Source organism: Rhodococcus oxybenzonivorans, from assembly GCF_003130705.1.
GTDB lineage: Bacteria > Actinomycetota > Actinomycetes > Mycobacteriales > Mycobacteriaceae > Rhodococcus_F > Rhodococcus_F oxybenzonivorans.
This window is the reverse complement of record NZ_CP021354.1, coordinates 2633690-3556435: the sequence shown is the minus strand read 5'-3', so window position 1 is coordinate 3556435 and position 922746 is coordinate 2633690. Positions and strand designations below refer to the sequence as shown.

General features: G+C 66.0%; 794 protein-coding genes, 3 tRNA genes, 3 rRNA genes, 31 pseudogenes and 2 riboswitches (1 of these 833 running past the window's edge). Of the genes and pseudogenes, 412 read left to right on the top strand and 419 right to left on the bottom strand.

The features are described from left to right. Positions 1-59 precede the first annotated feature (59 nt). From CBI38_RS16685 to CBI38_RS16675, 3 genes are all read left to right on the top strand, one after another. Positions 60-824, top strand: a complete 765-nt coding sequence (locus tag CBI38_RS16685; protein WP_109330479.1) for an SDR family NAD(P)-dependent oxidoreductase — start codon at positions 60-62, stop codon at positions 822-824. A gap of 108 nt (positions 825-932) precedes the next feature. Continuing rightward, a complete protein-coding gene (locus CBI38_RS16680) occupies positions 933-2396 on the top strand; it encodes an aldehyde dehydrogenase family protein (RefSeq protein ID WP_109330477.1) in 1464 nt (487 codons plus the stop codon). 48 nt (positions 2397-2444) lie between these two features. Next, complete coding sequence (locus tag CBI38_RS16675; RefSeq protein ID WP_109330475.1) at positions 2445-3872, top strand: MmgE/PrpD family protein; 1428 nt, start codon at positions 2445-2447, stop codon at positions 3870-3872. Between the two features lie 229 nt (positions 3873-4101). On the opposite strand, the gene CBI38_RS16670 is transcribed toward CBI38_RS16675, so the two are convergent. Then, a complete protein-coding gene (locus CBI38_RS16670) occupies positions 4102-5082 on the bottom strand; it encodes an AraC family transcriptional regulator (protein ID WP_109330473.1) in 981 nt (326 codons plus the stop codon). Between the two features lie 438 nt (positions 5083-5520). On the opposite strand from CBI38_RS16670, the gene CBI38_RS16660 reads away from it, so the two are divergent. The 5 genes from CBI38_RS16660 to CBI38_RS16640 all read left to right on the top strand — a co-directional run bounded on the left by CBI38_RS16660 (position 5521) and on the right by CBI38_RS16640 (position 13825). Further along, entirely contained in the window at positions 5521-7563 is a 2043-nt protein-coding gene (locus CBI38_RS16660; protein ID WP_109330469.1) for a hydantoinase/oxoprolinase family protein, read from the top strand. 2 nt (positions 7564-7565) lie between these two features. Then, positions 7566-9524, top strand: a complete 1959-nt coding sequence (locus CBI38_RS16655) for a hydantoinase B/oxoprolinase family protein (protein ID WP_109330467.1) — start codon at positions 7566-7568, stop codon at positions 9522-9524. After that, positions 9524-10540 (top strand): alcohol dehydrogenase catalytic domain-containing protein, encoded by a 1017-nt coding sequence (locus tag CBI38_RS16650; RefSeq protein ID WP_109330465.1) that lies wholly within the window; start codon positions 9524-9526, stop codon positions 10538-10540. The genes CBI38_RS16655 and CBI38_RS16650 overlap by 1 nt, the downstream gene beginning before the upstream one ends. A gap of 63 nt (positions 10541-10603) precedes the next feature. Beyond that, a complete protein-coding gene (locus CBI38_RS16645; protein WP_204164757.1) occupies positions 10604-12094 on the top strand; it encodes an aldehyde dehydrogenase family protein in 1491 nt (496 codons plus the stop codon). Between the two features lie 300 nt (positions 12095-12394). Continuing rightward, positions 12395-13825 (top strand): aldehyde dehydrogenase, encoded by a 1431-nt coding sequence (locus CBI38_RS16640; protein WP_109330461.1) that lies wholly within the window; start codon positions 12395-12397, stop codon positions 13823-13825. 73 nt (positions 13826-13898) lie between these two features. Here CBI38_RS16640 and CBI38_RS16635 read toward each other — a convergent pair whose 3' ends face one another. Beyond that, positions 13899-14963 carry a LuxR C-terminal-related transcriptional regulator gene (locus tag CBI38_RS16635; protein ID WP_109330459.1) on the bottom strand — a complete coding sequence of 355 codons (1065 nt, stop codon included), beginning with the start codon at positions 14961-14963 and terminating at the stop codon, positions 13899-13901. Positions 14964-15371: 408 nt separating this feature from the next. Between CBI38_RS16635 and CBI38_RS16630 the strand changes: the two genes are divergently transcribed. From CBI38_RS16630 to CBI38_RS16595, 8 genes are all read left to right on the top strand, one after another. After that, positions 15372-16385: an ABC transporter permease gene (locus CBI38_RS16630; protein WP_109330457.1), complete on the top strand. Its 1014-nt coding sequence runs from the start codon at positions 15372-15374 to the stop codon at positions 16383-16385. Between the two features lie 50 nt (positions 16386-16435). After that, a complete protein-coding gene (locus tag CBI38_RS16625) occupies positions 16436-17515 on the top strand; it encodes a sugar ABC transporter substrate-binding protein (protein WP_109330455.1) in 1080 nt (359 codons plus the stop codon). 10 nt (positions 17516-17525) lie between these two features. Continuing rightward, the gene (locus tag CBI38_RS16620) at positions 17526-19712 is read left to right on the top strand and encodes an ABC transporter permease (protein WP_109330454.1); all 2187 of its coding nucleotides are present in this window, start codon (positions 17526-17528) and stop codon (positions 19710-19712) included. Next, positions 19709-20815 carry a hypothetical protein gene (locus tag CBI38_RS16615; RefSeq protein WP_109330452.1) on the top strand — a complete coding sequence of 369 codons (1107 nt, stop codon included), beginning with the start codon at positions 19709-19711 and terminating at the stop codon, positions 20813-20815. The genes CBI38_RS16620 and CBI38_RS16615 overlap by 4 nt, the downstream gene beginning before the upstream one ends. Next, positions 20812-22326, top strand: coding sequence for a sugar ABC transporter ATP-binding protein (locus tag CBI38_RS16610; protein WP_109330450.1), 1515 nt, complete (start codon positions 20812-20814; stop codon positions 22324-22326). Before CBI38_RS16615 ends, CBI38_RS16610 begins: the two co-directional genes overlap by 4 nt. Positions 22327-22391: 65 nt before the next feature. Then, entirely contained in the window at positions 22392-23441 is a 1050-nt protein-coding gene (locus CBI38_RS16605; protein ID WP_109330448.1) for a zinc-dependent alcohol dehydrogenase family protein, read from the top strand. 91 nt (positions 23442-23532) lie between these two features. Then, positions 23533-23769 carry a hypothetical protein gene (locus CBI38_RS16600; protein ID WP_109330446.1) on the top strand — a complete coding sequence of 79 codons (237 nt, stop codon included), beginning with the start codon at positions 23533-23535 and terminating at the stop codon, positions 23767-23769. A gap of 130 nt (positions 23770-23899) precedes the next feature. Next, a complete protein-coding gene (locus CBI38_RS16595; protein WP_109330444.1) occupies positions 23900-25261 on the top strand; it encodes an MFS transporter in 1362 nt (453 codons plus the stop codon). A 757-nt stretch (positions 25262-26018) separates the two neighbouring features. Here the strand turns inward: CBI38_RS16595 and CBI38_RS16590 are convergent. Together CBI38_RS16590 and CBI38_RS16585 are read right to left on the bottom strand one after the other, a co-directional pair. Further along, positions 26019-26306 (bottom strand): WhiB family transcriptional regulator, encoded by a 288-nt coding sequence (locus CBI38_RS16590; protein ID WP_109330442.1) that lies wholly within the window; start codon positions 26304-26306, stop codon positions 26019-26021. A gap of 197 nt (positions 26307-26503) precedes the next feature. Further along, entirely contained in the window at positions 26504-27838 is a 1335-nt protein-coding gene (locus tag CBI38_RS16585) for an MFS transporter (RefSeq protein WP_109330440.1), read from the bottom strand. On the opposite strand from CBI38_RS16585, the gene CBI38_RS16580 reads away from it, so the two are divergent. The 8 genes from CBI38_RS16580 (at position 27818) to CBI38_RS16545 (ending at position 36699) form a co-directional block, all read left to right on the top strand. Continuing rightward, complete coding sequence (locus tag CBI38_RS16580; RefSeq protein WP_335743599.1) at positions 27818-28513, top strand: MaoC family dehydratase; 696 nt, start codon at positions 27818-27820, stop codon at positions 28511-28513. The two genes, CBI38_RS16585 and CBI38_RS16580, sit on opposite strands and share 21 nt — an antisense overlap. 51 nt (positions 28514-28564) lie before the next feature. Beyond that, positions 28565-30514 (top strand): AMP-binding protein, encoded by a 1950-nt coding sequence (locus CBI38_RS16575; protein ID WP_109330437.1) that lies wholly within the window; start codon positions 28565-28567, stop codon positions 30512-30514. Positions 30515-30524: 10 nt separating this feature from the next. Beyond that, positions 30525-31691: an acyl-CoA dehydrogenase family protein gene (locus tag CBI38_RS16570; protein ID WP_109330435.1), complete on the top strand. Its 1167-nt coding sequence runs from the start codon at positions 30525-30527 to the stop codon at positions 31689-31691. A 25-nt stretch (positions 31692-31716) separates the two neighbouring features. Next, the gene (locus CBI38_RS16565) at positions 31717-32838 is read left to right on the top strand and encodes a CaiB/BaiF CoA transferase family protein (RefSeq protein WP_109330433.1); all 1122 of its coding nucleotides are present in this window, start codon (positions 31717-31719) and stop codon (positions 32836-32838) included. Between the two features lie 54 nt (positions 32839-32892). Further along, positions 32893-33684, top strand: coding sequence for an enoyl-CoA hydratase/isomerase family protein (locus CBI38_RS16560; RefSeq protein WP_109330431.1), 792 nt, complete (start codon positions 32893-32895; stop codon positions 33682-33684). Continuing rightward, positions 33681-34835 (top strand): CaiB/BaiF CoA transferase family protein, encoded by a 1155-nt coding sequence (locus CBI38_RS16555; RefSeq protein ID WP_109330429.1) that lies wholly within the window; start codon positions 33681-33683, stop codon positions 34833-34835. Before CBI38_RS16560 ends, CBI38_RS16555 begins: the two co-directional genes overlap by 4 nt. A 16-nt stretch (positions 34836-34851) precedes the next feature. After that, positions 34852-36198, top strand: coding sequence for a phenylacetate--CoA ligase family protein (locus tag CBI38_RS16550; protein WP_109330427.1), 1347 nt, complete (start codon positions 34852-34854; stop codon positions 36196-36198). Between the two features lie 129 nt (positions 36199-36327). Further along, entirely contained in the window at positions 36328-36699 is a 372-nt protein-coding gene (locus CBI38_RS16545) for a nuclear transport factor 2 family protein (RefSeq protein ID WP_230989863.1), read from the top strand. Between the two features lie 97 nt (positions 36700-36796). On the opposite strand, the gene CBI38_RS16540 is transcribed toward CBI38_RS16545, so the two are convergent. Then, positions 36797-37693, bottom strand: coding sequence for an alpha/beta hydrolase (locus tag CBI38_RS16540; protein ID WP_109330423.1), 897 nt, complete (start codon positions 37691-37693; stop codon positions 36797-36799). Between the two features lie 153 nt (positions 37694-37846). Between CBI38_RS16540 and CBI38_RS16535 the strand changes: the two genes are divergently transcribed. Further along, the gene (locus tag CBI38_RS16535) at positions 37847-38710 is read left to right on the top strand and encodes a helix-turn-helix domain-containing protein (protein WP_109330420.1); all 864 of its coding nucleotides are present in this window, start codon (positions 37847-37849) and stop codon (positions 38708-38710) included. An 11-nt stretch (positions 38711-38721) separates the two neighbouring features. On the opposite strand, the gene CBI38_RS16530 is transcribed toward CBI38_RS16535, so the two are convergent. The 6 genes from CBI38_RS16530 to CBI38_RS16500 all read right to left on the bottom strand — a co-directional run bounded on the left by CBI38_RS16530 (position 38722) and on the right by CBI38_RS16500 (position 46900). Further along, positions 38722-39927, bottom strand: coding sequence for a helix-turn-helix domain-containing protein (locus CBI38_RS16530; protein ID WP_204164756.1), 1206 nt, complete (start codon positions 39925-39927; stop codon positions 38722-38724). Positions 39928-40473: 546 nt separating this feature from the next. Next, a complete protein-coding gene (locus CBI38_RS16525; protein WP_109330418.1) occupies positions 40474-41388 on the bottom strand; it encodes a mycofactocin-coupled SDR family oxidoreductase in 915 nt (304 codons plus the stop codon). A 50-nt stretch (positions 41389-41438) separates the two neighbouring features. Further along, positions 41439-42542, bottom strand: coding sequence for a lactonase family protein (locus tag CBI38_RS16520; protein WP_109330416.1), 1104 nt, complete (start codon positions 42540-42542; stop codon positions 41439-41441). A gap of 526 nt (positions 42543-43068) precedes the next feature. Then, the gene (locus CBI38_RS16510; protein ID WP_109330414.1) at positions 43069-43944 is read right to left on the bottom strand and encodes an alpha/beta fold hydrolase; all 876 of its coding nucleotides are present in this window, start codon (positions 43942-43944) and stop codon (positions 43069-43071) included. A 54-nt stretch (positions 43945-43998) separates the two neighbouring features. Then, positions 43999-45393, bottom strand: coding sequence for an MmgE/PrpD family protein (locus CBI38_RS16505; protein ID WP_109330412.1), 1395 nt, complete (start codon positions 45391-45393; stop codon positions 43999-44001). A 25-nt stretch (positions 45394-45418) separates the two neighbouring features. Further along, positions 45419-46900, bottom strand: coding sequence for an aldehyde dehydrogenase (locus CBI38_RS16500; protein ID WP_109330410.1), 1482 nt, complete (start codon positions 46898-46900; stop codon positions 45419-45421). 256 nt (positions 46901-47156) lie between these two features. Between CBI38_RS16500 and CBI38_RS16495 the strand changes: the two genes are divergently transcribed. Together CBI38_RS16495 and CBI38_RS16490 are read left to right on the top strand one after the other, a co-directional pair. Next, positions 47157-48332, top strand: a complete 1176-nt coding sequence (locus tag CBI38_RS16495; RefSeq protein ID WP_109330408.1) for a CaiB/BaiF CoA transferase family protein — start codon at positions 47157-47159, stop codon at positions 48330-48332. 33 nt (positions 48333-48365) lie between these two features. Further along, entirely contained in the window at positions 48366-49259 is an 894-nt protein-coding gene (locus tag CBI38_RS16490) for an HpcH/HpaI aldolase/citrate lyase family protein (protein ID WP_109330406.1), read from the top strand. 86 nt (positions 49260-49345) lie between these two features. On the opposite strand, the gene CBI38_RS16485 is transcribed toward CBI38_RS16490, so the two are convergent. Both CBI38_RS16485 and CBI38_RS16480 read right to left on the bottom strand, forming a co-directional pair. Next, entirely contained in the window at positions 49346-50500 is a 1155-nt protein-coding gene (locus CBI38_RS16485) for a low temperature requirement protein A (RefSeq protein WP_230989862.1), read from the bottom strand. A gap of 135 nt (positions 50501-50635) precedes the next feature. Beyond that, the gene (locus CBI38_RS16480; RefSeq protein ID WP_109330404.1) at positions 50636-51328 is read right to left on the bottom strand and encodes a GntR family transcriptional regulator; all 693 of its coding nucleotides are present in this window, start codon (positions 51326-51328) and stop codon (positions 50636-50638) included. Positions 51329-51627: 299 nt separating this feature from the next. Here CBI38_RS16480 and CBI38_RS16475 point away from each other — a divergent pair, with 299 nt between their 5' ends. Beyond that, positions 51628-52914 carry an MFS transporter gene (locus CBI38_RS16475; protein ID WP_109330402.1) on the top strand — a complete coding sequence of 429 codons (1287 nt, stop codon included), beginning with the start codon at positions 51628-51630 and terminating at the stop codon, positions 52912-52914. A 57-nt stretch (positions 52915-52971) separates the two neighbouring features. Here the strand turns inward: CBI38_RS16475 and CBI38_RS16470 are convergent. Together CBI38_RS16470 and CBI38_RS16465 are read right to left on the bottom strand one after the other, a co-directional pair. After that, a pseudogene (locus tag CBI38_RS16470) lies at positions 52972-54091 on the bottom strand (NDMA-dependent alcohol dehydrogenase). Between the two features lie 37 nt (positions 54092-54128). Further along, on the bottom strand, positions 54129-55613 hold the full coding sequence (locus CBI38_RS16465; RefSeq protein WP_109330399.1) for an aldehyde dehydrogenase family protein: 1485 nt from the start codon (positions 55611-55613) through the stop codon (positions 54129-54131). Between the two features lie 199 nt (positions 55614-55812). Here CBI38_RS16465 and CBI38_RS16460 point away from each other — a divergent pair, with 199 nt between their 5' ends. Further along, positions 55813-56706, top strand: coding sequence for a LysR family transcriptional regulator (locus CBI38_RS16460; RefSeq protein WP_109330397.1), 894 nt, complete (start codon positions 55813-55815; stop codon positions 56704-56706). Here CBI38_RS16460 and CBI38_RS16455 read toward each other — a convergent pair. After that, complete coding sequence (locus tag CBI38_RS16455; RefSeq protein ID WP_109330395.1) at positions 56646-57515, bottom strand: LysR family transcriptional regulator; 870 nt, start codon at positions 57513-57515, stop codon at positions 56646-56648. The two genes, CBI38_RS16460 and CBI38_RS16455, sit on opposite strands and share 61 nt — an antisense overlap. 42 nt (positions 57516-57557) lie before the next feature. Further along, positions 57558-58301, bottom strand: a complete 744-nt coding sequence (fabG, locus tag CBI38_RS16450; RefSeq protein ID WP_109330393.1) for a 3-oxoacyl-ACP reductase FabG — start codon at positions 58299-58301, stop codon at positions 57558-57560. A 352-nt stretch (positions 58302-58653) separates the two neighbouring features. Here fabG and CBI38_RS16445 point away from each other — a divergent pair, with 352 nt between their 5' ends. Then, complete coding sequence (locus tag CBI38_RS16445) at positions 58654-59823, top strand: acyl-CoA dehydrogenase family protein (protein ID WP_109330391.1); 1170 nt, start codon at positions 58654-58656, stop codon at positions 59821-59823. 55 nt (positions 59824-59878) lie between these two features. Next, entirely contained in the window at positions 59879-61075 is a 1197-nt protein-coding gene (locus tag CBI38_RS16440; RefSeq protein WP_109330389.1) for an acetyl-CoA C-acetyltransferase, read from the top strand. Here the strand turns inward: CBI38_RS16440 and CBI38_RS16435 are convergent. From CBI38_RS16435 to CBI38_RS37895, 14 genes are all read right to left on the bottom strand, one after another. After that, positions 61072-62508 carry an MFS transporter gene (locus CBI38_RS16435; RefSeq protein ID WP_109330387.1) on the bottom strand — a complete coding sequence of 479 codons (1437 nt, stop codon included), beginning with the start codon at positions 62506-62508 and terminating at the stop codon, positions 61072-61074. The two genes, CBI38_RS16440 and CBI38_RS16435, sit on opposite strands and share 4 nt — an antisense overlap. Beyond that, on the bottom strand, positions 62492-62920 hold the full coding sequence (locus CBI38_RS16430; RefSeq protein WP_109330385.1) for a MarR family winged helix-turn-helix transcriptional regulator: 429 nt from the start codon (positions 62918-62920) through the stop codon (positions 62492-62494). The genes CBI38_RS16435 and CBI38_RS16430 overlap by 17 nt, the downstream gene beginning before the upstream one ends. 399 nt (positions 62921-63319) lie before the next feature. Then, positions 63320-64345: an acyl-CoA dehydrogenase family protein gene (locus CBI38_RS16425; protein WP_109330383.1), complete on the bottom strand. Its 1026-nt coding sequence runs from the start codon at positions 64343-64345 to the stop codon at positions 63320-63322. Continuing rightward, positions 64342-65490: an acyl-CoA dehydrogenase family protein gene (locus CBI38_RS16420; protein WP_109330381.1), complete on the bottom strand. Its 1149-nt coding sequence runs from the start codon at positions 65488-65490 to the stop codon at positions 64342-64344. The genes CBI38_RS16425 and CBI38_RS16420 overlap by 4 nt, the downstream gene beginning before the upstream one ends. Beyond that, entirely contained in the window at positions 65487-66263 is a 777-nt protein-coding gene (locus CBI38_RS16415) for a crotonase/enoyl-CoA hydratase family protein (RefSeq protein WP_109335144.1), read from the bottom strand. The genes CBI38_RS16420 and CBI38_RS16415 overlap by 4 nt, the downstream gene beginning before the upstream one ends. Positions 66264-66295: 32 nt before the next feature. Further along, positions 66296-67714 (bottom strand): aldehyde dehydrogenase family protein, encoded by a 1419-nt coding sequence (locus tag CBI38_RS16410; protein WP_109330379.1) that lies wholly within the window; start codon positions 67712-67714, stop codon positions 66296-66298. Between the two features lie 25 nt (positions 67715-67739). Beyond that, complete coding sequence (locus CBI38_RS16405) at positions 67740-68846, bottom strand: zinc-binding dehydrogenase (protein WP_109330377.1); 1107 nt, start codon at positions 68844-68846, stop codon at positions 67740-67742. A 46-nt stretch (positions 68847-68892) separates the two neighbouring features. Beyond that, the gene (locus tag CBI38_RS16400) at positions 68893-69750 is read right to left on the bottom strand and encodes an SMP-30/gluconolactonase/LRE family protein (protein WP_109330375.1); all 858 of its coding nucleotides are present in this window, start codon (positions 69748-69750) and stop codon (positions 68893-68895) included. After that, positions 69747-71333, bottom strand: coding sequence for a class I adenylate-forming enzyme family protein (locus CBI38_RS16395; RefSeq protein ID WP_204164755.1), 1587 nt, complete (start codon positions 71331-71333; stop codon positions 69747-69749). Before CBI38_RS16395 ends, CBI38_RS16400 begins: the two co-directional genes overlap by 4 nt. A gap of 86 nt (positions 71334-71419) precedes the next feature. Further along, the gene (locus CBI38_RS16390) at positions 71420-73054 is read right to left on the bottom strand and encodes a flavin-containing monooxygenase (protein ID WP_109330373.1); all 1635 of its coding nucleotides are present in this window, start codon (positions 73052-73054) and stop codon (positions 71420-71422) included. 614 nt (positions 73055-73668) lie between these two features. Continuing rightward, a complete protein-coding gene (locus CBI38_RS16385) occupies positions 73669-74118 on the bottom strand; it encodes an MFS transporter (RefSeq protein WP_109330371.1) in 450 nt (149 codons plus the stop codon). Between the two features lies 1 nt (position 74119). Continuing rightward, positions 74120-74953 carry an MFS transporter gene (locus CBI38_RS16380; protein ID WP_109330369.1) on the bottom strand — a complete coding sequence of 278 codons (834 nt, stop codon included), beginning with the start codon at positions 74951-74953 and terminating at the stop codon, positions 74120-74122. A gap of 449 nt (positions 74954-75402) precedes the next feature. Continuing rightward, on the bottom strand, positions 75403-76209 hold the full coding sequence (locus CBI38_RS16375) for an SDR family oxidoreductase (protein WP_257792424.1): 807 nt from the start codon (positions 76207-76209) through the stop codon (positions 75403-75405). Positions 76210-76377: 168 nt separating this feature from the next. Beyond that, on the bottom strand, positions 76378-76536 hold the full coding sequence (locus CBI38_RS37895; protein WP_204164754.1) for a hypothetical protein: 159 nt from the start codon (positions 76534-76536) through the stop codon (positions 76378-76380). A 118-nt stretch (positions 76537-76654) separates the two neighbouring features. Between CBI38_RS37895 and CBI38_RS16370 the strand changes: the two genes are divergently transcribed. Then, positions 76655-78403: a sigma-54-dependent Fis family transcriptional regulator gene (locus tag CBI38_RS16370; protein ID WP_162603243.1), complete on the top strand. Its 1749-nt coding sequence runs from the start codon at positions 76655-76657 to the stop codon at positions 78401-78403. A 662-nt stretch (positions 78404-79065) separates the two neighbouring features. Here CBI38_RS16370 and CBI38_RS16360 read toward each other — a convergent pair. After that, on the bottom strand, positions 79066-79791 hold the full coding sequence (locus CBI38_RS16360; protein ID WP_109330365.1) for an enoyl-CoA hydratase-related protein: 726 nt from the start codon (positions 79789-79791) through the stop codon (positions 79066-79068). Between the two features lie 354 nt (positions 79792-80145). Between CBI38_RS16360 and CBI38_RS16355 the strand changes: the two genes are divergently transcribed. Genes CBI38_RS16355 through CBI38_RS16345 form a run of 3 tightly spaced genes read left to right on the top strand, consistent with a single transcriptional unit; the run spans position 80146 to position 84389 of the window. Beyond that, positions 80146-81900, top strand: a complete 1755-nt coding sequence (locus CBI38_RS16355; RefSeq protein WP_204164753.1) for a PHA/PHB synthase family protein — start codon at positions 80146-80148, stop codon at positions 81898-81900. Positions 81901-81910: 10 nt separating this feature from the next. Further along, a complete protein-coding gene (locus CBI38_RS16350; RefSeq protein WP_109330361.1) occupies positions 81911-83509 on the top strand; it encodes a long-chain-fatty-acid--CoA ligase in 1599 nt (532 codons plus the stop codon). A gap of 52 nt (positions 83510-83561) precedes the next feature. Next, positions 83562-84389: an alpha/beta fold hydrolase gene (locus CBI38_RS16345; protein WP_109330359.1), complete on the top strand. Its 828-nt coding sequence runs from the start codon at positions 83562-83564 to the stop codon at positions 84387-84389. A 369-nt stretch (positions 84390-84758) separates the two neighbouring features. Here CBI38_RS16345 and CBI38_RS16335 read toward each other — a convergent pair whose 3' ends face one another. After that, positions 84759-85196, bottom strand: coding sequence for a hypothetical protein (locus CBI38_RS16335; protein WP_204164752.1), 438 nt, complete (start codon positions 85194-85196; stop codon positions 84759-84761). A 554-nt stretch (positions 85197-85750) separates the two neighbouring features. Between CBI38_RS16335 and CBI38_RS37890 the strand changes: the two genes are divergently transcribed. Beyond that, positions 85751-86125 carry a hypothetical protein gene (locus CBI38_RS37890; protein WP_162603241.1) on the top strand — a complete coding sequence of 125 codons (375 nt, stop codon included), beginning with the start codon at positions 85751-85753 and terminating at the stop codon, positions 86123-86125. A 60-nt stretch (positions 86126-86185) separates the two neighbouring features. Then, a complete protein-coding gene (locus CBI38_RS16325) occupies positions 86186-88192 on the top strand; it encodes an ATP-binding protein (protein ID WP_230989861.1) in 2007 nt (668 codons plus the stop codon). 174 nt (positions 88193-88366) lie between these two features. Here the strand turns inward: CBI38_RS16325 and CBI38_RS16320 are convergent, their stop codons facing one another. Next, the gene (locus CBI38_RS16320) at positions 88367-89266 is read right to left on the bottom strand and encodes an SDR family oxidoreductase (protein WP_230989860.1); all 900 of its coding nucleotides are present in this window, start codon (positions 89264-89266) and stop codon (positions 88367-88369) included. 241 nt (positions 89267-89507) lie between these two features. Here CBI38_RS16320 and CBI38_RS16315 point away from each other — a divergent pair, with 241 nt between their 5' ends. Beyond that, positions 89508-90806, top strand: a complete 1299-nt coding sequence (locus CBI38_RS16315) for a PucR family transcriptional regulator (protein ID WP_109330357.1) — start codon at positions 89508-89510, stop codon at positions 90804-90806. A gap of 178 nt (positions 90807-90984) precedes the next feature. On the opposite strand, the gene CBI38_RS16310 is transcribed toward CBI38_RS16315, so the two are convergent. From CBI38_RS16310 to CBI38_RS16295, 4 genes are all read right to left on the bottom strand, one after another. Next, positions 90985-91749, bottom strand: coding sequence for an enoyl-CoA hydratase/isomerase family protein (locus tag CBI38_RS16310; RefSeq protein WP_109330355.1), 765 nt, complete (start codon positions 91747-91749; stop codon positions 90985-90987). A gap of 15 nt (positions 91750-91764) precedes the next feature. Further along, positions 91765-93198 (bottom strand): phytoene desaturase family protein, encoded by a 1434-nt coding sequence (locus CBI38_RS16305; protein WP_109330353.1) that lies wholly within the window; start codon positions 93196-93198, stop codon positions 91765-91767. Continuing rightward, positions 93195-95060: a DUF3556 domain-containing protein gene (locus tag CBI38_RS16300; RefSeq protein WP_109330351.1), complete on the bottom strand. Its 1866-nt coding sequence runs from the start codon at positions 95058-95060 to the stop codon at positions 93195-93197. Before CBI38_RS16300 ends, CBI38_RS16305 begins: the two co-directional genes overlap by 4 nt. A 98-nt stretch (positions 95061-95158) precedes the next feature. Beyond that, a complete protein-coding gene (locus CBI38_RS16295) occupies positions 95159-96637 on the bottom strand; it encodes a class I adenylate-forming enzyme family protein (protein ID WP_109330349.1) in 1479 nt (492 codons plus the stop codon). A 319-nt stretch (positions 96638-96956) separates the two neighbouring features. Here CBI38_RS16295 and CBI38_RS16290 point away from each other — a divergent pair, with 319 nt between their 5' ends. Beyond that, positions 96957-99137: a thiamine pyrophosphate-dependent enzyme gene (locus CBI38_RS16290; RefSeq protein ID WP_418328341.1), complete on the top strand. Its 2181-nt coding sequence runs from the start codon at positions 96957-96959 to the stop codon at positions 99135-99137. 100 nt (positions 99138-99237) lie between these two features. On the opposite strand, the gene CBI38_RS16285 is transcribed toward CBI38_RS16290, so the two are convergent. The 3 genes from CBI38_RS16285 to CBI38_RS16275 form a co-directional block, all read right to left on the bottom strand. Continuing rightward, complete coding sequence (locus CBI38_RS16285; protein WP_109330346.1) at positions 99238-99840, bottom strand: VOC family protein; 603 nt, start codon at positions 99838-99840, stop codon at positions 99238-99240. 1 nt (position 99841) lies between these two features. Then, entirely contained in the window at positions 99842-100261 is a 420-nt protein-coding gene (locus CBI38_RS16280; RefSeq protein WP_109330344.1) for a VOC family protein, read from the bottom strand. A gap of 63 nt (positions 100262-100324) precedes the next feature. After that, positions 100325-102346, bottom strand: a complete 2022-nt coding sequence (locus CBI38_RS16275) for an MMPL family transporter (protein WP_109335142.1) — start codon at positions 102344-102346, stop codon at positions 100325-100327. 217 nt (positions 102347-102563) lie between these two features. Between CBI38_RS16275 and CBI38_RS16270 the strand changes: the two genes are divergently transcribed. The 3 genes from CBI38_RS16270 (at position 102564) to CBI38_RS16260 (ending at position 104124) form a co-directional block, all read left to right on the top strand. After that, on the top strand, positions 102564-103097 hold the full coding sequence (locus CBI38_RS16270) for a MarR family winged helix-turn-helix transcriptional regulator (RefSeq protein WP_230989859.1): 534 nt from the start codon (positions 102564-102566) through the stop codon (positions 103095-103097). Positions 103098-103291: 194 nt separating this feature from the next. Next, complete coding sequence (locus tag CBI38_RS16265; protein ID WP_230989858.1) at positions 103292-103732, top strand: hypothetical protein; 441 nt, start codon at positions 103292-103294, stop codon at positions 103730-103732. Positions 103733-103779: 47 nt separating this feature from the next. Continuing rightward, a complete protein-coding gene (locus CBI38_RS16260) occupies positions 103780-104124 on the top strand; it encodes a hypothetical protein (protein ID WP_230989857.1) in 345 nt (114 codons plus the stop codon). Between the two features lie 287 nt (positions 104125-104411). On the opposite strand, the gene CBI38_RS16250 is transcribed toward CBI38_RS16260, so the two are convergent. Next, on the bottom strand, positions 104412-104741 hold the full coding sequence (locus CBI38_RS16250; protein WP_109330336.1) for a hypothetical protein: 330 nt from the start codon (positions 104739-104741) through the stop codon (positions 104412-104414). A 223-nt stretch (positions 104742-104964) separates the two neighbouring features. After that, positions 104965-105903, bottom strand: a complete 939-nt coding sequence (locus tag CBI38_RS16245) for a hypothetical protein (protein ID WP_109330334.1) — start codon at positions 105901-105903, stop codon at positions 104965-104967. 707 nt (positions 105904-106610) lie between these two features. Here CBI38_RS16245 and CBI38_RS16240 point away from each other — a divergent pair. Beyond that, positions 106611-107717 (top strand): hypothetical protein, encoded by a 1107-nt coding sequence (locus CBI38_RS16240; protein ID WP_418328264.1) that lies wholly within the window; start codon positions 106611-106613, stop codon positions 107715-107717. A 20-nt stretch (positions 107718-107737) separates the two neighbouring features. Next, positions 107738-110569: an FtsW/RodA/SpoVE family cell cycle protein gene (locus tag CBI38_RS16235; protein ID WP_109330331.1), complete on the top strand. Its 2832-nt coding sequence runs from the start codon at positions 107738-107740 to the stop codon at positions 110567-110569. Here the strand turns inward: CBI38_RS16235 and mreB are convergent, their stop codons facing one another. Continuing rightward, positions 110570-111559 (bottom strand): rod shape-determining protein, encoded by a 990-nt coding sequence (mreB, locus tag CBI38_RS16230; RefSeq protein ID WP_109330329.1) that lies wholly within the window; start codon positions 111557-111559, stop codon positions 110570-110572. A gap of 257 nt (positions 111560-111816) precedes the next feature. Continuing rightward, positions 111817-112095 (bottom strand): hypothetical protein, encoded by a 279-nt coding sequence (locus CBI38_RS16225; protein ID WP_230989856.1) that lies wholly within the window; start codon positions 112093-112095, stop codon positions 111817-111819. A gap of 1651 nt (positions 112096-113746) precedes the next feature. Here CBI38_RS16225 and CBI38_RS16215 point away from each other — a divergent pair. Continuing rightward, on the top strand, positions 113747-115117 hold the full coding sequence (locus CBI38_RS16215; protein ID WP_109335139.1) for a wax ester/triacylglycerol synthase family O-acyltransferase: 1371 nt from the start codon (positions 113747-113749) through the stop codon (positions 115115-115117). A 40-nt stretch (positions 115118-115157) separates the two neighbouring features. On the opposite strand, the gene CBI38_RS16210 is transcribed toward CBI38_RS16215, so the two are convergent. Together CBI38_RS16210 and CBI38_RS16205 are read right to left on the bottom strand one after the other, a co-directional pair. After that, entirely contained in the window at positions 115158-116564 is a 1407-nt protein-coding gene (locus CBI38_RS16210) for a WS/DGAT/MGAT family O-acyltransferase (RefSeq protein ID WP_109330328.1), read from the bottom strand. Positions 116565-116819: 255 nt separating this feature from the next. Further along, positions 116820-117320, bottom strand: a complete 501-nt coding sequence (locus tag CBI38_RS16205; protein ID WP_109330326.1) for a hemerythrin domain-containing protein — start codon at positions 117318-117320, stop codon at positions 116820-116822. A gap of 143 nt (positions 117321-117463) precedes the next feature. Between CBI38_RS16205 and CBI38_RS16200 the strand changes: the two genes are divergently transcribed. Beyond that, on the top strand, positions 117464-118507 hold the full coding sequence (locus tag CBI38_RS16200) for an Rv2578c family radical SAM protein (protein WP_109330324.1): 1044 nt from the start codon (positions 117464-117466) through the stop codon (positions 118505-118507). Here CBI38_RS16200 and CBI38_RS16195 read toward each other — a convergent pair. Then, positions 118494-118949, bottom strand: coding sequence for a PPOX class F420-dependent oxidoreductase (locus tag CBI38_RS16195; RefSeq protein ID WP_109330322.1), 456 nt, complete (start codon positions 118947-118949; stop codon positions 118494-118496). The two genes, CBI38_RS16200 and CBI38_RS16195, sit on opposite strands and share 14 nt — an antisense overlap. Positions 118950-119012: 63 nt before the next feature. Continuing rightward, complete coding sequence (ypfJ, locus tag CBI38_RS16190; RefSeq protein ID WP_109330320.1) at positions 119013-119942, bottom strand: KPN_02809 family neutral zinc metallopeptidase; 930 nt, start codon at positions 119940-119942, stop codon at positions 119013-119015. A 144-nt stretch (positions 119943-120086) separates the two neighbouring features. Between ypfJ and aspS the strand changes: the two genes are divergently transcribed. From aspS to aroB, 14 genes are all read left to right on the top strand, one after another. Next, the gene (aspS, locus tag CBI38_RS16185; RefSeq protein WP_109330318.1) at positions 120087-121901 is read left to right on the top strand and encodes an aspartate--tRNA ligase; all 1815 of its coding nucleotides are present in this window, start codon (positions 120087-120089) and stop codon (positions 121899-121901) included. Positions 121902-121942: 41 nt separating this feature from the next. Next, positions 121943-122914, top strand: coding sequence for a DUF389 domain-containing protein (locus CBI38_RS16180; protein ID WP_109330317.1), 972 nt, complete (start codon positions 121943-121945; stop codon positions 122912-122914). After that, a complete protein-coding gene (locus CBI38_RS16175) occupies positions 122911-125517 on the top strand; it encodes a circularly permuted type 2 ATP-grasp protein (protein WP_109330315.1) in 2607 nt (868 codons plus the stop codon). Before CBI38_RS16180 ends, CBI38_RS16175 begins: the two co-directional genes overlap by 4 nt. Continuing rightward, positions 125514-126464, top strand: a complete 951-nt coding sequence (locus tag CBI38_RS16170; RefSeq protein WP_109330313.1) for a transglutaminase family protein — start codon at positions 125514-125516, stop codon at positions 126462-126464. Before CBI38_RS16175 ends, CBI38_RS16170 begins: the two co-directional genes overlap by 4 nt. 65 nt (positions 126465-126529) lie before the next feature. Continuing rightward, a complete protein-coding gene (locus tag CBI38_RS16165; protein ID WP_109330311.1) occupies positions 126530-127705 on the top strand; it encodes a phosphotransferase family protein in 1176 nt (391 codons plus the stop codon). Between the two features lie 57 nt (positions 127706-127762). Next, a complete protein-coding gene (locus CBI38_RS16160) occupies positions 127763-129196 on the top strand; it encodes a replication-associated recombination protein A (protein ID WP_109330309.1) in 1434 nt (477 codons plus the stop codon). A gap of 86 nt (positions 129197-129282) precedes the next feature. Continuing rightward, on the top strand, positions 129283-131955 hold the full coding sequence (alaS, locus tag CBI38_RS16155) for an alanine--tRNA ligase (RefSeq protein WP_109330307.1): 2673 nt from the start codon (positions 129283-129285) through the stop codon (positions 131953-131955). Positions 131956-131957: 2 nt separating this feature from the next. Beyond that, positions 131958-132497, top strand: coding sequence for a Holliday junction resolvase RuvX (gene ruvX / locus CBI38_RS16150; protein WP_109330305.1), 540 nt, complete (start codon positions 131958-131960; stop codon positions 132495-132497). Continuing rightward, positions 132494-134242 carry an endolytic transglycosylase MltG gene (locus CBI38_RS16145; protein WP_109330303.1) on the top strand — a complete coding sequence of 583 codons (1749 nt, stop codon included), beginning with the start codon at positions 132494-132496 and terminating at the stop codon, positions 134240-134242. The genes ruvX and CBI38_RS16145 overlap by 4 nt, the downstream gene beginning before the upstream one ends. A 1-nt stretch (position 134243) precedes the next feature. Next, a complete protein-coding gene (locus CBI38_RS16140; protein WP_418328263.1) occupies positions 134244-135059 on the top strand; it encodes a shikimate dehydrogenase in 816 nt (271 codons plus the stop codon). Positions 135060-135149: 90 nt separating this feature from the next. Beyond that, positions 135150-135797 carry a prepilin peptidase gene (locus tag CBI38_RS16135; RefSeq protein ID WP_109330299.1) on the top strand — a complete coding sequence of 216 codons (648 nt, stop codon included), beginning with the start codon at positions 135150-135152 and terminating at the stop codon, positions 135795-135797. A gap of 76 nt (positions 135798-135873) precedes the next feature. Then, entirely contained in the window at positions 135874-137061 is a 1188-nt protein-coding gene (gene aroC, locus CBI38_RS16130) for a chorismate synthase (RefSeq protein ID WP_109330297.1), read from the top strand. 38 nt (positions 137062-137099) lie between these two features. Further along, on the top strand, positions 137100-137606 hold the full coding sequence (locus CBI38_RS16125; protein ID WP_109330295.1) for a shikimate kinase: 507 nt from the start codon (positions 137100-137102) through the stop codon (positions 137604-137606). 61 nt (positions 137607-137667) lie between these two features. After that, on the top strand, positions 137668-138774 hold the full coding sequence (gene aroB / locus CBI38_RS16120) for a 3-dehydroquinate synthase (RefSeq protein WP_109330293.1): 1107 nt from the start codon (positions 137668-137670) through the stop codon (positions 138772-138774). Positions 138775-138881: 107 nt separating this feature from the next. On the opposite strand, the gene CBI38_RS16115 is transcribed toward aroB, so the two are convergent. Continuing rightward, entirely contained in the window at positions 138882-139619 is a 738-nt protein-coding gene (locus tag CBI38_RS16115; RefSeq protein WP_109330291.1) for a B-4DMT family transporter, read from the bottom strand. A gap of 160 nt (positions 139620-139779) precedes the next feature. Here CBI38_RS16115 and CBI38_RS16110 point away from each other — a divergent pair, with 160 nt between their 5' ends. From CBI38_RS16110 to CBI38_RS16025, 18 genes are all read left to right on the top strand, one after another. After that, positions 139780-140883 (top strand): aminopeptidase P family protein, encoded by a 1104-nt coding sequence (locus CBI38_RS16110; RefSeq protein WP_109335138.1) that lies wholly within the window; start codon positions 139780-139782, stop codon positions 140881-140883. A 34-nt stretch (positions 140884-140917) separates the two neighbouring features. Further along, a complete protein-coding gene (efp, locus tag CBI38_RS16105; protein WP_109330289.1) occupies positions 140918-141481 on the top strand; it encodes an elongation factor P in 564 nt (187 codons plus the stop codon). After that, positions 141482-141991, top strand: coding sequence for a transcription antitermination factor NusB (nusB, locus tag CBI38_RS16100; protein WP_109330287.1), 510 nt, complete (start codon positions 141482-141484; stop codon positions 141989-141991). It abuts the gene before it with no gap. A 163-nt stretch (positions 141992-142154) separates the two neighbouring features. Further along, a complete protein-coding gene (pyrR, locus tag CBI38_RS16095; RefSeq protein ID WP_109330285.1) occupies positions 142155-142784 on the top strand; it encodes a bifunctional pyr operon transcriptional regulator/uracil phosphoribosyltransferase PyrR in 630 nt (209 codons plus the stop codon). Further along, a complete protein-coding gene (locus tag CBI38_RS16090; protein WP_109330283.1) occupies positions 142785-143726 on the top strand; it encodes an aspartate carbamoyltransferase catalytic subunit in 942 nt (313 codons plus the stop codon). Beyond that, a complete protein-coding gene (locus CBI38_RS16085; protein WP_109330281.1) occupies positions 143723-145069 on the top strand; it encodes a dihydroorotase in 1347 nt (448 codons plus the stop codon). The genes CBI38_RS16090 and CBI38_RS16085 overlap by 4 nt, the downstream gene beginning before the upstream one ends. Beyond that, the gene (locus CBI38_RS16080) at positions 145069-145629 is read left to right on the top strand and encodes a PH-like domain-containing protein (protein WP_109330279.1); all 561 of its coding nucleotides are present in this window, start codon (positions 145069-145071) and stop codon (positions 145627-145629) included. Before CBI38_RS16085 ends, CBI38_RS16080 begins: the two co-directional genes overlap by 1 nt. Then, complete coding sequence (gene carA / locus CBI38_RS16075) at positions 145626-146786, top strand: glutamine-hydrolyzing carbamoyl-phosphate synthase small subunit (RefSeq protein ID WP_109330277.1); 1161 nt, start codon at positions 145626-145628, stop codon at positions 146784-146786. The genes CBI38_RS16080 and carA overlap by 4 nt, the downstream gene beginning before the upstream one ends. Continuing rightward, complete coding sequence (gene carB / locus CBI38_RS16070; RefSeq protein ID WP_109330275.1) at positions 146786-150154, top strand: carbamoyl-phosphate synthase large subunit; 3369 nt, start codon at positions 146786-146788, stop codon at positions 150152-150154. Before carA ends, carB begins: the two co-directional genes overlap by 1 nt. Then, on the top strand, positions 150151-150990 hold the full coding sequence (gene pyrF / locus CBI38_RS16065; protein WP_109330273.1) for an orotidine-5'-phosphate decarboxylase: 840 nt from the start codon (positions 150151-150153) through the stop codon (positions 150988-150990). The genes carB and pyrF overlap by 4 nt, the downstream gene beginning before the upstream one ends. A gap of 126 nt (positions 150991-151116) precedes the next feature. Beyond that, positions 151117-151437: an integration host factor, actinobacterial type gene (gene mihF, locus CBI38_RS16060; RefSeq protein WP_005262298.1), complete on the top strand. Its 321-nt coding sequence runs from the start codon at positions 151117-151119 to the stop codon at positions 151435-151437. An 8-nt stretch (positions 151438-151445) separates the two neighbouring features. Further along, the gene (gene gmk / locus CBI38_RS16055; protein WP_109330271.1) at positions 151446-152060 is read left to right on the top strand and encodes a guanylate kinase; all 615 of its coding nucleotides are present in this window, start codon (positions 151446-151448) and stop codon (positions 152058-152060) included. 49 nt (positions 152061-152109) lie between these two features. Further along, positions 152110-152415 (top strand): DNA-directed RNA polymerase subunit omega, encoded by a 306-nt coding sequence (rpoZ, locus tag CBI38_RS16050; protein ID WP_109330269.1) that lies wholly within the window; start codon positions 152110-152112, stop codon positions 152413-152415. Positions 152416-152429: 14 nt separating this feature from the next. Next, complete coding sequence (coaBC, locus tag CBI38_RS16045; RefSeq protein ID WP_109330267.1) at positions 152430-153728, top strand: bifunctional phosphopantothenoylcysteine decarboxylase/phosphopantothenate--cysteine ligase CoaBC; 1299 nt, start codon at positions 152430-152432, stop codon at positions 153726-153728. A gap of 134 nt (positions 153729-153862) precedes the next feature. Beyond that, the gene (metK, locus tag CBI38_RS16040; RefSeq protein ID WP_109330265.1) at positions 153863-155077 is read left to right on the top strand and encodes a methionine adenosyltransferase; all 1215 of its coding nucleotides are present in this window, start codon (positions 153863-153865) and stop codon (positions 155075-155077) included. A 100-nt stretch (positions 155078-155177) separates the two neighbouring features. Then, a complete protein-coding gene (locus CBI38_RS16035) occupies positions 155178-157142 on the top strand; it encodes a primosomal protein N' (RefSeq protein ID WP_418328340.1) in 1965 nt (654 codons plus the stop codon). A gap of 87 nt (positions 157143-157229) precedes the next feature. Then, positions 157230-157886, top strand: coding sequence for a PadR family transcriptional regulator (locus tag CBI38_RS16030; protein WP_109330263.1), 657 nt, complete (start codon positions 157230-157232; stop codon positions 157884-157886). Positions 157887-157981: 95 nt separating this feature from the next. Then, positions 157982-158959 carry an esterase/lipase family protein gene (locus tag CBI38_RS16025; protein WP_109330260.1) on the top strand — a complete coding sequence of 326 codons (978 nt, stop codon included), beginning with the start codon at positions 157982-157984 and terminating at the stop codon, positions 158957-158959. Between the two features lie 35 nt (positions 158960-158994). On the opposite strand, the gene CBI38_RS16020 is transcribed toward CBI38_RS16025, so the two are convergent. Both CBI38_RS16020 and CBI38_RS16015 read right to left on the bottom strand, forming a co-directional pair. Beyond that, positions 158995-160140: an RNA polymerase sigma factor gene (locus CBI38_RS16020; protein ID WP_109335136.1), complete on the bottom strand. Its 1146-nt coding sequence runs from the start codon at positions 160138-160140 to the stop codon at positions 158995-158997. 5 nt (positions 160141-160145) lie between these two features. Further along, positions 160146-160553, bottom strand: a complete 408-nt coding sequence (locus tag CBI38_RS16015) for a YciI family protein (RefSeq protein ID WP_109330259.1) — start codon at positions 160551-160553, stop codon at positions 160146-160148. Between the two features lie 259 nt (positions 160554-160812). Here CBI38_RS16015 and fmt point away from each other — a divergent pair, with 259 nt between their 5' ends. The 3 genes from fmt to CBI38_RS16000 all read left to right on the top strand — a co-directional run bounded on the left by fmt (position 160813) and on the right by CBI38_RS16000 (position 164135). Next, a complete protein-coding gene (fmt, locus tag CBI38_RS16010) occupies positions 160813-161736 on the top strand; it encodes a methionyl-tRNA formyltransferase (RefSeq protein WP_109335135.1) in 924 nt (307 codons plus the stop codon). Continuing rightward, entirely contained in the window at positions 161733-163166 is a 1434-nt protein-coding gene (locus CBI38_RS16005) for an RsmB/NOP family class I SAM-dependent RNA methyltransferase (protein ID WP_109330257.1), read from the top strand. Before fmt ends, CBI38_RS16005 begins: the two co-directional genes overlap by 4 nt. A 111-nt stretch (positions 163167-163277) precedes the next feature. After that, entirely contained in the window at positions 163278-164135 is an 858-nt protein-coding gene (locus CBI38_RS16000) for a mycofactocin-coupled SDR family oxidoreductase (RefSeq protein WP_109330255.1), read from the top strand. A 63-nt stretch (positions 164136-164198) separates the two neighbouring features. On the opposite strand, the gene CBI38_RS15995 is transcribed toward CBI38_RS16000, so the two are convergent. Further along, positions 164199-164537, bottom strand: a complete 339-nt coding sequence (locus tag CBI38_RS15995; protein ID WP_109330253.1) for an MmcQ/YjbR family DNA-binding protein — start codon at positions 164535-164537, stop codon at positions 164199-164201. 100 nt (positions 164538-164637) lie between these two features. Here CBI38_RS15995 and rpe point away from each other — a divergent pair, with 100 nt between their 5' ends. The 15 genes from rpe (at position 164638) to ppc (ending at position 180964) form a co-directional block, all read left to right on the top strand. Beyond that, positions 164638-165321 carry a ribulose-phosphate 3-epimerase gene (rpe, locus tag CBI38_RS15990; protein ID WP_109335134.1) on the top strand — a complete coding sequence of 228 codons (684 nt, stop codon included), beginning with the start codon at positions 164638-164640 and terminating at the stop codon, positions 165319-165321. Positions 165322-165342: 21 nt separating this feature from the next. Continuing rightward, positions 165343-166398, top strand: a complete 1056-nt coding sequence (gene ribD / locus CBI38_RS15985) for a bifunctional diaminohydroxyphosphoribosylaminopyrimidine deaminase/5-amino-6-(5-phosphoribosylamino)uracil reductase RibD (RefSeq protein WP_109335133.1) — start codon at positions 165343-165345, stop codon at positions 166396-166398. 36 nt (positions 166399-166434) lie between these two features. Beyond that, positions 166435-167043 carry a riboflavin synthase gene (locus tag CBI38_RS15980; RefSeq protein ID WP_109330252.1) on the top strand — a complete coding sequence of 203 codons (609 nt, stop codon included), beginning with the start codon at positions 166435-166437 and terminating at the stop codon, positions 167041-167043. An 80-nt stretch (positions 167044-167123) separates the two neighbouring features. Then, positions 167124-168377, top strand: a complete 1254-nt coding sequence (locus CBI38_RS15975; RefSeq protein WP_109335132.1) for a bifunctional 3,4-dihydroxy-2-butanone-4-phosphate synthase/GTP cyclohydrolase II — start codon at positions 167124-167126, stop codon at positions 168375-168377. Continuing rightward, positions 168374-168871 (top strand): 6,7-dimethyl-8-ribityllumazine synthase, encoded by a 498-nt coding sequence (gene ribH / locus CBI38_RS15970; protein WP_109330250.1) that lies wholly within the window; start codon positions 168374-168376, stop codon positions 168869-168871. The genes CBI38_RS15975 and ribH overlap by 4 nt, the downstream gene beginning before the upstream one ends. Next, complete coding sequence (locus CBI38_RS15965; RefSeq protein ID WP_109330248.1) at positions 168868-169320, top strand: PH domain-containing protein; 453 nt, start codon at positions 168868-168870, stop codon at positions 169318-169320. Before ribH ends, CBI38_RS15965 begins: the two co-directional genes overlap by 4 nt. Positions 169321-169385: 65 nt before the next feature. Beyond that, a complete protein-coding gene (uvrC, locus tag CBI38_RS15960) occupies positions 169386-171593 on the top strand; it encodes an excinuclease ABC subunit UvrC (RefSeq protein ID WP_230989855.1) in 2208 nt (735 codons plus the stop codon). A gap of 44 nt (positions 171594-171637) precedes the next feature. Next, positions 171638-172504 carry an RNase adapter RapZ gene (gene rapZ / locus CBI38_RS15955; RefSeq protein ID WP_204164970.1) on the top strand — a complete coding sequence of 289 codons (867 nt, stop codon included), beginning with the start codon at positions 171638-171640 and terminating at the stop codon, positions 172502-172504. After that, the gene (locus CBI38_RS15950; protein WP_109330244.1) at positions 172501-173526 is read left to right on the top strand and encodes a gluconeogenesis factor YvcK family protein; all 1026 of its coding nucleotides are present in this window, start codon (positions 172501-172503) and stop codon (positions 173524-173526) included. The genes rapZ and CBI38_RS15950 overlap by 4 nt, the downstream gene beginning before the upstream one ends. After that, a complete protein-coding gene (gene whiA / locus CBI38_RS15945) occupies positions 173523-174500 on the top strand; it encodes a DNA-binding protein WhiA (RefSeq protein ID WP_201453625.1) in 978 nt (325 codons plus the stop codon). Before CBI38_RS15950 ends, whiA begins: the two co-directional genes overlap by 4 nt. Positions 174501-174701: 201 nt before the next feature. Continuing rightward, positions 174702-175721 carry a type I glyceraldehyde-3-phosphate dehydrogenase gene (gene gap, locus CBI38_RS15940; RefSeq protein WP_109330240.1) on the top strand — a complete coding sequence of 340 codons (1020 nt, stop codon included), beginning with the start codon at positions 174702-174704 and terminating at the stop codon, positions 175719-175721. Between the two features lie 17 nt (positions 175722-175738). Continuing rightward, positions 175739-176950 (top strand): phosphoglycerate kinase, encoded by a 1212-nt coding sequence (locus CBI38_RS15935; protein ID WP_109330238.1) that lies wholly within the window; start codon positions 175739-175741, stop codon positions 176948-176950. Beyond that, a complete protein-coding gene (gene tpiA / locus CBI38_RS15930) occupies positions 176950-177735 on the top strand; it encodes a triose-phosphate isomerase (protein ID WP_109330236.1) in 786 nt (261 codons plus the stop codon). Before CBI38_RS15935 ends, tpiA begins: the two co-directional genes overlap by 1 nt. Positions 177736-177860: 125 nt before the next feature. Further along, positions 177861-178094, top strand: a complete 234-nt coding sequence (gene secG / locus CBI38_RS15925; RefSeq protein WP_109330234.1) for a preprotein translocase subunit SecG — start codon at positions 177861-177863, stop codon at positions 178092-178094. A gap of 113 nt (positions 178095-178207) precedes the next feature. Then, positions 178208-180964 (top strand): phosphoenolpyruvate carboxylase, encoded by a 2757-nt coding sequence (gene ppc / locus CBI38_RS15920; RefSeq protein ID WP_109330232.1) that lies wholly within the window; start codon positions 178208-178210, stop codon positions 180962-180964. Between the two features lie 324 nt (positions 180965-181288). Here ppc and pgl read toward each other — a convergent pair whose 3' ends face one another. From pgl to tkt, 5 genes are read right to left on the bottom strand one after another with little or no spacing between them, the layout of a single operon-like run. After that, entirely contained in the window at positions 181289-182032 is a 744-nt protein-coding gene (pgl, locus tag CBI38_RS15915; protein WP_109330230.1) for a 6-phosphogluconolactonase, read from the bottom strand. Further along, entirely contained in the window at positions 182025-182936 is a 912-nt protein-coding gene (opcA, locus tag CBI38_RS15910; protein WP_109330228.1) for a glucose-6-phosphate dehydrogenase assembly protein OpcA, read from the bottom strand. Before opcA ends, pgl begins: the two co-directional genes overlap by 8 nt. Then, positions 182937-184481: a glucose-6-phosphate dehydrogenase gene (gene zwf, locus CBI38_RS15905; protein WP_109330226.1), complete on the bottom strand. Its 1545-nt coding sequence runs from the start codon at positions 184479-184481 to the stop codon at positions 182937-182939. A 3-nt stretch (positions 184482-184484) separates the two neighbouring features. Further along, positions 184485-185609 (bottom strand): transaldolase, encoded by a 1125-nt coding sequence (tal, locus tag CBI38_RS15900; protein WP_109330224.1) that lies wholly within the window; start codon positions 185607-185609, stop codon positions 184485-184487. Positions 185610-185618: 9 nt separating this feature from the next. Further along, positions 185619-187727: a transketolase gene (tkt, locus tag CBI38_RS15895; RefSeq protein ID WP_109330222.1), complete on the bottom strand. Its 2109-nt coding sequence runs from the start codon at positions 187725-187727 to the stop codon at positions 185619-185621. Between the two features lie 215 nt (positions 187728-187942). Here tkt and CBI38_RS15890 point away from each other — a divergent pair, with 215 nt between their 5' ends. Further along, the gene (locus CBI38_RS15890) at positions 187943-188926 is read left to right on the top strand and encodes a heme o synthase (RefSeq protein ID WP_109335131.1); all 984 of its coding nucleotides are present in this window, start codon (positions 187943-187945) and stop codon (positions 188924-188926) included. Between the two features lie 10 nt (positions 188927-188936). Here CBI38_RS15890 and CBI38_RS15885 read toward each other — a convergent pair whose 3' ends face one another. Continuing rightward, positions 188937-189902 carry a quinone oxidoreductase family protein gene (locus CBI38_RS15885; RefSeq protein WP_109330220.1) on the bottom strand — a complete coding sequence of 322 codons (966 nt, stop codon included), beginning with the start codon at positions 189900-189902 and terminating at the stop codon, positions 188937-188939. A 75-nt stretch (positions 189903-189977) separates the two neighbouring features. Between CBI38_RS15885 and CBI38_RS15880 the strand changes: the two genes are divergently transcribed. Then, the gene (locus CBI38_RS15880) at positions 189978-190343 is read left to right on the top strand and encodes a hypothetical protein (RefSeq protein WP_109330218.1); all 366 of its coding nucleotides are present in this window, start codon (positions 189978-189980) and stop codon (positions 190341-190343) included. On the opposite strand, the gene CBI38_RS15875 is transcribed toward CBI38_RS15880, so the two are convergent. The 5 genes from CBI38_RS15875 to mptB all read right to left on the bottom strand — a co-directional run bounded on the left by CBI38_RS15875 (position 190340) and on the right by mptB (position 196384). Next, positions 190340-191302, bottom strand: coding sequence for a COX15/CtaA family protein (locus tag CBI38_RS15875; protein WP_109330217.1), 963 nt, complete (start codon positions 191300-191302; stop codon positions 190340-190342). The two genes, CBI38_RS15880 and CBI38_RS15875, sit on opposite strands and share 4 nt — an antisense overlap. Before the next feature lie 107 nt (positions 191303-191409). Continuing rightward, complete coding sequence (locus CBI38_RS15870) at positions 191410-192855, bottom strand: hypothetical protein (protein ID WP_109330214.1); 1446 nt, start codon at positions 192853-192855, stop codon at positions 191410-191412. Between the two features lie 2 nt (positions 192856-192857). Next, positions 192858-193658, bottom strand: coding sequence for an ABC transporter permease (locus CBI38_RS15865; RefSeq protein WP_204164750.1), 801 nt, complete (start codon positions 193656-193658; stop codon positions 192858-192860). Further along, complete coding sequence (locus tag CBI38_RS15860; protein ID WP_109330210.1) at positions 193655-194593, bottom strand: ABC transporter ATP-binding protein; 939 nt, start codon at positions 194591-194593, stop codon at positions 193655-193657. The genes CBI38_RS15865 and CBI38_RS15860 overlap by 4 nt, the downstream gene beginning before the upstream one ends. A gap of 6 nt (positions 194594-194599) precedes the next feature. Then, a complete protein-coding gene (gene mptB / locus CBI38_RS15855; RefSeq protein ID WP_109330208.1) occupies positions 194600-196384 on the bottom strand; it encodes a polyprenol phosphomannose-dependent alpha 1,6 mannosyltransferase MptB in 1785 nt (594 codons plus the stop codon). A 132-nt stretch (positions 196385-196516) separates the two neighbouring features. On the opposite strand from mptB, the gene CBI38_RS15850 reads away from it, so the two are divergent. The 7 genes from CBI38_RS15850 to CBI38_RS15820 all read left to right on the top strand — a co-directional run bounded on the left by CBI38_RS15850 (position 196517) and on the right by CBI38_RS15820 (position 203056). Further along, positions 196517-197266 carry a helix-turn-helix transcriptional regulator gene (locus CBI38_RS15850; RefSeq protein WP_269467584.1) on the top strand — a complete coding sequence of 250 codons (750 nt, stop codon included), beginning with the start codon at positions 196517-196519 and terminating at the stop codon, positions 197264-197266. 82 nt (positions 197267-197348) lie between these two features. Continuing rightward, the gene (gene sufB, locus CBI38_RS15845; protein ID WP_109330206.1) at positions 197349-198809 is read left to right on the top strand and encodes a Fe-S cluster assembly protein SufB; all 1461 of its coding nucleotides are present in this window, start codon (positions 197349-197351) and stop codon (positions 198807-198809) included. Further along, complete coding sequence (sufD, locus tag CBI38_RS15840) at positions 198809-200038, top strand: Fe-S cluster assembly protein SufD (protein ID WP_109330204.1); 1230 nt, start codon at positions 198809-198811, stop codon at positions 200036-200038. The genes sufB and sufD overlap by 1 nt, the downstream gene beginning before the upstream one ends. Positions 200039-200079: 41 nt before the next feature. Next, positions 200080-200886 (top strand): Fe-S cluster assembly ATPase SufC, encoded by an 807-nt coding sequence (gene sufC / locus CBI38_RS15835; RefSeq protein ID WP_109330202.1) that lies wholly within the window; start codon positions 200080-200082, stop codon positions 200884-200886. Positions 200887-200892: 6 nt separating this feature from the next. Next, positions 200893-202152 (top strand): cysteine desulfurase, encoded by a 1260-nt coding sequence (locus tag CBI38_RS15830; RefSeq protein ID WP_109330200.1) that lies wholly within the window; start codon positions 200893-200895, stop codon positions 202150-202152. After that, positions 202149-202646 carry a Fe-S cluster assembly sulfur transfer protein SufU gene (gene sufU, locus CBI38_RS15825; RefSeq protein WP_109330198.1) on the top strand — a complete coding sequence of 166 codons (498 nt, stop codon included), beginning with the start codon at positions 202149-202151 and terminating at the stop codon, positions 202644-202646. Before CBI38_RS15830 ends, sufU begins: the two co-directional genes overlap by 4 nt. Next, positions 202643-203056, top strand: coding sequence for a metal-sulfur cluster assembly factor (locus CBI38_RS15820; RefSeq protein ID WP_109330196.1), 414 nt, complete (start codon positions 202643-202645; stop codon positions 203054-203056). Before sufU ends, CBI38_RS15820 begins: the two co-directional genes overlap by 4 nt. A gap of 67 nt (positions 203057-203123) precedes the next feature. On the opposite strand, the gene ku is transcribed toward CBI38_RS15820, so the two are convergent. The 3 genes and pseudogenes from ku to CBI38_RS15805 all read right to left on the bottom strand — a co-directional run bounded on the left by ku (position 203124) and on the right by CBI38_RS15805 (position 206602). After that, entirely contained in the window at positions 203124-204011 is an 888-nt protein-coding gene (ku, locus tag CBI38_RS15815; protein ID WP_472515505.1) for a non-homologous end joining protein Ku, read from the bottom strand. Between the two features lie 40 nt (positions 204012-204051). Beyond that, positions 204052-205200: a lycopene cyclase family protein gene (locus tag CBI38_RS15810; RefSeq protein WP_109335129.1), complete on the bottom strand. Its 1149-nt coding sequence runs from the start codon at positions 205198-205200 to the stop codon at positions 204052-204054. 613 nt (positions 205201-205813) lie between these two features. Further along, positions 205814-206602 (bottom strand): annotated as a pseudogene (locus tag CBI38_RS15805) (SDR family oxidoreductase). A gap of 127 nt (positions 206603-206729) precedes the next feature. Here CBI38_RS15805 and CBI38_RS15800 point away from each other — a divergent pair. Further along, positions 206730-208361, top strand: a complete 1632-nt coding sequence (locus tag CBI38_RS15800; protein ID WP_109335128.1) for an ABC-F family ATP-binding cassette domain-containing protein — start codon at positions 206730-206732, stop codon at positions 208359-208361. A gap of 72 nt (positions 208362-208433) precedes the next feature. Continuing rightward, positions 208434-208649 carry a helix-turn-helix domain-containing protein gene (locus CBI38_RS15795; protein ID WP_109335127.1) on the top strand — a complete coding sequence of 72 codons (216 nt, stop codon included), beginning with the start codon at positions 208434-208436 and terminating at the stop codon, positions 208647-208649. A 14-nt stretch (positions 208650-208663) separates the two neighbouring features. On the opposite strand, the gene CBI38_RS15790 is transcribed toward CBI38_RS15795, so the two are convergent. Together CBI38_RS15790 and acnA are read right to left on the bottom strand one after the other, a co-directional pair. Then, on the bottom strand, positions 208664-209230 hold the full coding sequence (locus tag CBI38_RS15790) for a TetR/AcrR family transcriptional regulator (RefSeq protein WP_109330192.1): 567 nt from the start codon (positions 209228-209230) through the stop codon (positions 208664-208666). Between the two features lie 180 nt (positions 209231-209410). Continuing rightward, the gene (acnA, locus tag CBI38_RS15785; protein ID WP_109330191.1) at positions 209411-212215 is read right to left on the bottom strand and encodes an aconitate hydratase AcnA; all 2805 of its coding nucleotides are present in this window, start codon (positions 212213-212215) and stop codon (positions 209411-209413) included. 303 nt (positions 212216-212518) lie between these two features. On the opposite strand from acnA, the gene CBI38_RS15780 reads away from it, so the two are divergent. The 8 genes from CBI38_RS15780 (at position 212519) to CBI38_RS15745 (ending at position 221160) form a co-directional block, all read left to right on the top strand. Then, complete coding sequence (locus CBI38_RS15780) at positions 212519-213124, top strand: Rv1476 family membrane protein (RefSeq protein WP_230989854.1); 606 nt, start codon at positions 212519-212521, stop codon at positions 213122-213124. A gap of 409 nt (positions 213125-213533) precedes the next feature. Then, a complete protein-coding gene (locus tag CBI38_RS15775; protein WP_230990240.1) occupies positions 213534-215054 on the top strand; it encodes an NlpC/P60 family protein in 1521 nt (506 codons plus the stop codon). Between the two features lie 129 nt (positions 215055-215183). Next, entirely contained in the window at positions 215184-216428 is a 1245-nt protein-coding gene (locus CBI38_RS15770) for an AAA family ATPase (RefSeq protein ID WP_109335125.1), read from the top strand. Next, positions 216425-217399: a DUF58 domain-containing protein gene (locus tag CBI38_RS15765; RefSeq protein WP_109330187.1), complete on the top strand. Its 975-nt coding sequence runs from the start codon at positions 216425-216427 to the stop codon at positions 217397-217399. The genes CBI38_RS15770 and CBI38_RS15765 overlap by 4 nt, the downstream gene beginning before the upstream one ends. Beyond that, positions 217396-218376 carry a VWA domain-containing protein gene (locus CBI38_RS15760; RefSeq protein WP_109330185.1) on the top strand — a complete coding sequence of 327 codons (981 nt, stop codon included), beginning with the start codon at positions 217396-217398 and terminating at the stop codon, positions 218374-218376. The genes CBI38_RS15765 and CBI38_RS15760 overlap by 4 nt, the downstream gene beginning before the upstream one ends. Positions 218377-218433: 57 nt before the next feature. Beyond that, positions 218434-219183, top strand: a complete 750-nt coding sequence (fabG1, locus tag CBI38_RS15755; RefSeq protein WP_109330183.1) for a 3-oxoacyl-ACP reductase FabG1 — start codon at positions 218434-218436, stop codon at positions 219181-219183. A gap of 45 nt (positions 219184-219228) precedes the next feature. Further along, positions 219229-220026 carry an NADH-dependent enoyl-ACP reductase InhA gene (inhA, locus tag CBI38_RS15750; RefSeq protein ID WP_109330181.1) on the top strand — a complete coding sequence of 266 codons (798 nt, stop codon included), beginning with the start codon at positions 219229-219231 and terminating at the stop codon, positions 220024-220026. Between the two features lie 48 nt (positions 220027-220074). Then, complete coding sequence (locus CBI38_RS15745) at positions 220075-221160, top strand: ferrochelatase (protein ID WP_109330179.1); 1086 nt, start codon at positions 220075-220077, stop codon at positions 221158-221160. Here CBI38_RS15745 and CBI38_RS15740 read toward each other — a convergent pair. Further along, positions 221126-221935: a hypothetical protein gene (locus CBI38_RS15740; RefSeq protein ID WP_109330177.1), complete on the bottom strand. Its 810-nt coding sequence runs from the start codon at positions 221933-221935 to the stop codon at positions 221126-221128. The genes CBI38_RS15745 and CBI38_RS15740 overlap by 35 nt on opposite strands. 67 nt (positions 221936-222002) lie before the next feature. On the opposite strand from CBI38_RS15740, the gene CBI38_RS15735 reads away from it, so the two are divergent. From CBI38_RS15735 to CBI38_RS15725, 3 genes are read left to right on the top strand one after another with little or no spacing between them, the layout of a single operon-like run. After that, positions 222003-222842, top strand: a complete 840-nt coding sequence (locus tag CBI38_RS15735; protein ID WP_109335124.1) for a DUF3097 domain-containing protein — start codon at positions 222003-222005, stop codon at positions 222840-222842. 8 nt (positions 222843-222850) lie between these two features. Beyond that, entirely contained in the window at positions 222851-223282 is a 432-nt protein-coding gene (locus CBI38_RS15730) for an NfeD family protein (RefSeq protein ID WP_109330175.1), read from the top strand. Then, positions 223283-224476: an SPFH domain-containing protein gene (locus CBI38_RS15725; protein ID WP_109330173.1), complete on the top strand. Its 1194-nt coding sequence runs from the start codon at positions 223283-223285 to the stop codon at positions 224474-224476. On the opposite strand, the gene CBI38_RS15720 is transcribed toward CBI38_RS15725, so the two are convergent. The 8 genes from CBI38_RS15720 to CBI38_RS15685 all read right to left on the bottom strand — a co-directional run bounded on the left by CBI38_RS15720 (position 224385) and on the right by CBI38_RS15685 (position 235935). Continuing rightward, positions 224385-226655, bottom strand: a complete 2271-nt coding sequence (locus CBI38_RS15720; RefSeq protein WP_109330171.1) for an MMPL family transporter — start codon at positions 226653-226655, stop codon at positions 224385-224387. The two genes, CBI38_RS15725 and CBI38_RS15720, sit on opposite strands and share 92 nt — an antisense overlap. After that, the gene (locus tag CBI38_RS15715; RefSeq protein ID WP_109330169.1) at positions 226649-227422 is read right to left on the bottom strand and encodes a thioesterase II family protein; all 774 of its coding nucleotides are present in this window, start codon (positions 227420-227422) and stop codon (positions 226649-226651) included. Before CBI38_RS15715 ends, CBI38_RS15720 begins: the two co-directional genes overlap by 7 nt. Before the next feature lie 4 nt (positions 227423-227426). Further along, positions 227427-231782, bottom strand: a complete 4356-nt coding sequence (locus tag CBI38_RS15710) for a type I polyketide synthase (RefSeq protein ID WP_109330167.1) — start codon at positions 231780-231782, stop codon at positions 227427-227429. After that, on the bottom strand, positions 231779-232063 hold the full coding sequence (locus CBI38_RS15705; RefSeq protein ID WP_109330165.1) for an acyl carrier protein: 285 nt from the start codon (positions 232061-232063) through the stop codon (positions 231779-231781). The genes CBI38_RS15710 and CBI38_RS15705 overlap by 4 nt, the downstream gene beginning before the upstream one ends. A 34-nt stretch (positions 232064-232097) precedes the next feature. After that, complete coding sequence (locus CBI38_RS15700; protein WP_109335123.1) at positions 232098-233879, bottom strand: fatty acyl-AMP ligase; 1782 nt, start codon at positions 233877-233879, stop codon at positions 232098-232100. A 195-nt stretch (positions 233880-234074) separates the two neighbouring features. After that, positions 234075-234602, bottom strand: coding sequence for a hypothetical protein (locus CBI38_RS15695; protein WP_109330163.1), 528 nt, complete (start codon positions 234600-234602; stop codon positions 234075-234077). Beyond that, positions 234599-235180 carry a hypothetical protein gene (locus tag CBI38_RS15690; protein WP_109330161.1) on the bottom strand — a complete coding sequence of 194 codons (582 nt, stop codon included), beginning with the start codon at positions 235178-235180 and terminating at the stop codon, positions 234599-234601. The genes CBI38_RS15695 and CBI38_RS15690 overlap by 4 nt, the downstream gene beginning before the upstream one ends. A gap of 59 nt (positions 235181-235239) precedes the next feature. Further along, the gene (locus tag CBI38_RS15685; protein WP_230989853.1) at positions 235240-235935 is read right to left on the bottom strand and encodes a TVP38/TMEM64 family protein; all 696 of its coding nucleotides are present in this window, start codon (positions 235933-235935) and stop codon (positions 235240-235242) included. A 402-nt stretch (positions 235936-236337) separates the two neighbouring features. Between CBI38_RS15685 and mutA the strand changes: the two genes are divergently transcribed. The 3 genes from mutA to meaB are packed head-to-tail and all read left to right on the top strand — an operon-like array spanning position 236338 to position 241521. After that, positions 236338-238254, top strand: coding sequence for a methylmalonyl-CoA mutase small subunit (gene mutA / locus CBI38_RS15680; protein ID WP_109335122.1), 1917 nt, complete (start codon positions 236338-236340; stop codon positions 238252-238254). Beyond that, the gene (gene scpA / locus CBI38_RS15675) at positions 238251-240515 is read left to right on the top strand and encodes a methylmalonyl-CoA mutase (RefSeq protein WP_109330158.1); all 2265 of its coding nucleotides are present in this window, start codon (positions 238251-238253) and stop codon (positions 240513-240515) included. Before mutA ends, scpA begins: the two co-directional genes overlap by 4 nt. Position 240516: 1 nt before the next feature. Beyond that, positions 240517-241521, top strand: a complete 1005-nt coding sequence (meaB, locus tag CBI38_RS15670; RefSeq protein ID WP_109330156.1) for a methylmalonyl Co-A mutase-associated GTPase MeaB — start codon at positions 240517-240519, stop codon at positions 241519-241521. Positions 241522-241530: 9 nt separating this feature from the next. On the opposite strand, the gene CBI38_RS15665 is transcribed toward meaB, so the two are convergent. Then, positions 241531-242310: a DUF899 domain-containing protein gene (locus tag CBI38_RS15665; protein ID WP_109330154.1), complete on the bottom strand. Its 780-nt coding sequence runs from the start codon at positions 242308-242310 to the stop codon at positions 241531-241533. A 217-nt stretch (positions 242311-242527) separates the two neighbouring features. Between CBI38_RS15665 and CBI38_RS15660 the strand changes: the two genes are divergently transcribed. Beyond that, positions 242528-243052: a YceI family protein gene (locus CBI38_RS15660; protein ID WP_109330152.1), complete on the top strand. Its 525-nt coding sequence runs from the start codon at positions 242528-242530 to the stop codon at positions 243050-243052. Between the two features lie 38 nt (positions 243053-243090). Here the strand turns inward: CBI38_RS15660 and CBI38_RS15655 are convergent, their stop codons facing one another. Continuing rightward, entirely contained in the window at positions 243091-243780 is a 690-nt protein-coding gene (locus tag CBI38_RS15655) for a hypothetical protein (RefSeq protein ID WP_109335121.1), read from the bottom strand. Between the two features lie 158 nt (positions 243781-243938). Here CBI38_RS15655 and CBI38_RS15650 point away from each other — a divergent pair, with 158 nt between their 5' ends. Beyond that, positions 243939-244574 carry a hypothetical protein gene (locus tag CBI38_RS15650; protein ID WP_418328339.1) on the top strand — a complete coding sequence of 212 codons (636 nt, stop codon included), beginning with the start codon at positions 243939-243941 and terminating at the stop codon, positions 244572-244574. A gap of 291 nt (positions 244575-244865) precedes the next feature. Here the strand turns inward: CBI38_RS15650 and CBI38_RS15645 are convergent, their stop codons facing one another. After that, positions 244866-245351 (bottom strand): SRPBCC family protein, encoded by a 486-nt coding sequence (locus CBI38_RS15645; protein ID WP_109330150.1) that lies wholly within the window; start codon positions 245349-245351, stop codon positions 244866-244868. 204 nt (positions 245352-245555) lie between these two features. Between CBI38_RS15645 and CBI38_RS15640 the strand changes: the two genes are divergently transcribed. After that, positions 245556-246134, top strand: a complete 579-nt coding sequence (locus CBI38_RS15640; protein WP_109335119.1) for a dihydrofolate reductase family protein — start codon at positions 245556-245558, stop codon at positions 246132-246134. Positions 246135-246151: 17 nt separating this feature from the next. Here CBI38_RS15640 and CBI38_RS37885 read toward each other — a convergent pair whose 3' ends face one another. Next, positions 246152-246313: a hypothetical protein gene (locus CBI38_RS37885; protein WP_162603150.1), complete on the bottom strand. Its 162-nt coding sequence runs from the start codon at positions 246311-246313 to the stop codon at positions 246152-246154. Between the two features lie 275 nt (positions 246314-246588). Further along, positions 246589-247206 (bottom strand): DUF1109 family protein, encoded by a 618-nt coding sequence (locus CBI38_RS15635; protein ID WP_109330149.1) that lies wholly within the window; start codon positions 247204-247206, stop codon positions 246589-246591. A gap of 130 nt (positions 247207-247336) precedes the next feature. Between CBI38_RS15635 and lexA the strand changes: the two genes are divergently transcribed. Further along, the gene (lexA, locus tag CBI38_RS15630; RefSeq protein WP_230990239.1) at positions 247337-247975 is read left to right on the top strand and encodes a transcriptional repressor LexA; all 639 of its coding nucleotides are present in this window, start codon (positions 247337-247339) and stop codon (positions 247973-247975) included. Positions 247976-248075: 100 nt separating this feature from the next. On the opposite strand, the gene CBI38_RS15625 is transcribed toward lexA, so the two are convergent. Both CBI38_RS15625 and CBI38_RS15620 read right to left on the bottom strand, forming a co-directional pair. Further along, entirely contained in the window at positions 248076-248561 is a 486-nt protein-coding gene (locus CBI38_RS15625) for an SRPBCC family protein (RefSeq protein WP_109330147.1), read from the bottom strand. 3 nt (positions 248562-248564) lie between these two features. Further along, positions 248565-248906, bottom strand: a complete 342-nt coding sequence (locus CBI38_RS15620) for an ArsR/SmtB family transcription factor (RefSeq protein ID WP_109330145.1) — start codon at positions 248904-248906, stop codon at positions 248565-248567. Between the two features lie 136 nt (positions 248907-249042). On the opposite strand from CBI38_RS15620, the gene CBI38_RS40585 reads away from it, so the two are divergent. After that, positions 249043-249252 carry a GNAT family N-acetyltransferase gene (locus CBI38_RS40585; protein WP_109335117.1) on the top strand — a complete coding sequence of 70 codons (210 nt, stop codon included), beginning with the start codon at positions 249043-249045 and terminating at the stop codon, positions 249250-249252. A 1-nt stretch (position 249253) separates the two neighbouring features. Here the strand turns inward: CBI38_RS40585 and CBI38_RS15610 are convergent, their stop codons facing one another. The 5 genes from CBI38_RS15610 to CBI38_RS15590 form a co-directional block, all read right to left on the bottom strand. Continuing rightward, on the bottom strand, positions 249254-249841 hold the full coding sequence (locus CBI38_RS15610; protein ID WP_230989852.1) for a dihydrofolate reductase family protein: 588 nt from the start codon (positions 249839-249841) through the stop codon (positions 249254-249256). Positions 249842-249979: 138 nt separating this feature from the next. Next, positions 249980-250594, bottom strand: a complete 615-nt coding sequence (locus tag CBI38_RS15605; protein ID WP_109330144.1) for a maleylpyruvate isomerase family mycothiol-dependent enzyme — start codon at positions 250592-250594, stop codon at positions 249980-249982. Between the two features lie 288 nt (positions 250595-250882). Beyond that, entirely contained in the window at positions 250883-251959 is a 1077-nt protein-coding gene (locus CBI38_RS15600; protein WP_109330142.1) for an ABC transporter ATP-binding protein, read from the bottom strand. Between the two features lie 94 nt (positions 251960-252053). Next, the gene (locus CBI38_RS15595; protein ID WP_230990200.1) at positions 252054-252983 is read right to left on the bottom strand and encodes a glycoside hydrolase family 68 protein; all 930 of its coding nucleotides are present in this window, start codon (positions 252981-252983) and stop codon (positions 252054-252056) included. Then, positions 252980-254083, bottom strand: coding sequence for a LacI family DNA-binding transcriptional regulator (locus CBI38_RS15590; protein WP_109330138.1), 1104 nt, complete (start codon positions 254081-254083; stop codon positions 252980-252982). The genes CBI38_RS15595 and CBI38_RS15590 overlap by 4 nt, the downstream gene beginning before the upstream one ends. Positions 254084-254206: 123 nt before the next feature. Between CBI38_RS15590 and CBI38_RS15585 the strand changes: the two genes are divergently transcribed. The 5 genes from CBI38_RS15585 to CBI38_RS38430 all read left to right on the top strand — a co-directional run bounded on the left by CBI38_RS15585 (position 254207) and on the right by CBI38_RS38430 (position 259632). Beyond that, positions 254207-255556 (top strand): ABC transporter substrate-binding protein, encoded by a 1350-nt coding sequence (locus tag CBI38_RS15585; RefSeq protein ID WP_109330136.1) that lies wholly within the window; start codon positions 254207-254209, stop codon positions 255554-255556. After that, positions 255553-256500: a carbohydrate ABC transporter permease gene (locus CBI38_RS15580; RefSeq protein WP_109330134.1), complete on the top strand. Its 948-nt coding sequence runs from the start codon at positions 255553-255555 to the stop codon at positions 256498-256500. Before CBI38_RS15585 ends, CBI38_RS15580 begins: the two co-directional genes overlap by 4 nt. A 2-nt stretch (positions 256501-256502) precedes the next feature. Beyond that, complete coding sequence (locus tag CBI38_RS15575) at positions 256503-257327, top strand: carbohydrate ABC transporter permease (RefSeq protein WP_109335115.1); 825 nt, start codon at positions 256503-256505, stop codon at positions 257325-257327. Between the two features lie 51 nt (positions 257328-257378). Next, positions 257379-259028 (top strand): glycoside hydrolase family 13 protein, encoded by a 1650-nt coding sequence (locus CBI38_RS15570; RefSeq protein WP_109330132.1) that lies wholly within the window; start codon positions 257379-257381, stop codon positions 259026-259028. A 76-nt stretch (positions 259029-259104) separates the two neighbouring features. After that, positions 259105-259632, top strand: coding sequence for a hypothetical protein (locus CBI38_RS38430; protein WP_204164936.1), 528 nt, complete (start codon positions 259105-259107; stop codon positions 259630-259632). 412 nt (positions 259633-260044) lie between these two features. On the opposite strand, the gene CBI38_RS15555 is transcribed toward CBI38_RS38430, so the two are convergent. Both CBI38_RS15555 and CBI38_RS15550 read right to left on the bottom strand, forming a co-directional pair. After that, the gene (locus tag CBI38_RS15555; RefSeq protein WP_109330127.1) at positions 260045-260485 is read right to left on the bottom strand and encodes an SRPBCC family protein; all 441 of its coding nucleotides are present in this window, start codon (positions 260483-260485) and stop codon (positions 260045-260047) included. A 231-nt stretch (positions 260486-260716) separates the two neighbouring features. Further along, positions 260717-261022 (bottom strand): hypothetical protein, encoded by a 306-nt coding sequence (locus CBI38_RS15550; RefSeq protein ID WP_109335114.1) that lies wholly within the window; start codon positions 261020-261022, stop codon positions 260717-260719. Positions 261023-261795: 773 nt separating this feature from the next. On the opposite strand from CBI38_RS15550, the gene CBI38_RS15545 reads away from it, so the two are divergent. From CBI38_RS15545 to CBI38_RS15495, 11 genes are all read left to right on the top strand, one after another. Further along, the gene (locus CBI38_RS15545; protein WP_109335113.1) at positions 261796-262074 is read left to right on the top strand and encodes a hypothetical protein; all 279 of its coding nucleotides are present in this window, start codon (positions 261796-261798) and stop codon (positions 262072-262074) included. A gap of 429 nt (positions 262075-262503) precedes the next feature. Then, positions 262504-263211 carry a hypothetical protein gene (locus CBI38_RS15540; protein WP_109330125.1) on the top strand — a complete coding sequence of 236 codons (708 nt, stop codon included), beginning with the start codon at positions 262504-262506 and terminating at the stop codon, positions 263209-263211. Positions 263212-263272: 61 nt separating this feature from the next. Next, complete coding sequence (locus CBI38_RS15535; protein WP_109330123.1) at positions 263273-263491, top strand: hypothetical protein; 219 nt, start codon at positions 263273-263275, stop codon at positions 263489-263491. 12 nt (positions 263492-263503) lie between these two features. Next, positions 263504-264889, top strand: coding sequence for an Hsp70 family protein (locus CBI38_RS15530; protein WP_162603239.1), 1386 nt, complete (start codon positions 263504-263506; stop codon positions 264887-264889). Positions 264890-265074: 185 nt separating this feature from the next. Continuing rightward, positions 265075-265437, top strand: coding sequence for a cupin domain-containing protein (locus tag CBI38_RS15525; RefSeq protein ID WP_109335112.1), 363 nt, complete (start codon positions 265075-265077; stop codon positions 265435-265437). A gap of 201 nt (positions 265438-265638) precedes the next feature. Continuing rightward, positions 265639-266223 (top strand): biotin transporter BioY, encoded by a 585-nt coding sequence (locus tag CBI38_RS15520; RefSeq protein ID WP_204164935.1) that lies wholly within the window; start codon positions 265639-265641, stop codon positions 266221-266223. Then, the gene (locus CBI38_RS15515; protein ID WP_109330120.1) at positions 266220-267341 is read left to right on the top strand and encodes a class I adenylate-forming enzyme family protein; all 1122 of its coding nucleotides are present in this window, start codon (positions 266220-266222) and stop codon (positions 267339-267341) included. Before CBI38_RS15520 ends, CBI38_RS15515 begins: the two co-directional genes overlap by 4 nt. Then, positions 267338-268465, top strand: coding sequence for a thiolase family protein (locus CBI38_RS15510; RefSeq protein WP_109330118.1), 1128 nt, complete (start codon positions 267338-267340; stop codon positions 268463-268465). Before CBI38_RS15515 ends, CBI38_RS15510 begins: the two co-directional genes overlap by 4 nt. Continuing rightward, the gene (locus CBI38_RS15505; protein ID WP_109330116.1) at positions 268462-269142 is read left to right on the top strand and encodes an energy-coupling factor ABC transporter ATP-binding protein; all 681 of its coding nucleotides are present in this window, start codon (positions 268462-268464) and stop codon (positions 269140-269142) included. Before CBI38_RS15510 ends, CBI38_RS15505 begins: the two co-directional genes overlap by 4 nt. Beyond that, positions 269139-269741: an energy-coupling factor transporter transmembrane component T family protein gene (locus CBI38_RS15500; RefSeq protein ID WP_109330114.1), complete on the top strand. Its 603-nt coding sequence runs from the start codon at positions 269139-269141 to the stop codon at positions 269739-269741. The genes CBI38_RS15505 and CBI38_RS15500 overlap by 4 nt, the downstream gene beginning before the upstream one ends. Beyond that, entirely contained in the window at positions 269734-271128 is a 1395-nt protein-coding gene (locus tag CBI38_RS15495) for an AMP-binding protein (RefSeq protein WP_109330113.1), read from the top strand. The genes CBI38_RS15500 and CBI38_RS15495 overlap by 8 nt, the downstream gene beginning before the upstream one ends. 4 nt (positions 271129-271132) lie before the next feature. On the opposite strand, the gene CBI38_RS15490 is transcribed toward CBI38_RS15495, so the two are convergent. Beyond that, positions 271133-271366, bottom strand: coding sequence for an AtuA-related protein (locus tag CBI38_RS15490; protein ID WP_109335110.1), 234 nt, complete (start codon positions 271364-271366; stop codon positions 271133-271135). 255 nt (positions 271367-271621) lie between these two features. Between CBI38_RS15490 and rox the strand changes: the two genes are divergently transcribed. Continuing rightward, positions 271622-273049, top strand: a complete 1428-nt coding sequence (rox, locus tag CBI38_RS15485) for a rifampin monooxygenase (protein ID WP_109330111.1) — start codon at positions 271622-271624, stop codon at positions 273047-273049. Positions 273050-273284: 235 nt separating this feature from the next. On the opposite strand, the gene CBI38_RS15480 is transcribed toward rox, so the two are convergent. Both CBI38_RS15480 and CBI38_RS15475 read right to left on the bottom strand, forming a co-directional pair. Then, positions 273285-274046 carry a MerR family transcriptional regulator gene (locus CBI38_RS15480; RefSeq protein WP_109330110.1) on the bottom strand — a complete coding sequence of 254 codons (762 nt, stop codon included), beginning with the start codon at positions 274044-274046 and terminating at the stop codon, positions 273285-273287. A gap of 57 nt (positions 274047-274103) precedes the next feature. Next, positions 274104-274613, bottom strand: coding sequence for a DUF6194 family protein (locus tag CBI38_RS15475; protein ID WP_109330109.1), 510 nt, complete (start codon positions 274611-274613; stop codon positions 274104-274106). A gap of 242 nt (positions 274614-274855) precedes the next feature. Here CBI38_RS15475 and CBI38_RS15470 point away from each other — a divergent pair, with 242 nt between their 5' ends. From CBI38_RS15470 to CBI38_RS15460, 3 genes are read left to right on the top strand one after another with little or no spacing between them, the layout of a single operon-like run. Beyond that, positions 274856-275722 carry a metal ABC transporter substrate-binding protein gene (locus tag CBI38_RS15470; RefSeq protein WP_230990238.1) on the top strand — a complete coding sequence of 289 codons (867 nt, stop codon included), beginning with the start codon at positions 274856-274858 and terminating at the stop codon, positions 275720-275722. Then, complete coding sequence (locus CBI38_RS15465) at positions 275719-276456, top strand: metal ABC transporter ATP-binding protein (protein ID WP_109330108.1); 738 nt, start codon at positions 275719-275721, stop codon at positions 276454-276456. Before CBI38_RS15470 ends, CBI38_RS15465 begins: the two co-directional genes overlap by 4 nt. 6 nt (positions 276457-276462) lie before the next feature. Continuing rightward, on the top strand, positions 276463-277353 hold the full coding sequence (locus CBI38_RS15460) for a metal ABC transporter permease (protein WP_109330107.1): 891 nt from the start codon (positions 276463-276465) through the stop codon (positions 277351-277353). On the opposite strand, the gene CBI38_RS15455 is transcribed toward CBI38_RS15460, so the two are convergent. The 14 genes from CBI38_RS15455 to CBI38_RS15390 form a co-directional block, all read right to left on the bottom strand. Continuing rightward, positions 277319-277525: a hypothetical protein gene (locus tag CBI38_RS15455; protein WP_109330106.1), complete on the bottom strand. Its 207-nt coding sequence runs from the start codon at positions 277523-277525 to the stop codon at positions 277319-277321. The two genes, CBI38_RS15460 and CBI38_RS15455, sit on opposite strands and share 35 nt — an antisense overlap. 98 nt (positions 277526-277623) lie before the next feature. Beyond that, positions 277624-278661, bottom strand: a complete 1038-nt coding sequence (locus tag CBI38_RS15450) for a nucleoside hydrolase (RefSeq protein WP_109330104.1) — start codon at positions 278659-278661, stop codon at positions 277624-277626. Beyond that, positions 278658-278828 (bottom strand): hypothetical protein, encoded by a 171-nt coding sequence (locus tag CBI38_RS15445; protein ID WP_230990198.1) that lies wholly within the window; start codon positions 278826-278828, stop codon positions 278658-278660. Before CBI38_RS15445 ends, CBI38_RS15450 begins: the two co-directional genes overlap by 4 nt. Before the next feature lie 61 nt (positions 278829-278889). Beyond that, positions 278890-280188, bottom strand: coding sequence for a CoA transferase (locus CBI38_RS15440; protein WP_230990237.1), 1299 nt, complete (start codon positions 280186-280188; stop codon positions 278890-278892). A 77-nt stretch (positions 280189-280265) separates the two neighbouring features. Then, the gene (locus tag CBI38_RS15435) at positions 280266-281174 is read right to left on the bottom strand and encodes a 3-methyladenine DNA glycosylase (RefSeq protein ID WP_230990197.1); all 909 of its coding nucleotides are present in this window, start codon (positions 281172-281174) and stop codon (positions 280266-280268) included. A gap of 2 nt (positions 281175-281176) precedes the next feature. Next, positions 281177-282265: a hemolysin family protein gene (locus tag CBI38_RS15430; RefSeq protein ID WP_109330098.1), complete on the bottom strand. Its 1089-nt coding sequence runs from the start codon at positions 282263-282265 to the stop codon at positions 281177-281179. Next, the gene (locus tag CBI38_RS15425) at positions 282258-283619 is read right to left on the bottom strand and encodes a hemolysin family protein (protein WP_109330096.1); all 1362 of its coding nucleotides are present in this window, start codon (positions 283617-283619) and stop codon (positions 282258-282260) included. The genes CBI38_RS15430 and CBI38_RS15425 overlap by 8 nt, the downstream gene beginning before the upstream one ends. A 284-nt stretch (positions 283620-283903) precedes the next feature. Then, the gene (gene guaB1, locus CBI38_RS15420) at positions 283904-285340 is read right to left on the bottom strand and encodes a GMP reductase (protein ID WP_109330094.1); all 1437 of its coding nucleotides are present in this window, start codon (positions 285338-285340) and stop codon (positions 283904-283906) included. Positions 285341-285343: 3 nt separating this feature from the next. Beyond that, a complete protein-coding gene (locus CBI38_RS15415) occupies positions 285344-286222 on the bottom strand; it encodes a DMT family transporter (RefSeq protein WP_109330092.1) in 879 nt (292 codons plus the stop codon). A gap of 5 nt (positions 286223-286227) precedes the next feature. Then, on the bottom strand, positions 286228-287619 hold the full coding sequence (locus tag CBI38_RS15410; protein ID WP_109330091.1) for a DEAD/DEAH box helicase: 1392 nt from the start codon (positions 287617-287619) through the stop codon (positions 286228-286230). Between the two features lie 88 nt (positions 287620-287707). Beyond that, positions 287708-289156 carry an NADP-dependent phosphogluconate dehydrogenase gene (gene gndA, locus CBI38_RS15405; protein ID WP_109330089.1) on the bottom strand — a complete coding sequence of 483 codons (1449 nt, stop codon included), beginning with the start codon at positions 289154-289156 and terminating at the stop codon, positions 287708-287710. 153 nt (positions 289157-289309) lie between these two features. Then, positions 289310-291160, bottom strand: coding sequence for a DEAD/DEAH box helicase (locus CBI38_RS15400; protein WP_230990236.1), 1851 nt, complete (start codon positions 291158-291160; stop codon positions 289310-289312). Positions 291161-291433: 273 nt separating this feature from the next. Beyond that, positions 291434-292387: a M56 family metallopeptidase gene (locus CBI38_RS15395; protein ID WP_109335106.1), complete on the bottom strand. Its 954-nt coding sequence runs from the start codon at positions 292385-292387 to the stop codon at positions 291434-291436. A 26-nt stretch (positions 292388-292413) separates the two neighbouring features. Then, positions 292414-292827: a BlaI/MecI/CopY family transcriptional regulator gene (locus CBI38_RS15390; protein WP_109330087.1), complete on the bottom strand. Its 414-nt coding sequence runs from the start codon at positions 292825-292827 to the stop codon at positions 292414-292416. A gap of 195 nt (positions 292828-293022) precedes the next feature. On the opposite strand from CBI38_RS15390, the gene CBI38_RS15385 reads away from it, so the two are divergent. Then, complete coding sequence (locus tag CBI38_RS15385) at positions 293023-295620, top strand: bifunctional lysylphosphatidylglycerol flippase/synthetase MprF (RefSeq protein WP_109330085.1); 2598 nt, start codon at positions 293023-293025, stop codon at positions 295618-295620. 1 nt (position 295621) lies between these two features. Here CBI38_RS15385 and CBI38_RS15380 read toward each other — a convergent pair whose 3' ends face one another. The 3 genes from CBI38_RS15380 to CBI38_RS15370 are packed head-to-tail and all read right to left on the bottom strand — an operon-like array spanning position 295622 to position 299024. Next, positions 295622-296455: an ABC transporter ATP-binding protein gene (locus CBI38_RS15380; protein ID WP_109330083.1), complete on the bottom strand. Its 834-nt coding sequence runs from the start codon at positions 296453-296455 to the stop codon at positions 295622-295624. Beyond that, positions 296452-297558, bottom strand: a complete 1107-nt coding sequence (locus CBI38_RS15375) for a FecCD family ABC transporter permease (protein ID WP_109330081.1) — start codon at positions 297556-297558, stop codon at positions 296452-296454. Before CBI38_RS15375 ends, CBI38_RS15380 begins: the two co-directional genes overlap by 4 nt. Then, positions 297555-299024, bottom strand: coding sequence for a FecCD family ABC transporter permease (locus tag CBI38_RS15370; protein ID WP_109330078.1), 1470 nt, complete (start codon positions 299022-299024; stop codon positions 297555-297557). The genes CBI38_RS15375 and CBI38_RS15370 overlap by 4 nt, the downstream gene beginning before the upstream one ends. A gap of 203 nt (positions 299025-299227) precedes the next feature. Here CBI38_RS15370 and CBI38_RS15365 point away from each other — a divergent pair, with 203 nt between their 5' ends. The 3 genes from CBI38_RS15365 (at position 299228) to CBI38_RS15355 (ending at position 301973) form a co-directional block, all read left to right on the top strand. Then, on the top strand, positions 299228-299941 hold the full coding sequence (locus tag CBI38_RS15365) for a hypothetical protein (protein WP_418328338.1): 714 nt from the start codon (positions 299228-299230) through the stop codon (positions 299939-299941). Between the two features lie 264 nt (positions 299942-300205). Next, positions 300206-300667 (top strand): PaaI family thioesterase, encoded by a 462-nt coding sequence (locus tag CBI38_RS15360; protein ID WP_109335105.1) that lies wholly within the window; start codon positions 300206-300208, stop codon positions 300665-300667. Between the two features lie 193 nt (positions 300668-300860). Beyond that, a complete protein-coding gene (locus CBI38_RS15355; protein WP_162603238.1) occupies positions 300861-301973 on the top strand; it encodes a sugar ABC transporter substrate-binding protein in 1113 nt (370 codons plus the stop codon). A 6-nt stretch (positions 301974-301979) separates the two neighbouring features. On the opposite strand, the gene CBI38_RS15350 is transcribed toward CBI38_RS15355, so the two are convergent. The 6 genes from CBI38_RS15350 to CBI38_RS37880 all read right to left on the bottom strand — a co-directional run bounded on the left by CBI38_RS15350 (position 301980) and on the right by CBI38_RS37880 (position 308614). After that, a complete protein-coding gene (locus CBI38_RS15350; protein ID WP_230990235.1) occupies positions 301980-304133 on the bottom strand; it encodes a serine/threonine-protein kinase in 2154 nt (717 codons plus the stop codon). A 460-nt stretch (positions 304134-304593) separates the two neighbouring features. Continuing rightward, positions 304594-305991 (bottom strand): NAD(P)/FAD-dependent oxidoreductase, encoded by a 1398-nt coding sequence (locus tag CBI38_RS15345; protein ID WP_109330071.1) that lies wholly within the window; start codon positions 305989-305991, stop codon positions 304594-304596. Positions 305992-306164: 173 nt separating this feature from the next. Then, positions 306165-306335: an adenylate cyclase gene (locus CBI38_RS15340; protein ID WP_109330069.1), complete on the bottom strand. Its 171-nt coding sequence runs from the start codon at positions 306333-306335 to the stop codon at positions 306165-306167. Between the two features lie 12 nt (positions 306336-306347). Beyond that, a complete protein-coding gene (locus CBI38_RS15335; RefSeq protein WP_109330067.1) occupies positions 306348-307148 on the bottom strand; it encodes a helix-turn-helix domain-containing protein in 801 nt (266 codons plus the stop codon). Between the two features lie 61 nt (positions 307149-307209). Further along, positions 307210-308034, bottom strand: a complete 825-nt coding sequence (locus tag CBI38_RS15330) for an MBL fold metallo-hydrolase (RefSeq protein ID WP_109330065.1) — start codon at positions 308032-308034, stop codon at positions 307210-307212. A gap of 373 nt (positions 308035-308407) precedes the next feature. Beyond that, entirely contained in the window at positions 308408-308614 is a 207-nt protein-coding gene (locus tag CBI38_RS37880) for a hypothetical protein (protein WP_162603237.1), read from the bottom strand. A gap of 753 nt (positions 308615-309367) precedes the next feature. Between CBI38_RS37880 and CBI38_RS15315 the strand changes: the two genes are divergently transcribed. The 5 genes from CBI38_RS15315 to CBI38_RS15295 all read left to right on the top strand — a co-directional run bounded on the left by CBI38_RS15315 (position 309368) and on the right by CBI38_RS15295 (position 312757). Further along, positions 309368-309838 (top strand): SgcJ/EcaC family oxidoreductase, encoded by a 471-nt coding sequence (locus tag CBI38_RS15315; protein WP_109330059.1) that lies wholly within the window; start codon positions 309368-309370, stop codon positions 309836-309838. Between the two features lie 538 nt (positions 309839-310376). Next, positions 310377-310805, top strand: a complete 429-nt coding sequence (locus CBI38_RS15310) for a PPOX class F420-dependent oxidoreductase (protein ID WP_109330057.1) — start codon at positions 310377-310379, stop codon at positions 310803-310805. A 59-nt stretch (positions 310806-310864) separates the two neighbouring features. Further along, complete coding sequence (locus tag CBI38_RS15305) at positions 310865-311260, top strand: VOC family protein (protein ID WP_109330055.1); 396 nt, start codon at positions 310865-310867, stop codon at positions 311258-311260. A 103-nt stretch (positions 311261-311363) separates the two neighbouring features. Continuing rightward, positions 311364-312344, top strand: coding sequence for an alpha/beta fold hydrolase (locus CBI38_RS15300; protein WP_109330053.1), 981 nt, complete (start codon positions 311364-311366; stop codon positions 312342-312344). Further along, the gene (locus CBI38_RS15295; protein ID WP_109330051.1) at positions 312305-312757 is read left to right on the top strand and encodes a hypothetical protein; all 453 of its coding nucleotides are present in this window, start codon (positions 312305-312307) and stop codon (positions 312755-312757) included. Before CBI38_RS15300 ends, CBI38_RS15295 begins: the two co-directional genes overlap by 40 nt. Here CBI38_RS15295 and CBI38_RS15290 read toward each other — a convergent pair. After that, positions 312744-313454, bottom strand: a complete 711-nt coding sequence (locus tag CBI38_RS15290) for an enoyl-CoA hydratase/isomerase family protein (protein WP_109330049.1) — start codon at positions 313452-313454, stop codon at positions 312744-312746. The genes CBI38_RS15295 and CBI38_RS15290 overlap by 14 nt on opposite strands. Before the next feature lie 116 nt (positions 313455-313570). Between CBI38_RS15290 and CBI38_RS15285 the strand changes: the two genes are divergently transcribed. Further along, a complete protein-coding gene (locus CBI38_RS15285) occupies positions 313571-314035 on the top strand; it encodes a DUF6292 family protein (protein WP_109330047.1) in 465 nt (154 codons plus the stop codon). 373 nt (positions 314036-314408) lie between these two features. Next, positions 314409-315794 carry a WS/DGAT/MGAT family O-acyltransferase gene (locus CBI38_RS15280; RefSeq protein WP_109335104.1) on the top strand — a complete coding sequence of 462 codons (1386 nt, stop codon included), beginning with the start codon at positions 314409-314411 and terminating at the stop codon, positions 315792-315794. 15 nt (positions 315795-315809) lie between these two features. On the opposite strand, the gene CBI38_RS15275 is transcribed toward CBI38_RS15280, so the two are convergent. Further along, positions 315810-316892, bottom strand: coding sequence for an iron-containing redox enzyme family protein (locus CBI38_RS15275; protein ID WP_109330045.1), 1083 nt, complete (start codon positions 316890-316892; stop codon positions 315810-315812). Between CBI38_RS15275 and CBI38_RS15270 the strand changes: the two genes are divergently transcribed. Further along, complete coding sequence (locus CBI38_RS15270; RefSeq protein ID WP_109330043.1) at positions 316893-317111, top strand: CDGSH iron-sulfur domain-containing protein; 219 nt, start codon at positions 316893-316895, stop codon at positions 317109-317111. A gap of 15 nt (positions 317112-317126) precedes the next feature. Here the strand turns inward: CBI38_RS15270 and CBI38_RS15265 are convergent, their stop codons facing one another. Continuing rightward, entirely contained in the window at positions 317127-317591 is a 465-nt protein-coding gene (locus tag CBI38_RS15265) for a hypothetical protein (RefSeq protein ID WP_109330041.1), read from the bottom strand. A 223-nt stretch (positions 317592-317814) separates the two neighbouring features. Between CBI38_RS15265 and CBI38_RS15260 the strand changes: the two are divergent. Both CBI38_RS15260 and CBI38_RS15255 read left to right on the top strand, forming a co-directional pair. Next, positions 317815-318306, top strand: a pseudogene (locus CBI38_RS15260) (thiamine pyrophosphate-dependent enzyme); the annotation flags it as partial. A gap of 91 nt (positions 318307-318397) precedes the next feature. Beyond that, positions 318398-319222: a GAF and ANTAR domain-containing protein gene (locus CBI38_RS15255; protein ID WP_162603235.1), complete on the top strand. Its 825-nt coding sequence runs from the start codon at positions 318398-318400 to the stop codon at positions 319220-319222. Between the two features lie 22 nt (positions 319223-319244). On the opposite strand, the gene CBI38_RS15250 is transcribed toward CBI38_RS15255, so the two are convergent. The 3 genes from CBI38_RS15250 to CBI38_RS15240 form a co-directional block, all read right to left on the bottom strand. Further along, complete coding sequence (locus tag CBI38_RS15250) at positions 319245-320159, bottom strand: glycosyltransferase family 2 protein (RefSeq protein ID WP_109330038.1); 915 nt, start codon at positions 320157-320159, stop codon at positions 319245-319247. After that, positions 320156-321034, bottom strand: a complete 879-nt coding sequence (locus CBI38_RS15245; RefSeq protein ID WP_109330036.1) for a glycosyltransferase family 2 protein — start codon at positions 321032-321034, stop codon at positions 320156-320158. Before CBI38_RS15245 ends, CBI38_RS15250 begins: the two co-directional genes overlap by 4 nt. Before the next feature lie 69 nt (positions 321035-321103). Further along, the gene (locus CBI38_RS15240; protein ID WP_109335103.1) at positions 321104-322756 is read right to left on the bottom strand and encodes a RecQ family ATP-dependent DNA helicase; all 1653 of its coding nucleotides are present in this window, start codon (positions 322754-322756) and stop codon (positions 321104-321106) included. A gap of 340 nt (positions 322757-323096) precedes the next feature. Here CBI38_RS15240 and CBI38_RS15235 point away from each other — a divergent pair, with 340 nt between their 5' ends. From CBI38_RS15235 to CBI38_RS15210, 6 genes are all read left to right on the top strand, one after another. Next, a complete protein-coding gene (locus CBI38_RS15235; RefSeq protein ID WP_109330034.1) occupies positions 323097-323552 on the top strand; it encodes an STAS domain-containing protein in 456 nt (151 codons plus the stop codon). Next, positions 323549-324979, top strand: a complete 1431-nt coding sequence (locus tag CBI38_RS15230) for an alpha,alpha-trehalose-phosphate synthase (UDP-forming) (protein ID WP_109330032.1) — start codon at positions 323549-323551, stop codon at positions 324977-324979. The genes CBI38_RS15235 and CBI38_RS15230 overlap by 4 nt, the downstream gene beginning before the upstream one ends. 64 nt (positions 324980-325043) lie before the next feature. Further along, positions 325044-326111: a glycosyltransferase family protein gene (locus tag CBI38_RS15225; protein WP_109330030.1), complete on the top strand. Its 1068-nt coding sequence runs from the start codon at positions 325044-325046 to the stop codon at positions 326109-326111. Further along, positions 326093-327220: a glycosyltransferase gene (locus tag CBI38_RS15220; RefSeq protein ID WP_109330026.1), complete on the top strand. Its 1128-nt coding sequence runs from the start codon at positions 326093-326095 to the stop codon at positions 327218-327220. The genes CBI38_RS15225 and CBI38_RS15220 overlap by 19 nt, the downstream gene beginning before the upstream one ends. Next, on the top strand, positions 327217-328221 hold the full coding sequence (locus CBI38_RS15215) for a glycosyltransferase (RefSeq protein ID WP_109330024.1): 1005 nt from the start codon (positions 327217-327219) through the stop codon (positions 328219-328221). The genes CBI38_RS15220 and CBI38_RS15215 overlap by 4 nt, the downstream gene beginning before the upstream one ends. Next, positions 328218-329042, top strand: coding sequence for a glycosyltransferase family 2 protein (locus CBI38_RS15210; RefSeq protein WP_109330022.1), 825 nt, complete (start codon positions 328218-328220; stop codon positions 329040-329042). The genes CBI38_RS15215 and CBI38_RS15210 overlap by 4 nt, the downstream gene beginning before the upstream one ends. Before the next feature lie 2 nt (positions 329043-329044). Here CBI38_RS15210 and CBI38_RS15205 read toward each other — a convergent pair whose 3' ends face one another. The 5 genes from CBI38_RS15205 to CBI38_RS15190 all read right to left on the bottom strand — a co-directional run bounded on the left by CBI38_RS15205 (position 329045) and on the right by CBI38_RS15190 (position 334996). Continuing rightward, positions 329045-329827: a GAF and ANTAR domain-containing protein gene (locus CBI38_RS15205; protein WP_109330021.1), complete on the bottom strand. Its 783-nt coding sequence runs from the start codon at positions 329825-329827 to the stop codon at positions 329045-329047. A 148-nt stretch (positions 329828-329975) separates the two neighbouring features. Further along, entirely contained in the window at positions 329976-331073 is a 1098-nt protein-coding gene (locus CBI38_RS15200; protein ID WP_230990195.1) for an FUSC family protein, read from the bottom strand. Continuing rightward, a complete protein-coding gene (locus CBI38_RS37875) occupies positions 331070-331561 on the bottom strand; it encodes a baeRF2 domain-containing protein (RefSeq protein ID WP_162603234.1) in 492 nt (163 codons plus the stop codon). The genes CBI38_RS15200 and CBI38_RS37875 overlap by 4 nt, the downstream gene beginning before the upstream one ends. 71 nt (positions 331562-331632) lie before the next feature. Further along, positions 331633-333681 (bottom strand): CocE/NonD family hydrolase, encoded by a 2049-nt coding sequence (locus tag CBI38_RS15195; RefSeq protein WP_109330019.1) that lies wholly within the window; start codon positions 333679-333681, stop codon positions 331633-331635. Between the two features lie 16 nt (positions 333682-333697). Then, complete coding sequence (locus CBI38_RS15190; RefSeq protein ID WP_109330017.1) at positions 333698-334996, bottom strand: ATP-grasp domain-containing protein; 1299 nt, start codon at positions 334994-334996, stop codon at positions 333698-333700. 107 nt (positions 334997-335103) lie between these two features. On the opposite strand from CBI38_RS15190, the gene CBI38_RS15185 reads away from it, so the two are divergent. Next, the gene (locus CBI38_RS15185) at positions 335104-335358 is read left to right on the top strand and encodes a hypothetical protein (RefSeq protein WP_109330015.1); all 255 of its coding nucleotides are present in this window, start codon (positions 335104-335106) and stop codon (positions 335356-335358) included. Positions 335359-335369: 11 nt separating this feature from the next. On the opposite strand, the gene CBI38_RS15180 is transcribed toward CBI38_RS15185, so the two are convergent. Continuing rightward, complete coding sequence (locus CBI38_RS15180) at positions 335370-336167, bottom strand: SigB/SigF/SigG family RNA polymerase sigma factor (RefSeq protein ID WP_109330013.1); 798 nt, start codon at positions 336165-336167, stop codon at positions 335370-335372. Further along, entirely contained in the window at positions 336167-336598 is a 432-nt protein-coding gene (locus CBI38_RS15175) for an ATP-binding protein (RefSeq protein ID WP_109335102.1), read from the bottom strand. The genes CBI38_RS15180 and CBI38_RS15175 overlap by 1 nt, the downstream gene beginning before the upstream one ends. A gap of 170 nt (positions 336599-336768) precedes the next feature. On the opposite strand from CBI38_RS15175, the gene CBI38_RS15170 reads away from it, so the two are divergent. Beyond that, a complete protein-coding gene (locus CBI38_RS15170; RefSeq protein WP_109335101.1) occupies positions 336769-337380 on the top strand; it encodes a flavodoxin family protein in 612 nt (203 codons plus the stop codon). 26 nt (positions 337381-337406) lie between these two features. Here the strand turns inward: CBI38_RS15170 and CBI38_RS15165 are convergent, their stop codons facing one another. Together CBI38_RS15165 and CBI38_RS15160 are read right to left on the bottom strand one after the other, a co-directional pair. Further along, positions 337407-338054 carry a HemK2/MTQ2 family protein methyltransferase gene (locus CBI38_RS15165; protein WP_109330011.1) on the bottom strand — a complete coding sequence of 216 codons (648 nt, stop codon included), beginning with the start codon at positions 338052-338054 and terminating at the stop codon, positions 337407-337409. Positions 338055-338189: 135 nt separating this feature from the next. Next, positions 338190-338815: pseudogene (locus CBI38_RS15160) on the bottom strand (class I SAM-dependent methyltransferase). 33 nt (positions 338816-338848) lie between these two features. On the opposite strand from CBI38_RS15160, the pseudogene CBI38_RS15155 reads away from it, so the two are divergent. Further along, positions 338849-339256: pseudogene (locus tag CBI38_RS15155) on the top strand (amidohydrolase family protein); the annotation flags it as partial. A 98-nt stretch (positions 339257-339354) separates the two neighbouring features. On the opposite strand, the gene CBI38_RS15150 reads toward CBI38_RS15155, so the two are convergent. From CBI38_RS15150 to CBI38_RS15120, 6 genes are all read right to left on the bottom strand, one after another. After that, positions 339355-339936, bottom strand: coding sequence for a P-loop NTPase family protein (locus tag CBI38_RS15150; protein ID WP_109335100.1), 582 nt, complete (start codon positions 339934-339936; stop codon positions 339355-339357). Positions 339937-340548: 612 nt separating this feature from the next. Further along, positions 340549-340809, bottom strand: a complete 261-nt coding sequence (locus tag CBI38_RS15140; protein WP_109335099.1) for a hypothetical protein — start codon at positions 340807-340809, stop codon at positions 340549-340551. A gap of 194 nt (positions 340810-341003) precedes the next feature. Beyond that, positions 341004-341465: a hypothetical protein gene (locus CBI38_RS15135; protein WP_109330009.1), complete on the bottom strand. Its 462-nt coding sequence runs from the start codon at positions 341463-341465 to the stop codon at positions 341004-341006. Between the two features lie 106 nt (positions 341466-341571). Further along, positions 341572-342114: a hypothetical protein gene (locus CBI38_RS15130; RefSeq protein WP_109335098.1), complete on the bottom strand. Its 543-nt coding sequence runs from the start codon at positions 342112-342114 to the stop codon at positions 341572-341574. A gap of 138 nt (positions 342115-342252) precedes the next feature. Continuing rightward, a complete protein-coding gene (locus CBI38_RS15125; protein WP_109330007.1) occupies positions 342253-342831 on the bottom strand; it encodes a putative immunity protein in 579 nt (192 codons plus the stop codon). Between the two features lie 74 nt (positions 342832-342905). Beyond that, the gene (locus CBI38_RS15120; RefSeq protein WP_109330005.1) at positions 342906-344093 is read right to left on the bottom strand and encodes a serine hydrolase domain-containing protein; all 1188 of its coding nucleotides are present in this window, start codon (positions 344091-344093) and stop codon (positions 342906-342908) included. 107 nt (positions 344094-344200) lie between these two features. Here CBI38_RS15120 and CBI38_RS40295 point away from each other — a divergent pair. The 8 genes and pseudogenes from CBI38_RS40295 to CBI38_RS15075 form a co-directional block, all read left to right on the top strand. Further along, a pseudogene (locus CBI38_RS40295) lies at positions 344201-345070 on the top strand (3' terminal RNA ribose 2'-O-methyltransferase Hen1); the annotation flags it as partial. Between the two features lie 43 nt (positions 345071-345113). Further along, a complete protein-coding gene (locus CBI38_RS40290) occupies positions 345114-345701 on the top strand; it encodes a class I SAM-dependent methyltransferase (RefSeq protein WP_335743624.1) in 588 nt (195 codons plus the stop codon). Next, positions 345694-348229 (top strand): annotated as a pseudogene (locus CBI38_RS15105) (polynucleotide kinase-phosphatase). Before CBI38_RS40290 ends, CBI38_RS15105 begins: the two are co-directional and overlap by 8 nt. Before the next feature lie 293 nt (positions 348230-348522). Continuing rightward, on the top strand, positions 348523-348693 hold the full coding sequence (locus tag CBI38_RS39085) for a hypothetical protein (protein WP_230990194.1): 171 nt from the start codon (positions 348523-348525) through the stop codon (positions 348691-348693). A gap of 80 nt (positions 348694-348773) precedes the next feature. Beyond that, positions 348774-349241 carry an SRPBCC family protein gene (locus CBI38_RS15090; RefSeq protein WP_109329998.1) on the top strand — a complete coding sequence of 156 codons (468 nt, stop codon included), beginning with the start codon at positions 348774-348776 and terminating at the stop codon, positions 349239-349241. A gap of 115 nt (positions 349242-349356) precedes the next feature. Continuing rightward, positions 349357-350586, top strand: coding sequence for an NAD(P)/FAD-dependent oxidoreductase (locus tag CBI38_RS15085; RefSeq protein WP_109329995.1), 1230 nt, complete (start codon positions 349357-349359; stop codon positions 350584-350586). Positions 350587-350688: 102 nt separating this feature from the next. Continuing rightward, positions 350689-351318 carry an antibiotic biosynthesis monooxygenase gene (locus CBI38_RS15080; protein WP_109329993.1) on the top strand — a complete coding sequence of 210 codons (630 nt, stop codon included), beginning with the start codon at positions 350689-350691 and terminating at the stop codon, positions 351316-351318. 168 nt (positions 351319-351486) lie between these two features. Continuing rightward, the gene (locus tag CBI38_RS15075) at positions 351487-352344 is read left to right on the top strand and encodes an ATP dependent DNA ligase (protein ID WP_257792487.1); all 858 of its coding nucleotides are present in this window, start codon (positions 351487-351489) and stop codon (positions 352342-352344) included. 18 nt (positions 352345-352362) lie between these two features. On the opposite strand, the gene CBI38_RS15070 is transcribed toward CBI38_RS15075, so the two are convergent. After that, positions 352363-353199 (bottom strand): formate/nitrite transporter family protein, encoded by an 837-nt coding sequence (locus CBI38_RS15070; protein WP_109329989.1) that lies wholly within the window; start codon positions 353197-353199, stop codon positions 352363-352365. A 442-nt stretch (positions 353200-353641) separates the two neighbouring features. Between CBI38_RS15070 and CBI38_RS15065 the strand changes: the two genes are divergently transcribed. Then, complete coding sequence (locus CBI38_RS15065) at positions 353642-353983, top strand: hypothetical protein (protein ID WP_109335097.1); 342 nt, start codon at positions 353642-353644, stop codon at positions 353981-353983. Positions 353984-354577: 594 nt separating this feature from the next. Here the strand turns inward: CBI38_RS15065 and CBI38_RS15060 are convergent. Next, positions 354578-354797, bottom strand: a pseudogene (locus CBI38_RS15060) (helix-turn-helix transcriptional regulator); the annotation flags it as partial. On the opposite strand from CBI38_RS15060, the gene CBI38_RS38425 reads away from it, so the two are divergent. Continuing rightward, positions 354729-355160: a hypothetical protein gene (locus CBI38_RS38425; RefSeq protein ID WP_204165010.1), complete on the top strand. Its 432-nt coding sequence runs from the start codon at positions 354729-354731 to the stop codon at positions 355158-355160. The pseudogene CBI38_RS15060 and the gene CBI38_RS38425 overlap by 69 nt on opposite strands. 312 nt (positions 355161-355472) lie before the next feature. Here the strand turns inward: CBI38_RS38425 and CBI38_RS15055 are convergent, their stop codons facing one another. From CBI38_RS15055 to CBI38_RS15045, 3 genes are all read right to left on the bottom strand, one after another. Continuing rightward, the gene (locus CBI38_RS15055; RefSeq protein WP_109329988.1) at positions 355473-355979 is read right to left on the bottom strand and encodes a hypothetical protein; all 507 of its coding nucleotides are present in this window, start codon (positions 355977-355979) and stop codon (positions 355473-355475) included. Between the two features lie 369 nt (positions 355980-356348). Beyond that, the gene (locus tag CBI38_RS15050; protein WP_109329987.1) at positions 356349-356987 is read right to left on the bottom strand and encodes an RES family NAD+ phosphorylase; all 639 of its coding nucleotides are present in this window, start codon (positions 356985-356987) and stop codon (positions 356349-356351) included. Between the two features lie 6 nt (positions 356988-356993). Further along, the gene (locus CBI38_RS15045; protein ID WP_109335096.1) at positions 356994-357590 is read right to left on the bottom strand and encodes a hypothetical protein; all 597 of its coding nucleotides are present in this window, start codon (positions 357588-357590) and stop codon (positions 356994-356996) included. 546 nt (positions 357591-358136) lie between these two features. On the opposite strand from CBI38_RS15045, the gene CBI38_RS15040 reads away from it, so the two are divergent. After that, on the top strand, positions 358137-358442 hold the full coding sequence (locus CBI38_RS15040) for a hypothetical protein (RefSeq protein ID WP_230990193.1): 306 nt from the start codon (positions 358137-358139) through the stop codon (positions 358440-358442). 68 nt (positions 358443-358510) lie between these two features. Here CBI38_RS15040 and CBI38_RS15035 read toward each other — a convergent pair whose 3' ends face one another. From CBI38_RS15035 to CBI38_RS40125, 3 genes are all read right to left on the bottom strand, one after another. Beyond that, a complete protein-coding gene (locus tag CBI38_RS15035; protein ID WP_109329986.1) occupies positions 358511-359434 on the bottom strand; it encodes an alpha/beta fold hydrolase in 924 nt (307 codons plus the stop codon). A gap of 222 nt (positions 359435-359656) precedes the next feature. Further along, positions 359657-359782: a hypothetical protein gene (locus CBI38_RS40130; RefSeq protein WP_257792481.1), complete on the bottom strand. Its 126-nt coding sequence runs from the start codon at positions 359780-359782 to the stop codon at positions 359657-359659. 177 nt (positions 359783-359959) lie between these two features. Next, positions 359960-360094 (bottom strand): hypothetical protein, encoded by a 135-nt coding sequence (locus CBI38_RS40125; RefSeq protein ID WP_257792480.1) that lies wholly within the window; start codon positions 360092-360094, stop codon positions 359960-359962. Between the two features lie 149 nt (positions 360095-360243). Here CBI38_RS40125 and CBI38_RS15030 point away from each other — a divergent pair, with 149 nt between their 5' ends. Beyond that, positions 360244-360504 carry a hypothetical protein gene (locus CBI38_RS15030; RefSeq protein WP_109329985.1) on the top strand — a complete coding sequence of 87 codons (261 nt, stop codon included), beginning with the start codon at positions 360244-360246 and terminating at the stop codon, positions 360502-360504. Between the two features lie 424 nt (positions 360505-360928). On the opposite strand, the gene CBI38_RS15025 is transcribed toward CBI38_RS15030, so the two are convergent. From CBI38_RS15025 to CBI38_RS14975, 11 genes are all read right to left on the bottom strand, one after another. Next, positions 360929-362425, bottom strand: a complete 1497-nt coding sequence (locus CBI38_RS15025; protein ID WP_109329984.1) for a flavin-containing monooxygenase — start codon at positions 362423-362425, stop codon at positions 360929-360931. A gap of 398 nt (positions 362426-362823) precedes the next feature. Next, entirely contained in the window at positions 362824-364041 is a 1218-nt protein-coding gene (locus tag CBI38_RS15020) for an acetyl-CoA C-acetyltransferase (protein WP_109329982.1), read from the bottom strand. Next, a complete protein-coding gene (locus CBI38_RS15015) occupies positions 364041-364889 on the bottom strand; it encodes an enoyl-CoA hydratase-related protein (RefSeq protein WP_109329980.1) in 849 nt (282 codons plus the stop codon). Before CBI38_RS15015 ends, CBI38_RS15020 begins: the two co-directional genes overlap by 1 nt. A 23-nt stretch (positions 364890-364912) precedes the next feature. Further along, a complete protein-coding gene (locus tag CBI38_RS15010) occupies positions 364913-365776 on the bottom strand; it encodes a cyclase family protein (RefSeq protein WP_109329978.1) in 864 nt (287 codons plus the stop codon). Beyond that, entirely contained in the window at positions 365773-367773 is a 2001-nt protein-coding gene (locus CBI38_RS15005; protein ID WP_162603230.1) for a 3-hydroxyacyl-CoA dehydrogenase NAD-binding domain-containing protein, read from the bottom strand. The genes CBI38_RS15010 and CBI38_RS15005 overlap by 4 nt, the downstream gene beginning before the upstream one ends. Next, positions 367770-368414: a 3-oxoacid CoA-transferase subunit B gene (locus CBI38_RS15000; RefSeq protein ID WP_109329974.1), complete on the bottom strand. Its 645-nt coding sequence runs from the start codon at positions 368412-368414 to the stop codon at positions 367770-367772. Before CBI38_RS15000 ends, CBI38_RS15005 begins: the two co-directional genes overlap by 4 nt. A gap of 1 nt (position 368415) precedes the next feature. After that, positions 368416-369090: a 3-oxoacid CoA-transferase subunit A gene (locus tag CBI38_RS14995; protein WP_109329972.1), complete on the bottom strand. Its 675-nt coding sequence runs from the start codon at positions 369088-369090 to the stop codon at positions 368416-368418. A 121-nt stretch (positions 369091-369211) separates the two neighbouring features. Then, positions 369212-370477 (bottom strand): 3,4-dihydroxy-2-butanone-4-phosphate synthase, encoded by a 1266-nt coding sequence (gene ribB, locus CBI38_RS14990; RefSeq protein WP_109329970.1) that lies wholly within the window; start codon positions 370475-370477, stop codon positions 369212-369214. A gap of 79 nt (positions 370478-370556) precedes the next feature. Next, a complete protein-coding gene (locus CBI38_RS14985; RefSeq protein WP_109329968.1) occupies positions 370557-371870 on the bottom strand; it encodes an MFS transporter in 1314 nt (437 codons plus the stop codon). Between the two features lie 39 nt (positions 371871-371909). Then, entirely contained in the window at positions 371910-372806 is an 897-nt protein-coding gene (locus CBI38_RS14980; RefSeq protein ID WP_109329966.1) for an acyl-CoA dehydrogenase family protein, read from the bottom strand. Continuing rightward, positions 372803-373930 (bottom strand): acyl-CoA dehydrogenase family protein, encoded by a 1128-nt coding sequence (locus CBI38_RS14975; RefSeq protein WP_204164932.1) that lies wholly within the window; start codon positions 373928-373930, stop codon positions 372803-372805. Before CBI38_RS14975 ends, CBI38_RS14980 begins: the two co-directional genes overlap by 4 nt. 144 nt (positions 373931-374074) lie before the next feature. Between CBI38_RS14975 and CBI38_RS14970 the strand changes: the two genes are divergently transcribed. Both CBI38_RS14970 and CBI38_RS14965 read left to right on the top strand, forming a co-directional pair. Further along, positions 374075-374698, top strand: coding sequence for a TetR/AcrR family transcriptional regulator (locus CBI38_RS14970; RefSeq protein ID WP_133987072.1), 624 nt, complete (start codon positions 374075-374077; stop codon positions 374696-374698). Positions 374699-374721: 23 nt separating this feature from the next. Continuing rightward, on the top strand, positions 374722-376284 hold the full coding sequence (locus CBI38_RS14965) for a class I adenylate-forming enzyme family protein (RefSeq protein WP_109329963.1): 1563 nt from the start codon (positions 374722-374724) through the stop codon (positions 376282-376284). 77 nt (positions 376285-376361) lie between these two features. Here CBI38_RS14965 and CBI38_RS14960 read toward each other — a convergent pair whose 3' ends face one another. From CBI38_RS14960 to CBI38_RS14905, 12 genes are all read right to left on the bottom strand, one after another. Further along, positions 376362-377828: a carboxyltransferase gene (locus tag CBI38_RS14960; RefSeq protein WP_109329961.1), complete on the bottom strand. Its 1467-nt coding sequence runs from the start codon at positions 377826-377828 to the stop codon at positions 376362-376364. Then, positions 377825-379189, bottom strand: coding sequence for an acetyl-CoA carboxylase biotin carboxylase subunit (locus CBI38_RS14955; protein ID WP_109329959.1), 1365 nt, complete (start codon positions 379187-379189; stop codon positions 377825-377827). Before CBI38_RS14955 ends, CBI38_RS14960 begins: the two co-directional genes overlap by 4 nt. A 4-nt stretch (positions 379190-379193) precedes the next feature. Continuing rightward, positions 379194-379724, bottom strand: coding sequence for an acetyl-CoA carboxylase biotin carboxyl carrier protein (locus CBI38_RS14950; protein WP_109329957.1), 531 nt, complete (start codon positions 379722-379724; stop codon positions 379194-379196). A 72-nt stretch (positions 379725-379796) separates the two neighbouring features. After that, complete coding sequence (locus CBI38_RS14945) at positions 379797-380288, bottom strand: flavin reductase family protein (RefSeq protein ID WP_109329955.1); 492 nt, start codon at positions 380286-380288, stop codon at positions 379797-379799. A gap of 96 nt (positions 380289-380384) precedes the next feature. Next, entirely contained in the window at positions 380385-381320 is a 936-nt protein-coding gene (locus CBI38_RS14940; protein ID WP_109329953.1) for a cyclase family protein, read from the bottom strand. 300 nt (positions 381321-381620) lie between these two features. Continuing rightward, positions 381621-382589, bottom strand: coding sequence for an SDR family NAD(P)-dependent oxidoreductase (locus tag CBI38_RS14935; RefSeq protein WP_162603229.1), 969 nt, complete (start codon positions 382587-382589; stop codon positions 381621-381623). Further along, a complete protein-coding gene (locus tag CBI38_RS14930; RefSeq protein WP_109329949.1) occupies positions 382582-382983 on the bottom strand; it encodes a nuclear transport factor 2 family protein in 402 nt (133 codons plus the stop codon). Before CBI38_RS14930 ends, CBI38_RS14935 begins: the two co-directional genes overlap by 8 nt. Before the next feature lie 42 nt (positions 382984-383025). Then, positions 383026-384081: an LLM class flavin-dependent oxidoreductase gene (locus CBI38_RS14925; protein WP_109329946.1), complete on the bottom strand. Its 1056-nt coding sequence runs from the start codon at positions 384079-384081 to the stop codon at positions 383026-383028. 213 nt (positions 384082-384294) lie between these two features. Then, complete coding sequence (locus CBI38_RS14920) at positions 384295-386973, bottom strand: helix-turn-helix transcriptional regulator (RefSeq protein ID WP_162603228.1); 2679 nt, start codon at positions 386971-386973, stop codon at positions 384295-384297. Between the two features lie 43 nt (positions 386974-387016). Then, a complete protein-coding gene (locus CBI38_RS14915; protein ID WP_109329942.1) occupies positions 387017-387481 on the bottom strand; it encodes a flavodoxin domain-containing protein in 465 nt (154 codons plus the stop codon). After that, entirely contained in the window at positions 387478-388836 is a 1359-nt protein-coding gene (locus CBI38_RS14910) for an FAD-dependent oxidoreductase (RefSeq protein ID WP_109329940.1), read from the bottom strand. Before CBI38_RS14910 ends, CBI38_RS14915 begins: the two co-directional genes overlap by 4 nt. Further along, the gene (locus CBI38_RS14905; RefSeq protein WP_109329938.1) at positions 388833-390044 is read right to left on the bottom strand and encodes a cytochrome P450; all 1212 of its coding nucleotides are present in this window, start codon (positions 390042-390044) and stop codon (positions 388833-388835) included. The genes CBI38_RS14910 and CBI38_RS14905 overlap by 4 nt, the downstream gene beginning before the upstream one ends. A gap of 293 nt (positions 390045-390337) precedes the next feature. On the opposite strand from CBI38_RS14905, the gene CBI38_RS14900 reads away from it, so the two are divergent. After that, positions 390338-391084, top strand: a complete 747-nt coding sequence (locus tag CBI38_RS14900; RefSeq protein WP_109329936.1) for an SDR family oxidoreductase — start codon at positions 390338-390340, stop codon at positions 391082-391084. A gap of 140 nt (positions 391085-391224) precedes the next feature. Here CBI38_RS14900 and CBI38_RS14895 read toward each other — a convergent pair whose 3' ends face one another. The 4 genes from CBI38_RS14895 to CBI38_RS14880 all read right to left on the bottom strand — a co-directional run bounded on the left by CBI38_RS14895 (position 391225) and on the right by CBI38_RS14880 (position 395357). Then, on the bottom strand, positions 391225-392148 hold the full coding sequence (locus CBI38_RS14895) for an acyl-CoA dehydrogenase family protein (protein WP_109329934.1): 924 nt from the start codon (positions 392146-392148) through the stop codon (positions 391225-391227). Then, positions 392145-393284, bottom strand: a complete 1140-nt coding sequence (locus CBI38_RS14890; protein WP_109335093.1) for an acyl-CoA dehydrogenase family protein — start codon at positions 393282-393284, stop codon at positions 392145-392147. The genes CBI38_RS14895 and CBI38_RS14890 overlap by 4 nt, the downstream gene beginning before the upstream one ends. A 68-nt stretch (positions 393285-393352) precedes the next feature. After that, positions 393353-394819: a carboxyltransferase gene (locus CBI38_RS14885; RefSeq protein ID WP_109329932.1), complete on the bottom strand. Its 1467-nt coding sequence runs from the start codon at positions 394817-394819 to the stop codon at positions 393353-393355. Between the two features lie 46 nt (positions 394820-394865). Continuing rightward, positions 394866-395357 (bottom strand): acetyl-CoA carboxylase biotin carboxyl carrier protein, encoded by a 492-nt coding sequence (locus CBI38_RS14880; protein WP_109329930.1) that lies wholly within the window; start codon positions 395355-395357, stop codon positions 394866-394868. A 583-nt stretch (positions 395358-395940) separates the two neighbouring features. On the opposite strand from CBI38_RS14880, the gene CBI38_RS38420 reads away from it, so the two are divergent. From CBI38_RS38420 to CBI38_RS14860, 4 genes are all read left to right on the top strand, one after another. Continuing rightward, positions 395941-396144, top strand: a complete 204-nt coding sequence (locus CBI38_RS38420) for a hypothetical protein (protein WP_204164931.1) — start codon at positions 395941-395943, stop codon at positions 396142-396144. Further along, positions 396141-396659: a hypothetical protein gene (locus tag CBI38_RS14870; RefSeq protein ID WP_109329928.1), complete on the top strand. Its 519-nt coding sequence runs from the start codon at positions 396141-396143 to the stop codon at positions 396657-396659. The genes CBI38_RS38420 and CBI38_RS14870 overlap by 4 nt, the downstream gene beginning before the upstream one ends. Before the next feature lie 277 nt (positions 396660-396936). Beyond that, positions 396937-400269 (top strand): protein kinase domain-containing protein, encoded by a 3333-nt coding sequence (locus CBI38_RS14865; protein ID WP_109329926.1) that lies wholly within the window; start codon positions 396937-396939, stop codon positions 400267-400269. 162 nt (positions 400270-400431) lie between these two features. Further along, the gene (locus CBI38_RS14860; RefSeq protein WP_109329924.1) at positions 400432-400653 is read left to right on the top strand and encodes a dodecin; all 222 of its coding nucleotides are present in this window, start codon (positions 400432-400434) and stop codon (positions 400651-400653) included. 547 nt (positions 400654-401200) lie between these two features. Here CBI38_RS14860 and CBI38_RS14855 read toward each other — a convergent pair. From CBI38_RS14855 to CBI38_RS14845, 3 genes are all read right to left on the bottom strand, one after another. Next, positions 401201-401722: an adenosine-specific kinase gene (locus CBI38_RS14855; RefSeq protein ID WP_230990192.1), complete on the bottom strand. Its 522-nt coding sequence runs from the start codon at positions 401720-401722 to the stop codon at positions 401201-401203. Positions 401723-401805: 83 nt separating this feature from the next. Beyond that, positions 401806-402603: an SDR family oxidoreductase gene (locus CBI38_RS14850; RefSeq protein ID WP_109335092.1), complete on the bottom strand. Its 798-nt coding sequence runs from the start codon at positions 402601-402603 to the stop codon at positions 401806-401808. A 155-nt stretch (positions 402604-402758) separates the two neighbouring features. After that, positions 402759-403004: a cold-shock protein gene (locus CBI38_RS14845; RefSeq protein WP_109329920.1), complete on the bottom strand. Its 246-nt coding sequence runs from the start codon at positions 403002-403004 to the stop codon at positions 402759-402761. A 455-nt stretch (positions 403005-403459) separates the two neighbouring features. Here CBI38_RS14845 and CBI38_RS40120 point away from each other — a divergent pair, with 455 nt between their 5' ends. From CBI38_RS40120 to CBI38_RS14835, 3 genes are all read left to right on the top strand, one after another. Beyond that, positions 403460-403582 (top strand): hypothetical protein, encoded by a 123-nt coding sequence (locus CBI38_RS40120; RefSeq protein ID WP_257792479.1) that lies wholly within the window; start codon positions 403460-403462, stop codon positions 403580-403582. 65 nt (positions 403583-403647) lie between these two features. Beyond that, the gene (locus CBI38_RS14840; RefSeq protein WP_109329918.1) at positions 403648-404187 is read left to right on the top strand and encodes a Dps family protein; all 540 of its coding nucleotides are present in this window, start codon (positions 403648-403650) and stop codon (positions 404185-404187) included. Between the two features lie 106 nt (positions 404188-404293). After that, positions 404294-404569, top strand: coding sequence for a GlsB/YeaQ/YmgE family stress response membrane protein (locus tag CBI38_RS14835; RefSeq protein WP_109329916.1), 276 nt, complete (start codon positions 404294-404296; stop codon positions 404567-404569). Positions 404570-404684: 115 nt separating this feature from the next. On the opposite strand, the pseudogene CBI38_RS39075 reads toward CBI38_RS14835, so the two are convergent. After that, positions 404685-404929 (bottom strand): annotated as a pseudogene (locus CBI38_RS39075) (DNA topoisomerase IB); the annotation flags it as partial. Between the two features lie 199 nt (positions 404930-405128). Here CBI38_RS39075 and CBI38_RS14830 point away from each other — a divergent pair. From CBI38_RS14830 to CBI38_RS14790, 11 genes and pseudogenes are all read left to right on the top strand, one after another. Then, positions 405129-405719, top strand: a complete 591-nt coding sequence (locus CBI38_RS14830) for a nucleotidyltransferase (protein ID WP_204164930.1) — start codon at positions 405129-405131, stop codon at positions 405717-405719. Next, on the top strand, positions 405716-405976 hold the full coding sequence (locus CBI38_RS38415) for a BON domain-containing protein (RefSeq protein ID WP_201453578.1): 261 nt from the start codon (positions 405716-405718) through the stop codon (positions 405974-405976). Before CBI38_RS14830 ends, CBI38_RS38415 begins: the two co-directional genes overlap by 4 nt. Next, on the top strand, positions 405973-406689 hold the full coding sequence (locus tag CBI38_RS14825) for a metallophosphoesterase family protein (RefSeq protein ID WP_204164967.1): 717 nt from the start codon (positions 405973-405975) through the stop codon (positions 406687-406689). Before CBI38_RS38415 ends, CBI38_RS14825 begins: the two co-directional genes overlap by 4 nt. Positions 406690-406724: 35 nt before the next feature. Continuing rightward, entirely contained in the window at positions 406725-407228 is a 504-nt protein-coding gene (locus tag CBI38_RS14820) for a DUF6328 family protein (RefSeq protein WP_109329912.1), read from the top strand. A gap of 128 nt (positions 407229-407356) precedes the next feature. Next, the gene (locus CBI38_RS14815; RefSeq protein ID WP_109329910.1) at positions 407357-407599 is read left to right on the top strand and encodes a DUF3072 domain-containing protein; all 243 of its coding nucleotides are present in this window, start codon (positions 407357-407359) and stop codon (positions 407597-407599) included. A gap of 79 nt (positions 407600-407678) precedes the next feature. Then, positions 407679-408137 (top strand): phage holin family protein, encoded by a 459-nt coding sequence (locus CBI38_RS14810; RefSeq protein WP_109329908.1) that lies wholly within the window; start codon positions 407679-407681, stop codon positions 408135-408137. Next, positions 408134-408385: a hypothetical protein gene (locus CBI38_RS14805; RefSeq protein WP_109329906.1), complete on the top strand. Its 252-nt coding sequence runs from the start codon at positions 408134-408136 to the stop codon at positions 408383-408385. The genes CBI38_RS14810 and CBI38_RS14805 overlap by 4 nt, the downstream gene beginning before the upstream one ends. 27 nt (positions 408386-408412) lie before the next feature. Next, positions 408413-408562 carry a hypothetical protein gene (locus CBI38_RS38410; RefSeq protein WP_201453577.1) on the top strand — a complete coding sequence of 50 codons (150 nt, stop codon included), beginning with the start codon at positions 408413-408415 and terminating at the stop codon, positions 408560-408562. 60 nt (positions 408563-408622) lie between these two features. After that, positions 408623-408946 carry a hypothetical protein gene (locus tag CBI38_RS14800; RefSeq protein ID WP_109329905.1) on the top strand — a complete coding sequence of 108 codons (324 nt, stop codon included), beginning with the start codon at positions 408623-408625 and terminating at the stop codon, positions 408944-408946. A gap of 134 nt (positions 408947-409080) precedes the next feature. Next, entirely contained in the window at positions 409081-409659 is a 579-nt protein-coding gene (locus CBI38_RS14795; protein ID WP_109329903.1) for a carboxymuconolactone decarboxylase family protein, read from the top strand. Beyond that, positions 409656-410233 (top strand): annotated as a pseudogene (locus tag CBI38_RS14790) (sigma factor). The gene CBI38_RS14795 and the pseudogene CBI38_RS14790 overlap by 4 nt, the downstream one beginning before the upstream one ends. Before the next feature lie 26 nt (positions 410234-410259). Here the strand turns inward: CBI38_RS14790 and CBI38_RS14785 are convergent. Next, on the bottom strand, positions 410260-411087 hold the full coding sequence (locus CBI38_RS14785) for an SDR family NAD(P)-dependent oxidoreductase (protein ID WP_109329901.1): 828 nt from the start codon (positions 411085-411087) through the stop codon (positions 410260-410262). A gap of 216 nt (positions 411088-411303) precedes the next feature. Between CBI38_RS14785 and mbp1 the strand changes: the two genes are divergently transcribed. The 15 genes from mbp1 to CBI38_RS38405 all read left to right on the top strand — a co-directional run bounded on the left by mbp1 (position 411304) and on the right by CBI38_RS38405 (position 426645). Further along, positions 411304-411546, top strand: coding sequence for a microaggregate-binding protein 1 (gene mbp1 / locus CBI38_RS14780; RefSeq protein WP_109329899.1), 243 nt, complete (start codon positions 411304-411306; stop codon positions 411544-411546). Between the two features lie 131 nt (positions 411547-411677). Beyond that, on the top strand, positions 411678-412649 hold the full coding sequence (locus CBI38_RS14775) for a glycosyltransferase (protein ID WP_109329897.1): 972 nt from the start codon (positions 411678-411680) through the stop codon (positions 412647-412649). Between the two features lie 43 nt (positions 412650-412692). Continuing rightward, positions 412693-413907, top strand: coding sequence for a glycosyltransferase (locus CBI38_RS14770; RefSeq protein WP_109335091.1), 1215 nt, complete (start codon positions 412693-412695; stop codon positions 413905-413907). Positions 413908-413930: 23 nt separating this feature from the next. Next, positions 413931-414881, top strand: coding sequence for a UDP-glucuronic acid decarboxylase family protein (locus CBI38_RS14765; RefSeq protein WP_109329895.1), 951 nt, complete (start codon positions 413931-413933; stop codon positions 414879-414881). A 119-nt stretch (positions 414882-415000) separates the two neighbouring features. Beyond that, complete coding sequence (locus CBI38_RS14760) at positions 415001-416641, top strand: carbamoyltransferase family protein (RefSeq protein ID WP_109329893.1); 1641 nt, start codon at positions 415001-415003, stop codon at positions 416639-416641. An 8-nt stretch (positions 416642-416649) separates the two neighbouring features. Continuing rightward, positions 416650-418230: an HAD-IIIA family hydrolase gene (locus tag CBI38_RS14755; RefSeq protein WP_109329891.1), complete on the top strand. Its 1581-nt coding sequence runs from the start codon at positions 416650-416652 to the stop codon at positions 418228-418230. Then, positions 418227-419270 carry a glycosyltransferase family 9 protein gene (locus CBI38_RS14750; RefSeq protein ID WP_109329889.1) on the top strand — a complete coding sequence of 348 codons (1044 nt, stop codon included), beginning with the start codon at positions 418227-418229 and terminating at the stop codon, positions 419268-419270. The genes CBI38_RS14755 and CBI38_RS14750 overlap by 4 nt, the downstream gene beginning before the upstream one ends. Positions 419271-419353: 83 nt before the next feature. Then, complete coding sequence (locus CBI38_RS14745) at positions 419354-419866, top strand: D-sedoheptulose-7-phosphate isomerase (protein WP_109335090.1); 513 nt, start codon at positions 419354-419356, stop codon at positions 419864-419866. Further along, on the top strand, positions 419863-421293 hold the full coding sequence (locus CBI38_RS14740) for a PfkB family carbohydrate kinase (protein ID WP_109329887.1): 1431 nt from the start codon (positions 419863-419865) through the stop codon (positions 421291-421293). Before CBI38_RS14745 ends, CBI38_RS14740 begins: the two co-directional genes overlap by 4 nt. A 27-nt stretch (positions 421294-421320) precedes the next feature. Beyond that, positions 421321-422025, top strand: a complete 705-nt coding sequence (locus tag CBI38_RS14735; protein ID WP_109329885.1) for an SDR family oxidoreductase — start codon at positions 421321-421323, stop codon at positions 422023-422025. Then, complete coding sequence (locus CBI38_RS14730) at positions 421995-422978, top strand: glycosyltransferase family 9 protein (protein WP_335743623.1); 984 nt, start codon at positions 421995-421997, stop codon at positions 422976-422978. Before CBI38_RS14735 ends, CBI38_RS14730 begins: the two co-directional genes overlap by 31 nt. Further along, positions 422971-424290 (top strand): UDP-glucose dehydrogenase family protein, encoded by a 1320-nt coding sequence (locus CBI38_RS14725; protein WP_109329883.1) that lies wholly within the window; start codon positions 422971-422973, stop codon positions 424288-424290. Before CBI38_RS14730 ends, CBI38_RS14725 begins: the two co-directional genes overlap by 8 nt. Then, positions 424281-425315 carry an NAD-dependent epimerase/dehydratase family protein gene (locus tag CBI38_RS14720; protein ID WP_109329881.1) on the top strand — a complete coding sequence of 345 codons (1035 nt, stop codon included), beginning with the start codon at positions 424281-424283 and terminating at the stop codon, positions 425313-425315. The genes CBI38_RS14725 and CBI38_RS14720 overlap by 10 nt, the downstream gene beginning before the upstream one ends. A gap of 42 nt (positions 425316-425357) precedes the next feature. Further along, positions 425358-426422 carry an NAD-dependent epimerase/dehydratase family protein gene (locus tag CBI38_RS14715; protein WP_109329879.1) on the top strand — a complete coding sequence of 355 codons (1065 nt, stop codon included), beginning with the start codon at positions 425358-425360 and terminating at the stop codon, positions 426420-426422. Between the two features lie 73 nt (positions 426423-426495). Next, entirely contained in the window at positions 426496-426645 is a 150-nt protein-coding gene (locus CBI38_RS38405; protein WP_204164929.1) for a hypothetical protein, read from the top strand. Positions 426646-426663: 18 nt separating this feature from the next. Here CBI38_RS38405 and CBI38_RS14710 read toward each other — a convergent pair whose 3' ends face one another. Continuing rightward, positions 426664-426912 carry a DUF6480 family protein gene (locus CBI38_RS14710; RefSeq protein ID WP_109329877.1) on the bottom strand — a complete coding sequence of 83 codons (249 nt, stop codon included), beginning with the start codon at positions 426910-426912 and terminating at the stop codon, positions 426664-426666. A 112-nt stretch (positions 426913-427024) separates the two neighbouring features. Beyond that, the gene (locus CBI38_RS14705; RefSeq protein WP_109329875.1) at positions 427025-427456 is read right to left on the bottom strand and encodes an anti-sigma factor; all 432 of its coding nucleotides are present in this window, start codon (positions 427454-427456) and stop codon (positions 427025-427027) included. A 282-nt stretch (positions 427457-427738) separates the two neighbouring features. On the opposite strand from CBI38_RS14705, the gene CBI38_RS14700 reads away from it, so the two are divergent. Both CBI38_RS14700 and CBI38_RS14695 read left to right on the top strand, forming a co-directional pair. Continuing rightward, entirely contained in the window at positions 427739-428167 is a 429-nt protein-coding gene (locus CBI38_RS14700; RefSeq protein WP_109329873.1) for an STAS domain-containing protein, read from the top strand. Between the two features lie 13 nt (positions 428168-428180). Next, positions 428181-428405, top strand: a pseudogene (locus CBI38_RS14695) (MBL fold metallo-hydrolase); the annotation flags it as partial. A gap of 50 nt (positions 428406-428455) precedes the next feature. Here CBI38_RS14695 and ctaD read toward each other — a convergent pair. Continuing rightward, positions 428456-430219 carry an aa3-type cytochrome oxidase subunit I gene (gene ctaD / locus CBI38_RS14690; protein WP_109329871.1) on the bottom strand — a complete coding sequence of 588 codons (1764 nt, stop codon included), beginning with the start codon at positions 430217-430219 and terminating at the stop codon, positions 428456-428458. Positions 430220-430457: 238 nt separating this feature from the next. On the opposite strand from ctaD, the gene CBI38_RS14685 reads away from it, so the two are divergent. The 4 genes from CBI38_RS14685 to CBI38_RS14670 all read left to right on the top strand — a co-directional run bounded on the left by CBI38_RS14685 (position 430458) and on the right by CBI38_RS14670 (position 431753). Beyond that, on the top strand, positions 430458-430901 hold the full coding sequence (locus CBI38_RS14685) for a DUF4383 domain-containing protein (RefSeq protein ID WP_109329869.1): 444 nt from the start codon (positions 430458-430460) through the stop codon (positions 430899-430901). A gap of 81 nt (positions 430902-430982) precedes the next feature. Next, a complete protein-coding gene (locus tag CBI38_RS14680; RefSeq protein ID WP_109329867.1) occupies positions 430983-431225 on the top strand; it encodes an acyl carrier protein in 243 nt (80 codons plus the stop codon). Between the two features lie 14 nt (positions 431226-431239). After that, complete coding sequence (locus CBI38_RS14675) at positions 431240-431461, top strand: hypothetical protein (RefSeq protein ID WP_109329865.1); 222 nt, start codon at positions 431240-431242, stop codon at positions 431459-431461. A 22-nt stretch (positions 431462-431483) separates the two neighbouring features. Beyond that, the gene (locus CBI38_RS14670) at positions 431484-431753 is read left to right on the top strand and encodes a hypothetical protein (protein ID WP_109329863.1); all 270 of its coding nucleotides are present in this window, start codon (positions 431484-431486) and stop codon (positions 431751-431753) included. Between the two features lie 78 nt (positions 431754-431831). Here CBI38_RS14670 and CBI38_RS14665 read toward each other — a convergent pair whose 3' ends face one another. Beyond that, positions 431832-432296 (bottom strand): SRPBCC family protein, encoded by a 465-nt coding sequence (locus CBI38_RS14665; protein WP_109335087.1) that lies wholly within the window; start codon positions 432294-432296, stop codon positions 431832-431834. Between the two features lie 117 nt (positions 432297-432413). On the opposite strand from CBI38_RS14665, the gene CBI38_RS14660 reads away from it, so the two are divergent. Continuing rightward, the gene (locus CBI38_RS14660) at positions 432414-433106 is read left to right on the top strand and encodes an HAD family hydrolase (RefSeq protein WP_109329862.1); all 693 of its coding nucleotides are present in this window, start codon (positions 432414-432416) and stop codon (positions 433104-433106) included. 47 nt (positions 433107-433153) lie between these two features. Here the strand turns inward: CBI38_RS14660 and CBI38_RS14655 are convergent, their stop codons facing one another. The 3 genes from CBI38_RS14655 to CBI38_RS14645 are packed head-to-tail and all read right to left on the bottom strand — an operon-like array spanning position 433154 to position 435062. Further along, positions 433154-433378 carry a hypothetical protein gene (locus CBI38_RS14655; protein WP_109329860.1) on the bottom strand — a complete coding sequence of 75 codons (225 nt, stop codon included), beginning with the start codon at positions 433376-433378 and terminating at the stop codon, positions 433154-433156. Continuing rightward, entirely contained in the window at positions 433371-433694 is a 324-nt protein-coding gene (locus CBI38_RS14650; RefSeq protein ID WP_109329858.1) for a GNAT family N-acetyltransferase, read from the bottom strand. The genes CBI38_RS14655 and CBI38_RS14650 overlap by 8 nt, the downstream gene beginning before the upstream one ends. A 45-nt stretch (positions 433695-433739) precedes the next feature. Further along, positions 433740-435062, bottom strand: a complete 1323-nt coding sequence (locus tag CBI38_RS14645; protein ID WP_109329857.1) for an NAD(P)/FAD-dependent oxidoreductase — start codon at positions 435060-435062, stop codon at positions 433740-433742. Positions 435063-435198: 136 nt separating this feature from the next. Here CBI38_RS14645 and CBI38_RS14640 point away from each other — a divergent pair, with 136 nt between their 5' ends. The 6 genes from CBI38_RS14640 to CBI38_RS14615 are packed head-to-tail and all read left to right on the top strand — an operon-like array spanning position 435199 to position 440335. Beyond that, the gene (locus tag CBI38_RS14640) at positions 435199-435660 is read left to right on the top strand and encodes an SRPBCC family protein (protein ID WP_109329854.1); all 462 of its coding nucleotides are present in this window, start codon (positions 435199-435201) and stop codon (positions 435658-435660) included. Between the two features lie 53 nt (positions 435661-435713). Continuing rightward, positions 435714-435983 carry a DUF4235 domain-containing protein gene (locus tag CBI38_RS14635; protein ID WP_109329852.1) on the top strand — a complete coding sequence of 90 codons (270 nt, stop codon included), beginning with the start codon at positions 435714-435716 and terminating at the stop codon, positions 435981-435983. Between the two features lie 39 nt (positions 435984-436022). Continuing rightward, positions 436023-436673 (top strand): phosphate signaling complex protein PhoU, encoded by a 651-nt coding sequence (phoU, locus tag CBI38_RS14630; protein WP_109329850.1) that lies wholly within the window; start codon positions 436023-436025, stop codon positions 436671-436673. A gap of 46 nt (positions 436674-436719) precedes the next feature. Continuing rightward, positions 436720-437256 carry a 2Fe-2S iron-sulfur cluster-binding protein gene (locus CBI38_RS14625; RefSeq protein WP_109329848.1) on the top strand — a complete coding sequence of 179 codons (537 nt, stop codon included), beginning with the start codon at positions 436720-436722 and terminating at the stop codon, positions 437254-437256. After that, positions 437253-438242, top strand: coding sequence for an FAD binding domain-containing protein (locus tag CBI38_RS14620; RefSeq protein WP_109329846.1), 990 nt, complete (start codon positions 437253-437255; stop codon positions 438240-438242). Before CBI38_RS14625 ends, CBI38_RS14620 begins: the two co-directional genes overlap by 4 nt. Further along, positions 438242-440335 carry a xanthine dehydrogenase family protein molybdopterin-binding subunit gene (locus CBI38_RS14615; protein ID WP_109329844.1) on the top strand — a complete coding sequence of 698 codons (2094 nt, stop codon included), beginning with the start codon at positions 438242-438244 and terminating at the stop codon, positions 440333-440335. Before CBI38_RS14620 ends, CBI38_RS14615 begins: the two co-directional genes overlap by 1 nt. 11 nt (positions 440336-440346) lie before the next feature. On the opposite strand, the gene CBI38_RS14610 is transcribed toward CBI38_RS14615, so the two are convergent. From CBI38_RS14610 to CBI38_RS14580, 7 genes are all read right to left on the bottom strand, one after another. Beyond that, on the bottom strand, positions 440347-440670 hold the full coding sequence (locus CBI38_RS14610; RefSeq protein ID WP_109329842.1) for a hypothetical protein: 324 nt from the start codon (positions 440668-440670) through the stop codon (positions 440347-440349). Positions 440671-440673: 3 nt separating this feature from the next. After that, positions 440674-441066, bottom strand: a complete 393-nt coding sequence (locus CBI38_RS14605) for a Zn-ribbon domain-containing OB-fold protein (protein WP_109329840.1) — start codon at positions 441064-441066, stop codon at positions 440674-440676. A gap of 360 nt (positions 441067-441426) precedes the next feature. Further along, on the bottom strand, positions 441427-443748 hold the full coding sequence (locus tag CBI38_RS14600; RefSeq protein WP_109329838.1) for an ATP-binding protein: 2322 nt from the start codon (positions 443746-443748) through the stop codon (positions 441427-441429). An 83-nt stretch (positions 443749-443831) separates the two neighbouring features. Beyond that, positions 443832-444494, bottom strand: coding sequence for an SDR family NAD(P)-dependent oxidoreductase (locus tag CBI38_RS14595; RefSeq protein WP_230990191.1), 663 nt, complete (start codon positions 444492-444494; stop codon positions 443832-443834). A gap of 142 nt (positions 444495-444636) precedes the next feature. Then, positions 444637-445860 (bottom strand): lipase family protein, encoded by a 1224-nt coding sequence (locus tag CBI38_RS14590; RefSeq protein WP_109329834.1) that lies wholly within the window; start codon positions 445858-445860, stop codon positions 444637-444639. A 128-nt stretch (positions 445861-445988) separates the two neighbouring features. Beyond that, positions 445989-472802 (bottom strand): non-ribosomal peptide synthase/polyketide synthase, encoded by a 26814-nt coding sequence (locus CBI38_RS14585; RefSeq protein WP_109329831.1) that lies wholly within the window; start codon positions 472800-472802, stop codon positions 445989-445991. A gap of 225 nt (positions 472803-473027) precedes the next feature. Beyond that, positions 473028-473360 (bottom strand): hypothetical protein, encoded by a 333-nt coding sequence (locus tag CBI38_RS14580; protein ID WP_109329829.1) that lies wholly within the window; start codon positions 473358-473360, stop codon positions 473028-473030. 172 nt (positions 473361-473532) lie between these two features. Here CBI38_RS14580 and CBI38_RS14575 point away from each other — a divergent pair, with 172 nt between their 5' ends. From CBI38_RS14575 to CBI38_RS14550, 5 genes are all read left to right on the top strand, one after another. Further along, the gene (locus CBI38_RS14575) at positions 473533-473871 is read left to right on the top strand and encodes an RNA polymerase-binding protein RbpA (RefSeq protein WP_005255751.1); all 339 of its coding nucleotides are present in this window, start codon (positions 473533-473535) and stop codon (positions 473869-473871) included. A gap of 1602 nt (positions 473872-475473) precedes the next feature. Beyond that, positions 475474-476187, top strand: a complete 714-nt coding sequence (locus tag CBI38_RS14565) for an LppX_LprAFG lipoprotein (protein WP_109329825.1) — start codon at positions 475474-475476, stop codon at positions 476185-476187. Then, complete coding sequence (locus CBI38_RS14560) at positions 476184-477755, top strand: MFS transporter (RefSeq protein ID WP_109329823.1); 1572 nt, start codon at positions 476184-476186, stop codon at positions 477753-477755. The genes CBI38_RS14565 and CBI38_RS14560 overlap by 4 nt, the downstream gene beginning before the upstream one ends. 832 nt (positions 477756-478587) lie before the next feature. Beyond that, on the top strand, positions 478588-478953 hold the full coding sequence (locus tag CBI38_RS14555) for a hypothetical protein (protein WP_109329821.1): 366 nt from the start codon (positions 478588-478590) through the stop codon (positions 478951-478953). Positions 478954-478967: 14 nt separating this feature from the next. Then, positions 478968-479123: a hypothetical protein gene (locus CBI38_RS14550; RefSeq protein WP_162603225.1), complete on the top strand. Its 156-nt coding sequence runs from the start codon at positions 478968-478970 to the stop codon at positions 479121-479123. 480 nt (positions 479124-479603) lie between these two features. Here the strand turns inward: CBI38_RS14550 and CBI38_RS14545 are convergent, their stop codons facing one another. Together CBI38_RS14545 and CBI38_RS14540 are read right to left on the bottom strand one after the other, a co-directional pair. Beyond that, complete coding sequence (locus CBI38_RS14545) at positions 479604-479891, bottom strand: hypothetical protein (RefSeq protein WP_109329817.1); 288 nt, start codon at positions 479889-479891, stop codon at positions 479604-479606. A gap of 10 nt (positions 479892-479901) precedes the next feature. Continuing rightward, a complete protein-coding gene (locus CBI38_RS14540) occupies positions 479902-480306 on the bottom strand; it encodes a hypothetical protein (RefSeq protein ID WP_109329815.1) in 405 nt (134 codons plus the stop codon). Positions 480307-480571: 265 nt separating this feature from the next. Here CBI38_RS14540 and CBI38_RS14535 point away from each other — a divergent pair, with 265 nt between their 5' ends. Next, positions 480572-480841, top strand: coding sequence for a CD225/dispanin family protein (locus CBI38_RS14535; protein WP_109329813.1), 270 nt, complete (start codon positions 480572-480574; stop codon positions 480839-480841). A 230-nt stretch (positions 480842-481071) separates the two neighbouring features. Next, positions 481072-481680 (top strand): FHA domain-containing protein, encoded by a 609-nt coding sequence (locus CBI38_RS14530; protein ID WP_109335086.1) that lies wholly within the window; start codon positions 481072-481074, stop codon positions 481678-481680. A gap of 75 nt (positions 481681-481755) precedes the next feature. Here CBI38_RS14530 and CBI38_RS14525 read toward each other — a convergent pair whose 3' ends face one another. Further along, entirely contained in the window at positions 481756-482691 is a 936-nt protein-coding gene (locus CBI38_RS14525) for an RNA polymerase sigma-70 factor (protein WP_109329811.1), read from the bottom strand. A gap of 150 nt (positions 482692-482841) precedes the next feature. On the opposite strand from CBI38_RS14525, the gene CBI38_RS14520 reads away from it, so the two are divergent. Then, positions 482842-483327 (top strand): carboxymuconolactone decarboxylase family protein, encoded by a 486-nt coding sequence (locus tag CBI38_RS14520; RefSeq protein ID WP_109329809.1) that lies wholly within the window; start codon positions 482842-482844, stop codon positions 483325-483327. Between the two features lie 119 nt (positions 483328-483446). Next, entirely contained in the window at positions 483447-483869 is a 423-nt protein-coding gene (locus tag CBI38_RS14515) for a hypothetical protein (RefSeq protein WP_109329807.1), read from the top strand. Between the two features lie 38 nt (positions 483870-483907). Here CBI38_RS14515 and helR read toward each other — a convergent pair whose 3' ends face one another. Then, positions 483908-486046 carry an RNA polymerase recycling motor ATPase HelR gene (gene helR, locus CBI38_RS14510; protein ID WP_109335085.1) on the bottom strand — a complete coding sequence of 713 codons (2139 nt, stop codon included), beginning with the start codon at positions 486044-486046 and terminating at the stop codon, positions 483908-483910. Between the two features lie 5 nt (positions 486047-486051). Further along, positions 486052-487281, bottom strand: a complete 1230-nt coding sequence (locus tag CBI38_RS14505) for a glycosyltransferase (RefSeq protein WP_109329805.1) — start codon at positions 487279-487281, stop codon at positions 486052-486054. A gap of 366 nt (positions 487282-487647) precedes the next feature. Here CBI38_RS14505 and CBI38_RS37855 point away from each other — a divergent pair, with 366 nt between their 5' ends. The 5 genes and pseudogenes from CBI38_RS37855 (at position 487648) to CBI38_RS14480 (ending at position 491100) form a co-directional block, all read left to right on the top strand. After that, the gene (locus CBI38_RS37855; RefSeq protein WP_162603224.1) at positions 487648-487818 is read left to right on the top strand and encodes a hypothetical protein; all 171 of its coding nucleotides are present in this window, start codon (positions 487648-487650) and stop codon (positions 487816-487818) included. 245 nt (positions 487819-488063) lie between these two features. After that, positions 488064-488525, top strand: coding sequence for a MerR family transcriptional regulator (locus tag CBI38_RS14495; RefSeq protein WP_109329801.1), 462 nt, complete (start codon positions 488064-488066; stop codon positions 488523-488525). Positions 488526-488656: 131 nt separating this feature from the next. Next, positions 488657-489697 (top strand): NAD(P)-dependent alcohol dehydrogenase, encoded by a 1041-nt coding sequence (locus tag CBI38_RS14490; protein ID WP_109329799.1) that lies wholly within the window; start codon positions 488657-488659, stop codon positions 489695-489697. Between the two features lie 133 nt (positions 489698-489830). After that, positions 489831-490324: pseudogene (locus CBI38_RS14485) on the top strand (maleylpyruvate isomerase N-terminal domain-containing protein). Positions 490325-490740: 416 nt separating this feature from the next. After that, a complete protein-coding gene (locus tag CBI38_RS14480; protein ID WP_109329797.1) occupies positions 490741-491100 on the top strand; it encodes an inorganic pyrophosphatase in 360 nt (119 codons plus the stop codon). 294 nt (positions 491101-491394) lie between these two features. Here the strand turns inward: CBI38_RS14480 and CBI38_RS14475 are convergent, their stop codons facing one another. The 3 genes from CBI38_RS14475 to CBI38_RS14465 form a co-directional block, all read right to left on the bottom strand. Then, positions 491395-492240, bottom strand: coding sequence for a pentapeptide repeat-containing protein (locus CBI38_RS14475; RefSeq protein ID WP_109329795.1), 846 nt, complete (start codon positions 492238-492240; stop codon positions 491395-491397). Positions 492241-492655: 415 nt separating this feature from the next. Then, entirely contained in the window at positions 492656-493147 is a 492-nt protein-coding gene (locus tag CBI38_RS14470; protein ID WP_109329793.1) for an SRPBCC family protein, read from the bottom strand. A gap of 398 nt (positions 493148-493545) precedes the next feature. Continuing rightward, on the bottom strand, positions 493546-493950 hold the full coding sequence (locus CBI38_RS14465) for a hypothetical protein (RefSeq protein WP_109329791.1): 405 nt from the start codon (positions 493948-493950) through the stop codon (positions 493546-493548). Between the two features lie 70 nt (positions 493951-494020). On the opposite strand from CBI38_RS14465, the pseudogene CBI38_RS14460 reads away from it, so the two are divergent. After that, positions 494021-494384 (top strand): annotated as a pseudogene (locus CBI38_RS14460) (protein kinase domain-containing protein); the annotation flags it as partial. Between the two features lie 162 nt (positions 494385-494546). Here CBI38_RS14460 and CBI38_RS14455 read toward each other — a convergent pair. Then, positions 494547-495863, bottom strand: a complete 1317-nt coding sequence (locus CBI38_RS14455; protein WP_230990232.1) for a TetR/AcrR family transcriptional regulator — start codon at positions 495861-495863, stop codon at positions 494547-494549. 601 nt (positions 495864-496464) lie between these two features. On the opposite strand from CBI38_RS14455, the gene CBI38_RS14450 reads away from it, so the two are divergent. The 6 genes from CBI38_RS14450 to CBI38_RS14425 all read left to right on the top strand — a co-directional run bounded on the left by CBI38_RS14450 (position 496465) and on the right by CBI38_RS14425 (position 503914). Beyond that, positions 496465-497238, top strand: a complete 774-nt coding sequence (locus tag CBI38_RS14450) for an enoyl-CoA hydratase-related protein (RefSeq protein WP_109329787.1) — start codon at positions 496465-496467, stop codon at positions 497236-497238. A 19-nt stretch (positions 497239-497257) separates the two neighbouring features. Next, positions 497258-498424 (top strand): acyl-CoA dehydrogenase family protein, encoded by a 1167-nt coding sequence (locus CBI38_RS14445; RefSeq protein ID WP_109335084.1) that lies wholly within the window; start codon positions 497258-497260, stop codon positions 498422-498424. Then, complete coding sequence (locus tag CBI38_RS14440; protein WP_109329785.1) at positions 498424-499497, top strand: acyl-CoA dehydrogenase family protein; 1074 nt, start codon at positions 498424-498426, stop codon at positions 499495-499497. The genes CBI38_RS14445 and CBI38_RS14440 overlap by 1 nt, the downstream gene beginning before the upstream one ends. Then, entirely contained in the window at positions 499494-501110 is a 1617-nt protein-coding gene (locus tag CBI38_RS14435) for an AMP-binding protein (protein ID WP_109329783.1), read from the top strand. The genes CBI38_RS14440 and CBI38_RS14435 overlap by 4 nt, the downstream gene beginning before the upstream one ends. A 46-nt stretch (positions 501111-501156) precedes the next feature. Continuing rightward, positions 501157-502788, top strand: a complete 1632-nt coding sequence (locus CBI38_RS14430) for a flavin-containing monooxygenase (RefSeq protein ID WP_109329781.1) — start codon at positions 501157-501159, stop codon at positions 502786-502788. A 259-nt stretch (positions 502789-503047) separates the two neighbouring features. Continuing rightward, positions 503048-503914 carry an SMP-30/gluconolactonase/LRE family protein gene (locus CBI38_RS14425; protein WP_109329779.1) on the top strand — a complete coding sequence of 289 codons (867 nt, stop codon included), beginning with the start codon at positions 503048-503050 and terminating at the stop codon, positions 503912-503914. A 30-nt stretch (positions 503915-503944) separates the two neighbouring features. Here CBI38_RS14425 and CBI38_RS14420 read toward each other — a convergent pair whose 3' ends face one another. Further along, the gene (locus tag CBI38_RS14420; RefSeq protein WP_109329777.1) at positions 503945-504217 is read right to left on the bottom strand and encodes a hypothetical protein; all 273 of its coding nucleotides are present in this window, start codon (positions 504215-504217) and stop codon (positions 503945-503947) included. Between the two features lie 42 nt (positions 504218-504259). Here CBI38_RS14420 and CBI38_RS14415 point away from each other — a divergent pair, with 42 nt between their 5' ends. Next, a complete protein-coding gene (locus CBI38_RS14415; protein WP_109329775.1) occupies positions 504260-504841 on the top strand; it encodes a dihydrofolate reductase family protein in 582 nt (193 codons plus the stop codon). A 31-nt stretch (positions 504842-504872) separates the two neighbouring features. Here the strand turns inward: CBI38_RS14415 and CBI38_RS14410 are convergent, their stop codons facing one another. Further along, a complete protein-coding gene (locus CBI38_RS14410) occupies positions 504873-508181 on the bottom strand; it encodes a protein kinase domain-containing protein (RefSeq protein WP_109329774.1) in 3309 nt (1102 codons plus the stop codon). A gap of 335 nt (positions 508182-508516) precedes the next feature. Here CBI38_RS14410 and CBI38_RS14405 point away from each other — a divergent pair, with 335 nt between their 5' ends. From CBI38_RS14405 to fdhD, 3 genes are all read left to right on the top strand, one after another. After that, a complete protein-coding gene (locus CBI38_RS14405; protein WP_109329772.1) occupies positions 508517-509431 on the top strand; it encodes a LysR family transcriptional regulator in 915 nt (304 codons plus the stop codon). Positions 509432-509512: 81 nt separating this feature from the next. Next, complete coding sequence (locus CBI38_RS14400; protein ID WP_109329770.1) at positions 509513-511816, top strand: FdhF/YdeP family oxidoreductase; 2304 nt, start codon at positions 509513-509515, stop codon at positions 511814-511816. Further along, positions 511816-512643: a formate dehydrogenase accessory sulfurtransferase FdhD gene (gene fdhD / locus CBI38_RS14395; RefSeq protein ID WP_109329768.1), complete on the top strand. Its 828-nt coding sequence runs from the start codon at positions 511816-511818 to the stop codon at positions 512641-512643. Before CBI38_RS14400 ends, fdhD begins: the two co-directional genes overlap by 1 nt. 34 nt (positions 512644-512677) lie before the next feature. Here fdhD and CBI38_RS14390 read toward each other — a convergent pair whose 3' ends face one another. Continuing rightward, complete coding sequence (locus CBI38_RS14390; RefSeq protein ID WP_109335083.1) at positions 512678-513031, bottom strand: VOC family protein; 354 nt, start codon at positions 513029-513031, stop codon at positions 512678-512680. 349 nt (positions 513032-513380) lie between these two features. Beyond that, positions 513381-513968, bottom strand: coding sequence for a TetR/AcrR family transcriptional regulator (locus CBI38_RS14385; protein ID WP_109329766.1), 588 nt, complete (start codon positions 513966-513968; stop codon positions 513381-513383). A 323-nt stretch (positions 513969-514291) separates the two neighbouring features. Between CBI38_RS14385 and CBI38_RS14380 the strand changes: the two genes are divergently transcribed. From CBI38_RS14380 to CBI38_RS14310, 15 genes are all read left to right on the top strand, one after another. Continuing rightward, the gene (locus tag CBI38_RS14380; protein WP_335743622.1) at positions 514292-515515 is read left to right on the top strand and encodes an LLM class flavin-dependent oxidoreductase; all 1224 of its coding nucleotides are present in this window, start codon (positions 514292-514294) and stop codon (positions 515513-515515) included. Beyond that, positions 515512-516378, top strand: coding sequence for an enoyl-CoA hydratase/isomerase family protein (locus CBI38_RS14375; RefSeq protein WP_109329762.1), 867 nt, complete (start codon positions 515512-515514; stop codon positions 516376-516378). The genes CBI38_RS14380 and CBI38_RS14375 overlap by 4 nt, the downstream gene beginning before the upstream one ends. Positions 516379-516381: 3 nt before the next feature. Next, a complete protein-coding gene (locus CBI38_RS14370) occupies positions 516382-517176 on the top strand; it encodes an enoyl-CoA hydratase/isomerase family protein (protein WP_109329760.1) in 795 nt (264 codons plus the stop codon). Positions 517177-517186: 10 nt separating this feature from the next. Next, positions 517187-518053 carry a branched-chain amino acid ABC transporter permease gene (locus CBI38_RS14365; RefSeq protein WP_162603223.1) on the top strand — a complete coding sequence of 289 codons (867 nt, stop codon included), beginning with the start codon at positions 517187-517189 and terminating at the stop codon, positions 518051-518053. Then, positions 518050-519039, top strand: coding sequence for a branched-chain amino acid ABC transporter permease (locus CBI38_RS14360; protein WP_109329756.1), 990 nt, complete (start codon positions 518050-518052; stop codon positions 519037-519039). The genes CBI38_RS14365 and CBI38_RS14360 overlap by 4 nt, the downstream gene beginning before the upstream one ends. Continuing rightward, positions 519039-519824 carry an ABC transporter ATP-binding protein gene (locus CBI38_RS14355; protein ID WP_109335082.1) on the top strand — a complete coding sequence of 262 codons (786 nt, stop codon included), beginning with the start codon at positions 519039-519041 and terminating at the stop codon, positions 519822-519824. Before CBI38_RS14360 ends, CBI38_RS14355 begins: the two co-directional genes overlap by 1 nt. After that, complete coding sequence (locus CBI38_RS14350) at positions 519811-520530, top strand: ABC transporter ATP-binding protein (protein ID WP_162603222.1); 720 nt, start codon at positions 519811-519813, stop codon at positions 520528-520530. Before CBI38_RS14355 ends, CBI38_RS14350 begins: the two co-directional genes overlap by 14 nt. 110 nt (positions 520531-520640) lie before the next feature. Beyond that, entirely contained in the window at positions 520641-521912 is a 1272-nt protein-coding gene (locus CBI38_RS14345) for an ABC transporter substrate-binding protein (RefSeq protein ID WP_109329752.1), read from the top strand. 26 nt (positions 521913-521938) lie between these two features. Continuing rightward, positions 521939-523822: an AMP-dependent synthetase/ligase gene (locus CBI38_RS14340; protein WP_230990189.1), complete on the top strand. Its 1884-nt coding sequence runs from the start codon at positions 521939-521941 to the stop codon at positions 523820-523822. Between the two features lie 8 nt (positions 523823-523830). Further along, entirely contained in the window at positions 523831-524586 is a 756-nt protein-coding gene (locus CBI38_RS14335) for a creatininase family protein (protein WP_109329750.1), read from the top strand. 81 nt (positions 524587-524667) lie between these two features. Further along, positions 524668-525186 (top strand): flavin reductase family protein, encoded by a 519-nt coding sequence (locus CBI38_RS14330; RefSeq protein ID WP_109329748.1) that lies wholly within the window; start codon positions 524668-524670, stop codon positions 525184-525186. A 2-nt stretch (positions 525187-525188) separates the two neighbouring features. Further along, complete coding sequence (locus CBI38_RS14325) at positions 525189-526292, top strand: 3,4-dihydroxy-2-butanone-4-phosphate synthase (protein WP_109329746.1); 1104 nt, start codon at positions 525189-525191, stop codon at positions 526290-526292. Positions 526293-526449: 157 nt separating this feature from the next. Further along, a complete protein-coding gene (locus CBI38_RS14320; protein WP_204164927.1) occupies positions 526450-528072 on the top strand; it encodes an AMP-binding protein in 1623 nt (540 codons plus the stop codon). Positions 528073-528547: 475 nt separating this feature from the next. Further along, entirely contained in the window at positions 528548-530887 is a 2340-nt protein-coding gene (locus CBI38_RS14315) for a transketolase-like TK C-terminal-containing protein (RefSeq protein WP_109329744.1), read from the top strand. A gap of 18 nt (positions 530888-530905) precedes the next feature. Further along, positions 530906-531979, top strand: a complete 1074-nt coding sequence (locus tag CBI38_RS14310) for a 2-oxo acid dehydrogenase subunit E2 (RefSeq protein ID WP_109329742.1) — start codon at positions 530906-530908, stop codon at positions 531977-531979. A gap of 771 nt (positions 531980-532750) precedes the next feature. On the opposite strand, the gene CBI38_RS14300 is transcribed toward CBI38_RS14310, so the two are convergent. Further along, complete coding sequence (locus CBI38_RS14300) at positions 532751-532909, bottom strand: hypothetical protein (RefSeq protein WP_472515503.1); 159 nt, start codon at positions 532907-532909, stop codon at positions 532751-532753. A 62-nt stretch (positions 532910-532971) separates the two neighbouring features. Between CBI38_RS14300 and CBI38_RS14295 the strand changes: the two genes are divergently transcribed. Continuing rightward, positions 532972-533154: a hypothetical protein gene (locus CBI38_RS14295; protein WP_204164926.1), complete on the top strand. Its 183-nt coding sequence runs from the start codon at positions 532972-532974 to the stop codon at positions 533152-533154. 623 nt (positions 533155-533777) lie between these two features. Here CBI38_RS14295 and CBI38_RS39070 read toward each other — a convergent pair. Beyond that, complete coding sequence (locus CBI38_RS39070; protein ID WP_230990187.1) at positions 533778-534353, bottom strand: GNAT family N-acetyltransferase; 576 nt, start codon at positions 534351-534353, stop codon at positions 533778-533780. A gap of 28 nt (positions 534354-534381) precedes the next feature. Between CBI38_RS39070 and CBI38_RS39065 the strand changes: the two genes are divergently transcribed. The 4 genes and pseudogenes from CBI38_RS39065 (at position 534382) to CBI38_RS39050 (ending at position 535280) form a co-directional block, all read left to right on the top strand. Next, entirely contained in the window at positions 534382-534561 is a 180-nt protein-coding gene (locus CBI38_RS39065; protein WP_230990186.1) for a transposase, read from the top strand. Between the two features lie 54 nt (positions 534562-534615). Continuing rightward, positions 534616-534777: a hypothetical protein gene (locus CBI38_RS39060; RefSeq protein ID WP_230990185.1), complete on the top strand. Its 162-nt coding sequence runs from the start codon at positions 534616-534618 to the stop codon at positions 534775-534777. 4 nt (positions 534778-534781) lie between these two features. Continuing rightward, a pseudogene (locus tag CBI38_RS39055) lies at positions 534782-534880 on the top strand (IS5/IS1182 family transposase); the annotation flags it as partial. Between the two features lie 49 nt (positions 534881-534929). Next, on the top strand, positions 534930-535280 hold the full coding sequence (locus CBI38_RS39050) for a transposase (protein WP_230990184.1): 351 nt from the start codon (positions 534930-534932) through the stop codon (positions 535278-535280). Here CBI38_RS39050 and CBI38_RS14280 read toward each other — a convergent pair. From CBI38_RS14280 to CBI38_RS14230, 12 genes are all read right to left on the bottom strand, one after another. Then, entirely contained in the window at positions 535277-536110 is an 834-nt protein-coding gene (locus tag CBI38_RS14280; RefSeq protein WP_109329738.1) for an alpha/beta fold hydrolase, read from the bottom strand. The genes CBI38_RS39050 and CBI38_RS14280 overlap by 4 nt on opposite strands. A gap of 249 nt (positions 536111-536359) precedes the next feature. Further along, positions 536360-536989: a response regulator transcription factor gene (locus tag CBI38_RS14275; RefSeq protein ID WP_109329736.1), complete on the bottom strand. Its 630-nt coding sequence runs from the start codon at positions 536987-536989 to the stop codon at positions 536360-536362. Beyond that, entirely contained in the window at positions 536986-541116 is a 4131-nt protein-coding gene (locus tag CBI38_RS14270; protein ID WP_230990183.1) for an AAA family ATPase, read from the bottom strand. The genes CBI38_RS14275 and CBI38_RS14270 overlap by 4 nt, the downstream gene beginning before the upstream one ends. Continuing rightward, a complete protein-coding gene (locus tag CBI38_RS39045; RefSeq protein ID WP_230990182.1) occupies positions 541116-541781 on the bottom strand; it encodes a protein kinase domain-containing protein in 666 nt (221 codons plus the stop codon). The genes CBI38_RS14270 and CBI38_RS39045 overlap by 1 nt, the downstream gene beginning before the upstream one ends. 92 nt (positions 541782-541873) lie before the next feature. Then, a complete protein-coding gene (gene bphC, locus CBI38_RS14265; RefSeq protein WP_109329734.1) occupies positions 541874-542749 on the bottom strand; it encodes a biphenyl-2,3-diol 1,2-dioxygenase in 876 nt (291 codons plus the stop codon). A gap of 119 nt (positions 542750-542868) precedes the next feature. Then, a complete protein-coding gene (gene bphB / locus CBI38_RS14260; protein ID WP_109329732.1) occupies positions 542869-543726 on the bottom strand; it encodes a cis-2,3-dihydrobiphenyl-2,3-diol dehydrogenase in 858 nt (285 codons plus the stop codon). Between the two features lie 12 nt (positions 543727-543738). Then, on the bottom strand, positions 543739-544977 hold the full coding sequence (locus tag CBI38_RS14255; RefSeq protein WP_109329730.1) for an NAD(P)/FAD-dependent oxidoreductase: 1239 nt from the start codon (positions 544975-544977) through the stop codon (positions 543739-543741). After that, the gene (locus CBI38_RS14250; RefSeq protein ID WP_109329728.1) at positions 544977-545300 is read right to left on the bottom strand and encodes a non-heme iron oxygenase ferredoxin subunit; all 324 of its coding nucleotides are present in this window, start codon (positions 545298-545300) and stop codon (positions 544977-544979) included. Before CBI38_RS14250 ends, CBI38_RS14255 begins: the two co-directional genes overlap by 1 nt. Positions 545301-545309: 9 nt before the next feature. Beyond that, on the bottom strand, positions 545310-545873 hold the full coding sequence (locus CBI38_RS14245) for an aromatic-ring-hydroxylating dioxygenase subunit beta (protein ID WP_105416146.1): 564 nt from the start codon (positions 545871-545873) through the stop codon (positions 545310-545312). A 54-nt stretch (positions 545874-545927) separates the two neighbouring features. Next, a complete protein-coding gene (locus CBI38_RS14240) occupies positions 545928-547307 on the bottom strand; it encodes an aromatic ring-hydroxylating dioxygenase subunit alpha (RefSeq protein WP_109329726.1) in 1380 nt (459 codons plus the stop codon). Positions 547308-548259: 952 nt separating this feature from the next. Then, positions 548260-548472 (bottom strand): hypothetical protein, encoded by a 213-nt coding sequence (locus tag CBI38_RS40580; RefSeq protein WP_418328337.1) that lies wholly within the window; start codon positions 548470-548472, stop codon positions 548260-548262. Next, a complete protein-coding gene (locus CBI38_RS14230) occupies positions 548469-548735 on the bottom strand; it encodes a winged helix-turn-helix transcriptional regulator (protein WP_109329724.1) in 267 nt (88 codons plus the stop codon). The genes CBI38_RS40580 and CBI38_RS14230 overlap by 4 nt, the downstream gene beginning before the upstream one ends. Before the next feature lie 91 nt (positions 548736-548826). On the opposite strand from CBI38_RS14230, the gene CBI38_RS14225 reads away from it, so the two are divergent. Further along, positions 548827-549882 carry an aldo/keto reductase gene (locus CBI38_RS14225; protein WP_109329722.1) on the top strand — a complete coding sequence of 352 codons (1056 nt, stop codon included), beginning with the start codon at positions 548827-548829 and terminating at the stop codon, positions 549880-549882. Positions 549883-550352: 470 nt separating this feature from the next. After that, positions 550353-551552 carry an MFS transporter gene (locus CBI38_RS14220; RefSeq protein WP_109329720.1) on the top strand — a complete coding sequence of 400 codons (1200 nt, stop codon included), beginning with the start codon at positions 550353-550355 and terminating at the stop codon, positions 551550-551552. A 137-nt stretch (positions 551553-551689) separates the two neighbouring features. Here the strand turns inward: CBI38_RS14220 and CBI38_RS14215 are convergent. Beyond that, positions 551690-551971: pseudogene (locus tag CBI38_RS14215) on the bottom strand (IS3-like element ISRhosp5 family transposase); the annotation flags it as partial. A gap of 61 nt (positions 551972-552032) precedes the next feature. On the opposite strand from CBI38_RS14215, the pseudogene CBI38_RS14210 reads away from it, so the two are divergent. From CBI38_RS14210 to CBI38_RS37850, 13 genes and pseudogenes are all read left to right on the top strand, one after another. Then, a pseudogene (locus tag CBI38_RS14210) lies at positions 552033-552493 on the top strand (DDE-type integrase/transposase/recombinase); the annotation flags it as partial. 335 nt (positions 552494-552828) lie between these two features. Further along, on the top strand, positions 552829-553632 hold the full coding sequence (locus tag CBI38_RS14205) for a beta-keto acid cleavage family enzyme (RefSeq protein WP_109329718.1): 804 nt from the start codon (positions 552829-552831) through the stop codon (positions 553630-553632). A 70-nt stretch (positions 553633-553702) separates the two neighbouring features. Then, entirely contained in the window at positions 553703-554518 is an 816-nt protein-coding gene (locus tag CBI38_RS14200) for an enoyl-CoA hydratase/isomerase family protein (RefSeq protein WP_204164924.1), read from the top strand. 4 nt (positions 554519-554522) lie between these two features. After that, positions 554523-555767: a CaiB/BaiF CoA transferase family protein gene (locus tag CBI38_RS14195; RefSeq protein ID WP_109329713.1), complete on the top strand. Its 1245-nt coding sequence runs from the start codon at positions 554523-554525 to the stop codon at positions 555765-555767. Then, the gene (locus CBI38_RS14190; protein WP_109329711.1) at positions 555767-556177 is read left to right on the top strand and encodes a tautomerase family protein; all 411 of its coding nucleotides are present in this window, start codon (positions 555767-555769) and stop codon (positions 556175-556177) included. Before CBI38_RS14195 ends, CBI38_RS14190 begins: the two co-directional genes overlap by 1 nt. A 686-nt stretch (positions 556178-556863) precedes the next feature. Next, positions 556864-557271: a hypothetical protein gene (locus tag CBI38_RS14185; protein ID WP_109329709.1), complete on the top strand. Its 408-nt coding sequence runs from the start codon at positions 556864-556866 to the stop codon at positions 557269-557271. A 99-nt stretch (positions 557272-557370) separates the two neighbouring features. Continuing rightward, positions 557371-557823 carry a hypothetical protein gene (locus tag CBI38_RS14180; RefSeq protein WP_109329707.1) on the top strand — a complete coding sequence of 151 codons (453 nt, stop codon included), beginning with the start codon at positions 557371-557373 and terminating at the stop codon, positions 557821-557823. Between the two features lie 128 nt (positions 557824-557951). Further along, positions 557952-558479, top strand: coding sequence for a hypothetical protein (locus tag CBI38_RS14175; RefSeq protein WP_230990229.1), 528 nt, complete (start codon positions 557952-557954; stop codon positions 558477-558479). A gap of 9 nt (positions 558480-558488) precedes the next feature. Beyond that, complete coding sequence (locus CBI38_RS14170) at positions 558489-559022, top strand: hypothetical protein (protein ID WP_109329703.1); 534 nt, start codon at positions 558489-558491, stop codon at positions 559020-559022. Between the two features lie 55 nt (positions 559023-559077). Then, on the top strand, positions 559078-559788 hold the full coding sequence (locus CBI38_RS14165) for a hypothetical protein (RefSeq protein WP_109329701.1): 711 nt from the start codon (positions 559078-559080) through the stop codon (positions 559786-559788). Beyond that, the gene (locus tag CBI38_RS14160; RefSeq protein WP_109329700.1) at positions 559785-560435 is read left to right on the top strand and encodes a hypothetical protein; all 651 of its coding nucleotides are present in this window, start codon (positions 559785-559787) and stop codon (positions 560433-560435) included. The genes CBI38_RS14165 and CBI38_RS14160 overlap by 4 nt, the downstream gene beginning before the upstream one ends. Before the next feature lie 51 nt (positions 560436-560486). Beyond that, positions 560487-561011: a hypothetical protein gene (locus tag CBI38_RS14155; protein WP_109329698.1), complete on the top strand. Its 525-nt coding sequence runs from the start codon at positions 560487-560489 to the stop codon at positions 561009-561011. A 597-nt stretch (positions 561012-561608) separates the two neighbouring features. Continuing rightward, positions 561609-561824 (top strand): hypothetical protein, encoded by a 216-nt coding sequence (locus CBI38_RS37850; protein WP_162603148.1) that lies wholly within the window; start codon positions 561609-561611, stop codon positions 561822-561824. 62 nt (positions 561825-561886) lie between these two features. On the opposite strand, the pseudogene CBI38_RS14145 reads toward CBI38_RS37850, so the two are convergent. From CBI38_RS14145 to CBI38_RS14125, 5 genes and pseudogenes are all read right to left on the bottom strand, one after another. Beyond that, positions 561887-562261: pseudogene (locus tag CBI38_RS14145) on the bottom strand (ATP-binding protein); the annotation flags it as partial. Positions 562262-562506: 245 nt separating this feature from the next. Beyond that, complete coding sequence (locus CBI38_RS14140; protein WP_109329696.1) at positions 562507-566037, bottom strand: serine/threonine-protein kinase; 3531 nt, start codon at positions 566035-566037, stop codon at positions 562507-562509. A gap of 209 nt (positions 566038-566246) precedes the next feature. After that, a pseudogene (gene hemQ, locus CBI38_RS14135) lies at positions 566247-566942 on the bottom strand (hydrogen peroxide-dependent heme synthase). Between the two features lie 110 nt (positions 566943-567052). Continuing rightward, positions 567053-567371 (bottom strand): annotated as a pseudogene (locus CBI38_RS39040) (hypothetical protein); the annotation flags it as partial. 4 nt (positions 567372-567375) lie between these two features. Beyond that, positions 567376-567672 (bottom strand): hypothetical protein, encoded by a 297-nt coding sequence (locus CBI38_RS14125; RefSeq protein WP_230990181.1) that lies wholly within the window; start codon positions 567670-567672, stop codon positions 567376-567378. Positions 567673-567914: 242 nt separating this feature from the next. Here CBI38_RS14125 and CBI38_RS39035 point away from each other — a divergent pair, with 242 nt between their 5' ends. Then, entirely contained in the window at positions 567915-568208 is a 294-nt protein-coding gene (locus CBI38_RS39035) for a hypothetical protein (RefSeq protein ID WP_230990180.1), read from the top strand. Positions 568209-568968: 760 nt separating this feature from the next. Here the strand turns inward: CBI38_RS39035 and CBI38_RS14115 are convergent. Continuing rightward, positions 568969-569145 (bottom strand): hypothetical protein, encoded by a 177-nt coding sequence (locus CBI38_RS14115; protein ID WP_230990179.1) that lies wholly within the window; start codon positions 569143-569145, stop codon positions 568969-568971. Positions 569146-569930: 785 nt separating this feature from the next. Between CBI38_RS14115 and CBI38_RS14110 the strand changes: the two are divergent. The 4 genes and pseudogenes from CBI38_RS14110 to CBI38_RS37840 all read left to right on the top strand — a co-directional run. Continuing rightward, positions 569931-570302 (top strand): annotated as a pseudogene (locus CBI38_RS14110) (roadblock/LC7 domain-containing protein); the annotation flags it as partial. A 181-nt stretch (positions 570303-570483) separates the two neighbouring features. Further along, complete coding sequence (locus CBI38_RS14105) at positions 570484-571329, top strand: alpha/beta fold hydrolase (protein ID WP_109329691.1); 846 nt, start codon at positions 570484-570486, stop codon at positions 571327-571329. 162 nt (positions 571330-571491) lie between these two features. Next, entirely contained in the window at positions 571492-572238 is a 747-nt protein-coding gene (locus CBI38_RS14100; RefSeq protein WP_109329689.1) for a TetR/AcrR family transcriptional regulator, read from the top strand. A 556-nt stretch (positions 572239-572794) separates the two neighbouring features. Beyond that, positions 572795-572971: a hypothetical protein gene (locus tag CBI38_RS37840; protein ID WP_162603147.1), complete on the top strand. Its 177-nt coding sequence runs from the start codon at positions 572795-572797 to the stop codon at positions 572969-572971. Between the two features lie 190 nt (positions 572972-573161). On the opposite strand, the pseudogene dmpG reads toward CBI38_RS37840, so the two are convergent. The 3 genes and pseudogenes from dmpG to CBI38_RS14085 form a co-directional block, all read right to left on the bottom strand. Next, a pseudogene (gene dmpG, locus CBI38_RS14095) lies at positions 573162-574191 on the bottom strand (4-hydroxy-2-oxovalerate aldolase). Further along, positions 574188-575171: an acetaldehyde dehydrogenase (acetylating) gene (locus CBI38_RS14090; protein WP_109329687.1), complete on the bottom strand. Its 984-nt coding sequence runs from the start codon at positions 575169-575171 to the stop codon at positions 574188-574190. Before CBI38_RS14090 ends, dmpG begins: the two are co-directional and overlap by 4 nt. A gap of 5 nt (positions 575172-575176) precedes the next feature. Further along, complete coding sequence (locus tag CBI38_RS14085) at positions 575177-576007, bottom strand: 2-keto-4-pentenoate hydratase (protein ID WP_109329685.1); 831 nt, start codon at positions 576005-576007, stop codon at positions 575177-575179. Positions 576008-576151: 144 nt separating this feature from the next. Here CBI38_RS14085 and CBI38_RS14080 point away from each other — a divergent pair, with 144 nt between their 5' ends. Further along, complete coding sequence (locus CBI38_RS14080; RefSeq protein ID WP_109335078.1) at positions 576152-576916, top strand: IclR family transcriptional regulator; 765 nt, start codon at positions 576152-576154, stop codon at positions 576914-576916. Positions 576917-577870: 954 nt separating this feature from the next. On the opposite strand, the pseudogene CBI38_RS14075 reads toward CBI38_RS14080, so the two are convergent. Then, positions 577871-578782 (bottom strand): annotated as a pseudogene (locus CBI38_RS14075) (IS110 family transposase). 565 nt (positions 578783-579347) lie between these two features. Between CBI38_RS14075 and CBI38_RS14070 the strand changes: the two are divergent. Then, positions 579348-580022, top strand: a complete 675-nt coding sequence (locus tag CBI38_RS14070) for an esterase/lipase family protein (RefSeq protein ID WP_109329683.1) — start codon at positions 579348-579350, stop codon at positions 580020-580022. Between the two features lie 87 nt (positions 580023-580109). Further along, entirely contained in the window at positions 580110-580235 is a 126-nt protein-coding gene (locus tag CBI38_RS40115; protein ID WP_257792478.1) for a hypothetical protein, read from the top strand. 76 nt (positions 580236-580311) lie between these two features. On the opposite strand, the gene CBI38_RS14065 is transcribed toward CBI38_RS40115, so the two are convergent. From CBI38_RS14065 to CBI38_RS14050, 4 genes are all read right to left on the bottom strand, one after another. Beyond that, entirely contained in the window at positions 580312-580623 is a 312-nt protein-coding gene (locus CBI38_RS14065; protein ID WP_109329681.1) for a hypothetical protein, read from the bottom strand. Between the two features lie 119 nt (positions 580624-580742). After that, positions 580743-582083: a potassium channel family protein gene (locus CBI38_RS14060; RefSeq protein WP_109329679.1), complete on the bottom strand. Its 1341-nt coding sequence runs from the start codon at positions 582081-582083 to the stop codon at positions 580743-580745. A 699-nt stretch (positions 582084-582782) separates the two neighbouring features. After that, positions 582783-583418, bottom strand: coding sequence for an RES family NAD+ phosphorylase (locus CBI38_RS14055; RefSeq protein WP_418328336.1), 636 nt, complete (start codon positions 583416-583418; stop codon positions 582783-582785). 9 nt (positions 583419-583427) lie between these two features. Continuing rightward, positions 583428-584027, bottom strand: a complete 600-nt coding sequence (locus tag CBI38_RS14050; protein ID WP_109329675.1) for a DNA-binding protein — start codon at positions 584025-584027, stop codon at positions 583428-583430. Positions 584028-585173: 1146 nt separating this feature from the next. Between CBI38_RS14050 and CBI38_RS37835 the strand changes: the two genes are divergently transcribed. Continuing rightward, positions 585174-585539: a hypothetical protein gene (locus CBI38_RS37835; protein WP_162603219.1), complete on the top strand. Its 366-nt coding sequence runs from the start codon at positions 585174-585176 to the stop codon at positions 585537-585539. 719 nt (positions 585540-586258) lie between these two features. Here the strand turns inward: CBI38_RS37835 and CBI38_RS14035 are convergent. Beyond that, on the bottom strand, positions 586259-586753 hold the full coding sequence (locus CBI38_RS14035; protein WP_109335077.1) for an FBP domain-containing protein: 495 nt from the start codon (positions 586751-586753) through the stop codon (positions 586259-586261). A gap of 61 nt (positions 586754-586814) precedes the next feature. Here CBI38_RS14035 and CBI38_RS14030 point away from each other — a divergent pair, with 61 nt between their 5' ends. Next, positions 586815-587483, top strand: coding sequence for a TetR family transcriptional regulator (locus CBI38_RS14030; protein WP_109329673.1), 669 nt, complete (start codon positions 586815-586817; stop codon positions 587481-587483). Between the two features lie 430 nt (positions 587484-587913). On the opposite strand, the pseudogene CBI38_RS40935 reads toward CBI38_RS14030, so the two are convergent. The 4 genes and pseudogenes from CBI38_RS40935 to CBI38_RS14010 all read right to left on the bottom strand — a co-directional run bounded on the left by CBI38_RS40935 (position 587914) and on the right by CBI38_RS14010 (position 621299). After that, positions 587914-617421 (bottom strand): annotated as a pseudogene (locus CBI38_RS40935) (non-ribosomal peptide synthase/polyketide synthase). 91 nt (positions 617422-617512) lie between these two features. Next, positions 617513-619186: an apolipoprotein N-acyltransferase gene (gene lnt, locus CBI38_RS14020; protein ID WP_109329671.1), complete on the bottom strand. Its 1674-nt coding sequence runs from the start codon at positions 619184-619186 to the stop codon at positions 617513-617515. Then, complete coding sequence (locus CBI38_RS14015; RefSeq protein ID WP_109329669.1) at positions 619176-620780, bottom strand: amidohydrolase; 1605 nt, start codon at positions 620778-620780, stop codon at positions 619176-619178. The genes lnt and CBI38_RS14015 overlap by 11 nt, the downstream gene beginning before the upstream one ends. Before the next feature lie 12 nt (positions 620781-620792). After that, positions 620793-621299, bottom strand: a complete 507-nt coding sequence (locus CBI38_RS14010) for an FxsA family protein (protein ID WP_109329667.1) — start codon at positions 621297-621299, stop codon at positions 620793-620795. A gap of 194 nt (positions 621300-621493) precedes the next feature. On the opposite strand from CBI38_RS14010, the gene CBI38_RS14005 reads away from it, so the two are divergent. Beyond that, the gene (locus CBI38_RS14005) at positions 621494-622111 is read left to right on the top strand and encodes a hypothetical protein (protein ID WP_109329665.1); all 618 of its coding nucleotides are present in this window, start codon (positions 621494-621496) and stop codon (positions 622109-622111) included. Between the two features lie 21 nt (positions 622112-622132). Here CBI38_RS14005 and CBI38_RS14000 read toward each other — a convergent pair whose 3' ends face one another. Next, on the bottom strand, positions 622133-622792 hold the full coding sequence (locus CBI38_RS14000; protein WP_109329663.1) for a response regulator: 660 nt from the start codon (positions 622790-622792) through the stop codon (positions 622133-622135). Between the two features lie 229 nt (positions 622793-623021). Between CBI38_RS14000 and CBI38_RS13995 the strand changes: the two genes are divergently transcribed. The 11 genes and pseudogenes from CBI38_RS13995 to CBI38_RS39025 all read left to right on the top strand — a co-directional run. Next, positions 623022-624164, top strand: a complete 1143-nt coding sequence (locus CBI38_RS13995) for an XdhC family protein (RefSeq protein WP_162603217.1) — start codon at positions 623022-623024, stop codon at positions 624162-624164. 76 nt (positions 624165-624240) lie between these two features. Next, positions 624241-625146 carry an FAD binding domain-containing protein gene (locus tag CBI38_RS13990; RefSeq protein ID WP_005566273.1) on the top strand — a complete coding sequence of 302 codons (906 nt, stop codon included), beginning with the start codon at positions 624241-624243 and terminating at the stop codon, positions 625144-625146. A 2-nt stretch (positions 625147-625148) separates the two neighbouring features. Beyond that, positions 625149-625733 carry a (2Fe-2S)-binding protein gene (locus CBI38_RS13985; protein ID WP_109329659.1) on the top strand — a complete coding sequence of 195 codons (585 nt, stop codon included), beginning with the start codon at positions 625149-625151 and terminating at the stop codon, positions 625731-625733. Beyond that, positions 625730-628132, top strand: coding sequence for an aerobic carbon-monoxide dehydrogenase large subunit (locus CBI38_RS13980; RefSeq protein ID WP_109329658.1), 2403 nt, complete (start codon positions 625730-625732; stop codon positions 628130-628132). The genes CBI38_RS13985 and CBI38_RS13980 overlap by 4 nt, the downstream gene beginning before the upstream one ends. 29 nt (positions 628133-628161) lie before the next feature. Continuing rightward, positions 628162-629055: an XdhC family protein gene (locus CBI38_RS13975; protein WP_109329656.1), complete on the top strand. Its 894-nt coding sequence runs from the start codon at positions 628162-628164 to the stop codon at positions 629053-629055. Then, entirely contained in the window at positions 629052-629939 is an 888-nt protein-coding gene (locus tag CBI38_RS13970) for an AAA family ATPase (RefSeq protein ID WP_109329654.1), read from the top strand. Before CBI38_RS13975 ends, CBI38_RS13970 begins: the two co-directional genes overlap by 4 nt. A 12-nt stretch (positions 629940-629951) precedes the next feature. Further along, positions 629952-630593, top strand: a complete 642-nt coding sequence (locus tag CBI38_RS13965; protein ID WP_109329652.1) for an SRPBCC family protein — start codon at positions 629952-629954, stop codon at positions 630591-630593. Further along, on the top strand, positions 630590-631807 hold the full coding sequence (locus CBI38_RS13960) for a vWA domain-containing protein (RefSeq protein WP_109329650.1): 1218 nt from the start codon (positions 630590-630592) through the stop codon (positions 631805-631807). The genes CBI38_RS13965 and CBI38_RS13960 overlap by 4 nt, the downstream gene beginning before the upstream one ends. A 461-nt stretch (positions 631808-632268) precedes the next feature. Further along, positions 632269-634332, top strand: a complete 2064-nt coding sequence (locus CBI38_RS13955) for a transglycosylase domain-containing protein (protein ID WP_109329648.1) — start codon at positions 632269-632271, stop codon at positions 634330-634332. 251 nt (positions 634333-634583) lie between these two features. Next, positions 634584-635081: a hypothetical protein gene (locus CBI38_RS13950; protein ID WP_109335076.1), complete on the top strand. Its 498-nt coding sequence runs from the start codon at positions 634584-634586 to the stop codon at positions 635079-635081. Positions 635082-635086: 5 nt separating this feature from the next. Further along, positions 635087-635203, top strand: a pseudogene (locus tag CBI38_RS39025) (gas vesicle protein); the annotation flags it as partial. A 207-nt stretch (positions 635204-635410) separates the two neighbouring features. Here the strand turns inward: CBI38_RS39025 and CBI38_RS39020 are convergent. The 3 genes from CBI38_RS39020 to CBI38_RS13930 all read right to left on the bottom strand — a co-directional run bounded on the left by CBI38_RS39020 (position 635411) and on the right by CBI38_RS13930 (position 638140). Further along, positions 635411-636061 (bottom strand): hypothetical protein, encoded by a 651-nt coding sequence (locus CBI38_RS39020; protein ID WP_230990177.1) that lies wholly within the window; start codon positions 636059-636061, stop codon positions 635411-635413. A gap of 358 nt (positions 636062-636419) precedes the next feature. Then, positions 636420-637220, bottom strand: coding sequence for an ABC transporter permease subunit (locus tag CBI38_RS13935; RefSeq protein ID WP_230990176.1), 801 nt, complete (start codon positions 637218-637220; stop codon positions 636420-636422). Beyond that, positions 637217-638140, bottom strand: coding sequence for an ABC transporter ATP-binding protein (locus CBI38_RS13930; RefSeq protein ID WP_109329645.1), 924 nt, complete (start codon positions 638138-638140; stop codon positions 637217-637219). Before CBI38_RS13930 ends, CBI38_RS13935 begins: the two co-directional genes overlap by 4 nt. A gap of 248 nt (positions 638141-638388) precedes the next feature. Here CBI38_RS13930 and CBI38_RS13925 point away from each other — a divergent pair, with 248 nt between their 5' ends. From CBI38_RS13925 to CBI38_RS40110, 4 genes and pseudogenes are all read left to right on the top strand, one after another. Beyond that, positions 638389-639159 carry an META domain-containing protein gene (locus CBI38_RS13925; protein ID WP_109329644.1) on the top strand — a complete coding sequence of 257 codons (771 nt, stop codon included), beginning with the start codon at positions 638389-638391 and terminating at the stop codon, positions 639157-639159. Positions 639160-639364: 205 nt separating this feature from the next. Further along, positions 639365-639520 (top strand): hypothetical protein, encoded by a 156-nt coding sequence (locus CBI38_RS13920; protein ID WP_230990175.1) that lies wholly within the window; start codon positions 639365-639367, stop codon positions 639518-639520. A 76-nt stretch (positions 639521-639596) separates the two neighbouring features. Continuing rightward, positions 639597-639758 (top strand): annotated as a pseudogene (locus tag CBI38_RS13915) (acetyl-CoA C-acyltransferase); the annotation flags it as partial. A 106-nt stretch (positions 639759-639864) separates the two neighbouring features. Then, positions 639865-639999 carry a hypothetical protein gene (locus CBI38_RS40110; RefSeq protein ID WP_257792477.1) on the top strand — a complete coding sequence of 45 codons (135 nt, stop codon included), beginning with the start codon at positions 639865-639867 and terminating at the stop codon, positions 639997-639999. A gap of 42 nt (positions 640000-640041) precedes the next feature. On the opposite strand, the gene CBI38_RS13910 is transcribed toward CBI38_RS40110, so the two are convergent. Further along, on the bottom strand, positions 640042-641445 hold the full coding sequence (locus tag CBI38_RS13910) for a phenylacetate--CoA ligase family protein (RefSeq protein WP_109329642.1): 1404 nt from the start codon (positions 641443-641445) through the stop codon (positions 640042-640044). Between the two features lie 199 nt (positions 641446-641644). On the opposite strand from CBI38_RS13910, the gene CBI38_RS39015 reads away from it, so the two are divergent. Continuing rightward, complete coding sequence (locus CBI38_RS39015; protein ID WP_230990174.1) at positions 641645-641866, top strand: helix-turn-helix domain-containing protein; 222 nt, start codon at positions 641645-641647, stop codon at positions 641864-641866. Positions 641867-642200: 334 nt separating this feature from the next. On the opposite strand, the gene CBI38_RS39010 is transcribed toward CBI38_RS39015, so the two are convergent. The 4 genes from CBI38_RS39010 to CBI38_RS13880 all read right to left on the bottom strand — a co-directional run bounded on the left by CBI38_RS39010 (position 642201) and on the right by CBI38_RS13880 (position 645922). After that, positions 642201-642764 (bottom strand): hypothetical protein, encoded by a 564-nt coding sequence (locus tag CBI38_RS39010; protein ID WP_109329640.1) that lies wholly within the window; start codon positions 642762-642764, stop codon positions 642201-642203. Continuing rightward, positions 642761-643333: a hypothetical protein gene (locus tag CBI38_RS13895; RefSeq protein WP_109329638.1), complete on the bottom strand. Its 573-nt coding sequence runs from the start codon at positions 643331-643333 to the stop codon at positions 642761-642763. The genes CBI38_RS39010 and CBI38_RS13895 overlap by 4 nt, the downstream gene beginning before the upstream one ends. Before the next feature lie 472 nt (positions 643334-643805). Next, a complete protein-coding gene (locus CBI38_RS13885) occupies positions 643806-644450 on the bottom strand; it encodes a TetR/AcrR family transcriptional regulator (RefSeq protein ID WP_109329636.1) in 645 nt (214 codons plus the stop codon). After that, entirely contained in the window at positions 644447-645922 is a 1476-nt protein-coding gene (locus tag CBI38_RS13880) for an MFS transporter (RefSeq protein WP_109329634.1), read from the bottom strand. Before CBI38_RS13880 ends, CBI38_RS13885 begins: the two co-directional genes overlap by 4 nt. Positions 645923-646634: 712 nt before the next feature. Here CBI38_RS13880 and CBI38_RS13875 point away from each other — a divergent pair. Then, positions 646635-646935, top strand: a pseudogene (locus CBI38_RS13875) (IS3-like element ISRhosp1 family transposase); the annotation flags it as partial. Here CBI38_RS13875 and CBI38_RS13870 read toward each other — a convergent pair. The 4 genes from CBI38_RS13870 to CBI38_RS13855 form a co-directional block, all read right to left on the bottom strand. Further along, on the bottom strand, positions 646927-647331 hold the full coding sequence (locus CBI38_RS13870) for a hypothetical protein (protein ID WP_109329632.1): 405 nt from the start codon (positions 647329-647331) through the stop codon (positions 646927-646929). The pseudogene CBI38_RS13875 and the gene CBI38_RS13870 sit on opposite strands and share 9 nt — an antisense overlap. A 128-nt stretch (positions 647332-647459) precedes the next feature. Beyond that, a complete protein-coding gene (locus CBI38_RS13865) occupies positions 647460-647930 on the bottom strand; it encodes an SRPBCC family protein (protein ID WP_109329630.1) in 471 nt (156 codons plus the stop codon). Beyond that, the gene (locus tag CBI38_RS13860) at positions 647908-648267 is read right to left on the bottom strand and encodes an ArsR/SmtB family transcription factor (RefSeq protein ID WP_109329628.1); all 360 of its coding nucleotides are present in this window, start codon (positions 648265-648267) and stop codon (positions 647908-647910) included. Before CBI38_RS13860 ends, CBI38_RS13865 begins: the two co-directional genes overlap by 23 nt. Positions 648268-648323: 56 nt before the next feature. Beyond that, positions 648324-649487 (bottom strand): sensor histidine kinase, encoded by a 1164-nt coding sequence (locus tag CBI38_RS13855; RefSeq protein ID WP_109335073.1) that lies wholly within the window; start codon positions 649485-649487, stop codon positions 648324-648326. A 109-nt stretch (positions 649488-649596) separates the two neighbouring features. Here CBI38_RS13855 and CBI38_RS39005 point away from each other — a divergent pair, with 109 nt between their 5' ends. The 6 genes and pseudogenes from CBI38_RS39005 (at position 649597) to CBI38_RS13835 (ending at position 654452) form a co-directional block, all read left to right on the top strand. Continuing rightward, complete coding sequence (locus CBI38_RS39005) at positions 649597-649815, top strand: FAD-dependent oxidoreductase (protein ID WP_230990173.1); 219 nt, start codon at positions 649597-649599, stop codon at positions 649813-649815. Next, the gene (locus CBI38_RS39000) at positions 649731-650237 is read left to right on the top strand and encodes an NAD(P)/FAD-dependent oxidoreductase (RefSeq protein ID WP_230990172.1); all 507 of its coding nucleotides are present in this window, start codon (positions 649731-649733) and stop codon (positions 650235-650237) included. Before CBI38_RS39005 ends, CBI38_RS39000 begins: the two co-directional genes overlap by 85 nt. A gap of 30 nt (positions 650238-650267) precedes the next feature. Beyond that, the gene (locus CBI38_RS38995) at positions 650268-650720 is read left to right on the top strand and encodes an NAD(P)/FAD-dependent oxidoreductase (protein ID WP_230990171.1); all 453 of its coding nucleotides are present in this window, start codon (positions 650268-650270) and stop codon (positions 650718-650720) included. A gap of 65 nt (positions 650721-650785) precedes the next feature. Beyond that, complete coding sequence (locus CBI38_RS13845; protein ID WP_109335072.1) at positions 650786-651553, top strand: TSUP family transporter; 768 nt, start codon at positions 650786-650788, stop codon at positions 651551-651553. Positions 651554-651575: 22 nt separating this feature from the next. Further along, positions 651576-653094, top strand: a pseudogene (locus CBI38_RS13840) (TldD/PmbA family protein). Continuing rightward, positions 653091-654452, top strand: coding sequence for a metallopeptidase TldD-related protein (locus CBI38_RS13835; protein WP_109329626.1), 1362 nt, complete (start codon positions 653091-653093; stop codon positions 654450-654452). Before CBI38_RS13840 ends, CBI38_RS13835 begins: the two are co-directional and overlap by 4 nt. Before the next feature lies 1 nt (position 654453). On the opposite strand, the gene CBI38_RS13830 is transcribed toward CBI38_RS13835, so the two are convergent. Then, positions 654454-655260 carry an SDR family oxidoreductase gene (locus tag CBI38_RS13830; RefSeq protein ID WP_109329624.1) on the bottom strand — a complete coding sequence of 269 codons (807 nt, stop codon included), beginning with the start codon at positions 655258-655260 and terminating at the stop codon, positions 654454-654456. Between the two features lie 253 nt (positions 655261-655513). Between CBI38_RS13830 and CBI38_RS13825 the strand changes: the two genes are divergently transcribed. Together CBI38_RS13825 and CBI38_RS13820 are read left to right on the top strand one after the other, a co-directional pair. Beyond that, the gene (locus CBI38_RS13825; RefSeq protein WP_109329622.1) at positions 655514-655729 is read left to right on the top strand and encodes a hypothetical protein; all 216 of its coding nucleotides are present in this window, start codon (positions 655514-655516) and stop codon (positions 655727-655729) included. Beyond that, a complete protein-coding gene (locus CBI38_RS13820; protein WP_109329621.1) occupies positions 655726-656052 on the top strand; it encodes an ANTAR domain-containing protein in 327 nt (108 codons plus the stop codon). The genes CBI38_RS13825 and CBI38_RS13820 overlap by 4 nt, the downstream gene beginning before the upstream one ends. Positions 656053-656071: 19 nt before the next feature. Here CBI38_RS13820 and CBI38_RS13815 read toward each other — a convergent pair whose 3' ends face one another. Beyond that, complete coding sequence (locus CBI38_RS13815) at positions 656072-657223, bottom strand: hypothetical protein (protein ID WP_109329618.1); 1152 nt, start codon at positions 657221-657223, stop codon at positions 656072-656074. Between the two features lie 226 nt (positions 657224-657449). On the opposite strand from CBI38_RS13815, the pseudogene CBI38_RS13810 reads away from it, so the two are divergent. Beyond that, a pseudogene (locus tag CBI38_RS13810) lies at positions 657450-657794 on the top strand (ADP-ribosylglycohydrolase family protein); the annotation flags it as partial. Here CBI38_RS13810 and CBI38_RS13805 read toward each other — a convergent pair. Both CBI38_RS13805 and cobN read right to left on the bottom strand, forming a co-directional pair. Beyond that, entirely contained in the window at positions 657775-658161 is a 387-nt protein-coding gene (locus CBI38_RS13805; protein ID WP_109329614.1) for a PPOX class F420-dependent oxidoreductase, read from the bottom strand. The pseudogene CBI38_RS13810 and the gene CBI38_RS13805 sit on opposite strands and share 20 nt — an antisense overlap. A gap of 30 nt (positions 658162-658191) precedes the next feature. Next, on the bottom strand, positions 658192-661794 hold the full coding sequence (gene cobN / locus CBI38_RS13800; protein ID WP_109329612.1) for a cobaltochelatase subunit CobN: 3603 nt from the start codon (positions 661792-661794) through the stop codon (positions 658192-658194). 71 nt (positions 661795-661865) lie between these two features. Then, positions 661866-662008: riboswitch (cobalamin riboswitch) on the bottom strand. Between the two features lie 6 nt (positions 662009-662014). On the opposite strand from cobN, the gene cobG reads away from it, so the two are divergent. Genes cobG through CBI38_RS13785 form a run of 3 tightly spaced genes read left to right on the top strand, consistent with a single transcriptional unit; the run spans position 662015 to position 665298 of the window. Next, on the top strand, positions 662015-663148 hold the full coding sequence (gene cobG / locus CBI38_RS13795; RefSeq protein WP_109329611.1) for a precorrin-3B synthase: 1134 nt from the start codon (positions 662015-662017) through the stop codon (positions 663146-663148). Positions 663149-663172: 24 nt separating this feature from the next. After that, the gene (locus tag CBI38_RS13790; RefSeq protein WP_109329609.1) at positions 663173-663799 is read left to right on the top strand and encodes a precorrin-8X methylmutase; all 627 of its coding nucleotides are present in this window, start codon (positions 663173-663175) and stop codon (positions 663797-663799) included. Then, positions 663796-665298 (top strand): precorrin-2 C(20)-methyltransferase, encoded by a 1503-nt coding sequence (locus CBI38_RS13785; RefSeq protein ID WP_109329607.1) that lies wholly within the window; start codon positions 663796-663798, stop codon positions 665296-665298. The genes CBI38_RS13790 and CBI38_RS13785 overlap by 4 nt, the downstream gene beginning before the upstream one ends. A 27-nt stretch (positions 665299-665325) precedes the next feature. Here the strand turns inward: CBI38_RS13785 and CBI38_RS13780 are convergent, their stop codons facing one another. Next, positions 665326-666234 (bottom strand): serine hydrolase, encoded by a 909-nt coding sequence (locus CBI38_RS13780; RefSeq protein ID WP_109329605.1) that lies wholly within the window; start codon positions 666232-666234, stop codon positions 665326-665328. Next, the gene (locus tag CBI38_RS13775) at positions 666231-667124 is read right to left on the bottom strand and encodes a LysR family transcriptional regulator (RefSeq protein WP_109335071.1); all 894 of its coding nucleotides are present in this window, start codon (positions 667122-667124) and stop codon (positions 666231-666233) included. The genes CBI38_RS13780 and CBI38_RS13775 overlap by 4 nt, the downstream gene beginning before the upstream one ends. A 146-nt stretch (positions 667125-667270) precedes the next feature. On the opposite strand from CBI38_RS13775, the gene bla reads away from it, so the two are divergent. Next, positions 667271-668218, top strand: coding sequence for a class A beta-lactamase (gene bla / locus CBI38_RS13770; protein WP_109335070.1), 948 nt, complete (start codon positions 667271-667273; stop codon positions 668216-668218). Here bla and CBI38_RS13765 read toward each other — a convergent pair. Together CBI38_RS13765 and CBI38_RS13760 are read right to left on the bottom strand one after the other, a co-directional pair. After that, a complete protein-coding gene (locus tag CBI38_RS13765) occupies positions 668193-669038 on the bottom strand; it encodes an HpcH/HpaI aldolase/citrate lyase family protein (RefSeq protein WP_109329603.1) in 846 nt (281 codons plus the stop codon). The two genes, bla and CBI38_RS13765, sit on opposite strands and share 26 nt — an antisense overlap. Before the next feature lie 129 nt (positions 669039-669167). Then, positions 669168-669455 carry a hypothetical protein gene (locus tag CBI38_RS13760; protein WP_109329601.1) on the bottom strand — a complete coding sequence of 96 codons (288 nt, stop codon included), beginning with the start codon at positions 669453-669455 and terminating at the stop codon, positions 669168-669170. Positions 669456-669594: 139 nt separating this feature from the next. Between CBI38_RS13760 and CBI38_RS13755 the strand changes: the two genes are divergently transcribed. Next, entirely contained in the window at positions 669595-670521 is a 927-nt protein-coding gene (locus CBI38_RS13755) for an LLM class F420-dependent oxidoreductase (protein WP_109335069.1), read from the top strand. A gap of 34 nt (positions 670522-670555) precedes the next feature. Here the strand turns inward: CBI38_RS13755 and CBI38_RS13750 are convergent, their stop codons facing one another. After that, positions 670556-670942, bottom strand: coding sequence for a hypothetical protein (locus tag CBI38_RS13750; protein ID WP_109329599.1), 387 nt, complete (start codon positions 670940-670942; stop codon positions 670556-670558). Between the two features lie 173 nt (positions 670943-671115). Between CBI38_RS13750 and CBI38_RS13745 the strand changes: the two genes are divergently transcribed. Continuing rightward, positions 671116-671559, top strand: a complete 444-nt coding sequence (locus tag CBI38_RS13745; RefSeq protein ID WP_109335068.1) for a cupin domain-containing protein — start codon at positions 671116-671118, stop codon at positions 671557-671559. Positions 671560-671573: 14 nt separating this feature from the next. Here the strand turns inward: CBI38_RS13745 and CBI38_RS13740 are convergent, their stop codons facing one another. The 4 genes from CBI38_RS13740 to CBI38_RS13725 are packed head-to-tail and all read right to left on the bottom strand — an operon-like array spanning position 671574 to position 675074. Further along, a complete protein-coding gene (locus tag CBI38_RS13740; protein ID WP_109329597.1) occupies positions 671574-672314 on the bottom strand; it encodes a cobalt-precorrin-6A reductase in 741 nt (246 codons plus the stop codon). Positions 672315-672316: 2 nt separating this feature from the next. Further along, on the bottom strand, positions 672317-673066 hold the full coding sequence (gene cobM / locus CBI38_RS13735) for a precorrin-4 C(11)-methyltransferase (protein WP_109329595.1): 750 nt from the start codon (positions 673064-673066) through the stop codon (positions 672317-672319). Then, positions 673063-674301 carry a precorrin-6y C5,15-methyltransferase (decarboxylating) subunit CbiE gene (gene cbiE / locus CBI38_RS13730; protein WP_109329593.1) on the bottom strand — a complete coding sequence of 413 codons (1239 nt, stop codon included), beginning with the start codon at positions 674299-674301 and terminating at the stop codon, positions 673063-673065. Before cbiE ends, cobM begins: the two co-directional genes overlap by 4 nt. Beyond that, positions 674298-675074 (bottom strand): SDR family NAD(P)-dependent oxidoreductase, encoded by a 777-nt coding sequence (locus tag CBI38_RS13725; protein WP_109329591.1) that lies wholly within the window; start codon positions 675072-675074, stop codon positions 674298-674300. The genes cbiE and CBI38_RS13725 overlap by 4 nt, the downstream gene beginning before the upstream one ends. 30 nt (positions 675075-675104) lie before the next feature. On the opposite strand from CBI38_RS13725, the gene CBI38_RS13720 reads away from it, so the two are divergent. Then, positions 675105-675518 carry a TIGR03618 family F420-dependent PPOX class oxidoreductase gene (locus CBI38_RS13720; protein WP_109329589.1) on the top strand — a complete coding sequence of 138 codons (414 nt, stop codon included), beginning with the start codon at positions 675105-675107 and terminating at the stop codon, positions 675516-675518. Here CBI38_RS13720 and CBI38_RS13715 read toward each other — a convergent pair. Both CBI38_RS13715 and CBI38_RS13710 read right to left on the bottom strand, forming a co-directional pair. Then, positions 675478-676236 carry a polyprenol monophosphomannose synthase gene (locus tag CBI38_RS13715; protein WP_109329587.1) on the bottom strand — a complete coding sequence of 253 codons (759 nt, stop codon included), beginning with the start codon at positions 676234-676236 and terminating at the stop codon, positions 675478-675480. The two genes, CBI38_RS13720 and CBI38_RS13715, sit on opposite strands and share 41 nt — an antisense overlap. Before the next feature lie 129 nt (positions 676237-676365). Further along, positions 676366-677505 (bottom strand): M24 family metallopeptidase, encoded by a 1140-nt coding sequence (locus CBI38_RS13710; RefSeq protein ID WP_109329585.1) that lies wholly within the window; start codon positions 677503-677505, stop codon positions 676366-676368. 36 nt (positions 677506-677541) lie between these two features. Here CBI38_RS13710 and CBI38_RS13705 point away from each other — a divergent pair, with 36 nt between their 5' ends. Further along, entirely contained in the window at positions 677542-678498 is a 957-nt protein-coding gene (locus CBI38_RS13705; RefSeq protein WP_109329583.1) for a 5'-3' exonuclease, read from the top strand. A 26-nt stretch (positions 678499-678524) separates the two neighbouring features. Here the strand turns inward: CBI38_RS13705 and CBI38_RS13700 are convergent, their stop codons facing one another. From CBI38_RS13700 to pafA, 7 genes are all read right to left on the bottom strand, one after another. Next, complete coding sequence (locus tag CBI38_RS13700) at positions 678525-679199, bottom strand: DUF4333 domain-containing protein (protein ID WP_109335067.1); 675 nt, start codon at positions 679197-679199, stop codon at positions 678525-678527. Between the two features lie 102 nt (positions 679200-679301). Beyond that, positions 679302-682040 carry a DEAD/DEAH box helicase gene (locus CBI38_RS13695; protein WP_109329581.1) on the bottom strand — a complete coding sequence of 913 codons (2739 nt, stop codon included), beginning with the start codon at positions 682038-682040 and terminating at the stop codon, positions 679302-679304. Positions 682041-682052: 12 nt separating this feature from the next. Continuing rightward, positions 682053-683093 carry a twin-arginine translocase subunit TatC gene (tatC, locus tag CBI38_RS13690; RefSeq protein ID WP_109329579.1) on the bottom strand — a complete coding sequence of 347 codons (1041 nt, stop codon included), beginning with the start codon at positions 683091-683093 and terminating at the stop codon, positions 682053-682055. A gap of 91 nt (positions 683094-683184) precedes the next feature. Continuing rightward, positions 683185-683460 (bottom strand): Sec-independent protein translocase subunit TatA, encoded by a 276-nt coding sequence (gene tatA / locus CBI38_RS13685; RefSeq protein ID WP_109329577.1) that lies wholly within the window; start codon positions 683458-683460, stop codon positions 683185-683187. A gap of 154 nt (positions 683461-683614) precedes the next feature. Then, positions 683615-684595, bottom strand: coding sequence for a helix-turn-helix transcriptional regulator (locus tag CBI38_RS13680; protein WP_109329575.1), 981 nt, complete (start codon positions 684593-684595; stop codon positions 683615-683617). After that, positions 684588-685583, bottom strand: a complete 996-nt coding sequence (locus CBI38_RS13675; protein WP_109329573.1) for a helix-turn-helix transcriptional regulator — start codon at positions 685581-685583, stop codon at positions 684588-684590. Before CBI38_RS13675 ends, CBI38_RS13680 begins: the two co-directional genes overlap by 8 nt. A 47-nt stretch (positions 685584-685630) precedes the next feature. Beyond that, entirely contained in the window at positions 685631-686989 is a 1359-nt protein-coding gene (pafA, locus tag CBI38_RS13670) for a Pup--protein ligase (protein WP_201453571.1), read from the bottom strand. A gap of 165 nt (positions 686990-687154) precedes the next feature. On the opposite strand from pafA, the gene CBI38_RS13665 reads away from it, so the two are divergent. Then, positions 687155-688528 (top strand): bifunctional phosphatase PAP2/diacylglycerol kinase family protein, encoded by a 1374-nt coding sequence (locus CBI38_RS13665; RefSeq protein ID WP_418328335.1) that lies wholly within the window; start codon positions 687155-687157, stop codon positions 688526-688528. Here the strand turns inward: CBI38_RS13665 and prcA are convergent. The 4 genes from prcA to dop all read right to left on the bottom strand — a co-directional run bounded on the left by prcA (position 688519) and on the right by dop (position 692043). Further along, positions 688519-689298 (bottom strand): proteasome subunit alpha, encoded by a 780-nt coding sequence (gene prcA / locus CBI38_RS13660; RefSeq protein ID WP_109329571.1) that lies wholly within the window; start codon positions 689296-689298, stop codon positions 688519-688521. The two genes, CBI38_RS13665 and prcA, sit on opposite strands and share 10 nt — an antisense overlap. Further along, on the bottom strand, positions 689295-690182 hold the full coding sequence (prcB, locus tag CBI38_RS13655) for a proteasome subunit beta (protein ID WP_109329569.1): 888 nt from the start codon (positions 690180-690182) through the stop codon (positions 689295-689297). The genes prcA and prcB overlap by 4 nt, the downstream gene beginning before the upstream one ends. Continuing rightward, on the bottom strand, positions 690179-690373 hold the full coding sequence (locus CBI38_RS13650; RefSeq protein WP_005242990.1) for a ubiquitin-like protein Pup: 195 nt from the start codon (positions 690371-690373) through the stop codon (positions 690179-690181). The genes prcB and CBI38_RS13650 overlap by 4 nt, the downstream gene beginning before the upstream one ends. Before the next feature lie 170 nt (positions 690374-690543). Continuing rightward, a complete protein-coding gene (dop, locus tag CBI38_RS13645) occupies positions 690544-692043 on the bottom strand; it encodes a depupylase/deamidase Dop (RefSeq protein WP_109329567.1) in 1500 nt (499 codons plus the stop codon). Between the two features lie 176 nt (positions 692044-692219). Here dop and CBI38_RS13640 point away from each other — a divergent pair, with 176 nt between their 5' ends. Continuing rightward, positions 692220-692804, top strand: coding sequence for an NUDIX hydrolase (locus CBI38_RS13640; protein ID WP_109329565.1), 585 nt, complete (start codon positions 692220-692222; stop codon positions 692802-692804). 30 nt (positions 692805-692834) lie between these two features. On the opposite strand, the gene arc is transcribed toward CBI38_RS13640, so the two are convergent. Beyond that, entirely contained in the window at positions 692835-694610 is a 1776-nt protein-coding gene (arc, locus tag CBI38_RS13635; protein WP_109329563.1) for a proteasome ATPase, read from the bottom strand. A 182-nt stretch (positions 694611-694792) separates the two neighbouring features. On the opposite strand from arc, the gene CBI38_RS13630 reads away from it, so the two are divergent. Then, positions 694793-695302, top strand: a complete 510-nt coding sequence (locus CBI38_RS13630; RefSeq protein WP_109329562.1) for a WKL family lipoprotein — start codon at positions 694793-694795, stop codon at positions 695300-695302. 60 nt (positions 695303-695362) lie between these two features. Here CBI38_RS13630 and CBI38_RS13625 read toward each other — a convergent pair whose 3' ends face one another. Beyond that, on the bottom strand, positions 695363-696217 hold the full coding sequence (locus CBI38_RS13625) for a tRNA (adenine-N1)-methyltransferase (protein WP_109329560.1): 855 nt from the start codon (positions 696215-696217) through the stop codon (positions 695363-695365). A 92-nt stretch (positions 696218-696309) separates the two neighbouring features. On the opposite strand from CBI38_RS13625, the gene CBI38_RS13620 reads away from it, so the two are divergent. Then, positions 696310-697236, top strand: coding sequence for a RecB family exonuclease (locus tag CBI38_RS13620; protein ID WP_109329558.1), 927 nt, complete (start codon positions 696310-696312; stop codon positions 697234-697236). Continuing rightward, positions 697233-698075, top strand: coding sequence for a thioesterase family protein (locus tag CBI38_RS13615; RefSeq protein ID WP_109329556.1), 843 nt, complete (start codon positions 697233-697235; stop codon positions 698073-698075). The genes CBI38_RS13620 and CBI38_RS13615 overlap by 4 nt, the downstream gene beginning before the upstream one ends. A gap of 36 nt (positions 698076-698111) precedes the next feature. Here CBI38_RS13615 and hisG read toward each other — a convergent pair whose 3' ends face one another. Genes hisG through metH form a run of 6 tightly spaced genes read right to left on the bottom strand, consistent with a single transcriptional unit; the run spans position 698112 to position 705361 of the window. Further along, positions 698112-698963 carry an ATP phosphoribosyltransferase gene (gene hisG / locus CBI38_RS13610; protein ID WP_109329554.1) on the bottom strand — a complete coding sequence of 284 codons (852 nt, stop codon included), beginning with the start codon at positions 698961-698963 and terminating at the stop codon, positions 698112-698114. A gap of 53 nt (positions 698964-699016) precedes the next feature. Beyond that, positions 699017-699298, bottom strand: a complete 282-nt coding sequence (locus CBI38_RS13605) for a phosphoribosyl-ATP diphosphatase (protein ID WP_201453570.1) — start codon at positions 699296-699298, stop codon at positions 699017-699019. Between the two features lie 25 nt (positions 699299-699323). After that, positions 699324-700217 (bottom strand): pseudouridine synthase, encoded by an 894-nt coding sequence (locus CBI38_RS13600; protein WP_109329552.1) that lies wholly within the window; start codon positions 700215-700217, stop codon positions 699324-699326. Position 700218: 1 nt separating this feature from the next. Then, the gene (gene trhO / locus CBI38_RS13595; RefSeq protein ID WP_109329550.1) at positions 700219-701079 is read right to left on the bottom strand and encodes an oxygen-dependent tRNA uridine(34) hydroxylase TrhO; all 861 of its coding nucleotides are present in this window, start codon (positions 701077-701079) and stop codon (positions 700219-700221) included. Between the two features lie 15 nt (positions 701080-701094). Beyond that, on the bottom strand, positions 701095-701799 hold the full coding sequence (locus tag CBI38_RS13590) for an HAD family hydrolase (protein WP_109329548.1): 705 nt from the start codon (positions 701797-701799) through the stop codon (positions 701095-701097). Beyond that, positions 701792-705361, bottom strand: coding sequence for a methionine synthase (gene metH, locus CBI38_RS13585; protein WP_109329546.1), 3570 nt, complete (start codon positions 705359-705361; stop codon positions 701792-701794). Before metH ends, CBI38_RS13590 begins: the two co-directional genes overlap by 8 nt. A gap of 51 nt (positions 705362-705412) precedes the next feature. Here metH and CBI38_RS13580 point away from each other — a divergent pair, with 51 nt between their 5' ends. From CBI38_RS13580 to CBI38_RS13565, 4 genes are all read left to right on the top strand, one after another. Then, on the top strand, positions 705413-706354 hold the full coding sequence (locus CBI38_RS13580) for a PAC2 family protein (protein ID WP_109329544.1): 942 nt from the start codon (positions 705413-705415) through the stop codon (positions 706352-706354). Further along, positions 706351-707502 carry an MFS transporter gene (locus CBI38_RS13575; RefSeq protein WP_109329542.1) on the top strand — a complete coding sequence of 384 codons (1152 nt, stop codon included), beginning with the start codon at positions 706351-706353 and terminating at the stop codon, positions 707500-707502. The genes CBI38_RS13580 and CBI38_RS13575 overlap by 4 nt, the downstream gene beginning before the upstream one ends. A 90-nt stretch (positions 707503-707592) precedes the next feature. Continuing rightward, positions 707593-710088: a nitrite reductase large subunit NirB gene (nirB, locus tag CBI38_RS13570; protein ID WP_109329541.1), complete on the top strand. Its 2496-nt coding sequence runs from the start codon at positions 707593-707595 to the stop codon at positions 710086-710088. Continuing rightward, positions 710085-710411 (top strand): Rieske (2Fe-2S) protein, encoded by a 327-nt coding sequence (locus CBI38_RS13565; protein WP_109329539.1) that lies wholly within the window; start codon positions 710085-710087, stop codon positions 710409-710411. The genes nirB and CBI38_RS13565 overlap by 4 nt, the downstream gene beginning before the upstream one ends. On the opposite strand, the gene CBI38_RS13560 is transcribed toward CBI38_RS13565, so the two are convergent. Further along, a complete protein-coding gene (locus CBI38_RS13560) occupies positions 710408-711025 on the bottom strand; it encodes a class I SAM-dependent methyltransferase (protein WP_109329537.1) in 618 nt (205 codons plus the stop codon). The genes CBI38_RS13565 and CBI38_RS13560 overlap by 4 nt on opposite strands. 594 nt (positions 711026-711619) lie before the next feature. On the opposite strand from CBI38_RS13560, the gene CBI38_RS13555 reads away from it, so the two are divergent. From CBI38_RS13555 to CBI38_RS13535, 5 genes and pseudogenes are all read left to right on the top strand, one after another. Continuing rightward, entirely contained in the window at positions 711620-712741 is a 1122-nt protein-coding gene (locus CBI38_RS13555) for a helix-turn-helix domain-containing protein (RefSeq protein WP_109329535.1), read from the top strand. 182 nt (positions 712742-712923) lie between these two features. Next, positions 712924-714081, top strand: coding sequence for a hypothetical protein (locus CBI38_RS13550; protein ID WP_109329534.1), 1158 nt, complete (start codon positions 712924-712926; stop codon positions 714079-714081). Between the two features lie 295 nt (positions 714082-714376). After that, positions 714377-715828, top strand: a complete 1452-nt coding sequence (locus CBI38_RS13545; RefSeq protein ID WP_109335063.1) for a TIGR02677 family protein — start codon at positions 714377-714379, stop codon at positions 715826-715828. Further along, positions 715825-717153, top strand: a pseudogene (locus tag CBI38_RS13540) (TIGR02678 family protein); the annotation flags it as partial. The gene CBI38_RS13545 and the pseudogene CBI38_RS13540, both read left to right, overlap by 4 nt. Before the next feature lie 52 nt (positions 717154-717205). After that, entirely contained in the window at positions 717206-721387 is a 4182-nt protein-coding gene (locus CBI38_RS13535; protein WP_109329533.1) for a TIGR02680 family protein, read from the top strand. A 64-nt stretch (positions 721388-721451) separates the two neighbouring features. On the opposite strand, the gene mshC is transcribed toward CBI38_RS13535, so the two are convergent. The 5 genes from mshC to CBI38_RS13510 form a co-directional block, all read right to left on the bottom strand. Continuing rightward, positions 721452-722696, bottom strand: coding sequence for a cysteine--1-D-myo-inosityl 2-amino-2-deoxy-alpha-D-glucopyranoside ligase (gene mshC / locus CBI38_RS13530; RefSeq protein ID WP_109329531.1), 1245 nt, complete (start codon positions 722694-722696; stop codon positions 721452-721454). A 92-nt stretch (positions 722697-722788) separates the two neighbouring features. Beyond that, positions 722789-723592 (bottom strand): SCO1664 family protein, encoded by an 804-nt coding sequence (locus CBI38_RS13525; RefSeq protein WP_109329529.1) that lies wholly within the window; start codon positions 723590-723592, stop codon positions 722789-722791. Between the two features lie 3 nt (positions 723593-723595). Beyond that, the gene (locus tag CBI38_RS13520; RefSeq protein WP_109329527.1) at positions 723596-724189 is read right to left on the bottom strand and encodes a DUF3090 domain-containing protein; all 594 of its coding nucleotides are present in this window, start codon (positions 724187-724189) and stop codon (positions 723596-723598) included. Between the two features lie 104 nt (positions 724190-724293). Further along, positions 724294-724992: a histidine phosphatase family protein gene (locus CBI38_RS13515; RefSeq protein WP_109329525.1), complete on the bottom strand. Its 699-nt coding sequence runs from the start codon at positions 724990-724992 to the stop codon at positions 724294-724296. Between the two features lie 40 nt (positions 724993-725032). Next, positions 725033-725878, bottom strand: coding sequence for an undecaprenyl-diphosphate phosphatase (locus tag CBI38_RS13510; RefSeq protein ID WP_109329523.1), 846 nt, complete (start codon positions 725876-725878; stop codon positions 725033-725035). 241 nt (positions 725879-726119) lie between these two features. Here CBI38_RS13510 and CBI38_RS13505 point away from each other — a divergent pair, with 241 nt between their 5' ends. The 5 genes from CBI38_RS13505 (at position 726120) to CBI38_RS13485 (ending at position 730805) form a co-directional block, all read left to right on the top strand. After that, positions 726120-727049: an aldo/keto reductase gene (locus CBI38_RS13505; protein WP_109329521.1), complete on the top strand. Its 930-nt coding sequence runs from the start codon at positions 726120-726122 to the stop codon at positions 727047-727049. A gap of 96 nt (positions 727050-727145) precedes the next feature. Continuing rightward, positions 727146-727832 carry a biliverdin-producing heme oxygenase gene (locus CBI38_RS13500; RefSeq protein ID WP_109329519.1) on the top strand — a complete coding sequence of 229 codons (687 nt, stop codon included), beginning with the start codon at positions 727146-727148 and terminating at the stop codon, positions 727830-727832. After that, positions 727829-728869 (top strand): heme/hemin ABC transporter substrate-binding protein, encoded by a 1041-nt coding sequence (locus tag CBI38_RS13495; RefSeq protein WP_109329517.1) that lies wholly within the window; start codon positions 727829-727831, stop codon positions 728867-728869. Before CBI38_RS13500 ends, CBI38_RS13495 begins: the two co-directional genes overlap by 4 nt. Continuing rightward, the gene (locus CBI38_RS13490) at positions 728866-729936 is read left to right on the top strand and encodes a FecCD family ABC transporter permease (RefSeq protein ID WP_109329515.1); all 1071 of its coding nucleotides are present in this window, start codon (positions 728866-728868) and stop codon (positions 729934-729936) included. The genes CBI38_RS13495 and CBI38_RS13490 overlap by 4 nt, the downstream gene beginning before the upstream one ends. Further along, a complete protein-coding gene (locus tag CBI38_RS13485) occupies positions 729933-730805 on the top strand; it encodes a heme ABC transporter ATP-binding protein (protein ID WP_109329513.1) in 873 nt (290 codons plus the stop codon). Before CBI38_RS13490 ends, CBI38_RS13485 begins: the two co-directional genes overlap by 4 nt. Before the next feature lie 13 nt (positions 730806-730818). Here the strand turns inward: CBI38_RS13485 and CBI38_RS13480 are convergent, their stop codons facing one another. Then, complete coding sequence (locus tag CBI38_RS13480; RefSeq protein ID WP_109329511.1) at positions 730819-731172, bottom strand: hypothetical protein; 354 nt, start codon at positions 731170-731172, stop codon at positions 730819-730821. Between the two features lie 182 nt (positions 731173-731354). Here CBI38_RS13480 and CBI38_RS13475 point away from each other — a divergent pair, with 182 nt between their 5' ends. The 3 genes from CBI38_RS13475 to CBI38_RS13465 are packed head-to-tail and all read left to right on the top strand — an operon-like array spanning position 731355 to position 733686. Further along, the gene (locus CBI38_RS13475) at positions 731355-732365 is read left to right on the top strand and encodes a YncE family protein (protein ID WP_109329509.1); all 1011 of its coding nucleotides are present in this window, start codon (positions 731355-731357) and stop codon (positions 732363-732365) included. Further along, the gene (locus CBI38_RS13470) at positions 732366-732605 is read left to right on the top strand and encodes a DUF5703 family protein (protein WP_109329507.1); all 240 of its coding nucleotides are present in this window, start codon (positions 732366-732368) and stop codon (positions 732603-732605) included. Between the two features lie 10 nt (positions 732606-732615). Beyond that, positions 732616-733686 carry a quinone-dependent dihydroorotate dehydrogenase gene (locus CBI38_RS13465; protein WP_109329505.1) on the top strand — a complete coding sequence of 357 codons (1071 nt, stop codon included), beginning with the start codon at positions 732616-732618 and terminating at the stop codon, positions 733684-733686. Positions 733687-733767: 81 nt separating this feature from the next. Here CBI38_RS13465 and CBI38_RS13460 read toward each other — a convergent pair whose 3' ends face one another. Next, a complete protein-coding gene (locus CBI38_RS13460) occupies positions 733768-734298 on the bottom strand; it encodes a YbhB/YbcL family Raf kinase inhibitor-like protein (protein ID WP_109329503.1) in 531 nt (176 codons plus the stop codon). 33 nt (positions 734299-734331) lie between these two features. Then, positions 734332-735684, bottom strand: a complete 1353-nt coding sequence (locus tag CBI38_RS13455; RefSeq protein ID WP_109329501.1) for a M20/M25/M40 family metallo-hydrolase — start codon at positions 735682-735684, stop codon at positions 734332-734334. Positions 735685-735791: 107 nt separating this feature from the next. Here CBI38_RS13455 and CBI38_RS13450 point away from each other — a divergent pair. From CBI38_RS13450 to CBI38_RS13410, 9 genes are all read left to right on the top strand, one after another. Continuing rightward, a tRNA-Leu gene (locus CBI38_RS13450) sits at positions 735792-735877 on the top strand. A gap of 72 nt (positions 735878-735949) precedes the next feature. Beyond that, positions 735950-737404, top strand: coding sequence for an SDR family NAD(P)-dependent oxidoreductase (locus tag CBI38_RS13445; RefSeq protein ID WP_109329499.1), 1455 nt, complete (start codon positions 735950-735952; stop codon positions 737402-737404). Positions 737405-737509: 105 nt separating this feature from the next. Continuing rightward, a complete protein-coding gene (locus CBI38_RS13440) occupies positions 737510-737926 on the top strand; it encodes a universal stress protein (protein ID WP_109335062.1) in 417 nt (138 codons plus the stop codon). A gap of 72 nt (positions 737927-737998) precedes the next feature. Then, the gene (locus CBI38_RS13435) at positions 737999-738409 is read left to right on the top strand and encodes a DUF2784 domain-containing protein (RefSeq protein ID WP_109329497.1); all 411 of its coding nucleotides are present in this window, start codon (positions 737999-738001) and stop codon (positions 738407-738409) included. A gap of 37 nt (positions 738410-738446) precedes the next feature. Next, the gene (locus tag CBI38_RS13430) at positions 738447-739691 is read left to right on the top strand and encodes a saccharopine dehydrogenase family protein (RefSeq protein ID WP_109329495.1); all 1245 of its coding nucleotides are present in this window, start codon (positions 738447-738449) and stop codon (positions 739689-739691) included. A 262-nt stretch (positions 739692-739953) separates the two neighbouring features. Beyond that, positions 739954-740919 carry a sulfite exporter TauE/SafE family protein gene (locus tag CBI38_RS13425; protein ID WP_109329493.1) on the top strand — a complete coding sequence of 322 codons (966 nt, stop codon included), beginning with the start codon at positions 739954-739956 and terminating at the stop codon, positions 740917-740919. Positions 740920-741031: 112 nt separating this feature from the next. After that, entirely contained in the window at positions 741032-743215 is a 2184-nt protein-coding gene (locus CBI38_RS13420) for a malate synthase G (RefSeq protein ID WP_109329491.1), read from the top strand. Positions 743216-743345: 130 nt separating this feature from the next. Then, complete coding sequence (locus CBI38_RS13415) at positions 743346-745133, top strand: substrate-binding domain-containing protein (protein ID WP_109329489.1); 1788 nt, start codon at positions 743346-743348, stop codon at positions 745131-745133. Between the two features lie 189 nt (positions 745134-745322). Further along, complete coding sequence (locus tag CBI38_RS13410) at positions 745323-746480, top strand: metallophosphoesterase (protein WP_109329487.1); 1158 nt, start codon at positions 745323-745325, stop codon at positions 746478-746480. Between the two features lie 43 nt (positions 746481-746523). On the opposite strand, the gene gcvP is transcribed toward CBI38_RS13410, so the two are convergent. The 13 genes from gcvP to CBI38_RS13345 form a co-directional block, all read right to left on the bottom strand. Next, on the bottom strand, positions 746524-749376 hold the full coding sequence (gene gcvP / locus CBI38_RS13405) for an aminomethyl-transferring glycine dehydrogenase (RefSeq protein ID WP_109329485.1): 2853 nt from the start codon (positions 749374-749376) through the stop codon (positions 746524-746526). A gap of 174 nt (positions 749377-749550) precedes the next feature. Then, positions 749551-749672, bottom strand: a riboswitch (glycine riboswitch). Between the two features lie 112 nt (positions 749673-749784). Continuing rightward, a complete protein-coding gene (locus CBI38_RS13400) occupies positions 749785-750405 on the bottom strand; it encodes a MerR family transcriptional regulator (RefSeq protein WP_109329483.1) in 621 nt (206 codons plus the stop codon). 271 nt (positions 750406-750676) lie between these two features. Then, positions 750677-751150 (bottom strand): bifunctional nuclease family protein, encoded by a 474-nt coding sequence (locus tag CBI38_RS13395; RefSeq protein ID WP_109335061.1) that lies wholly within the window; start codon positions 751148-751150, stop codon positions 750677-750679. A 147-nt stretch (positions 751151-751297) separates the two neighbouring features. After that, positions 751298-752038, bottom strand: a complete 741-nt coding sequence (gene ftsR / locus CBI38_RS13390; protein WP_109329482.1) for a transcriptional regulator FtsR — start codon at positions 752036-752038, stop codon at positions 751298-751300. After that, positions 752035-752535 carry a glycogen accumulation regulator GarA gene (garA, locus tag CBI38_RS13385; protein ID WP_109335060.1) on the bottom strand — a complete coding sequence of 167 codons (501 nt, stop codon included), beginning with the start codon at positions 752533-752535 and terminating at the stop codon, positions 752035-752037. Before garA ends, ftsR begins: the two co-directional genes overlap by 4 nt. A 314-nt stretch (positions 752536-752849) precedes the next feature. Continuing rightward, the gene (gene gcvH, locus CBI38_RS13380; RefSeq protein WP_109329480.1) at positions 752850-753254 is read right to left on the bottom strand and encodes a glycine cleavage system protein GcvH; all 405 of its coding nucleotides are present in this window, start codon (positions 753252-753254) and stop codon (positions 752850-752852) included. Between the two features lie 42 nt (positions 753255-753296). After that, on the bottom strand, positions 753297-754040 hold the full coding sequence (locus CBI38_RS13375; protein WP_109329478.1) for a DUF881 domain-containing protein: 744 nt from the start codon (positions 754038-754040) through the stop codon (positions 753297-753299). 7 nt (positions 754041-754047) lie between these two features. After that, entirely contained in the window at positions 754048-754410 is a 363-nt protein-coding gene (locus tag CBI38_RS13370) for a small basic family protein (protein ID WP_109329476.1), read from the bottom strand. A gap of 58 nt (positions 754411-754468) precedes the next feature. Further along, entirely contained in the window at positions 754469-755332 is an 864-nt protein-coding gene (locus CBI38_RS13365; RefSeq protein ID WP_109329474.1) for a DUF881 domain-containing protein, read from the bottom strand. Beyond that, positions 755332-755955, bottom strand: coding sequence for a CDP-alcohol phosphatidyltransferase family protein (locus CBI38_RS13360; RefSeq protein ID WP_109329472.1), 624 nt, complete (start codon positions 755953-755955; stop codon positions 755332-755334). The genes CBI38_RS13365 and CBI38_RS13360 overlap by 1 nt, the downstream gene beginning before the upstream one ends. 145 nt (positions 755956-756100) lie before the next feature. Continuing rightward, positions 756101-757135, bottom strand: coding sequence for an SMP-30/gluconolactonase/LRE family protein (locus CBI38_RS13355; protein WP_109329470.1), 1035 nt, complete (start codon positions 757133-757135; stop codon positions 756101-756103). Positions 757136-757175: 40 nt separating this feature from the next. Beyond that, positions 757176-757793: an NUDIX hydrolase gene (locus tag CBI38_RS13350; RefSeq protein ID WP_109329468.1), complete on the bottom strand. Its 618-nt coding sequence runs from the start codon at positions 757791-757793 to the stop codon at positions 757176-757178. Between the two features lie 85 nt (positions 757794-757878). Continuing rightward, positions 757879-758319, bottom strand: a complete 441-nt coding sequence (locus tag CBI38_RS13345) for an SRPBCC family protein (protein WP_109329466.1) — start codon at positions 758317-758319, stop codon at positions 757879-757881. Positions 758320-758469: 150 nt separating this feature from the next. On the opposite strand from CBI38_RS13345, the gene CBI38_RS13340 reads away from it, so the two are divergent. Continuing rightward, positions 758470-759234, top strand: coding sequence for a L,D-transpeptidase (locus CBI38_RS13340; protein WP_109329464.1), 765 nt, complete (start codon positions 758470-758472; stop codon positions 759232-759234). A 121-nt stretch (positions 759235-759355) separates the two neighbouring features. On the opposite strand, the gene CBI38_RS13335 is transcribed toward CBI38_RS13340, so the two are convergent. The 23 genes from CBI38_RS13335 to CBI38_RS13230 all read right to left on the bottom strand — a co-directional run bounded on the left by CBI38_RS13335 (position 759356) and on the right by CBI38_RS13230 (position 784876). Then, positions 759356-759429: transfer RNA gene (locus CBI38_RS13335), tRNA-Pro, on the bottom strand. 85 nt (positions 759430-759514) lie between these two features. Further along, positions 759515-760942, bottom strand: coding sequence for a ribosome biogenesis GTPase Der (der, locus tag CBI38_RS13330; RefSeq protein ID WP_109329462.1), 1428 nt, complete (start codon positions 760940-760942; stop codon positions 759515-759517). Further along, complete coding sequence (gene cmk, locus CBI38_RS13325) at positions 760939-761628, bottom strand: (d)CMP kinase (RefSeq protein WP_109329460.1); 690 nt, start codon at positions 761626-761628, stop codon at positions 760939-760941. The genes der and cmk overlap by 4 nt, the downstream gene beginning before the upstream one ends. Then, complete coding sequence (locus tag CBI38_RS13320; RefSeq protein ID WP_109329458.1) at positions 761625-762716, bottom strand: pseudouridine synthase; 1092 nt, start codon at positions 762714-762716, stop codon at positions 761625-761627. The genes cmk and CBI38_RS13320 overlap by 4 nt, the downstream gene beginning before the upstream one ends. 18 nt (positions 762717-762734) lie before the next feature. Next, a complete protein-coding gene (gene scpB, locus CBI38_RS13315; protein ID WP_109329457.1) occupies positions 762735-763454 on the bottom strand; it encodes an SMC-Scp complex subunit ScpB in 720 nt (239 codons plus the stop codon). Beyond that, positions 763451-764332 (bottom strand): segregation and condensation protein A, encoded by an 882-nt coding sequence (locus tag CBI38_RS13310; protein ID WP_109329455.1) that lies wholly within the window; start codon positions 764330-764332, stop codon positions 763451-763453. Before CBI38_RS13310 ends, scpB begins: the two co-directional genes overlap by 4 nt. Next, positions 764333-765232 carry a ParA family protein gene (locus tag CBI38_RS13305; protein ID WP_109329453.1) on the bottom strand — a complete coding sequence of 300 codons (900 nt, stop codon included), beginning with the start codon at positions 765230-765232 and terminating at the stop codon, positions 764333-764335. Positions 765233-765392: 160 nt separating this feature from the next. After that, positions 765393-766316 carry a site-specific tyrosine recombinase XerD gene (gene xerD / locus CBI38_RS13300; protein WP_230990169.1) on the bottom strand — a complete coding sequence of 308 codons (924 nt, stop codon included), beginning with the start codon at positions 766314-766316 and terminating at the stop codon, positions 765393-765395. 4 nt (positions 766317-766320) lie between these two features. Next, positions 766321-766980, bottom strand: a complete 660-nt coding sequence (locus CBI38_RS13295; protein WP_109329449.1) for an NUDIX domain-containing protein — start codon at positions 766978-766980, stop codon at positions 766321-766323. A 13-nt stretch (positions 766981-766993) separates the two neighbouring features. Beyond that, a complete protein-coding gene (locus CBI38_RS13290; RefSeq protein WP_109335059.1) occupies positions 766994-768760 on the bottom strand; it encodes a CTP synthase in 1767 nt (588 codons plus the stop codon). Positions 768761-768904: 144 nt separating this feature from the next. Further along, positions 768905-769855: a copper transporter gene (locus CBI38_RS13285; RefSeq protein WP_109329448.1), complete on the bottom strand. Its 951-nt coding sequence runs from the start codon at positions 769853-769855 to the stop codon at positions 768905-768907. Then, positions 769852-771036 carry a putative cytokinetic ring protein SteA gene (steA, locus tag CBI38_RS13280; RefSeq protein ID WP_109329446.1) on the bottom strand — a complete coding sequence of 395 codons (1185 nt, stop codon included), beginning with the start codon at positions 771034-771036 and terminating at the stop codon, positions 769852-769854. The genes CBI38_RS13285 and steA overlap by 4 nt, the downstream gene beginning before the upstream one ends. 91 nt (positions 771037-771127) lie before the next feature. After that, on the bottom strand, positions 771128-772900 hold the full coding sequence (gene recN, locus CBI38_RS13275) for a DNA repair protein RecN (RefSeq protein ID WP_109329444.1): 1773 nt from the start codon (positions 772898-772900) through the stop codon (positions 771128-771130). A 2-nt stretch (positions 772901-772902) separates the two neighbouring features. Then, positions 772903-773856 carry an NAD kinase gene (locus tag CBI38_RS13270; RefSeq protein WP_109329442.1) on the bottom strand — a complete coding sequence of 318 codons (954 nt, stop codon included), beginning with the start codon at positions 773854-773856 and terminating at the stop codon, positions 772903-772905. After that, positions 773853-774707, bottom strand: a complete 855-nt coding sequence (locus CBI38_RS13265; RefSeq protein WP_109329441.1) for a TlyA family RNA methyltransferase — start codon at positions 774705-774707, stop codon at positions 773853-773855. The genes CBI38_RS13270 and CBI38_RS13265 overlap by 4 nt, the downstream gene beginning before the upstream one ends. Position 774708: 1 nt before the next feature. After that, positions 774709-774936 (bottom strand): hypothetical protein, encoded by a 228-nt coding sequence (locus tag CBI38_RS37825; protein ID WP_162603146.1) that lies wholly within the window; start codon positions 774934-774936, stop codon positions 774709-774711. Between the two features lie 90 nt (positions 774937-775026). Further along, positions 775027-776043 carry an HAD-IIA family hydrolase gene (locus CBI38_RS13260; RefSeq protein WP_230990168.1) on the bottom strand — a complete coding sequence of 339 codons (1017 nt, stop codon included), beginning with the start codon at positions 776041-776043 and terminating at the stop codon, positions 775027-775029. Next, positions 776040-776990 carry a tetratricopeptide repeat protein gene (locus CBI38_RS13255; protein ID WP_109329440.1) on the bottom strand — a complete coding sequence of 317 codons (951 nt, stop codon included), beginning with the start codon at positions 776988-776990 and terminating at the stop codon, positions 776040-776042. Before CBI38_RS13255 ends, CBI38_RS13260 begins: the two co-directional genes overlap by 4 nt. Positions 776991-777050: 60 nt before the next feature. Further along, a 5S ribosomal RNA gene (gene rrf, locus CBI38_RS13250) occupies positions 777051-777167 on the bottom strand. A gap of 161 nt (positions 777168-777328) precedes the next feature. After that, a 23S ribosomal RNA gene (locus tag CBI38_RS13245) occupies positions 777329-780462 on the bottom strand. Positions 780463-780799: 337 nt separating this feature from the next. Continuing rightward, a 16S ribosomal RNA gene (locus CBI38_RS13240) occupies positions 780800-782319 on the bottom strand. The 16S, 23S and 5S rRNA genes sit together here, the layout of an rRNA operon. 599 nt (positions 782320-782918) lie before the next feature. Then, entirely contained in the window at positions 782919-784196 is a 1278-nt protein-coding gene (tyrS, locus tag CBI38_RS13235) for a tyrosine--tRNA ligase (protein WP_109335057.1), read from the bottom strand. Positions 784197-784204: 8 nt separating this feature from the next. Continuing rightward, positions 784205-784876 (bottom strand): DNA-3-methyladenine glycosylase, encoded by a 672-nt coding sequence (locus CBI38_RS13230; protein WP_109329439.1) that lies wholly within the window; start codon positions 784874-784876, stop codon positions 784205-784207. Between the two features lie 39 nt (positions 784877-784915). Between CBI38_RS13230 and CBI38_RS13225 the strand changes: the two genes are divergently transcribed. The 3 genes from CBI38_RS13225 to CBI38_RS13215 are packed head-to-tail and all read left to right on the top strand — an operon-like array spanning position 784916 to position 787007. Continuing rightward, the gene (locus CBI38_RS13225; protein ID WP_109329438.1) at positions 784916-785647 is read left to right on the top strand and encodes an ABC transporter ATP-binding protein; all 732 of its coding nucleotides are present in this window, start codon (positions 784916-784918) and stop codon (positions 785645-785647) included. Next, a complete protein-coding gene (locus CBI38_RS13220) occupies positions 785647-786402 on the top strand; it encodes an ABC transporter permease (RefSeq protein WP_109329437.1) in 756 nt (251 codons plus the stop codon). The genes CBI38_RS13225 and CBI38_RS13220 overlap by 1 nt, the downstream gene beginning before the upstream one ends. After that, a complete protein-coding gene (locus CBI38_RS13215; RefSeq protein ID WP_109329436.1) occupies positions 786399-787007 on the top strand; it encodes a TetR/AcrR family transcriptional regulator in 609 nt (202 codons plus the stop codon). Before CBI38_RS13220 ends, CBI38_RS13215 begins: the two co-directional genes overlap by 4 nt. Positions 787008-787022: 15 nt before the next feature. Here CBI38_RS13215 and CBI38_RS13210 read toward each other — a convergent pair whose 3' ends face one another. The 17 genes from CBI38_RS13210 to infC all read right to left on the bottom strand — a co-directional run bounded on the left by CBI38_RS13210 (position 787023) and on the right by infC (position 805324). After that, a complete protein-coding gene (locus CBI38_RS13210; protein WP_109329435.1) occupies positions 787023-787235 on the bottom strand; it encodes a Trm112 family protein in 213 nt (70 codons plus the stop codon). A gap of 38 nt (positions 787236-787273) precedes the next feature. Further along, on the bottom strand, positions 787274-790258 hold the full coding sequence (locus CBI38_RS13205) for an acyl-CoA synthetase (protein WP_109329434.1): 2985 nt from the start codon (positions 790256-790258) through the stop codon (positions 787274-787276). A 108-nt stretch (positions 790259-790366) separates the two neighbouring features. Next, complete coding sequence (gene argH / locus CBI38_RS13200) at positions 790367-791785, bottom strand: argininosuccinate lyase (RefSeq protein ID WP_109329433.1); 1419 nt, start codon at positions 791783-791785, stop codon at positions 790367-790369. Between the two features lie 2 nt (positions 791786-791787). Then, entirely contained in the window at positions 791788-792987 is a 1200-nt protein-coding gene (locus CBI38_RS13195) for an argininosuccinate synthase (RefSeq protein WP_109329432.1), read from the bottom strand. Positions 792988-793034: 47 nt separating this feature from the next. Further along, a complete protein-coding gene (locus tag CBI38_RS13190; RefSeq protein WP_230990167.1) occupies positions 793035-793553 on the bottom strand; it encodes an arginine repressor in 519 nt (172 codons plus the stop codon). Continuing rightward, positions 793550-794497: an ornithine carbamoyltransferase gene (argF, locus tag CBI38_RS13185; RefSeq protein ID WP_109329431.1), complete on the bottom strand. Its 948-nt coding sequence runs from the start codon at positions 794495-794497 to the stop codon at positions 793550-793552. The genes CBI38_RS13190 and argF overlap by 4 nt, the downstream gene beginning before the upstream one ends. Further along, positions 794494-795693, bottom strand: a complete 1200-nt coding sequence (locus CBI38_RS13180; protein ID WP_109329430.1) for an acetylornithine transaminase — start codon at positions 795691-795693, stop codon at positions 794494-794496. Before CBI38_RS13180 ends, argF begins: the two co-directional genes overlap by 4 nt. Next, complete coding sequence (gene argB, locus CBI38_RS13175; protein ID WP_109329429.1) at positions 795690-796616, bottom strand: acetylglutamate kinase; 927 nt, start codon at positions 796614-796616, stop codon at positions 795690-795692. The genes CBI38_RS13180 and argB overlap by 4 nt, the downstream gene beginning before the upstream one ends. Further along, positions 796613-797854, bottom strand: a complete 1242-nt coding sequence (gene argJ, locus CBI38_RS13170) for a bifunctional glutamate N-acetyltransferase/amino-acid acetyltransferase ArgJ (RefSeq protein WP_204164922.1) — start codon at positions 797852-797854, stop codon at positions 796613-796615. The genes argB and argJ overlap by 4 nt, the downstream gene beginning before the upstream one ends. Continuing rightward, positions 797851-798906, bottom strand: a complete 1056-nt coding sequence (gene argC, locus CBI38_RS13165) for an N-acetyl-gamma-glutamyl-phosphate reductase (RefSeq protein ID WP_109329428.1) — start codon at positions 798904-798906, stop codon at positions 797851-797853. The genes argJ and argC overlap by 4 nt, the downstream gene beginning before the upstream one ends. A gap of 63 nt (positions 798907-798969) precedes the next feature. Beyond that, positions 798970-799368: a hypothetical protein gene (locus tag CBI38_RS13160; RefSeq protein ID WP_109329427.1), complete on the bottom strand. Its 399-nt coding sequence runs from the start codon at positions 799366-799368 to the stop codon at positions 798970-798972. Between the two features lie 44 nt (positions 799369-799412). Continuing rightward, complete coding sequence (gene pheT / locus CBI38_RS13155; RefSeq protein WP_109329426.1) at positions 799413-801899, bottom strand: phenylalanine--tRNA ligase subunit beta; 2487 nt, start codon at positions 801897-801899, stop codon at positions 799413-799415. A gap of 62 nt (positions 801900-801961) precedes the next feature. After that, a complete protein-coding gene (pheS, locus tag CBI38_RS13150; RefSeq protein WP_109335054.1) occupies positions 801962-803032 on the bottom strand; it encodes a phenylalanine--tRNA ligase subunit alpha in 1071 nt (356 codons plus the stop codon). Between the two features lie 92 nt (positions 803033-803124). Continuing rightward, positions 803125-803934, bottom strand: a complete 810-nt coding sequence (locus CBI38_RS13145; protein WP_109329425.1) for a TrmH family RNA methyltransferase — start codon at positions 803932-803934, stop codon at positions 803125-803127. A gap of 38 nt (positions 803935-803972) precedes the next feature. Beyond that, positions 803973-804362, bottom strand: a complete 390-nt coding sequence (rplT, locus tag CBI38_RS13140; protein ID WP_005247385.1) for a 50S ribosomal protein L20 — start codon at positions 804360-804362, stop codon at positions 803973-803975. 64 nt (positions 804363-804426) lie between these two features. Further along, positions 804427-804621 carry a 50S ribosomal protein L35 gene (rpmI, locus tag CBI38_RS13135; RefSeq protein WP_109329424.1) on the bottom strand — a complete coding sequence of 65 codons (195 nt, stop codon included), beginning with the start codon at positions 804619-804621 and terminating at the stop codon, positions 804427-804429. A 61-nt stretch (positions 804622-804682) separates the two neighbouring features. Continuing rightward, the gene (gene infC / locus CBI38_RS13130) at positions 804683-805324 is read right to left on the bottom strand and encodes a translation initiation factor IF-3 (protein ID WP_109329423.1); all 642 of its coding nucleotides are present in this window, start codon (positions 805322-805324) and stop codon (positions 804683-804685) included. 374 nt (positions 805325-805698) lie between these two features. Here infC and CBI38_RS13125 point away from each other — a divergent pair, with 374 nt between their 5' ends. Both CBI38_RS13125 and CBI38_RS13120 read left to right on the top strand, forming a co-directional pair. Then, positions 805699-806085, top strand: coding sequence for a DUF1844 domain-containing protein (locus tag CBI38_RS13125; protein WP_230990166.1), 387 nt, complete (start codon positions 805699-805701; stop codon positions 806083-806085). A 12-nt stretch (positions 806086-806097) separates the two neighbouring features. Next, entirely contained in the window at positions 806098-806832 is a 735-nt protein-coding gene (locus tag CBI38_RS13120) for an alpha/beta fold hydrolase (RefSeq protein ID WP_109329422.1), read from the top strand. A gap of 6 nt (positions 806833-806838) precedes the next feature. Here CBI38_RS13120 and uvrA read toward each other — a convergent pair whose 3' ends face one another. After that, positions 806839-809859, bottom strand: a complete 3021-nt coding sequence (uvrA, locus tag CBI38_RS13115; protein WP_201453567.1) for an excinuclease ABC subunit UvrA — start codon at positions 809857-809859, stop codon at positions 806839-806841. Positions 809860-810011: 152 nt separating this feature from the next. Here uvrA and CBI38_RS13110 point away from each other — a divergent pair, with 152 nt between their 5' ends. The 4 genes from CBI38_RS13110 to CBI38_RS13095 all read left to right on the top strand — a co-directional run bounded on the left by CBI38_RS13110 (position 810012) and on the right by CBI38_RS13095 (position 814588). Further along, positions 810012-810701, top strand: coding sequence for an MBL fold metallo-hydrolase (locus CBI38_RS13110; protein ID WP_109335052.1), 690 nt, complete (start codon positions 810012-810014; stop codon positions 810699-810701). A gap of 125 nt (positions 810702-810826) precedes the next feature. Then, positions 810827-811765: a DoxX family protein gene (locus tag CBI38_RS13105; RefSeq protein ID WP_109329420.1), complete on the top strand. Its 939-nt coding sequence runs from the start codon at positions 810827-810829 to the stop codon at positions 811763-811765. Between the two features lie 157 nt (positions 811766-811922). Next, a complete protein-coding gene (locus CBI38_RS13100) occupies positions 811923-814205 on the top strand; it encodes a HelD family protein (RefSeq protein WP_109329419.1) in 2283 nt (760 codons plus the stop codon). Next, positions 814202-814588: a DUF732 domain-containing protein gene (locus CBI38_RS13095; RefSeq protein WP_109329418.1), complete on the top strand. Its 387-nt coding sequence runs from the start codon at positions 814202-814204 to the stop codon at positions 814586-814588. Before CBI38_RS13100 ends, CBI38_RS13095 begins: the two co-directional genes overlap by 4 nt. A gap of 15 nt (positions 814589-814603) precedes the next feature. On the opposite strand, the gene CBI38_RS13090 is transcribed toward CBI38_RS13095, so the two are convergent. From CBI38_RS13090 to uvrB, 3 genes are all read right to left on the bottom strand, one after another. Beyond that, positions 814604-815056, bottom strand: a complete 453-nt coding sequence (locus tag CBI38_RS13090; protein WP_109329417.1) for a universal stress protein — start codon at positions 815054-815056, stop codon at positions 814604-814606. A gap of 199 nt (positions 815057-815255) precedes the next feature. Continuing rightward, the gene (locus CBI38_RS13085; protein WP_109329416.1) at positions 815256-816128 is read right to left on the bottom strand and encodes an SCO6745 family protein; all 873 of its coding nucleotides are present in this window, start codon (positions 816126-816128) and stop codon (positions 815256-815258) included. A 22-nt stretch (positions 816129-816150) separates the two neighbouring features. After that, complete coding sequence (gene uvrB / locus CBI38_RS13080) at positions 816151-818313, bottom strand: excinuclease ABC subunit UvrB (protein WP_109329415.1); 2163 nt, start codon at positions 818311-818313, stop codon at positions 816151-816153. Positions 818314-818389: 76 nt separating this feature from the next. On the opposite strand from uvrB, the gene CBI38_RS13075 reads away from it, so the two are divergent. Continuing rightward, positions 818390-818905 (top strand): ribonuclease FAU-1 family protein, encoded by a 516-nt coding sequence (locus CBI38_RS13075; protein ID WP_109329414.1) that lies wholly within the window; start codon positions 818390-818392, stop codon positions 818903-818905. A 2-nt stretch (positions 818906-818907) separates the two neighbouring features. Here the strand turns inward: CBI38_RS13075 and coaE are convergent, their stop codons facing one another. Continuing rightward, complete coding sequence (coaE, locus tag CBI38_RS13070) at positions 818908-820122, bottom strand: dephospho-CoA kinase (protein ID WP_109335051.1); 1215 nt, start codon at positions 820120-820122, stop codon at positions 818908-818910. 169 nt (positions 820123-820291) lie between these two features. Between coaE and CBI38_RS13065 the strand changes: the two genes are divergently transcribed. Further along, positions 820292-820513, top strand: coding sequence for a hypothetical protein (locus CBI38_RS13065; RefSeq protein ID WP_109329413.1), 222 nt, complete (start codon positions 820292-820294; stop codon positions 820511-820513). Positions 820514-820666: 153 nt separating this feature from the next. Here CBI38_RS13065 and rpsA read toward each other — a convergent pair whose 3' ends face one another. Continuing rightward, positions 820667-822154 (bottom strand): 30S ribosomal protein S1, encoded by a 1488-nt coding sequence (gene rpsA, locus CBI38_RS13060; protein WP_109329412.1) that lies wholly within the window; start codon positions 822152-822154, stop codon positions 820667-820669. Between the two features lie 214 nt (positions 822155-822368). Here rpsA and CBI38_RS13055 point away from each other — a divergent pair, with 214 nt between their 5' ends. Next, entirely contained in the window at positions 822369-823265 is an 897-nt protein-coding gene (locus tag CBI38_RS13055; RefSeq protein WP_109329411.1) for a class I SAM-dependent methyltransferase, read from the top strand. Between the two features lie 27 nt (positions 823266-823292). On the opposite strand, the gene CBI38_RS13050 is transcribed toward CBI38_RS13055, so the two are convergent. The 6 genes from CBI38_RS13050 to CBI38_RS13025 form a co-directional block, all read right to left on the bottom strand. Next, complete coding sequence (locus tag CBI38_RS13050; RefSeq protein WP_109329410.1) at positions 823293-824072, bottom strand: ABC transporter permease; 780 nt, start codon at positions 824070-824072, stop codon at positions 823293-823295. Continuing rightward, positions 824069-824761 carry an ABC transporter ATP-binding protein gene (locus tag CBI38_RS13045; protein ID WP_109329409.1) on the bottom strand — a complete coding sequence of 231 codons (693 nt, stop codon included), beginning with the start codon at positions 824759-824761 and terminating at the stop codon, positions 824069-824071. Before CBI38_RS13045 ends, CBI38_RS13050 begins: the two co-directional genes overlap by 4 nt. Next, positions 824758-825519 (bottom strand): amino acid ABC transporter ATP-binding protein, encoded by a 762-nt coding sequence (locus CBI38_RS13040; RefSeq protein ID WP_109329408.1) that lies wholly within the window; start codon positions 825517-825519, stop codon positions 824758-824760. Before CBI38_RS13040 ends, CBI38_RS13045 begins: the two co-directional genes overlap by 4 nt. Further along, positions 825516-826499: an amino acid ABC transporter permease gene (locus CBI38_RS13035; protein WP_109335050.1), complete on the bottom strand. Its 984-nt coding sequence runs from the start codon at positions 826497-826499 to the stop codon at positions 825516-825518. Before CBI38_RS13035 ends, CBI38_RS13040 begins: the two co-directional genes overlap by 4 nt. A 20-nt stretch (positions 826500-826519) precedes the next feature. Then, entirely contained in the window at positions 826520-827449 is a 930-nt protein-coding gene (locus tag CBI38_RS13030) for an ABC transporter substrate-binding protein (RefSeq protein WP_109329407.1), read from the bottom strand. 165 nt (positions 827450-827614) lie between these two features. Further along, positions 827615-828712 carry an isocitrate/isopropylmalate dehydrogenase family protein gene (locus tag CBI38_RS13025; protein WP_109329406.1) on the bottom strand — a complete coding sequence of 366 codons (1098 nt, stop codon included), beginning with the start codon at positions 828710-828712 and terminating at the stop codon, positions 827615-827617. Between the two features lie 19 nt (positions 828713-828731). Here CBI38_RS13025 and CBI38_RS13020 point away from each other — a divergent pair, with 19 nt between their 5' ends. The 3 genes from CBI38_RS13020 (at position 828732) to trxA (ending at position 830904) form a co-directional block, all read left to right on the top strand. After that, positions 828732-829253: a 2'-5' RNA ligase family protein gene (locus CBI38_RS13020; RefSeq protein ID WP_109329405.1), complete on the top strand. Its 522-nt coding sequence runs from the start codon at positions 828732-828734 to the stop codon at positions 829251-829253. Positions 829254-829463: 210 nt separating this feature from the next. Then, entirely contained in the window at positions 829464-830462 is a 999-nt protein-coding gene (locus CBI38_RS13015) for a helix-turn-helix domain-containing protein (protein ID WP_109329404.1), read from the top strand. 73 nt (positions 830463-830535) lie between these two features. Continuing rightward, entirely contained in the window at positions 830536-830904 is a 369-nt protein-coding gene (trxA, locus tag CBI38_RS13010; RefSeq protein ID WP_109329403.1) for a thioredoxin, read from the top strand. Between the two features lie 63 nt (positions 830905-830967). On the opposite strand, the gene polA is transcribed toward trxA, so the two are convergent. Next, positions 830968-833712, bottom strand: coding sequence for a DNA polymerase I (polA, locus tag CBI38_RS13005; RefSeq protein ID WP_204164921.1), 2745 nt, complete (start codon positions 833710-833712; stop codon positions 830968-830970). Positions 833713-833938: 226 nt separating this feature from the next. Here polA and CBI38_RS13000 point away from each other — a divergent pair, with 226 nt between their 5' ends. From CBI38_RS13000 to CBI38_RS12985, 4 genes are read left to right on the top strand one after another with little or no spacing between them, the layout of a single operon-like run. Next, positions 833939-835309, top strand: coding sequence for a branched-chain amino acid ABC transporter permease (locus CBI38_RS13000; RefSeq protein WP_230990164.1), 1371 nt, complete (start codon positions 833939-833941; stop codon positions 835307-835309). 4 nt (positions 835310-835313) lie between these two features. Next, entirely contained in the window at positions 835314-836303 is a 990-nt protein-coding gene (locus tag CBI38_RS12995) for a branched-chain amino acid ABC transporter permease (RefSeq protein ID WP_109329400.1), read from the top strand. After that, positions 836296-837315, top strand: coding sequence for an ABC transporter ATP-binding protein (locus CBI38_RS12990; protein ID WP_109329399.1), 1020 nt, complete (start codon positions 836296-836298; stop codon positions 837313-837315). The genes CBI38_RS12995 and CBI38_RS12990 overlap by 8 nt, the downstream gene beginning before the upstream one ends. Continuing rightward, positions 837312-838106: an ABC transporter ATP-binding protein gene (locus CBI38_RS12985; protein WP_109329398.1), complete on the top strand. Its 795-nt coding sequence runs from the start codon at positions 837312-837314 to the stop codon at positions 838104-838106. Before CBI38_RS12990 ends, CBI38_RS12985 begins: the two co-directional genes overlap by 4 nt. Before the next feature lie 79 nt (positions 838107-838185). Here CBI38_RS12985 and CBI38_RS12980 read toward each other — a convergent pair whose 3' ends face one another. Then, positions 838186-839511 carry an ABC transporter substrate-binding protein gene (locus tag CBI38_RS12980; protein ID WP_109329397.1) on the bottom strand — a complete coding sequence of 442 codons (1326 nt, stop codon included), beginning with the start codon at positions 839509-839511 and terminating at the stop codon, positions 838186-838188. A 159-nt stretch (positions 839512-839670) separates the two neighbouring features. Next, on the bottom strand, positions 839671-840297 hold the full coding sequence (locus CBI38_RS12975) for an ANTAR domain-containing response regulator (RefSeq protein WP_109329396.1): 627 nt from the start codon (positions 840295-840297) through the stop codon (positions 839671-839673). A gap of 101 nt (positions 840298-840398) precedes the next feature. On the opposite strand from CBI38_RS12975, the gene CBI38_RS12970 reads away from it, so the two are divergent. Continuing rightward, positions 840399-840472: transfer RNA gene (locus tag CBI38_RS12970), tRNA-Leu, on the top strand. A 117-nt stretch (positions 840473-840589) separates the two neighbouring features. On the opposite strand, the gene CBI38_RS12965 is transcribed toward CBI38_RS12970, so the two are convergent. Continuing rightward, positions 840590-841402 (bottom strand): DUF427 domain-containing protein, encoded by an 813-nt coding sequence (locus tag CBI38_RS12965; protein WP_109329395.1) that lies wholly within the window; start codon positions 841400-841402, stop codon positions 840590-840592. Positions 841403-841551: 149 nt separating this feature from the next. Here CBI38_RS12965 and CBI38_RS12960 point away from each other — a divergent pair, with 149 nt between their 5' ends. Then, complete coding sequence (locus CBI38_RS12960) at positions 841552-842055, top strand: SRPBCC family protein (protein ID WP_109329394.1); 504 nt, start codon at positions 841552-841554, stop codon at positions 842053-842055. A 67-nt stretch (positions 842056-842122) separates the two neighbouring features. Here CBI38_RS12960 and CBI38_RS12955 read toward each other — a convergent pair whose 3' ends face one another. From CBI38_RS12955 to CBI38_RS12895, 13 genes are all read right to left on the bottom strand, one after another. Further along, positions 842123-843910 (bottom strand): ABC transporter ATP-binding protein/permease, encoded by a 1788-nt coding sequence (locus tag CBI38_RS12955; RefSeq protein WP_109329393.1) that lies wholly within the window; start codon positions 843908-843910, stop codon positions 842123-842125. Between the two features lie 116 nt (positions 843911-844026). Next, positions 844027-844311, bottom strand: coding sequence for a hypothetical protein (locus tag CBI38_RS12950; protein ID WP_109329392.1), 285 nt, complete (start codon positions 844309-844311; stop codon positions 844027-844029). Positions 844312-844363: 52 nt separating this feature from the next. Further along, positions 844364-845242: an acyl-CoA thioesterase gene (locus CBI38_RS12945; protein ID WP_109329391.1), complete on the bottom strand. Its 879-nt coding sequence runs from the start codon at positions 845240-845242 to the stop codon at positions 844364-844366. After that, positions 845243-846661, bottom strand: a complete 1419-nt coding sequence (gene pyk, locus CBI38_RS12940) for a pyruvate kinase (RefSeq protein WP_109329390.1) — start codon at positions 846659-846661, stop codon at positions 845243-845245. Positions 846662-846698: 37 nt separating this feature from the next. Continuing rightward, positions 846699-848201 (bottom strand): glutamate synthase subunit beta, encoded by a 1503-nt coding sequence (locus CBI38_RS12935; RefSeq protein ID WP_109329389.1) that lies wholly within the window; start codon positions 848199-848201, stop codon positions 846699-846701. Next, entirely contained in the window at positions 848194-852777 is a 4584-nt protein-coding gene (gltB, locus tag CBI38_RS12930; RefSeq protein ID WP_109329388.1) for a glutamate synthase large subunit, read from the bottom strand. Before gltB ends, CBI38_RS12935 begins: the two co-directional genes overlap by 8 nt. 285 nt (positions 852778-853062) lie before the next feature. Next, positions 853063-853986, bottom strand: coding sequence for a TM2 domain-containing protein (locus tag CBI38_RS12925; protein WP_109329387.1), 924 nt, complete (start codon positions 853984-853986; stop codon positions 853063-853065). Then, the gene (gene lgt / locus CBI38_RS12920; RefSeq protein WP_109329386.1) at positions 853979-855016 is read right to left on the bottom strand and encodes a prolipoprotein diacylglyceryl transferase; all 1038 of its coding nucleotides are present in this window, start codon (positions 855014-855016) and stop codon (positions 853979-853981) included. The genes CBI38_RS12925 and lgt overlap by 8 nt, the downstream gene beginning before the upstream one ends. Continuing rightward, positions 855013-855816, bottom strand: coding sequence for a tryptophan synthase subunit alpha (trpA, locus tag CBI38_RS12915; protein WP_109329385.1), 804 nt, complete (start codon positions 855814-855816; stop codon positions 855013-855015). The genes lgt and trpA overlap by 4 nt, the downstream gene beginning before the upstream one ends. Continuing rightward, positions 855813-857135, bottom strand: coding sequence for a tryptophan synthase subunit beta (gene trpB, locus CBI38_RS12910; protein ID WP_109329384.1), 1323 nt, complete (start codon positions 857133-857135; stop codon positions 855813-855815). The genes trpA and trpB overlap by 4 nt, the downstream gene beginning before the upstream one ends. 62 nt (positions 857136-857197) lie before the next feature. Then, positions 857198-858007 carry an indole-3-glycerol phosphate synthase TrpC gene (gene trpC / locus CBI38_RS12905; RefSeq protein ID WP_109329383.1) on the bottom strand — a complete coding sequence of 270 codons (810 nt, stop codon included), beginning with the start codon at positions 858005-858007 and terminating at the stop codon, positions 857198-857200. 86 nt (positions 858008-858093) lie between these two features. Beyond that, positions 858094-858804, bottom strand: coding sequence for a TIGR02234 family membrane protein (locus CBI38_RS12900; RefSeq protein WP_109329382.1), 711 nt, complete (start codon positions 858802-858804; stop codon positions 858094-858096). After that, positions 858801-860387: an anthranilate synthase component I gene (locus tag CBI38_RS12895; RefSeq protein WP_109335049.1), complete on the bottom strand. Its 1587-nt coding sequence runs from the start codon at positions 860385-860387 to the stop codon at positions 858801-858803. Before CBI38_RS12895 ends, CBI38_RS12900 begins: the two co-directional genes overlap by 4 nt. 59 nt (positions 860388-860446) lie before the next feature. Between CBI38_RS12895 and CBI38_RS12890 the strand changes: the two genes are divergently transcribed. Next, positions 860447-860911: a peroxiredoxin gene (locus CBI38_RS12890; protein ID WP_109329381.1), complete on the top strand. Its 465-nt coding sequence runs from the start codon at positions 860447-860449 to the stop codon at positions 860909-860911. Here CBI38_RS12890 and CBI38_RS12885 read toward each other — a convergent pair. After that, positions 860899-861678: a dioxygenase family protein gene (locus CBI38_RS12885; protein WP_109329380.1), complete on the bottom strand. Its 780-nt coding sequence runs from the start codon at positions 861676-861678 to the stop codon at positions 860899-860901. The genes CBI38_RS12890 and CBI38_RS12885 overlap by 13 nt on opposite strands. Before the next feature lie 171 nt (positions 861679-861849). On the opposite strand from CBI38_RS12885, the gene CBI38_RS12880 reads away from it, so the two are divergent. After that, the gene (locus tag CBI38_RS12880; protein ID WP_109329379.1) at positions 861850-862359 is read left to right on the top strand and encodes a MarR family winged helix-turn-helix transcriptional regulator; all 510 of its coding nucleotides are present in this window, start codon (positions 861850-861852) and stop codon (positions 862357-862359) included. Between the two features lie 69 nt (positions 862360-862428). Here the strand turns inward: CBI38_RS12880 and CBI38_RS12875 are convergent, their stop codons facing one another. The 13 genes from CBI38_RS12875 to CBI38_RS12820 form a co-directional block, all read right to left on the bottom strand. Next, positions 862429-862608, bottom strand: a complete 180-nt coding sequence (locus CBI38_RS12875) for a tautomerase family protein (RefSeq protein WP_109329378.1) — start codon at positions 862606-862608, stop codon at positions 862429-862431. Positions 862609-862686: 78 nt separating this feature from the next. After that, positions 862687-863031 (bottom strand): phosphoribosyl-AMP cyclohydrolase, encoded by a 345-nt coding sequence (gene hisI, locus CBI38_RS12870; RefSeq protein WP_109329377.1) that lies wholly within the window; start codon positions 863029-863031, stop codon positions 862687-862689. Continuing rightward, a complete protein-coding gene (gene hisF / locus CBI38_RS12865) occupies positions 863028-863801 on the bottom strand; it encodes an imidazole glycerol phosphate synthase subunit HisF (protein WP_109329376.1) in 774 nt (257 codons plus the stop codon). The genes hisI and hisF overlap by 4 nt, the downstream gene beginning before the upstream one ends. Next, entirely contained in the window at positions 863801-864631 is an 831-nt protein-coding gene (locus tag CBI38_RS12860) for an inositol monophosphatase family protein (RefSeq protein ID WP_109329374.1), read from the bottom strand. Before CBI38_RS12860 ends, hisF begins: the two co-directional genes overlap by 1 nt. Positions 864632-864638: 7 nt before the next feature. Beyond that, on the bottom strand, positions 864639-865373 hold the full coding sequence (gene priA / locus CBI38_RS12855) for a bifunctional 1-(5-phosphoribosyl)-5-((5-phosphoribosylamino)methylideneamino)imidazole-4-carboxamide isomerase/phosphoribosylanthranilate isomerase PriA (protein ID WP_109335048.1): 735 nt from the start codon (positions 865371-865373) through the stop codon (positions 864639-864641). Positions 865374-865392: 19 nt separating this feature from the next. Continuing rightward, positions 865393-865653, bottom strand: a complete 261-nt coding sequence (locus CBI38_RS12850; protein WP_109329372.1) for a hypothetical protein — start codon at positions 865651-865653, stop codon at positions 865393-865395. After that, positions 865650-866285 carry an imidazole glycerol phosphate synthase subunit HisH gene (gene hisH / locus CBI38_RS12845; RefSeq protein ID WP_109329370.1) on the bottom strand — a complete coding sequence of 212 codons (636 nt, stop codon included), beginning with the start codon at positions 866283-866285 and terminating at the stop codon, positions 865650-865652. Before hisH ends, CBI38_RS12850 begins: the two co-directional genes overlap by 4 nt. Beyond that, complete coding sequence (locus CBI38_RS12840; protein ID WP_109335047.1) at positions 866282-867406, bottom strand: MFS transporter; 1125 nt, start codon at positions 867404-867406, stop codon at positions 866282-866284. The genes hisH and CBI38_RS12840 overlap by 4 nt, the downstream gene beginning before the upstream one ends. A gap of 65 nt (positions 867407-867471) precedes the next feature. Beyond that, entirely contained in the window at positions 867472-867624 is a 153-nt protein-coding gene (locus tag CBI38_RS38400) for a hypothetical protein (protein ID WP_201453564.1), read from the bottom strand. A 13-nt stretch (positions 867625-867637) separates the two neighbouring features. Beyond that, positions 867638-868252: an imidazoleglycerol-phosphate dehydratase HisB gene (gene hisB, locus CBI38_RS12835; protein WP_109329368.1), complete on the bottom strand. Its 615-nt coding sequence runs from the start codon at positions 868250-868252 to the stop codon at positions 867638-867640. After that, positions 868249-869391 carry a histidinol-phosphate transaminase gene (locus CBI38_RS12830; protein ID WP_109329366.1) on the bottom strand — a complete coding sequence of 381 codons (1143 nt, stop codon included), beginning with the start codon at positions 869389-869391 and terminating at the stop codon, positions 868249-868251. Before CBI38_RS12830 ends, hisB begins: the two co-directional genes overlap by 4 nt. Then, the gene (gene hisD, locus CBI38_RS12825; RefSeq protein ID WP_109329364.1) at positions 869388-870710 is read right to left on the bottom strand and encodes a histidinol dehydrogenase; all 1323 of its coding nucleotides are present in this window, start codon (positions 870708-870710) and stop codon (positions 869388-869390) included. The genes CBI38_RS12830 and hisD overlap by 4 nt, the downstream gene beginning before the upstream one ends. 557 nt (positions 870711-871267) lie before the next feature. After that, entirely contained in the window at positions 871268-873211 is a 1944-nt protein-coding gene (locus tag CBI38_RS12820) for an acyl-CoA dehydrogenase family protein (protein ID WP_109329362.1), read from the bottom strand. 88 nt (positions 873212-873299) lie between these two features. On the opposite strand from CBI38_RS12820, the gene CBI38_RS12815 reads away from it, so the two are divergent. Beyond that, entirely contained in the window at positions 873300-874577 is a 1278-nt protein-coding gene (locus tag CBI38_RS12815) for a glycoside hydrolase family 1 protein (protein WP_109329360.1), read from the top strand. Positions 874578-874626: 49 nt separating this feature from the next. On the opposite strand, the gene nadC is transcribed toward CBI38_RS12815, so the two are convergent. The 3 genes and pseudogenes from nadC to nadA all read right to left on the bottom strand — a co-directional run bounded on the left by nadC (position 874627) and on the right by nadA (position 878097). Next, positions 874627-875496 carry a carboxylating nicotinate-nucleotide diphosphorylase gene (nadC, locus tag CBI38_RS12810; RefSeq protein WP_109329358.1) on the bottom strand — a complete coding sequence of 290 codons (870 nt, stop codon included), beginning with the start codon at positions 875494-875496 and terminating at the stop codon, positions 874627-874629. After that, a pseudogene (locus CBI38_RS12805) lies at positions 875496-877063 on the bottom strand (L-aspartate oxidase). The gene nadC and the pseudogene CBI38_RS12805 overlap by 1 nt, the downstream one beginning before the upstream one ends. Then, complete coding sequence (gene nadA, locus CBI38_RS12800) at positions 877060-878097, bottom strand: quinolinate synthase NadA (RefSeq protein WP_109329356.1); 1038 nt, start codon at positions 878095-878097, stop codon at positions 877060-877062. Before nadA ends, CBI38_RS12805 begins: the two are co-directional and overlap by 4 nt. A 76-nt stretch (positions 878098-878173) precedes the next feature. Here nadA and CBI38_RS12795 point away from each other — a divergent pair. Continuing rightward, positions 878174-878907: pseudogene (locus tag CBI38_RS12795) on the top strand (NUDIX hydrolase). Positions 878908-878934: 27 nt separating this feature from the next. On the opposite strand, the gene CBI38_RS12790 reads toward CBI38_RS12795, so the two are convergent. After that, positions 878935-879552 (bottom strand): TetR/AcrR family transcriptional regulator, encoded by a 618-nt coding sequence (locus tag CBI38_RS12790; RefSeq protein ID WP_109329354.1) that lies wholly within the window; start codon positions 879550-879552, stop codon positions 878935-878937. 83 nt (positions 879553-879635) lie between these two features. On the opposite strand from CBI38_RS12790, the gene CBI38_RS12785 reads away from it, so the two are divergent. Further along, positions 879636-880448, top strand: coding sequence for an SDR family NAD(P)-dependent oxidoreductase (locus CBI38_RS12785; RefSeq protein ID WP_109329352.1), 813 nt, complete (start codon positions 879636-879638; stop codon positions 880446-880448). Here CBI38_RS12785 and CBI38_RS12780 read toward each other — a convergent pair. From CBI38_RS12780 to bioB, 3 genes are all read right to left on the bottom strand, one after another. Next, positions 880438-880935 carry a DUF2567 domain-containing protein gene (locus CBI38_RS12780; protein WP_230990163.1) on the bottom strand — a complete coding sequence of 166 codons (498 nt, stop codon included), beginning with the start codon at positions 880933-880935 and terminating at the stop codon, positions 880438-880440. The genes CBI38_RS12785 and CBI38_RS12780 overlap by 11 nt on opposite strands. Before the next feature lie 70 nt (positions 880936-881005). Further along, positions 881006-881263 carry a biotin synthase auxiliary protein BsaP gene (gene bsaP / locus CBI38_RS12775; protein WP_109329348.1) on the bottom strand — a complete coding sequence of 86 codons (258 nt, stop codon included), beginning with the start codon at positions 881261-881263 and terminating at the stop codon, positions 881006-881008. Then, a complete protein-coding gene (gene bioB, locus CBI38_RS12770) occupies positions 881263-882276 on the bottom strand; it encodes a biotin synthase BioB (RefSeq protein ID WP_109329346.1) in 1014 nt (337 codons plus the stop codon). Before bioB ends, bsaP begins: the two co-directional genes overlap by 1 nt. 144 nt (positions 882277-882420) lie before the next feature. Here bioB and CBI38_RS12765 point away from each other — a divergent pair, with 144 nt between their 5' ends. The 4 genes from CBI38_RS12765 (at position 882421) to CBI38_RS12750 (ending at position 885765) form a co-directional block, all read left to right on the top strand. Beyond that, on the top strand, positions 882421-883050 hold the full coding sequence (locus tag CBI38_RS12765; protein WP_109329344.1) for a TetR/AcrR family transcriptional regulator C-terminal domain-containing protein: 630 nt from the start codon (positions 882421-882423) through the stop codon (positions 883048-883050). A gap of 95 nt (positions 883051-883145) precedes the next feature. Beyond that, positions 883146-884273, top strand: coding sequence for a lipase family protein (locus CBI38_RS12760; protein ID WP_109329343.1), 1128 nt, complete (start codon positions 883146-883148; stop codon positions 884271-884273). A 92-nt stretch (positions 884274-884365) separates the two neighbouring features. After that, the gene (locus CBI38_RS12755; RefSeq protein WP_109329341.1) at positions 884366-885097 is read left to right on the top strand and encodes a FadR/GntR family transcriptional regulator; all 732 of its coding nucleotides are present in this window, start codon (positions 884366-884368) and stop codon (positions 885095-885097) included. Then, complete coding sequence (locus CBI38_RS12750) at positions 885094-885765, top strand: sterol desaturase family protein (RefSeq protein WP_109329339.1); 672 nt, start codon at positions 885094-885096, stop codon at positions 885763-885765. The genes CBI38_RS12755 and CBI38_RS12750 overlap by 4 nt, the downstream gene beginning before the upstream one ends. 61 nt (positions 885766-885826) lie before the next feature. On the opposite strand, the gene CBI38_RS12745 is transcribed toward CBI38_RS12750, so the two are convergent. Genes CBI38_RS12745 through CBI38_RS12730 form a run of 4 tightly spaced genes read right to left on the bottom strand, consistent with a single transcriptional unit; the run spans position 885827 to position 889651 of the window. Beyond that, a complete protein-coding gene (locus CBI38_RS12745) occupies positions 885827-886576 on the bottom strand; it encodes a succinate dehydrogenase/fumarate reductase iron-sulfur subunit (protein ID WP_109329337.1) in 750 nt (249 codons plus the stop codon). Position 886577: 1 nt separating this feature from the next. After that, complete coding sequence (locus CBI38_RS12740; RefSeq protein WP_109329336.1) at positions 886578-888509, bottom strand: fumarate reductase/succinate dehydrogenase flavoprotein subunit; 1932 nt, start codon at positions 888507-888509, stop codon at positions 886578-886580. Positions 888510-888545: 36 nt separating this feature from the next. Further along, a complete protein-coding gene (locus CBI38_RS12735) occupies positions 888546-889370 on the bottom strand; it encodes a hypothetical protein (RefSeq protein ID WP_109329334.1) in 825 nt (274 codons plus the stop codon). After that, positions 889367-889651: a hypothetical protein gene (locus CBI38_RS12730; protein ID WP_109329332.1), complete on the bottom strand. Its 285-nt coding sequence runs from the start codon at positions 889649-889651 to the stop codon at positions 889367-889369. The genes CBI38_RS12735 and CBI38_RS12730 overlap by 4 nt, the downstream gene beginning before the upstream one ends. Positions 889652-889824: 173 nt before the next feature. On the opposite strand from CBI38_RS12730, the gene CBI38_RS37820 reads away from it, so the two are divergent. Both CBI38_RS37820 and CBI38_RS37815 read left to right on the top strand, forming a co-directional pair. Then, positions 889825-890211: a VOC family protein gene (locus CBI38_RS37820; RefSeq protein WP_159921781.1), complete on the top strand. Its 387-nt coding sequence runs from the start codon at positions 889825-889827 to the stop codon at positions 890209-890211. Next, positions 890208-890615, top strand: a complete 408-nt coding sequence (locus tag CBI38_RS37815) for a VOC family protein (protein WP_397504740.1) — start codon at positions 890208-890210, stop codon at positions 890613-890615. The genes CBI38_RS37820 and CBI38_RS37815 overlap by 4 nt, the downstream gene beginning before the upstream one ends. A gap of 35 nt (positions 890616-890650) precedes the next feature. On the opposite strand, the gene bioD is transcribed toward CBI38_RS37815, so the two are convergent. Continuing rightward, positions 890651-891361: a dethiobiotin synthase gene (bioD, locus tag CBI38_RS12720; RefSeq protein ID WP_109329330.1), complete on the bottom strand. Its 711-nt coding sequence runs from the start codon at positions 891359-891361 to the stop codon at positions 890651-890653. After that, entirely contained in the window at positions 891358-892500 is a 1143-nt protein-coding gene (locus CBI38_RS12715; protein ID WP_109329328.1) for an 8-amino-7-oxononanoate synthase, read from the bottom strand. Before CBI38_RS12715 ends, bioD begins: the two co-directional genes overlap by 4 nt. Before the next feature lie 77 nt (positions 892501-892577). On the opposite strand from CBI38_RS12715, the gene CBI38_RS12710 reads away from it, so the two are divergent. The 4 genes from CBI38_RS12710 to CBI38_RS12695 are packed head-to-tail and all read left to right on the top strand — an operon-like array spanning position 892578 to position 899538. Then, complete coding sequence (locus CBI38_RS12710; RefSeq protein WP_109329326.1) at positions 892578-893891, top strand: adenosylmethionine--8-amino-7-oxononanoate transaminase; 1314 nt, start codon at positions 892578-892580, stop codon at positions 893889-893891. Positions 893892-893923: 32 nt separating this feature from the next. Beyond that, the gene (gene glgX, locus CBI38_RS12705; protein WP_109329324.1) at positions 893924-896200 is read left to right on the top strand and encodes a glycogen debranching protein GlgX; all 2277 of its coding nucleotides are present in this window, start codon (positions 893924-893926) and stop codon (positions 896198-896200) included. 12 nt (positions 896201-896212) lie between these two features. Then, positions 896213-898600 carry a malto-oligosyltrehalose synthase gene (treY, locus tag CBI38_RS12700; RefSeq protein WP_109329322.1) on the top strand — a complete coding sequence of 796 codons (2388 nt, stop codon included), beginning with the start codon at positions 896213-896215 and terminating at the stop codon, positions 898598-898600. Continuing rightward, on the top strand, positions 898597-899538 hold the full coding sequence (locus CBI38_RS12695) for an NADP-dependent oxidoreductase (protein ID WP_109329320.1): 942 nt from the start codon (positions 898597-898599) through the stop codon (positions 899536-899538). The genes treY and CBI38_RS12695 overlap by 4 nt, the downstream gene beginning before the upstream one ends. A gap of 13 nt (positions 899539-899551) precedes the next feature. Here CBI38_RS12695 and CBI38_RS12690 read toward each other — a convergent pair whose 3' ends face one another. From CBI38_RS12690 to CBI38_RS12680, 3 genes are all read right to left on the bottom strand, one after another. Continuing rightward, entirely contained in the window at positions 899552-899899 is a 348-nt protein-coding gene (locus CBI38_RS12690; protein ID WP_109335046.1) for a PLD nuclease N-terminal domain-containing protein, read from the bottom strand. A 120-nt stretch (positions 899900-900019) separates the two neighbouring features. Further along, complete coding sequence (locus CBI38_RS12685) at positions 900020-900655, bottom strand: TetR/AcrR family transcriptional regulator (RefSeq protein ID WP_109329319.1); 636 nt, start codon at positions 900653-900655, stop codon at positions 900020-900022. A gap of 81 nt (positions 900656-900736) precedes the next feature. Further along, positions 900737-900925, bottom strand: a complete 189-nt coding sequence (locus tag CBI38_RS12680; RefSeq protein WP_109329317.1) for a DUF1918 domain-containing protein — start codon at positions 900923-900925, stop codon at positions 900737-900739. A gap of 110 nt (positions 900926-901035) precedes the next feature. Between CBI38_RS12680 and CBI38_RS38395 the strand changes: the two genes are divergently transcribed. The 5 genes from CBI38_RS38395 to treZ all read left to right on the top strand — a co-directional run bounded on the left by CBI38_RS38395 (position 901036) and on the right by treZ (position 905250). Further along, positions 901036-901179 (top strand): hypothetical protein, encoded by a 144-nt coding sequence (locus tag CBI38_RS38395; RefSeq protein ID WP_204164920.1) that lies wholly within the window; start codon positions 901036-901038, stop codon positions 901177-901179. Positions 901180-901212: 33 nt separating this feature from the next. Continuing rightward, positions 901213-901635 carry a hypothetical protein gene (locus tag CBI38_RS12675; RefSeq protein ID WP_109329315.1) on the top strand — a complete coding sequence of 141 codons (423 nt, stop codon included), beginning with the start codon at positions 901213-901215 and terminating at the stop codon, positions 901633-901635. A gap of 67 nt (positions 901636-901702) precedes the next feature. Continuing rightward, positions 901703-902065 carry a PadR family transcriptional regulator gene (locus CBI38_RS12670; protein ID WP_109329313.1) on the top strand — a complete coding sequence of 121 codons (363 nt, stop codon included), beginning with the start codon at positions 901703-901705 and terminating at the stop codon, positions 902063-902065. Then, entirely contained in the window at positions 902065-903411 is a 1347-nt protein-coding gene (locus CBI38_RS12665) for a permease prefix domain 1-containing protein (protein ID WP_109335045.1), read from the top strand. Before CBI38_RS12670 ends, CBI38_RS12665 begins: the two co-directional genes overlap by 1 nt. Positions 903412-903501: 90 nt before the next feature. Beyond that, a complete protein-coding gene (gene treZ, locus CBI38_RS12660) occupies positions 903502-905250 on the top strand; it encodes a malto-oligosyltrehalose trehalohydrolase (RefSeq protein ID WP_109329311.1) in 1749 nt (582 codons plus the stop codon). Here treZ and CBI38_RS12655 read toward each other — a convergent pair. Beyond that, the gene (locus CBI38_RS12655) at positions 905202-906782 is read right to left on the bottom strand and encodes an MFS transporter (protein WP_109329309.1); all 1581 of its coding nucleotides are present in this window, start codon (positions 906780-906782) and stop codon (positions 905202-905204) included. The two genes, treZ and CBI38_RS12655, sit on opposite strands and share 49 nt — an antisense overlap. A gap of 122 nt (positions 906783-906904) precedes the next feature. On the opposite strand from CBI38_RS12655, the gene CBI38_RS12650 reads away from it, so the two are divergent. Next, positions 906905-907429 carry a TetR/AcrR family transcriptional regulator gene (locus CBI38_RS12650; RefSeq protein ID WP_109329307.1) on the top strand — a complete coding sequence of 175 codons (525 nt, stop codon included), beginning with the start codon at positions 906905-906907 and terminating at the stop codon, positions 907427-907429. Between the two features lies 1 nt (position 907430). On the opposite strand, the gene ilvA is transcribed toward CBI38_RS12650, so the two are convergent. Together ilvA and CBI38_RS12640 are read right to left on the bottom strand one after the other, a co-directional pair. Continuing rightward, positions 907431-908780 carry a threonine ammonia-lyase IlvA gene (gene ilvA, locus CBI38_RS12645; RefSeq protein ID WP_109335044.1) on the bottom strand — a complete coding sequence of 450 codons (1350 nt, stop codon included), beginning with the start codon at positions 908778-908780 and terminating at the stop codon, positions 907431-907433. Positions 908781-908829: 49 nt separating this feature from the next. Beyond that, positions 908830-909264, bottom strand: a complete 435-nt coding sequence (locus CBI38_RS12640; protein WP_109335043.1) for a nitroreductase family deazaflavin-dependent oxidoreductase — start codon at positions 909262-909264, stop codon at positions 908830-908832. 146 nt (positions 909265-909410) lie between these two features. Here CBI38_RS12640 and CBI38_RS12635 point away from each other — a divergent pair, with 146 nt between their 5' ends. Continuing rightward, positions 909411-909650, top strand: a complete 240-nt coding sequence (locus CBI38_RS12635) for a hypothetical protein (protein WP_109329306.1) — start codon at positions 909411-909413, stop codon at positions 909648-909650. Position 909651: 1 nt separating this feature from the next. Here the strand turns inward: CBI38_RS12635 and dnaE are convergent, their stop codons facing one another. The 5 genes from dnaE to lspA form a co-directional block, all read right to left on the bottom strand. Then, positions 909652-913188, bottom strand: a complete 3537-nt coding sequence (gene dnaE / locus CBI38_RS12630) for a DNA polymerase III subunit alpha (protein WP_109329304.1) — start codon at positions 913186-913188, stop codon at positions 909652-909654. A gap of 98 nt (positions 913189-913286) precedes the next feature. Further along, the gene (gene rarD / locus CBI38_RS12625; protein ID WP_109329302.1) at positions 913287-914204 is read right to left on the bottom strand and encodes an EamA family transporter RarD; all 918 of its coding nucleotides are present in this window, start codon (positions 914202-914204) and stop codon (positions 913287-913289) included. Beyond that, positions 914201-914908, bottom strand: a complete 708-nt coding sequence (locus CBI38_RS12620) for a hypothetical protein (protein ID WP_230990162.1) — start codon at positions 914906-914908, stop codon at positions 914201-914203. The genes rarD and CBI38_RS12620 overlap by 4 nt, the downstream gene beginning before the upstream one ends. Then, complete coding sequence (locus CBI38_RS12615) at positions 914880-915806, bottom strand: RluA family pseudouridine synthase (protein ID WP_109329298.1); 927 nt, start codon at positions 915804-915806, stop codon at positions 914880-914882. Before CBI38_RS12615 ends, CBI38_RS12620 begins: the two co-directional genes overlap by 29 nt. Then, complete coding sequence (gene lspA / locus CBI38_RS12610; protein WP_204164919.1) at positions 915803-916399, bottom strand: signal peptidase II; 597 nt, start codon at positions 916397-916399, stop codon at positions 915803-915805. Before lspA ends, CBI38_RS12615 begins: the two co-directional genes overlap by 4 nt. 51 nt (positions 916400-916450) lie before the next feature. Between lspA and CBI38_RS12605 the strand changes: the two genes are divergently transcribed. Further along, positions 916451-917404: a hypothetical protein gene (locus CBI38_RS12605; protein WP_109329294.1), complete on the top strand. Its 954-nt coding sequence runs from the start codon at positions 916451-916453 to the stop codon at positions 917402-917404. Further along, positions 917404-918147, top strand: coding sequence for a sensor domain-containing protein (locus CBI38_RS12600; RefSeq protein WP_109335042.1), 744 nt, complete (start codon positions 917404-917406; stop codon positions 918145-918147). The genes CBI38_RS12605 and CBI38_RS12600 overlap by 1 nt, the downstream gene beginning before the upstream one ends. A gap of 97 nt (positions 918148-918244) precedes the next feature. On the opposite strand, the gene CBI38_RS12595 is transcribed toward CBI38_RS12600, so the two are convergent. The 3 genes from CBI38_RS12595 to ileS form a co-directional block, all read right to left on the bottom strand. Next, on the bottom strand, positions 918245-918745 hold the full coding sequence (locus CBI38_RS12595) for a WKL family lipoprotein (RefSeq protein WP_109335041.1): 501 nt from the start codon (positions 918743-918745) through the stop codon (positions 918245-918247). A gap of 155 nt (positions 918746-918900) precedes the next feature. Continuing rightward, on the bottom strand, positions 918901-920250 hold the full coding sequence (locus CBI38_RS12590; protein WP_472515502.1) for a DNA polymerase IV: 1350 nt from the start codon (positions 920248-920250) through the stop codon (positions 918901-918903). A 31-nt stretch (positions 920251-920281) separates the two neighbouring features. Next, on the bottom strand, positions 920282-922746 hold the 3' portion of the coding sequence (gene ileS, locus CBI38_RS12585; RefSeq protein ID WP_109329290.1) for an isoleucine--tRNA ligase. The gene runs 691 nt beyond the window's last position; only the last 2465 of its 3156 coding nucleotides appear in the window; its start codon lies beyond the right edge, outside the window; the stop codon is at positions 920282-920284.

The following is a 922746-nucleotide window of genomic DNA, read 5'->3' as shown; positions in this document are numbered from 1 at the left end:
ACTGGCCGGCATCGCGCGTCGGATAGGCACCAACGCATCTACTCGGAAGAAGGACTGAAATGCCAGGATTGCTCGACGGGAAAGTAGTACTCGTCACCGGCGCGGCGGGAGGCATCGGGCGCGCGACGTCCCTGCTGGCCGCGAAGGAAGGCGCACGGGTCGCGGCGACCGATGTGTCCGAGGAAGGCGTCGCGGCGACGGCAGACCTCGTGCGTGCGGCGGGCGGCGTGGCGATCGCGCTTCCCGCCGACCTCACGGTCGGAGCGTCGGTGGATGCGATGGTCGCCGCGGCCGTCGACCACTACGGCAGCCTGGACGGCGCGTTCAACAACGCGGGCGTGAGCGGCGGGCAGATCGGTCAGGGCGGTCGATCCGTTGCGGATTGGGACGAGGAGGCATTCGACCGGGCCATCGCGGTGAACCTCAAGGGCGTGTGGCTGTGTATGCGCGCCGAGTTGAAGCAAATGGTGGCCCAGGGCGGGGGCGTCATCGTGAATACCGCATCGCTCGCAGGTCTCACCGGGTTCAAGACCACTGCCGGGTACGCGGCGGCCAAGCACGGCGTCGTCGGCCTGACCAAAACTGCGGCAATCGAATACGCGCCGACCATCCGGATCAACGCGGTGTGCCCGGGCTACACCGACACCGATTTGATGAAGGACGCCAAGCGCCGCAGCGGATCCACCATCATGTCCCGAATTCCCTTCGGCGCACTCGCGCAACCCGACGATATCGCCGAGATGGCGTGCTGGCTCCTCTCCGATCGCGCCGGCTACGCGACCGGTGGCTCGTTCGTCGTCGACGGCGGATACATGGCGGGGTGACACCGCAACTGACAGTTTACGAACATAATATATTGAGTATGGTGGTCCAGGCCCGGTCGCGAGCTGGGAAGGGCACCGTGCACGAGCGAGAGGCAGAGGTTCACAGTCATGACCGCACCGAATGTCGTGGCCGAGTGCCACATCGACGGGCGCCGGATCGCGGGCGAAGGAGAGGCGATCCGGTCGATCAACCCGACGACCGGTCGGGAACTGTCCGTCACACCGGCGGCGAGCCCGGCGCAGGTCGCCGCAGCGGTGTCCGCTGCCCGCCGGGCGTTCGACGACGGCGAGTGGAGCCGTCTCGGACCCGGTGAGCGCAGTGCCCTGCTGCACCGGCTGGCGGATCTGCTCGAGCGGGACCGGGAAGACATCGTCGACCTCGCCGCCACCGAAATCGGCACACCGGTCAGCAGCGCCGCTGCCTTGCATGTCGATCTGCCCGTCCGGTTCTTCCGGTGGTTCGCCGACGCGGCGGCGCGGGGGCCGCGGGACGGCTACGAGCAGCCCCTTCCGCTGCATCGCGACCCGGTTGTGTCGAGCAGCATGCTGGTGCGGGACCCGGCCGGTGTGGTGGCCGCGGTCGTCGCCTACAACGTCCCGGTCATGATGTGCGCGTACAAGCTCGGTCCTGCCTTGGCGTCGGGCTGCTCAACCGTCCTGGTGACCTCGCCACGGGCGGTGTTGCTGACGGCCGCGATCATGCGACTGATCGAGGAGGCGGGATTCCCGCCGGGTGCGGTGAATCTGGTCTTCGGTCCGCCGAGTGTGACCGCGCAGGTGGTGAGTGCGCCCGAGGTCGACCTGGTGACGTTCACCGGTTCGGCCGCGGTCGGCAGCAAGATTCTCACCTTGGCTGCTCCGACGCTGAAGAAGGTCGTCCTCGAGCTCGGCGGCAAATCACCCAACATCGTGCTGCCCGGCACCGACATCGAGAAGGCGGTACCCGCCTCCGCGCTGCGTTTCACCCGAAACAGCGGCCAAGCCTGTGGGGCGACGACACGAACCCTGGTGCCTCAGGCTGATTTCGACGAGTACGTCGAGAGGTCGGGCAAGTTCCTCGGTGGCCTCACGGTCGGCGACCCCCATCACCCTGACACCGTCCTGGGACCGCTGATCACCGGTGAACATCGTGGAAATGTGGAGGGCTTTCTGGCGCGCGCCCGGGAGGAGGGCGCCGAGGTTCCCGTCGGTGGGGGCCGGCCGCCCGGCCTCGATGACGGCTTCTTCCTCGAACCGACTCTGGTGACCCGTATCTCGAACGACGCGGAGATCGCGCAGGAGGAACTCTTCGCGCCCGTCGGGGTGGTGATGCCCTATACCGACCTGGACGAAGCCGTCCGCATGGCCAACGGTGTCAAGTACGCCCTCAACGCCAACGTGTGGGGCCCCACCCCCGACGCACTCGCGTTCGCTCGTCGTCTTCGGTCGGGCACCGTCACCATCAATGGCGGGGGCGGAATGCGCGGGGACGCCCCGTGGGGCGGACCTGGACACAGCGGCATCGGTCGCGAAGGTGGCGAAGAGGGATTCCGTGAGTTCTTCGAGGTCAAGCACATTCAGTGGCCTGTGTAACCGAACCAACGTCACGATCACCATCACAGCAACAAGAGGAAGAATCTGATGCCAACAATTGTCGAAGATCTCGCGGATTTCGCCGCCGGCGCCGAAGCACGGTCACTCCCGGGTGACGTGGTTGCCGAGTCCAAGCGGATTCTGCTGGACACCCTCGGCTGCGCGGTGGCGTCGCTCGGCGACGCGGGCGCGCGCAGGGGCATCGAGTACGGCCAGTTTCTCGGCGGGTCTGGTGGCCCGGCGTCGATTATCGGAACCGGTGTGAAGACGTCGGTACCCGGTGCGGCGTTCGCCAACGCCGAATTGGTCAACGCACTCGACCAGGACGCGGTCCTGCCGCCCGGTCACGTGACCCCCTACGTGGTGCCCGGCGCGTTGGCGACGGCAGAAGCTCTGCACTCCTCGGGCGAACGCCTGCTCACCGCGATCGCAGTGGCGCACGAAATGTCGTACCGCATCGGCAAGGCCACTGATTATCTACGCGACATCAAAGATGGTGTGGTCACCATCCCGAAGGTCATCGGCTACAGCAGCACGCTGTTCGGTGCGGCGGCCGCGATCGGCGTGGTCAAGGGGTTCGGCAACGACATGCTTGCCGATGCGCTCGGGATCATGGGCTCGACGATGCCGACCAACACCCAGCGGGCATGGATGATGCACGCGCCGTCGACGACGATCAAGTACCAGCTCGCCGGGGGTATGGCCCTGTCGGCGGTCACGGCCGCACAGCTGGCCGAGTTCGGCCACACCGGTGACCGCCAGATGCTCGACGACCGCGAGTACGGCTTCCCCCGATTCATCGGGACTTCACGCTGGGAGCCGGCGCCGATCACCGCGGGTTTGGGGACGGAGTGGACCTTCACCCCGTTCCAGTCGTTCAAGCCGTATCCGCACTGCCGGGTGATGCACGCGCTGTTCGATGCCCTCACCGAGATCATCGAGGTCAACGACATCAAGCCCGACGAGATCGAGGCCATCAACGCCTGGGGTGAGAGCTTCGTGATGCAGCCGGTGTGGGTCAACGAGACCATCCGCAATCCGCGTGATGCGCAGTTCAGCATGACTCACGGCCTTGCCCTCGCCGCACACCGGATTCCCCCCGGCAAGGACTGGCAGACCCCGGAAGCGGTCCTCGACCCGTCCGTCCTCGAGCTCACCAAGAAGACGACATTCCAGGAACACCCCGACTACACCGCGGCACTGGCGAGCAACCCGGCTGCACGCCGATCGCGCATCGAGGTCCACGCACGCGGCACCCGGTTCTCCGGCGAACGCGGCTACCCCAAGGGCAGTCCTTCCCCCGACCCGCTCACGTACATGACCGACGACGAACTGATCGCCAAGTTCCGCCACAACATCGATGGAGTCGTGAGCGACGCGGACGCGGACGCCGTCATCGAGGCCGTCTACGACCTCGAGAACGTCGACGACATCTCGACGATCCTGAACCGATTGCAGCCCAACTCCGCTGAATGATCGGATCGAAACACTGCGCTGCTCTTGCCGGAGAGTTCGACGGCAAGAGCAGCGCAGTGCTGTGTAGGCACTCGCTACAGTCCCCCCTGCCAGCGCTACAGTCCCCCCTGCCAGCCGCTCCATTTCTCTTGCAGCGCCGAGTCCCCCGCGGAGTCAATGCTTCCCATACGCCGTCTTGTTCGACGAAATGGTCGGTGTAGTAACAGCATCCGGTGCGGCGTTCTTCGTTCTATCTCATCGAACGGTTCAGTGTCTCGGAGGGTAATTCGCCGAACTTCTCGCGGTACTGTCGGGCGAACCTACCGAGGTGGAAAAAGCCCCACCGTGCGGCAGAAGCGCTGACCGATTCCGACCGACCCGCCGCCAAATCGCTGCGGACTCGATCGAGCCGCACCGAACGAACGTACTCACTGGGCGCCATTCCGACGGCCTGCTGAAATCCGAGCTGCAAAGCCCGCGCGGTCACGCCTGCCTTGGCGGCAAGGTCGGCGGTCGTCATTGCCTCGTCGGGGTGTGCGTCGATGAAGTCGATCAGGTTGCGCACCGTTGGCGACCCAGCACGCGGTGACGGCCCGACGAGGGCTTCTGTCAGCTGGTTCGGAACGGTGAGCAGCAGTTGGGTCATAAGCGAGGACTCGAAATCGTGACGTGCGAGAGGCATCGTGGCTATGCCGTCCTCACGTGCGAGTTCTCGGTAGAGGAATTTCACGGCGGCAAGCAGCGACCGACCTGTTCCAGCGGCCGTATCGAAGGTCAAGTCGAAGCGAACTTCCTGCTTCTCCGGTCGGCCGAGCAACGTACCCGCATGGGTCTCCAGAGTGTCGATGGGCAACTTCAGGTGATATTGCGTTGCGTCTGCGCTCCAGTTGATCATCACGGGTGAATCGGGTACGAAGACCACGCCGTCTTGCCTCGCATCCAAGTTCCTCCGAACGCCCCGCTGCTCGACGACACTGCTGCCCTCTATCAAGAAGTTGACGTGATAGCAGGACTGCATCGGGGGACCGTTGAGAATGGCAGCCGCCCCGTAGGACATGCGACCGAGCGTCAGGCGTCCCGACGAAATCGTGTCGAGACGAAAGTCGACTGGCTGCCGATCGTCCAAAGCCAACTCGTGGTTCGCGAAGGTCGTGGCTACGTGTCTGTGGGCGACGTCGGGATCACCGGTTCGAAACTTCCGGAGGCTCGACGCCGCTGCTACCTGTAGCAAGACCCTTCCCTTCCTCTGGTGACCCGTATCACATTTAGTGAATATATTATGCCTTACCGGCTGAATGTGCCACCTTCGCTTCCCGGATACCGCGCCTTCGCTTTGCGGATTGTGACCCGCATCTCTCCTGCTTAGCGTTGTGAATCAGCGTTCTGGGACTAGACCGTCGCTTCCCACAGGAGGACTCAATCAATGTCAGAACCCACGCACGAAGCCTCGAGGCTCGAAGTCGAGAGGCTTCCGAGAGAAGGAGCGTGCCCCCGATGCGGGAAGGAGAAGCTGCGCGCGTATCCCGTCGTCGCCGAGACCGGCTGGCTCCACGTCGTCAAGTGTCAGAACTGTCTCCATTCCGTCGAGCGTGAGCGGTGGTCGCGTCTTGGACACATCCAGCTGCTCGCCGATCTCGTTTAACCGCCAACCATCGAGGAGTACGACAATATGATTGCAGTCGATGTGGGGGGCACCTTCACAGATGTCGTCGCATGGCGCGACGGCAAGATTCTGACCACCAAGGTGTCTACCGACTACACCGAGGTCGCAGGACCGGTGCTCGAGGGCGCACAGCTGCTCGGAGTCGAAGGCTCGGATGTCTTCAACCACGCCAGCACCCACGGCCTCAACGCGGTCATCACTCGAAAGCTACCCAAAATCGGTTTCCTGACCACCGAGGGACATCGCGACATTCTAGACATGGGACGGGTCTGGCGACCCACAGAAGCAATACTCGATCCGCATTGGCGCCGCAGCTTCGGTGACGCATCGAGGCCGATCGTTGATCGCTACCTTCGCCGAGGCATCCGCGAAAGGCTCACTTCGGATGGAAGCGTGCTTTTCGAACTGGACGAGGAGCAGGCCCGTGCGGAGCTAGAAGTGCTGCGCAGGTGCGATGTGACCGGGGTGGCGATCTGCCTCATCAACGCGTACGTCAACCCCGTCCACGAAATCCGGCTACGCGAGCTGGTCACCGAGGTGCTGGGCGACGTCCCGTGCTCCATTTCCAGTGAGGTGTCACCCCTCGCCAAAGAGTACGCACGCGCATCGACGACCGTGATCGACACCTTGATGAAAATCATTTACACCAAGTACTCGGCGAGATTGGGAGAGGGGTTGACCGAGCTCGGCTTCACCGGCCAACTCAATTTCGCGGATTGCGCGGCAACCCTCGTTCCTGCCTCGCGCGCAATGGACCTGCCGTTCAGGATCGTGTTCTCGGGACCGGCCGCAGGCACAATCGCATGCGCTCACTTCGGCGACCTTATCGGTGAAACCGACCTACTGTGTGCCGATGTCGGCGGGACCTCGTGCGACATCAGCGTAGTAACGGGCGGAGCTCCGTTCGTTAACACCAGTTTCGAACTGGAACACGATCTGGTCGTCAACGCACTCGCCAACGACATCTCCAGCATCGGCGCCGGTGGCGGAAGCATCGTCGCGATCGGCCAGTCCGGGGAAATTCTGGTTGGTCCCGACAGTGCACGGGCACAGCCCGGCCCGGCCTGCTACGGGCGCGGCGGTACCGTACCCACGACCACAGACACGTGTCTGATGATCGGAATCATCGACCCGGAAGGTTTCGCCGGCGGCGAACTCGATCTCGACATCGCGGCCTCCGAGCGCGCGTTCGAGGGGCTCGACACCGACTTCAGCCTCGCGCAGCGAGTCCGCTACGCGTACGAGATGGCGGTCAACAACATGGCCGAGGGCGTATTCAATGTCGCCATCAAGAACGGCGTCGACCCGCGTGACTACAGCCTCGTTGCTTTCGGCGCAGCCGGACCGATGTTGTTACCCGCCGTTCTCGACACCGTGCATTGCAAGCAGGTGATCGTGCCGCCGAATCCCGGTCTGTTCTCGGCTATCGGTCTGCTGGCCGCTGACCAGGTGTTCACGGTCAATCGAAGCGCTTACCTGCTGCTGTCGCCGGACAAGGCACCGTCGATCGACGCAGTGTTCACCGAGATGGAAACTCAGCTTCGCGAACAGGTAGGCGATACCACCGCGGTGACATTCCTCCGCAGCATGGACGCGCATCTCGTCGGTCAGAGTTGGGATACACCGTTTGTGCCGGTACCCGACGGGGTGATCGACGCAGACGCCGTAGCAACGATGGTGACCTCGTTCCACGACACGTACGAGAGTCGTTCAGGCAACCGTTTCGAAGCCATGCCGGTCGAAGGCGTGACATTTCGGATACGCGCCGTGGTCGAGACGTCGAAAATCGAGTTCCCCCGTGTCCCCGTTCGCGGAGCCGACGAGCCCCTACTGCCAGTGCGCACAACCACACTGCGTTTCCTCGGCGACATCGATGGGGGCGGCGACGGCGCGCAGGAGGCCCACGTATACGAGCGGTCGACGCTGCGCGCGGGTGATGTGCTTCCCGGCCCGACGATCATCGATGAGGGACTGTCCACCACCCATGTGGGCGCCGGCCAGCAGGCGACCGTCGGCGAGTACGGCGAACTGATCATTCGGAGGAAATAACTATGTCCACTCTGACCGTCCCGTCCGTGTCGCCGGAATCGACTCGGCGACTTCGAGACCTCAGCGACAGCGAATTCAAGGACACTTACGGGTGCGACCGCTTCAGCGCATCCGTGATCTTGAACCGGCTGCGATACGCCGTAGAGCACATGTCCACCGGGTTCATGCGAGAGGCTTTCTCGCCGATCATCCGCGATTGGTACGACTTCGCGTGCACGATCAGTGGGCCGGCAGACCGGGACTACCCGATGGCCGTTGTGAGCAACAGCCTCGTCGTCTTCCTGGGAACCATGGGTGACGCGGTTCGCAACGCCGTCGAGGAGTACGGCCCCGAAAATCTGCGCCCTGGCGATGTTCTGATCTGCAACGACCCCTACCGCGGAGGCAGACACGTCAACGATGTCGCGTTCACGCGCCCGGTCTTCGTGGACGGAAAGATCGTGTCCTACGTCAACCTGTGCGCCCACCAGTTGGACATGGGTGGCACGGTCCCGGGCGGATTCTCGGCCACCAAGTCGAACGTCTACGAGAATGGCCTCGTCATCCCACCGATGTTGTTGTGGTCGGAAGACAAGCCGGTCCGATCCACCTTCAGTCTGATCTTCGACAACACCCGATGGGGCGGAATGCTGCTCCCCGACTTCAAGAGCATCTATCAGCAATTGAAGCTTGGGGAGCGGTTGATCCTGGAAAACATCGACCGCTACGGACTCGACTCCTACCTCGGGACACTCGACTATTCGTGCGACACGTCGGCCGAACGAATGCGCGACGCTATCGGACGCGTTCCCGACGGCGACTACGCCGGGTCTGCGCTGATCGATGCGGATGGATTGGACGACACCCTCGACTACACGGTCCGCGTGCTGGTGCGCAAACGAGGAGATGATATCGAGGTCGATCTGTCGGGGACCTCGGCTCAAGCGCGGACATGCATAAACTGCGGTGTACTCGATGCAAAGACTGCAGTGGGTGTAGCCTTGACCATCCTGCTGGATCCGAAAGTTCCGTTCACATCCGGAACCTGGCGCAACATCGACATCGCCGCTCCCGCTGGGACTATCGTCTCCTCGCTACCCCCGGACGGCGGCATCATGATGTTCTGGGAGGCATCGGGCGCGATCGCGTCGGCTATCTTCGATGCGCTCAATCCTGTTCTCGGAGTGCAGGGTGTGGGCGGAGACTACGGTTCTACCAATACCCACAATGCCTCTGGCGTGCGGCCGGACGGCACACCATGGACGAGCGCGACCCAATGCGGAGGGGAGCACGGCCCGTGGGGTGCATCGAAGGCCGGTGACGGCGACAGCTACACCGTGCTCCTGACCCTCAACAACCTCGACCCGGCTACCGAAACGATCGAACACGACTCACCGGTCGTCGTTCTGCGAAAAGAGCACGCGATCGACACGGGTGGCGCGGGTACGTTCCGAGGCGGAGCGGCGAATTTGAAAGACACTTTATGGCTGACGGCCGGCCAGCATTATTTGTCACCCTTCCGGACGAAGAAGCCGAGCGGCGTCGGCGCCAACGGAGGCAATGCAGGACCGAACGGGGCGATGTGGCTATTTCCACCGACGACCGATGCTCCGGTGAAAGGCCTCGTCGATACTGCCGACAGCGCGTACGAACACAGCGAACCGGTCGCGGGTGTTCTCAATCCGTCGACGCATGCGCTCGACCCCGAAAACGGCGAGTACAACTATTTCGCACGTCGGCAGGTGTGGGCGACCGCACCGAACACCATCCTGCGCTGTTTGACGAACGGAGGTGGGGGTTGGGGTGATCCCTTCGCTCGAGACCCCGAACGAGTTCTGGCCGACGTACGCAACGAGTACGTCAGCATCGAGGCTGCTGCAGCACAATACGGCGTCGTCGTCGTCGGTGACCCACGCAACGACCCGGAAGGTCTGCGGATCGACGCCGCCGGTACCGATGCGCTACGTGGAAAGGCACAGTGATGAAGAGCATACTGTTCCCAGGTGATGGCACTACGGTGCTGCGGGACATGCCGGAGCCGACCCCCGGCCCTGGTGAGGTGGTCGTCAAGATCCGAGCCTCAGGGATGTGTGGATCGGATCTGCACTTTTATCACGGCAGTTTCGATTTCGACCACTCTGTCATCCAGGGACACGAACCGTGCGGAGAGATCTACGCAATCGGTGAAGGCGTCGCGCCCACCGCCGCAACCGTCGGCGACCGCGTCATGATCCACCACTACTTCGGTTGCAGTATGTGCAGGCGCTGTCGCGCAGGCTGGCCACAGATGTGTGAGACAGGTCAAGGCAAGACGATGGCCGTCCACGTCAACGGGGGACATGCACCGTTCGCAGTCGTACCGGTTACTTCGATACTGCCGCTGCCCAGCGGAATGTCCTTCAAAGCCGGCGCGGCGATCGGGTGCGGTACCGGGACTGCCTGGGGTGCGATCAAGCGACTCGGCGGAGTCAGTGACACCGTCACCGTTGTTATCGGCCAGGGTCCAGTCGGACTTTCCGCCACGATGTTTGCGGCTTCCATGGGTGCGATGGTAGTCGGCGTGGACATCGATGCGCGGCGGTTGGAGCGCGCGAAGCACTTCGGTGCGGACGTCGTCGTCAACTCTCGCGAGGAATCGTTGCTCGACGTTGTCAGTGACTACACCGGTGGGCGTTTGGCCGATGTCGTGATGGAGACGTCCGGGCGGGCGACCGAAGACGCGTTCAGCGTGCTGGGGACATTCGGCCGGGCATGCTTCACAGGATTGCCTGGTGAAGTGGAATTCATGACGCAAGCCGTATACAAGAAGCAGTGGACGGTCATGACCTCGTGGACCATGTCGTCCATCGAACAAGCGCGCTGCGCCGACTACGTGGTCTCCCACCATCTGCCGGTCGACGACCTCTATTCGCACCGTTGGACGATCGATCAGGCAGCCGAGGCCTACGAGTGGTTCGACAAGCAAGACGCGGGCAAGGGTGTCTTCGAGTTCGACTGAGACGTACCCGTCCGTACTCAGGCGACATCACAAGCGATCGCGGCAGAACAAGAAGGAGTCAATATGACTACACAAGAGATGCTTTCACCTCAGCGGCCCGATTTCATCGCGGGTAGAAAAAAGAATCTGATCGGCGGAAGGTGGGTCGACTCTGCATCCGGAAGAACAATAGATGTCGTCAATCCCGCTACCGGCGGGAAGATGTGCGAAATCGCAGCGAGTGACAGCACCGACATCGATCTCGCAGTATCGGCGGCGCGGTCGGCGTTCGAAGGTGAGTGGAGTCGGTGGACTCCGCACCAACGTCGCAAGTTGATGTTGAAGATTCACGATCTCGTTCTGGAGAACTTCGAGGAACTTGCTCTGATCGAAACACTCGACATGGGTGCGCCGCTGTCGCGAACGAAGGGTCTCGCAGAGTGGACCTCGCAAGTTCTGCACTTCTTCGCTTCACAGTGTGGCGCCGGAACCGTAGCGACTCCAGAGAACTCGCTGCCAGGTGATTTCCTCACCCTTCGAAGCCTCGCCCCTGTAGGTGTGGTCGGTGGCATCATCCCCTGGAACGGGCCGTTGATCGGTCTGTGGTGGATCTTCGGTCCGGCGCTTGCCACCGGTTGTACTGCGGTCCTCAAGCCCGCCGAAGACGCATCACTGTCGGTGCTACGCGTGGCGGAGTTGATGTCGGAAGCCGGTCTACCCGACGGCGTGATCAACGTCGTGACCGGATACGGTCGAGACGCGGGACAGGCATTGGCGGAACACAAGGACATCGACCGAATCGCGTTCACGGGGTCCATCGGCACAGCGAAGTCGATCGTCCGAGCCTCTGCGGGCAACCTCAAGCGTCTCCAGTTGGAACTGGGGGGCAAATCACCGGACATCATATTCGCCGATGCAGATCTGGACAAGGCCGTTCCTGGTGCGTCCATGGGCGTGTACACCAACAGCGGTCAGGTATGCGTCGCCGGCACACGCATACTCGTTCAGCGCTCGATACACGACGAATTCGTAGAGCGAATGACAGAATTCACGAAAACGATCAAGGTCGGAGATGGACTCGACCCGAACACTCAACTCGGCCCACTCATCTCACAACGGCAACTCGACCGCGTCATGAACTACATCGACATCGGCGGCGGCGAAGGTGCGCGGTTGGCCAGCGGCGGTAGCCGACTCGGTGGAGCCCTTGCGAACGGCTTCTTCGTGGAGCCAACCGTGTTCGCGGGTGCGTCCAACGAGATGACGATCGCGCAAGAAGAAATCTTCGGTCCCGTCGCATCCGTGATCCCATTCGATGAACCCGAAGACGCGCTGCGCATCGCCAACGACACACCCTTCGGACTGGCGGGTGGGGTGTGGACGCAAAACTTGGCTACTGCACACAAGGTCTCACGCGGAATCAATGCGGGCACGGTCTGGGTCAATTGCTACGGCGTACTCGATCCGGCCATCGGATTCGGCGGCACAAAAATGAGCGGTTACGGCTGGAAGGGCGCCAAAGAGCATGTCGAAAGTTACCTCTACCCGAAGGCGGTCTACATCAACCTCGGTTGATGGGGTAGGGATGTAGTCCGATCCGGCTTCGGATTTCGCCGAGAAGTCAGACCCGCCGACGCACCCGCCGCGGCGGGTCTGATTTCATCGAACCGCCGGCGCAAACTCCGCCGGAGGAGTGGAACCTGAATGCCGAATCGCAGGGCCCGGCGTCGTCACCCGTCCCCCTTTCGGATGATGCGCAATACGAACAGCGGCAGATGCACGCAACGCAGCAATGAGCTTCACTGTCAACAGCCCGATGATGATTTCCCAGCTACGACCCCAGGTTCTGTTCACCGGAATGAGGTAACCATTCACATGATGATCGAGCACCATCAGCATTTTATCGGTGGGAAGCTAGTCGAATCACACTCCGCTGGTCGCATCGAAGTGATTGACCCGGCCACGGAGCAGGTCATCGGGACGATCGCCGACGGTGACGCCCGTGACATCGCAGCAGCCGTCGGAGCAGCCGAAGCGGCCGCACCCGCTTGGGCGGCAAAGAGCGCGGCCGAACGCGCGACCGTGTTGCGGGCGATCGCGGATGCCTTCGAAGCGCGGATGGATGAGATTTCGGCACTGGTCACCAGGCAGAACGGAACGCCGATCTCGATCGCCCGGGCCATGCAGTCCCAGGTGCCCGTGGTTTACCGCTACTTCGCCGATCTCGCCGACGTATTCGAACCAGAGGAACTGGTGGAAACCGCCAGTGGTGATGCGATCGTACGGCGAGAGCCGGTCGGCGTAGTCGGCGCGATCATCCCGTGGAATGGTCCGCAGCCATTGACCGCCTGGAAGCTGGGTCCGGCCTTGGCAGCGGGCTGCACGGTGGTGATCAAGCCGGCGCAGGAGACATCGCTCGATGCGTTTTTGTTCGCCGAGATCCTCACCGAGGCGGACGTACCCGACGGCGTGGTCAATATCGTCACCGGAGGACGAGAAACGGGCGCGGCCTTGGTTGCCGATCAAGGCGTTCGAAAGATCGCATTCACTGGTTCTACCCGCGCGGGTCGGGCAATCGCCGCAGAATGCGCAGCTCAACTCAAGCGCGTGACTTTGGAACTGGGCGGCAAGTCCGCCGGAATTCTTCTCGATGATGTCGACCTCGATGAATTCCGGCCGCTCGTATTGTCGGCGTGCTCGCCAAACACCGGCCAGACCTGCCGCGCACTGACCAGAGTGCTGGTGCCTTCGTCCCGTCACGATGAGATCGTCGAAATGCTCGAGGAGACGCTGCGCTCGATCCCACAAGGCGATCCGAGCGATCCGGTGAACTTGTTCGGGCCGTTGGTCAACGCTCTCCAGCGTGAGCGGGTCGAGTCCTACATAGCTCTCGGCCGCGCGGAGGGCGCCACTGTGGTTCTGGGTGGTGGACGGCCCGAAGGGCTCGAGCGGGGCTATTACGTGGAGCCGACCATCTTCACCGACGTCACCAACGACATGCGCATCGCGCGTGAGGAGATTTTCGGCCCGGTACTGGTAGTGATGTCGTACGAGACGGTCGACGAAGCTGTGGCGATCGCCAACGATTCCGAGTATGGCCTGGGCGGTGGGGTGTTCTCCTCAGATCGTGAGAAGGCCACCGAGGTGGCGCGCCGGATCGTGAGCGGAAGCGTAGGAATCAATACCTCGACACTGCCGATCGAAACCCCGTTCGGTGGGGTGAAGAATAGCGGGATGGGGCGCGAGCTCGGCCCGCAGGCGCTCGACGCCTATCTCGAGTACAAGACTTTGTTCCGCGCCAAGTGATGATGCGGCGGGGGAGCGATCGATCAAGGTCGCCCCCACCGCCGTTGGGAAGCTTTGGCACAGTGCGCACGCGTCAGCGGCGCAGCCAATACGCCACCGCTTCGGCGCGGTTGCCGGCATCCAGCTTCCGCAGGATGTGCGTGATGTGGGTCTTGACGGTGCCCTCGGAGATCGTCAGGCGGCGGGCGATCATGCGATTGTTGTCACCGGCAGCCATTCGCTCGAGTACTTCGACTTCGCGGCCGGACAGGCCGTAGGAGGAACTCTGCACACTCGGAGAGACTGCGCCTCCGGTGAGGTCGGACAGTGTGGTGGTCAGCGCCGACACTCGTTCCAGCACGGTAGCCCGAGCCAGCGCATAGCCGAGACCCTCGCCGAATAAGGTGAGGATTGATTGATCGGTGTTGTCGACTGGACGACGTGCATAGTGGGCGTCGGCATGGACCAAACCCATGACCCGCCCGCCCACGTTGATCGGCGCGACGCCGTAGGACGTGCACCCGGATATCGCCACGAGTGTGCGATCCACCCTGGGGTTGTCCTGTACGTCGTAGACGAGACCGGGTTCGCCTCGGTCAACGACGTCCGACTCCACCAAAGTGCCGTCCAAGGTCGGCGGATGTTCTCGTCCGGCGGCCACCATTTCCTCGGCGAGGCGAGGGTCCTTCTCGATTACCATCGTGTGCAGATTCCAGCGTCCGCGTTCGACAGTGGAGATCAGGGCGCGATCGAAACCGATGGTGATTACTTCCTCAGCGGCGCTTGTGAGTAATTCGTCGACTGTCTTGGCGGACTGTAATCGTACGAGGGAGCGGTGGATCGACCGCATCACTTCGACGCTCGACGCCACACGCGACTCGTTGATGCGGCTTTCGAGATCGCGGACGGTACCGAGCAGTGAAGTCAAGCATCTGATTCTGTCAGGAGCAGTCGTGGGCGGAAGCTGGGTGAGCTCGCCGAGCGCGACCGTCCACACGCGATCGAGAATTCGTTTCGCCGATCCTGTGGACATCACCCCGTGTTCGATGAAGGGGCGGTCGAGGACCGCTTCGGCATGCGTGCCCACCGACCGGACCTCTGCGTGCAGGTCGGTGGACAGTACGCCGTCGTGCGCGGGGCGGATATCACTCGGTCGCATGACCACAGCCTCCACGTCGTCTCAGGGAGTGGTTCACATCACAGATAATATACTATACGCGATCTACGGCATCGTCCGTAGGTCGTACTGAAGATCGAACCCACGGCAGATGTTGCCAGATGTGTCTGGCTTCACACTGGTTGCTACCACTTGGCCCTCCACCCGCCACGGCTCGCACCCGCCAATACCCCAAGGGTGCGCCATCACCGGATTTGGAGACGTACACAACCGATGAACAGCTGATTACCAAGCTCCGGCACAACGTCGACGGGTGGTATCCGACGCGGCCGCCGAACGGATCGGCGAGACCGTCTTCGATCTGGAGAACGTCGTGGACGTCGCAGTCCTGCTTGACCTTACGAAAACCCCGTCGCTGAGCCACGCCCCACCCACAGATCAGGAGATGACATGACCGCAGCCCTCACCGAGCGACCCCGGGTCTCGCTCCGGGCCAGGATAGGGTCGTTCGACCAGGCATACCTAGTGCTGGCGATCACCGTGGCACTGGTACTTGTCGGCGGTGCCACCACCGCCAACTTCCTCACCACGGGCAACTTGAGCACCATCCTCAATCTGTCCGCTGCGTTCGGCATCATGGCGGTCGGGCAGGCGATCGTAGTGATCGGAAAGGGCCTCGACCTGTCGATCGCTGGAATCGGCCTCGGCTGCGCCCAGGCCACCCTCGCACTGATGAATCAGGGGTGGGGACAGTGGGAGGCCGTCGGGGCGATGATTTTGCTCGCGGCGTTCATAGGATTGGTCAACGGTGTAATCATCGCATTTGTCGAGGTTCCGGCGTTATTCGTCACGCTGGCCACCGGAATGCTGGCGATAGGGGGGATCGGAATACTGATCCTTGACCAGAACGTGTACACAGTTCCGCCGGACTCGGTGCTGGCCGGACTGAGCGTTACCGCGTTCTGGTCCATTCCGCGGCCTGTGCTGATCGCGGCGATCATCTTCCTCGCGGCATGGCTGTTCCTCACCTTCACGACACCGGGCCGGCTCATCCGGGCGATGGGTGACAACTTCGCCACTGCCCGGTCCTCCGGCGCCCCGGTGCGTCCTCTGCAGGTGCTCACGTACGTGGTGTCTGCGCTGCTGGCTGCGTTGGCCGGATTCGTCGCCGTCGCAATCCAGGGCAGTATCCAGACCACATCCAGCTCGTTCGACCCCATCCTGTTCACCGCGTTGACGGTGGTGGTGATTGGCGGTGTCTCGTTGTCGGGTGGTCGCGGAACTGTCCTCGGAGTGCTGGCCGGTGCGCTATTCGTCGGCATATTGAACAGCCTGCTGGTCATGCACGGACTGTCCACCGCGGTCCAGGACCTCATCCGGGGAGCGGTTCTGCTCGGGGCCATCGGCTTCGACGCCTGGCTGCATCCACGCAACGACGAGACCGACAAGTCTGGTGAGCTCTGACGCCGCGCCGGCGTCGCTCCCCGAACATCATCCCAACGTAGGAGAACCACATGTCATCACACAGAAAGTGGACAGCTGTCAGTGCGGTGCTGCTCACAGCCGGCATGATCGCCGGCTGCACAGTGAACACCGGTGCCGGGGCCGGAACCGGCGGTGAGCGAGGTGACGGGCAGGGCTTCAGCGCCAACGTCGAGTTGCTTCCGGCGCGGCAGAAAGTGCAGGACATCATGCAGGGCAAACGGGTCGCATTCGTTCCGATGCTCTACAAGGGGTATCAGCTCACCGAAAACTGGGGCACGTCGCTCACACGCTCGCTCGAGGCCTCCGGAGCCCAGGTCACCATCCACGATCCGAACTTCGACCCCGATCGCATGCTGGCGATCCTGAACGACATCATCGCGCGGAAACAGGCCGATGTAATGGTGCTGCAGAGTTCGGCGCAGGGACTGTTGGACAACGTCATTGAACGTGCAGCGCAGGCGGGCATTTACACCGTGGTCTTGAACATGATGTCCACCCGGCTCAGCGACGCGTTCGTCGGCGTCGACGTATACGGCGCAGCCCAGGCGATCACCAAGCGGGCCGTGGCGGATTGTAATGCCCGCGGCACCACCAAGAAGCTGTCGATCATCGACGGCATGGGCAACGATCCGGCGTCCCTGCTGTGGAACGCCGGGATCAAGGATGTCGCCGAGCACGAGGGCTACGAGGTACAGATCAGCCATTCGCAGTTCGACAATTCCAAGGCGCAGGCAGCGGCCGAGGCGGCGATGCAGCAGAACGGCAACGATCTGTGCGGCTTCCTGGTCACCTTCGACCTGAACGCGGTGTCAGTCGGGCAGACAGTGAAGGCCGCCGAGAGCCGCAGGCAGATTCAACCCACCGCGATCGGGGTTTACACCCTGGATGCGAACTCGGCGACCTGCGAGGAACTCAGACGCGGCACGGTTACCGCCACAGCGGCGTACGACGTTCAGGGCATCGGGGCTGCAGGCGCGGTGGCGGTGCAGAACCTCCTGATCAACGGTGCGCCCGCGGGGAGCCGCCACGACGTGGGCTACGTCTCGTACCACGTGGTGGACGGCAAGACCGCCGACGAGACGACCATCGCCTGCTACCGGTCCAACTAGGAGTCGACGAATGACGACGACCACGCTTCGCCGCGGACCCAACCCGCTTCGCCGGGGAATCGACGCCTACCGGATGACCGGGGGCCGGGTCTCCGATCGGATCGCCCGGTACCGCACCGTATCCGATCTGTTCGAGAAACGCTGGATGGAGGGCGCAGTGCCGTTGGTGCTGGCACTGTCGCTGTGTTTCGTAGTGATCGCCACGACGGATGTGGGCACCGCGAACGCACCGCTCGCCATCGACGACGTCGCCGAATGGGGATTGCTCGCCATCGGTCTGACGGTGGTGCTGGTCGCCGGCGGCATCGATCTTTCCATCGGGTCCATAGTCGGTCTGTGCTCGATGTTCGCATTGATCTCCGACCGGGTCTGGTACTGGCCGCCGGGATGGGTAATCCCTGCGACCGTGGTTCTCGGTGCGTTGCTCGGTTCGGTCAATGGGTATCTCATCGCCTTCCTGCGTATGCGGCCGTTCATCACCACCCTGGTAACGCTCATTGCATTCGGTGGTGCAGCAGTGGCCCTGCAGAACGCGCATACCACCCAGATCGGGATCGCACGCCCGGCGCTGGTATGGGACGCCATCCCCTACGGCAAGATCGTTGGCATCCCGACAGCGTGGTTCACGTTCCTGTGCGTGCTCGTGGTCGCGCACGTGATGCTCACTCGTTCGCGCTGGGGATGGTGGGTCACCGCCACCGGATCCGACCGCCGGTCCGCCCGCCGCAACGGCATCCCCGTGCGCGCCGTGACGTTCTGGGCCTATGTGCTTTCCGGGTCGATGGCGGGCAGCGCGGCCATCCTGACCACGGCCCGGCTCAGTCGCACCGATGCGGCGATCGGACGCGGTTGGGAGCTCATCGTGCTGACCGCCGTTGTACTAGGCGGTGTCAGCCTCAAGGGCGGTCGCGGGTCGGTCCTGCGTGCCACCGTCGGCGTCATCGTCGTGGCCGTCATCCGGCAGGCAACCATCGCCGAAGGACTCGACTTCAACTACTACACGGTGATCCTCGCCGCAGCGCTGCTCGCCTTCACCATCCTCGACCTGCAGTGGGGAAAGTACCGCCGACGTGCGGTGGAGAAGCTCAAGATCGATCCCGCGCGCGTGCGGCTCGGTCCGCTGACCGATGTTACGGCGCCAGGCACCGTCTGGACCCCGAACAACGCGTTGACCGACGCACCGCCTGTGGGACTTGGCAAGATCCGGGGCGCCGAGGCGTGTGCCGTCGACCCCGAGGGCAACATCTACGCGGGTGACCAGCGCGGCTGGGTATGGCGCTTCCGGGGACCCGACGATACCGAGGGCGAGATCTTCTCGCGCACTGGAGGATTCCCTTGCGGGCACGCATGGGACCGGGAGGGGCGGATGCTGGTGGCGGTCGGCGGCATGGGCGTTTATCGCATCGACGCCGACGGGGAGCCGCAGATGGTGGCGAACCGAGTCGCACGGAGCCCGCTGTCGTTGGTTGACGACTCCGGTCTGCGCGCTGTCGACGACCTGGACGTGGCACCCGACGGATCGATCTACGCCTCGGACTTTTCTATCCGTAACAATTCCACCGACTTCCTCCTGGAACTGGTGGAGTTCCGCCCGAACGGCCGGCTGATCAAAATCGCTCCGAACGGGAAGGCGGAGGTCGTCGCCACGAACTTTGTGTTCCCGAACGGTGTGTGCACCGCGCACGACGGCCAATCGATCCTCGTCTCCAGCACGGGGTTGTGCCGGGTCGATCGGCTGTGGATCTCCGGACCGAAGGAGGGCGTGCTCGAGCCGGTGCTGGAGAATCTGCCGGGCTATCCGGACAACATCCACCGCTCGTCGGACGGAAACTACTGGATGCCGCTGGTCGCGTTGCGGACTCCGATGTCGGATCTACTCAACCGCTATCCGCAGGTGCGGCGGCGGATGACGCGCGAGGTCTCGCTGGACAACTGGATGGTGCCGCAGCTCAACGTCTCCTGCATCATCAAGTTCTCCGACAAAGGAGAAATCATTGCCGTCAAGTGGGACAAGAGCCTGAAGAACTATCCGATGGTGACAGCCGCGACCGAGCGGGATGGCTACCTCTACTTCGCCGGCGTCTCGAACAATCGGTTGGGCCGACTCGCGCTCGACCCCGACGAGATCGGCACTATCGACACCAATCTGGTGCCCGGCACCTTCGGCACCCGGACCGCCGCGGAGGTGGGCTCATGAGTTCGGTCCTGGACACCATCAAAGAATGGATCAATCCGGACAAGGTGCGGCATCGCTCTGTGCCCCGGATGGAGACCGGCCTCCGCCCGAACCTGCGCCTGGACGAGGCCGAGGAGCTGCTTGCCGCCGGTGTGCACACTCCGGACGACATCACGGTTATCGCGGACGGCACCGTCGTACTTTCCAGCGGATGTGAACTACTGCGTTTGGAGCGAGACGGTATCCGCATGATCGCACGGTGTGCCGCGCGCATCGCCGCCGTCACGACGGTCGGGAACGCGGTGGTCGCGGCCGTCGAAGGCACCGGTCTGGTCGCGGTCGACGCGCGCGGAGCGGTGACCTCGCTGTGTGCCGACCTAGCGGTCGCGCGCGGTGTCACCGCGATGACCGCCGTACCCGGAGGAGACCTGCTGGTCACAGTCGGATCCACTACCGCCGATGTGCGCGGCGATTGGGCGCGCGCCTTGCTCGCCGGCGACGCGTCGGGACGGATCGTGCGGGTACGAGACGGTGCCGCCTCAGTGGTCGCCGAGGGGTTGGCCTGGCCATCAGGGATCGCCCCCAGCGGCGATGGTCAGGTGATCGTGGCAATGAGCCTGACTCACCGCCTGGAGATCCGGTCGCTGAGCGATCCGAGCGAGCCAGTCCAATCCGTAGCGACCAACCTACCGGTGTACCCCGGACGAATCGTCGCCGTGCCGGATGGCCACTGGGTGGTGGCGCCGTACCCGCGGAACCGGATCACCGAGATGCTCCTCGATGAGCGGCCACTGCTGTCGGAGATGGTCGAAACGATCGATCGGGAGGAGTGGTTCGTCCCGCAGTTGCGCGGCGGGAATCTGTTTACCGAAGCGATGCAGATGGGGCAGCTGCGGGTGCTCGGCCAGGTCAAGAGCTGGGCGCCCGCCAGGTCCTGTGGCGTGGTGTTCCGGCTCGACGACACCGGGCGCATCGCGGAGAGCGCACATGCCCGGGTGGACAGTCCCCGGCACGGAGTCACCGGCGTGGCCGTCGCTGACGGCCGGATCGTGACCGCATTGCACGGTCACGGCTCAGTTCTGCGACTGCACACCGACGAGATTGCACAGGAGGTGCACTCATGACCGAGCACAGCACTGGCCTCGACATCACCCCAGTCATCCGATTGACCGGTGTCAGCAAGCGCTATGGCGGAACCTTCGCAGTTCAGGGTGTCGACTTCGACGTGCGCCCTGGTGAGATCCACGCGCTGCTGGGAGAGAACGGCGCCGGCAAGTCCACGATGGTGAAGATCATCTCGGGAGCCATCACCCAAGATGCGGGCACTCTCGAAGTCGAGGGTGCAGAGCGGCGCTTCGCCGCGCCGCGGGACTCCACCGAGGCCGGGGTGGCGATGGTCTACCAGGAGGGTTCGCTCGTCGAATCCATGACAGTGGCGCAAAATCTGTTCCTCGGGGACGAGCGGGCATTCAACGACTTCGGGACTCTGAATGTGGTCGCCCGCGAACTGCTCGAATCGCACAACTTCCACATCCGGCCGGATGCCGAGGCCGGTGCGCTGGGCATCGGGCAAAAACAGATGGTGGAGATCGCGCGGGCCGTGCACCGCAATGCCAAAGTGGTGATCCTGGACGAGCCCACCGCATCGGTGACCCCGGAGGAGCGCTTGCAGTTGTTCATGTCGATGCAGAGTCTTCGTCGGCGCGGCATCGGAGTCGTTTTCATCACCCACATGTTGGATGAGGCATTCGAGCAGGCGGACCGGATTACCGTCCTGCGGGACGGGGTGGTCCAGGGCACCTTGAATCGCTCAGAGTTCGGTCACGACCGGGTGGTGAAGATGATGGTCGGCCGCACCGTCGAGATGGGCCGAAAGTCGTCGAGCCGGAGGCCGGACATCTTTCCTTCCCTCCAGGTCGAGGATCTCACCCTGCTGCCGGCAGTTCGCAACATGTCCTTCTCCGCCTACGGCGGCGAGATCCTCGGCTTGTACGGGCTGGTGGGGGCAGGGCGTTCGGAGGTCGCACAGATCATCAGCGGTGTGGTCAAGCGTCGGCACATGCGTGGCGGCACGGTGTGGCTGGGTGGGGAGCGGGTCCGTTTCCGCACCCCACGACATGCTCGGAAAGCTGGGATCGTGTACATCACCGAGGATCGGAAGGCATCGGGCTTCTTCGGTCACCTGACCATCTCGGAAAACATCTTCCTCGGGCATTTGTGCAGCGCGCTGCGTCTGCCGCTGCTGTTCCGTCCCAGGATGGGCCGGGCGATCGCGAAGAAATTTGTTGAGCAGTTCGAAGTCCGGACCCTGGCTCCGAGCAAGGCTGTGGTGGAGGAGCTCTCCGGCGGGAACCAGCAGAAAGTCGTGTTGGCCAAGGGGCTGACGCGCAAGCCGCGGGTGGCGATCATCGACGAGCCCACCCGCGGTGTGGACCTGGGTACCATCCCCGAGATTCACGCCATGATCCGCGCCCTCGCTGACGAAGGTGTTGCCGTGATTGTGATCTCGTCATACATCCCAGAGATCCAGGCCCTCTCGGATCGTGTGCTAGTCGCCCGCGGGGGCAGCATTGCGGCGGAATTCTCCCCGGACGAGGCCGACGAGGAGAGCCTGATGTTCGCCGCCGCGCATTAGCGGTAGTCCGGCAATCACATTCGGTTACAAAAACCAAACGATTACAGAAATCAAAGGAGTGCCAGATGCGTGGAGTGATCTTCAAGGGCGAGCGGGTGCTCGAGATCCAGGACTTCCCGGATCCCCACCCCGGCCCCGACGAGGTGGTGCTCGAGATGAAGGCGTCCGGGATGTGCGGCAGCGACCTGCATTTCTACCGGGCGCCCGCTGGGCAGGCGCTTGCCGCGTTCGGCATGGTTGGTGACGACGCCGGATTCATCGGGGGACACGAACCGTGCGGGGTGGTCGTCGAGGTCGGTGCCGCCATCGATCCGAGCGTGATCCGTATCGGTGACCGGATGATGGTGCACCACTACGACGGGTGCGGGTTCTGTGACAATTGCCGCACCGGCTGGCCTCAACTGTGCGATCGCGGCAACGTGATCTACGGCGCGACCGCCCACGGCGGGCACGCGGACTACATCAAGGTGCCCGCTCGCACCCTGGTCCGGCTGCCCGATGAGCTGAGTTTCGCGGCTGGCGCGGCGATTTCGTGCGGCACCGGTACCGCCTTCGGGGCGCTGGTGAGGTTGAACGTGAACGCGAAGGATTCGCTGGCGGTATTCGGGCAGGGGCCGGTCGGCCAGGCGGCTGTGCAACTCGCCACCGCCATGGGCGCCGAGGTGATCGCGGTGGACGTTGCGGCCGAGCGGGTGGCCCGGGCACGGGAGTTTGGTGCGGTGCACACCATCAACTCGGCCGAGACCGACCCGGTCGTGGCGATCAAGGAACTCACACGCGGCAAGGGTGTGGTCAAGGCGTTGGACTGCTCGGGGGCGCCCGCCGCGCGCGCGGCGGCCGTCAAGTCCACCGCGAAGTGGGGCAGCGTTGCGTTCGTCGGCGAAGGTAGCACGGTTACCCTGGAGGTCAGCCCTGACATGATTCGGAAGCAGCTGACCATCATGGGCTCGTACACCTTCTCCACGGTGGGCCAGGCCGACTGTGCGAAATTCATTGCGCGACATGAAGTCGAGGTCGACAAAGTATTCACCGACCACTGGCGGCTGGACGACGCGGTGGACGCGTACCGAAACTTCGACCTGCAAACCGGCGGAAAGGCGGTAATCGAATTCTGATCGTCGGTGTCGACTGTGCCGCACCCCAACTATATTGATGTATGCCGAAGGCGGTAGATGTCGTGCCGTCGTCGCTGTTGGCCCCACGACATTGGGTAGGCCTGCGGCCGATCACCCGCCGACCTTCGTACCGCGGGCGGACCTCGACGAGAACACGGACGTCTCCGATGCATTCCACGGCGGTCTCACGATCGGCGCCCCGGTCGACGCGGATCCCGTTCTCTGGCCGCTCGCTTCGGTCGAGCACGTGTCCACCGCGCTTCGTGCGGAAGCGGACCCGATCTACTCGACGAACACCGAGGATGGCCGTGAGGTGGCAGGCGACTGACCGGGACATAAGCGAGAGCCCTACATAAGCGAGAGTTACGAATATTAAATACTGTACATTGCGCTTCGATCGTCACATATGGCGTTAACTATGACGCGGCTCATCCGGCTCAATCCATTCGAAGGAAGCCATGAACAAATCTCGGTCACAGCAGAGCGGCCTCATGGTGCTCGCGATCTGCTTCATTACGATCCTCGCCGACGGGTTCGACCTAATTATCTTCGGCGCCACCCTGCCGTCGCTGATGCAACAGTGGGGCCTGAGTAAGGCGGCGCTGGCCAATGTTCACAGCATGACGCTCGCGGGCCTGATGGTGGGCTTCCTTGTCGCTGGTCCATTGGCTGACCGGTACGGCCGCCGCATCGTGCTGATCGCTGGCGGCTCATGGTTCTCGGTGTTGTGCACGCTGTGCGCCCTCGCCCCGAACTTCACCACCTTCGGAGTCGCCCGCGTACTCGCAGGACTCGGGTTGGGCGCAGTAGTTCCGTCGGCGGTAGCGCTGGCGAACGAGTTCGCGCCGCCGGGTCGGCGGCAGCTGTTCAACGGCATCACGCTGACCGGCTACGCGGTAGGCGGGATTCTCACCACGGTGGTCGCGCTGGCGATTATCCCCGGCGCCGAGGCGATCAAGGCCTCGAACCCTCCGGACGAGAGCTGGCGGGTCATGTACGGACTCGCGGCGACGTTCCTGCTGGTGATCCCGTTCATGTGGCGGCGGCTACCCGAGTCGCCTAGCTTCCTGATCGCGCGCGGTCGCGACATCGAGGCGGCCGCAATCGCGCACCGGTTCGGAATGGATTTCGATCGGATCGTGGCCGAGCAACGCGCCCATGAGGAGACGGACGCAGGCGGTAGCTATCGGCTCCTGCTCTCGCGCAAATACCTGGTGGCGACGGTGATCTTCACGCTGATCATGTTCTGCACCCAGGTGCTGAGCTATGGCCCCAACACCTGGCTGCCCAGCATGACCAAGGAGATGGGTTTCGGCGGTATGCAGGGCATCCTGGCGCTGATGATGCTGCAGATCGGCGCGGCGGTGGGCACGATCATCGGCGCGATCCTGATCGACCGCGGCGGCGCGACGCAGACCATCGTGCCGTATTTCCTACTGGGTGCGGCGGCGCTGGGCGCGCTGGCCTACGGTACCGAGTTGGGTGTGGTCGGCATCTTCATTGCTGCGTTCTTCGCCGGGGTGGGCACCATCGGTACCAGCACACTGATGTATGGAGTGATTGCCGCGCATTACCCCGCATCTAGCCGCAGCTCCGCGATCGGATTCACACTGGGCATCGGTCGTCTCGGGGCGATCCTGGGCCCTCAGCTCGGGGCGATATTCGCGACCCCGCGAGGCGGCCTAATAGCGTTCATGGTGCCCTCGATCGCTGGTGCCGCATTGGTGGGAGTGCTCGCGCTGGTGCAGCGGGACCGGACGATCGACACCCCGCCGACTGAGGCGACGGACGCCGCGCCGCGCACCTCTGCAACAGCCTGAGTTGACCGCGGAACCGGGCTGAGTACAGGATTACTCCACTGCCGAAGCTTTGGAGGCCGGCCGCGGCGAGACGTCCACTGCCGCTGCGGTCCACGATGCCATGTGCGGATCGACGGAGATCATCTCCCGACTTATGGAATCCTCGAGCACTCGCGTCATCACCAACACCTCGACTCGACCCATCGGCTCCACTGCCGAAAGAGGACGGCGCTCGATGAACCGACTGGGGGATTCCGGTCGAATACCGTATTGCCGGTTGCCATAGGCACTCCGGTGGCCGCTACCTCCAGCAGCGGTACCGGCGAAGGCAGGACGGCGATGATCGCCTACCCGCCACGGCATGTTTGGAAGCCAGCTGTGGCGGAGGTAGGTACGACAAATGTTCATTGGCGGGTGGTGGGTCCAGCCCGGAGCGCCCCGCTGACGCTTCGAGGTCTGCACCCGCGGCACCGTCCTCCTGCGAACGCGGCTACGCCAACGGCAGTCCTTCCCCCGACTCGGTCGCGTACATGACCGACGACGAACTGATCGTCACGCTGCCCACAACGTCGACGGAATAGTAGACGACGCAGCCCGGAGGTCGTCATCGAAGCCGTGTACGACCTCGAGCACATCGACGACATCGCGACGATCCTGAACCGATTGCGGTCCAACCCCGCAGACTGAACCGATCGAACCACTCCGCCACCCTTGCCGGAGACTGCACCGGCAAGGGTGGCGGAGTGGCGCAGTTTCTGTGTCGGCACGCGTTACAGCGTTACCCCGGCTTCCTCTGCCAGCGGCTCCATTTTCTGGCAGCGCCGAGTTCGCGCGGAGTCAATCCGCCCCACACTCCGTGTTGTTCGCCGAAATGGATGGCGTACTGGCGGCATTCATTGATCACCGGGCACCGTCGACAAATATCCTTCGCCGTGCGCAGGCGCTGCGGTTGGGGCTTCGCGGTGTCGTCCTCGAGGTAGAAGACGGTGATGTCCATGCCGCGGCAACGTGCGCGCAGTCGCCATTCTTCAGGGCTGACATCCGGGGCAGCGCGCGATGCAGGCAACTGGGCACGCTCCGATCGTTAAACGTGAGATGTCTTTGCCAGTGTCGGACTCGAAAACATAATATATTACCCGTCGGAATGGGTCAACCGTCCCGAGCGATCACGGCTTGGAAAGCAGTCGTTTGTGCCCAGCACTGCTGGCGGTTGCCAGAAGTGCTGGGCACACTGCGTAAGTTACGCAGTGGTTAGCCTGCGGGTCAGCGGGAGACGCGGAGGCGCTCGCGATCGCGCGCCGGGTCGGCGAGAATCAGCGCGAGAACCGCGACGACGGCACCCACGATGCCCAGGCATTGGAATGCCGCCTGGTACCCGTCGATCTTCGTAGCCGAGGCGTCGACGACGATACCCATCGACCACGGCCCGATGATCCCTCCGATTGCCTGGATCGCGAAGAAGGCTGCGATGACACCGGCGGTTTGGCGCGGCGGGCACGTCGCGATCACGGCAGCATTGAGCAGCGGGAATATCGCGACAACCAGCCCGTACGCGACCGACACGGCGCACACCGCGAGGAGTGGAGACCCCAGGGCCGGCAGGCTCACCAGCAGCACGCCGGCGACGATGACGCCGACGCACGGCACGACCACGCGGACCAGGCGGATCGACAGGCCACGGCTGATCCCGCGATCGCTCAGCCAGGATCCGCCGACGAGCGTCGCGAGCCCGACGAAGCTCGGCGCGGCGAACAACGTGCCCGACTCGAGGCGGGAGTATCCCAATCCCTGCTCGAAGTACGAAGGCAACCAGGTGAGCACAACGGTCATGAGCGCGTAGGCGCTCATTGCGACAAGGACGGCGGACACGAAGGTCTTAGAGGTGAGCAGGCGCTTCCAGGCGACCGGAGGCTCGCTGTCGGTGGTCGTCTCCATGGATGTGTGCTTGCCACCCACGGTGTACGGGCCGGGACGCCAGGTCAGCAGCCACGGGATGCACCACAGCGTCGTCGCGAACGCCAGCACGATGATGGCTGCCCGCCACCCGTACTCGGCCACCACGAGCGCGAGGATCGGGACGACGGCCATCTTGGCGAGCATGCTTCCGCTGATGATGAGTGCGCTCGGTAGTCCCCGCTTCGCGGGCGCATGCCATGAGTAGGCGGCGGTGTGCAGCAACGCGGACGTCGGGCCCTCCGTGAGGCCGAGAAGCATCCGGCTCGCGAGTAGCACGGCGAACGTCGACCACACGACGAGCGGCAGCATGACGGCGCCCCACAGCACGGCGATGATCGCGATGGACCACCGGAGGGCGAGGACCTTGTTGATCGGTCCCGCGAAGAAGCCGCCGAAGCTGAACGCGAGGAAGAACATGCTGCCGGTGAAGCCGATCTGTGACGCGCTGAGCCCGAGGTCCTCGCTGAGCGGTTGGGCGATGAGGCCGAACACCGCCTTGTCGGATGCGTTCATCAGGTAGAGCACCACGAGCATTCCCGTGATGCCCCACGCCGTCAGCTTGCGCGGTTCGGTTGCCGGTTCGGACCGAGGGACTTTCGTGGGCACGGGGTCAGCCACGAGGTGTTCTTCAGTGTTGTTCACGTAAGGGTGTCCTTCAATCTTGTTGTCGAGATCACGCCATCAACCTTCTGTGTTGTACATCATATACGATTCATCCAGTTAACAGGTTGCGAATACATCAGGCACAAAACATCGGCAGTTGCGTGCATAATATATTTCTTCTATTGTCAGGATACGCACTGCAGCGACCGGCGGTCCTACTCGTCGGTCGCTCGAGAGAGAGGACGTCACATGCCGGGTCTGTACTTCGAGGAATTCGCACCGGGAATGGTCATCGATCACGAGGTGCGCCGCACCGTGACCGAAACCGACAACGTCATGTTCAGCACGATGACCTTGAACATGGCGCCATTACACCTGGATGCGGAGTACAGCAAGAACTCCATCCACGGGCAGCGTCTGGTGAACAGCCTGTTCCTCCTCGGTCTCGTTGCCGGTATCTCGATGCACGACACCACGTACGGGACCACCCTCGGCAACCTCGGCTTCGACTCGATCAAGTTCCCGAAGCCGGTGTTCCACGGTGACACCATCCACGTGCGCACCGAGATCGTGTCGGCCCGGGAATCGAAGAGCCGCAATGACTCCGGCATCGTCACCTTCCGCCACTACGGCATCAACCAGCGCGACGAGATCGTGTGCGACGCCACCCGCGTCGGCCTGATGCTCAAGAAGTCGGCCGACGAGCAGGCCTGATCGCACACCCCGACCGGACGACCGACAATCCCAGACGAGGAGAAGACGGAAATGGGCATCAGTAGCCGGCCCGAGGAGATGGCCTGGGTTCCCGGCCCCGCGGTGCGCGAGCGCGCGAGGCTGCTCGCGGCGATGAAGAGCTGGGGCTTCGGCGACGATGCCGCCGCCGTCGCCGAGCTGGGCCGTCGCGCCGTCGCCGATCCCGAGTGGTTCTGGCGCGAGGCGCTCGCCGACCTCGACCTCGAGTTCTCGGTGCCGTTCGACCGGGTTCTCGACGAGTCCGAGGGCAAGGAATTCCCGAGATGGTTCCCGGGTGGCCGGATCAACGTGGCTGAACTGGCGGCCCTCCGGCACGCCCGCGGTGACCTCGCCGGCAAGACCGCGGTTGTCTACGAGGGCGACGGGGGAGCGCGGCGCACGCTGACCTTCGCAGAACTCGCGGCGGAGGTGAGCCGGTTCGCGGCGCACCTCGCGGGCCTGGGAGTGCGCCGCGGTGATCGGGTGGTGTTGTTCATGCCGGTCGTGCCCGAGGCCGCCGTGGCCTTCCTCGCGATCGCGATGATCGGCGCGGTCGCGGTGCCCACGTTCAGTGGATATGCGCCAGACGCCCTGGCCACGCGACTACAGGATTCGGACGCCGTCCTTCTGGTGACCGCCGACGGCACGACGCGCCGCGACAAGGTCGTGGAGATGAAGGCGACCGCAGACGCCGCACTCGCGCAGGCACCGACGGTGCGCTCCGTCGTGGTGGTCCGGCACCTGGGAACCGACGTGCCGATGCAGGAAGGTCGCGACGTCTATTACGACGAACTGGCTGCCGATCCGGAGCCGGTGCCGACCGCCGAGACCGAGTCGAACGACCCGCTGGCCATCGTCTACACGTCCGGCACCACGGGCAGGCCGAAGGGAATTGTGCACTCGCACGGCGGTTTCGCGGCCAAGACTGCGGTCGACTTCGCCTATGGCTTCGACGTACACGCCGACGACGTGGTCTCCTGGATCACCGACCTCGGTTGGCTCGTGGGCCCGATGCTCATGACCGGTCCGCTGCAGCTCGGCGCGACCATCGTGATGATCGAGGGCCTGCCGACCCATCCCACACCGAATCGGATGTGGGAGATCGTGAACCGTAACGGCGTCACCGTGCAGGGCATCGCACCGACGGCGGCACGCGCACTCAAGGCGGCGGGTGACGGCAGCGCTCCGGCGATGCCGACCCTGAAGACGTTCGTCTCCACCGGGGAGGCTTGGGACGAGCCGACCTGGTGGTGGCTGTTCGACGAGGTGGGCGGGCGAGAGCGCGCGATCGTCAATTACAGCGGCGGCACCGAGGTCGGCGGCGGTATCCTCGTCGGCTACCCGTTCCTTCCCGCCGCACCCGCGGCGTTCACCGGGCCACTGCCCGGCGTCGATGCGGCCGTGCTCGACGACGACGGCAAGCCCGTCGTCGGCCAGATCGGCGAACTCGCGGTGCTCAACACGTTCCCCGGGATGACGCATGCCTTCTGGCAGGACCGGAACCGCTACCTGGACACCTATTGGAGTCGCTGGGACGGCGTCTGGGTGCACGGGGACCTCGCGAGCGTCGATGATGCCGGCATGTGGCGGATCCACGGCCGCTCGGACGACACGATCAAGCTCTCCGGGCGCCGCGTGGGGCCCGCCGAGATCGAGGCGGCCCTGCTGCGGGACAACCGGATCACGGAGGTTGCGGTGATCGGCGTGCCGGACGAGATGCGCGGTCAGCGTGCGGTGGCGTTCGCGGTGCTGCGCGCCGACGGCGTCGACAACGAAGATCTGCAGGCGACGGCGCTGGCGAATGCGGGCAAATCGTTTGCGCCCGAAGTGTATGCGGTGCCGACGCTGCCGAAGACGAAGAACGGAAAGATCATGCGCCGCGCCATCCGGTCGCGGTTCATCGGTGCCCAGATCGGCGACATGTCGTCGCTCGACCCGGCGACGCCGCTCGAGGACATTCCCGTGTACGCCGGCGAAGACTAGGAGTATTGAGATGGCAGATTTCGACACCGAAAGCAATATCGACATCGTCCGCAAGGCGACTCGCGAGCTGGCACGGAAGTTCGACAACAACTACTGGCTCGACAAGGACAACAAGCACGAATACCCGTGGGACTTCATCAAGGCGTTCGCGGACGGGGGCTGGCTCGGCGCGATGATCCCGGAGGAGTACGGCGGGATCGGTCTTGGCCTCCAGGAGGCCGCGGTGATGATGGGCGAGATCGCGTCCTCCGGTGGCGGCATGAGCGGTGGCTCGGCGATCCACTTCTACGTCTTCCCGCCGGCGCCGATCGTCCGGTACGGCTCGGAGGAGATGAAGAAGAAGTATCTCCCCAAGCTGGCCTCGGGTGAGATGCTCACCGCGTTCGGCATCACCGAGCCGACCGCAGGCGTGGACACCTCGCGCATCAAGACCAAGGCGACCAAGGTCGACGGCGGCTGGGTCATCAACGGCCAGAAGGTGTTCATCACCAACGCCCAGAACGCACACCGCATCCTGCTGCTGGCCCGCACGTCGCCGCGGCGCGACGACAAGCCGCTGCACGGGATGACGATCTTCTTCGCCGAACTCGACCGCAAGCACGTCACGATCCGCGAGATCGACAAGCTCGGCCGCGCGGCCATCGACACCAACGAACTGTTCATTGACAACCTGTTTGTGGCCGACGAGGACGTGGTCGGCGAGGTCGACAAGGGCTTCTACTACATCATCGACGGACTCAACCCTGAACGCATCGTCGTCGCGATGGAGGGCATCGGCCTCGGTCGCGCGGCCCTCGAGATCGGCACCGAGTACGCGAAGAACCGGGTGGTGTTCGATCGCCCGATCGGCCAGAACCAGGCCGTCGCCCATCCGCTCGCGGATTCGTGGATCCGTCTCGAGGCGGCCGAGCGGATGGCGATGCACGCCGCGAAACTCTTCGACGACAAGCAGGAGTGCGGGCACGAGGCCGCGGCGGCGAAGTACCTCGGTGCCGAGGCCGGCTTCGAAGCGTGCGACCGGGTGTTCTCGACGCTGGGCGGCTACGCGTACGCAAAGGAGTACCACATCGAGCGGCTGTGGAGGGAGGTGCGACTCCTGCGCAACGCGCCGTTCTCGCAGGAGATGGTGCGCAACTACGTCTCGCAGCAGGTGCTCGGCCTGCCGCGGTCGTACTGAGCCCCACCGACGAAGGAGTGTGACGATGACCGGTCCGCTGGCTGGAGTCCGGGCACTGGTGCTCGCGGGAATGGGCCCGGTGCCGTACGTCTCGATGCTGCTCGCCGACATGGGAGCCGACGTGGTGCGGGTGGTGCGGCCACCGAACCGGTCGGCTCGCGCCCTCAGCCAGACGGACGGTCTGACCGAGGACGTCGACGTGGTCAACCGGGGCGTCGACGCGGTGGCCGTCGACCTGAAGGATCCGGCCGGACGCGAGCGTGTGCTGCGCCTAGCCGAGGCCGCAGACATTTTCATCGAGGGATACCGCCCCGGCGTGACCGAACGGCTCGGGCTCGGACCGGACGAGGTGATGACACGCAACGAGCGCCTCGTCTACGTGCGGCTGACCGGATACGGACAGACGGGGCCGCGATCACGGGTTGCCGGCCACGACATCAACTACGTGGCGCAGTCCGGCGTATTGCACGCCATGGCGAGGTCCGACAGTGCGCCGCGCCCGCCGATCAACCTGCTCGGTGATTACGCGGCCGGCGGCGCCATGGGGGCGTACGGCATCGCGTGTGCCCTGGTCTCCGCCGCGCGCACGGGGCGGGGGCAGGTGATCGACGCGGCGATGGTCGACGGTGTCGCGGCCCTGACCGCCAAGTTGCAGGGCCTGCGCGCCGCGGGCCTCTACTCGGATGATCCGGGGACGAACTTCCTCGACTCCGGAGCACCGTTCTACGACACCTACCGATGCACCGACGGCGGATACATCGCCGTCGGTGCACTCGAACCCGACTTCTATCGGGAGTTCGTCTCGCGCCTCGGCCCCGACACCGCCGACTGGCCCGACCAGAACGATCGCGCGTCGTGGCCGCACCTGCGCAAGCTCATCGGCGACGCGATCGAGCGCCGCACCCGTGACGAATGGGAGAAGGTGTTCGCCGGTACCGATGCCTGTGTCACCCCGGTGCTCACGTTCGACGAAGCCGCGGTGGATCCCCACAACACCCAGCGCGGCGTGTACCGGACCGTCGGCGGGGTCCTGCATCCGATGCCTGCGCCGCGTTTCAGCGGCACACCCGCTCGCGAACCCGAGATCCCGCGGGTGGGCACGGTCGCGACCGAGGAAGTCGCGTCGCGGTGGGGCGTCGGCGCCTGATCGAACCGCCGGCGTACCGATCGACCCGCAAATTTCCCAGGAAGGACGATACAAGTGACCAGCTACGAGGACTTCACGTCCGTGAAGGTAGACCGCCCGGAAGAAGGCATTCTCCGCATCATGCTGGACGGGCCGAACCTCAACGCGGTGGGCCCGGACGCGCACCGCGAGCTGGCCGACATCTGGCCGGGGATCGGGCTCGACCAGTCGGTGCGCGCCGTGATCATTCGCGGAGCCGGCGAGCGAGCCTTCTCGGCGGGGGGCAGCTTCGATCTCGTCGAGGCCATGATCGGCGACTACTCGTCGCGGACGCGGGTGATGCGTGAGGCACGCGACCTGGTGCGCAACATCATCGAGGTCCCGCAGCCGATCATCTCCGCAATCAACGGACCGGCCGCCGGTGCCGGCCTCGTGGCCGCGCTGTTAGCCGACATCTCCGTCGCGGGACGCCGCACCAAGATCGTCGACGGCCACGTCCGGCTGGGTGTCGCCGCCGGGGACCACGCGGCCATCTGCTGGCCGCTGCTGACGAGCATGGCGAAGGCCAAGTACCACCTGCTCACCAACGAGGTGCTCACCGGTGAGGAGGCGGAGCGGATCGGCATGGTGTCGCTGTGCGTCGACGACGACCAGGTGCAGGACCGGGCGATGGAGATCGCGCGGAAGCTTGCCGCCGGCTCCCGGGCCGGTATCCAGGGCACCAAGATGTCCCTCAACGGCTGGTACCGGCAGGCCATGCCGATCTTCGACGCGTCGCTGGGACTGGAGTTCTACGGCTTCGGCGGTCCCGACGTGGTCGAGGGCGTGTCCTCGCACCGCGAGAAGCGGGAGCCGAAATTCTCGTGAGCGGAACCGAACAGGAAGCACAGGGGCCGCTTGCCGGCATCACCGTGGTCGGACTGGAGCAGGCCATCTCGGCGCCGCTCTGCACGCGCCACCTCGCGGACCTCGGGGCCCGCGTGATCAAGGTGGAGGCCCCGGGCTTCGGCGACTCCACACGCGCCTACGACTCCGTGGTCGGCGGGATGTCGGCACACTTCACGTGGTTGAACCACGGTAAGGAGTCGGCGGCGCTGGACCTCAAGTCCGCGCCCGACATGAGCATCTTCCGGAACATCCTCGCCACCGCCGACGTCGTGGTCAGCAACCTCGCGCCCGGCGCGCTCGACCGGCTGGGGATCGGCACCCGGGACCTCTCGCGCAACTTCCCGCGCTTGATCGTCGTGGACATCTCCGGCTATGGGAAGGGCGGTCCCCTCGACCACAAGCGGGCGTACGACCTGCTTATCCAGTCGGAGGGTGGCTCCTGCAGCATCACCGGTGCACCGGGACATCCGGCCAAGCCGGGCATCCCGGTGGCCGACGTCGGCACGGCGCTGTACGCGTACTCAGCGGTGCTGGCCGCCCTCTATGACCGGGAGCGGACCGGGCGCGGAGCGGTCATCCCGATCGCCATGCTGGACACCGTCGCCGAGATGATGGGGTTCGCCCTCAATCAGGTCATCCATGCCGGCACCGAGCCGGTGCCGGTGGGTATGGGCTCACCAATGATCGCGCCTTACGGTGCGTACCCCACTTCTGACGGCCAAACCGCGGTGCTCGGGACCACCAACGACCGCGAGTGGCGGCGCCTCGCCGAGATGATCGGCCGACCAGAACTCGCCGACGAACCCCGATACGCGCACAACGACAATCGCGTCGAGGCGCGTGACGAATTGGACGCGGTCGTGGGGGCGTGGTGCGCCGAGCACACGCTGGCGGAGATCCAGAAGACCGCGGACGCCGCGGGGATCGGCAACGCCCGCCTCAACAGCGTGCGCGACCTGGCCGAGCACCCGCAGCTGGTCGAACGGGGACGGTGGCGCGAGGTGGGTACCCCGACCGGTCCGGTGCCGGCGCTGCTGCCGCCCGCGGTGGCCGACGGCTGGCCGGTGCGCAGCGGCGCCGTGCCGGCTCTCGGTGCGCACACCGACGCCATCCGGGCCGAATTCGCATAGAAAGAGCGATCACACCATGGCTGTTCCCCATTCGGCACGGCACTGGAGCGCGGTCGAGTCGCTCGCGCCCGGCGACGCTGCGGATCTGCAGAACCGTCGGCTGCGCGAGCAACTCGAGTATCTGGCCGCCCACAGCGACTTCTACAAGGCGAAGTTCGCCGAGCATTCTGTCGACGTCACGCGTGTGCGGACGGTGGAGGACCTCGCGGGCCTGCCGTTCACAGAAAAGCAGGAACTGCGGGACAGCCTGGCGGCCACGCCGCCGCTGGGCAGCCACGTCGCGGCCGATGCCGCCGACATTGTGCAGATCCAGGCATCCTCGGGTACTACCGGTAGCCCGTCCTACGTCGGTTTGACGCGGCGTGACGTCGACGTCTGGTGCGAGCTCGGAGCGCGGGCGCTGTACGCCAACGGTTTTCGCCCCGGCGACCGGTTGCTGCACGGGTTCGGTATGAGCAAGGGCTTCGTCGGCGGGATCCCCGTCGTGCAGATGGCGCAGTACATGGGCATCGTCGACATTCCGATCGGCGCGGAGGCGGGCGCGGAACGACTCTTGCGTGTGCAGGCAGACCAGCGGCCCGACGCTCTGATAGGCACGCCGAACTTCCTGGCATATCTGGCCGAGGAGGCGCCGGCGATTCTCGGCATGCAGGCCAGGGATTTGGGTGTGCGCGCGATCAGCGTGGGCGGCGAGCCCGGCGGCGGCCTGCCGGCCGTTCGCGGCAAGCTCGAGTCGTTGTGGGGCGCCACGTCGCGGGAGATGTTGGGTGGCACTGACATCGCCTGCATCTACTGGGGCGAGTGCCACGCGGGCGACGGAATGCACTTCCTCTCCCCGGATCTGATGGTGGCCGAGCTGATCGACCCGGAGACGGACGAGATCGTCGCGCCCGTGGCCGGCGCGCAGGGGGAGTTGGTGTACACGGCGCTGTGCCGGCAGGCGTCGCCGCTGTTGCGGTTCCGCACCCGCGATCACGTGGTGGTCACCGGCACCGACTGCGCGTGTGGCCGCACCGGGTACAAGGTGCGGTGCGTCGGCCGGACCGACGACATGCTGATTGTGCGCGGCATCAACCTCTTTCCTTCCGCGGTCAAGCAATTGGTGTCGGAGCTGGCGCCGGCCACCACTGGCGAGATGCGTATCCGCGTCGACTTCGAGGGGCATTCGACCCAGAAGCCGCTCATGCTGGTCGTGGAGTATTCCGACGGACTCGGTGCCGAGCAGCAGGACAACCTGCGCTCGTCGATCGAGCAGCGGGTCCGGTCGGCGCTGGGCGTCAAGGCGGTGGTCGAACTCGTGCCCGACCGCACCCTCGCGCGACCGGACCACGTCAAGGTGAATCTCATCGAACGGGTTTCCTGACGAAGGTGACTCTGCTTCAGAGTCTTTCGCGCAGTGTCCAGATATCTGGACACTCGATCGGCTCACGCGCGGGCAGCATGGGTGATGCAGATCACCTGCAGTGAATCCGACGGAAAGGCCCGATCACAGATGAGCAGCACCCAAGACCAGGCGACCATCGAACTTTCGGAGAACTGGGTCAAAGCCCTGGCGAACATCGACCTGTTCCTCGAAATCTGCGTCGAGGACTGCCCCGTATGGCACAGCGCCGACGACAAGTGGGTCTCGGTGTCCGAGGCTGTCGCCGCGGTCTACGAACGCGCCGGAGACGGTCCGATTCCGGACTTCCGCCCCGAGGGCATCACATTCACCGAGAAGGGTTTCTTCAACGAGGCGTCCGTCGAACTGGAGATGGGCGGCCAGCCGGTCAAGTTGCACCTCGTCCAGATCGTCGAAGCGCGTGACGGTAAGGCAGTTCGCGTGCGGGAGTACATCGGCCCGGAGATGGGCATTCAGCCCTGATATCGCCGTCCCCCAGGGCTGCGCCGTCAGTGATATGTGACCGTGCCCCGGTCGGGGCCGGGGCACGGTCACACTCGACCGGTGACAGTCGCGACTGCTATCCGGCCAGGTTCTTGGTGAAGAACTCGGTGAGCTTGTCCGCTGCCTGAGAGACGTACTGGTCGACGTCGTACAGGTCGACGTGGGTGGCGCCTTCGATCTCGAACAGCTCGGCGGTCTCGCCGCCGGCCGCAACCGCGCCCTCACTGAATCCCTTGGTCTCGGCCTCGGTTCCCGCGATCATCAGCAGCGGCCTGGGCGCAATCTTCGCGACCCCGGCGTAGGCGTCGAACTGGTCGAGCTGGTCGACGCTGCGCAGCGCGAACTTCCCGATCGACCGCGGGTGCTGTGCGCGCGGAGTCTTGTAGTAGTCGAAGAACTCCGCGACGGCCTTCGGCGTCGACGCGTCCACCGAGTCCGGCAGCACCGGAACCATGGGGATCTCCTCGCCCTTCGCCTCCGCAGTCCGCGCCGCGCCTGCCTGATCGACCAGCTTCGCGAAGGCCTCCGGATCCGGCACCCGGAAGAAGCAGGTGGCGTCCGCGCCGCTGACGGTGGCGACGGCCTTCATGCGGTGGTCGGTCTGCGCGGCGAACGGCACGTATCCGCCCGAGGCGCAAATGCCGAGGACGCCGATCCGCTCCGGATCCACGTCGTCGCGGGCGCTCAGGTAGGTCACCGCGTTACGGAAGTCCTCCGCGCGCTGGAACGGATCCTCCAGTCCGCGCGGCTCGCCCTCGCTCTCACCCTGGTACGCGGCGTCGAATGCCAGGGTGATGAATCCCTGATCGGCGAGGCGCTGTGCGTACAGTGCCGCGGTCTGCTCCTTGACCCCGGTCATGGGATGTCCGACGACGATCGCGGGCAGCCGCCCGTCGACCTCGGTCGGGGTGTAGAGGTGGCCGGCGAGCTGAAAGCCGCTGCTGGTGAACCGAACATCGGATTTGGTGGTCATGGTGCCTCCGTGGTGTTTCGAGAATTCCGATCCGCATTTCCGGATCGCTCGACACCTAGTCTCGGAGTTCCCGGGAAACTGGGGAAGGGAGGCATTTATCCTGGGAACAATCCTTCCCAGGATAAATCCGCGCCCCGGACCTACCCTGGTTTCATGCCCAGTCCGGTACACCAGGCACCACATCTACGTGAGCTCGGCGCGTTCCTCAAAACCCGCCGCAGCGAGCTGTCGCCGTCCGACGTCGGCCTACCCGACCTCGACCAGCGCCGCCGGGTGAGCGGGCTGCGGCGCGAGGAGGTGGCGCAGCTCGCCGCGATCAGCACCGACTACTACACCCGGATCGAGCAGGGGCGGCTCGCCCCGTCCGAGCAGGTGCTCGCCGCCTTGGTGCGAGCGCTGCAACTCGACTCGGATCAATCCGAGTACCTCGACAGCCTGGCCGATCACGCCACCCACCGGTCCACGCCCCGTCCGGCGGCGCAGTCGCGCACCGGCGGCAGCCGGGTACGCCCGCAGGTGCGACGGCTACTGGACCAGCTCACCGACACCCCCGCCATCGTCCTGGGGCCACGGACCGACATTCTGGCGTGGAACCCATTGGCCACCAAGGTGTATGCCGATTTCGATGCGATGGCTCCGCACGAACTGAACTATGTGCGGCTCATCTTCACCGACGCTCGGATGCGGGAGCTGTTTGCCGATTGGACGGCGGTCGCGCGGTCGTGTGTGGCGATCCTGCGCCGCGAGGCTGCCATCAATCCCGCCGATCCGGCCCTGTCCGCGCTCGTCGGTGAACTCACGATCGCCGATCGTCAGTTCGGACAATGGTGGGCGGCGAGAAACGTGGCGCGCCAGGACTTCGGCGTCAAGGTGCTCAATCACCCGGTCGTCGGTGAACTGACCCTTGACTGGGAAATCTTCCGCTACTCGGGCGCGCCCGAGCAGCAGTTGGTGCTCAACTCCGCCGAGGACGGTTCGCCGACCCAGGAGCGACTGGCACAGCTGGGCCGGATGTAGGACAGGAGCGGTCAGGCGATCTTGAGAACCCGGAGCCGGTTGTAGAGAGTCGACCGGCTCACCCCGAGTGACTGAGCGGCCTTGAGCTTGTTGCCGCCTGCCGCTTCGATCGCCGCGACGATCACTTCCCGTTCGGCATGTCGAATGGGTGACAGGGGTGTGCCGACTTCCCGGTACGGTGCGGGAAGGTCGGTCGGAATGATGTCTCCGGCCGAGCGGGTCCGGGCCAGGGCGTGAATCACCCGCCGGAGTTCCGCGAGGTTGCCCGGCCATGGATGTGCTGCCAGGACCTGCAGTGTCGCCGAGGTGAGGCGCAGGTCGGACGTCACGGCTTCCTTCGCCAGCATCCGCCGCGCCAGCCCGGGGATCTCGTGGCGGCGCCGACGGAGCGGAGCGAGTTCACGTCGTGCGGCGCAGAGCCCAACCAGGGAGGGGTGGATCCCCGCGTCGTTATTCGCACTCGTCGAGGTCAGGACGACGTGTCGCCGCGTGCCCCGGATGAGGCGGGCAACCAGTGTGGCCATCGAGTCGGTGAGGAAGTGGACGTTCTCGATGATCACGACGGCACCATCCTGCTCGAGCTGCCGGTCGAGTCCGACGGCCCAGGCCTGCTCACCCCTGTGCACCACGTCAGCGGCGTCGACGATCGCCCCGCCCGGTCCGGCCACCCGCACTGCTTCGGTCGTCCGGCCGGTGCCGGTTTCTCCGACGACGAGAAGCGGCCATTCCTCGATCGGTGTTCGTGGTTGCGGCTTCGGGCTCGTTCTCGTCGTGGCGAAATCGACCAGGACGCCGTTCCCGCCATCGACCGGAGTGCAGGTGAACTCCACTTCTCGGCCGGACTCGAGCGTCAGTCGATTGGTGACGGCAGTTGTGCGAGCGGTGCCGGCGCTGGCTCGGACGGCCGCATGGTCAGCGGGATCGAGGAGGTCGAGGGCCGCCGGGGTCGCGAGCACCATCCCCTCGCCGAGCACCATCACCGGCCGTTCCTTCCGCCGTGCCGCAGAATGAAAGGCCGCCAGCAGATTTCGTTGCGCGATAGGGGTGCTCAGCGCCAGCCGGTCTTGGATCTCCCCGACCAACCGCTGGGCGATCGGCGCGAAGTACCGGTGATCCTCGCCTGCGCCGCCTCCGACGTCGAGAACGCCTTCGAGTCTTCGCGTGATCGGATGAATGATCGGCTGCCCGAAGCAGCTGAACTCGTGGAACGCGGACATGAAGTGTTCGGGGCCGTGGACGAGTAATGGTTGCCGGGCTTCCAGGACCGGTGCCCACCGCGTTGGTTCCCACTTGGTCCTCGGCCAGCCGGATTCCAGGCTCGATGCCCATCCAGTCGACCGCGTCGCGGACGGCTGGACTGGCGTGCCGGATATCTAGGATCCGGGCATCGTGGTCTGCGAGGACGAAGACCAACGGCGCACCTTGGAACTCGCGGCAGACGCGATCCAGAACTGGAGCCGCGGCGCGTCGGAGACACCCGTCCGGGGCGATGTCGATCCTGTCGAGCTTCGGCGTCGTATCGCAGTCGAGACCCGACAACTGCGAACGCATCCACGACGACGTGATTTCCGGCCGAGCGTCCACCGTGGAATGCGCTGAACTACTGAGCACTCCGACACCACCTTCTGGCCAGGTGCGATCGGAAAGGACTCGCACCACATATGAGTGAAAATAATATAATATATGTAACCCTGCGGGCAAGGGTCGCGCACGGACACCGGCCCCGACCGCGTGCAGCGGTCGGGACCGGTGTCGTCAGGCCGTCACAGATCGTCGGGCGACTGGGCCGGTGGACGGTAGCGATCGGCTTCCGGGCCCTCGGTTTGCGGTGCGAAGTTCACGCCGGGCAGCAAGAGATGACCGGCGTCGACAGGTAGGGCGACTCCGGTGATGTGCTCGGCGTAGTCGGACAGCAGCCAGCATGCGGCATTGCTGGTGGCGTTCGGCGGGAGCGCGGGCCGGCCGGCCAGCGGCGCATAACCGTACGTGGCGGCTATCGCCACATCGCGGTTGGCCGTCTCGCCGGGTGCGACGAACAGTTGGTGGCCCATCGGATTGTCCCAAATCTTCGCGTCCACCGCGCCGGGGCAGACCGCGTTGCACCGCACGTTGTACTCCGCGATCTCCAGCGCAGTGTTCTTCATCAGGCCGAGAACGCCGTGCTTGGCCGTGATGTAGTGGGTGTATCCGGCCGTTGCCTCCAGCCCACCTACCGACGCAATACATACGATGGCACCGCCACGCTGCTCGACGAGATGTGGGGCGGTGGCCTTGATCGTCCGGAAGGTACCGCCGAGCACCACATCGGTGACCGTCGTCCACATCTGTTCGGTGATCTCCCAGGACTTGGGCCCCAGATCCCACAGTCCGGCATTGGCGATGACCGCGTCGAGCCGGCCGAATGCGTCGAGCCCGAGAGCGACCGCCGCGTCGAGCGATGCCTGATCACGAACGTCGGCGACGGCAGTGACAGCCCGTCGGCCTTCCTTCTCGACGAGAGCCTGTGTCTTGTCGAGGTCTTCCTTACTCGCCAGCGCGTATCGAATCCCGTCGACGGGTGAGCAGATGTCGGTGACGATGACATCGGCTCCTTCCTTTGCTGCGGTCACCGCGTGCGCTCGACCCTGCCCTCGAGCGGCGCCCGTGATGAAGACGACCTTGCCGTCCAGTAGTCCCATGTCGATGTCCTTTCCAGAATTCATTCAGTAGGGCGGGATGGGTGGGTGGTTCACGCAGGACCGAGAGAAGCGAACACTCCGGTGGCGCCGTCGGAGAACGTCACACCCGTATCCACCGGTAGTTCGGCGGTGGCCTCGAGTCCTCCATTCGGCTTCACCCGGTAGGTGAACACCTTTGCGGTGCCGGTCGTCGTCAGCGTGTCGATGACATAGAGCCGCTGAGCATCCGGACTCAGCACGACGCGGCCGGGGAGGTGTCCCGGTGCGCTGGGTGCCTCGGCGCCGGGCACCGGAACCAGGGCTCCGTCGTCTCGAATCTCGAATCCGTTCACGCTCTGACCGCCGGTCTGGGGAAGGTAGAGATACCTGCCGTCCGGTGTGATGGCCATACCGTGAGGAATCGCCTTCGTCGGGAAGCGTCCGATCGGGTTCAGTGCACCGTCGGGCGCGATGCGGTAGCCGGAGACGTCATCGGTTCCCTCGTTGGTGATGTACAGGAACTTGCCGTTGGGCGTGACCGACGGCAGCGCCGGACGATCACCGGTCGGCACCTGCGACCCGGTCGGCGTCAACCTGCCGTCGAATCCGATCGCGTAGGAGTCCATCGTCGCTCCGATGAAGCTCGGCGCGAACAGGAATCGGCCGTCCGGCGACACCACCGGAATGGACAGGCCGCTCGTCGCACCGGGGATCGTCACCGAATCGACGTGTGTCAGAGCGCCGGACGGTGCGATGGCATACGTCTGCACGTCGTTGGTCACCGAGCCGACGGTGGCGAAGAGCCACTTCCCGTCCGGGCTGACGACCGCACCCACGATCGGCCGGCCGGGGGCGAGGTGGGCGCCCTCGAGGCGCTCGAGTGTGCCGTCGTCGCCGACGCGGAATCCCTGAAGCGTTCCCGAAACGGTATGCGCGACATAGGCGAATCGGCCATTCGGCGTGACCGTGATCGACAGCGTGCCGGTATCGGTGGGCACGGGTTGCCCCACGGGAATCAGCCGACCGCCGGATTCGCGCAACACCCCGATGTTCGACGAGCCTGTGCCTCCGACCAGAAGGTAGCTCGGGCCCGCCGCATCATCAGCCAGAGCTGCGCCTGCATAGGGAGAGATGACGGTACCGACGGATACGCCTGCGGCAACGCCGATCGCCATGATGGTCCTACGTACTCGCGCTCGCAGCACCCTCCGGGTCGACCACTTTCGTTCGGGCGCCGATGGATTCCGAGTCGTCAATGCAACCTCCGTGGTTCCTCGATTCGGCGGGTTCGCCACGCTGAACGTAGGCCGGGAAGCCGGGGTGAAAGTGTCCAATAATCTGCACAGTCCGCTGCATACATGCCACCCGGCGCGTGATCGCCGGTGTCGATGCCGACGGCAAGTCGATGATCGTCGTGGACGAGACCACTGGCACTCGGGTTGCACTGCCTGCCTTCTCCGTGAACGACGTGTGGAGGGTCGATGCGCTCCCGGCCGTCTTCACCGACGACGATACCCTCGAATCCGAGGTCGAACTCGCGCCGCCGGCCAGTGGGCTCGTCGTCCGCCTGGCGACATTTCCACCACGACAACGAAAGCAACCGCACAGCCAAGCCAGTGACGATGGTCGCCGTGATGGTCGCGGGTACGGAGTGACATCCGGCCCATCGTCGACTGCGGCGATGGGCCGGGGTCTGCGGCCTCAGCGCGGCGGGAGCGCCCGTTCGAGGAAACTTTCGAGGTGCAGGGCGAACGCCTCGTTGTCGTCGCCGGTGATCATGTGCCCCGCGTCCACCTCGACGGCCTCGGAGTTCGGCACCAGGGCGAGCATCTCGTCGACCGCCGCCCGCGAGACGATCTCCGATCGCGTCCCGTGAACTATCAGGGTGGGAACCGTGATTCGAGTGGCCAGGTCGGCAAGTTGCCGTTCGTCGGAATTGCCGCGATTGTCCGCGTAGCCGACGAACGCCGGATCCCAGTGCCAGTACCAGCGACCGTCTTCCCTGAGACGCAGATTCTTTCGTAACCCGTCGCTGCGGCGACGGCGGGAGGGCGTACCGCGAAAGGCGTCGATGGCCGCGGACGCATCGTCGAGCGAGGCGAACCCGTTGGGCGCCGCGCCCAGGAAGTCGCGGACTCTCCGCTGGCCGGTGCGGTCGATCCGATGCGTGATGTCGACCAGCACCAACCCGGCGAGGGAACGTGCGCGTTCGCCCGCGACGACGATACCCGTTCTGCCACCCAGCGAGGCGCCCACGACGACGACACGGCCGCCGAGTTCGGCGAGTACCGCCTCGAGGTCGGCCGCGAAAAGCTCGGCCGAGTACTCGGCGGCCCACTCGCTGTCGCCGTGCCCGCGCGAATCGAGAGTGAGTGCGCACCAGCCGTGCTCGGCCAACCGCGCCGCCGTGCGATCCCATGAGTGCCTGGTCTGGCCGCCGCCGTGGAGGAGAAGGACCGTTCCCCCTGTCGAATCGGTCAGCCGATCGTCGGTCTCCCACCGATCACCGACAAGGCGGACCCCACCGGATCCAGTGAACTCGACGGGGATCGGCCGGGCTGTGGTCTGGGCGCGCATCAGCTCTCTTTCTCGTCGTCGGCCGCGCCCGGTTGGCGCTGGCGGCTGGAGGAATCAGACCTTCAGCAGGGCTGCGAAGTCGGAGGCGGGCTGGTCGGGATCGCCGCTCTGGATGGCGCGGAGCAGGGTGTCGCCGCGTTCGGTGCCGAGTGACCCAGAGATGACGTCGCGGAACTTCGCGTCGAGGTCGTCTTGGGACATCGGGTTCTCGGCGGTGCCGGTGGGGTTGTCGATGAACAGGTTTTCGGTGGTGCCGTCGGTGTAGGTGACGGTGATGTCGCCGACCCACCGGCCGGGGTAGGCGGTGTCGAGTTCGGGTGTGACCTCGATCTTGACCTTCTGCGCCAGGGCGGCGACATCGCTGCCGACGCCGATGTCGAGTCGCCCGTCCAGGTAGGCGTGGTGGGTGGAGAAGCCGTTGCCCTTGCCGAGTGTGGAGAGGGCGAATTGGAAAGGCAGGCTGTATTGCAGATGCTCGAGAATCTTGGGCGCGTAGGCGTTGGCGTTCTTGTTGCCGATGATCACGTCGCCGCCGGTCTGGATGCCGAGGAGTACCGAGTCGATGTCGGCGACGCGGGCAGCGAGGTGGCGGGCGCCGTCGATGTAGGCGTGATTGATGCCGCAGCAGCAGTACGGTTTGATCCAGATTCGGGTGATCTCGAAGGTCTTGTCGAGGCCGAACGTGGTGGCGGCGTCGTCGGCGACGGGGCGGCCGACGAAGGTGCGGTAGAAGCCCTTGCCGCCGGTGAGGAAGGTCGTCGGACCGGTGATGCCTGCGGCGGCCATCTCGGCTGCGCGGATGCCGTTGCGGGTGCCGATGCCGGAGTGGACGCGTTTGATCGAGCCGCCGGAGGAGGTGTACTCGGTGGTGCCGGAGGCGTGGCTGAGCGCGATGGCCAGGGCGTGGACGGTGGTCTCGGCGTCGAAGCCGCGCATCTTGGCGACGACGGCCGCCGCGCCGAAGTTCGACAGCAGCCCGTGGGGGTGGAAGCCGCGTTCGAGGAGTTCGGGTGCGGCAAGGTTGCCGACACGGGTGTACACCTCATAGCCGGCGACGATGCCGGTGATGACCTCGCGCATGGTGGCGCCGAGTTCTTCGCCGACGGCGAGTGCGGCGGAGATGACGCAGCTGCCAGGGTGTGACGAGCTTGCCCGGTGGGCGTCGTCGTATTCGAAGCCGTGGCCGTAGGTGGCGTTGACGAAGGCGGCGTCGGCGGCGCTCATCTGGTCGCCGCTGGCGGCGACATGGGCCTTGCCGGGGGCGTGACCAGCGCGCGTCAACTCCAGCACCGCCCGACTCCAGGGCAGTGAGGCGCTGGCGACCTGAAGGGCGAGCTGGTCCTGCATGAGGCGGCGTGCGCCGGCGAGTGCGTCGGCGGGGATGGTGTCGAAGGTCAGGTCGGTGACGAGCCGGGCGACGGCTTCTTCGACGGGTGGGAGGGTGCCCATGTGTGCGTCCTTTGCAGAGTTGGGGTCAGGAAAGCGAACCGAGCAGCCCGGCCGAGATGCCGTATGACTTGAGTTCGACGTAGGCGTCGAAGCCCTCGAGGCCGGCCTCGCGGCCGATGCCGCTGTTCTTGAAACCACCGATCGGGGCGGTGAAGCCCACCGGGCTGCCGTTGACCTCGACTGTGCCGGTGCGGATGTAGCGGGCCACCGACAGTGCGTGCTCGGGATCGGCGGCGAACACCGAGCCGTTGAGGCCGTACTCCGAGTTGTTGGCGATCTCGATGGCCTCGGCCTCGGTGTCGAACGTGTGCACGGTGAGAACCGGGCCGAAGATCTCCTCCTGCGCGATCTTCGCGAAGGGATCGACATCGGCGAAGATCGTGGGCTCGACGTACCAGCCGCGGTCGAGGCCTTCGGGGCGGCCGCCGCCCACCAGCAGGGAGGCGCCGGACGTCTTCGCATCGGCGATATAGCCCTCGACCCGGCTGCGGTGACGGTCGCTGACCATCGGTCCAATCTCGGTGGCCGGGTCGAACGGGTCGCCGACCGGCATCGAGCCGATCAGGTCCAGCAGACGGTCGTGGAGCTCATCGCGCCGCGAGCGTGCCACCACGATGCGGGTCTTGTTGCTGCACACCTGGCCGCTGTTGCGCAGTGACACGGCGCGGATCGCGGCGACGGCGGCGTCGAGGTCGGCGTCGTCGAGCAGGATGGCGGCGGACTTGCCGCCCAGCTCGAGGGTCACGCGGCGCAGGTCCTGGCCGCAGAGCGAGGCGATGCGACGGCCCGCAGCCGTGGACCCGGTGAATGACACCTTGTCGATGCCGGGGTGGCGCACCAGGTACTCGCTGACCTCGCGCTGGGCAGGGACGATGTTCACGACACCCTCGGGCAGACCGATCTTGTCGAGCATGTCACCGAGTAGATACGCGTCGAGGGGTGTCTCGGGGGAGGGCTTGACGACCATGGTGCAGCCGGCGAGCAGCGCCGGGGCGAGCTTGATCATGGTAATGAGCAGGGGAGCGTTCCACGGTACGACGGCGGCGACGACGCCGACCGGCTCGCGGGTCACCAGCGCGTTGCCGGATGCGGACGTGCGGGTGTCGCTCCACGGGTAGGTGGGCGCGATGTCCAGGAAGGCGTCGAGAAGCATGCGGGGGCCGATGGACTGCATCTTCGTGGACAGGGTGATCGGGCACCCCATCTCCGCGCTGACGAGCGCGGCCGCCTCGCCCTCACGCGCTGCGAGTTCCGCGCTGAGCTTCCGCAGAACCCCGATGCGCTCGTCCAGCGACATCCGAGGCCAGGGGCCCTTGTCGAACGCCTTGCGGGCTGCGGTGACGGCAGCATCGATGTCGGCCTCGACGCACTCCGGGATCCGCGCGACGAGCTGTTCGGTGGCGGGGGAAATCACCTCGAAGGTGCGTTCGGATGCCGGCTGCACCCACAGTCCGCCGATGAACAGTTTGTCGTACTGCCCCTGCCACAGTTCAGTCTGCGCACTCATTGTGCCGCTCCTTCGCATTCGCTTCGTCATAGACGTGCCCGCATCTTGGGTGGGAGTCGTCTGTCCAGCCTGGACGACGGTCTTCGGCTCGATACGTGGGCTGCACCATGTAAAGTATATTATGTTCCGACAATCGATGAAACGCCAGTGCCGTCTCTCGTGGCGTAGGTCCGCAATAGCCCGTTATGGTCCGGTTAAGGCTTGACCTCCGTAGTGACTATATATAATATTTGAACTGACACGAAGGTGAGGCAACATGCAGCACAAGCCACTCGAGGGTATTCGGATACTCGAGATCGGGGGGTATATTGCGCTCCCGTTCGGGACGTCGATGCTGTGCGCGCTCGGCGCCGAGGTGGTCAAGGTCGAGCGCCCGGTAGTGGGCGAGGACTTCCGGCGGCACCAGAATGACGGCAGCCCATACTTCCGGCAGTACAACACCGGGAAACGCAGTCTGTCGGTCGACCTGAAGTCGGCAGAGGGCGTCGCCTTGGTCAAGGCGCTCATACCGCACTTCGACGTGGTACTCGAGAATTTGCGCCCGGGCAAGGTGGCGGCGATGGGACTGGGTCCCGAGGACTGCCGCGCGCTCCGTCCCGACATCGTCTACGGCTCCGTCACCGGGTTCGGTGCCGGTGGCCCGCTGGCCAACCGCCCCGCCTACGACACTATCGGCCACGCATTCGGCGGTCTGTACTCGCTGTTCAGCGACGGCGACCACCCTCAACTGGCCGGTGGCTTGAGCGCAGACCTCGTCACGGGCCTGAGCACCGCCACCGGCGTCCTCGCGGCCCTGGTCGGGCGGCTGAAGACCGGCAAGCCGCAGCGGATGGAGACGTCGATCATGGAGGCGGTCAGCGCGCTCACCGTCGACGGCATCACCCAATCCTTCGAACTCGGCAAGAACCCGGCCCGCACAAGCAGGCACCCCCAGGCACAGAACTTCTGCGTCCCCACATCGACCGGCGAGTACCTCGCTGTTCACCTGTCGTCGTCGCAGAAGTTCTGGCACGCGCTGTGCCGCGCCATGGACCGGATGGACCTGACCGAGGACCCGCGGTTCGCCGAGTACCGCCCGCGGGAATCGAACTACTTCGAGCTTGTGCCGATCGTCGAGGCGGAGTTCGCCAAGCAGGCGAAGGACTACTGGGAGAAGGTCCTCACCGAGGCCGACGTGCCGTTCGCGCCCGTCCTGTCGATGACCGGCTACTTGGAGCACGAGCAGGTCGAGCACCTGAAGCTGGTCGAGTGGCAGCCAGACGGTTTGCCACTGATCCGCCCGCCATGGACCTTCGACGGTGAGCGGCCGGACCGCGGGGCCCGCGCCCCCAGGGTCGGCTCCGACACCCGAGCCGTGGCGAGCGAGGTGCTTCCCGCCGAGAAGATCGACGCACTAATCGAGTCCGGCGTCTTGTTCGCCGACGAGTCCTGATTCGCTGAATTCGCATATCCCTGAGGAGTGTTCATGAAACCGTACCGTTCCATGCTGTTTGTGCCCGGACACAAGCCGAGCTGGGCCGACAAGGGTCTCGCCTCTGGTGCCGACGCCCTGATCCTGGACCTGGAGGACTCGGTGCCCGCCGCAGACAAGGACGAGGCGCGTCTGGTTGTCGCCGACACCATCGGCCGTCTGCATGCCGACGGTGTTCGCGCCGACCTGTGGGTGCGGCCCAACGCGTCCGTGTCCGGAATACAGGGCAAGGACCTCGAGGCTGTGATCCGGCCGGGTCTGGCCGGCCTGTTCCTGCCCAAGGTTTTCGACGCCGAGGAACTGGTGCGTATCGATGCGGTGGTGTCACACATCGAAGCACGGGAAGGCCTCGAAGCCGGCAGCGTGGGGCTGATCGTGAGCTACGAGACGGCGGTCTCGATGGCGCACTGCGAGGAGATGGCCGCCGCCACCCCGCGCATCAGCAGCCTGCTGGGCGCCACGGGACCCAGCGCGGACGTAGGCCGCGAGCTGGGGTTCGAATTCACCCCGGCCGGCCTGGAGACGCTGTACCTCCGGAGCCGAATCGTTCTCGCAGCCCGCGCGGCCGGCCTGCACCACCCCGTTGCCGGCGTGTGGCAGGACATCAAGGACCTCGACGGTGCCCGGCAGTTCTGCCTGGACAACAAGCAGCTCGGATATCGCGGCATGGTGTGCATTCACCCCTCACACATCGCCATTGCCAACGAGGTGTTCACGCCGTCCGCCGATCAGGTGGACTTCTACCGCCGCATGATCGAGGCGTTCAAGGTGGCCGAGGCGGCAGGCAGTGCGGCCGTCGACTTCGAAGGGCAGCACATCGATATCGCACACGTGAAGACCGCCGAGGGCATCATCGAGCAGGCGGAAGCCATCGCGGCATACGCCTGACGGGGCCCGGCGGCAGCCGACTGGTGAAGCCCCGCATCCTTTCGGATGCGGGGCTTCGACGCACGTCCCTCCGAATCACGAATCAGTCAGGGGAGCAGAGGTTTCGATATGGGCTCATGGTTCGTGTCTTTGTTCAAGTGAATGGCCAGCACGAGCAGGATGACGACCAGCATGATGACGACGACATAAGCCGGTAGCACATACGCTGCGATCGCCGCCATACCGAGAAGAGCGGCACCCACTGCGCGCGCGACCCACCCGGTTCCGGTGGTGATGCGGAAGTAGATTGCGTGTGAGAGTAGGTAGATCGCCGGACCCGCGAGCATCAGCACACCGCCCACACCGGCTTGGGCGTCACCAATGTGGGCGAGCACCAACTCGCTACCTGCCGCGAACATGACGAGGCCGGTGACGACGCCGTAGATGACGTTGATCCCGATGTGCACGGATCGAATCGGATTCTCGGTGACGGCGATGTGGTTTTCCACCAACCGTTCGGCACGACCGAAGTATGCCGCCCACAGGCAGACGAGGGCGACGAAGCAACCCGCGGCAAGTACGAGTGTGAGTGCATCGGAGTGATGAGCTGCGATCACACGTCCCAGAGTCAGTACGGTCTCGCCGAGCAGGATGATGAGGAACAGTCGCATGCGCTCGAGCATGTGCTCGGCGTCGAATGGAAGTTGCTGCGTTCGCGTCGTGCCGCTCGGCACGGGGTGTGCAAACCAGGTGCCGGTGAGATCGATGAGCGCGGCCACCGCCCAGCACCAGAGACGCCATTTCGGGTCGAGTGCGGCACCGGCCACCCAGAACGGCGCCGAGACGGCGAACCAGATCAGCACATGCACGAAGTGAGTGCGCAAGCGGGACGTCGGGGCGGTGGCAGCCGCGTAGGCGGCGGGGCCGACCAGGGCCAGCAGCATGGGCATCACGAAGAGCCACGGACTGTCGTCGAATGCGTGTCCGATGCCGGCGTTCATGAACAAGCCGAGGCCCATCACCGTGATCGTGACGGCCCTCGTGGCGGTGTGCTCGATGTCGAGCAGGGTGACCTCGAAGGTGGTAAATGCCCAGACGCCGCACACCGCGACAAGCGCCACCAGAGTCTCGGCTGCGCCACGCCACGTCAGATGCTCGACGAGATGGTGCGTGAGCTGACCGATCGCCAGTACGAAGACCAGATCGAAAAAGAGCTCGAGCGGGGAGACGTCACGGTGTGTCCTGCGCGCTTCGCCGACCATGATGATCTCCTCCTCGGCGCCAAATCGTATCGGGTGGAGTCGAGCCGGACGGTTGTTTCGGCGGCCCCGGAGTTGCACGCGGTGGGGTTCTTCCATCCCGGCCGGTTCGCTCAGCGAGATCGAGCGCGATTCGGATCAGCCTACGTTCGCCTCGTCGTCGGCATCCCACAGCCCGCGCTGCTCCAGTTCGTCGATCAGGTGATCTGCGCCGTCCAGGATGTGCGATTCCATGAGAGTTTTCGCTCTCTTGGCCGCGTGCTTGCGCAGGGCCTCGAGGAGGACGGGGTGCTCCTCCTGCGTGGTGGTGATGTGGCCTTCGATGGTGGCGTAGAAGCGGTTGGGAAGGTTCGTGACGACGGAGCCCAGGAGGCGCGCAAGGCGCGGAGAGTCCGCGGTCAGGTTGATCTTGCGGTGGAACGCGTGGCCGAGGGAGGCGATACGTTCCGTGTCGCCCTGGGCAATCGCCTCCTGGTGCTGCTGAAGGATGCCTTCGAGCTCGACGATCTGCTGGGGTGTGATGTTCTTCGCGGCCCGGGCGGCCAGTTCGCCGGCCAGCTGCGCCTGTGCCCAGAAGAGGTCGCGCACGTCTTGCTTCGTGAACGGGGCTACGACGAAGCCGCGCCGGGGAACCATCTCGACGAATCCTTCGCTCCGGAGCGCAAGGAGTCCCTCTCGCACGGGCGTCGTGCTGACTCCCACGGCTTCGGCGATCCGCTCGATGCGGAGGAAATCGCCTGCACGCACCTCGCCGGAAATGATCATCTCGCGTACGTATGTGGCAACTTCCTCTGGAAGTTGCTGTCGCCTTGATCTGTCATTCAGGGCCATCGTCGGTCGCACCTTCCCGGATCCAGAGACTCGACATAATGTACCATTCGCGCCCGCCCGGTGACCGCGGCGCCCGGCAAGGCTGACCTGCCAGCCGCTGTCGCAGACTTCGCGCCTTTGGCGACACCTTTCCCCGAGCCGATGTTCGAACCGCGGCCAGGTCCTTGGATCCGTAGACATAATCCACAGAGCATCATATATTGTCTCCACTGTGATCCAGATCGCATGCGCCGCGGGGGTCGGTCGTTCCTATCGGTCATGCGCGCGGACACGTCGACGAGTCGAGTGAGAGGGACCTGATGACCAGTACGAAGGATGGGACGGCGAAGGCGGGTTTGCGCCCGTATCAGCTTGCGACCGTGTTCTTCTGTATGTTCCTGAACATGCTGGACGGCTATGACGTCCTCGTGATGGGTTTTGCGATGCCGCACCTACCGGAAGGGTTTGCTACCAATCCGCAGAAGGGCTATCTGATCAGCGCCGCGCTCGCCGGTATGGCGGTGGGTGCGATCGGCCTCGCCCGCTTCGCGGATGTCATCGGCCGACGCCGCGTCCTGTTGGCCGGCCTGGCCGCGAACACCTTGGGACTGGCGGCGTCGGCGCTCTCTACCGGTTTCGCGACGCTCCTCGTGACCCGGTTCGTCACGGGTATCGCGATCGGGACCATCAGCGTCGTCATCATTGTTTTGTGCCAGGAAGCCGTCCCGCCCAACCGTCGAAGTGTGGCGCTCGGACTTGTGATGATCGGGTACCCGATCGGCACAATGCTCGCCGGCTTCGCCGGCGCGGGACTCCTCTCGGTGGCGGGTGGAGCATGGCAGGGCATGTTCTGGATCGGGTCGGCGTTGGGAGTCCTGTCGTTCGTGGTGACCGCCGCGTTCCTCCGCGAATCGGAGGACTTTCTTGCGCGGAAGGGTGCGAAGGAGCCGTCCGATCCGGTGGTCGCCACACCGGGGGGTGCGGCCCGTCTTCTCGGCAGGGAGCTGCGATCTCGCACCGTGCTCTTGGCGTTCGGGTATTCGATGCTCACGGCTGGCTACTACTTCGTGAGCGCCTGGACACCGCAGCTCATCAAGGACGCCAGTGGTGACGCGGGCAGCGGCGCTCTCGCCGGCATCATGATCAGCTTCGGTGCGGTCGTCGGGGGATGCTTGTTCGGCGCGTTCGGATTGCGGTTTCCCGGGGCGCGGATCGCGCTCGTCACGTCAGTCGTGTCCGCCGTGGCAATCGCGGGTTTCGCGCTTACGCTCCAGGGCCCGTTCGCACTGGCAATGGCCGGGTTGCTCGGCGGCGGCACCTACGCGGCGCTGTCCGGGTACACCTCGACTTCGACGGCGGTCTACCCCGTGCTCGCACGCGCCAAGGGATACGGCGCGATGATGGGCGTCGCGCGCGGCGGAGCCATTCTGTCGCCGATCGTCGCCGGTTATGCGCTCAGCGTGATGACGCCCCGCACGATGTACCTCGCGGTCATTGTGCCTCTCGTGCTGGCGGCGGTGGTGGCGGCGGCCCTCATGCGCGTCACCCGTGCGGTCGAGACTGGGGCGTCGAACGTGGAACCCCGAACGCTGGTCGCTCCGGAGTAAGCGAAGGGCCGCCCGGGATCTTCCCGGGCGGCCCATCGCTCTCGAGTGCTCGTCCGCTCAGTCGAACAGGATGACGCCGCGGATATTCTTGCCGTCCATCAGGTCCCGATATCCCTGGTTGATGTCGTCGAGTCGGTAGGTGCGGGTGATCATGTCGTCGAGGTTGAGCTGGCCGGCCTTGTACATGTTCAGCAGCCGGTTGACGTCCCAGGTGCCGTTGGTCGAGCCGAAGACGCATCCCTGCAGCCGCTTCTGGGACAGCGTCAGGTCGGCGATCGGGATCGGCAGACCAACTCGGGAGTGCTCGCCGACCGCGGTGACGACGACGGTGCCGGCCTTCCGGACCGCGGCCAGTGCCTGGGCTACGTGTTCGGGCTCCAGCACGCCGACGGTGATGACGAGGGCATCCGCGCCCTGCCCGTCGGTGGACTGTTTGGCGAAGTTCAGCCGCCTCCTCGATGGTCGCTACGGCGTGGGTCGCGCCGAACGTCTTTGCGCTGTCCCGTTTGAAGGCGACGGGGTCGACGGCGATGACGTGCGAGGTGCCGGCGTGCCGGGCGCCCTGCAGTGCGGCGGAGCCGAGTCCGCCGATGCCCATGACGATGACGGTGTGCCCGGGTTCGACGTTGCCGAGGTTCACGGCCGATCCCCAGCCGGTGCTCACCCCGCATCCGACGAGGCAGGCCTTGTCGAGGGGGATGTCCTTGTCGATCTTGACCACCGAGTTGATGGAGACCGTGGTGGTTTCGAGGAAGGTCGAGATGCCGCACATCTGACCGACCGGCGTCCCGTCGGTGGTGTGCACCCGGAACGTGCCGTCGGTCCAGCGCGGTCCGGCGAGGATGCCGGCGGCGAGATTGCAAAGACTCTGCAGGTTGCTCGAACACCAGCGGCAGTGGCCGCACGACGGAATCGCGGAGAAGACGACGTGGTCGCCGACCTCGATGCCCTTGTAGTTGGGGGCGGCCTTCGTGACGATGCCTGCGCCTTCGTGGCCGAGGGTGAACGGATACATGCCGACCGGAATGTCCCCGGTGACGTGGTGGTCGTCGGAGTGGCACATGCCGCTCGCGACGAGCTTGACCTGGACTTCGTCCTCGCGGGGATCCTCCACCTCGAGGTCGATCACCTCGAGTTCGCCGGGGACATGACGGATGACGGCACCGCGAGTTTTCATACTTCTCCTTGGGGTTGGTGAATGGAATGTTCTGGGGTCAGTCGGAGAGACGGGTGACCACGGACTTCGTCTCGAGGTACTCGGTGAGCGCCTCGGCACCGTTCTCACGGCCCCAGCCGGACTGCTTGTAACCGCCGACAGGCATCTGCACACCGCCCGCGCGGTGGACGTTGATGCCGATCCGGCTCGCCCGCAGCCGATGAGCGATCGAGTGGGCGCGGGCGACGTCCCGCGTCCAGACGCTGCCGGCGAGGCCGTACTCGGTGTCGTTGGCGGCGGCGACCGCCGCGTCGATGTCGGTGAACTTCATGACGCCGAGCACCGGGCCGAAGATCTCCTCGCGGATCATCGCCATCGAGGGGTCGGCGTCGACCACCACGGTCGGCTCGTAGAAGTAGCCTCTGTCGCCGATTCGCCTGCCGCCGCGCACAACCCGGGCGCCGGCCGCGATCCCGCTCTCGACGTATCCGTTCACCCGGTCGAGGTGGCGCTGCGAGATGAGGGGGCCCAGATCGGCGTCCGGGTCGGCGCCGTAACCGACCTTCAGGTTTCGGCTGAATTCGGCGACCCCGTCGGCCACCTCGTCGGCGATGTCGCGGTGGACGAACAGCCGGGAGCCGGACGTGCAGATCTGGCCGGAGTTCCAGAAGATCCCGATCCCGACGCCGGGGATCACGGTATCGAGATCCGCATCCGGCAGCACGATCATCGCCGAATTGCCGCCGAGTTCGAGCGAGACCTTCTTGAGGTTGCCCGCGGCGGCCTGCACGATCTGCCTGCCGACCTGGGTCGACCCGGTGAAGCTCACCTTGTCGACGCCGGGGTGCGCGGCGAGGGGAGCGCCGACCCGGGGCCCGAATCCGGTGACGACGTTGACGACGCCGGGCGGCAGGCTCGCGTCGAGGACCAGTCGGCCCACAGCTAACGCGGTGAGTGACGCCTCCTCCGACGGTTTGAGCACGCACGAGCACCCCGCGGCGAGCGCGGGGGCCAGTTTCTGTGCGATCGCGACGATGGGCGCGTTCCACGGCACGATCAGCGCCGCCACCCCGACCGCTTCCTTGCGGGTGTATCCCTGAAAACGCATATCGGCGGGGCCGATTTCGACGCTCTTGCCCTCGACCTTGTCGGCCCACCCGGCGAAGTACCGGAACTGATCGATCGCCTCGCCGACCATCAGGCGTGCCTGCGAGACGGGCATGCCCGCGTCCAGGCTCTCCAGTGCGGCGAGTTCGTCGGTCCGGTTCTCCAGGGTCTCGGCGATGCGCCACAGAATCACCGACCGTTGCAGGCCCGACAACCGTAGCCACCGGGCGTCATCGAAGGAGCGGCGGGCGGCGGCCACCGCGGAGTCGACGTCAGCCTCGGAACCCTCGGCAACCCGGGCCACCTGCTCTCCGGTACCGGGATCGATCGCCGGGAACGACGCACCCTCGACCGAGGGCACCCAGGAACCGTCGATCAGCAGACGTTCCGGCTCGATGAGTTCTTTCAATGCCTGAACACCGGTAGTCGATGTCATCTGCTACCTCCGAGTGGTTGTGTGACCGATCGCGCCACCGACTTGAGTGCATAGTGCAGAATATATAAAACGTGGGCGACGCTTTGTTTATCAGGCGTGGCCGGGCTCGCTCGGCGTCGCGCGAGACACGACTGACGGCCGTGGCAGCCTCGTCGAACTGCGTAACCTTCGCGAACTGCACGGCCGCTAGACTCGACCGGTGGATATCCGGGACGCCGAGTACCTCGTCGCCGTGGCCGATCACGGCAGTATCACCGAGGCCGCGCGGGCGCTGTTCATCGCGCAGCCGTCGCTGTCGCAGGCGATCCGCACTCTCGAACGAGATCTGGGCGTTGAGTTGTTCGACCGTGGAGGACGGAAGCTGCGGATCACTCCGGCGGGCACGTCGTTCGCTGATGCGGCGCGGCAGGTCCTTGCCGATGTCGAGCGGGCGCGGGCGGCTGTGCAGGACGTTGCCGACGTGCAGTCCGGCACGCTGACTATGGCTGTTCTCAATTCTCTTGCTGCCGATCCACTCCCGCGTCTCGTCGGTCGGTTTCATCGACTGTTCCCACGGGTGCTCCTGTCCACGGTGTCAGCGGACGTGCCCGACGGCGTGGGCCGCGCGGTCCGGTCGGGTGAGTGTGACCTCGGGCTGACCGAACTGCTGGTCGGCGACCAGGGGCTCGGGTTCCGGGTGGTGGGGGAGCAGGAGATCGTGCTCGCGCTGCACGCGGATCTGGCGATCGAACTACCCGATCCGGTGCCGGTCGACCTGCTCGCCGATATTCCGATGATCGTGGAGATCGGGTCGCGTCCACGACTGCCGGTGCACAACGTTGCAGTCGAGTGTGCGCATCGTCAGTCGATGTGGGAGTTGGTTGTCCAGGGTGCGGGGGCGACGCTGCTGCCGCGGCGCGTCGCCGAGCACGAACTGCCGGGGGTGGTGGTTCGCTCGCTCGCACCGCGGGAGGTGCGCACCATCGGTCTCGTCCATCGACCCGATCCCCTTCCTCCCGCTGCGGCGGCGTTCATCGCCGCGCTCGACGAGGTTCAGGGCGCGAGCGTGTCGAGGAATGCGCGTCCTGCCGGAGACAGTCGTGCTTCGTCGTAGATCACCCCGTAGGGGGCGGTGATCGGTGGGTCGAGGGGGCAGATTCGGGCGCCGCCGACTGCGGCCCGTTCCGCATTGGTACGTTCCATGAACGACATTCCTATTCCCTGGACGACGAAAGCGCCGACGGCTTCTCGCTGCTCGACGACGGCCGACATGACCGTCCGGCTCCCTGCCGCCTGCAACGCCTTCTCGATCACCGTGCGCGCCGACGATTCCTTGGGCAGTCCCACCACCGGGATCTTTGGGAGATCGTCGAGGGGGAACGGTTCCCGCCAGTCTATTTCGGCGTTCGGGGGGACCACCAGCCAGTATTCGTGGAATCCAAGTGCCCGTGTTGTCAACCCTGCTGCGCCAAAAGGGAGATGACTGAAGGCTATTTCGCAATGCCCGTCCCGGATCAGTGACCCGATGACGTCGACCGGTCGCAGGTCTGCGAGCCGGACGACCACACCGGGATACTGTGTGCGGAATGATCCGATCAGCTTGGTGACAGGGCCTTCGGCAACGTGTGCCGAGGCGCAGATGTCGAGTCGCCCGCGCGGCAGTCCCGAGACGTCGACGAACGAGCTCTCGGCGGCCACCAGGTCTCGCACAATCTGCCGGGCCGGACCGACGAACGCCTTTCCCGCCGCGCTGAGCACGAGACCGCGGCCCACGCGGTGGAACAATTCGGCACCGAGGTCACGTTCGAGGTTGCGCAGTCCCTTCGACAACGACGGCTTGGTGACGCCCAGGGCCTCGGCCGCGAGCGCAAAGCCGTCGTTGTCGACGGTGGCGAGGAAGTATTCGACGTGTCGCGACTCCACCCGTGCAGAGTACTGCCTCAGGGGCGACTGATCGGCTGGTTGTCAGATGTGGCGTCCGCCGGTGACTTCGAGGACGGTGCCCGTCATGTAGCTGGACAGATCGGAGGCCAGGAACAAGGCGACGTTGGCGATCTCTTCTGGTTCGGCGCCGCGTCCCATCGGAACCTCCTTCAGCTTCGCCTCGAGGATGTCGGCGCGCAGGGCGCGGATCATGTCGGTGTTCACCACGCCGGGCTGGATCGCGTTGACCCGGACTCCGAGGTGGGCGAGTTCTTTCGCGGCCGCCTTGGTCAGACCCACCATGCCGGCCTTCGCGGCGCTGTAGTTGGTCTGCCCGACCAGGCCGACCTTGCCCGAAATCGACGAGATGTTGACGATCGACCCCTTGCCGGCCTCCCGCATCGCGATCGACGCGATCTGGGTGCCCAGCCACGCACCCTGCAAGTGCACGTCGATGACCGCGCGGAAATCGGCCAGCGACATCTTGCGCAGCGTCGCGTCGCGGGTGATGCCTGCATTGTTGACCCAGACGTCCATTCCGCCGAACGCGTCGAGCGCCTTCTTCCCGAGGTTCTGCATTTGATCCGGATCGGTCACGTCGCATGCGACGGCGACAGCCTGGAAGCCGTCGGCCTCCAGCTTTCCGGCGGCGGCCTTGACGTTGTCGGCGTGCATGTCGCCGAGAACGACAGAGGCGCCCTCGCTCGCAAACTTGCGGGCCATCTCGAAACCGATGCCCTGAGCCGCGCCGGTGACGACGGCGACCCGCCCCTCGAGGAGTGTCATGTGTTTCCCTAAGTTCGTAGGTGTACGGGGTGGGTGCCCTCACCGATGAGAAAGAACGGTGCCTCTCGTATGAGGCGACCCAACTCGGAGTAGCCGCACCACCGTGGATCCGGAAGCTGTCCGGGAATATCTCGTCTCTCTAGATGAAAAGTTTCGTTCGCGAATCGTCTGAGACGAGTATTTCGCCCGGAGCTTGCTACTTATTCAAGCGCTCTTATCCGCTGCGGTCAAAGACCCTCGAGGAAACCGAGAGTTAACCACTTCCTATGTGTCGGAAGGCCCTCTGTGCAGCACGTTTCCGCGCACGGCCCGTACTTGACACCAGGGCCGGGCTTGCTGGATATTCACCGTCATGGCTGAACGCGAAGTGAGTGATGAAGACTTCAAGGACATTCTCGCGCAGACGAGAACATTCATTCAGAAGGAAGTAATTCCGAGGGAAAGTGAAATCGCGGAAAAGGATGTGATCCCGGACGACGTTCGCCGTAAGGCGGCGGAGATGGGTCTGTTCGGGTACGCCATTCCGCAGCAGTGGGGCGGCCTCGGGCTCGACCTCACGCAGGACGTGGAACTGGCGATGGAGTTCGGGTACACGAGCCTGGCATTGCGGTCGATGTTCGGTACCAATAATGGGATCGCCGGTCAGGTGCTGGTGAACTTCGGTACCGACGAGCAGAAGTCGGAATGGCTCGAGCGGATCGCGTCGGGTGAGGTTGTCGCGTCGTTCGCGCTGACCGAAGCGGAGGCAGGATCGAACCCGGCGGGCCTGACCACCCGCGCGACCCTGAAAGACGGCACGTGGACGATCAACGGCACCAAGCGGTTCATCACCAACGCACCGTTGGCCGATCTGTTCGTCGTGTTTGCCCGCACCCGTCCCGCCGACGAGACCGGCACCGGGATCGCGGTGTTCCTCGTTCCGGCCGACACCGCCGGTGTCGTGGTCGGTCCGAAAGACAAGAAGATGGGCCAGGAGGGTGCCTGGACCGCAGAGGTTGCGTTCGACGACGTCACCGTCCCCGAATCTGCCCTGATCGGCGGCAGTGAAGAGGCCGGCTACCGGGCCGCTATGACCTCCCTTGCCCGGGGTCGGGTGCACATCGCGGCCCTCGCCGTCGGCAGTGCACAGCGCGCGCTCGATGAGTCCGTGTCGTTCGCGGCGGTCACGAAGCAGGGTGGCACTCCGATCGGCGACTTCCAGCTGGTGCAGGCCATGCTCGCTGACCAGCAGGTGGGTGTGTCCGCGGGCCGCGCGCTGGTGCGGGAGGCGGCACAGAAGTACGTCAGCGGTGAGGACCGTCGCATCGCCCCGTCCGTGGCGAAGTTGTACTGCACGGAAATGGCCGGCAAGGTCGCCGACCTCGCGGTGCAGGTCCATGGTGGTAGCGGATACATGAGAGGTGTTGCGGTCGAACGCATCTATCGCGACATCCGCTTGCTTCGCCTCTACGAGGGCACCAGCGAGATCCAGCGTCTGATCATTGGCGGCGGCCTCGTCCGCGAAGCCAAGAAAGCACTCTGAACCCGTACACAAGTGATCTGTGGGGCCCTGGTTCCCTGAGACAAGGAAAAGTCACATGCGAAGAGCAGCACTGGTCGCCCCGGTCCGCACCGCGGTCGGCCGTTTCGGCGGCGCACTGCGCGGCGTCCCGGCAGAGACGTTGGCCGCCACCGTGATCAAGGAGACCGTGGCGCGGTCCGGGATCGACCCGATCCTCATCGAAGACGTCGTGATGGGACAGTCGTACGCCAACTCCGAGGCCCCGTGCATCGGCCGGTGGGCCGCCCTCGAGGCAGGACTGCCGATCAGCGTCGCCGGATTGCAGACCGACCGCCGGTGCGGCACGGGCCTGCAAGCCCTCGTGACGGCGTCGATGATGGTGCAGACCGGCGCAGCCGACGTGGTGCTCGCCGGTGGCGTCGAGTCGATGAGCAACATCGAGCACTACACCACCGGTGCCCGCTGGGGGACCCGCGCCGGATCGCTGAACCTGTACGACCGCCTCGACCGCGGGCGGGAACGCTCCCAGCCGGAATGGCGGTTCGGGAAGATCAGCGGCATGATCGAGACCGCTGAGAACGTCGCGACACGGTGTGGGATCGGCCGTGAGGAGTCGGACGCGTTCGCCGCCGAAAGCCACGCCAAGGCCCACGCCGCTTGGGAGACAGGCAAGTTCGACGACGAGGTGATCGAGGTCAAGATCACCGACCGGAAGGGCAATGTCTCCGTCGTCTCCAGGGACGAGGGTATCCGCCCGGAAACCACGCCGGAGACGCTGGCGCGCCTGCGCAGTGCGCTCCCGGACGGTGTCGTCACCGCGGGCAACGCGAGCCAGCAGAACGATGCGGCGTCGTCGATGCTCGTTGTGGCCGAGGATCAACTCGACGAACTCGGGCTCGAGCCGATGGGTTTCCTCACCGGGTGGTCCGCCGCCGGGTGCGAACCGGCGCTGATGGGCCTCGGTCCGGTCGCGGCCACGTCGAAGCTGTTCCGCAGGACCGGTGCGAGCTTCGACGACTTCACGCTGATCGAGCTGAACGAAGCTTTCGCGTGCCAGGTGCTCGGCGTTCTGAAGGAATGGGGATTCGAGGACCGCGACCGCCTCAACGTCAACGGGTCCGGGATCTCGCTCGGACACCCGATCGGCGCGACCGGTGCCCGAATGACGACCACCGCGCTGCATGAACTGCGGCGACGCGGCGGCGGCAAGGCGCTCGTCACGATGTGCATCGGAGGCGGGCAGGGAATGGCCGCCATCATCGAAGGCGCCTAGCCCCGACTGACACGCGCGTCCGCCGGCTCCGACGTCGGGGTCGGCGGACGCGACATCACGTGATTGACGAGGAGTGCGGCGAAGACGACCGCGCACCCGATGGCACCCACGGCAAGGGCGAGCTTGATCCCGCCTTCGGTGGGAAGTAGGTTCGGTGCCAGGTTCGCGGCGAGCACCGCACCCGCGAGGGCGCTGCCGAATGAGCCGCCGACGGTGCGCAGCACCTGGTTGAAGCTCACGGCGCTGCCGAGTTCGGTGTCGGCCACGCTCCGGGCGATCAGGGCCGGCATCGCCGCGTACGTCATGCCCATCCCCAGTCCGAACCCGAACATACCGATCAGGATTTCCCACAACGCGTCGTGGGCCACCCAGAGAAGTGCGCTCGAGGCTGTCACCAGCCCGGCGCCGACGAGCAGCAGAGTCCTCATCCGTATTCGGTGCGAGAGGGCGCGCACGAGCCGGTTCGCGCCGAAGCTCGCGACCGACAAGGGGAGCATCACGAATCCGGCCCAGAACAGGGGTAGCGCGATGCCGTATCCGGTGGAGGTGGGCGCCTGGGCGATGAGGCTGCCGATCGAGAGTCCGATGTACATTGCGGCGCCGAGGCCGATTGCGGTGCTGTTCGCGACCAGAACGTCACTGTTGCGCAGGACTCGCAGGTTGATCAGCGGGTACGGGGTTCGCAGTTCGACGAGGGACCACGCCGTCAGCAGTGTGGCCGCACCGGCGAAGAATCCGATGGTCCACGGCGAGTCCCAGCCCCACCGGGAGCCTTCGCTGACGGCGACGAGGAGGGACGCGAGTCCGGTGCCGACCAGCAGGGCGCCCGGGACGTCGAGTCTGTTGCGTGGTGCCCGCTCGTCGGGGCCCGCGGGAACGACACGCCAGACTACGAGGATGGTGGTGATCAGGAACAGCGCCGCGAACCAGAAGGCGAAACGGAACCCGAAAAGGTCGGCAAGGATGCCGGTCAGAGGGTATCCGAGTCCCAGGCCTGTCGTGACCGTTACCGACAGGCTGGAGATGCCGAGCCGGGCCTTGTTCTCGGGAAGATAGCGGCGGGCCAGAGCGATCGTCACCGGAACGATCCCGTAGGTGAGTCCCTGCAACGCGCGCCCGATCAGGAAGACGGTGAAGTTGGGAGCCGTGGCCGCGACGATCGAACCGACGAGGATCGTGGTCAGGGAGAACAGGAGCAGGCGCTTTTTGTGGGGTCCGTCGCTCAGCCGTCCCATGATGGGTGTTGCGACCGCCCCGACGAGGAGGTTGACGGTGAGCATCCATTGGCCGGTGCTCACCTCGACGTGCATGTCGTGGGAGATGGTGGGCACCAGGAGCATGCCGAGTGAACTGACGACCGCGGTCGTCAGGGCGGCATACGCCAGGGCCGGCAGTAACCGGGGACCCGTTGTGGACTCAGTCGACTGGGGCATCGTCCGCCAACTTGCGCAGAATCGGAACGATGGAGTCGAGAGTCTTCTTCTCCTCGACGGTCAGCCGTTCCGCGATGGCGTGTTCGAGCCACTCCAAACCTTTAGACCGCTCCTGCGCCAGCCTCTCGCGACCGGCATCGGTGAGCTCGATCCAGATTCGGCGTCGATCCTGCTCGTCTGGGGTACGCACGATGAGGCCGAGATTCTCGAGTTCGCGCACTGTCGTTGCGATTGCTTGGGGGCTGATCTTCTCGGCCGTGGCGAGTGTCGAGGCGGACGTTCGTCCGTGCTTCGACAGATAGCCGAGCACACCTATTTTACCGACGGAGATCGTCCTGCCGGTTGCGAGCTGCCGCCAGATTGGGCGCAGCGCTTCCCGCAGGACTTGCGCGGTGGCCTCTTCGGTGATCATGAGCAAAGCGTACAACTACATTGATCAATATAGTTGACTAAATGGGGAGGCTCACACGTGCGCGGCCGGGATCGCCCGCACCGATCACACTGTCACCCATCCCGAGGCCCGAAAGGGCCGGAGCAAACGTGGTTGATCTGCTGAGCGGACGATGAACGGTTGTTGAGCATGCACCGGTGCTCTAAGTAGCGGCAGTGATGATTCTGCAATCTGCATGAAAATCAACGCGCGCAGTGCCACCAAGGCACGCAACGAGTCAATCCTGCTGGAACGCTTGACCTGCAGCTGATCCCTTGGCCTCCAGCTGAACCGCCGTCGCAACGGGCATGGCGTCCGTTGTGACGGCGGTTTCGTTGTTCAGCCGCAGCCCGTGGTTCGACGTGCCCAGGGCAGGCCGGGTCAGCGTGTGATCAGTCCCCACAGATCATCTCGGGCGCTGAGCGCGGCCTGCGCGACTTGGTCGTCCCAGTGTTGGACGGAGCCGAACTCTGCCCGCCATGTGAGGGCGGGGCGGGTGAAGTGGTGCAGTTGGTGCTCGCGGGTGGTGCCGATCGCGCCGTGCACCTGGTGGGCGTTGCGGACGACGACCGAGGCGCCGTGACCGGTGCAGGAGCGTGCGGTCGCGACGAGGAAGGGAACGTTCGCACCGGCCCAGTCGGTGGCGACCGCGGCGGTGAGCGCGGCTTCGGTGGACGTGCGGGCGAGCGCGGCCTCGGCGGCCATGTCCGCGATGAGGTGTTGCACGGCCTGGAATCGGGACAGTGACCGCCCGAACTGGGTTCGGACGCTGGCGTGTTGCACGGTCAGCTCGAGGGTCTTGTCCAAGGCGGCACAGACCTGGATCGCCCGCACCAGCGCCGATTTCAGGCGCAGCCGTTCGATCAGTCCGTCGGGGGCCTCCGTCGCCGCGAGGGTGTTGACGTCCACGGCGATGTCGTCCCGGGGTTCGCCCAGGGGGTTCGCGCCCGGCGTGACGTCGAGGTCTCCGACGGGAACGTCCGCGACCAACCATTTTCCGCCGGACTCGAACACGGTCACGACCTTGTCGGACGTGCTGGCCCAGGGCACGCGTGTCGCTGTCCCGTGTTCGTCGAGGACGGTCACGGTGCGTGCGGCATCGTCTACGGGAAGGCCGGCGTCGTCGAGCACGGCGCAGGCCAGCAGGTCGTGCTCGGCCAGAGGGACGCGGACGGCGTGCCGGACAGCGGCGGAGAGCAGTTCGGCGGCGGTGTGCCAGTCGGCGCCGCTGCCACCGCTCTCCTCCGGGCCGGTCAGTCGTATGAGCCCGAGATCGTCGAGACGGCGCCAGAATTCCCGGTCGAGGGTGGTGTCCGTCGATGTCGGGTGGTGCTCGGCGTAGTCGCCGAACACGTCGTTCATCAAGGTGACCAGGTCCTGGTCGACCTGGCCGGTCGTGATGGTCATCGCAACCCCAATTCTCGGGCGATCACGCCGCGAAGTATCTCGTTGGTTCCGCCCCGGATGGTGAACCCGGGCCGATGGTCGACGGCGGTCTGGACCAGGTCGCGAAACCCCGGGTCCGTGGTGTCGTCACAGTGCAGGTCCGCGAGGTCCGCAATGTCGCCTTCGGTGGTGGTGCCCAGTACCTTCACGACGGCGGCCGCTACGTCGGCGGGAAGATGGCGCTGCAGCTGTCCGGCGACGGCGGCCGACATCTGCCGGGCACCGGTGATGCGCGCGACCAGCCGGCCCAGGGCGGGGTCGGCAGGCAGTTCCCCCCGCCCCATCCGGTCGGCGAGTCCGGCGAGCACCGGGAAGGTGGACAGTGTCCGCTCGGGACCGCTGCGCTCGAATCCGAGCTCGGAGGTCACCTGTTTCCAGCCGTTGCCGATCTCCCCGAAGACACGGTCGTCGGGAACGAAGACCTCGTCGAGGGAGACCTCGTTGAAGTGGTGCTCACCGTTCATCCAGTGGATCGGGCTGATGGTCAGACCGGGACTGTCCAGATCGACGATGAACTGGCTGAGACCGGCGTGCCGGTGCTCCGGGTCCACCGGGGAGGTTCGGGCGAGCAGCATGAGCGCGTGGGAGCGGTGTGCACCCGAGGTCCACACTTTGGTCCCGGTGATCCGCCAGCCGTCCTCGACGCGAACGGCGCGTGTACGCGCACTTGCCAGGTCCGAGCCCGAGTCGGGCTCGCTCATGCCGATCGCGAAGAACCGCTCGCCGCGCACGATGCCCGGCAGGAAAGCGTGGCGTTGCCCTTCGGTGCCGTACTTGAGCAGGGACGGGGCGATCTGGCGGTCACCGACCCAGTGGGCGGCCACCGGTGCGCCGGCTGCGAGCAATTCCTCGGTCACCACGTAGCGGTGGAGGAAGGACTTCCCGTGCCCGCCGTACTCTTCGGGGACGGTCAGCCCGAGCCACCCGCGTATGGCGAGGGCGGCGGTGAATTCCTCGTCCCAGGCCGAGATCCAGCAGTCGACGTGCGGGGTGAAGGCGCCGGCGGCCCGTTGGTCGTCGAGGAATTCCCGGACCTCCTCGCGCAGGGCGCGCAATTCCGGGGCCTCCGGGGAGCAGGGTGGTACGAGTCGGGGCAGCGTGCTCATTTCGTTCTCCACTTCGCCAGCCGGGCATCGTGTTCGGGGTGGCCATGGGCCAGCGGTTGCATGGCGGCGGCCATGCCGAGGACGGTGTCGAGCGTGCTGGTGCGCGACTCCTGCATAAGACGTTTGGCCATGCGGAGGGCGTGTCCCGGGTTCTTGCCGATCCGGTCGGCCAGGATGGTCGCCGTGCGCATCAGGTCGTCGTGGGGCACGACCTCGCTCACCATGCCCCACTGGTGGGCGGTCGCGGCGTCGACGCGGTCACCGGTGAAGGTCATCTCGGCGGCGCGTTCGTAGCCCACCGCCCGGGGGAGGAACCAGGAACCGCCGTCGCCGGGGATCAGGCCGAGCTGGACGAAGCTCTCGGCGAAGAACGCCCGATCGGAGGCGATCCTGATGTCGCACATCATCGCGAGGTCGCACCCGGCGCCGATGGCACCGCCGTTGACGGCGCCGATGAGCGGTACCTCCAGCCGTCCCACGGCGCGGGGCACCCGCTGGATGCCCTCGACGTAGGCGCGGCGCTGGCTCACCGCGTCCAGGGCGAACAGGCCGCGGCGGTCTGCCATCTCCTTGACGTTGCCCCCGGCGGAGAAGGTTTTTCCCGCTCCGGTCAGGATGACGGCGGTGATCGAGTCGTCGGCGTTGGCGGCGTCGACCGCCGCGTCGAGCGCGTCGAGGAAGTCGGGCTCGGTGATCGCGTTGCCCAGGTGGGGCAGGTCGATTGTCCAGACCTGCGTCGACTGATGACGCTCGACCTGTAGTGCGGTGTGCATGGCAACCTTTCCGTCTGTCATGTCGGTCGCGGTCATGACGGCAGCTGGAGCGACTTGAGCTGGAGGTACTCCTCGAATCCGGCGCGACCCATTTCGCGGCCGTAGCCGGAGCGTTTGTAGCCGCCGAACGGTGCCAGCGGGTTGTGCGAGCCGCCGTTGATGTCGAGGCTGCCGGTCTGCACCCGCCGGGCGAAGGCGATCGCGCGGTCGGTGTCGCCGGACCACACCGCTCCGGACAGGCCGTAGTCTGTGCCGTTCGCGATCTCGAGCGCCTCCGCCTCGGTCTCGTACGGGATCACCGCGAGCACCGGGCCGAAGACCTCCTCCTGCCCGAGCTCGGAGTTCGGGTCGACGTCGGCGAAGACGGTGGGGCGGACGTAGCAGCCGATCTCGGCGAGCTCCTGCGAACCGCCGTGGAGCAGGCGGGCGCCGTCCTTCTCGGCGCGATCGATGAATCCGCGGATGCTCTCGAGCTGTTTGCGCGAGACGACCGGGCCGACGCGGGTCGCCTCTTCGAACGGGTCACCGACCGTGTAGCGCGCGGCCGCACCCTGGATCAGCTCCAGCGCCTCGTCGTACCGGGCCCGGGGTATCAGCATCCGCGTCCACGCGGTGCAGGTCTGGCCACCGTTGAGGAAGGCCGTGCCGACACCCACCTTCACCGCGGCGGCCAGGTCGGCGTCGTCGAGGATCACGTTCGCGGACTTGCCGCCCAGCTCGAGGGTCAGCTTCTTGACGGTGCCGGCGGCGACCTCCGCGACCCGGGAACCGACCGCCGTGGAGCCGGTGAAGGAGACCAGGTCGATGCCGGGGTGTGCGGCGATGGCTTCACCGATCACCCCACCGGGACCGGACACGACGTTGAGGACACCGGCGGGAAGTCCCTCGTCGTGGATCGCGTCGACCAGCTCAAAGACCGACAGCGGGGCCTCGTTGCCGGGTTTGAGGACGACGGTGCAGCCGGCCGCGATGGCGGGGAGAACCTTCACGACGACCTGGTAGATCGGGTAATTCCAGGGGGTGATCGCTCCGACGACACCGTACGGCTCCCGCACGAGCAGCGAGTTCCCGACCCTTTCCTCGAAGTCGTAGCCCTCGAGTGTGGTCAGGATCCCTTGGGCCGCACGGATACCCAGCTGGACGTGCAGAGCCCGGGCGATCTTCAGCGGCGCACCCAGTTCGCGGGCGACCGTCTCGGCAAGGGAGTCGGCGTTCTTCTCCATCGCGCGGATGATTGCGTCGAGCCGGGCGCGGCGCTCGTCGACGCTGACGAGTGGGTCGAACCCGCGCCGGGCGGCGTCCACGGCGGCGTCGAGGTCGTTCTGGTCGCCGTTGGGGACGTGGCCGATCACCTGCTCGGTGGCAGGGTTGATCACCTCGATCGTGCCGGTGCCGTGAGGGCTCACCCACTGCCCGTCGATGTAGAGGGTGTCTCGGTTGTGATAGCTCATCTCTGGCTCGCTTCTCGTGTCGGGATCAGGGAACGATGCTGGCGCGGATGTCGCGCTTGGACTCGGCCGCGTCGAACGCGTGGTTGATGTCCTCGAGCGCGTACGTCGCTGCCGCCAGCCGCTCGAGCGGCAGCTGGTGCTGGTAGCGGTCGAGGAAGTCCAGCGCCCGGGACAGGACGATCGGGTCGTACAGCGAGACGCCGACCATCGTCTTGTTGGAGAAGACGAACCGCGCGGGCTCGAACTCGATCTTCTGGCCGATGTTGATGTTGCCGATCTCGACGTAACGGCCGAAGAGCCCCACCATCTTCAGGCCTTCGTCGATGGCGGCGGGGTGGCCGACGACCTCGACCACGACGTCCGCGAGCCGACCATCGGTGAGGTTGCGGACGTGCTTGGCGCGGGCGGCCGGCTCGGTGATCTCGTTCATGTCGATGACGTGGTCGGCGCCGAAAGCCTTGGCCAAATCCAGCCGCTCGGGGACACCGTCGACCGCGATGACCTTGCCTGCTCCGCGGGCCTTGGCCACGGCAACGGCGTACAGGCCGAGCGCTCCGGCGCCCTGGACGACGACGGTCTCACCGAAGCCTTGCTCGACCCGTTCGAGCCCGTGCATCACCTGGGAGAGTGCGCAGTTGGCGCCGGCGGCGAGGTCGTCGGACAGGGTGTCGGGCACGGTGTAGATCACCGCTCGTGCCGGCAGGAGGTAGTAGTCGCCGTAGCCGCCGACGAAGTACGGCGGCTGATCGGCGCGGCCGAGCATCGGCATCTGCATGTTCTCGCACACCGACCGGCGGCCCGCCATGCAGTTGCGGCACATGTGGCAGGGGTGGAAGGTGGGGAACGCAACCCGGCTGCCCACGGTGAGGGACTTTCCGTTGGCGTCGTGGGTGACGCCCTCGCCGAGCGCGGCGACCGAGCCCACCATCTCGTGACCCAGGACGGTGGGAAGCTGCCCGCCCAGGCCCTTGGTGGAGAACGTTCCGTGCCAGGCGTGCAGGTCTGAGCCGCAGATATTGGCGCGGCTCACCTTGATCAGGACCTCGCCGGGGCCGACCTCGTCGAGCTGGACGTGCTCGATGGTGAATGGCTCGCGGGGAGCGTCGAAGCGGGCGATACGGCCTTCGAACATGATGGTTTCCTTATTTTCGGGGAGAGATGGTGGGGACAGTGCGCGGTCAGATGCCGCGGCGACCGACGTCAGCGGTGTGGACGTGGCCCTCGGAGATGCCCTGGAAGAAGTCCTCGAGGCTGGTGGTGTTGCAGACCAGATAGAGCGTGGCGTTGTCCGGCCCACCGAACGCGCAGGCGACGGCCCAGGTGCCGTCGGCGGGGATCGTGTCGGTGATCTCGCCGCCCTCCTCGACCCGGTAGAAGGCCCCGTCGGGGCCGTCGTCGAAGACGTTGGCGAACCACACGCCGCCGTCGGCGTCGACGCACAACCCGTCCGGGCTGAACCCCTCGGGCAGCGGAGCCCACGTCCGGTAGTTCGTCAGCGAGCCGTCGTCGGCGCGGTCGAACGCCGAGATCCGTTGGGCGAAGGTCTCGGCCACCACGAACGTCCGGCCGTCCGGAAGGATCCCCATTCCGTTCGGGCAGGTGACGTCGCCGGGAACCGGACGCACGGTTCCATCGGGAGTGATGTGCGCGAGGTGGGTCGGCCGCGGCTCCTCGCCGCCGCCCACGTCGAAGCCGAAGTTGCCCACATACGCGTCGCCGGAGGCGGTGACGAGCATGTCGTTGGCGGCCCCGACTGCGATCGAGGAGAGGTCGGCGTACTCGGTGACCTGGCCGTCGGGCGCGATGCGAAGCACCAACCTGTCGTGCATCGTGACGACGAGAAAGGACCCGTCGGCCAAAAAGCCCAGACCCGACGGGGAGTCGTCGACCTTGATCTGCTCCTCGACCGTCTCACCGTCGAGGGTGATGACGTGCTGGCGGAAGAAGTCGCTCAACCAGAGCTTGCCATCGTGCCAGCGGGGCGACTCGAGGAAGCCGTGCCCGGTGCTGATCTCCTGTGATTGGTGCTGCTTCATGATGATGCCCCTTCGGTGTGGTGGTAGCGGTGCGGGTCGCCGTACAGCTGGCGGAGGTTCGCCTTCTGGACCTTGCCGTTGGCGTTGCGTGGCAGGGCGTCGACGACGGTGAAGTACTTGGGCACCTTGAATTTGGCGAGGCGCCCCAAGAGGTAATCGCGCAAGGCCTCGACGTCGATCTCGTGGCCCTCCTGGACCACGATCACGGCGGCGCCGACCTCGACGTAGGTGTCGTCCGGAACCCCGATGACCGCGGACTCCACCACCGCGTCGTGGCTGTTGAGTACCTGCTCGATCTCAGCGGGATAGACGTTCTCGCCGCCGCTGCGGATCATGTCCTTGGCGCGGCCGGCGAGGTAGACGAAGCCGTCGGGACTGACCCGGGCCAGGTCGCCGGTGTGGCACCAACCGTCCACGAAGGTGTCCTTGTCGGCGTCGGGGCGACGCCAGTAGCCCACGCTCACGCCGCCGCTGCGGACACAGATTTCGCCGACCTCGTCCGGAGCGGTCAGGGCCCCGTCGGGGCGGACCACCTTGACCTCCGACATCGCCTGAGCGCGCCCGATACTGCTCTCGTGCCAGTGAGCGTCGGCATGATCGAGGGCCACATTGAGCGCACCGCCCTCGGTGAGCCCGTAGGTCTGGTCCATCCGTACGCCCGGCAGCACCTTCTCGAGACGGTCGTAGAGCCACGGCGCCACCAGGTCACCGCCGGTCAGGATCTGCTTCACCGAGTCCGGGACCAGCGAGCGCGGATCCGGATGCGAGAGCAGCTCGGCGACCATGCCGGGATAGAGCAGGATACTGGTGGAACGGTGCTTGCGAGCCGCGGCGAGGAATCCCTCGACGGTGAAGCCGCCGGACGGGCTCATCACCGCCGTGCCGTAGGTGTGCAGGGCCGGCAGCAGGAACGCCTCGAAGCCGCCGACGTGGAACAGCGGGCCCGCCGTGTGCCCGACGAAGGAGCTGTCGAATTTCCACTTCTGGATCTGGATGGCCGAGATCCACAGCATGTTGCCGTGGGTGTAGACCACCCCCTTGGGACGACCGGTGGTCCCGGAGGTGTAGAGCAGCGACACCGGGTCGTCGACCCCGACGACCGGAAGCACCGGTCGCTCTCCGTCGAGGCTGGAAAAGTCCTCCAACGGTGTCGCCCATTCCGGCAGCGGAAAGCCGTCATCGCGGACGATGTACCGCTTCACCGGCACACTGCTCCGGGTAGCCGTGATGACAGGTCCGAACTCGGCATCGAGCACGAGCGTCTCGGTCTCCGAATCCTCCAGCGCGAACTGTACTTCCGGCGCGGTCAGCCTCCAGTTCAGCCGAACAGCGATGGCACCGACCCGGGCGCATGCGAGGAACAGACACACGTAGTCGGTGGAGTTGCGGAGCAGCACGCCCACACGGTCACCCTTGGTGACCCCGGCGCGGCGCAACGCATAGGCGTACCGCAGCTCCTTCTCGCGCAGTTGACCCCAGGTGAGAGCGTCGTCCTCACCGCAGGCCAGTGCTGGTTTGTCGAGCGGCACGGGCGGTGCCTGGCTGGCCACCGCGTCGGTGGCGAAGGTGACGCTCATGCCCATGGTGGTCTCTTTCCTCCTCAGATCCGGGAACCGGCCGATGGACCTCGGGAGCGGACGAGATCGGCCGCTTTCCGAGGGCATCAACTTCAGGCGAGGGCGAACTCCGGGTAGCCGTTCGCCGCGGATTCGTGGACATTGGCCAGATACGCAGGCAGCCCGCCCGGGTACATCAGCAACTGCACCTTCTTGCCGGGGATGTTCGCGCCCATGTACCAGGACTTCGCCTCCGAAAACAGTGCCGGCGCGGCAATCTCGTCGATCTGCTCCTGCCACCGCTGCTCAGCCTCGGGCGTCGCCTCAACCCGGGTGAGGTTGTTCTTCTGCAGGTGATCGATGAACTCGACAACCCATTGGCCCTGCGCCTCGGCCGCGGTCGGACCGTTGCAGAACGCCGAAGGACTCTGTGGGCCGTAGACGAACATCAGGTTCGGGAACCCCGCAGTCGCGGTACCGAGCGCGGTGTGCACACCGTGCTTCCACGTGTCGGCGAACGATTCGCCCTTCGCGTTGTAGATGTCGATGGCCGTGATCCCGCCGCTCACCGCGTCGAAACCGGTGGCGAATACGAGGAGGTCAAGTTCGTGCTCGACGCCGTCGGCCGTGCGCACGCCCTTCGGGGTAATACGCTCGATCGCGTTCGATCGCAGGTCCACGATGCCGACATTGTCCTGGTTGAACAGGTCGTAGTAGTTCTGTTCGAGTGAGGGACGCTTGACACCCCACGGGTGGGGTGGCTCGGTCGGTGCGAGGAGCTCCCACAGTTCCGGCTTGTTGATCCGCGCGCGGGTCTTCTCGCGCCAGAACTCGTAGAAGGTCCTGTTGGTCTCCGAGTTGAAGAACATGTCGTTGTAGGTGCCCAGCCACGGCTTGAAACCGCCCTCCGCCCACAGCCGTTCGTACGTCGCCCGACGCTCCTCGTCCGAATCGTCGAGCGCACTGCGGGGGATGAAGTCGAAGTCGAGGCCCCCGAAATGGTTCAGCCGCGCCGACATCCGCTCGGCGTAGGTGTCCTTGTCCCGCGCGTTCTCCTCGTCACTCATCGGCTTCTGACGCATCGGAAGCGCGAACATGGGCGTGCGCTGGAACAGCGTGACGTGTTCGGCGACTTTGGCCGATTCCTGCATCACCTGTACGCCGGAGGCACCGTTGCCGATGACGCCGATCCGCCGTCCCGCCAACGGGACTTCGCGGTCCTGTGGCCAGCGCGCGGTGTGATAGGCCTCGCCCTCGAAGGTGTCGAGGCCCGGGAAGTCGGGTGTGTAGGGCTTGGAACCAAATCCGGTGCACAGCACCAGGTGGCGGGTCAGCACCGTCCTGGTCTGACCTGTCGACTTGTCGAGCACCTCAACGGACCACCGGCGCTGGTCCTCATCGAACCTCGCGGCCTTGACCTCGGTGCCGAACGAGATGTCCTTCGACAGATCCAGCTTCTGGTCCATGTAGTGGAAGTAGTCGCGGACCTCCGACCACGTCGGGTACAACTCGCTGAAGTTCCAGTCGCGCCACAACTCCTCGGCACCGAACTGGTACATCGGCCCCAGCGAATCGGTGCGGGCACCGGGGTAACAGTTCCAATACCAGACGCCGCCGAGGCCGTCGGCCGACTCGAACACGTGCACCTTGTGCCCCAGCTTGCGGAGCTTGTCGAGCTGATACAGACCGGCATAGCCGGCGCCCACGACCAGGACATCGAGCGGCTCGGTGGAGGTTGAGGTGGTCATACTGATCTGATCTCCTTGCATCGATGTGACCGAACTGACTCCATCGTTGTGGCGCTCGCCACTTTCGCCACGTCTCAATGTGAGACAGTGATCTGTGGAGCGCACTAGCACTGAAGGAAAGAGCAGCCGTGAAGGACGGGGCGACCTCCATTCCCCCGGGTGCGTCGCCTCATCAGGGGTAGAGCCGGAGGGCCCTGGACGTCAGCGTGCGCGTTTGGAACCGCCACCCCGAGTTCAGGCGCGCGTATTCGTACTTGTGCCCACCATCGTTACAACGGGTGCGATGTCCTCGACCATGTAGATCTGTCGTAGCAGAGACCTATTGCGTAGCCACATTCGAGCTGGGTGATCACGTGGCGGTGTACGAAAGGTGCTGAAGGGGATCCATCGCCGGCACGGGGACCCTCCAGAGCTCGGCACCTCCACGCGTCGCGGAAAGTTCCGAACCCGCGGAGACAGGTGCCCGTAGCGGGTAACCATGTCGCAGATAGGCATCGAGGCATCGAGGCCTCGCACCCAGACGGCGCGACACTACCGCTGGGAAGGACTGCCGATCTCTTTGCGGCCCCACATCCGCTGCCAGGACTCCTCGTTGTCGGTCGACCTTCTCGTGCTCATTGGACCCTCGCTGTGCGTCCCACGCGGACCGAGAGGGCAACGATGACCGCCAGCGGCAAGACCAGGGCTAGATACATCACCTTGGTGCTAGCGAACCCGACAGCGTATCCGGCGAGGATCGGCGAAAGGATTGCACCGATCCGACCGATGCCCACCATGACGCCGTATCCCTTGGCACGTGTGCTCACCGGGTAGGCACTGTTCGCCATGCCGGTGTAAGCCACGATGATCCCGTAGACGGCGGCACCGAGCAGTGCCGCCCACAAGAATGCGATTCCACCGCTGCCGAGCGTGAGGGCAAACCCGACGACCGACGCGATGGCGATGATCGCGGCGATCCAGGCGAACTCGGCAGAACTCCGACGAAGCGCCACGAGGCCGTAGATCAAGGCTCCGGCCATCGTCCCGATGCTGATCATGATCCCGGCCGACGCTCCGGCTCCCATGTCACGCGTTGCATCCGTGATGAGTTGCGGCGTCCAGTGTACCGATAAAATAGTACGTTGCGGTGGCAAAAGGGTATGCGAGGCACAACAATAGGGTCGTCGTCCGCACGTCGGGAGCCAGGAGGCGAGGCGCATGAGGGACCGATTCGGCGCCGGGCGCAGGAGATGCGTCGTTGACATGAATCCGTTGCGCGAGCAGGGCGGCCCGCTTGGACCGCATCGGGTCGGCCGACCGACGGAGGAACGGGATGGTCGCGGGAATGCCGACCGCAGTAGCGACCAGAGCTACGACGCTGAGCGTTGCGGCGACCGCGAATAAGGTCCGCCACTGGTCGACGATGGTGGTATCCGCGATCCCGGCGAGCAAGCCGCCCAGCGGATATCCGAACATGACGACTCCGACTCCCAAGCTGCGGAGCGACGTGGGGAGGTGTTCTTGGCTCACGACCACGGCAAGAATCGCGATCACACCGACCGCCAGGCCGACGATGAAGCGCGAAGCCAGGAGCGTGGAGTAGTTCGGCGCGAGATACGAGCCGATCAGGCCCACCGTGTTCACGGCGAGCGCGGCGAGCAGGGTCGGCCGGCGGCCGACGACGTCGGCCAGGCGGGAAAGGAAGAAGGACCCGATCCCGATGCCGACGAGCGCCGCACTGACCAGATAACCCTTATCTGCCGAGGTCGCGAAATCGTCAGGGAGGCGAGGGAGGACGTAGCCGATCACGAAGATGTCGTAGCCTTCGAGGGCGTTCAGCGTTACGCAGAGCGCAACGATGCCCATCTGGTAGAGGGTGATTCGGGTGTGGCGCCTGGTGGCCGTTGTCTCAACGTTCATATTGAACTCTCTGTGTGAGGGGCTGCATGACTGGTTGAGATCAGGGATCCTTCGCGATTCCTTCGACTCGCCTGGAGATCGTCGGCACGGGGCTTGTGTGGCAGCCACCAGCGGCTGCCGGGTATCGAGTCCGCCCGACCGGCCAGGATTGGTTCCTCCCACTCGCCGAAAACTCGGCGAGTCGTTGACGCACCGGGGCTGCTCAACGGGCAGTGATCGTGTCCGCCTCGTCCAAAGGCTCGCTTCACGAAACCACGACGGGCGGACCAACCGCTCTGTGTGCCCGAGCGGACGCGGACGTCAGGATGCTCGCCCCGCAAGTCCGAACGCTGCTGTCGCCGCGGCGTCAAGAGTGTTGGACCTGCGGCCGCTCGAGGACGATTCGCGCGACTCTGTCGGCGACGCGAGACAGGGCTCATGTGTGAGCCTGGTCGATGCAGGGGACGAGATCAGTCGACGAAGATATCCTTGGTCGGTGCCTCCCCGCCGTACCTGCTCATATCGGGGAACCCCGCGTCGCGAAGGACGTCGGCGTCAATGAACGTCCGACCGCTCGTCTCGCGCGCCGCCTTCTGGATGAGGATCATGGTGGCATCCGCCATGATTTCAGGGGAACGAGCACCGTCGACGCCGCCGACCACGTTGGTCACCGCGGCGGTGCCGATCAGGGTCTCGGGCCACAGACAGCACGCCGACACGCCGTCGTCGGCGAACTCGGCGGCCCAGCCGAGCGTCAGCAGCGTCATGCCGTACTTCGAGGTCGTGTACGCCGGATGCGCTCCCAGCCAGTGCGGGGCCAGATTCAGGGGTGGGGACAGTGTGACGATGTGGCCGGAGTTCTGTCGTAAGTGAGGGAGCGCCGCGGTGGTGAGCAGCCACGTCCCGCGGACGTTGACCTCATGCATCAGAGTGAACTTCTTCGTCGACGTGGCCAGGCTGCCGCCGAGGTGGATCGCGCTGGCGTTGTTGACGACCACATCGATTCCGCCGAACTCGGCAACGGCCTTGGCGACCATTCGCTGGGTGTCCTCTTCGGATCGGACATCGCCGAGGACTCCGATGGCGCGGCCGCCGGCCCCCTCGATTGCAGCGACAGCGGTGTGCAGCGTGCCGGGAAGTTGCGGGTGGGGTTGATCGGTCTTGGCGAGCAGCGCAACGTTGCCGCCACGGCGGGCGAACTCGAGAGCCGTGGCCAGGCCGATGCCGCGGCTTCCGCCTGACATCACCATCGTCCGTCCGCTGAAATCTTCGCTCACGTCTGTCCTCCTCTGTCGCCAACCCGGGTCACGACCGATCCTGGTCCCGTGCTGGCGGTCCTCCCCGTCCCAAAATGAGACATCGATCCGGGGGCTCACGAACGACGAGCTCTCCTCGGACCCGCGAAGTCCGTCTCCCTTGGACGCAGAGGCTGACCGCGTGTGGGCCTATTCGGTGCGGCACAGGCGAGAGCGTGAGGACGACTGGATGAACCCGTTCGCTCGCTCCCGGCGGCAGCGCAACTCGGCGATGTGGCCGGCAGCGGTGTTGCCGCGATCCGGCGCGTCGACGGTGCCGCTCGCCATGTGGCCGAGTGTCTGCGCCACGGCGGCCGTCAGATCACCAAGGTTCCATAGAGTGTCTCATTCTGAGACAGTGCGACCCCTCCGAGCCGCGCCTAGCATGGAAGTGGTGAGACAGCCGTCACATTGTGAGGAGGCGCCGATGGACCAGTTGGCCCCGCTACCCGGAAGCGGCGCCGTGCCGCTGCGGCCGTACATCGAGCGATCCTGGATGCGGTCCTCGGCGTGTGGTCTGGCGTCGGACCTGGATCTTGCCCTGATCCGGTACAACCCGGACTTTGATGACGACTCCCGCCTTATCCGAGCCGCCCGGCCCGTGCTCGACCGCCTCGTGGTGAGCTTGGCGGACACGCACCACAGCGTGTTCCTCGCCGACCCGGACGCGCGGGTCCTGCAGCGATGGGTCGGTATGAAGTCGCTGAACCACTCGTTGGACCGGGCCCACATTGCGCCGGGCTTCGAGTTCCCCGAGGAGTTCACCGGCACCAACGGCGTCGGTACTGCGCTCGAGGAGTCCCGCGTCATCGTGGTCCGAGGCGAGGAGCATTACGCGGACTTCCTGAAGGGGTTCGCGTGCGTCGGCGTCCCGATCCGGCACCCCACCTCGGGCCGCGTCGAAGGCATCCTCGACTTCACCTGCCTCGCCAGCGACTACGACCCGCTCATGGCGCCGTTCGTCGTCGAGGCCGCCAAGCACATCGAGACTCGTCTGGCATATCTGTCGTCAGCGGCGGAACAGGCCCTGATGGAGGGGTTCGTCCACGGATCGCGCACTCACCGCGGACCGGTCGTGGCGCTGCGCCCCGACTTCTTCCTGGCCAACACCGCCGCGCTCCAGCTGCTCGGCTCGACCGACCAGGCGCTCCTCTGGGATGCCGCGCGAAGTCTGCTCGCGCGCGGGCGTGAGGATGGAACAGTGAGCCTGCTCGGGGGCGAATACCGGGTGCGGATTACCGTGGTCGACGTCGGGGCGAGCGCCGAGCAGGGCGTGGTCGCACGCCTGGCGCCGGTCAGAGTACCAGCCGCCCGGCAGATGTCGGCCACGCAACCGTCGCCCGGTGAGCGGCCGACCGGACTGGTCGGCCGTAGTCCCCAGTGGCAGCACGTCCTCACACAGATCGAGAAGGTCGCCGAGAGCACCCGGCCCGTCGTCGTCTCCGGCGAGCTCGGCACGGGCAAGACCACGGTGGCACGTCAAATTCACCACCGCGCGCCGGCAACCGGAATGCTGAGCGAGTTCGTCTGCACCGGTCAGGCGGAGACCGACGACGCACTCATGGCAGAGCTCCGGGAAGCACTGGTGCGAGGCGACGACGTTCTCCTGCGACGGATCGACCGGCTGAGCGACGCAGTAGGCTCCCAGCTCACCGACCACCTGCGCGATGACGTTCCTGGTGGCCGCATCATCGCCACCTGTGACGACTCTCCGTCCGGGGCAACGGAGCGCACGCTGGCCGCGTTCGCGCACAACGTCTGGCTGCCCCCGCTGCGCCAACGACACGAGGACATCGCCGACCTGGTGCCGGCGCTGCTCGCCGAACTCGCGCCCGACCGACGTACCGGGTGCGGTCTGCCGGCCGTGCAGGCACTCATGCGATACTCCTGGCCCGGGAACACCTCCGAGCTCCGCGATGTCCTCAAGGCTGCGGTGGACGGTGCCGGGCGCGGTGGCATCGACGTAAAGCACCTGCCGGCGTGGGTCCTCAAGCGATCCCATCGCCGACAGCTCACACCTCTGGAGCAGGGTGAGCGCGACCTCATCATCGACGCCCTGGCCAGCGTGCAGAACAATCGCACCGACGCTGCGAAGATCCTCGGGATCGGTCGAGCGACCCTCTACCGCAAGCTGCGAACGCTCGAGATCTCGAGCGGTGAGGTGCTTGCCCACTGACCCCCTGGAGTACACCTGGGGGTCGCGCCAGGATGCAGACGCTCCGCTGGTTTGCAAAGTATCTCACTTTCGCATTGGGCCATCTGTCACCCGACTGAGCTGCGCAGCAAGACAACGATCAGCGCTCCAAAGAATTCTGCGACGATCCTCCCTGGTAGGCCCCCAAATAGTCCGCTCATTGCTCGGGCCTTCTCCTGGCCACCTTGGGCGCTAACGCCAGCCGGGTCGGCTGCAACTTCGTAAATCGCGTCGAAAGTCCCCTATTGACATCCACTCCGCCCGCGGTTTCGGTCCGTCGGAAGCGTCGACAACCTGTGCCGACGCCGTGCCAAGGGCCGCGCGATGTTCGGCATGCTGTCCGTCCTGGCAGAAGTTCCGGCATTAGTTGATCGTCGCGAACACCCGCGACGGGTTGGCGGCCAGCGCTCGGGCCCGCGGCCGTAAGGGTCGCCGTCCTCGGAATCTCAGCTCGGACCAGACCGAGCTCGCTCAACGATACGACGCAGGCGATCACACCGTCGCGCAGATCATCGGCATGCCGGAAGTGTCGCGCACCATCGATACCTATGGGCATGCAGTAACGTGCCGGCCCCTAGCCAAGCTGTGTGCGCGTGAATATTGCGGTCGCGTCGAACATCATTCTCTTTGTCGTGCCCTCGGGTTTACTCGAGAAAGCGCGCGATTGCGGCTTTCGCTTCTACCGAGCGACAACGTTGCCGGAACAGTTCGGCTTCCTCGTCGATTACCTGTAGTACGTCGAGTCGGTCGCGGTGGAGGAGACGTTTGGTTATACGCACCGATTCGGAGGGCAGTTCCTGGAGAGAGTGTGCAGCTTCGAGTGCTGTCGCAAATGCGGCTCCGTCAGCGACGGCGCGGTTTATCAGGCCGGCCCCTTCGGCGCGGGCCGAGTCGAATTTCTTGCCGAGCATCAACAATTCGGTGGCCAATTTGACACCGGCGATTCGTGGCAGCAAGAGCGTTGTGGCGCCTTCTGGGGTCAGGCCTAGAGTTACAAACGGCAAAGAAAAGATAGTCGAGTTGCCCGCGAAAGCTAAGTCGCAGTGAAGAAGCATGCTGGCGCCGATGCCGACCGCAAAACCCTCGACTGCTGCGACAATCGGTTTTTCTGTCGCGACCAGGGTGCGCAAGAGATCGAACGCTGCGGTGGAATCGGGATGATTCCGGAAGTCGATCAAATCGTTTCCGGCGGTGAAGACTCCACCACTTCCGGTAACTATCATGACGCGGACTTCAGGGTCGCGGTCGGCTTCCACAATACCCTCGGCCAGCGCAACGTAGGTCTCAATATCTAAGGCGTTGCGTTTGATTGGTCTATCGATCGTCAACACGCGGATACCGGGTTCAACAGTGTCAGTAAGAAGGGACATCCGTATCCTTCGAGAGTTTGGCGTGCAAATGTGGTGCGCTGAAAACCTTCATCGCTTTTTCGATTCAATGTGGATTCGCAGCGGGTCCTGGGATGCGTACTCGCGCAGCGTAGCTCATCAGAGATGCGCTTGTCCTGCGGTTTCTCGGCGCCTGAGATTCGCCCCGGCCGCGCGCCGAGACGGTCACCGTGTCTCGTTCTGAGACACGGTGACCCCTCCCAACCGCACCTAGCATGGATGCCGTGAGATTGTCGTCACAATTCGAGGAGGTGCCGGTGGACCAATTGGCCCGCGGCGGCGACGAGGCGTGCGTCCCCGATACAGCTCATATCCACCACCACCAGGAGAGACGCCGTGGGAACTGACGACTCGCCACCAGCTGCACGCTTCGTGGCACAACCCAGAGCCGGGAGAGATCCGGCACCACAACGCCTTCCCAATGAACCCGATGCTGATCAAGAGATTCTCGTTGATTCGGTCCGCGGTGCGAATCCGTTCGTCGGCCTCACTCTCGGGCAGGTGACGAGCGCTGGCGCTCGCTGGGTCGGCGCGCTGATCAAACGTCCGAAAGTAGTGGCCGGTTCGGTTCAGAGCTGGGCGGCCGAGGAAGCACGTGTCCTCGCTGGCAGGTCGGCCGTCACGCCGCATCCGAGAGATCGACGCTTCGAGGACCGGGTATGGGCCGATTCACCGGTCTGGAAACGGGTCGCGCAGACCTACGTGTTGACTCGTGATGCCGTCCTTGGATCGGTCGATCGGCTCGACCTCGATGAAAAGTCGGCCGAGCGGGCCAAGTTCGCGCTCATGCAGGTCATCGAAGCCGCGGCGCCGACGAACAATCTACTGCTGAACCCTGTTGCGCAACGAACAATGATCGAAACTCGCGGTCAGTCCCTCGTTGCCGGCGGGCGCCATTTCTTGCACGACGTCCGTCATAACGGCGGCATGCCATCACAGGTCGACACACGCCCCTTCGAGCTCGGAGTCAACACCGCCGCAACTCCCGGCGCCGTCGTCTACCGCTCACCGATGTTCGAACTCATTCAGTACTCTCCGGGCGCCTCGCACGTACGCAGCGTTCCCACTGTGCTGATCCCGCCGCAAATCAACCGCTACTACTTCCTCGACCTCGCGCCAGGCCGCAGCTTCGTGGAGTACGCGGTGAGCCAAGGGCTTCAGATATTCTGTATCTCGTGGCGCAATCCCACTTCCCGGCAGCGTGATTGGGACTTAGACGACTACGCCGCCGCCTGCATCGAGGCTATGAGGATTGCGGGTAACATCACCGGTTCGCGCTCGGTGAATATTGCCGGGTTCTGCGCTGGTGGGATGACGACCTCGTCGGTGTTATCGCATCTGGCGATGATTGAGCCAGATCTGGTCAACGCCGCCACACTCGGCGTCACTCTCGTCGACACCGACGTGAACAGCACCTTGAATATGTTCGCGAGTGAACGCACCGTCGAAGCTGCTCTCCGTCGTTCCCGCCATCGCGGTGTGCTCAGCGGTGACAGTCTGGCAAAGATGTTTGCCTTCGTGCGCCCGAACGATCTGATCTGGAACTACGTCGTGTCGAACTACCTGCTGGGACAGAATCCGCCTGCCTTCGATGTGCTCGCGTGGAACAGTGATGCCACGAACATGCCCGCCGCACTTCATGCCACCTTCTTGGACATGTGGTTGAACAACGCCTTGGTCGACGCCGGGCGCGCGAGCGTACTCGGCACTCCGATCGATCTCGGAAAAGTCAAGAACGACATGTACGTGGTCGGCGCGCGGACCGACCATCTCGTTCCGTGGGAGTCCGCGTTCGCCGCGACGCGGCATTTCGGCGGAGCGGTCCGCTTCGTGCTGTCCAACAGCGGCCACATCCAGGCCCTGATCAATCCGCCCGGCAGTCCGAAAGCGACATACTACGCGAACGGCGCGCCTGCGCCGGACCCGGAAGTGTGGTTGCAGGGAGCGCAACGGCACGACGGATCGTGGTGGGAGGACTGGGCTGCGTGGAGTCAGGAAAGATCGGGCGATGTGACCGACCCGCCGAAAGCCCTCGGCAATCACGCGTATCCACCACGGATGGATGCCCCAGGACGCTACGTCACAGAATAGGATTCGGCCGATGATGGATGTGCCACTGACAACATGGCTCCTTTTCGAAGGCGCCGCTACGCATCATCGCCATTCGGAGATTGTGAGCCGCCAGCCCGGCGGTGAACTGTTTCGCTACACGTATGGCAACTTCTCGGAGCGCACCAGAAAGTTGATGAATGCGTTCGACACCATGGGCATTGCTCCCGGTGCCGTGGTGGCGACACTCGCCTGGAACAGCTACCGGCACCTCGAAGCCTACTTCGCAGTTCCGTGCACTGGACGAGTACTGCATACCCTCAACGTCCGACTGTCGCCGGACGAGCTCGCGTTCATCCTGCGCGACGCGGGCGACGTCGCCGTCCTCGTGGACCCCGAGTTCCTGCCGCTGATCGAGCAGATCGCACCACGCGTACCGAGCCTGACGCACATCGTGGTCCTGACCGATGATGCCGCCGCTGCCGCCGATTCTACGATCGTGGCCTACGAACAGCTGCTCGCCGAGGCCGAGTCGGACTATGCTGCTCCGGAGCTGGACGAGCGACAGCCAGCAAGCCTGTGCTACACCTCCGGCACGACGGGACAGCCCAAGGGAGTGGTCTCGACACACCGTTCACTGTTCCTGCACGCCCTGGCGGTGACCTCGGCCGCCGGCATATGCGTCGGTCCCGGCGACAGCGTGCTCCCGCAGGTACCGATGTTTCACGCCAGTGCCTGGGGTTTGCCATTCGCAGCCGTTGGTGTCGGCGCCAAACTCGTCTTCTTCGGCGGGCCGCTCGAAGCCGCTCCCTTCGTCGACCTTCTACTCGACGAGCAGGTCACCGTGAGCGCCGGAGTACCCACCGTGTGGGTCTCGGTCGCCGACGAACTCGAACGACGGCCCGGCGCGAATGAACACCTGCGGCACATCATCTCTGGCGGGAGCCAACCACCAGCCGCGTTGATCGAGCACTACTCGAGAAAGTTGGGCATACCGTTGGTGCAGGCGTGGGGAATGACGGAGACCTCGCCGCTCGCGAGTGTCGCGTGGCCACAGCATCGGATGCGGTCATGGACCGAGGAGTCGGTCACACATGCAGCTCGGCGCCAAGCCGGACTTCCACTCCCCGGCGTCCTGGTTCGATTGCGCGACGAGGACGGCAATGCGCTGGCATTCGACGGTGCATCGATGGGCGCCCTGGAGGTACGCGGCCCTTGGGTCACCGACGAATATCTGCATGGGCGAGGTGCCGAGAACTTCACCGAGGATGGGTGGTTCGTGACAGGTGACGTCGCGATCGGGTCACCCGACGGCTACTTCGTCATCTCCGACCGAACCAAGGACCTCATCAAGTCCGGCGGCGAATGGATCTCCTCGGTAGATATGGAGGCGGCAATCATGGCGATGCCCGCCGTGATCGAGGCCGCGGTAGTCGCTGCGCCAGACCCGAAATGGGGGGAACGACCAGTCGCCTACGTGGTACCTCGACCCGGGAAAAGCATTGAACTCGAGATGATACGACAGCACCTCGAAACAACGGGATTTCCTCGGTGGCAGCTACCCGACCGCGTCGAGGTGATCGATGAAATCCCCAAAACAGCGGTCGGTAAGTTCGACAAGAAGGTACTGCGCGCACTAGACGGGTCCTAAGCATGTTTCGACATCGTTCTGGCCGGCCGCTCCGCCGGAAAGCAGTGGGCAGGTGAGCGGCCGAGAGGATCGGCAGCAGGCCGGCTGCACCGGGTACCTTCGGGTGGGCCCGATGAAGGTCCGGGTCAAAATACAAGGAACCGGCCCGCCACTACTGATGATCATGGGCATCGGGGGTCACCTCGATATGTGGGAACCGCTCGCGGGATGGTTTCCCGAGCGGTCAGTGGTGATGTTCGACTTCCCCGGAACCGGGGACTCCTCACTTCCGTGGTTTCCACCGACGATGACGCACTGCGCGCTGTTCGTCCGTCTACTGCTGCAGAATCTGAAGCTGCCCCGAGCAGATGTACTGGGCTACTCGTGGGGTGGTCTACTCGCCCAGCAACTGGCTGCTCAGCATCCCGGCACCGTCCGAAAACTGGTGTTGGCATGCACCGGTCCGGGGGTCACCTGCATCCCGGCGGACCTCGAAGTCGCCGCGAGACTACTCACACCGAAGCGCTACTACTGCGCTGAGTACCTTGCCAGCATCGCTCCCGACACCTACGGCGGCCGCTTCCGGCACGACCCATCACTCGTGGAGGCGGAGGTAGCCCGCCGCCTGCACCATCCGCCGAGCTGGGCAGGATATGCATTCCAACTACTCGCTGCCGGTACCTTTTCCACATTCCCTCTCGCATCGCGCATCTCCCAACCGACCTTGATCGTCGCAGGGGACGACGACCCGATCGTCAAGATCGGAAACCAACACATACTCAAACGCCTGATTCGCAACTCGGACCTGCGAGTCCTGAAGCAGGCAGGCCATCTACTGCTCCTCGACAGTCCGGAGCGATCTGCTCCGATCATCGAAATGTTCCTGCGAGCATCCAACTGATTCCAGTCATGGTCATCGCGTCTCCTTCGTGTCGGTTGTGCGCCGAGGATCACCGTCAGATGCCCGGTCCTCTCGGTGGCACTATCGGTCCCAGAAGTGGCAGGGGTGGTCCGCTCGGTGGCAACGCCGGTCCCGGTAGTGGCAACGCCGGTCGCGGTAGTGGCGTCGCTGGTCCCGGTGGTGGCAGGTGTGGTCCTGTCGGGGGCGAACTCGGAGGGGCCGCGGGTGAATCGGGACGGTGCCGCTGACTGGGCGGCCAGGCGGCAGCGGTGCGGTGGTCTCGGTGGCGCGTTCGAGCGTCGAGGCGGTCTTGCTCACCGACACCATATCCAGATCCATGCTCCCCTCTGTTTCGGTCGACGATCGGTGTCAGCAGTGGGGTCGGCATGTCGATATTCGCGACACGTGGTCAGACTGACCCGAAAATTGGATGGTGAGTGGGCAGGCCGAAGGCGCCCGGCGAAGCCGGGCTATGTTGCTCTGTCCCTTGGGATCACTACCGAAGGCGAAGATGCCGACGTCAGCGAACACGTCATCGAAGGCAGCGACGCTGCCGCCATAGCTGCGCTGGCAGCCCATTGCCTCGGAGAAGGGGTCGAACATGTCCTCCACCGATGTCCATGCTTGCGCATCGATTCGATGGACCAGGTAGTCGAGGTCAGAAAGGCGGTTACAGGCACTATCGAGCTGGAAGCGAGAGTCGTACCGGAACACAGTGCCGTTCAGCAGCAAACTCCAGTCGAAGCGCTGACGTTGCTCATTGAACACGTACCGATCGGTTGGGTCGAAAACCGCTTCACGTGCCATCGTCAGAGCCTATGGGCGAATCACCCCGGAGGGTCCCAATAAGCGATGGCTGACCGGTGCATTCCGCTTGAGGTTCCTTGACCGGAAGCTCCTGACCTCTTGTTGTCCCGTAGGGGTGGTCCGCTGACCGTTTCCGCAGAGGGGCCGGGCGGTAAGCGGGGCACCTCGAACGTCCTGCGTCATGCCGGCCCGCGGCGGTCAGTGGTGATCGGTTGATCCGATTTTCGGGCATACGCGCTGCGCGCAGGGTGGAGCGGAGCGGCGCAGTACCTGCGGGTCGGGGTGTGTGTCACACTCGAGGTATGGAGGGGGCCAACAAGTTTCCGCGTGAGGTGATTGCTTTACTGCGTCCCGTACTGCCGGCGCCGACGAACCGACGACCAGCGATCCATCTACCATCGCAAACCGATCGAATCAGACTGCAGGTGGCTGGGGCACTGCCACACCGGGCAGTGCCCCAGCCGAGTCACCGCGCGGCCGGAGCACTTGCGGCGGCACTGGTGTGATTGCTGATGCTGATGGTGCGGCACTGGTCACCGAGGGCCGCGCCAGCGATGAGTATTGCGCTGACGATGAAGATCAGAGAGAGGCCCCAGGTGGAGTGGGTCGGGGAGAGCCTGACCATGGTCAGAGCAGGACCCGGAAGCCGCGCGCAGGTGGGCTGGACGATGCCGACGGTGAGGATGAGTGCAAGCCAGATGAAGAAGACCGGTCGGTCGGTGTTCAGGAGCCAGAAGAAGGGGGAAGGCCAGACCAGCCACATACCCGGCGCCGATCAGCATGATACGTCGTGTCCCGGCGCTGTCGCAGAGCCGTCCGGCGATGGGGATGGTCACGAGCGCGACGGCACTGGCCAGGCTGATGCCGAACGCGCCGACCTTCGCGGCGACGTCGCGGAACTCGGAGATAGGACAGCAAGAAGGTCTTGAAGATGTAGCTGATGCAATTGAGGCCGATGGTGGACACGGCGACGACGGTCAAACGGGGCCGTGGCGAACCGGTTGGGCGAGCAGATCGATTCCAAGCATCCGTGCGGAGCGGAGAAGTCGCGATCAGTCTCGTACAGGCAGACCGTTCTGCGGACGTGCCCCAGTGTCCGCATCCTTGCCACCAGCCGCGAGTCGCTTGATATCCGCGGTGAGATGGTGGTTCGCGTACCTCCGCTGTCGCTGCCGGAACTCACGCGATCGACGTGGTCTCTGCGTGAGATGTCGCAATATGACGCGGTGATTCTGTTCGCACAGCGTGCGGCCAGCGCAGTGCCGGGTTTCACGCTCACCGAGGACAACATCAGCGTGGTCGCTGACATCTGTCGGCGGCTGGAAGGTCTACCTTTGCCGATCGAACTGGCGGCGGCAAGATTACGGGCGATGTCGGTAGAGCAGATAGTGGAGCGTCTCGGCGACCGACTCCGACTCCTCACACTCGGCGGCAGGGGAACGCCGACACGACAGCAGACGTTGAGGTTGTGCATCGACTGGAGCTACGACCTGTGCTCGTCGCGGGAGCAGTGGTTATGGGCCCGGCTGGCCGTGTTCGCCGGTGGTTTCGAACTCGACGCTGCGGAGGGAATCCTTGCGTCCGACACACCAGGAGAGTTGCTTGACCTACTCACGTCTCTGGTCGACAAGTCCGTCTTGATCCGTGAAGAGGTCGGCTCGGTGGTGCGGTATCGACTACTCGACACGATTCGCGAATACGGACGAGAAAAGTTGCACGAAGTGGGCGGATACACGGACCTTCAACGAAAACATAAAGATTGGTACGAGCGACTCGTGTTACGGGCGAAGGCTGAGTGGATCGGTCCGCAGCAGGTGGAGTGGATCGCCAGACTGGAGCGAGAGCAGCCGAATCTGCGCGACGCAATGGAGTTCTCCCTCAGCAAGGACGGTGAGGCGGAGGCCGGCATTCGAATTGTCACCGCGATGTATCAATTTTGGTTCGTCCGTGGACTGTTCAGCGAAGGCCGCCACTGGCTTGATCGTGCACTCGCGAGTAGGGAGGAGGACCAGCGCCCGTTCGACCGCATCGAAGCTCTGTGTACCAGCAGCGTGCTGGCCGCATTACAGGGCGACGTTACTGCCGGCACCGCATCGAAGGATCAGGCACGCGCTCTGGCTGATCGGATCGAAGACTCGAACCTCGACGCCTTGGTCGAATTCGCGGAGGGCTGCCTCGCAGTCTCGAGCGGAGAGCTTCGGCAGGGAATTACCCGCCTCGAGAAGGCAATCGTCGTCTTCCGTGCCGAGAACGACCTCAACCAGCTGGTCCCGTCGTTGGTGTGGCTGGCGCTCGCTTATGAGATGGTAGGAGACATCCAGCGGGGTAGGACGAATTACGAGGAACTCATCGCGATGACGGAGTCGCGGGGGGAACGTATCTGGCGAGCAATGGCGCTGTGTGACTACGGGTTCACTTTGTGGCAGCACGGCGATCGCGGGCGTGGGACTGCACTCCTCGAGGACGGTCTACGACTGTCACGGATGGTAGGTAGTCAACTGAGCTACGCCTGGGCCCTCGAGCAATTCGCGTGGACCGATGTCGAAGAGAGACCGGAGCGGTCCGCGGTGCTGCTGGGCGCCGCAGACGAATTGTTCAAGGCTATCGGCGGTCGCGCCCCTGATCTGACAAGTATGGCCACGTTGCACGAGAAGTCTTGGCAGAACGCTTGGACATTGCTCGGCGACAAGGCATTCGAGTCCTCGATTCAAAGAGGCGCAGCGCTGAGTGCGGACGAGGCGGTAGCCTATGCCTTGGGTGAACGCCCGCGGACCGAAGCGCCCGCGGCAAGTGGCGCAAACTCCGCCCTGACCCGGCGCGAGCAACAAGTAGCCGAATTGGTCGCCGAAGGACTGAGCAACAGGGCTATCGCTGACCGGCTCGTAATTTCACAACGCACCGTTGAAGGTCACGTAGAGCACGCCCTCGTCAAACTCGGCTTCACCTCGCGCACTCAACTTGCTGCCTGGGTCCACGAACAGAAACCCGATCGCTGACCCACCTCGTCGCCGGACTGCGCCGATCTTCGTGCGAACTGTCAGGACCATGAGTAGGGGCGCTCCGCGCTTGTGAGTGGTTAACGAGTCTCTGCACTCGTTAACCACTCACGGGCGGCGCAGCCGCTGGACTGCAGGTTGTTCAGCAGGGTCGCGGTGATCCGAGCACCGATGTCACGCGAAACTACTGGTCCGCGGGACGGCCTGGCCGGTGCGGTGGAACGCATCCGAGCTGTCGGAGGTCTTGGGTTCGTCGACGAAGATGTCGATGGTCAATGGAGCGTTTCCGCCGTACGTCGTGAAGTCGGTGACACCGGCTTCGGTGAGCACTTCGACGTCGAGGACGGTGCGACCGTTGTCGGTGCCCGCGGGACGGCCGAGTAGTTCGATTGCAGCGTCGGCCATGATTTCGGGGGAGCGTGAGTGTCGCAGGCTTTCGGATCCGCCGAGTAGGTTCCCGACCGCTGCTGTCGTGATCATGGTCTGCGGCCACAGGCAGTTGCTGGAGAAGGGCATATCCGCGTGTTCAGCCGCGATACCCAACGCGGCCAGCGTCATCCCATACTTGGCCAGCATGTAGCCCGGGTGGGCGCCCAGCCAGTATTTCGACATATTGAGCGGCGGTGAGAGCGTCAATACGTGCGGGTTTTCAGATTTCCGTAGGTACGGAAGACACGCCTGGGTCAGCGCGAAAGTGCCGCGCACGTTGACTTGTTGCATCAAATCGAACCGCTTCAGGGGCAGTGCCTCGGTCCTCGAGATGTCCAGCACGCTCGCATTGTTGACGACGATGTCGATGCCGCCGAAGTTGTCACGGGCAGAATCGACGACTCGGGCGATATCGTCGGCGTTGCGGACGTCGCCCACCACCGGGACAGCGTGTCCGCCCAACTCGGCCAGTTCCGCGACGGCGGTGTGAATCGTTCCGGGTAGTCGGGGGTCAGGGGTATCGGTCTTGGCGAGCAGGACGATGTTTCCGCCGCGGCTCGCGATTGCCTGGGCGATAGCAAGTCCGATGCCGCGACTTCCTCCGGACATGACGGCGGTTCTCCCACGGAAGCTCTTGTCGTTCATCGTGATCCCTTCATCGTTGGCGCTGCGGCCGAGCCCCCTTCACGATAGGGAAGTCCTGTGATGGTGACCACGTCCGCGAAGAATCAAGAATGAGGCGTTGTTTGTTCTCATCGGACAAGCTCGTGTCGGACGGGTGAGGGCCGCAACTGCCGGTTGGACAGAAAGGTGCAGGTGTAAGCGCTGATTGTGACTTTCGAGGCGATTCGTCATGCGTGGGAGGTAACTGCTCTATTGTCTTCGCATGGCTTCACACGACGAGCGCACCGCGCTGTTGGTCGCAAGAATCGCAAGCTCGCTCAACCGGCGGTTGGTGTCGCTGACGGCAGACATCACCGACGTGTTGTACACCGAGATACCCGACTTGCGTGCCGATCGGCAGTTGCTCGAACTGCTCGGGGCGAGTGTCGAAGGAAACCTCGACACCATCTTTCACACGCTGCAGCACAACATTGCGCCGGAAAATCTGGAGGCGCCGGCCGCGGCGATGGAGTACGCGAGACGCCTTGCTCAACAGGGGGTTCCGGTCAATGCGCTCGTACGCGCATATCGACTCGGGCAGACCAATCTCCTCAAATTGGTCTTCGACGAGTTGGGTGGGGAAGCGGTTGAGCCGGAACTGGGCGTTCCAGTGCTCGAGCGCATCATCACCGTGATGTCGGTGTACATCGACAGGGTGTCGCAGCAGGTGGTCGCAGTCTACGAGCGTGAACGGGAACGGTGGTTGGCCCACCAGAGTAGCGTGCGTGCCGTCCGAGTTCAGGAAATATTGGCGGGCAACGAACACCCGGATGCAGGGGCCAGCGCTGCCCTCAACTACGTCCTCAATCAGAATCACCTGGCGGCGATCATTTGGGCCCCCGATGCCGGTGCAGGAGACATGCTGGCCAAGATCGAATCGGCTGCACACGACTTCTCCGGGTTCATGGGGGCAGTGACCGATCCACTGTTCGTGGCGGCGGACCGCGTCACCGGATGGGTATGGGTTCCCCTCGGTACCCGCTCGGCTCCCCGGCGAGATTACAGTGAGCTGCGCGAATTCCTTCACGACCGTCATTCGGAACTAGTTGTGGCTGTCGGTGGAATAACCTCCGGCCCCGAAGGATTCAGGCAGTCCCACGCGCGCGCCCAACGCGCACGAGCGCTTGCCATCGCTGCGGGAAAAAACGCCCCCGTCGCAATCGCATACGACGAACCGGGAGTGTCGACCGTCGCGATGCTCACCGAGGACCCCGCGGCTACCCGGACGTGGGTACAGAGCGTCTTGCGCGGCCTGGCGGCGGACAATGAGAACGCGGCCCGCCTGCGCGAGACCGTGCAGGTCTACCTCGCGAACAATCTCAGCAATGTTGCGGCCGCGAAAGTTCTCGACTTGCACTACAACTCAGTGAAGTATCGGGTGAAGCGCGCCGCGGAGGAGCGGGGGGAGGATTTCACTCGGGACCGCCTGTCCGTCGAACTCGCCTTACTCGTGTGCCAATGGTTGGGACCGGCTGTCCTGACACTGGATCAGGCGAAGGGTGGGCACGTGGGTGGGCAGTGATGCCAGGGGCAGCTGGTCCCGCTTCACTTCGAGGGCGTATCGACCTCCGGTTGCGTCCCGGTCGGCGAGTCTGTGCCTGTCCGCGGTGGGTGGCCGGAATTTCTCACGGCCTCGTCGAGGGTGATGTAGCCATCGCAGGACAGTCCGGCTGCCGTGAGAAGCGCTGCGTAGAGACGATTCAGCATGGTGTGTCGGTTCCTCTTCGTGAGTGTCGTTGGTCGTGCGCATCGGCACCGCAGGATCGCTGCGGCCTGCGATTATCCTTGCCGGCGCGACGACGCAGAACTGCGGCGCCGATCCCGTCCGGGCGCGGACGTGTCGTTGCCAGTGCACGCGCCAACCGCATGGCCTCCGGCAATACTTCGTGCGGATGAACGATCCGGTCGATAATTCCGCACCGCAGGGCGGTCTCCGGGTGGAGCGTGTCTCTGAGGGAAACCGACTCGAACCGGAGTCTGCCGCCAAGTGCACCGGAGCGGAAATTGCAGTCCTCGAATCGCCGCACTTCTCGGGGCCCGAGGGTGGCGTGGGAACTGACTATGGCAGCGTTACACGCCAGGACGAGATCGAGGCCTCTGCCCGAGGCCGAACCGTTCACGGCTGCAATCACAGGCTTGTCGATCTCGTGGCGAACGAAGCCGGCAAAGCCCCATTCCGGGTGTCCGGGTGCGTCGATACTGTGCCCGGCGGACAATGCCGCAACATCCGCGCCGGCACAGAAGGCGTCTCCTGCGCCTGTGATGATGCCGACTCGAAGATCGGGAGAACGAGCCAGGGTCTCCATCGCCGCGGCGACCCCGGCTGAGACCGCCGCGTCGACGACGTTACGCAAGTCGGGTCTATTGAGAGTGATGACTGCGACCGACCCGCGTCGCTCCAGGAACGCCGCACCACGGTGATCGCTTCTTCCGAACTGCTCGACCGCCTTGTCCTTCCTGTTCAAGCGCAGTACCTGCGGCTACAACACATCGTCGCCGTGTCTGCGCAGGTAACGCAGTGCGGATTGGGCGGCGTTGTATCCGCTCATTCCATGGGCGCCGGCGCCCGGCGGCGTTGACGCCGAGCACAAGTAGGTTCCCGCTACGCCGGTGCTGTAAGGGTCGAGGGCGATGCGCGGCCGGAGTACCACCTGGGTCTCGGTGTTGGCGCCGCCGATGATGTCGCCGCCGACATAGTTGGCGTTCGACTGGGCAAGTTGTGCGGGCCCACTGCTTACCGTCGCGACGACGCGGTCGCGGAAGCCGGGGGCGAACCGTTCGATCTGCGCGGTGATCGCCGACGTCGCATCGCCCGTGTACCCGTGCGGCACATGTGCGTACGCATACAGCGGGTGCAGATTCCCTTTCGATCGGCCGGCGTCGGCGAGATACTGCTGCCCAACGAGGACGAACGGCCGCTGTGGCATCCTGCCGGATGAGACATCCTTTTCGGCGGCCGCGATTTCCGCGAATGTGCCACCGAGATGCACGGTTCCGGCGCGGCCGCAGTCGGGGTCGCGCCAGGGCACCCCGCCCTCGACGGCGTAGTCGACCTTGAATGCCGCCGGTCCGTGCCGGAACCGGCGATACGCACGCGCGACTCTCTGTGGAATCTGCTCGCCGAAGATGCTCAGTGCGGCGGACGGTGACAGGTCGAGCAGGACGACGTCCGCGGGAGGAATGTCGGCGATACTGTCGACCCGGACACCTGTGGCAATCTTCCCGCCCCAGTCGGTGAGCACGGCCGCCAGAGCGCTGGTGATCGACTGCGATCCCCCTTCGGCCACCGGCCATCCGTAGCGGTGGCCTGCGGCGATGATCATCAGGCCGACTGCGGACGTCGCTGGACGGTCGAGCCGGTAGTACGCGTGCGCGGCCACACCCCCGAACAGTGCCCGGCCCTTCTCGGTGCGCCACCACCGGGCAGTAATGCCGGCCGGCAGCAGCGCCCGGGGCCCGAAGCTCGCCAGCTTCAGCGGATGACGTGGAATGTTCACGATCGGACGCATGAGGTCGGCGGCGAGATCGTCGAACCCGTCGGCAAGGTTTCCGAACATCCGCTGCCAGCGAGGCCCGTCGGCCCCGAGGCCGGCGGCTGTTTCGTCGACGGAGCGGTGCAGAAGGCCTGCTTCCCCGCTGTCGAGCGGATGCGCGCAGTCGACGTCGGCCCACCTCCAGCTCAGGCCGTAGCGTTCGAGGTCGAGCGTCTGCAAGTACGGCGACCCCGCTCCCATGGGGTGGAACGCGGAGCACTCGTCGTGCAGAAGCCCCGGAAGGGTGAGTTCGCTCGAACGGGTCCCGCCGCCGATGGTGTCGGCCGCCTCGAGGACCTGGACCTCGACGCCGTGCCGGGCGAGGTGGACCGCGGCAGCGAGCCCGTTGGGCCCGCTGCCGACCACGACCGCTGTGCTCACTGCCGCACTCCTGTGCCTGCGTCATCGTGATACGGCGAATCAGCTTGCCTGCTGCGCATTCCCGGTTCCGGCACGGTTCCGGGATCGGTGAGTGCCCGGTCGGCGTCGATGTCCAACGTCCACTGGACGTCGAATGGGATGGGACCGTTCGGCAGCCACGGTTGCTCGGCGATGGCGTCTGACACCTTGTAGGTTCCGCGTTCGATGACGCCGAGGGCGGCGTCGATCACCTTGTACTCTTGGATGCCCTTGTGGATGGGCTGCGATTCGATCCACGCGATCAGGAACTCGCCGGGCGCGAAGTTGCAGCGCCGCTGAATGGCCGCGATGAGATGCTCGTTGTGGAGGTGCCCGTCACCGAAGTTGAAGGCCACCAGCGAGTTACAGCTGAACTCGGCCTCGCGCAGCGAGTAAGTGTCGATGTCGTCGCCGAGGTGGCGACTCATCAGCGACAGCAGAGCGCGGCCCTGGCTGTGCATCGACCGCCAGCCCAGCAGTTGGTGCATCACGACGTCGGCGACCTCGGGCGGGTACGTCGCGAGTAGCTGAGTCCGGGTGTTCTGGCTGGGGCGCTTGATGAACTGGTCGAGCTTGTCTTCCGCGCCCGGCGCGAACGCCCAGGTGGCCGAGGCCCAGTTGCCGGCGTACTGCCGCATCGAGGGCAGGAACGAGACGAGGTCGGGGCGCAGATTGCCGAGGATCGGGAAGAACACCAGCGCGGCGATGATCGCGGCGAGCAGTAGCGGTGAGGAGAAGTCGCCCAGCCCGTAACCGGCGGCGTTGGGGAATCCGAGGAACAGGAAGACTGCCGCGTAAGCGAACAGCAGGTTCCATTCGAGGGGCACTGCGAGCGGGAACGTCGACAGGATGAACAGGTGGAATGCGACCATCAGTGCAACAGCGAGCAGGGTAACGGTTCCATTTGTGGTGAACAGCAACACCAGTGGCGTCACCACCTCGACGACGGTGCCCAGGACGTGGGCGACACCGCCGGCGACGATAGACGGCCGCAGGTCGTTCGGGAAGCTGCGGTAATGGGCGCGCTTGATCGTCTTCGACGGCAACCAGGGTGTGTTGGACAGCATCGGGGGCACCACCATCGAGAAGTGGTGGCCCAGCTTCGACATGCCGGCGCCGACCCACACCGACACGATGAGCAGCTTGAGCGCGACGATCATGTCGACGAACGGAAGAACACCGAAGAAGACGACGGCCGGGAAATACTGCTCGCCGCGGGCGGCGATGAAGATGACCTTGTCACGCAACCCGATCACGACGAGCAGCGCGATCAGAGGCAACAAGAGGGTGGGGTTCACCAGGCCGTGATTGCCGGGCAGTGCCGCGTCGATGGACGGTGTGTGGACACCGGCGAGCCCGAGTGCGAGGACGATGTCGACCAAAATCGCGACGTAGACGACAACGTCGAAGATGGTGCGAGAGTCGCCGGCTGTCAGTGGCACCTTCCCAGGCCAGGGTGGTAGGCGGATGGTGCCCGGCCGGAGCCAGAACAGAGCGCCACCCATCATCGGCTTGAAGTGGCCGGCGAGTGGCCCCCAGGAACCGCCCACGCCGATGGTCTCGATCAGCAGCGTCCACAGTATGAGCTTCTGGTACACGATCGGTGCGTTCCACCACGCGCCGATGTCGAGCACGTTGTAGCCGGAGGTGAATGTCGCGATGGACAGTCCGGCGCCGATGTAGAGGACCAGCAGTTTCAGAATGTAGATGGTGTGCACCATCTTCGGGGTGCCGAAGCCGTAGTCGACCCAGTGCGTCGACATGGCGCGAATGCGGTCGAAGAAGGGACGGTCGAGGAATGTTGCGGGGTCTACTTCGGGAAAGTTCCCGGTTGTGAATCCCATCGGAAGTCTCCTGGATAGGGCGGGCGGGGGTAGGGGTCATCGCCTCGGGTGTGGCCCGAGTTGCGACGGGTGCCGTGGTGGCGGTGAGAGCGGGTTGCTCAGCCGCGAGCAGTGGTGGACAGGCGGTGCCGGCTGCGCAGTCCGGGTTTGTCGATTTTGCCGACGGGGTTGCGGGGCAAGGCGTCGACGACATGTATAGCCACGGGCAGTTTGACTTTCGTGAGCCGCTCACGGAGGTGGTCGGTGAGCTGTCCGTCGGTCACGGGGCTGTCGGGATAGGGGACCACGTAGGCGACGGGTACCTCGCCATACACTTCGTGAGGTGCGCCGACCACGGCTGCCTCGAGGACGCCGTCGTGGGTGGCGAGTGCGTTCTCGATCTCCTTGGGGTAGATGTTCTCGCCGCCCCGGATGATCATGTCCTTGATCCGGTCGACGAGGGTGAGGTAGCCGTCCTCGTCGAGTCGACCGACGTCGCCCGTGTGGAGCCAGCCGTCGACAACGGTCCGGTGTGTCTCCTCGGGACGCCTCAGGTAGCCGTGCATCACGTTGGCGCCGCGGATGACGATCTCGCCGACAGTTCCCGGTGGCAGCAGGACGCCGGACTCATCCATGATCGCAAGGGTCTGCCCGGGCAGTGCGGGCCCGACGGTGCCGAGTTTGCGGACGCCGCCGGGTGGGTTGCACGCCGACGCGCAGGTACCCTCGGTGAGCCCGTACCCCTCGACGATCACCAGGCCGAAGCGCTGTTCAGCGCGTTCGAGCAATTCCTTGGAGATCGGGGCGGCTCCGCAGACTCCGAACCGCAACGACGACGTGTCGGTGACAACCTCATCGGGTTGGGAGACGAGCAGTGCGTAGATTGTCGGGACTGCGGAGAAGTATGTCGGCCGCAGCCGGGCCACGTCGTCGAAGAACCGGGCCGGGGAGAACCGGCCGGTGACACTCAGTTGCCCTCCGGCCAGCATCGGAGCGAGGAAGCTGACACAGATCGCGTTGACGTGGAACAGCGGCAGGATGAGCAGGCAGTGGTCCTCGGCGGTGAGCGAAAGATGCTCGGCAAGTGATGAACTCATGAACTGCAGGTTGTCGTGCGTGAGCATGACGCCTTTGGGTCGCCCCGTCGACCCCGACGTGTAGATCAGTAGCGCGACGTCGCTGCCCGCCGGGCGGAAGTCCAGGGCGGGCCCCGAAGGCAGGGAGGTGTGCATCTCGTCGACCGCAATCGACGGACGACCGGCGCTCGGAGCGTCCGGTCCCTCGTTTACGACCAGCGCGGCGTCGGCGTCGGTGATCTGGTACTCCGCTTCGGCGGCGGTGAAGGTGGGGTTGACCGGTGTGGCGGCCGCACCCAGCCGCCACGCCGCCATGAGGACGATGAGCAGCTCCACCCGGTTCGGCAGCATCACCGCGACGACGTCACCCTCGCGGACCCCGCGTTCGCTCAGTTGCGCCGCGAACGCATCCACCCGATCGGCGAACTGCCGGTACGTGAGGTCGCTGTGGTCGTCGCGCAGGCACGGTGCGTCGCCGTGTGTGGGCGCGAGGTCCCAGGTGAAATAGCCGATGTCGGACACTGTTTCGATCCCTTCGTTGCCGTGTGATTCACGACACTATGCGCGGGGACGGTGCTCCGAAATATTCCGCGAGGCTCGAGTTCGCGCCCGGTTTTGTCCGCGGCGGACAAGACCGGATCTGGAGCGAGGCACGGCGCGTAGTGAGTGGTGCATGCGCGGATCATCGACAATGACGCATGAAGGCGCCCGTGACATGCATACCCTGGTGAAGGGACACGCGTCCCGTCAGACCGCCCCGCGGACGAGGACGACCTGCCTGTCAGGAGCCGGATACATGGCCGAACAGATCGATGACTACTTCACCACCACCATCAACGAGATGGTCGGCGCGGTACCGATGGGGGAACGTGATCGCGACGGAGCCGTGGAGGCACAGTCGAGCCTTTCCGTGCAGGACATTCTGGACTTGTTCGATTCGCAATTGGGCAGCCGTCATCTCGATCTCGCGGCGCGCTGGTTACGCTCGAAAGGTAAGGGCTTCTACACGATCGGCTCATCCGGGCACGAGGGAAACGCCGTCGTGGCCCGCGCCCTCCGTCTGACCGATCCGGCGTTGCTGCACTACCGCTCCGGTGCGTTCTTCCTCGAACGCGCCCGGCAAGTGCAGGGCAGCGACCCGCTGCGCGATGTGCTCCTCGGCGTCGTCGCCGCCGCCGAGGAACCGATGTCGGGTGGCCGGCACAAGGTGTTCGGTCGCCACGACCTCAATATCATCCCCCAGACCTCGACGATCGCATCTCATCTGCCGCGTGCGGTCGGCGTTGCCTTTTCCCTCGCGCGCGCCGCCAAGCTACACGTCCCCTCACCCTGGCCCGACGATGCGATCGCAGTGTGCAGTTTCGGAGATGCCTCGGTCAACCACTCGACCGCGATCGGCGCCATCAACACCGCTGTCTACTCGGCGTTTCAAGGCCTTCCCATTCCGCTGCTGTTCGTCTGCGAAGACAACGGCATCGGGATCAGCACCAAGACCCCGGCAGGGTGGATCGGCGCCAACTTCGGGAATCGTCAAGGGCTCGAGTACTTCACCGTCGACGGATCGGATCTGCCGATGGCCTACGCCACCGCGCAGCGTGCCGCCGACTGGGTCCGCAGGAACAGGCGCCCGGCGTTCCTGCATCTGCGCACGGTGAGACTGATGGGCCACGCCGGATCCGACGTCGAAGCCGCCTACCGCACCACCGGCGAGATCACCGCAGACTTCGACCGAGATCCGGTGCTGTGCACTGCACAACTGCTGATCGAGCGCGGGCATCTCAGCCCGAACGAGGTGCTTGCGCTCTATGAGAAGAAGCGCGCAGAAGTCATCGGACTCGCACGGCACGTGAGCGAGCTACCCCAACTCGATAGTCCCGCCGCAGTGATGCGACCACTGAGGGAGGGCCTCGACGAAGCGATGGCGGCCGAACCGCGACGAACCCACCTCGCTCGCCGCGCACACATCTTCGGCGGCCCGCTACCCGAAGAAGAGGGCCCACTGACCCTGGCCTCGTCGATCAACCGTGCCCTGCTCGACGTGCTCATCGAGTACCCGGAGTCGCTGATCTTCGGCGAGGACGTCGCCCGGAAGGGCGGCGTCTACGGGGTCACACGCGGGCTGATGAAGAAAGTCGGGGTTGCCCGCGTCTTCGACACCCTCCTCGACGAACAGGCGATTCTCGGGCTTGCACTCGGCGCGGGAGTCTCCGGGCTGCTGCCGATCCCGGAGATCCAGTACCTCGCGTACCTGCACAACGCCGCCGACCAGATCCGCGGTGAAGGCGCGACCCTGCAATTCTTCTCCGATCGTCAATACCGCAACCCCATGGTGGTGCGTATCGCCGGTTACGGGTACCAGAAGGGATTCGGGGGGCACTTCCACAACGACAATGCCGTCGCAGCGTTACGTGACCTCCCCGGCATAATCATCGCCTCCCCGGCCAGGCCCGACGACGCCGCGGCCATGATGCGCACCTGTGTTGCGGCCGCCCACAGCGCCGGCGCGGTGTGCGTGTACTTGGAACCGATTGCCCTGTACCACACCAGGGATTTGCACGAGGACGGCGACGAGCAGTGGCTCGCCCCCTACCCGGATCCACTGAAGGGCGCCGAGAATTTCGTACAGATCGGGCGGGCGCGCACCTATGGCAAGGGAACGGACCTGACCATCGTCACCTTCGGTAACGGGGTGCACATGAGCCTGCGAGTGGCGCGTCGCCTCGAACGAGCCGATATCTCGACCCGGGTGGTGGACATGCGGTGGCTCGCGCCGCTGCCGGTGCCGGACATCGTCCGCGAGGCGAACGCCACCGGCCGAGTCCTCGTCGTCGACGAAACCCGGGCAGCGGGTGGGGTGGGGGAGGGCGTCGTCATGGCATTGGTCGACCAAGGCTTCACCGGCCGCCTCGCCCGGGTTGCGAGCGAGAACAGCTTCATTCCCCTCGGCGACGCCGCACTCGAGGTCCTGCTGTCCGAAGACACGATCGAGGCCGCGGCGCTCGAAGTGGTGCGGGGGCGCTGACTCCCCGCACCGGACGCGTCGGAGGGGTCATTCTTTCACAGGCCCGTCATCGGTGGTGGTGTGCCGCTGCGGCGTGTGCTGCCCTCGAAAGCGCGTCGACTCAGTCGGATTCCCAGGAGAAACCGTCCGGATCGGTGAAGGTGCCGGCGTCGCTGCGGATGACGATTCGATGGGCGCCGGTGCCGTCGGGGGAGATGCCCGCGTCCTTCGCGAGTGCGCGGCGCCCGTAGAGCGCGAGCTTGACCTTCGGGCCGGTGGCGAACTCGACGTACTTGCGTCCGAAGCTTCTCGTCACTTCCAGGCCGTGGTCGAGGTAGAACTGCTTGCCGGCTTTGACATCTCCGACTCCGAGGAGCAGCACGAGGTCCTCGAAGTGCCGGGTGGCCGGTCCCGTATTCTTCTTCGACGATGTCGCGATTTTCCACAGGGCGCCGTCGGGGCCCTGTACGACGCCGCCGTACCCCCAGAGACTCTTCTTGGCCGGTGTGATCGTGGCGCCGCCGTTGTCGAGGGCGGCCTCGATGTAGGCGTCGACGATGTTCGGCTGGGACACGACGAGTGAGAGAGTGAAACCGGGGAATCCGGTGGTCGGTGCATCCGCGTCCCGGGCAGTGATGTGGGCATCGACGCCGAGTGCGGTGTGGAAGGCCTTCGCGGCGGTGGGCTCGGGAGTGTCGAGGGTGAGATTATTGATGGTGGTCATGTCAGCGCTCCCCCTTGATCTCGTTGATGCGGATGAGGTTTCCTGCGGGATCGCGGACGGCGCAGTCACGGATGCCGTACGGCTGGTCGATCGGTTCCTGGACGATTTCGGTGTCGCTTGCCGCGAGCTGGGCGAAGGTTGCGTCCAGGTCGGGGGTGGCCAATGTGAGGATGGCGTAGGTCCCCTTGGCCATCATCTCGGTGATGGTGCGGCGTTCCTCGTCGGTGATCCCGGGATCGGCCGCCGGTGGGTGCAGAACGAGGGAGGTGCCGGGCTGCTCCGGGTGTCCCACGGTGATCCAGTGCATCCCGTTGTAACCCACGTCTTTGCGGACTTCGAACCCGAGGATGTCGCGGTAGAAGGCCAGTGAGGCCTCGTGGTCGGTGTGTGGAAGGAAGGCCGAGTGAATGGTGATGTTCATGTGAGTGACGTTAATGCGGCCCGCGATGAGACGCTTCTCGATTCCTGACGGGTCTGCGAACGCTCAGATTTCTGACGGAACCGCGCTCCTTGCTTCGCCGGGTGAGTCGAGCGTCGAGGTGGCCTGGCGGTTCGGCCACCACACCGCGTCCCCGGCGAGCGTGAACAGCGCCGGGATGACGAGTGTTCGCACCACGAACGTGTCCAGGAGGATGCCGAGGCCGACGACGATGCCCAGCTGGGTCAGTGTGATCAGGGGCAGCACACCGAGGACGGCGAACACTGCGGCGAGCACTATTCCGGCACTGGTGATGACGCCGCCGGTCGCGGCAACAGCCCGCACGATCGCGGCCCGCGTGCCGCGCCCCGGTGTTTCCTCCCGGGCCCGGGTGACGAGGAAGATGCTGTAGTCGACGCCGAGTGCAACGAGGAACAGGAACGCGAACAGCGGAACGGTGTCGTCGAGCGCAGGGAACCCGAAGATGCGCGTGCTCACCCAGCTGCCGAGCCCGAGCGCCGCGACCGCGCTGAGTACCGTCGTCCCGACGAGGACCAGCGGTGCGACCACGGCCCGCAGGAGCACTACGAGCACGGCCAGGACCACGAGAAGGATCGCCGGAATGACGATCACCTGGTCTCGGAGGGCGGCGTCCCGCTTGTCCAGCGCCTGGGCGTCGCTGCCACCGACGAGCGCATCCGCACCGTCGATGTCGGCCAAGGCTGCCCTGATGGTGTCGATTGTTGCGAAGGCCTCCTCCGTTGCAGGTGGTGTGTCGAGTACGACGGCCCATCGCGTCAGACCGGTGTTCGACCGGCCGGCCTCGCTCGCCGACACGACCCCTTCGGTATCGGCCAGAACCCGCTGTACGGCGTCGGTCGCTTCCGTGCGGGCGACCACGGTGGTGGGGTCGGAGAGCCCGGAAGGAAAATGAGCAGCGAGAGTGTCCAAGCCGTCGACCGATTCCGCTGCGACCCGGAATTGTTCGGTTTGGGACAGCCCGACGTGGGTGCCGATCAACCCCGCCGCACAGACCCCGAGCGCCATAATCGACACAATTGCGGTGCGTCGCGGGTGTCGTGCTACCGCGGAGGCGACCCGGAACCAGGCGCCGTGCGTGGTGTTGTCCGGGTCGCCCACACGGGGCACGAACGGCCAGAACAATCGCTTTCCGCTGAGTGCGAGAGCGGGCGGGAGGACCAGCAGCACGAAGATGAGCGCTACCAGCAGGCCGGCGGCCGCGAGCACACCCAGACTGCGGGTACTGGGAATGGTCGCCAACAGCAGGGTCAGTAGGGCAAGTACCACAGTGACATTGGACGCGACGATCGCCGGTCCGGCCCGGCGCACGGCGTGGCGCAAGGCGACCCGGTGGTCCGGCTCCGCGCGGAGTTCCTCCCGGTAGCGGGAGATGAGGAGCAGCGCGTAGTTCGTTCCGGCACCGAAGACCAGCACGCTCGTGATACCGGACGTCGACCCGTCGAAGGTCAGGCCGGTCAGTTCGGCGACGGCAGTACCGACGGTCGACGCAACCCGATCGGCGAAGCCGACTACGGCGAGTGGCACGAGCCAGAGGATCGGTGAGCGGTAGGTGACGATCAGCAGGACCGCGACGACAAGCGCAGTGACCGCGAGCAACGTGACATTCGCGCCCGAGAACGAGTCGGCGATATCAGCGCCGAATGCCGGACCTCCCGTCACCTGCGCCAGAAGCCCCGGCGGTAGCGAGTCGGTGGCCGCCGCCCGCAGCTCGGCGACGCGATCGTTCAACGCGAAACCTGAGAGTTCCGAATCGGCGGGAACCTGCCCGATCACCGCTCTGCCGTCCGGTGACGGGATGAGTGCCGGTCCTGGGCTGGGTTCGAGGGTGCGGTCGACACCGAGCATCCGGTTCCGAGCCGCGTCGAACGCGGCGAGGTCCGCATCGGTCAACACGCCGCCGTCGGCACGACTGCCGACGAGAATCGCCGGTGTCACCCCCGATTCGGGAAGGTCGGTGAGGAGGCCGTCCACCTCGGCCGATTCCGCAGACGCGGGCAGGGAGATCGGTGACTGTCCCGCGGAGTCGTTGCCACCGACGAGCGCCATGAAAGCGCCGGCCAAGACAAGGACGGTGAGGGCCACTGCCCACGACCGCTGTCCGGTCACGGCGGATGCGAGCCGGTCCCAGACAGCGAGAGAACGGTGTTCTGTCGGCGCATGCCCATCGGTGTTCACTGTTCGAATATTTCAGAAACTGAATAGTTAAGCAACTGAGAGAATGCGAGGGGATAGGCTGTCGGCCGACCGCTGAGAGGGCCTAGAGATGACAGACGACATGCCGGACAGTGCTCGTCCCGACGCGAGAGCGAGACTGGAAGCAGACATTTCGGCAGATGTCCGCGCGATGACCGTGGCGTCGGAACAGATCGGACGCACTTTCGGTGCGCTGCACGATCTCAGCCCCAACGACTTCCAGGCGCTGATGCACGTCATGGTCGCCGACACCAATGGCACGCCGCTGACCGCCGGGGAACTGGGGAGCCTGCTCGGGCTGTCGTCGGCGGCGGTGACCTATCTGGTGGAGCGAATGCTGTCGTCAGGGCATATTCGGCGGGAGGCAGACCCGTCGGACCGCCGGAAAGTCATCCTGCGTTACGACGACCACGGGCTGGAAGTAGCCCGCGAGTTCTTCGCCCCACTAGGACAGCGGACGGCGCGTGCCCTGCGGGACGTCCCCGATGCCGACCTGGCTGCTGCCCACCGCGTGTTCGCAGTGCTGATCGACTCGATGCAGAGCCATTATAAGGATCTCGGTGGAAAGAACATCCGACACCTGACCGCGCGCCGGACCACCTGAGAAGTCCGTGACGTGGATAGTCTCATGCAATGAAGACCCCGCCGCTGCTGCGTTCGCCGCTGCTGCGTTCGCCAGTGTTGCGTGTGTCGGTGTGGTTATCGATGGGGGTGGCTGTGGTCTTCGGTGCCACGGCATGCATCGGAGCTGTCGACCGTGCTGAATTCGACGCAGATATGCGATCCAGGGGCGGGGGTATGACCTCGGACCTCGTGGGCGACGGTTTAGCAGCGCTCGCAGTTCGCTACGGCGTCGCAGAAGTGCAGGTGACAAATCTGGACATCGCGCCGGTCGAGCAGTTGGCTGTCACCGTCCGCGATCCGGCGAACCCCGATCAGCTCGACCAGTACACCTTCGATGGTGAGAATGTGAGTGAGCCCAGTCCAGTGGTGGTCTCTGCACTGGAAGACCTGGATGCACGCGCCTTCACCCTCGACGACGTTCCGGCATTGGGTCGAGTCGAGCATCTGGTAGACGAAGCCCTGTCCCGCAGCGGTCTCGAGGGCGGTCAGGTAGTCGGCATCTCGGTGACCAGGGCTGGCGGAATTTCGCCGACAGCGATGGTCGAGTCGTCGCGGTCGCGGTCGGTGGTCGTGTTCGATGCCGACGGAGCTGTGGTCGGGGTGCATCCGCTATGACCGAGCCGGTGGAACTGGGTGTAGATCCACAACCTCGGAAGCGCCGTGTGGCCAAGCCGCTCCTGTTGTGGGGAATCGGCATTACGGTGAGCGTCGGCTTCCTCACCCTGATCTCTTCGCTGATCTGGCCGGGACAGGCCGTCTACCTTGCGCCTGTGTTCTGCGAACAGCCCGGAAACGACGCGGTCGTCGTGTCGGATACCTATTCCACCGGGGACGGTCGGTCCACCAATTTCACCCTGTACTGCGTGGGAGAACGGGGGCAGACGACCGACAAGGGATGGCTGCAACCCTTCCTCCTGATGTGGGCCGCCTACCTGGTGGTGGTTACGGTAGTCGTCTCGGTGGTACTCATCGCAGCGAAGGGGCGATCGCCGTCAGAGAAATTGTGACGCCGGCCGGTCCGAAAAGGTTGAATTCAGCTTCGAATAAAACTGTCGGACAGGGACTTCTCGTACGACGCCCGCTTTGCCGGTTCGCACCGGTACTGCCCCGTCGCGGTATGTCGGAAGCGGTTGCCGTCAGCGCTGACGGTTTGGCCGCAGTAACGGCATTCGTGACCGCGTACGCCCAATCGGATCGTCTCGGCGGTGGGGTAGGTGTTGACGGTCATGGTTCTCGTTCTTCGCTGTGGTCTGTTCAGTGGGCGATGTGGACTGTTCGGTGGGCAGGAAGTCGATCACGCATATTCGGCGGCGACCCCGGAAGTGCCGAACTGGGCGGTCCGGGTCAGGGCTTGCCAGACGACGTCGTAACGCTTGACGGTCATCTCGTCCGCGTCCGCCAAGAGGCTGTCGAGAAGCGATCGCGGATCGTCTTGCCACGCCTGCCGGGCGTGCGCGACCACCCGGTTGGTGAACAGCCCTGATTGGGCGAGTGCGAACGTCCATTCGTCGAGGTCGCCGGAATGGATTCGCTCGACGGTGTCATAGTCGAATCCCTCCGCGACGAAGTCGCGAGCGAACGTCGCGGTGACATAGTCACCGCAGGTAAGCGGTTCTGCCTTCATGGTGCGGGACCTCTCCTGCAATCGACGCGGTTCCGGAAGCCGCCGGGTTACGCGTGTGTGACAAGTCACAGACTGCCACCGGGTGCGGCTACGCCACATCGGCCGGATGGCCCGTGGGTATACCTATTTTTCGTCTCCCGGTACCTTCCCGGGGGCCGCAGGCAGCGGAGTCCGTGCCGTCCCCTCCGCCCCGTCTACCCCTTCGACCTGCGGAAAGCCGGTTCTAGGGCTGTGCAACCACGATGTTCCCGCCGGAATCCGTGCACGTGATGCTGTATCCAGTCGCCGCGGAGTGTGGGTCTCCCTTTGTTCGGCATTTCCATCCGTCGACGTCGTATACCTCGTCCGTCGCGTCGGGGGCGGTGAAATACTTTTTGAGCATGGCGTGAGCAGCGTCGCAGCGGATCGTTCCCTTCACGATGACGACCGTTGCGGGTTCGCCTGTCGGCGGGTAGACGACGCGGCCACACTGATTCGATCCGCCTTCCAACTGGGGAAGAGGAGGTGCGGTCGGCTCGGTAGGCGTGATCTGCGGTGGGCCGGCGTCGGGGGTGCCCGGTATCGGGGTGAATTCGAACTTGTAGCCGCCGGTCGAGATGGTGAATCCCTGATTCGTTGCGTTCTCTCTGCACGAGACGCCCGAGAACTGCACATTGCAGGTGAAGCCGTCGGCAGACAAGGTCGACCCGTAGGGGAGGACGTTGGGGTTTCCGGGGAAGAGTGGCTGGTTCGCGGTCTGGAAGCTCGGTCCCTTCGCGGCTTCGATGGCGACGATGTTTGCTTCGGCGGAGCGCCCGGGGGCCTGGACGGGGATTTGTAGCGGGCCGGGAACTCCTGGAGGCGTCCCCGGCGTGTGAGACGCGCAGGCGACCATCTCGTTCGCCGGGGTGATCGCGCAGAGCCATTTTCCTGACGGGGTGACGAAGCCGTAGGCGCCACTCGGGTCCCCGCCGGCATACTGCTCCCGGTCGACACCGGTCGTGTCGCGCTCCTCGGCTGCCGGCGGTTCGCCCGAGGTGCCGACCGCCCCGCTCGCCACCACCGTCGACGCGCTCGGTGATGACGAGTCCGCGTCTCGACTCCCTGATCCCGCGAGCAACAGCGCGGAGGCGACGGCAATCGTTACCAGTGCCACCGCGCGTCCGGGCGGAATCAACTCCATACGACGCACCCCTCCTCTGATCGCCCTCGGTCTCGTCTCGACCAGTTGAGATGTTCCCACGGATGCACCTGTGCCGAGTGATATCGAGAGAAGGCAGCAGGGGTAACCCGCCGATGACCGTGGGTGCCGAACCGGGTGTTTCCGCGAAACGTCACCTGAAGGGCAATGCGGCATCGAGCGGAGGAGGTCACTTTCGAGTTGGTCGCTCGTCCAGACCTTCGGGGCCAGAGGCGCTTTCGTATCAGGAGTCAGTTCACGCTTTCGGCTTCTCCTCGTCCGGGATCTCGCACAGATTCGGAATCTCTTGAAGGCGAGGTAAACCTGACCCGTGATCGGTTCACGTATGGCAGTACGGCCAGGCGATGGGCCGAGGTGCTTGTCGCCGTTATCTCGGATGAGTAACGGGATGTTCCGGGAGTGCGGATCGGTGTTCCGGGAGCGCGGATGAGAGTTAAATTGACTCTCACAGGCATATGGGAGTTCGACAGCGAGTAAGCCCAGCTCAAGGTCCGCCGCCGCCCGCCCGATTCTGTTCCAACCCGTGCGGGAGGCATAGCGTTTCGGGGTGCGCGATGATCGAAGTGGTGTCAGGGCTCCTCGCGGGGAGAGGCGAGCCCGTAGTGGTCGGGTCCGTACCTCCTGAACGACAAGATGAGGACGCACGTGGCACCGGCGTCTCACTCCGAAGGCTGCTCGGGATTGCGGCGTTGACCCCGGCGCAGGCGTCGTGGCTCATCACCGATGCGCTCGACCAGCTCGAGCTGGCGCGCAGCCGAGGCCGCCTACCGATCCTGTTCCGAGATGATGCCGTCACAGTGTTCGAAGAAGGAAAGCTCACGATCGAGTTCACCGGGCGTGCGGCGTCCTGGCGCGAGATCAGCGATGCGATCGCCGACCTGTCGAGAAGTATCGCGGCGAACTGCCGCGCGTCCGCACTGGTTGACCGGATACACGAATCAACTACAGAAGCAACAGATCTCGACGATGTGATGCAACGAGTTCGTCGGGCAATCGCACCTGACATCGACCCGGCCGACGAAGAGAGGGCGCGGCGACAACTCGGCGCGCTGGTCTTCGCCACGCTGGGGCGCCAACTATCGGACGGCCGTGAGACGGGGGAGGAACGGACCCCTCAGGGGCGCCGGCCGGGGGGTGCCGGGGCATCACTTGCCACCGGCGACTGGTTTCCACCGGTTCGAAGTCCATGGCACCGCAGAAAGAGACGGCTCTCGCGTCGCCGTGGTGCGCTGGGTCTCATCGCGATCGTGGTGCTCGCCGGAGTGCTGTGGACCGCACCGCGGGTGTGGTCGGAATTGCGTCGCGGCTGGGATGCCGTTCTGAATCCGGTGAATCCGTCGGACCAGAATCAGATCGCCCCGGTATCGCCGCCGCCACCCGAACCCACCGGCGATCCGGGTTCACCGGCACCGGGGGGACAGCGTGCGGAACCGATATCGGTGGAGGTCGGGGCCCCCGCCAGTGCGGGGATCATCACCATGGTTACCGCCACACTCGCCAACGGCGAATGCACGTCGGGACGTGCGTGCGACATCAGGGTCGACCTTCATCTCGACTCGGCCCCGAATGAAGGCACCGTGGTTTGGAAGCTGAATGTGTACGACCGATGCTCGGGCGAGGTGCGGACGGGCGACGAGGTGTCGCTCCACGTCCCACCCGGCGCGCAACAGGTATACGGCATCGGCCGGACAGATCTGCCCCCCAGCACCGCCCTCGCTGTCGCTGCGGTCACGATTTTCCCCGCGACAGCCGCCTCGGAGCCGGTGCTGATGCCTGCCGAGAACGCATCCTGCTGAGCATCGGGGAGCGGTGAGACATGCAGGAAGACAAGCGGGAATCGGATCCCTGGATCGTCACGGCAGCGGTCGTCCTCGTGGTGCTCGGACTGCTCAACCTGACGTCGACGGGAATGACCTCGCACGCCGTGCGCCATGCCCTCTTCGCTGCCGCCGGACTCGGATTGATGCGCGTCGTCTCCCGCCTGCGGATGGGTGACCTGCGAGCATTCGGCTGGGCGATATTCACTGTCACCACCGCGATGCTGGCCGCCGTCCCACTTGCCGGGGTCGCGACCAAAGGCGCCCAGCGCTGGCTCGACTTCGGCATATTCACCATTCAACCGTCCGAACTGGCCAAGCTGGCTGTGGTTCTGGTGTCGGCGGGGTTGCTTGCGGCGGGGTTCACACTCGGCCGATTCGTTGCGACGCTGGCGGTCGTGGGAATCCCCGTGGCGCTGGTCGCACTGCAGCCCGACCTGTCGACTGCCGTCGTTCTCGTGGTGACCGCGGGATTCATGCTCGTCCTGGCGCGGGTCCCGTTGTTGCCGTTGTTGCCGTTGTTCATGCTGGGAATCGCCTCGTTGCCACTCGCCGTGCTCTTTCTCCGGCCGTATCAGCTCGAACGCGTCCATGTGTTCCTGTCGAGCAATGCCGACCCGAGCGGGGCGGGGTGGGCCGAAATGCAGGCGAACATCGCGATCGGTAGCGGCGGGTTGTGGGGCCTTTCGCGTGACCCGCTCTTCGAGGTGCGTGCCGAATACCTTCCCGAATCGGAACACGACCTGGCGTTCGCGAGCCTGGTGTATGGATGGGGCTTGATCGCCGGAATCGCTGTCGTGGTGGCGAGTTCGGTCATCGTGTGGCGGGCTGCACTCGCAGCCAGAACCGCACGGACGAGGGAAGCAGCACTCGTCGCAGCGGGCGTTGGTGGACTGTTCGGGATCCACGCACTCGTCTCGATCGGTGCGAGTCTCTCCTTGCTCCCGCACAACGGCATGCCGATTCCGCTGTTCAGCTACGGAGGCACTGCGGCGATCGTCGGCTTCGTGGCCGTCGGACTGGTGCTCGCCGTGCGTAGGGACGGCGTAGCACGACCGCTCTGGGCGCCGGAGCCCCGACGGCGCCGCCGGCCGAGAGGGCTGTCCGTCGGCGCAGTGACCGTCACTGCGCTGCTCGTCGCGATGTCCTTGTTCACGTGGCAGCTGCAGCACGACCGGGGCGCGGACCTACGTGCGATGAGCGACCAGCAGATGATGCGCTGTATCCGCCTGCCGGCCGAGCGCGGTCTCGTCGTCGATCGCAATGGTGTTCCCCTCGCAGTGAACGTCGCGGAGTATGCCGTAGCGGTGGTCGCCCGGATGTTCGACGAGAACGACGCCGGTTCCCGCCGCCGCCTCGCCTCACTGCTCGGTATCTCGCCGGAGGAGGTGACGAGTGTCGTGCGGGAACGTGGCGAGGGCGAACAGGACGTCGTCGTGGGGACCGTCGCCCCCGAAGTCGCTCGGCGCGTCGTGGACGCTCGTCTGCCCGGGGTTCTCGTGGTGCCTTCCGGTCGCCGGCACTATCCGTACGGCGCGGTGCTCGCCTCCGTCCTCGGACACGTCGGGGTGGCCGACGAGCACGACATGGAACGCTGGCCGCACCTTGCCCTCGGATCGCGGGTCGGCAAGGCGGGACTTGAGAAGCAGTACGATGCCCTGCTGCGCGGCAGCGACGGCAAGCAGTGCGTCTACGTGGATCCCTCCGGGCATCCCGTCGCCACCGGGGAGCGAGTAGACCCTGTACGAGGGCATGACCTGCGGTTGCACCTCGACGTCGGCGTGCAGAACCTTGCTACGGATGCGCTCACCGAGGCGATGCGTAAGAGCAGGGGCGACCTCGGCGCCGCCATCGTGATGGATGCGCGCAACGGGGCAGTGCTGGCGATGGCCAGCGTTCCCGGATTCGACAACAACGTCTACGGCCCCCCGGCCGACCTCGTTGCCCTGGCGGCTCAGGCCCAGACCCCGGGCCCGAGCCCGTTGCTGAACAACGTGACCCAGACCGCGGTGCCGCCCGGTTCGACATTCAAGATCGTCGTCGCCGCAGCGAATACGCAGTACCCGGTCCTTGCGCCGGAGTCCGTGATCGAAACCGGTGCCGCCTATACGTACGGCGGCCATACCTTTCGGAACTGGCAACCGATGGGCCCCCATAATCTGCTGCAGGCCATCCAGTGGTCGGACAACGTCTACTTCTACAAGCTCGGCGAACTCCTCGGTCCCGAGAACATCGCCGCAGTGGCCGACCAACTCGGTGTCGGCCGGCGATCGGGGATCGACCTTCCCGGTGAGGCCGAGGGCTTCCTCGGCACTCCGGCCAATGTCGGAAGTATCGGCGCCACTTGGTATCCCGGTTCTACGCTTCTGATGGGAATCGGCCAAGGCACCGTCAATGCCACTCCGATACAGGTGGCGCGCTGGACGTCGGGGATTGCGACGGGTGCGATGGTCACCCCCCAGCTCGCAGCAGGGTACGGGCCGGACGTCGTCCCCATCCCGACAGCGGAACCTGTGCGATTGCCCTTCGCGGACAGACTCGACCCGGTGCGGGCCGGGATGCGGGCATCCGCGGCGGCCGGCACGGCCGGACAGCTTGCGGAACTGCCGGTGCCGGCGGGTGCAAAGACGGGCACGGCCGAGGATCCGTCGGCGCCCGGCGAAGGTCTCAACGCCTGGTTTTCCGCGGTCGCACCCTTCGACGCTCCCCAGATCGTGGTGTCGGTGCTGGTTCGTGGCGGTGGTTTCGGGTCCGCGACCTCCGGGCCCGTCGTCAAGAAAATCCTCGACTACTACTTCCCACGGCCGCCCGGCGTGCTGCCGATTCGGTGATCAATTGCTGTACGCGGCCACGACCTCAGGGTGCTCCAAGCACGCCGTAGCGCCTTCGGCGACGCAGGTGAGCGGCCGCTCGGCCGTCTTCACCGGGAATCCGAAGGCCTGTTCGAGCATCTCCGACACACCACGCAGCATCGACCCACCGCCGATGGCGAGCACACCTTCCGCCATCACGTCGCCGATCGCCTGGGCGGGAAGGTCCTCCAGACATTCGGTAAGCGTCTGAACGATCCCCGACATAGTCGGGCGTAAGGCATCGACTACTTCCTCGGTTTCGAGCGTGACCAGACGTGCACGGCCGGTCACGGCGTCCCGGCCTTCCACGACGAGTGACTGTCCGTCCTCGGTGTCGGGCGCGCCCACCTTCGCTCGTTCGGCCGTGAGTTCACCGACGATGATGTTGTGCTCGGCCCGGAGGTATTGGTAGAGCGCGTGCGTGAGTTCGTCCCCGGCGAGCCGGCAACTGCGATGCGAGAGAATGCCACCGAAACAAATCGCTGTGACTTCCGAAGTGCCACCGCCGATATCCACAACGAGGTGGGCGCGCGGCTCGAGCGGGTTGATACCGCAGCCGAGTGCTCCCGCGACAGGTTCCGGTATCAAACCGACCTTCCGTAGGCCCGCCTCGTGCCCGACCTCCAGCAGAGCACGGCGTTCGAGCGGTGTGGCGCCCGCGGGGACCGCGATGACACCCTTCGGTCGCACGCCGTACGGCCTGTGTGGGGAGGCCCGTTTGATGACGGCGCTGACGAAGGTGCGGGCGGTTTCCAGGTCGACGATCACTCCGTTGTGCATCGGACGCACCTGCGTGATGCCGATGGGAGTGCGGCCGACGAGGCTGCGAGCATCGTGACCGATGGCGAGGGCGCGGTGTGGTTCCTTGGTGCGAACGAGCATGAAGGACGGCTCGTTCAGGACGACCCCCTCTTCCGGTGTGCCGACGACAGTATTGGCAGTTCCGAGATCGATACCCAGTCCACGCACGTCGGCCTCCGAAAGGGATTCGAACGAGATGATCTAGATGCTACTCAGGGCCATCGACTCGCGGGCGGATATCGCGGTGACTCACGGTCGATTCCGGCTTCTGCACTCGAGCGACACTCACACGACGCCGACGGGTCTGTTGGACGAGCGGCCAAGTGCTCGGGAGTCGACGATCGACGCCTGACCGACGTGCCGTCCGGAAAGTGTTGGTAGAGCGGTCGAGACGGTATCAGGCACTGATCCGCTCGTCCCCTCGCTCATCGCCCTCGGCGTGGTGAGGATGTGGCGGCACCACTGCGTCGGTGTCGATGCTGGTCGGCCCTCTTCCGGGACGCCTCCGGCTTGTGCGCGTGGCCGACCGCCCGGAGGAGGTCGTGTTGGAGCCGGAGATAGGTGGCAAGCCACCGGTCGTCGACCGGTTCGTCGCGCAGATATGCCGTGAGGGCCGCGCTGTTGTGGTCGGCGTCCAACCACCTCCGCAGCTCGATGGTGCGATCCTGGACGGATTGCAGCAATTTGTGCTGTGGAACGGGCATTGGGTCTGCTCCTCTGGCTCAGAAGCTATTCCGTAGTGGGAAAAGGCGGTTCGCGGTTGCGGTAACGACCTCCGGCAACCCATCGTGCTTCGTCCGGTAGCCATTGTGCGCGATGCGGTTGCCCGTTGGTGAGCGTTTCCCATTTCCGAAAACGCGGCAAGCGCGAATCGCACGACCCTTGGTAGAAATACGTATCTGTTGAAGTCGGTTGTCCAACTCGCGCCGACGAAAGAAGGGAGGAGGTTATCAGCTCCTTCCAGGGCCGAGCGTCAATCGCGTTGTGTGCGGCGCGTGGGCGCCGCCGACCACACGCCGTGGGGATCCCCATCGTCGTCGTAACGGTCGATCCGGACGATGCTTGCCACGGATTCGGTCGGCCTATGGGTCTCGTTGATCGCCTGGAAGTCTGATTCGAAGGTTCTGTCGCTCGAGCTTCCGTCACGAAGAGTCACCTTGTACTTCGGCATGGTCAGGAATATGCCACCGCCGGCGTAGTGGCGCACCACGAACTGGTGAATTCACGCGACCCCCAGATGACGACCCGAGTCCTCACTGAACACCAGCAGAGCGTGAGAGGAACGCGGCGTCCGGGCCCGAGGAGTAATTGAGGCGAATGCGGGTATCCGATGTCTGGGCTGCCGCGCGACCTCGGACGGCGAACCCGCGACAGCCAGTCCCTCCGGCCGCCTGACCCCTTCGGCCGGAGGGACGCCATCTCGACCCGATTCTCGTCGAGGGAAGCGGCGTACGCCGCTTCAGTGCACTCGGCGGCTTCAGTGCGCTCGGCGCATTCGGGGACTCGGCGTATTCGGAGGTTGCGGCTACAACTGCCGCCTGACGCGCTGGCGAGGAATACCCCAGACAGGGGTTCGGCCGGGAATGCTCTCACATTCTCGGCCGGATCTCTGCTTCACGAGTCTTTCACCGTTGCCGATTACTATCTCGATCCGCAGTTCTCAATATACGCGCGTGTACCCATGCACCGCAATGCCCAATGTGCTCGAAAGGGGCCGGCGCTCGAACAGACCGGCGATCACGAGAGAGGCGGTCGAGCGGGTCGAGCGGACCATGGCAGCGGCTCGGCTACCACTGGTGTGGTGAGTCGAGCTGCTGTCGTTCTTCGGATATGCCCGGCGCTGTCAGCCGATGCCGATGCCGCCGCCGAATGTGACGCTCAACCACTTCAAGAAAGCGTCGAAGGCGACACTGAAGTCGATACCTGCAGAACCCATCTGAAGTCACTCCTCACCTTTGTTGTATTCCACGGGATCAGTTGATCCACGCTTAACTCGAATATCGACCAGACTTTCCGCAACGTTTCACCGAGCGGGAAAGAATTTCTGGTTTCGTATTGAACAAATGCCCAGATGCTCTTGGACAATTGCCCATTTTATTTACTGGACGCTCGATCGAATGCGTCGGCGCATGGTCTATTCGATCGGATAGAAAAGGGATCATTCATCGGCCCGCGGCAACCGATATGCGTACTTGCCCGTGGCCGGCGCCCGAGGATCGCTGGTGCCATCCGGGTGGACCGGTCGCAGTGCTTCGTCTCTGCGGGAAACGCAGTCTTCGCGAGCGGAGTGTGCTGTGCTGGGACCACAGAGCCGGGAGGTGCGGTGTGCGAACTGCGTTCGGCGGACTGGCGCCGATGTGGATGACCGAGGCGATGTTCGTGTTGTTCGAGTCCCCTTCACACCCGATGCACGTGGCCACCCTGACGCTCTTCGAACCACCCAGCGGCACCGTGCCCGGCGCGCACGCCGCCGATATGGTCGGGAGTCTCCGCGCTCACGCCGAGATCTCGGAACTGTTCCGCAAACGCCCGGTCCGCTTGATGCACGGGTATCCGTGGTGGCGTGTCGACGAGGAGGTCGATCTCGACTATCACGTGCGGCACACCGCAGTTCCTGGTGGAGGAACCATGACCGACCTACTCTCGCTGGTGTCCCAGATGCACTCGATGCCGCTCGATCCGCAGCACCCGATGTGGGAGATGCACGTCATCGAAGGACTGACCGACGGGCGCACAGCGGTGTACACGAAGTTCCATCTGTCTTTGCCCGACGGCGCCTCCGGGCTACGGCTACTGCACCGCACGCTCTCGATCGACCCGGGCATCCGGGACTGCCCGGCGCCGTGGAGTCCGTCGGTCGCGGCCCCAGCGCGGCATCTCTCCCTCGACCCGCGAGTGACACTGCGGTCCGGTGTGGAACTGACATGGCAGTGCGCGGCCATTCTCCCCACCTTGATGCGGACGGGCTACCGCGGGCTGACCGAAGAACATCTGACGTTGCCGCTGCAGTCACCGCCGACGATCTTCAACGCACCGACTGGTCGCGCCCGCAAGGTAGCGACCCGGTCCTGGCCACTGAAGCCGCTACGGCGGCTCGCCACTTGCACCGGCGCACCGCTGGAGGTGGTGGTGTTGGCGATGTGCGCGGGCGCCCTCCGCGGGTATCTGCTCGAGCAGTACGCCCTCCCCGAGGCGCCGTTGACCGCAATGCTGCCGGTCCCACTCGACTTCGGTGAGGGCCCTACCATCGGGACCGCGGGCCGTGGAGTCGGGGCAATGGTGGTGTCGCTGGCCACCGACGAAGCCGATCCCCTCGCGCGATTGGCGCGGATTGCCGACTCCGTCGCCCATACCAGCAGGGTTGTCGCCGCCCTCGGTCGCTCACAGTTTCAGTTGGTGAGCGCGCTGACGTTGAGTCCGATCATGCTGGAACCGGTCCGGCGGGTGCTCGAGGAGATCCCGCCGCCTTTCAACGTGACCATCTCCTACACACCGGGTCCGACCCGCCCACGATTCTGGAACGGAGCTCGCCTCGACGCGGTCTACCCGGTACCGGCCCTCGCTCGCGGACAGGCGTTGAGCATCACCCTCACCAGCCGATCCGGGGAGTTACACGTCGGTGTCGTAGGCGATCGCACCGCGGTTCCCCACTTGCACCGGATCATCGGCTACCTCGACACCTCCCTCACCGAACTCGAAACCGCGAGCCACACTGCGCGTCGGTGATCGAGAACTTCGCAAAGGCGTGCGACCGCCGTCGAGGCCACTACAGTCCGACGGCCTGCTCGAGGGCGTCGAGTTCGGTGTCGAGATGATCGAGCATCGGGCGCAGATTCGGGACGGCGGACCGGCATCCGGTCAGTCCGAACACGAGATGGTCGTCGCTACTGGTGACAGTGATGTTCAGTGCCTGTCCGGTCACCGGGATCGACAGAGGGTACAGGGAATCGAGGCGGGCGCCGTTCCAATACAGGGGGCTGGCGGGGCCGGCGACGTTGGAAATGACGAGGTTGAACGGAGGTCGCTGTGGTCCCCGCCGGCCGGCCAGCATCTCGAGGCCGAGGGGGGCCGCTCCGAGGGCGCTCATCGCCAACGCCTGGGCCGGGCTCATCGCGCGCAGGGCCTGCTTCCCTTCGCTCATGCAGGTCCGAATCGTGGCGAGCCTCGCTCCGTGCTCGGGAAGGTGGGTGGCGAGGTTGCACATCAGGACTCCCACCCGATTGCCACCCTGCGATTCGCCGTCATCGGCGCGTAGGGAAACCGGGACCATCGCGATGAGCGGTTCATCCGGCAGGGCGCCCAGGTCGTCGAGGTAGCTGCGCAGGGCTCCGGCGGACATCGCCAGGACGATGTCGTTGACGGTGGCGTCGGCGTGCTTGGCCAGCAACCTGATCCGTTCGAGCGGCCACGATCGGGCGGAGAACTGGCGCGCCCCGCCGATCGGAACGTTGAACACAGTGTGCGGTGCGCGCATCGAGAGCGGCCCGCCCCGGGCGTGCAGGGCCCGGTCCATGGTGCCTGCCAGCGCCGGTGCCAGACCTGCGACTTCTCGGGCGCCGTGCAACGCCAGTCTTGGCAGGCCCAGCACGTCTGCAACTCCGGGCAGGTGTGACGCCGCCGTTCCCGGAGGCGGTGTGACACGACCGCTCGCGGTGGGCATCGGCTGCCAGGGGGCTGGCATTCCTCGTCGGTCGGGATCTTCACTCATACTGCGGCGCAGCAGGTTCATGGCGGAGGCGCCGTCGGCAAGCGCGTGGTGGATTTTCGTGTAGACCGCGTAGCGCCCGTCGGCGAGGCCCTCGATCAGGTGCATCTCCCACAGTGGGCGGTTGCGGTCGAGCAGACCCGCATGCAACCGAGACGACAACGCCAGCAGTTCGGGCATGCCGCCCGGGCGGGGGAGGGCGTGGCGGTGCACGTGATGGTTCAGGTCCAACTCCGTGTCGGTGACCCACCCCCACTGTCCCAGGGTGGTCATCGAACGTCGGGCGCGTTTGCGGAACAGCGGAGCGACGTCGGTGGAGGCCGTGGCCGTGTCGAACATCGCCCGCATGTCTGCGGCGTCGGCGCCGTCCGGGGGTGTGAACACCGCCAGGCCGCCCACATGCATCGGATGCTCCCGCGACTCGCCGAGCAGGAACAGTGAATCGGTCGGCGCCATCGGCAGCAGCATGCGGGGTGTCCTTCCTTCCCGAACGGCGGATCCGCACTGGCACTGCGGTGTCTCCGGGCGGGGTGACTTCGGTTTCCGTTAGCCGGCTTGTTCGGTAACGTTCAGGTGTGGTTTACGTCACAAATCGGCATCCGGATCAGTTCTACAGGAAGGTGCTGTCCGCGCGCTACCCGGCAGACGTCGAGCGGGTCACCGCGAGAGGGCGCTCGTGGAGTCGCCGGAGATCTACCCATCACTTCAGGTCCACCAGGTGCATCACTTGATGACGGCGTCCACCGTCTTCTTCAACGCCGACGGTTGTGCAGGCGAATGGGGTGCCTTTTCCTTCAATTCCAGCAGTCGCGCACCCATTTCCTGAAGTTGCTTACGCCCCAGCTCTTCCCGCACCTTCGGGAACCACTCCTGCTCCTCTTCCTCGATGTGGTGCTCGACATTCTCGATGAGGACGGTGGCCTTCGCGTCGAATCGTTCGCTGTCGGGCTTCATGGCCGCCAGCTCCGTTACGAGAACGTCGGCGACGTGGTGCTCCTCGAACGACTCCAAGATGTCGTCCTCGAGGTCGGGGGCGAGTTTGCGTACCTCCGGGTACATGCACTCGTTCTCGAGGTAGGTGTGCACGGTCAGTGCCTCGATGATCTGGTCGACGATCCGGCCCTTCGCCGCTTCGGCGTCGGGGCCGGCGCTACGGAACTCGCGGAAGAGTTTTCGGATTGCCTTGTGGTCGTTGCGCAGGAGCACAATCGCGTCGGTGGACATGGGTACCTCGCAAGGGTGTGGTCGGCGGTCGACGCTCCCGCGAGTACCCCGAGTGGACCGTCTCTACGCGCGACCGGACGCCGGCTCTGCCCTTGGCTCCGGTTGGACTTGACACCCGTTAGAACACATGTTCGCATGTACTCATGAGGTGGGACGGGCAGGCGCTCGATGCGGACGACGGCGCGTTGCCCGGGCTCGAGCGGGCAGGTCTGGTGCGCAGCGTGCAGACGCCCGAGTTCGAGGGCATCACCTTTCACGAAGTGCTCTGCAAGAGTGCGCTCAACAAGACGCCCGAGGAGTCCCAGCTCCCGTTCCGCTACACGGTCAACGCTTTTCGAGGGTGTTCCCATTCGTGTCGTTACTGCTTTGCCCGGCCCACCCACGAGTACCTCGACCTCGATGCCGGCCGGGATTTCGATAGTCAGATCGTGGTGAAGACGAATGTCGCGGCGGTGCTCCGAAAAGAACTGAGCCGTAAGTCGTGGAAGCAGGAGCACGTAGCGTTGGGCACCAACACCGACCCGTATCAGCGGGCCGAGGGCCGGTACCGACTCATGCCGGGAATCATCCGGGCACTGACCGAGTCGGCGACACCATTCTCGATCCTGACGAAGGGAACGCTTCTGCGGCGCGACCTCCCGCTCCTGACACTGGCTGCACAGCAGGTCGCCGTCAGTATCGGCGTGTCGCTGGCCATCCATGACGCCGACCTTCAGAAGTCGATCGAACCCGGCACTCCGTCGCCTAGGGCGCGCCTCGATCTGATCCGGGCAATCACGGATGCGGGCATGACGTGCAATGTGATGGTCGCCCCGGTCATCCCGTTTTTGACGGACTCGGCACGGCACCTCGACGGTTTACTCGAGGCCATCGCGCAGGCAGGAGCGTCGAAAGTCACCGTGCTGCCGATGCACCTGCGGGGGAGTACCAAGGGCTGGTTCATGAACTGGCTCTCCACCGAACATCCCGCACTGATTCGGCAGTACCGGCAGTTGTACGGTCGATCCGCCTACGTGCCGGCCGAGTACAAGTCGTGGCTGAAGGCACGCGTCGACCCGCTCGTCGAGCGTCACGGTCTGGCCGGTCGCGCGCAAAATCGTGACGCCGGAGCGGCAGGTCGGGTCGAGGCCGAGCGCCGCGAACTCGTACGAGCCGGCAGTACCGGACCGACTCTCACTCTGTTCTGATCGCAATTCCCTCGGGGTCCTCGTCGGGCGGCAGGTGAACCGTGCGTCTCGGTTCATACCATTCGGTCCCGACGGGTTCACCGCCCATGTTCCAACTCCATGAGATCGTCGGCGTGATGCGGGCATACATGCCCGGGCCGACGATGCCCACCCGCTGGATCGGCTGCTCCGCGATACCGTAAACCCGAATGCATCGGGCGATGAACGGTTCGATCGACTCGAGGTCGTCGACCACCAAGGCGACCTTGACGTTGCCCGCTCGGAGGTTGCGGAACTTGCGCGTCTGGGTCACGGCCGGCCCGGAACCGCCGATCCAGAAGTATGTCCCGTCGAACTCGAAGGCAAGCGGAACCACGTCGGGCTGCCCGTCGGGGCAGACAGTGGAGAACCGTGCGACGGGTTGTGAGCGGATGTAGGCGATCTCTTGGTCCGTGAATGACACGGCGTCTCCTTTCGCGTAGCGAGCCCAGGTTGCCCTGCGCGGGAACGCGAGCCGCCAGGCGGCTCAGCGCAGGGCGGGTGGGCTGTTCAGATCGCGGGCGGAGTAGGTGTTGCAGGCATCGACCCGGCCTGTCCGGTACCCGGTGACGAACCATTTCTGTCGTTGCTCGGAGGAGCCGTGCGTCCAACCTTCGGGATTGACCCGGCCGCCCGCGGACTGCTGGATCCGGTCGTCACCCACCGACGAGGCCGCGGACAGCGCGTCCTGGATGTCGGTGTCGGTGAGGGTGTTCAGAAACGGCGGTCCGCCGTCGGGCCCGGGAAGTGTGTCGGCGTAGTGGGCCCACACGCCGGCGTAGCAATCGGCCTGCAGTTCGGTGCGGACCGCGGCCGAGTCAGCTCCGCGCGGATCGGTCTGCGCCCGGCCGATGTCGCCCAGCTGATTCTGAATATGGTGTCCCACCTCGTGCGCCACGACGTATTCCTGAGCGAGGGGTCCGGCACTCGACCCGAAGCGGTCGACGAGGAGCTGGAAGAAGCTGGTGTCGAAGTACGCCGTCGAGTCTGCCGGGCAGTAGAACGGGCCGACCTCGCTGGTGGCGTTTCCGCACCCGGTGTTCACCGCGCCGGAGAACAGCACCACCTCGGGCGGGATGTAGTCGGTTCCGGTTTGTGCACCGAGTTCCTGCCCCCACACGGAGTCGAGACTGCCGACCGTGAACACCACCCGGCAATCCACGTCGCGGTTGGCGTCCGCACCCGTCTCACAACCTTCGAGGCTGGCACCGGGACTCTCGGCGGACGGGTCGGTGGCACCGCTCAGTCCACCGAGCAGGGATCCGGGGTCGCCGCCGAGCAGCAGAGCGAGAACAAGCACGATCAGGCCCCCGGCTCCGCCGCCCATCGCGAACTTGCCGCCGAGGCCACCTCCTCCGCCGCCACCCCCGACCGAGACCCGGCCGGAGTCCATGCGGGCGCCCTCGTTGAAGGTCATGTGTCGTCGCTTTCTCTCCGAGTGTCGCGGTACAGGTAGCTCGAGCATTGCACGTGAAGCGGGTATGAGTTTCCGCTCACGCACAGTGTCTCCGTAGGATCGCAGCCAACGAAGTAGCTTGCCCCACGTTTCGAAAGGAATCCCGTGCTGCGCACACATCTCGCCGGTTCATTGCGAGCCGAGCACGCCCAGCAGACCGTTACCCTCACCGGTTGGGTCGCCAGGCGTCGTGATCACGGCGGGGTGATCTTCATCGACCTGCGTGATGCCTCGGGCGTGTCGCAGGTGGTGTTCCGTGAGGGAGCTGCTGCCGACCAGGCGCATCGACTGCGCGCGGAATACTGCGTGAAGGTCACCGGCATCGTCGAGGTCCGGCCAGAGGGCAACCAGAACTTCGAGATTCCCACCGGGGCCATCGAGGTCAACGTGACCGACCTCGAGGTTCTCAACGAGAGCGCGCCGCTACCGTTCCAGCTCGACGACCAGGCCGGGGAAGAAGCGCGCCTGAAGTACCGCTACCTCGACCTGCGCCGGGAGGGCCCGGGCCATGCCATCCGGCTGCGCTCGAAGGTCAATGCCGCTGCCCGCTCCGTTCTCGCGCACCACGAGTTCGTCGAGGTCGAGACGCCCACGCTGACGCGGTCGACGCCGGAAGGTGCGCGCGACTTCCTCGTCCCCGCCCGACTGCAGCCGGGTAGCTTCTACGCCCTGCCGCAGAGCCCGCAGCTGTTCAAGCAGCTGCTGATGGTCGGTGGCATCGAGCGGTACTACCAGATCGCGCGGTGCTACCGCGACGAGGACTTCCGCGCGGACCGCCAGCCGGAGTTCACCCAGCTCGACATCGAGATGAGCTTCGTCAACCAGGACGACGTGATCCTGCTCGCCGAGGAAGTTCTGACCGCACTGTGGAAGCTCGTCGGCCACGAGATCAAGACCCCGATCGCACGGATGACGTACGCCGAGGCGATGCGGCGGTTCGGTTCCGACAAGCCGGACCTGCGTTTCGGTATCGAACTCGTCGAATGCATGGAGTTCTTCAAGGACACCACCTTCCGGGTGTTCCAGGCGGAGTACGTGGGCGCCGTGGTCATGCCCGGTGGTGCCGCCCAGCCCCGGCGTCAGCTCGACGGATGGCAGGAGTGGGCGAAGCAGCGCGGCGCCAAGGGGCTCGCGTACGTGCTCGTCGGCGAGGACGGCGCCCTCACCGGTCCGGTCGCGAAGAACCTCACCGACACCGAACGCGCCGGGCTCTGCGACCACGTCGGCGCGAAGCCCGGAGACTGCATCTTCTTCGCAGCGGGACCCACCAAGCCGATGCGTGCGCTGCTCGGCGCGGCGCGGGGAGAGATCGCCCGCAAGCAGAACCTGATCGACCCCGACGCCTGGGCCTTCGTGTGGGTCGTGGACGCGCCGCTGTTCGAACCGACCGCCGACGCCACCGCCAGCGGCGACGTCGCCCTCGGCTACAGCGCGTGGACGGCGGTACACCACGCCTTCACCTCGCCGAAGCCCGAATCGATCGACACGTTCGACACCGACCCCGGTTCGGCACTCGCGTACGCATACGACATCGTCTGCAACGGAAACGAGATCGGCGGCGGCAGTATCCGTATTCACCGCAAGGACATTCAGGAACGAGTGTTCAAGGTGATGGGAATCTCGCACGAGGAGGCCGAGGAAAAGTTCGGCTTCCTCCTCGACGCATTCGCGTTCGGTGCACCGCCGCACGGCGGCATCGCGTTCGGCTGGGACCGCATCACGGCCCTGCTCGCCGGAGTCGACTCGATCCGTGAGGTGATCGCATTCCCGAAGTCGGGCGGCGGCGTCGATCCCCTGACGGAGGCTCCCGCCCCGATCACCGCGCAGCAACGCAAGGAGTCGGGTGTGGACGCCAAGCCGGAGCCTAAGGGCGGCGCCGGCGCAGCGCCGGTGGTGAAGGACGCGGTCGCCGGCACGTAGATCGATCGACGGGGACCGACGCGGACAGCAGGGGGGACGTCATGCTGCATCTACGGGTGATCTGCCCCGCCGAGCACACCGACGACGTTCTCGGTGTGCTCGCCGCGGAGCCCGGGGCCACCCACGTGGTGGTCCTGCGCAGTGCGGCGATCGACCCGGCCGGTGACGTGGTCCAAGCAGATGTGGCCCGCGAGGCGGCCAACGAGGTGATCGACGCGCTCGAAGCGCTGGACATCCAGCACATGGGCGCGATCACCTTGGGACCGGTCGAGACGGTCCTGTCCACGGCCGCACGGAAGGCAGAGAAGGCGGCTCCCGGCGATCCGGCCGACAGCGTCGTGTGGGAGGAACTTGTCAGCCGCACCCGTGAGGAGTCGACCCTCAACGGAACGTTCCTCGCCTTCTTGACGATCGCGTGTCTGCTCGCGTCGGTAGGAGTCGTGACCGACTCACCGATCACGATCGTCGGTGCCATGGTGGTGGAACCGGAGTTCGGTCCGTTGGCAGCACTCGCCGTGGCCCTGGCACGGCGCAAACTCGGTCTCGCACGACGCTCCTTGTTCGCGCTGCTCCTCGGCTTCCCCTTCGCCATGGCTGCCACCTTGGTTGCCACGCTGGTGATGGAACGGATCGGGTGGATGGCTCTCGACAGCCTCGACGCCCAGGATCAGGTCGACTACATCTACAAGGTCGGACCCCTGTCGCTGGTGGTCGCCGTCCTCGCGGGGGCAGCCGGGATGCTCGCGCTCGTGTCCGCGAAGTCTGCGGCACTCGTCGGTGTCTTCATCTCGGTCACCACCGTGCCGGCGGCGGGTTTCGCCGTCGTCGCCGTCACGGTCGGCGAATGGCGCATCGCCGCACTGTCCGCACTTCAACTGGGCATCAACATGGTCGGAATCGTGGTGGCCGGGGTGCTGGTCCTCGCGCTGCGGTTGCGAGCCGGTAACGGAGCCGATCGCCTGCTCGCCGAGGCACGGAAAGAACGCGTCCAGCAAGTCCGGAGACTCCGGTGACCGCGGCGCCGCACCGCGGCCCGGAATACGACGAACTGTTCGACGCCGACGGGAAGGTCCGTGCGCCGTGGTCCGAGCTGGGTGACGGCCTCCTCGGCGCGGACAGCGGCTCCGTGCGCCGGCTGCAGTCCCGCATCCGGCTCCTCGTCGACAACCACGGCATCACCTACAACCCCCTCGACGGATCGGACCTCGCCACCGGACCGTCTCGGTGGGAGATCGACCCGATACCGCTTCTCCTCACGGCCGACGAATGGGAGCACCTCGAAGCGGGATTCCTCCAGCGTTCGCGGCTTCTCGATGCCGTGCTCGCCGACCTGTACGGGCCGAGGACGCTCCTGCGGAGTGGTGCCGTGCCCGCCCGCCTCGTGTTCGGTCATCCCGGATATCTTCGGCCTGCGCACGGCATGTCGCTCCCGGGTCGGCACCAGTTGTTCTTCCACGGTCTCGACGTCGGCCGCGGCACGGACGGCAATTTCCACGCTGTTCGCGACCACACCCAGTCTCCGGGCGGGGCCGGCTACGCGATGGCGAACCGCCGAGTGATCGCCCGGGCGGTTCCGGGCATCTACGAGACCGTGGGCCCCCGGCCGTTGTCCTCGTTCGCCCAGTCGATGCGGCTCGCGGCAATCGACGCGGCGCCCGCCGGTTCGGAAGACCCGCTCGTGGTCGTGCTCAGTCCGCAGACCAGGTCGGGTGCCGCGTTCGACCAGGCCTACCTGGCGACTGTCCTCGGGTTCCCGCTCGTGGAGAGCGCCGACCTGGTGGTCCGTGACGGCCGCATCTGGATGCGGTCACTGGGCCGGTTGGAACAGGTCGACGTCATCATCCGGCGGGTCGACGCCGAACTCGCCGACCCCCTCGATCTGCGCCCCGGCTCCCGGGCCGGCGTAGTCGGCCTCGTCGAGGTGCTGCGTCGGGGAGCAGTGACCGTTGTGAACACCCTCGGCAGCGGAGTCCTGGAGAATCCGGCACTCACCCGCCTGCTGCCGGCACTCTCGCGGCGACTGCTCGACGAGGATCTGTTGTTGCCGTCCGTGCCGACGTTCTGGGGAGGTGACCGCTCTGAACTCGCGCACATCCTGGCCAATGTTTCATCGATGGTGCTCCGCGCCGTCCGCGGCGGGCCGCCCGTCGTCCCCTCCGCACTCGACGACGCCCGGCGCACGGAATTTCTCGAACAGGTACGCGCGGATCCCGCCAACTGGGTGGGGCAGATCATCCCCGACTCGTCGTATGCGCCGTCGGCCGGCGCCGGGGGCGGGGGCGAGGTCACTCTCGCGCCCGTCGGCGTCCGGCTGTTCTCCGTGGCTCAACGGGTGGGCTACGTACCCATGTCCGGCGGCCTGGGAACGACCCTGATTCCGGGTGCCGAGCGCGGGGATCGCCGGCATGCGGGAGCCAAGGACGTCTGGGTGCGCTTCGCGCCGCGGCTCGGCCCGGCAGATACCGGTGAGAGCGCCGCCCGTGACGTCGAGTCGCTCCCCACCTACGCAGCAACCTCGTCCGATCTGCTGGCCTCGCCCCGCGCGCTGTCCGAACTCTTCTCGATAGGGCGATGCGCGGAGCGGGCCGAGGGTTCGGCACGGCTGATGATCGCAGTGGGGGAGAAGTACCGCGACTATCGGCTCCGCCCGTGGCTGCCGGGTGCCGGGTGTCTTCCTATTCTCCTCGACGCCGTCCTCACCGTCGCGGAGCAGGGAAATGCACGGGGGGAAGGGGGCGCGCCGACACGGTCGGTGAACGCTTCCGACGGAACTGCGGGCCCCCATCCCACTGCGGATCTCCAGCAAGTTCGAGCGGAACTACGGTCTCTCACCGTCGATCCCGACCGCGACGGATCACTCGCTCGAGCCGTCCGGGACGTGGAGCAGGCCGCGCGGGCGGTACGCGGCCAATTGTCGAACGACATCTGGGCCGTGCTGAGCACGGTGGAACGCGCTCTCGGTGAGGTCTCCGACGAGTCGATCGACGATGGCTCCCGGCTTTTCGAGGCGCAATCCGCAGTGCTCGGCGGCATGCTGGCGCTGTCCGGTGTCTCAGCGGAATCGCTGGTCCGCGACACCGGCTGGCACATCATGGACATCGGCAAGCGGATCGAACGGGCCTCTACTCTCACCACCCTGGTGGCGTCCACCATGGGGCGGAAGCGGGATCCCGCGACCGAACGAGCGTTGATCGAATCACTTCTGCTCGCCACCGAGAGCTCGGTGGTGTACCGCCGGCGGAATCGAAGTATCCGCCCTGCCGCGGTGGCCGAGTTGCTGCTGTTCGACATCGGCAACCCCCGCTCGCTCGTCTTCCAGCTCGAGGCGCTGCGGACCGACCTGGCGGCCCTACCCGACGCCTCCGGATCCTCGCCGGCGGAGCGGCTCGCCGAGGACATGCTCAACACCGTTCGACGGGTCGACCCTGCCCGGCTCGAGCGCATCGACGACACCGGAGTACGAACAGAAGTGGGCGACCTGACCACCGAGATCGTCGGACTTCTCGGCCGGTTGTCCGAGGTCATGTCGAAGGGGCCGTTGTCGTTGCCCGGCGGTATGCAACCGCTGTGGGGCAGCGCGACCTCGTGGACGGTCGGGGGCGGAGTTCCCGCATGATCGACCCGTCGCCCCCGGCTGATTCGACCAGCGAGCGCCCCGTACTCCGGCGATACCGGATCACCCACCGCACTACCTACACCTATTCGGAGCCGGTGTCCTCGTCCTACGGCCGCTGCTACCTGCTGCCGCGTGACACCGAGGATCAGCGCTGTGTCCGATCGGCTGTCGACATCTCGCCCGCGCCCGCCGATCGGTCGGTGGGTGTAGACGTGTACGGCAATCGCGACCTCTACTTCCAGGTCAGCGCAGCGCACGAGGAGCTGATCGTCACCGCCGAGTCCGAAGTAGAGGTGTACGGGCCGGAACCACACCGGCTCGTCAGTGCGCCCGCGAACTCGCGGTGGGAGCTGTCCCGGCCGGTGGGGACGGACGGGGCGCTGGCCCAGGACTTCGTGCTGGACGTGCAGCCGGCCGAGATCAGTGACGGCGTGCGCGACTACGCGGCCGTGAGCTTTCCGCCGGAACGTCCGCTCGTCGACGCCGTCCTCGACCTCACCAGCCGCATCCACCGCGACTTCCAGTACAGATCGGGGTCGACGTCCGTGTCCACCCGGGTCACCGAGGTGCTCGAGAAGAGGTCCGGGGTGTGCCAGGATTTCGCTCGGCTCGCGATCGCCTGCCTGCGCTCACACGGGCTCGCCGCCCAGTACGTGTCGGGATATCTGGAAACGCAGCCGCCGCCCGGCCAGGAAAGACTGATCGGTGTCGACGCCACCCACGCGTGGGCCGCTGTGTGGATGCCCGGCGACCGCTGGCTCGCTTTCGACCCGACCAACGATCAACTCGTCGACGAGCGCTACACAGTCGTGGCGTGGGGCCGGGACTACGCGGATGTGCCGCCGCTGCGCGGAGTCATATACACAGAGGCACGAAACAGCACCATTGCGGTGTCGGTTGACGTGGCACCGCTCCATCCGCTCGCGCCCGATCAGCCGAAATGCTGAAATTCACCGAGGCTTCCGGCGGAGGACTCGATGATCCGTGTCACTAGCAGGTAAGTTGGACCGCGATGACTGCAATACTGGCCGACCCCGTTTCCGAGGTAGTTGCCGCAGCCGAGAAGCTGCTCACGCGTCGTACCGGGGCACCCGTGACACTGGTAGACCCCGTCGACCTCGGCGGTAGTGGTCGTACCATCGTGCTCCGCGTACGCGTGGCCGAGAATCCGTTCTCCCTTCCGCGGACGTTGGTGATCAAGCAACTGCGTGAGGACGTCGGCGTGTCCGGCTCACGGACTATCGATCCCGACGACCTGTCGGGTGACAGCAGCAGCGCGTTCCTCCGTGAAGCCGTGTCGTATCAGTTCGCCACTGCACTGGCGACCGACAGCAGGCCGGGCGCCGAACTGCTCGCCTCCGACCTCGAGGCGCGACTCCTCGTTCTCAGCGACCTCGGTGATGCCTCGCCGATCAGTGCCCTGCTCGAGCATTCCGACGCCGATACGGTCACCAACACCCTGATGGCCATGGCACAGGCGCTGGGCCGTATGCACGCGGCCACGGTGGGACGCGAAGAGGACTTCACCGCCCTTCTTCGCCGCGCCGAGGTGGCGCATTGCGACGACACCGTCGCCGAGCAGGTTCACCGCGCGGTTCCCGAGGTGCCCCGCCTTCTCTCCCGGATCCTGGGTGTCGACGTATCCGCGGACATGACGGCGCAGGTAGCGCGCGCCGCGAAGCTGTTCGACAGTGGCCGATTCAGGGCGTTCAGCCCCTCGGACCTGTGCCCGGACAACATCATGGTCAACGACGAGGGTGTTCGTTTCCTGGACTACGAGTGGGGTGGCTTCCGCGACGCGATGCTCGACATCGCGTATGCACTGGTCTCCTTCCCTGGTTGCCTCTGCACCGTGGAACTGTCCGACGAGCGGACGCAGGCCATGATCGAGGCTTGGCGCGCCGAGGTCGTGGGGATGTGGCCCGCGCTCGCCGACGACAACGTGCTGGCCACCCGCATGGTCGAAGCGCAGCTCATTTGGGTGTGGGTCAGCACGTATCTGTTCCTTCCGGAGAATCACAGCCGCATCGCCGCCGTGCGTGAGCATCACCTGTCGGTTCCGCGGTCCGAAGCCCTGACGCAGCGCTGGGACAGGCTGGCCCGGAGCGCCGACCACGCCGGGAACACGGTGGTTGCCCACCACGCCCGCCTCGTGGCCGACAAGCTTCGAGGTTTGTCTGTCGGGTGACGCCGACCGGCAGACCGGAGTGGGTTTCCACGACGCCTTCCGAGTAGCGTCGAACTTGTGAGCGATCTTTTCGGTTCGGAGTTGGGCGAGGACGAGTCGGCCGGACTGTTCGAGACCGTGCGGCCCGAGGTGGACCCCGCGCCGAAATCCGGTCTCGGACACGTGGCTGTCAACCCTCACGCACCACTCGCGGTGCGGATGCGCCCGCGCACTCTCGGTGAGGTGGTCGGACAGCAGCACCTCCTGGGGCCCGGGGCGCCGCTACGGCGTCTGGTCGAGGGCTCCGGAGCAGCGTCGGTGCTGCTGTACGGCCCTCCCGGTACCGGCAAGACAACCTTGGCCTCACTCATCTCGGGGGCGACGGGCCGCCGATTCGAGGCGTTGTCGGCGCTGTCCGCGGGTGTGAAGGAGGTGCGCGGCGTCATCGAACTCGCGCGGCGGCGCCTCCTCGCGGGGGAACAGACGGTGTTGTTCATCGACGAGGTACACCGGTTCTCGAAAACCCAGCAGGACGCCCTGCTCGCTGCCGTGGAGAACCGGATCGTGCTCCTCGTTGCCGCGACCACCGAAAACCCGTCCTTCTCGGTCGTGTCACCGCTGCTGTCCCGGTCGTTGGTGCTGCAACTGCAGTCGTTGACGCCCGGCGACATCGAGGAACTCCTCGAGCGGGCGCGCACCGACGAGCGTGGGTACGACGGTGAGATCGAAATCGCGGGCGATGCCTTGGATCATCTGGTCCGATTGGCGGCGGGCGATGCGCGTCGGGCACTGACGGCGCTCGAGGCGGCCGCGGGGGCTGCCCTCGACCAGGCGGGCGATGCGGATCGGCCGATTCTGCTCGACCTCGCCACGGTAGAGGCCAGCGTCGACAAGGCGGCGGTCCGCTACGACCGTGACGGTGACCAGCACTACGACGTCATCAGCGCCTTCATCAAATCGATCCGTGGCTCCGACGTCGATGCCGCACTGCATTACCTCGCGCGGATGCTGACCGCGGGTGAAGACCCGCGCTTCATCGCGCGTCGGCTGGTGGTCCACGCGAGTGAAGACATCGGGATGGCCGATCCGACCGCACTGCAGACTGCCACCGCGGCCGCCCAGGCCGTGCAGCTGATCGGCATGCCCGAGGCACGCCTTGCGCTCGCCCAGGCGACCATCCACCTCGCCACCGCACCGAAGTCGGGGGCGGTGATCGCTGCGCTCGGAGCGGCGATGGCCGACGTCGCCGCGGGCAACGCAGGCCTGGTGCCCCCGCATCTGCGCGACGGGCACTACGCGGGTGCGGCGAAGCTCGGCAACGCCGTCGGATATCGCTATCCCCACGACCACCCGGACGGCGTGCTGCCACAGCAATATCCGCCGGACGAACTGGTCGGCGTCGACTACTACCAGCCCACCACGCACGGTGGTGAGCGCGACATTGCGGCCCGGGTCGACAAGTTGCGTGCCATCGTCCGTGGCAAGACGCGTCCGGGTGGCCGGTTAAGCTGATTGTTGCCGAACTGCCGGGCTCCCGTGTGCCCGACAGGACAGCCACCCCGCAGTTGCCCTCGAGACAGACAATAAGGATCACTGACGTGCAGACCCACGAGATTCGCCGGCGCTTCCTCGACCATTTCGTCAAGGCAGGCCACACCGAGGTAGCCAGCGCCTCGCTGATTCTCGACGATCCGAACCTGCTGTTCGTCAACGCGGGAATGGTCCAGTTCGTGCCCTTCTTCCTGGGCCAGCAGACCCCGCCGTACTCGACGGCGACCAGTGTGCAGAAATGTGTGCGCACCCTCGACATCGAAAACGTGGGCATCACGACCCGGCACAACACGTTCTTCCAGATGGCCGGGAACTTCTCCTTCGGTGACTACTTCAAGCGGGAAGCAATCAAGCATGCCTGGGCGTTGCTGACCGGCAGCGTCGACGACGGCGGCTATGGATTCGATCCCGAGCGGATCTGGGTCACCGTCTACCTCGACGACGACGAGGCCCGCGACATCTGGCGCGACGAGGTCGGCGTTCCCGAGGTGCGGATCCAGCGCCGGGGCATGGCCGACAACTACTGGTCCATGGGCATCCCCGGGCCGTGCGGGCCATGCTCGGAGATCTACTACGACCGCGGCCCCGAGTTCGGCAAGGAAGGCGGCCCGGAGGCCGACGAAGACCGCTACATCGAGATCTGGAATCTCGTGTTCATGCAGAACGAGCGCGGACTCGGCATCAGCAAGGACAATTTCGAGATCCTCGGCCCGCTGCCGAAGCAGAACATCGACACCGGCATGGGAGTCGAGCGCGTCGCGTTCCTGCTGCAGGGCGTCGACAACGTGTATGAAACCGACCTCGTCCGCCCGGTGATCGCGAAGGCCGAGGAGTTGTCAGGCCGCAGGTACGGCGTCAATCATGACGACGACGTCCGGTTCCGGGTGATCGCCGATCACGCGCGTACGGCGGCCATGCTTATCGCCGACGGTGTGAATCCGGGCAACGACGGACGCGGGTACGTGCTGCGCCGACTGCTGCGGCGCATCGTGCGTTCGGCAAAGCTGCTCGGCGCCGACAAGCCGAGCATGCGTGACTTCATCACCGTCGTACGCGACACGATGGCCCCCTCGTACCCGGTCCTCGACAGCGACTTCGGCCGCATCGAGACGGTCGCGGTCGGCGAGGAGACGGCGTTCCTCAAGACCCTCACGTCCGGCTCGAAGCTGTTCGAAGGCGCCGCCGAGTCCGTGAAGGCTTCCGGGAAGTCGGTCATCGGCGGCGATCAAGCCTTTGCGCTGCACGACACCTACGGCTTCCCCATCGACCTCACCCTCGAGATGGCGGCCGAGGCCGGATTGTCGGTCGACGAAGAGGGATTCCGCACGCTGATGGCGGAGCAGCGTCAGCGTGCCAAGGACGACGCCCAGGCACGCAAGCACGCGCACGCCGACCTGACCGTCTACAAGGAACTTCTCGACCGCGGTCCCACAGAGTTCACCGGTTTCCACGAACTGGTGTCCGAGGCGCGTGTCCTCGCCCTGATCTCCAACGGGCAGCGCGTTCCCGTCGCCGCCACCGGCCAGGACGTCGAGGTCATTCTCGACCGCAGCCCGCTGTACGCGGAGGCGGGCGGCCAGATTGCAGACCTGGGCGCGCTGACCGGGCCGGGACTGCGTGTGAAGGTCAACGACGTCCAGAAAATCGCGAAAAAGCTGTGGGTCCACAAGGTCACCGTCCAGGAAGGCGAGATCACCGAAGGCGACGTCGTTCTGGCTCAGGTCGATGCCGGGTGGCGTAAGGGTGCCACCCAGGGTCACTCCGGTACGCACATGGTCCACGCCGCCCTCCGACAGGTTCTGGGGCCCAACGCCGTTCAGGCCGGTTCGTTGAACAAGCCCGGATATCTGCGGTTCGACTTCTCGTGGCAGGGTGCGCTCACCGAGTCGCAGAAGCAGGACATCGAGGTTGTGGCGAACGAGGCCGTGGCCGCCGACTACGCGGTCAACACGTTCGTCACCGACCTCGACAAGGCAAAGGCGATGGGCGCCATGGCCTTGTTCGGCGAGAACTACGGCGACGAGGTACGCGTCGTGGAGATCGGTGGACCGTTCTCCATGGAGCTATGTGGCGGAACACACGTGGGAACCTCGGCGCAGATCGGCAACGTGACCCTCCTCGGTGAGCAGTCCGTCGGCTCGGGTGTGCGGCGTGTGGAGGCCTACGTCGGGCTGGACTCGTACCGTTACCTGGCCAAGGAACGGGCGCTGCTCGCCGGACTGTCGTCCTCGCTGAAGGTGCCCTCCGAAGAGGTGCCTGCCCGTGTCGAGGCCTTGGTCGAACGGCTTCGCGTTGCAGAGAAGGAGCTCGAACAGGCTCGGGCACAAGCAGTTCTGGCCTCCGCAGGCACCTACCTCGACAAGGCTCAGCGCGTGGGACCGGTGCTGCTGGTGGCGGACTCGGCTCCCGCCGGTGTCGGTGGCAACGACCTCCGGAGTCTCGTCACCGACATTCGCGGACGGTTCGGCACGCAGCCGGCTGTCGTCGCCCTGTTCGGTGATGCCGACGGCAAGGTTCCATTCGTTGTCGCCGTCAACAAGGCGGCGCAGGAACTCGGGGTCGCGGCCGGTGACCTCGTGAAGGAGTTCGGCCCCCTGATCGGGGGTCGCGGCGGCGGCAAAGCGGACATGGCCCAGGGGTCCGGCTCGGACACCACCGGCATCGCGGCGGCCCTCGATGCGGTCCGAGGGGCCGTGGCGGACAAGGTAGGGAACCAGTAGCGGTGCATCGCGCGGAACAGGGCGGTCCCGATCGACCGGGCGTCGACGACCCTGGGCGCGGTCGACGCATCGGTATCGACGTGGGGAGCGTCCGGATCGGAGTCGCCTCGAGCGACCCCGACGGGGTTCTCGCCACCCCGGTCGAGACGGTTCCCCGGTCGAAGGAACGCGGCCCCGACGCGCCGGATATCCGGCGCATTGCCGACATAGTCGAGGAATACGAGGCCGTGGAGGTTATCGTCGGTCTGCCGCAGACCTTGCGGGGCGAACGAGGCAAGGCGGCCTCGATCGCTACTGTGTTCGCGAAACGATTGCGAAGGGCGGTGGATCCGATCCCGGTGCGGATGGCGGACGAGCGTCTGACCACCGTCACCGCCACGCGGGCGCTTCGCGAGAGCGGTGTCAGTGCGAGAAGCCAGCGTACGGTGATCGACCAGGCCGCGGCGGTGGCGATCTTGCAGGGGTGGTTGGACGAGCGGAGCAGGTCGGTGAATGCAGGGGATTCGGTCGGGGACAGGCAGCAACCGGAGGCGGGCCAGTGAGCAATCATCGGCGGCCGGCAGGGGAACAGCCTGGTTTCGACTATCCTCCCCGTGAACCGCGGCGACACCGCTATCTCGACGAAGACGAACCGGTCGAGTACGAGTCTGGCCCCGAGCGCGCTGATTTTCCGGACCGTGCCGAAGCGGCCGAACTCGGTCACCACCGCACCGGCTACGCCGATTCCGCGCTCGATGATCGTATGTACGGCTACCACCCGCCCGGTCCCGACTACCTCGCGCGCCACGACGGGGCCCACACGGAGCCAGCGCACCACGAGCCCGTGCATCGCTACCGTGAGGACCCTCTCGACGAGCACGCCCATGAGCACACGTACGACCGGTCAGCGTACGACGAAGCTGCGTATGACCAGGCTGCGTATGGCGAGCCTGCGTATGACGAGCGCGACGTTCACGAACGCGAGTACGACGGCCTGCCGGTCGACGACCATGTCTCCGTCGAGGGGCGACGTGACGCACCGTACGAGAGAGCCGACGACGCGTTCGACGAGGCCGAAACACAGGTCATTGCCGCCGTTCCCGTCGAGCGTCCCGCCCCGCCGTCGCGCGTGCACGCGCGACGCGAGCAGAAGTCCCGCGGCCGGGCACGCAGGGGCAAGATCCTCGGAGCGCTGGCGGCCGCAGTCGTTCTGGTCGTCTTGGCGGGAATGGTCTTCGTCGGCGGCAAGCTCTTTTTCGGTGGCCCGGACGCCCCGGCCGACTACCCGGGTCCGGGCGGACCCGAAGTCGTGGTCCAGGTCCATGCGGGGGACACCGCGGAGGAGATCGCGACCACGCTGGCCGAGCGAGACGTGGTGGCCAGCGGATCGGCCTTCTTCAACGCCGCGGTCCAGAACACTGCGATGAATTCGGTGCAGCCCGGTTTCTACAGTCTCTCGACCCAGATCCCTGCCGTGGACGCCGTCCGAGAACTCGTCGATCCGGCGTCGCGTGTGGGCCAGATGATCATTTCGGAGGGCCGTCAGCTCCACGACACCACCGACGTGCAGACGGGTGCAGTGAAGAAGGGGATCTACACCCTCATCTCGGAGGCAAGCTGCCTGGGCGAGGCCGGGCAGGAACGGTGCATCAGCTACGACGAACTCAACAACGCCGGTGCGGGCGACATCGGCGCACTCGGCGTACCGGACTGGGCCAGAGATGCCGTCGCCGGCGTACCCGACCGGGACCGGCAGCTCGAGGGTCTCATCGCCGCCGGCAGCTGGGATTTCGATCCGACGGCCGGTGCTGCCGAGATCCTACGGAAGCTCGTGACCGAGAGCGCGGCGAGCTACGAGGAGACGGGCATCCTCACCGCGGGAAACGTGGTGGGCCTTTCCCCCTACCGGATGCTCATCGCCGCGTCGCTGGTGGAGCGGGAGGCGATGCCCGAAGACTTCGCGAAGGTGGCGCGCGTCATCTTGAACCGGCTGGCGGTCAACCAGGCGCTGCAGTTCGACTCGACGGTCAACTATGCGCTCGACACGACGGAGTTGGCCACCACCGATGCGGATCGGGCGACGGTCACCCCGTGGAATACCTACGCCAGCCCCGGCTTGCCGGCCACCCCGATCTCGTCGCCGAGTATCGCGGCCCTGCAGGCCGTCGAATCCCCGGAGCAGGGGGACTGGATCTATTTCGTGACCGTGGACGCGAAGGGAACGACGCTGTTCACCAAGAGTTATGAGGAGCACTTGTCCAACATCGACCAGGCGCTGAACAACGGGATCCTCGACAGTGGACGGTGACGTGAAGTCGGCACGCAAGGCTGCTGTCCTGGGAAGCCCGATCGCCCACTCCCGGTCTCCGCAGCTGCATCTCGCGGCGTATCGGGCGCTGGGCCTGACCGACTGGACCTACGAGCGCATCGAATGCGACGGGGAACGTCTTCCGGGTCTCGTGTCCGGTCTCGGCCCGGAATGGGTGGGCCTGTCGGTCACGATGCCGGGCAAGATTGCGGCGCTCGACTTCGCCACCGAGCGGACCGAGCGCGCGGTGACGATCGGCTCCGCCAACACGCTGGTTCGCATCGAGGGCGGATGGCGTGCGGACTGCACCGATGTGGACGGCGTCCGGGGTGCTTTGACCGCGGGCGGGATCGGCACTATTGCCGGAGCCGACGCCGTGGTCGTGGGCGCGGGCGGGACGGCGAGGCCGGCGCTGGTGGCACTCGCCGACATGGGTGTGAAGAGCGTCACCGTGGTGGCCCGGAACGAGGGTCGGGCCGCGGGCGCGCTGGCCTGTGCCGAGGCGATCGGTCTCGAGGTTCGACTCCTCGGCTTCGACAGCCGCGAACTTGCCGCGCGGTGCGCCGGAGCGGCCGCCCTCGTCAGCACCGTGCCGTCCGCCGCAATCATCGACTGTGCGGATGTCCTCGGACAGGCGCCGTTCGTGCTCGACGCGATCTACGACCCGTGGCCGACGCCGTTGGCCGCGGCAGTGGAGGCTGCCGGTGGAACGGTGGTCGGCGGGTTGTCGATGCTCCTCCACCAGGCCTTCGGGCAAGTGGAGCAGTTTACCGGCCGGCCTGCGCCGAGAGAGGCCATGGCGGCCGCATTGGGCTAGTTGTCCACAGGCCCCGGTTTCTCCACAGGCCAGGGAATTTCTGCACGTCGTCGACGACGAGGCTTGCCGAGCACCGGTCACGCTGTGTCCATGTGGTGGCTCATCTCGGTCGGCGTGCTCGCCGGCGCAGGCGCAGGATGGTGCGCGCGGCGTACGGCGACGAGGTTCGTCGGCGACGCGGCCGTGCGACGCGGATGGTGTGAAAGTTCGTGCGCCGCGGGCGTGGCGGTCGCGGTGTGGTGCGGATCCTCGGGCCGGGAACCGGAACCCGCGTTGGTACCTGCCGCTGTCCTGCTGGGATGGTGGTGCGTCAGCCTCGCCGCCACGGACTGGTGTGCGCGCAGATTGCCGAACATCCTGACTCTGCCCGGATTCGCGGTGGTCGTCGTCCTTGCGGGGTTTACCGGTCAGGCGCCGGCTGCAGTGATCGGGGGTGTACTGCTCGCGGCGGCGTATCTCCTTCTGTATCTCTGCGCGCCCGGATCGCTGGGGGCGGGCGATGTCAAGCTCGCGCTGGGTGTGGGCGCGCTGGCCGCACTGGGTGGGGGAGGAGCGTGGGTGTGGGCCGCCCTCCTGGCACCGGCGTTCACGGCCGCTGCGGGGTGCGTCGCACTGGTCAGGGCACGGTCGCGGCCTTCGCGCCCGGAGCCCGACGCGGCTTCTCCGACGAGCGTTCCCCACGGGCCGGCCATGTGCGCCGCGACCGTCCTCGCGCTGCTGGCCACGCACCTTCCGTGAGCGCCGCCTTCGGTCCGCGCCGGGTTGGGAGGGCCACCGTCACTGCGGGTCGCGGCGACGTGGAAGGATATTGGTCGTGCTGCGCTGGATAACTGCCGGAGAATCCCATGGTCCCGCCCTCGTTGCGATGCTCGAGGGAATGGTTGCGGGCGTCGAAGTGACGTCCCAGGACATCTCGACTCAACTCGCGCGACGGCGTCTCGGTTACGGGCGCGGCGCACGCATGAAGTTCGAGGCCGACAAGGTCACCATCGTCGGAGGTGTGCGCCACGGTCGGACGCTCGGCGGGCCCATCGCGGTCGAGGTGGGCAACACCGAGTGGCCCAAGTGGGAAACCATCATGTCTGCCGATCCGGTGGATCCCGACCTGCTCGCCGATCAGGCGCGGAACGCACCCCTCACCCGACCGCGACCCGGGCACGCCGATTACTCCGGCATGCTCAAGTACGGTTTCGACGACGCCCGTCCCGTTCTCGAACGGGCGAGCGCGCGTGAAACCGCGGCGCGCGTCGCGGCCGCGACCTTCGCCCGCAACTTCCTCCGCCAGGTATTCGGCGTCGAGGTGCTCTCACACGTCATTTCCATCGGTGCGTCCGATCCGTACGTCGGTGTGGAGCCGACGGCGTTCGACATCGCGGCGATCGATGCCAGCCCGGTGCGCGCATTCGACAAGGCAGCCGAGGAATCGATGATCGCCGAGATCGAAGCGGCCAAGCGCGACGGCGACACCCTCGGCGGGGTCGTCGAGGTGGTCGTGCACGGGCTCCCCGTGGGTCTCGGCTCGTTCATCAGTGGCGCGGATCGCCTCGACGCCCGGCTCGCATCGGCGCTCATGGGCATTCAGGCGATCAAGGGTGTCGAGGTCGGCGACGGTTTCGAGACTGCCCGCCGCCGCGGCAGCCAGGCACACGACGAGATGCGCCCGGGCCCCGATGGCATCCTGCGATCCACCAATCGCGCCGGCGGGCTCGAGGGCGGCATGACCAACGGTGAGGCATTGCGCGTCCGCGCCGCGATGAAGCCGATCTCGACCGTTCCCCGCGCCCTTTCCACCGTCGACATGTCGACGGGTGAAGAAGCCGTCGCGATTCATCAGCGCTCCGACGTGTGCGCCGTGCCCGCCGCAGGTGTCGTGGCGGAGGCCATGGTCGCGCTGGTTGTGGCCCAGGCTGCACTCGAGAAGTTCGGCGGCGACTCCATTGCCGAGACGGCCGCGAACTTCGAGCGTTACGCCTCCGGTGTCGCCGCGCGGCTCGCGCGATGACCGCCGCGTCCGCCGTCGAAACGAGGCGGTGACGGGCCGTGGCACCGAAAGCTGTGCTCGTCGGCCCCCCGGGAGCGGGTAAGTCGACCATCGGCCGACGTCTTGCGCAGGCCCTCGACCTGCCGCTCTTCGACACCGATGCGGCGGTCGAGGAGGAAGCGGGGCGCACCATCGCGGAGATCTTCGTCGAAGACGGCGAGCCCGCATTCCGCGCCCTCGAGGAGGAGATCGTCCGCAAGGCGATCGAGAGTTCGGAGGGTATCGTCTCGCTCGGAGGCGGCTCGATACTGTCCGAGCGCACTCGGGCACTCCTGAAGGGCCACACGGTGATCTATCTGGAGATCAGCGTGGGTGAAGGCCTGAAACGGACAGGAACAAGTACTGCACGTCCCCTGCTCGCCGGTGGCGACCCCCGCGAAAAGTACGCCGAGTTGATGCGCAAACGTCGGCCGTTGTACCGCGAGGTGGCGTCCATTCGGATACGGACGGACGGACGTAGCCCCGCGCGGGTGGTGCAGCAGTTGGTCGCGAAGCTTGCCGGATGAGGTGCGACCCCGGCGGAACAGGTGATCCGAGAACATCGGACGAGACGGAGCGGAGCAGACAGTGACCGAACCGGTACGTGTACAGGTGCAGACGGCACACCCCTACCCGGTGATCATCGGGCGTGGTCTGCTCGGTGAGCTGGTGGACGAGCTCGCCGGAACCAGGACGGTGGCGATCTTCCATCAGCCGCCGCTGGCCGAAACGGCGGAGGCAGTGCGGGCGGCACTCGCCGAGAAGGGCATCGACGCTCACCGGATCGAAATCCCGGACGCCGAGGACGGCAAAGATCTGGCCGTGGCCGGCTTTTGCTGGGAGGTGCTCGGCCGGATCGGACTTACCCGCAGTGACGCCGTGGTCTCCCTGGGCGGCGGCGCGGCCACCGACCTCGCCGGATTCGTCGCAGCCACCTGGATGCGCGGAGTGCGGGTGGTCCATGTGCCGACGACCTTGCTCGCCATGGTCGACGCCGCGGTCGGCGGAAAGACAGGAATCAACACCGAGGCGGGCAAGAACCTTGTCGGTTCGTTCCACGAGCCGTCGGCCGTGCTCATCGACCTCGTGACACTGGAGACCGTGCCCCGCAACGAGATCGTCGCCGGGATGGCGGAGGTCATCAAGACCGGATTCATCGCCGACCCCGTCATCCTCGACCTCATCGAGAGTGACCCCGAGGCGGCGCTCGACCCGACCGGGTCCGTGCTGCCGGAACTGATCAAGCGTTCGGTGGAGGTGAAGGCCAAAGTTGTGGCGGCCGATCTCCGCGAATCCGATCTGCGGGAAATCCTCAACTACGGGCACACGCTGGGTCATGCGATCGAGCGGCGCGAGCGCTACCGCTGGCGTCACGGCGCCGCGGTGTCGGTCGGACTGGTGTTTGCGGCCGAGCTCGGCCGTCTGGCCGGCCGGCTCGACGACGAGACCGCCGATCGGCACCGCCGGATCCTCGAACTGGTCGGGCTCCCCACGACGTACGACGCGGACGCGTTCGGTCAGCTGGTCGAGGGAATGCAGACCGACAAGAAGAACCGCGCCGGCGTGCTGCGGTTCGTGGTTCTCGACGGACTGGCAAAGCCCGGACGTCTGGAGGGCCCTGACCCGTCATTGCTCGTCGCGGCGTACTCGGCCGTCGCCCGCGAGGAGACCGCCGGCGGCGCAGTCCTTCTCTGACCCAGCGACACGGCACTTCTCTGACGCCGAGACACGCCGCGGCGGAGGCAAGCACCCTGCTCACCTCCGCCGCGGCGGCGTCTTCGGATTCGACCGACGAGTGCGGTCTACTCGCCGCGTTTCGGCTCTTCGGGATTGCGCTTGCCGAGGTCGACGGGTTCCTGCCAGGTGGTGTCCTGCCCCTCGCCGGCATCGAGGTCCGAGGTGTCCTGGCGGTAGTTGTGTACCGGTTCGAAAACCGCGGTGTCGGCATCGGGATCGGCGTAACCGGTCTGGTCGTACGTTCCGTCCGGATAGTGCTGCCCATAGCCGTTGTCGTCGGCGACAGCAGCAGCTGCCGTACCTCCCGCTGCTGCGCCTGCCGCCGATCCGGCACCCCGCCGGTCATCTCGGTCGCCGCCACGCCCCTGCGATGCCTTCTTGGCTTCACGCCCGGCAAAGAAACGGCCCAGGAAGACGGCCAGCATGGCCGGAACGAAGATGAGCAGGACGGTGAACGCGGCACCGGAGGTGATTTCGAAGAAGAACGAGTTCTGCGTGACGTTGAGGGAGGGCAACAGATCGGCCAGCCAGCTGCCGACCCCCGCAACGATGCCGCCGAGCAACGCTGCCTTCAGCCACAGCATGGTGAGGTCGGCACCCTGGTCGGGGTCCGGGTTGCGATGCCGGTCCCGGATGCCGTCGATACCCGCCCAGATCAACGCCACCAACACCACGACCAGCAGAGCCACCCACCTCAGGATCGAACCTTGGAGGGGCCACTGTGTGATCGCCGCACCGAGCAACACACGAACCAAAATATGTATCAGGGCCATCCCGAGGCCGCGTACCACCCACGCATTCATGGGCACAGCGTAACGAGAAGGTTTTCCGGCGTGTGGTCTAACCCACAGACGCGCTGTCTGCAACCTGTTCTCCCCGCCGACGGTGGTCGATCTCGGCGCCGCCGCGCGGGTCGTGTCCCTCGGCAGCGGGGCGGGTGGCAATGCCGGTACGTTTGCTGTCATGCCTGCTGATCATGGTTCGCGGCGCGCGGCACTGCGCGCGGCGCTCGCCGCCCGCGATCTCGACGCACTTCTCGTGACGGACCTGGTGAACGTGCGGTACCTCACCGGCTTCACCGGGTCCAATGCCGCAGTGCTCGTCGACGCGGCGGACGCCGACGGCGCCGAGGAACGCACGGTGATCTGCACGGACGGGCGCTACCTCACCCAGGTGGCCGAACAGGTACCCGACCTCCGGGCCGAAATCGCCCGCGCCAGCGCCGCCCACCTCGTCGAGTCGGTCGCCCGCCGGACGGCGTCGTCGCTCGCCTTCGAAAGTCATGTCGTCACGGTGGACGAGTTCGCCGCGTGGTCGCTGCTCGCCCCGGATACGCGCCTGGAGCCGGTTCCCGGGCTGGTGGAGGAGCTACGCATGGTGAAGGACGATTACGAAGTGGCGTTGCTCCGGGCCGCGTGCACTGCCGCCGACGCCGCGCTCGCCGTCCTTCTCGAGCGTGGCGGACTCCGGCCGGGACGCACCGAGAAAGAGGTGGGGCGCGAGCTCGAGGCTCTGATGCTCGATCACGGTGCCGACGGCATTTCGTTCGAGACGATCGTCGCGGCGGGTGCCCATTCGGCAATTCCCCACCACCGTCCCACCTCGGCAGTGCTGCAGCGCGGCGACTTCGTCAAACTGGATTTCGGGGCCGAGGTCGGCGGCTACCACTCGGATATGACGCGCACGTACATCCTCGAACAGGCAGCCGACTGGCAGCGCGAGGTGTACGCCCTGGTCGCCCGCTCGCAGGCGGCCGGATGTGCCGCCCTGCGGCCGGGCGCCGAGGTCACCGCCGTCGACGCGGCAGCCCGCAGCGTGATCGAGGAAGCAGGCTACGGAGAGCTGTTCCTGCACGGGCTCGGGCACGGCGTCGGCCTGCAAATCCACGAAGCACCCGGAATCGGCAAGCTGGGCACCGGTACACTTCTGGACGGTGCGGCGGTGACCGTCGAGCCGGGCGTGTATTTCTCCGGGCGCGGAGGCGTGCGGATCGAGGACACGCTCGTGGTCCGGGAGCAGGGTCCGGAGCTACTCACCCTCACCACCAAAGACCTGACTGTCGTGTAGACGGTTTCGACCTTATCGAGGAGACGCGAAGCAAGTGGCTTCCACTAGTGATTTCAAGAACGGCCTGGTCCTGCAGATCGAGGGCCAGCTGTGGACGATTATCGAGTTCCAGCACGTCAAGCCGGGCAAGGGCCCCGCATTCGTGCGAACCAAGCTGAAGAACGTGCTGTCGGGCAAGGTCGTCGACAAGACCTTCAACGCCGGCGTCAAGGTCGAGACTGCCACCGTCGACCGACGCGACATGACGTACCTCTACCACGACGGCAGCGACTACATCTTCATGGACGGTGACACCTACGACCAGATCTCGATCAACGAGGCGACGGTCGGCGACGGTGCACGCTTCATGCTCGAGAACATGGCGGTCCAGGTCGCCGTGCACGAGGACGTTCCGCTTTTCGTCGAGCTGCCCGTCACGGTGGAGCTCGAGGTCAAGCACACCGATCCGGGTCTGCAGGGCGACCGCTCGACCGGTGGCACCAAGCCCGCCACCCTCGAGACCGGTGCCGAAATCCAGGTGCCGCTGTTCATCAACACCGGCGACAAGTTGAAGGTCGACTCCCGCGACGGCAACTACCTCGGGCGTGTGAATTCCTGAGTGTCCGGTACCCATAAGAAGCTCGGCGCACGGCACAAGGCCCGTAAGCGCGCCGTCGACTTCCTCTTCGAAGCGGAAGCGCGCGACCTCGACCCGGTCGATCTCGCGACCGAGCGGGCGGACATGTCCGGCAAGGACGAGTCCGTTGCGCCCGTCGCTCCGTACACCGTCACCGTGGTCACCGGCGTGGCCGAAAACCTCGACCGGATCGATGCGGTGATCTCCTCGCACCTGCAGGACTGGACGCTCGAGCGGCTACCGGCGGTGGACCGGGCGATTCTGCGGATCGCAGTGTGGGAGCTGTTCCATGCCACCGATGTCCCGCCCGTCGTGGCGGTGGACGAAGCGGTCGAGCTGGCCAAACAGCTTTCCACCGACGACTCGCCGGGATTCGTCAACGGCGTCCTCGGCCAGGTCGTACTGGTTGCCCCGCAGGTGCGGTCGGCTGCCGCGGCCACCTCCCGGCGTGCCGAACCAGGAAGCGACGAGCCGGAAGATCCGCGTTCGTAGGTTCATCTGCCTCACTCCGGTCCCGCGGAGCCCCTCAGGCCGAGTGGCGCGCGGGAACCGGAGGCCGGGGCCCCGGCCTGGCGCAACTCGGCGCGCTGCTAAGCTGGCCGCGTCAGGCATCCTTTAACGATCCGTCCAGTGAGGCGGAGAAGGAGGTCGTTGTATGCGCGTGCCCGAAGGGTCCCGCCCTGCCGAGGAACCGGCAGAAGCAACACCGAAGTCGTCACCGGCAGTCGAGCCCGCGCGTGAGTTGTTGTCCGCAGCGGATGTAGGCCGCACCATTGCGCGTATCGCGCATCAGATCATCGAGAAGACCGCGATCGACGCCGCCGACGGTGAAGCGCCTCGCGTCGTCCTCATCGGGATACCCACCCGCGGCACGACCCTCGCGGCGCGCCTTGCCGCAAAAATCGAAGAATTCTCCGGCGTGCGTCCGCCGGTCGGTTCACTCGACATCACCCTCTACCGCGACGACCTGCGCACCAAGCCGCACCGCCCGCTCGAGCGGACCTCCGTCCCTGAGGGCGGTGTCGACAACGCACTGGTGGTGCTGGTCGACGACGTGCTGTTTTCAGGTCGCACCGTCCGATCGGCACTCGATGCCCTGCGTGACCTGGGACGGCCACGCGCAGTTCAGCTCGCGGTCCTCGTCGACCGCGGCCATCGGGAGCTGCCGTTGCGCGCCGACTACGTGGGGAAGAACGTGCCGACCGCCCGAACCGAGGACGTCAAGGTTCTCCTGGGCGAACACGACGGCCGTGACGAGGTCATGATCTCCGGGGGAAAGAGCTAAGTGAAGCACCTGTTGTCGATTGCGGACCTGACCCGAGGATCGGCGGTCGAGCTTCTCGACGAGGCGGAGCGCTTCGAACAGGCCCTCCTCGGGCGCGAGGTCCACAAGCTGCCGACCCTGCGCGGCCGCACCGTCATGACCGTGTTCTTCGAGAACTCGACACGGACCCGGGTGTCCTTCGAGGTCGCGGGCAAGTGGATGAGCGCGGATGTCATCAATGTCAGCGCCTCGAGCTCGTCGGTCTCGAAGGGCGAATCGCTGCGTGATACGGCCATGACGTTGCGTGCCGCGGGCGCCGACGCGCTGATCGTGCGCCATCCGGCTTCGGGCGCCGCTCACCAGATCGCCTCGTGGACGGCCGGCCACGACGGCGGACCGGCGATCATCAACGCGGGGGACGGCACCCATGAGCATCCCACCCAGGCGCTGCTCGATGCACTGACGCTGCGGCAGCGCCTCGGGGACATCGAGGGCAAGCGCATCGCCATCGTGGGTGACATCCTGCACAGCCGGGTGGCCAGGTCCAACGCGCTGCTGCTGTCGATGCTCGGTGCGGAGGTCGTTCTCGTGGCACCGCCCACGCTGCTTCCGGTCGGGGCCTCGTCCTGGCCGGTCACGGTGGCCCACTCGTTCGACGCCGAACTCCCCGGGCTCGATGCGGTCCTGATGCTGCGCGTGCAGGCGGAACGGATGAACGGGGGATTCTTCCCGTCCCAGCGTGAGTACTCGATCAATTACGGACTGTCCGAGAAGCGCCTCGCTCTGCTCCCAGAGCATGCCGTCGTGTTGCATCCGGGCCCGATGCTGCGCGGTATGGAAATCGCCTCCGCAGTCGCCGACTCTCCGAGAGCCGCTGTGCTGCAACAGGTCACCAACGGAGTGCACATGCGTATGGCCGTGCTGTTCCGACTGCTGGTCGGTGCCGAGGAAGTTGCCGGATGAGCAACTCGACAGAAACAGGAGAGACAGTGCTCATCAAGAACGCGTTGCTGTACGGCGAGGGCGAACCCACCGATGTGCTGCTCGACGACGGACTCGTCGCTGCGATCGGCGCGGACGCCGCGAAGTCCGCTGCTGCAGAAACCGAGGTCATCGATGCGGCCGGCCAGATTCTGCTGCCCGGATTCGTCGATTTGCACACACATTTGCGTGAGCCGGGCCGCGAAGACACCGAAACCATCGATTCCGGTTCGGCTGCGGCTGCGCTCGGTGGGTACACGGCAGTGTTCGCCATGGCCAACACCAGCCCCGTCGCCGACTCGGTGGTTGTCACCGACCACGTGTGGCGCCGCGGGCAGGAAGTCGGGCTCGTCGACGTGCATCCGGTCGGGGCCGTCACCGTCGGGCTCGCGGGGAAGCAACTCGCCGAGATGGCGACGATGGCCGCAGGATCCGGCCGGGTCCGGATGTTCTCGGACGACGGTCATTGCGTCTACGACCCACTGCTCATGCGCCGCGCCCTCGAGTACTCGAGCTCGCTCGGTGTGCTCATCGCCCAGCACGCAGAAGAACCCCGGCTGACCGTCGGTGCCGTCGCCCACGAAGGCCCGACCGCGGCCCGGCTGGGCCTGGCCGGCTGGCCTCGTGCAGCCGAGGAATCGATCGTCGCCCGTGATGCGCTGCTCGCCCGGGATGCCGGCGCCCGTGTCCACATCTGCCATGCCTCCACCGCCGGAACGGTCGAGTTGGTGAAATGGGCGCGAGGGCAGGGCATTTCGATCACCGCCGAGGTGACGCCGCACCATTTGCTCCTCGACGACTCCCGTCTCGAAACGTACGACGCCGTCAACAAGGTGAACCCGCCGCTGCGCGAAGCCAGTGATGTCGCGGCGTTGCGCGCCGGTCTCGCCGAGGGGGTCATCGACTGCGTCGCCACCGATCACGCCCCGCACGCCGAGCAGGACAAGTGCTGCGAATTCGCCGCGGCCCGTCCCGGCATGCTGGGGCTGGAGACGGCGCTGTCGATCGTCGCGATGACCATGGTCCGGCCGGGCCTGCTCGACTGGCGTGGGGTGGCCCGCGTGATGAGCGAACGTCCCGCAGAGATCGTCGGACTCGACGACCAGGGGCGGCCCATCGCCGTCGGTGAACCGGCCAACCTGGTGCTGGTCGATCCGGATGCCGAATGGACTGTGCACGGTCCCGCACTCGCCAGCGTGGCGTCCAACACGCCGTACGAGTCGATGACGCTGCCGGCGCGGGTCACCACCACCATCCTCCGGGGCCGGGTCACCGCGCGGAACGGTGACGTCCGCACTCCCGTACGCAGCGGCGGAGGACAGTGATGGAGAGAATCCTCTGGATCGTCGGGCTGGCCGCCTTCTGGGCTCTGGCGATCTACCTCATGTACGTCGGATGGCGTGGCCGGGCCCGTCGGCAGGCCGACCGCATCGGTCAGCTGCCGTCCGTTCCTGCCCACCTGGGTGCGCAGACGATCGCGCCGGCGACCGGACTCTACGTCGGCAGCACGCTTGCACCCAGCTGGCAGGACCGAATTGCGGTCGGGGATCTCGGGTTCCGGGCCACCGGTGAAATCTCGCGGTACCACTCCGGCATCCTGCTCGAAAGGGACGGCGCCTCGGCGATCTGGATTCCGCAGGACGCGATTCGTGCGGTGCGCACGGAGCGGGGCCTCGCCGGCAAGGTCATGAGCAAAGACGGACTCCTGGTGATCCGATGGGCACTGCCGTCCGGCACCGAGATCGACACCGGATTCCGCAGCGACGACAAGTCCGTCTACCCCGTCTGGATCAACTCGGGCGAGTCGGGCGGCACCACAGACAGTGAAGATTCAGCGAATGCGGCGAGCTCTGGCGAGGTCGAGCAGAACGGAGAGAACGCATGAGCGGCTATGACACCGACTCGGCAGTACTGGTCCTCGAGGACGGCCGGATCTTTCGCGGCACCACGTTCGGTGCCGTCGGGCAGACACTGGGCGAGGCCGTCTTCAGCACCGGCATGACCGGCTACCAGGAGACACTGACCGACCCCAGCTATCACCGCCAGATCGTGGTGGCCACGGCGCCCCAGATCGGCAACACCGGCTGGAACGACGAAGACGACGAGTCCGTCGGTCCCACCGGGAGCAGTGCGGAAGCGAAGATCTGGGTAGCCGGTTACGTTGTCCGCGATCCTGCGCGCCGCACCTCGAGCTGGCGCGCGACCGGGTCTCTACAGGACGAACTGGTGAAGCAGGGTGTCGTGGGGATCGCCGGCATCGACACCCGCGCCCTCGTGCGCCACCTGCGCACCCGGGGGTCGATGCGGGCCGGAGTGTTCTCCGGAGATGCGCTCGCCGAAACGGAGGTGTTGCTGGAGCGCGTGAAGAGCCAGCCGTCGATGCTCGGTGCCGATCTCGCGGGCGAGGTCAGCACCACCAGCGGGTATGTCGTCGAGCCGACCGGGGGAGAGGCCCGCTTCACGGTCGCCGCGATCGACTTGGGTATCAAGACCAACACCCCGCGCATGTTCGCCGAGCGGGGTATCCGCGTACACGTTCTGCCGTCCGATTCGACGCTCGAGCAGATCCTCGATCTGAAGGCCGACGGCGTGTTCCTCTCGAACGGTCCGGGCGACCCGGCCACCGCGGACGGCGCCGTACATCTCACGAAGGAAGTAATCGGGCAGGGCCTGCCACTGTTCGGTATCTGCTTCGGCAATCAGATCCTGGGCCGCGCGCTGGGCCTCGGCACCTACAAAATGAAGTTCGGTCACCGCGGAATCAACGTCCCAGTGATCGAACACGAAACCGGACGCATCGCGATCACCGCACAGAATCACGGGTTCGCGCTCGAAGGCGAGGCCGGGCAGGAATTCGACACGCCCTTCGGCAGGGCGGTGATCAGCCACACCTGCGCCAACGACGGCGCCGTCGAAGGAGTCCGTCTGCTCGACGGCTCGGCCTTCTCGGTGCAGTATCACCCTGAGGCCGCCGCCGGCCCGCACGATGCTGCTTACCTGTTCGACCGATTCACCAGCCTGCTCGAGGGAGTCAAGAAGTAATGCCACGCCGTTCAGATCTCTCCCACATCCTGGTGATCGGCTCCGGCCCGATCGTCATCGGCCAGGCCTGCGAGTTCGACTACTCCGGTACGCAGGCGTGCCGGGTGCTGCGCGAAGAGGGCCTGCGGGTCAGCCTCGTCAACTCGAACCCGGCCACCATCATGACGGACCCCGAGTTCGCCGACTCCACCTACGTGGAGCCGATCACGGCGGAGTTCGTCGAGAAGGTCATCGCCCTCGAGGCCGCGAACGGTCACCCCATCGACGCGGTTCTCGCGACCCTCGGTGGTCAGACCGCGCTCAACACCGCAGTGGCCCTGCACGAGCAGGGGATCCTCGAGAAGTACGACGTCGAACTGATCGGCGCCGACTTCGAAGCGATCCAACGCGGCGAGGACCGCCAGAAATTCAAGGACATCGTCGCCAAGGTCGGTGGCGAGTCGGCCCGGTCCCGGGTCTGCTACACGATGGACGAGGTCCGCGACACGGTGGCCGAACTCGGCTTCCCGGTGGTGGTCCGGCCGTCGTTCACCATGGGTGGCCTGGGGTCGGGCATGGCGTACGACGACGAGGACCTCGCCCGCATCGCCGGTGGCGGACTGGCCGCGTCGCCCACCGCCAACGTGCTCATCGAGGAATCGATTCTCGGGTGGAAGGAATACGAACTCGAGCTGATGCGCGACGGCCGCGACAACGTGGTCATCGTCTGCTCCATCGAGAACGTCGATCCCGTCGGCGTGCACACCGGTGACTCGGTGACCGTCGCGCCAGCGATGACTCTCACCGACCGCGAGTACCAGGCGATGCGCGACCTGTCGATCGACATCCTGCGCGAGGTCGGCGTCGACACCGGTGGTTGCAACATTCAGTTCGCGATGGACCCGGCCGACGGCCGCCTCGTCGTCATCGAGATGAATCCGCGGGTGTCGCGGTCGAGTGCGCTGGCGTCCAAGGCGACGGGCTTCCCGATCGCGAAGATCGCGGCGAAGCTCGCCATCGGCTACACCCTCGACGAGATCGTCAACGACATCACCAAGGAAACCCCTGCGTGTTTCGAACCCACGCTCGACTACGTGGTGGTGAAGGCTCCCCGCTTCGCGTTCGAGAAGTTCCCCGGTGCCGACGCGACTCTCACCACCACGATGAAGTCGGTCGGTGAGGCCATGTCGATCGGCCGTAACTTCACCGAGGCGCTCGGGAAGGTCATGCGCTCGCTGGAGACGAAGCAGACCGGATTCTGGACCGGGCCGCAGGTGGCCACCGAGAACCTGGACACGCTGCTCGCCGAGCTCGCCGTGCCGCACGAGGGCAGGCTGTACGGCATCGAGAAGGCCATGAGTCTCGGTGCCACCATCGAGCAGTTGTTCGATGCCACGGGAATCGATCCCTGGTTCCTCGACCAGATGTTGCAGATCCACGAGCTCGGTAGCGAGCTGCGCGAGGTCGACAAGGTGGACGAGCGCGTGCTGCGGCGCGCCAAGCACCACGGGTTCTCCGACCGGCAGGTTGCGGCGCTTCGCCCCGAGCTGGGTGACGAAGATTCCGTTCGGGCGCTGCGCGAGCAGTGGAACATCCACCCCGTCTACAAGACCGTGGATACCTGTGCAGCCGAGTTCGAGGCGAAGACGCCGTACCACTACTCCACCTACGAGCTCGATCCGGAGGCCGAGTCGGAGGTGGCTCCGCAGACGGAGCGTCCGAAGGTCCTCATCCTCGGTTCGGGCCCCAACCGCATCGGTCAGGGCATCGAGTTCGACTATTCCTGTGTCCACGCGGCCCTGACGTTGTCCGAGGCCGGTTACGAGACGGTGATGGTCAACTGCAACCCGGAGACCGTCTCCACCGACTACGACACCGCCGACCGGCTGTACTTCGAGCCGCTCACGTTCGAGGACGTGCTCGAGGTGTACCGGGCGGAGTCGCTGTCCGGCACCGTCGCCGGCGTGATCGTGCAGCTCGGCGGACAGACACCGTTGGGTCTGGCGAAACGGCTGAAAGCCGCAGGTGTGCCCATCGTCGGCACCAGCCCCGAGGCCATCGACCTCGCCGAGGACCGTGGCGAGTTCGGCAAGGTATTGGTAGAGGCGGGATTGCCGGCGCCCAAGTTCGGAACGGCAACCACGTTCGCCGGTGCCCGCGACATCGCCGCCGGCATCGGATACCCGGTGCTCGTGCGACCGTCCTACGTGCTCGGTGGCCGCGGCATGGAAATCGTCTACGACGAGGCCTCCCTCGAAAGCTACATCTCCCGCGCCACCGAGATCTCCGACGACCGGCCCGTACTGGTCGACCGGTTCCTGGAAGACGCCATCGAGATCGACGTCGACGCACTCTGCGACGGGAACGAGGTGTACATCGGGGGAGTGATGGAACACATCGAGGAAGCCGGCATTCACTCCGGCGACTCGGCGTGCGCCTTGCCCCCGATCACCCTCGGGCGCGCCGACCTCGAGAACGTCCGCCGTTCGACGGAGGCGCTCGCGAAGGGTATCGGCGTCAAGGGGCTGCTCAATGTGCAGTACGCCCTCAAGGACGACATCCTGTACGTCCTCGAGGCCAACCCCCGTGCCAGCCGGACCGTACCGTTCGTGTCGAAAGCCACGGCCGTGCAACTGGCCAAGGCCTGCGCACGCGTCATGCTCGGCGAGACCATCGCGGAGTTGCGGAAAACCGGACTCCTCCCGGCCACCGGTGACGGTGGTTTCACCCCCGCGGACGCACCCGTCGCCGTCAAGGAGGCGGTTCTCCCGTTCAACCGGTTCCGGCGCGCCGACGGCACCGGGGTGGACACACTGCTGAGCCCCGAGATGAAGTCGACGGGCGAGGTTATGGGTATCGACGCCGACTTCGGCACCGCGTTCGCCAAGAGTCAGACAGCTGCATACGGTTCACTCCCCATCTCCGGGTCGGTGTTCGTGTCGGTCGCAAACAAGGACAAGCGGTCGCTGATCTTCCCGGTCAAGCGGCTGGCCGACCTGGGTTTCCGGATCCTCGCAACAGAGGGCACCGCGGCGGTCCTGCGCCGCAACGGCATCGTCTGCGAGGACGTGCACAAGCACTCCGGCGAGCCCCTCGAGGAGGGCGCCCGCACCATCGTCGACCAGATCCGTGACGGTGAGGTCGACATGGTGATCAACACCCCGTACGGCAACTCCGGTCCCCGGGTGGACGGGTACGAGATCCGTAGCGCGGCCGTCGGCGTGAACATCCCCTGCGTCACCACCGTGCAGGGCGCGTCCGCTGCAGTCCAGGGCATCGAGGCCGCAATCCGCGGCGACATCGGCGTTCAGTCGCTGCAGGCGTTGCACGCCCGGCTGCGCTCACCGGCCCCGTTCGAGGGGTCCGACACCGGTTCGCTCACCTCGTGACGGACCGGCACCACGACCAGGCGTGGGGTGCTCGGCTGAGGGCCGCGGTCGAGCACCGCGGCCGCCTGTGCGTCGGCATCGACCCGCACCCGGGGTTGCTCGAGGCGTGGAACCTTCCCGTCGATGCGGAGGGGCTCGAGGCCTTTGCCGAGATCTGCGTGGAGGCCTTCGTCGGTGAGGTGGCCGTCGTGAAGCCCCAGGTGGCGTTCTTCGAAGCGTACGGCTCGGCCGGGTACGCGGTGCTCGAACGCACCATCTGTGTGCTCCGGGAGGCCGGGACGCTCGTCGTCGCGGATGCCAAACGCGGTGACATCGGGTCGACGATGGCCGCCTACGCGCAGTCGTGGCTCGGCCCGGACTCGGCGCTGTCTTCCGATGCGGTGACGGTCTCGCCCTATCTGGGGTTCGGTGCGCTCGAACCGGCCCTCTCGCTGGCGGCGGAGCAGGGCCGCGGGCTGTTCGTGCTTGCTCGCACCTCGAATCCCGAAGGCGGGGAGTTGCAGGGTGCTGACGTTGCCGGGGGCGTGTCGGTGGCGCAGTCCGTGGTGAATGCGGCGGCCGAGCGCAATGCGGCAGAATCCGACCTGGTCGGGCTGGTCGTCGGTGCGACACGCGGACACGGTCTGAATTTGTCAGATTTTTCTGGACCAATTTTGGCGCCGGGACTGGGTGCCCAGGGTGCCACAGCACGTGACCTTGCGGACATTTTTCCCGATTCCCGGAAGTTGCTGCTGCCGAACAGTTCTCGCGGTATTCTCCGTGAGGGTCCGTCGGTGACGGCCCTGCGTGCGGCCGCTGTGAAGGTTCGTGACGAGGTCGAGTCCGCACTCTCATAGCCCACCGGAATCCGGCTTTGACCTCGGGGGGTGGGTTCGCAATCGGCGCCGGGCGTGAGTACGGTCGCTATCGCTGCTGGTTATCCAGTGGTTTGGACTATTTGCCAACGACGAGACGGAGGAACCGTGGCCCTTCCCCAGTTGACTGATGAGCAGCGCGCTGCTGCTTTGGAGAAGGCAGCTGCTGCCCGTAAAGCCAGGGCTGAGCTCAAGGAGCGCCTGAAGCGTGGCGGCACCGACCTCAAGCAGGTTCTCAAGGACGCCGAGGACGACGAGATCTTGGGCAAGATGAAGGTGTCGGCGTTGCTCGAGGCACTGCCCAAGGTGGGCAAGGTCAAGGCGCAGGAGATCATGACCGAGCTGGAGATCGCTCCGACCCGTCGCCTCCGTGGCCTCGGCGATCGGCAGCGTAAGGCCCTGCTCGCCAGGTTCGACTTCGAGGCCTGAGCACGACAGTGGTAGCTGACGCTCGAGTGTCAGAAAGAAAGACCGCAGTGCGGAGGGGTCGGCTGGTTGTCCTGGCCGGCCCCTCGGCTGTCGGTAAGTCCAGCGTGGTGCGATTGTTGCGGGAACGGCTGCCGGAGCTCGTCTTCAGCGTGTCCGCGACGACACGGGACCCACGCCCGGGCGAGGTGGACGGCAAGGATTACCGCTTCACCTCTCGCGACGAATTCCAGCGGATGATCGAGTCGGGCGAGCTGCTCGAGTGGGCGGAGATCCACGGTGGTCTCCAGCTGTCGGGGACCCCAGCCGAACCGGTCCGCCGCGCCATCGAGCAGGGAAAACCGGTGCTGGTCGAGGTTGATCTCGCCGGCGCCCGGGCAGTGCGGGCTGCGATGCCGGAGGCGCTTCTGGTCTTCATGGCCCCGCCCAGTTGGGAAGCACTTGTCGAGCGCTTGACCGGCCGGGGCACCGAATCGCCGGAAGTGGTGGAGCGTCGTCTCGCCACCGCGAAGGTCGAGCTCGAGGCTCAGGACGAGTTCGACGAGGTCATCGTCAATGAGGATGTCAGCCGATCGTGCGACGAGTTGGTATCCTTGTTGGTTGGACCCCGGGAACAGTCCGGGTAGACCACTAGTTCTCACATCCACTAGCCAGAACTATTTCAGGAGATACCGAGTGAGCAGCACCCCCGCAGTCGCGTCCGCAACCCCCAGCCACGGCGCCCTGCCTGCCTATGACACACCGCTCGGAATCACGAATCCTCCGATCGACGAGCTGCTCGCACGCACCTCGTCGAAGTACGCGCTGGTCATCTACTCGGCCAAGCGTGCCCGTCAGATCAACGATTACTACAACCAGCTCGGTGACGGCATCCTCGAGTACGTCGGCCCCCTGGTGGAGCCGGGCCTGCAGGAAAAGCCCTTGTCCATCGCGCTGCGTGAGATCCACTCCGATCTGCTCGAGCACACCGAAGGCGAGTGAGCGGAGGAACTGCCGTGCCCGACAAGGCGGCGAGCCCCGGGCTCGCGACGGGTCTCTCCGAATCTGCCCCTTCCGCAGTCGCACGTAAGCGAATCGTCGTCGGTGTCGGCGGCGGTATCGCGGCGTACAAGAGCTGCGCGATCATCCGCGCGTTCACCGAGGGCGGCCACCACGTGCGCGTCATCCCGACGGAGTCCGCCCTCGAGTTCGTGGGCCGGGCGACGTTCGAGGCGCTGTCCGGCAATCCGGTGCACACCGGAGTATTCGCCGACGTTCCGCAGGTGCCGCACGTCCGCCTGGGGCAGGAAGCGGACCTCGTGGTCATCGCGCCTGCCACCGCGGATCTGATGGCCCGTGCCGTCGCCGGGCGGGCCGACGACCTGCTTACCGCGACGTTGCTCACCGCACGATGTCCGGTGGTGTTCGCGCCGGCGATGCACACCGAGATGTGGGAGCATCCCGCTACGGTGTCCAATGTGGCAACCCTGCGCCTGCGTGGGGCCACGGTGATCGAGCCGGCATCCGGTCGCCTGACGGGCAAGGACACCGGCGCCGGCCGACTGCCCGAACCGGATGAGATCGTCGGACTCGCCTCGCTGCTCCTCGAGCGGCCCGACGCGTTGCCGCGTGATCTCGAGGGGCGTCGGATCCTCGTCTCGGCCGGTGGCACCCGGGAACCGCTCGATCCGGTCCGTTTCCTCGGTAATCGCAGCTCCGGCAAGCAGGGCTATGCCATCGCCCGTCTCGCGGTGCAGCGCGGCGCCGACGTCACGCTGGTGTCCGGATACACCGCAGGCCTCGCTGATCCGGCCGCCGTCGACGTCGTTCACGTGCGCACGGCCGAGGACATGCGTGCTGCCGTCGCCAAACACGCACCCGAGTTCGATGCGGTCGTGATGGCGGCCGCGGTCGCCGACTTCCGGCCGTCGACCACGGTGGCCAGCAAGATCAAGAAGGGCGCCGGGGAGCCTGACTCCATCGCGCTGACCAAGAACGAGGACATTCTGGCCGGTCTGGTGCAGTCCCGGGCCGAGGGCGAGATTCCGTCGGACACCGTGATCGTCGGTTTCGCCGCCGAGACCGGTGACGCGGACGGGGACGTCCTGACCTATGCGCGCGCGAAGCTCGCCCGGAAGGGATGCGACCTCCTGGTCGTCAACGCGGTCGGGGAGGGCAAAGCCTTCGAGGTCGACCACAACGACGGATGGCTACTCGGCGCGGACGGTTCGGAGTCCGCCCTCGAGCACGGCTCGAAGGCACTGATGGCGAGCCGGGTGCTCGATGCCGTCGAGCACCTGTTCCGGGCCGGCTGAGGACAAATCCTCGGTTGTTTCGGTGAGCGTAAAGGTGTCACTCACACCGGGGTGCCGCTAGGGTCGTTCGCGATGGTACATAGCTAAGCTGTTTCCAAGCGCTGTCCAGAAGACAACTGTCGAGAGGGAATTCTGTGAGCCAGTCCGGTAGTCGGCTATTCACCAGTGAGTCTGTGACCGAGGGGCACCCGGACAAGATTTGTGATGCGATCAGCGACTCCATCCTCGACGCCCTCCTCACGGACGATCCGCGCGCCCGGGTCGCAGTCGAGACCCTGGTTACCACGGGACAGGTCCACGTCGCCGGAGAGGTGACCACCACCGCCTACGCCGACATCCCCAAGATCGTGCGCGACACTGTGCTCGAGATCGGGTACGACTCGTCGGCGAAGGGTTTCGACGGCAATTCCTGTGGCGTCAACGTGGCGATCGGTGCGCAGTCCCCGGAGATCGCGCAGGGCGTCGACCATTCACACGAAGCCCGGACCGGTGGCCTGACCGACGACGACATCGACCGGCAAGGGGCCGGCGACCAGGGACTGATGTTCGGGTTCGCCACCACGGACACCCCTGAACTGATGCCGCTGCCGATCGCGCTGGCTCACCGGCTCTCCCGTCGCCTTACCGAGGTCCGTAAGTCCGGCGTCCTGCCGTACCTGCGGCCGGACGGTAAGACGCAGGTCACGATCGAGTACGACGGAGACAAGCCCGTCCGCCTCGACACCGTTGTCATCTCCACGCAGCACGCTGCCGACATCGATCTCGACAACCTCCTCACACCGGATCTGCGGGAGAAGGTTCTCGGATCGGTGCTCGCCGACCTCCGGATGCCGGAGCTCGACACGTCGAACATTCGACTTCTCGTCAATCCGACGGGCAAGTTCGTCCTCGGTGGCCCGATGGGTGATGCCGGGCTGACCGGGCGGAAGATCATCGTCGACACCTATGGCGGTATGGCCCGTCATGGTGGTGGCGCGTTCTCCGGCAAGGACCCGTCGAAGGTGGACCGGTCTGCCGCCTACGCCATGCGCTGGGTGGCCAAGAATGCGGTCGCGGCAGGTCTCGCGGATCGCATCGAGGTTCAGGTGGCGTACGCGATCGGAAAGGCTGCGCCGGTCGGGCTGTTCGTCGAGACGTTCGGAACCGAGAAGACCGATCCGGTGCGGATCCAACAGGCGATCACCGAAACCTTCGACCTGCGTCCGGGCGCCATCATCCGCGACCTCGACCTGCTGCGCCCTATCTACGCACAAACTGCCGCGTACGGTCACTTCGGCCGCACCGACATCGATCTTCCCTGGGAGAGCGTCGATCGGGCGGAGAAGCTGCGCGCAGCTGCAGGTCTCTGATCGGTAGCCGCCCTGCTGTGGGCGTCCTCCCGGTGGAGGGCAGGCTGTGACGTCAGCCAAGCTTGCGGCGGAGGTCGATCCGGTGGCGCGGGTGCTGCCGATGCTGCCGCTCCCGCACCTCGACCGTGAGTTCGACTATCTCGTTCCTCGCGAGCTCGAAGAGCAGGCTCAACCGGGTGTGCGGGTGCGCATCCGGTTTGCAGGGCGTCTCGTGGACGGTTTCGTGGTTTCCCGTACGGCGACCAGTGATCACCAGGGACGCTTCGGCTGGCTCGAACGGGTGATCTCTCCGGAGCGAGTACTCACTCCGGAGATCACCCGGCTCGTGGAACTCGTTGCCGCTCGGTACGCGGGTACCCGAGCGGATGTGCTGCGTCTGGCCGTTCCACCGCGGCACGCCCGGGCAGAAGCGGAGGCCGCGCCGGAATCGGCTCCGACACCGGAACACGCCGTCGACCGAGAAGCGTGGGCCCAGTACGTTCACGGTGAGGCGTTCCTGACCGCCCTTGCGGAGCAGCGGAGTCCGCGGGCCGTCTGGCAGGCGCTGCCCGGCGAGGACTGGCCGGCACGGCTGGCCGAACTGTCGGCAATCGCCGCCGGTGCCGACACCGGCACGGTCATCGTGGTGCCCGATCAGCGCGATCTGGATCGGGTGGTTGCGGCCGTGGAGTCCCTGCTGGGCAGTAACCGGGTCGTCGGTCTCGCCGCGGGTCTCGGCCCCGCGCTGCGGTACCGGCGTTGGCTTGCCGCCCTTCGGGGGACCGCCAAAGTGGTCGTGGGCACCCGCAGTTCCGTGTTCGCGCCGACGCCTCGGACAGGTCTGATCGTCATCTGGGACGACGGCGACGACAGTCACTCCGAGCCGCGGGCTCCCTACCCTCACGCTCGCGAGGTGGCGCTCCTGCGGGCGTACGCCGGCGGGAGCGCAATGGTGGTGGCCGGGCATGCCCGCACCGCCGAGGGGCAGGCCCTCGTCGACTCCGGATGGGCACACGACCTGGTCGCGTCCCGCGACGTGGTCCGGGCCCGCGCCCCCAAGATCACCGCCCTCGCTGACAGCGATCACGCGCTCGCCAGAGATCCGGGAGCCCGCGCTGCCCGCCTGCCTGCCATTGCCTTCGCCGCGGCACGCGAGGCGCTCGGTGCAGGCAGGGGAGTGCTGGTCCAGGTGCCCCGCCGGGGGTATGTCCCGAGTCTCGCGTGCGGCAAATGCCGCGCTCCTGCCCGCTGCAGACGGTGCAACGGGCCCTTGGCGCTACCGTCGGCCGCCGGTCCGGACGGGGCGGGCACACCGGCATGCCGATGGTGCGGAGTCGCGGACGCCGCGCACCGCTGTCACGCCTGCGGCGCCCGAGCTCTGCGGGCCGTGGTGGTAGGAGCGGGCCGGACGGCGGAGGAACTCGGGCGAGCGTTTCCCGGTGTACCGGTCCGGATGTCCGGGGGAAACGATGTCATCGACGTCGTCGAGCAGGGGCCGGCGCTGGTGGTCTCCACTGTCGGCGCCGAACCGGTGATGACCGGCGGATACGGCGCCGCACTGCTCCTGGACGGCTGGGCGTTGCTCGGACGTCCGGATCTGCGAGCGGCTGAGGAGACCCTGCGGCGCTGGATGACGGCTTCGGCCCTCGTGAAGCCGTTCGGTGACGGTGGCCAGGTGGTCGTCGTAGCCGATTCGGGTATTCCGACAGTGCAAGCCCTGGTGCGCTGGGATCCGGTCGGTCACGCCCGCGCGCAGTACGAAGAACGGGCAGAAGTCGGGTTTCCGCCGGCGATTCATCTGGCGGCCGTCGACGGCAGCGCAAAGGCTATTTCGGAGCTCCTGGAACTGGCCGACCTCCCCGATAACGCGGAGTTGTTGGGCCCTGTGGAACTGCCGGCGGGGGCCCGCTTGCCTGTCGCCGGTGAGTCGCCGGAGCCGGCCGATGTCGAGCGGATGCTGGTGCGCGTACCCCGTGGTGAGGGAAAACCATTGGCAGAGGCGCTGTCTGCCGCTCAAGCGGTCCGCAGTGCCCGGCGGGAATCGCATCCGGTGCGAGTCCAGATCGACCCCATCCACATCGGCTGATGCCCAATGAACTCATCCCTGATGGTTGCGCGAACGATTTTGACGATATATCGTTGATGCATCATCGATAAGCCTGAGGAGGCTGACATGCAGAACTTTCATATCGGACACCGCGGTTCCCGCAGGGACCGATTCGCACACCAGCGGACGGGCCGCCCGAACGGCCCGCACCGTCACGGGCACCGTCGCGGGCCGTTCGGTCCGGACGGAGATCCCGGATTCGGTCCGGGTATGGCGTTCGGCCGAGGCCGGGGCCGCGGTGGCAGGGGGCGACGCGGTGATGTCCGTTCGGCGATCCTCCTGCTGCTCGCGGAGGAACCGATGCACGGGTACGAGCTCATCCAGCAGATCGTCGACCGCAGTGGTGGGGTGTGGAAGCCCAGCCCCGGATCGATCTACCCCGCACTGTCCCAGCTCGAGGACGAGGGGCTCGTTCTCATCGAGAAGGTCGCGGGACGCAAGACCGCTCGTCTGACCGAGGAAGGGAAGACGTTCGTCGAGGCGAACACCGCTGAGCTCGGCACCCCCTGGGATGACGTCCGCGAGAGTGTCGGCCGGCCGGCGGAAGACCTGCGCGGCCTGATCGGGCAGCTCATGGGCGCGGCAGGGCAGGTCGCCGCTGTGGGGAATGAGGACCAGATCCGACGCGCCGGAGAAATTCTCACCGAAACCCGGCGTGCGTTGTACCGGCTTCTCGCGGAGGACGAACAGGACTCCGGCGACACGAAGAGCGCCGACTCCTAGCGACACACCGAGCGTAGGGTCCCACTCTCGTCGCGACACCACGGGCACACTCTGGGAAAGTTCACAGGGAATAGCCGCGGTGTCGGGGAGAGATCATGAACCTTCGAGGTGTTGTCACGGTCGCTGCTTGTGTTGCTTTGCTGTTTTCCGCAGGGCTGACCACAGCCCAGGCCGAAGACGTTCCGGCGTCGGGACTCGAAGTGCCCGCAGGTGTCGGAGTACCGCAGAGCGCGCGCAGCGCGGCCGCCGCGTACGCGGAAGCGCATCCGGGCAGCGCTCCCGCCGGATCGAACGATTTCTCCTGTACGCCCGCGCCCGAGCATCCCGAGCCCGTCGTTCTCGCGCATGGCACCGACGCCAGCGCCTACACCGACTGGGCCGCGTTGTCTCCCTTGCTCGCGGCGGACGGATACTGCGTGTTCGCCCTCAATTACGGCGGCAAACCCGGCGCCGACACGTACGGCACCGAAGACATCGTCGACAGTGCCGGAGAATTCGGCCGATTCGTCGCTCAGGTCCGCGAGTCGACGGGTGCGGAAAAAGTCGACGTGGTCGGATACTCGCAAGGAGCGAATGTCAGCCGCTACTACGTGAACAAGCTCGGTGGTGCACGCTTCGTCGACCAGTGGGTAGGGCTCGCTTCCCCCAGTTACGGCGGTGTGATGTTCGGGCTAGCCCCGATGTTCCAGGCGCTCCCCGGTGGGCCGGACGTGGTTACCGAGCTCACCTCTGTGGCGGTCGGTCAGCAGATGCAGGGGTCACCGTTCATGACCGAACTGAATGCCGGCGGTGACACGGTTCCCGGTGTCTCCTACACCACCGTCAGTTCGCGCTACGACGAAATGATCCAGCCGTTTTCCAACATGGCGCTGCACGGCGACGGGGCGGTGAACCTCGTCATCCAGGACCTGTGTCCGCAGGACGGGTCGGGGCATTTCCGGGCACCGTACGATCCGTTCGCGTTGGATCTCATCCGAACGGCTCTGGACCCCAACGCCATTCCGATTGCGCGATGCGAGTTCGTTCCGATCGGCGCGGACATTCCCCAGGTAGTCGTCGACAGTAACTTCTGAAATTTCAGACGCGAGTGTGGCCTGTTGCCCGGGGATCACCGGCACTTTTGCGCGTTGAGGCGTGCCGCCTGTCGCGTGAGGTGGTCGCGTTCGGCGAGGCTGGACGCCGATCGGGCAGCGTCGGCGTAGAGCCGTGCAGCGGTCACGGGGTCACCATCCCGCTCGTGGAGGTATGCCCCGACGGCGGCGTACCGGGGCAGGGCGGGGTCGATCTCCGCGAGGGCAGCCAGGCCGGCCCGCGGACCGTCGGCCTCGCCGACCGCGACAGCTCGATTGAGGCGCGCTACCGGGCTGTCGGTGAGGCGCACCAGTTCGTCGTACCACTCGACAATCTGCACCCAGTCGGTCTCCTCGGCGGTACGGGCATCGGCGTGGAGCGCGGCGATGGCGGCCTGAGCCTGAAACTCGCCCAATCGGTCGCGGGCAAGAGCTGCCTGCAGTACGTCGATGCCCTCGGCGATCAGTCGGGTGTCCCACAAACTGCGGTCCTGCTCGGCGAGAGGCACGAGGCTACCGTCGGCGGCGGTCCGTGCCAAGCGTCGGGCGTGGTGGAGCAGCATCAGCGCGAGCAGGCCCGCCACCTCCTCGTGCCTGACCTCGGCTGCCAGTTGGCGGGTGAGCCTGATCGCCTCCGCGGCGAGGTCGACATCGCCGGAGTAACCCTCGTTGAAGACGAGGTAGAGCACACGCAACACCGTGGCGACGTCGCCGGGCTGGTCGAGCCGGACTTTGGAGATGGTCCGCTTGGCCCGGGTGATCCGCTGGGCCATGGTCGCCTCGGGTACGAGGTAGGCCTGCGCGATCTGACGCGTGGTCAGGCCGCCGACCGCGCGCAACGTGAGCGCGACGGCCGACGCCGGTGCCAGGGAAGGATGCGCGCACAGGAAGTACAGCTGGAGTGTGTCGTCGACCGACGGTGCCGGGCCCGGTGCGGGCTCCACCTCGACGAGCGCCTCGCGCCGGCGCCGGGAGGTATCGGTGCGGGTGGCGTCGAGGAACTTGCGCCAGGCGACGGTGATCAGCCAGCCCTGGGGATCTCGCGGCGGATCGGCCCGCCACACGCGCACCGCTTCCACCAGAGCGTCTTGCACGGCGTTCTCGGCCGCCGCGAAGTCGGCTCCGCGGCGGACGAGGATCCCGATCACCGTGGGGGTGAGGGTCCGCAGCACGACCTCGTCCACCTCGGTCACTCCGTGATGGTGGGCGGCTCGGTCAGGAACGGGCGCACCTCGAGCCACTCGTGGATCGGCTTCCCGCCCGCGCCCGGAGCTGCAGACAATTCACCGGCGAGTTCGAGCGCCCGCTCGCGGGTCTCGACGTCGATCACCATCCAGCCCGCGATCAGGTCCTTGGTCTCCGCGAACGGGCCGTCGGTCACCGGCGGACGCCCCTCGCCGTCGTACCGGACGAACGTGCCTTCCGGTGACAATGCCTGACTGTCGACGTATTCGCCGGTGCTTTCGATCCGAGCGGCAAAGTTCTCCATGTACTGCATGTGGGCCGAAACCTCCTCCGGCGTCCACTGATCCATCGGTACGTCGTTGACCGGTGCCGGTGCGCCTCGGTAGTGCTTGAGCAGCAGGTACTTGGCCATCGTCTTCTCTCCTCGGTGTGGTGTACGGCCCATTGTGGCCGTATTTCAACCCTGGGACGGAGCTGTGCTCGCATTTTCGACATCGTGCCGCGACATTTCCTGGAGCCCGCCGGTTTGTCGTGGTTGCGCATCGCAGTGTCATCGTGAGGCGCGCGACTCCCTAGACTGGTCGTCACACCGTCGACCCAAGGGGAGCTTTTTTCGTGAGTATCGTTTCGGCCCGCACCGCGGTCCGTCGTCAGCTGTGTGGGTCGCCGACGTGCGCCTAGTCTTCGCCGGTACACCCGAACCCGCTGTGCCGTCTCTCGAGCGACTCATCCGTTCCGCCCGTCACGAGGTGGTCGCCGTGATCACACGGCCGGACGCGGTGGCCGGGCGAGGACGGAAGGTAGTCCGATCGCCGATCGGTGCCCTTGCGGACGCGCACGGTATCGAGGTGCTCACGCCCGAGCGACCCTCGGATCCGGAGTTCCTCGCACGACTGACCGACCTGGCGCCCGAGTGTGCTCCCGTCGTCGCCTACGGTGCGTTGCTTCCGCAGAAGGTGCTGGACATTCCGGCCCTTGGCTGGGTCAACCTGCACTTCTCGTTGCTGCCCGCCTGGCGGGGTGCGGCGCCGGTGCAGGCGGCAATCGCTTCCGGCGACGACATGACGGGCGCGAGCGCCTTCCGGCTCGAGGCTGGAATGGACACGGGCCCGGTATACGGGGTCGTGACCGAGCGAATCCGCGCCACCGATACCGCGGGTGACCTTCTCGGCCGATTGGCCGACAGCGGGGCGGTTCTCCTCGAATCCGTTCTCGACGGACTGGCGGACGGCACGATCACAGCGGTTCCGCAGCCGGGAGACGGCGTCTCGTATGCACCCAAGGTCGCCGTGGAGGAAGCCCGAATCCGTTGGGACAGAACGGCTGTGGTGATCGATCGGCATGTCCGCTCGGTGACACCCGCACCGGGAGCATGGACGACGATCGGGGACGTTCGCGTCAAGGTCGGCCCGCTCACCCTCACCGACGACAGGCTCGAGCCCGGAGAAATCTCCGTGACCAAGAGCGACTTCCTCGTCGGAACCTCCACGGTGGCAGTCCGGCTGGACCGGATCCAACCTCAAGGAAAAAGACAGATGTCCGCTCTCGACTGGGCGCGGGGCGCACGACTCGACGCGAAGGTACGGGCACAGTGAGCGACTCGAGAAGACCCGCACGCGGCAAGAGGGCAGGAACAGGCGCGAGCAACAATCGGCCGCGCCAGGCGCGTCGGCCCGATGCCGCCCAGGCGGGTCTGGATCAACCTCGGCTCGCTGCACGTGACGTGTTGCGGGCAGTGCGTGAACGGGACGCCTACGCGAACCTGGTCCTCCCCGGACTGCTGCGGGAGCGGCGACTCGACGGCCGGGACGCCGCGCTTGCCACGGAATTGGCCTACGGCGCGGCGCGAGCGCGGGGACTGCTGGACGCGGTCATCGCGGACTGTGCGGGCCGCCCGATCGGGGAGGTCGACGGCCCGCTGCTGGATGTGCTCCAGCTGGGCGCCTACCAGCTTCTCCGTACGCGGGTGGCCCCGCACGCCGCCGTCGCCACCTCTGTCGACCTCGTCCGCGCAGAGGCGGGTCCGGGCAAGGCCGGGTTCGTCAACGCCGTGTTGCGCAGGGTGTCGGAGCGGTCGGAAGCGGAGTGGGTGGAGCGGTTGGCGCCGTCCGACCCGATCGGGCGGCTGGCCTTCCAGCATGCGCACCCGGCCTGGATCGCGCAGGTGTTCGCGGATGCGCTGGGGCCCGATGCCGGCGAACTCGAGGATGTCCTGATCGCCGACGATTCACGCCCGGCCGTTCACCTCGTCGCGCGGCCGGGTGAGATCTCGGCGGAAGAATTGGCTCTGGTCACCGGGGGAGAGGTCGGCCGGTACTCGCCGTATGCGGTGTATCTCGACGGTGGCGACCCGGGCCAGCTCGACGCTGTGCGCGAGGGTCTGGCCGGTGTGCAGGACGAGGGCAGTCAGCTGGTGGCCCGGGCACTCGCTCTGGCCCCACTCGAGGGAGCGGACGGCGGACGGTGGCTCGATCTCTGTGCCGGACCCGGTGGTAAAGCCGCGCTTCTCGGCGCACTCGCAGGTATCGAGGGCGGGCGACTCGATGCGGTGGAGCCGGTGGCGCACCGCGCCGACCTCATTCGTAAGACGACGCGGGAACTCCCGGTCGACGTGCATGTCGCGGACGGGCGCGATCCCGGGCTTGCCGGTGGGTACGACCGAATCCTGGTCGACGCGCCGTGCACCGGTCTCGGTGCCCTGCGGCGCCGCCCCGAGGCACGCTGGCGTCGGCAGCCGTCCGATGTGGCCGGTCTGGCGAAATTGCAGCGGGAACTGCTCGCCTCGGCGCTGGGGTTGGTGCGCCCGGGTGGGGTCGTCGTGTATTCCACGTGTTCTCCGCACCTGTCGGAGACAGTGGCGGTGGTGGCGGATGCGGTACGCCGCTATGGCGCGACAGCGCTCGACACGAGGGCGCTGGTTCCGGGCGTTCCGGGACTCGGTGACGGTACGAGTGTGCAGCTGTGGCCGCACCGCCACGGCACCGACGCGATGTTCCTCGCTGCGCTGCGGAAGCCGATGGAGTGACCGTAATCTGACGCGCGTTCAGATAACTAGAACCTGTTCCCATTCGTGCTAAAACGTGTTCTACTTTTCTCGCGACGAAGGTCGCCGTCACAAGCGAGTGGAGGACTCACGATGAATCGGGTAGCGGGGAAAGTAGTTCTGATCACCGGCGCAGCACGGGGGCAGGGGCGCAGTCATGCCGTCCACCTCGCCGACGAGGGCGCCGACATCATCGCCTTCGACCTCTGCGAGGACATTGCATCGAACGGGTATCCCCTCGCGACGCCGGCCGATCTGGAAGAGACCGGGAAGCTCGTCGAGAAGGCGGGACGTCGCGTGGTCACGGCGAAGGTCGACGTGCGTGATCGCGCGGCGCTGAAACGGGAAGTCGACGCCGCCGTCGCCAGACTCGGGCGGCTCGACGTGGTGGTCGCCAACGCGGGTATCGCCCCACTCGGCAACGATGTGCCGGTCGAAGGGTTCGTGGACGCATTCGACGTCGACTTCGTGGGTGTGGTCAACACCATCCACGTCGCTCTGCCGCATCTCGGCGGTGGGGCGTCGATCATTGCCACCGGTTCGGTGGCCGGCCTCGTCCCCCAGACCGGCCTCAACGGTCAGCAGGCACTCCAGGGGCCGGGCGGAGACGGTTACGGTCTGGCCAAGAAGATGCTGCAGACCTACACGCATTCGCTGGCGCTCACCCTGGGCCCGAAGTCCATTCGCGTCAACGCCATCCATCCCACCAACTGCAACACGGACATGCTCCAGAGCCCGCCGATGTTCCGCACGTTCCGGCCCGACCTCGAGAACCCGACCGCCGAAGACGCGAAGGTGACGTTCCCCTTCATGCAGGCGATGCCGACGCCGTGGGTGGAGCCCGAGGATATTTCCCACGCGGTGGTATTCCTTTCGTCCGACGAGTCGCGGTTCGTCACCGGACAGCAGCTCCGGGTCGACGCGGGAGCGGGTCTCAAGCTGGGGGTCTGAGTCTGCGTACCGGATTTCGCGCCGGCGTCGCACCGCGGCCTACGATCGCCCCGGACTTGGCGATCAGGGACGGTCGACCTGCTTGCGGAGCTGAGCAGAGGCCTTGATCCGCCAGGCATCCTGCAGAAGCTCCGTGAGTTGGTCGAGTCCGACCTCGTCGAGACGGACCAGAATCGCGCCGTACCCGTCGTAGTGGGGGATGGTGTAGAAGGCGTTTCCCTCCTCGAGGAGAGCGGCCTTCTCGTCGAGACCGCACACCACCATGAGCCCGCCGTCGGACTCCGTGCGGTGTCTCGCGATCAGCTTGCCGGCCACCTTCAGCGCCGGGGTCCGGTAGGACGTGCTTTCCTGCACTGCGGGCAGTGACCTCCCGATGTCCACCACGTCCGCCCAGGTCGCCATGCCCCCAAGTATGGCGGAATCGTGACGGCGGGCGACGAAGTTTCTCGGGGTGCCGACCGCGTGGTCCGAGACGTTCCCGCGTGCGACTAAACTCCGGCGCGTGGCAACCCCGATGATCGCACCGTCCATCCTGTCTGCAGATTTTGCTCGTCTCGCGGAGGAGGCGACCGCGGTCGCCGGTGCCGACTGGCTTCACGTCGACGTGATGGACGCGCATTTCGTCCCGAACCTCACGCTCGGTCTTCCGGTGGTGAAGAGCCTGCTCGCGGCGACGGACATTCCGCTCGACTGCCACCTCATGATCGACGACCCGGGTCGCTGGGCACCGCCCTACGCCGAAGCCGGCGCCCACAACGTGACCTTCCACGCCGAAGCCACCGACGACCCGCGGTCGGTGGCCCGCGACATTCGGGCGGCCGGCGCGAAAGCAGGACTCAGTGTGAAGCCGGGAACGCCGATCGAGCCCTACCTGGAAATTCTGAAAGATTTCGACACGCTTCTCGTCATGAGCGTGGAGCCCGGATTCGGCGGACAGTCCTTCATCCCGGAGGTGTTGTCCAAGGCGAAGGCTGTACGGCGCCTGGTCGACTCGGGTGAGCTGACGCTGATCGTGGAGATCGACGGTGGCATCAACGCCGACACCGTCGAGGCCGCCGCCGAGGCGGGAGTCGACTGCTTCGTCGCCGGATCCGCTGTCTACGGCGCCTCCGATCCCGCCGAAGCGGTGCAGGCGCTCCGAGCCAGTGCTGCCAAAGCCTCTCCGCACCTGAGCATCTCGCGGTAACGGCCCAGCCGAGCCGTGAACGTGCCCCACGAGAATTCTGCCGCAGACCTCGACGCCGCGATGCTGATCGCCATCGGCGCCGCGGAGTCCGCCCGTGGTTTCACCAGCCCGAACCCCGCGGTCGGTGCTGTCGTGCTCGACGCCGGCGGGCGTATCGCCGGGGTGGGAATGACCCAGCCCCCGGGCGGTCCCCACGCCGAGGTCGTGGCGTTGCGGGAGGCGGGTGACGCGGCGCGCGGAGGCACGGTCGTGGTCACTCTGGAACCGTGTAACCACCACGGCCGCACGGGGCCCTGCTCCACCGCGCTGATCGAGGCCGGGGTCGTGGCCGTCCACTATGCGGTGGCCGATCCCAACCCAGAGGCGGCCGGTGGCGCCGAAACTCTCGCGGCCGCCGGCGTCGCCGTCGCCTCCGGACTGCGCGCCCAGGAAGTCGAGCGGGGGCCGCTCCGGGCCTGGCTGCACCGGCAACGCACCGGCCGGCCGCACATCACCTGGAAATACGCGGCGACCCTCGATGGCCGTAGTGCCGCAGCGGATGGAACCAGCAAGTGGATCACCGGTCCCGACGCCCGAGCACGGGTCCACGCCGACCGCGCGAAGCTCGATGCGATCGTGGTCGGCACGGGGACCGTGCTCGCCGACGACCCACGGTTGACGGCTCGGCTGCCCGACGGGTCCCTCGCCGCCCACCAACCGCTGCGCGTGGTCGTCGGCCGGACCGAGCTTCCGCCGCGCGCTCGGGTTCTCGACGACTCGGCGCCCACGCTGCTGCTCCGCACCCACGATGTGAACGACGTCGTCGCCGCCCTCGCCGAGTACACCGACGTTCTGCTCGAAGGTGGGCCCCGGTTGGCGGGTGCCTTCCTTGCCGCAGGCCGGGTCGACCGGATCCAGGCCTACCTCGCTCCGCTGGTACTCGGTGCCGGCAGGCCCGCGGTGTCGGAGGCGGGGGTGTCCACGATCGACGGCGCACTGCGGTTCAACCACGAGTCCGTCGAAACAATCGGCCCCGATTTGTTGTTGAGTTTGATTCCGGCACTGCCGGAGCACCCCGCCCTGTCCAGCAAGCCCTGAATATCACTGTCAGCCTGAAAACGAGGAGTAGCCACCGTGTTCACCGGAATCGTCGAAGAATTGGGTGAGGTCGTCGCCAAGGAAGAGCTGGCTGACGCCGCACGGTTCACCGTGCGCGGTCCGGTGGTCACTTCTGATGCGTCGCACGGAGACTCGATTGCCGTGAACGGTGTGTGCCTCACCGTCGTCGAAGTGCTCGCCGACGGGTCGTTCACGGCCGACGTCATGCAGGAGACCTTGAACCGGTCGAGTCTGCAGAAGATCGATGTCGGGAGCCGGGTCAACCTCGAGCGGGCGGCAGCGCTGAACAGCAGGCTCGGCGGTCACCTCGTTCAGGGGCACGTCGACGGTACCGGTCACATCATCAGCCGGAGCCCGTCCGACAACTGGGAAGTGGTGCGGATCGCTCTGCCCGACGCTATCTCGAAGTATGTAGTGGAGAAGGGATCGATCACGGTCGACGGGGTATCGCTGACCGTGTCGGCGCTCGGTGGTGAGCGCGGCGACGAGTATTTCGAAATCTCGCTGATCCCCACCACGCTGAACCTGACCACACTGGGAGCGGCGCCGGTCGGCGCACCCGTCAATCTGGAGGTCGACGTGATCGCCAAGTATGTGGAGCGCCTGCAAGCCGCCGGCCGCTGAGTCGTACTGTTGAGAAGCATCCGACGGATGCGATTGCTGTATTCGAAGATGCGTAAGTCAAGACTTTGGAGACCGAGCACGTGACCAGGTTCGACAGTATCGAGCGCGCCGTTGCGGATATCGCCGCAGGTAAGGCTGTCGTCGTCGTCGACGACGAAGACCGGGAGAACGAGGGAGACCTCATCTTCGCGGCGGAGAAGGCCACCCCCGAGTTGGTTGCCTTCATGGTTCGATACACCTCCGGATACCTGTGTGTGCCCCTCGACGGTGCGGACTGCGATCGGCTGGGTCTGCCCCCGATGTACGCCACCAATCAGGACAAGCACGGCACGGCGTACACAGTGACCGTCGACGCCCGTGAGGGCATCGGAACCGGGATCTCCGCATCCGACCGCGCCGCCACCATGCGGTTGCTCGCCGACCCGTCCAGCGGAGCCCAGGACTTCACCCGTCCCGGCCACGTCGTGCCGCTGCGCGCCAAGGAGGGCGGGGTGCTGCGCCGCCCCGGCCACACCGAGGCCGCCGTCGACCTGGCCCGGATGGCCGACCTCCGGCCGGCGGGCGTGATCTGCGAGATCGTCAGCCAGAAGGACGAGGGCCATATGGCCCAGACCGACGAGTTGAGGGTCTTCGCCGACGACCACAATCTCGCGCTGATCTCCATCGCCGATCTGATCGCCTGGCGTCGCAAGCACGAAAAGCACGTCGAACGGGTCGCGGCCGCACGGATCCCCACCCGTCACGGCGAGTTCACCGCCGTCGGCTACCGGAGCATCTACGACGACGTCGAGCACGTCGCGCTCGTCCGCGGCGACCTGCCGGGTCCTGACGGTGACGGCAGCGACGTCCTGGTGCGAGTGCACTCGGAGTGCCTCACCGGTGACGTGTTCGGGTCACTGCGCTGCGACTGTGGTCCCCAGCTCGACGCCGCGTTGGACATGGTGGCGCAGGAAGGTCGCGGCGTGGTGCTCTACATGCGGGGGCACGAAGGTCGCGGCATCGGACTGATGCACAAGCTGCAGGCCTACCAGTTGCAGGACGCCGGGTCGGACACCGTCGATGCCAATCTCGAGCTGGGTCTGCCGGCAGATGCCCGCGACTATGGGATCGGTGCGCAGATCCTTGTCGATCTCGGCATCTCGTCGATGCGGTTGCTCACGAACAATCCGGCCAAGCGGGTCGGTCTCGACGGTTATGGCCTCCAGATCACCGAGCGTGTCTCGATGCCGCTGCGCGCGAACGCCGAGAACCTGACGTATCTGCGCACCAAGCGCGACCGGATGGGGCACGACCTGATCGGGCTCGACGACTTCGAAGCGGGAGAGCTGCTGTGAGTGGTGAAGGTCTGCCTGACCTGCAACTCGGTGAGGCTCAGGACCTCGAGCTGGCGATCGTGGCGGGAAGCTGGCACGCGGAGATCTCGGAGGCGCTGATTGCCGGTGCCCAGCGGGTCGCCGCGGACGCGAAGGTGAAGAAAGTCACCCTGGTGCGCGTGGCCGGTGCGATCGAACTGCCGGTAGTCGCGCAGCAACTGGCCCGCACTCATGATGCCGTGGTCGCCCTCGGTGTCGTGATCCGCGGCGGTACCCCGCACTTCGAATACGTCTGCGACGCGGTGACCGCCGGCCTGACGAGGGTGTCCCTCGACGAGAGCACTCCCGTCGGCAACGGTGTTCTCACCACCGATACCGAACAGCAGGCGATCGACCGCAGCGGCCTGCCCGGTGCGGTGGAGGACAAGGGCGGGCAGGCGTGCGCTGCGGCGCTCGACACTGCGGTCACCCTGGCGCGCCTGCGCCGGGAACGAACGGAAGATGCGCTCGCATGACCTCCTCGGAAACCGAGTGGCAGTTCGTCTCGCGACCACGCAAGTCGAGCCGGTACGCGATCGGCGTGGCGATTCTCATGGTCGTCCTTCACGTGACGTTCGCCATTCTCCTGCGCGGTGATTCGACGGGCGTCTACTTCCGGCTCGCGGATCAGGTGGCCTTCGTCGGCATCGGGTGTCTGCTCGCCGGGGCGGTGCTTCTGCTCACACGTCCGCGATTGCGCGTCGGCCCCCGCGGCATCGCTGTCCGCAACGTCCTGGGCGAACGGATCGTCGACTGGGACCTGTACGAGGGACTCTCGTTTCCCGACGGCGCGGCATGGGCGCGGATAGAACTCCCCGACGACGAATACGTTCCCGTGATGGCGATCCAGTCGAACGACCGCGACTACGCGGTGGACGCCGTGCACCGCTTCCGCGACCTCGTGTCGGAGTACGCACCGTCCTGACTGGCCGGCCTGTTCCGGCCGTCGCGGATGCGGGGTTGGTCGGTGGCGCCGACTAACGTGGAGGGGTGCCCGATCCTTCGACATATCGCCCCGCGACCGGAACGATTCCGGTGGCGCCGGGCGTATACAAGTTCCGCGATCCGCACGGCCGGGTCATCTACGTGGGGAAGGCGAAGAGTCTTCGTTCGCGGTTGAACTCCTATTTCGCCGACGTCACGACGCTGCATCCGCGTACCCGTCAGATGGTCACCACCGCGGGCAGCGTCGAGTGGACCGTGGTGAGCACCGAGGTGGAGGCACTCCAGCTCGAATACAACTGGATCAAGGAATTCGATCCGCGGTTCAACGTCCGGTACCGCGACGACAAGACGTACCCGGTGCTCGCGGTCACGTTGAACGAGGAGTTTCCGCGGTTGTTCGTCTACCGCGGTCCGCGTCGTAAAGGGGTGCGGTATTTCGGTCCCTACTCCCACGCGTGGGCAATCCGCGAGACCCTGGATCTGCTGCTGCGCGTGTTCCCGGCCCGGACCTGTTCGGCCGGAGTGTTCAAGCGGCACAATCAGATCGGCAGGCCCTGTCTGCTCGGCTATATCGACAAGTGCTCGGCGCCCTGTGTGGGGCGCGTGTCGGCGGCGGAACACCGGCAGATCGTGGAGGACTTCTGCGACTTCCTGTCCGGCCGCACCGACAAGCTGGTCCGCGAGCTCGAGGCACGCATGCAGAAGGCGTCCGAAGAGCTGGACTTCGAGTTGGCGGCGCGGCTGCGTGACGACGTCGGCGCGCTACGGCGGGCACTCGAGAAGCAGGCGGTGGTGCTCGGCGACGGCACCGATGCCGACCTCGTCGCCTTCGCGACCGACGAACTCGAAGCGGCGGTCCAGGTGTTCCACGTGCGCGGTGGCCGGGTCCGCGGGCAGCGCGGCTGGGTGGTCGAAAAAGCCGGAGACGTCATCGACTGGGCAACGGTCGATTCCGAGGCGGGCTCGGACCTACCGCTTCTCGTCGAGCAGTTCCTCACTCAGTTCTACGGCGAGCAGGCGGCGCTGGCGGGCGGCGCCGACGGCGAGAGCGAAAGCAACGGCGTCCCGCGAGAGGTGCTCGTCCCGGTGCTGCCACACGACACCGAGCAGGTGCAGGAGTGGCTGAGCGGGTTGCGTGGATCAGGAGTCCGGGTGCGTGTGCCGCAGCGCGGCGACAAGAAGGCCCTCGCCGAGACGGTGCAGCGCAATGCGCAGGAGGCGCTGGCGCAACACAAGCTGCGACGCGCTGGTGACTTCACCTCCCGGTCGGCTGCACTACAGGGGATCCAGGAGGCTCTCGATCTGGATTCCGCGCCCCTGCGCATCGAGTGTGTCGACATCAGCCACGTGCAGGGCACGGACGTCGTGGCATCACTCGTCGTCTTCGAGGACGGCTTGCCCCGCAAGTCCGACTACCGCCACTACGCGATCAAGGAGGCCGCCGGCGACGGCCGCTCCGACGACGTCGCGAGTATCGCCGAGGTCACCCGCAGGCGTTTCCTGCGGCACAACCGCGACGTCGGTGTGCTGAGGGCGGAGGCAGAGGCGGCGGGTGGAGGCTCCGAAGGCGGCGATCTCGCACCCGAGGCGGCGATCGACCCTCAGACCGGGCGTCCGCGACGCTTTGCGTATCCGCCCAACCTTTTCGTGGTGGATGGGGGTGCGCCGCAGGTGGCGGCCGCATCCGCCGTTCTCGAGGAACTCGGCATCACCGATGTAGCGGTGATAGGGCTCGCCAAGCGACTCGAAGAGGTCTGGGTACCGGGGGAGGAGGATCCGGTGATCCTGCCCCGGACCAGTGAGTCCCTGTACCTCCTGCAGCGGGTGCGGGACGAAGCGCACCGTTTCGCCATCACCTTCCACCGCAGCAAGCGCTCGCGCCGGATGACGGCATCGGCGCTCGACTCCGTACGCGGTCTCGGCGATACCCGCCGCAAGGCGCTGGTCACCCATTTCGGCTCTGTCGCCCGCCTCAAGCAGGCCACTGTCGAGGAGATCACGGCGGTGCCCGGGATCGGCACGACCACGGCGAAGGCCGTCCTCAGCGCCCTCGGGGCCGGGGAACTGTCTGCGGCGGTGGCGGGAGTGGGGGATGATGAACCCGATCGCAATGGAACCGGCAGCACAGAAGAGAACGGCGCAGACATCCGGCACGATACGGCAGCACAGCAGGACCCGGCCGCAGAGCAGGAGCCGCCGGCACACCGCGACACAGTAGGGCTACACGCTTCGCAACGGACAGGTGTCGAGTGAACGATCAGCACGCGCAGAGCGACCGTCCACCCACGGTTCGGCCGATGGACTTCCTTCTCGTCACCGGGCTTTCGGGGGCGGGATTGCAAACCGCCGCGAAGGTTCTCGAAGACCTCGGGTGGTACGTCGCCGACAATCTGCCACCGGAACTGATCTCCCGCATGGTGGATCTGAGTCTGGAATCCGATTCGCGACTCGAACGCCTCGCGGTGGTCATCGACGTGCGCAGCAGGCTGTTCACCGGAGACCTCGGCTGGGTTCTCACCGAGCTGGAGTACAAGCCGGTGCACACCCGGGTGCTGTACCTCGATGCGTCCGACGAGGTGTTGGTGCGCCGCTTCGAGCAGGTGCGGCGAAGTCATCCGCTGTCCGGGGGCGGCGCCCAGGGAACCCTGTCCGAGGGCATCGCCGCCGAGCGCGACCAACTCGCCAAGGTCAAGGCCGCCGCGGATCTGGTGATCGACACCTCGTCCCTCGCCGCGCACCAGCTGAGGCAGAAGATCGAAGACGCCTTCGGGGACGCCGAGCACCGCACGATGCAGGTGACGGTCCAGTCGTTCGGTTTCAAGTACGGTCTTCCGATGGACGCGGACCTGGTCTGCGACGTCCGGTTTCTTCCCAATCCGCACTGGATCCCCGAACTGCGCCCGCACACGGGGCAGAGCCCGGACGTGCGGGACTACGTGTTGTCGCAGGACGGCGCGGACGACTATCTGACCACCTATCACCATCTGCTGGATCTGACGATCGCGGGATATCGTCGGGAGGGGAAGCGTTACATGACCATCGCGGTGGGTTGCACCGGCGGTAAGCATCGCAGTGTCGCGATGTCCGAGGCCTTGGCAGGCCGGCTCGGAAACGACTCCGGGCTCGGCGTGCGTGTCGTCCACCGTGATCTGGGGCGCGAATGACGGCGGAGCACGCCTATCCCGCAGTGGTCGCGCTCGGCGGAGGTCATGGGCTTTTCGCCACGCTGAGTGCGGCGCGCCGACTCAGCCGGAACGTCACCGCCGTCGTCACCGTCGCCGACGACGGAGGTTCGTCGGGTCGCCTGCGCGCGGAACTGGGCGTCATCCCACCCGGAGATCTCCGGATGGCGCTGGCGGCGCTCGCTGCGGACGACCCGGACGTGCAGGACTGGACGGACACCATCCAGCACCGGTTCGGGGGTATCGGCGCTCTGGCCGGGCATTCGGTGGGAAATCTCATGCTGGCGGGCCTGACCGAAGTTCTCGGCGACCCCGTTGCCGCTTTGGACGAACTCGCCCGGCTGCTCCGCATCGACGGCCGGGTGCTGCCGATGTCGCCGATCGCACTCGATATCGAAGCCGATGTGCAAGGCCTCGAGGCCGACCCACGAGTCAGCCGCTGCATCCGCGGGCAGGTCGCGGTCGCGACCACCCCGGGCAAGGTGCGCCGCGTTCGGTTGCTGCCCGCGAACCCACCGGCATGTCCCGACGCGGTGCGAGCGATCGAGGCCGCCGACATGGTGGTCCTCGGTCCGGGATCGTGGTTTTCCAGTGTCATCCCGCACGTCCTGGTACCCGAACTTCTCGAAACGCTGATCGCGACCGTCGCCCGGAAGGTTCTGGTGCTCAACCTCGCGCCGGAGCCGGGTGAGACCGCAGGTTTCTCCACGGAACGGCACTTACACGTCCTGTCCCGGCACGCACCGGGGCTCACCGTCGACTTCGTGGTCGTCGATTCCGCGTCCGTCCCCCCGGGCCGGGAACGCGAGCATCTCGACCGCGCCGCGGAGCAGTTCCGGGCCCGCGTCGTCTACGCCGACGTGTCGGAACACGGCACCCACACGCACCATGCAGGCAAACTTGCGTCCGTTCTCGAACAGCTCTGGAGCGGCCCCGACCCGGGGTCTCGGGGGAGCGTTGTGGCCGAGACACCAGAGGAAAGGGAGAGCGCTTCGTGGCAATGACAGCAGAGGTCAAAGACGAACTCAGTCGTCTCGTCGTCACTCATGTGAGTTGCCGGAAGGCCGAGGTTTCGTCGCTGCTGCGGTTCGCCGGGGGATTGCACATCGTCGGTGGTCGTGTGGTGGTGGAGGCCGAAGTCGACCTCGGCTCCACGGCTCGGCGACTACGCCGGGAAATTTTCGACCTGTTCACCTACAGCGCCGACGTCCATGTCCTCAGCGCCGGGGGACTCCGGAAGTCGTCGCGGTACATCGTGCGTGTTGCGAAGGAGGGTGAGGCCCTCGCCCGTCAAACGGGGCTCCTCGACCTGCGGGGACGTCCGGTGCGCGGTCTGCCGGCCCAGGTCGTCGGCGGCAGTGTCGCCGACGCGGAGGCGGCGTGGCGAGGTGCGTTCCTCGCGCACGGCTCGCTCACCGAACCGGGACGGTCCTCGGCACTCGAAGTCAGCTGCCCCGGTCCGGAGGCCGCGCTCGCGCTCGTCGGCGCCGCTCGCCGGCTCGGGATCTCGGCGAAAGCGCGGGAGGTCCGCGGCACCGACCGTGTCGTCATTCGCGACGGCGAGGCTATCGGGGCTCTGCTCACGCGGATGGGGGCGCAGGACACCCGCCTCGTGTGGGAAGAACGCCGGATGCGCCGTGAGGTTCGGGCCACCGCCAACCGGCTGGCCAACTTCGACGACGCGAACCTGCGGCGCTCCGCCCGTGCGGCAGTGGCAGCCGCAGCCCGCGTCGAGCGGGCCCTCCAGATTTTGGGCGACGAGGTGCCGGACCACCTGGCGGCGGCCGGGCATCTGCGCGTCGAGCACCGGCAGGCGTCGCTGGAAGAGCTCGGCCAGCTCGCCGACCCGCCGATGACGAAGGACGCTGTCGCAGGGCGAATTCGGCGTCTTTTGTCCATGGCGGACCGCAAAGCCAAGGAAACCGGGATCCCCGACACCGAGTCGGCCGTCACCGCAGACCTTCTCGACGACGCGTAGCTGTCCGGCCCGCCCACGGTCCCGTTTGCCGGAGTGCGGGACTGTGGTGTGCGTGGGTGGAGTGCGCGCCGGGCGATCCTGAGCACTAGGGTAAGAATCACATCGACCGATGGACCCTCGCGCCCGGCCATGCACACGTGGATTCGAGTGGTGCGGGAGCAGCAGAGCTGTACACCAGAATCATGCGCAAAGGAGCAGATTGTGACTGTCCGGGTAGGCGTAAACGGTTTCGGCCGTATCGGGCGTAACTTCTTCAGGGCGGTGGATGCGCAGAAGGCGCTCGGAACCACCGACATCGAGATTGTGGCGGTCAACGACCTCACGGACAACGCAACGCTCGCGCATCTCCTGAAGTACGACTCCATCCTGGGTCGTCTTCCGCACGACGTCTCGCTCGAGGGTGAAGACACGATCGTGGTCGGAAGCCAGAAGATCAAGGCTCTCGCGATCAAGGAAGGTCCCGCGGCACTTCCGTGGGGTGACCTCGGCGTCGACGTCGTCGTCGAGTCCACCGGTATCTTCACCGACGCCGCGAAGGCGAAGGGTCACCTCGACGCCGGCGCCAAGAAGGTCATCATCTCCGCCCCGGCCAAGGGCGAGGACATCACCATCGTGATGGGCGTCAACGACGACAAGTACGACGGCAGCCAGAACATCATCTCCAACGCCTCGTGCACCACCAACTGCCTCGGGCCCATCGCCAAGGTGCTCGACGACGAGTTCGGCATCGTCAAGGGGCTCATGACCACGGTTCACGCCTACACCCAGGACCAGAACCTGCAGGACGGCCCGCACAGCGACCTGCGTCGGGCCCGCGCCGCCGCTCTCAACGTGGTTCCCACCGGTACCGGTGCGGCCAAGGCGATCGGCCTCGTGCTTCCGCAGCTCCTCGGCAAGCTGGACGGCTACGCGCTGCGCGTGCCGATCCCCACGGGTTCGGTCACCGACCTCACCGCAAACCTGAAGAAGTCGGCGAGCGTCGAGGACATCAACGCCGCGATGAAGGCTGCGGCCGAGGGACCGCTCAAGGGCATCCTGAAGTACACCGACGCGCCGATCGTGTCCTCCGACATCGTCACCGATCCGCACTCCTCCATCTTCGATTCGGGACTCACCAAGGTCATCGAGGATCAGGCGAAGGTCGTGTCCTGGTACGACAACGAGTGGGGCTACTCCAACCGCCTGGCCGACCTCATCGGTCTCGTCGCCAAGTCTCTCTGAGCAAAGGTCAGATAACAGTGGCAGTTCAGACTCTCCAGGATCTGCTGAACGCTGGGGTGGAGGGTCGCACCGTGCTGGTGCGCTCCGACCTCAACGTTCCGCTCGACGGTGACAAGATCACCGATCCCGGCCGCATCATCGCGTCCGCCCCCACGTTGAAGGCGTTGGCGGAAGCCGGGGCCAAGGTCATCGTCACCGCCCACCTGGGCCGTCCCGACGGCAAGCCCGATCCGAAGTTCTCGCTCGCACCCGTGGCAGTGAAGCTGGCGGAGGTACTCGGCCGCAACGTCCAGCTCGCCGGGGACGTCGTCGGCCAGGACGCTCTGGCCCGCTCGGAGGGTCTCACGGACGGCGACGTGCTCCTGCTCGAGAACATCCGCTTCGACGCGCGCGAGACGAGCAAGGACGAGGCGGAGCGCACCAAGCTCGCCGAGGCGCTCGTCGAGCTCGTCGGAGACGACGGTGCTTTCGTCTCCGACGGCTTCGGTGTCGTCCATCGCGCGCAGGCGTCCGTCTACGACGTGGCCAAGTTGCTTCCGCATTATGCGGGCACACTCGTCGCCGCGGAGGTCGAGGTTCTCGGCAAGCTGACCCAGGACGCCGAACGGCCGTACGCGGTGGTGCTCGGCGGGTCGAAGGTGTCGGACAAGCTCGCGGTGATCGAGGCATTGGCCCCCAAGGTCGACACCCTCGTCATCGGTGGCGGCATGTTCTACACGTTCCTGGCCGCGCAGGGCGTCTCGGTGGGCAACTCGCTGTGCGAGGAGTCGATGATCGAGACGTGCAAGGGGCTACTCGACCGGTACGCCGACGTCATTCACATCCCGCAGGACGTGGTGATCGCGGACTCCTTCTCGGCGGATGCCGAGTCCAAGACCGTGTCGGTACTCGAGATCCCGGACGGCTGGATGGGCCTCGACATCGGACCGCAGTCGGTGCGCCGATTCGCGGCGATCCTCACCAGCGCGAAGACGGTGTTCTGGAACGGCCCGATGGGTGTGTTCGAGTTCGAGAAGTTCTCGGCGGGCACCAAGGGTGTTGCCGAGGCCATCATCGAGGCCACCGGCAAGGGCGCCTTCAGCGTCGTCGGTGGCGGCGACTCCGCGGCCGCGGTGCGTCAGCTGGATCTCCCCGAGGACGGCTTCTCGCATATCTCGACTGGTGGTGGAGCCTCTCTCGAATATCTCGAGGGCAAGGAACTGCCCGGCATCTCGGTTCTGGAGGGCTGATGGCGCGCAAGCCGCTGATCGCCGGCAACTGGAAGATGAATCTGAACCATTTCGAGGCGATCGCGCTGGTTCAGAAGATTGCCTTCTCGCTGCCGGACAAGTATTTCGACAAGGTCGACGTGACGGTGCTCCCACCGTTCACCGACATCCGCAGTGTCCAAACCCTCGTCGAGGGTGACAAGCTCCTGCTCACCTACGGGGCGCAGGACGTGTCGGCGCACGACTCGGGTGCCTTCACCGGCGAGATCAGCGGTTCCATGCTGGCCAAGCTGGGGTGCACGTTCGTCGTCGTCGGACACTCCGAGCGTCGGACCCTGCACGGTGAGGACAACGACACTGTGCTGGCCAAGACCAAGGCAGCACTGAAGAACGGGCTCACCCCGATCGTCTGCATCGGTGAGGGCCTCAACATCCGTGAGGCCGGCGAGCACGTGGCGTACAACGTCGAACAGTTGCGGGGCTCGCTCGCCGGGCTGTCCGCCGAAGACGTCGCCAAGGTCGTCATTGCGTACGAGCCGGTGTGGGCCATCGGCACCGGCCGGGTCGCCAGTGCGTCGGACGCCCAGGAAGTCTGTGCTGCGGTCCGCGCCGCCCTCGGCGAACTGGCCACCCCTGCGGTGGCCTCCACGGTCCGTGTGCTCTACGGCGGAAGCGTCAACGCCAAGAACGTCGGCGAGATCGTCGGGCAGTCCGATGTGGACGGCGCCCTCGTGGGCGGCGCTTCACTCAAGGCCGACGAGTTCGCGACGCTGTCGGCGATCGCTGCCGGCGGGCCCCTGCCCTGAGGCGTCTCCGGCGCTCGTGCGCCTTTCTGGTAGTGGTGGCTACCAGAAAGGCGCACGAGCGCGGAGCGCCTGTAGGGTGTACGAGGTCGTAGTTGTTGCTACTCGATGGGTGGACGTAGACAGACATGGAACTGTTCCTGGATATCTTGCTGGTTGCCACCAGCTTGCTGCTGATTCTGTTGGTGCTCCTGCACCGCGGTAAGGGCGGCGGGTTGTCCAGCCTCTTCGGCGGCGGCGTCCAGTCGAGCCTGTCCGGTTCCACCGTGGTTGAGAAGAACCTCGACCGCCTCACCGTCTTCACCGGCCTGATCTGGTTGATCTCGATCATCGGCATCGGCCTGGAGATCAAGTTCGGCTGATCAGCCGTCACCCTGCGGACCCCGCAGTTTCACCATGCGGACCCCGCAGTTTCACCATGCGGACCCCGCAGTTTCACCATGCGGACCCCGCAGTGGCAGTTGATACTGGGTGCATGACCGAAACCCCCCGTGAAGCCACCGAACCACTCCGCGAAGACATTCGGCTGCTCGGCGGCATCCTCGGTCAGATCGTGCGCGAACAGGCTGGCGACGACATCTTCGATCTCGTGGAGAAGGCCCGGGTCGAATCGTTCCGTGTTCGGCGTTCGGAAATCGACCGCGCCGAACTGGCCGACATGTTCACGCAGGTCGCCACCGGGGACACCATCCCCGTCATCCGCGCCTTCAGCCATTTCGCTCTTCTGGCAAATCTTGCCGAGGACATTCACCGGGAACGCCGCCGGGCTGTGCACGTGGCAGCAGGCGAACCGGCTCCCGACAGCACTCTCGCGGCCACGTTCGCGAAGCTCGATGCCGCCGACCTCGACCGAGAAGTGGTCGCGACAGCCCTACGTGGGGCGCTCGTCTCACCGGTGATCACCGCCCACCCCACCGAAACACGTCGACGGACGGTGTTCGACACCCAGACGCGGATCACTGAATTGATGCGCTTCCGGGAGCGGACCGCGCTTACCGAGTCGGAAATCGCCGACGTCGACGTGCGGCTTCGGCGCCAAATCCTCACCCTGTGGCAGACCGCACTGATCCGGCTGTCCCGCTTGCGTATTCAGGACGAGATCGAAGTCGGGCTGCGCTACTACGACGCCGCGCTCTTCGAGGTCGTGCCCACGATCAATGCCGAACTCCGCAACGCTCTCCAAGCTCGGTGGCCCGACACCGATCTCGGGCGGGAACCGATTCTCCGGCCGGGGTCGTGGATCGGTGGCGACCGGGACGGCAATCCCAACGTCACCGCGGACGTCGTAAGGCAGGCGACGAGCCGCGCCGCCGCAACCGCCGTCGAGCATCATCTGTGCGAACTGGCGACGCTCGAACGGGAACTGTCGATGTCTGCCCGCCTGGTAACGGTCACTCCCGACCTCGACCTTCTGGCAGCGGCCTCGAAGGACGACTCGCCGTTCCGTGCCGACGAGCCGTACCGGCGTGCGGTCCGCGGGATCCGCGGCCGCCTGACCGCCACCGCGCTCCGTATCCTCGGGGAGGTGCCCGCGTACGCCCTCGACCTCGGGCTCGCGCCCTACGACTCACCGCGGGAAATGCTCCACGAGCTCGATGTGGTCGACGAGTCCCTGCGGCGCGGTGGCGACGGCACGATCGCCGACGACGGCCTCGCCCGCCTCCGCGAATCGGTGGACGTGTTCGGGTTCCATCTCTCGGGCCTCGACATGCGGCAGAACTCGGAGGTGCACGAAACGGTCGTCGCCGAGCTGCTCGCCTGGGCCGGGGTGCATCCCGACTACACGTCGTTGTCCGAGGACGAACGGGTCGAGTTGCTCACCGCGGAGCTCTCGACGAGGCGCCCACTGACGGCAGCAAAGGCGGAGTTCAGCGAACTGACCACCAAGGAGCTCGCCATACTCGGGGCCGGGGCCGAGGCGGTGCGGACGCTCGGGTCCGGAGCGGTGCCCAACTACATCATCAGTATGTGTACCTCGGTCAGCGACATGCTCGAGGCGGCGATCCTGCTCAAGGAAGTGGGGTTGTTCGATCCCGGCCCAGGGGAGAACCCGTCGTGTCCGGTGGGGATCGTGCCGCTCTTCGAGACGATCGAGGACCTCCAGCACGGCGCATCCACGCTCGAGGCGACCCTCGCGATTCCGCTCTACCGGGCCCTCGTGGCGTCCCGGGGCGACTCGCAGGAAGTGATGCTCGGATACTCCGACTCCAACAAGGACGGTGGGTATCTCGCTGCGAACTGGGCGCTGTACCGGGCCGAGCTCGATCTGGTGGAGGCGGCCCGGAAAACGGGAATACGATTGCGCCTCTTCCATGGTCGCGGTGGCACCGTCGGGCGTGGCGGTGGACCCAGCTACGAGGCGATCCTCGCGCAACCGCCGGGAGCCGTCGCAGGCTCGCTGCGGATCACCGAGCAGGGCGAGGTGATCGCCGCCAAGTACGCGGAACCCCGCCTCGCGCAACGCAACCTCGAAACCCTTCTCGCGGCAACCCTCGAGGCCACCCTGCTCGACGTGGAGGGACTCGGCGCCGCCGCCGAACCCGCCTATCGCGTCCTCGACGAACTCGCCGCACTCGCGCGCCGTGCGTACAGCGAACTCGTCCATGACACACCAGGATTCGTTCAGTACTTCGAGATGTCGACGCCCGTCGCGGAGATCGGGGCACTCAACATCGGCAGCCGGCCCGCGTCCCGGAAGCAGACGACGTCGATCGCCGACCTGCGCGCGATCCCCTGGGTGCTGTCCTGGAGCCAGTCGCGGGTGATGCTGCCAGGGTGGTACGGCACCGGCTCCGCGTTCGAGCAGTGGACTGCCGGCGACCCCGAGAAGGTCGCCACGCTGTCACGGCTCTATGACACGTGGCCCTTCTTCCGCACGGTCCTGTCGAACCTGGCGATGGTGATGTCCAAATCCGACATGGGTCTGGCGGCACGGTATTCGGAGTTGGTTCCCGACGAGGGGCTGCGGCAACGGGTGTTCGGGAAGATCACCGAGGAGCACGAACGCACCATCCGGATGTACAAGACGATCACCGGAAACGACACGTTGTTCGCCGACAACCCGGGGCTCGAACGGTCGGTGCACAATCGCTTCCCGTACCTCGAACCACTGAACCACCTTCAGGTGGAGTTGCTGCGCCGATACCGCGCCGGCGACGACAGCGACCAGACCCGCCGCGGTATCCAGCTCACGATGAACGGGCTGGCCACCGCGCTCCGGAACAGCGGTTAGCTGTCCTGCACCAACGCCGCCACGCGACTTTCGGTCCGGGGGAACCGATTGTCGGCCCACTGCGTCAAACGGGGAAAGGGGTCGAAACGGGACAGACCGTGACCCTCTCGAGGCGGAATGGGGTTACAGGATGGGGCGCTGCGCGGGGAAACCTCAGCACTGGCGAGCGGGCTACGGACAGAGGGGGACGGGCCGGTCGAGCGCGCACCGCGGCGGCCGGATCAGTACCGCATGCCACGTGACGCGGATCGAGGCGGAGAAGGGCCCTCGTCCCTCGGCGACGTTGCCGGCCGAGGACGACAAGGACCCCCACCTGTGAATGGGTCAGCTCGGCAGTCGCGATGCGGCCGAAGAATCGAGCAGCCAACGTGTGGCGGTCAGTCCCCGCGCGCCGGAGGCCGGTATCTCCACCGGGGGTGCGCCCGCGACGGCGGCGGCCACCGCCTCGGCCTTGGCTTCACCGGAGACGACCAGCCAGACCTCGTCTGCATGTCGCACAGCGGGAAGGGTAAGGGTGATGCGCACGGGCGGCGGCTTGGGGGAGTCCGTCACCGCAACGACGAATCGGTGTTCTTCACGTACCGCGTCGGTATCGGGGAACAGGGAGTTGACGTGACCCTCGCCGCCCATGCCGAGGAGATGGACATCGAACACCGGAACCTGCTTGCCATTGGCGTGCGCGCCCAAGACTTGCGCGTAGGCGACCGCAGCGGCCTCTGGGTCGTCGGTGTAGATACCGTCGGACACGGGCATCGTGTGGACCCGGTCGGGGTCGACATCGACGTGGTCGAGGAGCGCGGCCCGCGCCTGCACGTCGTTGCGTTCCGGATCGCCGGTGGGCAGAAATCGTTCGTCGCCCCAATAGATGTCGAGTTCACGCCAGTCGATGTCACCGGGATTCTTCCGCACCTCCGCGAGCATCCCGATCCCGGTTCCGCCACCGGTGAGAACCACCGACGCCGACCCACGAGATTTCTGGGCGGCGACGACCGTGTCGACGAAACGTCGGGCGGCCGCAGCCACCAGCGTGTCCGTGTCGGGATGGACCTCTACGTGAATGTCACTCATACGTCACCTTCGTCAGGCCGGACAATGCGGCTTCGTAGACCTCGTCGGCATCGAGTCGGCGCAGTTCCTCCGCCAGGCAGTCGCGCGTTTCCCGGCGGCCCAGGGCCACCAGCGCGTCCGGTTTCCCAGTCCGCGACAGTGTTGCTGTCGTTCCCGTTTGAGGGCGACTGATAGTCAGCGATCCGCCGTCGGCAAAGGTCAATTCCACGAACAGCGGGCCGGTCCTGCGACTCACGGGCATGTCGACCCGGCTCGCCAGCCACCCGGCGATCAGATCGACAGCGGGTTCGTCCACCAGACCCGACACCACCGCTGAGGTGATCGCCGAGTGCGGCGGCTGATCGACCGCGGACGCGAGCAGCGCCCGCCAGTACGTGATGCGACTCCACGCGAGATCTGAGTCACCGGACGTGTACGACGTGAGCCGGCCCTTGATTTCCGCCGTCGGATCGTCGCGGCCTGTGGCGTCGGTGATGCGGCGGATCGCAAGCCTGCCCACGGGGTCCTGGGCAGGAACGGCCGGAGCGATCTCGGGCCACCAGACGACCACTGGTGTGTCCGGCAGGAGGAAGGGGACCACCACGCTGCTTTCGTGGTCGGCCAATTCGCCGAAGAGCCGGAGCACGACGACCTCGGATGCGCCGGCGTCGCCACCGACACGGATCTGAGCGTCCAACCGCGGCGCCGCTTCCCGCTCACCGTGGGCCACGACGATCACACGGCAGGGATGTTCCCGGCTCGCCTCGTTGGCGGCATCGATGATGTCCTCGGAGTTGTCGCTGTCGCGCGTGCACACCACGAGGGTGAGCACGCGGCCGAGCGTGACAGCGCCGCCGGTCTTACGTAGCTCGACCAGCTTCTTGTTGACCTGGCCGGTGGTAGTCGAGGGAATGTCGATGATCATCTACGGCCTTCTCCATTCGCGGCCGGTGCGGCGCATCATCTCGTCCGCCGAGTGTGGGCCCCACGTTCCGGCCTCGTAGGGTTCCGGTTTGCCCTCCGCGGCCCAGTGCGCGAGTACCGGATCGAGGATCTCCCACGACAGCTCGACCTCCGCATTGACGGGGAAGAGCGACGGCTCACCGAGCAACATGTCGAGAATGAGACGTTCGTAGGCTTCCGGAGACGACTCGGTGAAGGCCTGCCCGTAGCTGAAGTCCATGTTGACGTCCCGGACTTCCATGCTCGACCCGGGAACCTTGGACCCGAATCTCATGGTCACACCCTCGTCCGGCTGCACCCGGATGACGAGAGCATTCTGGCCGAGTTCCTCCGTCATCGTCTGGTCGAACGGAAGGTGCGGTGCACGCTTGAACACGACGGCGATCTCGGTGACCCGCCTGCCCAGTCGCTTTCCGGTTCGCAGATAGAAGGGCACTCCCGCCCACCGCCGGGTATCGACCTCGAGCGTGATCGCGGCGAAGGTCTCGGTAGTGGAGTCGGTAGCGAAACCCTCCTCCTCCAGCAGACCGACCACAGGAAGCCCGCCCTGCCAGCCGCCGGCGTACTGGCCGCGGGCGGTGGTTTCGTCGAGCGGCTCCGCGAGCCGGGTTGCTGAGAGAACCTTGATCTTCTCCGCCTGCAGTTCGGACGGTTCGAAACTGATCGGCTCCTCCATCGCGGTGAAGGCGAGGAGTTGGAGGAGATGGTTCTGGATGACGTCGCGCGCCGCCCCGATTCCGTCGTAGTAGCCGGCCCGTCCACCGAGACCGATGTCCTCGGCCATCGTGATCTGGACGTGGTCCACATAGTGGGCGTTCCAGATGGGATCGAACAATTGGTTGGCGAATCGCAGTGCCAGGATGTTCTGAACGGTTTCCTTGCCCAGGTAGTGATCGATCCGGAAGACGGTGTCCTCGGGGAAGACCTGGTTCACGACCGCGTTGAGCTCGCGAGCGCTGTCGAGATCGTGGCCGAACGGCTTCTCGATCACTACTCGTTTCCACTGGCCGTCGTCGGACTGGGCGAGCCCGGCTTCCGACAACTGTTTGAGAACCACCGGGAACGCGGCCGGCGGAATCGCGAGGTAGAACCCGTGATTGCCGCCGGACCCACGTTCGCGGTCGAGCGTGTCGAGGGTGGACGCAAGCTCCGAGAACGATGCCGGGTCGTCGAAGGAGCCCTGCACGAACCGCAGGCCCTCCGACAGCCGATCCCACACATCTTCCCGGAACGGGGTGCGCGAATGCTCGCGCACCGCGTCGTGCACGACCTTGCCGAAATCCTGGTCGTCCCAGTCCCTCCGGGCGAACCCGACGAGGGCGAAGCCGGGGGGGAGGAGACCACGATTGGCCAAGTCGTAGACGGCCGGCATCAGCTTGCGCCGCGCGAGGTCGCCGGTGACACCGAAGATCACCAGCGCACACGGCCCGGCAATGCGCGGTAGGCGCTTGTCCCTACCGTCGCGGAGCGGATTGACCCAATCGTCTGACGCTGCGGGCACCCTCACGAATCAGCTCTTCTGCCCTGCTGTACGGAGCTGCTCCGCCGTGGCCTCGAGCAGCTCGTTCCACGACACCTCGAACTTGTCGACACCCTCGTTCTCGAGGACGAGGAAGACGTCGGTCAAGTCGACGCCGACGGCGGCGATCTTGTCGAAGACCTCCTGCGACTGGGCTGCGGTGCCGGACACCGTGTCACCGGTGATGTCACCGTGGTCGGCGACGGCGTCGAGCGTCTTCTCGGGCATGGTGTTCACCGTGTTCGGTGCCACCAGCTCGGTGACGTACAGGGTGTCGGAGTAGTCGGGGTTCTTGACACCCGTCGACGCCCACAGCGGACGCTGGGGCCGGGCGCCGTCGCCGAGAAGCCCCTGGAACCGCGGCTGGACCTCGAACACCTGCTGGTAGGCCGCGTACGCCAGTCGTGCGTTGGCGAGCGCCGCCTTGCCGCGGAGTTCGAGTGCCTCCGGCGTACCGATCGCCTCGAGTCGCTTGTCGATCTCGGTGTCGACGCGGGAGACGAAGAACGACGCGACCGAGTGGATGCGGGACAGGTCGTGTCCTGCTGCCTTGGCCGCCTCGAGCCCGTCGAGGTAGGCGCCCATGACGAGTTCGTATCGCTCGACCGAGAAGATCAATGTGACGTTTACGCTGATGCCTTCGCCGATGACCTTCGCGATGGCGGGGATGCCGGCCTCGGTGGCCGGGATCTTGATGAACACGTTGGGCCGGTCGACGATCTTCCACAGCTCCACCGCCTGCGCGGCGGTCTTGTCGGCGTCGTGTGCCAGCCGCGGATCCACCTCGATGGAGACCCGGCCGTCGACTCCGTGGCTCGCTTCGTACTGCGGGGCGAGGATGTCGCAGGCGGCGCGCACGTCGTCGGTGGTGACCGTGCGGATGGTGGCTTCGACGTCGGCGCCGCGCTCGGCCAGCTCGTTGACCTGCGCGTCGTAGACGTGGCCCTTGCTCAGCGCGGCCTGGAAGATGGACGGGTTGGTGGTGACGCCGACGACACTCTTGGTGGCGACGAGTTCGGCCAGGTTGCCGGACTCGATGCGGTCACGCGAGAGGTCGTCCAGCCACACGGAGACCCCGGCCTCGGACAGCTTCTGAAGATTCGGATTCTGAGTCATGACGTTTTTCTATCCCTTCACTCGGGAGAGCGAGCGCTGTGCGGCCGCGGTGACGGCTTCGTCGGTGAAACCGAACTCGCGGAACAGGGTCTTGTAGTCGGCAGAGGCGCCGAAGTGCTCGATCGAGACGATTTCGCCGTCCGAGCCGACGAAGCGGTACCACGGCATCGCGATGCCGGCCTCGACGGCGACGCGGGCCTTGACGGTCGGAGGCAGCACACCGTCCCGGTAAGCCTCGTCCTGGGCGTCGAACCACTCGACGCACGGCATCGACACCACCCGCGTGGGAATGCCCTCGGCCTCGAGGGTCTCGCGGGCGGCCACGGCGATCTGGAGTTCGGAACCGGTGCCGATCAGGATGACCTCGGGAACACCGGAGGAGGCATCGGCGAGGACGTACCCACCACGGGACACTCCCTCGTAGCTGGTTCCTTCGAGGACGGGCAGATCCTGGCGAGTCAAGGCCAGGCCGTTGGGCGCGCGGGTCGCCTCGTCGGCACCCTTCTCGAGGACGGCCCGCCAGGCGTGGGCGGTTTCGTTGGCATCACCGGGGCGCACCACATTCAGGCCCGGGATGGCGCGCAGCGCGGCGAGGTGCTCGATCGGCTGGTGGGTCGGGCCGTCTTCGCCGAGACCGATGGAGTCGTGAGTCCAGACGTAGGTGACCGGGGTCTTCATGATCGCCGCAAGCCGCACGGCGGGACGCATGTAGTCGCTGAACACCAGGAAGGTGCCGCCGTAGGGGCGGGTGGGCCCGTGCAGGGCGATGCCGTTGAGGATCGACCCCATCGCGTGCTCGCGGACACCGAAGTGCAGGGTCCGGCCGTAGGGGTCGGCGTTCCACATCGACGTGGAGATGGAGGCGGGGCCGAACGAGTCGGAGCCCTTGATGGTGGTGTTGTTGCTTTCGGCGAGGTCGGCGGAACCGCCCCAGAGTTCCGGGAGCACCGGGCCGACAGCGTTCAAGACCGCTGCGGACGCCTTGCGGGTGGCGACACCCTTGGGGTCCGGCTCCCAGGTCGGAAGTACGTCGGCCCAGCCGGCGGGCAGGTCGCGACCGGTGAGGCGGTCGAGGAGTTTCTTGCCCTCGGGGGCGCGCACAGCCCACTCGTCGAAGCCGGCCTGCCACTCCTTGTGCGCCTGGGCGCCGCGCTCGACGACCTTGCGGGTGTGCGCGATGACCTCGTCGGTGACCTCGAACGTCTTATCGGGGTCGAAGCCGAGTGCCGTCTTCACTGCGGCAACCTCGTCGGCGCCGAGCGCCGCACCGTGGGCGGCACCCGTGTTCATCTTGGTGGGCGCCGGGTAGCCGATGATGGTGCGCAACAGGATCAGTGACGGGCGGTCGAGGACGTCGCGAGCCTTCTGGAGCGCTTCCTCGATCGCGACGACGTTCTCGCCGCCCTCGACGATCTGGACGTGCCAGCCGTACGCCTCGTAGCGGGCGGCGGTGTCCTCGGACAAGGCGATCGCGGTGTCGTCCTCGATGGAGATCTTGTTGTCGTCGTAAATCAGGGTGAGGTTGCCCAGCTGCTGAACGCCGGCGATCGACGACGCCTCGGAGGTCACACCTTCTTCGATGTCACCGTCGGAGGCGATGACGTAAATGTGGTGATCGAACGGGCTCTCACCGGGTGCGGGCTCCGGGTCGAACAGGCCACGTTCGCGGCGAGCCGCCATCGCCATGCCGACGGCAGAGGCCAGACCCTGACCGAGTGGACCCGTGGTGATCTCCACGCCGCGGGTGTGACCGTGCTCGGGGTGTCCTGGGGTCTTCGAGCCCCACGTGCGCAGCTGCTTCAGGTCGTCGAGTTCGAGGCCGTAGCCGGCGAGGTAGAGCTGGATGTAGAGCGTCAGGCTCGAATGCCCACAGGAGAGAACGAAACGATCGCGGCCGATCCAGTCGGCGTCGGTGGGGTCGTGGCGCATGACGCGCTGGAAGAGCGTGTAAGCGAGGGGTGCGAGGCTCATGGCCGTGCCGGGGTGGCCGTTACCCACCTTCTGCACCGCGTCCGCGGCGAGTACGCGGATGGTGTCGACGGCCTTGGTGTCCAGTTCGGTCCAGTCTGCTGGGTGAACCGGTTGCGTGAGGACGTGGATGTCGTCTGTGATCGACACGGGCAGAAGTCTCCTGACATGGGTGAACGTGGAGCCTGAGGATGCGTGAGCCTCTTGTGCCACCCCAGCCTAGTGTGCAGTCCTATCCGGGTCGATTCGGTTCGTGCATTGGGGCGGTCTACCATCGGTTGTAGTAGACCCCGGCTGTCCTTGGGCGGCGTGCGGGCAGACACCGGCTATCAGATGTGGAATTACGCGTGGTGCGAGGAGAGAACGTGCGGACAGGGCATCAGCCGAGCGGACACGGCTTCGGTAGCCCCAGCGCCGCCCCCCGCGTGACCAACACTCGCACGGTGATCGGCCGCGCGACGGGCAAGGTTCTGGCCTATATCGCGCTCACCAAACCGCGGGTCATCGAGCTCCTCCTCGTGGCCACCATTCCTGCGATCCTCCTCGCGGATCGCGGCAACGTCGACATCCTGCTCATCCTGAGCACCCTGTTCGGCGGCTGGATGGGCGCGGCGAGCGCGAATGCACTCAATTGCGTCGTCGACGCCGACATCGACAAGGTCATGAAACGCACGGCCCGCCGCCCGCTGGCGCGCGAAGCTGTGCCCACGTCGCACGCCTTCGTGTTCGGCATGACCCTCGGTCTCGCGTCGTTCCTGTGGTTGTGGTGGCGGGCCAATCTCCTCTCCGGGTGCCTGGTCGTTCTCACCATCGCGTTCTACGTGCTGATCTACACGATGGTGCTCAAGCGTCGGACCTGGCAGAACGTCGTGTGGGGCGGCGCGGCCGGCTGCATGCCCGTAATGGTCGGATGGTCGGCCGTCACCGGCTCGCTCGACTGGGAACCACTCGTCCTGTTCCTCGTCATCTTCTTCTGGACGCCGCCGCACACCTGGGCGCTCGCGATGCGCTACAAGGAGGATTACAAGGCGGCGGGCGTGCCCATGCTCCCGGTCATCGCGACCGAGGAGCACGTCACCAAACAAATCCTGCTGTACAGCTGGGCAATGGTCGTCACGTCCCTTGCGCTGGTACCCGCAGCGGGGGTCGTGTACATGGCCGTCACACTCGTCGCCGGCGCCTGGTTCCTTCTGATGGCGCACCAGCTGTATCGCAGCGTGCGAGGCGGAGCGGCCGTGAAGCCGCTCCGGCTCTTCCTGCAGTCCAACAACTACCTGGCCGTCGTCTTCGTCGGTCTGGCTGTCGACTCCGTTCTCGGGCTGCCGACCGTCAGCAGCTTGTTCACCTGATCCGTCCCGGTCAGGGCCGAAGCACGATCGACCCCGTCGTCGCCCGTCCCTCCAGATCGCGGTGTGCATCTGCCGCTCGCTCGAGCGGGTATTCGGCGCCGACCCGCACTGTCAGCGCGCCGTCCGCCACACCCGCGAAGACGTCGCCCGCTCGCCACACCAATTCCTCGCGGTCGCGGATGTGGTGTGCCAGTGTCGGGCGGGTCAGGAACAGCGAGCCTGCCGGATTGAGCCGTTGCGGGTCGAACGGCGGCACCGGACCGCTCGCGGCACCGAACAGTGCGAGCGTGCCCCGGATGCGGACCGAAGCCAGGCTCGCCTCGAATGTCGAGGCGCCGACACCGTCGTAGGCGGCCGCGACGCCCTCCCCGCCAGTCAGCTCCCGCACCCGGGCGGCGATGTCCTCGTCGTATCGCAGTACTTCCTGCGCGCCCGCGCTCCGGGAAAGCTCTTCCTTCGTATCCGATGACACCGTCGTGATGACGCGCGCCCCGAGACGGTTCGCGAGCTGGGTCAGCAGCAGGCCGACACCACCCGCTCCGGCATGTACCAGCACGGTGTCCCCTTCGCGGATGGGGTAGGTGGAGTACGCCAGGTAGTGCGCCGTCATGCCCTGCAACAACGCGGACGCGGCCTGCGATGCGGGCACGACGTCGGGGACGGCGATCGCTGCTGCGGCCGGGACCCGCACTCTTTCGGCGTAACTACCGGGAGCGGTGCACCAGGCCACCCTGTCTCCGGGCTCGAAGTCCGTCACCTCGGTGCCCACCGACTCCACCACACCCGAGCCTTCGTCACCGGGAACGTAGGGGAGCGTGCGCGGGTAGAGGCCGGACCGGAAGTAGGTGTCGATGTAGTTGATGCCGATCGCCTCGGTGCGAACGAGGAGATCCGAGGGCCCGATCCGAGGTTCGGGGACGTCGGCCGGTTCGAGGACGTCGGGACCACCGAGACGTGAAACCTGTATTGCGCGCATGGTTTCTGTTCTACACGTGCGACCCGCCCGGAACCTGACGGGCAGGTGGCGGCTACCGCCCAGTATTCTCAGGGCATGAGTACCGATACCCACGCCGAAGAGGCGTCAGCCGGCGCGGCGCCTTCACTGCCGTCCCACACGGTCGATGCAATCAAGAAGTTCGTCAGCGAGCACGGTGGTTCCGCCAGCGCCGTGATCCAGCCGGTCGGTCTCGCCAGTGTCCGGATCACCCTCGTCGGAGCCGACGGCATCCTCGGCGATCAGTTGGTGAACGATCTGGCAACCGCCAACGCAGTGGTCGCCGCTGTCGACAACGTGACGATCGGCGAATGGGACCGGTCCCTCACCAGCATCGTGACTCCCCGGAAGGGGCACTTCCAGAAGATGGCCGGCTGGGTTGCGCGGCAGACACGATTCCCCAAGGCGCGTAACGAGCGTTAAACCCTGGCAGTCGCGGGCTGCGGAACGTGCTCCCTTGTGCGTCCCGCAGCCCACACCGCTGCCGTGGCTGCGGTGCACAGCCCAGCCCCGGCCACATGGAAGGCGACGAGGGCGGCGGGAACGTCTGTGAAGAACTGCACGACTCCGATCAGCGCCTGCGCCACCACGAGGGCGAGCAGGACCTGCAGTCGGACCTTCACCGTGCGGTCGGCCCCCACGGCATAGAGGCCGAAGCACAGGCCGACCAGCAGGGCCAGGTAGCCGACCAGCAACTGCGAGTGCAGGTGCACGAGGGTGACGATCTCCACTTCGAGGCGGGGAACGACGCGATCCAGGCTCTTGTCACCAGCGTGCGGGCCGGCTCCGGTGACGAGGGTTCCGGCGATCAGCACTCCGGCCAGCGCGACACCGGACAGTGCCGTGAGCCACCTCAGCGGCGCGGGAATCACGGCGATGACGTGGCCGTCGTCGGGTTCGGAGATTTTGGCATACATCACGGTGGCGACCCAGACCATCGCCATGGAGGCGAGGAGATGCACTGCGACTGTCCACCAGAGCAGGCCGGTCAACACGGTCACGCCGCCGATGACGGCTTGCACCACAGTGCCGAGCGGCATGAGCCAGGCGTAGACAAGCACTTCCTTGCGGCGGCGTGCGCGAGTCACGGCCAGGACGATCAGTGCGGCGGCGACCACGACGACGAAGGTGAGCAGCCGGTTGCCGAATTCGACGGCCTGATGGAGCACCGCGACCTCACCGTGCCCAACCGGGACGAAACTTCCCGGAAAACACTGCGGCCACGTGGGGCAACCGAGGCCTGAGGCCGTGACCCGTACTACGGCGCCGGTGACGGCGATTCCGCCCTGCGTGAGGATCACCGCGAAGGCGATGACACGCTGCACGGCGAGCGACGGAAGTGGGAGTCGGTCGACCAGGCTCAGAAACCCGCGAGATAGCACGATGTCGATGGTAGAGGGCGATCAACTACACGCTGTCGTTGGGCTGGGGGTCGAGAACTCGATTCGTCTCGCGTCCGCCTTGGCGGCGGATCTCCGGCGACGGCGAACTACTCCGCGCGTATCCGCAGTATGCCGGTCACGGTGCCCTGCCAGAAATCGCCGGTGTCGGTGACGAGACCGGACATCTGGAGGGTGTCGTTGACGGCTGTGCCCGGCAGTGGACTGGTGTGCGCGAGCGACCCGTCGGCGGGATCGATCACGACGAAGGAGAAGCCGTCCAGCGGTGTGGTGACCGCAGGGCCTTCACGGATCACCGTGTACAGGTGGCCGTCGCCGGTCGAGAGGCGGGGGACCGCAGCGCTGCGGACGTCGTTGTTCCATACCTCGTGACAACCGATGGGATCGATGTCGATCCGGGCCATACCCCCGGTGAAGGGTGCACGCGCGGGTTCGGCCGGCCCGGCACCGGGGGGAACCACCGGATACGGGTAGCCGTAGGTTCCGGCCACGTACACCGAGTTGCCGACACCGACTGGAGAGTTCTCGCTTCCGCCGGGATCGGCCAGCACGGGCAGGGTGCACACCTCGTCGCCGGACTCGATGTGGAACACGCGCAGCTGCGCGCGGGGCTGGGCGTTGTCCACGATCGCGACGAAATCGCTGCCGGTGGACGGCCCGAAGTAGGTGGGAGTGGAACCGGTACCCCAGCTCAGCTGACCCGGATTGCGGGAGCCGCCTCGGTCGTAGTCGCGCCGCCAGTCGAGGTGAAGGTCACCGTCCCGGAAGGACCATTGGTACAGCGCGTGTGTGCTGGCCACGGCGGTTCCGGCGGGTGAGCTGGAAATGCTGTTCTGTACCTCCTCTCCGGCGGGAAGGGCGCGAGCATGGGCGATGCCTGCGCGGTCTACCGCACCGACCACTCCGCCTCCGGTGGCGAACCACACGTTGCCGTTCCAGTCGGGCGTCAGTCCGGTCACGTTGTCGCCCGGGGGGACGCTGCCGGACAGGTCGACCCGGGAATCAACGGTCAGCCGCCAGGCGCCGCCGGCGTCCCTCGAGTGGCCGAGTCGTAGAAGTTGCCGGTTACCGTCGACCACGACCAGGCGATTGTCGTTGTCGAGATACGCGTAGACGCCGCCGAGGAGACTGCCTTTCGCGAGTTCGAATCGAGCGAGCGAGCGACCGAATGGTGCAGCCGGGGCTGCCGGGTCGATGAGGTGAACTGTGGGAACCTGCCCGGCCACTGCGGTGCAGAGTGCGACGACGAGCCGGTCGGACCCCTGGAGCAAGGTCGGGCAGGCCGATACCAGCGGATATGCGGAGAGCGAATGCCGACCGGTGCCGGGGCCTGGAAGCGGGGTGACGTCGGTGGAACCGGCGTCACCGTGCATGGTCGAGGTGCCTGCGGGGCCCAGATACGGATTCGGTGGTGCCGGCGGCCCCCAGTGAGGTGCGGCACCGGCGGGCGGAGCGACACAGGCCAGCAGCGCACCCAGCACCACGAGAACTGTCGCAGCGGACCGGGGCCGACCGGAAATTCGGCGCGCGAACATCCTCATGTGAACCGAAACGTCCTCGCCGCGAGAACCCCGGCGGCGACGCCCCATACCAGGAGAACAACGACGCTGACTACGTCGATCGCTCCCCTGAGCGCGGCGTCCAACGCCAGGGCCAGAGCGCCGGAGGGGATCAGCCTGGCGCCTGTGTGAAGTAACACGGAGAGCTCACCGGTGACGAAGACGACGCTTCCCACGCCGACCATGATGAACCACAGAATGTTCGCCAACGCCAGAACGATCTCGGCCCGCAGCGTTCCGCCCAGGAGTAGTCCCATGGCGGCGAAGGTCACCGTGCCCAGCGCGATGACCGCCGCCCCGAGTGCCAGACCCCACACGCTCGGCCGCCATCCGAGGGCGGCGCCGATCGCACCCAGCAGAACCGACTGCAGTGCCACGACCAGGACGACTGCGGCGCTTTTTCCCGCGATGATTCCCCAGGTCGGAAGGGGAGTGGCGCCCAACCGCTTGAGGGCGCCGTAGCGGCGGTCGAAGCCGACTGCGATTGCCTGGCCTGTGAAGGCCGTGGACATGACGGCCACCATCATCACAGCGGGGACCACCTTGTCGACCCGGGTCGCTCCGAGGTCACCGATAGGAAGTAGACACAGACCGACCAGCAGGGTGATCGGGATGAACATCGTCAGCAGAAGCTGTTCGCCGTTGCGCAGTAGAAGTTTCAGTTCGAGAGCGGTTTGTGCTCGAAGCATGACTGCGGCCGCGCTGGGACGCGGATCGGGGGAAAATGTGCCCGGCGCGAATCGGTTGTCCGTCAGACGGTCGCTGGCGTTCATGGTCATCCCCTCAGTTCCCGGCCGGTCAGTTCGAGGAACACGTCTTCGAGACTGCGCTGGTCGACCCGGATGTCATGGATCAGTGCGCCGAGATCAGCGCACCATGAGGCCACCGCGGCCACCACCGCCGGATCGATCGGGCCCTCCACGAGGTAGGTCCCGGGTGTGGACTCGAAGACACGGAACGTGTCCGGAAGTGTGAGCCGGGCGAGATCGAGGCCGGCCGGCGCGGTAAGTCGGAGCTGACCCTCGGCGCCGCGGCTCGTCACCTCGCTGGGCGTGCCGGCCGCCACGACCGACCCGTGGTCGATGATGACGAGTTGATCCGCGAGTTCTTCGGCTTCGTCCATGACGTGCGTCGTCAACAGCACACCGACTCCATCGCGGCGCAGGGCGTCGATGAGTTCCCACACCATCAGCCTCGCCTGGGCGTCGAGCCCGGCGGTCGGTTCGTCGAGGAACACCAGTTCGGGGCGACCGACCAGGGCGCACGCCAACGACAACCGTTGCTGCTGCCCACCCGACAACCGGCGGTACGGGGTACGACGGGAATCCTCGAGACCCAGGCTGCGCAACAGCCAGTCGGGGTCGAGCGGATCTGCGGAGTAAGCGGCGACGAGGTCGAGCATCTCCCCGGCCCGCGACCCCGGGTAGGCGCCGCCACCTTGCAGCATCACGCCGATCCGTGCGCGAACCTTCCCCGCGTCGGCGATCGGGTCGAGGCCGAGTACCTGCACGCGTCCACTGTCGGGCCGGACGAAGCCCTCACACATCTCGACCGTGGTGGTCTTGCCTGCCCCGTTCGGACCCAGCAGTGCAACGACCTGCGCCTGTTCGACGAGCAGATCGAGGTTGTTCACTGCCCGCACGCCGTCGAAGGTCTTCACCACGCCTTCCAGGCGTACAGCGGGTTGCGCCGATCCGGGCGTTCGCGAGGTCACGGGGAATCAGCGTAAGCCTTGGCCTGGTGTGACCCGGCCGGTGCCCCGGCTTTCGGCGTCCGCGCCTGCGGCGGGCTGTCGGAGTGTGTCGGCGACGGCGCGGACAGGTTCCGGCCCGACACGCCAGGGCAGCCGGTTGCGTGTGATAACGATCAAAGTTCCCGCCGTGAACACGGTCGCGATGGCCGCCTGGACGATGACGAACGGCTGGTACTCGCCGCCGTTGGGCATCAGGATGACGCTGACCACCGAGGAGAACGCAATGGCAGGCACCCGGAAGGCCGGTGCCGTCGCCCACGCCGCGAGCGGGAGGACTGCCCACAGGAGATACCAGGGCTGGACCACCGGGAACAGCAGTACCACCGCCCCGAGCGACACACCGAGTGCGCCGACCGGGTGAATGCGTCCCATGAGGACGGCCACCAGCATGCGGAGTGTGATGAACGCGGCCACTACCGACGCGATCGGCCGGGTGAGACTCAACATCGCGGTCGTGTGGTCGCCGAGGCCGAGGAGGACGCCGGCGAGTCCGGTGCCCAGGCCGAGAAGGGTGGGGATCGACATCCAGCTGCGAACCGCATTCGCCGTCCCGAGCGTGTGGACCCACCCGATCCCGAGCCCGCTGGATGTGCTGATGGCGAGTGTGACGACGAGTGCAACGCCACCGAGCAGGGCTGCGGCGGTGATTACCGCTCGCAGGTTCGCGCCCCAGCGCCGCGCCAACGCCATCCCGACGAAGCCCAGTGCCAGCAGGGACGGGATCTTGATCGTCGACGACAGGGTGATGAGCGCCGCTCCCGACAGCAGCAGCAGTAGTGATCGGCCACGAATCGGTCCGGCGTGTTCGATGGACCGCAGCGCGAGTTCGATGCCGGCGAGCATCAATCCGAGCATCAAGGCCTCGTTGTGGATGCCGGCGACGAGGTGGAACAGCAGGAGTGGGTTGGCCGCGCCCAGCCACAACGCGCTCACCTCGGCGACGCCGCAGCGCCGCGCCAGCCGCGGCAGTGCCCACACGATCATCGCTACGCCGGCCAGTGCGAGCAGCCGGTGCAGAAAGATGCCGGCGACGATGTTGTCATCGGTCAGAGCACTGATTCCCCGGCCCATCCAGAGGAAAAGGGGACCGTACGGTGCGGGGGTGTCGCGCCAGATGGTGGGAACGGTCCGGGTGAGGACGTGGTCGACGCCGAGTGCGCCCGCCGGACCGATGGCATACGGATCGAGCCCCCGTGACGCAATCTCACTCTGCGCGAGGTAGGAGTAGACGTCCTTGCTGAACATCGGGGGCGCCACGGACAGTGGGATCACCCACAAGAGCAGGGTGCGATCGAGTTGCGAGCGGTTCAACCGCCGGACCGGACCCGACTGCAGGTTGCCGATCGCGAATCGCCCCAGCAGCAGCCACGCGAGGACGATCATCACGGTTCCGGTCATGGTCAGTGTCAGTGCGACACTCGGGATTCTCGCCGGAAGGCCGATGAATCGCAGCCCTTGCACAGGGTTCTGCAACACCGGTTGGGCGCCGGCGCCGAGCGCACCCACCGCCATCAACACGGCCCCGGTGGCGCCGAATCTGCGGATTCCGCGCAGCTGCGCGGTCTCCTGCGCGTTGAGTCCGGCGGTTTCCACCTCGTCACCGTGGAGAACGGCCGCGACGGACGGACGCGGCGACCGGCCGTCGATTCCCAGTGCCCGGCGTCCGAATGCGGTGGAGTGTCGGAGAGCGACGCGAGCCGCGCGGATCGGCTGGACGCGGGACGAGTCCGGGTTCTCGGGGATCTGCGGCACACAGGAAGCGTAGCGGTGGTTCGAACACAGTTCGTCCGGCCAGCATTCCCGCCGGGAACGGGTGAATAATCACAGGTGTAAGGCAGGGCACCCTTAGTAGACCTGCGATCGGAATTCCGTCACACTGGTGTTGTGAAAACGGATGCGACCACCCGAGCGAGCAAGGAAAGCGCTGTTCAGGCGCGTTCCTCTGCGTTGCCGGCCGGCACCGCATCTCCCGTCGCCGCCGGCCACGAAGGCCACACCAGGGCGGCCGTGGTGAAGCTCCTGCTCGAGGACGGGCCCATCACCGCGTCGGAGATCGGCACTCGGCTCGGTCTCAGTGCCGCGGGTGTACGTCGCCACCTCGACGCGCTGCTGGAGTCGGGCGAGGCCCGGGAAGCGTCCGCAGGTGCGGCGCGCCATCGTGGTCGCGGACGCCCCGCCAAGTACTTCCAAATCACCGCCAAGGGTCGCGGGCGGCTCGGCCACGCCTATGACGATCTTGCCGGTGCAGCGATGCGTCAACTGCGCGAAGTTGGTGGAGACGCTGCGATCACCGACTTCGCCCGGCGCCGCGTCCAGGCAATCGTCGGTGAGGTCGAGCCCGCCTCCGCTCAGACCCCCGAGGATCTCGAACAGACCGCGGATGCCATTGCGGATGCGTTCACGAGCGCCGGATTCGCGGCGTCCACGCGCCCGGTCGGAAACGGTGTCCAGATCTGCCAGCACCACTGCCCGGTCTCGCATGTCGCCGAGGAGTTCCCCGAATTGTGCGACGCCGAGCAGGAAGCGTTCGCGCAGTTACTGGGCACGCACGTTCAGCGGCTGGCCACGATCGCGAACGGTGACTGCGCCTGCACCACGCACGTTCCACTCGTACCGCCGGCGGGGCCGAAATAGTGCCGCCGATACACCCCATTGCCACCGATCCCCGGCGACCAGCCCTCGCCGGTCACGTAACAAGACTCCGGAAGGAGCTCGCATGACCGTCACATCAGACCAGGTGACATCCGCTGCGTCGGCAAATGCCGAGCCGCTCACGCAGGAAGAGACCATCGCCTCGCTCGGGCATTACGGGTACGGCTGGTCCGATTCGGACGCGGCAGGTGCCAGCGCCAAGCGCGGTCTGTCCGAGGACGTCGTGCGCGACATCTCCGCGAAGAAGAGCGAGCCCGACTGGATGCTGGACATCCGCCTACGCGCGCTGAAGACCTTCGACAAGAAGCCGATGCCGAACTGGGGTTCCAACCTCGAGGGCATCCACTTCGACAACATCAAGTACTTCGTGCGCTCGAGCGAGAAGCAAGCCGAGAGCTGGGAAGATCTGCCCGAGGACATCAAGAACACGTACGACAAGCTGGGCATCCCCGAGGCGGAGAAGCAGCGCCTCGTGGCAGGTGTCGCAGCACAGTACGAGTCCGAGGTGGTGTACCACTCGATCCGTGAAGACCTCGAGTCGCAGGGTGTCATCTTCCTCGACACCGACACCGGATTGAAGCAGCACCCCGAGCTCTTCCGTGAGTACTTCGGCACGGTCATTCCCGCCGGTGACAACAAGTTCTCCGCCCTGAACACGGCCGTCTGGTCGGGTGGATCGTTCATCTATGTGCCGCCGGGCGTGCACGTGGACATCCCGCTTCAGGCGTATTTCCGTATCAACACGGAGAACATGGGCCAGTTCGAGCGAACACTGATCATCGTCGACGAAGGTGCGTCGGTGCACTATGTCGAGGGTTGCACTGCGCCGATCTACAAGTCGGATTCTCTGCACTCCGCCGTGGTCGAGATCATTGTGAAGAAGGGCGGCCACTGCCGCTACACGACCATCCAGAACTGGTCGAACAATGTCTACAACCTGGTGACCAAGCGCACCAAGGTGGAGGCCGGCGGATCCATGGAATGGGTCGACGGCAACATCGGCTCCAAGGTCACGATGAAGTACCCGGCCGTGTGGATGATGGGCGAGCACGCGCGTGGCGAGGTTCTCTCCGTGGCGTTCGCGGGAGAGGGACAGCACCAGGACACCGGTGCGAAGATGCTCCACCTCGCGCCCCACACGTCGTCCACCATCATCAGCAAATCGGTGGCTCGCGGCGGTGGACGTGCGTCCTACCGCGGACTCGTTCAGGTCAACAAGGGAGCGTACGGGTCGAAGTCGACCGTCAAGTGTGACGCTCTGCTGGTCGATCAGATCAGCCGTAGCGACACCTACCCCTACGTCGACATCCGCGAGGACGACGTGACGATGGGCCACGAGGCGACCGTCTCCAAGGTGAGCGACGACCAACTGTTCTACCTCATGAGCCGCGGGCTGACCGAGGACGAGGCCATGGCAACCGTGGTGCGCGGCTTCGTCGAGCCGATCGCCAAGGAGCTCCCGATGGAGTACGCCCTGGAACTGAACCGCCTGATCGAACTGCAGATGGAAGGGGCGGTGGGTTAGTGACCACGCCAGAAACCGGTGTTGAGAAGCTCGGCGTCGAAGGCGCTGTCGCGGGAGAGAATCCGCGGATAGAGCGAACCGCGACCGGCTCGCCGATCGTCAACAAGGGTGAGGTTTTCACCTCCTTCGACGTCAAAGCCTTCGAAGTTCCGGGGGGTCGCGACGAGGTCTGGCGATTCACTCCGCTGCGTCGCCTGCGCGGGTTGCACGACGGAACGGCCGTCGCGAACGGTGCCGTCACAGTTGATGTCGCGGGTCCGGACACGGTGCAGGTCGAGACCGTCGGCCGAGACGATTTCCGGCTCGGCAAGGCAGGCGTGCCCGCCGACCGAGTCGCCGCGCAGGCGTACTCGGGATTCGAGTCGGCCACCGTCGTGACCGTCGGCCGTGAGGTCGAGGTTCCCGAGACGATCAACATCACGGTCACGGGTCCGGGCGAGGGCAAGGTGGCGTTCGGCCACCTGCAGATCCGGCTCGAGGCATTCGCCAAGGCCACTGTCGTGCTCGACCAACGGGGCAGCGGAACCTTCGCCGAGAATGTGGAGTTCGTTCTCGGTGACAGCGCCCGCCTCACCGTTGTCGCCGTGCAGGACTGGGCCGACGACGCCGTCCACGTGGCAGCGCACCACGCGCGCCTCGGGCGCGATGCGGTGCTGCGGCACAACGCGGTCAGCCTCGGTGGCGACTTGGTGCGTCTGTCCGCAACCGTGAAGTACGACGGTCCCGGCGGCGACGCCGAACTGCTCGGCCTGTACTTCGCCGATGCCGGACAGCACTTCGAGCAGCGCCTGCTGGTGGATCATTCACAGCCGCACTGCAAGTCGAATGTGGTGTACAAGGGTGCGCTGCAGGGCGACCCGAACTCGGGCAAGCCCGACGCGCACACCGTGTGGATCGGCGACGTGCTGATCCGGGCAGCTGCCGAGGGTACGGACACGTTCGAGCTGAACCGCAACCTCGTCCTCACCGACGGAGCGCGAGCCGACTCGGTCCCGAACCTCGAGATCGAGACCGGCGAGATCGTCGGCGCCGGGCACGCGAGTGCCACCGGTCGATTCGACGACGAGCAGCTGTTCTACCTCCGCGCCCGGGGTATCCCGGAAGACCAGGCGAGGCGACTCGTCGTGCGTGGGTTCTTCCACGAAATCATCAACAAGATCGCCGTCGCCGAGATCCGCGAGCGTCTCGAAGCCGCCGTCGAGGCCGAACTCGCCGCAGTCGGCGTCTGACGCGGCTCGACCACTACTGCCCATTTCTTCGAAGGATTCCCATGTCTACCCCTGACGCTTCCCCCGAAATCTCCGTCCTGGAAATCAAGGACCTCCACGTCGACGTTGCACATACCGACGAGAACGCGGAACCCATCAACATCCTCAAGGGCGTCAACCTGACGGTGCGCTCCGGCGAGACCCACGCGATCATGGGGCCCAACGGCTCCGGCAAGTCGACGCTGTCCTACGCCATCGCCGGGCACCCCAAGTACCAGGTGACCTCCGGGTCGATCACCCTCAACGGTGAGAACGTCCTCGAGATGACCGTCGACGAGCGGGCCCGTGCCGGCCTGTTCCTCGCCATGCAGTACCCGGTCGAGGTTCCCGGTGTGTCGATGTCCAACTTCCTTCGCACCGCGGCCACCGCCGTGCGCGGCGAGGCGCCGAAGCTGCGCCACTGGGTGAAGGAAGTCAAGGAGGCTCTCACCGAGCTCGACATCGACCCGTCCTTCGGGGAGCGCAGCGTCAACGAAGGGTTCTCGGGTGGCGAGAAGAAGCGCCACGAGATTCTGCAGCTCGGTCTCCTGAAGCCGAAGATCGCGATTCTCGACGAGACCGACTCCGGCCTCGACGTGGACGCTCTGCGTGTCGTCTCCGAGGGAGTCAACCGCTACAAGGAGCGCGACCACGGCGGAATCCTGCTCATCACGCACTACACCCGCATTCTGCGGTACATCAAGCCCGAATACGTGCACGTGTTCGTCGGCGGACGTGTCGTCGAGTCGGGCGGGCCGGAACTGGCCGACGAGCTCGAGGCCAACGGCTACGAGCGCTTCACCCAGGCTGCCGCAACGCAAGGAGCATAAACGCAGATGACCACCTCGGTGAGCGTGTTCGACGTCACCAGGATCCGGGAGGATTTCCCGATCCTGGCTCGAACGGTGCGCGACGGAAAACCGCTGGTGTACCTCGATTCGGGCGCGACATCGCAGCGCCCGACTCAGGTGCTCGACGCCGAGAGGGAGTTTCTGACGACATGTAATGCGGCGGTGCACCGGGGCGCGCACCAACTCGCCGAGGAGGCCACCGATGCCTACGAGAACGCTCGTGCGGCCATCGCGGCGTTCGTCGGTGCGGACAGCGACGAATTGGTGTTCACCAAGAACGCGACGGAGTCGCTGAACCTCGTCACCCACGTGCTCGGTGACGACCGTTTCGATCGGCACCTCGGACCGGGCGACGAGATCGTGATCACCGAACTCGAACACCACGCGAACCTTGTGCCGTGGCAGGAACTTGCCCGGCGCACGGGCGCCACGCTGCGCTGGTACGGAGTCACTGACGACGGCCGGATCGATCTCGACTCCCTCGAGTTGACCGACGCAGTCAAGGTCATCGCGTTCACGCACCAGTCGAATGTCACGGGAGCAGTAGCGCCGGTCGAGGAGCTGGTCCGGCGTGCCCGCGCAGTCGGCGCTCTCGTCGTGCTGGACGCATGCCAATCTGTGCCGCACATGGCTGTCGACTTCCATGCGCTCGGTGTCGACTACGCGGCGTTCTCCGGTCACAAGATGCTCGGGCCTTCCGGGGTGGGCGTTCTTTACGGCAAGCGCGAGCTGCTCAACGCGATGCCGCCGTTCATCACCGGCGGATCGATGATCGAGACCGTCACCATGGAGCGCACGACATACGCGCCACCGCCGCAGCGGTTCGAGGCGGGCGTGCCCATGACGTCGCAGGTAGTCGGTCTCGGCGCAGCGGTGCGCTACCTCGAGGACATCGGGATGGACGCCGTCGCGGCGCACGAGCACACGCTCGTCGAAGCCACGCTCGAGGCTCTCGGAGCCATCGACGGAGTACGGATCATCGGTCCGACCTCGTCAGCGGACCGGGGTGGCGCCGTCTCATTCGTGGTCGACGGGATCCACGCACACGACCTCGGTCAGATTCTCGACGACGAGGGCGTGGCGATCCGCGTCGGACACCATTGCGCGTGGCCACTGCACCGGAGGTTCGGAGTCGCAGCCACCGCCCGGGCGTCGTTCGCCCTGTACAACACACTCGACGAGGTCGCGGCGTTGGCTGCTGCGATCCGTCGAGCGCAGGACTTCTTCGGGGAGGCGCCCGCGTGAGAATGGAACAGATGTACCAGGAGGTGATCCTGGACCATTACAAGCATCCACACGGTCGGGGCCTGCGGGAGCCGTTCGGTGCGGAGGTGCATCACGTAAATCCCACGTGCGGTGACGAAGTGACCTTGCGGGTGCACGTGACCGACGACGGCACGGTCGCCGACGTGTCCTACGACGGACAGGGTTGTTCCATCAGCCAGGCATCCACCTCCGTTCTCACCGATCAGGTCGTGGGTATGCCGGTGGACAGGGCGTTGCAGACGGTCGCGGCGTTCAGCGAGATGGTCGGCAGTCGCGGTACCGTCGAGGGAGACGAGGACGTCCTCGGTGACGGCATCGCCTTCGTCGGCGTCTCGAAGTACCCGGCCCGCGTCAAATGCGCGCTGCTGGGATGGATGGCATTCAAGGACGCCGTTGTTCAGATCGTGGCCGACAAGGATCCGGTCGCGACAGAAGACGGCGAACCAGCTCGAATCGGAGGACAGGCATCATGAGCGAGACGCAGACCCCGGACACGGATGTCGCTGCCGGAACGGAGCAGCCGACTGCCGACCAGACCGAGAAGCCCTCCACCTCAGGAGCGGTTCCCGCCCCTGAGCGGCTCGAGGAACTCGAGGAAGCGATGCGCGACGTCGTCGATCCGGAGCTCGGCATCAATGTCGTCGATCTGGGACTCGTCTACGGCATCAGCGAAGACGAGGACGTGGTCATTCTCGACATGACCCTCACCTCGGCGGCGTGCCCGCTGACCGACGTCATCGAGGATCAGGCGCGTGGCGCACTGGTGCGCAGCGGTTTGTGCAACGACTTGCGGATCAACTGGGTGTGGCTGCCGCCGTGGGGTCCGGACAAGATCACGGAGGACGGGCGCGAGCAACTACGCGCTCTCGGCTTCACCGTCTGACGGTACCGTCATTCACGCGCAGGGCCCGGCGAGATCTTCTCGCCGGGCCCTGCGCGTGAATGCCCGTTCAAGCGCGCTTGCGCTCCGAGGCAGTGGACTTCGACGCGGGTTTCTTCGCCGCGGTCTTCGCAGGGGCTTTTTTGGCAGGCTTCTTCTTCGCGGGAGCCGCCTTCTTGCCAGCGGCGTCGACACTGCGTTGTAGCGCTGCTACCAGGTCGACCACCTCGGCGTCTTCACCGGCCTTCTCGGTTTCCGCGACGGGAATGACTTTCTTGCCACCCGAGCTGATCATTTCGTCCAGCAGCTCCCGTAGCTGAACCTGGTAGTCGTCGGTGAACTCGGTGGGATCGAAATCCTCGGCCATGCTGTCGACCAGCGTTTCGGCCATCGCCAGTTCTTTCGCCTTCGGTTTGTCGACGTTGTCGAGCGACGGAAAGGACGCTTCACGTACTTCGTCGGGCCACAGCAGCGTCTGAATGACCAGGACGCCGTCCCGGGAGCGCATCGCCGCCAGACGAGTGCGTTGACGCAGCGTGAAGTGCACGAGCGCCGTACGGTCGCTATCGGAGAGCGCGGTCGCCAGCAGCACGTACGCCTTCGGTGAGCTGGAATCCGGTTCGAGGTAATAGCTCTTTTCGAACAGAATGGGATCTATCTGATCGGTGGGCACGAATTGCAGAACCGGAATTTCGTGTTTCTCGGCGGCGGGAAGCTTCCCGAAGTCGTCGTCCGTCAGGACTACTCGGACACCGTCGTCGGAATCGTAGGCCTTGTCGATATCGGCGTACTGAACGACATTGCCGCATTCGGTGCACACCCGGTTGTATTTGATCCGCCCGCCGTCCTTGGCATGGACCTGGTGAAACTTGATGTCGTGATCCTCGGTTGCCGAATACACCTTGACCGGCACGTTGACGAGACCGAACGCTATCGAGCCCTTCCATATCGACCGCATGCGTTCCATAATGGTCCCCTTTCAGACTTCGCGCGACACTTCATCGAACTTCCCGGTGAAGCGCCGAGCGCAGCATTGCACCGCGAATATCCGCGGACGAAGCCAGGAACATCCGTCGCATGGCCGACAACGTCGCGGCCGGATGTGCACGGTCGGACAGGTAGGCCGCCTGCACATGCGGGGGAAGATCGAAAAAATGCTCGAAGAATTCCGGTACCGATTCCGCGTCGAGTCGGAGGAGTGCGCGTAACCCGATCGACCGCAGCGACGCCACTGTTCGTGCCCTCCAGGGCCAGAGCCGGCCCGAAGTGCCCTCCACGAGGTCGCGGGTCAGGGCGTCCGCGCAACTGAGCGATGCGGCAACGCTGTAACCGGTGCCCGGATGCATCAGGCCTGCACGGGCGCCGAAACGGACCTGCCCCGATCCCGCCGTCCGGCCGGCGTCGTGGGGCGGTTCGACCGCAAACCGGACGCGTTCTACGTCGGAGCGTGACGGAACGGAAACTCCGCGGTGTCGCAGCCGCCGGTGGAGCCTTGTCGCGAGCTCCGACACCGGCAGAGCCGGACGACCGACGAGACATGTTTCTTCGAGGAGGAACCGATCGGCGGACAGCGGCACGGCGTAGAGAAAGGACGGCGGATCTGACGGCGCGGTGCCGTTGTCGGTGCGCCAGTCCATGAACAGGGCGTGCTCGCCGTCCAGAGCGCCGGCGGCCGTGCCGGTGTCGACTACAACGCCGTACGCGGTCTGCTGGGCCAGGTCGGGGCTGTCCCCGGTGCCGCGCGCGTCCACCACCACGCGCGCTGTCACAGTCGTCCCGTCACCGAGGAACACGGCAGTGGGGGAGAGGTCGACGGCTCTACCTGCGATTAAGGTCGCTGTTCCGTCAGACAGCATTGACTGCAGCATAGGTGTATTCAAGACACAGTAGGTGCGACATATCGACTGCCGGCGTGTAGTCCATGCCGTCGGCAGCTGGGTCCGGGTAGCGATCGCCGCTTCCGGCAACCAGTGGGGGAGCTCGTCCTCCCATGCGCCGTAGGTCGCGGTCCAACTACGCCGGGGGTGGGGGTCGATCGCCACCACGGTGAGCCCACGGAGTGCGGCCCGGTGGGCGAGTGCGCGGCCGGCAGGGCCGAGCCCGACGATCGCGACGTCCCAGTTCGGCGGATGTGATGCAGCTGCCACGATGACCAGCTTTTCACGAACATCGCGGTAGAGGTGCTTCCGAGTCCGACCAGGACGGAACCGCACTATTAACCGAATTCAGGCGGTTGTGCGGTATAGATGCGGGGCAGTGGTGGCACCCTTCCAGCATCACTGCGCCCCACGTACATCACCGGTCCGAAACGCCGCTGCCAGTGCCGAACCTGAATGGGGGAGGCCGAAGGCCTCACGCGCTGCATTGCCGGCCGGTAGGGGAGTCGGCAGTGCAGTAGTCGCGCCGCCGCGATAGCGGACCTCTTGCTGTTTACCGGGCGTCGGCACGACGAGTGCAAGAAGGCATGTCTGCGGAGATAACTCCGCGGAATCCGCCTTACGACTCGGAACGGGACGGAACACCCTAATATCCCGAATCTTTACCACGGCCCGCTATTCCTGAAACATCGTCATCACCCTCAGAACCCCACTTTCCGACTCGACGTTCTACCGCCTGCACCAGCAAACGACAGGCGCCCGAGTCTGTCCGCTCGGCGGAGTCGCTCTGCATTCGAAGTGTGGGGAGTGCGTCGGCCTACGCCGTCCGGTCCTACGGCATGCTGCCGTCCTGGGGGAGATGCAACGGCACCGATCTGATGGGCTACATCGAGCCGGTAGCGAGGAGACCGCCGTCGACGCGGACGGTTTCGCCGGTGATCCAGGTGGCGGCAGGTGAGACGAGAAATGCTACGAGGGTCGCGACGTCTTCGGTGTGCCGAGCCGCTTCATCGGATAGCCGGCGGATACCTGCTCTTCGCCCGCGGCGACGAGTGCGGCGGCGAATTGCGTCTTGACGATTCCCGGCGCCACGGCGTTTACGCGGATATCGGGTCCGAGTTGCCACGCGAGTTCTTCGGTGAGCCGGATGAGCGCAGCCTTGGACGCGCCATACGCAGCGATTACGCCGGTGGATCGCATGCCCGCGACGCTGGCGATATTGACGATGGCGCCGCCGTGCCGGCCCATCCAGGCGCGGTGAGCTTCCTGCACGTAGCCGAGCGCGGCTACCACGTTGATGTCGAAGATCTTGCGGACGGCGTCGAGGTCGGCGTCCATGAGCGAGCCGAACACGGGATTGATGCCGGTGTTGTTGACGAGGATGTCGAGTGAGCCGAATTGTTCGACTGCAAGCGCAACGGCTTCGGTGCGCGCTGCGGCGTCGCCTGCGTTGCCCGGGTAGATAGCGACCCTGCCGGTGGGACCCAGTGTCCGCAGTTCCCGAGCTGCGTCCCTCCAGCGGTTCCGGTTTGCGGGCGGTGATCACGACGTCGGCGCCGCGGCCGAGCAGCTCCGCCGCGATCGCCTTGCCGATTCCCCGGCTCGCGCCCGTCACGAGGGCGGTGAGTCCGGGTAGATCCTTCGAGGAGTTCACTCCTGTGTCCGTTGTCATGGGCGAACGTTAGCGGCATCACTGGTAGGCGTGTTCTAGCTGGATAGAAGCTCGAGGTAAAATCGGGGGTTCGTGCGTTCTGTGCGCGTTTCTCTCATCGAAATTTGAGCTTTTCCTAGGAGTCTTGTTGATCACCGCTACCGACCTGGAAGTTCGAGCCGGAGTGCGGACGTTGCTGTCTGCGCCCGGGCCGGCCTTGCGGGTGCAGCCCGGCGACCGGATCGGTCTGGTCGGCCGTAACGGTGCCGGTAAGACGACGACGCTTCGCATCCTCGCCGGGGAGGGGGAACCCTACGCCGGTTCCGTCGTCCGGACCGGCGACCTCGGTTACCTCCCGCAGGATCCCAAGGAGGGCGATCTCGACGTTCTCGCGAAAGATCGCGTTCTGTCGGCGCGGGGCCTCGATGCGTTGCTGCGTGACATGGAGAAGCAGCAGATTCTGATGGCCGAAGTGGTCGACGACGCCGAACGGGACAAAGCTGTGCGCAAGTACGGGAATCTCGAGGAACGGTTCTCCGCGCTGGGCGGATACGAAGCGGAGAGTGAAGCGGCGCGTATCTGCAACAGTCTCGGTCTCGCCGACCGCATCCTCGGCCAGCAGTTGCACACCTTGTCGGGCGGGCAGCGCCGCCGTGTCGAGTTGGCCCGGATTCTGTTCGCGGCCTCGGACGGCAGCGGCGGACGGTCGGACACGACGCTTCTGCTTGACGAGCCGACCAACCACCTGGACGCCGATTCCATCACGTGGCTGCGCGGGTTCCTGCAGAGCCACGAGGGTGGACTGATCGTGATCAGCCACGATGTCGAACTGCTCAACGACGTCGTCAACCGGGTGTGGTTCCTCGACGCCGTGCGCGGTGAGGCAGATGTCTACAACATGACCTGGAAGAAGTATCTCGACGCGCGGGCCACGGACGAGCAGCGCCGACGCCGCGAGCGGGCCAATGCGGAGAAGAAGGCCGGTGCCCTGCGCGCTCAGGCCGCGAAGCTGGGCGCGAAGGCCACGAAGGCCGTTGCTGCGCAGAACATGGCGAAGCGCGCCGACAAGATGATGTCCGAGCTCGATGCCGAACGGGTTTCCGACAAGGTTGCTCGCATTCGGTTCCCCGAACCCGCTGCCTGCGGGAAGACGCCGTTGATGGCGGAGAACCTGACCAAGGTCTACGGTTCCCTCGAGATTTTCACCGGAGTGGATCTCGCAATCGACCGGGGCTCCCGCGTGGTGGTCCTGGGCCTCAACGGTGCCGGTAAGACCACGTTGCTGCGCATTCTGGGTGGCGTCGAGACGCCGGACGCCGGCGGTCTCGTCCCCGGGCACGGGTTGAAGATCGGGTATTTCGCGCAGGAGCACGACACACTCGACGACAACGCCTCGGTGTGGGAGAACATCCGCCACGCGGCGCCCGACACGGGGGAGCAGGAGCTGCGTTCGCTGCTCGGTGCGTTCATGTTCACCGGTCCGCAGCTCGAGCAGCCCGCCGGCACGTTGTCCGGTGGTGAGAAGACCCGTCTCGCGTTGGCGGGTCTGGTGTCGTCGTCGGCCAACGTGCTGCTGCTCGACGAACCCACCAACAACCTCGATCCGGTATCGCGCGAACAGGTTCTGGATGCCCTCCGCAGCTATACGGGCGCTGTGGTGCTGGTGACACACGACCCGGGTGCGGCGGAGGCGCTCGACCCGGAACGGGTCATCCTGCTACCGGACGGCACCGAAGATCACTGGTCTCAGGAGTATCTGGAACTGATCCAGCTCGCCTGACGTGCGTTGATCCCGTCGCGGCGACGTTCTACCGTGGAAGCCACCACCGTCGCTCGTCGACTGGAGGAATTCATGGCTGACATCGGTGTTTTCGCCAAGAGTGCTCGCATCACGGGGTCGCCCCGCGCCGATTTGCAGGCGGAGTTGAAGGATCGGTACCAGGCCGGTGCGAGTATTCGTTCGCTCGCCCGGGAGATGGGACGTTCCTACGGGTTTGTACGGAACATGCTCGCCGAGTCGCATGTAGAGCTTCGGGGGAGGGGTGGAGCGCACCGCCGCCCGACCTGAAGGTTCCCCGGGGTTCAGTCCCGGCGCCGGACCGATTCCTCGACGAGGTCGAGGACGGCGGAGAGATTGTCGCCTGCCTGTCCCGACGCGATTCGTGCGACCAGTCCGTCGAGAACGAGATCCAGATATCCGATCAAGACGTCGGTAGGCACGTCGTCACGCAGACGTCCGGCGGACTTCTGCCGTGCGAGGCGCGCCATCGTGGCCTCGGTCAGTTCAGCTGAGCGCTGTGACCAGCTTCGGCGGAAATCGGCGTCGTTGCGTAGGCGGCGGGCGATCTCGAGCCGGGTGCCGAGCCAGTCGAACTGGTCGGGTTGCGCGAGCATGTCGCGCATGACCTGAACGAGGCCCTCTTGCGCGACGACGTCGGCCATTCTCGTTGCGTCCTCGTGTGCGAGCGCGAGGAACAATCCGTCCTTGTCCTTGAAGTGGTGGAAGATCGCTCCGCGCGACAGGCCGGTCACTTCTTCGAGTCTGCGGACCGTGGCACCGTCGTATCCGTATTCCGCAAAGCATCGGCGGGCGCCGTCCAGAATCTGACTGCGCCGTGCCGCGAGATGGTCTTCACTGACCTTGGGCACAGGCACCCTTCCTTCGTTTGGGTGCCTGTGAGCACTTTCGGCCGTGAGCGCGGTAACTCACGTCGTGCGCAAAGCGCTCACGACCACTCCGTCGGCAAGACGGTCGACTATCGGTGGTCGTGAGCGCTTTGTGCCTGTCTGGGCCGAAAGTGCTCACAGGCGCGGAGCGCCTAGTGCGCCTCAGCTCTTGATCATGTTGCGGAGCACGTACTGCAGGATGCCGCCGTTGCGGTAGTAGTCGGCCTCACCGGGGGTGTCGATACGAACGACAGCGTCGAAGACGACCTTTTCGCCGTTCTCACGGGTTGCCGTGACCTTGACGGTCTTCGGCGTGACACCCTCGTTGAGCTTCTCGACGCCTTCGATGTCGAAGACCTCGGTGCCGTTCAGCTTCAGCGACGCGGCGGACTCGCCGGCCGGGAACTGCAGCGGAACGACGCCCATGCCGATGAGGTTGGAGCGGTGGATGCGCTCGAACGACTCGGTGATGACGGCCTTGACGCCGAGGAGGCTGGTGCCCTTGGCCGCCCAGTCACGGGACGATCCGGAGCCGTACTCCTTGCCGCCCAGGACGACGAGTGGGATACCCGCGGCCTGGTAGTTCTGCGACGCGTCGTAGATGAAGGCCTGGGGTCCACCGTCCTGGGTGAAGTCGCGGGTGTAGCCACCAGAGACGTCGTCGAGGAGCTGGTTGCGCAGACGGATGTTCGCGAACGTTCCGCGGATCATGACCTCGTGGTTGCCGCGACGCGAGCCGTAGGAGTTGTAGTCCTTACGGTCGATGCCGTTCGCGTCGAGGTACTGCGACGCCGGCGTTCCCGCCTTGATGTTTCCGGCAGGGGAGATGTGGTCCGTGGTGACCGAGTCGCCCAGGAACGCTAGGACGCGGGCGCCCTTGATGTCGCTGACCGGGGTGGGCTCCTTCGGCATTCCGTCGAAGTACGGTGGCTTCCGCACGTAGGTGGAATCCTCAGCCCACTCGAAGGTCTTGCCCTCGGGGGTGGGCAGACCACGCCAGCGCTCGTCACCCTTGAAGACGTCGGCGTAACCCTTGACGTACATCTCCTGGCTGATCGAGGAGTTGATCGTCTCCTGGATCTCCTGGGGGGAGGGCCAGATGTCCTTCAGGAACACGTCGTTGCCGTCGGTGTCCTGACCGAGGGCGTCGTGCTCGAAGTCGAAGTCCATGGTGCCTGCCAGCGCGTAGGCGATGACCAGCGGGGGAGACGCGAGGTAGTTCATCTTCACGTCGGGGGAGATGCGTCCCTCGAAGTTGCGGTTACCGGACAGCACCGCGGTGGCGGTGAGGTCGTTGTCCTGGATCGCCTGCGAGATCTGCTCGTCGAGCGGTCCGGAGTTACCGATGCAGGTGGCGCAGCCGTAACCGACCAGGAAGAAGCCGAGCTTCTCGAGGTACGGCCACAGGCCCGACTTGTTGTAGTAGTCGGTGACGACCTGCGAACCGGGGGCCATGGACGTCTTGACCCATGGCTTGGCGGACAGCCCCTTCTCGACGGCGTTGCGGGCGAGCAGTGCCGCACCGAGCATGACCGACGGGTTGGAGGTGTTGGTGCACGAGGTGATCGAGGCGATCACGACGGCGCCGTGGTCGAGGACGAATTCGCCCTTCTCCTCGGAGACGACCTTGATCGGCTTGCTCGGGCGTCCCTCGGACCCGTTGGCTGCGGATTGCACGTCGACGGCACCGTCGTCGGCAAACGACAGGGCGGCGGGGTCGCTCGCGGGGAACGACTCCTCGACGGCCTCGTCGAGCTGCGAGTGGCCCGTGGGGTAGTTCTCTTCCACGTAGTTGTGGATGTCCTTGCGGAACGCAGTCTTCGACTCCGACAGCAGGATCCGGTCCTGCGGGCGCTTCGGGCCGGCGATGGATGGGACCACGTCACCGAGGTCGAGTTCGATGTACTCGGAGTACTCGGGCTCACGGTCGGCGTCGTGCCACAGGCCCTGTTCCTTGGCGTAGGCCTCGACGAGCGCGAGCTGCTCGTCGGTGCGGCCGGTGAGACGGAGGTAGCTGACGGTCTCGGCGTCGATCGGGAAGATCGCGGCGGTGGAACCGAACTCGGGGCTCATGTTGCCCAGAGTTGCGCGGTTGGCGAGGGGAACCTCGGCCACACCCTTGCCGTAGAACTCGACGAACTTGCCGACGACGCCGTGCTTGCGCAGCATGTCGGTGACAGTGAGGACCACGTCGGTGGCGGTGACGCCCGGCTTGATCTCACCGGTCAGCTTGAAGCCGACGACGCGCGGGATCAGCATCGACACGGGCTGGCCCAGCATGGCAGCCTCGGCCTCGATGCCGCCGACGCCCCAGCCCAGCACGCCCAGGCCGTTGACCATGGTGGTGTGCGAGTCGGTGCCGACGCAGGTGTCGGGGTACGCCTGGCCGTTCCGGACCATGACGGTGCGTGCCAGGTGCTCGATGTTGACCTGGTGGACGATGCCCGTTCCCGGGGGGACGACCTTGAAGTCGTCGAATGCGCCCTGACCCCAGCGCAGGAACTGGTAGCGCTCACCGTTGCGCTGGTATTCGATGTCGACGTTGCGCTCGAAGGCGTCGGCGCGGCCGGCGACGTCGATGATGACCGAGTGGTCGATGACCATCTCGGCGGGCGCGAGGGGGTTCACCTTGTCGGGGTCGCCGCCGAGTGCGGTGACCGCTTCGCGCATGGTGGCGAGGTCCACGATGCAGGGAACGCCGGTGAAGTCCTGCATGATCACGCGGGCAGGCGTGAACTGGATCTCGACGTTCGGCTCAGCCGACGGGTCCCAGCTCGCGATGGCGCGGATGTGGTCGGCGGTGATGTTCGCGCCGTCCTCGGTACGAAGCAGGTTCTCGGCGAGAACCTTCAGTGCATAGGGAAGTTTTTCGGTACCGGGCACGGCCGAGAGGCGGAAGATCTCGTAGGAGTTCTCACCGACCTCGAGGGTGCCTTTGGCGCCGAACGAATCAATACTCGTGCTCACGTCAGCTCCACTCGTCTATGAGGGTCGCCGCCGACGGGGCTGTGTCGACGGCTGGAGGCACTGCGGGAGGCTGATCCGGGCGCGCTGTGGTGCTAGCGATGAACGGACTCGGCTGATACCGCGGTACCTCCGATAGTCTAACAGTACGCTTGTCCTGTGAGAATTCGGGGCGGGAAACTCCCGTCACCTCCCGATCTCAGCAGACACCGCCGAGCCGTGCAGCCGGATGGAACGAAACATCGCCCTGTCCTCACGTAGTGTTCACGCGAGGCTCCACGTTCCTACAGCAAACCCGGATGAGAGATGTCTGCCCCAGTCGCCACCGTGCTTCCCTCCAGTGCCGCATTTCCCGCCCCGACGGCTCTGCCGTTGTCGACGGATCTTCCGGAAGACCTCGATGTGGCGGCCGTGGTCACTGATGTGTCCGATGACGGTGTCTCGGCGCCGGCCGACGAAGTGAGCGACCTCGTCGCTGTCGTCGATCGTGCCGCCGATCACGGCATCGAGCTGAGCATCGTGGTTCTGGACGAGGATCCGGAACGCGTCTCGCAACTACGCGACCTCGCGACCGAGGTCGGTCAGGAAGAAGGCGGCACCGTTCTCGTTCTGAGTCCTAGCTGGGTCGGAACGTACAGCGACTCGATCAGCCGGGTCTTGCTCGAATCAGGCCAGGACCGCACCTATACCAGCGACTCGGTGGTGGCGGCCGATCAGTTCGTGGACGAGATCGTCGCGCCCGGACCCCCGTGGGCGCTGATGACGGCATTGATCGTGGCCGTTGTCGCTGTCGCCGCGGCAGCGACGTTCTATGCGAAGTCACGCCGGCGCGCCTCCCCGGACGCCGCGCCGGGGGACGGAAGTGGCGCCGCCGCGTCGACGTCCGCACCTGTCGAGCATCCGAAACCGTGACGGACGCATAGATTCACCTGTTCCCGGCGGCGCATTCGATCCGCTGCGGCCTCGATCGTCTCTGCCTGCACCGATGGCCGACAGCGGTCCCCGATCGTGTTCTTCTCACATTTCCGCTGGTCAAATTACCCATGTGTTATTTGTGACTAAAGTTTCCATAGAGTCCGCAAGTGTCGTACGGTGCATTTGGCGCTCTTGGGGAAGAAGTGTCGCAGGCGGTGCATTGACGTCATTGGTGACGGCAATTTTTGTGTCGATCGGTGTCGTCCGAGTCACGGAAACGATGTGTCTTGCCGGATCTCCTTCCCCCCAACGAGCACGGCGCGGCGCGCCACTTCGCGTGAAGCGCGGTTGCGTGGTCGGTGCAAACCCGAGGGAGAGAGTTGTGAAGCGACAAGCACGAGGTGGACTGGGGCACCGTGGCTTCTCCCGCAGGCGACATCGAGCTGTACGCCTCCTCATCGGGCTGGGCATCGTCGCGGCGCTGGTGGGAAGCACTCCGGGCTTGGCGGCCGCGGTTCCCCCTCCGCCGCCCAATCCGTCCGATTCCGACCTCGCTCAGGCCGGCGCCCGAGTAGCCGCGGGCGTCGGGCAGGTGAGCGATCTCATCAACCGGGTGGCTTCTGCCGACCAGCAACTCGCCCAGCTCGACAACGAGGTGGCGATCAAACGGGAAGACGTCAATCGCGCTCTGGTGGATCTACAGAACGCGCGCGGTGCCGCCGACCTTGCGGCGCGGGTCGTCGGGGCGTCACAGCAGGCACTGCGCGACGCGGGCGCGCAGATCGAACTCGCCCAGAAGGACTTCGACAAGTACGCCCGGTCGAGCTACACCCAGGGCACCAACGTCTCGTCGATCTCGACCTATCTCGGAGCGAAGGGACCCGGCGACGTACTGGACCGAGCACAGGTGTTGAAGCTTCTGGCAGCGAGCCAGAACGCCGTACTCGAAGGACTGCAGAGGGCGCGGACGGAGCAGGCGAACAGGGACTCCTCGGCCCGCGAGGCGAAGCAGCAGGCGGATGTCGCAGCCGAGCAGGCCGAGGCGAAGAAGTCACTTGCCGAGCAGGCCATCGCCATCGCCCGGGCGGCCTTGCAAGATCAGGCAGCCAAGAAGGCGCAGATCGAAAGCGAACGAGCATCCGCACAGGCCCAGTTGGAAGCGGCTCGCGGCAGCGTCGCAGGACTGCAAGGCCAGCGTGAGGCCTACGCGGCGTGGGACGAGCAGCGGCGGGCCGAGGAAGCTCAGAGGGCAGCTGTCGCCGCGGCGGCCCGTGAGGCGGCCGCACAGGCCGCCGCCCGGGTGGCGGCCAACGAAGCGGCGCGCGAACGCGCAGCGGCCCTCGCCGCCGGTCAGCGGGCGCATACCGCCATCGAGGAGGACTCGACCGAGGAGGGCGAGGACTACTCCGCCGACGACGAGACGTCGACTGGCGAGTACGACGAAGAGACCACGACTGACGAGTCCGACAGCGAGTCCTCGAACAGTGGCTCCGGCCTTACCGGCAGCGCCGCGATCGAGACGGTGATCGACCGGGGGCTTTCCCAGATCGGTGTCGAGTACGCGTGGGGGGGCGGCGACGAGAACGGGCCCACCAAAGGCATTCGCGACGGGGGTGTCGCCGACAGTTACGGCGATTTCAACAAGGTGGGTTTCGACTGCTCGGGTCTGATGATCTATGCATTCGCGGGCATCGGGATTTCATTGCCGCACTACACGGGGTACCAGTACACGGCCGGTGAACAGGTGCCCTCGGAGGAGATGCAGCGCGGCGACATGATCTTCTACGGCCCCAACGCCAGTCAGCACGTCGCCCTGTACCTCGGTGACAACGAAATGCTCGAGGCTCCGCAGTCCGGATCCACCGTCCGGATTTCGCCCGTGCGGTGGGATGGCATGACCCCCTACGCTGTGCGTATGGTCTCGTAAGCCATGGTGTCGACGAAGTAGTTCGCAGTGCGGATCGTGCTTGGTTGCGGCGGGGGTTGCTTGCACCTGGAATAGTTGAGCAAGTACGTGAACGGGCGGAACGATCTAGGTGAAAGCGGTGGATTCTTGGTGACCTCACGTGATGATGCGGTATCGGAGGGCGCAGCCCGGAAGGAGACGCTCGCGAAAGCGTCGCCGGACGGAGTAAAGAATGGTGGCACGGCCAATGGGTCGGGCCCTCAGACCGCTCCCAGCGCGGCGAGTGCATCCGTGCAGAACGCCGCCCCGAAGACTGCGGCAAACGCCGTCGCGCCCAGCCTCGCCGCGGACGTTCAGACGTTGGAACGCGCGATCTACGAGGTCAAGCGGGTGATCGTGGGTCAGGACCGGTTGGTGGAGCGGATCCTCGTCGGTCTGCTCGCCAAGGGGCACGTGCTCCTCGAAGGTGTGCCGGGAGTCGCGAAGACGCTCGCCGTCGAGACGTTCGCGAAGGTGGTCGGCGGTTCCTTCTCGCGCGTCCAGTTCACGCCCGATCTCGTGCCCACCGACCTCATCGGTACGCGCATCTACCGGCAGGGCCGGGAGGAGTTCGACACCGAACTCGGTCCGGTCGTCGCCAATTTCGTACTCGCCGACGAGATCAACCGGGCGCCCGCGAAGGTGCAGTCGGCCCTTCTCGAGGTCATGGCGGAGCGGCACGTCTCGATCGGTGGCAAGCGGTACCACATGCCGGACCCCTTCCTGGTGATGGCCACCCAGAACCCGATCGAGAACGAGGGTGTCTATCCGCTGCCGGAGGCGCAGCGCGACCGGTTCCTCTTCAAGATTCTCGTCGACTACCCCTCGGTGGAGGAGGAGCGCGAAATCGTCTACCGCATGGGTGTCGCGGCGCCGGAGCCGCAACAGGTCCTCGATCCCGAGGAATTGGTCCGTCTGCAGAAGGTGGCCAGTGGTGTGTTCGTGCATCATGCGCTCGTCGACTACGTCGTCCGGGTGATCGCGGCCACCCGTACCCCGGCACAGTTCGGCCTCGCCGATGTCGACGGCTGGATCGCGTATGGAGCGTCGCCGCGTGCCACTCTCGGCATCATCTCGTCGGCGCGCGCACTGGCACTTCTGCGGGGGCGTGACTACGTCGTGCCGCAGGACGTTTTGGAGGTCATTCCGGACGTGCTGCGTCACCGCCTCGTTCTGTCCTACGACGCCCTGGCGGACGAGGTGTCCCCGGACGACGTCATCTCACGGGTTCTGCAGACCGTGGGGCTCCCGCAGATCGCCGCTCAGCCCACTGCGCAGGTCGCTCCGGCCGGGCATCCCGGACCCGGTCCGGTTGCGTCGGTGCCCGGACCGACGGCAATGAGCCAGCCACGGTGAGTGCGCGTACTGCGGGTGCGCAGAGCGCCGGTCCACCGCCGTCCTTTCGTTCCGGCGAGCTGCGTGACCCGAAACTGTCCGCCGCGCTGCGAACCTTGGAGCTCACCGTTCGTCGACGCCTCGACGGGGTGCTGCACGGGGATCATCTCGGTCTGATTCCCGGCCCGGGCTCCGAACCGGGTGATGCCCGCGAATACCAGCCCGGCGACGACGTCCGCCAGATGGACTGGTCGGTCACCGCGCGGACCACGCATCCGCATGTTCGCCAGTCGGTGGCCGACCGGGAACTCGAGACGTGGATGGTGATCGACCTATCCTCGAGCCTCGACTTCGGCACGGCCGGGTGCGAGAAACGGGACCTCGTCGTGGCAGCTGCGGCGGCTGTCACCCACTTGACCAGTGGTGGGGGCAACCGGGTCGGTGCCATCGTGGCCACCGGTGCGCAGACCACCCGCATTCCTGCACGCGGTGGCCGCATTCACGCCCAGGCCATGCTGCGGCAGATCGCGACCACCCCGCACGCCCCGGACGGTGTCCGGGGCGACTTGCAGAGCGCGGTGGAGTCGCTGCGCCGGCCTCAGCGGCGCCGAGGCCTCGCCGTCGTCATCAGCGACTTTCTGGGGCCGATCGACTGGGAACGGTCACTGCGGGCAATCTCGGGCCGCCATGACGTCCTCGGCGTGGAGGTGCTCGATCCGAGAGATCTGGAACTACCCGACATAGGGGATGTAGTGCTGCACGATCCGGAGTCCGGACGGACCCGCGAATTCTCGATCACACCGCAGCTCCGCGCCGATTTCGCGCGGGCTGCGGAAGAACATCGCCTGCAGGTGCAGCAATCGTTGCGACGTTGCGGCGCACCGGTGCTCAGTCTGCGGACGGACCGGGACTGGATCGCGGACGTCGTCCGGTTCGTCTCGGCGCGTAAGCACAGTTTCGGAACCGCGACGACGCAGAGGGCTCGCCGGTGAGCCTTTCTCAATTCACCTCGCCGTGGTGGCTGCTCTTCCTCCTCGTCGTGGCTGCGTTGGTGGCCGGGTATGTGTGGGTGCAGCGGCAACGGCACAAGCACACCCTGCGGTTCACGAACTTTGCCTTGCTCGAGAAGGTGGCTCCGTCCAGACCCGGCCGCATTCGCCACATTCCGGCGTTGCTGATGGTGCTGGCGCTGGTGTTCTTCAGCGTCGCGCTCGCCGGACCCACCGAGGACAAGCGGGTTCCGCGTAACCGGGCCACCGTGATTCTCGTCATCGACGTCTCGCTCTCGATGAAGGCAACAGATGTGGAACCGACCCGGTTGGCCGCGGCCCAGGATGCGGCGAAGTCGTTCGCCGACGGCCTGACCCCGGGCATCAACCTGGGTCTCGTTGCCTTCGCGGGTACGGCGTCGGTGCTCGTCTCGCCGACGACCAATCGGGAAGCGACGAAGGTTGCCATCGACAATCTGCAGTTGAGTGAGCGCACCGCGACGGGGGAGGCGATCTTCACGTCGCTGCAGTCGATCGAGACGTTGGCAGCGGTGCTCGGCGGCAGCGATCAGGCCCCGCCTGCCCGCATAGTGCTGCTGTCGGACGGTAAGCAGACGGTGCCCGAGAATCCGGACGATCCCCGCGGCGGTTTCACTGCGGCACGCCAGGCCAAGGAGAAGGACGTGCCGATTTCGACCATCTCCTTCGGGACGAGCTACGGCAAGGTCGAGATCGAGGACGAGCGGATTCCGGTGCCGGTCGACGACCCATCTTTGCGGGAGATCGCTTCCCTGTCCGGGGGAAGCTTCTTCACCGCGTCCAGCCTCGAGGAGTTGCGTGACGTCTACGACACCCTCGAGGAACAGATCGGATTCGAGACCACCCGTGGCGATGCCAGCCGGCCCTGGCTGGTTCTCGGGGTCCTGTCGGCGACCGCCGGGCTGATCCTTGCACTTGTTCTGCGTCAACGCCTGCCCTGACGTTCCATTCGGACCGGCGTTTTCTTCCAGCGATTTCGAACAGATAGGTTGTTCTCCATGTCTAACCCAGAATCTACTGACTCGTCGGTAAGGACGGTGTCCTCTCCTCGCTCGGTGCTGGTCACCGGCGGTAACCGCGGGATCGGTCTCGCCGTCGCGCAGCGTCTCGCGGCGGACGGCCACAAGGTCGCCGTCACGCACCGCGGTTCGGGTGCGCCCGACGGGCTCTTCGCCGTTCAGTGCGATGTCACCGACGCCGAGTCGATCGATCGCGCCTTCAAGGAAGTGGAGGAGCATCAGGGTCCGGTAGAGGTACTGGTCGCGAACGCGGGGATCACCGACGACACCCTCATCATGCGGATGTCGGAGGAGCAGTTCACGAGTGTCGTGGATGCCAACCTCACCGGTGCGTTCCGGGTTGCCAAGCGGGCTACCCGGTCGATGCTGCGGGCGCGGTGGGGCCGTTTCGTGTTCCTGGGTTCCGTCGTCGGTCTCGCGGGCGGACCCGGCCAGGTGAACTATGCGGCCTCGAAGGCCGGTGTGGTCGGCATCGCGCGGTCCCTCACCCGCGAGTTGGGTTCTCGATCGATCACCGCGAACGTGGTCGCCCCGGGGTTCATCGACACCGACATGACGGCAGCGATGGAGGACAAGTACCGGGACATGGCCGTGCAGGCCATCCCGCTGCAGCGCGTCGGCCAGCCGGAGGACGTGGCCGCGGTGGTCAGCTTCCTGGCATCCGACGATTCGGCCTACGTGTCCGGAGCGGTCATCCCCGTCGACGGCGGCCTGGGCATGGGTCACTGACCCACCCACTTCACTTCCCGGACTTTTCCTACAGGAGGACACCTCATGGGCGGATTGCTCGAAGGTAAGACCATTCTCGTCACCGGCATCATCACCGACGCGTCCATCGCCTTTCACGTGGCGAAGGTGGCGCAGGAGCAGGGCGCGAAGGTGATCATCACCGGGTTCGACCGTCTCCGGTTGATCGACCGCATCGCGCAGCGCCTGCCGCAGCCGGTGCCGCCGGCCGTCGAACTGAACGTGCAGGACCCCGCTCACCTCGAGTCGCTCGCCGACCGGGTTCGCGAACTCGCCCCGGAGGGCATCGACGGTGTGGTGCACTCCATCGCCTTTGCGCCGCGGTCCTGCCTGGGTAGCCCGTTCTTCGATGCACCGTGGTCGGACGTCGGGGTCGCTTTCGAGGTGTCCGCCTACTCGTACGCGTCGGTGGCCAAGGCGCTGCTTCCTGTGCTGAACGACGGCGCGTCGATCGTCGGCATGGATTTCGACCCGGCGCGGGCCGTGCCGTTCTACAACTGGATGGGTGTGGCGAAGGCGACGCTCGAGTCGGTCAACCGCTATGTGGCCAAGGAGGTGGGCGAGCGCGGAATTCGCTCCAACCTGGTCGCCGCAGGACCGATCAAGACGCTCGCCGCCAAGGCGATCGCCGGCACCGCCACCGGACCGGCCGAAGAGATGAACAAGTTGAACACCGCCTGGTCCGAGCGGGCGCCGATCGGCTGGAACGTCGACGATCCGGAGCCGGTCGCGAAGACCGTGTGCACTGTCCTGTCCGACTGGCTGCCCGGCACCACGGCGTCGATCATCTACGTCGACGGCGGCGCCCACGCGATGGCCGGATAGCAGGACCCGCAGTAAGGGTCACCGACGGCAGCGCGCAGGATTGGCACCATGGTCCAGAAACGGGAAACAGAGTTCGATGCCCTTCTCGTGTTGTCGTTCGGCGGTCCCGAAAAGCCTGAGGACGTGCGCCCCTTCCTCGAGAATGTGACCCGGGGAAGGGGAGTGCCGCCGGAGCGGCTCGACGCGGTGGCCGAGCACTACCATCACTTCGGCGGTGTGTCGCCGATCAACGCGCTCAATCGCGACATCATCGCCCGGGTCGAGGCGGCGCTGTCCGAAGCCGGTGTCGATCTGCCCGTCTATTTCGGGAACCGCAACTGGCATCCGATGGTCGAGGACACGGTGGCGCAGATGGCCGCGGACGGTGTCCGGTCGGCATTGGTGTTTCCCACGTCGGCGTGGGGAGGGTATTCGGGTTGCCGTCAGTATCACGAGGACATCGCACGGGCGCGCGCCGCCTTCGGGGACGCGGCACCTCGCTTGGTGAAACTGCGCCAGTACTACGACCATCCCCTCCTGATCGACGCGTTCGCCGACGCGGTGCGGGAGGTGACCACGCAGCTTCCGGCCGAAACCCGCGCCGGCGCCCGTCTGGTCTTCACGGCGCATTCGGTACCTGCCGCCGCGGATGCCAACGCCGGCCCTCCCGACGAGGGCGGCAATCTGTACAGCAGGCAGGTGGCCGAGGCGGCACGGCTGATTGCGCACGCCGCCGGCTTCGGTGACTTCGACCTGGTGTGGCAGTCCCGGTCCGGCCCACCCCAGGTGCCGTGGCTCGAGCCGGATATCTGTGATCACCTCGAGGCTCTGGCAGCCCGGGGAGTGCGTTCGGTCATCAATTGCCCCGTGGGTTTCGTGTCGGACCATCTCGAGGTCGTGTGGGACCTCGACACCGAGGCCCGCGAGAAGGCGGCCGACGTGGGTATCGACTTCGTGCGCGCGGCGACTCCGGGTACGGATCCTCGTTTCGCCGAACTCGTGCTGGAGCTGATGGGCGAGCACCTCGACGGTAGACCGGCCCGGCGTCTCGGTACCGAACCGCTCCTCGGTTCCACTTCCGACGGCAGGTCTTGTGCTGTCGACTGCTGCAAGGCCGTGGTTAGGCCGGCCGGGCGTCCCGCGCACACGCATTGATTGCGGCGGTGCGGGCCGAACGCACGGCGGAACGCAGTGGACGAAGCAGGTCCTCGAGGGAGGCTGCGGCCGATGCGGTGACGGTCCGGGCCGGCGCCATCTGCTCGGCGACGGTGAGGATGGCCGCCACCTGATCCGCGGAGTCCAGGATTCGGAGGGCGCGCGCCGGGATGGTGGCCGGGTACCGGTGCAACGCCGACTCGGCCAACGCATCCGCGATGAGGGCGCGCGGGTCGGCGCCGAAGCCGGAATCGAGCATGTGCAGGGTTTCGAGCGCTGCCGCGGCGTCGCGCACCGTTTCCCGCATGGTGAACTCGGCCTCCCCGAGACCCGTGTGATGAGCGTCGACGGGGAGCTGTTCGAGGCAGGAGACAGTCCAGCGCAGCACGTCGGGTCCTTCCACCTGGGGTACCAGACCCGTTCCGAGACGGCCCTGAGGCCCGATGAGAATGCCTTCGCCGGCACTGACCGCTGCGGCCGCGAAGGTGGTTCCTGCGGGGATGCCGCGCACGTCGCCCGGGCCGGGTAGAACGAGCCGGATCTCGGTGTCCGGCTCGGAGACGGCGCGGCGGATCGTCTGCAACAACGCCGCGGCACCCCGGTCCTGCGGGTCGGGCCAGGGCAGGCCGGTGCGGCCGGCCGTCACATGGTCACCCGCGCAGACCAGATGCATCGGCGCCCACGCATGCAGTGCGTCGATGACGTCGTCGGGTGCACTGTTCCCGGCGAGCCAGGAACTGGCCCACACGGTGAGAGTGGCGCTGGGTGAAGTCACGATAAACGAGCATATGTCGGCGTGGCGGGGTGTGTGTAACGGCACCTCTGGCATAGCGTCAGCGCCCGTGAGCGGAGGCGACAGATACGGCGACATCTTTTCCGGACACCCGCGGACCAGGAAGCCGGTGACGCCCACGGTGCCCGCCGAACGTGATCTGGTGGTCGAGGATGCGGGCACCGGGTTCTGCGGGGCGGTGGTGGGGTTCGAGCGAACCTACGACGGTGACTTCGTCCGGCTCGAGGATGGAGCGCGGCGTACCCGGTTGTTCGCGATGCGGGAAGCCGCGTTCCTGATCGACGGGAAACCGGTCACGTTGGTGCGCCCCGCGGCGAAGCCGGCCGGGCCCGCGCGAACGAGGTCGGCGTCGGGATCGACCAAAGTCGAAGGGCTGCGGGCCCGCACCGCGCTGGCCAGCCGGATCTGGGTGGAGGGTGTCCACGACGCGGCACTCGTCGAGCGGGTGTGGGGCCACGACCTGCGCGTCGAGGGTGTCGTCGTCGAGCATCTCGAGGGCTTGGACAATCTCGCGGAACGGCTGGCAGAGTTCCGGCCCGGGCCCGGCCGGCGCGTCGGCGTTCTGGTCGACCATCTGGTGACCGGGTCGAAGGAGACACAGCTGACGACGGGACTCGGCCCGAATGTGCTGGTGACGGGGCATCCCTTCATCGACGTGTGGGAGGCGGTGCGTCCCAGCGCGGTCGGGATCGAGGCATGGCCGAAGATCCCGCGCGGTGAGGACTGGAAGACCGGGGTCTGCCGGGAGTTGGGCTGGGGCACGCCGCGCGACGGCTGGCGTCGGGTCTATTCGGCGGTCGACAGTTTCCGTGACCTCGAAGCCCCGCTGATCGGGGCGGTCGAACAGCTGGTCGACTTCGTCACCGCCTCACACCCGGGTTCTGGTTAGATGGTGTTGTGGCTGCATTGATTTGGCTGGTGGCGGGTGTCCTGCTCGCTGCAGCGGAAGCATTGACGGGGGACTTCTTCCTCCTCATGCTGGCCGGCGGTGCTCTCGCCACGGCCGGGGTCACCGCAGTCACCGACTTCCCCGTGTGGGTCGATGCGGTGTTGTTCGGCGTTCTGTCTCTCGTGCTGATCCTCGGAGTGCGGCCGGTGTTGTTGCGTAGGTTCGCGACCCCGCCGTCGACGCCGATGGGGATCGAGGCGCTCACCGGTAGACAGGCGCTGGTTCTCGAGGAAGTCGCGGAGCACGCGGGACAGATCAAGCTCGGCGGTGACGTGTGGACTGCGCGTCCGCTCGACAGCACCGAGGTATATCCACCGGGAACGACCGTGACGGTGATGCAAATAGACGGCGCTACCGCCGTCGTGTGGAGGGGACCGTAGATGGCAGCACTCATCGTGTTGGTCGTGCTCGTATTGTTCGTCGCCCTGGTGGTGGCGAAATCGGTGGCTCTGGTGCCGCAGGCCGAGGCCGCAGTGATCGAGCGGCTCGGCCGGTATTCGAGGACGGTGTCGGGACAGTTGACGTTCCTCATCCCGTTCGCGGACCGCGTCCGGGCAAAGGTGGATCTGCGCGAGCGCGTGGTGTCGTTTCCGCCGCAGCCGGTGATCACCCAGGACAACCTGACGCTGTCCATCGACACGGTGGTGTACTTCCAGGTCACCAATCCGCAGGCCGCGGTGTACGAGATCAGCAACTACATCGTCGGTGTCGAACAGCTGACCACCACCACGCTCCGCAACGTCGTCGGTGGCATGACTCTGGAAGAGACGCTGACGTCACGCGACTCGATCAACGGGCAGCTACGGGGTGTGCTCGACGAGGCCACCGGCCGGTGGGGGCTTCGGGTCGCCCGAGTCGAGCTCAAGAGTATCGATCCGCCACCCTCGATTCAGGAGTCGATGGAGAAGCAGATGAAGGCGGACCGCGAGAAGCGGGCCACCATTCTGACGGCCGAGGGACACCGCGAGTCGGCCATCAAGACCGCCGAGGGCGACAAGCAGTCCCGCATCCTCGCTGCGGAGGGCGCCAAGCAGGCGTCGATTCTCACCGCTGAGGGGGAGCGGCAGTCCCGGATCTTGCGCGCCCAGGGTGAACGGGCGGCCAAATACCTTCAGGCGCAGGGTCAGGCGAAGGCCATCGAGAAGGTGTTCGCCGCGATCAAGGCGGGGAAACCGACCCCCGAGCTGCTTGCGTACCAGTATCTGCAGACGCTGCCGCAGATGGCGCAGGGCGACGCGAACAAGGTGTGGTTGGTGCCCAGCGACTTCGGTGACGCGCTCAAGGGATTCGCGAAGACCCTCGGAGCTCAGGGCCAGGACGGCGTGTTCCGGTACGAGCCGTCCGCGGCGGACGAGGATCTACCGAAGCCGGAGGACGACTCCAACGAGGTCGCCGAGTGGTTCGAAACCAAGTCCGACCCGGCCATTGCCCAGGCGGTGCGCGCCGCAGAGGTGGAGGCGCGTCAGCCCGTCGACGGTCCGCTCACGAAGATTGGTGGGGCCGAGGAACATTCGCTCGGGTCGAGTGCGGCGCCGGGACAGCTTCCGCCGCCGGTGCCGCCGCAGGATCGGTGACCTCGGGCGGACCGGACCCCGGGGTGTCGCTCAGCCCGATGCGGGCATGCACCCACCGCAGCGGGCGCGGCGCCCACCAGTTCAGGTCGCCGGCGATCTGCATGAACGCCGGTACCAGGACACCGCGGATCAGTGTGGCATCCACGATGATGGCGAGCGCGGTGCCGATCCCGAACATCTGCATGAACGACAGACCAGTGGAGAACGACAGCAGCGTCACGGTGAGCAGTGCCGCCGCGCTGCTGACGATCCGCCCGACACGGCCGAGTCCCTCGACGGTCGCCTCGGTGGTATTCGCGCCGGCGTCGTGGGCTTCCTTGATGCGGCTGAGTAGGAAGATTTCGTAGTCCACGGACAGCGCGAAGGCGATGCAGCACAACAGCACCACCATGCCGATGTTCAATGGGGCGGGTGTCGCGCCGGTGAGCCAGGCGAGGTGGCCGTCCTGGAACACCCATACCATCGCACCGACGACGGCCGACAGTGTGAATACGTTGAGCACCAACGCCTTCAGCGGCAGGATGACGCTGCCGGTGAACAAGAACAGCAGCACGAAAGTCGCGACCGCCATCAGACCGATGGCCAGGGGTAGCCGGTCCATGATGGCGGTGCGACTGTCGATGAGCGTGGCGGTGGGTCCGCCTACCGCAAGGTCGTCTCCGGTTACCGCGGGCAGCTCTCTGATCGCGCGGACCAAGTCCTGCGCGGCGTCCGACTGTGCGCCGACCGCGGGCTGCACGAGCAGGAAACCGGCCTCTCCCGCCGCGAACCGAGCGCTCGCAGGTCCCGGGCCGAGGACGAGATTCCCCCCCTCGTAGCGGCCGAATACGCCGTCGACCCGGGCGACGTCGGTCATGGTGGAGATCTCCCGGGCGAGTGGCTCGAGCGCCCTTCCGTCCTGTGGGGTTGTCACCGTCACGGCGTCGGCGCCGCCGGCGGAATAGTTCTCTCGGATGTCGACGGTGACCTGGCGGGCCGCCGACCCGCTGGGCAGGGCGCGCTCGTCCGGTGTCGCATACTGCGCGTGGAGGAACGGGATTCCCAGCACCAGCAGGAGTGCGACGACGGGAAGCGCTGTTCGCACCGGTCTACGGGTGACGGCAGCCGCGGTTCGCCGCCAGAACAGCGAGTCGGATGCCGGTGTCTTCTTTCGTCGGAACACCGTCAGCCGGTCTACCCGGGTTCCGAGCACAGCGAGCAGCGCGGGTAACACCACGACGGCGCCCAGCGCCGCAACGGCGACCACCGCCATCGCGGCCAGACCGACCGATCGCAGGAAGTAGGTGGGGAACACCAGCATTCCGGTCATCGCGACCATGACTGTCGCGGCGCTGAAGACGATGGTGCGCCCGGCGGTCGTCACTGTGTCGACGACCGCTTCCTGCGGATCGCTGCCGGCGGCTCGTTCTTCACGAAACCGAGAGACCAGGAGCAATCCGAAGTCGATCGCCAGGCCCAGCCCGAACGCGGTGGCCACGGTGAGCGCGTACACCGAGACGTCGGTGATCTGGGCGAGGCCGAAGAGCACCACCATCGTCACGAGGATCGAGATGACCCCCAGCGTCAACGGCAGGAGCGCGGCCACCACGCTGCCGAACGCCACCACGAGGAGGACGAGTGTTGCCGGAACGGCGATCGATTCGGCCAGGAGGAGATCGTCGGCGACCTGCTGCTCGATGGCGTCGGCGAGGCCCAGCTTGCCGCCGGCCACCACCTCGATCGACGGGTCGTCGGAGGGCAATGCCTCGACGAGCGTGTGGGTGCGCCGCGCCGCCTGCTCCGGGTTGCCCCCGACGTGCAGCAGCAACAGAGCCGAGCGTCCGTCGTTGCTGCGGAGCTCAGGGGAATTCGCCACCCAGTAGGAGGCCACTTCGGTGATGTCCGGTTCCGATGTGATCGACCGTCGCACTTGTTGTGCGGCTGCGGCGACGTCCGGGGTGTTCACGTCGCCGCTGCGCGCCGTGACCTGGAGCACCAGATTCGGACTCGCGGTGCCGAACTCCGCCTCGAGGAATTGCTCCGCTTGCGCGGACTCTGAGCCCGGGTCGTCGAAGCCGCCCACTTTCAGGTGCTCGGACACCCCCGCCCCGAAGATTGCGGACAGTACGAGCAGGGCCACCGCGACTGTCAGGACGCGGCGCGGGAAGGACACGATGAGGGTGGCGAGGCGCCTCAGCACGACGTTACCGCTTCGTCACGGCCGGTCACCAGGGCGTAGCGCCGCAGCAACGGCCGCAGCAGACGGAACAGCTGTTCGGGGGACTGCGTGAGGTAGAAGTGGTCGCCCGCGAGAATCTGTACCTCGCACGGTTGTGTGGTGTGACGGTTCCAGGCGTGCAGGTCGTGTTCGTTGACGAGCGGATCGGCGTCCGCCCCGAAGAGATGCATCGGGCATTCGAGCGGCGGGTCACCGGGGTCGACGTAGTTGCAACAGACGCGCAGATCGTCGCGCACCACCGGAAGCCAGTGCCGCACCCAATCGGGCCAGTCCAGGAACTCGGCCGGCACACCACCCACATCGCGGAGGAACTGGATCAAGATGGTGTCGTCCAGGCTGTCGACCGGCGGGAACGGTGCGGGAAGGTGCGGCGCCCCGTACCCCGACAGCAGCAGGGCCCTGGGCAGGAGACGATGCCGGGATCGACGCCGGCAGGCCAGCCGATAGGCCACGAGCGCGCCCAGGCTGTGTCCGAAGAAGAGATGCGGAACCGTCAGGGCGTCGTCGAGTTCGGACTCCAGGTCGGTGAGGAGTGACTCGAGGTCGACGAATCGAGTTTCTCCGGCGCGGCCCTCCCGGCCGGGCAGCTGCACGGGCCACACCGAGGCGTAGGGATGGAGTGCACGATGCCAGGGGCGGTACATCGACGACCCGCCACCGGCGTGATGGAAGCAGAACAGGCGTAGTGCCGCATCGGCCCCCGGCTGGTCGAGATAGCGGCTGCGCATGGCACTAGTCGCCGTCCCGGAGTGCAGCGAGTTCTTCGGCCAGAGTCTTCACCGTGTAGCGGATCTGGTCCTCGGAGTGGCACGAGGTGACGAAAAATCTCAGCCGCGCCAAATCCTCGGGTACGGCGGGATAGAGAATAGGGTTCACGTTGATTCCGCGCTCCAGCAGCCTGTTCGACAACTTCAGCGTTTTCAGCGAGTCACCGACGATGCAGGGAATGACAGGCGTGTCCCGCGTGTCACCGGTATCGATGCCGGCCTCGGTGGCCAGTGAGAGGAACAGCTGCGCATTGTGTCGCAGAAGGTCGAGTACCTCCGGCTGGGCGCGCATCTGACGAATCGCGGCCAGCGACGCCGCGGCATTCATGGGTGTCATGCCGACGCTGTAGACGAAGCCGGGGGTGGTGTACTTGAGGAACTGGATCAGCTCGGAACTCCCGGCGACGTATCCGCCGCAGCCGGCCAGGGCTTTCGACATGGTGCCGGACCACAACTCGACATCACCGCGGTCGACGCCGAAATGTTCGCCGATACCGCCGCCGGTTGCCCCGAGCACCCCGATGCTGTGCGCCTCGTCGATCATCATCAGCGCCTGATGCTTCTTCTTCACTGCGATCATGGCCGGAAGGTCGGGGATATCGCCGTCCTGGCTGTACACGCCCTCGATGAGGATGAGGACCCGCCGGTACTGCGGCCGGATCGCGGTGAGCAGGGTGTCGAGCGCGTCGTGATCGTTGTGGGGGAACGGGCGGCGGGTGGCGCCGGACAGTGTGCAGCCCTGCAGGATGCTGTCGTGCGCCAGGCTGTCGTGAATGACGAGGTCACCTTCACCGACGAGGTGCCCGATCACGGTCACGTTGGTGGCGTGCCCACTGACCAGGACGATGGCGTCCTCGGTGCCGAGTAGTGCGGCGAGTTCGGTCTCGAGCTCGCGGTGGACCGGCTTGTCGCCGGAGAGCAGCCGGCTGGCCGAGCACGAACTGCCGTAGCGGGCGACGGCGTCCTGTACGGCGGCGACCACGGCGGGATGGCCGGACATACCGAGGTAGTTGTAGCTCGAGAAGTTGAGAACTTCGTTCCCGCCGATGATCGAGGTGTCGCGGGTGACCCCGTCGTTGATCAGGAAGTAGGGGTTGGTGACGCCGAACCCTTCGGTCATGGTTAGGCGCTCGGAAAGTGTCTTGACCTCAGGGAAGTCGGAGATGCGGTACTCGGGCCGGACTATGCGGGGGGCGGTTGCGGGGCCCGCCGACGCCACCGCAGGTTCGGGGGTCGGGGCAGCGGCCGGCGACGTTGCGGGTTGCAGTTGCGTGCTCACGTGGTCGATCAGGTCGCCGAGGGTCGTCGACGACGAGAACCACTCGGGGTCGATGACGAGTTCCGGGAAGGTTCGTCTCAGCCCGCTGAAGAGGTCGGCGACCATGATCGAGTCGAATCCGAGGTCGCCGACGATGGTGTGTGCGGTCCGCAACGACCCGGCCGGGAACCCGCTGACACGCGCCGCCTCGCCGCGGATTCCCTCGGCAATCTCTCCGGAAACGCGTTCGCGGGTGGCGGTGTCGGCGTGGGGTGTCGTCGATGCGGGCGCGGAGATGTCGGCGCCGGTATGGGCGACGGCGGCGAGGACGGCGGCCTGCTCCCGGAACAGTGCAATCAGGTGCTCCATGGTGGAGTCCTCTGCTTTCGGTGCGTCGGTGGACGGCGTGGTGGGCGGTTGAGCGTCGGCCGCCTCGGTCGCTGTGGTCACCCCGACAGTGGTGGAAACCGACGTCCAGAAGCGGGCGGTGGTTGCGAAGGAGTAGCCGGGCAGTCGTCGGCGCACACGCGCGCCCGGTTCGTAGAGCGCATCCCAGTTCGGGTCGACACCGTCCCGGTACAGGGCAGCGACGGTGTCGGTGAGCTCGTGACCGGTGGCCGCCGGGCCGGGGCACGGTAGGAGGTACTTCGCGGCGAGGTCGGGATGAGCACGGGTGAGAATCGGCGCCAGGACCCGTGCGGGTCCCACCTCGATCAGATGCGTCGGTTCGGACGCCACCGCGGCGGCTGCCGCGTCCGCGAACTGCACGGTCGCCTCGATATGGTCGGTCCAATACGTGGCATCCATCGGCTCGTCCACGTCGAGTAGCCGTCCGTGCACGGTGGAGAAGATCGGGATGGTCGGTGGCCGGTAGGTGCAGCCGGCCGCGACCTCGGCGAAGGCGTCCGACACGGGCCTCATCAGCGGCGAGTGGAACGCGTGGGAGACGGCGAGAGGACGGACCGCGAAACCCTTCCCCGCCAGAGACTTTCGGATCACCTCGAGTGCGCCCGCCGACCCGGACAGCACCAGGTCCCGTGGCCCGTTCACCGCTGCCAGCGCGACCGACGGTTCACCGGCGAGGAGATCGGCGACCTCCTCCCGGGCGGCGCGCACGGCCAGCATCGCACCACCCTCGGGCAACTGCTGCATGAGTCGCCCCCGGGCGGCGATGAGGCGGCACGCGTCGTCCAGGTCGAAAACGCCGGCCAGCGCCGCGGCCGCGTATTCGCCGACGCTGTGGCCGACCAGCCACGCGGGCTCGATGCCGATCTCGGTGAGCACTCGCGCCAGCGCGTACTCCACGGCGAAGAGAGCGGGCTGCGCGAACTCGGTTCGACGGATGTCGTCGTCGCCGGCGTCGAGCAGCAGCGCGCGGACCGATCGGCCCAGATGTGGTGCCATCTGCTCGTCCACGTCCACCAATGCCAGTCGGTACGCCGCGGACCGCTCATGCAGCTGACGCGACATTCCCGGGTACTGTGCGCCCTGACCGGTGAAGAGCCAGCCGGTGCTCACCGGCCGTGCGGTTCCGGACGACACGTCGAGCAGGCTCGGGTCGGTCGTGAGGTTGCGCAGGGCGGACACGGCCTCGTCGCGGTCCTGTACGGGCACCGCAAGGCGGTGGCGTCCGGAGGCTTTCACCCGGTTGGAGGTCCAGCACACCCTGGGCAGTTCGGTAGCGGGGCGGGTGGCGAGATGGTCGGCGAGGACGGCGGCGTTGCGTCGCAGGCCCTCGCTGTTGTTCGACGCCAGGGTGAGTACGCCGCCGCCGACGCCCACCGGGACGGCCTCGTCGGCGGGCGCGGCGGCCAGGAGCAGGTGGGCGTTGGTACCGCCGAGCCCGAAGCTGCTGACCGCACCGTAGACGTCGCCGTCGGGCAGGCTCATCGGCTCCTTTGCGAGACGGAGCCCGTTGTCGGCCAGTCGAAGTCGAGGGTTCTCGTCCTCCGCGCAGCGGGTGGGCGGTACCACACGGTGGTGCAGAGCCAGCGCTGCTTTGATCACCCCGGCCACCCCGGCCGCACCCTCCGTATGACCGAGGTTGCCCTTGATCGATCCGATCGCGCACGGCTGCGGGCGTGGAACGCCGTGGAGGTGACCGAGTGCCTTGATCTCGATCATGTCGCCCAGCACGGTTCCGGTGCCGTGCGCCTCGACGAACGCGACGCGGTCCGGCGTCACCCCGCCGCGCCGATAGGTTTCGCCGATGACCTGCTGCTGGGCCCACCGGTTGGGTGCGGTGATTCCGTTGCTGCGGCCGTCGTTGTTGACCGCGCTCGCCTTGATCACCGCGTAGATCGGCAACCCCTCGGCCTGCGCGTCCGCGAGGCGGCGCAGCACGAGCACGGCGGCACCTTCACCCCGGCCGATACCGTTCGCCTTGGCGCTGAACGGTTTGCATCGTCCGTCCGGTGCGGACAGCCCGGCCTGGGTGTAGAAGACGTTCAGGGCGGGGGTGAGGGCAATGTTGACGCCGCCGGCGAGCGCTTGGTCGCACTCGCCGGCTCGCAGCGCCGCGCAGGCCAGGTGGACGGCGACCAGGGACGACGAACACGCGGTGTCGACCGCGATACTCGGGCCCTCGAGGTCCAGTTGATACGAGATTCGATTGGCGGTCATGAAGTAGCCGTTGCCACTTCCGAGTTGCGGCGTGATCCGCGAGAGGTCGCTCATCTGCAGATTCCACTCGTTGGCCATCACGCCGACGAATACGCCGGTGTTCGAACCGGCTTGGCCCCGCGGATCCAAAGTGGCGTCCTCGAGGGCACGCCACGCCGTCTGCAGGAGCAGGCGTTGCTGCGGGTCCATCGCCTGGGCCTCGCGGGGGGCGATTCCGAAGAACTCGTGATCGAAAGCGTCTGCGTCGCTGAGGAATCCGCCGCTACAGTTGTTGATCGCACCCGGTCCACCGGCTTCGTTGTAGAAGTCGTTCGGGTGCCATCGGTCTTCGGGGACGTCGACGATTCCGTCGCCGCCGGCCATCAGCAGCCTCCAGAGCGCGTCGGCGTCCGTTGCCTGCGGGAATCGGCAGTCGAGGCCGACGATGGCGATGTCGATCATGCGGCCCTCTCGTACCGGTCCTCGACTTCGGTGGCGATGAAGACAGCCATCTCGGCGATGGTGGGGTAGTCGAATACCACAGTGGGGTCCAGTTCGAGTTCCCACTGGTCTTCGATCTCGCCGCACAGGCTCACCGCAGACACCGATTCGATTCCCAGCTCGGCGAGCGGGATGTCGGGGTCGACATTGTGCACCGGCTGCTCTGTATAGAATGCCACCCTTCGGGTGAGCCAGTCGATAGCCGGGGTGAGGTCGCGGGTGGGGTTCACGAAAGCAGGCATGGGGATATTTCCTTGTCGGCGAGGGGGGTGGACGTCAGGCGTGTGCAGGTGTGGCGGTTCGGCGGAGGCCCTGGACCGCCGGATCGATTTCTTCGTGCAGCACCGCATCCACCCGGTTCTCGAGGAACGACGCGCGCATCGATCGGCGTTGAACCTTTCCGCTGGTGGTGCGGTGCACCCCGTGCCGGTCGACCAGGACGACGCTCGGCGCCGGCACGTCGAAGGCCCGGGCGACGGAGAGTTTGATCTTTCGGGCGAGGTCCGTGATCGTCACGGTGTCGTTCTCTTGACCCTGATCGAGCAATCCGGTCTTGACCTCGTGGATCACCAGTAGGCGCTCGTGGCGTCCGGTGTCCATGGAGAACACCACTCCGGCCGATCCGGTGAGGGCTGGATGGAGTTCGCGCACCGCCTCCTCGATGTCCTGGGGGTACAGGTTGCGTCCGTTGACGATCAGCAGGTCCTTGAGCCGGCCCGTGACAAAGATTTCACGGCCGACGGAAGCGCCGAGGTCACCTGTGCGCAGGAACGGCCCGTCCCCGCCCAGGGTGGTGGCGTGGAACTTCTCCTCGGTGTCCTCGGGCCGATTCCAATAGCCGGCGGTGACGCTGCCACCGCGGATCCACAGTTCCCCGACCCGGCCCTCAGGCAGCTCGTCGGTGGTGTCCGGATCGACGACGCGAATGTCCACACCGAATGCGCGGCCGCTGCTCACCAGTCGGGTGCCACCGGCCATCGGAGTGAGCTCGTTGCGCTCGAGCGCGGCGGGGTCGACGTCGAGGTACACCGGCGGGCTGCCCACGGCTCCGGCGGTGGCGAGCAACGTCACCTCGGCCATACCGTAAGCCGGGAAGAACGCGTCCGCCCGGAACCCGTAGGGCCGGAGCCGGTCGAGGACGGCCTCGAGGGTACGGGGGCGAATCGGTTCTGCCCCATTGAGAGCGACCCGCACCGAGGAGAGGTCCAGTCCGGTCAACTGGTCGTCGGGAATCCGGCGGGCGAGAAGGTCGTACGCGAAGTTCGGGCCGACGGTGATGTCGGCGCGGTAGCGATCGATCAACTGCAACCAGCGCACCGGGCGCTTGAGGAAGGTCATCGGCGACATGAAGGCAAGGTTGCTGCCGGCGTAGAGGGGGAGCAGCAGCATGCCGATCAGCCCCATGTCGTGGAAGTGTGGAAGCCAGCCCACAACGCTGCCGGCGTCGCCGTCCCTGATGGCCGCAGACATGGCCTCGACCATGGCCGCGGCGTTGTGCAGGAGGTTCCCGTGGGTCACCATCACGCCCTTGGGCTCGCTGGTGGATCCCGAGGTGTACTGGAGCAAGGCGAGGGTGTCGCCGTCCAGTTCGGGCATCTGCCACTCGTCGGGGTCGCCGAGTTCGGCGGCGTCGGTCGACGCGACGGCGACCGTGCCGGTGAGTCCGGAGTTCCCGATCCACGCCGTCAGCAGTTCTTCGATGGCGGACGTGGTGAGCACCAGACCGACGTCGGCGTCCTCGAACATCGTGGCCACCCGCGCCATGCTGCGGGCGTCGTGCGGCACGGGGGCCGGTACGGCGACGACACCGGCGTACAGGCAGCCGAGGAATGCGCGAAGGAAGTCGATGCCGTCGACGTACAGCAGCATCACCGGGCGGTGGGCCTCGGGCCGCGTCGACAACCACGACGCGATCGCCCGCGCATCCTGGTCCAACTGGCGGTAGGTGAGAACCTCTTCGACGAGTTCGCGGCCGACCTCGCGATGGTAGGTGTAGGAGCGTTCCTCACCGTAGGTGGCGGCCTGGGCTCGAACGTGTGACACGAAGTCGGAATGCACTTGATCTTCTCCCTCGAAGTGGACGATTCCTACTCTCGTCCGCATCGCCGGGGGATTCCATCAACCCCAGGGGTGGAATCACCCCCACCTCCGGTTGGTCTCGCGTCACCGCGGGATGGGCAGTGTCACCGGGTATTGAAGTGCCTCGGAAGGTTGATCTTTCTGTGCCGCAGGGATTTTCGGTGAGGCCAAGGGCTAGGTGATGAGCGCCCGCCCGACGCCGCACACGGCGATGGCCCAGAGCACGCTGGTGAACGTGCCGATGATGAACTGCTCGGAGGCGTGTGGTTCGCGCAGTTCGGGGTAGCGGGCCAAGCTTTTGACAGCCAGGACCACGGCGATACCCTCCGGCCACCCGGCGAGGATCGCGGCGGCGACGGCGGCACGCTCGAGCAGTCCGATCACCCGACCGCCTCGCAACGGGCCTGCCTCGGGCCGGGGGTCGTCACCGGAATCGGGCTGGCGCCGGGCGATCCTGAAGGCGGCGAGCACCATCGGCGCCCCGCCGGTGATGGCCGCTGCTGCGCCCAGCACGAGCGTCGCACCCAGTGCGAATCCCTTCACCGGTGTGGTGGCGGAGCCGGCGACCGCGGCCGCGGCGAGGGCGGCGAGCCCGACGAGCGGGGCCGCCCACTGGGACACCCAGCGGGGAACGCGCTGTGTGGCAAGCACCAACGGTGCCAGCGCCGCGACGCCGAGGGCGAGGAGCGCGACCACCGTCATGAATCCGCCTTCTGTAGGAGTCGTTCGGCCAGGCGGCGGCCTGCCGTTTCGACCTGCCACCCCGCGGTGGCGAGGCGTTGCGAGACGGCCTGCTTGCTGATGCCCAGGGTTTTGGCCGCCTCCGTCTGGGTGAGCCCGCGCCGCATCTGTGCGACGGCTTCGCGGCCTTCGTCGGTACGGCGGGTGAGGAGAACTGCGACGAGGGTGAGTGCGGTGTCGGCGTCCGCGGACAAGTCGGTGTCGGAACCCTCCACCGCGACCCGGCCCGGGGCACTTTTCGCCCGCTCGACGGCGACGCGGGCGAGTTCGAACGCCGGTCCTCGGCCGGCACGCGTCTCGTCGGGAAGCGGTTCTTCCACGGCTCCGGCACCGATGCCGATGCTCCAGTGTTCGCGACCGACGAGATCGAGGGCGAGAGCCACCACGGTCCCGGGATCTGCCACGACCGCCTGCATCTCGTCGCCGGCCGTGCGCTGAAACGGGCGGACGAGTCGGTGATCGCCGAGTTCGGCGATCAGGTCGCCGACACGGTCGACGTCGCGGCGACTTCCGCGCTGGTCGACGGTGAGGACGAACATTCGTCAAGGCTAGAACCTGGAAACTTGCCTGTCAAGACTCGTAACTTGACATCGTGCGTTCAAGGATGAGGGGTAGACACACCCTCGGTCAGCAGCAACTCCTCGGCGTCGGATCGATCGAGGGGACGCCGAGAATCGACGATCAACCCGAGAATGCCGACGACGACGCACACACCGGACAGCAGGAGGAGGGCTGGATTCGTCTCACCGCTCAGGGCGTCCCCGAGAACCACGATCCCCACCGTTCCGGGGAGGATGCCCACGACCGTGGCGAGCACGTAGGGGAGCAGGCGGATGGAGGAGACGCCGCTGCAGTAGTTGACCACGGAGAACGGGACGAATGCGATCAGCCGGAGAGAGCCGACGGCGAGCCACCCCCGTCGGGCGATCCGCTCGTCCACCCGCCGGATCGTCGGGCTGGAGATGCGTTGCCACACGACGTCCCGGCCGATGGCGCGCACCAGATACAGAGCAAGCACCGCGCTGACCGTTGCGGCCGCGACGGTGATCGCGATGCCGAGCCAGGCCCCGAACAGCAACCCGGCACTCAAGGTGAACACGGTGCGGGGGAACGGGAATATCGTCACCAGCGCATGCGCGACGAAGAAGACCAGCGGAAAAGCCGGGCCCACCGACTGCGCCCATTCCCGGATCTGCAGAACGGACGGATGGGGTGCCACCACCGCGACGACCACCAGCACGATTGCCAGTGCGGCGACGCCGATGACCCTGCGGTTCCCCAGGCGTCTCTTCACAGGGCACCAGGCTACCCGGCCGCACCGCGAAGGGGCGTGCGAGGAAAACCGTCGAGAGCACGGTCGTAGCGGAGACCGTCTCATCCGGACACCGCCGCCGCGCAGGTGCGACCCCCGCCCGCGGGACGAGAATTCGGGCCAGCGCGGCGGCGGCCATCCTCCTACGATGGAGTAGTTCGCCGCGGAAAATGATCTCCCCTGACGGGCAAGGTCAGCCCGAAGAACCGCGGAGTCACGGCGCCCTGGGCGCCGAACGGTTCCGGCGTCATGCTCATGACCTGAGGTTATCCATCATGTGGTGATCCTCACGATAGGAGAGCGGAGTCTGCGGCTAGCATCACACCAACACAACATATTGATCGATCGCTCATCAGGGCCATGCAGGGAGAGGAAGCGGACACCGTGTCATTAGCTTCAGAAACCGAGGAAGCTGCGCGGGCATATACCGACTGGCAGCGCTCCGTGGCGGGAGTCCTCGCGAAATCGCGGCGAGTCGACGCGGCAGACCTCGGTCCGGAACCCGAGAAGCTCCTCGAGACCACCACCTACGACGGTGTCACCGTCGCGCCGCTCTACAGTCCCCGGGACGAGCGCCCCGAGCAGCCGCTTCCCGGCGCATTCCCTTACGTTCGGGGCGTCGACGCCACTCGGGACGTCAACTCCGGCTGGCTCGTCAGCGCCCGATTCGGTGCCGGCGCCGATCCGGCGGACGTCAACCGGTCCATCCTCGACGCCTTGGAAAACGGGGTCAGCGCGGTCTGGCTCACCGTCGGTGAGAACACGCTGCCCGTCAGGTCGCTGGAGACGGCGCTCGACGGCGTGCTGCTCGACCTCGCCCCGCTCACCCTCGATGCCGGAACCGAGGTGACAGCCGCGGCCCACGCATTGTTCGCACTGCTCGACGCGCGTGCGTCCGCCGGTGACGGCGTCACCGATCGCACCACGGTGCGCGTCCACCTCGGTGCGGCGCCGCTGACGAGTGCCTTCGCCGGTGTGACGGACATCGAGCTCGGTGATGCGGTGGCACTGGCCACCGAGGCGTCCAGCCGACCGGAACAGGTGCGCGCGATCACCGTGGACGGCACCGTCTTCCACAACGCGGGCGCCTCCGACTCGGAGGAGCTCGGTGCGTCCGTCGCCGCCGGGCTCGAGTACCTGCGGGCGCTCACCGCGAGTGGGCTGCCCATCGGAAAAGCGTTCGGCCAGATCGATTTCCGATTCGCGGCGACCGACGACCAATTCCAGACCATCGCGAAGTTCCGCGCCGCCCGGTTGGTGTGGGCCCGGATCGCCCAGGTATGCGGTGCCTCCGACTTCGGCGGCGCGCCGCAGCATGCGGTCACGTCCGCCGCGATGATGTCGCAACGTGATCCATGGGTGAACATGCTCCGCACGACCCTCGCCGCGTTCGGCGCCGGGGTGGGCGGTGCCGACGCGGTGACGGTGTTGCCGTTCGATGCCGCGCTGCCCGCGGGGGCGCTGGGGGTCTCGCAGACCTTCGCCGATCGGATCGCCCGCAACACCCAGTTGTTGCTGCTCGAGGAATCGCACCTCGGCCGCGTGCTCGACCCCGCCGCCGGATCGTGGTACGTCGAGGATCTCACGCAGCGGATCGCGGGGAAGGCGTGGGAATTCTTCCAGCAGATCGAGTCGGCCGGCGGATATCTCGCGGGCCTGGGCGCCGGGCAGATCACCGAACGGATCAACTCGACGCGGGCGCAACGCGAATCGGACATCGCACACCGCAAGACCGCGGTCACCGGGGTCAACGAGTATCCCAATCTGGAGGAGGCGCCACTGCCTCCCGGTGCCGCGGACACCGGACGGGTGGCGCGGTACGCCGCCGCCTTCGAAAGGCTCCGCGACCGCTCCGACACCTATCTGGCGCTCCACGGGGTCCGGCCCACCGCGTTCCTGGCTCCGCTCGGACCGGTCGCCGAGCACAACGTGCGCACCACCTTCAGCACGAACCTGCTGGCATCGGGTGGTATCGCCGCCGTCAATCCCGGACCCCTCGCCGTCGGTGACGGCAGCATCGCGGCCGCAGCGGCACAGTCCGGGGCCGGTATCGCGGTGATCTGCGGTACCGACAAGCGGTACACCGCCGACGCCGCGGCCGCAGTCGAGGAACTGCGCGCTGCCGGTGTGGGCACCGTTCTCCTGGCGGGTCCGGAGAAGGTTGTTGCCGACGTGGACGGGGCTGCCCGCCCCGACGGATTCGTCACAGCACGCATCGATGCAGTCTCGGTCCTGTCCGATCTGCTCGACATCATCGAGAGCGCGGGGAACACCTCGGGCGACACAGGGAGCAAGAAGTGACTACTCGCGAGGTCAAGCACACGATCGGCAGCTTCGCCGACGTGCCGCTGGAGGATCCTCAGTTTCCGCAGCCGGCCGCACCGACCGCGGAACAGACGGACGCATTGATCGCCGCTGCCGCGGCGGCGAACCACTACACCCCGGAACAGGTGGTGTGGTCCACACCCGAGGGAATCGACGTCAAACCGGTCTACACCAAGGCAGACCGCGACGCCGCCGAGTCCGAGGGTTACCCGGTGGGCAGCTTCCCCGGTGCCGCGCCGTTCGTGCGTGGGCCGTACCCCACCATGTACGTCAACCAGCCGTGGACCATCCGTCAGTACGCCGGATTCTCGACGGCCGCCGAGTCCAACGCCTTCTACCGCCGCAACCTTGCGGCGGGGCAGAAGGGTCTGTCGGTGGCGTTCGACCTGGCCACCCACCGCGGCTACGACTCCGACCACCCGCGCGTCGCCGGTGACGTGGGCATGGCCGGTGTGGCCATCGACTCGATCCTCGACATGCGGCAGCTGTTCGACCACATTCCCCTCGACAGCGTCAGTGTGTCGATGACCATGAACGGTGCCGTTCTGCCGATCCTGGCCCTGTATGTGGTGGCGGCGGAGGAGCAGGGTGTCGCTCCGGAACAGCTGGCCGGAACCATTCAGAACGACATTCTGAAAGAGTTCATGGTCCGCAACACCTACATCTATCCGCCGAAGCCGTCGATGCGCATCATCTCGGACATCTTCGCGTACACCAGCACGAAGATGCCGCGGTTCAACTCCATCTCCATTTCCGGGTACCACATCCAGGAGGCCGGTGCCACAGCCGATCTGGAGCTGGCGTACACGCTCGCCGACGGTGTCGAGTACCTCCGCGCCGGCCTCGACGCCGGCATGGAGATCGACAAGTTCGCGCCGCGGTTGTCGTTCTTCTGGGCCATCGGCATGAACTTCTTCATGGAGGTCGCCAAACTGCGGGCCGGCCGTCTCCTGTGGAGTGAACTGGTTGCCCAGTTCGAGCCGAAGTCGGCGAAATCGCTTTCGCTGCGCACACATTCGCAGACCTCGGGTTGGTCGCTCACCGCCCAGGACGTCTACAACAATGTGGCCCGCACCTGCGTCGAGGCCATGGCCGCCACGCAGGGGCACACCCAGTCTCTGCACACCAACGCACTCGACGAGGCGCTGGCGCTGCCGACGGACTTCTCCGCCCGCATCGCCCGCAACACCCAGTTGTTGCTCCAGCAGGAATCGGGGACGGTCCGCCCGATCGACCCGTGGGGCGGCTCCCATTACGTCGAGTGGCTCACTCACGAGCTGGCGAACCGCGCCAGGGCGCACATCGCCGAGGTCGAAGAGGCCGGCGGTATGGCGCAGGCCATCAGCGAGGGCATCCCGAAGCTGCGTATCGAAGAGGCCGCCGCCCGCACCCAGGCGCGCATCGATTCCGGTCGTCAGCCGGTCATCGGTGTCAACAAGTACCGGGCCGAAGAGGATCAGAAGATCGAGGTCCTCAAGGTCGAGAATTCGCGGGTCCGCAAGGAACAGCTCGAGAAGCTCGCACGCCTGCGTGAGGAACGCGACCCCGTCGCGGTGCAGGCGGCACTCGCCGAGCTCACCCGCGCCGCTGCCTCGTCGGAGGGCGGCATGGAGAACAACCTGCTCGCGCTCGCCATCGACGCTGCCCGTGCGCACGCCACCGTCGGCGAGATCTCCGACGCACTCGAGACGGTGTTCGGACGTCACCAGGCCGAGATCCGCACCATCAGCGGGGTGTACCGGGACGAGGCCGGGAAGGTGGACAACATCAGTAACGCAACGGAACTCGTCGAGAAGTTCGCCGAGGAGGAGGGCCGCCGCCCGCGTGTCCTCATCGCGAAGATGGGCCAGGACGGGCACGACCGCGGACAGAAGGTGATCGCCACCGCCTTCGCCGACATCGGCTTCGACGTGGACGTCGGACCGCTGTTCCAGACCCCGGAAGAGGTCGCGAACCAGGCGGCCGACAACGACGTCCACGTGGTCGGTGTGTCGTCGTTGGCTGCAGGTCACCTCACCTTGGTGCCTGCACTGCGGGATGCGCTCGCGGCGGTGGGGCGTCCCGACATCATGATCGTGGTCGGCGGTGTCATTCCGCCCGGCGACTTCGACGAGCTCTACCAGGCGGGCGCCGCCGCGATCTTCCCGCCCGGCACGGTGATCGCCGAGGCGGCCACCGGTCTGCTCGAGAAGCTGGCCGCCCAGCTCGGGCACGACCTGACGGGCACCCCGGAATAACATGGGGCGCCCTCCAGTCGACATCGATGCCCTCGCCCAGGCCGTGCGCGCCAACCAGCGCGCCGGCCTGGCGAAGGCCATCACCCTGGTCGAATCGACACGCACCGACCACCGGGAGGCGGCGCAGCGTCTGCTCCTCGAACTGCTTCCGGAGTCGGGCAACGCGCACCGGGTGGGTATCACCGGTGTGCCCGGCGTCGGCAAGTCGACGTTCATCGACGCACTGGGGATGTACCTGATCGGGAAAGGTCATCGGGTGGCGGTCCTCGCGGTGGATCCGTCGTCGACGCGCACCGGCGGGTCGATCCTCGGCGACAAGACCCGCATGGCGCGGCTGACCGTGGAGAAGGACGCCTACATCCGGCCGTCGCCGACCTCGGGCACCCTCGGCGGTGTCGCGAAGGCGACCCGGGAAACCATCGTGCTCCTCGAGGCAGCCGGTTTCGACGTCATTCTCGTCGAAACGGTCGGGGTCGGGCAGTCCGAGGTGACGGTCGCGAACATGGTCGACTGCTTCTGTTTCCTCACTCTCGCCCGGACCGGTGACCAGTTGCAGGGCATCAAGAAGGGTGTACTCGAGCTCGCCGACCTCGTCGCCGTCAACAAGGCCGACGGCAAGCACGAACGCGAAGCGAAGGGAGCTGCCCGCGAATTGGCGGGCGCACTGCGGCTGATCTACCCCCACGACGCCATCTGGAAGCCGCCCGTCATCACGATGAGCGGACTCGAAGGTATCGGGCTCGAGGAGTTCTGGAACACCGTCCAGCAACACCGTGAGGTGCTCACCAAGGCCGGACGGTTCGAAGAGAACCGTCGTCGCCAGCAGGTCGACTGGACGTGGACCATGGTCCACGATCAGCTGCTGCGTCGACTGGCATCCAACCCGCGGGTCAAGGACATTCGCGGGCAGGTCGAGCAACAGGTGCGTGACGGTTCCCTGACGGCGGCGCTGGCCGCGGCCCAGATCCTCGACACCTTCGATGGTTCCGACGCCTCCGTGGAATGACCGGGCAGGTCACTCAGCGCTCTTCGATCCTGCGATGACGTCTGCTTCGTATTCGTCGTGGCGGCGCAGCCAACTCATGGCGGGGTCGTCGCCGCGGCGGGGTTGTTGTTCCCAGTCCTCCTGCCGGCCGCGGGCGGTGAGGTCGAGCCACTGGTAGGTGCCGAGGAGCGTTTCGGTCGAGCGCGCGTAGCCGGAATAGGTGTGGAAGATTCGATCACCGTGGCGGAGGAAGGCGGTGACACCGTGCTCTTCGCCGGACCAGCCCTTCCAGGCGGGGTTCATCCGCTCCAGCTCGACCTGGTCCTTGTAGTTGTATTCGACCGGTGCGACCGCCGCGTCGAGGGTGACGTGGAAGTCGTAGTTGAAGTCGCTGCCGTGCGAGGAGTACCAGGGGAGTGCCCAACCCATCCGCTGCCGGTAGCGCTCGAGCGCGAGCAGCGGTGCGCGTGACACGGCCGCGAACGAGGTGTCCCGGGCGTACAGGTGGCGCAGATCGCCCACATTGTCCATCGTGAACGAACAGGACGGGCAACCTTCGTCGGCGTCGGGTTCGAACATGAAGTGGTAGATAAGGAGTTGACTGCGGCCGTCGAACAAGTCCTCGAGTTCGACCTTGCCGTGGGGACCGTCGAATACATACTTCTTGGTTATCTCGACCATGGGTAACGCGCGTCGGGCGGCGTTGACCCGGTCGCGGTGTCGGGTCAGCTCCTTCTCCTGTGCGAGTAGCTCGCGCCGCGCGATGAGCCATTGCTCGCGGGTGGTGACCTGTGGATCGGACGCTGTCATCGTTCGTCTCCTCTCGTAGGACACACGTAATGGTCTCAGCCGGCACTCGGTTGCGGCTACCTCCAGAACTTCCACGAGACAGTCGGCCCCGCAGCTAGCATGCTTTTTAGAGGGTGTCCGTTGGGGATGGAGTCCAGCCGAGACCGATTTGTCGTGACGCCCCCGCGCTCTCTCGACACCGCGTCTGGCTACCGATCATCACCTACCGGAGGTACACATGACATCGCCGATGGAGTCCGTCCCGCAACTGTCTACGCTCGCCGGGTCCTGGACTCTGGACCCGTCCCGGACCTCGATCACCTTCCACACGAAGGGTTTGTGGATCTTCGGGGTCACCGGCAGCTTCCACACCGTCGAGGGCACCGCAACGGTCGGTGATGACGGAGGTATCACCGGAAGGCTGGTCGTCGACGCCACCTCGCTGAATACCAAGAACGGTAAACGCGACGAGCACCTGCGTTCCGCTGACTTCTTCGATGTTCAGAAGTACCCCACCATTGTCTTCACCGCGGCAGGAGCGCGACCCGCCGATCCGGGACACGTACATCTCGACGGCGACCTGACCGTTCACGGGCAGACTCGACCGCTCACCGTGCCCGCAGAGGTTGTCGCCACCGACGACACCGCCACGGTCAGCGCCGAACTACTCCTCGACCGCAGCAACTGGGGCATGACCTACACGAAGAAGGGCTCGCGCCTCGCCACCCGTGTCGTGATCAACGCCGTCTTCGTCAAGTCCTGATCCACCGCGCCTTTCTCTCACTCGCGGGGCTACGCCCGTCACGTCGGCGGTCGACGAAACGTGCCGTCGGAACTGGTCGGCGGCGAATCCGGCTCCGGGCGCCTCGGCGCCTTTTCGGCGGATGCACCGATTGTGGACGCGAGTCGCCATAATCCGGCGGCGGCCAGAACGTGCCACAGCGCGTGGCCCTGAACGACACTGCTCGGCCGACAGATCGACGTCCGGTCACCGATGGCGCCGAGCAGAGCGCCGGACGCCAGAAGTACTGCCGCGGCGACCGTCGCGCGTCTCAACTGCGGATGGACGCGCGCGCGTTCCATGCTCAGTCCTACAGCCAGCGCGGCGAGCATTGCCTGCACGATCGTGGATACAGCCGATCCGGCAGCCACGGCGGGAACCATCACGAGCGGAACAACGAGCCACCACCCGGGCGACAGCCGACTGCCGAACCGGTCGGACGCGGCCTCGACGGCGACGTAGGCGAGCAGAGTCGCGATCGGCAAGTCGTGTGCGTAGGCCTGCCACGACGGGTTGGGTCCGTGCTGAACAAGTGACCCGGCACCGACGGCGACGACGAGCAGGCCGTAGATCACGGTCGGCGCACCGTTCCGACGGCGCGCGATCACCGCGACGCCGGCAACCACGAAGGCCAGGCTGGTGACAGCGGCCGCCGGCTGACCGATGAGGCCTGTGCCTCTATAGAGCTCACAGGCATTCGCCAGCGTCATGAATCGGAGGTCACCTTCCACGTTGTTCGGTCGACACCTGCTTCTTCGAGGTTTCCAAAGAGACCTTCCGACCGCAATCGCGAGGCACCGACTTTCAGGATTCGTCCAACGAAGCGCGACGATTGTCCGAGGACGGGGGAGCGGTGATACTTGGTGTCATGCTTATTCCCGGCGTGGCGCAACCAACGGAGAAATACCGGCCGCGCCGCATCGGCCGTCGCGCGGCTCTCGCCATTCTCTCGATCGTTGTGATCGGAGCGTTGACGGCGGGCGGGTGTGGACAACAGCGCACGGAGCCTGGTGGGGAATCGCAACAGGACGCGACGACATCCACCCCGAACCTCGTGCCTCAGGAAGTCCTGGTGGGGATGGAAGTCGTTCAGAAGTACTTCGCGGAGATAGATCGACAGGCCACAACAAGTGCGAACGCCAATGCTGCCGGTGTCCCCGAGGCGACGAGAATGGTGATCTACGAAGGGGCTGACGGCAGGCGGGTCACCGTGTCTGTCGATCAGTATTCCAGCCCCGACTCCGCATCGACCGCATTCGAGCAAGCGATCGACAAAAGCGAAGAGGTTCAGGGTTTCGTAGCGCTACCGACGCCATCCGGTGTGGGCGAGAAGGCGTTCGCCGGCGCCGTCACGCAGGGTGAAGAAACGCACATCGGATACGGCGCCCTCGCAGGCGAGTACGTCATCGGTGTGACCTCGGCCGGCTACCCGGCTAATGCCGAGAACATTGGAAAACTCACTGATCTCACTCGTGACGCGGTCGAGAAAGCCGACACGGCATAAGCACCCGACCTGATCACGGCACACCGGGCGCCGGCATCTACCACTCCGATCGGGACTTGGTGTCGTACTCGGCGCCCGGGTGCTCGGTAGATTCGAGGACGACCCGACCGCTTCATCACGTGGACAACATGGTCTGCGGCAATCGCCGACACAGGACGACAAGTGCATTGTGGGTTTGCGTCGTACTCACCACACCGTAACCTCGGACGCCGTCGCGGCCACGGTGCGACGCAATTGTTTTGCAATCGACGGTCGGCCGACCGTTATAGGCGACCGGGAGATGCCTAGGCCTCAGGAGTGGGCCGCAAGCTCTGCCAGGTGATGCAGTGAGTTGGTGAGATGATCGGGACCGAACGGCGGGAACTGAAGGTACTTCCGGATGAACTGCGGCACCGCCGACCAATCGTAGGTGAGCGTGACCTCGGTCTCGGACGGACCGAGCGGCACCAGGTCGTAACGCCAGACCCAGCCGCCGAACTCCAGCTGACCATCTTCCTTTTCCTGCCCGGTCCGCCAGGCAATGGCCCGCGGCGGGTCGAGCACCTGGACCTGGTTGGCCACTCTGTAGTCACCGTTCGGGTGGTGGGGGTGATACATGTCCATCCGAAAGATCTGCCCCACCTCGGTGAGCGGCGCCTGGTCGGCCGCGTCCTGCACCCACCCGGTGCCGTCGATCGCAGCATGGGTCCTCGGGTCGGCCAGCAGCGCGAACACCCTGGTGGCGGGGGCCGCAACGGCCACGGTGGCGCAGACGTCCTCTCGGTCCACGGTGTGCACGCTCCTTGTCACCAGTCTCGAGCCTCCCGCAGGCGCGGAAGGAACCTTCATCAATGCAGACTGCAAGACGAACCGGAATTCATCGGTCGGCTGGACGGAATAACGTCGAAGCTCGGACTTCCCGCGGGACAGAGCGTGATGAGTTTCGCCGAAAGATCCAGTCTGTATCCACATACCCGACCGACCGCACCCGAGGAGAGCATCATGACCGCCACCTACACCTTCGACGTCTTTTCCAGCCTCGACGGCTTCGGCGCCGCCAGCGGCAACTGGACCGGTTACTGGGGCAAGCAAGGCCCCGAACTGCTCGACCACCGCCTCGCCTTGTACGGCACCGAGCAGCGGATGGTGTTCGGCGCCAACACTTACCGCGCGTTCGCGCAGATGTTGGCCTCGAGCACGGAGGAGTCCGAGGTTCGTGATCCCTGGGTCACCCGGATGAGGAGTCTGCCGGCAACGGTGGTATCGACCACCCTGGAAGGACAGCTCGACTGGCCGGACGTGACCCTGGTGAGCGGTGACGCCGTCGACGTCGTCGCCCGGCTGAAGGAGGAGTCCGAGGTGCCGTTGCGCTCACACGGCAGTCTGTCGATGAACCGGGCGCTGATGGCCGCCGGTTTGGTCGACCGCGTCCAGGTGACGATCTTCCCCGTCATTACCGGTCAGACCGGGCTGGACCCGATCTTTCAGGGTGCGGCCGACTTCGACCTCGAGCTGATCGAAAGCCGGACGCTCGACGGAAACATCCAAGAGCTCATCTACCGGCCCACCCTGCACGCTTGAAAGGGTCAGCGGTCCATTCAGGAGTAGTACGGGGGTTCCCTGTCGGGATCATCGACGACGACGTCGACCCGTGGGTCGGCCAGGAGCCGATCGACCGCATCCGAGCCGGCACAGATCGACGCGAAGTGAGGATCGATGTCGCAGACCAGTGTGACCGCTCCGGTGTCGTGGTGTGCCACCGATGCTTCCGCACCATGATCGTCGTCCGAAATGTCCGCCCGAGCCCGGCAGTGCCGGTCAGGTGATCGCTTGGCATGTTGCGGACCAGGGGCACGCCGCGCGCAGCCCCCTCGACGAGAATGCGTTTCTGGCGCTCGTCGGGAGCGAACGGTTGCCGAAGCCGGGCAGATGCCACGGTGACCGTAGTTCGGACGCTACCTGCCGGAGACGTCGGGAAGTGGTCATCCGGGGAATCCTCGTCGCGAGGCGGGAAGACGATGGGACGGATGGGCGGTCAAGTTCGCCACACTGAAATGAATTCGTACCACGGCCCCCCTAGGTGAGTCGCAGTGAAATCATCGAACCCGGCGGGCACACCGTGCGGGCTGTACGCCCAACCACTGCTCACCGTCAGTCCGAGTCCGCCGTCCTCGATGAAGTAGACCACGCCATCGTCGCCCGACATGGCGGTGCGGATATCGAACCGGCCGATCTCGAGGTGGCTGTGGAGCGGCTCCGGATCTGCCAGCAACTCGAGCGCCACCCGCTCGAACTCTGCGCGGGTGTCGTCGAATGACGGCCGTGGTGCCGGCATCACCGTGGCGACAGCGACGAGTAGGACCGCCGGCGCAGCCGCGATCCACCATGACCACCGCCGGTCTTGGCCGATGACATACAAGGTCTTCACTGCCCACACCAGCCCTAGGACGGCGAGGATCAGCAGCGCCGCGGCACCGAACAACATCGGATCGGCCCAACTCGAGGTGCCGTAGCGAGAGGGCCACCAGTCGTAGTAGATACACACCAGAATCAGCAGTGAGGCAGCGGTCACCGCCAGATGGATCGGTCCGGGAGGCTTGTTCGGCTTGACGTCACTCTGCGCGCGAACGGGCGGTCCGGCGGCGCTGATCATTGGTTCACGTTAGCCGCTGTCCGGCGCATAGAAATGCGGTCGGAGCGATCGGGGAGAGAAGTAGTGGCCTTCGCGACGATCAGTGGCCACCCCCTACCATTCTCCGGTGACCGATTACGACGATCTCGACATGTTCGGCGGCCTTGACGCCTCCACCCTGCCACCCCGCCAGCAGCGGATCCTGGCAACGATCCGGGACTGGGTGGCTGCACATGGATGTCCGCCGAGCACCCGGCAGATCGGGGATGCGGTGGGCCTGCGGTCGACGTCGTCGGTGTCCAAGCATCTGAAAAGTCTCGAGGAGAGGGGCTTTCTTCGCCGGGGTTCGGCCATGGCTCGGCAATTGGACGTGCGCCCGTTCCTCACCGAGGCGAAGCACGGTCACTCGTCCGACAACAATGTGACGGTACCGGTGGTCGGCGACATCGCCGCCGGCGCACCGATCCTCGCGGAAGAGCACGCCGATGAGACACTGACGCTCCCTCGCGAGCTCGTCGGCTCCGGCACCGTCTTCGGGTTGCGGGTACGCGGCGAATCGATGATCGACGCCGCGATCTGCGATGGCGATGTCGTCGTGGTGCGCCGCCAGGACGAAGCCCACTCCGGCGAGATCGTTGCCGCGATGATTGATGGCGAGGCCACGGTCAAGGTGCTCCGGCGCCGCGATGGCCACGTCTTCCTCGAGCCCCGCAATCCTGCCTATGCTGCGATTGACGGTGACGACGCAGTCGTCCTGGGCAAGGTGGTGTCGGTGATGCGCCGCATCTGAGGTTCGCACAACCTGAACGATGCAACTCGTCGTGCCGGCTCGTCGCCTCGCACACGAAGGGCGAGGCGACGAGATCGGCCACTGTGGTGACCCGGCAGCCTCAACTCTTGATGAGGTCGTCGATCTGGCCGATCGCCTGCGAAGCACCCTCGACCACGCCCATGTCGAGCACCTGCTGGAGACCTTCGGCAGTTGCGTAGGTGCTCACGTAGGTTGCGATGGTGCTGCCGCCCTCCTCACGGAAGGAGAAATCGTTGGTGGACACTGGCATCGATTCGATCGGGCTGAAATCCGCATCGGCGAATCCGTCGGTGAAGCTGAAGCCGGTCGGCTCATCGATGGAGATGATGTTCCAGTAGCCCGCATGCTTGTCGCCCTCGGGGCCGGTCATGTAGTAGGTGACCCGACCGCCCGGGGTGAACTCATGGTCGACCACTGTTGCCGGGTACGTCGGCGGACCCCAAATCTTCTCGAGCTGGCGAGGATCGGCATAGATTTGCCAGATTCGCTCCCGAGGCGCCGCGAACTCGGCGGTGATGGTCAGGGTCAGTGCATCGATGTCGTGGCTGACATTGGTGACAGGCATCGTTCATTCCTTCCGTTGAGGTTGCGTTGCGATCAGTTCGTCGATGCGTGCGATCCGCCCACGCCAGACTTGTTCCAGCTCGGTGAGCATGGACGACACCGCGCGCACTGCTTCGACATCGCCCCTGGCGAGTTGTTCACGGCCACTGCGTCGTTTCACGAGTAAACCGGACTTCTCTAGGACGGCGACGTGCTTTTGTACCGCAGCGAAGCTCATGTCGTACTTCGCTGCGAGTGCCGAGACGGAATGCTCGCCGGCCAGTACGCGACGCATGATGTCGCGCCTCGTTCGGTCGGATAGCGCGTGGAACAGGGCATCCGCCTGATCCTCGTCTGATTCTGACACACCCAAAAATATACAACCAATCGGTTGTATGTGCAAGGGTGGTCGATTCTCGGATGCGGGTGGGCGGGGGAGCGCCTTCCCTTTTGCCGATCGGGGGGGCTTTCGCCGACGCGAGGCCGTGAAAGATTGAGTCGTCCTGATCGCCGACCTCATCGCGCTACCCGAACGATGTGGCACAGGGCTGGGAGCCAAACTACTCGAGCACCTTCAGGAACAAGCCGGCCTTCGTGGCTGCGCCCAACTGCACCTGGACACCGGGCACACCCGGCATGCGGCTCACAAGTCGTACTTGCGCAACGGCTTCGACATAATCTGTCGCCACATGGCATGGAACCCTCAGCGCTGACTCATGTTTTTACGGCATAGCGGAGGAAGACCATGCCGTTGCCGAACCGGCGTTCGTCGAGCAGTTCCAGCGAATGACGGATGTCGTCCGGGAACATCCGCTTACCGCCCCCGATCAGCGTGGGCGCAAGGTACAGGTGGAACTCGTCTATCAGTCGTGCCTTAAATGCGGAGGCAGCAAGGGTGGCGCCGGACACGTTGAGGTCCTTCGCCGTAGTGGCCTTGAGGTCCCGCACCAAGCCCGGGTCGAAGGTGCGCTCGATCCGCGTGCGTGTCGTGGAAACCGAGTCGAGACTACGCGAAAAGACGACTTTCTCGGCCGCCTGCCAGATCTGGGCGAACTCTGCGCTCATGGGTGACTGGCCGGCCACTGCCGGATCGTTCTCCCAACCGGTCATCATCTCGTACATAGTGCGGCCGTAGAGGTATGTCCCAACCTCCCGCTCGGCGACATTGATGAAGTCGAGTACTTCCTCGTCGGGGACGGCCCAATCGAAGGCGCCGGCCCGGTCGGCGATGTAGCCGTCGAGCGACGCCAGGAACGAATAGATCAGCTTGCCCACGCGAGCAACGATAATGCCCACGACCACGCGTAGTCGTCGTTCAGCCGAAACGCTCTGACCGAGAGAGGAATTAATCCGGAACCACCAGTGGGACAGCCAGGCCGACTTTGCGCGCGGACGGGTCGCCCCGCAAGCGGAATGGTGCTGGGGACGCCACGGGCGTGATCACTCCAGCGCAGGTACTCCGGGTCCGTCCAAGTCACCCAGCGCCGACTTGCGCCCCGACATCGCCAAGAGCAGTGAGAGTGCCGGGCCACAGACTTCTGGGCCATCACCGATCGATACGTCTGCGTCGGTGGCCCGCAATCGGACGGGGGCAATGAGTTGTTTCGCACCGCCCAGGGATACCGGGGTCCGCGCCTGATACTGCAACGACCTGACGACCGCCTCCGACGGATACATGCGGTTGATGCCCAGCGGCCGTCGGATGTCTTCGCCATGGACGACCTCTTCCACCAGTCTGCTGTCGAGCGGTGCCGGCGGCGTCGACGTGTAGTTGGCTACCTGCTGAAGTCGGGCCAGCGTCTGCTGGGGTGTGGCGCCGCGTTCACGTTCGACGCCCTGGGCGTTCTGGCGATCGAAGTCGAAACGCGCTCGGACCATGTTGCGCACGATGCCGAGTCGGGTGGTCTTCGCGTTGTTGATGAGGTGTGCGGCGACGTCGTGCACGGTCCAGTCGCCGCACAGCGAGGGCAGGGCCCATTGGTCGTCGGTGAGGTGGGTGAGGTCATCGATCAGCGCCGCACGCTCGGCATGCACCATCGGCCAGACAGCATTCATGAAGACAGTCTGGCAAAGATCGTCCGTCACCGGCTGGCCTGGGCTATTTTGTACGGCCACGTTCAGCCAGATCACCTCGCTCACCGACGATGACGGCTCCGCAACCAACGGCGTCGTGAGACTCCAGCTCGGTCTGATGCCCCGGCGGGCGGCAGGTGCCGCCCGCCGGCGAGATCGAATGGTCAGAGAAGGTCAGTGCGGGAGACCAATGCTGGCCGTCCACGTGCTGCGTTCGAAGTCGATGACGGTTGTGACGAGAAGGCATGAAGCCCTCAGTGGCGGCGTCTGCTATTTCGATAGCCGTGCACCGTCGGGGGTGGTGGCGAAGACGTGGGCGTGAGAGGCGTCGATGCGGGCGTGCACGACCTGGCCTTTCTCCGGGGGGTTGCGCCAGTCGACTCGGGCCACGATTGATTCGTACCGTCGGCCCACCCGCGTGCGCCCGAAGATGAAGGCTTCCGAGCCGAGTTCTTCTACTACGTCGATCTCGATTTCGTGCCCGGAGTCGGCGAGTTCGATGTGCTCGGGTCGGATCCCGAGGACCACCTCGCGGCCTGCGGCCGCCAGCGTGTTCCTGGGCACCTGAATAAGCTGATCGCCGAAGCTGATTCCCCCATCGGTAACGGGTAGCGTGAACAGGTTCATCGAGGGAGAGCCCATAAATCCGGCGACGAACACGTTCACCGGGCGCCGGTACAACTCGCGGGGGCTCGCGCACTGCTGCAGGATGCCGCCCTTGAGCACGGCGACCCGGTCACCCATTGTCATCGCCTCGACCTGGTCGTGGGTGACGTAGACGGTGGTGGTGCCGAGACGTCGCTGCAACTGTGCGATCTGGGTGCGGGTTTGTACGCGCAGCTTGGCGTCGAGGTTGGACAGCGGCTCGTCCATGAGGAATACCTGTGGCTGGCGAACGATGGCTCGCCCCATGGCAACTCGCTGCCGCTGTCCTCCCGACAGCGCCTTGGGTTTGCGGTCCAGATAGTCGCGGAGGTCGAGCATGTCGGCGGCTTCCCCGACGCGCCTGCGGATTTCGGACTTGTCTGTGCCGGCGAGTTTGAGGGCGAAACCCATGTTCTCCGCGACGCTCATGTGCGGGTAGAGCGCGTAGTTCTGGAATACCATCGCGATGTCGCGGTCCTTGGGTTCGGAATTCGTGACGTCGCGGCCGCCGATCAGGATTCGGCCGCCGTCGACTTCCTCGAGGCCGGCGAGCATCCGCAGCGACGTGGACTTGCCGCAGCCGGACGGGCCGACGAGAACAAGGAACTCGCCGTCCTCGATATGCAGGTCGAGTTGGTCGACCGCGGGGACGTCGGACCCAGGGAAGAGTCTGGTCGCGCGGTCATACGTGATTGTTGCCATGAGTAATGAATCCCTCCACCGGCAGGAACGTGCCGGACGATCCGAGTGAGTGAGGTGGGTTGGTGCGCCTGTAGCGCGTGGGGTAGGGGTGGTGTCAGGTCGCTGGTGTCGGACTTTCTGTGTCGGTGTGCGGCGAGTAGCGCGAGGACGTGATGGTGCCGAATTGCGGCCCGTCGGTGTTGTCGAATCCCCAGGTCATCCAGTTGCTGTTTCGTGTCCGCCGCATCTGCACCGCGTACAGGTCTGCGGTATCGACATTCGTCGCGTCGGTGACTGTCCACGGTCCGAGCAGCGACTGTCCCTCGGCGATCCAAGTCCCCGCATCGTGCCCCGCGTGAAGGCTGGTGTTCTTGGGTGCGCAGGAAAACAACAGGATCGGCTTCGCGTTGACGGTATGCGCCTGCAGGACTTCCATCTCGCCGAACCCGGCTGGAGTCGAGAGTGGGGGTTCGATGCGCCAGTGGCTCAGGTCGGCGCTGGTCGCGTGGCCCACCACGGCGCGGCCCTCGGGATCGCCGACACAGGCCCGGGCGGTGATCAGCATGTGCCACTGACCGGCGTGTTCGAAGACATACGGATCGCGCCACGCTTCGTCCGGCCAGGTGCCGTCGCCGAGGAGTTCGTACCAACGGCCGTCGGCCTCGAGGACGAGGTCGGGGTCCTTGGTCCAGCTCAGCAGGTCGGTGGAGGTCGCCCGGCCGATGCGTTGTTTGAGGCCGTTCTCGGCCCGGCTCACCCCGGTGTAGAACATGTTCCAGAGCCCGTCCGCGCCGCGGACGACGGAGCCGGTCCAGGTGGCAAGGTCATCGAAGGCCGGGGCGTCGGAGGGCGCCAGCGCGTCGGCGGTGAGGGTCCATGCCTCGCCGTCCGGAGACGTCGCGTGACCGATGGTCGCGCGGTAGTGGCGGCGTTCGCGGTCCTGGAGGGCGCGCGAGGCGCGGAGAAAGAACAGGTGGTAATCGGTGCCGTCGTCGGTCATCCAACTGTCCCAGACCCAGTGATCGGGAAGGGCGAGTCGCATCATGTCTCCTTGGGGTGCGCGGGAACCGCGGGGCGGCGACCGGAACGTTCGGGGTGTGGGTCGTCGGAAGAAGCCGCGAGTGACCGAGCGTGATCCGGTGCGGGTCCGGTGCTGCCGCGGACAACGAGTGCGGTCGGTGCGGTGACGGCGGTGGGGGCGTCTCCGTCTGGGGTGGGAGCGAGTGTGTCGAGGACGAGTCGGGCGGCGATCTCGCCCTGTTCGCGGACGGATTGGTGCACGGTGGTGAGGTCGGTGAGTGCGGCGAGCGGATGGTCGTCGATTCCGACCACGGAGACGGCCTCGGGAATCCGCAGGCCCCGGCGGCGCAGCGTTCGGATCGCTCCGAGGGCGAGTTCGTCGCTGTGCGCGAACACGGCGGTCGGGGGATCTTCCGGGGTGGCCTCGAGGATGTCGGCCATCGCCTCTGCGGCGTTGATGCCGCCCCAGTCGACGTCGCGCACGAGCGCGTGGTCCACAGCGATGCCCGCGGCGGTCAGTGCGTCGACATACGCCTCCGATCGACCGGACCGTGCCGGCCACCCAGGCTGATCGGGATCGTGGGCGGCGATCATGGCGATCCGCCGGTGGCCCAACTCCAGGAGGTGGTCGACGGCGAGCCGCCCTGCGTGGTAGTCGTCGATGCAGACGTAGGGGTAGTCGGCGTTCTGGCCGCCGGCGGCGACGATACCGACGCCCATCAGTGCGAGCCGTTCGCGTTCGCGTTGGTCCACTGGAAACGCGACCACTACGACTGCGTCGACCTTCCGCCGAGCGGGCAACCGGGTGAAGAAGTCCTGACGATCCTCGGGGCCGCCGACCTGGTACAGCAACAGGTCGAAGTTTGCTGATGCGAGCACCCTCTCGATTCCATTGACCATCTCGCCGAAAAACCAGCGCTCGATGTGGGGAACGACCAACGCCACCCGCCGGGTCGGGCCACCGGCCAGGCGCACTGCGTCCGGGGAGATGACGTAGTCGAGGCGGCGGGCGGTGGCGAGAACTTTCGCCTTCGTGGCCGCGGAGACGCCATACGAGTCGTTGAGGGCGCGTGAGGCTGTGGTCAGCGAGACCCCGGCTTCGCGGGCGACGTCACTGAGGCTCAAAGGTGCAGGTCGATCGGACACAAGGCTGATGGTAGCGCGAACGACCTTGATTTCGGAAGCGCTTCCGACATATGCTGCGGAAGCGCTTCCGAAATGTGATGCGCGTCTCAATGCGGAGGAGTTATGGACTCACACCACTCGACCCGGCCCGGGTGGGCGCGCAGGTTCGCCGCCCTCGCGGGCGCCGCGATGCTGCCGACTGTGGTGGCGTGCGCGCCGCCGGGCAGCGGCAACACCGTGACCGCACCGACCGACCCGATACCGGTGAATATCGATCTCGGCACCGACCCGATCGAGTTGACCTTGTACGACGGGGCAGGCTTGAAAAAGATCGATGAGGCGATGATCGCGGCGTTCACTTCACGCCATCCGAACGTGACCATCACGGCGCGCTACGACCCAGACGAGGTTCAGGCCGTCAACGCCCCGCGGGTGCTCGCGTCGGAGAATCCGCCGGACATCGCGCGGATCATCGCGCTCCCCGCCGCGGTGGCCAACCACCAGCTCACCGAACTCGATTCGTGGGCCGACGCCTACGGCTGGAACGAGCTACCGGAGGAGCAGATGGCCATGTACCGCGTCGGTGCGAACGGTGTGCGCGGCACCGGCCCGCAGTACACGATGGCCAGCGGGTTCACCCTGACGGGGCTCTACTACAACAAGGACCTCGCGACCCGCATCGGAATGAACTCACCGCCGACCACCGTCGAGCAATTCGAGCAGGCTCTGGCGTCGGCGAAGACTGCCGGACTGATCCCTGTGATGGCCGGCAACAAGAGCGCGCAGGTCACATTCCTGGTGCAGATGATGTTGAACAGCGCCCTCGGCCAGGACACGATCAACGACTGGGTCTTCAACGCTCCCGGCGCCACCCTCGACACCCCCGCCGGGGTCGACGCGGCTGCGGTCGTGGCCGATTGGGCGGCGAAGGGCTACTTCCCCAGCGACACCAACGGCACCGACGCCACCACCGCCGCCGGACGGTTCGCCGCCGGCGAAGCACTGTTCTACGTCTCCGGGAACTGGGATGCCGCGACCCTGCAGACGAAAATGGGCGAGAACGTTGGCTTCACCCTCCCACCCGCGCCTGCCGGGGCACCCGTCCTTGCCATGTCCGACCCGGTGTCGAACTTCGCGATTCCCGCTGGGTCGGACGACAAGAATGCCGCAGCGGCCTTCCTGAACTTCCTGCGCTCCGACGCCGGCCGGCAGGTCGCGGTCGACGCCGGCTTCGCCCCGTCCGGCACCGGCGAGGTCCCGGCCACCGCACCCGGCTCGCTGGGTTCCCAGATCCAGGTGGCCTTCAGCAGGTTGGTCGCCTCCGGCGGGCAGGTGCAGTTCGTCCAGAACGCCACCAACGGCATGTCTGGCACCTGGTTACCGCAGGTCCAGATGCTCGTCGCCGGACGAACCACGCCCGACGAGATGATGGCCGCCGTCCAATCCGCCTACGAGCAGGACCTCCTGAGATGACCTCCACAGCACATACCCCCCAGGCAGCCCCTGCCAGGGCGTTCCCGCACCGGGCAGCAACCCGGGCAAGGCGGAGCTCCCACGCCAAACGGGCACTGACCGGATGGCTGTTCGTCCTGCCCGCCGCGGCGGTGTACACCGTCTTCGTGCTCCGTCCGCTGCTGACCACCATCTGGTACTCCCTCTACAACTGGGATGGGATATCTGTCGGCAGCTGGGTAGGGCTGGGCAACTACCGCCGCGTACTCACCGACCCGCAACTCCTGTCCTCGATCGGGCACGCGTTCTTCCTCATCGCATTCTTCACAGTCCTCCCGGTGATCGGCGGCCTTCTCGTCGCCGCTCTGCTCCAGGAAATCCGCATCCACGGCCTCGGAACCCTCACCCGCACCATGCTTTTCCTGCCGCAGATCATCCCCGGCGCGGCCGCGGCCGTTGCCTGGGTGTGGATGTTCTCGAGCAACGGCACCGTGAACCAACTGCTCTCCGCCGTCGGTCTGGGCGGACTCACCCGCTCCTGGCTCGGCGACTTCGACTGGGCACTGCCCGCCGTCGGGATCATCGGCACCTGGCTGGGACTCGGCTTCTGCACCATCCTGCTCATGGCGGGCATCGGCAAAATCGACATCTCGATCTACGAAGCCGCCCGGATCGACGGCGCCGGCTTCTTCAGCACCTTCCGATACGTGACTGTTCCCGCCCTCCGCGCCGAAATCGGCGTCTGCGTCACCGTCACCATCATCGCCGCTCTCGCCAGCTTCGACATCGTGTTCATGTCCACCCAGGGCGGACCCGGCTACGCGACCACCGTTCCCGGTGTCCTCGTCTACCAACTCGGTTTCACCGAATCCCGGGTCGGCCTCGCCAGTGCACTCGCCGTCGTCCTCACCGGGCTGATTCTGCTGGTGATCCTGCCGATCCAGCGATTCTTCAGAGAGAAATGATCATGAAAACCTCCGTTCGTGAACGCATACCCGGACTCGTCCTGCTGTTCGGCACCATGATCTTCTCGATCCTGCCGTTGCTCAGCATGCTGACGGCGGCACTGCAGCCCCAGGGCACCGTCCCACTCGGGCTGTCGTGGCCGGCGAACCCGCAATGGCACAACTTCCTCGACGCCTGGCGCGTCGCCGAGGTGACCCCCCTTCTGGTCTCGAGCATCATCCTCGTCGCCGGCGTGGTCCCGGTCGCAGCTCTGTTCGCCGCCATGGCCGGTTACGCGCTCGGCCAGCTGAAGATCCCCGGCGGCACCGTCGTCTTTCTGCTCCTGCTGCTCGGGTTGACCCTCCCGAAGGAAGCAACGATCGTTCCCCTCTACTACCAGCTGCGCGAGATGAACCTGCTCAATACCCGACTCGGACTCATCCTGGTGCTGATCGGCACGTTCATGCCGTTCGCCGTCTTCTGGATGCGTGCCCATTTCCTGTCGATGCCGAAAGAGCTCACCGAGGCCGCAGACCTCGACGGGGCGGGCCCCTGGCAGGCCTTCCGGCACATCCAAATTCCGCTCGCCGTCCCGGCGCTGGCCTCACTGTGCCTACTGCTGTTCCTGTGGACCTGGAACACCTTCCTCCAGGCCATCGTCCTCATCGACGACCCCAGCAAACGCACCATGGCAGGCGCACTGCAGAATTTCGTCGGCCAATACTCCACCGACGTCGTCCTCCTCAACGCTGGATCGCTACTGATCATGGCGCCAACTGTCGTGGTGTTCCTGCTGTTTCAGCGCCACTTCGTCAAGGCGATGATCGCCGGCGCCGTGAAGGGCTGACCACCTCCGGATTTCGAACGCCCACTCCCACCAACACCTTCAGGGGAAACCATGCCCACAGCACGTCAGTGGTGGCACGACGCCGTCATCTACCAGGTGTACCTGCGCAGCTTCGCCGACTCCAACGGAGACGGGATCGGAGACATCAAAGGCCTCCAGGACCGCTTGCCGTATCTTGTCGACCTCGGCGTCGACGCCGTATGGATCACCCCCTGGTACCGATCGCCGATGGCGGACGGCGGCTACGACATCGCCGACTTCCGCGACATCGACCCGCTCTTCGGCACCCTCGACGACGCCGACACCCTGGTAGCCGCCGCCCACGCCGCCGGACTCCGCGTCATCATCGACCTTCCCGCCAACCACACTTCCGACATGCACCCCTGGTTCCAGGACGCCCTGCACACCGCTCCCTATTCCCGAGAGCGCGCCCGGTACTTCTTCCGCGACGGGCGCGGCAACGAGGGCGAACTTCCTCCGAACGACTGGATCAGCGCCTTCGGCGGACCGGCATGGACCCGCACCACCAGACCCGACGGACAACCTGGCCAGTGGTACCTGCACCTGTTCGCACCCGAACAACCCGACCTCGACTGGACCAACCCTGAGGTCCGCTCCGAATTCACCGACATCCTGCGGTTCTGGTTCGACCGCGGAGTCGACGGCATGCGCATCGACGCCGTATCGGCGATGGCCAAGGTCCCCGGACTCCCGGACGCGGGCCACCCGCCCGGAGCCCGATTCGAATCCAGCACTTGGGTCGACAACCCACACTGGGACGTCGACGAACTTCACAGCATCTTGCGCGAATTCCGCATCATCGCCGACACCTACGGGCCCGACCGCATGTTTGTCGCCGAAGCGATCGTCCGCAGCCCCGAGCGCCTCGCCCGCTACGTGCGCCCGGACGAACTGCACACCGCCTTCAACTTCGACTTTCCCCGAGCGGGCTGGAACCCGGCAGCGCTGCGCGAGGCCATCGACCGTAGCCGCAACGCGCTCCGCGAGGTCGGCGCGCCCGCCACCTGGGTGCTGTCGAGCCACGACGAGACCCGCCACCTCACCCGATTCGGACGCGCCGACACCAGCACCTTGCCCATGACCCTGATCGCCGGCACCGACTCCGACCTCGTTCTCGGCACCCGACGCGCCCGCGCCGCAGCACTTCTCATGCTCTCCCTGCCCGGCGGCGCCTACCTCTACCAGGGCGAAGAACTCGGCCTCGAGGAAGTAGCTGATCTCCCCGAAGAGCTGCTGCAGGACCCCACCTGGGAACGCTCCGGGCACACCATCCGCGGCCGCGACGGATGCCGGGTCCCGCTGCCGTGGGACGGTGACCTCCCACCCTTCGGATTTTGCAACAGTGGGACCCAACCGTGGCTTCCGCAGCCCGACATCTGGAAATCGAAGACCGTGGCCGCCGAATCCAACGACCCCGACTCGATGCTCACCCTCTACCGCACCGCACTTCACTTCCGACGCACCCTGCCCGCCCTACGCGGCGACTGCTTCGCCTGGCGACCGATGCCCACCGATGTCCTCGCCTTCGACCGTGGGCCGTCGTTTCGGTGCGTCGTGAACCTGTCTCGACAACCGCTTGCAATCGATCCGGACACCACCGTCCTGCTCGCCTCCGCCGACCTGACCGATGTCGGCTATCTGCCACCGGACACCGCCGTCTGGCTGCGCACACACCGATAGGGCGGTGACGCGACCACACCACCGATGAACGGTGTCGGGCAGGGACAGCCCGGGACCGGACCAGGAAGGAACAGCAGTGAACCCACACCTCCGACCACACCCGTCCCCCCACCAGCCCCACGACACGGTGGCCGACAATCGCCATCGTCGATGGCCGATCAGCTCAGCGTCACCACCACCGCTCGATTGGGAGGTTGAAGAGGTCCTCCGCTTCGCCCGAATCTGGGCGCCATACGGTGGAGCCCCCGCCGACGAGACATTCCACCACTTCGGCATGTCGACATCACGCTTCGTCGACAAACTGTGGGAAATCCTTCGTGATCGCCGACGCCGCCCGTACGACGCAGACCAACTCGCCGCCGTCTTTCCGCCGCCCGCCGCCCAGGCAGCAACATTCCAGGAAACATGCGTCGCCCATCCCGGGGCATATGCCAGTGGGGCGGTGCTCGGCGTTCACGCTACCAAGAAGGTCGGGAACAACCGGGAAGAATCCTGCAAGGTGTACGACGCATCAAACAAGCTGCTCGGTACCACGTACCGGACCACTTACGGGTTCTACGGAACGCCGCCGCAGGTAAATCCACCGGCTCAGTCGGCTCGTTGATCAACTGAGCGCGACCGCGACAGCCTTTGGTCGATGTCCTCGACACCCGGGCCGGACACGGGCGCTTTCGGCTGTCGTCGTTCACCACCGCTCAGCTGACGAGCCGAGCTGAGCAATCCGGCCGTACGCCCCTCTCTTCCTTAGTGATTCGCTTTTGCCAAACGCATAGCGGGCATGTTCACCGAATCCAGGTCGCTGAGACTCGGAATCGGAAACGAATCCGTTTCCGGTGCTTCATTACGTCGCTGGACCCACGACCCCATCAGCGGCGTCGCCTGGGTGCATACTCCTGCCATGACAGTCGACTCCTCCTGGTCGCAGTTCCTCTGGGTCGCGGTCATCTTCGTGGGTGTGCCCAGCATGATCGGTGCGGGCATTATCCGGCTGTCGTGCGGGTCCGGGCATTCGCGCGCTAATCTGCTGTGGTTTCGAGAAGGACCCTGAGCTTCTGGAGGTTCGCGGCGAATTCTCGGCGGAGGCTGGCCGCGACCAGCGGGTCACCGAGTTTGAAGAGGCCTTTCTGCTCCATCTGCATGTGACACGTCAATCGGGTCCCCTCGGCAGTTGCCTCGACCAGATACTCCGCCTCGAAACGACTCGGTCCCGAAGCCCCAGTGAAGGTGACCTTCGTGTTCGGTTCATAGTGGACGTACTCGTTCGTCAGCTCGAGCTTCCGCCCCATGAATTTGCGGACAACAACATGCTTGGTATCCACCCCCGGCGGTCCTTCTGTAACTCGGCGGACCTCCAACAGTCCCTCTTGCCATCGGGGAGCGTTGGTCTGGTCCGCTACAAAGGTGAACACTTCGCCGATCGGACGCGCGATAACGATGCTGTCCTCAACCTCGATCATGACGGCCTCCTGTGCGACCTCGCACCGTCGTGACATCAACTGGGCGGGGTGATGATGACCAGTATCTGCACCCTACTCGAGGAACCTCGTGGGCACGACACCTCGACGAGGGGCACGCGCAAAGGGGAGATATCGAGCAGACTGCCTCGTCGGTGCTGGCCCGGACCCATCTCGATGATGGCCGGGATTACCAAGCCCCGGCCATCTACGCGCGGTGCAGTGCGATCTGGGTTACGTGACCATCACGCTCCCGGTGAAGAAGAACGGCGCCGCATTACCGAAGCAGAACACGGTGGCATTGCCTTTCGCGAAACCGCTGAGCGTCCCTTTTCCCACCCCGAACGCACCGGTCTTGAAATTGAAGGCAGAGTCGAACCCGAAACAGGTCCAACTCTCCCCGGCCGGCACTGACACCGTCACTTCACCGGCCGCGCCCACACCGAGGGTCGGTACCGCCGTAGCGGTATCCGCCCCGAATACCATCGCCGGCGCGATCACGGCCGACGCAACAGCCGTCCGCACTGCCATCTTCTTCATCGTGCCCACCTCGTCTCGCACATTCCCGACTCTGGGGCGAGCGAGTAACGACCCCGAGGTTTCCAACTCGGAACGTTCCCACGCGTCCATGACATTCTCGAATTTCCCTGTAAACACGAGATTAAGCACATATTCACTGTCTTCCGAAACCGCGTATTGCGCACCCTCAGCTAGTCGGACGTCCAGTAAATTTGGGTGAGTGTTCAAGAAATTACTTCGAATGTATTCGCCGAAAGGTGAAACGTCCGGGACTGCTGATGGCGATAGGCGCAATAGGTTGGGGATCCACAGAAAAAAAGTTCAACAGAAAGAGGTGACCCGATATGGGTTCTGCAGGAATCGACTTCAGTGTGGCTATCGACGCGTTCCTCAAGTTCCTGAGCATCGCGCTCGGGATCGACATCGGCGTGGGCTGACCAGGGACATCGAGCGTACCCGAGCGTTTCGGCGCCCTGGAGTCCCTGGGCGCCGAAACTCGTGTGGACCAGACATTGCGCGCGTAGCCCGAGGATTGGAATAGCCGCGTACTGAACAAACGCCCAAATCAATGGGGTGCAAGAGCGGAATGGATTTGGGCAACTGACCAATTTATCGAAGCAACCCAAAGTCGTCGACCGTCGGCCTCAGGCCCCGCGTCGACGGTTACGGGTACTCCATTGCTCGAGCGATATCTCACGTAAACGGAACGACCCGCAAAAATGGTGTGCCGACCGATTGGCTGCGAAATCGCCGACTGTGACGGGCGCCCGAATACGAGGAAGGTCGAGTTCGGTATGAACATGTTTTGGGTGATTGCGGTCCTCGAGGCCACGCTGTTCGTGGTCGCTGTGTCTCTTGCTGCCGCGGTCACCGCGGATGCGATCTCTCGACGCAGGCACGGGCCGGACGGGGTCGAGGCTGCGACCTCACGCTCGAAGCCCCCGCTGCTGACCATCGAGGCGGTCGACCGTGTTCGGGACTGGCACCGAGTCGCGGTACGGGCATTTGCGGTCTGCATCACTGGCTCTGTCCTCGTGGTCGCGGCCGTCGGGATGCTGCTGATCGTGGGATGAAACTTCTGGCGCATCACGCCGACAGCCGTCGGAATCCGACGGATTGACGCTATTCGGCACGTCGCACTGCACATCATGACTGGTGTGACTGGTGCCACAACTGATTGACTTCGGCGAGCCGAAGATTTCTACTTACCTCCCACAAACAAGGGCAGCCTTAGCTACACCTGCGAACCGGTTGGAAGGAGTCGCGTGGCCACATCGGAATACCGTTTCTCCGAAGGCGGCGCTACTACACCTGCGACCGGGCCCTTTCGACCGCAGTCTGATCGTCTTTGCCACTGCAACGCCCGAGCTTTGCGAGGTCTGACAGGAATCTCCTGACAGACCTTCCCATCACGGATTGGCGTCCGGGGCAGCGAGCGCCAACAACCGCACCCAGCGATGTGCGGGCGTTGTTGCGTCACTTCTCACCAGAACCGGATCCCGATGTACCCCACCTCTTCCGACCCGGCCGACGAATCCGGGTCACCCACCGTGATCTCACCGGTCACCCCGATCGCCCCCCGACGGCTCCGCACCGACACGGTCTCGTGGGGACCGATGCACGGAGTGCCCCCGCGCGCACGCAAGCGCCTGCTGCCGATTCCGCCGGGCGAGCCGGAGAAACCGCTCGTACTGCACGATTCGTGGGCGATCGTGGGCGCAGCCGCGGTAGTCGCGTCGGCGGTGGTGGCCGCGGCGGTGTGGGTCTCGACGCATATCGAGGTCGACCCCGTCCTGCACACTGCGGCGTTGTTCGTGCACCTCGCATCGCTCGTGCTCGGGTTCGGCGGGGTCCTGATCGCCGACTATCTGGTGCTGGTGTGGATTTCAGGCCGGTCCACACTCGCCGAAGCCATCCGGGGCGCGGAACGACTGCACCTGCCGATCTGGGTCGGTCTCGCCGGTCTCATCGGCAGCGGAGCGTTCCTCGAACCGAACCTGAACTCTGCGCTCACCCAGACAAAAGTGGTCCTGGTGTTGGTGCTGACCGTCAACGGCCTGCAGGCGCTGATTCTGAGTCGCCGCATTGCGCACAGCACCGCCCCGCACCTACCTCTGCAGCTGACCGTGTGGGGCGCGGCAACCGCGACGATTTCGCAGGTCTGCTGGTGGGGCGCCGTCTGGATCGGTTTCTGGAATGCCCAGCACTGATTCCCCAGCTACCACTCAGTTCTTCTACTGCTCAGTCCCATGTGAAGGAAGGCACCACTCGATGACCACGTCCTCCTTCTGCAGAAACGGCCTGCGCCGCACCACCCGGCGCGGCGCCAGCCTCGGCGACCGCCTGCACTCCGGCGCGCTCAGCGGACGTGGCGACGCATTCCGGACACCAAAGTCGTTACCTCGCAGCGATGCTGCTTGCGACCTCTGGCAAACCGGACCGCAGGACGAGCACGACGGTATCTTCGGCCGCCTGCGCCCTGCGGACTGAATGGGCGGGACCATGACACGAGGCCTCGGACTGAGCATCGGGACTGCACGGGCCATCGCAGTGAGCATGAGCGAGGACGGCACGTCGACGGTGTCGCGTCGCTCCACCTTGACGTTCGGTACCCAGTCGACGGTGCGACTGGGTGACGATCCTGGCGGCGAGGGGGTGGTAGCGGATCTCGCGCACCGCCCCGGTGAGGTGCGCGTTGCGGGAGACGGCTACCGCTACACGGGGGAGGATTTGATTGCCGCCGCCGCCTACTGCCTCGTGGCTGAGGCGAATCCGCCGGAGGACGTCCCCATTGTGCTCACCACCGCGGCGGCGCACCCCCGAGGCGCCGGGAACACGCTTCGAACAGCGTTGGACCGTGCCGGGCTGGGCCGAGTGGGACTGGTCGCCGAACCCGTCGCCGCCGTTGCGTGCCTCGAGTTCGAACGCGGCCCACTCGGTGACGGTCTCGCCCTTGTCTGCAACGTCGACGCCGGCAGCCTGGACCTCACCGTCGTGGCGATCGGCACGGCGTGGAGGTCCGACCCTATCGTCGGGCGTCCGCTGCGCTTCGACGAGCGTTGCGCGACATCACCCGTCACCAATGACCGCATTCCGACCCTGGAACTCGTCGCCGACTGTCTATCCATAGCCGAAGTGACCTGCGACGACCTCGACGTCATCGTCGTGTCCGGCGAGTCAGCCGCCGATTCCACAGTGATGCAGTCACTTTCGCAGTTGGGTAGGCCGATCCTCTCCTGCCCGGAGCCTGGCAGCATGGCCGCTCGGGGGGCGGCCGCTCTGGCAGCGGCGTCGTCCATGGACGATGTTCCCGCAGCGACGAGCCCCCGGAACCCGTGGCCCCGGCGGGTAGCGATCGCCTCGGTCGCAGCTGCCGTCGTGCTCGCTATGCCGTTGTTGACCCGGGGATCGGAACCGGATCCGGTCATCACCTCCGCGACCAGTGGTGCACCCGGTCTCGGCGTACGGTTGGTCGAGCAGAGCGCACGACCGCACGTGCCGCCCCGGCGCATGACGCGCGACGCACCAACCCCTCCTGCCGCAGTGGAGGAATCCGTGCTGCCGGAGGATGCATTCGCGGCGGTCGTCCCGATCATCGTCCGCGCACCGGTCGCGGTAGTGCCCGCCGCCCTTCCTGCCTCTGCAGATACCCACCACCCTGACTCCGACAGCACGACCAGCACCACGGCGGCGGCACCGTCGAGATCGCCAGCGCCTGAATCATCGTTCGGCCCGAAGTCGGCGCCGCATCCAGAGCCGCCGGTCACCCCCGATCCGACCACGCAACAGCCCGAACCCGATCCGACCGCAGCACCGGAAACACCGGAACCCACTCCCACCGACGAGAGCGAACCGGATGCCGAGACTTCGGTACCGTCGACCCCCTGACACCCGCTCGGCGTAGGCGAGAGGGCTGATCCGGGCGGATGCGGTCGCTCGATATTGCGGTGAACCCGGATCGCCACTCAGAATTGAAAGTGCCAGGAATCCGCTTTACCTATGGTTCCCTGCGTTTGCCAGGGCGAAGGTCCGCCGCATCGCGGGTGCCGCCACAACGACGTGGGAGGACAATGATGTCCGGTCTCATCCGTAAGAGTCTCGATTCACCCGAGGAAACCCGCCCCTTCGAGGATGACAAGGGCAAACTCGAACTCGTCAACGTCCCTTCCGGCGCTGTGGGTAGGGCCACCTTCCAGCCCGGCTGGCAGTGGTCCAAGCACGTCAAACCGATAGCAAAGACAGACAGCTGTCAAGCGGCTCACATGGGTTATGTCATCTCGGGTCGCATGAAGATCGTCATGGACGACGGCGAGGACATGGAGTTCGGCCCCGGTGATCTCATGGTCTGCCCGCCAGGTCACGACGCGTGGATTCTCGGCGATGAGCCCTGCGTGTTCATCGACTGGACCGGCGTCGCCGATTACGCCAAGCGGTAGGCGGCAGCGCCGCATGTCTGTGATGACGGTCCTCTGGGAAGGCGGGCACACGTAGACGGCGACGTCACCGGTCAAGGGGTTCCGTCAGTGGACGACGCATGCGCCGGGCGTGTGCCGCATCGGGTCGGGGAGCCGGCCGCACCGTTGCCCGCGTCGACCTGCTACCTTGAACGTCGTTCAAGTTCAGCTGGAGGAGTCGTCATGACGGATGTCGGGAGTGCTCGGGTGTCGAGGCTCGGTATTTCAGCGCGCGACATGGCGCAGATCGCGGTGTTCGCCGCGCTGATCGCGGCGCTGGGACTCCCCGGCGCCATCACGGTCGGCTTCAGCGGAGTGCCGATCACACTGCAGACACTCGGTGTCATCCTCGCAGGCGCGGTGCTCGGCGCGCGCAAGGGCACAGCCGCCGTCGCGGTCTTCATCGCACTGACCCTGATCGGTCTGCCCCTGCTGTCCGGTGGGCGCACCGGACTGACCGCACTCGCGGGCCCCAGCGCCGGATACCTCGTCGGCTGGATTCCCGCGACGCTGGTCATCGGCCTGCTCACCGCCCGGATCCTCCCGAAGTATCCGATCGCGCTCGGCCTTCTGGTCAACGCCCTCGGTGGGATCGTCGTCATCTACGTCTTCGGCACCATCGGACTCCTGCTCCGCACCGATCTGGGTGTTGGTGCCGCGATCACCACCAACTTCGCGTTCATCCCCGGTGACCTGCTCAAGGTCGTCGTCGCGACCGTGGTCGCCAAGAGCGTGCATCGCGCGTACCCCGGCCTCATCCGTACGTGAGTTTCGAGCTCGGCGGCTCCGGCGATCAGCCAGCTCTCGACTTCGAAGACCGCACCTATACCTACGCCGAACTCGACCGGGCCATCGACCGATGGATCCTCGAGCACGGCCCGGGTACGCCTGCCTATGACGCGTCGACGCTCCCGGTCCCGGATGCGCTGATCTGCGTGTGCGCCGCGGTGCGGCAGGGGACGGCAGTCATCGTCGAGGACCCCACGGCGCGTCCGGACCGCTCGGTGATTCCACCGTCCGCTTTTCTGCTGGTCGCGACGTCCGGCTCCACCGGCAGGCCGCGTCCGCTCGCGCGCACCGCGGCATCCTGGGTCGACAGCTTCCCGGCATTCACCGCGATCACCGGCATCGACGCGACCGACCATGTGCTGATCACCGGCCCGTTGCACGCCACGATGCACCTGTTCGGCGCAGTGCACGCACTCTGGCGAGGTGCGTGCGTCACCGACGACCCGTCCCGGGCGACGGTGGTGCACGCCGTCCCCGCCGTCCTGCGGGACGTGGTCCGGAAGGCGCCGAAACTCCGCACGGCGATCGTCGCCGGCACCGCCCTGGACGACGGCGCCCGCGCGGTGGCGGACGGCATCGACATCGTCGAGTACTACGGCGCCGCGGAACTGTCCCTTGTTGCGGCGCGTCGGGTGCCTGAACCGCTCCGGCTGCTGGACGGCGTCGACGCCGACATTCGCGACGGTCTGCTGTATGTCCGGTCGCCGTATAGCGTGATCGGACTCCCGGAGTGGTTCGGCGTCGGTGACCTGGCCGAACTCGGCGACAACGGTGAGCTGACGGTGCGCGGCCGGGGCGAATCCGCGATCAACGTCGGCGGCACCACGGTGGTCGCCGAGGATGTCGAGCGCATCCTCGAGACGCTCGACGGTGTCGCCGCGGCCGCCGTCGTCGGATCGCCGCATTCGGTGCTCGGCGAGACCGTCACCGCCGTGGTGGAACTCGACGGCACCGCGGAGATCGGGGAGATCCGTTCCCGCGCGCGCCGCACGCTGACGAAGGAAGCGCTGCCCCGCCGTTGGGTGCCGATCGAGTCGATGCCGCGGACCGCCAGCGGCAAGGTCGCCCGAGGTCGAGTGAGAGACTGGCTGGCATGAGCTCTGACCCTGTTCTGGTGGCGCCGCGTCGGACGCCGATCGGCAATGCCGGGCACGGGTTCGCCGATCTGACCACCACTGATCTGGCCGCCCCCGTGCTGCGCGAGGTTCTGACGTCGCTACGGGAGTCGGGCATCGATGCCGAGGTCGACGATGTCGTCCTCGGCAACTGCCTCGGGCCGGGCGGTGATCCTGCGCGGGTCGCGGCGCTGCAGGCGGGGATGGGTGTGGAAGTTCCCGGTGTCACCGTCGACCGGCAGTGCGGTTCCGGCCTCGACGCGGTGATGCAGGCCGCGCTCCGTGTGCGCAGCGGCGCCGACGAGCTGGTCCTGGCGGGAGGCGTCGAATCGGCGAGCACGGCGCCGTGGCGGTTCTGGCCGCCGGTGTCGGGCGCCGATCCGGTGCGCTACACCCGTGCTCCCTTTGCGCCGCAAGGCTTTCCCGACCCCGACATGGGCGTCGCTGCCGACGATCTCGCGCGGATTCGCGGCATCAGCCGTGAACGGCAGGACGCGTACGCGGCGCGGTCGCACACGCTCGCGGCCGCCGCCGACTTCTCGTCGGAAATCGTGCCGATCGGTGACATCGTGCGGGACCAGCGCATTCGCGCAGGCATGACCGAGGCCAGGCTCGCGCGGCTGCGCCCCAGTTTCGGTGCCGACGGGACGGCCACGGCGGGAAACTCCTGCGGCATCTCGGACGGCGCCGCCGTGCTGGCGGTGACGACCGAGTCTCTGGCCGCCGGATTGCCTGCCCTGCGAATCCTCGGATCCGCCGTCGCGGGATCGGACCCGGCGCTGCCCGGACTCGGACCGGTTCCCGCGATCCGCAAACTCCTGAAGAGAACCGGATACGACGTGGCGGATCTGGGCGTCGTCGAGATCACCGAGGCCTTCGCGTCGGTGGTGCTGGCGGTGTCGGACGAGCTCGGCCTGGACGAGTCGGTGATCTGCCCTCAGGGCGGCGCCATCGCCATGGGACATCCGTGGGGCGCGTCGGGTGCGATCTTGTTGGTGCGCTTGGCCAGTCAGATGCTGCGCGAGGGCGGACCCGCGCTCGGGCTCGCGGCCTGCGCCATCGGCGGCGGACAGGGCATCGCGATGCTCGTGGAGCGTGTGTCGTGAGTGAGATCGTCTTCGATTCGGTGACCCACGCCTTCGGGGACCGCCCGGTGCTACGCGGCGTCGACCTGCGATTCTCCGAGCGCCGGGTCGGCATCATCGGTTCCAACGGTTCCGGCAAGTCGACGCTGGCGCGCATGATCAACGGGTTGCTGAAGCCCACCTCCGGCACCGTCACGGTCGACGGTGTCGACGCCGCCAAAAAGGGCGCGCAGGTGCGCCGCAAGGTCGGGTTCGTGTTCACCGACCCCGACACTCAGATCGTCATGCCCACGGTGTCCGAGGATCTGGCGTTCTCGCTGCGCCGCTCCGGTCTGAGCAAACAGGAGATCGCCGGCCGCGTCGAGGAGATCCTGGTGCGGTTCCGGCTCGACCAGCACGCCGACCACCCCGCGCACCTGCTGTCCGGGGGTCAGAAGCAGCTGCTCGCCATCGGCGCCGTCCTCATCCGCAGGCCCGAGGTGGTCATCGCCGACGAGCCGACGACGCTGCTGGATCTGCGGAACGCGCGCGTCGTCTCCGAAGCACTCGATTCGATGGACCAGCAGGTGATCGTCGTGACCCACCAACTGGCGCTGCTGGAGAGTTTCGAACGGGTCATCGTCATCGACGACGGTCTCGTGGCGTTCGACGGCAGCCCGGACGACGCCGTTCCCGCGTACCGGCAGTTGGTCGAATGATCGGCCTGTACCGCCCGGGCGACTCACTCCTGCACAGGATGCCCGCAGGGCTGAAACTGCTGCTGTTGATCGCGTCGATCGTCACGGCCACCGTGTTCGTGCGCACCCCGCTCGAGGTCGGCGTCGTCGTCCTGGTGGTGGGTTTGCTGTTCGCGGTCGCCTCCATTCCGTGGCGGGTCGCCGTGGCGCAGTTGCGTCCGGTGGTGTGGATGTTGGGGATCATCGCCATCTTTCAGGTGCTGATCACGTCGCCCGCGCGGGCGGTCGTCGTGTGCGGGGTGCTGCTGATCTCGGTGGCGCTCGCCGCGTTGGTCACGCTCACCACCCGGGTCACCGACATGCTCGACACGGTGTCGCGTGCACTCGGGCCGTTGCGGAGGTTCGGGGTCGACCCGGACCGGATCGGGCTCCTGCTCGCGTTGGCGATCCGGTGTATCCCGCTGCTGACGGGGATCGTGCAGGACGTGGCGCAGGCACGGAAGGCACGCGGGTTGCAATGGTCGATGACGGCGCTGGCCACACCGGTTCTGGTGCGTGCACTCCGGACTGCGGATGCGATGGGCGACGCCCTCGTCGCACGGGGAGTCGACGATGACTGAACTGCTCGCCGAGCGTGTCGCTCGACGGGCCGCCGAGAACCCGGAGACGACAGCGGTCGTGTCCGCACGCGAGACCGTCGACTACGGCCGGTTCTGGTCGCGGGTCACGCGCACCGCCGCCGGGCTCGACGGCATGAACCGGGTTGCCGTGCTGCCGACGTCGGATGTGGGGTCGCTGGTCGCGGTGACGGCGGCGATGCACGCGGGAGTCAGCGTCGTGCTGCTGCACCGACACCTCCTGCCCGCGCAGCTGACGCGGGTGCTCGAGCTCGCGAAACCCGGTGCCGTGGTGGCCGTGTCGCACCAGCACGCCAGGTTGCGGAGACTGGGATTCGACGGGACCGTCGAGACGGCGGAGAGCCTCGAATCCGACGGCGCCGCGGATCGGGCGCGTCCCGACACCGAACTGCTGGTCGGCATCACGTCCGGCACCACCGGTGAGCCGAAGCTGTTCGTGCGCAACCAGCGATCCTGGGCCACCACCCTCGACCGCTCCGACGCGACCTTCGACATCGGTCGCGGGGATCGTGTGGCGGTGCCCGGAGTTCTCGACCACACCCATTTCCTGTACGGCGCGCTGCACGGCCTCACTCGCGGGGCGACGGTGGATCTGCGCCCGGTCACGCACTCGCTGCGCGACGCGGCGACACATCTGTATTCGGTACCCACCATCGCGTGGGATGTGGTGCGGGCGGGGGTCGGTCCGGTCGGCAGCGTCCGGGAGGTGCTGTCCTCGGCGGCCCGGTGGCCGCGCACCGGGCGTCAGGCATTGCAGGAGGTGCTGCCCAACGCGTCGCTCGTGCACTTCTACGGCGCCTCCGAACTGAGCTTCGTATCCTTCGACCGGGGTCTCGGCGCCGCCGACGAGCATGCGGCAGGCGAGCTGTTCGACGGCGTCGACGCCGAAATTCGCGAGGGCCTCGTTCACGTGCGCAGCGACATGCTGTTCGACGGCTACCTCACCGAGGACGGCGTGGTGAACGGCCCCGCCGACGGGTGGATGACGGTGGGGGACCGCGGCCGCGTGGCAGGCAACAGTCTGCAGTTGTTCGGCCGGGACAGCGACACGGTGATCCGGGCGGGACTCAATGTGGAACCCGCGGCCATCGAGGCGGCGTTGACCGCGCTTCCCGGGATCACGGAGGCTGCGTGCATCGGAGTACCGGACAGCCGGATGGGCGAGGCACCAGCCGCTGCGATCGTGGTCGACGGCGACGGGCCTAGTTCCAGCGAGATCTGGCGGCATCTGCGCGCCACGTTGCCGAGCCCGAGCATGCCGGTTCAGGTTCTCGCGGTCGACAGTTTGCCGCGCACACCGCGCGGCAAACTCGATCGGCGGGCGCTCGCCGCCGTCCTGTCGGCGTCGCGGGACCGGAATCCCGTGTAGCCGGTCAGATTTCGAGGCTCAGCAGGTGATAGCCCAGCGTCTTGCCGTGTCCGTCGAGTGCGGGTGAGCCCGTGACCCCGCCGCCGAGGACGCCGGGCAACTCGAACACCATCGCCATGAGGTTCGGTGCGACGGCCCGGTCCCTGGCCAGCACGGCGAGGATGAGCATGTCGCCCTTGTCGCCGGCACGGACGTCTGCGAGGGTGTCGATCTTCTGAACAGTTGCGGGCCTGGTCATGTCGAAATTCCGTTTGCCGATCGGCCGGTACTCCGGTGGTCGGATCTCGCCGGCTGCACACATGAGAACGGCATGGAGTAGTTCACTCCTTGCCTCTTCCAACATATAACGCACAGGGGGCCTTGCGGCAAGACCCGGGTAGTGCTAGAGAATCTCCGGTCGAAGCCGCAACCTGCGGAAATCGCGTGGTGCGCTCTCGTGTGCGCGAGCGGAGCGGCCGGGTTCGAAACCACTGTGGCGAAATGGGGGAGTGTCATGTTCGACGTCATCATTGCCGGGGGTGGACCGACCGGGTTGATGCTGGCCTGCGAGTTGCGGCTGCACGGCGTGCACGCGCTCGTGCTGGAGAAGGAGGGGGAGCCGACCAGGCATGTTCGGTCGCTCGGCCTGCACGTGCGCAGCATCGAGGTGATGGATCAGCGCGGTCTGCTGGAACGGTTTCTCGCGCACGGCAAGCAGTATCCGCTCGGCGGTTTCTTCGCCGGCATCACCAAGCCGCAGCCCGACCGGCTCGACACCGCACATCCGTATGTCCTGGGCATCCCGCAGCGCGTCACCGAACGCCTGCTGACCGAGCACGCCACGGCACTCGGCACGCCGATCCGCCGCGGCAGCGAACTGGTCGGGCTGAGCCAGGACAATCACGGGGTGACCATCGAGCTGGCCGACGGTACGCAGCTGCGCTCGCGCTACCTCGTCGGCTGCGACGGCGGCCGCAGCACGGTGCGCAAGCTGCTCGGGGTCGGCTTCCCCGGCGAGCCTACGAGGGTCGAGTCGCTGCTGGGCGAAATGGAGGTGACCGCTTCGCCGGAGACACTGGACGCCGTGGTCGCCGAGGTTCGCAAGACCCACAAGAATTTCGGCGCCGGTCCCACCGGGGACGGGGTGTACCGCGTCGTCGTGCCCGCCGAGGGGGTGGCCGAAGACCGGTCGGTCCCACCGACCCTCGAGGAATTCAAGCAACAGCTCCGCGTGTTCGCCGGCACCGACTTCGGTGTGCATTCACCGCGGTGGCTGTCCCGCTTCGGTGACGCCACCCGGCTGGCTGAACGCTATCGGGTCGGCCGGGTGCTGCTGGCCGGCGACGCGGCGCACGTCCACCCGCCGCTGGGAGGGCAGGGCCTCAACCTCGGCGTCCAGGACGCGTTCAATCTGGGTTGGAAACTGGCCGCCGAGGTGGGCGGCTGGGCCCCGCAGGGGCTGCTGGACAGCTACCACACCGAACGGCACCCGCTGGCCGCCGACGTGCTGAACAACACCCGCGTGCAGTCGGAACTGATGTCCACTGAGCCTGGTCCGCGGGCCGTGCGCCGGCTGCTGTCGGAACTGATGGACATCGATGACGTGAACCGGTACCTGACCGAGAAGATCACCGCGATCGGGGTTCGCTACGACTTCGGCGAGGCGCACCCACTGCTCGGGCGGCGGTTGCGGGACATTCAGCTGAAGCGGGGGCGCCTCTACGCGCTCATGCACGGCGGCCGCGGACTCCTGCTCGACCAGACGGGCCGGCTCTCGGTGGCCGGCTGGGCCGACCGGGTCGACCACGTCGTCGATGTCAGCGAAGAACTCGACGTGCCTGCCGTGCTGCTGCGGCCGGACGGCCACGTGGCGTGGGCAGGCGATGATCCGCAGGAGCTGCTCAGTCAGTTGCCCCAGTGGTTCGGGGCTGCCGCCGGCTGAGCGCCGAACTGCTCGCGTGCGTCGACACGCCGGTTCGAGTCGGGTTGTGAGCGCTTCGGCGGGCTGATGTCGCGCAGTCGTGCACAATGGCGACGTCCGGATAGTGGATGCGAGCAGGGGGTGTCGACGATGTGGGAGTTGCCGATCGAAGGTGGGATTCCGTGGTTGGTATGGATCCTCGACCTACTGGTCAACGGTTCGTGACCAACCGAAAAGTCCGGTGGTCGTCAGGTCGTCAGCCGGCGCGGTCGGCGTTTGCCAGTATCGCGTCGTGAACGTAGTGCGCGAACCCGGGTGCCATCTCGTTCCAGTGCGCGGCGGCCGCCGGGTCGGCGAGGTAGAGGGCAGCCACGTCCCGGTGCTGTCGGTGGGTGCAGTCGAAGAACCACCGTGCGATGTGGGCACGGTGGTTTTCGGCGGCCTGCATCGCGACTGCGCCGGTGGCCGGCTCACCCGCGGTTATCGCGTCGACGAATGCCTGGATGTTGGCATCGGCGTCTGCCTTGATCACCACCCAGTCGTCCTTGGTATAGGCGGCGGTTCGCCGCGGTAGTACCTGGTTCTGATTCGACTCGGCCCACCGCTGCTCGGCCTCGCGCAGTCGGTCACCGAAACTGTCGGTGCTGAAGATGGCGAGCTGCTCTTCCGGGGACAATGCCACCCCCATGTGGCGAGCGCGCATTTCCTTTTCGATGGCGTCGAGCAATTCCTCGGTGCGTGCCTGACGCTGCCGCAGGAGGCGGTGCTGTCGGCGGAGGTGATCGTCGACGCGGGCGTCGGGCTCGGCCAGCATGTCGGCGATCTCGTCGAGCCCGAACTCCAGCTCTCGGTAGAAGAGTATGTGCCGCAAACGCTGAACGTCGTCGGGGGAGTACACGCGGTGGTTGGCCGCGCTGCGCCCGTGCGGCTTCAGCAGGCCGATGCTGTCGTAATGATGGAGGGTACGGACGGAAATACCCGACAGCGCCGCCAGTTGCCCAACTGTGTACCCGTCCATCTCGCGATCATGCATCGTCGCGGCGCGGCGGGGGCGAACTCGGCGAGAAGACGGCGTTCATCGTGCGCTTCGCCGGAAGTGTCGCCCCCTCGCTCGGCCGTGCGCGAGGGCAAGTAACCCCGGCACGAAGTGCGCCGTCGCCACTGCCGGGTTCAGGATCGATACCCATGATTGGGCTGCGTAGTTCGGGTGGGGGAGCAGTCGGTCCAGTGCGCTGTAATAGATGCCGCAGCTGCGCTGCGCATGTTCGGCCGGTGAGAAGCCGAGTAGTTCGCGGAAGCGGTCCCGGCCGACCGAGACATTGAGACGAAATACGCCCTGCCGGTTCAAGTTCGAGGAGGTGTCCCACCCCTCGACGTCGTTCGTCACGATGGTGGCGAACGGGAAACGCTGCTCCGTCGGCGGGTCGCCATCAGGATTGTATGAGAAGAAGGTGTCTCCCCAGGAACTCCGCGGAGCGCCGCCCTCTTCACTGGCCGTCATCACCGTGACCCCAGGCAGTTCGAGAGTCACCGCAATGATGTGTTCCTGTGTGAGAGCTGATGCTTCCGGGTCGTTCGTGGTCATGCAGGCCACCGTAAAACCTCACGCTACGTCAGGAGCAACACCTCGGGACCGCGAAGGTCCCGGCTCGGCGCAGTGACGATCGGCGCTCCACCGCGCACCTTCCTCGGCGGGATGACCCACACTTGTAGTTTCGGAAAGCCGAACATTATGATTCGACTGTGAAAACAACGGACTTCGGGTTGGGCAGGCGGCGACGGGCAACCACGGTCGCGGCGATACTGGCAGCTCTCGCCGCGACGCTGATGCTGTCCGGGTGCGCCGAGGGTGCGGCCGGGCCCGCCGACGGCAAACCGGTGGTGTTGACCACCTTCACTGTTCTCGCCGACATCGCGGAGAACGTCGGGGGGGAGCACCTGACGGTGGAGTCGCTCACCAAAGCGGGCACGGAAATTCACGGTTACGAGCCGACACCGGGCGATATCAGGAAGGCGGCCGAGGCCGACCTGATCCTCGATAACGGGATGAATCTGGAGGCCTGGTTCGCCCAATTCGTCGAGGGGCTGGATGTCGAGCATGTGGTCGTCAGCGACGGGGTCGAGCCGATCGGCATCGGCGAAGATGCCTACGCGGGCAAACCGAATCCGCACGCGTGGATGTCACCCCTGAATGTGCAGATCTACGTCGACAACATGGTCACCGCGTTCAGCGGCCTCGATCCCGAACACGCGAGCGAGTATCGCACCAACGGTGATGCCTACAAGGCCCGACTGCAGCAGGTGCAGGACGAATTGGTCGCCGAGTTGAGCGCGTTGCCGGTGAATGAACGGGCGCTGGTCACGTGCGAAGGAGCGTTTTCGTATCTTGCGCGCGATGCGGGGTTGACCGAGAAGTACATCTGGCCGGTCAATGCCGAACAACAGGCCACCCCCCAGCAGATCGCGTCGACGATCGAGTTCGTCAAGCAGAACCGGGTACCCGCGGTGTTCTGTGAGTCGACGGTGTCGGATGCGCCGATGCAACGCGTGGTGGAAGCCACCGACGCCGCTTTCGGCGGAACCCTCTACGTCGATTCGCTGTCGGAGCAGGGCGGACCCGTGCCGACCTACCTTGATTTGATCCGGCACGACGCCGAGACCCTCACGTCCGCTTTGAACGGACAACGGCCATGACTCCCCAGCCGGCCGTCGAGGTGCAGGACGTCACAGTCCACTACGGTGACGTCCTCGCGCTCGACCGGGTCTCCCTCTCCCTGCAGGCAGGACGGGTGTGCGGGCTGGTCGGGATGAACGGCTCCGGCAAATCCACACTGTTCAAATCGATCATGGGAACGGTCAAACCCGATACCGGCACGGTCCGCATCAACGGCCAGGCCCCGGCCACCGCGCGTAAAACCGGTGTCCTGGGTTATGTTCCGCAGAGCGAGGAGGTGGACTGGGCCTTTCCACTGTCCGTGCGAGATGTGGTGATGACCGGCCGCTACGGTCGCATGGGCCTGACCCGGCGGCCCGGGAAGGCTGATCGTTCGGCCGTCGACCACGCCCTCGAACGCGTGGAACTCACCGACTTGGCGGACCGGCAGATCGGGCAATTGTCCGGCGGCCAGAAGAAACGTACTTTCGTGGCCCGGGGAATCGCCCAGGAGGCAACGATCCTGCTGTTGGACGAACCGTTCGCGGGGGTCGACAAACGCTCCGAGGCCACCATCACCACGTTGCTGCGGGAACTCGCCGGTGCAGGTGCGGCCATCCTCGTCTCCACTCATGACCTGCACGCGCTGCCGGCGCTGGCGGACGAGGCGATCCTGCTGATGCGCACGGTGCTCGCGCACGGCGACCCGACGCTCGTTCTGCAACCGGCGAACCTGGCGTCGGCCTTCGGCCTCGACGTGATGACAAGGACCTGACACCCCATGAACGTGATCGACTTCTTTGTCGACCCGCTGCGTTACGACTTCATGGTCCGCGCACTGATCACCACCCTGATCGCGTCGGTGGTGTGCGCGGTGTTGTCGTGCTGGCTGGTGCTGATCGGGTGGTCGCTGATGGGCGATGCCGTCTCGCACGCCGTCCTGCCCGGCGTCGTCCTCGCCTACATCGTCGGCGCCCCCTTCGCCCTCGGCGCAGTGATCTTCGGATTCCTGGCGGTGGCACTGATCGGGGTGGTCCGCGACACCAGTCGTGTCAAGGAAGACGCCGCGATCGGAATCGTGTTCTCCACCTTGTTCGCCCTCGGCCTGGTCCTGGTTTCGGTAACTCCGAGCCAAACCGACCTCAACCACATCATCTTCGGCAACCTGCTGGGCGTCAGCCGCTCCGATCTCATCCAGATCGCGATCCTCGGGGCCGTCGTCTTCGTCGCCCTGATCGTCAAACGCCGCGACTTCACGCTCTACGCCTTCGACCGCACCCACGCCCACGCCATCGGTCTCAATCCCCGGCTGCTGGGGGCCGCGCTCCTGGGACTACTCGCGCTCACCGCTGTGGTGGCCTTGCAGGCGGTGGGTGTGATTCTGGTGGTGGCCATGCTCATCATCCCCGGATCCACGGCCTACCTGCTCACCGACAGCTTTCACCGCATGCTGATCATCGCACCCGCGATCTCGGCGGTCTGCGCGGTCACAGGGCTGTACCTGAGCTATCATCTCGACACTGCCAGCGGCGGCATGGTCGTGCTGTCCCAGGGTGCAGCGTTCGCCCTGGCGTACCTTTTCGCGCCTCGTCAGGGCGTCATCGGTCGCAGAATCACCGCGTCGCGGCGGCGGTCGCTCAGGGAAGATGCATCAGCTGCCCGGCAAGGGTGAACAGTCGGCGGCCGAGCTTCAGGACGGGAATCCCGAGCGGCAGCAGAATCACCGTCACACAGAGCACCCCACCGACGAGCCACACTACGGCGGCGAGGATTCCCAGCACTGTGCCGAGCAGGGCTGTGAGAATCCCCGTCACCACGCCGAGCAGGCCATTGAGTAAGCGCATGATGACCTCCTGCTACCAGTCTGCTCGCCCGCGGGCCCGGCGCGCACCCCTTTGTGGCGGTGCAGATGTCGCGAGCCGGGAAGACGCGGCCGTCGGTGTCAGCCGATCGATTTCGCGTAGCGGCCGACCCGGTCGATGAGGTCGTCGAAGAACGTGGCCGGGTCGGTGCTCACCGCGATGTCCGCGTTGGGTTCCCGATTCCAGTGGCCGACCCAGTCGGCGACCGTGGTGCCCCTGGTCAGGGTTCCATGGAGTTCGACGTCGACGGTGGCCGGACGTGTCCGGGCGAGGTCCGGGTTCAACGCCACCGCCGCAGCGAACGGGTCGTGCATGTGCGCGATGAAGCCCTGGTTGTGGCTGCGATGAAAATCCATGTAGAACCGGATGGCGTCCGACAGGTGACGGATCACCGGGTTGCTGGTCCGTGACCGGATGTGCGGCGCATCCTCCGGTGAAATGACCTCGGCGGGAACACTTCCCGCCGCTTCGGCGAGACGGCGAACATGGTCCGGTGTCATTTCGATGGTCTCGGTGATGTCGAGCCCGCAGAGGATGGGACGCCGGCCCTCCGGGAGCCCGGAGAAAGCGTCGAACACCTCCTTCGCGGCCTCGGGGTCGACGGAGACGTTCCATTCGGTGGTGGGGGTGGTGTTGCCCGGATGGTTGTAGGCGCCGCCCATCACCACCAGCCGGTGCAGCAGCCGGGGAAGTTCGGGTTCCGCGCGGATTGCCAACGCCAGATTGGTCAGCGGTCCGGTGACGAGTCCGGTGACCTCGCCGGGATGCTCGCGGACGAGTTCGACCCACATCGTGGTCGCGTCCCGCCCCGAGACGGACCGGCCGGAGTCGGGGAGGACGGCGTACCCGATGCCCTGCGGCCCGTGCGTGTCCTCGGTGGTCCGCAACGGGCAGTCGAGCGGCACCCGCGCACCGAGGGCCACTTCGATGTCGGGTGCACGGCACAGCCCGAGCCAGTTCAGATTGTTGGCTGCGACCTGCTCGACGGGCACGTTCCCGGCGGTGCTGGCGATCCCGAGGATCTCCGCTTCCGGGCTGGCCAGCAGATACAGAAGGGCCAGCGAATCGTCGATTCCGGTGTCGACATCGACGATCAGGCGCTGCGCGGGGGCGCTCATCCGGCGACGCGGACGGTGGGGCGGTGGCTGACCGGGAAGTTGACCGACCGCGCGATGAAGCAGTGGGCACGGGCCCGGTAATGGCGGTCGTAGATGCTCGGCCCGGTGGTCCCCGATCCCCGGTTGCCCGTCCAGGTGACAGCCAGGGAGTAGTGGTGTGTCTTCACGCGTCCATAGTGCACGGCGAGGACCGTGCGCGTGGACCGTGGTCTGTCTCTGCGGGACCGGTCAGCGGGTTGCTGCCCACGCCGCTGGATCCTCGCCCCACGGGCGGGCCGGGAAGGGGTAGTCGTCGTACTCGGCCAGTGCAGGGCGGCTGGTGACCGAAGTTCCGTGTGACACTACGGCGTTCGGTCCGGGAACTGCGGCTGCCGGCGGGTCGGCGGACCGGCCGGGTGCACTCAGCAACCACGCACCAGTGCGCGCGAGGGAGACGTCGACGGTCCGGCCGCAGCCGTCGGATCGGTGCGCGGTCAGCGCGTCGACGATGCCGGCGGCGAGCAGGTATCCACTGGCGTGATCGAGAGCCTGCGCGGGCAGCGCGCCGGGGGCGTGCCCACCCTCGACGAGCGAGATACCCGATGCGGCCTGGACGATGCTGTCGAAGCCCCGCCTACCCGCCCAGGGGCCGGTGCGGCCCCACGCACTCACCCTGCCCCGCACCACCTGTGCGGGTGCGCGATCGAGCAGGGTGTCGAGGGCGCCCGGACGGTAGCCGGTGACGACCACATTCGCGTCGGAAAGAAGCTCCTCCCACCGCCTGCGGCCCGCCACCGACGTCACATCGAGCAGCGTCGACCGTTTACCCTGCCCGGTGTCGAGATGCTGCACGGCGATTTCGGGGAGAAACGGCGGGTCGATGCGCAGGACCTCGGCGCCCAGGAGCGCGAGCGTGCGGGTGGCGACGGGGCCGGCGATCACCCGGGTCAGATCGAGAACCGTGATCTCGCTCAGCGGTGTCGTCGCGGAGGCCTGCCCGGACCGCCGCGACCCCGGCGAATGACCGGGATGTACGACGGTGGGTACCAGGTCACCCGACGCCGCGGCCGCACCCTGCGGGGTGGCCGCCCACTCTTCCTGCGTACGGACGGCCGACGCCACGGCCTGCGCGGCGAACGCCCGTTCCTCGACCTCGGCCGCGGTGAATTTGCGGAGCCGGCCGGCGAACGCCCCCCGGCCGGCATCCTCGGCGAGATCGATCGCCCCGAGAAGCCGGCGACGGTGGTGCGGATAGTTGGCGTGGGTACGCACCCAGCCGTCGGAGACAGCAAAGAAGCCGGACAGCTCGGCGAACCCGGACACCGGTGCCCCCGCCACTCGCAACAGCCGGTCGCTGGAGAACGCTGCTGCGATCCGCTCGGGGTCGAGCCGCCACGACCGCGGACCCCACCCGCAGGACACCCGGAATCTGTCGACGGCGGTGGCGACGGCCGCGAGCGACCCCGCCGCCAGGTCGAAGACGGGAAGCCGAGCGGCGAGGAAGGCGCCCGGGTCGGGGCACTCGATGCGGTGGGAGGCGGGCTGCACACCGACACTGCGCTCGTACTCGCCCAGCAGACGTCGAAACCCGGTCACCGAACCCCCTCAGCCTCGAATGGTGAACTCTACGACAGCAGTTGACGGCACCGCTCGAGCAGGCCGGCGCGCAGCGGGGCGGCCCGTTGCGCGAGCTGCTGCTGCCGTCGTACGTATTCTGCACGCCCGGAGGGAGCCTCGATGGGCACAGGGGCGTATCCGTACTCGGACAGGTCGTAGGGGCTGGCCTGCATATCGAGTTCGCGTGCGGCGAGTGCATGCTCGAAACAGTCCATCACCAGGTCCGAGTCGACGAGCGACCCAAGTTTGTACGCCCACTTGTACAGATCCATGCCCGCGTGCAGGCAGCCGGGTTGCTCGCGGCGGATCTGGCCGTCCCGGTCGAGTGCGGACTCGTTGCGGGGCGCCGCCTCAGGGGTGAAGAACCGGAACGCGTCGTAGTGGGTGCAGCGCAAATGCATCGATTCGACCACCGCGTCGGTGCCGTCGAACCCGAGGCGCAGCGGCACCCTGTGGTGGCGGATCGCCTCGGCGCCGCCCCGGTACACCATCGCCCATTCGTGCAGGCCGAAGCAGTTCAGGCGTGGAGTGCGGGCTTCAGTGGCCGCCAGAAGCCCGGCCACGAATTCGACGGTGCTTCGGCGATGCTCGAGCACCGCGGGGTCGACGGTGACAACAGGGTCTCCCTCGACGGTTTCCGACCGGTAGCCGGTGTAGCGGAGGTAGTCGTCGGACCCCGGACCGGTGAGCGCCGTCCCGTAACCCGGGTGCCATCGACGCAGCTGGTTGGGGCGCAAGCTGTAGTAGGTGAAGAGGAAGTCGTGCACCGGATGGCTGATTCCGGCCGCCTTGCGTTCCTGATACGGCTCGACGATTCGTGCCACCCGGTCGCGGTGGCGGGTCCGTCGAGCCGTCCAGTCACCGGACGCCAGCACCGCGAGCGGGCGTCCGGTGACCGTGTTGTCCGGTGGCCGCACGGTCAACTCGTCCGCTGCCCCGGGTTCATCCCGTTCACCCGGTGGGTGCCGTCACGCACGGTGCCCACGTACTCCTCGACGAGGTCTTCGAGTGCGACGATCCCGACGATCCGGCCCGACGGGTCCGCGGCCGCACCGAGGTGGGAACTGGCCCGGCGCAGACCCGCGAGTGCCTCGGCGAGCGGTGTGGTGGTCGCCATGCGCGGCAGCGGACGAATATCGGAGCGGGGGATCACGGTGTCCGGGCCGGCGTCCTCGTCGAGGATGTCGTCGAGGACGTCCTTGAGGTGCAAATACCCGAACAGGGAACCGTCGTCCGCGCGGACCGGGTAGCGGGAGTAGCCGGTTTCGATCACCGCTTCCTCGATGGCGCCGAGGCGGGTCCCCCCCGCCGACAGCGGCACCGTGCGGACCTTGTCGAGAGGAATCATCACCTCGCTGACCGTGCGGTCGGTGGTCTCGAGCGCCTGGGTGAGCCGACGGTGCTCCTCCGCGTCGATCAGTCCCTCCGAGCGGGACTCACCGATCATTTCCGACAACTCCACGGCCGAGACGGTGACGTCGAGTTCGTCCTTGGGTTCGACGCGCATCAACCTCAACGTGGCGTTGGCGCACAGGTTGTAGAAGGAAATCAGCGGCCGGGCCAATGTGATGAACATCAGATGCACGGGCACCAGCAGCATCGCGGACCGTTCGGGTCCCGCGAGAGCGATGTTCTTCGGCACCATTTCCCCGAGCAGGATGTGCAGCACCACGACGAGTGCCAGGGCGACGGTGAACGCCACCGGATGCAGCAATCCGTCGGGCAGGCCGACGGCGTGGAGCGGCACTTCGAGCAGGTGCGCGATCGCCGGTTCGGCGACCTTGCCGAGCAGGATGGAGCAGATCGTGATGCCGAGCTGGGCGGCCGCCAGCATCAGCGACAGGTTCTCGCCGGCCAGGATCACCGTCCGGGCACGTTTCTTTCCTTGCGCTTCGAGCGCCTCGAGGCGGTCACGGCGGGCGGAGATGAGGGCGAATTCGGCGCCGACGAAAAACGCGTTGCCGGCGAGCAGCACGAAGGTGAGCAGCATTCCGAAGAGATCACTCATCGTCGGCCTCCTCCTCGTCCGTCTCCACGGGAACCGGTGTGAGCAGCACTCGGTCGATACGCCGTCCGTCCATGTGGGTCACCGTCGCGATCCACCGGCCGTCGGGGTACAGCGCCGTGTCGGGTATGGGCAGTTCCACCTTGTCGCCGTCTACCGGAATTCGGCCCAGATGGGTCAGGACCAGGCCGCCGAGGGTTTCGTACTCGCCCTCCGGTGCTGTGTAGCCGGTGGTCTCGGATACCTCGTCGATGCGCAGCAGACCGGAGCACGACCAGCCGTCACCGATCCGCTGGACGTCGATCTCCGGTTCGTCGTGCTCGTCGCGGACGTCACCGACGATTTCCTCGATCAAGTCCTCCATGGTGACCATGCCCGCGGTGCCGCCGTACTCGTCGACCACCAGCGCCACCTGCATTCCGTCGGAACGAATCCGCTCCATGAGGGCGTCACCGTCGAGGCTCGACGGCACCACCGGGACCTTCTGCGCAAGGGTGTTGAGCCGGGTGGTACGGCGACGACCGGCAGGCACCGCGAACGCATGCTTGATGTGCACGATCCCGACGGAGTCGTCGAGGTCGCCGTCGACGACCGGAAATCGGGAGAACCCGGTGCGGGCGGCGGTGTCGATCAAATCGGCCACCGTGTCGGTGGTGGCCAGCGACTCGATTTTCACCCGCGGTGTCATCAATTCCTCGGCGGTGCGTTCACCGAATCGCAGGGAGCGATTGACCAGCAACGCTGTTCCCTTGTCGATGGCGCCGCGCTGGGCGGAGGTGCGGACCAGGGAACCGAGTTCCTGCGGTGACCGCGCCGACCGCAATTCCTCTGCGGGCTCGATGCCGAGGCGCCGGACCAGCCAGTTGGCCGTTCCGTTGAGCCCGTTGATCGCCCACTTGAAGATCAGGGAAAATGCCGCCTGCATGCCTGCCGTCGCACGTGCCGTGGGCAGGGGATGGGCGATGGCCAGGTTCTTGGGGACCAGTTCCCCGAACACCATGGAGAACGAGGTGGCGAGGACGAGGGCGATCACCAACGACGTTGCCGCGGCGGCAGATTCGCTGAACCCGACCGCGGACAGCACCGGGGTGATGAACCGGGCCAGGACCGGTTCCGACAGATAGCCGGTGACGAGTGTGGTGATCGTGATGCCGAGCTGCGCGCCGGACAACTGGAACGACAGCGTGCGGTGGGCATGCTGGACCTGCCTCGAACGCCGGTCACCGCCCCGGGCGTGCGAATCGACGGTGCTGCGTTCGAGTGCGGTGAGGGAGAATTCCGCTGCGACGAACAGTGCGGTGCCTGCGGTCAAGGCGAGGAAGCCGAGCAGAGCGAGAATGCTGAGTGCGATGTCCATCTGTCATCGCCACCAGGGAAGCGAGGGGAGGCCGCCGGGTTTGTCGCCCGGCTCGCTAGAGGAGCCCTCCGAACCGGCGGAATCAGAATCTGATTCTGCTGAGGCGATGACAGGTGGAGCGCTTGCTGCGTGTGTGGGTGCCGCGGGCACCGGAGTCCTTCCGTTCGGCCTCGGCGTCCGGAGAAGTCCGGCACCGAGAACTGGTGTGGTTCAGCGACCCATGATACCGGTGGATGTCCGGTTCCGTGGAACAGGACATCCACCGGCACCTCACGGCGCTGCGGTCACCAACCGGCCGGAAGGGGGCGGCCCTCGGCGAACCCGGCCGCCGACTGCACCCCGAGCACCGCTTGGGCGTGCAGTTCCTCGAGGGTGCGGGCGCCGGCGTAGGTGCAGGTGCTGCGCACCCCGGAGCAGATGTGGTCGATCAGGTCCTCGACTCCGGGGCGTTCCGGGTCCAACCGCATCCGGGAACTGGAAATACCCTCCTCGAACAGTCCTTTCCGGGCACGGTCGAAGGCGGTGTCGGTGGCGGTGCGCGCGGCGACCGCACGCTTGGACGCCATCCCGAAGCTCTCCTTGTACGCGTTGCCGGCCTGGTCGACATGCAGGTCGCCGGGGGACTCGTAGGTGCCGGCGAACCAGGACCCGATCATGACGTTCGACGCGCCCGCGGCGAGCGCGAGGGCCACGTCACGGGGGTGACGGACGCCTCCGTCCGCCCAGACGTGCGCACCCAGCGCCCGGGCCTGGGCGGCGCATTCCGCGACAGCCGAGAACTGGGGGCGGCCCACCCCGGTCATCATCCGGGTGGTGCACATGGCGCCCGGTCCGACACCGACCTTGACGATGTCCGCGCCCGCGTCGATCAGATCACGGGTTCCGGCCGCGGAGACGACGTTGCCCGCCACGAGCGGCACGCCGAGGTCGGCCTTCTTCAGGGCGCCGAGCGCGTCGATCATTTTCTGCTGGTGACCGTGCGCCGTGTCGACGACGAGGAGGTCGGCACCGGCGTCGACGAGCGCGCGGGCCTTCGCGGCGACGTCTCCGTTGACGCCGACGGCGGCGGCGATGCGCAGCTGCCCGGCCTCGTCGACCGCGGGCTGATAGATGCCGGCGCGGATCGTGCCGGTGCGGGTGAGGACCCCGGCGAGGGTGCCGTCGGGGTTGACGATCACGGCGAGCGAATCGTGCCGGCCCTCGAGCAGTTCGAACACCTCGCGCGGGGTGGCGGTGACCGGGGCCGTGACGAAGTCGGTGAGCGCCACGGATAGCAGTCGGGCGAATCGGTCGACGTCCGAGCAGGCGGCCTCGGTGACCACGCCGACGGGCCGGTTGGTGTCGACGACGACGACCGCGCCGTGGGCCCGTTTGGGAAGCAGCGCGAGGGCGTCGGACACGGCGGCGTCCGGACCGAGCGTGACGGGGGTGTCGGCCACCAGATGCCGGCTTTTCACGAAGGACACGGTTTCCGCAACCGCCGGGATCGGAAGGTCCTGCGGAAGTACGACGAGACCGCCCCGGCGCGCCACCGTTTCGGCCATGCGGCGCCCGGAGACGGCGGTCATGTTGGCCACGACGATCGGAATGGTGGTCCCGGTGCCGTCCGAGGTGGACAGGTCGACGTCGAACCGGGAGGTGACCTCGGTGCGGCTGGGCACCAGGAACACGTCGTCGTACGTCAGGTCATAGGGAGGGCGTTGCCCGTCGAGAAACTGCACGTCTCACGACGATACCGGGGAAGTTGCAGCGGTGCCCGCCGTGCGCTGCGCCTGCGACCGGGACAACCCGATGGTGGCGATCAGCATCACCGCGACCGCGCACCCGACCACGATCAGTCCGGGCCCGTCGACGCGCAGCCGTTCGTCGAGGACGGTCATGCCGAGGAAGACCGCGGCGAGGGGTTCGGCGATGGTCAGCGCCGGCAGGGACGCCGACAGCGGGCCCACCTGGAACGCACGTTGCTGCAGGTACACCCCTACGAGTCCGGCGGCGACCAGTGACCACGTCTGCCAGCTGCTCAGGACCGTCCACAGTCCGCGGGGAACGAGTTCGACCACGTATTTGGTGAACGCGACCGCGACACCGTAGAGGGCGCCGCTGGCGGCGCCGAGGAGGAGGGCCCGCCACCCCGGGCCGATCTTCGTCATCCCGGCGAGCGCGGCGGCGGCCACCACCGACCCGACGATCGCCAGAGGAATCACCCATTCCCGGAAGGGGGCGTCGATGTTTCCCTCGGTGGGATTACCGACGACGAGAAACAGTGCGAGAGCGGCGGCCAGGGCGACTGCCAGAACCCAGGTGGTCCGGTTGAGCCGGTAGCCCGAGAATTTCGCCGACAGGGGGAGCGCGAACAGCAGGGCGGTGACGAGGAGAGGTTGCACGACGAGCACCGACCCGAGCGCCAAGGCAACGGCCTGCATGATGTAGCCGCCGCCGTCACCGGCGACACCGGCCCACCACCGGGGGCTGCGCACCAGCGACGTCATCAGGCCCGCATCCTCGGGGACCACGGACGCGGCGCTCTGCTGCGCGACCGAGGCACACGCGAAGAGCAGGGCCGCGACCAATGCGCACAGCACCGACGCGAGCGGCAGGGACATGCCTCTCAGTGTGCTCCGCGACTGCGGTGTCCGTGCGGAGTTGAGCCATGTCCGGGATTGCGTCCACGCCGACTTCCGGCTCGGGCCGGCACCTCACCGACGCGGCCGCGCCGGGACGGGCGATCGCCGGTATCGGCGGCCCGGCGGCCCTTCTTCGGGGTGTCCTGGGCGGGCGCCCGGGTGTCGGGTGCGGGCACCGGTTTACCGCTGGGGCGGCGGGCGCCGGTGAGCTCGGCCAACAGCCGGTCGCCGGGGCGCACCGGCACCCCCGCTACGTCGATCCCCGCCGTGCGCGTCATCTGCTCGACGGCGGTGCGTTCGTCCTCCGTCACGAGGGTGACCACCACCCCGGCCTCACCGGCCCGCGCGGTCCGCCCGGCACGGTGCAGGTAGGCCTTGGGTTCGGTGGGCGGGTCGACGTGGACCACCAGGGAGATGTCGTCGACGTGGATGCCGCGGGCCGCGACGTCCGTGGCCACCAGCACCGGGGTCGTTCCGTCCGCGAACGATGCGAGAGTGCGGGTACGGCGGTTCTGGGTCTTGCCGCCGTGCAAGGCGCCTGCCGAGATGCCGGCGGCATGCAATTCCTTGGCCACCCGGTCCACCCCGTGCTTGGTGCGCACGAACATCAGAGTGCGCCCCGACCGCGCACCGATATGTGCGACCACCGAATATTTGTCGTTCCGGTCGACGTAGAGAAGGTGATGGACCATCGTCGTCACCGCGGCCGAGGCGGGCGCCGTCGAATGAGTGACCGGGTCGCGCAGGTAGCGCCGGACGAGGCTGTCCACCTCACCGTCGAGGGTGGCGGAGAACAGCAGTCGCTGCCCTCCCGGAGGTGTTTCGTCCAGGATCCGCACGACCTGGGGGAGGAAGCCCATCTCGGCCATGTGGTCGGCCTCGTCGACCGTCACCACGGCAACGTCGTCGAGGGAGACCGAACCCTGACCGAGATGGTCGGCGAGGCGCCCGGGTGTCGCGACCAGAAGATCGACTCCCCGCGACAACACCTCCACCTGGCGCTTGATCGGGATGCCGCCGACCACCGTGGCCACCCGCAGTCCCATCGACAGTGCCGGTTCGTCGAGTGCCCGTTCGATCTGCAATGCCAGTTCCCGGGTGGGAACGAGGACGATCCCGCGGGGGAATCCGCGGCGACTGGCGGCACCCGCGAGGCGCACCAGCATGGGCAACCCGAACGCGAGCGTTTTGCCGGACCCGGTGGGAGCGCGGCCCAGCACATCCTTGCCGGCGAGGGCGTCGGGAATGGTGGCGGCCTGGATGGGGAAGGGCGCGCGGATGCCACTGCGGTCGAGGGCATGGGTCATCACTGCGGGCACACCGAGCCCGAGGAACGTCTCACCCACCGGTGCGGAGGTGTTCTCGTGTTCGGGCATGCCCAGAAGGCTACCGCCTGCGAGAAGGCCCGCCTGACGCCTCGACCGGGACGTCAGCGCACTGCGTCACGGCCGAGGCGGAGGAAGGTCAGGCCTGCACTTCGCTGCGGTCACCGCTCCACAGCGTGTGGAACTTACCTTCGGCGTCGGTCCGCTCGTAGGTGTGGGCACCGAAGAAGTCACGCTGCCCCTGAGTCAGCGCCGCGGGCAACCGCTCCGCGCGCAGGGCGTCGTAGTAGGACAGCGACGAGGCGAACGCCGGGACCGGGATACCGAGCAGGGTCGCGGTGGACACCACCCGACGCCAGCTGTCGATGGCGGTCTCGATGGCGTCCCGGAAATAGGGCGCGAGGATGAGGCTCGGCAGCGTCGGGTTCTCGTCGTACGCGTCCTTGATGCGGTTGAGGAAACGTGCCCGGATGATGCAGCCGCCGCGCCAGATGGTGGCCAGATCGGCGGGGTGCAGGTCCCAGTCGTATTCGGCACTGCCCGCGGCGATCTGGTCGAAGCCCTGCGCGTAGGCCACCACCTTCGACGCGTACAGCGCCTGGCGGATGTCCTCGGTGAACTGAGCGGCGTCGGCGGGCTTGTCCGCGAGCTGACCGGACGCCAGACCGACGGCGGCCTTGCGCTGCTCCCGGGAGCCGGACAAGGCGCGCGCGAACACGGCCTCGGCGATCCCGGTGACGGGCACACCGAGGTCGAGCGCGGACTTGACGGTCCAGCGGCCGGTGCCCTTCTGCTCGGCGGCGTCGACGATCACGTCGACGAGGGCCTTGCCCGTCTTCGCGTCCTTCTGCTTCAACACCTCGGCGGTGATCTCCACCAGGTAGCTTTCGAGATCGCCGGAGTTCCACTCGGTGAACACCTCGGCGATCTTGTCGGCGTCGTACCCGAGTGCGTCACGGAAAAGGTTGTACGCCTCACCGATCAGCTGCATGTCGGCGTACTCGATGCCGTTGTGGACCATCTTCACGAAGTGCCCGGAGCCGTCGGGGCCGATGTGGGTGCAGCACGGGGTTCCGTCGACCTGCGCCGCAATCGATTCGAGCAGCGGTCCGAGAGCCTCGTACGACTCCTTGGGGCCGCCCGGCATGATCGACGGGCCGTTCAGCGCCCCTTCCTCACCACCGGAGATGCCGGCGCCGACGAAATGCAGGCCGCGCTCGCGCAGCGACGCCTCCCGCCGAATGGTGTCCGTGTACAGGGCGTTGCCACCGTCGATGATGATGTCACCCGGCTCCATGGCCGCAGCGAGTTCCTCGATGACCGCGTCGGTGGGGTCGCCGGCCTTGACCATGATCAGCACGCGGCGCGGTTTCTGCAGCGCCGCCACGAACTCCTCGACCGTTTCGGTCCGGACGAAGTCGCCGTCGCCGCCGTGCTCCGCGATGAGCGCATCGGTTTTGGCGATGCTGCGGTTGTGCAAAGCCACGGTGTGCCCGTGCCGGGCGAGGTTGCGGGCAATATTCGAGCCCATGACGGCCAGTCCCGTCACGCCGATCTGGGCGCGGGCGCCCTCGTTGGTGATAGTCATGAATACAGCATTCCCTCTCGCTCGGCGGTAGTGAAATCGGCGTACGAACAAATGAGCCGTCCCAGACAAACATACGAAGGCCGGCCCGCGCATTCGCGCGGGCCGGCCTCGTGTTAACGATGTCGATGTTCAGTTATGTCCTGCACGCACCGCTCAGCTGCGCTGTTCGCGACGAGGTCCGTCGAAACCGTCGTACGAGCGGCGGTCGGTGCGGCTACGGAAACCACCACCGGTTGCGGCGGGACGCCGGTCCGGCGAGGCCGCAGGACGGCGATCGTCCCGACGGAATCCGCCACCACGATTGTCGCGGTCCGCGAAGTCGCGGCGGGGTGCGCTGCGGTCGAAGCTCCGCTCACCGGTGCCGCGATGGCTCTCACCGCGGTCGCCGTAGTCGCGGCGCGGTGCGCCACTGCTGCTGCCGCCGTACTCGCGGCGCGGCGCGCTGTCCCCGAAGTCCCTGCGCGGGGCCCGGTCGCCGAACGTGCGGTTGTCCCGGTCCCCGCGGTAGCCGCTGCTCCGGTTATCGCCACCACGGTTGTCGCCGTCGCGCTGGGGGCGGTCGCCCCGGTAACCACCGGACCGGGTGTCCGACTGGTCACGGCGGGGTCCGCGGTCCTCGAAGCTGCGGCCACCGGACGGGCGGTCACCGCGTCCCTCGGAGGAGCTGCGGTTTCCGCGGTAGCCACCGTCTCGGCCGCCGAACCCACTTTCACGGCGGGGTCCGCGGTCGCCGAACCGGCGGTCGCCACCACGGTCACTGCGGAAGGCGGGATCCTTCACCGGTTGCCCGGTGGGGACCTTCGCGCCGGTGATGGTGGTGAGGACCTCGGATCCGGGCGCGACGGGCACTGCCGTGGCGTCGACCCCGGCCATTCCCGTCAGCTTCCGGAAGGTGCGCTTCTGATTCGGGAGCACGATCGCGACGACCGTGCCCTTCTCACCGGCGCGAGCGGTGCGCCCGGCACGGTGCAGGTAATCCTTGTGATCGGCAGGCGGATCGACGTGGACCACCAGGTCGATACCGTCGACGTGGATGCCGCGCGCCGCGACGTCCGTCGCGACGAGCACAGGGGTGCGGCCGTTCTTGAAACGCTCGAGGACGCGGGTGCGCTGGTTCTGCGCCTTGCCGCCGTGCAGCGACTCCGCGGCGATCCCGACTGCACGCAACCGGTCGGTGATGCCCTCGCAGCCGAGCTTGGTGCGGGCGAACATGATGGTGCGGCCTTCGCGCGCACCGATTTCCGCCAGAACATTGTCTTTCTGGCCGCGGTCCACCAGGAGGACGTAGTGCGCCATCGTGTCGACGCTGGCGCGCCCGTCCTCGGTGGAGTGCTGAACGTGGTCGGGCAGGAACTGCCGGACCAGCGACTGCACCTCGCGGTCGAGGGTGGCCGAGAACAGCAGCCGCTGACCGTCGGCCGGGGTCTCACCGAGGATGGAACGCACCTCGGGCAGGAAGCCCATGTCCGCCATCTGGTCGGCCTCGTCGAGTGCGGTGATCTCGATGGAGTCGAGGACGCAGGTGCCCTGACGCAGGTGGTCACCGAGGCGCCCGGGGGTGGCGACGAGGATGTCGACGCCACGGCGCAGCTGGTCGACCTGCTTGGTGAACGGGGTGCCGCCGACCGCCGGGCGCACGGTCAGACCGAGCGCACCCGCGTACGAGTTGAGGGATTCCACGACCTGGAAGGCGAGTTCGCGGGTGGGAACGAGAACCAGGGCGCGGGGACGCTTGGGCGCCGGCCGGTCTTCGTGGCGGGCGAGACGGGTGAGCATGGGCAGGCCGAAGGCCAGCGTCTTACCCGATCCGGTCTGTGCACGGCCGAGAACGTTCTTGCCTGCGAGCGCATCCGGAACGGCCAGGGCCTGAATGGGCGACGGGGTGGTGATGGAATTCCGGACGAGAGCCTGCACCAGGGATTCGGGAAGGCCGATCTCGGCGAACGTCACCGTCTCGGTGGTGTTCTCCTCGGAAACAGAGCTGACGTCTTCTGCAGACGTCATGGGGACAGCGGTCACTGGGACAGCGGTCATTTGCACAGCGTTGGTCACGCGGGATACCTCTCCGGGCATTAGGGCGCGTCGCGGAGCGGGGCTGTCATGCAGCACGCACAAAGGGACGAGCCAGGGCACATGTCACCTGGTCAATCCATTCGCGGAAGTGCGGGGAATTGGGCTGTGTGCCGTTTCAGTATTGATGGGCCGCAGTGGCGACCGTGAACCAGTGTACGGGACGGGCGCCCGGATACCGAACTGGCGGAGTTGTGACGTGAGTGACTACGCCGCCGAGAACAGGCGGCTCAGTTCGGTGAGCCAGGGAACGGCCACCGCGACCGTCGGAACCACCAGGATGGCCACCGACGCCGTGTAGGCGGCGATGGCGACCGGCACGGCCGATTCGGAGGAGGCGAGTCGCTGCACCCTCAGCAACGTGCTCGGACCGCCTGCAGCCATCGCGCCTTTCGGCGCGGTGGAGCCGGAGCAGGCGACGAGCGCACGAGCGAGAGCTGTCGGCCCGGTGGCACGCACCGCCGAATCATCGGCGAGCATCTCGACGAGTAACTGCACGGAGCCGAGGGCGGACTTGCTACGGACCACGGTGGGAAACGCGGCGTTGACCGCGGTGAACGCTTCGAGGACGAGGTCGTGGCGGGCGCGCAGATGCGAACGTTCGTGGGTGAGGATCGCGGTGATCTCGGCGTCGTCGAGATTGGCGAACGTGCCCTGGCTCAACACGACCCGCTGACGCAGGCCGGGCAGGCAGTACGCGATGGGTTCGGTGACGTCGAGGATTCTCAGGTCGGGCGTACGGGCCAGCGGGGACGTCGAGTCACATCGGTCGAGCAGATCGACGAGCATGCGGTGCCGGGCACGTCGGCGCCGGGTGCGGAACCCCACCTGAACCACCGCGAACATCAGCTTGGCGCCGACCAGCAGGGTGAGGGCGAACACCACCACGTACAGCAGCCAGAGGGGAAGGCCGAGCGCGTCGATCTCTTCCACCGGCGCGGTGGTGGGCCGTCCGTCCGGACCGGGCACGAGGAGCTGGCTGGCTATCGCGAGACCGGAACTGAAGGCGGACAGGACCGCGGCGAGGGCGATCGCCTGCCACAGCACGAGCGCTGCCCGCGGAGCCCGGTGCGGCCACCGGGCACGGCTGAGCAACGCAGGAACCGGTCCTGCGAGAAGGAGGGCGAGTATGCCGAATACCAGCGCGGTGGTGGCGTCCATGTCCCACTCATCATGCATGACGAACGTCAGACGGCGCGAACGGTTCCCGTCTCGTTGCCGTCGCCGGACCGTTCCTTGGCTTCGAGCGCAGCCAGTGCCTCCCGGAGAGCGTCCGCCTCGTCTGCACCGACCTGACCGACGAAATGCACGAGGGCGGCGGCCCGACTGCCGGACTTGTCGGCCTGCTGCAGGGCGTCGACCATGAGGCTGGCGACCAGTTCTTCGCGCTGATGCACGGGCAGGTACCGGTGGGCGCGATCATCGCGCTGCTGGATGACGAGGTGCTTCTTCGCCAGTCGCTGCAGCACGGTCATGACGGTGGTGTAGGCGAGTTCGCGACGCTCTGCCAGAGCTTCGTGCACCTGCCGCACCGTCTGCGGTTCCGAAGTGGACCACAGGTGATCCATCACTGCGCGTTCGAGTTCGCCGAGTCCAGCCATGGTCCGATTCTACGGATACAACGACGCGGATGCGTACTACTGGTAGTAGTAAAACCGCGCGAAGTCGTGTGGTAATGGTCATAGTTCGAACAGGTGGTTTACGGTCGGAGGACGGCCACCGGCCGTCGACTTCGGCGGCTGTGTCGCCGGGCGGGCTTTCGTTCTCGACATCGCGGGAGAGTGGGGACCTGGCGGATGAGTATCGACGGCAATGCAGTCACTGGGGACAGTGCGGCGGCGAAGGTCACCGGGGCGCCGGGTCGGGTAGCGGAATGGGTGCGCTTCGGCGTGGCCGGCGCACCGGTCAGCATCGCCCTCCTGGTTGTGATCTGGCTGGTGGCGTTCGCGACCTCGAGTGTGATCGGCGGACCCTCCCACGCGTTGTCGCAGCACGTGGCCCTCGGCATCCGGGCGTTCGAGCACGGATGGGTCTGGACCCTGCTGTCGGCGGGGCTGTGGGGCGACGACATCCTCGCCTATCTGGCCACCACCGTTCTCGTCTTCCTGGCCGCGGCGCCGTTGGAGCGCCGGATGGGTTCGGCGCGGTTCGCCCTGGCGGCAGTGGTGACACAAGTGGTCGGTGGGCTGCTCGCGTTGGCGGTCGCCGCCGTCGCGAAGGTTGTGGACGCGGACTGGGGTTTCCGGCTCCATGTGGGTATGGCGGTCGGGCCCAGCACCTGGATCATCGGTGCGGCCATGGTGGCGAGTTCCGACATGGGCACCCTGTGGCGACGTCGAATCCGGGTCGGCGTGCTCGCCTTCACCATCACATTGGCTCTGTTCAGCGGATCCCTGCAGGACGTGGTCCGGCTCGCCGCCGCTGTCGTGGGCCTGGTGGCAGGACCCTGGATCGTCGGCCGCTCGGCGCGGGGCGAGCGGATCGCCGGCACCCAGCGAGAGGGCCGGGTGCTGGTCGCCATCGTGGTGGCCGCCAGCGCCGTCGGACCGATGATCGCAGCGCTCTCGGCGGAAGCGGTCGGACCCCTGGCCGTGCTGCGAGATCTGTTCCGGGGAATTCCGTACACCGCTACCGAGGTTCGCGAACTCTGCGAGGTGAACGCCGCCGACCCCGAATGCCGCCGCGGGTTACTCGAACTGCGACTGTCCGGGGTTGGGCCGACACTGCTCAGTCTCATGCCGTCGCTGTTCCTGCTCACCCTCAGCGACGGACTGCGGCGCGGCCGGCGCTTCGCCTGGGTCGGGGCAGTGGTCGCGCAGGTGGTCCTGCTGGTGCTGTCCCTGCTCAACTTCGCGGTCCGGTTCATCGACTCGTTCGAGGAGGAATCACTGTTCTACGGGCTGGCGGACCCCAACCTGTATCGAACGCTGGTGCCGTTCCTGACTCCGTTGGTGATCCTGATCGTCCTCCTCGCCACCCGACGATTCTTCGACGTCACCGCCCCCGCCGGAACCTACCGCCGCCTCGCGGTCGCGCTGGCGGCGGTGACGGCCGGACTCGCCGTCCTCTACGTCCTCGGCGGCCTGTGGGCCCGGAACGGTTTCGATCATCGGCCCTCCGCCACCACCCTGCTCGCCAATTTCCCGGAGCGCCTGATTCCACCCGTCTATCTGCAGTGGCTCGACCCACGCCTGCTACCGGTCAACGTTCCCGCGACCCTGCTGTACGAATGGACCGGGGTGGTGTTCTGGCTGACGGCATGCGCGCTGGTGGCGGCCACCTTCCTGCGCCCGGCGCTCGGTGCGGACTCGGACGCCGCCGCCCGCGCGCGGGCCCTGCTGAAGTCGGGGAGCGGCAGTCCGTTGTCATGGATGACGACGTGGCGGGGAAACAACTACTGGTTCGCCCCCGACGACACCAGCTACGTCGCGTACCGCGTTATCGCCGGGGTCGCGTTGACCACGGGGGATCCGGTCGGCCCCCCGGATCGGCTCCGGGAGACCGTCACCGAGTTCGCCGAATTCGCCTCCACCAACGGGTGGATCCCGTGCTTCTACTCGGTGACCTCCGCCGTGCGCGCCGTCACCGACGACCTCGGCTGGAGTGGTATCCAAGTCGCGGAGGAGACGGTGCTCGACCTCGGCACCATCGCCTTCACGGGCAAACGCTTCCAGGACATCCGCACCGCCCTGAACAAGGCGAAGAAGTCGGGCATCACCGCCGAATGGGTCAGCTTCCCCAGCGCCCCGTTGTCGATCACCGACCAAATCACGGCGATATCCGAAGAATGGGTGGCCGACAAGGGCATGCCCGAGATGGGATTCACCCTCGGCGGCCTCGACGAAGTCGACGACCCCGAGGTGCGCTGCCTGATCGCCGTCGACGGCGACCGCACCGTGCACGGGGTCACCTCGTGGCTGCCGGTGTACCGGGACGGGAAGGTGGTGGGCTGGACCCTCGACTTCATGCGCCGCCGCTCCGAGGGATTCCGGCCGGCAATGGAGTTTCTCATCGCGTCCGCCGCGCTGAAACTCGAAGCGGAAGGGGCAGAGTTCCTCAGCCTGTCCGGCGCGCCACTCGCGAAGGTCGAACAACCCGACCGCGACGCGGACGCCGCGGAACAGGCCGAATCGTCGAGCCTGTCCACCGTCATGGACAGCGTCCTCGATCTCCTCGGGCGCACCCTCGAACCGGTGTACGGTTTCCGATCGCTCCTGGCATTCAAGTCGAAGTTCCAGCCCCGCTACGTGGCCATGCACATGACCTTCGCGGACCCGGCCGCCCTGCCGAGCATCGGAAACGCTGTCGGACGGGCGTACCTGCCCACCGTGTCTCTGGGGCAGGGCGTGCGGTTGGTGCGCACGATGATCGGTGGTCGCCGACCCGGGCGGTGACTTAGGCCCGCTCCGGGCCGCCCACCGCGCCGTACACATGGCGGGTGCCGATCGGCACCACCAGCGGACGGTCGGACACCGGGTCGCCGATCACCGCGGCTTCGAGCCCGAACACCTCGAGGAGAAGTTCGGCAGAAATGATGTCCTTGGGTGCGCCGGCGGCGACGACCTTGCCATCACGCATCACGATCAGCTGGTCGCTGTAGCGGATCGCCAGGTTGAGGTCGTGCAGCACCATCACGACGGTGCGGCCCATCTCCTCGTGCATCCGGTCCACCAAGTCGAGCACCTCGATCGAATGCGCGAGATCCAGGTAGGTGGTGGGCTCGTCGAGCAGCAGAATGTCGGTGCCCTGCGCCAACGCCATGGAGATCCAGGCGCGTTGGCGTTGCCCACCGGACAGCTGGTCGACGGGGCGGTCCGCCAGTTCGGAGACTCCGGTCAGCGCAAGTGCCTCCGCCACCTCGCCTTCGTCGTCGGACGACCACTGCCGAATCCACGACTGGTGCGGATGCCGTCCGCGGGCCACGAGGTCGGCGACGGTGAGCCCCTCCGGCGCGATCGGCGCCTGGGGGAGCATCCCGAGGATGCGGGCCACATCCTTGGTGCGCAGCGAACCGATCGCCTTGCCGTCGAGGACCACCGAACCGGACCGAGGTTTCAGGAGCCGGCCGAGCGCCCGCAGCAAGGTGGACTTTCCGCACCCGTTGGGGCCGATCACGGTGGTGATCACCCCGGTCTTCACCTCGAGATTCAGGTTCTCGACGATGATGCGGTCGCCGTATCCCAGGCTCAGGTCCTCGGCGCTCAGCCGAGAGTCGGTCTGCACGGTCATGCCGAAACCTTCCGATTGTTGCGAACCAACAGGTAGAGCAGGAACGGCCCACCGAGGGCCGAGGTGACGATACCGACCGGCAACTCGACCGGCAGGATCGTCCGCGCGATCACATCGCTGCCGACCACGAGCACCGCACCCGTCAACGCGGACGCGATGAGGGGTGGCCCGGCCGACCGCACCAACCGCAGCGCCACCTGCGGGGCGGCGAGTGCGACGAATCCAACCGGGCCGGCGGCCGCTGTCGCGATTCCGGCGAGGGCCACCGCCATGAGCAGTAACCGTGCCTGCGACCACTGCAGTCGCACACCCAGCGACACGGCATTGTCGTCGCCGAGGCGCAGCGCACCCATCGTGAACGAGGATCCGATCGCATAACCGCCGACGAGGACGACCGCGACCATCACCGGCCACACCTGACTCCACGACGCACCATTCAGTGACCCGTTGAGCCACACCTGGGCGCGGGAGGCGTCGTTGATGTCCGCGGAGATGAGAAGCCATCCGGTGACGGCGATGAGCATGGCGTTGATGCCGATGCCGATGAGGATCAGCCGGTAGCCCTCGACCCCGCCGCGCCACGCCAGCAGATAGATGGTCAGCGCGGTCAAAAGTGCACCGCACAACGCGGCCAGAGGAATTCCCAGGGTGGCGAGGAGCCCGACGAAGCTGCCACCTCCGCCGAGGACGATGAGGGCGACGGCGGCCGCACTCGCGCCCGAGGTGATCCCGAGAATGTCGGGGCTGGCCAGCGCGTTGCGGGCGATCGACTGGGTCAGCGCGCCGGCGAGTCCGAGGGCCATGCCGATGAACACCCCGGTCAACGACCGCGGCAGTCGTAGATCCATGACGATGAAGCTCTGCGCCTTGGTGCCGCCGCCGAAGAGGACCGTGGTGACCTCGGGGATGGACAGCGGGTAGTCGCCGCGGCCGATATTCAGGCACAGCACGAGGAACAGCGCCGCGAGGAGCGCAACGTTCACCGCGATGCCGAGGGGACGCAGGACGAGGGAAAGCGGACCGAGCCGGAAAGGCGGTCGTGCCGGGACGCGTGACTTCGCCGGCGCGACCGGATCGGGGCGGGTCTGGTCGTCGACGGTCACAGGCTTGCCAGCTTTCTGCGCCGCACCAACGCAATGAAGAATGGGGCACCGAAGACGGCCAGGACGATCCCGACCTGAAGTTCACCGGGGCGCACGACAACACGTCCGATGACGTCCGCGGTCACCAGCATCACGCCGCCGAGGAGTCCCGCGTAGGGCACCAGCCAGCGGTAGTCGGGGCCGGTGATCGCGCGTGCCACGTGCGGAACGACGAGGCCGATGAAGGCGATCGGACCGCAGGCGGCCGTCGCTGCCCCGGTCAGCAGGGTGATCGCCACGATGCCGAGGGCGCGGCTCGCGCCGATGTTGGTGCCGAGGGAGCGGGCCACGTCTTCGCCGAGGCTCAGCACGTTGAGGCCAGGGGTGCTGGCGAGGGCGAGCAGCAAACCGATCACGAGGAACGGCAGCACCTGCCAGAGCACATCGAATCCGCGTCCGGCCACGGAACCGACCACCCAGAACCGGTAGGAGTCGAGGCTGGCCTGGTCGACGATGATGATCGCGTTGGTCATCGCCTGCAGGAAGAAGGCGACCGCGGCTCCGGCCAGGGCGAGGCTCAACGGGCTGGCGGCTCCGTTGCCGATCGATGACAGGCCGAACACCACCACGCTCGCAAGGAACGATCCGGCGAAGGCGAACCAGAGGTACTCACTCGGGGCGCTGAATCCGAACAGGTACATCGAGAGGACGACGAGGAACGCGGCGCCCGCGTTGAGGCCGAGAAGGCCCGCGTCCGCGAGGGGATTACGGGTGTGACCCTGGATCAGCGCACCCGCAACCCCTAGTGCCATTCCGACGACGAGGCCGAGGATCGTGCGGGGGCCACGCAACGTACGGACGATGATGTCCGCCTGGGACCCGTCCGCGTCGAACAGCGCGGAAAAGATCTCCGTGAACGAGAGGGGGCGCGCCCCGACCGCGATGCTGGCGAGCAACACGAGCCCGAGCAAGACCACGAGGACGCCCAGTCCGATCAGCCGGCGGCGGCGGATCGCGGCGACGGACCCGTCCTTCTCGCGAGCCACGAATCCCTCGTCGTCCGCTGTACGGTCGCGGACCACCTCGGTACCGGACCGCTGAACCAGGCGCCACAACGATCGCTTCGGGCCGATCGCGCCGAGGCTCGTCGCATCCCGGGTCACGAGACCGACCCACCCCTTGCCCGAGCTCTGCCCGGTGTTGCCCTCCCGAAACCCTTTGTTCCAGACCGCCAGTCCGACGGCGATCGCGACGGTTGCACCACCGAAGACGACCCGGTCTGCCTGACCGCCGCCGTTGCTGTCACTGAGCGCATCGACGATGTACCAGCCGAGAACCAGGGGAATGGCCACCACGACCGCATCCAGGAATCCTGCGAGTGCCCGCAGAGGCAGGGGAGCCGGACCGCGCGGAATGTCGCGCTTCCCGTACTCCTCGTCGGTCGGCAGGTGCGGGAGGTCGCTGCCGAACTGTCTCGTCGTCGTCACTGCGGGAAAAGCTCCTGACGTGTGTGCACCGGAACCGAATCTGCACCGATTCAACTACTTAGGTTACGGAACCCTATCTCTGATGTCCCTGCGGGCGGTATGTCCACTTCCGGCGCGCTGCAGTGGGTGCTCTACATCACAGGAAAGCAACTCTTGTAATTTGGTTAGGCTCACCTACGTTGAGAACGGTTCCACCCGACCGATTGGAGTGCACGGTGACTTCTACCCTGTCTGCCCCCGCGACCGCTCTGGACGCGTCCTGCGCGCGCCTTCGCTCATTGAATCCCGACTATCCGCGGATGTATGCGGTCGCATCGATGGCCGACGAGGGAAAACGGCGGTGGTGGTCGCTTGCAGACGATCTGGACGGTGACCGCGTTCCGCGTATGTGGGCCCGCTCCCTCGAGGACGTTCCGGACCCCGACGTCGCCGCGATGCAGGTCGCCACCTCGCTCATCCACGCCGTGGTCGGGCGAGTCACCGCGCTCGTCGTCCTCGAAGGGCGCGCGTGGGACCCGGGCCTCGAGAATCTGTGGATTCACATGGACAGCGACGGCGGCATCGATTGGGCGGGGCTCGCCGACGACACGATGCGGGTTCTGCCCGACGATCCGTGGGCCGGCACCCGGGGCACGGTGACAGTGCCGTGTGAACGAGCACTCCTGGTTTGGACCGTTCACCGTTGCCTCACATCGCTGCACGCGATTTTCGACGCGATCGCGCGGTGCACGCCGATCGACGCCTCTCGCTTCTGGGGTCTGGTCGGGGAGGCAGTACTCGGCGCCTCGACATACGTGCCGATCCTCGCAGGCGAGGGGGAGTCGGCCGCTCAGCGCCGCGGTCAGGGCATATTGGACGCTTTCGTGTCCGCCGGTGCGCCGGTCCGGTGGAAGACCCGGCTGACGCGGATCCACTGAAGCGGTTGCAAAATTAGGGCAGCCTTGCCTATAGTCAGGGGGCCACGTCGGCACGCACGACATCTCGAACCGAACTGCCGGACCGTACCGGAGTCCTGAGGGCTGCAGAGACTCCCGGTCCACTCATGGCGGGCCTCACACCGAAGGGTGTGGGGCCCGCCGATCTGTTTTCGGCACACCTGCTTCCCGCTCCCGCACCGACGTCGTGTAGGCAGGAGAAACGAATGCGCTGCGACAGCGCCCAGTGATCCAATGGAGTGTGTGATGGTGGGTTCCCCCGAACGGCAGGCCACGAACGGCGACGGTCCGATCGGCACCGACGTGATGCTTCAGCGATTGGGCAAGGGATTCGATGCCGTGATCGGTCTCGAGTACACCGAACTCGGTCCGGATCGCGTGTGCGCCCAGTGGACGGTCACCCCGGACCTGCAGCAGCCCGCCGGAATTCAGCACGGCGGCGTGTACTGCGCGGTCGTCGAATCGGTGGCAAGCACGGCCGGAATGATGTGGTTGGGCGGTCGGGGACACGTGGTCGGGGTCAACAACAACACCGACTTTCTCCGCGCCACACGCGACGGCACGCTGACCGCCGAGGCCAGCCCGATTCACCGCGGTCGCACCCAGCAATTGTGGGAGGTCCGGATCACCGACGAGAACGATCGGCTGGTCTCGAAGGGTCAGGTCCGATTGGCGAACATCACCGACACCGCCTCGCTGGGCAAGTGACCGAGCTCGACGAGTCGGCCCTGGTGCGGGTGGGGTCGCCGACAACTCGCGCATCCGCCAACCGGGCAACGCCATCTAGATCGCCACGAACTGATTCGCTTGCTATCGTCGAGCCATGCCGTTCGAGAAGCGGCACCTGCCCGGACTGAGTCGCCGTGACCTGCTCAGACTAGGGGCGCTGGCGGGGTCTGGCATGGCCGGCGCCGCGCTCTCGGCGGCGTGTGCGTCGAAGAACGGCAATTCGCAGGCCGGCGGCCCAAAATCGCCGGCGCCGCCTGAGGAACTCGGCCAATTCGATCCCTCGTTGCCAAGCGGACCCCCCACTGGACTACCCCGGCGCGCCGCTTGGGCCAGCACCGCGGCCGCAGAATTTTTCCTCGCCCTCGGCGCCGGAGTGGAAGCCGCGTCGAGGGAACGGGGATTGCAATACCTCACCGCCTTCTCTGGCGACGACCCTACGAAGAATCTCCGCCAGCTCGAAACGTTCCTCGCCCGCGGCGTCGGCGCACTGGCATTCCAACCGCTCAACGCGGTGATTCAACGCCCCATCCTCGATGCCGCCTTGCGACAAGGCGTCTGCGTGCAAGGCATCATCACTCAGCCGAGCACGCTCCAGGTCGCCGCCAACCAGTACGACATCGGTTTCACGCAGGGCAAGGCAGCAGCGGATTTCGCGACCGCGCGCCTCCAGGGGAACGCGAAAGTGCACTACTTCAATTTGGACTCCGCCTCACCGCAGCTGCAGTTGAGGCACGCCGGCGTACTGGACGGCCTGCGGAGCGCAGGCAGTGGCTTGAGCGTGGTCAGCGATGTGGATGCACCCGACATCTCGACCGCCAATGGTGCCGCGATCATGAGCACCGTCATCGCGGAGCAGCCCGACATCAGGATCATCCTCGGTGGTGACACCCTGGTGGTGGGCGCCTACAGGGCATTGGACCAGTCCGGCAAGCTCGCCGACGACATGTACTTCTCCGGTGTCGACGGCGACAAGGAGGCGCTGGCACTTGTCAAGAACGACGGACCCTACCGCGCCAGCATTGCGTTCCCGTGGCACCTGATGGGATACGGGCTGGGACAATTTGCCGCCGACTGGATCGAGGGTAAGCAGATCCCGCGGGTTATCGTGGCAAAACCGATCGTGCTCGATTCGCCAGGCAGCGTCGACACTTACATAGCGGACAATGCGAGTCCCGCAGCGGTCTTCGCCGATCGCACACGCTACGAACGTTACCTGCCGCTGCTCGGCAACGTCAGTTACGCCACCCGCGAGATCGTTTGGCATGAGGAGTACGTACCGAGGTAACCGCGGTCATCTCTCGACGGCGTATACCTTCCCGTTGTAATTGCCGAGGTAGACCAGCTTGTCGGAGACGGTCGGCGAAGACCAGACCTGCCCGCCCATAGGAGTTTTCCACCGTACCGTGCCGTCCTGCGCGTCAAGGGCATAGAGGTAGCCGTCCCAGCTGGCGACATAAACCACGCCGTCTGCCACGGCCGGTGACGAATGAACCTGACCGCCGGTAAGGGTCTTCCAGCGGACTTCGCCGGAGCCGGCGTCGAGCGCATACACGTTCTTGTCGTAGCTGCCGACGTAAACCAGGCCCCCCGCTGCCGCCGGCGACGAATAAACCTCGCCGCCGGTAAGGGTCTTCCAGCGGACTTCGCCGGAGCCGGCGTCGAGCGCATACACCGCGAAGTCCTCGTTGCCGAGGTAGACGCGTCCGTCCCCAACGGCCGGCGACGACCAGACCTGGCCCCCCACGGGGCTCGCCCACTGCGCCGTGCCGGTGTGGGCATCCAGCGCGTACACGTACCCCTCGGTTCCGAGGTACACCACACTATCGGCGACCGCTGGGGCCGCGGCGGCGGCACCGTTGGTGCGGGTCTTCCAGCGCATCGCACCGGTGGCCGAGTCGAGCCCGTAGACGTACCAGTCGGTAGCACCGAAGTACACCGTCCCGTCGGACACCACCGGTGAAACCGGGAACGTGTCGCCCGGGTTGCCGGGTGCGGTCTTCCAGCGCTCTTCTCCCGTCTTCGCCTCGAGTGCGTAGACGTTCCCGTCCCAGCTCGCGACATAGACCAGTCCGTCGGCGAAGGCCGGCGACGGCCTGACCCGGTCCCCAGTGGCAGCTGTCCAGCGCTGCACCCCGGTCGCTGCGTCCAACGCGTACACGTTGTTGTCGTAGCCACCTATGTAGACGAGGCCGGCACCCAGGGTCGGCGCCGAGAAGATGATCACGGTGCCAGCCGAAGCAGTCCACAGCACCGCGCCGGGTCGACCGGAAAGCGTTGGAGAAGAGGGCTTCCCGTCCGAGGAGGACGTGATCAACCAGATCGCGGCCCCACCGGCCACGAGTACTGCCCCTCCACCCAAACCGGCCAGGACTTCCCGGCGGCTCGGCCCGGTTCTGCCGACCAACGGTTGATCCGTCGGCGGAGATGCCGGTGTGAGCGGTGGCGGCGCCAGGCTGTCGAAGGACGGATGGCGCACTTCCGGCGACGATCCGGTCTGCAGGCCTATGGGTCCCGAAGCCGGCGCTGTGGAGTGGAATTTGCTGGGCAGGTTCGCAACCTGCGTTTCGGTGTCGTCCGGTCCCGACAACATCGTCGCGGATGCGGATGCGGATGCGGACGCCGAGGTGCGGTCGGACGCGAACTGGCCCGGTTCGGCCGAGAGGCTGGGCTTCAGGGCGAACAGCTCCACACACATTTCGGCGGCACTGGAATAGCGATGGTCTGGTTCGAGGGCAAGGGCCCGCTTCAGAACGTCGTCGAAGACGGTGCCGAGCATCGGTCTCACCTCAGAAGCCGGAACGTAACGACGCTCCAGCTGCGAGGCGAGGATCTGCCACGGGGTATCACCAGGGAAGGGCAGCCGGTCGGTGAGGAGGTGATACAACATACATCCGACGGAGTACACGTCGGAGCGCGCATCGACGAGCCGGCTGTCGCGAGCCTGCTCAGGTGCCAGATAGGCGACGGTGCCGATAATGTTGCCGGTTCCCGTCAGCAGGTTACTGCAACCCCTCAGGTGCGCAATCCCGAAGTCCATCACCTTCACCGCTCCGGAATCAGTGAGCATAACGTTCGCCGGCTTCACATCTCGGTGAACAACTCCGCGTTCGTGAGCGTGCTGCAGCGCACTCAGCACGTCACCCATGACGTGGACGAGGAGAGGCAGCGCAAGCGGGCCATCCGTGCGGTGACGCTGCTGCAAGGTCTTCCCCGAAACAAGTTGCATGACGAGGAAATGCGCTCGCTCGCCGCCGAGCATATCCTCACCCAAGTCGTACACATGGACGATCGCTGGGTGGTCGAAGCTGGCAACAATTCGCGCTTCCCGACGAAATCGCTCCAGGCAATTTCCCGTGGGATCCTCTTCGAGTAGTTCGGTTCGTAGCACCTTGACTGCCACCGGACGGTCCAGAACAGAGTCCCACGCGCGGTACACGCGACCCATTCCACCGATGCCGAGCACCGCGTCCAACCGGTAGCGGTGTGCCAGTACTCTCGCGTCATTCATGCGCGCCTACTAGTCCGCCAGCCCGATACTGGCGCTCTCCGGGTGCTGTGGGATGCCGAAGAAATGACCTTCCAACCCGCGATTCTAATCCGGTACAGCGGAGTGGGTCGACACTTCCGCGCGGGATCACCGGATACCCGGCGCTCGAGGCGATTCCTGCCGAGGTCAGGACGACAACCGAAACTGGCGGCCCGGCCAGACCATCACCGTGGTCGCCTGCGGGTTTCTCCACCGCCGACAACCCGACCTCGCTACGCCGCGGCGGTGGGTGCAGTCGGTCCGCGATGAACCAGACCTCGCGCACGCTGCACTTCTCCAGCGAACCATCAGTGACACGAACGGGCGAAGGGCACCCAGTAGCCCGGTGCCCTGCGCCTGTGTTCGCTGTGGTCGGGAACTAGCCCGCGGCCTTGCGCTGCCCTGTAGCGGTCGACGGTTCGATTGAAGCCTGCTTCTCGCGCTCGTGGCGTTCCAGCTGTTCCATGGCATTGCGGGCGAACACCCACTGTTCGGTGGATGCCATCTGCGCGCGTCCACGACCGAGGAACGTCACCGTCCACGACAGCAGAGTGGACAACCGGCTGCGGAAGCCGACCAGATACATCAGGTGGATCGCCAGCCAAGCCACCCAGCCGATGAAGCCACTGATTTCGAGCTTGCCCACCTTCGCGACGGCGCTGAACCGGGAGATCGTGGCCATGCTGCCCTTGTCGAAATACTTGAACGGCGGGCGATCTTCGGGCTTTTGACCGTGTAAGCCGGCGATGATCTGCTTGGCCGCGTACTTTCCGCCCTGCATGGCGACCTGCGCCAGCCCCGGCAGCTTGTCCAGCGACATCATGTCGCCGATGACGAAGACCTCGGGGTGGCCCGGCACCGACAGGTCGGGGTTCACGAGCAACCGGCCCGCCCGGTCGACCTCGGCTTCGGACTGGTCGGCGATCTGCTTGCCCAGCGGGCTGGCCTGCACACCGGCAGACCACACCTTGCACTGCGACTCGATGCGCCGCTGGGTTCCGTCCTTGTCCTTCACCACGAGTCCGTCGACGTCGACGTCCGTGACCATTGCGCCCAGCTGAATCTCGATGCCGAGCCTCTCGAGCTGCTCGGCTGCCTTGCGGCTCAACTTGCCGCCATACACCGGCAGCACGTCCCCGGCGCCGTCGAGGAGAATCACTCGGGCCTCGCGCGGGTCGATGTTCCGGAAAGCGCCGGACAAAGTGCGACGTGACAATTCGGCGATCTGCCCCGCCAACTCGACACCCGTCGGGCCCGCACCCACCACCACGAACGTGAGCAGCCGGGCGCGTTCTTCCGGATCGTGGGACAGCTCCGCCTGTTCGAAGGCGCCCAGGATGCGACCACGCAACTCGAGCGCGTCATCGATCGTTTTCATTCCGGGCGCGAACTCGGAGAAATGGTCGTTGCCAAAGTAGGACTGGCCTGCCCCCGCCGCCACGATCAGGCTGTCGTACGGAGTGATGGTGGTCCGGTCCAGGAAGCGGGACGTGATGGTCTTCGTTTCCAGGTCGATCGACTCGACATCGCCGAGCAACACCCGAGCGTTCTTCTGCTTACGCAGCACGAGCCGGGTGGCGGGCGCGATGTCGCCGACAGAGAGAATGCCGGTGGCCACCTGGTACAGCAAGGGCTGGAACAGGTGGTGAGTGGTGCGCGCAATCATGGTGATGTCGACGTCGGCCTTCTTGAGGGCCTGCGTGCCGAACAGACCACCGAAGCCGGATCCAATGACCACGACGCGATGGCGGCGTGACTCAACCGACTGGATACTCATTCCGTGCTCCTCGAATCTAGGCGACGTGTGTAACGGTAGTCGTCTTGCCCACGGGCGTCTCAGTAAGGCTTGCTTCGGACGGAATCGATCCAGAGACCGGCCGGTGCCCGCGCACAGCGACAGGCGGGTGGTTCCCTCGCCGAGGGAACCACCCGCCTGTGCGGTTGACGCATCTACCGCGCTCGCTCGATCCGCCGCGTCGACCGCGATTTCTCGTCGGTCGGCACGATGTAGTCCGACTTGATCGAGTAGACGAACAGTGCTATGACGCCCACGACCACCACGAGAATGGTCAGCACGACCACCACGTAACCGAATCCCACACCTATTGCTGCCCAGTCCATGGACGTACCTCCTCAGTCGCTGCTCACGCTACTGCGCAGGGTAGCCGCTGTCGTGGCGTCAGCGGGAAAGAACGATTCGATGGCGAGTTCCGCCACGGTCACGTCGAGTGGGGTGCCGAACATCGTCGTTGTGCTGAGGAAGGTCAGCTCTGCGCCGCGGTGGCGTATACGGAGCGGAACGACGAGGGAACCGGCTGGGTCACCGGCTTCCGATATACCGCCGGGGTACCCGCTCAACTCGTCGAGCAGTTCCCGGAGCCGGTCGTCACCGGTCACCGCGATCTGGTGTGCGAGCCGATGCAGAAGATGCCCACGCCACTGGGCCAGATCCACGATGCGCGGCGCCATCCCGTCCGGATGGAGACTGAGGCGCAGCACGTTGACCGGCGGTTCCAGCAACGACGGCGCACAGCCGTCCGTCAAGATCGCCGCCGCGTCATTGGCGTCGACCATGTTCCAGTGCCGGTCCACGACCACCGCCGGATACGGCGAATGCGCGGTAAGAATTTTCTCGATCGCGTCCGCAATCGACGCCATCGACACATCCGACAGGCGGTGCTCGGGGAACTCCGGCGCGAATCCGCCCGCGAGCAGCAGTTCGTTCCGCTCGCGCAGGGGAATGTCCAGATGCTCGCTCAGCCGCAGCAGCATCGCCCGCGTCGGATTGGATCGCCCGGTCTCCATGAAGCTGACGTGCCGCGCCGAGACCTCTGCCCGATTCGCCAGCTCCAGCTGACTCAACCGGCGGCGTTCCCGCCACGTTCGCAAGTGGATGCCGACGTGCGAAGTATGCCGATCGTCCAGGGTCGTCATGCAGGCCAGCCTAGGGTGGCGGGGTGGTCGCGGCCATTACCTCCGACGTCATGAGGGGTGGTCACGTCAGGTCGTCGAATTCGCCATTCACCCAGGCGCAGTGGCGGGCCGCCGAGTACTCGAGCGCCGCCCGACCGTCGGTGTCGATCGAATTGTCGAAATTGCCGACGATGCGGTCGAATTCGAGCTGGGACAGCTGGTCGGCGATCCTCCTGACAACGGCGGCCGAGAGTGGCAGTCGGTTGGGATACGAGCGTAGAAACGACATCGTACGGCGATCCGGATTGGGGAAGACACCGTCCCCCGTGAGAAGAACACCCTTCCCGTCCGCGCCGTCGCGCCAATGCGCCACGGCACTACCCGGGAAGTGCCCACCGATCTGATGCAACGTCAGCCCCGGCGCGACATCGTGGGTGCCGGACCAGAACTCGATCGGGCCGTCGGTGCGCGCCAGCCATGCACGATCTGCGTCGGCCACGAGGATCGGAACATTCCCGAGTGCCTTCGACCACTGGGTTTGGACGCCGAACATGTGCGGATGACTGGCCGCGACCGCGAGTACTGGCCCGTGGGCGGCCACAGCCTCGACCGCGGACGGGTCGATATGGCCGATCGGATCCCACAGCAGCGATCCGGCCGGGGTGCTCAGCACCAGAGACTGCTGGCCGATCGCGACCTTCGGTTCCACAGACAGTCCGCGCAGCCCGGGTTCGAGTTCGCGCTCGACAATGCGGTGACCGGAACGGGTGAGGTCCTCGGCGGTCGTCCACTCCTGACCACCCAGTGGGATGTACTGGCGTTCGTCCGCACAGATTGCGCATTCGCCGGGAAGGGGCGTTGTTGGGTCCTGTTCGACGCCGCACGTGGCGCAGAGATGAAATAACACCTCTCGATCATGCATCCTCATAGCTCACAGAGTTGCTGTAATCCTGCGGTGACCGCCGTCGCGCAGGACTGTGCCGACTCGTGAGCAGCAGCGCTAGGCTCGAAGAGGGGTGACCGAGCGGTGGCCGGCCTCACACCTTCGCGCGCCCAGGAGTGCGGGAATACGTGGGGGACCGGCGGGGTTGAACAGGCCGACGGTGTTCGACCCAATGCCCCGGGTACCACATCAATATTGTCGCTGCGAGCGACCACTTGCCGAGAGGCGCACTGGCGTGCACCGTCACCCGAGAAGCCGCCGACACCCTGGTGTTGGCGGCTTTACTCTGCATGTCGTTCGGGCGACGGGACCGGCCCCTCGAGGCTCGGTCGACACCCTACTTCGAAGAAACCCAGATGCAGACGCCATCCGGGAAGCACACCCACTGGCCGGGGATTTCGACGTTCTGGCTGGGGGAGACGGTGCTGGGCCCGGATCCGGGCGAGGCAGGCTTGGCGGAGGCGATTCCGGCGGCGCCGGTCAGTGAGATCGCGAGCGCAGCGAGGGCGGCAACGGTGGCCCGGGCTGTCGTGGTTCGGCTCATGCTGCTCCTTGATTGTCGGCGACCTGTGTGCCGCTACTAGAAGCTTGCACCATCCCTGACACAGGAAATAGGCACCGCTGGGTGCTGGTCGGCCACCCTCCGGTATCGCATGCCGCCACGAGCCGCCTGACCTGAGTCGATCGCACCGCCGACGACGCCGTCAGCTTAAGCTGACGGCGTGGAAAGCGGCGATCAGCAGGGCGTCAGGGGAGTCGAGGGGCTCTCTGCGCTGTGGGTTCATTACGACAGTGTGCAGAACATGAGCGAAGCAGCCGTGGCGGCGGCCGAACGGGGCGACGAGGAAACTGCTGCCCGGCGGAGGGAACTCGCAGAACGGGCTCAGCTGCGATCGCCGGCGCCCAGTCATCTCGACGCCCTGGCGATCAGCATCCACCTCGAAAATGAACTCCACAACGCACGATTCGACGTCGTCAGGCGCGCATTGGCGGACGGAGCCAGTTGGTCCGAAATCGGACGTGTTCTCGGGATGAGCAAACAATCCGCCCACGCGTGGTACCGGAGGCGTCATCGGAAACCGGCTGTTCCGAACCCCACTGCGACATCGCGATAGAACGAGGTCGACCAGTTCAGGACCAAGGCATCGCGCCACCGTCAGCATGTGTTGACGGTAGCCGGTCGCAGCGAACTCCGGCTTGCGGCATCCGCTGTGCAATTTGCATCTGCAGGCGGTGGCCCCGGAGTTACGCTCTATCGGTTGGCGGCTTTCCTATGCATCTTTTCGCGGAGGCTGATATGAGGACCACGGCGTTCGGCTCAGGCTTCGCAGTTCTCGCGTTGGCAATGTCGATCACGGCATGCACGGCGGACAATTCCGCTGGCGGAGAAGGGGATTGCGTCCGCGCGACCGACAGCGAGCTGGATGCACTTTTCGAAAATTGGAATGAGGCGCTGAGCACCGGCGACGCGAGCAAGGTGGCCGAGTTGTACCGGTCGGACGCGGTGCTGCTGCCGACGCTGTCGGTGCCTATAGCAGACACTCCGGGGGAGATCACGGAGTATTTCGCCAACCTGATCAAAGCCGATCCCAAGATCCGCATGGAGGAAAGCGTCAAATACTCGGATTGCAACCTCGCGTACAACGTGGGTCGCTGGGTCATCAACGCCAATGGCCGAGATGTGGCAGCCAGGGTGACGTGGGTGTATCGGTACGAAGACGGTAAGTGGCTGATCGCCCATCACCATTCGTCGGTGAACCCGCAGTGAGCCGGAAGGGGGTCGACGGGAGCGCGACAACGGACGCCGGGGGTGCTCCGTCCGCGCGCTAGTTGACATAATGTCGATTATCGGCAAATTACCGACCTGGCGGTTTACCACTCACATCGCCCGGAATGGTCTGCAGGTATACCCGTGGACGCCTTTTCCCACGGCCGTGTGTCGGTCGGCCTTCTGCTTGCTTAGCCGGACTTGCAACGCTGCGCTGGAGTGCACGTCGCGAGGGATCGAACCGGCGCCCGTCGGAACGTCCGGATGATTCATGCTGTTGGATAATATGCAGCCACAGCGAGCGTCCCGATATGTGGACGGCTTGCGACGAGTCGGCGCATACGTGCCCGTGCGAGCCTGAGACCCCGCTGCCCCGCGCTCCCGAACTCCAGCCACCTGACCGCATTTCGTCACTGTGACGTAATGACGGCCGCCGGACGGCGTCCACTGTGGTCAACCCATGACCTAGCATTCGCGCTCGCACGCGCGTCGTCGCGTTCTACCGCTGCCGGGATGGTTCAGGTGTGAGAATGACGGCATGGCTGAACGGATGTCGGACGAGGAATGGCGCACTTTCGTCTCGGCGGGAACACGCACGGGCAAGCTGTCGACCGTCCGCGCCGACGGCAGCCCCCACGTGGCCCCCATCTGGTTCGTCCTGGACGGTGACGACCTCGTGTTCACGACCGGCAAGACCACCGTCAAAGGACGCAACCTCCTCCGAGACGGGCGTGCCGCGCTGTGTGTCGACGACGACCGACCACCGTTCGCATACGTTGTGATCACCGGAACAGCCGCGGTGTCCGAGGATCCGGCCGAGCTGCGCCGATGGGCGGCGCGGCTCGGTGGCCGGTACATGGGAGTCGACCGAGCCGAGGAGTTCGGCGAACGCAACGGCGTCGCAGGCGAGCTGCTGGTTCGCCTGCGGATCGCGAAGGTCCTGGCACACCGCGACGTCGCCGACTGAGCGGTGCTCTTCGGGCGAACATGGCCACAGGACGGGGACGATCGACATAGATTCTGCGCATGCTGATATTTGGGACCACAGTCATAGGGGCACGCGACATCCGGCGGGCAACCGCGTTCTGGGCAGGGGCACTCGGGCTGACCGCCGGCGATCCGTTCGGCGGCAACGGCTTCACCAACCTGTATCTGCCCGACGGGCGGCCGCTGCTGTCGATCCAGCAGAGCGACCACGACGCCCAGGTCGAGCCGCGAATGCACCTCGACCTCTATGCCAGGGACAGCGACGACCAGGCGGCCGAGATCGAACGACTCGTCGGGCTCGGCGCACGACGGGTGCCCTGGGACCGCTACCCCGACGACTCCGATTTCGTGGTCCTCGCCGACACCGAGGGCAACCTCTTCTGTGTCGTCGACAACGCCGCTGCACCTGAGCAGGCACGCCTCGACCTGCCCTGACCTGTGTTCCATCACGCGGATACACCAGCGCGGAGGCCTTGCGGGTTCGGCGAGGATGGGTACCATACGACCTTCGGCGCCATTCGAAGGGAAGGTTGCGTTGATGTCTCGCCTCCAACGCACTGAACTGCACGGGGACGAAGCTGCCTATCACCTCTCCGGTGAGGGTGAGACGCTCCTGCTGATACACGGTATGGCCGGCAGCTCCGACACCTGGCGTGCGGTCATCCCCCAACTCTCGCGCCGGTATCAGGTTCTGGCGCCGGACCTGCCGGGCCACGGCAGCTCCGCCAAACCGCGCGGTGACTACTCCCTCGGCGCATTCGCCGCGTGGTTGCGCGATCTCCTCGACGAACTCGGCATCCCACGGGTGACGGTCGTCGGGCAGTCGTTGGGCGGCGGAGTGGCGATGCAATTTTCCTACCAGCATCCGGAACTGTGTAATCGGTTGGTGCTCATCGGTAGCGGTGGGCTGGGACGCGATGTCAATTGGACCCTCCGGTTGCTGGCTGCGCCGGGAGCCGAGTTTCTCCTGCCTCTGATCGCGCCGGGGGTCGTGCGAGAGGCGGGGAACACAGTGCGCTCGTGGCTGGGGGCGGCGGGTCTGCGGTCGGTGCGGGGTGACGAGATGTGGCAGTCCTACGCATCGCTCTCCGATCCGGACACTCGGCATGCATTTCTGCGTACATTGCGCGCCGTCGTCGACTACCGGGGTCAGGCCGTCAGTGCGCTGAGCCGTCTCTATTTGAACGCCGACCGGCCCACCCAGTTGATCTGGGGGGACTCGGACCGAATCATTCCCGTCGCTCACGCCTATGCGGCGCACGATGCAATGCCGGGCAGTCGACTCGCCGTCCTCGACGGTGTCGGCCACTATCCGCATCTGGAGGCGCCTGGTGAGGTTGTCAGCATCATCGACGACTTCGTCTCCGCACACCCTGCACCCACTCGAGAGTCCGGCCGAGGCTTCCCCGGCCGGGCGGCCGGATGGGAGGCTGAAGGGAGCCATTCCGGCGTTTCCTCGTACTCGGCAGGAGATAACCCATGCGACTTCCCACACTCGGACAGCTGCCCGGACGGATAGCGACCGGAGGTTTCATCTTGCATTCGGGACTTCAGAAGTGGCCCGGCGACGAGCAGACGGCCGCGGGTATCCACGGCATGGCCGCGGGCGCCTTTCCCTTTCTGAACGGAGTGCCGCCGGCACGATTTCTGAAGATGCTGTCGGTGGCGGAGATCGGCACCGGCGCCGCACTGTTGGTGCCGCTCGTGCCGACCGCGCTGGCCGGCGCGGCACTCACCGCCTTTTCCGGTGGTTTGGTCGCGATGTATGCGCGGACACCGGGGCTGCGTAACCCGGGAAGTATCTGGCCGAACGAGAACGGGTTAGCGGTCAGCAAGGATGTATGGATGCTCGGGATGGGCCTCGGGTTCCTCCTCGACGAGTGGACGCGCACGCGCCGATCCGGCACATCCACCGGTGTCAGTCTGCGCTGAGTGCCTCCTGAGCCTGGAGATTCTGCACAGGGGTGCGCAGGGATGCGACGACGTCGGTGTAGAGGGTGGTTTTGATCTCGCGCAGGGTGCGGCCGCGGGTGGCGGCCAGCCCGCGGGCATGTTCGATCGCTCTGGGGAGGACGTCGTCCTCGGCGGCGACGTCGTCGACGAGGCCCGCGGCGTGGGCTTCGGCACCGCCGTAGCGGTGACCGGTGACGAGGGCGGTGTGCGCCGCGGGCGCAGGCAGTCGCGCCGCGAGGAGGGCAATGCTTCCGGGCGCGTAGCTGGCGCCGATGCTGATCCCGGGCAGGCAGAAGTAGCCGCGGTCTTCGCGCATGATCCGGTGATCGTGGGCGGTGGCTAGGATGGCGCCGCCACCGAAAGTGTGTCCGGGTAGGGCTGCGACGGTGGGCAGCGGGAACGTCAGTATCCGGGCGAACAGTTCCTGCACGCGGTCGATGTAGGAGTTCAGCTTGTCCGTGTTCTGCACGACCCACGTGGTGTCGAGGCCGGTGGAGTAGAACTTGCCGACGGCGGTGGTGACGAGCGCGCCGGGACCGTCCGTGCTTTCGACCTCGTCCAGCAAGTCCCCGACCTGCTCGAGCCAGTCCGGGTGGAAGGCATTCTCGCTGTCGCGACTTCCCCGCTCACCCAGGTAGAGAACGAACACGTCTTCGGACCGCTCCAAGTAAGGCATGCCGCGAGGCTACCCAACCGCGGCGGCGAGCACCCGCCGAATACACCGGCTGTGCGTGAAGTTTCAACCGCAACCGGCCAGGGTATGTCGTGTTTCTACAGCTGAGGCGGTGAACGATGAAAACTGGAACAGGTGTTGCCGACGGGCGAACTGTTCGGGATTACATCCACGCGGTCGCCCGGTGCGTTCATGCCGATTCGATCGATTGGTGGGACTCCGAGGGCGTCGATGTCGTTCTGGTCCTGCCGTTGCGGTTGCGCTACCTGCCGGGGCGCAATGCGGTTCTGGTGTGGAACCGGCACTTCGGGTGGTCGCTCGGTGCGGAGGGGGTCGGGCGCGGCAGCATCGTCGTCATCGCGGGACTCGGGATCGGACGGACCCCACCGCCCGCGCTGTGTTCCGACCGCGCCCTCGAGTTGATCGACGGATACTTCCGGTCGACGCCGACGCAGATGGACGACTCCGATCCGAATAGCGGTGCCGCAGAGAATCTTTCGTCGATAGAACACGATCGATGTTCGCGAATCGGTACGGAGACTGCCGGGCGCGGGCGCCGCGACCGGGTGGTGAAGCGTCCCTGATCGCCGCGTCCGCCGACACGGAAGACCGGTGTCGTGCCGAAGCACGGCCTCGTCGGCTGTAGGGCTCAACCGACAAGACCTGGCCGAAGTCGTACCCGGGTATGACTGCGGCGTGCTGACCGCATACCCGAGGCGGTAGCAGTCGAATCATCGCCATATCGTGGCCGTTGCCCGGCATGTTCCGGGCCGCACGCAGTGTGTGGTGGTGACGGAATTTCGAATCGGCGGCACCGAAATGGGCATGGCGACAGCCTTTTCGTGATCTGCTTACGCCGTGGTGTGGGGCTCTGCCGTCCGGCCCGGACAAGCAGATCCCATCGATGGACAGGCCGACGTGCCAGCGCGGCTCGTGGTCGCCCGAACGGGGGTGCGGATGTTGGTGATGAGCCCCATGGAGGCGCTGTTCGTGCTGTTCGAGACACCGTCCCATCCGCTGCACGTGGGGGCGCTCGAACTGTTCGATCCGCCGGCCGAGGCCGGCGTAGACCACGCCCGGACGATGTTCGAGGCGTTGACGTCCCAGGAGGAGTCGTCCCAACTGTTCCGTAAGCGGGCTATTCGCCCGCTTCGAGGAGTCGGTTATCCGTGGTGGTCGGTCGATGACCGGTTGGATCTGGGGTATCACGTGCGGCACAGCGCGGTGCCGGGCGCCGGACGGATGGACGATTTGCTGTCTCTGGTGTCCCAGATGCACGGAATACCGCTCGATCCGCAGCATCCGATGTGGGAGATGCATGTCATCGAAGGACTCGCCGACGGGCGGACCGCCGTGTACTCGAAGATTCACCTGTCGCTGATGGACGGTCCGGCGGGTTTGCGGTTGCTCCATCATGCCTTGTCGAGTGAGCCCGACGACACGAACTGCCCGGCGCCGTGGACACCCGGTGTCGCGGCGAAGTCGCAGCGCACCTCACCGTTCCCGGTGGCGGCCGTCCGTGCGGGCTGGCGGGCGGCGACCAGCCTGGTGGGTGTGGTCCCCGCGGCCGCGAAGGCCACCATGGACGGCCTCCGTGAGCAGCATCTGACCCTCCCCCTGCAGTCGCCCCACACCATGCTGAACGTGCCGGTGGGTCGGGCCCGGAAGGTGGCGGCGCGGTCGTGGCCGATTCGGCGACTGCTGGCCGTCGCATCGGCCGCCCGCACCACCATCGACACGGTCGTTCTCGCGATGTGTTCGGGCGCGCTCCGTAGCTATCTGCTCGAGAATTACGCGCTACCGGATGCGCCGTTGACGGCGATGCTGCCGGTGCCACTCGATCTCGGCGGTCCTGCGATCGGACCGCGCGGGCGGGATCACGGTGTGGGTGCGATGGTCGTGGGCTTGGCCACCGATGAACGCAATCCGGCAGCGCGTCTGGCGCGCATCACGGACGCCATGGAACACACGCACAAGGTGTTCGGTGCGCTCAGCCACAACCAGTTCCAGCTGATGAGCGCGCTCGCGATCAGTCCGATACTGCTCGAACCGGTGCGAAGGTTCGTCGACGACACTCCCCCGCCGTTCAACGTCATGATTTCGTACATGCCGGGCCCGTCGAGGCCGAGGTACTGGAACGGCGCCCGCCTGGACGCCGTGTATCCGGTGCCGACGATCCTCGGCGGTCAGGCGCTGAGCATCACGGTCACCAGTCGGGCGGGTCAACTCGATGTCGGCGTCGTCGGCGACCGTCACGCGGTCCCCCACCTGCAGCGCATCATCACGCATCTCGAGACGTCGCTCAGTGACCTCGAGAGCGCGGTCGCGGCATCCGGAACCTGAGGCGTGGTTCGGCGTCTACTCGATCTCCTGCCGCAGTGAGCTGATGCCCTGTTCCCAGCATCGGGTGACGTGGTCACCGACGAGGTCGTCGAATGCGAGGCACGCCGCGGCGCCGAGCAGGATATCGTCGCCGGTTGACGGGCTCGCGGACACCAGACCGCCCGCGAGGTCGCGGCAGACTATCTGCTCGTGCACGGAGTCGGCTTCGACGTGCTCGTCGAAGAACAGCGTGGCGGCCTTGCCGAAGCCGAGCCGGGTCAGTCCGGCGCTGTATTTCTTACTCGGCAATGCCGAGGTGGTTTCGACCGCGCAGAGGTGCCCGACCAGTGCACCCAGTAGGCGGCGGTGAAGGCCGAATAGTGAGAGCGCGTTCAGGGACGCCAGGGTGATCGCGGGAACGGCGTCGATGTAGTGGGCGTAGCGGTCGGAGAGCCCGAGTTCCCGCATGGTGGTGGCGAACAGTGCGGAGTGCATGCGCTCGGGGCGGCCACCGCCGTATTCGTCCGATTGAACTTCGACCAACGCCGCCTTCGGTGCGCCGGCGAGTCGCGGGATGCCGAGCGTGTGCACGTCCGCTTCGCGGAGCTGGTTCAGTGAGCGGTGGACGAGCAGTTCGCGGAAGTGCTGGAGGTCGGCGTCGCGTGCCATGAAGGCGGACAGGCCGGGTCCGGCGGTGGGTGCGGTCATTTTCCACAGTTCCGCCACCACACCTGTCGAATCGGTCGGCGGGTTCGCGACGATCCGGATGGCCGCCTCGAACGGAACCTCCAGAGCTTCCCGCGCCGCGAGCAGATCGGTGTTCCACTCCCAGTCGTCTCCGACGCCCGCAATGCCCTGCAGATGCAGTTCGTAGAGGGCGGTGAGACAGATCTGGGCGTCCTCGTCGTAGAGGATGGCGGGACGCCCGTCGACCGTCGTGTCCGCGGAAGTTTCTGTGAGGGAACGCGCCGCCGTCACCAACGATTCGCTGTCCTCGACGTCTCCGCGCAGAATGGAGAACAAGAGCTCGCTCACGGGGCCGCGTGATGCAGGAAACGGCATCGCGGATCCGGAAGGGGCCACTGTCTCCGACAACGACCGAGAGTGCAAGGTGGTCATATGGACTCCAATTTCACAACGGGAACCGACGGATCCGACGTGACCATCACGGTGTGCCCGGATGGGCCACTTCTCGTCCGCGGTTCGGCGCAATTGTTCGATACCGACGGTAACCCGTTACCGTCGAACCGGGCCACGGTGGCGCTGTGCCGGTGTGGAAGAACCGGCATTGCGCCCTTTTGTGACAGCTCCCACAAGAAGAAGCTCCGCCGTCCGTAGAGGCGGCGGCCAGGTCTACTTCTTGTCTTCGCCCTTACCGACACCTGTTTCGTGTGCAGGTCCGACGCCCTCGTCGCTCGACTCCGCCTGCTCGGTGTCGGCCGCCGGCTTCTCCTCCGACGGCGACGCTACCGCTCCGCGGGCTGTGTCGTCGGGATCCTTGTCCTGGAGCCGGTTCGCGTCGACGTGCTCGTCGTGCTCCGGACGGCCCTCGGCCGTGCTGGTGGTGCGGCCGTCGTAGGGCGGTGTTGCGGGCTGGGCGTCTCCCGGTGGAGTGGAGCCGCCGGCGGGCCCGGCGACGTGTTCCCGACCGGGATCAGGGCCTTCACCCGTCGTGGCCACTTCCTCCTGATCCAAGGTTCCCGCCTCCCGGTCCGACGGACCCGCCCCGGCTTCGTCCGGACCCGAGTCGCGTGAGCCGACGGGACCCCGTTCGGCTTGCGGCTCCTCTTGGAGCTGCTCGCCTGGTTCGGTACCCATGATTCCTCCTCGACAGCGCTGCGAAGCGTGTGTCCTCGACGGACCCACTGTTGTAGCTATGCCCCGGACTGCGCGGGCCAAACCCGTTCGCGCCACGGTGTCATGCTGCTGGGGCGGCCGGACTGCTCCCGATGATCCGCCGTTCGTCACCGGCGCGATCGGCTTGCTCGGCACCTGGCCCAGCTACGAGCTGATGCGGGACGCTGCTGATGGTCGGGTCGAACACGCGCGGTGCGTGCGGTTGCGGGAAGACATGCGCGGATCGTTGTCCGGCACGCTGGCCACCATGGGTGCGGGTGTCCCTACGCTCTCGGCGCCAAGTTCGCGCATCCCGGCCGTCCGGTTGTCGCGCTCGTCGGTGACGGGGCGATGCAGATGAAGGACTCGCCGAACTCCTGACCATCGCCCGCTATCACCGGGAGTGGACCGACGCCCGCCTGATCGTGTGCATCTTCCACAACAACGACCTCAATCGGGTCACCTGGAAGTTACGCGCGATGGGTGGCGCACACCGATTCCCCCGCACGCCACCTATGAGCAGATGAAGTCGACGGCGGGGGCGGTACTCGCGGGCGATGCCAACGCATGGCACCTCGTCGTACAGGGGGCGAAGATAAAGGCCAAGGAGGTGTTCCCACCCCCGTCACCAGCGGTGACGACATTCCGGATGCTGCGACTGCGGTCTCGACACGGAGGAGGCGGGGCGAGGCGGTAGTATTCCGATGTTTGTTCGGTAGAGACACCTGCCATACCGCTGAAGTGGCGGCGGGTGCATGGGTACTCGCTCGCCTGAAATAGGGAGAGTAGTGCCATTGCCCGAGGAACTCGGTGCCGACGTCACTCCGGGTCGGCACCGCCGTGCCGACGACACTCTGGCGCGGCACCGTCGTGCCGACGACACTCTGGCGCGGCACCGTCGTGTCGACGCAATTGCGAGCGCGCTGGACAACCTGCAGCGCCGTCTGACCACCCCCGCGCAGCTGCAGGGTTTCCTGCAGGAATTGTGTGACTGTGTGGTGTCGACGATTGTCGAAGCGGACATGGCCGGTGTGACCCTGATGGACGAGGATGGGCGTGCCGAGACCGCGGCGTGCACCGATCGGCGCGTAGTGGACATCGACTTGAACCAGTACCGCAACGGTGAGGGCCCCTGCCTGGAGGCGGCCACCACGGGGCAGATCGTCAAGGTCCGAGTCGACGAAGTTGTCGAACGGTGGCCGGCGTTCGCGGCCGACGTGCACGACATCGGTGCTGCCAGTTACCTGTCGGCGCCGTTGCGGGTGGGTGAGGCGCACGCCAGTTCCCTGAATTTGTACAGTCTCGGCAGCCATGGATTCGGCGATCTCGATGTGGCGTTGCTGAGGATCTTCACCAGTTTCGCCGAGGTGGTGACCAGGATGACGCGTGAGGCGGCGGCAGCCCACGACGAGGTGGCCGGGTTGAAAAAGGCCATGGTCACGCGCGGTGTCATCGAGCAGGCGAAGGGAATTCTCATGGCGGCGGAGCGGATCTCGGCCGACGAGGCGTTCCGGATGCTGGTGACCAACTCGCAGCGCAGGAACGTCAAGCTGGTCACCGTGGCGCACGAGGTGGTCGAGGCCGTCGCCGCTGATGATGGCGACTCCGACTGACGAATCGCGGACAAAGCTCGGGTCAGCCGATGTATCGGCGTGCCTTCGACCGGGACTGCGGTTCCTCGAGGAGCACCAGTCCGGCTTCCACGGTGTCGGGCACGACGCGCCGGTGACGTAGAACCCACGGGGTCGACCTGAGGGCCTCGAGCACGGCAGCCGCGGTAGCGCGGTCTTTCGGGGCGCTACGCAGAATCACCAGAGAGCGGCGCGCCGCGCTTCGCACCGGACGCCGCAACCAGAGGGTCCACAGAGTGTTGCGGATACCGAGTTGCCGGCGGCGGGTGGCGTCCCGGCTCACCGAGGGCTCGTGATGGATCACCATGTCCTCGTTCCACACCATCCACCAGCCGGCGGCGGCGAGATCGAGGGCAAGGAGTTCTTCCTCGCCGCCCAGCCACATCTTCTCGCAGAAGCCGCCGACCTGACGGAATGCCTCCACCCGGAACATCGTGAGGCCGGCCATCACGCCGAGGACAGCCGGACCCGGCAGCCACGATGGCCCGGGTACCGGTGAGTCCCGGAACTCGGGAGTGATCGGGTCCTCGACAAGGTCGGGTGCCACCAAGCACTTCCCGGTCACGGATCCGATCGTCGGATGCGCGCCGAGGACCGCGGCGCCGACGGTCAGGGCACCTGGTTGCCAGCGGGTGTCGTCGTCGCAGAACGCCACATATGGGCTCGTCACCAGCTCGACGGCCCGGTTCCGGGCGACGGCGCCGAGGTTGTCGTCCAGGGCAAGGAGCCGGACCTGCGGGAATTCGCGCCGCACCATGTCGGTGGTGCCGTCACCGGAGCCATTGTCCGCCACGATGATCAGTGCACGGTCGGGCAGGGTGGTCATGTGGGCGAGGGTTTTGCGCAGTTCGGCGCATCGGTTGTAGGTCAAGACCACCACCGTGACCGGCGACGGCTTCTGCGGTTCGGCCCCGCTCACGGCCGGCCCCTCTCGAGTTCTTCGAGACGGCGTTCGAGGTGAGTGGGCACAACCCGCCGGTGCGCAACCGCGGCGGGGAGCTTGCGGATCGTGTCGAACAACGCCGGCGCCGCGGACGGTGTCCGGACCGCCGCGAACATGAGGGAGATGAGGGCACTCGCGACGGTCGGCACCGGTCGCCGCATCACGACGGTCAGGGTGTCGTTGCGGATCTCGCGGTTGCGTCGGCGGCTCGCGTTTGCGCGAACCGGGGAGGGATGGTGGTAGGCGACGACGTCCTCGACGTAACACAGTTCCCACCCCTGCGCGGCGAGATCGAGTGCGAGTAGCGCCTCCTCCCCCACGAACTCGAGCACGTACGAGAAGCCCCCCACATTCTCGAATGCCGATCGTCGCACCACCGACGCGCAGGCGAGGAAACCTAGCACCGAGGGGCCGGGGGCACCGGGCCGTGTTCCGAGCGGACTGCGGGCCAAGAGGTCGTTGAGCGGATCGTTGCGGGCCTCGGGGCCGACGAGGGTGCGGGCGGCGAGCAGCGCGACGGCGGGATGCTCGTCCAGCACCTTCTCCGCGAGGGGCAGTGCGTCACGGTCCCACCAGGAATCGTCGTCGCAGAACGCGATGTAGGGCGTCGACGCGGCCGACACACCGTAGTTGCGAGCGGCGGCGCCCTCATTGCTGGAGCGTGTGATCGTAGTCAGGGCCGGAATGACGCTGCGCGCCGCGTCGACGACGTTCGCAGTGTCGTCGGTGGACGCGTTGTCGACGACGACGATCGGGGGTACGGGCCGAAGTTTCGACAGCTCGAGGAGGGTGCGCGCGAGGCTCGTCGCCCGGTTGTGCGTCACGATCACGACGGTCGTCTTCGAGGTCACCCCGCAGTGGTACCCGAGGGGCCGCGCACCGCAAACAGCCGGCCGAGGGAGAGGAGTCCGGTGCGCCGCTCACCGTGACCGCAGCACACCGGACTCTTCGACGGCGGCGACGGAGAGGGTCCGGTAGCCGTGGTCGTCGAACAGGACGGTGATCCGGTCGGGTGCGGTGCTCATTACGGTTCCCGGGCCCCATTCGGTATGTTCGTCCGCGGTGTCGACTGGCCAGGGTGCGTCCTGGTCGGTGGCGGCGGCCTCGCCGGTGGGCTCCGGGTGTTCGGTGGACTCGGTTGTGCAGCATCGGTCGCAGTTGCCACAGGGCGGGTCGAAGGCCTCGCCGAAGTATCCGAGCAGGAAGCTGCGGCGGCAGTTGCGGGTGTCGGCGTACTCGCGCAGCATCTCGACACGCGACCGTGCCAGGCGTTCGTCCGCGGCGGCACGGTCGGTTGCCCGCCTCAGGGCCTCGTCGGTGCTGAGGTCGCGGGCCGTGAAGCCTCTTCCTTCTGCGGCGACGGCGTCGACTTGTTCGAGCAGGTTGATCGCTGCCGTCACCTTGCGGCTCCCGGCGTCGAGTGGCGCGCGGAGGTCCTTGATCTTCATGCGGCCACCGCTGCGGAGCAGTTCGAACACCCGGGCGAGAAAATCCTCGTCCGATCGGTGAGTCGCAAAGAACCTGCCGAGTGACAGCTCCTCGGGCCGGTAGAACAGCAGCGCCAACGCGCTCTCCCCGTCGCGGCCCGCCCGTCCGAGCTGCTGATAGTAGTTGTCGAGGGAGTCGGGAACGGAGGCGTGGACGACGAAGCGTACGTCGGGTTTGTCGATACCCATTCCGAAGGCGGAGGTCGCGGCCACGACGTCGAAGCGGCCGTCGAGGAATTGTTCGTGTACGGCCTCCCGCTCGGATCTCTTCATTCCGGCGTGGTATGCGGCGGTCCGCAGCCCGCGGGTGGACAGCTCTTCGGCGTAGAATTCGGCGTCCTTGCGGGTCGCCGTGTACAGCAATCCCGGTTGCGGAAGGTCCGGTACTCGGTCGAGTACGGCGCGTTCCTTGTCCGCTCTGCTGACGTAGCGGTCCACCTCGAGGGTGATGTTGGGGCGGTCGAAGCCCGTCGCGACCACCGCGGGATCATCGAGCGCCAACCGGTCGATGATTTCCTGCCGGACCGGGGGCGGCGCCGTGGCGGTCAGCGCGAGGACGGGTGGGTGACCGAGCCTTCGCACGGTATCGGCGATGCGTAGGTAGTCGGGACGGAAATCGTGGCCCCAGGCGGCGACGCAATGCGCCTCGTCCACCACGATGAGGAAGACTTTCGCTGCCTCGAATCGCGAGATCACGTCGCTGTTCGCCAGTTGTTCAGGGGCGACGAACACGTACTCGGCCTCGTGCTTCTCGACAGCACGCCAGGTGGCCTCGAGGTCGCGTGCGGACCGTGTGGAGTTGATCGCCACCGCCCGGGGTGCGCCCGCCGAGTCGATGCCGGCAATCTGATCCTCCTGCAACGCGATCAGTGGGGAGATGACCAGGGTCGTTCCCGTCAGCAGGACGGCGGGGACCTGGTAGATCGCCGATTTACCCGCCCCGGTGGCCATGACGACGAGCGCGTCGCGGCCGGTCATCAACGCCTGCATTGCCTCGAGCTGTGCGGGGCGCAGGGTGTCCCAGCCGAATGTGTCCCGCGCCGTCGCCTGCAATCTCTCGCATAGGTCGGATGCGCGCTCGGTCATCGTCGTCTGCGCCATGGCGACGTGGTCGCCGGCATCGCGGGAAATCAGCCCTGGTTCCGCTTCTTCGCACGCTGACGTGCGACGACGAACAGTACGACAGCCACCAGTATCACCAGTGCAATGAGCTCCATAGCTCCCGTTTACCCGGGTTCCCGGAACCTATGCACCCCGCCGCCGTCGCGGGCAGCATGCACTTGGGAAGGAGGTGAGGCCGAAATTGACAGGATGGGGTAACGTCAGTGTCCTGCACGGTTGAGCCCCCAGCCGCAAAGGACGGGCTGGGTTCGCATACCGTTCCCGTGCCTGTCTCCCTCGTCGCTACGACCGTGAGGAGTCCGACATGAAATCTGTTCTCAGTGCACATTCGGGACACCACGATTCTGCAGAAAACACCATGCTTTTCAGTTGGGCCGCCGAGCCCGAGCACGGCAAGCTCACCGTCGAGTGCACCCCCGGTGCCGGCGGCGTTCTGGTCGTCCGCATCTCCGGTGACATCGACGTCACCACCGTTCCTCTCTTCGGTATTCACCTGGACGAGGCGATCAACGAACGTCTGCCGTTCGTTCTGGACTTGACCCACGTTCAGTTCTTTTGCGCATCAGCCCTTTCGGTGCTGGAGATCATCTCCGGCCGCGCCCGCAGGCTGGGCCTGCCCTGGGCGGTCACCGGGAACACCGCGGTCCGCCGGCCTCTGACCGCCATGAAGCTGGAGACGGTGGTGCCGTATTCCACCTCCCTCGACGACGCATGCAGGCTTGTCGCAGAGGGGCTCCCTACCCACGGGATTTCGGCGTGAACGATGAAACGCCTCAGGGCACATCCGACTTCGTCGTCGTGGCGAACCGGCTCCCGGTAGATCTCGAGACACTCGACGACGGGACCACCCGGTGGAAGCGGAGCCCGGGGGGACTCGTCACAGCCCTCGAACCGATTCTCGATCGGGAGAGCGGCTCGTGGGTGGGCTGGCCGGGCGTCCCCGACACCAAAGTCGAACCGATAGTGTCGGGGAAACTTCATCTGTATCCGGTCGAGCTCAGTTCGCACGAGGTGACGTTCTACTACGAGGGTTTCTCCAACGCCACCCTCTGGCCGCTCTATCATGACGTGCTGGTCGCGCCGGTGTTCGATCGTGGCTGGTGGCAGACCTATGTGGACGTCAACCGTCATTTCGCCGAAGAGACCGCGCGCACGGCGGCCGAGGGTGCGACCGTGTGGGTGCAGGACTACCAGTTGCAGCTCGTTCCGCGGCTGCTGCGCGAAATGCGTCCCGATCTGACCATCGGCTTCTTCCTACACATCCCGTTCCCGCCCGTCGAATTGTTCATGCAGTTGCCCTGGCGCAAGGAGATCGTGCAAGGACTGCTCGGGGCCGATCTCATCGGATTCCACCTCCCCGGCGGCGCCAACAACTTCCTCTTCCTCGCCGAGCGTCTGCTCGGGCTCGATACCACCGCGGCGGGCGGCGGACTTCGCAGCGGGCTCGGTGAAGTGCGGCTGGACGATCGGGTCGTCCGGGTGGGGGCCTTCCCCATCTCCGTCGACGCCCGGCAACTCATCGGCGAAGCGACGGATCCTGCCGTCGTCGCGCGGGCAGCGGAGATCCGGCGCGAACTGGGAAACCCGCGGAAGGTGCTGCTCGGGGTCGACCGCCTCGACTACACCAAGGGCATCGACCTGCGCCTCGCAGCGCTCGGTGAACTCCTGGACGAGGGTCGTCTCGATCCATCCGACACCGTGATGGTGCAACTGGCGACCCCGAGCCGCGAACGCGTCGAGCACTACATGAAGATGCGCAGCTCCATCGAGGAGCAGGTCAGCCACATCAACGGCGATCACGGTCAGATCGGTAAGCCTGTTGTGCATTACCTCTACCAGCCGGTGGACCGCCGGGAGTTGATTGCGCTCTACCTCGCCGCGGACGTCATGCTGGTGACGCCGATGCGGGACGGGATGAATCTGGTGGCGAAGGAGTACGTGGCATGCCGCACCGATCTGGGTGGTGCGCTGGTGCTCAGCGAGTTCGCCGGAGCCGCCGCCGAACTGCGCGGCGCCTATCTGGTCAACCCCCACGATCTGGACGGTGTGAAGAACACGATCCTCGAAGCCCTCGAACAGGACCCCGAGCAGGGGCGGCGTCGCATGACGAAGTTGCACGAGCAGGTGGTCGAGCACGATGTGCATCGATGGGCCGAGTCGTTCCTGGGCGCGCTGACGCCACCGTGATCCGGCGCGCCGACAGGGCGCCGAACCATGATGCACCGCTCGCCCACGGACGAAGGAGTAATGAGTGATTCGGGTCGCCTCCGTACCGGCGTCTCATGTGTACGTTCGCCATCTGACCGATCCGGAGGGCAATGACACCGTTGTTCGACTCCCGGATCCGGTGCCGGCAGACGGACGGAAGGTACCCGGCGGGTGGTGGCCGCCGTTGATGCTCGACCCGGAATGGATCAGCAGAAATCACCGAAGTTTCGATGTCTTCCACATTCATTTCGGTTTCGACGCCATCGAACCGGCATTGATGAAGGACATCGTGCACGAGCTGTCGTCGCGGCGGAAACCGTTGGTGTACACGGTCCACGATCTGCGTAACCCACATCATCCCGACCCCGAACCGCACCTCGAAGCTCTGGATGTGCTGGTGCCCGTCGCCACCGAACTGGTCACCCTCACTCCGGGTGCGGCCGCGGTGATCGAGTCGAATTGGGCCCGGACCGCGACCGTCCTTCCGCATCCGCACGTCGTGGAGCGGACCCTCATCGAACGCGCTCGGCCTGCTTCGGGAACCTTCGTCGTCGGTGTCCACGTGAAGAGTCTTCGAGCGAACATGGATCCGTTCCCGGTGCTCGACACCCTCACCCGAACCGTGTCGGCGCTGGACGGGGCGCGCCTGCAGATCGACGTCCACGACGAAATTTTCGATCCGGCCAACCATTGGTACGCCCCCGACGCCGGAGCCCGGCTGCTGAGCTACGCCGAGCGGGACTGCGTCGACCTGCGAGTACACCCCTACTTCTCCGACGAAGAGTTGTGGGACTATCTGTCGTCCCTGTCGGTGTCCGTGCTGCCGTACCGGTTCGGTACCCACTCCGGCTGGCTCGAGGCCTGCTACGACCTGGGCACCGCGGTGGCCGCACCGTCCTGCGGGTTCTATGCCCAGCAAAAACGTTGCGGTAGCTACGATTTCGATGAGTACTCCTACGACGGCTCGTCGCTCGAACGTTGCATCGAGGGCCTCTACGAGCAGTCGAGCCTGCGGGCCACGTGGGGTGAACGCGAACAGGAGCGGCGAAACCTGGCACGCGCTCATCACGACCTCTACGAGCGGGCGCTTTCCTGGCGGGTGTTGCCGTGACGGCCGACCCGCTACGGATCGCCCTTATCGCATCGAGTCGCTACCCTATCCGCCAGCCGTTCCCCGGTGGTCTGGAATCGCACGTCTGGTATCTCGCCCGTACCCTGAGCGGCGACGGTCATCACGTCACCTTGTTCGCCGGTCCGGGTTCGGACCGCACGCTGGGCTGCGCTCACCTACAGGTGCAGACCTTGGATGTCAGTCATGCTGCGCGGCAGGATGTTTCGATGCCGTCGATGTGGTTCATGCAGGAGCATCACGCCTACCTGCAGCTGATGCTCGACCTATCCGGCCCACTCGCCGAGTCGTTCGACGTGGTCCACAACCACAGCCTGCACTATCTGCCGGTCGCAATGGCATCCGCCGTTCCGGCACCCGTGTTGTCGACGCTGCACACCCCACCCACTCCGTGGCTGGAATCGGCGCTCGCAGTGCGTTCGGGCGCCGGGGCACATTTCGCCGCCGTGAGCAGACACACCGCGGCGGCGTGGCAGCACGCCGTCGACGACATCGAGGTGGTGCCGAACGGAGTCGATCTGGACAGCTGGCCCGAAGGTCGCGGTGGGCAGCACCTCATCTGGTTCGGCCGGCTGGTGCCGGAGAAGGGCGCCCATGTCGCGGTGGACGCCGCCCGGCGCGCCGGTTTCCCGATCGTACTCGCGGGTCCGATCAGTGATGCCGAGTACTTCGACCGGATGATCCGGCCTCGGCTGGGATCGGAGGTCACCTATCTCGGGCATCTGGCGCAGCCCGAGCTCGCGGCGGCGATCGGCGGAGCCGCCGCGACACTGGTGGCTCCCCTGTGGGACGAACCGTACGGGCTGGTGGTCGCGGAATCGTTGGCGTGCGGAACGCCTGTGGCGGCGTTCGCCCGCGGTGGGATCCCCGAAGTGCTCACCCCCGACTGCGGCAGTCTCGTCGCCGCGGGGGACGTCCCTGCCCTGGCCCGGGCGATCCCGGACGTCGTCGGGCGCTCGCGTGCGGCGGCGCGCGCCCACGCCAGGGAATGTTGCTCCGAGCGCAGGATGGTCGACACGTACGTCGGCCTGTACCGGCGACTGGCGCGGGGCCACACCCCACCCCGGGCGCAGGGGAAGGCCGCACCGTGATCGGTTACTACATTCACCACCACGGTCATGGTCACCGGATGCGCGCATCGAGTATCTCCGCGCAGTTGCAGTCGCCGGTCACCACGCTGTCGTCGGCGCCGCCACCACCCGCGGGACGCTTCGCCGACAGCATCGCGCTGGCCCGTGACGACCGCGGCAGTGACCCCGTCAACCCCACCGCCGACGGCGCGCTGCACTGGGCGCCCACACACGACACCGGGCTGCGGACACGGATGGCGAGGATCGTGTCCTGGATCGACGCGACCCGCCCCGATCTGGTGGTGGTGGACGTATCGGTGGAGGTGGCAGCGCTCGTACGGTTGCTCGGTGTCCCGGTCGTGCTGATCGCCATGCCCGGCGAGCGCACCGACGCACCGCACCATCTCGGTTACCAACTGGCCGACCACATCATCGCCGCATGGCCGCAAAACCTGTACGACCCCCGGTGGTTGCGCGAGTTCGCCCACAAGACGACCTTCGTGGGCGGGATCAGCCGGTTCGAGGGACGCGCCGTCACCGCTCCCAACCGGTCCGGGCAGACCCGCATCCTCGTACTCAGCGGGGCGGGCGGAACGTCCTTGACGATGGACGACATCCGGCGCTGCGCACACGAGCACCGCAACCACCGGTGGCAGGCGCTCGGCATTCCGGGGGCGCCGTGGGCCGAGGACCCGTGGCCGCACCTGTGCGGCTGCGACGTGGTCGTCTCGCATGCCGGGCAGAACGCGGTGGCCGACATCGCAGTGGCGCGTCGTCCGGCGATCATCATCGGTCAGCCACGTCCGTTCGACGAGCAGGTGGAGACGGCACGCGCGCTCGGGAATGCGGGACTCGCCGTGTCGATACCCCGATGGCCGGAGATGTCGCAGTGGCCGCAGCTCGTCGACCGTGCGCTCGCACTGGGCGGCGAGCGATGGGTCCGCTGGCAGACGTCCGGTGCGGCGGCCCGCGCAGCGGCGGTCATCGACAGTGTGGCCAAGCGAGCGGGGGGACTGCGATGAAGACGGCGGTCGTGACGATCGCCGCCCGGCGCGAACACCACCTCCGGCAGCATCTGCGTTCCGTCGGGCAGATGACGGAGCGGGTGGGCGATCACGTCGTGGTCGCGATCGGCGACCGCGAAACCACCGAGGTGGTGTCCGAGGTCGGCGGCGCCCGCAGTGTGTGGTGCGAACACGACGACGGACCCCTCCCCCTGGCGGCTGCCCGCAATCTCGGTGCCGATGCTGCCCTGGCGGCCGGCGCCGACCTGATCGTCTTCCTCGACGTCGACTGTCTCGCCGGCCCGGCGCTGCTGCGGCGGTATCGGGTGGCCGCCGACCATCCGCGTAACCACTCCACCCTGCTGTGCGGGCCGGTCACCTACCTCCCGCCGCCCGGGCCGGGTGGCTACGACCTGGACCGCCTCGCCGAGCTGCGGAATCCGCATCCCGCCCGTCCTGCACCCGAGGACGGGACCGTCCTGACCGGGACCGACTTCACCCTCTTCTGGTCTCTGTCGTTCGGCGTGAGCCGCGAGACCTGGCACCGCATCGGCGGATTCTGCACCGAATACCGCGGATACGGAGGTGAGGACACCGACTTCGCGTGTTCCGCGGCCGAGGCCGGGATCGGTCTGCGGTGGGTCGGCGGCGCAGACGCGTTCCACCAGCACCATCCGGTGTCCGATCCGCCCGTCGAGCACCTGGGCGACATCCTCGCCAACGCTCACCTGTTCCACCGCAGGTGGGGATGGTGGCCGATGCGGGGATGGCTCGAGGCGTTCGAGGCCCTCGGCTTGATCGACTACGACGCGGCGCAGTTGCGGTGGGTGCCCCGGTGATCTCACTCGGCGGGAGTGGTCACCGATTCGACGATGCGACGCGCCACCTCGGCCAGCTTGAGATGCTCCTGCTGGGACTGCACGACGAGGATCTCGAAGGCCTGGTCGGCGGACACCCCTTGCAGGGCCATCACGATGCCTTTGGCCTGCTCGATGACGGCGCGGGTTTCCATCGCCTTGGTCAGGCCCGATACCTCGTTCCGGGCCCGTGCCACGCTGTTCGCGCTCCTGAGGAGCCCCTCGATCGCCGTGGTGTACACGAGCAGGACGACGGCGTCGAAGTCGCTGAAACCGTGGTCTTCGCGCCCGTAGAGGTCGAGGGTGCCGGCGACGCTCTCGTCGACCGTGAGGGCTGCCGACAGGACACTGCGCATCCCGGCCTGCGCGAGCTCCTCGGCCAGGGTGGGTGCCTGCACGGCCGCGTCGACGATCCGCAACCGCAGAACCTTCCTCGCCGCCGCGGTGGGGGCACCGTCCGCCGGAGCGGACGGTCGGTGCTGTAACAGGTGCCGGGGGTCGACGGCGCGCACCGCGTCGTCGGTCGAAGCGACGGTCACCACCTCGCCGTCCCGCACGAGGGAGATCCCCGCCAGGTCGGCGTCGGGGATCGCGTCGACCACCTGCTCGCAGACCCGCCGGAGGAGAACGTCCATCTCCACCTCGGATCCGCAGTTCCTGTTGAACTCGTCGAGTGCGACTGCCAGGGAACCTAATTGGGCCGCTACCGTGGCACCGTCGAGGGTAGGAGGCATCGACCCGGGGAACTCACCAGCAGTCTCGACCATTCTCGGATACACCTCAAATTCCGGGTGTAACCGAACGGACACCCACTGAACGAACGCAGCAGCTGTCTCTACCGTCGAGATGACTTTACTCGACCGCGGATGTCCTCCTGCCCACCGATACCCGCAGCCGGGACGCCGCCCACACCGGTCAGCGAACCCGCTGGTCGTCCCCGCCGGCGAGCGAGTTCAACGCCGGTGCACACGGCCGCAGGAGGCTTCCGGCGCTCATCGAGGAACCCGTGGTCTGACTGTCGTGCCGGGCGACGACTTCCTCGAAACGGCGCAAGCGTTGCCGAGCGGTGCGCACGGCGGCGGCCCGGTCGCGATGTTCGGCGTCGACACCGAATGACGTCCGGATCACCTCGGCGAGGGCCTGCACGAACTCGGCCGCCGCCGTACCGATCGGCGGCGACAGGGGGTCGAACGGCGGATGAGGGTCGATGGTCAGTTCTGCCGCGCGCAGAATCTCGGCACATTGGGGCCACGCCTCGGACAAGGCGACCACGGCGCTGCCCCACCATTCCTTGGCGGCGAGCGCCGGGGAGGCGGCCGACCGGAGGTTTCCGCGGGCACTCTCCTCGGTCCAGGCCACCGCCTCGAGCGCCTCGTCGAGTTGCGAGCGGACCTGCGCCGACCGCTCGTTCCACGAAGCTGCCCGGCCGCGGGCCCCGCCCCGCAGCTCCTCCGGCACCTCGGCGAGCAGATTCGCGGCGGTCACCCCCACCCCGGTCACCGCGCGCTGTGACCGCTTCACATACAGCGGCGGCAGGAACAGGGCGTTCACCGCGACCCCGGTAGCCGCGCCGAGGGCGATCTCCACGATGCGGAGGCCGAGCACATCCGGGTCCTCGGCGGCGCCGTACGTCACCATGAGCAGTGCCGTCACGGCCACCCAGATGCCGCTCGAACCCAGTCGGCGCCAGCGTCCGAGGAGGAGGCCCACCAGAACCGCGATCCCGACCCCGACGGTGATCGAGTCGACGAGTGCTCCCACGGCCGCGGCCAGCACCACCCCGAGGGACACGGCGGCGAGCTGTTCGGCCGCCACCCGCAGCGAGCGGGACACCGTCGCCTCGATCATGAACACCGCCGCGTACGGCGCCAGGAACGGCTGAGGCAGCGCGAACACCATGGCTGCCAGCACCCATGCCAGGACGGCGGCCGTGGCCGCTTTGACCGCCTGAATCAGGACGGTGCCGCGATCGGCGTCCGACGTCCACGTGCGAAGGCGGCGGAACACCCTCACGTGTATCGGAGCAGGGCCGCGCCACCGTCCGCGGGCGTCACATCTGCGCGCCGCGTGACTTCCACGGTCGAGCCTATTTCGGACAGCTGGTCGGCGTTGGTGGCCACCCAGGTCGGGGTGTCCCCGACCAGCACGGTGCGGTTCTCGAGATCGCCGATGACGAGCGTCCCGACCTGTCCGGCGCGCAGCGCCGCCGTCACCGCATCGAGTCCCTCGACGGCAAGGCCCGACGCTCGGCCGCTCTCGGCCCGCACCCGGTCGGCGGCGTCGTCGATCACCGCCAGTCGGCGGCGCGTCAGTTCCTGGTCGATGGCATGGTGCACGTCCACCGTGCCCGCGCCGGCGGCGCGCGAACCCGATTCCAGGGCCACCGCGGCCGCTCGGGAGCGTTCGGGCAGGGTGGCCAGCACCTGGGTGCGCGATTGCACCTCCCCGATCACGAATTTCGGCTCCGCGGAGATCAGGGGGTGGAAGCGTTCGGCGTGCACAGTCTTCTCCAATCCACGTGTGCGACAGTTCTCGTGTGCCCGGCATCCGGTCTGCGAGACCGGCCCCGCCGTCACACCAGCTGACGCGGTATCCGTCGGTGCCAGTTCTGCGAATAGACCCGTCGGTCCCCGTGTGCGGCATCGAGTTCGAACGCGTCCAGGTCCGCGGTGATCACGAAGTCCGTGGCCGTCGACGTCAAGACCGTGCGGGTGCGGACCTCGGTCCGCCAGTCGTCCCGCTCGTATCGGCGCACGGTCTGCGTTTCGCCGCGCGCCGAATTCACGTCGTTGCCGCGGAAACTGAACCACTCCCGCGTCGCTCTGCTGACGACGGTCCCGATCTCGTCGATGCGGAACGAGCCCTGGTCGTCGACGATCTCGAGCGTGGAGGTGCCGCTCTCGAGGTCGCGAACGGTGCGCCAGTGGTGCTCCCCCTGGCGAAGCCGGGTCACCGCCAACTTCTCGGCGGCCCTGGGTTCCCCGAGGTCGCGCAACCGGGCGTCGTCCTCGTCGCGGGGCGGGCGGACAGGCAGGATGAGGGTTCCGCCGGTGGATACCGTCAAGGTCACCGGTTCGGGCGGGGGCCACGCCAACGGAAAATACGAGGTGGACAGCGACAGCCGCACGCGATGCCCGGCCGGGACCACCTGGGCTGCGCCGTTGAGCGGCAACCGAATCCGGTACTTCCGTCCCGGCGTGAGGGGGGTGGGATGTTCGCTGCCGTCCCGGTGCGTGAGGTTGAGCACACCGTAGGTGACGCGGGTGGCCTCCCCGTTCGGGGCCACATCTGACAGGCGAGCGGCGAGCATGGCGACGGGGGTATCGGACGACACCTCCAGTTCGACTTCCGGTAGCCCAAGAATCTCCAGCGGCTCGTCGAGCGATTCGGTTTCGAAAACCAGTGCGCCGCCGTCCTCTTCACGCTGATCCGACGGCAGATCGGGGGTGGCCGCGTAGGACGCCCACTTGCCGGCGAACATGCCCACGCTCATCGGCGATTGGAGGAAGAGCGGGCGGGGTTCGTCGCCTTCCTGGGCGGCCGCACCGGTTTCGGTGAGGATGTGCCGGCCGAAGGTGTACCGGCGCTGCTCGACGTGGGGCGACGGCCAGGACGGTTCGGCGACCCACCGGCCCGGCCGCTGCGCGTAGGAAGGGTTTGGTTCGACGCTGTTCTGCATCCATGCCCGCACCATCGGTTCGTCCATCACACCGTTGTCGATTCCCTTGAGCCAGTAATCCCACCAGCGGACGACCTCGGCGAGGAAGTCGATCGCCGGACCGGGCACACCGAGGTGCGGGTATTTGTGGCCCCACGGCCCGATCAGGCCCTTGCGCGGGACGTCGAGGTGCTCCATCAGCCGGAAGATCGCGTTGGTGTATCCGTCCGCCCATCCCCCGACCGCCAGAACCGGGCAGCGCACAGCACTGTAGTCCTCGTTGACGGAGGCACGTTTCCAGTAGTCGTCCCGATGCTGATGCTCGAGCCAATTCTCGATCCACAACCCACTGCCCCGGAGCCGTTCCAACCACATCTCCCGCCAGCTGTCTCCGACGATCGCCGGATCCGGTGGCAAGCTGTTGAAGGCGAACATCACGGTGGCCTCGGACAGATTGTCGGAGAGCAGGCACCCGCCCATGTAGTGCATGTTGTCGACGTAGAGGTCCTCGGTGGCCGAGGCGCTGATGATCGCCTTGAGGGCGGGCGGGCGCTGCGAGGCGACCTGCAGGCTGTTGAAACCGCCCCACGAGATGCCCATCATCCCCACGTTCCCGTCGCACCACGGCTGCCGGGCCAGCCACGCGATCACCTCGCAGGCGTCGTCGTGCTCGGCAGGAAGGTACTCGTCCTGCAGGACACCGTCGGAGTCGCCGCTGCCGCGCATGTCGACACGCACGCAGGCGTAACCGTGACCGGCGATGTAGGGGTGGTTCAAGGCGTCCCGCCCGCGGGTGGAATCACGTTTGCGGTACGGCAGGTATTCGAGTACCGCCGGGACCGGATCGGTATCCGCATCGACCGGCAACCACATCCGGGCGGCGAGGCGGGCTCCGTCCGGCATGGTGATGAAAGTGTTCTCGATGGCGCGGACCTCGCGGGGGAACGCGGTGACCGTCTGCATGAAAAGGACCGTCCTCTCAGTGCTGATGATTCGGGACCGGCTCGAACTCGAACGGCAGTTCCGCCAGCGCGCGGTCGACGTGCTTTTCCAACTGGGCGATGTCCTCGGCACCGATGTACATGGTGCCGAGGACATAGCGGTAGGCGTCCTGGTTCGGCAGATCGGCGAGGCGGTCACCAGGTTGGACATCGATGAGCACTTTCGTTTCGGGCACCGCCTTCTGCACGCGGGCAATGTCCTCACTGCTCGGCACCCTCGTCACGATCCCGTCCTCGTAATGCGGGATGATGCATTTCGCCGCCACGCCGAATGTGCCGTGCCGCCGCTGCATGCGCGGCGGTGTGCCCAGGGCGATGTCGATAGCCACCTCGTGGTTCGACATGCCGTCCACCTTGGTGAACAGGTCACTATGTGACTGCGAGATGCGGGTGTTCACCTCGATCAGCCAGAGCCTGTCCTCCTTCTCGTCCCACATGAATTCGGAGTTGAAGCAGCCGTTGTCGAATCCGACGTGCCGCAGGTACCGCTCGGTGATGTCAATCATCCGTTGCTGCACCTCGGGCGGCACCGTGTTCGCCGGATAGTCCAGCCGGTCGAAACTGTGTCCCGTGGCGTCCTTGTGCATGTCGAAGACCCCGTGCACCGAGAACTCGCTGCGGAATATCGTGCCCTCGGGGGCGGCCTGAATTCCGGTGATCACCTGCTCGGCGAGACACGTCGTGCCTGACACTCCCCGTACGGCCTCCGGAAGGTCCACGCGCCGGAGCGCTTCGTCGAACGCATGCCCCACCAGGCCGATCCTCTCGCGTATCTCTGCGATTGACTCATGGAAGGCGGCCGCATCACCGATCTCGAACCCGAGCTGGGAGGAATGCGACTTCACCGGCTTCACCCAGAACGGGAACTCGAGCCCGATGTAGTCGAGGGCGTGGTCGTCGAACGGGTCGAAGGAGGCGAACCGGGGCACCGTGTCGGGTACGGATTCTTGCTGGGCGAGCCGGCTCCAGTACTTGTGCTCGCAGGCGAGCACACTGCGCAGGGGCGGCGCGGGAATGCCTCGCTCGGCGGCCAGGATGGGCGCCAGGACGCTGGTGGGAAAGTCCCAGTGGGCGATGATCGCGTCGACTGTTCCGGGAAACGCGTCGAGTTTCTCGCGGCACCTGGTGAGGAGATCCTCGAACACGTACTCGTCCGGGGCGACCAGGGTGTGGTAGTCGAGCAAGCCGTGGAATTGGTAATTCTCCGCGTCGCGGACGGTGCTGAGTTCTTCGCGTTGCATGTCGGTAAGGCCGAGAATGAAGATGTTCTTACCCATACGTTGCAGCGTTCCCGCAACCACTTTCCGGGAAACGGGAGATTCGTCCCCCGAGCCTCTGGGTACGCAGGAGACGGGATCGATTGTCCAACCGAGGAAGGCGACTGATGAACACCCACGTGACGGTGAAACTCTTACGCGATCTGCTCGACTCGTCACTGCCCGACGCGACTCTGATTCTCGTCGACGGGACTCCTCGGGTGGTCGGCTCCGCGGACCTCGAGGACGAGGCGCAGCCGTTCGTCATCGTCACGCGGGACGACCTGCGCGATCGGCTTCCGAAAGACAGGGACTACGGCGACAGTGATCTCGAATTCCATGCCGCCGAGCTCGAATCGACGGTGGCGTCGCTCGGCGGGTGAACGGTCGGTACTCAGCCGTCTCCCAGCTGCTCCCGCAGCCCGGCGAGAGTCCGGGCGAGGATCCGGGACACCTGCATCTGGGAGACGCCGACCCGCTGCGCGATTTCGGTCTGTGTCATCGAGCCGAAGAACCGCAACATCAGCACACGGCGCTCGAGGGGAGGTAGCTTCTCGAGGGCCGGCCGCACCGCCGCATGACTTTCCACATTCGCCAACTCGGGGTCCTCCTCGCCGAGTGTCTCGGCGAGCGGAAGGTCATCGGGATCGTCGCCCATGGTCGCATCCATCGACAAGGTTTGATACGCGTTCTTCGCGAGGAGCCCCTCCGACACCTCGCGGACGTCGAGGTCCAGTTCCGCCGCGATTTCGCTGGCGGACGGGGAACGACCCAGATCCTGGGACAGTTCGTCGACCGCTTTGGTGATCAGTGCATGCATCTCCTGCATTCGCCGGGGCACACGCATCGACCATCCGACATCGCGGAAGTAGCGCCGCACCTCCCCCATGATCGTGGGCACGGCGTAGGAGACGAAGTCGTAGCCGCGGTCCGGATCGAAACGGTCGACTGCTTTCACCAATCCGAGGCGCGCGACCTGCAACAGATCCTCGTGCGCCTCGCCGCGGCCACCGAATCGGCGGGCAATGTGCTCGGCCAGCGGCAGACACCGGGTGATGACGTCGTCGCGCAGCACCGATGCCTCGGCGGACGCACTCTCGAGCGCCCCGAGGCGCGCAAGGGTCGGCGCCACGTCCTTGTAGTCATCTCTGCCGGGACGGCGCCGCTCGCTACGTTCCGACACGGACGACACTAGAGTGTGCCCCGGTGTTTGACGAGGTCGACGGTGACGCCTCGCACACCGATCGCGTCGTCACGGGCCCCCTCGGTCACCGACACCGTATCCATCAACGTTTCCAGTACGTGCCAGCCGAAGCTCTCCCGGTTGGGCACACCTGCCCGGGTGAGGAACCCACCGATGGTGACGTGCAAAGCGTTCTCCGCTACCGCGAAGGAGCAGGTCAACTCCGAACTCGGCTGCGCTGCCGCGATCAGTTCCGAGCACACCTCGTCGACCGCGAGTTTGACATCGGCCACGTCGTCGAGGGTGAAGTCACCGAGGACGGCGAGGGTCTCTGCAACCGCACGCACCACGGGCAACTGTTCGAACTCCGCCGCTACACGAAGCACCACGGGTACACCCGATCTCGTTTTCATCTGCGTAACCTCGTCGACCTCGGCCATCTGCACTCCACGTCTTTCGTCGGTATCTTCGACTTCCGGCAGCGTACCCAGCGAGAGCACTACTCAACCGACCGACAGCCGCAGCGAGCACGCGGGCAGCGGAACCGACCGGTAAAAATTCCGGCGACCGGTCAGTGCGTACCCCGGCGGAGGTCGGGTACTTCGCTCTCATGACTCCTCTTACCGCACTCGCCCTCACCTGTTCGCTGAAACCCTCTCCGGCACCCTCGAGTAGTCAACTGATGGCCGAGCAGGTCCTCGCCGAGCTGGGCAAGCACGGGGTGACCGGGGACACAGTGCGACTGGTCGATCTCGACATCCGCCCCGGAGTCGACACCGACATGGGAAACGGCGATCAGTGGCCGGATGTCCGCACACGCATCCTCGAATCCGACATCCTTCTCGTGTCGACACCGACGTGGCTCGGCCAGATGTCGAGCGTGGCCAAACGGGCGCTCGAGCGGCTGGACGCGGAACTGTCCGAGACCGATGAGCAGCAGCGTCCCATCCTGTTCGACAAAGTCGCCATCGCGGCCGTCGTCGGCAACGAGGACGGGGCCCACGCGATTGTCGCCGACCTGTTCCAGGCCCTCAACGACTGTGGTTTCACCATTCCCGCACAGGGCTGCACGTACTGGAATGGTGAGGCGATGACACCCGGTGACTACAACGACCTCGACGAGGTGCCGGAGGCGGTGGCGTCGACCACCGCGACCTTGGCGCGCAATGCGGCGCACCTGGCGCGTGCCTTGAAAGCCGAGCCGTACCTTCCGGGAGACTGAACGGCCGGCGCCGACATCGTGCGCGGCTACCGCACGGCCCGGATGACCACCAATTCTTCGGTGCGCTGCCCGGGCGCGATGAGGCCCCTGGATTCGAACAGGGCCCGCCGCGCGGCGAGGACCGGGCCGAACGGGATCTCGGTGCGGGCCACCACGTCGACGGACAGACCCTGCTCCTCGAGCATCGTCTGGGTCTTCTCCACCCCGCTCAATGCGGATTGAGCGAGCAGCAGTGTTCCGCGCTCGCCGAGAACTTCGGGTGCCCCGACGCAGATCCGGTCGAGAAGTGCCCGCCCATCCTTGCCCGCATCCCAGGCCCGGGCGATCCCGGTGTCGGGCAGCTCGTCGTCGGCCGCCGGCACATACGGCGGGTTGGACACCACGAGGTCGAATCGTTCGCCGCGCACCCCTGCAACGAGGTCGCTACGCTGCACCCGAATGTGGTGGCCGCGCAGCCGCGCGTTGGTCCACGCGGTGACCAGTGCCCGGCGCGAGACGTCGACCGCCGTCACGGAGTGGGCACCGGCCTGCGCCGCGCGCAGCGCCAGTACGCCCGTGCCGGTACACAAGTCGAGAACGCTTCTCCCCGGCGCGAGCCCGTGACGGTCGAGAACGTCGGCGAGAAGCCAGGTATCTTCCTGCGGCGGATACACCCCGGGAATGCGCAGCAACATCGTCGACTCCTCATCATGCACCGACAGCGATCCGCGTCGACCGCCACACTCGACAATACGGAGGTCGCTGTCCATTGTGAGGGACACGCCGCCGAAGGCAGAGGATGTGATGTGACCGCGGGCCGGCGACGTCCGTCACCGGGCGCTCTGCTTGCGCGCGGTGATTGCCCCATGCGGCCTGTGGCCACTCCCCGTGCGTGTATGTGCCTCGAGCACCTCGAAGCCGGCCTCGAGCAGCACCTGGCTGAGTTCGGCAACCGGCCATCGGTGGGCCGTGGTGACGGCATGGTCGAAGGTCTCCACGGTCACTCCTTCGACGAAGCCCACCAACAACCCCCCACCCGGCTGAAGGACGCGCGCGACTCCGCGAGCGGAGTCCGGATCTCGTGCGGATCGTGGTGGATGAGCGAGTACCAGGACAACACACCACCCAGTGATCCTGTTGCGGCGTCCAGCGCCTCGAAGCCGCCGACGTCGAACAAGAGGTGTGGATATTGCGTGCGAGCTCGTTCTACGAACTCGGGCACCAGGTCGATCCCCCTCACCTCCAGTCCGCACTCGGCCAGGAAGTCCGTCCACTGTCCAGGACCACATCCAGCGTCGAGCACGGGACCGGCAAGAGTGGTGGCCCAGGCACTCACCAGAGCCCGATCGGACGGGTGCGTCGAGGCCATGGAGCCGAAGAGATCCACATATTCCCGGGATCGGGCCGAGTAGGACGCTCGGACGGTATCGACTCGTTGCGCGCTCGTGTTTTCCATGCCCACGATCATCGTCGATGGGGTGCACCGTGCCAGCTACCCGCGACACACGAACTCATTGCTGACTTTTCCGACACCACCTTCGTGTTGGAGGCGGCCGGTTGGCCGGTCGAGCTCACTGCCGAGGGCTTTTCCCGGTGGGAAGAACGCCTCACGGCGGTGAGTCAGTTTCCGAACGTCGTCCTGAAGTTGCAGGGAATTGCCCTCATATTCGGAACATCCCTCGGTGCGGTCGGAAAATGGGTACGGACGGCGCTCAGCATCTTCGGTGCCCGGCGATGCATGTTCGCCTCTCATTATCCGATCGACCACCTGCTGTGGGACAGCCGAACGATGGTATCCACCGTTCAGGCGGCCCTCGGCGACGTGTCGTCGACAGAGCAAGCGCTGTTCTTCGGTGACACCGCCCGGTGGGTGTATCACCTGCCGGCCGGCAGTTGATGTCGAGTCCCCGACGCAGGCCTGAGGACGAGCACGAAACAAACTCCGGCAAAACACCTTTCGCCGCCGGATAAGCTTCCGCGTGTCGGCTACAGCGATCACTTTCCGTCCGAGTTGTTCGCCAGAGTGCCGACAAGCGGTCCTGCGAGCCAGTGTTCGACATCGGCGCGGCCGCGGATCCGGACGATGGTGAAGTCGGGTCGTCGCTGCGCAAGTGCGGAGATTCTGAGTTCGCTCTTGTGATGAGTGGTCCAGGCCCAGCGCACGATGTGATCTCGGTCGAGAAGGAACCGGTGCAGGGGTGGCTCGATGTTGCCGTTCCAGAACACCTCGCGGCGTAGTCGTCGCCGAATGGTGCGGGTGATGACCTGGCGCATCACAGTGGCGCGGGGCAAGTCGAGCCAGACGAGCAGATCCGCACGGTCGGCGAGTAGGTCGCGTACATTGCCGTACTGCCATTCCGTGACCCACTGCGGCTGCGAGCTCAATTCCTCCACATCGGTAAGGAATTGATCGCGCGGTATCCAGTTCGATCCGTGATACAGCGCGTCGATCTCGACATGTTCGATACCGAGCAGCGTCGCGATGCGCGCGGCAAGTGTCGTCTTGCCGGCGCCGGATGTTCCTGCGACGAGCACTCGCCGGGGACGACGGGCAAGGCTCTGACGGGCGTCGATCATGGGCACCGGGACACCGTAACGGACAGCACTGGCACGGTATCTCGACGGAGAGGTTGCCGTCACCCACGGCTAACAGAATCCGGTGCCGAACCGACACAACCACATACGGACCCCACCATCAGGACGGTTCCGCTGGACCCGAAGGAGCATCCGATGACCCACAGGATCCTCAGTTTCCTCGCCGGAGCGGCCGCATCGTCCGCTCTCGCCGCCGCGGTGGTCGCGGGGGGCGCAGCACCCGCCCACGCCGAACCGTCGGCGGACTGTCACACCACCACCACACCCACTTCCGGCACGTCTCATTGCACGGCGCACGGGGTGCCCGCCGGGATGACCGCGGTCCACATCGGAACCGTCGAGTGCTTCGGGCTGACGCCACGGGCGATTCCCGGACCCGGCGGTGTTTCACACATTCCGTGGATCCAGGGCTATCGCCGCGAGGGCCTGTGGACACCGACCGGGATACCGTCGACCGGATCGTGCATCGGCGGGGCCGGCGCCCCGTGGTGGGAGGTCGGAGGTGCGACGGGCGCCTTCACGACCTGCGGACTCCAAGAGGGATCGTCACCTATGTCAGTGTGGGCTGCAATCCCATTCGCCCCCAGTGAAGATTCAGGGATGGTGGTGAACCGGCGGCAGATCCTGTTGCACCAACCGCAGATCGGAGGCTGCGATGACGCCGGGAAAGTAGTAGTAGCCCTCCGGAGATTGGATCAGGTCGTCAGCGTCGATGCTTCGGACCTCCCACACGTCCACCGCTCCGCCCGTGTTGTTCATCCGCACGAACCAGTCACGTTCGAAGTCGTCGGCCGCGAGAAAGCAGCCCTCCTGCTCCGGACGACGGCTTCCCGCAATACCGGGGGCAGCACCCATTCGGCTCCAGTCCAGGCCGTGTCGTGAAATGGATGCACGGTTCAGGACCGAGGTGACGTGGTAGCGAATGTGCATGTCCCGACGGTAACAACAACGAACGCGCGTGAGCATCGCATTTACCGCCGTGCGAACCCCGACCACGACACTCGCACGCTGTGCAGATTCCCCCGCGGGCAAGGGTCTCCGGATCCCGCTCAGTACACGTTGATGTCAGTGGCGCTGGGAACATGCGGACGATCGGTGGTCAGCGTGACCTCGACGCGACCGGATCCGGTCTCGAGATGTGCCCACGGTTCCGCCGGGAAATCGATCAGCCCTCCACTGACCTCGGCGGACCACGTTCCTGCTGCCCCGGTATCCACGTTTCGCCAGAGCAGCGTTGCGGATACCGAGCACAGCACACCGGGCGTCGTCGACATACCGACGAACGTCGCGTTCAGCCGAACGTAGACCAGCCCGGGCAGCCTGTCCGTCGCGACGGTGACTCCCCCGATTCGGCCGCCGCAGGCGACTCCGTCCGCGGCGGTCACCGTGTCCGGGATGTACACCCATCGGTCTTGCGTCTGATCCGCCGCAGCAGGGCTGCTGGTGGCGAACATCCCGGCCAGCACCAGTCCACTGATCGCGATCGACCGACGGAACTCGGGAAGAAACATGGTGCTCCAGACACATTCGCGAACAGCGGTCCCGACCGTGATCGGGCGGGTGGGTCGGACGGAAGCCAGGTCTGCGTCTACCGATTACGAATCGGACGGGTCCGGGTCACCTACCGGGCACGACCGAGATGGTTCCCCGACAGACGGCGTTCTGAGGATTGACGAACCACCATCCGGCGCCGGTCTGGACGGTGACGGTGAACGACACCGTTCCGGTTCCCGCCCAGGTACGGTTGATCGGTATTCCAGGCTTCTGCTGCCAGGCCGCCTCATCGCTGACGCTGTGACCGGTCGCACCTGTCGTTGTGTTGTGCCAGTCGACCGACACCCTCGTGCCGTACCAGTTGACTCCGATGCTGGGGATCAGACCACCGGGCGGCGCGGGCAATTCGTTGCCGCCGCTGAGCAGAATCGACGGCTCCAGCGCGGTTCCACCCGGTCGAAGCGACTCCCCGGAGGCGGCGTTGACGGTCCACGTGAACGGCGGTGCCCACATAAGAGGATTCGCGCTCGAACACGTCATCGTTGTCGATGTCGGTGGCGCGGGCTGAGCACTTGCGACTGCGCCTCCACCGGCCACCACTGCAGTTCCCACCCCGACAGCGGTGAGTGCGGCCGCGCCTACGCGGCGTCCCAGCTTGCTACTCATGAGCACTCCATTTCCTTTGTTACCGCGAGAATGAAGACGTCGTCCGCCCCCTTCCACTTTCGGAGACGGAGCAGAGTTTGTTACAGATGGTGCGAAATGGACGAGGTCTGGCGTGGGGTCCCGGCTCGAGTCCGCCGACTACTCCGGTGTGTCCGTGGGGTCCGCCATCGTGGGGGAATACCGGAGCGATGCGTCCAACTGACGGATCAGTTCCCCGACCCGTCCTCCCCCACTCGGGGCCACCGGGTAGCGGCGCAGGACGTCTACCACCATGTGAGGCGCAAGTCTCTGCGTCCGCGCGATGTATTCGGCTCCGACGACGGGATCGTCGCCGGCGGAGAGTTCGAACGCTCGTGCGGCATGAGCGGCGGAGCCGAGGATGTGCTTTACCTGCGTGGCTTTGGCGAGTGGATGGAGGAACGCCGCACCGGCCGCGTGGCCGGCCGCGCGGGCAGCGTCGCTCGCTGCGGGCTGTCCTGCATCGCGGGCTTCCTGAGCAGCTCGGTGTGCTGCCCACGCGCTGTGGCGGAGAGTGGTGGTCCGCTCGGCTCCCTCCGCGAACGCCCCTGCACCGTCGATCGCGGCTCGTGGGCGCTGATCGTGCGGGCGTTCACGCTCGAAAATCGCCAATGCAGGTCGCACGCACACCACTGCAAAGCCGGCGACCTCGCGAAGTTCCGAGCGGCTGAGTTCGATCTCGCTGGAGTCATCCGCCATGGGGTCACCCTTCTACACAGGGCCCTGAGCTTCAACATCACCCAGGCAGTGACCAGCTCGAGGTGCCGGGTCGGTCAGGGCACCTTGGGCGGGTTGTCCGGGAGGAGGAGTGCGCCGATGTCGTTGCCGATCGGCACGGTGTTATTGGCGTTTGCGTTGGCCGTCGGCCCGAGCGTGGCGTAGACGACGATCGTGGTCTTCGACTCCGTGTCGTAGAGGGCGATGCCGTTGTAGCCCCCGAAAGCCGGGTTCATCAGCAGCCAACTGCCCAGGTGAACGGTTCCGAATGCGAAGTACCTGTCCGCAGTCAGCGGGCCCAGCCCGGCCGTCTTGTCCGCCATCATCTCCGTGAACGCCGTGTCGGACAGGAGCTCGCCGTTGCCGAGCGCCCGAACCCACCGCGCGACCTCGGCCACCGTCGAGTTCATGTTGCCGCTGTTGAGGAACGCCGTGGGATTCCAGAACGTGGAGTCCTCAAAGACGCCACGTTCGTTGGTATAGCCGTGCAGAATCGGTTCACTGATCTCGGGTGTCAACATCACGCTGCTCTGAATCATCCCGAGTGGCTGAAAGATGCGTTCCTTCAGCAGATCACCGAGCGGCTTTCCCGTCGCCTGCTCGAGTACCACTCCCAGCAGGCACAGATCGCTGTGCGCGTAGGCAAAACTGGTCCCCGGTTCGAACAGCGGTGGGCGGGAATTGGCGAGGTCGAAGATCTCCTGAGACGTGAAGCCTTTGATCGGATTTGCGTAGAACGTCTTCAGGAATTCAGGATTGGTGACGTAGTCCGAAATGCCCGTCGTGCTGTTGGCGAGCATCCGCGGGGTGATCTTGTCGGCGCGCGGAAAGTCGGGTACCCACTTGGCGATCGGCTCGTCCAGGCTCAGCGTTCCCGCTTCGCCCAGCTGTAACAGAACAGTCGACAGCATTGGTTCCATCGGCTGGCCGACTCGCAATTGCATGTCACGCGTCGCGGGAACGCCGAGCGGCGACTCCCCCACTGCTCCGCTGACAATTTCCTCGTCACCGCGCCACACACCGAAGACGGCACCGCTGAGATCGAGTTCCGCCAGCTTGTTGCGAACTACGTCGACGATTCTGTCGGCGTCGGGATCGTCCGCGTGCAGTGCATCCGCACCGTGCTCTGCTGTCTGCTGTCCGCCGCGATCTTCCGAGCCGCAGGAAACGGCGCCGAAAACAAGAACGGTGCTGAGCGCGGCAACCGCGCTTCGACGCAGCCGGCTGCGAGTCGACGAACTCATGAGGTCGATCCCTTCGTGCGCAGGGTCGAGCGGGACTCGCTGCTTCCTGATTTTAGGCACAAACCTCCCTCGGCCTGAGGGGTTCTGGCCGTAAATCACGGGCCACGGTGTACTCCGCCGCGAACTACGCGATCAAAACCTGCCGAATATGTTGCTGCGGCGAACGCCTCGTCTGCGGCAGACTGTGCCTGGTGATTCTGACGATCTCCACGACAGCACGACCGGCCACCGATCTCGGCTACCTGCTGCACAAGCACCCTGATCGGGTCCAGGAGTTTCCCCAATCCTGCGGTGTCGCCCGCGTGTTCTATCCCGAGGCGACCGTGGATCGCTGCACGGCAGCGCTGTTGCTGGATGTCGACTCGGTACGGCTCGCCCGCATGTCAGGCAGGTCTGCACCCGACTATGCGCTCGGCCAGTACGTCAACGATCGGCCCTACGCTGTCTCCTCGCTGTTGTCGGTGGCGTTGGCGGAGGTATTCCGCACCGCCCGCGCCGGCCGATGCACGATGAAACCCGAGCTCGCTGCCACCCGGATACCGCTCGAGATTTCGTTGCCCGCATTGCCGTGTCGCGGTGGACCGGAGCTGGCCGAGCGACTTTTCGCCCCGCTGGGATGGACGGTCGTCGCCCGCGCCGTGCCGCTGGACGACGCCTTCCCCGAATGGGGCAACTCCCATTACGTGCGGCTCACCATGCGGGGTGACATCCGGCTCGCCGACGCACTCAATCACCTCTACGTGCTGCTTCCCGTGCTCGATGACGCCAAACACTATTGGGTCGCCTCCGACGAGGTCGACAAACTGATCCGGGCCGGCGGATCCTGGCTCGCGGAGCACCCGGACAGGGCGTTGATCACCGACCGCTACCTGCGGCACCAGTCCGCTCTCACGCGCTCGGCCTTCGAGCGGCTCGCCGAACTCGGCGACGATGTCGAGGAGCAGTTGGCACCGCCGGTCGACGAGGAGCCCGAGACCGACCCGGTGCCGGCGGACACGACGCCGTTGAATGTGCTTCGGCGTGAGGCGGTCCTCGGGGGTCCTCGGCGAGTTGGACGTGCGCCGGGTCATCGACCTCGGATGCGGGTCCGGTCAACTCGTTTCCGCGTTGTTGGACGATCCCGGTTTCACCGAGATCGTGGGGGTGGATGTGTCGACGAGAGCGTTGACGATAGCGGGACGCCGGTTGCGGTTGGATCGGATGCCGGAGCGGCGGCGGGAGCGACTGCAGCTGTTCCAGGCGGCGCTCACCTACACCGACCGGAGGTTCGCCGGCTACGACGCGGCCGTGTTGATGGAGGTCGTCGAGCACATCGACCCGCCACGGCTGACCGCACTCGAGCAGGTGGTGTTCGGCACGGCACGGCCCGGGCATGTGATCGTGACGACGCCGAACTCCGAGTACAACGTGCGTTACACCGACCTCCGGGTCTGCGTCACCGCGACCATCGCTTCGAGTGGTCGCGGCCGCAATTCCGTTCCTGGGCGGCCACGGTCTGCGATGTCCACGGCTACAGCGTCGACTTCCGTCCGGTGGGTGATGACGACCCTGACGTCGGTTCACCGACTCAGATGGCGGTCTTCACCGGTGGGCGGCGCCGATGTCTGATATCTCGGTGCCGGCGCTGTCGCTGGTGGTGCTCGTGGGAGTGTCGGGCAGCGGCAAATCCACCTTTGCCGCACACCATTTCGCGCCGACACAGGTCCTGTCGTCCGACTTCTGCCGTGGGCTGGTCGCCGACGACCAGAACGACCAGGCGGCAACGTCCGATGCCTTCGACGTGCTGCTCTACATTGCCGCAACCCGGCTGCGTCGGGGCCTGCTCACCGTCGTCGACGCCACGAACGTGCAGCGTGAAGCGCGCAAGGCGCTGATCGATCTGGCGAAGTCTCACGACGTCCTGGTGGACGCGATCGTGCTCGACGTCCCCGACGACATCGCAATCACACGCAACCAGGCCCGATCGGACCGCGCCTTCGGCCGCACGTGATCCGAAGGCAGCACAAGGATCTTCGGCGATCGCTGCCGAAGATGGCCGCGAAGGCTTCCGCCGGGTGCACGTACTCACCGGTGTCGACGAGATCGCTGCGGCGACAGTGGTATTGGAGAAGGCGTGGACCGACAAGCGTGAGCTGACCGGACCGTTCGACATCATCGGTGATGTACACGGCTGCCGGAGCGAACTTCAGACCCTGCTGCGCAAGCTCGGCTGGACGCTCGATCCCGATGGCGGCGGCGCCGCCCATCCCGAGGGCCGGATCGCGGTGTTCGTCGGCGACCTGGTCGACCGCGGACCCGACACCCCGGAGTGCTGCGCCTGGTGATGGGCATGGTGGCGGCCGGCACCGCCCTGTGCGTGTCGGGTAACCACGAACAGAAGCTTGCCCGGGCGCTGCACGGCCGGAAGGTCGCCACCTCGCACGGGCTGCAGCAGTCGCTCGATCAGCTCGCCGCGGAACCCGACGACTTCCGGAGGGACGCCCACGCCTTCATCGACGGTCTGATCAGCCACTACGAACTCGACGGTGGCAATCTGGTGGTCGCGCACGCCGGGCTGAAGGAGGCCTATCACGGCCGCGCGTCCGCCCGGGTGCGCTCGTTCGCCCTGTACGGAGACACCACCGGCGAGACCGACGAGTACGGACTGCCGGTGCGCTACCCGTGGGCCCAGGACTATCGCGGCCGCGCCGTCGTCGTCTACGGCCACACCCCGGTGCCGGAGGCCGAGTGGAGCAACAACACCCTCTGCCTCGACACCGGCGTCGTCTTCGGCGGCAAGCTGACCGCCCTGCGCTACCCGAGCAGAGAAATAGTTTCCGTACCGGCGGAACGGGTGTGGTTCGAACCGGTGCGCCCCCTCACCACCGGCTCGACCAGGTCGGGTTCCCCGGCACAGCGCGATCCGGCCCAGCTGTCCATCGACGACGTGCGCGGAACGCGGCACATCGACGTCCGGTACACCAAGGGCCGCATCAAGGTGCGCGAGGAGAACACCGCCGCTGCCCTCGAGATCATGAGCCGATTCGCCGTCGACCCGCGCTGGTTGGTGTACCTGCCGCCGACCATGGCTCCACCGGCCACCTCGAACCTCGACGGCTACCTGGAGCATCCGGCGCAGGCCCTCGCCGAGTTCGCATCCGACGGCGTCACCGAGCTCGTGTGCGAGGAGAAGCACATGGGTTCCCGGGCGATCGCCGTGCTGGCCCGCGATGCTGCAACCGCGGCGAAGCGGTTCGGCGTCACCGACGGCAGCTCGGGCATCGTCTACACCCGCACGGGGCGCCCGTTCTTCGACGATGCGGCCACGATGAGTGAACTGGTCGCCCGGCTCCGCACCGCGTGCGGGCCGCTGATGGACGACCTGGAGTCGTCGTGGCTGGTACTCGATTGCGAACTGTTGCCGTGGTCGGCGAAGGCGGGAGAGCTGATCCGCAGCCAGTACGCGTCGGTCGGGGCCGCTGCGGGTGCCGCGCTGCCGGACGCGATCGCCGCACTCGAGCGCGCCGGCGCCCGCGGTCTGGACGTCGGCGAGCTGTTGACCCGCACCCGAACCCGTGCGGCCAACGCCGATCGCTTCCGGAAGGCATATGCCCGATACTGTTGGCCGGTGACCGGACTGGACGGCGTGCGGCTGGCCCCGTTCCAAATCCTCGCCTGCGAGGGCCGGGCGGCTGCGGTCACCGAACCGCACTCCTGGCACCTCGCCAAGTTGGCGATGCTGGACGATCCTCTTGTCGCCACCACCCGACACGTGTTCGTCGATCTCACCTCGGATGCGTCCCAGGACGCCGCCACCGCCTGGTGGTCACGACTGACAGATGCCGGCGGGGAAGGCATGGTGGTCAAGCCGGTCGGCCAGGCACCCGCGGAACTGGCACGCAGGAGGATTCAGCCGGGCATCAAGGTGCGGGGGGCAGGAGTACCTGCGGATCATCTACGGTCCCGACTACACCGACAATCTCGACGTGCTGCGTGACCGGTCTCTGGGCCGCAAACGATCGATGGCCCTGCGCGAGCATGCGCTCGGGCTCGAAGCTTTGACTCGGTTCGCGGACGGCGACCCGCTGTGGCGGGTGCACGAGGCGGTGTTCGCGGTTCTGGCGCTCGAGTCCGAGCCCGTGGACCCCCGGTTGTAGTCGGAGGGTCGCATCGTCCGGTCGGCGTGTCGGTCGGAGCGCAGAACCAGGGAACCGCGTCGCGGGAACACGATGTGCAGATTCCTGCGCCGGCCCCGGCACGGTCGTTCCTCCTCGGGCTTGGCGGCCAGGGCCGACGGTGGCCGGGTGTGGTGCGCCCCGGGGGTGGCGGCGGCGTTGCCCGCCCTCGCCGGGATTGCGCTCGGACACTCTGCGGTCGCAGCGACGGCCACGCTGGGCGCGTTCGCCGTCGTCTACGGCGAGGGCCGGGCGTACCGAGTGCGGTGGCGGGTGTGGGCGCCGCAGTCGGCGCACCGGTCCACGCGGCGGCGGTCGGGAGGAACTCCGCACTGGGGAATTCCGCACTGTGGGCGGCGGTGCTGATCCTCACGATGACCCTCGTCGTCGCCGTTCACGAACGCGGCTACCGCACCCTCGCGCGGCACCTCGGGCCCAGCATGTAGCTGGTCGCCGCCGAAGGGCGAATGATCGCCTACCGTTGCCCGGGAAACAATCGGCGATTGCTCGAAGAAACGGAACACTTATGTCAGCTTCGGAAATCCAGTTGAGTCGAACGATCGATGCGCCCGCAAGTGCGGTCTGGGCGGTCCTCACCGACCTGGACAACGCGGAGTCGGTGCTGAGCGGAGTGGAGAAGCTCGAACGGCTCGACTCGACGAAGTACGAAGTCGGTACGCGGTGGCGGGAAACCCGGGTGTTGTTCGGCAAGTCGTCGACCGAAGAGATGTGGGTGACGGAGATCGACCCGGAGAAGCGCACAGTGGTGAAGGCTGCCTCCCACGGGGCAAACTATACGACCGTGTTCACCCTGTCCCCTGCCGGCGACAGCACGACCCTGACCTTTCACTTCTCCGCCGAAGCGAACGATCTCGGCGCGTTCTCGCGATTCATGATGAAAATCTTCGGCTCCTTCGCCCTGAAGGCCACCACGAAGGCGATCCGGCGCGATCTCGACGACATCGCCGACGCCGCCGAGAAACGGGCCCACTGAACCGCCCCTTGCGCTGCGCGGAGCCTACGGCGTGTGGCCGACGGCCGACAGGACCCATGATCACGCGTGATGCGAATCAACGGTCGCCCCGGCCAGGACCTGACACGATATCGGGGTGACTGATTCAGGCCTTGTCCTCGTCCTCGGTTCGGGATTCGCCGGTTTATGGGCCGCGCTGGGGGCGGCGCGACGACTCGAGGAACTCGATGCGACCGGCACCGTCGATGTCACGGTGATCAGCAAGCTGCCATTTCACGACATCCGGGTCCGCAACTACGAGGCAGACCTGAGCGCGTGCCGCATTCCGCTGAGCGACCTGCTCGACCCGGTTGGCGTCGGGCACATCACCGCCGAGGTGACGGCGATCGATACCACGGCGCGCACCGTCACCGTCGCGGGTAACGGAGGGCAGGGCGCCACGCAGAAATACGACCGCTTGGTCATGGCACTGGGCAGTCGGGTGGCGAAACCCGATATTCCCGGTTTGCGAGAATTCGGCTTCGATGTGGACACCTACGACGGCGCACTGAAGCTGCAGCGTCATCTGGCGGCGCTGTCCGACGGTCGAGCGGACGTGAGCGCGGCGACCGTGGTGGTGGTCGGCGCCGGTCTCACGGGCATCGAAACGGCGTCGGAACTGCCCGGGATGCTCGCGACAATGTGCGCCGGACGCAACCTCGACCCGCGGGTAGTGCTGATCGACCACAATCCCTACGTCGGTTCCGACATGGGGGCGTCGGCGCGACCGGTGATCGAAGCGGCGCTGTCCGAGAACGGGGTCGAAACGATGACCGGCGTCGGCATCGCAGCCGTTGACGAGCACGGCGTGACGCTCTCGTCCGGAGAGGTGCTGGCCGCGGGCACCGTCGTCTGGTGCGCGGGCATGCGGGCGAATCCGCTGACCGCCCAGCTCGCCGGCGACCGCGACCGGCTGGGTCGCCTGGCGGTCGACGACTATCTGCGAGTTCTCGGCTCACCTGGAGTATTCGCCGCCGGTGACGTCGCCGCGGCGCGGGTGGACGACGACCACCTGTCGGTGATGTCGTGCCAGCACGGGCGTCCGATGGGCCGCTACGCGGGCTACAACGTGATCGGTGATCTACTCGGAGAGCCGATGATCCCGCTCCGGATACCTTGGTACGCGACGGTTCTCGACCTGGGACCGGCGGGCGCGGTGTACACCGAGGGATGGGATCGCCAGGTGGTGTCGCGCGGCGCGCAGGCCAAAGCCACCAAAGTCACCATCAACACCCAACGGATCTATCCCCCGTTGAACCGCGACCGCAACGCGCTGCTCGCGGCCGCCGCGCCGGTGCTGCAGGCGCGACCCGACCCCGGCCAATGAAGCAGAGGCGGAGCCGCCCATTGCCTCCGGCGGATTGGAAGAGCAGTGTGAAACACGGGGAATGACCGGCGACGCCGTGTCGGCGCCGCCCTGAGGAGAAAGGTGCCGATCGTGTTCGCACGCTCAACCACAATTCATTCGCACCCGTCGTACATCGACGCCGGGATCAAGCACATTCGGGACACCGTGATGCCCGCACTGGCGGACATCGAGGGCTGTCTCGGTATGTCCCTTCTCGTCGATCGTGATTCGGGCCGATGCATCGCGACCAGCTCGTGGCGGGACGAGGAATCTCTACGCGCCAGCGAGGGACCGGTGCAGAATCTGCGTGACACCGCCGCCGAAATTTTCCACGGCACCACCGAGGTGTCGCGGTGGGACATCGCGGTCATGCATCGCGACCACCATTCGGAGCGCGGGGCCTGCTGCCGCGTCACGTGGATCAAGACCGAGCCCGCCCACATGGACCGCGGCGTCGACATGTGGAAAATGGCAGCACTACCCAAGATGGAGGAACTCGACGGCTTTTGCAGCGCCAGCCTGATGCTCGATCACGCCGCAGGTCGCGGGGTGTCGTCGCTGACATTCGACAGCGCCGAAGCGATGGAACGCAACAGGGAACGCGTCGACAGCATCCGCGACGAAACAGTCCGCGAGGCGAACGCCGAGGTGCTCGACACGTGCGAGTTCGAGCTCGCCATCGCCCACCTGCACGTCCCCGAGATGGCGTGACTTGCCGGATGGTCGAGAAGGCACACCGCTCGGTATGCAGCGGTGTGCCCGTCCATCTCTTCGCACCGCTTTCGCGCACCGCGGGCACTGCCGTCGGTTGAGTACGGGGGCAGAATCGGGAGGGTGGCAATCCATCGGCCCGCACTGCCTCTGCGCCCGGTAAAACCGATGTTGGCGACGCTCGGCCCTCCTCCGTGTGGGGACGACTGGGCGGTGGAGATGAAGTTCGACGGCGTCCGCGCCGTCGCGACGGTCACCGCAGTCTCCGTGAATCTATTCAGCCGCAACTGTGCCGACATCACCGCCGAGTACTCGCAGATCGCCGTCGGACTCTCCGACATAGACGCCGGCCGTGGCGTGGCAATAGACGGCGAGATTGTCGCGGCCGCGACTGGCCTGGCATATTGCGTCTTCGACCTGATGGCGCACCGGGGGGCTCCGATCCTGCGATGGCCCTACCTCGAGCGCCGACAGCTCCTGGCCGACGCCGGTCTCGAAAGCGAGGTCGTGCATGTGGCCCCGTACTGGGTCGACGCTGGGGGCGAGGCAATGCTCGAGGTGGCCGACGAGCAGGGTTTCGACGGGATCGTCGCGAAAAGGGTGACCTCGCCGTATCTCCCTGGACGCCGCTCACCGGACTGGGTGAAGACCGCGCTCCTCAACAGCGCAGAGGTGATCGTCGGCGGGTGGGAGGCGACCGGCCGCGGTGGGCTGCGGTCGCTGATCGTCGGTGCCCACCGAGATGGGGTCGGCTTGGTGTTCGTCGGGGAGGTCGGCTCCGGCTTCAGTGAAGCCGACCGGCGGCGGACGCTTGCGCTGCTCCGACCATTCGAACGCCCCACCAGTCCGTTCGACAACCAGGTCCCCGATGAGCTTGCCCGTCACGCCCGCTGGGTCGAACCGATTCTCGTCGGCACCGTCGAGTACCGCGAGTTCACCCCGAACCGGCGGCTCCACCGCCCATCGTGGAAGGGTTTCCGAGCGGGCATAGACCCCAGTTGGGTGACTATCGAGAAATTGCCGTAGACCCGCGCCCCACGGCGTTCAGAGGGTCTCGAGCTCTGCGTCGCGGGCGACAACGGGTGTGGGTGCGGTGCGCCGATGCGCGAGGTACAGGGCCAGGCCGGTGAAAATCAATCCGCCGACCAGGTTGCCGAGCACGGTGGGGATTTCATTCCAGATCAGGTAGTCGAGGAGGGTGAAGTCGCCGCCGAGCAGCAGGCCCGAGGGAAACAGGAACATGTTGACGACGGAATGTTCGAATGCCATTGCGAAGAACAGCATGACGGGCATCCACATTGCGATGACCTTGCCGGGGATGTCGGTGGCGATCATTGCCCCGGCAACCCCCGTCGACACCATCCAGTTGCACAGGACACCGCGTATGAACAGGGTCAGCATGCCCGAGGCACCGTACTCGGCGTAACCGAGTGTGCGCGATTCGCCGAGATGGCCGATGGCCTCGCCGATCTGGTTGGGCTCGGTTGCGAATCCATAGGTGAAGACGATCGCCATCATCACGGCGACCGTGAACGCGCCGAGGAAGTTGCCGAGGAACACCAGGCCCCAGTTCCGGAGCACCCCGACACCGGTTATCCCGGGCCGCTTGTCGAGCCAGGCCATCGGGGCGAGCACGAAGACACCGGTGAGGAGGTCGTAGCCGAGGAGGTACAGCATGCAGAAACCGACAGGGAAGAGCAGCGCACCGATGAGCGGCTGACCGGTCTGCACGCCGACCGTGACGGCGAAGACCGCACCGAGGGCGAGTATCGCGCCTCCCATATAGGCGCGAATCACGGTGTCGCGTGTGGACATCAACACCTTGGACGCACCAGCATCGATCATCGCCGTGACCAAGTCGGATGGCTTGACGTAGGACAACGTGGCTCTCCTTGTGGGACGGTGCCGAACCGGATGCTTCGGCATTTCGAGCGACAGTAGAAACGACGCGTTAACTATCTGAACCCGCCGATTGTCCGGCCGGTAACGAACCGCTCACGACCATCCCGCCACCTGCGTGATGAACAGGCAGTCCAACGCTAGTCGACGATGTCGACGGCGATCCTCGTCGGCCAGGCCGATACACACCGACGTGGCGACAACAGTGGTCACTGTGCGCGTGTCGTCCTCACGCTCTGGGTGCACCCGTCCCTAAGGGAGAGTGGGTCGCCGGAACACCCCGCCAGGTCGACGAGTGAGACGCCCGGTGACGGATCCGCTATCGATGACCGTCAATCGCTCCCGACGGGGGCTGCCAGCCACCCGGTCCATTCCGTGGGCGATTCCTTCGCCGAGTCGCTCGAGCGGCACGGATACTGACGAAGTGAAGCAGGACGAGGCGATCGCGACGAAGCGGATACAGCGCGGTACGCCGGTGGCCCATAGGGGGCAGGACACCGATCGCGACATTCTCAATCCGGCGTCGCGACCTGCCCTGCTATTTCATGGACATCCTGGGCGAATCACCGACCCGACGCTGCAACACGTCAAGGTGGATTGGGTGGGTCTCGAGGATGAGCCAGCGAGCTTCGCCGTCGGATTCTGCCCGACCACCGTCGACGGTGGATGGGCCGGTCCTACGGTGCCGGGGTTGGCAGAGATTTCGGAGGACGAGTTCAGGGTGCGGAAGCAACGGATCGAGAGCGGCCAGCGCCCTCTGCCGTGAACCGCTCCACACTGTCCGGTCATGGATCCGCTTACGGTACGGGTTGGGAACCCGACGCTCGGAGGATCCGCCCCGGTCATCGTTTCCGCTTGGTCTCATGCCAAAAATTGATTCAGGGACCGTCCGAGCCGCCGAAGACGAGTTCCGGTGTGCCGACGACAGGATCTCCTGGGTGTAGTTGCTGCTGGAGAACCGTGATCGCAGTCGCGTCGAGGGTGCCCTGGGAGGTCCTGAATACCCAGTCGAAAGCCTGCCTGTGTAGACCAGGCGATCCGGGGTACATGCGTTTTCACTTTCCACGGTTCGTTTGAACGTGGTCGTCTGATGAGCCAGCCCGCGTGTTGGCCGAATCCGTTGTTCGGTCCAAGCGGAGCGGAGAAGGCTCCGGATTCTCGGTCTGTCAGGTCGACCAGGGGTGGGGTGAAGGCCATCAGTACCGGCAGTGTATCGGTTCAGCGGTGATGTTCTCGTGAAGCCACTGCATCAACTCGTCCCACTGAGGGTCACCCCGGCCGGCGAGGGCGCGTGATTCGAGGTCGGTGACGACCGGGCCGTTCCAGGTGAACAGTGCCCGGCTCGGCGAGCCGACCGTGACGTCCGTGTGCGCAACCGGTAGTAGTCGTGCACCGACACCGGCGCGGCGTGCGAGTGCGCGTCCACCGAGGCCCGAGTTCGGCGGAATCGACAATCCCTTCAGCCCGTTGGTGCGGGTTCCCATGATTTCGCTCAACCGCAGTATGTCGTCTTGGACCTCGCCGGCGAAGACGACGGGCACAGCGCCGTGTGCGGCGATGGTGCGCAACTCGCCGCGCAGGGCATCGACGTGGCCGCCGGCATCGAACGCGAACCGAGCGCGCGGCTTGCCGTCCTGACCCCCTCCTACCAATTCCCTCTAGGGGTCACTCTCCGCGACACCGGTTCCGGTGCGGGCGACAATCACCAAGTCGTCGCCGGTGACCCGGCACCACACCTTCACCCCTTGGTGCCCGTCCGGGGTCGAATACCGCACGTTGCCCCAGCTGACGGTCTAGTCGAACCCGACGAGGCGCTCCTCGCCGAGTGCGAGCAGATGCGGATCCTCGGGCAGCACGTGCAGCCAGCCGAGTTCGGTGGCCAACCGCTCGGCCGGGGCCACCCCGACCGCGCGGTGCGAGCGGGCGGTGCGAGCGGGCGTTGACCTTCTCGCACCACCGCTCACATGCGTCGAGGAGCTCGGCGCAACTCGGGTATTCCTCGAGCAGGTTCGCCTTCGTCGGGACGAGATCGGCCTTCGCGATCTTGACCGTGTGCTCGGCGCCGCCCTTCCCTTCCGGGTCGAACGGTTCACAGGTGTGCGCGACGCAGCCGTAATGTCTTCCTGCGGAGACGATGTCGAGATGCCGGACGGGGATGCCGGCGATCCGGTCCATCGTGACGGTTCGGGGATTGTCGGTCAGCAGATACGTCGGTGCCCCACCGATGCGGCGCAGTGTGGTGTCCAGGCAGGAGATCAACGTCGGGAGCTGCTGGTCCCACGCCGGCGCCACCACCGTCGAACCTCGACCACGACAACCATGCGCAGAACAGTTGGGTTCGCCGGCCACCCACCCGTGGGCCCTCGCCCCAATCGAACTCCCGGCCACATGCCCGGCTCCGGGATCCTCCCCCACTGCGTGGGAGTGTCCCCAGGTCGATACTTTCGGCGGTGCCCGGCCCGGTAGGTCGCCTCGAGCTCGGCGACCACGCGGCGGGTGGTGCGGTCGGTGCCGTCGAAGCCCATCGCGGTGAGCCGCTCGTGCACCACGTCCGCCCTGGTTCGGCCCTGTGAGGGATCCACCAGCTCCTCGATCTTCCCGAGGTAGGGGTCGATCGAGCGTGCGCGGCGCGCGCGGTCGGCCGGGTTGTGGCCGGTGTCGCGGAGCTCGACATACCGGGCCACCGTCTTTTCGTCACACCCGACCAGCTGCGCCGCTGAATGCGCACACTGGGTCAGGTCGTAGGCTTCCAAGATCTCCATCACTTCCCTGGCACACTTGGGTCTCGGGGTTCCTTCGGTCGGTTGGTTTGCGCGGCAAACCAAGCCAACTCGCGCGAAGGAACCCCGCCCGGTATTGACGCCAGCGTGTCAATCAGCGGTTTCGTGGCCGCCGACCCGGATTTCTCGTGTCCACTGATCCGGAGAAACCGTGTCCGCCCAACCGGAGCGAACTGACTGCCTACAAGGATTCTGACGTGTCCGTTGGCAGACATGCATGGCCACCGACTACGACGCACCGCGATGTCACCGAATCCGACGGTCGACGGACGCTTCCCTCGACCAACTGACAGCCATCAGGAAAGAAGCCCAGTCACCCAGCGTGCCGCTAACTGCTGTCGCACGGCTAGATCACGGTCCGAGCGCGGCGTTATGCGAGGTGAGAATCGCACCCAACAGGTAGTGCCCGTCGGCGGAGTCGAGCGCGATCACGCCTCCGACGGCGCTGACGGCGGGGTGGATGTGTGCGGCAGGAGCATCGGTCAGCATCCAGGCGAGAGTGTTCTCGTCGTGCCGCGGCCGATACTGCACACCATCGACATCGGGGTTCGCGGCGAGGATCGCGGCCACCCACCGGCGGGTGTGCAGATACCCGGAAGGGTCACACTTGGACAACCAGGCACCGGCGTTGATCCGGGACGCCCCCGTCCCGCTCAGATCCACGACCTCCACCGTGCGGGTGGTCCGCAGTTCACTCAGCACCCGGCCGGCGATCTTCGCCCGCGGGATCAGGCGCGGTGACTGGTCGACCGGCAGGTTGCGGCAGAGCGTCTCGGCGACCGCCGCGCCCGGACTGTCACCGAGGTACAGGTACGCGTAGGAGCCGTCGAGACTGTCGAACCGGCCCCCGACCCGGGCACGAGGTCGGGCGGTGGGGTTCAACCCCGCGGCATCGCGGGTGGCGGTGTGGATGCGCCACAGCGAGGTATCGGCGGGAATCGTGGTGATCAGGGCAGCAGGCAACGGGGTGGGTGGATCCGGGTAGCTCACGCGGGTTCAGTCCTGCGTCACGTCGTCGGCCATGTCCCGCAGATCCTGATCGTGCCCGCCTGCGACGGCCAGCGCCGCCGGTGATCGCGGGTCGTCGGCGAAGTCGGTCGGGTTCAGCCACCAGGACGCCACCCCCCACGGGTCCTCCTTCGCACCGAGGGCCCGGTTGATCTCGGCGACGATCGGACGGACCTGCCGGCGTTCGGGATCGAACTGGAAGGCGGGATACAGCTTGTGCCCCGATACCGGCAGCGCGATCACCGTGCCGGCCGCCGACAGGCGGCTGGCGGTGTTCCGGCTGGTTACCGCCTTCCCCAGGACACGACTAACGGCGGTGGAGTCGAGCATCTCGTGCTGGTCGACGATCGAGTTCAGCACCGACGCGACGATCCGCGTGCGGGCCACGGCCGTGGCGGCCGGGTTCGCGACCGCACGCTCCTGCTGACGTGCCAGCGCAGGGCTCATGGACAGCAGCGCCGTCACATCGTCACGGACCGGACGCAGGGCCGGCCGGCGGGAGAACTCCTCGACCAGCAGCTCCACGAGGTCCGGGTCCGACAAGGCATGGATCGAGTCGCGGACCCGATCTCGGTCGACGAGCATGTGCATCACCTCCGCCTGGTGCCGTCAGTGTACCGCGTATCGTCCGTGTCACGATAACGGGTGCGGACGGACTCGACACGGGTGTTCTCTCGTCGATACTTCGCCCGCACCTCAACCGGATGAAAACATGCGCCCCACCCTGCCGTGCCGGCACGGATCGGCATTCGCACTCACCGACGTCGCGGGAACCGCCTCAGCCCCAGGCAACGAAGCGCCCTTCGCTCGACAATCGAGCCAGCACCGCCACCCTTCGGGCCTCGGCGAATTCATAGCCAAGAGCCCGGCGGTCGATGCACGTACGCAGCGGGCGGGGGGTCGTGAAATTACTTAGCAAAAAAAGTTAGCACTCACACCGCACGAGTGCTAAATTCGTATGGGGTCTACGTCACAAGCAGGAGACCCCCGACTGAGTCGCAACCAACGACCACCGAAACGGCTTCGACCACACAGTTCCCGTTGCGCCCGAACAGTTGCTGAAGACGCATCCGTCTCGTTGAACCAATCTGCCCCCGTCGACCCGACTCGCCCACCGTGAGAAGGAGGATCATGACCGCCGCCGTTTCCCGCCGGTGTTCCTCCGTCGACGGCAACAAGAACCGGAAGCAGCATGGTTCGCGGTTGCCGACCGTGTCGATCGCCCTGGGCGCATTGTCCGTTGCGTCGTTCTGGGTGGTCGGACTCGGCTTCCTCTTCGGAGTAGCCGCGGTGGTCTGCGGCGCCATCGCCACCTCGCGGTCCGCAGTGGTCGACGACGAGGCGGCATCGTTGCGGGCCCTACTGGGCGTCGTAGCCGGCGCCGCGGGGATCACCGTCTCCGCGATCGCCCTGCTCCCCATGCTGGCGCACCTATAGATTCCCCACCATGGCCGCCGGGTTATGCGATCGCCGTCCAGATCGGCCCAAATCACCCTCTGGCAGGTTCATTCGAGGCCTCGACCCGCATCATCAGTGACGCGTTGCGACAACGTCTTCGTCCAAAAATCTTTCAATCCCCCACTGAAGACATCGTTGTCGTCGCCGGCAACCATATGACCTGCCCCCGCGACATCGATCAGCGTGGCGGCCGGAATCAGCTCGAGCAGCTCCTTGGCGCCTTCTTCACTGACCACATTGGATTGCTTGCCACGGACGAGCATCGTCGGAACGCTGATTGCCGCGGCGGCGTCCCGGGCGCGTGCGTACCGCGCGCTCGAGTCGGCTTGGCGAGTGGGTTCGTCACCCTGGCGCAGGAACGCCGGATCCCAGTGCCAGTACCAGCGGCCCTCACGCAGGCGAAGGTTCTTGCGCAACCCTTGCGGGTTGGGCTTGCGGACACGGTTCGGGGTATACGCCGCGATCGCCGCTGCAGCGTCGTCGAGGCTTTCGAAACCGTCGAGGCCACTGCGCATGAAGTCCATGATTTCCGCGGTGCCGGCCGTTTCCACCTTCGGCGCGATATCGACCAAGACCAGACCGCGAGCGAGCTCCGGATTTTCCCCTTGCCCGATCAACGACGTCATCCCGCCCATCGAGGCACCTACAAGTACCGGCTTCTCCCCCACTTCGCCGATGACCGAGGTCAGGTCGGCGACCAACGCATCGATGCCGTAGTCCCCGTCCGGTGCCCACTCACTGTCTCCATGCCCACGCGCATCCACAGCAATGGCGGACCACCCGTCCGCCGCGAGGCTGCGACCGGTGTTCCGCCAGGAATGCCGCGTCTGCCCGCCGCCGTGCAACAACAGGACCAAGCCCTTCTTGGCGACGCCAGATCCGCCGGTGCCCTGAGTCGGTGGATCCCACCGGTCGGCAGCAAGGGTGACACCGTCACCGCGGAATTCGGACTGTGTGATCACGGGATCCATAGAATTCCTCACTGTCATTAACAAGTTAACTATTTCACCATGGTGCACCATGGGGTGAACAGTGATTCACCCCGCATTCGTTGCGACAAGAGATTTCGCCGCGCCGCCGGGACCGACGCAGCCGCGGTGGCCGAGCATCGGGTGCCCGGCGTTCCAGCCGCTCGTCCGCGGCGGATAATCACTTCCGCGAGCGGCGCACGACGTGGGGTCACCGGGCGGCCGTTATCGAGTATCGAGCAGTTCCTTGATGTGCGCGACGTGCTCGGAGTTCATCGGCGACACCTCGGGCGTCTCTGCGCCGGGCCGCAATCCCGCGATCATCACGGCCAGGATTTTCCGCCACCCCACACCTCGACCATCGCGTCGTCTCCCCCGGCCTGCGCGCCGCGCGGCTGCGCCTGTGGAAGCTGTGACCAGCCCCTGGAACCGCTGATCGCACGGCCGCGCCCCTGGGGATGGTTGATCGCGCTCTCTGTCTCGGGGCCGGCGACAGCCCGGACCGCGGTGGTCGATCGGCGCGGTTAGTCAGGCGTTGTCTATGTCGTAGTCTTCCTCACGCGCGATGACGACCGTGACTTCCTCGAAGGTGATCGCGCCTCGGATCAGGTCGACGAGCAGATCCTTGTCCCGATCGCTCATTTGCCGGCCCTCGATGGCCATGATCGGTCCATCGCGGCCACAGCCGCGCGGGCCTCGTCCTCGGTCTTACGCGGGGATGTCACAACCACCAGCACAACACATCTCACCGACCGACAGGCGAGGCGACGGCGCGGCTCCCCTCGGGTGCGTCGGTGGCCGGTGGATAGCGTGTGAGCGTGGCCGAGGCGAGACGGGCGATCGAGGATGCGGCCGACGACGAACTTGACACAGCGATCGCAACGCTGCGCAGCCGAGAACGCGAACTGCTCGTCGCCGCCGACAGTGAGGCAGCGTTCGAGCTGATGAGCGCGAAGTGCGTGCTGCTGTCGACGCTGAAGAATCGGCGGCGCTGCCGGACGGAGTCCCCGGCCATCCCCGACCTGGGACACTACCCAGATGTTTCCGAAACAGGTCGTGAACAGGAAGGATGACGTGTCCCTCGCCAGGGAGATCACGAGGCCCGATGCCGCAGGCCAGTCACACCGTACGGAGAACTTCGGCGAGGCGACGTATGACGACGGTCAGGGCCAACACCGCCTATTGAGCGTGCTCAACGCACTGGCCAGCGTCTTCCGGTTGTCCCGGCTGTATTCCCCAGCAACGATCAGGTCGTCTCCGAGCGATCCGTCCGAAACGGCCAGTACCTCGTTGAGGTCGAAACCGCACCGCCTCGACCTCCGTCTCGAGGTTCTTCATGGCCTACTTCCCGATCGAGCTGTTGGCGGTACATCCCGAACAGGATCGGTTAACGCATCACATCTACACGCAGGCTGACCTCGCCTCAGTTGATCCCGTGAGCCTGTCCTGGACAGCAGCTCACCGGATCAACTGGGTTCATCCCAGGCCGCGAGACTCCTATACCGTAGTGGCGTGGAGCTTTTCCGCCGGAGAGCGGCTGTAGAAGTCATCTGCAGCAGATGCCGGCATCTCGATACCATATCGGCTCTGCAGTTCATCGGTCATGGCCATGAGCTTGGCCATGTCGTATTGATTGATGTTGCGGTGCGTCTCGATAAGGTTGTCGTTCTTCAGCACTGGGTTGTAGTTCATAATTTCGTCCCGGAACTCCTGCCCTTCGCCTGTCATCAGCCGCTTGGCGTCCCATACTGCAAGCTGAATCAGGCGGTCCCAAGTCATGTATGTGAGGCCGGGGAAGTGAACGGCTCCGGCCGCGTACAGCCCTTCGGCCTTGCTTGCGATAGTGCCAAGGTGGAATTTGGGTGATCCCTCGTCCCAGTCGAGAAGCTTGGGGTCGAGCCACGGAATGTCGAAGTCGTACCCCGTTGCGCAGATGATGAGGTCGACCTCGGCAGTGGTTCCGTCGACGAACTGAACGGTCTTCCCGCTGATCGACTCGATGTCCTGATGCGCCTGGAGGTGTCCATGTGCAATCTGGTACAGCACTTGGTCATTCATGATGTAGTGCGTGGCGCCAACTTCGTGATCCGGCTTCTGCAGACCGAACGACGTAAGGTCTCCAACACTCTCGAGGGCCAGCTGCATGGCTTCGGCCTCAGTCAACTCGCTGAGTGGAGTGACTGCCTGGGGAACCTTGCCGGTACGGCTCAGTAGCTGCATGATCGGCTGGCCGAAAAGGAGTTTCGGGAAGAAGTGATATCCGCGGCGCACAGAGAGATGTGCCATCTTGCCCGCTATTGCGGCGTCGCATGCGATATCGACGCCACTATTGCCTGCGCCGATGACCAGGACCCGCTTGCCGACAACCTGCTCGATTCGCTTGTACTTGTTGCTGTGCAAGACCTCGCCCTCGAAATTCTCGAGACCGCTGATCGCGGGCAGGTAGGGGGTGCGCTGGAGGCCGCAGGCCCACACGACACCGCGGTACAAGACTTCGGCTCCGTCCGAAGTCTTGACGACCCAACGTTGCCCTTCGTCAGTCTCGACCGGGTAGGCCTCCGTTACGTCCTTTCCGGTGATTACGTACTGGTCGAGATCGTGGTCGCGCGCGAATGCGCGTATGAAGTCGCGGACTTCGTGCCATGGGGGGAAGACCGCGGGGCCTTCCGGCATGGGATAACCGACCATGGCGCTGCTGGCGCGGTCCGAGATGAAGTTGCATGACTCGTAAACCGGGCTGGTTGAGTTGTCGATGTTCCAAATTCCACCGACGGCGTCGTGTCGCTCGAGTATGTCGATGTCTATCCCGCCCCGCTTGAAAGCACGGGCGGCGATCAGACCATTTGGTCCGGCGCCAACGATTGCGAAGCGATTCTCTCGATTCTCCACTGGTTTTCCTCTGCTGCTCTCGCGTTTGATGCCATTGTTCGGGTCGTGGTCGGCGTGGTTCAGCCGAAGTCGTAGTAGTCGGTCAGGCGGGGGGTGGGTGTTCATCGGCCTCCTTGTTACTTGCCGTCGCCCTCGTATCAACCGACCGACTGTTTGAATAACTGTAGCGTCGATCACAGAGAATGGAAAGGCAGTTGCAGAGGTTCGGTGGACACACGAATGAGGCTGCTCCAACTGTGCGGACGTGTGCGGGTCCTAGGTGCTACAAGCGTATGCCCGGATTCCTGACCGGGATGAAGCATGTAGACCGGCCAGTATGGGTTGTGGCTGCGGCGTCAGAGCCCGGCAAACACCGCGATCTGCGCCAGGTCGCGGGCGGGAGTACGACGGTTCGAGGACACGTTCAGGCTTACTGACCAAGGGACACCGAAACTCGTGGCGACCGCACATGGAGGATCAGGTCCCCAAGGACACCTACCTCACATCGACGACGCGATGGTCGTTTACGACAGTCGCTCGATAACCATCGCCATCCCCTGCCCACCACCGACGCACATCGTTTCGAGTCCCAAGGTTCCGTCGCGTGCGGTCAGGTTGTTCAGTAGTGTCGCGGTGATCCGCAAGCCGGTCATCCCGAACGGATGACCCAGCGCGATGGCACCGCCTGCCACGTTGAGTTTGTCTTCGTCGATCTTCAGATCACGTGCGGACGCGATCACCTGGACGGCGAATGCCTCGTTGATCTCGACGAGGTCGATATCGTCGGTGGTCAGTCCTGCTGTTGCCAGGGCACGCCGCGATGCTTCAACCGGTCCGAGTCCCATGATCTCGGGGGACAACCCGGATACACCGGTTGAGACGATCCGCGCGAGCGGCGTCAGTCCGAGTTCTTTCGCCTTCGTATCGGACATGATTACCGCTGCGGCAGCGCCGTCGTTCAGGGGGCAGGCGTTGCCGGCGGTAACGCTTCCGTCTGGTCGGAAGACGGGCTTCAGCCCACCAATTTTATCGTAGGTGGTCCCAGGCCGAGGGCTGTCGTCGGTGTCGACCACGGTGCCGTCGGGCAACGTCACCGGGGTGATTTCGCGGGCGAAATGACCTGTGGCGATGTGTTGCTCGGCGAGGTTCTGGCTTCGCACTGCCCAGCGGTCCTGTTCTTCACGCTTGATACCGGTGAACTGAGCCACGTTCTCCGCGGTTTGCCCCATCGACATGTAGACATCGGGTTGCATGCCCCAGGCGCGAGGATCGCTCCATGTCCGCCCTCCGGCCGCGAGCTCCTCGGTCCGCCGCTCAGCATCGGTGAAGAACGGATTGTGCGTGTCCGGGAAGGAATCAGGGCTTCCCTGGGCTGCGCGGGAGACCTGTTCAACTCCTGCGGAGATGAATACATCCCCCTCGCCCGCCCTGATGGCGTGCAGCGCCATGCGCGTGGTCTGCACGGACGAGGCGCAGTACCGGTTGACCGTGGTTCCCGGTATCGCGTCATACCCCAACCGGACAGCGACGCTGCGAGCAATGTTGAAACCCTGCTCACCTCCGGGCCATCCGCATCCCAGCATGAGATCGTCGACGTCGCGGGGGTCGAGTTCCGGGATCTGCGCCAGCGCCGCACCCACCATCTGAGCGGCAAGGTCGTCGCCGCGGATGTCGACGAGCGACCCCTTTCCGGCGCGGCCGATCGGCGAGCGGGCGATGGCGACGATGACTGCCTCAGGCACTATTTGTTCACCATTTCCGTTGAGTTGAAGGCGGCATTGAAGTCGGCGTTGAATCGCTGGATGGCGCTTTTGATGCCGTCCTCCTTGATCCAGGACTGATACTCGTGCACTTCGGGGGTCACATGCAGCAGAGCATCGGTCTCGGCGCCCATCCGCATGTAGCTGAGCAGACCGGACGTCTCGGCGGCGCGGTTCACCGCTTCCTTCTTGAGCTTGAGGAGCTCGAGCGGGGTGCGGGCAATGGAATGCGCGGTGCGGCGTACGTGCTCGTCAAACTCGTCGGCGGGAACCGATTCTGCGGCCCACCCCCATTCGGCCGCTGTCTTGCCGCTGATCGTGCGTCCGGCGTCGAAGCTCATCAGCTTGGCGCGCTTGGGGCCGACGAGGTGTTCCCACAGCGGCGAGATGTAGCCGCCACCGAGCGGCAACGCCGGTGAGGCCATGATCTTGGTGTCGTCGGCGACGATCGTGATGTCGCAGAGGGATGCGAGCTGGGTTCCTCCCGCAGCGCAGACCCCGTGCACGGCCGCGATGACGGGCTGAGGCTGGCGCCAGATCTGGGTGAATCGTTCGACGTTCGACAGCAGGCGATCGCGGTCCTGGATGGCGGTGCGCTCGGCGGCATAGCCGACCTCGGAGGAATCGGGGGCGATGTCATAACCCGAGCAGAAGGCACGTCCGGCTCCGCGAAGCACGATGACCCGTGTATCGCTCTGCGCGAGCTCTTTCAACGTGGATTCGAGCATCTCGAGGAGCAGGTCGTCCATGGCGTTGAGGCGCTTCGGACGGTTAAGTGTCAGCCAGACGACATGGCCGTCGTGCTCGACGAGAAGAGGTGCGTCGTTCATGTGCAGGATCCTTCGGAAATCGACTATCTGACGAATGCGAGCGGGCGAATAGGGGAACCTGTGCCGCCCTTGATGCGGAGCGCCGAGGCAACGAAGAAGAAGTCGTCGACTTGGTCGGCGGCCAGAGCTTCGAGCGACAGTGACTCCATGATCGGGATGCCGCAGTCGACGAGCATGTGCACGTGGACGTTGAGCGCCGGTGTGGTGAAGCTAGGCTTGTGTTCGAAGTTGACGGTGTCACTGCCCACCGCGCGCACGCCACGTTCGGATAACCAACGGGCACCGGAGAGCGAGACGCCTGGCAGTCCGGTGCCGATCCCTAAGTACTTGTCGCTGTCGGACCAGTACTTCATCCACCCGGTGCGGAAGACGACGATCGATCCGGGTTCCGGCTGTCGGCGGTCAGCGAACCAGCCCTCGAGCTCTTCTGCGCCGAATCCGTCCGCCGGTGTCAGCGCTCGACCGAACAGACGTTCCCCGTCGACAAGGTGGCCCGGTCCGATCAGCGGCGGAAGCTCCTCCACCGATCCGACGGAAACCCCGTCGTAGGATCGTTGCTTGTCGTCGACTTCCCGTCCGCCGAAGATGCATCCGTCCAACGAGATATGTCCTGGCGCGTCCACGTGGGTGCCGACGTGCGCGCCCATCGTGAGCATCTCCATCGCGGACGAGATGCCGCCCGGGTAGGGATGCTCGCCGTGTTTCTTGACCAGCGCGTACGAGAACGGCGGATGCGCGGCGTGATGGGTCATGCCGGTCTCGAGCAGAACGGCGAGGTCGTATGCGCGGGTGCTGCCCTGGGGCCAGTCGACCGTGCCGTCCCAGGTGCTGCCGCCCCAGTTCTGGGCAGGTGGTGTCGCCACTGCGACATCTTCTTTTTGCGTCATCGGACGGCCTCCAGGATCTTCTCGATTGTGTCGGGTATCTCGCCGGCCGCTGCCGGCTCGGCTATGGCGAACGACACCGGGCACGAGCGGTACGCCGCTTCCAGTGCGGATACCACCTCGGCCCGATCTCGTTGTGCGAGCGCGCGTACCGGTCCGCCGAGCCTCGCGGGGAACGCAAAGCCTTCGGTGAGTGCGACATCGATGTCGGAGGCGCGCTGGGCAACGCCGGCTTCGACCAGTCCGGCGGCCGCGCACACCATCGACGCCAGCACGCGGTCGCGGATCTCGTCGCCGGTCACGGGCCGGGCGGTGACACCTGCGTCGGCGCGCGCCTTCTCGGTAATCGCGTCCACACGGGGATCGACGACACCGCGTTTGGCGCCGTCGGGATAGTCGTACCACCCGGCACCGGTCTTCTTGCCCAATCTGCCAGCTTCGCAGAGTCGGTCCGCGATGTCGACGTACCGCTGCCGCGGGTCGCGGGTGTCGGCCAGTCGTTTGCGCCGCGCCCACGCGATATCGAGACCGGACATGTCGGCTACCGCGAAGGGGCCGATCGCGAAACCCAATTCGATCAGCGCCGCGTCGACCTCGGCGGGTGATGCGCCGTCCTCGACGAGGAACTCGGCCTGCATGCGGTAGTCCGCATATACGCGATTGGCGACGAAGCCGTCGCCGATGCCAGCAGGTATCGGGGTCTTACCCAATCGTGTAACGACGGCCGACAACACCGCGAGCGTGCGCTCGTCGGTCGTCGATGTGCGAATGATCTCCACGAGGGGGTTGCGGTCCGGCGGGTTGAAGAAGTGCAAACCGGCAAACCGCCCGGGCACGGTGAGAACCGATGCCATCTCGTTCAGGTCGAGATATGACGTGTTACTGACGATTACAGCGGTGTCGTCCAGGTGTGGTTCGACCTCACGCAACAGCGACTTCTTGACGTCCATGTCCTCGAACACTGCGTCGACGATCAGATCGGCGCGGCCCAGATCCGCGATCGAGTCGGTGGGGGTGATCCCGCTGCGATCCGCCACTCGATCAAGTGCGGCCCGATTGCTGTCGAATACGATCACCTCGTACCCGCGGGCGGCGAAAGCCCCGGCGAGCGCGGCGCCCATGGTGCCGGCGCCCGCGACCCCGATCGCCGAGATCTGGGGTGCCGGAGTGCGGGAGCGTACCGCTTTGGCGGCTCGACGCTTCGCGAAGAACAGGTACCTCAGATTCGCTGCCTCATCCGTGACACGCAACTCGTCGAAAAGGGCACGCTCGCGTCGCAGGGCCTCCCTGCCCTCGAGGGACGCTCCGGTGCAAACAACGTCGACGGCCGCGAGCACGTTCGGACGCGCCCGCTTGCTCACCGCAGCACGAGCGGCCTCGACTGCGGTCTCGTCGGACACGGGCGCCGGTCTGTCGACAAGCCGGTTCTTGGCTCCCAGAGTGGCCGCACGTTCCACGGCCCGAGCGAGCAGTACGTCAGCAGGAACAACCTCGTCGAGAAGTCCCAACGAGAGCGCCTCGTCGGCCTTGACGCGTCGCGCCGACCCCACCAAATCGATCGCAGACGGCACTCCCACAAGCCGCGCTGTGCGCACGGTGCCGCCCGCACCGGGCAGGATGCCGAGCGTGACCTCAGGAAAGCCGACGATCGTCGTCGGATCGCCGATCCTGAGGTCACAGCCCAGCGCGAGTTCCAGCCCACCACCGAGCGCGAGACCGGTGAGCGCGGCGACGACGGGGACGCCGAGGTTTTCGATCCGGGCGATCACGTCGGGAAGTTGCGGGGCCTGCATCGGCCGGTCGAACTCGGAGATATCAGAGCCGGCGTAAAAGTGTGTGCCCGCCGACGCGAGGACCACACCAACCAGTCCACTTTGAGCAGCCACCTTATCGAGCGCCTCGGCCAGAGCAGTACGCATCGCGGTGTCGCCCATGTTCACGGGCGGATTGTCGATCGTGAGCACGGCGACACCGTTGGTTTCTTCGATCTCGACGATCACGACGCGCGCCCATCGATCAATTCGAGACCCGTGCGCTCTGACAGTGACCCGAGATCGCTTCCGTCGAAAATTTCCAGCACGCGTGCCCCGTCCGGGCCCGTCTCGAACAAGGCGATTTCGGTGTAGACGCGTTCGACACAGCCGGGTCCGGTGAGCGGATACGTGCAGTTCTGCACGAGTTTGCACTCCCCTGCTCGGGAGAACAGGTCCATGATGACGAACACGCGGCGCGCGCCGGCGGCGAGGTCCATCGCGCCGCCGACCCCGGGGATGACGGCGGGGTTGTCGGTGCGCCAGTTCGCGAGGTCGCCGCGGGTCGAGACCTGGTAGGCGCCCATCACGCACACGTCGAGGTGTCCGCCGCGCATCATCCCGAAGGAGTCGGCATGGTGGAAGTACGAGGCGCCGACGCTTTCGGTGACGTAGATCTTGCCGGCATTGATGAGATCCAGATCCTCGCTGCCTTCTTCAGCTGCGGGGCCCATGCCGAGCATCCCGTTTTCGGTATGAAGAATGACTTCACGTCCATCGGGAATGAAATCGGCTACCAGAGTCGGGATTCCGATTCCGAGGTTCACGTAGGAACCGTCGGGGATATCCTGCGCGACGCGGCACGCGATGTCCTTGCGAGACAGAACCATGTCAGTGTCCCTTCAGGGAAGAGTCGCAGAGGATGCGGTCGACGAAAATGCCTGGCGTCACGATTACTTCCGGATCGAGGTCGCCTACGGGAACCATCTCGTCCACCTCAGCGACGGTCAGTGCCGCTGCAGTGGCCATGACCGGGCCGAAGTTGCGGCCCGTTTTGCGGTAGACGAGGTTGCCGAACCGGTCGGCCGCTCGGGCCTTCACCAGGGCAACGTCGGCGAAGAGGGGCTTTTCGAAGACGTAGCCCTTGCCGTCGATCTCGCGGACCTCTTTGCCTTCGGCCAGTTCGGTGCCGTATCCGGTGCGGGTGAAGAATCCGCCGATGCCGGCGCCCGCTGCCCGGATACGTTCGGCGAGCGTTCCTTGGGGAACGAGCTCGAGTTCGATCTCGCCCGCGTGGTACAGCTCGTCGAATATGGTCGAGCCGATCGCCTTGGGGAACGAGCACACCACTTTGCGTACTCGCTTCGCGGCGAAGAGCTGGCCGATGGCCTCGCCGCCGGCGCCGGCGTTGTTGTTGATCACCGTCAGATCTGTGACGCCGGCGTCGAGGAGTGCCTCGATCAGTGTCACCGGTTGCCCGGGCGGGCCGAAGCCGCTGATCATGATCGTGGATCCGTCCTCGATACCGGCTATCGCCTCTTCAGGACTTCCGACCTGCTTGTTCATCTCACAACTTTCATTCAGGAGCCGCGACGGAACGTCGGCGTCATCGTTGCTCTGGTGGTCGTCGTTCGGTCCGCGTCAGGCCGCGTCGTCACCGCCGTCGAAAACGCTGAGCGGACTTCATTCAGACAGATTTGCATTGCAGGAACTGGTGTGGCGTCTCGGGCAAGATGTGCCCCATGCGTTCACGCTTGGTCTGCAGATAGTGGACATTGTGGGTGCCCCAGTGCACTGGCGAGTCGATCGGTCGTCGGACTTCGATACCGAATCTCTGGAGGGCTGCCACTTTTTCCGGGTTGTTGGTGATCAGGTCCGCGGACTCGATCCGGAAGTAGCCCAGGATCGCGGCGGCGAAATCGTATTCACGCGCATCGACAGGAAGTCCGAGCTCGATGTTGGCGTCGACGGTGTCAGCGCCCTGTTCCTGCAGTGCGTATGCAGCGAGCTTGTTGGCGATACCGATACCGCGCCCTTCGTGACCGCGCAGGTAGACGAGCACGCCTGCGCCGGAGGCGGCGATCGCCCGAAGACCGTCCTGTAGTTGTGGGCCGCAATCGCACCGCCGTGAGCCGAATGCATCGCCGGTGAGGCATTCACTGTGCACGCGGACCGTTACGGCGCCGGCGGGGGGCGTCTCGAGGCCGAGGGCGAGCGCGACATGCTCGACGCCCGCCACCCGGTCGCGGAATACGTGCGCCGTGAAGGGTCCGTGGTCGGTGTCGATGCGTGCGCTGGACACGGGCAGGACTGCCGCGGCCGGCGATGTTGCGATCGGTGCGGCGTGGCGGAGCCGGTAAGCGACGAGGTCTGCCACGGTGATGAACGGTAGATTCCATTGTGCCGCAAAGTCGGTCAGCGTCGCTCCGGACATCGGGACGCCGTCGTCGTCGACCAGTTCGGTGATCACTGCGGTCGGCTCCAACTCGCCGGCAAGCGACATCAGGTCGACACTTGCTTCGGTGTGCCCGCGGCGCGCCAGGACGCCACCGTCCTGCGCGATGAGTGGGAACATGTGGCCTGGGCGGGAGAGGTCGGACGGCGCGGTATTCGGATCGGCGACGGTACGGACCGTAGTGGCCCGGTCGGCTGCGGAAATGCCTGTTCCGGCGTCGACGGCGTCGACGGTAACCGTGAATGCAGTGCCCATTCGGTCCTTGTTCGCCGCAACCATCAGCGGGAGTTCGAGCTGGCGCGCGCGCTGCGCGGTCATCGGTGTGCAGACGATGCCGCTGCCGTGGCGGAGGAAGAATGCCATCGCGTGGTCGGTCATCGAGGCGGCACCCATGACGAGATCGCCTTCGTTCTCACGGTCATGGTCGTCGGCGACCACGACCATTCCGCCACTCGAGAGTGCCGCTATTGCCGATTCGACCGATCGTTCCGAGTCCATGTCCTCCGCCTTTCTCTGAGGGTCGGCGGTCGCGGATCGAACCTAAACCACCAACCGGTCGTTTGAATTGTAGCCTGCATCACATCGAGTGACAACATCCCGACCGGATCACGCCCTTGTAAGCGTTCGCTCGACGTACCGAGAACACCGCGAGTGCGCCTGCGACGCACACTCCCATCACGAAAAGCGCAGGCGAGAGGGCGTTGCCGGTCCGCTCGACCAACCACACGCACACCACCGGCGCGGTGCCTCCGGCGATCACCACACCGATGTTCCAGCCCAGCGCCGTGCCGGTGTATCGGACCTTCTGGTCGAACAGTTCCGGGATCATCGAATAGCCGGCAACCTGCAGGAACGACGAGTTGACCATGATCACCATGAACGCAATGCCGGCGACGAGAAGGCTGCCCGAGCCCATCACTGCCATCGCCCCTGCGGTGACCGCAAAAAACCCGGTCAGTCCGATACCCGCGAGTCCCGTGAGACCGATGCGGTCGCCGAGTCGCCCCGTCAGCAGCATCAAGCACGCCGAGATCGCCACTACCACCGTGGTGGTCCAGTAGACACCGGTCTTGGGATAGCCGAGTTCAGTGATCAAGTGGATGCTCAGGTACGTGAGACCGAAGTAGGCTGAGCCGTTGACCGCCAGGCTGATGCCGGAGGACTGCAGCAGGGGCCGCTTCCAGTTCTTCAACACGTCGGCCACCGGTGAGGACGTGGGGCGGACCTGGTCGGCGGCGGGCTGATGGACCAGTGATCTGCGCAGTGCAAGGCAGATACCTGCGAGCGGCAGCGCAACAAGGAAGGGGATCCGCCAGCCCCAGGACGTCATTTGCTCGTCGGTCGTCAGGAGCGACACCAACCCGGCGACCGCGGACGCCAGCGCGAATCCGAGGGTGGCACCGAACGGATTCATAGCGCCGTACCGTCCGCGTCGCCCCGCGGGCGCTGCTTCGGATACCAGCGTCGCGGCACCGGCGACCTCTCCTCCGACGGAGAAGCCCTGCAGTAGACGCAGACATACGAGCGCCACTGATGCGACGGGGCCGATCGCGAGTGCGGTCGGCAGCATACCGATCGCCGCGCTCGACAGGCCCATGCAGAGCAGGGTCGTCATCAGTGCGGCGCGTCTGCTGACACGGTCACCGACGTATCCGAACACTATTCCGCCCAGTGGGCGCGCCGCATAGGCGGCCGCGAACACCGACAGCGTGAGGAGTAGGGAGCTGACCGCGTTGTCGGAGGGGAAGAACAACGGGGCGACGATGACGGCCATGTAGCCGTACATGCTGAAGTCGTACCCCTCGATCATCGTGCCGACGCCACCTGCGAAAGCGGCACGGCGGCCGTTCACGGCGCCTGTGGACGCTGTGGGAACTGTCGTCTGATCCATGTCGACATCCTCGGGAAGGGAACTGCGTGCAGTGCCTGGTCAGGAACGGTGGGATCCAGTGAGACCGGAGACGAGATCGCGCAATGTCAGCAAATGGCGTAAATAGAAATGCAGGCCCATTTCCCAGGTGAACCCCATTCCGCCGTGCACCTGGATGGCGCGCTCGGCCACGCCGACGGCCTGCTCGATCGCGTGCACAGAGACCTCGAATGCCCGCGCCGGATCGGCGGCCGCCCACAGGGCGGAGGTGTCGGACTGCTCGGCGCAGATGTGTGCGTCGGCAAGAATGTGTTTAACCGCCTGGAACGAACCGATGGGCTTACCGAACTGTTGGCGCTGACGGGTGTATTCGACGCTGATGGTGACGAGTGTGCGTGCGATCCCGGCGGCTTCCGCCGCCCAGAGCACAGCCAGCTCCCGTGCAGCAGTATCGGTCGATGGTGTGGTCCACGGGATCTCGGCGGCCTCGAGCGTCGGCGCGAAGTTCGCCTCGGAAGACTCTGGGACCGGTACTACGGCGCCGCCGTCGAACGAGTCGAGAACGCCGATGTCGGTGCGCTGCCCGAACGGGACCAGGCCCCACCCGGCAGTCGTCTGCGGGGTCGGTACCGAGAGTGTGACCGGGCCGTCGTACTCGCGGGCCGCGACGCTGTTCCTGCGTGCGACGAGGGTGACCACCAGCGGCAACGGCACACAGTAGCCGCCCCAGACCCGCACGACCTCCACGAGGTCACGGAGAGTCAGTCCGTCCGGACCGGAGTCGTCGGCGATCTCCACCCATCCGGCTCGAACCAGCGAGTCCCACGGAACAGGCGATTCCGATTCGGCGAACGTGGCGATGTTACGGCGGCCGACGCTCTTCTCCAGGATTTCGCGGAGTCCTTCGGCTGCAGCTGCGCCCATATCGGTCGCTTCGGTGATGGATATGGTGGTCATCGCGGCAGCCCCAGAACTCGTTCACTGATGATGTTTCGTTGGATCTCGGAGGTGCCCGAGAAGATCGATGCAGACCGGCTTTCGAGATACTGGTATCGCCAGTGCTCTCGGTGGGCCGCGCTGGAGAACCGGAGGCCGACTGTGGTGATCTCCTGCCAGAGCTCGCTCCACAGCACTTTCAGAATCGATGTGGCACGAACGAACTCGGTCTCGTCGGCCTCGAGGTGCACGGCCTTGGAGATCTGCCATCGCACGAGTTCGGTGCGTCGATCGAGGTCGGCGAGGACATCGGCTCGACGCGGATCGTCACCGCACATCGCGAGAAGCAGGTCCATGTCGGCCCGCATCTCCACGTAGCGACTGGCCGCCTCGACACCGCCGCGCTCGTTCATGAGGGTCGTCATCGCGACGCGCCAGCCGGAGCCTTCCTCGGCGATCAACTCGTCGTCGGAGACGAAGACCCGGTCGAAGTGCACTTCGGCGAAATGCGTGCCGCCGGAGATTTGCTTGATGGTGCCGATGTCGACACCCGGCTGATTCATGTCGAGCAGGAACATCGACAGGTTCTTGTGGCGGGGTGCGTCCTGGCTGGTCCGGGCCAGCATCAGGCATCGATCGGAGTACGCCGCGAAACTGGTCCAGATCTTGCGGCCGGTGATCTCGTAGCCACCGTCTACCTTGTCCGCGCGGCAGCTCACGCCGGCAAGGTCGGACCCCGCGCCGGGCTCGGAGAACCCTTGGCACCAGGTCTCGCGTCCTTGCAGGATCGGCGGCAGGAATCGTTCCCGCTGCTGCTCCGTTCCGTGGGCGATCAGCGTCGGGGCTGTCAGGATCCTGCCGATACGAGCCAGTCCGTCAGGTGCTTGAGCCTGTGCGGCGAGCTCGCTGAATGCCACCTCTTCGGCGAGGCCGAGTCCCTGACCACCGAATTCCTTGGGCAGCGATAGACCCGAGTATCCGGCCTCGTACAACTGGCGATCCCATTGGCGTCGGATGTCGATCGCTTCGTGTTCGTCCAGAGTCCCGCGGTGTTCGCGCCATCTGCGGGGGACGTTTTCCTGAAGCCAGCTGCCTGCTTCGTGCGCGAATTCGGAGCCGGAAGCTGTTGAAATCTCGTGCGTCACGTGTGGAACTCCGTTCGTAGGCCGGGAACACTAATCTCCCAAACGATTGTTTGATAAACTAGGTCCTGATTCGACACTGTGTCAAGAGCCACCTAAGATACCCACCAAACGTATGGTTGCATCACCGCAGCTGAGGGGATTCCAGTGCCAAGAAGTTCGAACTCCGCCACCACGCCTCGTCCAGCAAAGGGCGAGCGTCGAAATCGCGACGCCGAGGTGATGGAAGCCGCGGTCCGGATCTTTTACGAGAAGGGCTTCGCAGGCGCATCCCTTCAAGATGTGGCGAACGAGGTGGGGGTCCTCAAGGGCAGCCTGTACTACTACTTCGATTCCAAAGAGGACCTGCTGCTCCGCATCATGAAGGAGTCGCACATCCAGTCCGAAGCAATCTTCGAGAGAGTGTCGGCCAAGGGCCTCGATCCGATCGAGGAACTCGACGAGCTTCTACGAGAACTCATGCAGTGGTACCTCGACAACGTCGAACGCGTCGCGATCTACTTCAACGAAGGGCGACGCCTGACAGGTGAGCGCCTCGAAGAGGTCGAGGCTGCCGGACGTCGCTTCGAACAGCACTTGTACACATTGCTCGCGCGCGCCAAGAAGAGCGGCGCAATCGGTGACGTCGACCTCCGTCTCTCCATTCGATTCATCCTGGGCGCCCTGAACAGTGTGCCCACCTGGCACAAGCCGAGCGCGCAGCGGCGACTCTCCGATAAGGCCATCACCCGGCAGTTCGCCTCGATGACCATCAAATCCATGAGCCCCTGAGCACTCCCTCCCGAAAGATCGCCATGACCTGCGCCACCATCACCGAGTGCGTCGACGAACATGCCTCCCGCCAGCCGGATCGCATCGCCCTCGTGGCACCGGACGGGTGCACCCGGACCTACGCCGAACTGTCACGCACCGTTCGTTCGCTCGCTCGATCGCTGTCACGTCTGGGCGCAGAGCCCGGTGACCGCATCGCGGCTATCGTCGACGACGGTATCGAGTACGTCGAGCTGTATCTCGCGGCCGCTCGTGTCGGCGCAATCATTGTCCCGATCAACACGCGCCTCACGCCCACCGAGGCTGCCGTCCTCGTCGCAGACTGCACACCCCGCGTCATCGTGTGGAGCGCCGACCATCTGGCCGTGGTGAACGGACTGCCCGCTCCGGATGCAGAAACCGTGGTGATCGGTGATGTCCCGGACGCCGCGCCACCCGGCACGAATGCGTTCGACACGCTCGTCCACCAGGGCGACACGCTACCCGACGTCGCGGTCGCAGTGAACGGCGACGACCCGTTCATCATCGGATACACCAGCGGCACGACCGGCAGGCCGAAAGGCGCTGTCATGACGCACCGAAGCGTCGCGGCCATCGCCGAGTCGAACACCCGCGCCTACCGGCTGCCCGAACGGAGCGTGTGCGCGCTCACGGGTTCGATGTCGTTCGTCGCGACGGTCCCGGCCCACGTACTCACCCACCTTCGCTTGGGTGGGACGGTGGTGATCCTCGGTCGGTGGTCCGTCCCGCAACTCGTCGACGCCGTCGAGCGCCACCGGGTCACGTTCACCTACATACCCTCACCGCTCATCGAGGAGTTCGCCGCCGCGGCAGCGGCGGCACCTGCTCGCATCGCGAGCCTGTGCTCCGTGCTGCACTCCGCCTCGAAGGCCGGACCCGACAAGCTGCGCACGCTCTACGCCGTCCTCGGTGACACCCTGATCGAGGGCCTGGGTATGACCGAGAATTCCGGGGGGCTCGTCACCGCCACACGTCCCGGAGACTTCGAACCGACCAGCCCCGCGGCGGACCCGTTTGCCTCGGTCGGCCGGAGTGTGGAGGGAACGGCGATCAAGGTGGTGGACGAGAACGGGGTCGAGCTGCCACGGGACGGTACCTCTGTCGGCGAGATCGTCGTCCGGTCACCAGCCCTCATGCGCGGATACTGGAACATGCCCGAGGCGACCGCTGCGGCCCTCGTCGGCGGTTGGTACTACACCGGGGACCTCGGCAGCATCGACGCGGCTGGTTTCGTGTACGTGAGCGACCGGCGAACCGATCTCATCGTCAGCGGCGGAATGAATGTCTATCCGTCAGAGGTGGAGACGACCATCGCAAACCACCCGTCGGTGGCCGAGTGCGCGGTCATCGGGGCCCCGCATCCGAGATGGGGACAGTCCGTTGTCGCCGTCGTCGCGCTGCATCCGGATGCTCACCTGACCCTCGACGAATTGCAGGACCACTGTCGGCGAACGCTGGCGTCCTACAAGAAACCCACCCGACTCGAGATCGTCGAGTCGCTCCCGCGGACGACGAGCATGAAGATTCGACGGAACGTGGTTCGCGATCTGGTCTTGGACGCGTAGCAACAGGCTTGCCCGCGGAGATGACGGAAGCCCCCGAGTAGTACTCGGGGGCTTCCTCTGCCTTCGACGGCGTGTGCTCAGTGATTCTTGCAGGCGTTCAAGGACCATCCGGGCTGCGCGATGGACAGCGAGGTGACCTCGCTCGCACCGCGAGCCAGGTCCTGGATGGTTCGGACGATCTCGTTCTCGCTTCGCCTGGGATCGGTCCGGATCGGGCCGGCGGCGAGCATGGCGTCGACCTCTTCGTCGGATGTCATGAATCGCATCAGGAGCTCTTCGTCGCTGATGCCCGGTGTGAACTGTGCACGGATCTCACCGAGGCTGGGCTGTGGACGGACCCAGCCCTGGAACTCTTTGGCGCGAGCGGAATCGAGGATTTTGTCCATCACCGTCGGGTCGACGTCACGGATCAGTGGGCCGTAATGGCCCATCGCGTAGCGGATGACCTCGTCCGGGATCAGCTTGTACCGCTCGCCGGTCACCACGTTGAGAACCGCCTGGATGCCGACGAATTGGCTGAACGGTGTCGCCATGATCGGGGATGCCAGTTCCTGACGCACCCGGGGGATCTCCTCGAGCACCGCAGGGAACCTGTCGGCCATTCCATGCTGCTGCAGCTGGCTGATCAGTGTGCCGGTCATTCCTCCGGGCAGCTGATGGTCGTAGATCCGCGGGTCGTATTCGGCTGGCACCGACGGCTCGAATCCGGCGTCGCGCGCCGCCCATTCGAAGTTGGCGGCGACCGGTGCGAATGTCGACTTGTCGAGGCCGTGGGTGTGTCCCATCGATTCGACGATGGTGGTCATTGCCTCGGTCGACGGCAGCGATGGCCCGTTGGCCATCGGCCGGGACGCCGTGTGCAGGATCGTGAATCCCGCTTTGATGCCCTCGATGTAGTTCAACGGGGCGAGCCCGGTGGTGTTGTGGCAGTGCAGTTCGAGGGGAATCGTGCCGGTGGCGGCGCGGATCGCCGGCAGCAAGGTTGCAGCGCGTTCGGGTTTGAGCACGCCGGCCGCGTCCTCGACGTAGATCGTTTGCACTCCCTTCCAGGAGGCCATCTCCTTGGCCCGCTGAGCGAAGAAGTCGTCGTCGTGCGCGCCGGTCAAGCCATACATCACCGCCGGAACGGCCACACCACCGTTGTCGTGAATCACCTTTGCGAGCCGATACATCGTCGGCATGTCGTAGAGACAGTCGTAGATCCAGAAACTGGTCACGCCGTGTTTGATCAACGTCTGGATCCACAGGTCGATGATCGAGTCGGGGGTATGGTTGAAGCCGATGACGCTGATGGTGCGCATGCCGCAGCGGACTACGTTGTTCTTCAGACCCTGGGTCAGGAAATCTGTTGCTGCCCAAGGATCGTCCTTGAATGTGCGCAGCAGCACCGTGAACATGCCGGGGCCGGTGAGGTCGACGACTCGGTAACCCGCGCGGTCGAGGTGTTCGAGGGCATCGGCTGCCTGGTAGGGGCGCATCTTCAGGCCCCACAGACTCTGCTGGCCGTCACGCAGAGTCTGGTCCACGAACTCGATGGTTGTCATGAGATCTGCTCCTCCCAGGTGGGTAGGAATTCGTTCTCGAGCCACTTGGTGGTGACAGGGCTGTGCTGGAATGCCTTGTCCGCCATGAGGGCCGAGTGCAGAGATACCGTGGTGGGAACGCCCTCGATGCGGAGCTTCTTCAGGGCGCGTGCCATCAAGTCGATCGCGTCTTGGCGGGTGTCCGCATGCACGATCAGCTTCGCGATCATCGAGTCGTAGTACGGGGGGATCGCGGCACCGGGGAAGGCATAGGTGTCAACGCGGATTCCGGCGCCTTGCGGCGCGACCCAGTGGTCGATGCGCCCGGGTCGGGGGAGGAAATTGTTCCGTGCGTCCTCGGCGTTGATTCGGCATTCGATGGCGTGTCCGCCGAGGGTGACGCTGTCCTGGGTGAACGACAGCGGAAGTCCTTGCGCGACGCGCAGCTGCTCGCGAACGATGTCGATGCCAGTCACCATTTCGGTAACCGGATGCTCCACCTGCACGCGGGCGTTGACCTCGAGGAAGACGAAGTCGTCGCGTTCGGTGTCGACGAGGAACTCCACGGTCCCCGCTCCGACGTATCCGAGCCCCTTCGCGAGATCGACGGCGGCGTTCCGTACCCGCTCGAGCAGGTCCTGTGGGAGCCCGACGGCGGGGGCCTCCTCGACGAGTTTCTGGTATCGGCGCTGTGTCGAACAGTCCCGCTCGCCGAGGTGGCAGACGTTGCCGTGGGTATCGGCCATGATCTGAACCTCGACGTGGCGGGCGAACTCTACGTACCGCTCCAGGTAGATGGTGCCGTCACCGAACGCTCGCTCGGCTTCGTTGCTCGACCGCGAGAAGTGCTGCTGCACGTCTTCCCGGCTGCGAATCACCGTCATCCCGCGGCCACCGCCTCCGGCGGATGCTTTGAGCAGCAACGGGTAGTCGTTCAGTTCGTCGGCTGCGGCAAGTGCGTCCTCCACCGTCAGCAGACCGGCTGTGCCCGATCCTGTCGGGATGCCCAGCTCGTCGGCGGTGCGACGTGCGGTGAGTTTGTCGCCCGATCGGCGCATGACCTCTGCCGGCGGACCGATGAAGGTCACACCGTTCTCGGCGCAGGCTTCGACGAGATCGGTTCTTTCCGAGAGGAATCCGTAACCGGGGTGGATGGCGTCGCAGTCTGCGAACAAAGCGGCTGCGACGATGCGGTCGACGGAGAGGTAGCTGTCGGATGCCGAACTCGGGCCGATGACCACGATCCGGTCTGCAAGTTGCGCTGCCAGGGAGTCGCGGTCGCAGTCGGAGACGGCGAGAACACTCTCGATTCCCTCGTCGAAGCATGCTCGAACGATACGTACCGCGATTTCGCCGCGGTTGGCGATCAGTACTCGACGCATGTTCTCACGCGTCCCGGGGCGCGATGGTGAACAGCGCGGTGCCGAACTCCACCTGGGTGGCGTTGTCCTGGTGGATGGCGACGATGGTGCCTGCGACGTCGGCGGTGACGTTGTTCATCAGCTTCATGACCTCGATGATGCAGAGGGTGTCGCCGGCCTCCACCTCGGACCCGATCTCGACGAACGGTGGCTGCCCCGGCTGCGGTGTCTTCCAGAAGACCCCGACGCTGGGTGCGGTCACGACGTGGCCGTCTACGTCCGATACGTTCGGTGTTGGTGCTGCGGGGGGCGCCACAGGTGCTGCGGGTACCACGGGGGCCGCGGCGACCGGCGCGGGAGGGGTCGCCGGCGCGGCGGCCGGTGCCGGGACCGGCGGTGCGGTGGCCCCAGTGGTCGGCGCCGATGCGGGCAGCAGATCGACGCCGTTGCGTCCGAGGGCGATGCGTACATCGCCGACCGTCACGGCCGCCTGATCCCATTCGGAATCTTGCAGCGCGAGGACGATCTCTCTGATCTCCTGATGAGTCAGGCTCATAGTGCTTCTCCTGGTGACTTTCCCGCTCGGGGAATTGTGTTCGAGGTCGTTGTTCGTGGTTCGCCGGTCGCGTCAGTTGAGGGCTGTCGCGAATGCACCGTAGGCGCCCCTGCAAAACACCAGTGGTGATACGTCGGGCGCCGCCTCGATGGAGTGGACCTTGCCGAGCACGATCATGTGATCGCCTGCTTCGTATTCACGCCAGAGGGTGCAGTCGATCCAAGCGACCGCGCCGTCGAGACCCGGGCCGCCCGAGCGCGCCTGCCAGTCCACACCTTCGAAACGGTCGATGCCCTTGCGCGAGAAGTTACGCGTGAGGTCGGCGTGATCTTCTGCGAGGACGTTGATGCAGAAGCTGCCTTCTGTCCGGATCGGGGGCCAGGTGCTCGAGGTGTGCGCGACACTGAAGCCGACGAGTGCGGGGTCCAGCGAGATCGAGGTGAAAGAGTTGCAGGCCATGCCGACCGGCGCACCGTCGACAGTCGATGTCACTACCACCACACCGGTCGGAAGGTGACCGAGCACGCGCCGGAACTCGGCTGCGTCAATGATCGGCTGGTTCATGTCTTGACCCTTCATCAACGTACAGGACGTAACGTATTCAAACGATTGGTTGGTAGATTCACTGTATGTGATCCGGACCTCACCAGTCAACGGGGGTTATGTGATCGCGACCGCGTTGGCTGGGGAACTCACCGCACCCTCCAAGGGCAGCGGCGCAGCGGTGAACAAGAAGTCCCAGCGGCCACTACCCGCACAATGAGCCGCCAGTGCGTCGAAGTCCAGCAGTTCGGCCAGGACGAAGCCGAGCGCCGGAATGAGCCGCCGGTGGAGCGACCCGTCCTCACGATTGCCGGGCGCGCTCTCGACGGCGGGGTTGTCGGTGCACACTGCCGCGAATCCGGAGTCCCACAGGAAACGCGCCATCGGTTCCGCCGCAGACAGGCCGGAGAATCTGTCGCCTGCAGTGGTCATGTCTTCGCCCGCTCCCTTGCGAGTGCGGTACTCCGCCACCCAGCCCGTGCGCACGCACAAGATGTCTCCTCGTTCGAAGGTCACATCCTGCGCCTGCGCAACCGCTTCGAGGTCGGCCACCTGCAGGATCGAGCCGGCGAAAGGGTCCCACTCGGCGCCGGTCCGCTCGAAGTGCCCAGCTACATCGAGCAGGACACCCCGGCCGACAATCCCGTGCTGCGCCCAGCGGTGCACGCTCAGCGCACTGTGCGCTTCGGCGTCGTCGGTGATCCCACCGAAGTAGCCGTGCTCACGGGCACGTACGTGGCCCAACCCGTCCCACTGCGACGCCGACTGCGGATTGAACGAATCGATGTTGTCCTCGTAGGTGTTCCTCCCGGCCTCGAAGACCTCATGCTTGACACTCGGACGTCCGAACAGTGGCGGGTCGAACGTGGTCAGCGGCAGGGACAGGCCGAATGTCTTGCCACTCGACACCGATCGCACACCGCGTGTGACGGACCCTTCGTCTAGCCGGTCGAGGGTCCCGAATTCCTTCGGCAACACCTCCCAACTATGCCGGACTCCGAGATTCCCGAGCTCTGGGAGCTCGTCGTAGGGCAGTTCTTTTCGATCAGCCATTTCCGTTTTCTCTTTCTCGTCTCAGGCCGCAGGAGCGACGTCGGCCCGCCCTGCCAGCGAGCATTTGGCAGAGCGGGCCTCTGTGCAGTGGAACTCGGTCCGGTGAACAATTCAGTGAAAGGCAGCGTTTCGGGTCTGCACTTTCGCCTCGTTGAAGGGGGACTTCCTCGTGCCGTGATCGGCCTCTTCAATCTTCGGCGCCGACGCAGTTCATGAGCGCACCGAGCTCACCCGAGCCCGACCTGCCGGGGCACGACTGTCTCGACGAGACGCCCTCCTGCTTGGCGATCGAGACACCTGTCAGGTGTGGACGTGCCCAGCGAACAACGGCGGAATGAGTGCTAATTCGTCGTTGGTCGACTTCGGCTCGATGAAGTCGCCGAGTTCGCCGATCACTCGTCCGTTGTCACGAAGGTCTTCGGGTGTGTGGTTCGGATCGAACCACCCCTCCCCCACTACGAACGCAACCCGGGCGACTTTCCCCGACGAGGTGCTGAAGATCTCGCCGCTCACCGTGGTCGATTGGTGTGCCAGCCACAGGACGGTGGGTGACACGATCTCCGCCGGCCCCATCGGGATCTTCCCGCTACGAAGTTCTCCCTGCCAGTCCTCGGACTCACGCTCGGCACCACTGAAGAAGGCATCCCTGTTCATTCGGGTGATGGCCATCGGCGCAATCGCGTTCACACGAATTCCGAGTTCTTCACCCTCGAGGGCAAGACTCTTGGTCAGACCGGCGATCGCCAGCTTGGCCGTCCCGTAGTGACTCAGCTGTGGGCACCCGGCGAATCCCGCATTCGAGGTGGTGTTGACGATCACTCCCCGACCCTGCGCCCGGAACACCGGCCATGCCGCTCGGGACATGAAGTAGGTCCCGTCTACGGTGATCGATTGCATGCGGTGCCACTGGTCGTCGCTCAGGTCCCCGAAGAGTCCGTAGGAGATGATGCCGGCGTTGTTGACCAGAACATCTACTCGACCGAACGCCTCTGTCGCGGTAGCGATCACGGCGGCGGCACCGTCGGCGTCGGCGACGCTGTGGGTATCGGCCACCGCGGTCCCGCCGGCGGCGGCGATTTCGTCGACGACGGTCTGAGCGACGCTGATGTCTGCGCCGTCACTCCCGGATTCGACACCGAGATCGTTGACGACCACGTTCGCGCCACGCGCCGCGAACTGCAGGGCGTGTTCACGGCCCAGGCCGCGACCGGCACCGGTGACGACGACGACCTGCCCATCGAACCGCATCTGCGTACGCCCGTTATCCATAGTCGTGGTACTCCGTGACAACCCCTTCGTGGACGGTGAACCGGGTGCACACATCCAGTCGCACCGTCTCCCCGGTCTGCGCCCATCCCGGTACGTCTGCAATCGCAGTGGCCACCCATGTCTGTTCGACCAGAACTGTGTTGTCGTCCACCACGTGCAGAGCGCGGCGGTTCTCGAAGTGCTTGTCGGGGAACGCCCCGGCAAAGGATGCGAGCAGGTCGGCGAAGGCCTGCGCGCTGTCGACCTTGACGCCCCGGTTATGGTGCTCGACCGTCAGGTCAGGAGCGGTCACCTCGAGGATGGCGGCGACGTCTCCGCTGTTGTACGCCTCGATAAACTTCTCGACGACGGGGACCGCCGCCGACGTCCGGGCGGTCGATGGCTGTGTGGTCATCGTGCAACTACCTTTCGTCGGTTCTTCGGTGGGGATGTGCCGTCACGCCATCTTCGGCGCGACCTCTTCGGTGAGCAGCTGGAGGGAGTAGTTCCACGGCTTGACATCGTCGAGGTAGTCATGGCCGTAGACCAATGTCGTGCCCCACCCTCCGGTGGCCTCGCACACGGCGCTCAGCTTCTCGGCGACCGTGTCGGGCGAACCGACGATCCATACCTTCTCGACAATGTCGTCGATAGTCACGTCAGCCATGTCCATGTCGGGGAGCATCGCCTGGAGCAGCCCGAACTGCTTGTAGACCGGGATGAGGTACTCCATCCACGCCTTGCCGATGCCGCCTTCGACGGCCAACTTGCGGGCCTCGGCGTCGGTGTCGGCGACGATGACGTCACGCACAACGCGGAAGTTCTCGCGATTGACCGAAATACCGGCTTCGGTGGCCGCCTGCTCGTAGGTGTTCCAGTGATTCGCAATAGCCGCTTCACCGGCGTACACGGAGAGCGCGTTGTAGCCATTGCGGCCCGCGAACGACAGCGACGGCGAGTTGGGGCTCAGGCCCGCGAGCCCGATCTCGACCTTGCCGCCGTACGGCGCGGTGCTCCGGTACTCGTGATGTTCGTCGTTCTCCGGGTAGCCGGCGCTGTAGAACTCACCGTCGAACTGGAAGGGCTTGCTCTCCCAGACGTTCTTCATGATTTCGAGCGCCTCGGTGGTGCGCTTGTGATTTGTGGACATGTCCTTCAGTCCGCGGAGCTTCGCGTCACTGGGGTAGCCACCGGATCCAATTCCGAGGATGTAGCGACCCTCGGTGACGTGGGTCATCCAGGCAACCTGCGCCGCGAGGGAGGCCGGGTTGTGGTACGGCAGCAGGTGGGCACCGGGGCACAGCTTGATCTTCTGTGTCTGCCGGGCCGACGCCGCAATGATCAGCTCGGGATTGGTGATCGACTCCCACGACATGGTGGCGTGCTCGCCGATCCAGTACTCGGTGAAACCGAGACGGTCGCACTCGATGGCTTGGTCCACCGCAAAGTCGAACACCTGTCGAGGGGTGCGCTCGGGGCGCATGAACGGGGTCTGGAACATCGCAAACTTCACGGGTTTACCTTTCGGCGAATGGTCACGCTCTTGGTGTGATGGTCACCATACCACCAAACGATCGGTTGACAAGAGTCCGGGAAAATTTTTCCCAGATCGGTCGATCGCTATGGGGAATGGTTGAATCAATCTGGCGAGCAACGTGATACGACTTTTCACACCACGTCGCGCCCCTACGGCCCTCGGGAGACCGCAAGTGTCTTCGTGCAGGAGTCAGTTGGTCTCGGTGTACTCCGAGACCACTCCCGGGAGTTCGTGCCGACCGTGGATACCGAGCTTCACGTAGACGCCCTGTAGCCGGTTTTCCACGGTGCGGATCGAGATGGACAGCTGGGTGGCGATGACCTTGTTGGATCGACCAGACGCGGCGAGTAGGGCGGTTTCTTTCTCCGCCGCAGTGAGTTTCGAGCTCCAGTCGGCACCACTCAGCGACAGCGTGACCGGGTTCTCACACTTTCCGGCCAGGACGTTCGCGCGCAGGCGGCACGCGGTGGCGCGTCGTCGATCGCCGCGTTCCTGCCAGATCGGGGCAGCATCCGACGCCGCCTCCGCGGCGAGCAATGTTGCGCCCATCCTTTCAAAGCGCTCGCTCACCTCGCCCAGTTCCTCCGGGTCGGCGGAGTCGAGAGCGTGGATGTGCGCCACACGCGCCACCACGAGTTCGCCCTCGATGGCGCGAGCCAGCGAAGTGCACAACTCGCGGGCACGGCGCGGTGCACCGGTGCGAGCGAGGCTGTGCGCCGCCGCGATCGCACCAACCAGATCGCCGATTCTGCCCCCCTCGGCAACTGCACGCTCGAAGTCGGCGTGCGCTCGCCGAAGGTCTCCGGACAAGGCGTTCACCCAGCCCGACGAATGAATCGGATCGACCCCCATGAACCATGTGGACGGAAATCCGGAACTATCCAGATCCGCTAAGTATTTCCTTCCCTCCAGCGGAGCACCTGCCATGGCCTGCGCCACGGCCAGGTAGTAATTGCAGAAATGGACGAACTGGGGACGTCCCAGTTGCCTGTAGATCGAAATCGCGGTCAAGAGCAGCCGGATAGCGCGGTGCGGGTTACCGCACTCGGTGACCGTCTTCGCACGTTGCCAGCAGAACAGCGCCTGCGCTTCGATGGCCTGGTGATCCACTGCCGCTCGATATTCAGTTCGGCTGATCTCCTCGGCTCGATCGAACCGCCCGGCATGGGTATGCGCTTCCGCCTCGTAGAAGCGGTGCATACACGGGTACCAATCCATCGGCTCGTCCAGCTCGAGCTGAACGCGATGACCGAGGGCAGCGGCGTCGAGTGCCTCGTCGATCCGTCCAGTGCGTGCGAGGCTGTAGGCCCCGGGCATACATGCCCACACCAGGGCGGACCCGGTCGCCTCCGACAGCAAGCCCTCGGTGACCGCCACTGCGCCGGCCGGGCCTTCCTTACCCAGGATCAGCGCCGCACGGCGAGCTGCGATGTCGTTGACGTAGGGGGTTCCGGCCAATGCACGCTCGGCCTCGTACGCAACGCCAAGTCCCTCCTCTACGGTGCCTGCGTAGATCGCACGGTGGTCCAGTCTGGCAACCGCGACGCGGAGTACCTCGTCCGCTGTGCGCGCCGAGTCGGCGAGCGACGAGAGCAGGCGCGCCGACTCCCGAGTATTGCCGCGCAACCCCGCGAGTTGGGCACGAAGAATGCGTGCGTCGAAATTCGTCGGTTCCTCGTTCAACACTGCCGACACCATCCGCTCGGCGAGGCCGAAGTCGTAGTGCCACCGCGTGACGTGCGCCGCCGCCAGCATCGTGTGGGGGTCCCCGCCCCCACCGAGCAGACGCCATTCCGCGGTTCTCATGAGTCGCTGGTCGGTCTGCGGCCCGCCGTGCTCGAGGGTGTCTGCCAGCCGGCGAACCAACTCCCGCGACCGCAGTAGAGGCAGGCTGCCACGGAGCACCTCGCTGTAGAGCGGATGCGCCGTGCGCAGTTGGATGTCGGAGCCGCCCATCTCGGTGACCACCAGACCCTTCTGCTCGAGCTGGTGCGTGCACTCCAGGGTGCTCAGCCGTTCGATCTCGGACAGGGTGAGTGGTTCACCGAATGCGAGGTAGGCCATCAGGGTGTGCTCGTCCGGGGTGAGGACACCGATGCGGCTGGTCACCAGCTCTACCAGCCGGTCCGTTGCCTCGAACTCCCCCTGTAGCCGCCAGATGCCGTTGTCGTCGCGCAAAGTGCCGCGTTCATACAGGCTGATCACCAGCTCACGCAGGAACAGCATGTTGCCTTGCACCTTGCCTGCGAGGTAGGCCATGGTGGCATCGTCGACCGGGCCGCCGAGCGCGCGTCTGATCATCTCGTGGATGTGGCCGGTATCCAGCCCTTCCACATCGAGGCGGTCTACGAGTTCGTTTTTCCAGAGTCCCACCACATGTTCGGGGGAGGTTTCCTTGGTGCGGTAGGTCGCCAGGATTGTCACCCGGTCGGTGTCCGCCAATTGGTACAGCAGAGTCGCGGACATGTCGTCGACCAGGTGGATGTCGTCGACGAGCAACACGAGCCGTGCCGGCTGGTACTGCTCGACCAGGGTGGTGGCGCATCGGCTGAGGAGATCTGCTCGGTCGTTGACCGCGCCGCTCTTGCCCGCCCACGCCGTGGTGGGCAGGATCGGCGCGAACACACCCAAGGGGATGTTCGAACTCGCGGTCGTGGCGCTGATGCGCACGGTCTGTACGCCCTCCCGGGCCAGCTCGTCGAGCACCTCACCCGCAAGACGGCTCTTGCCTACGCCTGCAGGACCCGCGAGCAGCACACTGCGGTTCGATCGGATCCGAGCGCACACGTCTTCGACCTCTGCTGCCCTGCCGATCAGCGGCCACGGGTCGGTGATGGATCGGGGCGCATTCTTCGACGTCGTTGTCATGAAACCCACCCTTCGGGTGGACACAGCCTACTGTCGATCTCGTCTATGATGCCACGGGCGCAGGCAGCGCCGCGAGGACCTCGCGTGCCCACTCCTCTGCAATCTCCTCGGGGTCGTCACCACTGGACGCGTCGTGCCGGGCGGTGTCGCCGACCTGCGTCGCGCCCAGGGTTGTCAGAATGGTGGCTGCGGTTTCGCCCGCCTGGTTGAAGGTGGTGTAGTAGCTGTCGCCGAGACCGAACACGGCGAAGCGAAGGCCCGTGAGGTCCGGTTTCGTTTCGGTCAGTGCTTCGAAGAAGTCCGCTCCGCCACCGGCGAAGTCGCCCTCACCATGGGTCGCGGTCACGAGAACGACGAGGTCTGCGCCTGCCTGTGTCATTGCGTCCGGCGTCGTGTCCGCGAGGTCGTGAACCTCCGAGTCAACGGTTCCCGCGAGTACCTGGGAAATTGCCGTCGCGGTTGCTTCGGCATTTCCCGTCTCGGTCCCGTACAGGATCAGTGCGTTCATCTCTCCTCCTTGTGTCCGACGGCGTCGGTTGTCGGGTTCTCGACGTGTTTCGGGGTTATACGTTGGTCCGTGACGGTTCTGGCGAGGTCGAGCATCGTCGCGATGTCGGACACTTTCGTGCGGCATCGGCCGTGTGCTGGGCGTGTCACTTCTGTCGCGTCGATCCTTCGCCACCCGGCGAAATCGACTGTGTCGGGGTGCAGGTCCGCCGCGAGCGCCTGGAGACCGATCTTCGCCGGCGTGATTGCACCGGTCTCTACGTCCGCGACGATGCGCGCGCACACCGTCTTCGCGTCCAGGCGGTTGGCGGGGATGCCGCCGGTGGGTCCACGGCGGAACCATCCCGAGCAGTAGAGCCCAGAGTCCAGAAGGCCGCTGTCGAGGTCGGCCAGGTTGGATTCGAGGTGGGTCCTGTCGATCTCGTGGCGCAGCCCGTGCCCGAAACCGACGGCGGTGACGACACTGTCGGTCTCGATCACCTTGGACGCCTGCCGGGACTCGGTGTCCACAAGGGACAGTGTGCGGCCGGTTGGGTTGGACTCGATGGATTCCGGCGTCCATCCGAAGTGGAAGCTCACGTGGACTCGTGACGTCGGCGGCACGGCACGTCCGGTGGTGAGATCTAGCAGTGCCTCGATCTTGGCTTTAATTTTCTTGTCCGTGTGGCCGGTGTCGTCGACGGCATCGACGTCGAAGACTGCGTCGTCGATGTCCGCCAGCTCTCGGATCATCACGCTGTCGAATTTGGCGGCCGAGGCGGAGGATCTTCCGACCACATGGATTCGGGAGGGTTGCTGATCGATCCGCTGCGGATCCAGATCGCTGCCGGTGAACGAATCTCGGTGTTTGGCCAGGAGCCGCAGGACATCCACGGCCACGTTGCCGTTGCCGATGATCGTCGTGGTCGCTCCGAAATGTGGTGTGAACGAGTGTTCATCGGGGTGTGAGTTGAACCATCTCATGATCTGCCCGGCCCCGTAGACGCCGTCACCGTCGACGCCGGGGAGGGGGCGATCCGCCCCGAGCCCCGCCGCAACAACCACGATGTCGAATGCATCCTGGAGCTGATCGATCGAAACATGCTTTCCCACTTCGACGTTGCCGATCAGGTGCACGCCGCCGTCGGTGAACAGCCGATCGAATTGCCGAGCGACCGCCTTCGTGCCCTGGTGGTCCGGGGACACGCCGTAACGTAACAGTCCGTATGGAACGGGGAGTCGTTCGAAGACGACGATCTGCGCCGCCGCCCATCGCTTGCGCAGCATCTGCGCGGTGTAGCAGCCGGCCGGGCCGCTGCCCACAATGGCGATGGACGGTTCGAGCTCGCCGATCGCCCGGGATCGGAGTTCGCTCATGCCAGTCGCTTACCTTCGGGAAAGACGATCGGCACGTGCAGCATGCCGGCTACCTGGCCCATCAACCACTCGCATTCCTTGTTCGGGTCGAGCGAGAACTCCGGTATACGCTCGAGGAATTCGCCGATCGCCACGCGTGCCTCGACGCGGATCAGATGTGCACCCAGGCAACGGTGGATTCCGTGGCCCAGTGACAGGTGCCGATTCGGCTCCCGCTCGATCACGATGTTGTCGGGAGAGTCGAACGCCGAGCGATCACGGTTGGCGACCGCGAACCACAGCATGGCCGTCTGGCCCGGCTTCATCGTGACGTCGCCTATGGTTACCTCTTCGGTGACGAGTCGGCCGACCATTGCGGGAGCGTAGAAGCGCAGCAGCTCGTCGACCGCGCCGGGGATCTGTTCGGGGTGGGCGATGAGGCGGCGACGCAGCTCGATGTCCCACGCCAGGCGCCAGAAGACCGAGCTGAGGAAGCGTGCGGTGTTGTCGATGCCACCGAGGAGCAGGATCGTGAAGAAGCCGATCAGGTCGTCTTCGGAGAGGCTTTCACCGTCCACTTTGGACATGATGACGCGGGACATGATGTCGTTGCCCGGGTTCTCGCGGCGCTCGGCGATCAGAGCGCGGGCGTGCGCTACCAGCTCGCCGAAGATCGCGGCGCCTTCCTCCGGGTTTTCCACGTGTGTGATGGCCCAGACCCACCGGCGGTAGGTGTCGCCATCCTCGGGCGGAAGGCCGAGGAGAATGGCCGTCAACCGGGCCGGGATCTCGTCCGCCAGCCAGGTGGCCGCGTCGCCTTCACCGCTTTCGATGCGCTCATCGATCAGGTCGTTGGTGGTTTGACGCAGCTGCTCGGTGAACAGGTCGGTCGCCTCCGGTGAGAACGGCTTCGCCACGAGCTTGCGGTACTTCTTGTGGATGGGGTCGTCCTGCCCGGCCAGCATCAGCTCGAATTCGCCGGTTTCGTAGCGCGGAAACGTGACGCCCTTGTTGGAGAAGGCCTTGGTGTTCTGAATGACCGCCTGGGCTTCCTTGTATCCGGCTACCACCCAATGCCCACCGTAGGCCTCACTCCATCCGATGGGGGTGCTCTCGGCTTCGTCGCGCAGCGCCTCGAAGAAGGCGTGCGGCGTGCCATCGGGACCCAACGGGGTGTGGTAGTGATCGGCGTTCGTGAACAGACTCGTCGTAGCGACTGTCGCAGTCATCAGTGCAATGTCTCCTGCCTTGGGACGGGCCACGATGTCCCCGAGCTGGCGGACGTCGCGGCGCTGGTATCAGCAGGCGTGGCGGGTAGGACACCGGCCACTGCCTTCACTCCACTGTGATGGGCATCACCGCGCAGGTGCAGAGTAGTGACTACCCGACTTTCCCGACCGCCCCTACCCTTGCGGTCTTTGACGCGGTGACCGAAGTTGTGTGGTGTATGCCACACATCGGCCTGTGAGGCTGAGCGTGGCAGCCGACATCGTCATTCCTCGAACCAAGGAGCAAGATCTCTATGACCGGCAGACTCGAAAGCAAAGTCGCTCTTGTCAGCGGCGCAGCTCAGGGCATGGGCGCCGCCCACGCTCGTGCGGTGGTCCGCGAAGGCGGACAGGTCGTCATCGGCGACATCCTGGACGACCTTGGCAAGCTGCTCGCGGATGAACTCGGCGAGAACGCGGTCTTCGTCCACCTCGACGTCACCAGCGAGGACGACTGGGCGAATGCCGTCGCGACCGCGGTCAGCACGTTCGGGAAACTCAATGTGCTGGTAAACAACGCCGGCATCGTCAATTTCGGGTTTCTCGAGAACTACTCGTTGGATCAGTGGAACACCATCTTGAACGTCAACCTCACCGGGTCCTTCATCGGCATCAAGGCTGCCCGTGACGAACTCGTTCGGTCAGCTCCGGCGTCGATCATCAATATCTCGTCCACGGCGGGTCTGACTGGTAGCGCGGGCCAACATGGTTACGCGGCATCCAAGTTCGCGCTGCGTGGTCTGACCAAGTCCGTTGCCGCCGAACTCGGGGGCAAGAACGTGCGTGCCAACTCGGTGCACCCCGGTACGGTCAGGACTCCATTGACGGAGGGCATGGATCTGTCCTCGCTTGCTGCTCCGATTCGGCGGATCGGGGAGGCGGATGAGGTCGCGAACCTGATCGTCTACCTGGCCTCGGACGAGTCGTCGTATTCGACCGGTGCGGAGTTCGTCGTCGACGGCGGTCTCGTGAACTGCGCGGGAGCAGTCGTCGACGAGTAGAGCTCACGGCCCGTCAGAGCCACACCGCGACGTCCGGACTGCTCGACCGTCCGGACGTCGCGCTGTCCGTCGTTGCCGGCCTGCAGGCACGACGAAGCAGCCGCCGGGTTGGCGCCCGGCGGCTGCTCGTAGGTGCAGTCTCAGGTGTGGTCGCGCTCGAGACGGTCGATGATTCTGCGGACGCTCAGCATCTTCCGAAGCGGGAAGTGCAGTCCGACCTCCCAGGTGAATCCGAGACCGCCGTGAACGTGCACCGCGATCTCGGCTACATCGATGCACTGATCTACCGCGAAGAGCGCACCACGGAACGCGTTGGTGTCTTGCTGTGATCCCCAGATCAGTGCGGTGTCCGCTGCCTCCACGTTGACGGTCGCGGTGGCCAGGTTGTGTTTGACCGCCTGGAAGGACCCCACTGGTCGGCCGAACTGTTCGCGTTCGATCACGAAGGTGAGTGAATCGGCGAGTAGGCGTTCCGCTCCGCCGAGGACCTCGGCCGCGAGAACGAGGGCCACCTCACGGGCCGCCTCTGTGGTGAACGTCGTGGCGACGGCGGTGTGGACACCGCGGCCGACCAGGTCCAACCCGTCGACATCACCGGTGGGTACCTCGGTCACTTCCCCCTCGATGTCACCGAGGGCCGAGGCCACGACGATACCGTCGAGCGCACCGAACGGGACAAGGGCACCGTCGCCGAGCGGCAACGCGAAGGTGACCGGGCCATCAACCTCTCGTGCGGCGGCGGACAGCCGTTTGGCCAGCAAGCTCGGCAGCAACGGTTGCGGGATGCTGCCGTAGCCCCAGGCCTTGGCAATGGCAACCAGATCTCGTGTGCTCGCGCAGGTGTCATCCTCGACGATTCCGGCCAGGTCCCATCCCGCTTCCGCGATGGCCGCCCACGAGATGGGCGGTTCGGACTCCTCCACATACGTCGCGATGGGGGCGTGAGAGGTGGCGCGTTTGACGAGGTCCCCGATTCCCTCGGCGCCGATGACTCCGTACTCGTTCGGAAGGGTCGTCATCGCGTATCGCGATTTCGGGTTCTGCTTCTGTTCGACGATGGTCACTTCGGAAGTCCTAACACTCGTTCTGCCAGAATGTTTCGCTGAATCTCGCTGGACCCGCCGTAGATTGTCACGGCGCGGGATTCCAGGTACTGGTAGGACCAGTGCTTCTGCTGGACCACTGGCGCGTGCCCGACACCGAGTCGGGTCACGTCCTGCCACAGCTCGCTCCACATCAGCTTGAGCACGGCGCCGGCCCGTGCCAGCGCTTCGTCGTCGCCGACAGACTCGAGATCGGCGACCTTCATCAACTGCCAGTGGACCAGTTCCGTCCGGATGTCCAAGTCCCTCAGCCGTGAGGCGTACTCCGGGCGATCACCCAATACCTCGAGTAGGGCGTCGACATCGGATCGGATTTCGACGTACCGCGCGGCGGTCTCGATACCCCCGCGCTCGTCACCGAGCACCCGCATCGCGACCTTCCACCCGTCCCCGTCGTCACCGACCCGGTCGGAATCGGGAACGAAGACGTTCTCGAACCTGGTCTCGGCGAAGTGCACGGCCCCGGAGATCTGTCTGATGTCACTGATCGAGACACCGGGCTGTTCCATGTCGACGAGGAACATCGACAGGTTGCGGTATCGGCCGGCATCAGGCTGCGTCTGGGCGAGCACGAAGCATCGGCGTGCATGCTGGGCAAACGAAGTCCAGGTCTTGCTGCCGTTGATGAGGTAGCCGCCGTCGACGCGTCGGGCCTTGGCTTGGATGTTCGCAAGGTCCGACCCTGCCTGGGGCTCGGAGAAGCCCTGGCACCATACCTCTTGCCCGTTCATGATCGACGGGATGTATTGGGCCCTCTGCTGTTCGGTGCCGACAGCGATAAGCATCGGCGTGACCAAGGATTTCCCGACCCGGGTGAATCCGTCCGGCGCCTGCGCTTTGCCTGCCAAGACGTGGAAGACGATTTCCTCGGCTAGTCCGAGCCCCCGACCTCCGTATTCCGTTGGGATGGACAGGCCCGAGTAGCCGCCCTCCCACAGGGTGAAGTCCCATTGCCGGCGGACCTCGTCCATCTCGTGACTCGTCAGTGTCCCCCGGGCCTCTTTCCACCGGGAGGGGACGGCGGTACTGAGAAATTCCTCGGCTTCTGACGCGAAACGATCTATATCGCGGATGGGCTCGAGAGTGCTTGTCGTCATTTTTCCATCCATCTGATCGGTCCGTGCGGCTATCAGTGCCGTGTGGATCAAGTCCTCTGCAGCTGTGGTCATGTCGTCGTCCGGGCAGCCCGCACGCTGAACTTCGGTGTCGAGACGGCGAACGAGGTACTCGCGGCCGGAGCGTCGATGAGATCGATGAGGGACTCGACGATGTTGTTGCTGCTGCGTCGACGGTCGACCCGCAGTGGCCCCTTCGCGAGCATGGCGTCCACTTCTTCATCGGACATCATGAATCGGATCAGCAGTTCCTCGTCGGAGATATCCGGCGCGAAACGGGCGCGGATCTCCTTCAGCGACGGATCGGGGCGCTCCCACGACTGCAACTGCTTGGTTCGTGGGTTCGACATAATCTTGTCCAGTACGTCGGGGTCGATTGGGGAGGGCACCGGGCCGTAGTGACCCAGGACGTAGTGGATGACTTCGTCGGACACCATGGAGTAGGGCTTTCCGGTGACGATGTTGAGCACCGCCTGGACACCGACGAACTGGGAGAATGGCGTGGCCATGATGGGCGAACCGAGCTGCACGCGCACTTGGGGGATGGCCTCTAGAACCTCCGGGAAGCGGTGGCCCATGCCGTGTCGCTCGAGCTGGTTGATCAGCGTGCCGGTCATGCCACCGGGTAGTTGGTGGTCGTACATCCGGGGGTCGTATTCGGCGGGCACACCGGTTGCGCGGCCGGCCTCTCGCGCGACGTGCTCGAAGTGTTCGGCGACAGGTGCGAACGTCGACGTGTCGAGGGTGTGTTCGCGGCCCAGGTGCTCGACTATCGTGGCCATCGCCTCGGTGGACGGCAGCGACGGGCCGTTCGCCATCGGACGCGATGCGGTGTGTATACGCGTGAATCCGCTCTCGATACCGACGATGTAGTTGTGCTGGGCCATGTTGGTGGTGTTGTGACAGTGCAACTCTAGTGGCATGTCACCGGTCGCCTGCCGGATCGCCGGAAGCAGCGTGCGCGCACGTTCGGGTTTGAGGATTCCGGCGGCGTCCTCGACGTAGATCGATTCGACGCCTTCCCAGGAGGCCATCTGCCGCGCACGATCGGCGAAGTACGCGTCGTCGTGCACGTCGGTGAGTCCGTACATGATGGCTGGGACGGGTTGCCCGCCGGCGTTGCGCACGACGTCGACCTGGTGCTTCATCAGGTCCATGTCGTACAGGCAGTCGTAGAGCCAGAAGCTGGTGGAACCGTGCTTGATCAGCGTCTGGATCCACAGGTCCATGATCGCCTGCGGAGTGGGCGCGAAGCCGACGCAGCTCAGGGTGCGTAGGCCCGAGCGGAGCTCGTTGCCTTTCAGTCCCGCCACGAGGAAGTCGAGTGTCGCCCAGGGATCGTCGCCGTATTCACGGAGCAAGACGGTGAACATGCCCGCGCCGGTGAGGTCGATGGTGCGGTACCCGGCATCCTTCAGGTATGGCAGGGCGCCTGCCGCCTCGTACGCACGCAGCCGCATGCCCCAGAGGCTCTGTTGCCCGTCTCGAAGGCTCTGCTCGACGAAATCGATGTTCACGTGAGTTTCCTTGTTCATCTTGGTTGGTGGCGGTAGTGCGCCCCTGTTACGACGCGATCGTGACGAGCGGGGTTCCGTATTCCACGGGGTCACCGTCGTCTGCAGCGATAGCGGTCACAACGCCATCCGTCATCGCCTCGATGGGCATCGTCAACGTGAGGACCTTGACGTTGCCGAGTACGTCCCCAGCTGTCACGTTCTGGCCGATCTCGACGAATGGTGCACCGCCGTTCCGGGAAGCACGCCGAAACACTCCTACGCTCGGGGAAGCGACGACCTGCTTCGAGCCGCCTTCCGGGGGGACAGCACCGCCTGGCGGAACAGCGGGAGCCGGCGCTGAGCGCTCCGGCTCGATTGCCACGGGCGGTGCGGGCTCCGCGGCCGGTGCTGGTTCTGAGGTGGGTAAGGACACGGGCAGCTGGACGCCGCGTCGGGCCACGGCTATGTGGACATCGCCCACCACGACCTCAGCCTGATCGAACCCCGCATCTTGCAGCGCCGCCAGAATGAGCTTGATGTCGGCCGAAGAGATATCCACAGCACTCCTTTTCTAACAACCGGTTGGTGGTGAAACCAGACTAGGCGTGTTGCGCGTCACGTGCAACTACCAATCGCGACCTTGGGACCGCGCTGACGGTCAGGTTGAAGCCGTTACGAGGAGAAATTCGACCGCCCGGGGCATATACGCGTTTTCCGAGTGCCCTCGGGCCTCGCACGGCGGACGCACCGCCCGGGGCGTCGAAGCCGGCACGTACAGTGCCGCAGGGCTCGCCGCCGAACGCCGGCCGAGACCGGGCCCGTTCCGCGATCGCGGCCGAGATTTTGCCTTCTCGACTCGATCCCAGAGCCACGGCACGTGACGCGACCGGGAAACCTGTCGGGCGACCCGCGCTCGCGTCCCGGCCTGATCGCGGACGACGAGCTCCTCAGGCGGATCGCCACGCGGCGTCAGCGTCTACACAATTCCACCGCTGTCAACCGATCGTTTGGTGGTATAATGACCGTCACACGAAGCCTGTGGTAACAGGTGCACCGACTCGGTTTCCAGCCCAATCGCCATGGGAGATCTGGTCGGCGCGCCACCCCCGGGCAGGCCGCCGTCGAACCGGAGTGGACCATCCATGAGTCTCACGAGTGTCCACCCCTCTACACCATCGCTCGAACCTGTCATGGCCGACCACGCCGAACTCTGTTCCGCGCTGGGGTTCCCTACTTCGGGATTCGCGGCACTGTGCGCGACGGTCGACGACAAGCCGGTCGGATTGGTCGCGACGTCCTTCTCGGTCGGTGTCTCGTACTCGCATCACCACCAGGACCGATCATGATCTCGTCTCCGTCCCGCCCGCCACACGTCGCACTCGCTCTACCCGAAGCCGCGGGATTCACTACGACGAGAACGTCCATCTCCGGCTGCACATCCGCCGATCGGACGGACCCCATCGCGGAGGGGGGTGAACCCGTGGGCACACACGCAACGGTGCGCATTCAGGCAGCGGATCTGGGACAGGCTCAACTGACCACAAGACGCATACGGTCGGCTGAGGCCAAAGCGGGTCGCGATCCGTACGGCCTCTTGGTGCTTCTCGACCTCGAGTTCCTGATCGCTCCGGACGCACGCAGGGCACGCACCGAACTCGCCGAGTCGAACCATTTCGACTGCTCCGCGACAGTTCGCTACGTCGGTACACCTCGTGGGCTAGCAGGCCTGATCTCGGATATCCGCGCGGCTTCCGTCGCCGACGGGGTAACACTGATCCCACTCGCAACGAGCGTCACCGCCGCCGAGTTGGTTTCCCAGCAGGTACTCCCCCTTCTCGTCCCGCAGGAATTTACGGACTGACTCGGACGAGACCGCCCAGGCAGTGTCTATCCGACCTCCCGGATCATTCTCGCGGGGTCGACGCCCGCGGAGGGGGCCAACCCGTTGATGCAGGCCAGTTCGCCTCCGCGGAGGGGGCCACATCCGCCAGTAGCTCTGATGTGCACCGGTAGCTCTGATGTGCAGTGGCAATGTGCGGGGGCCGTTGAATCAGTCGGGTGGAATGACCGAGTGGGATACGCTGGATATCACCTTGAGAAGAGCCCGGGGCACGCCGGCGAAACGTCTGCAGGAACCGATGACTGAGAACGACCCGCTCCAGACACAGCGTGATATGTCTGGCGGCGCGGACCTCGATCTCATTACAGAACTACACGCGGCCGGATTCGACGACGCTGCCGAGATCGGCCGCGGCGGCTTCGGCGTCGTGTACCGCTGCAGTCAGGCCGCCCTCGACCGTACGGTGGCAGTGAAGGTCCTCACCGCTGACTTGGACGAAGAGAACACGGAACGTTTCTTCCGCGAACAACAGGCAATGGGACGGCTGACCGGTCATCCCAATATCGTCAATGTGCTGCAGGTCGGAGCGACGGAGACCGGCCGCCCCTATCTTGTGATGCAGTACTACCCGCGAGACTCGCTCGATGCGTGGATCCGACGCCACGGTCCCCTCTCGACCGAGCAGGTACTCCGTCTCGGGGTGAAGATGGCCGGCGCCATCGAGACAGCATTCCGCCTCGGCATTGTTCACCGTGACGTCAAGCCCGCGAATATCCTGCTCACCGATTACGGCGAACCTGCTCTCACCGATTTTGGGATCGCACACATCGCTGGGGGTTTCCAAACTGCCACCGGCACCGTCACCGGTTCCCCTGCTTTCACCGCGCCCGAGGTGCTTGGTGGAGACCCTCCTGGGCCTGCGTCGGATGTCTATGGGCTTGGCGCAACCCTGTTCTGCGCGTTGACCGGTCACGCTGCATTCGAAAGGCGCAGAGGTGAACAGGTGGTCGCTCAGTTTCTGCGGATCACCACACAACCTGTGCCGGATCTTCGTGATAACGGCATCGACGACGATGTGTGCGCGCTCATCGAGGAGGCGATGTCGCGTAGTTCCCAGGACCGTCCGTCGGCCGCCGCACTCGGTGAGAAGATCCAACAGTTGCAACTCAATCACGGCTTCCCCCTCGATGAGATGGCATTACGCACCGGGTCCGATGACGATCAATTACAGGGTCGAATCTCCGTGCCGCTCGGATTACCTTTGGGCGGGCTTCACGACGCGGACCGTCGCCCACATCTCAGTGCGCCGTCTGGCAACCTGCCGGGAAACCTCGCGCTCGAACTCACCAGCTTCGTCGGTCGCCGCACAGAGCTAGCGGAAGCGCAGAATCTTCTGGAAATCGCCCGGCTAGTCACGCTGACCGGGATGGGTGGGGTGGGTAAGACTCGGCTCGCGCTCCGGGTCGCCGCCGACTTACAAGACACATTCCACGACGGTGTGTGGCTTGTCGAGCTTGATGAGATCAACGATGACTCGCTACTCATACAGTTGGTGGCCGGCGCGCTGGGCGTTCGGGAGCAGGCAGCCCGGCCCTTGCGCGAGGTGCTCGCGGACTTCGTTTCCTCACGCAGCCTGTTGTTGGTGCTGGACAACTGTGAGCACGTGGTGTCCGCGGTGGCGCAGCTAGCAGAGTCGCTGCTCCGCAGAAGCCCTAAACTGCGGATACTCGCGACCAGCCGCGAAGCCTTGTCTATCGGTGGGGAGGCGATCTTGCGGGTCGCGCCGCTAGCCGTACCCACCCCAGGACAGCAGCAGCGCGGGCCACTTACCAATGATGCTGTTGCGTTGTTCGCCGAACGTGCAGCCGCCGCACAGCCAGGATTCCAGCTCACCGCCCAAAACGAGTCTGCGGTCGCGCAGATATGCTCGCGGTTGGACGGACTGCCGTTGGCCATCGAATTGGCGGCTGCGCGCATTCGTGTGATGTCGCCGGATCAAATCCTCGAGCGACTGACCGACCGTTTCACGCTGTTGACCCGAGGCAGCCGGGCGGCCCCGAGCCGTCAGCAGACCCTTCGGTGGAGTATCGATTGGAGTTACGGACTGTGCAGCGCGGTCGAGCAGCACGTGTGGGAACGACTGTCGGTATTCGCTGGAGGGTTCGAACTCGACGCGGCCGAGGGAATCTGCGACGGTGATCTGCGGGCCGACGAATTGCTCGACTCGCTGTCCTCCCTTGTGGACAAGTCGATTCTTCTTCGAGAAGAGACCCGCACCGCGGTCCGATTCCGTTTGCTTGACACTGTCCGCGAATACGGACGGGACAAGTTGGACCAGACTGGTGAGTATGCCCAGGTTCGCCGTAAGCACCGGGACTGGTACCAACAGTTGGTGCTTGATGCGGATGCAGGCTGGATCACCGATCGGCAACTCGACTGGATCAACAGGCTCGAGCGCGAACAACCGAACCTCCGTGAGGCTTTGAGCCATACCGCGCAAGAAGCGGTGCCGGAGTCGGAGGACGACACCGCGTTGCGTATGACCACTGCCCTGTTCCCATTCTGGCTCTCCCGCGGTCTGCTGACTGAAGGGCGATATTGGCTCGACCGCGCTGTCGCACAGGATTCGGGGAAGCTGAGCACTGCACGAATTACAGCACTTTGCGCTGACAGTGTGCTCGCTGAGTTGCAGGGCGATTTGGCTACCGGCCGATCCCTGATAGTGCAGGCGCGGGCGGCAATCGGACCGCGTCCGGATCCCGTAGTCCACGCCGAGATTGCGCATGCGGAGGGGATCTCGGCTCTCTTCGGAGGCGACTTCGATGACGCACGTGCGCGTCTGGAAGATGCGCTCGCGGTCTTCGACTCGATCGGGGCACTCCGTCCGCAGGTCGAAGGGCTACTACAGCTCGGCTGGGCGCATGCGTTCCGCGGCGATACCGAGCGGGCACTCATGTCCTATGAAAAGGCTCTCGTGATCACCGAATCACGTGGGGAGTCCGTGTATCGGTCATACGCGCTCTGGGGCACCGGAGTTACCCGGTGGCAACAAGGGGACGAAGATTCCGCGGTTCAGCTCTTGCAACAATGCCTTCGGCTGGCGCGGATGCGAGATGACCCACTGATGGCCGCGCCGTCCATGGAGGCACTGGCATGGATCGCGTGTGAGCGTGACAGTGCGCGGGCCTCGGTAATGATGGGCGCCGCAGAGGCTTTAGGCCGAACCGTTGGCAGTTCCACAGTCCTTTTCCCCAATCTGCTCGTTCACCACGATGCGTGCGAACGACACGCGCTAGCGGCACTCGGCCGACGCACGTTCGAGACTGCACGCGATATCGGCGCCAACCTCGGGTTCGAGGTATCTGTCGCATATGCGCTCGGCGAGTGCACTGTCGACCCCACCGCGAGGACCCCGTTGACCAGGCGGGAGCGCCAAGTCGCGGAACTGATTGTCACCGGTCGGACCGACAGTGAGATCGGCGAACAGCTATCGATCAGCCCCCACACCGTTCACGGACACGTGAAACATATCCTCGCCAAGTTCGGGCTCAGTTCGCGCGCACAGATCGGGGCGGCGATGTCCTCTCCACATGGAGTGCGCGCATCGGATCCTCCAGCCGGCCCAACGTAATCTACCAAACGGATGGTCAATCTGTCGATGCCGCAACCTCGATCCCGAAGTGTTCTTCGAGGCAGAGCACGAAGGTCGGGGCACCCGTATCCTGCGCGAGCGAGTCGCGAAACGCATCTGTCTCGGCCTAAGTTCGAATAGTCACGACCGAAAGGAATCCTGATGAGTGATCACGTCTACCGAGTTGTTGAGGTTGTCGGTTCGTCGAGCGACAGCGCCGATGCGGCTATTCGGAATGCCATCGCGCGTGCCAACGAGACCGTGCGGAACGTTGAGTGGTTTCAGGTCGTAGAAACCCGAGGTCACGTTGAGAACGGTGCCATCGCGCACTACCAGGTAACGGTGAAAGTCGGATTCCGACTGGAGGCGAGCACCGCAGGGTGAAGCCGTGACAGCCCTCGCTCCGGCTGACATAACCACGCCGAGTCCAACCACCGAGCACCGAGCACCGACGACAACCCCCACCGTGGGTGGACCACACCAGCAGTACTTTTCATCTCGGGTGTAGGTCGCGCGGGCTCGGAACCCGCCTGGCCGCGCGAATTGATGGCCCGGATACGGTCGACGCAAGGACTCCATCCGTGGACGCAGGACAGCAGAGACAGCGGCGGGCCGAGACCGCGAATGCGGACAGGTTCACCCGGATCCTGGGCGGCGGACCTATGAACTGGGCATCGGTGATCCAGCCGAGAATGAATCACCCTGGATCGGGTGGAGACTCCAGTTCAGGCCACTTCGGGGGTTGAGGCAACCGGGGGACGCTATTCACGATAGCGGGTCTCAAACCAGGTCGGCGAAAGATAGTCGATCGCCGAGTGCAACCGGGCCGCGTTGAACCAGCGAACCCACTCGTCGGTTTCCCTGCTCCACCTCGGCCCCACCGCTCCACGACGCGTCACGGTCGATCAGCCGGCGAGATGTGACTCGACGCTCAGAGCTTGTACCCGATGGTCCTCAGCAGAGCCTTACGGTCGGCGACATCGGCACTTGTCTCGACGCCGGCGGGTGTGAACCCGTCGATCACTCCGGCGATGCCTCTGCCGAGTTCCGTCTCGGCCACGATGATCTCGACCCGATTGGCCGTAGCGCAGAAGATGCCGCACACCTCGGGCACCTGCTTGAGCGTGTTCAGCACATTGACCGGATAACCCTCCTCCACGAACACGAAGAAGGAGTGGCCCGCACCGACCGCGATCGCGTTGCGCGTGGCCAACTCGACGAGACGGTCGTCGTTGCCCGAACAGCGCACGAGGCGAGGACCCGACGCCTCGCAGAATGCCACCCCGAACCGCAGGTGCGGACTTACCCCAGCCAGTGCTTCGTGCAGATCCTCGACCGTCTTGATGAAATGGGCCTGCCCGACGATCACATTCATGTCGTCGGGCTTGTCGATCGCCACGGTATGCAACTCCACGATCGCTCCTCCATCGCCTGCTGCCGCGCAAGCCGGCATCGATCTCAGTGTGCGCCGCTCCGGCAACGGGGACAACGCCTGTGCCGCGAGGGCACACCGGTGACTCGCCTGCGAGGGGTTTTTCAACCGGGCATGGTCTCGCCGCCGAGCGGTGCGAGAACCTCCCCGCTGTAGTACGACGACAGCAGACCGGAGGCGAAGAACACGTATGAGGGGGCGATCTCGTCCGGTTGCGCGGCTCGCCCGTAGGGGGCCTGTTTGCCGAAGTCCGCCACCTTCTCCTCGTCCATGGTGGCAGGAATCAGCGGTGTCCAGACCGGGCCCGGGTCGACACAGTTGACACGGATTCCCCGCTCGAGCAGTGCCTGCGCCAACGAGTACGTCAGTGCGTTCACCGCACCCTTGGTGGCGGAGTAGTCGATCAGCGACTTGTTGCCACGCAGCCCGTTCACCGAACCGGTGTTGATGATGGCCGAGCCGGGGGCCAGGTGTGGGACAGCAGCCTTTGTCACGTGGAAAAAGCTGTCGATATTGACAGAAAACGTCCGGCGCCATGGGTCGTCGGACAGCTCGAGGAAGTCCTCGACGGGCTCTTGGTACGCCACGTTGTTCACGACGACGTCGAGTCCGCCCAACTCGGACACCGTGCGCTCGACGACGTCACGGCAATGCTGCGGGTCGGCCAGGTCACCGGGGAAGACGCGGCACTTCCGGCCCTCAGCCGCGACCAGTTCAGCGGTGTGGCCGGCGTCGTCGCTCTCCTCGAGATAGGCGATGGCCACGTCGGCGCCCTCTTTCGCGAAGGCGACGGCGACTGCCCGGCCGATGCCCGAGTCGCCCCCGGTGATCAGGGCCTTCTTGCCCGCAAGCAGGTCTCTGCCGCGGTAGGCGCGCATCTCGTCCTGCGGCTGGTCGGCCATCTCGGCCGTGTGGCCGGGGTAGTCGATGGTGCGCGGGGCATGTTCGCTCACTGTTACCTCCGAAGGGTCGAGTTCGGCTGTTTCGTCACCCCGCCGGTTACCCCGCCCGGGTGGCGTGAACCCGAACCGGGACCGCACCCGTCGTCGCGAACCCCTCAGCGGATCCGCACGTTGCGCGCCTGGTCCCCCGTCGCTGTCCGGCACACCTCGAACCTCACGGTTTGCCCGTCGGCGAGGCAGCGATGGCCGTCTCCGGCGATTTCGGAGATGTGCACGAACACATCCTCCGATCCGTCGTCCGGGGCGATGAATCCGAACCCCTGATCCTCGTTGAACCATCGCACGGTACCGGTGTGCAGGCCCCGATCCGTCGAGCGTGCCAGCGTATCTCCGGTGCTCATCGCACCGACCTCCGGTCGGCCATGCCCTGGAGCGCGGCCGCCACCCACAGACTCGATCCCAGCAGGCCCACCAGCAGAGTTACGTTGAGCATTGCGCCTCCTCCGAACACCGGACACAACCGTGTCGCTGTCGATTCCCCCGAAGATAGGGTCTCGAAACGCGGGATGGGCGCCATTTGCGCCCGGAGGTTGCCGAATCGAAATCTTTGGGCCGCCACCACCTTGTCGTCGTCATCAGAAGACATTCGCATGCGCGCCCACACAAGATCTGTTTTGACAGATATAGATTTTGTTGTACGTTCGTATCGTTCGAATCTGAAGGGAACACGGAAGAACCCCGGTTCTTCCGACGAGAGGTTCCAGAAATCGGGAAGGACGACGGGCGTGATGAAGCACAGTAGTTGCGGTGGGCGGGTTCACATATTCGGTTCGCGGCTGCGGCCTGGGGGTACGCGGTGACCACACCCGCCGGATCGACCCGGGCCGGCAGTTGGACGTTGTCGACCGAAGAGTTGAAGAACCGGCTCGAGTGGATGTTCGAGCACACCGCCACCGAGACCGCCGACTCGTCGTCCTGAACGACGGCCACGGCGCAACCGACACCGTTGCCGGTACACGGCAGTAGCGAACGAGAGGATCGAGAATGTCGAAATTCACCGTGCCAGGCCTGTCCGCGGAGCAGGGTTCGCAAGTCGCCGACACCCTGCAGAAACGGCTCAGCGCCTACAACGATCTGCACCTCACGCTCAAGCACATCCATTGGAACGTGGTGGGGCCGAACTTTATCGGCGTCCACGAAATGATCGACCCGCAGGTCGAATTGGTCCGCGGATACGCCGATGCGGTCGCCGAGCGTATTGCCGCCCTGGGCAAGTCACCGGACGGCACACCCGCGGCCATCGGACGGGACCGTACGTGGGACGACTACTCGGTCGGCCGCGACACCGCCCAGGCGCACCTGGCCGCGCTCGATCTCGTCTACACCGGCGTCATCGAGGATAATCGCAAGGCCATCGAAGAATTCGGCGATCTCGACCCCATCACCGAGGACCTGCTGATCGGGCAGACCGCCGAACTCGAGAAGTTCCAGTGGTTCGTTCGCGCTCATCTCGAAAATTCGGGTGGGTCACTCGCCAACGAAGGCGCACACTCGGAGAAGCAGGCCGCGGCGCAGGCTCGTTGATCGTCGGCATTTCCGTCCGACCCGAACACGCGTCACCTATTCGAGCGTCACCTGACCGAGTGATCCTGGCCGTACCGGGATCGCTCTCTTCCGAAAGGACACTTCCGTGCTAGGACTGGGAATTATCGGCTGGATCATCATCGGCGGGCTCGCCGGCTGGATCGGCAGCAAGATCATGAAGACCGATGCTCAGATGGGCATCCTCCTCAACATCGTCGTCGGCATCATCGGCGGACTACTCGGTGGTTTCCTCCTCAAACTGCTCAATGTGGACGTCGAAGGGGGCGGTCTCTGGTTCAGCTTCTTCACCTGCCTCCTCGGGGCAGTGATTCTCCTTTTCCTGGTCAAGCTGGTCACCGGACGCACCGCCGCCCGCCGCTGACCGCAAACGAAATAAAGGGGCCTGCCCATCCGAGAGGATGGGCAGGCCCCTTTTTCGGTGTCACCGAGCGAGCTGCGGTGTCATCGGGCGAGAAGGCGAATCACGGCGCGTTCGACCACCGCTCGCTCCAGATGTATTGACGGCGACCGGCAGCATCGAGTCCGACTGCCTGGATGTGACCGTTGCGGTGCGGGCAGATCCACACCTTGCGCCACGCGGGCGGGATACCGGTGCGTCGATCCGCGCTCGGTCCTCGTCCGATACTCCGGCCGCGCCGTCGGGTGCGCCGTACGAGAAACCCCGGCCCCGACGCCGCCGGCGAATGCCCGGCCCGGACGGGTCACTGTGCCGCAACCGCATGTACTCCCCTTTACAGTCACCTACCCCGACACTCGTGCACCCGGATCTCGAGAGTCCCGTAATACCCGTGGCGGGGGTGCCTCACACCGCCACGTTTCGCGCGCCGCGAGTCGGGGCACCCGTACCGAACAGGAGGTGTGAACAGCACGCCGATCTCCCGCATCGGAGGCTGCCCGGGCAGAAAGCGACCGGATTCGACATGGACGAGACCGAACTTCTCCAGACGCTCACCAAGGTGGTGAGCACGCTGAATGACACGGGTATCAGGTTCGCGGTCGCCGGCGGCTGCGCCGTCTACGCGCGCGGTGGACCGCCGTCCGATCACGATGTCGACATCTTCCTGAAAGAGGAGGACGCGGAGTCCGCACTGCGCGCCCTCGAAGCCGCCGGGATGACCCGGGTGGTTCCGCCCGAGGACTGGCTCGTCAAGGTCTACGACGGTGAAGTGCTGGTCGATCTGGTTTTCCGGCCCAACTACCAGCCCGTCACCGACGAGCTCTTCGAACGCGCGACGTGGATGCGGGTCGGCCCCACCGCGGCACTGGTGATCAGTGCTACGGACCTCATGGTCGACAAACTTCTCGTGCTGGACGCGCACCGGTGCGACTTCGTCCCGCTGCTGCGTATCGCCCGAGATCTGCGTGAGCAGGTCGATTGGCAGGAGGTTGAGCTAAGCGCCGGCAAATCACCCTACGCCCGAGCATTTCTGGCTCTACTCGGCGACCTTCACATCTCCGACGGGACGGGCAGTGGCCATCAGTCGCCGCCGGCAACGGAGGAGAGCGCATGAATCCGGAAGAGCAGCCGCCCCAGTACCTTGTCGCACATCTACGGCGCGCGCTCGCGGAGGACCCGCGCACGTCCGAACTCGGCGTGCGAATCTCGGTGCGCGCGAACCAGGTCTACCTGAGCGGAGAAGTGAGCTGCGCCCACCGCAGGGATGATCTGGAAGTCGTTGTGCGCGAGCACCTTCCTACCATGTCGGTGCGCAACGATGTTCAGGTAGTGGACAATCGTGAACCGGCAGGCCGAGAGGAACTCGACTGATGCGCATTGCAGCTGTCGGTGACGTGCACCTCGCCGAGGACGCGCGCGGTCTGCTTCGTCCCGCACTCGACAAACTCCACGAACACGCCGATGTGCTGTTGCTCGCGGGCGACCTCACCCGCCACGGCACCGTCGAAGAAGCTTCGGTGGTCGCCGACGAATTCCGGGATCTCGGCGTTCCGGTGATCGCGGTTCTCGGAAACCACGATCACCACTGCGACGCCGCCGACGAGATCACCGCACTCCTCGAAAGCCGGGACATCACCGTTCTCGAAGGGACCACTGCCACCGTTGCGGTCGATGGTCAGACGCTCGGGGTAGCGGGAGTAAAGGGGTTCGGTGGCGGGTTCGCGGGCAAATGCGCGAGTGCCTTCGGGGAGCGGCAGATGAAGGACTTCGCCGGTCATACCGTGGAGGTCGCGTCGGAGCTACGCCGTGCCCTGTCGACCCTCGAGACCGACATCCGGGTGGCTCTCACCCATTACTCGCCGATCTCCGACACCTTGCACGGTGAGCCCCCCGAAATCTATCCCTTCCTCGGGTCGTATCTCCTCGGCGAACCGATCGACGAGTTCGGTGTCGACCTCGCCGTGCACGGCCACGCCCACGCGGGACGCGAACGCGGCACCACCCCTGGTGGCGTTCGGGTGCGCAATGTTGCGCAACCCGTGATTCACTCCGCTTACGCGGTGTACGGAATTCACACGGAATGAACGAATTCGGTACGCCGAGAGAGTAGTGATGACGGATGGACAGTGGCCGATTGGAGCGCGATGACGCGGACTGGAATTTCCGCGCCCGCCACGAGACCGAGACGCAACGACTGGACCGGAACTGGAACGGTCTGCTCCAGGAATTACGCGTCGTCCAGACCGGGGTCCAACTGCTCACCGGGTTTCTTCTCACGCTGCCCTTCCAGGAGAGGTTCGGGGAGCTCACGGACGCCGAGGTTCTCATCTACCTCGTCACCGTCGCCCTCTCGGTGACATCGACCATGCTGCTGGTCGCCCCGGTAGGTATTCACCGGATGCTGTTCCGCCTGCACGCTCTGTACGACCTGGTTGCCGTGGCGCACCGGCTGGCGATCTGCGGGATCACCACGCTGGCGATGGCGCTCATCGGTGTGGTGCTGCTCATCTTCAGCTTTGTCGTCTCGCCCGTCGTCGGAGTCGTCGCCGCCGCCGTGGCCGTGGCCCTGTTTCTCGGACTGTGGTTGTTCGCCCGCATACTGCAGGGACGACACCGCAAGTGAGCGCGGCGCCAATTCCCCCCTCCGGCAGATACGGTCGTTTCGGAATGTCGGCCAGCGGGCAATCGGTCGGATGCCACGTCGTCGGGTCACGAATCCCGAACCGAACCGAACGAGCAGACAGGAATGGCATGGCCGACTCTCAATCCTCCGGACCGGATCCGTCGCCGACCCCCGAGAAGGATCCGGACGACTGGATCACCGGAGACGAACCGATGACCGGGCCACAACGGTCCTACCTGCACACTCTCGCCCAAGAGTTGGGTGAGACCGTTCCCGACGACCTGACCAAGGTCACCGCATCGAAACTGATCGACGACATGCAGCAACGGTCGGGGCGAGGCGCCCGCGGCGAGAACTCCTCGGACACGTGAGACCGCCGGCGCGCGCTGGCCTCGGCGTTTCGTGCTGTCGGCAGCCGGGTAGGCGTTCGAGTACGAAAGGAGCAGTGACATGACGGACATCCATCGCAGTGATGCGCATCGGACCGGGTCGCCCGGTTCCACCCCGGCGGGCCGCTCGGACAACGTCGACGATCTGTCGACCGTGCAGCTCGTCGAGCGGCTCACTGAGCAGGTGTCGCAACTCGTCCGCACCGAAGTGAGTTCTGCCCTGACGGAGGTCAAGGAAAAAGGCACGCGTGTCGGTATCGGCGTCGGCGTGTCGGGAGCGGGCCTTCTGCTGCTGTTGTTCGGCTTGGCGACGCTCGTTGCCACCGCAGTGCTCGGACTCTCCACAGCCCTCGAACCGTGGATCGCCGCCCTGATCGTGGCCGCCGTGCTGATCATCGCAGGGTCGATCACCGCGGCCGTCGGCGGTCGTCGCGCGAAGAACGCGTTGCCTCCCGTTCCGGAGCAGACCACCCGCAGCGTCCGGGCGGACGTCGACACGGTCAAGGAGGGCTTCCGATGACCGAGGCGCAGCAGCCGAATGGCGAGGTCACCACGCCGAGCCCCCCGGTCGAGCAGCAGCGGGCGGAACTGGCGGCCACCGTCGATGCTCTGCACAAGAAAATCGATATCGGCTCTCGGGCCAAGGCGCACGCACGCCACGACATCGAGACGCTGAAGCAGCAACCGCAACGCGTGGCAGCGGTCGGCGTCGTCGCTTCCCTTCTCCTCGTGCTGCTGGTGGTACGGCGGCGACGGAACGCCCACTGAGATCTCCACCCTAGGAGCGTATTTCAGATGCAGAAGGACACGAACGACGACCGGGACACACCCAAGGGTGGCCGGCCCGGTCCTGCAGATCAGGGCAAGGACGGTGGCATGGCTACCCGGGAGAACGCGCCCGAGTTGGCCGAGGAATCGGCGGGATCCGATGACCCCGACGAATGAGCCGGGTGCGTCACCGGATCGTCCGTATAGACGAGGTCACATGAGCACAGGAGGTCGGCAGTGACGTATCAGCCGGACACCGGGGCCGGGAAAGGTCCCTCAGAGAACGAGCGTCCCCAGGACGACGCGCGGACCATCCGCGGACACGCCGGGGAAGCGATCACCGACAGTCGCAACTGGCCGGGGTATTTCCTGATCGCCGCCGGAATCGCTGCGCTCGGGGCGACACTGGTCGGAGCAGGTTACGGTTTCGAGGGCTGGGCCGTGATCGGCACCATCATCTGTGTGGTGTGCCTCATCGGCGGCGCCACACTCGTGCTCCTCGAGCGCAAGCGAGTCAAGGCCCTCGACGGAGAATCGCTCACCGACCAGGAAGGTCATTGATCCGGGCTGTATCCCCTATCGGCTGCCCGGAGGATTTCCCCTCCCCCGGTCGGCAAGCATTTTCGGCTCGGGTGTCACATTCGATGGGTGGCCGGTGTCTTCATGCCGACAGCACATAAGTCGGAGGAGGAGTCATGGCCGGAAATACCAGAATCCCCAAGGCCGAGCTGACCGGCGTCTACGGCGCGGTGGTCAAACGGATGTCCCGCAAGATGCTCGGCGACGTGGCCGAGCCGGTCGAGGTGGCGTGGCACAACAAGAAGGTGCTGAACTTCAGCTTCAGCGTCGGTCGTCAGGCACAGAAGTGGAATCGGTGTGACAAGAACCTGAAGTCGTTCGCCCACATGGCGGTCGCTAGTCTTATCGGCTGCAGCTTCTGCCTGGACTACGGATACTTCCAGGCGCACAACGACGGGCTCGACCTGACCAAGGCGCGGGAGGTGCCGCGGTGGCGCGAGTCGGACGTGTTCACCCCGCTCGAGCGGGAAGTTCTGGAGTACGCCGAAGCAATGAGCCAGACCCCGCCGACGGTGACCGAAGACATGTCGGCGCGCCTGCTCGAGCAGCTCGGTGCCCCCGCCCTCGTGGAGCTCACCGCGTTCATCGCGCTGGCGAATTTCATGACCCGCACCAACGTCGCATTCGGCATCGAATCACAGGGGCTCGCGGCTGCATGTGATCTGAAGCCGCTCGCAGTCCGTTCGACGACATGACCGACGACCCGTTCGTCACCCACCGCAGCCTGCTCTTCACCGTCGCGTACGAGATGCTCGGCTCCGCCGCCGAGGCCGAGGACGTCGTCCAGGAGACCTGGCGGCGGTGGGCCGACGTCGAGCAGGTCGAGATTCCGATCCGCGGGCCTACCTGGTGCGGATGGTCACCCGGCAAGCGTTGAACCGGCTCCGATCGGTGTCCCGTCGCCAGCAGCAGGAAGCCGTCGCCAGGTTCCTGGGCGCCGTCTCGACCGGCGACGTGCAGGCACTGATGGAGGTGCTGGCCGCGGACGTGGTGGTGATTGCCGATGGCGGCGGGCTGGTGGCGTCGGCCCGCAAGCCGATCACCGGAGCCGAGAGGGTGGCGGCCTTCCTGGCCCGCGCCGCGGTGGTCCCCGGTCTCACGGCGACCACCGCGTGGTTCAACGGGATGCCCGGCACCCGAATGGACATCGGTGGCTCTCCCACTGCGGTGAGTCTCGTGGTCGAGGACGGCCGGATCACCCGGATCTACGCCATCCGCAAACCGCACAAGCTGGGATGGTTGGACAAGGTGGCGGAATTGCGGCGGTGACCGTCCCGGCTGGAGACGGGGCGCGATCATCGAAAAGAGCCCCGTATCGAGGGTTCTCGACGTTCGAGGATGCCGGCGGTGTGTTCTCTGACCATCTCGTCGAGGTGGTCCCCCTGCGGTGCGAGCCAGAAGTCGCCGCGATCGATGCCGTCGAAGACGCGATCGGCGAAGGTGTCCGTGTCGAGGCCGTGCGTGGTGAGTAGTTCCCGCATCTGCGTGACCATCCGCTCGACTGCGGGGTGCGACACCCGGCCGAAGGGATCCTCGAACACCGAGGTGTCCACCGGTCCGGGCGCGAGGACGCTCGCGGACACCGGGGCTTCGACCATCGCCAGTTCCATCTGCAGGCATTCGGTCAGGGCAACCACAGCGAACTTCGACGCGCTGTACGGCGACATCATCGGTCCGGGTGCGAATCCGCCGACGGAGGCGGTGTTCACCACGCGACTGGTGCCGTCCTGGTCGATCATTCTGGGGACGAACGCTCGGATTCCGTTGACGACGCCTCTCACGTTGACGCCCAGCACGGTGTCCCACTCGGATTCACCGAGTTGCCAGATGAACCCGGCCCGCATGATGCCCGCATTGTTGAACAGTAGATCGACTCGCCCGAAAGTCTCGAAGGCGGCGTCGGCGAGGGCGTCCACGGCCCCCTGATCCGCGACGTCGGTGGGAACGGCGATGGTATCGCCGCCCAGTTCTGCGGCAAGGTCGTGCACGGCCGCGGCGTCGACGTCGGCGAGTACCAGCCGCATACCGCGCCGCCTCGCCGTCCTGGCGAGTCCTGCTCCGATCCCACTGCCCGCACCCGTGACGACCGCCACCGAGTTCCTGCGCATGTCCGAATCTGTCACGGTGAATCCCCTAACCAGAGGTGGGCGGTTCTACTCTCGGCCGAGAATAAGAAGCGGAGCGGGCCCCGGACGCGCGGTGTCCCCCTCAGTGGGAACCGAATACGCAGCACACGCCGAAGGGATCGCCGTCGTTTAGCCGCTACGGCGCCCGGGTAGTCGGACCGTGTGTGCGGGGATTGTCCGTGCGCGTGTCCACCGACCAGGAGGTGCATCTCAGTGGCAGACGACAAGTCAGGTCCGGCCGAGGGTGTCAAGGGTGTCGTCGAAGACGTCAAGGGCAAAGCGAAGGAAGCAGCGGGAGCTGTGACCGGCAACGACGGCATGACTCGCGAAGGGCAGGCGCAGCAGGACAAGGCCGAGGCTCAGCGCGAAGTCGCGGAGAAGGAAGCAGCAGCCGAGAAGGCACGCGGCGAGGCGGCGGCCGAAGAAGCCCGGCAGCGCGCCGAGCAGGGTAAATAGGACGAGCAGTACGACCGTAGGCCCCGGGCCGACGAGCCACGGGGCCGGCAGTCGTGCGTCGGGACGCCCCACGCGGCGCCCATTCCCGGGGTGGTCGGTTTACTTCTCCTTCTTCGGGACACTCTCTACGCATGCCGAAGCGCGAACTCGACATCGTGCTGTGGCACGTACACGGTGCGTGGACCACGGCTTTCGTTCAGGGCCGCCACCGGTACCTCATCCCGACCCTGCCGGAGGGTGGGGACTGGGGACGTGGCCGCTGCGGTCGCCCCTGGCCGGAATCTGCCCGCGAGGTTTCTCCCGAGGAGCTGCGCCGATCGAATGTCGACGTCGTGGTCCTGCAGCGCCCACACGAACTCGAACTCGCGCAGGAATGGCTCGGGCGGCAGCCCGGACGCAACGTTCCCGCACTGTATCTCGAACACAACACCCCCGCCGCCGGGGCCGCCACCACCCCGCATCCACTCGCCGGCCAGTCCGACATACCGATCGTTCACGTCACCCATTTCAATAACCTGATGTGGGACAACGGTTCTGCGCGCACGCACGTGATCTCCCACGGAATCGTCGACCCGGGACACCTCTACACCGGTGAACTACCGAGGGCCGCGACCATGATCAACGAACCGCAGCGACGGTGGCGGGTGACCGGCAGCGATCTGCTGCCGACCCTCGCGGCGGCGGCGCCGGTAGACGTGTTCGGAATCGGAACGGACACTTGGACTCCGCCCGGATCGGAAGGTCGCGTGCGTGGATGTGGCGATCTGCTCACCGCCGAACTGCACCGTGAGGTCGCGCGGCGGCGCGTGTTCGTGCACACGGCGCGCTGGACTTCGCTCGGGCTGGCGCTCGTCGAGGCGATGCACCTCGGAATGCCTGTGGTGGCGGTGGCATCGACGGAGGTGCCGACTTCGGTTCCGCCGGAGGCCGGAGTCATCGCCGCCGATGTCTCCGTACTCGCACGCGCCGTCGCCGATTTGGTGCACGAACCGGACCGGGCCGAGTTGTACGGGAAGGCGGCGCGCGACTTCGCCCTCCAGAACTTCGGGTTGGGCACCTTCCTCGATCGGTGGGACGAACTCTTGGCCGAGACTTCCGAATAGAACACCCGCACAACATAAACGGCGCGAGCCGGGACGGAGGATGATGAAAATCGCGATGGTGTCCGAACACGCCAGTCCCCTTGCCGCTCTCGGTGGCGTTGACGCCGGCGGGCAGAACGTGCATGTCTCCGAACTGTCGGCCGGCCTGGTCAGGATGGGACACGAAGTGACCGTGTACACCCGTCGCGATTCGACCACGCTGCCCGACGAGGTCCCGACTCCCGCCGGTTATCGGGTAATTCATGTGCCCGCGGGCCCGCCCCGGGTTCTCCCGAAGGACGACCTGCTGCCGTGGATGGACGATTTCGGGGTCTACCTGCTCGGCGTCTGGGCCGCGGACCGACCGGATGTCGCCCACGCCCACTTCTGGATGTCCGGACTCGCCACCCAGTCCGCTGCCCGCCCCCTCGGCGTGCCCACGGTGCAGACATTTCATGCGCTGGGCGTGGTGAAACGTCGCTATCAGGGTGATGCCGACACCAGCCCGCACGACAGGATTCGGCTCGAGCTCGATCTCGCGAAAGCCGCCGACCGCATCGTGGCCACCTGCTCGGACGAGGTGTTCGAACTGGTGCGGATGGGTCTTCGCCGTTCGAGTGTTTCCGTTGTGCCGTGCGGGGTGGACCTCGACTTGTTCACCCCCACCGGCCCGGTGGAACCGACGCGGGCACGTCACCGGCTCGTCACCGTGGGACGACTGGTGCCTAGGAAAGGGTTCGACGTTGCCATCGCCGCCCTCCCCCAGCTGCCCGACGTGGAGCTGGTGATCGCAGGCGGTCCCGCGCACGGTTGCCGCGCCGAGGACCCCGAAGCCGCCCGGCTGCTCCACCTCGCCGACGAGCTCGGGGTGCGGGATCGCGTCCTGATGCCCGGCCAGATCAGCCGGGAACGGATGCCCGCCCTGCTGCGCTCGGCCGACGCCGTGGTGTGCACGCCGTGGTACGAGCCGTTCGGCATCGTTCCCGTCGAGGCCATGGCCTGCGGCGTTCCCGTCGTCGCCGCCGCGGTGGGCGGCATGCTGGACACGGTGGTCGACGGCGGAACGGGTCGGCTGGTGCCCCCACGGGATCCCGATGCGCTGGCAGCGGCGCTACGACGCCTGCTGGCCGACGACTCGGCGCGCGCCGCATTCGGTGCCTCCGGTCACGACCGGGCCCGCTCCCGGTACTCCTGGGATCGGATCGCCTCGGACACGGTGCGGGCCTATCAGCGCATCAACCCGTCCGAGCAGGGCGCCGGTTCCGTCGTCGCGCGATAACCGGAACCCGGGGCCACACGCTCATGACACGATTCGAACGCGCATTGGTCACCGGTGGCGCCGGCTTCGTCGGTTCTCACCTGTGTGAGGAACTGATCCGGTCGGGTACAGCGGTGTGCTGCATGGACAACGGGTCGACCGGCACTCCGGCCAACGTGCAGGCACTGCGCGACTCCCCCCTGTTCGAGTACGTCGACCACGACGTGAGCGAACCGTTTCCCGACGTCGGTTCGGTCGACGTCGTCTTCCACCTCGCGTCGCCGGCGTCGCCGGTCGACTATCAACGCCTACCGGTGCAAACCCTGCTGGCCGGGTCGCACGGTACGAAGAACGGACTCGATCTGACGGTGGCGCAGGGGGCCCGGTTCCTCCTCGCCTCGACGAGTGAGGTGTACGGCGATCCACTGGAACATCCCCAGCGCGAGAGCTATTGGGGAAATGTCAACCCGGTGGGTCCGCGCAGCGTTTACGACGAGGCCAAGCGGTACGCGGAGGCGCTGTGCGCGGCGTACGGCCGTGCGGGGCTCTGCGATATCGCTATCGCGCGAATCTTCAACACCTACGGGCCGAGGATGCGCGACGCCGACGGGCGCATGATCCCCACCTTCCTCGGTCAAGCCTTGCGCGGCGAACCGATCACCGTGGCGGGGACGGGACAACAGACGCGGTCGATCTGTTTCGTCGCCGACACCGTCGCCGGCCTGTGCGCGCTCGCCGAATCCGGGGAGCGGGGTCCGGTCAACATCGGGAATCCGGACGAGATGACGGTCCTGTCAGTGGCGGAACGCATCCTCGACCTCACCGGCAGCAGATCGCCGATCGTGCACATACCTGCTGCTCAGGACGATCCCCAGCAGCGATGTCCGGATATCACCCGCGCGCGGACCGCGCTCGGGTGGGCACCGCGCGTCGGCGCCGACGAGGGGCTGCGCCGCACGGTCCGATGGGTCACGGAGCACTCCGCCGCGGCGTGAACGGGTAAATCACCTATAGGTGTTTATGGTGACTTCCCGAGGGTATTCGCCACCCAAATCGGGCGACACCGTTCCGTGCCACGTTGGACATCCGAATCGAGCACAACGAGAGAGGCGCTATGCGGATCCTGGGCATCAACGCCGTCTTCCACGATTCCGCGGCCGCGCTCGTCGTCGACGGGCAGATCGTGGCCGCCGCTGAGGAGGAACGCTTCTCCCGGCGAAAGCACGGGAAGCGGCCGGTACCCTTCTCCACCTGGGAATTACCCGAGCAGGCAGCAAGGTGGTGTCTCGAGGTCGGTGGGCTGCGTCCGCAGGACCTCGACGCCGTGGGTTACTCGTACGACCCAGAACTCGTCGACCACAGCCTCGACGGCCTCGATTCCGGGTGGGAAGAGCTGCGCACCACGTATGCGCGTCGCGCGCCACGCTTTCTCGCCACCGCATTACCCGGCCTCGACCCCGACAAGGTGCAGTTCGTGCGGCACCATGTCGCGCACGCGGCGTCCGCCGGGCTCGTCGCCCCCTTCGGCGACGGGGCCGTCCTCACCCTCGACGGCCGCGGTGAGAGTACCTCGATGCTCGCCGGTGAGTACCGCGACCGGAAGTTGGATATCCTTGCCATGCAACAGCTTCCGCACTCACTCGGATTGATGTACGAGTTCCTGACGGAGCACCTCGGGTTCGCGCGCTCGAGCGACGAGTACAAAGTGATGGCGCTCGCGTCGTACGGCAAACCCCGCCATCTCGAGTACCTTCGCGAACGGGTCTTCACCACCGACGACGGCGGATTCCGGACCCTGCCGATCGACTGGGACATGCTTGCTCCCCGCCGCGCCCCGAACTGCGAATTCGCCCCCGAACACGCCGATCTCGCGTGCTCCATTCAGACCCGCCTCGAAGAGGTTCTGCTGGAGTTGTGTTCGTGGCTGCACCGGCGCACCAATGCCACCCAACTGGCCCTGGCCGGCGGTATCGCCCTCAATTGTGTTGCCAACACCCGCATCCACACCGACAGTCCGTTCGAACAGGTGTGGATACAGCCCGCCGCAGGAGATTCCGGGACCGCACTCGGCGCCGCGCTCAGCATCGCCGCCGAGGCGAGTGAACCGCCGTCCCGGTGGACGGGCGCCGCCCTCGGCCGCGGATTCTCCGACGAGGAAATCCGGGGAGCCCTCGTCGCGGCGAAGGTCCCGTTCACGGAACCGGACGATGTCGCGGCCGTCGTGGCCGAGGCGCTGGCCGACGACAAGATCGTCGCCTGGTTTCAGGGACGCGCCGAATTCGGTCCCCGGGCCCTCGGGCACCGATCCCTCCTGGCCCACCCCGGCCGCGCCGAGAACCTCGAACGACTCAACGACGTCAAGGGCCGGGAACAGTTCCGGCCGGTGGCGCCGATGGTCGCGGCGGATCGCGCCGCCGACATCTTCAGCCGCGGGCCGATACCGAGCCCCTACATGCTGTTCGTGCACGACGTGCACCCCGCGTGGCGGGACCAGATCCCGGCGGTCACCCACGTGGACGGCACCGCGCGCATCCAGACCGTCGACGAGGGGGCGGAGCCACTGGTCGCGCGCATGCTGACCGAGTTCGCGAAGCTCACGGGCCTGCCGGTCGTCGTGAACACCAGCCTCAACACCGCAGGCCGGCCGATGGTCGACAGCCCTCGCGACGCGCTCGAGTGTTTCGGTTCGGCCCCCGTCGACCTCCTGGCGATCGGGCCCTTCGTGGTGACGCGGCCGTCGGTGACCGGTCGATGACCCCGGTCATGAGCGAGGACGATCGGCGCGGACCCAGCGCAGTCGAAGGCAGCACACCTGGAGACACTGCACCAGGAGAGAGTGCAGTCGCCTACTCGGTCGTGATCCCGACGGTGGGCCGGCCGAGTCTCGACCGTCTCCTCGGGGCGCTCGCCTCCGCCACGGGTGCGCGGCCGCACGAGATCGTGGTGGTCGACGACCGTCCCGGCGACCACGGCCCACTCCAAGTGCCTACCGGCTATCTGCCCGTGCGGCTCCTCACCTCGGGAGGCCGCGGTCCGGCGGCCGCCCGCAACGTCGGCTGGCGGGCGGCGTCGAGCCCCTGGATCGCATTCCTCGATGACGACGTGATGGTGGCGCCCACCTGGTTCGACGACCTCGTCGCCGACCTGAAGGAGGCCGAGACGGCCGCGGCGGACGACCCGGTCGGAGCGTCGCAGGCACGCATCGTGGTGCCGCTCCCGACGTCCCGCCCGCCTGATGACGACGAACGCAGGACCGCGGCCCTGGCCGGTGCCCGATGGATCACCGCAGACATGGCGTATCGCCGGTCCGCGCTCCAGGCCGTCGGTGGCTTCGACGAGCGTTTTCCCCGCGCCTTCCGGGAAGACGCCGACCTGGCGCTGCGCGTGATTCGCGCGGGGTACCGCATCGTCGACGGAGCCCGCGTCACCACGCATCCGCCGGGACGCGGGACCATGTTCACGAGTGTGCGGGCGCAGGCCTGCAATGCGGATAACGCCCTGATGCGCCGCAAGTTCGGCCCGCACTGGCGACACGAGATCGGCGAGGGTCCCGGACGCATGCGGGGACACGTCCTCGCGACCTCGGCCGGCGGCCTGGCCCTGGCGCTGGGCCTGGCCGGCAAGCGGCAGGCGGCAGTGGTCGCCGGTGCACTCTGGGCCGGCAGCACCGTCGACTTCGCGGTGCGCCGGATCCTTCCCGGACCGCGTACTCCCCGCGAGGTATTCCGGATGGCTTTCACCAGCGCCCTGATTCCCCCCGTCGCGTGCGGGTGGCGACTACGCGGGGAGTTTCAGGTGCGCCGGACCGAGCGGGAACGTCCGGCCGCCGTCCTGTTCGATCGAGACGACACGATCATCGTCGACGTGCCCTATCTTTCGGACCCCGACCTCGTGCGGCCCGTTCCCGGTGCGGTCGAACTTCTCGGGCGGTTGCGCGCACACGGGGTCCCGATCGGCGTGATCAGCAACCAGTCGGGCGTCGCGAAGGGCTTGATCTCACCGGAGCGGCTGGTCGCGGTCAATTCGCGGGTCGAGGAGGTTCTCGGCCCGTTCGACACCTGGCAGGTGTGCCCGCACGACGCCGCCGACGGCTGCGAATGCCGCAAACCCCATCCCACGATGGTCCGGCGGGCAGCGGAGGAACTGGGGGTGGATGTACGCCGCTGCGTGCTGATCGGCGACACCGGAGCGGACGTCGACGCCGCCCTGACCGCCGGTGCGCGTGCGGTCCTCGTCCCGACGACGCGGACACTGCCCGAGGAGGTGGCGGCCGCGCACCGCAAGGCAGCGGTGGCACCGACTCTCGTGGCCGCGGTCGCTCTGGCGATGGGAGATCGGCGATGACGGGGAACGCGTTGGTGGCCCGGTTGGACAGCGCCGGCGACGTCCTGCTCGCCGGTCCGGCGGTTCGGGCCGTGGCGCAGTCGAGCGCCCGCGTCACCATGCTGGTCGGCCCCCGCGGCCGTGCGGCGGCGGAACTGCTGCCCGGCGTCGACGACATCATCGAGTGGCAGGCGCCGTGGGTCGACTTCGAGCACTCCCCCGTCACCGCCGAATCGGTGCACCAACTGATCAAACAGGTCGAGACACTCGAACTCGACCGCGCGCTGATCCTCACCTCGTTCCACCAGTCACCGCTCCCCCTCGCCCTCGTACTCCGGATGGCCGCGGTGCCCTGGATCGGGGCGATCAGCGAGGACTACCCCGGGGCACTGCTCGACCTGCGCCATCAAGTCGGCGGCGACCCGCCCGAGGCCGAGCGGGCGCTGTCGCTGGCCACCGCCGCGGGGTACGCGCTGCCGGCCGGTGACCGTGGCCGGCTCGAGGTTCGGCGACCCCTGCCCGACGTATCCACCGTCACCGGGGACACCCCGTACATCGTCGTCCATCCCGGGGCGGCGGTCCCCGCCCGCCGGATGACCGTGGATCGGAGCCGCGACCTGGTCCGCGGGCTGGTGGCGGCGGGTCTTCGCGTACTGGTCACCGGGACACCTGGGGAACGGGATCTCACCCGCGACGTCGCCGGGGACTGGGCCACCGACCTGGGCGGCGCGACCGACATGTTCGAGATGGCCGCGATCCTCGCCGGCGCACGGGTGCTGGTGGCCCCGAACACCGGGCCGGCGCACCTCGCCGCGGCCGTGGGCACGCCGGTGGTGTCCCTCTTCGCACCGGTGGTGCCCCCCGACAGGTGGGCACCCTACGGGGTTCCGCACCGGCTTCTGGGGCGCGCGAACGCACCCTGCGCCGGGACGCGGGCGCGCGAGTGCCCCGTGCCCGGTCATCCCTGTCTCGACACTGTCACCACCGAGGAGGTTCTCGCGGCCATCGAGCAGTTGACCGCGCACCCGGATGTCCGCACCGACGGAGGAGGTACGCCGTGATCGACCACCACAAAGCGGAAGACGACCGGACGTTCACGGTCGAGCATTTCGCGGAACTCAGTGATGCGCTGGCACGTAACCGAATGTGCGCACCGACGATCGCCCGCTGGGGCCGCCGCCTCGCCGAGATCTTCGCGGCCGATGGGCGGCTACTGGCATGCGGGAACGGAGGCAGCGCCGCTGAGGCGCAGCATCTGACGGGTGAACTGGTCGGCCGTTTCCGCGACGAACGCCGGCCGTTGTCGGCCATCGCCCTGCACGCCGAAACCTCGGCCGCCACCGCCATTCTCAACGACTACGGCGTCGAAGAGCTGTTCGCCCGGCAGGTCCGGGCGCACGGACGGCGCGGCGACGTCCTCGTCCTTCTGTCCACCAGCGGAACCAGTCCCAACGTGGTGGCCGCCGCCAAGGCAGCCCACGACATCGGCGTGACCACCTGGGCACTGACTGGTCCGGCACCGAATCCCCTTGCCGCACTGTGCGATGACGCCATCGCGGTGGAAGCGCCCTCGGTGGCGACGGTGCAGGAGATGCATCTTGCGCTGGTGCATGTGCTGTGCGCCGCCCTCGACGCCGAACTGGGAGTCACCTCGTGACGCCGCTCGTGGTGATCGGCGACACCCTGCTCGACGTCGACATCGAAGGTAGCGCGGACAGGTTGTGCCCGGAGGCGCCGGTGCCCGTCGTCGACGTGGAGCGGCGGTGGGAACGGCCCGGCGGCGCCGGCCTCGCCGCACTCCTCGCAGCCAGATCCACCGGGCAGGTCGTGCTCGTCACCGCCCTCGGCACCGATACCGACGCCGACCGGCTCACGAATCTGCTCGGCTCCGGTGTCGAGGTCGTCGCGGTGCCCCTCGTCGGCACCACGGTCTGCAAGACCCGGGTCCGCGCGGGAGGTCAGTCCCTGGTCCGCCTCGATTCCGGCGGCGGGATCGCGACAACCCAGCCGTTGGGAGTGCAGGTGCGGGAGGCCATCACCGGTGCGGGTGCCATCCTCGTGTCGGATTACGGACGCGGAATGGCGAACCACCCCGAGATCCGGGCGCTCGTCGCCGAACGCGCTGCGCACGTTCCGGTGGTGTGGGATCCCCATCCCCGCGGCTCGGCACCGGTGCCGGGTGCCCGGCTGATCACACCCAACGACGCGGAGGCCACCCGAGCCGAACCCGAGGCGCGTGGACCACTCGACCGGGCCGCCGGGCTGACCGTGCGGTGGGACAGCGACGCGGTGGCGGTCACGGTCGGAGCCGCCGGGGCAGCACTCGCCACCCGGTCGTCCGGCACGAGCGGAATGATCGCCGTCCCCGAATCGGCTCGACTCGCCGCGGCGAGCAGGCCCGACACGTGCGGCGCCGGAGATCGCTTCGCCAGTGCGGCGGCCACCGCACTTCTGGACGGGGCTTCGGTCGAGCAGGCGGTGACCGCGGCGGTCGAATCGGCCGCCCGCTTCGTCGGCCTCGGCGGGGCCTCCGCGGTCTCGGTGTGTTCCTCCACGCAGGCGCCTGCCCTCGGCGGCGGCGACGCTCACACCGACCCGTACGAGTTCGCCGTTCGCGTGCGCCGGAACGGTGGACGGCTGGTGGCAACCGGCGGCTGTTTCGACCTGCTGCACCGCGGGCACGTGAGCCTGCTTCAGCAGGCCCGCATGCTCGGTGATGCGCTGATCGTCTGCCTCAATTCGGACGACTCGGTGCGCCGCATGAAGGGCGCCGACCGCCCCCTCGTACGCGCCGAGGACCGCGCGCGGGTGTTGTCCGAACTCGGTTCGGTCGACTCCGTGGTGATCTTCGACGAGTCCTCGCCCGCCGAAATCCTCGAACGCCTGCGCCCGGATGTGTGGGTGAAGGGCGACGACTACGCAGACAAGGAAATTCCGGAAGCGGAGGTGGTGCGGCGGCACGGCGGTGACGTGGTGTTCGTGCGGGTCGTCGACGGCTACTCGACGACCCGGATGCTCGCGACGGCCCGGGCGGCAACTCGAGCCGACCCCCGTGACGGCCGCAACTACCCCGGGCCGCGGTGACGGCCTCAACTCTCGAAAGGAGCCCTGATGACAACAGCCAGCAACGATCAGATCGGTACCGTACTCGTCACCGGTGGTGCGTCCGGTCTGGGCGCGGCGACGGTCCGCGCCGTGCGGGAGCGCGGCGGTAGGCCGCTCGTGATCGACCGGGTGGCGCCGGAGGGTGACGTCGAGTACGTCATCGCCGACCTCGCCGACTCCGGTGCGGCGGAACAGGCCGTGCACGACCTCGTCGAGAGGGCGGGCGGGCGGCTGGACGGCGTGTTCACGGCCGCCGGTATCGACAGTTGCGGCCGGCTCGACACCGTCCCCACCAAGGACTGGGAGCGCGTGGTGCACGTCAATCTCCTGGGCACGGTGGCGGTGGTTCGTGCGGCGCTGCCGCACCTGAAGGAATCCCGCGGAACGGTGGTGACCTGTGCATCCACCTTGGGGATCAAAGCGGTCAGCGATGCCACCGCCTACTGCGCGGCCAAATTCGGTGTCGTGGGATTCACCCGGGCTCTCGCCGCCGAGACCGCGGGCGAGGTAGGCGTCACGCTGCTGATTCCCGGCGGCATGACCACTCCCTTCTTCGACGGCCGCGACGAGCAGTACAAGCCGCCGGCGGATGCCAAGCTGAACGATCCGGCGCACGTCGCGAACACGGTGCTGTTCGCCCTGAGCCAGCCCCCCGGATGTGAGGTTCGAGAGATGGTCGTGTGCTCGTCGACCGAGAGCTCATGGCCCTGACGCCGACCGTCCTCGTCCTGCGCGCGCTCGGCATCGGTGACCTCCTGACCGCGGTGCCCGCTCTGCGCGGGCTCCGCCGGTCCTGTCCGGACCGGCGGCTTGCGCTCGCGGCCCCCGCGGGATTGGCGCCACTGGTGGAGTTGATCGGCGCGGTCGACGAACTCGTTCCGACCGCCGGTCTCGGCGCCCTCGACTTCCGCGGCGGAAAGCTCGACCTGGCGGTCAATCTCCACGGGCGCGGCCCGGAGAGCATCGCGGATCTGCTGCGCCAGAATCCGCCCCGCACCCTGACCTACCGGCACGCCGACTACCCGGACCTCCCTGGGCCGGAATGGGTGGCGGACCAGCACGAGGTGCAGCGGTGGTGTTCCCTCCTCGAATGGTTCGGAATCCCTTGTAATGCAGAGGCTCTCGATCTCACCCCGCCACCGGAGGCGTCCGCCGCACCCGGCGCGGTCGTCATACATCCCGGGGCGGCATCCCCAGCCCGCCGCTGGCCGGTGGACCGTTTCGGAGCGGTGGCCCGCGTCCTCGCCGACCGGGGGCATCGCGTCGTCGTCACGGGCAGTGCAGGTGAGCGGCCCCTCGCGGAAGCGGTCGCCGATTCCGCCGGACTGCCGCCGGGTGCCGTCCTGGCGGGCGAGATGTCGCTGCGCGGGACCGCGGCAGTGGTCGCCGATGCGCGACTGGTCCTGTGCGGCGACACCGGGATCGCGCACCTGGCCACCGCGTTTCGCGCTCCGTCGGTGATCCTGTTCGGTCCGGTCTCACCCGCACACTGGGGACCGCCTCGCCGCCCGCAGCACGCGTGCCTGTGGTCCGGACGGCGCGGTGACCCGCACGGGAGCAGTCTCGACCCCGGGCTCGCGGCGATCACCGTCGAGGACGTGCTGGGCGCCGTGGGCGAGGTATGTGCAGAGAAGCACGCGATGGAAGGAGGGCTGGATGTCTGACCGGCACGTCGGCGTCGTGGGCGCCGGCTACGTGGGATTGACCAGCGGCGCAGGCTTTTACCATCTGGGACACCGAGTCACCCTGGTGGACATCGACGCGCACCGCGTCGATGTCCTGCGCAGTGGTGAGCTGCCCTTCCTCGAGCCGGAACTCGAACGGCTCGTCACGCAGGGTGTGGCATCGGAACGCCTGCACATCACCACCGACCGGACCGGACTCGCGTTGTGTGACACCGTATTCGTGTGCGTGCCCACCCCCATGGGTGAGGACGGCGCCGCCGATCTCTCTTCCGTCGACGCCGTGGTTACCGAACTGGCGGCACTGCTCGCACCCGGCAGTATCGTGGTGACCAAATCGACTGTGCCGGTGGGCACCACCATCCGCATCGGCGAACGCCTCGAACCCCATGGGATCACCGTGGTGAGCAATCCGGAGTTTCTGCGGGAAAGCCATGCGGTGCATGACTTCCTGAACCCCGACCGCATCGTCGTCGGCGCCTCGGACGCGGACGCCGGGCAACGCGTCGTCGACCTCTACGCCGGCGTCGAGGCGCCGGTGCTGCGGATGGATCCGGCCAGCGCCGAACTCGCCAAGTATGCGAGTAACGCGTTCCTCGCACTCAAGTTGTCCTATGCGAACACCCTCGCCGAGCTGTGTGATCACTTCGCCGCCGACATCCGCGACATCGGACGGGCCATGGGCGCCGACCACCGGATCGGGGCCAGCTTCCTGAACCCCGGGCCCGGCTGGGGAGGATCGTGCCTTCCCAAGGACACCCACGCCTTGCTGGCGAGCGCGGAACGCGGGGGCGTGTCGTTTCCCTTGCTGCGTGCGGCGCTCGAGACGAATGCCGCGCAGGCGCACCGGGTGGTCGCCAAGGCGCGGCAGGCCGCCGGGATCGAAGCAGGCGGCTCCCTTGAAGGGGTACGCATCGGGCTGCTGGGCCTGGCGTTCAAAGCCGACACCTGCGACGTCCGCGACTCGCCGGCGCTGACCGTCGCAGCCGCGCTGTCCGCTGAAGGAGCCGTGCTCACCGCCTACGATCCCGGTGTGTCGCCGGACTCCCCGGCGATCCCGGGTGTGCAGGTGGTCGACGACCCCTACTTGGTAGCGAAAGACGCGGCGGTGCTGGTCCTTCTGACCGAATGGAGTGACTTCCGAACCCTCGACTGGGACCTCGTCGGCACACTCGCCCAGCGTAAGGCGATCGTCGACACGCGAAACCTCTTGGACCCCGCGGTGATGAGAGATTCCGGCTTTCAGCTCGTGTCGAACGGACTCGGGGACGGCGAGGCACAGCGATGCGGCTGATCATCACGGGGGCGACCGGTAACGTCGGCACCTCCCTGCTCAACCGGCTCCGAGGCGGGTCCGAGCACCTCGACCAGAACCTCGAGCTGGTGGGGCTCGCACGACGACCTCCCGCGCAGGTCCCGCCGTACGACGGGCTGCAGTGGCACGCGATCGACGTGGCGCACCCCGATGCGATCGACCTGTTGCGGCCCATCTTCGAGGGCGCCGACGCGGTGATCCACCTCGTGTGGGCGTTCCAGCCCACCCACGACCGGAACTATCTCCGACGCGTCGGCGTGGACGGCACCCTGGCGGTGGCGGCCGCAGCCGAGGCCGCCGGTGTCGCGCATCTGATCCATATGTCGTCCGGGGCGGTGTATTCACCGGCCCCCGGACGGACGGTCGACGAGTCCGCACCCCGCGGCGGTGTGCCGGGCTCGGTGTACAGCGTCGACAAGGCCGCCGCCGAGGCGGGACTCGACGACTTCGAAAAGAATTCCTCGGTGGCCGTCACCCGCGTACGACCGGGATTCATCGGCCAGCAGGCAGCAGGCAGCGAACTCGGCCGTTACACCCTGCCGCGGGGCATTCCGGCGGGCGTTCTGAAATATCTTCCGCTGCTCCCGGTGGACCGCTCGCTGGCGATCCCGGCCGTCCACGCCGACGATGTTGCCGACGCCCTGGCTCGAATGGTGTTCGCGCGGGCCACCGGGGCGTTCAATCTGTCGGTCGATCCCCCGCTGGGCACGGACGACTTCGGTGCGGCGCTCCACGCCCGCCCCGTGCACGTGCCGCGCCCTCTGTTGACGCTTCTCGTCGACGTGACGTGGCGAGCCCACCTCCAACCTGTCCACCGCGGGTGGATCGATCTGGCCTATTCGGTTCCCCTGCTCGATTCGGCCAGGGCCCGCCGCGAACTTCAGTGGGCCCCCCGGTATTCGGCGCAGGACACGCTCGACGCGGCGGTACGGGGCGTCATCGGCGGCGATGCCGGAGACAGTCCGGTGCTGCGCCGCCGCTCGCCGTTCGACGGGACCCGGTGACCCTCGCCGATTACGAGTGCGTTCGGTGGGTATTCGGCTGCCATGAGCGAGCAGCAGCGGCTGAAGGTCGTCGTCGTCGGGGCCACCGGCAATGTCGGAACGAGCATCGTCGAGGCGTTGAGCGAGGAGCCGTCGGTCGAGGAGATCGTCGGCGTAGCGCGCAGGCACACCGACTGGACCTGCTTGAAGACACGGTGGATATTCGCCGATTCCCGCGTCGACGACTTCCGGCCGATCGTGCGCGGCGCCGACGCCGTCATCCACCTCGCCTGGTTGTTCCAGCCCACCCACAAGCCGGAGGTCACCTTCGAAAACAACGTCCTCGGTGCCATCCGTGTGTTCGAGGCCGTGGCCGAGGAACGGGTACCTGCCCTCGTGTACGCCTCTTCGGTTGCGGCGTATTCGCCGGGGCCGTCCGACACCGGCGTCGCCGAGGACTGGCCCACCCACGGCTGGCCCGGCGCCGCCTACCCGCGTGAGAAGGCGTATCTGGAGCGGTGGCTGGACGCGTACGAGCTGAGCAACCCGGATATGCGGGTGGTGCGGATGCGTCCCGGCTTCATCTTCAAGCGGGAGTCGGCCACCGCGCAGCGTCGGTTGTTCGTCGGGCCCCTGCTGGCCGGCCGGCTGGTCCGGGGCGGGCTCATCCCGGCCGTTCCCCTCGTCGAGGATCTGCGTGCGCAGATTCTGCACACCACCGATGTGGCTGCGGCATACGTCCAGGCGGTACTCAGGCCGGTGCGCGGTGCCTTCAACCTTGCGGCGGACCCGCCCGTGGACGGCGCCTACCTCGCCGAACTTTTCGGGGCCCGTCAGATTCCCATTCCGCGGCCCGCGGTCCGCGGTGCCCTGTGGGCGGCGTGGCACACGCACGCGGTGCCCGCCTCACCCGGACTCCTCGACACCGTTCTGCAGCTGCCGATCATGGACACGACCCGAGCTCGGACGGAGTTGGGGTGGCAGCCGCGCTACACGCCCCGGGAAACCCTCGAGGAATTTCTGGGCGGATTGCGCGATGGTGCCGGATTGCCCACGCCACCCCTGCACGGGGACACGGTAGGTGGTCGGCTCCGGGAATTCGCGACCGGAATCGGGCAGCGGCCATGACCATGGACATCGCGACGCCGTGCGCGAGTGACGACGCCTGCGCGAGTAACAAGGAAAGGACCGGGTAGTTGCCATGACGAAAGACGCGGGAACGCCAGGCACGAGCAGTGAGTCCGAAAAGCCCTACGACCCGGCGGAAGACCCGGATTCGGACCCCGAAAATCTGCTGTCCGGCACACATCAACCGGATCAGGCCGAGGGCGAGGACGACGACCCGAGCTGACGCGGGTGTCGTTCCTGCTCAGTCGAACACGCCGGCGAGGTCGAGAATCAGCAGAACGGCAATTGCCAGGAACACAGCGGCGATTGCACCGACTGCCACCATTGTCGCGATGCCCGTAGGCGGAAAATGTCTGCCGGTTCGGGGCTCGGAGAACGACGTCCCCGAGGTCTGCGCCGCATCAGGTGGGGTCGAACCGGGGCTGACGCCACCCCCCGGTTCGAGATTGGGGGTCTCGGCCGGGTCCGGATCCGGGGGTTGAGCGGTCATGGCGACGATCCTCCCTGTCCTGATTCGACATTTCGCGAGCACGAGCCGCGCGTATCCTCGCCGAGTACCCGCCCGCGCACCGTCCACACGAGGACAGCGCCCCGCCCGGCGCTCATTGCGGTTCGCGATGTTTGACGAATTCGACGGCCACCTGCCGTTCCGGTGCCGCCGAATCGAGCTCACTCTCGGTGACCGTCACGCCGTCGGTCACCGTCTCCACGACTCGCCACCCGAAGGCCCCGCGGTCCGGCACGTTGCCCGCCGGAATTCTGGCCGCCACCGTGACGGCCAGCGCGGAATCCGAGGTCACGAACGAACACGTCAGATCCACATCGGAGATCACGGCGCCGATCAGCTCGGAGGCGATCTCATCGACCGCGAGTTTGATGTCCGCTACCTCGTCGGCACCGAAATCAGCGAGGACAGCGAGGGTTTCGGCTACCGCCCTGATCACCGGAAGCTGATCGAACTCGGCCGTCACCCGTAATTCGACAGGTGCACCCGGCGCCGCTCGAAGCTTCCCGAATTCGCCGATCTCGGCCATCTGCACTCCACATTTCGGTCGCAGGTGCGTGGATCTTCGCGCAGCGTACCCAGCGATCGGAACCGCCAATCGGTTGAAAGCGTGCCGTGCGTGGACGTAGTGTTGATCGCGCGTGGTTGAGAACACAGCCGCACGCAGTCCGGACGCCGCAGGATGCGTAATGGACGGGGGTTGTGCGCCCTGTACGTGGCGTCGGACCACCGACGCTTGCGCTTGGTGTGTCCGTGCCAGGGAACGAAAGACGCGCACGGACGCCCACAGATTGCATGCGATCGGAGGGTCATGAAATCTTCACGCAGCGTCAGCGCCGTGGCCGCACCGCACTGCGACCGGGGATCGCGCCTCGCGCACGACCACGAAATCGGTGTCGCGGTCGAAGCGGCCGCGACCGGGGGCGTCACGATCGGCCGAATCTCGGGTGACATCGACGTGCTTGCCGCACCGTCGTTCGCGTTGGCGCTGGCCGACCTCGCGCAGGACGACGCCGCGCTCGTCATCGACATGACCGGTGTCGACTTCGTCGGAACGTCAGCGCTGTCGGTGCTCTCGACGTTCGCCGAATCCGCGCGGCAGCGGCACATGACCTGGGCGCTTGCCGGCAACCGGGCGGTGCTGCGTCCCATTCAGGCCACCGGACTCGACACGAAGATCCCCGCCTGCGACTCCGTACGCAAGGCTCTCGACTGGATAGATGCTCGCGGGCACGCGTGACGACCGATCAGCGATGACTGTCTCGCTGACCTTCGTGGGGAACGCAACCGTTCTCCTCGGCTATGGCCCGATCACCGTGCTCACCAACCCCAATTTTCTGCACCAGCACGCTTATCTCGGTTACGGCCTGGTGTCGCGGCGCCTGAAGGACCCGGCCTTGCGGATCGACGAGTTACCGCCCCTCGATGTGATCGTCCTGTCCCACATGCACGGCGACCATTGGGACCGCACCGCCCGCGAGACCGTGACCATCTGATCGCCGTCCCTCGCCCTCGACACCGTGGAGCCTCACCGGTCCCCTGCCGGTCCTCCCGGCTCCTCCGAACGCTGGGCGGTGTCTTCGACGTCGACGGCCGTCTGCTTGTGGCCGCCCGGGCCGATGTGCGCTTCGGCCCGCATCGTCTCGACCATGTGCGGGTAGTGCAGCTCGAACGCGGGACGCTCGGAGCGCACCCGCGGAATCTCGATGAAGTTGTGCCGCGGCGGCGGGCAGGTGGTGGCCCACTCGAGCGAGTTGCCGTAACCCCACGGGTCGTCGACGGTGACGACCTCGCCGTACCGGTAGCTCTTGAAGACATTCCACAGGAACGGCAGCGTGGAGATCCCCAGAACGAAAGCGAAGACCGTGGAAATCATGTTCAGCGTGGTGAACCCGTCCGGCGGTAGGTAGTCGGCGTACCGGCGCGGCATACCTTCGGCCCCGAGCCAGTGCTGCACGAGAAAGGTTCCGTGGAAGCCGATGAACGTGGTCCAGAAGTGCCACTTGCCGAGGCGTTCGTCCATCATCCGCCCGGTCATCTTCGGGAACCAGAAGTAGATACCGGCGTAGGTGGCGAACACGATGGTGCCGAACAGCACGTAATGGAAATGGGCCACCACGAAGTAGCTGTCGGTGACGTGGAAGTCGAGCGGCGGGCTGGCGAGGATGACGCCGGTGAGACCACCGAAGAGGAACGTGATGATGAAGCCGACGGCGAAGAGCATCGGCGACTCGAAGGTCAACTGCCCCTTCCACATGGTGCCGATCCAGTTGAAGAATTTCACCCCGGTGGGCACCGCGATCAGGAAGGTCATGAAGGAGAAGAACGGCAGGAGCACCGCGCCCGTGGCGTACATGTGGTGCGCCCACACCGCGATCGACAGGGCCGCGATGGCCATGGTCGCGAAGACCAGGCCGTTGTAGCCGAAGATCGGCTTGCGGCTGAAGACGGGGAAAATCTCGGTCACGATGCCGAAGAACGGCAGCGCGACGATGTACACCTCGGGGTGCCCGAAGAACCAGAACAGGTGCTGCCACAAGATCGTGCCGCCCGTGGCGGGGTCGAAGACGTGGGCTCCGAGATGCCGGTCTGCGGCCAGCCCCATGAGTGCGGCGGTGAGGATCGGGAAGGCAAGCAGCACAAGGATGCTGGTGATGAAGATATTCCAGGTGAAGATCGGCATGCGGAACATGGTCATCCCGGGGCATCGTAGGCAGATCACCGTGGTGATCATGTTGACGCCGCCGAGGATGGTGCCGAGCCCGGACAGCGCGAGGCCCATGATCCACAGGTCCGCCCCGAGCCCGGGAGAGTGGATGGCGGAGGTCAACGGCGAATACGCGGTCCAGCCGAAGTCCGCGGCGCCACCGGGGGTGATGAACCCCGCGAAGGCGATGAGGCCGCCGAAGAGGAAGGCCCAGTACGAGAAGGCATTCAGCCGGGGAAAGGCCACATCGGGTGCGCCGATCTGCAGCGGCAGGATGTAGTTGGCGAAGCCGAAGACGATCGGGGTCGCGTACAGCAGCAGCATGATCGTGCCGTGCATGGTGAACAGCTGGTTGTACTGCTCGTTCGACAAGAACTGCAGGCCGGGCACCGCGAGCTCGGCGCGAATCAGCATGGCCATCAATCCGCCGGCGAGGAAGAACCCGAAGGCCGTGACCAGATACATCAAACCCAGCGTCTTCGGGTCCGTCGTCGAGATCATGTCGTAGATGAACGACCCCTTGCGGCGATAACGCGGCGGATAGGGCCTGCGGGCTTCGATCGGGCGCACACCAGTTGCCGTCATGTCCAACTCCACGGTCGACACTATTGGACTACAGCGTAAACCCCATCCTCACAGGTCTGCAGGAATTGCGGTCGGTGGCGGCCACCCCTCGCGGCGTGCGAGGAAGACGCGACAAAATCATTCGGAATTCCCTGTTTGAGGTGATGGCGGGGAGGTACACGGCGGGTAGACCGCGAACTACCGGTAACGCACCCGAAGGAGTAGGGCGATGACACGACCGACCTCAACCCGAAGCTCGATGACCGCCACACCCGTACAGATTGCGGCGCTGGTGGTCGGAGCGGTATTCCTCTTGGTGGGCATTCTCGGGTTCATCCCTGGCGTGACCACCGACTACGACACGATGTCCGTCGCCGGGCACGAGTCGCACGCCATGCTGCTGGGCATCTTCGAGGTGTCGATTCTGCACAACGTCGTGCACCTTTTGTTCGGCGTCGCAGGCATTGTCATGGCGCGCGCCGCCAACACGGCGAAGGCCTTCCTTGTCGGCGGCGGCGTGATCTACCTGGTCCTGTGGATTTACGGCCTCCTCATCGACCAGGACAGCGCAGCCAACTTCGTCCCGGTGAACACTGCGGACAACTGGCTGCATTTCGCCCTGGGTGTCGGCATGATCGCACTCGGCCTCCTCCTTCCCCGTCTGAGGTCGACCGGACACACCACTGCGGTCCCCCCGCGGTAACCCCAGCCTGCGGGTTATCCATCGATCACCCGCCGCCACACCGGGCGGCGGGACTTCAACGAGCACACAAGGAGAAGCATCATGGCTACCGGAGAAACCGGATTCGACGACGTCAGCTACGACCTGGTGTCCGTCCAATACCATTCGCTCAAGGCCGGACACGACTACGGGCAATACGTGCGGGACGCCAAGAACGCCGGCCGCGACGACATCGCGTCGTTCTTCGAGCAGGTGATGGCGGAAGATTCCGACCGCGCACGCCGCTGCCACGAGTTCCTCGAGGACATGACCGGATCATCGGACGCCGGCCCTGCAATGAGCTGAACGTTGGTGAGTACATGACCGACGCGCACATGCCGAGTGGGGATACCGAACCGGCGGAGCCGATGATCCGCTCTTCGGATCATCGCAGCTGCCCGGTGGGCGACGAGGATCTTCCGGCGATCGACAGCCTCGAAGCGCTGACCGACATCGTCGAGGACTCGGCCCTGGCGTTCCTATACCAGGCGCACAAGTCCAGCGGCGAGGACAGCACCTTCTTCAAGCTGGTGTCGCGGTGATGTCGGCCGGAACCGGAACGCCGTGACCGACACCCGAACCACCACCGACCACACCGAGATCCGGCGGTGGGTGGACCGACACGACGGAGCTCCAGCCAGAGTCGGCAACGTCGGCTCCCCGGAGACCGTCTTACTTCGGCTCGATTTCGCCGGCGGCGCTTCCGAGGAAGCCCTCGAACGCATCTCGTGGGACGACTGGTTCTCTGCGTTCGACCGGTTCGCACTCGCCTTCCGCTACCGCGATACCGACGCCGGCGAGGACGGCGCATACTTCGAACTCGTCCCACGTTGAGAGTGGGCCTCTCCGCTGCCCTACCGTTTCCGCGGCTGATGCGGGGCAGTCCGGGGGTGACGTGCAGTCGGGAGGTTGTCAGGGGGTGGACGTCTGCTCGGCCAGAAAGGCGAGCCGGCGCAGACATTCGCGGTTGCGGGGATAGACGGCCACGTCCTGCACCGACCGCGGGATCCACTTCAGCGGTGGCGTCGCCACCTTCTCGTCCATCTCGAGGTGGCAGCCGGAGCCTCTCGGCTCGAGCCGGAGGTGCACGACGGCTTTCGTCGCGGGCGTGGCCCGGGCCAGCAGCCGAAGCTCTCGCTCCTCGTCGACTTCCAGGACTTCCGTCGAGTCGTCGATGAGTACCGGCCAGACACCCACCGAATGGTGCAGCTGACTGCCCGCGGCGGGCCAATCCGCGTTGACGGCGCGCATGCGAGACGCACCCACCACCCAGGACGGATACAACCACCCATTGGCGAGGACGGACCAGACGGCGGACACCGAAGCTGTTGTATCCCATTGAGCCTTGATGACGATCACTCCCTCGCGCTGGTGCATCGGTGACAGCCGCATACCCGGGGCCGGCGCCCGCGAAACCACCCGGGCTACCGCTGGCCGCGATCGTACCCGTGTGGTTTGCTCGACCACACGTGTCGGTTTTCGAGGAGGTTCATCGTGGCAGATCCCGGGTCAGGGTCCGGCACCACGGCGGCGTTGTTCGACGTCGACGGCACGCTGGTGGATTCGAATTACCTCCACGTCGATGCGTGGCAACGTGCATTCGCCGAAGTCGGGCATCACATCGACGCATGGCGGATACACCGCGCCATCGGATTGGACTCGCAGTTGCTGCTCGACACCTTGCTGGGCGACGCCGCCGGCAAGGTGGGTGATCGGGCGAAGGAGCTGCACAAGCAGTACTACCTGGATCTGCAGCCGAGTATGCGGCCACTCCCCGGTGCCCGCGAGCTGATCCGCGAGTTGCACCGTCGCGGCGTGCAGGTGGTGTTGGCGACCTCCGCACCCGAGGACGAACTCTCTGTGCTTCGTGCGGTTCTGGACGTGGATTCCTGCATCGCGCACACCACGTCCTCGGGCGATGTCGGACAGGCGAAACCGGATCCCGAGGTGGTGAAGACCGCACTGGAGCGATCGTCCACATCACCCGACACCGCGGTGATGGTCGGGGACGCCGTGTGGGACGCCGAGGCGGCCACCGAGGCCGGGGTTCCCTTCATCGGTCTGCTCAGTGGCGGCATCTCACGCGGTGAACTGCTCGACGCCGGCGCGAAAGAAGTGTACGACGACGCGAGAGCCCTTGCGGACGGACTCGAAACGAGTGCGCTCGCAAGTCTTTTCGGGCGGTGACCTCCGCCGTCGCCGGTAGGTGCCGCGGCGCCGGTCTGCGCCGGCGATCAGTCCCGGTGCGAGGACCAGGCCGCGGCGATATCCGGGTACGAGGCGGCGATCTCGTCGACGCGTTCGTCGGTCGCGGTGTCCACTTCGGCGCGATGGCGCTGCGCCGTCACCAGCGGCCCGTCCGCCTGACCGGTGCCCGAACCGGGCGGGGCGTCCGCCTCCCACTCGTGGATCACCTCGTCGAGGCGCCGTGCCACGAAGGTTCTCTTGTCCTCACTCATCGTCACTCCGTTCCAGGTCGAACCGGCCCCGATCGTTTTCCGGCACCACAGTCCGGTAGTCCGGATGTTTGCGAATCCATTGCTGCACGTAGGTGCATTCGGGAAGGACTCCCAGCCCACGGCTCCGGGCGTCGTCGAGTGTGTCCTCCACCAGACGCCCCGCGTACCCCTTGCCCTCGAATGCGTCACCGACCTCTGTGTGGGTCAGGGTGAGCACACCATCGCCCGCCGAATACTCGATGAACCCGGCAACGTCACCGTCCGCGATCAGTTCATAACGGTTCCGCTGCGGATTGTCCTGCACCTGCGATGCCATCGCATTCCTTCCTCTTCGACAACCCTTCTGTACCCGGCGCCGCGGTCAGTTCCGGGCACCGATGCCCTGGCTGACCGCGAACTGCGCCTGGGTTTCGGTGGCCAAGCCGATCGACACCAACGGGCGGGGGAACAGCAGGTCGGTGAGATAGGCGAGGCCGACCGCCCACCGATTGACCGGCGAGGGCATGGCGAAGAGGTGATACAGCCTGGTCACCACCTTCGCGGGTAGTCCCGACAGCGGGATGCCGAGCGGGTTGGCCACTGCGAAGCCGGGTCCCAGATCGACCACGAGACCCATGTCGCGGTGCGCATAGGGTTTCGCCTCGCCGACCCCGAGGCTGGCCGCGACGTTGCGGGCGAGTGTGCGCCCTTGACGAACCGCATGTTGCGCCGTCGGTGGGGTGATCGACCCCTGGTGGCGCGGATCTGGGACGGCCGCGGCGTCCCCGCCGGCGAAGACCCCGGGGTGTCCCTCGACGGACAGGTCCGCGGCGACCTTCAGCCTGCCTTTCTCGGTGGGCAGGCCGAGCGTGTCGACGAGAGGATTCGCGGTCACTCCGGTCACCCAGGCGACCGTGTGGGTGGGGAGCACCGTGCCGTCGCTCAGGGTCACGCTGTTCTCGGTGAGCTCGGTCAGCGTCGTCTCGAGCCGCACCTCGATGCCGCGCGACCGCAGCACGTCGAGCACCTGGGCACCGAGCTTCTCCCCCACTTCCGGCATCACCTTGTCTGCGGCGTCCAGAAGCACGAACCGGACCGCGGTCGGGTCGAGGCCCTGGCGGGCGGCCGCGCTGTCGGCCAGAGCGCGCAGTTGGGCAATCAACTCCGTCCCGGCGTAGGACGCGCCCACCACGACGAATGTCCGCCGCGCCCGGGATTCCCGGGGGTCGGTGTCGCGGCTGGCCATTTCGAGTTGAGTGAGGAGCTGGTCACGGAAGTACAGCGCCTCCGCGGGCGTTTTCAGTCCCCGACCGTGGTCGAGGAGGCCCGGGATGTCGAACAGTCGCGTCACCGAGCCGGGCGTGAACACCAGCCGGTCCCACGACAGCACCTCCGCACCCGCCTCGCAATCGGTGACGTGCACGGTGCGATTGTCGAGGTCGATGGAATCGACAGCGCCCCGGACGAGTTCGACGCCGGGGAGCGCGTCCGACAATGCGATGGTGACGAACCGGGCGTCCAAAATGCCGCCCGCCACCTCGGGCAGCAACGGGGTATAGAGCATGTAGTCGTTGGGCGAGACCATGATGATGCGGGCGCCGGTGTCGCGCAGTGAGCGCCGAAGTCGCCGCGCACATTCGAATCCGGCGAAGCCGCTTCCCACCACGACGATCCGCGGCGGCCCTCCAGTTGATTCGTTGGCCATATAAGGGGCATTGCCCCACCCGGGGAATTCTGAAACATGAGCCCAGGGGTCCGTGCGGGCCCGGTCCTCCTCGCCGGATTGACCCGAGCCCCCTCGGGGTACGCGTTCACCGCGACACCGACCGACAGGAGACGAAATGAGCACCATCACCGAGGCCGTGGACGTGTCCGTTCCGGTGAACACGGCATACAACCAGTGGACGCAGTTCGAAGAATTCCCTCGATTCATGGAGGGTGTTGACGAAATCCGTCAGATCGATCCGACACACGTCCATTGGGTCGTGTCGATCGCCGGGGTGAAACGCGAGTTCGATGCCACCATCACCGAGCAGCATCCCGACGAACGGGTGGCATGGAAGTCCGATGACGGCCCCAATCACGCCGGGGTGATCACCTTTCACCGTCTGGACGATGACAAGACACGCGTGACGGCGCAGATGGACGTCGACCCCGACGGGTTCGTCGAGAACGTGGCCGACAAGCTGGGTTTGCTCGGCAAGAGAGTGAAAGGCGACATGGCCCGGTTCAAGGAGTTCATCGAGTCCCGTGGCACCGAGACCGATGCGTGGCGCGGTGAGGTCGATCGCCCCGGCCCCTGAGGACCAGATCACCGACTACCGCGACCCGCGACGACACCGCAAAGGACGAGAACATGAGTGCCGTATCGAAAGTGATGTACAAACCACTGGCCCTCGCCGCGAGTGTCGGCGGCGGAATACTGGCGGGAGCGGTGTTCGGCCAGGTGTGGAAGCGCGTGGCTGGTGAACCGGAGGTGCCGGACCCGAAGGATCTCTCCCGCACCGATCGCGAGGTATTCATCGCCGCCGCCGTGCAGGGCACGATTTTCGGTCTGGTCCGAGCTGCGGTCGACCGGGCAGGGGCGCGGGGATACCGCAAGCTCGCGCACGCGGACCCCCGCTAGAGCAACGCACTTGCTACAGAACACACCTAGGCTGACCCGATGCGCACACGATTCGCGGAGAACATCGACAGTCTCGCTGGTGACCTGGCTGCTATGTGCCGACTCACCGTGACGGCGATGCGGGAGGCCAGTGGTGCGTTGCTGCAGGCGGACCTGGGGCTCGCCGAGCACGTCATCGACGTGAGCGGCGAGCTCGACGCAGCCGCGTCCCGCTGGGAACAGCGCGCGTTCTCACTGCTGGCGTTGCAGGCGCCGGTCGCTCACGATCTCCGATTCATGGTGGGCGGTCTCCACATCTCCGCCGACCTGCATCGAATGGGTGGCCTCGCGGTGCACATCGCGAAGATCGTCCGCCGACGGCATCCGGAGCATGTCGTCCCGGACGAGGTGCTCGAGGTGTTCACCCGGATGGGTGCGGTCGCGGTGGCCCAGGCCGAGGAAACCGAGCAGGTCCTGCAGCACCGCGACCCCGAACGCGCCAGGGGATTGTTGACCGCCGACGACACGATGGACGACCTGCATCGCGGACTCTTCGCGATCACGCAGGCCGAGGACTGGCCACACGGTGTCAAGGCTGCGGTCGACATCACTCTCCTCGGCCGGTTCTACGAAAGGTTCTGCGATCACACCGTCGAAATCGGCAGGCGGGTGATCTTCCTCGAGACCGGAGTCCTCCCCGACCAGGGCTAGCGGCAGATGCGGTTCGGAATCTGGGCTCATGGGTACGCCTCAACATATGAATCACCCTTCCGGTCCGCGCGGCGCACGGCACGCGAAGATCGCCCTCGACGTCGACGGCGAACATCGCACCCTCGAGGTCGACACGCGGACGACGCTGCTGGACGCCCTGCGAGAGCATCTGGATGTGACGGCACCCAAGAAGGGATGCGATCACGGCCAGTGCGGTTCGTGCACCGTACTACTGGACGGTCGGCGGGCCACCACCTGCCTGACCTTCGCCGTCGCCCACGACGGTGCCCGCATCACCACGGCGCGCGGCCTGGCCGACGGCGACGAGCTGCACGCGATGCAGCAGGCATTCGTCGAGCAGGATGGGCTGCAGTGCGGCTACTGCACAACCGGTCAGATCTGCTCCGCCGTCGGAATGCTCGACGAGTTCTGGGCGCAGCACCCGAGCAACGTCACCGAGGATCTGACGGCGCCGCCCGAGCTGACCGACGACGAGATCCGTGAACGGATGAGCGGGAACCTGTGCCGCTGCGGCGCGTACACGAATATTCTGGCCGCGATTCGTCAGGCGGCGGAGGCATGATCCCGTTCGACTACGAACGGGCCACCGACGTCGACGGGGCCGTCGCCACCGTCACCGCGGACCCCGACGCGCGCTTCCTGGCCGGCGGCACCAACCTCGTGGATCACATGAAACTCGGTGTGACGCAGCCGGGTCGACTGGTGGATGTCAGTGCACTTCCCCTCGGCGACGTAGACGAACTCCCGGACGGCGGACTTCGAATCGGTGCCACCGTCCGCAACAGCGATCTGGCCGCGCACGAACTCGTCCGTTCGCGGTACCCGATGCTGTCGAGGGCACTGCTGTCCGGTGCGTCGGGTCAGCTCCGTAATTTTGCCACCACCGCGGGCAACCTCCTCCAGCGCACTCGGTGCGTGTACTTCCAGGACGTGACGACACCGTGCAACAAACGGGCACCGGGTACCGGCTGCTCTGCTCTCGGAGGGTATGCCCGCTACTCCGCCATCCTCGGTGCGTCCGAGCACTGCGTGGCCGTGCATCCGTCCGACATGGCCGTCGCTATGACGGCGCTCGACGCAGTGGTGGTCGTGCGGAGTGTCGACGGCGACCGGCGCATTCCCCTGGCCGAGTTCTATCGGCTCCCCGGGGACAGCCCCGACCGGGACACCGAGCTCACGCACGGTGAACTCGTCACCGCGGTGGAGCTTCCACCGCCGTTGGCGGCAAGCCGGTCGGCGTACCGCAAGGTGCGTGACCGGGCGTCGTTCGCGTTCGCGCTCGTGTCGGTGGCCGCGGACCTGACGATCGAGAACGACCGCATCAGTTCTGCGCGGATCGCACTCGGCGGGGTGGCGCACCGACCGTGGCGCGCGGAGCGAGCCGAAGAAATGCTGAACGGTTCCGTACCCACGGAGCAGACCTTCGCGGCGGCGGCCGACGCCGAACTGTCCGCGGTGAGCCCCCTGCCGGGTAACGAGTTCAAGGTGACCCTCACCAGACGCGTCCTGTCCGCGACGCTCCGTTCCCTCGCCGAGGAGGCACGCTGATGGCGTTGCTCGAACCGAGGGTCGTCGGAACGCCCGCCGAGCGCCTCGATGGTCACGACAAGGTGACCGGTGCGGCGCGGTATGCCTTCGAGCACGCAGTGCCGGATCCGACTTATCTGCATCCCGTCCTGTCGAGCATCGCCCGCGGGAAGGTCACCGCCGTGGATGCGGGGGACGCGCAGGCCGTGGACGGGGTGGTCACCATACTGACGGTGTTCGATGCGCCGCGGCTCGCGGACACCTCCGACGGTGAACTCGCGATCCTGCAGGACCCCGAGGTCCACTTCCGGGGCCAGTTCCTCGGCGCGGTGGTCGCGGAGTCGCCCGAAGCTGCCCGTCAGGCTGCCGACCTGATCCGAGTCGAGTACGAGGTGCGTGACCACGACACCGACTTCCGCGCCGACCGGAGCGACTTCTACGCCCCGGAAACAGTGAATGGCGGGTTTCCCACCGACACGCGAAGCGGTGATGTGGAGGCGGCGTTGACCACCGCCCCACGGACGGTCGACCAGGTGTACTCCACGGCCATGGAGCACAACAATCCGATGGAGCCGCACACCACGATCGCCCTGTGGCGGCCGGGTGGACCGGGCCCCGTCCTGACACTGCACGATTCGACGCAGGGCGTTCATTCGGTCCGGAAGACGTTGGCGCCGGTGTTCGGTCTCGAACCGGAGGACATCCGGGTCATCGCACCACACGTCGGCGGCGGCTTCGGATCGAAGGGGTTGCCTCACGCGCACAACGTGCTGGTGACGCTGGCGGCGCAGAAGGTACCGGGCCGGCCGGTCAAGTTCGCGGTCACCCGGCAGCAGATGTTCGCGCTGTCCGCCTACCGAGCCCCGACGCTGCAGCACATCCGGCTCGCCGCGGACACCGACGGTCACCTGACCGCCGTCTCCCACGAGGTGCTCACCCAGTCCGCCAAGATCAAAGAATTCGCCGAGCAGGCGGCGGTGCCGACGCGGATGATGTACTCCTCCCCCGCCCGGTACACCTCACATCGCCTCGTTGCCCTCGACGTGCCCGCACCGTCCTGGATGCGGGCCCCGGGCGAGACACCCGGAATGTTCGCGGCCGAAGTCGCAATGGACGAACTCGCCGAGGTATGCGGCATCGACCCGATCGAACTGCGCATCAGAAATGAGCCGGCCACCGACCCGGAGTCCGGGCACCCGTGGTCGGGCCGGCGCCTCGTCGATTGCCTCCGCGAAGGCGCCGAACGTTTCGGCTGGGCCGACCGGGACACCAAGGCCGGGATTCGCTCCGGCTCGGACTGGTCGGTCGGGTACGGAGTGGCCGCCGCGACCTACCCGGCGAACACGTCACCGGGGTCGGTTGCGCGCATTCGCTACGAGGGGGACAGGTACCGGGTGCAGATCGGGTCCGTCGACATCGGCACCGGAACGTGGACCGCCCTCACCCAGATCGCGGCCGATGCCCTCGGCTGTCCTCTCGACGCGATCGACCTGGAGATCGGCGACAGCGACCTACCGTCCGCCACGGTGGCCGGAGGTTCCACGGGTATCAGTTCCTGGGGCAGTGCCGTCGTCGCCGCGGCCCGGGCGTTCCGCGACACACACGGCACGACGCCGCACCCGGGGGCGGAAGCGAGTGCGGAGACACCGGGTAATCCCGACGCCGAAAAATTCGCACTCCATTCGTTCGGCGCCCATTTCGTGGAGGCACACGTCCATCGCGACACCTGTGAGATTCGGGTGGAGCGGATGCTCGGGGTGTTCGCCATCGGACGGGTCGTCAATGCGCGGACGGTCCGCTCCCAACTCATCGGCGGCATGACGATGGGAGTGTCGATGGCCCTGCACGAGGAAAGCGTCGGGGATCCACGTTTCGGCCACATCGTCAGCCACGACCTCGCGGGCTACCACATCGCCGCGCACGCCGACATCCGCTACCTTGATGCCGTCTGCCTCGCGGACGTCGACGAGCACGCCAATCCGATCGGCTCGAAAGGTGCGGGGGAGATCGGGATCGTCGGTGCGGCCGCTGCCGTGGCGAACGCGGTGCGCAGCGCCACTGGCATCCGGGTCAGGGCGGTACCGATCCACCTCGACGATCTGTTGCACGACTGACCGCGGCGCGACTACTCGATCCGCCGCCACGCGTGCTCGAGGGAGGCCCGCAGACGACTTTTCACCGCGCGAATCCGCTGCAGATCAGAGCTGCGCGGCGCCAGTGCTGTGAGGACGAGTTCCAGGAAACGCTCCCGCTCGACGCCGAAACGTTCCATCAGGTCCGCCGCGGCGGCACCGCCGAACGGGGCCCACTGAATGGCGAAGACTGCCATCCATCGGCCGTCCGAACTCAGCGAATGGGTCCGCTCGAGCCATTCACACCGGCCGAGCCAGAAGCGGATCCATTCGGCGTCGTACTTCTCGCCGGGCTCGACCGCAGGACGTGTCTGCATGGGTCAGCCCTCGCTGGAGGGACGGATCGCGAACACGGGTAGCTGCTCGGCCGCTGCCGCCGGCCGGAACTCGACACGGACGGGTTGCTGGGAGGAAGAGGCAGGGACCTCGCCGTCGATCCAGGTATACACCCAGGGGCCTTCGTCGAGTTCCACGATCGCGATCGTGCAGGGGGCCGAGACACGATCCCGCCCGCGCCGTTCACGTTCGATCGATTTGGACGAGACGATCGAACCGACACCACACGAGGGCACCTGCTCGAAATCGGAACCCTGGCACGTCGAGCACGTGGCCATCAGCGGTGCCAACAGGGTCGTGCAGCTGCGGCAGCGTTGGATCATCAGCGCGCACGCCTTTGCGAGCGCATGCCCGCGGCTGTGTCGTTCCGGGCTCATACCGTCACCCGCCCGGCGAAGGTGAGACTTACCGTCGGCGTCACGGACGCGAAAGGTAACGGCCTGCTGTGCGGTGTCCCCCGACCCACCCTGCCGAACAACCTCCGTTTCCCCCCGCTCCGGAGTCGACACCCGTCGGTCTGGTGAGACCGCCGAAGGATCGGGGGCCGAGCGCGGTGGGAGTCGGGCTTTCGGTGCGTTCGCGGTGTAGGGGACATTGGGGCCTCGGGGGTTGTACCGGCTGAAAAGAGGGACGCGTATGAGCTTGACCCGTGCCGCCGGAAAGTACAGCGGCCGATCGACCCGGGCACATACCTGTTTCGCCCCCGCGACGCCATCCCCGTCCCGGCCGCGCAGTTGTCAGACGTGCCGATCCTGCGCGTGCTCCACGACCCACGCCGCGATCTGGGTGCGGGAGGTGAAGCCGAGTTTTGCCAGAATGTGCTCGACGTGTCCCTGGGCGGTGCGTTGCGAGATGACCAGGGTGGCGGCGATCGCCTTGTTGGTCAGCCCGTCGGCGACGAGTTCGGCCACCTGCCATTCGCGGCGTGTCAGGGCGGTCTGCGATTGATCGGTGTTCGGATTCGTGCGCTGCTTCGTCCCCAGCACAGCCGCTGCGGCCTCCTCGAGGCAGGTGTTCATTCCCTGATGGAAGGCGGCCTCGAACGCGCGGTCACCGATGTCCCGTCGCGCCTGTTCGGCGCAGTCGAGATGATGGATGCGCTGGTTCGGATAGACCGTATTCGGATTGCCGACCGCATGCGCCAGCGCGTGCGCGGCCCCCATCAGTTCGGCAGCATGGTGGCTGTCTCCCCTACCCACTGCGATCCAGCCCAGCACTTCCAGGCATCCGGCAGCACTGATGCGGTCGTCGACCATCCCGGCCAGTTGCAGACCCTGTTTCAGCAGACCCTCCGCGCCCTCGAAGTCGCGGTGCTGCCACGCCGACATACCTGCCGCCCACAGTGACCAACTGCGATACACCGACTCGCCGTGCGCTTCGGTGAGGGCGAGTATCTCGCTCTGACACTGTGCGGACCGATCCGGATCGGTCGAACCGGTCGCCAGCGCGAGTCCGAGAAGCCCCCAGATCAGGTGCAGCAGATTGTCGTCGGTGCGGAACACGGCCAATGCGGCCTCGTAGTTCGCCCGGGCCGCATCGAGATGTCCGCCGAACATCGCGCGACCACCTTCGGCATGAGCAATCAGTGCGTGCGAGATCGGGTCAGCGACCCCCTGGGCGAGTGTATGAGCCTCCTCGATCGCCGCGGACGAAGCCTCGACCTCGCTGTTGAGTTCGGACAACATGACCGCCACGTAGAGGGCGCGGATCCGCTCCTCCGCGGAACCCGCGCCGCGGACAGCCAGCAGTTGGTCGACCCAGCGTCTGCCCTCCCTCAGCAGTCCCCGCGACCGCCAGAACGGGTACAAGGCCGCGGCCATGCGAAGCCCCGCCGCCGCTTCCTTCGGTGACGTCAGGCAGAAATGCAGGGCGGCTCGCAAGTTCGGTTGCTCGGCGTCCAGGCGCTGAATCCACCTGACCTGTCGGGCGCTGACCCACTCGGACCGCGCCTGCACCGCCAATTGCTCGTAGAAATTCCGGTGCCGGCGCAGCAGTGACGCGAACTCCGAGGTCTCCTGCAACTTCTCGCGGCCGTACTCGCGGAGAGTCTCGAGGAGCCGGTAGCGCACCGCACCCCTGGCCTCTTCCCGGATCAGGATCGACTTGTCGATCAGCGAGGCGACCACGTCGACGACCTCGGCGGGGCGCAACGATCCTGAACAGATCTTCTCGACCGCGTCCAATTCGAAGCCCCCGGCGAAGACGGCGAGCCTTCCCCACAGTTCCCGTTCCTGCGGGGTGCACAGTTCGTGGCTCCAGTCGATACACCACAGGAGCGTCTGCTGGCGTGCGGGCGCGCCGCGGCATCCGGTCGTGAGCAACTGATAGCGGTCCGTCAGCCGCTGAAGGATTTGTTCGACCGACATCACCCGGAGTCGCACTGCGGCCAGTTCGATCGCCAATGGCAGACCGTCCAGTTGCTGACAGATCTGCACGACCGCAACACGGTTGTCCTCGGTGAGATGGAATCCGGGGACGGCCGCGGCGGCGCGCTCGGCGAACAGTGCGACCGACTCGTACTGGGCGAGAGCCTTCACTGACGCAGGATGGCCCGAGTGGGGCAGCGTGAGCGGTGGCACCCGAACGGTGGCCTCGCCCGGGATTCCGAGTGGTTCCCGGCTGGTGGCGAGGATCCGCAGTTCCGGGCAGCTTCGCAGCAAGAACTCGGTCAGGCCGGCGACGGCATCCACGAGATGTTCGCAGTTGTCGAGGACCAGCAGCGCGCACCGTGGCTCCAGGAACTCCCGCAATACCACCTCGGGTGCCTCGGATTGCTGCTCACGCAGCTTCAGAGCTGCCACCACGGCACCGACCACCAGGGCGTCTTCCTCGAGTTCGCCCAGTTCGACCAGCCACACACCGTCCTCGAATGCCCGACTCGAATCGAGAGCAACTCGCAGGGCCAGCCTGGTCTTGCCGACTCCTCCGATTCCGGTGAGTGTGACCAGGCGTGAGGTGGCCAGCAGGCCGCGCGCTTCTGCGATCTCTCGACGCCGACCGACGAAACTCGTCAGCTCGTGAGGCAGATTCCCCACCTTGATCTTCGCTGCGGGCTGCATGAAGCCGTCACTCTCATTTCACGCCCCCTGGAACAACGGTACAGCGACGCTCGTCCTGCACCGAGTTTTCGCACAACGGAGGGTCAGCGAGTCCACCGGGTCGGTGCCCAGCGACCCGCGTAGGAGCGGATGCGGTCGCTTCCCCGAGGACCGGGACGGCGAGGGCCGGGGTCGGTCAGGCTGTGCGGGGTAATGGTGACTCGGCGCCCTTCCACCGTGTACTGGGCGCCCGTCACGAACATCGCGGCTGGCGCTGTGAGGTACGACGCGACGGTGGCGGCTTCCCCGTCGTCGCGGCCCGGGGACGGGAACGCGGGATCCGCGGCGGGGACGACGACGGAATTGACGGTGACGGAGTACCGCGACAACTCGGCGGCGAGGAGACCGGTCAGCCCGCCGAGCGACGACGCTGATGCGGTGATGTTCACTATGCGGCCACCTTGCCCGCCGGCGATCATGTACCGGACACCACGTTGTATGCATTCGACGGCTGTGCTGCCCGGGCAGCTGACGAGGACACCGATTCCGCCGAGTTCCCGGGCGAACTCATCGACCGCGGTGGCCGAGTGGGGTAGCTCGGCGAGGTCGATCTTCCGCACCACCGCGCGCACCGACCTGGCCCTCACCTCGCGGGCCGTGACCTCCGCGCGGTCGCGATCCGTGGCGTATGCCAGCCCGAGGTGGAAACCATCGTCCGCGAGTGCCAGTGCGACCGCCCGGCCGATCCCCGAGTCCGATCCCGTCACGACTGCATTGAGTGCGCTGGCATGCATAATTTTGGGTACCCGTGGTTTCCGGGGCTCAAACGCCGCGCTATCCGGACGCCGTTCAGGCAGAACACAATCCGATGACGAGCACGCATGTCACCGCCCGGAGTGGGGCGGTCGGTCAGCAGTTGCTCGGTGCCGGATCGCCCCGGAACCGCGCGTCCAGGTAGTCCAGGGCGGTGGGAAGTCCCAGGACCGCCGTCGAAAGGTGGTCGGGGCTCGGGAAGAGTTCCGACTGCACCCGAACACCGGCCGCGCAGTACCGTGCGATCGTCGTCTCGATCGAGTCGACGGGGATGAGCACGTCGGTCGGGCTGTGCCATTCGAAGATCGGCGCGGTCGGCACACCGGGATACAGCTCGACACTGTTCTCGTCGAGTACTTCCCACGCCTGCGGACTGCTCATGAGGTCCGTGGTCTTGGCCACCTCGGTCGCACTACGACCGGCGCCCGCCGCGAGGATGCCGTTGGTGCACGCATTCGCCATGTCGCTGCGCATGGCAAGACCACGATCGTTGAGCTGCTCACTGATCGGCAGCCGGTCCGGATACTCCCGTTCGAGGCCGAGTGCCGCCGCCATCGCCAGGCCGAACGCGGGATGCGGCTGCATGCCCAGACCGTTGGCCATCTTCCCGATGTTCATCGGTACACCACCCTCGGCGACCCCGACGATATTCAGCTCCGGGGCATACTCCGGCGCGAGAGCCGCAGCCCAGGCCGACGCCATGCCGCCCCCGGAGTAGCCGGCCAGCGCGACAGGGCTCTCCGCGACGTTCAGTTCCGGAACCCGCTGAACGGCGCGAATACCGTCGAGGGTGATGAACCCGCCGAGCTTGGCCGCACCGTAGGCGCTGTTGGGTCCCAGGTGGTCGGGAAGGGCGACCGTCCAGCCCCGCTGCAGTGCGAGATTCAGCGCCGGCGCCTCCTTGATCTGAAGGTCCGGGTCGTTGGTGTACAGGGTGCGTGACGGCGCGCACCGCGGTCCGAGCGCGTTGATGATGTGCTGATAGGACAGCAGCGGACCGCCCACCGGCCGGGTGTGCGGTACCAGCACGGTGCTGACCGAGGAGATCGGGCGGCCCTGCGAATTGGTGGTGCGGTACTTCACCTGCCAGACATCGGTGTCGGGGAATGCGAGTAGCGGAGGCATGGGCCGAGTGGCGATCGGCTGCCCGGCCGCGCTGGACTCGAGGTTCGACGGCTGCACGTAGAAGGGATCTGTCTCGGAGGCAGGATAGATCGGTGCTGCGGCGGCCACACCTCCCGCGCCGGCCACGGCGACGCACGCGGTGAAGACCGCGCGCAGGGCGCGTGCTGACAGGCCCTTGCTGGGTGAGCGCCCCATATCGCCTCCTGGAATCGAGTTCGAGTGTGACCGAGTTCCCCGGTGTTATCGGTATCCGGGCCGGTCCGTTACGTCACTGCAATCGGACCGGCCCACCGGTCACAGCGGGGCCGCGGGCACGCATCGGCTCAGGGCAGATCGAGATACTCCTCGAGCACCGGCCCGATGACCGCAAGGACCTCCGGCTCGATCATCTGGTTGTGCTCGCACTCGAGCTTCACTTCCCGGATTCGTCCGCTCACCCACTGCGCCCACTCCTCGGGTGAGTGCTCCGCAGGTGACGACGCCGCAGTGAAGAACAGCAGGTCCCCGTCGAACTGCTGCGGACGGAACTCGTTCATCAGTCTCGACGAGTTCGTGAACCCGAGGCTGATGCGCTCGAGGTGTTGTGGTGTGATCCCCGTCTTCTGCCCGAACGCCTCGTCGAGCAGTTCGACAGCGCGCTCGTAGGTGAGTTCTCCGTCCTCGCTCTCGGACTCGAGGTCGAGCCCTAGACCGTGCAGCAACTCGGACACGGTGAGGCTGTCCGGGGTGGCGTCGGCGTCACCGATCACGTAACTGTCCATCAGGGCGAGGGTGGCGACGGATTCGCCCTCCCGCTGCAACTCCACCGCGATGGCCTGCGCGATGATGCCGCCGAGGGACCACCCGAGCAAGTGGTACGGCCCGGAACCTTGGATGCTCCGCATTTCGAGCACGTAGTGGTGGGCGAGCTCCTCGATCGAGTCGAAGATCGGTCCCCCGCTGATGCTCGGCAACTGCAGGCCGTAGACGGGACGGTCCTGCGACAGGTGTTGCAGCAACCCGGCGTAACCCCACGAGAGCCCGATACCGGGATGGATGCAGAACAGTGGCGGTTTCTCCCCCGTAGGTCGCAGCGGAATCACCACGCGCAGCGCCTCGTCGACGGCCGATTCGCCGCCGCCGTCCGTGTCGATCCGGCGCGCCAGTCCCGCCGGTGTCGGATCGAGGAACATCGACTGCAGCGGGATCCGCCGGCCGAGGCGTTCCTGGAGAACGGTGATGACACGGGTGGCGACGATCGAGTTGCCGCCGAGGTCGAAGAAGCTGTCCGCCGTCCCGACCCGATCGACTCCGAGCACCTCCGCGAACGCCTCCACGACGACGCGTTCGGTTTCGGTGTCGGGTGCGCGGAATGCGGCCGCGGTGGTCCCGAACTCCGGCGCCGGCAACGCCTTGCGGTCGAGCTTGCCCACCGGGGTCATCGGCACCTGATCGAGCACCACCACGGCCGAGGGAACCATATGGGCAGGCAGTCGCTCGGCCGCGTAGGTGCGCAGTTCCGCAGGATCGAGGTCGTGGCCGTCGACGGCGCGCACGTAGGCCGCGAGCAGGGTGTCTCCGGACGGCCCTGTGTGCCCGATCGTGGCCGCGAAGGCCGCCGCCGGATGGCGGGCGAGAACGGCGTCGATCTCACCGAGTTCGATGCGGAAGCCCCGCACCTTCACCTGGAAGTCGGTGCGGCCGATGTACTCGACGGTGTGATCCCCGCGCCACCGCACCACGTCACCGGTCCGGTACATACGCCGTCCGGGCTCGCCGAACGGGCAGGCCAGGAACCGTTCCGAGGTGAGGGCCGCGCGCTTGTGGTACCCCCGCGCCAATCCGGGCCCGGCGATGTACAGCTCACCGGGGACGCCCGCCGGGACGGGCTGCAGCCGCTCGTCCAGCACCAGGTACTCGAAGCCGATGGCGGGAGCACCGATGTTGACAACCCCACCGGGTCGCATCGGGGCGCTGACACTGGCCTGGATGCTCGTTTCCGTCGGACCGTACCCGTTGTGCATGCGGCGGTGGCGGCCCCAGACCTCGACCAGCTCGGGTGGGCACGCCTCGCCGGCCACGGCCAGCATCCGCAGCGTATCGAGGTCGCGATCCTCCATCGAGGACAGCGCGGTCGGGGTGATGAACGCGTGAGTCACCTGTTCCCTGCGCAGCAGGTCCGCGAGTTCGTCGCCGCCGAAGATGGTCGGCGGGATGATCAGCAGCCGAGCCGAGGCGCCGAATGCCATCATCAGCTCGAACACCGAGGCGTCGAAGCTCGGCGACGCCAGGTGCGACACCGTCGAGTCGAGGGTGACCAGGAAACGCTCGTGCTCTTCCGCGGTGAGGTTGGCGATGCCCCGATGGGTGACGATGACGCCCTTGGGCTTGCCCGTCGAACCCGAGGTGTAGATCAGGTAGGCGGGATGCCCGAGGTGGAGGGGTCGCGTCCGGTCGGCGTCGGTGATCGGCTCGGAGGACACCACCGCCACCTGCTCCGCGAGTTCTTCGTCGTCGAGCACCAGCCACGGGACGGATTCCGGCAGATTGTCCCGGCGCTCGGCAACGGTGATCCCGACCGATGCCCGGCAGTCGGTGAGCATGTATTCGATGCGATCACGGGGATACGTCGGATCGACGGGCACGAACGCCGCGCCGGACTTGGCCACCGACCAGATCGACACCACCTCTTCGATGGAGCGCGGCATGCCCAGTGCGACGAACGTTTCCGGGCCCACACCGTGGGCCCTCAGGACCCGGGCCAGGCGGTTGGACCATTCGTCGAGTTCGCGGTAGCTGACGTGACGGTCCTCGAAGGTGAGGGCTGTCGCCTCGGGGGCGACGGCCGCCGCGGCGGCGAGGATGTCGGGCCACAGCTCGGGCCGGACCTCCGGCTTGCCGCGGGCGGGGGCCAACTCTTCTTGCTCCGCCTCATCGAGGATGGGCAGGGTGCCGATGGACTGCTCCGGATCGGCGGCGGCGGCGGCGAGGACGCGGACGAACCGGTCGGCGATACTGCGGGCGGTTTCCTCATCGAAGAGCGACACCGCGAAGTCGAGGCCACCGCTGATGCCGGCGGGTGCACCGGCCGAATCGAACTGCTCGGCGAGGATGACCTCGAGGTCTTCCTTTACCATCCTCGTCTCGAGATCCACGCCCTCGACCCGCAGGTCCGGCAGCTCGAGCGACGCGCGCTCATTGTTCTGGAACTCGAGAGCCACCTGGAACAGCGGGGAGTAGGACGTGGACCTCCTCGGGTTCAACTCCTCCACCAACCGTTCGAATGGCAGGTCCGAGTGCGCGAACGCGGCGAGATCGCTTTCGCGGATCTGACGGACCAGCTCGGTGAACGTCGTCGCGGGATCGATGCGACTCCGCAGGACAAGCGTGTTGACGAACATGCCGACCATGTCGTCGAGAGCGGTTTCCCCTCGGCCGGCGACCGGTGTCCCGATGACGACGTCATCGGTGCTGCCCAGGCGAGCCAGGAGTACCACGAGGGCAGCATGGACCGCCATGAACATGGTGACGTTGTTCTCCCGGGCGAGCGCTGTCAACCGCCGGTGCAGGTCGGCGTCGATCGCGAACTCCACCCGATCGCCTTCGACACTCTGCTGAATCGGGCGTGGCCGGTCGGTCGGCAACTGGATGACGTCCGGCAGTCCGGCGAGAGTCTGCGACCAGAAGCGGAGCTGACGGTTGATCAGCGACGCCGGATCGTCCTCCGACCCGAGCACGGCGTGCTGCCACAGGGTGTAGTCGGCGTACTGCACCTGCAGCGGCGCCCACTGCGGACCGTCTCCTTCGAGCCGCGCGCCGTACGCGACCATGACGTCCCTCGCCAACGGGGCGAGGGAGAACCCGTCCGCACAGATGTGATGAACCACGATCGTGAGGACGTGATGGTCGGGCTCGGTCCGGAAGAGGGCGGCGCGCACGGGTAGGTCGGTGCTGACGTCGAATCCGCGGGACACCAGATCCCGCATGCGCGCCGGGAGCTCCTCCGCGGTCACCGTGGCGGTCGTGAATTCCGGCCGGACCAGCTCCGCAGGAAGTATCCGCTGGGTCGGTTCGTTGCCGACGGTCGGGAACACCGTGCGCAGCGTCTCGTGCCGCTCGAGCACGTCCGACATGGCCAGCCGCAGCGCTTCCTCGTCGAGCCGTCCGGTGAGACGCACCGCAAGCGGAATGTTGTAGGCGGGCGACGACGGATCGAACTGGTTGAGGAACCACATCCGCTTCTGCGCCAGGGACAGCGGAATCAGCTCGGGTCGCTCGACCGGGGCGAGCGGTGGGCGGGCACCCCCGCCGGGAACGGAACCCTCGCCGATTCGCTCGGCGAGCGATCGCACGTCGGGCGCTTCGAACAGTGCCCGAACTCCGATGTCGGTGTCGAGCGCATCACGGAGCCTGGCGGTGACGCGGGTCGCGACGAGGGAGTTGCCACCGAGGTCGAAGAAGTTGTCGTCGACGCCGATCCGCTCGAGTCCGAGGACGTCGGCGAAGATGTCTGCGATCGTCCGCTCGAGATCGGTGGACGGCGCGCGGAACTCCTTGGTGTGGACGTTGAGCTCCGGCGCCGGCAGCGCCGAACGATCCAGTTTGCCCACCGGTGTCAGCGGGATCTCGTCGAGGAACATGATGCTCGACGGCACCATGTGCGCGGGAAGCCGTGTGGACAGGTGCGCCGTCAACGCGGCCGGGTCGACCCCGCCTTCCGTCAGAGGTAGCAGGTAGGTGACCAGAACGGTGTCCCCGGACGGTCCGGGCACGCCGAGCGTGGTCGAGAAACTGACGCCGGGGAAGGTGGCGATCTCGGCGTCGATCTCGCCGAGTTCGATGCGGAAGCCGCGGATCTTGACCTGGAAGTCGCTGCGCCCCACATACTCCACCGAGTGGTCGGCACGCCAGCGGACGATGTCGCCGGTGCGGTACATCCGCTCCCCCGGCTCACCGTACGGGTTCGCGAGGAAGCGATGGCTGCTGAGCGCGGGCCGCTGGTGGTAGCCGCGCGCCAGGCCGGCGCCGGTAATGTACAGCTCGCCGGGCACACCCACCGCGACGGGCTGGAGCCGGGCGTCGAGGACCAGCTCTTCGATACCGCGGATGGGTCCGCCGATCGTGATCGGCTCGCCCACCGCCAACGGGTCGCTGATGTTGGCCATCACGGTGGTCTCCGTGGGGCCGTACCCGTTGAACAGGTTGTGGCCGGGGGCCCACCGCGTCACCAGTTCCGGCGGGCACGCTTCCCCACCGACGGTCACGTGCTGGAACTCGTCGAGATCCGTGGGATCGACCGTGGCCAGAGCAGCCGTGGTCACGAAGGCGTGCGTGACGTGTTCGGCACGGATCAGTTCGGCCAGCTCGGCACCGCCGTAGACGGTCGGTGGGGCGATCACCATGGTTGCGCCGACGCCGAAGGCCTGCAGGTACTCGAAGATCGACCCGTCGAAGCTCGGAGTGGAGAAGTGCAGCGTGCGCGAGGTCTGGGTGGCCCCGAATCGCTGACGCTGATCCTCGGCGAAGTTGTCGAGTCCCTCGTGGGTGACCACGACGCCCTTCGGTTTACCCGTCGAACCCGACGTGTACACGATGTATGCAGCGTTGTCGAGGCTGATCGGCGACTTCCGATCCGAATCTGCCACGGGCAGAGCCGGTTTCGCCTGGCATGCCTTCTCGAACTTCGGGGAGTCGAGCAGCAGCCACGGCACCGTGTCGGGAAGGTCTTTCTCGTATGCCGTCGTGGTGAGTCCGATGGTGGCACCGGAATCGGTGAGCATGTGCTCGATGCGGTCGATCGGGTAGTTGGGGTCGACCGGGACGAAGGCTGCGCCCGTCTTCGCCACCGCCCAGACAGCGAGAACGGACTCGATGGACCGGGGAATTCCCAGCGCCACGAACGCCTCCGGGCCCGCGCCGCGCGAGATCAGCACCCGCGCCAACTGGTTCGAACGCTCGTTCAGTTCGCGGTAGGACACGTTCCGGCCCTCGAAGGTGAGCGCCGTGCGGTTCGGATCGAGCGCGGCAGCGTCCTCGAAAATCTGTGGGAGGGTCCGGACCGAGAAACCGGGGCGTCCCCGCACCGGAGCGAACTCGGCGAGTTCGGACTCGGTGAGCAACTGCATGTGCGCCAGGGGGATCTCGGGCCGATCGGATATCGCGGCGAGTACTCGCTGCAGGCGATCCGCGATCTCGTCGATCGCGCGCTCCTCGAACACCTCCGGCAGGTACTCGAATTTCAGGTTCAGTCGCTCGTCACCGGACGCAACCACGGCAAGCGGATAGTGCGCCGAGTCCTTGCCCCCGATCCCCGTGACGAACATGCCGGCGATATCGGTGTGCTCGGTCAGCCCGTCCTTGTCCACTGGATACGACTCGAACACGGTCAACGTGTCGAAGCCCGCCCCGAGCCCGGCCACCGACTGGATGTCGGTGAGCCCCACGTAATGGTGGTCGAGCAGTGCCGCCTGCTCGCTCTGGACGCGGGTGAGCAGCTCTCCCAAAGGTTCCCGGGGGTTCAGCGCCACCCGGACCGGCAGGGTGTTGATGAACAGACCCACCATCGACTCGATGCCGGGGATCTCCGGCGGCCGGCCCGACACGGTCCCGCCGAACACCACATCGGTGCGTCCGATCAGTCCACCGAGCACGATGCCCCATGCCGTCTGCACGACCGTGTTGAGGGTCAGTCCACGCTCACGGCTCAGCTCACGCAGGCGGGTGGTCTGTTCCTCCGACAGGGTGAAGGCGGTTTCCTCGGCCATCGCCGAATGCGCTTCGGCCCGGTCCATCGGCGCGAGCAGCGTCGGTTCGTCCACTCCGTCGAGAGCGGCGCGCCACGCCGCGAGTGACTCGGTGATGTCGTGGCGTCGCATCCACGACAGGTAGTCGCGGTATGAGTGCACCCGGGGCAGCAGGCTGCCGTCGGCGTCGGTGGCGTACAGGGTGAGCAGGTCACGGATGACCAGCGGCGTCGACCAGCCGTCGAGCAGGATGTGGTGATTGGTCAGGACCAGCCGGTAGTCCTGTTCCGTGAGCCGGATCAGCGCGAGCCGCAGCAGCGGTGCCTGCGACATGTCGAACTTGACCGCCCTGTCTCGCTCCAGGATCCGGTCGTAGTCCCGCTCGGTCTCGGCCGGTTCCAGATCCGAGAGGTCGAACTCGGACCACGGCAGGACGACACCGTTCTGGATGATCTGGGCGGAGGCCCCCGCGCTGTCGTGGACGAACGCGGCCCGCAGGTTGGGATGCCGATCGAGCAGTGCCTGGCCGGCGCGGCGGATCCGGTCGGCATCGACCTGCCCGCGCAGTTCGAGGGTCAGCTGAACGAGATACGGGTCCACGGCGGCGTCGGAGAACTGCGCGTGGAACAGCAGGCCCGACTGCAGAGGCGACAGCGACCAGATGTCCGCGAGTGCCGGGAAGCGGTCCTCGAGCCGGTCGATCGCGGTCTGGTCGAGGCTGACGAGGTCGAGATCGGACGGCGTCACACCGCCCGAATCGGGCCGCGCCACATGGACAGTCAACGCGGTGAGTGCCTGCACCCAGAGTTCGGCGAGTTCGCGTACCTCCGGCTCGGTCAGGACACCGGCCGGGAACGCCCATGTCGCGCGCAACCTGTTTCCGTCGGCGGCGGCGTCGGTGACGGCGTTGATGTCGAGCACCGAGGCGACCGGGATGTCGGAGGCGGGAACGTCGTCGAGCTTGGTGTCGCTCACCGGAACCCACGGGTGTCCGTGGGTATCGGTCGACGTTGCACCGCCCAGCCGTCCGAGGTAGTTGAACGTGACTTGAGGTTGGCGCAGCGCGCGCAGTTCTTCTGCAGTGTCCGGGTTCAGGTACCGCAGCATGCCGTAGCCGATGCCGTGGTCGGGGATGGCGAGCAGTTGCTCTTTGATCGCCTTGATCGCCGAGCCGGCGGCTCGGCCACCGTCGAAGGCCTCGTCGAGGTCGATACCCGACAGGTCCAGGCGCACCGGGAACATCGCGGTGAACCAGCCGACGGTGCGGCCGAGGTCCGCACCCGGCAGCACCTGGTCTTCACGACCGTGGCCTTCGAGATTGACCAGTGACTGGGCCCAGCTTTCACCGTGGGTGCGCCGCGCCGACCGGGCACGCCACCGCGCCAGTGCCAGCGCCAGTCCCGCAAGCAGGCCGTCGTTGACTCCGCCGTGATATGCCTCGGGCACCTTCGTGAGAAGTGCGTCGGTCACGTCGGTGGGCACCTCGACGGTCAGCTTTTCCACGGTGCCCGCCACGTCGACGTCCGAGTCGAGTGGCCGCGACCCGATCAGCGGGTCGTCACCGCTGAGCACCCCGCGCCACAGGTCGAGTTCCCCGGCGCGGTCCACGGCAGCGCCGGCGAGACCGTGGGACCACCGGCGCATCGACGTACCGACCGGCTCGAGGACCGGATCCTGGGCTGCGGAGAGCTGCGCCCACACGGTGGCCAGGTCGGGGACGAGGATCCGCCACGACACCCCGTCGACCACGAGGTGATGAGCGACCACCAGCAACCGTCCGCCGCCGTCACCGGCGTCGAACCACACCAGCTGCAACATGACACCGGCCACCGGGTCCAGTCGTCCCGCGGCCTCGTCGAGTTCGCGGGTGGCGATCTCGGCGAAGGTGGAACCGGTCACCGCGGGCACCTCGACGCGGTGGAGGAACTCCCGGACGTCGACGGACCCGGGCCCGCGCACCTCGATACGCCACCGTGGTGCGGGCCCGGCCAGCTGGGCACGCAGCATGTCGTGGTGATCGACGACCGCCTGGATCGTGCGCTCGAGCATCGTGCGGTCGGTTGCCGGGGGCAGGGCGAGCAGCGCCGTCTGGGTGTAGCGGCGGAAGTCGCCGCCGCGTTCGAGCAGCCACGACGTGATGGGGGTGGTCGGCATGTCGCCTACACCGCCACCGGGCAACTCCTCGAGGACGACCACGTCGGCAGCCCCGGCCCAGGACGCCACCTCGGCGAGGGTGGCCACCGTCTTGGCCTCGAACACGTCCCTCGGGGTGAGCACCACACCCGCAGCCTTGGCCCGGGCCACTAACTGGATCGACATGATGCTGTCACCGCCGAGCGCGAAGAACGAATCCTCCACACCCACCGAGTCCAGTCCGAGAACCTCGGCGAACAACGTGGCCAGCACTGTTTCCATTTCGGTGGTGGGTGCCCGGCTCGCGGACACCCGGGCGCCGAAGTCCGGTTCGGGCAGCGCGCGGCGGTCGAGCTTGCCGTTGCCGGTGAGCGGCAGGGCGTCGAGGACGACGAGAGTCGCGGGAACCATGTAGGACGTGAGCTGGGTGCCGAGGAATTCCAGCGCCGAGGACACCTCCACGGTGGACCCGGACTCGGGCACGACATATCCGATCAGCCGGTTGCCCCCGTGGCCGTCGTCGCGGGTCAGGACGACGGCCTGCGCGATCCCGCGGTAGCGGAGCAACGCCGACTCGATCTCACCGAGTTCGATGCGGAAACCGCGGATCTTGACCTGGAAGTCACTGCGGCCCAGGTATTCGAGTTGACCCCCGGCGTTCCAACGCGCCAGGTCGCCGGTCCGGTACATCCGTGTGCCGGACCCGAGCGGGTCGGCGACGAACCGGGTGGAGCTGAGCGCCGCACGGCCGAGGTAGCCCCGGGTGACCTGCTCGCCGGACACGTACATTTCGCCGATGGTGCCCGGCGGTACGGGATGCAGGCGCCGGTCGAGCACGTGCACACGCAGCCCGGCGATGGCGCGTCCGATCACACTGGCCGAGGCGGACTCGGCGAACTCACGGTCGAGCCGCAGGTAGCTGACGTGCACGGTGGTCTCGGTGATGCCGTACATGTTGACCAGGGTCGGCGCGGAGTCGTCGTGCCGGGCATACCAGCGTCCCAGCTGACCGAGGTCGAGGGCCTCTCCGCCGAAGATCACGTACCGCAACGCCAGTGCCGCTGCGGTCACGTCGATCTCCGAGACGATTCGGTCGGTCTCGGCCAGTTGGTAGAACGCGGTCGGCGTCTGGTTGAGGACCGTCACCTGCTCGTTGCGGAGCAGTTCGTGGAACATTTCCGGTGACCGCGCGGTGTAGTAGTCGACGACCACCAGTCGTCCGCCGTAGAGCAGCGGTCCCCACAACTCCCACACGGAGAAGTCGAAGGCATACGAATGGAACATCGTCCAGACGTCGTTCTCGTCGAATCCGTACAGCGGCTGGGTGTTCGCGAAGAGAGTGAGCACGTTGCGGTGCGAGACGACCACACCCTTCGGGCGGCCCGTCGACCCGGAGGTGTAGATCACGTAGGCCACCGACGACGCATCGAGGGGGGTGACCCGGTCGTCGTCCGTGATCGCCGCCGGGGACAGCCGCCCGAGATCGGCGTCGGTCTCGATGTCGTCGAGGAGGATGACGGGCGTCCCGGATTCCGGAAGCGCCGAGGCATCGCCGACGGTGGTGATCACACAGTTCGGTGCGGCGTCCTCGAAGACGAACGCCAGCCGGTCTGCGGGATAGGTGATGTCGACCGGAAGATATCCACCGCCCGACTTGATCACCGCGAGCAACGCGACGATCAGATCGCAGGTACGTGGAAGTGCCACCGCGACCAGGGTTTCCGGGCCGACTCCACGGGAGATGAGCAGCCTCGCCAACCGGTTCGAGCGGTCGTCCAGCTCACGGTACGTGTACGCCACGTCCTCGGAGGTGACCGCGGTGGCCTGGGGGAACCGGGCGACGGTCTGCGCGAAGCGGTCCGCCAGGGTGTCGTGACCGGCATCGACGCCGACGGTGTTCCACTCGGTCGCCATGGCGGCCCGTTCGGCGGCGTCGGTGAGTTCGATGTCACCGACGGGGGCGTGCGGATCGGCGGTCACCGCACCGAGGACCCGCAGGAACCGGTCCGCGATGGTGCGCACGGTTCCGGCCTCGAACAGGTCGGTGGCGTAGACGAACGCCGCGGTGATCCCGGCTGCGGTCCCCTCCTCATCGAAGCGTTCCTCGACGCTGAGCTGCAGGTCGAATTTGGCCACCTCGAGATCGAAATCGACTGCCGTAGCCGTCAATTCCGGAAGCTCGAGTCGTGGGGTCTCGTTGTTGCGGAATTCGAGCAGTACCTGGAACAGCGGGGAATGCGCGGTGGACCGTTCCGGTGCCAGCACGTCGACCAACCGCTCGAACGGCACGTCCGAATGGTGGAATGCCGCGAGGTCGGTGGCCCGCACCTGATCGATCAGTTCGCCGAAGCCCCCGGCGGGGTCGACGGCGGCCCGAAGGACGAGAGTGTTGACGAACATGCCGACCATCTCGTCGAGTGCCGCCTCACCGCGACCGGCGATCGGTGTCCCCACCGCGATGTCCTCGGTGGACGACAACGCCGACAACAACACGGACAGAGCTGCGTGCACGGCCATGAACATGGTCGAGTTGTGTTTGCGCGCCAGCGCGGACAGCGAGCGGTGCAGCTCGGCCGGAATCGTGAAGTCGACCTGGGCGCCGTGGAACGACTGCTGAACCGGCCGGGCGCGGTCTGTGGGCAGCTGCAGGATCTCGGGCAGGTCCGCGAGCTGCTCTGTCCAGTACCGCAGTTGCTGGGAGATGAGGGACTCGGAATCACTTTCGCTGCCGAGTTGTTCGAGCTGCCACAGCGTGTAGTCGGCGTACTGCACCGACAGGGGGCTCCACTGCGGTGCGCTACCCGCGATGCGGGCCGCGTAGGCCGCCATCACGTCCCTGGCGAGCGGAGTGAGTGAGAAGCCGTCGGCACAGATGTGGTGCACCACGATGACGAGCACGTGCTCGTCCGGCGCGAGAGCGAACAGTGCCGAACGAATCGGCACGTCGGCGGTCACGTCGAACCCTGCGGTCGCGAGCGCGGCAATGTGCTCGTGGAGCTCGCTGTCCGCCACGTCGGCAATCTCGAGATTCGGTGTCCACTGTCCGGGCGAGAGCACCACCTGCGTCGGTTCCCCATCGTGGGAGGGGAACACGGTCCGCAGCGATTCGTGCCGGACGAAGACGTCGGTGACGGCCGCGCGCAGCGACTCCACGTCCAGCCGTCCGGTCAGCCGAACCGCGAGCGGAATGTTGTACGCGGCGGACGAGGTGTCGAACTGGTTGAGGAACCACATGCGCTTCTGTGCGAGCGACACCGGCACATGCTCCGGTCGCTGCCTCGGCTCGAGCGGAACCCTGGCGTGGTCGCCGTCCCCGGCGGGGGCGAACGCGGTCGATTCGATCATGCGGGCGAGGGCGTGGATCGTCGGCGCCTCGAACAGGGTGCGGACTCCGATCTGGGTGTCCAACTCGGCGGTGAGCCGGGCGGCCACGCGGGTGGCGATGAGCGAGTTCCCACCGATGTCGAAGAAGTTGTCGTCGATGCCGACCCGCTCGATCCCGAGGACGGTGGTGATGACGTCGGCGATGGTGTGCTCGAGCACCGTGGACGGCGGGCGGAACTCGTCCGTCGTCGGCAGGAACTGTGGTTCCGGTAGAGCCGCCCGGTCGAGCTTGCCCACCGGGGTCAACGGGATATCGTCGAGGATCATGATGCTCGACGGGACCATGTGGGCGGGCAGCAGTTCCGCCGCCCACTGCTTCAGCTCCGGCGGTTCGAGCGTTGTGTCGGCCTCGGGCAGCACATAGGACACGAGTGCGGTGTCACCCGTCGGCCCCGGGCGCCCGAGAGTGACGGCGAACGCCACGGAGGGATGCCCGGCGAGGGCACTGTCGATGTCACCGAGTTCGATGCGGAAACCACGAACCTTTACCTGGAAGTCGGTGCGGCCGAGGTATTCCGCTGTTCGATCCGGACGCCAGCGCGCGAGGTCACCGGTACGGTACATGCGCTCGCCCGGCTCACCGAACGGATTCGCGATGAACCGTTCGCTGGTGAGCCCCGCCCGCGCATGGTAGCCGCGGGCAAGTCCTTCACCGCTGATGTACAGCTCCCCGGCGACACCGACGGGGACCGGCTGCAGCCAGGCGTCGAGGATGACCTCGGCGGTACCACGGATCGGTCCGCCGATCGTCACGGGCTCGTCGGCTTCCAGGGGATCACTGAGGTTGGCGACGATGGTGGACTCGGTGGGGCCGTAAGCGTTGAGCATCTTTCGGCCCGGGGCCCAGCGCGCTACCAGTTCCGGCGGGACGGCCTCGCCCCCGACCGCCACGGTACGGAAGCCGTCGAGGCCTTCCGGGTCCACCGACGCCAGCGCGGCGGGAGTGATGAATCCGTGGGTGATGCGCTCGGATCGGATCAGTTCGGTCAGTTCGTCACCGCCGTAGACGGATGTCGGCACGATCACCATGGTCGCGCCGACCGCGAAGGTCATCAGGTAGTCGAGGACCGACGCGTCGAAGCTCGGCGACGAGAAGTGCATCGTCCTCGACGTGAAGTCGGTCCCGTACCGGGCGCGCTGTTCTTCGGCGAAGTTGTCGAGGCCACGGTGGCTGACCACCACACCCTTCGGGGTGCCCGTCGATCCCGAGGTGTAGATCATGTACGCCGGGTGCGCGAATCGCAGTGGCACGACACGCTCGTCGTCGGTGACTGGATCGGACGACATTTCGGCTGCGGCAGTGACCGTTTCGGGGTCGTCGAGCGTCAACCACGTGGTCGTGGCGGCCGGCAACCGGCCGCGGTCGGCATTCACGCACACACCGAACCTGCAGCCCGAATCGCCGAGCATGTGTTCGACTCGCTCACGCGGGTAGCCCGGATCGACCGGCACGAACGCTGCACCCGTCTTGGCGATCGCCCACACTGCGACGATCGATTCGAGGGACCGCGAAATACCCAGGGCGACGAAATCTTCCGGTCCGACACCGCGGCGGAGCAGCAGTCGCGCGAAGCGGTTGGACCGTTCGTCGAGTTCCCGGTACGTCAACCGGCGGTGTGAGGCCACGACCGCGGTGGCGTCGCCGGCCGCCGCGGCGGTCTCCGCGAACATCGCGGGCAGTGTCCGCACGGAACGGCCCGGCAGCCCCCGGACCGGAACCAGCGCGGTCTCCTCGGCCTCGGTGAGCAGCCGCAACTGTGCCAACCGCAGATTCGGCCGCTCGGCGAGTGCCATCAGGGCCCGGACCACCCGGTCACCGATGCGCGCGACGGCGTCACCGTCGAACAGGGTGGGAACGTATTCGAGTTTCAGTTGCAGGCGTTCATGCGCGGAGGCGATCACCGCCAGCGGATAGTGCGCGGCATTGGCGCGATCGTGCACGTCGAGAACGTTCATGCCTGCGATGTCGGTGTTCTCGGTGAGGCCCGCCCGGTCCACCGGATACGATTCGAACACCGTCAGGGTGTCGAAAACGGCGCCGTCGCCGCCCACGCCCTGAATGTCGGTGAGCCCCAGATAGTGGTGATCGAGCAGCGCCGCCTGCTCACTCTGGATGCGCTCGAGCAACTCCCCCAGCGTCTCCGACGGGTCGAGCACGACGCGAACCGGCAGCGTGTTGATGAACAAGCCGATCATCGACTCGATTCCGGCGATCTGCGGGGGGCGGCCCGACACGGTGCCACCGAAGACCACATCGGTGCGGCCGGTCAAGCTGCCCAACACAATTCCCCATGCCGTGCGAATCAGGGTACTCAGCGTGATGCCCCGCTCCCGGGCGAGCGCGCTGAGGAGTTCGGTGTCGTCGTCGTCGAGTTCGACGATCAGTTCACTCGATTCGTCGGTACTCTGGGCGGCCGCGTCGGCCCGCGCGAGCAGGGTGGGTCCTTCCAGACCCGCAAGGGCGCGCGCCCACACTCCGAGCGACTCCTCGGTGCTGCAATGCGACATCCAGGCGAGGTAGTCACGGTAGGGGTTCACCCGGGGCAGCGCGGCGGTGTCGCCCGCGGTGGCGTACAGCGTCAGCAGGTCGCGGATAAGCAACGGCATGGACCAGCCGTCGAGGAGGATGTGGTGGTTGGTGACCATCAAATGTTGTTCGTCCCCGCCCACCTGCATGAGCGTGAACCGGATGAGCGGCGGGGTGGACATGTCGAAGCCACGTCGCCGGTCGGCGTCGGCGATGCGGTCCATCTCGGCTGCACGCGCGTCGGCGTCGAGGCCGGACAGGTCGATCTCCGTCCACGGCAGCTCCACCTGCCGGGAAATCGCCTGGATCGGGGTGCCGCCTTCGTCGTAGACGAACGATGCCCGCAGATTCGCGTGCCGGTCGAGCAGGGACTGCCCCGCCAACCGCAGCCGCGCCGAATCCGCACCGCGAAGCTCGATGGTCATCTGCACGGTGTACGAATCGATCGACTCTTCGGCCAGGAGTGCGTGGAACAGCAGACCGGACTGCAACGGCGACAGCGACCAGATGTCGGACAGCGCGGGGAAGCGGGCCTCGACGCGGTCGATCGTGTCCTGGTCGAGGGACACCAGGTCCAGGTCCGACGGGGTGATTCCGCCGGCGTCGGGGCGGGACGCGTAGGTGGTGAGCGCGGTCAGCGCCTGCACCCACAGTTCCGCGAGTGCCCGCACCTCGGTCACGTCGAGCACACCCGCCGCGTAGGCCCACGTCGCGCGCAGCTGCGGACGGTCCTCGACCTCGGTGGTGACGGCGTTGATGTCGATTGCGGAGGTGACGGGTGTGTCGAGGTCCTGGGCGCGGTCCATGTCGACTTCCCCGGTCGGCGCCCACCCGGCGCGGGTCGCGGCCTCGGAGAGGTCGGCGGCGAACCGGCCCAGGTAGTTGAAGCTGATCTGAGGCAGCGAGCGATCCGCGAGCACGGGTGCGGTCTCTTGGTTCAAGTACCGCAGCATGCCGTAGCCCATGCCGTGGTCGGGGATGGCGAGCAGTTGCTCCTTGATCGCCTTGATCGCCGAGCCGGCGGCCCGGCCACCATCGAAGGCCTCGTCGAGGTCGATGCCCGACAGGTCCAGGCGCACCGGGAACATCGCCGTGAACCAGCCGACGGTCCGGCCGAGGTCGGCACCGGGGACCACCTGGTCTTCTCGCCCGTGGCCTTCGAGGCTGACGAGCGTGCCGTCGACGGGCCGCCCATGGGCACCGGTGACGAGCCGGGACCTGCGCCACTGTGTGACGGCCATCGCGAGTGCGGTGAGCAGCCCGTCGTTGACGCTGCCGTGGATCGCGTCCGGGACGGCCGTGAGGATCGCCTCGCTGACCTCGGCCGGCAGCTCGACGGTGATCCTGCCGACAGTGGCGTTCACATCGATGTTCGGATCGAGTGGTCGGCTACCGATCAGCGGGTCCTCGCAGTCGAGGATCCGCTGCCAGAGGTCGAGTTCGACGGCCCGCTCACCCGCCTGGTCCACCAGTCCGTGCGCCCAGCGCCGCATCGACGTGCCGACCGGCTCGAGGACCGGCTCCTGACCCGCCGAGACCTGCGCCCACGCCGTCGCGAGATCGGGCACCAGAATCCGCCAGGACACCCCGTCGACCACCAGGTGGTGTGCGACCACGAGTAACCGGCCGCCGGCGTCACCGGCATCCAACCACACCACCTGCAGCATCGAACCCGACGCCGGGTCGAGACGGTCCAGTGCCGCATCGAGTTCCGCGATGACGGCGCCCGCGAACTCGGAGGTGCCGGGAACGGCGGACACGGCCACCCGACGCAGAATGTTGCGCGCGGCCACCGAGCCGACCGGGCACGCCTCGAGATGCGACTCGTCGGTCCCGACGATCAGCTGCGCCCGCAACATGTCGTGCCGGTCGAGGACAGCCTGGAACGTCTCGATCAACGGTTCTATCGCACGCAGATTCGGGGGCGCGGTCAGCAACATCGACTGCGACATGCGGTTGAACTCGCCACCGCGCTCGAGGAGCCACGCCGTGATGGGGGTGGTCGGCATGGCACCGACGCCGCCACCGGGCAGTTCTTCGAGCACCACCACGTCGGAGTCGCCCACCCAGGACGCCACCGCCGCCAGCCCGGCCACCGTCTTGGCCTCGAACACGTCCCGCGGGGTCAGCACCACACCCGCCGACTTGGCGCGGGCCACCAATTGGATCGACATGATGCTGTCGCCGCCGAGAGCGAAGAACGAATCGTCCACGCCCACCGACTCGAGTCCGAGGACTTCGGCGAACAGGTCGGCCAGCACCGATTCCATCTCCGAGACCGGTGCGCGCCCCGACGACACGCGGGCACCGAAGTCCGGCTCAGGCAGTGCCCGCCGATCCAGCTTGCCCGCCGGGGTCAGCGGCAGCGCGTCGAGAACGATCAACGCGGACGGCACCATGTAGGGCGCAAGGAAGCTGCCGACGAAGGTGAGGACGGCCTCCGGCTCGAGCTCGACGCCGTTGGTCGGCACGACGTAGCCGACGAGCCGGTTCACCCCGGTACTGCCCTTGTGCGCCGACACCACCGAATGGGCTACGCCCGGGTAGCGGGCGAGGGCCGTCTCGATTTCGCCGAGCTCGATGCGGAAGCCGCGGATCTTCACCTGGAAGTCGCTGCGGCCCAGGTACTCCAGTTGTCCGTCGCGGTTCCACCGCGCCAGGTCGCCGGTCCGGTACATCCGGGCGCCGAGGCCGCCGTACGGGTTGGCGACGAACCGCTCGGCCGTCGTGCCGGCCCGGTTCCGGTAGCCCCGCGCGAGCCCCGAACCGGTGACGTACAACTCGCCGGTCACCCCGTTCGGCACCGGGTGCAGCCGCGAATCGAGCACCATTTCGCCCGTACCCAGCGGCGGCCTGCCGATGGTGACGGGTTCGCCGGGCACCATCGGACCGGTCACGCTCGACACCACGGTCGCTTCGGTGGGGCCGTAAGCGTTGAACATCCGCCGGTCTGCGGTGACCCACTGCGCCACCAGCTCCGGCGGGCACACGTCACCCCCGGTGACGACACATTCGAGGTGATCGAGACCCACGGGTTCCACCGACGCCATCGCAGCAGGGGTGATGAACGCGTGGGTGACCCGGCCCTCACGGAGCACATCGGCGAGTTCGGTACCGCCGATGACAGTCGAGGGCGCAATGACCATCGTCGCCCCGGACCCGACGGCGAGCAGCAGCTCGAGGATCGAGGCGTCGAAGCTCGGAGAGGAGAAGTGCAGGGTGCGCGAGGTCGCGGTGATGCCGAATCGGGTGCGTTCGTCCGTCGCGAAGTTCGCCAGGCCACGGTGAGTGACGGCGACGCCCTTCGGCATGCCGGTCGATCCCGACGTGTAGATCAGATACGCAGTGTTCTCCAAGGCAACGGGCAGCGTGCGGTCGGCATCGGTGACGGCAGCCGACGACTGACCGGCCAAGTCTTCACCGAGCTCGGGTGCGTCCACGACCAGGTAGTCGACGCATTCGGGTAGATCCGACCGGAACTCGGTCACCGTCAAGGCCAGCTGCGCAGCGGAATCGGTCAGCATGTGCACGATGCGGTCGGTCGGGTAGTCCGGGTCCACCGGCACGAACGCGGCGCCGGTCTTTGCCACCGCCCACAGGGACAGAACCGATTCGACGGACCGGCCCATCGCCAGCGCCACCACCGATTCGGGGCCCACGCCGCGGCCGATCAGTAGCCGGGCCAGTCGGTTCGATCGCTGATCGAGATCCCGGTACGACACCTCCCGACCCTGGTAGATCAGTGCGGCCGACTCCGGATTTGTCGCTGCAGCCGCCGCGAGCAGTTCGGGGAGTGTGCGCAGCTCGGTGTCGGGTGCGTCCATCACCGGGGTGAGCGCGGCGCGCTCGGAGGCCACCATCAGCTCGATGTCCCCGACGGCGCGTTCCGGATCCGCCGTGGCGGCGTCGAAGATCCGTTGCAGGTAATCGGCGAAACCGGCGATCGTCGACGCGTCGAACAGACTCGCCGCGTACGTGAAGGCGGCCGAGATGCCGGCCGGCTCCCCCGACACCCCGAATTCCTCCGTGAGGGTCAGCTGGAGATCGAAATTGGAGATGTCGGTGGCGAGGTCGAGCCCGGTGACGGTCAGTCCGGGCAGCTCGAGACGTGGCCGCTCGTTGTTGCGGAACTCGAGTACCACCTGGAACAGCGGTGAATGCGACGTGGCGCGTTCAGGCGAGATGGCGTCCACCAGCCGCTCGAACGGGAGGTCCGAGTGATGGAAGGCGCTGAGGTCGGTATCGCGGACCTTGGCCAGGAGTTCGGAGAAGGAGCAACCCGGCTTCACCGGGGTGCGTAGCACGAGGGTGTTGACGAACATGCCCACCATGTCGTCGAGGGCAGCGTCACCGCGTCCGGCGATCGGCGTTCCCACCGCGACGTCATCGGTGTCGCCGAGCCGGGCGAGCAGGACGGCCAGGGCCGCGTGCACTGCCATGAAGACACTCGAATTGTGCTCTCGCGCTGTGGTGATCAACCTGCTGTGCACCTGGGGGTCGATGCTGAACGAGTGGACACCACCGCGGAAGGACTGCTGGGTCGGCCGTGGACGGTCCGTGGGCAGCGCCAGCAACTCCGGGAGTCCGGCTAGGGTTCGGGTCCAGTAGTCGAGCTGGGCGGCCAGCAGACTGTCCGGGTCGTCGGCGCTGCCGAGCACCCGGTGCTGCCAGAGCGCGAAGTCGGCGTACTGCACGGTCAGTGGCGCCCAGTCGGGTGCCTGGCCACCGGTGCGGGCGGCATACGCGGTCATCACGTCCCGGGCAAGGGGTGCCATCGAGAAGCCGTCCGCGCTGATGTGATGCACGACGATGACCAGCACGTGATCCTCGGGTGCGGTGCAGAACAGGGCCGCGCGCACCGGCACCGCGACCGTCACATCGAATCCGGCGCCGGCCAGACGCGCAATGTGTTGCGGCAGGTCGTCTTCCGATGTTCCGATGGGGGTGAGATCCGGCACCACGTCCTCGGTGTCGAGGACGACCTGGACGGGCTCGCCGTCGACCATCGGGAAGCGGGTGCGCAGCGACTCGTGCCGTTCCAGGACGTCGGCGACGGCGTCCTGCATGGCGTCGTCGTCGAGGTCACCGGTCAGTCGCACCGCGAGCGCGATGTTGTAGGCGGGCGAATCGATGTCGAACTGGTTGATGAACCACATGCGCTTCTGCGCCAGCGACACCGGCACCCGCTCCGGCCGATCGCCGGCGACCAGCGGTGGACGCTCGGCGTTGTGGACGGCCTCGGACTCGATCCGCGTGGCCAGGGTGGCGACGCTCGGGGCGTCGAAGATATCCCGGACACCGATGCGGCTGCCCAGTGCCGCATTGACCCGCGCCACCAACCGTGTGGCCACGAGGGAGTTGCCGCCGAGGTCGAAGAAGCTGTCGTACACGCTGATCCGCGGTGCTCCGAGCAGGTCCGCGAAGATTGAGGCGAGGATCTCCTCGATGGGATTGCGCGGAGTCACGAATTCGGTTGACGGGCTCAGGAACTCCGGCTCTGGTAACGCACCGCGATCCAACTTGCCGGTGGCGCCGAGGGGGAACCGGTCGAGCACCATGATGCGGGTCGGCACCATGTACGCAGGCAGCGACTCGCCCGCGGTGTCGCGAATGTCGGCGGTGTCGATCTCCACGCCGGCCACCGGGATCACATAACCGACCAGGCTCTCCCCCGTCGCCTCGCTGCGATGCACCGTCACCACGGCCTGCGCCACCGACGAATGCGCCAGCAGCGCGGCCTCCACCTCGCCCAGCTCGATCCGCTGTCCGCGCAGCTTCACCTGGAAGTCGCGCCGGCCGATGTACTCGACGTTGCCGTCGGCACGCCACCGGACGATGTCGCCGGTGCGGTACATGCGCTGACCGGGCTCGCCGAACGGGTTGGCCACGAAGCGGTCGGAGGTGAGGTCGGGACGCCCGACATATCCGCGGGCCAACTGGACACCGGCCAGGTACAGCTCGCCGTGTACGCCGACCGGCACCGGATGCAGGCGGGCGTCGAGGACGTAGAGCTGGGTGTTCCACACCGGGGCACCGATCGGCACCGACACCCGGTCGGCCTCGGTGCATTCCCAGTAGGTGACGTCGACGGCGGCTTCCGTCGGGCCGTACAGGTTGTGCAGCGCCGCCGATCCGAAGTCCCGGAAGGCGTCGGCCGTGGCAGGCGGGAGTGCCTCACCGCTGCAGAACACCTGGCGCAGCGAACCGCACAGGTCGGGCTCCGCGCCGGCGGTGAACACGGCGAGCATCGACGGCACGAAGTGCATGGTCGTGACCTGATGGTCGGCGATCACGTGTGACAGATACGTGGGGTCGCGGTGACCGTCCGGCGCCGCGAGCACCAGCCGGGCCCCGACCTCGAGCGGCCAGAACAGTTCCCACACCGACACGTCGAACGTGACGGGTGTCTTCTGCAGCACCACGTCCGTGTGGTCCAGGTGATAGGTGTCCTGCATCCAGAGCAACCGATTCGCGATGGCCCGGTGGCTCACCGCAACGCCCTTGGGCCTGCCGGTGGAACCGGAGGTGTAGATCACGTAGGCCGTCGAATCGGGATGGATGGCTCCGCCCCGCTCGGCGTCGGTGATCGGTGTGCTCGACCGGGCCGCCAGGTTGAGGGTGTCGATCTCGATCGCGGAGTTCCCGGCTTCGCTCATCAACCCTTCGGAGCGATCACGGGACGAGGTGAGGACACACGTCGGGGCGGCGTTGTCGAGGACGTAGGCGATACGCGAGGCCGGATGGTCGGGATCGAGGGGAACGTAGGCGGCCCCGGTCTTCTCGACCGCATAGATGGCGATCATCAACTCGAGCGATCGCCGCAACGACACGGCCACCCGGGATTCCGGCCCGACGCCGCGGGCGAGGAGTTCGCGGGCGAGCCGGTTGGCGCGGGCATCGAACTCCGCGTACAACAATTCGTCTTCACCGAACACCACTGCCACCGCGTCCGGCGTGCGCCGCACCTGGGCCTCGAAGAGGCTGACCAGGGTGGCCGAGGACGGTACGACGGTGGTGGTGTCGTTCCACTCCTGCAGGATCCGGCGGTTCTCGTCGGGGCCGCTCAACTCGATGTCGCCGACCTTCGCCTCGGCGTGGGTAGTGACGGTGTCGAGCAGCGTGACGAACCGTTCCGCGAGGGCGTCCATCGTGGACGGCTCGAACAGCTCTGCGGCGTAGGAGAATTGGGCGTCGATCGGGCCGGGGGCGCCGGAACTCTCGATGTGCTCGGTGAGGATCACCTGCAGGTCGAATTTGGCGGCACCGGTCTCGAGCCCCTGGACTTCCACCTCGAGCCCGGAAAGCTCGAGCCGGGTGTCCGCGAAGCCCTGGAGCACCAGCATCACCTGGAACAGCGGCGAATGGGCTTCGGAGCGTGTCGGTTTCAGCTCGTCGACCAGCAGCTCGTACGGCAGGTCGGTGTTACTGAAGGCCGCGAGGTCGGCCGCCCGGGTGCGGGTGAGGATTTCGGGGAAGCTGCTCTCCGGATCGACCTCGGTGCGCAGAACCACGGTGTTGACGAACATGCCGACGACGTCGTCGAGTTGCCGCTCGCCGCGACCCGACACCGGGGAGCCGATGGATACATCGGAGGATCCGCTCGACCGGGAGAGCAGCACCGCGAGAGCGGCGTGCACCACCATGAACAGGCTGGCATCGTGGGCGCCGGCGATGTCGAGCAGGGCGGCGTGCAGACGTGCAGGGATGGTGAAATCCGTTGTGCCGCCGACCATGGATTGCCGTGCCGGGCGCGGCCGGTCGGTGGGCAGGTCCAGCACTTCCGGGGCGCCGTCGAGAGTGCGGGCCCAGAACGACAGCTGCCGGGACAACACGCTGGTGGGATCGTCGGCAGAACCGAGCAGCTCCCGCTGCCACACGGAGAAGTCGGCGTACTGCACCTCGAGCGGCGCCCACTGCGGGACCTCACCGGCGGCGCGGGCGTGGTAGGCCACCATGACGTCCCGCGTCAGCGGCGTCATCGACAGTCCGTCGGCCGCGATGTGGTGGACCACGAAGACCAGCGCATGATCCTCGGTCGCCGTCCGGTACAGTTTCGCGCGGATCGGCGGCTGCACGGTCACATCGAACCCGGTCGCCGCCTCCGCGAGCAGATGGATGTCGAGCTCGCCGGGAGCTACCTCGACCGCGTCGAGGTCCGGACTGACGTCCGCGACCGGCAGCACCACCTGCAACGGCCCGTTCGGGGTATTGGGGAAGACGGTCCGCAGCGACTCGTGCCGTTCGAGGACGTCACGCACCGCGGCGCGCAACGCCTCCACGTCGAGGGTGCCGCGCAACCGGATGGCCACCGGAATGTTGTACGCCGGGGACGCGGTGTCGAGCTGGTTGATGAACCACATCCGCTGCTGCGCCAGCGACACCGGCACCGGGCCGGCAGTGGTGCGCGGCGCCAGCGGCGGGCGTGCCGACGTGCGGGGCCCGAGGGCGTCGATGCGGGCACTGAGCAGCGCCACGCTCGGCGCCTCGAACAGGTCCAGCACCCCGATGTCCGTGCCGAGCGCCGTGTTGACCCGGGAGACCACCCGGGTGGCGACCAGTGAATCACCGCCCAGGTCGAAGAAGCTGTCGTCGACGCCGACACGTTCGACGCCCAGCAGGTCCGCGAAGACCTCCGCGACCCGCATCTCCGTGTGAGTTCCCGGCGCCCGGTACACCGTGGAGGTGGCCTCGAAGTGCGGTTCCGGCAATGCCTTCCGGTCGAGCTTGCCGGCCGGGGTCAGCGGGACCTCGGCGAGCACCATGATGCGTGCGGGCACCATGTGTGCCGGCAGCACGGCCGCCGCGTGTTGGAGGACGTTCTCGACGACGAGTTCGGCGCCGACCTCGGGCAGCACATACGTCACCAGCACCGTGTCCCCGGAGGGGGCGGTGCGCCCGACCGTGGTCGCGAACGCGACGGCGGGATGCGAGCGTACGACGGCGTCGATCTCACCGAGTTCGATGCGGAATCCGCGGATCTTCACCTGGAAGTCGGTGCGGCCCAGGTATTCCAGCTCACCGCGCAGGTTCCACCGCGCCAGGTCACCGGTGCGGTACATCCGCTGCCCCGGGGCCCCGTGCGGGTCGGCGACGAACCGTTCGGCCGTCGGAATCGGCCGGTTGTGGTACCCCCGTGCCACACCGTCACCGGTGATGTACAACTCACCCGGCACCCCCTTGGGGACGGGATGCAGGCGCGCGTCGAGCACCAGCAGGTCGACACCGCGCGACGGCCTGCCGATGGTGACAGGCTCCCCCACGACCAGCGGTCCGGCGACACTGGCCACCACCGTCGCCTCGGTCGGCCCGTACGCGTTGAACATCACCCGGCCCGGTGCCCACTGCTCCACCAGGGCGGGAGGACAACTCTCCCCGCCGGTGACGACACACCGGATCGAGTCGAGACCGTCGGGGTCGACCGACGCCAGCGCCGCCGGGGTGACGAAGGCATGCGTCACCCGCTCCCGCCGGAGCAGGTCCGCGAGTTCGCTGCCGCCGTACACCGTGGACGGGGCCACCACCATGGTCGCTCCGCCCCCGACCGCCAGCAGAAGTTCGAGAATGGAGGCGTCGAAACTCGGCGACGAGAAGTGCAGGGTGCGGGACTCCGGCGTGACACCGAACCGTGCGTGTTGGTCGGCAGCGAAGTTGGCCAGCCCGACATGGGTGACGACGACACCCTTGGGGGTGCCTGTGGAGCCGGAGGTGTAGATGAGGTAGGCCGGGTCGGACAACCGCAGCGGCCGGAGACGGTCCGCGTCGGTGACGGCGCCGGGTGACTGGTCGGCCAGTGCCTGCCCGAACTCGGGGTCGTCCATCACCAGCCACGGTGCCGTCTGCGGCAGGGCGTCGCGATGTGCGGTGACGGTGAGTCCGACGAGGGCGCCGGAATCGGTCAGCATGTGCTCGATGCGGTCGGGCGGATAGTGTGGATCGACCGGCACGAAGGCGGCGCCGGACTTCGCGACCGCCCAGGTGGCCAGCACCGATTCGATCGACCGCGCAATCGCCAGCGCCACGACCGTACCGGGCCTCACACCGCGGCGGATCAACATCCGCGCGAGGCGGTCGGACTGATCGTCGAGTTCCGGATAGGTCAGGGTGCGGCCTTCGAAGACCAGCGCCGCACCGTCCCCTCCCGTCTCCACCGCGTGCCGCAGCAACGCAGGCAGAGTCCGCGGCTCCACGGAGGCGTCGCCGCGAACGGGACTCAACTCCGCGTATTCGGCGGGCTCGAGCAGGGCGACGTCCCCGATCGGCGCCGCCGGATCGGTCGTCACCGCCCGCAAGAGGCGCACGAAACGCCTCGCCAGCGCCTCGGCACTGCTGCGATCCCACACGTCCGTCGCGTAGAGCACCCGGCCGTCGATGCCGCCGCCCGATTCGGATTCGGTAAGTGAGAAGACGAGATCGAGACCCAGCGGCCGGTGTTCGCGCTCGATGGGATCGATGCGCACGTCCCCAGCTGTGTCGTGCGGGTGACCACCGTCGGTGAACTCGAGCATCACCTGGAACAGCGGTGCGTGGGACGGGTCCGGGTCGGTGACGAGCCGGGCAACCAGGTCGTCGAACGGCAACGCCGCATGCGCGAAGGCAGCGCGGTCGGCGTCCCGGATCCGCGCGAGGTGATCGGAGAAGGGCGACGCCCCGTCCACCTGCGAGCGGAGGACGGCCTTGTTGAAGAACGTGCCGCTCTCCGGGTCGACGGAGTCGATCGGATCCCGCCCGACGATCGGCGTCCCGATCACGACGTCGTCGGTGTCCCCGAGTCGTCCCAGAAGTATCGCGAGCGCCGCGTGCACGGCGACGAAGGGTGCGGTGCCGGCGGCTCGTGCCAGTTCGTGCACCCGCCGCTGCACCTCGGCATCGACGGCGAAGTCGACCACCTCGCCGGCACCGTCCCGCTCCGCCGGTCGCGGCCGATCGAGCGGAAGTGCGGTCACCTCGGGCAATGCGGCCAACTCGCGCGACCAGAAATCGAACTGGGACTGCCGTTCCAGAACCCGCGCTGCCAACCGGGCACTCTCGGCGTGGATGGCAGCCGTCCGAGTCTGTGGATCAGCGGTGATGAACTCCTCGATCAACTCGGCGAACCTGCGATGATGCGCCCGCAGTTCCTCGGGCCCGTACCGGTTGGGGTTGCCGCGGAAGTCGAGAAGCGTCTCCCCGTCGCCGCCCTGATAGATGTTGACCAGCAAATCGTCTACCGGACCCGAAGTGACGATGTGATACTCCCCCACCACCGAGCCCAGGGTGAACGTCTGGTGGAACAGCATCACGTTGACCATCGGGCCTGCCAAACCCTCGGCGGTCCCGGACAATCCCGCGTCGCGGCGGATGTCCTCGAGGCTGCACCGCTGATGGCGCAGTGCACCCATCAGTTCCAACTGCACACGCTGCACGAGTTCTGCCACAGTGTCTTCGGGACGAACGGTGATGCGCAGCGGCGCGACGTTGACGAGCATGCCGCCGGACCGCTGGAGGGGGGCCGTGGTGCGGGCCGACACCGGCAGGTTGATCAGGACGTCCCGTCGACCCGTCATCCGCGACAGATAGCAGGCGAACCCGGCGACCATCACGGCCGCCGAAGTCGCACCCACCCGCTGATCCGAGACGTCGAGGAATTCGAGGGCCGCCTCGGACAGCGTGGCGCTCTCGAGCCGGCTCTGCGCCGCGGCCGGTGCGTCGTGGGTTGCCAGGGTGCTGCCGTGCTCGATGCCGACGATTCGCTCGGCCCAGTACTTGCGGTCGTTCTCGAACCTGCTGGAGGAGCGGTACTTCTGATCGAGGCCGTAGAGTTCGCGCAGATCGAGCGCCCGATTCGGTTCGGGCTCGGTGCCCTCGACGAGGGATGTGTAGAGTGCCGCAACACGATTGGCCATGGTCATGCCGCTGTAGCCGTCGAGCGCGACGTGGTGAATCCTCGTGTACCACAAGTAGTGCTGTTCGCCGATCTGCAGCACCGTCATCTCGACGAGCCGATCGCGGGTCAGGCGCAGCGGAGTCGCGCAGTCCTCATCCATCCACGCCTTCGCGGTGGCCATCGGGTCGGCCTCACCGCGGAAGTCGCGGAACCCGATCGACGGGTCGATGGTGGGATCCACCATCTGATACGGCTCCCCGTCGACATCGAGCAACCGCAGGAACGGCGACTGGAATTCGTGGGCGGCGCGAACGGCGGCCTCACTGAGCAGGTCCAGGTCGATGTGGCCCCGCAGTTCGACGTACTGGGCGATGAACTTGGGAACCGCGGGGCTCAGCTGTTGCGCGAACCACATGCTCCTCTGCACCGAGGACAGTGGGAACGCCCCATCGGGCACGTTCCCCTCGGCGGCGCGCTCGTTCGGCTGCGGCGAAGTCAAACTCGTCATCTCGTTCCCCCAGCAGGTATGAAAACTGTGGATGCGCAGACCCAGCGCGTGGGACGAACCGACTGTTGCCGGTCCGCCACGCTGTACTGATCGTGCTTCACGCGTGGGTCCGGTGTGCGTCGATTCGTGATGTTCGTGCCGGAATCGCCAACGATCTGCGACGGCGACCCGGATGGGGCCGGTCGAGCAGGATGCGCAGCACTTCCCGCTGCCCGTGGCCGGGCCTCAGCGGAAGCGTTCGGCCTCACGTGCAAGGTGCAGGAGGTCGGCGCACAACGACTCCAGCTCATGGGCCGCCGCACCTTCGGCGACGGCTGTCGCCACGTCCTCGGCCGCACAACGAACCTGGAAGATCCGGTCGACCATGGCGGAGGCTTCCTCGGCGGTCAGCACCACGGCATCCGCGGGGATACTCGTGCCCTTGACCTGGGTGCGCTGCTCGTACGCTCGCTGCCGGCACGATTGGCGGCAATACCGGCGGCGTCGCCCCATCCCGGACTCCGCGACTTCCCGGCCGCACCACACGCACGAGTCGGGTCTGCGGGATGCGCCGGTCATGGTCCACCACCTTACTGCGCGACCCCTCGATGCCCGCCCGGTAAGATGGCGAGGTTGCATCTGCGCGGCGTGCGGGAACCAATCGGGAAGCCGTGGCGTTGTAGATGAGTGTGAACGCTTGGCTGCTGTCCAGGCGTGCTCGCGCGGAGACGATCGAGGAGAGGACACAACCATGGCAGATCGCGTACTTCGAGGGAGTCGACTCGGAGCGGTGAGCTACGAGACCGACCGTGACCACGACCTCGCACCCCGTCGGATGGCCAAGTACCGGTGCGACAACGGTGAGGTGTTCGACATCCCGTTCGCGGACGACGCCGAGATCCCGGGCACGTGGCTCTGCCGCAACGGCTTGGAGGGCACCCTGGTCGAGGGCACCGCACCCGAGGCCAAGAAGGTCAAGCCGCCGCGTACCCACTGGGACATGCTGCTCGAGCGTCGTTCCAAGGAAGAACTGGAAGAGCTGCTCAAGGAGCGTCTCGACCTGCTCAAGGCCAAGCGACGCGGAGCCTGATGCAGGCTGCCCGACGATACGAACGCCGTCCCGGCTCGACTGGGGCGGCGTTTGCTGTGTCTGCGCCGTCCTCGACGTGGGATCAGTGGCTGATACCAGGGTGGGCATGGGTTGGCTGCTATAGGTCGTTGGCGTGGCGACAGTCGCGACAGGACTCATCCACGTACTCCGATCTGCTGGAACGCAGGCGCGTTACATTCCGGGCACACAAACCGAGAGTCACGCCCCGAACACGCAGTCGAAGAACACCACGTATGACCGACCACCCGACTTCTCAGCTCGAGAGGTAGGTCACATGACCGCTCTCAATCTACTATTCGGTACGGCGGAGTCAAGGGTTTGGTTTCAATTTCAAGCAGGACGGGCCATCCTTCGTCTCCCCGGCGCCGCGCCGACAAGGGATGAGGGTGCACCAGCCCGTTCGCCTGCAACGCGCCGCCGCGTGTGGTATTTCCCGTCGGCGCCTCGTTCAAACCTTTCGGTCTGTTCGGCACATCGATCAGATTCGGGAACGAGCGGTGGATCGGCGCGGTGATCACCCGTAGCTGCCCCGGCGCCGCTGCAATTCGCCCGGTGGGAGGCGTCGGATTCCGAGTCAGCCGCCCACCGCACGCCTTCTCCGGCGTCGGATATCCGCTTCATCGCGTCGTTCACCATGCGTCTCCAAGCGGTGACTCCAGCCCTTCCGTCAGGTGGCGCGTAAACGGCGACCCGAGGAGTACAAACACGGGCAAATCGCGACCACGAACACCGCCGCCGCGACGAAGGCCGGCAACGCCACATCCCCGGCTGGCACGAATTCGACTGGGGCCGCGTTCAGCGCACCCGAAACACCACCGCTGACCGTGCGGCACCTGACCGTGGACGCCATCCACTCAGTCGCTGACAAACTTCGATCGCATTCACGCCTGGCTCGCACCGTCTTGATCAGCTCACCTAAACGATCAGGATCAGGAGCACGGTGGGGCGTAGGATGTCGGGACCTCGCAGCAGTTGCCGGAGCAGGTCCACAGGAACATGCCCGTATCCGGTCTCGAGGATAAGCCTGTCGTTCCACCTCGCCGGTCGGGTGCGCAACCAGTAGGCCGCCGCGGCTCCCGCCGAACTCATAAGCGTCGCGGGCACTGAGATCGCCGCAACTGGGGTGGTCAGGGCGGTCGCGAGCGTGACCGCTGCGAGCGCGGCGTGCCGGTGACTCGTTCAACACATCGGCTAGCGCCGACCGTTGTTCCACAACAGACTCTCTGTGGCAGGCTCCTGGTCCCACATGATCGCCAGGCTCGCTCGCGGAGCCGTTTGTTAGGTCCCCGTAGTTCGTCAGACACTGTCGTTCGTTGCTTCTTGGACCGCCGCGGACTTCTGGTTCAGTGCGCCGAACGGGATGTGTACTGAGGGGGCGAACCCTGAAACTGGCGCCGGAGCGCTTGCCGCCCCCGCAATCATGGGACAAGCGAACCCGCAGCCTGACCGCGGGAGAGCGGTAGGGATCAACAACCGTCGTCAGCGCGATGTCGGTCGGCCGAGGGCCAGGTCGGGCCACAACGACACCGGTTCTGGCCGCAATTCCAGGCGTTTTCGGAGCCTGCGTCCTACGATGCGGACATGCTCACCCGCCGCATCTTCCTCGGAACCCTCGCGTTCAGCGCGGCGGTAGTCACCGGCTGCACCACCGACACCGATCCGGCAAGGAGCGCGAACCTGCCGGACGCGGCCGGGCTGCTCGCCGAGTCGGCGTCCGCCGTCCGCGATATCCGGAGCGCACACTTCACGATGTCCGTCACCGGCTCGATTCCAGGCATCAGCGTGCAGACCGCCGAGGGCGATTTGACCAGGGAGGGCGGTCCGGCCGGTGGCGCGAAGGGCACGGTGAAGCTGACCCTGGCCGGCCAGCTGATCGACGGGGAATTCGTGCTGGTCGACGACTCGCTGTACTTGAAGGGCCCGACCGGCACCTTTCAGCGGTATCCGTCCTCGCTCACCGCCGAGTACTACGACCCGTCTGCCATCCTCGACCCGGACCGGGGCTTCGCGAAGGTGCTGACCAACATCACGGATGCGAAGACCGAGGCGAGGGAAAAGGTTGACGGGACACCCGCATACAAGATCACCGGACGGGCGGACAAGGACGCGGTGGGCAACATCGTTCCCGGGGTCGAGTCCGAGGTGGACATCACGGTCTGGCTTGACGAGGACGGCAGGCACCTGCCGATCAGAGCGCTGGTGACGTTCCCGAAGCCGGACGGCGCAGACGCCCCGACCGTCGACGTGGTTGTGTCCGAGCTGGACAAGCCCGTGACGGTGACACCCCCGGCGTGAGTGTGGAGTTGATCCCGCGGAGCAGGACCGTCGCCATCGGCGCCGCGGCGCTCGCCGTGTTGCTCGGCGCGCTGGACACCTACGTCGTGGTGAGCATGATCCGGCAGATCATGGACGACCTGCTGATCCCGGTGAACCGACTGGAGCGGGTGACCCCGATCGTCACCGGGTACCTACTCGGCTACATCGCCGCGATGCCGCTGCTCGGCCAGGCATCGGACCGGTTCGGCCGCAAGCTGGTGCTGCAGAGCTGCCTCGCCGGGTTCCTGGTCGGCTCGGTGGTCACCGCGCTCGCCAACGACCTGCCCATGCTCGTTTCCGGGCGGGTCGTCCAGGGTGTCGCAAGTGGGGCGTTGCTGCCGGTGACCATGGCGCTTGCCGCTGACCTGTGGGCAACCCACAAGCGGTCGAACGTGCTCGGTGCGGTGGGTGCCGCGCAGGAGCTGGGCAGCGTGCTCGGACCGCTGTATGGGGTGGCGATCGCCGGCCTTACCGTTTGGTCGAGCGCGTTCGGCATCGCCGGCTGGCGCGGCGTGTTCTGGATGAACTTACCGCTCGGCGTGCTCGCCATGATCGCGGTACAGGTTTCGGTGCCGCGCCGCGACCGGGCGCACGAGCCCGTCCGGGTGGACGTGGCCGGGGGGCTGCTGCTCGCGGTCGCCCTCGGGCTTGCCGTCGTCGGCCTGTACAACCCGGACCCGCGCACCGCGGTGCTGCCACCGTGGGGCGGGCCGACGCTGGTCGGGGTCGGTGTCGCTGCAATCGCCTTCGTCGGCTGGGAGCTGCGCGCCAAGACCCGGCTGATCGACCCGGTCGATGTGCAGATGCGCGCATTCCTTGCCGCGCTCGGGGTATCTGGAGCGGCAGGCGTCGCGCTGATGGTGACCCTGGTGGACGTCGACCTGTTCGCCCAGTCGCTACTCGACCGGGACGACCGGGGAGCGGTCATACTGCTGCTGCGGTTCCTGGCCGCGCTCCCGGTTGGCGCGCTGCTCGGCGGGCTGCTGGCGGCACGGCTGGGCGACCGGGTGGTCGCGGCGGCCGGCATGCTGCTGGCCGCGGCGGGTTACTTCCGGATGGCCCGGTGGCCGATGGACGTGCTGTCCGCGCCGTACCAGGTCGGGCCGATTGCGCTGCCCCGGTTGGACACCGACCTGGCCATCGCTGGGCTAGGTCTCGGCCTGGTGATCGCGCCGACCTCCGTTGCGGTGCTCCGCGCCGTACCGCCCATCCAGCACGGGATCGCCTCGGCCGGTATGGTGGTCACGCGGATGACCGGGATGCTCCTCGGGGTTGCCGCGTTATCTGCGTGGGGGCTACACCGCTTCCACAGCCTGACCGCGAACCTGCAAGTGCCCTTCCCCGTCGGCAAACCTCCCGAGCAGGCGGCACGGGAGCTGGCCGAGTACACCGGAGCAGTCGACCGGGCTCTGCTTACTCAGTACACCGAGATATTTTTGATCACGTCGGTGGTGTGCGCGGCGGGAGCGCTGCTCGCCCTGTTCCTCAGCCGCCAACCTCCCAAGGCCTCGGACTCCGCCGAGAACAGCATCGCCGAGCCGGCATGACCCCTCGAACGGCGACCTGGGCGTGGGAGTTCCTCTTGCGGTGAACGGTTGGCGGCAGCGGGTTCAATCCAACCGGGTGACACCGAGGGAGTTACGGCGGGCCGTCGGGGTACTCGTCCGATGTCGGGTATCGCGGAGCGGGCATCGAACTCCGCGTCCTCGGCTACGGTCGTCCTCGGCATGAGCCCGTATCCCTGTCGCCCCCGGTTGGCCGGGGCGGACCTCCCGGTTACCGCCCGCTATGGAAAGTAAAACCGGCACGTGTGTACGTCCTTCGGGTGTCACCTCTGGTGTGTGGCTTCCGCGACTCATCATCGGAGTTCGGAAGAATGGATTGCCGTCGAAGCAATGAGGGATCTGGGCTTCGGCGACCACACCCGTCGTCGGCGTGGCTTACGGCCCCCATGAGCCGCGCCGCGGCTCATCGATTCCGTTGCGGGTCAACTCACTCCAGGCGAGGCACGTCTCTGCGCACAGGGTTCTCGTAGAGCCGATCGAACCGCTCACGGGACGTGACCGAACACCAGGAGCACACCATGACCGCAATCGCCGACTGACCCATCGATGCCCGCCTGAAAAAGGCGTTTACGGCGCGATGACGCACACCTGCTCGACGACCTGTCCGCGTGCGTGGTACTCCAACTGGTTCGGCGCCGCCTGAGCCCGGTTGTGGTGACCGTTCGTACCGGAGAACCCGCTCCCGATGCGGTCACTGCATTATGGAAGGACGGACACCTGCAGCGAATCGAAAATACCCTGTACCTGCGTCACCTGGTCGAGCAGGAACTCGCCGCCGGACGACTCAGCCCAAGCCCTGAAGCGCCGGGGCTCAGTGCTGGTGTCTGGGTGTGGGACTGTCCCCCACAGCCTCACCGGGACTAGCGGATCTCATCGGCGCGCAACTCCACGCCCTTCCCCCGCCGTCGGCGCCGTCCTCGACGTTCTCGCGGTCGCGGAACCGCTCCCGGAACAGATCCTGGCCGACGTCACCGACTTCGGCGCCGTAGAGGATGCACACGCACTCGGATTGATCAGTGTCGACCAGAACGGCCGCCACCCGGTGCGATTGGCGCACCTGCTCTACGGTGAAGGCCGTCGCGCCCGCGCCACACCCCTTCGGCTGCGGGCGGACATCGCCGAGGCCTGGGTGCCGAGCACGATTGCGACATTCCCGACCTCGTGCGCCGTGCAGTCGTGATTCCCGAATCGAGTGTGAGCACCGATTCTGTTCTCTTCACCGAGGCCGCAACAGCGGCACCGTCATTGTTCAACCCCGAACCCGCCGTCCGCCTGTGCAAGGCGGCGATCTCGGACGGCGCCGACTACGACGCCCACCTCATTCTGACCATGCCCAGCCGCGGCGAGTAAGTCGGGCAGGCCCTGACACCGCCACTCGACCATCCGCTCACCGATAGGCAACTCATAGACGTCGCGTAACTTTGGGCGCTAGGCGCACTCTTGATCGTACTGGGAGAGATGCGAAGGACGTGCAAAATTGCGCCCGATGCGGCCTGCGCGAGAGACCTCTTGACAGCCTCCCCCTTTCACAAGTTCCACATCAGAGGCCTGCGACCGGCCACGTTCTTGAAGCCACAGCCGTGGCCACACGCCGCGAGGCGCGCAATAGCCATCAATGACTGAAGACCAAGAGCAATGGAAACAGCGAACCTGACATCACCTGTACCGGTACCGGAACGCCACCCAACCAGAGAACCGGCTTGGCGCGGCGCGACACGCCGACGACCGGTGCCCGCCGGGCACATACGCCCCGGTGGGGACCGGTCATCGACGGTGAGTGGTGGTGAACGCTGGGCGTTGATCACCCCTCCCGTTTCACCCCGGCGGCGGTTATCCGGCGTTGCCGCCGGCGCCACCCGTGCCGCTGCCGCCCCGGTTGCCGACACCACTGCCCGCGGAACCGCCGACACAGTCGCCGCCGTCCCCGCCCCGGGTGCCGCTCCCGGGCGCACCCGGCTGACAATCCGCGGCGCCCGGGGTGTCCGGAACAGCAACCCCGGCCACCGCGGTCCGGCCGAGAATGCCGCCGTCCGACCCGACGGCGGCACCCGCCCCGCAGGCAAGCACCGCCGCCGCGGCACCTGCAACGATCGCCCCGATCGCGGACCTTCTCGACATGACGCGTTACCTACCTAGTACCGACGCCGCCGCCCGCACCACCGGTTCCGTTACCACCGGTGTTGTTGTTGCCGTTACCGGCGTTGCCACCGGTGCCATTGCCACCATTGCCGCCCTGCTGCTTGTTCTCGAAACCGATGTTGATTCCGCCTCCGCCGACGTTGCCGCCCGCACCACCGGTTCCATTGCCGCCGGTGTTGTTGTTGCCGTTACCGGCGTTGCCACCGGTGCCATTGCCACCATTGCCGCCCTGCTGGTTGTTCTCGAAACCGATATTGATCGGTACATCGAACGGAAATGGAGCGGCTGACGCGGCACCCGCCCCGAGGATCAGCATGGGCACCGCGGCGGCGCCGACGAGAAGGGCGCGGACTGCGGTCTTGACGGACTTGGTGGACGTGGTGGTGTTCGACATGGTGTGTTCCTCCGGTGTGTGAGTGGGGGTGGTGCTTTCGATGCCGTCAACAATGCCCGCCGCCGCGGGGTCACCTCATCCCCTTCAGGGTGCACATCACCACACCCCGAGGAGTCGCCGAACCCTCAGTCCCCCAACGCATTGCAGCCTCGATAGGGGGTGACCGCACTCCCACCCTGAAGGGGATGCGGGCGGGATCGGTGTGGACCAGTGTGAACAGGGCAAGCACACCCACTCCCACACCGCACATACCCCAGGAAGACCCATGACCCAGCCCGAACTGACCACACCGCAGACCCCGCAGTACCCGCCGCCCCCGTCCTCGAACGTCGGGTGGGCCGTCGTCACCGTCGTGTTCTTCTGGCCCCTCGCGTTCGCCGCGTTCAGCAACGCACTGAAAGTGTTTCCCCGCTGGTACAACGGCGACCTCGACGGCGCTCGCGCCGCATCGGCCCGGGCCCGGACCCTCGGCATCATCGCCCTCTGCCTCGGCGGCCTCTTCACCGCATGGTGCCTGGCCTCCGCCTTCGTCTGACCGGCATCTCCAGCGCACACCAGACCCCGAAGACCCTTCGAGCCGAACATCCACAGATCCGCGGCGCCCGATAGCGCCTGGCGCCTGGAGCCCCCGTGAGGGGTGGACAAATATCACCCCAGGGGCACTAACACCACGACCCCCGGCGCACCACGATAGAAGGAACCGGTAAGCGCCATACCCACGACCTTGCCCATCCCTGCGGACACATACCGAAAGGATCAATGCCAGTGAAATACCCGGTCCTGACCTACACGAACCACGGACACACACACGAATTACCACTGACCCCGGACCGGTCCCAGATCATCATCGGCCGCTCCGCATACGCCGACGTGTCACTGTCCACCGACCCGGACATTTCCCGCCTCCACGCCACCGTCGAACACATCGGCGGCTACTGGGCCGTCACCGACGAAAGTCTCTCCCGCAACGGCACCTTCGTGAACGGCACCCGGATACGCGGACGCCGGATCCTGCACCCCGGAGACGTCATCCGGATCGGCGACAGCACCCTCACCTACCACGGGGAACCCGCCACCGGATGCGGCGAAACCGCCATCGGCGACACCCTCGACACACCCCCCGAGCTCACCCCTGCCCAGCACGCCGTCCTCACCGAGTTGTGCCGGCCGTTCCACAACGGCACCGATCACCCTGTCCCCGCATCGAACCAGCAGATCGCCGACGCTCTGCAGTTGAGCACCGAAACCGTCAAATCACATTTGCGCGCTCTCTGCAGCAAATTCCAAGTCGACGAATTTGCCCGCAACGAGAAACGCGGCCGACTGGTCGCCCTTGCCCTCACGAACAAAATCGCCACCCCACACACCCTCTGACGCCTCAGTTGTCGATTGCTACCTCACCGCGGGTCGAATCGCCGACGCGACAGCCCCACCGTCAGCGTTCAGATCTCAGCGGCTCACCGCGTTCTCCTGCTCGACGCGTGAGAGCTTCTCGGGATTGCGCACGATGTAGAGCCCGGTGATCATGCCGTCGTCCATCCGCACCGCCACGACGTCGTCGATCTCCCCGTCGAGCCGGACGATCAGAGCTGGGCAGCCATTGATCTGCACCGGCTCGACCGACACCTGGCCGTCGATCCGCGGCAGGCCGGCCGCCAGCAGGCGACCCACTTTGTCGGCTCCCACGATCGGTCGCGGCACCGCCTGCTTGACCCCGCCGCCGTCACCCAAGAGGACGACGTCGGGTGCGAGCAGGTCGAGCAGGCTCTGCAGATCACCCGTTTCGAGTGCCCGCTGGAACGCCGCGAGTGCGTCTCGGGATTCGGCCGGGGACACGACGCCGCGCGGTCGGCGCGCAGCGACATGTCCCCGCGCCCGGTGCGCGATCTGACGGACAGCGTCCGGGCTCTTGCCGACGGCCTCCGCGATCTCGCCGTACTCGAGATCGAACACCTCACGCAGCACGAACACCGCCCGCTCGGTCGGCGCGAGCGTCTCCAGCACCAGCAGCATCGCCATGGACACGCTGTCGGCCAACTCGACGTCCTCGGCTACATCGGGTGCGGTCAGCAGCGGCTCGGGCAACCACTGGCCGACGTACGCCTCCCTGCGCCGACTGAGCGTCCGCAGCCGGACGAGGGCCTGACGGGTGGTGATCCGGACGAGATACGCACGCTGATTGCGGACGGTGTCGAGATCGACGCCTGCCCAGCGCAGCCAGGTTTCCTGGAGGACGTCTTCCGCGTCGGTGGCTGAGCCGAGCATCTCGTAGGCAACAGTGAACAGCAGGTTGCGGTGGGCGACGAACGCTTCGGTAGCGGGATCCGAATGATCATCCTGGCTCCCGCCACGATCTGCGGGCGTGGTCTGCGACGTGCCGGCCATGGATGGCTCCTCTTCTCTGTCGTTCTGTGTCAGACACCAGACACCGGACGCCGCCGTTTTGTGACATCCGAAACATGTGTCACAACAGTCGGGTGCCCGGCATCTCATGTTCGTACAGATCAGCACGCCACCACGAGTGAGGACGAAGTCATGGATGCCCGATTCGACCTGTTCGACAATGAGATTGCCATGAAATTCGCTAAGCGGTTCGCGAACGCGGCCCTGGTGATCGACCAATCGCCGCTGCCGAAGGCCACCCAGCACCTGGTCGAGATCCGGGCCAGCCAGATCAACGGCTGTGGCTTCTGCACCGACATGCACACCAAGGATGCCGCGGCCGCCGGCGAGACCCCGATCCGGCTGAATCTGGTCGCCGCCTGGCGCGAGGCCACCGTGTTCACCGAGGCCGAGCGGGCCGCGCTGGCACTCGCAGAAGAGGGCACCCGGCTCGCCGACGCCCACCACGGCGTGTCCGACGAGACCTGGTCGCAGGTGCGCAAGTACTACGACGACGACCAGATCGCCGCGCTGGTGTCCCTGGTGGCCCTGATCAATGCCGCCAACCGGATCAACGTGATCGTGCGTAATCCGGCCGGGTCCTACGAACCCGGCATGTTCGCCAGTATGACGAGCTGACAGGCCGACCAAATGTCCGGTGAAGGATCGCCGACCGCTCGGCGATCCTTCACCGGACCGGAAAAACGAACTAGCGCGGTTCCTGGTAGGAGACGACCACATCCGAGTACCGTCGTGGCATGGGTGACGAGGCAATCGACCCCGAAGCGGCGTATGAAGCCCTTTCCGTCGGCGCACGCCTCGCCCTGCTGCGAAATCCGGAAGGCATAATGCCGCCACAGTTCATCGGTCAGGTGATGACCGTGTGCGGAAACTCGTGCGTCGCAGCCATCAGTGGCAAAGCTGATTCGGTACCGCAGATCGCGCTTCTGCAGGGACCACTCTCGGACTACCTCTCCCACTGCAGATGCGCCCTCGACACGTGGTGGAACTCGTTGACGCCGCCACTGCGGGCCGGCATCCGGTGTCGCGAGGCGCTACCCGAAACGCTGCCACTGCAACTACCCGACCACTCTCCCTGGGCTGACGTGTCCACACCCTGTTCACCCCTGTTGGTGCGCGACTACCTGGAGTTGCAGGCGACGGGCGGCGAACTGATGTAGTCCTAGGGGGCAGCTCCCCAGCCTGTGGTCGGCCGGCGTCAGCAACTCGTGAGGATGACGAGTTGCCGGGTTGCCCGCGTCATGGCGACGTAGCGGTCGACGGCTCCTTCGATCCCCTCACCGAACGACGCCGGGTCGACCAGAATGACGAGGTCGAACTCGAGCCCCTTCGACAGCTCCGGTGTCAGCGACCGGATACGCGACGTCGACTGGAAATCGGGATCGCCTATGACGCATGCGATCCCGTCGGAGTTCGATTCGAGCCAGGTGTCGAGGATCGAGCCCAGCTCCGACGTGGATCGGTGTACGACGGGGTTGCCGCTGCTGCGGATGGAGGTCGGCACGTTGGCGTCCGGGAGGAAGGTACGGATGACCAGTTCGGCTTCCGTCATGATCTCTTCCGGGGTCCGGTAGTTGATGCTCAGTGCGGCGAGGTCGATCCGATCGAACCCGATCCGCCCGAGCCGTTCGTGCCACGACTCGGTGAACCCGTGCCGGGCCTGCGCCCGGTCCCCGACGATGGTGAAGCTGCGGGACGGGCAGCGCAGCAACAACATCTGCCACTCCGCGTCCGTCAGTTCCTGAGCCTCGTCCACCACGATGTGCGCGAACGGTCCGGCGAGCAAATCCGGGTCGGAGCTCGGCAGAGCGGTCTCGTCGACCAGGGACTGCTGCAGGTCCTGGCCACGCAGCATCGACATCACGAGCATTTCCGAGTCGTCGGCCGCGATCAGGTCGTCGACGACGTCACTCATGCGCGCGCGTTCGGCAGCGACGGCGGCGTTGCACCGACGTCGGCGTCCTGACGCCGCCGGGTCCCCGAGTCGCTGCCGTGCCGCATCCAGCAGTGGCAGGTCGGACACCGTCCAGTTCTGGGCGTCCGCGCGTTGCAGTTTCCGAATTTCGTCGTCGCTGAGCCAGGGTGCGCACTTGCGCAGGTAGGCGGGGACCGACCACAGGTCTGCGACGAGGTCGGCGGCTTCGATCAGGGTCCATGCGTTGTCGAGGGTTGCGCGCAGTTCGTCGTTCTGCTGCAACGACTTCCGGAGTTGGGCGGCCGGAACGTCACCGTCGTACTTGTCGATCAGGATCGTGAGCAGCAGCTCCCAGATCTGGTCCCGCGCCTCGTTGTGCGGAGTGCCGGGTTCCGGCGCTGCGAATGCCTCGACCCAGTCGTCGGCGCTCAGCCAGAGGTCGGTCCAGTCGGTCGCGACCGTCATGCCCTCGGTGGGCGGCTCCTCGTAGAACTCGACGGCCGCACCGATCGCCTTCACCAGATCCGCGGACGACTTCAGGCGCGCCACCTCCGGATCCTGCTCGACCCGGGCGGCGGCGCCCTCGGTGACGAGGTCGCGCAGGGTGCACAGTTGAACGCCCTCTTCGCCGAGGCTGGGCAGGACGTCGGCGACGTAGGCCAGGTAGGGCTCGTGTGGTCCGACGAACAACACCCCGTGACGGAGTCGGGGGTCGGAGTAGAGCAGGTACGCGGCGCGGTGCAGCGCGACGACGGTCTTACCTGTACCCGGACCACCGTCGACGACGAGGGCGCCGCTCGCTCCCGCACGGATGATGGCGTCCTGGTCGGCCTGGATGGTGCCGAGCACGTCTCGCATTCGGGCAGTCCGGTTGCTGCCCAAGCTGGCGATGAACGCGGACTGGTCGTCGAGCGCCGCGTTCCCTTCGAACCCGTCAGGCGTAAACACCTCGTCCCAGTAATCGCTGATCCGCCCGCGGGTCCAGCGATACCTGCGACGGCGGGTCAGGCCCAGCGGGTTGGCGTGGGTGGCCCCGAAGAACGGCTCGGCCGCGGGCGAACGCCAGTCGACCAGCAGCTGATTGCCCGCACTGTCCATGAGGCCGAGGCGTCCGACATACACGGGCTCGGGGTTGTCGGCGCTGACGATGTGTCCGAGGCACAGGTCCAAGCCGAAGCGGCGCAAGGCGCGCAGCTGAGCGTTCAGCTCGTGAACCATCATGTCCCGCTCCATCGCCTCCTGGCCCAGACGGCGGGGCGCTTTGCGTTCGGCATCGATGCGGCGGGACAGGTCGGCGATGGACTGTTCGAGGCTTTCTGCGATCGCGGCGAAGTGCCGCTCATCCCCGGCGATCAGCGCCGGGTCGGCCTTGGCCGTCAGGTGGTCGGGAAGAGCGAATGCCGTGGTAGTCAAGGGGTTCACAGTCATCAGCTCCGATCCGTTGGTCGTTCAATCGTGCCGAGCAGCAGCGTCGCGGCGACCGCTGCCCCGTCCGTTCGGATCGTGCCCGCCACGGCGGCCGCCCGTGCTCTGGTTTGAGGAGTCAGGGCCGCCGTGAGTGCTGCCGACAGCGACTCGAAGGTCGGAACCGGACCGTCGTGCGCTGCGCCGATACCCATAGCGGCCACTCGTCCGGCCCAGTACGGTTGGTCCACCACCTGCGGTACCACCACCTGTGGCGCGCCTGCCCGCGTGGCCGTCGTCGTCGTTCCCGCGCCGCCATGGTGCACGACGGCGGCTACCCGGGTGAACAGTGCCTGCTGATTGACCTCGCCGACGGCGAAGCAGTCGGCGAGGTCGTCGATCAGGGCGAGGTCCGCCCAACCCCGCCCGACAAGTGCGCGGCGCCCCTGCGCGCGGATCGCCTCGATGGCCACCCTGGCGGCGTCCTTCGCCACTCCCATGGGCATGCTGCCGAAGCCCACATACACCGGCGGTGTGCCAGCGTCCAGAAATGCCACCAAGTCGGCAGGAAGTGGGCGGTCGTCGGGCGGGATCCACGCGCCGGTCTGGACGACATCGAGGTCTGACGTCCCTCGCCACGGGTCCAGAATCGGGTCCGTCGCGAGCCACGGCCGGTCGCCGAAAACGTAGTCGCGAACGTGGCTTACCGGGGGCAGGCCGATCGACGCCCGGTTGGTGTCGAGCGCCTCACCGAAAAGCGCATCGATGCTCTGAGCGTCCAGCTCCCACAGTGTCCGGTTGTCCGTCACATCCGGCGGGAATGACCGGCCCGGATACGCCAGCGGCGGGCGATGCGGTGACGGCAAGGTGAGCTGCTGAAAGGTCACGGACACGGACGGAATGCCCAGTTTCTCGGCCACCGACAACGCACCGGCCGCCGCAGGCATCACACCGGTCGCGACCAACCCGTCACATCCCTCGGCCGCAGCAGTGACCGCCTCGAACTGAGCGGCGATCAACTCGGCCGCGCGCCGGGGCAGGTCCGCCGAAGACGGTGCCGCGGTCGTCAGCGCACGTGCCGACTGCCCGACGGGCACCATCGATACGCCGACACCAGCCAGGCGCTGCGCGAAGTCCTCGTCCGGCGGCGCGCACACCCGCACCTCCGTGCCGAGGTCCTGCAACTGCACCACGAGTCCCACCAACGGTTCGACATCACCGCGCGACCCATACGTCGACAACAACACACGCATTCATGTCCCCCAATTCCGCCGGTTCCGGCTCAGGCCGGTAAGTTTGCGGCACAACCCGGGCCTTGCCGCAAGACCCCGGGTGCGCTATACATTGAAAGTGGAAGAGAGTTCGTCTCCTTCCTTCTCGTCCGGTTGCGGACGCATTCCCCCCCAGAAATTGCTCGAACGCGACGCGTGCCAACGGGGACGGCCGGTGCAGACCACTCCAACGACCGTCGCAAGTCGGCGCTCAAAGTGTGGGCGCCGCGCTGCTGCGGCTCCGCTGAGATCAACTCCGCAACTTTGGTCAGGCGAGAATGTCTGCCGCATAGGCGACTCGGTTGCCTCGCCCCCGAACCGTCAAGGCGGTATGCATGAACCTCGGGCATGCCCGATCTGTCCGGCAGCTATCGGACAGCAGATATCGCCCGCGGTGATGCGGACTCGCTGCTGGCCGCCAAGGCCGGGTGCCCGGCCGATGACTTGTTCAGCGAGCTCGCCGCCGCCGACGAGCCGACTGGCTCTCGGCGTCCGAAGCGGTGGGCACCGCCTCGTTGATGGTGGTCGCGGGGTACGAAACGACGGTCAGGTTCCTCAGCACCAGCGCCGTCACCCTATTGATGGCTCCGCGGCTGCGACAGTTGCTGGTGCAGCGACCGGAGTTGCTCAGCCCGAACTCGGAATCGGCCCGCGACCAATCAGCCTCCGATTCAACCGACACATCGGCAGAACTTGACGAGGCCCTCGGGTGTGACCCACTCAACCTTTGACTTCAAGTACTTGAAGTTCTTAGCGTTTATGTCGTGAGTGCACGAACCACCCCACGCGACTACACGATCAAGGACGCGGCCGCACTGACCGGACTTCCGGCCAGCACGCTGCGTTACTACGAGTCGGTCGGTGTGATCGCGCCGATCATCCGCGGGGAGAGCAGTAGACACAGGGTCTACGACGAGAACGACTTGGGACAGCTGTTGGCAATCGCGTGCCTGGCGGCAACCGGGATGTCGGTCAGCGACATGAAAGAGTACGTCGCCAACGCACAACTCGGGGCCGGGGCCGCCCCCGCGCAGATCGAATTGCTGACCCAACGCCGGCAGCAACTCGCACTCGAGGCCCGGCAGATGGCACTCCGCCAACGCTACGTCGAACTGAAGATCGACTACTGGCGCACGATCGACGCGGGCGACGAGGCCGGTGCCACGCTCCTCGCGGCCGAGGCGAGCGCACTGGCTGACGAGCTCAAGAACACCAAGAAGCGATAGCCCACACCCCGCACGCCCGGCGCTCGCCCGTACACGCCCGGTGCTTGCCCGTAGACGGATGCGCCACCGGTCACGCGGTCCTGCCCTACTCACTACCGAAGTGACCCCCCGGAGAAGAAGGAAGATTTGCCATGCGTGTCCACGCGTACGCCGCTCCCGCCGCGGGCCAGCCGCTGGTTCCCACGACCATCGAGCGCCGCGACGTCGGCTCCCACGACGTCCTTATCGAGATTCAGTACGCCGGCATCTGTCACTCCGACATCCACACCGTCAACGGCGACTGGGGTTCGCAACCCTTCCCGGTTGTGCCCGGCCACGAAATCGTCGGCATCGTCGCCGAGGTCGGCGCCGACGTCACACGTCACAAGGTCGGTGACCGCGTCGGCGTCGGCTGCCTGGTCAACTCCTGCGGCCAGTGCATCAACTGCCGCAACGGCGACGAGCAATACTGCACCGACGGCGTGGTCCCCACCTACGCCGGCGTAGACCGTGACGGCACCACCACCCAGGGCGGCTACTCCACCCACGTCGTCGTCGATGCCGACTACGTCCTGTCCGTCCCGAAAAGCTTGGACCCGGCTGCGGCGGCTCCCCTAATGTGCGCCGGGATCACCACCTACGCCCCGCTGCGCCGCTGGGGCGCCGGTCCCGGCAAGAAGGTTGCCATCGTCGGCCTCGGCGGGCTCGGGCACATGGCCGTCAAGATCGCCCACGCCCTCGGCGCCGAGGTCACCGTGCTGTCCCAGTCGCTGAAGAAGCAGGAGGACGGACTCCGCCTCGGCGCAGACGCGTACTACGCCACCTCCGACCCCAGAACCTTCGAGCAGCTCGCCGGCCGGTTCGACCTCATCATCAACACGGTCAGCGCCGCAATCGACCTCAACGCCTACCTCGGACTCCTCGCCGTCGACGGTTCCCTGGTCAATGTCGGTGCTCCAGCCGAGCCGCTCAGCCTGAACGTGATGTCGCTGATCGGCGGCCGCCGCAACTTCGCCGGGTCGATGATCGGCGGCATCGCCCTGACCCAGGAGATGCTCGACTTCTGCGCCGACCACGGCATCGGATCCGAAATCGAAGTGATCCCCGCCGACCGGATCAACCAGGCATACGAGCGCGTCCTCGCGTCAGACGTCCGATACCGGTTCGTCATCGACACCGCCACCCTGAACTGACCCAACGTGAACGCCCGCCGGACGAGGCGGGCGTTCACCCACACATCACACATCGAAGGGAGGGAACGTCTGTTTTCGCCCGCAGCTCGGGTATGAAAGCAAGCGACATCTGACGTGATGACGCCGCCCTGGCATCCAACTGGGCGATCGTCAGCTGGCGCGGCGACCGAGCAGATATCCACTGCCGATCTGCACCGGCTGGCTCGGCGGGACTTGGTGTGCCACCTGATCATTGACGCTCAGGACGTCTTGATCACCCTCGCGACTCCCACCGGCTCGGAACCAACCCGCAACGCGGTGACCTACTGGGACCTCGCCCAAACACCGCCAAGCGGCGACGACCCACTCGACTCCTTGATCGTCCGGCTCGCCGCCGCATACCAGGAGCCGCGGCTGCTGCAGTTTCACCTCGACCTCATCGCACACCTCCCGGACGCTGCGCAGCCGCCCATCGAGGGACTTGCCCAGTCCCGCCATATGTCGGAGAAGATCGCCGGCACCACCTTCCCCACGTCGTTCTGCGACAGGGACGCGCTGCTGGTCGGCACCGGACGGCGGGCCCCGACCGACGCGGAGAAGGCCGAACTGGGCGAGCTCACCGCGACACTGCCGCTAGTCCTCAGATAATTGCCTACCAGTGCGGCGGCGCGGGCGGTCCAGGGCACTCGTCAGGCTTGCGGGACGCGACGACGACACTCATGTCGTTTTGCACGTCCCGGACCGCGACCTCACAGGAACGGCACCAGAAGTAGACGTCGTCGCGGAGTCCACCATCGCGATCAGCTGAAGATCGGGCCGAACAGCGTTATCAACGGATACACCGTGTACCAGTAATGGTCGCCGAGCCAGTACCAGATAGGGGAAGGTGACATCGGGAATCGTCTCCTCGTTTGCACGGTAAGTGCTCGCGGCCACTCGACCTACGTCAACGTTCGGCCAGCTAGCCGGACATGTCACCGAGACCCACACATCGGAGTTGCCAGCGTTCTGAAGGATTGACGACCGGTCAACGATTCCCCACCGGACGGATCAGAGCCTCATAGATGCCGCAGACTGTGTTGATGCAGATGTCATTCTTCGATGCCCTCGACAGTCTCGTCTCCTCGGCCGAGGTGCGGATAGATCGACCGAAAGGCACTGCTCACCCGAGGTATCCTGCCGTCACCTACCCACTGGACTATGGCTACCTGATCGGCACCACAGCAGCCGATGGCGCGGGCGTCGATATTTTCCGTGGTACGGACTCGACCACCGGCATCACCGCGGTCGCGCTCACCGTTGACGCGATGAAACGCGACGTAGAAGTGAAAATACTGGTGAGCTGCTCGCTTACCGAGATCGACCGAGTCGCCGAGTTTCTTACCGGCAGTATTCGTCTCGGTGCCACGATCGTCCACCGGTAGCTCGTGCCGACCAGGGTTCTGCAGTGCGCCCCGCGTGGTCCGAATCCGTGTCGATAGATGTGTGAGTGCATCACGGTGCGGGAAGCTCGTCGATCACCGCGTCGCGAGGGTTTGCCGAAGGCCGCCGAGCTTCGTTGAATCGAACAGGCCGGATAGAGGGATGCGCCAGGCCGTGAGCTACACGGGCGGCCAGATCGGTCAAGTGCCCGGTGTCCGTAGCAAGCAGGCTGACGGTCGACATCCCTCTATCCGGCGGAATCGCTTGTCACGGAATCGATATGGTCGGCCGACCGGCTACCGACTGTGCCAATGTTCGGGAGCGGAAATACCGGTCGGCAAACGCGTTTTGCCGCTACCTCGGGCGGCGTTGATTTGAGGTTGGGTGACGTACAACGCGGCCGACAAATCGGCGCCCTCCAACCTGGCATCACGAAGATCCGCTCCGAGCAGATCAACCGCGGTGAGGTCGCTCTCCCTCAGGTCTGCGGCAATCAGACAGGCTCCGCGTAGGTCCGCGCCGCACAATCTGCGGGCGCGCAAATTCTTACCGACAAGGTCCGCCCCAGGGCCGAGGCCCTTGTCCAGGCGTCCATTTTCGGCGAAGTAGGAAGCCCGAACTTCCTCACTGGTGTCGACGAGGACTGCTCTGACATCGGAATGCAGAGCATCCATATCGACCGTGAGTAGTTCGGGCAGGCCGCCACGAGTCAGTGCGGTGATGACTGAGGCGAGGTCGCGAGCTTCATGTGCAGCGTCCGGGTCATAGGTACGCGCCTGCGCCTCGAGCAGATACCACAGCATCTCGTGCAGTTGCTTCATGACCTTGAAGGCGGCAAACATGCGTTGCTGCAAATCCGGACGCTCCCGCCAGCTGATCCCGGAGAACAATCGCTGGGATACGGCCTGGCCGGCGCCGAAGCAGTCGAAAACTGTACAGCCGCGGAACCCCCGTGAGCGGAGTCCCGCGTGGACAGTGCAGGAGAACTCCGAACCGAGGTGCCGGCATGGTGCGCCGGCTGGCTTGTCCTCGGCGAAATCGACCGATCGGGAGAACCCGAACGCAGTGCAGCACAAAGCGAAACAGCTTCCGCAGTCGGCGCGCAGATCCTGACGACGCTGAGGCGCAGGAGCGGCGGTCATCGCAGAATCTCCAGCTCAGCACGGCGGAGGACGAACGGGCACCGCCGACGCGGCATGGACATGGTTGTCGACGAAATGATCAAGTGAGCTCCAAGTGGCGATTCCAGTGCAGGACAGGAGTAGGGAACCCGCCAACGGGTTCCCTCTCGAGGCACACGGAATCACCACCGCACGAAGGCGCGGCACACAATCAACGCTAAGGGTCTGGGTCACAGACGAGTTATGGTAAGCACTACACACAAAGTACAGCTAGGCGGCGGCGACCCACAACTCGTCCACACCGCGCTCACCCAGCCCGATCGCCCGAATCGGAACCCCGAGCTTCCGAGCGGTTTCCGAAAGCGGACCCCTTGCGGTGCCTCATGAGGTCACGTCAGCATCTCCCCACTCTCGGGAGACGAGCGCTGGTCGTAGATCAGTCCTTGGCTTCGCGGACGTCCTTTCCCTGCTCGGCGAACGCCTTGAAGTCCTGCATGTGCTGTAGCGACTGCTTGCGGAAGGAGCCCGGCATCAGCAGCCCCACCAGGCGCATCAGCAAGCCGCTGAACCGGTATTCGCTCTCGCTCACCCAGAGCGTCGTCTCCGGACCCGCTTCGGTCAGCCGGTCGCGCACGGCACTCCACATGCCCTCGCCGACGATCTCGCGGTCGAAGTGAACGACGCTCCCTTTCGGGATCCCGCGCAGGTCTGCCGGTTCCCGACGCGTGATGGTCTCGGTGCCCTCGAACTTGTGCTTCCCCATCTGCATCACGACTCGCGATCTGGTACCGACTTGCCCGTGCACCCCACTCAGCGGCTCGTGCAGCACCAGACCCCGCAGCCACTTCGGCAGGTGTGCCGAGTCGGCGAGCAGCTGTACCACTGTCTCCAGAGGCAGGGCGATCTCGATCGAGACGGTGTACTTCATGGCGGAGCGCTCCTGGTTCCCGAGTAAGGAAGCCGACGCTAGCACCCTCGCTTCATACTGTGAGGTCATGGCACGTCCAACGATGTTCCGGTTCCGGGTGGTCACGGCGGGCGTCGCCCCATCTGCGAAGGGCAAGGGCGTGTTGCGGCCGCCCGCACACGTCGACGTGCGGCTCGCCGAAGCCGTTGTCCACCGCGAAGCGCGGGCCCAGGGGCGGCACAGTTGCTCACCACCGTGTCGTACGTCAGTTCCGTTCCCGCATCGCAAGCGCATGCGGCGGCTCCTGGCGTTCTACGCGGTCACGTACCACACCGCACTCCGACCGACAGGTGGCTCCGCAAGGGATCGCAACCGGTCAGGCCAGTCGCGGCAAGCAAGCGCTCACAGCAGCCCGTTCATCAGGTGCCCCTCAGCGATCTCGAAAACACCAAGCCGGCCCCCACCGCGGTCTGACCGATCAGCAATGCCCCGGGCAGTGCGAGTAGCTCCCATCCAGTCGCCGACGGCAGCCGCAGCGACGCAATACATGCGGCGAACAACGCGACTGTAAACACCTGGCCAGCCGCGATGAGGCGTTGACCGACCGATGTAAGTCGGCGGCGTCCAAACAGGACCAACGATGTCGCAGCAGCCATGATGCAGACGACAAACCCGACAACCCCTGGATAGATGAACAACGGCTCGAAGGCCGGGGAACCGCCGACATCGATATATCCCTTCGTCAACAGCTGGGGAAGCACCCACACTCCGATCAGTAAGGCGCACAACACACTGACGTAGGAGCAGCCGACCAAGAACCTCATCTGCGCAGGCTAGCTGGTTACGGGCTGTCAGTCCCCGACAAGCCCGGTTCCGGGCCTATCGACCACCTGGTCCGCGGTTGCCGGACACGTGACCGAAAAGAATGCGGTGGCGGTGGCGGGCATCCGTCACCGGCTCGACGGGTTGCCGTTACGAATCGAGCTGGCGGCCGCTCGGTTGCGGGCGATGTCTCCCGAGCAGATTCTCGAGCGGCTGACCGAACGCTACACCCTGCTGACCCGCGGCAGCCCCAGGTGCGCCGACACGGCAACAGACGCTGCGGCTATGCATCGACTGGAGCATCGAACTGTGGACCACCCGTGAACAACTGGCGTGGGGGCGAGTGGCGGTCGCGGAAAGCTTCGAACTCGGCGCCGCGGAGCACGTGTGCGGCAAAGGCCTTACCACGGACGAGCTGCTGGACACACTGACATCGGATCGGCACTTGCCCACGTCGGTGCCCGTGGTTCGCCATCGACCGACTCGGCTCGCAATCCGTGTCGGCACAGTATGCGGATACTCAGCTCGCCGACGGCATGAGTCGTCTTCGGGGCCTTGGGCAGCGGACTCTCGGGCACCGCTCTCTAACCAACCATGGTTATTCATCACGCCGCCGACCCGATCGTGCCGATGGCATCGGGGTATTCAGAAGAGCATTCAGCGAGCACGCAACAAGCTCGTCGGGGAACTCGGCGTGTCGTGAAAGGTGCGGAATACGGACAAGATCGTTGAGTGCCGTGCGAACCGCATTCACCAGCGCGAGTGCGTCGGCCTCGGTGACTTCTGAACGCGAGATTCGTAGCCATTTGACCCATTCGGCGAGGTCGTCCTGGCGGACTCGCCGATTACGCTCGGCAGCACTAGCGGGGAGGTTGAGGGCTTCGGTAACCGAAACGGCGAGCAGATCCGTTGCTTCGGTTGCGATACGCACATAACCTCTCACGAGGCCTTCGATGACCTGTTCATCCGAGGCGCTGTGATGCATGGCCCTGGAGCTCTCCAGGGCCATCCATTCCTGCACTCGAATGATCAAGGCGGAGAGGATGTCTGCCTTGCTGTCGAAGTACCTGTAGACGGCAGGGCCTGCGATGCCGAACTCGTCGAGGCTGACTCCACCGAAACCGCGCTCCCGGAACGCGCGCGCAGCTGCTGCGATGATCTGTTCGCGACGTGATGTACCTGGCCGTTCATTTGCGACTGGAGCCTCCGCCGCAGGCGCATCGCGCGACTCGGGTGACGCTGACGCGCATTCAGGGGTATTGATGGCTGCCAACGCAGCAGACACCAGCAGTGGGGAGAGGCGACGCTGTGACAGCGAATGGTCGTAGTGCCCTGGGCTGGTAATGATGCTCACCGCCATCCACGCGCGTACGTCGGCACCGAATCTACTCTTGGAGGGATCGGCTTTTTCAATGGCCCTTCGCACCGCGCCTCCGATGCGACGAGTACCCTCGCGCACTCGCTCGAAGTCATCGGCGGTGAGGTGCCGTGCTTCTCGCTGCCATAGGGGGCCGAGTCGTAGGCTCTCCAGTGATGCCTCGACCATCCACGTCAACAACTGCTCCAAGCTGCAGACGTCGGATTCGGAACTCTCGGCGGATTGGGCTGCCATGAGCAGTCGGTCCTGGTCTTCGAGGACCACCTGCGACAGTAGATCCTGCTTGTTGGCGAAGTGCCGGTAGATCGCCCGTGCGGTGACGTCGGTTGCCTCAGCGATGTCTTCCATCCGCACGGCGTGAAACCCGTATTTCGTGAACAATTCACTGGCGTTGTGGAGTATCTGCGCACGCCGGTCACGAGGTCGCCGGCGCGAGGCAGTGGACGCCTTCACAGTTTGCGATGCGGTCACGACACCCTTTTCCTCCTCGAGGCCCCTATGGGATGCACACGGTGTCCGGACTGGCGGCACAGCCATCAAGACAGCCTTCCGACGATATACCCGCGGCGGACGGTCCACCGCAGTATCCCGCACTGCCGCCGTTCGAGAGCCGATCGGACACAATGCCTCCTTCCCATGCGGGGCGGCGCAGGCGCACTGCGCCCGAGCGTAGGTGAGGTCTCCATTACGGCCGCAGTTCGTACAGTACGCACATTTTACGATAAGAGCCATGGACAAACTTCCTTGATTTGATACTACCTGCTCGATTCAACAGAAGATACGTCCGCATGACATTGTCGGCTTAACACGCAGCTAGGCGCACCTCGCGCTGCCTCGTTCACTCGCGGGGAGTCAGCCCTCCCTGCTTCGCTTTTACGGGCTCAACCAGGTCATCCGCTTGCGATGAACGAAAGTTCAATGATGCATCCTCTGAACTTCCTGGCCCCGATCAGTTCCACATCTTCAGATACGAGCTATTGACATATCTACGGAGAGGGGGCCTACTAATGTGAGTAGAAGCACATCAGGTTGCGAAGCCAACCACTAGGGATCAAGGACATGTCGCCTCATGGAGGCGACCATCCCCACCCGGCCGGTCACAGCTTCTGCTTACGCCCGTTCGAACAAAGGAACTTTGATGAAGGATCTGCAATTTTTGCAATGGAAGACCGATCAGAAGGTAGGCACGGTCTGGCTTACCCGCCCGCCGGTCAACGCGGTCACCCGCGAGATGTACGCAGAGATCAAGTGGTTCTTCACCCACACGGAGGAGTACCTCCCCGAGGCTCGGGCGATCGTCTTGACCGGCGCCGGCAAGCACTTCTGCGGCGGCAACGATCTCACCGAATTCCAGACGATGACGCCGGAAAACGCCGCTGAGCGCATGCTTGCGGTCCGTGAAGCGTTCTGGTCGATCTACGATTGCGCGTTGCCGGTGATCGCAGCTGTCCACGGAGTGGCCGTGGGCACCGGATTGGCCCTGGCAGCGTCGTGTGATCTGGTCGTGGCAGCCAAGGGCGCCACCTTCACGCTTCCCGAGGTCAACGTCGGTGTGATGGGCGGCGCCAAACATGCCTCACGCCTGGTACCACAGCAGTTGGTCCGCTATCTGCACCTCACCGGCGAACCGCTGTCTGCCGAGGAACTCGCGCAGCAGGGCGGCGTCTTGAAAGTCGTCGAGCCCGATCAGCTACTCGACGTAGCCTACGACGTGGCGGCCAAGATGGTCCGGCACTCGCCGGTCACGTTGCGGTTCGCCAAGCGCAGCCTCAATGCGATCGAATACCAGGACCTCAAGGGCGGATACGAGTTCGAGCAGGGTCTTTCCGGCGAGTTGTCCGCTTACTCAGACGCCAAAGAGGCCGTAGCAGCGTTCTTCGAGCATCGCGCACCGGCCTACACGGGAGCATGAGATGAATGCTGTTTCACCTGTGCCGGTCGAGCAGATCACCGAGTTCGCCGAACTGCGGCGCGAGGCTCGGAGGTGGCTTGCCGAAACGGAGATCCCCACCGTGCCGTTGGAGCTGGAGGAACGGTTCAACGTCCTTCGTCGATGGCAGCGCACACTATTCGATGCCGGATGGATGGGGCTGGGATGGTCACGTGAAGCCGGCGGACGTGGCCTCACCGCGCGGCACCAGCAAGTCTTCTCCGAGGAGCTGGCGCGCGCTCATGCACCCGCCCCGATCGGATTGATCGGCCTCGATGTGGTCGGCCCCTCGATCCACCGGTACGGTTCGCCCGAACAGCGCACCCGTCTCCTGCCACCTCTGCTCGCGGGCGAAGACATCTGGTGTCAGGGGTTCTCCGAACCCTCTGCCGGCTCCGACCTCGCATCACTGCGGACCCGCGCTCTTCGCGACGGGGACAAGTACGTCGTCAACGGACAGAAGGTCTGGACCAGTTGGGGCAATCAGGCCAGTTGGTGCGCATTGCTGTGCCGCACCGACCCCGACGCCGAACCCAAGCACGCCGGCATCTCCTACCTCATCGCCGACATGAGTTCCCCCGGAATCACCGTCCGTCCACTCGTCCAGATGACAGGCGATGCCGAATTCTGTGAGGTCTTCTTCGACAACGTCGAAGTCCCGGTCGGCAACCTGGTCGGCAAGGAAAACGACGGCTGGCGAATTGCCCTCGACACCCTGTCTCAGGAACGTGGCAACTATGCAATGCGCCGACAGGTGGAGATCGGCTGGGGTGTCGAGAAGACGATCGACGGACTACGAGGCACCTCCCCGGAATCGGCGACCAATAGTCGGATCAGCACCGCCATCGGAGAGTCACACGTGGCGCTGCGGGTGTTGGACGCTCAGATCCGCCGAACTGTGCAACGCCTGATCGACGAAGAGGGACCACATCCGCTCGACTCGATCGACAAGCTCGTCCTCAACGACGCAGAGCAGGTGGTCGGCCGCGCCCTCGCCGATCTCCTCGGACCGTTCCGCCTCGACGCCGAATCACAACCTCTCGGGCTGAACGCCGCGCAGTTGATTCACGATCACTACTTCTCGCGTGCCGCATCGATCTACGGCGGTACATCACAGATCCAACGCAACATTGTTGCCGAGCGACTGCTCGGCCTACCCAGGAGCTGATGATGAGTCTCACCGCAGCTGACGTGGACCTCGTCACCCCGATCCGCGAATTCTTTGACCGCCGTGTCACATCCGACTACCACCATGCCCTGCTCAGCGGCGGCTGGGACCCGGAGCTGATGGCCGAACTCGACGACCTCGGCTGGTCCGAGCTGACCCGCCCCGAAAACCGCGGTGGTCTAGGAATCGACCTGACCGCGGTCGCCGGTCTAATCGTCTTGGTCGGTGATCGGCTCATACCCGGCCCCCTGGTCGAGCAACTGATCCTGCCGGCGTACCTCGACATTCCCGACGGTTCGCTCGTCGCCTTCGCCGACCCTGCCGTCACCCTCGACTGGGCATCCTCGATCGGTTCCGTGCACATGGAATCGGGGCAGATCCAGGGAACGATCGAACTCGTACGCTTCGGCGCCGAGGCCGACTCGCTGGTACTGGCAGTCGACGGCCCGGACGGACCGGCGCTGCTGCTCCTACCGGGCAGTGACCCGGCGCTGGCACTCACGCCGATCACCAGTTCCGATCCCACATCGCAATACGTGCGCCTGGAGATCGCATCGCGAACTGTCACCGACGCCGAGATCCTCGCCACCGGAACCGAAGCGGCCACACTCCTACGACAGATCCGGGCATGGTTCCGGCTTCTCACCGCGTGCGAAATCAGTGGTATCGCCCGCCGTATGCTCGAGAAAACTGTCGAGTACGTCGCGCAGCGCCAGCAATTCGGCAAGCCCGTCGGATCCTTCCAAGCCGTGAAACACATTGCGGCGTCGATGGCACAGGCGGCCATCTCGATGGAGGCGCTCTGTGAGGCAACGGTTTCCGATATTTCCTCTGCTGAGGTTGATTTCGACATCGAGATGGCAACGTGGACGGCCAAGGCCTATGCCGCCGGCGCCGGACGACAGGTGGTCGAGGACGCCTTGCAGTTGCATGGCGGGATCGGCTTCACCACCGAATACGACCTACACTGGTACTACCGCCGCGTCCTCGCCCTGCGGACCTGGTATGGGGACGAGCACGAACTCCACGCACTCATCGGTTCGCGGCGCCTGACCGACGGAGTCGACCGATGATCACCGCAACTCACACCGATTCCGCGCGCCGCGACCGCTACCTCACCAGCGGCGAGTGGAGCCGCAGCACGATCGATTCTGGTTTGGCCGAGTATGCACACCATCACCCCGATCGGCTGGCTGTGGTCGATGGCGATCGTCAGGTCAGTTATGCCGAACTCGACGCCATGATCCGCCGGTTGGCCGGCGTGCTACTCGAGCGTGGGATCCGGCCGGGCGACTCGGTGGTCTGGCAGTTGCCGAACTGGCTCGAAGCGATCGTCGTACATCACGGTGCGCTGCGGATCGGCGCGGTCTCCACCCCGATCATCCCGATCTATCGACATCGCGAAGTGCAGTTCATTCTGAAGCAATCGCGAGCGCGTATCGCGTTTGTGCCCGGCATGTTCCGCACCTTCGACCACCGCGGGATGTTCGACGAGTTGGCGCCCACGCTCCCCGACCTCGAGCATGTGATCACCGTTCGCGGTTCCGACAACGAGTTCGACCAAATCCTCTCGGGCGCCACTCCACTCGACAATCCCGTCTCGCACGCCAGCACCGATATCGCATTGCTTTTGTACACATCCGGAACCACCTCCGATCCGAAGGGTGCTCTGCACACCCACGAAAGCCTGGATTACGAGAACCGGAGCATCATCGAACTCTTCGATCTGACCGGCGAGGACATCGTGTACATGCCCTCACCGGTCGGTCACATCACCGGCATTCTGTACGGACTGCAGTTGCCGTTCATGCTCGGCAGCCATGTCGTGTTCCAAGATATCTGGGACCCCGGCGCCGGCCTGGAGTTGCTGCAACGCCGACGCTGCACGTTCGTCGTCGGTGCCACACCCTTCTTGCACGGGCTGGTACACCACCCGCATCGCGCCGAGTACGACATCACCCTGCGGGTGTTTGGTTGCGGTGGCGCCGACGTACCTCCCGAACTGATCCGGCAGGCCGAGGAGCAGCTGGGCTGCACCGCGACCCGCATCTACGGATCGACCGAATTCCCGACTCTGTCCGGCGGAAACGCGAGCGATCCGCTGGACAAGCGCGCCACCACCGACGGGCGTCCTATCGGGTCCGCAGAAGCGAGGGCTGTCGATGAACACGACACTCCGGTCCCTCCGGGCGCGGTCGGCGACCTGCAGGTTCGCGGCCCTGACCTGTTCACCGGATACGTCGATTCGACACTCAATGCGGATGCCTTCACCTCGGATGGCTGGTTTCGGACCGGTGATCTGGCGGTGATCGACGAGGACGGGTACATCCAGATCACCGGCCGGCGTAAGGACATCATCGTCCGGGGCGGGGAGAACATTTCCGCCAAGGAGATCGAAGACCTGCTCTTCGAATATCCCGGTATTGCCGATATCGCGGTGATCGGCATGCCCGACCCGATCATGGTCGAACGCATCTGCGCCTATGTGGTACCGAGCGACCAGGCGCATCCACCTGCCCTGGACGAGCTCACGTCATTCCTGCGCGAACATCGGGTGGCTACCCAGAAGCTGCCCGAGCGGCTCGAAGTCGTCGAACAACTACCGCGGACGGCGACAGGCAAGATCCAAAAGTTCGTCCTGCGTGACCGAATCCGAGACGCTCTGGCCTCCGACAACGCTGTCTGATCGCACTCCCCCATCTCCCTCGTACCTCTTCCGAAAGGAAACTCCCGTGAACACCACACTCCTCGAGGAACTCGACGTCCTCGTCATCGGCGGCGGCTTCTCCGGCGTCTACCAGCTCGACCGGCTGCGCACCCTCGGCTACAACGTCAAGATCTACGAGGCCGGCACCGGACTCGGCGGCGTCTGGCATTGGAATTCCTATCCAGGTGCACGCGTCGATACCTGGGCGCCGGTCTACCAGTTCTCGCGTGAAGAGCTCTGGCGCGACTGGAACTGGAGCGAGATGTACCCCGGTCGTGACGAGCTGGTTCGCTACTTCGAATACGTCGACGAGAAGCTCGACCTGAGCAAAGACGTCCGCTACGAGACCCGTGTCCTGGCAGGCCGGTTCGATGAAGAAACCCATAAGTGGACATTGGTCTCCCGCAACGAGCGCACCGGTGAGGAATTCACCACGCAGGCGCGGTTCGTGATCATGTGTCTCGGTGCCGGCTCCAAGCCCCTCTTCCCCAAGCTCCCTGGCCTCGAGAAGTTCGGGGGCGACTACTTCCACACAGCACGCTGGCCACTGGAGGGCTACGACCTTGCGGGCAAGCGGGTCGCCGTCATCGGCACCGGAGCCAGCGGCATCCAGGTAATCCAGGAGGCCTCGAAAGTCGCAGATCATCTGACGGTGTTCCAGCGCACTCCCAACACCGCGCTTCCGATGAATCAGCGAGCGCTCACTGAGGCGGACAATGCCGAGATGAAGAAGACCTACCCGGAGCGATTCGCCAACCGCAAGAACACCTGGGCCGGTTTCGATTATGACTTCCTCAAAGAGAACCTCCAGGATCTGAGCGAGGAACGTCGCAACGAAATACTCGAGGAACTCTGGACCAACGGTGGACTACAGCCCTGGCTGGGTGGCTTCCTGAATGTCCTGTTCGACAAGGACGACAACGACATCCTGTACGCGTTCTGGCGGGACAAGACACGTCAACGTATCACCAGGCCGGAGCTGGTGGAACTGCTTGCACCGACCGAGCCGATCCATCCGTGGGGCGTCAAGCGTGTCTCCCTGGAGCAGAACTACTTCGAGAGCCTGTGCCGTGACGATGTCGAGCTTGTCGATTCCTCTGCCAATCCGATCCGGGAGGTCACCAGTGACGCCATCGTCACCGCGGACGGAACCCGACACGAAGTCGATGTCATCGTGCTGGCCACCGGCTTCGACTCGGTCACCGGAGGTTTGACTGCCATCGATATTCGCGGCACCAGCAATGAGACCTTCGAGGAGGTGTTCCGCGGCGGCAGCCGGACAGCACTGGGCAAGGCGACAGTAGGCTTCCCGAATCTTCTGTACGTCTACGGGCCCCAGAGCCCGAACGCATTCTGCAATGGTCCGACATGCGCCGAACTTGAAGGCGAACATCTGATCCAAATCGTCGAGCACATGCGGAACAACGGCTATACCCGCATCGAGGCCAAGCCGGAAGCCCAACAATACTGGGGTGCGCATATCGCTGATCTCACCTCGGCCACCCTGTTCCCCCTGGCCAAGTCATGGTACATGGGCGCAAACGTACCCGGCAAAACCGTCGAAATGCTCATGTATCCCGGCGGTCTCTCGGTATATCTCGAAATCCTCGAGAAGGCTGCTGCCGGTGGATATCAGGAGCAGTTCGAACTTGTCTGATCTCACCTGACCAGCCACCCCGATCGGAACCCGAGGGTAAACATGCTCATACATGTTGTGACATTCACCTTTAAGCCGTCCATTTAGACCAGTGAAATCGACGATTTCCGAGAGGGATTTCGAATTTTCGTCGACCACCCTCTCCACAAGGAGCTGATCCACCACAATCGTGCCGAATCCTTGGCTCGGGACCCAATTCCTGACAGCCGAGTGAAAATCACCCAGTACCTCAACCCGCACGGACTTAGGAGTTCACGCGATGGCTACCTACCAACCCACAGCATTCTCGACCGGGCATCAGTTTCTCGAGGCACCTCGCTGGCATGACGGAAAACTCTGGGCCAGCGACTTCTTCGGCGAACAGGTGCTCACCTTCGCTGAGGACGGCGCCGCAACGCCGATAATTAAAGTGCCCGGACGACCGTCCGGACTCGGTTTCCTTCCCGACGGGACACCACTTGTCGTCTCGCAGAACGAGCGGTCGGTGTATCGCATCACCGCCGGCGGCGAGCTCGAGCAGTATGCCGACTTCAGCGCACTGGCTGGAGGGATCGGCAACGACCTGTACGTTTCACCGGCGGGCGACGCTTATGCCGGCAATTTCGGATTCGCGCTCGGTGAAGAGGATCCGAAGCCGACAAACCTCGTCCACATCCGTGCCGACGGCAGCGTCTCGCAGGTACCTGGAGATCTGATCTTCCCCAACGGCTGCGCACGTACCCCCGATGGCACCCTGCTGGTCGCGGAAACCTTCCCGCACCGCATCAGCGCGTTCGACATGGCGGAAGATGGCGGTCTGACCAACCACCGAGTATGGGCGCAGCTCGACGAGTCGTTTCACCCCGATGGCATCGCCCTGGATAGTGACGGCGGCCTCTGGTTCGGGAACGCGTTGACCCTCGGTGTCGACAGCGGCTTCTATCGGGTCGTCGAAGGCGGCCAGATCACCGATAAGGTCGAGGTCACCGACACGTGGGCAGTGGCGTGCGCATTCGGCGGAGAGAACCTCGACACCCTCTACCTCTGCTGCAATACAACGACGCTCGAAGAGTTTCACGAAGGACGCTCGACTGCTCATGTGGCCGTCGCGCAGGTCGGGCGCACCGGAGTTCCGGCGTCCATCTGAACGCGAGGAGACAGGCGTCTGCCCACACCGTCACAGATTTCGGTGCGTGACCTGGTCGAGCACGTCGTGGTGGGAAACCGCGTCACCGCGTTCCTGCTTGCGGGCGTCGGTCGCGAGGACCTCGTGTCGAGGTTCCCTGAGCGGCTCCGGGTTCACCCGCAGGGCGGCCCCGTATTCGAACTCGTACCAGAGCCCCGCCGCTGTGGGCAGGAGGTGAAGGCCCGCCCGAGTTCGATATCGCGGTCGTGCCGTCCGGATTCGCGAGAACACCCGTGCGGCCTGCTCGAAGGAGCGACCGCTCACGACCCGCTACATTTGGGGCACCCCAGAGCAGAGGAGAGCCCCATGGGCAAGGTGGTCATGTACAGCTCGGTGTCGGTGGACGGCTTCATCGCGGACGAGGACGACCAGCCCGGACCGCTGTTCGATTGGTTGTCCAGCGGTGACGTCCCGTTGGACGAGAGCGGCGAGATCAAGATGTCGCAGACGTCCTACGACTACACCCGGCCGTACTGGGATCAGATCGGGGCGACAATCGTCGGCCGCCACGTCTTCGACATGACGGACGGCTGGGACGGAAAGCCTCCGGGCGGAATCGACCACGTGATCGTCGTGACGCACCGGCCGAAGCCCGAGGGCTGGGACCCCGAGGCGCCGTTTCACTTCGTCGACGGCATCGACGCAGCCGTGGCCAAGGCGCAGGAGCTCGCGGGTGACCGCATCGTCGAGGTCGCCGCTGGCGACGCCGGTGGCCAGGTGCTTGCCGCAGGTTTGGTCGACGAGGTGCGCATGGACGTCGCACCCGTGGTGTTCGGGTCCGGCAAGCGTTTCTTCGGGTCGGTCCACGCGCAGCACCTCTTGGAGGATCCTGACGTGGTGCTTCAAGGCAATCGGGTGCTTCACCTGCGCTATCGGGTGCGCCGTTGACCGATCCGAGCGGGTACGCGGAGCTCACGAGTCAGAGTTGTTCGCCTTGGGTCTGGTCAACGAACCAGGCCGCGATCTGTGCTCGTGAGGTGAATCCGAGCTTCCTCAGGATGTGTTCTACGTGGCCTTGTGCGGTACGGTCCGAGATGACGAGACTCTTTGCGATCGCCCTGTTGGTCAAACCCTTTGCTACCAGGTCGGCAACCTGCCATTCACGTTTGGTCAGGTTCGTCGCGATACCGGCGGGCCGCGTCGTGTCCCTGGGCTGTTCGTTCAGGGCATACACAATGGCATCGTGAGTTCCGAGCGCGCGCCCTTCCCGATGGGCGGCTTGAAAGGCGCGCTCACCGAGTGTATGGCGAATCCGGCGCTTGTTCTCTTCATGGTGGACGAGGAGGTGGGGGAACATCACCGTCGAGCTGCCTACGGTGTGCCCCAATTCCTCGGCGGCGCCCATCAGCACCGCGGCACGCTGTGCATGGCGCTCGTCACAGAGCCACGCCAGGGATTCCAGACACACGGTGACGGTAATCTGGTCGTCCGCCAGTCGGCCGAGCCGCAAGCTGTCTTCAAGCAAGCGAGCGGCACGATTCGTATCTCCCTGCTGCCAAACCCCAACACCCATGGACCACAACGAATACGAGCGATATATCGACTCGCCCAGATCCTCCGTCATCGCGATAACCCTGTCATGACATGCCATCGCCCGCGGAATGTCCCCACGCAGTCCATATGCCATACCCAGTAGATACTCAACTGCAACCTTCCGATGGTCGTCGTTCAGTGTCGCGTACATGGTGCGGGCTTCTTCCAGAAGCCCGCTCGCGCGCTGGAGGTCGCTGTTGTTGAGCGCGAGTAGCCCTTCCGCTTGTGCGACGAGTGCATGCGTCATCGGGTCGTCGATCTGCTCAGCCAAGGATCGCCCCTCGTCGACCAGCGCAGTCGCAGCGGGGAGGTCGCCCTGAAGTTCGGACAGCACGCTGCTGTAGTAGAGGGCTTTGACTCGTGTCGCGGTTGGCTGCCGGGGATGGCAGGCGAGGGCTCGGTCGAGCCAGTATCGTCCCTCGGTGAGCTTGCCGCGGGTAAGCCAGAAGGGATACAGCGCAGCTGCGATCCGCAGCCCGGCCCCGGGGTCGGTATCGCCTACCTCGGATAGGCACAGCGTCATCGCCTCACGCAGATTCGACTCCTCGCGCCCGAGCCGTGCGATCCATTTCAACTGCTGCGAACTGACCCACTCCGCCTCCGCTGTCAGTGCCAACCTCTCGTACCAATCCCGGTGCCGCGAGCGCAACGCCTCGTAATCACCGGACTTCTCTGCTTTGTGTCGGCCGTAGTCACGTACCGTCTCGAGAAGGCGGAAACGGACCACTCCGCCCGGTGCCTCCCTGATCAGGATCGACTTGTCGACCAACGCCGTGAGCACGTCGAGCAGATCCTCAGGAGCCTCCTCCCCCACGCAAATGCCCTCCGCCGCGTCCAATTCGAAGCTCCCGGCGAATACCGACACGCGTGCCCACAGCTGCCGTTCCGAGGAACTGCACAGGTCGTAACTCCAGTCCATCGACAACCACAGCGTCTGTTGGCGCCTCGGCGCACCGCGGCGTCCCAGGGTCAGCAGTTTGTACCGGTCATTCAGTCGTTCGGCGATTTGGTCGGCGGACATCGCCCGCAACCGCGCGGCCGCCAACTCAATCGGCAGGGGTAGACCATCAAGTGCCCGGCAGATATGCGCTACCGTGATCCGGTTTTCCTCGGTCAACTCGAACCCGGACACCGCAGCGGCGGCACGTTCTAAAAACAGCGTCACCGCGTCATACTGGGAAAACCCGCGCAGGGACGACTCATCGTCGGCGTCGGGGATCGTCAGCGGCGGTACGCGCAGCACCGCTTCCCCTTCGATATCCAGGGCCTCCCGGCTCGTGGCCAGAATCCGCAGCTCGGGACAGGTCCGAAGCAGTTTCCCGGCGAGCGTGGCGACTGCATCCACCAAACGCTCACAGTTGTCCAGAACAAGCAGAAGGTTGCGTGTGGCGAGGAACTCCGCAATTACGCGTTCAAGCGGTCGTACCGAGCGATGATGTATTCCGACGGCCGCAGCGACCGCATCCACGAGCAGTGACCGCTCGTTCAGTTCGCCTAGCTCGACCAACCTCACACCGCCGCTGAATCCGCGCCGCGCCTCCGTCGCAACGCGTAGTGCAAGGCGCGTTTTGCCGACCCCTCCGATCCCGGTCAAGGTGACCAGACGGGAGGTCGACAACTTCGCCTTGGCGTCGGCCAGCTCGCGACGGCGGCCTACGAAGCTGGTGAGGTCCGACGGAAGATCTCCCGCCGCTCCCCACGTTGACGGCGGGATCGCGTTGTGGAGGAGGCCGGCGGTGGAGCGGCGACGGGCTCTTGGTTGGTCTTGTTCGGAGCGCTTCGCGCCTCGTTCGGCGAGCAGGTTCATCTCTTCGACCGGGAAATCGTGAGCGAGCTGACTCCGGCGTAGTTCGTCACCGAACTGCGCCGCGCTGAGGGGACGCTCCCGAGGATTTTCTGACATCGCGTGTTCGATAGCCGCGCTGACATCATCCGGAATTCCCTGCTCGCGGAGATCTGGTACCGGTTGGGTAGTGATGCGAATGAACTGTGCGACTAATTGCTCGCCGCTGTGACGTTCAAATGCTGCGTGCCCGGTCACGGCGGAGAACAAGGTCGCGCCGAGACTGTAGATGTCTGAGGCCGCGCTGGGCGGCTCCTCTCCCTCGAGGACCTCTGGGGCTGTGAAAGCCGGGGATCCGGTGAGAATGCCCGTCGAGGTCTCGAATCCCCCAGCAAAATGAGCGATGCCGAAGTCGGTCAGGGCCGGCTCGTCGTAATCGGTGATCAGGACATTCCCCGGCTTTACGTCTCGATGGAGGATGCCGAGCCGGTGCGCGGTCTCGAGCGCGCCGGCCAACTTCACTCCGAATCGCAGAGCCTCGTCCAAGTCGAGTCGGCCATGCCGACGGATTCGGGTGTCCAACGAACCGTGTGAGTGGTATTGCATCACGATGTAGGGCCGACCACTGGTTGTGGTTCCAATGTGGAGCACGTTAGCGATGTTCGGGTGACCCGTAAGGCGGCCCATCGCCCGCTGCTCTCGAAAGAACCGTGCCCGGTTGTCTTCGTCCAGATTGGCGGTGAGGACCTTCACCGCGACAGTGCGGTCCAGCGAGGGTTGCCCACAACGGTAGACAAGGCCGAAGCCGCCACGTCCGATTTCGTGGACCTCCGTAAACCCTGCCGTGGTCAACTCCGCAACGACGGCGGACGCCACGTCACGCTGAGTCTCGAGTGGATCACCATTTGCCATGCGCAGCTGGCGATTCACTCGATCCGGCGGTACCCCAAAGACACAGCATTTCTTTGTTCCTCAATGATCTGAATTCAGGGTAACGCCACCTGCCACCGAGTCGGGGCAATTGTGTTGATCCGAATCATCGATACCGACCGTCTGGTCCCGTTGCAGTCGCCTGGGGAGGCCTCACCACGATCCACGAAACGGCCAGAACGGACCTGGCCTAGACCCTGGCCAGCGATGCGAGAGAGGTGACCTTGGCACCAAACAACACATCCGATACTCGGCTGTCGAGCCGCAAACGTTCGCCGCCTCCTCCGGGGAGCGAGACGGGATGAGAAGATTATGCTGTGCAGTTCCGGCAGCTCGAGTACCTCGTCGTTCTCTCGCGTGAGAAGCACTTCACTCGCGCAGCGGATGCATGTGCTGTCTCTCAACCGGCTTTGTCGGAGGCGATCCGCAAACTGGAGATCGAACTCGATCTGCCGCTGATCGTTCGAGGCCGCAAGTTCGAAGGCCTCACAGTGGAGGGCGAGCAGATCGTACGTTGGGCTCAGAGAATTCTCGCCAACCAGGAATCACTCCTACACGAGGCCGCCAGCCTACGGTCGGGCGTCACCGGCACCCTCCGAATAGGGGTCATTCCCACCGCATCCGCGACAGTCGCCGACCTGTCGAGCCCACTGTGTCTGCGGCATCCCCTCATCACGGTTCGTCTCGCCGAAGACCTGTCCTCGAGCGAAATCACAGCTCGGCTCGATCGCTTCGAGCTCGACGGCGGCATCACTTACCTCGACGACGACATCGCCCGGCACTACCACACTTTCCCGCTCTATCGCGAGCGATACGCACTCTTGACCGCCGACGATCCGGCCCTCCCGCGCCGCGCCGACATCTCCTGGAGCGAAGCGTCGACGTTGCCGATGTGCACATTGCCGTCGATCATGCGCGGCAGGCGCATCCTCGACGATTATTTCGCCGACGACGGAGCAGTCCACACCGCACAAGTCGAAACCGATTCCATCGCTTCCCTCTATGCCCACGTCAAGACCGGGCAGTGGGCTGCAGTGGTGCCTCAGGTGTGGTTCAAAGTATTCGGTGAACCACCCGGCCTCCGGTCCACTCCACTCATCGAAGGTCGCACAGCTCCAGTGGTCGGGTTGATCACCCGCGCAGAAGGCCCGTCATCCCTCCTCGTTCAGGCTCTCGAAGCGACGGCTTCGGTCCTCGACCAGACATCATCGGCGACGCCTATCGACCAGTAGGACGGGTATCTTGGACACAACCCATATCCGTGGTGCATCCTCGACCGACTGTCTGTAAACCTGGGGAAGGCTGCACTGCTGATGGCTCGTCGAGACGACTACGAATACGACGAGAACAGCATCGTCGTGACGAAGAACAAGCAGTACGCCGCAGGCGTACCGGCGGTGCTCGTATCACTTCAACGCGGCATGTCACAGATGGGTGCTACGCGCACCGCTGCCACTCTCGCCAAACTCAATCAGCGCAAAGGCTTCGACTGTCCCGGCTGCGCCTGGCCGGAAACACCCGGCCACCGCAAGCACGCCGAATTCTGCGAGAACGGCGCCAAGGCCGTCGCCGAAGAAGCCACCAAGCGGACCGTCGGCCCAGCCTTCTTCGCCGCACACTCCATTGACGATCTCCTCGGCCGCACCGAGTACTGGCTCGGACAGCAGGGACGTCTCACGCACCCCATGGTCCTACGCCCAGGCGCCACACACTACGAACCAATCGAATGGGATGATGCGAACCGCATCATCGCAGACGAACTGAACGCGCTGGGTAGCCCACATGAGGCGATCTTCTACACCTCTGGCCGAACGTCCAATGAAGCGGCGTTCCTCTACCAGTTACTAATTCGCTCCTTCGGCACCAACAACATGCCCGACTGTTCGAACATGTGTCACGAATCGTCCGGCAGCGCACTGACCGCCTCGATCGGCATCGGCAAAGGATCCGTATCCGTTCCGGATATCGAGAACGCCGACCTCATTCTCATCGCCGGCCAGAACCCGGGCACCAACCATCCACGCATGCTCTCCACACTCGAAAAAGCCAGATCCAACGGCGCCCGGGTTATCGCCATCAACCCGCTTCCCGAAGCCGGACTGCTGCGGTTCAAAGACCCACAGAAGGTTCATGGTGTCATCGGCGATGGAGCCGCGATCTCCGACGATTTCCTGCAGATCCGCATCGGCGGCGACATGGCCCTCTTCCAGGGGCTGGCCAAACTGCTCGTCGCCGCCGAGGACGCCGCACCAGGCACCGTCCTCGACCGACGCTTCATCGACCGCCACACCGCGGGGTTCGACGCTTGGCTCGATCACATCCGCAGAGTCGATCTCGGCACGGTCGTCGACGCCACCGGCCTGACAATCGAACAACTCCACGACACAGCGCAGGCCCTGATCGAGTCGAACGCCACCATCATCTGCTGGGCGATGGGACTGACCCAGCAAACACACGGTGTTGCCACGATCGAAGAAGCCGTGAACCTGCTGCTGATGCGCGGCATGATCGGTAAACCCGGAGCCGGGGTATGCCCCGTCCGCGGGCACTCCAACGTCCAAGGCGACCGCACCATGGGCATCTGGGAGAAGATGCCAGAATCGTTCCTCGCCGCCCTCGACACCGAATTCGGCATCACCTCACCACGAGAACACGGGCTCGACGCCGTCGACTCCATCCGCGCCATGCGCGAACGGCGAGCCTCGGTGTTCATGGCAATGGGCGGCAACTTCGTGTCCGCCACACCCGACACCGACGTCACAGAGGCCGCCCTCCGGAACTGTTCGCTGACCGTCCAGGTGTCCACGAAACTCAACCGCAGCCATCTCGTTCACGGCCGCACCGCACTCATTCTGCCGTCGCTCGGCCGTACCGACAAAGACGTCCAGGCGACTGGCAAGCAGTTCGTGACCGTCGAGGATTCGATGTCGATGGTCCACCGTTCCCGCGGAAGTCTTACCCCGTCGAGCATTCACATGCGCTCCGAAGTTGCCATCGTCTGCGGCATCGCCGAGATGCTGTTCGGCCCCGGCCATCCCGTGCCGTGGACATCGTTCACCGCCGATTACGACCTCATCCGGGATGCGATCTCGCGCGTCGTGCCCGGCTTCGACGGCTTCAATACCAAGGTCCGACAGAAAGAGGGGTTCGGACTCCCCCACCCGCCGCGAGACTCACGCACGTTCCAGACGGAGACCGGTAAAGCGAACTTTGCCGTCAACGACCTCGTGTGGCTACCTGTCCCGCCTGGCCGACTCATGTTGCAGACCATGCGAAGTCACGACCAGTACAACACCACCATCTACGGTCTCGACGACCGCTACCGCGGCGTCAAAGGCGGCCGGCGAGTTCTGTTCGTCAACACCCGCGACATCGAAAAACTCGGATACCGAGACGGCGACCACGTCGACTTGATTTCCGAATGGAAGAACCGGAGCGGGAACATCGAAGAACGACGAGCCGACAACTTCCGACTCGTCGCCTACCCCACGCCTGTCGGCAACGCCGCCGCCTACTACCCCGAAACCAATCCCCTCATTCCCCTCGACCACGTCGCAGACAAATCCAACACGCCCGTCAGCAAAGCCATCCTGATTCGGCTCGAGCACCGACCCTGATGGGACGCATCACTACCCGTCGCTCCATCGTGCGCGTGCGTGGACCGAACTCCACCACTCGGCCCGACACACTCGTCGTCGAGGAACCACTCGAAATCCGTGTCGGAGGCTCCCCGCTCGCGGTCACCATGCGCACCCCAGGCCACGATGTCGAACTCGCGCACGGCTTCCTCCTCACCGAAGGAGTCATCAGCAGCGTTGACGACGTCGCTTCGGCCCGCTACTGCGACGGAGTGGACGACAACGGCCTCAACACCTACAACGTCCTCGACATCACCCTCACCGTGGGCATCCCCCCACCCCAATCCGGTGTCGAACGCAACTTCTACACAACCTCCTCATGTGGAGTATGTGGGAAAGCATCGCTCGACGCCGTTCGCCTCGCGACGGTCCATTCCCCAGCCGAGGACACCACCACGGTGCATGTCGATGTTCTGGCGACACTGCCCGACCGGCTACGCCAGTCGCAGAAAGTATTCCACAGCACCGGTGGCTTACATGCAGCCGCACTTTTCGATCAGTACGGGCAGTTACTCGTCCTCCGCGAAGACATCGGCCGACACAATGCCGTAGACAAAGTCGTCGGCTGGGCAATCGCTCAACACCGCATCCCCTGCCGGGGCAGCATCCTCATGGTCAGCGGTCGCGCCTCGTTCGAACTCGCCCAAAAAGCCGCAATGGCAGGCATACCCATACTTGCCGCAGTCTCCGCGCCGTCGTCACTCGCTGTCGACCTCGCAGACGAAACAGGACTGACACTCGTGGGGTTTCTTCGCGGCCAGAACATGAACCTCTACACCCACACGCATCGCGTAATGCAGGGCTGACCACATGGAATGCGCGGGCCCCGACAGTCCTGTGTTATCGGGTCAGCGGGCTGTAGAAGACCAAGCCGTTGCCGTTATTGTCGTAGACCACTGCACGGCGTTCGTGTCCGTGGTCATACGGGCCTCCCACAATGCCACCGCCGTTGGCTTCCACGGCCTTCGCCGCACTGTCGACGTCGGCGGTCCTTATGCCGACGACAACTTGCCCGGGCATGGGATGGTCCACCGCAGTCGCCAACGCGACGGTGATAGTCCCTCCATCTAGGGCCGCGAAGTGGTCCCCGTCGCGGAACTTCAACGGCATTCCCAGGGTCTCGCAGTAAAACCGGACCGATTCGTCCAAGTTGTCGGTCGACAGGACGATCATTCGCACATTATGCTCGCTCAATTGAGCCTCCCTGAGATTCGGGTTGCGGGACCGGCCAGGCACTTCCGCACCGAAGGGCGCGGATCCTGTCATTGCGCGACACCCTGGCCGGCGTCACTGTTCCGTTCCACGTGTCGCATTGAGGATCGCGCGGTCTGAAGTATTCGACTGTGCAACAGCAAATTTGAAGATTCGACGCCGAGACTGGTGCGACCGACACAGGCGGAAGTCGCCTTCGCTCGATCGTCGACGATCAAACGCCAATCCCCGTTCAATCAGGATATCCGATTGAACGGGGTCTACTTACAAGCCAGTACCGGCTGCCATCGCAACGTCAAGTAGGCGCCTGATCGATCCGGCAGGTCCGACCTCACTCGGCCCGAGGAGAGGTCAATGCCTGGACCGCCGCAGTTGACATCGTCTTGACGATCGACTCCTGGTCAAGCCCTTTGTTGAGGGTGGGTACGGTATTCAACATCGAGAACACCGCCTGCGTAAGCAGGCGTACCTCCGGATCCGACAACTCTGGCCGCAGCAGCGACACTGTCGAAATCCACTCCTCGGCGTACATATTCATCGCTCGTCGAATGCGCCGGCGATCCGTTTCGGGAAACGCGTGCTCGTTCTTGAGGAAAATCAGCGTTGTCGGAGCCGCAGACAGGACCGACCTGATGTGGAATTCGACCATGGCGTCCAGCGCAGCACGCGGATCGGGTTCCGACTCCACCGTCGCCCGGGCGGACTGATGGAGAAACTCCAACGGATTCTCCACCACTGCGATGAGGAGGGCCTGCTTGTTCTGGAAGTGACGATAGAGCCCGGGAGCGGAGATTCCTGCCTTCGCGCAGATCATCTCGACCGTAACCGAGTCGTAGGGTTTGTGCAGGAACAGATCGGCGGCGACTTCCAGCAGCAGCTCCCGGCGTGACCGGCGAACCGTTGGCGCGGCTGATGGCATCTGGTCAGCCTTCATGGTTCACAACAGCAACGGGGCAGCCCGAGAAATCTGAAATCAGCACATGCCGAGTGGCACACCGCCTGCAAGCGTCGCTCGCATCCACCTTGATCAGCTCCATGCGACTAATAGTAACACGCATTAACACAATCGGACAGCAATCGGACACCTGTCGGTGTTAGCTGCGGGCCCACACTCCCCGCGCGACCGCACACTTGTGCGCCTGGCCAGGCATGTTGCGAGCCGTGGCGAGTGAAAGCGCCCAAATGTCCGCCGAGTGTTGACAAGCTCACACTCTCGTTCTACGTTAATGCTCATTCACGTTAATGCGCATTCACACACGAAAGGTTGTGGCCATGCGATTCATCTTCATGAGCGAGGGCGAAACGCCCCCGGGGCATACCCACGAGCACCGTTACCGGGAGCTCGTCGACGAGGTCCTCCTCGCCGAAGAGGTGGGTTTTGATGCGTTCGGCACCTCTGAGCAGCATGTGGCGATTGGCACGGCGACGACGTCCGCGCCAGAGGTCCTCTATCCGTACCTGATGGCGCTGACCTCACGCATTCGGTTCGTGCACCTGGTGACCCTGTTGCCCACACGCATCAACCACGCGCTTCGGGTCGCCGAGAGGCTGGCCACCGAGGACATTCTGTCCAACGGCCGTGTGGAACTCGGTGTCGGCCGAGGCAACACCACCCTTGCACTGCGGGCCTTTGAGGTTTCACCGACGGAAAACAAGGCCCAGCAGATCGAGGGGCTCGAAGTCATTCGCCGCGCGCTGCACAACGACGTCTTCTCCTTTGTGGGCGAGCACTACAAGATCCCACCACGAAGCCTCGTACCCAGAGGAATTCAGACTCCCTATCCTCCGATCCACATGGCGACCGGGAGTCCCGAGTCTGTTCGAACTGCGGCGGAGCTCGGCGTCGGCGCGATCGTCGGAGGCTTCTACCTAGGCTTCGAATTCCTCGAGAATATGCTGCGTATCTACGATGACGCTCGCGACGGCGCGACGCACACCTACCCAGTTCAGGCACAGAAGCTCGTTGCAGTCGGCGGCGGTATGCATTGCGCAGAAACACGCGACGAAGCCGTCAAATGGGCGAGAAGCCTCACTGAATCGGTCGCGCTCTCGACCGACGCGTACCAACGCCTCTCGAAACTCTCCGATGACTACCAGTACATGGGAGCCGTCAAGCATCTGGACTTCAACGATGAGCGCTACATGTTCGAGGACTCCTCTGGCTTCATCGTGGGCGATCCCGACGACTGTGTCGCCCAGGTACAGCGGTTCGCCGACTTGGGTGCCGACTCGCTCGTTATGCGCATCGACGGGCTCCCCCACAGGGAATTGATGAAGTCGATCGAACTTTTCGGCAAGTACGTAATCCCCAAGTTCAAGAACCCCCGCGCTGTGGTGCGCACCCCTGCCGCGGTTCTGGACGACATTCGCGCCGCCCGGCCGGCCCACTACGCCGAGGTCGAAGCGTTCGAAAGTGCACAGAAAGAAACAACCGGAAACAGTGTCGAGGTAGGAGAAGCACGATGAGCACATTGGCCACGGATGACATTTTCAGCCGATACCCGAAGGAGATCTTGATCGAGCGCAAGCCGAACGGGGTACTCCTCATCACCATCAATCGTCCCGAGCGACTCAACTCCCTGACGCTGCCGATGTTCAAGCATCTGTCCGAAATCTGGGAGGACGTCGACCGAGACCCCCACACGCGTGTGGCTGTCATCACCGGCGCCGGCCGCGGTTTCTGCACGGGCATGGACGTACGCGAACCAGACCCTACTCTGGATGACGCGATCGAACTCATGGAGGATGAGCGGCGGCGGATTACGACCCTCCTGAACATGGACAAGCCTCTCATCTCCGCGATCAACGGACCAGCGGTGGGCTGGGGTTTGTCGATGGCATTGCTCGCGGATATCAGCGTAGCTGCTGAAGACGCCTTGCTTCTGGACGGCCATACCCGCATCGGGGTGGTTGCCGGCGACCATTCTTCCCTGATCTGGCCGCTGCTGGTCGGCATGGCCAAAACTAAGTACTACCAGCTGACGTCAGCAAGCCTGACCGGTGCGGAGGCCGAGCGGATCGGCTTGGTGAGCCTCACTGAACCGAAAGGCGCCGTGCTCGAACGCGCCTTGGCGATCGCCGATGACCTTGCCCAGGGCTCGCAGCAGGCAATCCGCTGGACGAAGCGTTCACTGAACTCTGGTTGGCTGACCAACGCCCTTCCGCAGCAGGAATTGTCGGCTGCGTTGGAAACCCTCAACTTCGCCGGCGCAGACTACGCCGAGGCCCGACAAGCCTTCCGCGAAGGGCGACCGGCCCAATTTCCCTCCGTCCGCCGCGATGACCACCTCGTCGTTGGTTCCCCGGCGACGCAAGAAGTTGCCGGGTGAAGCATGAGAGGGCCTGAGACCACACAAACCGCCGGGTTCACGGCCGCGGACTTTACGGGTGTCCTTGTCGTCACCTTGGACCGGCCGCCGGCAAACGCACTGAACCGATCAGCCATTCGCAATCTTGCGGCGCTGTTTGCCGACCTCACCGAGATGCGTGAAGCACCCCCGGTCGTCCTCACAGGCCAGGGAGAACGATTCTTCTGCGCCGGAGGCGATATAAAGGAACTCGAACAAGCACCCCAACAAGAGTTGGACGCCCGGATGCGGGAGTTTCACACGCTACTTGTAGCAATGGACAGATACCCGCGACCGGTGATCAGCGCGATCAATGGTCACTGTGTGGGCGGTGGCATGGAGATTGCTCTGTTCGCCGATACTGTGCTGGCCGTCCACGGTGCGCGTTTTGGATTCCCAGAGATCAATAACGGCCTCCTACCGGCCGATAAGGGTATTCAGCGTGCCGCCCGACTACTCGGAGCACGTACCGCGAAGCGACTGCTGTTGTCGGGGGAACTATTCGATGCTGAAACCGCATTGGAAATCGGTCTCGTCGATGTCCTCGCGGACCCCGCAGAGCTTGTCGCTGCGGCTGTCGTATCGGCGCGCGAGGCCGGGGCCAAGGCACCGGTGCTCTACAGCGCATTGAAACGCAGTGTCAACGATTCCGACGACTCTCGCGACGAGGTCTCCCTGCATCGCACACTTGGGTCTGCCGCCGAGTACTTCGATGACCCCGTCGCCCGTGGACTACGAGATAGCTGGAACGGCAGTCGCACTCGAGGAGGTCAGGGATGAGGGTGGAGTCATGTTAGCCGTCCTCGTTGCGGGCCTGGTCAGCGGTGCGGTTCTGCTGCTCGCGACCGTGGGCTTCGAATTGGTGCGCCGGGTGGAGGGCTTCCTGAATATCGCGCTGCCCCAGCTGATCGTACTCAGTGGGTTCAGCGCGTACGGGTTCAACGTGCTGCTCGGGTTTCACTGGATAGTCTCGTGTCTCGCGGCGATCGCGGTCACGACGGTGGCGGGCGTCGTATCAGCTCGGCTGATCTTCTGGCCGATGCGCGGGCGTCCGCACTATATCCCCATGATCGCATCTGTCGGTCTCGCGTTCTTCATTCACGCGATGATCGAGGTCTTCACGGGATACGGAGTAAAGACACTCGACGTCCCTCTTCAAGAGACCTTCCGTATCGGTGGGATTGCCGTGGCTGGAATCGATCAGGTCGCTGTAATCGTCATTGCCGCTCTGGTGGTCATGGCACTGCACTTTTGGCTGTCGAAGTCCTACAGCGGACGGGCGTTGCGCGCGATGGCCAACAATCAGGCACTGGCTCAGATTCGCGGTGTCAACACCACTTATCTGCAATACATCACCTGGGCGGTAGCGAGTGCGCTGACTGCGCTGGCGGGAACGCTCATCGCCTTGACCGCACGCATTTACCCTGAGCTTGGCTGGGATCAGGTGTTGATCATCTCCGCCGCCGCAATCATCGGCGGGCTCGGCAGTATCTATGGCGTGATGCTCGCGGCAGTCCTCGTCGGTCTTACGTCAAGTCTCGCGACCCTTGTCATTCCGTCCGAATACACCCAGATGGTTGTGTTCGCGGTAATCGCCTTGGTCGTGTTCATCCGGCCTGAGGGCCTTTTCAGCGGGCCGAAGGAGCGTGTCGCATGAGCACTCTGCTGATTCTTGGCGGACTGATCACTCTAATGGGGATCTACGCCGTCGCAGCCCTGGCACTGAACCTTCAGTTCGGCGTTGGCGGGATGGTGAATTTCGGTGTGGCGGCATTCTTCGGTGTCGGCGCCTATGCCTACGCACTCACCGTTCTGCCGGCACCGTCCGGGTCATACACATACCTTCTCGGGCTCGGTTTGCCGTGGTGGGCGGGCGCAATCATTGGTGGTCTTGTGTCAGCTCTGCTCGCGTTCGTTGTCGGAAGCGGCCTGCTGAAGGTCGGTGGGGAGTACCTCGCCGTTGTCTCGCTTGCGCTTGCCGAGGTGATCCGCCAGTTGTTCATCAACCAGCCGGCGATCGCCAATGGGGCGCGCGGGCTGCTGAATGCGCCGGTGCCCAGCCTCGATATCGTCCCGGGTCGAGCGCAGGTGTTGTTCGTCGCTGCGATCGTTGTGGTTGTTCTAGGAATCAGCTTCTTGCTCTTCCGGCGGGTGACTCGGTCGGCGTTCGGCCGAAGTCTGCTCGCGATCAACCAGAACGAAGCAGTGGCACGTTCGCTCGGGGTGAACGTATACGCGGTAAAGCTCAAAGCTTTCGTCTTTGCGGCGTTCTTCATGGGTCTGGCCGGGGTGATGTATGTGTGGTATCTGTCGATCCTTACTCCGACTTTCTTCAACGTGAATATCACCTTCACGGTCTTCATTGCTCTGATTATCGGCGGGACAGGCAGCAATGTCGGCGCGATTCTTGGTGCGGTTGTTCTGTTGGGCCTGCGGGAGGGCCTCACATACATTCAAGTGGACTTTATTACACCGGAGCTGCTGGCCAGCCTTCAGGACGCACTGCAAGGTTTGGTCCTCATTGTGATTCTCCTGTTCTGGCCGGGTGGCCTCTTCCGGCCGCGACTGTCCGTCTACCCGCCACCACGCTCCCCCTCCGTGACACCTGCTGTGTTGGCGACTTCTGTGGCAGGTGGTCGCTGATGACTGCACCGAATCCCTTGCTCGAAGTGAAGGGCGTTGTGAAGAGCTTCGGTCAGCTCCGGGCGCTCGACGGTGTCGATATGACCGTTAGCAGGGGCAAGGTTACAGGACTCATTGGGCCAAACGGCTCCGGCAAAACCACGCTGTTCAATGCAGTCTCCGGTTTCCTGAAGCCTGATGCAGGGACGGTCGTGTTCGACGGGCGTGTCGTGACAGGGGCTCCGACGCATCAACTTGCGCGGATGGGTCTGAAGCGCACGTTCCAGAACACTGCTGACTTCACTGACATGTCAGTCGTGCAGAATTTGCTCACCTCTGTGCGCACTGTGCCAGGCGAGCGCCTCTCACGCCTCTTCACGTCTCCGCGCGCGATCTCGGCGAGTGAGCGCAGCTTGGTCGACCGTGCATGGATTCTGCTTGATCGCCTGGGTTTGGTCGAATTGGCGAACGTCCGGGCGGGAGATCTGTCGATCGGCCAAGGCCGCCTACTGCAGATCGCCCGGCTGCTCATGGAACCGCCGTCGCTGTTGATGCTCGACGAGCCGTCCTCGGGCCTCAACCCCGACGATCAAGACCGCTTATCTGCGACAGTGCGTCAGCTGCGCGATGTAGAGGGTGTCACGGTGCTCGTCATCGAGCACAACATGTCCTTCATGAACGCAATCTCCGATGCGCTGTACGTCATGCACGACGGCCATGTCATTGCAAGCGGCCCACCGGCGGACGTCATCCGCGACCCCCTAGTTGTCGAAACCTATCTGGGAGTACGCCGTGCCACTGCTTAATGTCGAAAACCTCACCAGCGGCTACGGTCGAAACAACATCATCCGGGGCATTTCTCTTGCCGCAGAAGAAGGATCGATTACAGCCATCATTGGCCCTAATGGAGCCGGCAAGACAACCCTCGTGCAGACCATCGCCGGGGTGGTCGATGCACGCGGCGGGAGCGTCAGACTTGGTGGCGAGCCCCTCGATGGGATGTCCGCCCGCGAGCGCGCACGCCGTGGCCTCGGATATACACCTCAGCTGCGCAACGTTTTCGGTGCACTATCCGTCGAGGACAATCTGGAAGTTGTCACCCGCGCGATGCGATTGCCTCATGATCGCGTGGACGAGGTGTTCGAACTGTTTCCGATCCTCGCAGAGCGCCGAAAGCAGCGATCCGGAACGCTCTCCGGCGGACAACGCCAGCAGCTCGCAATCGCCTCCTCGCTGCTCATGCGACCACGGCTGTTGATTCTCGACGAACCCACTACCGGTCTTGCGCCCCAGATTGTCGATTCGCTCATCGAGCAGATCTGCGTCATCGAGCGCAGCGGGACCGGCGTCTTATGGATTATCGAGGAGCATCCCAGCCAGATCCTGCCACTGTGCGAACGCGTATTTCTCATGGAATCGGGCCAAATTCATCACGAGGCAAACGGGCCGCAGCTGCTAGCTGATCCGGGCTTCGCCGAGATGTTCCTGGGTGCTCGAATCCCACAGGCGTGAGCAGCACGCATGCCTACCGCAATCGCAGAAGAGAAGCAGGCTTCACTCTCCTCGCTTCTACCAGAGAAAGTCCGACCCCCCCAAAGCAGTAGTTCACAGGAGATTGAGCGATGAAAGTACTCAGAACAACAGCAGGCAAGGTATCGGTCGCATGCGTCGTCATGGCGACGGGGGCAGTGCTCACAGGTTGCGGCAACGGTGGAGGGGCGTCGGGCGGAACCACGGTGATCGGTGTGGCCGCGCCGCTATCAGGCGAAGCGGCGGTCTTCGGCGGGCCTGTCGATTCGATCACCCGAGCAGTAGTGAACCATGTCAACAAGCGCGGCGGCATCAATGGGACGACCCTCGAGGTTGTGAGCGAGGACGAGAAGTTCAACGCCGAGGATGGAGTCCGCGCCGTCACCAAGCTCATCAATAAAGACGACGCGCAATTCATCGTGGGTCCGACGTCATCGACGTTCATGGCGACGCTCAGCCAGGCAGAACGCAGCGAGGTTGCGATCGCGTCTCCGTACTCCGGCATCGTCGAGTACGACGACCAGGCCAATCCCTACACCTTCCGCACTATTGGTCCGGACACTTTCGATGGCCTGGCGGTCGCTAAAAACATCTGGGACAACGGCATCAAGACCCTGTCCATACTCTACGAAAACTCCGACTCAGCGCGAAGCACGTCGAGCTGGTTGGAGGATTATTACACGAAGCTCGGTGGCAAGGTGGTGGCGAAGGTCGCTTTCAACGGCGGACAGAGTTCCTATCTGCCGGAGGTGCGCAGCGCCTTTGAGCCTCAACCCGATATGGTGTTCCTCGCCGGCTCCGTGGAGCCTGCTGTACCGATCGTGCGCGAGTGGGCGCGGTCGGGGTTACCTGGCAAATGGGCATTTATCGCAGAGTTGACCTTCCCCGTGCTGCTCGACGAGGTTGGGGCGCAATACCTCGAAGGCGCGTACGGTCAGTCCGCGGTCGCGGCAGACTCGCCGTCCGTCGCGGGGATGCGCGATGTGCTGGTCGAGGAGTATGGCGTCGAGCAAGGTGCGGCCATCGCTCAGCAGCCCACGGCGGCCATGGCATACGATGCGATCGTTTCGGGACTCTTGGCGATGGCGGCCGGCGGCGAGGCCACCGGCACGGCGATTGCCGAGAACCTTCACAACGTGACTGAGTCCGGCGGCACTCCGGTGTTCTCCCTGGATGAAGGCCTGGATCTCCTGGCGAGAGATGAAACGATCGACTATCACGGTGCCAGCGGTCCCGTCAATTTCAACTCGACGAACACTGCGGTGCCCGACTACGGGATTTATCAGGTAGTCGACGGGAAGTGGCAGGTAGTCAAGCGTTACACGGGCACCGAAATCAACGACTTAGCTGAGGAATTGCAGTGACCATGGAGATGGAGAACACTGTTTCAATGAGTTCGCGTGAGGGCGGCAGGGATGGAATACCGGTACTGCGCAGCGTCTCGGGATTCGAGGCCGTGGATCGCACCTTCGCGCAGATGTTGTGCGACCGCGCCGAGCGCGAACCGGACACGGTCGCATTCTGCAGCTGGGTTGACGGCGCTGCACGCCCGACCAGCTGGAGCGAGTATCTAGACGAAGTGCGGGCGACCGCACTGGGCCTCCATGATCTCGGGGTGGCGCCGGGCGACCGGGTGGCCATCATGTCTTCCACCCGCCGAGAGTGGGTTGTGGCGGCACTCGGGATCCTGAGTGCGGGTGGCGTTCCCGTCGGGGTATACCCCACAAGCTCGACCCCTGAGGTAGAGCACGCGCTCGAGAGCAGCGGCGCGACCGCGATCTTCGCCGAGGGCAGGTCCGATATCGCGAAAGTAGCTGCGGTCGCTCCCAAGTTGCCGCACTTACGTGCAACTGTCAGTTTCGATGCCGAACCGGCAGACTTTCCGGAAACCGTCAAAGCAGTACGGTGGGAGTCTTTACGCGCCGTCGGGAGCGCCCGGGCTGTGGCTGAGCCGGAACTGTTCTCGCTTCTTGTCGAAGCGGGCGACATCGACCAGCTGGCGGCCCTGTTTTACACCTCAGGATCCACTGGAGCGCCGAAGGGCGTGAGGCACACGCACCGCACACTCCAGTACTCGGTACTTGGTTTCGCAATGTCCTACCCCGAGATCGGCAGGTCCCGGCACGACCTCGTGGGATTCCTCGGACTTTCACATGTTGCGCCGGCTCTGATCGGAGTCTTCGCGCCGATAATGACCAGGCTCGTCGTCACCTACTGCACCATGGATCAACGGGTCGAAGCGCTCTGTGGGGTGCGGCCAACTGCTGTCCTGTGGCCGCCGAGGATGCACGAGAAGCTCGCCAGCGAAGTACTGCAGGCGCTTGCCGAGTCCGGCAGAGCTCTCCGCTTCGGATACTCGATTGCGATGAAGGTCGCGCGCAGGGTCAGCGATTTACGCTGGCGTGGGCAACAGGTGCCAAGGTACCTCGAAGTCCTCTACGGCGTGTGCCTGAAATACGTGTTCCTGCCACTGCGGGCGAAAGTCGGCATGGATCGCATCAAGGTGAGCTGGACAGCCTCCGGGAGCATGGCCCCCGACGTAACCGCGCTCTGGCATATGTGGGGTCTCGATCTTCGCGAGCTTTTCGGTACAACGGAAACGTGCGGCTCCGTGATCGCCCAGTGGGATCGCGCCTTTCCAGCGCCGGGAACCATCGGAAAGGCCATGCCCGATCCCCGGTGGGTTGTCCGTGTATCCCACGAAGGCGAGTTGCAGGTGCGCAGCCCATGTCTCTTCGACGGCTACTGGAACAATCCGGAGGCGACGGCCTCGGCGCTGGAGGAGGGGTGGTACCGCACAGGCGATCTTGTCGAGCAGAGCTCCGATGGCGAGGTGAAGATCATCGGGCGAATGAAGGATGTCCTCAAAACCAGTGGCGGCAAGAGCGTCAGCCCGCAGCCGATAGAGGTACGGCTCAAAGCGAGTCCGCTTATCGACGAGGCGATCGTTGTGGGCGAAGGCCGCAAGTACCTCACCGTACTGCTCAGCGTCAGCGACGAGGTGCAGGCAATGACTCGGGATGCCCGCGATGCTGCTCTGACCCGATGGATCGACGAGGTCAACTCCGAACTCGCCCGCCCGTTGCAATTGAAGAAGTTCCGGGTTCTGCCGCGGGCGTTGTCAGCGGCAGCGGGAGAGCTGACGGCCAAAGCCACCATCCGACGCTCTAACATCCTCGCCTCCTTCACCCATCTCGTCGACGAGATGTACGACGCAGGCGAGCAGGACGAGATTGCCCGCCAGGCCCGATTTGCCAGGCCGGATCGCAAGTAGGTGCCACCATGAACGAACTTCGGATCGAGTACATGACGAGTGCCGAGATCGGTGACGCAATCGCAGGTGGGGCCCGCACCGCGATTCTGCCCCTCGGTGCAGTCGAACAGCACGGCCGGCATCTACCGCTGTCGATGGACGCTGACCACGCCGACGCGCTTGCAGTGCGGGTCGCGCGCGACCTCGGAGGTGCGCTCGTCCTGCCGACCGTTCGTGTCGGGTACTCGCCGCATCACCTCGGATTCCCCGGCACACTGTCCCTCCGCGCATCGACTCTCGAGGCGATCTGTGAAGATTACAGCGCGCACCTGGCTGCGTCCGGTTTCGAGCGGATTGTCGTGTTCTCGGGCCACATCGGCAACTACCCGGTCATGCGCGACTTCGAGTTACGTCTGGCGGACAAATTGGCACCACTGTCGGTCATCGTCTTCACCGACAGTGAAGCGATTCTGGACGCCTGGCGCTGGGCCGCCGAGGACGTGGCCTCCCTGGGCGGCAACGTCGGTGGGCATGCTGACGTCGCAGAAACCTCCGTGATGCTCGCACTTCATCCCGACAAGGTTCGCGTCGAACGCTTTGCCCGCGGATACTCGGGCTTGGTTGACAAGGGACTCCTCGATCGTGCCTTCCGGGAGGGCATCCATTCGATATCCCCCAACGGAATCCTGGGAGACCCTGCAGGCGCGTCTGCATCCATCGGGACGGTATGCCTCGACGCCGTCACCTCACTCATTGTCCAGCATGCGCGTGCCAGGGGTGCGTGACATGCACGAAATACGAGCAACCCCAACGCGATCATCCGACGCCGATAAATCCAATTCATCTCTCAGCCAAGGCGGTACGCCATGATGATTTTCGATCCAGTAAAGACGGGTGACTCGGAACGGGATACCACCAGGCTCCGCCGACTGTATGGGCAGTATCCGACTGGCGTCGCGGCAGTATGCGCGCTCCAGGAGGGACGACCGATGGGAATCGTAGCTACCTCGTTCACACCAGTGTCCATGGACCCGGCGTTGGTATCGATCTGCGTGCAGCACACTTCGACGACGTGGCCGACTCTGTCCAAGGACGGCCGTCTAGGTATTTCGGTCCTGGCATCGACGCACGAAGCGGCGAGTCGCCAGATCGCGGCCAAGAACGTCGACCGGTTCGCCGGGATCTCCTGGTTCGCAGGCGAATCCACTGCAGTATTCCTAGCCGACGCCGCAGCATGGCTCGATTGCAGGATTTCGACGTCGATCCCCGCAGGGGACCACGATGTTGTAATTCTGGAGGTCAACAGCACCGCGGTAAATGAGACAGCGCAACCCCTTGTCTTTCATGACAGCCGTTTCCGCACCCTCGTGATCGGTGAGGGATAGCGATGACCGACGTCTGCGATGTGAAAAAGAGAATCGAATCCGCGACAAACGCGTTGGCCACCGGAAGGCCGGCACTGATCGTCAGTGGAGCTGACGATCAGGAGGTCGCCGATGTGCTGATTCCTGCCGCCCTAGCCGGCCCACGGTGGACCGCCTGGGCAGTTCGATACACCTCCGGGCTGTTGTGTGCGGCGATGCGTTCGACCCGGGCAGACGAGCTGGAACTGCCCGCAATGGTGAGGGGCAACGGCTCCAGCACGACAACTCCGGCCTTCGGTGTAGGGGTCGACGCCGTTGCCGGCGTCGGAACCGGTATCAGTGCGACAGACCGGTCGCGGACCGCTCGCGTGCTCGCCAGCCCGCAGACCCGCCCAGTGGATCTGACGCGGCCGGGACACGTCCTGCCGTTGAGAACGGCTTCACGTGGAGTGCTCGAGCGCCGAAACAGCGCGGAAGCGGCGGTCGACCTGTGCGAAATCGCCGGACTTTCGCCGGTAGCGCTGACGGCCACGTTGCTGGGTGATGATGGAACCCTGCTGCAGGGCACGGAACTCGCGGCCTTCGCCCAGGTTCACAGCGTTCCAGCGGTGCAGGTCCAGGATGTGGTGCACTACCGCCTACACCACGGCGACGGCCACGTTGGGCGGGTTCGCCAGACGGCTACACGGATTGTGGACCTTCCTGACAGGTGCATGCGCGTAGTCGACTTCGACGACGAACTGACCGGTGCCCACCACACAGCCTTCATCGGTTCGACGACGCCTGCGGCAGCTCCGACGGTGTACATCGTCTTCGAATGTTCGCACCGCGATCCACTCGCACCCGACTGCGGGTGCCGACAGGAGTTCGAGACCCGTCGTACCCGAATCGCCGCAGAAGGGGGGATCATCGTCTACTTGCGGTCGAACCCGCGGCCCGCCAACCAGTACACGGTTCAGGGACACGAACTCGCACAGGGATCCATCAGTTCCATCCTCACCCACCTCGGATTCACCACGGTCATCGTGTCCGGATGGCCGGGTGATCAGCACCCGACATCGGCCCGCGCGCTCGACCTGACGCCGACTGTCCGCAATCCGGCCTACAAGATCGCCGCCTCGCTCTGACTGCCTCCAACCGGGGCAGGGGACCAAAACCGTGGGCGCGAACTTGACGCCGCTGAAACTCCACTTCCCCTCGAGGTACCGACGTAGTCGGTACCGCCAACTCGCAACCCGACCCGCCCAGCGCTTCGGATGAAGCGCTGCCTCAACTGGAGGATCCGTGACCGGTCTCGACGTTCCTTTGACACCCATTCGCTTCCTCGAACGTGCAGTCGAGGTCATGCCCGACAAAATCGCAATCATCGACGGCGAGCGTCGATGGACCTACCGTGAATTCGGTGCCTCGGTACAGTCCCTCGCGAAAGCGCTCCGCGCTTCCGGTATTACGGATGGCGAACGCGTCGCATATCTGGCCACCAACTCCGCCGAGCTGCTCATCGCCCATTACGCCGTCCCGCTCGCGCGCGGGGTACTCGTTGCGATCAACACACGCTTGTCAGCGGCCGAGATCGAATACATCTGCGGGCATTCTGGTGTGCACCTGCTCTTCGGCGAGATCGAGCTACTGAAGCCGCTGCTCCACGCCGGACTCGATTTCTCCACCGTCGACGAGTGGATCGAACTACCAACGGTGGAAGGTCTTTTCACCGCATCTAACGAACTTCACAGCTATGACTCGCTGCTGACACGCGGCCAGGGCGATGATCTACGCTGGGAGATTGACGACGAAAACCGTACGCTGGCAATCAACTACACATCCGGCACCACGGGCCGCCCTAAAGGAGTCATGTACTCCCATCGCGGCGCCTACCTCAACTCGCTCGGCGAAATCTTACATGCAGGCTTTGACAAGACCACCAAGTATCTGTGGACTCTGCCGATGTTCCATTGCAACGGATGGTGCACGACCTGGGCGGTCACTGCCGCGCTCGGTACACACGTCTGCTACCGGGCGGTGCGCGCCGACAGCATGTGGTCGCTGATCGACGAGCACCAGATTACCCACCTCAACGGAGCACCGACAGTTCTGACCCTCCTGGCTAACGCTGAGCAGGCCCATCCCCTCACGACACCGTTAACCATCAGCAGTGGAGGTGCACCGCCCAGCCCCACCATCATCGCCGGGATCCGCGCTCTTGGCGCATCGATAGTGCACATCTACGGCCTCACTGAAACCTACGGACCCTACTCGGTCTGTGAACCCAAGCCCGAGTGGGACGAGGTGGATGTCGAGGACCACGCGAAACTCATGGCGCGCCAGGGTGTCGGCATGATCACTGCCCAGCGGCTGCGGGTTGTGCGTCCCAGGCTTTCACCGGCGGGCGAGTTGACCGACGTGGCCGCAGACGGCACAGAGATGGGCGAGATCGTCATGCGCGGCAATACCGTGATGAAAGGCTATTACGACGACGAGGACGGGACGCGGAAGGCAACCGAGGGTGGCTGGTTCCACTCAGGTGACCTGGGCGTCATGCATCCCGACGGATACGTGCAACTTCTCGACCGTGCGAAGGACGTGGTGATCTCCGGGGGAGAAAATATTTCGACGATCGAAGTAGAGCAGGCAATTCTGTCGCATCCGGCGATACTCGAAGCCGCCGTCGTGGGGGTACCTGATGACAAGTGGGGCGAACGGCCAAAAGCGTTCGTGATGACTGGCAATGGAGCGCACATCGACGAGGCCGAGGTCATCGCACACGTGAAGTCGCGGATCGCGTCATACAAGGCACCCAGATCGGTCGAGTTCGTCGACGACCTTCCCAGAACGTCAACAGGAAAGATCCGCAAGAACGAACTGCGTGATGCGGAGTGGAGTTCACGGCACAACATGATCAACGGCTGAGAACTGTCGAGCTGTTGCACTGGCGGTGGCGCCCGCCGCCGCGCCGGGGCATGTCCGGTGCCGAAAGGCTATTCCTCGGGCCGACCACCGTTTGCACCGTGACTGCTTCGCAGAATGCCTGCACCAGAGCACTTCCGGCGTCTATCGGAGAGCGCAGTAATCACGTCGCCGCGGCGCGGAGATCGCCGAAAAATGGTGGTCGTGCTTGGGCATTGTGCTAACCCCCCAGCGAGGTTGTAGGCGCACTGGTGCGCAAAATGCTGAAGTCTTGCGATGGGTGTTGCACAAAATACATGCCGATGCTCAACTATAGGCGAGTTCTGCACACGGGACTTCCTCTTCAGCAGGCGGATTCACCGACCGCGGCGTCGGGCTCTCACCAGAGCCGCCCGCTGACATCACCGACCGACCGCTCACGACCTGTGTCTGGCCGCAGTTCAGTCGGTCCCACGAACTCATAGGCAAGGACGCAATCATATGCAGGGCACGAACACAGTCGACACCGGCATCAACACCGCTCCCTCCCCGACCCCCCGAGGCGCTCGTGGAGATCGAGCGACGCGTGTTGTGGCTGTCGACCGCGATGATCCACCACGCGAACCGGATTCGCCCCAACCCCACGGGGCTGAAGGTCGGTGGTCACCAGGCGTCGTGTGCGTCGATCGTGACCATTATGACCTCGCTCTGGTTCGAGCAGCTCCGTCCCGGTGACCGGGTGTCGGTCAAGCCGCATGCCTCTCCGGTGCTACACGGCATCAACTACCTGCTAGGCGAGCTGGACGAGAAGTATCTGACGACGTTGCGGGAGTTCGGTGGGTTGCAGTCGTACCCGAGCAGGTCGAAAGATCCTGATCCGGTGGACTACTCGACCGGGTCGGTCGGGATCGGGGCGACGGCGCCGATTTGGGGTGCCATCGCCCGCCGCTTCGTCGACACCCATCTCGGCGGTGCCGGGACGGGCCGGCAGTATTCGCTAGTCGGGGACGCGGAGTTAGATGAGGGCGCGGTGTGGGAGGCGATCCTCGATCACTCCGTCGCCGAACTCGGGGAGATTGTGTGGATCGTCGACCTGAACCGGCAGTCCCTGGACCGGGTGGTCCCGAACATCGCCGCCGGCCGACTCGAGGCGATGTTTGCTGCCGCCGGCTGGCAGGTGCTCACCGTGAAATTCGGGACCCTGCTCGAATCACTGTTCAGCCGACCGGGTGGGTCGGCGCTGCGCACCCGAATCCTGGACATGCCCAATCCCGAGTACCAGCGGCTGCTGCGCTGCACGGCCGAGCAGGTGCGGGACCGGCTGCCCGGCCGCGGTCCAGATGCGATGGAGATCGCCGCCCTGATCGCCGGTCTTGACGACGACACTGTCCTGCGCGCCATTCGCAATCTCGGTGGTCACGACCTGGACGCCCTGCGCGCCGCGTACGCGCAGATCGACGACACCCGTCCGACGGTGATCATCGCCTACACGATCAAGGGCCGCGGCCTGCCGACGCAGGGGCATCCGCAGAACCACTCCTCGCTGCTGACCGTCGAACAGTACGAACAACTCGCCACCGAACTGGGCATGGACTCGAAGAACCCATGGGCCCGGTTCGACACCGACAGCACCGCAGGCCGCGTCTGCGCCGCCTCCGCCGAATGGCTCGCCCGCGATCCCGTCGAACTGGCAACCCCGCCCGCGGTACCGGCCGACATCGGCCGCACGCCGTCCGGCACATCGACGACGCAGGCCGCACTCGGCCGGGCGTTGCTCGACCTGAGCCGCCAAGCCCCGGACGCCGCGAAGAGGGTCGTCACCGTCAGCCCCGATGTCAGCTCCACCACCAACCTGGCCGGCTGGCTGAACAAGGTGGGGGTGTGGTCGCCGAACGAGCGGCGCAACTGGTTCGACGACGACGCCGAGACGATCATGCACTGGCGGGAAAAGCCCACCGGGCAGCACATGGAACTCGGCATCGCCGAGACGAACCTGGTCGGGCTGATGGGCGAGCTCGGCGCGACGTGGAGCCGGTGGGGGCAGCCGCTGTTCCCGATCGGGGTGATGTACGACCCGTTCGTCGAACGCGCCCTCGAACCCTGGTCGTACGGCATCTACGCGGGCGGGCAGTCGATCCTGGTCGGCACCCCGTCCGGGGTGACCCTGGCCGCGGAGGGTGGGGCGCATCAGTCGATCAAGACCCCGTCGATCGGCCTCGAACAACCCGGGTGTGTGAGTTACGAACCAGCGTTCGCGATCGACCTGGAGTGGACCTTGCTCGACAGCATCTCTCGCCTGGGCCGCCCCGACGGCTCCTCGTCGTACCTGCGCCTGTCGACCCGCCCCGTCGATCAGACCCTCGCCGCCGTCCCCACCGATCCCGCTGCGCGAGAACGTCGCCGCCGTCAGGTCGTCGCCGGCGCCTACACCCTCCGCCACACCGACAACCCGGCGGTCACCCTGGTCGGCATGGGCGCCATGATCACCGAAACCCTCACCGCCGCCGACCGGCTGGCCGAGCAGGGGATTGCCGCCGACGCCGTGTGCGTGACCAGTCCCGGGTTGTTGTTCGAGGCGGTGCAGGCCCGCCGTGGACTCGCCGACGGCCCGTCGTGGATCCTCGACCAGGTGTTCCCCGCCGACCGGGCGGCACCGATGGTAACCGTCCTCGACGGCCACCCGCACACCCTCGCATTCCTGACCGGGATCAACAACGTCCCCGGCGCGGCGCTCGGCGTCAGCAAGTTCGGGCAGGTCGGCTCCCTCGACGACGTCTACCGCTACCACGGCATCGACACCGACAACATCGTCCGCGCCGCCCTCGACCTCACCGACTGACCCAGAGAGACATCACGAATGACCACGACACAGACAGACACCACCGTGGTGTTGCCGTCGCTCGGTGAGAACGTCACCGAAGCCACGATCACCCGCTGGCTCAAGGCCCGCGGGGACCGAGTCGAGGCCGGAGAGCCGCTGCTCGAGGTGGCCACCGACAAAGTCGACACCGAGGTCCCCTCCCCTGCCGCAGGCACCCTCCTCGAAATTGTCGCCCCGGAAGACACTGTCGTCGAGGTCGGGGCGGCAATGGCCATCCTCGGCCCACAGTGCAGCGATCCCCAGGACACGCCGGCGCCCGCTGCCGCTCCAGAGGGGCCTGCACCCACATCCCTATCGAACCCGGCTCCCCCTCCAGCTTCACCGCCTTCCGCAGGTGACCGGGTGGAGAAGCTGCCCCGCATTCGGCGAACCATCGCAAAGCGCATGCTCGAATCCCTGCAGACATCAGCGCAATTGACCACGATCGTCGAAGTCGACGTCACCGGCATCGCACGTCTGCGTCTCCGGGAGAAAGATGCGTTCCTGCGCCGCACCGGGGTGAAGCTGTCTTTTCTGCCGTTCTTCGTCACCGCCGCCGTCAAAGCGCTCGCCGAGCATCCCGTGATCAATTCGTCCCTGAACGCCGACTGCACCGAGGTGACGTACCACGGGGCGGTGCACCTAGGCATGGCCGTCGACAGCGACAAGGGACTGATGGTTCCCGTCATCCGCGACGCAGGAGCATTGCGAATTCCTGAGCTCGCGAATGCAATCGCCGTCGTCGCGGACAGCGTGCGGGACGGGACGATCCGGCCCGACGACCTCTCCGGCGGCACGTTCACCATCACCAACACCGGCAGCCGCGGAGCCCTGTTCGACACCCCGATCATCAACCAGCCGCAATCGGCCATCCTCGGCATCGGAACCGTCGTCGAACGCGTCGTCCCCACGCGCGGCGAGGGCGGCGCACTCCAGATCAGCGTCCGGTCGATGGCGTACCTCTCACTGTCATACGACCACCGCATCGTCGACGGCGCCGACGCTGCCGGCTACCTCGCCGCCGTCCGTCGCGTCCTCGAAGGCGGATTTCTCCCCTCGGACCTGCAGTGAATGCGCCAGCACACGTCCCAGGTTCTATGCCCGGACACCGCACCAGTGACGATCAAAGACTCGTCGAATTCGCCCTACGGTGGGCACCGATAGTTGCCCTCAACGACAATTTCCCCGACTTCGACGAGTACATCTTGCCGGAGTTCGGACTGCATCCAAAGGTTTACTATCGGAGACTCCTCACACTCCTTCTGACGCCCCCGAGCCCACGCCTGGATCCATCGGACCGGCAACACATCATCGCACTCTGCCAGCACAAGTTGGACGCCACACCACCGACAATCTGCAGTTGAGCGGAGCGAGCACCGAGTTCTCCAAACGATCATGTCCAAACAAACGAAATCGAATAGCCGTTCGGAGTATCCCGAACGCAGCACTACCACCGGAAACCACACGTCCATGTCCTCAGATTCCCTCACCGACCAGCTGAGCGCCTACCGCCGCCAGCGCCGCGCTCGAATGTCCGAGAAACTGCGTCGAGCGCGACACCGCCAGTTACCAGACGAAAGCGTTGATCTCATACGTTTCGCACAGGCATGGGCACCCTACGGAAAGGTGCCCACGGAAGAGATTTTCGTCCGATACGGTATGACAGCGGCGCGATACCTCGAGGTTCTTGCCGATGCCCTCTCAATGCCGGACTGCGACCCCCAGACCGCCACCACGCTCCGATCCATCTACTTCTCACATCGCACATCACGGTCTGATGGGACCAAGCGACGCCGAGAGCTAGGGACTGTCCAGTTAACGATGTAACTGTTTGGAATGTAGCTACTTTCGTCCGGTGGACAGACGTCCGTCGAAGGTGATCTCGAAGGCGTTCAGTGCTGCCTTCCATCGGTTGGACCAGCGCTGGCGGGCGGTGCCTGTGGGGTCGAGGCTCATGATGGCCAGGTACACACACTTCAGGGCCGCGGCCTTATTGATCACGTGGAATCAGAACGAGGCTGGAACGATCTGGGCCAAGGAAACCACGGAACTGGGAGGCAGGCTTGGGAACGGTGGTGCTGGAGGAGAAGTGGCCGGTGCGCGGCAGGCACGAGCACGCGGCAGGCTGGTTGCGAGTGTGGGTCGATCTGGGTCGAGCACCGCGGACGATCGACGCGTATGCGCGCGGGCTGGCGGAGTTCCTGCAGGTCTGTGAGGACCATGGCATTCGACCCGGTCGCCGCTAACCGGGCTGATGCCGCGGTGTTCGTTCGCGAGCTGACCGGGGTCCAGAGCGAGAACGCGTGGCCGAGGATGACCGGTGAGTTGTAGTACGGATCGATGGTGTCCCAGATCAGTTCCTGGGGGAAGAATGTCGAGGCACGGTTGTAGTCCACGATCGACACGCTTCGCTCTGTCGGAGTGGAGGTCCTCGCCACCACGAGATACGTGCAGCCGGATCCGTAGGAAGCGGGGCCGTTGCTCAATCCCGGGAGCACTGTGACATCGGTGACGTCGGCCAAGGCCGTCGTGCGGACCACATCGAAGCGGCGCTACATAGGGCCACCACCGACAAGGCGCGCCGGGCAATTCGCGAGAGTCTCATCCCGGGAGGTCGGCGTTCGAGGCGCATCCGTTACATTCCGTCTCTATGTTATTGCACCACAATAGTTTTCGATTGACGACAACACATATTATGTCAACTTGACTGCTCCGTATTTCATCGGATGCATCGACTTACGGTGCTGTCGATACGCCCTGAAGATGGTCGCCCGAGGATGGGCGTCCCGCGAACGCCCTGTAGAGACGGACCCCAAATCCGACCGCACTGGCCTGGCGTATCGTCAGGGAACCCGAAATCCACGGAAAGTCACCTCATAACGGGGCCGGAACCCCTGATTCGTGTAGAGACGAATTGCACCGGTATTGCTGGGACCACGTGCAAGAAGGCACGTTCCCCGCGGGCGGAGATTCGGTCCATAAGGGTCCGAACGGGACGGGCGGCGTGGCCACGGCCGCGCGCCTCAGGTGCAGTGCATACAGCGCTGATCTCGGTCCAGCCCGCGGTGACGGATCCCCCGGTAGGCGCCCAGCTCCGGAGCGGGACCAGAACGGACCCGGACGAGTCCGGGCGACGAATTCGGACATATCCGTCACCATTGCATTTCCATCTCCGGTATGGACGGTGCGGTTGGCACGGTTCATCTCTTCCAGGGCATAGCAATCCAGCGCCGGGTCGGGTGGGAAGATTTATGGGACAGCCCGGTTCACCGGTGCATGGTGCGGGGTGACCTGGCGATGGGTCAGTACCAGCGTGGCTGTCCAGGTGATAGCGAATGCGCCAACGACAGCGTATCCGAGGAATTCGAAGTTCTCGGCGATGGCGCCGATGGGGGCGAGCCGTCCTGGGGGGTGTGAACTGGCCTAGGGCGCGTCTGACAAACATGTGAAGCGTGGTGCACGATGATGTTCGGGTGACTCGGTTTCAGGTGTTGTCGGATGAACAATGGGATGCGATCGCGGAGCTGTTGCCGGCCCGTACGGGTCGGCGTGGTCGTCCGTTCGCCGATGCCCGGTCGATCGCCGAGGACATCATCTACCGGTATCGGTGCGGGATCGCCTGGCGCGACGTTCCGCAGGTGTTCGGCCCCTGACAGACAATCTGGACCTGGCATCGGCGGCTTGCCGGTGACGGCACCTGGGATCGAGTGCTCGAACGGCTTCTGACCGCGGCCGACGCCTCCGGAATGATCGACTGGGCGGTGTCGGTGGACTCGACCATCGCTCGCGCCCATCAGCACGCCACGAACGTCACCCGCCACACAGGGGACTGGATCGAATTACACGAATCCACACCTCGAGCCGCATGACCACGCCATCGGCCGCTCCCGCGGCGGCTTGTCGACCAAGATCCATCAGCTCGTCGACGGTCACGGGTTACCGCTGGTGGTGTTGGTGGCGCCGGGGCAGTCGGGCCATTCACCAGCTTTTTCCTACCTGCTCGCACACCTGCAGGTACCGCGTGCCGGTGGTGGGCGTCCCCGCACCCGCCCGGATCGAGTCCGGGGCGACAAAGGCGTACTCCTCGCGAGCCCACCGCCACCTACTACGCCGCCACGGAATCGGGGCGGTGATCGCGGAACCGGACGATCAGGCCGGACATCGGCGCCGGCGGGGTTCACTCGGCGGCCGCCCACCAGCATTCGACCGTGATGACTACCGGGGTCGCAACGTCGTCGAACGCCGGTTCTGTCATCTAGAACAATGGCGAGGACTGGCCACCCGCTACGACAAACTCACCATCGTCTACCGAGCCGCAGTGGTCCTCAACGCCGTCATCGCCTGGACCCAACATTTGTCGGAGATGCCCTAGTTCGACAGAAACCGATCCACGACCGCCGAGAATTCGCTTGCCCGCTCGACCTGCGTCCAATGGCCGCAGCGACTGAAGACGTGAAGATCAGCATTCGGCAGCGTGTTCATCAGGTTGATCCCCGCCTCGACCGGAATTACGCGATCCTCACGGCCGTGGACGACCAGGGTCGGGGTGGCGATGCGGGCGTAATCACCTGCCTCGATTCCTAGCTCGCTGGCCCCGGTCTTGGGGTTGATCTCCATCTTGCGGTACGTCTCGAATGCCCCGGGGGCGATGCTGGCCTCGTGCCGGAGTTGGACGAGTTCGGGGGTGATGATGGTCGGATCGACGGCGAAATACTTGATGAGCAGTTCCTCCATGCCCTTCAACGAAGGCTCGTATGTGCGCAGTGCGGCTAGGCCCTCGCTGGGGGTCATTCCAGGGCTTGGAGTACCCAGCAGCACCATCCGATTCAGAAGTTCGGGGCGCTTGATGGCCGTGGCCAAAGCGAGAAAACCCCCTAGCGAGTTGCCGACGATCGAAGTGCGTTCGATCTTCATCGCATCGAGGAATCCCCATACGTGATCGATCCACGTTTGCGCAGAATATCGAATGTCGGTGGGGCGCTCCGTGTAGCCGAACCCGACGAGGTCGGGCGCCAGCACGCGGTGACGCTCAGCGAGCACCGGGATGGTGTGCTGCCAGTTCGCCCACGCCGATACGCCGGGTCCTGAGCCGTGCAGAAGCAACACGGGGTCGCCCGATCCTGCCTCATGGAAGTTCGTGGCGATTCCGGCTACCTCGATCGTGGATCCTGGCTGTTCTGTCGTTTCTGTCGATACAGTCATCGGCGGGCCCTTCCTTCGTTTACATTCATCTGTGTCTGTGATCCAGTTAACGTGTTCGGGGACTCGCCGAACATCCGGGAAAACTACGGATGTCCACATCACGTCGACGCCGCAGATTGCACGCGCTGCGAAGATTCGGGCTCGCAGCTCGCTTCGGAATGCCGTTGCATCACTGCGATATTGACAGGATCAGTCGACGGGCGCCACGCCTGGGCCCCCGCGACCAGGAATGCCCTCTCGCGCGACGATCTAGTCCAGAAGGCCCGCGTCTCGGGCTACGCGGGCAAGTTCGGCACGCGTACGGATCATCAGCTTGCGTTGGATGCTGGCCCGATGGCTCTCGACAGTTCGTGGTGAGACAGTAAGTTCCTCGCCGATTTCCGTGTTGGTGAGGCCGGACGCGATAAGTTTCATCACCTCGAGTTCCCGCGAAGACAGTGCGTCAATGTTGGCCTCGGAGAATTTTTCGCGACTCCCTGTGTTGGGCGTCGCTGAAGGGAAGGAAATAAATCCTTCATCCCGCATCACCGCATGCAGGACCGATACAAGCTCCTCGTCGAGGCATTCCTTGGTGATGTAACCTCGCGCACCCCGCGCCTTGGCCTTGTCGATGTACCCCTTGGCGCCGTACATACTGAGCATCACGACACGGGTTTCTGGTGCGACGATGGAAATCTGCCCCAAAAGGTCGAGACCACTGCAATCGGTTAGTCGAATGTCGAGGACGAGTAGGTCCGGCTTGACGTGCTGCAACGTTTCCATAAGACGCGTCCCGGTTGATGGGGACGCCATCAGCTGGAAGTCCGGGGTGGTCTCGAGGATGCGCGCGATACCGGAGCGGATGATGCCGTGGTCGTCGCAGACTATTACGCTGGTCATCGTTCGATTGGCACCTCCACCATGATCGTCACGCCTTGTCCTGGAGGGGATTCGACACTCAGCCGTCCACCAGCAAGGCGCGCCCGTTCGCGCATTCCGATCAACCCGAGGGAACGACGCTGACCGGCGACCTCGAGATCGAATCCGGTGCCGTTGTCTTCGACTACGACACGCAGAGCATCACCGGAGTTCACGATCGTGACGCTGGCCTCGCTGGCGCCGCTGTGTCGGCCGATATTGGTGAGTGCCTCCTGCACGATCCGGAAGATGGCGGTAGCGACTGCAGCCGAGAGGGCTGGCGGCCGTGTCGGAGAGATGAGTTCGATGCGGATCGGGTAGATCTGACGGCAGTCCTCGACATATTGTTCAACGCACCCGATGAGCCCGAGGTCATCGAGCCCCGAAGGCCTCAATGACCACGCGACGGATCGGGCAACCTGTATTCCCTGACGGACGATCTTCCGGACGTCGGCGGCGGTCTGGCGCGCTGTCGGGCTTTCGGAGTTCTGTAGCGTGCTGAGTCTGTCGATCACCGTGGCGAACAGGTGACCGAACTCGTCGTGCAGATCTCGTGCGATTCTCCCCCGCTCGGCTTCCTGAACGGCAACCATCTGTTCGACGGACTGCCGCCGAAGACCTTCCCGCTCGATCACGGCGCCGGCGAGCGCGGCCAGAACCTCCATGGTTGGCCGGTGGTACTCCCCTTCCCCGAGCGGAAAGGCGGCGATGATTGACTTTTCGGCGTGCCCGTCTACGGGGACCCGCACAGAGAGGCGATCGGTCACCCTCATCTCCGGGCCTTCGCCGACCGTCCTCGAATCTCCGAACAATGGCGTCGGCAATGGCTCATGAACCCCGACCAGGTCGCTCGGCGCTGGCCCGTCAGCGATTTCCACCCGCCGCGCGGTCGTCGTAGCGAAGGTGGCGTCTCGCAGCTTGTCAAGAACCTCATCGAGATCATCGGACGCAACAATGGAGCTCACGGCGTCGAGAAGGGCACGGTGACGGGCTGGACCCCTGCCGACGAATAGCTCGCGTGGGTGCGCCGATTCGACAATCGCACCATCCACCCGTATGCCGAGCGATAGGCATTGTTCGGCCAGCGGCGGCAGGCCGCGCAGCGGCCCCCGTCGGGGCTCGAGTCCCACCAATGCCGCAACCAGGGCACATGCGGCAAGTTCGCCTTGCGCTTGTTGGCGGTGTGCGCTGCGACAGGCGGCGCCCAGCAGGATGCGCCCACGCCATTTGTGTCGCTGAGAGAACGACGCCAGTGCCCATTCCCGCAATACCGCGGGCCGCTCACTGCAGAAGACGACCGCCAACCGACGTGCGCGGCGAAGCAGGCGCCGGGCCGTTTTCGCCTGGTCACGGTATTCCGCGGTCCACGGGTCGGGTCCTGCTGCGAGCGAGAGACGGAGAACCTGAAGATATGAGGTGAGGATTGGGACGAGGAAGTGGTTCCGCAAGCCAGAGGCACGTATGATCTCGTCCGCCTGCCGAAACGCGTCGAGGGCTGGTGCGTACTGCTTGGTGTGGAACAGTCGCCACGCCCGCGCCGCGTGCAACATCGCCAGGGTGTGATGATCGCCAGGGTTCGTCAACCGGACTTCGCGGGCAATCGTCTCGACATTGACGTCACCGGGAAGGCACTGAACCCAGATGGCAAGGGCGGTTCCCGCACCGATTCGATCGCCTCTGCGTTTACCCTCCCAATACGTGTCCCGCGCCAGCGTTCCGGCTTCGTGCAGCTTTCCCTGCCGTGCCAGACACAGCGATTTCTGCCACATCGCGGCTACCTGTTCCCAACGATCACCAAGTACGTCGAAGCCGGTGTTCGCGGTGTCGAACGCTGCGATCGCGGCGTCATACCGGTTCGCGGCGTAGAGGGCGAATCCTCGAAAATGGTGCGCGTGGGCGATCCCCCAGTCGTCGCCGGCGGTCTGGCTGAGTCGCAATGAGAAGTCGGCTAGCCGCAACGCGAGTGGCGCGAGGATGGGGGCAATCCCGGCGATCACGGCAGCGCCGCAGTATGCGTGTGCGCGCTCACGAGTGCCGCCGGCGGTATTGGCGAAACGTGCGCAACGCAGAATCGCCAACGCCACCCAGATCGGTGACTTGATGAACCACAGTTGATACACCAGCCGGTCATGGATCAGAGCGGCCAGACGGCAGCGCTCCGTATCGACGGGCGCCCGGCCCAAACGTAGTCGGCGAGACAACCATCCCAATGCGAGGAGACCGACCTCGCCGACGGCCAGAAGACCGGCATGGGCCGAACTTCGCGGCATCCTCAGGTCGAGGCCGTGCATACCCCGCTGCATCCAATCTGTGGCGTCGTCGAATCGGCCTGTTTTGAAGGCAAGTTCACCGAGCAGAGCTGCGATTCGTGCAGCGTCAAGTCCCGAATGCGTACCGGTAAATTCGTGTGCGCGGGCCAGTTCGTGCGCAGCCAGGTCGTAGCTCCCGAGAAGCATGTGGACCGTACCAAGGCCTTCGTACAGGCGAAACCTCGCGATGTCGTCCGCGGATTCGCACAGGGCGAGTCCCGTCTCGGCGATCTTGAAGTTGCGCTCGGCGACATCGAGTGCGTTGCGCCTCAGCCCCGCCTCGCCCGCGCGCAGAGCAAAGGGCACCGCAGACGCGGCGCGACCGGCTTGGTCGAAGTGATAGGCGATGTCGTAGTCGGCTCGAACTTCGAAGTGGCCCTGGAGTGCATGCGCCGCGCGCAAATGCAGCTCCCGGCGGGTGGCGTCTGTCAGGTTTCCCAGTACGGCTTCGCGGAGCCGATCGTGTGCGAATTCGAATTCGTTGCCATCGCCATCGGCGACGCGGCGCACAATTCTGAGCTGGGCTGCTTCCATCATGAGCTGTTCGACGTCCGTCGGGCTGGCCTGTAGGCACACCTGTAAGAGCCGTGAGGAAAACCGGCGCCCCAGCACCGCGCCTTGACGGATTGCCCGCTCTGTTTCCGGCGACAGCAGGCTCAACCGCGGCGAAATGAGCACATCGGTTCGCGCGCCGCTGTTCCCCAGCGCAGCGTGCGAATCGTGGATGTGGGGTTGCAACGCCAGTGCTGCCATCGCGCTCTCGTCCAGAAACCAGCGGTCAGACTTGTGCTTCAGCGCCGACGAATCGACCAGCGCCTGGAAGGCCAGCAGCGTTTCGAGCGGATTGCCCTTGGAGTACTTCGTGACGTAAGGGATGACCTCGTCGGGAATGCCGTCACTGATGGACCGGATCAGTGTCTCTGTGTCTTTGTCCGACAGGCTTTCCAGCCCGACGAATGTGATGTCGGTGACGCCCCAGGCAAACACCTGTGCAACAGCTTCCGTTCGGCAAGAACAGATCAGCGAGACGTTCGAATCGGAGCGCGTTCTATCGCTCGATATCGTCGCGGCCAGCCTCGCGAGCACTTGCCAGCTGAGATCGTCTGCCCATTGGCAGTCGTCGAGCACGATCAACCCAGGGCGTTCTTCATCGAAGACGGACAGAAGTAGTCGGGCGATCGACGTCGGCCCGGCGGGCGCCGTGTTCTTGGTGAACGACCGCTGCGCACCATGCGCGGCGGGCCAATTTTCTTCCAACGCTTCGGCTAATTCCGGTACTTGCTCGAGTGCCGCGGGAAGCAGGTCAGCCATGTCTTCGCGCACTCGCTGCGCTGCGAGAGGGTTGGCCATCAAGTAGGCAACCACGTCGCGCAAGGGGCCGGCGAAGAGTCCGAGTGGACGTGCCGGCGCATGGTCGAACGCACCCGTTCGCATCAGAGTCACCCCGGCCTCCTCGGCGTGAGCGACTACCGCATCCAGCAGGCGGCTCTTTCCAACCCCCGACTCACCGCTCAAGCACATCACCGTTCCCTGCGACCGGGCTGCGCCGTCGATGCTTGCGGTGAGTGCGGCAAGTTCGTCACTCCTGCCTACCAGCGGCGGCTCCATGTACGCGAGCGAGCCGTGGTGGCCGGACGGCGCGCCGGCAGAGGTTGGCCTGGTCTCCCTGCTGCCGGTCGCGACAACCGCTTCGGCGGCCGCGAGCACGTCCTCTGCGGTTTCGAACCGCTGGCCTGCCCGCGGATCGAGCAGCTTCAAAAATATCGGGCGCAGCGGGGCTGGGACGCCAACGATGTCCACTAGTGGGAGGGCTCGGTGAACGCATCGTCCTGCGGTTTCACCCTGCGCAGGGCGCTGGCCGTCCTATTGGTTTCTGCGAGCGCCTCGAGCACAACCCAGCCCGCGGCATAGATGTCGGCAGCAAAGCCCGCCGTCGGGTGTGCCAGTCCATGTCCTTCTGGAAGAAGATATCGGCTTTCGGTCAGATCGGCCGGATGGGTCAGGCCACCGAGTTGACTGCGCGTCACGGTGGCGTCGAGGAGCACGAGTTCGTTGCTGCCCTCGGTGAGCATGATGTTGGCTGGCCGGACTCCGCCGTGGGCGATGCCCATGCGGTGCAGGCGCGCCAGCGCATAGAACAGGTTACACACCAGCTCGAGCTCGGCCTCGCTCGACACACGTGGCTCTTGGGCGTGCCATTCCCGGATATCGAGACCGGCGACGAAGGGCCGGACCAGCTCGACGTAATCAGGGCCCTTGCGGACGATCCGGGTGGGAACGATGTGCGGTAGCCGAGCCCTGCAGGTGGCCTCGAGCTCGCCCTCTAACCATTGCGCACTCCACGGCCGCTCCATCGACAGGTCGAGGCGCCTCACCACGAACCGGTCGTGCGCCTCGTCCGACAGGGCCAGTGTGGTCGTGATGCCAGGACTGTCCCGGAGCACCCTCACGGTGTCGAATCGCATGCTGTACTCCACATCGGTGGCATCGTTGCCATCCAGATCATTGTGTCCTACGACGGGCGTTCACACCACGACTTGGGACGTGTGCCGCAGCCCTAGTGACTCCCCACGAATTTGTGGCCCCACATGCTGATCTTGTCGTAGCGCACTACCGACCATCCCGGTTCAACTTGCCGAGCCCCCCAGCCGTACTCGACAGCAAAACCTGACGGGGTTGCGCCGTAGAACGAAAGCATGTGGTCGTTGGTGTGGCGACCGAGCGTCATGACCACCGACTGGTCCGCGTCGAACTTGTCATAGGCAAAACCGACGTCGTCCATGCGTTCGAGCTCGAGCATGAAGTGGTGAAGCTTCTTGGTCTGCGGAAGACCGACGATCGCCAAGCTGTGGTGGCGGCCATTGCAGTGCAGGAAGTGAAGTTTTGCCTTCACATCTCCGGGAAGCGTCCAGTCGATGATGTCGGACAGATGCAAGCCCAAACCCTCGACGTAGAACTCCATGGCAGCGTCGATGTCCGGCACGGCCATCACGTAATGGCCGAGACCCTGGTCGCCGGTGAGGAACGATCCGACGCCGGTCGGCGAGACGAACGGCTCCTCGAACAGCTCTGTCGCACCATAGTAGATCTCGACTCGCGTGCCCATCGGGTCCGAACACGAGATCAGCCCGAGGACACCCCGATCTGCCGCCAACTCGCTACCCTCCGCGGTCACCTTGATGCCCTGCGATTCGAGACGCTCGCCGATTGCGTGCAGTGCCTCCGCGTTGTCGACTTCGAAGCCGGCGAACGAGATGTCATCCGACGCACCCTTCTCGACCGACAGTCGCCAGCTGCGGCTGTCGGTCCTGAACCGAGCCGAGTTGTCGTCTCCAGCAGCCTCCATCGCACCCAGCTTCTCAGTTGTGAACGACCGCCAGGCCTGCACATCTGATACTTCGAAGCCCATGTAACCGAGTCGTTGAACGCTCATTTTCCAGCCTTTCCGAACGCGGCTTTCGCCGTCGATAGTCACCGATCGCCGTGTGGCGACGGTGGAAACGCGCTACCGGCGGGCGAGTGAGACCTCGCGCGCCAGTAGACGGGGCGCAGTTATGGGGCGACGCGACCGACGACCTCGTTCGGCGCGAAGTGGTCGTCGAGCAACGATCCGCGGTTGGCCTCGGTGAAGCCGCGAACTCCCAAACCGCCGTCGTAATTCAGGATGCTCCCGGTCAGCGGAACGGTTTCTGCCCGCGTGGCGAACAGAACGTACGCTCCTGTGCTTTCCGTCGCGGTGGCCATCTGGCCCGTCGGCAACACCTGTGAAAGCATGTCCGCCAACGGAATCGACGAGATGCTGGTGTCCTGGAGGTTCAGCGCTTTGAGGCCACGAAGGTCGGATCCGCCGAGACCGCCCGGCGCGATGCCGTTCACCCGGATGTGGGGACCGAGCTCGTACGCGAGCTGCTTGACGATTCCGACGACCGCGTGCTTCGACCCCGTGTACAGAGCACCTCCACCGGAAGTATAGAAACCCGCGTTGGAGATAGTGAAAGTCATGCTGCCTTTACTAGCGTACAAGGCGGGAAGGCAAGCCTTCGCGCCCAGCAGGTACCCCTTGACGTTGACGGAGAACATCTCGTCGAACGCCTCGCTGAGCGTGTCGTCCGGTATATCGACCAACGCCGTCGAGTAGTCCCACACGCCCGCGTTGCCGATCAGGGTGTCGAGCTTTCCGAAGGTTTCCACGCACTTGGCGACCGCTTCCCGATGGCTGTCGAGAAAACGCACATCGCCTTCGACGACAGCCACGGCGTCGCCGTGGGCCTCCTTCAGCTCCGCCAATCCAGCCGGGGAGCGATCCAGAACGGCAACGGACGCGCCTTCGGAGACGAAGCGATCGACGATCGCACGCCCCAAGCCAGCAGCTCCGCCGGTCACCAGCGCGACTTCACCTTTGAGTTGCAATGTCCTTCTCCTTCACGTAAGTGCCGCTTCGCGACGAGCTGCTTGATAAATTTTTCGCAACTCCATATCCGAATCCGAGAGAGCGTCCTGATTCACATGGAGGCCAGCGTCGACGAGACGAGCCGCCATGGCGAAGTCGCGCGGCGCATCTACCGAAACCGCGGCCATCACGCTGCCGTTGTCCACCCTGAACAGCACAGCTGCGCCGTCCTCGAGATTTCCTCGCGCGACGAAAGTGCCGGCTCCCTCGATATCCCCGACCATCTGAATGTGACGACCAGCAATCTCGGTCCAGGACAGAGGTACCTGTGCAGCGGGAACGGGGCTGCCGAGCATCGCCGACGCGACGGCGGCGGCCTCCTTCTGGCTGTTGATGTAGGTTTCGAGCGATCGTCGACCGCCTGTTCGAAGGGGCCACGAAGCGGCGTCGCCAGCGGCGAAGACACTCTCGGCACCGGTACCGCCGGAGGCGTTGACGACAATGCCGCGACTGCAGCGCAGTCCGGACTCCTCGGCAAGCATTGTCTCGGGTTCGGCTCCGACACACAGGATTGCGGAGTCTGCGGACAGAACCTCTCCTGCGGTGTCGATAACACCGGTGAGCCGATCGGTGCCCGTGAACTCGGCCACTCCTGCGTTCAATCTGACCGTGACGCCGAGTTCTTCCAAACGCTGTCGGCACCATCGACCGATTCGTCGACCGAGAACACGTTGGAGCAATTCGTCCGACGCTTCCAGGATGGTGACGTCAAGGCCCAGCTTGCGGGCGGTGGTGGCGACCTCGCACCCGATCAGACCTCCTCCGACTACGATGAGGTGTTGACCCGGGTGCCACTGCTGGCGGAGTTCATAGGCGTCGGTCGCGGTCCGTAAGGTGGCAACACCGGCCAGCGTCACGCCGGGGATGGCTGCCGCGCGCGCACGCGCTCCGGTGGCCAGCAACACGCGATCGGCTTTCAGCGAGGAACCATTGTCGAACTCGAGTTCGCAACGTTCGACGTCCAACCGCACTGCCGTCGTGTCCAGCACCATCTCCACCCGCAAGTCGGCGATGGAGTCCGTCGGTAACAGCAGCGGAGGGTGGCTCTTCTCTCCGCACAGGACCGTTTTAGAGAGCGCGGTGCGGTCGTAGGGATGTTCCCTCTCTTTGCCGATCAGGAATAGACGCCCGTCATATCCCTCAGACCGCAGCGCCTGCACCGCAGCCACGCCCGCGACGCCACTGCCGACGACCGCAATAGTCGAGACCATCAGACTGTCGCTTCGCTGTCCAGTTCGACGAACACTTCGTCTCCCTCGACTTTGGTCGCGAAGGTGCGGAGAGGTACGGAGGCGGGCAAAGCCTTCACCTTGCCTGTTCGTACACAGAACTTCGCCCAGTGCAATGTGCACTCGACGACACCGCCCTCGAGCATTCCCTCGGCGAGCGACCACTCGTCGTGCGAACAGGTGTCCTGGACTGCGAAGAACTCTCCGTCGACATTGGAAACCAAGATGGGCTCCGCGCCACCTTCGAAGCGCAGCATTTCACCCGGTGGTAGGTCGTTCGAGTTACAGATCCGTGTGAGAGGCATTGATGGGTCCTAAAAGAAGAAGCTGAGATTGTTGGACAGAATTGTGCTCTGATCCAGCAATATTGTCCGTCGCACGATTTCGAATCCGCTGTCACTGCCCGTTCTCCGCAGCAGGTCTTTGCGTTCGCCTGCGAAGATGTCGACCTGCCGCTCCAGACGGTTTCGGTAGACGACGAAGACGTTCGACGTCTCGTATTCGCCGGACCTCTCGCCATCGACCACCATGACATTCGAGATCACGTGCCGCGTGCGCGAAGCGGGATTCTCGGACCAGCTGACATCCGAGGTGATCTTGCGCAGACGCTGACGCATCTGCAGGGCATCTTCATCGAAATGCGCGTAGTCCCTAGGACCGTTGTACTCCTGAGAAGCTTCACGCATGACGCGCGTAGTCCGAATCGGCATCAGGTAATGGATGTCGTCCGCCAGGAGTGCGAACCATTCTGGGTATCGGCGGTCGTTGAGTAGCTTCGCTTCCCAGTAATAGAATTGCTCTATTTCCTGCTGCAGCGCCACGTCGATGGGCGCTGGTTTAGTAAGAAACGGAATGGTTGGTGACGTTGTATCGATCATGGCGGTCCTATGTGTCTGCCGGAGGTCTCTCGTGCGAGAGACCTCCGGTGGCGGTTACGTGAGCGCTGCTTCGTCCTGCGGGATGCGAGTGGCATTGAGGGCGGCCCAGTCCGGGGACGTCATCATTCGCACCCAGTGCGAGTACAGCCCGCGGGCAGCTTCCTCGCTGTAAACGTTGCTGATCGTCCCCGGGTAGTCAGCGTCCGTCCGAGTCTCGCCCAGCCCCATCTCCGCATTGAACGGGCGGCTACGAGCCATGTGACCACGCAGCACCTGCTGGATCTCGACCCAGTTCTCACCGTCATCCTGCTCGAAGACGCCACCGGCCGAGAAGCTGCGCATCGACTGAATACGGAATTCGTCCTTGATGTCCTCGGGTGCGTCGGCATCGACAATGGTGAACGCCCAGACTTCGATCTCGTTCGGGCCACGGGGATGCCATGACCGCACGGTGTTCAGACCTGGCAGGAAAGAGCAGTTCGGAAAGATGGTCATGTGCTCTGCAGTCACCTGAGAACCACGCACGATGCTTCCGAGCCTCTCGACCGCTTTATCGGCGGCAGGCCCCTGGGTGTTGTACTGCGCAATTTTCGGTCCGGTGATGGCAAGAAGCAGCGCGGGGTCGTTGATGTAGAACCCGGTGCCGTGGCCGCCCCAGGGAGCACGGTATTGGATGCCCGTCGTCGGGGGCGCAACCTGGCTGATGTCGATGTGCTCGGGTAGCCCTGCCAGAATTCCGGAAAGGTGCGCGGTGGTTGCCGCGTGATACATATCGCTGGCGAACTGTTCTGCAGCCAACTTCCAGTTGCACGGAATGACCCACTTCTGAACGCCCGGGATAGCTTCGGTACCCGCTTCGGTCCGGTCCAACATGTGGTCCATGTAGAACTTCGCATCGCCCAAGTAGGTCTCGAGGTCAGGGGCGTCGGCGTCCCAGTTGGCGAAAATGAGGCCCTTGTAGGTTTCCACTCGAGCTTTGAGTGGACCCCACTCTTCCTTCTTGAGATTGGGGAAGGCTTCCTTCTGCATCGGCACGCTCACCAAGTTGCCGGCCATGTCGTATGCCCAGCCGTGGTAGCTGCAGGTCAGCGACTTCGCGTTGCCCCCGTCAGCGCGGCAGATGCGCATTCCGCGATGGCGGCACTGGTTGAGGAAGACGCGAATGCTTCCATCCTTCTGACGAGCGACGATCACCGGGTCTTCACCCATGTAGTTCGTCATGAAGTCGCCAGCGTTCGGAATCTGGGTCTCGTGGCCCATCATCAACCACGAGCGAGCGAATACGCGCTCCAACTCCTGCTCGTAGATGGCCTCGTCGGTGAAGATTTGGGGATCGATCCGGCCGTTCTTCTCGTCGACGAGCGCCGCGATGTCCTCATCGGCCCATCTCGGCTTGTCCTTCGTCAGCGTAGGTCCACAGTTCGGTTCAGTCATAGGGTTGGCCCTTCTCCCGTCGGTAAGCCGCAACGTTGTACGGTCGTCGTTTGCGTGTGCGTCGAACCGATTCCTCTCCGAGGGGAAAGGATCAGATCCGTAAGAGTGCTCACTAACAGAACCAATTGTGTCCCGCGTCTCACCGATCAACATCCGGGAAAACTACTGAACCGGCGTCCTGATTCATCAGCCGTTCTGTGCAGGGAGCTTGACGCAAAGCCTTCGGCTTTCGCTGATAGTCCGAACGGGACTGTGCGCAAGTCGGTTCCACAATCCGGGGCTGGCGGATTTCGTTCTCGTTCATCCACGGGACGGCCGCGCCACGAGTGGGTCGAGGCGCGTGCATGGGTGAATCTCTGCGGGTGCTTCGACGTCGAGAATCGTGAACTTCTGGCCAACTGAACGTGCACTCCAGAACCGTGTTTGCCCCACCTGCCATGCAGACCTTGATAAACCTGCCGAGGAGCTTCTTCGCCCCGCTGTGCACACGCGTTGCGAGTTCGCGCCATCAACCTGGTGCCTGTCGGGCAGTTCGAGAGCGCGGAGGTTGCCGTAGTCACCACGGGCGACGGCGTCGCGCAGAAGGTTGTCCTTCGATGATGCCGGCATCGAGGACACACCGTCCTTGTCCGGTGAGATGCGGACGGTCGATGCTCGACGACTTACCGATCCTATCGTCAGCGAGAGTCTGTCTATCAACAAGCTCGCGCGACAACACGACGTCAATGTGGTCTCGCAGATCGCCGTCACATAGGCGTGCTGCCCGCTATCCGTGCAGGATAAGGTCGAACCGTGTTCGTATTTTCGGTCGGCGGCCTGATCACCACCTCGGGAACCGGATCGCATGGCGCTTCGCAGTATGCAATCGAATCCCCCGCGACGCGCTCAGGATGGAATTGCACCTATGGAAAATCCTGTCTCGGTGAGCGCACCCGGCCCGATCCGCACGAGATCAATCTGGCGTAGCAAACGACTCCGGGAAAAATTCCATCGCTTGACTATCGACCGTTTGACCTTGATCATCGATAAGGGCCACTCGGAGTCGGCGATGCATTGCGCGATCGAGGGGAAGTCGTGCGAGCGGCGTCGACGATGCCAGGTGTTCCGCGCCCCATTGATGAAGCGCCGCGAGGACGATCCTGAGCTCGTCTCCTGCCGGCGTCAGCGAATACGCGTGACGGACTCTCTGACCGGAATGCGATAGGGAAGCTTCTCCATCACCCCGCAGTCGACTAGGTGAGCTATCCGATCAGCGAGCACGGCCGTGCCGATGCCGAGGTTTTGCTCGAACTCGGCGTATGTACGCCTACCCAGGAGTGCTTCGCGCAGCAGCAGAAAGGTCCAGGTGTCACTGAGCACTCCGAGACTCCGGTTGATCGCGCACGTACTGGAGAACGCGCCATCGACAGCTTTGAAACGAGAAGGCATTCAGCGATTATATTTCTGACTTCCCAAGCGAAGTCCGCCATGTAGCTTCTGAAATAACAAGTCAGCAGTGTTGATATCTTGGAGTGTGAACATGCGCTACACCACTTTCGGCCGCCGCACCGGACTGAGGGTGTCTCAGTATGCCTTGGGCACCGGTAACTTCGGGACCGGATGGGGTGCCGGCGCAGAACGTGATGAGGCGAAGCAGATCTTCGACCGCTTCGTTGAGGCGGGTGGAAACTTCATCGACACGGCCGATGCCTATCAGTTCGGTCAATCTGAAGAACTACTCGGTGAGTTCGTTCACGCTGATCGAGATGATCTGGTTCTTGCAACAAAATTCACAGTCGGCGCCAAGCCCGGCGGCACCCTCTCGCGCACTGGAAACAGCCGTAAGAACCTCCGCACCTCAGTAGAGGACAGCTTGCGGCGCCTCGACACCGACTATATCGATGTCCTCTGGGTGCACTACCCCGATGCACTGACCCCTATCGAGGAGATCATGCGAGGGCTGGACGACCTCGTCACTCAGGGAAAGATCTTACATGCGGCGTTCTCGAACTTTCCTGCGTGGCGCGTTGCCCACGCGGTGGCGTTAGCCGATGCAGCAGCGTGGACTCCGGTTGCAGGTATTCAGGTCGAATACAGCTTGGTCGAACGTTCCGCCGATCGAGAGTTGCTTCCTATGGCCCAGGCTCTCGGCTTGGGTGTCACACTGTGGTCACCACTCGGTGGCGGCCTGCTGACGGGTAAGTACCGACACAGCGACGACGGACGGCTTACCGATCTGAAAACTCTGGTGCACACGGAATCCAACGATCAGAAGCGAGCGGTGGTCGACACGGTGGTCGCTATTGCCGATCAGATCGGGCGTACTCCCGCCCAGGTAGCTACGGCATGGGTCAACGAGCGCGCACGGCGATCGGCAACCCCATCCACGCCCATCATCGGACCACGCAATGTCGCTCAGCTGGATGATTACCTCGACGCACTGAGCCTAGCGCTCACACCTGAGCAGTACGACCTTCTGACCGAGGTCAGTGCGGTTGCTCTCGGTATCCCCCACGAGGCGAACGCCTCGTCCAAGAACCGGCTTCAAGGCGGACAGTCCGGGCAAATTGCCGATCCAGTGCCGCCGGTTGCCTGATTGGTGCTTTCGGATGGCCGGCCGTCGGCGTCAATGGAGCAAGTGATCAATGCATCTCTTCGCTTCTCAGCTGAGTATGAGGCCGGGACGTAGGGGAAAATCTCGCTGACCGTGGCCGCCGTAAGCGAAATCCGCACCTTTCCGCCTCGGCGACGACGTGACACTGGCCGTGTCCGTCCTCGTCCGGTCCGACGACGGGAAGCGAGGCGTGCCGCTGGATCAGCTTGGTTGCGGGTCTATGACGCGGAGGAGGCCCAGGCAACGGGAAGGAAGGCACCGATCGCGACCGCAATGGCGTAGAGGGGTAAGTCAGCACCACCACCGCCTACATCGACGAAGCCGCCTCCAAGGGCGCCAATGTGTGGGTCGCTGAGAGCGACCCGCCGGGGGACGGGACGCTGGCGCCCGGTGTTCAACGCCCAGGTCCGCCTCGTCTTCACCTGTGCTCCCTTCGAAGTTGGAAAGAGACTATGCGTAGAGCCAATTTCTTCGTGGCGGCGACAGCGTTGGGTGTCGCATTGTGGTCGAGCGGCGCCCCGAGTGTTCTTTACCCTCTATACGTCGATGCGTGGGGCTTGTCGCCCGCCACCATCACCGCGGTGTTCGCAACCTATCCGCTCGCCCTTATCGCGGCATTACTGGCCTTCGGCAACTTGTCGGATGCGATCGGTCGACGAGTAGTCATGATGTGGGGCATCGCGCTCATCGCCGGTTCCGCGACTTTATTCGCGCTGGCGCCGAATGTTGGCTTGTTGTTCGCTTGCCGTGTCCTTCAAGGCGCAGGTTCAGGTCTGGCGATCGGGGCCGCCGGTGCGGCCCTGGTAGAACACAATCCATCGACCCACGCGCGATACGCCAGTGCGTCCGCTGCCGTGGCGACTTCCACGGGTCTGACCGCCGCGTTGGTCGCTGCCGGCGCTCTGGTGCAGTACGCCCCATTTCCGTTGGTCGTCAGTTACGTATTGTTGCTCGTCCTCTCGTTAGGGACCTTAATTGCGCTGGCGATGCTGGGCGACGATCGTCCGGTGTCACCGCCGCGGTGGCGTCCTGCTCATGTACGTCTAGTCCCCGAACTTCGATTGCCGTTTGCAGCCGCCACATTGTCGGTGTCGCTGGCCTACTGTGTTGGCGCGATTTTTCTCTCGATCGGGGCGCTGATGATCAGACAATTCTCGCCGCAGAGCAACGTGTTCACAACCGGTCTGATTCTGGGTTCGTCCTCAGCCGCGATCGGAATTACGGCGTTGATGTCGGCCCGGCTACGGACTCACATCGCCGTGTACACAGGAGCAGTCCTGACACTGATCAGTCTGGCAGTCATGGCTATCGTGTCCGTCGGCGGTTCACTGGCGGTGTTCCTCGTGTGGTGCGTCATTGGCGGCGCCGGTTATTCGTGTGCGTTCACCGGGGGGCTGGGTTTGATCAACGACCGCGCTCCAATCGAACACCGCGGCGCAACCATGTCGTTGCTCTATCTCGTCGTCTACGTCCTGCAGGCCGGTACTGCGCTAGGTGTAGGCGCAGTCGCAGCTTCCTGGGGTTTGACTATCGCCGTCTTCATCGCAGCGGCCGCATTGACGGTCATGACTGGTACCGTCGTCGCGCTTACCTGGCAGACTCAGCGCCGCAGCGAAAGGGTCGCACATTCTCACCACGCGGAACCCACGTGAGAACCATGGCCTCGATCTTCTGAATCTAAAAACGATATAGATCGATGGCGATCTGCGCCCCTGGCGGTCACAGCTCATCGAGGTAGTTCAGCTACTTGGAGTTCACTCCCTGCGGGTGGCATCTTGACTCCAGATGGTCGCGATATCTCGAGGATCTGGCACAGCCGCTTCACCTTCAGCGGTGTCGCAGTGGTCGTCGACGAACTGGAATCGGCTCACCGATTGGTCTCGCCCGCGAAATATTTCGCGGCCCTGCGCAGGATCTCCCGTTCGGTTTCGAGTTCCCGGATCTGGGCCTTGAGCTGCTTGTTTTCTTCCTCCAACGCGGACTCGGACGACACCTCGCACGCCCGGGACACCGGCCGCGCCGCCCCGCTGGCCCGGAGCTCGGCCGTGGACGTGCCGGTGGTCTCTTCCTCCGGGACCTTAACGACCCAGTGTTCAGGATGTCCTCAATCAGGGGGGGAAGGCCCATCGGCCAGCCCCGGCGACTTGGTCCACGCCGATGTCAAGAAACTTGGCAAGCTCCCCGCCGGCGGCGGATGGCGCAAGCTCGGCAGTACGGCGGGCAGGAGAAACTCGCGCGCCGATCGCAGCACCGGTGTACTCGACAAATTCCACCGCCCGGCGCGCAGATAGCACTTCCTGCACACCGTTATCGATGCGCACTCCCCGACTGGCCCACAGCGAGTTGCTCGACGATGAACAAAAGGATACCGCTGCCGCGTTCTGGACCGCGCCAATGCATGGTTCATGAACTTCGGCATCACGGTCCGAAACATATTGACAGACAACGAAGCCTGCTACCGGTCGCATCCTTTCCGGGATGCGCTCGCCGACGCAACATCAGCCACCGCAGAACGCGACCCTACCGGCCCCATACCAACGGCAAAGTCGAGCGCTTCCACCGCACCCTGGCCGACGAATGGGCCCACGGCCGGCCTGAGATAAACCGAAAAGCAAACTCGAACACGGTGTCCACTTCTGATCGCGGCGCGTCTCCACGCGGGGGACGTGCCGTCGTCGTCCACAGCCGCGGTCCATCACGCATCAAGTTGCGAGACAGGCCGCGGGCGGATGTATGACGAAACCACAACCTAGCTGGCGCTCGGCGGTGCCAACATCCGTAGTTTTACCGGATGTTGGATGGGTGCCTGAAAACGTTGACTAACGAGGAAGGTCCGCCTCAGCGGTCGAGCCGCCACGACGCAGGCTCCCCTTGCGGGGCCGGGGTTGGCCAGTACACCGCGGTGGCAAAGGAGAAATCGAATAAATTATGAGCGTCACAATCACGGTTGCGACAACCGGTCCGATCGCGTCCAAGGCAGACAACGCCTGGCTACCCACACAGCCGGACGAGATCGCCGAGCAGGTTCACGAGGCGTATAAGGTCGGTGCGTCGGTAGCCCACGTACACATCAGAGATGCTCAGGACCAGCCGACCGCCGATATCGATATCGCCCGCATCACCATGGAAAAAATCGCGGAACGCTGCCCGATTCTCATCCAGCTGTCCACCGGAGTGGGACTGTCGGTCCCGTTCGAGGAGCGCGAACGGCTGGTCGAGTTGCGACCGCAGATGGCGACACTGAACCCGTGCAGTATGAGTTTCGGTGCCGGCGAATTCCGCAACCCACCGGCTGACGTAGAGCGGTTGGCCCGCCGAATGGAAGAGCTCGGCGTCAAACCGGAGTTGGAGATTTACGACACCGGTCATCTCGAGGCGGCATTGCGGCTTCGGGACGCAGGCGTGTTGTCGGGTGAGCCGCTGCAGTTTTCGATAGTCCTCGGTATACGAGGCGGTATGGCTGCGACAGCAACGAATCTCATCACCCTGGTTGATCGTCTGCCACAGGATTGCGTCTGGCAGGTGATTGCTATCGGCCGCGCCAACTTGGAGTTGACTGCGATGGGACTTGCGTTGGGCGGCAACGCGCGCGCGGGTCTCGAGGACACGCTTTACTTGCGTAAAGGTGAACTGAGCCAGGGGAATCTGCCGCTGGTCCAGCGCGTCGCTGAACTGGCCAAGGCGCTCGATCGTCCGATCGCGAGTGTGGAGGAGACAGCCGACAGGCTTTGACTGCAGTCGACGGCGGGCCGATGAAACCAGAGCCGACAACGACAACCACTCACGGACGGATTTTGTAACTATGTCAGCAACACAAGAGAGCATCGAGACGGAAACACAGCACTCGAGTCGAGCGATCCACGCATCGATGGATGGGGCGGTTGCCGTTGTGACCTTGGGGTTGGCCCCGTACAACCTGATGGATCGGGCCCTGAACGATGAGCTGATGGCAACGTTGGACTGGGCACGGGAGCAACGCGCGCGCGCAGTAGTGCTACGAAGCTCGTTGCGGCACTTCTCGGCCGGCGCGAACCTCGACGACATGCTGGCGGAAATGGATCAGGCCGATTACCTCGACTGGGGATTCGTGCAGACTTTGAAGGCCTTCACCGAATTCCCCGCGCCCATCGTGGCAAGCGTCAACGGCGTGTGCGTCGGTGGTGGCTTCGAACTCGCCTTGGCATGCGACCTGATCGTTGCGGCAGAATCCGCGAAAATCGGTTCGGTGGAAGTCACTGTCGGACTGCAACCACTGATGGGCGCAATCCAGAGATTGACGCACCGAGCGGGTGCCGCTCGCGCCAAAGAAATGGTCTTGTTGGGCCGTCGCTACCCCGCCAGCACCTTGGAACGGTGGAATATCGTCAACTGGACTGTGGAAGACGAGAAGCTGGACGCTGCGACGATGGTGATCGCTCAGGAGCTGGCACATGGACCTACCGTGGCCCATGCGGCATCCAAGAGGCTGGTGTCCGTCGCAGTGGACCAGGGCGTCGCTGCAGCCGATGAGGCGATGATCGAAATCCAGCAGGCGGTGTTGCGTTCCGCTGATTTCCGCACCGGCGTCAAGTCCTACCGTGAGAACGGCATCGGCGTGGCCCAGTTCGAGGGGGCCTGAGGCGATGACGTCGAATCTTCCGCTCGCGGGTATCAAGGTCGTCGACTTCTCACGCGTGCTCGCCGGGCCCCACTGCGGCAAGACGTTGCTCGACCTCGGTGCCGATGTGGTCAAGCTGGAACCCCCGGGCGGCGACCTTTCGCGGCGCGCCTTTCCGAATGACGGCAGCGTGTCGGGTTACTACGCTCAGCAGAACGCCGGAAAGCGCAATCTCAGCGTCGATCTGACCGTTCCTGGTGCCAGGGAAATAGCGCTTCGCCTGTGCGACGAAGCCGACGTCATCGTCGAGAACTTTCGTCCGGGTGCGCTGGCGGCTTTCGGTCTCGACTACGAGTCGGTCTCTGCCCGAAACCCGCGTGTTGTCTACGCCTCGATCAGTGGATACGGCCAACACGGTCCGGAGCGATCCAGGATGGCGTACGCGCCGACGGTGCAAGCCGAAACGGGACTGACCGCCACTACGGCAGCACACTTCGGCCACGACGGGTTGCGTAGCGACTCGTTGTCCCATGCCGACGTGTATTCAGGCCTGCATGCCGCGATCGCCATCCTGGCGTGCCTTACTCAGCGGGAGCGAACCGGCCGGGGCCAGTACGTCGATGTCGCCATGGCAGCAGTGATGATGTCCATCAACGAGCGAGTGCACGTCGAGCTCGCCGACGACGATTTGGGGGAAGAGAGACCAATCCTTGGTGCAGTCGACGGACCTGATCTGATCGGCCCGGGTGGTGAGCGTTTCGTCAGCCCCATGAGCCTGGTCGGAAGCATGTCGTTCCCGTTCTACCTGGCGGCGATGCGACGCGGCGACCTGGCCGATGATCCTCGCTTCCTTACGCCGGAACTCCGGTTGCAGAACATGGATGCACTGAAACAGATCATTCAGGACTGGATTCTCACCTTCAGTGACATGGCGACGCTGGACGCGCAGATGGACGAGGCGAAGGTGGCCACCGGTCAAGTGCGTACTGTGCGCGAATTCGCCGAGAGTGACTGGTCGAGCGCGTGGGGCGCGGTCCGCACTGTGTCGGCGAGTTCCGGGACGAAGTACCGCATTCCCGGTCGACCGTGGCATTTCGCGGACTCGGCCGAACTGATAGAAGATCAGTTCGTGCCACGTCAAGGTGAGAACAACACCGAGATTTTGACCGAACTGGGCTTCAGCCGGGAGGATATTGCCGAGATGGCCCGGACAGGGGCAATAGTGGCATCGGAAGCCGCGGCTACCGCCGAAGGCCCAGGGGAGTCGTAATGCCCGTTGTCGAGATCTTCATGCGTCGAGGCCGTACGCCGGCGGAGATACAAATGATCACGGACACTCTGCATGACGCGTTGGTTGAGGCGTACGAGGTGCCGAGAGGCGACCGCTTCCAGATTGTGCACCAACTGGAGCCGCACGAATTTGTATTCGACGCGCACTTCATGGGACTCAGGAGCGAGAAGTTCTTGCTGGTACGTGTCACCGGCGGCAGGGATCGGTCGGCGTTGACGAAGCGAAAGCTGTACTCGCTCATCGCCGACAATGTCGAGCGACACGGTGCCGTCGCGCGCAACGATGTCTTCGTGATCGTCAACAACGTCCAACCGACAGATTTCTCCGTGTCGAACGGCCATCCGTTCGACCAGGCAAGCTTGGGGTTACCTCCCACAACTCATGCCTAACAAAGGCCGGTACGGCGGTTTTCCCCTGAAATGGGACTACCCACGGGTGGCGGCAGCGAGAACAACCCCACGGCGAACGACTTTCCGGGCTCACTGGCCGGTTGTGGCGCGGTGGAACGACAACGACATGTTCAGCCACCTCAAGGGAGTGAAAAGAACGGTGTTCTTCCACAGAGCGGAGCGCAGCGGAGCTCCGATCAGGGGACACCGCAGGTGGCCAGCGCCGGGCCGGAGGGTCGGTGACACGCATCGGTGGCAGACGTGGCGATGGTGAAAACACGAAACACCCTATGTCCCGCCATTATTCGCACAAAAGGGTGCAGCTCTCCCCACCTGGCGCGAGTGTACCGACGGCGTCTCGGAGGGCAAGAAGCTCCTGATGGCTGGACGGTTGAAGCTAGTGTTGACAATCTAAATTCAGCACCGGTAGCGTGCGTTGCATCACAACAGGCGATTGGTTGTGATCGCATTCACCAAGATGGAAACCACAGGGACCACTTGAAACGTCGCCTACTGCGGCGGCAAAACTTTTTGCGCACGTACGCCGGATGCTGCCGTCCCCGCTGCCCTGCAACAACCTGATCGAACAGTCCGAAAAACATCGATCGCCGTACCAGCAAGGTCGACGACAGGTCCGCATTCCCTACTTCCGCTCACATCCACTGAAACGACCAAGGAGTTATCAGATGAGTCTCTCGTTCTTCTCACAGGAATGGTGCGACGCTGCCAAGGCAGTGGTGAACGCAAATGAAGAGATGCAGCGGGGTTTCCACGATCCCGCGTCATTCACTAACCGGATGGCTCTCAGCACACTCGACCGCGATGACCTGATCACCCATGTGGAATGGAAAGCGGGACAGATTGTTTCCTGGACCCCCGCCGAGTCCTACGACGAGGACCTGTGGTTGATCGTAGGTGCAGCTCTCCCCACCTGGCGCGAGTGTGCCGACGGCGTCTCGGAGGGCAAGAAGCTCCTGATGGCTGGGCGGTTGAAGCTGGTGAAGGGACCTCTCGCCGCCGCGATCTCGAACGCCGACGCCCTCAACAGCTTCCTCCGGTCTTGGGGACAGATCGACACAGACTGGAACGTGTGATCCGTCCGGCATCACTTCAATGCGGGCACCGCTGCCACAACAAGGGGAGTCCAGCACACAAGTAGAGCACCGTCCCTCTACCCTGAAAGGCACCCACCCATGACAACTGCCAAACCCACGGCGTATCCCGTCACCTTTTTCGACGGGCCGGAGGCGAACGGCGTCGCCACCATCGTAGGAACGCTACTCGGTCAGAACTTCGAAAACTTCCCCGACCGAGCGAAATTCGCACGTAAGGTTTCCCGGCCGATCACCATCGTCAGCACCGACACCGAGGAAGCATGCACCATCGTGTTGGGTACCGACAAGGCAGTGGTGTACAACGATGTCGTCGGCCGGCCGAGCGTGACCGTGTATGCAACCGTCGACCAGCTTCTCGAAGTCTCGCAGCTGCCGATGAAGGCGGGCGGCTTGATTCCGGTGGGCTTCTTCACCAATCGCGGCATCAGGGTGCTCAAGGAGATCGCTACTCGCAGGCTCGTCATCAAAGGGCTCCTGACCCACACGGTAACAGCACTGCGCACAATCGCGCTGGTCTCGGCGGCCGACTAATGACCCTGCCTGGACGCAACCGCCACAGGACCGAGCCTGGTGGCGGCGATTCACTCACCGATCAATACGATTGGCCTGTGCCGGACGAACAGGATGCGGTAGTCGAGCAGTCGGCGCAGGCCTCGCGTATGACGAACATAGGGCGTGCGGTGTTGGTGGCGGCCTTGATTCCGCTCGGTGCGTTCTACCTCGCACCCCGTGTCTACAACCTGACCGCGACGCCGTACCGCCTCGATCAGGCGGTGGTCTCGGCAAACAAGTACAACCCGGCGCTCACTGAACTGGTCGAGCACGAGCAGGTCACGCTGTCGGCGTTCACCGCTCTGGACAAGATGGAGGCCGCTCTGGCGAGCGTGCACGCCACCGACACAGCCGTCAGTGCGGAACTGACGACGTTGACCGGCCACATCACCGGTGATCTTCAGGCCACCCTTGAACACGCCGGCGCCAATGTCACCGAACTCGTGACGTCGCTGGAAACGCTTACCGCGCACGTCAACTCGTTGCAGTTGCCGATCGACGGCGCCACCGCTGCGCTGGACGGCAACACCGCCGCCATGGACGCGATCCTTGCCGACGCGCGCTCGACCGCGGACAAAGTTCATAACGCTCGCCTCTCCGCGGAAGAGTCGGCAAACGATTTGTCCGGAAAGTAGGGAACATTCGTGGTTTTCTTCGGACGACGTGGCGGTCCCGCCCGCATGGTCCTGTCGATCGTGGCGGTCGGCGTGCTGGGCCTGCTCGCCTTTGTAATCTTCAATCTCAACAATCGCCTCGACAACCAGCAGCGAGCGAATCTGACCAGCATTGCTGCGTCCGAGGACATCGTCAGTGTCAACGACAAGCTCACCAGTGAACTCCGCCAGATGACAGACCTGACGAACACCGCGCGTGGAGCCCTCGATGCCACATCGGCGCTGGGTCCGCTGCTGACGAAACTGGACGAGGCCATCAGCCCCGCTGCCCAGATGCTCTCGAGCAGCACCTCCGGTGCGCAGATGACCAACGAGCAACTCACCAACATCCAAGGGATTCTCGGAGAGGTTCAGAACACCGTACTGCCGCTGGTGACCTCCGCTCAGGCGTTCGGCGAGCAAGGCAATCAGCTCCTCACGGTAATCCAAGCGTTGGTTGCGGACCTTCGGAGTTCGGTGGCGTCTGTGCAGACGATCAACCAGATGCTCCCGCTACCCGGTTAGGTCGCCGCGCAACGCCTTCGATCTCTCCGTCCCTTCTCTCGACTGGATATAATTCATGAACCAGGGCTCTGACGCTTCGCCAGAGGGACTCCCGGACCGCGGGTCGCCCGGCGCTCAACGATTCGATGGGCCCGTGTCGGCGCTGCCGATGCGGAAGAGGAAACTGCGGCGGCGGGTGGATGTACCCGCCGCGATGGTTCCGGGTTCCTCCGGATTCGCGGTGGCCACCGAGTGGCTCGGCCGTCTCGCCGCCGTGCTGGCCGTAGCGCTGTTTGCGATGGTGATGGCCACCATCCACAAGGGTCTGCAGGTGCAGGACAGCGCTCGCACGACAGTGGACAATTTCCGGCTCACCAATGACTTCTTCGCCCAGCGCACCGACCTGACCGCGCCCGCGACCGCCCGCAAGCAGCTCGATGAACTAGCCGGCATTCTGGCTCAACTCAACCTCACTGCCGCAGCGGATGTCGACCATCTGGCGGCGCTACTTCCGGACGCGCAGGCGCTGGTGGCCGCCGGCCAGGGTGACACTCAGATCGCGCAGCAGCTCCAGACGGTCGCCACCAGTCTGCAGGGTTCGGCCGCGTCCTTGCACGAAGTCTCGTCCAACGCCGATACAACGGTGACGACGGTCGACAGCGAACTGACCCATGCGATCGAGCTGGTCAACCAACTCAACGACGAACTGACGCGCACCACGAACAAGCTCGCGTTGGTTCCCGAGACCGGGGCAATCATTCCCGCCCCCACCGAAGGACAGCGATGATTTCGAAGAAACGATGGATCGCCGTCGTAATGGTTCTCGGGATCGGTCCCGCACTAGCCCTCTGCCTCCTCAACGGATTCGTACCCGGCCCGGACGACGTGAGTGACCCGTTGGGGCGGCCGTCGGCGTTGAGCCAGGAACTGATCACCTCGGCCGGACAACTCGAGGAGCTGGCCTCCATCTTCGTGCCCAAGCACGCGCAACTCGCCGTCGACATCCAGGCCCTGACTCCTCTGGCGAACGATCTGGAGGGCCTGACCAACAAGGCCGGGGAACTACCCGGCCAGACCACCAGCGTGAATTCCTCCACCAAGGACGTCAGCACGATCGCGGCACCGTTGCCCGATTTGCTCGCCACAGTCACCGGCCGAGCGAACGAAGCCAGCCCGACCGTCGCAGGACTAGCCACAGCAGTCGGATCGGTGACCACCCAACTCGAGTCCATCGAACAGAATCTGACCACCATCCAGGGAACCCTCAGCGAACTCGGCCCCCGCGGTTCGGCGATCGCAGAAAGCTTGGCGAACATCGAGGAAGAGGCCAGGCACGTCCAGGAATTCGGCCCCCTGCTCGCTGTTATCGGCCCGCCGGTCAATTCACTGAATCTTCCGCCCTTGGGAGTTCCCGCACCCACCCCGACCCCGTGAAACTCGCCTTCTTCGGAATATCGCTCGCTGAGCGAGCGAAAGGACACCGCTATGTTTCGGCTTTCCTGGGCGATCGCCCTGGGCTTCACCATTGGCATGTTAGTGGGCATCTTGATCGTCACACGAGACTTGAGTGTCTCCAATGACATCTTCAAAGACGGTGTCGCGCAGGCGAGAACCGTCGATCAAACCACCGATAAGGCGTTAGACGGTGCTGCGCAGTTGCCACCAGCGAACGACGCTATCCATCGGGGCATGCCGCAGGTAGTGGGGGTGATCGATTCCCTTACCCGCGCGGATATCACCCTGGGATCACTTGGCGAGCAACTGCAGGCCCTGTCCACCGCACTGCAATCGGCCGATGCTCCGTTGCAAGGCATTGTCGCCGCCGGCCAGTCCGCCACGGAACAGGCGAATGCGGCAGCGACCCCTGCAGCGTCCGTCGCGGAAACCCTCGTCGACGCCGACACCAAAGCGCGCGCCCTCGGCCCATTGCTGGACCAGACCCTCGCGTTGAGCCAGACCATCGACTCGAAGTTGCGGATCTCCCTGCTCCTGCCGGTCATCGGCAATTGATTACAAGCCGATGCGCACCCCATCCTCCTCGACGACCCTCCGTCCCGGGACGAAAAGGAGCCTACGATGACCACAGTCTCGTACAGAAGCACCGAAGGACCACAACCGACATCCGCGGGACGTCACGAACCCGCGGGTACACGGGACGTGACAGCCGACCACGACCAACGGCCCCGTCGGTACCGACGGGGCCGCGATCGCCTGCGCGCGGCGTGGCTTCGCGGCCAGGGACAAACCCAACTCACGACGGAGGCTGAGGACTTCGTCGAGTTCGCGCTGAAGTGGGCACCATTTGGTGGAGCGCCGGCCGAGGACACCTTCGTGCTGTTCGGGATGACACGTGCCCGCTTCTTCGAACGATTGCGGCAGCTGGTAAAGGACGGTCAGATCAGCACCGAACTCTCGCGCTCGCTTGCTGCTGCATATCCGCCTCCGACCTGGGCGCACCGATCCAAAACCGAATCTACACCGAGATCGAGCAGCGGATCCGGAGTATGAGGGCGCACCCGGGTCACGGTCGCTCAGTAAACCAAAAGGGTCGATCATCGGGTTCGACATTCGCAGGCACCCCCCGTACTCAAGGAGTCCGCGTTCGCGATGCACGGTGAACACACGTCCCAGCAGAGGCGGAGCTGGTCGCGGATCCCGGGTTGGCCTTTGCTGTGGAAGATCACGGTGGTGCTGGCAGTTGCGCTCGCCGTCGCGGTCACGTTGGGCGGGCTGCGAGTGCACTCGGCGCTGCGCGATGCGACTGGATTCTCCGCGATGGCTGGCTGCGTACAGCTGCTCCCCCACCTTGTCAGCCTGGACTGATGACGCTCGGCGAAAGTGCTCAGACATGCTTGGTGAAAGTGCCCGCCTGTGAGCGGTGATGACTGTAGCGGTTGGCGGGGTGTGGTGGTGGCTTTGTGAAGGTTTTCGGAGCGGGCGTGATGATCACGAAGGCGGTAGGAGTCCCCGTCCAGATTGAGCACCACGGACCGGTGCAGTAGCCGGTCGAGCATGGCCGCGGCGACGGTGGTGTCACCGAGGACCTGACCCCGCTCACCGACACTGCGGTTTGTCGTCATGATGATCGAGGACTTCAAATACCGTTGCATGACAACCTGAAACAGCGCCGACGCCGCCTCGCCCGGCAACGGGAGATAGCCCAGTTCATCGACGACCAGCAGGGTGGGGCCGGCGAAGAACCGCATCGTCGTCGCCCACCGGCCCTCGATCGCGACCCGATGACAGCGGGCGGCGAGGTCACCCCGCACACGGCGGCCTGAAACTGCACACCCCGTGTGTCAACCAGGGTGGGGGCAGTCCCAAGGAGTGATCCCCTCGGCGCAACGAACATCGGCGGCGACTTGACCGCGGTGTATGTCGCGTCAGCGCTGGGGGTTTGGACTGTCCGATACGGTGAGATCACTCAGTGCCCGGTGATGCGCCGACGGATGATCCGGCTGCCGTCACGCGGCGCCCGATGGACGCCCGGCCGAGCGGTCGGTGGTCAAGCGGGTGTCGGCGGCGGGGAGGTCTCGGCGTTGGAGGCCAGCACCGCACGAAGGAATGTTGTCGGAACTGCAGGCCATCCGGGTTCCCATTGCCGGGCCTCTCGTAGTTCGGCCAGGGTGGCTACGAGCTGGGTCAGTGTCGGTCCCTCATCGCATAGCGGCCGGAGCAGCCCGAGGTGGGAGCACTGCGTGACGAGGGGGACCAGGGCGTCCAGCGCGGCGTGTTCTCCCTGCACTCGACGGGTGGTGACGACGTGCAGCAGGCTCGCGCGGAGTGTGGCCCGTGGGCGGTGCAACGAGGTGGCCCTGGCCAGCAGCTTCTCGGCCCGCCTGTGCGCGAGCGCGGCGTCGCCGGGATCTCCGCTTGTCAGGAGCCGGCGAATGGCGGAGTCTTCATTGAGTTCCGCGGTCACCTCGGTGACACCGTTGATGGGGTGAGAGGTTGGCGTCGTGGCGTCGGACCGGTCACGGACCGCCGTCATCGCCGGCGGATACTGTCCCGGGGCGATCTGCCATCGCGTGCGTTCGTTCTCGATCCGGGCGGCCAGACGCGGCAGTGACAGCGCGGTGGCGATCTGGGTCCCCTCGTCCAGGCGACGTGCGGCCGCGACGATATCGCCGCGAAGGGCCTTGATCCGGGAGCCGGTGCCGTATGTGGCAAGCATGAAATCGATGACGCCGCCCTCGGATCCGAGTTCGGAGCATTCGTCGAGAAGACGTTCGGCGTCGTCGAGGTGACCTTGCTCGTAGAGCGATTCGCCGAGCATCGTCCCGGCGAGCCGGGTGGTGTAGGAACGGTGTCCTCCCGACCGCCTGGCGAGATCATAGGCTTTGCGGTAATAGCTTTCGGCCTCCTGGACGTTCAGCAGTTCGCTCTCGGCCAGCCCGGACAAGCAGTATCCGTAGATCGCACTGAAGGGGCCCAACGTGCGCGCGTGGAAGGGGGCGGCCCACTCCTGCCAGCGCTTGGCGGCCTCGAAGTCGAAGCGATAAATGGCCTCGTAGGAGGCGACGTTCGCCGAGCCCGCCAACGCGAAAGGCCGCATAGTCTTCTCTCGTGCCAGGCAGTCCGAGATCAACTCGGTGAGATCATCAATGCGGTCCCGGAACAGGTCCGCCGCGGCCTGGACGAGCGATGCTTCGGCACGCAGGGCCGCGGTGGCATTGCCCGACTCGGGCAGAGCAGCCAGCCCGATCCGAACGGAGTCGAGGGCGCTGTCGACGATGGTCGGACGATGGTGGAGCAGGATGTGCGCCCACGCCGCGGCGATCTGCAGATGCGGACGGCGCTCGATCTGATCAGGGGGCAGTTTGCCGATCAACCCGAGAACCGTCGCCATCTGGGATCGTTCAATCAAGGCGAATCCGCGAGAATCGACGAGTTCGGCCGCCTGGTCCGGGTCTCCCGCAGCGAGCGACTGGTCGACGGCCTCGCTGAGGAACTCGTGCGTTACGAACCAGCGTGACGCGATGCGATGCAGTTCAGCGGTTCTCGCCGGCTGATCGCGTTGCAGTCGGCGACGGAGGAAGTCCGCGAAGAGGTGGTGGTACCGGAACCACTCGCGGTCCTCGTCGAGGGCGCGCAGGAACAAATCGCGTTCCTCGATCTGCTCGAGCAGACCCTGGCCGTCGGCAACGCCGGCCAGGGTTTCGGCGAGGTCGGCACACAGGCGTTCGGTAACCGACGTGGCCAGCATGAAGTCGAGGATCTCCGGCTCGAGCGCGCTCAGGACGTTCTCGGCGAGATAGCCCGCGATCCCTCGGTGACGTCCGGACAGGTTCGCGATGAACTCCGCCGGATCGTCGCGTCCGCGCAAGGACAGGGTGGCCAGTTGCAGGGCGGCGACCCAGCCCTCGGTGGAGTCCCGCAGGGCAGCAATTGCTGGCCGATCGAGGGCCAGTCCGCCGACGTCGACCAGGAACTGCCGCGATTCCTCCTCGTCGAACCGCAGGGCTGTGGAGTCGATCTCGACCAGTTCGTCCCGGACCCGCAGCCGGCCGAGCGGGAGGCCGGACTGGCTGCGGGTGGTGACCACCACTTGGAGGTGATGGCAACCGTGGTCGAGGAGAAAGCTCATCGCGGCGATGGTGGCGGAATCCTTGACCAGGTGCCAGTCGTCGACGACGACGGTCAGCGGATCGCGGCTGGTGTGGATCTCGTTGATCAGCGCCGTCAGGACGAACCGGTCGGCCTCGTCGCCGTGGTCTTCGAGGATCTGCCCGAGTTCGGCCGCCAGGTCGGGTCGGACGACACGAATCGCCTCGATGAGGTGGGACAGGAACCACACGACGTTGTTGTCGTCGGCGTCGATACTCAGCCAGGCCACCGCGACACCGTCGTCGGCGAGGATGCTGCGCCACTGCGCTGCCAGGGTGCTCTTGCCGAAACCCGCTGGGGCGTGAATCAAGATCAGCCGGCGGCGGCCGGCATCGTGTAAGCGCTCGGCGAGCCGGCCGCGCACCACGAGGGCGCGGGACGGCGTGGGTGGCCGATACTTGGTGGAGGCACTGGGAGGCTGCGGCGGTGGTTCGCCCCCATCAGCGGGCTGACCGTGTTCGGTCAGGGCGTAAGTGACCGTTCCGGTATCGCTCGGCCGAGGGGGATCCGGCGCGTCCGAGTGCAAACCCTGCGGTAACGCCATCTCGTCCGCGGGCAGGCCGTGGCTGCGTTCGACCGCCCGTAGCTGATGCCCGAACTCGGCTGCCGTTGCCGGGCGCCGGCCGGGATCGCGTGCCATCGCGGCTTCGACTGCGGCGCGGACATCAGCGGGGATGCCGTCTGACGGCAAACGCGGAACCGCCTCTGCCGCGATCCGCAAGAATTGGGCGACGATTTGCTCACCGGAGCGGCGTTCGAACGCAGCGTGCCCGGTGAGCAGACAGAACAACGTAGCTCCGAGCCCGTAGACGTCGGAGGCAATGGTTGGGGGATCACCGGCAAGGACCTCCGGTGCCGTGAAGGCCGGCGACCCGGTGATGGTGCCGGTGTCGGTCTCGAATCCGCCTGCGATCCGTGCGATCCCGAAATCCGACAGCTGCGGCTCGCCATAGCTGGTCAGCAGTACGTTGCCGGGTTTGATATCACGGTGAAGGATTCCCGCACGATGTGCGGTTTCGAGGGCTCCGGCGAGCTTCACCCCGATTCGGACAGCGGCACTCCACTCGAGCTGGCCACTGCGACGCAGCACCGCGTCCAGGGATCCGCGCGCGTGGTACTGCATGACGAGGAATTGCCTGCCGCTGGCGGTAGCCCCGATCCGGAGCACGTTGACAATGTTCGGATGACCCGAGAGCTGCCCCATCGCACGCTGCTCGCGCAGAAACCGGGCGTAACCGTCCTCGTCGAAGGTGGAGTTCAGCACCTTCACTGCCACTGTTCGGTCCAAGGACGGTTCTCGGCACCGGAAGACCATACCGAATCCGCCGTGCCCGATCTCGCTGATCTCCTCGAAACCGTCAGCTTCGAGTTCCGCGATCAGGGCGGGGATCAGTCCGTGGCCAGGCCCGGGACCGTCGTTGTCCGTCATGGGTAGCACGCCCTCGGTGGGCGAGGTTTTTCGTGTATCTGGTCCATACTGCGCCGCCACGATCCGTGCACAGCCCGCTCGTCACGCGCCGCCGTGCGGCGACGGACTCCGAGCCGGTCGTGTCTCGACTCCCTTGCCGATGAGCCTACTCGCCGGGAACACCAGGTGGACCGAAGTTCGAACCGCGTGAACGCGGTGCCGCGGTGTCGTCACGGGAGCGAAGCGATCAAGGTCTCCACGTCCACCCGCGGGCCGGTGAAGAACGGCACCTCTTCGCGGACGTGCAGGCGTGCCTCGGTGGCGCGCAGATCACGTATGAGGTCGACGATGCGGTACAGCTCCGGCGCTTCGAACACCAGGATCCACTCGTAGTCGCCGAGCGCGAACGCGGGCACGGTGTTGGCGCGGACGTCCTTGTAGGTGCGGGCCGCCATCCGTGGTCGGCGAGCATCTTGCGCCGCTCGTCGACGGGCAGCAGGTACCACTCGTAGGAGCGGATGAACAGGTAGACGCAGATGTAGTTGCCCGGGTCCTCGCCGGCCAGGAACGCCGGGATGTGGCTCTAGTTGAATTCGGCGGGCCGGTGGCACGCGACGTTGCTCCACACGGGCTTGCTTGCGCGGCCCAGGGCGGTGATGCGGCGGAAGTCGGCGTAGATGGCCTGGAGGGCTTCGATGCTCGCCGAGTGCGTCCAGATCATGAAGTCGGCGTCGGCGCGCAGTCCGGCGACGTCGTGCAGGCCGCGGACCATGACGCCCTTGTCGGCCTGACCTTCGACGAAGAGCAGTGCCTGTTTTGATCACCGCTTCTCGGTCGTCTCCGAGGACACCGGGTTCCACCTGGAACACCGAGAACATGAGGTAGCGGATTTGAGAGTTGAGCGCGTCAAAGTCCGGACGCGACAGGAGGCTCATGGAACTCCGGACTGGGGACGGGCACCGCCGCGGTCGATCGCGATCCAGCGGTACACGAAGGCGGATACGGGCATCGTTCCTCCGGGTGAAGGGGAGATCGATCAGCTCGCCACGGACAGCATGGCGATCATCCGCAGTGCGGTCATCGGACGGGTCAGCAGGCCCTTGACGATCAGCTTGTGGTCACGATGTCGCGTACTACCCCTACTCCACGCCGGGTGAAGAAGCCGACAGGCAGTAGCCCGCCTGCCTTCATTTCCAGTTGGGAGACGTCGAGAATCTGTCCAACGGTCGCCCACACGACGACGGCGGGTCGTTCACGATGTCGTTGCAGACGGTGGCGTGATCGCGGCGAAAGACAATGGTCGCGGCGGCGTTGGTGTCCGTGCTGAACACCGCGTCCGGTCGGTTGAATTTGCGAGTGTCAGACTGCCCATTCGGTCGGTACACGACCCCCGGACCGCAGGAAGTTGTTGAGGGCTCCGGCGTTTTCGATTGCCGCGGTCATCGGGCCCTTGACGAACGTGAGTTCGCCTGCCATCACGCGTTTTCCACCTTCCTCGACACCGTCGGCGGCCCGCTGCCACGCAGCGAGTTCACTGTTGAGGACGATCCACCGATCGTCCTCGTCGAACTTGCCCGGGGTCCAGGAGATGATCTCGCCCTGGTTCCATTCGATGTGCACCGTGAGGTCTTCGCGGCCGATTACCGCTAGTTCCATCTTGTAATTTGCGCCGGAGCGTGTCCGAAATGTTTACCGACTAGCGGGAGCAGCAGGCCCTGTTCGCGCAAAGAAAAGGAACCCCCACCGACGCGGAGGCCCCGCCTCCGCCAAGGCGAGTCGGACGCCTTGACCTGAGCCTTGCAGTGGGTTGTGACATCTTCCACCGCCACACATCCGGCGACCCCTGTTCTGCACAGCTCGCCTAGGAATGAATAACACTATTCGGCAGCATATTTCGGATGAGAATCACCAGAAGGAAAGCCGACGACCTGCTGTCTGGATCCATCCCGCTGTTGAACGCGAGCGGCCGGATCGTGCCCGACCGTCTCGTGTCCGACGTCCTCACCACGTACATGCGCGGATCCGGCATCGGGCCGGCCGGGGTCATGGTCATGCTCGATATCGCCGACGACGCCCGAGTCCCCGACCAGGCAGCACTCGACAATTGTGTATCGGTGAACTCTTTGGTCACTGCCAACCGATTCCTCGGTCAACGACCGGCTGCGCACAACCAGGGACGTCGCCGCGCATGATGTAGACACCCGAACGGAAAGGATCGTCTCACCATGACGATATTCACGCGCTCGCTGGCCTGCGCCGGCGCGGGTAGTGCCTGTGTCATCGCGTTGCTCTCGTCGCCGGTCACTGCCACCGCAGCTCCGCGAGAGGTCAGTCACGGTGTGGATGCGCCGAGCGCCTCCCACGACCCTGACCGCCCTCGGAGACCTGACACACGCACATCATCCGCATCTTCGGTCAAGTCCTGCGGTCATTTCGGGCGACGGACGTCGTCGAGGTGGCCCCTTACAGCGGAAAGCGCCAACACTTCCAGATCAATTTGCTCAATGCCCCGCACAACGTCTTCCCGCTGGAGCTCTATGCATGGACGCCCACCGAGCGCAGATCTTCTCCGAGCGCCGCATTCGGATCGGCTTGCGCTTCGTTGAGGTCGAAGCGCACCGCCTCCACCTCCGCCTCGAAAGCTCCCATCGCTTTCTCGACGCGGCCGAGCTGCTGCTGATACACCTGGGGCGAGGGTGGACTCCACCTCGGACCAACTCGGCACGTGATCACGATGCAGGTACGCGTGGCCAAGCTTCGTGCGAACAACCCCGTCGACGAGCGTGCGTGCCCGGATGAGCTCTTGCAACACCGAAACCCCGACGCCACACTCCTTCCCCGCTTCCGGCAATGTCAGATAGTCGGGATCGTCCTTCGGATCAGCACCGTTCTGCGACATCCCAGCACCGTACCGAGCCCGACCCGCTCGCAGGAACCAACAGCTCCTCGGCGCTACCAGTCGGCCGAGGTCGCCGCGATCTCGCGGGCGTGTGGCGGCCAGCACGGGTCAGTGGCCAGTGTGTGGATGACCTCGGCCATGTGGGGATGGTGGCCGGCGATGTCCAGGCGGACCAGGAGCCGGGTGGTGCGTGACGGGCGGGTGGGCCAGCGCCCGCCGGTGGTTTCCACCAGGGCGGCCAGCACGGTTGCGGCCTCGATGTCGTCGAGTTCGGAGTCACCGCTACCATCGGTATCCCGGCGCGGCTTCTCGTGTCCCGAGTCGACACCGACCTCCCCTCACGGCCTGCAGCGACCGCCGCGAATACCCTCGCCCGGCCGCCGCCATTACCCGCCGCGAACCCACAGAAGTCCCGTCACTACCACTGCCACTGACGCTGCGGGGAGATCCAGCCACTGAACCGGCCGCAGCCGTCTCCTCTGACAAGTACCTGTCTCCGGGCTTCGCACCGGAGGGGCGGAAAGCCTCAGAGACGAATCTGGGCGCCCATGCAGAGAACTCGCCGTCCAACAACGGCACCGGGAGTACCCCGTCGAGACTTGGTCCACAGGATTTGCTCGCTCCACCTCACCAGCGCCCAGCACTGCACCTGGAGAGCAGGAGAACGAGACCACGATCACCACCCCCATCTATTCGAGCATGGTCTCGGATTGGCTGACCGACCCGGCAACAATCAGTTCACACCCCCGCCAGAAGTGGGTCTCGCCCGCCGACCCGGGTGGTCGGCCGCTCGCCATGCCGCCGAGGCGCAAGTCGATATGTTTCCGGATCACCCCTGCCGCAACGTGTTCCAGGAGAACGAATGGTCCCCGGTGGCGTGGCCGGCGCCAGTACTGCGCGGCGTGATCTGGAATCGATCCGCGACAATCTCACGGCCCATCTAAGCGGCGTGCGGGACGGGTAGGCATCGGGTCGATCCTTGTGACGATGACCGGATCGACAGCGACACCTATCGATGAAAGGCAGCACCACTAACGAGTTCCATGAAACACCCCCGCTGGACTGGCTGGTATCGAACTTGGCCCGCGACCTGCCCCGCGTGTCCCATGCAGTCCTCGTCTCGGCAGACGGGCTGCTCATGGCAGCCAGCGAACATCTGACCGAGGATCGGGCGACTCAACTGGCGGCAGTCAGTTCGGGTCTGGCCAGTCTGTCGGCTGCCGTGTCCGAGTTGTTCGAACCGGGTGGGGTGCTGCAGTTGGTCGTCGAAATGCACAGCGGATACCTACTGTTGCCGAGCGTCGGTGACGGATCGCAGCTGGCTGTGCTGGCCTCGGCGGACTGCGACATCCGCCAAGTCGGTTACGAGATGGCGGTGTTGGTCGACTATCCCAGACCTTCGAGGCCTTCGGCCCGGGAACGGCCCTCACCCAGCGGGACTCGAATGCCACGGGCGTCCGCCGCGGTCGCCGTTCTCCACGACACGGCGCACGAATGGCGCACTTGCTATTTTTAATGTTGCCCATCATTATTAAGTCTCCGGCACACCAACACCGCAGGAGGAACACGTGTCTGACACCCATACCACCGCCCCCACACGCTTCGTCGAGATCGACGGCCTGAAGTACGCCTATCGCCGCTGGGGCAAGGAGGGAACTACCCCCGTATTGTTCATCCCGCACTACCGTGCCGGCATGGACCACTGGGACCCGATCATCACCGATAGCTTTGCTCGGGATCGCGAGGTGATCTTGTTCGACGGCCGGGGCATCGCGGGATCCGAAGGTGAGCCCCGCGAAACGATCGAGGAAATGGCCGACGACATCGCCGCATTCATCCGAACGATCGGCGTCGACAAGGTCGACGCGCTCGGATTCTCGATCGGCGGGATGCAGGTGCAGGAGCTCGCCCTCCGGCACTCCGAGCTGGTGCGGAAGCTTCTGCTTCTGGGAACGGGGCCCCGAGGCCTGATCCTTGGAAGCGACCCGAAGGTGCCCAAGGTGGCGGCGAATCCGGTGCCGGAGGCGGCGGACTTCCTCTACCTCTTCTTCGGCCGCTCCGAGGAAGCCAAGAAGGCCGGACTCGACTTCTGGGAGCGGCGCCACCAGCGCACCGTCGACGTCGATCCGCCAAGCTCTATGGAGGTCGCGCAGAAGCAGTGGCCCGCGGTGATCGCCTACCGGGACAGCGCCGACAAGGACAAGCCTTTCGACTACCTCGGAGCGATCAAGCAGTCCACTCTCATCGTCAACGGCATCGACGACATCATGATCGATACTGCCAGCTCGCTCGACATGGCCAAGCACATCCCGGACTCTCAGTTGATCCTCTACCCCGACGCCGGTCACGGCGCCCACTTTCAGTACCCCGAGCGGTTCGTCAAGCACGCCACGCAGTTCCTCGATGAACAGTGACGTGAACGAGCTGCGGCGGATCGAAACCTAACTCCGTGATGAGAGCTCGGCGGCCGCCGGGGAGCCCCGGTGGCCGCCGAGTCGCAGAAAACCCCGGTCCGGGCGATCCCACAGCTGCGCTTGGCGTGGGCAGGACCTCACTAGACTAAACCCACGGCCAGCATGTTGTTGTTCGGATTAGACGGGAGAGGATTGCGGGTGCCGCGAATCTCGAAGGAAGCAAAGCAACTGAATCGACGAAAAATCCTGGACACAGCGAGCGTGATGTTCCGTGAGCAGGGCACAGATCAGGTCGGCATCGACCAGATCATGAATAACGTCGGACTGACGCGAGGCGGCTTCTACAACCACTTCGAATCGAAGGAGTCGCTGATCGGAGAAGCCTGCCGCTCTGCGTTCACGGCGACACTAGACGAGATCAAACAGTTCCTAGCTCAGACACCCGACACCCCAACGACCCTGAGCCCACTCGAACGGGTCGCAGAGCGTTACCTGTCCGAGTACCACCGCGACGTACTGAGCGAAGCATGCCCCGCTCCAGCAATGGGTGCGGACATCAGCCGGCACACAGCAACTGCCCAACAACCCTATGCAGAAGGCGTCCAGTCGTATCTTCAGATCATCGCCGCATTATTAAGCCCCCAACCGGTCGAAAACGCGCGAGGAAACCCTGACGCAGATCCGAATGACCCCGAAGACCCGAGCAGCCCAACCGTGCCAAGCGGTGCATCATCGATCGACGACTTCCGCCAACCCGCCCTCGAAGCATTCGCCTCAATGGTCGGGGCCATGGTACTGGCTCGGGCCGTCCGGACCGCGGATCCAGCGCTTTCCGAGGAACTTCTCGGCGCCGGCCGCCATTCGATCGCAGGTATCGTCTCCTCAACCACTGCCGCAGAACAGATGTGACACAAAGTCCTGTCGACGGCGACGTGAACCTTCCATCGATACCGTGGTGCAGCCCTACTGGCGGCAGCTCCCACTCCGTCGTGCCACCGCGAGATCACAGCCGTGAAATCGCCTCGTGGTGCTGCAACACGATCAGGCTGTACCGCAATCGGAGACCTACCGGCCGTGGAGTACTGCAGCGGCACCATCGGTCGGTCACCTCGGTCAAGGCGCGGGAAGATAATCCTTCCCCAGCTCGAGGAGCGCCGACACGGAGTAGAGGTGGCCGGGATGCAACCCCCGTACTGCTGCTGTGGTTTCACGCACTCACCCGCACCGTGGTGCCAATCGGCAGCACCCGCCGCCCCAACCTGTCGCGGCTACCAGCGATCAAAGTGCGGGAACCCGAACGCCACGCCCCTGGGCCGCCCGCATCACTCGCGAGCCGGCAATCGACCAGCTGGATCCGACGTGACAAGTGGCCTGGGTGGCCCGGGCGAAGCTCCTGCAAGTGCGGGCGTGCAACGGCGAGCCACTCCCCCCGGCTGAGGGAGAACACGATGACTCGAGGAGATCAATGACGTCCACGACAACCCTCAACGACCGGGCCCGAGGCTGGCTCCGCTTCCAATGGGAGAAGACGACCACGCCGGATGACTGGTCGAGCAGCGGTGAACCGCGGCCTTGGTGGGACCGGGACTCTACGCCGATGTGTGCGTTCCCCCGGTTCGAGCTGATCATCGCCGGGGTCTGATCTCCACCGCTACGTTACGGCTCGCTGCAACGTCCTTTGCGTGCTTTGGCATCGCTTCCACTGCTTAAGCCGCTCCTCGCCGACTCCCTTGGGGACAACCGCAGGCAGACATGAGCGAGTACATCGAGGGCCACGCAATCGGCGTCTTGACCCATGCGGAGACGACAGGGCAAGCCCCGTCGAACTGGGCTCAGTTCACTGCGGCTTCAGTGTTCGCGGAGCTCAGGTCGAGGGCGATGTCGACGATGAGGTCTTCCTGTCCGCCGACGAGGCCGCGGCGGCCGACCTCGAGGAGGATGGTGCGCACGTCGATGCCATACCGCTGGGAGGCGACCTCGGCGTGCCGGAGGAAGGACGAGTACACGCCGGCGTAGCCGAGGGTGAGGGTTTCCCGGTCGACGCGCACGGGCCGGTCCTGGAGCGGCCGGACGAGGTCGTCAGCGGCATCCTGCAGGGCGAACAGGTCACTGTTGTGCTTCCAACCCTGCAGGTCCGCGACCGCTATGAACGGTTCGATCGGGCAGTTGCCGGCGCCGGCGCCATGCCCGGCCAGCGAGGCGTCGACCCGGGTGACACCCTCCTCCACGGCAACAACGGAATTGGCGACCGACAGCGACAGGTTCTCGTGGGCGTGGATGCCGATCTCGGTGGCCTCGTCGAGCACCTCCCGGTAGGCGCGGACCCGGTCGCGCACCCCGTCCATGGTCAACCGGCCGCCGGAGTCGGTGACGTAGACACAGTGCGCGCCGTAGGACTCCATGAGCTTGGCCTGGGGCGGCGAGCTCGGGTGCGGTGGTCATGTGGCTCATCATGAGGAAGCCGGACACGTCCATGCCGAGCTCACGGGCTTTGCCGATGTGCTGGGCGGCGACGTCGGCTTCGGTGCAATGAGTGGCCACCCGCACCGACCGCACGCCCAGTTGGTAGGCGTGTTCGAGTTCGGCGATGGTGCCGATACCGGGCAGCAGCAGGGTGGTCAGCCGGGCGTGGGTGAGGTTGGCGGCGGCGGCTTCGATCCATTCCCAGTCGGTGTTGCTGCCGGGACCGTAGTTCAGCGATCCGCCGGCGAGTCCGTCGCCGTGGGCGACCTCGATGCCGTCGACACCGGCGGCGTCGAGCGCGGCCACGATCTTGCCGACGTCGTCGGGGGTGATGCGGTGGCGGACGGCGTGCATGCCGTCGCGGAGGGTGACGTCTTGGATGAACAGCTGTGTGGTCATCGGGTGGCTCCCTGTGCCGCGGTCGGGGCGGCGATCGTGTCGGCGACGGACTCGGCGTAGCGCACTGCGGCCGAGGTCATGATGTCGAGGTTTCCGGCGTAGGCCGGCAGGTAGTGGGCGGCGCCTTCGACTTCGAGGAACACCGTCACCTGGTGGGTGGGTGCCGCCGTGTCCCCGGAGGCGAGCAGGGTGTGCACGGGTTGGCCGTCCGGGACCGGGGTGATCTGGACCTGTTGCTTGAGTCGGTAGCCGGGCACGTAGGTCGCGACGTGGTCGACCATCGTCTGGATCGAGTCGCGCACCGCGTCGTGGGTGGCCGGGTCGGGGGCGGAGATCAGGCACAGGACGGTATCGCGCATGATCAGCGGCGGGTCGGCCGGGTTGAGGATGATGATGGCCTTGCCGCGGGCGGCGCCGCCGACGGCTTCGATGGCGTGGGAGGTGGTTTCGGTGAACTCGTCGATGTTCGCGCGGGTGCCCGGTCCCGCGGACTTCGACGCGATGGAAGCGACGATCTCGGCGTAGGCGACCGGTGTCACGCGGGAGACGGCGGCGACGATCGGGATGGTGGCCTGACCGCCGCAGGTGACCATGTTGACGTTGGTGGCGTCCCGATGTTCGTCGAGGTTGACCGCCGGCACCACGAACGGCCCGAGGGCGGCCGGGGTGAGGTCGATCAGCCGTTTGCCGAGCGGTTCGAGCAGGGCGGTGTTGGCGGCGTGTGCCTTGGCGGAGGTGGCGTCGAAGATCACGTCGATCTCGCCGAAGTTCGGCAACTCCAGCAGGCCCTGGACGCCGTCCGAGGTGGTGGGGACGCCGAGTCGGCGGGCGCGGGCGAGCCCGTCGGAGTCGGGGTCGATGCCGACCATCGCGCCCATCTGCAGCACGTCGGAGTGGCGGATCACCTTGATCATCAGGTCGGTGCCGATGTTGCCGGATCCGATCACTGCGACGGTGACCTTACGGGTGTTCTCGCTCATAGTGCTCACTCCTGGGTGAAGGTTGCGGTGACCGATCCGAGACCGGTGATGTCGGCGCGGACGGTGCCGGCGGTGTCGATGACGGCCATCGGCCCGAGGGCGCCGGACAGGATCACCTGGCCGGACAGCAGTGGTTGGCCGAACTCTCGTGCCGTGCGCGCGAGCCAGGCCAGCGCTCGTAACGGGTCACCGAGACAGGCGGCGCCGGTTCCGGTCGACACCTCGGTGTCGTCGATGAGCATCTGCATCTGCGCGGCGACCGGGTCGAAGGAGTCGAGGGTGCGACGATCGGCGCCGAGGACGAACAGCCCGCTCGACCCGTTGTCGGCGACGGTGTCTCCGAAGGTGATGTCCCACCCGGTGATTCGGCTGTCGACGATCTCGAGGGCGGCCACCGCGTAGTCGACGGCGCCGCGGATCTGGGCGTCGTCCAGTGGCCCGTCCACCAGATCGTGGTCGAGGACGAACGCGATCTCCGCCTCCACCTTCGGCTGCAGCAGACGTGACAGCGGGATAGGGACGGCCTCCGCGCAGCGCATGTCGTCGAACAGCACCCCGAAGTCCGGTTGGTCGACACCGAGCTGCTGCTGGACCGCCGGCGAGGTCAGGCCGATCTTGCGGCCCACCACACTCGCACCGGCGGCGAGCCGGTCGGCGACGATCCGTTCCTGGACGGCGTACGCGGCTGCGGCGTCGTCGGTACCGATCAGGTCGCGGACCGGCGCGCACGGCGCGGAAGTTGCGGCGGCGATACTCAGCCGCTCGGCGGCCGCGGCGACCGCCTCGGCGGAGGCTCGCGCCGTGGGGGGCAGGCTGGTGCCCTGAGGTGTGCTCATCTGACTTCCCGATGCGATCGTGGGGAATGGACTGTGGTTCCACTGTCGCCGCCGGGAGATGGTCTGCCAAGCATTGCGTTCCACTGAGCCGAACACTGCCGGTATCGTGGGGGTGCGCCGGCGGCAACGGAGGTGATGTTCGCAGTGTCCGATCAGGAGTTCGACCCTACGACGGTGCTGGGCAAGATCATGATGGTGCTGCACGCATTCACCATCGACGACTCGACCCTGTCGCTGGCCGAATTGGCACGCCGGACGTCCATCCCGAAGGGCACGCTGCACCGAGTCCTCTCCGACATGGCGGCAGTGCGAATGCTGGACCGCACCGGAACCGGCTACCGGCTCGGCGGCACCCTGTTCGAGCTGGGCATGCGGGCGTCGGTCGAGCGCAGCCTGCTCGAGGTGGCGATCCCCTTCATGGAAGACCTCTATGTGCGCACCCACGAGACGGTGCACCTGGGGGTCCTCGACGGGACGGACGTCGTGTACCTGTCCAAGATCGGCGGGCATCGGCAAGCCAGCGCACCATCGAGAATCGGAGGCCGGATGCCGGTGCACTGCACCGCGATCGGCAAGGTACTGCTCGCCCACGCCGACAGTGCCCTCCGAGAGCAGGTGCTTTCCGGTCCACTGCCCCGGTACACCCCGCGGACCATCATCCTGCCCGGACCGCTGAGCACCCAGCTCGACCGCATCGCCGCCGAAGGCGTCGGTTACGAATACGAGGAATCCGCCACCGGAATCGTGTGCGTGGCCGCCCCTGTCCGCGAGAGCGAGAACGTGGTCGCCGCGATCAGCGTGACCGGCCCTTCATACCGCTTTCGGCCCGACACCCACGCCGCGTCTGTTCGCGCGGCAGCTGAAGGAATAGGGATCACCCTTGCTCGCCGAAATCGGCTGCTCGCATGAGTAACCAAGTCCGCATCTCACACCGGGCCGGCCAGTGAGCAGAGTGAACGAGGCGGAATTGCCTCGGCAGAGCGGTGCCAGAAGAACGTCCGTTCAATCAGGGATTCGGTGTGCCTTCGTGCTCAGATGTTCCGCCCCATACTCCTTAGCGATCATTGGCCTGTTCGGCGTAGGTTGTTCGCAACAGCAGAGCAGGTGCTGCAGATCCGTTTGCTGCGCGTTCACAGGGTTTCCGCGGTCCGTAGTGCTCGTTGTCGGGTGCGAAGAGGACGTCGGGATCAACGGGGCGGCAGCAGGCATGAAAACGACAGTGCCAGTGCTGTTCTCGTGGAATGTAAGGTCAGGTGGATACAAGGGCGCGGGGCACCGTCGTTTGCCGTTTTCCTCAGAGGGTCATTGGTCGGAGTCTGAACGAGATTCTGGGCGATCTCCGTCGCTATGGGTCACACATCGCGAAAGGCTTCCGAAGGAAGGACGCCGTATCGCTCACGGTAGGCGGCGGCGAATCAGGGCACGTGGTTGAAACCCCACTTGTATGCGATGTCGCGGACGGACAGTCCTTAGGCGGGATCGGCTGTCGCCAGGTCTTCGTTCCGGACACCGCGTTGCGGTGTACCCGCGTGACAACTGATATGTTGTCGTGTCTTGTCAAGTGGCAGGTGGAGGCGGCCCCGGGAACCTCGGTGTCCGGGGCCGCCTCCGTTTCGGTCGACGATCGGTGTCAGCAGTGGGGTCGGCATGTCGATATTCGCGACACGTGGTCAGACTGATATGCGTGGGTTGGATACCGCAGGACGATTGTTCGGCAGGAACGGTGCTGCTGCTCTAGTGTCGAGCGTCGCAACAGTGGGTTCTCGGATTCTGTTGCTGCTCATAGCTGTATCGCAGGTCGTTCCTCACGCTGCCGGTCTCGCCACCGATGCCTCGTCGACCAGATCATGGGGGAACTGAGAGTCAGTCGTCGATCGTGGCGAGGGACCAGGCACCACCCGGCGAGCTCGCACGCGACGGCGACATTTGCAACCACCGGACGCTTTTTGCGGGCGGTGAACTGTTCCCATTTGTGGTGGAGTCGGTGGTTGCCTGCGTGGCCTCGTGCTCGCCGCGGGAGACGCCTTCTCCCGGTGCCAGTCCCCGATCTCGACCGCGAGGGCACGAGACCGACGTGGGGTGTCCACGCTGACTGCGTTCGGCCGTAGACATCCGAGCCTGCGCACCATCGGCGTGTAGGGGCTGTCCGCGGCCATGTCTGCGATCGCGGCATCGAGGCGGTCACGGCGTGCGAGTGTCAAAATCATCGCCTCGTAGTCCGAGTCGAACGCAGCTGAAGTGCCGGTTGGTCGAAATTTTGTCCGCGCAGCCATACGTCGTGAGCAGCGGTCCACGCCGCCCCACCGGAATAGACGAGGCCCTGCCGCAGCAGTAGTTTCGACAACCGATGCCGGCACCGCATCAAATCCCCCGGGCGCCCTCACGGGCACGGACGAGATCGCGGGCCGCTTCTTGTTCCACCGAGGGCACGCTCACTTCGACGATCTCACCCAACCGTAGGAGTCGAGCCAGATGCAGGGCGTCACGGGCATCGGTCTTGATCCGGTCCCCGGCAGGGCGTTGCAGCTTCGACGGGGCCACCACCACGCACTCCACAGCGGCCGCGGTCAGTGCCCGACACAGCCCGAACCCTGTCGGGCCGGCCTCGTACACCCCCTTCACCGGACTCGGGAGCGTTCGTAGCCAGGCAAGGACCTCGCCGTAGTCGGGACTCAGCCGCCTTCTGAACACTTCGCCAGTATCTTCGTCGATCCCGCACGCCACGACCGACAACGCGTGCACATCCGAGCCGACACTCGTATGCTGAACTCTCACCGGGGCCTCCTGACCTGAAAATGTGGCTCTACCAGCAGTGATCTTTCACCTGGCAACCCACGAGGCTTTGCAGAACGAGGCCCTCGGCCCCACAACGCAGGCCCTCATACCGTCTAGCTGAGCTGATGGCCGGACTAGTCGCAGAGCCGCGATGTCTCGACCGTCCAATGCGAGATGGAACCCGCCGCCGTCAAGATGTTCGCGCCCTCGAGCGAGGAAGTCGTCCTTGGTTCGGCGATCGCGCAGTGCGCTGCCTCCGAGGTGAGGGAGTGGCCCGCGCGGTTCCGGCCGGAATTCCACTTCTCACAGCGTAGATTGCCGACTTCGACAATGACGGGTACGTGAGCTGGATCGAGCCTGTGAAGTCCCTCCGATGCCGGGAGTGAGAACCGCGTCGGCGAGACCATGGCGTGGAGGTGGTATCTGTTGCCGCAGGGTTACATTCACCCTGCCTGGTCCCCATGAACGAGTGTGGCCAAAACGCTCCACGCCGCTGCGCCAGCGGCTAAGTTACCGGTGATTAACATCGCCAGTCCTTATCAGTTTTCTACAAGTGGAGCCCTACATGCCTCGTGTTCTACTCTCGCGTCTGTTCGCCGCCGTCGGCCTGGTCGCGGTGTCGTTGCTGATCGCACCCTTGGCACCCGCTCACGCGACCGGGCACGATCCCATCCTCTTCGTGCATGGATGGCAGGGCAGCTCTTCGCAGTGGAACACCATGATCGCGGCATTCAAGGCAGACGGATGGACCGACGCCGAGCTCTACAACTGGTCGTACAACTCCAATCAATCCAATGTCACGACCGCCGCACAGGTGGAGGCGAAGGTCGACGACATTCTCCGCATCACCGGCGCCGCCAAGGTGGACGTCGTCACACACTCGATGGGCGGATTGTCCACCCGGTATTACGCCAAGAACCTCAGTGGCGCCACCAAAATCGACGATTGGATCTCCCTCGCGGGCCCCAACCACGGCACTGACACCTCGAACGGTTGCTTTACCGCTTCCTGCACCGAAATGCGGATCGGCTCGGCGTATCTGACGAGTCTCAATTCCGGAGACGAGACGCCCGGTGCGCCCGCCTACGGAACGTGGTGGTCGCCCTGCGACACGGTGATCAACCCCGACTCAAGCGTTTCCCTTGCCGGTGCGACCAACAGGCAGACAGGATGCCTCACCCACAACGGAATACTCGAGAACTCCACGATCTACGGTCAGGTCCGCGACTTCGTCCGGTAGCACCGCCGGTGTGGACCGGAATCGCGTACCGCAGTTTCGGTACACAACCCCGGACTCCCCACTGCCCACCTTCCCGGGCACCATCAGGTGGGTCCAATCCAGCTGTCGGTAGTGGGTGGCACGCTGGTACGCCGGCGGACCTGGTGGCTCGTCGCCGCGGCCTTCGAAGGCGCTCTCATCGACCGCCGCGCGTACGAGAAACTGCTGCAATGAGTGTCGGCGCGCACGATGAGCCGGACGTGTGTGTGGCAGAACGTTTCTGGGTGGCGCCGCGATCCTTTCTGGGTTCTCAGTCCCGGTAGTCCGGCTCCGATAGAGGAACCCGAACCGCACGTCCCGAGAGCTGACCGTTGACCGAACTCGCTGACCAGCGCAGTCCCAGTAGACCGTCCGGTGATATTCCCATTGCCGAGTCGCGGCGGAGGTGCACGGTGCGCAGAGAATGATCGACCGTCAACGCCCGGTAGTTGTCGTTCGACCACTGGCTTTCGCGGCGCCGCACCCGGTCGTACTTGCGTAGCTGCGTGCCGTCGTCGTCTCCACCAGCCCCTGTCCTTGATGAACCGACCGCCGACCACTCCGCACCTATCTCACGCGCCACGAACCGGGCCGCTCGACCAACCGACGGCAACCGACGCGTTCCCGATTTGCAATCCATGCCAGAAGATCTCAGATCATGGACTCGAGCGAACCGGCGGCTCTGAGCGGACGCGCTAGCCGTTAGGCAGTGACAAGGTGCCGGCAACTCATCCGCGGCGACACGGGCAGCTCGGTGAACACGGGTTCGGGCGATTCCGCCGTCGGCACCTCCAGGTAGAGGTGGCTGCCGTTGGCCACGACCCCCTGCGGTTGCAGGCCGATCAGCTTGGCCACCACGTAGGTGGCGCTCAGGCTGGTGACGTCGCGGATGATGCCGAGCCGCAGCAACGACCGTGTCTCGGCGATCGCCTCCTGCTCACCGGCTCGCAGGACCAGCCGCAGTCCGGGTGACAGTGCCTGCGCGGCCACGGATACGGCGATGTTGTCCAGGTCGTCGGAGCCGACGGCGGCCAGGGCCAGCGCGCGGCGCACGCCCAGTCGCTCGAGGAGTTCACGGTCGCCGCCGTGCCCGACGACGGTCGGAATGTTCATCGACCGCACGAGCCGCAGGTTCCTGGCCTGAGGGTCGCGTTCGACGCCCACCACCGCGACACCGAGCGACTGGAGTTCCCGGCAAAGCCGGAGCCCGACCTGGCCGAGGCCCACGACGATGACGTGGCCTGAGCGGGGCAGGACGCGGCTGCCCACCAGGCCAACCAGCCGGGGGCCGAGCAGGCGCTCGATGATCCCGGCGGTAAACATGGCCGTGAAGACGACGGTGAACAGCATCGCCACCGAGGAAAACACAGCGTAGGCGGGGCTGCCGTGGCTATCGGTTCCCGGGCCCACGGTGGTCACCACGCGCACCGCCTCGTTGAACGCGTCGAGCGGTGCCACGTGCTGACCGAGCATCAACCACAGCCAGTCAGCGAACAGGACCACGAGAAGTCCGGCGAGTCCACCGAGCAGAATGCGCGTGCCGATGTCGTGCGACCGCAACAGTCCGGTCGCGCCGGTCGCCGCGGTGCGCCACCAGCCCCGCCGGGGCAGGTCGACGTGCGCGCCCTCGGGGTGGCCGTCGATCATGCGGACCGTCAGCATGTGCTCGCCCGCATGCCGGGCAGCGACAAGTCCGGATTCCAGACAAGGTCCGGCGAGCGTCGGTGCGGCGAGGTCGGCCGGTGACGTCACCTCGCACTGCGGAAGCAGCTGGGACAACTGGTCCGCGACCGTGCGGTCGAAGATAGTCACCACCAACGGGATCGCCGCCGAGATGTGCGCCGCGGCCAGCGCGTAGCGCAGCGCGACGACATCGTCGCGCACCAGTACGGCAATACCGCAAGGCTCGTCCGCCATCGCCAGGCGAAGTTCGTCGTCGTCGGGGGCAACGAGATGGCGTACGTGAAAGTTCCTCTCGCGGAGGGAGGCACAGACCCGTCGGGCCACGGTGGTTTCGCCGATGACGAGATATGAGTCGTTCACGTGTGGTCCTTCCGGCTCGGGATCACGAGAGCGTACCCGAGAAAAACCACGGATCCCACACGAAAACTTCTACCGGCGAGTAGCCCGGAGCAAGCTCGGCTGTAGGGCAACAGGACCGCAGTACACGAAGTCCGGAACTACGCGCTCACGGAACCTGATGTTCACCGCACGTCACCACTTCTGTTCTCGCCCCGTTTCACCGCCGGCCACACGGCGGTAGGCGAGAATTCGAACCAGGTCAGGGGTAATCCCGTTCAAGCCCTTGGGATTCGCACCGAGCGGTAGTGCATACACAGATACTTTCCGAATTCGCCACTGCCGCGAAGAAATATGGAAGTGGTTCTGCTAGAGCGCGTTCGATGTCGGGTTCTCCTTTCTCGGGGGAGTGGCGGGTTCGGCTCCATTCGAGTAGATCAACCCAGGGCAACAGCCTGGTGGCGGCCCGCGGGTCTGGTGGCTGCTGCCCGCGACCGCCCGATCGTCAGCGAACCACCTCATCACGAGCGGACGACAGGGCAATGCGAATCATCCACACGTACGTGCACACCGGGCGCGGCGCCAACGAATTGCCCGCGTCAGAACTGAGTACGGAACATCTTCTTGACCACGGCCCTAACCTCACCCGAAACGCACGGTTGAGCCGTTGAGCCGTTGAGCCGTTGAGTCAGATCGATTCCACCCGTGTTGGTCGTCGCAACCTCAGACGAGGGTGTAGCCCAGCGCCTCCGCGGCCGTGGCGAGACGGCGTTGCAGACCGGGATGCGCGAGCGGATTCGACGTTGCCGGCCGGACGGGGAAGGCGTCGGCGGCCGGAGGGAACAGCGCTGCACACGGGCCGCCTGAGAACCGACCCCGGTAGAGCAGTCCATCGAGCCCGGGGTGCGCGGCAGCAATGGTGCGGGCCCACCGTTGGGTGAGGCCGTGGGGGGCGGAATCGAGGGCGAAGGTGCCACCGACCCGCGTCGGCCAGCGGCCGGCCCCGAACCCGCCGACGTCGAGGAGCCGCAGGTCTCGGGCCGGATGCAGCCCGGTCAGATACGGCGCCTCCTCCAACCGGTCGATCGTGCGGGTGGCCTGGAACGCTTCAGCGAGTGCGCCGTGCACATCAGTGGCTCCGTACCAGACACCGTGCCGCGGGTGGTGACCGCGCGGGAGCGGGTGCGGGTCGAACCGCAGCACCGGACCATAGGTGCGGAGCTCGTTCCAGGCCAGCGCGTGGCTGCTGGTGGTGCGGTGCACCCGCCAGAGCATCCCGGTGGTAGGGATCCGGGCGTATTCGATATCGCGGATGCCGTGGTGGGAAAGGTCGTCGACGGCCGGAGGGTGCGGGAGCATCCTCGCCACTTACGCTGCCTCCCATTCGATTTGAGCGATCACTTCTAGTGCGGTTTCGACGTCGCCGCCGCTGGCGAGCCAATCGATTACCGAGACCGGGCGCCCGTCCAGAGCCAGGTCGGCCCTGGGGTCGGTCAGGGCCCTCTCGAGCGCGAGGGGATGCAAACCGTCCGGGAGGGCCGTCAGGATACGGTCGAGGTTCGGCACCATCGCCGCACCGGTGAACTGCACCGCAGGTAGCAACAGTTTGTTGCCGACCTTGATCGTCCACACACTGCCCGTCCCGGCCCGCTGCCGGATCCGGGACGTCGACACCCCAAGCAGGCGGGCCACCTCCTCGACCGTCTTGGCGGAGGCGGTCAGCTCACGCATACGTCGTTCCCGCTCGGCGGCCGCAGCGGCCGGGGCAAGTGGGTCCTCGGAGAACCCGGCCGCGTCGTACAAGGCGGCGTCGTGGTCGCTGAGCTGGGCGTTGGGGTGCGCTCCCCGGCGCAGCGCATGCAGCAGCGGCAGCATCGTTTCCCGCGAGACCGGGGTGCCGAGCGCCTCCCCCACCGCGGCCTCGAAGTCGACGTCGCCGGCGAGGTAGCGGTCATCGATCGTGCCCATCAACACCTCCTAACAGTTACTAACAGTCTACCTCACTGTTAACAAACCAGGGACTGATGGCAGGGGCAAATGCCGTCTAGGGCGCTACGCGACTTTCCATAGACCTTGGAGAGCCGTTCGACCGAACAGAACGGCTGTTCGGAAACATTGACAGATTCCGCCGGTCGCTCGAAAGCCGGTGCTCACCGGCCGTGGCGCCCGCGCCCAGATCGGCATGACGGGACTGCCGACAAATCGATACCGGCAGGGTCCGATACAGAAGTTGCAGCCGCTGTGACCGAACTTTTCGGAGACCCCGAGGCCGAGTTCGAGGCCTTAATTAAGTGGTCGAATCCCACCTGACTCGGGACAAGACACAGGTCCGTACGAGCCGCACACTCGTTGCGATACGCCGCCCAGAGAATGGCACGCAAGGCGATCTCCCAAACAGATGTTTATCGACGGACAATGGGTGGAAGCGGCCTCCGGCCGACGGTTGTGGAAGATTGGCGAGGGCATCATCGGCTCGACTTCGACGAAAATGACCTGGGCCCCGGCGACTCGTTCTGCTTCGACTCGAGCCGGCCACACCTGTTCTACAACCCAGGCACGGTACCCGCACGCGGCGTCTGGTTCGTCTTCGACACCGCGACCCACACCGCCGACATCAGATCGTTGCTAGACGCGATGCGAACCGCCAACGGAAGCAGCGAGAGCCGCACCCATCTGCCCACGTTCAGGTAAACCCGCCAGCCTGTCCCCCACACTTCGGCGATCACCTCCGCCTGATCCTGCCTGTGAGTGAGTACCAACTACCCGCGCCGAGGCCGCCGCGAACCAGCGCGTCCACCGGTGGCATCCGGACTAGGGTGCAGATGATTGAACCCTGCCGCGTAGGCCGACTCTCTCCAATCACATTTAACGTGTGCTTTCGGTCAGCCCTCGCCAGTGTGTAACGATCGATTCGGAGATGGTGATATCCACTCGAATGGATTGACGGAGATGCGAGTGGCTGTGGGACAGCCTTCCTCGCCGAAATGGGGGGCGATGTTGAAATCTGTTGGTCGGATTGTGTTTGCGTCTGCCGCGGTCTCTGCGGCCGCTGTGGTCGGTGGTGGATCGGTCTCCGCCGCTCCGGTGCCGGGGCAAGCTGGTGACACATGGGCTATGGCCGAGGACGTCAGTCAATGCGGTGTTGCCCGGATCCCTATGACGGTGGGTCTTTCGAGCGGGTGGCCAGGTGCCGAGGCATACATTCTGCTGTCACCAGAGTTCTATGTGCCCGCGGAGCTACGAGGAGTACCGCACGAACTGACCTCGTGCCTTATCCCGGTGACCGTGCATTGGGAGAACCTTGATACGGGCGCGGCGGGCAGTCGCACGGTCTATCCGATGGACAGCCGCCCGGATCGATATCAAACCTCGGGTAACGCGGCCTATGTCGCGTCGGGCCTCGGCCGCGTCCGGTTCTGGCTGAGTACCGCTACTGCTCACGTGTCCGCGCCTGCAATCGAAGCTGTCATCTCGCTCTGAGATCCGTTCGCAGCACGCCTGTTTGATGTGAGCCGATGATTCAGTCTCAAGAGATGACGGCATGAATCGAGGTCCTCACGACGCTCACAACCGGCCAGGACGTTCTCATTCGGCACCATTCGAGTGATAGGCCCGAACGGGTCCACAATGCCGAGTGATCCCTGAGCGGCACGGTCCTCAACTCGGCGTCGTTGGGTGGGTCAACTTCCGGCCGGCCGGTGGAATTGCATGGCGGCCTCGAAGGCATTGCTCGGCAAGCGGGTAAACCGCTGCCGGAGCCCATCGTACGCATCGAAATCGGCACCCAATACACCTTGCGCGAACTGATGCGAAACAAGAAAATGCTTCGGCTGGTTCGGCGCCACGCTCGGGCTCTACATGTATCAGAACTGGTCGGTCTATGTGCTGGTCGACTCGCTGCAATACTCCGATGGTTTCACCTCCACCTGACCGGCACACAGGAACAACGCCTGATGTGGCGACCCACTTCTTGCCCTCACAGGGCGTTGCGTCCTCGCGTGCGACTCGAAAACTGGGAACAACGCGCCGTTCCCATGAAGTCTCGCTTTCCTCGCGGGAACCAGAACACAGCGAACGGTGACCGGGTTTTCCGCATTCGCAAGCCGGAGATAATCCGGTATCCATCCACCCCGCCCAGCTTCGTGGTCCTCGGAGTCAAGAGATTCGAACACCATATACGCGTGCGGAGTGCGTATTCATCACGTAGTGAGAACGCGGGCGACGAATCCGTCGAGTCGATGGCATAGCTGTGCTATACGCGTCTGTGTGGGGAGGGCATGTTCGGGCTGATTGTCCGGCAAGAATTTCAGGCCCCGGGCATAGAGCGAGCAGCAGAAATCGATGCACAGGTAGGTGCCGATGCTGTTACCTGCCTTTCCCGACGCGCCGGCCTTACGCGCGGTGAAAAGAGCAGTCCCGCCGTGACGATGTACCGCGTGGCAGAGGTTGCACATGGCGCTGCGTGGACGAGCACCCTCGGAGTTCGCCCTCCGGAGTTCGATGCCAGTCACTCCGGACGCGTGTGTGGTGACCAGATACGCCCGTTGAGGGGAGCGTGGATCGACCCATCCGTAAAAGTCCAACTCCTCCCACTCCGTCTCATCGAAGCTCGGAGGAAAGGCCACTGTCTTGATTCGGCTCTGGGAGCTGTTGACGAAGGAGCGAAGGATCTCCTTCTTCGTCAGGCTCTGCATGTCCATCCCCTTTTGTTGCTACGAACGATTCATGAACCGATCGTAGTATAAAATTGCCGGCATGGGTCGTCACAAGGATGCCGCCAGGTACCGAGAGTTGCTCGACGGATGTACTGCATATGCCGAGGAGCACGGTTTGTTCGGCCTGACGCTGCGCCCACTCGCTGAAGATCTCGGAACGTCAACTCGCAATCTCCTTCACCATTTCGGCAGCCGTGAGGTGTTGATCGACGCTGTGGTGGACAGGGTGCGTGCGTCCTACCTGGACATGTCGCGCGAGTTGATTTCCCGAATCCGTTGCCTCGCGGCCGAGTCGGAGCAGCGATCGGGACCCGAAGCAGTTGCGGACGTCATTGCCGAAGGATTGAACCTGGCATGGGCGGAGGCTTCGGCTCCATCCGGGCGACGTCGAATTGCTCTGTTCTTCGAAATCTATTCAGCAGCAGCGCGAGATCCAGGTTTGTGTGAGAGCTTTCTCCGGCCCGCCGTGGACGAGTGGCTTACCCCAATGGCCGATGCGATCGAAAGAGCGGGGGCACCGCCTCGGGCAGCTCGGTCGATCGCTGCGCGGATCGTTGCGGTGCATCGCGGACTTCTCTTGGAATACCTCGCACTGGGCCCCAATGCGGCTACACAGTCCGCGCACGACGACGCGGTCGTTGCAGCGCGTGCAGAGATCCTCGCCGGTACCCCACCTACCGTGCCCGGTTCCGCGGCCGAGGCGAATTGACAATGTCGAAGACCGAGAGAAGCGAGGCAGCGAGAGGCCCCGCAATACTTGTCCGCGAAGTGCATGCCCCCCTGGCAGTCCTCTCGGTGATCGCGGCACTAGGCGGTGCCGTTACCCGCTCCGCGTGTGTGATCGCGATCGTGCCGTTCGTCTCTTCGCTTCTGTAACCGGGTCTGTCGGTGGCACTACGAAAAGCGCCCTTCCCTGTGTGGTTGCCAAGCCGGCCTTCGGTGCGAATGCCGCAGGTGCCCGAACACTGCACATCCGCCAGTCCGGTTCGAGGACCTGTCGGTCTCAATGGAAAGCCGCTGAGCCCTCGTCGAAATTGCGCCGGTTGTTGGCATGCCCCTCGTTTCCGGAACCCACGGGTATGCACTGGTCGGCGAGCAGGACCTGCCCCACGGAGCGGCAGACTTTCGGGCACTCTCACCTAGCGGACGGACGGCTGCCGTTCCTCGCTGTCGTCCGGGTCGTTGCCATCGGGTCCGCTGATGGCATCACGCATCGGACCGGGTGTCGCGAGGCGCGGCCCGATCACCGCGAGCGCCTCCGGCGTCGTCATCGTCCAGTGCGTCGCGTCGACGGGGTGCTCGTGAATGCCGCCGCCGACGTGAGGCTTCCAGCACGTCACCGGATCGACGTGGAATCCGTCGTCCAGTGCAGCAGTGAAGAATACGAGGTCGCCGTCGAACATCCGCGGCTGGTGCCGATCGATCAGCTCCGGCGCCCGCTGCGCGTTTGCGTAGATACGGGCGAGTTGCGGCGCGGTGAGGCTCGCCAGCGGTCCCCCGATCGCCCCGAGGAGCGCTGCGGCTCGCTCTGCGTCGAATATGCCGTCCGCCGCGAGCTCGTCGAATCCGCCCGTCGTGGGCAGTTCGAGACCGAAGCCGCCCAGGAGGTCCGCCACGGTAGCGGGGTTCTCGGTGCTCGCACTGCGCTCGAGCCCGACGTAACTGTCGAGCATCCCGAGGAGTCGGACGATCTCGCCGGCCGCCTGCAGCTGCACGGCCATTTCCTGGGCGATCACCCCACCGAGGGACCATCCGAGCAGGTGATAGGGGCCGTGGGGCTGAATTGAGCGGATCTCGCGCACATACCGCGCGGCGAACTCGGTGATCGACGCGAGCGGCGCCTCGTCCTCGGTGAGTGCCGGGGACTGCAGCCCGTAGATCGGCCGATCCTGGGTCAGGTGCCCACTCAACCCGGCGTAACTCCACGCGAGCCCGATGAAGGGGTGAACGCAGAACAGCGGTTCCGCCGCTCCGCGGGTGCGGATCGGCAGGAGGACGTCGAGGGACGCACCGGTGTCGAGGACACCGTCCGCCGTCGACTTCGCGATCCGCTCCCCCAGCGACTGCGGCGTGGGGTCGGTGAACATCCACTGAAGCGGAAAGTCGCTTGCCAGTTCATCGGCGAGTGCGGAGGCGACACGGGTCGCGATCAGCGAGTTGCCGCCCAGATCGAAGAAGTTGTCCGTGCGGCCCACCCGTTCCAGGCCGAGCACTTCCTCGAAGACGCGGGCAACCATTTTCTCGGCCGCGGTGCGAGGCGCCGCGTATTCGACGGCAGCCGAGGACAGCTCCGGTAGGGGCAGCGCGGCGCGGTCGAGTTTGCCGTTCGGCGACAGCGGGAGGGCGCCGAGTTCGACGATGTGCGCCGGAATCATGTACGACGGGAGCCGCGCGGACAGGTGGGCGCGCACGTCGGGTGAACTCGGTGAGTGCCCTCGCACCAGGTACGCGATCAGTGCCTCGTCCCCACGGGAGTCGCGGTGCACGACCACCACCGCCTGGTTGACGTCCGGATGCGCTTCGAGGGCTGTTTCGATTTCGCCGAGTTCGATGCGCTGGCCGCGCAGCTTCACCTGGAAGTCGCTGCGGCCCAGATACTCCAGCGCTCCACCGCCCCGGCGTCGCACGAGGTCACCGGTCCGGTACATGCGTGCCCCCGGCGTGTAGGGGTTGGCGACGAAGCGGTCCGCCGACAGGTCCGGCCGCCGGAGATAGCCGCGCGCCAGCTGGTCTCCAGCCAGGTACAACTCCCCCACCACACCGTTGGGCACCGGATGCAACCGCGCATCGAGGACGTGGAGCTGGGTGTTCCACACAGGACGCCCGATGGGCACCGCGTGGAGGTCGGCGGCACTTGTGGCCCAGTAGGTTACGTCGACGGCCGCCTCCGTGGGGCCGTACAGATTGTGCAGGTCCGCCCCACTGACCGACCGGAACCGCTGCGCCTGCTCCGGGGTGAGAGCCTCACCCGAACAGAACACCAATCGTAGCGACTCACACTGGGCGGCAGAGGGTTCGGCGAGGAAGACGGAAAGCATCGACGGCACGAAGTGAATGGTCGTCACCTGCCGTTCCCGGACGAGCCTGGACAGATACCGCGGATCGCGGTGCCCGTCGGGTGCGGCGATCACCAGGCCGGCGCCCACCTGCAGCGGCCAGAACAATTCCCACACCGACACGTCGAACGTGACCGGTGTCTTCTGCAGAACGACGTCTTCGGCGGTGAGTCCGTATTCGTGCTGCATCCAGAGCAGCCGGTTCACGATCGCACCGTGAGTGACGGCGACGCCCTTGGGCCGGCCGGTCGATCCTGACGTGAAGATGACGTACGCGGTGTTCGCCGACGACAGCGGCGCCAGCCGTTCCCGGTCGGTGACGACGGCCCGGCTGTATCCGGTGAAATCCTCGGCGGCGATGTCGATGACGGGCACCGCGGTATCCACGGTCTCACCGTCGACGAGCACACACACCGGTGCCGCCGTCTCGAGCACCGAGGCCGTGCGTTCGGCCGGGTGATCGGGGTCGACGGGAAGGTAGGCGCCGCCGGCCTTTCCGACGGCGTAGATCGACACCAGCAATTCGACGGAGCGGCGCATGGCAACTGCGACCACCGATTCGGGGCCCACCCCCTGCTCGATCAGTCGGCGCGCGAGCGCGTTCGCGCGCGCGTCGAACTCGGCGTACGTCAACTCCTCCCCGTCGAAGACCAGGGCGGTCCGGTCCGGGGTGGCGGCGACCTGCGCACCGAAGAGCGACGGCAGGGTTCCCGCCAGGACGTCGTGCGACGTCGCGTTGGTGCCGACGATCTGCTTCCGTTCACCGGCGCCGAGGACGTCGATGTCGCCGACCGGAACACCCGGATCGTCGACGGCGGATGCCAGCACTTGCAGGAAGCGCTCACCGAAGACGTGCACGGTCGATTCGTCGAAGAGATCGCAGGCGTAGGTGAGCCGGGCGGTGATCCCGTCCGCGCGGCCGTCGGCGTCGACGCGTTCCATCAGCGTCAGCTGCAGATCGAACTTGGCCAGGTCGACGTCGAGGTCGACACCGCTCACCGCCAGATCCCCCAGCTCGAGGGTTTCCTGGTCGAGGTTCTGGAAGGTGAGCATCACCTGGAACAGCGGGTGCCGCCCGGTGGACCGCGCGGGATTGATCACTTCGACGAGACGCTCGAAGGGGACATCCGCGTGGGCGAATGCGGCCAGGTCGGTGTCGCGGATGTCTGCGACGAACTCGGCGAAGGTGCGTGCGCCGTCGACCTGCTGTCGCAACACCAGGGTGTTGACGAACATGCCGATCAGGTCGTCGAGTACGCGCTCGCCGCGGCCGGCGACCGGGGTGCCGATCGCGATGTCGCTCGTCCCGGCGAGCCGGCTCAGCAACACCGCGAGGGCCGAATGCACCACCATGAACAGGGTGGCGTTCGCGTCCCGCGCCGTCTGGTGGAGGCCGTGGTGCAGGGCGGCCGGAACGAGGAAGTCGATGCTCCGACCCCGGTACGACGACACAGCCGGACGTGGCCGGTCGGTGGGCAGATTCAGCTGGTCGGGGGCACCCGCCAGGGTGCGGGTCCAGAACGCCAACTGCTGCGCCGCCAGCGAGGTCGGATCCGACTCGTCGCCGAGCAGATCCCGCTGCCACAACGCGTAATCCGCGTACTGCACCGGCAGCGGCGACCACTGCGGTGCGGCACCCGCCGAGCGGGCCGCGTACGCCGTCATCACGTCCCGCACCATCGGTGCCATCGACCAGCCGTCGCCGGAGATGTGGTGCACGACGAGCGCCAGCACATGCTCGGTGTCGGACAACCGGAAGATTCGCACTCGAAACGGGACCTCGGCGGTGACGTCGAACCCGGTCGTGGCCACTGCGGCGATCAGCCCGGCCAGCTCCGTTGCGTCGGCGCTGACCACGGACAGTTCACCCCCGACCTGGTCGACGGGCAGGATCATCTGGTGCGGCCCTTCCGGGGAATCCGGATACACCGTCCGCAGCGACTCGTGGCGGCCGACGACGTCGGTGACCGCGTGTTGCAGCGCGTCCACGTCGAGCGACCCGGACAGGTGCACCGCCACCGGAATGTTGTCGGCGGCCGAGTCCGGGTCGAGCCGGTTGAGGAACCACATCCGGCGCTGCGCCGACGACAGCGGGATGCGTGCGGGGCGTTCGGCCGGTGCGAGGCGCGGACGGTCGGCGTCGGCGTTCTCCGTCGACTCGAGCAGCCTAGCGAGGCCGGCCACCGTCGGGGCCTCGAAGAGTGTGCGGATCTCTACCCGGCGTCCCAGGGTTTCGGACAGCCGCGCCACCACCCGGGTGGCGACCAGCGAGTTGCCGCCGAGTTCGAAGAAGCTCGCGTCGGCGCCGACGCGTTCGACCCCGAGCACGTCCCCGAATGCCGCGGCGACAGCGGCCTCCATATCTGTTTCCGGGGCCCGGTACTCGTCGTGCGCGGTCCCGAATTCCGGTACTGGCAGCGCCTTGCGGTCGAGTTTTCCGTTGGCGGTCAGGGGCAGGGCATCCAGGACGACGAGCGCCGCGGGCACCATGTAGTCCGGCACTCGACGGGCCACGTCCGCCAGCACGTCTGCGACGACGAGGGTCGCGCCATCCTCGGGCACGGCGTATCCGACCAGAGCCGTTCCGGTCGTCGGGTCCTGATGCGCGACGACGACGGCCTGCTGCACGCCGGGGCATCCGCTCAGCGCCGACTCGATCTCGCCGAGTTCGATCCGGAATCCGCGTACCTTCACCTGGAAGTCGGAGCGCTCGAGGTAGTCGAGCACGCCCTCGGTGCCGCGCAGGCGCCAGCGAACCACGTCACCGGTCCGGTACAACCGGGAGCCGGCCGCTCCGAACGGGTTGGCGACGAAACGCTCCGCGGTGAGCTCGGGCCGGGCGACATACCCGCGGGCCAGCTGGTCACCGGCGAGATACAGCTCGCCGGCTACCCCGAGCGGAACCGGCTGCAGACGCCCATCCAGCACGAACGCCTGCGTGTTCCAGGCGGGGGTGCCGATGGGAACGCTGTCGCGATCGTCGACGCTGTGCTGCCAGGAGGTGACCGACACCGCGGCCTCGGTCGGCCCGTACAGGTTGTGCAGCGCAACGGCCGAGCCAAACGCGCTGCGGGCGCGGGCGGCGAGGTCGGGGGGCAGGGCCTCGCCGATGCACAGCACACGTCGCAGGGCAGGCTGCTGCGCCGCACCCGGTGTCGCAAGGAACGCCTCGAGCAAGGATGGAACGAAATGCGCTGCGGTGACCTGTTGTTCGCGCATGAGGTCGGCCAGATACGCCGGATCACGGTGGCCGTCCGGTCGGGCGATCACCAACCGCGCCCCCGAGACGAGCGGCCAGAACAGTTCCCACACCGAGAGGTCGAAGGTGACCGGTGTCTTCTGGACCACGGCGTCGGTGGTGTCGAGCGGGTACTGGTGCTGTTTCCACAGCAGCTGGTTCACGATGGCGGCATGGGGTACCGCAACACCCTTGGGTCGGCCGGTGGAGCCGGAGGTGAAGATGAGGTAGGCGGTGTTCTCCGGTCGCGGCGCCGCGAGGTTCGGCGCGTCGAACGCTATCGGCGTGTCGAGGAAGGACCCGTCGATCTCGATGGTGGGCACGCCGCCGGCGACGAAACCGTCCGAGGACGTCGTGAGAATGCAGACCGGTGCCGCGACGTCGAGAACGTAGGCGAGGCGGTCCGCGGGGTGGGTGAGGTCGATCGGCAGGTAGGCACCACCGGCGCGCAGGATGGCGTACATCCCGACCAGAAGTTCGACGGACCGGTTCATCGCCAGCCCCACCACCGATTCCGGGCCCACCCCACGATCGGCGAGGTGCCGGGCGAGCACGCCGACGCGGCGGTCGAACTCCGCATAGGTCAGGTCGACGCCGTCGAAGGACAGCGCGACCGCGTCGGGTGTGCGCGCCACCTGCGCGGAGAACAGGTCGACCAGTGTGGCGGCCGGCAGTTCAGCGGCGGTGTCGTTGAATCCACCGAGAATTCGCACCTTCTCCGCGCCGTCGAGGAGGTCGATACCACCGACCACGACATCGGCATCTCCGGCGACCGATCCCAGAATCCGCAGGAACCGGTCCGCGAAGGACTGCACCGTCGACTCGTCGAACAAGTCGGTGGCATAGGTGAACTGCGCCTCGATCACGTCCGGGTTCCGATCGTGGTCGTAGGTTTCCGACAACGTCAGATGCAGATCGAAGTTGGAGATGGCACTCGGCACGTCGAGGCCCTCGACGTGCAGTCCGGGGAGTTCGAGGGCGGTCCGGGCGAGGTTCTGGAACGAGAACGCCACCTGGAACAGCGGGTGGTGCGCCCGGGTGCGGGCGGGGTTCAGCACCTCGACAAGCCGTTCGAACGGAATGTCGGAGTGCGCGAACGCGCCGAGGTCTGTTGCTCGCGCGGCAGCGAGATTGTCGGCGAACGAACCACCCAGCTCGACAGAGGTGCGCAGCACCAGCGTGTTGACGAACATCCCGACCAGCTCGTCGAGGAATTGGTCACCGCGCCCGGCGACAGGTGCGCCCACCGCGATGTCGGTGTCGTTGCTCAACCGCGCCAGCAGCACCGTGAGGGCGGTGTGCATGACCATGAACAGCGAGGCGTTCTGACGGCGCGCCACCGCGAGCAGCGCGGTGTGGGTGTCGGCATCGATCGTGAACGTGACGTGCGCGCCGAGATTCGACGCCACCGCGGGCCGGGGCCGGTCGGTCGGCAGCGAGAGCCGGTCCGGTATTCCCGCCAGCGCGGACTTCCAGTACGTAATCTGTTCGTTGGCAAGAGATTCGGGATCAGTCTCGTCACCGAGCAGTTCCCGTTGCCACAGACTGTAGTCGGCGTATTGCACCGGCAACGGCGACCACTGGGGCACGTGCCCCTCGGCCCGTGCGGTGTAGGCCAGCATGACGTCCCGCGCGAGCGGTGCCAGCGACCATCCGTCACCGGAGATGTGATGAGCCACCATGACCAGGACGTGGTCGTCGGCGGCGACGCGGTAGATGCGGGCGCGCAGCGGCACCTCTGCGGTGACGTCGAATCCGGTCGTCACGAAGTCGATTACCCGCTCGAGCACGTCGTCGGGATGCTCGGAAATCGGGGTCAGATCGGGTACCGCGCCCACGTCGTCGACGACAACCTGATGGGGACCGGATTCGGAGTCGGGGTAGACGGTGCGCAGCGATTCGTGCCGGCCCACCAGATCGGCGACAGCGGCGCGCATCGCGGGTAGGTCGAACTCCCCCGTCAACCGCAGCGCGATCGGGAGGTTGTAGGCGGGCGACGCCGTGTCGAACTGGTTGATGAACCACATTCGCTGCTGGGCGAGTGACAGCGGAATGTGCTCAGGGCGGGGCCCGGCGACGAGCGGCGGGCGGCGCACACCCTGGCGGGCGGACTCGGTGAGACGGGCCGCGAGCGCCGCGACCGTCGGCGCTTCGAAGATCTCGCGGACGCCGACGTGCACGTCGAGAGCGGCGTTGATCCGCGACACCACCTGCGTGGCCAGCAGGGAGTTGCCGCCGAGGTCGAAGAATCCGTTGTGGATTCCCACTGCCGACAGCGCCAGGACCTCCGCGAAGACACCCGCGACGATCACTTCGAGCGGGTTGCGGGGCTCCTCGAAGGGGCGGTCCGCAGCGGCGAACACCGGCTCGGGCAGTGCAGCACGGTCCAGTTTGCCGGCGGGGGTGAGCGGCAGGGCGTCGAGGATCGTGATCGACGACGGAATCATGTACCCCGGCAGAGTTTCGCCGATGAACTTCGCCACCTCCACCCGGTCGACGTCCTCGCCGCTGAACGGCAGCACGTACGCGACGAGGGAGGTGTCCCCGTTGGGATGCTGGTGACCGATCGTGGTGGCGTACTCGAGCTGCGGGTGCGCGGTCAGCGCGGCGTCGATCTCGCCGAGTTCGATTCGGAAGCCCCGAATTTTCACCTGGTGGTCGGTACGGCCGACGAAGTCGAGAACCCGATCCTCGCGCCACCGGACGAGGTCGCCGGTGCGGTACATCAGTGCCCCGGGTTCGCCGAACGGGTCGGCCACGAACCGTTCGGCGGTGAGGCCCGGGCGGCCGAGATAGCCGCGGGCCAGGCTCGGCCCGCTGACATACAGCTCCCCGGGCACGCCCACCGGCACCGGACGCAGCCGCCCGTCGAGCACGAGTGCCTGCACGCCGCGACTGGGCCCGCCGATGGTGACCGGTTCGCCGGCCCGGAGCGGCGCGGTGATCGACGACATGATCGTCGCCTCGCTCGGCCCGTATGCGTTGACCATGCGACGCCCGGGAGCCCAGCGGGCCACCAACTCCGGGGGGCACACGTCGCCGGCCACCACCACGACAGCGAGGTCGTCGAGCCCGTGATGGTCGACGGAGGCGAGGGCCGCGGGCGTGGAGAACGCGTGGGTGACGTGTTCCGCGGCGAGAAGCTCCGCGAGTTCGGAGCCGCCGTAGATGGTCGGCGGCGCGACCACCAGGGTGGCGCCGGCGCTCAGCGCCATCAACATCTCGAACACCGAGGCGTCGAAGCTCGGGGACGCGAAGTGCAGGACGCGGGACCCGGACGTCACCGCGAGAAGCTCGCGTTCGTCGGTCACCAGGTTCACCAGGCCACGGTGGGTCACCGCGACTCCCTTGGGGCGCCCGGTGGACCCGGAGGTGTAGATCACGTACGCCACCTGGTCGGGCAGGATCGGCCGCATGCGGTCCCGGTTGGTGAGGGGCAGCCGTGATTCGTGGGTGCAGCGCTCCTCGAGCGCCGTGTCGTCGAGCAACAGCCACCGGATCGAATCCGGCAGGAGGGGGCGTTCCGCGGACACGGTGATGCCGACCATTGCGCCCGAGTCCTGCACCATGTGCCGAATCCGGTCCTCGGGGTAGCGGGGATCGATCGGCACGAAGGCGGCACCGGACTTCGCCACCGCCCAGACGGCCATCACCGATTCGGACGAGCGCGGCAGAGCCAGCGCCACCCGCGTTTCGGGTCCTACGCCCCGATCGACCAGAAGTCGGGCCAGCTGGTTCGACCGTTCGTCCAGATCGCGGTAGGACATGCTTCGGCCGTCGAAGACGACGGCCGGTTCGTCCGGAGCGGCGGCCACCGCGTCCGCGAGGATCTCGGTGAGCATCTGCACCGGGCGGGCGTCGGCGCCCCGAACCGGCGTCAGCGCCTCGTATTCGTCGTTTCCGAGTACGGGGATGTCCCCGACGGCGCGCTGCGGGTCGGCAACGACGGACTCGAAGATCCGCTGCAGCCGCAGTGTGTATTCCGCCGCGGTACCGGCATCGAAGATGTCTGTGGCATACACCAATTCGCCGTCGATGCCGGCGGGCTCCGCAGAGCCGTCGACCCGTTCGACGAGGGTGAAGTGCAGATCGAACTTGGCGATGTCCACGTCGACCGACAGCGGCGAGGCGGTGACGCCGTCGAGCTCGAGCCGGTCCAGGGACGGGGCCTGAACGCCCAGCGCCACCTGGAACAGCGGGTGATGGGAGGTGGAGCGAACGGGGCTCAGCACCTCGACCAGACGCTCGAATGGCAAGTCCGCGTGCGCGAACGCCTCCAGGTCGACGTCCCGTACCTGCCCGAGCAGCGACACGAACGAGGCCCCGGGGTCGAGCTCGGTGCGCAGAACGAGAGTGTTGACGAACATGCCGATGATGTCGTCGAGTTCCCGGCGACCGCGCCCGGCGACAGCGGTGCCGATCGGTATGTCGAAGGTGGTGCTGAGTCGGCTCAGCAGTACCGCGAGGGCGGCGTGCGCCACCATGAACAGACTCGCGCCGTGAGCCCGGGCCAGCTCCGCCAGGGCGCGATGGGTGTCCGGGGACAGCGAGAAACGCACGGCAGCACCGCGATGCGACGGAACCGCGGGCCGGGCCCGGTCGCGGGGCAGGAAAAGCTGGTCGGGCACATTGTCCAGCGCACGGGTCCAGTAACGCACCTGTTCGGCGGCGAGGCTCGCCGGGTCCGAATCATCGCCGAGCATTTGTCGCTGCCACAACGCGTAGTCGGCATACTGCACGGGCAGGGGTGCCCACAGGGGTTCCGATCCGGCGGCGCGGCTCGCGTATGCCGTCATCACATCGTTAATCAGCGGGTCCATCGAGGCGCCGTCGGCGGAGATGTGGTGCACGACGAGCGCGAGGACGTGTTCGGAGGCGCCGAGCGAGTACACCCGCACTCGCACCGGCACCGCGTGGGACACGTCGAAACCGGTGAGCACGAACTCCGAGAGATCGTCGCGCAGGCAGGTCTCGGTCACTGGCACCGGGGTGAGGTCGTGGACGACGTCGCCGGATTCGAGGATCATCTGGTGCGGCCCGGCCGGCGAATCGGGGAACACGGTGCGCAGCGACTCGTGGCGGGCGATCAGGTCGTCGATCGCCGCCCCGAGCGCCGCCGTGTCCAGCGCCCCGCTCAACCGCACTACCGCGGGCAGGTTGTAGGCAGGTGAGGACGTGTCGAACTGGTTGAGGAACCACATCCGCTGCTGCGCCAGGGACAGCGGGATGCGGGCCGGGCGTTCCGTTGCGGTCAACGGCGCGGTGGCACTCGAGGGCACCTGCGCCGCGACCCGGCGGGCCAGCGCCTCCACCGTGGCGGCGTCGAACACGTCGCGGATGGCGATTCGCGTTCCGGTCGCCGCGCCGAGGCGGGTACTGAGCTTCGTGGCGGACAGCGAGTTGCCGCCCAGTGCGAAGAAGTTGTCGTGCACCCCGACGCGCGGCACATCCAGTAGGTCGGCGACGATGTCGGCGACGAGCCGTTCGGTCTCCGTTCGGGGAGCTGTGTAGTCGGCGGTCACCGCGAACACCGGTGCGGGCAGAGCGTTCCGGTCCACCTTGCCGTTGGGGGTGAGCGGCAGTGTGGTCAGCGGAATCAGCAGCGACGGAACCATATACGACGGCAGCGTCCCGGCGGCGTGGTCGCGGACCGCGTCGACGTCCAGGTCGATCCCGGCGCGAGGCACCACGTATCCGACGAGGTGATCGCCGGTGTGCGGGTCGCTGTGTGACACCACGACGGCCTGGAGCACGTCTTCGTGGCGCAGCAGGGTGGACACCACCTCGGCCAGTTCGATGCGGAAACCGCGCACCTTCACCTGGAAGTCGGTGCGTCCGAGGTATTCGAGCCGGCCTTCCCGCTTCCAGCGAACCAGATCGCCGGTGCGATACAGTCGCTCCCCGGCCGCCGAATAGGGGTCGGCGACAAAGCGTTCGGCAGTCAGGTCGGGGCGTCCGAGGTACCCGCGTGCAAGCTGCGCCCCGCCGAGATACAGCTCACCCGGCACACCGATGGGCACTGGACGCAGACGCTCGTCGAGAACGAGTGTGCTGGTGTTCCACACGGGCGAACCGATCGGCACCGTGTCGCCGTTGTCGGACCGGGCGGCGAAAGAGGTGGTGGTCACCGCCGCCTCAGTGGGGCCGTACGTGTTGTCGATCTCCGCCGGGTGCGCGGCCCGGAAATCGTCGACGGCTTCCGGGGACACCGCTTCTCCCCCGACGAGCACGTATCGCAGGGACGGCAGGTCCGCGAGGCCCGGTCCACCGGCCACGGCCGCGAGCATGGCGGGAACGAAATGGATGACGCTGACTTCGTGCTGCCGGATGACCGCCGTGAGGTAATCGGGGTCGCGATGCCCGTCGGGTTCGGCGATGACGAGCCGGGCGCCGGCGGCCAAGGGGGCGAAGCACTCCCACACCGATACGTCGAACGTGATCGGCGTCTTGAGCAGCAGGGTGTCGCCGCCGCCGATCTCGTAGTGGGCGCACAACCAGTCGAGCTGCCCGCTGATCGCCGCATGGCTGACGGCGACCCCCTTCGGGCGGCCGGTGGAACCGGAGGTGAAGAGGACGTAGGCGATGTTGTCGGGGCGGAGCGGCGCAATGCGCTCGTCCAGACGGATCGGCGCCGAGGCGAACTCGTGCGGGTCGAGGTGGTCGACGACGATCGCATCGATGCCGTACCGGCGTGCGGTGTCCCCGTCGTCGGAGAGTGCGCTCGTCGTCAGGAGCAGGCGGGCCCCGGACTGCTCGACGATGTCGTTGTTCCGCTGCGCCGGCTGGTCCGGGTCCAGTGGGGTGTACGCGCCGCCCGCCCTGATCACGGCGTGAATCGCGACGAGTAGGTCCAGAGACCGCGGAACTTCCACCGCGACAACGGTATCCGGCGCGACACCGGCGCCGATGAGCTTGCGGGCGAGCCGGTTCACCCGGGCATCGAAGTCGCGGTAGGTCAGTGCCGAATCACGCCAGTGCACGGCCGGCGCCTCGGGTGTGGTGCGGGCCTGCTCCTCGAGGAGGTCGACGAGCGTGCGGTGCCGGTGTTCCCGGACGGGACCGCGGGACCATTCGGTAAGGGCGGCACGTTGGTCGTCGCCGAGCAGGTCGAGGTCGCCGATCCGGGTGCGGGGACGGTGCGCCATCTCGGCGAGCACGCGGAGGAAGGCAGCACCGATCCGGTGGGCCGTCTCCTCATCGAAGAGGTCTCGCGCGTAGCCGAGCTCGAGGTCCAGACCGGTCGGCGTGCCGTCGTCGTCGTGCCGGGCGGCCAGAACGAAGTTGAGATCGAATTTGGCGACGGGCGAGTCGATGTCGAGTCCGGACACCTCGAGTCCCGGCAGTTCCAGCGTCGGGCGTTCGAGATTCTGCAGCGCGAGCGCCACCTGGAACAACGGGTGGAATGCCGTCGATCGGGTCGGGTTGATCACCTCGACCAGTTGCTCGAAGGGCACGTCGACGTGGGAGAACGCCTCCAAATCGACGCTCCGGACCTGGCCCAGGAGTTCAGCGACCGTGGCGTGCGGCCACACCTCGGTGCGCAACACCAGCGTGTTGACGAACATGCCGACGAGGGCGTCGAGCGCCTGCTCGCCACGTCCGGCCACCGAGGTGCCGATGGCGACGTCCGCGCCCGCACCGACCCGCGCCAGCAGGGCGGCGAGGCCGGTGTGGATCGCCATGAACAGGCTGGCATTGTGGGCCCGGGCCAGATCCAGCAGAGCGCGGTGGCTGTCGCTGTCGAGGGACAACCGTACGGTGCCGCCTCGGTTCGACGGAACGGGCGGCCTGGGCCGATCGGTCGGCAGCGCCAGGTGATCGGGCAGCCCGGCGAGCGTTGTCGTCCAGTACGCGAGCTGTCCGGCCGCCAGCGACTGCGGGTCGGCCGCGTCACCCAGCAGCGTCCGCTGCCACACCGCGTAATCCGCGTACTGCACGGGTAGCGGCGCCCACACCGGGGGCTGGCCCGCGGCCCGGGAGGCGTAGGCCGTCATGACGTCCGTGGCCAGGGGCACGAATGACCAGCCGTCGGCGGAGATGTGGTGCACGACGAACAGAAGGATGTGCTCGGAGCGGCTCTCGCGGAAGAGGTGCACGCGCAGCGGCGGCTCCGCGGTGACGTCGAAGCCGGTCGAGGCGTACCGCAGGACGGCGGTGGTCAGGTCTTCACCCGACAACCGCAGCGGGGTCAGGTCGAGCGGAATCGTGTCGACAGGGACGATGACCTGTTCCGCGCCGTCGTCGGTCGGCGGATACACGGTGCGGAGGGTCTCGTGACGGGCGAGGACGTCGGCGAGCGCCGCCCGCAGGGTGGCCACGTCGATTCGCCCGGACATGCGCAGGGCGAGGGGGATGTTGTACGCCGGGGAGGTGGGGTCGAACCGGTTGAGGAACCACATCCGCTGCTGCGCCGGTGACAACGGAACCTGCACCGGCCGCTCCGTCGCTACCAGCGCGGGGCGGTCGACGACGGCCCCGGACTCTGCGGCCGCTGTGAGCAGACGGACGGTCGGGTTGTCGAACAGGGTCCGGACCGCAATGCGGGTGCCCAGCGCCGAGCCGACACGCGAAACTACCTGGGTGGCGGACAGCGAGTTACCGCCGAGGTCGAAGAAGTTGTCGTCCAGGCTGATCGATGTCTCCCCCACCACGTCTGCGAACACCGCGGCGACGGCCTGCTGCTGGGGGGTCTCGGGCGCAGCGAAATCTCCCCGTCGGGTGAAGACGGGTGCGGGCAACGCGGCCCGGTCCAGTTTCCCGGCCGGGGTCAGCGGCAGCGTCTCGAGAACGACGATCGCCGACGGCACCATGTATCCCGGCAGACTTCGTCCGGCGAACGCAGTCAACACCGAGGGATCCACCACGGCGCCGGACGCCGGAAGCACATACGACACCAGCCGGGTCAGTCCCGCACCATCCTCGTGCCCGACGGTGTGCGCGAACTCCACCGCCTCGTGCCCCGACAGCACCGCGTCGATCTCGCCGAGCTCGATGCGGAACCCGCGAATCTTCACCTGGAAGTCGCTGCGCCCGAGGAATTCCAGGACATCGGGACCGGCCGTGTCGCGCATCCACCGCACCACGTCACCGGTGCGGTACATCCGCCCGCCCGATCCCGACGGATCGGCCACGAACCGCTCGGCCGTCAGCCCGGCGCGGCCCACATATCCGCGGGCGACGCTCGGTCCCGACACGTACAGCTCGCCCCGCACCCCCCGCGGCACCGGACGCAACCGCGCGTCGAGCACCAGTACGTCCACCCCCACGGTCGGCGAGCCGACCGTCACCGGCTCCCCCGCCACCAACGGCGACGTCGCCGACGACATGATCGTGGTCTCGCTGGGCCCGTAGGCGTTGACCATCCGCCGGCCCGGCGCCCACCGCGCCACCAGCTCCGGCGGGCACACGTCCCCCGCCACCACCACCGTCTCGAGGTGGTCGAGGCCGCGATGATCCACCGACGCCAATGCCGCCGGTGTGCAGAACGCATGCGTGATCCGATGCTCGGCCAGGAACTCTGCCAGTTCCGCACCACCGAAGATCGTCGGCGGCGCCACAACCATCGTCGCCCCCGCACCGATGGCCATCATCCATTCGAACACCGAGGCGTCGAAACTGGGGGACGCGAAATGGAGAGTCCGCGACCGCGGGGTCACGGACAGCCGATCACGCTCGTCGGCAACGAGATTTACGAGTCCGCGATGCGTGACCGCCACACCCTTCGGTCGTCCCGTCGACCCCGAGGTGTAGATCACGTACGCCGGATGGTCCACCGACAGCGCTGCCGCCCGGTCCGCATCCGTCACCGGCAGGCACGGATATCCCGCCAGCGCAGCCTGCACCTCGTCATCGTCGAGGACGATCCACTCCACACCGTCGGGCAGCGCCGCACGCACCGCCGTCGTGGTGATTCCCACCGGGGCACCGCAGTCGTCGAGCATGTGCCCGATCCGCTCGGCCGGATACCCCGGGTCCACCGGCACGAACGCCGCCCCGGTTTTCGCTACCGCCCAGACGCTCGACACCGATTCGAGCGAACGCGGCAGCGCCACCGCCACCGCCACCTCCGGGCCGACCTGAAGATCGATCAGGAGCCGCGCCAATTGTGTCGAGGATTCGTCCAGTTCGCGGTATGACAGCGACGCCCACACACCGGCCACCGACGGCCCGGTCACCGCCACACCTTCCGGGTTGCTCCGCACCGCTGCGGTGAGCAACCGCGGCAACGGCACCGGATCGAAACCCGCCCTGCCCGAGGCGGGCGTCAGGGCGGCGTGCTCGTCCGCTTCGAGAACGTCGACGTCGCCGACGACGACGTCCGGATCGGTGACGACTACGGCGAGAATCTGCTGGAATCGCCGCGCGAAGCCAAGCACCGTGTCGGCGTCGAACAGTTCGGTGGCGTAGAGGAATTCCGCGCGGATACCGCAGGGCGTACCGTCCGCGTCGATGTTCTCACCCAGGGTCAGCTGAAGGTCGATCTTGGCGACCCCCGGGTCGATGTCTTCGACCCCGACTCGCAGGCCCGGCAGGTCGAAGGTTCCGGTGGGCATCGGGCTCATCGACAGGGCGACCTGGTAGATCGGGTGATGGGCGGTGGTGCGGACGGGGGCGAGGACGTCGACGAGCCTCTCGAACGGAACGTCCGCCGAACCGAACGCCTCGAGGTCGGCATCCCGCACGCGGCCGAGATACTCACGGAAAGTGTCACCACCGCGTAGGGCAGTCCGCAGGACGAGGGTATTGACGAACATTCCGACGAGGTCGTCGAGGGCCCGCTCGCCCCGGCCGGCGATCGGACTTCCGATGACGACGTCGTCGGTGGCGGACAAGCGTCCCAGCAGCAGGGCCAACGCAGCGTGCATCACCATGAAGGTGGTGGCCCCGTCCCGGCGAGCCAACCGGTCGATGCCGCGGTGGACCGCGGGGTCGATCTCGAAGGCGACCGTCGCCCCGGCGAACGTGGGTTGCGGCGGGCGAGGCCGGTCGAACGGAAGCCGGAGTTCGTCGGGAGCGCCGGCGAGGGTGTTCGCCCAGTACGCGAGTTGGGTCGACATCAGCGAACTGGGGTCGTCGTCGGTGCCGAGAACCGCTCGCTGCCACAGGGTGAAGTCGGCATACTGCACCGCCAAAGACGCCCACTGCGGGACGACACCGGCCGTGCGCGCCGCGTAGGCGGTCACGACATCGCGGCTGAGCGGTCCGAACGACCAGCCGTCGGACGCGATGTGGTGCAGGGACATGGCAAGTACGTGCTCGGTGGGTCCCGTGCGGACGAGGAGGGCACGAACAGGAGTCTCGACCGTCACATCGAATCCCCGCGAGGCGAAGGCGATGATCCGGGCGCCGAGTTCGCCCTCGGTCGCGTCGACGGTCTCTACCGTGACGGCGGCATCGGCTGACGCGAGCACCACCTGTGCGGGTCCGTCCGGGGTGTCCGGGAACACGGTGCGCAGTGATTCGTGCCGAGCGACCACGTCGTCGACCGCCGACGCCAACGCCCGCGCGTCGAGGACCCCGGACAGGCGTACCGCGAAGGGCAGGTTGTAGGCGGGTGAGGTGGTGTCGAACTGGTTGAGGAACCACATCCGCTGCTGCGCAAGCGAAAGCGGAATGTGCTCGGGGCGAGTCACCGCGGTCAGTGCCGGGCGGGGCCCACCGGGCACCGGCTGCGCCAAGCGCAGAGCCAACGCGGCCACGGTGGGGGCGTCGAAGACATCCCGGACCGACAGTCTGTTGCCGGACAGTTCCGTGAGCCGCGCCGCCACCCGTGTAACGGACAACGAGTTGCCGCCGAGGTCGAAGAAGTTGTCGTGCGCCCCGACCCGGTCGGCCTGGAGCACGTCGGCGAAAACGGCGGCCACCTGCCCCTCACCCGGAGTACGCGGCGCGGTGTATTCGGTTCCGGTAGTGGTGAATTCGGGTGCCGGGAGCGCTTTCCGGTCGAGCTTGCCGCTGGTATTGAGCGGGAACTCGTCCAGGACCACGAACGCGGACGGCACCATGTACGACGGCAACGCCGCCGACGCATGAGCACGCACCACCGACACCTCGAGCGCGGACTCCGCCGTCACATACGCCACCAGATGATCACCGGTCACCGCGTCGGCATACACCGTCACCGCCGCCCCGGTCACCGCCGGATGCGCCCGCAACACCGACTCGATCTCCCCCAGCTCGATCCGCTGACCACGGAACTTGACCTGGAAATCGGTGCGCCCGACATACTCGAGCACCCCGTCCCGACGCCGACGCACCAGATCCCCCGTCCGATACATCCGCGCACCCGGCACCCCGAACGGATTGGCCAGGAACCGATCCGACGTCAGATCGGCCCGCCCCACATACCCGCGAGCCAACTGCACACCACCGAGATACAACTCCCCGCCACCCCGCCGGCACCGGATGCAACCGGGAATCGAGCACATACGCCTGCGTATTCCACTCCGGAACACCGATCGGCACCGACACCGTGTCGGCGACCCCACACTCCCAGAACGTCACCGACACCGCAGCCTCGGTCGGACCATACAAATTATGCAACCGGGCCGACGTCACCGCCCGGAACCGGGCCACCGTCTCCGGCGGCAACGCCTCACCGATCGCGAACACATGCCGCAAACTCCGACAGGAACCGGCCGGCACCGCAGCGACGAACACATCGAGCATCGACGGCACGAAATCGGTGACCGTCACCCCCTGCTCATCGATCACCTGCGCCAGATACCCCGGATCCCGATGCCCGTCCGCGGTCGCCAACACCAACCTGGCACCGACCTGCAACGGCCAAAAATACCCCCACACCGACACATCGAACGTCGTTGCCGTCTTCTGCAACACCACATCCCGACCGGTCAACCCGTACTCGGCCTGCATCCACCGCAACTGATTCACGATGCCCGCATGCGGCACCGCCACACCCTTCGGCTTCCCCGTCGACCCCGACGTGAAGATCACATACGCCGGATTCTCCGGCCGCAACGGAACCACCCGCTCCGCATCCGTGACCGCCGCATCGGAGAAACCGGACACATCGACCTCGTCGATCGAGACCACCTCGACCCCCGCAGGCAACCCCACCCGATCCACCGCCGTGCTCAACACACACACCGGCCCAGCGGAGTCGAGCACATACCCGATCCGCTCGACCGGATGATCCGGATCGACCGGCACATACGCACCACCCGCCCCGAGCACCGCATACATCCCCACCACCAAATCCAGAGACCGCCGCATCGCCAACACCACCCGCGACTCCGGCCCCACCCCCAACCCGATCAGATACCGGGCCAACCGATTCGCCCGCGCACCCAACTCGGCATACGTCAACGACACACCCTCGAACACCACCGCCACCGCACCCGCAGACCGCACCACCCGATCCCCGAACAACTCCGGCAACGTCCCCGCCGGAACGTCCTGTGCCGTCGAGTTCCAGGCCTCCAACGCGGAGCGTTCGGCGGTGTCGAGCAGCGGGATGTCACCGACGCGCACCGTCGGGTTCGCGGCGACGGCACCGAGGATCCTGCTGAAGCGTTCGGCGATTGCCGCGGCCGTCGACTCGTCGAACAGGTCGATCGCATACATCAGCTGGGCGGAGATGCCGTCCGGCAGCCCCTGCTCGTCGAACTGTTCGACGAGCGTGAAGTGCAGGTCGAACTTCGCGACATCGAGGGTCGCGTCGAGGCCGCGCAGTGTGAGACCGTCGAGTTCGAGCGTGGTCTGCTCGAGGTTCTGGAAGGTGAGCATCACCTGGAACAGTGGGTGGCGGGCGGTACTGCGGGTGGGACTGAGTATCTCGACCAGCCGCTCGAACGGCACGTCCTTGTGGGAGAACGCTTGCAGGTCCGCGTCCCGCACCCAGCCCAGGAGTTCGCGGAAGGTCGTCCCGGGATCGACCTCCGTGCGGAGGACGATCGTGTTGACGAACATGCCGACCAGGTCGTCGAGTTCACGTTCACCGCGGCCTGCAACCGGGGTGCCGATCGTGACGACCGGCGTCGCACTCGCACGACTGAGCAGGACGCTGAGCGCTGAGTGCACCACCATGAACAGCGTTGCCCGCTCGGACTGTGCGAGCGACGCCAGCGCCCGGTGCACGGACGCGTCGAGCGCGACGTCGACGTGGCCCCCGCGGTAGGACTGCTCAGCCGGCCGGGGCCGGTCGGCCGGAAGGTCCAGTTCCTCGGGCACCCCGGCGAGTGCGGTCGCCCAGTAGTTCACCTGCTGTGCCGCGAGCGAGTCCGGGTCGGATTCGTCCCCGAGAAGTTCGCGTTGCCACAACGCGTAGTCGGCATACTGCACCGGCAACGGTAACCAGGTGGGCCGTTTCCCTTGCGTGCGTGCCGCGTACGCGGTCATCGTGTCGCGCACCATGGGCGCCATCGACCAGCCGTCGCCGGAAATATGATGGACCACCAGCGCGAGGACGTGCTCCTCGACGTCGATCCGGAACAGGGCGACGCGGACAGGGAGGTCGGTCGTCACGTCGAAACCGGCACCGAGGAAGTCGGCAAGTTCGGTGTCGAGCCCGGTCTCATCGACGGCGGTGACCGGCAACTCGGGAGTTGCCGAGTCGGCGTCGAGGACGACCTGGTGCGGTCCGGTCTCCGAGTCCGGGAACACGGTACGGAGGGTTTCGTGCCGCTCGATCACATCAGCGACCGCGGCGGTCAGGGCGCCGGTATCGATGACGCCGGACAGGCGTACCGCGAAGGGCAGGTTGTAGGCGGGTGAGGTGGTGTCGAACTGGTTGAGGAACCACATCCGCTGCTGCGCCGGAGACAACGGAATCCGTTCCGGGCGTGGCCGGGGCATCAGCGCCGGACGGACATCATCACCCGTCGTCCCCGACACCGTGGCCGCGAGTTCCGCCACGGTCGGCGCCTCGAAAAGGTCTCGCACCCCCAAAGGCACTCCGAGTTCGGCGCGGATCCGGGATACCAGCTTGGTTGCGATGAGGGAGTTGCCGCCGAGGTCGAAGAAGTTGTCGTGCGCCCCGACCCGGTCGGCCTGGAGCACGTCGGCGAAAACGGCGGCCACCTGCCCCTCACCCGGAGTACGCGGCGCGGTGTATTCGGTTCCGGTAGTGGTGAATTCGGGTGCCGGGAGCGCTTTCCGGTCGAGCTTGCCGCTGGTATTGAGCGGGAACTCGTCCAGGACCACGAACGCGGACGGCACCATGTACGACGGCAACGCCGCCGACGCATGAGCACGCACCACCGACACCTCGAGCGCGGACTCCGCCGTCACATACGCCACCAGATGATCACCGGTCACCGCGTCGGCATACACCGTCACCGCCGCCCCGGTCACCGCCGGATGCGCCCGCAACACCGACTCGATCTCCCCCAGCTCGATCCGCTGACCACGGAACTTGACCTGGAAATCGGTGCGCCCGACATACTCGAGCACCCCGTCCCGACGCCGACGCACCAGATCCCCCGTCCGATACATCCGCGCACCCGGCACCCCGAACGGATTGGCCAGGAACCGATCCGACGTCAGATCGGCCCGCCCCACATACCCGCGAGCCAACTGCACACCACCGAGATACAACTCCCCCGCCACCCCCGCCGGCACCGGATGCAACCGGGAATCGAGCACATACGCCTGCGTATTCCACTCCGGAACACCGATCGGCACCGACACCGTGTCGGCGACCCCACACTCCCAGAACGTCACCGACACCGCAGCCTCGGTCGGACCATACAAATTATGCAACCGGGCCGACGTCACCGCCCGGAACCGGGCCACCGTCTCCGGCGGCAACGCCTCACCGATCGCGAACACATGCCGCAAACTCCGACAGGAACCGGCCGGCACCGCAGCGACGAACACATCGAGCATCGACGGCACGAAATCGGTGACCGTCACCCCTGCTCATCGATCACCTGCGCCAGATACCCCGGATCCCGATGCCCGTCCGCGGTCGCCAACACCAACCTGGCACCGACCTGCAACGGCCAAAAATACCCCCACACCGACACATCGAACGTCGTTGCCGTCTTCTGCAACACCACATCCCGACCGGTCAACCCGTACTCGGCCTGCATCCACCGCAACTGATTCACGATGCCCGCATGCGGCACCGCCACACCCTTCGGCTTCCCCGTCGACCCCGACGTGAAGATCACATACGCCGGATTCTCCGGCCGCAACGGAACCACCCGCTCCGCATCCGTGACCGCCGCATCGGAGAAACCGGACACATCGACCTCGTCGATCGAGACCACCTCGACCCCCGCAGGCAACCCCACCCGATCCACCGCCGTGCTCAACACACACACCGGCCCAGCGGAGTCGAGCACATACCCGATCCGCTCGACCGGATGATCCGGATCGACCGGCACATACGCACCACCCGCCCCGAGCACCGCATACATCCCCACCACCAAATCCAGAGACCGCCGCATCGCCAACACCACCCGCGACTCCGGCCCCACCCCCAACCCGATCAGATACCGGGCCAACCGATTCGCCCGCGCACCCAACTCGGCATACGTCAACGACACACCCTCGAACACCACCGCCACCGCACCCGCAGACCGCACCACCCGATCCCCGAACAACTCCGGCAACGTCCCCGCCGGAACGAATTGATCGGTGGCATTCCAGGTCGTCAACTCCCGGGCGCGCACCGCAGGATCGGTGATCGCCACGTCGCCGACCGCCATGCCGGGTTCGGCGGTGACGACCTCGAGGATGCGCACGAACTGCGCCGCGAAGCCGTGGATTGTGGCTTCGTCGAAAAGATCTGCAGCGTAGTTGAATTGCGCCCCGATAACGCCTGGGCGGCCGTCGTCGCGGGTTTCGGTGAGTACGAGCTGCAGATCGAATGCAGCGACATCGGGCACGATCGGCTCACTCGACACCGACAACCCCGGCAGTTCCAGATGCGCGGGCGCATGATTCTGGAAGAACAGCGCCACCTGGAACAACGGATGGTGTGCGGTGGTGCGGGTGGGATCGAGATGCTCCACCAGCCGCTCGAACGGCACCTCGGCGTGACCGAAGGCCCCGAGGTCGACCTCACGCACGTGGTTCAGCAGGGCGGTGAACGACATCGCCGGGTCGACCTCGGTCCGCAGGACGAGGGTGTTGACGAACATGCCGACCAGCTCATCGAGTTCACGATCTCCGCGGCCTGCGACCGGGGTGCCGATCGCGATGTCGCGGGACGCGCTCAACCGGCTCAGGAACAGCGCCAACGCCGAATGCGCCACCATGAACAGGGTCACGTTCTGTGTGTGGGCGAACGCCACAAGGCGTTCGTGCAGATCGGCGGGAATGTCCCAGGCAAGCGTCGAACCACGCTGCGACGCGGACGGGGGTCTTGGACGGTCGGTGGGCAGGTCGAGGCTGTCCGGCAGCCCGGCCAGCGCGGTGTCCCAGTACGCCAGTTGCTGCGCGGCCCGCGACTGCGGGTCGTTCTCGTCACCGAGCGCTTCGCGCTGCCAGAGGGTGTAGTCGGCGTACTGCACGGTTAGCGGCGACCACGGCACGTCGTGTCCGGCGCTGTGCGCCGCGTAGGCGACCATCACATCGCGGGACAGTGGAGCGAACGACCAGCCGTCGGCGGCAATGTGATGGAGAACCAACGCGAGGACGTGCTCGCCGGCTCCCGTTCGGAAGAGCCGCGCCCGCACGGGGATGTCGGCAGTGACATCGAATCCGGCGAGAACGAACTGACGGATCGCGTCGTCGAGTCGGTCGACGTCCACATCGGTGACGGTCACCTCTACATCGACATCGCCGGGGTCGAGAACGTGCTGCCACGGTCCGGTGTCGGAATCGGGGAAGACGGTGCGCAGCGATTCGTGCCGCTCGACTACGTCGTACACGGCCCGACCGAGTGCAGCGACATCCAGGTCGCCGGAGAACCGCACGGCGAGAGGAAGATTGTGGACGGGGCTGCCGGTGTCGAACTGGTTGAGGAACCACACCCGCTGCTGAGCGGAAGACAACGGCACCCGCTCCGGCCGGGCCCGAGCGGACAGCGGCGGGACATCGGGGTGGACCTGGCGATCGGCACCGTCGAATCGTTGTGCGAGCCCGCGGACGGTCGGCGCGTCGAAGACGTCGCGCAGCGACACCGGAAGATCCGCGGCGCTGCGGAGCCGGGACACCAGGCGGGTGGCGACGAGCGAGTTGCCACCGAGTTCGAAGAAGTTGTCGGTCAACCCCACCCGGCCGAGATCGAGTACGTCGGCGACCGCCTCGGCGACTGCGATCTCGACGGCGGTCCGAGGTGCCACATATTCGGTGCTCACGGTCTCGATGACCGGGGCCGGCAGCGCGGCCCGGTCGAGTTTGCCGTTGGCCGACACAGGAAGACCGTCGAGCGGAACCACGTAGGCCGGAATCATGTACGACGGCAGCACAGCCGATACGTGCTCGCGCACTGCGGCTGGGTTCACCCGCTCCTCACCCACGACATACGCGACGAGGGACTCCTGACCGCGGTCGTCGCGGTGCACCGTCACCACTGCGCGTCGAATGTCCGGGTACGATTCGTAGGCGCTCTCGATCTCCCCCAGTTCGATGCGCTGCCCGCGCAGCTTCACCTGGAAGTCGGTGCGGCCCAGGTATTCCACGGCACCGTCCGGGCGGCGTCGCACCAGATCGCCCGTCCGGTACATCCGGACGCCCACCGCGAACGGATCCGCGATGAACCGGTCTGCCGTCAAATCGGCTCGGCGGAGATAGCCACGGGCCAGCTGTGCGCCCGCGAGGTAGAGCTCACCGGCCACCCCGTCGGGCACCGGATGCAACCGGGCGTCGAGCACGTGCAGTCGGGTGTTCCACACCGGTCTGCCGATGGGCACCGTAATGGTGTCTGCGGAGCTGGTGCGCCAGAAGGTGACGTCGACCGCGGCCTCGGTCGGCCCGTACAGGTTGTGCAGGTCGGCGGCGCTGATGGCCCGGAACTTCGCGGCCTGATCCGGTGTCAGCGCCTCACCCGAACAAATGACCATACGCAACGAATCGCAGTGCGCTGCGGACGGTTCGGCGGTGAAGACCGACAACATCGAGGGCACGAAATGCATGACGGTGACGCGGTGTCGGCGCACCAGCGTGGCGAGGTACTCGGGGTCGCGGTGTCCGTCCGGTGCGGCGATCACCAGTGTCGCGCCGACCTGGAGGGGCCAGAACAATTCCCACACCGACACGTCGAAGGTGACCGGCGTTTTCTGCAGCACCGCGTCGGTGGAAGTCAGGGCGTATTCATCCTGCGCCCACGACAACCGGTTCACGATCGCACCGTGGGTGACCACGACGCCCTTCGGTCGTCCCGTCGACCCCGACGTGAAGATGACATAAGCGGCGTGCTCGGGAGCCGGTGCCACCGGCAGCGCCCCGGATTCGCCGGTCGACAGGTCGAGAATGTCGACGTGCAGTACCGGTGCATCGGTGACCCACTCGACGCCCTCTGCGCTGCGGGTGAGGAGGCATACCGGCTGCGCGGTCTCCAGAACATACGTGGTGCGGTTCACCGGATGGTCCGGGTCGACCGGTAGGTAGGCGGCACCGGCTTTCAGGATCGCGTAGATGGCGACCATGAGGTCGAGCGAGCGCCGCATGCCCACGGCGACCACCGATTCCGGTCCCACGCCTTCCGAAACCAGGTGGTGGGCAAGGCGGTTGCTACGCTCGTCGAACTGTGCGTAGGTGAGCCACTCGTCCTCGAATATCAGTGCCACGGCGTCGGGGGTCGCGGCGGCACCGGCTGCGAACAGCGACACCAACGTGTCGGGGGGCACGGGATGGTCGGTGGCATTGCGCGCGTCGAGGGCGGCCCGTTCCGGTGCATCGAGCAGCTCGATGTCGCCGATAGTGACCGGGTCGTCGTCGAGTACGGCGTCGAGAATTCCGCGGAACCGTGCGCCCATCGCCACGATCGTGCGCTCGTCGAACAGGTCGGTCGCGTACGAGAGGTCCATCGACATGCCCGCGGCCCGGCCCTCGGCGTCGACGTGCTCGACAACGGTGAGCTGGAGGTCGAATTTGGCTATGTGGACGTCGATCTCGGCCGCCTCCACGGTGAGGCCGTCGAGTTCGACACGGGTGGTCGCGGTGTTCTGGAACGAGAGCATCACCTGGAACAGCGGGTGATACGCCGACGAGCGCTCCGGGCTGAGGACCTCCACGAGGCGCTCGAAGGGAACGTCGCCGTGCGAGAACGCGGCGAGGTCGGCGGTGCGGACACGGCCCAGGAGGTCGGCGAACGTGTCGTCCGCTTCCAGGGAGGTCCGCAGCACCAGGGTGTTGACGAACATGCCGACGAGGTGGTCGAGTTCTTCCTCACCGCGGCCGGCGATCGGGGTGCCGATCACGATGTCCGAGCCGGCACCGAGGCGGTGCAACAGCACGGCCAGGACCGCGTGCGTCACCATGAACGGCGTGGTGCCGGTGCGGTGAGCCAGCTGCGTCAATTGCTCGTGCACGAGGGCCGGCACCGTGAAGTCGACTCGGCCGCCGCGATGCGACATCTTGGCCGGGCGTGGACGGTCGGTCGGCAAGTCGAGCACCTGCGGCAGACCGGCGAGAACGCCCTGCCAATGGCTCAGCTGCTGGGCCGCCACACTGTCCGGATCGGCTTCCGAGCCGAGCATGTCGCGCTGCCAGAGCGCGTAGTCGGCGTACTGCACAGGCAACGGCGCCCAGGACGGTGTCTGCCCGTGGGCACGCGCCGCGTAGGCGACCATCACGTCGCCGGCGAGGGGGGTCATCGACCACCCGTCGGCGGCGATGTGGTGAACCACCAGAACCAGCACATGACGGTCGGTGGCCTCGCGGAAGAGCCCCACACGGAGCGGTGGATCGGTGGTCAGGTCGAAGCCGGTGCTCCCGAGCGACGCCACTGCGGCTGTGAGGGAATCGGCGTCCACCGCGACCGGCGCGCCCGGCGGCAGCACCGCGCCGGACGGCAGGATCACCTGGCGTGGTCCGTCAGTACTATCCGGGAAGATCGTGCGCAGCGTTTCGTGACGTTCCGCGACATCGGTGAGTGCCCACCGGAGGGCGTCGTGGTCGAGGTCCCCGGTGAGCCGGAGGGCGATCGGCAGATTGTACGCCGGAGACGCCGGGTCGAACTGGTTGAGGAACCACATCCGTTGCTGCGCAACAGACAACGGCACCCGATCCGGGCGCTCCCGCGGCCGAAGGACCGGTCGCGCGCGCGTGTGCGACGTCGACTCGGCCACGGCGACGGCCAGCTGGGCCACCGACGGCGACTCGAAGAGGTCACGAACACCGATCCGCACCTTCAGCGCGGATCCGACCCGGGACACGACCTGGGTGGCCATCAACGAGTTGCCGCCCAGTTCGAAGAAGCTGGTCTCGACGCTCAGGTCGTCGACGCCGAGGACGTCCCGGAAGATCCCGGCGAGCACCTCCTCGGTGCCGGACCGGGGTCCCATGATCGAGCCGGACCGCTCGGCGAAAACGGGGGCGGGCAGGGCGTTGCGGTCGAGTTTGCCTGCCGGCGTGAGCGGCAGCGAGTCGAGGACCATGATCGCGGACGGCACCATGTACGCGGGCAGGCTCCGCCCGGCGAACTCGGCCAACTCCCGGGTGTCGACCACGGAATGCGGCGCGGGCAACACATACGAGACGAGGCGTGTGGTTCCGGCGCCCTCGTGGCCGATCGTGTGGGCGAACTCCACCAGCGGATGCGCCGACAGGGCCGCGTCGATCTCCCCGAGTTCGATGCGGAACCCGCGAATCTTGACCTGATGGTCGCTGCGGCCGAGGAAGTCGAGCACCGGTGTCCCGTCGGCTGCGGACACCCAGCGGACCACGTCGCCGGTGCGATACATCCGTCCACCCGTTCCGAACGGGCAGGCCACGAACCGTTCCGCCGTCAGCCCGGCCCGGTGGACGTACCCCCGGGCCAGGCTCGTGCCGAGAACGTACAGCTCGCCGCGAACCCCGGCGGGAACGGGCCGCAGCCGATGATCGAGGACCACGAGATCCACACCGACGGTGGGCGCTCCGATGCTCACCGGCTGTCCGGCCGTCAGAGCGGTGGTGGCGGAGGACATGATCGTCGTCTCGCTCGGGCCGTACGCATTGATCATCGTCCGGCCGGGTGCCCAGCGAGCGACCAGCTCGGGTGGGCACACGTCGCCCGCGACGACGATCGTCCGAAGGTCGTGCAGCGCGCGGTGATCGAGCGACGCCAGGGCGGCGGGGGTACAGAAGGCGTGCGTGATGTGCTGCTCGGAGAGGAACTCGGCAAGCTCGTCGCCGCCATAGATCGTGGTCGGCGCGATCACCAGCGTCGCACCCGCGCACACCGCCATCACCAGCTCGAACACCGAGGCGTCGAAGCTCGGGGATGCGAAATGCAGTGTCCGCGAGTCCGGTGTGACCCCGAGCCGGTCGCGTTCGTCCGCGGCGAGGTTCACCAGACCGCGGTGTGTCACCGCCACACCCTTGGGCCGGCCCGTCGACCCGGAGGTGTAGATGACGTACGCAGGGTGGTCCAGCGACAGGGCCGCGGTGCGGTCGGCGTCGACGACGGCACCGGTCGGATACGAGGCGAGTTCGGCCCGGAATTCGTTGTCGTCGAGGATGATCCAGTGTGTGCAGTCCGGCAGGTCGGCGCGCAGGGCCGCGGTCGTGATGCCGATCGGCGCCCCACAGTTTTCGAGCATGTGCAGGATCCGCTCGCGCGGATAGCGGGGATCCACCGGAACGAAGGCTGCCCCGGTTTTCGCCACCGCCCACACACTCGACACCGAGTCGAGCGAGCGGGGCAGCGCGAGGGCGACCGCGACCTCGGGGCCGACCTGCAGGTCGATCAGCAGTCGAGCCAGCTGGTTCGACGTCTCGTCCAGGGCGCGGTAGCTCAGGACGCCGGCGGGTGCTTCCGTTCCCGGTGCGACCAGGGCGTCACCGTCCGGGTTGCTGCGGACGGCCCCGGCGAGCAGATCCGGCAGGGTGACCGGTGCGAACCCGGCACGGCCGGTCGCGGGCACCAGGCTGCGGTGTTCGTGCTCGCCGAGAATGCCGAGGTCGCCGATCCGACCGGGCCGAAGGGCATCAGAGGTGAGGAACTCACCGAAGAATCGGGTGAACCGGATGTGATGCGCGTCGAGCGCCGTCTCCGAGTAGAGGTCCGGATTGGCCTCGAAATCGAGGTTGAGGCTGGTGCCGGCCACCCCGTGGTAGACGTTGACCGCCAGATCGCTGATCGGGCCGGTCGACAGCAATTCCAGTCTGCCGACGATGTCGCCGAGCGTGATCTCGTTATGGAAGAGCATCACGTTGATCAGTGGTCCGTAGAAGCCCTGGTCGTCGGCGGCGGCGTCGCGGCGGACGTCGATGTGCGGATACCGCTGGTGGCGCAGCGCCGCCGTCACCTCGAGCCGGACCGCGGCGACGAGGTCGGCGCTCGTCATGTCGGGGCGGACCTGCAGTCGCAGGGGAACCACGTTCGACACCATGCCGCCGGAGCGGCGGAGCAGCGCGGTGGTTCGGGCCGTGACGGGCAAGCTGAGGGCCACGTCCTCGCGGCCTGTCATGCGTGCGAGGTATGCAGCGAATGCCGCGATCACCTCGAACGCGACGGAGGAGGCATGCCGATCGACGGCTGCGTCGAGGTGATCGACGAGGGTGCCGGGCAGCTGGCTGCCCGTGGTACGACTGCGGGCGCGCGCCGGTGCGGTGTGGTCCACCAAACTGTGCGGCTCGCCGATGCGAGCGACGAGTTCCGACCAGTATCGGCGGTCGGCGTCGTAGCGGGCGGAGGTGCGGTAGTCGTGGTCGACGCCGGCGACCTCCGTCAAATCTGCCGCCTTGGACGGCGCAGCGATCACCCCTCGGACGGTGGCCGTATAAAGCTCCGCCGCTCGGTCGACGAGCGTGACCGAGCCCATTCCGTCGAGGGCCACGTGATGAACCCGGCTGTACCAATAGTGGCGGTCGGGCGCGATTCGAAGCAGCGCGGAAAACACCAACCGGTCCCGGAACACGTCGATCGGGGCGGTGTACTCCTGCCGCATCCACTCCTTGGCGGCGGCCCGCGGGTCGGGTTGATGCAGCAGATCGACGAAGCGGACCGAGGCTTCGAGGGTGGGATCGACCACCTGATACGGGACACCGTCGACCTCGATCAGGCGCAGGAACGCGGACCCGAGTTCGCGGCCGGCGGTGATTATCGACTCGGACAGCAGGGGCGCATCGAGCTCCCCGACCAGTTCGACACACTGTGCGATGTTGACCGGCACCGAGGGTTCGAGCTGCTGGGCGAACCACATTCCCTGCTGCGCGGCAGTAAGCGGGAAGGCATTCTCCGGGAGATCACCTGCCGGAGGCAGGGGCCGAACCGGCACAGCGTCGACCACCCGTCCACCCCCCGTTTCTCATCTCGGCGGGCGGACGAACCACCCCGTCACCACCCGACAGTGACCGGCGACCCTGGGAATTTTCCAAACCTTACTCAGGAGTACGCCTCGGGTTCCCTATCGGGCCTCCGGTTCGAAGCGTTTCACCCATTCCACATTCTGGAACAGCCCGCATTTTGCCTGATGGTGGGCGGGCGGATCGTCGGCGCGGCACCAGAGCGGCCACGACCGCAGCGGCGGCGGCGATGCAGAGTAGGACCTCCGGCAGAGGCCCGAGGCGACTCGCCGGAGTCAGCTGGGTCCGCAGCGGCACCTCCGACACCAGGGCGGCGGGCACGAACAGTGACGTCTGTTCCACGGTGGAGCCGTCCGGCGCGATGATCGCACTGACACCGCTGGTGGCAGCGACCACCACCGCCCGCCCGTGCTCGACGGCCCGCACCTTCGACATGGCGAGTTGCTGATACGTCATCTCGGTATCGCCGAAGGTGGCGTTGTTCGTCGGAACGGCGAGCAGTTCCGCGCCGGCCCGCACCGACCCCTCGAAGGCCCGATCGAACGCCACTTCATAACAGGTGGCGACCCCGACGGTGACACCGTTCGCGTGGACGACGCCGTCCCCACCGCCGGGTACGAAGTTGCCGGCCCGGTCGGCGTAGGAGGAGAAGTGCCGGAAGAAGTCGCGGTAGGGCAGGTACTCGCCGAACGGTTGGATGATGCGTTTGTCGTGTCGTTCGCCCGGTCCCTCGTCGCCGTCCCAGACGATCACCGAATTGGTCGTGGTGCGGTCGGCGTTGACCAGCACCGCACCCACCAGGATCGGCGCGCCGATCGCGTCGGACGCGCGGGAGATGTCCGCGGCCGCGTCCGCGTTACGCAGCGGATCGATATCGGACGCGTTCTCCGGCCAGACGACGACATCCGGTTGCGGCACCGCCCCCGCGGCCACCTCGTCGGCCAGTTGGAGGGTGCGCCGCACGTGATTGTCGAGGACCCGTTTGCGTTGGTCGTTGAAGTCGAGCCCCAGTTTGGGCACGCTCCCCTGGATTGCCGCGACGGTGATCGTCCGGTCCCCCGACCCCATGTCGGCGAGCGCCGGCGCCAACGCCACCGACAGCACCGTGGCAGCGAGGGCCGCGGCCAGACCGCCGGCAAGAGGTCGCTTCCAGTCCGCCGCGCCGTGCGCCCGAGCCCACACCGTCACGGCGGCGGAGGCCAGTCCGGCGCCCGTCAGGGCCACCCCGAAGCTGAGCAGTGGGGCGCCGCCGAGACTCGCCAACGGCAGTAGCCATCCCTCCGACTGCCCGAAAGCGAGCCTGCCCCAAGGGAAACCGCCGAACGGGACGCTGGCACGCAACCATTCGGTGAGTGACCAGCCGGCCGCGATCCACAGGGGCGCCCAGCGCAACCGGGACACGAGGACGGCCACCACCCCGAACAGGCCCACGAACACCGCCTCGACGGCCGCGAGCGCCAGCCACGGCAGGGCGCCGACGAACACACCGATCCACGGCAACAGCGGTACCAGGAAGCCCAGACCCGCCAGATACCCGTAGCCGAAGCCGGCGCGGAGTCGCGGCGCCGGCCCGCCCGCGCCGGTGAGAACCAGGACGAGCAGTGCGATACCGACCGGTGCCAGGAACCACAGCGGCCGGGGAGGAAATCCGGCGAAGATCAGAAACCCGGCGGCCACGGACACGAGGGCACGCGACACCAGCCCGCGAACGCCAGTCGACCGGCCGGGCACGGCCTCGTCAGCGCTCATGGACGATGCTCCCCCGGTGCACCGAACGCAGCAGCACCGGCGTGGGTGCGTCTTCGTCGAGTCGCGGCAGGGCGGGCACCCGGGACCGCGGATCGGTCGACCACCGCTGGACGGAATCCTGGGGGGCGCTGACCACCAGCTCCCCGGCATCCCACACCGCATACGACGCCGGGGCGCCCGGGTTGAGGGTGCCCGCCAGCCCGTCCCGGACCCCGCCGGCCCGCCAGGCCCCACGAGTGGCCGCGGAGAACGCGGCACGCGGCGAGATGCCGCTTCCCGGTGTCCGGTGCTGGACTGCCGCACGGACCATCGCCCACGGTTCGACCGGGGTCACGGGAGCGTCGGAACTCAGCGCCAGCGACACTCCGGCGGACGCGGCCGCGGAGAACGGGTTCAAGGTGATGGCCCGGTCGCGGCCGAGACGCTGTGCGTAGAGACCGTTCGTCCCACCCCACAGGGCGTCGAACGCGGGCTGCACGCTGGCGATCACACCCCAGGTCGCGAGGCGGGCCGCGTCTTCGGTGCTCATCATCTCGGCGTGCTCGAGCCGGTGTCCGGCCGCGGCGACGGCGGGTCCGCCGAGTTCGCCGGCTACCAGCGCGAGGGCATCGACCGCGGCCCGGACTGCGGCGTCGCCGATCACGTGGAAGCCCGCCTGAATGCCGGCGATCGTGCAGGCCCGGAGGTGGGCCGCGATCTCGTCGACGGTGAGGTAGCTCTTCCCGGTGGTGCCGGGCGCATCGGCGTAGGGTTCGCGGAGCCACGCGGTGTGAGACCCGATGGAGCCATCGATGAACAGGTCGCCGCCGAGAGCGTGAGCGCCCGTGTCCTGCAGGAGTTTCCGAGCCTCCTCGACGTCGGAGACTGCCTGCCCCCAGTAACCTCGCACCTCCACTGCGTTGGAGGTGGACAACAATTCGCGGAAGTCGTCCAGTCCGGCGATGTCCGGACCGCCACACTCGTGCACCGCGACGATTCCGCGGGCGGCAATGGCGTCGAGCGCTGCGGCGCGGGCGACTGCCCGCTGCCGTTCCGTCAGCAGGGACCGGGCGACCGTGCGGGCGGCGTGGTGCGCCTCGAAGGTCAGCGGTCCGTCCGGAGAGTAGCCCGCGGTTCCGTTCACATCGGGGACCAGCTGCCGCAGCGCAGTGGAGCACACCGCGGAGTGAACATCGATCCGCGAAAGGTACACCGGGCGGCTCGGCGCGGCCTCGTCCAGCTGCGCCGTGGTGGGGCCGGCGCCCTCCGGCCAGTTCGAGTCGTCCCAGCCGTGCCCCCAGATGACGGCGTCGTCGTGGGTGCGTGCAAAGGACTGCAACCGGTCGAGGCACTCGCGCAGCGAGCCGACACCGACCAGGTCGAGGCCCACGATGTTCAGCCCCAGGGCGGTCACGTGGACGTGGGTGTCGACGAACGCCGGAGTGACGAACGCGCCGTCCAGGTCCACGATCTCGGCGTCCGGGTGCAGTGCGCGGGCTGCGCGGTCGTCGCCGACCCACACGACGGTTCCGTCGGTCACTGCCATCGACGTGGCGTCTGGTGCAAAGGAACTGTAGATTCGGCCGCCGACCAGCAGTTGGGTAGTCACGGGCACCTAGTGTGCCTGCTAGGGCAGAAGGCGTGGATCACGGGTCGGGGTTCGAGGTTGCGGATCGACTACCTCACCGTCGAACACGTCGTGCACCACCTCACCTTCGATCACTTCACCGCTGCCTCGACGTGGGGCCCGCGCGAAGGCCTCGGCGCCGGCCGCGACGACGGCGGCGCGCTTGCCGGCAACCAGCACGACCACGGGCCGAAGCAGCCATCGGGTGGGCGGGATCAGCAGAAGCAGCCCGAGAAGTGAGGTGACGAGCCCGGGCACCACCATCAGCGCCGAACCGACCGCCACGAGGGCGCCGTCCGCTACCGCCGCACCCGGCGACCCCTTGCCGCCTGCGGCTGCGCGCAGCCCCTGGATCACCCGGCGCCACTGCGAGCGCATCAGCATCAGTCCGACGAGCGATCCACCGAGGAAGAGGCAGGCTGTCCAGAGCACGCCGATCGTGCCGCCCACCCAGATGAGTGCGGCGATCTCCACCACCACGTAGAGCAGAAACATTGCGGCGTACATGACGCCCCCTTTCGAACGGCGGATACCGACACTCTGGCCGTCTGTCCGTTCAACGTTCGAGGAGCCCAGATTTCTCCCGGCACAGATCTCGAACCGCTCACAATCTAACCCTAAAGTTGACATTGAGAGTTACGTCGTGATGCAGTTCTCTCGGATGGGGGATCTTCCGATCCCGCGCACAACAAGGAGCCGCTATGTTCCGGTCCACCCTGTTCCGCCGTGCCACGATGGTCTTGGCATCGGCCGCTGTCGCCTGCACGTTGTCGACCTCGCCCGCCTCGGCCCAGCCCCTTCCCGATGCGGCTCGGGGCATCGGGGAGCTGCAGGCGCTGGCCGCCGAGATGTCGCCGGTGGCGAGTAACGCGGTGAACCAACTCCTTGGCGCCAGCGTCTTCGTCCCGAAGGACGTGCTCGAACTCGGGCTCACCACTCCGCAGGATTTCATGTACCCGTCCCCCACCCTGGGATGCGGTGTCGCCGACGAGCCGGCGACCGTCACCCTGGCAAGCGCTCAGGCAGGACCGAATCTCTTTCCCCCGATCACCGCCGGCCAGCTGCGGTTCCAAGCAATTCCCGCCTACGTGGCGATACCGCAGTCCTCCGACCTCAGCGTTGCCTGGATCAACCTCAACACCTTCCAGGGCGGGATCGTGAAACTCGACGACCGGCTGCCCATCATCAACACCCCGCTGCTGTCGAAGATCGTCGACACGGGTGCGGGCACGGTACTCGGCACGATGTTCGGCACCGTGAGCTATCCCGGCGACGTCAACTGCACGGTGGTCCCGACCGTCGGCACGTTCACGTCCTGACCGTCACGGCGGCGGACGAGCCTACGAGCCGGGCCGCACCAGGCCCGTCTCGTAGGCCAGGACCACCGCCTGCACGCGGTCCCGGACATTCAATTTGGTGAGTATCCGGCCGATGTGCGACTTCACCGTCGACTCGGACAGGAACAGACTTTCCGCGATCTCCGTGTTCGACAATCCGGTGGCGACCAGCTGCAGCACTTCCCGTTCCCGCTCGGTCAGCACGTCCAGTACCGCCGGGTCGCGGCGCGGAGCCGGGCCGTCGTCGAGGAAACGGGCCAGCAGTCGCCGCGTCACCTTCGGCGACACCACAGCATCTCCTGCCGCCACACTGCGGATGGCCGACACCAGGTCCTCCGAGGGGGTGTCCTTGAGCAGGAAACCACTGGCCCCCGCCCGCAACGCCCCCATCGCGTGCTCGTCGAGGTCGAACGTCGTCATGACGAGTACGCGGCTGGCGACCCCGGATTCGAGTATCTGCGCCGTCGCACTGACCCCGTCCACCACCGGCATGCGCACATCCATCAGCACCACATCGGGTTCGAGTTTACGGACCGCCGCCACCGCGGCCGCCCCGTCGCCGGCCTCGCCGACCACCACGATGTCGTCCTGCGCGTCGAGCACCATATTGAGGCCCATACGCATCAATTCCTGGTCGTCCACGAGTAGCACGGTGATCGGCACAGCGCCAACCTAGCACCGCCCCGCCCCGCGTTGCGGATCCACAAATGCGGCGCCTGTGGTCTTGGCCGGGAATTCCGACTGCCGCAACAACCCAGCAGGCACCTGAGGCCGCGAGAGTGTCGTCAGGCTCGCACGGCCGAAGGTTCGCTCTCCGGACCAAACCCGCCTCGGCGGAATAGGCTGTAGTGAGCGTCTATCACACGTCCGGACTCGAGCGGGAAGGGTGCTGATGCGCGAGGTGCTGGCGGACCTGATGGCGGTGTGGACCGCCGGCGGGACAGCGGGTGTCGGAACCGTGGTCCGCACATTCCGCTCCGCTCCGCGACCGCCGGGGGCATCGATGGTCGTGGCACCCGATGGCACTGCGTCCGGCTCGGTGTCCGGCGGGTGTGTCGAGGGAGCGGTCTACGAACTTGCATGCGAGGTCACGGCGTCCGGCACGCCGGTGCTGCAGCGGTACGGGATCAGCGACGAGAACGCGTTCGAGGTGGGTCTCACCTGTGGTGGAATCATCGACATTTTCGTCGAACCGGTGTCGCGCAACACTTTCCCCGAGCTCAGTGAGATCGCCCAGGACATCGACAATCACCAACCGGTCGCCGTGGCCACCGTTGTCGCGCATCCCGATGCCCCTCGTGTGGGGCGACGTCTGGTCGTCCGGCCCGAGAACGTGAGCGGTTCACTCGGCTCCGACCGAGCCGATTCCGCGGTGACCGACGACGCGCGGGGTCTCCTCGCGGCGGGCGCCAGCACGGTGCTGACGTATGGCACCGACGGTGAGCGTCGCGGCGAGGGCATGGAAGTGTTCGTCGCCAGCTACGCGCCGAGGCCGCGCATGCTCGTGTTCGGGGCCATCGACTTCGCCGCTGCGGTGGCCCGGCAGGGCGCCTTCATGGGATACCGGGTTACGGTCTGCGACGCCCGTCCGGTGTTTGCGACACACGCGCGGTTCCCGACGGCCGACGAGGTGGTGGTGGACTGGCCTCACCGGTATCTCGCTGCGCAGGCCGAGGCGCAGGCCATCGACGGCCGGACCGTGATCTGCGTGCTCACCCACGACCCCAAGTTCGACGTTCCCCTCCTCGAGACGGCGCTGCGCCTCCCGGACGTCGCGTTCATCGGCGCCATGGGCTCCCGCAGAACGGACCTGGACCGGCGTGAACGCCTACGTGAGGCCGGTCTGACCGACACCGAACTCGACCGGCTGTCGAGCCCCATCGGCCTGGACATCGGCGCCCGGACACCCGAGGAGACTGCGGTGTCCATCGCCGCCGAGATCATCGCCCGCCGGTGGGGTGGCACGGGGCGCCCGCTGGCTGAGTCGAGCGGCCGGATCCACCACGAGGAACCCGTCGATTCCTCCGTCGACTAGGGCGGTTCACCCGGGGTTGACGGACCACCGGTTCCTGCGCAGGCTGAGAGGATCCACATTTGTGAGGTAGGTCACAATGCAAGTACCAGGATCCTTCGAATACGAGCGTGCAACGGGCGTCGAGGACGCCATCGCCCTGCTCGACCGGCTGGGCGACGAAGCCCGCCTCGTCGCAGGCGGCCACAGCCTGCTCCCCATGATGAAACTTCGCCTCGCCAATCCCGAGTACCTCATCGACATCAACGATCTCGAGGGCGAACTCGGCTACATCACGACCGAGCGGTCGAGGCTGCGGATCGGTGCGATGACACGGCACCGCCGGCTGCTCGAATCGGACGAACTCGCGGCGGCGTTCCCCCTCTTCCGCGACGCGGAGAAGGTGATCGCCGACCCGGTGGTCCGCAACCGCGGGACCATCGGCGGATCGCTGTGCCAGGCGGATCCGGCCGAGGACCTCACCACTGTCTGCTCTGTTCTCGACGCCACCTGCGTGGTGCGTGGGCCCGGCGGACGCCGCGAGATCCCCATGTCCGAGTTCCTCGTCGGGCCGTACGAGACGGCGCTCGCACACAACGAGATGCTCATCGAGATCGTGATACCCGTCCACGGCCACAGCTCCAGCGCGTACGCCAAGGTCGAACGGCGGACCGGGGATTGGGCGGTCACCGCGGCCGGAGCGGCCGTCACGGTGGAGGGCGGCGAGATCGCCCGGGCAGCGGTCGGCCTCACGGCGGTCAACCCGGATCCGTCCGGACTCTCGGATGTCGCCGACTACCTGACCGGACGTCCCCCGTCCGAGGAGGCGTTCGCCCAGGCCGGGCGGATGGCCGCGCAGGCCTGCGAACCCGTCGCCGACGCCCGCGGCACCGTCGACTACAAACGCCATCTCGCATCCGAACTCACGATCCGCACACTCCGTACAGCGGTCGACCGGGTGCTCCGCAGTGACGTGGAGCACGAGCCGACCGGAGAAGAGGCATAGCCATGCAGGTGAACATGACCGTCAACGGTGAAGCAGTGAGCGCCGAGGTGGAACCGCGCATGCTGCTGGTCCATTTCCTCCGCGACCAGCTCGGCCTGACCGGAACCCACTGGGGCTGCGACACCAGCAACTGCGGCACGTGCGTCGTCACCGTGGACGGCGATCCGGTGAAGTCGTGCACGATGCTCGCCGCGATGGCGAGCGGACACGACGTTCGCACGGTCGAGGGCCTCGAACACGACGGCGAACTCGATCCCGTCCAGCAGGGCTTCATGCAGTGCCACGGACTGCAGTGCGGGTTCTGCACCCCCGGCATGATGATGACGGCGCGGGCACTGCTCGACCGGGAGGAGAGCCCCGACGAGGCCACCATCCGGGAAGCGATCTCCGGGCAGATCTGCCGCTGCACCGGGTACACGACGATCGTGCGCTCGATCCAGTGGGCGGCGGACCATCGGGCGGGCGAGGCCGCCGAGCCGGAACCGGCCGGCGACTTCGACGCGGAGGTCCAGGAGGACAAGACGCGGGGCGCCGAGGGCGCACCGATGACAGTCGAGGAACACGCGACCACGGGAAGTAAGTCATGACCACCGTCGAATCGCGTCCGCCGTCGGGCGACGCCGAAATCATCGACAACGACAAGAAACCCTGTGGCCACGGCCGCATGCTCCGCAAGGAGGATCCCCGCTTCATCCGGGGGCTCGGGAATTACGTCGACGACATCACATTACCCGGCATGCTGCACCTGGCGATCCTGCGGTCACCGGTCGCGCACGCACGGATCGTGAGCATCGATACCACTGCCGCACAGGAACACCCGAAGGTGACGGCAGTGGTGACGGGCGCCGACCTCGCCGCGAAGAACCTCGCCTGGATGCCGACGCTGTCCAACGACGTGCAGGCCGTGCTGGCCACCGACAAGGTGCGTTTCCAAGGCCAGGAGGTGGCGTTCGTCATCGCCGAGGACCGTTATTCGGCCCGGGACGCGCTGGAACTGATCGACGTCGAATACGACATGCTCGATCCCGTCGTCGACGCGCGCGCCGCACTCTCGCCCGACGCGCCGGTGATCCGCGACGACCTCGAGGGCAAGACGGACAATCACTGCTTCGACTGGGAGACAGGCGATGCCGCCGCGACCGAGGCCGTGTTCGCAAAGGCGGACGTGGTGGTGAAGCAGGAGATCGTCTACCCCAGGGTGCATCCGGCGCCGATGGAGACGTGCGGTGCGATCGCCGACGTCGACAAGGTGTCCGGCAAGCTCACCCTGTACACCACGTCGCAGGCACCGCACGCGCACCGGACGGTCTACGCCCTGGTCTCGGGGATCCCGGAGCACAAGATCCGGGTGGTGTCCCCGGACATCGGCGGGGGATTCGGCAACAAGGTCCCGATCTACCCGGGATACGTGTGTGCCATCGTGGCGTCGCTCGTGACGGGCAAACCGGTGAAGTGGATGGAGGATCGCAGCGAGAACCTGATGAGCACAGGCTTCGCCCGCGACTACATCATGGTCGGCGAGATCGCGGCGACCGCAGAGGGCAAGATGCTCGCGATCCGCACGAAGGTGCTGGCCGACCACGGTGCGTTCAACGGCACTGCGGCCCCGGTGAAGTATCCGGCCGGTTTCTTCGGCGTCTTCACCGGCAGCTACGACATCGAGGCCGCGCACTGCGCGATGACGGCGGTCTACACGAACAAGGCGCCCGGCGGGGTGGCGTACGCCTGCTCGTTCCGCATCACCGAGGCCGTGTATCTGGTCGAGCGGCTCGTCGACTGCCTGGCGTTCGATCTGAAGATGGATCCGGCGGAACTGCGGCTGAAGAATCTGCTGAGACCGGAACAGTTCCCGTACACCAGCAAGACCGGGTGGGTGTACGACTCGGGCGACTACGAGACGACCATGCGCAAGGCCATGGACATGATCGGCTACCAGCAGTTGCGCGAGGAGCAGAAGGAACGCCGCGAACGCGGCGAGCTGATGGGAATCGGCATGTCGTTCTTCACCGAGGCCGTCGGTGCCGGTCCCCGGAAGGACATGGACATCCTCGGTCTGGGCATGGCCGACGGCTGCGAACTGCGCGTCCACCCGACGGGCAAAGCCGTCGTGCGGTTGTCGGTGCAGACCCAGGGGCAGGGTCACGAGACGACGTTCGCGCAGATCGTGGCGGAGGAACTGGGGATCCCACCGGACGACATCGACGTCGTGCACGGCGACACCGACAACACGCCGTTCGGGCTCGGCACGTACGGCAGCCGGTCGACACCGGTGTCGGGGGCGGCCGCGGCGCTGGTGGCCCGCAAGGTCAGGGACAAGGCGAAGATCATCGCCTCGGGCATGCTCGAGGCCTCGGTCGCGGATCTGGAATGGGAGAAGGGCGAATTCCATGTGAAGGGCGATCCCTCGGCGAAGGTGACCATCCAGGACATCGCGATGCGGGCGCACGGCGCCGGCGACCTGCCGGAGGGAATCGAGGGCGGACTCGACGCACAGATCTGCTACAACCCCGAGAATCTGACGTACCCCTACGGCGCGTACTTCTGCGTCGTCGACGTCGATCCCGGCACCGCGGTGGTGAAGGTGCGGCGGTTCCTCGCCGTCGACGACTGCGGCACGCGCATCAACCCGATGATCATCGAGGGGCAGGTTCACGGCGGCATCGTCGACGGCATCGGTATGGCGCTCATGCAGATCATCGAGTTCGACGAGGACGGCAACTGCCTCGGCGGATCACTGATGGACTACCTGATCCCCACCGCGCTCGAGGTCCCGAAGCTCGAGACCGGTTTCACCGTCACCCCGTCACCCCACCACCCGATCGGTGCCAAGGGCATCGGCGAGTCCGCGACGGTCGGATCGCCCGCGGCCGTGGTGAACGCCGTCGTGGATGCGCTCGCACCGTTCGGTGTACGGCACGCCGACATGCCGCTCACCCCGTCCCGGGTGTGGGAGGCCATGCAGGGCCGCGCGACACCCCCGATCTGAATGTCGCCCGTCGGCTGCGAGGAGGCCCGATGGATCTGAAAGAGCGTGCGGCGCAACTGGCGCGCGACCGCAGGCCGTTCGTCCATGCGACCGTGGTGCGGGCGCAGCCGCCCACATCCAGTCATTCCGGCGACGAGGCGATCCTCCTGCAGGACGGGACGATCGAGGGGTTCGTCGGCGGTCAGTGCGCGCAGAATTCGGTGCGCACGGCCGCCTTGGGCGCGCTGGCGACCAACGAGAGCGTGCTGTTGCGGGTCCTTCCCGACGGGGCGGTGCAATTCCCGGAGACTCCGGGCGCGTCCGTCGTGGTGAATCCGTGCCTGTCCGGCGGTGCCATGGAGATCTTCCTGGAGCCGCAACTGCCACCCCCGTTGGTGCGGATCTTCGGCACCACTCCGATCGCGCAGGCGTTGGGGGGCATAGCGGAACTGCTGGGATTCACCGTCGAGCACGACGACGCCGGTTTCGAGCAGTTCTCCGGCACGACGGCGGTGGTGCTCGCCGGTCACGGCGGACCCGAAGCGGAGGTCATCCGTGCGGCGCTCGACGCCGGGGTCGGGTATGTCGGGCTCGTCGCCAGCCGAACACGCGGTGGGGCGATCCTCGACACTCTGGGGCTGACCGAATCCGAACGGGCGCGGGTGCACACCCCCGTCGGTCTCGACATCGGGGCGCGGACGTCGGCGGAGATCGCGGTGTCGATCGCGGCTGAGTTGGTGCAGGAACTGCGCACCGCGGGACTTCGCGCGCCCGAAGATGATTCGATTCCGCGAGCGGCGGTGACGGAGGTGATCGATCCCGTATGCGGGATGCGCGTCGTCGTGGGGCGGGACACCGCCCACCTACGGCGCGGCGGCGACGACTTCTGGTTCTGCGGGCCGGGTTGCCGGGCATCGTTCGCGCAGGAGACGGGAGCGGTATGACGGCGGCATTCGAGGACGTGGCGGACGTGGTCCGGCGCTTCGATGCCGAGGACTACCTCCTGGACTTCGGAACCGCGTCGGCCCTGTATCTCGCGGCGGCCCTGCGCCGCCCGCTCCTGCTCGAAGGCGAACCCGGAGTCGGCAAGACCACCGCGGCGAAGGCTCTCGCGACCGTCCTCGGCGCCCCTTTGATCCGGTTGCAGTGCTACGAGGGCCTCACCGCGAACGAAGCCCTCTACGACTGGAACTACCAGCGGCAGTTGCTCACCATCCGGCTGGCCGAATCGCGGGGCGACGGCCTCACCGAGGACGACCTGTTCACCGAGGAGTTCCTGCTGGAACGTCCGATCCTTCATTGCGTGAGATATCGGGGACCGACCCCGCCCGTACTGTTGATCGACGAAATAGACCGGGCCGACGACGAGTTCGAGGCACTCCTCCTCGAATTCCTGGGCGAGGCGTCGGTCACCGTACCCGAACTCGGAACGTTCACGGCCGAACAGCACCCCGTCGTCGTGCTGACATCAAACCGGAGTCGCGACCTCCACGACGCGCTGCGCAGGCGGTGCCTCTACCACTGGATCGACTATCCGGAGCCGGCCCGGGCGGCCGCCATCGTGCGCCGTACGGTCCCCGCGGCGACGGCACCCCTCATCGAGCACGCCACCCGCTTCGTCGGCCGGGCCCGCGAACTCGATCTCGACAAGCCGCCCGGAATCGCCGAGACGATCGACTGGGTGTCCGCACTCGCGGCGCTGGGAGTGGCCGATCTGGTGCGCGACGACGCGATCCAGAGCCTGAGTGCCCTCGCGAAAACCCCGGACGACCGCACAATAGTTCAGGACGCATTCACCGACTACGCGCACGGCCTGGCCACCGGATGAGAGGCAACTGCCATGAAGATCGCCAACGAGTTCACCGTCAGCGCCCCGATCGAGCAGGCCTGGGAGGTGCTCAGCGACCTCGAGGAGGTTGCTCCCCTGCTCCCCGGAGCTCAGATGACAGGGCGGGAGGGTGACGACTACCTGGGGAAGGTGAAGGTCAAGGTCGGCCCGGTGACCAGCGAGTTCAAAGGCAAGGCCGCCTTCGTCGAGCGTGACCCGAAGGAGCATCGCGCCGTGATCGATGCCCGCGGGAGGGACTCGCGCGGGTCCGGCAACGCGTCCGCGACGATCATCGCCCAGTTGCACGAGGTCGGCGACCGCACCCGCGTCACCGTGGACACCGACATGAAGATCGTCGGCAAACTCGCGCAGTTCGGCAGCGGAATGATCCAGCAGGTGTCGGAGAAACTCATGGGGCAGTTCGCGGAGTCGCTGGAAGCGAAGCTCGCCGGGGGACCCGCCGACCAGCCCACGGCCGAGCCCGAGGCGGCCGGCACCACGAACCTTTCCGTGGCCCGGCCTGCCGCGGAACCGGCGCCGCTAGACCTGCTGGCGCTGTCCGGTGCGGGTGCGTGGAAACGGTACGCCCCGATTCTCGCCGCCCTCCTCGCGGGAATCGTGGTCGTGCTCGTGGTGGGCCGCCGCAGGCGATGAGCGCGTCGGGCGTCCTGCGGGGCGTCGACCTCGCGGCGTTCGCGGTGGCACTCGTCGCCCGATTGCGCTCCCGTGGTGTCGTCGTCTCGGCGAGTGGCCCCGCGGTGTTCGTGCAGGCGCTGCAACTGTCGCCGCCGAGTTCGCGGTCGCGGCTGTACTGGTCGGCGCGTCTGACGCTCGTCAACCGTGTCGACGACCTCGCGCCGTTCGACGCGGTGTTCTCCGCGGTCTTCGAGGACACCGTGCTGTCCGTGGACCCGCATGCGCGGCGATCCGATACGGGACGGGAGCCTGCCCTCGCCGGTGTCCGCCACGGTCGCGACCGGCCCGGTGACGCGCAGGATGTCGAGGGCGTGCCGTGGGTGACACGACCGATGATGACCGGCGGCGACGACAGCGGCGAGAACGACTTTCGCGACGCGCTCACCACCGTGCCGGACACCCTGCCCAGTAGGCTCGTGGCGCGCGCCGACGAGCCCTTCGCCCGATTCGACGCCGGCGACCTCCGGCTCCTCGGATCCTGGCTGGAACAGGCCACCGCCGCGTGGCCGTCCCGCCGCACCCGGCGTCGCGAAGTGCATCGCCGCGGCCGGCGTATCGACCTGCGCGGAACCATGAACCGGTCGAGAGCGACGGGCTGGGAGCCGGTGGTTCTCGTGCGGACTCGTGCCCGGAGCCGTCCGCGGCGCATCGTGATGCTGTGCGACGTGAGCCGGTCGATGCAGCCGTACGCTGCGATCTATCTCCATCTCATGCGCGCGGCGGTGCAACGGCAGACCGCGGGCAGGCCGGAGGTGTTCGCGTTCTCCACGTCGCTGACGCGGCTCACCCCCGTCCTCGCCCACCGCAGCGCCGAGACCGCGGTTCGTAAGGCGAACGACAAGGTGGTCGACAGATTCGGTGGCACCCACATCGCGGGCAGCGTGAGCGAACTGCTGGCGTCCCCGCACGGCAACGCGCTGCGCGGGGCAGTCGTGATCATCGCGTCCGACGGTTGGGACAGCGACGACCCTAAGCGCCTGGCGCATGCCCTCACCAGGGTCCGTCGCCGCGCCCACCGACTGGTGTGGCTCAACCCCCGCGCCAGTGACCCCGACTTCCGACCCCTCGCCGGATCGATGGCGGCCGCGCTGCCGTTCTGCGATGCCTTCCTCCCCGCGCATTCCGTGTCCGCGCTCCGCGACGTGCTGGACGTGATCAGCGGGACGGAATAACGCCTCCACCGAACTCCGACGTCCTCGACATCGCCGTCTTCGGCGACCCATCCCGAGAGGGGCCTCACTGGCAGCGAGCACGCCGAACACGTTCGGGAGTGTCCGATGCCCACCCCGCCCAACCCGCGGTGTTACCTTGAGCCCTGTGCGTGGTGTTCGGCAATTCTCGCGGCGGCGTTCGGCGCTGCTCGTCGTCACCGAAACCCTCGCGCCCGGCGCGTTCAAAGCCTCGACCGCGGCGGTATCTCCGATGCCCGTGCTCAGAACCACCTGCGTGCTACGGGTGTGACAGGTCGCCGGCTGCCCTCCCCGCGAGAACTGACGCCTCGCCACTCTTGTGACGATCACGGTCAGGGCGCCGCAGGGTGTGTCATTCCCGCCCGTACCCTGCCCTTGGCCCGATAATCGTTCTTGCACCGGTTGATTCGCGTTCCGGTGCACCGTCCGAATGAGGTGCCGTATTGCATTCGAAGACTATTGCCAAACTCGCCGGCGCCACCGCCGCCGCAGGGGTGCTGCTGTCCGGAATCCTGTTTCCGGCCGCAGCCAGCGTCGGCTACCTGTCCAACCGGGCAGCCGACAGCGTCGGAAACAGCTCGGCGGAATTGGCCGACGGGGTGGTGCCCGCGGTGACGACGATGACCGACATCGCCGGCAACCCCATCGCCTGGCTCTACGACCAACGCCGCTTCGAAGTGCCCAGCGACCAGATTTCCAACGACATGAAACTGGCGATCCTCTCCATCGAGGACAAACGGTTCGGCCAGCATCAGGGCGTGGATTGGCAGGGCACGATGCGTGCGTTCTTCACCAACGCCTCGAGCGGCCAGATCGAGCAGGGTGCCTCGACCATCAATCAGCAATACGTGAAGAACTACCTGCTGCACGTCGTCGCCCAGACCGACGCCGAACGCCGCGCGGCGATCGAGACCACTCCGGTCCGCAAAATCCGGGAGATTCGGATGGCCCTGACTCTCGATCAGGAACTCTCCAAGGAGGAAATCCTCACCCGATATCTGAACCTGGTGCCGTTCGGCAACGGCTCCTTCGGGGTGCAGGACGCCGCCCGCACCTACTTCGGCATCGACGCCAAGGACCTGAACCTGGCGCAGTCGGCGATGCTCGCAGGCATGGTGCAGTCCAGTTCGGCGCTCAACCCCTACACCAACCCGGACGGGGTCATCGAACGCCGCAATGTCGTGCTGGACACCCTCATCGTGAACGTGCCGGATCGGGCTGACGAGATCCGCGCCCTGAAGGACATCCCGCTCATGGTGCTGCCGAAGCCGAACAATCTGCCCCGCGGGTGCATCGCCGCCGGCGACCGCGGATTCTTCTGCGACTACGCGTTGCAGTACCTGCAGAACGCCGGCCTGACCCGGGAGCAACTCGACAAGGGCGGCTATCTGATCCGTACTACCTTGGATCCTGCCGTGCAGGGATCGGTGAAATCGGCGGTGTCGTCCTACGCCGATGCGAGACTTCCGGATGTTGCGAGCGTGATGAACGTCGTGCAGCCCGGGCAGGACCAGCACCGGGTCCTCGCGATGGCGGGCAGCCGCAACTACGGTCTGGACGCGGCCGCGGCCGAGACTGTGCAGGAGTTGCCCTACTCACTGTCCGGGCACGGTGCCGGATCGGTGTTCAAGGTCTTCACCACCGCCGCCGCGATGGAGAAAGGTATGCGGCTGAACACGATCCTGGATGTGCCCGGCCGATTCGATGCTCGTGGGATGGGCGACGGCGGTGCCCCCGGATGCCCGGCAGCGACCTACTGCGTGCAGAACGCCGCCCCGTATCCGCGGGCACTGTCGGTCACCGACGCCCTCGCCCAGTCCCCGAACACTGCCTTCGTGAAGCTGATCCAAACCACCGGGGTGGATGCGACAGTGGACATGGCGGTACGGCTGGGCATGCGCTCCTACACCGAACCGGGCACCTCCGGGTTCGGGGACAAGAGCCTGGCCGACATGGTCAAGGATCAAAACCTGGGATCCTTCACCCTGGGCCCGATGTGGATCAATCCGCTCGAGCTGTCGAATGTTGCCGCGACATTGGCCTCGCACGGCAAGTGGTGCCCACCGACCCCGATCGATTCCATCGTCGACCGGCAGGGGCGGCCGGTCCCGCTCACCCAACAGGCGTGCGAGCAGGTCATCGACCCCGGCCTGGCCGACACCCTGTCCAACGCGCTCAGCAAGGACGACCTGCCCGGGGGCACCGCGTCGGCGGCAGCTGCCGGCGCCGGCTGGAAGCTCCCGATGTCCGGCAAGACTGGAACCACCGAGTCGCACATGTCGTCGGCGTTCCTCGGGTACACCAACAACCTGGCTGGCAGCGTCTACGTGTTCGGGGACTCACCCACCCCCGGCCAAATCTGCACCAGCCCGTTGCGCTCGTGCGGTGACGGCAACCTGTTCGGTGGCACCGAACCGGCCCGCACCTGGTTCAAGGCGATGATGCCGATCGTGAACAATTTCGGGCCCACCGTTCTGCCTCCGATCGATCAGCGCTTCGCCCGCTGACCCCCGCGAGAACACGCCCACCAGGAAGGCGGTATCTCGGGTGGGCGTGTCGGGGTTGTTACGGTGCGCGCGTGGACAAGCCACGGGAACTCAATCACCCCTTTGACCGCTTGAAGCTTGTCCGTTGCGGGTAGTCAGGTTTGGGCGGTTCGCGCCGGGCAGGGCCTGATTTCGGGTACGCCGGGCGGCTACCTCCGAGTCGCCCGGCCCCTACCCAAGATGGGCGATCCGGGTGGAGGGAGTCGACGATGATGACCCGTGTGCAGGTCGCGGCAGCGGTGTTGGTGGGCTATTGGTTGGGCCGGGGTCACCGGAAGAAACTGGGAATCCTGCTCGCAGCTGCGGGGGCCGGCCGCCTCGCCGGGGAACCCCCGGAGATGGTTGACCGGGCCGCCAAGTTACTCCGGTCCTCGCCCGAATTCGCCGAGCTCAGCGAATCGGTGCGTGGCCAACTTCTCGACGCCGTGAAATTGGCGGCCATGACCGCTACCACCGCCCGAATCGACGCCCTGAACAATCGGCTCCTCTCCGGAGACGATGCGGTACTCGGGACAGCCGAAGAGCTGGTCGAGGACACCGCGGACATGGCCGGAGATGTCACCGGCGACACCGTGAGCACGGTGGGAGATGTCACCGGCGGCGCGCTGGGTTCGCTTGGGCGCAGGAAGCGGCCGAAGGGAGTCGAGCCGGTCGAGCAGGCCGAGGAGCGACCGGCGCGACGGCGGCCCCACAGACGGGGTGCTGAGTAGACCTCGGCAGTGCGAAGGCGAAGACCAAGGGCGCGCTCGACGCCGTAGGAGAGTCGCTCGGTGAGCTGCTCGGCGGATCGGGAACCGAACGCGAACCCGCCTCCCGCCGCAAGCCTTACTGAACTCCGTTGACGACAGTGCCGGCGGCGATGTTGAGTCCGTCTCCCCCGCCGACCGCATCCTGTCCGGCGTCCACATCGGGTGGACCTGCGTGCCGAACCGAGTTGACGTGCGCAAAATGGGTTCACGCTCAAGCATTTCGGATACGTCGAATCCTTTCACCCGCGGACTCGAGCACCCCCTTGGTCTCGGCATCCCGCTCGGCGACGTCATCTGGCAGCGGCCCGCACTGCCGCAACCACCGCCGCGACAACAAGAGCCAGGAGGAGGACTACGAGTAGCACCGGCCCGAGCAGGAGTCCGAGAATGAGAAGAAGAACGATGATGATCTTGGTCTTGCTACTCAGTCGAGACACCAGCGCCTTGGTCGCCGCCCACACCGGACTTTTACCCGTCAGGACGGCGCGAAGTGCTTCGAGTCCCGCTATGACCCCCGCGTTGCCATGTGCGGCGGGGTCGACGAGAGTGTCCCTATATTTCCGGAGTCTCTGCTGAATCTTCTGCGTCAGAGTGTCGCCGCGATCCCGCGCCGTGTCCAGAAGCCCGTGAACCGTGTTCTTCAGCCACTCGATAATCGCGTCGGAGAGCGGGCCGTGTTCCGTCCCTCGTGAAGCCGTGTCGAGCGGTCGAATACGGACCGGCGTGGTGGACCGGGAATGCGCTTGTGCGTGGGCCCCGGTGTTTCGGGGGTGCTTCCGAGCCGTCGGCTTCGCGATGCCGGTCTGTTTCCGCGCACGTTCGGTGGAGGCGGTGCTGTCCGGATGTGACCGACGGGGCGCGCCTGCGGACGGTGCGGTGGTATCGGTTCGTGTCGGGCGTGACGTCGAGACCTTCTTCCGTGGAACGCTGCCACGGGACACGGTCGCGGTCTTGGCAGCCGGTTGCCTGGGGGGAAGCGGGCGCCTTCGTGGCAGCCGCCCCGATGCTGCTTCGGAAGGCGCTGGCCTGGATGGACGGGCCACTGCGCCAGGCTGAACCGCCGACGCCTGGCTGCCGCTGCCGGTGGGAGTGCCGCGAGAGCGAGTGCCTGCGCGGTCAGGCCTGGCCGGTGCGGTCCGGCCGTCGACCCTATCTGGTGCACCCATACACCGCAATTACCCTTCGAGGTGATCCTCGAAACCGGATCGGAAAGGGCGAAACGCCTGGCGGTGGGCGGCACCCGACTCTTTCGTCGCCTGGTTCCTCGACCGTAATGTTCCGCTCCGCATCGCCCCGTGCTCAGTGCAGATCTCGACGTCGAAAACTCCACCAGCCCACTGCCGCGCAGACTACGGAAACGGCAATCGGAACGAGGAAGGGCTCGAGCGCGATCCCCTGCGCAAGCATGTTGCGGCCCCCGTACCAATGCCAGGGCGAAGCGAAGCGCAAGATGTGCAAGCTCTCGCTCGCCGCCGCGACGGCGTTGAGAAGATTGCCCACGACGGCCACGGTCGTGGCCGTGGCGATCGCCACCGACCGGTGGCCCGTCCAGGCGCCGGCAGCAAACGCGATCGCACCATGCATGAGGCCGAAAGCAGTCGCCGCGAACACCGCCGCTACGAGTCCGGGAATCGATACGCCCTCGAGCAGACCGAACGGCGGGGAGAACGCGAGAATGCTTGCAGCGGTGACGATCCCGAGACTGGTCGAGAGCGCGACGACGGCGAAAAATCGTTCGATCAGGACACGTCCGCGGGTCACCGGGTTGGACAGGAGTAGTTCGAGGGTGCCGTCCTCCTCGCTCCCACCGATCGCGTATGCGCCGGCTCCCACGGCGAAGACCAACAGCAGGACGGGCAGGATGAGACCGAACACACGACCCTGCAGGTACCCCGCCGGGGAAGTGATGAGGATCTGGTCGCTCGAGCCGATCAGTGTCTTGAAGGTGTCCGGAAGGTTTTTGACGAGGTTCTCGATGCCGGCCGTGTTCTTGATCGTCGGGTAGAACGCGTTGTTGACCGCCACGTAAGCGGCCACGCCGCCCGACCACCACACCGTTGAACGGCGCCGGTCCTCGAGGAATCGCCCGAAGATCCTCAAGGCTGATCCCGATACAGGTTGAGAAACACGTCCTCGAGGTCGGTTTCGTGCGTGACGATCCGCCGCACCGGCAGCGTCGCGGCGTGCTTCAGGACGTCGGCAACATTGCCTTCGATGACGAGCGCGATCACCGCTCCGGACGAGGCGGCGCTCAGGACACCCGGGAGTTTCTCGAACGGCTCGGCATTAGCCTCGCAGGCAAGGTAGAGGTCGATGTGCTGGCGGGCTTGGCGCTGGAGATCGTCGATTGCGGCGACCGTGACGAGCGTGCCCTTCTTCAAGATCGCGACGCGGTCAGCGAGCGCTTCCACCTCGGGCAGGACGTGTGAGGACAGGAAAACGGTGGTGCCGTCGCGTTTCACGTCACCGATCAGTTGGTGGAATTCGTGTTGCAGCAGTGGGTCGAGACCGGCCGTGGGTTCGTCAAGGATCAACAGTTCCGGCCGATGCATGAAGGCCTGCACGATTGCGGTCTTCCGGCGGTTGCCCGTGGAGAGCTGTCCGATCGGCCGCATTGGATTGAGGTCGAAACGTTCGAGGAGCTCGTGGGCATAGGTCATGTCGATGCCACCGCGTAGCCGGCCGTAAAATGCGATCAGGTCTGCCGTCGTGTATTTGGGATCGAATCGGAGCTCGCCGGGGATGTAGCCGAGCCGACGGCGGATCGCCGGGTCGGCGCCGCTGCCGCCGAGCACGGTATAGGTTCCGGCGGACGGACGGATGAAGTCGAACAGCATGCGGATCGTCGTGCTCTTCCCCGACCCATTGGGGCCGAGATAGCCGAAGACCTCCCCCCGATGGACATCGAGGTCGAGCGCGTCGACGGCGACGAGATCACTGAAGCATTTCGACAATCCGCGCATTTCGATGACGCAGTCGACCGCCCCCTGCTGCCGGACCGACGGTGTCGTGGCCTTCATGGTGGTGTCACCATCACCACACACCGATGAGCGGCGCGACGATTTCCGGCACCGGACGTGATGGGAAATCCGATCACGAGAAGAACCTTACCTACTCGCTTTCGTACTCGTACACCAACGGATATCTCAGCCCATCAGTCAGGCGCATCGGCCGTCCGGCAGGAGTGCAAAGGCAGCCGTGTGGATTCCGTGCAGGCCCCTCGCCCCATGCTGATACCAAAAGCGGACGATGTGTCTAACCTCGAGGAATGCGCGCCACCGCCATCGTTCTCGGCCTCCTGACGTTCGCGGCGCTCACTTCCTGCGGCGGGGATGCGCCAACTTCGGCCCCGGACCCGGCGGGTCGCACCTTCGTCTCCACCTCCGTCGAGGGCGATCCCATTCCCGGCGGTGGGCCGCTCGTGATGGGCTTCAAAGACCCCGGACGCCTCTCCGTCGATGCCGGATGCAATCAAGGCAGCGCCGACATCGACCTGTCCGGCGGGAAGATGGTGGCAGGTCCGCTCGCGATGACCCTCATGGCGTGTCCGGGAGAGGCCGCCGGCGCAGACGCTTGGGTGGCGGCACTACTGGACGCGCAGCCGAGCTGGACCCTCGGCGGCGACACCCTCAGGCTCACCACGCCCACGGTGTCGGTAACTTTGACAGACGAGAAGATCGTCCGGCCGGATCGGCCTCTCGTCGGGACCACATGGACGGTCACCACACTGATCAGCCCGGACGCGGTCACGACGACAGCGGCGTTGGAGCAAACGGCACCGCAGTTGCTGATCGCCGGCGACGGTTCCGCGTCCGGTTTCACCGGCTGCAACCGCATGACCGGGACCGCAGACGTACGGCGGAGTTCGATCGTGTTCGGGCCCTGGGCGACCACCCGAATGGCGTGCCCCCCGGACGTATCGGAGGTCGAACGTGCCGTACTCGCGGCGTTGACGGGCGAGACCAGTTACAGCGTCCATTCGGACTCGCTGCGACTGGTCGACGCCGACGGAAACGGGCTGCAAATGCGGGCGAGCTAGGTGTTGTTCCCAGGCGCCCGGGCCACCCCGGAGATGACCGCGTACGTCAACGAGGACCACCTCCAGCGGATCATCGCCGACGACCCCGCCCGGGTACCACGCTAGATGCGAACCTGCACGTCAGCACGCCGACTAGCGCGGGAGCCTGCGCTGTCCCCGCGTGCGGTGGTCACCTTCGCGATCAATCCCTCCAATCTCGATGCCCTTGACAACGTCACCAGCGGAACTGCTCGCACACCTCGACAAGATCCGCAGCGACGGCTTCACCGTGTCGGTCAGCGAACAGACGGCACCCGCGTCGCCGTCCTCGGCGCTACCGGGCCAGCCGACGCACTCAACGACACCCAGATCGCTCGCCTGATCCCCGAAGTCCGTCGTGCCAACCACTCTCGGCATACGCGTACCCGTCGCCGGCTAGCAGGAGTTCTCTTCCGGCCGATGCCATCGCCCTCGGCCACCCCATCGGCATGTCTGGCGCCCGGATCACACTGCACCTCGCCCTCGAACTGCAGCGCCGCGGCGGCGGCGCCGGGGCCGTCGCGCTCCGCGGAGGCGGCGGGCAGGGCGACGCCCTCATCCTGCGAGTTCCTCGAGCGTAGGGCGCTCCGTTCGGTCGCGAGCGCCAGGTCATCCACCGGACGGACGGCGCCAGTACCCGCGGCACCACGAGATACACGCGGCGGGCCCAACAAGGCCATCAGTGTCATGCTCAGCGTAACGAGCGGAGAAGGCGGCGACGCCCAGACCGCAGACCAACTGTTCGCGACGCCGTCGGGTCGGGATCGGGACGCCCGGCGAGCCGAGTTCATCGTGATGACCGTCGAGCCGAGTTCATCGTGATGACCGTCGAGGCGGCTACGCGCGCCGCCGCACTCGAGCGGCTCAACGCAACGGGATGAATCGCGGCAGCTTCCCGGTGCTCTGATGACGCTGAAGACGCTCGACGACACGGATCTGGATCTCCGGTTTGCTCAGCTCGTGCCGGCGCAGCGCGGCGATCACCGACACGGTCAGCCGGTCCACGTCGGGGGTACCGACGACGAGGATCTCCGCACCGGCGGCGGTCTGCCTGACCTGGTATTCGGAGACGCGAGGATCCGTGCCGAAGACGTGCCGGAAGACACTCGCGGGGATCGTGCACGTCGGGTAGCGGAAATCGTCGTCGCGCCGCCCGCCGATGTCGGCGAGCCGCGCGAATGCGCTGCCGCACGGGCATTTTCCGGGTAGCCACGTGACCTGATCGCCGAGGTCGTAGCGGATGAACGGGAACGTGCGGTTGGCGAGACCGGTGGCCAGCGTGCGGGCGGCGGGCATGTCGGCAGCGACCGGCGTCCCGTCGTCGTCGACACGTTCGAGAACGACCTCGTCCTCGCACAGGTGCAGTCCCTCACCGTGCCCGCACCCCACCGCCTGCACCCCGATCTCGGTCGATCCCCACAGGTTGTGCACGGGAATGTTCCACGCCTGCCGAATCGCCTCGCGATCCTCCTCGAGCAGCGGTTCGGAATTGGTGCTCACCCGCACCGGGCTGATCTGCAGATCGCCCACCGCCGCCGCGCGGGCAAGGCGACCGATCACCGTCGCGTAGCCGACGAGGTGCGTGGGCCGCGCGGCCGCCACGGCGGCGACGACCTCGTCGAACGGTGCGCCCGCCGGGATCACGACCGTGCTCATCTCCGGTGCGGTCGGCACATCGAACAGCGGTGTGCTGGCATGCGGTGGGCCGCCCGCAGCCAGTACGGCCAGACGCGCACCCGACGCCGGCGACGACCCGCGCCGCTCCTCCCGCGCCTGCATCCGCCAGGCCAGGGAGGCGGCGGAGACGAAGAAGCCCCAATCCCATACGTACACGCCGCGCACGCCGCTCGACCCGCCGGAGCTGAAGATCTGCTGGTCGCCTCGAGTGTACGAAAACCATTGCTGCCCAGCCAGTGTTCTCTCGGCTCGCGTGCGGTCGAGGTCGGCGACCGTGACGATGGCGTCCCATTCGTCCTGCGCGTCGCGCTTCGTCATCATCGGCAACCGCGCCAGGTCGGCGACCGTTGCCGACGAAGGATCGAGACCACGCAATCGGCGCGCGTGAAAAGGCGACCGTTCGACGGCGTAACCCAGGAAGGCCCGCAGCCGCTGGTCGCGGTACCGATCGATCTGCTCCCGCGTCCAATCCAGGCGCTCGACGTGGTCCTCTAGCGCCGCCTGCACCCCGTGGAGATGGGCGGCACGCATGCGCTCGTACGCCGTGCGCGCAGCGTCCACCGATTCATCCTCGGAGACCGATCCCACCATCGGCGTTCCTTCCGCCCGGTGCCGTGCCCAGCGCCGGTCACATCGACCATCGCACGCGGGCGGAACTCGGCGCGTAACAATTCGTCGTCGAAATCGGACGTGCGTGTGAAAAACCGGAACGTTCCACGCGGCGATCGGTGGCCAATACCCGAGACGAGTTGGCCGCGGTCCGCGCCCGCGGCGCAAGGGTGGCGGGCCATTGAAGCTCAGCGCGGATCAGATCGAACTCACTCAACACCTCTACGACGCAGGCGAGCACACCGTCGTCCAGGTCGCGGGCACGCTGAAGGTGCCGCGCACCACGGTCTATGGGCATCCGAACAAACGGCGGAAGGACAGCGCACCGGTCGCGCAGCAGAGACGCCGTGGTCGCCGATCCACCTGTCCGCCCATCTCGGAAGTGCCCGACATGCGGATATGAGCCGACCACTCGCGCCGAGGCGGCGCACCAACGTGACCTCCTCGCGGTGACGTCGCTATATATTCGCCCCCTATCTACGCAGTGCCACTTTTGTTTTCGCATCTCCCAATTCCGGCAAGGGAGATACTCGAACGCTAGTGCGGCGCCGTCACATTGCACCCCCGTTGGGGTCGCCCGATATCCCCGCACCAACCACCGGTCTAGCTCCCCGGTGCTCGACGAACTTCGAACGTGTCAAATCGTTCCTGCCCCGGTGACCGAGAACGCCAACCCTGGGCAGGATGCAGTGGTCCGGGAGTAAGGCCGCAGCCCGTTGCTCCTGGCTCTAGGCTCCTCAGAGTGCGAGCAGCCGCTGGAAAAACTCGCGGTACCGCTTAAGCGCGAGACGAAGATCCTCCGTCGAACCCTCTTCGCCCCGAGCCCACTGCTCCTCGAGCCGCGAACGGGACTCCGAGAATCCGGTGGTAATCCGATCGACGACGTCCGACACGAGACCATCAGCCTTCTGAACACACTCTCTGGGATCATCGACGAAGCCCGCCTGAACCTCGTCCCAACGCGAGCGGAGGACCGACAACTCGTCCTCACCAAAAAGTGTCTGATCAGACGCTGATTCAGTCTCCTCAACGGATGGTTGGCGGCCGGGCTCATCAGTCGAGCGCTGGTCCTCAACCGGAGAACGAGAGGCGTCCGTGGACCGCTGGTCCTCAACCGGAGAACTGGAGGGGTCCGTGGACCGATGGGTGCTCGCGGCTGCTGGGCCGGGAGTCTCGGTCGACGATTCGGTTGTTTCTGCCCGCGGCGAGGTTCCTTCACCCGAGGTGCCGGGCGCCGTCGTCGGTGATTCAACCCGTCCGGTCGTGCTGGCGCTCTCGGGTTGCTGATCTGGGGTGGTCATGCGCGCGTCTCCTTAGGCTTGTCTTTGTTCTCATCCGTCTCGAGCAACTGCTCGAATAGCGCTCGATAGTGCACGAACGCCTCACGCTGATCCTCTGTACCGACGTCGCCCTGCTCCTGCGCCAGATAAATGCTGTGCGCCCTTCGGTAGTTCTCGACGACCTTCGGGTGATCCACCGAAATGTCGGCCGCCCGCTGATCGAAGTCGTCGATCGGGTAACCACGCTCGCGCATGACCTGGATCACGAGCCGGTCTGCCGCCCCGACCGCACTGGACGGATTGTCGACGAACTCGATCTGCACCGTCCGCCACGAGTCGGCGTACTTCGCCCGCGCCTCGGGCGGCAACGAGACGATATCGAGCTTCTCCCGCTTTCGTTCGCGCGCGGCGAGCTCGTCCTCCGCGGCATCGAGGTTGCCGACCTCGCCCACAGTCCGCTCGTACTCGGGACCAAACCGTCCCCTCAGCCGTTCCGTCCGCTGACGGCTGCTGACCAAGCGCGCAACGATGACGGCCACCACGGCAATCACGACGATAACCGCGATCAAAATCCATCCCCAAACAGGCATTCCTCAGACCTCCTCGTCCCTCGAACGGGATACCCGCGCGGCTTGTTCGGAAACGCAAGCGTGCTGCACATCCTGCCGAATCGGGCGACCACCCTGACGGGCCTGGGACATACGGTTGCTCCGAAGGGTCCAGCGCTGCCGGCCGTCCTGGTGCGCGAAATAGTCGCTCCGCGCACGGGACGGTCGACACCGCCGAAAACGCTGGCCGACCTTGCGGTGGCCCCGGCGTCGGTGGTTGCAAGTCGGTCGTCGTAAGGCACACGATGGAGGACGATGATCGACGTCATTCCGCCCATCGAGGCACCGACGCGTACCGACTTCTCCCCAGCTCACCGATGACCGCTGTCAGGTCGGCGACCAGCGCATCGATGCCGTAGTCCCCGTCCGGTGCCCGTTAGCTGTCTCCGCGCCCGTCCGGCACGGATCAGCACTTCCACGAGCGGCCGCACGGCGTGGGGCCGCGGAGCGGCCGCTATCGAGTATCGAGCAGTTCTTTGATGTGCGCGACGTGCTCGGAGTTCATCGGCGGCACTCCGAGCTCCTCTGCGCCGGGCCGCAATCCCGCGATCATCACGGCCAGGATTCTCCGCCACCCCGTGTCGGTGACGCCTCGGGTTGTCGCGACGACACCGCGTAGGGACCACAGGATCAACTCCAGGTCCGCGTCGGTGGCATCCTCGCGGATGCGGCCGTGCCGCTTGGCCTGCGCCAGCAACTCGACCAGGATTCGACGATATTCATTCTTGAGAAGGGTGGTCTCGTCGTCGTTCCACATACGCGACAGGCATCCGCGGTTCGACGCCAGGATGGCACCGCTGCCGTAGAGCAACTGCTCCAGACCCTCGCCCTCCGGCGCGGAACGGGCATCCCGGGCCAGGGCCACGAAGTCTTCGAGCACCTGGCGAACCAGTTCACTGATCAACGCATCCTTGGTGGGGAACCGGCGGTAGAGGGTGCCGACGCCGACGCCGGCGACCCGGGCGATCTCGTCGACACCCACATCCAAGCCGCGTGCACTGAACACGGTCGCCGCCGCATCGAGGAGCCGTTGCCGATTCTCCGCGGCGTCGCGGCGCAGCGCCTTGCCGCTTCCCTGAACGCTCACATCGGACCTCATTCGGATTCGTCGCCCACCAGCGTGCCTCCGGCGATCATCGCGAGCTCCGGGTGTCGCAATTCGGGCGACCGCTCGAGATTTGTGGTCGTGTCCCGCTGCATTGCCGGGATGAACAGGGCCGCGACGGCGCCGAGACCCACCGCGACACCCAGCATGAGGAATCCGTGGGTGTAACCGGATTCCTGCGGCACCCCCGACGAGGACGCCCCGGCAGTGACAACGGTGGCCATGCACGCCGCCCCCAGTGCGCCGCCGATCGTGCGGATGTTCGCGTTCATACCGCTCGCGACACCGGTCTGTTCCGGTGGCACCGCGGCGACGACAACATTCGACATCGCCGAAAACGCCAGACCGAAACCGATCCCGACCAACGACATGGCGAGGTAGATTTCCACTTCGGTCTCGTGCACAAGCGCCACCACGAAATATCCGACCGCACTGACGATCGACCCCGCGATCAGCAGGTTTTTCGAACCCAGTCGCGCCGCCAGGCGACCGGAGGCGAGTCCGAGCGCGAACATGCCCACGCTCACCGGCAGCAGCATCAGACCCGACTCGGTAACCGACGCACCGAAGCCGTAACCTGCCGACGGCGGTGTCTGCAGAAACTGCGGCAGGAAGCCGAACGCGGCGTACATGCCGACCCCCATCAGCAGGGCCAACAAGTTGGCGGCCCACACGCTGCGGATCCGCATCATCTTCATGTCGATCAGCGGGTTCGCCGACCGCGATTCCACCGTCACCCAGAGCGCCACGAGTACCGCGGCGGCCACCAGCAGCCCGATGACGATCGGAGAACACCAGCCCCAGCTCGGCGCCTGACTGACACCGAGCAGCAACGCGACCAGCCACCCGGACAGCAGCAGTGCGGTGAGCCAGTTGATCTTCCCGGCGGTGCGAACACGGGATTCGGGGACCAGGATCTGCGCGGCCAACCCCGCCAGCACGACCATGATCAGCGGAATCCAGAACAGCCAGTGGTAACCCAGCACGGTCACGATGGGACCGGCGAGGACGATGCCGAGACCGGCGCCGACAGCGGTGAGTGCGGCGATCATGCCAACCGCTCCCACCACCTTCTCCTCCGGGAACTCGTCACGGATGATCCCGAAGGCCAACGGCAACACCCCGCCTCCGATTCCCTGGATCACCCGAGCGGCGATCATCACCGGCAGCGACGTGGCCAGGGCCGCGAGCACAGACCCCACCGCCAGCGCAGCGAGGGCAACCACGAACACCCGCTTCTTACCGTGCATGTCACCGAGGCGTCCCATGACCGGGGTGAAGATCGACGCCGACAACAGGTAGGCAGTCAACACCCACGTGATATCGGCCTGTGTCGTGCCCAGCGCCGACTCGAGGGTCGGCAACACCGGCATCACCAGCGACTGCAGCAGGGCAAAGGCACCGACACCAACAGTCAGCACCGCAAACGTCAGCTGATAAGACGCCCGCCGTGAAGCGGTTTCCATAGATTCTCCCTACAGCAAGCGGAGCGCTCACTCCGCATACAGGAGAATTTAGCAGCCCTAATCGATTCTCGCCTGTTTTCCCAGGACGTGAGCTGCCGCCTTGGACTCGCGGTCAGTGGCCTGGCGCTTGTAGCCAGGGCGGCCTCCCACACCGGGCGGTGGCACAACTATCCGCTCGCCCACTCACGACCCGACGACCCGGGCGAGCCCCATAACGGTCAACCCGGACGGGCAACCCGTGCAGGAACTTCAGGCAAAGGTTTGCGTATTTCTCGGAGTCCGGAAGCTAGAGCGAGACACCTGTAGGTCCAGCGGCTCCGTGCGCTGCGGACGCCATATTCGACCGATTGGTTGGCAGCACTTGGTCGCGCTCTATCTCGCCGTAATTATCACCATGTGAGCGATATCGAGCATCTCCTTGATATCGGTGAGCTTGAACTCGAGGTCGGCCGCGCTCGCGTCCCCGCGACCGTTCCTCCGCATCGATCGCCAACCAGCTTTCCTGGTAGACAACCTCGGGGCGGCGCTCGTGGACCGATGTGGCCAGAGCCTCTCCGTCACGAACTTCGGGTGCGGTAGCCGTCCCGCGACCATGCGTCGATCAACGCTGCCACCGTGTCGTGGGCGCATTGCTTGTTTGTTAGTGTCGATCACGCCCGACGGCCCGCGTTTGACCCATCCTGTGGTGTGCAAGCCTGGAATCGTCGACGCAGTGTTCGGGGTGCTTTTCCATAGCGACCGCGGATCACAGTACACCGCAGCGTCTTTCGTCGACGTACACCATCGCCAGAAGATCAATCCGAGTCGAGACGGGTGGGCTCGAGTTACGACATTGCTCTCGCCGCGTCGTTCTTCCCTGGACTCGAGAGGGAATGGTTGCACGGACGCACCTGGACGTCGAAGTCGCAGGCACGGACGGAGCTGTTCGACTCTGGTACCACGACCGGCGTCGCCGTCACTCCGCGCTCGGCGGCCACCAAGACCCTCCACGCTGGCGCGTCCGGTTACTCAGCTGCCGGTGTCGGCGGCTCCTTCGGCTGATCGAGGACGCTGACGGTGACGCCGTAGGGAAGGAAGCGCACCGATCGCCGCGGATCGGTGTTGTGCTTGTGGGCGCGGAGGGCGTCGAGTTCGGTGGCGTACACCTCCTCGACGCGGGCGACGCCGCCGTCGTCGACGCTGTAGATTGCCCACACGCCGTCGCCGGTGTCGCCGGTCGTTTCCGGCCGGGGTTCGGGACGCTTCGTTCTGGCGGCAATGTCGGCGAACAGGCCTGTCCAGGGAATCTGGGCGTCCGCCTCGACGAAGTGAACGATCTTGTCCTTGAAGCCGCGCAGCTCCTCGCTCGCTTCCCGAATCACGCGGTCGAGGTCGTCGGGGTCGAATCCGAACGGTCTCTCGTTGGCCATAGCGGTCTCCTGACGGTTCGCCCCATCCAACGTCCTCGGGTGGGGTACCTCTTCCAGTGTGGGCACTGATCGACATCGGCGCCACTTCCACCACGGCGGCCGTTGCGGTGCGCCCGCCGTGCGGTCCCCTAGCGCTCGACCAGTGCGGCCAGCTGCGCGATCACGGTGCCCCACCCGTCGGCGAAACCCATTTCCTCATGCATGTTCCGGTCGGCATTGTTCTTGTGCATTACATGGGCCACGTATTCGGTGCCCTGCGGATGGTCGGCGAGGGTGATGATCGCGCTCATGAACGGGTTTTCTGCGGGTCGCCATCCACCGACGAGGGAGTTGGTGAAGACGATCCGCTCGAGATGGTCGACCGCGAGGAAGCATCCGTTGATGTGGCGCGCGAATTCACCGCCGTCCTCGCTGATCTGGGTGGTGAACGCCCCGCCCGGGCGAAGGTCCATCTCCAGAACGCGACACTTGGCGGGAGCCGGCACCCACCATTGCTCGAAGCTGGCGGGGTCCGTCCAGGCATTCCAGACAGCCGACCTCGGCGCCTCGATGATGCGCGATATCGTCAGGTCCAGCTCATGTATCAGTGACGGATTCATTCCGATTGTCCTTTTCTCGAGTAGTGACGAACTGCGCGAGGCGGTCGGTGCGGCCCTCCCACAGGGCGCGTTGTTCCGCCAGCCACGCCTGAGCGGTGATCATCGACTCCTCCTCCAGCACGCAGGTGCGAACGCGACCTTGCTTACGGGTCTGAATCCACCCACTGTCCTCGAGGAACCGGATGTGTTTCATGAACGACGGCAATGCCATGTCGAACGGTTTCGCCAATTCGCCGACGCTCGCCGGCCCTTCACCGAGTCGGGTCAACACTGCCCTGCGGGTGGGGTCGGCGAGTGCCTGGAAAATGCCGTCCAATTGCTCCGAATACTGAGCCATAAGGCAAAGTATCACCGACTGAACACTTAGTTCAAGGGCTAACTAATTGGCCGGGTTCAGTCCTCGAGTTGCAGCGGTAACTCCGCGGTCACCCGCCAGCTTCCGTCGGTCTGCCGACCCGCCTCGAGGGTGCCGTGCAGCACGGCCACGCGTTCCCGCATCCCGAGCAACCCGTTGCCCGAGCCGAGTGTGAATTTTTCGGTTGCGTTGCCGTTGTCGGTGATCTCGACGAGCACGTCGACTTCACGGCGGCGAACCCTGACCTTGGCCCGGGGACGCTCCCCCGCGTGGCGCAACACATTGGTCAACGACTCCTGTACCAACCGGTGAATGCCCAGGCTGACGGCGGGGCTGATGTCGTCCAGTTCCCCGGTCAGTTCGAGTTCGACCGGCAAACCAGCGCTGCGCATCATGTCGACCACCCGGGCGAGACCAGCGGTCCCGTGCTGGGGCATGTCGTCGACGGCGGGCTCGGTCCGCAGCAGCGACACCGTGCGCCGCAGTTCCGCAAGCGCCTCCCGCCCGGTGCTCGCAATGTTGGTCAGCGCCTGTTTCGCGACCGCCGGATTTTTCGTCATCGCATACGACGCGCCATCCGCCTGAACGATCATCACACTCACGGCATGTGCCACCACATCGTGCAATTCCCGGGCGATGCGCGTGCGCTCCGCGGCCACCGCGTCCTCGGCACGGCGGTCGCGGTCGTAGTCGGCCACCGCCAGCCGCGCCGCCACTTCCTCGTCGTAGGCCCGGCGGGCACCCAGGAATTCCGCGGTGATCCAGGACAGCGCGTAGATCAGCGCGGAATACAGACCGATCTCGATCACCCGCTGGTCGAGCAACCAGATGGAGAGTGCGGAGTCGACGACCAGCCCGACCGCGTAGACGGCCGCCGTCTGCCGGTCGACATACGCAACAAGGGTGTAGAGGGCGACGGCGAGTGCGAGGAGGGCGGGATGCTCGGCGTCGACGTCACCGAGCGAATAACTGACGAAGGTGACGGTGATGGAGACCAGCAGGATGGCGCCGGCAGCCGCACGCGGATAGCGGCGGCGCCACACGATTGGCACGCACACCAGAAAACCCATGAACAACTGCACCCACGGCGGCCGGTCGTCGGACGCCGCGAACGCGAACACCTCGAGCATGAACAGAATCGCCGCCAGCATGGAGTCCGCAACCGTCGGCTTGCCTCGCAGCCACAGACTGAACCTTCGCATGACCACAGCGTAGGTAGTGCGAGCCCAGCAGGTGAGCACGTGCCACCGTCAGGGCACCCCTCACGTCCTGGATGATTGCCGGACTTCCGTCCCGGGTACTGCCCGAAGAATGGATGTCAACGGCGGCGTGAGTGACCAATCCTTCGATGTGCTGATCATCGGCGGCGGCAACGCCGGACTCAGCGCGGCAGGGCGGCTGATACGCCGCGGCATCACCGACGTCGCAGTGGTGGAGCGCAGCGCGTGCACACCTACCGCCCGCTGCTGTCCTACGTCGGCGGCGGACAGGCATCCCTGCGGAGCGCGGAACGCACCCAACGATCGGTGACGCCGCGCCGGTGCACCTGGCTTCAGGACACTGCCCTGGTCGTCGACGCGGCGGCGAAGACCGTGCGGTGCGCATCCGGACGGACCTACGGGTACACCGACCTGGTGCTGGGGCCCGGCCTTGTGCCGGACACCGACGCCCTGCCGGGTATCGACGCGGCACTGCACACTTCCGCGGTGGCGAGCAACTATGTGGACCGCGCCGAGGAGACGTGGAAGCTGGTGCAGGCGATGCCGGCCGGAGGGCAGCGGTGTTCACGGTGCCGCGCCCGCCGGTCAGCTGCACCGGAACCACTGTCAAACCGCTGTTCCTGGCCGCCGCGCACTGGAAGCACACCCGACGGCTGCCGGGTGTCGACATCACGCTGGTCATCGACCGCCCCCAGCTACTGGGTGTTCCGGACCTCGACGCCCGGCTCCTGAACCATCTCCGCGACCTCGGCGTTCGCGTGCTTGCACGACACCACGGTCACCGAGCTGAAACCGGACGAGCGCGCGATCACCGTGACCGACTCCGACGGGACACCCCAGCACCTGTCGTACGACATGCTCCACCTGGTGCCGCCCTTCCGGGGACCGCGCTGGCTCGAGACGTCGAACCTGACCGGGGACGATCCGCACGGACTCGTCGACATCGATCCGAACACTTTCCGGCATCGCGCGCACCCGAACGTCTGGGCGGCGGGAGACGGAGCCGCCGTCGACACCGACCCGTCCGGTGGTGCTCTGCGACAGCAGATTTCGATTCTGGTGGACAATGTACTCGCTACCAGACAGGGAGGAGCCCTCACCGACACATCGTGTCGCTCAACTCCTTCAGCACTGCATCCCAAGGCCGAACCCAGTAGCTGTGCGGTCGCTGCGCCCGAACGCAGGGAGGTACCGTGCCCACTCCTACTATGGTGAGCCGTGTCCCGACGATCGCTGGTCCGCAGAAGTTTGCCCACTCCGTCCGCGGCGGCGACTCGGCAGTGACCGCCAGCGATTGGGGCCTGCTGCTGATCGCCGCGACCGCCGCTGGTTGGGTTGATGCCGTGGTCGGCGGCGGCGGGTTGATCCTCATCCCGGCGCTGTTCCTCGTCGCCCCGCACCTGACGCCCCAGGTCGCGTTGGGCACGAACAAACTGACCGCGGTGACCGGCACCTTCGCGGCCGTTGTGACCTTCGCACGGCGTGTCCGGATGGCGTGGCGGCTATTGATCCCCGCAGGTCTCCTCGCTGCGGCGACGTCCGCGCTCGGCGCGGCCACGGTGACCCGCATCGACAAGGACGTCTTCATCCCGCTGATCATGGTGGTTCTCGTCGGTGTCGCCGTGTTCGTGACCGCACGGCCGCAACTCGGCATCACCCTGGCGAAAGATCCGCCGACGCAGCGGAAGATGGTCGCCGTGGTACTGCTGGCCGGCGGGTTGCTCGGGTTCTACGACGGGCTGTTCGGCCCCGGCACCGGAACCTTCCTCATCATCACCTTTGCGACGTTCCTCGGCACCGAGTTCGTGCGCAGCGCCGCGATGGCGAAGGTGATCAATCTCGGTTCCAACCTCGGTGCGCTGGCGTTCTTCGCGGCCAGTGGAAACGTGTTGTGGGCGCTGGGCCTCGGCATGGCGGTGTGCAATGTGCTGGGCGCGGTCGTCGGTTCGCGCATGGCGTTGAGCAAGGGTGCCGGATTCGTCCGAATCACACTGCTGGTGGTGGTCATCGGCATGGTGCTGCGGCTGGGTTGGCAACAGTTCGGCTGAGTTTCCGACTACGGTGGTCCCCGTGACGGCTCCACGACAGGTTGATCCGGAATTCCTCGCCCTCCCTCTGCGTGTGCTGGCGGACGCCGCACTCGGCGCCGCGCGCGCGGCCGGCGCCTCCCACGCAGATCTGCGGGTTCACCGACTGACCAGCCAGTCCCTTCGGCTGCGCGACGGCAAGGTTCAGGCGGCGGTCGACACCAACGAGGTGGGCTTCGCGGTCCGCGTGGTGGTGGAGGGCACATGGGGGTTCGCCTCCCACGCCGAGCTCACCGCGGCCACCGCCGCGGCAACGGCCGCACAGGCGGTCGCGGTGGCCAGGGCGTTGCGCGGACTGAACCGGGAACACGTCGAACTCGCCGACGAACCGGTGTACGCCGAGGCGCAGTGGGTGTCGGAGTACGAGGTGGACCCGTTCGAAGTGCCGACCGCAGAGAAGATTTCGCTGCTCGGCGAGTACTCCCACCGCTTGCTCGCGACCGACGGTGTCGACCATGTCACCGCCGAGTGCCTGCAGGTGAAAGAACAGACGTTCTACGCCGATCTCGCCGGCTCCTCCATCGTGCAGCAGCGGGTTCGCCTGCACCCGCAACTCGAGGCCACCACCGTGGACCAGTCGGCAGGGGTGTTCGAGACCATGCGCACGCTCGCGCCCCCGGTCGGCCGCGGCTGGGAATACCTCCGATCCGACAACACGTGGAACTGGACCACCGAACTCGCCGAACTCCCGGAACTACTGGCCGAGAAGGTGAAAGCCCCGACCGTGGTGGCCGGACCCACCGACCTGGTGATCGACCCGAGCAACCTGTGGTTGACGATCCACGAATCCATCGGGCACGCCACCGAATACGACCGGGCGATCGGGTACGAAGCCGCATACGCGGGCACCTCGTTCGCCACACCCGACAAGCTCGGCACCTCGGTACGGGACCCCGATCATGCACGTCACCGCGGACCGGACGGAACCCCACGGCCTGGCCACCGTCGGATACGACGACGAGGGCGTCGAAACGCAGTCCTGGGACCTGGTGGCGGACGGTGTGCTGGTGGGCTATCAACTCGACCGGGCGTTCGCGCCACGACTGGGCCTCGACCGGTCCAACGGGTGCTCCTACGCCGACTCACCCCATCACGTGCCCATTCAGCGCATGGCCAACGTGTCGCTGCAGCCCGACCCGGACACCGATCGCAGCACCACGGACCTCATCTCCGGCGTGGAGAACGGGATCTACATCGTCGGCGACAAGTCCTGGTCGATCGACATGCAACGGTACAACTTCCAGTTCACCGGCCAGCGGTTCTACCGCATCCGCGGGGGCAGGATCGACGGGCAGGTACGCGACGTCGCGTATCAGGCGACGACCACCGACTTCTGGGGGTCGCTGGAGGCCCTCGGGGGACGTTCCACCTGGCAACTGGGCGGCGCGTTCAACTGCGGCAAGGCGCAACCCGGTCAGGTCGCGGCTGTCAGCCACGGCTGCCCGTCCGCGTTGTTCCGCGGCGTCAACGTACTGAACACCCGGACGGAAGGTGCCCGATGATCGCCCCGCAGCAACTCGTCGAGCAAATCCTCGCCCGCGCCACGGTGGACGACACCATCGTCCTCGTCACCGACGCCAGCGAGGCCGCCCTGCGGTGGGCCGGCAACTCGATGACCACCAACGGCCTCTCGACGTCACGCAGCTGGACGGTGGTCTCCATCGTCCGGGACGGTGACGAGGCGAAGGTCGGGATCGTCACCTCCGCCTCCGTGGACGCCGCGGACATCGACGGCGTCGTCCGTTCGGCCGAATCTGCCGCTCGCGCAGCCGGTCCCGCCTCCGACGCGATGCCGCTCCTCGCCGCGACCGACACCGACCCGCAGTGGGAGGAGACGGCCGCCGTCACCGAGATCGGCGCGTTCGAGCAACTCGCCCAGGACCTCGCGATGGGCTTCGACGGCACCGATCAGCTCTACGGCTTCGCCCATCACCAACTGCACACCACCTGGCTCGGGACCTCCACCGGAATCCGGCGCCGATTCGTCCAGCCCACCGGGTCTGTCGAGATCAATGCCAAACGCGGCGACGCCAGCGCGTGGGTGGGCACGAGCACCAAGGACTTCACCGACGTCCCCGGCACGAAGATGCTCGAGGAGTTGTCCACTCGCCTCGGCTGGGCAAGCACCCGGGTGGAGCTACCCGCCGGCCGCTACGAAACCCTTCTTCCGCCGTCGGCCGTGGCAGATCTGATGATCTATCTCATGTGGACCATGGAGGGCAGGGCCGCGGAAGAAGGACACTCCGCACTGTCGGCGCCCGGCGGCACCCGAATCGGCGAACGCCTCTCCGCGCTCCCTCTCACTCTCACCTCCGATCCCGCCGCACTGGGCCTGGAATACGCCCCGTTCGTCGCGACCCGATCCTCCTCCGAATCGGTGTCGGTGTTCGACAACGGCTTGGACGCCGGCCGCGTCGACTGGGTACGGGAGGGCTCGGTCCATGCACTCGCCTATCCGCGTGCGGCGGCCCGGGAGTTCGGCGCCGAGGTCACCGTGCCCGGGGACAACCTGATCCTCGACGCCGGCGGTTCGCTGTCGCTCGATCAGATGGTGGCCGAGACCGAACGCGGGCTGCTGCTGACCACCCTGTGGTACATCCGCGAGGTCGACCCGGCGACCCTGTTACTGACGGGGCTGACCCGCGACGGCGTCTACCTCGTCGAGAACGGGAAGGTGACGGGTGCCGTGAACAACTTCCGATTCAACGAAAGCCCCCTCGATCTGCTCCGAAGGGTCTCCCAGGCCGGGGCCACCGAACGCACGCTGCCGCGGGAATGGAAGGACTGGTTCACCCGAACAGCCATGCCGCCGTTGCGGATTCCCGACTTCCACATGTCCTCGGTGAGTCAGGCATCATAGTTCAGGCGTTTCCCGACGCGACCGTCCATTCACCGCTCTGCAAGCGGGCGTTGGCCTCCGGCCCCATCAGGAGCATTCCGCCGTCCACCACATAGGACGACCCGGTGACATAACTCGCCTCGGGTGACGCGAGGAACGACACGACGGCGGCCACTTCCCGCGCGTCGCCGGGACGACGCCCGGGGACGCCCGGCCTGTCCTTCGCACGGGGCTCCTCGTCCGTCTGTCCCGTCATGGGCGTAGATATTTCGCCGGGCGCCACGGAATTGGCCGTGATTCCGTACTGCGCCAGTTCGAGCGCCAGTACCTTCGTCAACCCGCCCAGCCCCGCTTTCGACGCGCAGTACGGGGCCGCCCCGAACTTGGGTGCGTGCTCGTGGACACTGGTGATGTTGATGATGCGGCCGCCGCGCCCAGCATCGATCATGTGCCGGACGGCGCGCTGCGTGCACAGGAAAGCGCCGTCCAGGTTGACCGACAGCACCTCGCGCCACGTCGCGAAATCCATCTCCATGACCGGCACCGCGGTACCCGTGCCGGAACAGTTCACCAGCACGTCGACGCCGCCGAGTTCGGCGGCGAGTTCGTCGATGACGGCACTGGAGTTCGGCAGGTCGGTCAGGTCGAGGTGGCGGACGTACGCGTCGGCACCGTTGTCGCGGACCTCCCGGGCTGTGTTCTTTGCACCGTCCCGGTCAGTGTGATAGGTGATACCGACGTTCACCCCTGCTGCCGCGAGGGCCACCGCCACTGCGCGACCTATTCCTGAATCGGAGCCGGTGACGACCGCGGTGCGTGGGAAATCCATGTCGTGTCGGTACCCGCGGCGACGCACACCGAAACGGCGCCGCATCTTACTGGACAAATGTCCAGATGACATCTGGTGCCCGTATGCGCTATAAAGGTCCAGGCGTCCCGTTTATGACATTTCTCACTCACCGAGGAAGTGGCGAGGGACGTCACATTTCGGTCTCCAGAGAAAGGGACCACAACTCAGGTGACTTTGCCGCGTATTCGGCGTGCGCCGAGTTATGTCCTTTGCACTCTGCCCAGGAGGTTGTATGCACTCCAGTGCCCTCGATCGCGACACGCTGCCCCCCGAGTCGCGCCGATCGATCGTCGCAGCGAAAGCCGACTTCGGGAATGTTGCCCTTGCGAGCTTCGTGTGCCTTGTCTCCGGTGTGGGCAGCGGCGTCCTTACCGACTCGCTGCTGGTGGGAGCGTCCGTGGGGCTGATTGTCCTTCTGGCGACCGCCCTGTCCGTTGCCGCTGTATGAGCACTCCACTCCGTCTGCGTCCTTCAACGGAACCCACCACCTCGAAGGCCCCGCCCGGCCCCGGCGAAATCCTCGCCGCGGCGAAGCGCATTCTCATCGCCAGCCGCGGGTATGGCGACGCCGAAGCATTCGAGGAACTGCTGGATGTTTCCCGGCATCACCACGTGAGCGTGCAACGCGCCGCACGAATGCTGGTCGTACTGACCGATCGGCGACAGGCGGCGCCGCTGCCCGCCGGATCGACTGCAATGGCGTTCGGCGACTGGGCCACCTCCCTCTCGCCGTCGGGTCGCCCACCTGCTCCGTCGGTGCCGACTGCGTGACGGGACCGCGTCCCTCGCGCTACCTGCTGTCCCGTGCTGACACCCCACGACGCTGCCCGAGTGCGTCGTCCCGTCGCCGAGTACCGAGCGCCCGGCTGGTGGCGGTGCGCACCTCCGCGAGGAGCCGCGGCTGATCGGCGACCGCCTTGTCGTACACCAAGGCCCCGATCAGAACTCCGTCGTGAATGAGAGTGGTCGCCTCCCGGGGATCGTTTCTGCGCGGAAGTACCTGGTGTCGTCCCTGGGCATCCACATATCCGTCGTGGGCGCGGGAGTACCACCACACCACCAGGCTGGGGTCGCGGAGTGCCTCACGCAGTGCGTCGACCACGCCCGCACCGAAGGGGGCGGCGCCGAGATCGATCGACAGGTTGCGCACCGCAGCCCGGGTGACTCGGTATCGCCACAGCCCCACCAACACGGCGAGCGGGATCAGCGCGGTCGACGGATACCGCAGAAGCAGGGTCCACGCCTGTTGTGGACCCTGCACCCAGACCGAGGCGAGCGGGGTCCAGGCGGTGGCGGCGGTACCGAGCAGCGCGGCGAACCACAACGGTGCGACGGCGGCCCGGTATGCCCGCGTACCCGAACGCCACCGCGCGAGGAGAACACCGATCAGCACCAGACCGATCGCCATTCCCCCGACTCCGAAGACGACTTGCATCGCTGCGAAGACCGTCGGGTCGTCCCGTACCAGGAGAAGGTTCAACCCGGGCGGATGGGTGGAATCGACGCGGCGGGTGTCCAGGAATGCCAGCTCACAGACCACGGACACCGCGTAATACGCGTAACACCCGCCTAGGAACCGACGCTCCCACCGGTGGTGCAACCGCCCCCAGGGGAAACTGAACACCAATTGGATCAGCACCGGTATATACATGTTGGTCAAGACCGTGCCGGTGGTGAACAGCACCGGAATCGACGACAGCCGAAGACCTTTCGTCATCCAGAGCAACCCGGCAGCCACCAGCAGGCGTCCCAGAGTGTCGGCCGGCCGGTGCCGGCCCGCGACCAGACCCGCCGCCACGAACACCCCACCGACCGTCAGAAACAACGCCAATTCCGTAGGGCCGAAGGTTGTTCGGCACATCCGCCACTCGACGGACGCCGTCACCGCGACAGCCAGCGCGACCGCCGAGAGGACGGCCACGACCATCATCCGACGGCTCATCGGGTGCCGTCCTTCGGCTGGGCGGCGAGTAATCGGGCGGATCGAGACCTGACACGGCGCACAGGATCGATCGTCGCGCGCAACGGGATCGGTGACCACCACCCCGAAGTGGGTAAATCGCACACCTGGGTGGCCGCTTCCCACCCTGCCGCCGGGCGCGTCGTCGCCGGCTGCCCTGTAAACCTGGACAGGGCTGTTGTAGGTTGCACACGCCGATCCGGCGGAGCACTTCCTGCGATTGTTGAGCGAGCGCGCCGACCGCGTTCCCGGTATCGGCCCCTCGACACACGCAGCGATCCAGCACTACCGCGACCATGGCCGCCCACCCGAGGCGGGCGGAAACACGAACGGTGCGGTGATGAGAGCGCTGCCGGTGGGGTGGTTCGTCCCGGTCGACGACACCGACACCGTCGCCGCCCTGGTCGGTGGTCTCCTCGGAGCACAGTCCGCGGACACGGTGCATGCACTCCCCTGGTACGCCGATGTCCTGCTTCCGGACCCCGCGGACATCACGCAACTCGCCGACGGTCTCGCGTCGGCGCGGGTGGCCGCTACCGGTCGTCCGCAGTGACGGCGAGTCCGATGGTGCCCGTCCTGCCTCGCCGAAGCAGGCTGAGCTTCATCGAGATCCACCCGAGAACCCCGTACTTGCGTGCGATGACGTCGCGCGCGTGATCGGTGCCCGCAGCGTCGAGGACCACCGCCCGCCCCGGCACCTCCGGTCCCTTCGGCTTTCCCCGGGCATCGCACACCGCCACCGTGACCTCCTGATTGCGGCGGATTCGTTTCACCTTGTAGGAATCGGTGACCGTCCACATCAGTAGCCGGTCCCCGTCGGGGGCCGCCCACAGTGGCGTCGCCACCGGGGAGCCGTCCTTGCGAAACGTGGTGAGCAGAACATACTTGGCGGCCGACACCCGATCGAATTCTGTGGTCACCCGGCCATGCTAGCCCGCGGGAACGCCGTCTCAGTCGCCCTCAAGTTCACCCTCGGTGTCGAGGTACACCTGACGGAGCCCATCGAGCGTGTCCTTCTCGGGGTGCTCCCACATGTCCCGCTCCGCGGCCTCGAGCAACCGCTCGGCGATTTCGTGCAGCGCCCACGGGTTCGACTTCTCCATGAACTTGCGGTTCTGCTCGTCCAGAACGTACGACTCGGCCAGCTTCTCGTACATCCAGTCGGCGACGACGTTGGTGGTGGCGTCGTACCCGAACAGATAGTCGACGGTGGCGGCCATCTCGAACGCCCCCTTGTACCCGTGCCGGCGCATCGCCTCGAGCCAGCGCGGGTTGACCACCCGGGCGCGGAAGACGCGGGACGTCTCCTCCGACAAGGTGCGGGTGCGCACCGAGTCGGGTCGGGTGCTGTCACCGATGTACGCCTCCGGTGACGTCCCGGTGAGCGCGCGCACCGTCGCGACCATGCCACCGTGATACTGGAAATAGTCGTCGGCATCGGCGATGTCGTGCTCGCGGGTGTCGGTGTTCTTCGCGGCCACGGTGATTCGCCGGTACGCCGCACGCATGTCGTCGGCGGCGGGGGCGCCGTCGAGTCCGCGTCCGTAGGCGAAACCGCCCCAGGTGGTGTACACCTCGGCGAGATCGGCGTCGCCGCGCCAGCTCTTGGAGTCGATCAGCTGCAGTAGTCCGGCGCCGTAGGTTCCGGGTTTCGACCCGAAGATGCGGGTGGTCGCGCGCCGCTCGTCACCGTGGTCCGCCAGATCCGCCTGCGCGTGCGCGCGCACGAAGTTGCTCTCCGCCGGTTCGTCCAGCGCGGCGACGAGCCGGACCGCGTCATCGAGCAGGGCCAGCACGTGCGGGAACGCGTCACGGAAGAAGCCACTGATCCGCACGGTCACGTCGATGCGCGGGCGGCCCAGCTCCGCGAGGTCGATCACTTCGAGGCTCACCACCCGGCGGCTGGCCTCGTCCCACACCGGCCGCACACCGAGCAGCGCGAACACCTCGGCGATGTCGTCGCCGGACGTACGCATCGCGGAGGTGCCCCACACCGACAGCCCCACCGACCGCGGCCAGTCCCCGTGGTCGGCTCGGTACCGCTCGAGAAGCGAGTCGGCCATCGCCTGCCCGGTTTCCCAGGCAAGCCGCGACGGCACGGCCTTCGGGTCGACGGAGTAGAAGTTGCGGCCCGTCGGAAGCACGTTGATGAGCCCGCGCAGCGGTGAACCGCTCGGCCCGGCGGCGATGAATCCACCGTCCAGGGCGTGCAGAACCTGCGCGATCTCGTTGTCGGTTTCCCGGAGTCGGGGCACCACCTCGGTGGCGGCGAACCGAAGGATCTTCGCGACCGTGGCGTCCTCGGTCAGCGAGTCGGCTGCTTCGGGCCGCCAATCGGCGTCGGCCATGCCCCGCACGAGCGCGTGGGCCTGGGCCTCGACGTCGTCCACGCGGGTGCGCGATTCGTCGCCGTCCTCGCTGAGTCCGAGGGCCTCCCGCAAACCGGGAACATTCTGCTCGCCGCCCCACATCTGCCGGGCACGGAGCATGGCGAGAATCAACTCCGCCTCGGCGTCGCCGCGTGGCGCCTGCCCCAGCACGTGCAGCCCGTCCCGGATCTGGACGTCCTTGATCTCGCACAGCCAGCCGTCGACGTGCAGCAGCATGTCGTCGAACACGTCTTCGTCGGGTCGTTCCTCGAGCCCGAGGTCGTGGTCCATCTTGGCGGCCCGCATCAGCGTCCAGATCTGCTGGCGGATGGCCGGCAGCTTCGACGGGTCGAGGGCGGAGATGTTGGAGTGCTCGTCCAGGAGCTGTTCGAGCCGGGAGATGTCGCCGTAGCTCTCGGCGCGGGCCATCGGCGGAATCAGGTGATCGACCAGGGTGGCGTGCGCACGCCGTTTGGCCTGTGTGCCCTCGCCGGGATCGTTGACCAGGAACGGGTAGATGAGCGGGAGGTCGCCGAGGGCGGCGTCGGTGCCGCACGACGCCGACATGCCGAGGGTCTTGCCGGGCAGCCATTCGAGGTTGCCGTGCTTGCCGAGGTGCACCACCGCGTCGGCGCCGAAACCACCGTCCGCGGTCTGCGCGGCGATCCAGCGGTAGGCGGCGAGGTAGTGGTGGCTCGGCGGCAGGTCCGGGTCGTGGTAGATGGCCACCGGCTTCTCCCCGAAACCGCGGGGCGGCTGCACCATGAGCACCAGGTTGCCGAACTGCATTGCGGCGATGACGATTTCACCGTCGGGGTCCTGGGAGCGGTCGACGTACAATTCGCCCGGTGCCGGGCCCCAGTGTTCCTCGACCCCGTCGCGCAGGTCCGCGGGCAACGCCGAGAACCATTCCCGGTAGCGGGCGGCGGAAATGCGGATCGGATTGCCCTCGAGCTGCTCGGCCGTCAACCAGTCGGGGTCCTGGCCGCCCGCGGCGATCAGGGCGTGGATGAGCGCGTCCCCGTCCTGCGCGGCGAGACCGGGCACCGCGTCCGGGCCGTCGTCCGGGCCGAGGTCGTACCCGGCCGCCCGCATGTCGGTGAGCAGGCGGATCGCGCTCGCGGGGGTGTCGAGACCGACCGCGTTGCCGATCCGCGCGTGCTTGGTGGGATACGCCGACAGCATCAGGGCTATGCGACGTTCGGACGCCGGAATATGGCGCAGGCGGGCGTGCCGGACGGCGATACCGGCCACCCGGGATGCCCGTTCGGCGTCGGGCACATACGTGGACAGCCCGTCCGCGTCGATCTCCTTGAACGAGAACGGCACCGTGATGAGGCGTCCGTCGAACTCGGGCACCGCGACCTGGGTGGCGACGTCGAGCGGGGAGAGTCCGTCGTCGTTGGACTCCCACGACTCCCGGCTGCTCGTCAGGCACAGCCCCTGCAGGATCGGCACGTCCAACGCGGCGAGCGCGGCGACATCCCACGCTTCGTCGTCGCCGCCGGCGGACGCACCGGCGGGCTTGGTGCCGCCTGCGGCGAGCACGGTAACCACCATGGCGTCGGCGCGGCGCAGCGTCTGCAGCAGCTCGGGCTCGGCGGTGCGCAGCGACGCGCAGTAGATCGGCAGCGGGTTGCCCCCGGCAGCATCGATCGCGGCGCACAGCGCCTCGATGTAGCGGGTGTTCCCCGCCAGGTGCTGGGCTCGGTAATAGAGCACGGCGATGGTGGGGCGCTGCGCTTCGGGCTCGACGGCGAACGGGGCCAGACCCCAGCTCGGCAGATGCACGGGCGCCTCGAAACCGTGACCGGTGAGCAGGACCGTGTCGGACAGGAAGTGGTGCAGTTGGGCGAGGTTGTCGGCTCCGCCCTCGGCCAGATAGTTGTGCGCCTCCGCGGCGACGCCGGCGGTCACCGTCGAGCACTCCATCAACTCGGCGTCGGGAGCGTGCTCACCGCCCAGGACCACCACCGGCAGGCCACTGGCCAGCACCGCGTCGAGCCCGTCCTCCCACGCCCGGCGGCCACCGAGAATCCGGACCACGACGAGGTCTACGCCCGCGAGCAGTCCCGGCAGGTCCTCCTCGACCAGCAACCGTGCCGGGTTGGCCCAGCGGTAGTCCGCTTTGCTGGCACGTGCGCTGAGCAGGTCGGTGTCGGAGGTGGAGAGCAGCAGGATCACAGGTGGAGCCTTCCTGGGGTGTCGCGCCCCGTGGCGGTGGTTGCCGAAAACCGGGTCGGTTTCGGAACCGTGGGTCAACAGGACGGCAGGTGAGGGTCTGGCTCGCCCACCGGGTTCGGCGAGCTCACAGTGGCGCGACCGCACCGGAATTGCACCGGCTTCCTCTCCTGCTGCCGCAAGTGCTCGTGATGCTACCGGGCGGCCGACGTAACCTGGGACCATGGTCGCCCCTCGTTCCCGCCCCGACGCCTGCCCGGGGGCGCTGCAGGTCCATCAGGCCGCCGACGGTCCGCTCGCCCGCGTGCGGTTGCCCGGTGGTGTTCTCACGCCCGCGCAGCTGCAGGTGCTCGCGGAGTCGGCCCGCGACCTCGGGAACGGGGAGATCGGACTGACCTCCCGCGGCAACGTGCAGCTTCGCGCCGTCGGCGATCCCCCGGAGTTCGCGAGGAGGCTCGCAGACACCGGCCTGCTGCCCTCGCACACCCACGAACGGGTACGCAACATCCTCGCCTCGCCGTTGACGGGTCGCATCGGTGGCGTCGCCGACCTGCGGGACGTGGTCGACGAACTCGACCGGAGTTTGTGCGCCGACACCGCGCTGGCCGACCTCCCCGGCCGTGTCCTCTTCACCCTCGACGACGGCCGCGGTGACGTGTCCGCGCTCGGCGGCGATTTCGGTATACACGCGGTGAGCGAGACCGAGGTGGCGTTGGTGCTGGCCGGCCGCGACAGCGGGGCCCGGATTTCCGCGACCGAGTCGGTGCACGTGCTGCTCGACGCGGCCCGCACCTTCCTCGGCCTGCGCGACGGGCAGTGGCGGCTGTCCGAGATCGACGACGGCGTCGAACGGACCCTTACCGCCCTAGCCCTTGCGCCCACCGCACAACCGGTGACCGGGTTCGCCGAGCACCGGCCCCCGATCGGGTGGCTGGATCAGCCGGACGGCACCGTCACGCTCGGCGGCGGCCTCGCGTTCGGGGTCCTCGACTCGAGGATGGCGGAGTTCCTCGCCGCGGTGGATAAACCAGTGATCGTCACCCCGTGGAGGTCGGTGCTGCTGTGCGATCTCGACGAGTGGTCCGCCGAGCAGGTGGTCCGTGTCCTCGCACCGATGGGCCTGATCTTCGACGAGAACTCCCCCTGGTTGAACGTCACTGCCTGCACGGGCAGGCCGGGCTGTGACAAGGCGCTCGCCGACGTGCGCACCGACGCCCGCGACGCCGTTCTCGGGGGCGAGCTCCCCGTCGCCGGGAGGCAACACTGGTCGGGTTGCGACCGCTGTTGCGGGCGTCCCAAGGGTGAGGTGACCGATGTCGTTGCGACCGCAACCGGTTACCGGGTGGACCACCGCTGACAGCACTGCCTCTATCGTGAGGCCATGATCGAGTACATCCGAGACGGCGCAGAGATCTACCGCCAGTCCTTCGCCACGATTCGCGCCGAAGCAGATCTCAGCGCCTTCCCCGCGGACGTCTCGCAGGCCGTGGTCCGCATGATCCATGCGAGCGGCCAGGTCGATCTGGTGGACGACGTCGCATTCACCCCTGGTGTCGTCAAAGCCGCGCGGGAGGCTCTCGCAAATGGCGCCCCGATCTTCTGCGATGCGCAGATGGTGGCGGCCGGCGTCACCCGCAAGCGACTGCCCGCGGACAACGAAGTGGTGTGCACGCTCCGCGACCCCCGGGTCCCTGTCCTGGCCACGCAGATCGGGAATACCCGGTCGGCCGCCGCGCTGGAGTTGTGGGGCAGCAAACTCGAGGGCGCCGTCGTCGCGATCGGGAACGCCCCGACCGCCCTCTTCTACCTGCTCCACATGATCGAGTCGGGCGCGCCGCGGCCCGCTGCCGTGATCGGTGGTCCCGTCGGTTTCATCGGCGCGGCCGAATCGAAAGAGGCACTGATCGAGCATCCCAGCGGCCTCGACTACCTGGTGGTGCGCGGCAGGCGGGGTGGCAGTGCCATCACTGCGGCCGCCCTGAACGCGATTGCGAGTGAAGTGGAATGAGCGCCGAGACGAGTGCGCACGGCAAACTGTGGGGAGTCGGAATCGGTCCGGGCGATCCCGAACTGATGACGGTCAAGGCGGCGCGGGTCATCGCCGAGGCCGACGTGGTGGCGTTCCACAGCGCCCGGCACGGCAAAAGTATCTCCCGCGGCGTCGCGGCCCCGTACATGCGTGAGGACCAGATCGAGGAGCACCTCGTCTACCCCGTCACCACCGAGACGATCGATCATCCCGGCGGCTATCAGGGGGCGATGGACGAGTTCTACGAGGACGCGTCGGGGCGGCTCGCCGCGCATCTCGAGGCCGGTCGTTCGGTCGCGCTGCTGGCCGCGGGTGATCCGCTGTTCTACAGCTCGTACATGCACATGCACAAAAGGTTGGCGCAGCGGTTCGACGCCGAGGTGATTCCCGGTGTGACTGCCGTGAGCGCCGCCTCGGCCGCCCTGGCCATGCCGCTGGTCGAGGGTGAGGAAGTGCTCACCGTCCTGCCCGGAACGTTGCCGCAGGCGGAGCTGACCCGACGCCTCCGCGAGACCGACGCCGCAGCGATCCTCAAGCTCGGCCGCACCTATCCGGCGGTCCGCCAGGCGCTGAAAGATTCCGGCCGCATCGACGAGGCCTGGTATGTCGAACGGGCCAGCACCGACCGGGAACGGATCGCCTCCGCAGACGAGGTTTCCGACAGCGACGTGCCCTACTTCTCGATCGCCGTGATCCCGAGCCCGTCCACCAGCCGCGGGGACACCACAGCACCCACCGGCGAACTCGTCGTCGTCGGACTGGGCCCGGGCGATCAGGCCTGGACCACCCCCGAGGTGCAGTACGAGTTGTCCCTCGCCACCGATGTCGTCGGCTACGGTCCGTACATCGACAGGGTGCCCGAGCGGCCCGGTCAACGCCGGCATGCCAGCGACAACCGCGTCGAGGCCGAACGCGCGGCGATGGCGCTCGACCTGGCCAAGAACGGTGCCCGGGTGGCCGTGGTGTCCTCCGGTGACCCGGGGGTGTTCGCCATGGCCGCGGCCGTGCTCGAGGTGGCTGCCGAGGACCAGTGGCGTGACGTTCCCGTCCGCGTGCTCCCCGGCATGACCGCCGCCAACGCGGTGGCGAGCCGTGTCGGTGCTCCCCTCGGCCACGACTACGCCGTCCTGTCCCTGTCGGACCGGCTGAAGCCGTGGGACATCGTCGCGCAACGTATTTCCGCCGTCGCGAGCGCCGACATGGCGTTCGCCGTCTACAACCCGGCGTCGAAATCACGTACCTGGCAGGTGGCCGCGATGCGCGACCTCGTGCTCGAGCACCGCTCCCCCGACACCCCCGTGATCATCGGACGCGATGTGGCCGGCGTGCAGGAATCGGTGCGGGTGGTGCGCCTCGCCGACCTCGACCCCGCCGAGATCGACATGCGGTGCCTGCTGATCGTCGGCTCCTCGATGACCACCGTCGTCGAGAACGAACACGGCACCCGGGTCTTCACTCCCCGCCGCTACCCCGGCTGAGCGGACGCAGCACATCGACACCGGGTCTCACTCGATGCGTCCGGACCGAAGTTCGGTCACCGCGATCTGGGCGGCGCGGCCGATCGCCTGATCCACCATGGGCAGAAGGGGATCCGCCCGCGCCGCCCGGGTGAACACGGCCACGGCCACCGGGATCTCGCCCGGGAAGGTGACCACGGCCGCCTCGTTGCGGATCGCCCCGATGGTGCCGGTCTTCCCCGCCACCGTGACGTCGGCATAGGGAAACCCCGAGCGGATTCGGTGTTGCCACACCTGCGCGGCCATCACCTGCCGGATGAACTCGCCCTGCACCGGCGACACCGCCCGGTCCGTCCAGATCGCGTCGAGCAGCGCCGTCATCTCACGCGGGGTGGTGGCACTCGCGTACGAGGGGTCGTAGGCCGACACCGTCCACGCATCGTCGTTGTCGGCGAGCGCGGCGAACGCTTCCGCAGTGGTGTGCGCGTGGGAGTCGATCACCAGTTTCCGATGCGCGTCCGCCGTCCCGCCCACGATGCGGGTCCGCGTCAGACACAGGTCGGTGAGCACCCTGTCGACGGCGTCGAGACCGACTCCGCCGAGAATCAGATCAGCCGCGGCGTTGTCGGAGACGGTCATCATCGACAGCGCGAGATCCCGCCAGCTCATCACCACGGGATCGCGGAACATCGACACCCCGGTCGGCCCCGGCGTGCAGTCCGCCGGGTTGACACGCACCGTCGACGTCGGCGACAGCGTGCCCGCGTCGAAGGCGCGGCAGAGGGCGACCAGCAGCGGCAGTTTGTACACCGACGCGGTGACAACCAGGTCGTCACCGTCGACGGTGACGGCCGGAACGCCGTCATCGGTCGGGCCGACCCGGCGCGCGTGGAGCCAGCCGACGCACCCGGCGTCGGCGAAGACGTCACGGATCCGTTTCTCGGGTGACGAAGTCATCGCCCGCCCTTCAACAGCACCCGGTCCAGTGCGCCTGCGGAGACGGAGACGTCGCTGCCCGACCGCCAGACGATGCGCACGCGCAAGGCCAGGTCGTGGCGGACCAGGTCGAGCCAGGCCACCCCCGGCATGTCCGTCGGCGAAGTCGTGGTCACCCCGAAACAGCCACCGGCCGCCACGTGGGCGAGCACCTCCCGTGGTCCCGGCGCGACGACGACGTCCGGGTCGAGGCCGCGGGCCCGCCACAGGTCGACGAACAGATCGTGCGCCGGTGGGTTGTCCGAGCGTGGGCCGGTCGACAGCGTCAACCCCCGCAACATTCGGACCTGCGGCTGTCGGGCGGTCGCTGCGGGGTGATCGTCCGGAACCACCACCCAGCGCCGGATCTTCAGCACAGGCCCACTGCCGAGCCCGGTGAGCAGCGCGGGATGTTCGATTACCGCCACGTCGAGACTGCCGCTGCGGACCTCTTCCACCAAGTCGGTCGTTGCCGCTGTCCGCGTCATCACCCTCGTCCGATGGGCTCGGTCCGCGTCGCGGAGGACACGAACGCACCGCACCACGACATCGTCGCCCAGCGCGGGCGTCACACCCCATCGCACCACCGCGTCGCTTCCGACGGCGAGGCGGCGCGCCTCGTCCTCGAACCGGGCGGCATCGTTGACGAGCAGCCGCGCCCGCGGCAACAGGTGCCGTCCCGCCTCCGTCAGCCCGACACCGCGCGCGCTGCGGGAAACGAGTTCGGTGCCGAGTCGCTGTTCGAGCCGCCGAAGTCCCTGCGACAGCGGCGGCTGTGTCATCCCCAACCGGGTTGCGGCGTTTCCGAAGTGACCCTCTTCCGCAACGGCGACAAAGAAACTGAGATGGCGGAGAAGATCCATGCCCACCATTGAACCAGCGGCGAACAACGCGGCGGGTGCGTCCACGAAAAAGGTCCTGTGCGGGCGGGTGCCACGCTGCGGTGATATCGAAGACGACTCGGTGCGGCGGCGTTCACGTCTTTGCGTTCGCGCCCCATCAGGCCGAGATTGTGTGCATGACCCGACCCCGATCTCCTCGCCACGTCTACACCCTCGCGCTCGCACTGCCTCTGCTGCTCGCCGCCTGCACGGACGCCGCGGAATCCGTTCCACCCGCCACGTCGGCACCGGCCGTCGCGTCGGCGGTCTCATCGGCGCAGGCAGCTTTCCTCGACTCACGCATCGCTGAGCTGGAGGCGCGGCACTCGACCCGCATCGGTGTCACGGCAGTCGATCCCACCACCGGGGCCGTGTACCGGCATCGCGGCGCCGAAAGGTTCGCCCTGTGCTCGACGTTCAAGACGTACGCCGCCGCAGAGGTTCTCCGCCGTACGAGTGAAGGCACCTCGTCACTCGACAAGGCGGTTCCCGTCGAAGCCTCTGCTCTGGTGGAGAATTCACCGGTCACCGCGGCGGCAGTGGGCACCTCGATGACGCTGGCGGAGCTCGCCGAAGCGGCCCTCACCCGCAGCGACAACACCGCCGGAAACCTACTGTTGACGGAAATCGGGGGTCCGCAAGCCATCACCTCACTCGCTCGCAGCATCGGTGACGACACCACCCGACTCGACCGCTGGGAGACCGAACTGAACACCGCCCTCCGCGGCGATCCCCGCGACACGTCCACGACCGACGGCCTCGCCGAGGGCTACCGGGCACTGCTCCTCGGCGACGAGCTCGAGCCCACCCACCGACGGCAGTTGCTCGACTGGCTACGCGCGAGCACCACCTCCGACACGCGTATCCGGGCAGGGTTGCCGCCGGGGTGGTCCGCCGCCGACAAGACCGGAACCGGACGATTCGGAACCGCCAACGACGCCGGCGTGGTGTGGGATCGGGAGGGCAACCCCCTCCTGCTCGTCATCCTGACCGACAGTTCGACCAACCAGGAAGCAGCTCAACCGAACAGCGACGCCATTGCCGAGACCACAACGGCGGTCATCGGAGCGCTCGACGCCCCGTGAAGTGCGCGGATCGCCGCAAGATGTCATGGGCACGGGCGAGCTGAGGTCGGTGACCGCCATGGGTGGCGCGACTGCCGTCGGCGCCGAGACGGTCGATGATCGTCTCGGCCCAGACCACCTCGTCCGCACCCGGGGCCAACGCCGAATTGATCACCGGGACCTGCTCTCTCGACAAGGTCAGCTTGCCCGTCATACCCATGTCGAGAGCAAGCAGGGCATCGGACCGCGTCACCTCGGCGTCGAGCACGAGTGTCGGCCCGTCGACGGGCGCACCGATGCCCGCGGCGCGACTGGCGTTGACCAGCCGTGACCGCGCATACGCAAGCGCCATCGGGCTGCGGCCCGCGCCGATGTCGCGGCAGTAGTCGCCGATCCCGAATGCCAGCCGCACCACCGGCGTAGTGCGGGCGATCTCGTCGGCGGCCACCACCGCGGCGGCCGATTCGATCAGGGCAACCACCGGCACACCGGGAAGTGCCACGGCGGTGGCACGAATCTGTTCGGGCGACTCCGTTTTCGACAACATCACCCCCTGCAGGCCCCTCGACCCCCGGATCGACTCGAGGTCACGCTGCCACTGGTCGGTGGTCGCGTCATTGAGACGTACCCAGCCGCGCTGACCGTCGAGCCAGCCGGCAACGCAGGCACGTCCGTCGTCCTTTGCGGCCGAAGGCAGCCCGTCCTCCAGGTCGACGACGAGGCAGTCGGTTCCGGACTGTGCTGCGGCGGTAATTGTTTCGGAATCGACTGCGGGAACCAGGAACCAGCTGCGGGCCATCAGGGCATCGGCCGACGAGGTCCGGACCATGTCGATACTCATGTCGCTCTACGCTCTGCCATGCTCGACAGTCTGCTGAAGACCGGCACCCGGACACACTCGCCGAAGTGGAGTGTGCCCGGCACACAAAGCTGCCGCTTCGTCAGGTGTGCCGACCCGACTCGTCACGGATCAGATGTCGAAAGCCCAGTTGACCGGATTGAACACCACGCGATACCACACGTCCGCCGCGGAATCGAAGGTGCAGGGGATGATGATGTAACCGGTGGTCTGCTCGAGCGCTGCTGCCTTGTTGCAGAAGTACTCGCCACCTTCACCGGACGTCTCGGCGCGGTAGACGGGCCCGACATGCCAGGGGTCGGCCCCGGCCGTGCCTGCCCCGACGGTGGATCCGAGAACGAGAGGTGCGGCCAGGAGGCCGACGAGTGCTGCGGTTCGCCGAACGGACTTCTTCTGCACGAAAGCTCCTTCACATGGCGGGGACACGACAATTCTGTGCCGTTAGGTCGTTCACCGCAGAACTATCGTTACCATCGCTTCACGACAGCGGTCCCGGATTTCCTGCGCACTCCCCCGCCGATCAGGCATCGTGGTGGTCATGCACGATTTCCGGTTCTCCTTCAACATCCTCGATGTCGGTTCCCGCGACGCGCTGATCGATCGCTGTCGCCGCAGCGCGGAACTGGGCTACGACGTCGTGCTCGCCGCCGACCATCTCGGCGCACCGGCACCGTTTCCGCTGCTGGTGGCCATCGCCGACGCCACCCCGCAGCGGGTCGGCACCCTGGTGCTCAATGCGCCGTTCTGGAACGCGGCCCTCCTCGCGCGGGAGATCGCGACCACCGACGTCCTCACCGACGGCCGGCTCGAGATCGGTCTCGGCGCGGGGCACATGAAGTGGGAGTTCGACGCCGCCGACATCGAGTGGAAACCGTTCGGTGGGCGGGTCGAACAGTTGGCGACCACGGTCGACGAACTCCACACGTTCTTCACCACCGATTTCGACGAACTCCCCAAGGAACGGGACGCACCCCGACCACTCCAGCGGTCGGGCTTCGAAGGGTCGGGACCGCCCCTGCTGATCGGCGGCACAGGTGATCGTGTGCTGCGCATCGCTGCGGCACACGCGGACACCGTCGGGGTGGCGGGCACATTCCAGATTCCCGGTAAGCCACCGGGTACGTTCCGGCTCGCCACAGCCGAAGAAACCGACGAACGAATCCGATTCGTGCGCAAACACGCCGGAAATCGGGCGGACGGCATCGAATGGCACCTGCTCGTGCAGATGGTCGTCGAGACAGACGACCGAGAGTCCGCGGCGCAGCGCATCGCCGAACGGATGGCCGGAAGCATGACAGCCGACGCCGTGCTCGATACGCCGTACCTGCTGTTGGGAACCGTAGACGAGATGGCCGAACAACTCGCGCGGCACCGCGAACGGTACGGCTTCTCGTACATCACCGTTCACGACCCCTACATGGAGGCATTCGCGCCCGTCATCGACGCTCTCCGCAAGCGTGGGTGACCCGGACGGTCACCGTCCGGACCACCGCTCACCGCTACGGCGTGGTGATGTATTCCTGAATGGCCTGCTGTGCCCTGGGATTTCCGTTACCGATACCCACGATGGCGCCCGTAATGGCACCGATGGGGGTCCCGATCATGCAACCGGCGAGGCTACCGGGGAACATCGACACACACCCCACCCCGAGACCGATCAGGGCGCCGATCGCCGTCCCCGCCGCTCCGCCGTTGGCCCAGCCGACGCCGAGCTCGTTGAGCATGTTCTCGAGGGCTTTCTGCTTGTCGACCTCGTGCCGGAAGGGAACAACCTGAGCGGGCACGATACCGCTCGGCTCCACCGGATCGGCGTGCGCCGTACCCGCTCCCATGGTCAACGCTCCCGCAACGAGAGCCGACGCTACTGTCTTCTTCACCAAGTTCATCGTGATCCCACCCTGCTGACGAAGGAAAAACCGTCCCGACTCTAACCCGGTGTGATGGGCGCGGGAGGCGAAAATGGGCCCGAAGTATCCGATCCCGAAACGGGCCCGTGGGTCACCCCGCCAACCGTAGGCTGGGGTGTTCGGGCACTTCCGTGCCCCGAGAGGTGGTGGCGATGTCCGTCAAACCGAGTCTGGCTGCGTTGTCCTGCGTAGCCCTGGCAGTGCTTCTTCCCTCCCCTGCGCAGGCCACTCCGTCGTCGGGCGTGACGGCGCAGGTCCTGTTCGAAACCACCGTGCCCGCCATGACCGGTTCCGCGGAGACCGGTGCCACCGACCTCACCCTGCGCCGCATCGAGATCGCACCCGGCGGCACCACGGGGTGGCACTACCACGACGGTCCTGTCTACGCGTTCGTCGAATCAGGGGTGCTCACAAGAACTCTGGACGACTGCACCACAGTGGTGACCGCTGCCGGGCAGGCGATCACCGAGAACTTCGGCAGCGACCACGTGCACATCGGTTCCAATTTCGGGCAGGTTCCACTGGTTCTGCTGGCGTTCTACACCGAACCCGAGGGCAAACCCCTGTCGGAGGACGCGCCCGCCGTCACGTGCTGACGCTGTGCCGGGACCTACCGGTCCGAGCGGATCCAGTCGAGTGCGCCCGCAACGTCGCCGACGATCGCGGCGGCGGAGGGTAACGGTGGGCGGTCGATCATCACCACGGGAAGCCCGAGTTCGCGCGCCGCGTGCAGTTTCGCGGCGGTCTGCTCACCACCGCTGTTCTTGGTGACGAGTACGTCGATGCGGTGCTCCCGCATGAGGTCGATCTCTGCCGGCACGGTGAACGGCCCGCGGGCGAGAAGCAGAATCGAGCGCGCCGGACGGTCGACTTCCGGTGGATCGATCGCGCGCACGAGGAACCACAGTGCACGCAGGTCGGCGAATGCCCCGACACCCTGCCGTCCCACGGTGAGGAAGATGCGCGCTCCGAGCCCGGGAAGAAGTGTGGCGGCCGCGGAGAGGTCCGGGACGCGGCGCCAGTCGTCGCCCGGGACGGGTGACCATTGGGGCCGTCGCAGCACGACCAGGGGAATTCTGCAGCGCCGGGCCGCCTCGGCCGCGTTCTCGGTGATGCGTGCGGCGAACGGGTGGGTGGCATCGACGATCGCGTCGACTGGGTTGCCCCGCAACCAGTCCGCGAGGCCGTCCTCTCCACCGAATCCGCCGATCCGGACGTCGCCGGCCGGGATCCGCGGATCCCGAACCCGGCCGGCGAGGGAGGACACGGTGTCGATCGACGGATCATCCGCCAACGCCGCTGCCAGCGACCTCGCCTCCCCGGTACCTCCGAGGATCAGTATCCGCCGCACGGTCAGTGGGTGGTGCGCTCGCGGGCGGCCGAATACAGGTAGCTGTCCGGAAAGCCCTCGGCAGCAAGGACTTTGCCGACGATCACAACAGCCGTCTTCGTGACGCCGGCAGCTTTCACCTGGTCCGCGATGGTGGCGAGGGTGCCGCGCAACACGATCTCGTCGGGTCGGGACGCGAAGGCGACGACGGCGGCCGGGCAGTCGCGACCGTAGTTCTCGGTCAGTTCCAGGGCGATCTGATCGATCCGGTGCGCCCCGAGATGCACCACGAGGGTGGCGCGACTGCGACCCAGCGACCGCAGATCCTCTCCCTCCGGCATGGCGGTGGACAACGTGGACACCCGGGTCAGCACGATCGACTGGGACACGCCGGGCACCGTCAGTTCCCGCCCGAGCGACGCTGCCGCAGCGGTGAACGCCGGAACTCCGGGCACCATGGTGTACGCGACGCCCGCGGCGTCGAGCCTGCGCGCCTGCTCGGCGACCGCACTGAAGATCGACGGATCCCCCGAATGCAGCCGCGCCACATCCTGACCGGCGGCGTCGGCCTCGATCAGCAGGGCGACGATCTCGTCGAGACTCAGGCGGGCCGTGTCGATCACCCGTGCGCCGTCGGGGCATTCGGCGAGCAACTCTCGGGGAACGAGACTTCCCGCGTAAAGGCACACGGGGCTGGCCGCGATGATGCGCTGCGCCCGCACGGTGACGAGATCGGCCGCTCCCGGACCGGCCCCGATGAAGTAGACCGTCATGCTGAATCACCTTTCGCCTGCTTCGTCACCGACCATTGCGCGACCGGCAATTGTGGACGCCAGGCAGTGAATCCGCCGAGCGGTTGGCCGCGATACACCTGGAACTTGCGAAGCTGCCCGCCGTGCACGGAGAACCACCGCAGCAGCAGCGCCTCCGATTCCGCCGTCACTGCGTTGGCCACCAATCGGCCGCCGTCACGGAGCCGGGACCAGCACCCGTCGAGAACACCGTCCTCGGTGAGGCCGCCACCGACGAAAATGGCGTCCGGCACACGTCCCTCCTGTTCCCGCACGTCACCGAACGCCGCGGGCGCGGCACCGTGGACGGTGAGGGCGGGCACCCCGAGTGCGGTTGCGTTCGCCTCGATCTGGGCGACGCGCGTGGGATCACGCTCGAACGCGACGGCCCGGCACCGGGGATGACTGCGCATCCATTCGATCGCGATCGTGCCCGACCCGCCGCCCACATCCCAGAGGACCTCTCCCGGAGCCGGCGCCAGGGCGCACAGCGTCAGTGCCCGGATCTCGTGCTTGGTCATCTGACCGTCACCCGAGTACGCCGCATCGGCAAGGCCGGGAAGCCTGGTCAGCCGTGGGCTGTCCGCGCTCGCGCGGCACGCCACGGCGATCACGTTCAGCCGGGCCCCGGCGGCGTGGTTCCACATCGACGCCGTCCCGTCGACCCGGGATTCCCCGGGCCCGCCCAGCTCCCCCAGCACAGTGAGGTGCGAGTCGCCGAACCCGTGACCTCGCAGCAGCGCGGCCACCGCGGCCGGGGTGTGTTCGTCGCGGCTGAGCACCAGAATGCGCGCCTGATCGTGCAGGGCGGGCAACAATGTCTCCGGCGGCCGGTTCACCAGGCTCACCACAGGAGTGTCGTGCGCCGGCCAGCCCAACCGGGCGCAGGCCAGCGTCGCCGAAGACGGATGGCTGACGACGCGCACCCGTTCCGGACCCAGCAGCTCGACCAGTGTCACCCCGATGCCGTGGAACATCGGGTCGCCGCTCGCCAGCACGCACACCTTCCGGCCGGCATGAGCGTCCAACAGACCACCGAGCGCCGGCACCAGCGGCGACGGCCATGCAACCCGCAGCGCAGGAGATTCGGGGATCAGCGCGAGTTGCCTGCTCGAGCCCATCAGCACATCGGCTTCCCGGATCTCCCGTTGCCCGCGCGGAGACAGCCCGTCCCAGCCGTCCGCGCCGATACCCACCACGGCGACGACATCACTCATCGCGGCATCCGGCGCCAGAGTGCCTGCGGCAGCAGCCGCAGAACGAAGAACACCGGGCGCAGCCGTCCCGGCACCCACACCCGGGCCGACCCCCGGCGCAGTCCGCGGACCACAGCGTCCGCGACCTGCCCGGGCGTACTCGACATCGGTGCCGCGGACATCCCCTCCGTCATCCGTCCGACGACGAAACCCGGCCGGACCAGCATGAGGGACACCCCGCTGCCGTGGAGGGCGTCCCCGAGTCCGGAGGCGAATCCGTCGAGCCCGGCCTTCGCGGACCCGTACACGTAGTTGGCCCGCCGTACCCGCACTCCGGCGACGGACGAGAACACCACCAGGCGTCCCGACCCCTGGGCGCGGAGCAGGGTGGCCAGATGAGTCAGCACACTGATCTGTGCGACGTAATCGGTGTGCACCACCGCCACGGCGTGTCGTGCGTCCCGCTCGGCGCGCGCCTGATCGCCCAGAATGCCGAACGCGAGGATCGCCACCGCCACCGGGCCGTACGCGGTCACGACGGACCGGAGAAGTCCCTCGTGGCCGCCGAGGTCGTCGGCATCGAATTCCACGCACTCCACGGCCGACGCACCGGCGTCGAGCAACGCTTGCCGTTCGGCGGCGAGGTCGCCGCTTCGGCGCGCCGCCAGGACCATCGTGCGGCCGGGCGCCAGCCGGGTCGCGATCTCGAGACCGATCTCGCTGCGCCCGCCCAGCAGGAGTACCGCCCCGTCGTCCGCATGCTGCCGGCTGTTCCTCTTCGATCCCACGCTCACCGGTCCAGTGTCCTGGATTACCGTCGGGTCATGGACCGCACCCCCCAGGCACCGATTCGCCTCACCGATTCAGCTCTCACCTTCCTCGGTGAATATCACCTCGGTACCCTCACCACACTGCGCAAGAACGGCACCCCCCATGTGGTGGCCGTCGGCTTCACCTGGGATCAGGAGCACGGCATCGCACGGGTGATCACCAACGGTTCGTCCCAGAAGGCGCTCAACGCCGACCGTGGCGGGTACGCCGCGGTGAGCCAGGTCGACGGCCCGCGGTGGATGACCCTCGAGGGGCCGTCCCGGGTGCTCACCGACCCGCAGGCGGTGGCGGATGCGGTCGCACGGTACGCGGCCCGCTACCGGCAGCCGCGCGAGAATCCGACCCGGGTGGTCGTCGAGATCGCGGTCAGCCGCGTGCTCGGTTCCGCTTCGCTGCGCGGCCACTGAACCGCAGTTTCCACGGCACCAGCGCCGACTCCATCTGCACACCCAGGCTCATCTTCGACACACCATCGGTGCGCTCCTCGAAACGGATGGGCACCTCGGCGATGCGCATGCCGCGCTGCACGGTCCGGTAGTTCATCTCGACCTGGAAGGCGTAGCCGTTGCTCTGCACCCCATGAACGTCGATCGCCCGCAGAGTGTCGGCGTGCCAGGCCTTGAACCCGGCGGTGGCATCCTTCACCCGCAGCCGCAGAATCGCGTTGACGTAGAAATTGGCCCACGCCGACAGAGCCTTACGATGCCAGGGCCAGTCGCTGGCAACCGCACCGCCGGCCACGTAACGAGAACCGAGCACCACCGCGGCATCCGTCTGCGTCAGTGCCTCGACCATGCGCGGAATCGCCTCGGCGGGGTGCGACAGGTCGGCGTCCATCTGAATGACGATGTCGGCGCCCTCGTCGAGCGCCCGTGTCATCCCGGCCACGTAGGCGCGCCCGAGCCCGTCTTTGACGGTGCGGTGCAGGACACCCACCGGGATGGGCGCGTCGATCGCGAGCTTCTCGGCGACGTCGCCGGTACCGTCCGGCGAGTTGTCGTCGACCACGAGCACGTGCATGTTCGCGATCTGCAACGCGTCGAGAAATTCGACGAGCTTGGGCAGGTTGTCGCGTTCGTTGTACGTCGGTACGACGACGGTTACCTTCGGGGCGACGCTCTCCATGACACCTTCGGTTGATCTGTGATCCCGACCCGCCGCCGACGGGCGGCGGCGAGTGCGGTCGCGAACAAAGGGTAGATGTTACTACCCGTGGCGGCAGGCCCTGCCGCACGTCCGATCGGCCGAGCCGGATCAGCCGGGAAGAATGGTCAACCCGTGCGGCCGGGTGTTGAGGGATTCACAGCCGTCGGCGGTGACGACGACGATGTCCTCGATGCGAGCCCCCCACTGCCCGGGGAAGTAGATTCCCGGTTCCACACTGAACGCCATCCCCTCCGTCAGCTCGATCGCGTTGCCGGACACGATGTACGGCTCCTCGTGTACGGAAAGACCGATGCCATGACCGGTGCGGTGGACGAAGGCGTCGGCCAGGCCCTCCGCCGCCAGCAGGTCCCGCGCGACCGCATCGACGGCCTCCGCCGCCACCCCGGGACGAACGAGGTCGACGGCCGCCGCCTGCGCCGCCTCGAGGACGGCCACCCGGGCCGCCACCGCCGGATCCGGTTCGCCCATGCAGTAGGTGCGGGTGGAGTCGGAGTTGTACCCCGGGTCCACGGGGCCGCCGATGTCGATGACCACCACGTCGCCCGATTCGATTACCCGGTCCGACACCTCGTGATGAGGATCGGCGCCGTGCGGGCCCGATCCGACGATCACGAAGGCGGCTTCCGTGTGCCCCTCGTCGAGTATGGCGGCGGTGATGTCCGCGGCGACCTCGGCTTCGGTGCGGCCGACCGTCAAGAACTCGCCCATCCGCGCATGCACCCGGTCGATCGCCCGACCTGCCCGGCGAAGGGCATCGATCTCGGCCTCGTCCTTGACCATCCGCAACTCGCGCAGCACCCCGGTTGCGAGAACAGGCAGCGCGCCGAGCTCCTGGGCGAGGGGCAGCAGATGCAATGCCGGCATGGCGTCGGTGACGGCGGTTCGCGCCGGCGCCGGAAGCACTCCGGCGACCAGGGCATACGGGTCGACCCCGTCGACCCAGTCGAGCACCCTCACGCCGAGTTCGGACGCCGCCGACTCGGTGAGCGATGCCAATTCGAGGCGCGGCACGACCACCGAGGCGGTCTCACCGTTCGCCGGAATCACCAGGCAGGTGAGCCTTTCGAACGATTCGGCGCGGGAACCGAGCAGATACCGCAGATCGGGGCCGGGTGTGATGAGCAGGCCGTCGAGTCCGGACTCGCGGGCGAGCGCGCCGGCCCGGGCAATCCGGTCGGCGTAACTGGCTGCGGGGAAGCGGGACGTGGACGCTCCGAGTGAACTCATGCGCTCAGGTTAGTGCCGTTTGGCAGTATGTGAGCCATGAGTAAGCCCCTGCTTCTCCTCGACGGTGCCAGCCTGTGGTTTCGCGCCTACTACGCGCTGCCCGATTCCATCACGTCCCCGGACGGCCGACCGGTCAACGCCGTACGCGGATTCACCGACATGATGGCCGCGCTGATCACCACCCACCGGCCCTCCCGGCTCGCCGTGTGCCTCGACCTCGACTGGCGGCCAGCGTTCCGGGTGGCCGCAGTGCCCACTTACAAGGCGCACCGGGTCGCCGAGGAGAGCGATGGGGCGGAGGAAGAGGTGCCCGACACCCTGTCCCCTCAAGTGCCGATGATCCTCGACGTCCTCGCCGCCGCCGGGATCGCAACGGCCGGTGCCGAAGGTCTCGAGGCGGACGACGTGCTCGGCACGCTCGCCGCCACCGAGACCCGCGACCCGACCATCGTGGTCAGCGGAGACCGCGACCTCCTGCAGGTGGTGGCCGACGAACCGGTGCCGGTCCGCGTCCTGTACGTGGTGCGCGGCCTGGCGAAGGCCGAACTTCTGGGTCCGGCGGAGGTGGCCGCCAAATACGGTGTACCGGCGGACCGGGCCGGCGACGCCTACGCCGAACTCGCCCTGCTGCGCGGCGACTCCTCGGACGGGTTGCCCGGGGTGAAGGGCATCGGCGAGAAGACCGCATCGAGCCTGATCATGCAGTACGGATCGCTCGCGAATCTGCGGGCCGCCGCACTCGATCCGGAATCGGACATGGCGAAGGGGGCGCGCGCGAAATTCGCTGCGGCAGCGGACTATCTCGACGCCGCCCTGCCGGTGGTACGGGTGGTACGCGACGCCGACGTCGTGTTGTCCCGTGAAGACACGTTGCCCGCCGAACCGGTCGATGCGGACCGGCTCGGCGGACTGGCGGAAGAACTCGGAATCGGCAGTTCCGTTGCCCGCCTCACGGCGGCGATGCAGTCGGTGGCCGCCGCGCAGGTCCCGTAGGGGCCGACCGCGGCGGATTACCGGATCTAACTGGGACGGCTGACCTCGTAGGTGCCCTTGTCGTCGGTGAAGGTCAGGGTGACTCGCTTCTTCTCACCATCGACGGTGAGCGTGCACTCGAAGCTGTTGCCCTCCTTCACTTCCTGGTCAGCCGGGCAGGACACGCCGGACACGTTCTCGGCACCGTACGATTCGGTGACGATGCGCTCGACACCCTCCTCGGCGGCCTTCTGGTCGAGGGTGTCGGTGCCGAACACGGTGAACGCGAGGGCCAGTGCCACGCCCACGACCACCAGCAGCGCCACCACACCGCCGATGATCCACGGCACCTTCGACTTGCCGGACGACGCCGGCGGCTGACCCCACTGCTGCTGTCCGGGAGCCTGTCCCCACTGCTGAGGTTGCCCGGGCTGCTGACCCCACTGGGGCTGGCCGGGCTGTTGACCCCACTGCTGCTGACCCGGTTGACCGAGCTGGCCGGGTTGCGGCTGTTGACCCCACTGCGGTTGGCCGGGCTGCTGCGGTTGCTGACCCCACTGCGGTTGCCCCGGCTGGCCCCCGGGTGCCGGTTGTCCCCACGGCTGGGCAGGTGGTTGCTGACCGTACTGGGGCGACCCGTACTGGCCGCCGGTCTGGTCAGGGTTACCCTGACCCGGGCCCCACTGTCCGTTCGGGTCGTTCGGTCCGTAAGGGCCGCTCATCGTCGCCTCCCGCTCACGTGTCACTTGTCGTCATACCGTAGCGCCCCGCACCCGCATTCGGGTCGTCGGACGGCGTGCGAATCGAACCACACAGTCGCCGGGTCACGCTGCATCCACCGCGACGACACCACGACGGATCGCGGACACCGCCCGGCCTGCCGCCCTGCTCACCCCGGGGTCCGGCGACGTCGAGCGGACCTGCTCGAGCAGATCGATCACCTGTCGGCACCAGCGGACGAAGTCACCCGCCGACAGAGCACGCCCCTGATCGCCGGCGGCGATCAACGCGTCGACCAACGAATTCTCGCTCGCCCATTGGAAAATGGCCGAGGCGAACCCCAAGTCGGGTTCACGCGTCGGCGGCAGTTTGAACCGGATCTCCTCGGCCCGCAGATCCCGCCACACCCGCACCGTCTCGTCGAGCGCGTACCGCAACGCCCCGGGGCCACCCTGTTCGATGGTGTCGCCTTCGCGCCGCGATTCGAAGACGACGGACGAGACGACAGCGGCGAGCTCGGCGGGACCCAGCCCCTTCCACACGCCCTGGCGCAGGCACTCGGCGACGAGAAGGTCACTCTCCGAATAGATTCGGCTCAGTCGGGCGCCGTCCTCGGTGGCCTCCGGATGCTCACCCGCAGTGACATACCCACGTTCGGTCAGCAGCGCCAGGATGCGATCGAAGGTGCGGGCCAACGAGTTGGTCGTGGCGGCCACCTTCTGCCGCATGGTCTCGGTCTCGCGGGCCAGCCGGTTGTACCGATCACCGATCCGGCTCAACTGTTCACGGTCGGGCCAGGAGTGGCAGGGATGCTGACGGATCGCCCGCCGCAGCCGCGCGATCTCCGCGTCGTCGGCGGCGCCCGCCTTCTTCTTCTTGCGGCGTCCCGGCACGACAATGCCGGTGCTGCGCAACGCCGAAGCCAGATCGCGGCGAACCCGGGCGGTGTGATGGTCGACTCGGCGAGGCATCCGCATCGAGCCCAGCGACCGCGCGGGCTCGGGGAAGTCGCCGGCCGACACCCGGCCCGCCCACTTCCCTTCCGTCAGGATCAGCGGCTTCGGATCGGTCGGGTCCCTGTCTGGTTCCAGGACGACGGCCAGACCTGAATGCCTGCCCACCGGAATCGCGATCACGTCACCGCGCCGCAACGAGGTGAGGGACTCGACGGCGGCGTCGCGGCGCTCGCTGCGGCCCTGTCGCTCGAGAGCCCGCTCTCTGCTGCTCAGTTCTTCCCGCAGCCGCGCGTATTCGAAGTACTCGCCGTCTTCGCCGCCGAGCCGCTCCCGCAGGGTGGCCATCGCCGCCTCGTTGCGCTCGATACCCCGCGTCAGCCCGACCACGGAACGGTCGGCCTGGAACTGAGCGAACGACCTCTCCAACAGGGCCCGCGATTCCGGAGCACCCATCCGGTCGATCAGGTTGATCGTCATGTTGTAGCCGGGACGGAACGAACTGCGTAGCGGGAAGGTACGGGTGGAGGCCAGACCCGCGACGTCCACCGGCTCCACCCCGGGCTGCCACAACACCACCGCGTGCCCCTCGACGTCGATGCCGCGGCGACCGGCGCGGCCGGTGAGCTGGGTGTACTCCCCCGGCGTCAATTCGGCGTGCGCTTCGCCGTTGTACTTCACGAGCCGTTCCAGGACCACCGTGCGGGCGGGCATGTTGATGCCGAGCGCCAATGTCTCCGTGGCGAAAACCGCGCGGACCAGACCTTTGACGAACAACTCCTCGACGGTCTGACGGAACGCGGGCAGCATACCGGCGTGGTGCGCGGCGAGCCCCCGCTCGAGCGCCTTCCGCCACTCCCAGTAGCCGAGCACTTCGAGATCCGCCTTCGGTAGGTCACCGGTGTGGGCGTCGATGATCGTGCGGATCTCGGCTACCTGCTCGGCACTCGTCAGGTCGAGCCGCGACCGCAGGCATTGCGCCAGGGCGGCGTCGCAGCCGGCCCTGCTGAAGATGAAAGTGATGGCCGGGAGCAGTCCCTCGTCGTCGAGGCGGGCAATGACCTCCGGACGCGGCAGCGGGCGGAAGTCGCTCGGCACCCCACCTCGACCTCCTCGCCGCCCACGTTCACGCGACTCCCAAGGGTCGACCCGCTCGAGTGCCTGCCGCTGTTTGACGTGCCGGACCAGGTCCTGGTCGACCACCAGGTCGCGGTTGCCGTCCGTGGTGCGGGCCCGGGTGTCGAAGAGGTCGAACAGTCGACGGCCGACCATGATGTGCTGCCACAGCGGGATCGGGCGGGTTTCGTCGACGACCACGGTGGTATCGCCCCGGACGGTTTCCATCCAGGCACCGAATTCCTCGGCGTTGCTGACCGTCGCCGACAGGCTGACCAGCCGCACGTCCTCGGACAGGTGTAGGATCACCTCTTCCCACACGGCGCCGCGGAACCGATCCGCCAAAAAGTGCACTTCGTCCATCACCACATGGGACAGACCGCGCAACGCCGGCGAATCGGCGTACAGCATGTTGCGCAGGACCTCGGTGGTCATCACCACCACGGGGGCGTCGGAGTTGATGCTCGAATCGCCGGTCAGCAAACCCACCGAATTCTTGCCGTACCTGCGCACCAACTCGGCGTACTTCTGGTTGCTCAGCGCCTTGATCGGCGTGGTGTAGAAGCATTTGCGCCCCGACGCGAGGGCCAGATGCACGGCGAACTCACCGACCACCGTCTTGCCTGCACCGGTCGGTGCGCACACGAGGACACCGTGCCCGGCCTCGAGCGCGCGGCAAGCATTGATCTGGAAGGGATCGAGGACGAAACCGAGCAGCGCCGAGAACACGTCGAGCTCGGTGCCGCCGGTTGCCTCGCCTGTTGTTACAGCCACCCCGTCAGATTGTCACAGGGTGTCGGAAAAGTCCTGACCCGGCGTGTTGGGGCCGGTCGTGGTGGCGCCGTCACCCTGGATCGCTGAACCGGACCGGCCGGATTTGCGGCCACGCCGGAAGCGGCCGGCGGGCTCGGGAACCGGGGTCGGCGCGGCGTCGAAGGCCTCGTCCAGATCCTTCGGGGCGGCGATCGGCGACGCTTCGTCGTCGTCCAGCGCCCCCCATTCCTGTTCGCTGCGCCGCGCCTTCCTTCGGTCGTTGAGGCGAGCGATCTGCACGGCGATTTCGAACAACACCGTCAGGGCCAGCGCGAGCGCCAGCATCGAGAACGGGTCCTGCCCGGGCGTGGCGATCGCAGCGAAGACGAACAACGCGAAGATCAACCCGCGCCGCCATGCCTTGAGCTTGGCGTACGGCAAGATGCCGACGAAGTTCAGCGCGACGATGAGCAATGGAATCTCGAAACTGACACCGAAGATGATCAGGAGATTGACGATGAACCCGAAGTACTCGGCACCGCCGAGCGCCGTGATCTGAACGTTGTCGCCGATCGTCAACAGGAAGTGCAACGCCTTGGCGACCACCACGTACGCCAGCACCGCGCCGGCGACGAACAGCAGCGCCCCCGACACCACGAAGCCGATGGCGTAGCGGCGTTCCTTCGCATACAGGCCTGGCGTGATGAAGGCCCACAGCTCGTACAGCCAGATCGGGCACGCCAGAACGATGCCCGCGGTGAAAGCCACCTTGAACCGCAACATGAACTGCTCGAACGGTCCGGTGGCGAGCAGCCGGCATGCGCCGTCGCTACTGAGATCCGCCCGGCTCGAGTCGGGCAGTGAACAGTACGGCCCACGCAGCAGCTCACCCAGGCTCTCGATGCCGAGAAGCTGATGGGAATACCAGAAGAAGCCGACCGCGGTAGTGACGAGGATCGCCAGCACGGACAGGAGCAGTCGCGTGCGCAACTCGTAGAGGTGATCGACCAACGACATGGTGCCGTCGGGATTGGTCCTCCGCTTGCTGTGTCGCGGATCGAACGGAATACGCACTATGGGCCCTAGTCTTGATCAGCAGGCGAACCGGTCTCGGTCAGCAAGCAACCGGGGTGACGAGGTCACCCCGGTTGCCAGACGGCTCGGACTACGCCGACTTGTGCTCGGGGTGCTGCGGCTGCACCGGAGCGGGAGGCGTGACGGGCGTGGTGGTGGTATCCGCCACGGGCAGTTCGGCGGGCGCGCTCTGCTGCGCGGTGGGTGATGGAGCGTTGTTGTCGTTCTGCATCTCCTTGACCTCACTCTTGAAGATGCGAAGCGAGCGGCCGAGTCCACGAGCTGCGTCGGGCAGCTTCTTGGAACCGAAAAGGATGACAACGACCAACGCAACGATGGCCCAGTGCCAGGGGCTCATGGCTCCCATGATGAAAACCTCCAAAAGATCAGGTGACCCCGATGCTACCGGACCGGCCCCGGACCAGCCGCGTCGAAACCGGCTAGTCACGCTGCGATTCGACTGTCGGTTTCCTCACCGAACGCTGTGAACGCACATCGGCGAGCAGTCCTCGAACGCTGACTCAGACGTCCACGGCCTCATACGCCGCGAGGGCCTCGACCGCGCGGCGCCGCACCTCCTCGACGAGCTCGACCGGTTCGAGGACGGTGATGCCACCACCGAAGCCGAGGACGAGCCGCGCCATCCACTCGAGCGCCCCGTAGCTCATGCTCGCCTCGACGGCACCGTCCGCGCCCACGGCCAGCACATCCATCGGGTAGTAGTCGAGGACCCACACGCACTCGGCGGTGATGTGCAGCCGGGCATGCGGTAGGGAGGGGTCGCCACTGAACAGTTCCAGATTCGAATCTCGCGCCAGCGCCTGCGCCGGCGGTGTGGAGGGCTCCTCCAGTTCGGTGGCGGCGTCGATGCGGTCGAGCCGGAAGAGACGCACCCCTTCGGCCTGACGGCACCACGCCTGCAGGTAGCTGCGGTTGTCGACCAGCACAATGCGGACCGGATCCACCGTGCGCTCACTCACCCGGTCCCGCGAGGCGGAATAGTAGGTGATGTCGAGTGCGCGGCGATGATGGAGGGCGGCGCGGACCGTTGCGGCGATGGGGTCTTCTTCCACGTCCTCGGCAGTCTCCCGGCCCGTCGACACCGTTGCCGGGGTACGCGCCGCGGCCGTGCCGGCGGCATCCTCGATCTTCGCGATCGCGCTGTGCGCCGCCGAAGGGTCGACCATGCCGGGCATCTCGACCAGCGAACGCAGAGCAATCAGCAGCGCGGTCGCCTCGGTGGACGTCAACCGCAACGGACGGTCGATGCCCGCCGAGAACGTCACCTCGATGCTCTCCTCGGAGAACGAGAGGTCGATCAGGTCGCCGGGGCCGTACCCCGGCAACCCGCAGACCCACAATTGATTGAGGTCGGTCATCAACTGGGTGGTCGTCACCCCGAGTTCGGCGGCGGCCTCCGCTGCGCTCATTCCCGGATTCGCGATGAAGTACGGCACCAGATTGAGTAGCCGTGAAAGTCTCGACGACAATCTGTTACTCACTCCGCGCCCCCTGTCCCGCCGCGTCCCGTAACTTGGCCAGCACGTCGTCGCGCAGTTCCGGTGGGTCGAGGACCAATGCATCCGCCCCGTGTCCGGCGATCAGCCGGGCGATCCAATCCCGCGACCGCACCGGAATCTGCAGAACACTTCCGCTGCGCTGGGCCACTTGCCGTTCCCCCGTCGTGGTGCCCAGTCGGCGCAACTCCTGGGCTCGCCCTTCGGCCACCCACACCGTTGCGGTGCCGGTGACCGCACCCGATCCGGTGACCCGATCCACGATTGTACGAAGATCGATGTCGGCCGGCTTGTGCACCACACCGGCCGGGCCGAACGCCGTCACCTCGTCACCGATCCGCGAGAGCCGGAACGTCCGCACGGCACCACGGTCGACGTCGTGGCCGACGAGATACCAGCGACCGTGCGCCGTGACGACACCCCACGGCTCGACCGTGCGTTCGGTGTACGGCTCGTTGAGCGCACCCCGGTGGGGAAAGTGCACGGCACGACCGGCATCGATCGCGGCCAGCAGCTTGCCCAGCGCCGGTTCCGACCCTCGTGTACGGGCCGGGACGGCGGTAACGGGGGTGGCCGCAGAGTCGGGATCCACCTGCACCCCCGCCGCCCGCAATTTCAGCAACGCACCCTGTGCTGCCGAGGTCAATTCCGGCGACTCCCACAACTGCACCGCCACCGCCACGGCCGCCGACTCTTCCTGGGTGAGGTCGATGTCGGGAAGTTCGTACGCGTTGCGGTTGATGCGGTAGCCCTCGACCGTGGAAAAACGCGACGCCTGCCCGGTCTCGAGGGGCACACCGAGGTCACGGAGTTCGTTCTTGTCGCGCTCGAACATGCGACTGAAGGCCTCGTCGCTGGCGGAGTCGGCGTATCCGGCTACGCTCTCGCGAATCTTCTCGGCCGTGAGGAACTGCCTGGTGGACAGCAGACAGATCACCAGGTTCATCAAGCGCTCGATCTTGGATGTCGGCACGCCGGGAAGCCTAGTGGGTGGGTTGGTTCCGAACTCCCGCAGCGCCGCTACATCGAGGCAATCAACCGCTCCACCCGTTCGTCGACCGACCGGAACGGGTCCTTGCACAGGACCGTCCGCTGCGCCTGATCGTTGAGCTTGAGATGCACCCAGTCGACCGTGAAGTCGCGGCCGGCCTCCTGAGCTGCGGTGATGAACTCACCGCGCAGCTTCGCGCGGGTCGTCTGCGGCGGGGTGTCCACGGCAGCCTCGATCGTCTCGTCCTCGGTGATCCGCTTCACCAGCCCCTTGCGCTGGAGCAGGTCGAACACACCGCGACCACGTTTGATGTCGTGGTACGCCAGGTCGAGCTGTGCAATCTTCGGGTCGGCAAGCTCGAACCCGTCCCGGTCCTGGTAGCGCTGGAACAGCTTGCGCTTGATCACCCAGTCGATCTCCGTGTCCACCTTGGCGAAGTCCTGCGACTCCACCGCATCGAGCATCCGGCCCCAGAGATCCACCACCTGGCTGACCTGTGCGTCGGGTTCGCGGTTCTGCAGGTGTTCCACCGCGCGCGCGTGGTACTCGCGCTGAATGTCCAGCGCACTGGCCTGTCGGCCGCCGGCCAACCGCACCGGGCGACGTCCGGTGACGTCATGACTGACCTCGCGAATGGCGCGGATCGGGTTGTCGAGCGCGAAATCGCGGAACGAGACCCCGGCCTCGATCATCTCCAGGACGAGGGCCGCGGTTCCCACCTTCAGCATGGTGGTCGACTCCGACATGTTGGAATCACCGACGATCACGTGGAGGCGACGGTACTTCTCGGCGTCGGCGTGCGGTTCGTCGCGCGTATTGATGATGGGCCGCGACCGGGTAGTCGCCGAGGACACCCCCTCCCAGATGTGCTCCGCCCGCTGAGACAGGCAGAAGGTGGCCGCCTTGGGAGTTTGCAGGACCTTGCCGGCACCGCAGATCAGCTGCCGCGTCACCAGGAACGGCAACAGAACGTCGGAGATCCGGGAGAACTCCCCGGCCCGCGCCACCAGGAAGTTCTCGTGGCAGCCGTACGAGTTACCGGCGGAGTCGGTGTTGTTCTTGAACAGGTAGATGTCGCCGCCGATGCCTTCTTCGGCGAGCCGCTGCTCCGCGTCGATGAGCAGTTCCTCGAGAACCCGCTCCCCCGCCCGGTCGTGATTGACCAACTGGATCAGGTTGTCGCACTCCGCCGTCGCGTACTCGGGGTGCGAGCCGACGTCCAGATACAGGCGGGCACCGTTCCGGAGGAACACGTTGGAACTACGGCCCCACGACACCACCCGCCGGAACAGGTAGCGCGCAACCTCGTCGGGGCTCAGTCGCCTGTGACCATGGAAGGTGCAGGTCACACCGAACTCAGTCTCAATACCCATGATTCGTCGCTGCACACCTCGACAGTACAACGCGGATCACGCGGCGGAGCGAGAAAACCCTCGGCGACACCGCACGCATACTCTGAGGTCGTGAAGCCACCGTTACACCGGATCCACCGAGCCGACGAGTTCGTGTTCGATCGCAGCGCCAATCTACGTCCGTCCGAGGCCGACCGGGTGATGCGTTTCCTCAGCCGTGCCGCCGACAAGGGGATGCTGTGGTGGGCAGCCGCAGTAGTACTCACCGCCGTCGGCGGGCGGGCGCGGCGCGGCGGTGTCCGCGGTCTGCTGTCCCTCGCCCTGGCCAGCATGCTGGCCAACGGGATCCTGAAACCGCTGTTCCCTCGGCGGCGACCCACCGCCCGGCAGTGGGCCAGCGTGCTGCGGGGGGTGCGCATTCCGCTGTCGTCGTCGTTCCCGTCCGGGCATGCCGCATCCGCGGCGGCCTTCACCACCGGGGTTGCCCTCGAGTCGCCGGTCACCGGGGCCGTGCTGGCACCGCTCGCGGCGGCAGTCGCCTACTCCCGCGTCCACAACGGAGTCCACTGGCCGAGCGACGTGCTCGTCGGGCTCGCGTTCGGTGGTGTCGTGGCCTCGAGCACCCGACGCTGGTGGGCGGTCCGCTCGGAGGACCCGGCCGACCTCGGCACAGCGGCCGACGTACCCGCACTACCCGGTGGCGAAGGACTACTCGTGGTGGTCAATCCCGGATCCGGACCCGGCGACGATGCGCCGACCGACGAGATCGGCGCCGCCTTGCCGAGTGCACTGGTGCGCACCCTCGACATGGACCAGGATTTCGCCGAGCAACTCGACACCTGGATCGGCGGGATCCAACCGCACGCGCTCGGGGTCTGCGGCGGCGACGGCACGGTGGTCGCGGTGGCAGCGGCAGCGGTCCGCCACACGCTGCCGCTGGCGGTCTTCCCCGGGGGCACTCTCAATCACTTCGCCCGCGACGCGGGCGTCACCGACATCGCCGGAACGGCGAAGGCTGTCGAGAAGGGGCGCGCCCGGCACGTCGACAAGGCCGTCGTCGTCACCGACGTCGCAGCGCCGGCACCGTTCCTCAACACCGCCAGCCTGGGCGGATACCCGGACGCCGTGCGACTACGGGAAAAGTGGCAGCCGCGGCTCGGGAAATGGCCTGCCGCCTGCGCCGCAATGATCCGGATCCTGTCCGCCGCCGCACCCCTTGCCGTCACCATCGACGGGCAACCGGTGCTGATCTGGATGCTGTTCGTCGGCAACGGCCGGTACTCGCCGGCCGATCAGGTTCCGATGTCACGCCCGGCGATCACCGGCGGAATGCTCGATGTGCGATATGTGCGGGCAGACCGCCGCGCCTCGCGATCCCGGCTGCTGTTCGCTGCGGCGACCGGCACCCTCGGCACCACACCGGTGTACGTCCGGTCGCTGGTGCCGAGGCTGACCGTGCAGGTCGACGGATCACCGGTCGCTCTGGCGACCGACGGCGAAGTAGTCGCCGACGCCCGCACCTTCGACTTCCGGGCCGAGCCCGAAGCGCTCGCGGTGTACCGCCCTCAGCCCTGAGATTCGGTCGACGTCGTCCCGTTGTCCGGAGTCGGCTCTGCGGCCGATTCCGACGGGGCGGCGGGCGGCTCCGGAAGCAGCCCCTCGAGCGCGCTCCCGACGATCCGCCGGAACGCGCGCCGGGGACGGGTCTGATCGAGCACCGCCACCTCGAGAGCCGACACATCGACGTTGCGGCGTTCACCGTCGCCCGCACCGCCCTGCCGCAATGCGTTGACCGCGACCCCGACCGCGTCCTCGAGGCCCAGATCGGCGCGATAGGACTCACGCATGGCAGTAGCGATCGGTTCCGTCGTGCCACCCATCACCACGAAGTCCTGCTCGTCGACGATGGACCCGTCGTAGGTGATGCGGTACAACTGCGGCGCCTTGGGGCTTCCCACCCGCCCCACCTCGGCGACGCAAATTTCCACCTCGTAGGGCTTGGGCTGCTCGGTGAAGATCGTGCCCAGCGTCTGCGCATAGGCGTTGGCCAGCGACCGACCCGTCACATCACGGCGGTCGTAGGAGTAACCGCGCATGTCGGCGTGCACGATGCCGGCCCGCCGCAAGTTCTCGAACTCGTTGTATTTCCCCACCGCCGCGAACCCGAGGCGGTCATACAGCTCGCTCACCTTGTGCAGGGCGGTCGACGGATTCTCCGCGACGAACAGCACACCGTCGTGGAAGGTGAGCACCACGACGCTGCGCCCCCGGGCGATACCCTTGCGCGCCAGCTCCGAGCGATCCCGCATGATCTGCTCGGCTGATGCGTAGTACGGCATGGTCATCGCGCCGACCCCCCTTCTTCGGTCCGCTCGGCGACGATGCGCCGCGCCAACTCCGACGTCGTGTCCTCGGACACGTGCACCGCCCCGGCCTGCGTGATCGTCACCGCGGTCGGGTAGATACCCCTGGTCACATCCGGCCCGCCGGTGGCCGAGTCGTCGTCAGCGGCGTCGTACAGCGACTCGATGGCCGCGCGCAACGCGGTCTCCTCGTCACTCTCCGGCGTATACAGCTTCTTCAGCGACGACTTCGCGAACAACGAACCCGAACCGACCGCGTGGTATCCGGAGCGTTCCTCGTAGCGACCGCCGACCACGTCGTAGGACACAATGCGGCCCGCCCGCGCGTCGTCGTCCGCGTCGAGGTCGTAGCCGACGAGGAGCGGCACCACGGCGAGGCCCTGCATCGCGGCCCCGAGATTGCCGCGCACCATCGACGCCAGGCGATTCGCCTTGCCGTCGAACGTGAGCTGAACGCCCTCGATCTTCTCGTAGTGCTCGAGCTCGACGGCGAAGAGCCGCACCAACTCGATCGCGATACCGGCGGTGCCTGCTATTCCGGCAGCCGAGTATTCGTCGGTGATGTACACCTTTTCCACGTCGCGACTGGCGATCAGGTTTCCCTGTGTCGCTCGCCGGTCACCGGCGATGAGCACCCCACCCCTGTAGGTGAGCGCCACAATCGTCGTTCCGTGCGGTGCGAGATCCCCGCTGTCCATCCCGTCACCACCCCGTGCGGTCGAGTGCGAGCGAAGACCGATCCGATTCTCCGGCAGCAATTCTGGTGCATGACCACGCAGATACTCGGTGAACGAGGACAGGTTCGAGCCGAAGCTGAGCCTCGTGTCACCGTTGTGTATCCGCAGTGCCGGTCGATCCGCCGTCACTGGCCGCCCTTCTGGACATAGGCCCGGACGAAGTCCTCGGCATTCTCCTCGAGCACGTCGTCGATCTCGTCGAGGAGGTCGTCGGTGTCTTCTGCCAGCTTTTCACGACGTTCCTGACCTGCAGCTCCGTCACCGCCGGGGGTGTCGTCCTCATCGCCGCCACCAGTACGTTTGGTCTGCTCCTGTGCCATCGCCGCCGACCTCCTTGTGTAAAGGGAGCTCTTCTTCCGAGCGTCCTGTTCTGCCAAGCAGTCTGACTGATCATCCGCTCGGACCTTCACCCTACCGAGCGCCGACGCCCCACGTGTGCCGACGCGGCGGTGAGGTTACCGGCGGGGCCCACCGTGGCCGGCCCGAGGGCTCAGTTCGTGAGCTCGTCGACGAGCTCCTTCGCAGTGGTCGCCGACTCCAGCAACGCTCCGACGTGGGCTTTGCTGCCTCGCAGCGGCTCGAGAGTCGGGATCCGGACCAGGGAGTCTCCACCCAGGTCGAAGATCACCGAATCCCAGCTCGCAGCCGCAATGTCGGCACCGAACTTGCGCAGGCACTCGCCGCGGAAGTATGCGCGGGTGTCGATCGGCGGTGCATCGACGGCGTCCAGGACCTGCTGCTCGGTGACGAGCCGTTCCATCGACCCGCGCGACACCAGGAGGTTGTACAGCCCCTTGTCGAGACGCACGTCGGAGTACTGGAGGTCGATCAGGTGCAATTTGGGGGCGGCCCATCCGAGGCCTTCCCGGCTGCGCGCACCCTCCAGGAGACGCAGCTTCGCCGGCCAGTCCAGCAGGTGCGCGCACTCCAGCGGATCACGCTCGAGCAGGTCGAGCACCATGGCCCATTTTTCGAGCAGGTCGGTGACGCGGGGGTCGTCGTTGCCCTCGGCGGAGACGAATTTCGCAACCCGGTCGTGATAGATCCGCTGCAGGGCAAGCCCGGTCAGCTCCCGGCCGTCGGCCAACGCCACAGTGGCCCGCAAGGTGGGGTCGTGACTGATGTGGTGCACGGCGGTGACCGGGCGCGCCAGCTGGAGGTCGGTGAGATCGACGCCGGCCTCGATGAGATCGAGAACCAGGGCGGTGGTGCCCACTTTGAGGTACGTCGACATCTCGGCCAGGTTGGCGTCACCGATGATGACGTGGAGCCGGCGGTACTTGTCCGCATCGGCGTGGGGTTCGTCGCGGGTATTGATGATCCCACGCTTGAGCGTCGTCTCGAGGCCGACCTCCACCTCGATGTAGTCGGCACGCTGCGACAACTGGAAACCGGCCTCGTCGCCGGACTGACCGATGCCCACCCGCCCGGACCCGGTGATCACCTGACGGGACGCGAAGAACGGGGTGAGGCCGTTGATCACCGCGGAGAACGGCGTGGCCCGCGACATCAGGTAATTCTCGTGGGTGCCGTAGGAGGCGCCCTTGCCGTCCACGTTGTTCTTGTACAACTGCAGTCGCGGTGCACCGGGCACACTCGACGCGTGCCGGGCGGCGGCTTCCATCACCCGCTCGCCCGCCTTGTCCCAGATCACCGCGTCGAGCGGATCGGTGACCTCGGGGGCGGAATACTCCGGATGGGCGTGGTCGACGTACAGGCGCGCGCCGTTGGTGAGGATCATGTTGGCGGCACCGACCTCGTCGGCGTCGATGACCGGTGCCGGCCCGCTGAGCCGGCCGAGGTCGAATCCGCGGGCGTCGCGCAGGGGCGACTCCACCTCGTAGTCCCACCGGGTCCGCTTGGCCCGGGGCACCCCGGCCGCTGCCGCATAGGCGAGCACCGCCTGGGTCGAGGTCAGAATCGGATTGGCCGACGGCTCGCTGGGCGAGGAGATTCCGTACTCGACTTCGACACCGATGATCCGCTGCATGCTGCGAGCCTATGCGATCACCGGTTCCGGAGACGGTCAGGCCTGCGCGCACTCCCGGTAGGGTCGGCGGAAGGTGCCCCGGCATCCACCGAAATCGAGCGACCGACTGTGGCACGGCCCTGAATACCCCGACGCGACGGGGACGGCGTCACCGTGCTGCTGGCAGGATCGGACGCATGGATTCCGCGCCGGACACTTCACGACAGGCACACGAAGTGGTGGCGGTGTTCGACGACGCAGGCCACCCGGTCGGGTCCGCCGAACGATCACGGGTTTACGACGAGGGGCTGTGGCATGCCAGCGCCGGAGTGCTCGTGCGGTCGGGCGACGGAAAACGTCTCTACGTGCACCGGCGGTCCGACACCAAGAGGGTGTTCGCCGGTCATCACGACTGCCTGGCGGGCGGTGTGCTCGATCCCGGCGAGACCCCCGAACAGGCCGCCTGCCGGGAATTGGCCGAGGAGCTGGGGATCACCGGTGCCGTGCTCACCCCGATCGCCCGGGTGTCCTGGAACGGCCGGTGGCAGGGGCTGCGCCTGCGCTGCCACCTCTACGCCTACGAAACCCACTGGGACGGCCCGATCGTTCACCAGGAGAGTGAAATCGCGGCCGGCTGGTGGTGGACCCCCGAAGAGCTGCTCACGCACCTCCGCGACCCGGCATGGCCGTTCGCCCCCGACACCCGCGCACTGCTGGGAAACCGTGTCGCCCCGGACGAGAACCGACCCGGAGAACAGACCGGCACGGCGGGAAACGAATGACGTTCCCGCCGTGCCGGTATGGGCAATCCGCTACAGGTACTGGCCGGTGTTGGACTCGGTGTCGATGGCGCGGCTCGCGCTCGCGTTCTTGCCGGTGACCAACGTGCGGATGTAGACGATCCGCTCGCCCTTCTTACCGGAAATGCGTGCCCAGTCGTCCGGGTTCGTGGTGTTCGGCAGGTCCTCGTTCTCCGAGAACTCGTCGACGATCGAATCGAACAGGTGCTGGACCCGCAGGCCGGGGGCCCCGGTGTCGAGCACCGACTTGATCGCGTACTTCTTGGCCCGGTCGACGATGTTCTGGATCATCGCACCCGAGTTGAAGTCCTTGAAGTACAGCACCTCCTTGTCACCGTTGGCATAGGTGACCTCGAGGAAGCGGTTCTCTTCACTCTCGGCGTACATGCGGTCGACGACCCGCTCGATCATCGCCCGGATGCAGGCGGTGCGGTCCCCACCGAACTCGGCCAGGTCGTCGGCGTGGACGGGCAGCGTCTCGGTCAGGTACTTGGAGAAAATGTCCTGTGCCGATTCCGCGTCGGGGCGCTCGATCTTGATCTTCACATCCAGGCGGCCCGGACGCAGGATCGCGGGGTCGATCATGTCCTCGCGGTTGGAGGCGCCGATCACGATGACGTTCTCGAGCCCCTCGACACCGTCGATCTCGCTGAGCAACTGCGGGACGACGGTGGTCTCGACGTCGGAGGAGACACCCGATCCGCGGGTACGGAAGATCGAGTCCATCTCGTCGAAGAACACGATGACGGGAGTACCCTCCGATGCCTTCTCGCGAGCCCGCTGGAAGATGAGCCGGATGTGCCGTTCCGTCTCGCCGACGAACTTGTTGAGCAGCTCGGGACCCTTGATGTTGAGGAAGAACGACTTCGCTTCCTTGCTGTCCTCACCGCGGGCCTCCGCGATCTTCTTGGCCAGCGAGTTCGCGACAGCCTTCGCGATGAGTGTCTTACCGCAACCGGGCGGGCCGTACAGGAGCACACCCTTGGGTGGGCGGAGCGCGTACTCGTGGAAGAGGTCCTTGTGCAGGAACGGCAGCTCCACCGCGTCGCGGATCTGCTCGATCTGCCGTCCGAGCCCGCCGATGTCGTCGTAGTGCACGTCCGGGACCTCTTCGAGGACGAGATCCTCGACTTCAGCCTTCGGTATCCGCTCGAACGCGTATCCGGCCTTGGTGTCGACCAGCAGAGAATCACCGGGCCGCAACTTGCGGGTGGGTGACTCCGCGTCGTACGCGACCGACTCTCGCTCACTGTCGGCGAAGACCGCGGCAAGGGGTTCGGCCAGCCAGACGATGCGTTCCTCGTCGGCGTGACCCACCACGAGGGCACGCTGGCCGTCGTCGAGGATCTCGCGCAGGGTGCTGATCTCGCCCACACGCTCGAAGGTGCCGGCCTCGACGATGGTGAGGGCTTCGTTGAGGCGCACGGTCTGACCGAGTTTGAGCGTCTCGGCCTCGACGTTCGGTGAGCACGTCAACCGCATCTTGCGACCGGAGGTGAACACGTCCACGGTCAGGTCGTCGTGCACTCCGAGGAGGACGCCGTATCCGCTCGGCGGCTGGCCGAGGCGATCGACTTCCTCTCGAAGAGCGATGAGCTGCTGGCGTGCTTCCTTGAGGGTGTCCATCAGCTTGGTGTTACGGATGGACAACGAGTCCACTCGCGATTCCATCTCACGGAGCTGTTCCGGCGACTCCGCGAGCTGCCTCCGCAATGCCGACGCCTCTGCGCGCAACGCCTCGAGCTCTCGTGCGGCCGCAACCGAATCGGGGTTCTCTGTCGAGCTCATGTGCGTCTCCTCCCAATGAAGATCTATCAACGCTACCGGCACCGCCCGAATTCTGCGCCGTGACACGGAATCTGCCGATTGCGAATCGGCCAACGAGAGACCCGAACCTCCAGTTCCATCATGTTAGCCTTGCCTACCTGCTGAGCAGTGTCTCTCTCTTCTGTGTAACGAAAGGGCTCGTCGTGATAATCCGCACATCGCTGATCGGCACTTCCCTCGTCGGCAGGACAGCGGTCGCCGCCGGCGCCGTCGCCCTCGCGCTCGGCCTGGCGTCGTGCTCGTCCGACGACACCGCGGACACCACACCGGCCACCGCCACGACGGCCGCGGCAGCGACCTCGGTCGAGGACTCCGTCGCCGCGCCCAGCTCGGACGAACTGCTCACCACGCTGCAGGTTCTCGTCGACCCCGCACGCCCCGTGGACGAGAAGACCGCCGTGGTGGTCGAGGGTGACGAGCGCCGCTCCAACATCGAGGCCATGACCGCCGCCACCGCCAACTACCCGGTGTCGTTCACTGTCACGGACGTGCAGGTAGACGGTGATATTGCCACCGCGAAGGTGGCGGTGACGAGCCCGCACGGCACCGCCGCTCCCACTCCGTGGACATGGGAGAACGTCGACGGCACCTGGAAGGTGTCGGACGAGAGCACCTGCGCGTTGCTGGGCATGGCCCGCACCGGATGCAGCTAGAACAGACCTGCGAGACCGTTTCCGCGGCGGCGTCCTTTCGGGCGCCGCCGCTTTCGTCGGTCAGCCCTTGCCGGACCTGCGCTGCGGCTTGGGGGTGACGGTGCCCTCGGCGAGGCGCCGGGCACTGACGAGGAACGCGGTGTGGCCCTGCATCCGGTGCTCGGGGCGCACCGCCAGGCCGACCACGTGCCAGCCCCGCACGATCGACTCCCACGACCGGGGCTCGGTCCAGCACTCCTGTTCGCGCATCGCCTCGACGACTTTCGAGAGTTGCGTCACAGTAGCGACGTAGACGATGAGAACGCCGCCCGGAACCAGCGCCTTCGACACGGCGGGCAGGGCGTCCCACGGCGCCAGCATGTCGAGAACGACCCGATCCACCTGTCCGCCGGCCGCCTCGGCGTCGAACTCGGCGACATCGGCGATGGTCAGATCCCAGTTGTCCGGTCGTTCCCCGAAGAAGGTTTCGACGTTGCGCACCGCGTGCTCGGCGTGGTCGTCCCGCACCTCGTAGGAGATGACCCGACCCTGCGGTCCCACCGCGCGGAGAAGAGAGCAGGTCAGTGCCCCGGATCCGGCGCCCGCCTCGAGCACCCGCGCACCGGGGAACACGTCACCCTCGTGCACGATCTGCGCTGCGTCCTTCGGGTAGATCACCTGGGCGCCGCGCGGCATCGACAGGATGTAGTCGACCAGCAGCGGCCGCAACGCCAGGTAGGGGGTGCCGTTGGTGGACTTGACGACACTGCCCTCGTCGGTGCCGATCAGGTCGTCGTGCAGGATGCCGCCGCGGTGGGTGTGGAACTCCTTACCCGCCTCCAGGTTGACCGTGTAATGCCGGCCCTTGGCGTCGGTCAGCTGGACGCGATCGCCCACCCGAAACGGTCCGCTCGGTCGCGTTTCGCGTCCTACCATGTGTCAACGACTCCTCAGCCTGTTCGTTCCGGCCGTCGTACTCGCCGGCGGCCGCGACGAGACTGTCGGACCAGGCGCCTACCCTGCCAGGTGTGAGCATCTCAGAGTCGGCAGCCCCTGTGACAGAGGGTCCCCCATCACAGACGAAGGGTTCCCCAGTACAGCTCGGAGCGGGAACGGCAACCCGCAGACGCCCCGCGCTCTCCCCCTCCCGGGCCGGTGACTTCAAGCAGTGCCCGTTGCTCTACCGGTTCCGGGCCGTCGACCGACTCCCCGAGGCGCCCTCGCGGGCGCAGGTGAAGGGCACTGTGGTGCATGCGGCGCTGGAAACCCTGTTCGGGTTACCCGCCGCCGAGCGTGTGCCCGAGCGCGCCGTCGACCTCGTCCATCCCTCGTGGGAACGGATGCTCGCCGAGACCCCCGAACTGGTCGAATTGGTACCCGCCGAGGAGCGTGAAGGGTTCCTCGACGAGGCCCGCTCCCTGGTCACCGCCTACTACGGTCTGGAAGATCCGACGCGGTTCGAGGCCGAGTCGTGTGAGCTGCGGGTGGAGACCGAACTTGCCGACGGGGTGTTGCTGCGCGGCTTCGTCGACCGCATCGACGTCGCGCCCACCGGCGAGGTGCGGGTGGTCGACTACAAGACGGGTCGCGCCCCGCGGGAAATGAGCGAGTCCAAGGCCCTCTTCCAGATGAAGTTCTACGCCCTGGTGCTGCTCCGGACCCGGGGGATCGTGCCCGCCCAGTTGCGCCTGCTGTACCTGGCCTCCGGCATCGTGCTCACCTACGCGCCCGACGAGGACGAACTGCTGCGATTCGAACGCACGCTATCGGCCATTTGGAAAGCGATTCTGACAGCGGGTGCGACCGGGGACTTCCGCCCCAAGCCCAGCCGACTGTGCGACTGGTGTGATCACAAGGCCCTGTGCCCGTCGTTCGGCGGAACACCGCCGCCCTATCCGGGATGGCCCGAGGGGCCAGCCGAGGAGACACCTGGATTCGAGGAGATCGTCGAATGAGTGCGGAGTCCTACTACGTTCCGGTCGGTTCGGAATCGCTGAGCGCTGCAGCGACCGATCCGGATCGGAAGGTCACCATCGAGCGGTTCGCGAGTACCGACCTGACCGTCAGCGTGTGGGCCGACACCATGCAACACGGCGCGCCCCCGTCCGCCCTCCTCCTTCGCGCGCTCGAGCGCTGCGACGCCCGAAACGACGTGCGGGTCACCCGGGTCGCCGTCGACATCCTCGGCCCCATCCCGATCGCCGAACTCGAGGTCCGCTCCTGGGTACAGCGTCCCGGGCGGCGGGTGGAGTTGGTGGTCGCGGAATTGTGGAGCACCGATACCGCCGGCCGATCGCGCGCGGTGGCCAGGGCTACCGGGTGGCGAATGGAGACCGTTGATACCGCCGCCACGGTGCACACCGCCGACACGAGTCTCCCACCGCCGGAAGCAGGGCGCGATGGTGCCGTGTGGCGTTTCCCGGCATCGGGTTACCTCGACACCCTCGACTACCGGTGGATCACCGAGATCGGCGGCGAAGGTCCCGCCGCGATGTGGGCGAGGCCGAAACCCGCCCTCGTCCGGGGCGAGCAGATGACTCCGCTCGAGCGGTTGTTCTCCGTGGCCGATATCGCCAACGGCGTCGGATCCAAACTCGACCCGACGCAGTGGACGTTCCTGAACACGGACCTCACGGTGCACGTGTTCCGGGTGCCGTCGGGGAGCTGGGTGGGTGTCAGCGCGGAAACGTCGATCGGCCCCGACGGGGTGGGTATGTGCGCGGGCGTGCTCTACGACCACGCCGGTGCGGTCGGGCGCATCACCCAATCCGTACAGGTCCGCGCCCGCCCCTGAGTTCGGGACGAGCGCGGACCGAAGCGGAACGCGGACTCACAGAGCCCGGCACGACCGGATGTTCGAGGCCAGAATCGCCTTGGCACCGAGTTCGGCGAGCTCGTCCATCACACCGTTGTGCCCCTTGATCGGCACCATCGCCCGCACTGCCACCCAGTTCTCGTCGGCCAGCGGGGACAGTGTCGGGGATTCCAGACCCGGGGTGATCTTCAACGCGTCGTCGAGGATCGTCTTGGGGCAGTCGTAATCGAGCATGAGGTTCTGCTGCGCGAACACGATGCCCCGCACCCGCTCCACCAACTGGTTGCGGGCCGAATTGTCGGCGGGCGAACCCGCGCGTTCGATGAGCACACCCTCGGAGTCGCAGAGGGTGTCCCCGAAGGCCACCAGGTTGTGCTGGCGCAGTGTGCGTCCCGACCCCACCACGTCGGCGATCGCGTCCGCGACACCGAGCTGAATCGAGATCTCGACCGCGCCGTCGAGGCGGATCACCGAGGCCTCGATGCCGCGGGCCGACAGATCGTCGCGCACCAGGTTGGGGTAGGACGTGGCGATCCGCAGCCCCGCGAGGTCCTCCACGGACCAATCCTTCCCGGCAGGGGCGGCGTACCGGAAGGTGGACCGGCCGAAGCCGAGTGAGAGCCGTTCGGAGACAGGGGCGCCCGAATCGCGGGCGAGGTCGCGGCCGGTGATCCCGAGGTCGAGTTCACCCGAACCGACGTAGATCGCGATGTCCTTGGGCCGCAGGAAGAAGAATTCGACCTGGTTCGACGGGTCGAGAACGGTCAGATCGCGGGAGTCGGTGCGGCGCCGGTAACCGGCTTCGCTGAGGATTTCGGCGGCGGACTCGGACAGCGAGCCCTTGTTCGGGACTGCAACGCGCAGCATGAGAGGGGTCCTTTCGGAGAAGACGCGGGGTGAGGGAAGGCTCGATCGACCGATCACAGATGTCGGTAGACGTCCTCGAGTTTCAGCCCCTTACCCACCATCAGCACCTGAACCCAGTAGAGCAGCTGGGAGATTTCCTCGGAGAGCGCGTCGTCGCTCTCGTGCTCGGCGGCAATCCATACCTCACCGGCCTCTTCGAGGATCTTCTTTCCCTGCGAATGGACGCCGGCGTCCAGGGCGGCAACGGTGCCGGAGCCCTCGGGACGGGTGGCGGCGCGTTCAGTCAGCTCGGCGAACAGGGATTCGAAGGTCTTCACGAGGACCCATTGTTTCACGCCACCGCGGTCCCCTCGGAACCGGTCACCACCCGAGAGTGCGGCGACTCTCGAACCGGCGGACCCCACCCGACACCGGGTCGATGAACTCGATGGCCCGCGCGAGCAACTGCAGGGGCGAAGAGAAGTCGCCGGGCACCGAGCGGCGGAAGGTCGGGTAGTAGTTGTCGCCCTCGATCGGCAATCCCAGCGACGACATGTGCAACCGCAGCTGGTGCGTGCGACCCGTCCTGGGCAGCAGGCGGTAACGTCCGCGACCATTCCTCGACTCGAGCAGGTCGATCACGGTTTCACTGTTCGGCTCCCCCGGTTCCTCCGTTGCCGTCATCACCCCGTGTTCCTTCACGATGCGGCTGCGAACGGTGCGCGGAAAGGTCAACGCCGAAGCGGTACCGGCAAGCGCCTCATACTCTTTCGTCACCTGCCGGGAGACGAACAACTCCTGATACGGTCGACGATCCTCACGCCGGACGAGGAACACGAGCACACCCGCCGTCATCCGGTCGAGCCGGTGCGCCGGCGTCAGTTCGGGGAGATCGAGCGCCTTACGCAGTCGCACGACCGCAGTTTCGGTGATGTGGGCGCCACGCGGGATGGTCGCGAGAAAGTGCGGTTTGTCGACCACGACGAGCCGGTGGTCGTGGTGGAGGATGTCGATGTCGAACGGCACCGGGATCTCGGGGGCAGGATCACGGTAGAAATACACGAACCGCGTGGGCGAATACCGCGTTCGGCGATCGACCACCCGCCCGTGTTCGTCGACCACACCACCACTGTCGATCAGCGTGAGCCAGTGCGCACTGTCGTCCGGGTAGGTCCGCAGCAGGAAGTCGGCAACGGTCTTCGTGTCGAGGTCGGCGGGCATCCGGACGCGGTCCGGGCCGAGGCCGTTACGAATGGGCAGAGGGGCGCCGGCCACGTCAGCCGACCCAACTGTCGGCGGTGCAGCCCTCACATACCAAGGCAAGCGCACGCCCCTGATTCTCGGGCAGATTCTCGTAACGGGACGTGGGATCCCCGCATACGGTGCAGGTTCCCAGGACGCTCGCCCGCTCGCTGAAGTTCACGGACATCCGCTTGTCGAAGACATACAGCGACCCTTCCCACAGACCGCTGTCACCGAAGGCTTCGCCGTACCGGACGATGCCGCCGTCGAGTTGATACACCTCCCCGAAACCGCGCGAGCGCATCAGCGACGACAGCACCTCACAGCGCACCCCGCCCGTGCAGTACGTCACCACCGCCTTGTTCTTGAGGTGGTCGTACTTGCCGCTGTCGAGTTCGTGGACAAAGTCCCGGGTCGTCGACACATCGGGGACGACGGCCCCCCGGAATCGGCCGATCTCCGCCTCGAAGGCGTTGCGGCCGTCGAAGAACACGACGTCCTCGCCCCTACCCTCCACCAATTCGTGCACCTCGTGTGGCGCCAGGTGGGTGCCGCCGCCCACCACCCCGGTCGTGTCGACTTTCAGCTCGTCGGGCGCACCGAAGGACACGATCTCGGGCCGTACCCGGACGCTGAGCCGGGGAAAGTCGGCGCCGCGCCCATCGGACCATTTGATGTCGGCGTCGCGGAAGGGAGCGTAACTCCGGGTGCCCTTGACATACCTCTTGACATCCCGAATGTCGCCGCCCACCGTGGCGTTGATGCCGTGCTCGGAGATCAGGATTCGGCCGGTGAGACCGTTGGCCTCGGCGAGGGTGTGCTGCCACAGCCGGATCGCGTCCGGGTCGGCGAGCGGTGTGAACACATAGAACAGCACAATCTTCGGCACAGCCACGGGAAACCAGGATACCTAAAGCTGCAGGCCGCTCAGCTGCGCTTGCGGCTGCGACCACAGTGCGCCGAGTTCTACCCCCGTGAGCCCTTCGAGACTGTCCCGGAACACTCTTCCCGGCCCCTGCGGTACGACGACCTCGCAGGGTATGACGAGCACGACGCATCCGGCGGCCTGCGCCGACGCGGCACCGGTGGGAGAGTCCTCGATGGCGAGGCACTGAGCAGGGTCCAGCCCCAGCAGTTCCGCACCTCGCAGATACGGGCCGGGGTGCGGCTTACCGAACGGCACCTCGTCACCACACACCGAATGGTCGAAGTGCTGACGCCCGAGGGTGTCGAGTGCGCGCTCGGTGAGACGACGCTCGGTGTTGGTCACCAGGGCGGTACTCAGGCCGTGTTCACGCACCGCCTGCAATGCCCGCAGTGCGCCGGGACGCCACGGGATGCCGTCGGCGAACAACTCTTCGACGCGGGTGAACATCCACTCCTTGGCCTCGGCGAGCGAAACCGGGTCCTGCTCGAGGCCGAGAGCGTCGAAGATGACGCCGAGAGCATCGGCACTGGATGCACCGATCGTCTTCAGCCGTGTCTCCTCGGTCATGGGACCGCCGAGGTGCAGCGACAACTCCCGCACCGCGACGTCCCACATCTTCTCCGAGTCGAGCAGCGTTCCGTCCATGTCCCACAGAACACCTGCGAGTTCGTTGCCCGCCTCAGACATTGAAGTACTTCGCCTCGGGATGGTGCAGAACGAACGCATCCGTGGACTGTTCCGGATGCAACTGCAACTCCTCGGACAACTTCACACCGATCCGCTCGGGCTCGAGCAGAGCTACCATCTTGGCCCTGTCTTCCAGGTTGGGGCACGCGCCGTAGCCGAACGAGTAGCGGGCACCGCGATACGCCAGGTCGAAGAATCCGGACACCTCCGACGGGTCCTGTTCCGCCACATTGTGTCCGCCGGGCAGCACCAGTTCCTCCCGCACGCGGCGATGCCAGTACTCGGCCAACGATTCCGTCAACTGCACACCGATGCCGTGCACCTCGAGGTAGTCGCGATACGCGTTTGCGGCGAACAGCTCGTTCGCGAAGTCCGCAATGGGCTGCCCCATGGTGACCAACTGCATCGGGAACACGTCGACCTGCCCGGTTTCCTTCGCTTCGGTCCGCGAGCGGACGAAGTCGGCGACGCAGAGAAAGCGGTCACGGTGCTGACGGGGGAACGTGAACCGGAAACGCTCGTCCGCATCGGGCTTCGGTTCGGTGAGCACCACCACGTCGTCACCCTCGGACACGGCCGGGAAGTACCCGTACACCACCGCGGCGTGCGCGAGGATGCCTTCCGTGCTCAGGCGATCGAGCCAATACCGCAGTCGTGGGCGACCTTCGGTCTCCACCAGCTCCTCATAGGTAGGACCGTCGCCGGACCGCTGTCCGCGCAGGCCCCACTGTCCGAGGAACAGGGCACGCTCGTCGAGGAGTCCCGAATAGTCGGACAGCGAGACGCCCTTGACGATCCGGTTACCCCAGAAGGGCGGATTCGGGACGTCGATGTCGGTGGCCACGTCGGACCGCTCGGGCACCTCGATCGGCGTTTCGGCGGCCTTGCGTTTCTCGGCGATCCTTTTCGATCGTTCGTGGCGGGCTTTGCGCTCCGCCGCCTTCTCGCGGGCCGCGATCGCCTCCGGGCTGTCCGGATCGGGTCCACCGCCGCGCTTGACGGCCATGATCTCGTCCATCCGGTGCAGGCCCTCGAAAGCGTCCCGCGCGTAACTAACCTCACCCTCGTACACCTCGGCGAGGTCGTTCTCCACATAAGACCGGGTAAGGGCCGCTCCCCCGAGCAGCACAGGGAACTTCTCCGCGACGCCCTTGGCGTTGAGCTCCTGCAGATTGTCCTTCATCACCACGGTCGACTTCACGAGCAGACCGGACATGCCGATCACATCGGCCCGCTGCTCGATCGCGGCATCGAGAATGGTGGCGATCGGCTGCTTGATGCCCAGGTTCACGACGTCGTATCCGTTGTTGCTCAGGATGATGTCGACCAGGTTCTTGCCGATGTCGTGGACGTCGCCCTTCACAGTGGCGATGACGATGCGACCCTTGCCGTCCTCGTCGGTGGCCTCCATGTGTGGTTCGAGGTACGCCACCGCCGCCTTCATCACCTCGGCGGACTGGAGGACGAACGGCAGCTGCATCTGGCCGGAGCCGAAGAGTTCGCCGACGGTCTTCATGCCCGAGAGCAGCGTCTCGTTGATGATCTCGAGCGGCGGCTTCTGCGTCATGGCCTCGGTGAGGTCCTCGTCGAGGCCGTTGCGCTCCCCGTCCACGATGCGTCGCTCGAGTCGTTCGAACAGCGGCAGGGCAGCAAGTTCCTGGGCGCGCGATTCACGCGCCGACGCCGCCGAGACACCCTCGAAGAGTTGCATCAGCTTCTGCAGTGGGTCGTAACCCTCGCTGCGACGGTCGTAGACCAGGTCGAGGGCCGTTTCTCGCTGCTCGTCGGGGATGCGGGCCATCGGCAAGATCTTGGACGCGTGGACGATCGCCGTGTCGAGACCGGCCTCGGTGCACTCGTGCAGGAATACCGAGTTGAGCACCTGCCGCGCGGCCGGATTGAGACCGAACGAGATGTTCGACACACCGAGGGTGAAGTGCACCTCAGGGTGCCGCTTCTTCAGCTCCCGGATCGCCTCGATGGTCTCGATGCCGTCCCGGCGCACCTCCTCCTGACCGGTGGAGATCGGGAACGTGAGCGCATCGATGATGATGTCGGACTCGTCGAGACCCCAGTTGGTGGTGATGTCCTCGAGGAGTCGCTCGGCGATCCGGACTTTGTGCTCCGCGGTACGCGCCTGACCCTCCTCGTCGATGGTCAGGGCCACCACGGCGGCGCCATGTTCCTTCACCAGCCGCATGATCTTCTGGAACCGCGAATCAGGCCCGTCGCCGTCCTCGTAGTTCACCGAGTTGACGGCGCACCGACCACCGAGATGCTCGAGGCCCGCCTGCAGCACTGCCGGCTCGGTGGAGTCCAGCATGATCGGCAACGTCGACGCCGTCGCGAACCGGCTCGCCAGAGCGGCCATGTCTGCGGCACCGTCGCGGCCGACGTAGTCCACATTGAGGTCCAGCATGTGGGCGCCGTCGCGGGTCTGATCCTTGGCGATGTCGAGGCACTTCTGGTAGTCCTCGGCGATCATCGCCTCACGGAACGCCTTCGATCCGTTGGAGTTCGTGCGCTCGCCGATCATCAGGATGCTCGCATCCTGCTCGAACGGCACCGCGGTGTAGAGCGAGGACGTCCCCGACTCACGCACCGGGTTACGCTCGGCCTTCTCGACCAGGCGCACCGCCTCGGCCACCTGCCGGATGTGCTCCGGGGTGGTGCCGCAGCAACCACCCACCAGCGCGAGCCCGTACTCGCTGACGAACCCACTGAGCGCCTCCGCCAGTTCCTCCGCGGTGAGCGGGTACTCGGCGCCATTGGCCCCTAGCGTCGGCAGACCGGCGTTGGGCATGACCGACACCGGCAGCGTCGAGTACTTCGACAGGTGCCGAAGGTGCTCGCTCATCTCGGCCGGACCGGTAGCGCAGTTGAGTCCGATCATGTCGATCCCGAGCGGTTCGAGGGCGGTCAGCGCGGCACCGATCTCACTGCCGAGAAGCATCGTTCCGGTGGTCTCCACGGTCACGTGCGTCATGATCGGCAGCCGGGACCCGAGCTTGTCCATCGCCATGCGACTGCCGAGGATCGCGGCCTTCACCTGCAGAAGGTCCTGGCACGTCTCGACGAGGATCGCATCGGCGCCCCCGTCGATCATTCCCATCGCCGCCTCGGCGTACGCGTCCCGCAGGCTCGCGAACGATGCGTGACCGAGTGTCGGCAGCTTGGTGCCCGGGCCCATCGACCCCAGCACGAACCGGCCCATGCCGTCGCGCCCCGGCCCCATCTCGTCGGCGACCTCACGTGCCAGCCGAGTACCTTTCTCGGCCAGTTCGCGGATCCGGTCCTGGATGTCGTAGTCCGCCAGGTTGGGCAGGTTGCAGCCGAACGTGTTGGTTTCGACGGCGTCGGCCCCGGCCTCGAAGTACGCGCGATGGATGTCTTTCAGCACGTCGGGGCGGGTGTGGTTGAGAATTTCGTTGCAGCCCTCGAGGCCCAGGAAGTCGTCCAAGGTGAGATCTGCGGCCTGCAACATGGTGCCCATGGCGCCGTCGCCGATGACAACGCGCTGGTTCAACGCATCGAGCAGGGCAGAGTGAAATGGCGCAGACATGCCGTCCAGACTAATGGGCGCGGGGGCGGATGCTGGCCGTAGGCTGGGTGGGTGAGTTCCAGTGAGTTCCCTGTCACGCCCGCGGGCCGCGACGACGACGCCTTCGACGCCGCGGATGCCGGCGCCGAAGACAACGGCGTTCCCGTGCTGCGTGACCCTGTCATGGTCGCCGCCTTCGAAGGCTGGAACGACGCCGGCGACGCCGCGAGCGGGGCCGTCGAACACCTGGAGTTGACCTGGGACGCCCAGCCGCTGGCCGAGCTGGATTCCGAGGAATACTACGACTACCAGGTCAATCGCCCCACCGTCCGGCAGGTAGACGGCGTCACCCGGGAGATCGTGTGGCCGGCCACCCGCCTGTCCGTGTGCTCTCCACCCGGCAGTGAGCGTGACGTCGTCCTTCTTCGCGGTATCGAACCCAACATGCGCTGGCGCAGCTTCTGCGAGGACCTCCTCGAGCTGATCGACCAACTCGAGATCAGCACCGTCGTCATCCTGGGTGCACTCCTCGCGGATACGCCGCACACCCGGCCGGTCCCTGTCACCGGCAGCGCGTACAGCAGTGAGGCCGCCGAGCGGTTCAAGCTCGAGCAGACGCGGTACGAGGGGCCTACCGGCATCACCGGGGTGCTGCAGGACGCCTGCGTCCGGGCCGGTGTGCCCGCGGTGTCGTTCTGGGCGGCCGTGCCCCATTACGTGTCGCAGCCACCGAACCCGAAGGCCACCATCGCTCTGCTCCAGCGCGTCGAGGATGTTCTCGACATCGAGGTTCCGCTCGGTGAACTGCCGAGCCAAGCCGACGACTGGCAGGAAGCCGTCACGGAGATGACCGCCGACGACGAAGAGATCGGCGACTACGTCCGCTCGCTCGAGGAACGCGGCGACGCCGAGACCGACATTTCCGAGGCGATCTCGAAGATCGACGGTGACGCATTGGCGGCCGAGTTCGAGCGGTACCTCCGCCGGCGTGGGCCCGGCAGCTTCGGGCTGTGACGGAGCGCTCCCCCGAGTCGCTTCGTTCTGCACTGCAACGCCTCGCCCTCTACGGTGGCGGCTTCCTCGGACCCTTCGGCGGCGGCGTCGTCGTCTCGATCCTCCCCGAGATCGGCGACGACCTGGGCGTGGGCGCCGCAGCCGCCGCCAGTTCCCTGACGGCGTACCTGCTGCCCTTCGCGCTCGTGATGCTCGTGTCGGGAACACTGGGGGCGCGCTGGGGTCGCACTCGGACCGTGCGGGCCGCCTACGCCGTCTACCTGGTGTCGTCGCTCGCGTGCTTCCTCGCCCCCACGCTGCCGTTGTTTCTCGGCGCGCGGGTGTTGCAGGGATGCTCCAACTCGTTCACCACGCCCCTGCTGCTGGCTGCGCTCGCTGCCTCCACGCCGAAGAAGCGTCTCGGACGTGCACTCGGGATCTTCGGCGCGTTCCAAGCTGCAGGTCAGTCGAGTGCTCCGCTCGTCGGCGGACTGGCCGCCGAGATCGACTGGCGGCTGTCGTTCCTCGTCATCGCCCTCGTCGCCGCGGCCTTCGGCCTCATCGGAATACCGGACGCTGCGCGCGACGAGCCGGGGGCCGCGCGTCCACGCCTGCGCGACGCGCTGACACTGCCGGTACTGCGAATGGGTGTTGTGGCACTACTCGGCTGGGGCGCCTTGGGGGGACTCAGCTTTCTGGTGGCGTTCCGTGCCGAGGACGTCTTCGGCCTGAGCCCGACCCAGCGGGGCCTCCTGCTCACCGGCTTCGGAGTGGCCGGAATCCTCACGGCGCGCCTCGTCGGCGGAGTGATCGACAGGATCGGCGCACGGACGGCCGTCGTGATCGGTGCCATTGCCGGTGCCGTGCTCATCACCGCCGCGGGCACCGTCTCACTCCTCGCCGTCGTGGCCGTGGCCTGGTTCGCGGCCGGAGCTGCGGGCCAGTTCATCCTGGTCGGCGTCAACGCTGCAGTTCTCGGGTCTTCCGGACCGAATCGGGGTGGGGCGGTATCGGTGGTTCAGGCATTGAGGTTCACGGGCAATGCGCTGGCACCCATTACTCTCACTCCCGTCTATGCGATCTCCCCGGCAGCGGGGTTTCTACTTCCGGCCGTGCTGCTCGCGGTGGCGGCTCCCCTGCTCATGCCGCGCGACAACTCTTCCGTCTGACGCAACTTCCGCGAACCCTGTGAGATGTTCCTGATTCCCATGTAACTTCCGCGCAGCCGTTACGACACGGCGGGGGCGGAGCCTCGTCCTATGGTCAACACACCGAGTTCGAGCAAGCTGCTGGTCGTCGGAAACGGTATGGCCGGCGCGCGCACCGTCGAGGAGATCATCAACCGCGGCGGCCGCGAGCGATTCGAGATCACCATGATCGGCGACGAGCCTTACGGCAACTACAACCGCATCATGCTTTCGCACGTCTTGTCCGGCGAGGCGGCGGTCGACGACGAGGACCTGATCCTCAACCCGATGGGTTGGTACACCGCGAACGGCGTCACCCTCCACGCCGGCGATCGGGCGGTTGCCCTCGACCGCTTCGCGAAGACCGTCACGTGTGAGAGTGGCCGCGTCGTCGACTACGACGTGTTGATCATCGCCACCGGAAGCAACACGTTCTTCCCCAATATGGACGGTCTCCGGGAAACCGACGGACGGCTCGCCCGCGGTGTGTTCGGATTCCGGAACATCGCCGACACCAACGGCATGCTGCAGATGGCGCAGGCCCACGACGACGTGTCCGCCGTCGTCATCGGTGGCGGACTCCTCGGACTCGAGGCTGCCTACGGGCTCCGCACCCAGGGCCTCGAGGTCAACGTGGTGCACTCCCCCGGCCACCTCATGAATCAGCAACTCGACGAGCGCGGCGGCAGCATGCTCCGCTCCGAGATCGAGAAACTCGGTGTTGGGGTCCATACCTCGATGCGGACCACCGCGGTTCTGCGCGACGATGCGGGACGCGTCACGGGTGTCTCGTTCGTCGACGGCAGCACTTTGGACGCCGACATGGTCGTGGTCACCGCCGGTATTCGGCCCAACGTCGAAATGGCGCGGGCTGCCGGGCTGGTGGTCGAGCGGGGCATCGTGGTCGATGACCAGATGCGGTGTGAGGACGAGGGTTCGGTGTATGCCGTCGGCGAGTGCGCACAGCACCGCGGCGAAACATACGGTCTCGTCGCCCCGGTGTGGGAGCAGTCCGTCATTCTCGCTGAGGTCCTCACCGGTACGAACCCCGAAGCCGCATATGTCGGTTCGCGCACAACCACCCAACTGAAGGTGGCGGGCGTCGACGTGGCGGCAATGGGTGTCAAAGGTCCGGAAACCGCCGACGACGAATTCGTCCAGTACTACGAACCCCGCAGCGGCACCTACAAGAGCCTCGTCGTCCGCGACGGAAAGTTGATCGGCGCCACCCTCATGGGCGACATCAGCAAGGCCGGCTACCTCACTCAGGCATTCGACGGGAAGGTCCCGCTACCCGAAGAACGCATCAGTATGCTCTTCGACCTCGGCACACCCAGCGTCGCGGCCAGTGCCGCGGATCTGCCCGACGACCTGCAGGTGTGTAACTGCAACGGAGTCAGCAAGGGCGATCTGGTCGCGTGTGTGCACTCCGGGGCCACAACACTGTCCGCAGTGTGCGCGCAGACGCGGGCAGGTAAGGGCTGCGGGTCCTGCAAGGGACTCGTCGCCGACATCGTGGCGGCCGCAGCGGGTGGTGAACTGGAGGCCGACCCGGCCGCCGACTGGTATGTGCCCTGCATCCCGATGTCCAAGCCCGACTTGATCGCTACGATCCGCGAACGCGACCTGCGGGCCGTGTCGCAGGTGTTCGCAGAACTCGCGACCGACGGCAAGGAGGACGCGGCGGCGAAGATGCCGTTGGCTTCGCTGCTGCGGACCGTCTGGGGTCCGGACTGGGTGGACGAACGCGGCGCCTTGTTCATCAACGACCGGGTGCACGCGAACATTCAGCGTGACGGCACCTTCTCGGTGGTGCCACAGATGAAAGGCGGTGTCACCACCCCGGATCAGCTCCGCAAGATCGCTGATGTAGCCGACAAATACGGCGTGCCACTCGTGAAAGTGACGGGCGGACAGCGTATCGACCTGCTGGGCATCAAGAAGGAAGACCTCCCCAAGGTGTGGGGTGATCTGGACATGCCCTCCGGTTTCGCCTACGGGAAGAGCATGCGCACGGTGAAAACCTGTGTCGGTACCGACTTCTGCCGGTACGGCCTGGGCGATTCGACGAGTCTCGGCATTGCGATCGAAGAACGCTTCCAAGGCCTGGAAACGCCGGCAAAACTGAAACTGGCTGTGGCCGGCTGCCCGCGCAACTGCTCCGAGGCGTTGTGCAAAGACTTCGGCGTCGTCGCCGTGGGCGACGGCCGCTGGGAAATTTATGTCGGTGGCGCAGCGGGCGCCCACGTGCGCAAGGGTGATCTCTTGGCAACCGTCGAATCACCCGAAGCCGTAGTGGAACTGGGCGGACGGTTCATCCAGTACTACCGCGAGAACGCGAAATGGCTCGAGCGCACCTACGACTTCGTGCCGAGAGTCGGACTCGAGCACCTTCAGGCTGTATTGGTCCGAGACGAGGAGGGCATCGTGGCAGGGTTGGATCAGCGCATGCAGACGGCAGTCGACGGCTACCGAGATCCATGGAAGGAACGCAGCGCACCGAAATCACCGGCACAGTTCGCGCCGTCGCTTCCTCTCCTCCCGCTCCCCCAGGTGCCGGTTCGATGACCGCGACCATCGAGGGTGCATCGGAGATTGCACTCGGCCCGGTCCACGAACTCACGCCCGGCGAGGGCCGCACGTACGTCGTGCAGGGCCGGCAGGTCGCCGTATTCCTGCTGTCGGACGGCACCGTTCGCGCCATGGACGCCGTGTGCCCTCACAAGGGCGGCCCCCTCGCCGACGGGCAGATCGACGACGCGGTTGTGATGTGCCCGCTGCATCAGTACGCATTCTCCTTCGACACCGGAGCCTGCACGTCGGAGGGCGTCGAGTCGGTACGTACCTACTCCGCGTCGGTGCGGGACGGGATTCTCACCCTGGGTGTCTAGACAACTGCTCGCGAGAACACCGCCACCAGAAACTGTGACTCGTCGGTGAACGGGCGCAGATCCCACGTCGAAAGTCGCAGATCCACGGCGAGACCAGCAGTCGCGGCGTCGGTCAGGAATTGCGAGAAGTCATACCCGCGATCGGCACCGAATCCCACAACCACCCGGCCTGCGGGGCCGAGATGGCGAGCGAACCCCGCCAACACCGCTTCCCGCGTGGACGGCGCGAGGAACGTCATGACGTTCCCGGCGCAGACGATGACATCGAAGTCCGCTTTCACCCCGCGGCCCGGCAAATCCAACTCGGCGAGATCACCGACCAGCCAGGTCGGGCCGGGATAGTCCTCCTCGGCAGCCGCAATCAGCACCGGATCGACATCGACACCGACCACGACGTGCCCGGCCTCGTGCAGATAGCCACCCAGGCGACCCGGCCCGCACCCGGCATCGAGAACCCGGCCGCCACGGCCGAGCATCGCGTCGACCAGCCGCGCCTCCCCGAAGATGTCTTTTCCCTCGGCCGCCATCGTCCGGAACCGCTCCACGTACCACGTGGAATGCGCTGGGTCGGCGGCTGCGAGTTCCTCCCATTGGCTGGGGGTGCGTTCACTCATCGTCGATCTCTCCTCGCTTCGGCCCGCATTCCGCTCACCGTGCCACCCGAACTCGTCGTGTGAAGCCGAGGCTATCCCAGGTGACCAAATGCCGAATTGCGCGGCCTTCCAGCCCGACACGTACGGCTCGGCCCGGTCGATGCCTCGGCGGTTGCGAGAGTGGTTCGAGTGGGAGGTGAGGTGTTGGGGTGAGCTGGCCAGTCGGTCGGGGGCTGACAGCGTTGCTGGACTGTTCGGTAAATGTAGCGGTTCCGTCCTAGACAGATTTAGCTTCACCCGTGCGCCTTGGTAGCTGGGACGACCAGAAAGGCGCACAGACGCTCCCCCACCAGCGGGTACCGACGCCGGCCGGTAAAGCGCCGCTCCCCCGCGGACGAATTCACCGCGCCAAGCCCCCTTCCCGATGAAGCTCGACGCTCCCCTCGGGAAGCCCGGTCCTCGAGATCCCGCATATATCGGCGACTCCCCCGTGGCTGTCGGATAGTCGTCGGCGTGGTGAGGTTCTTGTGAAACTGACCACTCAGCTGCGTCGGAAACGCGTGCCCATTCGGACTTTGCGGGTGTTCCGTCTGTGACAGATGTTACTGTTGTGGCGTGCCGGGTCAGGAGAACACTGAATTCGCGGGTCGCGAGCAAAAAGTGCCATTTCCCAAGCCGGAGCGCGACATCGACCTCTACCGCCGGTCGATCGCGACGCTCCAGGCAGCGCTCCCCCACGGCTGGACGTTGACGTCCGGTAAGTCCCGCTCGCTCCCCGACGCTCCGGAACGCCTCCTCGTGGGTGCGCCGAACGGCGAGGTAGCCTCCTTCTCGGTCATCCCCGCTCGCGGTGTGCTGGCGGGGGACGCGGCCAGATTCGCAGACAGCCTTTCCGATTCTGATCGCGGATTCGTTTGTGCGCGTTATCTTTCCGAACCGGTTCGGCGTCAACTCGATGCGCGTGGCCTCTCCTACGCCGACGCCACGGGCAATACCTCGCTGTCTGCCGACCGGCCGGCAATCTGGGTACGTGATCGTGGTGCCGATGCCGACCCCTGGCGCGGTCCCGGCCGGCCCGCGGCCCAGTTGACCGGCGACCCGGCCGCCCGCGTGGTGCGGGCGCTCGCCGACCACTCCGGTCAACTCACCGTCCCTCAACTCGTCCGGCTCTCCGGGGCCTCGACTGGAGCCACCTATCGAGTCGTCGAAACGCTCGAAGAACGCGATCTACTGGAGCGACTCCCCCGTGGACCCGTGACGAGGGTGCGGTGGCAGCACATGTTGCGTGCCTGGAGCAGCGACGCCAGTTTCAAGGACTCCCCCACTGTCGGTTACTTCGCCCCCGAAGGCGTCGCCTCCGTCCTCGCCGGTCTCGCAAAGCACGCAGATCAGCTGTATGCAGTTACGGGTTCGGTCGCTGCGGCAGCGTTCGTCGACTACGCACCGGCGCACCAGGTGCAGATCTATGCCGATCACGGCGAGGCGCTCGCCAAGGCCCTCCACTTGCGCCCCGTCGACGAAGGCGCCAACGTCCTCATCGCCACTCCCCGGTCAGCGGCCGTGTTCGAGCGCACGCTGTTCCGCGAGAACGTTCGCCTGGTGGCCCCGACGCAGGCCTTCGCCGACTTGCTTGCCGGAACCGGGCGTCATCCCCAAGAGGCTGAGCATCTCCTCAGCTGGCTCGCCGACCACGAGAGCGAATGGCGAACCCCGCTCGCCCCACACACTCCTTCGTGACTGCGATCGCCCAAATATCGAGGAAAGCGGTCGATACGAGCGACACGCCGCCGCCACGCCGCGCGTGATGGCGGGCACAGGCCCCTCCGAGTAGCAGGATGTACATCTTGTGGCCGCGACGAGCGCGTCGGAACGGCCAGGCGGAATTCACAATCCGTTCGCACACGAATAGGGGTACTTGCATGTCCATGGGAGTCGGGCTCAGGATCGGCAGTGTCGTGTCCACAGCGGTGGTCGCGTCGAACGACCCGGGGTCACCGGATCCTGTCGTGATCGTCAGGGACACCGTCCTGCACATGTGCCCGGACGGCACCGCGATCCTCGGCGGTTCGGCACCACAGACCCTCGGTCGGACGCACACCGTGTCAGGATTTCTTCCTCGGGTCGGTGATCCTGCCGGCGTCGCGCTGGGTGACGGCACCCGATACCGGGCCGAAGACCTGGTCGCGGGCGCCATGCGCTGCCTGCTCCGGGAGTGTGAACCACTGCCCGACCACGGTGGGCGAACCGGCGGCGCTCCCGACATCATGGCGTCGTACCCCACTCGCTGGGACTCGACTGCAGTTGCCGCCCTCCGCGACGCCCTGGACTACGCCGACATGTCGTACCTGTCCTTGGTATCGGACGCCGAAGCCGCGGCCGCCTGGTTCGAATCCGAAATTGCCGAACGTCCCGGACAATTGGTCGGTATTTATCATGTCGACGACACGGGCGCGACGGTTGCGTTGATCCGTTCAGGAGTCGAGGCGGGAAAGGCCTTCCGCTTCGCGTCGGGGGGAACTCCCTCCGCCCAGATCGCCACCGCGCTGGGTGCGTTCGGATGGCTTCCGAGCAACCTCGACGCGGTCGTGGTCACCGGTGACGGGCTCATCGCGCGGGATGCAGCAGCGATTCGAGGCTTCGCGACCTCGGTGAGCGAGAAGTTCGACGTGCGGTGTGTGGTCGGCCCCGGCCCTGAACAGACCGCCGCCCTCGGCGCCGCTATTCGCGCGGCGGGCTTCAATCCGACGACGCACCGGGTCACCCCGATCGGCCTCCCGCCCTCCTACGACGTCACCGAGGTGATCGACGCCGTTGTCGGCGAGCCTCTGCCCGCAGCGGCCGAGACGCCGAGAGAATCCGCGGCGCGCACCACACAACCCGCATCTGCCGCGGCAGTAGGTGCCTCCTCTGCGCGTGCCACGGGTGCAACGGCGGTCGCGACACCGCCGGAACCGCGCGCCGTCGCGCAGGACGCGCCCATTGCCGGCTCCGACACCCGCAGTTCCTGGCTGGTCGCAGCGGTAGTCGGCTTAGCGCTCGTGCTGGTCGCCATCGTCTTCGTCCTGTTCGTCCTGTGACATCCGACCTGCTCTCCGCCTAGAGGCCATACGGACTGGGTGTGTTCGGTCAGGACTTGCGCTGGGTGGCGGCGACGGCTGTTGTCGCCTACCCGCGTGGGATCGCTAGTTCGCGAAATTTGGTGTTTCCGTCCCGGCCCGATTCATCGTCGAAAGATGAAGGCGCAGGTCGGCACGGCGTTCGGCCGCGGGGTACACGACCGCATAACCTGTTCCGGTGAGCGAATCAGGCAACTCCCGTGAGTGGTCCCGCCCCGAGGGGCCACTCCCCGATCTCCTCGTACGCGACGATCGGTTGAAGCTGTTCTCCTTCGCCACCGCCGAGAAACGCGTCGAGTATCTGTGGGTGCTCCGGGCATTCGACCATGCCCGCGCCAATTACGTCGTGCTCCTGCATGCCGCAGAAGTGGCCACCATCCTCGGCCGCATCGCCGCCGACGACGTGTCCGGGCAGCTCTCCCCTGCCGAGGTCACTCCCCTGCTCGAGCAACTCCACGTATGGGAGGTTCTCGAGCGCAGCTACGACGGAACGCGGGCCGCCAGCCTCGCCGAGTACCGAAATCGGCACTTCGTCTACCAGTTCAGCCAGGCCGGTTACCAAGTGTTCCGGGCCGTCGAGGACGTCCTCGCCGCCCGCCTCGACGACGCCTCACTTTCCCGGCTCGCTCTGCCCGAACTGCTGGCGGACATGAAGGAACTCGCTGCCGCCAACAAGGCCGCCGACAACGACGTGATCTTCCGGAAGCTCAGTCGCCTCGACGCCACGCTGTCCGACATGGCCACCCGTGCCGCTCACTTCTATCTCACACTCGGCGATCTGGTGCGCACCACCGAGATCACGCCCGAAACATTCCTGTCCCACAAAGATGCGCTCCTCACCCACATGCGCGAGTTCAGTTCCGACTTGTCCCGCTACGCACCGAAACTGGCCGAAGCGATCAGAGAGGTCGAGGACACCGGGATCGACGACCTCCTCCGGAGGGCCGCGATGAGCGACGAGCGAGTATTTTTGCCGCTCGCCGAGCGGGAAGCCGATTGGCGAGCACGATGGAACGGCCTCACGCACTGGTTTCTGCCACCGGAGTCCGGGCCGAGTGAGTCGGAACGACTCCGCGAAGGGACCATGAGCGCTATCGCCGCCGTGTTGTCGCTCCTCCGCAGGGTCACCGAGACGCGGCGGGGAGGCGTCAGCCGGGAAAGCCAGCTGCGGCACCTCGCCGGTTGGTTCGCTGCCACTCCCTCCGAGGAAGCGGCGCACGCACTGTTCCGCGCCGTGTTCGACCTCGGCCGCCCCCGCCATCTGTCCATGGTGCATCCGGATGCCGACATCATTCCCGACTCGCGGTCGTGGTGGGAGGCACCGCCCGTCGAGATCTCCCGCACGCTCGCCGAGACGGGACGTGCGCCCTCCCCCGGCGCCCCCGCCCGTGTCCAGAGGAACGACGCCGGCATCAGACGGTTACGAGAAGAGCAGCTGGCCGGTCAGCGGGCCCGAGCGTCGGCGGCGAAATCGCTCGCGTCGGGAGGAGTGCACGAACGGGTGCTCGACAACGCCGAAACCGATGTTCTTCTCAGCCTGCTCGACGCTGCGTTGACGGCTCGCGTCCCCGTGAGCGGGAAAGTCGGCGGCGCGTCCGGATCCGGTAACGGGGTGAAACTCACGCTGACTCCCCATTCGGAATCGACGGTGGTACACACGGCCCGCGGCCGGCTCCACCTCGACGGACTGCGGGTGACGGTCCAGTGAGGGCACGGGAGATACCGCCGCTCGCGCTCGACTCCTACCAGCGGGCGGCCCGCATCATTCTGTCCAATCATCTGGTGACACAGACCTACCCGGATCGGATCGCGCTTCCGCTGCTCCGCCGGTGGGCCACCGAGTTACGCGATGACCTGCTCGATCTGTTCGGATATCGACTCGAGGTCACCGAAACCACCGCGCGGTTGTTCACCATTGCCGATCGACTCGACGCCGGGGCCCCGGCCAAGACCGCGACGGATCGAACGTTCGACCGGTACCGCTACGCGTACCTTGCACTGGCACTGGCCGCGCTGGGGCGGGCTGGCAATCAGATCACCCTTTCCGAACTTGCAGACCACGTGGCCGCCTCCGCGGCGCAGGTCGAGGGCATCGAACTCGCCACCGAGCGGGCCGCCGACCGGGACGCCTTCGTCGACGCAGTCGGCTGGCTCGCGACCCGGGGCGCGATAGCGCTGGCCGACGGTGACGCGGGTAGCTGGGCAGCCAATCCCGATGCGGGTGAGGCGCTGTACGACATCGACCGCTCGGTGGTCATCGCCTTGTTCCGGCCGTCCCGCGCTCTCCAGCATCTCCGGTCGGTCCGTGAACTTCTTTCCGGGCGCGGCGGCGACTCCGATCCCGCGGCGTTCGACCGCGCCGTCGACACCAAGGAAGTAGCTCGGCGTGTCCGACGCGCCCTCATCGAGCGTCCCGTCGTCTACGCGGCCGAACTCGACGAGGACGAACAATTGCAGCTCGCCCTCCCTCGAACGGCAGCCGATGTCGAACTTCTCACCGGACTGGTCGCCGAAAGGCGGCGTGAGGGCGTCGCCATGATCGACTCGTCGGGACGTCTGTCCGACATCCGGTTTCCGGGCACCGGCACCGTCGCGCAGGTCGCGTTGTTGTTGGCGGGCGAGCTCGCGGATCACCTGCTCGATCCCGACGGGGCCGAACCAGTCCAGCTGCCGGTGCCCGACCGACAGGCGACAGCTCTGATCGAGCAACTGGACGGTGCCGTTCCCCTGTCCGGAATTTTCGACAGCCTGGCCACAGATGCCCCCGACAACGCGGCGACGCTGCCGGCCGCCGAACCGGTTACGTATCCGTTCGTCGAGGACAGCCGGATTCGACTGACCATGGCGTCGCTGGTCGATCGATTCGGCAAGACGTTCGCTGCCGGGTGGCAGGCAGATCCCGAGGGTTTGGGACGTGCCGCAGTCGCACTGCTCGACCGCCTCAGCCTGGTCGCCGCCGTTCCCGGCGGGATTCTCGTACTACCGGCGCTGGCGCGGTATCGCGGAGTCGTGGTCAACATTCGCGACCGCACCCAGAGATCGATCTGTTCCCCCATTCCTCGAACGACAGCAAGGACACCTTCGCATGACCAGCGCGCGCTTCCGGCCCACCCGTGCCGGAATCATCAACCTCTGGGACTACCGCGACCAGGAGTTCTCCTTCGCCGACGGACGATTGGTGTTGCGGGGACCCAACGGGTCGGGCAAGACCAAGGCGCTCGAAGTCCTGTTCCCGTTCGTTCTCGACGGCCGCATCGAACCGCGGCGCCTCAATCCATTTGCGGGTGAGGAGCGGACGATGAAGTCGAACCTTCTCTACCGTGGCCAGGACAGCGCGTATTCGTATGTGTGGATGGAGTTCTGTCGAGGGCCGAAGGATGATCCCGAGGCCGTGACGGTCGGTATCGGCATGCGCGCGACGAGGTCCAACGACAAGGTCACCCGGTGGTATTTCGTCGCCGACGGTCGCGTCGGCGTCGATTTCTCCCTGCTCGGCGCAGACGATCGCCCCTTGACGAAGAAGCAGTTGGGCGAGCAGATCGGAACCGATTGTCTGACCGATCGGCCGGTGGACTATCGCGCTGCGATCGATGCACGCATGTTCGGCCTCGGCGCCGAGCGATACGACCAGTTGATCAACCTGATCCTCACCCTCCGGCGTCCACAGCTTGCCAAGAACCTCGATCCCAAGGGTTTGTCCCAGGCCTTGACCGACGGTCTGCGACCCCTCGACGAGCAACTGGTCCTCGAGGCTGCACGCTCGTTCAGCGACATGGAAGAAGTCGGACGTGCCCTCGAAGGCCTCGCCGCGGCGGACGGGGCAACCCAGCGGTTCATCGGCGTGTACACCAAGTACCTGCGCCAGCAGGCGCGTTCGGACGTCGACCAGCTGGCCGGGCGACTCGACGCAGTCGAGAACGGGATTACCGCACTACGGGAGACTGCGGCCGAACAGACCCGCAGCCGGGAAGCACGCGAAGCGGCCGAGCAGGGCTTCATCGACGCCGAGCGGGCACTGGATCAGGCGACCGAAAACCTCGACGCCCTCAAGCGCTCCACCGCCTACGAGGGACGCACACAACTCGACGATCTCGCCCAAGCCGTGGCCACTCTCGAGAAGGCCACCGAGCAACAAGTCGACAAGGCGACGAAAGCGCGGGCCACGCTGTCGCAGCGCACCGAGGAAGCCGAACGGGCCGACGCCGCTGTCGCGAAACTGGTCGAGGCGCTCGCGCGCGCCGAGGACGAACTGCACGTCGCTGCCGAGGACGCCGGCATCACGTGGACCCCACTGCCCGCCGGTGCCCGCTCCGACCAGCTGACTGCTGCGCTGCACGGGCACGCCGAGGAGCGGGACGGCGACGTGCGGGCCGTGCGGGCTGCGTTGAGCACGGTCGAGAAAGCCGCCACCGAACGAACCCGCGCCGACGCCGCAGCGCGTCGCAGTCGCGAGCAACTCGAGCAGGCCAGGGCCGCAGTCCTCGAAGCCGAAGCGGCTGTCGAGGTCGCACGCAGCGAAACCGCTGTCGCCCTGCGGTCCTGGTGGGTCGAACATGCGCCGCTCTACACCTCCCTCGGAGTGCCCGCATCGCTGTTCGACGCACTCGACGCCGCGCTGCACCGAGTCGGTGACGACGACGCACCCACCTTGGCCGAAGTGCTCACCGCCCATACCGCCGGCGCCGTCGAGTCGCTCCAATTCCGTCGTCGGCGCGCCGAATCGGACATTGCGACACTGACCGAGCGAATCAGCGACCTGCGAGCCACCCGTGCGCAGGTTGCCGCCGAGCACGACGACGCCCCGGCACCCTTCGCGGCCCGAACAGGGTCGCGGAAGGACTTGCCCGGCGCACCACTGTGGCGTCTGGTCCGCTTCCGCGACAACGTGGAGGCCGCAGCGGCGACCGGCGTCGAGTCCGCGTTACAGGCCGCCAACCTCCTCGACGGGTGGATCTTCGGCGGCGACGGACCGATGCCGGACACCGAGTCCGAGCAATTTCTGCTGCCACTACCGACGGGCGATCGCCCGGACGGTCCCACCCTGGCCGACGTCCTCGAGGTCGAGCCCGACACCGGCGTCCCCGCCGATCGCGTGCAGGCCGTCCTCGAGTCCATCGCCTGGGTGCCCGACAGCGCCTCGGTGTCCGGCACAATGGTCGCCGTCGATGGCGTAGGCGGGTATAGGCAAGGCGTACAACAGGGTTCGCATGCCAAGAGCGACGCGGAGTATATCGGCGCGACGGCACGTGCGCGCAGACGTGCGGCCCGCATCGCCGAACTCGATCGGACCATCGACGAGTCCGAGGCGCTGCTGACCGACGCCCACACCGCAGAGGCGGAGGCCGTCGCGCTGTCCGCGCAGGTCACCACGACCAGCCGGTCACTGCCCCGCACCGCATCGATTCTCCGCGCACTCAAATCGGTGACCGAGAATGCGGGGATGCTGCGCTCACGCACCGAGGCGTCTGCGGCGGCGGATCGTGATCTCGATCAGGCCATCGCCGACCTGTCGGCCAAAGAGAAGCAGCTGCGCACGGCGGCCGTCACCCACCGAACTCCACACGTGGCACGCGAGATCGACTCACTGGCCGCAGCCATCCGGCATTTCGAGAAGCAGGGCGAGCTGGTGTTGCGCTGTCGGCGTGAGCATCTCAAGGAACTCGAGCACACCCGGGAAACGCACGAGCGGCTCGCGGAAGCACGTGGCAACGCGGAGGAGTTCGCCGAGGAGGCGGCCATCGCCGAAGAGAGTCTCGCAACACAGGTCCAACGGCTGGACACCCTTCGCGAGAGCCTCGGCGCCAGCGCCGAACACATCGATGCTCAACTCGAGGAAGCGCATGCCCGGATCGAGGCGTGCAAGCAGCGGCAGCGGGAGGCCCGCAAAGCGGACAAGGATGCGGGAGAGGCGATCGGCAAAGCGGAGGGCGCCTACGCGGCGGCAGTCGCCACCCTGCGCATCGCGCTTACCGAAACCCACAACGATGCGGCGCGCCTGGCCCCGTACGCACGACGCGACCTCCTCGAACTACTCGGCGTCGACACCGAGCACGTGTGGCCGGCGAGTCCTGCGGCCTGGATGAACGCGGATCAGCTCGTCTACCGAATTCAGAACGCGGACAACGCGGACAGCGCGGCACAGGTCTTGCCCGCCGAGGTGCTCGCCCTGTACAGCGCGCTGGACTCGGCCACCGACGCGGTGCGAGTCAGCGAGGCGGCACGCAAATCCACCCGCACCGCGCTCACCACAGCCCTGCAGGACTTCGACGCCGGCCTCGCATCCGCGGGTCAGGACTACCGCGTGCAGTGGGACGCACCGGACGGGCTCACCGTGGTGCAGGTCCAAGACGATCAGGGTTACTCGTCGGTGGGTGCGTTCGCGTCCCGCATCGCCGCTGCCCGCGCCGATCAGGAACTCCTCCTCACCGACTCGGAACGACGCATACTCGAGGACGCCCTCCTCACCGGACTCGCTCAGCAGATCCACGAACGCACCGTCGACGCCCGCGACCTGATCGCGCGAATGGGTTCGGAGATGCGGGAGCGGCGGATGTCGTCCGGTAACACGATCGGCGTGCACTGGGTTCTCGCCGACAACCTCGACGACAACGCCCGCGCCATCTCGAAACTGCTCGATCGCGACGCGTCCGCGCTGAGTCCGGACGATCTCGCCGCCATGCGTGCACATTTCGCGGCCCAGATTCGCACCGCCCGGGCCGCGCACCCCGAACGCTCGTACCCCGAGATCCTCGCCTCCGCACTCGACTACCGCAGGTGGCGGGTGTTCTCCTTCACCCTCGTCGGCGGAGGCGGCAGCGAAGACCGCCTCACCGTCGCCCGCCACAGTGCACTCTCCGGCGGTGAACAGTCGGTGTCGCTCCACCTGCCACTGTTCGCGGCCGCCCACGTGATGCTCGACTCCGCTGATCCACACGCACCGCGACTTCTCGCCCTGGACGAGGCCTTCGCCGGCGTCGACGACAACGGTCGGGGTGAACTCCTCGGTTTGAGCGTCCAATTCGACCTCGACCTGTTCATGACCGGGTACGACCTCTGGATCACCTACGCCGGGGTCCCGGGGTGTGCGCACTACGACCTCGCGCACTCGACGGCGGAACACAGCGTCAGCGCCGCACTGCTGGTATGGGCAGACGGCGAACTGCTCGCCGAACACGACGGCACCGATCTGGCGCGGGCACTCGGATCGCCTCTGCGTCGACGAGTGCCTTCCCCCGTCGAGGGCGGGCTCGAATTCGCCGAGGTGTGAGGTGTGACTACCAGCAGCACTCCCCACCGTGAGTACTTCTTAACCTCGGTTGGTTAAGAAGTACTCACGGGTGGAGTCGGACGCCGAGCAGTGCGTCGACCGCTGCAGCGAACTGGCGCGGGGCATCGGTGTCGGAACCGCCGTGATCGAGCGCGCGGCGGGCCCAGCCGTCGAGTGCGTCGAGCGCCTTGGGTGTGTCGAGGTCATCGGCGAGATGCTGACGCAGCCGCACGATCGTGTCCGTGGCCGACTGCGCCGACTTGAGGTCGGCGGCATCCTTCCACAACTTCAGCCGGGTGTGCGCGTCGGCGAGCACCTGCTCGGTCCACGGACGGTCCTGCCGGTAGTGCCCCGACAGCAGTCCGAGCCGGATGGCCGCGGGGTCGACGCCTTCGCCCCGCAGCTTCGACACGAACACGAGGTTGCCACGGCTCTTCGACATCTTCTCGCCGTCGAGACCGATCATCCCGGTGTGCACGTAGTGGCGTGCGAAGCGACGGTCGCCGGTCACGGATTCGGCATGTGCAGCCGAGTACTCGTGGTGCGGGAAGATCAGGTCACTGCCTCCGCCCTGCACGTCGAAGCCCGAGCCGATGCGATTGAGGGCGATAGCCGAACACTCGATGTGCCAGCCGGGACGACCCTGCCCGAACGGTGCCGGCCACGACGGTTCGCCGGGGCGGGCGGCACGCCACACCAGGGCGTCGAGGGGGTCTTCCTTGCCAGGGCGGTCGGGGTCTCCCCCGCGCTCGGCGAAGAATTTCTCCATTGTCTCGCGGTCGTATCCGGACTCGTACCCGAACTGCTCGGTGGCACCGGTGCGGAAGTACACATCGGGGAACTCGGCGTCGTCGACGATGTACGCGGCACCGGAGGCGAGGAATTTCTCGACGAGTTCTACCACTTCGTTGACGGATTCGACCGCGCCGATGTAGTCGCGGGGCGGGATGACCCGTAGGGCCTCCATGTCCTCGCGGAAGAGCGCCGTCTCCCGCATGCCGAGGACGACCCAGTCTTCGCCGTCACGGGCGGCGCGCTCGAACAGCGGGTCGTCGACATCGGTGACGTTCTGGACGTAATGCACCTCGTGGCCGGCGTCACGCCACAGTCGGTTGACCAGATCGAATGTCAGGTAGGTGGCGGCGTGGCCGAGGTGGGTGGCGTCGTAGGGAGTGATACCGCACACGTACATGGTCGCCGTGCGCCCCGGGGTGACCGGTCGAACCTGCCGGTCAGCGGTATCGAACAACCGCAGAGGGGAACCCTGGCCAGGGACGGACGGGACAGCGGTATCGGACCAAGACTGCATGTTTGCGAGCCTAGTGGACCGGCGTCACCGCCCTCGAGGGAGCCGCCGCCCGTCGCCGGGCAACACGGATTCCTGGGTCGTGCACGCACGTCTCAGAATGCGGGCCACGGGATCGGCCGGTGCCCGTTGGGACGGGGCATCACGGGGGCGTCGAGCAGGTCGACCGCCCTCTCGTACAGGGCCGCGACCTCGGCGGAGGTGATGTGCTCCGCGAGCCGCGCACCGAAGTCGCCCTCGAGCGCGGGGATCAACTCGGCGATGTCGACCACCAGGGCACCCGGCACCTGCGTCCCCGCCCACCCCCACAGCACGGTCCGTAATTTGTTCTCCCTGTGCAGGCAGATGCCGTGGTCGACTCCGTACACGGAACCGTCGAGTCCTTCGAGCGCATGCCCACCCTTGCGGTCAGCGTTGTTGATGAGTACGTCGAGGACAGCCATGCGCTGCAGCCGGGGGTCGTCGGCGTGGATAAGGGCCACCGGCTCGCCATCCATGTCGCTGGCGCGAAGAATCTCGAACCACCCGTCCGGCACTGCGCCGGGCGCGCAGATGTCGACCAGATCGAGTCCGGGCCGATCGTCTCCGTGGCGGTCGGCCGTGTCCACCCATTGCTGAACCATTCCTCGCCCGAATGGACCGTCGCGAAGGAGAGTGCGCGGAATCACACCCCATCCGAGCTGTTCGGATACCAGATATGACGCGTACTCCCTGCCGGCGAGGGTTCCGTCGGGGAAGTCCCACAGCGGACGCTCCCCGCGAATCGGTTTGTACACGCACCGGACCGCAGTCTCACCGATCACCGCATCACAGACCAAGGTCGCGTTACTGGCGTGGGTGATCTGGCCGATGAGGGTCAGTTCGCCGAACTCCAGAGGGTCCGACTCCTCGGCGGGCAACTGTCAGTCCTCCTCGTCCGTTTCCGGGGTGAGACCGAAGCTGTGGCCGCGGCGGTATCCGTTGGTGCGGATACAGATGTGCCCCTCCGGCGCGAGCGGCTCCCCGCACAGCGGGCACGGCGCCCGGCCGGCGGCGATGACCCGTTCGGAACGCAGCGAGAAGTCCCTGGCCTGCAACGGGGTGAGGAAGACCCGTACGGCATCGGGGCCGTCCTCGGAGTCGTCGAGAACGACCGACTCGTCGAACTCGGTCTCGGTGGCGGCCAGCAGCTCCACGACGACGGCTCCGGCGTCCGCGTCCCAGCCCAGGCCCATGGTCCCGACCCGGAATTCGGCGTCGATGGGCGTGACGAGCGGGCTCGCGTCATCGAGTTCGGCGCCCTGCGGCGGTACTTCCGTACCGAACCGGCGGTGTACTTCCTCGAGCAGGAGTCCCATCCGATCCGCGAGTACCTGAACCTGCTGCTTCTCCAACAACACGCTGACGACACGTGTCTCGTGAACCGCCTGGAGATAGAACGTCCTGTCGCCGGGCTCACCCACCGTTCCCGCAATGAACCGGTCAGGAGTGCGGAATACGTGAATTGCGCGTGACATTGCACCTCCTTCAGCTGGAGCCGGGCCCTTCTGCGGCGCTGCCCACTCGTTGATCCGTCTGAGACTCTTCCTAGCAGCGTGCCCCGTTCATTATCCGTCAATCGTTACAGGCGAACCTCCCCGCCGGGGACCGACCCCGAAACTTCGGCGGCGGCACCGTCCCCCGACGCCGGTGGAGTGTTGACCGCCGACAGGTCGTGGCCGGTGTCGTTCATCTTGAGCACGTACGGCCGGGTGGAGGTGTAGCGGACGACGCTGATCGACGCGGGTTCGGCGACGATCCGCTGGAAGCCGTCGAGATGGGAGCCAAGCGCATCCGCGAGCACCGCCTTGATCACGTCACCGTGCGAGCATGCCACCCACACCACGTCCCGGCCGTGCCGTTCCGCGAGCCGGGCATCGTGCTCACGAAGGGCTGCGACCGCCCGGGCCTGCACCTGGGCGAGGCCCTCGCCGCCCGGAAACACCGCGGCGGACGCATGTTGCTGGACGACCTTCCACAGCGGCTCCTCGAGTAGGGCCTTCAGTTCACGGCCGGTCCAGTCGCCGTAGTCGACCTCGACGAGCCGGTGTTCGACCACCGGGGTGAGCCCCCGCGCCCGCGCGAGTGGCTGCACCGTCTGCTCACACCGCAACAACGGTGAGTGCACGATTTCCTCGATCACGACGTCCGCGAGCCGGGCGACAACCGCCTCTGCCTGTTCCCGGCCCTGATCGTCGAGTTCGACTCCCGGCGACCGGCCGGCGAGCGTGCGTGCAGTGTTGGAGGTCGACCGCCCATGGCGCAGCAGGACAACAGTCATTGGCCCAGCCTAGTGTCGCGCACCCGCCGGCCGCCCGATCTCAGGTTGCCGACACGACACCGGTTGCCAGGAGTGACAGCACCACGACGCCGAGGATGATCCGGTAGCCGACGAACCAGTACATCGAGTGGTCGACGACGAAGCGGAGCAGCCATGCGATTGAGGCGTACCCGATGGCGAAGGCGATCAGCGTCGCGACGAGCAACTGGGCGCCGCTCGCGTTGAGGCCCTCCCCTGCGGGCTCGAAGGCGTCGGGGAGGCTGAACAGACCCGACGCGACCACGGCCGGAATGGCGAGCAGGAACGAATAGCGCGCCGCGGCTTCTCGGGTCAGTCCGAGGAACAGGCCCGCGCTGATCGTGCCGCCGGACCGCGAGACGCCGGGGATCAACGCGAGTGCCTGGGCCGAACCCATGATGATGCCGTCCTTGGCGCGAAGGTCCTCGACCGGACGGACCTTGCGTCCGTAGTACTCCGCCGCTGCGATGACGAGCGCGAAGACGATCAACATGGTGGCGATCAGCCAGAGATTACGTGCGCCGGTGCGGATCTGATCCTTGAAGAGGAAGCCGAGAATTCCGACCGGAAGGGTGCCGATGATCACGTACCAGCCCATCCGGTAATCGAGGTCACCTCGATGCTCGGGATGCAGCAATCCGCGAAACCACGCGACGACGATCCGGCCGATGTCTCGGGCGAAGTAGATGAGAACGGCCGCCTCGGTGCCGAGCTGGGTGACGGCGGTGAAGGAGGCGCCTGCGTCGTCACCGAAGAAGACCTCGGACACGATCCGCAGATGGCCGGACGAGGAGATGGGCAGAAACTCCGTCAACCCCTGGACGACTCCGAGGACGATCGCCTGGAGCCACGACATCGCCTCCCCCATCACTCACCCGTCCCGAGGTGGAGCACACCGGCCCGCGAGGCCTCGAATCTGCTGTCAGGACGCCAATTTCCCATGTCGCGTTCGTCATTCACCGGCGCCACGGTACCGGGAGGCCCCGGTCGCAGCAGAATCCGGCGTGGCAGGACGGCTAGTTCCGCGCGACACCACTACTCTGCTCCTGTGGTGGCCCGTCCCGGGTGGCAGTCGCCGTCCGGGGAAACAGCACGAGACGCAGGCGGTTATGGAACAGAGATCGGTCGGAGCAAGTGGTCTGCGGGTGTCACGCCTCGGCCTGGGCACACTCACCTGGGGACGCGACACCGACGGCGACGAAGCCGCCGCGCAGATCGCGGCCTTCGTCGATGCCGGCGGCACGCTCGTCGACACCTCGCCCGCCTACGGTGACGGTGCAGCGCAGCGCATTCTGGCGGAACTGCTCGACGACGTGGTGCCCCGAACCGAACTCGTCCTGAGTTCGAGTGCCGGCATCAACCCGCACGGCCCCTTGCGGGTCGACTGCTCGCGCCGAGGCCTGCTCGCTCAACTCGATGCCACCCTCCGCGAACTCGGAACCGACTACCTCGACATGTGGCAGGTCGCCACCTGGGATCCGTTCACCCCGGTCGACGAGGTGGCCGCGACACTGGATTTCGCGGTCTCGAGTGGCCGCGTCCGGTATGTCGGCGCCCGCGGCTACCTCGGGTGGCAGCTGGCTACCGCTGCGGGAGCCTCTCGCGGTACCACCCTCGTCGCCACGCAGGTGGAGTACTCCCTGCTCGCGCGCGGGGTCGAAGAGGAACTCCTCCCCGCCGCCGCACATCACGGGATCGGGGTGTTCGCGGCGGTGCCCCTTGCGGGCGGCGTCCTGACCGGTAAATACCGGAACGGGATTCCCGTCGACTCGCGCGGGGCCGACGACGCGCACTCCCAGGACGTGCAGAACTACCTCACCGACTCCTCGGTCGGTGTCGTCGATGCCGTTGTCACCGCCGCGGACGGGCTCGGGACCTCACCGCTGGCGGTCGCGCTCGCGTGGGCACGGGACCGTCCCGGTGTCGCGAGCGCGGTGGTTGGCGCCCGGGACATCGCCCAGCTGACCGGTGTCCTCGTCGCCGAGGAACTCGAATTGCCGCCCGCCATCTCCGCGGCCCTCGACGACGTCAGCGCCTGAGGGCCCGCGGGGCGCCCTCCGTGCGAATGCCGCGGAAAAGGAGGGCAGGCTAACCTGGTGCTCAACGGTCGACGTCGTAGATCTGCAGGAGAGCTCATGACCACGCTGAACGAGGCCGACGCGGCCGATCGCCGAGCGGTCGGTTTCGCCGAGCGCATCAAGGACGGCACGGACGCCGCTCACCGCGAGACCGAACAGTCCCGGTTCGTCGCAGCGTTACTCGCCGGAGAGTTGACTTCCGACGGCTACGCCGAACTGCTTGCCCAGACCTATCTCGTCTACCGCGAATTGGAAGAGGCCGGACGCACCCACACGGATGATCCGGTGGCCTCACCGTTTCTGTCCGAGAAGCTGATACGCGTGCCGGCCCTGGAAGCGGATTTGGCGTACCTGCGCGGTTCGTCCTGGCGCGACACCGTATCCCCGCTCGCCGCCACCACCCGGTACCTCGAGCGGCTGCGTGAGGTGACGTACGACTGGCCCGCCGGTTTCGTTGCGCACCACTACATTCGGTACATGGGCGATCTGTCCGGTGGTCAGATCATTCGCCGGATGCTCGAACGAGCTTATGGATACACCGAGAACGGCCTGCGGTTCTACATCTTCGAGGAGATCCCGAAACCGAAACTGTTCAAGGATGCGTATCGCGCGAAACTCGACGCCGCCCCGTTGTCCGCGGCCGATCAGCAACGGGTGATCGACGAGGTGAACCTCGCGTATCGACTCAACGGTGACCTGTTCGCCGATCTCGAAGCCGACATCGACAGCTACCTCGCGCGGTGAGGCCCGTGGTCCGCACGTGCACTCCCCGATCAGTTCTCGCAGTACTGGCAGTGGTACTCGTCGCCGCCGTCGGCGCTTCCGCGTGCACATCCGCAAACGGTGACGGTGGGACGGGCCCGCACGGCGCGCACACCGCGGTGCTGGACGATCTCGATCCGCAACCTGTCGCGTCGACGGCCGCACCGGTGCTGCCCACCACGGTCCGCAGCTTCGACGGCGTGGACGTCACGATCGACGACGTGAGCCGCATCGTGACCGCCGACCGCTACGGCACTCTGACGGAGACGGTCTTCGCTCTCGGGCTCGGCGACAACGTGGTCGGCCGCGACATCGCAGCCGAGTTCCCCGCCGCCGCCGATGTGCCGGTGGTGACGCCGGGCGGCCAGTCACTCAGCGCCGAGGCAATACTCGACCTTGCACCGACGGTCATTCTCACCGACACCAGCATCGGACCGAAAGGCGTTCAGGATCAATTGCGCGCGGCGGGCGTTCCGGTGGTCTACTTCGACCCGACGCGCACCCTCGCCGGCGTGTCCCCGCAGATCATCGCGGTGGCGAACGCGCTCGGTGTGCCCGAGCGCGGAGCCGAACTCGCTGCCCGCACCGACGACGAGATCGCAGCGGCCCGCAGCCGGGCGCCCGACGGTGAGAATCCCTTGAAGATCGCCTTCCTCTATCTGCGCGGCACCGCGATCACCATGATCGGCGGGCGGGGATCCGGGGCCGACTCGTTGATCGAGGCCCTCGGAGCCGTCGACGCAGGCACCGCCTCCGGAATCACCCAGCAGTTCGCGCCCATCACCAGCGAGGCCCTCATCGCCGCAGCCCCCGATGTGATCCTGATGATGACGGGTGGCCTCGAATCGATCGGGGGGATCGGCGGACTCGCGAAGATTCCCGGTGTCGCGCAGACCCCGGCAGGAAAGAACCAGCGTGTCGTCGACATGCAGGACGGGGTGCTTCTCAGCTTCGGACCCAACACCGGTCGTGTGCTGGACGCCTTGGCAGACGCCGTCTATCAGCCGGCCGATCGATGAGCCTCGGCACCGTCACACCAGCTCAGGCTTCTTCTCGAACACGCACCGGCATCGTTCTGGCCGGGTTGCTGATCGCGCTCGCGGTCGCCGCAGTGTTCTCCGCATGCATCGGCCAGGTGCCCACCGGACCGGGCGAGGTGCTCGGCAGCATCGCGCACCGCGTAGGACTCGACCTGGGGCCCCTCCCCGCACATCCCAGCGGTGAGGTCACGCTGTGGGAGGTCCGCTTCCCCCGGGTCGTCCTCGCGATCCTCGTCGGCGCGGCCCTCGGCTGCGCCGGTGCTCTCTTGCAGGGCGTCTTCGCCAACCCTCTGGCCGAGCCGGGCGTCATCGGGGTCTCCGCCGGGGCAGCCGTCGGTGCCAGTGCCGCCATCGTCGTCGGCGGGGCGTTCGCGGCCGGGTGGACCGTGGCCGCGTCCGCGTTCATCGCCGGACTCATCACGACCGTCGCCGTGTACGTCCTCGCCCGCCACGACGGCCGCACCGAGGTGGTCACCCTCGTACTCACCGGCGTCGCGGTCAATGCCTTCGCGGGCGGACTGATCGCCTTCTTCACCTTCATTGCCTCGCCGGCCGCCCGTGACCAGATCGTGTTCTGGCAACTGGGAAGCCTCAACGGCGCCACGTGGAGCGCTGTCGCGGTAGTGGCGCCGATGACCGTCGCCGGTATCGCCGCGACCATGGTGATCGCGGCAAAACTCGACCTACTCTCGCTCGGTGAGAGCGCAGCGCGACATCTGGGACTCGACGTCGAGCGTTTGCGCCTGATCGCCGTCCTCATCGTCGCGCTGCTGGTGTCGTCGAGCGTGGCCTTCACCGGGATCATTCTGTTCGTCGGCCTCGTGGTACCCCACCTCATGCGTATCGCCGTCGGACCGGGGCACCGAGTGCTCATTCCGGCCAGCGCGTTGTGCGGGTCGCTGGTGCTCCTCCTCGCCGACCTGGGCGCCCGGTCCCTGGTGGCCAACGCGGACCTTCCCCTCGGCATGCTGACGGCTCTGGTCGGTGGACCGTTCTTCTTCTGGCTGCTCCGCCGTACCCGAGCCCGCCAGGGCGGTTGGGCATGAGCCCCAGCCGTCTGCGGACGAGAATCCGGGAAGCTCTCGCGCAGAATTTCCTCCGCCGGACCGATCCGGTTCCGCCGGCACCCCGCCCAGGTGCGGTAACGCTGCGCGCGGTCGACATCGACGTCCACCGCGGGGGACGACCCGTGCTGGACAAGGTGTCGGTGGACGTGCGCGTCGGGGAGGTTCTCGTCCTCGTCGGACCCAACGGCGCCGGCAAATCCACCCTCCTCGCGGCGCTGTCGGGCGATCAGAACGTGCAGTCGGGCACCGTCCACCTCGACGACCGGGACGTCGACACGTGGACGCCCCTCGAGATGGCCCAGCGCCGCGCCGTACTCCCCCAGCAGAACACGGTGGGCTTCTCGTTCACCGCACGCCAGGTCATCACGATGGGCCGGTCCCCGTGGGCCAGAACGTCCCGGTCGGACGAGGACGTCACCGCAGTCGCCGAGGCGATGAGAATTTGCGATGTCGAGCCCTTCGCCGATCGACCTTTCACCGCTCTCTCCGGCGGTGAGCGTGCTCGCGTCGCGCTGGCACGAGTGCTCGCTCAGCGCACCGAGACGATTCTGCTCGACGAACCGACCGCAGCGCTCGACCTCGGTCACCAGGAGACAGTGATGCGGCTTGCGCGCGACCGTGCCCGCGCCGGCACAGCTGTGGTGGTGGTGCTGCACGACCTTGCTCTCGCCGCCGCCTATGCAGACCGGATCTTCGTGCTCGAGAACGGCCGCGTCGCCGCCGACGGCCCACCCCGGGAAGTGCTGGCCCCGGAGCTCCTCACCCGCGTCTACGGCCATCCCGTGGAGGTCATCGCGCACCCGGAAACCGGGACACCCCTTGTGCTACCTCGACGTGACCGACGCTGAGGCCGTACGGGTGTCAGAGTCCGTCGATGACGGCGCCGAGGCGGCTCAGTACAGCGCGGACCGTTCTGCCGTCTTCCTGTCCGACGACAACCGAATCGGGGGCGGCGACCGCATCCCGCACCACCGCGACGATGGAGCGTTCGTCGGTCAGATCGATCTCGCGAATCGAGCGACGAGCCGTCGCGATGATGTCGTCCGGTGCCGGCACATCCGTCTCGACGTCCGCCCGGTACACCTCGACGAACAGGGTGCTCTTCCGTACCCGGAAGGCATAGGAGTTCCCCTCTGCCGTGCGACCGAAGCCGTGCGCGTGCGGGCCGACCGAGACGTCTTCGACGGTGAACGTCGGTGTTTCGGGTAGTTCCACGGTGTTCTCCTCGATGACCTCGTCCGGTTGTCGGGAACAACCGCACGTGGGGTCGATAGCCCCTACGGTATCGCCTCGCGACGCGCTGGGCACCGACCGCTTCGCCCGGTGTTTCGCGAATCAGGGATGCTTGGTGGACAGTTGTGCAGGTACGGATAGAAGAGAAACCCGAGGAGCAGCGCATGGGCAGACCTGGAGCGCGCGTCGTCGCGTCGTGCGTCGGAGCGGCATTTTTGCTGGTCACGGGCTGTTCTTCGAGCAACGACGAGGATCAGGCAGTCACTATCGCGCCGGCCAGTGCAGCTCAGTCACCCGCACAGGCCACAACGCCTGCCGGTGTCGTCCATCCGATCGGGCAACCTATCGAGTCGGTCACAATCGACCCCGACACGCGTACCACCGTCGTCCTGGTCGGCGACCGGAGGGAAGTTCTTCTGTTCGCCGGCGGCGACCTCGGCGCCGCACCGCGTTCGATTCGGTTGAACGAGCCCGTGACCCAGGTGTCCCTCGCCCCCGGCGGAACTGCACTGCTCGCCATGAATGGCCAGGTGGGACGGCTGGACCTTCGATCCGCCGAGCTCGACTCCGTCCCTGCGGACGGGGACGTCCGGTCGGTGGCGCAACTGCCCGACGGACGGCTGGCCGTAGGACTCGGCAATGGCGAAATTCACATCGCCGGCAGCGAGGGCGCCGAGTCACAAGTGATCGACGGACTGACCTCGGTAGATGCGCTGGCCGTGGTCGGCGAGTCGCTCACCGCACTCGACCGCGGTCAAACTTCCGTCACGGAAGTCGACATTCCGAAGTCCTCCCTCGGTGCCGCTCTCCGCGCCGGTGAAGGTGCGACTCAACTCACCACCGATCACTTCGGTCGCATTCTGGTGACCGATACGGCCGGGGACGAGTTGCTGGCGTATACGACGGACACTTTGATGCTGCGCCAGCGGTTTCCGGCGGGAGATGCGCCATACGGCGTTGCTTACGACGACGAGGCCAACCGGGCGTGGGTCACGTCGACCGGTACGAACGAGGTGGTCGCTTATGACCTCGCCAGCGGGGTCGGGGTGGAAACCGCACGCTATCCCACGGTCCGCCAGCCCAACTCGATCGCGGTGGACACCGTCAGCGGTGATCTACTCATCGGTTCCGGCACGGGTGACGGGTTGCAGCAGATACCGACGAGGAGCTCATAGATGTCGTCGCATTCACGCCGTCTCCCCTCCGGCTGGGAAATCGAGTCCGAAGACTTCGAGTACGTGCCGCTGCGGTTGCCACCGGACGTCACCCGCGTCAGTGCGTCGATGAGACTCGCCATACAGGCGGAGTTCGGTGGCTGGGAGCTCTCGCGCGTGCGGCTGTACTCCGACGGCAGCCGGCGCGTGCTGCTCAAACGACGAAAGACCACCCACCATGTTCCCGACCCGGCTATCTAGGGAGATCCCGTTGTATCACCTGCTCCTGCGGCTGATGTTCCTCGTTCCCCCGGAGCGCATTCATCATCTGGCCTTCACGGCGATGCGCCTCGCGACAGGCGTCACCCCGCTGCGCCAGCTGGTCGGCAAGGTCCTCGTGGTCAACGATCCGGTGCTGAAGAACACCGTGTTCGGACTGGACTTCCCCGCCCCGCTGGGACTGGCCGCCGGCTTCGACAAAGACGCCACCGGTGTGGACGCGTGGGGTCCCCTCGGATTCGGTTTCGCCGAGGTGGGAACCGTGACGGCGCAGGCTCAGCCTGGCAACCCAGCTCCCCGCTTGTTCCGGCTGCCCGCCGACCGCGCCCTGATCAACCGAATGGGGTTCAACAACCACGGCGCAGGCAATGCCGCGAACCATCTCCGGCAGCGACGCGCGAGTGTTCCGATCGGTGCGAACATCGGCAAGACCAAGATCGTCGACGCGGCTGAAGCGCCCGCCGACTACACAGCAAGTGCGCGGCTTCTCGGGCCCCTTGCCGATTTCTTGGTAGTCAACGTCAGTTCACCCAACACACCGGGACTACGCGACCTGCAAGCTGTCGAGTCGCTGCGGCCGTTGCTTCGCGCAGTTCAGGAGACCGTCAGCGTTCCCGTCCTGGTGAAGATCGCCCCCGACCTGTCGGACGACGACGTCGACGCCGTCGCTGATCTCGCGGTCGAGTTGGGCTTGGCCGGGATCGTCGCCACCAACACCACCATCCGGCGCGACGGCCTGCGGACCCCGAAAGCCGAGGTCACCGCGATCGGGGCGGGCGGGCTGTCGGGCGCACCGGTCGCGGAACGGTCCCTCGAAGTGCTGCGCCGCTTGCACGCGCGCGTCGGCGATCGGCTGGTGCTGATCTCGGTGGGCGGGATCGAGACCACGGAGCAGGCCTGGGAACGCATCCTGGCCGGGGCCTCGCTGGTCCAGGGGTATACGGGTTTCATCTACGGCGGACCGTTCTGGGCGCGCCGTATCCACAAGGGGCTGGCGCGCAAGGTCCGCGACGCCGGCTTCGACAGCATCGCGGACGCGGTGGGCGCGGGAGTAGTCCGCTGACACGGGTGCCTCGACGACCGGTGGCCGGCGACCCTGGAGAGAAGTCGCCGGCCACCGATTTCCGACCTGCTGCTGTCTGACCTACTGCTCGTAGGTGCCGGTGATCCTCGCCCGGGCGATGGCGTGCGAGAACAGGTTGAATCCCAGAAATGCCGGAGTGGAATCCTCGCTCACGCCGTCGAGGGTGTCGACGTCCAGAGCATGGACAGCGACGATGTAGCGGTGCGGGCCGTGACCCTCGGGCGGGGCGGCCCCGATGAAGCGGCGCTGCCCGGCGTCGTTCCGCAGCTGGATCGCGCCATTCGGGAGCCCGGTACCGTCGTCGTCACCGGCACCGTTCACCAAAGACGTGCAGTCCGCCGGGATGTTCGCCACTACCCAGTGCCAGAAACCCGAGGCGGTCGGCGCATCCGGGTCGAACACGGTGACCGCGAAACTCTTCGTCTCGGGCGGAAATCCCGACCACGACAGCTGTGGCGAGTTGTCGAAGCCGCCGGCTCCCATGATTCCACTGACCTGATCCTTCTTCAGCGGCTGCCCGTCGGTGACGTCGGCGGAGGTCAGCTCGAAACTCGGCAGGTCGGGAAGTGCTTCGTACGGGTCGTAGGACATGCGGTTCCTCTCTTGTCGCGAATGGGCGATGGATCAGCTGTGGAGCAGAAAGTGCTCCAGCACACGCGTTCCGAACAGTAGTGCGTCTACCGGTACCCGTTCGTCGACGCCGTGGAACAGGGCACTGAAGTCGAGGTCGGGGGGCAGCTGCAGCGGTGCGAAGCCGAAACATCGGATACCCAGCTTGGCGAATGCCTTGGCGTCCGTGCCGCCGGACAGCATGTACGGCACGGTCCGCGCACCGGGATCGTGCGCGAGGATCGCCTCGTTCATGGCGTCCACCAGGTGACCGTCGAACGTCGTCTCGTAGGAGTCGAGGTTGGTGATCCACTCCCGCTGCACGTCGGGCCCGATCAGCTCGTCGACGGTGGCCTCGAACTCGGCCTGCCGACCGGGCAGGATGCGGCAATCGACCACGGCCTCCGCGGTCTGCGGGATGACGTTGGCCTTGTAGCCGGCGGACAGCATGGTGGGGTTCGCGGTGTCCCGCAGCGTGGCGCCGATGATATTGGCGATACTGCCCAGTTTCGCCAGGGTGCCGTCGAGGTCGGGCGACGTCGCATCGAAATCGAGGCCCGTTTCCTCGCCTGCAGCGGCGAGGAATTCGGCGACCGAATCGGAAATGACCAGCGGAAAGGTGTGCGCACCCAGGCGGGCGACTGCCTGCGCGAGAATGGTGACGGCATTGTCGGTGTGCAGGAACGAGCCGTGCCCGGCCCTGCCCTTGGCCGTCAGACGCATCCAGCCGAGACCCTTTTCCGCGGTCTCGACCAGATACAGCCGTCGCTCGGTGCCGTCCGGGCGCGGAACGGTGAGCGAGAACCCACCGACCTCGCCGACGGCTTCGGTGACACCTTCGAACAGGTCGGGACGATTCTGTACGAGCCACTGGCAGCCATATTTGCCCCCGGCCTCCTCGTCGGCGACGAACGCGAACACGAGATCCCTCGGCGGAACGATTCCCTCGGCCTTGAACTGGCGGGCCACCGCCAGGATCATGCCGACCATATCTTTCATGTCGACGGCGCCGCGGCCCCACACGTAGCCGTCCTCGACGGCGCCGGCGAACGGGTGGACGCGCCAATCGGCGGGCTCGGCGGGCACGACGTCGAGGTGACCGTGCAACATCAGCGCACCACGGGTGGGGTCCGACCCCTTCAGCCTTGCGAAGACGTTCCCGCGTCCCGGCGCCCCCGATTCGACGTATTCCGTCTCGTATCCCACTTCCTGGAGCTGAGCGGCGACCCACTCCGCGCACTCACGCTCACCCTTGGTCGTGGCGAGTTCCCCGGTGTTGGACGTGTCGAAGCGGATCAATGAGCTGACGAGCTCGACGACCTCGGCTTCGGCGCGACCCCGGCCTGGCGTTTCCTGTGTAGTCGGCACTTCACTTTCCTACCACCGCGCCACCGGAAACGCTCAGGTGAAAGGGGCGATTTGGGCCGTGGCGCTTCATCGGATAGTCTTTCCCAGCGCCCAGGAAAAGGGTGCGAGTCCGAGTGGCGGAATGGCAGACGCGCTAGCTTGAGGTGCTAGTGTCCTATTAACGGACGTGGGGGTTCAAGTCCCCCCTCGGACACTCTGAGTTGAGACAGACGAAAAGGCCCCGGTTCATCGAACCGGGGCCTTCTTCGTGAGAGGGCGAAGTTCGATGGGTGAAACAGCGACGGCAATCGATCCGGCAGATCTGGAGATCTGTTTGCGGGTTCTCGATCAGGCCGCAAGTCTGGACGAATCCGACCCTGATTCGGTCACCGTGCAGCGCGCCGTGGGCCATCTCTTCAAGAAGCTGAAGAAGCGGCGCAGACTCGCAGCCCGGGATGCCGTCGCCGAGGCGGACCGCCGGGTGGTCGCCGCCACGGCGACCGGGTCGCCTGATCGGATCGACGACGAGACCGCCGGCATTCCGCTCACGTCGAACGCCGAGGGCGCCACCGCGGGCACGCTGATCCGTCCCCGCCCCTGTTACATCTGCAAACAGCGGTACACGCGGGTCGACGCGTTCTATCACCAACTGTGCCCCGACTGCGCCGGGAAGAGCCGCGCGAAGAGGGACGCACGCACCGACCTCACGGGACGCCGGGCGCTCCTCACCGGTGGTCGCGCCAAGATCGGGATGTACATTGCGCTGCGCTTGCTCCGCGACGGCGCGCACACCACGATCACCACACGGTTCCCCAACGACGCGATCCGACGGTTCAAGGCGATGGAGGACAGCGCCGACTGGATCCACCGTCTGCGGGTGGTGGGTATCGACCTCCGCGATCCCGCGCAGGTGGTCGCTCTCGCCGATTCCGTTGCCGCCCAGGGCCCCCTCGACATTCTCATCAACAACGCCGCCCAGACGGTGCGGCGCTCCCCCGGCGCCTACAGCGCGCTGGCGGACGCGGAATCAGGCGCCCTGCCCGCCGGTGTTCTTCCCGACGTCCTGACCTTCGGAAAGACCAGCGACGCGCACCCGGCGGCTTTGGCCGGCTCCCTGTCCGACGTGTCGGCCATGGCCGGTGCGGCGATGGCACCGGAATCCGTCAGCTCCCTCGCACTCCTGGCCAAGTCCGCCTCCCCCGATCGGATCGCGCAGGGTCTCGCCATCGACGCAGGGGGTCTCCTGCCCGATCTCGCGCACACGAACAGCTGGGTCCAGACCGTCGAGGAGGTCGATCCGATCGAGCTACTCGAAGTGCAATTGTGCAATTCGGTAGCGCCGTTCATCCTGGTATCCCGGCTGCGACCCGCAATGGCGGCGGCCGCCGCCCGGCGCAAGTACGTGGTGAACGTCTCGGCGATGGAAGGTCAATTCAGCCGGGCATACAAAGGACCAGGGCATCCGCACACCAATATGGCGAAGGCAGCGCTGAACATGCTGACGCGGACCAGTTCCAAGGAAATGCTCGACGACGGCATCCTCATGACGGCGGTCGACACCGGCTGGATCACCGACGAGCGACCGCACTACACGAAGATGCGGCTGGCCGACGAGGGTTTCCACGCCCCCCTGGACCTCGTCGACGGCGCGGCGCGGGTGTACGACCCGATCGTGCAGGGTGAGCAGGGCGTCGACCTGCACGGCTGCTTCCTGAAGGATTACGAACCCTCCCCCTGGTGACCGAGCACCCCATCCGGCGCGCCAGAGAGCATCGACACAGCCGAAGGACACTGGTACACGGGGATAATGGGGTTCGAAACGAATCCTGAACTGGAGGCACCACACATGGCGATCGCCGTTGTCCACCGAGACAGCCCCGAGGGCCGGGCGGCGATCGTCCACGCCGCCCGTGAGGCCGTGCATCGACACGAACAGCTCGTGGTTCTCTCCGTCGTCGACGAGGTTGCGGATGCGGACGCCGAATCGGATCGTTCCGCTCTGTGCGCCGAAGTCCAGGCCACGCTCGAGGGCAACGGTGTCGGCGAGGCCTCGTGGGAGTTGCGCACCGAGGCGGGCGACGGCGACCACGTCAGTGCGCTGCACACCTTGGTGGACCGTAGTGGGGCCGACCTCCTCGTAGTAGGTACCCGACGCATGTCACCGATCGGCAAGTTCCTTCTCGAACGCTGGCTGCAACGGCTCCTCCTCGAGGTCGACATCCCGGTTCTCGTCGTCAAGGAAGAACTGCACGGTTCCGCTTGAGCGCTCTTCCGGCGGCCGGGCCGACGCCGCGCCTAGGATGACAGGGCGGGTCCCGGAACCAGGAGTACACCGATGGGGAGTGCAGCTTTCTACAGGGTGGTTGCCGACGCGACGGTCGTCGCGCACCTGGCCTTCATCCTGTATGTCGCCGCCGGAGGCTTCCTCGCCTGGCGGCTGCCGCGCACGATCGGCCTCCACATCGCGGCCGTCGCCTGGGGTTTCACCGGACTCCTCGTAGGTATCGACTGCCCACTGACTCATCTCGAGAGCTGGGCCCGGGTGCAGGTCGGACAGGCTCCACTGCCGTCCTCCGGGTTCATCGACCACTACTTGACCGGAGTTCTGTACCCCGAGTCGGCTGCCGGTGCGATCCAGATATCGGTCGCTCTCGGTGTCGTCCTCTCCTGGGCCGGGTACGGGATTCTCCGTGTCCGGACCCGCAGCACATTCGCGCACACCCCTTCGGGTCACGTCGGTTCGTAGCCCCCGGAGTGGCTGGACGAGCTTGTAGTGTCGAGCCATGACAGACAGCGCACGTGAACTGGATCTGGTCGTCTACGGGGCTTCCGGCTTCGTCGGCAAACTTCTCGCCGACTATCTCGCCCGCACAGCGCCCGAAGATGTGCGAATCGGCCTTGCCGGACGCTCGCAGGCCAAGCTCGAATCGGTGCGATCGTCGCTCGGCCCCCGCGCGGCACAGTGGCCGATCATCGTCGCGAACTCGGACGATCAGGCGTCGCTCGCCGCCTTGGCCTCCGGCACCAGAGTGGTCGCGACGACGGTGGGTCCCTACGCCAAGTACGGGCACGGCCTCGTCGCGGCATGCGCCGAGGCCGGCACCGACTACGTCGACCTCACGGGTGAGGTGCTGTTCGCCCGCGACAGCATCGACGCCAACCACGACAAAGCCCGTGGGACCGGCGCACGAATCGTGCACTCCTGCGGTTTCGACTCCATTCCGTCCGACATCGGAGTGCATGTACTTCACGAAGCCGTGCAGGCCGACGGGGCCGGCGAACTCACCGACACCACCTTGGTCGTCACCTCGCTCCGAGGGGGTGTGAGTGGAGGGACCATCGACTCCCTTCGAACACAGGTCGACGTGTCGAAGAAGGATTCGGCGCTGCGCCGGCTTGCGGCGTCGCCCTATTCGCTCAGCCCGGACCGGTCTCAGGAACCCGATCTCGGGAAACAGTCCGATGTCAGCGTGGTCAACGGTAAGGACATCGCCCCCGAACTCGCGGGCTGGAAAGCGCCGTTCGTGATGGCGTCCTACAACACCCGCGTGGTACGCCGCAGCAACGCCCTCCGGAAATGGGCGTATGGACGCGAATTCAAGTATCGCGAGGTCATGAGCGTCGGCAAGTCTCCGGTCTCGCCTCTCATCGCCGGTGGCGTCGCCGTCGGTCTGGGCGGCTTGGTACTCGGCCTCAGCGTCCCGCCCACCCGCTACCTCCTCGACCGGGTTCTTCCCGCACCCGGCGAAGGTCCGAGCGAGGATGCGCAACGCAAGGGCCACTTCACGATCGACATCTATACGACCACCACGACGGGTGCCCGGTACACCGCTCGGGTGAAGGCCCAAGGCGATCCGGGGTACCGCGCCACCGCGGTCATGCTGGGTGAATCCGCGCTCGGCCTGGTTCTCGGCGGCAATGCGCTCCCCGACGCGGCGGGTGTCCTCACTCCGGCGACGGCGCTCGGTGACGTCCTGGTCACCCGCCTCCGCGACGCGGGTCTGGAAATCTCCGCACGCAAGTTGTAACGGGCTGGGCGGGTCGACGTGACAGGCGTCGAGCCGCCCCGCTAATCTCGAACGACGTGCGCGGGTACTCCGCGCCTCCTCTCACGGCATACGGAGTGTCCATGAACGGCTCGAGCGCGATGGCAGGCCCCGCGGCCGTGCTCGCTCTCATGCCGTTCTGGCCGTCGCGCCGGGGTCATGCTTTCGATCAGGGATGTTGCTGACCGGCCTTCGGGCCGGTCTTTCACTGCCCTGACGTTCGCTTCCCCCGCTCGGAGTCCCGATGTTCAAGCTCTTGATCTTCACGCTGGTCGGCGTGGGTGCCCAACTGGTAGACGGAGCGCTCGGGATGGCTTTCGGTGTGACCGCCACGACCCTGCTCGTCGTCAGTGGGGTCGGGCCGGCGCAGGCGAGCGCTGCCGTCCACTTCGCGGAGGTCGGCACGACCCTCGCTTCGGGGGCGGCGCATTGGCGATTCCGCAACATCGACTGGTCGCTCGTCCTGCGACTCGGCGTGCCCGGCGCGATCGGGTCCTTTTTCGGTGCCGTCGTCCTGTCCCGCTTGTCGACCGCAGCGGCGGCCCCCGTGACAGCCACCATTCTGCTGGCCATCGGAATCTATGTGCTGCTCCGGTTCTCGATCCGGCCGCCGGTAGTCGACGGCGCCCGAACCTCCCCTCATACGGCCGCTTTTCTTTCGCCGCTGGGTTTGTTCGGTGGATTCATCGACGCGAGCGGTGGCGGTGGTTGGGGTCCGATCACGTCGAGCACCCTGCTCTCCCGCGGCAAAACTGCACCGCGGACCGTCATCGGGTCTGTCAGCGCCTCGGAGTTCCTGGTGTCCGGTGCGGCCAGTCTCGGCTTCATCTTCGGCCTCGGTAGCGCCTTCTTCGACAACCTGCTGATCATCGCCGGACTGGCGCTGGGCGGAGTCCTCGCTGCACCCCTGGCAGCGTGGCTGGTGAGCCGAGTCCCGGCGACGCTGCTCGGGACCGGTGTCGGGGGGATCATCGTGATCACCAACGCACAGAAGCTATTTTCGACGTTCGACGTGAGCGGAGTGCTGTCGGCATTCGGCTGTGTCCTGCTCGTCGGGTTGTGGGCGGGACTGCTGGTGGTCGCATGGCGCCGCTCGCGCCTCAGCGCAGCCGAGGCCGCGGGCGACTTGCAGCGTTTCGGCACCGGGCACGAGTTGTCCACACTGCCGGAAACCCCGGTCTTCGAGCCTTCCACCGGCGGGAAGGTCTGAACGCATCCGGCAGGCCGGACGTAGTCGGCCCCACGCCTTTACTCCCAGGTAACATTGGTCGCGATTCATGGCACCCGTCCGGTGCTCCGATAGCGGAAGAGTGAGGCTATTCATGACTGAGCGTGTTCAGGTCGGCGGTCTTCAGGTCGCCAAGGTTCTCTACGACTTCGTCGGGAATGAAGCTCTTCCCGGAACCGGAGTCGATGTCGACGCCTTCTGGGCCGGCGCCGACAAGGTTGTTCACGACCTCGCCCCGAAGAACCGGGACCTCCTCGCGAAGCGTGACGAACTGCAGTCCCGCATCGATGAGTGGCACCGTGACCGCGCCGGCAAGCCCATCGACGCGGCGGAGTACAAGGAATTTCTCGAGGAGATCGGTTACCTGGTTCCCGCTCCGGAACCGTTCGAGGTCTCGACCGCGAACGTCGACAACGAGATCACGTCGACGGCAGGCCCGCAGCTGGTCGTGCCCATTCTGAACGCTCGGTTCGCCCTCAACGCCTCGAACGCGCGGTGGGGATCGCTGTACGACGCCCTCTACGGAACCAACGCCATCCCCGAGGAAGGCGGCGCGGAGAAGGGCAGCGGGTACAACAAGGTCCGTGGCGACAAGGTGATTGCGTGGGCTCGCCAGTTCCTCGACACCGCGGCACCCCTGGCGTCCGGGTCGCACGCCGACTCCACCCGGTACTTCGTCGACGGGGCGGAGCTGAAGGTCGAACTCGACGGCGGCAACATCACGACTCTCGCGCAGCCGGAGAAGTTCGTCGGCTACCTCGGTGAGAAGGACTCCCCCACGAGCGTTCTGCTCCGCAACAACGGATTGCACGCCGAGATCCAGATCGACGCCGAGTCCCCGATCGGCAAGACCGACGCCGCCGGTGTCAAGGACGTCGTCCTGGAGTCCGCGGTCACCACGATCATGGACTTCGAAGACTCGGTTGCCGCGGTCGACGCGGACGACAAGGTGATCGGTTACCGGAACTGGCTCGGCCTCAACCGTGGCGACCTGGTCGAGGAGATCGCCAAGGGCGGAAAGTCCTTCACGCGCAAGCTCAACGCCGACCGCACCTACACCGCACCCGACGGCAGCGAACTCTCGCTGCACGGACGGTCGCTGCTGTTCGTGCGCAACGTCGGTCACTTGATGACCAACCCGGCAGTGCTCGACTCGGACGGCAACGAAGTGCCCGAGGGCATCCTCGACGCTCTCGTCACCAGCCTCTGCGCGGTCCACGGACTGTCCATCAGCGAGGCCAACGGCCCCCTCGACAACAGCCGGACCGGTTCCATCTACATCGTCAAACCCAAACAGCACGGTCCCGAGGAAGTCGCGTTCACCACCGAACTCTTCAGCCGTGTCGAGGAAGTCCTCGGGCTGCCCGCCAACACCCTCAAGGTGGGGATCATGGATGAAGAGCGCCGCACCACGGTCAACCTGGCCGCCTGCATCAAGGAGGCGTCGGAGCGGGTGGTGTTCATCAACACCGGATTCCTCGACCGCACCGGCGACGAAATTCACACCTCGATGGAGGCCGGACCGATGGTCCGCAAGGCCGAGATGAAGAAGCAGAAGTGGATCGCTGCCTACGAGGACTGGAACGTCGACACCGGTCTGGCCGCCGGACTGCAGGGTAAGGCCCAGATCGGCAAGGGCATGTGGGCCATGACCGAGCTGATGGCCGAGATGCTCGAGCAGAAGATCGGTCACCCACAGGCCGGCGCGAACACCGCATGGGTTCCGTCCCCCACCGGCGCCACCCTGCACGCCACCCATTACCACCAGGTCGACGTCTTCGCTGTTCAGGACGAACTGAAGGGCAAGCCGCGGGTCACCCTCGGCGACATCCTGACCATTCCTCTCGCCCCGAGCACCGACTGGTCCGAGGCAGAGAAGAAGGAGGAACTGGACAACAACTGCCAGTCCATCCTCGGTTACGTCGTCCGCTGGATCACCGCCGGCGTCGGCTGCTCGAAAGTGCCCGATATCCACGACGTCGCCTTGATGGAGGACCGTGCCACGCTGCGGATCTCCAGCCAGCTCCTCGCGAACTGGCTGCGCCACGACATCGTCACCGAGGACGACGTCGTCGCCAGCCTCGAGCGGATGGCACCGGTTGTCGACCGCCAGAACGAGGCCGATGTGACGTACCGCCCGATGGCGCCGAACTTCGATGACAGCATCGCATTCCAGGCGGCGAAGGAACTGATCCTCGAAGGCGGCAAGCAGCCCAGCGGTTACACGGAACCGATCCTGCACCGCCGTCGTCGCGAGTACAAGGCCGCCAACGCCTGAGCACTGCGCACGGTCAGCGGCCCCCGTCATCACCTGGTGACGGGGGCCGCTTTTCCGGCTTCCGCTCCGCGCTTCACTACACTGCGGAAGTCGACTTCGATCGACTCGACCGACAGAAACAGGTAACCACGTGGGAAATCATCGCGGCGGAAAGGGTGCCAGGGGTGTCAGTAAGGGACCCCTGATCGCGCTCGGTCTCGTCGTGGTGATCGTCGTTGGGGTGTTCGGCTGGTTCCAGCTGGCTGACCGAATCAAAGATCAGGGTGCCGCAGCGGCCGGCGCGTGTGTCGAGGGTGACAGTGTGCTCGGTGTCGCAGCCGACCCGGACATCGCGGCAGACATCCGGACTCTCGCGAACCGCTTCACCGCCACCTCCCCCGTCATCCGTGATCACTGCATCTCCGTCACCGTCACGCCGGTCGACTCCAGCGAGGTGCGCGATGCCCTGATCACAGGCCCGGACGGCGCGTGGGACGACAAGCTTCTCGGCCCGCGTCCTGCATTGTGGATTCCGTCCAGTTCACAATGGGTCCGTCAGGTGCCGCCCGCCGTAGTCAACGGCGAGGCTCGTCCCCTTGCCGCGAGCCCCGTGGTGCTCGCCGTCCGAGCCGAGTTCGAGAACGCCCTGACCACCGCTGCCGTCGAGTGGAAAGATCTGCCGTCGCTGCAGACAGGGCGAGGGTCATTGGCGACCCTCGGGCTCTCCGAGTGGGGAAGCCTGGGATTGGCGCTACCCGTCGGATCCGGCTCCGGCAGTACAGAATTGGCGGTCGAAGCCGTCGCCGCCTCCGTTGCCGGCGATTCTGCCGGCCCGATCACCGCCGAGCAGGCCGGATCGATCCAGGTCACCTCCGCGCTCACCGGGCTGGCGCTCGGGTATCAAGCACTGCCCGGCGCGAAGCCGGCGACGACGCGCGAGGCCCTCACCCTCCTCGCCGACGCGGACGACCCGTCCATGGAGGGCATTCACGCGGTGCCGGTCACCGAACAGCAGGTTTACCGGGCGCTGCGCGAGGCCCCCGGCTCCGATGTCACCACTTTCCTGCCGAAGGGCGCGACCCCGGTAGCGGATCATCCGGCGGCCATCTTGTCGGGGCCCGCTGTCGACGAGACGCAGAGCCGGGCCGCTGCCCAGTTCACGGAGTTTCTTCGCGAGCCGGAGCAGGGTCAGGTGCTCGCTGATGCGGGCTTCAGGGTGGAGGGACTTGGCAGGCCGGACAACACAGCCTTGACGTTCCCCGGCTTCCCCACCACGCTGTTGCCCGCGGATTCCGCGGCCACCGAAGCGATGATGGGGGTCATCCGCAATCCCGTCACCGAACGGACGTCGACAATTCTGCTCGACGTGTCGAGTTCGATGGGTGCCGGCGAGGGACCCACCTCACGCTTGACGAATACGACTGCGGCTCTGGCGGCCCAGGTCAGCCGCTCGCCGGACGCCTCGAGCCTGGGGTTGTGGGAATACAGCACCAACCTCGACGGAACCCGCCCCTACACGACGGTGGTTGCCACCGGCCCGCTCTCGGCCGGTGGTTTCATCGAGGGAAGCCGCAGGCAAGCCCTGGGTGCCCGGCTGGCGAAGGCCGTCCCGGCCGCCGGCACGGCCACCTACGCTTCGCTCGAGGCTGCGTACAAGAGCGCGGTCGCCGGATACACCCCGGGACGCACGAACTCGGTGCTGCTCCTGACCGACGGCGCCAACGACGACGGTTCGCTCACCCGCGCCGATCTGTTGGCGTCCCTCGCAGCCGCGGGCGATCCGTCCAAGCCTGTTCGCATCGACATCGTGACCATCGGACAGAACTCTGATCTCAATACCCTTCAGGCCGTCGCCGATCGCACCGGCGGGTCGCTCGAGAAGGTCCCCTCCTCGGACGGACCCGCTTTGGCCACTGCCATCGGCAAGTTGTTGTCTTGACTCTTCCCGCACCGGGAGACGGGCATCGGCGCCCGACCGCACCGGAACATCACCTCGTAAGGACCCCGCTGACGTCGTCGACGGGTGCGACGACACCGTGACAGAAAGCACTGCCATGTATCCGGAGACTCGACCCCCTCACCCGCTCGTACCCGTGTCACAGCGGGCCGCTTCCCCCGCGGACGTCCGATGACGAGGGTCGTTGTCTTCGGCGTCGTCCTGGCCCTGCTCACCTGGTGGCTTCACCGGCGGCTCGTGCGGGCCACGGGCCTGACCCGGCCGTGGTCCGTCGTCGTCGATGTCGTCCTCGTCGTCCTGTGGGTTCTTGCCGTGATCGGCGCCGGCAGCGGTGAGGTATTCGACACCGGATGGGCGCGACCTCCCGGTTTCGTGGGATGGGCGTGGCTCGGAGCACTGCTGTATCTGGTGCTGGGCCTGCTCCTGGTTGCGATCGGTTCGCTGGTCGTTCGCGTTGTCGCGCGGTTGCGCCACAGGGGCGAGAGTGCCGATCAGGTCGACCTGTCCCGGCGCCGCACCCTGCGTCTCGCGACGTCGGTTGTCGCGGTTGGCGCCGTCGTGGCCGCCGGATACGGGGTCGCCGAGGCCGCCCGCCCGAGGGTGGTACGCGTCCGTGTCCCGCTACGGCGCCTTCCTCCCGAGTTCGAGGGTGTGCGCGTCGCCCTCGTGTCCGATCTCCACGTGGGTCCCGCACGAGGAGTGGGCTTCACTCGGGAGGTCGTGGATGTGATCAACGCGCAGAAACCCGACCTGGTGGCGATTGTGGGAGACCTGGTGGACGGAACGGTGTCCAAGGTGGCGCCCGACCTCGAACCCCTCGCGGATCTTCGCGCACCGATGGGGATTTTCGGTGTCAGCGGAAACCACGAGTTCTACGCCGACGACGGCGGCCGCTGGCTGGATGTCTGGGAACGTCTGGGCATCGCCACCCTCCGGAACCAACGTGTGGCTCTCCGCCGCGGCGAAGCAACGATCGACATCGCAGGCATTCACGATTACTCGTCGCCGGCGCCCTACGAGCCCGACCTGTCTGCAGCCCTCGCGGGACGTGATCCGTCGACATTCGTGATGCTGCTCGCCCACGAACCACGGCAGGCGCTGGAGGCCTCGGATCTGGGTGTGGACCTTCAGCTGTCGGGGCATACGCACGGCGGGCAGATGTGGCCGCTCCGCTATCTCGTGCCGCTGCAGCAACCTTCGGTGACGGGTCTGGACCGGATCGGGAACACGGTTCTCTACACCACGCGCGGAGTCGGCGCCTGGGGCCCGCCCGTACGCGTCGCCGCACCGCCGGAGATCACAATCCTCGAACTGGTGCGCGCCGACTGACCCGATCCGGGCCCGCCCCGGGTGAGCAGGGCGGGCCCAGCCGTCAGGCCCCTTCGAATGCCGAGATCGGCGGGCAGGAGCATACGAGATTGCGGTCACCGTGCGCTCCGTCGATGCGACGCACGGCAGGCCACACCTTCGGCCGAGCCTTGCCGCGGGGGAAGACAGCGACCTCTCGCGAGTACGGGTGGTTCCACTCGGCAACGAGGCAGCCCGCCGTGTGCGGGGCTCCGCGCAGCGGATTGTCGTCGACCGGCCACTCGCCTGCCCCTACCCGGTCGATTTCGGCACGGATCGCGATCATCGCCTCACAGAAGGCGTCGATCTCCTCGAGGTTCTCACTCTCGGTGGGCTCGACCATCAGCGTCCCGGCTACCGGGAAGCTCATCGTCGGGGCGTGGAAACCGTAGTCAGCGAGACGCTTTGCCACATCGTCCACAGTGACACCGGTGTCCTTGGTGATCGGACGCAGGTCGAGAATGCATTCGTGGGCCACCATTCCACCCTCGCCCGTGTAGAGGACGGGAAAGTACTCGTCGAGGCGGCGTGCGATGTAGTTGGCCGAGGCGATGGCCGTCAGGCTGGCCCGGCGGAGTCCGACCGCGCCCATCATCCGAATGTAGGCCCACGTGATGGGCAGGATGGAGGCGCTTCCATAGGGTGCCGCAGAAATCGGTCCGGCAGTGCCGAGTTCCGGCGCCAGCGGGTGCCCGGGCAGGAACGGCGTCAGGTGGGAGCGCACGCCGATGGGTCCGACACCGGGGCCACCGCCGCCGTGCGGGATGCAGAACGTCTTGTGCAGGTTCAGGTGACTGACGTCGCCGCCGAACCGACCGGGTCGGGCCAGCCCGACGAGGGCGTTGAGGTTGGCGCCGTCCACGTAGACCTGGCCTCCGGCGTCGTGGACGGCAGCGCAGATGTCGGCGATCTCGTGCTCGTACACGCCGTGGGTGGACGGGTAAGTGATCATGATCGCGGCGAGTCGCTCGGCATGGTCGGCAATTTTCGCTCGCAGGTCGTCGAGATCGACGTCACCGTTGGGTCGGCAGGCCACCACTTCCACGCGCATACCGGCCATGACGGCGGACGCCGCGTTGGTGCCGTGGGCGCTCGAGGGAATCAGGCAGGTGTCGCGGTGGTCGTCGCCGCGGCTCAGGTGATAGTTGCGGATCGCCAGGAGTCCCGCGTACTCGCCCTGGCTGCCGGCATTCGGCTGCAGGCTGACCGCGTCGTAACCGGTCACGGCCACGAGCCAGTTCTCGAGGTCCTCGATGATGCGAAGAATCCCCGGCGCGTCGCCGGTGGGTGCGAACGGGTGCAGTCGGGCGAACGCCGGCCAGGTGATTGCTTCCATTTCGGCGGTCGCGTTGAGCTTCATGGTGCACGAACCCAACGGGATCATGCTGCGGTCGAGTGCGATGTCCTTGTCCGATAACGCTCGCAGATACCGCAGCATCCCGGTTTCGGTGCGATACCGCGTGAAGGCCTCGTGCTGGAGATAGTCGGAGCCGCGGCGCTGAGAGTGGGGCACCGCGGTGCCCGGTTCGACGCCGACCGCACCGGCACCGCCGAATGCCGCGAGAACGCTCTCGAGGTGTGCTGGGGCCGTCGCTTCGTCACAGGCGATGCCGACGTGATCGGCATCGACGAAGCGGAGGTTGATTCCCGACTCCTTGGCTTTGGCCACGACTGCCGACGCCTGCCCCTCGACGCGAACGAGGACGGTGTCGAAGAAGTGCTCGTGCACCACGGTCACCCCAGCCTTGCGGAGGGCGGCGGCGAGCGAGTGCGCAGCATTCGCGACGCGCTCCGCGATCGCCTTCAGGCCTTCCGCACCGTGATAGCTCGCGTACATGGCCGCGAGAACGGCAAGGAGCACCTGGGCGGTGCAGATGTTCGACGTGGCCTTCTCCCGGCGAATGTGCTGTTCACGGGTCTGCAAAGCCAGTCGATACGCCTTGTCACCATCGGCGTCCACGGACACGCCGACGAGGCGGCCGGGTAGCTGGCGGGCATGCTTGGTGTGCACGGCAAGGTACCCGGCGTGCGGGCCGCCGAACCCCATGGGGACACCGAACCGCTGAGTGGTGCCGAAGCAGGCGTCCGCGCCGATGTCGCCGGGCGGCGTGATCAGGGTGAGGGCCAGGAGGTCGGCGCCGAGCGCGACGAGGGCGCCGCGCTCGTGAGCCTCGACGATGACGTCGGTGTAGTCGACGACGCGGCCGGACGCGCCCGGCAGTTGAGCGAGGACACCGAAGAAGTCACCGTCGGGCAGCCCGGCAGACAGATCAGCGACGACGATGTCGATACCGAGAGGCTCGGCCCGGGTCTCGAGCACGGCGAGGGTCTGCGGGTACAGATCGGCATCCACCACGAACCGCGGCGACTTGGACTTGTTCGCGCGCCGCAGGAGTGTCATGGCCTCAGCGGCTGCGGTCGCCTCGTCGAGCATTGACGAATTCGCGACCTCCATACCGGTGAGATCGGCCACCATCGTCTGAAAGTTCAGAAGAGCCTCGAGACGCCCTTGGCTGATCTCCGGCTGGTACGGGGTGTAGGCGGTGTACCACGCAGGATTCTCGATGATGTTCCGGAGCAGAACCGGAGGCGTCAGGGTGTCGTAGTACCCGAGTCCGATCATCGTGGTCGCCACGGTGTTCTGGGCGGCGAGTGCAGAAAGTTCGGCGAGAGCCTCGTGCTCGGACACCGGGGCAGGCAGAGCGTCGAGCCCGTCGGCCACACCATTCGCGACGCCGTCGAGAATGGCGGCCGGGACCGCCTTCGACGCCAGGTCGTCCAGGGATCCGGCACCCACGACGTCGAGGATGTGCGCGAGTTCCGCCGCGTTCGGGCCGACATGGCGGTCGGCGAATGTACGGCTTCCAGCGTCGATCACGACAACTCCCAAGCAGTTCGGAGGACCAGGACCCGCCCCGCGCAGCGGTGCGTCCCTCCCCCTCTGTCGCCTGCTCGCGTTCGAGCGCCTGAGAGATTCGGTACCGGCGTCCAGCAGTGGACGGGCCCTTTCCCCGTGGGCGGGTGGGTGCTCCCACCGCTTTCCAGAGACGTCGGAGCCCGCACGGTCCTGTGTGCCTGAGAGATTGACGGGGAGGTGCTGCTCCTTCGGCGTCCGGGTCCTTCACACACGATTTTCTGTGCATGCAGTACCCGGAACTCTCCCGCACGGCGTCGACGCACCGTCAGTCTATGTCACCGGCGACCAGTTCACGCACGCCCATGTCCCGCATTTGTGCGGCGGAACACAGGCCGGGCGTCACCGGCACCTTGTCTGCCCGACGAGAACTTAGCCCGTCTTACGACTTGCGCGAGTCTTCCGCCGGGACGCCAGTTCGTCTTCGGGACTCTGCTCGAGTGCGCCGCCATCGGCACGCTCCGCCGGGAAGTCTGCGATGGTGCCAGTGAGCTCACGCATGGCACCGCTCACGGCGATACCGAACACGCCCTGGCCACCCTGCAATAAATCGACAACCTCTTCCGCGGACGTGCACTCGTAGACAGTGGTGCCGTCGGAGAAAAGTGTGATCTTGGCCAAGTCGCGCACCCCACGCTTACGCAGATGGTCGACGGCCACACGAATGTTCTGCAAGGATATTCCGGTATCGAGCAGGCGCTTGACGATCTTGAGAACGAGGATGTCTTTGAACGAGTACAGGCGCTGGCTCCCCGAGCCGGCCGCCCCACGGATGGACGGCACCACCAGTGACGTCCGCGCCCAGTAGTCGAGCTGCCGGTAGGTAATTCCGGCGATCTGGCAGGCGATGGGGACGCGGTATCCGACGAGGTCGTCAGGCACGGAATCGTCGGGGAAGAGGCCCGGCTGGATCTCTTCGGAGCTGAACTCTGGCTCGGCAACGTTGTCGCCGGGCGCAAGATTCAGCGGATTCTCCTGCGGCCGATCTCCCACTGACTACTCCCTCTCGCATGTTGCACTGAACCCGACGATCAGTGCGCCTGTGACACGCGTCGCCAGTAGCCGCGGCGCATGCACCACAGCACTCGGGCGGCGTAGTCGCCACCAGTGACACCGAGCACATCCATACCCTGAACCTACTCAGCGTACGCCCGATCGAATCTGCAAGGCAGAAAATCACTGCACCGAACGCTATGACTCCGAGCAGTCAGGGTCAACGCAACGCGCCGGAAGAACCTCAACCGTTACTGGGCAAACAGGAACCCTAGCCGTCGGTGGCCTTGAAGTCGTCCGGCGAGACGGATTCGAGGAACTCTTTGAACTTCTCGACCTCGTCTTCACGCTCGTCCGGCATGACGAGTCCCGCCTCCGACAGAACCGACTCCTCGGCGAAAATGGGGACTCCGATACGCAACGCGATGGCGATCGAGTCGGAGGGCCGGGCGGAGACACGAGTGTTCTGATCGAACACGAGATCGGCGTAGAACGTGCCTTCGCGGAGTTCGACGATGCGCACTTCTTTGAGGGTGCGGCCGAGGGCCTCGATCAGATTCTTGATCAGATCATGTGTGAGAGGCCGCGCAGGCTCGACACCCTGTTGTTCGAGTGCGATTGCGGTGGCCTCGGTCTGCCCGATCCAAATGGGGAGGTAACGGTCGCCGTCAGTTTCGCGCAGCAGCAGAACAGGCTGGCTCTGAGGCTGCTCGACACGAACTCCGATCACGTGCATTTCGCTCATCGCGTCTGCCTCCACCCTGCAATGGTCCATACGCGGCACACCGTGCCTACCAGGATTCTATTCGATTCGTGTCCGCTGTCGACCGTACAACCGTTCGAGCGCAGCGTCGTTGAGAAGTTCCCCGTCAGAGGCGTGCCTGGCAACGACTTACCGGTCCAGGGCACCGCGCACAGCAGACTTCACCAGACACGTATGCAGAGTCAGCGACAACGCCGCCAGTTCCCGCACCATTTCCTCGGCGCGGTCGCGGGCACCCGCGTCACGTCCCTTGGCCACCGGCCCGGCTATCTGGGCCACCAGCCCCGCCTCACGGTCGGCGGCGAGCTTGAATGCCCGCAGGTGCCGCACTTCGAGGCCGAACTCGGACATCGCCCGCGCTGTGCGTGCAAGCGTCACGGCATCCTCGTCGAAGAAGCCGGCCGGGCCGGGCACGACGAGACCTCCTCGGGTGAGTTCCACGAGGAATTTCTCGTCGATGCCTGCCCGGGACATGAGGTCGTCGCGGCTGATCCGGACTTCCCGATCGGTGAGAAACTCCTCGGGTGACACCTCACCCGGAGCGACGGTGAGCGCCCGCGGCCGGCGCGGCGACGAGTCGCCGGCACCGACCGTGGCCACACCTCTGTCGATGGCCTCGAGCTGCTCTTTGATGACCTTCAGCGGCAGATACTGGTCTCGTTGCGCAGTGAGGACGTAGCGCAGACGTTCGCAGTCGGCGATCGAGAAGCGCCGATAACCCGACGGAGTCCGCTGGGGGCTGATGAGACCCTCGGCTTCGAGGAATCGGATCTTCGAGATCGTCACATCAGGGAAATCGGGCCGCAGTCGATCCAGCACCGAGCCGATCGACATTCCCGATTGCGCCTGCTGCTGCCGCACCGCGGTCATTGGCTACCCGCACCAGCTGACGTCTCACCGATCTGCGAACCACCCGCGGTGGTACGCGGACCCGTCAGGAACACCAGTCGGAACTTCCCGATCTGGACCTCGTCACCATTGGCCAGCACCGCGGAGTCGACCGGTTCCCGGTTGACGTACGTGCCGTTGAGGCTTCCCACGTCGACGACCTGGAATTCGTCGTCCTCCTGGCGGAACTCCGCATGACGACGGCTGACCGTCACGTCGTCGAGGAAGATGTCGCTGTCGGGATGGCGCCCCGCAGAGGTCGTCGGCTGGTCGAGCAGGAAGCGTGAACCCGCGTTGGGTCCGCGCTTGACGACGAGCAGAGCGGAACCTGCTGGCAGTCCCTCCACACCCGACACCGGAGCCTCCGGCGCCTGGGTTGCCGAGGAGGTGTCGAGCTCGTTGAGGAAGTCCGCGCGGAAGACCGACGTCGTTTCCGCCGGGGACTCCCCATAAACCGCGTCATTGCCGTTCTCGCTCACCGTTTCTCCTCCTAGTTCGATCATCCAGCAAGATTCGCTGGACTACGCAATGCCACTCGGTTCTACATAATTCGATATTCGTGCACATTATCTTCCGTGCACTGCCACAACCACAGTCAAACTACGGACCTGCGCCCCGACACGGCACATGCGTTCACCTCGACCGTACCCTGCGCGCGCCGGTGCGTGTAGTAAGACAGGCCGCCAGCACATTACGAACCGGTAATACGCCGCCGGAACGACCCGTCGTGACCGAGACGCGGGCCGCCGCGTTCCCGGAGGCGGCGGAACGCCGCTTCCTCGGCCCGCCGAGATCAGCCTGCGGTGATGTCCGCATAGGCTGCCGCATCCAACATCTCCGCGAGGGCGGCGTCGAGCGTCGCCTCGTCGTCGACCCCGAGATCGACGAGCCAGCCCTGCGCGTACGGCGCCGAGTTCACGAGTTCCGGGTTGCCGTCCAGATCAGCATTTGCGGCAACGACTTTCGCCGTGAGGGGCGCGAAGATGTCGGACACACTCTTGGTGGATTCCACTTCGCCGAGCGATTCGCCCGCAGTCACCTCGTCGTCGACAGCGGGCAGCTGAACGAACACCACGTCACCGAGCTGGGACTGCGCGAAATCGGTGATGCCGATCCGTACCGTCGTGGCTCCGGTCCGCTCGACCCACTCGTGTTCGGCTGTGTACCGACGATCGGCGGGAATTTCGAGCTCACTCACAGTGGCGTCCTTTCGATGGCAATCCGCGGGCGGATGCGAAGATCAATTTCCGGGCTGAGCGTATTGGCGAGGTTTCGACTCTCGCAAGGCGGAGATCGTGACCTGCTGTGATTGTTCGATCTCGAGCTGTCCACCGCTGCGCGCGACGGTGTCGACCACCCCGCCGGGGATGTTGAGCGCGGCCGCGAGGGTGGGTGGATCCCCGATCGCGACAACGCTGTACGGCGCGGTCACGCGCTGACCGTCTATCGACAGATCGCCTGCAGACCCCGACACCCAGGAGTCGACGCCGATCCGGATGGGAGCACCCTGCGTGCCTTGCAGTGAGATGGCCTCGGCACCCGCCGCCCGCAACTCCTGCACGAGGTCGAGGAGCACTTCGGAGCCCACCCCTTTCCCTGGGTCGGTGATGCTCATCGTCACCCCGGGCCCCGTGGCCGGTGCGCTCCCCACTTGGATCGACAACGCGGTCAGGCGTGCGCGTGCCTCGTCGAGGGCGGCACCCGAGCTACCACTTCGCTGTAAAGTGTCCAGCGTCTGCTCGAGGGAAGCGATCTCCTGCCGCAGGGCCGCTTCCCGCTGGTTCAGCGTATCGAGCACGACCAAGAGGTCCGCCGGGCTCGCGGAGTCGAGCGTGTCACCGGAGCCGGTGTTCTTCACCTGAGTCACGATCGCGATTCCCAGGCCACCGAGAAGAAGTGCGGCCAGCACGGCGAAGACGACGTGGGACCGGCGCGACGCCGATTCGTCCTGGTGGAGTTCGTGTCTGCCCTCGTGACCGCTCATTGCCCGATCACGCTCCGAAGAGGCGACGGCGGAGAGCCGCCGCGTTGCCGAAGATCCGGATACCGAGCACCACGACGATCGCGGTCGACAACTGGGTGCCCACTCCCAGTTGATCCCCCAGCCACACGATCAGCGCGGCCACCAGAACGTTGAACACGAACGAGACGACGAACACCTTCGAATCGAAGATCTCGTCCAGGTAGGCACGCAGTCCGCCGAACACGGCGTCGAGCGCCGCCACCACGGCGATCGGCAGGTAGGGCTGCACGGCATCGGGCACCTGAGGGCTGAACACCACTCCGAGCACGATGCCCACCACCAGCGCGAGGACGCCGTACAGCGCCGATCCACCCTTGAGCACTGCCTTCATCCGAGCGCCGCCTCCATGTCACTAGCCCTCTCATCGAGTTCCTGGTCACTCCGCCGTCTCATCGAGTTCCTGCCACCTGCGCCGAGCGCACCTCGCGGGCCGGGGCCGCAGGAAGGTCGAGTTCGTCCGCTTCGGCCACCGAGAAGCCGATGCCGTACAGCTGAGCGATACTCGACATTCGCAAGTACGCATCGCTCACCACGAATCCCGTCTGCATCGGCCTCTGCGGTCCGATCGCAGACACCACGTACGGCGAGAACACGGGCTGATTGTCCACGAGCATCGCGCCGCCCGCCTGCCGGATCGTCACGGTAGGGCCGATCCGTACATCACCGACCGCCACGGCCTCGGCTCCGCTGGCCCACAGCGAGTTGACGACTGATTGGAGGTCGCGGTCGAGCACCACAGCCTTTCCCCCCACCGAGCGCTGCGACGAGTCGGACAGGTTGGGCCGAGCCGCGGGATCGGTCAGTGTCACGGTGAGTCCTGGACCGCGGACGGCCTCGACCGCCGCGTCACCCTCGAGGGCGCGCAGCTCCGCGAGGACGGCGGCTCCACGCGCATCACCCGCCAAGGCTGCGGCTCGAGCGTCGTCCGTGCGCACGGACAAGCCGTCGCGGGTGTCCTCGAGACTGCCGACGCGGGCTTCGGCGTCGTGTACCTTGCCGAGCAGTTCTGCCCGGACCTGTTCGGTACCCGGCAGGCGTTCGGTGGCCTGGCGGTACGCCACCGCGAGCACCAGGCCGATCAGCAGCGCACCGAGCGAAATCCATACCCGGTTTCCCCACCGGGTCTGCCGCGCATGGCCGTGTTCGCGATCCTCGGCGGCGCCTTCATAGCCGGGGTCCAGGTGATCGTTCATCAGGGACCGGAGAAGGGACGGCACCGGATTTCGGCGGACGCCGGTGTCGATCCGTTTCATCAGCGGACCTCGTGGTCGTCGCCACCCGGCGCTCGCACGGGAACGGTACGTGCCACGACGAGTGCGTTGGCGATGTACAGCAGACCGGTCCAGAGGTACAACGCTGTGCCCCAGATGAGGAGAGCGGCACCCGCAGGCTGCGCTACCGGGGCGAAATCCCAGTCGACGTGCGCGGCGAGGATCATCGGCAGCGCGAACATGAGCAGGAAGGTTGCACCCTTACCCAGATAGATCACGTCCGGTGGGGGCAATCCGCGGCGCCGGTAGATGAGCAGGGTCAGCGCCAGAACGGCGTCACGCCCGATGAGGATGGCGGCCACCCACCAGGGAATGAACCCACGCACCACGAAAGTCACCAAGGTGGTCACGACGTAGAGGCGGTCGACGAAGGGGTCGAGGAGCGCACCCAGCTTCGAGGACTGATTCAGTACCCGCGCCAGCTTGCCGTCGAGCCAGTCGGTGAATCCACTGATCATGAGGATGGCCAGCGCCCACCCGTCGGCGTGGGTGACGAGCAAGAGATAGACGAACAGCGGCACGCCGATCAAGCGGATGACACTGAGGACGTTGGGCACGGTCACGATGCGGTCCGACCGCACGATGCCCCGGTCCACCGAATCCACCACAGTCTCCCCAGCCCTCGATTGCGCAGTGTCGCGCGCTGCTCCTCGCAACGCTCTCGCCACTCTTCCACAACGGGTCCGGGCTTCAGGCGACCGTGGGCCACCTCAGCCACGTGTCACTCGTCGATGTGCGGACGCGTCCCGATCATCGCGGCGCTGGGACGCGGGCAACACAGTCCGCGGTCAGACTTCCCAGATACAGCCACCCCTCATGCTCCCGGACGCCGGTGATGGGTGAGTAGCTTCCTCTACCACCGCGCAGACTATGCACGATCGTGCCGTTCGAGTCGAGGGCGATCACCCAGCCGGCACGCCGCGGCGCGGGCTGCACCGCTTCGGGCAGATTTGCTGCCAGAATCCGTAACGTCGGATACGGCGCGAGCATGTCGAGCACTCTCATGCGCGGACTGTAGAGCGCGACCCAGAACAGACCGGCAGACGTGTGCGACGTCATGTTGTCGGGAATGCCGGGGAGGTTCTCCGCCCATACCGACACGCTCCCCCGAGACGGGCCCGTGAGGTCGACGCGAGAAATACGATAGGCCCCGGTCTCGGCGACCAGGACGAAGGATTCGTCTGCCGCCAATCCGACGCCGTTGGCGAACTGCAACCCCTCTGCGAGGAGATCGGTCTCCCCCGTCTTCGGGTCCAACCGGAGCAATCGGCCGGTCCCCCGGTGCTCGAGAAGATCGTACCGATGATCATCGATGGTGAAGCGGGCCGACGAGTCGGTGAAATACACGATCCCGTCACGGCCGACGGCAGAGTTGTTGCACGCCAGGATCGGTCGCCCCACAGCGGATTCGGCCAGCACCTCGACGCGCCCACTGTCATCTACCCGCAGGACCCCGCGCGCGGCATCACACACGAGAAATCGGCCGTCGTCCAGCACCTCGATCCCGAGTGGGCGCCCGCCGGTGTCGGCGATCGGCATAGCCTTCCCGTGGATATCGAACCGCCAGATCCGACCGTCGTTGCCCCCGGTGATCACCCGTCCCTCGGCATCGACGGCAACGTCTTCCGGGCCTTCACCGGACGGCAACTGCCATCGCTCGGGATCGTCGAGCACTCGGTTGGGCGCGAGAAGACCTGTGGGAGTGGGCGGTGCGGGAGCATGCCAGACGACAGGGTCGACGCCGGTGCGGTCGAACTTGCGAGCCACGGATTCGAAGATGGTCACAGGGTGTGACCCTAGTCGCAGCGACCCCACTGTGATTCGGCTAACGCCAAGCGAAGACCGGTTGGTCGAACCCGTCGATCCGGGTGTGGCGGCCGTGGAGCGCGACTTCCCGAAATTGGTACACCACCGCGCCGGTCGGCGCGTGTACCAGGTGTCGCCGGAACGGCCATTGAATCACCGGCTTCGACGATTCGGGGATGTCGACGAACCGCGGCTCGGTGTCGATTTCGGGAAGTCCCACCGCGAAAACTTCCGCCACCTCCTCGAGATGGGGAACGAGAGTAGTGATCGATCGATCCGACCACACGACGAAGGGGGTGATGACGTAGCCGGAGCGGGTGACGTAGTCGTCGAGGCGGCCGAGAACCGCGGACGGCTCCACATCGAGACCGAGCTCTTCATGCAATTCACGGCGCGCCGCGTCCGCCCCGGTTTCCCCCGCATCCACGCCGCCCCCGGGCAACGCGAACTGGCCCGGGTGCGCTCGCATCTTGGTCGGGCGCATGGTGAGTGGAATGGCCTGCCCGCCCGATCCGTCGCTCATCACAGCGATCACGACTGCCGCCGATCGACGATCGGTCGGATCGACTATCCGCGGTTCGAAGTGCGCGAGCGCGTCGGCGAGGTGGTTTCTGTCGAGGACGGGCGCATCAACCATCACCCGACACTATCCGCCCCTGCATGGGATTTCCTGCCGTTTGGATCTCTCGGTACGTCCCGCGGTCGGCCGGCACACGGGAGAATCACTTCTCCGCGGCCGCCTTGATTCGCCGAGCGAAGTTCGGCGCGTCCTTGCGTGCAGCGCGGAGCGCGAGAGGAGCGATCAGCTTGCCGATTCCGTGGCCTTCCAGCTCGTTGTAGATGGTGACTTTCGTGCCGGCTCCGGCCGGCTCGAGGTCGTAGCCGCCTTCCTTCGCCGTCACGATGTTCTTGGACCGTTCGGTCCACCGTATCTTTTTCGGTGCCTCGAATTCGGTCAGCTCGAATTCCCGTGTGGTGGTCACTCCGGCATCCTTCACGGTGCTGACGAACACCGTCCCGACTCCGGGTGGTCCGTCAGTGGACTTCGTGATCTTCTGCACACGGGGACTGAAATCCGGGTCGTTGACGCCTGCCGCGAGATAGGCGAACACGTACTCGATGGGGCGGTCGATCACCACGGTGCCTTCGAATCGTCCGGACATGTGCTCCTCCGTTTCGCTGACTTCCCGGAACTGACGCTACTCGCGGGACCGTCGAGCAGTCATGAAGTCGTGACATCTCCTCGGTTCCGTTCCCGGACGACGCTGTGTTTGACTGAAATGAGCTCACAGTGATGCGAAGGGCTGACGGCCATGCGGAAAGCGCAGCAGCACGGTGCACGCCTGTTTCTCGTGGCGGTTCTCGCCGTCCTGGCCTTGTGCGGGGTGAGTGCCGCCGGCGCCGCTGTACCGCCGGCCGTCGTTGCACAAGTCGTCGCTCCGGAGATCGCACCCTCGAGCGGTGAGGTCGTCGGCGTCGCGCAACCGATCATCATCCGGTTCCGATCGCCTGTTGCCGACCGGGCGAGCGCCGAACGCGCTGTCGCGATCTCACCGTCAACGCCTGTGACCGGACACTATTCGTGGATCGATGACAGCGAACTGCGGTGGACCCCCGACGCTTTCTGGCCGGCGCACACCGCGGTCACCGTCGAATTCGCGGGATCGAAGTCCCAGTTCCAGGTCGGCGACGCGCTGGTCGCCGTAGCGAACACTACGACACACCAGTTCACCGTGAGCATCAACGACCGCGTAGTGCACACCATGCCGGCGTCGTTTGGCAAACCCGGCTACGAAACGCCGCTCGGCACGTTCCCCGTCCTCGAGAAGTTCCGCGACATGGTGATGGACTCGTCGACGTACGGCGTCCCGATCGACTCCCCGGAGGGGTACCGGCTCTACGTGGAGTACGCCACCCGCATCACCTGGGGCGGGATCTTCATCCACGGCGCGCCGTGGTCGGTGGCCTCGCAGGGGCGCGAGAACGTCAGTCACGGCTGTATCAATCTCAGCATCGAGAATGCGCGATGGTTCTACGACCACGCCAAGATCGGTGACCCCGTCATCGTCACGAACTGACGCCAGAGCGCTTCCTCGGCATTGCCTTCCCGCCATCGGTGTCCGCAAGTCTCGCGCGAGGGAGCAAGGCCAGAAACGACAATGACCTGGCGGACGTGTTCGTCCACCAGGTCATGTGCGGTCGGGCTGACAGGATTTGAACCTGCGACCACTTGACCCCCAGTCAAGTGCGCTACCAAGCTGCGCCACAGCCCGTCCACACCCTCGTTCAGGTGCTCGATGAGATTACATCAGTGGCAGTCCTCAACGCTAATCGCCTGGTCAGGGCGATTCTCCCGAACTACCGTCCGCGTCGGTCCCGCTTCTCCCGGACACGTACCGAGATCCGGACGGGGCTGCCGTCGAAGTTGAACTCCTCACGCAGGCGCCGCTCGAGGAATCGCCGGTACCCGGCCTCGAGGAAACCGGTAGTGAACAGTACGAAGGTCGGCGGCCGCGTTCCGGCCTGGGTGGCGAACATCACCCGTGGGAGACGTCCACCACGCATCGGCGGCGGGGTGGCAGCCACGACTTCCTTCAGCCAGTTGTTGAGCCGGCCGGTCGGAATGCGCTTGTCCCAGGACTCGAGCGCCGTGTCCAGCGCGGGTACCAACTTCTGTACCGCCCGACCCGTGTGCGCCGAGATATTGACCCGCTGGGCCCACGGCACCCGGACCAGGTCCCGGTCGACTTCCCGATCGAGCTGAAGGCGGCGATCCTCGTCGACGAGATCCCACTTGTTGAAGGCGATCACGAGCGCGCGACCCGCATCGGCCACCATGCTGAGCACGCGCAGGTCCTGCTCCGAGATCGGCTCGGACGCATCGATGAGCAGAATCGCGACCTCGGCGGCCTCGATGGCGCTCTTCGTGCGTAGGGAGGCGTAGAACTCAGCACCGCTGGCGTGACTGACGCGCTTGCGCAAGCCTGCCGTGTCGACGAATCGCCACGGCCGGCCACCGAGCTCGACGATCGAGTCGACCGGGTCGACGGTAGTGCCCGCGACGTTGTGGACGACGGAACGCTCGTCACCCGACAGCTTGTTCAGCAGACTCGACTTGCCGACGTTCGGTTTGCCGACCAGAGCGACACGCCTCGGACCGCCACCCGGGATACCTTCGCGAGGGGTTTCGGGCAGCGCGGCGAGAACCTCGTCCAGGAGGTCGCCGGTACCTCGGCCGTGTGTCGCACTCACCGAGTGCGGTTGCCCGAGGCCCAGCGACCACAGGGCCGCAACCTCGGATTCGGTGCGCCCGTCGTCAACCTTGTTGGCTACCAGCAAGACTGGAGTTTTGGAGCGGCGCAGGACCTTGGCGACGGCCTCATCGGTGGCGGTAGCGCCGACAACGGCGTCGACCACGAGGAGAATCGCATCCGCGGTCTGCATCGCCAGTTCCGCCTGCCGCGCCACGGACTGCTGGAGACCCTTCGCGTCGGGCTCCCAACCACCGGTGTCCTGTACCAGGAATCGGCGACCGCTCCAGTTGGCCTCATAGGAAACGCGGTCGCGGGTCACACCGGGAATGTCCTCGACGACCGCCTCGCGACGACCGATGATGCGGTTGACCAGCGTGGATTTACCCACGTTCGGACGGCCTACCACCGCAACGGTGGGTACGGGAATATGGGCTTCGCCGTCGGTTCCGTCTTCCAGATCGACGACTTCCCAGTCGGACTCTTCGCTCCACGTTCCGTCGCCCGCGAATTCAGTTGTGAATTGTTCGGTCACTGCACTGCTCCAGTTCTCTCGCTTACCACCAGCAGCAACCTGCCGATCACGTCGTCGATTCCGAGTTCGCTGGTGTCGACCAGCACAGAATCTTCTGCCGGCCGCAGCGGCGACACGGCGCGTGTGGAGTCGAGGTGGTCGCGGCGCTCGACGTCGGCGAGGACCGCGGCGTAATCGTCACCCCGCCCCTCCGCGAGATTCTGCGCGTTCCTGCGCTGAGCGCGGGCGGCCGACGAAGCGGTGAGAAAAATCTTTACGTCGGCGTCGGGCAGGACGACCGTCCCGATGTCCCGCCCTTCCACGACGATCCGGTCCGCATCCGCTGTCAGACGACGCTGCGCCTCGACGAGGCGAGCGCGAACGGCAGGGACGGCGGAGACGGCAGAGACAGCTTTGGTGACCGCGTCCCCTCGAATCTCCTGGGCGACGTCCTCACCGTCGAGCAGAACCTGCTCACGGGTGGGGTCGGTGCCGATCGACCAGGGCAGACCGGCGGTGGCGTCGGCAATCGCGTCGGGATCCCCGAGGTCCACTCCCTTGCGGAGGACGTGCAAGGTTGCGATGCGGTACATGGCACCGGTGTCGAGGTAGCGGGCTCCGAGCTCCTGCGCCAGCTGCCGCGACACACTCGACTTGCCGGTTCCGGACGGCCCGTCCATGGCGACGACCAGCGAGGCGGCGCTCACAGACCCACCGCCCCGTACAGGCCGCCGACCTCGCCGCGGCCGAGGACTCGCAGCGTTCCCGGGCGCTGTTCACCCAGGGCCACGGGACCGATGTCCGTCCGGACGAGCCGGATCACCGGATGCCCGACTGCGTCGAACAGTCGGCGCACGATGTGCTTGCGGCCTTCATGGAGCGTGACCCGGACCAAGGACTTGCCCTCGTTGATGTCGAGGAGGGTGAAGGTGTCGACTTTTGCCGGCCCGTCGTCGAGTTCGACGCCCTCTTTGAGCTTCTTCCCGACACCGCGCTCGAGTGCACCGGACACGGTCGCCAGATAGGTCTTCGACACCTCGAACGACGGGTGCATGAGCCGATGGGCCAGATCCCCGTCGTTGGTCAGCAGCAGCAGACCCTCGGTGTCAGCGTCGAGGCGGCCCACGTGGAACAGCCGCTGACCGGCCGCGACCCTTTCGGAGACGATGTCACCCACGCACGGACGACCGAGGTCGTCGGACATGGTCGACTGCCACCCGCGTGGCTTGTTCAGCGCGAGATGGACCAGATCCTTCTGGACGACGACGCGTACACCGTCCACGCGAACGACAGCGTTTTCGGGGTCGATCCGCAACCCCTGCTCGATCACGATGCGACCGTCGACCTCGACCCGGCCCCGGGAGATCAGTTCCTCGGCGGCGCGACGTGACGCGACTCCAGCCTGGGCGAGCACCTTCTGCAACCGCACACCGTCGCCCTGTGGGGGCCCGACAGGCCTTTCGGCGTCTGCATGCTGGTGCCGGGCGGGCTTGGCATTGCTGACCTTGGGCGCCTGAGTTTGCGCGCGCTGGGGTTTGGCCGATTTCGGCTTGCCCCGCTTGTTCGTGGCCACCGGGGCTTCCGGCCTGCCGGTTCGAGTCTTCGCGGCGTCCGGCCTGCCTGAGCGGCCCTTCGCGGCGTCCGGCCGACCTGTTCGGGTCGTTGCGGCCTCCGGCCGACCTGGACGCTGGCCGGTCTCCGACCGGCCCGACCTGTGGCCGGTCTCCGTCTTGTCGGTGCGATGCTTGTTGTTGTTGCGATCCGGTGTGCCATCTCGGCGAGCGGGTTTCTTCACTTTTTTCTACGATCCCTGTCAGTCTTCGGTGTCGAGCCCGGTGTCCAACTTGTCCGTGGACGCCGTAGCTTTATTCATTCTCGCAAATCGTGGGTCAGATTCCAGACTGTCGCTGATGTCGTCTATCAGGTCCACGTCCGGCAGCAACGGGGCCAGGGCGGGCAGATCGGCCAGAGAGGCCAAGCCGAGCCGTTCCAGGAAGAGCTCCGTCGTCGAATACTGCGTGGCGTTGGTATCGGGATCGACCCCGGCTTCGGCGATCAATCCACGAGCGAGAAGCGTGCGCACCACACCATCCACGTTGACGCCGCGCACCGCACTGATCCGTGCGCGGGTCAACGGTTGACGGTATGCCACGACAGCAAGAGTCTCCAAAGCAGCCCTCGTCAGCTTGGAGCGTGCCCCGTCCAGCAACAGGCGCTCCACGTAGGGCGCATAGACGGTGCGGGTATAGAGACGCCAACCGTCACCGGCATATCGGAGGTCCATGCCACTACTGCGAGCGGTGAGCTCGGCGGACATCCGGTTGAGGGTTTCAGTGATGCGTTTCACAGAAGCCCCGGTCACGGAGGACAGCAGATCGACCCCGGCAGGCGAATCGACGATCAACAGCAGCGACTCCAGAATGGCCTCGAGCTCGGCGTCCGACAGTTCGTCGTCACCGCCGAGCGAAGCCGGCTCGTCGTCACTGCCGGAGGCATGGGGCTCGTGGGGCTCGTCGTGCGGGGCCGAGCTCATCCGTAATCCTCCTCGGTCACCGGGAGACGGACGTCGCCCCCGGTCCAGCTCACCAACAATTCACCGAGAGGCTCGGGTTGCTCGAACAGCACCGACTGCTCGCGGTACAGCTCGAGCAACGCGAGAAATCGTGCCACGATCTCGACTGCTACCTCACATTCCGACACCAGTTCACCGAAGCTCGCCCATTGATTCGCGCCACGTCCGCGAAGCAGTTCCAGTATCCGGGCCGCCTGCTCGGGCACCGACACCGCGTGCATGTCGTGCAGGTGGTCGAGTCCCACGGTCGGAGTCGGGCGGGGGGTGAACACGGTTGCGGCGATCTCGGCGAACCGCTGCGGGTCGACCCCGAGCAACACCTCGGGAAGCAGGCTTGTGAACTGGTCTTCCAGCGCGACCGATCGCGGATATCGCCGAAGGGCCGCGGCTTCGAGTTCGCCGAACAGCTGGGCCGCCTGCTTGTACGCGCGATATTGGAGCAGTCGGGCAAACAGCAGGTCACGGGCCTCGAGCAGGGCCAGATCCTCGGCGTCCTCCACCTGTCCGGCCGGCAGAAGTCGCGCCGCCTTGAGGTCGAGGAGTGTTGCGGCGACCACCAGGAACTCGGTGGTCTGGTCGAGGCCCATCTCCGCACCGAGTTCGCGGGTGTAGACGATGAAGTCGTCGGTCACCTGATGGAGCGCGACTTCCGTTACGTCGAGCTCACGCTGGTTGATGAGCGTGAGCAGCAGGTCGAACGGTCCCTCGAAGTTCCGCAGGGTCACCCGGAAGCCGGCCTTGACGGCGGAGGCCTGCTGATCGTTCGACTCGGCCGGCACCGATGCCGCGCCGGGATTCTCGGTGTGCGATGGAGCCACGACGTTCTGGGTGTTCACCACTTACCGGCCGGAACGGTGGATGACCTCACGGGCCAACGCGCGGTACGCCTCGGCACCGGGCGACTTCGGCGCCCAGGTGGTGATCGGCTCACCGGCCACAGAGGTCTCCGGGAATCGTACGGTCCGGTTGATCACCGTGTCATACACCACATCGCCGAACACCTCGACCACCCTGGCCATCACCTCGCGGGCGTGGAGCGTGCGGGCGTCGAACATGGTCACCACGATCCCGGCGAGTTCGAGCTTCGGGTTCAGTCGGTCGTGCACCTTTTCGACGGTGTCGTTGAGCAGCGCCAGTCCACGCAGGCTGAAGTATTCGCATTCCATGGGGATGATCACCGAGTCCGCGCAGGCGAGAGCGTTGACGGTAAGCAGCCCGAGGGACGGCTGGCAATCGATGAGGACGTAGTCGTACCGGTCCAGCACGGGATGCAGCACCCGGCCCAGGGTCTGTTCCCGTCCGACCTCGGTGACGAGCTGGATCTCCGCGGCGGAGAGGTCGATGTTGCTCGGTAACAGGTCGAGATTCTCGACGCGTGTCCGCATCAGCACGTCGTCGATCGACACGCGGGGTTCGACGAGCAGGTTGTGCACGGTGAGGTCGAGGTCGTGGTGCGCGACCCCCAGGCCGGCAGACAGCGCGCCCTGCGGGTCGAGATCGACGAGCAGGACCCGACGGCCGTACTCGGCGAGGGACGCCCCCAGATTGATCGTGGACGTCGTCTTCCCGACCCCACCTTTCTGGTTGCACATCGCGACGATCCTCGCGGGACCGTGGGATGGCAGCGGCGTGGGTTCCGGCACCGCACGGGTCGGTCTCCCCGTGGGGCCGAGCTCACCCGATTCGACGACGGTGTCGTCGAACAGGGCTGCGGGGTCGGTCTGTCGCATGTCGAACATGTCGCCCTCCGATTGCGAGTGCCCTGACTCCGCTGCTGGCGGCTGCGGTGTCACCACGGTCCGATGATCCCCTGTTCTCTCGATGCTCGCTGTCGATCACACATCGTTATACGAACGCTACCGCTTCGTACCGTGAATATTCCCCTCGACACGCGTTCGCCTACCGCGCCCGAGGGTGCGCGTGGGCCCACACTTCACGCAGCGCACCCACCGTGACCAGGGTATATATCTGTGTGGTCGTGACGGAGGCGTGTCCGAGCAACTCTTGGACGACGCGCACATCGGCGCCCCCGTCCAAAAGGTGAGTGGCAAACGAGTGCCGCAGCGTGTGCGGCGAGACCGCTACCGTGATCCCGGCAGCCTCCGCCGCAGTCTGCAACACCTTCCAAGCGCTCTGCCGTGACAGTCGACCACCGCGGACATTGAGGAAGAGCGCGGGCGTGCCCCGCGACATCAGCGCCGGCCGGCCGCGGACCAGGTAGGCGTCGAGGGCTTCGACCGCGGGCCTGCCCACGGGGACGACCCGATGCTTTCCGCCCTTACCGCGGAGCAGGACAGAGCGGTTCTCGGTGTCGATATCGTCTACATCGAGGCCGACCGCTTCGGAGATGCGGGCCCCCGTGGAGTACAGCAACTCGAGAAGAGCGCGGTCTCGCACCGCTCTGGGCCCGTCGGCGGGCCCTCCGCCCCCGACGGCCTCGAGTAGAGACAGCACCTCGCGGACGGGCAACGATTTGGGAAGCCGAGTGGCCGGCGAGGGTGGTCGGACTACCCGAGCCACGTCCACCGCCGCGATCCCCTCCGCGGTGGCAAAACGGTGAAACCCGCGCACCGCGATCAACGCGCGGGCGGCCGAACTCGCGGCCAGCGCCGGCAGGCCGCGCGCGGGGTCACCGCTGCGCAGCGCGACGACGAATTCACTGACATCCTGCTCGCGGACCCGTCCGATGTCCGTGATCCCTCGATCGGCGAGGAATTGTGTGTACCGCGACAGGTCACGCCGATACGAAGAGATGGTGTTGCGGGCAGCACCGCGTTCGACTGCCAGGTGATCGAGGTACGTCTCGACCTGCCGCGCGATCACCGGATCATTCTCCGGCGGCTTCGACCCCGGCACGTGAGCGTTTTCTCTCACTGAAACTCGCCGGACGATCGACCCACGGTGCATCCCGGTCGCGTAGTGGCGTGTCGGGTCGCGACTTGATTGCGGCCAACGACATGATCCCGGAAACCGCGGTGGCGTTGACGATCTCACCGCGCAGGACCATCGCCACCGCCTCGTCGAGCGGGAACCGCTCTATCTCGAGGTCGGCCTCTTCGTGCTCCGGTTCGGGCCGGTGGACGGTGTAGAGGTCCTCCGCGAGAAACACCCGCACCGACTCGTCGGTGAAGCCGGGCGAGACAGCCACGTCCACGAGGACCGCCCACTGTTTCGCCGCGAGTCCTGTTTCCTCGGCCAACTCCCGCTTCGCAGCCTCCAGCGGGTCCTCGTCCGGTTCGTCGAGGAGGCCCGCCGGAATCTCCCACAGCCGGCGGCCCACCGGGTGCCGGTACTGGTGGATGAGGACGAGTCGGTTCTCGTCGTCGAGCACCACGACTGCAACTGCGCCGTGATGCTCGACGACCTCTCGTTCGGCTGTCCGCCCATTCGGCATCGCCACCTCGTCCAGACGCAATGCCAGGATGGCCCCGCTGTAGACGACGCGCGAGTCGAGAATGTCGAATTCGTGCCGATCGGTGTCGGTCATGCGCCGGCTCTACTTATCCGGCACTGTCGATCGACGCCCGGTCGGTGGCGGCCACCTCGTCCGCCACGGCGACCTCGACCGTCCGCTCCTCACCGTGGACGTCGACGGGAAGGCGTTCTTCGAGCTTGTACGTCAACGCCGCTGCGACGAATGCTGCGAACAAGGGGTGCGGACGAGTCGGACGGCTCTTGAGCTCCGGGTGGGCCTGCGTCGCGACGAAGAACGGATGCTGCTTCGCCGGGTACTCGACGAACTCGACGAGGTGCCCGTCCGGCGAGGTCCCACTGAAGAGAAGACCGCTCTTGGCGATGCGGTCGCGGTAGGCATTGTTGACCTCGTAGCGGTGCCGATGACGTTCGGAAACCTGCTCGCTGCCGTACGCCCGCGCAACGACCGAACCCTTGGCCAGCACGGCCGGATAGGCGCCGAGGCGCATCGTTCCACCGAGGTCGGCTTCGCCGGCCACGACGTCTTCCTGATCGGCCATCGTGGAGATGACCGGGTGCGTAGTCTCGGGCTCGAACTCCGCAGAGTTGGCATCCTCGAGCCCCACGCTGCGGGCGGCCTCGATCACGACGCACTGCAAGCCGAGGCACAGGCCGAGCAGTGGGATCTTGCGGTGGCGCGCATACCGGATGGCGCCGAGCTTGCCCTCGATGCCACGGATCCCGAAGCCGCCGGGAATCAGCACCCCGTCCACATCCCCCAGCGCTGCCTGCGCTCCGGCTTCGGTCTCACAGGCGTCCGAGGGAACCCAGGAGATCTCCACCTTGGATCGATGAGCGAACCCTCCCGCTCGCAGTGCCTCGGTGACCGACAGGTACGCGTCGGGAAGGTCGACATACTTGCCGACGAGCGCGATCCGCACCGTCTCGCGCGGCTGGTGGACGCGCTCGAGAAGATTTCCCCAGACCGTCCAGTCCACGTCCCGGAACGGTAGCCCCAGCTGACGCACGACGTATGCGTCGAGGCCCTCGCTGTGAAGAACCTTCGGGATGTCGTAGATCGACGGCGCGTCGGGTGTCGAGATACATCCGTCGACGTCGACGTCACACATCAGCGCGATCTTGTTCTTCAGCGCCGGCGGGACCTCGCGGTCGCAGCGCAGGATCAGCGCGTCGGGCTGGATACCGATGTTCCGCAGCGCGGCAACCGAGTGCTGGGTGGGCTTCGTCTTCAGCTCACCCGACGGCGCCAGGTACGGAACCAGAGAGACGTGGAGGAAGAAGACATTGTCGCGGCCGACGTCGTGTCGCACCTGACGGGCCGCCTCGAGGAACGGCTGCGACTCGATGTCGCCGACGGTGCCGCCGATCTCGGTGATCACCACATCGGGACGCTGACCCTGCAGGTCCGGCCCACTCATGGCGAGGATGCGGCTCTTGATTTCGTCCGTGATGTGCGGAATGACCTGGACGGTGTCCCCGAGATACTCCCCCCGCCGTTCCTTGGCGATGACCGTCGAATACACCTGGCCCGTGGTCACATTCGCCTGACCGGAAAGGTCGCGATCGAGGAAGCGCTCGTAGTGGCCGACATCGAGGTCGGTTTCGGCGCCGTCTTCCGTCACGAAGACTTCACCGTGCTGGAAGGGATTCATCGTTCCCGGATCGACGTTGAGGTACGGATCCAGTTTCTGCATGGTCACGCGCATCCCTCGCGCGGTCAGCAATTGTCCCAGACTCGAGGCTGTGAGGCCCTTGCCGAGCGAGGAGGCGACGCCGCCGCTGACGAAGATGTGCTTGGTGGCGGTACGCGAAGAAGTGCGTGACTGTGGCAAAGGGGCTCCCGTGACGACTGTGCAGGGCTTGGTCTGTTCGAGCAATGCTGGGGCCTGCCGACCCACGGGACTTCACGGTAACACCTCGGCAGACCTGCGGGAAACAACGCGCCGAGATTGCACTCCCCCAGGGTGTGACGTGCACTACGCGGGCGTCGCCCCAACCGTGACTCCGGTGGTTCCGGGTCCGGTGCCATACCGGCCGGCGGCGCCGCCGAGCTGCTCCTGCAACGACAGCGGAACGGTGATCTTTCCCGCTTCGCGGTCGATGTTGTCGATCGTCGTGAGCGCCGCCGACAGTGCGGCATCGGCACGGGCAACGGCGACCGCACCGTTTCCCTGCGCCGAAGCCGGACGACCGGCGAGGACGGTTCCACCGCCGCGCGAGTCCAACGCTCCCGCGAACCGGGCAACCACCGCGCCCCGGTTACCGCTGGCGCCGTCCTCCACGTCACGGTCCCCCGTGAGCACCACCGCGAGCTGGGCGGGCTCGACCCCGCCGTCGTCGTAGGTGATGAAACCTGCACCTCGCAACGTTTCCAGAGCGAGCGCCCTCTCCTGCGGTGAACTCTGCGGCTGACCGGTCTCCTTGCCGAGCAGAACCACCGAGCCCAGGAGGTCACCCGCCAGGCTGCCCTGATCCACGGCACCCGTCTTCAAGGTGACACCGGCGGGGATGACATTGTTGACGACCGTGCGCAGCCGGTCACCACCAGTGGCGTCGACGAACGAGTCCGTCAGGGACACCCGTCCCGTGACGCTGCCACCGGCCGCCCCAATCATCCGGTTCACCCCGTCGAGGTCGGCAGGGTCGGCGTCGGGCGTGGTCACCACGACGACAGTTCGCCCCGCAAGGGCGTCGGCCACCACCCGGCCGGCCACCGCCGAGTCGAAACCATCGGCCGAATTCAGCTGCTCGGTCAGCTGGTTGTTGCGTTCGTTCGCATTTTCGATGTCGTTCTGCAAATCAACCTTGTCGTCGCGGAGACCGGACACGAGACCGCTCGACAGCAGGCCGGATCCCAGTACCACCCCGATTGCCAGCGCCAGGAAGATCGCTGCGATCGAAATGGCATGTTGACGCAGAGAAATCACTTGAAGAACCCCTGCACCCACAGCGCAAAGCTGTTCCAGGTCGCGATAGCCCAGTCCAGAGCTTCCCCACCGACATTCGACACGACGAGGGCCACGATGACCGCGACCAGAGCGGCCAGTACGAGCAGAGCGATGGCACCTCCCGACACCCTGCTGCGGTAAAGGGTCGCCACGGCCTTGGCGTCCACCAGCTTGGGTCCGACTTTCAATCGGGTCATGAACGCCGACGGATTGCTGTCGCGGCGGCCGCGGTCGAAGAACTCGTCGAGCGAGACCGTGTTGCCCACGGTCACGATCAACGAGGCACCGTGGTGATCGGCGAGGAGCAGCGCCAGGTCGGACGGAGACCCGGAAGCCGGGAACGTCATGGCCCCAATGCCCAGATCCTGGATACGCGACAAGCCCGAGGCATGCCCGTCCTGGTCTGCCGGCAGCACCACCTCGGCGCCCGACTTCAGCGTCGCGCTGGTGATGTCCTCCGGGTCACCGACGATGAGGTCGGGCCGGTAGCCGGCAGATCTGAGAACATCGGCGCCTGCCCCCACACCGATGAGAATCGGCGAGTATTCCTTGATGAACGGCTTGAGATTTTTCAGATCCGACGCGTGATCCGGTCCGTCGGACACGATCACAACGTGCCGATCCTTCATGTCGACGTCGACATCCGGCACTCCCACCCCGTCGATGAGAAGCGGACTTTCGGTGCGAATGAACTCGATCGTGTTGCCGGAGAACGCTTCCAGGTGATCGACCAGTCCCGTCTTCGCCTCGATCATCCGATCGGAGATTTCGGCCTCGGTCTGCTCGTCGCCCTTGGCGATGCGCCGCTCCCCCGAATATACGCAGCCGCCGTCGATCCGGACCTTGCTTCCGTCCTTGATGCTCTTGAAGACCTCGGTTCCCGCGGAATCGATCAGGAGGATCCCGTTGGCGACGATCACCTCCGGTCCCAGATTCGGATAGCGCCCCGAAATCGACGGAGACGCGTTGACCACTGCGAGAACGCCGGCCTTGACCAAGGCGTCCGCGGTACCGCGATCGAGGTCGAGCTCGTCGAGAACGACGACGTCGCCTGGCCCGACACGCCTCAGCAGCTTGGCTGTGTTGCGGTCCACCCTGGCGATGCCGCTGACCCCAGGCAAAGTTTCGGTGTTACGTGACAGCAGTGCCGGCATCTTCATAGCTTCGATGATGACGCGGATGCACAGCCCACCTGTGGAGGCGCGCCGAACCAGCTACCACATCGGTCCCACCATCACCAACAGTTTTCGTTCAGACAGCACGTTCGGCTTTTGCCGTGGCAAGCAGTTCCTCAGCGTGCGCACGACCGGTTTCCGTGTCGTCGAGACCGGCGAGCATCCTGGCCAGTTCCACGACCCGCTCGTCATCGGTGAGGGTGCGCACCCCGCTACTGACGACTCCGTCGGCGTCGTCGACCTTGTCGACCACCAGATGGGTATCGGCGAATGCCGCCACCTGCGGCAGGTGGGTCACCACGATCACCTGGTGGGTTCTCGCCAACCGGCCCAGTCGCTTGCCGATCTCGACGGCAGCGCGGCCGCCAACCCCTGCGTCGACCTCGTCGAACACCATGGTCGCACCCGAATCGGATCCGGCAAGCACCACCTCGAGTGCAAGCATCACCCGGGAAAGTTCACCGCCCGAGGCGCTCTTGCTGATCGGCAGCGACTGTGCGCCACTATGGGCCGACAAACGAAACTCGACTTCGTCGACACCCGACGACCCGGCATGCACCTGCGCGCCCTCCACGGTGAGCGGAGCGGTGTCCTGAGGGCCCGCCGCACGTGCGCGTACCGACACGTCGAGAGCTGCGCGGCCCATCGCGAGACCGGACAGCTCCGAACTCACTGCCTTGGCGAGCTTGGCCGCAGCCTTGACACGGGCGGCAGTGAGTTTCGATGCCGCCTCGGCAGTCGCCGCCGCCGAATCCTCCACCTGCTTCGTCAGCGCGGCCAGCGCATCGGACGACACATCGATCTTCTCGAGCCGCGCCCGCGCGTTCTCGGCCCACTCGAGCACGCCGTCGACGTCCGCAGCGTACTTGCGCGTGAGGTTCTTGAGCTCCGCCTGCCTCGACAACAGCGAGTCCAGCGCGCCGGGGTCCGCGGGCAGTCCGGCCAGGTAGGTGGTGAGGTCGGCCGACACGTCCGTGACCACGGCGATGGCATCCGCAAGACGCGAACCCAACCCGTCGAGTTCCGGATCGGTGGCGGACTCGATACGGGCGCGAGCTTCGGACAGCAAGCCGAGGGCGGGCGGCGACACGCCGTCACCGTCCATCTCGTCACCGCCGGCAAGCGCGGTCTGCGCCTCCTGCGCTGCCGACCGCAAGGAGTCGAGTTCGCTGAGCCTGCGCACTTCGGCGACGATCGACTCGTCCTCCCCTGGGGTGGGGGCGATGCCGTCGATTTCGTTGAGAGCAAACGTCAGCTGATCGGCCTCCTGCGCGAGTTCGCGCGTGCGGCCGGTTCGCTCGATCAACTCCGATCGCGCGGTCAGCCATTCGTCGCGGTGCTTGCGGTACCGCGCCAGGAGAGGGCCGACGGTTTTCTCCGCGAATCGGTCGAGCGCAGCACGCTGCTGGTCGGGGCGCAACAGCCGCAGTTGGTCGTTCTGCCCGTGCACGGTCAGTAGCGGGTCGGTGAAGTCGGACAGCACTCCGGCGGGGACACTGCGGCCGCCGAGGTGCGCGCGCGAGCGGCCGTCGCTGCTGACGGTCCGCACCGCGATGATGGTGCCGTCTTCGTCCCGCTCGGCGCCGGTCGACTCGAGCAACTCGGTGACGGCCCGCTCGACGCGTTCGGAATTCTCGTCCGTCACGAAACGACCTTCGACGACGGCTCGCGGCGCCCCGAGACGCACCCGGCCCGCGTCTGCCCGGGCACCGCTGAGGAGATGGAGGCTGGTCACCACCATCGTCTTTCCGGCGCCTGTCTCACCGGTGAGTACTGTCAAGCCTTCGTGGAACTGCGCGGACGCCTCGGAGATCACACCGAGGTTGTCGATCCTGATCTCTGCCAGCACGTCTAGGGTTTCCTTCCTCGCCACCCGGTGACGGGCAGCTCGAACTTTCGCACCATGCGATCGGCGAAGGGAGCCGAGTCGAGTCGCACCCAGCGAACGGCTTCCTTACCGCGCACCACCTCCACCCGCGCACCCGCAGGAAGTTCGAGAGTTCTCCTGCCGTCACAAAAAACCAGTCCATCATGACTACCGGCCACCGTCTCGACAGCGATGATCGACTCCGGGCTGGTGACGAGCGGCCGCGCGAAGAGTGCGTGGGCATTGCTCGGAACAACCAGCAAGGCTTCCAGTTCGGGCCACACGACGGGACCGCCGGCGGAGAAGGCGTAGGCCGTCGACCCCGTCGGTGTCGAGATGAGCACTCCGTCGCATCCGAACGCCGACACGGGGCGGCCGTCGACTTCGAGCACCACTTCGAGAACACCGAGCCGGGACCGGTTCTCGATGCTCGCTTCGTTGAGCGCCCAGCCCCGCTCGATGATCTCGTCGTCCACCCGAACGACGACGTCCAGCGTCATGCGCTGTTCCACCCGATATTCGCGGCGCACCACCTGACCGAGTGCCTCGTCCAGATGTTCGGCCTCCGTTTCGGCAAGGAAGCCGATGCGCCCGAGGTTGATGCCCAGCACCGGAATGGACGCGGCCTGAGCAAGTTCCGCGGCGCGAAGGAAAGTCCCATCTCCTCCGAGGACCAGCACCATTTCGCAGCCGAGGGCGGCGTGCGGACCGGCCTGGACGATCGTCACCTCGAATCCCGGCACGAGGAACTCGTCGGGCGCCATGCCGTCCATTGGTTCGATGCGTGTGTTGTCGACCTCGTCGACGAGGACGCGCAGTCCGATTCCAGCGCTCTTGAAGATCTCACCGACGCGCCGTGCGGTCTCCGTGATTTCGGCACGGCCCGGGTGCGCCACCAGCAGAATCTCGCGTGCCGTGCCGCTGCTTCCCCCGCTCACTGTGGTCCTTCCTGCACCGCGGTGCGAATCAACTCTTCGATCGAGTCGACCGGTTCATCATCAACCCCGGGTACGACACCCGGTTCCGGCACCGCAGTGGCACCCAAGCGGAGCCACAGGAAATACTCGACATTTCCGGAGGGACCTGGCAACGGGCTCGCGACGGCTCCCAGCGTACGCAGCCCCAGGGACTCCGCGGCCCTTGCGACCCTGAGGACGGCAGCCACCCGCAGTTCCGGGTCACGGACCACTCCGCCCGACCCGACATGATCCTTACCGACTTCGAACTGCGGCTTCACCATCGGAACGAGATCTGCGCCGGCAGTGACACACGCGACGAAGGCCGGCAGCACGAGTTCGAGGGAAATGAACGACAGGTCGGCGACCACCAGATCGACAGGTCCGCCGATGCGCTCGGCGTCGATAGCACGCACGTTGGTGCGGTCGACTACACGAACCCGATCGTCCGACTGCAACCGCCACACCAACTGGCCGTATCCGACATCCACCGCGACCACCTCCCGGGCGCCATGGTGGAGAAGTACATCCGTGAAGCCCCCCGTCGAGGCGCCGGCGTCGAGACACCGCTTCCCCTCGACCGAGAGCCCACCGGGTCCGAACGCTTCGAGAGCGCCGAGCAACTTGTGGGCGCCCCGCGAAGCCCAGGACACCTCGTTGTCCACCTCGACCACCCGTAGCGGTGTTCCCGCTTCGACGGCGGTAGCAGGTTTGGTCGCAGCTACTCCGGAGATCAGTACTCTGCCGGAAGTTATGAGTTCCTGGGCGTGTTCACGGGACCGGGCCAGTCCACGCCGAACGAGTTCGGCATCCACCCGCGCGCGTCGGGCCACCTCAGATCTTGTCCACGGCGGCCAGCGCTTCCACCAGAACGTCGTGGGCCTTCTCGAGCAGATGCGCTTTCTTCGGAATGACTCCGACTCCGTGTGGGTCCTCGGGATCCGGTTCGACGGCGTGCAGCCGCGTCAGCAATCCGTCCACCTCCGCGGAAATCTTCTCGGGGTCGACACTCGGCGTTCGCCCAGGTAGATGGGCTCCCGGGCGCGGTATTGGCGTGCTCATCGGGCACAACGCTAGTCGATCCCCCTCGGATACGCATACAGCGAACCGCGCCGCGGACACAAAGGATCTACGGGCACTCGAGATGCGCGGTCAAGCACCCCAATCGGACACGAGGGCGCTGACTGCCGGGTGAGTGGAGGTGACGCGGCCGAACTCGGGGTACTTCCATGCTGACACAGCCACGTGCCGGAGCAGCGTCACCGAATCGGCAGTGCCGATCGATCTGCCTTTCGGTTCGATCACCAGATCAGTGCCGTCGAAGTCGACGGAGAAGCGACGGTCCTCGCCGACCCTCGATTCGTCAGCAGGCCGGTTGAGGGCACCCAATTCGGAAGCGACGAAGGTCGGGCGTTGTTCCTCGGTGGCCCTTAGGACGTCGATGGCAGTACTGACCCCGGTGAGCACCAACAGGGATTCGAGACCCACGGCGTTGGCGCCCTCGATGTCGGTGTCGAGTCTGTCGCCCACAACCAGAGGGCGCAAACTCCCACTGCGGCGTATCGCGTCTTCCATCAAAGGCGCTGCCGGTTTACCGGCGACCAGAGGTTCGGAGGACGTTGCGGTGCGCAGAGCGGCCACCATAGATCCGTTGCCCAGCACCAGCCCACGCTCGGTAGGGAGCGTGGAATCGACGTTGGCCGCTACCCAGAGAGCTCCCGACCGGATGGCGAGTGTCGCCTCCGCAAGAATCGCCCAGTCGGTTGTCGGAGAATGGCCCTGCACCACCGCGACGGGCGAATCCGCGAACAACCGCACCGGGCGCAAGCGGACCCGCGCCACTTCATCAGCCAGGGCTTCCGTCCCGACTACCAGCACTGCAGCACCGGGTTCGATCTTCTCAGCGAGGAGTCGAGCTGCGGATTGCGAACTCGTGACCACCCTCGACTCCGAGGCGTCGAAACCGAGCTCGGTCAGGTGTGCGGCGACCTCACTTGGGCTACGGCTCGCATTGTTCGTCACGTAATAGAGGGCTTGCGTTCCCGACGCCAGCGCGGCCCGGGCACCGGGCATAGCCAGCGGACCCTGGTACAGGGTGCCGTCCAGATCGAGTAGCAGAGCGTCATATCCGTCACGCAGCGACGACGCCCCACCGGGCTCCACCGTCACTGATCGTCTCCGGTCAGCTCGGCCACACGCTCCTCTGCGTCGGTATCACCTTCGAGGTCCGCCGCAGCCGAATTGAGGAACCACTTCAGTCCGTCCTCGATACGGCCGGCGGCCACCAGGGCGTCGGCATACGCATAGAAGAGACGCGCAGCTCCCGGACCGGTACGGGAAGCGTCGAGGTCCGGCGTCTGCAACGTGACCACGGCCTGATCGAACTGCCCGAGGTCCATGCGCGCACCTGCAACTACGATGCGCAGCTCGGCGGCGTCATCACCAGACAGAGCCGCTGCTTCCTCGCTCCGACCCAGTTCGATCGCCCGTTCGGGTCGGCCCAGCCCGCGTTCGCAGTCCGCCATCACGGCGAGGAGTCCGGGACCGCCAGCCATCCGACGTGCGGCCCGCAACTCGGACAGCGCTTCTGCCCATTCACCAGCGTGGTACGCGGTGATCCCCGCGGCCTCGCGAACGACGGCGATACGTCCGGCCCGCTGCCGCGCCGCACGCGCATGCGCCAGGGCCAGTCGGGGATCGTCGTCAACCAACTTGCCCGCCATCACGAGATGCCGCGCAACGGTATTCGCGTTCGTCTTGTCCAAGCTCAGCAGGTCACGCCGGACAGTCGGATCAAGTTCACCGGCCTCGACATTCTCGGGCAGGTCGGGTTCGTCGGGACGGGCATCCTGCCGCTGCGGGCGGTCACCATCACGACCCCGCGGAGTGAATCCCCCCTCGCCCCCACGGCGCTGCCCACCTCGCCGGTCATTGCCGGCACCGCCACGAGAATCTCGCGGGCCGCCGAACGATCCACCACGACCACCCGACGGGCCACCTCTACTCGAACCCGAGGCACCGCCTCGGTCCGAACCTGAAGCACCGCCTCGTCCAGAATTAGAGGCACCGCCTCCGCGGAAGGATCGACGTCCGTCGTCGCTCTCCGACACAGTCATTCCTTTCACACAAACCACGAAAGGGGACCCAGTATATTGGGTCCCCTTTCGGTAACGGATGTTCGGCGGTGTCCTACTCTCCCACACCCTGTCGAGTGCAGTACCATCGGCGCTGGAGGGCTTAGCTTCCGGGTTCGGAATGGGGCCGGGCGTTTCCCCTCCGCTATGGCCGCCGTAACTCTATGAAACTGTCACACACCCATCTTTCCTTTTTCCGGTTCCCCGCCGTGGCCACGCACCCGGGTGGGTGCGGAACTGTCCAGGGGGTTCAGTGAAAGGAAAAAAAGGGGGTATCTGTGTGTTGTTTCAGATACTGCACAGTGGACGCGTAGCTTCTTTGTGGTAAGTCCTCGGCCTATTAGTACCAGTCACCTACACCCATTACTGGGCTTCCAGTTCTGGCCTATCAACCCGGTGGTCTGCCGGGGGCCTTACCCCCTCGAGGGGGTGAGAAACCTCATCTTGGAACAGGCTTCCCGCTTAGATGCTTTCAGCGGTTATCCCTTCCGAACGTAGCTAACCAGCGGTGCTCCTGGTGGAACAACTGGCACACCAGAGGTTCGTCCGTCCCGGTCCTCTCGTACTAGGGACAGCCTTCCTCAAGTTTCTAACGCGCGCGGCGGATAGAGACCGAACTGTCTCACGACGTTCTAAACCCAGCTCGCGTGCCGCTTTAATGGGCGAACAGCCCAACCCTTGGGACCTACTCCAGCCCCAGGATGCGACGAGCCGACATCGAGGTGCCAAACCATCCCGTCGATATGGACTCTTGGGGAAGATCAGCCTGTTATCCCCGGGGTACCTTTTATCCGTTGAGCGACACCGCTTCCACTTGCCGGTGCCGGATCACTAGTCCCGACTTTCGTCCCTGCTCGACTTGTCAGTCTCACAGTCAAGCTCCCTTGTGCACTTGCACTCGACACCTGATTGCCAACCAGGCTGAGGGAACCTTTGGGCGCCTCCGTTACATTTTGGGAGGCAACCGCCCCAGTTAAACTACCCACCAGGCACTGTCCCTGAACCAGATCATGGTCCGAGGTTAGAGGTCCAATACGATCAGAGTGGTATTTCAACAACGACTCCACACTCACTGGCGTGAGCGCTTCACAGTCTCCCACCTATCCTACACAAACCGAACCGAACACCAATACCAAGCTGTAGTGAAGGTCCCGGGGTCTTTTCGTCCTGCCGCGCGTAACGAGCATCTTTACTCGTAATGCAATTTCGCCGAGTCTATGGTTGAGACAGCTGAGAAGTCGTTACGCCATTCGTGCAGGTCGGAACTTACCCGACAAGGAATTTCGCTACCTTAGGATGGTTATAGTTACCACCGCCGTTTACTGGGGCTTAAATTCTCAGCTTCGCCACCGAAATGGCTAACCGGTCCTCTTAACCTTCCAGCACCGGGCAGGCGTCAGTCCGTATACATCGTCTTACGACTTCGCACGGACCTGTGTTTTTAGTAAACAGTCGCTTCTCACTGGTCTCTGCGGCCCCACCCAGCTCACACTGCAAGAGTGATCACCAGACGAGGCCCCCCTTCTCCCGAAGTTACGGGGCATTTTGCCGAGTTCCTTAACCATAGTTATCTCGATCGCCTTAGTATTCTCTACCTGACCACCTGTGTCGGTTTGGGGTACGGGCCGTGTGAAAGCTCGCTAGAGGCTTTTCTCGGCAGCATAGGATCACTGAATTCGCCTCATTCGGCTATGCGTCACCTCTCAGGATATGTGTGACCCGGATTTGCCTAGGTCACTCCCTACAGGCTTACACCAGTATTACCACTGACTGGCTCAGCTACCTTCCTGCGTCACCCCATCGCTTGGCTACTACCAGATCAGGTCCCACGCATCCGCCACCTACGAACCCGAAGGTTCACAAGCGGTTTCAGGGTGGTTAGTATCACTGATTCACCAGGGGCGCGTTCACACGGGTACGGGAATATCAACCCGTTGTCCATCGGCTACGCCTGTCGGCCTCGTCTTAGGTCCCGACTCACCCTGGGCGGATTAACCTGGCCCAGGAACCCTTGGTCATTCGGCGGACGAGTTTCTCACTCGTCTTTCGCTACTCATGCCTGCATTCTCACTCGTGTGGCCTCCACGGCTGGGTCACCCCGCCGCTTCCATGGCCACACGACGCTCCCCTACCCATCCACACCACTGCCCACCCTCCCGCAGGAAAATGGGGGTGCATTGTGTGAATGCCGCAGCTTCGGTGGTGTACTTGAGCCCCGCTACATTGTCGGCGCAGGATCACTTGACCAGTGAGCTATTACGCACTCTTTCAAGGGTGGCTGCTTCTAAGCCAACCTCCTGGTTGTCTTCGCGACCCCACATCCTTTTCCACTTAGTACACGCTTAGGGACCTTAGCTGGCGATCTGGGCTGTTTCCCTCTCGACTACGAACCTTATCGCCCGCAGTCTCACTGCCGCGCTCTCACTCACCGGCATTCGGAGTTTGGCTGATTTCGGTAAGCTTGTGGGCCCCCTAGACCATCCAGTAGCTCTACCTCCGATGAGAAACACGCGACGCTGCACCTAAATGCATTTCGGGGAGAACCAGCTATCACGGAGTTTGATTGGCCTTTCACCCCTACCCACAACTCATCCCCTCAGTTTTCAACCTAAGTGGGTTCGGTCCTCCACGACGTCTTACCGTCGCTTCAACCTGGCCATGGGTAGATCACTCCGCTTCGGGTCTAGAACATGCCACTATAAACGCCCTATTCGGACTCGCTTTCGCTACGGCTACCCCACACGGGTTAACCTCGCGACATGCCACTAACTCGCAGGCTCATTCTTCAAAAGGCACGCCATCACCCCCAGCGACAAGTCACTCGAAGGCTTTGACGGATTGTAAGCGCACGGTTTCAGGTACTATTTCACTCCCCTCCCGGGGTACTTTTCACCTTTCCCTCACGGTACTAGTCCGCTATCGGTCACCAGGGAGTATTCAGGCTTATCGGGTGGTCCCGACAGATTCACACCAGATTTCACGGGCCCGGTGCTACTTGGGTTTCCATCACGACAGTCACAATGTTTTCGTGTACGGGATTCTCACCCTCTACGACAGGCCGTTCCAGACCACTTCCACTAACACCATGATTTCTTACTGTCGGCCAACACGGCAGCATTGACAAGATGAACCCCACAACCCCACGAATGCAACGCCTGCCGGCTATCACACATCCATGGTTTAGCCTCTTCCGCTTTCGCTCGCCACTACTCACGGAATCACTATTGTTTTCTCTTCCTGTGGGTACTGAGATGTTTCACTTCCCCACGTTCCCTCCACACACCCTATATATTCAGATGCGGGTAACACGACATCACTCGTGCTGGGTTTCCCCATTCGGACATCCTCGGATCTCAGCTCGGTTGACAGCTCCCCGAGGCTTATCGCAGCCTCCTACGTCCTTCATCGGCTCCTGGTGCCAAGGCATCCACCGTACGCTCTTCATTACTTACAACAAAGATGCTCGCGTCCACTGTGCAGTTCTCAAACAACACACCCGCCTCGAACTCCCGCCAGCACCATGCCCACCACCAAAGTGATGCGGTCTGCCTGACATCCGAACCGGATCGTCACTTTCCTGAAAGAAAAAACACTCACGTGTTCCCTCAGGACCCAACAGTATGTCGATATAATTCGCCCTCCCACCAGCACACAGGCCGGCAGTTGAGAACCAATACTTGTCAGCGATCCACCCATGAGCAACCACCGGATAACATACGCATCCGAAATGGCCTCTGCCAGACCATCATCCACTGACTGTTCAGCGGTACATGACTGGAGATGCTCCTTAGAAAGGAGGTGATCCAGCCGCACCTTCCGGTACGGCTACCTTGTTACGACTTCGTCCCAATCGCCGATCCCACCTTCGACGGCTCCCTCCCACAAGGGGGTTAGGCCACCGGCTTCGGGTGTTACCGACTTTCATGACGTGACGGGCGGTGTGTACAAGGCCCGGGAACGTATTCACCGCAGCGTTGCTGATCTGCGATTACTAGCGACTCCGACTTCACGGGGTCGAGTTGCAGACCCCGATCCGAACTGAGACCAGCTTTAAGGGATTCGCTCCACCTCACGGTCTCGCAGCCCTCTGTACTGGCCATTGTAGCATGTGTGAAGCCCTGGACATAAGGGGCATGATGACTTGACGTCGTCCCCACCTTCCTCCGAGTTGACCCCGGCAGTCTCTTACGAGTCCCCACCATTACGTGCTGGCAACATAAGACAAGGGTTGCGCTCGTTGCGGGACTTAACCCAACATCTCACGACACGAGCTGACGACAGCCATGCACCACCTGTATACCGACCACAAGGGGGGGCCGTATCTCTACGGCTTTCCGGTATATGTCAAACCCAGGTAAGGTTCTTCGCGTTGCATCGAATTAATCCACATGCTCCGCCGCTTGTGCGGGCCCCCGTCAATTCCTTTGAGTTTTAGCCTTGCGGCCGTACTCCCCAGGCGGGGCGCTTAATGCGTTAGCTACGGCACAGATTCCGTGGAAGGAACCCACACCTAGCGCCCACCGTTTACGGCGTGGACTACCAGGGTATCTAATCCTGTTCGCTACCCACGCTTTCGTTCCTCAGCGTCAGTTACTGCCCAGAGACCCGCCTTCGCCACCGGTGTTCCTCCTGATATCTGCGCATTTCACCGCTACACCAGGAATTCCAGTCTCCCCTGCAGTACTCAAGTCTGCCCGTATCGCCTGCAAGCTCACAGTTGAGCTGTGAGTTTTCACAAACGACGCGACAAACCGCCTACGAACTCTTTACGCCCAGTAATTCCGGACAACGCTTGCACCCTACGTATTACCGCGGCTGCTGGCACGTAGTTAGCCGGTGCTTCTTCTGCAGGTACCGTCACTTCCGCTTCGTCCCTGCTGAAAGAGGTTTACAACCCGAAGGCCTTCATCCCTCACGCGGCGTCGCTGCATCAGGCTTTCGCCCATTGTGCAATATTCCCCACTGCTGCCTCCCGTAGGAGTCTGGGCCGTGTCTCAGTCCCAGTGTGGCCGGTCACCCTCTCAGGTCGGCTACCCGTCGTCGCCTTGGTAGGCCATTACCCCACCAACAAGCTGATAGGCCGCGGGCCCATCCTGCACCAGTAAACCTTTCCACCCCCAGCCATGCAGCCGAAGGTCGTATCCGGTATTAGACCCAGTTTCCCGGGCTTATCCCGAAGTGCAGGGCAGATCACCCACGTGTTACTCACCCGTTCGCCGCTCGTGTACCCCGAAGGGCCTTACCGCTCGACTTGCATGTGTTAAGCACGCCGCCAGCGTTCGTCCTGAGCCAGGATCAAACTCTCCGTTGAAGACTCTAGAAAGAGGCGAACCCCAATCAGTCATAGACATCGAGTCAAATCACTAGCGATCAAAAACTCAAACTAGCTCAATCAAACACTGACCCCCCTCCGACGGAAGAAGGAGAAGAGCCAGCAAATACCCACACCACTCACAACCAAACCAAAAGGCCCAGCCGATCATCCGTGATGCGGAGTACCAAAAACAATTTGGCACTGACATTCATCGACACACTGTTGAGTTCTCAAAGAACACGCACACACCATCACACCCGAAGACAATATCTCCGACCGATCCGGGGCAACCGCTCCAGCCTAACTCCTGTCACCTCCCGATGCAAACGGGAACCTCCAGGACATCTCGAACACACCAATCACGATCAGCGTCTTCGGGAAGATCAGGCGCCTTCGTCCAACCTCGTGTCCCCCGCCTTCCGGCCGGAGTCGGTGTCCGTGTCGCTCTGACTTGAAATAAGTTACGCGACGGATAACGGAGCGTCAAATCCCCAGTTCGGAGAAGTCCAGCGCGTTAAATCCGCAGGTGGAACGCGCACAGCGTCAGCCACCTGCGGATCACGTCCCGAACTTACAACCGTGTGATGCCGGGCACCCTAGCGCGCCACCACCTGGATGCCGGCGAAGTGCCGTTTACCGCGCCGAACCACGAGCCAGGTTCCATGGAGAAGATCGTCGCCCGAGGGGGTCCACTCCTCGCTGCTGATCTTGCGGTTGTTCACCGACGCACCGCCTTCCTTCACCGCACGGCGGGCAGCGCCCTTGCTCTCGCACAGCCCGCTGAGCACAAGCAGATCCACGATGCTGGCAGGTGCCCCGGGCGCCAACTCTGCGACCGCCGCTTCGCGGAGCGCCGCAGCCAGCGTCGGTTCGTCGAGATCTCGCAATTCACCCCTGCCGAACAGTGCCTTGCTAGCCAGCTCCACGGCGCGGGTGTTCGCTTCTCCGTGGACCAGAGTTGTCATTTCCGCTGCCAGCCTCCGCTGAGCCTCGCGAGCATGCGGACGTTCAACTGTCGCCGACTCGAGCTCCGCAAGCTCTTCCGGCGAAAGGAAGGTGAACCATCGCAGGTATTTCACGACATCGGCGTCGCTCGTGTTCACGAAGTACTGGTACCAGGCGTAGGGGCTCGTCATCTCGGGGTCGAGCCACAGGCTGCCACCACCCGTCGACTTGCCGAACTTCTTACCGTCGGCGGAAGTCACCAACGGAACGGTGAGTCCGTGCACCGTCGCAGCGTCGATACGGCGGTTCAGGTCGACGCCGGCGATGATGTTGCCCCACTGATCCGACCCGCCCACCTGCAATGTGCACCCGTGGCTACGGCGCAGATGGAGGTAGTCGTTGGCCTGGAGCAGCATGTAGCTGAACTCCGTGTAGGACATGCCGTCGGATTCGAGCCTACGTTTCACCGTGTCCCGCGCCAGCATGACGTTGACCGAGAAATGCTTGCCGACATCTCGGAGGAAGTCGATCGCCGACAGCTTCCCGGTCCAATTCATGTTGTTCTCGACGACGGCGCCGCTGGGGGAATCGTCGAAGTCGACGAACCGTTCGAGTTGGCCGCGGATCCGATCGGCCCACGCGGCCACCGTGTCGGAGGAGTTCATTGTCCGTTCACCGACATCACGCGGGTCACCGATGAGTCCCGTCGCGCCACCTGCCAGGACCACTGGCCGGTGCCCTGCGCGCTGGAACCGTTTGAGCGCGAGCAGAGGTACCAGGTGCCCGGCGTGCAGACTGGGTCCAGTCGGGTCGAACCCCGCATACAGCGTGACCGGTCCGGCGTCGAGATCACGACGCAATGCGTCCAGATCGGTTGATTGAGCGATCAGCCCGCGCCAGGTCAGTTCATCGATGATGTTCTCAGTCACGTGATCGATCATCCCATCCGCTCGTCGACGGGCATCGCACGCGGGCTTCTCCGATAGGCCGACACGGCAGCGGACTCGGGAATCCAGAAACGCCACGGCCGGTCAGCGGCCGCGCTGACCCCCACCCGGGGACCACTCACCCATCCTTCCGACTCGGTGATCTCGAGCCGGATCGGTGAATCGGCTGCGAACAGCGGCGCACCGTTGTCGGCGAGGGTGACGCCGGTGGCCGACCCCAAGTTTCCGGGACCCCGCGCGAAATCAGCCGGCCGGGTGACCCGCGATCGTCGTGCGCGGACAGTTTCCGCACCGTCGAGGATTTCACCTGCGCGCAGAAGCACTCCGCCGGCCGTCCCGACCGGCCCGTACGACACATTCATGCAGAAGTGCATTCCGTAGCTGCGGTACACGTACAGGTGTCCGGCCGGACCGAACATCACCGCGTTCCGCGGCGTCTTCCCCCGATACGAGTGCGATGCCGGGTCCGGCCATGGTCCCTCTGCTTCTCCGCCGTACGCCTCGACCTCGACGATGCGAAGGCGTACGTCCGCGACGATCAAGGTGGACCCCAGCACCATTCTTGCGGCTTCGGTGGGGTGGGCCTCGGCAAGTCGATCGACAGTCACCCTCCGATTGTGCCCAACCGTTGACGCACAGCTCTCCGTGGACGCATAATTCATCAGGCAGTGAATTCACCCAGTGATGAATTGAGGCACGCCATGAACGGCAGCCCTGCGATCGACATCCGGGATCTCCGCGTACGGCGAGGAAAGAACGAGGTGTTGCACGGCGTCGACATGCAAGTACCGGGCGGGTCCATCACCGGACTTCTCGGTCCTTCCGGGTGCGGCAAAACGACACTGATGCGGTGCGTGGTCGGTACTCAAATCGTGGAGTCCGGTTCCGTCACCGTCCTGGGATCGCCCGCTGGTTCGGTCTCGCTACGGAGCCGTGTGGGGTACGTCACCCAAAAACCTAGCGTGTACACCGACCTCACCGTCAAGAAGAACGTCGCGTACTACGCCGCGCTCTACGGCCGGCCGGCAGGTGCGGTCACCGACGCGATCGACGCTGTCGGACTCACCCGGTTCGCCGGCCAGAAAGCAGCGGACCTCTCCGGGGGCCAACTCGGACGAGCTTCACTCGCCTGCGCACTGGTCGCGGACCCGGAGATCCTCGTACTCGACGAGCCCACCGTCGGCCTCGATCCGTTGCTTCGTGTCGAACTGTGGGAGCGGTTCGAGGCCCTCGCTGCCGGAGGAACGACCCTCCTGGTGTCCAGCCATGTGATGGACGAGGCCGAACACTGTGATTCGCTGCTCCTGATGCGCGACGGGCACGTACTCGCGCAGGAATCTCCCACCGGCCTGCGCCGCCAGACCGGTGAGTCGAGCCTCGAAGATGCCTTCTTGACCTTGATCCGCACGTCACAGGTGGGAAGTGAAAACTGATGAACGCCAGAATCTTCCTCGCAACGGCAGGTCGAATACTCGCGCAGTTGCGGGCCGACCATCGCACGGTCGCCATGATCCTCGTGGTACCGAGCCTGCTGATGGTGCTGCTGTATTTCCTGTACCAGAACGTGCCGGCGGCCCCCGGCCAGCAATCGCTTTTCGAGCGTGTCGCGATCACGATGCTCGGCATCCTTCCCTTCGTGGTGATGTTTCTCGTCACGTCGATTGCGATGCAACGCGAACGCACGTCGGGAACCCTGGAACGCCTCCTCACGACACCACTGGGCAAACTGGACCTTCTCGGCGGCTACGCGGCAGCCTTCTCCACGGCAGCCGCCGCACAAGCCGCACTGGCCTGCGCCGTCGCATTCGGCTTCCTCGGTCTCGACACCGAAGGCAGCGTGAGCTGGGTTCTGCTGATCGCGGTACTGAACGCGATTCTCGGTGTTGCGCTCGGCCTCCTGTGCAGCGCCTTCGCCCGCACCGAGTTCCAGGCCGTGCAGTTCATGCCCGTCATCGTGGTTCCCCAACTGTTCCTGTGCGGGCTGCTCGTCCCCCGCGATCAGCTACCCACCTGGCTCGAATGGATCAGCAACGTCCTGCCACTGAGCTACGCCGTCGAGGCGCTCCAACAGGTCGCGACCCATCCGGGAACCACCGGGATCATGTGGCGCGATCTCACCGTGGTCGCCGCCTTCGCACTACTCGCGCTGTCGCTCGGAGCCGCCACACTGAGGCGTCGCACACCATGACGGCACCACGCGCACGAACGCGTTCGGGCCGCAGACCCGGAAATCAGGACACTCGATCGCGGATACTGGCAGTCGCACGAAAGCTGTTCGCGCAGAATGGGTTCGACAAAACGAGTGTACGCGCAGTCGCCCTGAGTGCAGGCGTCGATGCGGCGCTCGTGCATCACTACTTCGGGACCAAACGCCAGCTGTTCCTGGACTCCGTCGACATTCCCGTCGACCCCACCCAGGTGATTGCACCGGTCCTCGACATCCCGACCGACGAGGTCGGGCGCCATCTCGCGGAAGCTGTCTTCTCGGTCTGGGAGTCACCGCACCGACCGGCAGTTGTCGCGGCGTTCCGTTCCGCGATGGCGGGAAATGAACCGACCTTGATCCGAACGTTCCTCGTGGAAGTGGTATTTCGTGACCTCGGCCCGAGAGTCGACGAGCCACCCGGAACCGGGATCCTGCGTATGCAGCTGGTGGCGTCGCAGATGGTAGGGATTCTGGTGACCCGGTACATCCTCGAGTTCGAACCCCTCGCTTCTCTACCGATCGAGGACCTGGTCGACGTGATAGCGCCGACGCTCCAGCGCTATCTCACCGGACCCGTGCCGGGCTGATTCAACGCGCCGCGATCACGACTGCGCAGACGCCCGGGCGACCAGCTGCTCGTGCTCCTCGGCGTCCACGTCCCGCGCCTCGTCGATGAGGAGAACCGGGATCCCGTTCTCGATGGGATAGGCGCGCCGAAGTCGAGGGTTGTAGAGCAACTCGTCTCCGACCAGCAGCAGCGGGCCCTTGTCCTGCGGGCACGCCAGAATGCTGAGCAGTGTCGGATCAATAACCACGGATGTCCTCTCCAACCGTTCGGGTGAGCAGCCTCAGGTTACCGCGCACCAGCGGGCATGCCGGCCGAGCCGTCGTGGAACTGCGCTGCTACCGCTTTCGTCAACCGTTTGTACTCCTGTGAGTTCGAGTCGAGATACCAGACGCGGGTGCCCGGCTTCGGCAGACCTGCCGCACTCAGACCGTCGGCATTGGGGCGGAACGACGAGCCCAGCGGGATGGCGTCGACCACATGGACGATGTCGGGACGCCACCCGAACGGGAGTGCTTCGATGGCCTCCGCCACATCGGCCAGCCGTGGCGGGCGTCCGTCGCGGAGGGTGAAGGCCGCAACCGCCAACGTGCTGCCGCCGACCTCGATACCGTAGGCCACGGCCAGGTCTATCCTGTCGACGGCCGCCAGGGCGTCCACGATCGGTTGCGTGAACACAGGTCCTCGGGCGGTGGCGATGACGGTCTTCTTGTGATCGACCAGCCAGAAGTCACCGTCTGCATCGCGGCGGAAGAGATTTTCCGTCGCGATCCACGCGTCGCCGGCGGCGAAGATGCCCCGCAGGGCCACACCGGACATTTCACCGTGCACGCCCGCCCTGCCGAGGAGTAGACCGACCTCGTTGTCCGCACATTCGCGGACGAAGCCCCGATCGTCTTCGAGTAGACGTCCGGAGATCGGGTCGTATGCGGCCAGCCGCACGTCGGCGCTGCCCGGCAACGGCCTGCCTTTGCACCCGATCTTGGCGCCTGCGACGTTCGCGAGAACGACATCACCTTCGGTCGACGCGTAGAACTCCAGCACCTTCGCGGGCGCGAAACACTCGGTGGTGCGCCGCCACAACCCCTGTGGCATACCGGAACCGAGGAACAGGCGGATCGGGTAGTTACCGAGCAGATCGAGGCTTTCCGCATCGAGGATTTCACGCATCATCGTCCACGTGTAGCTGACGACGGTTACGCCGTAACGCTGGACCTCCTCGGTGAAGCGCTCGGCGTCGAGGCCCTTCGACAGGGCGATACGTGAGCCGCCCGCCACCGCTCCCCCCACTGCTGCGAGGAGACTGGATGAATGATGCAGAGGAGCAATGCAATACACCGTGTCGCCGCGGTCGAGATCGGCGGCCGAGGCGGTACCGAAGGCAGACAGCGCCCAGCGGTAGTTGGTGATCTGCTTGGTCTCCCAGTGCCCGTTGGATTCACTGCAGATGATGAACGCCGGCTCTCGTGCCAGCCCGGGGTCGGGCCGGTACCAGCCTGGCAGAGCGACGGACTCCGGGTCGATCTGCTCGAGATCGACGACGTTCGACCCGGGCTCGACATCGAGACTGCGGAGGTCTCCCCCACCGAGGACGAGAACCTGCATTCCGGTGGCGAGGGCGGCGTCGAGATTCTCAGGATCGGTGACGATGCGTTCGACGCCGTCGATCCGGATAGCGGTGTGGATTTCGCGGCCCGGAGGAAGGAGAACTGCCACGGCGCCGAGCCGGGACAGCGCCGCGATGACGGCCAGCGCGCTCGGCCGGGTTTCCATGACCACACCGACGTGTGCAGCCGGCCGCACGCCGGCGGATATCAATCCGCGAACGACATTGTCGATCCGCTGGTTCACCGCCTCGTAGGTATGTACCCGGTTGTCGAAGAGGAAGCACTCGCCGTTCGGCGCCTTCCGACGCTGCTCCGCCAGAAGCCGGCTGAGGGAGATCTGAGTGTGCGGTTGCATCTGGCCGAGACGCGCGAGCCGCGGAAGAGCGCGCGTGGCCTCACCGGACAGTTCCACCGTGCCGCGAACCGCTCCCGAGGCGAATCCTGTGATCCCCTTGCCGACCCCCACACCGACTTCCGCGACCGAGGCCACCGTGTGGATGATGCGATCGCTGATCGACACGCCGGTCTCGCTGCCGAAGTGTTCGTCGTACCGCATGAGATCCACAGTGGACGGTTTAGGCCCCATACCCTCGTTCCACCGCACCCATTCACCCGTGGTCGGCCATGTGTGCGCGGCCGCCGCTGAACCGACCACGAGCCCGAAATGCCCTACCCTCAAAGTAGATTCGTACACATTGGCACGCGGTGCGGCCCGGCGAATCCCGCGGACCGCGAGCGGCTGCCCGATGTCGTCGACTTCACCGACGAACGCCATGATCGGGCAGGTGAGCTCGGCGAGTGACACGACGCGGTCCTTGATGACGAAACCGCCGGTCATCATCCGGTTGTGGACGATGAACTGCTTGAGCAGCTCCGCCACTGCGGGACCCGACCAGGCAACCCATCCGTCGGTCGCGAGAAACCGGCGCTGTTGTTCCCGTGGGAGGAGCGCCTCCCGGTCGTGCAGTTGCCGAAGAAATTCGAGACGGGACTTGAGGGTCTTCACCGGGTCGAGGAGCTGGAAACCCGTGCGCGCCATCCACCCGGACACCGCGAGACGGTTGAACACATGGTCCGCGAGGAAAGCCGCTGCGTCGCTCGCAAATCCGGCGGGAATTCCGAACGGCAGACCGGCCAGAGTGTCCACGGGGCTGCCGAACGTAACCAGACTCGCAATGTTGCGACTGCGGCGGTAAGCAGCCGCCTGGTAGGCGAACATGCCACCCTGCGAATACCCCGAGAGATGGACGTCGCGGCCGGTGTGGGCACGGACCTTGTCGATGATCTCGCTGATCGCGACGATGTGATCGGCGAGATTTCTGTCCCATCCCCCCTCTTCGGTGTCCGGCGAGCCGAAGTCGACCACCCAGGGATCGATCCCCATTTCGTGCAGGATGCCCACGGCGCCCTGATCGCGGGTCACGTCGTAGACGTCAGCCGACATCATCATCGGCGGCACCAGCACGATGGGAGGGCCGACCTCCGCCGGGTCGGTGTCGGGAAAGTATCGCCGGAGTCGATACATAGGCCGCCGTTCGACCACCTCGAACGGCGAGGTGGTCAGGTCGGTCTCGAGTCCGCCGAGGCGGATTACCTCCAAACCGTTCTGCGCCGTCGCCACCACCCGACGGATCGGGCCCTTTACCGTTTCGGTAGAAAAACCCACGAATACTCTCCCACTCTCGAACCGCGACGAACGTCTCACTGCCGCCGCCCTCACCCTACTGCGCCCGACGCGTCACACTGCCCTATTGGAGGGTCGACGACGGAGGCCTCACCGGCACCATTCCCGCATGGACTCGGAGAGTCGGCGAACACCACCCAACTGCTCGGCTACCCGGATACCGGCGGTGCCACCGCGGGCGTTGCGCGACGCGATCGAGCCCTCGACCGTGAGCACCTCCCGAACGTCCGGCGTCAGGGAAGGATCGACTGCTGCCAGTTCCTCCTCGGTGAGATCCTCGAGGCCGACACCTCGTGCCTCGGCGACACGCACGCAGGCACCCGCCGCCTCATGGGCGACGCGGAACGGTACGCCCTGGCGAACCAGCCACTCGGCGATATCCGTGGCCAGCGTGAAACCGGCGGGCGCCAATTCCGCCATCCGGTCGGTGTGGAACTCGAGAGTCGAGATCAGCCCGGTGATCGCAGGCAGCAGCATTTCGAGTTGTGCCACCGAATCGAAAACCGGTTCCTTGTCTTCCTGCAGGTCCCTGTTGTAAGCGAGCGGCTGCGCCTTCAACGTGGCCAGCAGACCCGTCAGGTTGCCGATCAGCCGGCCCGACTTCCCGCGAGTCAGCTCGGACACGTCCGGATTCTTCTTCTGCGGCATGATCGACGAACCCGTCGACCAGGCATCGGCCAGCGTGATGTAGCCGAATTCCGGGGTGCTCCAGAGGATGACCTCCTCCGCCATCCGCGACAGATCCACGCCGATCATCGCGAGCACGAACGCGGCCTCGGCCGCAAAGTCCCGCGACGACGTCGCGTCGATCGAGTTCTCGGCCGAAGAGTCGAACGCGAGTTCCGCGGCGATCGCCTCGGGGTCGAGTCCGAGTGAGGACCCGGCGAGCGCCCCCGAACCGTACGGGGACACCGCGGCTCGCACGTCGAAGTCCCGCAGGCGCTGCACGTCTCGCAGCAAGGGGTGCGTGTGCGCCAGCAGATGATGTGCCAGCAGAACCGGCTGGGCGGCCTGCAGGTGCGTCTTGCCGGGCATCACCGCGGACGGATGCGCGGCCGCCTGCGTCGCGAGCGCATCCACGACGTCCAACACCCCGGCCGCGACCCGGCGGACCGCATCCCGCAACCACATGCGAAACAGCGTCGCCACTTGATCATTTCGTGAGCGTCCCGCCCGCAGGCGTCCCCCGACTTCCGGGCCGACGCGATCGATCAGGCCCCGTTCGAGGGCGCCGTGCACGTCCTCGTCGGATTCACTCGGACCGAATGTTCCGCTCGCCACATCGGCTGCCAGGCTGTCCAGCCCACCCAGCATGGTCGCGAGGTCCTCCGCGCTGAGCAGTCCCGCCTTGTGCAGGACCCGGGCGTGCGCTTGCGACGCACGCACGTCATAGGGTGCGAGAACCCAATCGAAGTGGGTCGACTTGCTCAGGGCCGCCATGGCGGCGGCGGGTCCGGACTCGAACCGACCGCCCCACAACGCACCTTCGTTGGTGCCGTGCGCCGTCATGCCTACAGGCCCAGATCGCGCTTCGCGGCGACCTTCGAGGACAGACCGTGGATCTGCACGAACCCCTTGGCGAACGACTGGTCGAAGGTATCGCCCTCGTCGTAGGTGGCCAGGTTGAAGTCGTAGAGCGACTGGTTGCTCCGGCGGCCGTTGACGATGATCGCGCCGCCGTGCAGAACCAGGCGGATGTCACCCGAGACGCGCTCCTGGGTCTTCGCGATGAAAGTGTCCAGTGCCACCTTCAGCGGCGAGAACCACAGGCCGTCGTACACCAGCTCGCTCCAGCGCTGCTCCGTCTGCCGCTTGTAGCGGCCGAGTTCGCGTTCCTGCGTGACGTGCTCGAGTTCCTGGTGCGCATTGATCAGCACCATGGCGCCCGGAGCCTCGTAGATTTCGCGGCTCTTGATGCCCACCAGCCGGTCTTCCACGACGTCGAGGCGACCGACCCCCTGAGCGCCGGCGCGACGGTTCAGTTCCTGGATCGCTTCGAGGACCGACACCGGCTTGCCGTCGATCGCGACGGGGCGGCCTTCCTCGAAGCTGATGATCAGTTCGTCCGGGGCCTGCCAGTTGACGGTCGGGTCCTGGGTGTAGTCGTAGACGTCCTTGGTCGGTGCATTCCACAGATCCTCGAGGAAGCCGGTCTCGACCGCGCGGCCCCACACGTTCTGATCGATCGAGAACGGGGACTTCTTCGAGACATTGATCGGGATCTCGTTCTCCTCGGCGAACGCGATGGCCTTCTCACGGGTCCAGGCATAGTCGCGAACGGGAGCGATCACGTCGAGGTCCGGGGCCAGCGAACCGAACCCGACCTCGAAGCGGACCTGGTCGTTGCCCTTGCCGGTGCAGCCGTGCGCGACGGTGGTGCCGCCGTAGGCGCGGGCCGCGTCGACGAGATGCTTGACGATCAACGGGCGGCTGATCGCCGACACCAACGGGTAACGATCCATGTACAGGGCGTTGGCCTGGATGGTCGGGAGGCAGTACTCGTCGGCGAACTCGTCCCGTGCATCCACCACGACCGACTCGACCGCGCCGCAGTCGAGCGCACGCTGGCGCACGACCTCCATGTCCTCGCCGCCCTGGCCGAGATCGATGGCGACAGCAACAACTTCCTTGCCCGTCTCCTTGCCGATCCAGCTGATGGCGACTGAGGTGTCCAGCCCGCCCGAGTAGGCGAGTACGACGCGATCGGCCATGGTCCTTGTGCTCCTTAGGTTGAAGATCTGTAGAGATGATTCAGTTGTCAGGCGAGGGATTCGATCTTCGCCGCGAGTTCCGCCCCGGTCAGCGGCTCACGGGCCACCACGAGAAGGGTGTCGTCGCCGGCTACGGTTCCCACGACGTCAGGTAATGATGCCCGATCGAGTGCACTCGCCAGATAGTGCGCCGCCCCGGGAGGCGTTCGCAGCACCGCCAGGTTGCCACTCGAGTCCGTGGACACCAGCAACTCCCCCAGCAATCGCGCCAATCTGTCCGTTCCGCCCGAGACTCCGCGCACCGGGTTCCCGTCCTCGGGTACCACGTACACGCCGGCACCACCGTCGGCCGCGCGCAGCTTGACGGCCCCCAGTTCTTCGAGGTCACGGGAGAGCGTGGCCTGGGTGGCGTCGATCCCTTCGGCGGCCAGCAGGGACGCGAGCTCGGTCTGGCTGCGGACCGGGTTGGTCGAGAGGATCGCCACGATCCGGGCCTGACGCCCTGCCCGCGTCGGCGCGGTCGCCGCGTTGGTGGCACCCACTCGATGTGGCGGAACCGGACTCACGGACGATCCCCGGATCGTTGTGCGAGAAGCCACACCAGAAGCGCCTTCTGCGCGTGAAGCCGGTTCTCGGCCTCGTCCCACACCACGCTCTGCGGTCCGTCGAGCACAGCGTCGGTGATCTCCTCACCGCGGTGGGCGGGAAGGCAGTGCAGAACCACGGCTTCGGAATCGGCTCGCGCGAGCAGTGCCTCGTCGACCTGGAAAGGACGGAACGGTCCGACTCTGTCGAGCCCGTCGTTCTCCTGTCCCATCGACGTCCACGTGTCGGTCACGAGTGCGTCCGCTCCCGCGACCGCCGAGTGCGCATCGCTCGCCAACGTGATCGTGGCACCGGTCTCGGCCGCGCGTGCCCGCGCCACCTCGACCACCCACGGCAGCGGCGCGAATCCGTCCGGGCTCGCGATCGTGACGTCGACGCCCGCGGTGACTCCGCCGAGCATGAGGGAATGGGCCATGTTGTTGGCGCCGTCCCCGAGGTAGGTCAGTTTCAGGCCCTTCAACGATCCCTTCCGCTCGGCCAGTGTCTGAAGGTCGGCCAGGACCTGACACGGATGGAACTCGTCGGACAAGGCGTTGACGATCGGAACGCTCGCCCCGGAGGCCATCGACTCGAGGCGCTTCTGCCCAAACGTCCGCCAGACGACTGCGTCGACGTACCTCGACAGCACCCGGCCGGTGTCCTGGAGTGTCTCCTCGCGGCCGAGCTGGGTGCTGCGTCCGTCGACCACCACGGCGTGGCCACCCAGTTGGGCGATGCCCATCTCGAACGAAAACCGGGTACGGGTGGAATTCTTTTCGAAGATGACGCCGACACCGCGCGGGCCTTCGAGCGGGCGCTCCGCGAAGGGATTCTTCTTGAGCCGGGCTGCGAGGTCGAGAACCTCGGCCTGCTGCGCAGGGGTCAGGTCGTCGTCCCGCAGGAAGTGTTTCACCACGATCGTCACTGCTTTCCCGGCTGAGCGGCCGATTGCGCGTTGTCGAGGATTGCGGGCAGTGCCGCAACGAAGCCTTCGGCCTGATCGTCGGTCAGCACCAGCGGTGGAGCCAACCGGATGACACCGGGCTGTGCAGCATTGAGCAGGTAACCGGCCTCGCGCGCCGCGTTCTCCACGGCGGGTGCGACGTCCTGGGTGAGGACGATGCCGAGCAGCAACCCGGCGCCGCGGACGTGGTCGACCAAGGGGTGTCCGAGCCCCTCGATACCCGCAGACAGCGACTTCCCGAGTGCGTCGGCGCGGGAGACGAGGTCTTCCTCGGCGATCGTGCGGAGCACGGCGAGCGCCGCGGACGCGCACACCGGGTTCCCGCCGAAGGTGGTGCCGTGTTTACCGGGCCCGAACAGATCTGCGGTCGCGCCCGTGGCAATACAGGCGCCGATCGGCATTCCCCCACCGAGTCCCTTTGCCAGCGTCATGACGTCGGGAACGATGCCGACGGACTGATGGGCATAGAACCAACCGGTCCGGCCGATCCCGGTCTGCACCTCGTCGAGCACCAGCAGCGCACCGCGGTCCGCGGTGATCTTCCGCGCACCGACCAGATACCCCTCCGGAGGAACGACGACGCCGCTCTCACCCATCATGGGTTCGAGAAAGACCGCCGCGGTGTCTTCGTCGACGGCGCGGTCCAGCGCATCGAGATCGCCGTACGGCACGTGCTCGACACCGGGCGGCATCGGTTCGAACGGGGCACGCTTGGCTGCCTGCCCGGTGAGCGCCAGCGCGCCCATCGTGCGGCCGTGGAAGGAGTTTTCCGCGGCGATGATCTTGGAGCGACCTGTCGCGCGGGCGAGCTTGAAAGCCGCCTCGTTGGCCTCGGTCCCCGAATTGCACAGGAAGACCCGGCCGGGTGCGCCCAGGTGCGAGAGCAATTCCTCCGCCAGGGCGATCGCGGGTTCGCTGGCATAGAGGTTGGACACATGTCCCAGCGTTGACAGCTGATGGGTGACCGCCTCGATGATCGCCGGATGCGCGTGTCCGAGGATGTTGACAGCGATGCCGGCGAGAAGGTCGACGTACTGCTTACCCTCCGCGTCCGTCAGCACGGCACCGCGGCCGCCCGTCAGCGCAACCCGGGGGACGCCGTACGTGTTCATCAGCGCGCCCGACCACCGCTGCTGAAGTTCCGGAGTTCCGGTCATGAGACAACTCCCTCGGTAGATGACGACGGTGTCGGGGTCACCATGGTTCCGATGCCCTCACCGGTGAAGAGTTCGAGCAGCACCGAATGCGGGATGCGCCCGTCGATCACGTGCGCGGTGGGCACGCCGCCGCGGACAGCCCGGAGGCAGGCCTCCATCTTCGGCACCATTCCGGCGTCGAGACTCGGCAGGAGCTGCGCCAGCGCCGCAGCGTCGATCTGCGTGGCCAGCGAATCCCGATCCGGCCAGTTGGTGTACAGCCCCTCGACATCGGTGAGGACGACCAGCTTCTCGGCACCGATCGCCTCGGCGAGCGCCGCTGCCGCCGTGTCGGCGTTGATATTGTGCACCACGCCGTCCGAATCGGGCGCGATAGTGGAGACCACCGGTATCCGGCCGGCATGGATCAGGTCGAGCACCGCGTCCGGACTGACCGTCGTGACGTCACCGACGAGGCCGATGTCGGTGGGATTCCCGTCGACCATCACGGTGCGCTTGGTCGCAGTGAACAGGTGGGCGTCCTCGCCGGAAATACCGACCGCGTAGGGCCCGTGCGCATTGATCAGGCCCACGAGTTCGCGGCCGACCTGGCCGAACAACACCATCCGCACCACGTCCATCACCTCGGGCGTGGTGACCCGGAATCCACCCTTGAATTCGCCGGTCATTCCGAGCTTGGCAAGCATGGCATTGATCTGGGGTCCGCCGCCGTGCACGACGACCGGGTGGATTCCCACCGTGCGGAGAAACGCCATGTCGGCCGCGAACGCCGTCTTCAGTGCGTCGTCGATCATGGCGTTGCCGCCGTACTTCACGACCACGACCTTGCCACGGAACTGCTGCAGCCACGGCAGGGCCTCGGCGAGCACGTGTGCTTTCTGGTGATCGGTGATTCCGACCAGTGTTTCGCTGCCCGGGGTCATGACGAGTACGCCGAGTTCTCTTCGACGTAGGCGTGTGAGAGGTCCGTGGTCCGGATTGTCACGGCATGCGCGCCGACACCCAAGTCGATGTCGAGGGCGATGTCGACACCGCTCAGGTCCACGTCACGGGCGCCTGGCGCACCGACCCCGTCGATACAGACCGGGGACCCGTTGAACGAGACCGCGATCTTGTCCGGGTCCAACTCTATCGGTGCGATACCGATGGCGGCGAGCACACGCCCCCAGTTGGGGTCGGAGCCGAAGATTGCTGTCTTGACGAGGCTGTCGCGGGCCACGGTTCGGGCACCGATCAGGGCGTCGTCCTCGCTCGCGGCTCCACGGACGGTGACGCGCACCCGCTTGGTGACTCCCTCCGCGTCGGCCATCATCTGGTCGGCGAGGTCGTCACACACCGCGGTGACCGCGGCATCGAGTTCCGCCTGGCTGGGGGCGACGTTGCTCGCACCGGACGCCAAGAGCAGCACAGTGTCGTTGGTCGACGTCGCACCGTCGACATCGAGGCGGTCGAAAGTCACGCGGGTGGCCGCACGCAGAGCCGCATCGAGTTGGGCGGCGGTGGCCACCGCATCGGTGGTGATGACGCAGAGCATGGTGGCCAGCGCGGGCGCGAGCATGCCGGCGCCCTTCGCCATCCCGCCGACATTCCACTTGTCAGCGTGGTGCAGGGCCGACTGTTTCGGAACTGTGTCCGTGGTCATGATGGCGTAGGCCGCGTCGGTGCCACCCGAGATGCCGCCGGCCAGTTCGTGCACCGCCTCGGTGACGCCGGGAAGAAGCTTGTCCATGGGTAGCCGGTCACCGATGAGACCCGTCGAGCACACCGCGACCTCGACCGCGCCGGTCTCGGTTCCCCAGTTACTGAGCGCGGACGCGACTTCCTCGGCCGTCCTGTGCGTGTCCTGAAATCCGCCGGCGCCCGTACAGGCGTTGGCCCCACCGGAGTTGAGTACGACTGCGCGCAGCCGGCCCGTCGTCAGGACTTGTTGTGACCACAGCACCGGGGCAGCCTTCACCTTGTTGGTGGTGAACACCCCCGCAGCTGCGAGCTCGGGACCTTCGTTGAGCACGAGCGCGAGATCGGCGTTTCCGTTGGCCTTGATGCCCGCCTTGATCCCCGACGCCCGGAACCCGGCCGGACCGGACACCCCTTGGGTGCGGACGAGTTTGCCGCCCGCGATGTCGCGGGTGTAGGCGGTGTCGATTCTGTCGTTGCTCACGGTGCGACTCCCACTGTCGAAAGCCCGGCGGTCTCGGGTAACCCGAGCGCGAGATTCATCGATTGCACGGCCCCTCCGGCGGTGCCCTTGGTCAGATTGTCGATCACGGCGACGACGACGAGCTGACCGGCGTCCGCATCGACTGTGACAGCGATCTGAACGGCGTTGGACCCGGTGACCGCGCCCGTCTGTGGCAGCATTCCCGCCGGAAGCACGTGCACGAAAGGTTCGTCGGCGTAGGCCTTTTCGTAGATCGCCCGAATCTCGTCCTCGGATGCTGTGGTCACTGCGGTGCAGGTGGCGAGGATGCCGCGGGGCATCGGCGCCAGCACGGGGGTGAACGACACGGTGACCCGTTCACCTGCGAGTGCGGACAGGTTCTGAATGATCTCCGGAGTGTGCCGGTGTACGCCGCCGACGCCATAGGCGCGCACCGAGCCCATCACCTCGGAGCCGAGCAGATCCGCCTTGGGTGCGCGGCCCGCACCGGACGCCCCGGTGACCGCGACGATCGTGACACGTGGTTCCACGACACCGGCCGCGACGGCGGGGGCCAGCGCCAGGCTCGACACCGTCGGGAAGCAGCCGGGCACGGCGATCCGGGTCGCGCCCGTGAGCTTTTCGCGCGCACCGGGTAGCTCGGGAAGTCCGTAGGGCCAGCTGCCGGCATGTGGGCTCTTGTAGTACCGCTCCCAGTCGTCGGCGTCGGAGAGCCGGAAGTCGGCGCCGCAGTCGATGATCACGGTGGATTCGGGCAGGGCTTTCGCGTATTGCGCCGAATTGCCGTGGGGCAAACCGAGGAAGACGACATCGTGGCCGCCGAGAGTCTCGACCGTGGTGTCCTCGAGAATGCGGTCGGCGAGCGGGAGGAGATGCGGGTGATGTGAGCCGAGACTCGATCCGGCGCTACCACCGGCGGTGAGCGCGCCGATAAGGAGTGACCCGTCGGCGTAGGACGGGTGCCCCAGCAGCAGACGCAACACCTCGCCTCCGGCGTATCCGCTCGCGCCGGCGACGGCAATCCTGATCGGTTCTCGCGCGTGCTCAGTCATACGATTGATTATGCATCATCATGCAAGCTAATTCACGTCTGGGTGACCCCGAGCCGTGATCGGTCACTGCTTGCCGAGTGACCGCCTGATCTCATCCAGTTTGGCCTTGCCGGCTTTCTTCCGCGCTTCCCACTGTTCGTCCACCGATCGGCCGGACGGGCTTTCGTGCGCTAACTCCTCCGACCCGATCGCCGTACCGACCCGCTCCTCGATCCGATCCCGCACACGATCGAACGTCGGGACGCCCCCCGCGGTGTAGTCGGGCTCGGGCAACCGCGGAGTGGTGTCCGGGACGATCTCCGCGGTGACGGGGTCTTCCGTCGGGACCGCGCTTCCGACGTCGACGGCGGCGAGGAGTGCCCCGAGGCCGGGGCGACCGGCAGCGACTGCCCGCACCACCGCGAGGAACTCGGCGTCGGTCAGCTCACTCGCCGCCGCTACGACGTCGCGCACTTCGGCCATCTGTCCCGCTCCTCACGCCCCCGCTGTGGTTCCCAGGCTACGGGTCAGCTGCGCAATTCGGCACCCACCGAGGCTGCGGCGGCCGCGACCGCAGCGTCGCGGGCCGCACTCGCCTCGTCCTCGGTCAGTGTGCGGTCCGCTCCGCGGAACCGGAGCGCGAAGGCGAGCGACTTCCGTCCGGGCCCGACCTGGTCCCCCTCGAAGACGTCGAAGAGACGGATATCCTCGAGAAGTTCACCGCCACCCGAGCGCAGAGCCTCTTGCACGGTGGCCGCGGGCACGGTGACATCGACGACGACCGCGACGTCCTGCAGCACAGCAGGGAAGGGCGACACCTTCGGGGCGGGGAGATTCTCCACGAGTGGAAGGGCGTCGAGGTCGATTTCGACAGCGCCCGTGCGCGGCGGCAACCCTGCCCGCTCGAGGACAGCGGGGTGAAGCTCACCGGCATGCCCGACGACGACCCCGTCGAGCAACAACTCCGCGCCGCGTCCCGGGTGCCACGGCAGATACTGCGTCGCGCGGAACTCGAGTTCGACTCCTGCTGCGGACGCAACTGCGCGAGCGGCAGCGAATGCATCACTCGCTTCGGCGGGGCGACCCGGACCCCAGGGTCCGCTCGGTTCGCGCATCCCGGTGAGCACGGCGCCGACGTGTACTGGCTGCGCCGGCAGCGACTGCAGCAACTCGGCGATCTCGTCGTCCGTCGGCCGGCGATCGACCGGGAGAACACCGACCGGCTTCGTGTCGGGACCGGGCAACACGACCTGCGCGATGCCGAAAAGCGACAGGTCGCGCTGGCCGCGGGAGACGTTGCGAGCAAGAACCTCGAGGAGCCCGGGCAACAGGGTCGTCGCCAACTCCGGGCGGTCCGATTCGAGCGGGTTGAGCACCATGACGGTGTTTCGGCGCGGATCTTCCGGGTCCAGTCCCCACGAGTCGAAGACGGCAGCGGGAAGGAATACCGGCGGAAGCACCTCGACGTATCCGGAAAAGGCGAGCGCCCGGCCGACGGCGCGCTTGCGACGCTGGGCGGGTGTCAATCCGCGGCCGGCAGGCGCCGCGGGAAGCACCGACGGGATCTGCTCGAGCCCCTCGAGACGCAGTACCTCCTCGACGAGGTCGGCGGGCTGGACGAGGTCGGGCCGCCACGACGGTGGGGTGGCCACCAGCTGCCCGTGCCCACCGTCGCTGACGCCGACTTCGACGTCGCAACCGATCTGCGTCAGCCGGCGTGCCGCCGTGCCGTTCGGGTAGGCCACCCCGGCGACGCGGTCCGGCAGGTCGATGTCCATCCGGATCGGCGCTGTGCCGGTGACCCCACCGACATCGGTGAGGACCGGCTCGATACGTCCGCCGGCGATCTCGACCAGTAACGACGCCGCGCGGTCGAGGGCGGCCACAGGGATCCGAGGGTCGACCACGCGCTCGAATCTCTTGCTCGCCTCGCTGGACAACTTGTGCCGGCGTGCCGTCTTGAACACCGCAAGCGGATTCCAGGTGGCCGCTTCGAGGAGGATGTCGGTGCTCGCGGAGTTGACCTCGGTGGTCGCTCCACCCATGACACCGGCGAGCGAGATGACGCCGGAGTCGTCGGCGATCACGACGTCCTCGGGGTCGAGGACCCGCTCGACCTCGTCCAGGGTGGTCAATTTCTCGCCGTCCACCGCTCGGCGCACCACGAGGTCGCCGCTGATCTTTGCGGCATCGAACGCATGCAGTGGCTGACCCAACTCGAGTAACACGTAGTTGGTGACGTCGACGGCCGGCGAAATAGGCCGGACCCCCGACAGCAGCAGGCGCCGCTGCAGCCACCACGGGCTGGCTGCCGCCGGATCGATACCCGTGACCCGCCGTGCGGCAAACCGGGTGGCCTGCGTGTCGGGGTCGACGCGCACGGGCCATGCCTCGCCCTCGGCGGGATGTGCAGGCACCACCGCAGGGTCGAGGTACTCGAGATCGAACCCACACGCGAGTTCACGGGTCAGCCCGCGCACCGAGAAGCAGTAACCACGGTCCGGCGTGATGTTCAGCTCGATGATGGTGTCGTCCAGACCCAGCAGAGCATTCGCGTCGGTACCCGGAGCCGCGGCCCCCGGCTCGAGTACCAGAATTCCCGAGTGGTCCTTGCCGATGCCGAGTTCGGCCACCGAGCAGATCATTCCGTCGGATACCTGGCCGTACGTCTTGCGGGACGCAATCGCGAAGCCGCCTGGAAGCACTGCGCCCGGAAGTGCGACGATCACCAGATCGCCCTCCGCGAAGTTACGGGCACCGCACACGATGCCCTGCGGTTCCGGCCGACCGACGTCGACTTTGCAGAAGCGGATGGGCTTCTTGAACTCGGTGAGCTCGGTGATCTCGACAACCTTGCCGACGACGAGCGGGCCGTCGACGGCCTCGAGGCGATCGACCTCCTCCACCTCGAGACCGACGCGGACGAAGCCCGCGTCCAACTCCTCCGCGGTGACGCCCCACCCCGGGGTGGCACGCTGCAGAATCTCGGTCAGCCAGGATTGCGCTACTCGCACGTCTACTCAGCTCTCTCGTTCGTGAAATGTCGTGACTGTGGACGGATGCGGCGCGATCGCGCTCAGCCCTGGACGCCGAAGGGCAGCGTGAACCGCACGTCACCCTCGACGATGTCGCGCATGTCCGGGATGCCGTTCCGGAACTGCAGCGTGCGTTCGAGACCCATACCGAACGCGAACCCGCTGTACACGTCGGGGTCGATCCCGCAGGCACGCAACACGTTCGGGTTGACCATCCCGCAGCCACCCCACTCGACCCAACCGGCGCCGCCCTTCTTGTTCGGAAACCAGACGTCCACCTCCGCGGAGGGTTCCGTGAAAGGGAAGTAGTTGGGACGCATCCGGGTTCGGGTGTCCGAGCCGAACAGCGCCCGGGCGAAGGCGTCGAGCGTGCCCCGCAAGTGGGCCATAGTGAGGCCCTTGTCGACGGCGAGGCCCTCTACCTGATTGAAGACAGGGGTGTGTGTGGCGTCGAGTTCGTCGGTGCGGAAGGTGCGTCCGGGGCACACCACATAGATGGGAAGTTCCCGGGAGAGCATCGTGCGCACCTGAACCGGCGACGTATGCGTGCGCAGTACCTGACGCGACCCCTCCGGGGCGATGTGGAACGTGTCCTGCATCGTCCGCGCGGGGTGGTCGGGAAGGAAGTTGAGCGCGTCGAAGTTGAAGTGCTCGGTTTCTACTTCCGGGCCTTCGGCGACCTCCCAGCCCATACCCACGAACACGTCCGCGACCTGTTCGGAGATGATGCTGATCGGGTGCCGGGCCCCTACCGGCTGACGCTGCGACGGCAGCGTGACGTCGATGGCCTCGGCGACGAGCACTGCGGCATCACGTTCGGCCAGCAGCACGGCGCGCCGATCGTCGAAGGCCACGCTGATCCGGGTGCGGGCGACGTTGACGCGCTTCCCTGCGTCGGCCTTCTCCTTGCCCGGAAGGGCTCCGAGTCCACGGCGAGCGAGGGCGATGGGCGACTTGTCACCCATGTGGTCGACTTTCGCCTTGGCGAGGTCGTCCAGGTTCGCAGCGGCGGAGAATGCCTTCTCGGCGTTTTCCACTGCCGCAGTCAAGGCCTCTTCGGTGAGCGCACTCGCATCGACCTCGGGTGACGCAGCGCCCTCTTTTTTAGCCACGACCGGTGCCACTCCTTCAGTTCTTCTCGGCAGACTCTCGACGAGCCGAAACGGCTCCTCGGGAGAATCCTATGCGATCGAAATTTTCGGTTTCAGCTGTCGGTTCGCGTGCGGTTCTGGACCCGCGCACTCGAGTACAGGCAGATTGCTGCCGCGGTCGCCAGGTTCAGGCTCTCGGCACGGCCGTGGATCGGGATGCGCACCCGGTGATCCGCCCTCGCCGCCACGTTCACGTCGAGGCCGTGGGCCTCGTTCCCGAACAACCACGCCGTCGGGCGCGACAACAGGTCGTCGGCGTCGTCGAGGTCTACTTCACCGTCCGCCGCGGTGGCAAGCAATTGGATGCCTGCCGCGCTGATCGCGTCCAGGACAAGAGCCGTATTCCGCTCACGCACCAGCGGAAGATGGAACAAGCTGCCCGCGGACGCGCGAACGCACTTCCCGTTGTGCGGGTCGACGCTGTCGCCCGCCAGAATGGCAGCGTCTGCACCCACCGCATCGGCTACCCGGATAACTGTCCCTGCATTGCCCGGTTCTGCCACCGCGACCGGGACCGCAAGTAGCCGCGTCCCCGGACCCACCGCCTCCGGCAGCGGAACGTCGAGGAGGTCACAGACGGCGACCAGTCCGGGTGGAGTGACCGTGTCGCTGAGACCACGCACCGCCCGGTCCGTCACCAGCGACGTCCGAACTCCGATGGTTTCGGCCCGGCCGATCAACTCGGCGTACCGCTGCAGCGCGCCCTCGGTGTAGAAGAGATCGTGCACGGCGCGGGTACCCAGCGCCTCCCCCACCGCGTTCTCCCCCTCCACGAGGAACCGCCCTGCCTTGCGCCGTTCCGCCGTGCGCAGGAGCTTCACAGCAGAAACGACCCGCGGGGTGCGCTCGGTGAGCGGGTCCACGGGTCGTTTCCGGTCTGCTGAACTGCGGGGTGCGAGACTCAGGCTGCTTCTCCGGCCGGAGCGTTCACATCAGCCGGGAGCGCTGCCTTGGCGAGAGCCACGAGACCGGCGAACGCAGCGGCGTCCGACACGGCGAGCTCGGCCAGGTTCTTGCGGTCCACCTCGATCTCCGCGAGACGCAGACCCTGGATCAGACGGTTGTACGTGATGTCGTTCGCACGTGCAGCAGCGTTGATACGCGTGATCCACAGCTTGCGGAAGTCGCCCTTGCGCGCACGACGGTCACGGTAGGCGTAGGTCAGCGAGTGGAGCTGCTGTTCCTTGGCCTTGCGGTACAGACGTGAGCGCTGTCCGCGGTAGCCGCTGGAGGCTTCGAGAATCGAACGACGCTTCTTCTGGGCGTTTACCGCCCTCTTTACGCGTGCCACTGAAAAATCCTGTCAATCTTGGGGCGGTTAGCTGCCCCGGGTGGTCAGTAAAAGGGGTGTCGACTCAGATGTCGAGCAGGCGCTTGATGCGCGGGGTGTCAGCCTTGCTGACGACAGCCGTGCCATCGAGGCGACGAGTCACCTTGGTGGGCTTGTGCTCGAGCAAGTGGCGGCGACCGGCCTTCTGGCGCAGGATCTTTCCGGTGCCGGACACCTTGAATCGCTTCGCGGTGCCGCTGTGGGTCTTCGACTTGGGCATGGAGTCCTCAGTTCTGTGTTTCCGGATCTCTGAACATCCGGATCGTGCTGGTGGAGTCGGACTAGCTGGTGGGCGCTTCGCCGGGCGTACTTCCGCCCGCCGGCTCCGACGGCGCCTGTTCGGCCGGCGCCGGAACTGCACGCTGAGCCGGAGGCGCCGCTGCGCTCTCCTGTGCCTTGACGCGTGTCTTCGCGCCCTTGTGCGGAGCGAGCACCATCGTCATGTTCCGGCCGTCCTGCTTGGCGGACGTCTCGACGAACCCGAGATCGGCAACGTCTGCACCGAGACGCTGCAGCAACCGGAAGCCGAGTTCCGGCCGCGACTGCTCACGTCCACGGAACATGATGGTGACCTTGACCTTCGACCCGGCTTCGAGGAAGCGAACGACATTCCGCTTCTTGGTCTCGTAGTCGTGATCGTCGATCTTCGGACGGAGCTTCTGCTCCTTGATGACCGTGAGCTGCTGGTTCTTCCGCGACTCACGCGCCTTCTGCGCTGCCTCGTACTTGAACTTGCCGTAGTCCATGATCTTGCAGACCGGCGGGCGAGCGTCGGGGGCCACCTCGACCAGGTCGAGATCGGCCTCGAGGGCCAAGCGGAGTGCATCTTCAACACGCACGATGCCAACCTGTTCACCTCCGGGTCCGACGAGGCGGACCTCGGGAACTCGGATGCGATCGTTGATGCGGGTCTCAGTGCTGATGGGGCCTCCTAGGTTGAACGGTCTGGTCTCGAGACCGCCAGCAGCCCGTACGCCCGGATTCCCAACAAAAAAGCCCCGCTGCGGTGAAAATTCACCATGCGGGGCCCGATGTCGACCGATCAGACAATCTCACGGCTTGCGCCGCTCCACCATCTCCTCGCGTGAGGAACCTGAATCGAGGCACGCCTCGAAGCAGGTGACCGGACCACTGAACTGCAGTTTCACTGCCGCGCAGAGGTGGGAGTCGGACTCCACTTGCTGCCCCCGACAAAATCCGAAGGCGGTCGTTGGGTCAAGGGTAACATTTGCGCACCTCGTCGGCTAATCGACACCGGCGCGTTGCGGGTGAACGCCGAGATGGAAAGCTCTTCCGCATGACGCAGAACTCCGACGACGCCCTTACCGGCGGTGGCCTGAATGACAACGGGGACCAGAATACCGAAGTGCGTGAGCTGGCCGAAGTGCCCGCAGTCGAGGTGATCAGCCGCGCGGCGGTCATGCTGATGAGTTCGGCGGCCGAAAAGCTCGGCCTGTCGGATCCGGACCCCGAGTCCAGCCCGCACCTCGACCTCGACGAGGCGCGGCGCGTCATCACCGCACTCGCCGGCCTGGTCACTGCCTCGATCGAATACCTCGGACCGCACGCCGGACCCATCCGCGAGGGATTGCAGGCACTGCAGCGCGCATTTCGTGAGGCATCGTCGCATCCCGACGAACCCGGCAAGGGTCCCGGCGAGAAGTACACCGGCCCGGTGTACTGAGTGGCGAGGCAGATGACAACTTCCGCTACCACGCAAGCGCACATCGTCCTTGTTCCCGGTTTCTGGCTCGGCGCGTGGGCCTGGGAGTCGGTCGCGGCCGACCTGCGGGACCGCGGCCATCATGTGACGGCCGTGACACTGCCAGGACTCGACTCGGTCGATACGGATCGCAGCCGCATAGGCCTCGATGATCACATCTCCGCGGTAGCCGGCGCGGTCGCAGCCACGCCAGCGTCGGAGCGGGCAGTCCTCGTCGCCCACAGCGGTGCAGGGCCGGTGGCCTACGCCGTGACTGATCGCATTCCGGACGCGCTGGCGCGAGTCATCTACGTCGACTCAGGTCCTCTTCAGGACGGCGCAGCCCTGCGGAACGACCTCGATCCGGCGGCCACGGAGTTTCCGCTGCCCGGCTGGTCGGAGCTGGAAGCCGAGGGCAACAGCCTGGAGGGACTGGACGAGGCCATGCTCGAGACATTCCGCAGTCGAGCCGTGCCCGAACCCGCAGGGCCCGCCAGGGCACCGTTCGCACTGCGCAACAGCCGCCGCCTGGAGGTGCCCACCACAGTGATCTGCACCAGCTTCCCGTCCGAGGCCATCCGGCAGCTCGCCGGCGTGGGCCACCCGATGGCCGCCGAACTGGGCCGGATCACGAACGTCGACTACGTCGACCTTCCCACCGGCCACTGGCCGATGTGGTCTCGGCCGGCCGACCTCGCCGAGGAGATCGACGCGGCCGCCGCTCGATAGTCGACGTCAGCCCACTGCCGCGGTGTTCTTCGGTGCCCGCTTCCGCGACGTCACCGACTTCACCGCAGTGGTGGCTTTCGCGGAACCGGCCTTCGGCGAGGCCGGGGATTTCGCCGAAGCAGCTTTCGCCGACTTGCCCGCTCTGGCCGGCTTCTTCTTCTGCGCAGGTGTCACCGCGAGAACGCTGTCGAGGAACTTCCCGGTGTAGCTCTCGGGGACCTGAGCCACCTCTTCCGGGGTGCCCTGGGCCACCACTGTTCCCCCGCCGGATCCACCTTCCGGTCCCATGTCGACCACCCAGTCGGACGTCTTGATCACGTCGAGGTTGTGCTCGATGACGATGACGGTGTTGCCCTTGTCGACCAACCCGTTGACGACCCCGAGCAGCTTGCGGATGTCCTCGAAGTGCAGACCAGTCGTGGGCTCGTCGAGGATGTACACCGTGCGCCCCGTCGACCGCTTCTGCAGTTCCGCGGCGAGCTTCACGCGCTGGGCCTCACCCCCGGACAACGTGGGTGCCGGCTGACCGAGGCGCACATACCCGAGGCCGACCTCCACCAGCGTCTTCAAGTAGCGGTGGATCGAGGTGATCGGCTGGAAGAAGTCCGCGGCTTCCTCGATGGGCATGTCGAGCACCTCTGCGATGGTCTTGCCCTTGTAGTGCACTTCGAGGGTCTCCCGGTTGTACCGCGCGCCGTGGCACACCTCGCACGGAACGTAGACGTCGGGCAGGAAGTTCATTTCGATCTTCAGGGTGCCGTCGCCGGAGCATGCCTCGCACCGACCGCCCTTGACGTTGAACGAGAATCTGCCGGGCTGGTATCCGCGCACTTTCGCTTCGGTCGTGGACGCGAACAGAGTGCGGATCTTGTCGAACACGCCGGTGTACGTGGCCGCGTTCGATCGCGGTGTGCGTCCGATCGGCGACTGGTCCACCTGCACCAGCTTGTCGAGCTGATCGAGCCCGTTGATGCGGGTGTGACGACCGGGCACCTGCCGCGCACCGTTGAGTTTGTTGGCCATGACGGTGGCAAGAATGTCGTTGACGAGTGTCGACTTGCCGGAGCCGGAGACACCGGTGACCGCCGTGAGCACACCCAGCGGGAAGCTCACATCGATACCGCCGAGGTTGTGTTCCCGCGCGCCGATGACGGTGACCTGGCGTTTGCGGTCCACGGGACGCCGAATGGCCGGAACCTCTATGTGGCTGCGGCCCGACAGGTAGGCGCCGGTCAGCGACTCCTCGCACTCGAGCAGTTCCTCGTACGGGCCACTGTGTACGACCTTGCCTCCGTGTTCACCGGCGAGCGGGCCGATGTCGACGACCCAGTCCGAGGTCCGGATGGTGTCCTCGTCGTGCTCGACCACGATGAGAGTGTTACCGAGGTCCCGCAGACGCGTAAGGGTCTCGATGAGTCGACGGTTGTCGCGCTGATGCAGGCCGATGGACGGCTCGTCCAGCACGTACAGCACACCCACCAGGCCGGAGCCGATCTGCGTGGCGAGCCGGATGCGCTGCGCTTCACCACCGGACAGCGTGCCTGCGGCCCGCGCGAGGGACAGGTATTCGAGTCCGACGTCGAGGAGGAATCCGAGACGGGCCTGAACTTCCTTCAGCACCTGACCGGCAATTGCTTCCTCGCGACTGCCCAATGTGAGGCTGTTGAGGAAATCGGCACAATCGGAGATCGACAGCTCACACACTTCAGCGATCGACTTCTTGCCGAACTTCTCGCTCGCAATGGTGACGGAGAGAATTTCCGGACGCAGGCGTGCGCCTGCACACGCGGGACACGGTGTGTCGCGCATATAGCCGTCGTACCGCTCCTTCATCTGATCAGACTCGGTCTGGTCGAGTCGGCGGTGCAGGAAGGGCATGACCCCTTCGAACTCGGCGTAGTACGAACGGGTACGCCCGTACCGGTTCTTGTACCGGACGTGCACCTGCTCCTCGCTACCCTCGAGGATGGCTCGGCGCGCCTTCGCCGGAAGCTTGTTCCACGGCGTCTTCATATCGAAGCCGAGGATGTCTCCCAAGCCGGACAACAGCCGTCCGAAGTACTCGGAACTCTGCCCCATCGACCAGGGTGCGATGGCACCGTCCTCGAGAGACAACTCGGGGTCCGGCACGACGAGGTCGGGGTCGACTTCCTTGCGGATGCCGAGACCGGTGCATTCCGGGCAGGCACCGTACGGGGAGTTGAACGAGAAGGAACGCGGCTCGAGGTCGTCGATGGACAGGGCATGGCCGTTGGGGCATGCGAGCTTCTCCGAGAAACGGCGTTCACGATCGGCGGCATTTTCTTCGCGATCGACGAAGTCGAGCACCACGATGCCTTCGGCGAGCCGCAGTGCCGTCTCGACGGAATCCGTGAGGCGCTGCTTGGAACTGGCCTTGACGGTGAGACGGTCGACGACCACCTCGATATCGTGCTTCTCCTGCTTCTTCAGCTTCGGAGGATCGGTGAGCGGATACACCACGCCGTCTACCCGCACACGCGAATAACCCTGGACGTTCAGTTGATCGAAGAGGTCGACGAACTCACCTTTGCGGGTGCGGACCACCGGAGCGAGTACCTGAAAGCGGATGCCCTCTTCCATGTCGAGCACCTGGTCGACGATCTGCTGCGGCGTCTGCCGGGCGATCTGCTCACCACACACCGGGCAGTGAGCCGTGCCTGCCCGCGCGTAGAGGAGTCGAAGGTAGTCGTAGACTTCGGTGATCGTGCCCACGGTGGAACGCGGGTTCCGGTTGGTCGACTTCTGGTCGATGGACACCGCGGGCGACAAGCCCTCGATGAAGTCGACGTCCGGCTTGTCCATCTGACCGAGGAACTGGCGTGCGTATGCCGACAGCGACTCGACATAGCGTCGCTGACCCTCGGCGAAGATCGTGTCGAACGCCAGGCTCGACTTACCTGAGCCCGACAAGCCGGTGAACACGATCAGGCTGTCGCGGGGTAGATCGAGATCGACCCCTCGCAGATTGTGCTCACGGGCACCCCGCACGATAAGGCGATCCGCCACTCCAATTCCCTTCATTGTTCGACGGCCGAGGACGCTGCGCGTTCGTCGGGTCCTCCAGCCGTGTCATGGTAAGCGCGGCCACCGACACGTTTCTGCCGGACGGATGGCCGCCTGCCACTCACCTGCCTGTATTCGACGGTAGCCTCCCCACCATGACCGAGCAGCCCATGGTGATAGAAGACTCGTATACCGGCCACGTCTCCCCCGGCTCGGCGCCTCGACGCCGGACCGTTCCCGGAGCCACGATCACGAAGATGTCCGTCGGCCCCATGGACAACAACGTGTACCTGGTCGTCTGTTCCGCGACCGGAAAATCAGTCCTGATCGACGCCGCCAACGAGGCCGAACGGCTCGAACAGTTGATCCGCGAACACGCACCTTCCCTCGAACTGATCGTGACGACCCACCAGCACGGTGACCACTGGCTCGCCCTCGAAGCGGTCACCGCCGCGACCGGAGTACCCACGGCCGCCCATCCCCTCGATGCGAAAGCACTGCCGGTCCGGCCCGACCGTCTCCTCGACGACGGCGACACCCTGACCGTCGGTGAGGTCACCTTCGACGTGATCCACCTCGCGGGTCACACCCCCGGTTCGATCGCACTGGCGTTCGCGGAGGCGGGCAACGGACGCACTCACCTGTTCACCGGCGACTCACTCTTCCCCGGCGGAGTCGGCAAAACCGCTGATGCGGATATGTTCGCGTCGTTGCTGAACGATGTGGAGCAGAAGTTGTTCGCTCGCTATCCCGACGACACCGTCGTCTACCCCGGTCACGGCGACGACACGACCCTCGGTACCGAGCGTCCGCACCTCGGCGAGTGGCGCGACCGCGGTTGGTGAACCGCCCGACTGGGTACTGGGGAAGGGGCAGCCGGTCGGAAGTACAAGACTGTCGTACTCGGGACGGCTGCCTCGAACTCTCGTTAGTGTGAGACGGGAGAAACTCGATGATTGGGAGGCTAGGAATGCTTGTCCGTCGTATCGCTCGCCCACTGCTGTCGGCCGTGTTCATCAGCGGAGGGATCGATGCACTCCGAAATCCGGCACCGAGGGCCCAGGCCGCAGGACCGCTGATCGACAAGTCGACCGAAACGCTTCCTGAGTCCGTCACGCAGAAGATCCCGTCCGACCCGGAGACGCTGATCAAGATCAACGCAGCCGTGCAGATCGGCGGTGGTGTTCTGCTGGCCACGGGCAAGGCGCCTCGTCTCGCGTCCCTGGCGCTGGCCGGAAGCCTTATTCCCACGACGGTGGCGGGCCACGCCTTCTGGAACGAGACCGATCCCGCCGCGAAAGCTGCCCAGCGCACCCAGTTCCTCAAGAATGTCAGTTTGCTCGGTGGTCTGCTGATCGCCGCAGTCGACACGGAAGGCAAGCCGTCGCTGGGGTGGCGTGGGCGCCGCGCCGCACGGGCAGCCCAGGCCAGTGTGGCGGCTGCGCTTCCACTCGGATCGAGCGACGATCATCACGGACCTGAGATCGCCGAAGCTCTGGCCGCGGCGGCGGAGCGGGCCAGGGTGCTTTCCGGTGAAGCCGCGGAGCGCGGTTCCGGCCTGCTGGAGATCGCCAAGGAACGTGTGACGCCCATCGCGAGGGTCGCGGCGGACCGCGGCGCGGAGTGGGTGGACGTTGCCAAGGACCGGGGCGCGGAGTTGGTCGACGTCGCCAAGGACCGCGGCGCGGAGTTGGTGGATGTCGCCAAGGACCGCGGCCCTGTCCTGGCCGAACTCGCTCGGGAGAAGGGTGCCGACTTGGCAACGGTGGCCGCAGAACGGAGCGAGGTTGCGGGCAAGGCCGCCCGCAAGCAGGCGGAAATCGCTCGTAAGCAGGCCGAAATCGCCCGCGAGAAGGCGGAGCTCGCGTTGGAGAAGGCGCGCGCCAAGAAGATCGATCTGACGCACTGACGTCATGCTGCGGCGTCGACGCCCGCCGCAGACCATCTGATCGGCCCCGGAGAATGCCCTGACCTGCGACATCGGCGGGAGCACTCCGGGGCCGACTAGACTGTCCAGGCACTTTTGCAGCCGCGCGATCTGCAGCCGAACCAGTCAAGGAGACCTCTTGCCCGACCAGGACACGTCACACGACGAGCGCGAGCTCGAGCAGCAGTACGTGACGATGCTCTACCACCGACTGGACGGGCTTCGCGACTATGCGGCCACCCGGTTGAGCCGTGTTCTGCTCGAGACCGGCGGTACCCCCCAGGCACGCAGTGAGCGCGAATCGTTCAACCAGCTCTACACCGAGGACCTCGCCAAGTATGACGCCGCCGAAAACGGCCTCTGCTTCGGAAAGATCGATCTGGACGGCGAGCACCGTTACATCGGGCGTCTCGGCATCCTGGACGAGGAAAACGACTACGAGACCATGCTGCTCGATTGGCGTGCGCCTCTGGCGCGCCCCTTCTACCTCGCGACCCCCGCCGCACCCGATGGTGTGACGCGACGCCGCCACATCCGTACGCGAAGCAGACGAGTGACGGCGGTCAACGACGAGTACTTGGATCTCGCGGCCGCGGAGGCCGCCGGGACCGTCACCGGTTCCGACGGTGTCGCGGGTGAGAGCGCCCTGCTGGCCGCATTGAACGCTGCCCGCACCGGGCAGATGAACGACATCGTCGAGACCATCCAGGGTGAGCAGGACGCCATCATCAGGTCCGAGCACAAGAGCGTCCTGGTGGTGCAGGGCGGTCCGGGTACGGGAAAGACCGCTGTGGCCCTACATCGTGCCGCCTACCTTCTGTACACCTACCGTCAGCAGCTCGCGAAAGCCGGTGTCCTCATCATCGGCCCGAACGCCACGTTCCTCGACTACATCGGCCAGGTCCTGCCGTCGCTCGGTGAGACGGGTGTGCTGCTCTCCACTATCGGCGACCTCTACCCCGGTGTCCGTGCCACGCGCGAGGACAGTCTCGAGGCCGGAACGATCAAGGGCTCCCTCGACATCCTCGATGTGCTGAAGAAGGCGGTCCGGGACAGGCAGGAGGTGCCGGCGCGGCCGATCGAGCTGACCTTCGACACCTACCGAATCACGTTGGATCGCAAGGTGGTCACGCGTGCCCGTGGCCGGGCGCGGTCGTCGCGGCGTCCCCACAACCTGGCCCGGCCGATCTTCGTGTCGGCGGTGATCGACGCCCTCGCCCAGCAACTCGCCGACACGCTCGGCGCCAACGTCGTCGACGGCGGCAACCTCCTCAGCCGGGAGGACATCGCCGACATGCGCGATGAGATGCGTGAAGACCCGGACATCATGAGCGCGGTCAGCGCACTGTGGCCGGAGCTGACTCCGCAGCGGGTCCTCGCAGAGTTGTTCGCCTCGCCGAAGCGACTGGCCGACGCCGCGCCCCAGTTGACCGAGGTTCAACGCGCCGCATTGCACCGCACCGAGTCCGGAGGGTTCAGTGCCGCCGACGCACCGCTACTGGACGAACTCGCCGAACTCCTCGGAGTGGACGACGCCGCCGAACGGGAACGGGCGCGGCGGCAGTGGCGGGCTCAGATCGCCGATGCGCAGGGCGCACTCGACATTCTCACCGGTTCTGCGCCCCAGGATCTCGAAGACGAGTTGGATCCCGAAATCCTCATGGCCTACGACCTCATCGACGCGAGCCAGCTCGCCGAGAGACACGACGTGGGAGCACACCAGACGACGGCCGAGCGTGCGGCCGGTGACCGCACCTGGACCTACGGACACGTGATCGTCGACGAGGCACAGGAGCTGTCCGAGATGGCCTGGCGCATGCTGATGCGTCGCATCCCGAATCGATGGATGACCCTGGTCGGTGACACCGCCCAAACAGGTGACCCCGCCGGAACATCCTCTTGGCAGCGGATATTGGAACCATACGTTGCCCAACGCTGGAAGCTGACGGAGCTGACAGTCAATTACCGCACCCCGGCAGAGATCATGACAACGGCGCGCCGGGTGCTCGCCGAGATCGACGCCGAGCAGACGGTACCGCGCTCGGTCCGGGAATCCGGCTTCGTGCCGTGGTCCCGAAACGTGGCCACGTCGGATGTGACGGACACGGTCCGTGCTTGTGTGGCAGAGGAAACCGGCCCGGGCACCACGGCCGTGATCGGGGATCACGGCCTCGTGGCGGCCCTCGCAGATCTTCGCTCCGATTCGGTGAGCGTCCTGACCGTGAAGGATGCCAAGGGCTTGGAGTTCGACTCGGTGCTGATCGTCGAACCGCAGAGCATCGTCGACGAGTCGCCGCGGGGAATGAACGACCTCTACGTCGCGCTCACCCGCGCCACTCAGCGTCTCGGGGTTGTCCACGCGCGGCCCCTGCCCGCGGCCTTGTCCGATCTGACACCCGCAACGGCGGCGAACCCGTCGTGACGTCGTTCGGGCGGAGCTTGCTGATCGGGTGCGCCTGTGCCCTCGGAACTGTGGCGTTCAGCGCCTGTTCCCAGGCCACTGCCGCCGACGACACGTCGGCAAGCGCGGCAGCGACGACAACCGCGTCCAGCAACATCGACGCCCGTGGATTGCGGTATCAGCAGACATTGGTCGATGCCGGACTCCCCGCCATTCCAGCGGACACCGTCATGGCCATCGCCAACGGCGTCTGCGGGCAGCTGTCCTGGGGAACCGATGAGGCGACCATCATGGAGCACTTGACGCCGATGGCGCAGTTCGCCTCGGCCGCATCGGATACGCACCTGACCACCGAGCAGGTGGCGCGGGTATTCCTCGATGCGGCCGAGGCGAATTACTGCTGACTGATCAGGCGCCGCTCAGCGGACCGTGTGGACGATCAGAACGTCGGACGTGGACTTGCGGGCCGCGTCCGAGGGAACGGAGCCGAGCAGTCGTCCGGTCAAGGTGTTGAGGCCGCGGTTTCCGATCACCAGAAGCCCGCCGTCGACCTCGTCGACCAACGCGAGAAGGGACTCGACGGGCGCACCCACGACTGCCCGTTCCACGACATCCTTGGCCCCGGTGGCGTGGGCGCGCTCCTTCGCGGTACGCAGGATCTCGTATGTGGGCGCGGAACCGGTGATCTGGTAGGCCTCGTCGCCCAGCGCATCAGCCGCATGGCCGACGTCCTTGGGATCAGCCGGGTAGTACGCACACGCGATGATCAGCTTGGCCCCGGCGTCCCCCGCAATAGCAGCGGCCTTTTCGACGGCCCGAAATGACGACTCGGAGCCATCGGTTCCGACGACAACGGTCCGGTAGGCGCTCATTCATTCCTCCATGTCTGGGGTGGTCACTTGGCCGGGGCCCCGCACACGTCGTGTCCGGACCCAGCGGCCACTGCGCTGACCCTAGCGGTATCGGTGCGTACATAGGGGTATTTGCAGCACAAGCCACAACGCACCGCCCCCCTGCGTGATCAGTCACATTGCCGCGCTGTCCGCGTCTGTGACCTCCCCCGACGAGAAATCAGCTCGCGGTGCGGACCTTCGGACCGAACACTCCTGCGGGGAATACCCCGGCGGCCACGACGGTGTCGCGCCACGGCGTCGCGAGCTCGACCACGCGTGCCACCCCGTCTTCACCGAGCGCCGCCCACGGTGTGACCGCAATATCGTCGGTGAGGTCCTCGATCAGATTGCGCAGGTCGCTGCCGTCCGCGGTGAGTTCACCGCGAGCGTCCAGCAACTCCCGATCTCGAAGGCTGTCGCAGGCGGCGTTCCACTGCTCCTCGCTCCACCCGCGACGGGTCAGCGCGAACTTTTTCTGGAACCCGCGGCCTGTCGCGGTATGGGTGATCAGCGCCTCGAGCCCGCTCAGACCGGCGGTCTGCAACGCAGCGGTATGCCCGTCGCCGCGATACTCGCGCAACACTGTCAGGGCATGCCAGAAGCTGAGATGCGGCGCCGACGGCCACTCCAACGCCGCGTAACCGGCGTAGAGCGGCCTGCCTTCGACCCCGGGGATGCCCCGCGCCGCGGTCGACAGCAGGTCGGCCGCCTCCGCCATCTCCGGTGACGCGATGACGGACTCCCCCAGCAGGCGGACATACGCCTCACCGACCGCACGGTAGCGAGCCTCGACAATGGCGTGCGGCGCAGCCAGATCCCACGCCCGCGGGATCACCGCGGCGACGGCGTCGGGGCTGAAATTGAAGAAAGCGGCGGTGACGACCCCTGCATTCACCGCACCCATGGGAGCCGCCCGACCGGCGAAGTAGCCCATCCGGCCCGGCTCCAACCCCACCTCGGCCAGTCGTTCCCCGACCTCGGGTACGAAGTAGCTCAGGGAATGAAGCAACTCCAACGATCGAGCGGCTCGACCGGCGCTCTGTGCATCCATGAGTCAGACGGTACTGCCTCGGCTACTTCAGGCCCGCGGCGTCCATCCCACGCAACTCCTTCTTCAAGTCCGCGATCTCGTCGCGTAACCGTCCGGCAAGCTCGAATTGGAGGTCGCGTGCAGCGTTCATCATCTGATCCGTCAACTGCTTGACCAGGTCGGCCAGCTCGGCCCTCGGCATCGACTTGGTGTCGCGGCCTTCGTAGACGCCCGCACTGACCGCGCGGCCGGCTTCACCCTGGGCCCGGCGACCGCGCGAGGCGTTGCGTCCGGAACCACCCACGTCGACGCCGGCAGCGGTGTCCTCGGCCTCCTCGTACACCTGATCGAGGATGTCTGCGATCTTCTTGCGCAGCGGCTGCGGATCGACGCCCATCTTCTTGTTGTAGGCGATCTGCTTCTCGCGGCGCCGCTCGGTCTCCTCGATGGCGTGCTGCATCGAGTCGGTGATCTTGTCGGCATACATGTGGACCTGACCGGACACGTTACGAGCTGCGCGACCGATCGTCTGAATCAGACTCGTCGAGCTGCGCAGGAAGCCCTCCTTGTCGGCGTCGAGGATCGCCACCAAGGACACCTCCGGCAGGTCGAGTCCCTCACGCAGAAGGTTGATACCGACGAGCACGTCGTACTCACCGAGCCGCAACTGGCGGAGAAGTTCGACGCGACGCAGCGTGTCGATGTCCGAGTGCAGGTACCGGACCCGGATACCGAGCTCGAGTAGGTAGTCGGTGAGGTCTTCCGACATCTTCTTCGTCAGTGTCGTGACGAGCACCCGCTCGTCGCGGTCGGCCCGCTCCCGGATCTCGTGAACGAGGTCGTCGATCTGCCCCTTGGTGGGCTTCACCACCACTTCCGGGTCGACCAGACCGGTGGGACGGATCACCTGCTCGACGAACTCACCGCCGGCCTGGCCCAGCTCGTACTTGCCGGGTGTCGCCGACAGGTACACCGTCTGCCCGATGCGCTGCGTGAATTCTTCCCACGTAAGCGGTCGGTTGTCGGTGGCCGAAGGGAGCCGGAATCCGAACTCGACGAGATTCCGTTTCCGGGACATGTCACCCTCGTACATCGCTCCGATCTGCGGCACGGTGACGTGCGACTCGTCGATGACGAGCAGGAAGTCCTCGGGAAAATAGTCGATGAGCGTGGCGGGAGCGGTACCCGGGCCGCGTCCGTCGATGTGCCGCGAGTAGTTCTCGATTCCGGAGCAGAATCCGACCTGCTTGATCATTTCGAGGTCGTACTGGGTGCGCATCCGCAACCGTTGCGCCTCGAGCAACTTTCCCCGGTTCTCGAGGTCGGCGAGGCGTTCCTCGAGTTCGGCTTCGATGTCTTTGACCGCCCGCTCCATCCGTTCGGGACCCGCCACGTAGTGGGTTGCCGGGAAGATGCGCACGGAGTCGACCTGACGGACGACGTCGCCGGTGAGCGGATGCAGGTAGTACAGCGCTTCGATCTCGTCACCGAAGAATTCGATGCGGACGGCCAACTCCTCGTACGACGGAATGATCTCGACGGTGTCGCCCCGGACCCGGAAGGAACCGCGGGTGAACGCCAGGTCGTTACGCGTGTACTGAACATCGACGAGAAGCCGGAGGAGCGCGTCGCGCGGAACCTCGACACCTACTTCGAGTTGCACCGACCGGTCGAGGTACGACTGCGGAGTGCCCAGGCCGTAGATGCACGACACCGAAGCCACGACCACCACGTCTCGACGGGAGAGCAGGCTCGACGTCGCCGAGTGGCGAAGGCGCTCGACGTCGTCGTTGACCGACGAGTCCTTCTCGATATAGGTGTCGGTCTGAGCGATGTACGCCTCGGGCTGGTAGTAGTCGTAGTACGACACGAAGTACTCGACTGCGTTGTGAGGCAGCATGTCGCGCAGTTCGTTGGCGAGCTGCGCCGCGAGAGTCTTGTTGGGCGCCATGACCAGCGTGGGACGCTGCACTTTCTCGATGAGCCACGCCGTGGTGGCGGACTTGCCGGTACCGGTGGCGCCGAGCAGGACCACATCCTTCTCGCCCGCGTTGATCCGCTTCTCGAGTTCCGCGATGGCCGCCGGCTGGTCACCGGCGGGTTTGTGATCGCTGACGACCTCGAACCGCGCCTCCGACCGCTCGATCTCGCCGATGGGTCGGAACTCGGAATGTGCTACCACCGGGTGCTCGGATGCAAACGCCATGTCACCAGGGTAAGCGCAGGGACCGACAAGGTCCCGACCTGCGCCGGCGGCAGCGCAGTGCCGTAGGTTCTGCCTCATGGAAGGCGCTGCTCATCCGCACCCACCCAAGATCGAATACTTCGATCTCCGCAACAGCACCAACACGGATCCGAAAGGATTCGTCCGTCCGGTGGAGCAATTCCGCGTCGAGCCGTGGGGGCTCTACATGGCGCGGACGGCCGACCATCGGCAGTTCGACTACCTCGAGTCGTGGCTGCTTCCCGACCTGGGACTCCGGGCATCCATTTTCCATTTCCGGCCGGAGCATCGGCGGGACCAGGACCACTACGTCGACATCGGCGTGTTCACTCGGGGCGACGATGTCTGGACGTCGGAGGACCACTACCTCGATCTGGTCGTGCGAACCGGGCGGAGCACCGAATTACTGGATGTGGACGAGTTGATGGAGGCGCACAGCGCCGGTCTGCTCGATACGGCCACCGCCGAGAAGGCGATCACTACCGCCGTCGCCGCCATCGAGGGCCTGGCCACACACGGCCACGACCTCGGGCGGTGGCTGGCCTCGCTCGGAATGCCGATCGACTGGCGGTGATGTCAGGCCTTCCAGCCAGCGCGATCGGCCCATTTCCAGGCCCGGGAGTAGGCCGTGTCGAACCAGGGAGACTTCGCGTCGATGTAGGCGGTGACCGCGTCCTCGTACGAGCTGTGGTCGGCGGCCTTGTCGGCCGCGCCCACCTTGATGTCGGTGTACTCGGCCCGGACATCCGGATCGGCTCGGAGCCAGTCCCGAAACACCAGTGCGAACTGCTGTCCAGGCCATCCATCGACCCGAAGATGAATGTTGACCGGCCGGCCCGGATCGGCTCCCCCGTGAATTCTCTTGTCCCACAACGCTGGATCGGTCTCGCCACCGAGATAGGATGGCTTGGGATCGTCCGACGTGATGTGCTCGATGCGAGGAAAGCCCGCCTCGGCGAGCGGTTCGGCGAGTTCGTCCGCCGTCGCGAGGTCGGCAACGGTGACTTGCAAATCGATGACGTCCGTTGCCGGCATACCCTCGACCGCGGTAGACCCGATGTGATCGACCCGCACCGCCCGGTCCCCGCACACCAACTGCAGTCGGGCGATCAACCGCGCGGCCTCTCCCGCCCACCGCGGATCCGGCGCCACGAGTACAGGCAACGGCCGCACGACGGTGCGGGTACGGATATTGGACGCGAAGGGGGCGATCCGCTCCGACCACAGGGCCCTGACCACGGGTTCGAGCGCCCCGGGCTCCCCACTGTTGTCGAGTAGGACGTCCGCGGCTGCCCGCCGCTGCTCGTCGTCCGCCTGCGCGGCGATCCTCGCCCGCGCGTCCGCTTCCGGCATGCCTCGGGACCCGACGAGTCTGCGTACCCGTTCCTCCGCGTCGACTAACACGATCAGGACCAGATGGAACGCGGCGCCCATACCGCCCTCGACCAGCAACGGAATGTCCTGTACCAGCACCGCGTCTGCCGCTGCTGAATCGATGAGTTCCGCCGTGCGCGCACCGACGAGTGGATGCACGATCGAGTTCAGCGCCAACCGCGATTCCTCGTCCGCGAAGGCACGTGCCGCCAGGGCCGCCCGGTCGAGCGCCCCGGCCTCCGTGAGGATGTCGTTGCCGAATCGCTCCACGAGAGCGATCAAGCCGGGGGTGCCCGGCTCGACGACCTCACGGGCGATCAGGTCTGCGTCGACGATCACGGCACCCAGTTCCACCAGGATCTTCGACACGGTGGACTTGCCGGCTCCAATGCCTCCGGTGAGGCCGATTCTCAACACGTCACCCAGTGTGGCATCCACCCTGCCCTCGCCTGCGCGGCCCCACCGACATCATCTCCCCCACCGTTACCGGCAGACTCACCGATCCCAAATACCACCGATCGGCAGCACGGTCGGTTATGTTCTAGCGAACGGCCCGACCTGCACCTTCTCGAAGAAGAGGAACGCCATGCGCGAGCAACGCCTTCAGCCCGGTCGGCACCGCCTCGGCACTGCGGGTGGCGTGCATTGCCTCGAGATTCCCGCGGTTGCGTCGGCACTCGCCGAGCATCGGCGGACGTGGCTCACCGCGATGATCAGCCAGGGCAAGCACAGCTTCGCGTCGATGCGTAAACGCTCGGAGGGCCAGGCGTCGTCGTCGAGTTACTGGATTCCCGTCACCGCGAACTGAACCCCCAGCGTCCTTCCACGCGACTGTGGCCCGGCCTTCACCAAAGGCCGGGCCACAGTCGTTTTGGGCGGCAGCACCGACAAAAGAACCCCGCTCCTGCCGTGGCAGGAGCGGGGTCTCGTTTTCTGCGCCTGACTGCGTCAGGCGGGCCTACTAGGCGTTGCCCGACAGCTTCTCGCGCAGAGCGGCGAGCTGTGCATCGCTCGCAAGCGATCCACCAGCAGATTCGGACGCCGGAGCCGATGCGGACGACGACGCGGTATCGGCATCGCCTGCGCCCGACTCCGAGGAGTAGCCGGCAGCAGCGGTGGCAGCCTCGGCGGCCTCGTCTGCAGCGGTCTTCTCCATCTGAGCGGTGTGCATCTTGTGGCGACGCTCAGCCTCGGCGTAGCGGTTCTCCCACTCTTCACGCTGCTTGTCGAAGCCCTCGAGCCATTCGTTGGTCTCGGGATCGAAGCCCTCGGGGAAGATGTAGTTGCCCTGCTCGTCGTAGCTGTCCGCCATGCCGTACTTGGACGGATCGAACTCGGCGTTGTAGTCCTCGTTGGCCTGCTTCAGGGACAGCGAGATACGACGACGCTCGAGGTCGATGTCGATGACCTTGACCAGCGCATCGTCGCCGACCCCGACAACCTGGTCCGGGACCTCGACGTGGCGCTCGGCCAGCTCCGAGATGTGGACGAGGCCTTCGATTCCCTCTTCGACGCGCACGAAGGCACCGAACGGAACCAGCTTGGTGACCTTACCGGGCACGATCTGGCCGATGGCGTGTGTGCGGGCGAACTGACGCCACGGATCTTCCTGGGTGGCCTTGAGCGACAGGGACACGCGCTCGCGGTCGAGATCGACGTCGAGAACCTCGACGGTGACCTCGGTGCCGACCTCGACAACCTCGGACGGGTGATCGATGTGCTTCCAGGACAGCTCGGACACGTGCACCAGGCCGTCGACGCCGCCCAGGTCCACGAAGGCACCGAAGTTGACGATGGAGGACACGACGCCCTTGCGGACCTGGCCCTTCTGGAGCTGGTGCAGGAACTCGCTGCGAACCTCGGACTGCGTCTGCTCGAGCCACGCGCGGCGCGAGAGGACGACGTTGTTGCGGTTCTTGTCGAGTTCGATGATCTTGGCCTCGATCTCCTTGCCGACGTACGGCTGGAGGTCGCGGACACGGCGCATCTCGACGAGCGAAGCGGGAAGGAAGCCACGCAGGCCGATGTCGAGGATCAAGCCACCCTTGACGACCTCGATGACGGTGCCCTTGACGGCCTCGTCCTTCTCCTTGAGCTCCTCGATGGTGCCCCAGGCACGCTCGTACTGAGCGCGCTTCTTCGACAGGATCAGTCGGCCTTCCTTGTCCTCCTTGGTGAGGACGAGAGCTTCGACCTCATCGCCCACGGAGACGACCTCGTTGGGGTCGACGTCGTGCTTGATGGAGAGCTCACGGGAAGGGATGACGCCTTCGGTCTTGTAACCGATGTCGAGCAGAACCTCGTCGCGATCGACCTTGACGATGGTGCCTTCGACGATGTCACCATCGTTGAAGTACTTGATCGTTGCGTCGATGGCGGCGAGGAAGTCCTCGGCGGAGCCGATGTCGTTGACGGCTACCTGCGGCGAGGTGACGGTGGTGGAGGGCATATGTTGAGTTGCTCCGGACGGGTTGTGGTCGGTTGATGGTGTTCTGTCGGACAAAGCACGAGAACAGTGCAACGACACCTGACCGGAACCGAACGAAAACTCGAACCGTACCCAATCGGATGTCGCGCACGTAGACACTCGCGTGCAATAGGCTACGCGCCCCTGGGCAAGCTGGGCAAACCCGGGTCCGTTCCCACGCTCTAGTCTGTTGCGCATGCCCGACTCTCGTGCGACAGATCCCGCCCACTCCCCCGAAGACGACCGCCACGGCACCGCCAACAGTGTCCTCGGAACCGCCGGAGTCAGCCGCATCCGGGTCGACTCGGAGGCCAGCGAACGCGCGAGCCGAGCGTGGTGGGACGCCGACGCCGACGACTACCACCGCACCCATGGCGAGTTCCTCGGGGTGGACGTGGCGGACGGCGAGTTCGTGTGGTGCCCGGAGGGACTTCACGAGGGCGATCACCACCTGCTGGGCGACGTCGCGGGCAAGGACGTCCTCGAAGTCGGCTGCGGCTCCGCTCCCTGCGCACGGTGGCTTGCCGGCCGGGGGGCGCGGGCAGTGGGACTCGACATTTCGCGGGCGATGCTCGACCGCGGCGTCGACGCCATGCGGACGGGAGGACCGGTGGTGCCGCTGATTCAAGCAGGAGCCGAGCACCTCCCGTTCGCGGACGGAAGCTTCGACCTCGCATGTTCGGCTTTTGGCGCAGTTCCGTTCGTCGCCGATTCGGCGGCGGTCATGCGCGAGGTGGGCCGGGTCCTGAGGCCCGGCGGTCTGTGGGTGTTTGCCGTCAACCATCCGATCCGGTGGATCTTCCCCGACGATCCCGGGCCGCGCGGCCTCACCGCCACGCTCCCCTACTTCGATCGCACGCCCTACGTGGAGGTGGACTCGGCCGGCGTGCCGACCTACGTGGAGCACCACCGCACCATCGGTGACCGCGTTCGCGAGATCGTCGCCGCCGGACTCGAAGTGCGCGACATCATCGAGCCCGAGTGGCCCGAATGGCTCGATCGGGAATGGGGTCAATGGAGCCCGCTACGGGGCCAGCTCTTCCCCGGCACGGCGATTTTCAGTTGCCGCAAACCTGTCGCCGACAGCCCGTAGCCAGGGGCAGCCACAGACACCGAGAGGTCAGCGGGCGCGGCCGACCGGAACCAGTCGTTGATCGGCCGTGGTGAGCCTCCGCAGCGTGCCGAGACCCGTCACCACCACAGCGATGACGACGCCGGCCAGAATGACGTACATCAGTGCGAGCTGAGCGAACACCGCTTCCATGGGGTCGACGCCCGCGAGAATCAGACCGGTCATCGCGCCGGGCAGGAACACGATGCCCAGGGCTGCCGTCTGCTCGACCTGGGACGAAATAGCCGTTCGCAGAGCCGACCGTAGCTGCCGATCGAAGGCGCGGCGAGGTGTCATCCCGAGAGCGAGTCCGGCCTCGATCTCCGCGCGATGGTCGGCCACCGACTCACTGACCCGCGCGGCGGCGATGACGGCGGACTTCATCGAGTTTCCGACGATCATGCCGGCGACGGGCACGAGCGTCCGCCCGCTCAGCTCGAAGATCCGAGCGCCGAAGATCACGGCCAGGCCCACCACCGCCACCGCCGCCATGGCGGCCAGCGCGAGGACATACAACTCGGGGACCGCCGGTGCCCGGCGCGTAATCGTGTACGCGGCGAAGAACACGATGCCGATGACCCACAGCCACGACCACCAGAGTGGGGTCTGTGGCCGCACGAGTGGAACCAGCGCCACCCCGACGATCATCATCTGCACGAGGGAACGCGCCACGGAGACGACGATCGGCGTCGTCAGCGAAAGCCGTTGCTGCGCTGAGAGTCCGATTGCCACAGCGACGAAGATCAGCGATGCGAGAAGACCGGCCCATCCGATGATCGTCGAGCTCACGTCTCCGACTCCCCCGCAATGGAACGGTCCGAATAGTCGCCGGGGGCACCGGTATAGACGATGTGACCCGAATCGAGCGCCACGAGGTGATCTGCCAGCCGGCGCATCTGCGCGAGATCATGGGTGACCCAGAGAATGGGCATCCCTTCCTTCGCCAGTCGCAGCACGAGCGACTCGAGCTGCGCCGAAGATTCCGTGTCGAGGGCTGCGGTCGGTTCGTCCGCGAGCAGAACCGACGGCCGGGTCGCGAGCGCCCTGGCCAGGACCATACGCTGCATCTCGCCTCCCGACAGGGTGTCGGCCACCTGCCCGAGCATTGCCGGTTCGAGCCCGACGTGGCGGAGTAACTCACCTCCGCGCGCCTCGTCGACACCGGGGTCGGCGGCACGGAGGTTGTCCAGCACCGTTCCGGGAAATGCGGTGGGCTGCTGGAACACCATGCCCACCGTCCGCCGGTGCGCCAGCACGTCCACGTCGGACAGCGACCGTCCGCGAAACCGAACGACTCCCGTGGTCGGGACCTCCAGCCGGTTGCAGCATCGCAGCAGCGTCGACTTCCCGGCCCCCGAACGCCCCACCAGCACAGTGATTCCCGCTTCCGGAATGGTCACGTCGATGTCGCGCAGCACACGGGTCCCGCCCTGCTCGACGTCGACACCGACGAAGTCGAAGAGCGCCGGCTCGCTCACAGCAACTTCGACAGGAACGCCTTGGTGCGGTCGTGCTGCGGATTGGCCAGCAGTTCGCGTGGCTCTCCCGATTCGACCACCACGCCGGCGTCCATGAACACCAGTTGATCGGCCACCTCGCGGGCGAAACCCATCTCGTGAGTGACCACGACCATGGTCATGCCGCCTGCCGCAAGGTCTTTCATGACGGTGAGGACCTCACCGACGAGTTCCGGGTCGAGCGCCGAGGTGGGCTCGTCGAACAACATCAGCTTCGGGTCCATCGCGAGTGCCCGGGCGATGGCGACCCGCTGCTGCTGACCACCCGACAGTTGGGCAGGGTAGGCGTCGGCTTTCTCGCTCAGCCCGACCTGGGCCAGCAGTTCACGTCCACGCTCGACGGCCTTCTTCTTGCTGAGCCGCTTGACCTGGGTGGGCGCCTCGATGATGTTCTCGAGCGCGGTCCGGTGCGGGAACAGATTGAAGTGCTGGAACACCATGCCGATGTCGCGCCGCTGCTTCGCCGCCGCACGGGGATGCAGTTCGTACAGCTTGCCGTTCCGCTCCGAGTACCCCACGAGTTCACCGTCGACGTAGAGCCGCCCGGCATTGACCTGCTCGAGGTGGTTGATGCAGCGCAGGAATGTCGACTTGCCGGACCCCGAGGGGCCGACCAGGCACAGCACCTGCCCGCGGCCGATTTCGAGTGAAATGCCCTTGAGTACTTTGAGCGCACCGAAGTTCTTGCACACCTGGTCCGCCTTGACCATCGGCGTCATTTTCGTTCCCCTCCGGGTGTGTCGGGCAGCGTCTCGGGGCCGGGTTCGATCACCAGCGGCTTGCCCTGCGCGTCGGCGAGCGCCTGCAACTGCCGGGCGGTGAGCTTGCGCGTCGCGCCCTTCGAGTAGTACCGCTCGAGGTAGAACTGCCCGATCATCAGGAGACTCGTAATGGCGAGGTACCAGGTGGCCGCGACCATCAGCAACGGAATCGGCTGGAAGTTGGCACCCGAAATGTCTCTGGCACGGCCGTACAGTTCGAGGCTGTACGGGACCGCGGTGACCAGCGAGGTGGTTTTCAGCATGCTGATCAGTTCATTGCCGGTGGGCGGGATGATGACCCGCATCGCCTGTGGCAGCACTGTCCGCCGCATCGTCTGCGACCACGTCATGCCCAGCGCCACCGACGCCTCGGTCTGCCCCTCGGCGACCGAGTTGACGCCGGCCCGGACGATTTCGGCCATGTACGCGGCCTCGTTGAGGCCCAGGCCGATCACCGCGAACAGGAAGGCCGCGTTGATGCCCTGCAGGTCGATGTGCACGAACTGGTGCACGAAGGGGATGCCGAGGTCGAGTTGCTTGTAGATGGACGGGAACAGGCCCCAGAACACCAACTGGACGTACACCGGGGTGCCGCGGAAGATCCACAGATAACCCCAGGACGACGCCTTGAGCACCGGGTTCGGCGACAACCGCATGACAGCGAGCAGCACGCCGAGCACGATGGCAATCGCCATCGACAGAATCGTCAGCTGAATCGTGTTCCAGGCCGCTGCGGAAATTCGCGCGTCGAACAGGTAGCGGATGTAGATGTCCCAGCGATACGCCTCGTTCGTGCGGGCACCGTTGACGAACAGAGCGAGGAGTGACCCGACGACGATCGCAGCGATCCAGCGCCCGGGCCGTCGCAGCGGGATCGCTTTGATCGGCTCGGGATCCGAACCCGTCGCGGTCGAGACATCGCCCGGCACCTTTTCCAGATCAGACACTCGTCAACCGCTCAGCTCGTGGCGCCGTTGATGTGCGAAGTCGTGATGACGCCGGCCTGGACGCCCCAGTTCTCCGCGATCTTCTGATATGCGCCGTCGTCGATGAGGTGTTGCATGGCCTTCTGGAGAACGGGTCCGAGGGGCGATCCCTTGGCGACGGGCCAGCCGTAGGGCGCGGCGTCGAAGACCTCGCCTGCCGCCTCGATCCTGCCGTCGCTCTGCTTGATCGCGTAGGCGGTGACGGGCGAATCCGCGGACATGGCATCGACCTTGCCGAGGGCGACCGCGTTGGCGGCGTCGTCCTGGCTGTCGAACTTCACGATGTCGATCGCCGGCTTGCCGGCCGCCACACACGCGGCACTCTTGGCGGGTACTTCCTCGAGGTCCTCGATGGTGGTGGTTTGCACCCCGACCCGCAGACCGCACGCGTTGTTGGGATCGACATTCTTACCGACAGGCTGCGCCCACTGCACACCCGCGCTGAAGTACGTGACGAAATCGACGGACTGCTCGCGTTCCTTGGTGTCCGTGAACGAGGACATGCCCATGTCGTAACTGCCGGCCTGGATCGACGGGATGATCTTGTCGAAGTCGGCTTCGGTGTACTCCGGCGTGACCCCGAGTACCTTGCCGACGGCGTCGACGAGATCCACGTCGAAGCCGACGATCTTGCCGCTGGGATCCTTGAACTCGTTGGGCGAGTACGGGATGTTCACGCCGACCACGATCTTGCCCGACGACGCGATCTTCTCCGGCAACTCGGCCGCGATGGCATCCACCTTCTCGACTTCCACCGTGGCGGCGGCGTCCCCCGAAGGGGAACCGCCACCTTCGGTATTGCTGGCACAGCCGGCGAGGAGCAGCGCGCTGCTTCCCGCCAGTGCACAGATGGTTCGGGCCACGCGCCGACGCGTGAAGACGGATCGACCAGACACTGGCATGTCCTCCAGAAAAATCGTGATGCATCGAAAATCGTGTTGCACCGTACGAGCTACGGCGACGGAGAACTCGCGAACTCCGAATAGTCGAACGGTAGGTTACGGCACCCACATCTGCAGACGTCGTTACCGAACATTAACGGCCCGTGCCGTGCCGTGACCGCGCTTTCACCGACGCAGGGTACGGGCGAGGACGGTCTCGGTGAATTCGCTGGTCGACGCGAGTCCACCCAGGTCAGCGGTGGCCACTCCGGACGCGATCGTCGACCGGACGGCATCCCGGATCCGGGTCGCGGCACCGACCAGGTGCCGGTCGGCTCGGCGCTCGCCGAACAGGTCGAGCATCATCGCGGCAGACAGCATCAGCGCCGTGGGATTTGCCCGGTTGTGTCCCGCGATGTCCGGGGCCGCACCATGTGCCGCCTGCGCCATGACCTGGGTGTCGGAGCTGTTGATCGACGGCGCGGTGCCGAGTGAGCCGGACAGCTCGCCCGTGAGATCCGACAGGATGTCACCGAACATGTTCTCCGCCACGACGACATCGAAGTCGCGTCCGCGGCGCACCAGGTGGGCGGTCATCGCGTCGACGTGCTGGTCATCGATCTGAACATCCGGGTAGTGGCGCTCGCCCACGTCCCGGCAGACGTCGCGGAACAGTCCCGTCGTCAACGACAGGACGTTGGCCTTGTGCACGATCGTCACGTGGCGCCGCCGGGTCCGGGCGAGCGCGAACGCTGTGTGTGCAATGCGTTCACAGGCCCGCCTGGTGACGACGCCGACCGCGAGGGCCACATCGGGCGTGGGCATGAACTCGCCGCTGCCGGCGAACATATTTCGATCCGCATACAGGCCTTCGGTGTTCTCGCGAACGATCACCAGATCCATGTCCGGCACCATCGAGGCGACTCCCTCCAGCGAACGGGCCGGGCGAATGTTGGCGAACAGGTCGAATTTCTTGCGGATGACTCCTCCGGGGGTCAGCTGCCCTCGGAACGGTTCCGGATAGGCCGCGCTGTCGTGCGGACCGAGGATCCAGGCGTCGAGCTCCGCCAGGGCCGCCAGGGTGGAGTCCGGCAGCGGCGTGCCGTGGGAGTCGATCGCACCGAGCCCGAGGGGCAACGTCACCCAGTCGACGTCGGCCCCACCGGCGGCGGTGACGGCCGCGGTCACCACGCGCTGCGTTGCCGGAACGATCTCGTGACCGATGCCGTCACCGAGGATCACGCCGATGCGTTTATCCGAGTTGTTTGCCGTAGGACCGCCCATGAGGCCATCATTGCCTACCATGGTCCAGTCGGTGGAACTGCTGTTCGACGAGGCGACCGACGACGCCGTGCGCGCCGAGTGGAAACTCCTCTGGGACGCCGGTCTGCCGAGCAGGACTCGCGTTCGCGCACTGTCGAATCGGCCGCACGTCACACTGTTCGTCGCGCGCCATATCCCACCCGAGATCGACGAGCTCCTGGGGCGCCGTATCCCCACCCCGTCGTTCCATGTCCGTCTGGGTGGACTGGTCATGTTCGGCGGCAGGCACGTCACGTTGTCGCGTCTGGTGGTGCCGTCCAAGGCCCTGTTGTCGCTACACCGGTCGGTGTTCGATCTCGCCGAGCACGCCACCGAGGTGACGCCGCACATCCGTCCGGGTGAATGGACTCCCCACGTCACTCTGGCGCGGCGACTGCCCGCGGATCAGATCGCCGACGCCGTACGACTACTCGACGGCGGCGACATCATCGGCCGCGCCTCGGTGGTACGGCGATGGGACGGAGATGCCAAACGCGAGTGGACCGTGACGGCCCCGCCGTGACCGGACTCGCCCTCAAAACCGGAAATCGCCGTGCTGGGTGACGTCGTTGTGCGTGTCGGGCGTGCGGTCGGCGAGCGCCAAGGCAGCCAGTGCCAGGAACACGAGCAGAACCACAACCAGGATTGTCATGCCTCAAGCCTTGCGCCGGCAGCTTCCGAGAAGTAGTGGCAGAAATGCCATAGTTCGACTTATTTCTGCCATACTGGTGCGGTGTTGAAAAAGGTCGTAGTACCGCTCATGCCGCTTACCGAAGCCTTCGAACTCGGCGTCGCCTGCGAGGTGTTCGGATTCGACAGATCCGACGACGGACTTCCCACCTACGACTTCTCACTCGTCGCCGGCGTCTCCCAACCGATCCGCACACGATTCGGCTACGGCATCGACGTCCCGTACGACCTAGACCGGCTCGACGACGCAGACCTCATCATCGTCCCGGCGGGCGGAACCTACGCGGAAGCGGACGGGTCGTACGTCTGCGCGAAGGATCCCGATCCGTGCATGGACCCACTGCTGGACAAACTTCGTGCCGCCGTCGAGCGCGGAGCGAAGGTCGCGAGTCTGTGTAACGGCGCTTTCGTTCTCGGCGCCGCGGGACTTCTCGACGGCCGCCGCTGCACCACCCACTGGCGGCACGCCCAGCGGCTCGCGGCACTGCATCCCGGCGCCACCGTCGATCCCAATGTCCTCTACGTCGACGACGACCCCGTGCTGACGAGCGCGGGCACCGCGGCCGGCATCGATCTGTGCCTGCACATCGTGCGCAAGGAACAGGGCAGCAGGGTGGCCAACGGTATCGCTCGCCGCATGGTGGTCCCGCCGCACCGCGACGGCGGTCAGGCCCAGTACGTCGCGATGCCGTTGCCGTCGACGTCGATCGACACCCTCGGGCCGGTGCTGGACTGGATGACCGAACACCTCGCCCTCGACCTCTCGGTGACGGCCGTCGCGGCAAAGGCCAATATGTCGCCGCGTACCTTCGCGCGGCGATTCCAGGCCGAGACCGGCACCACCCCGGCGCGGTGGCTCAGCGATCAGCGCGTGCTGGCCGCACAACAGCTCCTCGAGAATTCCGATCTGTCGGTCGACGTCATCGCCGAACGGGTCGGCTTCGGCGGAGGCGCTGTGCTGCGTCAGCACTTCCTCCGCCTACGGCACACCACCCCACAGGCGTACCGGCGCACCTTCCGGAACACCGAGCGCGTCGGCTGAGGCGGTTGCGGGGAAGAATCGGCGACACTCCCGCGTTGTATTGGCACGACCGTTCCCGATCGAAAGGACCCTCGTGGCCACCAAGACCCTGACTCAACAGAATTTCGACGAGACCGTGACCGGCAACGATGTGGTCCTCGTCGACTTCTGGGCGTCCTGGTGCGGCCCCTGCCGCAGCTTCGCGCCCACCTTCGAGAAGTCCTCGGAGCAACACCCGGACGTGGTGCACGCGAAGGTCGACACCGAGGCCGAACAGGGAATCGCGGCGGCAGCGAACATCCGCTCGATCCCGACCATCATGGCGTTCCGGGAAGGCGTTCTCGTCTTCAACCAGCCGGGAGCTCTCCCGCCGGCGGCGCTCGAAGATCTGGTGACGCAGGTCAAGGCCCTCGACATGGACGAGGTACGCAAGCAGATCGCCGAGCAGACGCCGGCCGAATAACGCGAAGGACGTCGTCGCCCCGAATCCCTGTGAGCTGGGCCCCGAGTCGCTGTGAGGCTCAGCTCAGTGGGCGGCGGCGTCCCAACTGCGTCCGGTGCCGACCGACACGTCGAGCGGCACCGAGAGCTCGATGGCCGAAGACATGTTGTCGCGGACCAGTTGCTCCACCTGCTCGCGCTCCGTCTCGACCACCTCGAGTACCAGTTCGTCGTGGACTTGCAACAGCATCCGCGACTTCAGTCCCGCCTCGCGCAGTGAACGCTGAACATTGATCATCGCGACCTTGATGATGTCGGCTGCGGTGCCCTGAATCGGGGCGTTGAGCGCCGCCCGCTCCGCCACCTCACGCCGTTGACGGTTGTCGCTGGTGAGGTCGGGAAGGTAGCGGCGACGGCCGTACAGCGTCGACGTGAATCCGTCCTTGCGTGCCTGCTCGACTACCGCGTGCAGGTAGTCGCGGACCCCGCCGAATCGCGCGAAATATGCCTCCATCTGCGACTTCGCCTCTTCGGTCGAAATCTTCAGCTGAGCGGCGAGGCCGAAAGCGCTCAGCCCGTATGCCAAGCCGTACGACATCGCCTTGACGCGTCTGCGCAGCTCGGGGGTGACCTCCTCGATCGGCACGCCGAAGGCCCGTGCCCCGACAAAGCTGTGTAGGTCCTCCCCCGTGTTGAATGCCTCGATCAGTCCTTCGTCGCCGGAGACGTGGGCCATGATGCGCATTTCGATCTGGCTGTAGTCGGCCGTGAGCAGCGTGTCGAAGCCCTCACCGACCACGAACCCGTCCCGGATCTGTCGGCCGGCGTCGTTGCGTACAGGGATGTTCTGCAGGTTCGGCTCGGTGGACGACAACCGGCCGGTGGCCGCGACGGTCTGGTTGAAGGTGGTGTGGATGCGCCCGTCCTCGGCCACCGTTTTGAGCAGCCCGTCGACCGTGACCTTCAGCCGGGTGGCGTCGCGGTGAGCCAGCAGATGTTCGAGGAAGGGATGCGACGTCTTCTCGAAAAGGCTCTGCAGCGCCTCGGCGTCGGTCGTGTATCCCGTCTTGGTCTTTTTCGTTTTCGGCATCTCTAGTTCGTCGAACAGCACAACCTGCAGCTGCTTCGGCGATCCGAGATTGATCTGCTTGCCGATGACGCCGTAGGCAGCCTCCGCCGCCTGCGACACCTCGGCCGCGAAGCGGCTCTGCAGGTCGTTGAGGTGCTCGCAATCGACGGCGATGCCCGCGGCTTCGATATTTGCCAGTACTTCGAGCAGCGGAAGTTCCATCTCGGACAGCAGGGCGGTCGATTCGATGTCCGCGAGTTCGGTGTCGAGTGCCGCCGCCAGATCGAGTATGGCCCTGGCACTGAGAATTTCCGCTTCCGCGGCCTCGGCATCTACCTGGTCGGCGTCGTCGAGCAGTGAAAGCTGCTCCTGCCCGGTCTCTTCCACGCGCAGTTCCCGGCGCAGGTACCGCAGAGACAGGTCGTCCAGGTTGAAGGTGCGTTGACCTGGGCGGACCAGGTAGGCAGCCAGGGCGGTGTCACTGGTGAGCCCGCCGAGTACCCACCCGCGTCCGCGCAGAGCATGCATTGCCCATTTCGCCTCGTGCAAAGCTTTCGGCTGCTCCGCGTCGGCGAGCCAGGAGCCGAGTGCCTTTTCGTCCTCCGGCGTGGCGCCGACCGTGGTGATGTAGGCACCTTCCCCGTCTGCCGCGGCGATCGCGATGGCTGTCACGTCACCGCCGTACGGGGTACGGGTGCCGACGACGGACACACCGGAGCGCGCACCGCTCGACGCGTGTGCCGCCAGCCAGTCCGCGACGGCACCCGGTTCGAGCGCGCCGCCGCGGACCTCGAAGCCTTCCTCTGCTTCCGCCTCGACCGGCGCCAGCGTGGCGAACAGCCGATCCCGCAGCACCTTGAACTCGAGGTCGTCGAACAGCGCGTGAATCTTCTCGCGATCCCATTGGGCCAGAATCAGCTGGTCCGGGGTGTACGGCAGGGGCACATCCCGCACCATTTCGGTGAGTTCCCGGTTGAGCAGGACGTTGGGGAGGTTGGCGCGCAGCGCGTCACCGACCTTGCCGCGCACCTGATCGACGTTGTCGACGAGGCCCACCAGATCCCCGTACTCGCGGATCCACTTGGTGGCGGTCTTCTCGCCTACTCCGGGGATACCCGGCAGATTGTCACTCGGGTCGCCGCGGAGGGCAGCGAAGTCGGGGTACTGCGCCGGAGTGAGCCCGTACTTCTCCTCCACCGCGGCCGGGGTGAACCGGGTCAGATCCGACACACCCTTCTTCGGGTACAGCACCGTGACACCGTCGCTGACCAACTGGAGCGAATCGCGGTCACCGGTCACCACGAGGACGCGGTAACCGAGCGCCTCGGCCTGGGTGGTGAGGGTGGCGATGATGTCGTCCGCCTCGAACCCCTCCTCGGCCATCACCGGGATACCGAGAGCACCCAGGACGTCCTTGGTGATCTCGACCTGCCCCTTGAACTCGTCGGGAGCCTTGCTGCGGTTCGCTTTGTAGTCGGGGAACTTCTCGGCCCGGAACGTCTGCCGCGACACATCGAAGGCGGCGCCGACATGCGTGGGCTGTTCGTCCCGCAGCAGATTGATCAGCATCGACGTGAACCCGTAGACGGCGTTGGTGACCTGCCCGCTGTGAGTCTTGAAGTTTTCGGCGGGCAGGGCGTAGAACGCACGGAAGGCCAGCGAATGGCCGTCGAGCAGCATCAGGGTAGGGCGAGTCTCGTCCGGCGCGGCCGTGACGGACGCGAGGGACGTGGTGGACCGGGGTGTGGTTGCGGGGCTCACGGTTGCCCAGTCTAGGGAGCGGATCCGACACCGATCAGCCGGACGGTTCGAAACTCAACCGAAACGCGCCGGAAATCGTAGAACCCGATTTCGCGCGACTCGACCCGTTAGAGTCCGGAAATCGCAGCCCGGGCTGAAAGACGGGCCCGACGCTGCACGACCTGACCGAACTACACGTCCTCGGAGGACCTGCGTGGCCCCAACCGTGAGGAAGCGACTCCCAGCAGTGAGTGCGCGACCGATGTCCGTGAGGGAACGCACGAGACGGGGGCCGGTCACCCGGCAACTGCGCCGTGCGTTCGTCCTCCTCCTGCTCGGGTTCGTCGCGGCGATCGCGTTCGGCGGTTCCGCGGCAGCACAGCAACCCACCCCGACACCGGCGCCGCCGCCTGCCACCGGCCAACCTGCGCCCCCGGAGAATGCCGTTCCGGTCAGCGGCAATCTCAACAACGCCGGAGAGCGGCTCGCGGGTGTGACGGTGCGGGCGGTGGACGCCGACGGAACAGAGGTCGCCTCGACGGAGTCCGCGGAAACCGGGCGTTGGGAACTCCGGGTCGCGCCGGGCAGGTACACCTTCGAGATCGTCGCCGAGTCGCTCCCCGAGGGCGTCAGCGTGCAGGGAACCGTGGATCGTCAGGTGGTGGCCGGCCGCGCGAACACGGTCATCTTCTCCTTCGGTGAGGCCCGGACAGGTTCGGCGGTTCCGTTCTACGAGAAGCTGATCCGCCAGCTCATCGACGGCCTGAGGTTCGGCCTCGTGATCGCCATCGCCGGGGTCGGGCTGAGCCTGATCTACGGCACCACCGGCCTGACCAACTTCGCGCACGGTGAACTCGTCACGCTCGGCGCCGTCGCCGCCTGGGTCATCAACGTGTCGTTCGGGGTGCAGCTGATCCCGGCCACGATCCTGGCGATCATCGTCGGTGTCCTGATCGGCGTCGCCAACGACGCCGGGATCTGGCGACCCCTGCGGAAGCGCAAGACCGGACTGATCCCCCAGCTCGTGGTGTCGATCGGCCTCGCAATCGCCCTGCGGTACCTGATCCTCATCTTCTTCTCCGACCGCGCCGAACCCTTCGTCGACTACCAAGCCCAGGTGGAGAGGCATTGGGGTCCGATCGCCATCACCGACGCCAACCTCGTGTCCATCGGGATCAGCCTCGTCGTCCTCGTCGGCGTTGCCCTCCTGCTGCAGAAGACCCGCATCGGCAAGGCCATGCGTGCCGTCGCCGACAACCGCGACCTCGCTGCGTCCTCCGGCATCGACGTCGAACGAGTCATCCGGTTCGTCTGGGGGCTCGGCGGCGGACTCGCCGCACTCGGTGGCGTCCTGTTCGGCATCTCGGAACTCGGTGGCCGCGTGCAGTGGGAGATGGGTTTCAAACTCCTGTTGCTGATGTTCGCAGGTATCACCCTCGGCGGACTCGGCACCGCCTACGGCGCGCTGCTCGGCTGCGTGATCGTCGGCATGCTGGTACAGCTGTCGACCCTGGTGATCAACCCCGACCTCAAGTACATCGGAGGACTGCTCATCTTGATCGTCATCCTCGTCGTCCGGCCTCAGGGCATTCTCGGCAGCCGCCAAAGGATCGGGTGATCGTATGGACATTCCCGGAGCACTCCAGGTCTCACTCGCCCAGCTGATCGGCCCCTCGGCGATCTTCTACGCGCTGCTGGCAATCGGTCTCAACCTCCACTTCGGCTACGCCGGCCTGCTGAACTTCGGCCAGATCGGTTTCGCACTTCTCGGCGGATACGGCGTGGGCATCATGACCGTCACCTACGAGCAACCGCTCTGGCTCGGCATCCTGGTCGGTCTCGCCGCCGCCGGCCTCCTCGCTCTCGTTCTCGGCATTCCGACTCTGCGGTTGCGGGCCGACTATCTCGCCATCGTCACCATCGCGGCGTCCGAAATTCTGCGACTGATCTTCCGTTCCACCGCATCCGATTCCATCACCGGTTCGACCAACGGGCTGTTCGGCTTCGCCGACCCGTTCACCTCGCTCAGCCCCTTCGACTCCGGTAAGCAGTACAACTTCCTCGGCGTGAAGTTCTACGGCGACGACCTGTGGTCCATGGTGGTCGGCTGGACCCTCGTGCTGGTCCTCTGCGGGTTCGTGTACCTCCTCACCCACAGCCCGTGGGGTCGCGTACTCAAGGCGGTTCGCGAGGACGAGGACGCCGCCCGTTCGCTCGGCAAGAACGTCTTCGTCTACAAGATGCAGGCGCTCGTTCTCGGCGGCATGATCGGCGGGCTCGGTGGCGTGTTCAACGCGTTGCAGACCAAATCGATCAACCCCGACTTCTATTCCACCGCCCAGACCTTCTTCGCATTCGGCGCCCTCATTCTCGGCGGCGCGGCCACCGTCTTCGGACCCGTGATCGGCGCGATGCTGTTCTGGTTCCTGCTCGCCATCCCCGACGCGCTCTTGCGGCAGGCCATCTCCGGCCCCGAACCCCTGTTGCCGCTGACGGAACAGCAGGTCGGCGCGATGCGGTTCGTCCTGCTGGGAATCATGATCGCGGTCCTGATGGTGTTCCGCCCGCAGGGCATACTGGGCAACAAGCGGGAGGTGCAGCTCAATGCCTGACCACAGACTGCCCGACGATCAGCAGACCGTCACCACCCTCACGACCGAGGAGCGGGAGGCGATCTTCGCCGACGTCCCCCAGGTCCCCGGCGCGCCCAAGCCCGACCCGATTCTGGTGGTGGACAACGTGTCCCGCACCTTCGGCGGACTCAAGGCAGTCGACGTGGCGCACCTCGAGATCCAGCGTGGGTGCATCACCGGGCTGATCGGCCCCAACGGTGCGGGCAAGACCACCCTGTTCAACCTCCTCACCGGTTTCGATCGGCCCGACAGTGGCACCTGGTCGATGGACGGCCAGTCCCTCGGCCGGATGTATCCGCATCAGGTGGCGCGCAGAGGGGTGGTACGCACCTTCCAGCTCACGAAGGCGCTGTCGAAGCTGACGGTGCTGGACAACGTCCGTCTCGGCGCCACCGGCCAGCGCGGTGAACGCATGCTCACCAGCCTGTTGCCGTGGATGTGGAAGGCGCAGGAGAGGGACGTCACGGAGCGGGCCAATGAACTGCTCGCACGATTCAAGCTCGACACCAAGGCCGACGACCTCGCCGGCTCGCTGTCCGGTGGCCAGCGCAAGTTGCTGGAAATGGCGCGCGCGCTGATGACCGAGCCGACCGTGGTGATGCTCGACGAACCGATGGCGGGCGTGAATCCGGCCCTCACTCAGAGCTTGCTCGGGCACATCAAATCGCTGCGCGACGAAGGCATGACCGTCGTCTTCGTCGAACACGACATGGACGTGATCCGCGACATCAGCGACTGGGTGGTGGTCATGGCACAGGGCAGCGTCATCGCCGAATCCACACCCGCTCACCTTTCGTCGAACAACGCCGTAGTCGACGCCTATCTGGGTAGCCACCACGATCAGGCACTGGAGTTCGACGAGGAAGGAAACCCCGTCGGCGAGACTGCGGCGCTCGCCGAGGCGCTCGAGACTGCGGAGGCGCAGACCCTCGAGACCGGCGGCGACCTCTCCGAACCCGAGATTACCGAGCTGAGGCGTGAGAACCCATGACCGAATTGACCCCAGCGGAATTCGCGGCCACGCCCGAGGAGCACGCACGGCTCGCCGAGGGCGCTCTCGTCCGGGCCGACGGTGTGGTCGCGGGATACATTCCCGGCGTCAACATTCTGCGCGAATGTAACTTCTTCCTTCGCGAAGGCGAGATCGTCGGCATCATCGGCCCCAACGGCGCCGGTAAGTCGACACTGCTGAAGTCCTTGTTCGGACTCATTCCGGTCCGGCAGGGCTCGGTGACGCTACGTGGCGAGGACATCACGGCCAAGCCCGCGCACGTGCTCGTCCAGAAGGGTGTGGGCTACGTTCCGCAGACGCAGAACGTCTTCCCTTCGCTCACCATCGAGGAAAACCTCGAGATGGGAATGTATCTGCGCCCAAAGGCATTCGACGAGCGATTCGCCTTCGTGGGCGATCTTTTCCCGCTGCTGATCGAACGCAGGAAAGTGAAGGCCGGCGCCCTCTCCGGCGGTGAGCGGCAGATGGTGGCAATGGGCCGGGCGCTGATGATGGACCCGTCCGTACTGCTCCTCGACGAACCGTCCGCCGGACTCTCCCCGATGTTCCAGGACGAGGTGTTCATCCGCTGCAAGAAGATCAACGCCGCGGGCGTCTCGGTTATCATGGTGGAGCAGAACGCCCGTCGATGCCTCCAGATCTGCGACCGTGGCTACGTTCTGGACCAGGGCCGCAACGCCTACACCGACTCGGGACCCAACCTCATGCACGACCCCAAGGTGATCGAACTGTACCTGGGCACGCTGGCGGGCAGCCAAGAGAAGAAATAGTCCCCACACACGAACTGTGGGCCAGGGGTTTCCCTGGCCCACAGTTCGTTGAAACACAGTATGTTTCAGCTGGGAAGGATCACTCCCCCACGACGATGTATCCGTCCGTCGTCAGCTTGTTGTCGGCACCGAACTTCATCTTGCCGTACGAACCGATGGAGGGTTCGCCCGCATCACTGAAGTCGAGTTTGCCGGTGACGCCGTTGTAGTCGATGTCCGTTCCGGCCTGCACGAGCGGCAGGCACTCCTGGTAGGACGTGCACGGCGTGCCACCCTCGGTGACGTTGTTGATGTTGGCGGCGATGTCGCGGCCCGCCGTCGACTTCGCCGCCTCCGCAGCCAGCGCGGAGACCACGACGGCGTCGTAAGACTCACCGGCGTAGTTGAAGTCGATCAGCGCGCCGTTGATGCCCTTGAGGCGATCCTGGAACGCGGGACCGACGTCGGTGAGCGGAGTGGTGCCCTGCATCCCGTCGAGCAGCGGCGGCGCCACCGCCTCGCCGAGCGCGTTACCCATGTTGCCATCGACACCGTAGACCTTCATGCCGTCGGACGGGCCGATGCCCACCTCGTGCATACGTGTGATGATCTTGGCCGACTCCTCGAATCCCACTACTGCCACAGCATCCGGGGCGAAGTCCTTGACCTGATCGATCTCCGAGTTGAACGACTGCGCGTTGGGGTCGTAGATGATCTTCTGAATCTGATCTTCCGGAATGCCGGCGTCGGCGAGGTTCTTCACGATGTTGTCGGCGAGCCCGGTGCCGTAGGGATCGTTCAGTGCGAGGACGGACACCCGCTGGCCGCCGTCGTCCGAGATGAGCTGCGACACAGCCTGAGCCTGCAACACGTCCGTGGGGGCCGTACGGAAGTACTGCCCCTTGTCGGCGTAGCAGACGAACTGGTCGGACGTGTTCGCCGGCGAGAACATCACGACACCCGCGCTGGCCACCTTGTCGATGACCTTGAGCGACACCGAAGACGACGCCGCACCGACGATCACCTGTGTGCCCGCTGCCAATTCGCGGTCGACCGTGGAGTTGGCCGTATCCGTGGTGGTGTCGCCCGAGTCGCCGGGAATCAACTGCACGGGCTGACCGAGCACTCCGCCGGCGGCGTTGACGTCGTTGACACCGAGCTGGGTGCCCGCCACCATCGGCGGTCCGAGGAAGGAGAGGCTACCGGTGTCGGGCAGCAGGGTGCCGATCTTCAGTGGCGCCGTGGACGGTGTCGTTCCGGCCGTCGCCTCTTCGGGGGTGCAGTCGGTGGTCACCGTGGTGGCCGAGGCGGCGGCACCGTCGCCTCCGCTCGCGGACTCGTCGCCACTGTCCGAACTGCAACCTGCGAGTGCGAGGCTCGCCGCGCCGAGAACCGCGGCCGCCCGCACGAGGGTCCGTTTAGCCATCCAAAGTCTCCTTAGATCACCTGTGTACGGACGCCACCCGAGTTGGCGTCCGCTGTGGGATCAGACGCTAGCTGTCCGGCGGCATTCGCGACCCTCGGCGAACGGCTCGTGACCTTACTGTGACCTTGATGCGGTCAGTGTTTACGCGGCCGTAAAGGGTTACTGGGGCTTCTCGCCGCCGAGGGTCTCCAGGACCACCTGGGCCACCGCTTTCATGGTCGAACGGCGATCCATCGCCGCCCGCTGAATCCACCGGAACGCTTCGGGTTCCGTAAGTGACTGCTTGTCCATCAGCACGCCCTTGGCGCGCTCGACGACCTTGCGCGTCTCGAGCCGTTCGGACAGGTCGGAGATCTCCCGCTCCAGTGCGGTCACCTCCTTGAACCGGCTGGCTGCCAACTCCACGGCGGGCACCAAGTCGGCGACGGAGAACGGTTTGACCAGATACGCCATCGCGCCGGCGTCACGGGCCCGTTCGACCAAGTCTCGCTGACTGAACGCTGTGAGAATAACCACGGGGGCAATACGTTTCGCGGCGATCTCGGACGCCGCATCGATGCCGTCACGCCTCGGCATCTTCACATCCATGATGACGAGGTCGGGTTTCAGCTCGACCGCCAGATCGACCGCAGTCTGCCCGTCACCGGCCTCACCGACCACGTCGTAACCCTCTTCACGCAGCATCTCGACGAGGTCCAGCCTGATCAGCGCCTCGTCTTCGGCCACCACGACCCGTCGCGGCGGGGTCGGCACGCCTTGCGGCTGCGGAGCGTTCATGGTCACCATTCTCCTCTGCTCGGACGACCCCGAAGCCGGGGAGCGAACGGTTAGAGGGTACCGGTGGTTGACTCCCGACGACGATCTTCTACAGTGGTACAGCGCAACACGCCCTCGTATCCCAATTGGCAGAGGAAACGGATTCAAAACCCGTCCAGTGTGAGTTCGAGTCTCACCGAGGGCACTGCCGGACAGTCGCATCAAGTGCAGGTCAGGGTCATCCCTGACCTGCATTTCGCGCAATGTACTGCTATCGGACCGTCCGCACCACTGCCTGCGGGCTGCGTATCGCCGCGGACGGTTACGACCACGGGGTGACGGGTCTGATCTGTGCCTTGCCGTCGAGGACGACGTCGACACGTTCCTGATAGAAGCACACCATCCCCGCGATCTGGGCTAGTTCGAGCGGGGGTTGTTCGTAACTCCACGCGATGTCGACGCCCTTGTCACCGCCTCCCACGAGCGACCAATGTGACGCGTGGCCTTTGTACGCACAGACAGTCGCCGTCGGACTCGGTTCGAGCGCCGCGACGACGTCGGCGCGGGGCAGGTAGTAGCGCGCAGGGAGCACGAATTCGAAGAGGATCAGCGCGCGGGAAGACTCTGCGACGAGTCGGCCGTCGAGTTCGATGCGGATGGACGTCGAACTCCGCCGCACATCGATTCGGGAAAACGGGTCGTGGGGGTGCCCGAAGATCGGTTCGTCCTCCTCGAGCCAGTCGAAGCCGTCGAAGTCGAGGATGACCATCGAGTCGAGTTCGGCCGGCCGGAACGCCTGCCCGGTGGCGGCACCGGCAGTGACCGTCATCGGCGTCCCTGCGGTCGTGTGGAACCCGAAGGCCGTCCGCGGGTCGATGACCGGTGGGCCGCCCTCTTCCAGTGATACCGGCAGCTCCGAGGCGGCATCGTCGGACGCCTCCGCCAGGGTGCCCGTCACGTCGGAGATCGGCACCGCATAGGACGGGACGACGCGTCGTGGCTCCCACACCAGCACGGCGTCACGCGTGTCGACGACCGTGGCGCCGCCGAGACGCGCACGCACACGCTTGGGAGTCGGCTGGTATCGGAGCTCCTGCCGAGCCTGCATCAAGTGGTCGATCATTCTGACGGCCATCCGCTGTACCTCCTTGTCGGCCCTGCGTACGCGCGAAGAGAACTGAGCCGCAGGTAGTGGCGGCTTTGTTGTGCCGGAACCCTGTGGTTCGGCGCGTGCCTGCCAGTACCATGGTGGCACGGTTCCGCCCTCGAGCACGGAGGTCACCCATGGATCTCGGCACCGTCAACTTCACGTACGACGGGCGCGTAGCTCTTCGATTCCAGCAAGCGTTGTCGCATTCGCCGGAGAAGGTGTGGCGGGTACTGACGGACCCCCAGTATTTGAAAGTCTGGTTCCCTGCCGACGTCGACTTCGACCTCACCCCCGGCGCGGAACTGGTGTTTCGCGTAACCCCGGAGCAGGTCCGCCGATTCGGATTACCCGAAGACCACATGACCACCGGCACGGTCATTTCGGTGCACCCGGGCCACATCCTCGAGTATCTGTGGGACGCGGAGACCCTGCATTGGGAGCTGAGTCCCGACGGGAGCGGCGGTTGCTGGTTGACGCTCACGCATACGGTGGAAGAGGAAGACTCTGCCTACGCACACGCCGCGGGCTGGCACGCCGGCCTCGAGGTCGTGGAGGCGCAACTCGACGGCCGCGAGGTGGACTGGTCACCATGGGATCGGGCCGACGAACTCGCATCGGCCTACCGCAAGGCCAACTGACAGTCCGCCCGGGTGCCGCCGAGACACCCGGGCGGAGCCGTTCGACCCAGCACCCGGGCGAGGCCGCTCAACCCACGAGCGAAGTTTCGGTCCACCGGCCCTCGCCTTCCAGTTCCACTCCGAGCGAGTGGAATTGGTTGAGCGTGCTGCGGTGCCCGACGCTGACCACGATGCTGTCCGGCAATTCGGACCGCAGGACCGTGTAGAGCGTGTGCTCGAGCCCCTCGTCGATCGCCGAGGTGGCCTCGTCGAGGAAGATGACGGCCGGCCGCGCGGTCAGGACCCGCGCGAAAGCCAGCCGCTGCTGCTCCCCCGGGGACAGGATGCGGGTCCAGTCGGCTGTCTCGTCGAGTCGGTCGCCGAGATTGCCCAGCGACACCTTCGACAGCGCCTCACGGAGAGTGCCGTCCGCCGCTGTCGGTTCGCTGGGGTACGCCAGCGCTGTCCGGAGCGAACCGAGCGGCAGATACGGCCGCTGGGACAGGAAGATGGCATCCCCGGATGGTCGCGACACCGTGCCGTCCGCGTAGGGCCACAGATCGGCGAGGGTCCGGAGCAGCGTCGTCTTGCCGGAACCGGACGGACCCTTGACCAACAGCGACTGACCGGGGCCGACGGTGAGATCGAGACCCTCGATGAGCGTCGCTCCGGACGGAGTGCGCACGTCGAGCTTGTCGACGTCGAGTTCGTTCCCGGACTTGCCCGTCTTCAAGATCGGGAGTGCGGCGGCGTGCATGTTGTCGTTGGCCAGACCATTGAGTCGGATGAGGGTGGCGCGGAAACTCGCGAAGTCGTCGTACGACTCGCGGAAGAAGGACAGTGAGTCGTGCACCTGTGAGAACGCCGTCGATGTCTGCATGACGTCACCGAGTGAGACCTGACCGCTGAACAGCCGCGGCCCCTGAATCAGGAAGGGGAAGATGACCGCTGTCTGGTTCACCGAGAGGTTCCAGCCATTGAATTTGAGAGTCCGGAAGACGATGTGCCACATGTTGCGGATGACGTGCGCGAACCTGCCTGCCAGCGTTCGCCGCTCGACGTTCTCGCCGCGATAGAACGCGATACTCTCGCCGTACTCACGGACCCGGATCAGTGCGTAGCGGAAGTTCGCATTGAGCTTCTCGTTGAGGAAGTTCAGCCTGATGAGCGGCTTACCGATCCAGAACGCCACCAGCGTGGTGACGAGAACGTAGACGAAGACGAGGAAGATCATCGCCCGCGGAATCTCGGTGCCGAAGATGGTCATCGGACCGGACAGGTCCCACAGGATTCCGGTGAACGACACGATCGATAGCACCGCGGTGACCGCGCCCATGGACAGCACCCGGGCCGTGGTCACGAAGTTGGTGATGTCGGCCTGGATCCGCTGATCGGGGTTGTCGATCGCGTCGTCGAGGAAGCGGTCGCGGTAGTAGGCGCGACTGTCGAGCCAGTCGTCCGTGAGGTGGTGGGTGAGCCAGACACGCCAATCGATGTCGAGGGTCTGGCCGATGAGGAACTCGATCAGGGCGCGTACGACGTGGATGGCCGCGAGGAACGCGAACACCCGCAGAAAGTGCCAGAACGCGGTCTCGTCGAGGTTCTGGATCGAGTCGTAGAAGTCGTTGGACCAATAGGAGAACAGTACGTTCATCCGCACGGCGAACACGGTGAACAACAGTAGGACCGCGAGGATCACCAGCGGCTTGGGACTACGCCGCGGATCGAAATACGCCGCCGCGAAACGCCAGAACTGCCTGCCCCATTTGGTGAATCGAGCGAGCAGCACGATGACGACGACAAAGACGACGGCAGTCATCACGTAGGCCTTCAACAGCCATACCGTGCTGTCCCACACCACGTTGTTCCAGTCCACGACCCAGGTCCCCGATCACGAGATGAAGCTCAGGAGAAAAGATGGCGAAGTCTAACCCTGGTTCGGCGTGATCGGCGAGAGAAACGTGAACGACACGTCCGTCGTCGCCCGGAAAGCTACCCGTCTTGTGCAGGTTCCTGCTTTTCTTCGGTGTCCGGATCTCGGTCTCGATACTCTTCCTTGAGGTTGCCCTCGTCGTCGACATAGTCGTCGAAGGCGGTGCCGGAGACCGTGCCCCCGGACCCGGGGAGCACGACCGTCTCCCGGGCGCCCGGATCGTACCGAGCGTCGATTTCCTCTGCCTTCTTCTTGGCCTTCTCGATCGCTTCGTCGTCGGGACGGGGCACTTCGCCCTCGGTCTGCTCGCCGGTGTTCTTCTGCTCGGTGTCGTCTGCGCTCATGGTGCACGTCCGTTCCGTCGGAGATCCGGAATCGACGATACGCCCCGAACGGTCACTTCCTGGGCGGGAAATGACGAATCAGCCCCTCCTGCACGACCGTGGCGAGCAGTTCGCCTTCGAGCGAGAAGAAGCGCCCGGTCGCGAGGCCTCGCGAACCGGCGGCCACCGGCGACTCAGTGGCGTAGAGCGCCCAGTCGTCGAACCGGAACGGGCGATGAAACCACATCGAATGATTGACCGTGGCGGCCACGATCCGGTCGAGGCCCCACGACAACCCGTGCGTGGTGATGATGGAATCGAGAACCGTGGTGTCCGACGAGTAACCCATGACGGCGACGTGGATCAGCGGATCGTCCGGAAGATTGCCGTCCGCCCTCATCCACACCCGGTTGTGGGTGAGCTTTTCCCCCGTACCCTTCATGATCCAGGAGGGGTCGTTCGCATACCGCATGTCGATCGGCTTCAGGGCGTTGACGAACATCTTCAGCCGGTCCTCGTAACCGAGAAAATGATCACCCAGGGGCGGAAGTGTCTCCGGGAACGGAACATCGGGAACCGCGACCGCGTGTTCGAGTCCCTGGCCCCAGTCCTGGAACGCCGCAAGCATCACGAACAGTTCCTGACCGTTTTGCAGGGCGGTGACCTGCCGGTTGGCGAAGGCTCTGCCGTCGCGATGACGATCGACGCGATACTCGATCGGTTCTTTCACGTCACCACCGCGAATGAAATGGGCGTTGACCGCGTGCACCGCCCGTTCACCGGAGACGGTGCGGCCGGCGGCGACCAGAGCCTGCGAGATCAACTGGCCGCCGAACGTCCGACTGCCCACCTGCGCGGGATGCCGACCTCGATAGGTGTCCTCCCCGATCTTCTCCAGATCGAGGAGTTCGAGAAGAGTCTCGAGATCGGTCTTCGCCGCGACTTCGCTCACCTAGTGGTCCTCTTCACCGATTCTGTGGACGTGGATCAGGTTGGTCGATCCTACGGTGCCGGGCGGCGAACCTGCCACGATGATGACCAGTTCACCCTTCTGGTAACGGCCGAGGCCCAGGAGTGCGTGGTCGACCTGACGGACCATCGCGTCGGTGCTCTCGACGGGATCGACGAGGAACGTCTCCGTGCCCCAGGTCAACGAGAGCTGGCTGCGCACCTCCGGAAGCGGGGTGAACGCGAGCAACGGCAGCGGGGTGTGCAAGCGAGCGAGTCGCCGCACCGTGTCGCCGGACTGGGTGAAGGCAACGAGCGCCTTCGCGTCGAGTCGCTCACCGATGTCGCGGGCGGCGTAGGAGATGACGCCCCGCTTGGTGCGCGGCACGTGGGTCAGCGGAGGCACCCGGGTCGATTCACCCTCCACGGCCTCGACGATGCGGGCCATGGTGCGCACGGTCTCCATCACGTACTTGCCCACCGAGGTTTCCCCGGAGAGCATGACCGCGTCGGCACCGTCGAGAACCGCGTTGGCCACGTCGGACGCCTCGGCGCGCGTGGGGCGCGAGTTCTCGATCATCGACTCGAGCATCTGCGTGGCAACGATGACCGGCTTCGCGTTCTCGCGGGCGATCTGGATGGCCCGCTTCTGCACGAGCGGGACCTGTTCGAGCGGAAGTTCCACGCCCAGGTCACCACGCGCGACCATGACCGCGTCGAACGCGAGGACGACGGCCTCGAGGTTGTCGATGGCCTCCGGCTTCTCGAGCTTCGCGATGACCGGGATGCGGCGACCGACGCGATCCATGACCGCGTGCACCAACTCCACGTCGGCAGGTGAACGCACGAACGAGAGGGCGATGAAATCGACACCGAGGTTCAGGGCGAACTCGAGGTCGGCGATGTCCTTCTCCGACAGCGCGGGCACCGACACGTTCATCCCCGGCAGGGACACACCCTTGTTGTTACTGACCGGGCCACCCTCGGTGACTCGGCACACCACGTCGTTGCCCTCGACGCCGGTGACGACGAGACCGACCTTGCCGTCGTCGACGAGCAGCCGGTCACCCGCCTTGGCGTCCTCCGCGAGCTGCTTGTACGTGGTCGACACCCGGTCGTGCGTGCCGACGACCTCGTCCACGGTGATCCGGACGAGCTCACCGTTGGCCCAGGTCGTGCGCTCTTCGGCGAACCGGCCGAGCCGAATCTTGGGCCCCTGGAGGTCGGCGAGGACTCCGACCGCCTTTCCCGTCACATCCGATGCGGCTCGGACGCGGTTGTAATTTTCCTCGTGGTCGGAGTGTTCCCCGTGGCTGAAGTTCAGCCGGGCCACATCCATACCGCTTTCGACGAGTTCGCGAATACGGTCACCGGTGGCGGTAGCAGGTCCAAGAGTGCATACGATCTTCGTCCGTCGGTTCACGGCCTGAAGCCTAGTCGTCCCGCCCGCCCATCTCCATTTAGACTACGGCCAGCGGAAGCGCCGTCGGATGCACCGGCGAGGGGAGGTCGGACGCCCCTGTGAGGTACGCATCGACGGCATGCGCGGCGGACCTGCCTTCGGCGATCGCCCACACGATGAGCGAGGCACCGCGATGCGCGTCGCCGCACACGAACACTCCCGGTGCGGTGGTCTGCCAGTCGGGACCACAGGACAGCACGCCCCGACGGGTGGGGCTCAAACCGTAGTCGTCGAGCAGCGGGCCGAGGTCGACGCCCTCGAAACCGATCGCGAAAAGAGCTAATCCGCAGGGTAATTCGATTTCCTCCCCCACCGGGGTGATGATGCGCTTGCCGTCCTCCCTCGACACCCGGACCTCCGCGAGCACCATGGCCCTGACGTTTCCGTTCTCGTCACCAAGGAACCGTTGCACCGCAACCTGATACCGGCGGACGCCGCCTTCCGCGTGGGCCGGCGACGTGCGCAGCACCATCGGCGAGGCCGGCCACGGAGTCACGGACTCGTCCCGCTCGCTCGGCAACTCAGGGCGGTAGTCCAACTGGGTCACCGACAACGCGCCCTGTCGATGCGCAGTTCCGAGGCAATCCGCGCCGGTGTCACCGCCACCGATGATGACGACGTGCTTGCCCTTCGCGGTGATCGACGCAGGGCCGTCACCCTCGCACTCCTTGTTGGACGTCACCAGGTGCTCCATTGCGAGATGGATACCGCCCAGCTCCCGGCCCTCCACCGTCGTGTTGTCTCGGGCACGCAGGGCGCCGATGGCGAGGACCACCGCATCGAAGTTGGTCCGCAACTGGTCCACGGTGAGATCGACACCCACCTCGCAATCGGTGACGAAATGCGTTCCCTCCGCGCGCATCTGGACCAGTCGCTGATCGAGAACCGACTTCTCCATCTTGAACTCGGGGATGCCGTAGCGAAGGAGTCCCCCGAGCCGGTCGTCGCGCTCGTAGACGGTGACATCGTGTCCGGCGCGGGTGAGCTGCTGGGCGGCCGCGAGCCCGGCCGGACCGGAACCGACCACCGCGACCTTCTTGCCCGTGGCGATCATCGGCGGTTTAGGCTCCACCGTTCCGGACTCCCAAGCGACGTCAGCGATCGTCTGCTCGATCCGCTTGATGGTGACGCTGCCCGTCGTGTGGGTGTCGGCGAGCGAGAGCACACACGCCGATTCACACGGCGCCGGGCACAATCTGCCCGTGAACTCCGGGAAGTTGTTGGTGGCATGCAGACGCTCGCTCGCCGCCGACCAGCGGCCGCGGCGCACGAGATCGTTCCACTCCGGAATCAGATTGCCCAGCGGGCAGCCCGCACTTCCCGAGTGGCAGAACGGGATACCGCAGTCCATGCAGCGGGTGGCCTGCTCGGCTACCTCGGCGTTGCGCTCCTCGGGACTGAGCGGACTGGTGACCTCGTGCCAGTCGTGCACCCTTTCCGCAATGGGTCGCTTAGGTGCTTCCTTCTTGGGGATGTGCAGGAAACCATGCGGATCAGCCACGAGCCGCCTCCATGATTGCGGTGTCCACGTCGAGCCCCTCGGCGCGGGCCAGCCGAGTGGCCTCGAGAACCCGCTGATAGTCCACCGGCATCACCTTGGTGAACAGCGCAGACCGCCGGGGCCAATCGGCGAGCATCGAAGCCGCGACGGTGGAGCCGGTCCAGTGCAGATGGTCGCTGACGGTACGGCACAGCCAGTCGAGGTCCTCGGGGTCGGGTGTAAGGAGGGTGACCATGGCCGGATTGACGTCGGCGGGATCGAGGTCGAGCACATACGCGATTCCGCCCGACATTCCGGCCGCCAGGTTCCGTCCGGTGGGACCGAGGACGACGACCCGTCCGCCCGTCATGTACTCGCACCCGTGATCGCCCACTCCCTCGACCACGGCGGTCGCTCCGGAATTGCGCACCGAGAACCGTTCGCCGGCCCGCCCGCGGAGGAACAGTTCACCCGAGGTCGCACCGTATAGCAGTGTGTTGCCGGCGATCACCTGAGTCTCCGGGACGAACAGGACGTCGGCGGCCGGGCGCACCACGATTCGCCCGCCCGACAGCCCCTTCCCGACATAGTCGTTGGCGTCGCCGGTGAGGTCGATGGTGATGCCCGGCGGCAGGAACGCACCGAGTGATTGACCCGCCGACCCGGTGAAGGTGAGCCGGATAGTGTCGTCGGGGAGCCCCCCCGCACCGTAACGACGGGTGACCTCGGCCCCGAGCAGCGTCCCGACAGTCCGATTCACATTGCGCACGGGCATCTCGATCTCGACCGGATGCGCGTCCTCGAGGGCGCCTTCGGCCAGCTGGATGAGCGTGCGGTCCAGCGCCCGGTCCAGGGCATGGTATTGGTCGGTCACCTTGCGCCGCTGGGTGAGCGGGGTCCCGTCGGGGCCCTTCGGTAACGCGAAGATCGGCGAGAGGTCGAGTCCGCGGCTCTTCCAGTGCGCGATTCCCTCGGCCGTCTCGAGCATGTCCGCGTGCCCCACCGCCTCATCGATGCTGCGGAAGCCGAGACGCGCCAGGTGCTGCCGCACGTCCTCGGCGATGAAGCGGAAGAACTCCTCGACGAACTCGGGCTTGCCGGTGTACCGCTTACGCAATTCGGGGTTCTGAGTGGCCACACCCACCGGGCAGGTGTCGAGGTGGCACACACGCATCATGATGCACCCTGCCACGATCAACGGCGCCGTCGAGAAGCCGAACTCCTCCGCCCCGAGCAGCGCAGCGACGACGACGTCCTTCGCGGTACGCATCCCGCCGTCGCACTGAACGGTAATCCGATCGCGCAGACCGTTGAGCACGAGTGTCTGCTGCGCATCGGCCAGTCCGATCTCCCACGGCGTACCCGCGTGCTTCATCGACGTCAGCGGAGTCGCGCCGGTGCCGCCGTCGTTGCCCGAGATGAGGACCACGTCCGCGTGCGCCTTGCTGACACCGGCCGCCACCGTCCCCACACCCACCGAACTGACCAGCTTCACATGGACACGGGCCTGGTCGTTGGCGTTCTTGAGGTCGTGGATCAGCTGTGCGAGGTCCTCGATCGAGTAGATGTCGTGGTGCGGCGGAGGTGAAATCAACCCCACGCCCGGAGTCGAGTGCCGGGTCTCCGCCACCCAGGGGTACACCTTGTAGGCGGGCAACTGCCCGCCCTCGCCCGGCTTGGCTCCCTGGGCCATCTTGATCTGGATGTCGCTCGCGTTGACGAGGTAATCACTGGTGACACCGAACCTTCCGCTCGCCACCTGCTTCACGGCGCTGCGACGGGACGGGTCGTAGAGGCGGTCGACGTTCTCCCCGCCCTCCCCGGAGTTGGATCGCCCACCGAGACTGTTCATGGCCACAGCCATCGTCTCGTGCGCCTCGGCGGAGATGGACCCATAGCTCATCGCGCCGGTGTTGAAACGAGTGACGATCCGCTCCGCCGGCTCCACCTCCTCGAGCGGCACCGGAGGCCGGAGGCCCTCGCGGAAGCTGAAGAGGCCACGCAGTGCACCTCCCGCCGCGGCGAGCCTGTTCACCTCGTCGCTGTACTGGGCGAAAACCTCGTGTCTGCCGGTGCGGGTGGCGTGCTGGAGGAGAAACACGGTCTCGGGTGTGAACAAGTGCAGTTCGCCGTCGCGGCGGAACTGGTACTCGCCGCCGTGGGCAAGCCGGCGGTGCGCGTACTCGGTGGGATTGTCGGGGTAGGCCTGCCGGTGCCGGAGCAGCACTTCCCGCGCGATCTCGTCGAGTCCCACGCCACCGAGTTTGCTGGTGGTCCCCCGGAAATACTCGTCGACGAGGCCGCGGTCGAGGCCGAGTGCCTCGAAAGCCTGGGCGGCGGTGTACGAACCAACTGTCGAGATGCCCATCTTCGACATCACCTTCAACACACCCTTGCCGAGTGCCGTCAGGTAGTTGCGCACCGCGATCGTGTGATCGACTCCCGTCAGCTCGCCCTCCGACACCAGGTCCTCGATCGACTCCATCGCGAGGTACGGATTGACCGCGGCCGCTCCGTAGCCGATGAGCAGCGCCAGATGATGCACTTCGCGCGCGTCGCCGGACTCGACGACCAGCGCCACCTTCGTTCGTTCCTTGGTGCGGATCAGGTGGTGATGCACCGCGCCCACGGCCAGCAACGACGGGATGGGTGCGCGGGTGTGGTCGGAGTCGCGGTCCGAGATCACCAGTGTCCGGTATCCCTGCGCGATCGCAGCGCTCGCCTGGGTGCGCAGTTCTTCCAGCGCATCGGCCATGCCCGCACCGCCGCGCTCCACCTCGTAGAGACCGCGCAGAACGGTCGCCGCCAGACCGGGGTGGTTGCCGTCCGCGTTCACATTGATGATCTTGTTCAGGTCGTCGGTGTCGAGCACCGGCCACGGCAGGACTATCTGACGACACGACGCCGCAGTGGGCTCGAGCAGATTCTGTTCCGGACCCATGACCCGGGACAGCGACGTCACGATCTCTTCGCGGATGGCGTCGAGCGGCGGATTGGTCACCTGGGCGAACAGTTCGACGAAATAGTCGTACAGCAGCCGCGACCGGACGGACAGCACAGCGATGGGGGTGTCGGTTCCCATCGAGCCGAGCGGCTCCCCGCCGGACGCCGCCATCGGCGACAACAGGATCCGCAGATCTTCCTCGGTGTAGCCGAACGCTACCTGTCGCCGGACCACCGACTCATGGTTGTTCTGGGCGTGCGGTCGCTCGGGCAGCGTCCTCAGGTCGAGCAACCCTGCATAGAGCCACTCGGCGTACGGCTTCTCGGCTGCCAGCCGCGACTTGATCTCGTCGTCGGGAACGATACGTCCTTCCGACGTGTCGACCAGGAACATGCGCCCCGGCTCGAGGCGCCCCTTCGCCACGACCTCGTCCTGGGGTACGTCGAGGACTCCGCTCTCGCTCGCCAGGATCACCCGCCCGTCGACGGTCTGCCACCAGCGGCCGGGCCGCAGACCGTTACGGTCCAGCACTGCCCCTACGACGGTTCCGTCGGTGAACGTCACACACGCCGGCCCGTCCCACGCCTCCATCAGCGAAGCGTGGAACTGGTAGAAAGCGCGCCGGTCGGGACACATCTTCGTGTCGTTCTCCCACGCCTCGGGCACCATCATCATCACCGCATGGGGCACGCTGCGTCCCGCGAGATGCAGCAGCTCGAGCACCTCGTCGAACGAGGCAGAGTCCGACGCCTCGGGTGTGCAGATGGGGTACAACCTTCGGAGGTCTCCTGGGATGGCGGCACTCGACAACATCGCCTCCCGCGCCCGCATCCGATTCCGGTTGCCTCGAACGGTGTTGATTTCCCCGTTGTGCGCCACGAAGCGGAACGGGTGCGCAAGCGGCCAGGACGGGAACGTGTTGGTGGAAAACCTGCTGTGCACCACCGCGAGCGCACTCATCATGCGGGGATCCCGCAGGTCCATGTAGTAGAGAGGCAGCTGGGGAACGGTCAGCATGCCCTTGTAGACGATGGTGCGGCTCGACAGCGACGGGAAGTAGACGCCGGACCCGCTCGACTCGACCTCCGGAGTGATCTGCTCGGCGCGCTTCCGCAGCGGGTAGACGAGGCGATCGAGGTCGAGACCACTGGGCCGCCGTCCGCCCGTCGGCGGCGCCGCAACGAAGAGCTGACTCATGTGCGGCTCGCATCCGCGTGCCGTCGCCCCGAGGTCGGCGCCCTCCGAATCGATCGGCACGTCCCGCCACCCGAGGATGTCGAGTCCCTCCTCGTCGGCGAGGTCCTCGATCCGCTTCCGGGCCCTCGATCGCGCCTCCGGGTCCCGAGGAAGGAAGCAGAAACCCGCGGCGTAGGTACTACTTCCGTCCGGGGCGGGCGAAGGAAGGTCGAAATCGACGACCTCCTCGAAGAGCTCGGTGGGCAGCTGCACCAGGATTCCGGCACCGTCTCCGCTGTTCGTCTCGGCGCCGGCAGCGCCGCGATGCTCGAGGTTGTCCAGAGCGACGAGACCATCCGCGACGATGGAGTGCGAACGGCGGCCGTGCACGTCCACCACCATGGCGACACCGCACGAATCGACTTCGCGATCCGGGTCGTAGAGACCTTGCGGACCGGGCGACTGAGAGAACAGCACCGATATACCTCCACATCGGCCGAGGGGACCACCGGTGGCGCTTGCGCGTCCCTGCCGGCGGCCTCCGCTAGCGGGGTCGCCACGACGGGCGCTAACTGCATTTCGGGGGTCTACCGGGACAGCCTCGGCCCGTGAAGGTTGTTACCGGACATACATCCGGCGCGCTCAGCTTACCAGCACCGATAAGCCTCGGATATGCCGATTTCCGGACAGGACAGCGCTGTGGCCCTCGTCGCAGGAGCAACAGAGGCCACAGCGGTGGAATCGAGCGGCGACGCTACGTCGTCACTGGTCCCGGAGGGGTCGTCCGTACTTGTCCTTCACGCTGCCCGTCAGCATCATGATGCCGTCGATCAGCGGCCACAGCCCGCCTAATCCGCACGTCAACCAGGTGACGGCGATCTGCGCGACCGCGATGCCGGGCTGGTTCAGGTAGAACCGTCCGACACCGAAGGCACCCAGGAAAATCTGCAGGAGTCCCGCGGTGAGCTTCGACTTGTCGGAGTACGGCTCACCGCTGACCGGGTGCCGGCCGAACGGCGCAGACGGATCGACGTAGGCGTTGTACCCGGCCGGGGCATATCCGGGCTGCGGGTATCCCTGCTGTCCGTACCCCTGCTGGCCATACTGCTGTCCGGGATTCTGCTGGCCGTAATTCTGCTGGCCGTAATTCTGCTGGCCGTAACTCTGGGGTGCGGCACCCTGCTGACCGTAACCGGCCTGAGGGTAGCCGGGCTGCTGATAGTCCTGCCCGGACTGCGGCGACGTCCCGTACTGCGCGTTGTAGTAAGGATCGGGAGTGCCGTACGTCGGGCCGTCCGCAGGCTGCTGCGGCTTGTCGTAACCGGTGTACGGGGCGGTCGGCGGCGGGGTGTCGCCCACATTCGGCAGTGCGGTGGTCGGTTCGGTCCCGCTCGGCGACGGGTAGGTGGGAGTCGAACCCCAGCCGGGACCATTGCCGACCCCGGAGTAGGTGTCCCATCCGGGCCCGGTTCCCGACGACGCCGGTGAGGGCGTTGCGTCCGAGGTGGCGGGTGGCTGCGACAGCGATGCCTCGGCGGTGGCGTCGTAATCGAAGGGCGAACCGAACTCGGGCGGAAGGCTCGACTCACCGCTCCCGCTCTTCTTCCCCAGATCCACCCGCTGGGTGTCGTCGCCGGAGGTGTCGGCCTTGGCGGAATCGTCGGATGCTTTCCCCGGATCAGTCATTCGCGTCATCCTTCTTGCTGTCGGTGGTCGTCGTGCCCGCGTCGGTGCCGGCACTCGCAGTACTCACAGCCTTGTCGTCACCCGCAGGCTTGTCTTTCTCCCCGTCATCCTGCTCGGGCGTCTCCTGCTCGGGGGGCCCGTCTTCCGCCGCGGCAGGATGATGCGGTTGCAACTCCGCCGGATCCTCCCGGCCCTTGGTCGCGGCAAAGACATACACCACCGCCGCGACGAACACGATCGCCGAGGTGAACGAGTTGACGCGGACGCCGGCGATGAGGCTGGCGTGATCGCTGCGCATCAGCTCGATCCAGAACCGACCGGCGCAGTACCCGGCCACATACAGGGCGAAAAGGCGGCCGTGCCCGATACGGAAGCGGCGGTCCACCCACACCAGCAGGATCACGATCAGCACGTTCCACAGCGCTTCGTACAGGAAGGTGGGGTGCACGACGAAGGCGACCTGCCCGGTGGAGACACCGTCGATCAACTCGGGGTGCACCTGCCCGGCGTCGTTGCGGCGCTCGAAGATCTCGAGCCCCCACGCCACGTCGGTTTCCCGGCCGTACAGTTCCTGGTTGAAGTAGTTGCCGATTCGGCCGATCGCCTGGGCCAGCAAGATGGGAGGCGCTACCGCGTCGCCGAGCGCAGGCAGCGGTATCCCACGCCGACGACAGCCGATCCACGCGCCGACGCCGCCGAGCGCCACCGCGCCCCAGATACCGAGCCCGCCCTGCCAGATCTTCAGGGCGTCGACGGGATCCCCGCCCTCCCCGAAGTAGGTGGGCCAGTCGGTCAGGACGTGATACAGCCGGCCACCGATCAACCCGAACGGCACCGCCCAGATGGCGATGTCGAGCACGGTGCCCTTCTCGCCGCCCCGGGCGACCCAGCGGCGGTCGCCCCAGAAGATCGCGACGACGATGCCGACGATGATGAACAGCGCGTACGCGCGCAGGGCCAGTGGGCCGACGTACCAGACGCCCTGAGGCGGACTCGGAATATACGCCAGCACGTCCACAGTGGAAGTCACGACGCCACGGTAGCGGAGCGAACGCCCTCGGCGAGCTCCCTCGTCAGCGAGCGCACAGCGTCGAGCCCGGATTCGACCGCGGTGACGAGCGCAGACCCGACGATGACTGCATCCGCGTAGGCGGCGATCTCGGCGGCCTGCGCCCCCGAACGGACACCCAGACCGACACCCACCGGAATGTCGGAATGGGCACGGATGCGCGCGGTCAACTCCGGCGCCATCGACGACACCGCGTCACGCGCGCCGGTCACCCCCATCGTCGACGCCGCGTACACGAATCCGCTGCTCGCTTTCAGGGTCATGGCCAGTCGTTCTTCGGTCGACGACGGGGCAACAAGGAAGATCCGGTCGAGGTCGTGTTCCTTCGACGCCGTGATCCACTCGCCGGCCTCCTCGGGGATCAGGTTCGGGGTGATGAGTCCGAGGCCGCCGGCGTTCGCGAGGTCACGGGCGAACCGGTCGACACCGTACTGCAGAACCGGATTCCAGTACGTCATGACCACGGCCTTGCCGCCCACCGCCGCGATCTGCTCGATGATCGTGAACACGTCACGCACCTTGACGCCGTTGCTCAGCGCCTTCTCGGCGGCCGCCTGAATGGTGGGTCCATCCATCACCGGGTCCGAATAGGCGATACCGACCTCGACGATGTCACAGCCCGAGTCGACCATGGCCTTGAAGACGTCGATGGATTCGGGGACGGTGGGATACCCGGCGGGTAGGTATCCGACCAGAGCGGCACGCTTCTCCTCACGGCACTGCGCGAATGTCGGGGCGAGGCGCGAGAGTCGTTCGCTCACTTGGCCGAACCTTCCTTGTCGGTGGTCGTGGGGGTTTCGGTGGCGGCGTCGGGGTGGAAGAGCCCGAACCACTTGGCCGCCGTGTCCATGTCTTTGTCGCCGCGCCCGGAGAGGCTGACGACGATGATCGCGCCCTCCCCCAGCTCACGGCCGAGTCGCAACGATCCTGCAACGGCGTGCGCTGATTCGATGGCGGGGATGATTCCCTCACGCTCGGACAGGAGGCGCAGGGCATCCATGGCTTCCGTGTCGGTGACGGGCTCGTAGGTGGCGCGGCCGATGTCCTTGAGCAGGGCGTGCTCCGGTCCGACGCCGGGATAGTCGAGACCAGCCGAGATGGAATGCGATTCGATGGTCTGCCCGTCCTCGTCCTGCAGCAGATACGAGTACGCACCCTGGAAGGCGCCCGGGGTGCCGGCCGCGAAGGTGGCGGCGTGGCGCCCCGTCTCGACTCCGTCACCGGCAGCCTCGTACCCGACCAGCCGCACCCCGGGGTCGTCGAGGAAGGCGTGGAAGATTCCGATGGCGTTGGACCCACCACCGACACACGCGGTGACCGCGTCGGGCAGCCTGCCCGTGAGCGCCTGCACCTGCGCCCGCGCCTCGAGCCCGACGACACGCTGGAAGTCGCGGACGATGGTCGGGAAGGGGTGCGGTCCGGCCGCGGTGCCGAAGCAGTAGTACGTGTTGTGGGCGTTGGTCACCCAGTCCCGCAGCGCCTCGTTGATGGCATCCTTGAGCGTCCGGGAGCCGGACTCCACAGAAACCACCGACGAACCGAGCAACCGCATACGGGCCACGTTCAGCGCCTGCCGCTCGGTGTCGACCGCGCCCATGTAGATGACGCACTCGAGGCCGAACAGTGCACACGCCGTCGCCGTGGCCACACCGTGCTGACCGGCACCGGTCTCCGCGATGATGCGGGTCTTGCCCATCTGCTTGGCGAGCAGCACCTGACCGAGCACGTTGTTGATCTTGTGCGAGCCCGTGTGATTGAGATCTTCGCGCTTGAGGATCAGCCGCGCGCCCCCGGCGAATTCACTCATCCGAGTGGCCTCGAAGATGGGTGACGGGCGGCCCGTGTAATCGCGCTGCAACCGATCGAGCTCGGACAAGAAGGTGTCATCCGACCGCGCCTTGTCGTACGCGGCCGTGACCTCCTCGATCACCGCCATCAGCGCCTCGGGCACGTGGCGTCCGCCGTAGACGCCGAAGTGTCCTCCGGAGTCGGGGTCGTGCGACGTGCGTTCGGCGATTCCGGCGCTGGCAGTCGGCAGATCGCCACCCTTGAAGACGGTGTCCTGATTACGTGAAGTCACAGGTCCAGTCTGCCCCAACGCCGGGCGCTGCCGCCGTCCGGGTCAATTCGGCCGCAGTCGGTTCAGCGCGACGGCTTGGGGCAGGAGGGGTGCGCCCCGGCATTGACCAGATCGGCCACGGCCTTGCGTGGATCTCCGCTGGTGACGAGGCCTTCGCCGACGAGTACGGCGTCCGCTCCGGCACCCGCGTAGGCGAGGAGGTCGGCGGTACCCCGGACACCGGATTCGGCGATCTTGATGGTTTCGGTGGGCAGTCCGGGTGCGATCTCCCCGAAGGTGTTCTTGTCGACCTCGAGTGTCTTGAGGTTTCGGGCGTTGACGCCGATCACCCTGGCGCCGGCCTCGAGTGCCCGGTTGGCTTCCTCTTCGGTGTGAACCTCGACCAGCGCGGTCATTCCCAGCGACTCGGTGCGGTCGATCAACGACGCCAGCGCATGCTGCTCGAGCGCGGCGACGATGAGCAGGACGACGTCGGCGCCGTGCGCGCGGGCCTCGTGGATCTGGTACGGCCCGACGATGAAGTCTTTACGCAGGATCGGGATGCTGACCGCACGCCGGACGGCGTCGAGGTCGGCGAGGGATCCCTGAAAACGTCGTTCCTCGGTGAGCACGCTGATGACCCGGGCGCCGCCGGCCTCGTAGGCCTTGGCGAGTTCGGCGGGGTCGGTGATCTCGGCGAGCGGGCCCTTCGACGGGCTTGCACGCTTGACCTCGGCGATGACTCCGATGCCAGGCTCGAGCAGAGCTGCCGCCGCGTCGAGCGCAGGCGGTGCGGCAGCCGCGGCGGCCTTGACAGCGGCGAAGTCAAGGACGGCTTCGCGGGCGGCCACATCGGCGCGCACTCCGTCGAGAATCGAGTCGAGAACGGTCATCGTGGCCCGAGTCCTTTCTGGGCAGGAACCCGATGTGAGGAACATCATCAGGAGTGAAGCAAGCGTAGATGGCACTCTGATTCTGTTTACGATCGGGTACCCGGCTCGTTGCTGTCGCCGTCCAGTCGGTCGACATCATCGGCTTTCTTGTCTGCGCGGGAGCCGTCGACCGTCGGATCTTCGCCCGCGTCGAGGGCGTCCCACAGCATGCGTTGTGTGAGGGGCTCGTCGGCGGAATCAGCGCTGGTCTTCTGGGCCGCCGCGCGCCGTGCGGCCGGGCTGTCGTACTTCGAGGAGAGCCCGGCGCGTACCCGTGGACGGCGGGCCAGTTCGACGGCGGCGGCGAGGGCGGCGACAGCGCCGGCGAGAGCCAGCACCGCGGGCCCCTGATTCACCGACACGGAATCGATCACCGCACGGCCCGGCAATTCCGCCAGCCGCCCCGCCTGCTCGTCCGGTGCGCCGGAGACGAGCACAGTTGCCGCCGGGACGGCCGCTACGACGGCCACGGCGGCCACGAGTACGCCGAGAACGCGGAGCGCCCAGCCCTTGACGGCGAAGGACGCGGCGATGGCGGCAACAAGGGTCAAGGCCAGCGGCGTGAGCGCCGCCGCCCAGGTGCCCCCGTCGAGCACCGTTGTGCGCTGCTCACCGAGTCCGTCGGAGGAGGTGACCTCCACCCACGTCATCCGGGATGCTCCCCACAAGCACACCGCCGCGACGGCGAGAAGGAGCACCGCGAGAATCGACCGGCGGCGTCCTGGAGTCTCGGTTCCCGCTCCGGTCCCTTCGGTCACTGCGTGCCGCCTCCCAGGGTCTTCATCGTGTGCGCCGCGGCGATGGCGCTGAGCACGGCCATGGCCTTGTTCCGCGCCTCCGTGTCCTCGTATTCGGGATTCGAATCGGCCACCACACCGGCACCGGCCTGGACGTACCCGATGCCGTCCTTGATCAACGCCGTCCGGATGGAAATCGCGGTGTCGGCGTCGCCGGCGAAGTCGAGGTATCCGACGATGCCGCCGTAGATTCCGCGCCTCGTCGGTTCGAGTTCCTCGATCAACTGCATGGCCCGCACCTTCGGCGCGCCCGACAGCGTGCCGGCCGGGAAGCAGGCGGTGACGGCGTCGAGTGCCTGTTTGCCGGCCGCGAGGTGGCCCGTCACCGTGGAGACGAGGTGCATCACGTGGCTGTACCGCTCGATGTGCCGATAGTCGTGCACTTTCACCGTGCCGGGTTCACACACGCGGCCGAGGTCGTTGCGGCCGAGATCGACGAGCATGAGGTGCTCGGCGTTCTCCTTCTCGTCGGCGAGGAGATCCTTCTCCAGGAGGATGTCGTCCTCCTCGGTGGCACCACGCCACCGGGTGCCGGCGATCGGGTGAGTGGTGGCAACACCCTCCTTGACCGTCACCAGCGCTTCCGGGCTGGAACCGACGATCGAGAACGCGGTCTCGCCGTCACCACCGGGAACGTTGAGGAGGTACATGTAGGGGCTGGGATTCGAGGCGCGTAGCATGCGGTACACATCGATAGGCGCAGCGGCACAATCGATTTCGAAACGCTGCGACAGCACGACCTGGAACGCCTCGCCCGCCTCGATCTCCCCCACCAGGCGCTGTACGTCCGCACCGAATCCCTCGGTGGTGCGCTGCCGGCGGTAGTCGGGTGCGGGTGTGGCGAACGTGGACACCGTGGACGGCGCGGGCGCCGACAGCGAGGCCGTCATCCGGTCGAGGCGCTCGACGGCATTGTCGTACGCCTCGTCGACCCGCTCGTCCGTGCCGTCCCAGTTCACCGCGTTGGCAATGAGGGTGATGGCCCCCTCGTGGTGATCGACAGCCGCCAGATCCGTGGCGAGCAGCATGACCATCTCTGGGATCTGCAGGTCGTCCACGGCGTGCTCACCGATGCGTTCGATGCGCCGCACGGCGTCGTAGCCGAGGAAGCCCACCATGCCGCCGGTCAGCGGCGGCAGGTCGGGCAGCCTTTCGCTCCGCAGGAGCTCGAGGGTCTGACCGAGCGCCGCGATGGGATCCCCACCCGACGGCGCTCCCGCCGGAACGTTTCCGTACCAGGCCGCCTCCCCGTCGACGACGGTCAACGCGGCGGGACTTCCTGCGCCGATGAACGACCATCGTGACCACGACCGACCGTTCTCCGCTGATTCCAGCAGGAACGTACCGGGCCTGTTTCCCGCCAGCTTCGTGTACGCCGACAGCGGAGTTTCGGCGTCCGCCAGCACCTTACGAGTCACCGGGACGACCCGATGCTCGGCGGCGAGAGCGTGGAACTGCTCGCGCGTGGTGGTCGAGTCGGATCCGCCACCTGGCAAGGTGGCGGCGGATTTGGGCGCGGACATCGTGGTGGGCTCACCGTGCATGTCAACCATCATCCCAGGCGCGTTCGGCGCGTCTGCGTGCGCGGGTAGCCTCGGCTGTCATGAAGCCAGGTCAGCTTGCACCGGAATTCACCCTGCCCGACCAGGACGGCAACGAACGTTCACTGTCGAGCCTTCTGGAGGACGGTCCGCTGGTGCTGTTCTTCTATCCGGCGGCGTCCACCCCGGTCTGCACCGCCGAGGCATGCCATTTTCGCGACCTCGCCGACGAGTTCGCAGCCGTCGGGGCTTCCCGCGCCGGGATCAGCACCGATGCGGTGGCCAAGCAGGCGTCGTTCGCGCAGGCGCAGTCGTTCGACTACCCACTTCTGTCGGACCGCGACGGCGCGGTCGCCGAGAAGTTCGGTGTCCGGCGCGGATTGCTCGGCAAACTCGCACCCGTCAAACGGTCGACGTTCGTCATCGACACCGACCGCACGGTGCTCGAGGTGATCTCGAGCGAGTTTCGCGCGAATGCCCACGGCGATCACGCGCTGACGTTCCTCCGTGCCCGTCAGGCCACTTGAAAAGACCGCTTCGCCAAGCCCATCCAGAACCCGTCGATCACTTGGCGGGGAATCTGCTCGGGGTCGCTGGAGGCGCCGAGCGTCACGAACAGCGGAGCGAAATGCTCGATCGTCGGATGCGCATAGGGCATGCCCGGGGCGAGTGCGCGGAAGCCGATGAGCGAGTCGACATCGCCTGCAGCCAGGCGCTCGTTCGCCCACGCGTCGAACTCCGCCGACCATCCCGGGGCCTTCGCCTCAGGCGAGGGGTCGCGCAGGAACGGCAGCCCGTGGGTGGTGAACCCGGAGCCGACGATCAGGACTCCCTGCTCCCGCAGTGGGCGCAGCCGCTCACCGAGGTGCAGCAGCCGTTCGGGGTCGAGCGTCGGCAAGGAGATCTGCAGGACGGGGATGTCGGCGTCCGGATACATCACCGTGAGCGGCACGTAGGCGCCGTGATCGAGGCCCCGATCCGGTTGATGCGCCACCGTCTCGTTGTCGGGCATGAGTGCCGCGACCAGCGCGGCCAAATCCGGAGCACCCGGTGAGGCGTACGTGGCCCGGTAGAAACGTTCGGGAAAACCGCCGAAGTCGTAGACGAGGGGGGTCCCTGTGGTGGTCGATCCGATGGTGAGCGGCGCGGACTCCCAGTGCGCCGAGACCATGAGGATGGCTTTCGGCCGCGGCAGGTCGCCGGCCCACTTCGCCAGTTGCGACACCCACAGTTCGCTGTCGACCAACGGCGGTGCTCCGTGGCTCAGGAACAGTGCGGGCATGACGTTCGTCATCGTGACTCCTCGAGGTCCGACTCGCAAGGCCCTAAGTTGAACCTTCAAGCTAGTATAGGAGTCAACACGCGGATCCGACAACTATTCCCGGGTACCGTTCCGCAGGCGGCGTGCTGCCTATGGTGAAGAGGTCGCACAGCGGTTCGGCGCACGAAATGGAGGACACCACTCATGGGTGGGTACGACGAGGACAGCTCGACGCAGACGGAGACACGCTGGCTCGACGCCGATCAGCAGCAGGCGTGGCTCACCCTCATCGCACTCGTCACCCGCCTGCCCGCGGCCCTCGACGCCCAGCTGCAGCGCGACTCGGCGCTCACCCACTTCGAGTACTTCGTCCTCGCCTCCCTGTCCGGCGAAAATAACCGCCGACTTCAGCTCTCCTTGCTCGCGCAGAGGGCCAACGCGTCACTGTCGCGGCTGTCCCACGTCATCACCAAGATGGAAAAAGCCGGCTGGGTCCGGCGAGAGAGCATCCGGGGAAGCCGTGGTTCCGACGCCGTCCTCACCGAGGCAGGGATGGCCAAAGTAGTGGAGGCCGCACCACCCCACGTCGAATCCGTCCGCGCACTCGTCTTCGACGGCCTCTCCACGGACCAAGTACGTCAGCTCTCCGAACTCGGCAGCGCCATGCTCACCCAACTCGACAAGGGCATCGCCGCCGGCACCGGAAGAGCGTGACGCGCCGAGTCCACCTCACCCCAGCGGCGACCCGACCGCACCTCACCCCAGCGGCGACCCGACCGCACCTCACCCCAGCGGCGACCCGCCGACACCCCAGTTCTCGGCCGGCACGTCCGCAATCGTCACCCAGACCTTCGCCGGGTCCTTACCCGTCGCCTCGGCGTACGCCTTGGTGACCGCTTCGATGGTCGCGCGCTTCTGCTCGGTGGTGAGCCCGGTTGTCTGACTGATCTGGATCAATGGCATGCGGGCATTCTGCCCGAGGGCATGCGGGACGTTCTGCCCGAGGGCATGCGGGACGTTCTGCCCGAGCGTCCGGAACTTCTACGGCGCGGCGAGCAGAACGTCGGTGTCGAAGCACGTGTGCGTGCCCGTATGACATGCAGCGCCTTCCTGATCCACGATCAGAAGCACCGTGTCGCCGTCGCAGTCGAGCCGCACCTCGTGGACGTACTGCGTGTGCCCGGACGTCTCCCCCTTCACCCAGTACTGCTGGCGGGAACGGGAGTAGTAGGTGCCCTTGCGGGTGTCGAGGGTGCGGGCGAGTGCTTCGTCATCCATCCACGCCACCATCAGGACGTCACCCGTCGACCGTTCCTGAGCGACGGCGCTGAACAGGCCAGCGTCGTTGCGCTTGAGCCGCGAGGCGATAGCGGGGTCGAGACTCATCGGACGGTGATCCCTTCTTCGCGCATGGACGTCTTCACTTCGGCGATCGTCATGTCGCCGAAATGGAAGACACTTGCGGCCAGTACCGCGTCGGCGCCCGCGTCGACGGCGGGTGCGAAATGCTCCACAGCACCCGCTCCCCCGCTCGCGATCACCGGCACGTGCACGGCCGCCCGCACGGCGCGGATCATCGGGAGGTCGAAGCCCGCTTTCGTCCCGTCGGCGTCCATGGAGTTGAGCAGAATTTCGCCGACACCCAGTTCGGCGCCGCGCACCGCCCACTCGACCGCATCGATCCCGGTTCCGCGCTTGCCGCCATGGGTGGTCACTTCCCATCCGGACGCGGTGTCCGGCTGACCCTGCGGGACCGTGCGCGCATCCACGGACAGCACGATGCACTGGGACCCGAAACGCTCGCTCAGTTCACGAAGCAGTTCGGGCCGGGCGATGGCCGCGGTGTTGACGCTGACCTTGTCGGCACCGGCACGCAGCAACCGGTCGACGTCCTCGACGGTACGGACGCCGCCGCCGACGGTGAGCGGAATGAAGACCTGTTCCGCCGTCCGGCTCACGACATCGAGCATGGTGCCACGGGCCGCGGTCGAGGCTGTGACATCGAGGAAGGTGAGCTCGTCGGCACCCTGTGCGTCGTAGGCGGCCGCCAACTCCACCGGATCCCCTGCATCGCGCAGATTCTCGAAGTTGACGCCCTTGACGACGCGTCCTGCATCGACGTCGAGGCAAGGGATAACCCGCACTGCCAGAGTCATTACGTAAGCCCTTCCGAGAGCTCGGCGCGGGGGTCACCCAGCGATCCGAGAATGTCGAGAATCTCACCGTGCACTCCGGGGGCACCGGCCAGCACAGAATCTGAAGCGATCGTCCACGGCTGACCTGCGAGATCCGTGACCACGCCACCCGCCGCCCGCACCAGAGCCACGCCGGCGGCGTTGTCCCACGCATTGTGGCCGAACACCACCGTGCCACCGAGTATTCCCGCCGCGGTGAAGGCGAGGTCGACGCCGGTGGAGCCGTGGATCCGGATCCGCGACGACACCCGGCTGAGCTGAGCGAGAACCTGCAGCCGATAAGGCCCGGGGATACGTCCGCGGCTGTCGATGTTCAGTGCGCCCATTCCCACGATCGACGAGGCCAGCGACGTCTCGGTGAGACGCGGCAGCGGCAGACCGCCCTCGAGGAGCGGCCCGTCCGCCACGGCCGCGTACCGTCGCCCGACGAGCGGCAGCCACGTGAGACCGAGGACCGGGACACCGTCGTCGAGCAGGGCGAGAAGTGTGCCCGCCGTCGGCAATCCTGCCGAGTAGTTGAAGGTGCCGTCGATGGGATCGAGAACCCACACCAATCCTGCGTCGAGATCGGGGCCACCGAATTCCTCGCCGTGAACCGCGATGCCGGTCCGATCCTGAAGTTCTCCGGTCAGCCGTTTCTCGAGTTCGAGGTCGAGAGCAGTCGCGAAGTCGTCGGGTCCCTTGTGCACGGCACTCGGCGACCCCACCCCGGCAACGAACCGGTCGTGGACGCCGTCGAGCAGCTCACCGGCAACGGCGAGCAGTTCCTGAGGATCGCGGTTCGGGCTCATGACCGGATCAGCCCGAGACCGCGGCGAGCGCCTCGGGGAGCGTGAAACGTCCCGCGTAGAGCGCCTTGCCGACGATGGCGCCCTCGACGCCCTGATCGACGAGTCCGGCGATCGCCGTCAGATCGTCGATGGTGGACACACCACCCGACGCCACGACGGGCGCGTCGGTGGCCGCACACACCTGCGCGAGGAGTTCGAGATTGGGGCCGGTCAGGGTGCCGTCCTTGCTCACATCGGTGACGACGTAGCGCGAGCAACCGTCCCGGTCGAGACGCGCGAGGGTCTCCCACAGGTTTCCGCCCTCGGTGACCCAGCCGCGGCCACGGAGCTGATACTCACCGTCGATCAGCCTGACATCGAGACCGACGGCGATCTTGTCGCCGTACTTCGCGATCGCGCGGGCGCACCAGTCGGGATTCTCGATGGCGGCGGTACCGAGATTCACACGGCCGCACCCGGTGGCCAGAGCGGCCTCGAGCGACTCGTCGTCGCGGATTCCCCCGGACAGTTCGACCTGGATGTCGAGCTCACCCACGACGTCGGCGAGGAGTTCCCGATTCGAACCGCGACCGAATGCGGCGTCGAGGTCGACGATGTGCACCCACTCGGCACCGTCGTTCTGCCACGCAAGGGCGGCATCACGAGGCGAGCCGTACCCGGTCTCGCTCCCTGCCTCCCCCTGGACGAGGCGAACAGCTTCACCGTTGACGACATCTACAGCAGGCAAAAGGACCAGGCTCACGTGCGACAACCCTAGTCGCTCAGCGCCCGGAACCCGGCTCGGGGTCCTGCGGATCGTCACCGTAGGCGTTGCGGGTCATGCGCTTCGACACGTACCCCATGGACGCGATCGCCCCCGCGACTCCCAGAAGTCCGACGACCAGGCCCAGGACCGGCCCCGGCTTCACGACGAGAATGACGGTGGTGGCGAGCACCAGCACCACGGTGGCCGCACCCAGTGCGCACACGGCGAGCCGGCCGATCGACAGGTCACCGCTCCCCTCACCGGGTGATGGCGTCACAAGCTGCGCACCCAGTTCCGGAGCAACTCCGCTCCCGCGTCACCGGATTTCTCCGGGTGGAACTGGGTGGCGGACAATGCACCGTTCTCGACGGCCGCGAGGAACTTCCCACCGTGATCCGCCCACGTCAGTGCGGGCGGTGCCAGCCGCTCCGGCGTGGGCATCTCCCACTTCTGCACCGCGTAGGAGTGCACGAAGTAGAACCGGGTGTCGGGATCGATTCCCTTGAACAAGGTGCTGTCGTCGGGCGCCTCGACCGTGTTCCATCCCATGTGCGGCAGGACAGCGGCCTGAAGGCGTTCGACCGTGCCCGGCCATTCACCGCAGCCCTCCGCCTCCACACCGAATTCGACTCCGCGTTCGAACATGATCTGCATGCCCACGCAAATGCCGAGAACCGGCCTGCCACCGGCGAGGCGCTGGCCGATGAGTCGCTCACCGCGCACCGCGCGAAGCCCGTCCATGCAGGCGGCGAAAGCGCCAACCCCGGGAACCACCAGGCCGTCCGCCGCGAGAGCCAACTTGTGGTCTGCCGTCACCTCGACCTGTGCACCGGTGCGAGCCAGCGCGCGGGTGGCCGAATGCAGATTGCCGGAGCCGTAATCGAGGACTGCAATGGTGGGGACGGTCATGAATCGATTCTATCCGGCCGTGTCCGGCCCCCTAGGGCGCGGCCGACCAGCATTCCCGTCGCCGGGACGACGGCCACCGCCATCGCCGCCACCGCAAAGACCCACGAATACCCCGCCACCGAAGCGACGGCCCCCAGGGTGAGGGACCCGAATCCTGTGCCGGCGTCGAATCCGATGTTCCATCCGGCGCTCGCGGCACCGAATCGGGCGGGCCCGGCCGCGGTGAAGATCATGACCAGCGATTCGTTCTGAACGGCGCCGAATCCGAACCCGAACATCACTGCCGCACAGACCAGGACGATCCAGTCCCCGTTCCGTGCCGCGACCGCGAACAGCGCCAGACCGCCGCAGGTGAACGCAAGCGCGGGCATCAACGCCCGGCCAACTCCGACCCGGTCGGAGAACGACCCCGCCGCGTAACGTCCGCACACTGCGGCGCCGCTGACCACCGCGAGGACCCCGCCGGCGAGGGACGCCCGCTCGGCAATGGCGATCGGCAGGAGACTCGACACACCGCCGAACGCTGCAGCCACCGTGGCAATGGACAGCCACGGCACGAGCCGGACCGACAGCGGAAGACGCCCTCGTGCGGTACCGGCCGGGCGTGGATGCAGGTGCGGCAGCCGAGTGACGGCGCCCACCGCCAGCAAGGGAATCAGCGCACCGAGTACGAAAACCGGCGTGGCGGACCAGTGCTGCATGATTGCCAGCCCCGCGGGCAGGCCCACCATCTGCGCGGCAGCCACCGCGATCCCCTGCGCGCCTGTGGCCCGGCCGAGCATCTCCCGCGGAACCAGTTCGGCGACGAGAGCGCTGCCCGCCACCGTAAGCATTCCGAAACCCGCACCCCGCACCGCGGACACGGCGAGAACCGGAATCGCCTCGGTGGACAGCAGGAACAGTAAGGACGGCGGCCCCAGGAGGAGGCATCCGGCCGCAAGCACCCATCGGTAGCCCCACCTGCGTAAGAGCCGGGGCACGCCGAATTGCGTCAGCACCGTGGCGGCCATGAAAACGGCAGTCACACCACCGGCGAGGGTATCCGAACCTCCCGACAGAGACACGATCAGCGGCACCACAGGGAGCAGTACCGCCCACCCACCGAACGCCGCCGCACCCATCACCAGCGCGGCGAGCAGACCAGGAGTGCGTAGCAACCGGGGTCCGGTCACGGAGGCGACAGGCACTACAGCAGCCTGACGACGCCCGCCACTGCCGCCAGCACAGCCAGTGCCAGCAGCACACCCGAGGCCAGCTTGTTGAACTTCCACATCGAGTACGCGCCGCCCGCCGCTATTCCGGCGGCGATGAACAGCACGTACACCAGGACGACGCTCACGAAGGCGATCCGATCACAGGCTGCCCTTGGTCGACGGCACCCCGGACACCCGGGGATCGGGTTCGACGGCCTCCCGCAGGGCGCGGGCCACGGCCTTGAACTCGGCCTCGGTGATGTGATGCTGGTCGCGGCCGTAGAGCACCCGCACGTGCAGTGCGATCCGGGCGTTGAGTGCGATCGACTCGAACACGTGCCGATTGATCACAGTCGCGTAGGGAACTCCGGGATAACCGCCGATGACAGCATGCAGCAGGTGTTCCGGTTCGCCGGTGTGGACGCAGTACGGCCGCCCCGACACGTCGACCGACGCGTGGGCGAGCGTCTCGTCCATGGGAATGAACGCGTCACCGAACCGCCGGATGCCCTTCTTGTCGCCGAGCGCCTGACCCAAGGCCTGGCCGAGCACGATCGACGTGTCTTCCACCGTGTGGTGCGCCTCGATCTCGACGTCACCTTGCGCCTGAACACTGAGGTCGAAGCTGGCATGAGAGCCGAGCGCGGTCAGCATGTGATCGAAGAACGGGACACCCGTCGAGATGTCGACGATACCGGTTCCGTCGAGGTTCAGTTCGACGGTGATGCTGGATTCCTTGGTGGTGCGCTCCACCTTGGCGATGCGGTCGGTCATCCTCGGTCTCCTGAGGTCGTGAGTTCGGTGGCGGCGATCGCGTCGCTCGCCACGATGAAGGCGTCGTTCTCGGAGGCCAATCCGACGGTGGCACGTAGGTATCCGGGGATCCCGACGTCCCGGATGAGGACTCCGCGGTCGAGGTAGGCCTGCCAGGCGTGGGCGCTGTCGGTGAACTCACCGAACAGGATGAAGTTGGCGTCGCTGGGAATGACACGGAACCCCGTGTCCTCCAATGCCTTCGACACACGCACCCGTTCCGTGGCGAGCGCGTGCACGCTGCCGAGTGTCTCGTTCGCGTGCCGCAGCGCCGCGCGGGCGGCGGCCTGCGTGACCACCGACAGGTGATACGGCAACCGGACCAGAAGCAGCGCCTCGATGAATGCCGGTGCGGCGGCAAGGTATCCGAGCCGGCCGCCGGCGAACGCGAACGCCTTGCTCATCGTCCGCGACACGACGATCTTCGACGGATACTCGTCGATCAACGTCAGGGCGCTGGGGGCGTCGGAGAATTCGGCGTACGCCTCGTCGACGATCACGACGCCCGGCGCGGCGTCGAGGACCCGGCGCAGTTCCGCGATGCCGACGCTGTGCCCCGTCGGATTGTTGGGGCTGGTGACGAACACGACGTCGGGACGGCGTGCCCGAATCGCCTCCACCGCAGCGTCGACGTCGAGGGCGAAATCGGCGCGGCGGAAGATCGGCAACCAGTCCGTCTGCGTTCCGTCCGCGATGATGGGGTGCATCGAGTACGACGGTACGAATCCCATCGCGCTACGCCCGGGACCTCCGAACGCCTGCAGCAGCTGCTGCAGGATCTCGTTCGAGCCGTTGGCCGCCCAGACGTTGTCGACAGTGACCGGCACACTCGTCTGGCCGGCGAGGTAGGCGGCGAGATCGGTGCGCAGCGCCACCGCGTCGCGGTCCGGGTAGCGGTGCAGTTCCCGCGCCGCCTCCCGCACGGATTCCGCGACGTCGTCGACGAGCGCCTGCGTGGGCGGGTGCGGGTTCTCGTTGGTGTTCAGCTGCACCGGCACGGTGAGCTGCGGTGCGCCGTACGCCGACTTGCCGCGCAGACTCTCCCGGATCGGCAGCGCGTCCACGCCGATGGACGAACCCGGCACGTTCGCCGCGGTCACCGCAAGGCCTCGAAACGCAGCCGGACAGCCTCACCGTGTGCGGGGAGGTCCTCGGCGTTGGAGAGGGTGATGACGTGGCCGGAGACCTCCTTCAGCGCGGATTCCGAGTAGTCGACCACGTGGATGCCCCGCAGGAACGTTTGCACGCTCAGACCCGAGGAGTGCCGGGCGCAGCCCGCGGTGGGCAGGACATGGTTAGATCCGGCGCAGTAGTCGCCGAGGCTGACCGGCGCCCACGGCCCGACGAACACCGCACCCGCACTGGTCACCTTCGCGGCGACGGCAGTGGCGTTCTCGGTCTGGATCTCGAGGTGCTCGGCGGCGTAGGCGTTGACCACCCGCAGTCCCGCCTCGACATCGGAGACCAGGACGGTGCCCGACTGCGTGCCGGACAGCGCGGCAGTGACGCGCTCCTTGTGCTTGGTGATCTCCAGTTGCGCGGCCAGCGCCGTGTCGACGGCGTCGGCGAGCTCGATGCTGGTGGTGACGAGCACGCTCGCCGCCATCACGTCGTGCTCGGCCTGGCTGATCATGTCTGCCGCGACGTGCACCGCGTCTGCCGTGTGGTCGGCGAGGATCGCGATCTCGGTGGGTCCGGCCTCGGCGTCGATGCCGACGAGGCCACGGCACAGGCGCTTGGCCGCCGTGACGTAGATGTTGCCGGGACCGGTGATCAGGTCGACGGGGGCGAGTTCGGCGCCGTCCGTGTCGGTGCCGCCGTAGGTGAGCAGGGCGACAGCCTGCCCGCCGCCGACGGCCCAGACCTCGTCGACGCCCAGCAACGCCGCCGCCGCGAGGATGGTCGGGTGCGGGAGTCCGCCGAACTCCGCCTGGGGCGGGGAGGCCACCACGAGAGACCGCACACCGGCGGCCTGCGCCGGCACGACGTTCATGACGACACTGGACGGGTAGACGGCGTTGCCGCCGGGCACGTAGAGGCCTACCCGGTCGACGGGCACCCACCGCTCGGTGACGGTGCCGCCGGGGACTACCTGGGTAGTGGTGTCCTTGCGGCGCTGGTCGGCGTGCACCTTGCGGGTGCGTTCGATCGCGACTTCGAGAGCGGCCCGGACTGCGGGATCGAGTTCAGCGAGCGCACGGTCGAGTTCTGCCTGCGGGACACGTATCTGCGCAGGCCGGACGCCGTCGAACTGCTCACTGAAGTCGAGGGCGGCAGCGGCGCCACGTTCGCGCACGGCGTCGACCACGGGGCGAACCTGATGCAGCACCGCGTCCACATCCACTCCACCTCGAGGAAGTGCGGCACGAAGTTCGGCCGTGGAAGGGGTACGACCACGAAGGTCGGTGCGGGCGAGCATGAGAGGTCCTCTCTGCGACTGGCGGGACACGGTGTCACTGACACGCAGGTCACGGATGAGCCGGCAGGTCACTGACGAGCTGGCTGTCCTACGGAGAACAGAGCTCTGCACCGATTATCCAGGATAGGCGTACCGCGTTTTCACCGGTCGGTGGCTGCCGTGGCGTGCCGAGCCGGCAGATCCCGCTCGTCCGGTCGATGGAGATCGCGCGCAGAGAAATTCTCGGGCCGGCTCACGCCGAACTTCGAATCGGCGGGCCTGCTGCGCGACTTCGTCATCTGTGCCCCCCGGCGAGTCGTATCCCGGAATGCCCAGTCTCGACCCGACGGGATACGGCCCGCACCTCCACGTTAAACCACCCCCGGACGGACCTCAATGGCCCAGTTCGACGGCAGTTTCGTCCATAGGCGGAAGACATTGCCGACCGTGGGTCGCACGACAAGGCCGACCGTGAAGACGGCAAGAGTCGACCTCAGTTCCACCCGTTACGCGAGGTCGTGGCACCCCCTGGGTCGGAGTCGTGGCAGCTCGGGGGTCAGTGTCGTGGCATGCTGCCGTCAGAGACGAGTGGATTCGACGAACCTCCTGGCGAGATTCTCTTCGGTGGACGCGCCGGGCGTCCATTCGGTGATCCACGGACCGGTGCCCTCGCTGGGGTCGACCACTCCTCGTTCGAGCCACGCATACCGTCCTTCGAGAAGGGAATGCGCGACCTGCCGATCGACATCGTCGGTGTTGTGCCACAACCCGTCGAACAGTTTCTCCACACGGAGTGCGGCCTGCCGGCAGAACACGTCGGCGAGTTCGTAGGCCGCGGCTCCCTCGGCCTCGTTCTCCTCGCGCTGCATCTCCGCTTTGACACAGCTGGCGGACATCGCGAACAGTTCTGCGCCGATGTCCACCACCCGGCCGAGGAATCCCTGCTGCTTCTCGAGCGCCGCCTGCCAGCGGGCCATGCCGTAGAACGTGGAGCGGGCCAGTTTGCGGGAATGCCGCTCGACGAAGCGCAGATGCTTGGCCAGAATGCCGAAGTCGCCGTATGCCATCGGCATTTGTCCCTTGCCGGCGACGAGCTGAGGCAACCACTTCGCGTAGAAGCCACTCGCCTTGGCGGCCGCCCGGGCCTTCGCGCCGGTGTCGGCGTGAGGGTCGGCGAGATCGCCTGCCGCCGTGAGATGGGCGTCGACGGCCTCGCGGGCGACGAGCAGACGCATGATTTCGCTCGAGCCCTCGAAGATCCTGTTGATGCGCAGATCTCGGTCGAGTTGCTCAGCGGGAACTGCCCGTTCTCCTCGGGCCGCCAGTGACGCCGCAGTCTCGTATCCCCGACCGCCGCGCACCTGAATGAGCTCGTCGGAGAGAACGCAGGCCATCTCGGACGACCACAGCTTGGCGAGCGCCGCCTCGATCCGGATGTCGTTGCGGCCCTCGTCGTTCATCTGTGCCGACAGGTCCACCACGGCTTCGAGGGCGTAGGTGGTGGCGGCCATGAATGACAACTTGTTGGCGACGGCCGCGTGCTCACCGACCGGCTTGCCCCACTGCACCCGGACACCGGACCATTCCCTGGCGATCTTCAGCGACCATTTGCCGGCGCCGGCGCACATTGCGGGTATCGCGAGCCGGCCGGCGTTCAGTGTGGTGAGCGCGATCTTGAGTCCGTCGCCTTCCCGCCCGATGAGATTTTCTTTGGGAACGCGAACCTTGTACATGCGGGTCACGCCGTTCTCGATCCCGCGTAGCCCCATGAAGGCATTGCGCCGTTCCACGGTGATGCCCGGGGTGTCGGCCTCGACGACGAACGCCGAGATCCCGCCGCGGTGACCCTCACTCTTCGGAACCCGTGCCATGACGACGAGCAGTTCCGCGACGACGCCGTTGGTCGTCCACAGCTTCACGCCGTCCAGTTCGTAGGCCGCCCCGCCTTCGATGGGAGTCGCCGACGACGCCAGCCTGGCCGGGTCGGAACCGACATCCGGTTCGGTGAGGAGAAACGCGGAGATGGCACCTCGGGCACACCGCGGCAGGAACTCGGCTTTCTGCTCGGGTGTGCCGGCGAGCTTGAGCGGCTCCGGTACCCCGATCGACTGGTGCGCCGACAGGAGTGCGCCGAGGCTGGGGTGCACCGACGCGACCAGCATCAACGCCCGGTTGTAGGCGACCTGGGAAAGCCCGAGTCCGCCGTACTCCTCGGAGATCTTCAGCCCGAAACATCCCAGGTCGGCGAGGCCGCGAACGTACTCGTCGGGGATTCGCGACTGGGATTCGATGACACTGCCGTCCATCTCCTCGCAGTGGGCGCGGAGACGAGTCAGGAATTCGTCGGCTTTGGCAGCGTCCTCGGCCGCGGGCCGGGGAAACGGGTGAACCAGATCCAGCCGGAACCGTCCCAGAAACAGTTCCTTTGCGAATGAGGGTTTGTCCCAACCGGATTCCCTCGCTTCCTCCGCTACAGCTCGTGCTTCTTCCTCGGTGACTTTCGGAGCTGATGTGTCGACCATGACGCGCCTCCTACTGGCGGGTAGTCCTACTGACGAGTATCCCCCAAATCGACGGACTCGACACAGCATTTCGGTTACTCTTCGGCCAATGCGGACTCCGTCGACTCTCCTGGGCGCCGCCGCGCTTCTCCTGTGCTTCGTGACGTGCCCGGCCACATCGGGCGCCGAACCGCTACCGGACGAGTTCCTCTGGGGCGTCGCCACTTCCGGCTTCCAATCGGAGGGTTCGTCGCCCGACAGCAACTGGGCGCGCTACGCGGCGTCGGGCAGGACCGACGATGCAATCGGCGACTCGGTCGACTTCCGTCACCGCTACCGCGAGGACATCGCCCGCGCGGCAGATCTCGGTGTCGACGTGTTCCGCTTCGGCATCGAATGGGCGCGGGTACAGCCGTCGCCCGGCTCCTGGGACGACACCGAACTCCGGTACTACGACGACGTCGTCCGGGAGATCACCGGCCGAGGGATGACACCGATGATCACCCTCGACCACTGGGTGTATCCGGGCTGGGTCGCAGACAAGGGTGGGTGGGCGAATCAGGCGACGGTCGACCACTGGCTCGAGTACGCCCGCAGGGTCGTACCCCGCTACTCCGGGTCGGGCGCTCTCTGGATCACCATCAACGAACCGACCGTGTATCTGCAGAAGGAACTGACATTCGGCGGCGTCACCGCCGCTCAGGGTCCCCAGATGCTCGACCGCCTGGTCGAGGTGCACCGCCGCGCCTACGACCTGATTCACGAGTACGACCCGGACGCCCGCGTCAGCAGCAATCTCTCCTACATCCCGGCCGCCACCGACGCCGTGGATGCGATGTTCGTGGACCGGGTTCGCGAGAAGCTCGACTTCCTCGGGGTCGACTACTACTACGGACTCGCTCTCGACAACGTCACCGCCGTCAACGCGATCACCGACGACTTCTACCGCATCGATCCGCAACCGGACGGCATCTACTCCGCGCTGATGCGCTACACCCGCAAGTTCCCCGGACTGCCGTTGTACGTCGTGGAGAACGGTATGCCGACCGACAACGGCCAACCTCGACCGGACGGGTACACCCGTTCGGATCACCTCCGCGACCACATCTATTGGATGGAACGGGCCCGGCAGGACGGAGCACCGGTCATCGGCTACAACTACTGGTCGATCACCGACAATTACGAGTGGGGAACGTACCGGCCCCGGTTCGGTCTCTACACCGTCGACGCGCTTACCGATCCGACCCTCACCCGCCGCCCCACAGATGCGGTCGCAACCTACCGCGACATCATCGTGGCAGGGCTGCCGGACAGCTACGTCCCGGCACGGAAACCGGGATTCTGTTCACTGGTGGATCTGCCCACCAGCTGCATCGACCCGCCCTGACCCGTGAGTACTTCTTCACCGCCCGCGGTGAACAAGTACTCACGAGGCGTTACATGTCGAGCCCGAGATCCAGCACCGTGACGGAGTGGGTGAGAGCCCCGACCGCGAGATAGTCGACGCCCGTGCCGGCGTAGTCCGCCGCTACGTCGAGCGTGAGACCTCCGGAGGACTCCAGCTTGGTGTCGGGCGCCTCCGCGTCGCGGCGCTGCACGGCGATCTGCGTCTGCCACAGCGGGAAGTTGTCGAGGAGGACGAGTTCGACGTTTTCGGCCAGTACCTCGTCGAGCTGCTCGAGGCTGTCGACCTCGACCTCACACTCGATGTCCGGGGCCGCCGCACGCACCGCCCGCAGCGCCGCCACCACCGAGCCTGCTGCGGCGACGTGGTTGTCCTTGATCAGCGCCGCGTCCCCGAGCCCCATCCGGTGATTGACGCCACCACCGACGCGGACCGCGTACTTCTGCAGCGAACGCAACCCGGGCAGCGTCTTGCGGCTGTCCCTGATCCGCGTCCCGGTTCCGTCGACCGCGTCCACCCACGCCGCCGTCGCGGTGGCGATCCCCGAGAGGTGGCACACCAGATTCAGCATGGTCCGCTCGGCAGTGAGCAGCGCTCGCGTAGGGGCGGACACCCTCAGAACCGGTTGCCCGGGGCTCACACGGGTGCCGTCGGCAACGCGCTCGAGCACCTGGTAGCTGCCCTCACCGATCACCTCGTCGAGCACCAGAAGGCCCACATCGAGACCAGCCACGGTGCCGTGCGCGCGGGACACGACCGACGCCTTGGCCACCGCGTCCGCCGGGACCGTCGACGTCGACGTCACGTCCGGGCCGTACCGCAGGTCCTCGTCGAGCGCGAGTCGCACGAGTGCCCGCACTTCGTCCGCGTCGAGACCGTCTGGAAGGACATGGCCGGACATCACAGCACTCCTGTCAGTTGGGGTTCGAGCAGTTCGAGTTCGCCGTCCCGGGAGCGGATGTGCGTGCTCCGCCGCCACTGTTCGCTGGACTCCGGATAGTCGCTGCGGGTGTGGCAGCCCCGGCTCTCGGTTCGCGCACCTGCAGCGAGCACCAGGGCAGACGCCGTGGTGGTGAGCGCGGCATCCTCGAGTTCGGTCGGGCCGTGGGGAATACTTCGGGGTGCGTCGGCGAGCGCAACCGCCGCCGACGCGAGGCCCGCTCCGTCGCGAACCACAGAGGCGTGCGCGGTCATCACCTGCTGCACCAGTTCGCGAGACGCGTACGACAGTCCCGGCCGGACCGTGTCCGTCACCTCCACGCGCAGACCGGCACGCTCGGCCGCCGCGACACCGACACGTTCACCGACCACGAGACCCTCGAGCAGACTGTTCGACGCCAACCTGTTGGCTCCGTGCAGCCCGGTGCGCGCCACTTCACCGGCGGCGTAGAGGCCCGGCACCTCGGTACGTCCGGAGACGTCGGTGACCACACCGCCGCACGAGTAATGCGCGGCCGGTGCCACCGGAATCAGGTGCTCGCGGGGATCGATCCCGGCTTGCAGGCAAGACGCCGTCACCGTTGGGAAACGCTCGGCGAACCCCGGTAGCTGCCGGGCGTCGAGGTAGACGTGGTCGTGCCCCAGTGCCCGCAGCCGGGAGGCGATTGCCCGGGAGACGACGTCTCGGGGAGCGAGATCACCGCGGGCATGGACGCCCTCGGTCACCGAATCGCCGTTCGCGTCGACGAGCCGTGCCCCTCCCCTCGAACGGCCTCACTGATGAGCGGACGCCGCCCGACTCCGCCCGGGGTGAACAGGACGGTCGGGTGGAACTGCACGAATTCGAGGTCAGCCACCGCTGCGCCCGCATCCAACGCCAGCGCGATGCCGTCCGCGGTCGCGCCGGGTGGGTTGGTGCTGCACGCGTACAGCTGACCGAGTCCGCCCGTTGCCAGGACGATGGCGGGCGTGTGGATCACGCCGAGGCCATTCGGTGCATCGACGAGCAGACCCGTGACCCCGCGTGCGTCGGTGACGACGCGCACCGCGGACGCGCCGAAGAGTACGGGCAGACCTGCGGCGCCCAGCGCCCGTTGCACCTCGGCCCCCGTGGCATCGCCGCCGGCATGGATGATCCTGCGGGTGCTGTGCCCACCCTCACGGGTGCGGGAGACGACGCCGTCGCGTCCACGATCGAACACCGCCCCCAGGTCGGTGAGGGCGGCGACCGCATCGCGACCACCGGCCACGATCGACCGCACGGCGTCTTCGTCGCAGAGGCCGACTCCGGCCTCGCAGGTGTCCGCCACGTGTGAGGCCACCGAGTCGGTGAGCGCATCACCCACCACCGCGATCCCGCCCTGCGCATACTGGGTCGCCGTGTCCGTGGGACCGCCCTTGCTGACGGTGAGGACCCTCAGCCCTCGCAGGGAGGCGGTACGAGCGGCCGTCAGTCCGGCCACCCCACCACCCACCACGACCAGGTCGGCGTGCTCCTCCCAGGAGATCCCCCGGGCCGGGCTGCTCACTCGCCGCCGCCAGGGTTTCCGATCTCGATCATGCGCTGCACCGACTTACGGGCACGCTCGGCAGTCTCGAGATCGACGTGAACCTCGTCCTTGCCTTCGAGCAGGCACCGGAGGAGCGCCGCGGGGGTGATCATCTTCATGTACGGGCAGGAAGCGCGGTCGTTGACAGCCTGGAAGTCGACGTCCGGCGCCGCCTTGCGCAGCTGGTGCAGCATCCCGACCTCGGTCGCGACGAGAACCTGCTTGGCGCCGGTCGCTCGTGCGGCGTCGAGCATGCCACCCGTCGACAGGATCTTCACCTTGTCCTCGGGGACGAACCCTTCTCCCGCCAGGTACAGAGCCGAGGTGGCGCAGCCGCACTCCGGGTGGACGAACAGCTCGGCGCCGGGGTGCGCCTTCGCCTGGGCGGTGAGTTCGTCGCCGTTGATGCCGGCGTGGACGTGGCATTCACCCGCCCAGATCTGCATGTTCTTGCGCCCGGTGACGCGCTTGACGTGTGCGCCGAGGAACTGGTCGGGGAGGAAGAGCACCTCACGGTCCGGGTCGATCGACGCCACCACGTCGACGGCGTTGGACGACGTGCAGCAGATGTCCGTCAGTCCCTTCACCTCGGCGGTGGTGTTGACGTACGAGACGACCACTGCGTCCGGAAATTCGGCCTTCCATTCCCGCAACTGATCGGCGTTGATCGAGTCCGCAAGCGAGCACCCCGCGCGCTCGTCGGGGATCAGCACGGTCTTGGCCGGGCTGAGTATCTTCGCCGTCTCGGCCATGAAGTGCACACCGCAGAACACGATCGTGTCCTCGGGCGCCTCCGCCGCGATGCGCGAGAGCGCGAGGGAGTCACCCACGTGGTCGGCGACGTCCTGGATGGCGGGTAACTGGTAGTTGTGCGCCAGCAGGGTTGCCCCCCGCTCACGCGCCAGCCGTTTGATTTCGGCAGCCCACTCCTCGCTCGCCTCGACACCCCCGTAACCGCCGGGACCGTCCTGAATCTGCGGGTGCGTTCCCGCCCACAACGTGTTGGTCGTCATGGCTGCTCCTTCACCGTGGACTCGGGCGGGCTGGCCCGAATTCCTAAATCGAGGTTTTCGACTTAGGATCGAAAACATGCCCCATAGTAACACCAGGCACGAAGTGCTCACCGCGGTGTTCCAGGTTCGCCACTTCGCCGATCGCATATGCGCAGGTCACCCCGGTGATGCGCGTCACGCGACCGGCGCCGGCGAACTCGCCGTGTTGTTGTGGCAACGCGCCCTCGACCCTCAGGCGGGCGCCTGGTCGCTTCCGGGCGGCCTGCTGGGTGAAGACGAAGACCTCACCACCTCCGCCCGGCGGCAACTCGCGGAGAAGGTGGACGTGCGGGAGGTGTCACACCTCGAACAGCTGTCGGTGTTCAGCGATCCACATCGCGTCCCCGGGCCGCGCACCATCGCCTCGACCTTCCTCGGGCTCGTTCCCTCCCCGCCGATCCGACCCTCCCTCCGGACACTGCGTGGCATCCGGTCTCGGAATTGCCCGAGATGGCGTTCGACCACGGCACCGTCGTGCAGCATGCGCGTACACGCCTGGCCGCCAAGCTCTCCTACACCAACATCGCGTTCGGGCTGGCGCCCGGCGAATTCTCCATGTCGACGCTGCGCGAAATCTACTGTGCAGCACTCGGTTACCAGGTGGACGCCACCAATCTGCAACGCGTCCTCGGGCGGCGCGGGGTCCTGACGCCCACCGGTAACACCGCGCCGTCGGGCCGCACCGGGGGACGCCCCGCCGCGCTCTACCGGTTCACCGACTCCACCCTGCGGGTCACCGACGAATTCGCGGCGCTTCGACCACCGGCCTGACCCGCTTGCGATCAGGGACCTACGACGTCACCGCGAGTCGGCCTCGGTCCTCGGTCCGAGCCCCCGCCAGAACGTGTCCGATGCGGCGGTGACGACCTCGTCCACCGGCGCGCCGTCGAGCATCCCCCCGGCAGCGAGGGTGGCGATTCCGTGGAATGTCGAGAACCCGACGAGGGCGATGCGGGACCCGTCCCCGCCCCCGATGTCGCCGGCGGCCTGGGCTTCGGTGACGATCCGGACCGTGAGGTCCATCGCGGCGTGACCGGCCGCCACCACCTGAGGAGCGGCCCCGGGCGCGTGCTTGTTGCCGTACATCAGCGCCAGCAACTCGCGGTGGGCAAGGGCAAAGCTCACGTAGGCACCGGCGAGCGCGCCGAAGCGGGCCCGGGCGTGAGGTTCGGCCTCCTCGACGGCGCGTTCGAGAGCGGCGGTGAGCCGCACGAATCCGGACTCTGCGAGTGCGTCGAGCAGGGCCTGACGGTCCCGGAAGTGTTTGCTGGGTGCGGCGTGGCTGACGCCGGCCTCACGGGCGAGCCGGCGGAGGGAGATGCCGTCGACGCCGTCCTGCTCGAGCGTGCTCTCGGCGCGCGCGAGCAGCACCTGGCGAAGACTCCCGTGGTGATAGGGCTGTTCGGCGACGGACATGCCGCAAGTCTAACCAAATGTTGTCATTGACTACATAGATGACACTGACTACATTCGAGGTCACCCCACCGCTAGGAGCTGACATGTCCTTCGACGTATCCGGAACCACCGTCCTCATCACCGGCGCGAGCGCGGGCCTCGGTGCCGAATTTGCCCGCCGGTTCGCCGAGCGGGGTGCAGATCTCGTCCTCGTCGCCCGCCGCGTCGATCGGCTCGAACAACTCGCCACCGAACTCCGCACCGCGCATCACGTGTCGGTCACCGTGATCCCGTTCGACCTCGCCACTCCCGGCGCCGGTGAGCGGCTGCGCACCGAATTGACTGCCCGCGACATCCGCATCGATTCACTGATCAACAACGCGGGATTCGGGACGCACGGAGACTTCGCGTCCGCCGAACTCGAGCGCCTCACCGCCGAGATACAGCTCAACGTCACCACCCTCGTCGAGCTGTCGCACACGTTCCTGCCCGACCTGCTGCGGGGACGCGGAGCTCTCGTGAACGTGGCGAGCACCGCCGCGTTCCAGCCGACTCCCGGCATGGCCGTGTACGGGGCGACCAAAGCGTTCGTACTGAGTTTCACGGAGGCATTGTGGGCAGAGGCGCGAGGCACGGGCCTCACCGTGCTCGCCGTCTGCCCGGGCCCTACCCGCACCGAATTCTTCGACGTCGTCGGTTCGGAGGACGCCGCCGTCGGCCGCATGCAGACCGCGGATCAGGTGGTGACGACAGCACTGCGCGCGCTGGATCGGCGCAGCACACCACCGAGCGTCGTATCCGGGCTGATGAACTGGGTGTCGTCCGTCAGCACCCGGTTCGCGACTCGCCGCATCGGCGCTCTCGCCAGTGGGCGTCTCCTCGGGGACGTCCGGATGCGAACCTCGGTCATGAAGTAAGTGTCGCGTCGCGCTCGTCCCATTCGTCGAGCTCGACCGGGGAATCGCTGATTCCGAGGTCGTCGAATGGGTTGAGCGCGGCGAGTACCAACGTCACGACGCAGGCAGCCAGCGGCTGGAACACCAGCACGAGCAGCGTCCCGATCCCCGGTGCCGTCGCGACGATCGTTCCGGGCGTCGACACGTCGTCGCCGGGAAACCGCAGTGCAGCGACGCCGAGTCCGGCGAGTGCCATGACACCCGCTCCGACGATGTTGCCGGCGAGGACAGCCGCCACAGCTACCGGACCACGACTCCGCCGCGCCGTCCACGCCGCAACCGCGGCGAGGATGCCCACGACCAGCCCCGCGCACGCGAACATGCCGATCGCATCGAACCGGTGCACACTCTCACCCGTCAGCGTGACGCCGCGGTCGGGCGCAACGACCAACAGGTGTTCTGCCGGCGCGAGCACTCCCCATATCGCCCCCACGAGTGCACTTGCCACGACCGTTCCGCAGACGACTCCGGCGGCAGATCGAAGCCTGATGCGCGGGAAGTTGGTCACACCGACGACGCTACCGCCGGGCGAGCCCGATCGAGTCGAACACACCGTGGCGTGAGCATTTTGCCCACCAGCCGTCGGGACTGATCTGTACGACCATGCGCCGACCGCACGACTCGCAGAAGCGCGGCGGTTCGAGCCCGAGCTGCGCCGCGGTCGGGACACTGTCCTCGACTCCGGGAACGACTCGGCGGCCCGTATACGGGTTGTACCGCTCCTCTGCAGCGCGCTCGTCAGCGACACTGCCCGGTGAAACGTCGGTGCCGGCCATCACAAGGTGTCGTTCAGTGCCTTGATCGGCATCTGCAGGTCGACGAGCAGGTCGAGGTCCTGTTCCGCGGGCCGTCCCAGCGTCGTCAGGTAGTTGCCGACGATGACGGCGTTGATTCCGCCGAGGATGCCCTGTTTTGCGCCGAGGTCGCCGAGGGTGATTTCACGACCACCGGCGAAGCGGAGGATGGTGCGTGGCAGCGCGAGCCGGAAGGCGGCCACCGACTTGAGCGCCTCGCTCGCGGGCAGCACCTCGAGGTCGCCGAACGGCGTGCCCGGACGGGGGTTGAGGAAGTTCAGCGGAACCTCGTCGGGTTCGAGTTCGGCCAGATTCGCGGCGAACTCCGCGCGCTGCTCGAGGCTCTCGCCCATCCCGAGGATGCCGCCGCAGCACACCTCCATGCCCGCCTCACGAACCATCCGCAGCGTGTTCCACCGCTCCTCCCACGAGTGGGTGGTCACCACATTCGGGAAGTGCGACTTCGCCGTCTCGAGATTGTGGTTGTACCGGTGCACACCCATGGCGGCCAGCTGGTCGACCTGCTCCTGGGTGAGCATGCCGAGCGAGCAGGCGATCTGGATGTCGACCTCGTTGCGGATGGCCTCGATACCGGCCGCTACCTGGGCGAGCAGCCGTTCGTCGGGTCCGCGGACCGCAGCGACGATGCAGAACTCGGTGGCGCCGGACTTGGCGGTCTGCTTGGCAGCCTCCACGAGCGAGGGGATGTCGAGCCAGGCGGCTCGCACCGGCGACTGGAACAGGCCCGACTGCGAGCAGAAGTGGCAGTCCTCGGGGCAGCCGCCGGTCTTGAGGCTGATGATTCCCTCCACCTCGACCTCGGGACCGCACCATGTCATCCGCACGTCGTGCGCCAGCGCGAGCAACTCCTCGAGCCGCTCGTCCGGCAGTTGCAGGACCTCGAGTACCTGGCTCTGCGTGAGCCCTTCCCCGCGTTCGAGAACCTGGTCACGCGCCAGGGCGAGAATGTCTGTCTGTACCGGGGCCGACGTCACACGTATCTCCTGAAGAGCGGGCCGATCACGCGTCGTGGATCGACATGAGTAAGAATTGAACACCGTACAAGTTGAACGGCGTTCAGGTTAGATCCGTGATGGAATACTGTCAAAGCAAGGCCCGAATACCTGAGGAGAACAGCAGTGCAATTGCGACGCGGCGACGTACTCGACGGCGCACTGGCCATCCTCGACGAGTTCGGCCTCGCCGACCTCACGATGCGGAGGCTCGCGACCGCCCTCGGCGTCCAACCCGGCGCCCTGTACTGGCACTTTCCCAACAAGCAGACCCTCCTCGGCGCTCTCGCCGACAAGATCCTCGAAGACGTCGACGCGCCCACCACGGCTACCGGCTGGAACGAGGAGTTCATCGAGCTGGCCCATCGCCTGCGTGGTGCCCTGCTGTCGCACCGCGACGGTGCCGAGCTCGTCTCCGCGACCTACGCCTCGCGGATGACCAACTCCCGCGTGCGGGAAACGTTCGCCGCCGTCGGCCTGCGATCCGGACTTTCCCGCGAGCACGCCGAGTTGGCGTCGTACTCGCTCCTCTACTACGTCCTCGGACACACGGTCGACGAGCAGTCGCGCGCACAGATGGAATCCGTCGGCGCCCTCACCCGCGCTGCGCTCTCCCCCGACGCCCCGGCATCGGAGATCGGCGCCTACGACGACGACCTCCTCGACGGTGATCCCGCGGTCCGATTCGACTTCGGACTCTCGCTGTTCGTCGACGGCATCCGTGCACGGCTGAAAGACCCCGCGCAGCATCCCTGAACGGGCACACTGAGTGGGCACACTCGAATCGAAAGCTGGGTGGGCACACTCACATCCGAGACCGAGTGGCTACCCGGTCAGGCCAGGGGGTGACGATGAGGTCGACAGTCGGCCGCCGCGCCGCAATTGTTGTCGCGACGGTACTGGCCTTCTCCCTTTTCGCCGGTCCGGCTCCGAGCCCGTCGCAACCCGTCGGCGCACCGGGTGACGTAGTCGCGTCCTCGTCGGTGCCGCAGCAGATGTGGCCGCCGGGTGCCACCACGGGTTCATTCTTGACCTACTGGACCACTGGGCCGTTGAACCGGCCCGCGCTCAGTACCGGCGCGATATTTCTGCCACCTGGCGGACCGCCCCCTGGCGGGTGGCCCGTGGTGTCGTGGGCGCACGGAACGGTCGGGTTGGCCGACGCGTGCGCTCCCACCGCCACCGGGAACTTCGGCGGGCAATACGTCGAGCATTGGCTGCGCGAGGGATATGCCGTGGTGGCCACCGACTACGTGGGCCTCGGCACACCCGGTGTTCATCCCTATCTGGACGGTCCGACCGAGGCGCACAGCATGATCGACATGGTGCGCGCCGCTCGCAGCGTGACGCCGTCACTGTCGAACCGCTGGCTGGCGCTCGGACAGTCTCAGGGCGGACACGCAGCGCTGGTCGCCGCATCGATGGCGACCAGATATGCGCCCGAACTCGATTTCCGCGGCACGGTCGCAACCGGGGCGCCGTCGAATCTCGAACAGCTGGCACCTCTGGTGGGTCCGAATTTCCCACCGCTTCCCCTCACCGGGAGCACCGTGTTCGTCGCGTATGCCCTGGCCGGACTACGGGCATCTCGCCCCGACCTCGACATCGACAGTTACCTCAGCCCCCTCGGCATCTCCGCGCTCGACCGCCTCGAGGAACTCTGTTACCAAGACGCAGCGCCGCAGCTCCAGGGCGTCACCATCGGACAACTGATGTCCCGAAACCTCGACGACCCTGCCATCCTCGACGCGATTCGGGGCACCCTTGGAGTTCCCGTCCGTGGATACGACCGGCCACTCTTCATCGGCCAGGGACTGCTCGACGACATCGTCCCCGCAGCGTTCAGCTGGAAGTTGACCGCCGACCTTGCCGCCAACGGGCAGAGTTTCGTCTACCGCACCTACCCGACCGGGCATCTGCAGACCATGCCGGCGTCCCTTCCCGACACCACGCCGTTCGTCCGGCAGGCCTTCTCGTAGTCGCATACCCCAGCGTCACCAGGCTCTCGTCATTCGGCCGATATTGGTCTTACCACTTGACCTCTTACCTATGTCCGCTCTACCGTGACTGCATGATGTTCGAGCCGATCGCGCGGAAGTCCGCATCCACCGAGGTTTTCGACCAGATCACCGCACGCGTGTTGGGCGGGGACCTTGCCGCAGGCGAATCGCTGCCCAGCGAGCGGCGACTCGCCGAGGCGTTCGGCGTGTCCCGGCCGGCCGTGCGCGAAGCGATCCAGAAGCTCGCGCAGGCCGGCCTCGTCGAAGTTCGTCAGGGCGATGCGACGTCGGTGCGCGACTTTCGGCAGCACGGTGGGCCCGAACTGCTGTCGCAGCTGCTGATCCGGAACGGACAACCCGAATGGCCGGTCGTGCGGAGCGTCCTCGAGGCACGCCGGATGATTGGCACGCAGGTGGCCCGACTCGCCGCGAGCAGGGCGACACCCGACGCGGCGGCCGCAGTGCAGAACGCGGCCGAGACCCTGGCGGCCGCGAGCGATCCGGTCTCGCAACAGGTGCACGCCCTCACATTCTGGGAGAGGGTGGTCGACGCGGCCGATTCGATCGCCTTCCGGCTCATCTTCAACAGCCTGCGCAACGCCTATGAGCCGACCATGACGGCCATGGCCGGCGTCATGGTTGCCGAGGTCGGGAGATCCGACCTTTATCGCGCTCTCGCCGAAGCTGTCGCCGCGCACGACGAGGACATCGCCACCGGTGTCGCCGCCACTCTTCTCGACCTCGGGACTGCTGCGGTGACCACCGCCATCGACCAACTCCAACAACAGGAGCAGCACTCATGACGTCACACTCTTCGGTAGACCGCCGCCGACGTCGGTCACTCACCCTGCGTGAGGCCGCCGATCAATTCCGGCGCCACCCGTCCCCGTGGATGGTCGGCGGCATGCTGGCGGTCGCCGTCGCGGCCCGACTGGGGGTGGGCGACTGGCACCTGAGCGATGCCGTCCTGCCGGTGGTGATGCTGGCGCTGTTCCCGTTCGCCGAATGGGTCATTCACGTCTGCATCCTGCACTGGAAGCCCCGCAGAATCCTGGGTCTGACCGTCGACTCGCTGCTTGCCCGTAAGCATCGCGAGCACCACGTCGATCCCCGGGACGTGCCCTTGGTCTTCATCCCCTGGCAGACCCTGACGTGGCTCATTCCGGTTCTCGCCGGTCTGTCCGTGCTGGCTTTCCCGCGCCTCGGCCTGGGGCTGACGTTCCTCGTCACGCTGAGCGCTCTGGGCGTGGTGTACGAGTGGACGCACTATCTGATCCACAGCGATTACAAGCCGAAATCCCGGTTCTATCGGGCGATCTGGCGCAGTCACCGGCACCATCACTACAAGAACGAGCACTACTGGTTCACGGTGACCACCACCGGAACGGCGGACCGTCTACTCGGCACCGCGCCCGACCCCGAGTCGGTGGAGAAGTCGCCGACCGCTCGCAGCCTCCACACCATGCGCTGACCCCCCTGTGAGTACTTGTCAACCTCGGGATGTTAATAAGTACTCACGGGGCCGGGAGGCGCTAACCCCGGCGAAAGAGCTTGTTACCCAACCACACCAGCGGGTCGTATCGATGATCGACCACCCGTTCCTTCATCGGGATGATGGCGTTGTCCGTGATCTTGATTCCCTCGGGACACACCTCGGTGCAGCACTTGGTGATGTTGCACAGACCGAGTCCGAACTCGTCCTGGGACGCATTGCGGCGGTCCGCAGTATCGAGTGGGTGCATTTCGAGTTCCGCGACGCGAATGAAGTATCGCGGACCCGAGAACGCCGCCTTGTTGTCCTCGTGATCGCGCACGACGTGGCAGGTGTTCTGGCACAGAAAGCACTCGATGCACTTACGGAATTCCTGAGACCGTTCCACGTCGATCTGCTTCATCCGGTACTCACCCGGCGCCAGTCCGGGAGGAGGCGTGAACGACGGAACTTCTCGTGCCTTCAGGTAGTTGTACGACACGTCGGTGACGAGGTCGCGGATCACCGGGAAGGTCCGCAGCGGCGTTACCGTCACCACCTCGTCCTGGGTGAAGGTGGACATTCTCGTCATGCAGAGCAGCCGGGGGCGACCGTTCACCTCGGCCGAACACGACCCGCACTTACCTGCCTTGCAGTTCCAGCGGACAGCCAGATCGGGTGCCTGGGTGGCCTGGAGTCGGTGGATGATGTCGAGGACCACCTCGCCTTCGTTGACGGGAATCGAGTAGTCCTGCAGGGCGCCCCCGTCGACGTCACCGCGCCAGACCCGGAACTGTGCGTCGTACCCCATGTCAGGCCTTTCTCCCGGGATGCCCGGCGAGTTCCGCGTCGGTGTAGTACTTGGCGAGTTCGTCGGCCTCGAAGAGTTCCAGCAGGTCTGCTCGCATCGGCTCCTGCTGCTCCCGCGTGACCACCACGTCGGGGATCACGGCATCGGGATGGGATGCCATGTCGCCGTCCACACTGCAGACGAGCAGGGTGTTGCGCCATTGCGCATCCATGGCGGGGTGGTCGTCCCGGGTGTGCCCACCTCGACTTTCGGTGCGGGTCAATGCCGCCCGCGCCACGCACTCGCTGACGAGGACCATGTTGCGCAGGTCGACGGCAAGGTGCCATCCGGGATTGAACTGACGGTGCCCTTCCACGACGACGGCACCGATCCGGCTCTTGATATCGGCGAGCTTGTCGAGCGCGCGCTCGATTTCGTCGGCCTTGCGAATGATGCCCACGAGGTCGTTCATATTCTGTTGCAACTCGGTGTGCAGGGTATACGGATTCTCGACCGCTTCCCCCTCCTGCCCGGAGTCGAACGGCGACAGCAACATTCGTGCGGCCGCATCGACGGCTTCGTCCGACACGGTTGGCCGGTCCGTCAGCGAAGACACGTACGTCGCGGCGCCCAGCCCGGCGCGACGTCCGAAAACGAGGAGGTCGGAGAGCGAATTTCCGCCCAGTCGATTGGACCCGTGCATTCCGCCCGAGCACTCCCCCGCCGCGAAGAGACCCGGAACACTGGCCGCGCCGCTGTCGGGGTCGACCTCGATGCCTCCCATGACGTAATGGCAGGTGGGGCCGACTTCCATCTGTTCCTTGGTGATGTCGACGTCCGCGAGTTCCTTGAACTGGTGGTACATCGACGGGAGCCGGCGCACGATCTCGTCGGCGGGCATCCGGGAGGCGATGTCGAGATACACGCCGCCGTGCGGTGTCTGCCGCCCGGCTTTGACTTCGGAATTGATGGCTCGCGCGACCTCGTCGCGGGGCAGCAGATCGGGGGTACGGCGATTGTTGTCGGAGTCCTTGTACCAGCCGTCGGCCTCCTCCTCCGTCTCCGCGTACTGGCCCTTGAAGACCGGGGGAATGTAGCTGAACATGAACCGTTCACCCTCGGCGTTCTTGAGGACCCCGCCGTCGCCGCGCACGCCTTCTGTGACGAGGATGCCTTTGACACTCGGCGGCCACACCATTCCGGTCGGGTGGAATTGGACGAATTCCATGTTGATGAGGTTGGCCCCCGCACGCAGTGCGAGAGCGTGTCCGTCGCCGGTGTACTCCCAGGAGTTGGAGGTGACCTTGAACGACTTACCGATCCCCCCTGTCGCCGTCACCACGGCAGGCGCCTCGAAGAGGATGAATCGGCCGCTTTCCCGCCAATACCCGAACGCACCCGAGATGCGGTCGCCATCCTTGACCAGTTCCGAGATGGTGCATTCGGCGAAAATCTTGACCCGCGCCTCGTAGTCGCCGGTGGCGGCGAAATCTTCCTGCTGCAGCGACACGATCCTCTGTTGCATCGTCCGGATCAGTTCGAGACCGGTGCGGTCACCGACGTGCGCCAGCCGCGGATACGTATGACCCCCGAAGTTGCGCTGGCTGATCCGCCCGTCCGGGGTGCGGTCGAACAACGCCCCGTAGGTCTCGAGTTCCCAGACTCGGTCGGGCGCCTCACGCGCATGCAGTTCGGCCATCCGCCAGTTGTTGAGGAACTTCCCCCCACGCATCGTGTCCTGGAAGTGGGTCTGCCAGGTGTCCTTGTCGTTCGCGTTGCCCATCGCGGCCGCGCAGCCACCCTCCGCCATCACGGTGTGCGCCTTGCCGAACAGTGATTTACAGACGACGGCGACGGACAGGCCTTGCTCGCGTGCCTCGATGACCGCTCGCAGTCCGGCGCCACCCGCACCGATCACCACGACGTCGTACCGGTGCCGTTCGACTTCCGTCATTCCACTCCCCTCGTGTTCGGCGGCTTCGATGCGCGGTCAGTTGATCAGTCGCAAGTCCGACAGAGTCCCACTGGACACGAGCATCACGTAGAAGTCCGTGATCATCAGCGTGGCGAGGGTGGTCCAGGCCAGCTGCATGTGGCGCGCGTTGAGCTTGCTCACCTGGGTCCACAACCAGTAGCGGACGGGGTGCTTCGAGAAGTGGGTGAGCCGCCCGCCGACGACGTGCCGGCATGAATGGCAGGACACGGTGTACGCCCAGAGCAGGATGACGTTGCCGACCAGGATGAGTGTGCCCAGCCCGATGCCGAAACCCCCGTCCGCACCGTGGAACGCGCGGATGGCGTCGTAGGTGTTGATCAGCGAGACGATCACCGCGACGTAGAAGAAGTATCGGTGGACGTTCTGGACGATCAGGGGAAGGCGTGTCTCACCGGTATAGGTTCGGTGGGGTTCGGCCACGGCACACGCCGGGGGCGAGAACCAGATCGAGCGGTAATACGCCTTGCGGTAGTAGTAGCACGTGAGCCGGAACCCTAGGAGGAACGGCAACACGAGGAACCCGAGCGGAATGATCATCGGCAATTCGCCGATCGGAGTTCCGAAGTCACTCGACCCGGGCACACACGAATCACTCAGGCAGGGTGAGTAGAACGGCGTCAGGTAGTGGTATTCCTCGGCGAAGTAGGCGGTCCGTACCCACGAACGAATCGACGCGTAGATCACGAACGCCGCGAGTCCGAGCGCGGTCAGCAGCGGCGCCTGCCACCACCGGTCGGTGCGTAGTGTCCGTTCCGCGATTCGGGCACGCCTCGGGGACGCAACACCCAGATTTTCGGAATTTTTCGGTGGCGCGCTCATCCGCGCTCGTAGTGGCAGCCGCCGAGACCTTCGTCGTCGACACCCGCCCACATCGAGGCGTCATAGGGGACGTCGGGGATCTTGATCCGCTCGACGGGTTCGCGGCGCGTGACATGCGGCGGCGACGTGTCGAGTTCCTGGGCGTCGATCTCGAGGCGCTCGAGATCGTTACTGAGCCGGCGTACCTGTGCAGCGTCGCCGTACATCGAACGCAACGACCCGACGCACCGCCGGAGGTGGTTGATCGTGCGATTCAATTCGAGCATTTCGGAGGTCGACATTGGACCCCTCCCAACCCAGACGGATGAACCCGTGACGCGTATCACACTACCGACATCCCGCCGGATACGGGCGGCTTTTCGGCCCGGCGAGTCCCACCGCGATGACTTTCCGCGATCACACGAGTCCATACCTTCGGAAAGGCAACCGCACTCTCGAACATCTGGAGGAAATCATGGCCGACGCAGCCATCGGCAGCATCTTGCTCGCCAGCACACATCCTGAGCGACTGCGGGACTGGTATGCCGCAGCCTTCTCACCGAAGGTTGATCGCACGCCCGGCGAGCCGGGGTACGACGTACTCGACTTCGACGGTTTCTACATCATGATCGACCGCCGCGACGACGTCGGCGACACGAACCCCGAACCCGGACGCATCCTGCTCAACGTGGAGGTCGCCGATGCGCGCGCCGCCGCCGGGCGTCTCGACGACCTGGGTGTCACGTGGTTGTCGCCCCTCGAAGATCGCGACGGCAGCTGGTTCGGCACCGCGATCGACCCGGACGGTAACTACGTACAGATCATCGAGCTCAGCGAGCGTGCGCGAGCGGAGATGTCATGACCACTCGACAGGAAAGCGGGCGGACCGACGTGTTGGCCCAGTCGCGAGGATTCAGTGGATTCGCGGTGAACGACATTGCCGCCGCCGAGTCCTTCTACACCACCACCTTGGGACTCGAGGTGACCGAAGAGGAGATGGGATTACTGGGACTGCATCTGCCGAACGGACCAGTGGTGCTGATCTACCCGAAACCCGACCACACACCAGCGACGTACACCATCGTGAACTTCGCCGTCGACGACGTCGACAAGACGGTCGACGCCCTGACCGAACGCGGGGTGCACTTCCTGCGGTACGACGGTTTCGAGCAGGACGACAAGGGGATCATGCGCGGCAACGGCCCCGACATCGCCTGGTTCACCGACCCCGCCGGGAACATATTGTCGGTGCTGTCCGAGTCCTGACCCGGCACCACGGCATCGCTCGCCGGTGCGCCCGATCAGTGTCCCGTCAGCCAGTCTCCGGTGAGCACCGACGTCCGCCAACCGCTGTCGAACCATCCCGGTGCTGCTGCGGAGAACGTCTCCGCGTCGAGGCTGCCACTACCCGCGGGCACACTGCCGACCACGCCGCTTCCGGTCACGACGGGCAGGTCGACGAGGTTGCAGCGCTCGGCGAGCCCGGGGTGATCGGGCCACGACCCGATGATCGTGCCGGCGCAGGACAGCCCGGCTCCGGTGATGGCCCGGATGGTCAGTTCGGTGTGATTGAGGGTGCCGAGCCCGGCGGCCGCGACCACGACGACCGGCGCATCGAGCGCACGCGCAACGTCGACGAGCGTGAACCCGGCCTCCCCCATCCGGACCAGCAGACCACCGGCACCTTCGACGAGGACGAGGTCGTGCCCGGCATCGAGCGCCCGGACCGCCGCCACTACGTCGGCGCAGTGCAGCAGCGGCATACCGCTCCGCCGGGCCGCGGTGTCGGGGGCGAGCGGCTCGGGATAACGCGCGAGTTCCCGCACCGCGGTGACACCGGACAGCCGGGTCACCTCGGCGAGGTCACCCGGTTCTCCCGGGGCGACGCCCGTCTGCGCCGGTTTGCATACGGCGACGGAACGGCCCGCGGCCTGAGCCGTCGCAGCGAGTGCGGCGGTGACGACGGTCTTACCCACATCGGTCGACGTTCCCGTCACCATGAGCACACTCATGCCGAGGCTCCCGCCACCACGCTGGTGAGCACCGTCTCGATCAGCGCCAATTCCTCTTCGTCCAATGTCGCCCGGGCAGTGAGCCGCAGTCGCGACGTGCCCTCCGGCACCGACGGCGGCCGGAAGCACCCGACATGCACACCCAGCTCCCGGCATGCGGCTGCCGCGTCGACCGCGCGCTGAGGATCACCGAGGATCACGGACACCACGGCCGATTCCGGAGTCGCGGCGCCGGTGAAACGCGCGAGGTCTCGCGCGCGGTCGAGCACGGCAGCCGCGCGGTGCGGTTCGCGTGTCAGCACCGACAGCGCCGCCCTCGCGGCTCCTACCGCGGCGGGCGCCAGGCCGGTGTCGAAGATGAAGGTGCGGGCGGCGTCAATCAGATGGGCGCGCACCTTCTCGGAGGCGAGGACTGCACCGCCCTGGCTGGCGAGGGACTTCGACAGTGTCGCAGTGATCACGATGTCCGGTTCACCTGCGAGCCCAACCTCGTGGACCAGCCCCCGCCCGCCCTCGCCGCGCACACCGACACCGTGGGCCTCGTCGACCACGAGGACGGCGCCGGTGTCGCGACACACCTGGTGCATCGCGACGAGCGGTGCCAGATCGCCGTCAGCGCTGAAGACCGAATCGGTGACGACGAGGGCGCGTTCTTCAGACCGGGTGGCCAGCGCAGCTCGGAGGAACTCGATGTCCGAGTGCGGCGCGACGACGACGCGGGCGCGGGAAAGCCGGCAGGCGTCGACGAGGGAGGCGTGGCTGCCCGCGTCACTGACGATCAACGACCCTGCCCCCGACAGCGCGGTCACAGCCCCGAGGTTGGCGGTGTAGCCGGACGAGAACACCAAGCCGGCCTCTGCGCCCACGAACTCGGCGAGTTCCGATTCCAGCAGTTGGTGTTCGGTGGTCGATCCCGTGACCAGACGAGAACCCGTCGCTCCCGCGCCCCATCTGCGTAGAGCTGTCATCGCTCCGTGCAGTACCTCGGGATGACGGACGAGACCCAGGTAGTCGTTCGAGGCAAGGTCGATGAGTGCGCTTCCGGCCGTCCGCGGACGCAGCTCACGGCGCAGTCCGGCGGCGCGACGTCGATGCTCGACGTCGTCGAGCCACGTGGAGAAGGTGCGATCGTTGCTCACCTCCGGAACGATACGGGACTTGAACAGTGTTCAACCCGGGTGGGCCCCCTTTCCGTCCAGTGGCTAGGGTCACGAACGTGACCCATCCCAGCCTGTCCGCCGAAGAGATCACGTCCCTCGACGCCTCGCTGCTGTGGCATCCCTACGGCGCCTTTCCCTCCTCCACCACCCCCCTGGTCGTGACCGAGGCCAGGGGCACACGCCTCGTCCTGGCGGACGGGCGCGAACTGGTGGACGGAATGAGTTCCTGGTGGGCGGCAGTCCACGGCTATCGCCACCCCGTTCTCGATGCCGCGGCCGCGGAGCAGCTGGGGCGGATGAGCCACGTCATGTTCGGGGGTCTCACCCACGAGCCTGCGGCGCGGCTGGCGCGGCTGCTCGTCGACATCACGCCGGGCGGGCTCGACAAGGTCTTCCTCGCCGACTCCGGTTCGGTGTCGGTCGAGGTGGCCGTGAAGATGTGCCTGCAGTACTGGCGCAGCCGGGGCAAGCCGCAGAAGCACCGGCTCCTGACCTGGCGCGGCGGCTATCACGGTGACACCTTCGCCCCGATGAGCGTCTGCGATCCCGACGGCGGGATGCATTCGCTGTGGACGGACGTGCTCGCCCGGCAGGTGTTCGCAGGACCGCCCCCACGCGACTTCGATCCGCAGTACGTCGACGAGTTCGAGCGCATCGCACGCTCGCATGCCGACGAGCTCGCGGCGGTCATCGTGGAGCCGGTGGTCCAGGGTGCGGGCGGTATGCGCTTCCACGATTCCCGCTACCTGACGGAACTACGACGAATCTGCGACGAGCAGGGACTCTTGCTGGTCTTCGACGAGATCGCGACAGGGTTCGGCCGGACCGGTGAGCTGTTCGCCGCCGATCACGCGGGTGTCAGCCCGGACGTCATGTGTATGGGCAAGGCGCTCACCGGCGGGTACCTCACCCTCGGGGCCACCCTCTGCAGCACCGAGGTGGCCGAGACCATCAGCGCCGGGGAGGCCGGTGGACTGATGCACGGTCCCACGTTCATGGCCAATCCCCTCGCGTGCGCTGTCGCCGTCGCCGCCGTCGAATTGCTGCTCGCGCGCAACTGGCGGGGCGAGGTGGCGGCGCTGCACCGCGGACTCGAGTCCGGCCTCGCTCCTGCCCGAGACCTGCCCGGCGTGCGGGATGTGCGGGTGCTCGGCGGTATCGGCGTCATCGAACTCACCGACCCCGTCGACATGCAGGCGGCAACCGACGCCGCGGTGGCCGCCGGGGTCTGGCTTCGACCGTTCCGCAACCTGATCTACGCCATGCCTCCCTACGTGTGCACCGGGGACGACGTGCGGAACATCACAGCCGGAATGCTAGCTGCGGCAAGTAGCTCGCGCGGCGCCCGAAGCCCTCTCGCCTCGAGCTGAGCGCCCGGGCGCCGCGGGCTAATGTTCTTCTCATGACTGCGAGTGACGAGATCGGCACCACACACATCCCCGTGTGGCCCGGAACGGCCTACCCACTGGGCGCCACCTATGACGGCGCAGGGACGAATTTCGCGGTCTTCTCCGAGGTCGCGGAAGCGGTCGACCTCTGCCTCATCGCCCGGGACGGAACGGAGACGAGGGTGCGTCTCGACGAGGTGGACGGATACGTCTGGCACGCTTATCTGCCGACCGTCGAACCCGGACAGCGGTACGGATATCGCATCCACGGCCCGTGGGATCCCGCGGCGGGACATCGCTGCGACCCCAGCAAGTTGCTCCTCGACCCGTACGGCAAGGCGTTCGACGGGGAGTTCGACGGGGATCGGTCGTTGTTCTCGTACGACATCGATCTGCCCGAGTCGGCGGAAGACGCCGACCCCGGGGCCGGCAGCGACGCGGAGGGCGTTACCGCGGCCGACGGCGACCGGGACGAAGACTCGCACAGCAGCGGTGAACAGAACGGCGCCGAGCAGAACGAGGACGACCCCGGTTCCCCCCTGCCCGGGCACGATTCGCTGGGTCACACCATGACGACCGTGGTGATCAACCCGTTCTTCGACTGGGCCACCGACCGGGCGCCGAAACGCCCCTATCACGAGACGGTCATCTACGAAGCCCACGTCAAGGGGATGACCGCGACGCACCCCGATGTGCCCGAGGAGCTCCGCGGCACGTACGCCGGGCTCGCCCATCCCGCGATCATCGATCATCTGGTCGATCTCGGCGTCACCGCGATCGAACTGATGCCGGTGCACCAGTTCATGCACGACCAGACGCTGCTCGATAAAGGTCTGCGTAACTACTGGGGGTACAACACCTTCGGTTTCCTCGCCCCCCACACGGGGTACTCGTCCGCCGAGAAGCCCGGCGGTGCGGTGTCCGAGTTCAAGGCGATGGTGCGTGCTTTCCACGAGGCCGGCATCGAGGTGATTCTCGACGTCGTCTACAACCACACGGCTGAGGGAAACCATCTCGGCCCCACGATCAGCTTCCGCGGCATCGACAACGCCGCCTACTACCGGCTCGTCGACGGTGACCCCGAGCACTACATGGACTACACGGGAACGGGCAACAGCCTCAACGCCCGCCATCCGCACACTCTGCAACTGATCATGGATTCGCTGCGCTACTGGGTGACCGAGATGCACGTCGACGGTTTCCGTTTCGACCTCGCGTCCACGCTGGCCCGGGAACTGCACGACGTCGATCGACTGTCCGCCTTCTTCGACCTCGTGCAGCAGGATCCGATCGTCAGCCAGGTGAAACTCATCGCCGAGCCGTGGGACGTCGGCGAGGGCGGTTACCAGGTGGGTAATTTTCCGGGACTGTGGACCGAGTGGAACGGCAAGTACCGTGACACGGTTCGGGACTACTGGCGCGGGGAGCCCGCCACCCTCGGCGAGTTCGCCTCCCGCCTCACCGGCTCCTCGGACCTCTACGAGGCGACGGGCCGCCGTCCCGGTGCGAGCATCAACTTCGTCATCGCTCACGACGGATTCACCTTGCGCGACCTGGTGTCCTACAACGAGAAGCACAACGAGGCCAACGGCGAGAACAACAACGACGGCGAAAGCCACAACCGTTCGTGGAACTGTGGTGTCGAGGGACCGACGGACGACCCCGAGGTACTCGACCTCCGTGGCCGTCAGAGCCGCAACATCCTGGCCACCCTGATGCTCAGCCAGGGCACTCCGATGATCGCGCACGGCGACGAGATGGGCCGGACTCAGCAGGGCAACAACAATGTGTACTGCCAGGATTCGGAATTGTCGTGGATGGACTGGTCGCTCGCCGACACCAACGCCGACCTCGTCGAGTTCACCAAACGAGTGATCGACCTGCGGGCCAAGAACCCGGTGTTCCGCAGGCGACGTTTCTTCGATGGCACCCCCATCCGCAGCGGGGACCAGACACGGGACATCGCCTGGCTCACCCCGTCCGGTGAGGAGATGACACCGGCGGACTGGGACAGCGGGTTCGGCAAGTCGCTGGCCGTGTTCCTCAACGGCGAGGGGATCCCTGAGCCCAATCATCGCGGCGAGCGGGTCGTCGGGGATTCGTTCCTGATGTGTTTCAACGCCCACGACGAGGCCATCGAGTTCTCGACGCCGAACTCCGATTACGCGAACGAGTGGACCGTGGTGCTCGACACCGCGGTGCCGACGGGGTCGAACGATGCGGTGATCGAGGCCGGGAAGCCGCTCGAGGTCGAGGCGCGCTCGCTGGTCGTGCTGCGACGGACCGCCTGAGGCCGGGCGAGCATGGGGAATCCGACGATTACCGCGACCTATCGGCTCCAGTTGCGCGGCGACGCCTTTACTCTGACGGACGCCGCTGCGGTCGCCGACTATCTCGACGACCTCGGCGTCTCGCACGTCTACCTGTCGCCGATCCTCACCGCAAGCGAGGGTTCGACACACGGGTACGACGTGACCGATGTGACGACCGTGTCCCCGGCACTCGGTGGTCGGGAGGCTCTCACAGCCCTGTCCGAGGAGCTACGGCGGCGGGGAATGGGACTCGTCGTCGATCTCGTTCCCAACCACGTGGGCGTCGCCAACCCCCGCGAGAATGCTTGGTGGTGGGACGTTCTCACCCACGGACAGCGATCTGACTACGCCGACTTCTTCGATACCGACTGGCGGCCGGACAACGGTGCGGACGGAAAGCTGGCGCTCCCCGTTCTGGGATCGGACTCCGACCTCGACTCGCTCACGATCGACCGCACAGGCGAAGAACCGCTTCTCGCGTTCTACGAACACCGCTTCCCGATCGCCCCGGGCACCGACTCGGAAGACGCGCGGGCCGTGCACGAGGCGCAGTCGTATCGCCTGGTCCCGTGGAACTCGGGACTCATCGGCTACCGGCGGTTCTTCGCGGTCAGTGATCTCGCCGGGATCCGCCAAGAGGACCCACGCGTGTTCGACGCCTCACACCGCGAGCTGCAGAGCTGGATCGCGGACGACCTCGTCGACGGTGTGCGCATCGACCATCCCGACGGGCTGGCGGACCCGGCGGGTTACCTCGACCGGCTCCGCGCCATGATCGGCCCGGATCGGTGGCTCGTGATCGAGAAGATCCTGGGTCATGAGGAACCACTCGACGATCACCTGCCGATCGACGGCACCACCGGATACGACGCGCTGGCCGAACTGGGTGGGGTGTTCCTCGATTCGTCCGGGGCGCCCGCGCTGACTGCGCTGTCTGCGGCGCGGACCGAAGAGCGGGGAGACAGCGCCTGGCTTCGACAGCGTGAACCCGAGATCAAGCGTGAAGTGGCGAGCACGATGCTCGCTCCGGAGGTCCGGCGGCTGGTGCGGGCGATCCTTCGGGAAGCCGACGGCGACTACGTCGTCGAGGACGTCCGAGACGCGGTCATCGCGGTGGTCGCGGCCATGCCCGTGTACCGGTCCGACTACAGTCCCCTCGCCGGCCTGGCGCACCGGGTGATCGGGAGCGTGGTCGCCGAGGAGCCGCACATGGCGGAGCCGTTGGCGGCCTTGGCGTCGGCCCTCATTCGTGGGGGTGAGGCGGCCACGCGGTTCCACCAGGTGTGCGGTGCGGTCATGGCGAAATCCGTCGAGGACTGCCTGTTCTATCGCACCGCTCGCCTCGTCTCGCTCCAGGAAGTGGGTGGTGATCCCGCGACGGTGGGCGTGTCCCCCGCCGAGTTCCACCTGGCGTTCGCCGGGCGGGCGACGCGGTGGCCGAGGGCGATGACCACCCTGTCCACCCACGACACCAAGCGCGGTGAGGATGTCCGCGCACGTATCGGTGTCTTGTCCCAGGTGCCAAGCCTGTGGGCCGAGTGCGTGGAACAATGGGAACGCATCGCCCCCAGTCCCGACCCGGTCCTCGGATTGTTTCTGTGGCAGAACCTGTTCGGGGTCTGGCCGGTGGACGGCCGGGCGGCCGCGGACGTTCCGGACTTCCGCGATCGCATCCACGCCTACGCCGAGAAAGCGGTCCGCGAAGCCGGCACCCGCACATCCTGGAACGATGTCGACGAAGAATTCGAACGCGATCTCCATCGCTGGCTGGACACGGTGATCGACGGTGCCGTCGGCAACGCCCTCGGTTCGATCTGCACCCAGCTGGCACCCCACGGTTGGTCGGACGCTCTGGGCCAGAAGCTGCTCCAGCTCTGTGGACCCGGGATCCCGGATGTCTATCAGGGAACCGAGTTGTGGGAAGACTCGCTCGTCGACCCCGACAACCGGCGCCTGGTGGACTACGACGTTCGCCGACGCGCGCTCGACGGACTCGACCTCCCTCCTGTCGACGCCACCGGCGCAGTCAAGCTCCACGTTGTTCGTACGGCACTCAGGCTGCGCCGCACACGTCCCGAAAGCTTCGACACGTACACACCGGTGTTCGCCTCGGGAAGTGCGGCCGCCCACCTGATCGGCTTCGCGCGAGGCCGATCCGGTGCGGCCCAGGATGTCATCGCTCTCGCGACCCGGCACAGCGTCCGGCTCAGCGAACGCGGCTGGGGCGACACCGGATTCACGTTACCGGAGGGTTCGTGGACGAACCTGCTGACCGTCGAGGACGTAGAGTCCGGCCACGTTCGGCTGTCCAGCCTGTTCGATCGCTACCCGGTGGCCCTGCTCAGCCGAACTTCGGTAGCCGAGTTGCCAGGGTCATGACGCGACGCGTCATTGCCCGAGGTTACGGAGGACCCGAGGTCCTCACTGTCGTGGAGGTCGACCCGGTTCCGCCGGCGCGCGGTGAGGTCGCAATCGAAGTCCGGGCGATCGGCGTCAATCCCATCGACTACAAGCGGTACAGCGGCGCGTTCGGTACCGATCCCGATTCCCTGCCGATGGACCTCGGTGCCGAGGCGGCCGGCGTGATCGTCGAGGTCGGCGAGGATGCGACGGGGCCGGACGGACCCCTCTCACCCGGTGACGAAGTGATCGCATACCCGGTCGACGGGGCGTACGCGGATCGACTCGTCGTCGGCGCCGATTCCGTTGTCCGCAAACCGCCGTCGCTGCCGTGGAACGAGGCCGCCGGGCTGCTGGTGGCCGGTACGACCGCAGTCGAGACACTCGACGTCATCCAAGTCGGTTCGGGAGATCTGGTTCTCGTCCACGGAGCGGCCGGCGCTGTCGGGTCGTGCGTCGTCCAAGTGGCCTGCGGCCGGGGCGCGACGGTGATCGGCACAGCCCGGCCGGGCCATCACGACTACGTCCGGTCGCTCGGCGCCACCCCGGTGTCCTATGGAGATGGTCTTGCAGATCGCGTCCGCGTCCTCGCGCCGGACGGCGTGGACGCCGTCATCGACACGGTCGGCGGCGAGGAGGCTGTCGACGTGTCCGTCGCATCGGTACGCGACCCGTCCCGGATGGTCACGACTCTGGCAGTACCGCGTGCGGTCGACGCCGGTTTCCTCGGAGTGGGTGGCAAGAATCCCGCCAGTCGAGGAGTGCGAAGACGCCTCCGATCGGTGGTCGTCGATCTCGCGGACCGCGGCGACCTCAGGGTGCGGGTCGCCCGGACATACTGGCTGGCCGAGGCCGGACGCGCTCACACCGAACTCGCTGGTCCCCATCCTGCGGGGAAGTTCGTCCTTCTTCCGTAACCGCTGCGCCGCCTCAGGGCTCGCCGGACTCTTCCCTCCGACGTCGCGCGATACGGCGTTGCTCTTCGGCGCGTTCGCGGCACTGGCGGAGAAACGCTTCGTCGTCGTCCGGGTTCTGTGCCACGTGACGGCCGGGGCGCTCGTACTCGCCGAACCCGCCTGTCGTGCCCGATCTGCGGACTCCTGCACCGCGGCCCACGAACAACCAGACCAACGACCCGACGGTCGGCAGGAGCAGCACGATCAGCAGCCACACCATCTTGGGCAAGTGCCGAATATCCGACTCGTTCCGCGTGATCACGTCGACGAGGCAGTAGACCCACAACAGCAGAGTGACGAGACCGAAGACAAAGTACGGCACCGAGATTCCCCCTCCGAAGCGCGCCGGGAATCCCGAGCGCGGTGTCCCACGGAATGACGTGTCGTGAAACGGCGGTGTCCATGGAATTGCTGTGTCCATGAAACCACAGAGCGTTCCGGGTCAATGGAGCAGGCTTGCCCTGATCATCGCCTTGACCCAGTTGCGGTACTCGTCGATGTCCCACCCGCAGTCGTGCCGAAGCATGGAATGCACCTGGGGTGAGACGACGGTGAAGAGCACGTCCGCCGCTCGCTGCACGGAGATCTCCGGTCGCAGCAGGTCGTGCGCGGCAAGCCCTTCGGCAAGGGTCATCGCGTTCGCGGCGGAAGCTCGGGCGCCCTCCTCGGCGAATCGCCTCATGTCCTCGTCGGCGCCCGAACTCTTGATCGACGTCAACATGAGAGTCCCGGCCCGTTCGAGGACGTCAGCGCCGTACCCCACCACTTCGTCGAGGATGCGTTCGACCGGATCGCCGTCGCGAGAGGCAGACGCATACACCGTCGGCATGCTGTCGTCGCCGCCCTCGATGGCGGCGGCGAGCGCCTCGTGGAACAGCTCGGCCTTCCCACCCGGGAACGCCGTGAACACGGTCCGCGTTGCGACTCCCGCTGCTTCGGCAACCGTGCGCACCGTGGTGCGCACATAGCCCCGGTCCACGAACAGGCGGGCCGCAGCATCCCGGACGAGGACGCGGGTGCGGCGCGCCGACTCCGCGCGCAGCGGCGAACTGTAGGTCCTTCTGACCGGTTCCAGCACGAACTCATGCTAACCGCATTGGAAGCAGCGCCCCTGCAACCAATGCGGTGAGTCACCGTGGTCCACCCACACGTCGATGCCCTACGACTGCGGATGTTCCACCCAGGCGTCGGGCCCTGGAAACACCAGCGCTTCGTGACCGTCGTCGTACCGGACCAGGTAGGGCGGTTCGCCGTTCTCCCCATGTACCTCCACGACTTCGGCGGTGTGCGCGTGCGCTCCCACAACCCTGCCCTGGACGTGCAACCGGTCTCCCACTGCTACGTGCATGACTGCTCCTCGCGATACTGGACTCGTCACCTCAAGCTTGCTACTTCGCGACCGCCGGCGAAAGGGCTGACTCACCGGCATGTGCAGACTCGATGTGCCATCGTGGGGACATGGCAACCTACCGATACCTCGACAAGGACCACAACGTCTTGGAAGAGCACGACTTCGGCACCGTGCAGGATGCCGAGGAACACCGGCTGTCGGTCCTCGGCGCCGAAATCATCGAGAAGGTCGAAGACTCCGGCAAGAACTGAGCGCCCCGTGCCGACGCGCTCGAACCGTTGCTCATGACCGATGCCAGATCCGTTCTCATCGTGGTGGATGCCGCGAACGTCGTCGGTTCCAGGCCCGATGGTTGGTGGCGTGATCGCGGCGGTGCCGCCCGGCGATTGCTCGTGAAGCTGACCCGGTGGCAGGAACGCCTCGATGAACCACCCGAGGTGATTGCCGTGCTCGAAGGCGCGGCGCGAGTCGCGGTCGCCGACGAGGCGAAGGTGACTTTGCAACACCTGCGGGTGGTGCGGGCAGACGGATCCGGTGATGACGCGATCGTGGGGATCGTGGCTGAAGCGGTCGAAACGAACAACGACCGGCCGGTCAGGGTTGTGACGGCAGATCGCGGACTCCGCGCTCGGGTCGAGGCGCTCGGGGCCGGCACAGTCGGACCCCGGTGGCTGCTCGATCGCATCGAATCACCCGGAGAACAGTGAGCTCCCTTCATACCTAGATCTGCTAGGGTCAATTTCGAACCCTAGAGGAACTAGGTATGGAGCTCGGATGTTCATCGACAAGGATTTGGTGGCAGCCTCGGCCACCCCGCTCGTGCTCGGCATTCTCGCCGACGGTGAGTCCTACGGTTACGCCATCATCAAGCGCGTCAACGAGTTGTCGGGCGGGCGGATGCAGTGGACGGACGGGATGCTGTACCCGCTCCTGCATCGCCTCGAGCGATCAGGGTACGTCACGGCAGCCTGGCGCACGGCCGACAACGGCAGGCGGCGTAAGCATTACGCCATTACCGATCCCGGCAGGGACATGCTCGCCGACCGGCGCATGCAGTGGACCGTCGTTGCGGAAGCCCTACATCGAGTGTGGCAGTCGGCTCAGCTTCCACCGGCCGCCGCCGAGGGGTGGTCGTGATGGATACCGACGCAGAGCTGGAGTCGCAGATCGGCCAGTGGCGTGGTTACGTTCGGGGCCACCGCGTGATCTCGAGTGCCGATGTCGACGAAATGGAAGGTCACCTCCGCGATCAGGTCTCGGACCTGTCCGCGGTCGGGCTGACGGCGGCCGAGGCCTTCCTCGTCGCCGTCGGACGTATGGGCAACCTCGACGCGATCTCCCGCGAGTTCGCGCTCGAGCATTCCGACCGGCTGTGGAAGCAACTCGTGCTGATGCCGGCCACCGCGGAGCCCGAAACGACTTCGTCCAAACGCGAACTGAGCGTCGTCCTTGCCCTCGCCGTCGGAGCGGGACTGGCCGTCAAGGCCGGAATGGAGTGGCTGCCCGAACTTGCCCTGGCCCGAAACATCAGCCTCCTCGTACTGCCGTTCCTGACGGCATACTTCGCGTGGAAACGGAAGATGACAGTGCGCGGCGCCGCAGTCCTCGCTGTGCCCTTCGCGGTCGCGGCACTCGTCCTGAATCTTTTTCCGTTCGTCGACAACGGGTCGACGGAAGTGATCGCGGCGATCCACGCGCCCATTGCGCTGTGGTTCGTCGCCGGGCTGGCCTATGTCGGTGGCGACTGGCGATCCCAAGGGCGCCGCATGGACTTCGTCCGGTTCACCGGCGAGTGGGTGGTCTATATGGCCCTGCTTGCGCTCGGTGGCGGAGTGCTGATCGGCCTGACGGTCGGCGCATTCGCCTCCCTGGACCTCGATGTCGAGTGGGTCATCGAGCAGTGGATCCTGCCGTTCGGCATTGCCGGCGCGATTCTCGTGGCGGGCTGGCTCGTGGAGGCGAAGCAGGACGTCATCGAGAACATCGCCCCTGTGCTCACTCGCGTGTTCACACCCCTCACCATTCTCATGTTGCTGGCTCTGCTGACGGCGTTCGCGGCTGCCCGCAGCGTCGTCGGCGTCGACCGAGATCTGCTCATCCTCATGGATCTCATTCTCGTGCTCGTGCTCGGCCTGCTGTTGTATGCGATCTCCGCACGTGATCCGCTGGCACCTCCCGACCTGTTCGACAAGCTGCAACTCGTCCTCGTCGTCAGCGCACTCGCCGTCGACGTGCTGATGCTGACCGCCATGCTCAGTCGCATCGCGGAATTCGGCTTCACACCGAACAAAGTGACCGCGCTGGGACTGAACGTGGTGTTGTTGGTCAACCTGGTGTGGTCCGCTCGACTCGGTTTCGGCTTCGTCCGCGGTCGGTGCGGGTTCGGCGCCGTCGAGCGCTGGCAAACCCGATATCTGCCCGTGTACGGCGGGTGGGCCGCTCTCGCCATGATTGCGGTGCCCCCTGCCTTCGATTTCATGTAACCATGACCCAGTCGCGTCGGCGGCAGAGCTGTCTGACCAGCCGGGGCCGACAACCCTGCACGCCGCGCGAGGGCAAGGCATGCTTATCGGGTGCACACTTTCGAGGTATGGGCCCCGATTCCGGGCGCCGTTCGCGTGAACGTCGACGGCCGAAGTCACGACATGACATCCTCGCCCGACGGCTGGTGGCGAGCGGAGGTCGACGCGTCTCCCGATTCGCGGTACGCCTTCCTTCTCGACGATGACGACACCGCCCTCCCCGACCCCCGTTCGCCACGCCAACCCGACGGCGTGCACGCACCGTCACAGCTGCACACCGTCGACCGGGACGCGTGGACGGACTCGCAGTGGCACGGCCGCCAGCTCGCCGGGGCCTCGATTTACGAACTTCACATCGGAACCTTCACGCCCGAAGGAACCTTCGCCGCGGCCGTCGACAAGCTCGACCACCTCGTGGAACTCGGGATCGACGTCGTGGAAGTGATGCCCGTCAACGGTTTCAACGGTACCCACAACTGGGGATACGACGGCGTCCTCTGGTACACCGTGCACGAGGCCTACGGAGGTCCCGACGGCCTGCAGGCCCTGGTCGACGCCTGCCACGCCCGCGGCCTCGGAGTGATACTCGATGTGGTCTACAACCACCTGGGACCGTCGGGGAACTACCTCGACCGCTACGGCCCCTACCTGGCGCAGGGCGCGAACACGTGGGGTCGCAGCATCAACCTCGACGGCCCCGGCAGCGACCATGTGCGGCGCTACATCATCGACAACGCGCTCCGCTGGTTCGAGGAGTTTCATGTCGACGCGCTGCGTCTCGACGCGGTCCACGCCCTCGTCGACCACACCGCGACCCACCTCCTCGAACAACTGGCTGTCGAAACGCGCCGCCTCTCTGCTCATCTGGGTCGGCCACTGACCCTCATCGCCGAAAGCGACCTCAACGATCCGAAGTTGATCACTCCGCGTTCTGCCGGTGGGTACGGCCTCGACGCGCAGTGGGACGACGACATGCATCACGCCGTCCATGCCGCGGTGTCGGGTGAACGGCAGGGTTATTACGGTGACTTCGGGTCGCTCGCGTGCCTGGCGGAAACGATACGGCAGGGCTGGTTTCACGCCGGGACGTACTCGACGTTCCGCGGACGCATCCACGGGCGTCGTTTGGACACGCGGCAGATTCCGGCCAGTTCGCTGGTCACCTACACCTGCACACATGATCAAGTGGGTAATCGGGCGATCGGTGACCGCCCGGGCGCCTACCTCGACTCGGGGCAGCTCGCCGTGAAGGCGGCACTCGTGTTGTGCTCGCCGTTCACGCCGATGCTGTTCATGGGCGAGGAGTGGGGCGCGAGCACACCCTTCCAGTTCTTCACCTCGCATCCGGAGCCCGAGCTGGCACGGGCAACCGCAGAAGGCCGCAAGGCCGAGTTCGCCGAGCACGGCTGGAGTACCGAAGACGTCCCGGACCCGCAGGACCCGCTCACTTTCGAGCGCTCGAAGCTCAATTGGGACGAACGAGGGCGCGAACCCCATGCCCGGTTACTCGAGTGCTACCGCGCGTTGCTTCGCCTGCGACGTGAACGCGTCGAGCTGACCGACCCGTGGCTGAACGACCTCACCGTCGACTACGACGAGGACGAACGCTGGGTCGTGGTGCATCGCGGTGCGCTGCGACTCGCGTGCAATCTCGGAGCGGACCCGGTGACCGTGCCGGTCGGCGGCTCCCCCGTGTTGTGGTGGGAGCCGCCGAAGCAGGACGAGACCGCGTCGGCGACGATCGTGCCGGGTCACTCGTTCGTGGTGCTCGATGCCTCGCGCACTGTCGCCTCGTGCTGACGGCCGCGCAGCATCCGGAGCACGAGCACCGCGGTGGCGAACAGAATCAGCGCGGTGGCGCCTGCGGCCACGTGCATGCCCTCGACGAACGCCGACTGCGCCGACTCCAGAAAGACCGATCGCGACGTATCGGGTAGATGCTCGGCTTCTGCGACCGCCGCACCGAGCGTGCCGCGGGCCGCGTCCACCCGTTCCGGTGCCAACATCGATGTGTCGAGGCCGCCGCGGAAGAACGCCATCACCACGCTGCCCAGGACCGCGACACCCAGTGCGACACCGAGTTCGTACGCCGTCTCGGACACGGCCGAGGCGGCGCCCGCCCGCTCGGGCTCGACCGCACTGACGACGAGGTCGGATGTCAGGGTCAAGGCGATCCCGACGCCGGCCCCGGCGAGGGCGAAGCCGACGACGAACATCGTCGGGGCACTGTCGACACTCAGTGTCAGCATCATCGCGGCACCGAGTCCGGCGACCGCGAGGCCCCCACCGAGGACGTGGGACGTCGACCACCGGCGCACCATCCAGGCGGCGGCGAGCGCGGTGACAGCGCTGAGCAGCATGCCGGGGAGCATCAGCACACCCGATTGCAATGCCGTGTTACCCAGCACCAGCTGCAGATACTGGGATCCGAAGAACAGCACGCCGGCCAGGGCGAAGATGGACAGTAGGTTCGTGAGCACGGCCGTCGAGAAGGCCGGCTTGGCGAACAGCGCGACGTCGATCATCGGATCTTTCATCGCGCGCTGCCTGCGCACGAATGCCACGCCCGACGCCGCGCCGACCATGCCGATCGCAAGGAGTTCCGGCGCGAACCCGTGGACCACCGTTTCCTTCACCGCATACACGAGCGGCAGCATCGTCGACATCGACAGCGCAGCGCTGAGCAGGTCGAAGCGACCCGGTGTCGGATCCTTCGACTCGGGGATCACGAGCGGTCCGGCGACGATGAGGACCAGCATCACCGGGAGGTTGATCAGGAACACCGAACCCCACCAGAAGTGTTCGAGTAGCCAGCCCCCGATCAGAGGACCGGCCGCGGTTCCGCCGCCGGCCATCGCGCCCCACACACCGATCGCCAGTGTGCGCTCGCGAGGGTTGGCGAAGATCGTCCGAATCAGTCCGAGAGTCGCCGGCATGAGGGTTGCACCGGAGATTCCCTGCAGAACCCGCGCGACGATGAGCATCTCCGGGGTGGGCGCCCACGCCGCGATCAACGAGGCGATACCGAAACCGGCAGCGCCCACGAGCAGTAGGCGCCGTCGGCCGATGCGGTCACCGAGGGTGCCCATCGTGATGAGCAGTCCGGCGAGCACGAAGGAGTAGACATCGATGATCCACAGCAGCTGGGTGCTGCTCGGCTCGAGGTCGGCACTGATGAAGGGAAGAGCGAGATCGAGCACCGTGCCGTCGACGGCGATCAAAAGTACGGCAAACGCCAGAACGACGAGTCCGAGCCAGTCTCGGCGTGACGCGGATGCCTGATCCGGCGCGCCGAAGGCGTCGTTGATCCCGCGATCCGTGGAGACAGACATTTCTTTCCTACGACTTTCCTTGGAGGGCCGACACGGTCGGCAAACCGTCCAGCCGGTACAGCTGGCTACTGTAGCTTGAACCGTCCGGACGGTAAAGTTATTTCCAGGTACAGTCCCTCTTCATGGCTGCCGGTACGCGCGATCGAATACTCGACGCCCTCGAGAAGTTGTTACTCGACGTGGGAATCGCCCAGGTGACACTCGAAGCAGTCGCCGCCGAAGCAGAGGTCTCCAAGGGTGGTCTCCTGTACCACTTCCCCAATAAAGAGGCACTCCTCGCGGCGATGGTGCGTCGCCTGGGCGAGCGCGCCGACGCCCAGCTCGCCGACGCCGTTTCCGGCGGCACCTCGCTGTCCGAGTGGTATCTGCAGGTTCCGGATGCCAGCACGACCGAAGAGCTGGCCCTCTATCGATCCACCATCGCCGCATTGCGCAGCGTCGACGGACAACACGACGAGATCCAGCGAGCGGTGATCGAGGTCATGCGCGGCTGGGACGAAGGCCTGCACAGCGAAATCGAGGACCCGGTGCAGGCCGAGATCGTCCGGCTGGTCGGCGACGGCATTTACCTCGCGGCCCTACTCGGACTCCCCCTGCCCGAGCCGGAGCTGTACAGCAAGGTCGTGGAGCGACTCCTGCAGAAGTGACTCAGGTGAGGTAGCGGTACGCCGGGCTACCCGGTTCCAACCGCTCCACCTGCATCTGCGAGTGCTCCATCCGCTCGAGGAGGTCGCCGAGACCGTCCGCATTCCCCAACTCGATACCTACCAGGGCGGCGCCGGTCTCACGGTTGTTCCGTTTGACGTACTCGAACAGCGTGATGTCGTCCTCGGGACCGAGCACCTCGTCCAGGAATCGTCGCAGCGCACCCGGTTCCTGCGGAAAATCGACGAGGAAGTAGTGCTTGAGACCGAGATGCACCAGCGACCGTTCCAGAATTTCGCCATAGCGCGAGACGTCGTTGTTGCCGCCCGAGACGAGGCACACCACCGTCGAACCGGGTTCGAACGTGATGCTGCCGAGCGCGGCGACGGACAGTGCACCGGCGGGCTCGGCGATGATGCCCTCGTTCTGGTACAGCTCGAGCATCGTGGTGCACAGGGCACCTTCGTCGAGGTTCGTCATGACGAAGCTCTCCGGATCGAGTCGGATCGTCGACCCGTCAGCCTGCAGCAGCGCCGTATGCGAAACGACCTCGGCGCCGAGCGCGGACACGACGGCGAACGGCAGGTCGCCGACCCGCTTCACCGAGGCACCGTCGACGAACGGGTCGATCTCCGACAGCGTGACCGGCGCCCCGGCCACCAGGGCGGCGGTCATCGACGCCGCGCCGGTCGGCTCCACGCCGACGAGGGCAGTCCGCGGCGCGTGAGCGTGAAGATAGGTCGCCATACCGGCGATGCACCCGCCTCCCCCGACCGGGACGACCACCGCGTCGGGAACCGTGTCGAGCTGCGCGAGAATCTCAGCGGCGATCGTCCCCTGGCCCGCCGCGGTGCGTACGTCGTCGAACGGCGGGACCATCGTCGCCCCGGTGCGCAGCACATCGGCGGCGGCGGCAGCGGCCGCCGCATCGTAGGTCTCCCCCGTCAGAATGAGTTCGACGAACTCGCCGCCGTGCGCGCGGATGCGGTCGCGCTTCTGCTTCGGCGTACTAGACGGAACATAGATTCGTCCGACGATTCCCATTGCGCGGCAGGCGAAGGCCACTCCCTGCGCATGATTGCCCGCGCTGGCCGTCACCACACCCGCCGCACGTTCGTCCGGGGCGAGCTGAGCCATCAGGTTGTAGGCGCCGCGTAGCTTGTAGGAGCGGACCACCTGCAGGTCCTCGCGCTTGAGGTAGACATTCGCGCCGGTGAGTGCCGACAGCCGCTCGCTCCATTGCAGCGGCGTGGCGTCGATCACGTGGGAAATTCGCTCGATCGCCGCGTCGATGTCGCCCACGGTCAGGGGCGAAGTGGTGTTGCGGGCTGCGGTATCGGGCGATGTGGACACCCGCATATGTTCCCACCACCACAGCCCGCCGTACCAGCCGGGGCAATTCTCAGGCGGGCTCGAGAACGAAGACAGGAATCTCCCGGTCGGTGTTCTTCTGATAATCGGCGTAGTTGGGGAATGCGGCGACCGCGCGCTCCCACCAGACTGCCTTCTCCTCGCCGGTCACCTCCCGGGCCACCATGTCCCGTGTCATGTGACCGTCCCGGAGCTCGACGTGCGGATCGGCCTTCACGTTGTAGTACCACACGGGGTTCTTCGGAGCGCCGCCGAGGGACGCCACGATCGCATACTTTCCGTCGTGCTCGACGCGCATCAGCGGGGTCTTGCGAAGTTTCCCGGATTTCGCCCCGCGGGTGGTCAACAGGACGACGGGCATTCCATTGAGCGTCGTACCTTCGGTGCCGTTGCTCGATTCGATCAACTCCGCTTGATCTGCGGCCCACTTGGACGGACTGGGTTCGTATTCACCTGTGAGTGGCATGCGTCCAGTGAACCCCGACCACCCGGTCTGCGCCACCGAACGCCCCGAATCGACAGCGCGACCTCGCGTGTTCGTTGGACCGAACTCCCAGTTGCGCGTACCCTGATCGGCACACACGGATATACGAACAGCGAGGTGAACCCGCGATGACGACATCCGACACGCCGATCCCTCACGTCACAGGCAGCCGGGCTCCCCGCACCGTCGATCTCGCCGGTACCGCGTGGCCCCTCTACAAACTCGAAGCCCTAGCCGTCGGATTGCTGGTTTTCGTGGCCGTTCTGATCATCGCCGAGGCCGTGCAGGTGGCCGTCCTCACCGCAGCCGCTGTCGCGGTGGTGGTCTGGTGGGTGCGCCGGCTCTTTCCCGACGCCCCTCCCGAATAGGTCACACCGACAGACAGCTGGGCCCGAGCAGCGCCTTGAGGTCGCCCATCAACGCCGACGACGGCTCGACACGCAGCACGTCGTCGACCTTCCACAACGTGATCTCGGTTCCACCGATCAACCGCACATGCACGTCCGAGGTTCCCGGGTGCCGAGTGAGTACCTGCCGGAGTGCGCCCAGCTTGTCTTTGGTGCACTGACGCAACGGGAGGCTCACCGCCAGCGGCTTGGCGACACCGACGGCCGAAAGGTCCGGCACCGCAAGGTCGTTCGCGATAAGTGAGATGCGGTCGTCACGCACAGACACCCGCCCCTTGACGAGGACGACGGAATCCTCGGTGACGTCCATCCCGTAGACCGAGTACGCCTGCGGGAAGAACAGCACCTCGATACCGCCCGACAGATCCTCGAGCTGTGCCGACGCCCACGTCAGACCGTTCTTGTTGATCCGCCGGTTGACCGAGGCGAGAATACCGCCGACGGTGACCTGGGCGCCGTCCTTAACATCGCCCTCGAGGATGGCCGGAATCGCCGTGTCCGACTGTGCGGACAGGACGTGCTCGACGCCGTTGAGTGGATGCCCCGAAACGTAGAGCCCCAACATCTCGCGTTCCAACGCCAGTCGGTGCTTGCTGTCCCATTCTTCGTCGGGAATCTTGACGTTGAATACCGAGGAGATCGATTCGTCGGCGTCGTCGCCCCCGAACAGGTCGAACTGGCCGATGGCCTCCGCCTTCTTGGTACCCATCACTGCGTCGATCGCGTCGGCATGGACGAGCATGAGTCCCTTGCGGGGATGGCCGAGCGAGTCGAACCCACCCGCCTTGATCAACGATTCGGTGACCTTCTTGGAGCAGGCTGCGGCGTCGATCTTGTTGAGGTAGTCCGAGAAGTCCACGAACTTGGACTTCTCCTTCCTGGCCTTGATGATCGACGCGACCACATTGGCCCCGACGTTGCGCACCGCGCCCATGCCGAAGCGGATGTCTTCGCCGACCGAGGCGAAATTGACCTCCGACTCGTTCACGTCGGGCGGCAACACCGTGATACCCATCTTGCGGCAGTCGGCGAGATAGATGGCGGCCTTGTCCTTGTCGTCACCCACCGAGGTGAGCAGGCCCGCCATGTACTCGGCGGGGTAGTTGGCCTTGAGATATCCAGTCCAGAACGACACCAACCCGTACCCGGCGGCGTGAGACTTGTTGAAGGCGTAGCCGGCGAACGGGAGGATGGTGTCCCACAATGCCTTGATCGCCGGCTCGGAGAAGTTGTTGGCGAGCATGCCCTCGCGGAACCCGGCGTACGCCTCCTCCAGCACGGAGAGTTTCTTCTTACCCATGGCCCGACGGAGAATGTCGGCCTGCCCCAGCGAGTACCCGGCCACCTTCTGAGCGATCTGCATGATCTGCTCCTGGTAGACGATCAGCCCGTAGGTGTCGGCGAGAATCTCCTTCAGGGGCTCCTCGAGCTCCGGGTGGATGGGCTTGACCTCTTGGCGGCCGTTCTTGCGGTCGGCATAGTCGTTGTGCGCGTTCATGCCCATCGGGCCAGGGCGATACAGCGCGAGCACAGCGACGATGTCCTCGAAGCCGGTGGGCTGCATGCGGCGCAGCAGATCGCGCATGGCGCTGCCGTCGAGCTGGAAGACACCGAGAGTGTCACCGCGCGAGAGCAATTCGTAGGTTGCCGGATCGTCGAGCGGGAGCGTGTCGAGGTCGAGGTCGATGCCTCGGTTGGCCTTGATGTTGTCGATAGCATCACCGATGACGGTGAGGTTTCGAAGGCCGAGGAAGTCCATCTTGAGGAGGCCGATGGCCTCACACGACGGATAGTCCCAACCGGTGATGATGGCGCCGTCCTGGGCGCGCTTCCACACCGGAATGGCGTCCATCAACGGCTCGGACGACATGATCACCGCGCAGGCGTGGACGCCCGCGTTGCGGATCAGGCCTTCGAGACCCTTGGCAGTCTGGTAGATCTTAGCGACGTCCGGGTTGGAGTCGATGAGGGCACGAACCTCGACCGCTTCCTTGTACCGCTCGTGATTCGGATCGGTGATGCCCGACACCGAAATGTCCTTGGCCATGATGGGCGGCGGCAGCGCCTTGGTGATCTGATCGGCGATCGCGAATCCCGGCTGACCGAACTGGACCCTGGCGGAATCCTTGATGGCCGCCTTCGTCTTGATTGTGCCGAACGTGATGACCTGAGCCACCCGGTCGCTTCCCCACTTGTCGGTGGCGTAGCGCACCATTTCACCGCGCCGACGGTCGTCGAAGTCGATATCGATATCGGGCATCGACACGCGCTCGGGGTTGAGGAACCGCTCGAACAGCAGACCGTGCGGGATGGGATCGATATTGGTGATACCCATCGCGTACGCCACGAGCGACCCTGCGGCGGAACCTCGGCCGGGACCGACGCGGATCCCCACCTCGCGCGCGTGGTTGATCAGGTCACCGACGACGAGGAAGTATGCCGGGAAACCCATTTCGAGGATGACGCCGATCTCGTAATCGGCGCGGGCGAGGTACTCCTCGGGCGGTCCGTCGGGGAACCGGCGGTCCAGTCCGCGCATGACCTCCTTGCGCAACCAGGTGCCCTGCGTCTCGCCCTCGGGAACAGGGAAGATCGGCATTCGGTCGTGGTGCGCCCACACGTCGTCGTACGACTGGACACGCTCGGCGATCAGCAGCGTGTTGTCGCACGCGCCGGGCACCTGGTCGTCCCACAATGCCCGCATCTCCGCGGCGGACTTCAGGTAGTAGCCGTCGCCGTCGAACTTGAACCGGGTGGGATCGGACAGCGTCTTACCGGTCTGGATACAGAGGAGGGCCTCGTGGTTCTCCGCGGCGTCCTTGGTGACGTAGTGGCAGTCGTTGGTGGCGAGCGGCGGAATGTCGAGTTTCTTGCTGATCTCGAGCAGTCCCTCCCGGACCCGCCGCTCGATCGACAGACCGTGGTCCATCAGTTCGAGGAAGAAGTTGTCCTTGCCCCAGATCTCCTGCCACTTCGCGGCGGCTTCGAGGGCCTCCCGGTCGTGACCGAGCCGCAGACGCGTCTGGATTTCACCGGACGGGCACCCGGTGGTGGCGATGATGCCTTCGTGGTAAGTGGCGATCAGCTCCTCGTCCATGCGCGCCCACTTGCCGAGCTGCCCCTCGATCGACGCGAGGGAGGACAGCTTGAACAGGTTTCGCAGACCGGTGGCGTTCTCCGCAACCATCGTCATGTGGGTGTACGCACCGCTACCGGAGACGTCGTCGGACTTCTGGCTGCGGTCGCCCCACAGAACCCTTTTGGTGTTGAAACGGGATTCGGGCGCAACGTAGGCCTCGATCCCGATGATCGGCTTGATGCCCTGCTTCTTCGCCACGTTGTAGAACTCGCTGGCTCCGTACATGTTGCCGTGGTCGGTCATTCCCACCGCGGTCATTCCCAACCGCTCGGCCTCTTCGAACAGGGGGCCGACCTTGGCCGCACCGTCGAGCATCGAATACTCGGTGTGATTGTGCAGATGTACGAACGAGTCAGCCACGTGCGCCTCTCTGAAGGTCTGGGAGCCTCACGAGTGTAGGCCCTCGGACCGACACCGCCCGCCGCTGCGGCGGGGTGTCGGCGAACTCGTGACGAGAGTTACTGGACGGGCTCCTGTGACGATCGCGCTGACTGTCTCCCGCGCCGAACCCGCACCAGCGCATCGGTAGTGAAGATCGCAAGTGCCACCCAGATCAACGCGAATCCGATCCACCGGGAGGCCGGCATGTCCTCGTGCAGGACGGCGACGCCCCACATCATCTGCAGGGCAGGTGTCAAGTATTGCAACATTCCGAGCGTGCGCAGCGGCACTCGCTGCGCGGCAGCGCCGAACAGCAGCAGCGGAAGCGCGGTCACCGGGCCGGCGGCGATGAGGAGCAGGCTGTGACCGGGCCCGTGCCCGAGGAACGTGCCGGTGCCCACGACCGACAGGTAGACGAGATAGCTGAGCGCGATCGGTCCCGCGACGATGCCTTCGGCGGTGAGACTGGTCCTCGGGTCCAGAGGCATCACCTTCTTGCAGAGCCCGTACAGCGCGAAGGACAGCGCCAGGGTGAGCGCGATGTACGGCGGATGTCCGTAGTCGACGGTGATCACGACGACCGCCGCGGCGGCGAGCGCGAGGGCCACGATCTGCGCCGGCACCAGACGCTCCCGGAAGATCACTACCCCCAGCAGAACGCTCACCAGCGGGTTGATGAAGTAGCCGAGTGCAGTCTCGACCACCCGGTCCGACGTCACGCCGTAGATGTACGTGCCCCAGTTGATCGCGATCAACGCCGACGCCGCGGCGACGAGGAGCCATGTCCGCACCCCGAGTCCGCGCAGCGAGCGGATGCGCCCGGACGCCCACAGCACCACGAGCATCAGGGCCAGCGTCCACACCACCCGATGGGCGAGAATCTCGACCGACCCTGCCGGGCCGAGAATTCCGAAGAATGCGGGAAAAGCACCCCAGAGCGTGTAGGCACCGACTCCGCAGGCCACGCCGACGGTTTCCGCCTTCCGCGCTGTCACGGGCCACCTCCGGATACCACCGCACCGTCGTCGGGGCCGGGCGAGACCGTCTCGGCGTGCTCGGGCAGTAGAGGCCGGATCGCGAAACGTCCGAACACCGCGTCGGCGTGCAACGCCTCGACAGCGCGGACCGCCGAGGTCGAGCGCAGTGCGCCCAACCGGTCGAGGTTTCCCCGCACCACGATGCCGATCACACAGGGGCAGTCGCGCGCGAACTGCTGGGAGGACACCGCAGCAATGTCCCCCTGTCGGACCGTCTCGCCGGTCATGCGCTGGACCCGGGCGGACGCCAGGACGTGCGCGCGTTCGATCGCTGCGGCACCCGAGGCGACCGACACCGGAACGAGCGGCGTCTGGACCCGGTCGAGTGGAAGCCGGAATAGCAGCTGTGACACCCGCACCGTGGCCGCGACCTCGAGCACCGTGTCGGAGGACACCGGCCGGGCGAACGACACCAGGGCCCAGTGCTCGTTCCCGGGTGGTTGTTCCAGCGTTCCGGCCGCACGAGCCACATAATCGGACACCACTTCGCCGTTGTCCGGACCGAGAGCATCTGACGTGACGAGCGGGGCTCGAACCGGATTGGTGATTCCCAGCACGATCACCAGGAGCAACACCACCGCGATGGTGACACCGACCGGGACGGCGACTCCGGTCGGGCGGCCGCGGATCACCTCAGCTGGACCGGAGAACCTCGAGAGCATCCTCGAGGTCTTTCGGATACTTGGACGTGATTTCCACCCACCGCCCGTCAGCCGGATGCGCGAAGCCGAGCGATCGAGCGTGCAACCACTGGCGCTCGAGACCGAGCCGTTCCGCCAGTCGAGGGTCCGCGCCATAGGTGAGGTCACCGCAGCACGGATGTCGCAGAGCCGCGAAGTGCACGCGGATCTGGTGGGTCCGTCCCGTCTCGAGGTGAATGTCCAGCAGGCTCGCCGCCTGGAACGCCTCCACGGTGTCGTAGTGCGTGATGCTGGGCTTTCCGTCCGCGGTGACGGCGAACTTCCAGTCGTTGCTGCGATGCCGCCCGATCGGTGCGTCGATGGTTCCGCTACTCGGATCGGGGTGGCCCTGCACGAGGGCGTGATACCGCTTGTCGATGGTCCGCTGTTTGAATGCGCGCTTGAGAAGCGTGTAGGCGCGTTCGGACGTGGCCACCACCATCACGCCCGACGTGCCGACGTCGAGCCGATGGACGATGCCCTGCCGTTCGTGCGCACCCGACGTCGAAATCCGGAAGCCTGCGGCGGCCAGGCCGCCGATCACCGTGGGACCGGTCCAGCCCACACTGGCATGGGCGGCCACACCCACCGGCTTGTCGACTGCGACGACATCGTCGTCGGCGTACAGAATTTCCATACCCTCGACGGGTTCCGCCTCGATCGTCAGCGGGCGCGGCGGCTCCGGGAGTTCCACCTCCAGCCACGTCCCGGCCGAGAGTCGATCGGATTTTCCGACGGGCGCTCCGTCGACGAGAACCGACCCGTCCTCGGTGAGCTGCGCGACCGCGGTCCTCGAGAGCCCGAGCAGTCGCGCGAGGCCGGCGTCGACCCGCATCGAGTCGAGCCCGTCCGGAACCGGCATCGACCGAGTTTCCCTCACTTCTTCTCCACCTTCCGAGTTCCGTCCGGTTCGAGGCCTATCAGGGTGAGCACTACGAGTAAGACCGCACCGCACACGATGCCGGAGTCGGCCACATTGAACACTGGCCACCAGCCGACGGAGACGAAGTCGACGACGTGCCCCTGCATCACTCCCGGTGCCCGGAAGAAGCGGTCGACGAGGTTGCCCAGGGCGCCACCGAGGACGAGTCCCAGACCGAGCGCCCACCACGGTGACCGCAGCGTCCGTCCGATGCGCACGACCCCGATGACCACACCGACGGCCACCAGCGTGAGCAACCACGTCATGCCCGTGGCCATCGAGAATGCGGCACCCGGGTTGCGCACGAGACGCAGCGTGACCACGTCGCCGATCACCCGAACCGACTCCCCCGGCTCGATCTTGGCAACGGCGAGCACCTTGGTCACGAGGTCGGTGATCAGCACGACACCGGCGATGACGAACAGCAACCGCATGCGCTGATACCGTGCAGCCACGGGTGCGGAGGTGGTGGTCGTGTTGGTGTCGTTCGGGTCTTCGGCGGCGGTGTCGTTCTCGGCCGCGGGGTCTTGACTCACCCGTCCATCATCCACTACGCGGGCAAGCCGCCGTTCATGCGCTCCCGTGCCCACTAACCTGGGGGCGTGCCACTGTTCTCGAAAGCTTCGCGACCCGGTTCCTCTCTACTCGCCGCAACACTCTCCCTGGTCGCTCTGGCCGCGGGCTGTGGAAGTGACGACGACTCCTCGCAGGCAGGTCCCGCGGGAACCACGTCGACCACCGCCGAGGTGACGGTCCCCATCTCCGCGACGACCGTCCGGCTGACTCGGCCCGGTGACGAGCCGCGAGAGGTGCTTCAGCGCCGGCCGGCGGTAGACGTCGCCCAGCAGGTGCGGCTGACCACGGGCGCCGAGGTATTCCAGCGGATCGACGATCAGCCGGTCCAGGACTTTTCCTCCCCCGAGATCACGGTGCCCCTCACCGCGGTGGTCACACGCCCGACCGAGGACGCTGACGGGGCCATCGCCCTCGACCTCACGCTCGGCGCCGTGACGAGTCCGGACTCCCGCCTGGCGAGCGCCCTGGAAGCGAGCAAGGGATCCGGGGCCGGCTTCACGTTCGATTCGACCGGCGCGATCACCGCCCTTCGCCTCCGTCCTGCGGCCGAATCGCAGGACATAGCGCGTTCGGCAATCGAGCAGGCGTTCTACCAGGCGGTGTACCGCACGATCGCCTTCCCCGCCGAACCGGTCGGCATAGGAGCGCAGTGGACCATCCATCAGAAAGTGATGAGCGGCATCGCCCTGGATCAAACCACTGTCGCCACCCTCACCGCCCGCGACGGGAATCGGGTGACCATCGACTACACCGTCGACCAGACACCGCAGTCACCGATCTGGCAGCTCCCCGGTGAGGCGGGGACCCTCAACGTCGACCAGTACGTCATGCGGGGGGCGGGCACGACGACCGTCGATCTCGGCCTTCCGCTGCCTGTCGCCGGGACGGTAACCGTGTCCGGTGAGCAGCAATACAGTGACCCGGAGGGCGCCACCCTCCTGCGGCAGACCACCTCGAACCGGGTGCAGTGGGGATCCTGATGCGCGTTCGTGCCATCGCTGCCGTACTGACCGTCCTCGCAGTGTCGGCGTGCTCGTCGGCCGCAGACAGCGAACCGGGACCCGACGAGTTCCTCGCACCGCTCGGCCCGATGGTCACGGCGCCCCCCGGCGCCGCCGGTGCTCCGTTCACCGATTCGGCCGTGCTGCGGGCCGCACTGCTCGACGTCGGTGACCTTCCCGTCGGCTTCTCCCCCGTCGCCGACCCCGAGGAGGACCTCGGACTCCCGCCGGCCTCCGAGGCTGCGCAGTCCGACAAGTCGAGCACCGACCCGGCCCTGTGCAGCGCCGTCCTGTCCCCTGTTGCGGATCAGCATCCCGGCGCCGCCGCGTCCGCGTCCGCCTGGTTTCAGGGCCCGAACTTCACGACCGTCGATCAAGATGCAGCGAGCTACCCGACGGCCGCCGACGCGACACAGGCGTTCACCGACATCCAGACCACCCTCGCCCAGTGCACCGACTACTCCGGCACGGACGCCGACGGGGTGGACGTGCAGTACCGGGTCGGCGGCCGGGACGGACGACCGGCGGGCGATGCGTCGATCGGGTTCCGGCTCGTCACCACCAGTGACGGCTTCAGCCTCGTCTCGGATGTAGCCGTCGCGATGACCGGAAGCACCGTGACCCAGTTGGTGGCCACGGGGCAGGAGCCGATCGACGAGGGCGTCTTCGAGGACATGACGCACGCCGCCGTGAGCAAGCTCGCGTCCGCGCCTGCCAGCTGAGCGGCCGACTCGAAACGACCGATGCCGGCGTCCCGCTAAGGGACGCCGGCATCGGCACCGAATCTCTATCGGTCCGTCGGGACCGGAATGTCTTCGATCAGGCGGGGCACGCCGGCGAGGTCAGCTGCGCGAGCGACACGATCTGGCACGCGGTGACCTTCGAAAGCTTCCATTCGCCGTTCTCGCCCGGGATGAAGATTGCAGGCAGACCACCCTGCTGAACCTGGCCGTTGACGGTCAGCTGCAGCTGGCCACTGGCGGTGCCGTCACCGTTGTCGATGACCGGATCGAGCACGATGACCTCGGCGTTGTTCGCCTTGGCTGCGGCGGCGACCTGGTTGATCAGCTGAGGATCCTGCTCGGAGCCCTCGACCATGACCGACTTCTCTTCGAGGGGCGTGTTGGGGTCGAGACCCTTGACGAGCAGAGCGTTGAGTTCGGCAGCGGTAGGCACCTCGAGGGCTTCCGAGGTTTCGGCTGCGGAAGTCGTGGTGGTCGTGGTCTTGGTCGCCGTGTCGCTGTCGTCCGAACCACAGGCGGACATGGTGAGGGCTGCGGCGATCGCTACTGCGGCAACCGTGATCTTACGAAGCTTCAACTGAATAACCTCTTCATTCTCGGGTGTTCGTTCTCGGGCGAACTCAGCATCGAAGTGCTGCATCCTGGGGCAACATTACCCAAGGGTAAGCACCAGCCACCGAGGCTACCTTCTCGCCGAGCCGCCCTCCACTCCGTCTCAGCCAAGCCGGGACCTCAGGCGAGGGAGCCCTCCACTCCTGCGTGCTCGAGTTGCTCGTCGTCCTCCTTGAAGGTGCGGGCTACGCCGGGACCCGTTGTGCGCGTTTCGAATCGGACGGTCACGACACCATGCCCCGCGCCCTGGACCCACCCGTGCCCGAAGTCGGGGTGCCTCACATCCAGACCCGGATGCCATCGTCGATCGGGTTCGCGTGCCGGAATCGGCTGCACGGGCGACACCGCGTCGCCGCCTTCGTTTCGCGTCGCCGCCGAGTCCGGATAGCCGGGCACGTCCAGATCCAGTTCGGGGAACAGCGAACCTTGCCGCACCGTCGACAGACCGGCGAAGCCGACCCCGACAAGGCGAACGGGACCGAGCTCGAGAGGGTCGATCACCTGCCGCTGAGCCGCGGCGACCAGGGTGGGACGGTCCAGGGTGGCGTAGGGCAAGGTGACCGACCGGGTAACGATGCTCATGTCCGCCTTCTTCAGCTTGAGCACCACCGTACGGGCCGCGCGGCCGTCCTTCTGCAGGCGCGCGAACGCGGAACCCGCACTGGACTCGACCGCTCCCCGCAGCTCCGCGAGGGTGACGATGTCGGTGGCATAGGTGGTCTCGGCACTGACCTGTTTCGACTCGGCCCGCTCGGCGACAGGCCGATTGTCGATGCCCCGCGCCAGCCGGTGCAGGCCGGGACCGATCGTGGTGCCGAGAATGGAAGCCACCTCGGATTCGGGAGTGCGCGCGAGACTTCCGATCGTCTCGATGCCGAGCCGTTTGAGCTTGTCCTCGGCGACGGGACCTATGCCCCACAACTTCCGCACGGGCAACCCGTCGAGCAACTCCTGCTGTTCCTCCGGCGCGATGACGGTGATTCCATTCGGCTTGGCAAGACCGGACGCGATCTTCGCCACCTGCTTGCCGGATCCCGCACCGATCGACGCGACCAGTCCGGATTCTTCGAAGACCAGGGCGCGCAGGCCTTCGCAGTACCGGCGGACAGTGGCCGGGTCCACCCCGGCCAGCTCCGCCGGTTCGCCGAACGCCTCGTCCATCGACAGCTGCTCGAGCACGGGCATGGGGCCACGCAGCGCATCGAACACGGACTTGCTCAACATCCCGTACAGCCGGCCGCGCGGCGGCAATACGACGGCACCGGGCCCGACGAGCCGCCGGGCCTGGTGCATCGGCATCGCGGAACGGGCGCCGAACACCCGCGCCTCGTAACTGGCCCCGGCGACCACCCCGCGACCGCCGAGTCCACCGACGAGCACCGGGCGGCCACGCAGCGTCGGCCGGGTGAGCTGCTCCACGGAGGCGAAGAAGGCATCCATGTCGAGGTGCAGCACCCATCGACGACTCACCTGGTGCAACCTACCCGCGCGGTCCGACAGATCACACCTTCGAGATGGCCGCCCGCACACCCTCACCGAGCTCGACCGCGTCGGCGGGCGCCTCGGCGAGTTCGAGCTCGACAGCGAGTATCTCGCCCGCGATCAGCTCGCGGTGAGCACGTGCCCAGTCCCGCCGCTCGGCCGGGACCTCGAGCACCACGGTGATCCGGTCCGACACGTCGAGGCCCGCCGCCCGGCGCGCATCCTGCAACTCACGGATGCGGTCCTTCGCCCAGCCCTCGGCTTCGAGTTCCTCGGTGACAGCGGAGTCGAGGACCACCAGGCCGGCCCCGTCGGGCAGGGCTGCTGTCGACTCCGGTTCGGCGGCGACCAGCCGCTGCGTGTACTCCTCCGGCAGCAACTCGATCCCCGCCGCGGTGACGACACCGTCCGAGTTCTCCGACCAGTCACCGGCCTTCACGGCCTTGATGACGGTCTGCACGTCCTTGCCCAGGCGCGGCCCCGCGGCACGCGCGTTGACGACGAGCTCGAAACGGCCGTGCACGTCCACATCCGTCGTGAGGTCGACCTTCTTCACATTCACCTCGTCGGCGATCAGTCCCAGGTAGGGGCGCAGACGCTCGGCGTCGTCCGCGGCCACCGTCACCTCCGGCAGCGGCAGCCGCACCCGCAGGTTCTGGGCCTTCCGCAGTCCCAGCACCGTCGAACACACCGACCGAACCTCGTCCATCGCCGACACCAACTCCGCATCCGCCGGCAAATCACCTGCGGCCGGCCAGTCGGCGAGGTGCACGGACCGTCCGCCGGTGAGCCCACGCCAAATGACCTCACTGATCAGCGGCAGCAACGGAGCGGCCAGCCGGGTGACCACTTCGAGCACCGTGTGGAGGGTGTCGACGGCGTCCTTGTCCTCGTCCCAGAAACGCGAACGCGACCGCCGCACATACCAGTTCGTCAACGCATCACAGAACGTGCGCAGTTCGTCACACGCCCCGGCGATGTCGTTCGCCTCGAGCGCAACGGTGATCACGTCCCTGGTGCCGGCCAGCTTGGCGAGGATGTACCGGTCGAGGACGTTGGTGGAGTCGGTCCGCCACTGACCCGGCTTCGGCGCGTACAGCTGCAGGAAACTCCACGCGTTCCACAACGGCAGCAGCGCCTGCCGGACACCCTCACGGATGCCCTGCTCGGTGACCACGAGATTTCCGCCCCGCAGGATCGGCGAAGACATGAGGAACCACCGCATGGCGTCCGAACCGTCGCGCTCGAACACCTCCTTGACATCCGGGTAGTTGCCCTTCGACTTACTCATCTTCAGTCCGTCGTCGCCCAGGACGATGCCGTGGGCCGCAACGGTCTTGAATGCGGGACGGTCGAACAATGCGGTCGCCAGCACGTGCAGCGTGTAGAACCAGCCGCGGGTCTGGCCGTTGTACTCCACGATGAAATCGCCCGGGAAGTGGGCGGTATCATCCCCCGTCGCCCCGATGAACCACTCGCGGTTCTCGAACGGGTAATGCACCTGGGCGTAGGGCATCGACCCGGATTCGAACCAGCAGTCGAGCACCTCGGGCACGCGACGCATCATCGACTTCCCCGTCGGATCGTCGGGGTTCGGGCGCACGAGGTCGTCGATCATCGGCCGGTGCAGATCGGTCGGGCGCACGCCGAAGTCGCGCTCGAGTTCGTCGAGCGAGCCGTACACGTCGGTCCGCGGATAGGCCGGGTCGTCGGAGACCCACACCGGGATGGGGCTGCCCCAGTACCGGTTACGGCTGATGTTCCAGTCTCGGGCACCCTCGAGCCACTTGCCGAACTGTCCGTCGCGGATGTGCTCCGGCACCCAGGTGATCTCCTGGTTCAGTTCCACCATCCGATCGCGGAACTTGGTGACCGCGACGAACCACGACGGGACCGCCATGTAGATCAGCGGCTGGCCGCTGCGCCAACTGTGCGGATACGAGTGCTCAATCGTTTCGTGCCGCAGCAACTTTCCAGCAGCCTTGAGGTCCTTGATGATCGCCGGGTTCGCGTCGAACACCTGAAGCCCCTCGTAGGGCGGCACCATCGACGTGAACTTGCCACCCGCGTCGAGCGGCTGGACCAATTCGATGCCGTTGCGGAGGCAGTAGTCGTAGTCCTCCTCACCGAAAGCCGGGGCCATGTGCACGATTCCGGTACCGGACTCGGTGGTGACATAGTCGGCCGAGATGACGCGGTGCGCGTTCTCGTGACCGGCGAAGAAGTCGAACGGCGGGTCGTAGTGCAGACCGATGAGGTCGGCCCCCGTGTGCTCGGACAGCACGTCCGGCGAGTCCCCGAGTTCCCGCGCGTAATGGCCCAGACGATCGCGGGCGAGCACATAGCGTTTCCCGTCGAGACCCGACACCTGCACGTAGTCGATGTCGGGGTGCACCGCGATCGCGAGGTTGGACGGCAGGGTCCACGGCGTCGTGGTCCAGATGATCGCGTTCGCGCCATCCAGCGGGCCCTCACCGCGCAGCG

Coding starts and splice junctions, on each gene's coding strand:
- CBI38_RS14795 (WP_109329903.1), top strand. CDS start 409,081: ATGGCCGGAAATACCAGAATCCCCAAGGCCGAGCTGACCGGCGTCTAC.
- whiA (WP_201453625.1), top strand. CDS start 173,523: ATGACAGCAGAGGTCAAAGACGAACTCAGTCGTCTCGTCGTCACTCAT.
- CBI38_RS14410 (WP_109329774.1), bottom strand. CDS start 508,181: ATGGCAAATGGTGATCCACTCGAGACTCAGCGTGACGTGGCGTCCGCC.
- CBI38_RS15090 (WP_109329998.1), top strand. CDS start 348,774: ATGTCAGCTTCGGAAATCCAGTTGAGTCGAACGATCGATGCGCCCGCA.
- CBI38_RS13650 (WP_005242990.1), bottom strand. CDS start 690,373: ATGGCACAGGAGCAGACCAAACGTACTGGTGGCGGCGATGAGGACGAC.
- CBI38_RS14930 (WP_109329949.1), bottom strand. CDS start 382,983: ATGACCACACAGCCATCGACCGCCCGGACGTCGGCGGCGGTCCCCGTC.
- CBI38_RS16495 (WP_109330408.1), top strand. CDS start 47,157: ATGCAGCACAAGCCACTCGAGGGTATTCGGATACTCGAGATCGGGGGG.
- CBI38_RS14540 (WP_109329815.1), bottom strand. CDS start 480,306: ATGTCGAACACCACCACGTCCACCAAGTCCGTCAAGACCGCAGTCCGC.
- CBI38_RS14640 (WP_109329854.1), top strand. CDS start 435,199: ATGAGCACCATCACCGAGGCCGTGGACGTGTCCGTTCCGGTGAACACG.
- CBI38_RS16215 (WP_109335139.1), top strand. CDS start 113,747: ATGTGGATGACCGAGGCGATGTTCGTGTTGTTCGAGTCCCCTTCACAC.
- CBI38_RS14965 (WP_109329963.1), top strand. CDS start 374,722: ATGACCTGCGCCACCATCACCGAGTGCGTCGACGAACATGCCTCCCGC.
- CBI38_RS16285 (WP_109330346.1), bottom strand. CDS start 99,840: ATGACCACCATCAATAATCTCACCCTCGACACTCCCGAGCCCACCGCC.
- CBI38_RS13515 (WP_109329525.1), bottom strand. CDS start 724,992: ATGACTGTTGTCCTGCTGCGCCATGGGCGGTCGACCTCCAACACTGCA.
- CBI38_RS12600 (WP_109335042.1), top strand. CDS start 917,404: ATGCGCGTTCGTGCCATCGCTGCCGTACTGACCGTCCTCGCAGTGTCG.
- CBI38_RS13835 (WP_109329626.1), top strand. CDS start 653,091: ATGATCGCCCCGCAGCAACTCGTCGAGCAAATCCTCGCCCGCGCCACG.
- steA (WP_109329446.1), bottom strand. CDS start 771,036: ATGAAGATGCCGGCACTGCTGTCACGTAACACCGAAACTTTGCCTGGG.
- CBI38_RS14330 (WP_109329748.1), top strand. CDS start 524,668: ATGATGATTTTCGATCCAGTAAAGACGGGTGACTCGGAACGGGATACC.
- CBI38_RS15015 (WP_109329980.1), bottom strand. CDS start 364,889: ATGAACGACGCACCTCTTCTCGTCGAGCACGACGGCCATGTCGTCTGG.
- CBI38_RS16575 (WP_109330437.1), top strand. CDS start 28,565: ATGGGCATCAGTAGCCGGCCCGAGGAGATGGCCTGGGTTCCCGGCCCC.
- CBI38_RS14250 (WP_109329728.1), bottom strand. CDS start 545,300: ATGCCTCTCACACGGATCTGTAACTCGAACGACCTACCACCGGGTGAA.
- CBI38_RS37825 (WP_162603146.1), bottom strand. CDS start 774,936: ATGAGCACGCCAATACCGCGCCCGGGAGCCCATCTACCTGGGCGAACG.
- CBI38_RS12880 (WP_109329379.1), top strand. CDS start 861,850: ATGGGTGGGTACGACGAGGACAGCTCGACGCAGACGGAGACACGCTGG.
- CBI38_RS16660 (WP_109330469.1), top strand. CDS start 5,521: ATGATTGCAGTCGATGTGGGGGGCACCTTCACAGATGTCGTCGCATGG.
- CBI38_RS16505 (WP_109330412.1), bottom strand. CDS start 45,393: ATGGGCACCCTCCCACCCGTCGAAGAAGCCGTCGCCCGGCTCGTCACC.
- CBI38_RS16035 (WP_418328340.1), top strand. CDS start 155,178: ATGCTGCCGCTCCCGCACCTCGACCGTGAGTTCGACTATCTCGTTCCT.
- CBI38_RS14415 (WP_109329775.1), top strand. CDS start 504,260: ATGGGCAAGGTGGTCATGTACAGCTCGGTGTCGGTGGACGGCTTCATC.
- CBI38_RS12755 (WP_109329341.1), top strand. CDS start 884,366: ATGATGTTCGAGCCGATCGCGCGGAAGTCCGCATCCACCGAGGTTTTC.
- CBI38_RS14440 (WP_109329785.1), top strand. CDS start 498,424: ATGATGAGTCTCACCGCAGCTGACGTGGACCTCGTCACCCCGATCCGC.
- CBI38_RS15495 (WP_109330113.1), top strand. CDS start 269,734: ATGACTGAACTGCTCGCCGAGCGTGTCGCTCGACGGGCCGCCGAGAAC.
- ku (WP_472515505.1), bottom strand. CDS start 204,011: ATGCGGTCGATATGGAAGGGCTCGATAGCGTTCGGTCTCGTCAACGTG.
- CBI38_RS15595 (WP_230990200.1), bottom strand. CDS start 252,983: ATGATGCGACTCGCCCTTCCCGATCACTGGGTCTGGGACAGTTGGATG.
- CBI38_RS13785 (WP_109329607.1), top strand. CDS start 663,796: ATGAGCGCCGAGACGAGTGCGCACGGCAAACTGTGGGGAGTCGGAATC.
- CBI38_RS15580 (WP_109330134.1), top strand. CDS start 255,553: ATGACCTCCACAGCACATACCCCCCAGGCAGCCCCTGCCAGGGCGTTC.
- CBI38_RS13755 (WP_109335069.1), top strand. CDS start 669,595: ATGCACGATTTCCGGTTCTCCTTCAACATCCTCGATGTCGGTTCCCGC.
- CBI38_RS16320 (WP_230989860.1), bottom strand. CDS start 89,266: ATGAACGACAAGAGCTTCCGTGGGAGAACCGCCGTCATGTCCGGAGGA.
- CBI38_RS38415 (WP_201453578.1), top strand. CDS start 405,716: ATGAATCCGGAAGAGCAGCCGCCCCAGTACCTTGTCGCACATCTACGG.
- tal (WP_109330224.1), bottom strand. CDS start 185,609: ATGACTCAGAATCCGAATCTTCAGAAGCTGTCCGAGGCCGGGGTCTCC.
- CBI38_RS14480 (WP_109329797.1), top strand. CDS start 490,741: ATGCCGCAGACTGTGTTGATGCAGATGTCATTCTTCGATGCCCTCGAC.
- CBI38_RS14535 (WP_109329813.1), top strand. CDS start 480,572: ATGACCCAGCCCGAACTGACCACACCGCAGACCCCGCAGTACCCGCCG.
- CBI38_RS13440 (WP_109335062.1), top strand. CDS start 737,510: ATGGCGATCGCCGTTGTCCACCGAGACAGCCCCGAGGGCCGGGCGGCG.
- CBI38_RS13485 (WP_109329513.1), top strand. CDS start 729,933: ATGAGCCCCAGCCGTCTGCGGACGAGAATCCGGGAAGCTCTCGCGCAG.
- rapZ (WP_204164970.1), top strand. CDS start 171,638: ATGGACTTCCTTCTCGTCACCGGGCTTTCGGGGGCGGGATTGCAAACC.
- CBI38_RS15470 (WP_230990238.1), top strand. CDS start 274,856: ATGCTGTCCGGGTGCGCCGAGGGTGCGGCCGGGCCCGCCGACGGCAAA.
- CBI38_RS13565 (WP_109329539.1), top strand. CDS start 710,085: ATGACCGCGACCATCGAGGGTGCATCGGAGATTGCACTCGGCCCGGTC.
- CBI38_RS15205 (WP_109330021.1), bottom strand. CDS start 329,827: ATGGTCGAGACTGCTGGTGAGTTCCCCGGGTCGATGCCTCCTACCCTC.
- CBI38_RS16015 (WP_109330259.1), bottom strand. CDS start 160,553: ATGGCCAAGTACCTGCTGCTCAAGCACTACCGAGGCGCACCGGCACCG.
- CBI38_RS15340 (WP_109330069.1), bottom strand. CDS start 306,335: ATGGACTGGGCAGCAATAGGTGTGGGATTCGGTTACGTGGTGGTCGTG.
- CBI38_RS14525 (WP_109329811.1), bottom strand. CDS start 482,691: ATGGCCGGCACGTCGCAGACCACGCCCGCAGATCGTGGCGGGAGCCAG.
- CBI38_RS15585 (WP_109330136.1), top strand. CDS start 254,207: ATGGACTCACACCACTCGACCCGGCCCGGGTGGGCGCGCAGGTTCGCC.
- CBI38_RS14505 (WP_109329805.1), bottom strand. CDS start 487,281: ATGCGTGTGTTGTTGTCGACGTATGGGTCGCGCGGTGATGTCGAACCG.
- hisD (WP_109329364.1), bottom strand. CDS start 870,710: ATGCTCGCCCGCACCGACCTTCGTGGTCGTACCCCTTCCACGGCCGAA.
- CBI38_RS14185 (WP_109329709.1), top strand. CDS start 556,864: ATGAGTCTCTCGTTCTTCTCACAGGAATGGTGCGACGCTGCCAAGGCA.
- CBI38_RS15055 (WP_109329988.1), bottom strand. CDS start 355,979: ATGGAGATCTTGGAAGCCTACGACCTGACCCAGTGTGCGCATTCAGCG.
- phoU (WP_109329850.1), top strand. CDS start 436,023: ATGCGCACACGATTCGCGGAGAACATCGACAGTCTCGCTGGTGACCTG.
- CBI38_RS13615 (WP_109329556.1), top strand. CDS start 697,233: ATGAGTGCGGAGTCCTACTACGTTCCGGTCGGTTCGGAATCGCTGAGC.
- CBI38_RS16245 (WP_109330334.1), bottom strand. CDS start 105,903: ATGGAGTTGATTCCGCCCGGACGCGCGGTGGCACTGGTAACGATTGCC.
- CBI38_RS15400 (WP_230990236.1), bottom strand. CDS start 291,160: ATGACGTCTGCAGAAGACGTCAGCTCTGTTTCCGAGGAGAACACCACC.
- CBI38_RS13020 (WP_109329405.1), top strand. CDS start 828,732: ATGGTCCAGTCGGTGGAACTGCTGTTCGACGAGGCGACCGACGACGCC.
- CBI38_RS15600 (WP_109330142.1), bottom strand. CDS start 251,959: ATGGCAACAATCACGTATGACCGCGCGACCAGACTCTTCCCTGGGTCC.
- CBI38_RS14860 (WP_109329924.1), top strand. CDS start 400,432: ATGAGTGATCACGTCTACCGAGTTGTTGAGGTTGTCGGTTCGTCGAGC.
- CBI38_RS14600 (WP_109329838.1), bottom strand. CDS start 443,748: ATGCAGCCCGCAGCGAAGATCAAGGTGGGGAATCTGCCTCACGAGCTG.
- CBI38_RS37890 (WP_162603241.1), top strand. CDS start 85,751: ATGAGTATTGCGCTGACGATGAAGATCAGAGAGAGGCCCCAGGTGGAG.
- CBI38_RS15000 (WP_109329974.1), bottom strand. CDS start 368,414: ATGGTTCTGTCTCGCAAGGACATCGCGTGCCGCGTCGCGCAGGATATC.
- CBI38_RS12860 (WP_109329374.1), bottom strand. CDS start 864,631: ATGAGCCCGAACCGCGATCCTCAGGAACTGCTCGCCGTTGCCGGTGAG.
- CBI38_RS13120 (WP_109329422.1), top strand. CDS start 806,098: ATGACAACTTCCGCTACCACGCAAGCGCACATCGTCCTTGTTCCCGGT.
- CBI38_RS16085 (WP_109330281.1), top strand. CDS start 143,723: ATGAGCAACTCGACAGAAACAGGAGAGACAGTGCTCATCAAGAACGCG.
- CBI38_RS13560 (WP_109329537.1), bottom strand. CDS start 711,025: ATGAGTGAACGCACCCCCAGCCAATGGGAGGAACTCGCAGCCGCCGAC.
- CBI38_RS12735 (WP_109329334.1), bottom strand. CDS start 889,370: ATGAGCGCGCCACCGAAAAATTCCGAAAATCTGGGTGTTGCGTCCCCG.
- CBI38_RS15550 (WP_109335114.1), bottom strand. CDS start 261,022: ATGAAGAAGATGGCAGTGCGGACGGCTGTTGCGTCGGCCGTGATCGCG.
- CBI38_RS14255 (WP_109329730.1), bottom strand. CDS start 544,977: ATGGTCTCGACTATTGCGGTCGTCGGCAGTGGCGTCGCGGGCGTGGCT.
- CBI38_RS39010 (WP_109329640.1), bottom strand. CDS start 642,764: ATGACCACCCCAGATCAGCAACCCGAGAGCGCCAGCACGACCGGACGG.
- lnt (WP_109329671.1), bottom strand. CDS start 619,186: ATGAGCGCTGACGAGGCCGTGCCCGGCCGGTCGACTGGCGTTCGCGGG.
- CBI38_RS13750 (WP_109329599.1), bottom strand. CDS start 670,942: ATGAACTTGGTGAAGAAGACAGTAGCGTCGGCTCTCGTTGCGGGAGCG.
- CBI38_RS14100 (WP_109329689.1), top strand. CDS start 571,492: ATGTTGTTGTTCGGATTAGACGGGAGAGGATTGCGGGTGCCGCGAATC.
- CBI38_RS14490 (WP_109329799.1), top strand. CDS start 488,657: ATGCGTGTCCACGCGTACGCCGCTCCCGCCGCGGGCCAGCCGCTGGTT.
- CBI38_RS15275 (WP_109330045.1), bottom strand. CDS start 316,892: ATGACCACCTTGCACTCTCGGTCGTTGTCGGAGACAGTGGCCCCTTCC.
- CBI38_RS16500 (WP_109330410.1), bottom strand. CDS start 46,900: ATGAGTGCGCAGACTGAACTGTGGCAGGGGCAGTACGACAAACTGTTC.
- CBI38_RS14370 (WP_109329760.1), top strand. CDS start 516,382: ATGAGAGGGCCTGAGACCACACAAACCGCCGGGTTCACGGCCGCGGAC.
- CBI38_RS14830 (WP_204164930.1), top strand. CDS start 405,129: ATGGACGAGACCGAACTTCTCCAGACGCTCACCAAGGTGGTGAGCACG.
- CBI38_RS16540 (WP_109330423.1), bottom strand. CDS start 37,693: ATGACCACCAAATCCGATGTTCGGTTCACCAGCAGCGGCTTTCAGCTC.
- CBI38_RS12960 (WP_109329394.1), top strand. CDS start 841,552: ATGGATCTCGGCACCGTCAACTTCACGTACGACGGGCGCGTAGCTCTT.
- CBI38_RS14810 (WP_109329908.1), top strand. CDS start 407,679: ATGACGGACATCCATCGCAGTGATGCGCATCGGACCGGGTCGCCCGGT.
- CBI38_RS13160 (WP_109329427.1), bottom strand. CDS start 799,368: ATGGCCGAAGTGCGCGACGTCGTAGCGGCGGCGAGTGAGCTGACCGAC.
- CBI38_RS13475 (WP_109329509.1), top strand. CDS start 731,355: ATGGGCAGACCTGGAGCGCGCGTCGTCGCGTCGTGCGTCGGAGCGGCA.
- CBI38_RS15500 (WP_109330114.1), top strand. CDS start 269,139: ATGATCGGCCTGTACCGCCCGGGCGACTCACTCCTGCACAGGATGCCC.
- CBI38_RS40110 (WP_257792477.1), top strand. CDS start 639,865: ATGCTCAGCGTAACGAGCGGAGAAGGCGGCGACGCCCAGACCGCAGAC.
- CBI38_RS15605 (WP_109330144.1), bottom strand. CDS start 250,594: ATGAATGCTGTCTGGCCGATGGTGCATGCCGAGCGTGCGGCGCTGATC.
- CBI38_RS16545 (WP_230989863.1), top strand. CDS start 36,328: ATGAGCAGCACCCAAGACCAGGCGACCATCGAACTTTCGGAGAACTGG.
- CBI38_RS16525 (WP_109330418.1), bottom strand. CDS start 41,388: ATGGGACTACTGGACGGCAAGGTCGTCTTCATCACGGGCGCCGCTCGA.
- prcA (WP_109329571.1), bottom strand. CDS start 689,298: ATGACCATGCCGTACTACGCATCAGCCGAGCAGATCATGCGGGATCGC.
- CBI38_RS16530 (WP_204164756.1), bottom strand. CDS start 39,927: ATGTCCGCGTTCCACGAGTTCAGCTGCTTCGGGCAGCCGATCATTCAT.
- CBI38_RS14385 (WP_109329766.1), bottom strand. CDS start 513,968: ATGCCATCAGCCGCGCCAACGGTTCGCCGGTCACGCCGGGAGCTGCTG.
- hisG (WP_109329554.1), bottom strand. CDS start 698,963: ATGCTGCGCGTTGCAGTCCCGAACAAGGGCTCGCTGTCCGAGTCCGCC.
- CBI38_RS14010 (WP_109329667.1), bottom strand. CDS start 621,299: ATGTACGCCGCAATGTTTCTGCTCTACGTGGTGGTGGAGATCGCCGCA.
- CBI38_RS15480 (WP_109330110.1), bottom strand. CDS start 274,046: ATGGACGGGTACACAGTTGGGCAACTGGCGGCGCTGTCGGGTATTTCC.
- CBI38_RS16080 (WP_109330279.1), top strand. CDS start 145,069: ATGGAGAGAATCCTCTGGATCGTCGGGCTGGCCGCCTTCTGGGCTCTG.
- CBI38_RS14180 (WP_109329707.1), top strand. CDS start 557,371: ATGACAACTGCCAAACCCACGGCGTATCCCGTCACCTTTTTCGACGGG.
- CBI38_RS15430 (WP_109330098.1), bottom strand. CDS start 282,265: ATGAGTGATCTCTTCGGAATGCTGCTCACCTTCGTGCTGCTCGCCGGC.
- CBI38_RS13435 (WP_109329497.1), top strand. CDS start 737,999: ATGGGGAGTGCAGCTTTCTACAGGGTGGTTGCCGACGCGACGGTCGTC.
- CBI38_RS14055 (WP_418328336.1), bottom strand. CDS start 583,418: ATGCTCCCGCACCCTCCGGCCGTCGACGACCTTTCCCACCACGGCATC.
- CBI38_RS15475 (WP_109330109.1), bottom strand. CDS start 274,613: ATGACCACGAACGACCCGGAAGCATCAGCTCTCACACAGGAACACATC.
- CBI38_RS15865 (WP_204164750.1), bottom strand. CDS start 193,658: ATGACCATGAACGCCAGCGACCGTCTGACGGACAACCGATTCGCGCCG.
- CBI38_RS14620 (WP_109329846.1), top strand. CDS start 437,253: ATGATCCCGTTCGACTACGAACGGGCCACCGACGTCGACGGGGCCGTC.
- CBI38_RS14090 (WP_109329687.1), bottom strand. CDS start 575,171: ATGAGCGAGAACACCCGTAAGGTCACCGTCGCAGTGATCGGATCCGGC.
- CBI38_RS13710 (WP_109329585.1), bottom strand. CDS start 677,505: ATGAGTTCACTCGGAGCGTCCACGTCCCGCTTCCCCGCAGCCAGTTAC.
- CBI38_RS16570 (WP_109330435.1), top strand. CDS start 30,525: ATGGCAGATTTCGACACCGAAAGCAATATCGACATCGTCCGCAAGGCG.
- CBI38_RS13860 (WP_109329628.1), bottom strand. CDS start 648,267: ATGGCTCAGTATTCGGAGCAATTGGACGGCATTTTCCAGGCACTCGCC.
- nadA (WP_109329356.1), bottom strand. CDS start 878,097: ATGACGACCAACACGTTGTGGGCGGGAACGCACCCGCAGATTCAGGAC.
- CBI38_RS16110 (WP_109335138.1), top strand. CDS start 139,780: ATGCCTGCTGATCATGGTTCGCGGCGCGCGGCACTGCGCGCGGCGCTC.
- CBI38_RS13970 (WP_109329654.1), top strand. CDS start 629,052: ATGACGGCGGCATTCGAGGACGTGGCGGACGTGGTCCGGCGCTTCGAT.
- bsaP (WP_109329348.1), bottom strand. CDS start 881,263: ATGGCCGGCACCGACGTTTCACCGGGCAGTGTCGCTGACGAGCGCGCT.
- CBI38_RS15530 (WP_162603239.1), top strand. CDS start 263,504: ATGACACGAGGCCTCGGACTGAGCATCGGGACTGCACGGGCCATCGCA.
- CBI38_RS15880 (WP_109330218.1), top strand. CDS start 189,978: ATGAGTACCGATACCCACGCCGAAGAGGCGTCAGCCGGCGCGGCGCCT.
- cobG (WP_109329611.1), top strand. CDS start 662,015: ATGGTCGCCCCTCGTTCCCGCCCCGACGCCTGCCCGGGGGCGCTGCAG.
- CBI38_RS13445 (WP_109329499.1), top strand. CDS start 735,950: ATGGGTGAAACAGCGACGGCAATCGATCCGGCAGATCTGGAGATCTGT.
- CBI38_RS15335 (WP_109330067.1), bottom strand. CDS start 307,148: ATGACGACCCTGGACGATCGGCATACTTCGCACGTCGGCATCCACTTG.
- metH (WP_109329546.1), bottom strand. CDS start 705,361: ATGTCTGCGCCATTTCACTCTGCCCTGCTCGATGCGTTGAACCAGCGC.
- CBI38_RS16395 (WP_204164755.1), bottom strand. CDS start 71,333: ATGGGCATGAGCGTCACCTTCGCCACCGACGCGGTGGCCAGCCAGGCA.
- CBI38_RS12635 (WP_109329306.1), top strand. CDS start 909,411: ATGACGACATCCGACACGCCGATCCCTCACGTCACAGGCAGCCGGGCT.
- CBI38_RS15045 (WP_109335096.1), bottom strand. CDS start 357,590: ATGCTCGTCGACCGAGATCGGGTCCGCGACTCGATCCATGCCTTGTCG.
- CBI38_RS39070 (WP_230990187.1), bottom strand. CDS start 534,353: ATGTTTGTCAGACGCGCCCTAGGCCAGTTCACACCCCCCAGGACGGCT.
- CBI38_RS14820 (WP_109329912.1), top strand. CDS start 406,725: ATGGACAGTGGCCGATTGGAGCGCGATGACGCGGACTGGAATTTCCGC.
- CBI38_RS13420 (WP_109329491.1), top strand. CDS start 741,032: ATGACTGAGCGTGTTCAGGTCGGCGGTCTTCAGGTCGCCAAGGTTCTC.
- CBI38_RS14580 (WP_109329829.1), bottom strand. CDS start 473,360: ATGACCGGCGCATCCCGCAGACCCGACTCGTGCGTGTGGTGCGGCCGG.
- CBI38_RS13215 (WP_109329436.1), top strand. CDS start 786,399: ATGACGGCACCACGCGCACGAACGCGTTCGGGCCGCAGACCCGGAAAT.
- CBI38_RS14605 (WP_109329840.1), bottom strand. CDS start 441,066: ATGAGCCCGGAACGACACAGCCGCGGGCATGCGCTCGCAAAGGCGTGC.
- CBI38_RS15190 (WP_109330017.1), bottom strand. CDS start 334,996: ATGGGTAAGAACATCTTCATTCTCGGCCTTACCGACATGCAACGCGAA.
- CBI38_RS16675 (WP_109330475.1), top strand. CDS start 2,445: ATGCCAACAATTGTCGAAGATCTCGCGGATTTCGCCGCCGGCGCCGAA.
- bphC (WP_109329734.1), bottom strand. CDS start 542,749: ATGAGCGTTCAACGACTCGGTTACATGGGCTTCGAAGTATCAGATGTG.
- CBI38_RS12695 (WP_109329320.1), top strand. CDS start 898,597: ATGACGCGACGCGTCATTGCCCGAGGTTACGGAGGACCCGAGGTCCTC.
- CBI38_RS15025 (WP_109329984.1), bottom strand. CDS start 362,425: ATGAACACCCACCCCCCGCCTGACCGACTACTACGACTTCGGCTGAAC.
- CBI38_RS15390 (WP_109330087.1), bottom strand. CDS start 292,827: ATGGCTGGACTCGGCGAACTCGAACGCGCAGTGATGGATCACCTGTGG.
- CBI38_RS15510 (WP_109330118.1), top strand. CDS start 267,338: ATGAGCTCTGACCCTGTTCTGGTGGCGCCGCGTCGGACGCCGATCGGC.
- CBI38_RS14340 (WP_230990189.1), top strand. CDS start 521,939: ATGAGTTCGCGTGAGGGCGGCAGGGATGGAATACCGGTACTGCGCAGC.
- CBI38_RS13030 (WP_109329407.1), bottom strand. CDS start 827,449: ATGCCAGTGTCTGGTCGATCCGTCTTCACGCGTCGGCGCGTGGCCCGA.
- CBI38_RS14710 (WP_109329877.1), bottom strand. CDS start 426,912: ATGACCGCTCAACCCCCGGATCCGGACCCGGCCGAGACCCCCAATCTC.
- CBI38_RS13500 (WP_109329519.1), top strand. CDS start 727,146: ATGACCACGCTGAACGAGGCCGACGCGGCCGATCGCCGAGCGGTCGGT.
- CBI38_RS15425 (WP_109330096.1), bottom strand. CDS start 283,619: ATGGACATCGCACTCAGCATTCTCGCTCTGCTCGGCTTCCTCGCCTTG.
- cbiE (WP_109329593.1), bottom strand. CDS start 674,301: ATGAGTGATGTCGTCGCCGTGGTGGGTATCGGCGCGGACGGCTGGGAC.
- CBI38_RS14725 (WP_109329883.1), top strand. CDS start 422,971: ATGTCTGACCGGCACGTCGGCGTCGTGGGCGCCGGCTACGTGGGATTG.
- CBI38_RS14610 (WP_109329842.1), bottom strand. CDS start 440,670: ATGCAGACACGTCCTGCGGTCGAGCCCGGCGAGAAGTACGACGCCGAA.
- CBI38_RS14870 (WP_109329928.1), top strand. CDS start 396,141: ATGATCTCGTCTCCGTCCCGCCCGCCACACGTCGCACTCGCTCTACCC.
- CBI38_RS15950 (WP_109330244.1), top strand. CDS start 172,501: ATGACGGCGGAGCACGCCTATCCCGCAGTGGTCGCGCTCGGCGGAGGT.
- CBI38_RS13815 (WP_109329618.1), bottom strand. CDS start 657,223: ATGAGCCGTCGGATGATGGTCGTGGCCGTCCTCTCGGCGGTCGCGCTG.
- CBI38_RS13460 (WP_109329503.1), bottom strand. CDS start 734,298: ATGTCCTACGACCCGTACGAAGCACTTCCCGACCTGCCGAGTTTCGAG.
- CBI38_RS16225 (WP_230989856.1), bottom strand. CDS start 112,095: ATGCCCGTTCCACAGCACAAATTGCTGCAATCCGTCCAGGATCGCACC.
- CBI38_RS15235 (WP_109330034.1), top strand. CDS start 323,097: ATGAAATCTGTTCTCAGTGCACATTCGGGACACCACGATTCTGCAGAA.
- CBI38_RS15465 (WP_109330108.1), top strand. CDS start 275,719: ATGACTCCCCAGCCGGCCGTCGAGGTGCAGGACGTCACAGTCCACTAC.
- sufB (WP_109330206.1), top strand. CDS start 197,349: ATGACCGTCACATCAGACCAGGTGACATCCGCTGCGTCGGCAAATGCC.
- CBI38_RS13395 (WP_109335061.1), bottom strand. CDS start 751,150: ATGAGCGAAATGCACGTGATCGGAGTTCGTGTCGAGCAGCCTCAGAGC.
- CBI38_RS16430 (WP_109330385.1), bottom strand. CDS start 62,920: ATGATCACCGAAGAGGCCACCGCGCAAGTCCTGCGGGAAGCGCTGCGC.
- CBI38_RS13195 (WP_109329432.1), bottom strand. CDS start 792,987: ATGGCCGATCGCGTCGTACTCGCCTACTCGGGCGGGCTGGACACCTCA.
- CBI38_RS15415 (WP_109330092.1), bottom strand. CDS start 286,222: ATGTCCCTGCCGCTCGCGTCGGTGCTGTGCGCATTGGTCGCGGCCCTG.
- CBI38_RS12975 (WP_109329396.1), bottom strand. CDS start 840,297: ATGGTGACCATGAACGCTCCGCAGCCGCAAGGCGTGCCGACCCCGCCG.
- CBI38_RS16680 (WP_109330477.1), top strand. CDS start 933: ATGACCGCACCGAATGTCGTGGCCGAGTGCCACATCGACGGGCGCCGG.
- CBI38_RS14310 (WP_109329742.1), top strand. CDS start 530,906: ATGACCACGACACAGACAGACACCACCGTGGTGTTGCCGTCGCTCGGT.
- CBI38_RS15870 (WP_109330214.1), bottom strand. CDS start 192,855: ATGTTCGCGCGCCGAATTTCCGGTCGGCCCCGGTCCGCTGCGACAGTT.
- CBI38_RS14575 (WP_005255751.1), top strand. CDS start 473,533: ATGGCAGATCGCGTACTTCGAGGGAGTCGACTCGGAGCGGTGAGCTAC.
- hisH (WP_109329370.1), bottom strand. CDS start 866,285: ATGACCGTCCCCACCATTGCAGTCCTCGATTACGGCTCCGGCAATCTG.
- trpC (WP_109329383.1), bottom strand. CDS start 858,007: ATGACCGTTCTCGACTCGATTCTCGACGGAGTGCGCGCCGATGTGGCC.
- CBI38_RS16480 (WP_109330404.1), bottom strand. CDS start 51,328: ATGGCCCTGAATGACAGATCAAGGCGACAGCAACTTCCAGAGGAAGTT.
- hisB (WP_109329368.1), bottom strand. CDS start 868,252: ATGACCGACCGCATCGCCAAGGTGGAGCGCACCACCAAGGAATCCAGC.
- mshC (WP_109329531.1), bottom strand. CDS start 722,696: ATGCAGTCTTGGTCCGATACCGCTGTCCCGTCCGTCCCTGGCCAGGGT.
- CBI38_RS14030 (WP_109329673.1), top strand. CDS start 586,815: ATGGGTCGTCACAAGGATGCCGCCAGGTACCGAGAGTTGCTCGACGGA.
- CBI38_RS14910 (WP_109329940.1), bottom strand. CDS start 388,836: ATGAGCGAACTCCGATCCCGGGCGATCGGCGAGCTCGAACCGTCCATC.
- CBI38_RS13340 (WP_109329464.1), top strand. CDS start 758,470: ATGCGGAAAGCGCAGCAGCACGGTGCACGCCTGTTTCTCGTGGCGGTT.
- CBI38_RS12785 (WP_109329352.1), top strand. CDS start 879,636: ATGTCCTTCGACGTATCCGGAACCACCGTCCTCATCACCGGCGCGAGC.
- CBI38_RS14850 (WP_109335092.1), bottom strand. CDS start 402,603: ATGGCCGACCAGCCGCAGGACGAGATGCGCGCCTACCGCGGCAGAGAC.
- CBI38_RS13305 (WP_109329453.1), bottom strand. CDS start 765,232: ATGTTCGACATGCGACAGACCGACCCCGCAGCCCTGTTCGACGACACC.
- CBI38_RS16025 (WP_109330260.1), top strand. CDS start 157,982: ATGAACCTTCGAGGTGTTGTCACGGTCGCTGCTTGTGTTGCTTTGCTG.
- CBI38_RS15280 (WP_109335104.1), top strand. CDS start 314,409: ATGTTGGTGATGAGCCCCATGGAGGCGCTGTTCGTGCTGTTCGAGACA.
- CBI38_RS15965 (WP_109330248.1), top strand. CDS start 168,868: ATGACCTCCTCGGAAACCGAGTGGCAGTTCGTCTCGCGACCACGCAAG.
- CBI38_RS12820 (WP_109329362.1), bottom strand. CDS start 873,211: ATGGTCGACACATCAGCTCCGAAAGTCACCGAGGAAGAAGCACGAGCT.
- CBI38_RS15665 (WP_109330154.1), bottom strand. CDS start 242,310: ATGACAGCGTCCGATCCACAGGTCACCACCCGCGAGCAATGGCTCATC.
- CBI38_RS15635 (WP_109330149.1), bottom strand. CDS start 247,206: ATGATCAGCGCCGCCGGACCGCCCGTTCGCGCGCAGAGTGACGTCAAG.
- CBI38_RS15295 (WP_109330051.1), top strand. CDS start 312,305: ATGCGACTTCCCACACTCGGACAGCTGCCCGGACGGATAGCGACCGGA.
- CBI38_RS37815 (WP_397504740.1), top strand. CDS start 890,208: ATGACCACTCGACAGGAAAGCGGGCGGACCGACGTGTTGGCCCAGTCG.
- CBI38_RS16445 (WP_109330391.1), top strand. CDS start 58,654: ATGGCTGAACGCGAAGTGAGTGATGAAGACTTCAAGGACATTCTCGCG.
- CBI38_RS13640 (WP_109329565.1), top strand. CDS start 692,220: ATGGATTCCGCGCCGGACACTTCACGACAGGCACACGAAGTGGTGGCG.
- CBI38_RS13590 (WP_109329548.1), bottom strand. CDS start 701,799: ATGTCTGAGGCGGGCAACGAACTCGCAGGTGTTCTGTGGGACATGGAC.
- CBI38_RS14665 (WP_109335087.1), bottom strand. CDS start 432,296: ATGCACCAGCGCGAGGGAGTGATCGTCATCAAGGCTCAATGGGATACA.
- CBI38_RS14750 (WP_109329889.1), top strand. CDS start 418,227: ATGACGGGGAACGCGTTGGTGGCCCGGTTGGACAGCGCCGGCGACGTC.
- hisI (WP_109329377.1), bottom strand. CDS start 863,031: ATGAGTCTCGACCCCGCTATCGCCTCGCGGCTCAAGCGCAACGACGCT.
- CBI38_RS13720 (WP_109329589.1), top strand. CDS start 675,105: ATGGACCGCACCCCCCAGGCACCGATTCGCCTCACCGATTCAGCTCTC.
- CBI38_RS14515 (WP_109329807.1), top strand. CDS start 483,447: ATGGGTGACGAGGCAATCGACCCCGAAGCGGCGTATGAAGCCCTTTCC.
- CBI38_RS15135 (WP_109330009.1), bottom strand. CDS start 341,465: ATGTTTCTTCCCGAGTTCCGTCGGTCGATCGCGATCAGTGGACTGGTG.
- CBI38_RS16635 (WP_109330459.1), bottom strand. CDS start 14,963: ATGCGACCGAGTGATATCCGCCCCGCGCACGACGGCGTACTGTCCACC.
- CBI38_RS14650 (WP_109329858.1), bottom strand. CDS start 433,694: ATGGCATCGCAGGTGCAGGACAATCCGCAGCGGAACCGTTATGAACTG.
- CBI38_RS14920 (WP_162603228.1), bottom strand. CDS start 386,973: ATGACAACGACGTCGAAGAATGCGCCCCGATCCATCACCGACCCGTGG.
- CBI38_RS13365 (WP_109329474.1), bottom strand. CDS start 755,332: ATGAAACGGATCGACACCGGCGTCCGCCGAAATCCGGTGCCGTCCCTT.
- CBI38_RS14735 (WP_109329885.1), top strand. CDS start 421,321: ATGACAACAGCCAGCAACGATCAGATCGGTACCGTACTCGTCACCGGT.
- CBI38_RS14655 (WP_109329860.1), bottom strand. CDS start 433,378: ATGAGTGAGGACAAGAGAACCTTCGTGGCACGGCGCCTCGACGAGGTG.
- CBI38_RS15300 (WP_109330053.1), top strand. CDS start 311,364: ATGTCTCGCCTCCAACGCACTGAACTGCACGGGGACGAAGCTGCCTAT.
- fdhD (WP_109329768.1), top strand. CDS start 511,816: ATGGGACGCATCACTACCCGTCGCTCCATCGTGCGCGTGCGTGGACCG.
- CBI38_RS12665 (WP_109335045.1), top strand. CDS start 902,065: ATGGATACCGACGCAGAGCTGGAGTCGCAGATCGGCCAGTGGCGTGGT.
- CBI38_RS13505 (WP_109329521.1), top strand. CDS start 726,120: ATGGAACAGAGATCGGTCGGAGCAAGTGGTCTGCGGGTGTCACGCCTC.
- CBI38_RS14355 (WP_109335082.1), top strand. CDS start 519,039: ATGACTGCACCGAATCCCTTGCTCGAAGTGAAGGGCGTTGTGAAGAGC.
- CBI38_RS14220 (WP_109329720.1), top strand. CDS start 550,353: ATGCGTAGAGCCAATTTCTTCGTGGCGGCGACAGCGTTGGGTGTCGCA.
- CBI38_RS12995 (WP_109329400.1), top strand. CDS start 835,314: ATGGACATTCCCGGAGCACTCCAGGTCTCACTCGCCCAGCTGATCGGC.
- CBI38_RS15820 (WP_109330196.1), top strand. CDS start 202,643: ATGAGCGAGACGCAGACCCCGGACACGGATGTCGCTGCCGGAACGGAG.
- CBI38_RS14465 (WP_109329791.1), bottom strand. CDS start 493,950: ATGAGGTTCTTGGTCGGCTGCTCCTACGTCAGTGTGTTGTGCGCCTTA.
- CBI38_RS16630 (WP_109330457.1), top strand. CDS start 15,372: ATGACCGCAGCCCTCACCGAGCGACCCCGGGTCTCGCTCCGGGCCAGG.
- CBI38_RS15040 (WP_230990193.1), top strand. CDS start 358,137: ATGACCGCCGCCGTTTCCCGCCGGTGTTCCTCCGTCGACGGCAACAAG.
- CBI38_RS14590 (WP_109329834.1), bottom strand. CDS start 445,860: ATGGGGCGCTCACCCAGCAAGGGCCTGTCAGCACGCGCCCTGCGCGCG.
- CBI38_RS14960 (WP_109329961.1), bottom strand. CDS start 377,828: ATGACAACCATCGAGTTCGTGGACCAGACTCTGCGTGACGGCCAGCAG.
- CBI38_RS14155 (WP_109329698.1), top strand. CDS start 560,487: ATGTTTCGGCTTTCCTGGGCGATCGCCCTGGGCTTCACCATTGGCATG.
- CBI38_RS12885 (WP_109329380.1), bottom strand. CDS start 861,678: ATGACGAACGTCATGCCCGCACTGTTCCTGAGCCACGGAGCACCGCCG.
- CBI38_RS15705 (WP_109330165.1), bottom strand. CDS start 232,063: ATGCCTGCTTTCGTGAACCCCACCCGCGACCTCACCCCGGCTATCGAC.
- CBI38_RS13820 (WP_109329621.1), top strand. CDS start 655,726: ATGAGCACTCCACTCCGTCTGCGTCCTTCAACGGAACCCACCACCTCG.
- CBI38_RS14865 (WP_109329926.1), top strand. CDS start 396,937: ATGACTGAGAACGACCCGCTCCAGACACAGCGTGATATGTCTGGCGGC.
- CBI38_RS13180 (WP_109329430.1), bottom strand. CDS start 795,693: ATGACCGGAACTCCGGAACTTCAGCAGCGGTGGTCGGGCGCGCTGATG.
- treY (WP_109329322.1), top strand. CDS start 896,213: ATGGGGAATCCGACGATTACCGCGACCTATCGGCTCCAGTTGCGCGGC.
- CBI38_RS13745 (WP_109335068.1), top strand. CDS start 671,116: ATGTCCGTCAAACCGAGTCTGGCTGCGTTGTCCTGCGTAGCCCTGGCA.
- CBI38_RS15140 (WP_109335099.1), bottom strand. CDS start 340,809: ATGGGTGCTGCCCCCGGTATTGCGGGAAGCCGTCGTCCGGAGCAGGAG.
- CBI38_RS14980 (WP_109329966.1), bottom strand. CDS start 372,806: ATGACCACCATATCCATCACCGAAGCGACCGATATGGGCGCAGCTGCA.
- CBI38_RS13775 (WP_109335071.1), bottom strand. CDS start 667,124: ATGGTGGGCATGGATCTTCTCCGCCATCTCAGTTTCTTTGTCGCCGTT.
- argH (WP_109329433.1), bottom strand. CDS start 791,785: ATGACGGCGCACGGCACCAACGAAGGTGCGTTGTGGGGCGGTCGGTTC.
- CBI38_RS15185 (WP_109330015.1), top strand. CDS start 335,104: ATGAACACCCACGTGACGGTGAAACTCTTACGCGATCTGCTCGACTCG.
- CBI38_RS14765 (WP_109329895.1), top strand. CDS start 413,931: ATGACACGATTCGAACGCGCATTGGTCACCGGTGGCGCCGGCTTCGTC.
- CBI38_RS14940 (WP_109329953.1), bottom strand. CDS start 381,320: ATGGCTGATCGAAAAGAACTGCCCTACGACGAGCTCCCAGAGCTCGGG.
- scpB (WP_109329457.1), bottom strand. CDS start 763,454: ATGAGCTCGGCCCCGCACGACGAGCCCCACGAGCCCCATGCCTCCGGC.
- CBI38_RS15575 (WP_109335115.1), top strand. CDS start 256,503: ATGAAAACCTCCGTTCGTGAACGCATACCCGGACTCGTCCTGCTGTTC.
- CBI38_RS14190 (WP_109329711.1), top strand. CDS start 555,767: ATGCCCGTTGTCGAGATCTTCATGCGTCGAGGCCGTACGCCGGCGGAG.
- rpsA (WP_109329412.1), bottom strand. CDS start 822,154: ATGCCCTCCACCACCGTCACCTCGCCGCAGGTAGCCGTCAACGACATC.
- CBI38_RS14625 (WP_109329848.1), top strand. CDS start 436,720: ATGAATCACCCTTCCGGTCCGCGCGGCGCACGGCACGCGAAGATCGCC.
- CBI38_RS14745 (WP_109335090.1), top strand. CDS start 419,354: ATGTGCGCACCGACGATCGCCCGCTGGGGCCGCCGCCTCGCCGAGATC.
- CBI38_RS14085 (WP_109329685.1), bottom strand. CDS start 576,007: ATGAGCACACCTCAGGGCACCAGCCTGCCCCCCACGGCGCGAGCCTCC.
- CBI38_RS39035 (WP_230990180.1), top strand. CDS start 567,915: ATGAGAATCACCAGAAGGAAAGCCGACGACCTGCTGTCTGGATCCATC.
- CBI38_RS13550 (WP_109329534.1), top strand. CDS start 712,924: ATGTCCATGGGAGTCGGGCTCAGGATCGGCAGTGTCGTGTCCACAGCG.
- CBI38_RS16655 (WP_109330467.1), top strand. CDS start 7,566: ATGTCCACTCTGACCGTCCCGTCCGTGTCGCCGGAATCGACTCGGCGA.
- meaB (WP_109330156.1), top strand. CDS start 240,517: ATGGGGCGCCCTCCAGTCGACATCGATGCCCTCGCCCAGGCCGTGCGC.
- CBI38_RS14470 (WP_109329793.1), bottom strand. CDS start 493,147: ATGAAGTACACCGTCTCGATCGAGATCGCCCTGCCTCTGGAGACAGTG.
- CBI38_RS16620 (WP_109330454.1), top strand. CDS start 17,526: ATGACGACGACCACGCTTCGCCGCGGACCCAACCCGCTTCGCCGGGGA.
- CBI38_RS13220 (WP_109329437.1), top strand. CDS start 785,647: ATGAACGCCAGAATCTTCCTCGCAACGGCAGGTCGAATACTCGCGCAG.
- CBI38_RS15650 (WP_418328339.1), top strand. CDS start 243,939: ATGCTTATTCCCGGCGTGGCGCAACCAACGGAGAAATACCGGCCGCGC.
- CBI38_RS13665 (WP_418328335.1), top strand. CDS start 687,155: ATGCGTTTCCTCAGCCGTGCCGCCGACAAGGGGATGCTGTGGTGGGCA.
- CBI38_RS14635 (WP_109329852.1), top strand. CDS start 435,714: ATGAGTGCCGTATCGAAAGTGATGTACAAACCACTGGCCCTCGCCGCG.
- uvrB (WP_109329415.1), bottom strand. CDS start 818,313: ATGGCGTTTGCATCCGAGCACCCGGTGGTAGCACATTCCGAGTTCCGA.
- CBI38_RS14900 (WP_109329936.1), top strand. CDS start 390,338: ATGACCGGCAGACTCGAAAGCAAAGTCGCTCTTGTCAGCGGCGCAGCT.
- CBI38_RS16180 (WP_109330317.1), top strand. CDS start 121,943: ATGCTGCATCTACGGGTGATCTGCCCCGCCGAGCACACCGACGACGTT.
- CBI38_RS15385 (WP_109330085.1), top strand. CDS start 293,023: ATGAGTATCGACGGCAATGCAGTCACTGGGGACAGTGCGGCGGCGAAG.
- CBI38_RS15455 (WP_109330106.1), bottom strand. CDS start 277,525: ATGCGCTTACTCAATGGCCTGCTCGGCGTGGTGACGGGGATTCTCACA.
- CBI38_RS14770 (WP_109335091.1), top strand. CDS start 412,693: ATGAAAATCGCGATGGTGTCCGAACACGCCAGTCCCCTTGCCGCTCTC.
- CBI38_RS12655 (WP_109329309.1), bottom strand. CDS start 906,782: ATGTCTGTCTCCACGGATCGCGGGATCAACGACGCCTTCGGCGCGCCG.
- CBI38_RS14475 (WP_109329795.1), bottom strand. CDS start 492,240: ATGACCGCCGCTCCTGCGCCTCAGCGTCGTCAGGATCTGCGCGCCGAC.
- CBI38_RS15195 (WP_109330019.1), bottom strand. CDS start 333,681: ATGCAGACGGTCACCGCGTTCCCCCGCGAGGTCCGCGCCATCGAGAAC.
- CBI38_RS16520 (WP_109330416.1), bottom strand. CDS start 42,542: ATGGCGATCGGCGTTGCCGCAGGCGTATCCGTCGGTACCGTCATCTCT.
- CBI38_RS14240 (WP_109329726.1), bottom strand. CDS start 547,307: ATGACTGAACCGAACTGTGGACCTACGCTGACGAAGGACAAGCCGAGA.
- CBI38_RS13790 (WP_109329609.1), top strand. CDS start 663,173: ATGATCGAGTACATCCGAGACGGCGCAGAGATCTACCGCCAGTCCTTC.
- CBI38_RS37835 (WP_162603219.1), top strand. CDS start 585,174: ATGGCCGAGGACGTCAGTCAATGCGGTGTTGCCCGGATCCCTATGACG.
- CBI38_RS14720 (WP_109329881.1), top strand. CDS start 424,281: ATGCGGCTGATCATCACGGGGGCGACCGGTAACGTCGGCACCTCCCTG.
- CBI38_RS13980 (WP_109329658.1), top strand. CDS start 625,730: ATGACCACCGTCGAATCGCGTCCGCCGTCGGGCGACGCCGAAATCATC.
- carB (WP_109330275.1), top strand. CDS start 146,786: ATGCCACGCCGTTCAGATCTCTCCCACATCCTGGTGATCGGCTCCGGC.
- CBI38_RS16425 (WP_109330383.1), bottom strand. CDS start 64,345: ATGACCATCACGACCGGCCAGGTCGACCAGGACCTGGTCACCTTGATG.
- CBI38_RS38410 (WP_201453577.1), top strand. CDS start 408,413: ATGCAGAAGGACACGAACGACGACCGGGACACACCCAAGGGTGGCCGG.
- CBI38_RS14685 (WP_109329869.1), top strand. CDS start 430,458: ATGACCGCCACACCCGTACAGATTGCGGCGCTGGTGGTCGGAGCGGTA.
- CBI38_RS16000 (WP_109330255.1), top strand. CDS start 163,278: ATGAATCGGGTAGCGGGGAAAGTAGTTCTGATCACCGGCGCAGCACGG.
- CBI38_RS15460 (WP_109330107.1), top strand. CDS start 276,463: ATGAACGTGATCGACTTCTTTGTCGACCCGCTGCGTTACGACTTCATG.
- CBI38_RS37880 (WP_162603237.1), bottom strand. CDS start 308,614: ATGAGCCGAACCACGACAGCCCGGGCCACCGTTGCCGCCCTCGCTGCG.
- CBI38_RS37855 (WP_162603224.1), top strand. CDS start 487,648: ATGCCCGATCTGTCCGGCAGCTATCGGACAGCAGATATCGCCCGCGGT.
- CBI38_RS12985 (WP_109329398.1), top strand. CDS start 837,312: ATGACCGAATTGACCCCAGCGGAATTCGCGGCCACGCCCGAGGAGCAC.
- CBI38_RS16535 (WP_109330420.1), top strand. CDS start 37,847: ATGCCCAGTCCGGTACACCAGGCACCACATCTACGTGAGCTCGGCGCG.
- CBI38_RS13125 (WP_230990166.1), top strand. CDS start 805,699: ATGACGCAGAACTCCGACGACGCCCTTACCGGCGGTGGCCTGAATGAC.
- CBI38_RS12895 (WP_109335049.1), bottom strand. CDS start 860,387: ATGCACGGTGAGCCCACCACGATGTCCGCGCCCAAATCCGCCGCCACC.
- CBI38_RS39045 (WP_230990182.1), bottom strand. CDS start 541,781: ATGCGATTCGACACCGTGAGGGTGCTCCGGGACAGTCCTGGCATCACG.
- CBI38_RS14905 (WP_109329938.1), bottom strand. CDS start 390,044: ATGACTGCGACAGTCGCTACGACGAGTCTGTTCACGAACGCCGATCAC.
- pyrR (WP_109330285.1), top strand. CDS start 142,155: ATGCGCGTGCCCGAAGGGTCCCGCCCTGCCGAGGAACCGGCAGAAGCA.
- CBI38_RS12815 (WP_109329360.1), top strand. CDS start 873,300: ATGCGGACTCCGTCGACTCTCCTGGGCGCCGCCGCGCTTCTCCTGTGC.
- CBI38_RS14380 (WP_335743622.1), top strand. CDS start 514,292: ATGCGCATTCACACACGAAAGGTTGTGGCCATGCGATTCATCTTCATG.
- CBI38_RS14225 (WP_109329722.1), top strand. CDS start 548,827: ATGCGCTACACCACTTTCGGCCGCCGCACCGGACTGAGGGTGTCTCAG.
- CBI38_RS16685 (WP_109330479.1), top strand. CDS start 60: ATGCCAGGATTGCTCGACGGGAAAGTAGTACTCGTCACCGGCGCGGCG.
- CBI38_RS16135 (WP_109330299.1), top strand. CDS start 135,150: ATGTGGTGGCTCATCTCGGTCGGCGTGCTCGCCGGCGCAGGCGCAGGA.
- secG (WP_109330234.1), top strand. CDS start 177,861: ATGGAACTGTTCCTGGATATCTTGCTGGTTGCCACCAGCTTGCTGCTG.
- CBI38_RS16115 (WP_109330291.1), bottom strand. CDS start 139,619: ATGAATGCGTGGGTGGTACGCGGCCTCGGGATGGCCCTGATACATATT.
- CBI38_RS13075 (WP_109329414.1), top strand. CDS start 818,390: ATGGAAGGCGCTGCTCATCCGCACCCACCCAAGATCGAATACTTCGAT.
- CBI38_RS12680 (WP_109329317.1), bottom strand. CDS start 900,925: ATGCACGTAGCAGTGGGAGACCGGTTGCACGTCCAGGGCAGGGTTGTG.
- CBI38_RS13490 (WP_109329515.1), top strand. CDS start 728,866: ATGAGCCTCGGCACCGTCACACCAGCTCAGGCTTCTTCTCGAACACGC.
- CBI38_RS37840 (WP_162603147.1), top strand. CDS start 572,795: ATGACGTCCACGACAACCCTCAACGACCGGGCCCGAGGCTGGCTCCGC.
- CBI38_RS16440 (WP_109330389.1), top strand. CDS start 59,879: ATGCGAAGAGCAGCACTGGTCGCCCCGGTCCGCACCGCGGTCGGCCGT.
- CBI38_RS14520 (WP_109329809.1), top strand. CDS start 482,842: ATGGATGCCCGATTCGACCTGTTCGACAATGAGATTGCCATGAAATTC.
- CBI38_RS14995 (WP_109329972.1), bottom strand. CDS start 369,090: ATGAACAAGCAGGTCGGAAGTCCTGAAGAGGCGATAGCCGGTATCGAG.
- glgX (WP_109329324.1), top strand. CDS start 893,924: ATGACTGCGAGTGACGAGATCGGCACCACACACATCCCCGTGTGGCCC.
- CBI38_RS16290 (WP_418328341.1), top strand. CDS start 96,957: ATGGTCGGCGCGGTACCGATGGGGGAACGTGATCGCGACGGAGCCGTG.
- CBI38_RS16280 (WP_109330344.1), bottom strand. CDS start 100,261: ATGAACATCACCATTCACTCGGCCTTCCTTCCACACACCGACCACGAG.
- CBI38_RS13295 (WP_109329449.1), bottom strand. CDS start 766,980: ATGACCGACACCGATCGGCACGAATTCGACATTCTCGACTCGCGCGTC.
- nirB (WP_109329541.1), top strand. CDS start 707,593: ATGGTCAACACACCGAGTTCGAGCAAGCTGCTGGTCGTCGGAAACGGT.
- CBI38_RS16625 (WP_109330455.1), top strand. CDS start 16,436: ATGTCATCACACAGAAAGTGGACAGCTGTCAGTGCGGTGCTGCTCACA.
- CBI38_RS15360 (WP_109335105.1), top strand. CDS start 300,206: ATGGTGGGTTCCCCCGAACGGCAGGCCACGAACGGCGACGGTCCGATC.
- CBI38_RS14365 (WP_162603223.1), top strand. CDS start 517,187: ATGTTAGCCGTCCTCGTTGCGGGCCTGGTCAGCGGTGCGGTTCTGCTG.
- CBI38_RS12675 (WP_109329315.1), top strand. CDS start 901,213: ATGACCGATGCCAGATCCGTTCTCATCGTGGTGGATGCCGCGAACGTC.
- CBI38_RS15010 (WP_109329978.1), bottom strand. CDS start 365,776: ATGACGCAAAAAGAAGATGTCGCAGTGGCGACACCACCTGCCCAGAAC.
- CBI38_RS13375 (WP_109329478.1), bottom strand. CDS start 754,040: ATGAGCGGTCACGAGGGCAGACACGAACTCCACCAGGACGAATCGGCG.
- CBI38_RS14280 (WP_109329738.1), bottom strand. CDS start 536,110: ATGACTGTATCGACAGAAACGACAGAACAGCCAGGATCCACGATCGAG.
- CBI38_RS16490 (WP_109330406.1), top strand. CDS start 48,366: ATGAAACCGTACCGTTCCATGCTGTTTGTGCCCGGACACAAGCCGAGC.
- CBI38_RS15780 (WP_230989854.1), top strand. CDS start 212,519: ATGTCTGCCCCAGTCGCCACCGTGCTTCCCTCCAGTGCCGCATTTCCC.
- ribB (WP_109329970.1), bottom strand. CDS start 370,477: ATGGACTCGGAACGATCGGTCGAATCGGCAATAGCGGCACTCTCGAGT.
- CBI38_RS13510 (WP_109329523.1), bottom strand. CDS start 725,878: ATGGGGGAGGCGATGTCGTGGCTCCAGGCGATCGTCCTCGGAGTCGTC.
- CBI38_RS16415 (WP_109335144.1), bottom strand. CDS start 66,263: ATGCACACCGCACTACAGGTCGAGCGTCATCAGTCGACGCAGGTCTGG.
- CBI38_RS14005 (WP_109329665.1), top strand. CDS start 621,494: ATGTTCCGGTCCACCCTGTTCCGCCGTGCCACGATGGTCTTGGCATCG.
- CBI38_RS13885 (WP_109329636.1), bottom strand. CDS start 644,450: ATGAGGTCCGATGTGAGCGTTCAGGGAAGCGGCAAGGCGCTGCGCCGC.
- CBI38_RS13825 (WP_109329622.1), top strand. CDS start 655,514: ATGCACTCCAGTGCCCTCGATCGCGACACGCTGCCCCCCGAGTCGCGC.
- CBI38_RS15830 (WP_109330200.1), top strand. CDS start 200,893: ATGACCACCTCGGTGAGCGTGTTCGACGTCACCAGGATCCGGGAGGAT.
- CBI38_RS13370 (WP_109329476.1), bottom strand. CDS start 754,410: ATGAAGGCAGTGCTCAAGGGTGGATCGGCGCTGTACGGCGTCCTCGCG.
- CBI38_RS12745 (WP_109329337.1), bottom strand. CDS start 886,576: ATGGGGTACGACGCACAGTTCCGGGTCTGGCGCGGTGACGTCGACGGG.
- CBI38_RS15695 (WP_109330163.1), bottom strand. CDS start 234,602: ATGACGGTGGTCGCGCTCCTCGCCCTCGGCGTCGCGGCGCTGGCACCG.
- CBI38_RS16550 (WP_109330427.1), top strand. CDS start 34,852: ATGGCTGTTCCCCATTCGGCACGGCACTGGAGCGCGGTCGAGTCGCTC.
- CBI38_RS14645 (WP_109329857.1), bottom strand. CDS start 435,062: ATGGCCAACGAATCAACTGGAGGGCCGCCGCGGATCGTCGTGGTGGGA.
- argB (WP_109329429.1), bottom strand. CDS start 796,616: ATGACCCCGGGCAGCGAAACACTGGTCGGAATCACCGATCACCAGAAA.
- CBI38_RS12950 (WP_109329392.1), bottom strand. CDS start 844,311: ATGAGCGCAGACGACACCGAGCAGAAGAACACCGGCGAGCAGACCGAG.
- CBI38_RS14160 (WP_109329700.1), top strand. CDS start 559,785: ATGATTTCGAAGAAACGATGGATCGCCGTCGTAATGGTTCTCGGGATC.
- CBI38_RS15345 (WP_109330071.1), bottom strand. CDS start 305,991: ATGAGTATCCAGTCGGTTGAGTCACGCCGCCATCGCGTCGTGGTCATT.
- CBI38_RS13425 (WP_109329493.1), top strand. CDS start 739,954: ATGTTCAAGCTCTTGATCTTCACGCTGGTCGGCGTGGGTGCCCAACTG.
- CBI38_RS13110 (WP_109335052.1), top strand. CDS start 810,012: ATGACCGAGCAGCCCATGGTGATAGAAGACTCGTATACCGGCCACGTC.
- CBI38_RS16410 (WP_109330379.1), bottom strand. CDS start 67,714: ATGAGCTATCACAACCGAGACACCCTCTACATCGACGGGCAGTGGGTG.
- CBI38_RS15310 (WP_109330057.1), top strand. CDS start 310,377: ATGGCTGAACGGATGTCGGACGAGGAATGGCGCACTTTCGTCTCGGCG.
- bla (WP_109335070.1), top strand. CDS start 667,271: ATGACCCGACCCCGATCTCCTCGCCACGTCTACACCCTCGCGCTCGCA.
- CBI38_RS16275 (WP_109335142.1), bottom strand. CDS start 102,346: ATGGCGCTCGTCGGTGGCAACGACTCCGCGGGACAGTCACCGATCTCC.
- opcA (WP_109330228.1), bottom strand. CDS start 182,936: ATGATCATCGACATTCCCTCGACTACCACCGGCCAGGTCAACAAGAAG.
- CBI38_RS16300 (WP_109330351.1), bottom strand. CDS start 95,060: ATGGGATTCACAACCGGGAACTTTCCCGAAGTAGACCCCGCAACATTC.
- CBI38_RS15380 (WP_109330083.1), bottom strand. CDS start 296,455: ATGACCGTGCAGACCGACTCTCGGCTGAGCGCCGAGGACCTGAGCCTG.
- CBI38_RS15660 (WP_109330152.1), top strand. CDS start 242,528: ATGACATCGCCGATGGAGTCCGTCCCGCAACTGTCTACGCTCGCCGGG.
- CBI38_RS15535 (WP_109330123.1), top strand. CDS start 263,273: ATGACCACGTCCTCCTTCTGCAGAAACGGCCTGCGCCGCACCACCCGG.
- CBI38_RS16315 (WP_109330357.1), top strand. CDS start 89,508: ATGGCTTCACACGACGAGCGCACCGCGCTGTTGGTCGCAAGAATCGCA.
- CBI38_RS16465 (WP_109330399.1), bottom strand. CDS start 55,613: ATGACATCGACTACCGGTGTTCAGGCATTGAAAGAACTCATCGAGCCG.
- CBI38_RS16250 (WP_109330336.1), bottom strand. CDS start 104,741: ATGAAGGCAGAACCGCTTACCTGCGGTGACTATGTCACCGCGACGTTC.
- CBI38_RS13930 (WP_109329645.1), bottom strand. CDS start 638,140: ATGAAGGCCACGACACCGTCGGTCCGGCAGCAGGGGGCGGTCGACTGC.
- CBI38_RS15290 (WP_109330049.1), bottom strand. CDS start 313,454: ATGCCTTACTTGGAGCGGTCCGAAGACGTGTTCGTTCTCTACCTGGGT.
- CBI38_RS13950 (WP_109335076.1), top strand. CDS start 634,584: ATGACCCGTGTGCAGGTCGCGGCAGCGGTGTTGGTGGGCTATTGGTTG.
- CBI38_RS12640 (WP_109335043.1), bottom strand. CDS start 909,264: ATGCCACTCACAGGTGAATACGAACCCAGTCCGTCCAAGTGGGCCGCA.
- ypfJ (WP_109330320.1), bottom strand. CDS start 119,942: ATGACCTTCAACGAGGGCGCCCGCATGGACTCCGGCCGGGTCTCGGTC.
- CBI38_RS16510 (WP_109330414.1), bottom strand. CDS start 43,944: ATGCGCGCCCAGACCACAGCCCGGCCGATCCCCGTCGAGTTCACTGGA.
- CBI38_RS13410 (WP_109329487.1), top strand. CDS start 745,323: ATGACGAGGGTCGTTGTCTTCGGCGTCGTCCTGGCCCTGCTCACCTGG.
- CBI38_RS12650 (WP_109329307.1), top strand. CDS start 906,905: ATGGCTGCCGGTACGCGCGATCGAATACTCGACGCCCTCGAGAAGTTG.
- CBI38_RS13255 (WP_109329440.1), bottom strand. CDS start 776,990: ATGACTGTGTCGGAGAGCGACGACGGACGTCGATCCTTCCGCGGAGGC.
- CBI38_RS16350 (WP_109330361.1), top strand. CDS start 81,911: ATGATGGATGTGCCACTGACAACATGGCTCCTTTTCGAAGGCGCCGCT.
- CBI38_RS16205 (WP_109330326.1), bottom strand. CDS start 117,320: ATGTCCACCGACGCGATTGTGCTCCTGCGCAACGACCACAAGGCAATC.
- CBI38_RS14705 (WP_109329875.1), bottom strand. CDS start 427,456: ATGGCCGAGATCGGCGAATTCGGGAAGCTTCGAGCGGCGCCGGGTGCA.
- ctaD (WP_109329871.1), bottom strand. CDS start 430,219: ATGACGGCAACTGGTGTGCGCCCGATCGAAGCCCGCAGGCCCTATCCG.
- CBI38_RS15410 (WP_109330091.1), bottom strand. CDS start 287,619: ATGCCCGAACACGAGAACACCTCCGCACCGGTGGGTGAGACGTTCCTC.
- tatA (WP_109329577.1), bottom strand. CDS start 683,460: ATGGGAGCCATGAGCCCCTGGCACTGGGCCATCGTTGCGTTGGTCGTT.
- CBI38_RS13765 (WP_109329603.1), bottom strand. CDS start 669,038: ATGAGTATCGACATGGTCCGGACCTCGTCGGCCGATGCCCTGATGGCC.
- CBI38_RS15885 (WP_109330220.1), bottom strand. CDS start 189,902: ATGCGCGCAATACAGGTTTCACGTCTCGGTGGTCCCGACGTCCTCGAA.
- CBI38_RS14915 (WP_109329942.1), bottom strand. CDS start 387,481: ATGAACGCACTGATCCTGTACGGGACCGAGACGGGAAATGCCGAAGCA.
- rpmI (WP_109329424.1), bottom strand. CDS start 804,621: ATGCCCAAGTCGAAGACCCACAGCGGCACCGCGAAGCGATTCAAGGTG.
- CBI38_RS15355 (WP_162603238.1), top strand. CDS start 300,861: ATGGCCGGCGCCGCGCTCTCGGCGGCGTGTGCGTCGAAGAACGGCAAT.
- CBI38_RS14345 (WP_109329752.1), top strand. CDS start 520,641: ATGAAAGTACTCAGAACAACAGCAGGCAAGGTATCGGTCGCATGCGTC.
- CBI38_RS12890 (WP_109329381.1), top strand. CDS start 860,447: ATGAAGCCAGGTCAGCTTGCACCGGAATTCACCCTGCCCGACCAGGAC.
- CBI38_RS15725 (WP_109330173.1), top strand. CDS start 223,283: ATGGCAGCACTCATCGTGTTGGTCGTGCTCGTATTGTTCGTCGCCCTG.
- CBI38_RS15170 (WP_109335101.1), top strand. CDS start 336,769: ATGACTCCTCTTACCGCACTCGCCCTCACCTGTTCGCTGAAACCCTCT.
- CBI38_RS16400 (WP_109330375.1), bottom strand. CDS start 69,750: ATGAAGCAGCACCAATCACAGGAGATCAGCACCGGGCACGGCTTCCTC.
- CBI38_RS14275 (WP_109329736.1), bottom strand. CDS start 536,989: ATGACCAGCGTAATAGTCTGCGACGACCACGGCATCATCCGCTCCGGT.
- CBI38_RS13995 (WP_162603217.1), top strand. CDS start 623,022: ATGCGCGAGGTGCTGGCGGACCTGATGGCGGTGTGGACCGCCGGCGGG.
- CBI38_RS16640 (WP_109330461.1), top strand. CDS start 12,395: ATGATGATCGAGCACCATCAGCATTTTATCGGTGGGAAGCTAGTCGAA.
- CBI38_RS12740 (WP_109329336.1), bottom strand. CDS start 888,509: ATGACGGAAGTCGAACGGCACCGGTACGACGTCGTGGTGATCGGTGCG.
- cobM (WP_109329595.1), bottom strand. CDS start 673,066: ATGACGGTCTACTTCATCGGGGCCGGTCCGGGAGCGGCCGATCTCGTC.
- gndA (WP_109330089.1), bottom strand. CDS start 289,156: ATGACTATCACCAACGAGGGCGCCCGCGCCCAGATCGGCGTGACGGGA.
- CBI38_RS14935 (WP_162603229.1), bottom strand. CDS start 382,589: ATGGATAACGGGCGTACGCAGATGCGGTTCGATGGGCAGGTCGTCGTC.
- CBI38_RS13990 (WP_005566273.1), top strand. CDS start 624,241: ATGCAAGTACCAGGATCCTTCGAATACGAGCGTGCAACGGGCGTCGAG.
- CBI38_RS14565 (WP_109329825.1), top strand. CDS start 475,474: ATGCTCACCCGCCGCATCTTCCTCGGAACCCTCGCGTTCAGCGCGGCG.
- CBI38_RS12730 (WP_109329332.1), bottom strand. CDS start 889,651: ATGTCGACCTCCGAAATGCTCGAATTGAATCGCACGATCAACCACCTC.
- CBI38_RS13895 (WP_109329638.1), bottom strand. CDS start 643,333: ATGCCTGTTTGGGGATGGATTTTGATCGCGGTTATCGTCGTGATTGCC.
- argC (WP_109329428.1), bottom strand. CDS start 798,906: ATGACTGAGCACGCGCGAGAACCGATCAGGATTGCCGTCGCCGGCGCG.
- CBI38_RS13105 (WP_109329420.1), top strand. CDS start 810,827: ATGCTTGTCCGTCGTATCGCTCGCCCACTGCTGTCGGCCGTGTTCATC.
- CBI38_RS12980 (WP_109329397.1), bottom strand. CDS start 839,511: ATGGCTAAACGGACCCTCGTGCGGGCGGCCGCGGTTCTCGGCGCGGCG.
- CBI38_RS15270 (WP_109330043.1), top strand. CDS start 316,893: ATGGACTCCAATTTCACAACGGGAACCGACGGATCCGACGTGACCATC.
- dop (WP_109329567.1), bottom strand. CDS start 692,043: ATGCAGCGGATCATCGGTGTCGAAGTCGAGTACGGAATCTCCTCGCCC.
- CBI38_RS13350 (WP_109329468.1), bottom strand. CDS start 757,793: ATGGTTGATGCGCCCGTCCTCGACAGAAACCACCTCGCCGACGCGCTC.
- arc (WP_109329563.1), bottom strand. CDS start 694,610: ATGAGCTCGACAGAGAACCCCGATTCGGTTGCGGCCGCACGAGAGCTC.
- CBI38_RS15210 (WP_109330022.1), top strand. CDS start 328,218: ATGAAGACGGCGGTCGTGACGATCGCCGCCCGGCGCGAACACCACCTC.
- CBI38_RS14845 (WP_109329920.1), bottom strand. CDS start 403,004: ATGAGCACCGGAGATACGCTGGCACGCTCGACGGATCGGGGCCTGCAC.
- CBI38_RS14805 (WP_109329906.1), top strand. CDS start 408,134: ATGACCGAGGCGCAGCAGCCGAATGGCGAGGTCACCACGCCGAGCCCC.
- CBI38_RS14700 (WP_109329873.1), top strand. CDS start 427,739: ATGAAATCTTCACGCAGCGTCAGCGCCGTGGCCGCACCGCACTGCGAC.
- CBI38_RS15655 (WP_109335121.1), bottom strand. CDS start 243,780: ATGACGCTGGCGAATGCCTGTGAGCTCTATAGAGGCACAGGCCTCATC.
- CBI38_RS13870 (WP_109329632.1), bottom strand. CDS start 647,331: ATGGCCAACGAGAGACCGTTCGGATTCGACCCCGACGACCTCGACCGC.
- CBI38_RS40125 (WP_257792480.1), bottom strand. CDS start 360,094: ATGGCCATCGAGGGCCGGCAAATGAGCGATCGGGACAAGGATCTGCTC.
- CBI38_RS14950 (WP_109329957.1), bottom strand. CDS start 379,724: ATGAGCCTGACTCATCAGGAGATCAGAGAGATCGTCCTCGCGCTGCAA.
- CBI38_RS12840 (WP_109335047.1), bottom strand. CDS start 867,406: ATGGGTGCGGCGGCGTTCGGTGGGTGGGCGGTACTGCTCCCTGTGGTG.
- CBI38_RS16615 (WP_109330452.1), top strand. CDS start 19,709: ATGAGTTCGGTCCTGGACACCATCAAAGAATGGATCAATCCGGACAAG.
- CBI38_RS15315 (WP_109330059.1), top strand. CDS start 309,368: ATGAGGACCACGGCGTTCGGCTCAGGCTTCGCAGTTCTCGCGTTGGCA.
- CBI38_RS16485 (WP_230989862.1), bottom strand. CDS start 50,500: ATGGTCGGCGAAGCGCGCAGGACACACCGTGACGTCTCCCCGCTCGAG.
- CBI38_RS16370 (WP_162603243.1), top strand. CDS start 76,655: ATGGACCAGTTGGCCCCGCTACCCGGAAGCGGCGCCGTGCCGCTGCGG.
- CBI38_RS16165 (WP_109330311.1), top strand. CDS start 126,530: ATGACTGCAATACTGGCCGACCCCGTTTCCGAGGTAGTTGCCGCAGCC.
- CBI38_RS14855 (WP_230990192.1), bottom strand. CDS start 401,722: ATGCCGGCTTGCGCGGCAGCAGGCGATGGAGGAGCGATCGTGGAGTTG.
- CBI38_RS12990 (WP_109329399.1), top strand. CDS start 836,296: ATGCCTGACCACAGACTGCCCGACGATCAGCAGACCGTCACCACCCTC.
- CBI38_RS14325 (WP_109329746.1), top strand. CDS start 525,189: ATGACCGACGTCTGCGATGTGAAAAAGAGAATCGAATCCGCGACAAAC.
- CBI38_RS14245 (WP_105416146.1), bottom strand. CDS start 545,873: ATGATCGATACAACGTCACCAACCATTCCGTTTCTTACTAAACCAGCG.
- CBI38_RS14955 (WP_109329959.1), bottom strand. CDS start 379,189: ATGCGTCGAGTACTGATCGCCAACCGCGGCGAAATCGCGGTACGTATC.
- CBI38_RS15150 (WP_109335100.1), bottom strand. CDS start 339,936: ATGATCGACGCCCGTCAGAGCCTTGCCCGTCGTCCCCGGCGAGTGCTC.
- CBI38_RS16435 (WP_109330387.1), bottom strand. CDS start 62,508: ATGCCCCAGTCGACTGAGTCCACAACGGGTCCCCGGTTACTGCCGGCC.
- CBI38_RS15625 (WP_109330147.1), bottom strand. CDS start 248,561: ATGCCTGTCACCAATGTCAGCCACGACATCGATGCACTGACCCTGACC.
- CBI38_RS13225 (WP_109329438.1), top strand. CDS start 784,916: ATGAACGGCAGCCCTGCGATCGACATCCGGGATCTCCGCGTACGGCGA.
- CBI38_RS14815 (WP_109329910.1), top strand. CDS start 407,357: ATGGCCGACTCTCAATCCTCCGGACCGGATCCGTCGCCGACCCCCGAG.
- CBI38_RS13085 (WP_109329416.1), bottom strand. CDS start 816,128: ATGGATGCACAGAGCGCCGGTCGAGCCGCTCGATCGTTGGAGTTGCTT.
- CBI38_RS14675 (WP_109329865.1), top strand. CDS start 431,240: ATGACCGACGCGCACATGCCGAGTGGGGATACCGAACCGGCGGAGCCG.
- CBI38_RS14140 (WP_109329696.1), bottom strand. CDS start 566,037: ATGACGGACAACGACGGTCCCGGGCCTGGCCACGGACTGATCCCCGCC.
- CBI38_RS14760 (WP_109329893.1), top strand. CDS start 415,001: ATGCGGATCCTGGGCATCAACGCCGTCTTCCACGATTCCGCGGCCGCG.
- CBI38_RS13345 (WP_109329466.1), bottom strand. CDS start 758,319: ATGTCCGGACGATTCGAAGGCACCGTGGTGATCGACCGCCCCATCGAG.
- sufC (WP_109330202.1), top strand. CDS start 200,080: ATGTCTACCCCTGACGCTTCCCCCGAAATCTCCGTCCTGGAAATCAAG.
- CBI38_RS12620 (WP_230990162.1), bottom strand. CDS start 914,908: ATGCTCTCGAGGTTCTCCGGTCCAGCTGAGGTGATCCGCGGCCGCCCG.
- CBI38_RS16210 (WP_109330328.1), bottom strand. CDS start 116,564: ATGCTGCTGCCGATGGCGCCGACCGATTCACTGTTCCTGCTCGGCGAG.
- CBI38_RS16405 (WP_109330377.1), bottom strand. CDS start 68,846: ATGTTCGAAGGCCGTATCGCCCGCTTCGACGCTCCCCGCGAGCCATTC.
- CBI38_RS14435 (WP_109329783.1), top strand. CDS start 499,494: ATGATCACCGCAACTCACACCGATTCCGCGCGCCGCGACCGCTACCTC.
- CBI38_RS15240 (WP_109335103.1), bottom strand. CDS start 322,756: ATGACCGAGCGCGCATCCGACCTATGCGAGAGATTGCAGGCGACGGCG.
- nadC (WP_109329358.1), bottom strand. CDS start 875,496: ATGTCCGGCCATGTCCTTCCAGACGGTCTCGACGCGGACGAAGTGCGG.
- CBI38_RS15395 (WP_109335106.1), bottom strand. CDS start 292,387: ATGGACGCCACCACCGCGCTGGTATTCGGCATACTCGCCCTCCTTCTC.
- CBI38_RS13090 (WP_109329417.1), bottom strand. CDS start 815,056: ATGAGCGCCTACCGGACCGTTGTCGTCGGAACCGATGGCTCCGAGTCG.
- CBI38_RS37820 (WP_159921781.1), top strand. CDS start 889,825: ATGGCCGACGCAGCCATCGGCAGCATCTTGCTCGCCAGCACACATCCT.
- CBI38_RS15525 (WP_109335112.1), top strand. CDS start 265,075: ATGTCCGGTCTCATCCGTAAGAGTCTCGATTCACCCGAGGAAACCCGC.
- CBI38_RS14195 (WP_109329713.1), top strand. CDS start 554,523: ATGACGTCGAATCTTCCGCTCGCGGGTATCAAGGTCGTCGACTTCTCA.
- CBI38_RS16565 (WP_109330433.1), top strand. CDS start 31,717: ATGACCGGTCCGCTGGCTGGAGTCCGGGCACTGGTGCTCGCGGGAATG.
- CBI38_RS16360 (WP_109330365.1), bottom strand. CDS start 79,791: ATGTCCCTTCTTACTGACACTGTTGAACCCGGTATCCGCGTGTTGACG.
- fabG1 (WP_109330183.1), top strand. CDS start 218,434: ATGTCTAACCCAGAATCTACTGACTCGTCGGTAAGGACGGTGTCCTCT.
- CBI38_RS15690 (WP_109330161.1), bottom strand. CDS start 235,180: ATGTTCGTCCTCACCGTCGACCAGCGCGGAAGTCGCCGCGACGTCGAC.
- CBI38_RS14165 (WP_109329701.1), top strand. CDS start 559,078: ATGAACCAGGGCTCTGACGCTTCGCCAGAGGGACTCCCGGACCGCGGG.
- CBI38_RS13535 (WP_109329533.1), top strand. CDS start 717,206: ATGACCAGCGCGCGCTTCCGGCCCACCCGTGCCGGAATCATCAACCTC.
- CBI38_RS16030 (WP_109330263.1), top strand. CDS start 157,230: ATGCAGAACTTTCATATCGGACACCGCGGTTCCCGCAGGGACCGATTC.
- CBI38_RS12670 (WP_109329313.1), top strand. CDS start 901,703: ATGTTCATCGACAAGGATTTGGTGGCAGCCTCGGCCACCCCGCTCGTG.
- CBI38_RS13960 (WP_109329650.1), top strand. CDS start 630,590: ATGAGCGCGTCGGGCGTCCTGCGGGGCGTCGACCTCGCGGCGTTCGCG.
- CBI38_RS15715 (WP_109330169.1), bottom strand. CDS start 227,422: ATGCGCAGCCGCTATCTCGACCAGCCGGGGGCCGATGCGGCACTACGC.
- bioD (WP_109329330.1), bottom strand. CDS start 891,361: ATGAGTGTGCTCATGGTGACGGGAACGTCGACCGATGTGGGTAAGACC.
- fabG (WP_109330393.1), bottom strand. CDS start 58,301: ATGACACTCCTCGAGGGGCGGGTCGCCGTCGTCACCGGCGCGGCTCAG.
- rox (WP_109330111.1), top strand. CDS start 271,622: ATGTTCGACGTCATCATTGCCGGGGGTGGACCGACCGGGTTGATGCTG.
- CBI38_RS15745 (WP_109330179.1), top strand. CDS start 220,075: ATGGTCCAGAAACGGGAAACAGAGTTCGATGCCCTTCTCGTGTTGTCG.
- CBI38_RS13055 (WP_109329411.1), top strand. CDS start 822,369: ATGCCCGACTCTCGTGCGACAGATCCCGCCCACTCCCCCGAAGACGAC.
- CBI38_RS16385 (WP_109330371.1), bottom strand. CDS start 74,118: ATGGGAGCCGGAGCGTCGGCCGGGATCATGATCAGCATCGGGACGATG.
- CBI38_RS15165 (WP_109330011.1), bottom strand. CDS start 338,054: ATGTTGCTGCGCATTCCCGGGGTGTATCCGCCGCAGGAAGATACCTGG.
- CBI38_RS15540 (WP_109330125.1), top strand. CDS start 262,504: ATGTACCCCACCTCTTCCGACCCGGCCGACGAATCCGGGTCACCCACC.
- CBI38_RS16390 (WP_109330373.1), bottom strand. CDS start 73,054: ATGACCACCTCAACCTCCACCGAGCCGCTCGATGTCCTGGTCGTGGGC.
- CBI38_RS15175 (WP_109335102.1), bottom strand. CDS start 336,598: ATGGCCGAGGTCGACGAGGTTACGCAGATGAAAACGAGATCGGGTGTA.
- CBI38_RS15125 (WP_109330007.1), bottom strand. CDS start 342,831: ATGGCGGATGACTCCAGCGAGATCGAACTCAGCCGCTCGGAACTTCGC.
- CBI38_RS14985 (WP_109329968.1), bottom strand. CDS start 371,870: ATGGATCAGACGACAGTTCCCACAGCGTCCACAGGCGCCGTGAACGGC.
- CBI38_RS39005 (WP_230990173.1), top strand. CDS start 649,597: ATGGATGTCAACGGCGGCGTGAGTGACCAATCCTTCGATGTGCTGATC.
- CBI38_RS15075 (WP_257792487.1), top strand. CDS start 351,487: ATGTTGGCGACGCTCGGCCCTCCTCCGTGTGGGGACGACTGGGCGGTG.
- CBI38_RS15710 (WP_109330167.1), bottom strand. CDS start 231,782: ATGATCGACATCGCCATCGTCGGCCTCGACTGCCGATTCCCGCAGGCA.
- CBI38_RS15285 (WP_109330047.1), top strand. CDS start 313,571: ATGAAAACTGGAACAGGTGTTGCCGACGGGCGAACTGTTCGGGATTAC.
- CBI38_RS14205 (WP_109329718.1), top strand. CDS start 552,829: ATGAGCGTCACAATCACGGTTGCGACAACCGGTCCGATCGCGTCCAAG.
- CBI38_RS15120 (WP_109330005.1), bottom strand. CDS start 344,093: ATGAGTTCGTCGACTCGCAGCCGGCTGCGTCGAAGCGCGGTTGCCGCG.
- CBI38_RS14200 (WP_204164924.1), top strand. CDS start 553,703: ATGTCAGCAACACAAGAGAGCATCGAGACGGAAACACAGCACTCGAGT.
- CBI38_RS15520 (WP_204164935.1), top strand. CDS start 265,639: ATGACGGATGTCGGGAGTGCTCGGGTGTCGAGGCTCGGTATTTCAGCG.
- CBI38_RS16270 (WP_230989859.1), top strand. CDS start 102,564: ATGACAGACGACATGCCGGACAGTGCTCGTCCCGACGCGAGAGCGAGA.
- CBI38_RS14175 (WP_230990229.1), top strand. CDS start 557,952: ATGACGAACATAGGGCGTGCGGTGTTGGTGGCGGCCTTGATTCCGCTC.
- CBI38_RS12875 (WP_109329378.1), bottom strand. CDS start 862,608: ATGCCATTGATCCAGATCAGTCAGACAACCGGGCTCACCACCGAGCAG.
- CBI38_RS13705 (WP_109329583.1), top strand. CDS start 677,542: ATGAGTAAGCCCCTGCTTCTCCTCGACGGTGCCAGCCTGTGGTTTCGC.
- CBI38_RS14425 (WP_109329779.1), top strand. CDS start 503,048: ATGGCTACCTACCAACCCACAGCATTCTCGACCGGGCATCAGTTTCTC.
- CBI38_RS14680 (WP_109329867.1), top strand. CDS start 430,983: ATGGCTACCGGAGAAACCGGATTCGACGACGTCAGCTACGACCTGGTG.
- CBI38_RS13700 (WP_109335067.1), bottom strand. CDS start 679,199: ATGAGCGGCCCTTACGGACCGAACGACCCGAACGGACAGTGGGGCCCG.
- CBI38_RS15795 (WP_109335127.1), top strand. CDS start 208,434: ATGGCTGACATCGGTGTTTTCGCCAAGAGTGCTCGCATCACGGGGTCG.
- CBI38_RS15450 (WP_109330104.1), bottom strand. CDS start 278,661: ATGAGCGCCCCCGCGCAGCGCCTGATCGTCGATGTCGACACCGGAATC.
- CBI38_RS13865 (WP_109329630.1), bottom strand. CDS start 647,930: ATGAATCCGTCACTGATACATGAGCTGGACCTGACGATATCGCGCATC.
- CBI38_RS13025 (WP_109329406.1), bottom strand. CDS start 828,712: ATGGGCGGTCCTACGGCAAACAACTCGGATAAACGCATCGGCGTGATC.
- CBI38_RS15035 (WP_109329986.1), bottom strand. CDS start 359,434: ATGGATCCCGTGATCACACAGTCCGAATTCCGCGGTGACGGTGTCACC.
- CBI38_RS12760 (WP_109329343.1), top strand. CDS start 883,146: ATGAGGTCGACAGTCGGCCGCCGCGCCGCAATTGTTGTCGCGACGGTA.
- CBI38_RS13965 (WP_109329652.1), top strand. CDS start 629,952: ATGAAGATCGCCAACGAGTTCACCGTCAGCGCCCCGATCGAGCAGGCC.
- CBI38_RS15265 (WP_109330041.1), bottom strand. CDS start 317,591: ATGGGTACCGAACCAGGCGAGCAGCTCCAAGAGGAGCCGCAAGCCGAA.
- inhA (WP_109330181.1), top strand. CDS start 219,229: ATGGGCGGATTGCTCGAAGGTAAGACCATTCTCGTCACCGGCATCATC.
- CBI38_RS14335 (WP_109329750.1), top strand. CDS start 523,831: ATGAACGAACTTCGGATCGAGTACATGACGAGTGCCGAGATCGGTGAC.
- CBI38_RS16650 (WP_109330465.1), top strand. CDS start 9,524: ATGAAGAGCATACTGTTCCCAGGTGATGGCACTACGGTGCTGCGGGAC.
- CBI38_RS38420 (WP_204164931.1), top strand. CDS start 395,941: ATGAGTCTCACGAGTGTCCACCCCTCTACACCATCGCTCGAACCTGTC.
- CBI38_RS13985 (WP_109329659.1), top strand. CDS start 625,149: ATGCAGGTGAACATGACCGTCAACGGTGAAGCAGTGAGCGCCGAGGTG.
- CBI38_RS38395 (WP_204164920.1), top strand. CDS start 901,036: ATGGCAACCTACCGATACCTCGACAAGGACCACAACGTCTTGGAAGAG.
- CBI38_RS14545 (WP_109329817.1), bottom strand. CDS start 479,891: ATGTCGAGAAGGTCCGCGATCGGGGCGATCGTTGCAGGTGCCGCGGCG.
- tpiA (WP_109330236.1), top strand. CDS start 176,950: ATGGCGCGCAAGCCGCTGATCGCCGGCAACTGGAAGATGAATCTGAAC.
- CBI38_RS14050 (WP_109329675.1), bottom strand. CDS start 584,027: ATGGGCACGATCGATGACCGCTACCTCGCCGGCGACGTCGACTTCGAG.
- CBI38_RS12925 (WP_109329387.1), bottom strand. CDS start 853,986: ATGACTGATCCGGGGAAAGCATCCGACGATTCCGCCAAGGCCGACACC.
- CBI38_RS14360 (WP_109329756.1), top strand. CDS start 518,050: ATGAGCACTCTGCTGATTCTTGGCGGACTGATCACTCTAATGGGGATC.
- ftsR (WP_109329482.1), bottom strand. CDS start 752,038: ATGACCGCGGTGCGGCAGCAGCAGGCGCAATCGGGAATGTCGATCGGC.
- CBI38_RS12790 (WP_109329354.1), bottom strand. CDS start 879,552: ATGTCCGTCGCCGAACAGCCCTATCACCACGGGAGTCTTCGCCAGGTG.
- CBI38_RS13430 (WP_109329495.1), top strand. CDS start 738,447: ATGACAGACAGCGCACGTGAACTGGATCTGGTCGTCTACGGGGCTTCC.
- CBI38_RS14615 (WP_109329844.1), top strand. CDS start 438,242: ATGGCGTTGCTCGAACCGAGGGTCGTCGGAACGCCCGCCGAGCGCCTC.
- CBI38_RS13520 (WP_109329527.1), bottom strand. CDS start 724,189: ATGTCACGCGCAATTCACGTATTCCGCACTCCTGACCGGTTCATTGCG.
- CBI38_RS14400 (WP_109329770.1), top strand. CDS start 509,513: ATGGCTCGTCGAGACGACTACGAATACGACGAGAACAGCATCGTCGTG.
- CBI38_RS13625 (WP_109329560.1), bottom strand. CDS start 696,217: ATGGTAGGACGCGAAACGCGACCGAGCGGACCGTTTCGGGTGGGCGAT.
- CBI38_RS13880 (WP_109329634.1), bottom strand. CDS start 645,922: ATGGAAACCGCTTCACGGCGGGCGTCTTATCAGCTGACGTTTGCGGTG.
- CBI38_RS14890 (WP_109335093.1), bottom strand. CDS start 393,284: ATGACGACAAGCACTCTCGAGCCCATCCGCGATATAGATCGTTTCGCG.
- CBI38_RS15640 (WP_109335119.1), top strand. CDS start 245,556: ATGACCGCCACCTACACCTTCGACGTCTTTTCCAGCCTCGACGGCTTC.
- lexA (WP_230990239.1), top strand. CDS start 247,337: ATGTTCGGCGGCCTTGACGCCTCCACCCTGCCACCCCGCCAGCAGCGG.
- CBI38_RS15570 (WP_109330132.1), top strand. CDS start 257,379: ATGCCCACAGCACGTCAGTGGTGGCACGACGCCGTCATCTACCAGGTG.
- CBI38_RS13065 (WP_109329413.1), top strand. CDS start 820,292: ATGCGCGAGCAACGCCTTCAGCCCGGTCGGCACCGCCTCGGCACTGCG.
- CBI38_RS14715 (WP_109329879.1), top strand. CDS start 425,358: ATGAGCGAGCAGCAGCGGCTGAAGGTCGTCGTCGTCGGGGCCACCGGC.
- CBI38_RS14945 (WP_109329955.1), bottom strand. CDS start 380,288: ATGAACCAGCCGATCATTGACGCAGCCGAGTTCCGGCGCGTGCTCGGT.
- CBI38_RS16610 (WP_109330450.1), top strand. CDS start 20,812: ATGACCGAGCACAGCACTGGCCTCGACATCACCCCAGTCATCCGATTG.
- CBI38_RS13470 (WP_109329507.1), top strand. CDS start 732,366: ATGTCGTCGCATTCACGCCGTCTCCCCTCCGGCTGGGAAATCGAGTCC.
- CBI38_RS14455 (WP_230990232.1), bottom strand. CDS start 495,863: ATGGCTGTGCCGCCAGTCCGGACACCGTGTGCATCCCATAGGGGCCTC.
- CBI38_RS13715 (WP_109329587.1), bottom strand. CDS start 676,236: ATGGAGAGCGTCGCCCCGAAGGTAACCGTCGTCGTACCGACGTACAAC.
- pgl (WP_109330230.1), bottom strand. CDS start 182,032: ATGAGTGACATTCACGTAGAGGTCCATCCCGACACGGACACGCTGGTG.
- CBI38_RS13975 (WP_109329656.1), top strand. CDS start 628,162: ATGGATCTGAAAGAGCGTGCGGCGCAACTGGCGCGCGACCGCAGGCCG.
- CBI38_RS15350 (WP_230990235.1), bottom strand. CDS start 304,133: ATGGGTCGCGTGTACCGCGCGTGGGACTCTGTTCTGGACCGTCCGGTG.
- CBI38_RS16645 (WP_204164757.1), top strand. CDS start 10,604: ATGACTACACAAGAGATGCTTTCACCTCAGCGGCCCGATTTCATCGCG.
- CBI38_RS14775 (WP_109329897.1), top strand. CDS start 411,678: ATGCCGAAGCGCGAACTCGACATCGTGCTGTGGCACGTACACGGTGCG.
- CBI38_RS15555 (WP_109330127.1), bottom strand. CDS start 260,485: ATGATCGAGGTTGAGGACAGCATCGTTATCGCGCGTCCGATCGGCGAA.
- CBI38_RS14070 (WP_109329683.1), top strand. CDS start 579,348: ATGCCTCGTGTTCTACTCTCGCGTCTGTTCGCCGCCGTCGGCCTGGTC.
- CBI38_RS14375 (WP_109329762.1), top strand. CDS start 515,512: ATGAGCACATTGGCCACGGATGACATTTTCAGCCGATACCCGAAGGAG.
- CBI38_RS16595 (WP_109330444.1), top strand. CDS start 23,900: ATGAACAAATCTCGGTCACAGCAGAGCGGCCTCATGGTGCTCGCGATC.
- CBI38_RS13830 (WP_109329624.1), bottom strand. CDS start 655,260: ATGGATTTCCCACGCACCGCGGTCGTCACCGGCTCCGATTCAGGAATA.
- CBI38_RS16380 (WP_109330369.1), bottom strand. CDS start 74,953: ATGAACGTTGAGACAACGGCCACCAGGCGCCACACCCGAATCACCCTC.
- CBI38_RS13230 (WP_109329439.1), bottom strand. CDS start 784,876: ATGAATTATGCGTCCACGGAGAGCTGTGCGTCAACGGTTGGGCACAAT.
- CBI38_RS13925 (WP_109329644.1), top strand. CDS start 638,389: ATGCGCGCCACCGCCATCGTTCTCGGCCTCCTGACGTTCGCGGCGCTC.
- CBI38_RS16235 (WP_109330331.1), top strand. CDS start 107,738: ATGCAGGAAGACAAGCGGGAATCGGATCCCTGGATCGTCACGGCAGCG.
- CBI38_RS13855 (WP_109335073.1), bottom strand. CDS start 649,487: ATGCGAAGGTTCAGTCTGTGGCTGCGAGGCAAGCCGACGGTTGCGGAC.
- CBI38_RS14125 (WP_230990181.1), bottom strand. CDS start 567,672: ATGGAACTAGCGGTAATCGGCCGCGAAGACCTCACGGTGCACATCGAA.
- CBI38_RS16170 (WP_109330313.1), top strand. CDS start 125,514: ATGATCGACCCGTCGCCCCCGGCTGATTCGACCAGCGAGCGCCCCGTA.
- CBI38_RS16475 (WP_109330402.1), top strand. CDS start 51,628: ATGACCAGTACGAAGGATGGGACGGCGAAGGCGGGTTTGCGCCCGTAT.
- CBI38_RS16265 (WP_230989858.1), top strand. CDS start 103,292: ATGACCTCGGACCTCGTGGGCGACGGTTTAGCAGCGCTCGCAGTTCGC.
- hisF (WP_109329376.1), bottom strand. CDS start 863,801: ATGACTCTGGCAGTGCGGGTTATCCCTTGCCTCGACGTCGATGCAGGA.
- CBI38_RS16605 (WP_109330448.1), top strand. CDS start 22,392: ATGCGTGGAGTGATCTTCAAGGGCGAGCGGGTGCTCGAGATCCAGGAC.
- ppc (WP_109330232.1), top strand. CDS start 178,208: ATGACCGAAACCCCCCGTGAAGCCACCGAACCACTCCGCGAAGACATT.
- CBI38_RS15130 (WP_109335098.1), bottom strand. CDS start 342,114: ATGAGTAGCAAGCTGGGACGCCGCGTAGGCGCGGCCGCACTCACCGCT.
- CBI38_RS16200 (WP_109330324.1), top strand. CDS start 117,464: ATGAGGTGGGACGGGCAGGCGCTCGATGCGGACGACGGCGCGTTGCCC.
- carA (WP_109330277.1), top strand. CDS start 145,626: ATGAGCGGCTATGACACCGACTCGGCAGTACTGGTCCTCGAGGACGGC.
- CBI38_RS13040 (WP_109329408.1), bottom strand. CDS start 825,519: ATGACGCCGATGGTCAAGGCGGACCAGGTGTGCAAGAACTTCGGTGCG.
- CBI38_RS38405 (WP_204164929.1), top strand. CDS start 426,496: ATGACGAAAGACGCGGGAACGCCAGGCACGAGCAGTGAGTCCGAAAAG.
- CBI38_RS14450 (WP_109329787.1), top strand. CDS start 496,465: ATGAAGGATCTGCAATTTTTGCAATGGAAGACCGATCAGAAGGTAGGC.
- CBI38_RS14840 (WP_109329918.1), top strand. CDS start 403,648: ATGTCGAAATTCACCGTGCCAGGCCTGTCCGCGGAGCAGGGTTCGCAA.
- CBI38_RS16335 (WP_204164752.1), bottom strand. CDS start 85,196: ATGGCACGTGAAGCGGTTTTCGACCCAACCGATCGGTACGTGTTCAAT.
- CBI38_RS12750 (WP_109329339.1), top strand. CDS start 885,094: ATGACGTCACACTCTTCGGTAGACCGCCGCCGACGTCGGTCACTCACC.
- CBI38_RS16420 (WP_109330381.1), bottom strand. CDS start 65,490: ATGAGCACGCTGCCCCGACTCGTACCACCCTGCTCCCCGGAGGCCCCG.
- CBI38_RS14755 (WP_109329891.1), top strand. CDS start 416,650: ATGAGCGAGGACGATCGGCGCGGACCCAGCGCAGTCGAAGGCAGCACA.
- CBI38_RS15995 (WP_109330253.1), bottom strand. CDS start 164,537: ATGGCGACCTGGGCGGACGTGGTGGACATCGGGAGGTCACTGCCCGCA.
- CBI38_RS15490 (WP_109335110.1), bottom strand. CDS start 271,366: ATGACCAGGCCCGCAACTGTTCAGAAGATCGACACCCTCGCAGACGTC.
- CBI38_RS15305 (WP_109330055.1), top strand. CDS start 310,865: ATGCTGATATTTGGGACCACAGTCATAGGGGCACGCGACATCCGGCGG.
- CBI38_RS14230 (WP_109329724.1), bottom strand. CDS start 548,735: ATGCCTTCTCGTTTCAAAGCTGTCGATGGCGCGTTCTCCAGTACGTGC.
- CBI38_RS13780 (WP_109329605.1), bottom strand. CDS start 666,234: ATGACTTCGTCACCCGAGAAACGGATCCGTGACGTCTTCGCCGACGCC.
- CBI38_RS14585 (WP_109329831.1), bottom strand. CDS start 472,802: ATGACGAGTTTGACTTCGCCGCAGCCGAACGAGCGCGCCGCCGAGGGG.
- CBI38_RS37850 (WP_162603148.1), top strand. CDS start 561,609: ATGCACGGTGAACACACGTCCCAGCAGAGGCGGAGCTGGTCGCGGATC.
- CBI38_RS15545 (WP_109335113.1), top strand. CDS start 261,796: ATGAACATGTTTTGGGTGATTGCGGTCCTCGAGGCCACGCTGTTCGTG.
- CBI38_RS13910 (WP_109329642.1), bottom strand. CDS start 641,445: ATGGTGGGATCGGTCTCCGAGGATGAATCGGTGGACGCTGCGCGCACG.
- CBI38_RS12965 (WP_109329395.1), bottom strand. CDS start 841,402: ATGGCCGTCAGAATGATCGACCACTTGATGCAGGCTCGGCAGGAGCTC.
- CBI38_RS14035 (WP_109335077.1), bottom strand. CDS start 586,753: ATGCAGAGCCTGACGAAGAAGGAGATCCTTCGCTCCTTCGTCAACAGC.